This is a genomic window from Neorhizobium sp. SOG26 (assembly GCF_003491345.1).
GTDB lineage: Bacteria > Pseudomonadota > Alphaproteobacteria > Rhizobiales > Rhizobiaceae > Neorhizobium > Neorhizobium turbinariae.
Window position 1 is genome coordinate 55,846 of the sequence record NZ_CP025512.1, and the last position, 903,573, is coordinate 959,418.

At 61.9% G+C, this 903,573-nt stretch carries 877 protein-coding genes, 14 tRNA genes, 2 pseudogenes, 1 riboswitch and 1 other annotated feature (2 of these 895 cut by a window edge); of the genes and pseudogenes, 514 read left to right on the forward strand and 379 right to left on the reverse strand.

From position 1 onward, the window contains the following. Nucleotides 1-752 carry the 3' portion of a DMT family transporter gene (locus CYG48_RS00285; protein ID WP_118848558.1) on the forward strand. It extends 151 nt beyond the left edge of the window, so only the last 752 of its 903 coding nucleotides appear in the window; its start codon lies beyond the left edge, outside the window; the stop codon is at nt 750-752. A 50-nt stretch (nt 753-802) separates the two neighbouring features. Here the strand turns inward: CYG48_RS00285 and argB are convergent, their stop codons facing one another. Then, on the reverse strand, nt 803-1,690 hold the full coding sequence (gene argB, locus CYG48_RS00290) for an acetylglutamate kinase (protein ID WP_118848559.1): 888 nt from the start codon (nt 1,688-1,690) through the stop codon (nt 803-805). A gap of 124 nt (nt 1,691-1,814) precedes the next feature. On the opposite strand from argB, the gene CYG48_RS00295 reads away from it, so the two are divergent. From CYG48_RS00295 to CYG48_RS00305, 3 genes are all read left to right on the forward strand, one after another. Then, nucleotides 1,815-2,363, forward strand: coding sequence for a sigma-70 family RNA polymerase sigma factor (locus CYG48_RS00295; RefSeq protein WP_118848560.1), 549 nt, complete (start codon nt 1,815-1,817; stop codon nt 2,361-2,363). After that, nucleotides 2,360-3,106: an anti-sigma factor gene (locus tag CYG48_RS00300; RefSeq protein WP_118848561.1), complete on the forward strand. Its 747-nt coding sequence runs from the start codon at nt 2,360-2,362 to the stop codon at nt 3,104-3,106. Before CYG48_RS00295 ends, CYG48_RS00300 begins: the two co-directional genes overlap by 4 nt. 168 nt (nt 3,107-3,274) lie before the next feature. After that, nucleotides 3,275-3,832: a fasciclin domain-containing protein gene (locus tag CYG48_RS00305; protein WP_118848562.1), complete on the forward strand. Its 558-nt coding sequence runs from the start codon at nt 3,275-3,277 to the stop codon at nt 3,830-3,832. A 69-nt stretch (nt 3,833-3,901) separates the two neighbouring features. Here the strand turns inward: CYG48_RS00305 and yihA are convergent, their stop codons facing one another. The 4 genes from yihA to rpmH form a co-directional block, all read right to left on the reverse strand. After that, nucleotides 3,902-4,564 (reverse strand): ribosome biogenesis GTP-binding protein YihA/YsxC, encoded by a 663-nt coding sequence (yihA, locus tag CYG48_RS00310; protein WP_118848563.1) that lies wholly within the window; start codon nt 4,562-4,564, stop codon nt 3,902-3,904. A 125-nt stretch (nt 4,565-4,689) separates the two neighbouring features. Continuing rightward, the gene (yidC, locus tag CYG48_RS00315; RefSeq protein ID WP_118848564.1) at nt 4,690-6,495 is read right to left on the reverse strand and encodes a membrane protein insertase YidC; all 1,806 of its coding nucleotides are present in this window, start codon (nt 6,493-6,495) and stop codon (nt 4,690-4,692) included. Further along, a complete protein-coding gene (gene rnpA, locus CYG48_RS00320; RefSeq protein ID WP_118848565.1) occupies nt 6,495-6,887 on the reverse strand; it encodes a ribonuclease P protein component in 393 nt (130 codons plus the stop codon). Before rnpA ends, yidC begins: the two co-directional genes overlap by 1 nt. Before the next feature lie 27 nt (nt 6,888-6,914). Next, nucleotides 6,915-7,049, reverse strand: coding sequence for a 50S ribosomal protein L34 (rpmH, locus tag CYG48_RS00325; protein ID WP_078070738.1), 135 nt, complete (start codon nt 7,047-7,049; stop codon nt 6,915-6,917). Between the two features lie 479 nt (nt 7,050-7,528). On the opposite strand from rpmH, the gene CYG48_RS00330 reads away from it, so the two are divergent. The 10 genes from CYG48_RS00330 (at nt 7,529) to CYG48_RS00375 (ending at nt 19,226) form a co-directional block, all read left to right on the forward strand. Then, nucleotides 7,529-9,613 carry a HAMP domain-containing methyl-accepting chemotaxis protein gene (locus CYG48_RS00330; protein ID WP_118848566.1) on the forward strand — a complete coding sequence of 695 codons (2,085 nt, stop codon included), beginning with the start codon at nt 7,529-7,531 and terminating at the stop codon, nt 9,611-9,613. A gap of 161 nt (nt 9,614-9,774) precedes the next feature. Then, nucleotides 9,775-11,271 (forward strand): sensor histidine kinase, encoded by a 1,497-nt coding sequence (locus CYG48_RS00335; RefSeq protein ID WP_118848567.1) that lies wholly within the window; start codon nt 9,775-9,777, stop codon nt 11,269-11,271. A 137-nt stretch (nt 11,272-11,408) separates the two neighbouring features. Beyond that, nucleotides 11,409-11,485 (forward strand) — tRNA-Arg (locus CYG48_RS00340). A gap of 161 nt (nt 11,486-11,646) precedes the next feature. Continuing rightward, nucleotides 11,647-12,033, forward strand: coding sequence for a hypothetical protein (locus tag CYG48_RS00345; protein ID WP_150132671.1), 387 nt, complete (start codon nt 11,647-11,649; stop codon nt 12,031-12,033). Nucleotides 12,034-12,182: 149 nt separating this feature from the next. Next, nucleotides 12,183-12,707: a YcnI family copper-binding membrane protein gene (locus CYG48_RS00350; protein WP_118848569.1), complete on the forward strand. Its 525-nt coding sequence runs from the start codon at nt 12,183-12,185 to the stop codon at nt 12,705-12,707. A gap of 83 nt (nt 12,708-12,790) precedes the next feature. Then, nucleotides 12,791-14,344, forward strand: a complete 1,554-nt coding sequence (locus CYG48_RS00355) for a copper resistance CopC/CopD family protein (protein WP_245450362.1) — start codon at nt 12,791-12,793, stop codon at nt 14,342-14,344. A gap of 89 nt (nt 14,345-14,433) precedes the next feature. Continuing rightward, nucleotides 14,434-15,786 (forward strand): oxygen-independent coproporphyrinogen III oxidase, encoded by a 1,353-nt coding sequence (hemN, locus tag CYG48_RS00360; protein WP_118848570.1) that lies wholly within the window; start codon nt 14,434-14,436, stop codon nt 15,784-15,786. A 95-nt stretch (nt 15,787-15,881) separates the two neighbouring features. Then, on the forward strand, nt 15,882-17,426 hold the full coding sequence (locus CYG48_RS00365) for a glycosyltransferase family 39 protein (protein WP_118848571.1): 1,545 nt from the start codon (nt 15,882-15,884) through the stop codon (nt 17,424-17,426). 39 nt (nt 17,427-17,465) lie between these two features. Then, nucleotides 17,466-18,173, forward strand: coding sequence for an SDR family oxidoreductase (locus tag CYG48_RS00370; protein WP_118851400.1), 708 nt, complete (start codon nt 17,466-17,468; stop codon nt 18,171-18,173). A 15-nt stretch (nt 18,174-18,188) separates the two neighbouring features. After that, nucleotides 18,189-19,226, forward strand: coding sequence for a 4-hydroxyproline epimerase (locus CYG48_RS00375; protein WP_118848572.1), 1,038 nt, complete (start codon nt 18,189-18,191; stop codon nt 19,224-19,226). Here the strand turns inward: CYG48_RS00375 and CYG48_RS00380 are convergent, their stop codons facing one another. Further along, a complete protein-coding gene (locus CYG48_RS00380; protein ID WP_199925165.1) occupies nt 19,227-20,087 on the reverse strand; it encodes a tetratricopeptide repeat protein in 861 nt (286 codons plus the stop codon). A 303-nt stretch (nt 20,088-20,390) separates the two neighbouring features. Between CYG48_RS00380 and pyrC the strand changes: the two genes are divergently transcribed. From pyrC to CYG48_RS00400, 4 genes are all read left to right on the forward strand, one after another. Further along, nucleotides 20,391-21,428, forward strand: a complete 1,038-nt coding sequence (gene pyrC / locus CYG48_RS00385) for a dihydroorotase (protein WP_118848574.1) — start codon at nt 20,391-20,393, stop codon at nt 21,426-21,428. A 119-nt stretch (nt 21,429-21,547) separates the two neighbouring features. Continuing rightward, nucleotides 21,548-22,723 (forward strand): GGDEF domain-containing protein, encoded by a 1,176-nt coding sequence (locus CYG48_RS00390; protein WP_118848575.1) that lies wholly within the window; start codon nt 21,548-21,550, stop codon nt 22,721-22,723. Between the two features lie 84 nt (nt 22,724-22,807). Continuing rightward, nucleotides 22,808-23,503, forward strand: coding sequence for an orotate phosphoribosyltransferase (locus tag CYG48_RS00395; protein ID WP_118848576.1), 696 nt, complete (start codon nt 22,808-22,810; stop codon nt 23,501-23,503). Nucleotides 23,504-23,558: 55 nt separating this feature from the next. Further along, nucleotides 23,559-24,485, forward strand: coding sequence for a carbohydrate kinase family protein (locus CYG48_RS00400; protein ID WP_118848577.1), 927 nt, complete (start codon nt 23,559-23,561; stop codon nt 24,483-24,485). 61 nt (nt 24,486-24,546) lie between these two features. On the opposite strand, the gene pgi is transcribed toward CYG48_RS00400, so the two are convergent. The 3 genes from pgi to CYG48_RS00415 form a co-directional block, all read right to left on the reverse strand. After that, nucleotides 24,547-26,175 (reverse strand): glucose-6-phosphate isomerase, encoded by a 1,629-nt coding sequence (gene pgi, locus CYG48_RS00405; RefSeq protein WP_118848578.1) that lies wholly within the window; start codon nt 26,173-26,175, stop codon nt 24,547-24,549. Nucleotides 26,176-26,272: 97 nt separating this feature from the next. Continuing rightward, entirely contained in the window at nt 26,273-27,502 is a 1,230-nt protein-coding gene (locus CYG48_RS00410) for an alpha/beta hydrolase (RefSeq protein ID WP_118848579.1), read from the reverse strand. 148 nt (nt 27,503-27,650) lie between these two features. Beyond that, on the reverse strand, nt 27,651-29,348 hold the full coding sequence (locus CYG48_RS00415) for a long-chain fatty acid--CoA ligase (RefSeq protein WP_118848580.1): 1,698 nt from the start codon (nt 29,346-29,348) through the stop codon (nt 27,651-27,653). A gap of 242 nt (nt 29,349-29,590) precedes the next feature. Here CYG48_RS00415 and CYG48_RS00420 point away from each other — a divergent pair, with 242 nt between their 5' ends. Next, entirely contained in the window at nt 29,591-29,983 is a 393-nt protein-coding gene (locus tag CYG48_RS00420) for a PRC-barrel domain-containing protein (RefSeq protein ID WP_118848581.1), read from the forward strand. 87 nt (nt 29,984-30,070) lie between these two features. Continuing rightward, nucleotides 30,071-31,177, forward strand: a complete 1,107-nt coding sequence (locus CYG48_RS00425) for a hypothetical protein (protein WP_118848582.1) — start codon at nt 30,071-30,073, stop codon at nt 31,175-31,177. A gap of 6 nt (nt 31,178-31,183) precedes the next feature. Here the strand turns inward: CYG48_RS00425 and nadE (CYG48_RS00430) are convergent, their stop codons facing one another. The 4 genes from nadE (CYG48_RS00430) to CYG48_RS00445 form a co-directional block, all read right to left on the reverse strand. Beyond that, on the reverse strand, nt 31,184-32,164 hold the full coding sequence (gene nadE / locus CYG48_RS00430) for an NAD(+) synthase (protein ID WP_118851401.1): 981 nt from the start codon (nt 32,162-32,164) through the stop codon (nt 31,184-31,186). An 11-nt stretch (nt 32,165-32,175) separates the two neighbouring features. Then, entirely contained in the window at nt 32,176-33,717 is a 1,542-nt protein-coding gene (locus CYG48_RS00435; RefSeq protein ID WP_118848583.1) for a class I adenylate-forming enzyme family protein, read from the reverse strand. Nucleotide 33,718: 1 nt separating this feature from the next. After that, a complete protein-coding gene (locus CYG48_RS00440; RefSeq protein ID WP_118848584.1) occupies nt 33,719-33,973 on the reverse strand; it encodes an acyl carrier protein in 255 nt (84 codons plus the stop codon). A 127-nt stretch (nt 33,974-34,100) separates the two neighbouring features. Next, on the reverse strand, nt 34,101-35,051 hold the full coding sequence (locus CYG48_RS00445) for a D-2-hydroxyacid dehydrogenase (protein WP_118848585.1): 951 nt from the start codon (nt 35,049-35,051) through the stop codon (nt 34,101-34,103). A gap of 117 nt (nt 35,052-35,168) precedes the next feature. Between CYG48_RS00445 and CYG48_RS00450 the strand changes: the two genes are divergently transcribed. Next, nucleotides 35,169-36,281 (forward strand): NAD(P)/FAD-dependent oxidoreductase, encoded by a 1,113-nt coding sequence (locus CYG48_RS00450; RefSeq protein WP_199925167.1) that lies wholly within the window; start codon nt 35,169-35,171, stop codon nt 36,279-36,281. A gap of 16 nt (nt 36,282-36,297) precedes the next feature. Here the strand turns inward: CYG48_RS00450 and CYG48_RS00455 are convergent, their stop codons facing one another. After that, complete coding sequence (locus CYG48_RS00455) at nt 36,298-37,224, reverse strand: dihydrodipicolinate synthase family protein (RefSeq protein ID WP_118848586.1); 927 nt, start codon at nt 37,222-37,224, stop codon at nt 36,298-36,300. Continuing rightward, a complete protein-coding gene (locus CYG48_RS00460; RefSeq protein ID WP_118848587.1) occupies nt 37,221-37,928 on the reverse strand; it encodes a ribonuclease activity regulator RraA in 708 nt (235 codons plus the stop codon). The genes CYG48_RS00455 and CYG48_RS00460 overlap by 4 nt, the downstream gene beginning before the upstream one ends. A gap of 207 nt (nt 37,929-38,135) precedes the next feature. On the opposite strand from CYG48_RS00460, the gene CYG48_RS00465 reads away from it, so the two are divergent. From CYG48_RS00465 to CYG48_RS22320, 3 genes are all read left to right on the forward strand, one after another. After that, on the forward strand, nt 38,136-39,059 hold the full coding sequence (locus CYG48_RS00465; RefSeq protein ID WP_118848588.1) for a metal-dependent hydrolase: 924 nt from the start codon (nt 38,136-38,138) through the stop codon (nt 39,057-39,059). A gap of 13 nt (nt 39,060-39,072) precedes the next feature. Beyond that, on the forward strand, nt 39,073-39,888 hold the full coding sequence (locus CYG48_RS00470) for a class I SAM-dependent methyltransferase (RefSeq protein WP_118848589.1): 816 nt from the start codon (nt 39,073-39,075) through the stop codon (nt 39,886-39,888). Nucleotides 39,889-40,000: 112 nt separating this feature from the next. After that, nucleotides 40,001-40,177 carry a hypothetical protein gene (locus CYG48_RS22320; RefSeq protein WP_199925168.1) on the forward strand — a complete coding sequence of 59 codons (177 nt, stop codon included), beginning with the start codon at nt 40,001-40,003 and terminating at the stop codon, nt 40,175-40,177. A 70-nt stretch (nt 40,178-40,247) separates the two neighbouring features. Here the strand turns inward: CYG48_RS22320 and CYG48_RS00475 are convergent. Continuing rightward, nucleotides 40,248-40,323: transfer RNA gene (locus tag CYG48_RS00475), tRNA-Thr, on the reverse strand. A 115-nt stretch (nt 40,324-40,438) separates the two neighbouring features. Continuing rightward, a complete protein-coding gene (locus CYG48_RS00480) occupies nt 40,439-41,398 on the reverse strand; it encodes an NAD(P)H-dependent flavin oxidoreductase (RefSeq protein WP_199925260.1) in 960 nt (319 codons plus the stop codon). A gap of 241 nt (nt 41,399-41,639) precedes the next feature. Here CYG48_RS00480 and CYG48_RS00485 point away from each other — a divergent pair, with 241 nt between their 5' ends. Further along, nucleotides 41,640-42,854: a hypothetical protein gene (locus CYG48_RS00485; RefSeq protein WP_150132672.1), complete on the forward strand. Its 1,215-nt coding sequence runs from the start codon at nt 41,640-41,642 to the stop codon at nt 42,852-42,854. Between the two features lie 3 nt (nt 42,855-42,857). On the opposite strand, the gene ppk2 is transcribed toward CYG48_RS00485, so the two are convergent. Further along, entirely contained in the window at nt 42,858-43,739 is an 882-nt protein-coding gene (gene ppk2 / locus CYG48_RS00490; RefSeq protein ID WP_118848592.1) for a polyphosphate kinase 2, read from the reverse strand. Nucleotides 43,740-43,912: 173 nt separating this feature from the next. Here ppk2 and phoR point away from each other — a divergent pair, with 173 nt between their 5' ends. The 7 genes from phoR (at nt 43,913) to phoB (ending at nt 51,595) form a co-directional block, all read left to right on the forward strand. Continuing rightward, on the forward strand, nt 43,913-45,184 hold the full coding sequence (gene phoR / locus CYG48_RS00495; RefSeq protein WP_445304310.1) for a phosphate regulon sensor histidine kinase PhoR: 1,272 nt from the start codon (nt 43,913-43,915) through the stop codon (nt 45,182-45,184). Nucleotides 45,185-45,375: 191 nt separating this feature from the next. Further along, complete coding sequence (locus CYG48_RS00500; protein WP_118848593.1) at nt 45,376-46,410, forward strand: substrate-binding domain-containing protein; 1,035 nt, start codon at nt 45,376-45,378, stop codon at nt 46,408-46,410. A 90-nt stretch (nt 46,411-46,500) separates the two neighbouring features. Next, nucleotides 46,501-47,985, forward strand: coding sequence for a phosphate ABC transporter permease subunit PstC (gene pstC, locus CYG48_RS00505; RefSeq protein WP_118848594.1), 1,485 nt, complete (start codon nt 46,501-46,503; stop codon nt 47,983-47,985). Then, entirely contained in the window at nt 47,982-49,301 is a 1,320-nt protein-coding gene (gene pstA, locus CYG48_RS00510) for a phosphate ABC transporter permease PstA (protein ID WP_118848595.1), read from the forward strand. The genes pstC and pstA overlap by 4 nt, the downstream gene beginning before the upstream one ends. 11 nt (nt 49,302-49,312) lie before the next feature. Then, nucleotides 49,313-50,128, forward strand: coding sequence for a phosphate ABC transporter ATP-binding protein PstB (gene pstB, locus CYG48_RS00515; protein WP_118848596.1), 816 nt, complete (start codon nt 49,313-49,315; stop codon nt 50,126-50,128). A 43-nt stretch (nt 50,129-50,171) separates the two neighbouring features. Continuing rightward, entirely contained in the window at nt 50,172-50,885 is a 714-nt protein-coding gene (phoU, locus tag CYG48_RS00520) for a phosphate signaling complex protein PhoU (protein ID WP_118848597.1), read from the forward strand. A 26-nt stretch (nt 50,886-50,911) separates the two neighbouring features. Further along, nucleotides 50,912-51,595 carry a phosphate regulon transcriptional regulator PhoB gene (gene phoB / locus CYG48_RS00525; RefSeq protein ID WP_118848598.1) on the forward strand — a complete coding sequence of 228 codons (684 nt, stop codon included), beginning with the start codon at nt 50,912-50,914 and terminating at the stop codon, nt 51,593-51,595. Between the two features lie 6 nt (nt 51,596-51,601). Here phoB and CYG48_RS00530 read toward each other — a convergent pair whose 3' ends face one another. Continuing rightward, nucleotides 51,602-52,039: a PACE efflux transporter gene (locus CYG48_RS00530; protein WP_118848599.1), complete on the reverse strand. Its 438-nt coding sequence runs from the start codon at nt 52,037-52,039 to the stop codon at nt 51,602-51,604. A gap of 195 nt (nt 52,040-52,234) precedes the next feature. Beyond that, entirely contained in the window at nt 52,235-52,774 is a 540-nt protein-coding gene (locus tag CYG48_RS00535; RefSeq protein WP_118848600.1) for a GcrA family cell cycle regulator, read from the reverse strand. Between the two features lie 410 nt (nt 52,775-53,184). On the opposite strand from CYG48_RS00535, the gene CYG48_RS00545 reads away from it, so the two are divergent. The 3 genes from CYG48_RS00545 to CYG48_RS00555 all read left to right on the forward strand — a co-directional run bounded on the left by CYG48_RS00545 (nt 53,185) and on the right by CYG48_RS00555 (nt 56,514). Then, a complete protein-coding gene (locus tag CYG48_RS00545; protein ID WP_118848602.1) occupies nt 53,185-54,381 on the forward strand; it encodes an aspartate aminotransferase family protein in 1,197 nt (398 codons plus the stop codon). Nucleotides 54,382-54,429: 48 nt separating this feature from the next. Further along, nucleotides 54,430-55,347, forward strand: coding sequence for an ornithine carbamoyltransferase (gene argF / locus CYG48_RS00550; RefSeq protein ID WP_118848603.1), 918 nt, complete (start codon nt 54,430-54,432; stop codon nt 55,345-55,347). A gap of 177 nt (nt 55,348-55,524) precedes the next feature. Further along, complete coding sequence (locus tag CYG48_RS00555; RefSeq protein WP_118848604.1) at nt 55,525-56,514, forward strand: Hsp33 family molecular chaperone; 990 nt, start codon at nt 55,525-55,527, stop codon at nt 56,512-56,514. Nucleotides 56,515-56,566: 52 nt separating this feature from the next. On the opposite strand, the gene apaG is transcribed toward CYG48_RS00555, so the two are convergent. Together apaG and CYG48_RS00565 are read right to left on the reverse strand one after the other, a co-directional pair. Continuing rightward, a complete protein-coding gene (apaG, locus tag CYG48_RS00560; protein WP_118848605.1) occupies nt 56,567-56,959 on the reverse strand; it encodes a Co2+/Mg2+ efflux protein ApaG in 393 nt (130 codons plus the stop codon). Between the two features lie 159 nt (nt 56,960-57,118). Next, nucleotides 57,119-58,303, reverse strand: a complete 1,185-nt coding sequence (locus CYG48_RS00565; RefSeq protein WP_118848606.1) for an O-succinylhomoserine sulfhydrylase — start codon at nt 58,301-58,303, stop codon at nt 57,119-57,121. A gap of 45 nt (nt 58,304-58,348) precedes the next feature. Next, nucleotides 58,349-58,427, reverse strand: a riboswitch (SAM riboswitch). Between the two features lie 83 nt (nt 58,428-58,510). On the opposite strand from CYG48_RS00565, the gene CYG48_RS00570 reads away from it, so the two are divergent. The 3 genes from CYG48_RS00570 (at nt 58,511) to CYG48_RS00580 (ending at nt 60,038) form a co-directional block, all read left to right on the forward strand. Further along, the gene (locus tag CYG48_RS00570) at nt 58,511-59,605 is read left to right on the forward strand and encodes a 2'-deoxycytidine 5'-triphosphate deaminase (RefSeq protein ID WP_199925261.1); all 1,095 of its coding nucleotides are present in this window, start codon (nt 58,511-58,513) and stop codon (nt 59,603-59,605) included. 53 nt (nt 59,606-59,658) lie between these two features. Then, nucleotides 59,659-59,732 (forward strand) — tRNA-Gly (locus CYG48_RS00575). A gap of 117 nt (nt 59,733-59,849) precedes the next feature. Then, nucleotides 59,850-60,038, forward strand: coding sequence for a hypothetical protein (locus CYG48_RS00580; protein WP_118848607.1), 189 nt, complete (start codon nt 59,850-59,852; stop codon nt 60,036-60,038). A gap of 36 nt (nt 60,039-60,074) precedes the next feature. On the opposite strand, the gene CYG48_RS00585 is transcribed toward CYG48_RS00580, so the two are convergent. Further along, the gene (locus CYG48_RS00585; protein ID WP_118848608.1) at nt 60,075-61,997 is read right to left on the reverse strand and encodes a glycosyltransferase family 2 protein; all 1,923 of its coding nucleotides are present in this window, start codon (nt 61,995-61,997) and stop codon (nt 60,075-60,077) included. A 59-nt stretch (nt 61,998-62,056) separates the two neighbouring features. On the opposite strand from CYG48_RS00585, the gene CYG48_RS00590 reads away from it, so the two are divergent. Continuing rightward, a complete protein-coding gene (locus CYG48_RS00590) occupies nt 62,057-62,953 on the forward strand; it encodes a transporter substrate-binding domain-containing protein (RefSeq protein WP_118848609.1) in 897 nt (298 codons plus the stop codon). 31 nt (nt 62,954-62,984) lie between these two features. On the opposite strand, the gene CYG48_RS00595 is transcribed toward CYG48_RS00590, so the two are convergent. The 3 genes from CYG48_RS00595 to CYG48_RS00605 form a co-directional block, all read right to left on the reverse strand. Then, a complete protein-coding gene (locus tag CYG48_RS00595) occupies nt 62,985-63,650 on the reverse strand; it encodes a S24 family peptidase (RefSeq protein WP_118848610.1) in 666 nt (221 codons plus the stop codon). Nucleotides 63,651-63,819: 169 nt separating this feature from the next. Then, complete coding sequence (locus CYG48_RS00600; RefSeq protein ID WP_118848611.1) at nt 63,820-64,467, reverse strand: response regulator; 648 nt, start codon at nt 64,465-64,467, stop codon at nt 63,820-63,822. Nucleotides 64,468-64,572: 105 nt separating this feature from the next. Beyond that, entirely contained in the window at nt 64,573-65,004 is a 432-nt protein-coding gene (locus CYG48_RS00605) for a hypothetical protein (protein WP_118848612.1), read from the reverse strand. 84 nt (nt 65,005-65,088) lie between these two features. On the opposite strand from CYG48_RS00605, the gene CYG48_RS00610 reads away from it, so the two are divergent. Both CYG48_RS00610 and CYG48_RS00615 read left to right on the forward strand, forming a co-directional pair. Continuing rightward, the gene (locus CYG48_RS00610; RefSeq protein ID WP_118851406.1) at nt 65,089-65,439 is read left to right on the forward strand and encodes a DUF952 domain-containing protein; all 351 of its coding nucleotides are present in this window, start codon (nt 65,089-65,091) and stop codon (nt 65,437-65,439) included. After that, nucleotides 65,436-66,527 (forward strand): quinone-dependent dihydroorotate dehydrogenase, encoded by a 1,092-nt coding sequence (locus CYG48_RS00615; RefSeq protein ID WP_199925169.1) that lies wholly within the window; start codon nt 65,436-65,438, stop codon nt 66,525-66,527. Before CYG48_RS00610 ends, CYG48_RS00615 begins: the two co-directional genes overlap by 4 nt. Here the strand turns inward: CYG48_RS00615 and CYG48_RS00620 are convergent. Genes CYG48_RS00620 through CYG48_RS00630 form a run of 3 tightly spaced genes read right to left on the reverse strand, consistent with a single transcriptional unit; the run spans nt 66,503 to nt 68,609 of the window. Further along, on the reverse strand, nt 66,503-67,855 hold the full coding sequence (locus CYG48_RS00620; protein ID WP_118848613.1) for an MATE family efflux transporter: 1,353 nt from the start codon (nt 67,853-67,855) through the stop codon (nt 66,503-66,505). The two genes, CYG48_RS00615 and CYG48_RS00620, sit on opposite strands and share 25 nt — an antisense overlap. A gap of 3 nt (nt 67,856-67,858) precedes the next feature. Next, nucleotides 67,859-68,341 (reverse strand): CAP domain-containing protein, encoded by a 483-nt coding sequence (locus tag CYG48_RS00625; RefSeq protein ID WP_118848614.1) that lies wholly within the window; start codon nt 68,339-68,341, stop codon nt 67,859-67,861. 1 nt (nt 68,342) lies between these two features. Next, the gene (locus tag CYG48_RS00630) at nt 68,343-68,609 is read right to left on the reverse strand and encodes a DUF6460 domain-containing protein (protein WP_118848615.1); all 267 of its coding nucleotides are present in this window, start codon (nt 68,607-68,609) and stop codon (nt 68,343-68,345) included. A gap of 148 nt (nt 68,610-68,757) precedes the next feature. On the opposite strand from CYG48_RS00630, the gene CYG48_RS00635 reads away from it, so the two are divergent. The 5 genes from CYG48_RS00635 to pdeM all read left to right on the forward strand — a co-directional run bounded on the left by CYG48_RS00635 (nt 68,758) and on the right by pdeM (nt 74,442). Next, complete coding sequence (locus tag CYG48_RS00635) at nt 68,758-69,702, forward strand: methyltransferase domain-containing protein (RefSeq protein WP_118848616.1); 945 nt, start codon at nt 68,758-68,760, stop codon at nt 69,700-69,702. 120 nt (nt 69,703-69,822) lie between these two features. Beyond that, entirely contained in the window at nt 69,823-70,473 is a 651-nt protein-coding gene (locus tag CYG48_RS00640) for a YitT family protein (RefSeq protein WP_245450364.1), read from the forward strand. Then, complete coding sequence (locus CYG48_RS00645; protein ID WP_445304311.1) at nt 70,473-71,117, forward strand: YitT family protein; 645 nt, start codon at nt 70,473-70,475, stop codon at nt 71,115-71,117. Before CYG48_RS00640 ends, CYG48_RS00645 begins: the two co-directional genes overlap by 1 nt. Before the next feature lie 44 nt (nt 71,118-71,161). Then, nucleotides 71,162-73,678, forward strand: coding sequence for a ligase-associated DNA damage response DEXH box helicase (locus CYG48_RS00650; protein WP_445304344.1), 2,517 nt, complete (start codon nt 71,162-71,164; stop codon nt 73,676-73,678). 11 nt (nt 73,679-73,689) lie between these two features. Continuing rightward, nucleotides 73,690-74,442 (forward strand): ligase-associated DNA damage response endonuclease PdeM, encoded by a 753-nt coding sequence (gene pdeM / locus CYG48_RS00655; protein ID WP_445304312.1) that lies wholly within the window; start codon nt 73,690-73,692, stop codon nt 74,440-74,442. A gap of 21 nt (nt 74,443-74,463) precedes the next feature. On the opposite strand, the gene CYG48_RS00660 is transcribed toward pdeM, so the two are convergent. The 4 genes from CYG48_RS00660 to CYG48_RS00675 form a co-directional block, all read right to left on the reverse strand. Beyond that, entirely contained in the window at nt 74,464-74,901 is a 438-nt protein-coding gene (locus CYG48_RS00660) for a universal stress protein (RefSeq protein WP_118848621.1), read from the reverse strand. 96 nt (nt 74,902-74,997) lie between these two features. Continuing rightward, a complete protein-coding gene (locus CYG48_RS00665) occupies nt 74,998-75,795 on the reverse strand; it encodes a TIGR02186 family protein (RefSeq protein WP_118848622.1) in 798 nt (265 codons plus the stop codon). After that, entirely contained in the window at nt 75,795-76,721 is a 927-nt protein-coding gene (locus CYG48_RS00670; RefSeq protein WP_118848623.1) for a sulfite exporter TauE/SafE family protein, read from the reverse strand. The genes CYG48_RS00665 and CYG48_RS00670 overlap by 1 nt, the downstream gene beginning before the upstream one ends. Nucleotides 76,722-77,008: 287 nt before the next feature. Next, nucleotides 77,009-80,911, reverse strand: coding sequence for an SEL1-like repeat protein (locus CYG48_RS00675; RefSeq protein ID WP_118848624.1), 3,903 nt, complete (start codon nt 80,909-80,911; stop codon nt 77,009-77,011). A 430-nt stretch (nt 80,912-81,341) separates the two neighbouring features. Here CYG48_RS00675 and CYG48_RS00680 point away from each other — a divergent pair, with 430 nt between their 5' ends. Genes CYG48_RS00680 through CYG48_RS00690 form a run of 3 tightly spaced genes read left to right on the forward strand, consistent with a single transcriptional unit; the run spans nt 81,342 to nt 86,604 of the window. Next, the gene (locus tag CYG48_RS00680) at nt 81,342-83,135 is read left to right on the forward strand and encodes an acyl-CoA dehydrogenase C-terminal domain-containing protein (protein WP_118848625.1); all 1,794 of its coding nucleotides are present in this window, start codon (nt 81,342-81,344) and stop codon (nt 83,133-83,135) included. A 33-nt stretch (nt 83,136-83,168) separates the two neighbouring features. Then, nucleotides 83,169-84,377, forward strand: a complete 1,209-nt coding sequence (locus tag CYG48_RS00685) for an acetyl-CoA C-acetyltransferase (RefSeq protein WP_118848626.1) — start codon at nt 83,169-83,171, stop codon at nt 84,375-84,377. A 13-nt stretch (nt 84,378-84,390) separates the two neighbouring features. Then, nucleotides 84,391-86,604 carry an FAD-dependent oxidoreductase gene (locus CYG48_RS00690; protein ID WP_118848627.1) on the forward strand — a complete coding sequence of 738 codons (2,214 nt, stop codon included), beginning with the start codon at nt 84,391-84,393 and terminating at the stop codon, nt 86,602-86,604. Between the two features lie 24 nt (nt 86,605-86,628). Here the strand turns inward: CYG48_RS00690 and CYG48_RS00695 are convergent, their stop codons facing one another. Together CYG48_RS00695 and CYG48_RS00700 are read right to left on the reverse strand one after the other, a co-directional pair. Beyond that, nucleotides 86,629-87,552, reverse strand: coding sequence for a hypothetical protein (locus tag CYG48_RS00695; RefSeq protein ID WP_118848628.1), 924 nt, complete (start codon nt 87,550-87,552; stop codon nt 86,629-86,631). Nucleotides 87,553-87,843: 291 nt separating this feature from the next. Then, nucleotides 87,844-88,128, reverse strand: a complete 285-nt coding sequence (locus CYG48_RS00700; RefSeq protein WP_118851407.1) for a GIY-YIG nuclease family protein — start codon at nt 88,126-88,128, stop codon at nt 87,844-87,846. Nucleotides 88,129-88,519: 391 nt separating this feature from the next. On the opposite strand from CYG48_RS00700, the gene CYG48_RS00705 reads away from it, so the two are divergent. The 3 genes from CYG48_RS00705 (at nt 88,520) to CYG48_RS00720 (ending at nt 92,136) form a co-directional block, all read left to right on the forward strand. Next, the gene (locus CYG48_RS00705) at nt 88,520-89,140 is read left to right on the forward strand and encodes an SOS response-associated peptidase (protein WP_118848629.1); all 621 of its coding nucleotides are present in this window, start codon (nt 88,520-88,522) and stop codon (nt 89,138-89,140) included. Nucleotides 89,141-90,216: 1,076 nt separating this feature from the next. Next, a complete protein-coding gene (locus tag CYG48_RS00715; RefSeq protein WP_150132674.1) occupies nt 90,217-90,621 on the forward strand; it encodes a hypothetical protein in 405 nt (134 codons plus the stop codon). Nucleotides 90,622-90,735: 114 nt separating this feature from the next. Then, nucleotides 90,736-92,136 (forward strand): mannitol dehydrogenase family protein, encoded by a 1,401-nt coding sequence (locus tag CYG48_RS00720; protein WP_118851408.1) that lies wholly within the window; start codon nt 90,736-90,738, stop codon nt 92,134-92,136. On the opposite strand, the gene CYG48_RS00725 is transcribed toward CYG48_RS00720, so the two are convergent. Genes CYG48_RS00725 through CYG48_RS00735 form a run of 3 tightly spaced genes read right to left on the reverse strand, consistent with a single transcriptional unit; the run spans nt 92,133 to nt 95,212 of the window. Further along, nucleotides 92,133-93,410, reverse strand: a complete 1,278-nt coding sequence (locus CYG48_RS00725) for an L-fuconate dehydratase (protein WP_118848632.1) — start codon at nt 93,408-93,410, stop codon at nt 92,133-92,135. The two genes, CYG48_RS00720 and CYG48_RS00725, sit on opposite strands and share 4 nt — an antisense overlap. Before the next feature lie 17 nt (nt 93,411-93,427). After that, complete coding sequence (locus CYG48_RS00730) at nt 93,428-94,162, reverse strand: SDR family oxidoreductase (protein WP_118848633.1); 735 nt, start codon at nt 94,160-94,162, stop codon at nt 93,428-93,430. Between the two features lie 42 nt (nt 94,163-94,204). Continuing rightward, nucleotides 94,205-95,212, reverse strand: a complete 1,008-nt coding sequence (locus tag CYG48_RS00735; RefSeq protein ID WP_118848634.1) for a zinc-binding alcohol dehydrogenase family protein — start codon at nt 95,210-95,212, stop codon at nt 94,205-94,207. A 177-nt stretch (nt 95,213-95,389) separates the two neighbouring features. Here CYG48_RS00735 and CYG48_RS00740 point away from each other — a divergent pair, with 177 nt between their 5' ends. Together CYG48_RS00740 and CYG48_RS00745 are read left to right on the forward strand one after the other, a co-directional pair. Beyond that, a complete protein-coding gene (locus CYG48_RS00740) occupies nt 95,390-96,091 on the forward strand; it encodes a FadR/GntR family transcriptional regulator (protein WP_118848635.1) in 702 nt (233 codons plus the stop codon). 24 nt (nt 96,092-96,115) lie between these two features. After that, nucleotides 96,116-97,651 (forward strand): UxaA family hydrolase, encoded by a 1,536-nt coding sequence (locus tag CYG48_RS00745; protein WP_118848636.1) that lies wholly within the window; start codon nt 96,116-96,118, stop codon nt 97,649-97,651. A 56-nt stretch (nt 97,652-97,707) separates the two neighbouring features. Here CYG48_RS00745 and CYG48_RS00750 read toward each other — a convergent pair whose 3' ends face one another. Both CYG48_RS00750 and CYG48_RS00755 read right to left on the reverse strand, forming a co-directional pair. Next, nucleotides 97,708-98,946: an OpgC family protein gene (locus tag CYG48_RS00750; RefSeq protein ID WP_118848637.1), complete on the reverse strand. Its 1,239-nt coding sequence runs from the start codon at nt 98,944-98,946 to the stop codon at nt 97,708-97,710. A 229-nt stretch (nt 98,947-99,175) separates the two neighbouring features. Next, nucleotides 99,176-102,688, reverse strand: a complete 3,513-nt coding sequence (locus CYG48_RS00755) for a hybrid sensor histidine kinase/response regulator (protein WP_118848638.1) — start codon at nt 102,686-102,688, stop codon at nt 99,176-99,178. A gap of 217 nt (nt 102,689-102,905) precedes the next feature. On the opposite strand from CYG48_RS00755, the gene mscL reads away from it, so the two are divergent. The 3 genes from mscL to galE all read left to right on the forward strand — a co-directional run bounded on the left by mscL (nt 102,906) and on the right by galE (nt 105,813). Beyond that, nucleotides 102,906-103,337 (forward strand): large conductance mechanosensitive channel protein MscL, encoded by a 432-nt coding sequence (gene mscL / locus CYG48_RS00760; protein WP_118848639.1) that lies wholly within the window; start codon nt 102,906-102,908, stop codon nt 103,335-103,337. 116 nt (nt 103,338-103,453) lie between these two features. After that, nucleotides 103,454-104,623 (forward strand): pyridoxal phosphate-dependent aminotransferase, encoded by a 1,170-nt coding sequence (locus CYG48_RS00765; protein ID WP_118848640.1) that lies wholly within the window; start codon nt 103,454-103,456, stop codon nt 104,621-104,623. A gap of 155 nt (nt 104,624-104,778) precedes the next feature. Continuing rightward, complete coding sequence (gene galE, locus CYG48_RS00770) at nt 104,779-105,813, forward strand: UDP-glucose 4-epimerase GalE (RefSeq protein WP_118848641.1); 1,035 nt, start codon at nt 104,779-104,781, stop codon at nt 105,811-105,813. A gap of 60 nt (nt 105,814-105,873) precedes the next feature. On the opposite strand, the gene CYG48_RS00775 is transcribed toward galE, so the two are convergent. From CYG48_RS00775 to CYG48_RS00800, 6 genes are all read right to left on the reverse strand, one after another. After that, a complete protein-coding gene (locus tag CYG48_RS00775) occupies nt 105,874-106,272 on the reverse strand; it encodes a DUF1236 domain-containing protein (RefSeq protein WP_118848642.1) in 399 nt (132 codons plus the stop codon). A 65-nt stretch (nt 106,273-106,337) separates the two neighbouring features. Beyond that, nucleotides 106,338-106,523: a hypothetical protein gene (locus CYG48_RS00780; RefSeq protein WP_150132675.1), complete on the reverse strand. Its 186-nt coding sequence runs from the start codon at nt 106,521-106,523 to the stop codon at nt 106,338-106,340. Between the two features lie 23 nt (nt 106,524-106,546). After that, on the reverse strand, nt 106,547-107,329 hold the full coding sequence (locus CYG48_RS00785; RefSeq protein ID WP_118848644.1) for a DUF1236 domain-containing protein: 783 nt from the start codon (nt 107,327-107,329) through the stop codon (nt 106,547-106,549). Between the two features lie 361 nt (nt 107,330-107,690). Further along, nucleotides 107,691-108,359 (reverse strand): LuxR C-terminal-related transcriptional regulator, encoded by a 669-nt coding sequence (locus tag CYG48_RS00790; RefSeq protein ID WP_118848645.1) that lies wholly within the window; start codon nt 108,357-108,359, stop codon nt 107,691-107,693. Further along, a complete protein-coding gene (locus CYG48_RS00795; RefSeq protein ID WP_118848646.1) occupies nt 108,353-109,756 on the reverse strand; it encodes a sensor histidine kinase in 1,404 nt (467 codons plus the stop codon). The genes CYG48_RS00790 and CYG48_RS00795 overlap by 7 nt, the downstream gene beginning before the upstream one ends. A 118-nt stretch (nt 109,757-109,874) precedes the next feature. Next, nucleotides 109,875-110,264 (reverse strand): hypothetical protein, encoded by a 390-nt coding sequence (locus CYG48_RS00800; protein WP_150132676.1) that lies wholly within the window; start codon nt 110,262-110,264, stop codon nt 109,875-109,877. Between the two features lie 239 nt (nt 110,265-110,503). On the opposite strand from CYG48_RS00800, the gene CYG48_RS00805 reads away from it, so the two are divergent. Both CYG48_RS00805 and CYG48_RS00810 read left to right on the forward strand, forming a co-directional pair. Continuing rightward, nucleotides 110,504-111,259, forward strand: coding sequence for a DUF268 domain-containing protein (locus CYG48_RS00805; RefSeq protein ID WP_118848648.1), 756 nt, complete (start codon nt 110,504-110,506; stop codon nt 111,257-111,259). Further along, nucleotides 111,222-112,292, forward strand: coding sequence for a glycosyltransferase family 10 domain-containing protein (locus CYG48_RS00810; RefSeq protein ID WP_199925170.1), 1,071 nt, complete (start codon nt 111,222-111,224; stop codon nt 112,290-112,292). The genes CYG48_RS00805 and CYG48_RS00810 overlap by 38 nt, the downstream gene beginning before the upstream one ends. A gap of 276 nt (nt 112,293-112,568) precedes the next feature. Here the strand turns inward: CYG48_RS00810 and CYG48_RS22325 are convergent, their stop codons facing one another. Further along, nucleotides 112,569-112,742, reverse strand: a complete 174-nt coding sequence (locus CYG48_RS22325; RefSeq protein ID WP_199925171.1) for a hypothetical protein — start codon at nt 112,740-112,742, stop codon at nt 112,569-112,571. Between the two features lie 194 nt (nt 112,743-112,936). Here CYG48_RS22325 and CYG48_RS22330 point away from each other — a divergent pair, with 194 nt between their 5' ends. Genes CYG48_RS22330 through CYG48_RS00825 form a run of 3 tightly spaced genes read left to right on the forward strand, consistent with a single transcriptional unit; the run spans nt 112,937 to nt 114,867 of the window. Beyond that, on the forward strand, nt 112,937-113,173 hold the full coding sequence (locus CYG48_RS22330; protein WP_199925172.1) for an FkbM family methyltransferase: 237 nt from the start codon (nt 112,937-112,939) through the stop codon (nt 113,171-113,173). 39 nt (nt 113,174-113,212) lie between these two features. After that, nucleotides 113,213-113,974 carry a glycosyltransferase family 25 protein gene (locus CYG48_RS00820; RefSeq protein WP_199925173.1) on the forward strand — a complete coding sequence of 254 codons (762 nt, stop codon included), beginning with the start codon at nt 113,213-113,215 and terminating at the stop codon, nt 113,972-113,974. 29 nt (nt 113,975-114,003) lie between these two features. Continuing rightward, the gene (locus tag CYG48_RS00825; RefSeq protein ID WP_118848652.1) at nt 114,004-114,867 is read left to right on the forward strand and encodes an alpha-1,2-fucosyltransferase; all 864 of its coding nucleotides are present in this window, start codon (nt 114,004-114,006) and stop codon (nt 114,865-114,867) included. Between the two features lie 42 nt (nt 114,868-114,909). Here CYG48_RS00825 and CYG48_RS00830 read toward each other — a convergent pair whose 3' ends face one another. From CYG48_RS00830 to CYG48_RS00840, 4 genes are all read right to left on the reverse strand, one after another. Next, complete coding sequence (locus CYG48_RS00830) at nt 114,910-116,688, reverse strand: ABC transporter ATP-binding protein (protein ID WP_118851409.1); 1,779 nt, start codon at nt 116,686-116,688, stop codon at nt 114,910-114,912. A gap of 231 nt (nt 116,689-116,919) precedes the next feature. Next, on the reverse strand, nt 116,920-118,347 hold the full coding sequence (locus CYG48_RS22335; protein WP_199925174.1) for a mannose-1-phosphate guanylyltransferase/mannose-6-phosphate isomerase: 1,428 nt from the start codon (nt 118,345-118,347) through the stop codon (nt 116,920-116,922). Nucleotides 118,348-118,401: 54 nt separating this feature from the next. Then, entirely contained in the window at nt 118,402-119,826 is a 1,425-nt protein-coding gene (locus tag CYG48_RS22340; RefSeq protein WP_199925175.1) for a phosphomannomutase, read from the reverse strand. A 319-nt stretch (nt 119,827-120,145) separates the two neighbouring features. Continuing rightward, nucleotides 120,146-120,220: transfer RNA gene (locus tag CYG48_RS00840), tRNA-Thr, on the reverse strand. A gap of 149 nt (nt 120,221-120,369) precedes the next feature. Between CYG48_RS00840 and CYG48_RS00845 the strand changes: the two genes are divergently transcribed. The 12 genes from CYG48_RS00845 (at nt 120,370) to CYG48_RS00900 (ending at nt 128,770) form a co-directional block, all read left to right on the forward strand. Next, complete coding sequence (locus tag CYG48_RS00845; RefSeq protein WP_118848653.1) at nt 120,370-120,600, forward strand: hypothetical protein; 231 nt, start codon at nt 120,370-120,372, stop codon at nt 120,598-120,600. Nucleotides 120,601-120,695: 95 nt separating this feature from the next. Continuing rightward, complete coding sequence (gene murA, locus CYG48_RS00850) at nt 120,696-121,988, forward strand: UDP-N-acetylglucosamine 1-carboxyvinyltransferase (RefSeq protein ID WP_118848654.1); 1,293 nt, start codon at nt 120,696-120,698, stop codon at nt 121,986-121,988. A gap of 132 nt (nt 121,989-122,120) precedes the next feature. Beyond that, complete coding sequence (locus tag CYG48_RS00855; RefSeq protein WP_118848655.1) at nt 122,121-122,963, forward strand: oxidoreductase; 843 nt, start codon at nt 122,121-122,123, stop codon at nt 122,961-122,963. A 469-nt stretch (nt 122,964-123,432) separates the two neighbouring features. Continuing rightward, the gene (locus tag CYG48_RS00860; RefSeq protein ID WP_118848656.1) at nt 123,433-123,864 is read left to right on the forward strand and encodes a DUF2948 family protein; all 432 of its coding nucleotides are present in this window, start codon (nt 123,433-123,435) and stop codon (nt 123,862-123,864) included. A gap of 53 nt (nt 123,865-123,917) precedes the next feature. Further along, entirely contained in the window at nt 123,918-125,231 is a 1,314-nt protein-coding gene (gene hisD / locus CYG48_RS00865; RefSeq protein WP_118848657.1) for a histidinol dehydrogenase, read from the forward strand. A gap of 5 nt (nt 125,232-125,236) precedes the next feature. After that, nucleotides 125,237-125,710, forward strand: coding sequence for a UPF0262 family protein (locus CYG48_RS00870; protein WP_118848658.1), 474 nt, complete (start codon nt 125,237-125,239; stop codon nt 125,708-125,710). Between the two features lie 65 nt (nt 125,711-125,775). Beyond that, a complete protein-coding gene (locus tag CYG48_RS00875) occupies nt 125,776-126,198 on the forward strand; it encodes an arsenate-mycothiol transferase ArsC (protein WP_118851410.1) in 423 nt (140 codons plus the stop codon). Nucleotides 126,199-126,326: 128 nt separating this feature from the next. Further along, nucleotides 126,327-126,545: a translation initiation factor IF-1 gene (gene infA, locus CYG48_RS00880; protein ID WP_069060068.1), complete on the forward strand. Its 219-nt coding sequence runs from the start codon at nt 126,327-126,329 to the stop codon at nt 126,543-126,545. A 26-nt stretch (nt 126,546-126,571) separates the two neighbouring features. Next, on the forward strand, nt 126,572-127,192 hold the full coding sequence (locus CYG48_RS00885; RefSeq protein ID WP_118848659.1) for a Maf-like protein: 621 nt from the start codon (nt 126,572-126,574) through the stop codon (nt 127,190-127,192). 65 nt (nt 127,193-127,257) lie between these two features. Next, nucleotides 127,258-127,473, forward strand: a complete 216-nt coding sequence (gene yacG, locus CYG48_RS00890) for a DNA gyrase inhibitor YacG (RefSeq protein ID WP_118848660.1) — start codon at nt 127,258-127,260, stop codon at nt 127,471-127,473. Nucleotides 127,474-127,705: 232 nt separating this feature from the next. Then, nucleotides 127,706-127,781: transfer RNA gene (locus CYG48_RS00895), tRNA-Phe, on the forward strand. 317 nt (nt 127,782-128,098) lie between these two features. Further along, nucleotides 128,099-128,770 (forward strand): helix-turn-helix domain-containing protein, encoded by a 672-nt coding sequence (locus tag CYG48_RS00900; protein ID WP_118848661.1) that lies wholly within the window; start codon nt 128,099-128,101, stop codon nt 128,768-128,770. Nucleotides 128,771-128,794: 24 nt separating this feature from the next. On the opposite strand, the gene CYG48_RS00905 is transcribed toward CYG48_RS00900, so the two are convergent. Further along, a complete protein-coding gene (locus CYG48_RS00905) occupies nt 128,795-129,679 on the reverse strand; it encodes an MBL fold metallo-hydrolase (RefSeq protein ID WP_118848662.1) in 885 nt (294 codons plus the stop codon). Nucleotides 129,680-129,815: 136 nt separating this feature from the next. Between CYG48_RS00905 and CYG48_RS22345 the strand changes: the two genes are divergently transcribed. Then, nucleotides 129,816-129,959: a hypothetical protein gene (locus CYG48_RS22345; protein ID WP_199925176.1), complete on the forward strand. Its 144-nt coding sequence runs from the start codon at nt 129,816-129,818 to the stop codon at nt 129,957-129,959. Nucleotides 129,960-130,007: 48 nt separating this feature from the next. Here CYG48_RS22345 and CYG48_RS00910 read toward each other — a convergent pair whose 3' ends face one another. From CYG48_RS00910 to CYG48_RS00920, 3 genes are all read right to left on the reverse strand, one after another. Then, the gene (locus CYG48_RS00910) at nt 130,008-130,481 is read right to left on the reverse strand and encodes a helix-turn-helix domain-containing protein (protein ID WP_118848663.1); all 474 of its coding nucleotides are present in this window, start codon (nt 130,479-130,481) and stop codon (nt 130,008-130,010) included. Nucleotides 130,482-130,647: 166 nt separating this feature from the next. Next, nucleotides 130,648-131,622, reverse strand: a complete 975-nt coding sequence (locus CYG48_RS00915; RefSeq protein WP_118848664.1) for a TIGR03885 family FMN-dependent LLM class oxidoreductase — start codon at nt 131,620-131,622, stop codon at nt 130,648-130,650. Beyond that, entirely contained in the window at nt 131,619-132,518 is a 900-nt protein-coding gene (locus CYG48_RS00920) for an SMP-30/gluconolactonase/LRE family protein (protein ID WP_118848665.1), read from the reverse strand. The genes CYG48_RS00915 and CYG48_RS00920 overlap by 4 nt, the downstream gene beginning before the upstream one ends. Before the next feature lie 157 nt (nt 132,519-132,675). On the opposite strand from CYG48_RS00920, the gene CYG48_RS00925 reads away from it, so the two are divergent. Next, nucleotides 132,676-133,230, forward strand: a complete 555-nt coding sequence (locus CYG48_RS00925; protein ID WP_118848666.1) for a DUF4334 domain-containing protein — start codon at nt 132,676-132,678, stop codon at nt 133,228-133,230. A 14-nt stretch (nt 133,231-133,244) separates the two neighbouring features. Next, nucleotides 133,245-133,832 carry a DNA-3-methyladenine glycosylase gene (locus CYG48_RS00930; protein WP_118848667.1) on the forward strand — a complete coding sequence of 196 codons (588 nt, stop codon included), beginning with the start codon at nt 133,245-133,247 and terminating at the stop codon, nt 133,830-133,832. Nucleotides 133,833-133,838: 6 nt separating this feature from the next. Here CYG48_RS00930 and CYG48_RS00935 read toward each other — a convergent pair whose 3' ends face one another. The 3 genes from CYG48_RS00935 to bcsN are packed head-to-tail and all read right to left on the reverse strand — an operon-like array spanning nt 133,839 to nt 139,641. After that, complete coding sequence (locus CYG48_RS00935; RefSeq protein WP_118848668.1) at nt 133,839-136,325, reverse strand: cellulose biosynthesis cyclic di-GMP-binding regulatory protein BcsB; 2,487 nt, start codon at nt 136,323-136,325, stop codon at nt 133,839-133,841. A gap of 10 nt (nt 136,326-136,335) precedes the next feature. After that, on the reverse strand, nt 136,336-138,513 hold the full coding sequence (bcsA, locus tag CYG48_RS00940) for a UDP-forming cellulose synthase catalytic subunit (RefSeq protein ID WP_118848669.1): 2,178 nt from the start codon (nt 138,511-138,513) through the stop codon (nt 136,336-136,338). Between the two features lie 33 nt (nt 138,514-138,546). After that, nucleotides 138,547-139,641 (reverse strand): cellulose biosynthesis protein BcsN, encoded by a 1,095-nt coding sequence (gene bcsN, locus CYG48_RS00945; protein WP_199925177.1) that lies wholly within the window; start codon nt 139,639-139,641, stop codon nt 138,547-138,549. 249 nt (nt 139,642-139,890) lie between these two features. Here bcsN and CYG48_RS00950 point away from each other — a divergent pair, with 249 nt between their 5' ends. From CYG48_RS00950 to visR, 14 genes are all read left to right on the forward strand, one after another. Beyond that, nucleotides 139,891-142,299: a cellulose synthase gene (locus CYG48_RS00950; RefSeq protein WP_118848671.1), complete on the forward strand. Its 2,409-nt coding sequence runs from the start codon at nt 139,891-139,893 to the stop codon at nt 142,297-142,299. Between the two features lie 356 nt (nt 142,300-142,655). Then, nucleotides 142,656-144,266 (forward strand): globin-coupled sensor protein, encoded by a 1,611-nt coding sequence (locus CYG48_RS00955; protein ID WP_245450368.1) that lies wholly within the window; start codon nt 142,656-142,658, stop codon nt 144,264-144,266. Further along, on the forward strand, nt 144,266-144,559 hold the full coding sequence (locus tag CYG48_RS00960) for an STAS domain-containing protein (RefSeq protein WP_118848672.1): 294 nt from the start codon (nt 144,266-144,268) through the stop codon (nt 144,557-144,559). Before CYG48_RS00955 ends, CYG48_RS00960 begins: the two co-directional genes overlap by 1 nt. 2 nt (nt 144,560-144,561) lie before the next feature. Continuing rightward, on the forward strand, nt 144,562-144,927 hold the full coding sequence (gene cheY1 / locus CYG48_RS00965; RefSeq protein ID WP_038539665.1) for a chemotaxis response regulator CheY1: 366 nt from the start codon (nt 144,562-144,564) through the stop codon (nt 144,925-144,927). Nucleotides 144,928-144,943: 16 nt separating this feature from the next. Then, the gene (locus tag CYG48_RS00970; protein ID WP_118848673.1) at nt 144,944-147,190 is read left to right on the forward strand and encodes a chemotaxis protein CheA; all 2,247 of its coding nucleotides are present in this window, start codon (nt 144,944-144,946) and stop codon (nt 147,188-147,190) included. 15 nt (nt 147,191-147,205) lie between these two features. Beyond that, a complete protein-coding gene (locus CYG48_RS00975; protein ID WP_118848674.1) occupies nt 147,206-147,673 on the forward strand; it encodes a chemotaxis protein CheW in 468 nt (155 codons plus the stop codon). Beyond that, a complete protein-coding gene (cheR, locus tag CYG48_RS00980) occupies nt 147,670-148,578 on the forward strand; it encodes a protein-glutamate O-methyltransferase CheR (protein WP_118848675.1) in 909 nt (302 codons plus the stop codon). Before CYG48_RS00975 ends, cheR begins: the two co-directional genes overlap by 4 nt. Beyond that, on the forward strand, nt 148,575-149,612 hold the full coding sequence (cheB, locus tag CYG48_RS00985) for a protein-glutamate O-methylesterase CheB (RefSeq protein ID WP_118848676.1): 1,038 nt from the start codon (nt 148,575-148,577) through the stop codon (nt 149,610-149,612). Before cheR ends, cheB begins: the two co-directional genes overlap by 4 nt. Then, entirely contained in the window at nt 149,613-150,002 is a 390-nt protein-coding gene (locus tag CYG48_RS00990) for a response regulator (RefSeq protein WP_118848677.1), read from the forward strand. It begins immediately after the preceding gene. Continuing rightward, complete coding sequence (gene cheD, locus CYG48_RS00995; protein ID WP_118848678.1) at nt 149,999-150,556, forward strand: chemoreceptor glutamine deamidase CheD; 558 nt, start codon at nt 149,999-150,001, stop codon at nt 150,554-150,556. The genes CYG48_RS00990 and cheD overlap by 4 nt, the downstream gene beginning before the upstream one ends. Before the next feature lie 14 nt (nt 150,557-150,570). Further along, on the forward strand, nt 150,571-150,960 hold the full coding sequence (gene cheT / locus CYG48_RS01000; RefSeq protein ID WP_118848679.1) for a chemotaxis protein CheT: 390 nt from the start codon (nt 150,571-150,573) through the stop codon (nt 150,958-150,960). A gap of 149 nt (nt 150,961-151,109) precedes the next feature. Beyond that, nucleotides 151,110-152,783, forward strand: coding sequence for a flagellar basal-body MS-ring/collar protein FliF (fliF, locus tag CYG48_RS01005; protein ID WP_118848680.1), 1,674 nt, complete (start codon nt 151,110-151,112; stop codon nt 152,781-152,783). A 424-nt stretch (nt 152,784-153,207) separates the two neighbouring features. After that, nucleotides 153,208-153,900 carry a transcriptional regulator VisN gene (visN, locus tag CYG48_RS01010; RefSeq protein ID WP_245450370.1) on the forward strand — a complete coding sequence of 231 codons (693 nt, stop codon included), beginning with the start codon at nt 153,208-153,210 and terminating at the stop codon, nt 153,898-153,900. Nucleotides 153,901-153,915: 15 nt separating this feature from the next. Further along, nucleotides 153,916-154,662, forward strand: coding sequence for a transcriptional regulator VisR (gene visR / locus CYG48_RS01015; protein ID WP_118848682.1), 747 nt, complete (start codon nt 153,916-153,918; stop codon nt 154,660-154,662). A 28-nt stretch (nt 154,663-154,690) separates the two neighbouring features. Here visR and CYG48_RS01020 read toward each other — a convergent pair whose 3' ends face one another. From CYG48_RS01020 to motA, 6 genes are all read right to left on the reverse strand, one after another. After that, on the reverse strand, nt 154,691-155,122 hold the full coding sequence (locus CYG48_RS01020) for a hypothetical protein (RefSeq protein ID WP_118848683.1): 432 nt from the start codon (nt 155,120-155,122) through the stop codon (nt 154,691-154,693). Between the two features lie 5 nt (nt 155,123-155,127). Further along, the gene (gene flhB, locus CYG48_RS01025) at nt 155,128-156,207 is read right to left on the reverse strand and encodes a flagellar biosynthesis protein FlhB (protein WP_118848684.1); all 1,080 of its coding nucleotides are present in this window, start codon (nt 156,205-156,207) and stop codon (nt 155,128-155,130) included. A 227-nt stretch (nt 156,208-156,434) separates the two neighbouring features. Beyond that, nucleotides 156,435-157,472: a flagellar motor switch protein FliG gene (gene fliG, locus CYG48_RS01030; RefSeq protein ID WP_118848685.1), complete on the reverse strand. Its 1,038-nt coding sequence runs from the start codon at nt 157,470-157,472 to the stop codon at nt 156,435-156,437. A gap of 31 nt (nt 157,473-157,503) precedes the next feature. Further along, nucleotides 157,504-158,085, reverse strand: a complete 582-nt coding sequence (gene fliN, locus CYG48_RS01035; protein WP_118848686.1) for a flagellar motor switch protein FliN — start codon at nt 158,083-158,085, stop codon at nt 157,504-157,506. A gap of 72 nt (nt 158,086-158,157) precedes the next feature. Continuing rightward, complete coding sequence (locus CYG48_RS01040; RefSeq protein ID WP_118848687.1) at nt 158,158-159,114, reverse strand: FliM/FliN family flagellar motor switch protein; 957 nt, start codon at nt 159,112-159,114, stop codon at nt 158,158-158,160. Beyond that, nucleotides 159,111-159,980 carry a flagellar motor stator protein MotA gene (gene motA, locus CYG48_RS01045; protein ID WP_118848688.1) on the reverse strand — a complete coding sequence of 290 codons (870 nt, stop codon included), beginning with the start codon at nt 159,978-159,980 and terminating at the stop codon, nt 159,111-159,113. Before motA ends, CYG48_RS01040 begins: the two co-directional genes overlap by 4 nt. Nucleotides 159,981-160,185: 205 nt before the next feature. Here motA and CYG48_RS01050 point away from each other — a divergent pair, with 205 nt between their 5' ends. From CYG48_RS01050 to CYG48_RS01125, 16 genes are all read left to right on the forward strand, one after another. After that, on the forward strand, nt 160,186-160,962 hold the full coding sequence (locus CYG48_RS01050) for a DUF1217 domain-containing protein (RefSeq protein WP_118848689.1): 777 nt from the start codon (nt 160,186-160,188) through the stop codon (nt 160,960-160,962). A gap of 1 nt (nt 160,963) precedes the next feature. Continuing rightward, nucleotides 160,964-161,698 carry a flagellar basal-body rod protein FlgF gene (gene flgF / locus CYG48_RS01055; protein ID WP_118848690.1) on the forward strand — a complete coding sequence of 245 codons (735 nt, stop codon included), beginning with the start codon at nt 160,964-160,966 and terminating at the stop codon, nt 161,696-161,698. Nucleotides 161,699-161,719: 21 nt separating this feature from the next. Further along, on the forward strand, nt 161,720-163,117 hold the full coding sequence (fliI, locus tag CYG48_RS01060) for a flagellar protein export ATPase FliI (RefSeq protein ID WP_118848691.1): 1,398 nt from the start codon (nt 161,720-161,722) through the stop codon (nt 163,115-163,117). 4 nt (nt 163,118-163,121) lie between these two features. Continuing rightward, nucleotides 163,122-163,691: a flagellar protein gene (locus tag CYG48_RS01065; protein WP_118848692.1), complete on the forward strand. Its 570-nt coding sequence runs from the start codon at nt 163,122-163,124 to the stop codon at nt 163,689-163,691. A 52-nt stretch (nt 163,692-163,743) separates the two neighbouring features. Next, nucleotides 163,744-164,133, forward strand: a complete 390-nt coding sequence (flgB, locus tag CYG48_RS01070) for a flagellar basal body rod protein FlgB (RefSeq protein ID WP_118848693.1) — start codon at nt 163,744-163,746, stop codon at nt 164,131-164,133. Between the two features lie 7 nt (nt 164,134-164,140). After that, nucleotides 164,141-164,560, forward strand: a complete 420-nt coding sequence (gene flgC / locus CYG48_RS01075; RefSeq protein WP_118848694.1) for a flagellar basal body rod protein FlgC — start codon at nt 164,141-164,143, stop codon at nt 164,558-164,560. Further along, nucleotides 164,557-164,892, forward strand: coding sequence for a flagellar hook-basal body complex protein FliE (locus tag CYG48_RS01080; RefSeq protein WP_118848695.1), 336 nt, complete (start codon nt 164,557-164,559; stop codon nt 164,890-164,892). Before flgC ends, CYG48_RS01080 begins: the two co-directional genes overlap by 4 nt. A gap of 17 nt (nt 164,893-164,909) precedes the next feature. Continuing rightward, nucleotides 164,910-165,698 carry a flagellar basal-body rod protein FlgG gene (flgG, locus tag CYG48_RS01085; protein WP_118848696.1) on the forward strand — a complete coding sequence of 263 codons (789 nt, stop codon included), beginning with the start codon at nt 164,910-164,912 and terminating at the stop codon, nt 165,696-165,698. 19 nt (nt 165,699-165,717) lie between these two features. Further along, nucleotides 165,718-166,203, forward strand: a complete 486-nt coding sequence (flgA, locus tag CYG48_RS01090) for a flagellar basal body P-ring formation chaperone FlgA (RefSeq protein ID WP_118848697.1) — start codon at nt 165,718-165,720, stop codon at nt 166,201-166,203. After that, on the forward strand, nt 166,200-167,327 hold the full coding sequence (locus CYG48_RS01095) for a flagellar basal body P-ring protein FlgI (RefSeq protein ID WP_199925178.1): 1,128 nt from the start codon (nt 166,200-166,202) through the stop codon (nt 167,325-167,327). The genes flgA and CYG48_RS01095 overlap by 4 nt, the downstream gene beginning before the upstream one ends. Further along, on the forward strand, nt 167,324-167,884 hold the full coding sequence (locus CYG48_RS01100) for a MotE family protein (RefSeq protein ID WP_118848698.1): 561 nt from the start codon (nt 167,324-167,326) through the stop codon (nt 167,882-167,884). The genes CYG48_RS01095 and CYG48_RS01100 overlap by 4 nt, the downstream gene beginning before the upstream one ends. Next, a complete protein-coding gene (gene flgH / locus CYG48_RS01105; protein WP_118848699.1) occupies nt 167,881-168,600 on the forward strand; it encodes a flagellar basal body L-ring protein FlgH in 720 nt (239 codons plus the stop codon). Before CYG48_RS01100 ends, flgH begins: the two co-directional genes overlap by 4 nt. A 41-nt stretch (nt 168,601-168,641) precedes the next feature. Next, nucleotides 168,642-169,157: a flagellar basal body-associated FliL family protein gene (locus CYG48_RS01110; protein ID WP_118848700.1), complete on the forward strand. Its 516-nt coding sequence runs from the start codon at nt 168,642-168,644 to the stop codon at nt 169,155-169,157. A 140-nt stretch (nt 169,158-169,297) separates the two neighbouring features. After that, complete coding sequence (gene fliP / locus CYG48_RS01115) at nt 169,298-170,035, forward strand: flagellar type III secretion system pore protein FliP (RefSeq protein ID WP_118848701.1); 738 nt, start codon at nt 169,298-169,300, stop codon at nt 170,033-170,035. Nucleotides 170,036-170,135: 100 nt separating this feature from the next. Further along, nucleotides 170,136-171,701, forward strand: coding sequence for a glycosyltransferase (locus CYG48_RS01120; protein ID WP_118848702.1), 1,566 nt, complete (start codon nt 170,136-170,138; stop codon nt 171,699-171,701). Nucleotides 171,702-171,784: 83 nt separating this feature from the next. Then, nucleotides 171,785-172,552, forward strand: a complete 768-nt coding sequence (locus tag CYG48_RS01125; protein ID WP_150132677.1) for a class I SAM-dependent methyltransferase — start codon at nt 171,785-171,787, stop codon at nt 172,550-172,552. Nucleotides 172,553-172,632: 80 nt separating this feature from the next. Here CYG48_RS01125 and CYG48_RS01130 read toward each other — a convergent pair whose 3' ends face one another. Beyond that, the gene (locus tag CYG48_RS01130) at nt 172,633-173,583 is read right to left on the reverse strand and encodes a flagellin N-terminal helical domain-containing protein (RefSeq protein ID WP_118848704.1); all 951 of its coding nucleotides are present in this window, start codon (nt 173,581-173,583) and stop codon (nt 172,633-172,635) included. Nucleotides 173,584-173,872: 289 nt separating this feature from the next. On the opposite strand from CYG48_RS01130, the gene CYG48_RS01135 reads away from it, so the two are divergent. From CYG48_RS01135 to CYG48_RS01295, 33 genes are all read left to right on the forward strand, one after another. Further along, nucleotides 173,873-175,789, forward strand: coding sequence for an O-linked N-acetylglucosamine transferase, SPINDLY family protein (locus CYG48_RS01135; RefSeq protein WP_118848705.1), 1,917 nt, complete (start codon nt 173,873-173,875; stop codon nt 175,787-175,789). A 93-nt stretch (nt 175,790-175,882) separates the two neighbouring features. Continuing rightward, nucleotides 175,883-176,497, forward strand: coding sequence for an FkbM family methyltransferase (locus tag CYG48_RS01140; RefSeq protein WP_199925180.1), 615 nt, complete (start codon nt 175,883-175,885; stop codon nt 176,495-176,497). A gap of 103 nt (nt 176,498-176,600) precedes the next feature. Next, nucleotides 176,601-177,659: a glycosyltransferase family 61 protein gene (locus CYG48_RS01145; RefSeq protein WP_118848707.1), complete on the forward strand. Its 1,059-nt coding sequence runs from the start codon at nt 176,601-176,603 to the stop codon at nt 177,657-177,659. 31 nt (nt 177,660-177,690) lie between these two features. Beyond that, nucleotides 177,691-178,707 (forward strand): UDP-glucuronic acid decarboxylase family protein, encoded by a 1,017-nt coding sequence (locus CYG48_RS01150; protein WP_118851413.1) that lies wholly within the window; start codon nt 177,691-177,693, stop codon nt 178,705-178,707. 300 nt (nt 178,708-179,007) lie between these two features. Further along, entirely contained in the window at nt 179,008-179,961 is a 954-nt protein-coding gene (locus CYG48_RS01155; protein WP_118848708.1) for a flagellin N-terminal helical domain-containing protein, read from the forward strand. 254 nt (nt 179,962-180,215) lie between these two features. Beyond that, nucleotides 180,216-181,187, forward strand: a complete 972-nt coding sequence (locus tag CYG48_RS01160) for a flagellin N-terminal helical domain-containing protein (protein WP_118848709.1) — start codon at nt 180,216-180,218, stop codon at nt 181,185-181,187. Between the two features lie 253 nt (nt 181,188-181,440). After that, complete coding sequence (locus CYG48_RS01165) at nt 181,441-182,082, forward strand: hypothetical protein (RefSeq protein ID WP_118848710.1); 642 nt, start codon at nt 181,441-181,443, stop codon at nt 182,080-182,082. Continuing rightward, nucleotides 182,079-183,362, forward strand: a complete 1,284-nt coding sequence (locus CYG48_RS01170; RefSeq protein ID WP_118848711.1) for a MotB family protein — start codon at nt 182,079-182,081, stop codon at nt 183,360-183,362. Before CYG48_RS01165 ends, CYG48_RS01170 begins: the two co-directional genes overlap by 4 nt. A gap of 3 nt (nt 183,363-183,365) precedes the next feature. Continuing rightward, a complete protein-coding gene (gene motC / locus CYG48_RS01175) occupies nt 183,366-184,634 on the forward strand; it encodes a chemotaxis protein MotC (RefSeq protein ID WP_118848712.1) in 1,269 nt (422 codons plus the stop codon). Beyond that, a complete protein-coding gene (fliK, locus tag CYG48_RS01180; RefSeq protein ID WP_118848713.1) occupies nt 184,631-186,073 on the forward strand; it encodes a flagellar hook-length control protein FliK in 1,443 nt (480 codons plus the stop codon). The genes motC and fliK overlap by 4 nt, the downstream gene beginning before the upstream one ends. Before the next feature lie 133 nt (nt 186,074-186,206). Then, nucleotides 186,207-186,737: a lytic transglycosylase domain-containing protein gene (locus CYG48_RS01185; RefSeq protein ID WP_118848714.1), complete on the forward strand. Its 531-nt coding sequence runs from the start codon at nt 186,207-186,209 to the stop codon at nt 186,735-186,737. Nucleotides 186,738-187,019: 282 nt separating this feature from the next. Beyond that, nucleotides 187,020-187,691 carry a transcriptional activator Rem gene (rem, locus tag CYG48_RS01190; protein WP_118848715.1) on the forward strand — a complete coding sequence of 224 codons (672 nt, stop codon included), beginning with the start codon at nt 187,020-187,022 and terminating at the stop codon, nt 187,689-187,691. Nucleotides 187,692-187,799: 108 nt separating this feature from the next. Continuing rightward, a complete protein-coding gene (locus CYG48_RS01195; RefSeq protein ID WP_118848716.1) occupies nt 187,800-189,104 on the forward strand; it encodes a flagellar hook protein FlgE in 1,305 nt (434 codons plus the stop codon). Between the two features lie 43 nt (nt 189,105-189,147). Beyond that, complete coding sequence (gene flgK, locus CYG48_RS01200; protein ID WP_118848717.1) at nt 189,148-190,620, forward strand: flagellar hook-associated protein FlgK; 1,473 nt, start codon at nt 189,148-189,150, stop codon at nt 190,618-190,620. A gap of 2 nt (nt 190,621-190,622) precedes the next feature. After that, complete coding sequence (locus CYG48_RS01205) at nt 190,623-191,726, forward strand: flagellar hook-associated family protein (RefSeq protein ID WP_118848718.1); 1,104 nt, start codon at nt 190,623-190,625, stop codon at nt 191,724-191,726. A 36-nt stretch (nt 191,727-191,762) separates the two neighbouring features. Then, a complete protein-coding gene (flaF, locus tag CYG48_RS01210) occupies nt 191,763-192,110 on the forward strand; it encodes a flagellar biosynthesis regulator FlaF (protein ID WP_118848719.1) in 348 nt (115 codons plus the stop codon). Next, on the forward strand, nt 192,107-192,556 hold the full coding sequence (gene flbT, locus CYG48_RS01215; protein WP_118848720.1) for a flagellar biosynthesis repressor FlbT: 450 nt from the start codon (nt 192,107-192,109) through the stop codon (nt 192,554-192,556). Before flaF ends, flbT begins: the two co-directional genes overlap by 4 nt. Next, the gene (gene flgD / locus CYG48_RS01220; RefSeq protein WP_118848721.1) at nt 192,547-193,014 is read left to right on the forward strand and encodes a flagellar hook assembly protein FlgD; all 468 of its coding nucleotides are present in this window, start codon (nt 192,547-192,549) and stop codon (nt 193,012-193,014) included. Before flbT ends, flgD begins: the two co-directional genes overlap by 10 nt. A gap of 32 nt (nt 193,015-193,046) precedes the next feature. Beyond that, a complete protein-coding gene (fliQ, locus tag CYG48_RS01225; RefSeq protein ID WP_118848722.1) occupies nt 193,047-193,313 on the forward strand; it encodes a flagellar biosynthesis protein FliQ in 267 nt (88 codons plus the stop codon). Nucleotides 193,314-193,439: 126 nt separating this feature from the next. Continuing rightward, a complete protein-coding gene (flhA, locus tag CYG48_RS01230) occupies nt 193,440-195,527 on the forward strand; it encodes a flagellar biosynthesis protein FlhA (RefSeq protein WP_118848723.1) in 2,088 nt (695 codons plus the stop codon). A gap of 73 nt (nt 195,528-195,600) precedes the next feature. Beyond that, nucleotides 195,601-196,353, forward strand: a complete 753-nt coding sequence (gene fliR / locus CYG48_RS01235) for a flagellar biosynthetic protein FliR (protein ID WP_118848724.1) — start codon at nt 195,601-195,603, stop codon at nt 196,351-196,353. 10 nt (nt 196,354-196,363) lie between these two features. Next, nucleotides 196,364-196,774, forward strand: coding sequence for a hypothetical protein (locus tag CYG48_RS01240; RefSeq protein ID WP_118848725.1), 411 nt, complete (start codon nt 196,364-196,366; stop codon nt 196,772-196,774). A gap of 199 nt (nt 196,775-196,973) precedes the next feature. Further along, nucleotides 196,974-197,525, forward strand: coding sequence for a rod-binding protein (locus CYG48_RS01245; protein ID WP_118851414.1), 552 nt, complete (start codon nt 196,974-196,976; stop codon nt 197,523-197,525). A gap of 26 nt (nt 197,526-197,551) precedes the next feature. Then, nucleotides 197,552-197,917, forward strand: coding sequence for a hypothetical protein (locus tag CYG48_RS01250; protein ID WP_118851415.1), 366 nt, complete (start codon nt 197,552-197,554; stop codon nt 197,915-197,917). After that, nucleotides 197,917-198,459, forward strand: a complete 543-nt coding sequence (locus CYG48_RS01255) for a hypothetical protein (protein WP_118848726.1) — start codon at nt 197,917-197,919, stop codon at nt 198,457-198,459. Before CYG48_RS01250 ends, CYG48_RS01255 begins: the two co-directional genes overlap by 1 nt. A 149-nt stretch (nt 198,460-198,608) precedes the next feature. Beyond that, complete coding sequence (locus CYG48_RS01260; protein ID WP_118848727.1) at nt 198,609-200,363, forward strand: hypothetical protein; 1,755 nt, start codon at nt 198,609-198,611, stop codon at nt 200,361-200,363. A gap of 104 nt (nt 200,364-200,467) precedes the next feature. After that, nucleotides 200,468-201,367, forward strand: coding sequence for a bifunctional methylenetetrahydrofolate dehydrogenase/methenyltetrahydrofolate cyclohydrolase FolD (gene folD, locus CYG48_RS01265; protein ID WP_118848728.1), 900 nt, complete (start codon nt 200,468-200,470; stop codon nt 201,365-201,367). A gap of 133 nt (nt 201,368-201,500) precedes the next feature. Beyond that, nucleotides 201,501-202,862: an ABC transporter substrate-binding protein gene (locus CYG48_RS01270; RefSeq protein WP_118848729.1), complete on the forward strand. Its 1,362-nt coding sequence runs from the start codon at nt 201,501-201,503 to the stop codon at nt 202,860-202,862. Nucleotides 202,863-202,950: 88 nt separating this feature from the next. Continuing rightward, a complete protein-coding gene (locus CYG48_RS01275; protein WP_118848730.1) occupies nt 202,951-203,964 on the forward strand; it encodes a carbohydrate ABC transporter permease in 1,014 nt (337 codons plus the stop codon). Nucleotide 203,965: 1 nt separating this feature from the next. Continuing rightward, a complete protein-coding gene (locus CYG48_RS01280) occupies nt 203,966-205,126 on the forward strand; it encodes a carbohydrate ABC transporter permease (RefSeq protein WP_118848731.1) in 1,161 nt (386 codons plus the stop codon). Between the two features lie 39 nt (nt 205,127-205,165). After that, nucleotides 205,166-206,821 (forward strand): beta-galactosidase BglA, encoded by a 1,656-nt coding sequence (bglA, locus tag CYG48_RS01285; RefSeq protein WP_118848732.1) that lies wholly within the window; start codon nt 205,166-205,168, stop codon nt 206,819-206,821. Between the two features lie 21 nt (nt 206,822-206,842). Further along, nucleotides 206,843-207,931, forward strand: coding sequence for an ABC transporter ATP-binding protein (locus CYG48_RS01290; RefSeq protein WP_118848733.1), 1,089 nt, complete (start codon nt 206,843-206,845; stop codon nt 207,929-207,931). Nucleotides 207,932-208,107: 176 nt separating this feature from the next. Beyond that, nucleotides 208,108-208,464: a hypothetical protein gene (locus tag CYG48_RS01295; RefSeq protein ID WP_199925181.1), complete on the forward strand. Its 357-nt coding sequence runs from the start codon at nt 208,108-208,110 to the stop codon at nt 208,462-208,464. Nucleotides 208,465-208,528: 64 nt separating this feature from the next. Here the strand turns inward: CYG48_RS01295 and edd are convergent, their stop codons facing one another. The 5 genes from edd to CYG48_RS01320 form a co-directional block, all read right to left on the reverse strand. Beyond that, on the reverse strand, nt 208,529-210,346 hold the full coding sequence (gene edd / locus CYG48_RS01300; RefSeq protein ID WP_118848735.1) for a phosphogluconate dehydratase: 1,818 nt from the start codon (nt 210,344-210,346) through the stop codon (nt 208,529-208,531). A 94-nt stretch (nt 210,347-210,440) separates the two neighbouring features. Next, nucleotides 210,441-211,139 carry a 6-phosphogluconolactonase gene (pgl, locus tag CYG48_RS01305; RefSeq protein WP_118851416.1) on the reverse strand — a complete coding sequence of 233 codons (699 nt, stop codon included), beginning with the start codon at nt 211,137-211,139 and terminating at the stop codon, nt 210,441-210,443. Between the two features lie 9 nt (nt 211,140-211,148). Next, entirely contained in the window at nt 211,149-212,621 is a 1,473-nt protein-coding gene (gene zwf / locus CYG48_RS01310; protein ID WP_118848736.1) for a glucose-6-phosphate dehydrogenase, read from the reverse strand. A gap of 102 nt (nt 212,622-212,723) precedes the next feature. After that, entirely contained in the window at nt 212,724-214,025 is a 1,302-nt protein-coding gene (locus CYG48_RS01315) for an NAD(P)/FAD-dependent oxidoreductase (protein ID WP_118848737.1), read from the reverse strand. A 13-nt stretch (nt 214,026-214,038) separates the two neighbouring features. After that, nucleotides 214,039-215,493 (reverse strand): glutamine synthetase family protein, encoded by a 1,455-nt coding sequence (locus CYG48_RS01320; protein WP_118848738.1) that lies wholly within the window; start codon nt 215,491-215,493, stop codon nt 214,039-214,041. A gap of 127 nt (nt 215,494-215,620) precedes the next feature. On the opposite strand from CYG48_RS01320, the gene CYG48_RS01325 reads away from it, so the two are divergent. From CYG48_RS01325 to CYG48_RS01330, 3 genes are all read left to right on the forward strand, one after another. Beyond that, the gene (locus CYG48_RS01325) at nt 215,621-216,802 is read left to right on the forward strand and encodes a BaiN/RdsA family NAD(P)/FAD-dependent oxidoreductase (RefSeq protein WP_118848739.1); all 1,182 of its coding nucleotides are present in this window, start codon (nt 215,621-215,623) and stop codon (nt 216,800-216,802) included. A 139-nt stretch (nt 216,803-216,941) separates the two neighbouring features. After that, a complete protein-coding gene (locus CYG48_RS22350) occupies nt 216,942-217,079 on the forward strand; it encodes a hypothetical protein (RefSeq protein ID WP_199925182.1) in 138 nt (45 codons plus the stop codon). Between the two features lie 128 nt (nt 217,080-217,207). Continuing rightward, nucleotides 217,208-219,058, forward strand: a complete 1,851-nt coding sequence (locus tag CYG48_RS01330; protein ID WP_118848740.1) for a methyl-accepting chemotaxis protein — start codon at nt 217,208-217,210, stop codon at nt 219,056-219,058. A 42-nt stretch (nt 219,059-219,100) separates the two neighbouring features. Here CYG48_RS01330 and CYG48_RS22355 read toward each other — a convergent pair whose 3' ends face one another. Then, complete coding sequence (locus CYG48_RS22355) at nt 219,101-219,268, reverse strand: hypothetical protein (RefSeq protein ID WP_199925183.1); 168 nt, start codon at nt 219,266-219,268, stop codon at nt 219,101-219,103. Nucleotides 219,269-219,358: 90 nt separating this feature from the next. On the opposite strand from CYG48_RS22355, the gene CYG48_RS01335 reads away from it, so the two are divergent. Continuing rightward, the gene (locus CYG48_RS01335; RefSeq protein ID WP_118848741.1) at nt 219,359-220,222 is read left to right on the forward strand and encodes a LysR family transcriptional regulator; all 864 of its coding nucleotides are present in this window, start codon (nt 219,359-219,361) and stop codon (nt 220,220-220,222) included. Here CYG48_RS01335 and CYG48_RS01340 read toward each other — a convergent pair whose 3' ends face one another. Together CYG48_RS01340 and aceA are read right to left on the reverse strand one after the other, a co-directional pair. Further along, nucleotides 220,223-220,474, reverse strand: coding sequence for an SMc00767 family acetate metabolism repressor (locus tag CYG48_RS01340; RefSeq protein WP_118848742.1), 252 nt, complete (start codon nt 220,472-220,474; stop codon nt 220,223-220,225). A 59-nt stretch (nt 220,475-220,533) separates the two neighbouring features. Further along, on the reverse strand, nt 220,534-221,823 hold the full coding sequence (gene aceA, locus CYG48_RS01345; RefSeq protein WP_118848743.1) for an isocitrate lyase: 1,290 nt from the start codon (nt 221,821-221,823) through the stop codon (nt 220,534-220,536). 192 nt (nt 221,824-222,015) lie between these two features. Here aceA and CYG48_RS01350 point away from each other — a divergent pair, with 192 nt between their 5' ends. The 6 genes from CYG48_RS01350 to CYG48_RS01375 all read left to right on the forward strand — a co-directional run bounded on the left by CYG48_RS01350 (nt 222,016) and on the right by CYG48_RS01375 (nt 229,619). Further along, on the forward strand, nt 222,016-223,434 hold the full coding sequence (locus CYG48_RS01350; protein ID WP_118848744.1) for a helix-turn-helix domain-containing protein: 1,419 nt from the start codon (nt 222,016-222,018) through the stop codon (nt 223,432-223,434). A gap of 124 nt (nt 223,435-223,558) precedes the next feature. Then, nucleotides 223,559-224,656, forward strand: coding sequence for a polyamine ABC transporter substrate-binding protein (locus CYG48_RS01355; protein ID WP_118848745.1), 1,098 nt, complete (start codon nt 223,559-223,561; stop codon nt 224,654-224,656). Nucleotides 224,657-224,728: 72 nt separating this feature from the next. Beyond that, nucleotides 224,729-225,886, forward strand: a complete 1,158-nt coding sequence (locus CYG48_RS01360; protein ID WP_118848746.1) for an ABC transporter ATP-binding protein — start codon at nt 224,729-224,731, stop codon at nt 225,884-225,886. Between the two features lie 13 nt (nt 225,887-225,899). Continuing rightward, nucleotides 225,900-226,826 carry an ABC transporter permease subunit gene (locus CYG48_RS01365; protein WP_199925184.1) on the forward strand — a complete coding sequence of 309 codons (927 nt, stop codon included), beginning with the start codon at nt 225,900-225,902 and terminating at the stop codon, nt 226,824-226,826. 1 nt (nt 226,827) lies between these two features. Next, on the forward strand, nt 226,828-227,646 hold the full coding sequence (locus CYG48_RS01370; protein WP_118848748.1) for an ABC transporter permease: 819 nt from the start codon (nt 226,828-226,830) through the stop codon (nt 227,644-227,646). Nucleotides 227,647-227,666: 20 nt separating this feature from the next. Next, entirely contained in the window at nt 227,667-229,619 is a 1,953-nt protein-coding gene (locus CYG48_RS01375) for an acetoacetate--CoA ligase (RefSeq protein ID WP_118848749.1), read from the forward strand. 263 nt (nt 229,620-229,882) lie between these two features. Here the strand turns inward: CYG48_RS01375 and CYG48_RS01380 are convergent, their stop codons facing one another. Continuing rightward, entirely contained in the window at nt 229,883-233,596 is a 3,714-nt protein-coding gene (locus tag CYG48_RS01380; RefSeq protein WP_118851417.1) for an ATP-binding protein, read from the reverse strand. Nucleotides 233,597-233,821: 225 nt separating this feature from the next. Between CYG48_RS01380 and CYG48_RS01385 the strand changes: the two genes are divergently transcribed. From CYG48_RS01385 to CYG48_RS01395, 3 genes are all read left to right on the forward strand, one after another. Beyond that, nucleotides 233,822-234,268 carry a phasin gene (locus CYG48_RS01385; protein WP_118848750.1) on the forward strand — a complete coding sequence of 149 codons (447 nt, stop codon included), beginning with the start codon at nt 233,822-233,824 and terminating at the stop codon, nt 234,266-234,268. A 108-nt stretch (nt 234,269-234,376) separates the two neighbouring features. Then, nucleotides 234,377-234,453, forward strand: a tRNA-His gene (locus CYG48_RS01390). Nucleotides 234,454-234,683: 230 nt separating this feature from the next. Beyond that, entirely contained in the window at nt 234,684-234,929 is a 246-nt protein-coding gene (locus tag CYG48_RS01395; protein ID WP_118848751.1) for a helix-turn-helix domain-containing protein, read from the forward strand. 28 nt (nt 234,930-234,957) lie between these two features. Here the strand turns inward: CYG48_RS01395 and CYG48_RS01400 are convergent, their stop codons facing one another. Continuing rightward, entirely contained in the window at nt 234,958-235,866 is a 909-nt protein-coding gene (locus CYG48_RS01400) for a LysR family transcriptional regulator (RefSeq protein WP_118848752.1), read from the reverse strand. Nucleotides 235,867-235,982: 116 nt separating this feature from the next. Here CYG48_RS01400 and CYG48_RS01405 point away from each other — a divergent pair, with 116 nt between their 5' ends. Together CYG48_RS01405 and CYG48_RS22745 are read left to right on the forward strand one after the other, a co-directional pair. After that, a complete protein-coding gene (locus tag CYG48_RS01405; RefSeq protein ID WP_118848753.1) occupies nt 235,983-237,479 on the forward strand; it encodes a CoA-acylating methylmalonate-semialdehyde dehydrogenase in 1,497 nt (498 codons plus the stop codon). Between the two features lie 161 nt (nt 237,480-237,640). After that, a complete protein-coding gene (locus CYG48_RS22745; protein WP_256371644.1) occupies nt 237,641-237,766 on the forward strand; it encodes a hypothetical protein in 126 nt (41 codons plus the stop codon). Between the two features lie 9 nt (nt 237,767-237,775). Here the strand turns inward: CYG48_RS22745 and CYG48_RS01410 are convergent, their stop codons facing one another. After that, entirely contained in the window at nt 237,776-238,054 is a 279-nt protein-coding gene (locus CYG48_RS01410; RefSeq protein WP_118848754.1) for a hypothetical protein, read from the reverse strand. 174 nt (nt 238,055-238,228) lie between these two features. Between CYG48_RS01410 and rirA the strand changes: the two genes are divergently transcribed. Both rirA and CYG48_RS01420 read left to right on the forward strand, forming a co-directional pair. Further along, nucleotides 238,229-238,699: an iron-responsive transcriptional regulator RirA gene (gene rirA / locus CYG48_RS01415; protein WP_118848755.1), complete on the forward strand. Its 471-nt coding sequence runs from the start codon at nt 238,229-238,231 to the stop codon at nt 238,697-238,699. A 158-nt stretch (nt 238,700-238,857) separates the two neighbouring features. Then, nucleotides 238,858-239,889 carry an AbrB family transcriptional regulator gene (locus CYG48_RS01420; RefSeq protein WP_118851418.1) on the forward strand — a complete coding sequence of 344 codons (1,032 nt, stop codon included), beginning with the start codon at nt 238,858-238,860 and terminating at the stop codon, nt 239,887-239,889. A gap of 3 nt (nt 239,890-239,892) precedes the next feature. On the opposite strand, the gene CYG48_RS01425 is transcribed toward CYG48_RS01420, so the two are convergent. Next, nucleotides 239,893-241,125 (reverse strand): TadE/TadG family type IV pilus assembly protein, encoded by a 1,233-nt coding sequence (locus CYG48_RS01425; protein WP_118848756.1) that lies wholly within the window; start codon nt 241,123-241,125, stop codon nt 239,893-239,895. 169 nt (nt 241,126-241,294) lie between these two features. Between CYG48_RS01425 and CYG48_RS01430 the strand changes: the two genes are divergently transcribed. Together CYG48_RS01430 and CYG48_RS01435 are read left to right on the forward strand one after the other, a co-directional pair. After that, nucleotides 241,295-241,840, forward strand: coding sequence for a gluconokinase (locus CYG48_RS01430; RefSeq protein ID WP_118848757.1), 546 nt, complete (start codon nt 241,295-241,297; stop codon nt 241,838-241,840). Between the two features lie 142 nt (nt 241,841-241,982). Beyond that, on the forward strand, nt 241,983-242,639 hold the full coding sequence (locus CYG48_RS01435; RefSeq protein WP_118848758.1) for a TetR/AcrR family transcriptional regulator: 657 nt from the start codon (nt 241,983-241,985) through the stop codon (nt 242,637-242,639). A gap of 57 nt (nt 242,640-242,696) precedes the next feature. Here the strand turns inward: CYG48_RS01435 and CYG48_RS01440 are convergent, their stop codons facing one another. After that, a complete protein-coding gene (locus tag CYG48_RS01440; protein ID WP_118848759.1) occupies nt 242,697-243,944 on the reverse strand; it encodes an NAD(P)/FAD-dependent oxidoreductase in 1,248 nt (415 codons plus the stop codon). 164 nt (nt 243,945-244,108) lie between these two features. Continuing rightward, nucleotides 244,109-244,864 carry an SDR family NAD(P)-dependent oxidoreductase gene (locus CYG48_RS01445; protein ID WP_118848760.1) on the reverse strand — a complete coding sequence of 252 codons (756 nt, stop codon included), beginning with the start codon at nt 244,862-244,864 and terminating at the stop codon, nt 244,109-244,111. Nucleotides 244,865-245,050: 186 nt separating this feature from the next. Here CYG48_RS01445 and CYG48_RS01450 point away from each other — a divergent pair, with 186 nt between their 5' ends. After that, complete coding sequence (locus CYG48_RS01450) at nt 245,051-245,944, forward strand: AraC family transcriptional regulator (RefSeq protein ID WP_118848761.1); 894 nt, start codon at nt 245,051-245,053, stop codon at nt 245,942-245,944. Nucleotides 245,945-246,030: 86 nt separating this feature from the next. Next, on the forward strand, nt 246,031-246,201 hold the full coding sequence (locus CYG48_RS22360; RefSeq protein ID WP_199925185.1) for a hypothetical protein: 171 nt from the start codon (nt 246,031-246,033) through the stop codon (nt 246,199-246,201). Nucleotides 246,202-246,209: 8 nt separating this feature from the next. Here the strand turns inward: CYG48_RS22360 and CYG48_RS01455 are convergent, their stop codons facing one another. Beyond that, complete coding sequence (locus CYG48_RS01455) at nt 246,210-246,971, reverse strand: DeoR/GlpR family DNA-binding transcription regulator (protein WP_118848762.1); 762 nt, start codon at nt 246,969-246,971, stop codon at nt 246,210-246,212. A 228-nt stretch (nt 246,972-247,199) separates the two neighbouring features. On the opposite strand from CYG48_RS01455, the gene CYG48_RS01460 reads away from it, so the two are divergent. Next, nucleotides 247,200-250,364 carry a hybrid sensor histidine kinase/response regulator gene (locus CYG48_RS01460; protein ID WP_245450372.1) on the forward strand — a complete coding sequence of 1,055 codons (3,165 nt, stop codon included), beginning with the start codon at nt 247,200-247,202 and terminating at the stop codon, nt 250,362-250,364. Here CYG48_RS01460 and CYG48_RS01465 read toward each other — a convergent pair. Further along, nucleotides 250,361-251,296 carry an AraC family transcriptional regulator gene (locus tag CYG48_RS01465; RefSeq protein ID WP_118848763.1) on the reverse strand — a complete coding sequence of 312 codons (936 nt, stop codon included), beginning with the start codon at nt 251,294-251,296 and terminating at the stop codon, nt 250,361-250,363. The two genes, CYG48_RS01460 and CYG48_RS01465, sit on opposite strands and share 4 nt — an antisense overlap. A 138-nt stretch (nt 251,297-251,434) precedes the next feature. On the opposite strand from CYG48_RS01465, the gene CYG48_RS01470 reads away from it, so the two are divergent. The 5 genes from CYG48_RS01470 to CYG48_RS01490 all read left to right on the forward strand — a co-directional run bounded on the left by CYG48_RS01470 (nt 251,435) and on the right by CYG48_RS01490 (nt 256,542). Beyond that, complete coding sequence (locus CYG48_RS01470) at nt 251,435-252,685, forward strand: ABC transporter substrate-binding protein (RefSeq protein WP_118848764.1); 1,251 nt, start codon at nt 251,435-251,437, stop codon at nt 252,683-252,685. 68 nt (nt 252,686-252,753) lie between these two features. Further along, on the forward strand, nt 252,754-253,617 hold the full coding sequence (locus CYG48_RS01475; RefSeq protein WP_118848765.1) for a carbohydrate ABC transporter permease: 864 nt from the start codon (nt 252,754-252,756) through the stop codon (nt 253,615-253,617). Beyond that, the gene (locus CYG48_RS01480) at nt 253,614-254,432 is read left to right on the forward strand and encodes a carbohydrate ABC transporter permease (RefSeq protein WP_118848766.1); all 819 of its coding nucleotides are present in this window, start codon (nt 253,614-253,616) and stop codon (nt 254,430-254,432) included. The genes CYG48_RS01475 and CYG48_RS01480 overlap by 4 nt, the downstream gene beginning before the upstream one ends. A gap of 5 nt (nt 254,433-254,437) precedes the next feature. Next, nucleotides 254,438-255,484: an NAD(P)-dependent alcohol dehydrogenase gene (locus tag CYG48_RS01485; RefSeq protein WP_118848767.1), complete on the forward strand. Its 1,047-nt coding sequence runs from the start codon at nt 254,438-254,440 to the stop codon at nt 255,482-255,484. Next, nucleotides 255,484-256,542, forward strand: a complete 1,059-nt coding sequence (locus tag CYG48_RS01490) for an ABC transporter ATP-binding protein (protein WP_118848768.1) — start codon at nt 255,484-255,486, stop codon at nt 256,540-256,542. The genes CYG48_RS01485 and CYG48_RS01490 overlap by 1 nt, the downstream gene beginning before the upstream one ends. 60 nt (nt 256,543-256,602) lie before the next feature. Here CYG48_RS01490 and CYG48_RS01495 read toward each other — a convergent pair whose 3' ends face one another. After that, complete coding sequence (locus CYG48_RS01495; RefSeq protein WP_445304313.1) at nt 256,603-256,869, reverse strand: DUF2188 domain-containing protein; 267 nt, start codon at nt 256,867-256,869, stop codon at nt 256,603-256,605. Between the two features lie 225 nt (nt 256,870-257,094). On the opposite strand from CYG48_RS01495, the gene CYG48_RS01500 reads away from it, so the two are divergent. Further along, nucleotides 257,095-258,333: a flavin-dependent oxidoreductase gene (locus CYG48_RS01500; protein WP_118848770.1), complete on the forward strand. Its 1,239-nt coding sequence runs from the start codon at nt 257,095-257,097 to the stop codon at nt 258,331-258,333. Here CYG48_RS01500 and CYG48_RS01505 read toward each other — a convergent pair. Then, nucleotides 258,330-259,301, reverse strand: a complete 972-nt coding sequence (locus CYG48_RS01505) for a GlxA family transcriptional regulator (RefSeq protein ID WP_118848771.1) — start codon at nt 259,299-259,301, stop codon at nt 258,330-258,332. The genes CYG48_RS01500 and CYG48_RS01505 overlap by 4 nt on opposite strands. Nucleotides 259,302-259,404: 103 nt before the next feature. Here CYG48_RS01505 and CYG48_RS01510 point away from each other — a divergent pair, with 103 nt between their 5' ends. Together CYG48_RS01510 and CYG48_RS01515 are read left to right on the forward strand one after the other, a co-directional pair. Continuing rightward, the gene (locus CYG48_RS01510) at nt 259,405-260,547 is read left to right on the forward strand and encodes a DJ-1/PfpI family protein (protein ID WP_118848772.1); all 1,143 of its coding nucleotides are present in this window, start codon (nt 259,405-259,407) and stop codon (nt 260,545-260,547) included. Nucleotides 260,548-260,640: 93 nt separating this feature from the next. After that, on the forward strand, nt 260,641-261,084 hold the full coding sequence (locus tag CYG48_RS01515) for an SRPBCC family protein (protein WP_118851420.1): 444 nt from the start codon (nt 260,641-260,643) through the stop codon (nt 261,082-261,084). A gap of 149 nt (nt 261,085-261,233) precedes the next feature. On the opposite strand, the gene CYG48_RS01520 is transcribed toward CYG48_RS01515, so the two are convergent. Further along, nucleotides 261,234-261,307: transfer RNA gene (locus tag CYG48_RS01520), tRNA-Gln, on the reverse strand. Between the two features lie 215 nt (nt 261,308-261,522). Between CYG48_RS01520 and CYG48_RS01525 the strand changes: the two genes are divergently transcribed. Both CYG48_RS01525 and CYG48_RS01530 read left to right on the forward strand, forming a co-directional pair. Next, a complete protein-coding gene (locus tag CYG48_RS01525; RefSeq protein WP_118848773.1) occupies nt 261,523-263,127 on the forward strand; it encodes a Ppx/GppA phosphatase family protein in 1,605 nt (534 codons plus the stop codon). Further along, nucleotides 263,124-263,891, forward strand: coding sequence for an RlmE family RNA methyltransferase (locus CYG48_RS01530; RefSeq protein ID WP_118848774.1), 768 nt, complete (start codon nt 263,124-263,126; stop codon nt 263,889-263,891). The genes CYG48_RS01525 and CYG48_RS01530 overlap by 4 nt, the downstream gene beginning before the upstream one ends. On the opposite strand, the gene CYG48_RS01535 is transcribed toward CYG48_RS01530, so the two are convergent. Further along, complete coding sequence (locus CYG48_RS01535; RefSeq protein ID WP_118848775.1) at nt 263,870-265,276, reverse strand: MDR family MFS transporter; 1,407 nt, start codon at nt 265,274-265,276, stop codon at nt 263,870-263,872. The genes CYG48_RS01530 and CYG48_RS01535 overlap by 22 nt on opposite strands. 194 nt (nt 265,277-265,470) lie before the next feature. On the opposite strand from CYG48_RS01535, the gene CYG48_RS01540 reads away from it, so the two are divergent. The 3 genes from CYG48_RS01540 to CYG48_RS01550 all read left to right on the forward strand — a co-directional run bounded on the left by CYG48_RS01540 (nt 265,471) and on the right by CYG48_RS01550 (nt 269,153). Beyond that, nucleotides 265,471-266,460, forward strand: a complete 990-nt coding sequence (locus CYG48_RS01540; protein WP_445304345.1) for an MBL fold metallo-hydrolase — start codon at nt 265,471-265,473, stop codon at nt 266,458-266,460. Nucleotides 266,461-266,649: 189 nt separating this feature from the next. Next, the gene (gene guaB / locus CYG48_RS01545; RefSeq protein WP_118848776.1) at nt 266,650-268,149 is read left to right on the forward strand and encodes an IMP dehydrogenase; all 1,500 of its coding nucleotides are present in this window, start codon (nt 266,650-266,652) and stop codon (nt 268,147-268,149) included. A 119-nt stretch (nt 268,150-268,268) separates the two neighbouring features. Further along, nucleotides 268,269-269,153 carry a dienelactone hydrolase family protein gene (locus CYG48_RS01550; RefSeq protein ID WP_118848777.1) on the forward strand — a complete coding sequence of 295 codons (885 nt, stop codon included), beginning with the start codon at nt 268,269-268,271 and terminating at the stop codon, nt 269,151-269,153. Between the two features lie 47 nt (nt 269,154-269,200). Here the strand turns inward: CYG48_RS01550 and CYG48_RS01555 are convergent, their stop codons facing one another. Then, nucleotides 269,201-270,154 carry a LysR substrate-binding domain-containing protein gene (locus CYG48_RS01555; RefSeq protein WP_118848778.1) on the reverse strand — a complete coding sequence of 318 codons (954 nt, stop codon included), beginning with the start codon at nt 270,152-270,154 and terminating at the stop codon, nt 269,201-269,203. A 187-nt stretch (nt 270,155-270,341) separates the two neighbouring features. On the opposite strand from CYG48_RS01555, the gene CYG48_RS01560 reads away from it, so the two are divergent. Further along, complete coding sequence (locus tag CYG48_RS01560; protein ID WP_245450376.1) at nt 270,342-270,641, forward strand: DUF1127 domain-containing protein; 300 nt, start codon at nt 270,342-270,344, stop codon at nt 270,639-270,641. 95 nt (nt 270,642-270,736) lie between these two features. On the opposite strand, the gene CYG48_RS01565 is transcribed toward CYG48_RS01560, so the two are convergent. The 6 genes from CYG48_RS01565 to CYG48_RS01590 form a co-directional block, all read right to left on the reverse strand. Continuing rightward, nucleotides 270,737-271,591 (reverse strand): DUF937 domain-containing protein, encoded by an 855-nt coding sequence (locus CYG48_RS01565; RefSeq protein WP_118848779.1) that lies wholly within the window; start codon nt 271,589-271,591, stop codon nt 270,737-270,739. 80 nt (nt 271,592-271,671) lie between these two features. Next, a complete protein-coding gene (locus CYG48_RS01570; protein ID WP_118848780.1) occupies nt 271,672-273,045 on the reverse strand; it encodes a glutamate--cysteine ligase in 1,374 nt (457 codons plus the stop codon). Between the two features lie 149 nt (nt 273,046-273,194). After that, entirely contained in the window at nt 273,195-273,932 is a 738-nt protein-coding gene (locus tag CYG48_RS01575; protein WP_118848781.1) for a 16S rRNA (uracil(1498)-N(3))-methyltransferase, read from the reverse strand. A gap of 11 nt (nt 273,933-273,943) precedes the next feature. Then, the gene (locus CYG48_RS01580; protein WP_118851423.1) at nt 273,944-275,449 is read right to left on the reverse strand and encodes an inorganic phosphate transporter; all 1,506 of its coding nucleotides are present in this window, start codon (nt 275,447-275,449) and stop codon (nt 273,944-273,946) included. A gap of 119 nt (nt 275,450-275,568) precedes the next feature. Further along, nucleotides 275,569-276,075, reverse strand: a complete 507-nt coding sequence (locus CYG48_RS01585) for an NUDIX hydrolase (RefSeq protein WP_118848782.1) — start codon at nt 276,073-276,075, stop codon at nt 275,569-275,571. 248 nt (nt 276,076-276,323) lie between these two features. Beyond that, a complete protein-coding gene (locus CYG48_RS01590) occupies nt 276,324-277,043 on the reverse strand; it encodes an outer membrane protein (protein WP_118848783.1) in 720 nt (239 codons plus the stop codon). Here CYG48_RS01590 and CYG48_RS22750 point away from each other — a divergent pair. Then, the gene (locus CYG48_RS22750) at nt 277,042-277,170 is read left to right on the forward strand and encodes a hypothetical protein (protein WP_256371645.1); all 129 of its coding nucleotides are present in this window, start codon (nt 277,042-277,044) and stop codon (nt 277,168-277,170) included. The genes CYG48_RS01590 and CYG48_RS22750 overlap by 2 nt on opposite strands. Nucleotides 277,171-277,222: 52 nt before the next feature. On the opposite strand, the gene CYG48_RS01595 is transcribed toward CYG48_RS22750, so the two are convergent. After that, the gene (locus CYG48_RS01595) at nt 277,223-277,912 is read right to left on the reverse strand and encodes a L,D-transpeptidase (protein WP_118851424.1); all 690 of its coding nucleotides are present in this window, start codon (nt 277,910-277,912) and stop codon (nt 277,223-277,225) included. Between the two features lie 151 nt (nt 277,913-278,063). Next, complete coding sequence (locus tag CYG48_RS01600) at nt 278,064-278,831, reverse strand: L,D-transpeptidase (RefSeq protein WP_118848784.1); 768 nt, start codon at nt 278,829-278,831, stop codon at nt 278,064-278,066. Between the two features lie 225 nt (nt 278,832-279,056). Here CYG48_RS01600 and CYG48_RS01605 point away from each other — a divergent pair, with 225 nt between their 5' ends. Continuing rightward, nucleotides 279,057-279,686, forward strand: a complete 630-nt coding sequence (locus tag CYG48_RS01605; RefSeq protein WP_118848785.1) for a DNA-3-methyladenine glycosylase I — start codon at nt 279,057-279,059, stop codon at nt 279,684-279,686. Here CYG48_RS01605 and CYG48_RS01610 read toward each other — a convergent pair. From CYG48_RS01610 to CYG48_RS01620, 3 genes are all read right to left on the reverse strand, one after another. After that, nucleotides 279,673-280,377, reverse strand: a complete 705-nt coding sequence (locus tag CYG48_RS01610; protein WP_118851425.1) for an HAD family hydrolase — start codon at nt 280,375-280,377, stop codon at nt 279,673-279,675. The genes CYG48_RS01605 and CYG48_RS01610 overlap by 14 nt on opposite strands. A gap of 76 nt (nt 280,378-280,453) precedes the next feature. Beyond that, complete coding sequence (gene copM / locus CYG48_RS01615; protein ID WP_118848786.1) at nt 280,454-280,837, reverse strand: CopM family metallochaperone; 384 nt, start codon at nt 280,835-280,837, stop codon at nt 280,454-280,456. A 128-nt stretch (nt 280,838-280,965) separates the two neighbouring features. Continuing rightward, nucleotides 280,966-281,733, reverse strand: coding sequence for a hypothetical protein (locus CYG48_RS01620; RefSeq protein WP_118848787.1), 768 nt, complete (start codon nt 281,731-281,733; stop codon nt 280,966-280,968). A gap of 124 nt (nt 281,734-281,857) precedes the next feature. Between CYG48_RS01620 and hisS the strand changes: the two genes are divergently transcribed. Genes hisS through hisG form a run of 3 tightly spaced genes read left to right on the forward strand, consistent with a single transcriptional unit; the run spans nt 281,858 to nt 285,191 of the window. Further along, nucleotides 281,858-283,372: a histidine--tRNA ligase gene (hisS, locus tag CYG48_RS01625; protein WP_118848788.1), complete on the forward strand. Its 1,515-nt coding sequence runs from the start codon at nt 281,858-281,860 to the stop codon at nt 283,370-283,372. 2 nt (nt 283,373-283,374) lie between these two features. Further along, nucleotides 283,375-284,496, forward strand: a complete 1,122-nt coding sequence (locus CYG48_RS01630; RefSeq protein ID WP_118848789.1) for an ATP phosphoribosyltransferase regulatory subunit — start codon at nt 283,375-283,377, stop codon at nt 284,494-284,496. Continuing rightward, nucleotides 284,493-285,191 (forward strand): ATP phosphoribosyltransferase, encoded by a 699-nt coding sequence (hisG, locus tag CYG48_RS01635; protein WP_118848790.1) that lies wholly within the window; start codon nt 284,493-284,495, stop codon nt 285,189-285,191. Before CYG48_RS01630 ends, hisG begins: the two co-directional genes overlap by 4 nt. Nucleotides 285,192-285,276: 85 nt before the next feature. Here hisG and CYG48_RS01640 read toward each other — a convergent pair whose 3' ends face one another. Together CYG48_RS01640 and CYG48_RS01645 are read right to left on the reverse strand one after the other, a co-directional pair. Continuing rightward, nucleotides 285,277-285,732, reverse strand: coding sequence for a DoxX family protein (locus CYG48_RS01640; protein ID WP_118848791.1), 456 nt, complete (start codon nt 285,730-285,732; stop codon nt 285,277-285,279). A 125-nt stretch (nt 285,733-285,857) separates the two neighbouring features. After that, complete coding sequence (locus CYG48_RS01645) at nt 285,858-287,399, reverse strand: cation:proton antiporter (protein ID WP_118848792.1); 1,542 nt, start codon at nt 287,397-287,399, stop codon at nt 285,858-285,860. A gap of 154 nt (nt 287,400-287,553) precedes the next feature. Between CYG48_RS01645 and CYG48_RS01650 the strand changes: the two genes are divergently transcribed. After that, entirely contained in the window at nt 287,554-287,757 is a 204-nt protein-coding gene (locus CYG48_RS01650; protein ID WP_118848793.1) for a hypothetical protein, read from the forward strand. A gap of 302 nt (nt 287,758-288,059) precedes the next feature. Here CYG48_RS01650 and groL read toward each other — a convergent pair whose 3' ends face one another. Together groL and groES are read right to left on the reverse strand one after the other, a co-directional pair. Then, nucleotides 288,060-289,697, reverse strand: coding sequence for a chaperonin GroEL (gene groL / locus CYG48_RS01660; protein ID WP_118848795.1), 1,638 nt, complete (start codon nt 289,695-289,697; stop codon nt 288,060-288,062). 54 nt (nt 289,698-289,751) lie between these two features. After that, nucleotides 289,752-290,048 carry a co-chaperone GroES gene (groES, locus tag CYG48_RS01665; protein WP_118848796.1) on the reverse strand — a complete coding sequence of 99 codons (297 nt, stop codon included), beginning with the start codon at nt 290,046-290,048 and terminating at the stop codon, nt 289,752-289,754. Nucleotides 290,049-290,337: 289 nt separating this feature from the next. Between groES and CYG48_RS01670 the strand changes: the two genes are divergently transcribed. The 4 genes from CYG48_RS01670 to CYG48_RS01685 all read left to right on the forward strand — a co-directional run bounded on the left by CYG48_RS01670 (nt 290,338) and on the right by CYG48_RS01685 (nt 296,105). Further along, nucleotides 290,338-291,186 carry a TIGR01459 family HAD-type hydrolase gene (locus CYG48_RS01670; RefSeq protein WP_118848797.1) on the forward strand — a complete coding sequence of 283 codons (849 nt, stop codon included), beginning with the start codon at nt 290,338-290,340 and terminating at the stop codon, nt 291,184-291,186. A 31-nt stretch (nt 291,187-291,217) separates the two neighbouring features. Then, nucleotides 291,218-292,198 (forward strand): bifunctional riboflavin kinase/FAD synthetase, encoded by a 981-nt coding sequence (locus CYG48_RS01675; protein WP_118848798.1) that lies wholly within the window; start codon nt 291,218-291,220, stop codon nt 292,196-292,198. 242 nt (nt 292,199-292,440) lie between these two features. Beyond that, complete coding sequence (ileS, locus tag CYG48_RS01680) at nt 292,441-295,344, forward strand: isoleucine--tRNA ligase (RefSeq protein ID WP_118851426.1); 2,904 nt, start codon at nt 292,441-292,443, stop codon at nt 295,342-295,344. A gap of 131 nt (nt 295,345-295,475) precedes the next feature. Then, nucleotides 295,476-296,105: a hypothetical protein gene (locus tag CYG48_RS01685; RefSeq protein ID WP_118848799.1), complete on the forward strand. Its 630-nt coding sequence runs from the start codon at nt 295,476-295,478 to the stop codon at nt 296,103-296,105. A gap of 6 nt (nt 296,106-296,111) precedes the next feature. Here the strand turns inward: CYG48_RS01685 and CYG48_RS01690 are convergent, their stop codons facing one another. Continuing rightward, complete coding sequence (locus tag CYG48_RS01690) at nt 296,112-296,567, reverse strand: nucleoside deaminase (RefSeq protein ID WP_118848800.1); 456 nt, start codon at nt 296,565-296,567, stop codon at nt 296,112-296,114. A 148-nt stretch (nt 296,568-296,715) separates the two neighbouring features. On the opposite strand from CYG48_RS01690, the gene CYG48_RS01695 reads away from it, so the two are divergent. From CYG48_RS01695 to CYG48_RS01705, 3 genes are read left to right on the forward strand one after another with little or no spacing between them, the layout of a single operon-like run. After that, nucleotides 296,716-298,551 (forward strand): pseudouridine synthase, encoded by a 1,836-nt coding sequence (locus tag CYG48_RS01695; protein WP_118848801.1) that lies wholly within the window; start codon nt 296,716-296,718, stop codon nt 298,549-298,551. Between the two features lie 6 nt (nt 298,552-298,557). Continuing rightward, the gene (gene rsmD / locus CYG48_RS01700) at nt 298,558-299,115 is read left to right on the forward strand and encodes a 16S rRNA (guanine(966)-N(2))-methyltransferase RsmD (RefSeq protein WP_118848802.1); all 558 of its coding nucleotides are present in this window, start codon (nt 298,558-298,560) and stop codon (nt 299,113-299,115) included. A 7-nt stretch (nt 299,116-299,122) separates the two neighbouring features. Beyond that, on the forward strand, nt 299,123-300,004 hold the full coding sequence (locus CYG48_RS01705; RefSeq protein ID WP_118848803.1) for a patatin-like phospholipase family protein: 882 nt from the start codon (nt 299,123-299,125) through the stop codon (nt 300,002-300,004). On the opposite strand, the gene CYG48_RS01710 is transcribed toward CYG48_RS01705, so the two are convergent. Next, nucleotides 300,001-301,797, reverse strand: coding sequence for a monovalent cation:proton antiporter-2 (CPA2) family protein (locus CYG48_RS01710; protein WP_118848804.1), 1,797 nt, complete (start codon nt 301,795-301,797; stop codon nt 300,001-300,003). The two genes, CYG48_RS01705 and CYG48_RS01710, sit on opposite strands and share 4 nt — an antisense overlap. 109 nt (nt 301,798-301,906) lie before the next feature. Here CYG48_RS01710 and CYG48_RS01715 point away from each other — a divergent pair, with 109 nt between their 5' ends. From CYG48_RS01715 to lpxK, 6 genes are all read left to right on the forward strand, one after another. Beyond that, on the forward strand, nt 301,907-303,253 hold the full coding sequence (locus CYG48_RS01715) for a TldD/PmbA family protein (protein WP_118851427.1): 1,347 nt from the start codon (nt 301,907-301,909) through the stop codon (nt 303,251-303,253). Between the two features lie 4 nt (nt 303,254-303,257). Continuing rightward, nucleotides 303,258-304,052 carry a 3'(2'),5'-bisphosphate nucleotidase CysQ gene (locus CYG48_RS01720; RefSeq protein WP_118848805.1) on the forward strand — a complete coding sequence of 265 codons (795 nt, stop codon included), beginning with the start codon at nt 303,258-303,260 and terminating at the stop codon, nt 304,050-304,052. 81 nt (nt 304,053-304,133) lie between these two features. Next, on the forward strand, nt 304,134-304,376 hold the full coding sequence (locus tag CYG48_RS01725; protein WP_118848806.1) for a DUF4170 domain-containing protein: 243 nt from the start codon (nt 304,134-304,136) through the stop codon (nt 304,374-304,376). Between the two features lie 175 nt (nt 304,377-304,551). Then, a complete protein-coding gene (waaA, locus tag CYG48_RS01730) occupies nt 304,552-305,868 on the forward strand; it encodes a lipid IV(A) 3-deoxy-D-manno-octulosonic acid transferase (protein ID WP_118848807.1) in 1,317 nt (438 codons plus the stop codon). Nucleotides 305,869-305,870: 2 nt separating this feature from the next. Beyond that, the gene (locus CYG48_RS01735; RefSeq protein ID WP_118851428.1) at nt 305,871-306,611 is read left to right on the forward strand and encodes an HAD family hydrolase; all 741 of its coding nucleotides are present in this window, start codon (nt 305,871-305,873) and stop codon (nt 306,609-306,611) included. A 92-nt stretch (nt 306,612-306,703) separates the two neighbouring features. Then, nucleotides 306,704-307,750 carry a tetraacyldisaccharide 4'-kinase gene (gene lpxK, locus CYG48_RS01740; protein WP_118848808.1) on the forward strand — a complete coding sequence of 349 codons (1,047 nt, stop codon included), beginning with the start codon at nt 306,704-306,706 and terminating at the stop codon, nt 307,748-307,750. Here lpxK and CYG48_RS01745 read toward each other — a convergent pair. Both CYG48_RS01745 and mutL read right to left on the reverse strand, forming a co-directional pair. Then, nucleotides 307,747-307,980, reverse strand: coding sequence for a DUF2093 domain-containing protein (locus tag CYG48_RS01745; RefSeq protein WP_118848809.1), 234 nt, complete (start codon nt 307,978-307,980; stop codon nt 307,747-307,749). The two genes, lpxK and CYG48_RS01745, sit on opposite strands and share 4 nt — an antisense overlap. 65 nt (nt 307,981-308,045) lie before the next feature. Further along, a complete protein-coding gene (mutL, locus tag CYG48_RS01750; RefSeq protein ID WP_118848810.1) occupies nt 308,046-309,872 on the reverse strand; it encodes a DNA mismatch repair endonuclease MutL in 1,827 nt (608 codons plus the stop codon). 352 nt (nt 309,873-310,224) lie between these two features. On the opposite strand from mutL, the gene CYG48_RS01755 reads away from it, so the two are divergent. Beyond that, nucleotides 310,225-311,901: a response regulator gene (locus tag CYG48_RS01755; protein ID WP_118848811.1), complete on the forward strand. Its 1,677-nt coding sequence runs from the start codon at nt 310,225-310,227 to the stop codon at nt 311,899-311,901. A gap of 92 nt (nt 311,902-311,993) precedes the next feature. Then, on the forward strand, nt 311,994-313,358 hold the full coding sequence (locus CYG48_RS01760; RefSeq protein WP_118848812.1) for a putative bifunctional diguanylate cyclase/phosphodiesterase: 1,365 nt from the start codon (nt 311,994-311,996) through the stop codon (nt 313,356-313,358). A gap of 72 nt (nt 313,359-313,430) precedes the next feature. Here the strand turns inward: CYG48_RS01760 and CYG48_RS01765 are convergent, their stop codons facing one another. Together CYG48_RS01765 and CYG48_RS01770 are read right to left on the reverse strand one after the other, a co-directional pair. Continuing rightward, on the reverse strand, nt 313,431-314,096 hold the full coding sequence (locus CYG48_RS01765; RefSeq protein ID WP_118848813.1) for a PRC-barrel domain-containing protein: 666 nt from the start codon (nt 314,094-314,096) through the stop codon (nt 313,431-313,433). A gap of 162 nt (nt 314,097-314,258) precedes the next feature. Continuing rightward, complete coding sequence (locus tag CYG48_RS01770; protein ID WP_118848814.1) at nt 314,259-315,140, reverse strand: SMP-30/gluconolactonase/LRE family protein; 882 nt, start codon at nt 315,138-315,140, stop codon at nt 314,259-314,261. Nucleotides 315,141-315,332: 192 nt separating this feature from the next. Here CYG48_RS01770 and CYG48_RS01775 point away from each other — a divergent pair, with 192 nt between their 5' ends. The 10 genes from CYG48_RS01775 (at nt 315,333) to CYG48_RS01820 (ending at nt 324,960) form a co-directional block, all read left to right on the forward strand. Beyond that, a complete protein-coding gene (locus CYG48_RS01775) occupies nt 315,333-316,061 on the forward strand; it encodes a helix-turn-helix transcriptional regulator (RefSeq protein WP_118848815.1) in 729 nt (242 codons plus the stop codon). Between the two features lie 369 nt (nt 316,062-316,430). Next, entirely contained in the window at nt 316,431-317,603 is a 1,173-nt protein-coding gene (apbC, locus tag CYG48_RS01780) for an iron-sulfur cluster carrier protein ApbC (RefSeq protein ID WP_118848816.1), read from the forward strand. A 233-nt stretch (nt 317,604-317,836) separates the two neighbouring features. Then, entirely contained in the window at nt 317,837-318,808 is a 972-nt protein-coding gene (locus tag CYG48_RS01785) for a magnesium transporter CorA family protein (protein ID WP_118848817.1), read from the forward strand. 16 nt (nt 318,809-318,824) lie between these two features. Continuing rightward, nucleotides 318,825-320,723 (forward strand): potassium transporter Kup, encoded by a 1,899-nt coding sequence (locus CYG48_RS01790; protein ID WP_118848818.1) that lies wholly within the window; start codon nt 318,825-318,827, stop codon nt 320,721-320,723. Between the two features lie 130 nt (nt 320,724-320,853). Further along, a complete protein-coding gene (locus tag CYG48_RS01795) occupies nt 320,854-322,053 on the forward strand; it encodes a cell wall hydrolase (protein WP_118848819.1) in 1,200 nt (399 codons plus the stop codon). Nucleotides 322,054-322,306: 253 nt separating this feature from the next. After that, the gene (locus tag CYG48_RS01800) at nt 322,307-322,666 is read left to right on the forward strand and encodes an AtpZ/AtpI family protein (protein ID WP_118848820.1); all 360 of its coding nucleotides are present in this window, start codon (nt 322,307-322,309) and stop codon (nt 322,664-322,666) included. Nucleotides 322,667-322,727: 61 nt separating this feature from the next. Further along, on the forward strand, nt 322,728-323,480 hold the full coding sequence (locus CYG48_RS01805; RefSeq protein ID WP_118848821.1) for a F0F1 ATP synthase subunit A: 753 nt from the start codon (nt 322,728-322,730) through the stop codon (nt 323,478-323,480). A gap of 66 nt (nt 323,481-323,546) precedes the next feature. Then, nucleotides 323,547-323,774 carry a F0F1 ATP synthase subunit C gene (locus CYG48_RS01810; protein WP_037158317.1) on the forward strand — a complete coding sequence of 76 codons (228 nt, stop codon included), beginning with the start codon at nt 323,547-323,549 and terminating at the stop codon, nt 323,772-323,774. A gap of 83 nt (nt 323,775-323,857) precedes the next feature. Further along, on the forward strand, nt 323,858-324,469 hold the full coding sequence (locus tag CYG48_RS01815; protein WP_118848822.1) for a F0F1 ATP synthase subunit B: 612 nt from the start codon (nt 323,858-323,860) through the stop codon (nt 324,467-324,469). A 5-nt stretch (nt 324,470-324,474) separates the two neighbouring features. Beyond that, a complete protein-coding gene (locus CYG48_RS01820; RefSeq protein WP_118848823.1) occupies nt 324,475-324,960 on the forward strand; it encodes a F0F1 ATP synthase subunit B in 486 nt (161 codons plus the stop codon). Nucleotides 324,961-325,058: 98 nt separating this feature from the next. Here CYG48_RS01820 and CYG48_RS01825 read toward each other — a convergent pair whose 3' ends face one another. Further along, the gene (locus tag CYG48_RS01825) at nt 325,059-325,727 is read right to left on the reverse strand and encodes a ribonuclease HII (protein WP_118848824.1); all 669 of its coding nucleotides are present in this window, start codon (nt 325,725-325,727) and stop codon (nt 325,059-325,061) included. 165 nt (nt 325,728-325,892) lie between these two features. Then, nucleotides 325,893-327,050 carry a PA0069 family radical SAM protein gene (locus tag CYG48_RS01830; protein WP_118848825.1) on the reverse strand — a complete coding sequence of 386 codons (1,158 nt, stop codon included), beginning with the start codon at nt 327,048-327,050 and terminating at the stop codon, nt 325,893-325,895. Nucleotides 327,051-327,175: 125 nt separating this feature from the next. Here CYG48_RS01830 and CYG48_RS01835 point away from each other — a divergent pair, with 125 nt between their 5' ends. Beyond that, nucleotides 327,176-327,691, forward strand: a complete 516-nt coding sequence (locus CYG48_RS01835) for a glycosyl transferase (RefSeq protein ID WP_118848826.1) — start codon at nt 327,176-327,178, stop codon at nt 327,689-327,691. On the opposite strand, the gene moaB is transcribed toward CYG48_RS01835, so the two are convergent. The 4 genes from moaB to CYG48_RS01855 form a co-directional block, all read right to left on the reverse strand. Next, nucleotides 327,692-328,240: a molybdenum cofactor biosynthesis protein B gene (gene moaB, locus CYG48_RS01840; RefSeq protein ID WP_118848827.1), complete on the reverse strand. Its 549-nt coding sequence runs from the start codon at nt 328,238-328,240 to the stop codon at nt 327,692-327,694. 15 nt (nt 328,241-328,255) lie between these two features. After that, nucleotides 328,256-329,158 carry a 4-(cytidine 5'-diphospho)-2-C-methyl-D-erythritol kinase gene (locus CYG48_RS01845; RefSeq protein ID WP_118848828.1) on the reverse strand — a complete coding sequence of 301 codons (903 nt, stop codon included), beginning with the start codon at nt 329,156-329,158 and terminating at the stop codon, nt 328,256-328,258. Next, a complete protein-coding gene (locus CYG48_RS01850; protein ID WP_118851429.1) occupies nt 329,158-330,993 on the reverse strand; it encodes a tetratricopeptide repeat protein in 1,836 nt (611 codons plus the stop codon). The genes CYG48_RS01845 and CYG48_RS01850 overlap by 1 nt, the downstream gene beginning before the upstream one ends. Nucleotides 330,994-331,154: 161 nt before the next feature. Further along, complete coding sequence (locus tag CYG48_RS01855; protein WP_118848829.1) at nt 331,155-332,171, reverse strand: polyprenyl synthetase family protein; 1,017 nt, start codon at nt 332,169-332,171, stop codon at nt 331,155-331,157. 99 nt (nt 332,172-332,270) lie between these two features. On the opposite strand from CYG48_RS01855, the gene CYG48_RS01860 reads away from it, so the two are divergent. Together CYG48_RS01860 and CYG48_RS01865 are read left to right on the forward strand one after the other, a co-directional pair. Next, nucleotides 332,271-332,504 carry a putative signal transducing protein gene (locus CYG48_RS01860; RefSeq protein WP_118848830.1) on the forward strand — a complete coding sequence of 78 codons (234 nt, stop codon included), beginning with the start codon at nt 332,271-332,273 and terminating at the stop codon, nt 332,502-332,504. Further along, a complete protein-coding gene (locus CYG48_RS01865) occupies nt 332,501-333,304 on the forward strand; it encodes a tRNA1(Val) (adenine(37)-N6)-methyltransferase (RefSeq protein WP_118848831.1) in 804 nt (267 codons plus the stop codon). Before CYG48_RS01860 ends, CYG48_RS01865 begins: the two co-directional genes overlap by 4 nt. Here the strand turns inward: CYG48_RS01865 and CYG48_RS01870 are convergent. Beyond that, nucleotides 333,267-334,607: an Nramp family divalent metal transporter gene (locus CYG48_RS01870; protein WP_118848832.1), complete on the reverse strand. Its 1,341-nt coding sequence runs from the start codon at nt 334,605-334,607 to the stop codon at nt 333,267-333,269. The two genes, CYG48_RS01865 and CYG48_RS01870, sit on opposite strands and share 38 nt — an antisense overlap. 171 nt (nt 334,608-334,778) lie before the next feature. On the opposite strand from CYG48_RS01870, the gene CYG48_RS01875 reads away from it, so the two are divergent. The 7 genes from CYG48_RS01875 (at nt 334,779) to glyS (ending at nt 343,223) form a co-directional block, all read left to right on the forward strand. Beyond that, nucleotides 334,779-335,645 carry a S49 family peptidase gene (locus CYG48_RS01875; RefSeq protein ID WP_118848833.1) on the forward strand — a complete coding sequence of 289 codons (867 nt, stop codon included), beginning with the start codon at nt 334,779-334,781 and terminating at the stop codon, nt 335,643-335,645. A gap of 23 nt (nt 335,646-335,668) precedes the next feature. After that, nucleotides 335,669-335,860 carry a hypothetical protein gene (locus tag CYG48_RS01880; protein ID WP_118848834.1) on the forward strand — a complete coding sequence of 64 codons (192 nt, stop codon included), beginning with the start codon at nt 335,669-335,671 and terminating at the stop codon, nt 335,858-335,860. 76 nt (nt 335,861-335,936) lie between these two features. Further along, nucleotides 335,937-336,890, forward strand: a complete 954-nt coding sequence (locus tag CYG48_RS01885; protein WP_118848835.1) for a glycine--tRNA ligase subunit alpha — start codon at nt 335,937-335,939, stop codon at nt 336,888-336,890. Nucleotides 336,891-336,987: 97 nt separating this feature from the next. Continuing rightward, nucleotides 336,988-337,539, forward strand: coding sequence for a LemA family protein (locus tag CYG48_RS01890; protein ID WP_118848836.1), 552 nt, complete (start codon nt 336,988-336,990; stop codon nt 337,537-337,539). A 108-nt stretch (nt 337,540-337,647) separates the two neighbouring features. Next, nucleotides 337,648-338,907, forward strand: coding sequence for a 3-phosphoshikimate 1-carboxyvinyltransferase (aroA, locus tag CYG48_RS01895; protein ID WP_445304314.1), 1,260 nt, complete (start codon nt 337,648-337,650; stop codon nt 338,905-338,907). 34 nt (nt 338,908-338,941) lie between these two features. After that, the gene (locus tag CYG48_RS01900; protein WP_118848837.1) at nt 338,942-340,867 is read left to right on the forward strand and encodes a DUF2207 domain-containing protein; all 1,926 of its coding nucleotides are present in this window, start codon (nt 338,942-338,944) and stop codon (nt 340,865-340,867) included. Nucleotides 340,868-340,952: 85 nt separating this feature from the next. Next, entirely contained in the window at nt 340,953-343,223 is a 2,271-nt protein-coding gene (glyS, locus tag CYG48_RS01905; protein ID WP_118848838.1) for a glycine--tRNA ligase subunit beta, read from the forward strand. A 56-nt stretch (nt 343,224-343,279) separates the two neighbouring features. Here the strand turns inward: glyS and CYG48_RS01910 are convergent, their stop codons facing one another. The 3 genes from CYG48_RS01910 to purD form a co-directional block, all read right to left on the reverse strand. Continuing rightward, a complete protein-coding gene (locus CYG48_RS01910; RefSeq protein ID WP_118851431.1) occupies nt 343,280-345,118 on the reverse strand; it encodes a methyl-accepting chemotaxis protein in 1,839 nt (612 codons plus the stop codon). Nucleotides 345,119-345,315: 197 nt separating this feature from the next. Then, nucleotides 345,316-345,789: a plant virulence effector HPE1-like domain-containing protein gene (locus CYG48_RS01915; protein WP_118848839.1), complete on the reverse strand. Its 474-nt coding sequence runs from the start codon at nt 345,787-345,789 to the stop codon at nt 345,316-345,318. Nucleotides 345,790-345,881: 92 nt separating this feature from the next. Beyond that, nucleotides 345,882-347,153 carry a phosphoribosylamine--glycine ligase gene (gene purD, locus CYG48_RS01920; RefSeq protein ID WP_118848840.1) on the reverse strand — a complete coding sequence of 424 codons (1,272 nt, stop codon included), beginning with the start codon at nt 347,151-347,153 and terminating at the stop codon, nt 345,882-345,884. Nucleotides 347,154-347,298: 145 nt separating this feature from the next. On the opposite strand from purD, the gene CYG48_RS01925 reads away from it, so the two are divergent. The 3 genes from CYG48_RS01925 to ubiA all read left to right on the forward strand — a co-directional run bounded on the left by CYG48_RS01925 (nt 347,299) and on the right by ubiA (nt 352,032). Further along, entirely contained in the window at nt 347,299-349,593 is a 2,295-nt protein-coding gene (locus CYG48_RS01925) for a Tex family protein (RefSeq protein ID WP_118848841.1), read from the forward strand. A gap of 168 nt (nt 349,594-349,761) precedes the next feature. Beyond that, the gene (locus tag CYG48_RS01930) at nt 349,762-351,018 is read left to right on the forward strand and encodes an SAM-dependent methyltransferase (RefSeq protein ID WP_118848842.1); all 1,257 of its coding nucleotides are present in this window, start codon (nt 349,762-349,764) and stop codon (nt 351,016-351,018) included. Between the two features lie 66 nt (nt 351,019-351,084). Continuing rightward, on the forward strand, nt 351,085-352,032 hold the full coding sequence (gene ubiA / locus CYG48_RS01935) for a 4-hydroxybenzoate octaprenyltransferase (protein ID WP_118848843.1): 948 nt from the start codon (nt 351,085-351,087) through the stop codon (nt 352,030-352,032). 71 nt (nt 352,033-352,103) lie between these two features. On the opposite strand, the gene CYG48_RS01940 is transcribed toward ubiA, so the two are convergent. Beyond that, the gene (locus tag CYG48_RS01940; protein WP_118848844.1) at nt 352,104-352,670 is read right to left on the reverse strand and encodes a DUF6101 family protein; all 567 of its coding nucleotides are present in this window, start codon (nt 352,668-352,670) and stop codon (nt 352,104-352,106) included. A 300-nt stretch (nt 352,671-352,970) separates the two neighbouring features. On the opposite strand from CYG48_RS01940, the gene CYG48_RS01945 reads away from it, so the two are divergent. Further along, entirely contained in the window at nt 352,971-355,541 is a 2,571-nt protein-coding gene (locus CYG48_RS01945) for a DUF1217 domain-containing protein (RefSeq protein ID WP_118848845.1), read from the forward strand. A gap of 34 nt (nt 355,542-355,575) precedes the next feature. Here CYG48_RS01945 and CYG48_RS01950 read toward each other — a convergent pair whose 3' ends face one another. Genes CYG48_RS01950 through CYG48_RS01960 form a run of 3 tightly spaced genes read right to left on the reverse strand, consistent with a single transcriptional unit; the run spans nt 355,576 to nt 358,648 of the window. Further along, nucleotides 355,576-357,009, reverse strand: coding sequence for an FAD-binding oxidoreductase (locus tag CYG48_RS01950; protein WP_118848846.1), 1,434 nt, complete (start codon nt 357,007-357,009; stop codon nt 355,576-355,578). Between the two features lie 19 nt (nt 357,010-357,028). After that, entirely contained in the window at nt 357,029-358,009 is a 981-nt protein-coding gene (locus tag CYG48_RS01955) for an L-threonylcarbamoyladenylate synthase (protein WP_118848847.1), read from the reverse strand. Between the two features lie 33 nt (nt 358,010-358,042). Continuing rightward, nucleotides 358,043-358,648 carry a DUF6656 family protein gene (locus tag CYG48_RS01960; protein ID WP_245450378.1) on the reverse strand — a complete coding sequence of 202 codons (606 nt, stop codon included), beginning with the start codon at nt 358,646-358,648 and terminating at the stop codon, nt 358,043-358,045. A gap of 283 nt (nt 358,649-358,931) precedes the next feature. On the opposite strand from CYG48_RS01960, the gene CYG48_RS01965 reads away from it, so the two are divergent. The 4 genes from CYG48_RS01965 to CYG48_RS01980 all read left to right on the forward strand — a co-directional run bounded on the left by CYG48_RS01965 (nt 358,932) and on the right by CYG48_RS01980 (nt 363,389). Further along, nucleotides 358,932-360,182, forward strand: a complete 1,251-nt coding sequence (locus CYG48_RS01965) for an aromatic ring-hydroxylating oxygenase subunit alpha (RefSeq protein WP_118851432.1) — start codon at nt 358,932-358,934, stop codon at nt 360,180-360,182. 198 nt (nt 360,183-360,380) lie between these two features. After that, a complete protein-coding gene (locus CYG48_RS01970) occupies nt 360,381-362,162 on the forward strand; it encodes an acyl-CoA dehydrogenase (protein ID WP_118848849.1) in 1,782 nt (593 codons plus the stop codon). Nucleotides 362,163-362,224: 62 nt separating this feature from the next. Further along, entirely contained in the window at nt 362,225-362,932 is a 708-nt protein-coding gene (locus CYG48_RS01975) for a crotonase/enoyl-CoA hydratase family protein (protein ID WP_245450528.1), read from the forward strand. Nucleotides 362,933-363,017: 85 nt separating this feature from the next. Next, on the forward strand, nt 363,018-363,389 hold the full coding sequence (locus tag CYG48_RS01980) for a hypothetical protein (protein WP_118848851.1): 372 nt from the start codon (nt 363,018-363,020) through the stop codon (nt 363,387-363,389). On the opposite strand, the gene CYG48_RS01985 is transcribed toward CYG48_RS01980, so the two are convergent. Beyond that, a complete protein-coding gene (locus CYG48_RS01985) occupies nt 363,390-364,634 on the reverse strand; it encodes a class I SAM-dependent RNA methyltransferase (RefSeq protein WP_118848852.1) in 1,245 nt (414 codons plus the stop codon). Further along, nucleotides 364,631-365,386, reverse strand: coding sequence for a TlyA family RNA methyltransferase (locus tag CYG48_RS01990; protein WP_118848853.1), 756 nt, complete (start codon nt 365,384-365,386; stop codon nt 364,631-364,633). The genes CYG48_RS01985 and CYG48_RS01990 overlap by 4 nt, the downstream gene beginning before the upstream one ends. A gap of 184 nt (nt 365,387-365,570) precedes the next feature. Here CYG48_RS01990 and CYG48_RS01995 point away from each other — a divergent pair, with 184 nt between their 5' ends. Both CYG48_RS01995 and CYG48_RS02000 read left to right on the forward strand, forming a co-directional pair. Continuing rightward, a complete protein-coding gene (locus tag CYG48_RS01995) occupies nt 365,571-367,508 on the forward strand; it encodes a methyl-accepting chemotaxis protein (protein ID WP_118848854.1) in 1,938 nt (645 codons plus the stop codon). A gap of 110 nt (nt 367,509-367,618) precedes the next feature. Continuing rightward, nucleotides 367,619-368,611 (forward strand): DUF4424 domain-containing protein, encoded by a 993-nt coding sequence (locus CYG48_RS02000; protein WP_118848855.1) that lies wholly within the window; start codon nt 367,619-367,621, stop codon nt 368,609-368,611. A 15-nt stretch (nt 368,612-368,626) separates the two neighbouring features. On the opposite strand, the gene dxs is transcribed toward CYG48_RS02000, so the two are convergent. From dxs to CYG48_RS02045, 9 genes are all read right to left on the reverse strand, one after another. Next, the gene (gene dxs, locus CYG48_RS02005) at nt 368,627-370,546 is read right to left on the reverse strand and encodes a 1-deoxy-D-xylulose-5-phosphate synthase (RefSeq protein WP_118848856.1); all 1,920 of its coding nucleotides are present in this window, start codon (nt 370,544-370,546) and stop codon (nt 368,627-368,629) included. Between the two features lie 100 nt (nt 370,547-370,646). After that, complete coding sequence (locus tag CYG48_RS02010) at nt 370,647-371,570, reverse strand: pirin family protein (protein ID WP_118848857.1); 924 nt, start codon at nt 371,568-371,570, stop codon at nt 370,647-370,649. Between the two features lie 10 nt (nt 371,571-371,580). Continuing rightward, nucleotides 371,581-371,943: a HepT-like ribonuclease domain-containing protein gene (locus tag CYG48_RS02015; protein WP_118848858.1), complete on the reverse strand. Its 363-nt coding sequence runs from the start codon at nt 371,941-371,943 to the stop codon at nt 371,581-371,583. Further along, on the reverse strand, nt 371,933-372,259 hold the full coding sequence (locus tag CYG48_RS02020) for a nucleotidyltransferase family protein (protein WP_118848859.1): 327 nt from the start codon (nt 372,257-372,259) through the stop codon (nt 371,933-371,935). The genes CYG48_RS02015 and CYG48_RS02020 overlap by 11 nt, the downstream gene beginning before the upstream one ends. 41 nt (nt 372,260-372,300) lie before the next feature. Next, entirely contained in the window at nt 372,301-372,645 is a 345-nt protein-coding gene (locus tag CYG48_RS02025) for a DUF1850 domain-containing protein (RefSeq protein WP_118851433.1), read from the reverse strand. A 23-nt stretch (nt 372,646-372,668) separates the two neighbouring features. Then, on the reverse strand, nt 372,669-374,780 hold the full coding sequence (locus tag CYG48_RS02030) for a TRAP transporter permease (protein WP_118848860.1): 2,112 nt from the start codon (nt 374,778-374,780) through the stop codon (nt 372,669-372,671). A 141-nt stretch (nt 374,781-374,921) separates the two neighbouring features. Beyond that, a complete protein-coding gene (locus tag CYG48_RS02035; protein WP_118848861.1) occupies nt 374,922-375,857 on the reverse strand; it encodes a TAXI family TRAP transporter solute-binding subunit in 936 nt (311 codons plus the stop codon). A gap of 144 nt (nt 375,858-376,001) precedes the next feature. Next, on the reverse strand, nt 376,002-376,256 hold the full coding sequence (locus CYG48_RS02040) for an exodeoxyribonuclease VII small subunit (protein WP_118848862.1): 255 nt from the start codon (nt 376,254-376,256) through the stop codon (nt 376,002-376,004). Nucleotides 376,257-376,258: 2 nt separating this feature from the next. Beyond that, nucleotides 376,259-377,191, reverse strand: a complete 933-nt coding sequence (locus CYG48_RS02045) for a histone deacetylase family protein (protein ID WP_118848863.1) — start codon at nt 377,189-377,191, stop codon at nt 376,259-376,261. Between the two features lie 137 nt (nt 377,192-377,328). On the opposite strand from CYG48_RS02045, the gene CYG48_RS02050 reads away from it, so the two are divergent. Then, the gene (locus CYG48_RS02050) at nt 377,329-377,727 is read left to right on the forward strand and encodes an acyl-CoA thioesterase (protein ID WP_245450380.1); all 399 of its coding nucleotides are present in this window, start codon (nt 377,329-377,331) and stop codon (nt 377,725-377,727) included. Between the two features lie 6 nt (nt 377,728-377,733). On the opposite strand, the gene CYG48_RS02055 is transcribed toward CYG48_RS02050, so the two are convergent. The 3 genes from CYG48_RS02055 to CYG48_RS02065 are packed head-to-tail and all read right to left on the reverse strand — an operon-like array spanning nt 377,734 to nt 379,606. Next, nucleotides 377,734-378,297, reverse strand: coding sequence for a biotin transporter BioY (locus tag CYG48_RS02055; RefSeq protein WP_118848864.1), 564 nt, complete (start codon nt 378,295-378,297; stop codon nt 377,734-377,736). A 2-nt stretch (nt 378,298-378,299) separates the two neighbouring features. Next, complete coding sequence (locus CYG48_RS02060; protein ID WP_118851435.1) at nt 378,300-378,929, reverse strand: energy-coupling factor transporter transmembrane component T family protein; 630 nt, start codon at nt 378,927-378,929, stop codon at nt 378,300-378,302. Continuing rightward, nucleotides 378,926-379,606 (reverse strand): energy-coupling factor ABC transporter ATP-binding protein, encoded by a 681-nt coding sequence (locus CYG48_RS02065; RefSeq protein ID WP_118848865.1) that lies wholly within the window; start codon nt 379,604-379,606, stop codon nt 378,926-378,928. Before CYG48_RS02065 ends, CYG48_RS02060 begins: the two co-directional genes overlap by 4 nt. 108 nt (nt 379,607-379,714) lie before the next feature. Between CYG48_RS02065 and CYG48_RS02070 the strand changes: the two genes are divergently transcribed. Beyond that, nucleotides 379,715-380,908, forward strand: a complete 1,194-nt coding sequence (locus CYG48_RS02070; RefSeq protein ID WP_118848866.1) for a winged helix-turn-helix domain-containing protein — start codon at nt 379,715-379,717, stop codon at nt 380,906-380,908. On the opposite strand, the gene glgB is transcribed toward CYG48_RS02070, so the two are convergent. The 4 genes from glgB to CYG48_RS02090 all read right to left on the reverse strand — a co-directional run bounded on the left by glgB (nt 380,909) and on the right by CYG48_RS02090 (nt 390,311). Continuing rightward, nucleotides 380,909-383,116, reverse strand: coding sequence for a 1,4-alpha-glucan branching protein GlgB (gene glgB / locus CYG48_RS02075; RefSeq protein WP_118848867.1), 2,208 nt, complete (start codon nt 383,114-383,116; stop codon nt 380,909-380,911). After that, entirely contained in the window at nt 383,116-386,421 is a 3,306-nt protein-coding gene (treS, locus tag CYG48_RS02080) for a maltose alpha-D-glucosyltransferase (RefSeq protein ID WP_118848868.1), read from the reverse strand. Before treS ends, glgB begins: the two co-directional genes overlap by 1 nt. A 13-nt stretch (nt 386,422-386,434) precedes the next feature. After that, the gene (locus CYG48_RS02085) at nt 386,435-389,689 is read right to left on the reverse strand and encodes a maltotransferase domain-containing protein (RefSeq protein WP_118848869.1); all 3,255 of its coding nucleotides are present in this window, start codon (nt 389,687-389,689) and stop codon (nt 386,435-386,437) included. A 121-nt stretch (nt 389,690-389,810) separates the two neighbouring features. Then, on the reverse strand, nt 389,811-390,311 hold the full coding sequence (locus CYG48_RS02090) for a cupin (protein ID WP_118851436.1): 501 nt from the start codon (nt 390,309-390,311) through the stop codon (nt 389,811-389,813). Nucleotides 390,312-390,504: 193 nt separating this feature from the next. On the opposite strand from CYG48_RS02090, the gene CYG48_RS02095 reads away from it, so the two are divergent. Next, nucleotides 390,505-391,509 (forward strand): Gfo/Idh/MocA family protein, encoded by a 1,005-nt coding sequence (locus CYG48_RS02095; protein ID WP_118848870.1) that lies wholly within the window; start codon nt 390,505-390,507, stop codon nt 391,507-391,509. A 3-nt stretch (nt 391,510-391,512) separates the two neighbouring features. Here the strand turns inward: CYG48_RS02095 and ribB are convergent, their stop codons facing one another. The 3 genes from ribB to CYG48_RS02110 all read right to left on the reverse strand — a co-directional run bounded on the left by ribB (nt 391,513) and on the right by CYG48_RS02110 (nt 397,009). Further along, complete coding sequence (gene ribB / locus CYG48_RS02100; RefSeq protein WP_118848871.1) at nt 391,513-392,613, reverse strand: 3,4-dihydroxy-2-butanone-4-phosphate synthase; 1,101 nt, start codon at nt 392,611-392,613, stop codon at nt 391,513-391,515. Between the two features lie 9 nt (nt 392,614-392,622). Beyond that, nucleotides 392,623-393,720: a chorismate synthase gene (gene aroC, locus CYG48_RS02105; protein WP_118848872.1), complete on the reverse strand. Its 1,098-nt coding sequence runs from the start codon at nt 393,718-393,720 to the stop codon at nt 392,623-392,625. Between the two features lie 133 nt (nt 393,721-393,853). Further along, a complete protein-coding gene (locus tag CYG48_RS02110; RefSeq protein ID WP_245450382.1) occupies nt 393,854-397,009 on the reverse strand; it encodes a bifunctional diguanylate cyclase/phosphodiesterase in 3,156 nt (1,051 codons plus the stop codon). Between the two features lie 298 nt (nt 397,010-397,307). Between CYG48_RS02110 and CYG48_RS02115 the strand changes: the two genes are divergently transcribed. Next, nucleotides 397,308-397,568, forward strand: a complete 261-nt coding sequence (locus CYG48_RS02115; RefSeq protein WP_118851438.1) for a DUF1344 domain-containing protein — start codon at nt 397,308-397,310, stop codon at nt 397,566-397,568. A gap of 23 nt (nt 397,569-397,591) precedes the next feature. On the opposite strand, the gene CYG48_RS02120 is transcribed toward CYG48_RS02115, so the two are convergent. The 4 genes from CYG48_RS02120 to CYG48_RS02135 form a co-directional block, all read right to left on the reverse strand. After that, entirely contained in the window at nt 397,592-398,179 is a 588-nt protein-coding gene (locus CYG48_RS02120) for a histidine phosphatase family protein (RefSeq protein ID WP_118848873.1), read from the reverse strand. Nucleotides 398,180-398,201: 22 nt separating this feature from the next. Beyond that, nucleotides 398,202-399,020, reverse strand: a complete 819-nt coding sequence (fabI, locus tag CYG48_RS02125) for an enoyl-ACP reductase FabI (RefSeq protein ID WP_118848874.1) — start codon at nt 399,018-399,020, stop codon at nt 398,202-398,204. Between the two features lie 131 nt (nt 399,021-399,151). Next, nucleotides 399,152-400,243 carry a DnaJ C-terminal domain-containing protein gene (locus tag CYG48_RS02130; RefSeq protein WP_118848875.1) on the reverse strand — a complete coding sequence of 364 codons (1,092 nt, stop codon included), beginning with the start codon at nt 400,241-400,243 and terminating at the stop codon, nt 399,152-399,154. Nucleotides 400,244-400,436: 193 nt separating this feature from the next. Next, entirely contained in the window at nt 400,437-400,895 is a 459-nt protein-coding gene (locus CYG48_RS02135) for an RT0821/Lpp0805 family surface protein (protein WP_245450383.1), read from the reverse strand. A gap of 56 nt (nt 400,896-400,951) precedes the next feature. Here CYG48_RS02135 and pdxH point away from each other — a divergent pair, with 56 nt between their 5' ends. Beyond that, nucleotides 400,952-401,572, forward strand: coding sequence for a pyridoxamine 5'-phosphate oxidase (gene pdxH, locus CYG48_RS02140; protein ID WP_118848876.1), 621 nt, complete (start codon nt 400,952-400,954; stop codon nt 401,570-401,572). A gap of 2 nt (nt 401,573-401,574) precedes the next feature. On the opposite strand, the gene CYG48_RS02145 is transcribed toward pdxH, so the two are convergent. From CYG48_RS02145 to CYG48_RS02155, 3 genes are all read right to left on the reverse strand, one after another. Further along, entirely contained in the window at nt 401,575-402,627 is a 1,053-nt protein-coding gene (locus CYG48_RS02145) for a polysaccharide deacetylase family protein (RefSeq protein ID WP_118848877.1), read from the reverse strand. 153 nt (nt 402,628-402,780) lie between these two features. Beyond that, complete coding sequence (gene tldD / locus CYG48_RS02150) at nt 402,781-404,196, reverse strand: metalloprotease TldD (protein WP_118848878.1); 1,416 nt, start codon at nt 404,194-404,196, stop codon at nt 402,781-402,783. Between the two features lie 153 nt (nt 404,197-404,349). After that, nucleotides 404,350-404,961: an invasion associated locus B family protein gene (locus CYG48_RS02155; RefSeq protein ID WP_245450385.1), complete on the reverse strand. Its 612-nt coding sequence runs from the start codon at nt 404,959-404,961 to the stop codon at nt 404,350-404,352. 406 nt (nt 404,962-405,367) lie between these two features. Here CYG48_RS02155 and coxB point away from each other — a divergent pair, with 406 nt between their 5' ends. From coxB to CYG48_RS02215, 12 genes are all read left to right on the forward strand, one after another. Then, nucleotides 405,368-406,252, forward strand: coding sequence for a cytochrome c oxidase subunit II (gene coxB / locus CYG48_RS02160; RefSeq protein ID WP_118848879.1), 885 nt, complete (start codon nt 405,368-405,370; stop codon nt 406,250-406,252). An 18-nt stretch (nt 406,253-406,270) separates the two neighbouring features. Then, nucleotides 406,271-407,971, forward strand: a complete 1,701-nt coding sequence (gene ctaD, locus CYG48_RS02165; RefSeq protein WP_118848880.1) for a cytochrome c oxidase subunit I — start codon at nt 406,271-406,273, stop codon at nt 407,969-407,971. A gap of 64 nt (nt 407,972-408,035) precedes the next feature. Beyond that, nucleotides 408,036-408,989 (forward strand): heme o synthase, encoded by a 954-nt coding sequence (locus CYG48_RS02170; RefSeq protein WP_118848881.1) that lies wholly within the window; start codon nt 408,036-408,038, stop codon nt 408,987-408,989. Then, complete coding sequence (locus tag CYG48_RS02175) at nt 408,989-409,129, forward strand: hypothetical protein (RefSeq protein WP_199925305.1); 141 nt, start codon at nt 408,989-408,991, stop codon at nt 409,127-409,129. Before CYG48_RS02170 ends, CYG48_RS02175 begins: the two co-directional genes overlap by 1 nt. Continuing rightward, nucleotides 409,122-409,742 (forward strand): cytochrome c oxidase assembly protein, encoded by a 621-nt coding sequence (locus CYG48_RS02180; protein WP_199925187.1) that lies wholly within the window; start codon nt 409,122-409,124, stop codon nt 409,740-409,742. The genes CYG48_RS02175 and CYG48_RS02180 overlap by 8 nt, the downstream gene beginning before the upstream one ends. Nucleotides 409,743-409,793: 51 nt before the next feature. Further along, on the forward strand, nt 409,794-410,669 hold the full coding sequence (locus CYG48_RS02185; RefSeq protein WP_118848882.1) for a cytochrome c oxidase subunit 3: 876 nt from the start codon (nt 409,794-409,796) through the stop codon (nt 410,667-410,669). Between the two features lie 66 nt (nt 410,670-410,735). Beyond that, on the forward strand, nt 410,736-411,509 hold the full coding sequence (locus CYG48_RS02190) for an SURF1 family protein (RefSeq protein ID WP_118851443.1): 774 nt from the start codon (nt 410,736-410,738) through the stop codon (nt 411,507-411,509). 82 nt (nt 411,510-411,591) lie between these two features. After that, complete coding sequence (locus CYG48_RS02195) at nt 411,592-411,957, forward strand: DUF1304 domain-containing protein (protein WP_118848883.1); 366 nt, start codon at nt 411,592-411,594, stop codon at nt 411,955-411,957. A gap of 3 nt (nt 411,958-411,960) precedes the next feature. After that, nucleotides 411,961-412,986, forward strand: coding sequence for a 4-hydroxy-3-methylbut-2-enyl diphosphate reductase (gene ispH, locus CYG48_RS02200; RefSeq protein WP_118851444.1), 1,026 nt, complete (start codon nt 411,961-411,963; stop codon nt 412,984-412,986). Nucleotides 412,987-413,107: 121 nt separating this feature from the next. Next, nucleotides 413,108-414,073, forward strand: coding sequence for a homoserine kinase (locus CYG48_RS02205; protein WP_118848884.1), 966 nt, complete (start codon nt 413,108-413,110; stop codon nt 414,071-414,073). Beyond that, nucleotides 414,070-414,510 (forward strand): ribonuclease HI, encoded by a 441-nt coding sequence (gene rnhA / locus CYG48_RS02210; protein WP_118848885.1) that lies wholly within the window; start codon nt 414,070-414,072, stop codon nt 414,508-414,510. The genes CYG48_RS02205 and rnhA overlap by 4 nt, the downstream gene beginning before the upstream one ends. A 97-nt stretch (nt 414,511-414,607) precedes the next feature. Further along, a complete protein-coding gene (locus tag CYG48_RS02215; RefSeq protein ID WP_118848886.1) occupies nt 414,608-414,916 on the forward strand; it encodes a Dabb family protein in 309 nt (102 codons plus the stop codon). Between the two features lie 44 nt (nt 414,917-414,960). Here CYG48_RS02215 and CYG48_RS02220 read toward each other — a convergent pair whose 3' ends face one another. Beyond that, nucleotides 414,961-415,446, reverse strand: coding sequence for a peroxiredoxin (locus CYG48_RS02220; RefSeq protein WP_118848887.1), 486 nt, complete (start codon nt 415,444-415,446; stop codon nt 414,961-414,963). Nucleotides 415,447-415,530: 84 nt separating this feature from the next. Continuing rightward, the gene (locus CYG48_RS02225; RefSeq protein WP_245450387.1) at nt 415,531-416,346 is read right to left on the reverse strand and encodes a protein-disulfide reductase DsbD domain-containing protein; all 816 of its coding nucleotides are present in this window, start codon (nt 416,344-416,346) and stop codon (nt 415,531-415,533) included. Between the two features lie 190 nt (nt 416,347-416,536). On the opposite strand from CYG48_RS02225, the gene CYG48_RS02230 reads away from it, so the two are divergent. From CYG48_RS02230 to CYG48_RS02240, 3 genes are all read left to right on the forward strand, one after another. Continuing rightward, nucleotides 416,537-417,142, forward strand: a complete 606-nt coding sequence (locus CYG48_RS02230) for a YqgE/AlgH family protein (RefSeq protein ID WP_118848889.1) — start codon at nt 416,537-416,539, stop codon at nt 417,140-417,142. Between the two features lie 103 nt (nt 417,143-417,245). After that, the gene (locus tag CYG48_RS02235) at nt 417,246-417,437 is read left to right on the forward strand and encodes a CsbD family protein (RefSeq protein WP_118848890.1); all 192 of its coding nucleotides are present in this window, start codon (nt 417,246-417,248) and stop codon (nt 417,435-417,437) included. A gap of 88 nt (nt 417,438-417,525) precedes the next feature. After that, entirely contained in the window at nt 417,526-418,650 is a 1,125-nt protein-coding gene (locus CYG48_RS02240; protein WP_118851445.1) for a zinc-binding metallopeptidase family protein, read from the forward strand. Here the strand turns inward: CYG48_RS02240 and CYG48_RS02245 are convergent. From CYG48_RS02245 to thrC, 4 genes are read right to left on the reverse strand one after another with little or no spacing between them, the layout of a single operon-like run. Next, nucleotides 418,607-421,513, reverse strand: coding sequence for an EAL domain-containing protein (locus tag CYG48_RS02245; RefSeq protein ID WP_445304346.1), 2,907 nt, complete (start codon nt 421,511-421,513; stop codon nt 418,607-418,609). The genes CYG48_RS02240 and CYG48_RS02245 overlap by 44 nt on opposite strands. A 2-nt stretch (nt 421,514-421,515) precedes the next feature. Next, nucleotides 421,516-422,127, reverse strand: a complete 612-nt coding sequence (locus CYG48_RS02250) for a GNAT family N-acetyltransferase (RefSeq protein ID WP_118848892.1) — start codon at nt 422,125-422,127, stop codon at nt 421,516-421,518. 30 nt (nt 422,128-422,157) lie between these two features. Continuing rightward, nucleotides 422,158-423,456, reverse strand: coding sequence for a M16 family metallopeptidase (locus tag CYG48_RS02255; RefSeq protein WP_118848893.1), 1,299 nt, complete (start codon nt 423,454-423,456; stop codon nt 422,158-422,160). 34 nt (nt 423,457-423,490) lie between these two features. After that, entirely contained in the window at nt 423,491-424,882 is a 1,392-nt protein-coding gene (gene thrC / locus CYG48_RS02260) for a threonine synthase (RefSeq protein WP_199925188.1), read from the reverse strand. 146 nt (nt 424,883-425,028) lie between these two features. Between thrC and CYG48_RS02265 the strand changes: the two genes are divergently transcribed. Together CYG48_RS02265 and CYG48_RS02270 are read left to right on the forward strand one after the other, a co-directional pair. Continuing rightward, nucleotides 425,029-425,598: a PilZ domain-containing protein gene (locus CYG48_RS02265; RefSeq protein WP_118848895.1), complete on the forward strand. Its 570-nt coding sequence runs from the start codon at nt 425,029-425,031 to the stop codon at nt 425,596-425,598. Between the two features lie 123 nt (nt 425,599-425,721). After that, entirely contained in the window at nt 425,722-428,610 is a 2,889-nt protein-coding gene (locus CYG48_RS02270) for an autotransporter outer membrane beta-barrel domain-containing protein (RefSeq protein WP_118848896.1), read from the forward strand. 6 nt (nt 428,611-428,616) lie between these two features. On the opposite strand, the gene CYG48_RS02275 is transcribed toward CYG48_RS02270, so the two are convergent. Further along, complete coding sequence (locus tag CYG48_RS02275; RefSeq protein WP_118851446.1) at nt 428,617-429,306, reverse strand: HAD family hydrolase; 690 nt, start codon at nt 429,304-429,306, stop codon at nt 428,617-428,619. Between the two features lie 108 nt (nt 429,307-429,414). Beyond that, nucleotides 429,415-430,095, reverse strand: coding sequence for an ArsR/SmtB family transcription factor (locus CYG48_RS02280; RefSeq protein WP_118848897.1), 681 nt, complete (start codon nt 430,093-430,095; stop codon nt 429,415-429,417). Between the two features lie 71 nt (nt 430,096-430,166). Between CYG48_RS02280 and CYG48_RS02285 the strand changes: the two genes are divergently transcribed. Together CYG48_RS02285 and CYG48_RS02290 are read left to right on the forward strand one after the other, a co-directional pair. Next, nucleotides 430,167-430,496: an NIPSNAP family protein gene (locus CYG48_RS02285; RefSeq protein ID WP_118848898.1), complete on the forward strand. Its 330-nt coding sequence runs from the start codon at nt 430,167-430,169 to the stop codon at nt 430,494-430,496. After that, nucleotides 430,493-430,840, forward strand: coding sequence for an antibiotic biosynthesis monooxygenase family protein (locus CYG48_RS02290; protein WP_118848899.1), 348 nt, complete (start codon nt 430,493-430,495; stop codon nt 430,838-430,840). The genes CYG48_RS02285 and CYG48_RS02290 overlap by 4 nt, the downstream gene beginning before the upstream one ends. A 13-nt stretch (nt 430,841-430,853) precedes the next feature. On the opposite strand, the gene CYG48_RS02295 is transcribed toward CYG48_RS02290, so the two are convergent. Beyond that, the gene (locus CYG48_RS02295) at nt 430,854-431,150 is read right to left on the reverse strand and encodes a nucleotidyltransferase family protein (RefSeq protein ID WP_118848900.1); all 297 of its coding nucleotides are present in this window, start codon (nt 431,148-431,150) and stop codon (nt 430,854-430,856) included. A gap of 137 nt (nt 431,151-431,287) precedes the next feature. Here CYG48_RS02295 and CYG48_RS02300 point away from each other — a divergent pair, with 137 nt between their 5' ends. After that, nucleotides 431,288-432,418, forward strand: coding sequence for a site-specific DNA-methyltransferase (locus tag CYG48_RS02300; RefSeq protein WP_118848901.1), 1,131 nt, complete (start codon nt 431,288-431,290; stop codon nt 432,416-432,418). A gap of 121 nt (nt 432,419-432,539) precedes the next feature. On the opposite strand, the gene CYG48_RS02305 is transcribed toward CYG48_RS02300, so the two are convergent. Next, nucleotides 432,540-432,854, reverse strand: coding sequence for a hypothetical protein (locus CYG48_RS02305; RefSeq protein ID WP_118848902.1), 315 nt, complete (start codon nt 432,852-432,854; stop codon nt 432,540-432,542). 216 nt (nt 432,855-433,070) lie between these two features. Here CYG48_RS02305 and CYG48_RS02310 point away from each other — a divergent pair, with 216 nt between their 5' ends. Continuing rightward, on the forward strand, nt 433,071-433,841 hold the full coding sequence (locus CYG48_RS02310) for a S24 family peptidase (protein ID WP_199925189.1): 771 nt from the start codon (nt 433,071-433,073) through the stop codon (nt 433,839-433,841). A 12-nt stretch (nt 433,842-433,853) separates the two neighbouring features. Here the strand turns inward: CYG48_RS02310 and CYG48_RS02315 are convergent, their stop codons facing one another. After that, nucleotides 433,854-434,471 carry an HAD family hydrolase gene (locus CYG48_RS02315; RefSeq protein ID WP_118848904.1) on the reverse strand — a complete coding sequence of 206 codons (618 nt, stop codon included), beginning with the start codon at nt 434,469-434,471 and terminating at the stop codon, nt 433,854-433,856. Nucleotides 434,472-434,490: 19 nt separating this feature from the next. Beyond that, complete coding sequence (mutY, locus tag CYG48_RS02320; RefSeq protein WP_118848905.1) at nt 434,491-435,579, reverse strand: A/G-specific adenine glycosylase; 1,089 nt, start codon at nt 435,577-435,579, stop codon at nt 434,491-434,493. Between the two features lie 93 nt (nt 435,580-435,672). Here mutY and CYG48_RS02325 point away from each other — a divergent pair, with 93 nt between their 5' ends. From CYG48_RS02325 to ppdK, 4 genes are all read left to right on the forward strand, one after another. Continuing rightward, complete coding sequence (locus CYG48_RS02325; protein WP_118851447.1) at nt 435,673-436,188, forward strand: DUF721 domain-containing protein; 516 nt, start codon at nt 435,673-435,675, stop codon at nt 436,186-436,188. Between the two features lie 137 nt (nt 436,189-436,325). Further along, nucleotides 436,326-437,030: a DsbA family protein gene (locus tag CYG48_RS02330; protein WP_118848906.1), complete on the forward strand. Its 705-nt coding sequence runs from the start codon at nt 436,326-436,328 to the stop codon at nt 437,028-437,030. Between the two features lie 39 nt (nt 437,031-437,069). Then, nucleotides 437,070-440,531 (forward strand): chromosome segregation protein SMC, encoded by a 3,462-nt coding sequence (gene smc / locus CYG48_RS02335; RefSeq protein ID WP_118848907.1) that lies wholly within the window; start codon nt 437,070-437,072, stop codon nt 440,529-440,531. A 332-nt stretch (nt 440,532-440,863) separates the two neighbouring features. After that, nucleotides 440,864-443,581, forward strand: coding sequence for a pyruvate, phosphate dikinase (gene ppdK / locus CYG48_RS02340; protein WP_118848908.1), 2,718 nt, complete (start codon nt 440,864-440,866; stop codon nt 443,579-443,581). On the opposite strand, the gene CYG48_RS02345 is transcribed toward ppdK, so the two are convergent. Then, nucleotides 443,562-443,837, reverse strand: coding sequence for a hypothetical protein (locus CYG48_RS02345; RefSeq protein ID WP_118848909.1), 276 nt, complete (start codon nt 443,835-443,837; stop codon nt 443,562-443,564). The genes ppdK and CYG48_RS02345 overlap by 20 nt on opposite strands. Before the next feature lie 102 nt (nt 443,838-443,939). Here CYG48_RS02345 and CYG48_RS02350 point away from each other — a divergent pair, with 102 nt between their 5' ends. Continuing rightward, entirely contained in the window at nt 443,940-444,833 is an 894-nt protein-coding gene (locus tag CYG48_RS02350; protein WP_118848910.1) for a DUF1499 domain-containing protein, read from the forward strand. A gap of 5 nt (nt 444,834-444,838) precedes the next feature. Here CYG48_RS02350 and CYG48_RS02355 read toward each other — a convergent pair whose 3' ends face one another. Then, nucleotides 444,839-445,750: an MBL fold metallo-hydrolase gene (locus CYG48_RS02355; protein WP_118848911.1), complete on the reverse strand. Its 912-nt coding sequence runs from the start codon at nt 445,748-445,750 to the stop codon at nt 444,839-444,841. 205 nt (nt 445,751-445,955) lie between these two features. Here CYG48_RS02355 and CYG48_RS02360 point away from each other — a divergent pair. Together CYG48_RS02360 and CYG48_RS02365 are read left to right on the forward strand one after the other, a co-directional pair. After that, nucleotides 445,956-446,030 (forward strand) — tRNA-Gln (locus CYG48_RS02360). A gap of 460 nt (nt 446,031-446,490) precedes the next feature. After that, nucleotides 446,491-448,095: a class I SAM-dependent methyltransferase gene (locus CYG48_RS02365; RefSeq protein WP_118848912.1), complete on the forward strand. Its 1,605-nt coding sequence runs from the start codon at nt 446,491-446,493 to the stop codon at nt 448,093-448,095. Here CYG48_RS02365 and CYG48_RS02370 read toward each other — a convergent pair. From CYG48_RS02370 to CYG48_RS02435, 14 genes are all read right to left on the reverse strand, one after another. Further along, entirely contained in the window at nt 448,058-448,813 is a 756-nt protein-coding gene (locus CYG48_RS02370) for a glycosyltransferase family 2 protein (RefSeq protein WP_199925190.1), read from the reverse strand. The genes CYG48_RS02365 and CYG48_RS02370 overlap by 38 nt on opposite strands. Next, nucleotides 448,813-450,108, reverse strand: coding sequence for a hypothetical protein (locus tag CYG48_RS02375; protein WP_118848914.1), 1,296 nt, complete (start codon nt 450,106-450,108; stop codon nt 448,813-448,815). Before CYG48_RS02375 ends, CYG48_RS02370 begins: the two co-directional genes overlap by 1 nt. 78 nt (nt 450,109-450,186) lie before the next feature. Next, nucleotides 450,187-451,059, reverse strand: a complete 873-nt coding sequence (rfbA, locus tag CYG48_RS02380; RefSeq protein ID WP_118848915.1) for a glucose-1-phosphate thymidylyltransferase RfbA — start codon at nt 451,057-451,059, stop codon at nt 450,187-450,189. Beyond that, entirely contained in the window at nt 451,056-451,973 is a 918-nt protein-coding gene (gene rfbD, locus CYG48_RS02385; protein WP_118848916.1) for a dTDP-4-dehydrorhamnose reductase, read from the reverse strand. The genes rfbA and rfbD overlap by 4 nt, the downstream gene beginning before the upstream one ends. Further along, complete coding sequence (gene rfbB / locus CYG48_RS02390) at nt 451,970-453,040, reverse strand: dTDP-glucose 4,6-dehydratase (RefSeq protein ID WP_199925191.1); 1,071 nt, start codon at nt 453,038-453,040, stop codon at nt 451,970-451,972. The genes rfbD and rfbB overlap by 4 nt, the downstream gene beginning before the upstream one ends. A gap of 38 nt (nt 453,041-453,078) precedes the next feature. Next, nucleotides 453,079-453,636 (reverse strand): dTDP-4-dehydrorhamnose 3,5-epimerase, encoded by a 558-nt coding sequence (gene rfbC / locus CYG48_RS02395; protein WP_118848918.1) that lies wholly within the window; start codon nt 453,634-453,636, stop codon nt 453,079-453,081. A 127-nt stretch (nt 453,637-453,763) separates the two neighbouring features. After that, the gene (locus tag CYG48_RS02400) at nt 453,764-456,004 is read right to left on the reverse strand and encodes a glycosyltransferase family 2 protein (protein WP_245450389.1); all 2,241 of its coding nucleotides are present in this window, start codon (nt 456,002-456,004) and stop codon (nt 453,764-453,766) included. Between the two features lie 39 nt (nt 456,005-456,043). After that, on the reverse strand, nt 456,044-457,012 hold the full coding sequence (locus CYG48_RS02405; protein WP_118848919.1) for a hypothetical protein: 969 nt from the start codon (nt 457,010-457,012) through the stop codon (nt 456,044-456,046). Nucleotides 457,013-457,124: 112 nt separating this feature from the next. Beyond that, complete coding sequence (locus tag CYG48_RS02410; protein WP_118848920.1) at nt 457,125-458,393, reverse strand: capsule biosynthesis protein; 1,269 nt, start codon at nt 458,391-458,393, stop codon at nt 457,125-457,127. A gap of 14 nt (nt 458,394-458,407) precedes the next feature. Further along, nucleotides 458,408-459,061 (reverse strand): ABC transporter ATP-binding protein, encoded by a 654-nt coding sequence (locus CYG48_RS02415; protein ID WP_118848921.1) that lies wholly within the window; start codon nt 459,059-459,061, stop codon nt 458,408-458,410. A 9-nt stretch (nt 459,062-459,070) separates the two neighbouring features. Then, nucleotides 459,071-460,339: a capsule biosynthesis protein gene (locus CYG48_RS02420; protein WP_118848922.1), complete on the reverse strand. Its 1,269-nt coding sequence runs from the start codon at nt 460,337-460,339 to the stop codon at nt 459,071-459,073. Continuing rightward, on the reverse strand, nt 460,317-461,174 hold the full coding sequence (locus CYG48_RS02425) for a hypothetical protein (protein ID WP_199925192.1): 858 nt from the start codon (nt 461,172-461,174) through the stop codon (nt 460,317-460,319). Before CYG48_RS02425 ends, CYG48_RS02420 begins: the two co-directional genes overlap by 23 nt. Nucleotides 461,175-461,470: 296 nt before the next feature. Further along, complete coding sequence (locus CYG48_RS02430) at nt 461,471-462,322, reverse strand: class I SAM-dependent methyltransferase (protein ID WP_245450391.1); 852 nt, start codon at nt 462,320-462,322, stop codon at nt 461,471-461,473. 249 nt (nt 462,323-462,571) lie between these two features. Further along, nucleotides 462,572-462,648, reverse strand: a tRNA-Pro gene (locus tag CYG48_RS02435). 234 nt (nt 462,649-462,882) lie between these two features. On the opposite strand from CYG48_RS02435, the gene CYG48_RS02440 reads away from it, so the two are divergent. Continuing rightward, nucleotides 462,883-463,242, forward strand: coding sequence for a hypothetical protein (locus tag CYG48_RS02440; RefSeq protein ID WP_118848923.1), 360 nt, complete (start codon nt 462,883-462,885; stop codon nt 463,240-463,242). Between the two features lie 64 nt (nt 463,243-463,306). Here the strand turns inward: CYG48_RS02440 and cysN are convergent, their stop codons facing one another. From cysN to CYG48_RS02455, 3 genes are read right to left on the reverse strand one after another with little or no spacing between them, the layout of a single operon-like run. Then, nucleotides 463,307-464,797 carry a sulfate adenylyltransferase subunit CysN gene (gene cysN / locus CYG48_RS02445; RefSeq protein ID WP_118848924.1) on the reverse strand — a complete coding sequence of 497 codons (1,491 nt, stop codon included), beginning with the start codon at nt 464,795-464,797 and terminating at the stop codon, nt 463,307-463,309. A gap of 1 nt (nt 464,798) precedes the next feature. Next, complete coding sequence (gene cysD, locus CYG48_RS02450) at nt 464,799-465,752, reverse strand: sulfate adenylyltransferase subunit CysD (protein ID WP_118848925.1); 954 nt, start codon at nt 465,750-465,752, stop codon at nt 464,799-464,801. Between the two features lie 36 nt (nt 465,753-465,788). Beyond that, nucleotides 465,789-466,559, reverse strand: a complete 771-nt coding sequence (locus CYG48_RS02455) for a phosphoadenylyl-sulfate reductase (protein WP_118851450.1) — start codon at nt 466,557-466,559, stop codon at nt 465,789-465,791. 373 nt (nt 466,560-466,932) lie between these two features. On the opposite strand from CYG48_RS02455, the gene CYG48_RS02460 reads away from it, so the two are divergent. Beyond that, nucleotides 466,933-467,391 carry an RrF2 family transcriptional regulator gene (locus tag CYG48_RS02460; protein WP_118851451.1) on the forward strand — a complete coding sequence of 153 codons (459 nt, stop codon included), beginning with the start codon at nt 466,933-466,935 and terminating at the stop codon, nt 467,389-467,391. A gap of 17 nt (nt 467,392-467,408) precedes the next feature. On the opposite strand, the gene greA is transcribed toward CYG48_RS02460, so the two are convergent. Beyond that, nucleotides 467,409-467,891, reverse strand: coding sequence for a transcription elongation factor GreA (greA, locus tag CYG48_RS02465; protein WP_118848926.1), 483 nt, complete (start codon nt 467,889-467,891; stop codon nt 467,409-467,411). A 294-nt stretch (nt 467,892-468,185) separates the two neighbouring features. On the opposite strand from greA, the gene CYG48_RS02470 reads away from it, so the two are divergent. The 6 genes from CYG48_RS02470 to CYG48_RS02495 all read left to right on the forward strand — a co-directional run bounded on the left by CYG48_RS02470 (nt 468,186) and on the right by CYG48_RS02495 (nt 472,675). After that, complete coding sequence (locus CYG48_RS02470; RefSeq protein WP_118848927.1) at nt 468,186-469,223, forward strand: sulfate ABC transporter substrate-binding protein; 1,038 nt, start codon at nt 468,186-468,188, stop codon at nt 469,221-469,223. 13 nt (nt 469,224-469,236) lie between these two features. Beyond that, entirely contained in the window at nt 469,237-470,091 is an 855-nt protein-coding gene (gene cysT / locus CYG48_RS02475) for a sulfate ABC transporter permease subunit CysT (protein ID WP_118848928.1), read from the forward strand. Continuing rightward, entirely contained in the window at nt 470,084-470,962 is an 879-nt protein-coding gene (gene cysW, locus CYG48_RS02480; protein ID WP_118848929.1) for a sulfate ABC transporter permease subunit CysW, read from the forward strand. The genes cysT and cysW overlap by 8 nt, the downstream gene beginning before the upstream one ends. A 12-nt stretch (nt 470,963-470,974) precedes the next feature. Then, the gene (locus CYG48_RS02485) at nt 470,975-472,012 is read left to right on the forward strand and encodes a sulfate/molybdate ABC transporter ATP-binding protein (protein ID WP_118848930.1); all 1,038 of its coding nucleotides are present in this window, start codon (nt 470,975-470,977) and stop codon (nt 472,010-472,012) included. Between the two features lie 92 nt (nt 472,013-472,104). Further along, nucleotides 472,105-472,392 carry a YlcI/YnfO family protein gene (locus tag CYG48_RS02490; protein WP_118848931.1) on the forward strand — a complete coding sequence of 96 codons (288 nt, stop codon included), beginning with the start codon at nt 472,105-472,107 and terminating at the stop codon, nt 472,390-472,392. After that, nucleotides 472,376-472,675 carry a type II toxin-antitoxin system RelE/ParE family toxin gene (locus CYG48_RS02495; protein WP_118848932.1) on the forward strand — a complete coding sequence of 100 codons (300 nt, stop codon included), beginning with the start codon at nt 472,376-472,378 and terminating at the stop codon, nt 472,673-472,675. The genes CYG48_RS02490 and CYG48_RS02495 overlap by 17 nt, the downstream gene beginning before the upstream one ends. Here the strand turns inward: CYG48_RS02495 and betA are convergent, their stop codons facing one another. The 3 genes from betA to betC are packed head-to-tail and all read right to left on the reverse strand — an operon-like array spanning nt 472,676 to nt 477,331. Next, the gene (gene betA / locus CYG48_RS02500; RefSeq protein WP_118848933.1) at nt 472,676-474,328 is read right to left on the reverse strand and encodes a choline dehydrogenase; all 1,653 of its coding nucleotides are present in this window, start codon (nt 474,326-474,328) and stop codon (nt 472,676-472,678) included. It lies immediately after the preceding gene. 10 nt (nt 474,329-474,338) lie between these two features. Next, on the reverse strand, nt 474,339-475,802 hold the full coding sequence (betB, locus tag CYG48_RS02505; protein WP_118848934.1) for a betaine-aldehyde dehydrogenase: 1,464 nt from the start codon (nt 475,800-475,802) through the stop codon (nt 474,339-474,341). Between the two features lie 11 nt (nt 475,803-475,813). After that, nucleotides 475,814-477,331, reverse strand: coding sequence for a choline-sulfatase (gene betC, locus CYG48_RS02510; protein ID WP_118848935.1), 1,518 nt, complete (start codon nt 477,329-477,331; stop codon nt 475,814-475,816). Between the two features lie 148 nt (nt 477,332-477,479). Between betC and CYG48_RS02515 the strand changes: the two genes are divergently transcribed. From CYG48_RS02515 to CYG48_RS02530, 4 genes are all read left to right on the forward strand, one after another. Next, nucleotides 477,480-477,776, forward strand: a complete 297-nt coding sequence (locus CYG48_RS02515; protein WP_118848936.1) for a type II toxin-antitoxin system RelE/ParE family toxin — start codon at nt 477,480-477,482, stop codon at nt 477,774-477,776. Nucleotides 477,777-477,786: 10 nt separating this feature from the next. Then, a complete protein-coding gene (locus tag CYG48_RS02520; protein ID WP_118848937.1) occupies nt 477,787-478,095 on the forward strand; it encodes a HigA family addiction module antitoxin in 309 nt (102 codons plus the stop codon). 109 nt (nt 478,096-478,204) lie between these two features. Continuing rightward, nucleotides 478,205-479,206, forward strand: a complete 1,002-nt coding sequence (locus tag CYG48_RS02525; RefSeq protein WP_199925194.1) for an NAD(P)H-quinone oxidoreductase — start codon at nt 478,205-478,207, stop codon at nt 479,204-479,206. Nucleotides 479,207-479,732: 526 nt separating this feature from the next. After that, complete coding sequence (locus CYG48_RS02530) at nt 479,733-479,879, forward strand: DUF1127 domain-containing protein (protein WP_118848938.1); 147 nt, start codon at nt 479,733-479,735, stop codon at nt 479,877-479,879. Nucleotides 479,880-479,948: 69 nt separating this feature from the next. Here the strand turns inward: CYG48_RS02530 and CYG48_RS02535 are convergent, their stop codons facing one another. Then, a complete protein-coding gene (locus tag CYG48_RS02535) occupies nt 479,949-480,686 on the reverse strand; it encodes a DUF3750 domain-containing protein (RefSeq protein WP_118851453.1) in 738 nt (245 codons plus the stop codon). A gap of 90 nt (nt 480,687-480,776) precedes the next feature. Between CYG48_RS02535 and CYG48_RS02540 the strand changes: the two genes are divergently transcribed. Together CYG48_RS02540 and CYG48_RS02545 are read left to right on the forward strand one after the other, a co-directional pair. After that, nucleotides 480,777-481,784 carry an asparaginase gene (locus tag CYG48_RS02540; protein WP_118848939.1) on the forward strand — a complete coding sequence of 336 codons (1,008 nt, stop codon included), beginning with the start codon at nt 480,777-480,779 and terminating at the stop codon, nt 481,782-481,784. A 69-nt stretch (nt 481,785-481,853) separates the two neighbouring features. Continuing rightward, nucleotides 481,854-482,477, forward strand: a complete 624-nt coding sequence (locus tag CYG48_RS02545) for a glutathione S-transferase family protein (RefSeq protein ID WP_118848940.1) — start codon at nt 481,854-481,856, stop codon at nt 482,475-482,477. Between the two features lie 9 nt (nt 482,478-482,486). Here the strand turns inward: CYG48_RS02545 and CYG48_RS02550 are convergent, their stop codons facing one another. Further along, complete coding sequence (locus tag CYG48_RS02550) at nt 482,487-482,696, reverse strand: hypothetical protein (protein ID WP_118848941.1); 210 nt, start codon at nt 482,694-482,696, stop codon at nt 482,487-482,489. 100 nt (nt 482,697-482,796) lie between these two features. On the opposite strand from CYG48_RS02550, the gene CYG48_RS02555 reads away from it, so the two are divergent. Next, the gene (locus CYG48_RS02555; RefSeq protein WP_118848942.1) at nt 482,797-483,693 is read left to right on the forward strand and encodes a LysR substrate-binding domain-containing protein; all 897 of its coding nucleotides are present in this window, start codon (nt 482,797-482,799) and stop codon (nt 483,691-483,693) included. Nucleotides 483,694-483,703: 10 nt separating this feature from the next. On the opposite strand, the gene CYG48_RS02560 is transcribed toward CYG48_RS02555, so the two are convergent. Further along, nucleotides 483,704-484,351, reverse strand: a complete 648-nt coding sequence (locus CYG48_RS02560) for a glutathione S-transferase family protein (RefSeq protein ID WP_118848943.1) — start codon at nt 484,349-484,351, stop codon at nt 483,704-483,706. 125 nt (nt 484,352-484,476) lie between these two features. Here CYG48_RS02560 and CYG48_RS02565 point away from each other — a divergent pair, with 125 nt between their 5' ends. Both CYG48_RS02565 and CYG48_RS02570 read left to right on the forward strand, forming a co-directional pair. After that, nucleotides 484,477-484,758: a ribbon-helix-helix domain-containing protein gene (locus CYG48_RS02565; protein ID WP_245450394.1), complete on the forward strand. Its 282-nt coding sequence runs from the start codon at nt 484,477-484,479 to the stop codon at nt 484,756-484,758. Then, on the forward strand, nt 484,755-485,066 hold the full coding sequence (locus CYG48_RS02570) for a type II toxin-antitoxin system RelE/ParE family toxin (RefSeq protein WP_118848945.1): 312 nt from the start codon (nt 484,755-484,757) through the stop codon (nt 485,064-485,066). Before CYG48_RS02565 ends, CYG48_RS02570 begins: the two co-directional genes overlap by 4 nt. On the opposite strand, the gene CYG48_RS02575 is transcribed toward CYG48_RS02570, so the two are convergent. Then, on the reverse strand, nt 485,063-486,445 hold the full coding sequence (locus CYG48_RS02575; RefSeq protein WP_118848946.1) for a TIGR03808 family TAT-translocated repetitive protein: 1,383 nt from the start codon (nt 486,443-486,445) through the stop codon (nt 485,063-485,065). The genes CYG48_RS02570 and CYG48_RS02575 overlap by 4 nt on opposite strands. A 236-nt stretch (nt 486,446-486,681) precedes the next feature. Here CYG48_RS02575 and CYG48_RS02580 point away from each other — a divergent pair, with 236 nt between their 5' ends. Continuing rightward, nucleotides 486,682-488,211, forward strand: a complete 1,530-nt coding sequence (locus tag CYG48_RS02580; RefSeq protein WP_118848947.1) for a sensor domain-containing protein — start codon at nt 486,682-486,684, stop codon at nt 488,209-488,211. A gap of 6 nt (nt 488,212-488,217) precedes the next feature. Here the strand turns inward: CYG48_RS02580 and CYG48_RS02585 are convergent, their stop codons facing one another. Then, nucleotides 488,218-488,748 (reverse strand): MarR family winged helix-turn-helix transcriptional regulator, encoded by a 531-nt coding sequence (locus tag CYG48_RS02585; RefSeq protein WP_118848948.1) that lies wholly within the window; start codon nt 488,746-488,748, stop codon nt 488,218-488,220. Between the two features lie 119 nt (nt 488,749-488,867). On the opposite strand from CYG48_RS02585, the gene CYG48_RS02590 reads away from it, so the two are divergent. From CYG48_RS02590 to CYG48_RS02615, 6 genes are all read left to right on the forward strand, one after another. After that, entirely contained in the window at nt 488,868-490,379 is a 1,512-nt protein-coding gene (locus CYG48_RS02590; protein WP_118848949.1) for an MDR family MFS transporter, read from the forward strand. 42 nt (nt 490,380-490,421) lie between these two features. After that, complete coding sequence (locus CYG48_RS02595; RefSeq protein WP_118848950.1) at nt 490,422-491,432, forward strand: ligase-associated DNA damage response exonuclease; 1,011 nt, start codon at nt 490,422-490,424, stop codon at nt 491,430-491,432. Then, nucleotides 491,432-493,072, forward strand: a complete 1,641-nt coding sequence (locus tag CYG48_RS02600) for a cisplatin damage response ATP-dependent DNA ligase (protein WP_118848951.1) — start codon at nt 491,432-491,434, stop codon at nt 493,070-493,072. The genes CYG48_RS02595 and CYG48_RS02600 overlap by 1 nt, the downstream gene beginning before the upstream one ends. Before the next feature lie 63 nt (nt 493,073-493,135). Then, complete coding sequence (locus CYG48_RS02605; RefSeq protein ID WP_118848952.1) at nt 493,136-493,342, forward strand: hypothetical protein; 207 nt, start codon at nt 493,136-493,138, stop codon at nt 493,340-493,342. Between the two features lie 109 nt (nt 493,343-493,451). Then, nucleotides 493,452-494,276 (forward strand): L,D-transpeptidase, encoded by an 825-nt coding sequence (locus tag CYG48_RS02610; protein WP_118848953.1) that lies wholly within the window; start codon nt 493,452-493,454, stop codon nt 494,274-494,276. A 195-nt stretch (nt 494,277-494,471) separates the two neighbouring features. Further along, nucleotides 494,472-495,185, forward strand: a complete 714-nt coding sequence (locus CYG48_RS02615; protein ID WP_118848954.1) for a L,D-transpeptidase family protein — start codon at nt 494,472-494,474, stop codon at nt 495,183-495,185. Between the two features lie 54 nt (nt 495,186-495,239). On the opposite strand, the gene CYG48_RS02620 is transcribed toward CYG48_RS02615, so the two are convergent. After that, nucleotides 495,240-495,722: a MarR family winged helix-turn-helix transcriptional regulator gene (locus tag CYG48_RS02620; protein WP_118848955.1), complete on the reverse strand. Its 483-nt coding sequence runs from the start codon at nt 495,720-495,722 to the stop codon at nt 495,240-495,242. A 154-nt stretch (nt 495,723-495,876) separates the two neighbouring features. On the opposite strand from CYG48_RS02620, the gene CYG48_RS02625 reads away from it, so the two are divergent. Continuing rightward, complete coding sequence (locus CYG48_RS02625) at nt 495,877-496,299, forward strand: organic hydroperoxide resistance protein (RefSeq protein ID WP_118848956.1); 423 nt, start codon at nt 495,877-495,879, stop codon at nt 496,297-496,299. 63 nt (nt 496,300-496,362) lie between these two features. Here the strand turns inward: CYG48_RS02625 and CYG48_RS02630 are convergent, their stop codons facing one another. Further along, nucleotides 496,363-496,821 carry a MarR family winged helix-turn-helix transcriptional regulator gene (locus CYG48_RS02630; protein WP_118848957.1) on the reverse strand — a complete coding sequence of 153 codons (459 nt, stop codon included), beginning with the start codon at nt 496,819-496,821 and terminating at the stop codon, nt 496,363-496,365. Between the two features lie 51 nt (nt 496,822-496,872). Between CYG48_RS02630 and CYG48_RS02635 the strand changes: the two genes are divergently transcribed. From CYG48_RS02635 to CYG48_RS02650, 4 genes are all read left to right on the forward strand, one after another. Continuing rightward, nucleotides 496,873-497,619 (forward strand): DUF899 domain-containing protein, encoded by a 747-nt coding sequence (locus tag CYG48_RS02635; protein ID WP_118848958.1) that lies wholly within the window; start codon nt 496,873-496,875, stop codon nt 497,617-497,619. Nucleotides 497,620-497,665: 46 nt separating this feature from the next. After that, nucleotides 497,666-498,133, forward strand: coding sequence for a DUF1579 domain-containing protein (locus tag CYG48_RS02640; protein WP_445304347.1), 468 nt, complete (start codon nt 497,666-497,668; stop codon nt 498,131-498,133). Nucleotides 498,134-498,193: 60 nt separating this feature from the next. Next, nucleotides 498,194-499,003, forward strand: coding sequence for a VOC family protein (locus CYG48_RS02645; protein WP_118848960.1), 810 nt, complete (start codon nt 498,194-498,196; stop codon nt 499,001-499,003). A gap of 101 nt (nt 499,004-499,104) precedes the next feature. Continuing rightward, on the forward strand, nt 499,105-499,407 hold the full coding sequence (locus CYG48_RS02650) for an alkylphosphonate utilization protein (RefSeq protein ID WP_118848961.1): 303 nt from the start codon (nt 499,105-499,107) through the stop codon (nt 499,405-499,407). 41 nt (nt 499,408-499,448) lie between these two features. Here CYG48_RS02650 and CYG48_RS02655 read toward each other — a convergent pair whose 3' ends face one another. After that, entirely contained in the window at nt 499,449-501,014 is a 1,566-nt protein-coding gene (locus CYG48_RS02655) for a helicase HerA-like C-terminal domain-containing protein (protein WP_118848962.1), read from the reverse strand. 148 nt (nt 501,015-501,162) lie between these two features. Between CYG48_RS02655 and CYG48_RS02660 the strand changes: the two genes are divergently transcribed. After that, the gene (locus CYG48_RS02660) at nt 501,163-502,122 is read left to right on the forward strand and encodes a YihY/virulence factor BrkB family protein (RefSeq protein WP_118848963.1); all 960 of its coding nucleotides are present in this window, start codon (nt 501,163-501,165) and stop codon (nt 502,120-502,122) included. Between the two features lie 131 nt (nt 502,123-502,253). Then, nucleotides 502,254-502,643 carry a hypothetical protein gene (locus tag CYG48_RS02665; RefSeq protein WP_118848964.1) on the forward strand — a complete coding sequence of 130 codons (390 nt, stop codon included), beginning with the start codon at nt 502,254-502,256 and terminating at the stop codon, nt 502,641-502,643. Nucleotides 502,644-502,717: 74 nt separating this feature from the next. Here CYG48_RS02665 and CYG48_RS22365 read toward each other — a convergent pair whose 3' ends face one another. Continuing rightward, nucleotides 502,718-502,885, reverse strand: coding sequence for a Thivi_2564 family membrane protein (locus tag CYG48_RS22365; protein WP_199925195.1), 168 nt, complete (start codon nt 502,883-502,885; stop codon nt 502,718-502,720). Between the two features lie 318 nt (nt 502,886-503,203). Here CYG48_RS22365 and CYG48_RS02670 point away from each other — a divergent pair, with 318 nt between their 5' ends. Continuing rightward, complete coding sequence (locus tag CYG48_RS02670) at nt 503,204-504,220, forward strand: magnesium transporter CorA family protein (RefSeq protein ID WP_118848965.1); 1,017 nt, start codon at nt 503,204-503,206, stop codon at nt 504,218-504,220. A 21-nt stretch (nt 504,221-504,241) separates the two neighbouring features. On the opposite strand, the gene CYG48_RS02675 is transcribed toward CYG48_RS02670, so the two are convergent. The 5 genes from CYG48_RS02675 to CYG48_RS02695 form a co-directional block, all read right to left on the reverse strand. Then, entirely contained in the window at nt 504,242-504,496 is a 255-nt protein-coding gene (locus CYG48_RS02675; protein ID WP_118848966.1) for a BrnA antitoxin family protein, read from the reverse strand. Continuing rightward, on the reverse strand, nt 504,450-504,674 hold the full coding sequence (locus CYG48_RS02680; protein WP_340162633.1) for a BrnT family toxin: 225 nt from the start codon (nt 504,672-504,674) through the stop codon (nt 504,450-504,452). The genes CYG48_RS02675 and CYG48_RS02680 overlap by 47 nt, the downstream gene beginning before the upstream one ends. 166 nt (nt 504,675-504,840) lie before the next feature. Next, entirely contained in the window at nt 504,841-505,668 is an 828-nt protein-coding gene (locus CYG48_RS02685; protein WP_118848968.1) for an aldo/keto reductase, read from the reverse strand. 90 nt (nt 505,669-505,758) lie between these two features. Next, the gene (locus CYG48_RS02690) at nt 505,759-506,817 is read right to left on the reverse strand and encodes an aldo/keto reductase (protein WP_118851454.1); all 1,059 of its coding nucleotides are present in this window, start codon (nt 506,815-506,817) and stop codon (nt 505,759-505,761) included. Between the two features lie 23 nt (nt 506,818-506,840). After that, a complete protein-coding gene (locus CYG48_RS02695) occupies nt 506,841-508,028 on the reverse strand; it encodes an MFS transporter (RefSeq protein ID WP_118848969.1) in 1,188 nt (395 codons plus the stop codon). Nucleotides 508,029-508,142: 114 nt separating this feature from the next. Between CYG48_RS02695 and CYG48_RS02700 the strand changes: the two genes are divergently transcribed. The 3 genes from CYG48_RS02700 (at nt 508,143) to CYG48_RS02710 (ending at nt 510,544) form a co-directional block, all read left to right on the forward strand. Further along, nucleotides 508,143-509,036 (forward strand): LysR family transcriptional regulator, encoded by an 894-nt coding sequence (locus CYG48_RS02700; protein WP_118848970.1) that lies wholly within the window; start codon nt 508,143-508,145, stop codon nt 509,034-509,036. Between the two features lie 106 nt (nt 509,037-509,142). Next, a complete protein-coding gene (locus CYG48_RS02705) occupies nt 509,143-509,478 on the forward strand; it encodes a hypothetical protein (RefSeq protein WP_118848971.1) in 336 nt (111 codons plus the stop codon). Between the two features lie 181 nt (nt 509,479-509,659). Next, the gene (locus CYG48_RS02710; RefSeq protein ID WP_118848972.1) at nt 509,660-510,544 is read left to right on the forward strand and encodes a branched-chain amino acid aminotransferase; all 885 of its coding nucleotides are present in this window, start codon (nt 509,660-509,662) and stop codon (nt 510,542-510,544) included. 61 nt (nt 510,545-510,605) lie between these two features. On the opposite strand, the gene CYG48_RS02715 is transcribed toward CYG48_RS02710, so the two are convergent. The 3 genes from CYG48_RS02715 to CYG48_RS02725 are packed head-to-tail and all read right to left on the reverse strand — an operon-like array spanning nt 510,606 to nt 511,982. Then, nucleotides 510,606-510,923, reverse strand: a complete 318-nt coding sequence (locus tag CYG48_RS02715) for a type II toxin-antitoxin system RelE/ParE family toxin (RefSeq protein ID WP_118848973.1) — start codon at nt 510,921-510,923, stop codon at nt 510,606-510,608. Beyond that, a complete protein-coding gene (locus tag CYG48_RS02720) occupies nt 510,920-511,204 on the reverse strand; it encodes a ribbon-helix-helix domain-containing protein (RefSeq protein ID WP_118848974.1) in 285 nt (94 codons plus the stop codon). Before CYG48_RS02720 ends, CYG48_RS02715 begins: the two co-directional genes overlap by 4 nt. Nucleotides 511,205-511,250: 46 nt before the next feature. Then, nucleotides 511,251-511,982: a sulfite exporter TauE/SafE family protein gene (locus CYG48_RS02725; protein WP_118851455.1), complete on the reverse strand. Its 732-nt coding sequence runs from the start codon at nt 511,980-511,982 to the stop codon at nt 511,251-511,253. A 305-nt stretch (nt 511,983-512,287) separates the two neighbouring features. On the opposite strand from CYG48_RS02725, the gene CYG48_RS02730 reads away from it, so the two are divergent. The 4 genes from CYG48_RS02730 (at nt 512,288) to CYG48_RS02745 (ending at nt 514,598) form a co-directional block, all read left to right on the forward strand. After that, nucleotides 512,288-512,890, forward strand: coding sequence for a superoxide dismutase (locus CYG48_RS02730; protein ID WP_118848975.1), 603 nt, complete (start codon nt 512,288-512,290; stop codon nt 512,888-512,890). A 116-nt stretch (nt 512,891-513,006) separates the two neighbouring features. Further along, nucleotides 513,007-513,273: a type II toxin-antitoxin system Phd/YefM family antitoxin gene (locus CYG48_RS02735; RefSeq protein ID WP_118848976.1), complete on the forward strand. Its 267-nt coding sequence runs from the start codon at nt 513,007-513,009 to the stop codon at nt 513,271-513,273. Then, a complete protein-coding gene (locus CYG48_RS02740) occupies nt 513,270-513,716 on the forward strand; it encodes a type II toxin-antitoxin system VapC family toxin (RefSeq protein ID WP_118848977.1) in 447 nt (148 codons plus the stop codon). Before CYG48_RS02735 ends, CYG48_RS02740 begins: the two co-directional genes overlap by 4 nt. 39 nt (nt 513,717-513,755) lie before the next feature. Continuing rightward, nucleotides 513,756-514,598, forward strand: a complete 843-nt coding sequence (locus CYG48_RS02745; RefSeq protein WP_118848978.1) for a metallophosphoesterase — start codon at nt 513,756-513,758, stop codon at nt 514,596-514,598. 12 nt (nt 514,599-514,610) lie between these two features. On the opposite strand, the gene CYG48_RS02750 is transcribed toward CYG48_RS02745, so the two are convergent. Then, nucleotides 514,611-515,309 (reverse strand): helix-turn-helix transcriptional regulator, encoded by a 699-nt coding sequence (locus CYG48_RS02750; RefSeq protein WP_118848979.1) that lies wholly within the window; start codon nt 515,307-515,309, stop codon nt 514,611-514,613. 134 nt (nt 515,310-515,443) lie between these two features. Here CYG48_RS02750 and CYG48_RS02755 point away from each other — a divergent pair, with 134 nt between their 5' ends. From CYG48_RS02755 to CYG48_RS02775, 5 genes are all read left to right on the forward strand, one after another. Continuing rightward, the gene (locus tag CYG48_RS02755; protein ID WP_118851456.1) at nt 515,444-516,076 is read left to right on the forward strand and encodes a LysE family translocator; all 633 of its coding nucleotides are present in this window, start codon (nt 515,444-515,446) and stop codon (nt 516,074-516,076) included. Nucleotides 516,077-516,232: 156 nt separating this feature from the next. Next, nucleotides 516,233-516,670 (forward strand): c-type cytochrome, encoded by a 438-nt coding sequence (locus CYG48_RS02760; protein ID WP_118848980.1) that lies wholly within the window; start codon nt 516,233-516,235, stop codon nt 516,668-516,670. Nucleotides 516,671-516,742: 72 nt separating this feature from the next. Beyond that, complete coding sequence (locus CYG48_RS02765) at nt 516,743-517,660, forward strand: cytochrome c (protein WP_118848981.1); 918 nt, start codon at nt 516,743-516,745, stop codon at nt 517,658-517,660. Between the two features lie 39 nt (nt 517,661-517,699). Further along, on the forward strand, nt 517,700-517,954 hold the full coding sequence (locus tag CYG48_RS02770) for a type II toxin-antitoxin system HicA family toxin (protein ID WP_118848982.1): 255 nt from the start codon (nt 517,700-517,702) through the stop codon (nt 517,952-517,954). Continuing rightward, complete coding sequence (locus CYG48_RS02775) at nt 517,951-518,283, forward strand: type II toxin-antitoxin system HicB family antitoxin (RefSeq protein WP_118848983.1); 333 nt, start codon at nt 517,951-517,953, stop codon at nt 518,281-518,283. Before CYG48_RS02770 ends, CYG48_RS02775 begins: the two co-directional genes overlap by 4 nt. Nucleotides 518,284-518,294: 11 nt before the next feature. On the opposite strand, the gene CYG48_RS02780 is transcribed toward CYG48_RS02775, so the two are convergent. After that, nucleotides 518,295-518,804, reverse strand: coding sequence for a DJ-1/PfpI family protein (locus tag CYG48_RS02780; RefSeq protein ID WP_445304348.1), 510 nt, complete (start codon nt 518,802-518,804; stop codon nt 518,295-518,297). Nucleotides 518,805-518,886: 82 nt separating this feature from the next. Beyond that, the gene (locus CYG48_RS02785; protein WP_118851457.1) at nt 518,887-519,387 is read right to left on the reverse strand and encodes a GNAT family N-acetyltransferase; all 501 of its coding nucleotides are present in this window, start codon (nt 519,385-519,387) and stop codon (nt 518,887-518,889) included. Nucleotides 519,388-519,467: 80 nt separating this feature from the next. Between CYG48_RS02785 and CYG48_RS02790 the strand changes: the two genes are divergently transcribed. Continuing rightward, nucleotides 519,468-519,758, forward strand: a complete 291-nt coding sequence (locus CYG48_RS02790) for a hypothetical protein (RefSeq protein WP_118848985.1) — start codon at nt 519,468-519,470, stop codon at nt 519,756-519,758. 20 nt (nt 519,759-519,778) lie between these two features. On the opposite strand, the gene CYG48_RS02795 is transcribed toward CYG48_RS02790, so the two are convergent. From CYG48_RS02795 to CYG48_RS02815, 5 genes are all read right to left on the reverse strand, one after another. Beyond that, nucleotides 519,779-520,048 carry a hypothetical protein gene (locus CYG48_RS02795; RefSeq protein WP_118848986.1) on the reverse strand — a complete coding sequence of 90 codons (270 nt, stop codon included), beginning with the start codon at nt 520,046-520,048 and terminating at the stop codon, nt 519,779-519,781. Nucleotides 520,049-520,212: 164 nt separating this feature from the next. Continuing rightward, on the reverse strand, nt 520,213-522,321 hold the full coding sequence (locus CYG48_RS02800; RefSeq protein ID WP_118848987.1) for a S9 family peptidase: 2,109 nt from the start codon (nt 522,319-522,321) through the stop codon (nt 520,213-520,215). An 80-nt stretch (nt 522,322-522,401) separates the two neighbouring features. Continuing rightward, nucleotides 522,402-522,527, reverse strand: coding sequence for a hypothetical protein (locus CYG48_RS22755; protein ID WP_256371647.1), 126 nt, complete (start codon nt 522,525-522,527; stop codon nt 522,402-522,404). Nucleotides 522,528-522,836: 309 nt separating this feature from the next. Continuing rightward, a complete protein-coding gene (locus CYG48_RS02810) occupies nt 522,837-524,003 on the reverse strand; it encodes an AI-2E family transporter (RefSeq protein WP_118851458.1) in 1,167 nt (388 codons plus the stop codon). A gap of 114 nt (nt 524,004-524,117) precedes the next feature. Next, nucleotides 524,118-524,981, reverse strand: coding sequence for a VOC family protein (locus CYG48_RS02815; protein ID WP_118848989.1), 864 nt, complete (start codon nt 524,979-524,981; stop codon nt 524,118-524,120). Between the two features lie 311 nt (nt 524,982-525,292). Between CYG48_RS02815 and trhA the strand changes: the two genes are divergently transcribed. The 5 genes from trhA to CYG48_RS02840 all read left to right on the forward strand — a co-directional run bounded on the left by trhA (nt 525,293) and on the right by CYG48_RS02840 (nt 528,063). Then, nucleotides 525,293-525,958: a PAQR family membrane homeostasis protein TrhA gene (trhA, locus tag CYG48_RS02820; protein ID WP_118848990.1), complete on the forward strand. Its 666-nt coding sequence runs from the start codon at nt 525,293-525,295 to the stop codon at nt 525,956-525,958. Nucleotides 525,959-526,027: 69 nt separating this feature from the next. Next, the gene (locus tag CYG48_RS02825) at nt 526,028-526,531 is read left to right on the forward strand and encodes a GNAT family N-acetyltransferase (protein ID WP_118848991.1); all 504 of its coding nucleotides are present in this window, start codon (nt 526,028-526,030) and stop codon (nt 526,529-526,531) included. 50 nt (nt 526,532-526,581) lie between these two features. Continuing rightward, nucleotides 526,582-526,842 (forward strand): type II toxin-antitoxin system ParD family antitoxin, encoded by a 261-nt coding sequence (locus CYG48_RS02830; protein WP_118848992.1) that lies wholly within the window; start codon nt 526,582-526,584, stop codon nt 526,840-526,842. After that, the gene (locus CYG48_RS02835) at nt 526,839-527,150 is read left to right on the forward strand and encodes a type II toxin-antitoxin system RelE/ParE family toxin (protein ID WP_118848993.1); all 312 of its coding nucleotides are present in this window, start codon (nt 526,839-526,841) and stop codon (nt 527,148-527,150) included. Before CYG48_RS02830 ends, CYG48_RS02835 begins: the two co-directional genes overlap by 4 nt. Nucleotides 527,151-527,193: 43 nt before the next feature. Beyond that, nucleotides 527,194-528,063 carry an aldose 1-epimerase family protein gene (locus CYG48_RS02840; RefSeq protein WP_118848994.1) on the forward strand — a complete coding sequence of 290 codons (870 nt, stop codon included), beginning with the start codon at nt 527,194-527,196 and terminating at the stop codon, nt 528,061-528,063. Here CYG48_RS02840 and CYG48_RS02845 read toward each other — a convergent pair. Beyond that, a complete protein-coding gene (locus CYG48_RS02845) occupies nt 528,041-528,961 on the reverse strand; it encodes a LysR family transcriptional regulator ArgP (protein ID WP_118848995.1) in 921 nt (306 codons plus the stop codon). The genes CYG48_RS02840 and CYG48_RS02845 overlap by 23 nt on opposite strands. Before the next feature lie 90 nt (nt 528,962-529,051). Between CYG48_RS02845 and CYG48_RS02850 the strand changes: the two genes are divergently transcribed. Continuing rightward, the gene (locus CYG48_RS02850; protein ID WP_118851459.1) at nt 529,052-529,660 is read left to right on the forward strand and encodes a LysE/ArgO family amino acid transporter; all 609 of its coding nucleotides are present in this window, start codon (nt 529,052-529,054) and stop codon (nt 529,658-529,660) included. Between the two features lie 7 nt (nt 529,661-529,667). On the opposite strand, the gene CYG48_RS02855 is transcribed toward CYG48_RS02850, so the two are convergent. Next, nucleotides 529,668-530,339 (reverse strand): TetR/AcrR family transcriptional regulator, encoded by a 672-nt coding sequence (locus tag CYG48_RS02855; protein ID WP_445304349.1) that lies wholly within the window; start codon nt 530,337-530,339, stop codon nt 529,668-529,670. A gap of 135 nt (nt 530,340-530,474) precedes the next feature. On the opposite strand from CYG48_RS02855, the gene CYG48_RS02860 reads away from it, so the two are divergent. Then, nucleotides 530,475-531,215, forward strand: coding sequence for an SDR family NAD(P)-dependent oxidoreductase (locus tag CYG48_RS02860; RefSeq protein WP_118848997.1), 741 nt, complete (start codon nt 530,475-530,477; stop codon nt 531,213-531,215). Between the two features lie 70 nt (nt 531,216-531,285). Here the strand turns inward: CYG48_RS02860 and msrB are convergent, their stop codons facing one another. After that, entirely contained in the window at nt 531,286-531,696 is a 411-nt protein-coding gene (msrB, locus tag CYG48_RS02865; protein ID WP_118848998.1) for a peptide-methionine (R)-S-oxide reductase MsrB, read from the reverse strand. Between the two features lie 167 nt (nt 531,697-531,863). On the opposite strand from msrB, the gene CYG48_RS02870 reads away from it, so the two are divergent. The 10 genes from CYG48_RS02870 (at nt 531,864) to CYG48_RS02915 (ending at nt 540,251) form a co-directional block, all read left to right on the forward strand. Further along, nucleotides 531,864-534,206 carry a putative monovalent cation/H+ antiporter subunit A gene (locus CYG48_RS02870; RefSeq protein WP_118848999.1) on the forward strand — a complete coding sequence of 781 codons (2,343 nt, stop codon included), beginning with the start codon at nt 531,864-531,866 and terminating at the stop codon, nt 534,204-534,206. Nucleotides 534,207-534,222: 16 nt separating this feature from the next. Next, nucleotides 534,223-534,666, forward strand: a complete 444-nt coding sequence (locus CYG48_RS02875; protein WP_118849000.1) for a Na+/H+ antiporter subunit B — start codon at nt 534,223-534,225, stop codon at nt 534,664-534,666. Next, the gene (locus CYG48_RS02880; RefSeq protein ID WP_118849001.1) at nt 534,666-535,043 is read left to right on the forward strand and encodes a Na+/H+ antiporter subunit C; all 378 of its coding nucleotides are present in this window, start codon (nt 534,666-534,668) and stop codon (nt 535,041-535,043) included. The genes CYG48_RS02875 and CYG48_RS02880 overlap by 1 nt, the downstream gene beginning before the upstream one ends. A gap of 56 nt (nt 535,044-535,099) precedes the next feature. Then, nucleotides 535,100-536,665: a Na+/H+ antiporter subunit D gene (locus tag CYG48_RS02885; RefSeq protein WP_118849002.1), complete on the forward strand. Its 1,566-nt coding sequence runs from the start codon at nt 535,100-535,102 to the stop codon at nt 536,663-536,665. Beyond that, on the forward strand, nt 536,662-537,135 hold the full coding sequence (locus CYG48_RS02890) for a Na+/H+ antiporter subunit E (RefSeq protein WP_118849003.1): 474 nt from the start codon (nt 536,662-536,664) through the stop codon (nt 537,133-537,135). The genes CYG48_RS02885 and CYG48_RS02890 overlap by 4 nt, the downstream gene beginning before the upstream one ends. Next, on the forward strand, nt 537,132-537,560 hold the full coding sequence (locus tag CYG48_RS02895) for a cation:proton antiporter (protein WP_118849004.1): 429 nt from the start codon (nt 537,132-537,134) through the stop codon (nt 537,558-537,560). Before CYG48_RS02890 ends, CYG48_RS02895 begins: the two co-directional genes overlap by 4 nt. Beyond that, nucleotides 537,557-537,922, forward strand: coding sequence for a monovalent cation/H(+) antiporter subunit G (mnhG, locus tag CYG48_RS02900; protein ID WP_118849005.1), 366 nt, complete (start codon nt 537,557-537,559; stop codon nt 537,920-537,922). Before CYG48_RS02895 ends, mnhG begins: the two co-directional genes overlap by 4 nt. Nucleotides 537,923-538,313: 391 nt before the next feature. Then, nucleotides 538,314-538,745, forward strand: a complete 432-nt coding sequence (locus CYG48_RS02905) for a MucR family transcriptional regulator (RefSeq protein WP_118849006.1) — start codon at nt 538,314-538,316, stop codon at nt 538,743-538,745. Nucleotides 538,746-539,023: 278 nt separating this feature from the next. Then, nucleotides 539,024-539,434 (forward strand): helix-turn-helix domain-containing protein, encoded by a 411-nt coding sequence (locus CYG48_RS02910; RefSeq protein WP_445304315.1) that lies wholly within the window; start codon nt 539,024-539,026, stop codon nt 539,432-539,434. Continuing rightward, nucleotides 539,427-540,251 (forward strand): DUF6456 domain-containing protein, encoded by an 825-nt coding sequence (locus tag CYG48_RS02915; protein ID WP_245450396.1) that lies wholly within the window; start codon nt 539,427-539,429, stop codon nt 540,249-540,251. Before CYG48_RS02910 ends, CYG48_RS02915 begins: the two co-directional genes overlap by 8 nt. 12 nt (nt 540,252-540,263) lie before the next feature. On the opposite strand, the gene CYG48_RS02920 is transcribed toward CYG48_RS02915, so the two are convergent. Next, nucleotides 540,264-540,686 carry a SufE family protein gene (locus CYG48_RS02920; RefSeq protein WP_118849008.1) on the reverse strand — a complete coding sequence of 141 codons (423 nt, stop codon included), beginning with the start codon at nt 540,684-540,686 and terminating at the stop codon, nt 540,264-540,266. Nucleotides 540,687-540,867: 181 nt separating this feature from the next. Then, nucleotides 540,868-541,284: a DUF5330 domain-containing protein gene (locus CYG48_RS02925; protein WP_118849009.1), complete on the reverse strand. Its 417-nt coding sequence runs from the start codon at nt 541,282-541,284 to the stop codon at nt 540,868-540,870. 466 nt (nt 541,285-541,750) lie between these two features. On the opposite strand from CYG48_RS02925, the gene CYG48_RS02930 reads away from it, so the two are divergent. The 3 genes from CYG48_RS02930 to CYG48_RS02940 are packed head-to-tail and all read left to right on the forward strand — an operon-like array spanning nt 541,751 to nt 544,592. After that, nucleotides 541,751-543,286, forward strand: coding sequence for a sensor histidine kinase (locus CYG48_RS02930; protein ID WP_245450397.1), 1,536 nt, complete (start codon nt 541,751-541,753; stop codon nt 543,284-543,286). Then, nucleotides 543,258-544,187: a peptidoglycan-binding domain-containing protein gene (locus CYG48_RS02935; RefSeq protein ID WP_118849010.1), complete on the forward strand. Its 930-nt coding sequence runs from the start codon at nt 543,258-543,260 to the stop codon at nt 544,185-544,187. Before CYG48_RS02930 ends, CYG48_RS02935 begins: the two co-directional genes overlap by 29 nt. Nucleotides 544,188-544,247: 60 nt before the next feature. Continuing rightward, nucleotides 544,248-544,592 (forward strand): DUF1491 family protein, encoded by a 345-nt coding sequence (locus tag CYG48_RS02940; RefSeq protein ID WP_118849011.1) that lies wholly within the window; start codon nt 544,248-544,250, stop codon nt 544,590-544,592. 8 nt (nt 544,593-544,600) lie between these two features. Here CYG48_RS02940 and CYG48_RS02945 read toward each other — a convergent pair whose 3' ends face one another. Beyond that, nucleotides 544,601-545,641 carry a DUF2336 domain-containing protein gene (locus tag CYG48_RS02945; protein WP_199925197.1) on the reverse strand — a complete coding sequence of 347 codons (1,041 nt, stop codon included), beginning with the start codon at nt 545,639-545,641 and terminating at the stop codon, nt 544,601-544,603. 635 nt (nt 545,642-546,276) lie between these two features. Between CYG48_RS02945 and CYG48_RS02950 the strand changes: the two genes are divergently transcribed. Beyond that, the gene (locus CYG48_RS02950) at nt 546,277-546,456 is read left to right on the forward strand and encodes a hypothetical protein (protein ID WP_118849012.1); all 180 of its coding nucleotides are present in this window, start codon (nt 546,277-546,279) and stop codon (nt 546,454-546,456) included. Nucleotides 546,457-546,465: 9 nt separating this feature from the next. On the opposite strand, the gene CYG48_RS02955 is transcribed toward CYG48_RS02950, so the two are convergent. After that, nucleotides 546,466-547,044 (reverse strand): DUF1254 domain-containing protein, encoded by a 579-nt coding sequence (locus CYG48_RS02955; protein ID WP_118849013.1) that lies wholly within the window; start codon nt 547,042-547,044, stop codon nt 546,466-546,468. Further along, the gene (locus CYG48_RS02960) at nt 547,037-547,624 is read right to left on the reverse strand and encodes a DUF1214 domain-containing protein (RefSeq protein WP_118849014.1); all 588 of its coding nucleotides are present in this window, start codon (nt 547,622-547,624) and stop codon (nt 547,037-547,039) included. The genes CYG48_RS02955 and CYG48_RS02960 overlap by 8 nt, the downstream gene beginning before the upstream one ends. 127 nt (nt 547,625-547,751) lie before the next feature. Here CYG48_RS02960 and CYG48_RS02965 point away from each other — a divergent pair, with 127 nt between their 5' ends. Then, nucleotides 547,752-548,072 (forward strand): HigA family addiction module antitoxin, encoded by a 321-nt coding sequence (locus tag CYG48_RS02965; RefSeq protein WP_118849015.1) that lies wholly within the window; start codon nt 547,752-547,754, stop codon nt 548,070-548,072. A gap of 3 nt (nt 548,073-548,075) precedes the next feature. Here the strand turns inward: CYG48_RS02965 and CYG48_RS02970 are convergent, their stop codons facing one another. Then, complete coding sequence (locus CYG48_RS02970; protein WP_118849016.1) at nt 548,076-550,310, reverse strand: transglycosylase domain-containing protein; 2,235 nt, start codon at nt 550,308-550,310, stop codon at nt 548,076-548,078. A gap of 196 nt (nt 550,311-550,506) precedes the next feature. Between CYG48_RS02970 and CYG48_RS02975 the strand changes: the two genes are divergently transcribed. The 7 genes from CYG48_RS02975 (at nt 550,507) to CYG48_RS03005 (ending at nt 555,933) form a co-directional block, all read left to right on the forward strand. Next, the gene (locus tag CYG48_RS02975; protein WP_245450399.1) at nt 550,507-551,004 is read left to right on the forward strand and encodes a YcgN family cysteine cluster protein; all 498 of its coding nucleotides are present in this window, start codon (nt 550,507-550,509) and stop codon (nt 551,002-551,004) included. A 113-nt stretch (nt 551,005-551,117) separates the two neighbouring features. Further along, complete coding sequence (locus CYG48_RS02980; protein WP_118849017.1) at nt 551,118-552,221, forward strand: helix-turn-helix transcriptional regulator; 1,104 nt, start codon at nt 551,118-551,120, stop codon at nt 552,219-552,221. A gap of 40 nt (nt 552,222-552,261) precedes the next feature. Next, nucleotides 552,262-552,486 carry a type II toxin-antitoxin system RelB family antitoxin gene (gene relB, locus CYG48_RS02985; protein ID WP_118849018.1) on the forward strand — a complete coding sequence of 75 codons (225 nt, stop codon included), beginning with the start codon at nt 552,262-552,264 and terminating at the stop codon, nt 552,484-552,486. Beyond that, nucleotides 552,470-552,742 carry a type II toxin-antitoxin system RelE family toxin gene (locus CYG48_RS02990; protein ID WP_118849019.1) on the forward strand — a complete coding sequence of 91 codons (273 nt, stop codon included), beginning with the start codon at nt 552,470-552,472 and terminating at the stop codon, nt 552,740-552,742. The genes relB and CYG48_RS02990 overlap by 17 nt, the downstream gene beginning before the upstream one ends. Nucleotides 552,743-552,813: 71 nt before the next feature. Next, the gene (locus tag CYG48_RS02995) at nt 552,814-555,258 is read left to right on the forward strand and encodes a heavy metal translocating P-type ATPase (RefSeq protein ID WP_118849020.1); all 2,445 of its coding nucleotides are present in this window, start codon (nt 552,814-552,816) and stop codon (nt 555,256-555,258) included. Then, entirely contained in the window at nt 555,255-555,689 is a 435-nt protein-coding gene (gene cueR, locus CYG48_RS03000) for a Cu(I)-responsive transcriptional regulator (protein ID WP_118849021.1), read from the forward strand. Before CYG48_RS02995 ends, cueR begins: the two co-directional genes overlap by 4 nt. A 43-nt stretch (nt 555,690-555,732) precedes the next feature. Next, the gene (locus CYG48_RS03005) at nt 555,733-555,933 is read left to right on the forward strand and encodes a heavy-metal-associated domain-containing protein (protein WP_118849022.1); all 201 of its coding nucleotides are present in this window, start codon (nt 555,733-555,735) and stop codon (nt 555,931-555,933) included. A 235-nt stretch (nt 555,934-556,168) separates the two neighbouring features. Here CYG48_RS03005 and CYG48_RS03010 read toward each other — a convergent pair whose 3' ends face one another. Further along, nucleotides 556,169-556,801: an outer membrane protein gene (locus tag CYG48_RS03010; protein ID WP_118849023.1), complete on the reverse strand. Its 633-nt coding sequence runs from the start codon at nt 556,799-556,801 to the stop codon at nt 556,169-556,171. Nucleotides 556,802-557,091: 290 nt separating this feature from the next. Between CYG48_RS03010 and CYG48_RS03015 the strand changes: the two genes are divergently transcribed. After that, nucleotides 557,092-558,588, forward strand: coding sequence for a protein adenylyltransferase SelO (locus CYG48_RS03015; RefSeq protein ID WP_445304316.1), 1,497 nt, complete (start codon nt 557,092-557,094; stop codon nt 558,586-558,588). 21 nt (nt 558,589-558,609) lie between these two features. Here the strand turns inward: CYG48_RS03015 and CYG48_RS03020 are convergent, their stop codons facing one another. Next, nucleotides 558,610-559,770, reverse strand: a complete 1,161-nt coding sequence (locus CYG48_RS03020) for a catalase family protein (protein WP_245450401.1) — start codon at nt 559,768-559,770, stop codon at nt 558,610-558,612. Between the two features lie 392 nt (nt 559,771-560,162). Here CYG48_RS03020 and CYG48_RS03025 point away from each other — a divergent pair, with 392 nt between their 5' ends. Beyond that, nucleotides 560,163-560,729 carry a hypothetical protein gene (locus CYG48_RS03025; RefSeq protein ID WP_118849025.1) on the forward strand — a complete coding sequence of 189 codons (567 nt, stop codon included), beginning with the start codon at nt 560,163-560,165 and terminating at the stop codon, nt 560,727-560,729. Nucleotides 560,730-561,054: 325 nt separating this feature from the next. Continuing rightward, nucleotides 561,055-562,281, forward strand: a complete 1,227-nt coding sequence (locus CYG48_RS03030; protein WP_245450531.1) for a DNA-packaging protein — start codon at nt 561,055-561,057, stop codon at nt 562,279-562,281. 42 nt (nt 562,282-562,323) lie between these two features. Here CYG48_RS03030 and CYG48_RS22760 read toward each other — a convergent pair whose 3' ends face one another. After that, nucleotides 562,324-562,452 carry a hypothetical protein gene (locus tag CYG48_RS22760; protein ID WP_256371648.1) on the reverse strand — a complete coding sequence of 43 codons (129 nt, stop codon included), beginning with the start codon at nt 562,450-562,452 and terminating at the stop codon, nt 562,324-562,326. Nucleotides 562,453-562,607: 155 nt separating this feature from the next. On the opposite strand from CYG48_RS22760, the gene CYG48_RS03035 reads away from it, so the two are divergent. From CYG48_RS03035 to CYG48_RS03155, 25 genes and pseudogenes are all read left to right on the forward strand, one after another. Continuing rightward, nucleotides 562,608-563,216 (forward strand): hypothetical protein, encoded by a 609-nt coding sequence (locus CYG48_RS03035; protein ID WP_118849026.1) that lies wholly within the window; start codon nt 562,608-562,610, stop codon nt 563,214-563,216. A 12-nt stretch (nt 563,217-563,228) separates the two neighbouring features. After that, a complete protein-coding gene (locus tag CYG48_RS03040; protein WP_245450532.1) occupies nt 563,229-563,549 on the forward strand; it encodes a toxin-antitoxin system TumE family protein in 321 nt (106 codons plus the stop codon). Beyond that, complete coding sequence (locus tag CYG48_RS03045; RefSeq protein ID WP_118849027.1) at nt 563,546-563,908, forward strand: HVO_A0114 family putative DNA-binding protein; 363 nt, start codon at nt 563,546-563,548, stop codon at nt 563,906-563,908. Before CYG48_RS03040 ends, CYG48_RS03045 begins: the two co-directional genes overlap by 4 nt. Nucleotides 563,909-563,999: 91 nt before the next feature. Continuing rightward, nucleotides 564,000-565,142, forward strand: coding sequence for a phage portal protein (locus tag CYG48_RS03050; protein ID WP_118849028.1), 1,143 nt, complete (start codon nt 564,000-564,002; stop codon nt 565,140-565,142). A 56-nt stretch (nt 565,143-565,198) separates the two neighbouring features. After that, on the forward strand, nt 565,199-565,480 hold the full coding sequence (locus CYG48_RS03055) for a CopG family ribbon-helix-helix protein (protein ID WP_118851466.1): 282 nt from the start codon (nt 565,199-565,201) through the stop codon (nt 565,478-565,480). Beyond that, nucleotides 565,477-565,782, forward strand: coding sequence for a type II toxin-antitoxin system RelE/ParE family toxin (locus tag CYG48_RS03060; RefSeq protein ID WP_118849029.1), 306 nt, complete (start codon nt 565,477-565,479; stop codon nt 565,780-565,782). The genes CYG48_RS03055 and CYG48_RS03060 overlap by 4 nt, the downstream gene beginning before the upstream one ends. Before the next feature lie 193 nt (nt 565,783-565,975). Continuing rightward, nucleotides 565,976-566,322, forward strand: a pseudogene (locus CYG48_RS03065) (DUF6107 family protein). Between the two features lie 33 nt (nt 566,323-566,355). Next, nucleotides 566,356-566,961 carry an HK97 family phage prohead protease gene (locus CYG48_RS03070; RefSeq protein ID WP_118849030.1) on the forward strand — a complete coding sequence of 202 codons (606 nt, stop codon included), beginning with the start codon at nt 566,356-566,358 and terminating at the stop codon, nt 566,959-566,961. After that, nucleotides 566,958-568,250 carry a phage major capsid protein gene (locus CYG48_RS03075; protein ID WP_118849031.1) on the forward strand — a complete coding sequence of 431 codons (1,293 nt, stop codon included), beginning with the start codon at nt 566,958-566,960 and terminating at the stop codon, nt 568,248-568,250. The genes CYG48_RS03070 and CYG48_RS03075 overlap by 4 nt, the downstream gene beginning before the upstream one ends. 305 nt (nt 568,251-568,555) lie before the next feature. Further along, nucleotides 568,556-569,125, forward strand: a complete 570-nt coding sequence (locus CYG48_RS03080) for a head-tail connector protein (RefSeq protein ID WP_118849032.1) — start codon at nt 568,556-568,558, stop codon at nt 569,123-569,125. Further along, entirely contained in the window at nt 569,125-569,457 is a 333-nt protein-coding gene (locus CYG48_RS03085) for a phage head closure protein (RefSeq protein WP_445304317.1), read from the forward strand. The genes CYG48_RS03080 and CYG48_RS03085 overlap by 1 nt, the downstream gene beginning before the upstream one ends. Before the next feature lie 131 nt (nt 569,458-569,588). Beyond that, nucleotides 569,589-572,417: pseudogene (locus CYG48_RS03090) on the forward strand (baseplate multidomain protein megatron); the annotation flags it as partial. Nucleotides 572,418-572,432: 15 nt separating this feature from the next. Next, a complete protein-coding gene (locus CYG48_RS03095) occupies nt 572,433-572,645 on the forward strand; it encodes a hypothetical protein (RefSeq protein WP_118851468.1) in 213 nt (70 codons plus the stop codon). A 115-nt stretch (nt 572,646-572,760) separates the two neighbouring features. Then, nucleotides 572,761-573,027 (forward strand): hypothetical protein, encoded by a 267-nt coding sequence (locus CYG48_RS03100; RefSeq protein WP_118849034.1) that lies wholly within the window; start codon nt 572,761-572,763, stop codon nt 573,025-573,027. A gap of 50 nt (nt 573,028-573,077) precedes the next feature. Further along, the gene (locus tag CYG48_RS03105) at nt 573,078-573,749 is read left to right on the forward strand and encodes a response regulator transcription factor (protein WP_118849035.1); all 672 of its coding nucleotides are present in this window, start codon (nt 573,078-573,080) and stop codon (nt 573,747-573,749) included. Further along, entirely contained in the window at nt 573,739-575,175 is a 1,437-nt protein-coding gene (locus CYG48_RS03110; RefSeq protein WP_118849036.1) for a sensor histidine kinase, read from the forward strand. The genes CYG48_RS03105 and CYG48_RS03110 overlap by 11 nt, the downstream gene beginning before the upstream one ends. 239 nt (nt 575,176-575,414) lie before the next feature. Next, nucleotides 575,415-575,846 carry a hypothetical protein gene (locus CYG48_RS03115; protein WP_118849037.1) on the forward strand — a complete coding sequence of 144 codons (432 nt, stop codon included), beginning with the start codon at nt 575,415-575,417 and terminating at the stop codon, nt 575,844-575,846. A gap of 159 nt (nt 575,847-576,005) precedes the next feature. Further along, complete coding sequence (gene ccmI / locus CYG48_RS03120) at nt 576,006-577,157, forward strand: c-type cytochrome biogenesis protein CcmI (protein WP_118849038.1); 1,152 nt, start codon at nt 576,006-576,008, stop codon at nt 577,155-577,157. Beyond that, nucleotides 577,154-577,630, forward strand: coding sequence for a cytochrome c maturation protein CcmE (gene ccmE, locus CYG48_RS03125; protein WP_118849039.1), 477 nt, complete (start codon nt 577,154-577,156; stop codon nt 577,628-577,630). Before ccmI ends, ccmE begins: the two co-directional genes overlap by 4 nt. Beyond that, on the forward strand, nt 577,627-579,615 hold the full coding sequence (locus tag CYG48_RS03130; RefSeq protein WP_118849040.1) for a heme lyase CcmF/NrfE family subunit: 1,989 nt from the start codon (nt 577,627-577,629) through the stop codon (nt 579,613-579,615). The genes ccmE and CYG48_RS03130 overlap by 4 nt, the downstream gene beginning before the upstream one ends. Further along, on the forward strand, nt 579,615-580,073 hold the full coding sequence (locus CYG48_RS03135) for a cytochrome c-type biogenesis protein (RefSeq protein WP_118849041.1): 459 nt from the start codon (nt 579,615-579,617) through the stop codon (nt 580,071-580,073). Before CYG48_RS03130 ends, CYG48_RS03135 begins: the two co-directional genes overlap by 1 nt. 134 nt (nt 580,074-580,207) lie before the next feature. Next, a complete protein-coding gene (locus CYG48_RS03140) occupies nt 580,208-581,773 on the forward strand; it encodes a Do family serine endopeptidase (RefSeq protein ID WP_118849042.1) in 1,566 nt (521 codons plus the stop codon). 70 nt (nt 581,774-581,843) lie between these two features. Next, a complete protein-coding gene (locus CYG48_RS03145) occupies nt 581,844-582,593 on the forward strand; it encodes a response regulator transcription factor (RefSeq protein WP_118849043.1) in 750 nt (249 codons plus the stop codon). A gap of 27 nt (nt 582,594-582,620) precedes the next feature. After that, nucleotides 582,621-584,012, forward strand: coding sequence for an ATP-binding protein (locus tag CYG48_RS03150; RefSeq protein ID WP_199925268.1), 1,392 nt, complete (start codon nt 582,621-582,623; stop codon nt 584,010-584,012). Nucleotides 584,013-584,098: 86 nt separating this feature from the next. Next, a complete protein-coding gene (locus CYG48_RS03155) occupies nt 584,099-587,023 on the forward strand; it encodes a bifunctional [glutamine synthetase] adenylyltransferase/[glutamine synthetase]-adenylyl-L-tyrosine phosphorylase (RefSeq protein WP_118851470.1) in 2,925 nt (974 codons plus the stop codon). Here the strand turns inward: CYG48_RS03155 and CYG48_RS03160 are convergent. Both CYG48_RS03160 and pepN read right to left on the reverse strand, forming a co-directional pair. Further along, nucleotides 587,001-589,367 (reverse strand): PAS domain-containing sensor histidine kinase, encoded by a 2,367-nt coding sequence (locus CYG48_RS03160; protein ID WP_118851471.1) that lies wholly within the window; start codon nt 589,365-589,367, stop codon nt 587,001-587,003. The genes CYG48_RS03155 and CYG48_RS03160 overlap by 23 nt on opposite strands. 190 nt (nt 589,368-589,557) lie before the next feature. Further along, nucleotides 589,558-592,206 (reverse strand): aminopeptidase N, encoded by a 2,649-nt coding sequence (gene pepN / locus CYG48_RS03165; protein WP_118849044.1) that lies wholly within the window; start codon nt 592,204-592,206, stop codon nt 589,558-589,560. Nucleotides 592,207-592,512: 306 nt separating this feature from the next. Here pepN and CYG48_RS03170 point away from each other — a divergent pair, with 306 nt between their 5' ends. After that, entirely contained in the window at nt 592,513-593,451 is a 939-nt protein-coding gene (locus tag CYG48_RS03170) for a DMT family transporter (protein WP_118849045.1), read from the forward strand. A 9-nt stretch (nt 593,452-593,460) separates the two neighbouring features. Here CYG48_RS03170 and CYG48_RS22370 read toward each other — a convergent pair whose 3' ends face one another. The 5 genes from CYG48_RS22370 to CYG48_RS03190 all read right to left on the reverse strand — a co-directional run bounded on the left by CYG48_RS22370 (nt 593,461) and on the right by CYG48_RS03190 (nt 597,283). Continuing rightward, nucleotides 593,461-593,616, reverse strand: a complete 156-nt coding sequence (locus tag CYG48_RS22370; protein WP_199925198.1) for a hypothetical protein — start codon at nt 593,614-593,616, stop codon at nt 593,461-593,463. A gap of 24 nt (nt 593,617-593,640) precedes the next feature. Further along, on the reverse strand, nt 593,641-593,832 hold the full coding sequence (locus tag CYG48_RS03175; protein WP_118849046.1) for a hypothetical protein: 192 nt from the start codon (nt 593,830-593,832) through the stop codon (nt 593,641-593,643). A gap of 172 nt (nt 593,833-594,004) precedes the next feature. After that, entirely contained in the window at nt 594,005-594,916 is a 912-nt protein-coding gene (locus CYG48_RS03180; RefSeq protein WP_118849047.1) for a uracil-DNA glycosylase, read from the reverse strand. A gap of 48 nt (nt 594,917-594,964) precedes the next feature. Then, the gene (locus CYG48_RS03185) at nt 594,965-596,260 is read right to left on the reverse strand and encodes an Hsp70 family protein (protein ID WP_118849048.1); all 1,296 of its coding nucleotides are present in this window, start codon (nt 596,258-596,260) and stop codon (nt 594,965-594,967) included. Between the two features lie 132 nt (nt 596,261-596,392). Further along, nucleotides 596,393-597,283: a LysR family transcriptional regulator gene (locus CYG48_RS03190; protein WP_118849049.1), complete on the reverse strand. Its 891-nt coding sequence runs from the start codon at nt 597,281-597,283 to the stop codon at nt 596,393-596,395. Nucleotides 597,284-597,385: 102 nt separating this feature from the next. Here CYG48_RS03190 and blaOXA point away from each other — a divergent pair, with 102 nt between their 5' ends. Next, complete coding sequence (gene blaOXA / locus CYG48_RS03195; RefSeq protein ID WP_118849050.1) at nt 597,386-598,207, forward strand: class D beta-lactamase; 822 nt, start codon at nt 597,386-597,388, stop codon at nt 598,205-598,207. Between the two features lie 20 nt (nt 598,208-598,227). Here the strand turns inward: blaOXA and CYG48_RS03200 are convergent, their stop codons facing one another. Continuing rightward, entirely contained in the window at nt 598,228-598,422 is a 195-nt protein-coding gene (locus CYG48_RS03200) for a hypothetical protein (RefSeq protein ID WP_118849051.1), read from the reverse strand. Between the two features lie 60 nt (nt 598,423-598,482). Further along, nucleotides 598,483-599,271 carry an SDR family oxidoreductase gene (locus CYG48_RS03205; RefSeq protein ID WP_118849052.1) on the reverse strand — a complete coding sequence of 263 codons (789 nt, stop codon included), beginning with the start codon at nt 599,269-599,271 and terminating at the stop codon, nt 598,483-598,485. 268 nt (nt 599,272-599,539) lie between these two features. Between CYG48_RS03205 and CYG48_RS03210 the strand changes: the two genes are divergently transcribed. Beyond that, nucleotides 599,540-601,216 (forward strand): electron transfer flavoprotein-ubiquinone oxidoreductase, encoded by a 1,677-nt coding sequence (locus CYG48_RS03210; protein ID WP_118849053.1) that lies wholly within the window; start codon nt 599,540-599,542, stop codon nt 601,214-601,216. A gap of 4 nt (nt 601,217-601,220) precedes the next feature. Here the strand turns inward: CYG48_RS03210 and CYG48_RS03215 are convergent, their stop codons facing one another. Both CYG48_RS03215 and CYG48_RS03220 read right to left on the reverse strand, forming a co-directional pair. Then, nucleotides 601,221-601,586, reverse strand: a complete 366-nt coding sequence (locus CYG48_RS03215; protein ID WP_118849054.1) for a type II toxin-antitoxin system VapC family toxin — start codon at nt 601,584-601,586, stop codon at nt 601,221-601,223. Then, on the reverse strand, nt 601,583-601,804 hold the full coding sequence (locus CYG48_RS03220; protein ID WP_118849055.1) for a type II toxin-antitoxin system VapB family antitoxin: 222 nt from the start codon (nt 601,802-601,804) through the stop codon (nt 601,583-601,585). The genes CYG48_RS03215 and CYG48_RS03220 overlap by 4 nt, the downstream gene beginning before the upstream one ends. Before the next feature lie 167 nt (nt 601,805-601,971). Between CYG48_RS03220 and CYG48_RS03225 the strand changes: the two genes are divergently transcribed. Next, nucleotides 601,972-602,583 (forward strand): L,D-transpeptidase, encoded by a 612-nt coding sequence (locus CYG48_RS03225; RefSeq protein ID WP_118849056.1) that lies wholly within the window; start codon nt 601,972-601,974, stop codon nt 602,581-602,583. 58 nt (nt 602,584-602,641) lie between these two features. Here the strand turns inward: CYG48_RS03225 and CYG48_RS03230 are convergent, their stop codons facing one another. From CYG48_RS03230 to CYG48_RS03240, 3 genes are all read right to left on the reverse strand, one after another. Then, a complete protein-coding gene (locus CYG48_RS03230; protein WP_118849057.1) occupies nt 602,642-603,058 on the reverse strand; it encodes a DoxX family protein in 417 nt (138 codons plus the stop codon). A gap of 103 nt (nt 603,059-603,161) precedes the next feature. Further along, on the reverse strand, nt 603,162-604,178 hold the full coding sequence (locus CYG48_RS03235; protein ID WP_118849058.1) for a zinc-binding alcohol dehydrogenase family protein: 1,017 nt from the start codon (nt 604,176-604,178) through the stop codon (nt 603,162-603,164). A 120-nt stretch (nt 604,179-604,298) separates the two neighbouring features. Beyond that, complete coding sequence (locus CYG48_RS03240; RefSeq protein ID WP_118849059.1) at nt 604,299-605,540, reverse strand: MFS transporter; 1,242 nt, start codon at nt 605,538-605,540, stop codon at nt 604,299-604,301. Nucleotides 605,541-605,838: 298 nt separating this feature from the next. On the opposite strand from CYG48_RS03240, the gene CYG48_RS03245 reads away from it, so the two are divergent. Further along, on the forward strand, nt 605,839-606,777 hold the full coding sequence (locus tag CYG48_RS03245) for a diacylglycerol/lipid kinase family protein (RefSeq protein ID WP_118849060.1): 939 nt from the start codon (nt 605,839-605,841) through the stop codon (nt 606,775-606,777). Here CYG48_RS03245 and CYG48_RS03250 read toward each other — a convergent pair. Beyond that, nucleotides 606,774-608,105 carry a glutamine synthetase family protein gene (locus CYG48_RS03250; protein ID WP_118849061.1) on the reverse strand — a complete coding sequence of 444 codons (1,332 nt, stop codon included), beginning with the start codon at nt 608,103-608,105 and terminating at the stop codon, nt 606,774-606,776. The genes CYG48_RS03245 and CYG48_RS03250 overlap by 4 nt on opposite strands. An 85-nt stretch (nt 608,106-608,190) precedes the next feature. On the opposite strand from CYG48_RS03250, the gene CYG48_RS03255 reads away from it, so the two are divergent. Further along, complete coding sequence (locus CYG48_RS03255; RefSeq protein ID WP_118849062.1) at nt 608,191-609,558, forward strand: aspartate aminotransferase family protein; 1,368 nt, start codon at nt 608,191-608,193, stop codon at nt 609,556-609,558. 7 nt (nt 609,559-609,565) lie between these two features. On the opposite strand, the gene CYG48_RS03260 is transcribed toward CYG48_RS03255, so the two are convergent. Then, complete coding sequence (locus CYG48_RS03260; protein WP_118849063.1) at nt 609,566-611,092, reverse strand: glycosyltransferase family 39 protein; 1,527 nt, start codon at nt 611,090-611,092, stop codon at nt 609,566-609,568. Further along, nucleotides 611,067-612,065 carry a glycosyltransferase family 2 protein gene (locus tag CYG48_RS03265; protein ID WP_118849064.1) on the reverse strand — a complete coding sequence of 333 codons (999 nt, stop codon included), beginning with the start codon at nt 612,063-612,065 and terminating at the stop codon, nt 611,067-611,069. The genes CYG48_RS03260 and CYG48_RS03265 overlap by 26 nt, the downstream gene beginning before the upstream one ends. Nucleotides 612,066-612,183: 118 nt before the next feature. Here CYG48_RS03265 and CYG48_RS03270 point away from each other — a divergent pair, with 118 nt between their 5' ends. Continuing rightward, entirely contained in the window at nt 612,184-613,143 is a 960-nt protein-coding gene (locus tag CYG48_RS03270) for a lysylphosphatidylglycerol synthase transmembrane domain-containing protein (RefSeq protein WP_118849065.1), read from the forward strand. A gap of 58 nt (nt 613,144-613,201) precedes the next feature. Here CYG48_RS03270 and amn read toward each other — a convergent pair whose 3' ends face one another. The 9 genes from amn to CYG48_RS03310 form a co-directional block, all read right to left on the reverse strand. Next, entirely contained in the window at nt 613,202-614,704 is a 1,503-nt protein-coding gene (gene amn, locus CYG48_RS03275) for an AMP nucleosidase (RefSeq protein ID WP_118849066.1), read from the reverse strand. 64 nt (nt 614,705-614,768) lie between these two features. Then, entirely contained in the window at nt 614,769-614,942 is a 174-nt protein-coding gene (locus CYG48_RS22375; RefSeq protein ID WP_199925199.1) for a hypothetical protein, read from the reverse strand. 207 nt (nt 614,943-615,149) lie between these two features. After that, entirely contained in the window at nt 615,150-615,428 is a 279-nt protein-coding gene (locus CYG48_RS03280; protein ID WP_150132680.1) for a hypothetical protein, read from the reverse strand. A 438-nt stretch (nt 615,429-615,866) separates the two neighbouring features. Then, a complete protein-coding gene (locus tag CYG48_RS03285; protein WP_245450403.1) occupies nt 615,867-616,139 on the reverse strand; it encodes a hypothetical protein in 273 nt (90 codons plus the stop codon). A gap of 71 nt (nt 616,140-616,210) precedes the next feature. Next, nucleotides 616,211-616,465: a hypothetical protein gene (locus tag CYG48_RS03290; protein WP_118849069.1), complete on the reverse strand. Its 255-nt coding sequence runs from the start codon at nt 616,463-616,465 to the stop codon at nt 616,211-616,213. A gap of 84 nt (nt 616,466-616,549) precedes the next feature. After that, complete coding sequence (locus tag CYG48_RS03295; RefSeq protein ID WP_118849070.1) at nt 616,550-616,798, reverse strand: hypothetical protein; 249 nt, start codon at nt 616,796-616,798, stop codon at nt 616,550-616,552. 87 nt (nt 616,799-616,885) lie between these two features. Next, nucleotides 616,886-617,131 carry a hypothetical protein gene (locus tag CYG48_RS03300; protein ID WP_118849071.1) on the reverse strand — a complete coding sequence of 82 codons (246 nt, stop codon included), beginning with the start codon at nt 617,129-617,131 and terminating at the stop codon, nt 616,886-616,888. An 86-nt stretch (nt 617,132-617,217) separates the two neighbouring features. Next, the gene (locus CYG48_RS03305; protein WP_118849072.1) at nt 617,218-617,427 is read right to left on the reverse strand and encodes a hypothetical protein; all 210 of its coding nucleotides are present in this window, start codon (nt 617,425-617,427) and stop codon (nt 617,218-617,220) included. Nucleotides 617,428-617,944: 517 nt separating this feature from the next. Beyond that, nucleotides 617,945-618,280: a DUF2147 domain-containing protein gene (locus tag CYG48_RS03310; protein WP_118849073.1), complete on the reverse strand. Its 336-nt coding sequence runs from the start codon at nt 618,278-618,280 to the stop codon at nt 617,945-617,947. Nucleotides 618,281-618,756: 476 nt separating this feature from the next. On the opposite strand from CYG48_RS03310, the gene CYG48_RS03315 reads away from it, so the two are divergent. Next, nucleotides 618,757-619,023 (forward strand): sel1 repeat family protein, encoded by a 267-nt coding sequence (locus CYG48_RS03315; protein ID WP_118849074.1) that lies wholly within the window; start codon nt 618,757-618,759, stop codon nt 619,021-619,023. Nucleotides 619,024-619,161: 138 nt separating this feature from the next. On the opposite strand, the gene CYG48_RS03320 is transcribed toward CYG48_RS03315, so the two are convergent. After that, nucleotides 619,162-620,274 carry a pyridoxal phosphate-dependent aminotransferase gene (locus CYG48_RS03320; RefSeq protein ID WP_118849075.1) on the reverse strand — a complete coding sequence of 371 codons (1,113 nt, stop codon included), beginning with the start codon at nt 620,272-620,274 and terminating at the stop codon, nt 619,162-619,164. Between the two features lie 131 nt (nt 620,275-620,405). After that, nucleotides 620,406-620,759, reverse strand: a complete 354-nt coding sequence (locus CYG48_RS03325; protein ID WP_118849076.1) for a PilZ domain-containing protein — start codon at nt 620,757-620,759, stop codon at nt 620,406-620,408. Between the two features lie 244 nt (nt 620,760-621,003). Between CYG48_RS03325 and CYG48_RS03330 the strand changes: the two genes are divergently transcribed. From CYG48_RS03330 to CYG48_RS03350, 5 genes are all read left to right on the forward strand, one after another. Beyond that, nucleotides 621,004-622,221 carry an NAD(P)/FAD-dependent oxidoreductase gene (locus tag CYG48_RS03330; protein WP_118851472.1) on the forward strand — a complete coding sequence of 406 codons (1,218 nt, stop codon included), beginning with the start codon at nt 621,004-621,006 and terminating at the stop codon, nt 622,219-622,221. An 11-nt stretch (nt 622,222-622,232) separates the two neighbouring features. Continuing rightward, nucleotides 622,233-623,033 carry an aldolase/citrate lyase family protein gene (locus tag CYG48_RS03335; protein ID WP_118849077.1) on the forward strand — a complete coding sequence of 267 codons (801 nt, stop codon included), beginning with the start codon at nt 622,233-622,235 and terminating at the stop codon, nt 623,031-623,033. Between the two features lie 115 nt (nt 623,034-623,148). Then, a tRNA-Ser gene (locus CYG48_RS03340) sits at nt 623,149-623,239 on the forward strand. A 376-nt stretch (nt 623,240-623,615) separates the two neighbouring features. After that, nucleotides 623,616-624,686, forward strand: a complete 1,071-nt coding sequence (locus CYG48_RS03345; RefSeq protein ID WP_118849078.1) for a porin — start codon at nt 623,616-623,618, stop codon at nt 624,684-624,686. Between the two features lie 167 nt (nt 624,687-624,853). After that, nucleotides 624,854-625,867, forward strand: coding sequence for a porin (locus CYG48_RS03350; RefSeq protein ID WP_118849079.1), 1,014 nt, complete (start codon nt 624,854-624,856; stop codon nt 625,865-625,867). A gap of 96 nt (nt 625,868-625,963) precedes the next feature. Here CYG48_RS03350 and CYG48_RS03355 read toward each other — a convergent pair whose 3' ends face one another. Then, nucleotides 625,964-626,281, reverse strand: coding sequence for an oxidoreductase (locus CYG48_RS03355; protein ID WP_118849080.1), 318 nt, complete (start codon nt 626,279-626,281; stop codon nt 625,964-625,966). 182 nt (nt 626,282-626,463) lie between these two features. Then, nucleotides 626,464-628,440 carry a transglycosylase SLT domain-containing protein gene (locus tag CYG48_RS03360; protein ID WP_445304350.1) on the reverse strand — a complete coding sequence of 659 codons (1,977 nt, stop codon included), beginning with the start codon at nt 628,438-628,440 and terminating at the stop codon, nt 626,464-626,466. Nucleotides 628,441-628,875: 435 nt separating this feature from the next. Here CYG48_RS03360 and dapA point away from each other — a divergent pair, with 435 nt between their 5' ends. The 5 genes from dapA (at nt 628,876) to CYG48_RS03385 (ending at nt 632,152) form a co-directional block, all read left to right on the forward strand. Continuing rightward, nucleotides 628,876-629,760 (forward strand): 4-hydroxy-tetrahydrodipicolinate synthase, encoded by an 885-nt coding sequence (gene dapA, locus CYG48_RS03365; protein ID WP_118849082.1) that lies wholly within the window; start codon nt 628,876-628,878, stop codon nt 629,758-629,760. 101 nt (nt 629,761-629,861) lie between these two features. Next, entirely contained in the window at nt 629,862-630,338 is a 477-nt protein-coding gene (gene smpB, locus CYG48_RS03370) for an SsrA-binding protein SmpB (protein ID WP_118849083.1), read from the forward strand. Nucleotides 630,339-630,340: 2 nt separating this feature from the next. After that, nucleotides 630,341-630,754, forward strand: coding sequence for a DUF3830 family protein (locus CYG48_RS03375; RefSeq protein WP_118849084.1), 414 nt, complete (start codon nt 630,341-630,343; stop codon nt 630,752-630,754). A 52-nt stretch (nt 630,755-630,806) separates the two neighbouring features. Then, nucleotides 630,807-631,109: a WYL domain-containing protein gene (locus CYG48_RS03380; RefSeq protein ID WP_118849085.1), complete on the forward strand. Its 303-nt coding sequence runs from the start codon at nt 630,807-630,809 to the stop codon at nt 631,107-631,109. Nucleotides 631,110-631,171: 62 nt separating this feature from the next. Then, a complete protein-coding gene (locus CYG48_RS03385) occupies nt 631,172-632,152 on the forward strand; it encodes a lysylphosphatidylglycerol synthase transmembrane domain-containing protein (RefSeq protein ID WP_118849086.1) in 981 nt (326 codons plus the stop codon). Nucleotides 632,153-632,176: 24 nt separating this feature from the next. Here the strand turns inward: CYG48_RS03385 and CYG48_RS03390 are convergent, their stop codons facing one another. Next, complete coding sequence (locus CYG48_RS03390) at nt 632,177-632,752, reverse strand: LabA-like NYN domain-containing protein (protein ID WP_118849087.1); 576 nt, start codon at nt 632,750-632,752, stop codon at nt 632,177-632,179. A gap of 293 nt (nt 632,753-633,045) precedes the next feature. Here CYG48_RS03390 and rpoZ point away from each other — a divergent pair, with 293 nt between their 5' ends. Both rpoZ and CYG48_RS03400 read left to right on the forward strand, forming a co-directional pair. After that, nucleotides 633,046-633,459 (forward strand): DNA-directed RNA polymerase subunit omega, encoded by a 414-nt coding sequence (gene rpoZ, locus CYG48_RS03395; protein WP_118849088.1) that lies wholly within the window; start codon nt 633,046-633,048, stop codon nt 633,457-633,459. Between the two features lie 126 nt (nt 633,460-633,585). After that, nucleotides 633,586-635,814, forward strand: coding sequence for a RelA/SpoT family protein (locus tag CYG48_RS03400; RefSeq protein WP_118849089.1), 2,229 nt, complete (start codon nt 633,586-633,588; stop codon nt 635,812-635,814). A 15-nt stretch (nt 635,815-635,829) separates the two neighbouring features. Here the strand turns inward: CYG48_RS03400 and CYG48_RS03405 are convergent, their stop codons facing one another. Beyond that, nucleotides 635,830-637,272, reverse strand: a complete 1,443-nt coding sequence (locus CYG48_RS03405) for a phospholipase D-like domain-containing protein (protein ID WP_118849090.1) — start codon at nt 637,270-637,272, stop codon at nt 635,830-635,832. A 214-nt stretch (nt 637,273-637,486) separates the two neighbouring features. On the opposite strand from CYG48_RS03405, the gene CYG48_RS03410 reads away from it, so the two are divergent. The 6 genes from CYG48_RS03410 (at nt 637,487) to era (ending at nt 641,423) form a co-directional block, all read left to right on the forward strand. After that, on the forward strand, nt 637,487-638,089 hold the full coding sequence (locus CYG48_RS03410; protein ID WP_118851473.1) for a DedA family protein: 603 nt from the start codon (nt 637,487-637,489) through the stop codon (nt 638,087-638,089). A gap of 101 nt (nt 638,090-638,190) precedes the next feature. Next, complete coding sequence (locus CYG48_RS03415) at nt 638,191-638,346, forward strand: DUF3563 family protein (protein ID WP_118849091.1); 156 nt, start codon at nt 638,191-638,193, stop codon at nt 638,344-638,346. A gap of 158 nt (nt 638,347-638,504) precedes the next feature. Next, nucleotides 638,505-638,909, forward strand: a complete 405-nt coding sequence (acpS, locus tag CYG48_RS03420; RefSeq protein ID WP_118849092.1) for a holo-ACP synthase — start codon at nt 638,505-638,507, stop codon at nt 638,907-638,909. 102 nt (nt 638,910-639,011) lie between these two features. Beyond that, nucleotides 639,012-639,761, forward strand: coding sequence for a signal peptidase I (lepB, locus tag CYG48_RS03425; RefSeq protein ID WP_118849093.1), 750 nt, complete (start codon nt 639,012-639,014; stop codon nt 639,759-639,761). Continuing rightward, nucleotides 639,761-640,474: a ribonuclease III gene (rnc, locus tag CYG48_RS03430; protein WP_390920606.1), complete on the forward strand. Its 714-nt coding sequence runs from the start codon at nt 639,761-639,763 to the stop codon at nt 640,472-640,474. Before lepB ends, rnc begins: the two co-directional genes overlap by 1 nt. 10 nt (nt 640,475-640,484) lie before the next feature. Continuing rightward, nucleotides 640,485-641,423, forward strand: coding sequence for a GTPase Era (era, locus tag CYG48_RS03435; RefSeq protein ID WP_118851475.1), 939 nt, complete (start codon nt 640,485-640,487; stop codon nt 641,421-641,423). Between the two features lie 86 nt (nt 641,424-641,509). Here era and CYG48_RS03440 read toward each other — a convergent pair whose 3' ends face one another. Further along, complete coding sequence (locus CYG48_RS03440; RefSeq protein ID WP_118851476.1) at nt 641,510-641,905, reverse strand: hypothetical protein; 396 nt, start codon at nt 641,903-641,905, stop codon at nt 641,510-641,512. A gap of 182 nt (nt 641,906-642,087) precedes the next feature. Here CYG48_RS03440 and recO point away from each other — a divergent pair, with 182 nt between their 5' ends. Then, nucleotides 642,088-642,840 carry a DNA repair protein RecO gene (recO, locus tag CYG48_RS03445; RefSeq protein ID WP_118849094.1) on the forward strand — a complete coding sequence of 251 codons (753 nt, stop codon included), beginning with the start codon at nt 642,088-642,090 and terminating at the stop codon, nt 642,838-642,840. 3 nt (nt 642,841-642,843) lie between these two features. On the opposite strand, the gene CYG48_RS03450 is transcribed toward recO, so the two are convergent. From CYG48_RS03450 to CYG48_RS03470, 5 genes are all read right to left on the reverse strand, one after another. Continuing rightward, nucleotides 642,844-644,085, reverse strand: a complete 1,242-nt coding sequence (locus CYG48_RS03450) for an MFS transporter (RefSeq protein WP_118851477.1) — start codon at nt 644,083-644,085, stop codon at nt 642,844-642,846. Between the two features lie 105 nt (nt 644,086-644,190). Beyond that, nucleotides 644,191-645,090, reverse strand: coding sequence for a DMT family transporter (locus CYG48_RS03455; RefSeq protein WP_118849095.1), 900 nt, complete (start codon nt 645,088-645,090; stop codon nt 644,191-644,193). 177 nt (nt 645,091-645,267) lie between these two features. After that, nucleotides 645,268-646,116, reverse strand: a complete 849-nt coding sequence (locus CYG48_RS03460) for an MOSC domain-containing protein (RefSeq protein ID WP_118849096.1) — start codon at nt 646,114-646,116, stop codon at nt 645,268-645,270. A 9-nt stretch (nt 646,117-646,125) separates the two neighbouring features. Then, complete coding sequence (locus CYG48_RS03465; RefSeq protein WP_199925270.1) at nt 646,126-646,719, reverse strand: HD domain-containing protein; 594 nt, start codon at nt 646,717-646,719, stop codon at nt 646,126-646,128. A gap of 53 nt (nt 646,720-646,772) precedes the next feature. Beyond that, on the reverse strand, nt 646,773-649,481 hold the full coding sequence (locus CYG48_RS03470) for a DUF2339 domain-containing protein (RefSeq protein WP_118849097.1): 2,709 nt from the start codon (nt 649,479-649,481) through the stop codon (nt 646,773-646,775). A gap of 204 nt (nt 649,482-649,685) precedes the next feature. On the opposite strand from CYG48_RS03470, the gene kaiC reads away from it, so the two are divergent. From kaiC to CYG48_RS03505, 7 genes are all read left to right on the forward strand, one after another. Continuing rightward, nucleotides 649,686-651,365 (forward strand): circadian clock protein KaiC, encoded by a 1,680-nt coding sequence (gene kaiC / locus CYG48_RS03475; protein WP_118849098.1) that lies wholly within the window; start codon nt 649,686-649,688, stop codon nt 651,363-651,365. Between the two features lie 15 nt (nt 651,366-651,380). Then, nucleotides 651,381-651,686 (forward strand): circadian clock KaiB family protein, encoded by a 306-nt coding sequence (locus CYG48_RS03480; RefSeq protein WP_118849099.1) that lies wholly within the window; start codon nt 651,381-651,383, stop codon nt 651,684-651,686. Between the two features lie 18 nt (nt 651,687-651,704). Further along, the gene (locus CYG48_RS03485) at nt 651,705-653,189 is read left to right on the forward strand and encodes a sensor histidine kinase (RefSeq protein ID WP_118849100.1); all 1,485 of its coding nucleotides are present in this window, start codon (nt 651,705-651,707) and stop codon (nt 653,187-653,189) included. Nucleotides 653,190-653,399: 210 nt separating this feature from the next. Beyond that, the gene (locus tag CYG48_RS03490; RefSeq protein ID WP_118849101.1) at nt 653,400-654,440 is read left to right on the forward strand and encodes an ABC transporter substrate-binding protein; all 1,041 of its coding nucleotides are present in this window, start codon (nt 653,400-653,402) and stop codon (nt 654,438-654,440) included. Nucleotides 654,441-654,560: 120 nt separating this feature from the next. Next, nucleotides 654,561-655,349 carry an ABC transporter ATP-binding protein gene (locus tag CYG48_RS03495; RefSeq protein ID WP_199925201.1) on the forward strand — a complete coding sequence of 263 codons (789 nt, stop codon included), beginning with the start codon at nt 654,561-654,563 and terminating at the stop codon, nt 655,347-655,349. Beyond that, on the forward strand, nt 655,346-656,164 hold the full coding sequence (locus tag CYG48_RS03500; protein ID WP_118849102.1) for an ABC transporter permease: 819 nt from the start codon (nt 655,346-655,348) through the stop codon (nt 656,162-656,164). Before CYG48_RS03495 ends, CYG48_RS03500 begins: the two co-directional genes overlap by 4 nt. 160 nt (nt 656,165-656,324) lie before the next feature. Beyond that, nucleotides 656,325-658,259, forward strand: a complete 1,935-nt coding sequence (locus CYG48_RS03505) for a methyl-accepting chemotaxis protein (protein ID WP_118849103.1) — start codon at nt 656,325-656,327, stop codon at nt 658,257-658,259. Between the two features lie 18 nt (nt 658,260-658,277). Here CYG48_RS03505 and CYG48_RS03510 read toward each other — a convergent pair whose 3' ends face one another. Further along, a complete protein-coding gene (locus tag CYG48_RS03510; RefSeq protein ID WP_118849104.1) occupies nt 658,278-658,811 on the reverse strand; it encodes a dihydrofolate reductase family protein in 534 nt (177 codons plus the stop codon). 129 nt (nt 658,812-658,940) lie between these two features. Between CYG48_RS03510 and CYG48_RS03515 the strand changes: the two genes are divergently transcribed. Next, a complete protein-coding gene (locus tag CYG48_RS03515) occupies nt 658,941-659,330 on the forward strand; it encodes an MbcA/ParS/Xre antitoxin family protein (RefSeq protein ID WP_199925202.1) in 390 nt (129 codons plus the stop codon). Next, nucleotides 659,327-660,019 (forward strand): RES family NAD+ phosphorylase, encoded by a 693-nt coding sequence (locus CYG48_RS03520; RefSeq protein WP_118849106.1) that lies wholly within the window; start codon nt 659,327-659,329, stop codon nt 660,017-660,019. Before CYG48_RS03515 ends, CYG48_RS03520 begins: the two co-directional genes overlap by 4 nt. 78 nt (nt 660,020-660,097) lie before the next feature. On the opposite strand, the gene CYG48_RS03525 is transcribed toward CYG48_RS03520, so the two are convergent. From CYG48_RS03525 to CYG48_RS03570, 10 genes are all read right to left on the reverse strand, one after another. Then, a complete protein-coding gene (locus CYG48_RS03525; protein ID WP_118849107.1) occupies nt 660,098-660,991 on the reverse strand; it encodes a mechanosensitive ion channel family protein in 894 nt (297 codons plus the stop codon). A gap of 115 nt (nt 660,992-661,106) precedes the next feature. After that, nucleotides 661,107-661,637 carry a tyrosine phosphatase family protein gene (locus tag CYG48_RS03530; protein WP_118849108.1) on the reverse strand — a complete coding sequence of 177 codons (531 nt, stop codon included), beginning with the start codon at nt 661,635-661,637 and terminating at the stop codon, nt 661,107-661,109. Next, nucleotides 661,634-662,215, reverse strand: a complete 582-nt coding sequence (locus CYG48_RS03535) for a YfbR-like 5'-deoxynucleotidase (protein ID WP_245450536.1) — start codon at nt 662,213-662,215, stop codon at nt 661,634-661,636. Before CYG48_RS03535 ends, CYG48_RS03530 begins: the two co-directional genes overlap by 4 nt. A gap of 50 nt (nt 662,216-662,265) precedes the next feature. Further along, a complete protein-coding gene (gene ygfZ, locus CYG48_RS03540) occupies nt 662,266-663,108 on the reverse strand; it encodes a CAF17-like 4Fe-4S cluster assembly/insertion protein YgfZ (RefSeq protein WP_118849110.1) in 843 nt (280 codons plus the stop codon). A 99-nt stretch (nt 663,109-663,207) separates the two neighbouring features. Next, nucleotides 663,208-664,017: a hypothetical protein gene (locus tag CYG48_RS03545; RefSeq protein WP_118849111.1), complete on the reverse strand. Its 810-nt coding sequence runs from the start codon at nt 664,015-664,017 to the stop codon at nt 663,208-663,210. 14 nt (nt 664,018-664,031) lie between these two features. Continuing rightward, the gene (locus CYG48_RS03550) at nt 664,032-664,289 is read right to left on the reverse strand and encodes a hypothetical protein (protein WP_118849112.1); all 258 of its coding nucleotides are present in this window, start codon (nt 664,287-664,289) and stop codon (nt 664,032-664,034) included. A 100-nt stretch (nt 664,290-664,389) separates the two neighbouring features. Continuing rightward, complete coding sequence (locus tag CYG48_RS03555) at nt 664,390-664,830, reverse strand: TIGR02301 family protein (protein ID WP_118849113.1); 441 nt, start codon at nt 664,828-664,830, stop codon at nt 664,390-664,392. A 31-nt stretch (nt 664,831-664,861) separates the two neighbouring features. Next, nucleotides 664,862-665,287, reverse strand: coding sequence for an NUDIX hydrolase (locus CYG48_RS03560; RefSeq protein WP_245450405.1), 426 nt, complete (start codon nt 665,285-665,287; stop codon nt 664,862-664,864). Nucleotides 665,288-665,295: 8 nt separating this feature from the next. Beyond that, a complete protein-coding gene (locus CYG48_RS03565) occupies nt 665,296-665,619 on the reverse strand; it encodes a HigA family addiction module antitoxin (RefSeq protein WP_118849114.1) in 324 nt (107 codons plus the stop codon). Nucleotides 665,620-665,627: 8 nt separating this feature from the next. Further along, entirely contained in the window at nt 665,628-665,906 is a 279-nt protein-coding gene (locus CYG48_RS03570; protein WP_118851481.1) for a type II toxin-antitoxin system RelE/ParE family toxin, read from the reverse strand. A 122-nt stretch (nt 665,907-666,028) separates the two neighbouring features. Between CYG48_RS03570 and CYG48_RS03575 the strand changes: the two genes are divergently transcribed. Both CYG48_RS03575 and CYG48_RS03580 read left to right on the forward strand, forming a co-directional pair. Continuing rightward, complete coding sequence (locus tag CYG48_RS03575; RefSeq protein ID WP_118851482.1) at nt 666,029-666,355, forward strand: YnfA family protein; 327 nt, start codon at nt 666,029-666,031, stop codon at nt 666,353-666,355. A gap of 45 nt (nt 666,356-666,400) precedes the next feature. Beyond that, nucleotides 666,401-667,168 carry an SOS response-associated peptidase gene (locus tag CYG48_RS03580; protein WP_118849115.1) on the forward strand — a complete coding sequence of 256 codons (768 nt, stop codon included), beginning with the start codon at nt 666,401-666,403 and terminating at the stop codon, nt 667,166-667,168. 75 nt (nt 667,169-667,243) lie between these two features. Here the strand turns inward: CYG48_RS03580 and CYG48_RS22380 are convergent, their stop codons facing one another. From CYG48_RS22380 to CYG48_RS03620, 10 genes are all read right to left on the reverse strand, one after another. Continuing rightward, nucleotides 667,244-667,381: a hypothetical protein gene (locus CYG48_RS22380; protein WP_199925203.1), complete on the reverse strand. Its 138-nt coding sequence runs from the start codon at nt 667,379-667,381 to the stop codon at nt 667,244-667,246. Nucleotides 667,382-667,550: 169 nt separating this feature from the next. Continuing rightward, entirely contained in the window at nt 667,551-668,390 is an 840-nt protein-coding gene (locus tag CYG48_RS03585; protein WP_118849116.1) for a CDP-alcohol phosphatidyltransferase family protein, read from the reverse strand. Nucleotides 668,391-668,406: 16 nt separating this feature from the next. After that, on the reverse strand, nt 668,407-669,108 hold the full coding sequence (locus tag CYG48_RS03590; RefSeq protein ID WP_118849117.1) for a phosphatidylserine decarboxylase: 702 nt from the start codon (nt 669,106-669,108) through the stop codon (nt 668,407-668,409). A 126-nt stretch (nt 669,109-669,234) separates the two neighbouring features. After that, nucleotides 669,235-670,005: an amino acid ABC transporter ATP-binding protein gene (locus tag CYG48_RS03595; protein ID WP_118849118.1), complete on the reverse strand. Its 771-nt coding sequence runs from the start codon at nt 670,003-670,005 to the stop codon at nt 669,235-669,237. Then, nucleotides 670,002-670,682: an ABC transporter permease subunit gene (locus tag CYG48_RS03600; RefSeq protein WP_118849119.1), complete on the reverse strand. Its 681-nt coding sequence runs from the start codon at nt 670,680-670,682 to the stop codon at nt 670,002-670,004. Before CYG48_RS03600 ends, CYG48_RS03595 begins: the two co-directional genes overlap by 4 nt. Before the next feature lie 181 nt (nt 670,683-670,863). Continuing rightward, the gene (locus CYG48_RS03605; RefSeq protein WP_118849120.1) at nt 670,864-671,637 is read right to left on the reverse strand and encodes an amino acid ABC transporter substrate-binding protein; all 774 of its coding nucleotides are present in this window, start codon (nt 671,635-671,637) and stop codon (nt 670,864-670,866) included. Nucleotides 671,638-671,795: 158 nt separating this feature from the next. Next, a complete protein-coding gene (locus CYG48_RS03610; protein ID WP_118849121.1) occupies nt 671,796-672,818 on the reverse strand; it encodes an LLM class flavin-dependent oxidoreductase in 1,023 nt (340 codons plus the stop codon). Between the two features lie 98 nt (nt 672,819-672,916). Then, entirely contained in the window at nt 672,917-673,063 is a 147-nt protein-coding gene (locus CYG48_RS22385; protein WP_199925204.1) for a hypothetical protein, read from the reverse strand. A gap of 23 nt (nt 673,064-673,086) precedes the next feature. Then, nucleotides 673,087-674,976 carry an ABCB family ABC transporter ATP-binding protein/permease gene (locus CYG48_RS03615; RefSeq protein WP_118849122.1) on the reverse strand — a complete coding sequence of 630 codons (1,890 nt, stop codon included), beginning with the start codon at nt 674,974-674,976 and terminating at the stop codon, nt 673,087-673,089. Nucleotides 674,977-675,537: 561 nt separating this feature from the next. Next, on the reverse strand, nt 675,538-677,538 hold the full coding sequence (locus CYG48_RS03620) for a LysM peptidoglycan-binding domain-containing protein (RefSeq protein WP_118849123.1): 2,001 nt from the start codon (nt 677,536-677,538) through the stop codon (nt 675,538-675,540). Nucleotides 677,539-677,710: 172 nt separating this feature from the next. Between CYG48_RS03620 and CYG48_RS03625 the strand changes: the two genes are divergently transcribed. Further along, entirely contained in the window at nt 677,711-678,316 is a 606-nt protein-coding gene (locus CYG48_RS03625; RefSeq protein WP_199925205.1) for an LOG family protein, read from the forward strand. Nucleotides 678,317-678,357: 41 nt separating this feature from the next. Here CYG48_RS03625 and rarD read toward each other — a convergent pair whose 3' ends face one another. From rarD to alr, 12 genes are all read right to left on the reverse strand, one after another. Next, on the reverse strand, nt 678,358-679,278 hold the full coding sequence (gene rarD, locus CYG48_RS03630; RefSeq protein WP_118849125.1) for an EamA family transporter RarD: 921 nt from the start codon (nt 679,276-679,278) through the stop codon (nt 678,358-678,360). Between the two features lie 188 nt (nt 679,279-679,466). After that, nucleotides 679,467-681,083, reverse strand: coding sequence for a citramalate synthase (gene cimA / locus CYG48_RS03635; protein WP_118849126.1), 1,617 nt, complete (start codon nt 681,081-681,083; stop codon nt 679,467-679,469). Nucleotides 681,084-681,160: 77 nt separating this feature from the next. Further along, nucleotides 681,161-682,120, reverse strand: a complete 960-nt coding sequence (gene pip / locus CYG48_RS03640; RefSeq protein ID WP_118849127.1) for a prolyl aminopeptidase — start codon at nt 682,118-682,120, stop codon at nt 681,161-681,163. After that, nucleotides 682,117-682,593: a GFA family protein gene (locus CYG48_RS03645; RefSeq protein WP_118849128.1), complete on the reverse strand. Its 477-nt coding sequence runs from the start codon at nt 682,591-682,593 to the stop codon at nt 682,117-682,119. The genes pip and CYG48_RS03645 overlap by 4 nt, the downstream gene beginning before the upstream one ends. Next, nucleotides 682,590-683,102 (reverse strand): GFA family protein, encoded by a 513-nt coding sequence (locus tag CYG48_RS03650; protein ID WP_118851483.1) that lies wholly within the window; start codon nt 683,100-683,102, stop codon nt 682,590-682,592. The genes CYG48_RS03645 and CYG48_RS03650 overlap by 4 nt, the downstream gene beginning before the upstream one ends. Beyond that, nucleotides 683,102-683,497, reverse strand: a complete 396-nt coding sequence (locus CYG48_RS03655; RefSeq protein ID WP_118849129.1) for a VOC family protein — start codon at nt 683,495-683,497, stop codon at nt 683,102-683,104. The genes CYG48_RS03650 and CYG48_RS03655 overlap by 1 nt, the downstream gene beginning before the upstream one ends. A gap of 37 nt (nt 683,498-683,534) precedes the next feature. Continuing rightward, a complete protein-coding gene (cysS, locus tag CYG48_RS03660) occupies nt 683,535-684,920 on the reverse strand; it encodes a cysteine--tRNA ligase (protein ID WP_118849130.1) in 1,386 nt (461 codons plus the stop codon). A 230-nt stretch (nt 684,921-685,150) separates the two neighbouring features. Continuing rightward, nucleotides 685,151-685,891 (reverse strand): SDR family NAD(P)-dependent oxidoreductase, encoded by a 741-nt coding sequence (locus CYG48_RS03665; RefSeq protein ID WP_118849131.1) that lies wholly within the window; start codon nt 685,889-685,891, stop codon nt 685,151-685,153. A gap of 91 nt (nt 685,892-685,982) precedes the next feature. Then, complete coding sequence (gene purF, locus CYG48_RS03670) at nt 685,983-687,497, reverse strand: amidophosphoribosyltransferase (RefSeq protein ID WP_118849132.1); 1,515 nt, start codon at nt 687,495-687,497, stop codon at nt 685,983-685,985. 153 nt (nt 687,498-687,650) lie between these two features. After that, nucleotides 687,651-688,250 carry a CvpA family protein gene (locus CYG48_RS03675; RefSeq protein ID WP_118849133.1) on the reverse strand — a complete coding sequence of 200 codons (600 nt, stop codon included), beginning with the start codon at nt 688,248-688,250 and terminating at the stop codon, nt 687,651-687,653. A gap of 177 nt (nt 688,251-688,427) precedes the next feature. After that, nucleotides 688,428-689,834 (reverse strand): DNA repair protein RadA, encoded by a 1,407-nt coding sequence (gene radA / locus CYG48_RS03680; RefSeq protein ID WP_118849134.1) that lies wholly within the window; start codon nt 689,832-689,834, stop codon nt 688,428-688,430. Between the two features lie 96 nt (nt 689,835-689,930). Further along, nucleotides 689,931-691,112, reverse strand: a complete 1,182-nt coding sequence (alr, locus tag CYG48_RS03685) for an alanine racemase (RefSeq protein ID WP_118849135.1) — start codon at nt 691,110-691,112, stop codon at nt 689,931-689,933. A gap of 272 nt (nt 691,113-691,384) precedes the next feature. On the opposite strand from alr, the gene CYG48_RS03690 reads away from it, so the two are divergent. Further along, entirely contained in the window at nt 691,385-691,759 is a 375-nt protein-coding gene (locus CYG48_RS03690) for a tudor domain-containing protein (protein ID WP_118849136.1), read from the forward strand. Between the two features lie 59 nt (nt 691,760-691,818). Here the strand turns inward: CYG48_RS03690 and CYG48_RS03695 are convergent, their stop codons facing one another. From CYG48_RS03695 to rpsF, 5 genes are all read right to left on the reverse strand, one after another. Beyond that, on the reverse strand, nt 691,819-693,315 hold the full coding sequence (locus CYG48_RS03695) for a replicative DNA helicase (RefSeq protein WP_118849137.1): 1,497 nt from the start codon (nt 693,313-693,315) through the stop codon (nt 691,819-691,821). A gap of 251 nt (nt 693,316-693,566) precedes the next feature. Further along, nucleotides 693,567-694,145 (reverse strand): 50S ribosomal protein L9, encoded by a 579-nt coding sequence (gene rplI, locus CYG48_RS03700; RefSeq protein ID WP_118849138.1) that lies wholly within the window; start codon nt 694,143-694,145, stop codon nt 693,567-693,569. Nucleotides 694,146-694,162: 17 nt separating this feature from the next. Further along, on the reverse strand, nt 694,163-695,146 hold the full coding sequence (locus CYG48_RS03705) for a DUF2232 domain-containing protein (RefSeq protein WP_245450407.1): 984 nt from the start codon (nt 695,144-695,146) through the stop codon (nt 694,163-694,165). A 159-nt stretch (nt 695,147-695,305) separates the two neighbouring features. Then, nucleotides 695,306-695,554 carry a 30S ribosomal protein S18 gene (gene rpsR / locus CYG48_RS03710; protein ID WP_118849139.1) on the reverse strand — a complete coding sequence of 83 codons (249 nt, stop codon included), beginning with the start codon at nt 695,552-695,554 and terminating at the stop codon, nt 695,306-695,308. Between the two features lie 24 nt (nt 695,555-695,578). Then, on the reverse strand, nt 695,579-696,034 hold the full coding sequence (gene rpsF / locus CYG48_RS03715; protein ID WP_118849140.1) for a 30S ribosomal protein S6: 456 nt from the start codon (nt 696,032-696,034) through the stop codon (nt 695,579-695,581). Nucleotides 696,035-696,408: 374 nt separating this feature from the next. On the opposite strand from rpsF, the gene CYG48_RS03725 reads away from it, so the two are divergent. Next, nucleotides 696,409-698,007, forward strand: a complete 1,599-nt coding sequence (locus tag CYG48_RS03725) for a peroxidase family protein (RefSeq protein WP_118849141.1) — start codon at nt 696,409-696,411, stop codon at nt 698,005-698,007. Nucleotide 698,008: 1 nt separating this feature from the next. On the opposite strand, the gene CYG48_RS03730 is transcribed toward CYG48_RS03725, so the two are convergent. Further along, nucleotides 698,009-699,055, reverse strand: a complete 1,047-nt coding sequence (locus tag CYG48_RS03730) for an aldo/keto reductase (RefSeq protein WP_118849142.1) — start codon at nt 699,053-699,055, stop codon at nt 698,009-698,011. 208 nt (nt 699,056-699,263) lie between these two features. Between CYG48_RS03730 and CYG48_RS03735 the strand changes: the two genes are divergently transcribed. From CYG48_RS03735 to CYG48_RS03775, 9 genes are all read left to right on the forward strand, one after another. After that, nucleotides 699,264-700,550: an Nramp family divalent metal transporter gene (locus CYG48_RS03735; protein ID WP_118849143.1), complete on the forward strand. Its 1,287-nt coding sequence runs from the start codon at nt 699,264-699,266 to the stop codon at nt 700,548-700,550. A gap of 84 nt (nt 700,551-700,634) precedes the next feature. Further along, nucleotides 700,635-701,591 (forward strand): ACP S-malonyltransferase, encoded by a 957-nt coding sequence (gene fabD / locus CYG48_RS03740; RefSeq protein ID WP_118849144.1) that lies wholly within the window; start codon nt 700,635-700,637, stop codon nt 701,589-701,591. A gap of 16 nt (nt 701,592-701,607) precedes the next feature. Continuing rightward, complete coding sequence (gene fabG / locus CYG48_RS03745) at nt 701,608-702,345, forward strand: 3-oxoacyl-[acyl-carrier-protein] reductase (RefSeq protein ID WP_118849145.1); 738 nt, start codon at nt 701,608-701,610, stop codon at nt 702,343-702,345. A gap of 276 nt (nt 702,346-702,621) precedes the next feature. Next, nucleotides 702,622-702,858: an acyl carrier protein gene (locus CYG48_RS03750; protein ID WP_003502080.1), complete on the forward strand. Its 237-nt coding sequence runs from the start codon at nt 702,622-702,624 to the stop codon at nt 702,856-702,858. Between the two features lie 109 nt (nt 702,859-702,967). Continuing rightward, nucleotides 702,968-704,230, forward strand: a complete 1,263-nt coding sequence (gene fabF / locus CYG48_RS03755) for a beta-ketoacyl-ACP synthase II (RefSeq protein WP_118849146.1) — start codon at nt 702,968-702,970, stop codon at nt 704,228-704,230. Nucleotides 704,231-704,347: 117 nt separating this feature from the next. Then, nucleotides 704,348-705,565, forward strand: a complete 1,218-nt coding sequence (gene mltG, locus CYG48_RS03760; RefSeq protein WP_118849147.1) for an endolytic transglycosylase MltG — start codon at nt 704,348-704,350, stop codon at nt 705,563-705,565. A 51-nt stretch (nt 705,566-705,616) separates the two neighbouring features. Beyond that, a complete protein-coding gene (locus CYG48_RS03765; RefSeq protein ID WP_118849148.1) occupies nt 705,617-706,504 on the forward strand; it encodes a YicC/YloC family endoribonuclease in 888 nt (295 codons plus the stop codon). Nucleotides 706,505-706,507: 3 nt separating this feature from the next. Beyond that, nucleotides 706,508-707,176, forward strand: a complete 669-nt coding sequence (gene gmk / locus CYG48_RS03770) for a guanylate kinase (protein WP_118849149.1) — start codon at nt 706,508-706,510, stop codon at nt 707,174-707,176. A gap of 105 nt (nt 707,177-707,281) precedes the next feature. Next, nucleotides 707,282-707,482: a hypothetical protein gene (locus CYG48_RS03775; RefSeq protein ID WP_118849150.1), complete on the forward strand. Its 201-nt coding sequence runs from the start codon at nt 707,282-707,284 to the stop codon at nt 707,480-707,482. A 14-nt stretch (nt 707,483-707,496) separates the two neighbouring features. On the opposite strand, the gene rsmA is transcribed toward CYG48_RS03775, so the two are convergent. The 7 genes from rsmA to CYG48_RS03810 form a co-directional block, all read right to left on the reverse strand. After that, nucleotides 707,497-708,330, reverse strand: a complete 834-nt coding sequence (rsmA, locus tag CYG48_RS03780) for a 16S rRNA (adenine(1518)-N(6)/adenine(1519)-N(6))-dimethyltransferase RsmA (protein WP_118849151.1) — start codon at nt 708,328-708,330, stop codon at nt 707,497-707,499. A 6-nt stretch (nt 708,331-708,336) separates the two neighbouring features. Next, a complete protein-coding gene (gene pdxA / locus CYG48_RS03785) occupies nt 708,337-709,368 on the reverse strand; it encodes a 4-hydroxythreonine-4-phosphate dehydrogenase PdxA (protein ID WP_118849152.1) in 1,032 nt (343 codons plus the stop codon). Between the two features lie 23 nt (nt 709,369-709,391). Beyond that, nucleotides 709,392-710,336 (reverse strand): peptidylprolyl isomerase, encoded by a 945-nt coding sequence (locus CYG48_RS03790; protein ID WP_199925206.1) that lies wholly within the window; start codon nt 710,334-710,336, stop codon nt 709,392-709,394. A gap of 133 nt (nt 710,337-710,469) precedes the next feature. Beyond that, the gene (locus tag CYG48_RS03795) at nt 710,470-712,815 is read right to left on the reverse strand and encodes an LPS-assembly protein LptD (RefSeq protein ID WP_118849153.1); all 2,346 of its coding nucleotides are present in this window, start codon (nt 712,813-712,815) and stop codon (nt 710,470-710,472) included. Then, nucleotides 712,815-713,903 carry an LPS export ABC transporter permease LptG gene (lptG, locus tag CYG48_RS03800; protein ID WP_118849154.1) on the reverse strand — a complete coding sequence of 363 codons (1,089 nt, stop codon included), beginning with the start codon at nt 713,901-713,903 and terminating at the stop codon, nt 712,815-712,817. Before lptG ends, CYG48_RS03795 begins: the two co-directional genes overlap by 1 nt. Continuing rightward, nucleotides 713,900-715,069 carry an LptF/LptG family permease gene (locus CYG48_RS03805; protein WP_118849155.1) on the reverse strand — a complete coding sequence of 390 codons (1,170 nt, stop codon included), beginning with the start codon at nt 715,067-715,069 and terminating at the stop codon, nt 713,900-713,902. Before CYG48_RS03805 ends, lptG begins: the two co-directional genes overlap by 4 nt. Nucleotides 715,070-715,172: 103 nt before the next feature. Beyond that, nucleotides 715,173-715,964: a phosphatase PAP2 family protein gene (locus CYG48_RS03810; protein WP_118849156.1), complete on the reverse strand. Its 792-nt coding sequence runs from the start codon at nt 715,962-715,964 to the stop codon at nt 715,173-715,175. A 215-nt stretch (nt 715,965-716,179) separates the two neighbouring features. On the opposite strand from CYG48_RS03810, the gene CYG48_RS03815 reads away from it, so the two are divergent. Both CYG48_RS03815 and CYG48_RS03820 read left to right on the forward strand, forming a co-directional pair. Then, a complete protein-coding gene (locus CYG48_RS03815) occupies nt 716,180-717,673 on the forward strand; it encodes a leucyl aminopeptidase (protein ID WP_118849157.1) in 1,494 nt (497 codons plus the stop codon). Further along, on the forward strand, nt 717,670-718,119 hold the full coding sequence (locus CYG48_RS03820; protein WP_118849158.1) for a DNA polymerase III subunit chi: 450 nt from the start codon (nt 717,670-717,672) through the stop codon (nt 718,117-718,119). The genes CYG48_RS03815 and CYG48_RS03820 overlap by 4 nt, the downstream gene beginning before the upstream one ends. A gap of 18 nt (nt 718,120-718,137) precedes the next feature. Here the strand turns inward: CYG48_RS03820 and CYG48_RS03825 are convergent, their stop codons facing one another. From CYG48_RS03825 to CYG48_RS03845, 5 genes are all read right to left on the reverse strand, one after another. Further along, a complete protein-coding gene (locus CYG48_RS03825; RefSeq protein WP_118849159.1) occupies nt 718,138-720,180 on the reverse strand; it encodes a prolyl oligopeptidase family serine peptidase in 2,043 nt (680 codons plus the stop codon). Nucleotides 720,181-720,217: 37 nt separating this feature from the next. Next, complete coding sequence (locus CYG48_RS03830) at nt 720,218-720,610, reverse strand: type II toxin-antitoxin system VapC family toxin (RefSeq protein WP_118849160.1); 393 nt, start codon at nt 720,608-720,610, stop codon at nt 720,218-720,220. Beyond that, the gene (locus tag CYG48_RS03835; protein ID WP_118849161.1) at nt 720,610-720,864 is read right to left on the reverse strand and encodes a type II toxin-antitoxin system VapB family antitoxin; all 255 of its coding nucleotides are present in this window, start codon (nt 720,862-720,864) and stop codon (nt 720,610-720,612) included. Before CYG48_RS03835 ends, CYG48_RS03830 begins: the two co-directional genes overlap by 1 nt. A 68-nt stretch (nt 720,865-720,932) precedes the next feature. Further along, nucleotides 720,933-722,819, reverse strand: a complete 1,887-nt coding sequence (locus CYG48_RS03840) for an ABC-F family ATP-binding cassette domain-containing protein (RefSeq protein WP_118849162.1) — start codon at nt 722,817-722,819, stop codon at nt 720,933-720,935. Nucleotides 722,820-722,898: 79 nt separating this feature from the next. Continuing rightward, complete coding sequence (locus CYG48_RS03845; RefSeq protein ID WP_118849163.1) at nt 722,899-723,924, reverse strand: GGDEF domain-containing protein; 1,026 nt, start codon at nt 723,922-723,924, stop codon at nt 722,899-722,901. 208 nt (nt 723,925-724,132) lie between these two features. Between CYG48_RS03845 and CYG48_RS03850 the strand changes: the two genes are divergently transcribed. Further along, nucleotides 724,133-724,822 carry a glutathione S-transferase family protein gene (locus CYG48_RS03850; RefSeq protein ID WP_118849164.1) on the forward strand — a complete coding sequence of 230 codons (690 nt, stop codon included), beginning with the start codon at nt 724,133-724,135 and terminating at the stop codon, nt 724,820-724,822. A gap of 95 nt (nt 724,823-724,917) precedes the next feature. Further along, nucleotides 724,918-725,340, forward strand: a complete 423-nt coding sequence (gene ndk, locus CYG48_RS03855) for a nucleoside-diphosphate kinase (protein WP_118849165.1) — start codon at nt 724,918-724,920, stop codon at nt 725,338-725,340. Between the two features lie 61 nt (nt 725,341-725,401). Here the strand turns inward: ndk and CYG48_RS03860 are convergent, their stop codons facing one another. After that, nucleotides 725,402-725,908, reverse strand: coding sequence for a hypothetical protein (locus CYG48_RS03860; RefSeq protein ID WP_118849166.1), 507 nt, complete (start codon nt 725,906-725,908; stop codon nt 725,402-725,404). Beyond that, nucleotides 725,905-726,450, reverse strand: coding sequence for a CGNR zinc finger domain-containing protein (locus CYG48_RS03865; protein ID WP_118851486.1), 546 nt, complete (start codon nt 726,448-726,450; stop codon nt 725,905-725,907). Before CYG48_RS03865 ends, CYG48_RS03860 begins: the two co-directional genes overlap by 4 nt. Before the next feature lie 64 nt (nt 726,451-726,514). Here CYG48_RS03865 and CYG48_RS03870 point away from each other — a divergent pair, with 64 nt between their 5' ends. Further along, nucleotides 726,515-727,411 carry a branched-chain amino acid ABC transporter permease gene (locus tag CYG48_RS03870; protein ID WP_118849167.1) on the forward strand — a complete coding sequence of 299 codons (897 nt, stop codon included), beginning with the start codon at nt 726,515-726,517 and terminating at the stop codon, nt 727,409-727,411. On the opposite strand, the gene CYG48_RS03875 is transcribed toward CYG48_RS03870, so the two are convergent. The 4 genes from CYG48_RS03875 to uvrC form a co-directional block, all read right to left on the reverse strand. Continuing rightward, complete coding sequence (locus tag CYG48_RS03875) at nt 727,412-727,870, reverse strand: molybdenum cofactor biosynthesis protein MoaE (protein ID WP_118849168.1); 459 nt, start codon at nt 727,868-727,870, stop codon at nt 727,412-727,414. Between the two features lie 61 nt (nt 727,871-727,931). Next, on the reverse strand, nt 727,932-728,189 hold the full coding sequence (gene moaD, locus CYG48_RS03880) for a molybdopterin converting factor subunit 1 (RefSeq protein WP_118849169.1): 258 nt from the start codon (nt 728,187-728,189) through the stop codon (nt 727,932-727,934). Further along, nucleotides 728,186-728,773 carry a CDP-diacylglycerol--glycerol-3-phosphate 3-phosphatidyltransferase gene (gene pgsA / locus CYG48_RS03885; RefSeq protein ID WP_118849170.1) on the reverse strand — a complete coding sequence of 196 codons (588 nt, stop codon included), beginning with the start codon at nt 728,771-728,773 and terminating at the stop codon, nt 728,186-728,188. The genes moaD and pgsA overlap by 4 nt, the downstream gene beginning before the upstream one ends. A gap of 127 nt (nt 728,774-728,900) precedes the next feature. Further along, nucleotides 728,901-730,952 carry an excinuclease ABC subunit UvrC gene (gene uvrC, locus CYG48_RS03890; protein WP_118849171.1) on the reverse strand — a complete coding sequence of 684 codons (2,052 nt, stop codon included), beginning with the start codon at nt 730,950-730,952 and terminating at the stop codon, nt 728,901-728,903. Between the two features lie 657 nt (nt 730,953-731,609). Here uvrC and CYG48_RS03895 point away from each other — a divergent pair. Further along, the gene (locus CYG48_RS03895; RefSeq protein ID WP_118849172.1) at nt 731,610-732,248 is read left to right on the forward strand and encodes an outer membrane protein; all 639 of its coding nucleotides are present in this window, start codon (nt 731,610-731,612) and stop codon (nt 732,246-732,248) included. A 74-nt stretch (nt 732,249-732,322) separates the two neighbouring features. On the opposite strand, the gene CYG48_RS03900 is transcribed toward CYG48_RS03895, so the two are convergent. Continuing rightward, nucleotides 732,323-732,919: a glutathione S-transferase family protein gene (locus CYG48_RS03900; RefSeq protein WP_118849173.1), complete on the reverse strand. Its 597-nt coding sequence runs from the start codon at nt 732,917-732,919 to the stop codon at nt 732,323-732,325. A gap of 51 nt (nt 732,920-732,970) precedes the next feature. Further along, entirely contained in the window at nt 732,971-733,660 is a 690-nt protein-coding gene (locus tag CYG48_RS03905) for a ribonuclease T2 family protein (protein WP_118849174.1), read from the reverse strand. A 125-nt stretch (nt 733,661-733,785) separates the two neighbouring features. Here CYG48_RS03905 and CYG48_RS03910 point away from each other — a divergent pair, with 125 nt between their 5' ends. Continuing rightward, nucleotides 733,786-734,751, forward strand: coding sequence for a lysylphosphatidylglycerol synthase domain-containing protein (locus CYG48_RS03910; protein WP_118849175.1), 966 nt, complete (start codon nt 733,786-733,788; stop codon nt 734,749-734,751). 3 nt (nt 734,752-734,754) lie between these two features. Here the strand turns inward: CYG48_RS03910 and CYG48_RS03915 are convergent, their stop codons facing one another. Next, complete coding sequence (locus tag CYG48_RS03915; RefSeq protein ID WP_118849176.1) at nt 734,755-735,603, reverse strand: 23S rRNA (adenine(2030)-N(6))-methyltransferase RlmJ; 849 nt, start codon at nt 735,601-735,603, stop codon at nt 734,755-734,757. Nucleotides 735,604-735,683: 80 nt separating this feature from the next. Here CYG48_RS03915 and CYG48_RS03920 point away from each other — a divergent pair, with 80 nt between their 5' ends. Both CYG48_RS03920 and CYG48_RS03925 read left to right on the forward strand, forming a co-directional pair. Beyond that, nucleotides 735,684-737,837 (forward strand): molybdopterin-containing oxidoreductase family protein, encoded by a 2,154-nt coding sequence (locus tag CYG48_RS03920; RefSeq protein WP_118849177.1) that lies wholly within the window; start codon nt 735,684-735,686, stop codon nt 737,835-737,837. After that, nucleotides 737,834-738,424, forward strand: a complete 591-nt coding sequence (locus tag CYG48_RS03925; protein ID WP_118849178.1) for an NUDIX domain-containing protein — start codon at nt 737,834-737,836, stop codon at nt 738,422-738,424. Before CYG48_RS03920 ends, CYG48_RS03925 begins: the two co-directional genes overlap by 4 nt. On the opposite strand, the gene CYG48_RS03930 is transcribed toward CYG48_RS03925, so the two are convergent. The 4 genes from CYG48_RS03930 to purM are packed head-to-tail and all read right to left on the reverse strand — an operon-like array spanning nt 738,421 to nt 740,909. Then, nucleotides 738,421-738,825 (reverse strand): type II toxin-antitoxin system VapC family toxin, encoded by a 405-nt coding sequence (locus CYG48_RS03930; protein ID WP_199925207.1) that lies wholly within the window; start codon nt 738,823-738,825, stop codon nt 738,421-738,423. The two genes, CYG48_RS03925 and CYG48_RS03930, sit on opposite strands and share 4 nt — an antisense overlap. Next, a complete protein-coding gene (locus CYG48_RS03935; protein WP_118849180.1) occupies nt 738,825-739,112 on the reverse strand; it encodes a type II toxin-antitoxin system Phd/YefM family antitoxin in 288 nt (95 codons plus the stop codon). Before CYG48_RS03935 ends, CYG48_RS03930 begins: the two co-directional genes overlap by 1 nt. Before the next feature lie 46 nt (nt 739,113-739,158). Beyond that, nucleotides 739,159-739,839: a phosphoribosylglycinamide formyltransferase gene (purN, locus tag CYG48_RS03940; RefSeq protein ID WP_118849181.1), complete on the reverse strand. Its 681-nt coding sequence runs from the start codon at nt 739,837-739,839 to the stop codon at nt 739,159-739,161. Then, complete coding sequence (purM, locus tag CYG48_RS03945; protein WP_118849182.1) at nt 739,836-740,909, reverse strand: phosphoribosylformylglycinamidine cyclo-ligase; 1,074 nt, start codon at nt 740,907-740,909, stop codon at nt 739,836-739,838. Before purM ends, purN begins: the two co-directional genes overlap by 4 nt. Nucleotides 740,910-741,086: 177 nt before the next feature. On the opposite strand from purM, the gene CYG48_RS03950 reads away from it, so the two are divergent. The 5 genes from CYG48_RS03950 to CYG48_RS03970 all read left to right on the forward strand — a co-directional run bounded on the left by CYG48_RS03950 (nt 741,087) and on the right by CYG48_RS03970 (nt 747,179). Beyond that, the gene (locus tag CYG48_RS03950; protein WP_118849183.1) at nt 741,087-742,274 is read left to right on the forward strand and encodes an AI-2E family transporter; all 1,188 of its coding nucleotides are present in this window, start codon (nt 741,087-741,089) and stop codon (nt 742,272-742,274) included. Further along, nucleotides 742,271-742,978, forward strand: coding sequence for a DnaA regulatory inactivator HdaA (gene hdaA / locus CYG48_RS03955; protein ID WP_118849184.1), 708 nt, complete (start codon nt 742,271-742,273; stop codon nt 742,976-742,978). Before CYG48_RS03950 ends, hdaA begins: the two co-directional genes overlap by 4 nt. A gap of 58 nt (nt 742,979-743,036) precedes the next feature. Then, on the forward strand, nt 743,037-745,229 hold the full coding sequence (locus CYG48_RS03960; protein WP_118851487.1) for an RNA degradosome polyphosphate kinase: 2,193 nt from the start codon (nt 743,037-743,039) through the stop codon (nt 745,227-745,229). 16 nt (nt 745,230-745,245) lie between these two features. Then, nucleotides 745,246-746,766 carry an exopolyphosphatase gene (gene ppx, locus CYG48_RS03965; RefSeq protein WP_118849185.1) on the forward strand — a complete coding sequence of 507 codons (1,521 nt, stop codon included), beginning with the start codon at nt 745,246-745,248 and terminating at the stop codon, nt 746,764-746,766. A 68-nt stretch (nt 746,767-746,834) separates the two neighbouring features. After that, nucleotides 746,835-747,179 carry an HNH endonuclease gene (locus CYG48_RS03970; RefSeq protein ID WP_340162634.1) on the forward strand — a complete coding sequence of 115 codons (345 nt, stop codon included), beginning with the start codon at nt 746,835-746,837 and terminating at the stop codon, nt 747,177-747,179. On the opposite strand, the gene rnd is transcribed toward CYG48_RS03970, so the two are convergent. Beyond that, complete coding sequence (rnd, locus tag CYG48_RS03975; protein ID WP_118849186.1) at nt 747,176-748,336, reverse strand: ribonuclease D; 1,161 nt, start codon at nt 748,334-748,336, stop codon at nt 747,176-747,178. The two genes, CYG48_RS03970 and rnd, sit on opposite strands and share 4 nt — an antisense overlap. Nucleotides 748,337-748,398: 62 nt before the next feature. Beyond that, nucleotides 748,399-749,646, reverse strand: coding sequence for an MFS transporter (locus CYG48_RS03980; protein WP_118849187.1), 1,248 nt, complete (start codon nt 749,644-749,646; stop codon nt 748,399-748,401). 234 nt (nt 749,647-749,880) lie between these two features. Between CYG48_RS03980 and aspS the strand changes: the two genes are divergently transcribed. Next, nucleotides 749,881-751,671, forward strand: a complete 1,791-nt coding sequence (gene aspS, locus CYG48_RS03985) for an aspartate--tRNA ligase (RefSeq protein WP_118849188.1) — start codon at nt 749,881-749,883, stop codon at nt 751,669-751,671. Between the two features lie 55 nt (nt 751,672-751,726). Here aspS and CYG48_RS03990 read toward each other — a convergent pair whose 3' ends face one another. Both CYG48_RS03990 and CYG48_RS03995 read right to left on the reverse strand, forming a co-directional pair. Further along, the gene (locus CYG48_RS03990) at nt 751,727-752,734 is read right to left on the reverse strand and encodes a lysophospholipid acyltransferase family protein (protein ID WP_118849189.1); all 1,008 of its coding nucleotides are present in this window, start codon (nt 752,732-752,734) and stop codon (nt 751,727-751,729) included. 7 nt (nt 752,735-752,741) lie between these two features. After that, entirely contained in the window at nt 752,742-754,154 is a 1,413-nt protein-coding gene (locus tag CYG48_RS03995; RefSeq protein WP_118849190.1) for a cytochrome P450, read from the reverse strand. Between the two features lie 196 nt (nt 754,155-754,350). Here CYG48_RS03995 and CYG48_RS04000 point away from each other — a divergent pair, with 196 nt between their 5' ends. After that, nucleotides 754,351-754,674 carry a DUF1236 domain-containing protein gene (locus tag CYG48_RS04000; protein ID WP_118849191.1) on the forward strand — a complete coding sequence of 108 codons (324 nt, stop codon included), beginning with the start codon at nt 754,351-754,353 and terminating at the stop codon, nt 754,672-754,674. A gap of 106 nt (nt 754,675-754,780) precedes the next feature. Next, nucleotides 754,781-754,838 (forward strand) — a sequence feature (sul1 is cis-regulatory element that is thought to sense ions involved in sulfur or methionine metabolism; They are found in Alphaproteobacteria). Nucleotides 754,839-754,920: 82 nt separating this feature from the next. After that, nucleotides 754,921-756,408: a SulP family inorganic anion transporter gene (locus CYG48_RS04005; protein WP_118849192.1), complete on the forward strand. Its 1,488-nt coding sequence runs from the start codon at nt 754,921-754,923 to the stop codon at nt 756,406-756,408. Nucleotides 756,409-756,466: 58 nt separating this feature from the next. Here the strand turns inward: CYG48_RS04005 and CYG48_RS04010 are convergent, their stop codons facing one another. After that, a complete protein-coding gene (locus CYG48_RS04010) occupies nt 756,467-757,657 on the reverse strand; it encodes a DUF945 family protein (protein ID WP_118849193.1) in 1,191 nt (396 codons plus the stop codon). A 235-nt stretch (nt 757,658-757,892) separates the two neighbouring features. Here CYG48_RS04010 and parC point away from each other — a divergent pair, with 235 nt between their 5' ends. Then, nucleotides 757,893-760,175, forward strand: coding sequence for a DNA topoisomerase IV subunit A (parC, locus tag CYG48_RS04015; RefSeq protein ID WP_118849194.1), 2,283 nt, complete (start codon nt 757,893-757,895; stop codon nt 760,173-760,175). Here the strand turns inward: parC and CYG48_RS04020 are convergent, their stop codons facing one another. The 5 genes from CYG48_RS04020 to hemB all read right to left on the reverse strand — a co-directional run bounded on the left by CYG48_RS04020 (nt 760,176) and on the right by hemB (nt 763,271). Continuing rightward, on the reverse strand, nt 760,176-760,565 hold the full coding sequence (locus CYG48_RS04020) for a type II toxin-antitoxin system death-on-curing family toxin (RefSeq protein WP_118849195.1): 390 nt from the start codon (nt 760,563-760,565) through the stop codon (nt 760,176-760,178). After that, nucleotides 760,562-760,783 (reverse strand): AbrB/MazE/SpoVT family DNA-binding domain-containing protein, encoded by a 222-nt coding sequence (locus CYG48_RS04025; RefSeq protein WP_118849196.1) that lies wholly within the window; start codon nt 760,781-760,783, stop codon nt 760,562-760,564. Before CYG48_RS04025 ends, CYG48_RS04020 begins: the two co-directional genes overlap by 4 nt. Nucleotides 760,784-760,853: 70 nt before the next feature. Next, nucleotides 760,854-761,615: an arginyltransferase gene (locus tag CYG48_RS04030; RefSeq protein WP_118849197.1), complete on the reverse strand. Its 762-nt coding sequence runs from the start codon at nt 761,613-761,615 to the stop codon at nt 760,854-760,856. Nucleotides 761,616-761,738: 123 nt separating this feature from the next. Continuing rightward, a complete protein-coding gene (locus tag CYG48_RS04035) occupies nt 761,739-762,197 on the reverse strand; it encodes an RDD family protein (protein WP_118849198.1) in 459 nt (152 codons plus the stop codon). A 60-nt stretch (nt 762,198-762,257) separates the two neighbouring features. After that, nucleotides 762,258-763,271 carry a porphobilinogen synthase gene (gene hemB / locus CYG48_RS04040; RefSeq protein ID WP_118849199.1) on the reverse strand — a complete coding sequence of 338 codons (1,014 nt, stop codon included), beginning with the start codon at nt 763,269-763,271 and terminating at the stop codon, nt 762,258-762,260. Between the two features lie 141 nt (nt 763,272-763,412). Between hemB and CYG48_RS04045 the strand changes: the two genes are divergently transcribed. Further along, a complete protein-coding gene (locus CYG48_RS04045) occupies nt 763,413-763,850 on the forward strand; it encodes a DUF6163 family protein (protein WP_118849200.1) in 438 nt (145 codons plus the stop codon). 234 nt (nt 763,851-764,084) lie between these two features. Next, nucleotides 764,085-764,600, forward strand: a complete 516-nt coding sequence (gene ldtR / locus CYG48_RS04050; protein ID WP_118851489.1) for a transcriptional regulator LdtR — start codon at nt 764,085-764,087, stop codon at nt 764,598-764,600. A gap of 109 nt (nt 764,601-764,709) precedes the next feature. On the opposite strand, the gene CYG48_RS04055 is transcribed toward ldtR, so the two are convergent. After that, on the reverse strand, nt 764,710-764,910 hold the full coding sequence (locus CYG48_RS04055; protein ID WP_118849201.1) for a hypothetical protein: 201 nt from the start codon (nt 764,908-764,910) through the stop codon (nt 764,710-764,712). Between the two features lie 302 nt (nt 764,911-765,212). Here CYG48_RS04055 and CYG48_RS04060 point away from each other — a divergent pair, with 302 nt between their 5' ends. The 9 genes from CYG48_RS04060 to CYG48_RS04100 all read left to right on the forward strand — a co-directional run bounded on the left by CYG48_RS04060 (nt 765,213) and on the right by CYG48_RS04100 (nt 774,924). After that, on the forward strand, nt 765,213-766,541 hold the full coding sequence (locus CYG48_RS04060) for a L,D-transpeptidase family protein (RefSeq protein WP_118849202.1): 1,329 nt from the start codon (nt 765,213-765,215) through the stop codon (nt 766,539-766,541). 179 nt (nt 766,542-766,720) lie between these two features. Beyond that, the gene (gene glyA / locus CYG48_RS04065) at nt 766,721-768,010 is read left to right on the forward strand and encodes a serine hydroxymethyltransferase (protein ID WP_118849203.1); all 1,290 of its coding nucleotides are present in this window, start codon (nt 766,721-766,723) and stop codon (nt 768,008-768,010) included. Nucleotides 768,011-768,040: 30 nt separating this feature from the next. Further along, nucleotides 768,041-768,520, forward strand: a complete 480-nt coding sequence (gene nrdR, locus CYG48_RS04070) for a transcriptional regulator NrdR (RefSeq protein WP_118849204.1) — start codon at nt 768,041-768,043, stop codon at nt 768,518-768,520. A 4-nt stretch (nt 768,521-768,524) separates the two neighbouring features. Beyond that, nucleotides 768,525-769,613, forward strand: a complete 1,089-nt coding sequence (gene ribD / locus CYG48_RS04075; RefSeq protein ID WP_118849205.1) for a bifunctional diaminohydroxyphosphoribosylaminopyrimidine deaminase/5-amino-6-(5-phosphoribosylamino)uracil reductase RibD — start codon at nt 768,525-768,527, stop codon at nt 769,611-769,613. Beyond that, a complete protein-coding gene (locus tag CYG48_RS04080; RefSeq protein ID WP_118849206.1) occupies nt 769,613-770,227 on the forward strand; it encodes a riboflavin synthase in 615 nt (204 codons plus the stop codon). Before ribD ends, CYG48_RS04080 begins: the two co-directional genes overlap by 1 nt. 152 nt (nt 770,228-770,379) lie before the next feature. Continuing rightward, the gene (gene ribH / locus CYG48_RS04085; RefSeq protein ID WP_118849207.1) at nt 770,380-770,838 is read left to right on the forward strand and encodes a 6,7-dimethyl-8-ribityllumazine synthase; all 459 of its coding nucleotides are present in this window, start codon (nt 770,380-770,382) and stop codon (nt 770,836-770,838) included. A gap of 4 nt (nt 770,839-770,842) precedes the next feature. Continuing rightward, nucleotides 770,843-771,322, forward strand: coding sequence for a transcription antitermination factor NusB (nusB, locus tag CYG48_RS04090; RefSeq protein WP_118849208.1), 480 nt, complete (start codon nt 770,843-770,845; stop codon nt 771,320-771,322). A 15-nt stretch (nt 771,323-771,337) separates the two neighbouring features. Next, nucleotides 771,338-772,567, forward strand: coding sequence for an MFS transporter (locus CYG48_RS04095; protein WP_390920616.1), 1,230 nt, complete (start codon nt 771,338-771,340; stop codon nt 772,565-772,567). A gap of 215 nt (nt 772,568-772,782) precedes the next feature. Continuing rightward, a complete protein-coding gene (locus tag CYG48_RS04100) occupies nt 772,783-774,924 on the forward strand; it encodes a sodium-translocating pyrophosphatase (RefSeq protein WP_118849210.1) in 2,142 nt (713 codons plus the stop codon). 77 nt (nt 774,925-775,001) lie between these two features. Here CYG48_RS04100 and CYG48_RS04105 read toward each other — a convergent pair whose 3' ends face one another. Beyond that, complete coding sequence (locus CYG48_RS04105) at nt 775,002-775,496, reverse strand: outer membrane protein assembly factor BamE (RefSeq protein ID WP_118849211.1); 495 nt, start codon at nt 775,494-775,496, stop codon at nt 775,002-775,004. 260 nt (nt 775,497-775,756) lie between these two features. Between CYG48_RS04105 and CYG48_RS04110 the strand changes: the two genes are divergently transcribed. The 6 genes from CYG48_RS04110 to CYG48_RS04135 all read left to right on the forward strand — a co-directional run bounded on the left by CYG48_RS04110 (nt 775,757) and on the right by CYG48_RS04135 (nt 780,193). Then, the gene (locus CYG48_RS04110; RefSeq protein WP_118849212.1) at nt 775,757-776,317 is read left to right on the forward strand and encodes a ubiquinol-cytochrome C chaperone family protein; all 561 of its coding nucleotides are present in this window, start codon (nt 775,757-775,759) and stop codon (nt 776,315-776,317) included. Then, nucleotides 776,314-776,880 (forward strand): YceD family protein, encoded by a 567-nt coding sequence (locus CYG48_RS04115; protein WP_118849213.1) that lies wholly within the window; start codon nt 776,314-776,316, stop codon nt 776,878-776,880. Before CYG48_RS04110 ends, CYG48_RS04115 begins: the two co-directional genes overlap by 4 nt. Nucleotides 776,881-777,026: 146 nt before the next feature. Beyond that, on the forward strand, nt 777,027-778,073 hold the full coding sequence (plsX, locus tag CYG48_RS04120) for a phosphate acyltransferase PlsX (RefSeq protein ID WP_118851490.1): 1,047 nt from the start codon (nt 777,027-777,029) through the stop codon (nt 778,071-778,073). Between the two features lie 18 nt (nt 778,074-778,091). After that, nucleotides 778,092-779,063 carry a beta-ketoacyl-ACP synthase III gene (locus CYG48_RS04125; protein ID WP_118849214.1) on the forward strand — a complete coding sequence of 324 codons (972 nt, stop codon included), beginning with the start codon at nt 778,092-778,094 and terminating at the stop codon, nt 779,061-779,063. Nucleotides 779,064-779,181: 118 nt separating this feature from the next. Beyond that, entirely contained in the window at nt 779,182-779,520 is a 339-nt protein-coding gene (locus CYG48_RS04130) for an integration host factor subunit alpha (RefSeq protein ID WP_118849215.1), read from the forward strand. Nucleotides 779,521-779,656: 136 nt separating this feature from the next. Continuing rightward, on the forward strand, nt 779,657-780,193 hold the full coding sequence (locus tag CYG48_RS04135; protein ID WP_118849216.1) for a MerR family transcriptional regulator: 537 nt from the start codon (nt 779,657-779,659) through the stop codon (nt 780,191-780,193). Between the two features lie 36 nt (nt 780,194-780,229). Here the strand turns inward: CYG48_RS04135 and CYG48_RS04140 are convergent, their stop codons facing one another. Continuing rightward, a complete protein-coding gene (locus CYG48_RS04140; protein WP_245450409.1) occupies nt 780,230-781,018 on the reverse strand; it encodes a beta-1,6-N-acetylglucosaminyltransferase in 789 nt (262 codons plus the stop codon). Nucleotides 781,019-781,299: 281 nt separating this feature from the next. Between CYG48_RS04140 and CYG48_RS04145 the strand changes: the two genes are divergently transcribed. Further along, nucleotides 781,300-781,743 carry a BA14K family protein gene (locus CYG48_RS04145; protein ID WP_118849218.1) on the forward strand — a complete coding sequence of 148 codons (444 nt, stop codon included), beginning with the start codon at nt 781,300-781,302 and terminating at the stop codon, nt 781,741-781,743. Nucleotides 781,744-781,871: 128 nt separating this feature from the next. Then, nucleotides 781,872-782,708 (forward strand): ammonia-dependent NAD(+) synthetase, encoded by an 837-nt coding sequence (nadE, locus tag CYG48_RS04150; protein WP_118849219.1) that lies wholly within the window; start codon nt 781,872-781,874, stop codon nt 782,706-782,708. A 46-nt stretch (nt 782,709-782,754) separates the two neighbouring features. On the opposite strand, the gene CYG48_RS04155 is transcribed toward nadE (CYG48_RS04150), so the two are convergent. The 10 genes from CYG48_RS04155 to CYG48_RS04200 all read right to left on the reverse strand — a co-directional run bounded on the left by CYG48_RS04155 (nt 782,755) and on the right by CYG48_RS04200 (nt 793,526). After that, nucleotides 782,755-785,964, reverse strand: a complete 3,210-nt coding sequence (locus CYG48_RS04155; RefSeq protein WP_199925208.1) for a PAS domain S-box protein — start codon at nt 785,962-785,964, stop codon at nt 782,755-782,757. A 197-nt stretch (nt 785,965-786,161) separates the two neighbouring features. Beyond that, nucleotides 786,162-786,238 (reverse strand) — tRNA-Pro (locus CYG48_RS04160). A 130-nt stretch (nt 786,239-786,368) separates the two neighbouring features. Next, the gene (locus CYG48_RS04165; RefSeq protein ID WP_118849221.1) at nt 786,369-787,580 is read right to left on the reverse strand and encodes an O-antigen ligase family protein; all 1,212 of its coding nucleotides are present in this window, start codon (nt 787,578-787,580) and stop codon (nt 786,369-786,371) included. 150 nt (nt 787,581-787,730) lie between these two features. Further along, nucleotides 787,731-788,078: a hypothetical protein gene (locus tag CYG48_RS04170; protein ID WP_118849222.1), complete on the reverse strand. Its 348-nt coding sequence runs from the start codon at nt 788,076-788,078 to the stop codon at nt 787,731-787,733. Between the two features lie 167 nt (nt 788,079-788,245). Next, on the reverse strand, nt 788,246-788,434 hold the full coding sequence (locus CYG48_RS04175; RefSeq protein ID WP_118849223.1) for a hypothetical protein: 189 nt from the start codon (nt 788,432-788,434) through the stop codon (nt 788,246-788,248). 134 nt (nt 788,435-788,568) lie between these two features. Next, nucleotides 788,569-788,826, reverse strand: coding sequence for a helix-turn-helix domain-containing protein (locus tag CYG48_RS04180; RefSeq protein ID WP_150132682.1), 258 nt, complete (start codon nt 788,824-788,826; stop codon nt 788,569-788,571). A 66-nt stretch (nt 788,827-788,892) separates the two neighbouring features. Then, nucleotides 788,893-790,143, reverse strand: a complete 1,251-nt coding sequence (locus CYG48_RS04185; protein WP_118849225.1) for an O-antigen ligase family protein — start codon at nt 790,141-790,143, stop codon at nt 788,893-788,895. Then, the gene (locus CYG48_RS04190) at nt 790,140-791,690 is read right to left on the reverse strand and encodes an undecaprenyl-phosphate glucose phosphotransferase (RefSeq protein WP_118849226.1); all 1,551 of its coding nucleotides are present in this window, start codon (nt 791,688-791,690) and stop codon (nt 790,140-790,142) included. The genes CYG48_RS04185 and CYG48_RS04190 overlap by 4 nt, the downstream gene beginning before the upstream one ends. A gap of 82 nt (nt 791,691-791,772) precedes the next feature. Next, nucleotides 791,773-792,933 carry a glycosyltransferase family 4 protein gene (locus tag CYG48_RS04195; RefSeq protein ID WP_118849227.1) on the reverse strand — a complete coding sequence of 387 codons (1,161 nt, stop codon included), beginning with the start codon at nt 792,931-792,933 and terminating at the stop codon, nt 791,773-791,775. Between the two features lie 8 nt (nt 792,934-792,941). Then, nucleotides 792,942-793,526: a polysaccharide biosynthesis/export family protein gene (locus CYG48_RS04200; protein ID WP_118849228.1), complete on the reverse strand. Its 585-nt coding sequence runs from the start codon at nt 793,524-793,526 to the stop codon at nt 792,942-792,944. Between the two features lie 180 nt (nt 793,527-793,706). Here CYG48_RS04200 and CYG48_RS04205 point away from each other — a divergent pair, with 180 nt between their 5' ends. Beyond that, complete coding sequence (locus CYG48_RS04205) at nt 793,707-795,923, forward strand: GumC family protein (protein ID WP_118849229.1); 2,217 nt, start codon at nt 793,707-793,709, stop codon at nt 795,921-795,923. 4 nt (nt 795,924-795,927) lie between these two features. Here CYG48_RS04205 and CYG48_RS04210 read toward each other — a convergent pair whose 3' ends face one another. Together CYG48_RS04210 and CYG48_RS04215 are read right to left on the reverse strand one after the other, a co-directional pair. Further along, nucleotides 795,928-797,172 (reverse strand): GNAT family N-acetyltransferase, encoded by a 1,245-nt coding sequence (locus CYG48_RS04210; protein WP_118849230.1) that lies wholly within the window; start codon nt 797,170-797,172, stop codon nt 795,928-795,930. Nucleotides 797,173-797,292: 120 nt separating this feature from the next. Then, complete coding sequence (locus CYG48_RS04215; RefSeq protein WP_390920534.1) at nt 797,293-797,523, reverse strand: DUF2842 domain-containing protein; 231 nt, start codon at nt 797,521-797,523, stop codon at nt 797,293-797,295. Between the two features lie 142 nt (nt 797,524-797,665). On the opposite strand from CYG48_RS04215, the gene CYG48_RS04220 reads away from it, so the two are divergent. Together CYG48_RS04220 and CYG48_RS04225 are read left to right on the forward strand one after the other, a co-directional pair. Next, the gene (locus tag CYG48_RS04220) at nt 797,666-798,766 is read left to right on the forward strand and encodes a COX15/CtaA family protein (protein WP_118849232.1); all 1,101 of its coding nucleotides are present in this window, start codon (nt 797,666-797,668) and stop codon (nt 798,764-798,766) included. Nucleotides 798,767-798,937: 171 nt separating this feature from the next. Continuing rightward, nucleotides 798,938-799,363 carry a DoxX family protein gene (locus CYG48_RS04225; protein ID WP_118849233.1) on the forward strand — a complete coding sequence of 142 codons (426 nt, stop codon included), beginning with the start codon at nt 798,938-798,940 and terminating at the stop codon, nt 799,361-799,363. Between the two features lie 37 nt (nt 799,364-799,400). Here CYG48_RS04225 and argC read toward each other — a convergent pair whose 3' ends face one another. The 5 genes from argC to CYG48_RS04250 all read right to left on the reverse strand — a co-directional run bounded on the left by argC (nt 799,401) and on the right by CYG48_RS04250 (nt 803,061). Next, nucleotides 799,401-800,333 (reverse strand): N-acetyl-gamma-glutamyl-phosphate reductase, encoded by a 933-nt coding sequence (gene argC, locus CYG48_RS04230; RefSeq protein ID WP_118849234.1) that lies wholly within the window; start codon nt 800,331-800,333, stop codon nt 799,401-799,403. 73 nt (nt 800,334-800,406) lie between these two features. Next, a complete protein-coding gene (speB, locus tag CYG48_RS04235; protein WP_118849235.1) occupies nt 800,407-801,357 on the reverse strand; it encodes an agmatinase in 951 nt (316 codons plus the stop codon). Between the two features lie 115 nt (nt 801,358-801,472). Continuing rightward, nucleotides 801,473-801,940 (reverse strand): 30S ribosomal protein S9, encoded by a 468-nt coding sequence (gene rpsI, locus CYG48_RS04240; protein WP_118849236.1) that lies wholly within the window; start codon nt 801,938-801,940, stop codon nt 801,473-801,475. Nucleotides 801,941-801,942: 2 nt separating this feature from the next. Next, nucleotides 801,943-802,407: a 50S ribosomal protein L13 gene (rplM, locus tag CYG48_RS04245; protein WP_118849237.1), complete on the reverse strand. Its 465-nt coding sequence runs from the start codon at nt 802,405-802,407 to the stop codon at nt 801,943-801,945. Nucleotides 802,408-802,635: 228 nt separating this feature from the next. After that, entirely contained in the window at nt 802,636-803,061 is a 426-nt protein-coding gene (locus CYG48_RS04250; RefSeq protein ID WP_118849238.1) for a PaaI family thioesterase, read from the reverse strand. A 119-nt stretch (nt 803,062-803,180) separates the two neighbouring features. On the opposite strand from CYG48_RS04250, the gene CYG48_RS04255 reads away from it, so the two are divergent. From CYG48_RS04255 to CYG48_RS04265, 3 genes are all read left to right on the forward strand, one after another. Continuing rightward, a complete protein-coding gene (locus tag CYG48_RS04255; protein ID WP_118849239.1) occupies nt 803,181-803,609 on the forward strand; it encodes a CoA-binding protein in 429 nt (142 codons plus the stop codon). A 146-nt stretch (nt 803,610-803,755) separates the two neighbouring features. Beyond that, on the forward strand, nt 803,756-805,042 hold the full coding sequence (locus CYG48_RS04260; RefSeq protein WP_118849240.1) for an O-acetylhomoserine aminocarboxypropyltransferase: 1,287 nt from the start codon (nt 803,756-803,758) through the stop codon (nt 805,040-805,042). Next, complete coding sequence (locus CYG48_RS04265) at nt 805,039-805,386, forward strand: cupin domain-containing protein (RefSeq protein ID WP_118849241.1); 348 nt, start codon at nt 805,039-805,041, stop codon at nt 805,384-805,386. Before CYG48_RS04260 ends, CYG48_RS04265 begins: the two co-directional genes overlap by 4 nt. Here CYG48_RS04265 and CYG48_RS04270 read toward each other — a convergent pair. Further along, entirely contained in the window at nt 805,383-805,868 is a 486-nt protein-coding gene (locus CYG48_RS04270; RefSeq protein ID WP_118849242.1) for a MarR family winged helix-turn-helix transcriptional regulator, read from the reverse strand. The two genes, CYG48_RS04265 and CYG48_RS04270, sit on opposite strands and share 4 nt — an antisense overlap. Nucleotides 805,869-806,008: 140 nt before the next feature. On the opposite strand from CYG48_RS04270, the gene CYG48_RS04275 reads away from it, so the two are divergent. After that, nucleotides 806,009-806,821, forward strand: a complete 813-nt coding sequence (locus CYG48_RS04275) for an SDR family NAD(P)-dependent oxidoreductase (RefSeq protein WP_118849243.1) — start codon at nt 806,009-806,011, stop codon at nt 806,819-806,821. Between the two features lie 6 nt (nt 806,822-806,827). On the opposite strand, the gene CYG48_RS04280 is transcribed toward CYG48_RS04275, so the two are convergent. The 3 genes from CYG48_RS04280 to CYG48_RS04290 all read right to left on the reverse strand — a co-directional run bounded on the left by CYG48_RS04280 (nt 806,828) and on the right by CYG48_RS04290 (nt 811,190). Then, complete coding sequence (locus CYG48_RS04280; RefSeq protein WP_118849244.1) at nt 806,828-808,075, reverse strand: cytochrome P450; 1,248 nt, start codon at nt 808,073-808,075, stop codon at nt 806,828-806,830. 43 nt (nt 808,076-808,118) lie between these two features. Further along, nucleotides 808,119-809,876 carry a gamma-glutamyltransferase gene (ggt, locus tag CYG48_RS04285; protein ID WP_118849245.1) on the reverse strand — a complete coding sequence of 586 codons (1,758 nt, stop codon included), beginning with the start codon at nt 809,874-809,876 and terminating at the stop codon, nt 808,119-808,121. 63 nt (nt 809,877-809,939) lie between these two features. After that, nucleotides 809,940-811,190: a GGDEF domain-containing protein gene (locus CYG48_RS04290; RefSeq protein ID WP_199925210.1), complete on the reverse strand. Its 1,251-nt coding sequence runs from the start codon at nt 811,188-811,190 to the stop codon at nt 809,940-809,942. A 397-nt stretch (nt 811,191-811,587) separates the two neighbouring features. Here CYG48_RS04290 and clpP point away from each other — a divergent pair, with 397 nt between their 5' ends. The 4 genes from clpP (at nt 811,588) to hupB (ending at nt 817,092) form a co-directional block, all read left to right on the forward strand. Beyond that, on the forward strand, nt 811,588-812,220 hold the full coding sequence (gene clpP / locus CYG48_RS04295) for an ATP-dependent Clp endopeptidase proteolytic subunit ClpP (protein WP_118849247.1): 633 nt from the start codon (nt 811,588-811,590) through the stop codon (nt 812,218-812,220). A gap of 297 nt (nt 812,221-812,517) precedes the next feature. Next, on the forward strand, nt 812,518-813,795 hold the full coding sequence (gene clpX, locus CYG48_RS04300) for an ATP-dependent Clp protease ATP-binding subunit ClpX (protein ID WP_118849248.1): 1,278 nt from the start codon (nt 812,518-812,520) through the stop codon (nt 813,793-813,795). Between the two features lie 404 nt (nt 813,796-814,199). Further along, complete coding sequence (lon, locus tag CYG48_RS04305; RefSeq protein ID WP_118849249.1) at nt 814,200-816,620, forward strand: endopeptidase La; 2,421 nt, start codon at nt 814,200-814,202, stop codon at nt 816,618-816,620. Between the two features lie 196 nt (nt 816,621-816,816). Then, entirely contained in the window at nt 816,817-817,092 is a 276-nt protein-coding gene (gene hupB / locus CYG48_RS04310) for a DNA-binding protein HupB (RefSeq protein WP_118849250.1), read from the forward strand. An 83-nt stretch (nt 817,093-817,175) separates the two neighbouring features. Here the strand turns inward: hupB and CYG48_RS04315 are convergent, their stop codons facing one another. After that, nucleotides 817,176-818,162, reverse strand: coding sequence for an aldo/keto reductase (locus CYG48_RS04315; RefSeq protein ID WP_118849251.1), 987 nt, complete (start codon nt 818,160-818,162; stop codon nt 817,176-817,178). A gap of 122 nt (nt 818,163-818,284) precedes the next feature. On the opposite strand from CYG48_RS04315, the gene CYG48_RS04320 reads away from it, so the two are divergent. After that, on the forward strand, nt 818,285-819,517 hold the full coding sequence (locus CYG48_RS04320) for a metallophosphoesterase family protein (protein ID WP_118849252.1): 1,233 nt from the start codon (nt 818,285-818,287) through the stop codon (nt 819,515-819,517). Further along, entirely contained in the window at nt 819,517-822,969 is a 3,453-nt protein-coding gene (locus tag CYG48_RS04325) for an ATP-binding protein (protein ID WP_118849253.1), read from the forward strand. The genes CYG48_RS04320 and CYG48_RS04325 overlap by 1 nt, the downstream gene beginning before the upstream one ends. Before the next feature lie 15 nt (nt 822,970-822,984). Here the strand turns inward: CYG48_RS04325 and CYG48_RS04330 are convergent, their stop codons facing one another. Next, nucleotides 822,985-823,815, reverse strand: a complete 831-nt coding sequence (locus CYG48_RS04330; protein WP_150132683.1) for a DUF6030 family protein — start codon at nt 823,813-823,815, stop codon at nt 822,985-822,987. 332 nt (nt 823,816-824,147) lie between these two features. Between CYG48_RS04330 and CYG48_RS04335 the strand changes: the two genes are divergently transcribed. From CYG48_RS04335 to CYG48_RS04350, 4 genes are all read left to right on the forward strand, one after another. Then, nucleotides 824,148-825,329, forward strand: coding sequence for a polysaccharide biosynthesis/export family protein (locus CYG48_RS04335; protein WP_118849255.1), 1,182 nt, complete (start codon nt 824,148-824,150; stop codon nt 825,327-825,329). A 144-nt stretch (nt 825,330-825,473) separates the two neighbouring features. Further along, a complete protein-coding gene (locus CYG48_RS04340; protein WP_118849256.1) occupies nt 825,474-832,919 on the forward strand; it encodes a type I polyketide synthase in 7,446 nt (2,481 codons plus the stop codon). Then, nucleotides 832,919-834,346, forward strand: coding sequence for an aminotransferase class I/II-fold pyridoxal phosphate-dependent enzyme (locus tag CYG48_RS04345; protein ID WP_118849257.1), 1,428 nt, complete (start codon nt 832,919-832,921; stop codon nt 834,344-834,346). The genes CYG48_RS04340 and CYG48_RS04345 overlap by 1 nt, the downstream gene beginning before the upstream one ends. Nucleotides 834,347-834,373: 27 nt before the next feature. Next, on the forward strand, nt 834,374-835,156 hold the full coding sequence (locus CYG48_RS04350; RefSeq protein ID WP_150132684.1) for an SDR family oxidoreductase: 783 nt from the start codon (nt 834,374-834,376) through the stop codon (nt 835,154-835,156). 4 nt (nt 835,157-835,160) lie between these two features. Here CYG48_RS04350 and CYG48_RS04355 read toward each other — a convergent pair whose 3' ends face one another. Further along, nucleotides 835,161-835,946, reverse strand: coding sequence for a metallophosphoesterase family protein (locus CYG48_RS04355; protein ID WP_118849259.1), 786 nt, complete (start codon nt 835,944-835,946; stop codon nt 835,161-835,163). A gap of 250 nt (nt 835,947-836,196) precedes the next feature. On the opposite strand from CYG48_RS04355, the gene CYG48_RS04360 reads away from it, so the two are divergent. The 10 genes from CYG48_RS04360 to CYG48_RS04400 all read left to right on the forward strand — a co-directional run bounded on the left by CYG48_RS04360 (nt 836,197) and on the right by CYG48_RS04400 (nt 846,048). Next, on the forward strand, nt 836,197-838,482 hold the full coding sequence (locus CYG48_RS04360; RefSeq protein WP_118849260.1) for a nucleotide-binding protein: 2,286 nt from the start codon (nt 836,197-836,199) through the stop codon (nt 838,480-838,482). Between the two features lie 8 nt (nt 838,483-838,490). After that, nucleotides 838,491-839,612: a GDP-mannose 4,6-dehydratase gene (gmd, locus tag CYG48_RS04365; protein ID WP_118849261.1), complete on the forward strand. Its 1,122-nt coding sequence runs from the start codon at nt 838,491-838,493 to the stop codon at nt 839,610-839,612. 2 nt (nt 839,613-839,614) lie between these two features. Further along, nucleotides 839,615-840,577, forward strand: a complete 963-nt coding sequence (gene fcl, locus CYG48_RS04370; protein ID WP_118849262.1) for a GDP-L-fucose synthase — start codon at nt 839,615-839,617, stop codon at nt 840,575-840,577. After that, nucleotides 840,574-841,863: a WcaI family glycosyltransferase gene (locus CYG48_RS04375; RefSeq protein ID WP_118849263.1), complete on the forward strand. Its 1,290-nt coding sequence runs from the start codon at nt 840,574-840,576 to the stop codon at nt 841,861-841,863. Before fcl ends, CYG48_RS04375 begins: the two co-directional genes overlap by 4 nt. After that, complete coding sequence (locus tag CYG48_RS04380; protein ID WP_118849264.1) at nt 841,860-842,783, forward strand: hypothetical protein; 924 nt, start codon at nt 841,860-841,862, stop codon at nt 842,781-842,783. Before CYG48_RS04375 ends, CYG48_RS04380 begins: the two co-directional genes overlap by 4 nt. A 44-nt stretch (nt 842,784-842,827) precedes the next feature. Then, entirely contained in the window at nt 842,828-843,163 is a 336-nt protein-coding gene (locus CYG48_RS04385) for a hypothetical protein (protein ID WP_150132685.1), read from the forward strand. Next, the gene (locus CYG48_RS22390) at nt 843,164-843,766 is read left to right on the forward strand and encodes a hypothetical protein (RefSeq protein ID WP_199925211.1); all 603 of its coding nucleotides are present in this window, start codon (nt 843,164-843,166) and stop codon (nt 843,764-843,766) included. Further along, nucleotides 843,763-844,275: a glycosyltransferase gene (locus tag CYG48_RS04390; RefSeq protein WP_199925212.1), complete on the forward strand. Its 513-nt coding sequence runs from the start codon at nt 843,763-843,765 to the stop codon at nt 844,273-844,275. Before CYG48_RS22390 ends, CYG48_RS04390 begins: the two co-directional genes overlap by 4 nt. Next, entirely contained in the window at nt 844,272-845,429 is a 1,158-nt protein-coding gene (locus CYG48_RS04395) for a glycosyltransferase (protein WP_118849267.1), read from the forward strand. The genes CYG48_RS04390 and CYG48_RS04395 overlap by 4 nt, the downstream gene beginning before the upstream one ends. A gap of 175 nt (nt 845,430-845,604) precedes the next feature. After that, nucleotides 845,605-846,048 (forward strand): DapH/DapD/GlmU-related protein, encoded by a 444-nt coding sequence (locus CYG48_RS04400; RefSeq protein ID WP_245450411.1) that lies wholly within the window; start codon nt 845,605-845,607, stop codon nt 846,046-846,048. Nucleotides 846,049-846,108: 60 nt separating this feature from the next. Here the strand turns inward: CYG48_RS04400 and CYG48_RS04405 are convergent, their stop codons facing one another. The 3 genes from CYG48_RS04405 to CYG48_RS04415 form a co-directional block, all read right to left on the reverse strand. Further along, nucleotides 846,109-846,711: a GDSL-type esterase/lipase family protein gene (locus tag CYG48_RS04405; RefSeq protein ID WP_199925213.1), complete on the reverse strand. Its 603-nt coding sequence runs from the start codon at nt 846,709-846,711 to the stop codon at nt 846,109-846,111. Then, the gene (locus CYG48_RS22250) at nt 846,621-847,394 is read right to left on the reverse strand and encodes a hypothetical protein (RefSeq protein ID WP_150132686.1); all 774 of its coding nucleotides are present in this window, start codon (nt 847,392-847,394) and stop codon (nt 846,621-846,623) included. Before CYG48_RS22250 ends, CYG48_RS04405 begins: the two co-directional genes overlap by 91 nt. A gap of 266 nt (nt 847,395-847,660) precedes the next feature. Further along, a tRNA-Val gene (locus CYG48_RS04415) sits at nt 847,661-847,736 on the reverse strand. A gap of 264 nt (nt 847,737-848,000) precedes the next feature. On the opposite strand from CYG48_RS04415, the gene CYG48_RS04420 reads away from it, so the two are divergent. The 26 genes from CYG48_RS04420 (at nt 848,001) to dnaE (ending at nt 876,552) form a co-directional block, all read left to right on the forward strand. Then, nucleotides 848,001-848,077, forward strand: a tRNA-Asp gene (locus CYG48_RS04420). Nucleotides 848,078-848,145: 68 nt separating this feature from the next. After that, nucleotides 848,146-848,222: transfer RNA gene (locus CYG48_RS04425), tRNA-Asp, on the forward strand. Nucleotides 848,223-848,564: 342 nt separating this feature from the next. Beyond that, nucleotides 848,565-848,930: an NADH-quinone oxidoreductase subunit A gene (locus CYG48_RS04430; RefSeq protein ID WP_118851491.1), complete on the forward strand. Its 366-nt coding sequence runs from the start codon at nt 848,565-848,567 to the stop codon at nt 848,928-848,930. Then, nucleotides 848,921-849,505, forward strand: coding sequence for a NuoB/complex I 20 kDa subunit family protein (locus CYG48_RS04435; protein WP_199925214.1), 585 nt, complete (start codon nt 848,921-848,923; stop codon nt 849,503-849,505). The genes CYG48_RS04430 and CYG48_RS04435 overlap by 10 nt, the downstream gene beginning before the upstream one ends. An 18-nt stretch (nt 849,506-849,523) precedes the next feature. Then, nucleotides 849,524-850,126 (forward strand): NADH-quinone oxidoreductase subunit C, encoded by a 603-nt coding sequence (locus tag CYG48_RS04440; RefSeq protein WP_118849272.1) that lies wholly within the window; start codon nt 849,524-849,526, stop codon nt 850,124-850,126. A 72-nt stretch (nt 850,127-850,198) separates the two neighbouring features. Next, nucleotides 850,199-851,389 (forward strand): NADH-quinone oxidoreductase subunit D, encoded by a 1,191-nt coding sequence (locus CYG48_RS04445; RefSeq protein WP_118849273.1) that lies wholly within the window; start codon nt 850,199-850,201, stop codon nt 851,387-851,389. Beyond that, complete coding sequence (locus CYG48_RS04450; protein ID WP_118849274.1) at nt 851,389-851,655, forward strand: hypothetical protein; 267 nt, start codon at nt 851,389-851,391, stop codon at nt 851,653-851,655. The genes CYG48_RS04445 and CYG48_RS04450 overlap by 1 nt, the downstream gene beginning before the upstream one ends. A gap of 16 nt (nt 851,656-851,671) precedes the next feature. Further along, the gene (gene nuoE, locus CYG48_RS04455; protein WP_118849275.1) at nt 851,672-852,598 is read left to right on the forward strand and encodes an NADH-quinone oxidoreductase subunit NuoE; all 927 of its coding nucleotides are present in this window, start codon (nt 851,672-851,674) and stop codon (nt 852,596-852,598) included. A gap of 98 nt (nt 852,599-852,696) precedes the next feature. Next, entirely contained in the window at nt 852,697-854,001 is a 1,305-nt protein-coding gene (gene nuoF / locus CYG48_RS04460; RefSeq protein WP_118849276.1) for an NADH-quinone oxidoreductase subunit NuoF, read from the forward strand. Nucleotides 854,002-854,006: 5 nt separating this feature from the next. Beyond that, a complete protein-coding gene (locus tag CYG48_RS04465) occupies nt 854,007-854,630 on the forward strand; it encodes a 5' DNA nuclease (RefSeq protein WP_118849277.1) in 624 nt (207 codons plus the stop codon). Nucleotides 854,631-854,690: 60 nt separating this feature from the next. Next, nucleotides 854,691-856,772, forward strand: coding sequence for an NADH-quinone oxidoreductase subunit NuoG (gene nuoG / locus CYG48_RS04470; RefSeq protein WP_118849278.1), 2,082 nt, complete (start codon nt 854,691-854,693; stop codon nt 856,770-856,772). A gap of 7 nt (nt 856,773-856,779) precedes the next feature. Continuing rightward, nucleotides 856,780-857,826, forward strand: a complete 1,047-nt coding sequence (nuoH, locus tag CYG48_RS04475; RefSeq protein WP_118851492.1) for an NADH-quinone oxidoreductase subunit NuoH — start codon at nt 856,780-856,782, stop codon at nt 857,824-857,826. Between the two features lie 40 nt (nt 857,827-857,866). After that, a complete protein-coding gene (gene nuoI, locus CYG48_RS04480) occupies nt 857,867-858,361 on the forward strand; it encodes an NADH-quinone oxidoreductase subunit NuoI (protein ID WP_118849279.1) in 495 nt (164 codons plus the stop codon). Between the two features lie 145 nt (nt 858,362-858,506). After that, on the forward strand, nt 858,507-859,121 hold the full coding sequence (locus tag CYG48_RS04485) for an NADH-quinone oxidoreductase subunit J (RefSeq protein ID WP_118849280.1): 615 nt from the start codon (nt 858,507-858,509) through the stop codon (nt 859,119-859,121). Between the two features lie 21 nt (nt 859,122-859,142). Continuing rightward, nucleotides 859,143-859,451 carry an NADH-quinone oxidoreductase subunit NuoK gene (nuoK, locus tag CYG48_RS04490; protein ID WP_118849281.1) on the forward strand — a complete coding sequence of 103 codons (309 nt, stop codon included), beginning with the start codon at nt 859,143-859,145 and terminating at the stop codon, nt 859,449-859,451. A gap of 7 nt (nt 859,452-859,458) precedes the next feature. Beyond that, a complete protein-coding gene (nuoL, locus tag CYG48_RS04495; RefSeq protein WP_118849282.1) occupies nt 859,459-861,459 on the forward strand; it encodes an NADH-quinone oxidoreductase subunit L in 2,001 nt (666 codons plus the stop codon). Next, on the forward strand, nt 861,459-862,970 hold the full coding sequence (locus CYG48_RS04500; protein WP_118849283.1) for an NADH-quinone oxidoreductase subunit M: 1,512 nt from the start codon (nt 861,459-861,461) through the stop codon (nt 862,968-862,970). The genes nuoL and CYG48_RS04500 overlap by 1 nt, the downstream gene beginning before the upstream one ends. An 18-nt stretch (nt 862,971-862,988) precedes the next feature. Next, complete coding sequence (gene nuoN / locus CYG48_RS04505; protein WP_118849284.1) at nt 862,989-864,431, forward strand: NADH-quinone oxidoreductase subunit NuoN; 1,443 nt, start codon at nt 862,989-862,991, stop codon at nt 864,429-864,431. A gap of 2 nt (nt 864,432-864,433) precedes the next feature. Beyond that, on the forward strand, nt 864,434-865,204 hold the full coding sequence (locus CYG48_RS04510; RefSeq protein WP_118849285.1) for a biotin--[acetyl-CoA-carboxylase] ligase: 771 nt from the start codon (nt 864,434-864,436) through the stop codon (nt 865,202-865,204). Nucleotides 865,205-865,212: 8 nt separating this feature from the next. Beyond that, nucleotides 865,213-866,880, forward strand: a complete 1,668-nt coding sequence (locus CYG48_RS04515; protein ID WP_118849286.1) for a ribonuclease J — start codon at nt 865,213-865,215, stop codon at nt 866,878-866,880. Between the two features lie 219 nt (nt 866,881-867,099). Continuing rightward, nucleotides 867,100-867,504, forward strand: coding sequence for a methylmalonyl-CoA epimerase (gene mce, locus CYG48_RS04520; RefSeq protein ID WP_118849287.1), 405 nt, complete (start codon nt 867,100-867,102; stop codon nt 867,502-867,504). Between the two features lie 186 nt (nt 867,505-867,690). Continuing rightward, nucleotides 867,691-867,966 carry a DUF1467 family protein gene (locus CYG48_RS04525; protein ID WP_118849288.1) on the forward strand — a complete coding sequence of 92 codons (276 nt, stop codon included), beginning with the start codon at nt 867,691-867,693 and terminating at the stop codon, nt 867,964-867,966. Nucleotides 867,967-868,482: 516 nt separating this feature from the next. Next, nucleotides 868,483-869,808 carry a proline--tRNA ligase gene (proS, locus tag CYG48_RS04530; RefSeq protein ID WP_118851493.1) on the forward strand — a complete coding sequence of 442 codons (1,326 nt, stop codon included), beginning with the start codon at nt 868,483-868,485 and terminating at the stop codon, nt 869,806-869,808. A 66-nt stretch (nt 869,809-869,874) separates the two neighbouring features. Next, nucleotides 869,875-871,182, forward strand: a complete 1,308-nt coding sequence (locus CYG48_RS04535; RefSeq protein ID WP_118849289.1) for a lipoprotein-releasing ABC transporter permease subunit — start codon at nt 869,875-869,877, stop codon at nt 871,180-871,182. A gap of 14 nt (nt 871,183-871,196) precedes the next feature. Next, nucleotides 871,197-871,883: an ABC transporter ATP-binding protein gene (locus CYG48_RS04540; RefSeq protein ID WP_118849290.1), complete on the forward strand. Its 687-nt coding sequence runs from the start codon at nt 871,197-871,199 to the stop codon at nt 871,881-871,883. Nucleotides 871,884-873,051: 1,168 nt separating this feature from the next. Beyond that, nucleotides 873,052-876,552 (forward strand): DNA polymerase III subunit alpha, encoded by a 3,501-nt coding sequence (dnaE, locus tag CYG48_RS04550; protein WP_118849292.1) that lies wholly within the window; start codon nt 873,052-873,054, stop codon nt 876,550-876,552. A gap of 12 nt (nt 876,553-876,564) precedes the next feature. On the opposite strand, the gene CYG48_RS04555 is transcribed toward dnaE, so the two are convergent. The 4 genes from CYG48_RS04555 to CYG48_RS04570 form a co-directional block, all read right to left on the reverse strand. Beyond that, nucleotides 876,565-877,908 (reverse strand): L,D-transpeptidase family protein, encoded by a 1,344-nt coding sequence (locus CYG48_RS04555; RefSeq protein WP_118849293.1) that lies wholly within the window; start codon nt 877,906-877,908, stop codon nt 876,565-876,567. A 119-nt stretch (nt 877,909-878,027) separates the two neighbouring features. Then, the gene (locus CYG48_RS04560) at nt 878,028-879,311 is read right to left on the reverse strand and encodes a DNA polymerase IV (protein WP_118851494.1); all 1,284 of its coding nucleotides are present in this window, start codon (nt 879,309-879,311) and stop codon (nt 878,028-878,030) included. A gap of 94 nt (nt 879,312-879,405) precedes the next feature. Continuing rightward, nucleotides 879,406-880,050, reverse strand: coding sequence for a hypothetical protein (locus tag CYG48_RS04565; protein WP_118849294.1), 645 nt, complete (start codon nt 880,048-880,050; stop codon nt 879,406-879,408). Between the two features lies 1 nt (nt 880,051). Further along, nucleotides 880,052-880,360 carry a DUF3572 domain-containing protein gene (locus CYG48_RS04570; protein ID WP_118849295.1) on the reverse strand — a complete coding sequence of 103 codons (309 nt, stop codon included), beginning with the start codon at nt 880,358-880,360 and terminating at the stop codon, nt 880,052-880,054. Nucleotides 880,361-880,491: 131 nt separating this feature from the next. Here CYG48_RS04570 and CYG48_RS04575 point away from each other — a divergent pair, with 131 nt between their 5' ends. Together CYG48_RS04575 and CYG48_RS04580 are read left to right on the forward strand one after the other, a co-directional pair. Then, complete coding sequence (locus tag CYG48_RS04575; RefSeq protein WP_007765577.1) at nt 880,492-880,863, forward strand: response regulator; 372 nt, start codon at nt 880,492-880,494, stop codon at nt 880,861-880,863. Nucleotides 880,864-880,879: 16 nt separating this feature from the next. Further along, nucleotides 880,880-882,250, forward strand: a complete 1,371-nt coding sequence (locus tag CYG48_RS04580) for a PleD family two-component system response regulator (RefSeq protein WP_118849296.1) — start codon at nt 880,880-880,882, stop codon at nt 882,248-882,250. 780 nt (nt 882,251-883,030) lie between these two features. On the opposite strand, the gene rpmG is transcribed toward CYG48_RS04580, so the two are convergent. The 6 genes from rpmG to topA form a co-directional block, all read right to left on the reverse strand. Then, nucleotides 883,031-883,198, reverse strand: coding sequence for a 50S ribosomal protein L33 (gene rpmG, locus CYG48_RS04590; protein WP_118849298.1), 168 nt, complete (start codon nt 883,196-883,198; stop codon nt 883,031-883,033). Nucleotides 883,199-883,286: 88 nt separating this feature from the next. After that, nucleotides 883,287-884,471 (reverse strand): MFS transporter, encoded by a 1,185-nt coding sequence (locus tag CYG48_RS04595; protein ID WP_118849299.1) that lies wholly within the window; start codon nt 884,469-884,471, stop codon nt 883,287-883,289. A 10-nt stretch (nt 884,472-884,481) separates the two neighbouring features. Continuing rightward, nucleotides 884,482-885,138 carry an NUDIX hydrolase gene (locus tag CYG48_RS04600; RefSeq protein WP_245450537.1) on the reverse strand — a complete coding sequence of 219 codons (657 nt, stop codon included), beginning with the start codon at nt 885,136-885,138 and terminating at the stop codon, nt 884,482-884,484. Between the two features lie 32 nt (nt 885,139-885,170). After that, a complete protein-coding gene (locus CYG48_RS04605) occupies nt 885,171-885,641 on the reverse strand; it encodes a DUF983 domain-containing protein (RefSeq protein ID WP_118849301.1) in 471 nt (156 codons plus the stop codon). Between the two features lie 2 nt (nt 885,642-885,643). After that, the gene (rnr, locus tag CYG48_RS04610; protein ID WP_245450538.1) at nt 885,644-887,914 is read right to left on the reverse strand and encodes a ribonuclease R; all 2,271 of its coding nucleotides are present in this window, start codon (nt 887,912-887,914) and stop codon (nt 885,644-885,646) included. Between the two features lie 89 nt (nt 887,915-888,003). Next, nucleotides 888,004-890,658, reverse strand: coding sequence for a type I DNA topoisomerase (topA, locus tag CYG48_RS04615; RefSeq protein ID WP_118849303.1), 2,655 nt, complete (start codon nt 890,656-890,658; stop codon nt 888,004-888,006). Nucleotides 890,659-890,901: 243 nt separating this feature from the next. On the opposite strand from topA, the gene CYG48_RS04620 reads away from it, so the two are divergent. Then, nucleotides 890,902-891,108 carry a hypothetical protein gene (locus tag CYG48_RS04620; protein WP_118849304.1) on the forward strand — a complete coding sequence of 69 codons (207 nt, stop codon included), beginning with the start codon at nt 890,902-890,904 and terminating at the stop codon, nt 891,106-891,108. On the opposite strand, the gene dprA is transcribed toward CYG48_RS04620, so the two are convergent. The 4 genes from dprA to CYG48_RS04640 are packed head-to-tail and all read right to left on the reverse strand — an operon-like array spanning nt 891,088 to nt 895,098. Further along, nucleotides 891,088-892,233: a DNA-processing protein DprA gene (gene dprA, locus CYG48_RS04625; RefSeq protein WP_118849305.1), complete on the reverse strand. Its 1,146-nt coding sequence runs from the start codon at nt 892,231-892,233 to the stop codon at nt 891,088-891,090. The genes CYG48_RS04620 and dprA overlap by 21 nt on opposite strands. A gap of 15 nt (nt 892,234-892,248) precedes the next feature. Continuing rightward, nucleotides 892,249-892,866, reverse strand: a complete 618-nt coding sequence (gene plsY, locus CYG48_RS04630; protein WP_245450413.1) for a glycerol-3-phosphate 1-O-acyltransferase PlsY — start codon at nt 892,864-892,866, stop codon at nt 892,249-892,251. A gap of 10 nt (nt 892,867-892,876) precedes the next feature. Next, the gene (locus tag CYG48_RS04635) at nt 892,877-894,163 is read right to left on the reverse strand and encodes a dihydroorotase (RefSeq protein WP_118849307.1); all 1,287 of its coding nucleotides are present in this window, start codon (nt 894,161-894,163) and stop codon (nt 892,877-892,879) included. Further along, complete coding sequence (locus tag CYG48_RS04640; protein WP_118849308.1) at nt 894,160-895,098, reverse strand: aspartate carbamoyltransferase catalytic subunit; 939 nt, start codon at nt 895,096-895,098, stop codon at nt 894,160-894,162. Before CYG48_RS04640 ends, CYG48_RS04635 begins: the two co-directional genes overlap by 4 nt. 122 nt (nt 895,099-895,220) lie before the next feature. On the opposite strand from CYG48_RS04640, the gene CYG48_RS04645 reads away from it, so the two are divergent. After that, the gene (locus tag CYG48_RS04645; RefSeq protein WP_118849309.1) at nt 895,221-896,873 is read left to right on the forward strand and encodes an acyl-CoA dehydrogenase family protein; all 1,653 of its coding nucleotides are present in this window, start codon (nt 895,221-895,223) and stop codon (nt 896,871-896,873) included. Here CYG48_RS04645 and CYG48_RS04650 read toward each other — a convergent pair. Continuing rightward, on the reverse strand, nt 896,855-897,790 hold the full coding sequence (locus tag CYG48_RS04650; RefSeq protein WP_118849310.1) for an AEC family transporter: 936 nt from the start codon (nt 897,788-897,790) through the stop codon (nt 896,855-896,857). The two genes, CYG48_RS04645 and CYG48_RS04650, sit on opposite strands and share 19 nt — an antisense overlap. A 182-nt stretch (nt 897,791-897,972) precedes the next feature. Here CYG48_RS04650 and CYG48_RS04655 point away from each other — a divergent pair, with 182 nt between their 5' ends. From CYG48_RS04655 to CYG48_RS04660, 3 genes are all read left to right on the forward strand, one after another. Next, a complete protein-coding gene (locus tag CYG48_RS04655; protein ID WP_118849311.1) occupies nt 897,973-898,617 on the forward strand; it encodes a TetR/AcrR family transcriptional regulator in 645 nt (214 codons plus the stop codon). Between the two features lie 122 nt (nt 898,618-898,739). After that, a complete protein-coding gene (locus CYG48_RS22395; RefSeq protein ID WP_199925215.1) occupies nt 898,740-898,910 on the forward strand; it encodes a hypothetical protein in 171 nt (56 codons plus the stop codon). Then, nucleotides 898,907-899,227, forward strand: a complete 321-nt coding sequence (locus tag CYG48_RS04660; protein WP_118849312.1) for a DUF6105 family protein — start codon at nt 898,907-898,909, stop codon at nt 899,225-899,227. The genes CYG48_RS22395 and CYG48_RS04660 overlap by 4 nt, the downstream gene beginning before the upstream one ends. Here the strand turns inward: CYG48_RS04660 and ruvX are convergent. Continuing rightward, nucleotides 899,176-899,658, reverse strand: coding sequence for a Holliday junction resolvase RuvX (ruvX, locus tag CYG48_RS04665; RefSeq protein ID WP_118849313.1), 483 nt, complete (start codon nt 899,656-899,658; stop codon nt 899,176-899,178). The two genes, CYG48_RS04660 and ruvX, sit on opposite strands and share 52 nt — an antisense overlap. A gap of 114 nt (nt 899,659-899,772) precedes the next feature. Between ruvX and CYG48_RS04670 the strand changes: the two genes are divergently transcribed. The 5 genes from CYG48_RS04670 to CYG48_RS04690 form a co-directional block, all read left to right on the forward strand. Beyond that, nucleotides 899,773-900,477, forward strand: coding sequence for a metal-dependent hydrolase (locus CYG48_RS04670; protein ID WP_118849314.1), 705 nt, complete (start codon nt 899,773-899,775; stop codon nt 900,475-900,477). 110 nt (nt 900,478-900,587) lie between these two features. Further along, nucleotides 900,588-900,875, forward strand: coding sequence for an Asp-tRNA(Asn)/Glu-tRNA(Gln) amidotransferase subunit GatC (gene gatC, locus CYG48_RS04675; protein ID WP_118849315.1), 288 nt, complete (start codon nt 900,588-900,590; stop codon nt 900,873-900,875). 64 nt (nt 900,876-900,939) lie between these two features. Further along, nucleotides 900,940-902,421: an Asp-tRNA(Asn)/Glu-tRNA(Gln) amidotransferase subunit GatA gene (gene gatA / locus CYG48_RS04680; RefSeq protein ID WP_118851495.1), complete on the forward strand. Its 1,482-nt coding sequence runs from the start codon at nt 900,940-900,942 to the stop codon at nt 902,419-902,421. A gap of 22 nt (nt 902,422-902,443) precedes the next feature. Continuing rightward, nucleotides 902,444-902,932, forward strand: coding sequence for a Panacea domain-containing protein (locus CYG48_RS04685; RefSeq protein ID WP_199925216.1), 489 nt, complete (start codon nt 902,444-902,446; stop codon nt 902,930-902,932). A 13-nt stretch (nt 902,933-902,945) separates the two neighbouring features. Further along, nucleotides 902,946-903,573: the 5' portion of a hypothetical protein gene (locus tag CYG48_RS04690; RefSeq protein ID WP_118849317.1), read on the forward strand. It continues 68 nt past the right edge of the window; 628 of the gene's 696 nt are visible here — the first part of the coding sequence; the start codon lies at nt 902,946-902,948; the stop codon falls past the right edge of the window.

The following is a 903,573-nucleotide window of genomic DNA, read 5'->3' on the forward strand; positions in this document are numbered from 1 at the left end:
TGTGCCTGCACTTTGGGCTCGGCTTTTCGTTCCCGTCGCTGAACTGGGCCTTCGCCTTCTGGGCGGTTATCGGCGGGCTGGCGCAGATCTTTGCCACCATGCTGCTCGTGCATCTCTTCTCGTTGCGAAACTTCGCGGTCGGCACCGCTTATTCCAAGACCGAGCCGGTGCAGGCGGCGATCTTCGGCTTCGTTCTCCTCGGCGAAAAACTGACGCTCGGCGCGATCGGGGCCATCATCGTCGGTGTCATCGGCGTGATGATGATTTCCATGGCGCGCATGCCGCTCTCCTGGGGCAACATGTTCAGGGCGTTGGCGAGCCGCACCGCACTGATCGGCATCGGCTCTGGCGCGGTCTTCGGCATTTCCGCCGTGGCCTACCGGTCGGCGTCGCTGTCGCTGGACGGGCCGAACTCGATCATGCAGGCGGCGGTGACGCTTGCCTGCGTCACGACGTTCCAGACAGCGTTCATGCTGGTGTGGATGTTCTGGAAGGACAAGCGGGAGATCGTCGAGGTGCTTCGCAGCTGGCGCTCGTCCTCGCTCGTGGGCTTGGCGGGCGTTGTCGGTTCAGCCGGATGGTTCACGGCCATGACGCTTCAGCAGGTGGCCTATGTGCGCGCACTTGGCCAGATCGAGCTCGTCTTCACCTTCATGGCGTCATACTTCCTGTTTCATGAACGGGTGACGCGCATGGAAGTCGCCGGATGCCTGCTGATCGTCTGCGGCATCCTTGGTCTCTTGTTTTCGTGAATGCCGGCATCTCGGCCGGCACTCCAAATGGCGAAATAGGCTGACGCGGTTCAGGGAACGATCAGCGTGCCGGCGCCGTGCTCGGTAAAGATCTCGAGCAGCACCGAGTGCGCAGTCTTCCCGTTCAGGATGACGACGCCCTGCACGCCGGCCTTGATCGCATCGATGCAGGTCTCGACCTTCGGGATCATGCCGCCCGAGATCGTGCCGTCCTTGATCAGTGCCTGCGCCTGGGCAACCGTCAGTTCCTTGATCAGGTTCTTTTCCTTGTCGAGGACGCCCGGCACGTCGGTGAGGAAGAGGAGGCGGGTGGCGTTCAGCGCGCCGGCGATGGCGCCCGCAAAGGTATCGGCATTGATGTTGTAGGTCGCGCCGTCGCGGCCGGGCGCCACCGGTGCGATGACCGGGATCATTTCCGACTTGGCGAGCAGGTCGAGCAGGGTGCGGTCGACTTCCACCACCTCGCCAACGAAACCGAGGTCGAGCACGCGTTCGATATTGCTGTCCGGATCGACAACGGTCTTCTTGGCCTTTTCGGCGAAGACCATGTTGCCGTCCTTGCCGCAAAGCCCGATCGCCCATTCGCCGGTCTGGTTGATCAGCGCGACGATTTCCTTGTTGATTGAACCGGCGAGCACCATCTCGACGATCTCGACCGTCTTCTGGTCGGTGACGCGCAGGCCGCCTTCGAACTTCGATTCGATGCCCATCTTCGTCAGCATCGCGCCGATCTGCGGGCCGCCGCCATGAACGACTATCGGGTTGACGCCCGACTGCTTGAGGAGAGCGATATCGGCCGCAAAAGCCTTGCCAAGCGCGTTGTCGCCCATGGCATGGCCGCCATATTTCACGACGATCGTCTTGTTCTCGTAACGCTGCATGTAAGGCAGCGCCTGCGCCAGAAGCTTGGCCTGAAGTTCGCTATCGGAAGCCGTCATCGAATTCCCCTCATTTAAGTGGGGGCCTTTTAACGCATGTTCTTGACGGAGAAAATAATATCGCCAGAAGTTTTACGAACTAATGGAAGAGTGCGCGTGTCTTCAAACCGGCGCCGGACGGAGAATGAGCTTGGGGACCGACACAGACATCGCCGCGCTCATCGGCCGGGTTGCCCTGCGGGACCGCGCAGCGCTCTCGTCCCTTTATGCGGCCGCGTCTCCGAAACTTTTCGCCGTCTGCCTTCGTATCCTCAAAGACAGGAGCGATGCCGAAGACGCGCTGCAGGAGGTCTTCGTGAAGATCTGGCACCGCGCCGACCAGTTCGCCCTGTCGACCACAAGCCCGGCCGGATGGCTCGTCACGATTGCCCGCAACCATTCAATCGATGTCCTTCGGGCGCGAAAACCGGTGGCCGACAACATCGAGGACAACTTCGACCTTGCCGATACGGCGCGCGACCCGGAGGCCGAAACCGTGCTGAAGGGGGAGGGCAGGCGCATTGACAGGTGTATGGAAGAGTTGGATTCTGATCGGGCGGTGGCCGTGCGCAGCGCCTATGTGGAAGGCCTGAGCTACCAGGAACTGGCGGATCGCTTCAACGTGCCGCTGAACACGATGCGCACGTGGCTCCGGCGCAGCCTTTTGAAGCTGAGAGAGTGCCTCGATCGATGAGCAGACCCGAACAGAGCGAAGGAGACCGCTCCCGCGACGAGCTTCTCGCCGGCGAATATGTGCTGGGCGTGCTGTCGCAGGCGGATCGCGCGCGGGTCGAGGCGCGCCTCAGGCAGGACAAGACCTTCGCCCGCATCGTGGCGCGCTGGCAGGAAAACCTGGCTGACTTCAACGGCGACTACATGGACGAAACACCCCCGGATGCGGTGTTCTCCAGGATCGAGGCGCGGTTGTTCGGCCCGCAGCCTGGCCAGCAGAAATCCGTCGCGCAAGAACTTGCCGCGGCAGGAAGCTGGTGGAACTCACTGCTTCTCTGGCGGAGCCTTACCTTCGCGTCACTGGCGCTGCTCGTCACCTATGTCTCACTCCAGTCCGGCTGGATCGGCGCGCGTGAGCCCGCAACGCCTCTGGTGGCGCAGATGTCGAGCACGACCGGTAACATCAATTTGCTCGCACAATACGATGCCGGCAGCGGCCAGCTGAAGGTCACCCCGGTTGCCTCCAAGCCCAACGAACCGCGGTCGCTGGAACTCTGGCTGGTGCCGGATTCGACCAGCCTGCCAATTTCGCTCGGCGTTTTGCCTGAAGCAGGCGATGGTTCGGTGGAGATACCCGCAGCACTGCGCGCCAAGGTTCGCGAAGGCGTGACCTTCGCGGTGAGCCTCGAGCCGTTTGGAGGATCGCCCACCGGACAGGCGACAGGTCCCGTGATCGCCGCAGGTCAGGCAGCCGCGCAGAAATAATCCCTATGCATCTTCAATATCTTGGCCAGTGAGTGCCAAGATTTTCAAGGCTGCTGAAACTCTTTTTCCCTCCTCTCCGTCCCTTGTTCTGCTCCTGCATCGGCAGGGGCAGCCCTTGGGAGGCGCGCTGCTCGCGCCGGGGCTTCCCATTCTGGAAGAGGAAATCACATGTTGAAGTCTGCACTCCGTCTGCTCACCGTCGCAACCGTCATCTCGGCCGCCGCTGCCGGCGCCAATGCTGCCAACCCGCAGGTGGGTGGCGCTGCGATGGCTGAAGACAAGAATATCGTCGAGAACGCGGCCAACTCGAAGGATCACACGACGCTCGTTGCTGCCGTGAAGGCAGCAGGTCTCGTCGAGACACTCCAGGGCAAGGGCCCGTTCACCGTCTTCGCCCCCACCAATGAAGCCTTTGCCGCCCTCCCAGCCGGAACGGTCGAAACGCTGCTGAAGCCGGAAAGCAAGGCTCATCTGACGAAGGTGCTGACCTGCCACGTCCTTGCCGCCGACGCCATGTCGACGGCGATCGCCAAGATGATCAAGGACGACAATGGCACGCATGACGTCCAGACGGTCGGCGGCTGCGTGCTGAAGGCCAAGGAAAGCATGGGCAAGATCACCCTGACGGACGAGATGGGCGGCGTTTCCACCGTCACGATCGCTGACGTCAAGCAGTCCAACGGCGTGATCCACGTCGTCGACAAGGTTCTGCTGCCGAAGATGTAAGCCGTACTGTAGCTCTTACGGCTGAAGCGGAGCCGGTCGCCTCCCAAAAGGGCGGCCGGCTTCTTCTTGTCAGGGAGCAGAGTAGCCGATCGTCTTGCTGATCTCGGCGCGCAGCTCCTCGATGCCCTTACCCTTTTCGGACGAGGTCGACAGCACTTCAGGATAAGCAGCCGGGCGCTTGCGGATCTTCTCCAGCGTCTCGGCGAGGAGCTTCGGCACTGCCGGCTCCTTGATCTTGTCGGTCTTGGTCAAGACGATCTGGTAGGAGACGGCGGCCTTGTCGAGAAGATCGAGCACTTCCTCGTCGTTCTTCTTCAATCCGTGGCGGCTGTCGATGAGCACGTAGACGCGCTTCAGGGTGGCGCGACCGCGCAGGTAATCGAAGACGAGCTTCGTCCAGGCGTCGACGTTTTCCTTCGGAGCCTGCGCATAACCATAGCCGGGCATGTCCACGAGCGCCATCGGCGGCAGGTCGCCGTCCTGGCCGGAATAGCCATCCGGCACGAAGTAGTTCAGTTCCTGGGTGCGGCCCGGTGTGTTGGAGGTACGGGCCAGCCCCTTCTGCCCGACGAGCGCATTGATCAGCGACGACTTGCCGACATTCGAGCGCCCGGCAAACGCGACTTCGAGAGGGCCCTCGGGAGGCAGGAACTTCATCGAGGGAACGCCGCGGATAAAGATCCAGGGGCGGCCGAAGAGCGGCTTGCTGTCCATGTTCTTTTCTGCGGCCATGATGTTCGTCCTTTAGTCTTGGAAGGGCAGGGCTTCCGGGTTTTGCCATGCAAAGTCAAGTTCGCAAAGGTGCACAACGCCGGATGCTGAAACAGAAAGCCCCGCCGGAGCGGGGCTTCTTAGATTTACTTGGTCGCCGCGGGTTTTCGCCTGAAGAGACTCTTGAGGTTGTCGAAGAGCTCGATCTTGGCGCCGTGGCGCTTCATGATGAAACCTTGCTGTAGAACCGACAGCGTGTTGTTCCACGCCCAGTAGATCACCAGGCCAGCCGGGAAGGATGCCAGCATGAAGGTGAAGACCAGCGGCATCCAGGTGAAGATCATCGCTTGGGTCGGATCCGGCGGGGTGGGGTTCATACGCATCTGCACGAACATCGTGATGCCCATCACGATCGGCCAGACGCCGATCATTAGGAAGTGCGGCACGTCGTAGGGCAGCAGGCCGAAGAGATTGAACAGCGACGTCGGATCGGGAGCCGAAAGGTCCTGGATCCAGCCGAAGAACGGAGCATGGCGCATCTCGATCGTGACGTAGATGACCTTGTAGAGCGCGAAGAAGACCGGGATCTGCAGGAGCACCGGCCAGCAGCCGGCGATCGGGTTGATCTTCTCTTCCTTGTAGAGCTGCATCATCGCCTGCTGCATGGCCATGCGGTCGTCGCCATGCTTGGCCTTCAGCTCTTCCATCTTCGGCTGCACGCGCTTCATGTTGGCCATGGAGGCGTATTGCTTGCTGGCGAGCGGGAAGAAGAGCGCCTTGACCACGACGGTGGTCAGCAGGATCGCAACGCCGAAATTGCCCACGTGACGGAAGAAGAAGTCCATCAGCTGGAACATCGGCTTGGTGATGAAGTAGAACCAGCCCCAGTCGATCAGGCGGTTGAACTGCGGGATCGAAAGGTCGGTCTCGTATTTCGAGATCAGCGGCACTTCCTTGGCGCCGGCGAACACCAGGTTCTTGAGCTCGGTCGACTGGCCCGGCTGGATCGTCAGGTCGTCGCCCTTGTAGTCGGCCTGGTAGCTGGATTGGCCACCGGTGAAGTGCGAGAAGCGAGCCACATAAGGCACGTTTTGCGGCGGCACGATGCTGGCCGCCCAGTATTTGTCGGTGATGCCGAACCAGCCCGACGTCGCCTTTTCGTGCGTGTACTGCTCGTCTTCGATGTTGGAATAGGTGTGCTCGGACAGCTTGCCGTCCTGCCCCATGACGCCGATGAAGCCTTCATGGATAACCCAGACGGAAGGCGTCTGCGGCTTGTGGTTGCGGCTGACGCGGCCGTAAGGCGTCAGGGTCACCGGTGCGGCGGCCTGGTTGTCCACCTTGTCGGTGATCGTCAGCATGTAATGGTCATCGACCGAGATCGTACGGGTAAAGGTGACGCCCTTGTCGTTGGTGAACGACAGCGTGACCGGCGTCTGCTGGGTCAGCTTGTCGCCGCTGGCCAGCGTCCACTGCGTCGTCGCACCCGGCGTCGCGCCGATCGACTCGTTCTGGATGTAGCCGAGTTCGGTGAAGTAGCCGTCCGTCGTATCGGCCGGCGAGAAGAGCGTGATGATCGGGCTGCTGTCGTCGACCGTCTCATGGTATTCGCGCAGCTTCAGGTCATCGAGGCGAGCGCCCGTCAGGTTGATGGAGCCTACGAGAGCCGGCGTTTCGATCTGCACGCGCTGCGACTTGGCCAGTGCCTGGTCGCGCGTCACCACCGCTGCCTGGCCCGAAGCTGGTCCACCAGGGAGATTGCCGCCACCCGTGCTCTGGGCGCCGGGGCTTTCGGGCGAAGAGGTCTGCGAGGCATCGCCCTGCAGCGCCTGGCGAGCTTCCTCGGCGCGCTGCTGAGCTTCCATCCTCGGGTTCATGTAGAGGAATTGCCAGGCAAGAACGATGAGCACGGAGAGTGCGATCGCGATGAAGTAGTTGCGGTTTTTTTCCATCATGCTTTCCTGGAACGGGTCTCCTCGGACCGCTTGTGTCTCGGCTTGCCTTCGATACGCTCGATAAGCTGTGCCGTCATATCCGCAAAGGGAGCCGTCAGCACGTCCCGCCGCGCGACGATCACATAGTCGTGTCCGTTATTCATTGCAAATCCGGCAGATTGCCTCACCGCCTCTCTCAGGCGGCGGCGCATCCGGTTGCGTTCAACTGCGTTGCCGTGCTTCTTCGTCACGGTAAAGCCGACGCGAGGCGGCTCGTCCGGCTGCTGCCGGTCCAGAACTTCCAGCAGGAAAGTTCGTCCGCGGCGTATTTCGCCTTGCCGCACGGCCAAAAACTGCGGCCGGTTTTTCAACCGCCCGACAGTCGTCTTGGAGTCTTTTCTATTCGTCATGCCCGAAAATCCCGGGCAATTCGGCCTTTAGGCCGACAGACGCTTGCGGCCACGGGCGCGGCGAGCAGCCAGAACCTTGCGGCCACCATTGGTAGCCATGCGGGCGCGGAAGCCGTGACGACGCTTGCGAACAAGCTTGGACGGTTGGTAGGTACGCTTCATTTATTTAATACCGCGGTGTGCGGCCCTTCTTGAAGTTTGCCGTCATCACGACGGCAAGAGCGTTTCGGATTATCGTTCTGCCCACGCGACAGCAAACGCTGAACTCGCTGAGCGGAACGTGGCCGGCTTACTAGAGAGGTAAGCCTGAAAAGTCAACGGCCGAGCCGAAACCGAGCCTTCTTGAAGATGCCGGAACGTGCCCACTGACATTGTTTCAATTCTAACTAATCCATTAACGCGAGCACCGATGTATTCGGGAGCAAAAAATTGTCCTCACCTATCGAAAATTGACGAAAGTCAAGACGATCAATCTAACAACTGTACGTTGCGTGATAAACTTTGCTCGAAACGAACCTGTTTGAGGCTTTTACTCCACTCAAACTTTATTAACAGCTGACTGCTAGATCTCGCAGCCATGGAGGGTACGAGCGTTCGTACGGCGCAGATGCCCTTAAGCACGCTGTAATGGGGGTTCTCGCGTGAAGATCAGTTCGAAAATAAACTTGCTCGTCGGCTTGATGAGTCTTGTCGCTATCTTGATTGGTGGAATGGCGCTGTTCGCGGTGGGGGAGTACCAGAAGCGCGCGCAGCAATATGCCCATGTCGCCGAGCGTGTTTATAACGGCGAGCATCTGAACCGGCTGGTCACGGCCGTCGTCATGGATGCCCGCGGCATTTACGCCGCCGAGGATTCCGCTTCGGCCAAGCAGTTTGCCGATGGCGTTCTGAAGTCACTGGTGAGCAGCGATGAACTTTTCGCCGCATGGCAGCCGAAGGTGCCGGCGGAACAGCGTGAAATGTTCAACAAGCTTCTGGAGCGCTCCAAGGAGTTCAAGGCTTTCCGCAGCGAGACGGCCCGGCTGAGCCAGGAGGAAGGGCCCGAAGTCGCGAACGTGCAGGGCAACAACGAAGCCAACCGCGCGAACCGCAAGGCCTATCAGGCTGAGATCGACGCTGTCGTGAAGATGGACCAGGAAGAACTCAAGGTGCTGAGCGCCGAGATGGAATCCTTCCGCAGCATGATCTTCTACAGCGTTCTCGCCGTCGCCATCATTGGTGTCGCAGGTGGTGCCGCCGCCGGTCTCTACATGGGCCGCACCCAGCTAAGCCGTCCGATCCTCGAACTGACCGCGTCGATGAAGAAGATTGCCGACGGCGATTATGACGCCGCAATCCCGACCGGCCGCAAGGACGAGATCGGCGACATGGCCGCTGCCGTCGAGGTCTTCAAGAGGAACGGCCTGGAAGTGGCGCGCATGAATGCATCCGATGCCGCACTGCGGGCCAAGAGCGATGACCTGCAGTCCCGCATGGCCATCGTGGTTGCCGCCGCTGCCGAAGGTGACTTTACCCGCCGGATCGACAAGCAGTGGGGCGTCGAAAGCCTCGACAGTTTCGCACACGATGTCGATGAACTGGTGGCAAGCGTTGATGCCGGCGTCTCGGAAACACGCCGTGTGGTGCGCAGCCTCGCCAATGGCGACCTGACTGATACCATGCGGGGCAACTTCAAGGGTGCGTTCGAAGAACTGCAGAACAATGTCAACGCTGCGATGGCGACGCTGCGAACGACCATGTCGAACGTCCGCGTCGCGACCGGCTCGATGAATGGCAGCGCTTCGGAAGTCAGCAGCGCCACCAACGACCTGTCGCGCCGTACCGAACAGCAGGCGGCAGCGCTGGAAGAAACCTCGGCGGCTCTCGACCAGATCACCGCTGTCGTGAAGACCTCAACCGAGCGCGCCCAGGAAGCGACCATCATGGTGAGCGAGGCGAAGGAAAGCGCCGTCCAGTCGGGTGCCGTCGTTCGCAACGCGGTCGAGGCCATGGGTCGGATCGAACAGGCGTCGCGTGAGATCGCCCAGATCACCAACGTCATCGACGAGATCGCCTTCCAGACGAACCTGCTGGCGCTCAACGCTGGTGTTGAAGCAGCGCGCGCCGGTGATGCAGGCAAGGGCTTTGCGGTCGTTGCCCAGGAAGTGCGTGAGCTTGCCCAGCGTTCGGCAAGTGCGGCAAAGGACATCAAGTCGCTGATCAGCAAGTCTGGCGATGAAGTCGCCGTTGGCGTTGATCTGGTCCAGAAGACGGGCGAAGCCCTGTCGGAGATCGAGGCCCGCGTGCTGCGCATCAACGACCACATCCATTCGATCGCCGTTGCCTCCCGCGAGCAGGCCACCGGCCTTGCCGAAGTCAACACGGCCGTCAACCAGATGGACCAGGTGACCCAGCAGAACGCGGCCATGGTGGAAGAAACCTCAGCGGCCACGAGCAAGCTCTCGGCCGATGCCGACAGCCTCTTTGCGCTCGTATCGCAGTTCAACATCGGTCAGGAAGATGGCCAGGGGCAGGCAAGCCCACGGCCGCAGGCCACCCCCGCTAGCCTCTCCCAGCCGCCGGCACCCTTCAAGAAGCCGGTGACCGTCGCAACGGCCGATCATCGCGCCCGGGTTTCCCCCGTCAAGAAGATGACGGGTGCACTGGCACGCGCCTTCGGTGGCGGAGGAGCAGCAGCCCCCGCGGCAGCGGCATCGACCGCAGCGAGTGACTGGGAAGAATTCTGATCAAGATCTTCATCGCGATCTGAGGAAACGGAGGCACGGGTTGCCTCCGTTTCTTTTTGCGCTGCGGCAAAGACTGGTAAATTTGCCATAAATCCCTAGAATAGGCGTTGAAACCGTCGCTTATCGATGTGGCGACGCGCCTTCACGTTACGGAGACTACGATGAACGACGAGGCGAGGACCTCGGGCATCGCACGTACTGAACCGGATGCGCGTGCACCGGAGCAGATGCCGCGTCTCTTTCGCGGCCTTTCGGGCCGGCTGCTTTGGCTGACCGTCATCTTCGTCATGATGGCCGAAGTGCTGATCTTCGTCCCGAGTGTCGCCACCATGCGGATGAACTGGCTGCGCGACCGGCTCGATACGGCGGCGGCCGCCGGTATCGTCATCGATGGGCTGCAGACTTCCGAGCTTCCACGCGGCGTGCAGGATGACACGCTTCTCGCCACCGGCACGAAGGTGCTGGCGCTGCGCAAGGACGGCACGTCACGCCTGCTCGCGGCCACCGATACCCAGCCCGAGATCGACCAGGTCTTTGACCTTGCCGGTACGTCCTTCCTTGGCGCGATGCGTGATGCGCTCGATACGCTGGTGCTGGGCGGCGGCCGGACCATGCGTGTCTACGGCCCGATCGGCGAAAGCGACATGATTATCGAACTGGTCATGACCGAGGACGCGCTGCGCAAGGACATGCTGAAATACGCCAAGATGATGTTCCTGGTGTCGCTGCTGATCTCGCTGCTGACCGCCGTCATGATCTTCCTTGCCATCAACCGCATGATGATCATGCCAATCCGCCGGCTGACGCGGAGCATGCAGCTTTTCTCCGAGGAGCCTGAAGATCCTTCCCGGGTGTTTGGCGGCGACCGGTCGCGCGGTGAACTTGCCGTGGCAGGGCGACATCTGACCGAGATGCAGGTTCAACTGCAGCGGACGCTTAAGCAGCAGAAAAACCTCGTTGATCTCGGGCTCGCGGTCTCGAAGATCAATCACGACATGCGTAACATCCTGGCTTCCGCGCAGCTGATGTCCGACCGCCTCACGGATGTGGAGGATCCGATGGTGAGGAGCTTCGCGCCAAAGCTGTTGCGCACGATCGACCGCGCCGTCGGTTATACCAATGAAGTACTCGCTTATGGCCAGGCATCCGAAGCGGCGCCGCGGCGCCGCCGTGTGAAAATCTCGTCGCTCACCCAGGAAGTGCGCGAGATGCTGGGGATTGATCAGGATAGCGGCATCGAGTTCGTGGAACAGATCGCCGCCGATCTCGAGGTGGATTGCGATAGCGAGCAGATCTTCCGCGTGATTCACAACCTGTGCCGCAATGCCCACCAGGCGTTGGTCAACTTCGATCCTGAAGACGGTTCGGTCGTGCGTCGGATCACGGTCAGCGCTCACCGCGTCGGTAGTGTCGTCAGCATCACGATCGATGACACAGGCCCTGGAATGCCGCGCAAGGCTCGCGAAAACCTGTTCTCCGCGTTCCGTGGATCGGCGCGTTCGGGTGGTACCGGCCTCGGTCTGGTGATTGCGCGGGAACTGGTTCTTGCCCACGGCGGCACGATTGCGCTCGTCGAAAAACCCGGTCCCGGCACGCAGTTCCGCATCGAAATTCCCGACCGCCCGGTTTCCCTCGACGACTACCGCGTTCGCGCGTAATGCAAATGTGTTTGTGAAATCAATAGGTTGTAAAAGAAGTAGCCGTAAAATGATATTGGCGACATCAAAATCGCTTGCAATCCTCCGCGTCAGCCTTTAGAGGATCGCCACGCAAGCGGAACACACCACTTGCTCACGCACCCGTAGCTCAGCTGGATAGAGCACCAGACTACGAATCTGGGGGTCAGGAGTTCGAATCTCTTCGGGTGCGCCATTCTTATCTCCCTGAATGAACATTCTCCACGAGCCTGGCATTGCCGGGCTTGTTGTCGTTTTGGCCTGCGCGTGCGCGCGCCTGTGGCGCAACAACGCATGGACAGGCGTGACATAGCCATGCCATCAAGGATGCCGTTCTTGGTCGTGTCGCGAGGGATCGTGAAGAAGCGCAGCACCTCAGTTTCAAGCCTCGTATTCGCCTGCCTGGCGAGCTACGCGCTTGTGCTGCAAATGCTGCTCGCCTCGGCACTCGTCAGCCCAGCCGTGGCCGCGCGGACGCTTGATGATTTCGGCAATCCGCTCTGCATCTCGCATACCGTCGACGCTGGCACCTCCCAGGGCGACACCCAGCCGAAGCTCCCAGGCTGCTGCGCGGCCGCCTGTTATGCAACGGCGCAGTTCCTGGTGCCAAATCCTCCGGCTCATTTCGTCAGCAACAGGCTGAGAACTGATCTCTCGACCGTTGTCGCTGAGGCGGACGAACATTTCCCGAAGCGCCCGGAAGTCTTGCCGAGTGTTCCGCGCGCTCCGCCAGTGACTGCCTGAGCCGCTTCTGGTCTTCGGCCGAGCCGCTCCGGTCCCGCGACAAGCGGCAACGCGAAGATCATTGTTCATCCCATGCATCCAATTCACGCCGGCGCAGTTTGCTGCCAGCGTTTCGAGCAGGCCATGTCCGATCTGGCCAAGGAGAACCCATGTTCAAGACCATCATCGCCGCCACCGCGATTGCAGCATGCAGCAGCGCCGCCGCCTTTGCCCATGTCACCCTCGAAGGCAAGGAAGCCCCGGTCGGCTCCACCTACAAGGTCGTGTTGCGTGTGCCGCACGGCTGCGAAGGCAAGCCGACGCAGGTGGTGCGGGTCCAGATGCCGGAAGGCTTTTATGGCGTAAAACCGCAGCCGAAAGCCGGCTGGACGCTGGAGACCGTGAAGGGGCCTTACGAAAAGGCCTACGACAACCATGGTTCGAAGGTCAGCGAAGGCGTCAAGCAGGTCGTCTGGAGCGGTGGTAATCTGCCTGATGATCAATACGACGAGTTTGTTTTCCGCGGCACGATCGCGGCGGACCTGAACCCGGGCGAGATAATGTATTTCCCGGTGGTGCAGGAATGCCCGGATGGCGCCAAGGAGCGTTGGATCGAAATCCCCGCTGCCGGCCAGAAGGCATCCGATCTCGAGCTTCCGGCGCCGGGCCTGAAGCTCATTCCCGCGGCCAACTGATTGCGGCTGGGCGCATGATGTCAAGTGCCGTCCGCTGCCGAGCGTGGTCTCTAGTCTCCACGCTTTCCCGCGCATTGCTCGTCATGCTGCTGTGGCTTCCGCTCGCCGCGGCAGCCTTTGCGCATGCCTCGCTCAATTCGACCGAACCGCCGGATGGAGCAGTCGTGGCAGCGGCACCCGGCGTCATCCGGCTCATCTTCAACGAACCGGTGTCGCCGACGAGCCTGAAGCTGACCAGGCCCGACCGCAGCAGCGTTCCGCTTGAGGATGTTGTGGTCAAGGGCAATGCGCTGGAGATCACGCCGCCGGCAGACTTGCAAACCGGTACCCACCTCCTTTCCTGGCGCGTCGTGTCGGAAGACGGTCACCCGATCGGTGGATCTTTCGTCTTTTCGGTGGGACACGCAGGCGGGCCGCCTCCGGATACCGCCGCTGATTCCGGCTGGCCGGTCTGGGCCGGCCTGTGGACCGGCAAGGTCATGCTGTATCTCGGCATCTTTTTCGGCATCGGCGGTGTGTTCGCGATCTTCTGGTTTGTCGGCGGCGATACGGCGACGCGGAAGCCGAGCCTGATTGCGCTCGGCATTGGCTCAGCGGGAGCACTGATCTCGCTCGGCTTCCAGGGCCTCGATGCGGTGGGCGAGGGTATCCCGTTCCTGTTCTCCGGCTCGGCATGGCGGGCAGGGCTCGGCACCAGTCTCGGCCCGACGGTCATGTTCGTATGCGTCGGATTTGCATTGGCAGCGTTGGCGCTTTTGAGCGGCAAGGGCAGGGAGGCACGATGGATGGCGCTCTCTGCCGTCCTCACCGCCGCTTTCTCCTTGAGCCTCAGTGGCCATGCGAGTGCCGCACCGCCGCAGTGGATCATGCGCCCCGCGGTCTTCCTTCACGTCGCCGCCATCGCCATCTGGGCGGGCGCCCTCCTGCCGCTCATGCTGCAGCTACGGACCAAAAGCCCGGAAGCGGCCGACAGCCTGCAGCGCTTCTCCGTCTTCATCCCCTTTGCCGTGCTGGTGCTGATCGCCGCAGGCGGTGTGCTGGCTTATGTCCAGGTCGGCACGCCATCGGCTCTTGTCACGACCGCTTATGGCACTGTCTTCCTCATCAAGCTTGTGCTGCTTGTCGTACTCTTCGTCCTTGCCGCGGCCAATCGCTGGCGGTTGACGCAGCGCTCGCGGCGAGGAGAGCCGAAGGCCATTTCCATGCTCGTCCGGCTGGTGGCTGCCGAAACGCTGGTCATGGCGCTGATCTTCGGTGTCGCTGCTGCCTGGCGGTTCACGCCGCCGCCGCGCAGTCTGGTTGCCCAGGTTCAGCGTGATGTCGTCGTGCGTCTAGAGAGCCCCGAGGCGGCCGCCGACGTGACCGTTCGCCAGGGCGACGGCGGTGCGGTGTCCCTGTCCATCAAGATCACTGGCAAGGACGGGCAACCGCTCGATCCCGTCGAAGTCACGGCGGTGCTGGGCAATCCACAGGCCGGCGTTGAACCGATCCGACGCAAGGCGGAAAAGACCGAAACGGGCTGGACGGTGCCGGATCTCGTGCTGCCGCTGGCGGGTAGGTGGAGCCTGCGCCTCGATGTGCTGGTCACCGACTTCGACATTACCCGGCTGGAGGGCGAGATCGAAATCAGGCCGTAAGAAGAGATCAGGTCGATTGATCTTGCACAAACCGAAGTGTCGCCGCTGCGGCTAGAACCCCTGCCAACAGGATTTGCAGAGGAGCTGCCATGTCTGCGGCGATCATCGATAAATATGGCGACGCGCGGCTGCCGCGCTACACGAGCTACCCCACGGCGCCGAACTTCACGAAGAATTTCGATGGCTCGGTCTATCCGCAATGGCTGCAGGCCCTTCCGCAGGATGAGCCAACCTCGCTTTACGTTCACATCCCCTTCTGTCGTGCCATGTGCTGGTATTGCGGCTGCCACACGACGGTGACGCAGAAGGATCGGCCGATCATCGAATACATGGAAACGCTGCATCGGGAAGTGGAGCTCCTGGCGCTGGCGCGCAACGAGAGCTTCTCGATCGGCGAGATCCATTTTGGTGGCGGCACCCCGACCATCATGAAGCCTGACGAGTTCGTGGCACTGGTACATGCCTTCCGTGATCGTTTGGGTTTTGCGCCCACCGTCAACATCGCCATCGAGATCGACCCGCGCACGCTGCAGTCTGATATGGTGGCCGCGCTGGCCGAAGCCGGTGTCACGCGCGCCAGCCTGGGTGTCCAGAGCTTTGACCTGAAGGTGCAGCGCGCCATCAACCGCGTCCAGAGCGTCGAGCAGACCATGGCGGCGGTCTCGAGCCTGCGCGGCGTCGGCATCAATGCGATCAATTTCGACCTGATCTATGGCCTGCCGCATCAGACGGTGGAGTCCTGCATCGAGACCGTCGAGGCCGCGGTTGCCATGCGGCCGAATCGTCTGGCGGTCTTCGGTTATGCGCATGTACCGAGCTTCAAGAAGCACCAACGCCTGATCCAGGAAGAAGCGCTGCCGGATGCGCCGGAGCGTGCCTTGCAGGCTGCGGCGATGGCGCAGGCGCTTGTTGCGGCCGGCTATGTGCAGATCGGTCTCGACCATTTCGCGCTGCCGGATGATGATCTGGCTCTCGCGCAGGCCGAAGGCCGGCTGCATCGCAACTTCCAGGGTTACACGACCGATAACTGCGAAACCCTCATCGGCCTTGGCGCCTCGTCCATCGGCCGCCTGCCGCAGGGTTACGTTCAGAACGAAGTGCCGCATGGGCTTTACGCGAGCCGCGTCGCGAGTGGCGAGTTGCCTATAGCCAAGGGCTACCACCTCACACCGGAAGATCGGCTGCGGGCCGCCATCATCGAAAGGATCATGTGCGACTTTGCGGTTGATGTCGAAGCGCTCGCTTGCGCACATGGTTTTGAAGCAAACGATCTTCTCCGGCACAATGACCGGCTGGATGAACTGGAAAGTGACGGGCTGATCCAGCGCGATGGTGGCCGCATCACGATTTCGGAGGAGCATCGTTTTATCGTGCGCGCCGCCGCATCGGCGTTTGACGCGTATCTGAACCAGGCGGGACGCTCCTTCAGCAAGGCAGCTTGATCCGTCCGGTCTGGCTAAGAGCGTGCTTTTTCGGTTGATCGGCATCCTGTGGCGTGCCACCTGCTGCAGCACTTGGGATGTGTCGGGGATCGAAGATGCGCGATCGGAATGGAGCGGCAGGATCGCTCGAAAGCTCTGGCGGAGCCGGCAAGCTGGCCGGCCTTCTTTCGCAGGGCCTGTGGTCGCTCCTCGTCTTCATTGGGCTTTACTGCATCCTCAGCATGCTCGTGCGCCTCGCGTTGCCGAACGCGCTGACGCTGGATGAAGCCGAGCAATCGCTGTTCTCGCAATACTGGCTGCTGGGTTACGGGCCGCAGCCGCCGTTCTTCAACTGGGTGCAGAACGCTGTCGTGAGTGTTTTCGGCATCTCGCTGTTCGCGCTCGTCCTGCCAAAATTCGCGATGCTGTTCCTGGCCTACACCTTCTTCGGCCTGGCGGTGCGTGAGCTGGGTCATCGCCCCGGTTTCGTCGCGGTTGCGACGCTCAGCCTGCTGACGCTGCCGCAGGTTTCCTACATGCCGCAGCAGGACCTGACCCACACGGTCGCGGTTCTTATGGCAACTGCCCTGTTTCTCTATGGGCTGTTCCGCATTCTGATGCGGCCGGATTTGCTGGGTTACCTGATCCTGGGGTTTGCGGCCGGCATCGGCACCATCTCGAAATATAACTTTGTGCTTCTGCCAGCGGCGACCTTCATTGCCGTCCTGGCGGATCGGGAATGGCGCGAGCGGTTGCTCGACCCGCGTATCCTCCTGACGGCCCTCGCCGGGTTAATCGTGGTTCTGCCCCACGGGCTCTGGCTGCTTGGCAACCTTGATCTCGCCAGTGCCGGCACGATCGGCAAGATGGTCGAGGCGAACGCACCGCAAGGCATGACTCGCATCATCCGCGCGCTCGGGTCGCTCGCGCTCGCTTGCATCGCCTTTGGCGCACTGGCGGTCATCATCTTCGGCATCGCCTTCAAGGGGCAGTTCAAGCGCAGCCTCGTAACAGGCACGCAGGTGACGCGGCTGCTTGGCCGGATCATGCTGGTCTCGCTCTTGGGGGTCGTAGTCGTCATCCTGGTCGCCGGCACGACGAAGATCACCGAACGCTGGCTTGATCCTTATCTCCTGGTCTTCCCGCTTTACCTGTTGCTGAAGCTGGACCACGCCGGAGCGGATGTTGGAGGCAGCCTGAAGCGTTTGGTGCCCGTATTCCTCATCATCATGGCCATCACGCTTCTGCCGCTGGCAGGCAAGACGGTAACGGGCGAGCTGACCGGATCCTACACGCGCATCAACTATCCTTTCGCGGCGGCTGCGGACATCCTGAAGACAGAAGGTCAGCCGGCGCTCATCGTGGCGGCGGGCATGCATCTCGCTGGCAATATGCGCATGCAGTTTCCGGATGTGTCCGTGATCGATGCCGATCAAGTCATTGCCGGTTTCCCATCGCGCGAGGCGATGAAGGCGCCCGTGCTTGCGGTCTGGTACGATAACGGCTCAACTGGAAGCGAACCTCTGCCGATCAACCTCTCGCAGGTCGAGGCACTGGGGCTCGCTCCCGGGCGGGCAAAAACGCTGGCGCTTCCCTTTTCTTTTGGAGACGGTAAGACCGAACTGCGGCTAGGTTATGCTTGGCTGGGTGCTGCTCCTTAAGGCTGCGCCAAATCTGGGAAAATCAGGAGAGGAATGGCAATGGCGGAAACGGAAAAGGTCGCGCTGATCACCGGTGGTGGTCGTGGAATGGGTGAGGCGATCGCACGCGAACTTCATTCCCAGGGCTACAAGCTGGCGCTGATGTCGCCGTCGGAAAGCTGCGAAAAGCTTGCCGCGGAACTCGGCGGTGTCGCCTCGCGCGGCGTGGCGGAAAAGGCGGAAGACATCCAGGCGATCTTCGACTTGACGATGAAGACCTATGGCCGCATCGACGCCGTCGTTAATCATACCGGCCATCCGCCGAAAGGTGACCTGCTCGACATCACCGACGAGAACTGGGCGCTCGGCTCGGACATGATGATCCTGTCGCTGGTGCGCATGGCGCGGCTGGTGACGCCGGTGATGCAGAAACAAGGCAAGGGCGCCTTCGTCAACATCACCACCTTTGCCGCCTTCGAGCCCTCGCTGATCTTCCCGGTGTCCTGCACCTATCGTGCCGCGGCCGGCGCCTTTACCAAGCTCTACGCCGATCGTTACGCGGCCGACAACATCCGCATGAACTGCATCCTGCCGGGCTATATCGACAGCCTCAACCACAAGCCGGAAACAGCAGACAAGGTGCCGATGAAGCGCATCGGTCAGGTCGAGGAGATCGCCAAGACCGCTGCCTTCCTGCTGTCGGACGGTGCCGGCTACATCACCGGCCAGAACATCCGGGTCGATGGCGGCATCACCCGGCACGTGTAATCAGGACATACCCGCATGAGATGGAAGCGTACGATCCAGTTGCTGGACGTTCATTGTGAAGGCGAAATCGGCAAGGTCGCAATCGGCGGCGTGCCGAAGATCCCCGGCGAGACGGTCGCGGCACAGTTGCACTGGCTGAACACCGATCCGAAGGGGCAGGAACTGCGTCGCTTCCTGTGCCTGGAGCCGCGGGGAGCGCCGATCGGCTCGGTAAACCTGCTGCTGCCGGCCAAGCATCCGGATGCGGATGCTGCCTTCATCATCCTGCAGCCGGACCAGGCGCATGCAAGTTCGGGCTCGAACTCCATCTGCGTCACCACCGCGCTGCTGGAGGCTGGTATCGTCGAGATGCAGGAGCCGGAAACTGTCGTCACGCTTGAAACCGCGGCCGGATTGGTAAAGGCCACCGCAACGTGCCGCGACGGGCGCTGTGAAAAGGTCAGGCTCACCATGGTGCCGTCCTTCGTGCACCAGTTGGACGTGACGCTCCAGACGCCGCGCTGGGGCGAGATCAAGCTTGACCTGTGTTACGGCGGCATCTTCTACGGACTGGTGGATGTTGGCCAGATCGGCCTGACGATCGAGAAGGGCAATGCGGCAGCACTTGTCGAGGCCGGCATGGTGCTGAAGAGCCTCATCAACCAGCAGATGACGGTGGTTCACCCGGATATCCCCGCGATCTCCGGCGTGGCTTACGTGATGTTCCGTGATACGGAGGCGGATGGCACGGTGCGCACCTGCACCACCATGTGGCCGGGCCGCGCCGACCGTTCACCCTGCGGCACGGGTAACTCGGCCAATCTTGCGGCACTTCACGCACGGGGCAAGGTCAAAGTGGGCGACTTGTTTAAGTCGCGTTCCATCATCGGCTCGCAATTCGAGGTAGGGCTTTCGGCGGAAACCGAGGTCGCAGGAAAGCCGGCAATCGTTCCAACGATCACCGGCCGTGGATTCACCTTCGGTCTTCACCAGATTGCGCTCGATCCCTTCGATCCGCTCTCGGACGGCTTTGCGATGACCGATGTCTGGGGGCCATCCGCAGGGGAGATCTGATCAGATCTCCTTGGCGCTGGAGTTGAGGGTGTCGGTGGCATCGCCAGGCTTCAGCACCAGCGAGTTGACGCCTTCGGCCATGGCCGGGTTGGAGGGAGCCGGCACGACGCCGAGTTCCTGCATCTGCAGGAACTTGTAGGCCCCGAACAGGTCGCCATGCTCGGCGGCCTGGCGATACATCTCGGCCGCCTTCTGCGCATTCGGCTCGATGCCTTCGCCCGCCTCATACATCAGGCCAAGGTTGATCATCGCGTCCTTGTTGCCGCGCTGGGCAGCAAGGTCGTACCAGGCAATCGCCGTCTGGTCGTCGGCCGGAACAAGCTGACCTTCGTCATAGATCGCGCCGATATTGAAGGCGGCAGTATCGTCACCTTCGGCGGCGGCCTTTTCAAACCACTCGAGCGCCTTGTTGACGTCCTTTTCCGTGCCCAAGCCGTCGCGATAGGCGACGCCGAGGTTATAGGCAGCGAGCACGTTGCCGCCCTGTGCGGCTTCCGTGTAAAGCTGGAACTCGGCCTTCTCGTCACCGAGGCGGCCCATCAGCATGCCGAAGTTCACCTTGGCGGCTGGATAATTCGCCTGGACTGCGGCGTTATACGCGCTCATCGCCTGGTCGGCCTGCTGGGCGTTGTTCAGCGCGCGGCCAAGCTGGTAGGCGAAGCGCGGGTTGCCGGTGGTCTCGAAGGCCACGCGGCAGGCATCAACAGCGGCGCCGTCGATCTCGCCGATACCGACCGGCGAGAACTCGCTGTTGCGCTGCTGGTCGAACGGGCTTCCGGCAAGCCGATCGCAATCAGCCTGCATGGCTGACGCGAGCTGCAACTGGGCGCGCTCTTCCGCGCCGGGCGAAACCGTCAACACGCACAAGGCCACCGCCGTGCTTGTGAATAATGCGAAACCCTTGTTGACTTTAGATGCGCTGAAAGTCATTGTGCGCCCCGATTCATACATTCTTCAGATTGCTTAACGAACGCCCGAACCTCGAGTCGGTTCCGCGCACTTCAGCGTATTCGAATGTACGCGCCTCCTGATCCCTGCACATTTTTGTGACCGCCAGCCGTTGCCGCCGGGTGAATGACGCGCTTAGAGCATCGCTTTAGATTGTTTCGAGGCGCCGCTTGATGGTATGGCGAGGGCATCGATGACCTCTCGGAAGTGCTCCCCATGAAGACCCTCACCCTTCGCCGCCCCGATGACTGGCACCTGCACCTGCGTGATGGCGCCGTCCTCAAGTGCGTCATCGGCGATTCGAGCCGCCATTTCGCCCGCGCCATCATCATGCCGAACCTCGTGCCGCCGGTGGTGACGACTGAGGATGCCAAGGCCTATCGCGAGCGCATCATGGCCGCGCTTCCGGCCGGCGACCGCTTCCAGCCGCTGATGACGCTGTATCTCACGGAGCATACGCAGCCGGATGATGTGGAGGAGGGCAAGAAGAGCGGGCTCATCACTGCCGTAAAGCTCTACCCTGCGGGTGCGACGACCAACTCCCATGGTGGTGTTCGCAATCTTGATAATGCCATGCCGGTGCTGGAGCGCATGGCCAAGATCGGCCTGCCGCTTTGCGTCCATGGTGAGGTCACCAATCCGGAAGTGGATATCTTCGACCGCGAGGCCGTGTTCATCGAAACGGTGCTGGAGCCCCTGCGTCGCCGCCTGCCGGAGCTCAAGGTCACCATGGAGCATGTGACCACGGCGGACGGCATCAACTACATCAAGTCGGCAGAACGCAATCTCGCGGGCACGATCACCACGCACCACCTCATCATCAACCGCAACGCGATCCTCGTCGGCGGCATCCGCCCACATTATTACTGCCTGCCGGTCGCCAAGCGGGAAAACCACCGGCTCGCCCTGCGGGCCGCGGCAACCTCGGGCGACGCGCGGTTCTTCCTCGGCACCGATTCCGCACCGCATGTCGATCCGCTGAAGGAATGTGCCTGCGGCTGCGCCGGCATCTATACCTCGCTCAACACCATGAGCTGCCTCGCGCATGTCTTTGAGGAAGAGAATGCGCTCGACAAGCTCGAGTCCTTCGCCTCGCTGAACGGCCCAGCCTGGTATGGCCTGCCGGTCAATGAAGAAACGATCACGCTCGAAAAGCGTGACGAGCCGGCCGTCTATCCTGAAAAGCGGGACACCGAGGCAGGCGCAATCACGGTCTTCGACCCCATGTACCCGCTTCACTGGCACGTGGTTTAGCAATTGCGGCAACACGTCAAATTGGTTGCATTTTATTCTTGCTGGTAACCATTTGGGAAGGATCGAGAACTAGCGTGCAGCCGTATCATCCGCTGTCACGCTAGAAAGAACCTTCGAGCATGCTTGACTACAAGTCTCTCCTGCTGGCGCTCGGCGTATCCGCAGCATGCCTGGTGGTGACGCTTTTCGGCACCTGGTTCTCGAGGCGAACGGATTCGTTTCTGCTCACGCTGGTGGTGGCGCTGGCGCTGATTGTCACCGGCATCTTCGCCTATAGCTCCTATACGCTGCAGAGCGGGGAGATGTGGGTCTGCATGGCGTATATCTTCCTCGTCACCGGTTTCTCGACCACCTATGCCGCCTCTGTCCAGTTCCGGACCGGGCGCAAGCCCTGGATGCTGACAGCGGTTCTTTCCATCCTCTGCATCGCTGTCGGCCTGCCGCCGTTGCTGGCAGATCTCGATGGTGTTGGCCTGATCGTCATGAACGTCGCTGCCGCAGCCTTCCTGGTCGGCACGGGCTGGCAATATGTCGCCGCTCGCCGCGAAGCGCCCGGCCCGTTATGCGGCATGGCAATCCTTTACGCCCTGAGCGGCCTGAGCTTCGTCCTTTGCGCCTTGGTGCTGATCACGGAAAAGCAATGGACCCTTGGCCAAGCGCCGGACAATTGGGCTGAAAACCTCAACCTCGGCGTCTGCATCGCTGGCATGACGGGGATTGGCGCCTTGTCGCTTGCCCTGCACCAATGGCGCATGGCAGCCCATCACCGCCACGAGGCAATGACGGATGCCTTGACCGGGCTCATGAACCGTCGCGCCCTGTTCGAGGAAAACGGCCACCGGGTCCTGAAGCCATCGACCGCCGTTGTGGTCTTCGATGTCGACCGGTTCAAGTCGATCAACGACCGCTTCGGCCACGCAACCGGCGACCTGGTCCTGAAGCTGTTCGCCGAAGACTTGAGGTCCGGGATCACGCCGGGCCAGACGGTTGCACGCCTCGGCGGCGAAGAGTTCACGATGATCCTGGAGAATGTCCTGCCGGGCCGGGCGGAAAAGGTAGCGACCGACATCTGCCGCGCCTTCGCCGCCAGGACCATTCCGGTTGGCGATACGATCCTGAAATGCACCGTGAGCGCCGGCATCGCGGTCGGGTCAGCCGGTGGCGAGCCATTCGAGGCAGTGCTCAGCCGCGCCGACAATGCGCTCTTCGAGGCCAAGCGCGGCGGGCGTGATCGCGTGGTGGTTGCCGACTACCTGCGGCCGGTTACCGTCACCGAAACACGAACCAGCGCCTGATCCAGGCTTTATTTCTCTGCTCGTCTGGCGGCAATCCCAGCATCCTGCTATTGCGGCGCGTGGTTCTTTAGAAGGATAGCGCGGATGATACAGACCACATTTCCCGATCGTGACGTGATGGCAGAGCTGATGGCCAAGATGCTCTGGGAAATCGGCGCCGTCCATTTCAGTGCGGACAAGCCCTACAAGCTGGCCTCTGGCATGATGAGCCCCGTCTATATCGATTGCCGCAAGCTCATTTCTTACCCGCGTATCCGCTCCACGATCATGGATTTTGCAGCCGCCACCATCATGCGCGACGCTGGCTTCGAGAAGTTCGATTGCATCGCAGGTGGCGAGACGGCCGGTATCCCCTTCGCGGCCTTCCTGGCTGAGCGGCTCGGCCTGCCGATGATCTATGTCCGCAAGAAGCCGAAAGGCCATGGCCGCAGCGCGCAGATCGAAGGCTACATGCCAGAAGGTGCTCGCGTTCTCGTCATCGAGGACCTGACCACGGCTGGCGGCAGCATGTTCACCTTCATCGACGCCATCCGTGCCGCCGGCGGCGTGGTGGACCACGGCATTGCGCTCTTCTTCTATGACATTTTCCCGGAAGCCGGGCAGCGCTTCGCCAATGGCAAGGTCCAGCTTCACCGTATCGCCACCTGGCGCAACGTGCTGGCGGTCGCACGCAACGGCAAGCTGTTTGACGAAACGACGCTGCGCGAAGTGGAAGCCTTCCTCGATGCACCTCTCGCATGGTCCGGCCGCAATGGCGGCGTGAGTGAGCTTTCGCTCTAGGCAAGCGACAAAAGCTCAGTTAAGCGAGAAGCAGGAACAAGACCGGGAGGGAAGAATGATCCTGTGCTGCGGCGAAGCCTTGATCGACATGCTGCCGCGTGAGACCACGCTGGGAGAGAAGGGTTTTGCGCCTTATGCGGGCGGCGCGGTCTTCAATACCGCGATCGCGCTTGGCAGGCTCGGCCAGCCGACTGGCTTCTTTACCGGCCTCTCGGACGACATGATGGGCGACATCCTGCGCGAGACGTTGGCGCAGAGCAATGTCGACGCCAGCTTCTCGGCTGTCTCCTCGCGTCCGACGACCATCGCCTTCGTGAAACTCGTCAACGGGCAGGCAAGCTATGCCTTCTATGACGAGGGAACCGCTGGCCGGATGCTCAGCCTCGACGACCTGCCGGCGCTGGGGGATGATTGCGAGGCAATGCATTTCGGTGCGATCAGTCTCATCCCGGAACCATGCGGCAGCACCTACGAGGCGCTGATGGCGAGGGAGCAGACCAAGCGCGTCATCTCCTTCGACCCGAACATCCGCCCTGGCTTCATCAAGGACAAGCAAAAGCATCTCGACCGCGTGCGCCGCATGGCGGCGATGTCGGACATCATCAAGTTCTCCGACGAGGACCTGGAATGGTTCGGCATGAAAGGCGACCATGACACCCTTGCCAGCCACTGGCTGGACGCAGGCGCCAAGCTTGTTGTGCTGACGCGTGGGGCCGAGGGCGCTACGGGTTATACGCGGCGCTTCAAGACCTCCGTGCCGAGTGAGCGCGTGACGGTGGTGGATACGGTCGGCGCTGGCGATACCTTCGATGCCGGCATCCTCGCATCGTTCAAGATGCAGGACCTCCTCACGAAGGAAAAGATTGCGGCGCTGACGGAGGATCAGGTGAACAAGGCGCTGGCGCTTGGCGCAAAGGCCGCGGCCGTCACTGTATCACGCGCTGGCGCAAACCCACCCTTCGCGCACGAGATCGGGCTTTAAGCCGGTATTCTTTACGAGCACCCCGGCCTTATCCGGGGTGCCCGCTTCTGACAGATAGCTCTCAGGCCTTCGTCATCCCGGCCAGAGCCTTGACGAGCCCCTGGGTCGAGGAGTCGTGGCTCTCTGCGCTTTCCTTGCCTTCCACAACCGGAAGCAGGCCCGTCGCCAGTTCCTTGCCCAGTTCCACGCCCCACTGGTCGAAGGAGTTGATGCGGAAAAGCACGCCTTCAACAAACACCCGGTGCTCGTAAAGGGCGATCAGGCGACCGAGCGCAAACGGTGTCAGCTTGTCATAAACGAAGGTGATCGACGGACGGTTGCCGGTGAAGACGCGATGTGGCGCGATGAAATCGGCCTGCTTGTCGTCCATGCCCTTGGCAGTGAGCTGCGCCTTGGCTTCCTCGAAGGTGCGGCCCTTCATCAGGGCTTCCGATTGCGCCAGGCAGTTTGCGATCAGCAGGTCGTGCTGGTGGCGCAGATGCGGCTCGAAGCCGTTCGCGGCGATCATGAACTCGGCCGGGATGATGCTCGTGCCCTGGTGGATGAGCTGGTAGAAGGCGTGTTGGCCGTTGGTGCCGGGCTCGCCCCAGACAACCGGTCCGGAATTGCCTTCGACCGGCTTGCCGTCGATCGTCACGCCCTTGCCGTTTGATTCCATGTCGAGCTGCTGCAGATAAGCCGGGAAACGCAGCAGGCGCTGATCGTAAGGCAGGATCGCGCGGGTCGGATAACCGAGCACGTTGCGATGGTAGAAGCCGATCAGGCCGAGCAGCATCGGCAGGTTCTGGCGAACCGGCGCGCTGCGGAAATGGGTGTCCATGGCATGCGCGCCGTCAAGGAACTTGCCGAAGTTCTCCGGACCGATGGCGATCATCAGCGGCAGGCCGATCGCCGACCAGATCGAATAACGTCCGCCAACCCAGTCCCAGAAGCCGAATACCCGATCCTGTTCGATGCCAAAAGCCGCGACCTTGTCCAGCGCGGTCGAAACGGCCGCGAAGTGATGCTTGACCGCGTCATTGCCGAGCTTGTCGGCGATGAAGGCACGCGCCGAGGCAGCGTTGGTCATCGTCTCGATGGTGGTGAAGGTCTTAGACGCGATGATGAATAGCGTCGTCTCTGCGTCGAGCAGCTTCAGCGTATCGGCGATATGGGCGCCATCGACATTTGAAACGAAATGCGCGCGCGGACCGTCGTGGAAGGGCGCAAGCGCCAGCGTCGCCATGACCGGGCCAAGGTCGGAGCCGCCAATCCCGATGTTGACGACATCGGTGATCGACTTGCCCGTCGCACCCTTGAGCGCGCCGGAGCGGATGCCGTCCGCGAACCGACCCATGGCGGCAAGCACCGCATTGACGTCCGCCATGACGTCCTTGCCGTCGACCAGCACCGGCGTGTTGGAGCGGTTGCGCAGCGCCGTGTGCAGAACCGCGCGGCCTTCGGTGAAGTTGATGGGAGCGCCGGAGAACATTTCCTCGCGCTTGTCGGCAACGCCGCCCGTCTCCGCCAGCTGTTCCAGCAGCCGCAACACGTCATCGTTCACCGCGGTCTTGGAATAGTCCATCACCAGGTCATCGAAGCTGGCGCTGAACTTGTCGAAACGGCCGGGATCGGCTGCAAAGGCGGCCCGTATATCGGTCGCATTGGTCCGGGCAGCAGTTGTCTTCAGCTCTTCAATGATGGCCTGCATGGCATGTCCTCGCATTCGGAAGGTATGGCGGGAACCTATTCCCTTTCCCCTCCAAATCAAGCCATGTCATGGCCCATGCCGGACCATTATGTGGATCTTATTGACCCACAGCCGTAACGACTGTTCCGCCGAACGAGTTGCCGAAACGGTCCACCTGGTCGCGGTAGTTGCGACGCGTCGTCGGGTCGAAAACCGCAATCGGCGTGCTGACGGCGACACTTGCCGCGCTGCCGACGCTCTGCGCCGCGCCGAAGGCCACTGCACCCAGCCGCTCGCCAAAGCCGACATCGGAATCCGTCACCGTCTGGCCCGCAATCAGGCGGTTGCCGAGCAGCCGGACCACTTCCGGGCTTTCCGCGAACTTGCCGTGGTTGAGCTGGTCATTGCCCTTCAGTGCCGTGAGGTCGAGGACGACGATCCCGGCTTTCTCGAATTCGGTGCGATAGGGTTCTGCCATCGGATCAACCTGGCCGAGCCGGTCCACATTGCCGGAAATGCGACGCGACAGGCTGAGCGCCCGATCGTCGCGCGACACGAAAAGTGTAAAGCTCGGCCGCTTCGGGCCGATCTCCGCCAACTGGCGGCTGAAGACATCCACATCGAGGTCCGGCGAAGCGAGGATGACGTTCTGGATCTTCGGTGCCACGCGTCCGTCGCGGATCGCCATCTGCCGCAGCGCTTCGACCGTCAGCCACGAACCCATGGAATGAGCCATGATGGTGACTTCGCCGACGGCCGGCTCCCGCGCCAGCCTGCGCAGCAGCGCTTCCAGAGCGTCGCGGGAATAGTTGGTGCTTTCCTTGTCGTAGTTATAGGCAAACACGCTGCCGCGCGACGGCCAGGTAAACAGCACCGGTGCTGCATCCGCCTTCGAGTCATGAACGATCTGCGCAAAGCGGTAGACCGCATCCTCGTAGCGATTGTTGAAGCCGTGCACGAAGACAAGCACGCGCCGGCTCTTCGGCAGGGTGCGCTTCAGCCATGCCGTGGCACCGGCCGTCTCCAGCGGAGTCACGGAAACCGTCGCGAACTCCTTCTCCGGGTTTGGCGGCAGCTTCTTCGGCCATTGAACCTGTCCCACTTCGCGCTTGCTGTCAGGCGGAATGGAGACTGCGATTTCGGTGACCTGAGGTTCCTTGCCGCGCTCGCCGGAAAACAGGATGCCCGGCTCTTCGCTCGGACGCCGCGTGGTCGCAACCAGTACATCGACGCGAGAGGTGCCGGCGGCACGCTCGGTCGTTGGAATGAGCACGCCTTCCGGCCGCCCGGCGCAACCCGCAAGCAGCGCGACGACAAGCACCGCGCCGAACCAACGGGATAATCTCACGGGGTCGTTTTTCACGCTCACTCCACGGGTCAACCAACGAGATGGCCTAGGCCATGAAGCAGCCCAACGTCCACCGCGAAAGCGCCGGTGGACGCTGGTCTTGATATGCTTGGCCGCGATCTGTCGCAGCCTTGCAACGCTTTGAAGCCTAGCCGCGCAACTCCCGCCGCAGGATCTTGCCGACATTCGACTTCGGCAGTTCAGTTCGGAACTCGATATAGCGCGGCCGCTTGTAGTTGGTCAGGTTCGTCGCGCAGTGCGCCTTGACGTCGGCTTCAGTCAGGTTCGGGTCCTTCTTCACGATGAAGAGTTTCACCGCCTCTCCCGAATGCTGGTCCGGCACGCCAATCGCGGCGCATTCCAGCACGCCCGGATGCATGGCGACGACTTCCTCGACCTCGTTGGGGTACACGTTGAAGCCGGACACGAGGATCATGTCCTTCTTGCGGTCGACGATCTTGGTGTAACCCTGGCGGTCCATGTAGCCCATGTCGCCGGTGCGGAAATAGCCGTCAGCGGTCATCACCTTGGCTGTCTCGTCCGGCCGGTTCCAGTAACCGGCCATGACCTGCGGCCCGCGGATGCAGATCTCTCCGACATCCCCGAGTTCGACTTCCTTTCCGTCATCGTCACGAATGGAAACCTCCGTCGACGGGATCGGCAGGCCGATCATGCCGGTGAATTCCTTCGTATCGAGCCGGTTTGCGGTGGCGACCGGCGAGGTCTCCGACAGGCCGTACCCTTCGGTGATCTGGCAGCCGGTCATCTTCAACCAGCGTTCGGCAACCGGCCGCTGCACCGACATGCCGCCGCCAAACACCAGCAGCAGCGACGAGAAGTCGAGCTTCTGGAAGTCCGCATTGTTCATCAGCGCGTTGAACAGGGTGTTGAGGCCCGGGAAGACGTGGACCTTGTACTTCTGCAGTTCCTTGACAAAGGCCGGAATGTCGCGCGGGTTGGCGATCAGGATATTGTGGCTGCCCGTCGCGACGCCCATCAGCGAATTCACGGTCAGTGCGAAGATATGGTAGAGCGGCAGGGCGCAGAGAAACTGCAGTTGATCCGGCCGTGGCTTGCTGACAAAGGCCGTCTCCAGCCACATGGCCATCTGCTCCTTGTTGGCGAGCAGGTTTGCATGGGTCAGGATCGCGCCCTTGGAAACGCCGGTCGTGCCGCCGGTATATTGCAGGAACGCGACGTCGGACGAGGAAACCTCCACCGGCGTAACAGGCGAGCGTGCACCTTCGGCAACCAGCTGCTTGAAGCTCGTCGAGCCGGGCAGGGCCCATTGCGGCACCAGCTTCTTCACTTTGCGCACGACCAGGTTGACGATGTGCCCCTTGATGCCGAGCATGTCGCCCATGGTGGCGACGACCACATGCTTCACGTCCGTGCTCGGCAATGCCTGCTGCAAGGTATGGGCAAAGTTTTCAAGAACGAAGATCGCCTTGGCGCCGGCGTCCTTCAGCTGGTGGGCGAGCTCGCGCGGTGTGTAGAGCGGGTTGACGTTGACGACGACCATGCCGACCCGAAGGATGCCGTAGACGATGACGGGGTTCTGCAGCACGTTCGGCAGCATCACGGCGACGCGGTCACCCTTGGCAAGCCCCTTCGCCTGCAGCCAGGCGGCAACCTTGCGGCTTTCGACCTCCAGTTCCCTGAAGGTCAGTGACTTGCCCATGCTGGTAAAGGCGAGGCGGTCTGAATAACGTTGGCAGCTGTCTTCGAAAAGTTCACCCAGCGATTGATGCTTCAGCGGCGGTATCTCCGCCGGTACGGTGGGTGGGTAAGATGCAAGCCAAATCTTTGCAGGCTGCGCTTGCGTCTGTGCCGTCACTTCATTCATTGCCAACCCCTCCTTGTTCTTTTTCTCTTGTTTCGCGCTGTTCGCACGACCGCGGCAAAGCCTCCACTTTGCTGCAGGTATGAGACTATGCCACGTCCGTGAGGCCGATAGCCAGAGCCTCGATTTTCAACAGCTATATAACTTTGACGTAAACGTCAAACGGCTCCGCAAGCGGCGGAACCGGGTCATGCACAGCCGCGTTCTCCAGCGGTACAGATCGAACAGAAACAAGGAGGTGCGTCATGCTGCATCATGAACCGAAGGCCGGCCAGGACCCTTACGTGAAGGACACGCCGTCGCTGATCGCCAGCGACAAGGTTGAGGGCACGCGCGTCTACGGTGCTGATGGCGAGCACATCGGCTCGATCGCCCGCGTTCTTCTGGAAAAGCGCGGCGGCCGCGTCGCTTATGCCGTGCTGAGCTTCGGCGGCTTTCTCGGGATTGGTGATGATTATTACCCGCTGCCCTGGGAAAAGCTGCATTACGACGAACAGCTTGATGGCTACCGCATCGACCTGACCAAGGACCAGATCACCGCCGCTCCCCGCTACCGCGACCTCAACGACGATGCCTGGTTCGACGACAAGGGCCGCACGATCTACGACTACTACGGCGTGCCGCCGTACTGGATGTAAAACAAGACTTTGAAGAGAGGCCCGAACGGGCCTCTTTTCACGTGTTCGATTGTGCTGATACATGGTGGTATAGTTAAGGGAGCTACCATGGCGGCAGGCAGGGAAGCGGGCATAGTCCGTGACTTCGAGCGCAGGGACGTCGAAGCGGTCGCTCGACTGTTCCAGAAGACCTTTCGCGGCTCGAAAAAGATGCCGGCAACGCTTCCGGGTTACCTGGAAGAAGCGTTCTTCGATCATCCATGGGCGGATCCTGAGATCCGCTCGAAGGTCCACGAGGAGGCTGGCGGCAAGGTCACCGGCTTCATGGGCGTGCTTCCATCGCGGCTTGAGCTTTCGGGACGCGAGATCCGGGCGGCCTTTGCCGGCTCGCTGATGGTGGAGAACGGCAGGGAAAACCCGCTGGCGGGCGCGCGGCTCGTGCGCTCCTTTCTGGCGGGTCCGCAGGATCTTTCGCTGACGGAAACGGCAAACGTGACCGCCGTTGGCATGTGGCAGAAGGCCGGTCACCCGCTCGATCCCGGCTACAGCATGAACTGGATGAAGGTGTTGCGACCGTCTTCCACGGGTGTGCAACTCATGGAGCGGCGGGTCGCCGCGGCCAGGCTGCTCCGGCCGCTGGGGCGCATTGCTGACCGGGCGATCGGCCTCAGGCGCGGCCCATCTTTCAAGCGACCCGCAAGCGGCAAGGTGGTGTTCAAGGATGTGACGCCCGAGGTGTTTGGCCAGGCGCTCCTCGCGCTCAAGGATCTTTATCTCCTGCGCCCCGCTTGGAATCGCGACACGCTCGGCTGGTTTCTCCGGCATGCGGAGCAGAAGCGCAATCTGGGTTATCCAGAGTGGCGGGTGGGTTATGCTTCCGATGGTCGACCGGTTGCCGCTTACGCCTATTTCGCCGCAGTGGGTCAGGTCGGCTGGGTGCTCCAGGCCCTGGCCGCACCCAAGCAAGTTGACGACCTGCTCGATGACCTTCTGTCCCACGCCTACGATTACGGCTGCGCCGCCGTTCGTGGTGCCGCCCATCCGTGGCTGACGCCCGGCCTGATGTTGCGTCAGGCGGTCTTCCAGGCACGTTCCTTTTATGTCGCCGCCGCGCGCGACAAGACACGGCTCGAGCCGATCCGCGCCGGCGAGGCACTGATCAGCGGCATTGCCGGCGAAAGCTGGATGCGACTGATCGGCGATCGGTTCGACTGAAGTCCCTCAGAGCATGGTCGCCGGTTCGGCGTGAAGGTAACGCGCAACCTTGCGCTTGGCGGCGATATTGCGCCACACGGCGTCCGCCTGATCCGGCGTGATGTTCACCGCATCGGCAACCTCTTCGCGGGAAATCCCCTGGTCGAGGCCGAACAGGCAGAGGTCCATTTTGTCGTAAGGCAGCGAGAAGTAATATTCGTCCTGTCCCTGCGGCAGTGACCAGGTATCGGTCGTCGGCGGCCGGCGGCGGATCTCGGCCGGAACACCCAACGCTTCCGCCAGCTGGTAGACCTGGCTCTTGTAGAGATGCGCGATCGGCTTGAAATCGGCCGCGCCGTCACCGTTTTTCACGAAGAAGCCCTGGTCGTACTCCAACCGGTTCGGGGTGCCCGCCACGGCAAAATTCAGCCGGTCGGCGTGGTAATATTCGATCTGCTTGCGGGTTCGCTGCTTCATGTTCGCAGCCGCGATCATCCCGAGATAGACATCGAGCGGCATGCGGTGGCGGCTCTGTTCGCCCGCCGGGTTGGCTACCACCAGCCAAGATATGTTGTAGCCGCGCCCGGTGAGCGCATCTTCCAGAACCACCTTGCAGCCCCAGCCTTCGCCAAACTCCGGCACGACCTGCCGGATGAAGCCGTCGCGCCGCGCGTAACAACCTGCGGCAGCGAGCGCAGGACCGATATCCTCTAGCACCGTTTCGATCCCGATCGCCTGCGCGAGTGCCTGGCCAAGCCGAAGACTTTCCGGATCGGAATCGTGTTCCGGCATGAAGATGCCGGTCACCTTGTTCGGTCCGAGAGCGCGGGCGCAAAGGGCTGCCGTCACGCTGGAGTCGATACCCCCGGAAAGCCCAAGCACCGCGCCGCGCTTGCGAAGATCCTTCAATACTGTTTCCCGCAGCCAGCCGCAGATGCGCTCGATCTCCGCTTCTGCATCCAGTTTCAGGGCGTCGGCAGAGAAACGGCTTGCTGTCGGCGCACGCATCAGGCTCTGGCTCATGCCACGTTTCCTTGTTCGGTTGATCTTGTCTCGTCTGCGCTCAAGCGGATCTTGCCGGTTGGGGTGCGTGGCAGCGCGTCCCGGAACTCCACGCTTTTTGGCACCATGAAATCCTCGAGCACGCCCGCGCAGTGGCGGATGATGTCCCGCTCGCTGAGTGCGGCGCCCTCGCCAAGCACGACATAGGCTCGTATCGTCTGGCCGAAGATCGGATCATCGATCCCTCCGACGGCCGCCTCCTTGATACCCGGCAGCTCGTAGAGCGCCCGCTCCACCTCCTGCGGGCTGACCTTTTCGCCGCGCGTCTTGATGATGTCGTCGCTGCGGCTGATGAAATACAGGAAACCATCCTCGTCCATCGAGAACAGGTCGCCGGTGCGCAATCGTAGCCCTTGCGCCGTCGGCTGAAGCGCACGCATCGTCGCAAGCCCGTCGCCCCAGTAACCGCGCATCACATGCGGCCCCTCGATCACCAACTCGCCCACCACGCCGGGCGGCAACGGCAGGCCATCCTCATCCACCACGAAGGCTCGCGTGCCGGGAATGGCCTTTCCAACCGAGAGCGGCCGGCGCTCAAGTTCGTCCGGAGGCAGATAGGTCGCCCGCAGGCATTCAGTCTGCCCGTACATGATGAACAGATCGGTCTGCGGCAAAAGTTGCTGCAGCCGCTGGATGAAGGCGGGTGGCATGGCCGCGGCCGCGCTCGTCACGTAGCGAAGATGCGGGAACGATCCCGGCGGCAGGTCCGTCATGCCGTTGATCATCGCCGCCATCGCCGGGACAAGAGGGAAGCCGGTTGCCTTTACCTCCGCGAGGCGCTCCATCGTCTTGCGCGGAAAGGCGAAGCTCTTTTCCAGCACCAGCCTTCCGCCCACAGCGGCCATGGTGACCATCTGGGTGATGCCGTAGCCGTGAGAGAGGGGCAGCACGCTCAGCACGACATCATCGCCCGAGTTCTTGAGGTAACTGGCGATAGCGGTACAGGCCGCATCGATATTGGCGTGGCTCAGCATCACGCCCTTCGGCAGCCCGGTCGAGCCCGAGGTATGGATCAGCAGCGCCAGGTCGTCGCAGTCAGGCAAGAGCGGGAGCGTAGCATCGGGCGCTCCCGTGATCATGTCCTCAAAGCACTGTACGCCGCTGTCCTCGCCCTGTGCCACGACGAGGAGGGGTTTGGAAATGGCTTTTTCAACGGCGGCGCCGGCGGTGTTGCGATGGCGCGCCTGGGTGATGAGGACACGCGCGCCCGTGCTGTCGATGATGGTGGCGAGCTTGTCGGCCTTGGTCGACGGATGCAGCGGGCACGCGACCGCGCCGGCCTTCCAGATGCCGAAGAAGGAGACCACAGCCTCAGTGCTGTTCTCCAGCAACATCAGGACGCGATCGCCGTGCTGCACGCCCTGGGAGATCAGGGAATGGGCGAGGCGATCCGAGAATGCATCAAGCTCGGCATAGGTCAGGTGGTGGTCGCCGACGACAAGCGCTGTCTTGGCGGCGAAGCGTCTGACGCTGTCCCGAAGGCGAGCCTCGATGCGCATCTCAGGCAGCAGCGAGCTTGGTCGAAAGGAAACTCGTCATGTTGCTGATGCTGTCGAGGTTTTCCGGCACGATTTCCTCGTCAGCAACCGTGATGCCGTAGGTCTGTTCCAGAAAAGCGATCAGTTCGAGAACCCCGGTCGAGTCCATCACGCCGGTGTCAAGCAGCGATTGCTCGTCCGAGATCTCGGCATCTGCCCGAAACAGAAAGTTTTCGGCGATGAATTCACGGACTGTATCTTCGATTGCCTCCGTCATGGCGGCCTTCTCCCAGAAACATTGCCATTGATCTGGGACACATCTTGAGCGCGATACCTAAATGTTTCGCTAAAGCCGGTTGTAATCCTTCAGGCGGCTGTCAGCGCGGGCCACCTTATCCTTCGCCTCAGAGGACGTTGCTGGGCTCGCCCTTTTGGAAATTCTCGATATGGCTGATCACCTGTTCCCAGAGCGTCTGCATCGCCTCGTCGCTCGCCCACGCGACATGCGGCGTCACGATGACATTGGGCCGGTCGAGGATCTTCAGGAGCGGATTATCTGACGCCGGAGGTTCCTTTGTCAGCACGTCGAAGCCAGCGCCGGCAATCAACCCCTCATCGAGCGCCGTCACGAGATCGGCTTCGTTCACCAGCCCACCGCGCGCCGTGTTGATGACCAGCGGGTGCTTCTTCATCCTCCGGAATTCCTCAAGCCGGATCAGGTCGCGCGTCTGCGGCGTCAGCGGCATGTGGAAGGTGATGATGTCGGTAGTCTCCAGCACCTCGTCGAATGCGGTGTAACCCGGCCCAATCTCGCTTGCATCCTTGCGGGCCGCGTAGACGACCTTCATGCCCAGCGCTTCGCCGACCCGCCCGACGGACTGGCCAAGCGTGCCGCGCCCGAAGATCCCGAGCGTCGAGCCGGCGAGATCCTTGATCGGGTGGTTGAAGAAGCAGAACTGGTTGGCGCGCTGCCACTCGCCATCGATGACGTCCTGGCGGAAGCCGATGATCGAGCGCCGAAGCGCAAAGATCAGCGCAAACGTGTGTTCCGGCACGGTGTTCACCGCATAACCACGCACGTTCGAGACAACAATGCCGCGTGCCTTGGCGGCACTGAGGTCGATGACGTCGTAGCCCGTGGCGGCCACGGCGATCATCTTGAGGTTGGGCGCGTTGTCCATCGCCTGTTCGCGCACCGGCGCCTTGTTGGTGATGACCACGTCCGCCTCGGTAATGCGCTCGGCCACGTCTTCGGCGGCGGTCTTGCCGTATTCCACCCATTCATGCGCAAAAGCGGGGCGGGTGATCGTTACCGACGGGCCGATCGTATCGCGATCAAGGAAGACGATCTTCACTGGGCGAAATCCTGCATGTCGTGAATTCTCCTCCGAAGCGGGAAATGGGCGTAGCCGAAGCATCTTCGTCGTATATCATCCGGCTTGAACGTCGAAAGGCAAGACCGCGGAGCGTGAATGGCAGAGTTGCTGGAACTGGATTGCGTTGTCATCGGCGGCGGCGTGGTCGGATTGGCCATTGCCCGGGAATTGGCGCTCGCCGGCCGCGAGGTGGTGCTGCTCGAAGCGGAACCGATGATCGGCAGCGTGACCTCTTCGCGCAACAGCGAGGTGATCCATGCCGGGCTTTATTATCCGACCGGCAGCCTGAAGGCCGAACTTTGCGTCGCCGGCAAGCACAAGCTTTATGACTATTGCGCCGCCCGACACATCCCGCATCGGCGCTGCGGCAAGCTCGTCGTTGCCTCCAACGAGGCGGAGGTCGCCTATCTCGAAAAGCTCCTGCAGCAGGCGAATGCCAATGCTGTCGATGATTGCCATCTCATCAGCGGCAAAGAACTGGCCGGGATCGAACCCGCGATCCGGGGTTATGCCGCGCTGGTCTCGCCATCCACCGGCATTATCGACAGCCATGGACTCATGGAAGCCTTCAGCACCGACATCGAAGCCAGCGGTGGTCACATCATCCTGAATTCGCCGGTTACCACTGGCCGCTTATCCGATGGCGCCGTGCGGCTTTCGGTCGGTGGAGGTGATCCGGTCGAGATCGAGGCGCGGCTTGTCGTCAACGCCGCCGGCCTCGGCGCCTGGAGTGTGTCGGATGCGATCGACGGCCTCGACCCTTCGACAATCCCCGGACGTCATTATGCCAAGGGCTGTTATTTCTCGCTGGCAGGTCGCGCTCCGGCCAGCCGCTTGATCTACCCGGTCCCTGAGCCGGGCGGGCTTGGCGTGCATCTCACCATCGATCTTGCCGGGCAGCCGCGTTTTGGCCCGGACGTAGAGTGGGTCGACACCATCGACTACGATGTCGACCCGAGCCGCGCCGACAAGTTCTATGCGGCGATCCGCCGGTATTGGCCGGACCTGCCGGACGACGCGCTGCAGCCAGCCTATGCCGGCATGCGCCCGAAAATCGTTGGTCCAGACGGGGGAGGCGGGGGCGACTTCATCATCCAGGGTCCCGGAGAGACCGGTCACAGCGGTTACATCGCGCTTTACGGCATCGAAAGCCCGGGCCTTACCGCATCGCTCGCGATCGCGGAAAGGGTGGCGCGCCTCGCCCTCTAGGAGGCGCGCCGGTTTCTCAGAAGGCGGCGCGCTTGTCCTTTTTCGCGATGCGCGCGAGCAGATAATCCACTTCGGCCTTGGCCGTCGGCGTCAGCATCTGGGCCGGCTTGCGCTGTGCGTCCGTGGCGATCACGCCGCGACGCTTCAGCACGTGCTTGCGAACGGCAAGACCCACACCAAGCTGCTGCTCGTAGCGAATGAGTGGCAGGTGTGCGTCAAACAGGTCATGCGCCTCGTCGCGCTTTCCGTCGGCAAAAAGCTGCACCAGTTCGGTCAGCATGTCGGGGAAGCCGTAGCCGGTCATCGCCCCGTCGGCGCCGCGCTCCGGCTCGAAGTCCAAGAACATGCCGCCATTGCCGCAGAGGATCGAGAATTCCCGCAACTCGCCCGCCTTCTGCATGGCGCGCAGCTTCGAGATCTTCTCAAGTCCCGGCCAGTCCTCGTGCTTCAACATCAGGCAGGAGGGGTGGTTGGTAATGATCCTGGCAATCACGCCCGGCGACATTACCACCGTCAGCGTCAGCGGATAATCCTGCAGCACCCACGGCACGTCCTCGCCGACCGCGTCCACGGCGCCGGCGAAGTAGTTGACGATCTGGTCATCGGTCCGCAGCGCCGGGGGCGGCGCAATCATCACCCCGGCAGCACCCATCTCCATCGACTCGCGCGCCAGCGATCGCATGCCCGCAAAACCGGGCGCGGACACGCCGACGATCACCGGGATCTTTGCGCGAGAAACAACACGCTTGACGATGGCGCGGCTTTCTTCCGGCTCCATCTTTGGCGCCTCGCCCATGATGCCGAGAATGGTGATGCCCGTGCAGCCGCTGTCCTGGTAGAAATCCGTCAGTTTGTCCATCGAGTTGAAGTCGATCGAGCCGTCCTCGAAGAAGGGCGTGGTGGCGATGGCGTAAACGCCTTTTGATTGGGTTCCGAATGTCATTTCTGGCCGTCCTTCCAAGCCTGGTAACGCGCCTTGGTTTCGGCATTCATCGGATAGAGCCCGGGCAGCGGCACGCCGCGATCGACTTCCGTCATGATCCAGCCTTCCATGCGCTCCTGTTCCACGGCCTCCGCCAGAACCGCGTCGAGAAGCTTTGCGGGGATCAGCACCGCACCATCCTCGTCAACGACCACGATGTCTTCGGGATAAACCGCCACGCCGCCGCAGGCGATCGGCTCCTGCCAGCCGACGAAAGTGAGGCCCGCGACGGACGGCGGGGCAGCCACGCCATTGCACCACACGTTCATGCCGGTGCCGAGCACGCCTTCGGCATCACGCACCACGCCATCGGTGACGAGTGCGGCCACACCGCGCTTTACCATCCGCGCGCACAAGATGTCGCCGAAGATGCCGGCATCGAGCACGCCCATGGCGTCGACAACCGCAATGCAGCCTTCCGGCATGGCCTCGATCGCAGCACGGGTGGAAATCGGCGAAGCCCAGCTTTCAGGCGTCGCAAGATCTTCGCGCGCCGGCACGAAACGCAGCGTGAAGGCTTGACCGACAACCCGCCCCTGACTCGGCTTCATCGGCTTGGTACCGCGCATCCAGACGTTTCGGAGCCCCTTCTTCAAAAGGACTGTCGTCAGGGTGGCGGTGGAAACGCCTTTCAGTGTGTCGATGATTTTCGGATCAAGCGGCATGAATTCTCCTCGGGGTATCAATGAGCCGCCGAACGGCAGCGGCGGGATATTCCGTTGTGCCCGTAGCTTCGTCAAGGAACGCCGCGGCTGAAGTGGAGGATTTCCTTCCGGTTGCCCGCCGTGCCCGCTTTGGGTAAAGTTAAGGTTGAGAAGAACAGCCTTCGTCCGATCGGGCGTATCTTTGGCAGACACAGCAGGAATAGTGACATGGCGACGGTAGCGTCCAATGGAATCGGCAGCAGCGCGAGGTGGGATGGTGCGTCTCCCGGCAATGACGACGAGGATATCATCCCGCGCGACATTCGCTTCGGCATCCTCGAAAACCCCACGCGGCACTGGCTCGACAATGACTTCCACAAGACTGCACTGATCGACGGCCTGTCGATCTTCCTGCCGGAAGGCGAGCGTTATTTCATCCGCTCCCTGAAGCATTACGCGCCGAAGCTCGACGACAAGGAACTGGCTGCCGAAATCAACGGGTATGCCGTGCAGGAAGCCTTCCACACCCGCGAGCACGAGGACTACAACAAGGCGCTCGAAAAGCTCGGTTATGATGTCGAGACCATGGAAGCGCCGATCCGCAAGACCTTGCGAACGGATAACCTGCCAGTCTTCCGGCTGGCAGTCACCTGCGCCATCGAGCATCTGACGGCAACCTTGTCCACGGTGACGCTGCGCAACCCGCATCTCTTCGATAACGCCGCACCGGCTTACCGGCGGCTGTGGATGTGGCATGCGCTGGAAGAGTTGGAGCACAAGGCGGTGGCGCTCGATGTGCTCGCCATGGCGACCCGCAAATATTCGCCAATCAAGCGTTACATGCTGCGCACCATGGCTTTCAACGTGGTGGCCTTCGAGTTCCTGATGATCACGCTGCGCAACCTGAAGATCTTTGCCAAGAACGACGGCATCAAGACTGGCCCCAAGTTCTGGCTGCGGTTGCTTTATGTGCTGTTCATCTCGCCCGGCTATTGGCGAAAATGCGCACCGCTGGTGCTGAAATATTACCTGCCCGGCTTCAACCCGGCGAACAAGGACGATCACGAACTGGTCCGCAAGGGCCGCGACTGGCTCTACAAGGAGTTTCTGTCCCTCAAGGAACAGGCTGGCGCACCAACGCCGTCTGTCTGAGGGCGGGCAACGGATGGCCAGCCGCCTCTTTGCAAGCGTCCTCGACATCGCCACGCCGGGCAAGTTTCCGCGCGCCCAGAAATGGGTGTGGCGTCGCGTCTATAACCTCCTGTCGCTGTTCTGGAAGGACGCTGACTGGCGCTTCATGAACTACGGTTACTTGCCGGAAGGCGAGCCGTTCGCGTTGAAGCCCGAGGACGAGCCGGAGCGCGTCTTCATCGGGCTTTACCAGCAGGCCGTCGCCGGCCTGCCGGTTGATGGCGCCAGGGTGCTCGAGGTAGGTTCAGGGCGAGGCGGCGGTTCGCGTTATATCGCCCGCTACTACTCGCCATCCTCCGTCACCGGCATGGATTATTCGCCCGATACCGTGCGCCGCGCGCGCCGGCTGAACGACGATACGCCAGGGCTCTCCTTTGAAAACGGTGATGCCGAAGCCATGCCGTTTGGGGACGAGAGCTTTGATATCGTCGTAAATATCGAATCCTCGCATTGTTACGGCGACGTGCCGGCCTTTGCGCGCGAAGTGGCGCGGGTGCTGAAGCCCGGCGGCTGGTTCACCTTTGCCGACATGCGTCCGAAGAACCAGCTCGCGGCCCTCGACGAGCATCTCGCTGTTCCCGACCTCGAGCTCGTCGAGCGGCGGGACATCAGCGCCCGCGTCGTCGCGGCACTCGACGCCGCCGAAGGCCGCAAGAGCGAACGCATCAACAGGTCCTGGGGCATGAAGCGCTTCATGAGCGAGTTTTCGGGCTCGAAAGGCTCGATGCTCTACAAGGGCCTGAAAAACGGCAGTGTCGTCTACGTGGCGCGCCGCTATCGCAAGCTCTAGCACCGCCGGTTTCCTGCTGCTTCTGCTCCCTCACCATGATTGTTGGGGATAGCGGCGAACGCGCCTCGTGATCCGATTCATAAAATCTTAAGAAGTTTCGGACGGAGGCACGATGTCGAAACCCGAAGCATTCACCGAAAACACCATTGTCATCGAGCGCAAGCGCTGCGGTTGGGTCGTCAGCACCCGCCCGCCCGAAGGGGGCGTGATCCTTTCCATGAAGAAACACGCCAGCGAAGAACAGGCGCTGAGCTTCATCGGCCAGAACTACAACGTCGCAGGGCTTTAGGATTGGTGCCTGCGCAAGCAGGCATTGCTCGGCTCTTTGCGCTGACGAGTTTTGTTTTCTGGAAGGAAAATGGTGCCGCTTACGTGACTCGAACACGTGACCCCATCATTACGAATGATGTGCTCTACCAACTGAGCTAAAGCGGCCCACGCAGCATCTGGTAACAACCGGCTGCGATGTGATGCGGCTGATACAGCCAATGACTCTGATTTTCAAGCGGCCTTTTTGCCTCTCGGCATTTTTCCCGAAAGACCGGGGCCGTTATCCCAAGAGCCGAGAGCGCGCCGCCTGGTATTCCGCTTCCAGGCGGTCAACGAGCTCAGCGGTCGAAACGACCTCCTTTAAGGCGCCGACGCCCTGGCCCGCGCCCCAGATCTCCTTCCAGGCCTTCGGGCCAGTCACAGCCTGGTCGAAGTCCATCTTGGTCGGATCGGCAACCGGCAGGGCATCCGGATCCAGGCCCATGGCGGTGACGGAGCCCTTGAGGTAGTTGCCGTGCACGCCGGTGAAATAGTTCGAATACACGATGTCGGCGGCATTTGAATCGACGATCATCTGCTTGTAGCCGTCCACGGCGCGTGCCTCGCGCGTCGCGATGAAGGGCGTGCCGATATAGGCCATGTCCGCGCCCATCGCCTGGGCCGCAAGGATGCCGCCGCCGGTCGCGATAGCCCCTGCGAGCAGCAGTGGTCCGTCAAACCATTGGCGGATTTCCTGGATGAGGGCGAAGGGAGACAGGGTGCCGGCATGGCCGCCGGCGCCAGCCGCAACCGCGATCAATCCATCGGCGCCCTTCCGAATCGCCGAATTGGCGTGGCGGTTGTTGATCACATCATGAAGCACGATGCCGCCATAGGAGTGGATGGCCGCATTCACCTCCGGAACGGCACCCAATGAAGAGATGACGATCGGCACCTTGTATTTCACGCACATCATCAGGTCGTGCTCGAGGCGCTTGTTGGACGTGTGCACGATCTGGTTCACGGCGAAAGGCGCGGCCGGACGTCCCGGATTGGTGGCGTTGTGGCGGGCAAGCTCTTCGGTGATCATCGCCAGCCACTCGTCGAGCTGGCTTTCCGGACGGGCGTTCAGCGCCGGGAAAGCGCCAATGACGCCCGCCTTGCATTGCGCCAGCGTCAGTTCGGGATGGGAAATGATGAACAGCGGCGATGCCACCACCGGCAGGCGCAGTCCGTCTTTCAGGATTGCTGGCAACATGATCTCGACCTCCCCGAATTACGTTTACGCAAACGTCAATTGTTGAACTAGCAGATGCGCGTCTGCCGGAAAAGCGGCGTTGAAGACATTTTTGCGACGAGATTAGTGCCCATGAGGGGAAGGATCGACAGTCGCGGTCAAGGTTCCGGGGGATGGCAGGTCGGGCAGAGCTTGCAGTCGCACCCCGGAGAGGTTACCGAAACCTTAAATTCGGCATATGCGAAACGTGAAGAAGGACCGGCAGTTGAGCGGTTTGGAAACGGCCATCAGGAATGCACTGGATCGCTCGAACCGGGCAGATCGGGATATCAGGGCCCGCATCTACCAGTCGGCGCGGCAGGCGCTGGATGCCGGGCTGCAGAAGCAGGGCGTCTCGGACAGGTTGATGATCATGCAGCAGCGCGAGCTGCTGGAGCAGAAGATCCACGAGATCGAGATGGAAGAGGTGCGCCGCCTTTCCGAGGAGCACGAGGCGGAGGCGTTTGTCGCCAACCCCGCCAGTGTTACGCCGGTTTCGGTCGATCCTCCGGTTGGCGCGCGGTCTGAACCCCCTATGCAGGCGCCAGCGGTTGCACCCGACGACGGGTTGCGACGTGTCGCCAATGCCCCCGCGGTTTCAGCGCCTGAAACGAAGGCCGAGGATCAATCCGGTGGGTTTGCTGATTTCCGCGCGACGCCGGAAGAACGCATTGATGCACCGCTGCCGACCGAAGAGGTTGTCGCCAAAGGCAGGAAAAGCAGGAAGCCGGCGAGGAAAGGCCGCGGCGCGTCTGACACCATGCTGGATGTGCCGGCAGAACGGGCCGCCAAGCCACGCCGGCGTCGCAGCTTCCTGTCGCACCTGATGACCTGGGTCATCACGCTTGCGGTAGTCGGCGCGGCCTGCTTCTGGTTCTACCAGTCAGGCATGGTGCAATCGATCATCGATGAGGCGGTAAAGGCGGCCGACGAAGCGGGCAGCAACCGCGCTGGCCAAGGGTCGACAGCATTTGATCCGCGCCGTGGCTTTTCCGACGAATGGGTGGAGATCTTCAAGCCCTCCGCCAGTGCGCAGCTGAAGCCGGGCGGGCAGGCCCGCGTCGAAACGCTCGATGGCTCGGAAGGCCAGGCGGTGCGTCTCACATCGGCAGTGCCGGGCGAGGGCGGCGACGTGGCCTTCGAGGTGCCGGTCGAGGTGCTGCAGGAAATGGCCGGCAAGACCTCCACGGTTGCGCTCTCGCTGCAGTCCGGCGAGGACCGTTCGACGCAGCTCTCCGTGCGCTGCGAGTTCGGCAGCCTGGGGCGTTGCAGCCGCCACCGCTTCACGGCGACGCAGGAACGGCTCGATGCCCTGTTCAAGGTCACCTTCGAGCGGTCGCTGGCGCCCAACCAGCCCGGCCGGCTGATCGTCAACACCGGGATCGATGGCGCTGACCGCCCGGTGCTCATCTATTCGGTGCGGATCCTGCCGGGCCAGTAGGGCTTAACTCAGGAAGTTCGGGCCGAAGCCGAGGATCTTGTCATCGATCTCACCGATCGCGTCCTTGTCCTTGCCGTCGTAGTCAAGCGACAGCAGCATGTGCCGGATGAGGTTGATGCGGGCGCGCCGCTTGTCGTTGGCCCGCACGACCACCCACGGGGTCTCCTCGTTGTGGGTCCGGTCCAGCATCACGTTGCGCTTTTCGGTATACTCGTCCCACTTGCCGAGTGCGGCGATGTCCATCGGCGACAGCTTCCAGACCTTCAGCGGCTCGTGTCGGCGGTCATGGAATCGCTTCAGCTGCATTTCCCGACCGATATCGAGCCAGAACTTGAAGAAGATGAAACCTTCGTCGTGAAGCGTGTCCTCGAAGCGCGGCACGGCTTTGAGGAAGTCCTCGTATTGCTGCGGCGTGCAGAAACCCATGACGGGCTCGACGATCGCCCTGTTGTACCAGGAGCGGTCGAAGAGCACGATTTCGCCGGCGCTTGGGAAGTGCGTGATGTAGCGCTGGAAATACCATTGCCCGAGTTCCCGATCGGTCGGCTTGTCGAGCGCGACGATATGGGCGGAGCGTGGGTTGAGGAAGGCGCGGATGGACGAGATCATGCCGCCCTTGCCGGCCGCATCCCGGCCTTCGAACAGCGCGATGACCCGCTTGCCAGACGACTTCAGCCAGTACTGCACCTTAACAAGCTCGACCTGCAGCTTTTCCAGCTGCTTCCGGTATTTCTGCTTGTCCATCTTGTCGTCATAAGGAAAGCCGCCGGAGTTGAGCGCATGGTCCTTGATCCAGCCCGGCAGTTCGGGGTTGTCGATATCGAACTGCCTGGACTTGCCTCTGATATCGAGCGTCACGGCCCGGCTGGTCTCGGCTTCCTTCATGGTCTCTTGTCCTCGGTCAGGGCCTGACGCGGTTATCTATGGCGCCATCAGGTCTCGACCACCGCGCCCGACGACTTTTCACCATAACAACGGCACCCGATGCATATCTGTCATGAAGCGCGTATATCTGCGCAGGTTCGTGTCGAAGAGCAGCGGGTTATCAGGTGGTGTTGGTGGGGGAGAAGTGGCGTCAGCGGTTGCCGCAGATCAAGCGGCAGGTTCGTCGCGAACGGCTGTTGCTGCTGCTTCTGACGATCGTCGGCGTGATCGCCCTCATGTGCGGCGTCGCGTGGGTGCCCGTCGGGTTTGCCTGGGCGCTGCTTGTCATCGTGGTGCTTCTGCGCCAGCCGGATGAAGCCACCGCATCGGTTCCGGTTGTCGTGGAAGAGGACGTCCTCAACTACGATCCGCTGCCGCCCATCGCGGCCACGCTTGGCGCCTATGACACTCCGGGCTTCGTGCTTGCGAACGATGCGAGCGTCCTGTTCCAGAACCGGGCGGCCGAGGTCGCTTTCGGCTCGCTTCCGTTCGGCTCGCACCTCACGGCCCGCATCCGCTCGCCCGGCATTCTCGACATGGTACGTGACGCCATTGCAAGCGATGAACCTGACCAGCTGGAGCATTCCGAGCGCCTTCCGTCGGAGCGGGTGTTCATCGCACGCATCGCGCCCGTCCCGGTGGTCGAGCCGGAAGGCATGAGCATCAGTGCCGATCGCCGCAAGCTCTATCTCCTGTCGTTCCGCGACATCTCCGAACTGCGGCGCCTGGACCGCATGCGTTCGGATTTTGTTGCCAATGCCAGCCACGAACTGCGCACGCCGCTTGCCTCGCTGCGGGGCTTCATCGAAACACTGCAGGGGCCGGCAAAGGGCGATCCCGCGGCGCAGGAACGGTTTCTCTCCATCATGCTCGAACAGGCGACCCGCATGAGCCGGCTTGTTGACGACCTGATGTCGCTCTCCCGTCTCGAGCTGAAGTCGCATATCGCGCCCGACCAGAGGATCGACCTGAAGCCGGTACTGAGCCATGTGCGCGATGCGCTGCTGCCACTTTCCGATGATCTGGGTGTCGAGATCCGCATGCACCTGCCGCAGGAGCCGGTGGAGGTGCTGGGTGACCGGGACGAGCTTGTCCAGGTCTTCGAGAACCTCATCGAGAACGCCTGCAAATACGGGCAGGACGGAAAAGTGGTGGACGTGCACCTGAAGGGTTCCGGCGATGAACCGGCCGAGGTGACTGTTATCGATCGTGGCCCCGGCATCCCGCCCGAGCATGTGCCCCGGCTTACCGAGCGCTTCTACCGCGTCAGCGTGGCCGACAGCCGCTCCAAGAAGGGCACCGGCCTTGGGCTTGCGATCGTCAAGCACATCCTGACGCGCCACCGCGCACGGCTGATTGTCCGCTCGCAGGTCGGCGAGGGCAGCGAGTTCACCGTCCGCTTCTGACACAAACGGCCGTTGCCTCCATACCGCGTCCCTGAAAGCCAAGCGAAGTCAGCACGTTAGCGTGTCACAAATGTTTCACCGAACTGACATAAAAGGGTGGAGCTACGGGAGCTAAGAGATGCGGGCCGGACATCGGCAAAAGCCAGAGCTGGCGACCTCCGCATTCACACCAGCCCTTTCGGGAGACACCTATGACCATGCTGAAACTTTCTGCAGCAGCCCTCGTGGCCTCTGTTGCCTTTGCAGGCGCCGCCGCCGCACGCGACCAGGTCCAGATCGCTGGCTCCTCGACTGTTCTTCCCTATGCCAAGATCGTAGCTGAAACTTTTGCCGAGACCTTCCCGGACTTCAAGGCGCCGGTGGTTGAATCCGGCGGAACCGGCGGCGGTCTCAAGGCCTTCTGTGCCGGTGTTGGCGAAGGCACGATCGACATCGCCAATGCCTCGCGCCCGATCAACAAGAACGAGTTGGAAGCCTGCAAGGCCGCGGGTGTCACAGACATCCAGGAAATCCGCATCGGTTATGACGGCATCGTGTTTGCGGCCGCGTCCAGCAACGGCGACATGAAGATCGAGCCGAAGGACCTCTACAAGGCGCTTGCCGCTGAAGTTGTCGTGGACGGCAAGCTCGTCGCCAACCCCTACAAGAACTGGTCGGAGATCAACCCGACCCTGCCGCAGGGCCCGATCGCCGCCTACATCCCGGGCTCCAAGCACGGCACCCGGGAAGTCTTCGAAGAGAAGATCATGGCGGAAGGCTGCAAGGAAGCTGGCGCCCAGGAAGTCATCAAGGCTGCGATTACCGATGCCAAGCAGGCGGCCGCCAAATGCGTCGCAGTCCGCAAGGATGGAGCAGCGGTCGATATCGATGGCGACTATACTGAAACGCTGACCCGTATCGCCGCCAACAAGACCGGTCTCGGCGTCTTCGGGCTCGCCTTCTACGAAAACAACATGGACAAGCTGAAGGTCGCCACCGTCAAGGACGTCGTGCCATCGGTGGAAACGATCTCGTCCGGCGAATATCCGGTATCCCGGCCGCTCTTCTTCTACGTCAAGAAGGCGCATCTCGGCGTGATCCCGGGCCTCAAGGAATATGTCGAGTTCTTCGTGTCCGACGACATGATCGGCCCGGACAGCCCGCTTGCCGAATATGGCCTGGTTGCCGCGCCGGATGACCAGCGCGAACAGGTGCGCACCGACGTTTTGGCCGGCAAGACCATGTAATCGCCTGCGGCGCCGCCTCCAGGGGCGGCGCCGATTTTCATGTGGCGGAGTTGGCGGCAAGCAGTCGCTGGCGGGGCGCCGGGAGATAGAATGAGTACGTCGATCCTTTTGCCGATCCTGGCGGTCATCGGTGTTGCCGCATATGCCGCCGGCGTCTGGCGCGCTAATGCGATTGCCCGCGGCGCCTCCTCCAGGCTGCACTCCCGACCCGGCTATTACGGTTCCTTCGTGGCGCTCTGGGCGCTGCTTCCGGCACTTGCCCTTCTTGTCCTATGGCTGATTGCCAGCCCGCTTTATATCAACGCGGCCGTACGCTCCGAATTCCCGGAAGAGGTAACGACGCTGTCGCAGGCCGAACAGGGCCTGAACTTCGGCATGGTCAGCTCGCTTGCCCGCGGCATGTCGGTGTTGGCTGCAGAAGAGATCGATCGCATCGGCGGTGATCCTGCCGAGCTTCGTGCAGCGCTCGGCGCCAGGGGTGTTCCGCTGGCCGGCGAGCCAAAACCCTTCATGGTGCAGGCCGCAGGCGACCTTAACCAGATGACCGCAGCAAGCCGCACTATGATGACGGTCGCCGCGCTTGCCGTCTCGCTGGCGGGAGCCTTCTTCGGCTTGAGCCGGGTCGCGCCGCGTTTCCGGGCCCGTAACAAGGTGGAAAAGGCGGTTCTGGCAAGCCTGATCGTCGCCTCTTCGATCGCCATCCTGACGACGATCGGCATCGTCCTGTCGATGCTAACGGAAGCGACGCATTTCTTCACCCGCGTCCCCGCCTGGGAGTTCTTCTTCGGCACTGTCTGGGATCCGCGTTTTGCAGCAGCCGGCGCCACCGCTTCGGAAGGCCAGTTCGGCCTCATCCCGCTTCTCCTCGGCACGCTTTATATCGGCTTTGTTGCCATGCTTGTCGCGGTGCCCGTTGGCCTGTTCTCGGCCATCTACATGTCGGAATATGCCTCGCGGCAGGTGCGTTCGGTGGCAAAGCCGCTTCTCGAAGTGCTGGCCGGCATCCCGACCATCGTCTACGGCTTCTTTGCCCTGACGGCCGTCGGACCTTTCCTGCGTGACCTGTCCTCCCAGCTCAATGGGTTGGTCACCGGCAACTATGCCAACTTCATCCAGGCACAAAGCGTCCTGACGGCCGGCTTTGTCATGGGCATCATGCTCATCCCCTATGTCTCGTCCTTGTCGGATGACATCATCACCGCCGTGCCGCGCGCCCTGCGGGACGGCTCGCTTGGTCTTGGCGCCACTCGCTCCGAAACCATCAAGCGCGTCACGCTGCCCGCGGCCTTGCCCGGTATTGTCGGCGCGATCCTGATGACCGCCTCGCGCGCCATCGGCGAAACCATGATCGTGGTGCTGGCGGCAGGTGTCGCGGCGCGCATCCAATGGAACCCGTTCGAGCCGATGACCACCGTCACCGTCAAGATCGTCAGCCAGCTGACGGGCGACCTCGAATTCACGTCGCCGCAGACGCTGGTCGCCTTTGCGCTCGGCATCACGCTGTTTGCCATCACGTTGTGCCTCAACATCTACGCGCTCTACATCGTGCGCAAGTATCGGGAGCAATATGAATGACCGATGCCATCTCCTCCGCAGCCGGGCTCGCGAGGCCCAGGCCCGCGCGACGCGACATCGGCATCAAGCGCCGTTATGCCGCCGAACGCCGCTTCCGCGCCTATGGCATTGCCGCGCTCACCTTCGGCATCGTTTTCCTGTTCCTTCTGGTCTCCTCGGTCGTCTCCAAGGGCTACACGGCCTTCCAGCAGACGATGATCACCGTGCCGGTGGAGTTCACAGAAGCGATCATCGATCCGAAGAACGAGCGCGCAGAAAATCCGCAAAAGCTGATGACCGCGAATTATCCACTGCTGGCGCGCAATGCCGTCGCCAAGGTTCTGGGCGTGGCGGAAAATGACCGGACTGGCCTTCGCGACGTCAACAAGATGATCTCGGACGGCGTACGCTCGCAGCTGCGCGACATGGTGGTCGCCAACCCGGCGCTGATCGGCACCACGCAAACCGTCTCCCTGCTTGCCGCCGGCGATCTCGACTCCGCCTTCAAGGGCCAGATCAGCCTTGATGTGCCGGAGGCAAACCGCAAGGTGAACGACAAGCAGGTCGGCTGGATGAACCAGCTCGCTGAAAGCGGCGCGCTTGCCAAGCACTTCAACACCGGTATCTTCGTCAACGGCAATTCCAGCCGGCCGGAGGCTGCGGGTGTCGGTGTGGCGCTGATAGGCTCCTTCTACATGATGCTGATCGTGCTCGTCCTGTCGCTGCCGATCGGCGTTGCGGCCTCGATCTACCTCGAGGAGTTCGCCCCGAAGAACCGGCTGACCGACCTTATCGAGGTCAACATCAACAATCTCGCCGCCGTTCCGTCGATCGTCTACGGCCTGCTCGGGCTGGCCGTCTTCATCAACTTCGCGGGCCTGCCGCGGTCGGCGTCCCTGGTCGGCGGGCTGGTGCTGACGCTGATGACGCTGCCGACGATCATCATCGCGACGCGCGCGGCACTCAAGGCGGTGCCACCCTCGATCCGCGCTGCGGCCCTTGGACTTGGCGCCTCCAAGATGCAGACGATCTTCCATCACGTCCTGCCGCTGGCCATGCCCGGCATCCTCACCGGCACCATCATCGGCCTCGCTCACGCGCTTGGTGAAACCGCACCGCTGTTGCTGATCGGCATGGTGGCCTTCGTTGCCAACTACCCGACGACGCCGCTTGATCCGTCCACGGCGCTGCCGGTGCAGATCTACATGTGGGCCAATGAAGCGGAGCGCGCTTTTGTCGAGCGCACCTCGGGAGCGATTATCATCCTGCTCCTTTTCCTGATTGTGATGAATGTCGGCGCGATCCTGTTGCGGCGCCGCTTCGAACGGCGCTGGTAGGGAACACCAAAATGAACATGATGTCGGAAGCAGCAGTGGAAAAGGCGCTGGACGGGAAGATGAATGAAGTGTCCTACAAGATGGTCGGCCGGGAAGTCTCTGTCTATTACGGCGACAAGCGCGCCCTTTTCGACGTGAACCTGAACGTGCGGGAAAACACCGTCACGGCGCTGATCGGCCCTTCGGGCTGCGGCAAGTCGACCTTCCTGCGCACGCTGAACCGCATGAACGACACGATCGACAACTGCCGGGTGACGGGCAGGATCACCCTGGATGGCGATGACATCTACGACAAGGAAATCGACGTCGTGGAGCTGCGCGCCCGCGTCGGCATGGTGTTCCAGAAGCCAAACCCGTTCCCGAAGTCGATTTACGAAAACGTTGCCTATGGCCCGAAGATCCACGGCCTCGCCCGCAACAAGGCGGACATGGACCATATCGTTGAAGCCAGCCTTCAGCGTGCCGGTCTCTGGACAGAGGTGAAGGATCGCCTGCATGAATCCGGCACCGGGCTGTCCGGCGGCCAGCAGCAGCGCCTCTGTATTGCCCGCGCCATCGCCGTGTCACCGGAAGTCATCCTGATGGACGAACCGTGCTCGGCTCTCGACCCGATCGCGACCGCCAGGGTCGAGGAGCTGATCCACGAACTGCGGGCGAACTACACGATCGTCATCGTCACCCACTCCATGCAGCAGGCCGCACGTGTCTCTCAGCGCACCGCCATGTTCCACCTTGGCCAACTGGTCGAGGAAAACGACACCGACAAGATGTTCACCAATCCGGACGATCAGCGCACCCAGGATTACATCATGGGCCGGTTCGGCTAAGCGGCCGACGTACCGCCCGACGCAATTTCTTGAGGACCGATAAATGGCACCGACGCATATCCTGTCTGCCTATGACGAAGAGCTGAAATACCTGAGCCGCCGCATCTCCGAGATGGGCGGCCTTGCCGAAGAGATGTGCTCCGACGCCCTGCGCGCTCTCATCAACTCCGACACGGGGCTGGCGCAGAAGGTGATCTCGGACGACGTGATCCTCGACCAGGCGGAGCGGGAGATCCAGGACAAGGCGATCTTGACGATCGCCAAGAGGCAGCCGATGGCGGCCGACCTGCGCGAAATCGTCGGCACCTTGCGCATCGCGGCCGATCTGGAGCGCGTCGGAGATCTCGGCAAGAACATCGCCAAGCGCGTCATCGCCGTCCAAGGCTCCGGCGTGCCGCGCAAGCTTGCCCGCGGCCTTGAACATCTGTCGGACCTTGCGCTCGTGCAGCTCAAGGAGGTGCTGGATGTGTTCGCCAACCGCTCGGCGGAGAAGGCCGAGGCGATCCGCGTCCGCGACGAGGAAATCGACGCGATGTACACCTCGCTGTTTCGCGAGCTCCTGACTTACATGATGGAAGATCCGCGCAACATCACCCCCTGCACGCATCTCCTGTTCTGCGCCAAGAACATCGAGCGCATCGGCGACCACGCGACCAACATCGCCGAGACCATCTATTACATGAAGACCGGCTCGCAGCCGGAAGGCGATCGGCCGAAGGACGACTCGTCGAACAGGCTCGGCGCGATCACCAAGTAAGCCAACGCTGACGGAGCTGGCCTCACATGCTGCCACGGATTGCTGTCGTAGAGGATGAGGAGGCGCTGAGCGTGCTTCTCCGCTACAACCTTGAAGCTGAGGGTTACGATGTCGAAACGATCATGCGGGGCGATGAAGCCGAGATCCGGCTGCAGGAGCGCACCCCGGATCTCTTGATCCTCGACTGGATGCTGCCGGGCGTTTCCGGCATCGAGCTTTGCCGTCGCCTGCGCGCCCGACCCGAAACCGAGCGCCTGCCGATCATCATGCTGACGGCGCGTGGCGAGGAAAGCGAGCGGGTCCGGGGTCTTGCCACGGGGGCAGACGATTATGTGGTCAAGCCCTTCTCGACGCCGGAGCTGATGGCGCGCGTCAAGGCGATGCTGCGGCGGGCGCGCCCGGAAGTGCTGTCCAGCGTCCTTCGCTGCGGTGATATCGAGCTCGATCGCGAGACCCATCGCGTCCACCGCAAGAGCCGTGAGGTGCGGCTTGGGCCCACAGAATTCCGCCTCCTGGAGTTCCTGATGGCCTCTCCCGGCCGCGTGTTCTCACGTTCGCAGCTGCTGGATGGCGTCTGGGGCCACGACATCTATGTCGATGAGCGCACCGTCGACGTCCATGTCGGGCGCCTCCGCAAGGCGCTCAACTTCTCCAACATGCAGGATGTGATCCGCACCGTTCGGGGTGCGGGCTATTCGATGGAGGCCTGAGGCGCTTCAGCGCGCCTCGGCCTGCTCTTTCCATTCCGGCAGCGGGAAAATCCGGTCGTAAGCCCAGTTGAAGACGAAGGCATAGGCCACGTAGAACAGCGCAAAGGCGATATCCATCACCAGCGCTTCCCAGAGGCTGATGTCGAGATACCAGGCCACGAACGGCAGGAGCACGATCAGCAGGCCAAGCTCGAACAGGATCGAGTGCGCCACGCGGATCGCGGGTGATTTCTGCGTGCCGCCGGTCATCCGCCGCATCAGGTGGTCGAAGCCGAGATTGTAGAGGTAGTTCCAGCCGGTCGCGATGGTGGCGCCGCCGACGGCGATCACGCCAATGTCCTCGATCGGCTTGTGGAAGAACAGCGCACCGAGCGGCGTGACGATCAGAAGAGCGATGATTTCGAAGCTTAAGGCGTGACGGATACGGTCGCGTGTCGAGCGCATGGCAAACCCCTATACGGGTTGTTCCGGGTCGTCCCGAAGTTCAGGCCCATCAGGGGGAGGTCGTCCTCTCAAGGCTTGAGATAATCAATCCGGGGCGAGGGGACAAGAGCGCTGGCGCAAACCAGCTATGCCCGCGCGGCAGGCACAAAAAAGCGGGCCTGTGGCCCGCTCTTGAAATGTCGCTATGTTGCCCGATCAGGCGCGGGCAACGGCCCGGCGGCGGTCATGCACCGGCTGGTAGGCCAGTTTTGCATGGTAGCCGCAATAAGGAGAGGCTTCGCGGGCTTCGCAGCCGCAGAAGTGGAAGTCGTCCTTCAGCGGGTCGCCAACCGGCCACTTGCAGGTGCGCTCGGTCAGTTCCGTCAGGCCCAGGCGACGCGAGATCGGCACGACAACGTTGCTTGCCGGGCGGAATTCCATTTCCTCGTAGGCTTCGACTTCGATCTCTTCCTTGAGAACGGTCGCGCCAACCGGGCGGGTCACCGTCTTGGTGGCAACGCGCGAAGCGAAGTTCGGGGCGCGAGGCGCGGAGGTCGCGCGCTTGGGAGCCGCCGCACGATTGCTGGCTACCGAACCGCCACCTGCCTTGGCTCGGCCGGGCAGGCTGAGGCGGTGCACCTTGCCGATCACGGCATTTCGGCTTACGCCTCCAAGTTGTGCCGCGATCTGGCTGGCGCTGAGGCCTTCGGCCCAAAGCTTCTTGAGTTTTTCGACGCGCTCGTCTGTCCAGTTCATGCCCGTTCTCCGCCTTTGAACGTTGCTGGCATGCAGAATCCTTCCACCCTTGCTGCGGAAAACATTCCGCAGCAACCACTATATCTATGATGTAGGTGACTAGTTCCGCCGCATGCGTTCTAGTAATTGATGATTAACCTAGTGCCACGCTGACTCCGTGGCAAGAGTCGGTGGAATCAGCGCGAATCGATTTTGCGGTTTTCCCCAACTTGCTGTCCGGGCGAGTCATTTTTGCCACAGATCAACCCAGGCGATAAAATCCGCTGAAATGCCGCTGAAAGCCCGGGATTTGTTGACAAGCCCGGGTGAAGGATCAATAGTGCCACCGCCGCCCTGTGGGCGGCATTTTTAATTGTTGCGCCGGGCTTTTGGGACGCTCGGCGATGACTGGCTTTAGGAGTGATGTCGCCATGGCTGAATCGGCGCTTTTCGACACTTTTGCCCGGGCTCCGCTGCGCTTCGAGCGAGGCGAGGGTGTCTGGCTCGTGACGGAAGGTGGCGAGCGATATCTCGACTTCGGTTCCGGCATCGCGGTCAACTCGCTCGGTCACGCGCATCCGCACCTCGTCGAGGCGCTGAAGTCGCAAGCCGAAAAAGTCTGGCATACATCGAACCTGTTCGATGTGACCGGCCAGGACACGCTGTCGCGCCGGCTGGCTGACAACTCCTTTGCGGACAAGGTGTTCTTCACGAACTCCGGTGCGGAAGCGCTGGAATGCGCCATCAAGACCGCGCGCCGCTACCAGTACACCAAGGGCCACCCGGACCGCTTCCACATCATCACCTTCGAAGGCGCCTTCCACGGCCGCACCTTGGCGACGATCGCGGCCGGCGGCCAGGCAAAGTACCTGGAAGGCTTTGGCCCCAAGGTCCAAGGTTTCGACCAGGTCCCGTTCGGTGATGTCGAGGCTCTGAAGGCGGCGATCAACGAGAACACCGCAGCGATCCTCATCGAGCCGATTCAGGGCGAGGGCGGTATCCGTCCGGTGCCGAAGGAATTCCTCCAGACGCTGCGCAAGCTCTGCGACGACAACGGCCTGCTGCTGATCTTCGACGAAGTCCAGTGCGGCATGGGCCGTACCGGCAAGCTTTTCGCCCATGAACTGACCGGCGTGACCCCGGACATCATGGCGCTCGCCAAGGGTATCGGCGGCGGCTATCCGCTGGGCGCCTGCCTTGCCACGGCAGAAGCTGCCTCGGGCATGACGGCTGGCACGCATGGAACGACCTACGGGGGCAACCCGCTCGGCATGGCGGTCGGCAATGCCGTCCTCGATGTCATGCTGGAGGAGGGGTTCCTGGAGCGTGTCCGCGACGTCTCGCTCTTCTTCCGCCAGGGGCTCGCAAGCCTCAAGGATCGTTTCCCGAACATCATCGAGGATATTCGCGGCGAAGGCCTCCTGCTCGGCATCAAGGCCAAGGTGCCTGCCGGCGAACTCGTGGGCGCCATGCGCGACGAGCACATGCTGGCCGTACCGGCCGGAGATAACGTCGTGCGCCTGCTGCCGCCGTTGACGGTCACCGTTGATGAGGCTCGCGAGGGTCTGGCACGCATCGAGAAGGCAGCGGAAAAGCTCACCGCAGCCAACATGAAGAAATCGGCCTGAAGGGTGAGAGAGGGCGCCTGACGGTTCCCTCTTCATAGGAAGCAGAACATGGCATCTCCGAAGCATTTCCTTGATCTTTCCGCAGTCTCCCCCGCGGATCTGCGCGTCATTCTTGAAGACGCCAAGGTTCGAAAGCAGGCGACGAAGGCGGGCACGGCGGAAAAGCCGCTGGCCGGCAAGGTCCTGGCGATGATCTTCGAAAAGCCGTCGACCCGTACCCGCGTTTCCTTTGATGTCGGCATGCGCCAGCTCGGCGGCGAGACGCTGTTCCTGTCGGGCACGGAAATGCAGCTTGGCCGCGCCGAAACGATCGGCGACACGGCCAAGGTCCTGTCCCGTTACGTCGACGCGATCATGATCCGCACCACGGATCACGCCCGCATGCTGGAGCTTGCCGAACACGCAACGGTGCCGGTCATCAACGCGCTGACCGACGACACGCATCCCTGCCAGATCATGGCAGACATCATGACCTTCGAGGAGCATCGCGGGTCGATCGAAGGCAGGACGATCGCCTGGACCGGCGACGGCAACAACGTGCTCCATTCCTTTGTCGAAGGTGCGGCACGCTTCGGTTACCGGATGAACATGGCGGTGCCGATGGGCTCCGAGCCGCATGACAAGTTCCTGAACTGGGCACGCAACAACGGCGGCAACATCATGCTCTGCCATGATGCCGAGCGCGCCGTGGCGGGTGCCGATTGCGTCGTCACCGACACATGGGTGTCGATGAACCAGGAACACAAGGCGCGCGGCCACAACATCTTCCAGCCGTACCAGGTCAATGGCGAGCTGATGAAGCACGCCGACAAGGACGCGCTGTTCATGCACTGCCTGCCGGCACATCGCGGCGAGGAGGTGACCGACGAGGTGATCGACGGACCGCAGTCGGTGGTCTTCGACGAAGCGGAAAACCGGTTGCACGCCCAGAAGTCGATCCTCGCCTGGTGCCTGGGCGCTGTCTGAGCGTCCAACAACTTGAATTCGGCAAAAGCTGGTACCATCTACCGGCTTTCAGGTGCGCTTCCTGACAGAGCTCGAGGCGCTTCAACAAACATCGTCGACGCTTTTCATCCCCGCCCGGTGGTTCCGCTTGGGTGCGCGCATGTGTAAAAGGCCCCTGTCGGCGCGAAGGAGTAGGTCATGGCGGAAGCGACTGTAGAACTCAACGAACTCGACTTTGCCGGAGACGACCGCGTCGTTCCTTTCCAGGTGGAAGGTCTTGATGTGCGCGGTCGCGCCGTGCAGCTCGGGCCGTTGCTCAACGCCATCCTGGAGCGTCACGAATATCCGGCCCCGGTTGCCCGGCTACTTTCCGAAGCCATCGTGCTCACCGCGCTGCTCGGCACCTCGTTGAAGTTTGACGGCAAGTTCACGGTGCAGACCAAGAGCGACGGACCGGTGGACCTGCTGGTTGCCGATTTTTCGACGCCGCAGAGCCTTCGCGCCTATGCCCGCTACAATGAGGAGCGGCTTGCCGAAGCTGTAGAGGCCGGAAAGACGACGCCGCCTGACCTGTTGGGCGAAGGCATCCTCGCCTTCACCATCGACCAGGGCCGCGGCATGACGCCTTACCAGGGCATCGTGCCGCTCGACGGCTCGTCGCTGGAAGAAATCGCTGGTGTGTATTTCCGGCAGTCCGAGCAGATACCGACCAAGGTGCGCCTCGGCGTGGCCGAACTCTACGATCGTGACGACAACGGCAAGGCCCGCCACAACTGGCGCGCCGGTGGCCTTGTTGCGCAGTTCCTGCCGGAAGCGCCGGAGCGCATGCGCCACCCGGATCTGCATGGCGGCGATGGCGACGAGAGCGAAACGGATTGGACCGAGGACGATGCCTGGAACGAGGCCCGCACGCTGGTCGAGACCATCGACACGGACGAACTGACCGATCCGCAGGTGCCGATCGAACGGCTGCTGTTCCGCCTCTTCCATGAGCGCGGCGTGCGCGTCTACGAGCCGCAGCCGGTGCTTGATCGCTGCAGCTGTTCGCGTGAACGGATCAAGAGCGTGCTGGATGGCTTCAGCGCCGAGGAAATCGAGGCAAGCCAGGAGGACGGGCGCATCTCCGTCACCTGCGAATTCTGCTCGACCACCTATCGCTACGAGGCGACGGAATTTGCCGACGCCTGAGGCGTTGCGGGTTGAAGAAACTGAAGGCGGGGCGCAAGTCCCGCCTTTTTTGTCAGTTGAGGACGCGCATCAGCCCTGGGCTGTCCAGCGAGAACGCTGGAATGGTCACATGGAAGGCTTCGCCCTCGTCGGTCACCATCTCGTAATGGCCGAACATGACGCCGGACGGCGTATCAAGCGGGCAGCCTGAGGAATATTCGTAGCTGTCGCCGGGTTTGAGCTGCGGTTGCTCACCCACCACGCCCGGTCCATCGATCTCGTCGACGATGCCGTTCTGGTCGGTGATGTTCCAGTAGCGGTGCACGAGCTTGACGGTGAGCGGCGAGTGGTTCTCGATCACGATCCGGTAGCCCCAGACATACCGGCTGTCTTCCGGGCAGGATTGCTCCTCCAGGTAATAAGGCTCGACCGAAACCTCGATATCTCTTGTGCGGGCGCGATACATGTTGCACCTCAACGGAACTCAGCTACGCGATATTGTACGCAAGCGATAAAAGGTCAAGAAATCTCGCCGCCTGGGGGCTGGCAGCCCCCCGCATTCTTGATCTTAAGGGTAATCGATAGGGTGAATCTTTCACGGATCCACCCTATGAAGGCTGCAGCGTCAGGCGCCGACCTTGGCAAGCGCCTGGGCGAAATCTTCCAGGAGATCGTCGGTGTCCTCGATGCCGGCCGACAGGCGAACGGTGCCGGCCGAGATGCCGAGTTCCGCACGGGCTTCTTCGCTGAGGTTCTTGTGGGTCGTGGTCGCCGGATGGGTAATCAGACTGCGCGTATCACCAAGGTTGTTGGAGATCGTCACGACGTCGAGCGCGTTCTGCAGCTTGAAAGCTGCTTCCTTGCCGCCCTTCAGCTCGAAGCAGACGAGCGTCGAGCCACCCTTCATCTGCCTGGCGATGATGTCGGCCTGCGGATGGTCTGCACGTCCCGGATAGATAACCTTGGCGATCTGCTTCTGGTCAGCCAGGAAATCCGCGATCTTGGCCGCATTGGCCGCCTGCTGCTTGACGCGCAGCGGCAGCGTCTCGACGCCCTTGAGCAGCGTCCAGGCGTTGAACGGCGACATGGCAGGGCCGGTATGGCGGAAATAGTCGCTCAGGTTCTCGTCGATCCAGGCCTTGTCCGACAGCACGATGCCGCCGAGGCAACGGCCCTGGCCGTCGATATGCTTGGTCGCGGAATAAACGACGATATGGGCGCCGAGTTCGAGCGGCTTCTGGAAGAGCGGCGTTGCGAACACGTTGTCCACCACCACCTTTGCGCCGATCTGGTTGGCAAGCTTGGCAACGCCGGCAATATCGACCACTTCGAGCGTCGGGTTGGTCGGGCTTTCCAGGAAGAAAACCTTGGTCTTCGGCGTGATCGCCTTTTCCCAGTTTTCGAGCGATCGCCCGTCAACGAGCGTACATTCGATGCCGTATTTCGGCGCCAGCGTTTCCACCACCCAGCGGCACGAGCCGAACAGGGCGCGGGCGGCAACGATATGGTCGCCGGCCTTCAGCTGGCAAAGGATGGCGGCGCTGACGGCGGCCATGCCGGATGCCGTGGCGCGGGCGTCCTCGGCGCCTTCCAGCATGCACATGCGCTTTTCAAACATGTCATTGGTGGGGCTGCCGTAGCGGGCGTAGATGAAACCTTCCGTCTCGCCCTTGAAACGGGCTTCCGCCGCTTCGGAGGTCTCGTAGACGAAACCCTGCGTCATGTAGATCGCTTCGGACATTTCGCCGAACTGCGAGCGGAGTGTTCCCCCGTGAACGAGCTGGGTCGCCGGGCGCCATTTGTTTGTCATGCTGGTCCTCATTCCAAAACAAAAAAACCGGCCGCAAAAAGCAGACCGGTTTCGCACCCGGTCCTTTTAGCCACTTATTTAACGTGGCTGCAAGCCGACCGGCCAAATCACCACGGGATAAGATTGCCATAGCGCCGTGGGCCGCTTGCGTCAATGGCAAGCATTTGGTTTTGTCGGCCCCTGAAAATATGGGAGCCAAGGGTGAGCATGATGGCTCGGACAACGGGAATTCTGGCCGACCGCGCGGTTGCGGAACTGTTTGAAACGAAGCGGTTGATTGCCGAGAAGGAACTGGATCGCGATCAGATCCAGCCGGCAAGCCTCGACCTGCGCCTGGGCGCCAAGGCATTCCGCGTGCGTGCGAGCTTCATGCCGGGCCCGAACAGCCTCGTTTCGGACAAGCTCGACCGGTTGAGCCTGCATGTGATCGACCTGTCGGAAGGCGCGGTGCTTGAAACCGGCTGCGTCTACATCGTGCCGTTGATGGAGCGTCTCGACCTGCCGGCCAACATGTCGGCCTCTGCAAACCCCAAGAGCTCCACCGGCCGCCTCGACATCTTCACCCGCGTCATCACCGATTACGCGCAGGAGTTCGACAAGATCCCGGCCGGTTATTGCGGCCCTCTCTACCTCGAAATCTCGCCGCGCACCTTCCCGATCGTCGTGCGTCGCGGTTCGCGCCTGTCGCAGATCCGCTTCCGCATCGGCAACGCGCTCCTGAGCGAGCCGGATCTCCTGCAGCTCCACAATGACGAAACGCTTGTGGCGTCGGCAAAACCGAACATCTCCGGCGGCGGCATTGCGCTGTCGATCGACCTTGCTGGCGACAAGGCAGGCCTGATCGGCTACCGCGGCAAGCACCACACGGCCGTGGTCGACGTCGACAAGAAGGCCCAGCACGACATCTTCGATTTCTGGGAGCCACTCTACAGCCGCGGCCGCAACGAACTGATCCTCGATCCGGACGAATTCTATATCCTCGTCTCGCGCGAGGCCGTGCATGTGCCGCCGCTTTATGCTGCCGAGATGACACCCTTCGACCCGCTGGTGGGCGAATTCCGCGTCCATTACGCCGGCTTCTTTGATCCGGGCTTCGGCCACGAGGCCGCCGGGGGCAGGGGAAGCCGCGCCGTGCTTGAAGTGCGCAGCCACGAAGTGCCCTTCATCCTCGAAGACGGCCAGATCGTCGGCCGCCTGGTCTACGAGCATATGCTCGAACGGCCGGAAGGACTTTACGGCTCCGGTCTTGGGTCCAATTACCAGGCGCAGGGACTGAAACTCTCGAAGCACTTCCGCTCCTGAGCAGCATCCGGTGCTTGACAGCCGCCGGCTTCTGTTGGACATCTGACGCGTCGGCGGGTGTAGCTCAATGGTAGAGCAGCAGCTTCCCAAGCTGAATACGAGGGTTCGATTCCCTTCACCCGCTCCAGATTCTCCACCAAATATCATCATCAGGTCCACGCGCGGTGGTGCGCCGGCGGACCTGCCCTATCTCCTCCCATCAGAGACTGCCGCGAGGCAGAGGTGAAGTTGCAAGGGAGGACACATGACCCCGGAAGAGCGTATCCAGCGTCACGAAGAAACCATCGAGCGCCTGCGTGCTGACATCGAGTGGCTGCACCAGACCGGCTTCTGGACCGAGGCCGCCACGAACGAGGAACTGATCAGGGAGATCGAAGGCGTCGCGAGCCTCTACCTGTCGATCATCAAGGAACTGTCGCGTCCGCCGGGCTGACGGCCGGGTTATGGAGTTGGCGCCTAAACCGGCGCCTTAATCCGCCGGCTTTCTCGACGGAATGTGCGGCGTCTTGTTCCAGTAGAACGGCTTGAAACGCAATTCGTAGACCGCTCTCCAGGCGGCTCCCGAAATCATCAGCCAGTAGATCGGCAACCACCGCCAGCGGCGCCCGATCCTGGTTTTCTCAGTCGTGGTCATGGTGCTCATGCCGAGCGCCAGAAACAGGGTATAGCTGCCGAGGATATTGGTGAGGTCGATGCCGAAAAGCACCGCGGCATCGAGCGGAAGCTCGCTTGTCGGCGCCTGGAGCATGGCCGCGATCCCCATGCCGATGAACAGGAAGATCAGCGGATGCAGCAGCGAGGACATCAGCATGCCGCCAATCATCAACTGGAAGATCAAAAAGGCGCCCAGTCCCATCTCCCGCACCAGCCGTTGCGGTGCGCGCATCAACACCAGCCATGTCTGCAGCCAGCCCTTGAACCAGCGGCTGCGCTGGCCGATCCAGACCTTCGCCGTCACTGGCGCGTCTTCGAACGTATGGCGCATCAAGGTCTCGGACCGGTAGCCCAGACGGTAGAGCCGCATGCCGAGATCGGCATCTTCGGTGACGTTGAACGGATCCCAGCCACCCACCTCGCGCAGCACCTCGGTCCGGAAATGGTTGGAGGTGCCACCGAGCGGCAAGGGCAGCCGCAGGCTCGCCAGCATCGGCAGCAGTCGCCGGAATAGCGCGCAATACTCCATGGAGAAGTTCGCGCTGATCCAGCTGTCCCTGGCATTGCTGATGATCAGCGGCGCCTGCAGGCAGGCTATACGCTTCGGCACATTGCGGAAGTGACGATAGGCCTCGCGCAATTGCTGCGGATGCGGGCGATCTTCCGCATCATAGACGGCGAGAAACTCTCCGCGGGCGGCGGCAAGCGCGTAGGTCAGCGCCTTCGGTTTGGTGCGCGGACCGAAATCCGGCACCTCGACAATCTCGAAATGCGGCTCCAGCCGCAGTGCCCGCAGCGCGTCGATCGTCTCGCGGTCATCCGCCTCGCAAACGAGCTTGATGTCGAGAAGCGACCGCGGCCACTCGATCCGCCGCAGGCTCTCGATCAATTGTGCCGCCACCTCTGCCTCGTGGTAAAGCGCCACCATCACCGTGTATCGTGGCAGCGGCCCGCTCGGCTCCTGGCGGTAACGCTCGATCTGCGTATTAGAGCCGAGCCCGATGGGCGCGAAACGCAATAAAAGCGAGGCGAAGAAGGTGAGCGACAGCGTCACATGCAGGATGTAGAGCGTTTCGAACGGCGCCACCACCAGGGCTGAAAGCAGCACCGCAAGCGCCAGGCCCCCATAAAAGCCCTGGCGCCCGGTCATCACCGTTCGGGCGGAAAAATCCGGCGTGCGATCGAAAAGGTCGGTGACGGTATGGCGGACGCGGCGCTGCGCCCCCGCCCTCCACACGGCCTCGCGAATGGCAGATGGGGTGGTAACCACCAGGTTCTGCCGCAACTGCGGCATCACCTCGAGCGAGGCGGCGCGGTCTGCGAGCGTTGCAGCTTCCGGCACCATCGCCGTCTGCCGCGGCCGATACTGATAATGGATGCTGACCTGCAGCGGACGCTGGAACTGCGTGTCGAGATTGAGAATATCGAGCACGCTGTCGGGGTCGATCCGGTCGACAAAGGGCAGGCGAAGGAAGCGCGCCATCGCCCCGTAATAGGCTTTCTCGGTCACCAGCCCGCTGTGAAGCAGTTCGTCTTCGAGGCTCGTTCCGTGTTGTTCGGCTTTCAAGGAAAGCGAGGCGAGCAGCGGCTTGGAGAAACCGAGCGCCCGTAGCGCGAGGTAGGAGGGGTCGTCGGGTGCAGCCGCCTGTACCCCGTCGGGCTCGAGCGGTTCGGCAGGTGGCGCCGGCGTCAGATCTTGCGGCGACTGCGGCGCCGGTGGATATTCCCCTAAACGCATGACTCTGTTACACCGCCCGCAAGTGGATAATCCACCCTGTCCTGTTAAGGATCATAAACATGCCCGCTTGGAGCGCATCCCTCAAAAGTTTGGGGTTTCTTAACCTTTCGCCGCTCCGTCTCATCAAGGCGGGCCTGTTTTCCGGCCTACTACTGGCAAGTCACATCCCGGCATCCGCCGCGGAAGAAACCATGCTTCCGCTGATGTTTGACGCGCGCGAGCGCCTGTCGCGGCCGGATCTCTCGTCCGTGGTGCGTGTCCGTATCCTCACCAGCGCCGATTTCCCGCCCTTCAACTTTGCGGACCAGACCGGACGGCTTGCCGGCTTTAACGTTGATCTCGCCCGCGAGATCTGCACCGAGCTGAAGATCGAGGCCAAGTGCCAGATCCAGGCCATGCCCTTTGATGAGCTGGAAAAGGCGCTGGAAAGCGGCGCCGGCGAGGCGGTGATGGCCGGCATCGCGATCACGCCGGAGCGGCGCACGCGGTTCAACTTCACCCGCCCATATCTCGGCATCCCGGCGCGTTTTGCCCGGCACAAGGAGGTCAAGCTGGAAGGCCCCGCCGCGACCGCATTGGCCGAAAAGACTGTCGGCGTCGTCGGTGGCACGACCCATGAGGCGATGCTGAAGGCCTTCTTCCCGAAGCTCACCCCAAAACCGTTCGACAATGCCGATGCCATGCTTGAGGCGTTGAAGTCGCATCAGGTGGATGCGGTGTTTGCAGATGGCTTGCGGCTGCCCTTCTGGGTCGCCGGCGAAGCATCGGCCAACTGCTGCGCCCTGTTCGACGGGCCTTATCTGTCGGAGAAGTTCCTGGGGGAAGGGGTGGCGGTCATGCTCGCCAAGAGTGATCCGTTGCTTCCCGCCGCCTTCGATCAGGCCTTGAGCGTCCTGTCGCGCAACGGCCGGCTACAGGATATCTACCTGCGTTATTTCCCGCACGGTCTCTATTAGGCCGCAGCCCGAGGCATATATTCCTGTCTGCTTATTGGCTGGCCCAGATGATCCGCGCCATCCAGTCCACTTCGGCCAGATCAAAGCTGCGGTTCGGGTGCTCGGGGTTGAGCGACACCAGTTCCACCGTCTTCGCCGTCTGGCGGGCGAGCACCTTGGCCATCACCTCGCCCTCCTTCGTCTTCAGCACCACGCGGTCGCCGCGCCGCACCTGGGCGCCCGGCTCGACGATCAGCACGTCGCCGTCGCGGTAGAGCGGCATCATGGATTCGCCCTGGACTTCCAGCGCATAAACCCCGCTCTTGCGGGACGGGTCGACCGGAAACTCAACGACATCCCAGCCTTGGCCGGCGGGAAAACCACCGTCGTCGAAAAAACCGCCGGCACCCGCCTGGGCAAATCCGAGCAGGGGAATGGTCCCGCCCTGCGGCGGGAAGTTCCCCTCGGGCAGCACGTTGCGGCCGCCCGCCGAAGGCAGGTAGCTCATGAACTGGTCGACGGTCGCGCCCGTCGCCTCCAGGACCTTGGCAATCGATTCCGTCGAGGGCCAGCGCAGCCGCCCGTCAGGCCCCAAACGCTTGGATTTGTTGAAGGACGTCGGGTCGAGTCCCGCCCGTCGGGCAAGCCCGGAAGGCGTTAGTTGATGGCGTTCGGCAAGCGTATCGATCGCGTTCCAGATCGTATCGTGTGACAACATCTTGACCGTAACCCGTGATCGGCAGACGCCTGAACCCCCAGCCGTCGCGACACTTCCAAGCGAAACCTGCCCTGCATCTCATGCCGATGCCCAGAGCCTACCCCCTAAATGTAGCGGGGGCAGCGTGTTCCGTAAAGGGTCTTAGAGGAATAAAATCCTGTATCGAAAGTCAGGCCACGAGCGCCGTATTGATCTTGCTGAGCTTGATCACTGCCTGGGTGCGGCTGTCGACATTGAGCTTCAAGAGGATGGCCGAGACATGCGCCTTGATGGTGGCTTCCGAGACGCCAAGCTCGTAGGCGATCTGCTTATTGAGCAGCCCTTCGCCCAGCATGGCGAGCACGCGGCTCTGCTGGGGCGTGAGCGTCTTCAGCCTTTCTACCAGATCGGTCATGCCGGGGTCTTCTTCCACTGCGGAAAGGTCCGTCTTCGGCGCCCATATATCGCCTTCCAGCACGGCATGGATGCCGGAGCGGATGTCGTCGAGGCCCGAGGATTTGGAGATGAAGCCGGAAGCCCCGAGATCGAGCGCACGGCGCACAGTCGCGCCGTCGTCGGTCGCGGACACGATCACGATCGGCAGCGCGGAGAATTCGGCCCTGAGACTCATCAAGCCGGAAAAGCCGCTGACGCCGGGCATCGCAAGGTCCAGCAGCATGAGATCCGTATCGGTATTGCTTTGGGCGGCACGTCGGGCGGCTTCGAAATCGCCGGCCTCGATGATCACCAGCTCTTCCGCCATGCCTTGAAGAGCCTGGCTCAGCGCACCGCGAAACAGAGGGTGGTCGTCTGCAATGATGATTGTCAGTGTCTGCATGCCCACGCCCCCTCCCAAGAGCATAGTCGTGCTGCCTCTAGTAACGGAGGTTGTAAACCTCTCGTCCCGCAGACACAAGTAGCCCCGCAGACACAAGTAGAACAGTCACGTGCGGTCCGGCTGCGGTTTCTGGGCGTCCCGCTTGTCTTGAAACTCGCCGACAATGCCCATGAAGGTGCGCAGGAACCGTTCCATGATCGAAAGCGACCGGTCGACTTCTTCATCGGTGGGCAGCGCATTGGGCGGCGTGTGGCTCAGGCGCTCCTCGAGCGCCGTCACCCGTTTTTCAAGCCGCTCCAGTTCCTGTTCGTAGGCAGCCCGCTCATCCGGCTGCATCCGGCAGGCCAGTACGCCGTTCTCGTCGCGGCAAAGTGTCATGGCGCCCGTCTGCGTGTCGAGCCGCACCACGCCCTTTTCGGTCCGCTCCAGCTGGAAGCGATTGGTAGAAGGCGCCGAATCTGCTTTTGTCTCAGCCTGTTGCGCATGCGCACTGACCGACAGCAGAAGCGCGATCGGGATCGAGAGAGCCAGTTTCATCTTGCAGTCCTCCTCATGGTTCCGGTGGACAAGCGCCGGGCTTTGCGGCAAACGGTCCGACAACAAGAGATCTGCCGGAAGCTGATGATGACGGATATAGTGTACAAGATCGTGCCGGAAACGCTCTGGCGCCAGGCCAAGGAAACAGGCGTTTTCGAAGGCGCTGAGATCGACCGCAAGGATGGCTACATCCATCTGTCGACCGGAACGCAGGCCAAGGAAACGGCGCGGCTGCATTTTGCCGGCGTCACCGGGCTGATCCTGGTGGCGCTCAACGTCCATGCCTTGGGCGACGCCCTGAAGTTCGAGCCCTCGCGCGGCGGCGACCTCTTTCCGCATCTCTATGCGCCGCTGTCGCTGAAGGCGGTGCTCTGGGAAATGCCGCTGCTCGTCGGCGTGGATGGCGAGCATGCCTTTCCGGAGAAAATGCCGTGATCGGCCGCCTGGCCGGGATAGCCTCCCGTGGTCTCTTCACCTTTGATCCGGAAACGGCCCATGGCCTGTCGATCAAGGCGCTGAAAAGCGGCCTCATCCCGCCCTGCCGCCTGGCCGAGGATCCGCGGCTGGTGCAGACGGTGGCCGGCATCCGCTTCCCAAATCCGATTGGCCTTGCCGCCGGTTATGACAAGAATGCCGAGGTTCCGGATGCCATGTTGCGGCTCGGTTTCGGCTTCACGGAAGTCGGCACGCTGACGCCGAAGCCCCAGGCCGGCAACGACAAGCCCCGCATCTTCCGCCTCATCGAAGACCGCGGCGTCATCAACCGTCTCGGCTTCAACAACGAAGGCCATGAGGCGGCACTCCGGCGGCTTGCCGCGCGTGGCAAGGCGCCCGGCATCCTTGGCGTCAACATCGGCGCCAACAAGGACGCGTCAGATCGCATCGCCGATTATGTCGCCGGCATCGCCAGGTTTTATGCCCACGCCACCTATTTCACCGTCAACATCTCCTCGCCGAACACGCCGGGACTTCGCGATCTCCAGGCGCGGGAAAGCCTGAAGGCGCTGCTTGATGCCGTGCTTGCCGCACGGGCCGAGGAAGCCTTGCGGCATGGCCGCTCGGTCCCGGTTTTCCTCAAGATCGCCCCGGACCTCACCGAAGAGGGGCTCGATGACATTGCCGCCGAAGCGGGCTCGCATCCGCTCGACGGGCTGATCGTCTCCAACACGACGCTGGCGCGCGACGGGCTGAAGAACCAGGTGGAGTCGAAGGAAACGGGTGGCCTCTCCGGCGCGCCCCTGTTCAAGCGGTCCACCGCCGTGCTTGCCAAGATGCGCCAGCGCGTCGGTGTCGACCTGCCGCTCATCGGTGTCGGCGGCGTTGGAAGCGCTGAGGATGCGCTGGAAAAGATCCGCGCCGGCGCCGACCTCGTGCAGCTTTACTCCTGCATGGTCTATGAGGGGCCGGGCCTGGCGTCTGCCATCGTCAAGGGCCTGTCCGGCTTGCTGGACCGGGAGAAGGTCTCAAGCATCCGGCAGCTGCGCGACAGCCGCGTCGATCAGTGGGCGGCGACGAAACTCTGACGCGCCTTGCGCGGCACCATCGCGGCGAGGAAGAAGCCCCGCATCAGCAGGAACAGGTTGAGCGATAGCCACAGCCCGTGATTGCCGATCCATGGCACCAGCACCGCCAGGCTGGCGCAATAGCCGACAAACGACAGCAGCATCATGTTGCGCATCTCGCGTGACCAGGTGGCGCCGATGAAGACGCCATCCATCTGGAATGCGAGAGCCCCCGTCAGGCCCGTCAGCGCCGCCCATCCGAGATAGACGTAGGCTTCCTGCCGCACCGTATCGGATGTCGTCAGCAGGTGGATGATCGGCTGGCCGAAGACGAGGAAGAACACACCGACAGCCGCAGCCATCGCGAAGGACCAGAGGCCGGTGAGCTTCAGCGCCCGATCGAAGGATGGGCGGTATTGCGCACCCACGGCGCGACCCGCCAGTTGTTCGGCAGCCCCGGCCAGTCCGTCGAGGAAGAAGGCGGACAGCATGAAGATGTTCATCAGCACGGCATTGGCTGCCAGCGTCACGGCCCCGAAGCTTGATCCGACGCGGGTAAGCAGCGTGAAGGCGGCGTTCAGCACCAGCGAGCGGATGAGAATATCCGCATTCATCTGGAACAGCTGTTTCAGCTTGGCCGGATCAAACAGCTCTGCGCGGCTTGGTCGTTCGCCGGAGCGAAACTCACGGCTAACCAGGGCCAGGCCGATGACGACGGCCGTGACTTCGGCGATCGCCGTCGACCAGGCGACGCCGGCGACACCATAACCAAGCACGAGGCCGAGCAGGATGGCGAGCACGATGTTCGTGCCGTTGAGGATGATCTGCAGCACCAGCCCCATCACGCCTTGGCCGCGCCCCAGCACGAAACCGAGGATGGCGAAGTTGGCGAAAGTCGCGGGGCTCGTCAGCACCCGGATGCCGAAATACTGGCGTGTCACGGCCGCGACAGCGGGATCGCTTGTCATCAGGTCCGGCGCAAAGGCAAGGATCAGCGGCGCCAGCGCCAGCATCACGAGCCCAAGCGCCATTGCACTCAGCAGCGCTCGCCAGGACACCGCCTGTTGTTCGCGCCGGTCGCCGCGCCCGAAAGCCTGCGCCACGAGCCCGGTTGTCGAGGTGCGCAGGAAGCTCAAGCTTCCATAAATGAGGTCGAAGAGGATCGCGCCGATGGCAAGGCCCGCCAGCGCTTCCGGCTTGCCCAGATGCCCGACGACGGCCGTGTCTGTCAGGCCGAGCAGCGGTGTCGTGAGAAAACCGAGCGTCATCGGGATCGCGATGCCGAGCACCAGGCGGTGCGTCACGGGAAATGGCTTGATCGCGGTCGCTTCCGAGGATGCTTGCTGCATGGTTTAGCCGGACAGCACCATGGCCCAGTAGGGACGTCCGTCCTTTGCCTTGGCAACAGCAACGCCCAGGCCGCTGAAGCCGCCGAGCATGTTGTGCAGGTGCTTGGGCGAATCGATCCAGGCCTGGACGGCGGCTTCCACCGAGCTTTGGCCGGTGGCGATGTTTTCTGCCGCCGGCAGCGATACGTCGGAGCGCTTCATGCGGCTTGCGAAATCGTCGCCGAGCCCGATCAGGTGCTTCATCTGGTCGGCCTTTGCCATGCGGATCGCCTGCACCGCGGCAGCCTTGCGCGCTGGTCCATTGCTTGAAAGGGCAGGGAGACCCTTGGCCTGTCGCAGCTTGTTGACGATCGGCAGGGCGGCAGCCGTATGATCCTCGACGCCCGGCGTCGGTGTGAGCACCGAAGTGGTGGAACAGCCGGCGATCAGGCCGAGACCGGAGAGGAAAAGGAAGCGGCGGCGCGAGGCCGTGGTGTTCAAGGTCATCTTAGCGGCGGTAGCTCAGGAGGCGGATCACGAGGAAGATCGGAATGACGATGATCGCGCCCAGCACGAGATAGTCGCCAACGCGGCCAAGTGCCCGGAAGCCGTTGTACCAGAGGTCGAGGAACCAGTAGCGGATCGTGTCGATGATGTTGTCGGGCGTAAAGCCGAAGATGGCGAGAACGAAACCGACGATCAGGCACACGACGATCAGCTTGATGATCGTGCGCGCCGGCGTATCACCGAGAAACCTGTTCACCCCATCCGCCATTCAAAGTCTCCACTACTGATGCCAAGTACTGTGCCATAGCCGCCACGGATGCGCCGGGCAAGCAGCGATGGCTCTGCTCCGCCTCTCAGATAGAACTTGAGTTTTTTTGTGGCTTCGGCAATAGCAGGCAATTCCTCCGGAAAACCACATGGCCCCCACATCTTCTGCCTTTAATCAGTTCTCCTCGGGGGACGTCCTTGCCGACCGCCGCGTAGATTATGCCCGCATGCTGGCCGAGGCCGGCGATCATGCCGCCGCCGCCGAACTGATCGAGCAGGCGCTCGAGCTTTCGCCGCATTGGGCAGCCGGCTGGTTCCTGCTCGGGGAATACCGGGAAAAGGCTGGCCGTCCCGATGCCGCCGACGCATACCGTCAGACGCTTGAGCTCGAGCCCGAAGACGTGTTCGGCGCCACGCTGAAGCTCGCGCTGCTTGGCGAGGAGAGCGTGCCCGACCTGCCGCCGAGCGGTTATATCGAAAGCCTGTTCGACGATTATGCCGATCGTTTCGATACCGCGCTGGTCGAGAAGCTCAACTACTCAGTGCCGGAGAAGCTTGCAGCACTCGTCGCGCCCCATGCGCCGTTCGATTATGTCGTTGACCTTGGATGCGGTACTGGCCTTTTGGGGGAAGCCATCCGCAGCTCCGTGACGCGGCTCGAGGGCTTCGACATCTCCGCCAACATGCTGGTGCGGGCCGAACAGAAGGCCGTCTATGACCATCTCGGCCAGGCGGACCTGAGCCTGCCGCACCACGAGGCTGGCCTCTTTTCCGAAAATCTTGGCCTTCATCGCGCCGATCTCGTCTCGGCAGCCGACGTGTTGATGTATCTCGGTTCTCTTGAAACCGTGTTTCCTCTGGTCACGGCGCTTTTGCGCCCGAACGGGCTCTTCGCCTTTTCTGTCGAGGATGCCGGGTCAGACGGTGGTTTCGTGCTGCGCGAGAGCCTGCGTTATGCCCATTCGCAAGCCTATATCGAGATGTTGCTTGCCCAGCACGGCTTCACCTTGGCCGAGTTGCAGCGCACCGTGATCCGCACCGATGGCGGAAATCCGGTCCGCGGCATTCTGTTTCTGTCGCGCCTGGGCGCCTGAACGCAGCATTTATTGCGGATTTATGTCTTGCGCATGCAGGCGGTTGAACTGCCTTGCGGGGCGGAATATTGCAGTGCAATATTTTCAAGTCGTGACGAGATGATCCGGAAGGAATGGCCTTTGGCGCAGAGCGAGCAGGTGCAGAAGCGCAGTATTGGCTTCTATAGCGCAGACCCGTCGAAGCATACGCCTCTCGAAGATACACAAGGCATCTTCATCAGTGCCATGACGGTAGCGCTCGGCCTCTACTTCCTCAATCAGGTCGGGCTTCTAACCAGCGGCACGGCAGGGGTCGCCTTCCTGCTGCACTATGCCTTTGACCTTCCTTTCGGCCTGCTTTTCTTCCTCGTCAACCTGCCGTTCTACTACCTCTCCTTCAAGCGCCTCGGGCTCGGCTTCTCGCTGAAGACGTTTGTCGCCATCCTCGTCGTCTCGGTCATCACCGAACTCGAGCGGCGTTTCCTGGTCATCGAATATCTCGACCCGTTCTGGGCGGCCCTGCTTGGCGGCATCCTGATCGGCTACGGCCTGCTCGGCATGTACCGGCACCGCGCTTCGCTCGGCGGCATCGGCATCCTCGCCATCTACCTGCAGGACAGGTTCAAGATCCCCGCCGGCCTCGTCCAGCTCGGCTTTGATCTTTGCGTCATGGTCGCGGCCTTCTTTGTCGTCAGCCCAGTCACCGTGCTCTGGTCCCTGGTCAGCGCCGTCGTCCTCAACCTGCTGCTGACGATCAATCACCGGTCCGACCGATATATCGTGGTGCGTTGATGACATTCCAAAATCCCATGAAGACACCCGTCGGCTTCTGGTCCTCGAGCCCGGAAAGGCATTCGCTGCTGGAGGATATCCAGGGCGTCGCCGCCGGCAGCATGCTGGCGGCGCTTGGCGTCACGCTGCTTGCCACGGCGCAACTGATGGTCGGCGGCACCGCCGGCCTCGGCTTCCTGCTGCGCTATTCCACCGGCATCAGCTTTGGCGCCGCCTTCTTTATCCTCAACCTGCCGTTCTACTGGCTGGCCTGTCGCCGCCTTGGCCTTGCCTTCACGGTGAAGACCTTTGCCGCCGTTGCCCTGACGGCGATCCTCACCAGCATCCTGCCGCAGCTCATCACGGTCAGCTCCGTCGAGCCGATCACGGCGGCGGTGTTCGGCGGCCTGCTCATGGGCTGCGGCATGCTGGTGCTCTTTCGCCATCGCGCCTCGCTCGGCGGCTTCGGCATCCTGGCGCTCTACCTGCAGGACCGTTTCGGGTGGCGCGCCGGCTTCGTCCAGCTCGGGCTGGATTGCGTCGTGCTGATCCTCTCCTTCTTTGTCGCAAGCCCCGCCGTTATCGCCTGCTCGGTGCTCGCGGCCGTCACCTTGAACCTGACGCTTGCGATCAACCACCGCGCCGACCGCTACATCGTCCGGTAGCTCTTCTTATTCCACGCCGACGGCTTATCTTAACCGTCGTGGACCTGATCGAGACCCCATCCCCCGGCCGCGACGCCGCCACTCTGCCCCGGCCGTTCCTCAAATGGTTCGCCGAAAAGGGCTGGGCCCCGCGCGCCCACCAGCTGGAGCTTCTGGCGCGCGCGCAGGGCGGCGAGAACATGCTGCTCATTGCGCCCACCGGAGCCGGCAAGACGCTCGCCGGTTTCCTGCCCTCGCTCACCGATCTCGTCCACCGCGGCAAGGTCCCGCCCGGCTCGGCCTTCACCGGCATCCACACGCTCTACATCTCGCCGCTCAAGGCGCTGACGGTCGATATCGAGCGCAACCTGATGAAGCCCGTCACCGAGATGGGCCTGTCCGTCACGGTCGAGAACCGCACCGGCGACACGTCGCAGTCCAAACGCCAGCGCCAGAAGCTCAACCCGCCCGACATTCTCCTGACGACACCCGAACAGGTGGCGCTGCTGCTCGCCAACAAGGAAGCGGAGCGCTTCTTCAAGGACCTGAAATACGTCGTCCTGGATGAACTGCACTCGCTCGTCACCTCCAAGCGCGGCCATCTTCTGTCGCTCGGGCTCGCGCGCATCCGCCGCCATGCGCCCGGCATGCAGACGATCGGCCTCTCGGCCACCGTCGCCGATCCGATGGAACTGCAGCGCTGGCTGGTGCCGCAAGGGGAAAACCCGGCGCCACCCGCCGGCCTCGTCCATGTCACGGGTGGTGCGGCGCCCAACATCAGCATCCTCGGCACCGAAAGCCGTATTCCCTGGGGCGGGCATGTCTCGGCTTATGCGATTGCCGATGTCTACCGCGAGATCAGGAACCACGGCACGACGCTGATCTTCGTTAACACCCGCTTCCAGGCGGAATTCCTGTTCCAGGCGCTCTGGAACGCCAATGACGACAACCTCGCGATTGCGCTCCACCACGGCTCGCTTGATGCCGGGCAGCGGCGCAAGGTGGAAGCCGCGATGGCTGAAAACCGCCTGCGCGCCGTCGTCGCCACCTCGACGCTCGACATGGGCATCGACTGGGGCGACATCGACCTCGTCATCCATATCGGTGCACCAAAGGGCGCCTCGCGGCTTGCGCAGCGCATCGGCCGCGCCAACCACCGCATGGACGAGCCCTCGAAGGCGATCCTCGTTCCCGGCAACCGCTTCGAGGTCATGGAATGCCAGGCAGCGCTCGATGCGAATTACCTTGGCGCCCAGGATACGCCGCCCGTCGGCGAGGGCGCGCTCGATGTGCTCGCCCAGCATGTTCTCGGCATGGCCTGCGCCGAACCCTTCGATCCGCTCGAGCTCTACGACGAGATCATCAGCGCCTCGCCCTATGCCGGCCTTTCCTGGGAGATGTTCGAGCGCATCGTCGATTTTGTCGCGACCGGCGGATACGCGCTGCGCGCCTATGAGCGTTACGCCAAGATCCGCAAGACGCCGGAGGGCAAGTGGCGGGTGTCGAACCCGCATGTCGCGCAGCAATACCGGCTCAACATCGGCACCATCGTCGAGGCGACGGAGCTCAATGTGCGCCTCGTCAGGCGCAGCGCCACCGGCACGCTCGGGCGGGGCGGCATGTCGCTCGGCAAGGTGGAAGAGCAGTTCCTCGAACAGCTGCGCCCAGGTGATACCTTTCTGTTCGCCGGCAAGGTGCTGCGGTTCGAGACCATCCGCGAGAACGAATGTCTCGTATCCACCACCTATTCCACCGACCCCATGATCCCGGCCTATGCCGGTGCCAAGTTTCCGCTGACGACCTATCTTGCGGACCAGGTGCGCTCCATGCTGGCCGATCCCGATCGCTGGGACGTCCTGCCCGACCAGGTGCATGACTGGCTCGCCATCCAGCGAGAGCGGTCGATGATCCCCAAACGCGACGAGCTGCTGATCGAGACTTTTCCGCGCGGCAAGCGCTTCTTCATGATCGCCTACTGTTTCGAAGGCCGGCTCGCCCACCAGACGCTCGGCATGCTGCTGACGCGGCGGCTGGAGCGCGCCGGTGCCCGGCCGCTCGGCTTCGTCGCGACCGATTATTCTCTCGCCGTCTACAGCATGAACGACATGGGCGGCATGATCGCCAGTGGCCGCATGAACCTCTCGGACCTGTTTGACGAGGACATGCTGGGTGACGATCTCGAAGCGTGGCTTGCGGAAAGCTACCTCCTGAAGCGGACCTTCCGCAATTGCGCCATCATCTCCGGTTTGATCGAGCGCCGTCACCCGGGCAAGGAAAAGACGGGCCGGCAGGTCACGGTGTCGACGGATCTGATCTACGACGTGCTGCGCACCCACGAGCCGGATCACATCCTGCTGGAGGCGACGCGCAGGGATGCGGCAACGGGTCTTTTGGATATTGGCCGGCTAGGCGATATGCTGGCGCGAATCAAAGGGCACATTACCCACCGCGATCTTGACCGTGTTTCGCCGCTTGCCGTTCCCATCATGCTGGAGATCGGCAAGGAAACGGTGCCGGGTGAAGCAAATGATGCGGTGCTGGAAGAGGCTGCCGAAGAACTGATCGCGGAGGCAATGGGCTGATGCGATCTGCGATGTTAAGAGACGACGACTTGCTGACCCGCATCGGCCTTGCGGCCCGAACTTTATCCACGACAGCGGCCCCCTCGGGTGCCGAAGAGATCGTCGTCCACGGCGTATCGGCCGTTTGCGATCCGCTGGGCGGGCTCTACCTGCCGGAGCTCGGCATGCTCGTGGTCTCCGACCTGCACCTGGAAAAAGGGGCGGCCTTCGCCCGCCGTGGCATGATGCTGCCGCCTTACGATACCATTGCGACGCTCAACATCCTGTCGGCTGTTATCACCCGCTATGATCCGAAGGTCGTGGTGTCGCTCGGCGACAACTTCCATGATCGCAAGGGCTCGCAGCTGCTGCCGGACGATCTTCGCGCCCTGATCACCAGCATGGCCCGCGGCCGCGACTGGATCTGGATCAACGGCAACCATGACCCGGATGGAACGGTGGACCTTCCGGGCATCTCGACGGATGAACTGCTCTATGGCGGCCTGGTGTTCCGCCACGAACCGAGCCTGATTTCCGGCAAGGGTGAGGTCGCTGGCCATCTTCATCCCTCGGCCACCGTGCGTCGGCGCGAAAAGTCGGTGCGCCGGGCCTGTTTTGCCTCGGACGGCCAGCGGCTCCTGATGCCAGCCTTTGGTGTGTTCGCCGGCGGGCTGGACCTCAACCACAAGGCCATGCACGGCCTCTTCGACCGTGAGGCCCTGGTCGCGCATCTTCTGGGGCGCGACCGGATCTACTCGGTGCGTTATGGAAACCTGATCGGCTGAACCAGCCGATCAGCGTCAGAATCAACGATAGATCAGCACCGGCACCTTGGAGCCGGCGAGCACCTTCATGGTGACGCTGCCCAGCATGAAGGCCTTGAAGCCCGAGCGGCCGTGCGAGGCCATGGCAATCACGTCGCAATTGCGCTTCTCGGCCGTTTCGGTGATGCAGCGGGCCGGATCGAGACCAACCAGCTTCACCGTGTCGCAAGCAACCTGCCGCTGCTTTGCTGCCTCCTTGGCGTTGGCCAGGAATGCATCGGCCTCTTCGTGCGCCCGGCGTTCATATTCTGCATGGGCGATCTCCATGCCGGCCGGGTTGATGGTGAAGACCTGCAGCGGCTCGATCACGGCCAGCACGGTTGCCTCGGCGCCAATCTCGCGCGCGAAGTCCAGCGCCTGCTCGAGAGCTTGCGTCGAAAGCGGCGAGCCATCGGTTGGAATGAGAACTTTCTTGAACATGATCGAGCCTCCGTTTGATCGCGCGAAACGTCTGCCACAAGCGGCCCCACGACATTGATGTGCGTCAACCTCGATCGCCGGGTCAGCTCAAACGGATCAGTCCTTGCGGAAGATCAGGCTCGCACCCCATCCGGTAATGACGGCAATCAGCACGCAGATCAGGCCGTAAGCGAAGGGCCGCTGGTGCGCGGCATCGGTGATCGCCTGTTCGAGGCCGGTCTTGACGACCCGCAGAGGCATTTCCTTCTGGGCAATCAGCGCGCCGCTCTTGAAAAGATAGGCCCGCACCATGTGCATTCCATCGGGAATGTTCGCCGGCAGCCTCAGCGACGCGCGGAACAGGCTCGAAGACACGAAGCGCACACCGTTTGTGTCGCGCTGGTAGAGCCCGTTGCTGAGCTTCAGGCGTCGGTAGGCATCACGAAACTCGCCGATCAGACCGGAATTTGGAATGTAACCGACCGGGTTCAGCGGCAGGTGGTCGATCCCCACACCGATATTGTTGAGGCTCGGCGCCTCGTCGATGCTTTCGATCTGCCGGGTGCTGGCCAGGGAATAACTTTCCGGCACCTGCTCGAAGGTCATCGACTGGGTGTTCATCCAGATGCCGAGCACGCGCTCCTTGCGGCGCACCGTGGCATAGTCCTTCGGCCCTTCCAGCGTCACCACGACATCATACTGGCCGATCGCCAGGAACAGCTCGTCGGCATTGGTGAGCGCACCAAAGATCGTCAGGTCAGCGCCCTGGAAGTCGGAAGCGATGGCGATTTCGCTGGTGGACGCACCGATCTCCAGCCCTTCCTTCACCGTCGACGCTTCACCGAACGGCACCTGTGCGGCCGCGGGCGAGATGAGCGAGACGAAAACAACAAGGGATGAAAGCAGCCGGCGCATCAGTAGGACAGGCCTCCCACCGCAACGGAATAGATGTCATCCGGCGTCAGCACCAGGCCGACAGCCAGGCGGATACCAACCGCGAGCACGAGCAGCGCAAGCAGTGCACGCAGCTGCTCGCCGCGCAGCTTCTGTCCCACCCGCACGCCATATTGCGCGCCGATGACGCCGGCGACCATCAGGATCGTGGCGAGCACGATATCGACCGAATAGTTCGTCGCCGCCTGCACCATGGTCGTATAGGCGGTCACGAAGATGATCTGGAACAGCGAGGTCCCGACAACGACATTGGTCGGGATGCGCAGGAGATAGATCATCGCCGGCACCATGATGAAGCCGCCGCCGACGCCCATGATCGAGGTCAGCACGCCGATCGCAAAGCCGAGCGCCACCACCGGGATGGCGGACAGGTAGATCTTCGACTTCTTGAAGCGCATCTTGAGCGGCAGCCGGTGCACCCAGTTGTGCTGGCCGGGCCGCTTCAGCGGCGCGCTTTCGCTGTTCTTGGCCCGTCGCATCGCCCGCACGCTTTCCTGCAGCATCAGCGCGCCGATCGTGCTCAAGAGGACGACGTAGAGGAGCGAGATGAACAGGTCGAGCTGGCCGAGCCGGCGCAGCCAGGAGAAGACCCAGACGCCGACGGTGGCGCCCGCGAGACCCCCGACGAGCAGCACCGTCCCGAGCTTGATGTCCAGCGTGCCGCGCCTGAAGTGGGTTATCGCGCCCGAGATGGAGGACGCGACGACCTGGTTGGCCCCCGTCGCCACCGCCACCACCGGCGGGATGTTGTAGAAGATCAGAAGCGGCGTGATGAGAAAGCCGCCGCCAACGCCGAACATGCCCGACAGGAAGCCGACAGCCGCACCCATTCCGAGAATGATGAAGATGTTCACCGAAAGCTCAGCGATGGGCAGGTACACAGTCACGGCTGGATCCCGAGGCAAGCAGAACGACGTTTAACGAGCGCCCGACGGTTCGTCGCAGCCCTCGTTCTCGTGAAGACGAAATCACTTCCACATGCCGGATGAACGAGGCATGAAGAACCCCTTCGTCATGCGGCCAGCCTCGGCCATAGTCAATTCGGAAGGCCTAAGATTGTCGGCAGACCGCCTGCTTTCATGCAGGCGTGCCTAAGATAGCCTTGATCTTCAATCTCGGCCGGGTAAGTCGTCTTACCCGCACCCCCATTGCCCCTTTGCCCGTTGCCCCGCCGCTACTTGTTGCGGGCCAGCAGTTCCTTCACCAGCGCGTCGTTGATCTTGCCGGTCGGCTCCTGGCCGACGGACGTCTGGAAGGCCTTGATCGCGGCAATCGTCTTGGCCCCCATCTTGCCGTCCGGGCGCCCGGCATCAAAGCCGTTCTTGGTCAGGATGCCCTGGATGTTGCGGATCGCCTTTTCCATGTCGACGGAAGACGTGGTCACCGCCTTGCCGGTTGCCCATTCATCCGGAATATCGACCGAGTTTGCCTTCGGGTCGAGCGGCTGCTGCGACCATGCTTCGACCTTCGCCTTGGCGCTTTCGAGCTGCTCCTTGCGCATCGCATTGGCAACTTCGTCGCGCTTCTGGGCGGCGTCCTGGTCGCCATCCTTGGCGGCCACGGCAAACCACTTGTAGGACTGTTCCAGATCCTGCTTCACGCCATTGCCGCGCGCATAAAGGATCGCGAGGTTGAACTGGCTGTCGGCGACGCCGAAGTCGGCGGCCTTGGCGAACCACTTCACCGCCGCGACATAATCCGGCTGCCCCGTCGCACCGGAGGCGTAAAGGACCGCGAGATTGTGCATGGCGCTGGCATTGCCGGCCTCGGCGGCCTTCTCGTAATAGCTGATCGCCTTGTTGAGGTCGCGCGCGACGCCAGTGCCCTTTTCGAAGATGTTGGCGATCCGGTATTGGGCCGGCGCAAGGCCGCGGTCTGCGGCAAGCTTGTACCAGTTGGCTGCTTCCGACGGGTCGGCCTTTACGCCGCGGCCATCGGTATAGCGGGCACCGATCTCGAAGAGTGCGTTCGGGTCACCCGCCGCCGCCGCGTCAGCCAGCGACTTCGGTTCGAGCCCGGCCGGAACGGCAATCGGCGCGTCGACGGTCGTCGACGCCGCAATGAAATTATCCTGCTGCGTGGGCGCTGCATCCGGCGGCTCGATGGCAGACGGCTGGCCGTTCGTCAGGTTGGGATCGGCAAGCCGACTGGCGCTCTGCACCGGCTCCGGTTCCGGCGCTTGGGGCTCAGCCTCCGCTGCCGCAAAATCCATGTCATCGGCACCATCGGTCGCAGCCTGGTCCTCGCTCGCCGGCAGTTGGGCTTCAGGCTGCATCTCGGCAACCGCCGGCTCGGCCGGCGCTTCCACCTGCGCGGTCGGAAGGGCAGCGGACGGAGCCTCGGAGCCGCTCGTCAGCGTCCGGGCAAGCGGCATCGCCATCAGCGCCAGCAGGACCGCACCCACCGCCATCAGGATCGGCCTGCGAAACTGCGACATCTTTCCGGCAGCGGCCGGCTTGCCGGCGCTCTTCATCGCGCGGCGGTAATCCTTGGTGGCAGCGGTCGGCTGCGACGGATCGACCTCCTGCGCGGCGGCCTTGGCGGCGCGGCGGGCAGCGGCAATGTAATCGGCACGTGCGGCACCGGATGAGCGCTCGGCATCGAAATCGCCGGAAGCCTGGCTGGCGCGCACCCGCTCCAGGATCTTCTTCACGTCCGGCGCACCCGAACCCGGCTCGATCAGGTCGTTCTGCAGGTCAGCCGGCAGAACGTCCGTCGGATCAAGCGACGGCGTCGGATCGACGACGGCGCGCTTCCCCGTTGCCGCCTCAGCCTTGGAGCCGGGCATGAACCGGCGCGAAAGCTGCGTCAGCAGGCTCGGCTTTGCAGCCTGCGGGGCCGCGATGCGGCTCTCTGCCTCGGGCTGCTCCGCATAGGCGGCATGGTCCTCTGCCGGTTCGACAGCCTGCTCCCGGGGAGCGGCTGCCGGAGCCGATGCCCCGCCGGATGTCCGGTCCGATGTCTGATCCCAGGCCACATGCGCCAGTTCTTCCTGCATCACCGTTTCAGGAGAGGCTGGCGCCTGCACAAAAGCCGTGTTGGCAGAACCGCCGCGTGCCAGCTCGCGCCGCTCAGGCCCGGTATATCCGCCGTCGGAAACCGGCGGCGGCGCCGAAAAACGCTCTTCCATCCCATCGAGCCGGTTGGCGATCTGCACCAACGTGCCGTGCAAGGCTTCGAAAGTGTGGTGGGTGCGCTCTTCGGATGAGCGGGTCAGGTCTTCCAGATGCCGCAGGTCGTCGGCGAGCGCGGTGAGCGCCGCCATGTCGGCCGCCGCCATCGGTGCGCCGCCGGAGGCATTGCGCGAATAGGCCTCGACCACCGTTTCGGCGGCCTGGCGTGCGGCCTCGATGATATACTCATCATTGGTGGCCATGTAGTTTTCGATCGCCGACATGCGGTTGTCGAAATCGGCCGGAAGCCCGGCCGCCGGCTGCGGCTGGCTGATCAGCACCGAAAGATGGGCGATCTGGTCTTCAAGGCTGCGTAGCGCGCTCTCGTCATGGCGCGGCTGTGCCGTCGCCTCGTCGAGCCGCGATGCGATGTCGCTCAGCCGGTCCTCGATCCGGTCGAAGGCCTGCAGTTCAACCGGCTGCAGGCGCGGCGCAATCTCCATTTCCTCGATCCGGCGGGCAAGATAATCCAGCCGCTCGCCGAGCGCGTCATTGACCGAACCCTGCTCCAGCCCATCGATCTTGCGGGAAATGTCGGCAAGGTAGTCAACGAGTTCGCTGTCATGCGCCGGGCGCTGGTTCTGCTCCAGCATGCGCGAAAGCTGTTCCAGGCGTTCCTCGAGCCGCATGGCCGCCTGTTCGTCGGCAAGGTCCGAGATCCGCGCCGTCAGTGCTTCGAGCCGCGCCGAAAGCGCCTCGGTCGGGTCAGGCTGCTGGTAGGCCGTCTGGCCGATCATGTCGATCTGTTCGGCAAGCGCGCCAATGCGGCTTTCCACGCGTTGCAGGAAGGCCTGGTCCAGGCGGGCGGCTGATGCAGCATGGCTGCTAGCGGCAATCGCCCGGCTGATCTCGTCGAGCCGCTGGTCGAGCGCCGCAAACTGCTCGCCATAAGCGGCATCGTTCGGCTGCATGCGGGTGCCGAGCTGCTCCATGGCGCCGGCCACCGCGAGCAGCTTCTGCTCCAGCGCCCGGATCACCGGGCTGTCGCTCATCTCGCCAAGCTGGCTCTTGATGTCGTCGATCCGGTAGGCGAGCGCCACCAGTTCCTCGCGCAGCGCGGCCGAATCCTGCTCCTGCATCCGGTCTTCCAGGCCCTGCCAGCGGGTTTCCATCCGGCGAACCGAGTCTTCGCGCGCCAGACCGTCCATCACGGCGCGCAGCTCCTCGAACTCTTCCTTCAGCGCCGCCACTTCCGGCGTTGCCTGGTGCCCCAGCTGGTTGATGCTTTCGGCAAGCTGCGTCAGGTCGCTGCGCAGTTCTTCGTTGAAGCGCTGGTCTTCGGCGACAGAGCGGATCGAGCGGATTTCGGAGCGCAGCGCATTCATCTCCCGGGCAACGCCTTCGGAAATATCCTGCTTCAGCTCCTGGCGCAGGCTTACAAGCGCCTGGGCAATCTCCTGCATGGCAGGGTCGACGCGTGGTGCCTGCGGTGCCGGCGCCCGGGCCGGGATCGGCTGGCGCAAATCCTCGCCGCGCAGTTCCTCACGACGCGGCAGCGGCGCGGAAGGGCGCGCATCGGCATAACGCAGGTTTTCGCTGCGGGCAGGGGCGTAACGCTCCGGTGCACGCTGTGCTTCCGGCGGACGGATGGGCGCGCGCTGCGCCTCATGACGGGGTGCTGCCGCACGCCTTGGTTCGTCATGGAACTGGCTGTTGCGGTTGCGGTTGAGCATGCGCTGGCGCTCGCGGATTTCGGCCAGCGGATCGCTCGGGAAAGCGCCAGAACGTGCGGGGTTCGCCGCGCGCGGGGCAGCAGGCGGCGTCTGCATGGCGGCTCGCGGATCCCGCGCCGTGCCCGACATCAGCCCTTCGATCCTTGCCTCCAGGCCCTCGATGGTGCGGTTTAATGCCTCCAGGGAGGAGCGGTCGCCGGTACGGGAAGGGGCTGATCGTGATCCGTTCATGTGCTCGCTCGTTCGACCTTGTGCCTGCGCTCTGACAAGAGAGCCCGGCCGCATCGGCGAACTCTCGGGAATTTCTCAGTCGTTTTGAAATGCCTTACGCAAGACTGTCCGTTCGGCGGTCGCGGTCTCATCGCGTGAAAAGATGATTTGCGCCGCTTCAAGGGCCTACTATTTCGCCAGACGTGGTAAACAACCCGTTAACACCGGTTAAGATTTTAACCTTTTCGGAAGATCTTGCCCCTTGTGTTGCTGGATCTCGTGCACGCGGGGTGCCCGGCTCGAAGCCCTCGGCTCACATCGATCACCGGCCGCGCCGCATGGGCCAAAAAAGCCGACCAGCTCCGTTTGACGTTTACGCAAACGTCAATTATTTATGCCATACGAGACTTGGCTGAGGATCGGCCAAAGAGGATATGGAGGAAGCTCGACCATGCCAGTGTACAAGGCGCCCGTTAACGACACGCTTTTCATCTTGAACGATGTCCTGGGTCTTGAGCGTTACGGCAACCTGCCAGGTTTTGCGGATGCAACCCCGGACATGCTGGAAGCGATCGTCGGCGAGGCCGCCAAGGTTGCGGAAGATGCGCTGTTCCCGCTCAACCTGTCGGGCGACCAGGAAGGCTGCACGCGGCATGACGACGGAACGGTCTCCGTGCCCAAGGGCTTCAAGGAAGCCTATGACCAGTATTGCCAGGGCGGCTGGATCGGGCTTGCCGTTCCGGAAGAGTTCGGGGGCCAGGGCCTGCCTTACACGCTGCACGCTGCCGTCGGCGAATACATGTCGTCCGCCAACATGTCGCTGATGATGTATCCGGGCCTCACCCAGGGCGCGATCGCGGCGATCCTCGTCCACGGCACGGATGCCCAGAAGCAGACCTACCTGCCGAAGATGGTCGAAGGCACCTGGTCGGGCACCATGAACCTCACCGAGCCGCATTGCGGCACCGACCTTGGCCTTCTGCGCACCAAGGCCGCGCCGGCCGGCGACGGCACCTACAAGATCTCCGGCCAGAAGATCTTCATCTCTGCCGGCGAACACGGCATGACGGACAACATCATCCACCTCGTGCTCGCCCGCATCGAGGGTGCGCCGGAAGGCACCAAGGGCATCTCGCTCTTCATCGTGCCGAAGTTCCTCGTCAACGAGGATGGTTCGCTCGGATCCCGCAACGGCGTGTCCTGTGGCGCGATCGAAGAAAAGATGGGCATCCACGGCAACGCCACCTGCGTCATGAACTATGACGAGGCGACCGGTTACCTGATCGGTGCGGAGAACAAGGGTCTTTCGGCCATGTTCGTGATGATGAACGAGGCCCGTCTCGGCGTTGGCCTCCAGGGCCTGTCGATCGCCGAAGTGGCTTACCAGAACGCCGTCAACTACGCCCGCGAGCGCATCCAGGGCCGCTCGCTCTCCGGTCCGAAGGCGCCGGACAAGAAGGCTGACCCGATCATCGTCCATCCGGACATCCGCCGCTCGCTGATGACCATCAAGGCCTTCAACGAGGCAGGCCGCGCCTTCATGCTGTGGACGGCGCTGAAGTCCGATATCGCCCATCGCTCGGAAGATCCGGCAGAACGGCAGAACGCCGATGATCTGCTTGGCCTCGCCACTCCGATCCTCAAGGGCGTGCTGACCGACAAGGGCTTCGACCATGCCGTCATGGCCCAGCAGGTTTACGGTGGTCACGGCTATATCGAAGAATGGGGCATGAGCCAGTATGTCCGTGATGCCCGCATCGCGATGATCTACGAAGGTGCCAACGGCATCCAGGCGCTCGATCTCGTGGGCCGCAAGCTTGCCCTGAATGGCGGCCGCGCCGTCATGGCCATGTTCAAGGAAATCGGCGATTTCTGCGAGGAAAACCGCGCCGATGAAGCGATGAGCTTCTACACCAAGCACCTGAAGAAGGGTCTCAACGACCTGCAGGCGTCGACCATGTGGTTCATGCAGAACGCCATGGCCAAGCCCGACAACGCCGGTGCCGGCTCGACCGACTACATGCACCTCTTTGGCCTGGTGACGCTGGGCTACATGTGGGGCAAGATCGCCAAGGCCGCCCAGGATCGCCTGGCTGCCGGCGATCCGCGCGAGGAATACCTGAAGAACAAGCTCGTCACGGCACGGTTCTACATGGAAAAGATCATGCCGGAGACTGCCATGCGCAAGGCCCGTATCGAGGCCGGCGCCGATACACTGATGGAACTGGCCGCAGAAGCGTTTTGACGACTGGCGCCGCGCCACAAGGGAGATGACATTATGAGCGAAGTCTACATCTACGACCACGTGCGCACGCCGCGCGGTCGCGGCAAGAAGGATGGATCCCTGCACGAAGTGCCGGCGGTTCGCCTTGCCGCAAAGACGCTGGAAGCGATCCGCGACCGCAACGGCCTGGACACGTCCCAGGTCGACGACATCATCATGGGCTGCGTCGATCCGGTGATGGATTCCGGCGCCGTCATTCCGAAGGCGGCCGCCTTTGAGGCCGGTTATTCCTTTTCCGCCCCCGGCATGCAGATCTCGCGTTTCTGTGCCTCCGGTCTCGATGCGGTGAACTTCGGTGCCGCCAAGGTCATCGCCGGGTCTGACGAGATCGTCATCGCCGGCGGTGTTGAATCCATGTCGCGCGTCGGCATGGGCATGTCCGGCGGCGCCTGGTACATGGACCCCTCGGTCAACTTCCCGGCCTATTTCATGCCGCAGGGCGTGTCCGCCGACCTGATCGCCACCAAGTACGGCTTCACCCGCGACGACGTTGATGCCTATGCGGTGGAAAGCCAGAAGCGCGCCGGCAAGGCCTGGGAAGCCGGTTACTTCAACAAGTCCGTCATCCCGGTAAAGGACCAGAACGGCCTCACCATCCTCGATCGGGACGAGCACATGCGCCCGACGACCGACATGCAGGCGCTGGCGTCGCTCAACCCGTCCTTCCAGATGCCGGGCGAAATGGGCGGCTTCGAAGCCGTCGGCATCCAGGCGCATCCGGAAGTCGAGAAGATCAGTTATGTCCACCACGCCGGCAACTCGTCGGGCATCGTCGATGGCGCCGCGGCCGTGCTGCTCGGCTCCAGGAACGGTGGTGCGTCCATGGGCCTGAAGCCCCGCGCCCGCATCAAGGCCTTCGCCAATATCGGCTCGGACCCGGCGCTGATGCTGACCGGCCCGGTCGACGTCACCGAAAAGCTCCTGAAGCGCTCGGGCATGCAGCTTTCCGACATCGACCTCTTCGAACTCAACGAAGCCTTCGCCGCCGTCGTCCTGCGCTACATGCAGGCCTTCGACATCAGCCACGACAAGATCAACGTCAACGGCGGCGCGATCGCCATGGGCCATCCGCTCGGCGCCACCGGCGCGATGATCCTCGGCACGGTGCTCGACGAACTGGAACGCCGCGACCTCAACACAGCCCTTGTCACGCTCTGCATCGGCGCGGGCATGGGCACCGCCACCATCATCGAACGCGTCTGAGGGAGGATTGACGATGACCTACAAGAACTTCACCGTCGAAACCGACGCCGATGGCATTGCGCTCGTTACCTGGGACATGCCGGACAAGTCGATGAACGTCTTCACCGTCGAGGTGATGGAGGAGATCGAACAGATCCTCGCCGCCACCGTGGCAGATGCCGGCGTCAAGGGCGTCGTCTTCACCTCCGGCAAGTCCACCTTCTCCGGCGGCGCAGACCTCACCATGATCCGCGGCATGTTCACCATGCTGCATGAGGAACAGGCGCGCGATCCGCAGGCCGCCAAGCAGAAGCTGTTCGAGGCCGCCGGCCGCATGTCCTGGCTGTGGCGCAAGATCGAGACCAACGGCAAGCCCTGGGTCTCCGCCATCAACGGCACCTGCATGGGCGGCGCGTTCGAGCTGTCGCTTGCCTGCCACGGCCGCGTCGCCTCCAACGCAAAGTCCGTCAAGATCGCGCTACCCGAGGTCAAGGTCGGCATCTTCCCGGGCGCCGGCGGCACCCAGCGCGTATCCCGCCTCACCGATGCGCAGTCGGCGCTGCAGATGATGACCACCGGCCAGTCGCTCACCGCCAGCCGCGCCAAGGCCATGGGCCTCGTGCACCAGGTGGTCGAGCCCGACCAGTTGATCCCGGCCGCCAAACAGATGATCAAGGATGGCCTCAAACCCGTCGCCCCCTGGGATGAAAAGGGCTTCAAGGTGCCAGGTGGCGGCGTCTGGACGCCAGCGGCAGCCCAGCTCTTCCCGGCAGCGCCTGCCATCCTGCGGCGCGAAACCGCGGGCAATTACCCGGGCGCGCTTGCCATCCTCAAATGCGTCTATGAAGGCCTGCAGCTTCCCTTCGACACCGCGCTCAAGGTCGAGCAGCGTTACTTCACCCAAGTTCTCGGCACCACCGAAGCCTTCTCGATGATCCGCTCGCTGTTCATCTCCATGCAGGAACTCGGCAAAGGCGCCCGCCGCCCGGCCGGCGTCGAAAAGACGCAGATCAGAAAGGTCGGCGTCGTCGGCGCCGGCTTCATGGGCGCCTCGATCGCCTATGTCACGGCCGCTGCCGGCATTCCGGTGGTCCTCATCGACCGCGACCAGGAAGCCGCCGACAAGGGCAAGGCCCATTCCGAAAAGCTCGTCTCTGACCAGGTCGGCAAGGGCCGCATGACGAAGGAAGAGGGCGAAAAGCTCCTCTCGCTCGTCACCCCGACGCCGGATTATTCCACGCTCGCCGATGTCGATCTCGTGGTCGAGGCCGTGTTCGAGGATCGCGCCGTCAAGAAGGCCGTCATCGAACAGGTGGAAGCGGTCATTGCCCCCACCACCATCTTCGCCTCCAACACCTCGACCCTGCCGATCACCGGTCTTGCCGAAAATTCAAAGCGCCCGGACCAGTTCATCGGCGTGCATTTCTTCTCGCCGGTCGAAAAGATGATGCTTACCGAGGTCATCCTGGGTGAGAAGACCGGCGACAAGGCGCTCGCCATGGCGCTCGATTTCGTCGCAAAGATCAAGAAGACGCCGATCGTCGTCAACGATACGCGCGGCTTCTTCGTCAACCGCTGCGTCTTCCGTTACATCAACGAGGCCTATGACATGCTGGCCGAAGGCGTGCCGGCGGCGATGATCGAAAATGCCGCCAAGATGGCCGGCATGCCGGTCGGCCCGCTGTCGCTCAACGACGAGGTTGCCGTCGACCTGTCGCAGAAGATCATGCGTGCCTCGATCGCCGATCTCGGCGAAGCCTCCGTCAAGCCGGAGCACATGAAGCTCATCGACAAGATGGTTGACGAGCTGGATCGCCGTGGCCGCAAGAACGGCAAGGGCTTCTACGAATATCCGGCAAAGCCCGCCAAGAAGTTCCTGTGGCCGGGCCTCAAGGATCTTTATCCGCAGAAGCCGGCGTCTGAAGTCGACGTCAATGTCCTGAAGCAGCGCTTCCTGGTCACGATCGCGCTCGAAGCCGCCCGCACGGTGGAAGAAGGCATCGTCACGGACCCGCGCGAAGCCGATGTCGGCTCCATCCTCGGCTTCGGTTTTGCGCCATACACGGGCGGCACGCTGTCTTACATCGATGGCATGGGTGTTTCGAACTTCGTGGCGCTGGCGGAAAAGCTCGAGGCCCAATACGGCGATCACTTCGCGCCCACCCCGCTCTTGCGGGACATGGCCGCCAAGGGCGAGACTTTCTACACGCGGTTTGACCCGTACGGTAACGTGGGGAAGGCGGCTTAGGCCGCCTTTTTCTTCTCGTAACGGCTAGTCATCAGTCGAACTAGGCCTCATCAGCAAGTGAGACTCTAGAAGAAAGCCGAGCATTTCCGATATCAATATCGAGAAGCGCACAAGCGTTATATTGTTTGTCAACTCTGGATTCGTCAAAAGGGGCCTCCAGCGGCCATTGGCGTTCGTTGGTAATGGCCCCATCGCGAACCATAGCCAAAAAAGGTGTATTAGGATGGCTCTGAATGTCCCGGCAGAAGAAGCCGTCGGCGTGGGAAATATTGGGTAGCTATCATACTCAATTTCCTCAATACCGAAGGCTGCTGCGAACCCCGCAGTGATTGTCGGGTGAAGAAGCATTGATCCGGCTAGCTCGGCATCCTCACGAAGAAAATCAACCACTTGGCTGCCCGGCGCTTGGATGACGGACGAGACGAATTCCGATACACGTCTCTTAATCTTATTCTTGCTTACATGGCGGTGCCAAAACTCATTGGCTTCGTCAGGTTCAACAGCTGCTACGAATTGCGCTGTTAGTTGCTCATCATGGATGCAGCATATCAGCACATCCACGTGCTCCAGATAAGCTCGTGTGAGTGCTCTGGCCTGCAGATCAAATCCTGCTTCTATTAGTTCAATGATCGCCCATAAATCGTTGGCCAGCCGCGACAAGAACGAGATTGCCGCAAGCTTTTCGGCGGTTGGCTCGATCTCTTCTTCGGCTAAAGGAAGATCTTGCAGGAGGGCAACTGCTAACAAGGAGAGCCACGTGGCTGCAATATTTGTACATCGATGGAGAACGTAGAACTCGGGATCGCTATCCAGAATGTGCTGAAGCTTCTTCCGCCGGCGATCTTGATCTTGCGAATTAAGAGTTTCGGTGTCTTCGGAAGCCGATGAAAAGCTTCGATATCGCTTCTCAATAGTGGAGTCGAACAGATGCCTGATCTCGAGCTTCATGTGTATAATGTTCTCGGGTTTGGATCCTCGGGTCAAGCCCGAGGATGACGAAAGGGAAGGGATGCCATGGGTGCCTCAAGAAAGGCGGCGACATAGCTCGGCCGCGCATGGCCCGCGTCATCAGTTGAGGCCTTCGCTTTCTTGCTGCCGCGAAAATCGTATGCGCACTTCTGACGGTCCCGCTATTCCCTCACCAATTGCACCCTTGCTCCGCCCTCACTTTTGGCACCCTTCTCCATCCCTCTCCGTCGTCATCCTCGGGCTTGACCCGAGGATCCAGACACAAGCCTCTCACCACAGCTCGAAATACAAGTCCTGCCATTCCGGGTTCATTGTCTCGATCAGCGCGATCTTCCATTTGCGGTACCACTGCTTCATCGTCTTCTCGCGCTGGATGGCATCGCGAATGTCCCAGAACTCCTCGTACCAGACGAGCTGTGTCAGCCCGTACTTGGAGGTGAAGCCCGGCGTCAGACCCTCCCGGTGCTCATAGATGCGGCTTTCGAGATCGGACGTCACGCCGATATAGAGCGTGCCCTTTTTATGGTTGGTGACGATGTAGACATATCCCGTCATGCGTGCAGCATGGTTGGGCGGGTGCGTGTTCGTCAAGCGGCAGGCTTGGGTTTGGATCCTCGGATCAAGTCCGAGGATGACGAACGGGGAGGGAGTGCCAGGCTGCCACAAGAGAAGTTTGTGGGAGTGGCGCGCGATCAACGGCCATCTTGCCTGAGAGTCAGCAACGAGCGGATCCGTCGGCTTCCCTAGCGAAGTAGCTCGTTTACAACGGCAAGGCCATTCTTTGGGAACCCTGCACCGCACGTTCTGCGCATTCTCGTTCGGCCCTCACTCGTGGCACCACACTGCTCCCTCTCTTTCGTCATCCTCGGGCTTGACCCGAGGATCCAGACACAACCACCGCACACCCCCTCTCCCCACGCACCCCCTTCCGCCCTACATCCCGCCCATGTGCAACGACTACGAACAACACATCCGTTATGCGGAATATCTCCGCGCGGTGGAGGAGGCGGGGCTGAAAGCCGCCGCGCACCAGGGCGAGGCGGATCTGCCCCAGGCCGATGACATCCGCATCGGCGATCTCGGGCCGGTGATGCGGCTCGATGGCGATGCCGTCACGCTGTCGCCCATGACCTTCGGTTTTCCCCCACCGGCGGGCCAAGGAGGCAAGAAGAAGGCGGCGCCCGTCTTCAACTTCCGTTCGGAAGGCCGCGCCTTTGGCGAAAGCCGGCGTTGCCTCATCCCGGCTTCGGCCTTCTTCGAGTTTACCGGCACGAAATACCCGAAGGCCAAGCATCGCTTCACGCTGAATGCCGCACCGTTCCTGTGCATCGCCGGGCTCTGGCGCGATGCGGCGGGCAAGGGCGAGACCAACCAGCCGCCCGCCTTCACCATGCTCACCACCGCGCCGGGGCCCGATGTCGCGCCGATCCACAACCGGCAGGTCGTCGTGCTGAAGCCGGAAGACTGGCGCCACTGGCTTCATCTCAGCAAACCCGAAGCCGAACTGCTGCGCCCGCTGCCCGCCGGTTCGCTCGCCGTGGAGCAGGTGCGCCCGGGCCGGGGCTGAGCCACGCGGTCATGGCGAAGCGGTGCTCCCCGCTGGGCATGAGCCTTGGGATTTTTGCACCCCCTCTGCCCTGCCGGGCATCTCCCCCTCAAGGGGGGAGATCAGTCAGACGCATCGGTTTCCCGACCATCGACGGCTGCGACTGGCATCATAACAGCAAACCTATGACTCGAGCCCGGAGCCCTCCGACCGCATCCTCTTCCTGCTGCTGCTCCAGGTGCAGAGGGTGGATGGAGTTTGAAGCCGGGCCACGTGTGATCTTCCCCTTTGAGCCCTGAGACTGCCGTTCGCATCCTCTTCCTGCTGCTCCAGGTGCAGAGGGTGGATGGTGTTTGAAGCCGGTCCACGTGTGATCTCCCCCTTGAGGGGGAGATGCCCGGCAGGGCAGAGGGGGGTGTCATCGCAACCATCACCATCCTCTTCCTGCTGCTCCAGGTGCAGGGGGTGGATGGAGCTTGAAGCCGGGCCACGTGTGATCTCCCCCCTTGAGGGGGAGATGCCCGGCAGGGCAGAGGGGGGTGTGATCGCCACCAACCACCGTACGCAACCCGTGGACAATTGCGCGGGTCGCTTGAGCCTGTTCAAGCACTTAGCACGATTTTCATCCCCGTCTTTTCGGCACCCGCTATTCTGTGCCTGCTTCCGTCGCCGGAGTGTTTCGCGAGACGTTCGCGGGCAGGCGGAAGCCGGCGCTCATCCTTCAAACCGTAACGTGCGGGGAGAAGATGAGAGGTGAAAGCCATGGGAACGGATTTGTTTTGAAGTGCCGCGCCCTATCAAGCCTCCCCCTGGTCGCCAGGCCAGGTTCGGTCGAGCCGTGCAAGTGTTCCTGAGAAATCGGGGCACGCAGCGAGGCGAGGCGATCACCTGTAGGGACCGGAAGTCCCGAAAAAACGCCGAAGGCCACGCGAATGCGGAGCCACAAAACTAAACAATAGAGAGGTTTCGCATTCGCGTGGGCTCTCCGATCGTGCAGCGCCCCGGAAAGGGATGCTGCAGCAACAGAATTGACAACCCGCAACACGCTGGCCGCCGGTCCGCGTGACCGCCGAACCATGCCTTTGGGAGACGACATCATGGTCCAGAATGAAGAGGAATGGCGCCGCCTTGCCGCCGAGGAAGACAAGGAACCCTATCTCCCCGGATATACCTATGGCGAGTTCAAGGCACTGTCCGAGCGCCAGAAGTCGCGCGAATACCAGAAGCTTACCCAGCACGTCACCAGCTTCCTCGGCTTCTGGAAAACCTGCAACCTTTCCGCCTGCCGCCGCGCCAGGGCCTGCCGCGGTTTTCTCACCGAGGCCCAGTACAACAGCGATCCCCGTTACCACAGTTCCTACCCGCCCTGCGTCGGTCCGCGTGGTGCGCGCCAGCAGGAGGTGCTTGCAAGTTTCAACGCCGCCTTCGGTTATCCCCCGGATGAGGAGGACGAGCCGAAATATGCCGGCCGCGGCCCGGACGGCGGCCCGGAGTTCGGCTGAGGCGCCGGATAACGCCCAAAACCTGCCGTTGACCGGCGGGCTGGCGCACGGCTAGAACTCCTGGGTCTTGCACCGGGAGGATGCCGGGGGCTCTGCCCGGCATTGTTGAAGATCATGCCGCGTTTGTCCGCCAGTTCCATCCTGCCCGAGGGCATCACGCGGCCCGGTTTTGATCGGCAGGCGCTGAAACCCGGCATCCTGCATCTGGGGCTTGGCGCCTTCCACCGCGCCCACCAGGCGGTTTATACCGATGCGGCGCTCGGGGAAGACTTCGGCGCCTGGGGCATCGTCGGGGTCAGCTTGCGCTCGGTCGATGTGGTGCATGATCTTGCCGCGCAGGACGGGCTTTATTCGGTCATCACCCGCAGCGCCGCGGGCGATCGCCCGCAGGTCGTCGGCTCGATCGTCAAGGGCCTTTCGGGCGCTGAAAACCGCGAGGAAATCCTGGCGCTGATGGCCGATCCCGCCATCCGCATCGTGACGATGACGGTCACGGAAAAGGCTTACGGGCTTGACCCGGCCACCGGCGGGCTTGACCGCAACCATCCGGCGGTCGCTGCCGATCTCGCCGCGCCGCAAGCGCCCGTCGGCGTCGTCGGGTACATCGTTGAAGGGCTGGCGCGCCGCCGCGACGCGGGGCTTTCCCCCTTCACGGTGCTCTGCTGCGACAACCTGCCGACCAATGGCCGCATCGTCCGGCGGCTGGTGATCGAGATGGCAGGCGCGCGCGATCCGGCGCTTGCCAACTGGATTGCGGGCGAAGGCGCGTTTCCATCGAGCATGGTGGACCGCATCGTGCCCGCCGCGACCGAAGAGACCCGCGCCCGTGCCCGCAACCTGCTCGGCGTCGAAGACCGGCTGGCGCTCGATACCGAACCCTTCATGCAATGGGTTATCGAGGATCACTTCACCCTCGGCCGCCCGCGCTGGGAAGCCGGCGGCGCGCTGTTTGTCGATGATGTCGAGCCCTACGAGAAGATGAAGCTGCGGCTCCTCAACGGCTCGCATTCGATGATGGCCTATCTCGGCCAGATGAAGGGGCTCACCTACATCCGCGACGTTATCGCCGTGCCTGAATATCATGATGCCGTGCGCCGGCACATGGCCGCCGTGTTGGAAACGCTGGATCCCGTTCCGGGCGTTGATCTGGCCGCCTACCAGGACCAGTTGATCGCTCGCTTCTCCAATCCGGGCGTTGCGCATCTCACCCGCCAGGTCGCCATGGATGGCTCTCAGAAGCTGCCGCCACGCATCATGACCCCCGCCGTGGAAGAACTCTCTAGGGGTAAGGACGCGTCAGCCTTCGCTTACGTTGCGGCGGTGTGGCTTGCCTATCTCATGAGAGTGGACGACATAAACGACCCGCGCGCTGCGGAACTGAAGGCGGCCGCCGCCCGCTCGACACCGGATGATCCGTCCGCCCCGTTCTTCGAGCTTCCCGGCCTCTTCCCGCAGCCTCTTGTCAAAAACCGCGCCTGGCGCGACCTCGTCAACGCGGAAATCGCCCGCCTCTAGCCGCGGAAGGTGTAGTCGGCGATCGACTGCGGCTTCATCTCGATTGAAAAGCCCGGCCGCGTCGGCGGCATATAGGCGGCGTTGCGGATCACGCAGGGGTCGATGAAGTGCTCGTGCAGGTGGTCGACATATTCGATGACCCGGCCGTCCTTGGTGCCGGAAACGGCAAGGTAGTCGATCATCGACAGGTGCTGCACATATTCGCACAGGCCCACGCCGCCGGCATGCGGCCAGACCGGCAGGTTGTATTTCGCCGCCACCAGCAGTACCGCCAGCACCTCGTTCAATCCGCCCATCCGGCAGGAATCGATCTGCACGATGTCGATCGCGCCCTCGGCGATGAACTGCTTGAACATGATGCGGTTCTGGCACATCTCGCCAGTGGCCACCTTCACCGGCTGGATGTTCTGGCGGATCTTGCGATGGCCGGCAATGTCGTCCGGGCTTGTCGGCTCCTCAATGAAGAAGGGTTTGGCGAAGGCAAGCTTCTTCACCCAGTCGATCGCCTGGTCGACTTCCCAGACCTGGTTGGCATCGATCATCAGGTAGCGGTCCGGGCCGATCACCTCGCGGGCGATCGTCAGCCGGCGGATATCGTCTTCCAGGTCGCGGCCGACCTTCATCTTCACATGGTTGAAACCGGCATCGACCGCCTCCTGGCAAAGGCGACGCAGTTTGTCTTCGGGGTATCCCAGCCAGCCGGCGGAGGTCGTGTAGCAGGCATAACCCTCACGCTTCAGCGTCTCGATCCGCTCCGCCTTTCCGGCTTCCGCCCGGCGCAGGATCTGCAACGCGTCCTCGCGGGAAAGGACGTCCGTCAGGTAACGGTAATCGACGATGTCGGCGATCTTCTCCGGCGGCATCTCGGCCACGAGCTGCCAGACCGGCTTGCCCTGCTGCTTGGCGTAGAGATCCCAGAAGGCGTTGACCACGGCACCGGTGGCCAGATGCATGGCGCCCTTGTCGGGGCCGATCCAGCGCAACTGGCTGTCGCCTGTCAGGTGTCGCCAAAATTTTCCGGGCGCCTCGGCAAACGCCTCAAGCTCCTGCCCGACAACGAGGTGGCGCATCGCCTTGATCGCCATGCAGCAGATATCGTTGCCGCGGCCGATCGTGAAGGTAAGGCCATGACCGGCAAGGCCTTCCTCGTCGGTATCGAGAATGACATAGGCCGCGGAATAATCCGGGTCGGGGTTCATCGCATCCGAGCCGTCGAGGCTCTGCGAGGTCGGGAACCGGAGGTCGAAGACGCGAAGGTCGGTAATGCGGGTCATCGGTTTCCTCTGACGGTTCAGATGGTCCAGCCGCCATCGATGGCGTAGGCCTGGCCCGACGTGTAGGTCGCGCCGGCAAGATAAACGGCGAGTTCGGCGATTTCTTCCGGCGTGCCGAGCCGGCCCATCGGCTGGCGGGCAATGAAGGCGGCGCGGGCGGTCTCGTAATCGCCTTGCGCCTTCATCCGCTCCTGCAAGGACGGGCTTTCGACCGTGCCGGGGCAGATCGCGTTGCAGTGGATGCCCTGTGCCACGTAATCGGCGGCGACCGATTTCGTCAGTCCGAGCACGGCCGCCTTGGTGACGCCATAAGCGAAGCGGTTCGGCACGCCTTTGATGCTGGAGGCGACGGAGGACATGTTGATGATCGCGCCGTCCTGTTGGGCGAGCATGCCCGGCAGCACGGCACGGATCGTGCGGATCATCGAGCGCAGGTTGAGATCCATCGCGAAGTCGAGATCTTCGTCCTTCATCTCCAGGATCGACCCCGCATGCACGAAACCGGCGCAGTTGAAGAGGATGTCGACGGTGCCGATGCTGGCGACGCAGGCGTTCACCGCGCTTTCGTCCAGGACGTCGAGCTTTGCAGGGATCAGGTTTGCTTGCTTGGGCAGCGCGGCAAGCAGTGCCTCGTTGACGTCGGTGGCGTGAACGGTCGCGCCGGCCTCGGCGAATGCGAGTGCGGTCGCGCGGCCAATGCCTTGCCCGGCCGCCGTGACCAATGCCGTTTTTCCGTCCAGTCTGATCGTCATGGTTTTCCTCCTAAACCTGCACCGTATTCTTGCGACTTGCCGTCATACCTCGATCAGCGCCTTGACGACACCGGCAGCCGGTTCCGTCAGTTGGGCGAAGCGTTCGGGCACATCTGCAAGCGTCATTCTATGGGTGATGAGGCTCGCGGGGATCTTGCCGTCGCGCATCGCGGCCATCACACGCTCGAAATCGCTGCGTGTCGCATTGCGACTGCCGAGCAGGGTTGTCTCGCGTTTGTGAAACTCGGGATCGGAGAAGCGGATGTCGCTCGAAACAATCGAGACCAGCACATAGGTGCCGCCATGCGCGACAAAGGCAAAACCGCGCTCGATCGCCTTTGGGCTGCCGGTGGCGTCGAAAACCACGTCAAAGAAGTCGCCGCCAGTGATGGCGGATAGCTGTTCCTCGTCGTCCGCGCCGAGTTGCACCGTGGAGCCAAAGCCCAGTTGCTCGCGGGCAAAGCTGAGCCGGTCAGTGCGACCGTCCAGCAGCGTGACCTCGCCACCATCGAGACGGGCGAAGAGCGCCACGGCCAGCCCGATCGGTCCAGTGCCGGTGATCAGCACCTTCTGGCGCGGCTCGATGCGTGCGCGTGCTACCGCATGTGCGCCGATCGCCAGGAATTCGACCATAGCCGCCTGGTCAACGGAAAGCCCATCGGCCTTCACCACAAATTCTTCCGGGAGGCTCAGATATTCCGTCATGCCGCCGTCCCGGTGGACGCCGAGCACGCCGATATTGCGGCAGCAGTTGGTCTTGCCGCGGACGCAAGCATTGCAGTGACCGCAGGAGATATAGGGGATGATGCAGACGGTATCGCCGGGGGCGAGGCTGCTGCCAACGGGTGCTTCCTCGACAATCCCGGCCAATTCGTGGCCCATGACCCGCGGGTAGGAAAGATAGGGCTGGTTACCACCGAAGATATGCAGATCGGTTCCACAGACGCCGATGCGGCTAAGCCTGACCAGCACGTCACCATCGGCGCGCACCGGGCGCTCCCGTTCGATGGCCCGCAGCTTGCCCGGTTCGTCACAGATAATGGTCAGCATGGATCCTCCGGGGCTGGTGGCACGACAAAGACAGCGAGTTTTTCCTCCGCTTGCTTTAAGTGCTATTGCCGCAGCGGAAACTGGTCAAGCCAATTTCGCACGCGTGCTGGAGGTGCGGCTTTGCGGCGGCAATCTCGCGTGTTATGGTAAGGCCGCATCATCAATCTGCGGTATCTCATGAACAACATGATCAAGGGACCGGAGCCGCGTCGGCTCTATCAGCAGGTTGCGGACCAGATCCGCGGCCTGATCCAGGACGGGCAGCTTCTCCCGGGGGCGCGTCTTCCAGCCGAACGTGATCTGGCCCAGCAACTCGGCGTGTCCCGTCCCTCGCTACGCGAAGCGCTGATTGCCCTTGAAATCGAGGGCAGCGTCGAGATCCGCATGGGGTCCGGCATCTATGTGACCGCTGAGCAGGACCGTCGTCCGTGGCAACTGGGCTCGATGGGCGAAAGTCCGCTGGAACTGATGCAGGCCCGCGCGACCGTAGAGGGTGCGGTCGTTCTGCTGGCCGCGGCGCGGGTGACGCAGGAGTTCCTCGATTCACTGCGCCAGGTGCTGGAGCAGATGAAGGTGGAGATCGACGAAAACCGCAAGCCGATCGACCAGGATCGCCTGTTCCACCTTGCGATTGCCACACAATCCGGCAACTCGATACTGGCTCATATCGTCGGCGACCTGTTCGACGAGCGGCATAGCCCGATCTCGGCGCAGATCCGGGTGCGCTACGAAACGCCACAGACCTGGATTGCGGCGCTTGCCGAACACGAAGCAATCTACAGCGCCCTTGAAGCACGCAATCCGCTGCTCGCCCAGGCCAGGATGCATGCGCATCTGGAAGAATCGAAACAGAGATGGATGAACCAGGAGCCGCGGTAACACGCTCGGCTGGGAGGAATGACAATGGACATCACTGCAATCTCGCCCGTCATCGTGCTCAACCCGGTTGACGATGTCGCCGTGGCGCGCAAGTTGATCCAAGCCGGCAGCCCGACCGGCTACGGCGATGTTGTTGCGCGCGACCTGATCGGCCGCGGCCACAAGGTGGCGATCAAGCCGATCCCGGCCGGACATGAGGTGAAGAAATACGGCCAGGTGATCGGCCTTGCAACGCAGGACATCGCGGTCGGCAGCCATGTCCACCTGCACAACCTCGCCATGCTGCCGTCGGAGCATGAACACCAGTTCAGCGTCGATATCGAAGAAAAGGGAATGCTGCCAGAAGCGGAACGGCGCACCTTCCTCGGCTTCGATCGCGGTGTCGGTGGCGCGGGAACGCGCAACTTCATCGGCGTCATCTCGTCGGTCAACTGTTCGGCGACCGTATCACGCTACATTGCCGACTACTTCAACCGCATGGGCGGGCTGGACGGCTTCCCCAATGTGGATGGAGTCGTCGCGCTCACCCATGGCGGCGGCTGTGCACTCAACACCAAGTCGGAAGGTTACCGGCTGCTGATCCGCACCATCCAGGGGTATGCCAAGCATCCGAACTTCGGCGGCATTTTGATGATCGGCCTCGGCTGTGAAACCAACCAGATCGCCCCCATCCTGGAGCACTACCGGATGGAAGAGGGCGACCGGCTGCGCACCATGAACATCCAGCAGCACGGCGGCACGAAGAAAACCATCGATGCGGCGATCGCCATCATCAAGGAAATGCTGTCTGGTGTGAACGCTGCGGTGCGCACGCCGCAGCCGCTGTCGAAGCTGAAGCTTGCGCTCGAATGCGGCGGCTCCGACGGTTATTCCGGCATCTCCGCCAATCCGGCGCTGGGTTATGCGTCCGATCTCATGGTGCGCAATGGCGGCACGACGGTGCTTTCGGAAACGCCCGAGATCTATGGCGCAGAACACCTGCTGACGCGCCGCGCGGTGACGCCTGATGTGGCACAGAAGCTCCTGCAGCGGATCGACTGGTGGCGTGACTATACCGCCCGCAACGGCGATGAGCTCAACAACAACCCGTCCTACGGCAACAAGCTGGGTGGCCTAACGACCATCCTGGAGAAATCGCTCGGCGCCGTCGCCAAGGGCGGCTCCATGCCGCTGAAGGCGGTGTATGAGTTTGCGGAAACGGTGACGGAACCGGGGTTCGTGTTCATGGATACGCCTGGCTACGATCCGGTCGCCGTGACGGGCCAGGTGGCGGGCGGCTGCAATGTCATCTGTTTCACCACCGGCCGCGGCTCCGTTTCGGGCTTCAAGCCGGCGCCCTGCATCAAGATCGCCACCAACTCCGAAATGTATGAGCACATGAAGGAGGACATGGACCTCAACTGCGGCGGCATCGTCACCGGCGACGAAACGATCGAGGAGGCGGGCACGCGAATCTTCGAGGATGTGATTGCGGTGGCATCCGGCAAGAAGACGCTGAGCGAGATCTACGACTACGGCGACAACGAATTCGTGCCGTGGCAGGTCGGGGCCGTGACCTAAAAAAAAGGCAGCGACTGAGGTCGCTGCCTTTTTTCTTTCTGCTGTCTCTGGCTCGCTTAGCGAATGACCATCTGCTGCGGAGCATTCGGCTTCTTCGGCGCCTGAACCTTGACGGAAGCGGGTTCAGCCGCGGTGCCAAACAGCTTTTCACGTTCGCGCCAAAGGGCGGGGATCGACAGGAGGGCGATCGCAACAAGCGCGATGGCGGTCTTGGTCAGTTCGTCCAGCTCCGGCGTACGGCCGTCGAAGTAATAAACGAAGTAGACGATCGCGACGTGCCACACGTAGACGTAAAGCGAGTGGCGGCCGAGAAGCTGCAGGTAACGGATCGAGAAGACCCAGGTCAGCGCACCGGCAACACGGCGAACCCATTCAGCCTTGTGCTTCGGGCCGGCAATCAGCAGCCAGGTGACCAGCAGCGACATCGCGGCGAAGTTCAGGAGATAGACCGGGCCGAAATCGGCGCGGATTTCCATCGAGGCGAACTTGCCGATCATGTGCGCCGGCATCATCTCGTGTGCCGTGATGATGCGCAGCGGCAGGAAGAACAGCACCAGCACCAGGCATGCCTTCGGGATGAAGGTATTTTCCGGCGAAAGGATCTTCTTCCACTCGATCTTGCCGGCGGAGGTGAGCGCGCCAAGCACGAGTGCCGAATAGAAGACGATCTGCCAGCCGAACAGGTTGAAGGATGCGCGGATACCCTGGTCGTCGGCGCCCTTGATCATTTCGTTGATCGGGGTGGTGACCACCTGCTGCAGGCCCAGCTGGGCTGCCATCCACAACATCAGCGAACCAGCGATGACATAGTGCCACTTGCCGTCCAGCACGAGCTTCACGAGCATCGGCGCAAACAGCATGTAGACGATGTACTGCGGCAGGATGTCCATGAAGGTGGGCTGGAAGAAGAAGGTGGCGATCGCCGCCAGACGCAGCGGGTCGTCGAAATTGGTGTAGCCCAGCCAGTTGAACCAGGTCGTGTAGGCGCCCGGCAGGATCATCTGCGCGACGAGGACGGCGAGGATGATGCCCATCGCATAACGATAAAGCTCGAAGGCGCGGGTATAGATCGCGGTGCGGCCGGCCTCATAACCGTTGCGCAGCATCTTCTTGGCGTAGACCATGCCGATCAGGAGACCCGACAGGAACACGAAGCCCTGTGCGTCCTCGACGAAAGCCAGTTGGTTGTGGTTGATCTTCACCAGGAAATAGCCGCCGGCAAAGATGAGGTGGTTGAGCACCATGAAAACGAGGAAATACCCTCGCATCCCATCAATAATATCAAAGCGTTTCATCGGTCGCGGTCTCCGTCTCTGCCGGTCCCGATAGCGGCTGCCGCTCGGTCCGTAAGGCCTCTGCGGGCCAGGAAGTCACGCGCCTAAACGTCTCGAAAAGCCGGCTGGTTCCGCCAAGGATCCTCGGGGAAAGGCTCTTCATAGGCGGTTCAGGCTTCAACAACCATAAACTGTCCGTGATGACTGCCCCATGAACAAGTAAATCCTGGGGACAAAAAAGTGGGGGGAATTACTCCGCCGCGACCTGCTTGAGGCCTGCAACCTGGGTGATATAGGCGCGCATGGCGGCGGGCTTCACCGGCTTGTGCTGGACGGTGATGTCATGCCGTTCCGCCTCGCTGCGCACATCGGGCGTGCGGTCAGCGGTTATGAGGAGCGCGGTAATGTCGCTCGCGTAGCGCTCGCGCAGCATCAGGATCGCGTCGATGCCGTTGCCGTCGTCGAGATGGTAGTCGGCGATGATGATGTCCGGCGGCGGCTCATGGCTGTCCATCAGTTGCTTGAGAGCCTCGATCGAATCCGCCTTGCCGACGGTGCAGCCCCAGCCGCTGATCAACAGCGCCATGCCATCGAGGATTTGCGGTTCGTTGTCGATGCACAGTACCCGTAAGCCATTGAGCGGCTGTGAGCGCTTGCGCCGTTGCGGCTCGGCAGCGGAGGCAGGCTTGGCCGCCGCGGTATCCATCGGCACCTCGACCCGGAACACCGTGCCGCGGCCGGGGGTGGAGGCAAGCTCGACCGGGTGGCTCAGCGCCCGCGAGATGCGGTCGACGATCGACAAGCCGAGGCCAAGCCCCGTCGCGGTGCGGGCACCCTCGTCGAGCCGGGCGAATTCCTTGAACACGGTGCTGAACTTCGATGGCGGGATGCCGATGCCGGAATCCAGCACCTCGATCACCACATGCTCGCCGCGCCGCCGCGCGCCCACCAGAACCTTGCCGTCGATCGTATACTTGATGGCGTTTGACACGAGGTTCTGGATCAGGCGACGCAGGAAGTTGGGGTCAGAGCGAACCCGCAACGAGGTCGGCATGACCCGGAACGCGAGGTTCTTTTCCTGCGCTACCGGCGCAAAATCGGTCTCGATGCGGCGGAGCAGGTCGTCGAGTGGGACGGAGGTGATGCGCGGTTTCATGGCGCCGGTATCGAGGCGCGAGATGTCAAGCACGGCGCCGAGGATAGCTTCCACCGACTCAAGTGCAGAGTCGATGTTGCGGACGAGCGAGCCATTGCCGTCTGCCGTGCCGAGCCGTTCAACCAGAGCCGAGGAGTAAAGCCGGGCGGCATTCAGCGGCTGCAGGATGTCATGGCCGGCGGCTGCAAAGAAACGTGTCTTGCCCAGGTTTGCCTCGTCGGCGGATGCCCGTGCTTCGGCAAGCTCGCGATTGACGCGGGTGAGTTCGGCGGTGCGTTCGCTGACACGCTGCTCGAGGGTTTCGTTGGCTTGTTTGAGGGCGCGGTCGGCGGCCACGCGTTCGGTAATGTCGGTGAAGGTCGCAACGATGCCCTTGTCCGGCATGGCGTTGGAGCGCACTTCGATGATCCTTTCGCCGCCATTGAGGACGAGCGAGAAGGGCGCATCGAGCATGTGGAAGTGACGGATGAGATCCGCCTGGTCGCTTTCCGCCACGTCGCCACGCTGCGCCAGCAACGCCACAATGTCGGCAAGCGGATAACCGACCTGGCCGATCTGCTCCGGCAGGTCGAGCAGTGTGCGGAAGCGCCGGTTCCAGATCGTCAGCCGCTCGGAACTATCGAAGACGGCGATGCCCTGGTCCATCTGCGACAGCGCCGTCTGCAGCATGTCCTGGTTATATTGGAGCGCTTCACTCGCCTGGTCGAGCAGCCAGGCGGTGTCGGCGTTCGTGTCTTCCGCCTTCTGCAGGATCAGCGAAAGAACGAGCCGCGCAGACGAGGAGCCGATGGCGCTGCCGAGCAGCTGCTCGGAAAAATGGATCATCGCCATGTCGGCGGGCTGTTCGTCGCTGAAGGTGCGGCCGGCCGTCTGTTCGTAGTTGGAGAAGGAGCGCCGCATGCGCTCCTCGCCAAGGTAACGCGCGATGGCGGTCTTGAGGTCGCCGACGCTGACACGGGTTTTCCAGCCGCGCGTTGCAAACTGCGAACGCAGGTGCCGCTTGACGAAGATGCCCGCCTGGATGCGTTCGATCGGGCGCGGGTTGCGCGATAGAGAGCCGAGAACGAAGGCGAGCGTATTGAGCGCCAGGCTGAAGATCGTCACGTTGACGAGCGGATCGGTTTCCGGTCCGTTGAAGACTTCGGTGCCGGGGATGAGGAAGTTCAAGACCGCCGTGGCCAAGTGGGAATTGTCAGGCCCGCCAAGGCTTGGCACCAGAAGTAGGTAGGCCCAGGCGAGGAAGCCGAGGGTGAGGCCGAGGATCGCGCCGCGGGCGTTCGCCCGGTGCCAGATCAACCCGCCGAACAGTGCCGGCGCCATCTGCGCAATCGCCGCGAAGGCGAGAAGGCCGATCGAGGCAAGGCCCGACTGGCTGTCCGCCATCCGGTAATAACCGTATCCCAGCAAGAGCACGAAGAAGATCGCCAACCGCCGGATGTTGAGGAGCGTGCGGGTAAAGTCGTCGCTTTGGCCGGAGCGTGAGGCCATCAACCGCTGGCGCAGGAAGATCGGGATGACGATGTCGTTGGAAATCATGATCGACAGCGCGACCGACTCAACGATGACCATGGCCGTCGCCGCCGAAAACCCGCCGATGAAGGCGATCAGCGATACGAGTTTCAACTCGTTCGCCAGCGGCAGGGTCAGGACATAGAGGTCAGCGTCGCCGATGCCGCCGAAGGCAATCAGCCCCGCCACCGCGATGGGAAGGACGAAGATATTGATGGCAATCAGGTAGATCGGCAGCAGCCAGCCCGCCGCCCGCCGCTCCCGGGGGGTGCGATTTTCCACGACGGTGACGTGGAACTGCCGCGGCAGCAGCAGGATCGCACAACCCGATAGCAGGGTCAGGATCAGCCAGCGGCTGAGCGGCGTCTCATAGTTCATCGCCGATGTGGCGAGCAGGCTATCGGATGCCTTCTGCCAGAGATCGGCAGGCCCCTCGAACACGAGGAAGGTGAGGGTGAGCCCGACGGTAACGAAGGCCACGAGCTTGACCACCGATTCCATCGCAACCGCAAGGATCAGGCCGTCCTGGTGTTCGGTCGCATCCGTATGGCGCGTGCCGAAGACGACGGCAAAGCAGGCCATCAGCAGCGTCACGATGAGGGCGAGGTCAATGAAATAAAGGTTGCCGCTGCCGATGCCGTAATCGGTCGGATCCACCATCACTGCGACGGAACTGGAGACTGCCTTCAGCTGAAGGGCGATATAGGGTATCGCGCCGACCAGCGCGATACCGGCCACGATCATCGCGACGGTGGAGTTCTTGCCGTACCGCGCGGCGATGAAATCCGCCACCGAGGTGAGCTTTTCCGCCTTGGCGAGTTCAACGATCCGCCGGACGAGCGGCATGCCGAGCGTGAAGACGAGGATCGGGCCGATATAGATGCCGGTGAACTCCAACCCCTTGAGGGACGCCAGGCCGACGCCGCCAAAATAGGTCCAGGAGGTGCAGTAGATCGCAAGGCTCAGGGCATAAACGAGGGGGCGTCCCTGTTTCGGCACGCCGAACCGACGGCTATGCCGGTCCCCGAAGCTGGCCACGGCGAAGAGCAGCAGGATATAGGCAAACGCCGAAACGAAAATGATCCAGCCCGGAACCATCCATCCTCACCACGATCGTGCGGAATGTCCTGCACGCTTCCACGGCGTTTTGCCGCTGCCTGAGTGCGAACATTACGGGAAAAGCATGTGCTTGGAAATCGGAGCCGTCTCGTCCAAAAGTCCAATGGGAAGGCGCGACGCGAATATCGTCTTTTCAGCGGCGCGGGACGCGTTATTTTAACATCTTTAAAGTGATCGCAAAACGGGGGCTCCCAGAATGTCAGTTGTCAGCGAATTCAGATCATTCATCGCCAAGGGGAATGTCATTGATCTCGCAGTCGGTATCATCATCGGCGGCGCGTTCACCGGCATTGTCAATTCGCTGGTGAATGACATCGTCATGCCGGTCGTGGGCGCCGTCACCGGGGGCGGCTTCGACTTCTCGAACTACTTCCTGCCGCTTTCGAGCGCCGTCACCGCGCCGGCCCTGGAAGAAGCCCGCAAGCAGGGTGCCGTGTTTGCCTACGGCAGCTTCATCACCGTCTTCATCAACTTCCTGATCCTGGCATGGATCATCTTCCTGATGGTCAAGGCCGTGAACAAGCTGCGGGCCATGGAAGCCAAGCAGCCGGCCGACGAAGCGCCTGCACCGCCGCCGGCGGACGTGCAACTGCTGACCGAAATCCGCGACCTGCTCAAGGCGAAGTGATTTTTTGATCACGCCCTGAGGATTCATCATCGGAATCGATGATGTGCTCAATGATAGTCATGGGATTTCCAACTGCGCTTGCGCTAGAAAAAGCGAAACTCGCTTAAGGGAATCTCATGTCGATCATCAGCAGTCTCAGCCCCCGTGCCGTCGCGGCGCCGGAAAGCGGCATTGTCGAAGTCATCAACTACGCGCGCGGTCGCGAAGGCCTGATCCCGCTATGGGCGGGTGAAGGCGACCTGCCAAGCCCTGACTTCATCAATCGCGCCACAACCGAGTCGCTGGCGGCCGGCGAGACCTTCTACACCTGGCAGCGCGGCATTCCCGAACTGCGCCAGGCGCTGTCGGATTATTATGCCCGCCACTTCTCGGTGTCGCTGCCGGTCGAGCATTTCTATGTGACGGGCTCGGGCATGCACGCCATCATGCTGGCCGTGCAGGCCGTTGCATCGCCCGGTGACGAGATCATCTACCTGTCGCCGACCTGGCCGAACATCATTTCGGCCATCGACATTTCCGGTGCCCATTCGGTCGGCCTGCCGCTCGATTTCGTCGGTGGCCGCTGGGCGCTCGATCTCGCCAAGCTTGAAGCCGCGATCACACCGAAGACCAAGGGCCTCTTCATCAACACGCCGGCGAACCCGACCGGCTGGACCGCAAGCCTCGAGGACCTCAAGGCGATCCTCGCGCTTGCCCGCAAGCATGGCATCTGGATCATCGCCGACGAAATCTACGCCCGCTACTATTACGCCGGTGCGGCGCGCGCGCCATCCTTCCTCGACGTGATGGAAGAGGGCGACCGGATCATCTTTGCCAACTCCTTCTCCAAGAACTGGTCGATGACCGGCTGGCGTGTCGGCTGGCTCGTTGCTCCGCCGGAAATGGGCCAGGTGATCGAAAACCTCGTGCAGTACTCCAACTCGGGTGTTGCGCACTTCCTGCAGCGCGGCGCGGTGGCGGCGCTGAACGATGGGGATGCATTCGTGCAGAGCAATATCGACCGGGCAACCCAGGCCCGCGATATCCTCTGTGATGCGCTGATTGCCACCAATCGCGTCCAGACCCTGAAGCCGGACGGCGCGATCTACGCCTTCCTGAAGGTCGACGGCATTACCGACAGCCGAAAGGCCGCGCTCGACATGGTCGACAAGATCGGCGTGGCGCTGGCGCCAGGATCGGCCTTCGGCAAGGGTGGCGAGCTGTTCCTGAGAGCCTGCTTCCTGCGCAATCCGGCGCATGTCGAGGAGGCGGCACGACGCCTCGCCGACTACATCAAAGGGCTCTGATCCCGGTCTGGGACGCTTTCGATAAAAGTCGAATAATTCGGTAGAGAGCCTGTTTTCTCTACCTCGACATAAACCCGGCGGAACCGCCGCCGGGTAAGCATTGCTGAAGAACGGCCGTGATTTTCTCCTGCAAAACATAAGCAGGGAAGAAAAACATGGCAGTCCTGGTTACCGGCGGTGCAGGTTACATCGGCAGCCACATGGTATGGGCGCTTCTGGATGCGGGCGAGGAGGTGGTCGTGGTCGACCGCTTGTCCACCGGCTTCCGCTGGGCCGTGCCGAGTGCGGCAAAGTTCTACTTCGGCGATGTCGGCGACCAGGCGATCCTGCGGCAGATTTTTGCCGAGAACAATATCGACGCCATCCTGCATTTTGCAGGCTCGATCGTGGTGCCGCAGTCGGTCGCCCATCCGCTCGATTATTACGAAAACAACACCAGCAAGACCCGGATCCTCGCGGCCGCTGCCGTCGATCACGGCATCAAGCATTTCGTGTTCTCCTCCACGGCTGCTGTCTACGGCGACCAGAAGGATGACGTGCCGGTGCTGGAGAGCGTCACGCCGCAGCCGAAGAACCCATACGGCCAGTCGAAACTGATGTCGGAGATGATGCTGCGCGATGCCGCGGCAGCGCACGACTTCCGCTTCGTGGCGCTGCGTTATTTCAACGTTGCAGGCGCCGATCCGCTCGGCCGCGCGGGATTGTCGACGGAAGGTGCGACCCACCTGATCAAGATCGCCTGCGAGGCTGCGCTAGACAAGCGGCACGGCGTTGATGTCTACGGAACCGACTACGCGACGCCGGACGGAACCGGTATCCGCGACTATATCCACGTGACGGACCTTGTTGAGGCGCATCTGAAGGCCTTGAGCTACCTGCGCCGTGGCGGCGAGCCACTGATTGCCAATTGCGGTTATGGCCGCGGTTATTCGGTTCTCGAAGTGCTCGATGCGGTGATGCGCGTCAGCGGCAACCGGTTCGAGATCAACTACGGGCCGCGCCGCCCGGGGGACGCCGCAAGCGTCATCGCCAACTCGACGCTTGCCCGCCGGCTCCTGGAATGGAAGCCGCGCCACGATGATCTCGATCTGATCGTCGAAACGGCGCTGAACTGGGAACGGGGGCTCATCAACCGCAGGGTCAACGACCTGCGCTCGCTGCATGGGCGGCTGGCCGCGGTGCGCTTCTGACCACAAGAAAAAAGGGAGAGCCGCGGGCTCTCCTTCGCATTTTCAGGTTCTATCCTAATATTAGTGGATGACCTTGACCACGGTGCGTGTCTGCGGATCCACGATCACGCGCTGCTCGCCAACCACGGCGTAGGCATATTTCGGGCTGTCCGGAACCGGCGTCACCACGACGGCTTCCGGCAGCGGCTTGCCGACAACGATCTCTTCCTTGACGACGACGTCCGAGCTCGGTGCAGGCGCCGTTTCAACATAGCTGACGACGCGTTCCGGCGGCGGATCGATTGCGGTACCGGCTGCGGCGCCAACGATGCCACCCACGGCCGCGCCAACCGGGCCGCCGACGATGGCGCCGGTCACCGCACCGCCTGCTGCACCATTGACCGTGCTTTGCTGCGCCGAAGCCGCGGGGGCAAGAACGCCAAGCACTGCGGCGGAAAGAATGATGATCTTGGTCTTCATGTCGTGTCTCCTTTGACTGTTTCAGGTGGCGCGCATATCGGCGCCATCTCTTCAGTGTCGAGGCATCAGTCGGTTTTGGGTGCAGGCGCCTCGACCTTCGGCAGGCTCACATCGATGCTGCTGTTGCGGCCGCCGAGGTATCCTCCTTCGTAAAGCAGGAACCCACCTGCGATGATGAGGATCAGGATGACCACGGCGATGGACCAGCCGCCGCTGTTAATCTCGCGGCTCGCTGGCTCTTCGTCGGGCATGATCTTCACCAATCCACTGCCCTTTAAGCCGTTACGATGTAGACGACTTCGTAGGTGCCGGGCTCGACGATGACGATCCGGCCGTCGGCAAGCACGAAGTATTCGTAACCGCGATAGGCAGGAACGATCTCGATGATGCGCGGCGGAAGCGGATGCAGTTCAACCGTCTTCGGCACGGCCACGCCGACGCTGACATCCACGTCGATATCGACAGGCTCGACCTTGCTCTCAACGATGATATTGCGAACTTCGGTGCGCTGTTCAGTCGTGATGTTGATGCTGCCGGTGGTTTCGTTCGACGGGCGCTCCGCGGCAGCCTGGTCGTTGTCGGACTTGTCTTCATCCGCCTTCTGAGCACTGTCAGTCGCCTTGCGGTCAGTCTTGGTGGAGTCGGTTGCCGTCTCGTTTTCCTTGGTGGTGGAATCCGAAGACTTCTGCTCAGCCGTGTCGCTCTGCTTCGTCGCGTCGGCACCGGCGCTCTGGCTGTCAGTCTTCATGGTCGGATCAGCCGAACCGGTCGAACCCTGTGCCTGGTCCTGCGCCTTCGGTGCGTCGGACTGCGGTGCGGCGCCCATGTCCTGCGACGGCTGTGCCTGCGTAGCGTCGCCGGTCGAATTCATGCTGCCGGATGCACCGGCACCGGCCGAACCCTGGCCGGGGATGATTGGAGCGGCAGATTGGCCGGAGCCTTGACCGGACGCCTGACCGGAGGTTTGTGCAAAGGCGGGCGCAACGATTGCCGTGGCTGAAAGTGTCGAGCCAGCAAGAAGCGCTACCGCGAGTGTGTGTTTCGGTGAGAGTTTCATTGTCTTCCTCGTCTTGTTCTATTTGCTTGCGAGGCTCGTTCTTGAGCTGCAATACGCCGACCAAACGTCGCCTTTCGCGACCCTGTTCCTGCAAACGGGCTTCAGTCGGTCGCACACGGGACCTTGGGCCCAAAGGGCCTGGGCCTTTGGTCCGATGGGGTGGAAAAGCAGTCTTGAAAAGGGTTCGGCTGGGAACATCAGGCCGATGAAGCGCTTGCTCCTGCAGCACAACAGGAGGGTATCGTCATGGACGAGAACAGCGTTTTTCAAGCGAGGTGGATATTGCTCCCGATGGCGGGCTTGTTTGTCTGCATGACCGCCATCGGCGTCTGGGCGGGCTAAGGTGATCGGGCCTGTGGCCTTAGAGATGATCGCGCTGAGCCGAGCGGTCGCGGGCATCGCGCAGCGCGAGTGCCGCTTCCGTGCGGTTGGTGACCTTCAGCTTTGACAGGATGCGGGTCATGTGGTGCTTGACGGTCTTCTCGTGGAGATCGAGCTCGCGCGCCACCCGCTTGTTGCTCAAGCCCGATGCCACGAGCTGCAGGACCTCATGCTCGCGCTCGGTGAGCTCGGCAAGCGGGTCTTCCTTCTCTTCCGGATCCGGCAGGTTGGAAAGTCCGGCAATCAGCCGGGCAGACAGGGCAGGGGACACGTAACTTTCGCCTGCTGCAACGGTGCGAACCACATCTGCCAGCCCACGCGAGCCGACGCCCTTCAGCACGTAACCCTTGGCGCCAAGCCGAAGCGCCTTGGAAATGTCCTCGCTTGTTTCCGATACGGTGAGCATGACGATCTTCAGTTCGGGGCACTGGTCGAGCGCCTCGCGAATGGCTTCCAACCCATTGCCGGGCATGGAAATGTCCATCAGCATGACATCGGGACAGAGGTCGCGGACAATCCGCACCGCGTCGTCGCGCGACCCACCTTCGCCTACCATCTCGAATTCGGGAATGTCGCTCAGACTGCGCATGACGCCTTCTCGAAAAAGAGGGTGGTCGTCCACAACCGCGATCTTGATCCGATTCATGATGCCTGCTCCATGTCCTGCACGTTCAAGGACATCTGCACCGTGGTGCCGGTGCTTGATGTTGTTATGTTAAATGTTCCACCGAGGCTTTCGATCCGTTCCCGAAGGCCCGCGAGGCCGAGACCGCCCGGCCGGATGGTGTCCGGATCAAATCCCGAGCCCGCGTCAGACACTTCGATCACCACATTGCCGCTGCGCATCGTCTGCCGCACGGCCTGGCCAACACCGCCGCCATGGCGAAAGCTGTTGTTCAGCGCCTCCTGCACGAACCGGTAGATGCAGATCTTAGCCGAGGGCGAGATGGCAAGCGGCGCTTCAGCCATGGTCAGCGTCACTTCGGTGCCGGTCCGCTGACGGTGGGCGTTCACCGCGCGCCGCAGCACGTCCGGCAGTTCGGCGGTTTCGATCTGCGGAAGAACCAGCCCGCTGCAGATGCTGCGGATCTCGTCCATCGCCTCGTCCAGCCGCGCCTTGATGCTGGTGATCTCTTCCTCGCGCCTGGAGGCAGGGGTCTGGGGGTCCGTCAGGGTCTCGCTGTCGACGCGAAGCGCCGCATAGGCGACGAGCTGGGCCGGCCCGTCATGGAGATCGGCGCCGAGGCGGCGCAGGTAACTTTCGTTGAGCGCCGTTGCCCGTTGCGAGGCGCGCTGGGCGCGGGCATGCAGCGCCTTGTTCTGGGCCAGCAGTTCCGAAAGCTCCGTCACCCGCTGCTTCAGTGCCGCCCGCTGGTTGTCGATCATGCGGCTGCCGCGAAAGACGATGGCAGACAGAAGAAGAAAGAAGGCGAGCGTGACGCCCGCAACGGCAAGCCAGCTGCGCAGCTGCGCCTGGTAAAGACTCTGCTGGAAACCATCGGCCACCTCATAGAACTCGGTGACGGCGACCACTTCACCCGACCACGGCTGGAGGATCGGGTTGTAGATTTCGAGAAGCGGCCGCTGCAGTGCCCGCTCGGTTTCGCTTTCCTGGTCTTCGATCGGCCCGAAATGCGCAACCATCTGGCCGGAAAAGGCCTGCTGCAGATCCTCGCTCGGGCCGAAGCGCTTGCCGACCATGTCCTTGTCGGTCGAATAGAGCACCGTGCCATCCGCCCGCCAGAGCCGGAAGGAGATGATCTTGCCGCCAAGCGCACCCTGGTTGAAGGTTTCGTCGAGTGCGCGGGTGGTAGCATCGTCGAGCGTGTTGCTGGTTTTCATGTCCGGAAGCAGCGGCGCGATGATGCTGTCGACGTAAAGCGCGGTGGAGGCGGCGGAATTTCGCGTGACCGCCGCTTCGATCAGGCTGGTGACAAAAGCGCCGACCAGCAGCATGGCGGCAAGCGACACCAGCCCGCCGGCCAGGAGGAACTGGCGTGCAAGCGACTGATTGTTCCAGCGATCGAGCACTGCGCTGAGCTTCAATGGGCACCGGCATGTAACGTCAAGCTCGCAGATCGAGCCGATGCCACGTAACGCCTGACAGGGTCAGAGGTTGCAGGAGTGTCTGTGCTGAGGTCGCTATGCCGCCCAGCCATTCGCCTCAGCGCGGAACCGAGCGGGCGCAATCCGGCGCGGTCGATATACGCACGCCGTCCGGCCGACCGCGGTTGCCGCCGCGCTTCCCGTAGCCGTCGATGTCGTAATAGGAGCGGTAGACCCGGCGGATCTGCGGATCATCCAGCCACCGGGACGCCGCGGCGAGCGCCTGTCGCGGGGTGCAACCCGCGCGACCATACCGTCTTTCGCTGTGGCGTTCGCGGCGGAACTCGCGGTAATCCGGTGCCTGGGCGTATTCGTCGCCGTTGTAGCGCTCGATGTACCCGCCGCCTCTGATGTCGAACTGTGCCTGCGCTGCTGTCGGTGCGTATACCAAACCCAAGACGGCGGAAACACATATGCCTGCAAACATTCCCAACGAACTGCGTATCATCGCGCATCCTCCTCCAGATTTGCCAGTAGCTGCATTCTGATCCATCGAAGATGAACCGGGGCAGAACAAAGTCAAATGTCCAAACCGACGACGTGTATAATGGAGAACTCTCGCAAATCTGGGGATCCAGGTCGCAGATCGCATCGTGTATCGCTATCGCATGCGGTGTCGGCATTGCTTTGCTCACCCAGATTACGCGATGGTAAACCTGTGGAGTCTGAGGACATGAGGGCAGGGGAATGGGTCTCTTGAAGAAGTTTGCCAAGGCGGTCGGATGGGACCTCGCGGTAATCAAGAACTACCATCACCTGCCAGCCTTCCGGCGCCAACGCGCGGAATGGCTTCGGCAAGGCGGCAAGATCACCCGCAAGTTCATGATCCTGGGGGACTACGAAGACAGCGCAGGAACGGCCAAGGGCCATTATTTCCATCAGGACCTGCTTGTCGCGGGGTTTGTTCACGCCAGCAATCCGGAACGGCATGTCGACGTCGGCTCACGCATCGACGGGTTTGTCGCCCACGTCGCGTCCTTCCGTCCGATCGAAGTCTTCGACGTGCGCCCACTGCCCCCGACTGCTCACAAGAACATCGTTTTTCGCCAGGCCGACCTGATGGGAGAATGCGGGGCCGAGATCACTGACTCCCTGTCCTGCCTCCACACGATCGAGCATTTCGGGCTCGGGCGTTATGGCGACCCGATCGATGTCGACGGCCACCTGAAGGGGATCGCCAATCTCGTGGCGATGGTGAAGAAGGGCGGAACGCTCTACATCAGCTTCCCGATCGGCCGGAACGACGAGGTTCATTTCAACGCGCACCGGGTCTTTCATCCGACCAGCATCCTCAGCTACGACGTGGTTCGCAATAGCCTGGCGCTTCAGCGGTTCGACTACGTCGACGATGCCGGTGACTTGCATCTGGATGTCGACTTGGCAACGAACGTCCCAAGTGTCCGGTATGGCTGCGGAATCTACACCTTCCGCAAGCAGGGCTAACTTCAACGGTGATTGGAAATCAAACTTGATAAGAGCAGCTTTCGTTTCGTCGTCCCCGGGATGGGACTGGCGGCGCCAGTTCCCCGACCGGGTGCCTGAATGGGACGGCGTGCGTTTTTCATTCGAGCCCAAAGAGCCAGCCTATGATGTGCTCTTCGTTTATGACGCCGTACCTCACGATATGAAGCTGCCAACGGCCGGCTTCCGGGTGTTCATCGCTTCGGAGCCAGCAGCCATCAAGCAATACCTGCCGCGCTTCCTGGCTCAGTTCGATCTCGTCCTGACAACAGACGCGCAGACGGTGCATCCTAACATGCGGGTTACGCAGCCCGGGGTGGTCTGGCACGCCGGTGCCTGGGACGCGTCAGGCGCATTGAAATCAGTCGGCACGAACTGGAACGATTTCGCGCAACTGCGCCCGGCGAAAACCAAGCAGATTTCGATCGTGTCTTCGAACAAGGCCTATACGCAGGGACACCGCGACCGGCTGCAGTTTGTCGAGCGTGCAAAGGCGTACTTCGGTGATGAACTGCATGTCTTCGGGCGCGGCATCAATACCTTCGCCGACAAGCTCGAAGTGCTGGAGGACTATCGTTACCACATCGCGCTTGAGAACTCGGTGTTTGACCACTATTGGACCGAGAAGCTAGCAGACCCGTTTCTGACGCTGACCTATCCGCTCTACCACGGCAGCCAGAATGTCCATGACTACTTCCCGAAAGAGTCGCTGACGCGGATCGCTATCAGCGATGCCGATGGCGCGATTCGGATCATCAAGCGCATTCTTGAGTCTGATACCGCGGAACGCTCGCTGCCTTACCTGGAAGAGGCCCGCCGTCGCGTGCTGAACGAACACAACCTGTTCTCGATCCTTGCCGGTGTCGCCAAGGATGTTGCTGGGCAAAGGGGCACAGTACAGGTTCAAGGCAAGCAGCCAAAGCTCAAGCCGGAAAGGGCCTTCAGGCCGAAGGGCGCAAAGCTTCGCAACTCTATCGCCAAGCGATTTGTGAAGGTGGCGAGGTTATTCCAATAGTCATGCAGGCGGTGCAGGATCTAGGCACCGGTCAGCCGCTAAATTGACCCTCCTGCTGCAGCTCATGACTCGGACAGCACACGCGATGCGGAGAACAACATGAAGTTGACGCTAGACGCTATCCTGACGCAATACTTGGCTCGCCGCCGTCTGAAGCTGATCGATGACGATCTTCACCAGAAAGTCTTCGGCACGCGTTACCCGAAGCAGGTGGCATCGTTCCTGCGGGAATTGTCGCACGAGGAGGTCGGAGAGGCACTTCGGCTGATCCCGAAGTCACGGTCTCAGATCCTGCAGGACGATTTCGTGCTGCTGCAGAGCCAGCTCAAGACCGGTGGTTATTTCGTCGAATTTGGTGCCACGAACGGCGTCGACCTCAGCAACACCTTCCTGCTGGAGAAAGAGTTCGGCTGGAGCGGCACCCTGGCCGAGCCGTCCAGGCAGTGGCATGCTGAGCTACGGAAAAATCGCGGATGCCACGTCGAAACCGACTGCGTGTGGCGCGCTACGGGCGAGACGCTGCAGTTTCGGCAGGCCGACGAACGGGAACTCTCGACGATCGCTGCCTTTTCTGGCGGAGATGCTCATTCGCAGGCAAGGCAACTGAGCATCGAATATCCGGTCACACGATTTCCCTCAACGACATGCTGCGCAAGTACGGTGCGCCGCGGCAGATCGATTACCTGTCGATCGATACTGAAGGTAGCGAGTTTGACATCCTGCAGGCCTTCGATTTCGGCGAATACGAGTTCGGCATCATCACCTGCGAGCACAATTACACGCCACAGCGTGAAAAGATCCACGATCTTCTGGTGGCAAATGGTTATGTCCGGGTATGGGAAAAGGTATCGCGCTTCGACGACTGGTATATACGCACCTGACACGCCAATACGATGAACTCTATGACCCCTGACCCAACCATGGCTGAACAACGCTCCCTCGAGATCGTCGTGGTCAACCTCGCTCGCTCCACCGAGCGTCGCGTCAAGATGATCGAGACCCTTCAGCCGTTCAGCCTGCCTTATACTTTCTTCGACGCGGTAGAGGGGCGTGACGGTCACCCGCTGTTCGATCGGTTTGATCCAACGCTCGCAGAAACCAGGCGCGGATTCATCCTGAATGCCGGCGAACTGGGCTGCTTTGCGAGCCACTATCTGCTGTGGGAAAGATGCGTTCGCGAGAAGCGACCGCTGCTCATCTTTGAAGATGATGTTTCGGTCAGCAACACATTTCCGCAGGCTTATCAACTGGTGGCGGAAAAAATCGAGCGTTACGGGCTGCTACGGCTCTCTGGCCACAAGAAGCGCAGCTTCCATGTCTGCGAGACAACGCAAGAGGGGATGGACATCATCCGCTTCAAGATCGGTCCGCACGGCACCTCCTGTTATGCCGTGGCGCCTTGGGCGGCGGCGAAGCTCATCGCCAAGGCAGATGTATGGTTCGAGCCGGTTGATGTGCATCTGGACCGGTTCTGGACCCATGGGGTCGGGAGCTTTGGGCTGCGACCGATGCCGGTGACGCATGTGGCGGAAACGGAAGAGCAATCCGAGATCTGGCAGGGCAAGAAGCGCGACCGGAAGTCGCGGCGGTTCCGTAAGCTGAGGGCGCTTTACCGCGCCCGCGACGACATTGGGCGCTTCATCTTCAACCTGCCCTACATCGGACGTTGGGTCGAAGGCTGAGCCGGCAATCGAAGCATGGGGATGGATCCTTGATTGTAACACGCATCATCGGCGGCCTGGGCAACCAGATGTTTCAGTACGCGGCAGGCCGGGCGCTCGCCATCGCCAACCAAGCTCCGCTGAAGCTCGACCTATCGGAGATGGAGAAATACAAGCTCCGCAGTTTTGCTCTCGACCAGTTCAAGATCCAGGCGCAGCCGGCCAAGCCCGCCGAACTGCCCGCGCGGCGGCCGAAAACGCTTATCGATCGTGTTTCGGGAATCTGGAGCCGGCGACCGCACTACGAGCACGTGGTTGAAACAAGAATGACGTTTGACCCGACGGTGCTGCAGCGTCGCGGCGAGATTTACCTGTCCGGCTACTGGCAGAGCGAAAAATATTTCAGCGCAGTGGCGGCAGAGATCCGCTCCGACTTCAACCTAAAGGGTGCGATGAGCGAGATGCGCGAGGGAACGCGAACGCAGATCGTCTCGGAAGCATCGCCGGTGTCTGTTCACGTGCGTCGGGGCGATTATGTCACGAATCCCGCGGCCAATGCTGTGCACGGCACCTGCCCACCGGAATGGTACGACGAGGCCATGCGCCGCATGCAGCAGCGCCACGCGAACGTGACCTTCTTCATCTTTTCCGACGATCAGCAGTGGGCGCGAGAAAACCTGCATTCCGCGAGCCCGATGCACTTTGTTGAACCGCAAGGCGACGGCCGCGACGGCGAGGACATGCATCTGATGGCTGCCTGCCACGACCATATCATCGCCAACAGTTCCTTCAGCTGGTGGGGCGCATGGCTCAACCCGCGCAAGGACAAACACGTGATCGCGCCGCGGCAGTGGTTCAGGGCGCAGGATAAGGATGATCGCGACATCATCCCGGCTTCCTGGGAGCGCCTCTAGCCGCTCACGGTTCTGCTCGAACGGCCTGCCGACAAATCCACGTCAGCTTGTCGGCGACTGGAGGTTGTTCAGGCGGGCGTAAAGGCCGTCCTTGCGCTGGGCGAGCTCCTCATGCGTGCCTTCCTCGACCGCACGGCCTTCGTGCATGACAATGATCTTGTCAGCATTCACCACCGTCGAGAGGCGGTGCGCGATGACAACGACGGTGCGCCCCTGCATCGCCGTATCGAGCGCACGCTGCACCGCGGCTTCCGATTCATTGTCGAGCGCCGAGGTGGCTTCATCAAGCAGCAGGATCGGGGCGTTGCGCACCAGCGCGCGGGCAATCGACAAGCGCTGCCGCTGGCCGCCGGAAAGCGTCATGCCGTTTTCGCCGACGGGGGTTTCGTAGCCCAAAGGCTGTGCCATGATGAAATCATGCGCATGCGCAAGCCGCGCCGCTTCCTCGACCTCGGCATCGGTCGCCTCAGGGCGCCCGTAGCGGATGTTGTCGCGGATCGTGCCTTCGAAAAGATACGGCTGCTGCGTGACATAAGCGAGCGCGTGGCGCAGCGAGGCCTTGGTGACCGTGGCGATGTCCTGGCCATCGATCAGGATCTGGCCTTCGGCCGGGTCATAAAAGCGCGGGATCAACGAGATGATTGTCGATTTGCCGGCACCCGACGGACCGACGAGCGCCGTTGTCTGCCCGCCTTGGGCAACAAGATCGATGCCGCGCAGGATCGGCGTACCTTCGCCATAACCGAAGACAACGCCCTTCAGCTCGATCGTCGCATTGGTCACCACGAGATCCGGCGCATTCGGCTTTTCGCGCTGCAGCGGCTGCATGTCGAGGAGATCGTAGAGCATGCGTGCGTTGACGACGGCACGGTCGATCTGCACCTGCATGCGGGCAAGCCGCCGTGCAGGGTCGTAGGCCATCAGCAGCGCGGTGATGAAGGCGAAGAAGGCGCCCGGCGGCACGTCGTCATAGATGGAACGGAACGCGGCATAACCGATAACGCTGGCGATCGCCGCGCCGGCGAAGGTTTCGGTGAGCGGCGCAGTCCGCTCCGACAGGCGCGCGATGCGGTTGCTCTGGCGTTCGGACGACTCGATGATACGCCGAACCTTGTCCTCGAGCTGCTGTTCCATCGTGAAGGCCTTGACGACGGTAATGCCCTGGATGGTTTCCTGCATGGCGCCGAAGACCTTGCTGCTGACCTCGACCGCTTCGCGGGTGACGCTGCGCACCCGCTGCGACACATAACGCAGCGCGAAAATCAGCGGCGGCGCGACCGCAAAGACGATTAACGAAAGAACCCAATCCTTCGCCACCATCACGGCGATCAGCGAGATCAGGGTCAGAAGGTCGCGCGCCGTGGACGTGACGATGAGGTTGAGGACATCGCGCACGCCGCCGATATTCTGTCCAAGCTGTGCGGCAAGATGGGCGGACCGGGCCTCGGCAAAGAAGCCCACCGACAGCGTCATCAGGTGTCGGAACACGCGTTGCTGGTAACGCGAAACGATGTTGTTGCCGATCTTCGACAGCGTGACCGCCTGACCATAAGTGGCAAGCCCGCGGATCGTAAACGCCGCGAAGATTGCAAAGCAGATCATCAGCACCATGTCGGCGCGCTTGTTGGCGAACGCCTCGTTGACGACCGACTCCATGATCCAGGCAGTGAACGCCGTCGACATGGCAGTCGCGACCAGGCAGAAGATCGCAAAGGCGTAACCACGGATGTGGTCGCGGCCGTTTTCGGCGATCACCCGCTTGAGGACGCTGGTGATCGTCCCGGTATCAACGTGCTGCTTCTTGGTTTTCTTCGAATTCAACAGGGTGTCCAGTGAGAGGAGCAGACCAACTTCGTGCAAGTACAGGCCGTATAAACGCCCCAGCCCGGTTTTTCCAGCGGCGGTACGTGAATAGGGGGAGGGTGTTGCCGTTGGGTTGTGGGTGCCGGGTAGTTGGTCCCGCTCGAGAATCGACGTAGCCCTTCGGTCGGGTTGATGGCGATCAGACACCAACGATGACGCGGCTGCACGCCCGAGCTACAGGACTGGCTCTCAACCCCTCCCGAACTCATCGACGATTCGGATGATGTCGTCTTCGCCAAGGTATGAGCCGGTCTGGACCTCGATCATCTCGAGCATGATCTTTCCAGGGTTAGCAAGCCGGTGGACTTCACCTTGCGGAATGTAGACGCTTTCGTTCTCGCGCACGGTCTGCACCTTGTCGCCGATGGTGACCTCTGCCGTGCCCTTGACGCAGATCCAGTGCTCGGATCGGTGGTGATGCTTCTGGAGCGACAGCTTCTTGCCGGGTGTCACAAAGAGACGCTTCACCTGGAAGCGGTCGCCATTAAGTACCGACGTATAGCCGCCCCAAGGGCGGTAGGAAGTCCGGTGCGTCTCCGTCAGTGACGCTGTGGCGTTGGCCGAGGCAAGGTGCTTGACGAGCTTGCCGACATTCTGGCTGTCGTCGAGGCGCCCAACATAAACGGCATCTTCACTGGCGATGACGGCGACACCTTCGAGGCCTTGCACGGCGAGATGTCCATGCCGCGACATGACCAGCGAGTTTCTGGTGTTGATGAGGGTAGCATTCCCAGTTGCAACATTGCCGGCATCATCGCGCTTTCCGAGCTTCCAAACGGCATCCCAACTGCCGAGATCGGACCAGGCGAAGGAAGCGGGGACGACGGCCGCGTTAGAGGTCTTCTCCATGACGGCGTAGTCAATGGAGATATTGGGGCTTGCGTTGAACGCTTCCGCATCCAGCCGGATGAAGTCGAGATCGCCAGCTGCCTTGGCAACAGCTGCGCGAGCTGCCTGCTCCACCTCCGGCGCCAGGTTTTTCATTTCGGTCAGAAGTTGTTTGACCGGGAACATGAAGATGCCGGAGTTCCAGGCGAAGCCGCCGGATGCGAGCATCGTCTGAGCATCGGCAAGTGCTGGCTTTTCGACAAAACGTTTAACGGCGTGCGCACCGGTTCCCAGCGTGTCGCCGATCTCGATGTAACCATATCCCGTGGCTGGCTCGGTTGGGGTAATGCCAAAGGTGACGAGTTTGCCAGAGCGGGCAGTGTCGCGTGCCGAATCAATGGCCGCGAAATAGACAGGATCAGCGGTGATCTCATGGTCCGACGCCAGCACCTGCATTACGGCATCATCACCAAAACGCTCGGCGACAAAGACGGCGGCAGCGGCAACAGCAGGTGCCGTGTTGCGGGCGACAGGCTCAAGCAGGATGCCGGAGAGGGTGATGCCAAGTTCACGAGCCTGTTCTGCCACCAGGAAGCGGAAGTCTTCATTGGTGATGACGATCGGCGCCTCATAAAGCGCTTTGTCGGACACGCGGGAAAGGGTAGACTGGAAAAGCGTCGTGTCACCAACGAACTGGATGAACTGCTTGGGCGCCGCGGCGCGGGAGAGGGGCCAAAGCCTGGTGCCCTTGCCGCCGGCCATGATCACGGGGACGATCTTGTTGCTCACGTTCACTCTCTCCAGTCCGTCCATTTGTCTTCGATGGATATTGGTGCTGCAGTTCTAGCGCTGTTCATGATCGACCCAGGCTCGGATCAGGGTGAGGCCCTGTCCGAGCAGCGCCTCGGCATCTTGTGCCGTTGCCGCTTCCACATAACAACGCATCTCCGGGGCGTTACCGGAGGGACGCAGAAGGATGATCCGTCCATCCGCCAGTGTTACCCGGAGCCCGTCGATGTCGCTCTTGGAGGCGATGACCCCAAGCGGTGCCAGGAAGGCGGCGAGATGGTTGTCCGAGGCACGCAGATGCGCCATCAGCGCCGCGCTGGTCTCGACGGGGAAGTTCTCCAGCCGGTCAGTTGCCGCATGCGGAAGACTGGAGGAGGCCACGACCTGAGACAGCGGCTTCTTCTCCGATGCCGCGAGCGACAACGTTGCCAGGATCGGCAGAAAGCTGTCGCGCGTCGGCAAAGGCGCAAGCGTGCCGCCTGCGACGCCGAATTCAGATGCCGTCAGCGCACCACCATTGGCCTCGAAACCCGCCACACCAGTCTTGCCTTCGGCGAGAGCTTCGCTCATGCCGGCGATTACAAAGGGAGAGCCAACTTTGGTGCGGATGACGGTAAAGCTACCGGCCTTCTCGATGCCGGAGTTTGACGTCACTGGCGTTACCACCACTTGTGCTCCAAGAAACTGTGCGGTGATCAGGCCAAGCAGGTCTCCCCTCAGCGGCGCACCTGTTTCGTCCGCCACCAGCGGCCGATCGCCATCGCCATCGGCCGACACAATAGCATCCAGCCGATGCTCCTGGGCCCAGCCCTGAAGCAGAGCAATGATTTCTTCTGAGACTGCCTCCGTATCTACGGGGATGAATTCATCTGACCAGCCAAGCGCAACAGCGTCGGCGCCATAGCCTCGGAGCACCTCAACCAGCAGGTCTCGTGCTACGGTCGAATGCTGATACACCCCAACCTTCAAACCAGCGAGGGCGCCGGGCGACAACAGGCTGCGATTGCGGTCCAGGAACAAAGAACGTGCTTCAGCCGCATGATCCGGTGCTTCGCCGGGAGTGGCGTCCACATCAGCCTTGTCCAGCTTTGCGGCAATCGCCGTGATGCCCGCTTCATCCTGCTTGTCTATCTCACCGTCCGGACGGTAGAACTTGATGCCGTTACGATCTGCCGGAATGTGCGAGCCCGTCACCATCAGTGATGCCGCACCGAGCTTCAGGCCATACAGTGCCAACGCTGGCGTGGGGACGGGCCCGCAATCCACAGGTGAAAGTCCGGCGCGTGCCAGCGCCCCAATACATGTAGATGCAATGTCAGGGCTCGACGGACGGAAGTCCCGGCCAACCAGGATTCGGTCGCCCGTTTTGGCCGCACCTGTCTCGATGAGGTGCCGTGCGAACGCCTGTGCATAAAGCGCCGAAGCACGGCCTTGAAGGTCAACAACAAGGCCCCGTAGCCCGCTCGTCCCAAATTTCATGCGCCTCTGCCTTCATGCACAGTAATCTACGGGAGATCATAAGCAACAAAGAGGTTAACGGATGTCTCATAGCCGAGACAACCGGTAACTTAGTGCCGTTTCGACGAGAACTTTATGGAAGAGGAAGTCCGATCGGAAGGCAGGACGTTGTCAAAGGTCTACGGTCAATGTTAGAGCCCACTTCCGCCTATCAACTCGTTCTTCAATGTTCTGAAGATGATATAGAGGTCCAACCAAATCGAAAATTGGAGACATAATAGAGACTGCAGGCAGCAGCAACGCGTCTGAAGCGATCTAAGGTGTGGGGATGAAGGAAAACTGGTGCTGCTAGAGAGATTTGAACTCTCGGCCTCTCCCTTACCAAGGGAGTGCTCTACCCCTGAGCTATAGCAGCATTAGGCGCGGCGGGCGTTGATCCGTCGGCGAGGGGCTATTGCCACAGGTTCGCGGGCAGCGCAAGCTGCAAATTCCAACTTCTTTTCTCGGCTCGCCGCAAAAGCAGCTGCCGCTTTTGTTTCGCATGCTTTTTCGCTAAGGAGGGCCATGGCGAACGAAGACGATTTTCAAGGGTCAGAACAGGCGGAAAATGCCGCAGCGCGGGGCAAACGCGCGCGAAACGCTGCGGCTGTGCGCGAGGCGGAACGCAAGGCGAAGGCCGCAGCCAAGCTTCGTGAAAATCTGATGCGGCGAAAAACGCAGGCACGCGCCCGGCGTGCTGGTGCTGCCGATGAGGCGCAAGGTCTTCCTGCCGCAAAAACGGACGAATCATCCTGATCTGTCTTTTGCGGACAGGTCACCTAATTAGCGGCAAACGGCGGCGGGAACAGAAGCGGCGCCTTTTTGTGCTTTCAGAAGAAAAGTGAGAACGTATGGATCGCATCAGAATTTCCGGCGGCAACCAGCTGAACGGCGTCATCCCGATTTCCGGCGCAAAAAACGCCGCCCTGCCGCTGATGATTGCGTCCCTTCTGACGAGCGACACGCTGACGCTGGAAAACGTGCCGCATCTGGCAGACGTCGAGCAACTGATGCGCATCCTCGGCAACCATGGGGTCGATATTGCCGTCAACGGACGTCGCGAGCGCCAGGAAGAGGGTTATTCACGCACCATCAACTTCACCTGCCGCACCATCGTCGATACCACCGCGCCATACGAGCTCGTTTCGAAGATGCGCGCAAGCTTCTGGGTCATCGGCCCGCTTCTCGCCCGCGAGGGACGTGCACGGGTGTCGTTGCCGGGTGGCTGTGCGATCGGTACGCGCCCGGTCGACCTGTTTCTCGATGGCCTGCAGGCGCTCGGCGCCAACCTTGAGGTCGATGGTGGTTATGTGACCGCCACCGCGCCGCAGGGCGGGCTCGTCGGTGCGCGTTATGTGTTCCCGAAGGTGTCCGTTGGTGCGACGCATGTCATGCTGATGGCGGCGACGCTCGCCAAGGGCACGACGGTGATCGAAAACGCCGCGCGCGAGCCCGAGATCGTTGATCTTGCAAAATGCCTCACCGCCATGGGCGCCCGGATCTCCGGCGCCGGCACCAGCACGATCACGGTCGAAGGCGTGACGTCGCTTTCGGGCGCCCGCCACCGCGTCCTGCCGGACCGCATCGAAACCGGCACCTATGCCATGGCGGTGGCCATGGCCGGCGGCGATGTGGTGCTGGAAGGTACGGAAGCTGCGCTCCTCGACAACGCGCTCGAGACGCTGCGCATGGCCGGCGCCGAAATCACCGAAACGTCAACCGGCCTGCGCGTCGTGCGCAATGGCAACGGCATCCAGCCGGTCGATGTCACGACCGAACCGTTCCCGGGCTTCCCGACGGACCTGCAGGCGCAGTTCATGGCGCTGATGACGCGCTCGTCGGGCGTTTCCAATATCACCGAAACCATCTTCGAAAACCGCTTCATGCACGTGCAGGAACTGGCGCGTCTTGGCGCCCGGATCTCGCTTTCCGGCCAGACCGCGCGCGTTGAAGGCGTACCGCGGCTGCGCGGCGCACCGGTCATGGCGACCGACCTGCGTGCCTCGGTATCGCTGGTCATTGCTGGTCTCGCGGCCGAAGGCGAAACCATGGTGAACCGCGTCTACCACCTGGACCGCGGTTTTGAGCGCCTGGAAGAAAAGCTCAATCGCTGCGGAGCCGTGGTCGAGCGCGTCAGCGACTGACCCACAGACACTCCTCGCGATGTGATGAGGGACGATAGGGTTCACGCCTTGTCGTCCCTTTTTTCTTGCCTATCTCCAGTCAAGGGTCTCATCCTCTTCGACACAATCTCAAACATCTCCTGGAGCTGCCCCATGGCTGATCTCTCTTCCCCTGTCTGGTTCATCACCGGCTGTTCGACCGGCTTTGGACGTGAACTGGCAAAGGCAACGCTTGATCGCGGCTGGCCGACCATCGTGACGGCGCGTGACAAGGGCCGCGTTGCCGACCTCGCAGAAGGGCGCGATCATGCTCTGGCGCTTGATCTCAATGTTACGGATGCCGGCCAGATCGCCGCGGCCGTGAAGGCGGCAGAGGAACAGTTCGGGCGGGTCGATGTGCTGGTGAACAATGCCGGTTACGGCTACCAGGCTTCCATCGAGGAGGGTGAGGAAGCCGAAATCCGCGCCATGTTCGATGCCAATGTCTTCGGCCTGTTTGCCATGACGCGCGCCGTACTGCCGGGCATGCGCAGCCGTCGCCGTGGGCACATCCTCAACATCACCTCCATGGCGGGCTTCATGGGCCTGCCAAGCTCCGGATATTACGCTGCCACGAAGCATGCGGTGGAAGGTTTCTCCGATGCGCTGGCACTGGAAGGTGCGCCGCTTGGGATCAAGGTCACCTGCGTGGCACCGGGCCCCTTCCGCACAGACTGGGCGGGCCGGTCGCTCAAGCAGACGCCAAACCGCGTCGAGGATTATGCGCAGACCGCCGGTGCACGCATGGCGACCACGGCAGGCTACAGCGGCAAACAGCCGGGTGATCCGGCACGGGCAGCCGAGGCGATGATTGCGGCAACCGAGGCGGCCGAGGCACCGCGCCACCTCGTGCTGGGTGCGATCGCCTATGACAATGTCACCAAGAAGCTTGGCGAACGGCTGTCGCAGATCAAGGCATGGGAAGAAACCAGCCGCTCTGCCGATTTTCCCGACTAAGCACGACATCCGAGGGCGTGGATAAAAAACCGGCTGAGGAAATGATTTTCTAGCCGGTTCAATGCTTTAGCATTTTGGAGACACTAAAACGTCCACCGGGTTGAAGCTTCCGGCATACTGATCACGTCATCGGATGGGAACCGGGTTCGCGAACCGGCCTCCTCCTCGGGTTCTGAGAAGCCGGTTCCGACGATGGTCGTGAAGGGTGTTCGGAGGGCTCGGAAATCCTCCCTTCACCTGGAACGGTCGGGGCAGGCAAAAATGCTTGACCACATACCCGGAATGCCATGCCTGCCTCGTCCCAGCTTCACCCCCGCCGGATACTCCCCTCCGGCGGGGGCAGAGCCGCGTGGGCAGTGGCCCTATGGCACAGCCGGTTCCTGTCACAGTTGCCTCGGGCACTTCGGCATCCTATCTCAGGGCCTGACCCTCCGCGCCAGCTGCGCACCATGAATGGACCACGAACGCGATGACCGAGCTTAAACTGCTTGCCCTTGATACCGATGACCTGGGCATTGTTTCCGCCCATATGCAGGATGCCGTCTTCAAGATGGGCGATGTGCGCTGGTCAGCCCCTGAGCGTACCTTGTCGCTCGCCGCCAACCGGTTCGTCTGGGAAGAAGCCGGCAAGCGCCGCAAGTCTTATGAACGTCGCCGCGCCGCGCTCGTCTTCAAGCGGGTGGAAGCCGTCCGCTCCACCGGCATCAACCGCAATCGCAAGGAGGAGGTCCTGTCGCTGCTGGCCATCACCTTCAGCCAGAAGGGGGAGGGGCCCGAGGGAACGGTGGAACTGGTGCTCTCCGGCAACGCCACCATTGCGCTAGATGTCGAATGCATTGAAGTTGCTCTTGCAGATGTCGGCGGGGCGTGGGAAACGGCATCAAAGCCCCGCCACCCATAGGCGATCATGCCCCGGCGGATGGTATCGTAGTCTGACTGGGAAGGAATATCCGCTTGGCAATCTGGCTGGAGCAGGCATCGCAGGATTTCGAGGCAAGGTTCAGCGCCTTCCTTTCGACAAAGCGTGAGGTTTCGGAAGATGTGAACGCCGTGGTGCGCGCCATCATCGATGATGTGCGAGCCCGGGGTGACGCAGCCCTGATCGATTATTCGAAGCGGTTCGATGGCATCGACCTGGCCGAGGTCGGCATCCAGGTCACTGACGCCGAGATCGATGCAGCTGTCGCCGCGACCGACCCGAAGGTCTTCGACGCGCTGAAGCTTGCTGCCGAACGCATCGAGCGGCACCACGCCCGGCAGATGCCGAAGGACGACATCTACGAAGACGCGATCGGCGTTGGGCTTGGTTCCCGCTGGACCGCCATTGAAGCGGTCGGCCTCTATGTCCCGGGCGGCACCGCAAGTTATCCAAGCTCCGTTCTGATGAACGCGATGCCGGCCAGGGTTGCCGGCGTGCCGCGCCTCGTCATGGTCGTGCCCGCAGGCGGCGGCGCAATCAATCCCGCGGTGCTGGCTGCGGCGCGCATTGCCGGCATCACCGAGATCTACCGCATCGGTGGCGCGCAGGCCGTAGCAGCTCTTGCCTATGGAACCGAGACCATCGCCCCGGTCGCCAAGATCGTCGGCCCGGGCAATGCTTACGTGGCGGCAGCCAAGCGGCATGTTTTCGGCACCGTCGGCATCGACATGATTGCCGGACCATCGGAAGTGCTGGTCATCGCCGACAAGGACAACAATCCGGATTGGCTGGCGGCTGACCTGCTGGCGCAGGCGGAACATGATGCCGGCGCCCAGTCGATCCTCGTCACGGATGATGCCGAACTCGGTCGCGCGGTGGAGGCTGCCGTCGAGCGGCAGCTGAAGACCCTGTCGCGCTCTGAAACGGCAGCCGCCAGCTGGCGGGATTTCGGCGCCATCATCCTCGTGCCGGACCTCCAGGCCTCGCTGCCACTTGCCAACCGCATTGCCGCCGAACACCTGGAGCTTGCAGTCGCCGATCCCGATGCGCTGCTTGCCGGCATCCGCAATGCTGGTGCGATCTTCATCGGTCGCCATACGCCGGAAGTGATCGGCGATTATGTCGGCGGCTCCAACCACGTGCTGCCGACGGCGCGCTCGGCACGCTTCTCCTCCGGTCTCTCGACGCTCGATTTCGTCAAGCGCACCTCGATCCTGCGGCTTGGGCCTGAGCAATTGCGCCAGCTCGCGCCTGCCGCGATCACCCTTGCCAATTCGGAAGGGCTTGATGCGCATGCCCGCTCGGTTGCAATCCGCCTGAACCTCAGCCCCACCGGCGACGGGGACTGATCGCCATGGCGGGAGGAGACTACCGGCTGTGCGACGTTGTGCTCGACGACTCCATCGGTCGCTCGACGCCCGATGTGGAGCATGAGCGGGCGGTCGCGATCTTCGATCTCGTCGAGGAGAACTCCTTCCAGCCCGCTGGCCATCCCGGCGGTCCTTATCGGCTGAAGCTTTCGCTGGTCGACTCCAAGCTGATGCTCGGCATCACCACCGAAGACGGCCAGGATGTCGCGACTCACATCCTTTCGCTCACGCCCTTCCGGCGGATCATCAAGGACTACTTCATGATCTGCGAAAGCTATTATGAAGCGATCCGCTCCTCGACGCCGAGCCGCATCGAGGCAATCGACATGGGCCGGCGCGGTATCCACAACGAAGGCTCACAGACCCTGATGGACCGGCTGAACGGCAAGATCACGGTGGACTTCGATACGGCCCGCCGGCTCTTCACGCTCGTCTGCGTGCTCTACTGGCGCGGGTAACCATGGGCGAGGAGGAAAAGCCGGCAGCCAAACCGTCGATCGGCATCCCCCATTCGATCCTCTTCATGTGCGGCTGGAACTCGATCCGCTCGCCGATGGCGGAAGCCATTGCAAAACGGCTGCTGAAGCCCGATATCTACATCCAGTCGGCCGGCGTGCGCTCCGGCGAACGGGATCCTTTCGTGGATGCGGTGCTGGATGAGGTTGGCCTGTCGATCGGCCGCCATCAACCGCGAACGCTGGATGACCTGGAAGACGACTTCTTCGACCTGATCGTAACCCTCACTCCCGAGGCGCATCACGCAGCGCTCGAGCTGACCCGAACGAGCCCGGTCGATGTGGTCTACTGGCCGACGATGGACCCCACCGCGACCACCGGAACGCGCGAGCAGGTGCTCGATGCTTATCGTGAGGTTCGCGAGCATCTCTGGAAGCTGATCGACAAGCGCATGAAGCCTATTCGCCGCCACTCGGCGGAGGGCGCTTGAAAGACATGAGAATCGTTTTAATTGCACGGTTCACAAAGGAGGCATCTTTGTGTAGTTTCCGCGCACATTTTCCGGGCCGGCTGGACCAAGCTGCTGCCCGTCCCAACCCACAGAAAGAAAACCACTAGATGGCTAAAGAAGAAGTCCTTGAATTTCCAGGCACTGTCACCGAACTCCTGCCGAACGCAACCTTTCGCGTAAAGCTGGAAAACGAGCACGAGATCATCGCTCATACGGCTGGCCGCATGCGCAAGAACCGCATCCGCGTTCTCGCTGGCGACAAGGTCCTGGTCGAAATGACGCCCTACGACCTGACCAAGGGCCGCATCACCTACCGCTTCAAGTAATCTCGCACAGGCGGCAGCACCTTTCCATGGCGCTTGAACAAAAGCTGATATTGGCCTCCGGTTCGCCGCGCCGCCTCGATCTTCTCAATCAGGCAGGCATTACGCCGGCGCGCTTGATGCCGATGGACATTGACGAAACGCCGAAGCGTTCCGAACACCCGCGTTCGCTGGCACGCCGGCTTTCGACGGAAAAGGCGGAAGCAGCCTATGCCCTGGTGAAGGGCGATCCAGCCTGGCGCCACAGCTATATCCTGTCGGCCGATACCGTGGTTGCCGTCGGCCGCCGCATCCTGGAGAAGACGGAATATACCGAAGAGGCGTCTGCTGCGCTGAACCTGCTCTCCGGCCGCGGCCACTGGGTATATACCGGCGTCTGCCTCGTTACCCCGGGCGGCCAGTTCCGCCAGAAGATCGTCGAGACCAAGGTGCGCTTCAAGCGGCTTTCGGTGCGCGAGATCGACAACTACATTGCGTCCGGCGAATGGCGTGGCAAGGCTGGCGCCTATGCCATCCAGGGCATTGCCGGGGCCTTCGTGCAGAAACTCGTCGGATCCTATTCCAACGTCGTCGGGCTGCCGCTTTACGAGGTCACCTCGTTGCTGGCGGGCGAAGGCTTCGACGTCGCCGCGGCTTGGCCGCAGGGCTGAGCGCCCTTACATAAGCAAAACTGAAGAACCGGCCACTTTCCTCTCATCAAGGAGTGCTTGGGCACATGACATCTGAACCCATCAAGGCCGGCGGCAAGGTCGAGCCGCTTCGCAAGACCCGACCATGCCCGGAATGCGGCAAGCCATCCGCGCGTGAACACTATCCCTTCTGCTCCGACCGTTGCCGCACGCTGGACCTGTCGCGCTGGCTGAAAGGCTCGTATGCCATTCCCGTGGCCGATGACGAAGCCAAGGCTGACGGCACGGACGACCGCGAATAGAGTTACCGGAGCTGGCCGCGCCGCCAGCCAGCCTCATTCGGGCGTTTGACCGTCTTCCACAGCCTCAAGGCCGTCTTGGGCCTCTGTTTTTACTCGATAATTTTGGAATCGTCTTTTCCCTGCAAAAAAGTCCACGCAACCGCTGGACATGGCCGAACAAGATGTTATAACCCCGCTCGCTTCCGGGGGAGACACCCCCGCCGGTTTTAACCGGAGGCCGCAAGGCCCAGATGCCCGGATAGCTCAGTTGGTAGAGCAGCGGATTGAAAATCCGCGTGTCGGTGGTTCAAATCCGCCTCCGGGCACCATTTTTTCAAAGAGATGCAGCAAGTGGCGAATTCGATCTGTCCGTCGATGCCTCGGTGTTGCAACCTTTCCGCGCGATTTCGCTTGCTTTCTCGTTCCTTCCGTAGAGCCTCGGCACGTCCACGTGACGAGCGAACCGAGAAATGATCTGTTTGAAGGCTTTGAGGTTGCCACCGGTACTGGAATATTAGCCTAGCTCAAGCCCCCATCTCGCACATCCTCTAACTCAATCGTAGATAAATATTAGGCACCGCTCAGCAACTTTTCGGAAACTATGTCACCCTACGACTGGCAGCACCCGTCATGCGCTGCTTAGTCAATGAGTTCATATAATTCCATTACCCGCGACCTGATCGACCTCTGGCTTCAGTCGGATAGAGCCACCACGCCGGAGAGCCTGTATAACGGGATCCTCGGGCGACTGAGCATCAAGATGGCGCTGTCGGTGGTCACCACCGCCGCCGACAGTCCGTATGACTGGCGGTTTCGCCGGGTGAGGGACTTTGGCTTCAAGAGCCACCTGCTCAACCGGCTGAAGGAACAGTTTCCGGATGCGCCACTGCGCGATCACGACCGCAGCTTCATCGAAACCTCCATCATCCCGGCCTATTCGAGGGTGCTGGAGGTAGGGCGGCCGACCCTTGAGCTCGTCCGGACCAAGGTCATGGGCGTCAGCATCGGCTACGAACGCCTCGTCCTGCCACAAAAGTCTGACGACAAACCCGCCTGGTGCATCAGTCTGGTCGAGGGGCGCTTTTTTGTGTCGCCGATCCAGGACGCCAAGACAGACATCACCGACGACAACATCATCCAGCTTCTCATCGAAGGGCAGACCACCAAGGAGATCGGTGACCTGCTGCAGCTTTCGCCACGCACGATCGAGCACCGCATAGACCGGCTCAAGACGCGGTTCGAAGCCCGCAACCTCGTGCATCTGGTGGCAAAGCTCGTCGCCAACCAGGTTGGTCGCAAGGACAGGGAGACCGCCTGAACCGCTTTGGGCAGGCGGTGATCCTTACCGGTAGGCGTCGTTGTTGCTCTTGCCGGGTTTGGCGGGATCGATGGCATAACGCCGACCTTCGGGTACGGCGATCGACAGGAAATTTTCCGACAGCTCCTTCAGCCGTGCGCGCATGGTCTCGCCCTTTACCGGGCGGCCGTGGCCGGTGATGATCACCTCCGGCTCGAGTGAAGCCAGCAGCGCCACCGATCGTTCCGCCTCGTCCCAATCCGGCGTCAGGTACCGCGGCGGCCCATGCATTTCCGGTTTCTGGGTGAGCACTTCATACACCGATTCCTGGCCGGTGGTGACGATGGCATCGCCGGCAATCAGTGTGCGGTCGCTTTCGCGCCAGAGCGAGATGTGCCCGGGCGCGTGCCCCGGCGTATGAAGCCATTTCCAACCCGGCATTTCGGGCACGCCCTGGTCGGCAGGCAGCGCCTTCAGCCTGTTGCCGACATCGAAGGGCGAACGCGGGAAAAGCGGGGAAAGCAGCGCCATGGCGCCGCCGCCGACCATCGGGTCGGCCGGCGGGTATGACGCCTGGCCGTTGAGGTACGGAAACTCCACCGGATGCGCGTAGACCGGCACGTCCCAGTGCTGCGCCAGTGCCTCGAGCGACCCTGCGTGGTCGAAGTGGCCATGCGTCATGATGATGGCCGATGGCCGCGAGGCGCGCCCGAAGCGGCTTTCGGCGGCTTCGATGATTGCGCTCTTTGAGGTCGGCAGGCCCGCATCGATCAGCACCCAGTCGCTGCCGCGGGCCGGATCGCCGTAAAAGATCACGTTGACGATCGACAGGCGCTTGTAGGCAAGGTCGGGTGCGAACACCATCGTGCCGGAGCCGGCCTCTGTCACCGGAGCAAGATCGCTGTCGTCGAGCGAAAGCTGAACCGTCATGAAATTCTCCTTTGTCGCATGTGCGGCAAACCTGCTCGTCACGGCAAAGTTCCTGAGACTTTGGCTGAGCTCGGCAGGAACCAAGCTAGCCCGCCGGGGTTGGGACCGCATCTGACGACGCACCAAGGAGGCGATGATGGCAGATCCGAAGGACAAGGACCCGGCGGAAGGTTCGCGCGAAACGATCGACAAGGAACTGGCCCGCCAGGGCAACGGCAACCACAAGCCGGATGGCGGCGACAAGGCAGGCCAGAAGAGCCCGGCACAACCACGCTCATGAGCTAGAACGGAGTGACGGAGGCCGATCGGCCTTGTCACGTTCCTTCTGTCAGCGCTTGAGCCCGCGCCGGGCTTCCACCGTCTGGATCGCGCTGATCGCCGTTGATTGGTCGCGGCCAAAGGCCCTGCCGACATCGGCATAGGAAAGCCCGAACTTTTCGCGGATCTCCCACATGATCAGCCGGCGCGCCTCCACAACCGGTTTGAGCGCATTCTTGCCGATGACCTCACGGTAGGGAATGTGGAGTTCGGCACAGCGCTGCTTCAGGTACAGCACCTCCGGCCTCACCAGCCGGTTGGCCAGATGCAGCTGGTAGGCGCGCACATGCGCATCAAAGGCAATCTGCGCCGTCTTCCAGAGCGGTGGGCGGTCCATCACCTCGATCTGTGGCTTGGAAAGGCGCGCCTTGCAGGCGGCACGGGCGAATTTCTGCTGCCGCAGCCGATGCGCCTGGCGCAGCTGGGCCTGGTAGGGTGTCAAAACGGGAGCTTGAAGCGTCATATCGTAAACAGCAACCATCATCCTCGCGAGTTTCCTCGCGGAACACGTTCAAAGTCGTGAAAACAAAGACACGGAGAACCGATGCACGAGGAGGTGCCAAGGGTTTCGCTGTGCGTGTGGACGATCCAGCCGCAGGGGCAAAGGCCCCGTGATCGCATCCTCTAGATGTGGATTCGGAGCCCTCATTTCAAGCTTCGCGAAGCGCGGGAAGCACCTCGCGGGCCATGAACTGGATGAAGCCTTCCTGGTCGCGCGAGACGTTATGGATGTAGAGCTCGCCAAAACCGCAGGGGCGGTATTCCTCGATTACCGCCAGCAGCTCGTCTCCCTTGGTAATCAGCGGCATGACATCCTCCATCTGCTCCGGCGGCACGTCCTCCGTCGCCTTGTCGAAATCCTCCGGCCGGCGCAGATCCGCCAGCTTGTCGGGGGTGGCGGCGGCATTGCGCCATTGCTGCCAGGCAATCTGCCGGGCCTCGTCGCGGGTGGCCGCCCAGGAGAGCTGCAGCTGCAGCGCCATCGGCTTGCCCGCGCCGCCATTGTTGCGGAAGGCCGCCACCATCTCCATCAACTCATCTTTGGGTCTGCGGATGGTGATCAATCCGTCAGCCCAGGTGCCGAGCCAGGCCGCCGTCTTCGCGGTCAGCGCGGCACCAAAGAGGGCCGGCGGCTGCGGCGGCAGCGACCACAGCTTGGCCTCATCCACGTCGAACCACGGATGATGCGCCGTTACCGTTTCACCGCGCAGCAGGTCACGGATGATGCCGGCCGCCGTCTTCAGGCGCTCGTTGCGTTCTTCCTTCTCCGGCCAGCCTTCACCAACGACCATCTCGTTCAAAGCTTCGCCGCTGCCAAGCGCGATCCACGGCACGCGCCCGGGAAACATCTCGGAGAGTGTTGCGATGAGGTGGGCGAGCACGGTGGGGTGATAACGCCAGCCACCGGGAATGGCGAGGCTGCCGAATGGGATCTCGGATGTCTGCGCCAAGGCAGCGCCGAGCCAGGCCCAGTTGTTGCCGGAGTTTGCCTGCCGCACGCTCCAAGGTGCGATATGGTCGGAGGTCATGACCGCACCGAAGCCGCCGTCTTCGGCCGCCTTGGCGTAACGAAGGAGCTCGCTCGGCGTAAACTGCTCGTGGGATGCGTGGTAACCGATGATCATCTTGTGTCCTGCGGTGAAGGGAGGTGCTGTTTCGATGGTGGGGGAGACGGGTGGCCGGGAACCGTGCGTTGGGTGAAGAAGACATGGCCGGAAAGCGGAGCAGCCTTCAGCGCCGCATCATCCATGCCTTCGAAGGCCGTGGTGATGTAAAGCGTGCGCAGATCCTCGCCACCAAAGGCGCAGCTCGTCACATTCGGAGCCGGGACCGCGATCTCATCGATCCTTGCGCCGCGCGGCGAGAACACCTGGACACAGGAGCCGCCGAAGATCACGGCATAGACATTGCCGTCGGCATCGCTGGTGAGCCCGTCCGGGTTCGCCTCGCCCAGGTTGACGAAGACGCGCTTGTGATCGGCCACGCCGGTTTGAACGTCGTAGTCATATTGCCAGATGATGCCGCGGCTGGTGTCGGCATGGTACATGACCGCACCGTCAGGGCTCCATGCCTTGCCGTTGGCGTTCTTGTAGCCGCCCTCGATTTCCGACAGGCCGTGCTTGCCAAGACGATAAAGTGCGGCGGTCTCCGAAGGCTCGTTCGACGTGTTGATCGTGCCGGCCCAGAGCCGCCCGTCCGGATCACATTTGCCGTCGTTCAGCCGGTGGCCTTCCGGCAGGTTGAGCGTGGCAAGCGGCGTCTCCTGCCCGGTAGCCCAATCAAGCAGCGCGATGGCATCGGCCAGGCCGGCGAGCAGCGTGGCCTCGTCAATCGGAAACACGAAGCTCACGGGCAGGCGTGTGCTGATGCTCTGGAGGTCGCGACCCAGAGCATTGCAGGAATGGATCTGCTGGCCATTGATGTCGACCCAGAACAGGCGCGAGGTGATCGCGTCCCAGAACATGCCTTCGCCGAGCCGGCAGCGGGGCAGGTCGAGATTGAGAGGTTGAGCTTGGGCCATTCCGTTCCTCGTGCGCGCCCCGGTCGTCGCCGGCGCGTCCGGAGAAACCCTTTGCGTCGTGCGTGGTTCCACCGGCAGTTCGCTCCAGGTGGCACCTTAGCGGAACTTCCCGAACCGGGTGCGGGTTACACGACACCACCCAACAGAAAGGTATTGCATGACAAGGCAGACCCCGGCGAAGGCGCTGGAGCGGTTCGAGGCGCTGTCGCCGGTGGACCCGGCGCAAATGGTCGGCCTATGGCGCGGCACGGGGCTGCCGACAGGGCATCCGCTGGATGGCGTGCTGGAAAATCTCGGCTGGTTCGGCAAGCGGTTCACCGCGGATGGCCGTGCCGATGCGCTGCTTTTCACTGCCGGCGAGCGGCGCCTTGTGCCTGTCGATCCCAAATATGTGCCGCTTCGCCTGGCGATGCGCCTGTCCGGTTTCGGGCGCACCGGCGCTGCACGCAACCTGTTCAGTCACCTGAAGCTCAGGTTCCGGGCAGAAGAAACGGTCGCTTCGGTGAAGACGCTGGCCTTCCGCGGCATGCTGAGCGCCGCGATGGTCTATGACAAGCAGCCGATCATCGATCATTTCCGGCTGATCGACGACAACCGGCTGATGGGCGTCATGACGATCGAATGGGACGAGCGGCTCTACTTCTTCGAACTGGCACGCGTGGAAGACGCAGGTGCCGCAACACCGCAACCCGTGACAAATCCTGAGCCGTGAGCCATCTACAGGCTATGAACCCTGCCTTTTTCGACAGACGCGCGGTGGACGTGGCGCGTGACCTCATCGGTGCCGGCCTGGATATGGCGGGCGCCGGCGGCGTCATCGTGGAAACGGAAGCCTACGAACCGGATGATCCTGCCTCGCACAGCTTTCGTGGCCCGAGCGCCCGCAACGCCGTGATGTTCGGCCCGGCCGGCCATGCTTATGTCTATCGCTCCTACGGCATCCACTGGTGCCTGAACTTCGTCTGCAAGCCCGGCAGCGCGGTGCTGATCCGCGCTCTTCACCCGATCCGGGGACTGGAGGAAATGGAGCGGCGAAGGGGCCTGGCGGACCCGGTTCTCCTCTGTTCGGGGCCGGGGCGGCTGTGCCAGGCGCTCGGCATCACCATCGAACACAATGGTTTGCCGCTGTTCGAGCCACCGTTCGCGCTTTCGCCACCTGAGGCCGAACCGATCGTCGTCACCGGCCGCCGCATCGGCATCAGCAAGGTGGTCGACCTGCCATGGCGGTTCGGTCTTTCCGGCTCCGTCCACATCAGCCGCAAGTTCACCGGCAAGGGTGGGCTGGCGCCGCAAGATGCCGCGCCCGGGTCCTGATTGGCTTTAGTCCTCGTACCTGCGCCCGAGCAGGGTGAGAAGGCCGTAGGTCGCAAGGCCAAGCAGGATGCCGCCGGCGCCGAGCAGCAGCGCATAGGACATGATGTTGTCCGACAGCCAGTTTGCGGCGATCAGCCGGATGTTCTCAAACGACATCGGCTGCGTCGGCATGAAGCGGAAGCGGCTGACGGCAACCGTCTCCGGCTCCTTGTCCGGCCCGGCATAAGCGATGATCCGCCCGGCGAGCTTGTCCCATTCCTGCCGGCTCGACAGCGCCTGCATGCCTTCCGCAAGCGACGTCGAATCCGGCGCGATCAGCGCGGTCCAGGTGCCGACATCGGTCGGGTCGCTTTCCTGCGCGATGATCATCTTGGCGTCCTTCGACGGCTTGTAAGCCTCGTCCGCTTCCGGTGCGAAGCGCAGCATCGAAAGGCTGAGGTCGAAGTTCTCCTTGACCCAGTCGCTCAGCGCCTCAAACTGGCGGCGGAAGAAATTGCCGCCGGTCAGCTGCTGCCAGTCCTGCAGCGTCACGGATGATCCGGAAGAGGTCGTGGTGGGCGTGCCGGCCGGGCTCCAGCTGCTGCGGCTTTCCTGGTCGATGTTCAGCTGGGTCAGGATGTTTGTCGGCATTTCGGATACCGCGCCGACGAAGATCGCGCCACTGCCGGCAATGCGGGCGGCCGAAATGGTTACGTCCACCGGGATGACGTGGTGCGAGGCAACCGCCATCTTGCCGAGGAAAGTGGCTGCGGCTGAGAGCGAGTTTTCTTCGATACGTCCGAGGAAAAGCGAAACCGGGTTCGGGCTCGTCCGGTAAGGGAAGCCCGTACCGGCCGTTGCGGCGAGGTTCGGAACCTGGGCGATGCGGGCAAAATCCGGCATCCGGAATTGCGATGTGCCGAAGAGCGCAAAGCGCGGCTTGTTGTCGGCCGTGGAGCCCGGCGCGCAAACCTGGTCCTGCTCGGTGCGCAGCGATGCCTCGATGGTGATCGTGTTCACGCCCGGCTTGAAATGGCGCAGGGTGAGCTTGATCGGCAGGTGCCGAAGCACCGCACCGCCCGACGACGTGACCGGCACGGTGGAGGCGAGATTGCCGTTGACGATGACGTCGATATGGCTGCCCGGCTCGACGGCGCCGGAATAGGCGGCGTCGAGCAGGATGCGCGCCTCGCCGTAGGCCGTGGCATAGAAGTCCGCCGGCACGCCGATCGTGAAGCTGGTGCGGAACAGGCGTCCGCCGAACTCCTGGCTCTCGATTCCAAGCTGTGAGAAATCGAGCTGCGCCTTGGAGAACAGGAACGGCGTCTCGACGCCACGCCAGGATTGGGTCGCGAGCGTATCGCGCCGTTGCGTGGTGCTGCCGTTGGTGGAGGCGACGAAGCTGTCGACCAAACCTTCCAGTGCCGGCCAGGTTGGGCCGGAGAGGATCAAGGCAGAGGATCCGTCGGAGCCCGGGTAATCGAGGAAGCTTGCGACAGCCGCGTTGGCGGCGGCAGACGTCAGTGCGGGAAGCAGGCCCTGCAACTCGTCATGCGTGCCGACAAAGATCGGCAATTCGCCCGGCTGCGGCAGGGCGCTTGGGGCTTTCTCGAAGATGAAGGACTGGTTGGGCATGTTGCCCATCAGCGCCAGGCCTTGGGCCAGTCGCATCAGCACGTCTGTCGAGCCCAGCTGATCAAGCGCCGGGACAATCAGCCGGAAGCGCGTGTTGCCGGCGGGGTCGACGCCGAGCGCCCGGATGTCATCCAGCCGCGAGAACCGACGCATGTCCGGTGCCTCGAAGGAAAGATAGGTGCGGGTCGGGTCGATGTCGGTCCAGAGCTCGAAGGTCGATTCGATGGTGCAATCGGTGCGGTGCCGCTGGTCAGCGCGCAATTGAATGATGTTGGCGCCGGCCTTCAGCGTTCCGGCGGGCACGGTCACGACCTGGTCGCCCACCTGGTCGGTGAAGGCGATTGGGTTGTCGAGGATCGGCACGTCATTGATGGTGACGTTGAGCCGTGAGATCTCCGGCGCGACAACGATGGCGTTCTGGTAGCCAAGATGCAGCTTGGCGGGCGAGGCTGCTTGTTCCGGCGTGAGATAGACCGACCACGACCGCCGGGCGCTCTCGCCGGAGAGACGCAGGCTTTTCTCCGGCACGAGATAACGCCGGCCGGCTGCCGTCTTCGCTGCCTCGGCTTCCTCAGGCTTCTGCTGGTCTGCCTGCCGCGGAGCGTCCTGTTGTGCGGGTGTCGCCGGCGACACTGGCTGCGGCGCAGGCTGCGTCAACTGCGGTAATATTGGTGCGGGAGCTGGAGCGGCCGGCGGAGGAGCGGGGTTTGCCGGAGTTGCAGGTTGCGCCGGCTGCGCCGGTTGCGCGGTAACGGGTGGCTGGACCGCAGGCGAGGCGTCGGAGCCGCCTTCCGGGTTCATGTTGAACGGCGCAGGCGCCTGCGCGGTCGCGATGCCGGCGGAAAGAACGAAGACGAGGGCGGCGAGAATGTTTTTCATGGCCACCTCCCTATCGCCGCGACGCTGCAGCGCTGTCACGCGAGGTGTTGCGCACGAGATAGGAAAGTCCGCGCCCGGTCTGGTAGATCGCCAGGCCCAAGAACCAGATCGTGCCGCCGATGATGCCCGGGTTGTGGCGCCGGGAAATCTGGAATTGCGTCCACTGCGCGGAATTCGCAAAAATCAGGTCAGCGATCAGCCGGTGGTCCGTCGCCTTCTGCGGCTTGTAGCGACAGCCGATCGTCGTGACGTCGCCGACGGTGTCGAAGTTGCGGATCTCCACCGGCAGGTCGCTCACGGGCAGGTCGCTGTAAGGCTGGAAGCGCAGCGTCCCGAGCTTCTCGACGGAGATGCCCTGGAAGCCTTCGGTATAGACCTGGACCGCAGTGCCGTTGGCCGACACGTCCTCGATGGTCGCGGTAAACCAGCGACCGTCGATGCCGAACTCGCAGCGACGGCTGACCTTCACGCGCCGCGACGACTGGCGCTCACCGCGTTCGGAAACGACGCCAAGTGCGCAGCCGGCGAGGATGATATTGAGCAGGTTCCAGCCGCCGACGACCAGCGTCACGTCTGCCTTGTAGGGTTCGGAATAGACGCGGTAGACGCTGATCGCAAAGGCGACCAGCAGCACGAAGAAGATCACGAAGAAGGGTCGGCTGATTTCCGACAAGCGGCTGACCGAGACGGATTCGTCCTTGGCCGTCACCTTGAAGGTGGGCTTGCGCGGGTTGAGCATCACCGACACGACGGCGGGAAGCAGGTGAACCGTCTGGACGTATTCATAGAGCTCGGAGATCCACGGCCAGCGGAACGACCCATAGAGGTAGTTCTGCATCATCAGGTTCACGACCATGTAGGCCAGCGAATAGACGAGGAACTCTCCACCCGAGGAGGTGAAGATCTGCAGGTCGAAGAACAGGTAGAAGAGCGGCGCGAACAGGAAGATCGTGCGCGGGAAGGGGAAGAGCCAGAACAACGTCGATGACATGTAGCAAAGACGCTGCGGGAAAGAGAGGCCGCGCTTCAACGGCGGGAAGCGGAAGCGCAGGATCTGCATCATGCCTTGCGCCCAGCGGCTGCGCTGGCCGATGAAGCTTGCGAAGGTGGCAGGCTGCAGACCGGCGATCAGCGGCCGGTCGAGGTAGATGCTGTGCCAGCCGCGGCTGTGCAGATCAAGCGCGGTTTCGCAGTCTTCGGTGATGCTGACGCCCGAGAAGCCGTTCGACACGTCAAGCGCCTTGCGGTTCAACACCGCTGCCGAGCCGCAGAAGAAGGCGGCGTCCCATTTGTCGAGACCGCGCTGGATGATGCCGTAGAACATCTCGTTCTCGCTTGGCATCTTTTCGAAAGTGCGCAGGTTCCGCTCGACCGGGTCCGGGTTCAGGAAGAAGTGCGGTGTCTGGACGAGGAAAAGCTTCGGGTCGTCTGCGAAGAAGCCGACCGTTTCCAGAAGGAAGTCGCGCGCCGGTGCGTGGTCTGCATCGAAGACGGCGACGAGATCGCCGGTCGAATGCTTCAGGCCATTGTTGAGGTTGCCGGCCTTGGCGTGCTCGTTCTTGTCGCGGGTGAGGTAATTGACGCCGAGGTCCTTGCACAGCAGCTTCAGCGAATTGTGCCGCTGTTCGGCGGCGCGGGCATCGAGCACGTTGGCAGACTTGCGCTTCTGCAGCGTGCCGCCGTCATCAAGCAGCCAGACGGTGAGCTTTTCCGGCGGGTAATCGAGATTGCGGGCGGCTGCGAGCGTGTTGGCGAGCAGGCCTTCGTCTTCATTATAGGTCGGAACGAATACGTCGACCGTCGGCAGATCGTGATCCTGGCGTTTGGTATAGGGCGGTCGCGGCGGCAGCGGCATAGCCACCACGAAGAGGCTCAAGGCCAGCATCAGCACGCTGTACATCTCGGCGAGGTAGACGAGCAGGCCGGGAATGAAGTTCTCGAGCTGGTTCACCGGCGGCAGGGTGCTGGTGGTGCGCCAATAGACATAACGCAGGATCATCGCTGAACCGAAGGCAAGCGCCACGAGGCGCCACTTTCCTTCCGCCTTCAGCACGCGGATGATCGCCATGACACCGACAACGAGCAGGCTTGCGATCAACTGCGTCCGCGTGTTGATGGGAAGCGTTACGAGGGTGATGATCAGTACACTCGCAAGCGCCCAGACAACCGCGGAAAGAAAGACTCGCATGCTTTACTCGTTTTTATTGCTGCCTGGTCCTCGCTAGCATCCGCTGGCAGCAGTGTTCATTGATCCTGTGCATCTAGGTGAAGGAACCGTTACGCGTTGGCTCCTTTCAAAGCCCGATGGTGAAGGAATGACCGGTTTTGAAACGGGTGCGTTGGTGATGCCCGATTGTGTCGCTGTTGTGGTGGAAGCCGCCACATTTGAGGCCTGGATACCTGGACGTGGCACCGTGACCCCTGAATTCGCTACAGGAGTGACCGCCGGCGTTGTTGGAACGGGCGCTGGTGCGGCTGCCTGTCGGCGCGGTCCGGCGGAAACCTGGGTCGCGACCTGCTGGACAGGAGGTGCCGAAATCGCGCCCGTATAAACCACGCGCCGCTCCGGCAGCACCGGAACGATCGGTTCGCCGGTGGAAGGCCGTGGGTAGATCGGCGCACCGACGCCTCCGAGATCGGACGAAACCGGTTTCGGTTCGCCGTAAGGGTTCCAAGTGTTGGAATCCACCGACCCGGTGATGGTGTAGTTATACATCACCGCCAGCAGGCGCTCTTCGCTCGCATCCGTCTGGCAGAGCCTCAGCCTGACCTGGATCGAGCCGTTGTTGGCAAGCGGCGAAACGGTGCCGCCCGGCGAGCGGATCTGCTGCCAGGCATAAAGGCAGAGGTCACGTCCTGCGCCATGCCCAAAGGCGTAACCGAACGGCCCGTAATTGTTCTGCACGAAGAAGGCGGACCGCTGCATGCGGATGCCGGGCAGCGCCTGGCGCATTTCCGATGCGATGCCGGACTGCGTCACGGGTCGCGACGTCAGGTTGTTGTCGCCGTAAAGGAAGGGGTTGGCGGTGCCGAAGAACTCCACCTTGAAGGAATTTTGCCCGGGCGTTGCAGCCGAGGTGGCGAGATAGATGTCCTGCGCCACGGCATTGTTGTAGCGCCGCTCGATAACGCTGACGATGGCCGGGCCGCTTGGCGGCGGCAAAAGCCGCGCTTCTTCGTTCGGCACGGTCTTGGCAAATGTGCCAAGCTGGGTTGGATTGCCGGCGCATCCAGCCGCAACGACCGGCAGCAAAAGCGCCAGCAGCGTCCTCGCCCTGGTGCGGCCTTGTCCGCGAGGGTTGATGATTCGAATCAAATGATCGTCCGCCATATGTGAGCTTCGTCGTTTGAGCCGTGGCTAATAAGCCAGGCTTTCCACCGTCCATAAGCGGGGCACCGACGCAAACACAAAGCGATGATCCCGGTCGAATAAGACTTTCCTAATTCTGAAATTCTAAATGTTCGTTAACCATATCGTATCAATGTCCCGCGAAGTTTGGTCGTCGTGCCATACCTCTCTCTGAAGGGTTGGCGGTGGCGCGGAAAGGACGATGCGGAAGATAGAATGCGGTTCTCGCTCATCTTACTCACTGCCTTGGGCATTGCCGCCATGGGGCTCTACGCGCTGAAAAGCAGCGAGACCGTGGATCTTGGCCTCATCACAAGCTCGATTTCTCCGGGCGGACCAAGTGATTCGGCCGTCGAAGAGCCGACCGCCGCAGAAGCGACCACGATCGAGGATGGAAGTGCCCCTGAACTGACCGCGGCAGAACATGAGCCAAAGACGCCGGTCGAAAAGACCGAGCGGATGGTGTCGCAGCTCATTTATCCCAACCGGCAGCCGCAGCTGTCGGCCGCCGCCAAGCCCGACCCGGCCGCACTTGTGGTCGCGCAGTCTGCGCCATCGCTGCAAAAGCCGCCCTTCGATGCCGACGAGCCCGCCACCGTTGCCCAGGTCAATCCGCAGACCGTAATCACTGTCCCGTCGACGACACGCGGGAATGAGGAGCCGGTGGTGGATGAAAGCGCACTGCGCTACTTCGCGGCGCGTGGCGACACCGCCCGCCTGCAGGCGGAAATCTCGAGGCTTCGTACCCTTTACCCGAACTGGACACCGCCGGCCGATCCGCTGGCCGTGCGGGTCAATGCCGACCGCCAGCTCGAGGAGATGTGGGCGCTTTACGCGCAATCGCGTTATGCCGACGTGCGCAAGGCGATCGCCGACCGGCAGGCGACGGAGCAGGGGTGGCAGCCGCCGGCCGATCTCCTTGACCGCTTGAAGCTTGCCGAAGCACGCGCCAGCCTCGTCGCCGCATCCGATGCCAAGAACCATGAAGCCGTGCTGCGCACCGCGGCAGAAAACCCGAGCCTGCTCACCTGCAGCGAAGTGGATGTCTTGTGGCGGGTGGCGGAAAGCTTTGCCCAGACCGACAAGAAGGGCCGCGCCCGCGACGCCTACGCCTATGTCCTCGACAATTGCGACAATGCTTCGGAGCGTTTCGCGACGCTCCAGAAGGCGGCCGAGCTTTTGCCGATCGACATGCTGGACGACCTCCTCTCAAAGGAGCGCACACCGACGGGTGGCCAGCCGGAATTCGAGCCGCTGCGTGACGATATCGCCCGCCGCCTGGTCGGCCAGGGCAATAGCGACGAAAAGCTGGTCGTGCCGGAAAAGTACCTGACGCGGCTTGAGCGCGTGGCCGAAGCCAATGGCCTCGCCTCCGATGCGCTGCTGCTCGGCTGGTATTACTACAGGCGCGAAAACCTCGGCGCTGCCGAGCGCTGGTTCCGGCGTGCCTTCGCCAAGGAAGAAACCGCGTCTGCCGCCGAAGGGCTGGCGCTCACGCTTATTGCGCAGAAATCGCCGGTCGAGGCCGAGAGCGTGCTTTACCGCTGGCGCGATTCCTCGCCGGGCTCGAAGCAGGCCTATCTTGCCGCTGTTGCGAACCTGCTCGCGCTCGATCCGCCGCCTGTCCTGCAGCAGGAGGTCCTGCAGCGGATGGCGCCGGTGGTGATTGCCGAGCGTGGCGTCAATGCTGCCCAGCAGTTCGGCTGGTATGCGCGCGCCATGCAGCAGTTGGAGACTGCCGCTGAATGGTTCTCGGCAGCCTTGTCCTGGCGGGCAGATGACGAGCCATCGGCTTACGGGCTGGCGCTTACCCGCAACGATCTCGGCGACGAGGCGGCTGTAGCGCAGATCCAGCGCAACTGGGCTGGACGGTCCGAGCGGATCGCCCGGCTTGGCGAACCGGAAGAAGAAACGGAGGCCCGTCGCCGCGCCGCCCGCGCGAACCCGGCCGATCGCCAGAACCAGACGCCAGCGGCGAATGCCGAAGCCACGCCGACCCCCGCCCAGCAGGTGCGCCGGACGCAGCCTGTTTCGCGTTCCGAGACGGTGGTCGTAGAGACAAAGCCGGTGCAGACAACGCGCCGCGTAAACCGGGTGCAGGTCCAGACGACAACCCGCCGCGGCCAATGCTCTACCACGCTCGACGCACGGCAACTGTCACCGGATGCCGCACTTGCAAGAGGCTGGTGCCTGATGGACCTGAACCGGCCGATGGAGGCCGTGCAGGCCTTTGACGCGGCCTATGCCAGCACTTCCGCCGACACCCGCTCGGATGCCGCCTATGGCAAGAGCCTCGCCTACCTGCGCGTTGGGCTGACCGACAAGGCAGCGGTTGCCGCCGCCGATGTCGGGCAGACGAACCGCCGCGCCGTGGAACTCCAGACGGCGATCCTTGCCGACCGCGCCCTCAACGCCTTCAAGCGGGCCCGCTACCGCGAAACGCTGATTGCGCTCGACCAGCGCGCACAGATTGCGCCGGAGCAAGCCGACCTGATGGCGTTGCGGGGTTATGCGCATCTCAATCTGGGCCGTCTTGCGGATGCCAAGCGCATCTTCCAGGCGCTTGCGGACATCGGCAACAAGGACGGATTGCGCGGTCTTGCGGACATCGGTGCTCAATATTGAGCGCGATTTTCCGCCCGTATTCGAAGATGCTGAATTAAATCAACTGCAAGAAGCCAAAGGCGGTTTCTCATACCGTCTATTAACCTTCACGCAAGGAATTAACCATACAAATTGGGGATCACGGCGAGGTGGGCGGACTGCGTTCTCCCACAAGGCATGACGCCGCCCAGCCGTACCGGTGACAATCCGGTATCCAATCATGAAATCCAGGAACCTTCTGGCGACCGATGTTGCCTGTGCCTGACGGACGGTGGTCCGCCCTGGCCGGTGCTGCGTGCTCGCCTCGGACACTGGATGTCATGAGCAGCATGAAGCCAGACCTTCACGGCTTGGTTGGTTAATTGGGGACATGATCAGTGCAGGAAACGCCCTCGGATCAGGCGCGACGGAGCCAGGCAGGCAGCCTGGGCGAGAGGCTGGCTTTTGCCGGGCTCGACGCGGAACTGCGCGACCTCCTTCGGCGTGTGCGCCCGCAGATCGACGGCCATTCCAAGACCGGCCTGCGTGACCTCTTCCACCGTTTCCAGACATTCCCGGAAGCCGCACGCCTGTTCGAGAGCGAACAGCAGATCGAGCGTCTCCACGACCTGCTCGCCTCGCACTGGAGCGTTCTGACTGACGCGCGCTTCGATGCGCTTTATGCCGAGCGCGTCAAGGTTCTGTCCGACGCCGAGATCCGCATGGGCATGGACCCGCGCTGGCACATTGCCGGCCACGGCATCATGCTCGAGCATCTGATCGCCGGCATCGTCGTCGACATGGCACCGAAGTCGATCCTGCCGGGCGCACGCAAGCGCGAGCAGGAACTTCTAGACCTGATCAGCGCCGTCATCCGGCTGGTGATGGTCGATGTCGAGATCGCCGTTTCGCTGCGCTTCAATGATCTTCGCCACAAGCACCAGCGCGCGCTTGCCGAGCAGCGCCAGGCTGACCACGCGCAGACAGTGGATGCCTTCTCCGATATCATCGCAGCTCTTGCCGAGCGCGACCTGACGGCAGAACTTTCCGGCGACGTGCCGCCGGCGCATCGCGAACTGGCCGATCTCCTGAACAAGGCGGTCGCCACCATCCGATCTTCCGTGCAAACGACGGCTGAGCATAGCGGCAAGGCTGACGCGCTCACCCAAACAATCGCGGACAGCGCGCGCACCGTCGCCGAAGCGTCCGCCGAACAGTCGGGCCGCCTGCAGGATGCCGTTCGGGCGCTCGCCGATCTTGGCCATCGCGTCAAGGGAAGTGCTGCGGAAACCGCCGCAGCCGAAAAGGCCGCTGCCGATACGCGTAAGGCTGCCGAGCAGAGCGGTGACGTCGTTGGGCGCGCCATCAGCGCCATGGCCGATATCGAGACCTCCGCCGAAAAGATCGGCGAGATCATCGGCGTCATCGACGAGATCGCCTTCCAAACCAACCTGCTGGCATTGAACGCCGGCATCGAGGCAGCGCGCGCTGGCGACAGCGGACGTGGTTTCGCCGTCGTGGCGCAGGAAGTCCGGGCCCTCGCGCAGCGTTCGGCCGAAGCCGCCCGCGAGATCAAGACGCTGGTCAGCACCACCAAGGGCCAGGTCGATGCAGGCGTCGACATGGTCCACAAGACGCAGGATGCGATTGGCGGCATCGTCCGGCAGGTGTCGGAGATCAATGACGCCATTGCCGGCATCTCGCGCGACAGCCACGACCATGCGAGCGGGCTGGACAACCTGACCGCCCAGATTGGTGCCGTCAGCGAACAGGTGGCTTCCAATGCGGCAGTCGCCAGCCGGGCAGGCGAGGGCGCCGACGACCTCCATACCGTGATCCTGGAGCTTGGCCGCACCGTGCGCGAGTTCCGCATCGAGCGGCAGAACCATTTTGCGGAACCACGACGCACTGTCGCGTCCAAGCCGGCGCTTGTTGCGCTGGCGCCGGTTCCCGTCGAGCGGCCCGAAGAGGCCGACTATTTCTTATCGAAAAGACAAGGATTTAACTGATGGCAGCAAGCAAGACAGGCTCAGGAACTCTCCAGCTGTCGGCCGTCCTGGACCTCAACGAGGCATCCGTCCTGCACGGCAAGCTCACCTCCATGCGAGGCAGCGACATCGTCATCGACGCATCTGCCGTCGAGCGGGTCGGTGCGCAATGCGCCCAGGTGCTGGTGGCCGGCAAGCGGGCCTGGGACGAAGACCAGAAGTCCTTCCTCGTCGAGAAGGCGTCAGATGCATTTGAGAAGACGATGCAGTTGATTGGCATCGATACAAACAATTTGGTTGCTAAGGAGCTCTAGCAATGAAGAAAAAAGTACTGACCGTGGATGATTCACGGACGATCCGGAACATGCTTCTGGTGACCCTCAACAATGCAGGTTTCGAAACCATTCAGGCCGAAGACGGCATTGAAGGTCTCGAAGTACTTGAGGGATGCAACCCCGACGTCATCGTCACCGATATCAACATGCCGCGGCTCGATGGCTTCGGCTTCATCGAGGGCGTGCGCCGCAACGAAAAGTACCGTGCGGTGCCGATCCTCGTGCTGACGACCGAAAGCGACGCGGAAAAGAAGAACCGTGCCCGCCAGGCCGGCGCCACGGGCTGGATCGTCAAGCCTTTCGACCCTGCCAAACTCATTGATGCGATCGAGCGTGTAACCGCCTGAGCCAGGAATTCTTCCGATGGATATGAACGAAATCAAAGAGATCTTCTTTCAGGAATGCGAAGAGCAGCTCGCTGAACTGGAGTCGGGTCTTCTCAAGCTGAACGACGGGGACCGCGACCCCGAGACGGTCAATGCCGTGTTTCGCGCCGTTCATTCCATCAAGGGAGGTGCTGGCGCGTTTGGTCTCGATGACCTCGTCGCCTTCGCGCACGTTTTTGAAACGACGCTCGATTGCGTTCGCTCCAACAAGCTGGAGCCGAACCACGATGTCCTGAAGGTCATGCTGAAGTCGGCAGACGTGCTGGCTGACCTCGTCAGCGCCTCGCGTGACGGCGGCAGCGTCGATGAATCGCGTACCCGCGGGCTGGTGAAGGAACTGGAAGCGCTTGCAAAGGGCGAGCTTCCGGCAGGCGGTCACGAAGCGCCGAAGGCTGCTCCAGCCGCTCCGGCTCCGAAGGCGGAAGCGCCGGCGCCGACCGACGACAGCGGTTTTCAGCCGATCCCGTTCACCTTCGAAGGTTTCGGTGACGACGAAGAGCCGGCGATTGAAGGCGCGACCTACGAGATCACCTTCAAGCCGCGCCGCGAACTCTATGCCAAGGGCAACGAAGCGGCTCTGCTCTTGCGCGATCTCTCCCGCCTTGGCGAGATGAGCATCAACTGCGACATGGAGGCGCTGCCTGCCCTCGACAAGATGGATCCGGAAGCCTCCTATTTTGCCTGGAAGATCTCGCTCAAGACCACCAAGAGCGAAGACGACATCCGCGCCGTCTTCGAGTTTGCGGAATGGGATTGCGAACTTGAGGTGAAGGTTGCCGAGGAGAATACCTCGGACGAGGAACTGCCGATGACGCCGGTTCCGTTCGACCTCTCCATTCTCGACGATTCTGCGGCACCGGCGGAAGAAGAAAAGGCTGCCGCTCCGGCTGAAGACCCGGCTGCCAACGCGGTCGCTGCTGCCGAAACGGCGACCGGCGTTGCCAAGGCCGTCGCGCGCGCTGCCGAGAGGAAGGAAGCCGCAGCACCGGCCACGCCTGCCGCAGCAGCCGCTGCCGCTCCGCAGACGATCCGCGTTGATCTCGATCGCGTCGACCGCCTCATCAACCTCGTCGGCGAGCTCGTCATCAACCAGGCGATGCTGTCGCAGAGCGTTATCGAGAACGACAACACCGGCACCTCGTCGATCAACATGGGCCTCGAAGAGCTGCAGCAGCTCACCCGCGAGATCCAGGACTCGGTGATGGCGATCCGCGCCCAGCCGGTGAAGCCCGTCTTCCAGCGCATGTCGCGTATCGTTCGCGAAGTGGCCGACATGGTGGGCAAGCAGATCCGTCTCGTCACCGAAGGTGAAAACACCGAAGTCGACAAGACGGTCATCGACAAGCTCGCCGAGCCGCTGACCCACATGATCCGCAATGCCGTCGACCACGGCATCGAATCGCCAGAAAAGCGTGAAGCCGCCGGCAAGAACCCGGAAGGCACGATCAAGCTCAGCGCCAAGCATCGCTCCGGCCGCATCCTGATCGAGCTCCAGGACGACGGCGCCGGCATCAACCGCGAACGCGTCCGCCAGAAGGCGATCGACAACGACCTCATCGCGGCCGATGCGAACCTGTCGGACGATGAAATCGACAACCTGATCTTCATGCCGGGCTTCTCAACGGCCGACAAGATCTCCGACATTTCCGGCCGCGGCGTCGGCATGGACGTGGTCAAGCGTTCGATCCAGGCGCTCGGCGGTCGTATCTCGATCTCGTCGCGCCCAGGCTTCGGCTCCACCTTTACCATGAGCCTGCCGCTGACGCTCGCCGTCCTGGACGGCATGGTGGTGACGGTTGCAGGCCAGACGCTGGTGGTTCCGTTGACCGCGATCGTCGAAACGTTGCAGCCGGAAACCTCCGCCATCCATTCGTTTGGCGCAACACAGCGGCTCATCTCGATCCGCAACTCCTTCTGCCCGCTGGTGGATGTCGGTCGTGTCCTCAACTACCGCGCAACCCAGGCGAACCCTGTCGAAGGTGTCGCGCTCCTGGTAGAATCGGAAGGCGGCGGCCAGCGCGCCCTCATGGTCGATGCGATCCAGGGCCAGCGCCAGGTGGTCATCAAGTCGCTGGAGGCAAACTACACCAACGTTCCGGGCATTGCCGCCGCGACCATCCTTGGTGACGGACGCGTTGCGCTCATCCTCGACGTCGATGCCGTTGTGGCAGCATCGCGCGGCCAGTCCCTCAAGCCTGAAATGTCGTTCGCAGCTACAGGTTAAAACAGGTTAGCCAGTATGTCGTATGCCGTAAAAAACCTTGTCCAGGAAGGCCGCGAGCTCATCGCCTTCCGCATCGGTGATCAGGAATTCTGCGTCAACATCATGTCTGTCCGTGAAATCCGCGGATGGACGCCTGCAACGCCCATGCCGCATGCGCCCGCATACATGATGGGCGTCATCAACCTGCGTGGCGCGGTGCTGCCGATCATCGATCTTTCCGCCCGTCTGGGCATGAAGGAAGCCGAGCCGACTGCGCGCCACGTCATCATCGTTGCTCAAGTAAAAACTAAAATAGTTGGTCTGCTCGTTGAGGCTGTTTCCGATATCCTTACGATTACCGACGACAATATCCAGCCAGTCCCGGAAGTCTCTTCCGAGCTGGAGAAGCAATACGCCAGGGGCATTCTGGCCATCGACAAGCGGATGATCTGCATGATCGATCTGGATGCCCTTTTCGCGGAAAAGGAAAGCGAAGCCGCATGATAGCCCTGGGCGCGATCGAGACCCGGCCGTCGCCGGATGAGGTCTTGGCGAGCGGCGAATACCCGCTCACCCGCCGTGACCTCACCGAAATTGCGGCGATGATCTATTCCGATGCCGGGATCTACCTCAACGATTCCAAGGCGTCGCTGGTCTATTCGCGTCTGTCGAAGCATATCCGTGCGCTAGGCTTGCGCGGCTTCAAGGACTATGTCGCCCTGGTAAGTTCGCCCGAAGGGGCGGCGGCGCGTCGCGAGATGCTGTCGCATCTAACGACCAACTTCACCCGCTTCTTCCGCGAGAACCATCATTTCGAGCACCTGCGCGATGAAGTCCTGCCGGGGCTGATCGCCCGCGCCAAGGCTGGCGGACGCGTGCGCATCTGGTCGGCCGCCTGTTCGGACGGGCAGGAACCCTATTCGATCGCGCTTACCGTGCTGTCGTTGCTGCCGAACGCTGCCGACTACGACTTCAAGATCCTGGCGACCGACATCGACCCGAAGATCCTGGCTGCGGCCCGCGCCGGCATCTACGACGAGAACGCCACCGAGACGATGACGCCGGCCATGCGCAAGCAGTGGTTTCGCGAGGTCGACGTCGGCGGACGGCGCAAGCTGCAGATCGACGAACGCGTCAAGCGGCTCATCACATTCAACGAGCTGAACCTCATGGGCCAGTGGCCCTTCAAGGGCAATTTCGACGTCATCTTCTGCCGCAACGTCGTCATCTATTTCGATGAGCCGACGCAGGTGAAGATCTGGTCGCGCTTTGCCTCGCTGCTGCCGGAAGGCGGGCATCTCTATATCGGCCACTCCGAACGCGTGTCGGGCGAGCCGAAACATCTCTTCGACAATATCGGCATCACGACTTACCGCTTTTGCGGCAAGAATGCAGGGAGGAAAGCATGACTGCACCTGCGCGCGTTCTCGTCGTGGATGATTCCCCCACCATGCGGGGGCTGATCACGGCGGTTCTCAACTCGGATCCGGAAGTGCGTGTCATCGGCCAGGCCGGCGACGCCATGGAAGCACGCGCGGCAATCAAGCAGTTGAACCCGGACGTCGTGACGCTCGACATCGAGATGCCCAACATGAACGGGCTGGAATTCCTTGAAAAGATCATGCGCCTGCGCCCCATGCCGGTCATCATGGTGTCCACCATGACCCACCACGGCGCCAATGCGAGCCTCGCGGCGCTTGAAATCGGCGCCTTCGACTGCGTTGGCAAGCCGGGCCCGGGCGAGCCCCGCCCGTTTGGCGATCTGGCTGAGAAGGTGAAGGCCGCGGCACGGTCGCTGCATCGGCGTACTCTGGCGCCTGCCGTGTCGGTTTCTCCTGCCACGGAATATCGCGTTGGCCGCAAGGTCGTCGCCATAGGCTCTTCCACGGGCGGCGTCGAGGCGCTGATTGCGGTGCTGCAGAAGTTCCCGCAGAACTGCCCGCCGACGGTAATCACCCAGCACATGCCGTCGACGTTTACTAAAAGTTTTGCCGAACGCCTTAATCGTATCTGCGCCCCGGTGGTGCAGGAAGCGACGGACGGCGCAAGGCTGGAGATCGGCAAGATCTATCTGGCGCCGGGTGGCGAACGGCACCTCCAGGTGGTCAACCCATCGGCACCGTGCTGCCGACTGGTCGAAAAGGATCCGGTGAACGGCCACAGGCCGTCGGTGGATGTGCTCTTCGATTCGGTTGCGGAACTGGCTGGCCGCAATGCCGTCGGGGTCATCCTGACGGGCATGGGCCGGGACGGGGCATCAGGGTTGCTCAAGATGCGCAGCGCGGGCGCGCGCACCATTGGGCAGAACGAAAAGACATGCGTGGTCTACGGCATGCCGAGGGTCGCTCATGAAATTGGCGCCGTCGAGCAGCAGCTGCCGCTCAACGCCATAGGAGAAGAAGTTTTGAGATTAACTGCCGCCCGAAAAGAAGGTACCGAATAAATGTCTCTCGCTGAAAAAATCAAAGTTCTGATCGTCGATGATCAGGTGACCAGCCGCCTGCTGCTCAGCGACGCTCTGACACAGCTCGGCTTCAAGCAGATCACTGCCGCTGGCGATGGCGAGCAGGGCATGAAGATCATGACGGAGCAGCCGCATCACCTGGTGATCTCCGACTTCAACATGCCGAAGATGGATGGCATCAACTTCCTGCAGGCTGTTCGGTCGAACCCGAACACCAAGAAGGCGGCCTTCATCATCCTGACCGCACAGGGAGACCGCGCCCTGGTGCAGAAGGCGGCCCAGCTCGGCGCCAACAACGTGCTCGCAAAGCCCTTCACCATCGAAAAGATGAAGGCTGCGATTGAAGCCGTGTTCGGAGCGCTGAAATGAATGAGGCCGCTGCAGCCAAGCGGGTGCATATCATTCAAGGAGAGTTCAAGGTCGTCAACGATCCCAACGTCGTTCTGTCGACCATCCTTGGCTCCTGCGTGGCTGCATGTCTTCGCGATCCGGTTGCTGGCGTCGGCGGCATGAATCATTTCCTGCTGCCGGGCTCGGCCAGTTCCACGTCATCGGGCGGCGATGCGACGCGTTACGGCGTGCATCTCATGGAACTGCTGATCAACGGCCTCCTGAAACAGGGCGCCCGTCGCGATCGACTGGAAGCAAAGATCTTCGGCGGCGCAAAGACGATCGCCAGCTTTTCAAATGTCGGCGAGCAGAATGCGGCTTTTGCCATGCAGTTCCTCAAGGATGAGGGGATCCCGATCGTCGGTTCCTCCACCGGCGGGGACCATGGTCGCAAGCTGGAATACTGGCCGGTCAGCGGTCGTGCACGGCAATATCCGCTCACGGGCGCCGAGACGCAGCGCACGGTGGCCCTGGAACAGCGTCCGATCCGGATGCCGCCCAAGCCCGCCGAAAGCTCGATCGAATTCTTCTAATCACGGAAACGGTAATGAACGACATCGTAATGCCGCCAATCGCCTCTCTCGAGGAGCCGCTCCCCGAGATCCTGATGCGGCTGGTGTCGGAGCTTCATGACGTCGCTTATCTCATCGAGCGCATTGAGCCCCAACTCCTGGAAATCGGCGGCGACGCGCTTCTTGGTTCGACGGACGCCATCAAGGTGCTCCAGGGCATCGACCTTGCGGTCCAGAAGACCCGCGGCATCGCCGAATTCATCGACACCATTACCGGTGCGATCCCGGATAACTGGGTGGTGGATGTGTCGACGGCGCTCAGCCTCGTGAAGCTTGCAGACATGCAAAAGGCACTCGCAAGCGGGCACCGCCACGGCCATTCCCAGCCGCTCGGCAAGGCCGCCGGCGACTTCGACTTCTTCTGATTTTCTGGATGGCGCGCCCGCCGCGCCTGACGTCAACATCCACATTCGTCACCCCCGCATTTCTATCGAAACGCTCGCACAAGCTTCGTTTCCTAGAGGTGCCGGTGGGCGTAGGGCTCTGATACCTCGATTGACGATGTGGGAACAGAATGAATCTGTTGGCTCAATTTTCACAAGTAACTAAAAATCTGGCCGGTCTAGGCCAGACGAAACTTATTGCATTGGGCGCCGTCGGCGTCGTTTCGATAGCAATCGTTTTGGCAGCGGCGATTTTCGTCAACAAGCCGGCATACGAGACGCTTTACGTCAATCTCGAGTCATCCGATCTCAACCAGGTCAGCGTTGCGCTGGCGGAAGCCAACATGGCCTTCGAAGTTGGCTCGGACGGCTCTAGCATCCAGGTCCCGGTCGGCACCACCGGCAAGGCGCGACTGCTTCTTGCAGAACGCGGCCTGCCGAACAGCGCCAATGCCGGTTACGAACTCTTCGACAACGTCGGATCGCTCGGCCTCACCTCCTTCATGCAGGAAGTCACCCGCGTCCGCGCCCTTGAGGGTGAAATCGGCCGATCGATCTCGCAGATCCAGGGCGTCTCCGCTGCCCGCGTCCACATCGTCATGCCCGACGTCGGCAACTTCCGCCGCGGCGAGCAGAAGCCCACCGCCTCCGTCATGATCCGCGCCAACGCGCAGGCCGGACGCAAGGCCGCTTCGTCCATTCGACACCTCGTCGCCTCGGCCGTTCCAGGCCTTGAGGTCGATGACGTTACCATTCTCGATTCCACCGGCCAGCTTCTCGCAGCAGGCGATGAATACGGCGGCAGCCAGGCGAGCCGCTCGCTCTCCATCGTCCAGTCGGTCCAGCAGGAAATCGAAAGCAATATCGACAAGGCGCTCGCACCGTTCCTCGGCATGGATAACTTCCGGTCGAGCGTCACGGCTGCCTTGAACACCGACAGCCAGCAGATCCAGGAAACGGTCTTCGATCCGAACTCCCGTGTCGAGCGTTCGGTGCGCACGTTGAAGGAAGCGCAGAAGTCGCAGCAGACCAACAACGACAACGCCACCACTGTCGAGCAGAACGTGCCGCAGGCTGCTCCGACGCCGGGTGGCGCCACGGGTCCGCAGCAGTCTGATCAGTCCGACAAGAAGGAAGAGCAGACCAACTACGAGATCAACCAGAAGACCGTCGCGACGACCCGCAACAGCTACCAGATCGAAAAGGTCTCCGTCGCCGTTGTCGTCAACAAGGGACGTCTTGCCCAGATGGTCGGCGAACCGGCTGACCAGGCGAAGATCGATGCCTATCTTGCAGAGATGCAGAAGATCGTCACCTCGGCTGCAGGCATCAATTCCGAGCGCGGCGACGTCGTTACCCTGACCGCCATGGACTTCGTCGAAAGCCAGCTCCTGGAAGACGCGTCAAGCGGCCCTGGCCTGATGGAAGTCCTCAACCGGAATATCGGCGGCATCATCAACTCGCTTGCCTTCGTTGTGGTCGCCTTCCTGGTCGTCTGGCTCGGTGTACGTCCCCTGGTCCGCAGCGTCAGCGGCACCGCAGCCAACAGCGATGCGCTGGCCGATGGCGGCGGACTGGAACTGCCGGACTTCTCGCCTGCAACCGGTGCGCCTGCTCTCATGGATGGCTTCGGTTCCGACTTTGGCTTCGACAGCGCGGGCGACATGCTTGGAGGCGCCGACGACGATGGCTTCAACCGCCGCGTCAAGGAAGGTCCGGAGAAGCGCCTGGCGCGCATGGTGGAGATCTCCGAAGAGCGCGCGGCCAAGATCCTCCGCAAATGGGCACTCGAAAAAGCGGCCTGACAAGACTTCACAGAAATATGATCAGACAGGGCCGGCAGCTGCCGGCCCTACTTTTTTGTTGCGCTGCCACATACTTGGCTTATTTCAGTGATTCGCGATTCGGCTGCTGATTGGCAACACTGGGCATTTAGTCCGTAAGCCCAATGGTATTTGCGGTAGCCTTTTCTAAAATGACTATGATTCGCATGGTAAATCCGAGGGTCCGCGAGAGTAGGGTCTGTCGAACGATCATCAGCGGTAACACGAAACGGTTGTATCAATTGTAGCCGCTTTATGTTCGCAATTGGATCGTTCGGCATTTGGGATAGTTGTGCGTCGATCGAAACGGCTGTGAGCGTGCACTCAGATACCGCACGAGACAGCAAGGAGCGGAAGACGGATGGAGTTGTCGGGGGTAGACAAAGCGGCAGTCGGGCGGATTCGGATGGAAGCGCCCGGTTCCCGGGTTCTCTCGAGAGAGCATTTGGTTCGGCGTTTGGCGGCAGTCGCAGGTTCAAACAACGTGCAGGCGGTCATGCGCCTACTGGCTGACTATGTAGGCGCCTCTCATTTTCTCCTGGCGCGCTACGACCTGATCCAGGAACAGGGCCTCGACTTCATCGTCACCTCCAACTGGCCCTTCGATCTTGTCCGCCGCCTGGGCTCCGAGCTCGCCAGCGGTTACGCCCGCTCCACCGAACTTGAAAAGTGTCTATCGCTGCTGACCCCAAGCTTCTCGCTGCTGCCGGACGACGTGACGCTTCCTGACGACATCAGCCGCCAATACTGTTCGCTGACCTTCTGCGTGGGCCGCGCGCGCTTCTCGCTGATGCTGCTGTTCCTCGAGGGCATCATCCTCTCCCAGGAGCGCCTGAAGGAAGTGGGGCTGCTTGCCGCCTATGGCACAAGCTTCGGCGACGAGACCGACAACCGCACCGAACGCGACTTCGAACTGACCGAGCGTGAACTGGAATGTCTCTTCTGGATCGCCGAAGGCAAGACCAGCGACGAGATCGCGGTCATCCTCGGCATCTCGCGCAACACCATCAACAACTACATCACGAGCGTGATGCGCAAGACTGCAACCAAGACACGCTCGGAAGCGATTGCCTACGCAGTCCGGAACAATCTGGTATAGGGGCTTAGACTTTTAATGAGTTATTCGCGGAGCGGTACGGCAGAGGGACCTGGGAGTATCCAGTATCTGCGTCTCCAGCGCGCTTCGAGCCGGTCAGACATTTTTCCCAAGCTGATCGCGATGCAGAAGAGCCTCAAGGCGCGCAACTTTGCCGTCTTTCGGATCGCCGGGGCAGGGCTGCCCAACAAGCGCAAGCTGGTCTGCGAACTGGACAACTGGGCGACAGGAACGCTGGAATCCGGGCAGCAGCTGATCAACGCCTTTGGCGAAGTCATGCTCGACCACATTGAGCTCTCGCTTCTTCCCCTGATCTGGAACGGCTCCGAGAACACCGCCTTTGCGGAAGCCGGCGAGTTTTCGCCGCTCACGCGCCGCCTCGGCGCCGATGCCGTGCCGTTCTCCGGCGTTGCCTTCCCGGTGCGCCTCGGCGCGCTCGGCAACGGCTATGTGACGTTCCTGGCAACCACGCTGGATCTGACCAGCGATGTCATCATCGACCAGCATGTGCGCAGCTGCCAGGTGATGATGGACCTGCTGGCGCTAGACGAGCGACGCAGCGTGCCGGCCGAGACGCTCAGCGAGCGCGAGATCGCCTGCCTGCAGCTTGCGGGGGACGGCCGCATCAGCGAAGAAATCGCCGAAAAGCTCGGGCTGTCGGTCCACACCGTCAATGCCTATCTCGGATCGGCAACGATCAAACTGGACTCGGTGAACCGCATCCAGGCGATCGCCAAGGCGATCCGGCTCGGTTACATCCACTGATGATTGAGGGGTGGGGCGACGACAGTTGTTACTGCGTTGCGCTCATCTTGACGAACTTGGCGTCCTGCAGCGTCTGCGCCAGGAAAGCCGTGTTCTCATCCGGATCGTCGGAGGGCTCATGGAAGGCGATGTGGTCGATCTCGACGCCAGCAATCTGGTCGGCAAGCGTCAGGCGAGCGTAAACAGAAACGCCACGTGGCTTGATCTCCAGATCGAGCACGACCTCCGGCTTGCCGCCCCATTCCAGCTTGTATTCGCCGCCGGCGCCGAAGCTTACCGTGCCGGGATGGAAATACAGTTCGGCTGCCGACGAAACGAGATCGGCAAGGCTGCTGTAGCATTCCAGACGTAAGAGCGAGATAAGATCGCCTGCGTCGAGCAGGCGCAATTCTGTTGCCACCGGGCTGAGGGCCTTGGCGACGATTTCTTCACGTTCCGCGGAAAAGGCGCTTTTCATCATGACGCTCAGCGTGTCCGTTTCTGGCGCGATCGGGCTGCGTAGACCCGATGCACGAGTTCTGCCACCGCCTTGTAGAAGGCAGGTGGGATGACACTATCCACCGAGACTTGCGCAAACATGGAGCGGGCGAGTGGCGGATCTTCAAAAACGGGTATTCCGTTGCTTTCTGCAATCTCGCGGATCTTGAGCGCGATGAGGTCCTGGCCCTTGGCAACAACCACCGGAGCGTCGTTTTCCTCGCGCACATAACGCAGCGCCACCGCATAGTGCGTCGGGTTTGCGATGACGAGCGTGGCGCGCGGCACGTTGTTGATCATGCGGCGGCGGGCGCGATCCCGGGCAACCGACTTCTGGCGCGACTTGACGACCGGGTCACCCTGGGACTGCTTGTATTCGTCCTTGACCTCCTGCTTGGTCATCTTCAGCTGCTGGTACCAGTGGTACCGCGTCCACATGACGTCGGCCACGGCCAGCAGGCCGGCGGCCAGAATCACTACGACCACCATCTTGCGAACGATGCCGTCGAGCTTGACGAAGATGACCTGCGGATCGGACAGCATGGCCTCGATCGCCGCGAAATATTCGCTGCGAAGGGCGAAATACATGATCAGCGAGACGACGAGGATCTTGAAGATCGACTTGCAGAACTCGATGAAGCCGGGAAGGCTGTAGATGCGCTTGAAGCCCTTCATGGGCGACAGGCGCGATGCCTGCGGCCGCACGCGTTCGAGCACCATGGACGGCATGTTCTGCGCGAAGGCGGACCCGAGACCGAAGATGATGAATATCGCCATCGGCGGCAGCAGGAAGGCGGAAATCGCCCAGCCGAGGTGGACGCTCAAGGAAACCACGTCGGTTGCGTTTTCAAGCCGCCACTGGTCCGGCTGCTCGAACAGATCCTTCAGCGTCTCGGCCATTTTCGCCATGCCGGACGGCATGAAGAAGACGAGGAAGACATAGAAGGCGAGGATCGAGGCAAAAAGCGTCGCCTCTCGCGATACCGGAACGTTACCCTTCTCCGCCGCGTCGGCCAGCTTTTTGGCGGTAGGGTTTTCTGTTTTACTGTCTTTATCGTCGTCAGCCACGTGCGGGCACCAATCGACCTTCGTGTTGGAGGACGTGGCACAACGAATCGGCCGCCGTTACACCCCCATGATAGCGAAACCGCCCGTAGCCGCGAATCGAGTCAACAAAAAGACTGTGGGTTTCGCGCCTTCGGGGGCCAGAAGCTGCAAATCCAAGCGTCGGCCGAAACGAAAACGGAGCGGGACAAAGCCCGCTCCGTTCTCTTCCTCGTGCATTAACTTTTTGATCAGGCCGCTTCGGCCGGCTTCTCTTCCTTGAGGATGATCTGGCCGGAGGTTGCAAGCCGGATGGCTTCCTGGGCAACCGCGCGGCGAGCCATGGCCACTTCGCGCGGGTTGAGGCTTGCCGGCTGGACGGCAAGGTCGCTTTCGATCATGCGGCGCTGGCGAGGGCTGATCGCCGAGAGCACACATTCCTTGATCTCTTCGCTCGCGCCACGCAGCGACATGGTAAGCACGTCGGCCGCCACGTCGTTGAGCAGCAGAACGCGGCTGCGCTGCGGCATGTAGAGGAGATCTTCGAACAGGAAGATCTTCGGGCGAACCTTGTTGACGGCTTCCTTGCTGATCGTCTCGAGCGAGGTGAGCAAGGTATCGACCTGGCTCTTTTCCAGCTCGTTCATCAGTTCGGCAACCTTCGCGGAGCCGTTCGATGCGCGTTCCGCGTCGACCGCTGCCACCAGTTCCATCACGCGCTTCTCGATGATCTCGGCGGCCTTCGGGCTCACTTCCTTCATGTTGACGGCGCGGTTCATGATGTCGGCGCGGCGGTTGTCGGGAAGCTGAAGGAGAACCTTGGCGCCAAAGCTCGACGGCATCTGCGAGAGGATATAGGCGACCGTCTGGGGATGTTCGCGCGACAGGAACTGGCCAACGAAGACCGGGTCGGCTTCGCCGAGGCGATCCCAGATGCTGGCTTCGTAGCTCTCGAACCCGGTACGGCGACCAAGCAGCCCGTCGACCTCTTCCGGCGTCAGGCCGGCTTCGAGAATGTCCTCGATGGCCGCGGCATTGTCCATGAGACCCGTTCCTTCGGTGAACAGGTCCTCGAATTCATTCACGAGCTCGAGCAGCTCGTCCGGCGGGATTGATCTGAGCCCCTGAGCGCAGGCGATGATGTTTTGCAGTTCGCTCTGGGTAAAATACTTGAGAAGCTTGCCAGCGACCCCCTTGCCCATGGCAAGGAGCACAGCCGCCGCTTTTTCGGCCTGCGACAGCGGCTTCGTTGAAAGCGCGCCGCCACCGAAATCCTCAAAGTCCATCATGGTCTTCCTTCTCCTGTCCCATACACCGGGATCAGGTTCTTCTCGTGCTCAGCACTTCCGTCAGTCTCACGCCAAAACGCGTGTCGTCATTTTCCAATACGGTGATCTCGCCCTTGCCGATGCGGCGGCCGTTCACCATGATCTCGACAGGTTCACCGATCTTCTTGTCGAGGGAAATCGTTGCGCCTTCTTCCAGGCTCATCAGGCCGGAAACCTGCATGCGGCTGGTGCCCAGGACGATCTCGACATCGATCGGGATATCCATGATCAGGTCGAGATTGGCGTTCAGCGCGCTGCCCGGGGGCTGGTAGGAAGGTGCGGCGGCCGGCGCGCTGTTGAAGCTGCTGCCTGCGCCAAAATCGCTGCCGCCGAGGCTTGGCGAAGCGTCGAAGTTTTCGGCCGGAGCCTCGAAGCCGCCACCGAAGGAGCCCGCGTCGGCGGAGAAGTCGCCGGCCGGAGCTGCGTTGAAATCGGCATCGAAGGCCGGGGCATCGCCGGTGGCGTCAGCTTTCAACACGCCGCGCAGATCGTCGATTGCCTGATCCAGCTCGTTCTCATTGCCGAGCGGCATCAGCGAGTCGTCTTCGGTGAGAGGTGTCTTCTTCGTAGCCATGCGGTCATTATTCCTGTTGAAACTTGCGTCAGCCTGCCCTCGACGCCGATCCGAGAGCAGCCGGAAGCTGCCTTAGCCGATCAGGTGCTGCAGGATTTCGTCATCCGTGCTGATGTTGTCCTTGACGCGAACCATGTACTGCTCGCCGGCGCGGCCGAACTCGCAGGAATACATGTCACGGCCGTTGGCGCTGACCTGCACCTTGACGTCGCCCCGGTCCTGGAAGGCGATGACGTCGCCCGCGGCGAGCCGCGAAATGGTTCCAAGCGTCAGGTTCTGGAGCCGGATGCGGGCTTCCAGCGTGACTTGCGAGCGCTTTACCTGGTCCTGCACGCGATCCGTCCATTCCTGTTGGGTCTTTGCCGGCTGGTTCTTCGCCTTTGGCGCTTCAACCTTCGTCTTGAGGAAGGCGCGCTGCGGGATCACCAGGGCGAAATTGGATTTGATCGAGCCGAAGCCGAGCGTCATGCGGATCGCAACGCCGAATTCCGGCCGTGCCAGATCATCGGCCTTAGGACGATCTTCGGCATTGTAGGGACGCTCCAGGCTTGCCTCGAAACCGCCCGGCGCATTGACGCCGGAGCGAAGCACGCTGGCGATCCGGTCGAACACCATGACAGCAAGGTCGAGCTCGATGTCGGACAGCGGGCGATCTTCCGGCTGGGAGATGTTGCCAGGTGCGGCGCCGAGCATCAGTTCCATCAGGGCAATGATGAAGCTGCTACCGCAGGCAAGCACGAAGTTGGGCGACCAGTTGCGCAGGGCGCCGTCCGTCAGCACGAAGTTGTCGCCGAGATCGGCCACCAGGTCTTCCATCAGGCCGGAGGTGCAGCCGGCATAGGAGCATTCGATGCGGATGCCGGTCTCGCTGTGGAAGACGTCCGGCAGGAATTCGGAATAGAGCTGGGCGAAGTCGCCGCTGATCCGCTCGACCGTACGCTTGTCACCCAGGCCACCCGTGAGCTTTGCGAGAAGCGCGAGGTCCATTCCGGGTGCGCCGGTTTGAATTGCCTGATTCATCATGATCATGCTGCCTTTTCACCACCAGGATTCATCATTTCCTGCTCGACCGAGTCGATCGAGGGTCGTTCCTTGTTGGAAATCGTCTTGCGTCCGTATTCGAGCGCGACCTGCGGGACAGAGCCGTTCATGTAGGCGAGCAGGGTCTGCTTGACGATGATGAACAGGCGGTGCTGCTTGGTGCGAACGATCTTGATCTGCGAGGTCAGCGGGTTGCAGACCGAATAGGACAGGATGATGCCGAGCATGGTGCCGACGAGCGCGGCGCCGATGAGAGCGCCGAGAACCTCAGGCGACTCATTGATCTTGCCCATGGCCTTGATGACGCCGAGAACGGCCGCGACGATACCGATGGCCGGGAAGCTGTCGCCCATCGCAGTGATCGCGTGGTACGGCTTCATCTTGTCGGCAAACATCGTGTCGAGCTCTTCGTCCATCAGCGCCTCGATCTCGTGGGAGCGGGCGTTGCCGATGATGATGAGGCGCACATAGTCGCAGATGAACGCGGTGAGTTCCTTGTTCTTCAGAACGGTCGGTGCCGTCTGGAAGATCGAGGATTCATCCGGGTTGTCGATATGCGCTTCGATCTCGTTGCGGGACTTGGTGCGAAGGTCGCGCATCAGCGAATACAGGACGCCGAGAACGTCCAGGTAATGGCGTTCCTTCGGCACCGCATACTTGAAGGCTTCGCCCAGTGCCTTGCCGGAATCCTTCACCACCTTCATCGGGTTGGCCATGATGAAGCCGCCGAGACCCGCACCGCCGATGATCACCAGCTCGTAGGGCTGGAACAGGACGTCCAGATGACCGCCCATCGCCATGAAGCCGCCGAGAATACAGCCAACGGTGATGACAAATCCAATAACAATATTCATCGCGTACCTGTGCCCGATCGTGTTCGTTGTTTCGGGGAATACGGGCTCTGGCTTGCGTGAGGCTGATTGTCGGACCTCGTTGGCGGCATCGGCAAAGGGCCAGCCTCGCACAAGTCTTCACAGATAGCTTCCGCGACGATTGGGGACCGGACTGCCGGTTGCCGGGCGCTGTCCGCCGCTTCCGCGGACCTTGGGTGAGCTAGAAGTGATCACGACCTATACAAGTTACACGATGATCAGCCGCGACCTTCCGAAGTCGCTGGCGCGGGTCGCCGAGAAACCGGATGTAGCGCGCGAGACCGAGTACTATCTGTCGAAGATCGGCTCGATCAAGACCATCGACGACTTCATGGCCGACACGCGCCTTTATAACTATGCGCTGAAGGCACACGGTCTTGAAGACATGGCTTATGCCAAGGCCTTCATCCGCAAGGTGCTGACGGAAGGCGTCGATGACGATGCCGACTTCGCCAACAAGCTTTCCGATCCGCGTTACAAGTCGCTGGTCGAGTCGCTGAACTTTGCTGCTTTCGGCGCGGCCGCGACGAGCTTCGACAAGGCCCAGAAGGCGGTCGTCGAGAAGTTCCAGCGCCAGACGCTCGAAGAAGAAGCCGGCGCCGAAAACATGGGCGTGCGCCTGGCGCTTTATTTCGAGCGCACCGCTCCCACCATCAAGTCCGGCATGGAAATCCTCGCCGACGATGCGCTTGCCGAAGTCGTGCGTACCGCACTTGGCATGCCGAGCGAGATCGCCGGCGCCGACATCGACCGCCAGGCAAAATACATCGAGGAAGTCGTCAACATCCCCGATTTCCAGGATCCGAAGAAGGTCGCCAAGTTCCTCGAGCGCTTTGCAGCGATGTGGGAAATGAACAATCCATCGGACAACTACGATCCGCTGGCCGCCTTCAACGCTCCGTCGAACGGCATTTCGACGGACCTTCTCATTTCCATCAACAAACTGAAACTCGGAGGCAAATGATATGCAATCCGGACTTTATGTCGGCGTGTCATCCCAGATTGCGCTCGAGCGTCGCCTGAACACCATCGCCGACAACATGGCGAACATGAACACCGTTGGCTTCCGTGCCACGGAAGTGAAGTTCGACGAGGTGCTGAGCAAGACGCGCAACGACCTCAACGCGAAGGTCGCCTTCGTCACCCAGGGCAACGACTATCTTTCGACCCGCACCGGCCAGCTGCAGCAGACGGGCAACCCGCTCGACTTCGCGATCAAGGGCGAGGCGTTCTTCGCGATCGACACGCCGGTTGGCCAGGTTCTCACTCGCGACGGCCGCTTCACGATCGACGAGAACGGCCAGCTGCGCTCTATTCGCGGTTATGCCGTGATGGATGCCGGCGGTGCGCCGATCCAGCTCAACCGCGACGCCGGCCCGCCGACCATCGGCGCTGACGGCATCATCCTGCAGAACGGCCAGCCGGTCGCGACGCTTGGCCTCTTCACGGCCGACATCACCAAGGGCTTCATCCGCTACGAGAACGAAGGGGTCATCCCCGTCGATAACCCGCAGCCGGTTGTGGAAGGCATCGAGAACTCGATCGCCCAGGGTTATGTCGAGCAGTCGAACGTCAATGGCATCAGCGAGATGACGCAGCTCATCCAGGTCAATCGCGCCTTCGAGAGCATCTCGGCTCTGATGCGCGACAGCGAGTCCGCGCTCAACGAGGCCATCCGGACCCTCGGCGGTTCCAACTAAGCGTAAGGACGTGAGCCCACCATGATGGAAGCGGCTATCCTCAATGCGGTCAACGGCGGAAAGCTGGCACAGCTCGCGACACTTGCGAAGCACTATGCCGATCCCGCCGTCTCGGTGGCCTATGGCGGCCATGTCCGGGCGATCGCAGCCGGTCATTATACCGTGGCCGGTCTTTCGAAGCATGTACGGCTTGGCGAATTCGTGGCGCATCGCAGCGCCTCGGGCATTCACCTAGGGGAAGTCGTGCGCGTCGAGCAGGACGTGGTCTATGTCTGCCCAATCGAACCGGGCGAACCGATCGGCATCGGCGACACCGTGATCCGCAAGGGTGCGTTCCGGGTCGCCCCGGATGAAAGCTGGTGTGGCCGCGTCATCAATTCGCTCGGCGAGCCGATCGACGGCAAGGGAGCGATTGGTCGTGGGCTTCATCCGCGCCCGATTGCGGCGACTGCGCCGCCGTCCATGACCCGCAGCCGCGTCGAGACCGGGTTCAAGACCGGCGTGCGTGCCATCGATATCTTCTCGCCGCTCTGCCTCGGTCAGCGTCTTGGCATTTTCGCAGGTTCGGGCGTCGGCAAGTCGACGCTCCTGTCAATGCTGGCGCGCGCCGAAGCCTTCGACAAGGTGGTGATCGCGCTTGTCGGCGAACGTGGCCGCGAAGTACGCGAATTCATTGAGGATACGCTTGGCGAAGACATGGCGAAGTCGATCGCCGTGGTCGCCACCAGCGATGAAAGCCCGATGCTGCGCAAGATGGCGCCGCTGGTGGCGATCTCGATCGCAGAACACTTCCGCGACCAGGGCCAGAACGTCCTGTTCATCGCCGACAGCGTGACCCGTTTTGCCCACGCCATCCGCGAAGTGGCCGTCGCATCGGGCGAACCGCCGATCGCGCGCGGTTATCCGGCCTCGGTCTTCACGGAACTGCCGCGGCTCCTGGAGCGGGCAGGGCCGGGCGTCGAGGGTGCCGGGACGATCACCGCGATCATCTCGATCCTCGTCGACGGTGACAACCACAACGACCCGATCGCCGACTCCGTTCGCGGCATCCTGGACGGGCACCTGGTGCTCGATCGTTCGCTGGCGGAAGAAGGGCGTTATCCGCCGATCAACCCGCTCGCCTCGATTTCGCGTCTCGCCCGCAAGGCCTGGACCGACGACCAGGAAAAGCTGGTGTCGCGGCTGAAGGCGCTCGTCCACCGCTACGAGGAAACGCGCGACCTGCGCCTCATCGGCGGTTACCGCCCGGGCAGCGATCCGGATCTCGACATGGCGATCAAGCAGGTCCCGATCATCTACGAGGTCCTGAAGCAGACGCCGGGCGAGCGCCCTTCAGCAGATGCCTATGGAGATCTAGCCAATGCCCTCCGCGCTGCGGCGGGGCAGGGTGGCATGCAGCCGGGTGCAGCGAGAAGATAGGAACATGAGCGTGGAACAGTCCGAAGACAAGATTGCAGCTCAAAAGCCCGAAGCAAGCTCCTCGCGCCTCAGCGACACGCTGCTTGCCGCAACCGGCGTGGCGCTGGCCGCAGCTGCGGCATTTTTTCCCTGGTACGTCTTCCTCAACGAAGACAAGTTCGGTATCCGCCCGGAAGCCATGGACCGCACCCGCGACCTGCCGCCCGGCAATGGCCGCCCGGTGGTCAGCGTTTCGCCGCTTGCCATGACCGACAGCACCAAGGACGATCGTCTGACCGCGCCCGATCCGATGGACGAGCTCACCACGGCAACGACCTCGGCGCTCGGCAAGGCACGCGACAACGGTGCCTTCCGCGAGGAACAGCCGTTCCCCGGCAAGAGCGAATTCCGCCTCCTGCACGTCGCGAACGGCCGTGCGCTCATCGAAGACGGCTCCGGCATGTATATGGTTCAGGTCGGCTCGATCCTGCCTGACAACAGCAAGCTCGCAACGCTCGAGCAACGCGATGGCCGCTGGGTGATCATTACTTCGACGGGCCAGCTTTACACCGACAACGGCGCTGCAAGCCCGTAAGTCCGACGCAAGGTTACGAGGCTACTCTCCAGTCAAATGATGGAGAAAGCATATGTCCTCGATTGAACTCTTTGCTCTGGCCGGTCGTCAAGCTCAGTGGCTATCGGTTCGTCAGGAGGTCGTGGCGGGCAACATCGCCAATGCCAACACCCCGAAATTCAAGGCCAAGGATGTAACGCCTTTCGACGCGGTTCTGGACAAGACCCAGAACATGGCGATGGCGCGCACGCATCCGGGCCATATCGCCACAAACTCGATGAGCGACGAAATCGACATCAAGGAGTCGAAGCTCAACCAGGAAATCGGCGTACAGGAATCGGGCAACACCGTCTCGCTCACCGCGGAGATGACCAAGACGGGCGAAATCAAGCGTCAATACGAATTAGGTGCAGGTCTCGTGAAGTCGTTTCACAGCATGATGCTGCTGACAGTCAGAAGGTAAGAAGCAAATGGATCCGCTTTCAGCCGCTTCCAAGATTGCAGGCTCCGGCCTGGAAGCGCAGGCCACCCGCCTGCGTATCGTCTCGGAAAACATCGCCAACGCCCGCTCCACGGGCGACACGCCAGGCGCCGACCCCTACCGTCGCAAGACGATCACCTTCGGGTCCGAGCTCGACCGGGCAAGCGGTGTTGATCTCGTCGAGGTCAAGAAGCTCGGCGAAGACAAGTCGAAGTTCATCGAGGAATACGACCCGGCTCATCCGGCGGCCGATGAACGCGGCATGGTCAAGGTGCCGAACGTCAACATGCTCATCGAGATGGCCGACATGCGGGAAGCCAACCGCTCCTACGAAGCCAATCTCCAAACCATCAAGCAGACCCGCGAACTTGTGGCTGCAACGATTGACCTGCTGAAGGCCGCACAATGATTAACCAGATCCAAAGCATCGCTTCGCTCACCGGCTCCAACGGTGTCGATCAGATCGGCAAGACGGCAAGCTCCCTCATGGGCACGCCGGGTGCGACCCCCGGCCAGGCTCCTGGCATGGATTTCGCCACTGTTCTCGGCAACATGGCGACCGACACGATGACGAGCCTGAAGGGCGCCGAAGCCATGTCCTTCAAGGCCATCCAGGGCAAGGCCAACACGCGCGAAGTCGTGGACGCCGTTCTTGAGGCCCAGCAGTCGCTGCAGACGGCAACCGCGCTCCGCGACAAGATCGTCTCCGCTTATCTCGATATCACGAAGATGCAAATTTAGAGTTTGAGGACGAAGACATGAGAGCGCTTTCCGTCGCAGCCACGGGCATGGAAGCCCAGCAGACCAATCTCGAGGTCATCGCGAACAACATCGCCAACATCAACACGACCGGGTTCAAGCGCGCTCGCGCCGAGTTTTCCGATCTGCTCTACCAGACCGAACGTGCCGGCGGCGTGCCGAACCGTGCCAACCAGGCGATCGTGCCGGAAGGTGCCAACATCGGTCTCGGCGTGCAGACCTCGGCGGTCCGCAACATCCACACCCAGGGTGAGCTGACGCACACGGAAAACGACCTCGATGTCGCGATCGTGGGCCGTGGCTGGTACCAGATCCAGACCCCGGACGGGCAGACGCTCTACAGCCGCGCCGGCACCTTCAACAAGAATGCCGAAGGCCAGATGGTAACGATCGACGGTTACGCCGTTGTTCCGAACATCACCTTCCCGGCTGATGTCAGCGAAACCAAGATCACCCGCACCGGCCAGGTCATGGTCCGTATCGGCAACGATCCGGACTTCACGGAAATCGGCCAGCTGACGATCGCCAACTTCGTCAACGAAGCCGGTTTGAAGCCGCTCGGCGACAACCTGTTCCAGCAGACGGCCGCCTCTGGCGAGCCGATCGTGGCGGCTCCGGAAGATCCGGGCTTCGGTTACCTGAAGCAGGGATACCTGGAAGGCTCCAACGTGGATGCGGTGCGCGAGATCACGGACCTGATCTCTGCCCAGCGCGCCTACGAGATGAACTCCAAGGTCATCACCACCGCAGATGAGATGGCTTCGATCGTCAGCAAGAACCTGAAGTAAGACCAGGAGACAGGCAGACATGATGTTTCGCCGGATGAACATGATTGGTGCGGGCGCGGCACGACTGCTGATGGCAGCGCTGGTCGCCGCCGCGTCCTTCGCACCGGCCGCCGCGCAGGTGCGCACCGCGGTTGTTCCGACCCAGACCATCTATCCCGGCGAGGAAATCATGCCGGGCATGGTGCAGGAGGTCGAGGTGACCAATCCCCACCTCACCGGCGATTACACCACCAAGACGCGCCAGGTCGTCGGCATGGTGGCCAAGCGCACGCTCTTGCCGGGGCGCACCGTCCCGGTCTCTGCCCTGCGCGAAGCCTTCGCCGTCACCCGCGGCAAGGCGGTCCGGCTGATGTTCACCGTCGGCAGCATGACGATCTCGGCGCAGGGCGCGCCGCTGGAGAACGCGGCGGTGGGTGATCTCATCCGCGTCCGCAACATCGATTCCGGAGTGACGGTCAGCGGCACCGTCATGGCGGATGGCTCAGTACAAGTGGTGGCAAAATGAAGAAGAACTGCTTCATGGCAGCAATCGCGCTGGTGGGCGCCTTGCTTGCGACTGCCCCGGCCGTCGGCCAGACAAATTCCGTATCAGCACGCATCAAGGACATCGCCTCGCTGCAGGCTGGTCGTGAGAACCAGCTGATCGGCTACGGCCTGGTCGTGGGTCTGCAGGGCTCGGGCGACAGCCTGCGGTCCTCGCCGTTCACCGACCAATCCATGCGGGCGATGCTGCAAAACCTCGGCATCTCCACCCAGGGCAGCCAGTCGAACGCCAAGAACGTCGCGGCCGTCATGGTCACGGCAAACCTGCCGCCGTTCGCAAGCCCCGGTAGCCGCATCGACGTGACGGTGAGCTCGCTCGGCGACGCCACCTCGCTGCGCGGCGGCACGCTTGTGATGACGTCGCTCTCGGGCGCCGACGGCCAGATCTACGCCGTTGCCCAGGGCGCGCTCGTCGTGTCAGGCTTCTCGGCGCAGGGCCAGGCGGCAACGCTTACCGAAGGCGTCACCACCTCGGCGCGCGTTCCGAACGGCGCAATCATCGAGCGCGAGCTGCCGTCGAAGTTCAAGGACTCGGTCAACCTCGTCCTGCAACTGCGCAACCCCGACTTTTCGACGGCGGTTCGCGTATCGGACACCGTCAACAGTTTTGCGAAGCGCCGCTACGGCGGACCGATTGCCGAAGCGCGTGACAGCCAGGAAGTGGTGGTCCAGAAGCCACGCAGTGCGGATCTGGCGCGCCTGATGGCCGAACTCGAAAATCTCGTCGTCGAAGCCGATACCCCGGCCAAGGTCGTCATCAACGAGCGCACCGGTACGATCGTTATCGGTGCGGACGTGAAGATTTCCCGCGTCGCCGTCAGCTACGGCACGCTCACCGTCCAGGTTACCGAAACGCCGCAGATCATCCAGCCGGAGCCCTTCTCGCGCGGCGAAACTGCGGTTCAGCCGCAGACCGACATCATGGCGATGAAGGACGGCGGCCAGGTAGCCATCCTCAACGGACCGGACCTGCGCACCCTCGTTGCCGGCCTCAACGGCATCGGCGTCAAGCCCGATGGCATCATCGCCATCCTCCAGGGCATCAAGTCTGCCGGCGCCCTTCAAGCGGAGCTCGTCCTGCAATGACCGAGACCTTGTTCACTATTTCCATCACCAAGCGGATGGCGCGCCGCGTGCTTGCTGCCGCAGCTGTCCTGACCGTTGTCAGCCAGGTTGGCGCTCAGCAGCCGGCGACTGTCTCGGAAACCTCGACCGCGGACGAAATCCAGAAGTTCTGCACCAACATCGCCGACGCCGCGCGCGACCAGCGTTACCTGTTGCAGAAGCAGGAGCTCGACCAGCTGCAGGCCGATGTCGACCAGCGCATCAAGACGCTTGAAGAGCGCACCGCCGAATACCAGGACTGGCTGAAGCGCCGGAATGACTTCCTGGCACGCGCAGAGGCAGGGCTCGTCGATATCTACAAGACCATGAAGCCGGATGCCGCAGCACCCGCGCTTGCCGAAATGAAGCTCGATGTCGCAGCCGCGATCATCATGCAGCTTCCGGCACGCCAGTCGGCCCTGTTCCTGAGCGAGATGGACCCGCAGAAGGCGGGCATGATCTCCACCATCATCTCTAGCGCTTCCGATCCCACTACGTCGAAAGCACGTACTCCTGATTCCGCGAAAGTACCCTCATGACGAAGCGCATTTCCGCCGTTACGGCTGTTCTTTTTCTGGCAGGCTGCCAGAGCCAGACGATCAAGGAGATCGGTAACGCCCCGTCGATGAGCCCGATCGGCAGCGGCCTGCAATATGCGCAGACGACGCAGATGTCTTCCTATCCGAAGCAGCCGCGCCAGCTGGCGAGCGGCTATTCGCTGTGGAGCGACAGCCAGGCGGCGCTCTTCAAGGACAGCCGTGCATTGAACGTCGGCGATATTCTCACCGTCGACATCAAGATCAATGACAAGGCCTCGTTCGATAACGAAACCGAGCGCAACCGCAAGAATTCGACCAGCCTCACCTGGGGCCTGAACCTGTCGAACCTGTTTGGCTGGACGCCGGAAGCCGGAACCACGGGCGACCTCGGCCACGATTCGAGTAGCGAATCGGAAGGCAAGGGCAAGACCAAGCGTTCCGAAACCCTGAAGCTCCTCGTGGCGGCCGTCGTCACCGGCATTCTCGAGAACGGCAACCTGCTGATCAGCGGTTCGCAGGAAGTTCGCGTCAACCACGAGATCCGCATCCTGAACGTCGCCGGTATCGTGCGGCCGCAGGACGTCGACTCGCAGAACATGATCTCCTACGACAAGATCGCCGAAGCGCGTATCTCCTACGGCGGACGCGGTCGCCTGACCGAGGTCCAGCAGCCTCCGGTCGGCCAGCAGGTCGTGGATCTCTTCGCGCCCTTCTGATGAAGCGCGAAGACCTCTTGCTAGTGAAGGCTTGATTGAGCATGGCGGACGAAGCACAGACAGCCGAAGGCGGCGCCAAGAAAAAGGCCGGCATCATGTTGATCGCAGGCGTCGGCATCCTGACGCTTGTCGGCGCCGGTGGTGGCTGGATCGTCGGCGGCATGATTGCGCCGAAGGAGCCCGCGGCAACCGCCGAGCATGAAGAGGCCGCGGCCGGTGCGCATGGCGAAGCCGGCAAGAAGGATGAAGGCCTCCCGCACATCTCGACGCCCGCTAGCGGCGTCGTGATGCTGGAGCCGATCACCACCAACTTGGCCTATCCCTCCGAAAACTGGGTTCGCCTGGAAGTGGCGCTTGCCTTCAAGGGCCAGCCGGAAATGCCGCTGGCGGAAAGCATCCACCAGGACATCCTGGCTTACATGCGCACGGTCTCCCTGCAGCAGATCGAGGGGCCGCGCGGCTTCCAGTATCTGCGCGACGACATCCAGGAGCGTGTCGACCTGCGCTCGCAGGGCAAAGTCGCCAAGGTGATGCTGCGGACCTTCGTGATCGAATAGGCCGCAACGCCTGCCGCTGGGGCGGCAAGGGCACACCCGAAAGCTTCCTGTTCAAGAATGGCACACGGACAAGATCCTGGTGTTGACCTTCGTTCGCGCCGGGGCGTATCGAGGGCGATGTCCACCATGGTCCTGATTTGATGATTCGGCTGATCTTTGCCCTTGTCGCCTTTGCGTTCCTGCCAGATCTGGCGGCGGCGCAGCAGTCGCCGGCCGATCTTCTGAACCTGCCGGTCGATGGATCTGCAGCGGCCTGGATCATCCGGACCTTCGGTCTTCTGACCGTCCTTTCGGTGGCGCCCGGCATCCTGATCATGGTCACGAGCTTTCCGCGCTTCGTAATCGCCTTCTCCATCCTGCGCTCCGGCATGGGCCTGGCCTCGGCGCCTTCCAACCTGATCCTCATCTCGATGGCGCTGTTCATGACCTTCTATGTCATGTCGCCAACCTTAGACCGGGCCTGGAACGAAGGCGTGCAACCGCTGCTGCAGAACCAGATCACGGAAGCGGAAGCCGTGCAGCGGATCGCCGAGCCGTTCCGCGGTTTCATGTCGGCCAACACCCGCGACCGCGATCTCCAGCTCTTTGTGGAGATTGCCCGCGAGCGCAACCAGTCGGTCGGCACGCCGGAAGCGATCGATTACCGGGTGCTGATCCCGGCCTTCATGCTGTCGGAAATCCGCCGCGGTTTCGAAATCGGCTTCCTGATCATCCTGCCGTTCCTGGTGATCGACATGATCGTCGCCGCCATCACCATGGCCATGGGTATGATGATGCTGCCGCCGACCTCGATCTCGCTGCCGTTCAAGATCCTGTTCTTCGTGCTGATCGACGGCTGGAACCTGCTCGTCGGAAGCCTGATCCGCTCGTTCGGGTAGCGTATATTTCTTTCAGGTAATGTTCATCAGGGACTGGGGCGCAAGCTTTATGCAGGGTTGAGCCGCTAACAGAGCGACTGAACCTGAGAGAAAGCGCTCCATGAACAGTTCCGTGACAAAAACACTGTTGCCCGAGGTCCTCAACCTGGTCGGAGCCTCGACGTTTCTGCCTGACGCATTCAACATTGGACGCGTGCCATCGCAGGAAGCAGATGTTACCTTCGACATCAGCAACTTCAAGCCAGGCGGAATGCTTTCGGTCGACAGCCGACGGTTTGGCTTCGTAGAGCTGACGGGCGGGAGCTTCCGCCGCATCGTGGCGCGCAATGTCTTGCAGCAGCTGAGCGACTTCGATGCGGCGATCGAAGCATGCCTCTACCTGCTTCAGGATGGGGGCACGCTGGAAGTGACGGTGCCATACGACCTCTCGCTTGAAGCCTGGGGTGACCCGTCCAATCGGCGCGCCTTCAATGAGCTGACCTTCCAGATGCTCTGTGCGCGGATGGCGGAGGACATGGACGCGGAGAGCCGTTTCGAACTCGCGGCCTTGAACTTCATCCCGAGCGCCTTTGGCGTTGAACTTAGCAAGACTGGCATGGCGGCCGAACAGGTCGCGCGTCATCCGCGCGCCATCGCGGGTCTGTCGGCAGTGCTCCAGAAGGTCTCCACGTCCGAAGAACTGGATTCGGAGCCGGAGCAGGCTGCTGCAGCGCCGGTCCGACCGAACCCCGTAGCGGCGCCAGTCGCTGCTCATCCCGCACAGCCAATACGTGACCTGCGCCCATTTGCAGGCGGCTGGGAGAACCACAAAGACAAGCATTGCATCTGGGTTGTCTCGCCCCCGGGCTACGTCCATTCGCAGGCCTTCGCGGAAGTCGCCTTCACGCTGCAATGTGCCTTCGAGGAAATGGGCGGGTCCGCTCCCGTTGTGACCTCGATGGAGGAGTTCAACGGACGCATCCCGATCGTATTCGGCGCTACCTTGTTGCCGGCCGAGGTCGCACGGCTGCTTCCGGCGGAATCGGTCATCGTGAACCTGGAACAGGTGCTGCCCGGCAGCGAGTGGATGAACAACCTGTATATCAGCATCATGCAGGAATTCCCGACCGTCGACTATTCCGAGCGCAACCGCAAGGAGATCGCCCGGCGTGGCCTCGATCATGTGCGGACGCTCGAGATCGGCTACAGCGATCGCCTGACGCGGATCGAGCATGCACCGGTGAAGGACATCGACGTCCTGTTCTACGGCTCGATGACCCAGCGACGCGGTGAGCTTCTTGACGCGATGCGTGCTCAGGGCCTCAACGTGGTCCACCTGTTCGGGATCTATGGCGAGGAGCGCGATGCGGCGATCGGTCGGTCCAAGGTCGTCCTTAATGTCCAGCATTGCGAAAACGGCGTGTTCGAAATCGTGCGGGTGTCATACCTGCTCGCCAACCGCATCTGCGTCCTGACGGAAGGGCGTCCCGGCGATCCGGAGATCGCGCCTTATCGGGGCGGGCTTGAAGTCGCGGCCTACGACGAACTCGTGAGCCGCTGTGTTGAACTCGTGGCCGATGAAGAGCGCCGGCAGAAGCTTGCGGAAGAAGGCTTCCGTCTCATGTCGAGCCGGCGTCAGTCGATGTTCCTGCGATCGCTGATCGACTCCGTGGCCTACGCGAACTGAGTGCGGACTGATTTCCAACAGCTATGCGCAAGCTGTCTATGCAAGAAAATGCTAATTGACTTGATCTGAATAGGATAACCATCATGAACGCAATAGTCTCCCTGGAGGCAGGAGCTCTACCGCAACAGCATCCCGGCACTCACTACAATGAGGTGATCGCAAGGCTATCCGCGCTTCGCAACGTCAAGCGCTATCTCGAAGTCGGCGTTCAGCGTGGGATTACGTTCAGCGGCGTGAAGGCCGAGATTGCCTTTGGCGTCGATCCGGAATTCATCGTCAACGCGAACGTGGCGGCCAACAAGAAGCAGACGCGCCTGTTCCAGATGACCAGTGATGAGTTCTTCCGGGACGTTGACGTCGTAGCAGAATTTGGCGGTCATCCGGACATGTGCTTCCTGGACGGGATGCACCTCTTCGAATACCTGCTGCGCGACTTCTACAACACCGAACGGATCAGCAGCCGCAACACGCTGATCTGCCTCCATGACTGCCTGCCGCTGAACCACATCATGGCACACCGGAGCATGGACTTCGCGAACCAGAACAGCGCTCATACGGCCTATCCCGGCTGGTGGACCGGTGACGTCTGGAAGATCGTGCCGATCCTGCAGAAATATCGTCCGGACCTTCGCGTGATGTTGGTCGATGCGCCGCCGACCGGTCTTGTCTTCGTGACCAACCTCGACCCGCAGAACACGGTGCTGCGCGACAACTACCTGGATATAGTGCGCGATTACTTCACGCAGCCGAACGACCAGGAAGCCATCGTCAGTCACTACCGTAGCAACAACGTCTTCCAGACGGACGCGGTTTTGGCCGACATGAACCACAGCCTGTTCTTCAACACGTAAGGCTGCTTCGGTCGATTAGATCGTCACACAAACGAAAATAGCGCCCGCGAGGGCGCTATTTTTTGCTTTGGCGCTAGGGATTAGCGGAAGAGCGTCAGGATGTTCTGCGCTTCGCTGTTGGCGATCGACAGGGCCTGTACACCGAGCTGCTGCTGCGTCTGCAGAGCCTTGAGACGGGTCGACTCTTCGTTCATGTCGGCGTCAACCAGCTTGCCAACACCCGTCTGGATCGAGTCAGACAGATCTTCAACAAAGGCCTTCTGCAGTTCGATGCGCTTGTTGACGGCACCAATGTCGGCAGCGGCGTTGGTCATTTCCTTCAGCGCAGACTCGGTCGCAGCCAGGGAGATGGAAAGCAGGTCGGCACCCATCGTGCTGATGTCGAGGCTGATGACGCTGCTTGTCGCCGTAACGGACGCGGTTGCACCGGCCGAATTGGTATAGGTGACCGCATGGTGCTTGGTCAGGATGCCTGCATTCGTTAGGTTGGTGGTACCGGTCTGGGCGATCAGCGACGAGCTGCCGGTGTTGTATTCCAGCGTCGTCAGGCTGATGGCGCCGTTGTTGTCGCGGTTGAACGAACCAACGATGGCCTGGGTGCCGACAGTGTTGTTGCCGGTCTGGTGGTAGACCCAGTTCTGGCCCGAGAAGGCAGCAGACTTGGCGATCGAGATCAGCTGGTCCTGCAGCTGGTCGATTTCCTTCTGGACCTTGGACTTGTCAACGCCCGGCTGGGAAGCCGCAGTGATCTTCTGCTTGATCTCGTCAACAACGGAAATGGAATTTTCGATTGCAGTATAGGCGACGTCGGTGATGGCAGCGCCGAGGCCGAGAGCGTCCTTGACGGTGCTCAGTGCCTTGTTGTCCGAACGCATGGTGGTTGCGATCGACCAGTAAGCGGCGTTGTCGGATGCGTTTTCGACCTTGTAACCGGAGGAGATCCTGCTTTGCGTCCGTTCCATGTCCTGACCAATGGTCCGGAGCGTGGAAAGGGCGGCCATGGCCGAATTATTAGTAAGAATACTTGTCATGCGCAGTCCCTTCTTGAAAACGAATTACTGGTGGGACATGCCGGATTTACATACCGGCAGTGACTATAGGCATCATGCCTTGCTGGTAAATTTCTAACCGCGCCTCGTCATCTATGGTTAATATGAACCATAATTGTTGATAAATATTTAAGCATAAATTTTAAGTTGCGTTGACTGAAGCAACGTCTATCGCAGCAGCCAAAGCGAATAGAAGACCAGCCTGCCACAAGTTTTAGCCGGTAAAGCACTGCCTGACTGCATGTCGTCATGCCGAAACCGGAGTCCGATAGTGTCCCAGAACCCTCTCTTCAGCGCAGCCAAGAAAAGCTTCAGGCGGGGTGAATACACCGAAACGCTGACTGTCCTGAACAAGCTCTTGGACATGCAGGCCGATGCCGCGACCTATGGCCTTCTGGCCAAGACGCTGGCATGCCTGGATATGAAGCGGGAAGCAGCGCACGCCTACCAGCTCGCGGCGGAAGCCGGCGGCAAGGAAGAGTTCGCCTATCGCGAAGAGGCGATGAAGCTCTGGTACGAGCTGAACGAGTTTGACAATGCGCTTGCCGTCGGGCGTCCGCTTGCCGAAAAGGCTCAGCGGGACGCAAACCTTGCCTTCTACATCGCCTCCTGCTTCCTGCACAAAAAGGACAAGGACATCGTCCGCGTCTACATCAAGGTGCTGGCGGAAAGCGACAACTCCAAGCACAACAGCCTGGCGGTCCTGCTTCTGACCAACATGCCGGAAGACGCGCGAGACCGGCAGATCATGCGCCTCCTGCTGAAGCGTTATCCGCAGAGCACCTTCCTCATCCAGTCCTACCTCGTGACCTGCCGCGAAGTGAACGACTACGACGGCATGGCGAAATATCAGCCTGTACTTGATCGTCTTCTCGAGATGGGCGATCTCAAGTTCCTCAAGCACGAGTCGCCATTCTATAACCTGCACTGGTTGCCGGACGAGGCGATCAACAAGATTGTCGCGCATGACCCGGCAGCGGTACCGGAGAGCCACACACGTGAGCGTCGCCAGATGCCCCACACGTGGGGCAAGCGCATTCGTGTCGGTTATGTGTCGAGCGACTTCTGGTCAGCACATGCGACCATGAAGCTGGTTCGCGGCGTGCTGGAGCATCACGACCGCGAGAAGTTCGACATCACCTTGTTCTGCTACACCGACAAGGTCTACGTCGAGCCGGACGAGATCCGCGAGAAATGGGGCAAGATCGTCAACATCCGGGACATGTCGATCGAAGAGGCGGCGCAGACCATTCGCGACCACGAAATCGACATCCTCGTCGACCTGAAGGGCCAGACCAGGTTCAGCCGCTCGACGATCCTCAACCACAAGGCAGCCCCGATCCACGTCGCATGGCTCGGCTTCCCCGGAACGACCGTCAACATCGATCTCGACTACGTGATCGGTGACCACTACGTGCTGCCGGATGAGTCAAAGCCGCATTATTGGGAAAAGTTCGTCCGTCTGCCGGAATGCTACCAGCCGAACGACCCGATATACCGCCCGAAGATGATCCCGCTGACCCGCAAGGATGCGAACCTGCCGGAAGACATGTTCGTCTTCGCCTCGTTGAATGCGAGCCGCAAGATCTCGACCGAGAACATCGAGCTGTGGATCCGGATCCTCAATGCGACGCCTGACAGCATGATCTGGGTCCTGTGCACAAGCAACGAAGCACACGACAATATCATCAAGAAGATCACGAGCGCTGGCATCAACCGGAAGCGCATCAAGTTCACGCCGCTCGTCAGCTACGAAGAGCATGTCTCCCGTATGGGACTGGCGGACCTCGGCCTCGATACCTTCCCGGTCAACGGCCATACGACCACCTCCGAGCAGCTTTGGGCAAATCTCCCGGTGCTGACGAAGAAAGGCAACCACTTCGCGTCGCGCGTCAGCGAAAGCCTGCTGAATGCTATCGGCTTGCCGGAACTGGTTGCCGAGTCCGAAGAAGCCTACTTCCAGAGAGCGGTCGAGCTTTACGAGAACCGCGAGTTGATCAAGAGCTACAAGGAGCGCCTGGTCGAGAACAAGCGCATCAAGCCGCTGTTCGACCATGACCGCTTCCGTCAGCATCTCGAGAAAGCCTACGAGATGATGGTCGATCGTGCGCGCCAGAACCTGGAGCCTGACCACCTCGACGTCCCGGTCCTGCCGCCTCGGACTGAACCATTTTTTGTGTCTGAGTAGTCAGGAATTTTCAGCAGTCATCAGGGCTGCTCAACACAATGGCGCTTGCGCGGATTCATGGATCGGGTCTGCGCTCGCCGAAAGAGAACAAGAATGGCAAAGACTTTCGTGCAGATTGGGGCGGGGGCAGGTGACCGTGACCCCCGCGCCAACTTCCGTGACGGCTTCAGCGAGTTCGTAAAAGGCTTGCCGCAGACCGACGTCGCAAATGTTGTTCTGGTTGAGCCGAACCCGGTGAACATCACGAAGCTGCAGGAGTGCTGGGTCGATTATCCCCAGGCTGCCATCTTCCAGATGGGCGTGGTGCCGGACAATCTCTCCGACACGTCTCTGACCTTTTATTGGGCTCCCGAAGACGGTCCGCATTTCCAGGTGTTTTCATGCAGCTTGGAGCATGTGAAGAAACACTACCCGCAGAGTGACCTGAAGAGCTTGTCGGTGAAGGTCATGACGCTCAGCGAGTTCCTGAAGACCACACTTGGCAATCGCCCGGTCGAATATCTCGCGCTCGACATCGAAGGTCTTGATGCGGAGATCATTCTCAACACCGACTGGACCCAGCTTAACGTCAAGAACATCTCCTTCGAAATCCTCCATCTGCATGACCGCAAGCCGGCCGTCCTGCAGCACCTGGTCGATTGCGGATACCGCGAAGCGGGCTTGGGCTTCGACACTCACGGCTGGGACCTTCTCTACTCCCGCGTCTGAGGATGCGGTAGCTGTTCGGGCATGGGCTCTGCGGGGACAATCCCGCACAAGTTTCGTGCGATAACTAAATTACACGTTCACAACGCGCTGAAACGAATCATAGATGCAATCAATCTGCATTGATAAGGTCGCGGTCCCTGCATGGAACCCTGCCGTACATGTCTCTGACGATGTCGGGGAAGATGAGTCCCTCCGGAACTTTCTGAAGACCGCACCGCTAGCGTATGAGACGCCTGAGATCGTTTTCTCCGACCTGGGCACGACGGTCGTAACGGGCAGCGCCTTCACCGTGAAATCGGAAAAAATGGGGGTCGTCCAGGACTCCTTTTATCTGATCCCACAGCTGTCGTGGGAACAGACGCTGCGGGTTGATGCCACGGTGTCGCGCTATGACGGCGATATGCCGGCGCTCGTCATCGGCAACATGGCGTCGGATAATTATTACCATTGGAACTTCCAGTGCCTGGCGAGCCTCCTGCTGTTCCGGCAGTTCGCCCCCTGGAAAGAGTTCGTGACGGTGATGCCCGCGTTGAACAGTTGGCAGTCACAAACGCTGTCGACGATCGACTTCGAAGGTGAGCGTTTCGAACTCGACAAAACGGACATCTTCTTCTGCGGCAAAGGCTTTCGGAGCAATCTGACTGGTGGCGAGTTCGCATTCGCGCCGCATGTCCTCGTGACGTCGCAGTTCGAAGAGATCGCGCAAGCGGTGGACGTGCCAAGCGAGCGCGGGCGAAAGATCTATGCATCCCGCCTGGATGCGGGTTCGACGCGCCGCATCCTCAACGAGGACGCCGTGTGCGAGCTCATGGCCTCGTATGGCTTCGAGATCATCACTCCGGGCAAGCTGACGGTCGAAGAGCAGATCACCACTTTCCGGGATGCCGACGTTATCGTAGGCGCCCACGGTGCCGGCATGACCAACCTGCTGTTCTCGCAGGCGTCCAAGGGGCCGCGTGTAGTAGAATTGTTCCAGTCGCACTACGTCAATGCGTGTTACGCCCGCATCTGCCAGGCCAAGGGCTTGGACTATACGGCGGTCGTCAGCCCCGGTGGGCTCCTTCTCGATGAGAATGAGCCGCGGCCGACCAGTGTCTCCGTCAATGATTTGGTATGCCTCGCCGATCTTGGCGTGATCGAGTCGGTGATCGCCAAGCTCTAGGGAAATCAACACCACTTGTGGGAAACGAATGATGTCTGAACGGATCTTGGTCACAGGTGGTGCCGGCTTCATTGGATCGCATCTTTGCGAGGTCCTGCTGGACGCAGGCCACGAAGTCCTGTGCGTTGACAACTACTTTACCGGACGACGCGAGAACATCTTCCACCTGATGGACAACAAGCGCTTCGAGATGATGCGCCATGATGTGTCTCAGCCGCTGCATGTCGAGGCGGATCGCATCTACAATCTTGCCTGTCCGGCATCCCCTGTTCATTACCAGTTCGACCCGGTGCAGACCGTGAAGACGAGCGTCATGGGTGCCATCAATGTCCTGGGGCTTGCACATCGGCTGCGGGTCCCGGTTCTCCAGGCATCGACCTCGGAAGTGTACGGTGACCCGCACATCCATCCGCAGATCGAGTCTTATTGGGGCAATGTGAACCCGATCGGACCGCGCTCCTGCTACGACGAAGGCAAGCGTTGCGCTGAAACCCTGTTCTTCGACTACCACCGCCAGCACAAGGTTGATATCAAGGTCATCCGTATCTTCAACACATATGGTCCGCGGATGCACCGCAACGATGGACGGGTTGTCTCGAACTTCATCGTCCAGGCGCTCGAAGGCAAGGACATCACCATCTACGGGAACGGTCAGCAGACCCGCTCCTTCTGTTTCGTCGACGATCTCGTTGACGGAATGGTCCGGATGATGGCGACCGAACATGGCTTCACCGGACCGGTAAACCTCGGCAATCCGGTCGAGCAAACCATCGCGTCGCTCGCCGAGACAATCATCCGTCTCGTCGGATCGAAGTCGAAGATCGTGTACCGACCGATTCCGACGGACGACCCGATGAAGCGCAAGCCCGATATCGAGTTGGCGCAAACCAAGCTGCAATGGACGCCAGCCGTCAAGATCGAGCACGGATTGCTGCGCACCATCGACTACTTTGAGAAGCTGTTGTCCGGCGTATCTGCCGACATTCACGTGCCCGTGCTGCGCGACCTGCACGCCAGCATGATGACACCGGTCGCACGCGCATCCTGATCCGCGTCCCGGCGGCGCTGAGGCGAGAGCCGCCATAGCCGCTCGAAAAGCTGTTGTTCCCCTAAGGAGCCGTCTCCACATTGAGGCGGTGATGGCGCTCCCGCGCGGTTAAATCGAAGAATTCACACATTCTCGATTGCCGTAAGTCTTCTTTAACCATGATCGCATTATCTGAGCGCACTCAAGTAGTGTGTCTCACCGTCGATGGAGATCGACAAGGCAGCATGATGCGGAACACTTCTTGCCGGGCCTAAACCGGAATGTCCCCATTTATTACCCAAACTGTAGGGGCCATCTATCATGACCAGCATTCTGACGAACAACGCAGCTATGGCTGCACTTTCCACCCTCCGCACCATCAGCAGCGGCATGGAAACCACGCAGAAGCGGGTGTCTTCCGGCTTTCGTATTGAAAATGCCTCCGACAACGCTGCCTATTGGTCGATCGCAACCACCATGCGTTCGGACAACAAGGCACTGAACACCGTCAAGGACGCTCTCGGCCTTGGCGCTGCAACGACCGACGTTGCTTACACCGCTCTCGAAAACGCCATCTCGGTTGTTGACGAAATCAAGTCGAAGATCACCGCTGCTTCTGAGCCGGGCGTCGACAAGAGCAAGGTTCAGAAGGAAATCGACCAGCTGCAGGACCAGCTGATGTCGATTGCCAAGTCTGCTTCCTTCTCAGGCCAGAACTGGGTCTACCACCAGACCGGCACCAACACTGCGAGCACGCAGGCCATCGTTGGTTCGTTCAACCGTGACAACTCCGGCAACATCAGCCTCACGACGCTGGAATACAACACCGGCAGCTCGTCGCTGATCGCCCAGACCGGCACCACCCACTTGACGACGGCTGGTATCCTGACGAAGTACCACACCGTTTCCTACACCAACTCGCTCGGTGCGACGGTTGCTGCTGTTCAGGCCACGAGCAGCGTGATCAGCTTCGACATCACCAGCATGGGCGCGGACCTTCTGTCGCTGACGCTGGCTGCGACTGAGTCTGCCCTGAAGGACATGACCAACGCCGCTGCTGACGTCGGTGCCCTTAACAAGCGCATCGAACTGCAGAAGAACTTCGTCGAAGACCTGACCGACTCCATCGAGGCCGGCGTTGGCAAGCTGGTTGACGCCGACATGAACGAAGAGTCGACCCGCCTCAAGGCTCTGCAGACGCAGCAGCAGCTTGGTATCCAGGCACTCTCGATCGCCAACAGCTCTTCGGAAACCTTGCTCACGCTGTTCCGTTAATCGGCATCAAAACACTCCGCTCAAGCATAAAGGCCGCCTCGTGCGGCCTTTATCATTTCTGCGCCGAAAGCTTCGCACAGGCTCTATGGTTTTAAGTGCCCCATGGATTGGTTGGGGCAGCTTACGTTCAGCGACCCTCAGCCATGTATGACGCCCACCGGTAAGCCTGCTCCGAGCAGGTCCGGAAGCATGATGCTGTGGAGCGTAACCGGCGAAGCTCCGGTATGTCCCGTCATCCTTCAGGGGCAGTGTTTATGGCCAGTATTATTACCAATGTAGGCGCGCTTTCCGCGCTCCAGACGCTTCGGCAGACGAACAAGGACATGGAAACGACGCAGAGCCGGATCTCGTCCGGTTACCGTGTCGAAACGGCAGCCGATAACGCTGCATACTGGTCGATTGCGACCACCATGCGCTCTGACCGTAAGGCCCTTTCCACCGTCGAGGATGCTCTCGGGCTTGGCGCCGCCAAGGTTGACACGGCTTACACCGGTCTCGAAGCTGCGATCGCCGTCGTTGACGAAATCAAGTCCAAAATCACCGCCGCTTCCGAACCGGGCGTCGACAAGACGAAGATCGACAAGGAACTGTCCCAGCTGAAGAGCCAGCTCGCGTCGATCGCCGAGTCTGCATCCTTCTCCGGTGAAAACTGGCTTTACAACACCGCCACCACGGGTGCCGGGACCAAGGACATCGTGGCGTCCTTCAACCGTGCGCCTGATGGCGGCATCTCCCTGACGACGCTCAAATTTGATGCGTCTGCGTCGGTGTTGATCGACAAGTCCAATGCAAGCCGAGGCTTGTTGACGCGCGGCTGGCCGGTCAGCCAGCCGAATGGCGCAGGAACGACGGCCACCGTCAGCTACTACCTCGTCAACGCAAACTCCAACGTGGCGGCAACCGGCGGGCTCGAAATCAAGCTGACGACGACGACCTCGGCGGATTCGCTCGCGGGCATGTTGCTCGCGGTGGAAACCATGCTGCAGCGGCTGACCGATTCAGCCTCGACGCTCGGCGCCATCACCAAGCGCATCGACATGCAGGAAAGCTTCGTCGCCTCCCTGACGGACGTGATCGACAAGGGCATCGGCCGTCTCGTTGATGCGGACATGAACGAGGAGTCGACACGGCTCAAGGCACTGCAGACACAGCAGCAGCTTGGCATCCAGGCGCTGCAGATCGCCAACACCAACGCCGAGAACATCCTCCAGCTGTTCCGGCAGTAAGGCGATCAAGAGCGCGCGGCAATTGTTTCGCGCGCTCGTTCATGAACGTGGGGTGGAGAAGCCCTCGATTCATCCTCGCACAAGTTTCCTTGCGTACCGTTCCCATAGAGTCCGGCGGAGCTGCGTCTTTGTCGGGCCATGGAAAAGGCAACCTATCGGATGATGCAATGATGGCAGCGGCGCAAATTCGCTCCTTCGGCAAGCTCATGATGAGCAGGCGGGGATCGGCTATGGCAGGGCAGGGGATTGTGCGATGAGTGCAATGCTTGCCCGTTACCTGCGCGACTTCAGCGAGCCGGAAGCACCGCCACCGGACATGATGGGTGCGGCCTTCGATCACGGCACTGACGATGATCTTCATTTCGAGGTCCCAGCGCCCCCGCCGGTTGATCTTGAGGCGGAACGGGCAGAGGCCCATCAGCAAGGTTACCAGGAAGCTTCCGAGACACTGCGGCGAGAGTTCGAAGAGGAGCGCCAGGCGCTCGTGGCCGCACATGCGGCAGAACTGGCCGCCTTGCGTGAGCAATACGAAAACCAGGCGGCGGCTACGATTGCCTCCCACTTCGAAGAGATTGCGGCCGTGACGGCGCAGGCCGTCAGCGACCAGACGGCAGCGATCTTGGCGCCGTTGGTTGATGAGGCTCTGGCCGCCCAGGCCGTCGGTGAAATGGCAGCGCTCATTCGTGCCGCCATCCTGGACGGTGATGTCGGCGTGCTGACGGTGCGCGGCCCGGTGCATCTTTTTGAGAAACTGCAGGAGGCGCTCGGGGCGGAGAACACTGCTCTGCGCCACATCGAGGCACCGGATCTCGACATCTCCGTCGACATTGGTGAAACGGCGCTTGTGACACGGATTTCGGCCTGGTCGGCTTCCCTTAAGAAGGTAATGAAATGAGCGAGGGCGAAAACCACCACCACGGCAAGAACGAAGTCATCGTCGTCAAGAAACATGGCGGCGGGCATGACGACGGCCACCATGGTGGCGCGTGGAAGATCGCCTATGCCGACTTCATGACCGCCATGATGGCCTTCTTCCTCGTGATGTGGCTGGTCAACGCCGCCAATGAGGAAACCAAAGCCTCGATGGCGAGCTATTTCAATCCGATCAAGCTTTCCGACGAGACGCCGGCCGAAAAGGGCCTGAAGAAGCCCGTCGATGCAGCGGACGGTCAGGAGCAGAGCGAGAAGTCCAAGGTTAAGGGTGAGGGCGAGGTCCAGGGGACCGCGGCCGCAACCGGCGACGACATGACCTCGACCTCCGGCGATGAGCCGAACTATTCGGAAGCGGATTACTTCGAGAACCCTTATTCGGTTCTGGCCGAGATCGCGCAGGAGATCGGCCAGCAGGCAAATGTCAGCTCGAAGGGCGAGGCGGGTGCTGCCGATTCCGGTCCGGCAACCGGTGCCGATGGCGGCGAGGCCTATCGTGATCCCTTTGATCCGGATTTCTGGACGAAGCAGATGCAGGTGACGTCGTCCGAAGGGCCGGAGCAGCCTGCAAAGTCGATGCCGAGCGACAATCCGATGGCGGATCTGGCAAGCCCCGCGACGATGCCGCAATCGACCGAAACCAAAAACCAGCTGCAGTCGAACGATGCGCAGGTCGCGATGGCCGTGCCGAGCCCGCGTCCCGATGCTGCCCAGACCGACAAGGCGTCCGGCGCTCCGGATCAGAAGCCCGATGACGCTTTGAACGCCGATCCCCAGGCAAAGAAGGCTGCCGAGGAACTGCGTCAGCAGATCCAGGCGCAGATCTCGGGTGTTGCCGGAAAGCTGGCGGAAGGTCTTGTCGTGACGCCGGCCGAAGGCGGTCTGCTCGTGACGATTTCCGATCAGGCCGATGATGCGATGTTCAATATCGGTTCGGCCGTCCCGCGCCGCGAAATGGTGCTGGCGATGGAGAAGATCGGCAAGATCCTCACCGATCGCAAGGGCAGCGTCGTACTGCGCGGGCACACTGACGGGCGCCAGTTCAAGGGCACCGAAAACGACAACTGGCGGCTTTCCATGGCCCGCGCACACAGTGCCTATTACATGCTGGTTCGCGGCGGGCTGAAGGAAGAGCGCATCAAGCAGGTCTCCGGTTTCGCGGACCGTCGCCTTCAGGTCACCAATGATCCGCTTGCTGCCGGCAACCGCCGCATCGAGATCCTTCTCCAGGCCGATGAGGGATAGTTCATGGCTTTGGCGCGGTTAAGATCGGCCCTTCTTGTCGGGCTCGTGCTGGGGGGCATTCCGGTCCATTCGGCTTCTGCAGAGGAGCGAAATGATCTGGCTCCTTACGCGATGCTGCGCTCCCTGCAGTTCGTGCAGGACTCGGTCGTCAACGGCGACCACTCGGCCGGCGAGATGCAGCGTTTCATGCTCGGCACGATCGACCAGCGGCTACGCACGGCAGATCCGTCCGTGTTCGAAGATCCGCGCAATGTCGATGCGGCGCTCATCTATGCGATGAGCGGCGGCAATCCGGCAACGCTGGAATATCTCGCCTCGCGCGACCTGTCGGGCCAGTTCGACAACCGTGTTGCCGATGCGCTTCGGAAATATCTCGGCGGCAAGGGTACCCTGGCGTCGAACACGCTGAATGAGCTGGCGACGGAATATCGGGACCAGAAGATCGGGCCATACCTGGCGCTCGTCAGCGGCAATGTGCTCGTCCAGAAAGACCCGAAGGCGGCACTGTCGGCCTATGACTGGGCGCGTCTGACGGCACCGGGCACGATCATCGAGGAAGCGGCCCTGCGCCGCTCGGTCGCGATCACTGTCGATGGCAACATGGTGCCGCAGGCGCTGTCCTATTCGCGCAAATACGCACGACGCTTCCTCCATTCGCCCTATGCCTCGCAGTTTGCCGATTTTTTCGTACAACTGGTCGTGGCCCATTTCGGCGAGATCACCGAGGACGATATCGACGGAGCCCTGGAGGCGATGGATATCGACCGCCGCCGGGAGATCTTCCTGCGCATTGCCCGTTCTGCGGCGATTGCCGGCAAGACGGAACTGGCGCGCATGATCTCGGCCAAGGCGGAAGCGCTGGGTGGGCGGCCGACGCCGGAAGCCCTGGCGCGCCTCTACGGTGGGCTGGCAGGCGTTCCCACGAAGGATATCACCTCCGCCGTGCAAGCCATGGACACCGTTGCGGAAGAAACGCTGACGCCGCGCGACAGAGCCTTGAGGCAGGCGGCGAAAGCCATTGCCGAACAAGTTGTTAGTCGTCCAAGCGTGGACAGTTTCGCACAAGACGATCCAGTCAAAGTGCCCCAAGGAACAGACACACAGACAAATGCTTCACTGACACGGGATCAAGCACAAGCGCCTGCCGCGCCGGAACAGTCCGACGAGGCGGCTGCGGCGATTGATCCCGCCTTCCGAACCTATGTCGACACCGGTCGCAAGAGGTTGGATGCCGTTGACGCGTTGTTGAAGGATGAGGGGCTGTCTCAATGATTACCGACATTCTTGGTGGCAAGGCGCCCGGCGTGGACGCGGCCACGACGGCAAAGCAGGCTGGCTCCAGCCAAAAGGGTGCCGGCGCGCAATCCAACGGCTTTTCCGATGCGTTGTCCGGCTTCGACGGCGAGGGCGGCAAGGGCAGTGCGGGGGGCGCGGCCGAGGACTTGGAGATGGACGTCGCCGCAGAAGATGCGGTTGAGGTCCAGGTCGACGCCAAGCCGGTCAAGGCGAGGCCGATCATCGACATCCGGCCTGAATTTGCGAAGCGCGCAAGCGGCGAGATCGCGAATGCACGTGGCGACGCGCCGAAGGACGTCAAGCTGACGCCGGCAGAGCGCAAGCTGCGTGACGCTCTTTTGAGTGCCAAGGATGCGGTGAAGAAGTCCGAGGAGCTTGAGCGCTTGAAGTCCGCGAAAGGCGACTTGCAAGCCGATGCTGCGATGTCGTCCGAGCCAGATACGACCATCCTGAAGGCAGACGATGCAAAGGTGGCCGACATGCTGTCGCTGCTGGGCGAAGGCGCGGGACCCGCTGCCGAAATCAGCAGCCTGATTCAGAGACCGGCGGCGAACGCGTCGTCGAAGCGTGCTCGCGACAGCGAGGGCAAGGCTCAATCGGCCGAGATCGTCTCCCAGGCGGGCTCGAAGAACGCCGTCGCTGGCACGCGCACGTCTCCGGATCCGCTTGCCATGCCGGCGGGCACTGAAGCCCCCGATGCGGCAGGCCGGACATTCCGCTTGACGAATGCGCGCAACGACCAGCGCGTCGACATGAGCATCGGCGGCAATGCCGCGGAGCGCTCGGTCGAGTTCAAGGCGTCTTCAAACACAGGTGCCGAGACGGTGACCGTGATCGATTCAAGACGGTTCCTAGGTTTGGCGCCAAATTCCAACAGCGCCAACCTGACGGCACTGATCTCAGGGGACTCGGAGTGGTCGGCAGCGATGCAGCCAAGCTCCAGCCTGTCCAATGCGGCGGCGCAGAGCGGTACCGGCACGGTCGTCAATATGCTGAAGCTGCAGATGAACCCGCATGACCTCGGTCAGGTGACGGCGACGCTGCGCCTGCATGGCGAGGAACTGAATGTCCATCTCGTGGTGGAAACACGTGCGGCCTACAGGCAGCTCAGCGAAGACAGCGGCGGCATCGTCGACGCGCTGAGAGCGCAAGGCTTTGCAGTCGACCAGGTGACCATCAGCATTTCGCCAACGGCGGATGCGGACAAGAGCGGCGGCCGACAGGACCAGGCGGGCCAGCAGAGCCAGCAGAGCGCCGCTGACGGGGGGAAGCAGGGCTTCTCCGCCGGCAGGGGACAGGAACAGCCAGAAGCACGCCAGAGAACGGTGCAGGGCGCGAGGGGCATCGATGCGGTATCAGACGACTCTCAAACTGCGGGTTCTGGTAACGGTCGGCCTGATCAGCTCTACCTTTGACGCTCAGGCGGGCTCGCTCTTCAGCCCCGGCGGCTGGGGCGGCAACGTCAAGGCGCCCCCTGTTGTCTCCCAGCCAGCCCCCAGAGCACGGCCTGCGCCGCGATCACAGGTGCAACCAACCAAAGTGGCTCCCATGGGGCGTGCGCCTGCCAACGCAGCTGTGTCGGCGCATGGCGGTGTCTGTGAGCGTGAGATCCAGGCTGCAGCCGCAAAGTATGGCGTTCCTGAAGGGGTACTATACTCGGTCGGCCTGACGGAGAGCGGGCGCAAGGGTAACCTCAGTCCGCTTGCCATGAATGTCGAAGGCAAGGCGTTCTTCCCGCCCTCGCAGCAGGAGGCGATGAACACCTTCTACGCGGCGCGGCAGAGCGGCAAGAAGCTGATTGACATCGGCTGCATGCAGATCAACCATCATTTTCATGGCGAACACTTTTCCTCGCCTGCCGAGATGTTTGATCCTCGGCGCAACGTCGAGTATGCGGCGAAGTTTCTCCGCAACCTTCATGACAGGCATGAAACTTGGACTATGGCGGTAGCAAGGTACCACGCGGGGCCAAACAACAACCCCGCTCAGAAGCGATATGTATGCCGCGTGATCAGCAATCTGGTCGCCACCGGCTACGGCCAGTGGACGCCGAACGCGTCCAGATTTTGCAACGGCTAAGCAACCACCGATTGTTTCGTCCGGTGTCCAGAGTTGCTGGATTGCATTGTGGCACTCATGTGGCAAGATTTTGCCACGCAAGCCCGTATTTACGATGTGTTAATTTTTCCACCGGATTTTTGTGTGCCAAATCGAGGCACACACTAGATCTAGTGCAAATCGCGGCACCAGTCTTAATCAACTATTAATTTGTTTGGTTAACTTCACACAGCTTGTGCCAGATTCCGTCGATTCGTACCCATAGCTCCATTGAAACACCACAACTGATTCGGAGGCGGACGAATGATCGTAGTGGTTGATGAGCGCGAGCTCGTTAAAGACGGATACACATCCCTTTTTGGACGCGAAGGGATACCTTCCACGGGTTTCGACCCGCGGGAGTTCGGCGAATGGGTAAACACGGCAGCTGACTCGGATATCGCCGCAGTCGAAGCCTTCCTCATCGGCCAGGGCGATCGTTCGCTCGAGCTGCCGAGGGCCATTCGCGACCGGTCCCAGGCACCGGTGATCGCAGTCAGCGACCATCCATCCCTGGAAGCCACCCTGGCCTTTTTCGACAGCGGCGTTGACGACGTTGTCAGGAAGCCTGTTCATCCCCGCGAGATCCTGGCGCGTGCCGCTGCGATCCGTCGCCGGCTGAAGGCTATCTCGAACTACACCGACATCGGCGCGATCCGGGTTTTCTCCGACGGCCGTGATCCGGAAATCGACGGCGAAGTCTTCCCCCTGCCGCGCCGCGAGCGCCGCATCCTGGAATACCTAGTCGCGAACCGCGGACGTCGCGTGTCGAAGACCCAGATCTTCAATGCCATCTACGGCATCTTCGACGAAGAAGTCGAAGAGAACGTCGTCGAAAGCCACATCAGCAAGCTGCGCAAGAAGCTGCGCAAGAAGCTCGGCTTTGACCCGGTCGATTCCAAGCGTTTCCTTGGCTACTGCATCGACTGGAACTGATTTTCAGCAGGGCCTTGCATTCCGCAATTTCGGCGGAAACCGATAAGCAGACAGCTTCACGCAAGGCCCGCACGATACTCTCCAAATCACACAATAAGGAGATTTCCGATGAGTATTTTCGGCACGATGAAGACGTCGGTCTCGGGTATGAATGCTCAGGCAAACCGTCTCGGAACTGTCGGCGACAACATCGCCAACTCGAGCACTGTCGGCTACAAGCGTTCGTCGACGGCTTTTTCGACGCTGGTTCTGCCTTCCACGCAGGGCTCGTATTCATCGGGTGGCGTATCGACCAACGTTCGCTACAGCATCTCCGAGCAGGGCGGCATCCAGTACACGACGTCGAATACCGACCTCGCCATCCAGGGCGAAGGTTTCTTCATCGTCAGTGACCTGAACGGCACGCCATATCTGACCCGTGCAGGCGCCTTCCAGAAGGACGCCAACGGCTACCTCACGAACACGGCCGGCTTCCAGCTGATGGGTTACCCCTACGGCTCCAACCCGCCGGCAGCCGTCGTCAACGGCTTCAATGGTCTGGAAGCGATCAACATCAACGACTTCGGCCTGGTCTCCTCGCCGTCGACGCAGGGCAGCTTCCCGGCAAACCTCGACAAGCGGGCGCCGCTCGTGGGCGCAGCGGCCACCCCTCCGACAGCGACGCCGGGTGATAACTCGGCCAGCAGCATCGTTGGCAACAAGAGCTCGCTCACGGCCTACGACCATGCCGGCAGCAAGATCCTTTACGATTTCTACTACACGCGTACCGGCCCGAACGAGTGGGAAGTTGCAGTGTTCCGGCAGGATCAGTCCACCAACGGTGGCTTCCCCTACGCCGTGACTGCGGATGCCCCCGATCTCGTTGAGAACAAGGTAACGCTGAGATTCGACCCCGACACCAACAAGCTGGTCGCAGGGTCGGACGACAAAATTGTCATCACAGACCCGAATGATGGTTCTTCGAACGGCCTCAATATTGAGATCGATCTTTCTAATATGACCCAGTTCGCCAGCGAGTTCACGCCAGGCAAGGGCATCATCAACGGCAATGCTCCGAGCCCGATCACCGACGTTGAAATCGGCGGCGATGGCGTGGTGACGGCTGTCTACCAGGACGGCGGACGCCGGCCGATCTACCAGATCGCCATCGCGACCGTTCCGGCTGTCGACAAGCTGAAGCCCCAGAACGGCAACACCTACCTGCCGACGAATGACTCCGGCGTCGTGACCATCGGCTTCCCGCAGTCGGGTTCCTTCGGCCAGATCTACTCCGGTGCTCTGGAAAGCTCGAACGTCGATATTGCGAGCGAGCTGACGGACATGATCGAGGCGCAGCGCGTCTACACCGCGAACTCCAAGGTCTTCCAGACCGGCTCCGATTTGATGGACGTTCTTATCAATCTGAAGAGATAGTTCGAACTGATCGCGAGAATTAATCTCAAGAGGCTCATAAAAAATGTCGCTCGCATCCGCATTATCCACGGCGCAGTCGATCTTCAACAATTCAGGCACCCAGGCCAGCGTTGTTTCGAAGAATATCGCGAATGCCCAGAACCCGGACTACGTCCGCCGTTCGGCACTCGTCGTAACCGGCGGCAACGGCGCGATGATCGGAGAAATCGCACGAGCGGGGAACTCCCCGCTCATGCGCCAGACGATCGAAAGCACGTCGATCGCCGTAGGCCAGCGCACACTTCTGAATGGCGTCTCCGAGATCAAGAGCCTGATGGGGGGCAACAATAACGAGTTCTCCCCAGCCGTCCTGATCGCCAATTTCCGCACCAACCTGGATGCGTTCTCGGCCAAGGCCAATGATAGCGGCATCGGCATCGCGGTTATTTCCGGCGCTCGCGACCTTGCAACCGCGCTCAACACGGCCTCCGACAAGCTGCAGCTGATCCGCAAGGATGCGGACGACCAGATCAAGCAGAACGTCAATGACCTGAACTCGCTTCTGGCCAAGTTCGAAGTCGCCAACAATCGCGTCAAGAATGCCAGTGCGACGGGCGCTGATGCCAACGACGCGCTCGATGAGCGTGATGCGCTGGTCAAGAAGATTTCCGAGATCGTTGGCGTCACCTCTTACACGCGCGGCGACAACAACGACATGGTGCTCTACACCACCGACGGCGTAACGTTGTTCGAAGCGGTGCCACGCAAGGTGACCTTCGAAGCCACTATCGGCTACGACGCGTCGACGGTCGGCAATGGCGTTTATATCGATGGCGTCCTGCTCAAGGCCGGTGACGGCGCAAGCACGACGGCCAAGGGCTCGCTGCAGGCCCATCTCCAGCTTCGCGACAAGATCGCGCCGACCTTCCAGAACCAGCTCGACGAAATCGCCCGCGGCCTGATCACGGCCTTTGCCGAAACCGGCCCGACCGGCACACTGACGCCAAAGACCGGCCTGTTCACCTTCCGCGATACATCGGGCGTCCAGCAGAGCGATGTCCCGCCAGTCGGCACCATTGTTCCGGGTCTCGCATCCCGCATCCTGGTCAATCCGGTCGTCGTGCCGCCGGGAGGTTCCCCCGACAAGCTGCGTGATGGCGGTATCAATGGCGGGCCGTATGTCGTCAACACCGGCGGCAGCAGCTACGGCGCGCTTCTCGACAAGTATAACGAAAACCTCTCCAACCCGATGGCCTTCGACAGCCGCACCGAGATTAGCGATGCGCCTAATCTCATTTCGCTGACGGCGGACTCGATGGGTTGGCTCGAACAGATTCGCAGCACGGCAACGTCTTCGGACGAAACGAAGACCGCGCTCCTGACGCGCACGCTGGAAGTGTTTTCCAGCACCACAGGTGTCAGCCTTGATGAAGAACTCTCGCTGCTCCTCGACATCGAGCAGTCCTACAAGGCTGGAACCAAGCTTCTGTCGACCATCGACGAGATGATGGAAGCACTCTTGGCAATGGCGAGCTGATCATGAAGACTTCTTTCGTATCCACGCTGTCCATCCAGACGACGATGCGTAATTCGATCGCTGGCGTTCAGCGTGAAATGGTGAAGGCCAACCAGGAAGCCGTCACCATGAAGCACGCGGACCTGGGCGTAGCGCTTGGCGCAAACACCTCCCGCGCGCTTGATCTTTCTCGTGAAATCACCCGCATCAACAGCCTGGTCAGCTCCGCGGCGCTGGCGACCCAGCGTCTCGAGACCACCGAGCTTGCGCTGGCGAACATGAACGAATCGGCGCTGACCATCCAGAGCGCGATCCTGACGCTCGGTAACTCCGGCGACGAGGGAAGCTTGGCAACGGCGCGCAAGGCCATGACCAACGCGCTTGAATCCTTCACGACGTTCGCGAACACGGCGGTCCAGGGCGAGTATATCTTCGCCGGCATCAATTCCGACGTGAAGCCGATGAACGATTACTTTGCCGCAGGTTCACCGGCCAAGGCGGCTATCGATGCGGAATTCAATCATTTCTTGAGTTCGAACAGCATCGCTTCTGCTTCGGCCATGACCAAGGACCAGATGGAGAGCTTCCTCACTGGCCTCGAGAAGAAGTTCACGGGTGAGGTGCCTCTGTCGTCTCCGCCGCACGCAGCAGCGATCGCCGGCCAGGATCTCTGGAAGGCTGTGTTCTCTGATGCCAGCGACGAGAACATGAAGGTCCGTATCAGCCCGAGCGAAGTGGTGGAAAGTTCCACCAACGCCAACAGCCAGGGGATGCGCAACTTCGCCTTCGCCTCGATCATCTCGATGGAGTTCCTGAAGGGCGAAATGAGCCAGGGCGCGCGCGAAGCGGTCGCGACCCGCACCACCACCGTCATTGCTCGCGCCATGAACGGCGTCGACAGCATCAACCAGCAGCGCACCACGATTGGTATCTCGACCGAACGCGTTGCCAAGGCTGGCGAAAGCTTGCAGGCGCAAGAAGATATTCTGACCAAGGGTCTGGTGGCCATGGAAGGTGTCGATCCGGAGGAGGCGGCGACCCGCCTCAATACGATGAAGACGCTTCTCGAAACCGCCTACGCGGTCACGGCCAAGATACAACAGTTAAGTCTAGCAAACTTCCTTTGATGATCAGGGGAAGCTCGTGAAGATGAAGGATACATGATGTACCAGTTTTCTTATGCCGAAATCATGGAAGATGGCGTTGCCAACGCCAAGGATCGTGAACGGCAGGCCCTCGATCGCTCCATCGAGCTTTTGGCGGCAGCTCGTGATGAGGGAAGCTACTCCCGCACCACGATTGAAGCACTGTTTTATACCCGGCGCGTCTGGATCCGTTTCATCGAGGATCTGAAGCAGCCTGATAACGAACTTGCCACTGAACTTCGCGCAGACCTGATCTCGATTGCCATCTGGATCCTCAAGGAATGCGAAAAGATCCGGAAGCGTGAATCCACCAACTTCCAGGGCATCATCGACGTGACAACCATCATTAGGGATGGACTTAAATGAAAAGTACGCTTCGCATCTCTCTGAAGTCCGGCGAGCGGATCTTCATCAACGGCGCCGTGTTGCGCGTTGATCGCAAGGTCGCGCTGGAATTCCTCAACGACGTCACGTTCCTTCTGGAAAACCATGTTCTTCAGCCGGAAGATGCCACGACGCCGCTGCGTCAGCTCTACTTCATCGCCCAGATGATGCTGATCAACCCGGAAGGCAAGGACCAGTCGAGCGCACTGTTCCGCAAGTCGGTGGCCATGCTGCTCACCTGCTTCCAGGACGACGAGGTGCTGGCTGAACTGAAGCGTATCGATGGCATGGTCGCCTCGGGTCGCGCCTTCGACGCACTGAAGGCCATCCGCGCTCTCTACCCGATCGAGGACCGGATCCTGAACAACCAGGAAATCGCACCGGCAACGGTCGAGCTCATCCGCAAGGAGATCGCACCGTGGCGGTAGACGGCATCAACGCCAACAACCCCTACGCTGCCGCCAATGGCGCAGCGGCCAAGACGGACTCGTCGGCGGCAAGCCTGAACTACAACAGCTTCCTGAAACTCCTCATCGCGCAGATGAAGTATCAGGATCCGACCGATCCCATGGACGCGAGCGAGCAGGTTGCGCAGCTCGCCACCTTCTCTCAGGTCGAGCAGTCCGTGAAGATGAACTCGAACCTGCAGTCGCTGATCCAGGCGAACGCCTTCTCGCAGGCCGCTGACATGGTGGGCAAGACCATCACCAGCGCCGACGACAAGATCACCGGCGTGGTGAAGCAGGTCGAAGTTTATTCCGATGGTCTGGTGGCTGTCACCGAGAAGGGTGATAAGGTACTCATCCAGCCTGGCATCGTGATTTCGAATCAGCCTGGACCGAGCACCGGCGGCAACGACCCGGGCAGTGACGAAACTTCGGCATGACGCCGAGCATCTAGAATGTTGGAGCCGGCGCAATGAATGAAGCCGATGCCCTTGATATCATGCAGGCCGCCATCTGGACTGTCCTCGTGGCGTCCGGTCCGGCGGTCCTGGTGGCCATGGTGGTTGGTGTCACCATCGCCTTCCTCCAGGCACTGACACAAATCCAGGAAATGACGCTGACCTTCGTTCCGAAGATCGTTGCGATCATGGTCACGATCGGCATCACGGCGCCGTTCATCGGCGGGCAGATCAACCTCTTCGCCAACCTTGTCTTTTCTCGCGTCCAGTCAGGCTTCTGAGCGGTTCAGCCACACAGGCTGAAAAGCGCATGCTTGCCCACCTTCGCGCAAGCTTCATCCTTTAGAGCCGGTGGTGAAATTGGCAGGAAACTCCCTGCCACCTTCTCATGAAGAGACGGAAGCACCATGGCGCAACCACCTGCATTATCCATCCCGAAGGTGACACCGAACGGCAGAGACATCGGCTTTGCTGCCGGTATCGTCGCCATTCTCTGTATCCTGTTCCTGCCGATCCCGGCGTTCCTCATCGACGTCGGCCTTGCCTTCTCGATCGCCTTTTCGGTGCTGATCCTGATGGTGGCATTGTGGATCCAGCGGCCACTGGACTTCTCCTCTTTCCCGACCATCCTGCTGATCGCGACAATGGTGCGCTTGTCGCTCAACATCGCGACGACTCGTGTGATCCTGTCGCATGGCCACGAAGGCCACGACGCCGCCGGCGGCGTGATCGCCGGCTTCTCCGGTCTCGTCATGTCGGGCGATTTCGTGATCGGTGTGATCGTCTTCATGATCCTGATCACCGTCAACTTCATCGTCATCACCAAGGGTGCCACCCGTATCGCCGAAGTCGGCGCCCGCTTCACCCTCGATGCCATCCCCGGTAAGCAGATGTCGATCGACGCCGACCTTTCGGCCGGCATCATCGATGAGAAGGAGGCGCAGCGTCGTCGCTCCGAGCTCGAGGAAGAAAGCTCCTTCTTCGGGGCCATGGACGGTGCATCCAAGTTCGTCCGTGGCGATGCAATCGCCGGCCTGATCATCACCGCGATCAACGTCTTCGGCGGCATCATTATCGGTTACTTCCGCCACGGCCTGCCGATTGGCGAGGCGGCCGACGTTTTTGTCAAGCTGTCGGTTGGCGACGGTATTGTTTCGCAGATCCCGGCCCTGATCGTTTCGCTGGCAGCCGGCCTTCTCGTGACCCGCGGCGGCACTTCCGGTTCGACCGACAAGGCGGTTATCGACCAGCTCGGCGGTTACCCGCGCGCCCTTTCGATGGCCGGTGGCCTGATGGGCCTGCTTGCAGTTATTCCGGGTCTGCCCTTTCTGCCGTTCGTGACGTTGGGCGGCCTGTTGGGCTTTGGCGCCTGGCTTGTTCCGCGTCGTATTGAAGCTGAAAACAAGCTGCGTCGCGAAGACGAGGAAAAAAAGGTCGTCCAGACCAAGGAAGCAGAAAAGGATTCAGTCAAGTCTGCCCTCAAGACCGCCGAGATCGAACTGGCGCTTGGCAAGCAGGTCTCGACCCGACTGCTTGGACAGCACCAGGAACTGGCCTTCCGCGTAGGCAAGATGCGCAAGAAGTTCGCGACGCAATACGGTTTCGTGGTGCCCGAGATCAAGGTCTCGGACGACATCGCAATCGCCGAGAAGTCCTACCAGATCCGCATCCACGGCACGACGATCGCCTCGAACACGCTGCGCGTCGGCGACGTTCTGGTCGTCACCGGTTCGGGCCGCAAGCCGAGCATCCCGGGCGACGAGATCCGGGAACCCGCATTCGGCATGCCGGCGGTCTCGATCCTCGAAACCTTCGCCGAAGATTTGAAGCGCGAAGGCTTCCATCCGATCGACAACGTTTCAGTCGTGCTGACGCATATGTCGGAAGTCATCCGCAACAACCTGCCGCAGCTTCTGTCTTACAAGGACGTCAAGATCCTGATCGATCGTCTCGATCCGGAATACAAGAAGCTCGCCGACGAGATCTGCTCTTCGCATATGTCGTATTCCGGCCTGCAGGCGGTGCTGAAGCTGCTGCTTGCCGAACGCGTCTCGATCCGCAACCTGCACCTCATCCTCGAAGCGGTGGCCGAGCTTGCACCACATGTCCGCAAGACCGAGCAGATCGTCGAGCACGTTCGCGTTCGCATGTCGCAGCAACTCTGCGGCGACCTGGCCGACAACGGCGTCCTGCGCGTGCTGCGCCTCGGCAACAAGTGGGACATGCTGTTCCACCAGGCGCTGAAGCGCGACAACAAGGGCGAAGTGATCGAGTTCGACATCGATCCGCGCACGCTCGAAGAGTTCAGCGAGCAGGCGACCAAGGTGATCCGCGAGTTCATGGACCGGGGCCTGCCCTTCGTGCTCGTCACCTCGCCGGAAACGCGCTCTTACGTCCGCATGATCATCGAGCGACTGTTCGCCACGTTGCCCGTGCTCTCGCATGTCGAACTCGCGAAGGGTCTCGACATCAAGATCCTCGGCTCAATCTCGTAAGGGGATACGCCGGAGCGGTGATTGGTATTCCGTTCCGGCGTGTTCTACATTGTCCGCGAAGGACGATTCTCTCATGATCACGGATCCGCAAGGGACCATACTTGCCCTGTTTCTCTGCTTCTGCCGGATTGGCGGATGCGTGATGACCCTTCCGGGTTTCGGAAGCTCCCGGATTCCGCAGCAGATCAAGCTGTTGACCGCGATCGCACTCTCGATGGCGGTCCTGCCTGTTCTTTGGGACATGATCTACCCAAAGGCGTCCGCACCCGGCGCTACCTTCATCGGCCTGATCTTCACTGAAGCGCTGGTTGGCATGGTCTACGGCCTGATCGCCAGGCTTTATACGCTCGGGTTGCAGTATGCGGGCACGATCACTGCAATGTCGATCGGTTTCACCGCTCCGGGTGGTGCGGACGTTATCGAAGACACGCAGGAAAACGCACTCACCAACATCCTGACCTTGAGCGGCCTGCTGCTGCTGTTCATGATGGATTTCCATCACCTGGTGTTCCGCGCGCTGGTCGATTCCTACAACGCGACGCCCGTCGGCGCGATTGTCGATCCGCAGAAGATGCTGATCACCCTGACCGACACCCTGCGCGCATCAACGATGATCATGTTGCGGCTTGCGAGCCCGTTCCTGATTCTTGGCCTGATGTTCAACGTCGGCATCGGCCTCATCAACAAGCTCGCGCCACAGATCCCGATCTTCTTCATTTCGGCGCCCTTCCTCATCATGGGCGGGCTGTTCATGATGTATCTTTCGATCGCAGCGCTCATCCGCCAATATGCCGGCGGGTTCGCGCCGATCTTCACGTCCTTCTGAGAGCAGGAACATGGCCTCTCCCGTCAAGCGATCAGAAAAGCTCAAGCGCCTCGTGGCGGTCCAGCGGCACCTGGAAAAGATGGCCGAACACGAGCTTGCCGCGACCACGCGCCATCGCGCCGAGGTCAACCAGTCCATGGAAGAGGTCATCGAGGCAATCGGCTCGGTGAACCCGATTCATCGCCAGTTCGCCTACCAATATTCCGAGCGATTCAGCCGCCTGACAGTCAAGGAAAAGCAGCTCGCGGGCGTCCAGCAGATCCAGGAAATGAAGGTGATGCGCGAGCGCACCAAGGGTGACCGCCTGCAGGACAACATGAAGGAAGCGCGCGAACATGAAGACCGCGAGGCTGCCGATAACGCGATCTATGAACTGATTGACATGACGATGAGCCTCCAGGCCATCGAACCCAAGGACTAATTGCGGCAACCTATGCGATAATTAGCGCTGCCCTTTACACTGATCAGCCTCCTGCAAGCTTCAATTGTCATAGTTGAGATCTAGTACTGATCACGCGCCGCTCTTCGACGTGGCGCTGGTGGATCAGATGCTGATTCAACTCTTGCTGCGCGCCGGCACATCCCAGGGGATGCGCCAGGTGCTGATGAAAGGACGTGACGTGGCGATTTCACCTCCAAGCGATCTGGTTCTGGACGTTGTCCGTGCCGCCGATCCCAATGCCGTGCAGGAAGCACAGGCAAAGCTGAAGGCGAACAAGGCTGCATTTGCGGCTTCCAGTCTCGCTGAAACCGGCAAGGGATTCGGCGCGGCGATGAACATCATCGACCAGTCGGCGACGCGCGCCGGGCTTGGAAATGCCGAAGCGCCGAAGAAGCTGGCGGAAATGCCGGATGAATACCGCAAGTTCGAGGCCACGATCTTGCAGAACTTCATCAACACCATGCTGCCGAAGGAAACCGAAGAAGTCTACGGCAAGGGCTCTGCCGGTGAATTTTGGAAGAGCATGATGGCCGAAAAGATTGCCGAGGAGATGTCGCAACGCGGCGGCGTCGGCATTGCGGAACAGATGTATGCGCAGGCCCTGAACCGGGCGGCGAACAAGAGCGAACTGAACGCGACCACAAATGAGACAGACCGCAGCCGCGCCATGAGCATGGTGACCGATTTCGAACGTCAGGTTCTGGGCGTCGGCAAAAAGGATGAGGCCTGATAATGATTCAGACTGGGACAGAGAACATGGAAGTCGTATCGAACGATTATCGAATCAAGACCGTCCTCGGACGCCTGGAAATGATAATCGATAATGAAAATGAACGGATTGGCCGCGACCCGGAATTCGACCTGAAGGTCTCGAATGCCCACAAGAGCCGCTGCCTCTACGAACTCACCATGTTGTTCCGCGGCACCGATCCGAAGGATCTGGCTGTAGGTTATATCGACCAGATGCATGGCCTGAAGGAAAAGCTCGCGGTTAACGCACGCCGAGTCGAGGCTCACCTTCATGCCGTTCGCACCGTCGCTGACCTCTTGAAGAATGCAGCACGTGACGCCGACGGTGACGGCACCTACACGCAAGAACAGTTCACTTACGGCGAAGTCTGATGATCAAGATCCTTTTGACAGGTCTCTGGGTCTGCGTTGTCACGCTCGGCGCGGTTTATGGCGCAGTGCAGATGAACAAGCCGGCGCCCCCGGTGGACGAAGAGGCCAAGAAAAAGGAAATGCAGGAACTGGTGCGCGGTGAGTCCATCACCGTGCCGGTGCTGTCCGATGGCGTGATCACGGGCTACTTCCTGAGCCGGATCTCGTTCATGATGGACAAGGAGAAGATCAAGGGCGTCAAGCTGCCGATGACGGAGCTGACGACCGACGAGCTTTTCACGCACCTGATCGGCAACAAGATGGTCGATCTGAGCAAGCCGGGCAGCTTCGAGCTCGACAAGTTCCGCTCGAACATCAAGGACAGCATCAACAAGAGGCTCGGCGACGGCTTGGTCGCCGAGGTACTGGTCGAACAGCTGGACTACCTCTCCAAGGAAGACATTCGCAACAATTCATCGCGGGGCAACAAGAACGCCAATCCTGGCCAGAAGATCGTCGAGGGCGTGAAGATCGAGGAACCGGCAAAAACCGCCGGCCACTGATCGTCATTCTGGAAACTACGAGAGCCGGTCCTTGTGGCCGGCTTTTCTCGTTTTATGGGGGGCTGCGCATGGTCTTCCGCCGTCGCATTAACGATTTCTTTGCCATGAAAATTTAGGCTGTGTTCATATGCTGCCCGCCGGTAGCAGGAATGAGCGTGGTCGCCGTTATGCAGCATTGGCTAGAACCGGATCAGGGCCGTGACGAAGAGGCCCATGAGCACAAGGCAGCATTGCGTCCGTCGCGATCGCTGCGGCGTGTGCCGCTGAAAATCGGGCTCTGGGCAGCGGTCGGTCTTGCCTCGGGCGCCGGGCTGTTTGCCATGACGCCGGGGGAATACAGCGCCGAAACACTCTTGAAGGTGGAGGGCGCGGGCGAAATCACCGTTGCCAACGCCTCTTCCATGCTGCGCTCGAAGGCAAACCTCGACAATCTCGTTCGCGCGCTCAACCTCAATGGCGAGACGGCGCGGCCAAGCGCTGTTCGGATCGTCTCCGATATCGTCACCGGTCGCGAAAACACTGTGGCCAAAGCCGAAAGCGCTCTGCGCGAGACGCTGGGGAAGGCGATCGACTTCCGTTATGACGAAGCGGCAAGCCATGCACGAATTTCAGCCACCGCGGCCGATCCCGCCGAAGCAGCCCGCATTGCCAATCTGGTGGGCCAGACCTTCCGCAACGAGTTGATCCGGGCGCAGTCCGAGGCGTCGCAGCCGATCGTTGAGAAGCTGCGGCAGACGCTGGAGCGTGCGGAAGCTGCACTGTCAGGTTATGTCGAGAAGGTCGGCCAGCAGAAGGTCGGAGAGTTGCGGCGCCGCGGACGCGAAAGCAGCCAGCGTGGAGCCGAGATTGCTGCGGCCGAAGCACGCGCGGCTGAGCTGAAGGCGAAGATTGCCCAGGCTTCGGCGCTGAAGCTCGCTGACGTGCTGGCCAAACCGCTTCCCGATGCGCTGGAATACACCGGACTTGATTATCAGCGGCAGCATTACGTCGAGGCAAGGCTGCTGGTCGACCAGCTTTCGGGCAGTCTTGGCCCTCGCCATCCAAAGCTTCTCGCGGCTCAGACCGCACTGGATGAAGTCCGCAGCGGCATCCAGGATGCGCTGAAGCGGCTGGTCTCCTCTCTTCGGCAGCAGGAGGCGGAAAACAACAAGCTTCTCGCCGACCTCAAGGCGAAGCAGAAGACAGACCCGCAGGACAAGACTGCAGCCGATGCGGCCGCCCGTCTCCAGGTCCTGGAAACGGCGGTGCGTGAGGCGCGCGAAAACTATCTTGAGGCGCAGCAGCGCGCCGAAACGCAGCCGACAGGTCCGCTCGCTGAGACGGAAGTGATCATTCCTGCCACGGCAGCGGCGGCGACGCGGCTCGGCTGGACACTGGAGCAGATGGCCGGAGGCGGTGCGCTTGCGGGCGTTGGTCTCGGCGCGTTCTTCAGCATGTTCGGCAGACGGAAGCATGAGGACGAGGTCGAGGCGGAGACTTCGCACGCCGTTGAACAGGAGCACGAGGCTCTAGCGTATCCGGAGCCAGACGAAGCCGCCGACTACGCCGTGGAACCTGCGTTCTACGACGACTACGTCCAAGAGCCGCAAGACGATTTCGACGACGACGAGGATTACCAGCATTCTGCCGCGTATCGCGCTTATCCGGCCGCGGCCAACGATGTGCTTCTGGGCGACCAGATCCGTGACCTGTTGATGGCAAACCGTCGCCCTGCGACCGAAGCGCTCCCGCCGCTAGTCGCTGCCGTCAGTTCAGGCCTGCACACGGCACCGACCTATGCTCCGCGCATGTCAGACGAAGAGCGTCAGAAGGCGGAAGAGCTTCGCAGGCTGCGCCAGCACATGGCGGATCTGCGCGAGCGTGTCGAACTGCATTCCGCTAGCCGTATGGCTGGCCGCAGGTAATCCGCGTCCCGAATCTGCTTGCTTTTGGTGCCTGCGGGTCGCATAGCCGTAGGCGCTAGCTCAGCATGTTCGTGTATACATGGACAGTCAGTTTGGAGGAAAGCGTGGCTTTGGTTATCGATGGAAAACAGGCGGCAGCCTCTGTTGTTGCAGCCGTGACGGAAGCGGCAGGCAAGCTCGAAGCCGAGGCCGGCATCAAGCCGGGCCTGGCGGTCGTCATTGTCGGAAACGATCCGGCAAGCCACGCCTATGTCAATTCCAAGAGCAAGATGGCCAAGCAGTGCGGCTTCAACTCGATCCAGCACAGCCTGCCGGAAGAAACCACCCAGGAAGAGCTCGAGAAGCTTGTGGCCGAACTAAACGCCGATCCGGCGATCCACGGAATCCTCGTGCAGTTGCCGCTGCCGAAGCATCTGAATGCCGAGCCGGTCATTCTTTCGATCTCGCCGGAAAAGGATGTCGACGGGCTGCACGTCGTCAACGCCGGCAAGATCGCCACCGGTGACCTGTCCACGGGCCTCATCTCCTGCACGCCAGCCGGCGCCATGCTGCTCGTCAAGCAAATCCATGGCGACGACCTGTCTGGCCTCAATGCGGTGGTGATCGGGCGCTCCAACCTGTTCGGCAAGCCGATGGGGCTTCTGCTGCTCGCCGCCAATGCCACCGTCACCATGGCGCATTCGCGCACCAAGGACCTCGCTGCCGTCTGCCGCAACGCCGATATCCTGGTGGCTGCGGTTGGCCGTGCGCAGATGGTCAAGCGTGACTGGGTCAAGCCTGGCGCCACCGTCATCGATGTTGGCATCAATCGCGTCGATGCGCCGGAGAAGGATGAGGGCAAGACCCGCCTCGTGGGCGATGTGGCTTACGCCGAGGCCGCAGAAGTCGCTGGCGCAATCACGCCCGTTCCCGGCGGCGTGGGCCCGATGACGATTGCCATGCTGATGGCCAACACGGTGATCGCCGCCCATCGCGCGGCGGGAAAGACCCCGCCGAAGTTCTGACATCCGACTGCGGGAAACTGCGAATTGTTCCCGTGTGTCGGTGCAACCCTTGACTCCTTCAAGAGCGCGTTAAATTTCCTCCCATGCTTGAACATCCGGCAGCGTACAACGCCGGATAATGGGAGGACGTTTGATGAGAACTTCGTTTTGGATCGGAACGGCTGTCGCGGCGCTGATTGCGGGAGGCGCGGTAGCACAGGAACTGAAATTCGCACCGGGCGAAGATTCGCGCTTCACATGGAAGAGCTATGACGACTTCAAGGCAGCACACGCCGACCTGAAGGGCCAGAGCCTGACGCTTTTCGGACCCTGGCGCGGCGAAGATGAAGTGCTCTTCAACAGCGTGCTCGCTTACTTTAACGCCGCCACCGGCGTGAACGGCCGCTACTCCTCTTCGGAAAATTACGAGCAGCAGATCGTCATCGATACGCAAGCCGGCTCGCCGCCGAATATCGCCATCATACCGCAGCCGGGCCTTCTGGCGGACCTCGCGACCAAGGGGTTCCTGACGCCGCTTGGCCAGGAAAACGCCGATTGGGTGAAGACCAATTACGGCTCCGGCGAAGACTGGATCCGCTATGGCACCTACAAGGGCAAGGACGGCAACGAGGCCTTCTTCGGCTTCCCCTACAAGGCCGACCTGAAGTCCATGGTCTGGTACGTGCCGGAGAATTTCGAGGAAGCCGGTTACGAGGTTCCCAAGACCATGGAAGACCTCATCAAGCTCAGCGACCAGATCGTCGAAGACGGTGGCGTTCCGTGGTGTATCGGGCTTGGCTCCGGCGGCGCGACCGGCTGGCCGGCAACCGACTGGGTGGAAGACATGATGCTGCGCACCCAGCCGGCGGAAACCTACGACAAGTGGGTATCGAACGAGATCAAGTTCGACGATCCGGCCGTGGTCGGTGCGATCGAGGAATTCGGCAAGTTTGCCAAGAACGACAAATATGTGAGCGGTGGCGTTGCGGCTGTCGCCTCGACCGACTTCCGCGACAGCCCGAAGGGCCTCTTCGGCATCCCGCCGAAGTGCTACCTGCATCACCAGGCATCCTTTATTCCGTCCTTCTTCCCGCCGGATACCGAACTCGGCGTCGATGCCGATTTCTTCTACATGCCGACCTATGCCTCCAAGCCGGACCTCGGCACGCCCGTTCTCGGGGCAGGCACGATGTTCGCCATCACCAAGGATTCGCCGGCCGCCAAGGCATTCATCGAATTCCTGAAGACGCCGATTGCGCATGAAGTCTGGATGGCGCAGGCCTCGTTCCTGACCCCCTACAAGGAAGTCAATCCGGAAGCCTACGCCAACGACATCCTGAAGAAGCAGGGCGAGATCCTGACGACGGCGACCACCTTCCGCTTCGATGCCTCCGACCTGATGCCGGGCAAGATCGGTGCCGGCGCCTTCTGGACCGGGATGATCGACTATGTCGGCGGCAAGGACGCGCAGACGGTCGGCGCCGATATCCAGAAGGCCTGGGACGGGCTGAAATAATCCCGCGGGAACGCGTGTGACGACTGACCGAGCCGGAAACTTCCGGCTCGGATAACAAGACCCGCACAACTGGTCGGAGGGGCTGGGCATGGCATGGCAGATTGTTTCGTCCGTCGGCGTGGTGATCGCCGGCGTGTTTGTCTGTGCACTTTATTACTGGCTGTCCGACAAGGTTCTGCAGGTCATCTTCCCGGTGCCGGTCGATAACGTCCGCAAGGCATCGGTCAACCTCAACCGGCGTGCGGTGGTGCGGCCGTGGCTCTTCCTCGGGCCCGCGCTCGTGCTACTCGCCGTCTACCTCGTCTACCCGGTCGTGGCGACCTTCATCCTGTCGTTCTACGATCGCTCCGGCACCAACTTCGTTGGTCTCGCCAACTACCGCTGGGCGATCCAGGACGCGCAATTCCGCCAGTCGATCTTCAACAACATCCTCTGGCTTGCCGTCGTGCCTGCTGCCTGCACCTTCTTCGGACTGGTGATCGCGGTGCTCACGGATCGCATCTGGTGGGGCAATATCGCCAAAAGCCTGATCTTCATGCCGATGGCGATTTCGTTTGTCGGCGCCTCCGTCATCTGGAAGTTCATCTACGAATATCGCGGCGGCAGCGAAACGCAGATCGGCCTCCTCAACGCGGTCGTTCAGTTCTTCGGCGGTGATCCGCAGGTGTGGATCGCGCTGCCGTTCTGGAACAACTTCTTCCTGATGGCGATCCTGGTCTGGATCCAGACCGGCTTTGCCATGGTGATCCTTTCGGCCGCCCTGCGCGGCATTCCGGAAGAAACCATTGAGGCGGCGGTCATCGACGGAGCCAATGGCTGGCAGATCTTCTGGAAGATCATGGTACCGCAGATCTGGGGCACGATCGCCGTGGTCTGGACCACCATCACCATTCTCGTGCTCAAGGTCTTCGACATCGTGCTGACCATGACCAATGGCCAGTGGAACACGATGGTGCTCGCCAACCTGATGTTCGACTGGATGTTCCGCGGCGGCGGCGACAGCGGCCGAAGCGCGGTGATCGCGCTTGTCTTAATGGCGGCCGTTACGCCGATCATGATCTGGAACATCCGTCAGGCGAACAAGGAAACGGGGGGCCACTGACATGAACGCGACCGCAAGCCTTCGCCGCATCGGCCTCCCCCGTCTTTTCCTTCATCTCTCGGTGCTGCTGATCTGCCTCCTCTGGCTCATCCCGACGGCGGGCATTCTCGTCACCTCCTTTCGGGAAGCTGGCCAGATCACCGCGTCCGGTTGGTGGACGGCGCTGACCGGTGCAGCCGAGACGAGCGCAGCGCGCCTCGCTGACCCTTCGACGGCAAAGCAGGAGGGCTCGAACTACGTCATCTCCGGCTCGGTGTTCGAGGAGGGGAAATCCGGCACCGTGCGGGCTTTCGGCACCCGTGTTGCGGCACCGACCGAGTACGATGCCGGTGAAGCCGCCGACATCGGTGACGGCGAAACCCTGGTGATCAACGCGGACGGCACCTACATCTATACGAAGAACGCGCCCTTCGGTGACGGCCGCGGCAAGCGCGTCTACCTGTCCATCGCCCAGCCGCCCACGTTCACGCTCGACAACTACCGCACCGTGCTGACCTCGCAGGGGATCGGCCAGTCCTTCGTCAACTCGCTGACGGTGGCTGTACCGGCCACGATCATTCCAATCCTCATCGCCGCCTTTGCAGCCTATGCGCTGTCATGGATGGAGTTTCCGGGGAGGGCGCTGATCATCGCGCTTGTGGTGGGGCTGATCGTCGTGCCGCTGCAGATGGCACTCATTCCGCTGCTGAGCATGTATAACGAGATCGGCAACCTGTTTGGCCTGCCGTCTCGAAGTTATGCGGGGATCTGGCTGGCGCACTCCGCCTTTGGCATGCCGCTCGCGATCTACCTGCTGCGCAACTACATTGCCGGCTTGCCGCGCGAGATCATCGAGTCGGCGCGGGTCGATGGGGCAAGCGATTTCGAGATCTTCGTGAAGATCATCCTGCCCTTGTCTTTCCCGGCGCTTGCCTCCTTCTCGATCTTCCAGTTCCTGTGGACCTGGAACGACCTTCTCGTCGCCATGGTCTTCCTTGGTACCGGCAAGGATCAGCTGGTTCTGACGGGCGCACTGAATGCTCTGCTGGGTTCGATGGGCGGCAAGTGGGAAATTCTCACCGCATCCGCATTCATCACCATCATTGTCCCGATTATCGTCTTTTTTGCACTGCAGCGATATCTCGTACGCGGCTTGCTTGCCGGCTCGGTCAAGGGCGGTTAACCGGCTACGACAAACAATCGAACGACAACAGGATAGTGAATGAGCATTCCCGCAGAGGCCCCTGCAGCGCCGGATAAGGACTGGTGGCGTGGGGCCGTTATTTACCAGATCTACCCTCGGTCCTACCAGGACTCGAACGGCGACGGTATCGGTGACTTGAAGGGCATCACCGCGCGCCTGCCGCATATTGCAGCGCTCGGTGCCGACGCGATCTGGATCTCGCCGTTCTTCCCGTCGCCGATGAAGGATTTCGGCTACGACGTGTCGAACTATACGGATGTGGATCCGATGTTCGGTTCGCTGTCGGATTTCGACGGCATGATCGCAGAGGCGCACCGGCTTGGCATCAAGGTGATGATCGACCTCGTGATGTCGCACAGTTCCGACCAGCACCCCTGGTTCATTGAGAGCCGGTCGAGCCGCTTCAATCCCAAGGCGGATTGGTACGTCTGGGCCGACGCGAAGCCGGATGGCACGCCGCCCAACAACTGGTTGTCGATCTTCGGTGGTTCGGCCTGGCATTGGGACCCGACCCGCATGCAATATTACATGCACAACTTCCTGATCTCGCAGCCGGACCTCAACCTTCACAACCCGGAAGTTCAGGATGCGCTGCTGGACATGACGCGGTTCTGGCTGGAGCGCGGCGTCGATGGCTTCCGTCTCGACACCATCAACTTCTATTTCCATGACAAGCTGTTGCGCGACAACCCGTCGCTTGATCCGTCGCGTCGCAATGCCTCGACCGCACCGGCGGTCAACCCGTACAATTTCCAGGAACACCTCTACGACAAGAACCGGCCGGAGAACCTGGAGTTCCTGAAGCGCTTCCGCGCCGTGCTCGAGGAGTTCCCGGCGATTGCCGCCGTGGGCGAGGTGGGCGACAGCCAGCGCGGTCTCGAGATTGTCGGGGAATACACCTCCGGCGGCGACAAGATGCAGATGTGCTACGCCTTTGAATTTCTGGCGCCCGACCCGCTGACACCGACGCGTGTCGCCGAGGTGCAGAACGCCTTTTCTGCCGCAGCACCCGAAGGCTGGGCCTGCTGGGCCTTCTCCAACCATGATGTGGTGCGCCATGTCAGCCGCTGGGGCCAGGACGTGCTCGACCGCGACAGCTACGCCAAGATGGTTTCGGCCATCCTGATGACGCAGCGCGGCTCGGTCTGCATTTACCAGGGCGAAGAGCTTGGTCTCACGGAAGCCGATATCGCTTACGCTGACCTGCAGGACCCTTATGGCATCCAGTTCTGGCCGGAGTTCAAGGGGCGCGATGGTTGCCGCACCCCGATGGTGTGGGACAGTCAGGCACTGCAGGCAGGTTTCTCCACTGCAGAGAAGACTTGGCTGCCGATCCCCGTCGAGCATCAGTTGCGCGCAGTCGGCGCTCAATATGGCGACCCGGCATCCGTGCTTGAGCACTACCGCCGCTTCCTCGCTTTCCGCAAGCAGCATCCGGCCCTGTCGAAGGGGGATATCCTGTTCCTGCCGGAAGACGGATCGGTCCTTGGCTACAAGCGGCAGTATGGCAACGAGGTCCTGCTGTGCATGTTCAACATGAGCCCCGAAGGCGTGAGCACGCAGCTACCTGTTGGTGAATGGGAAGTGCTGACCGGCCACGGCTTCGAAGCGCGGCTGGAAGACAGGCATTTGGAACTGCCGGCTTGGGGGGCGTTCTTCGCCCGTCACGCGTAACGAGGATCAGGGAGGGAAGTCATGGCTGGTGTTGTTCTGAAGGATATCCGCAAGTCCTATGGCCAGGTGAAGGTGCTGCACGGCATCGATCTGGACATCGAGCAGGGCGAGTTCGTGGTGTTTGTTGGGCCTTCCGGCTGCGGCAAGTCCACGCTCCTGCGCATGATTTCAGGGCTTGAGAGCATCACCGGCGGCGAGATGTACATCGATGGGCAACTCGTTAATGACGTTCCTCCCTCGCGTCGCGGCATCGCCATGGTCTTCCAGTCCTATGCGCTTTATCCGCACTACACGGTCTACGACAACATGGCCTTCGGGATGCGGATCGCGAAGGAGAGCAAGGCCGAGATCGACCGGCGCGTTCGCGCGGCGGCCGACATCCTGCAACTGACCCCCTACCTCGATCGCCTGCCGAAGGCGCTTTCCGGCGGCCAGCGGCAGCGCGTCGCGATCGGTCGAGCGATTTGCCGCAACCCAAAGGTCTTCCTGTTCGACGAGCCCCTGTCGAACCTCGATGCCGCGCTGCGTGTCGCGACCCGCATCGAGATCGCCAAGCTCAAGGAGCAGATGGCCGATACGACGATGATCTATGTTACCCACGACCAGGTGGAGGCGATGACGCTCGCCGACCGGATCGTCGTGCTGTCCGCTGGCCGTATCGAGCAGGTCGGCCCGCCGCTGGAATTATACGAGCGCCCGAAGAACCTCTTCGTCGCCCGCTTCATCGGCTCCCCAGCCATGAATATCATCCCGGTCACCATCTCCTCGGCCGGTCCGGAGACTTCGGTCGCCTTGGCGGGTGGGAAGGCCTTGACCATCCCGATCGAGACGCCGGCGTCCGCGAACGGGAAGAACGCAAGCTTCGGCATTCGCCCGGAAGACCTGACGGTCGCGTCCGGCGAGGATTATCTGTTCGAGGGACGCGTTTCGATCGTCGAGGCGCTTGGCGAAGTGACGCTGCTCTACATCGATGGGCTGGCGGGCGAGGAGCCGATCATCGCCAAGATCCCCGGCATCCTCAACGTCAAGAAGGGCGACACGATGCGGTTTGCGGCAGATCGCACCAAGCTGCACCTCTTCGATGCAGATGGGCGCAGCTACCGGCAGTAACGTTTAAGCCTTGGTTCACCAGAATCCGGTGCAGATGTTGGAAACCTGTAAGCGGCGCGGCTGCCAAACCCTCTGTTAAACTTCCAGCACTAGCCTGCGGCCATAAAGCCAAGGAGAGTGTCGTGGTAGCGGCTCCAGCGAACAAAGATCATTTTTTGAATAAGGAAGAGTCTTTCATGTACGACCGCGAAACGCGGTTCAAAATGGAAGACACGATGAATGCAGGCCGTATCGAATATACGGAAAAGGGCGTTCTCAACATGGCCCAGCGCCGGTGCGATGTTATCCGCATCTCGCGCAGCCAGGCAGTGCTCGGCCTGCTGACCAATTACGACCTGCCGTCGCAGTTCTATCTCGATATTCCGGACGCGCGGATCAGCAAGATTGGCTGCCTCCTGACGCGCGCCAACCAGAACAACACCATCGAGGTTCGGTTCCTGCGGGTGCTGACCGAGAAGGAGTTGAACCGGATCTTTGTGTTCTCGACACATCCCCGGCACAAGGACTTCAAGCTCGACGTCCGCTCCTGGTAAGGATCGAGCACTTGGACATGAAAAAGGCGGCCTTGGGCCGCCTTTTTCATTTAAGGGTCCTTGTTCAGGCAAAGACGCTGGCGCCCTGGTCGGCATGGCCGACATTGCGGCGGAAGGCGGCGAACAGCTCGCGGCCCATGCCGAACTCGTTTTCCGACAGATCGGCAACAGCCGGAGCGCGGGCCGCCAACTCGGCTTCGTCCACAAGCACTTCGAGCGTGCCGTTGACGGCGTCGAGACGGATCATGTCATCGTCCTTGATCTTGGCGATCGGTCCGCCGTCGGAGGCTTCCGGCGTGAGATGAATGGCGGCCGGCACCTTGCCGGAGGCGCCGGACATGCGCCCGTCGGTGACGAGTGCGACCTTGAAGCCGCGGTCCTGGAGGACGCCGAGCGGCGGCGTCAGGCGGTGCAGTTCCGGCATGCCATTCGCCTTGGGGCCCTGGAAGCGCACGACCGCCACGAAGTCGCGGTTGAGGTCTCCACGCTTGAAGGCCTCCTGCAGTTCCTGCTGATCATGGAAAACGATCGCCGGCGCTTCGACCACATGCCGCTCAGGCTTAACCGCCGAAATCTTGATGACGCCGCGGCCAATATTGCCGGTCAGCATCTTGAGCCCGCCATTGGACTGGAACGGGGTTTCGACCGTCGTCAGCACCTTTGGATCGCCGCTCTCTTCCGGAACAGGCTCACGAACGATCTGCCCGTCGGCGGCAAGCTTTGCCTCGACCGTATAGGCTTCAAGCCCCTGGCCGAAGACGGTGCGGACGTCGTCATGCAGGTAGCCCTGCTTCAGGAGCTGCTTGATGAGGAAGCCCATGCCGCCTGCCGCGTGGAAGTGGTTCACGTCTGCCAAGCCGTTGGGGTAAACGCGCGCCAGAAGCGGTACGACGTCCGAAAGTTCGGAAATGTCCTGCCAGGTGAGAAGGATGCCAGCGGCGCGCGCCATCGCAACGAGATGCAGCGTATGGTTCGTGGAGCCGCCCGTTGCGTGCAAGCCGACCACGCCGTTGACGATCGAGCGCTCATCGATCATCTCGCCGGCCGGGGTAAATTCGTTGCCGAGCGCGGTAATCGCCAGCGCCCGCTTTGCGGCTTCGCGGGTGAGCGCTTCGCGCAGCTTGGTGCCCGGGTTGACGAAGGAGGCGCCGGGCAGGTGGAAACCCATGATCTCCATCAGCATCTGGTTGGAGTTGGCCGTGCCGTAGAAGGTGCAGGTGCCGGGGCCGTGGTAAGATTTGGACTCCGCTTCGAGCAATTCCGCCCGTCCAACCTTGCCTTCCGCGTAAAGCTGGCGGATGCGCGACTTCTCGTCGTTTGGAAGGCCGGATGTCATGGGCCCCGCTGGGATGAAGACGGCCGGCAGGTGGCCGAAGGACAGTGCGGCAATCACAAGGCCCGGAACGATCTTGTCGCAGATGCCGAGATAAACGGCCGCGTCGAACATGTTGTGCGACAGGCCGATACCGGCCGCCATGGCGATCGCGTCACGAGAAAACAGTGACAGCTCCATGCCCGGCTGACCCTGGGTCACGCCATCGCACATGGCCGGTACGCCACCGGCCACCTGCGCAATTCCGCCTGCGTCGCGCGCCGCTTCCCGGATGATCGACGGAAAGGTCTCGTAGGGCTGGTGGGCCGAGAGCATATCGTTATAGGCGGTGATGATGCCGAGGTTCGGGACCACGTCACCTGCCAGCGCTGCCTTCTCCGAGGGGGAACAGACGGCAAAACCATGCGCCAGGTTTCCGCAGGACAAGGTCGCCCGATGCGGTCCCTTGGATGCCGCGCGGCGCAGCCGATCGAGATAGGCTTCGCGATGAGGTTTGGAGCGTTCGACGATACGGGCGGTGATCGCCTCGATGCGCGAATGAGCGGCCATGGCATGTCCTCTTGTCATCAATCCCGCTCTGGGAGTGGCAGGGACGAGGGTCGGTGCCGAACGGGATTGCTGTTGTTTTACAAATCAGGGGCGGTCAGGGCGCCCAATAAATGTCCACCGGCGTCGCGGCTCTGTTCAGCACGGCGCGGATCGGCATCTCGTTTTCATCGGAGCCGGCCTTCGCCTGGTCCAGGACGTCCTTCTTGCCCTGGCCCTCGATGTGAAGCGCCAGGAAGCGCGCATCCGAGAGGCTCGCAAAGGAGAAGGTAAGCCGTTCCTCGCCAGCTCCGTCGGCGCGCATCGTCAGCACGCCACGCGGGCCAGACAGGTCGATCGCCTGCGCCAGGTTGTTTCCATGCGGGAAGAACGAGGCCGTGTGCCCGTCATTGCCCATGCCGAGAATGACCACGTCGAACGGGTTGTCGATCCCGGCAGTTTCTTCCGTCGCCTTGGCGGCCGCGTCCTGGATCGACGCCACGTCGTAGAACAGCGGAAGGAATTTGGCATTTGCCGCCTTGTCCTTCAGCAGATGCGTCTGGACGAGGCGATGATTGGAACGGTCGCTGTCGGCAGGGACGAAACGTTCGTCCACCAGGGTGACGGTGACCTTGCTCCAGTCGATGTCGCGTGTCGAAAGCGCCTCGAAGAATTTCTTTGGCGTCGACCCGCCGGAGACCGCGATCGAAGCTGTGCCTCGATCACGAAGGGCGGCTGCAAGGCGTGCCGCAACCTCATCCGCCAATGCGGAGGCGAGAGATGCGGCATCGGAAAATTCGTGCATCCGGTCCGTCATGGCGACCACTCAGGATTCGTGCCAGGTGCGGCCATCGCGCTCGATGAGAGCAATGGCCTGGCTCGGGCCCCAGGTGCCCGCAGTATATCCCTGGACCTGCTGTCCGGTCGCTTCCCAACCCTTGAGGATCGGGTCGACCCAGCGCCATGCGGCTTCCACTTCATCGCGACGCATGAACAGCGTCTGGTTGGAGCGGATCGTGTCGGTGAGCAGGCGCTCGTAGGCATCCGGATTACGGACGTTGAAGGCCTGGGCGAAGCTCATGTCGAGCGACACTTCGCGCAGGCGCATGCCTCCCGGGCCCGGATCCTTGATCATCAGCGACTGCTTGACGCCTTCATCCGGCTGAAGGCGGATGATCAGCTGGTTGGCGGAAATGCGACCGGCCGAGCTGTAGAAGATGTTGTGCGGGATCGGCTTGAAGGTGATGACGATCTCGGAAACACGGTTGGCGAGACGCTTGCCGGTGCGGATGTAGAAGGGAACGCCGGCCCAGCGCCAGTTGCCGATCTCGGCCTTGATGGCGACAAATGTCTCGGTGTTGGATACGCCACCTTCGAGCTCTTCCAGGTAGCCCTTGACCGCGCCGCCCGCCGAAGCCCCAGCGCGGTACTGGCCGCGGACCGTCAACTGCTCGACGTTCGCTTCGGTGATCGGCTTCAGGGCCCGCAGGACCTTGAGCTTCTCATCGCGAACCGATTCCGAATACATGGAGGAGGGCACTTCCATGGCGACAAGGCAGAGAAGCTGCAGGATATGATTCTGCACCATGTCGCGCAGGGCGCCCGCCGTGTCGTAGTAGCCGGCGCGGCCTTCCAGGCCGACGGCTTCCGCCACGGTAATCTGCACGTGGTCGATGTGCTGGGCGTTCCAGAGCGGCTCGTAAAGCGCGTTGGCAAACCGGAGCGCCATCAGGTTCTGGACGGTTTCCTTGCCGAGATAGTGGTCGATGCGGAAGATCTGTTCTTCGCTGAACACCTTGCCGATCGTGTCGTTGAGCTGCAACGCGGACGCAAGATCACGGCCGATCGGCTTTTCGACGACGATGCGGGTCTTGTCGGTAATGAGCTGGTGGTCGCGGATCTTTTCCGAGATCGCGCCGAAGATGCCCGGAGCAACGGCAAGATAGAAGACGCGGATGCGATCTTCACCCTCTTGAAGCAGTGCCGTCAGTTCCGGCCAGCCACCGTCAGCCTTGGCATCGACCGAAACATAATAAAGCCGCTGGCAAAACTTTGCGACCTCCGCTTCGTCATATTCGGCCGGCTTCAGGTGTTCCTTCAGCGCGTCCTCGGCAAACTTGCGGTACTCATCATGCGACAGTGAACTGCGCGAAGCTCCGATGATGCGGGTCGGCTCAATGAACTGGCCTTCGATTTGCCGATGGTAAAGGGCGGGAAGGAGCTTGCGTTCTGCAAGGTCGCCTGTGCCGCCGAACACGACGCAATCAAAAGGTTCGACTGGGATGATCTGGCTGCTCATCGCTATTCTTTCTTCCTGCATTGTTGGGGCTTATGTAATCTAATCGATTTAAAATCGCTAGCCCCGAATTGCCGTCAAGGCGCCACTAATATTGTTGGCTTGTCAGAGCCTGTCGCGCAAGGCGAACCAGGTGAGAGCAAGGAACAGAAGGGGCGTGCGCATATGTGTCCCGCCGGGGAATGCGCGGATGTTGAGCGCAGCGAGGTGGTCAAGATCGGTAGCCTTGCCGAGAACCGTGTCTGCGTAGAGCTTGCCGCAGTAATTTGACAGCATTACGCCGTGGCCGGAATAGCCACCAATCGAGGTGACCCCCGGCATGACCTCGCGCACAAAGGGTTGGCGCGGCAGGGTAATCCCAACGTTGCCGCCCCAGGCGTGGGTGACCGGCACGTCCTTCAGAGCAGGATAGGTTTCGACGATCTGCTTGCGGATTGCCTGGGCGGTGTCCTGCGGGTTCTTCGACGAATAAACCTCGCGCCCGCCGAACAGCAGCCGGTTGTCCTTGTCCTTGCGGAAATAGCGAACAACAAATCGTGAGTCGGCGACCGCTTCGCCGCCTGGGATGACGTTCGGATAGTCATCGAGCGGCGCCGTGGCAGCGATGAACGAACCAATCGGCATGATATGCGCGGCCGTGACAGGTTCCAGATTGCCGATATAGGCGTTGGTGGCGATCAGTACCCGATCCGCGCTCAGCGTACCCTTGGCGGTCTTGACCAGGATCTTGCCACCGGGGCCATTGCGCGTTTTTTCGATCGCCGTCGCGCAGGTGTTCTCATAGATCTGGGCGCCGGCGCTGCTTGCCACGCGAGCGAGGCCAACAAGAAGCTTCAAGGGATGGACATGGCCGGTGCCGGTGTCGCGTACACCGCAGTGGTAACTGTTGCTGCCGAGCCGTTCCGCCGTTTCCTTGCCGTCCATGAAGGAGATATGCGGGTAATTGTATCGCTCAGCAGCGATCTGCGCGTTCGCCTGGTATTCCCGCTCGTGGCCGCGCTTGTGCGATACGTTCAACTGGCCGGGCCTGTAGTCCATCTCGATCCCGTGCGCGGACGCGAAATCGAGGAGATGCCGTTTTGCATCCTCGGCCATGTCGAACAGGATCTTCGAGCGTTCGTATCCGACCTGCTTTTCGAGGTCTTCCGGCCACCACCGTTGCCCGGTATTCAACTGCCCGCCGTTGCGCCCCGATGCGCCATCACCCAGCCGCGCCGCTTCCAGCAGTGCTACCGAAACGCCGGCGCGGGCGAGATTGAACGCCGCCTGCAGCCCCGTATAGCCGCCGCCGATGATGGCGACGTCCACCGATCTGGAGCCGTCGAGGGTGGGATAGGTCGGCCGCTCGCCGACGCTTTCCTGATACCACGAAATGCCCGGGGCGATTGGGCTCTGCCATTTGTCCAAAATCCAAGCCTCCTCAGACGTTGAGGAGCAGGAACTCGCGTTCCCAGGGGCTGATCACCTGCATGAAGGTTTCGAACTCGCCACGTTTGACGCCGGCATAAAGGCCGATGAACTCTGAGCTCAGCACGTCCGCCAACGCCGGATCGGATTCGAGGAGCGAAACGGCCTCGAGCAGGCCGCGTGGCAGTTCGATATCACCTTCGTTGGCCGTGTCTTCCGTCGGCGGCGTCGGGTCGATGCCATTCATCATGCCGAGCAGGCCGCAACCGAGCGATGCTGCCAGCGCAAGGTAAGGGTTGGCGTCCGACGAGGGCAGGCGGTTCTCCACGCGCCGCGCGGCGGCATCCGACACCGGTACGCGGAAGGCGGTTGTCCGGTTGTCGTAGCCCCAGGCGGTGTTCACCGGCGCAGACATGTCCGGTGTCAGCCGACGATAGGAATTTACGTAGGGCGCCATCATCACCAGTGCCTTCGGGATGTAGGTCTGCATGCCACCGATGAACTGGAAGAACTCCTTGGATGCCGAGCCGTCAGGATTGGAGAAGATGTTGCGGCCGGTCTCAATGTCGACCACCGACTGGTGGATGTGCATGGCCGAGCCTGCCTGTCCCTGCATGGGCTTGGCCATGAATGTCGCGTAGATCCCGTGCTTCAAGGCCGCTTCACGGATGGTGCGCTTGAACATGAAGACCTGGTCGGCAAGCTCGATCGGGTCGCCATGGCGCAGGTTGATCTCGAGCTGCGCTGGTCCTTCTTCATGGATCAGCGTGTCGATCTCCAAGCCCTGCTTTTCGGAGAAGTGGTAGATGTCGTCGATCAACTCGTCGAACTCGTTGATGCCGGCGATCGAATAGCCCTGGCCGCCAAGGATCGAACGGCCGGAGCGGCCTTTCGGCGGGTGCAGCGGATAATCGGGATCGTCATTCTTGGCGACAAGGTAGAACTCGATTTCCGGCGCCACCACCGGCTTCCAGCCCCGTTCGCTGTAGAGCCGCACGACATTCTTCAACACGTTGCGCGGCGTATAGGGCACCGACTTGCCGTCCGTGTTGACGATGTCGCAGATGACCTGCGCCGTCGGGTCGGTTTCCCACGGCACGACCGACAGGGTCGAAAGGTCAGGCAACAGCTTCAGGTCGCTGTCGCGTGGCTCGTAGCGGAAGGTGCTCGTTTCTTCGGGATAGTCGCCGGAGATCGTATGGCGATAGAGCGCCGAAGGAAGCGCCAGCGAGGTATTCGACGTGAACTTCGACGACGGCATCATCTTGCCGCGCGGCACGCCGGCGAGGTCGGGGGTGATGCACTCGATATCCTCGATGCCACGCACCCGCAGCCAGGCTGCGGCCTCCTTCCAGTCCGCGACGCCTCGAAGCGAGTTCAGCGTCGACTGGGCAACGGCTGCGGCGGCAACAGGGCCGGCTGCCGGGGCGGCGGCTGCAGGGGCGGGATCGGCTTTCTTACGCGGCATGACACACCGGGGTGAGGTTGATCGATGGTTCCCATCATAACCAAGGAACACGGCTTGGCGAGGGGAGGTGCATTGACTTTGTGCGGCTGATCGAAAACAGCAAGGGCTTGTAACCGAGGAGCGGCAATTGGCGCGGACATTTGATGTGGTGGTTTTGGGCGCAGGTGCCGCCGGCATGATGTGCGCCGTGCGCGCCGGCCAGCGCGGCCGTTCGGTGCTGGTGCTCGACCACGCGAAGGCGCCGGGAGAGAAGATTCGCATCTCGGGTGGCGGCCGCTGCAACTTCACGAACATCCACACGACAGCCAAGAACTATATCTCGGCCAACCCGCATTTCGCCAAGTCGGCGCTCGCCCGCTACACGCCGCGTGATTTCCTGGACCTCGTCGAGCGCCACAACATCGCCTGGCACGAAAAGACGCTTGGCCAGCTGTTCTGCGACAACAGCGCCAAGGACATCATCACCATGCTGCTCGCCGAGATGAAGGCCGCCGGTGTTCAGCTCGAACTGCAAACGCAGGTCACGGCGGTCGAAAAAACACCGGGCGGCTTTCGTGTCGGCACGTCGAACGGATCGGTGGAGGCGGCCTCTGTCGTGGTCGCAACAGGTGGAAAATCCATCCCCAAGATGGGCGCGACCGGTTTCGCTTATGATCTGGCGCGGCAGTTCGGCCTGAAGATCATCGAAACGCGCCCGGCGCTCGTGCCCCTGACGCTCGATCCGAACCTCCTGGAGAAACTGTCGCCGCTTTCCGGCATCGGAGTGCCGGCGGAGGTGCGCCACGGGAAGACCGCTTTCCGCGAAGCGTTGCTCTTCACCCATCGAGGCCTGAGTGGTCCCTCGATCCTGCAGATCTCGTCATATTGGCGCGAAGGGGACGAGATCACCATCGCCATCGAGCCGGACACCAAGATCGCTGAACTGCTCAAGACGGCGCGCAAGGCAAACGGGCGGCAGGCGGCGCAAACGGTTCTCGGCGAAGCACTTCCCAAGCGGCTGGCGCAGTTCTTTGTCGAAAACGGTAGCGTCAACCGGCATCTGGCCGATCTTCCCGACAAGACCGTGGATGCCTTGGCAGCTTCCATCCAGAACTGGAAGATCCGGCCCGCCGGTTCGGAAGGTTATCGCACCGCGGAAGTGACGCTCGGCGGCGTGGACACAAACGAGCTTGATTCCAAGACGATGCAGGCGAAGGCGGTGCCCGGCCTCTACTTCATCGGCGAGTGCGTCGACGTCACCGGCTGGCTCGGCGGCTACAATTTCCAATGGGCCTGGGCTTCAGGCCATGTTTGTGGGGAAGCGTTGTAGTACCGGTTGATTCAGGTGTTGTTAATATGCCTGCCGGATGCTGCCTTATTGCCAGCAAAATCCTGTGGTTAACGGCTGGCATGCGTTGCCTGCCGCAACAGCAGCAGGAGCGGAAACTCAAGCCTGGGGTTCAACATCCATGCAAAAGAACAGCCGTGCCCGTGCAATCGCCATCGCCAAGGCCGTGGACGATGAAAAGTTCAAGCGGCTCCGGTTCCTGGCACTGGCCATCGGCGCGACGGCCGCTCTGCTTTCGCTCCCTGTCTTCCTGTTCTAGTTCCTTCCGGAGAGTTGCCCTTCGAGCCACGGGACAACTTTTCGCTGCTGAAATTGACTTTCGTCTAATTCAGTAAAACTTTACATGTCATGGCCACACTGAAGGGACCACTCTGCAAAGGTCCCTTCATGTCAAAGCTCGTTCCGTCTTCTGTTGTTTCTCGCATTGTCTGCCTCTGTCTGTTCATGACCTTCGTGGCAGTCTCTGCGGTGGGCGGCTTGAACTACCTCTACCTTCGCAATGACATCATGCATACTGCGCGCGAGGACGCTCGCTCTGCGGTGCGTACGATGAGTCTTCTTTATGAACTTGGCCTCAAGGGCTCAAAGACCGAGGTCAAGGACGGCGTGGCCGTTCGTGTCATCCAAGGCGAGACGGCACTCGAAGGACATGACCTGGTGGATCGCACCGCAAGCGCCATCAACGGCGTCGCGACGATCTTCGAGAAGAAGGGCGCAGATTACGTCCGTATCTCCACGAACGTGAAGACGGAAAAGGGCGAGCGGGCCGTTGGTACCAAGCTTGCCGCCGATCACCCGGCGCAGTCGCTCCTGGCCCGCGGTGAGGCCTATTTCGGACCCGCCTTCCTGTTCGGCAAGGACTTCATGACCGGCTACTTCCCGATTACCGACGCGCAGAACGCGGTGACCGGTGTGCTCTTCATCGGCATTCCGATGGAGGTTTATTATGCCAACATCTCCAACACGGCCTTCATCGTCATCCTCAGCTCCGCAATCGGCATGGTCGTTGTCGGGCTGGCAGGCTTCTACGCGATGCGCCGCCTGTTGAAGCCGCTCGGCATCCTCACCGGCACGGTTCGCACGTTGGCCGAAGGCAATGACAGCGTCGCCATCCCTTATGTCGGCAAGTCAAACGAGTTCGGGAATATCGCGCGCGCCCTGGAAATCTTCCGCGACGCGGGCCGCGAAAAGAAGCGCATCGAAGGCCGCAGCGCCGAAGAGCGCGCCGAAGCAGAGGCAGAGCGTCGGCGCAACGACGAGGAAAAGCAGCGCGTTGACCGGCAGATCGATGTCGCCGTCAACGAACTTGCCGCCGCGCTTGCCCGGCTTGCCCAGGGTGACCTCTGCAAGACCATCGAGACGCCGTTCTCCGGTCGCCTCGAGCAGCTTCGCAGCGATTTCAACAACTCGATCGTCCGGTTGCGGGATACGATGTCCCAGATCCGCAGCAGCACGCTGGCGATCCAGCGGAACAGCTCCGAACTCAGCCAGTCCTCGAACGAACTGGCGCGCCGCACCGAAACCCAGGCCGCCTCGCTGGAAGAGGCCGCTGCTGCCGTGGACGAAATCACCGTCACCGTCCGCTCATCTGCCGAGCGTGCCCGCGAAGCCAACCGCGCCGTGACGGAGACGAAGGCGAGCGCCGACAATTCCGGCACCGTCGTCAACAATGCCGTGGCCGCGATGGGCCGCATCGAGGACGCATCGGGCAAGATCGAGTCGATCATCGAGGTCATCGACGACATCGCCTTCCAGACAAACCTGCTGGCGCTTAATGCCGGCATCGAAGCCGCTCGCGCCGGTGAGGCCGGCAAGGGCTTTGCCGTGGTTGCACAGGAAGTTCGCGAACTGGCGCAGCGTTCCGCCGGCGCGGCCAAGGAGATCAAGGACCTGATCCACCAGTCGACCCGCGAAGTCAGCTCCGGCGCCGGCCTGGTGCAGGAAGCGGGTGAAGTTCTCGCGGCAATCAGCGTGCAGATCACCAATATCAGCAAGCATGTCGACACGATCGCCACCGCCAGCCAGGATCAGTCTGCGGCGCTGCAGGACATCAACACCTCCGTCAACCGGATGGACCAGATGACCCAGCAGAACGGCGCCATGGTCGAGGAAACCAGCGAAGCAAGTCGCGCCCTGGCATCGGAGGCGAATGCGCTGCTGGAACTGGTGCAGCAGTTCAAGACGGAGGCCGGATATTCTCAGAACCAGCGCGGGGCAGCAATCTCGCGCGCTGCATGAGACAGGCGCCTTGAACGCTGAGGGCTTGAGAGGGGGCGGGATCTACCGCCCCTTCTGCGTTTTCTGCATGCGCTTGAGCAGCGCCCTCAGCCAGCGCGGCAGCGGGTTCGCGTGCCGGGCATAGAAGTCGTGTTCGCAGTGCGGTCGAGACGGCTGGGGTGCCTGCCGCGCATGTTGGGAAAGCAGGATGGCGACGACATTGTCATACATCGGAGATCCTCCGTTCGATGAAGTCGTCTTCTTCAATAAACACGAAAATCTGCTTCCTGTAGCAAAGAATTCCGGCTATGTTTTTCACCTGTGAAAAACATCAGCTGGGATGCCTACGAGCTTTTCCTGCAGGTCGCGCGGCTGGGAGGACTGTCGGGCGCGGCAGTTGCAACGGGCCTGAGCCCGGCGACGATCGGCCGGCGCATGCTGGAGCTGGAAGAAACGATCGGCCGCCCGCTGTTTCTGCGAAGCCGCACCGGCTACCGGCTGACCCCGGATGGATCGGCGCTGATGTCCCAGATCCTGGAGATGGAAGGCGCGGCGCGCCGCATCGAAAGCTGGAAGCAGGACGGCGCCCGGTCGCCCCTGGTCAGGGTCGCCTGCGGCACCTGGCTCGCCTGGATGTTCAGCCGCAACGCCTCCGCCATCTGTTCGGAACGCGACAACTTGCGGCTCGACTTCTACATTGCCGAACGGCGTGCGAGCCTCGCGCATCGTGAAAGCGATATTGGCATTCGCGCTTTTGAGCCCGAGGAGCCCAATCTTGCGGCGACCAAGCTCGGCGAAGTTGCCTATGCCGCCTATCGTGCCCGCAACCTCCAGCCTTCCGCCGCGGAACGCTGGCTTGCCGTCGCCGAAGAGGATGCGATTTCGGCCTACCTGCGCTGGCCGCATCAGGAGCGGGCGGATCAGATCGTGGTGACGGTCAACCGGGCGCGATCGTTGCGGGATCTTGCGCTTGGCGGAGCGGGCACTGCGGTTTTGCCCTGTTTCGTGGGCGATCAGGACATGCGGCTGGAGCGGGTTGGCGGCGAGATCGAAAGTCTGCGCCACCGGCAGTGGATCGTCATGAACAACGACGATCGCCACCGGCGGGAAATCCGCACGGTGGTCGATCGCATGGTGAGGTTTGTCAGGGACCGCGCCGAGCTTTTCGCCGGGCGCAGGCCGTAGCTACTGGATGCGGTTCGTGACCACGACCGGAATCATCAGGTCGCCCCAATGGCCGTCGCCTCCATGGTGACGCGCAGAGCGGACAAGCTCCACCGAGACCCCTGCCTCGACCGCCTTCATGATCGCGTGGTTGAGCCGATGGAGGTCGTTGGCGAGCATGCGGATGGCAGCCTGCTGCTCCTCCGTCATCGTGCTTGCCTGCTCCTCGGCGCGTTCCTTGACCTGGGTGCGGATCGGCGTGTTGATGTTCATGACATTTCTCCTCTCATTATTCGGGGTTCTTGAGTGCTGCTTGTCCTAAAGGCGCCTGGTTATTCAGCCGCCGGGCGGAACTGGTCGTGTTCGGTCGATTCATGCATCGCGGTGGTCGAGGACGCGCCGCCGGTGATGGCCAGCGAGACCGCATCGAAGTAACCGGTGCCGACCTCGCGCTGGTGCTTGGTGGCGGTGTAACCGTTGACCTCTGCCGCAAACTCGGCCTGTTGCAGCTCCGAATAAGCTGCCATCTGCCGGTCCTTGTAGCCGCGGGCCAGTTCGAACATGCCGTAGTTCAGCTGGTGGAAGCCGGCGAGCGTAATGAACTGGAACTTGTAGCCCATCGCACCGAGCTCACGCTGGAACTTGGCGATCGTCGCGTCATCCAGGTTCTTCTTCCAGTTGAAGGACGGCGAGCAGTTGTAAGCGAGCATCTTGTTCGGGTGGACCTTGCGGACACCTTCGGCAAAGCGCCGCGCCTGCTCGAGATCCGGCTTCGAGGTCTCGCACCAGATGAGGTCGCAATAAGGTGCGTAGGCAACGGCACGCGCGATGCAGGGCTCGAGCCCGTTGCGGACACGGTAGAAGCCTTCGACGGTGCGGCCGGCATCGTAGTCAACGAACGGCCGGTCGCGCTCATCGATATCGGATGTCAGCAGTTTGGCGGCTTCTGCGTCGGTTCGGGCGATGACGAGCGTCGGGACGCCCATGACGTCGGCGGCGAGACGTGCGGCCGTAAGGTTGCGGATATGCGCAGCCGTCGGGATCAGCACCTTGCCGCCCAGATGACCGCACTTCTTTTCGGACGCCAGCTGGTCTTCGAAGTGAACGCCCGCAGCGCCAGCCTCGATGAAGGCCTTCATGATCTCGAACGCATTGAGCGGCCCGCCGAAGCCAGCTTCTGCATCGGCAACGATCGGTGCGAACCACGTCTCGACCGACAGGCCCTTGCCTTCAGCGGTCTCGATCTGGTCGGCGCGCTGGAGCGTGCGGTTGATGCGGCGTGCCAATTCAGGTGCAGCATTGGCCGGATAGAGTGATTGGTCCGGATACATGGCAGACGCCGTGTTGGCGTCGGCCGCAACCTGCCAGCCGGAAAGGTAGATCGCCTTCAAGCCGGCGCGAACCTGCTGCATGGCCTGGTTGCCGGTCATCGCGCCGAGCGCGTTGACGAAGTCTTCGCGGTGCAGCAACTCCCATAACCGGTTTGCGCCCATTTCTGCCAGCGAATAGCGGATTTGGGCAGAGCCGCGCAGGCGCTTGACGTCTTCAACCGAATAGGGGCGTTCGATGCAGTCGTAGCGGCCCTGGGGAGCGCCTTCAATCAGGTTGTAAAAGTCGGTCATGTCTGGTCCTCCTGTAAAACTCGTCTGCGTGTTTCGCTGTGACGGAATTTACAACAAGAACGCCGAAGTGCCAGAAATGATTGCATTTCGTGGCTGTGAAACGGGTTAGGATGTCTTGCCTTTGACAGTGGAGATTGTAAAATTGTCACGATAGTCAAAGAAGAAGCTGGACGAGTTGTAAAGAGAGCGGCGATGGCGGAGCGGAAGATCTTTGCAGGTCAGCGGGTACGACGGGTGAGGCTGGGGCTTGGCCTGACGCAGACCGCGATGGCCGAGGGACTGGGTATCTCGCCCTCCTATCTCAACCTGATCGAGCGCAACCAGCGGCCGCTCACGGTCCAACTGCTTCTGAAGCTGGCGTCCGTCTACAAGATCGACCTTGACGCTCTGCAGGATGAGGGCGGCGGGCTTGCAGGGCGCTTGCGGGAGGTGTTCACCGATCCGCTGCTTGCTGGCGAAATTCCCGGTGACCAGGAGATCATCGATGTGGCGGAGGCGGCGCCCAATGCCGGGCTTGGCCTCATCAAGCTCTACCGCGCCTATCGGGAGCAGGCCGCGCGGCTCTCCGACCTGTCCGACCTGCTTGCGCGCGAAGGGCATGAGCCGTCGATTGCCGGCACCCGCCTGCCGATCGACGAGGTGCGGGAGGCGCTGGAGCGGCGGCCGAACTTCTTCGGCAGGATCGAGGATGCAGCGGAAGCCTTCTCAACCCAGCTTGCGCCCGGCGACGATCTGGCCGGTGCGTTGAAAGCCTGGGCCAAGAGCCAGCACGGCATCGTGGTGCGCACACTGCCGGTGCACGCCATGCCGAACCTGCGGCGCCGTTACGATCGTCACTCGATGCGGTTGTTCATCTCCGAGCGACTGTCGCCCTTCGACCGGACACGCGAACTGGCGATGGAGGTGGCGCTGCTGGCCTTCAAGACCGAGATTGCCGCTGAACTGGATGAACTTTCCCTGTCGAGCAATGAAGCGAGGCGCATCGCTCGGTTCGAACTTGGCCGCTATGCGGCACATGCGCTGCTCATGCCTTATGGTGCCTTCCTGAGCGCGGCCCAGCGGCTGCGATATGACATCGATCTGCTGCGGGCGCGGTTTGATGTGTCGTTTGAGCAGGCCGCGACGCGCCTTACGTCGCTGGCGCGCTCCGGTGCGGCCGGTGTCCCGTTCTTCCTGATGGAGGTCGATCACGCCGGCAACGTCATCCGTCGCGCGGGCGCGCAAGGCTTCCCGCAGGCGAAGTTCGGTGGCGGCTGCGTCAAGCTTAGCATTCACTCAACCTTTGCCCAGCCGGGACAGGTGCTGGTCGATCGCGTCGAGATGCCGGATGGCACGACCTTCCTCACGGTGGCGCGCTCGCTGGAAGGACCACAGGCTGGATTCGGCGAGCGTATCCGCCGCACGGCTATCCTGCTCGGCTGCGAATATGATGGTGCTGAGGCCACGGTTTATGGCGATGCCGTTGTTGGCGCTTCGGGCACGGTTCTGGCCGGCACGGCCTGCCGCCTTTGCGAGCGCCAGGGCTGCCTTGCGCGGGCGGAGCCGCCGGTCACGCGACCGCTTGGTCTTGACGAGATGGTGACCGGTCTCAGCGCCTTTGATTTCCAGTAGTGTACACGCGCCAAATTCTGCTTGTGGGCGGCGTCAAAGCTTTCTAGTCTTTGGGAAAAGACGAAGATTGCGGATGCGGGCCGGGTAAGGGGCGCATCGCCAAATAACTGGAACAGGAGAGATCATGAAAAGCCATTTGCTCAGCCTAGCGGCTGCCGTTGCCGCGACAACCATTGCCGCAACGGCTGCCTTTGCGCAGGAACGGGTGGTTCATGTGTATAACTGGTCCGACTATATCGATGAGTCGGTGCTTGCCGACTTCACCAAGGAAACCGGCATCAAGGTCGTCTACGACGTTTTTGACAACAACGACATCGTAGAAACCAAGCTGCTTGCCGGCGGCTCCGGTTATGATGTCGTCGTGCCGACCGGTCCTTTCCTTGCCCGCCAGATCCAGGCCGGCGTCTTCCAGAAGCTCGACAAGTCGAAGCTCCCGAACCTTTCAAACATGTGGCCGCTCGTCACAGAGCGCCTGGCCAAGTACGACCCCGGCAACGAATATGCCGTCAACTACATGTGGGGCACGACCGGCATCGGCTACAATGTCGCCAAGGTGAAGGCCGCGCTCGGCGACGTGCCGGTCGATAGCTGGGACATCATCTTCAAGCCGGAAAACGCGGAAAAGCTGAAGTCCTGCGGCATCAACATCCTTGATGCCTCAGACGAAACCTTCGCAATCGCCATGAACTACATCGGCAAGGACCCGGACAGCAAGGAAACCGCTGACCTGGAAGCCGGTGGCGAGGTCTATCAGAAGATCCGTCCTTTCGTTCGCACCTTCAACGCCTCGGCTTATATCGATGAACTGGCGAACGGCGACAGCTGCATCTCGATCGGCTGGTCGGGTGACGTCCTGCAGGCCAAGACCCGTGCCGAAGAAGCCAACAACGGCGTCGAGGTCGAGTTCGTGATCCCGAAGGAGGGCACCTATATGTGGTTCGACAACCTGGCGATCCCCGCGGACGCCAAGAATGTTGCCGAAGCGCATGAATTCATCAACTACATGATGAAGCCGGAAGTCATCGCCAAGTCTTCGAACTACGTGCAGTACGCGAACGGCAACCTCGCGTCGCAGCAGTTCCTCGACAAGGAAGTGCTGGAGAACCCGGCCGTCTACCCGCCGGAAGATGTCGTGAAGAAGCTTTTCACGATCTCGCCCTATGGACCGCGCGAACAGCGTGTTCTCAACCGCGTCTGGACGCAGATCAAGACCGGTAGCTGATGCTGGGGACACGGGCAGGTGACACCACCTGCCCGGACCTGTTCTGAGATATAGGGGTAGACGGGGTAGGGCATGGCGAAGTCGCTTGGACCGGTAAAGCGCAAATTCTCACCCTGGACGGATCCCACAGCCGAACCTTTCATACGGTTCGAGAATGTCACAAAGCGTTTTGGTGACTTTACCGCCGTCAACAACCTGACCCTCGACATCTATGAGCGAGAGTTCTTCTCGCTGCTCGGCCCCTCCGGCTGCGGAAAAACAACGCTGATGCGCATGCTGGCCGGCTTCGAGGAGCCGACCGAAGGCCGCATCCTCCTCCAGGGCAAGGACATCTCTGGCGTGCCGCCTTACCGCCGGCCGACCAACATGATGTTCCAGTCCTACGCGCTTTTCCCGCACATGACGGTGGAAAAGAACATCGCGTTTGGCCTGCAGCAGGACAATCTCCCGAAGGCCGACATCGCCAAGCGCGTCCAGGAAATGCTGAAGCTTGTGAAGCTCGAGCAGTTTGCGAAGCGCAAGCCCGCACAGCTTTCCGGTGGTCAGCGGCAGCGCGTGGCGCTTGCCCGCTCGCTTGCAAAACGGCCGAAGGTGCTGCTGCTCGACGAGCCGCTCGGCGCGCTCGACAAGAAGCTGCGCGAGGAAACCCAGTTCGAGTTGATGGACATCCAGCACACGCTGGGTCTCACCTTCCTGATCGTGACGCACGACCAGGAAGAGGCGATGACGGTGTCGGACCGCATCGCAGTGATGGACAAGGGCGAGATCATGCAGGTAGCGACGCCTGCAGAAATCTACGAGGCGCCGAACAGCCGTTACGTGGCGGACTTCATTGGCGACATCAACATCCTTGAAGGCACGGTGCGGCATCGGGAAGACGCGGCAGGTCTGCCGGGCGTGCTGCGCATCGACAGCGACGGTCTGCAGGTTGCGGTCGACACGGGCTCGCAAGCCGTTGCCGACGATAAGGTCGCCTTCGCCATCCGCCCCGAAAAGGTGCGTATCTCGCTCGACAAGCCGGCGGAAACGGCGGTCAACGCGCTTTACGGCGAGGTATGGGATATTGGTTATCTCGGCGACTTTTCCGTCTTCCTGGTGCGGATGGAAGACGGGCGCATTGTGCGCGCCGCGCAGGCCAACGTGTCGCGACTGGTGGACCGGCCGATCACCTTCGGCGACATGGTCTGGCTCACCTGGTCGCGTGACGCCGGCATCGTGCTGACGCGGTAGACGGAGAAACACGATGGCGAGCGCTTCTGCGACATCGGCCCACCCATCGGCACATCGCTCACACATGGCGCGCTGGCTGGTCGTGGCCGTGCCCTATCTGTGGCTGCTGCTGTTTTTCGTGGCTCCCTTCCTGATCATCTTCAAGATCTCGTTGTCGGATACGGCCATCGCCATGCCGCCCTACACGCCGGTCTTCAAAGGCTTTGATGCCTTCGGCGACTTTGCGTCGAAGCTCGATCTGGAGAACTACCTCTTCCTGACCAGCGACCCGCTTTACATCAAGGCCTATCTGTCGTCGCTGCGGATCGCGCTGATCTCGACCTTCCTGCTGCTCCTGATCGGTTATCCGATGGCGCTTGCCATGGCACGCGCGCCAAACTCGCTGCGCCCGACGCTGGTGATGCTGGTGATCCTGCCGTTCTGGACCTCGTTCCTGATCCGTGTTTACGCGTGGATCGGCATCCTGAAGCCCGATGGTCTCTTGACCCTGCTGCTGCAGGCAATCGGATTTATGGGTCCGGATGACCAGGTGCAGATTTTCCGCACTGACATCGCCGTCTTCATAGGCATGGTGTACTCTTATCTTCCGTTCATGGTCCTGCCGCTTTACGCAGCACTCGAAAAGATGGATGCGACACTGCTGGAGGCAGCAAGCGATCTTGGCTGCCCGCCGTGGAAGGCGTTCTGGAAGATCACCTTCCCGCTGTCGCTGCCGGGCGTCATCGCCGGATCAATGATCTGCTTCATCCCGATCACAGGAGAATTCGTCATTCCCGACCTCCTGGGTGGTGCCGATACGCTGATGATCGGCAAGACCTTGTGGACCGAGTTTTTCGGCAATCGTGACTGGCCGCTTGCATCCGCCGTCGCGGTGATCCTGCTGATCCTGCTCGTGGTGCCGATCGCGATCTTCCAGAACCAGCAGAAGAGGGTCGTCTAGGATGAAGTCTTCCCGCTTCGACGCGACCGTGCTGACGCTTGGATTCGCCTTCCTTTACATCCCGATCGTCATCCTGGTGATCTATTCCTTCAACGCCTCCAAGCTGGTCACGGTCTGGGGCGGCTTCTCGCTCAACTGGTATCGCACCATGTGGTCGAACCAGGGCCTGATGGACGCCGCCTGGGTGACGTTGCGGGTCGGCGTGCTGAGTGCGACCATCGGCACCGTACTCGGAACACTGGCCGCACTCTCGCTCACGCGCTACCAGCGGTTCTACGGGCGCACGCTGTTTTCCGGGATGATCTATGCGCCGCTGGTGATGCCGGAAGTCATTACCGGCCTCTCGATGCTGCTGCTGTTCGTGGCGCTCAATGTCGACCGTGGCTTCTGGACGGTCACCATCGCCCATACCACCTTCACCATGTGTTACGTGGCGATTGTCGTGCAGTCGCGGTTGATGACGTTCGACCGCAGCTTGGAGGAGGCGGCGCTTGATCTCGGTTGTCCGCCGGTGAAGACCTTCTTCAAGATCACCCTGCCGCTGATCTTCCCGGCTGTGCTGGCCGGATGGATGCTCGCCTTCACGCTGTCGCTGGACGACCTGGTGATTGCAAGCTTCAACACCGGGCCGGGTGCGACCACGCTGCCGATCAAGATCTACAGCCAGGTGCGGCTTGGGGTGACACCGGAAATCAACGCCATCTGCACGATCCTGATCGGGCTGGTGACGATCGGCGTGATCCTTGCCTCGCTGACAACCAAGCGAACGGAAATGCGCCGGATCCGCGACGAACACGACGCAGCACGCGCCGAGCCATAAGTTTTCTGGGAGGAAATGGAATGAGCAAGGAAGGGCCGCTTTGGAGCCCGTCACCGGAAGCGCAGCAGAAGGCGCCGCTCTTTCAGTTCATGCGCTGGGCATCTGATCGGTACGGGCGCGACTTTCCTGACTACGATAGCTTTTACGCCTGGTCGATCAACGAGCGTGCCGAATTCTGGTCAGCGGTGTGGGACCACTGCGGCGTCAGGGGCGAGAAGGGCGACCGGGCGCTGGACTACGGCGACGACATGCTGGCGGCCCGCTTCTTTCCCGACGCCAGCCTGAACTTCGCCGAGAACCTGCTGACTGGAACCGGTGCCGGCGACGCGCTGATCTTCCGTGGGGAAGACAAGGTCAGCTACCGATGGTCGTGGGACAAGCTGCGCGCCGAGGTGTCGCGGCTGCAGCAGGCGTTCAGGGCGCTTGGCATCGGAAAGGGTGATCGCGTTGCCGCGATGATGCCGAACATGCCCGAGACCGTGGCCTGCATGCTCGCTGCCGCCTCGATCGGCGCCATCTGGTCTTCCTGCTCGCCCGATTTCGGCGAACAGGGCGTGCTGGACCGCTTCGGGCAGATCGACCCGAAGCTCTTCATCACCTGCGACGGCTATTGGTACAATGGCAAGCTTCAGGACATTTCGACCAAGGTGAGGGCGGTTTCGCAAGTGCTGAAGGCGCCGGTGCTGGTCGTGCCTTATGCCGGCGATGCCGCGTCGCTCGCCGCCGCGCTTCCGGACGGCCGCACCTGGGAGCAGTTCACGGCGCCTTATCAGGCCGGCGAGATCATCTATGAGGCGCTGCCCTTCGCGCACCCGCTCTACATCCTGTTTTCATCCGGAACCACGGGCGTGCCAAAATGCATCGTGCATTCGGCTGGCGGAACGCTGCTGCAGCACCTCAAGGAGCACCGGCTCCATTGCAGCATCGTGCCCGACGAGAAGCTCTTCTACTTCACCACCTGTGGCTGGATGATGTGGAACTGGCTGGTCTCGGGCCTCGCCGTCGGCGCTACGCTCTGCCTCTACGATGGCTCGCCGTTCGCACCAGATGGCAATGTGCTGTTCGATTATGCGCAGGATGAGAAGTTCGCCGTGTTCGGGACTTCCGCCAAATATATCGATGCGGTGCGCAAGGGCGGCATCGTACCCGCCAAAACGCATGATCTTTCGGATCTGCGGCTTTTGACCTCTACCGGTTCGCCGCTCTCGCCAGAGGGCTTCTCCTTTGTCTACGAAGGCATCAAGCCGGATGTACATCTGGCCTCGATCTCGGGCGGAACCGACATCGTGTCCTGCTTCGTGCTGGGAAACCCGCTGAAGCCGGTCTGGCGCGGCGAGATTCAGGGGCCGGGGCTTGGGCTCGCGGTCGACGTCTGGAATGATGACGGAAAGCCGGTGCGGGGCGAAAAGGGCGAACTGGTTTGCACCAAAGCATTCCCTTCCATGCCGGTGATGTTCTGGAACGACCCCGACGGCAAGAAATACCGGTCAGCCTATTTCGAGCGCTTCGACAATGTATGGTGCCATGGCGACTTTGCCGAATGGACCGAGCATGATGGCATCGTCATCCACGGCCGCTCTGACGCGACGCTCAACCCGGGCGGCGTGCGGATCGGCACCGCCGAGATCTACAATCAGGTCGAGCAGATGGAAGAGGTGGCGGAAGCGATCTGCATTGGCCAGGATTGGGAAGACGATGTGCGTGTCGTGCTGTTTGTCCGCCTCGCCAACGGCCATGTGCTGGATGATGCGCTGACGCAGGCGATCAAGACGCGCATCCGCGTTGGTGCATCGCCGCGCCACGTTCCGGCGAAGGTGATCCAGGTGGCGGATATTCCTCGCACCAAGTCAGGCAAGATCGTCGAGCTTGCCGTACGCGACGTCGTGCATGGCCGGCCGGTGAAGAACAAGGAAGCGCTCGCCAACCCCGAAGCGCTGGACCTTTACGCCGGGCTGGAGGCTTTGAAGACCTGATCGTCCTGTTCTGGCGCAGGATACGGCTTGGCCGTTCCCAATCGGTGCAGCGGTAACGCTTCATTAAGGTTTGGCGGCCAAAAGTGGAGCAACATGGGACCATCCGGTGTATGGAAGATCGCGTAAGCCGCGAGCTTCCATGGACATGATGTCTCCCCTCCGACCTCGTTGGACAGCATAAACTTTAAAAGGCAGCTCTCGCTGCCTTTCTTTTGGAATGCCCTACACGCTAGGATTGATCTCGCTGAAGATTACGTCGCCGTTCAGGTGGCAAGCACGCGCGGCGAGGGGAAGGTAATTTCCACCAGCGTGCCCTCGTTCGGTGCCGAACTGATCGAAAAGGCGGCGCGGTTTGCGTCAACCATCGCCTTTGTCAGCGGCAGGCCAAGGCCGGTGCCGTCACCCCGGTTGCGGGCCGCACCGATCTGGCGGAACGGCTTCATCGCGAGCTCGAGTTCAGAACGCGTCATGCCGATGCCGGTATCGCGGACCCGAAGGACCACGCTGCCATTCGCCTCATAAGCCGTGGAGACGACGATCTGCCCGCCGGACGGCGTAAAGCGGATGGCGTTGGCGAGGATGTTGAGCACGATCTGCTTTACCGACCGAAGGTCTGCAACCACCTGCGGCACCGTGTGCGACAGCGCGGTGCGGATGATGACCCGCTGGCTGTTGGCCTGCGGCTGAACGATCGAGACTGCCTCGGACACCGTTTCGTTCAAGCCCACGGCGACGAAATCGAGATCCAGTTCACCGGCCTCAATCTTGGAGATGTCCAGGAGATCGTTGACGATGTCGAGCACGTGGCGACCGGACCGCCCGATGTCATGCGCATATTCGATGTAACGCGGGTGGCCGACAGGACCGAAGCGCTCGGTTGCCATCATGTCGGCGAAACCGATGATCGCATTGAGCGGCGTACGGATCTCGTGGCTCACATGCGCGAGGAACTCGCTCTTGTGGGCATTCGCTGTCTCTGCCGCCCGCTTGGCGCTCCGCAACTCGTCCTCGGTGCGCTTCCATTGGGTGATGTCGCGGATCACCGCGCAGTAGCCGTTGGAGGAGGTCAGCTTGCCGATCGTCATGAACAGCGGCAGGAAGCCGCCATTGGCTTCGCGGCCGATCACCTCCCGCCCGTCGTTCAAGACGCTGGCGACGCCGTGGCCCGATAGGCCACTCAGGTAATCGACAATCGCCCGCTGGCTTTCATGGGCAAAGAGCGTGACGAAGGGTTTGCCGGTGATCTCGTCATTGTCGTAGTTGAAGAGCGCGCTGGCCGCCCGGTTGATGGAGCGGATATCGCCCTCCGCGCCGATGATGACGACGCCGTCAGTCGCAGTTTCCAGGATCGCCCGGAGTTCCTCCACTTCGACCTGCAGGCGCTGCATCTGGTCGGCCGAGCGGTCTGGCCGGAGCGGGATCACCTCGGCAGCGCCGTCGCCGCCATCGGTTGGCGCGCCCTCGGTTGCAACCGGCATCAGCGCCAGCATCAGTGCCGTCGTGTCATCCCAGCGAACGGACTGCAGCCGCGCAGTGACCGGAACCAGCTCGTCATCGGCGCGGACGACAACCATGCCGCCAGCCTGCGCCGTCTTGCCTTCCAGATCCTGCCGCTGCAGCAGCGCATCCAGCCCGCCGATCTCGATCAGGTCGTCCAGCGAGGCATATCCCGTCAGACGCAGGAATTCCGGGTTGCCGTGGATTAGCACGTCGCCGCTATGCACGAGCAGCGCCACCGGCATCTGGTCGATGATCTCCGCCGACAGGCCGATCCGCTCGCGCATCGGGATCATCTGCCGCAGCAATTCCTGGTCGGACAGTTCTTCGCTCGCCTCGATCTCCGGCGTAATGTCGGCGCTCGCCTCCTCGACCGTTTCGTCTTCGGTCGGGTTCACCGCTTCCGGCTCGGAGGCCTCTTCGGTTCCCGCGCTCGGCTGCTGCTCCTCGGTGGGAGCTGTCGCTTCGATCTCTTCTTCCGGCTCCACCGGTGCTTCCCGTGCCGTGTCCTCTACCGGGTCTTCGGTGGGTTCGGCAGGGGTGTCAGTCGGCGCGATATTTTCATCCAGTGTCGGATCAGGCGTGAGTGCGTCCGTCCGCGTTTCATCCGCGACGGAAACCGGCTCTTCCGGCGCTTGGGGCTCGTCCGGTTCCCGATGCACGACGCTGTCGAGCTGCCGTGCGATTTCGCGGAAGGCCGCCTGCTCGACCGGGCTCAGGCCATCACCACGGTTCGTGCGGTGCTCTTCGAGCTTGATGATCTTGTCAGACGTGCGCCGGCCGGGATTTTCGATGATGCGCAACGCCGGACGCTCGCCCTGCGGCCAGTCCAGCAGCGACGGGATCTGCCGACCGGACTGGTGCGGGCTCGCCGGCTCCTCATGAACCTCGTCGATAGCCTCTTCGGTCGGCTCCGCAGCCTGGCTTTCGGTCTCGGTGTCCGTTACGTCCGGCGCCGGGGCAGTCTCATCGACTTCGGTTTCGGCAGCCGCGTCTTCTACCGGTGCCTCGACAGTTTCATCCGAAGCGTGCGACTCGAGCAGTTCGTCTGTGGCGTCTTCCGGTTCGAAGGAGAAAGGCGGATGTTCGGGCGCTTCCGAGGACGCAGGTTCCGCTTCCTCAATCCCCTCGGGCTCGAGGGAAGGGGAGAGCGTCAGGCCGATGGCATTCGGGTCTTCGGCGACATCGGCAAGCCGCACGATGCCGAAACCGCGAAAGCCGTCAAATTCCCGGGTGCGGGTATAGGTGGGCAGGGCTGCGAGATCGACCGGCACGACGAGCGCCGTTCCTTCGACCGGCCACCAGATCGTCTTGCCCGACCAGGTATCGCGCTTGCTCAGGAGTTCCGCCACCTTGACGTCGGGGTCAAGATGGAAAAGCGAGGCGAGATCGGTAAAGGCCATGCCGTTGATGTCAGCCGCATGCGGACCGACCGCTTCGGCGAACTCGCTCGATACCTCGCTGAAGCGCCCCTCGGCGTCGATCTTCCAGACAAAACGCGTGGCGCGCGCGCCAGGCTGGAAAACAAAGCCTGCCGGCTTCGCCGCGACCGGTTCTTCGCCAGCTTCAACGGCCTCGGCTTGAGGTTCCGGGGCTCGCGCCGTTACCGGAGGCTCCTCGCTCGGCGCCTCAACGGCAACAGCCGGCTCCGGATCGCTTTCGACCGGCACGGCGACATCAAGCGAGATTTCTTCTTCGGGCTCGTCGGCCTCTTCGATCTCGGAGACTGCACTGATGGCGTCGGCATAGGTTTCCGGCGTCGGTGCGGCGGGCGCTTCATCCGGCTGCTCATAGGAAGCTTCCACCGTGGAGCGTCCCTCGACGGCTTCCACGGTAAAGAGCAGATGCAGCGCCGGATCATCAGAGAGCTTGCCAAGCGCCGCCGGCAGGTAACCCTTGATCGTCGGGATCGGGCGCTTCACGAGCCGGCTCGGTTCGCTTCCCGCCATGGTCGCCAGCATCCGGGTCGTTTGCGCGCTGATCTGCAGCGCGTCGAAATCCGGCGAGGACGCGAGAACTGTGCCATCGGCGTCGATTACCGCCATGTGGGTGTCGGGGTCGTCGAACCCCTTGATCATCTCTGCCGCCACGGCATTCCGCGGGCGGGCGAGCTTATCCACCGGCGCGCCGAACAGCAGCGCCGGCTTGCCATGGATCTCCACCAGTTCGCAGGACGCCTGAACCGGCACGCGCTGGAACCCGGATGCGATACGGATGGTGAAGCTGCGGCTGTCGCCCGGTTGGCCAAGCTGACGGGCTGCCGCCTCCAACTGCCGGAAAGCCACATCTGCGCGCTTCGGGCCCTGCTCGAGCAGGTCGTAAATCGCGGAAAAACCGAAGAGTTCGGCGCCGCGGCCGTTCGCCCACAAGGCAGTCGTGAGATCGGCCGAAAACAGAACAAGGGCATCGCCGGCGGCGAAGCGGTCACGGATACGCTCGTGAACGGCAATGTCTATGAACGGGTACTGTACGACGGACATGGCCAGACCTTGATGTTCAGAGCCGACGGGCGGCGGCATTTAACCCTTTGTTAATAGCTGTGCCTCGGCTTCTGGTCGAGGGTAGGGCATGCGAAACCGGCGACAAGGTTAACGCGCCGGATTTGTGCAGTGCACAACGATATTGCAATGCACAATAACGTGGTCTATATATAAGGCATGTGATCTTGGCCGCTGCCAAACAATACAACAACAAGGACCAAAACGATGGCATATAGAACTGACGATGTCTTTTCCTTCTCTGCCTTCGACCCGTCGAAGTTTACTGAAGGTTTTCGCGAGTTCGCCGAAAAGGGTGCAGCTCAGTCGCGCGACGCCTATGCTAAGATGAAAACTGCTGCCGAGGAAGCCGCAAAGACGGTTGAATCCACAGTACAGACGGCACAGGCTGGTTCTGTTGAACTTGGATTGAAGGCGATCGACGCGCTTCGCACCAATGCCGACCAGTCGCTCAGCCACATGGAAGCCCTGCTTGGTGTCCGTTCGGTTTCCGAACTGATCGAGCTGCAGACCTCGTTCTTCCGTCGCCAGGCTGAAACCACGGTCGAGCAGGCCAAGGCCATGCAGGACATTACCCGCAAGATTGCGGAAGACGTTGCCAAGCCTGGCAAGGAAGCTGCCGAAAAGGCAATGGCCTCTTTCAAGGTCTCCTAACAGGTCGGGGGCTGGAGAAATCCAGCCACGTCGATTTCGGTGAAAGGGGCTTGCAAAAACAAGCCGATCGCCGTATGTGACCCCCCGAAGGCGCGACGAGCGCTTTGTGCGGTTGTAGCTCAGTTGGTTAGAGCGCAGGTTTGTGGCACCTGAGGTCGGTGGTTCAACTCCACCCAACCGTACCACTCTCTTATTTTCCCGCCGATCTAGAGAGTTCTCGGCCAACCTACCGGCATGTATTTGCCTCGCCCAGAAGCGGACACAATGTCGTGGGTCGCAGCATCCGCCCTTGTTCGGGGCGCATACCTGCCTACATTTGCGCCTGCGAGCGCCTCATTAATAAGCTCGCACGACGGGCTATCGCCCACCTTCACCTGCCGTTTTGCGGCAGTCGCTTTAAGAAGGACATGGATCTATGACCATTTCAGTCAACAAGCTTTCCTCCAAGGGAGGAACGCAGATTTCGCCGAAGCATATTGCTAACGCCGTTAATGAAGCCCGCCGTGCCGTGGGTTACAGCATTGATGAACTGGCCGTCACCACGGGTCTGGTTGGTGACGAGATCATCCGGATCGAAAACGGTTCGGATGCCGATCCGCGCAAGCTGAAGCGCATCGCTGCAGCCCTTCGCGTTCCGGTTTCCCAGTTCCTGCCGAACTGAATTCTGGCCCGGCCGCTTCGGCGGCCGGTCACGCCGTCTCGTGGTCCGAAGGTTCGGACACGAAAATCTCTGCCTCCCGCCGAACCAGTTCGTTGAGAAAATCAACGACAGTCCTCAGCCTCACCAGGTTCCTTGTCGTCTCGTGATAGGTTGTCCAGTAGGATCGCCGGATGACGATCTGCGGCAGGATACGGACGAGTTCCGGATGCTGGCGCGCCACATAATCATGCAGAATGCCAATCCCCGCGCCGGAACGGACAGCCTCCGTCTGGCCGATCGCGCTTGAAATCTCGAAGCGCGGATCCCAATCCCGCATCACTTCGCCGGTAAAATTGAGGGAAGGGGAGAAAATCAGGTCGTCCACGTAACCGATCCGGCTGTGGTCCTTCAGCGCTTCGACAGTTTCCGGCCGCCCGGCGGCGTCGAGGTAGGATCGTGACGCGTAGAGCCCCAACGTGTAGTCGGTGAGCTTGGACGACACCAGCCGCCCTTCCTCCGGCCGCTCGATGGTAATTGCGATGTCCGCCTCCCGCTGCGACAGCGAGAACGACCGCGGCACCGGCACCAGTTGCAGCTTCAGTTCGGGATGTCGATGTGTCAGCGCCCCAAGCCGCGAGGCCAGAAACGACACGCCGAACCCGTCCGGTGCTCCGATGCGGATCGTGCCGGAGATCGCCGCATCCACACGGCCCGTGCTGGCCTGGGCGGCAAGCATCTCGGTTTCCATGCGCTCTGCGGCACGAAAAAACACTTCCCCCTCAGCCGTCAGTTCGCAGCCGTTGGTGCGGCGCACCAGTAGCTGCACGCGTAGGTCCTCCTCAAGCGCGGTGACGCGTCTGCCAAGTGTTGCATGGTTGATGCCAAGCCGTCGTGACGCCGCCAGGATCTGCCCCGCACGCGCAACGGCGAGGAACATACGCACATCATCCCAGTTCACGCCCCACTCCTGATGTCGAATTCTGCACAACGGATGCTTAAACTACAGCGTTGCCTTGTGCAAACCGCAGAGTATCCTCTGCAGCCACAAAAGCCATTATCAGGAGGAGCATCACCATGCGCGAGATCGGGCATTTCATCGGCGGCAAGCGGGTTGCCGGCACCAGCGGCCGCACCGCAGACGTTTTCAACCCTGCAACGGGCGAAGTTCAAGCGAAGGTCGCGCTGGCGAGCGTCTCGGAAATCCGCGCAGCGGTCGAGAATGCCAAGGAAGCCCAGCCGAAATGGGCTGCGACCAATCCGCAGCGCCGCGCCCGCGTGTTCATGAAGTTCGTAGACCTCCTCAACCAGAACATGGACGAACTGGCGACGCTGCTTTCGAGCGAGCATGGCAAGACGGTAGAAGACTCCAAGGGCGACATCATCCGCGGCCTAGAAGTCTGCGAATTCGTGATCGGTATTCCGCACCTTTCCAAGGGTGAATTCACTGAAGGCGCCGGCCCGCAGATCGACATGTATTCGATCCGCCAGCCGGTCGGTATTGGCGCAGGCATCACGCCTTTCAACTTCCCGGGCATGATCCCGATGTGGATGTTCGCGCCGGCAATCGCCTGCGGCAACGCCTTCATCCTGAAGCCGTCCGAGCGTGATCCGTCCCTGCCGATCCGGCTCGCAGAACTGATGATGGAAGCCGGGCTTCCGGCTGGCATTCTCAATGTCGTCAATGGCGACAAGGCAGCCGTTGATGCGATCCTGACGGATCCGGATATCGGCGCGGTTTCCTTCGTCGGCTCCACGCCGATCGCGCGCTACGTCTATGGCACGGCCGCGATGAACGGCAAGCGTGCCCAGTGCTTCGGCGGCGCTAAGAACCACATGATCATCATGCCCGATGCCGACATGGACCAGGCCGTCAACGCGCTGATGGGCGCGGGTTATGGTTCGGCCGGCGAGCGCTGCATGGCGGTGTCGGTCGCGGTTCCGGTTGGCGAAGAAACCGCCAACCGCCTGGTGGAGAAACTGACGCCGAAGATCGAGTCGCTGCGGATCGGCCCGTACACGGACGAAAAGGCCGACATGGGTCCGGTCGTCACCAAGGAAGCACATGCCCGCATCAACAGCCTGATTAACCGTGGCGTCGAGGAAGGCGCCAAGCTCGTGGTCGATGGCCGCGGCTTCAAGCTGCAGGGTTATGAGAACGGGTATTTCGTAGGTGGCACGCTGTTCGACCACGTCACGCCGGACATGGACATCTACAAGACCGAGATCTTCGGCCCTGTCCTCTCCGTCGTTCGCGCCCAGAACTACGAAGAAGCCCTGTCCCTGCCGATGAAGCATGAATACGGCAATGGCGTTGCGATCTTTACCCGTGACGGCGATGCCGCCCGCGACTTCGCAAGCCGCGTCAACATCGGCATGATCGGTATCAACGTGCCGATCCCGGTTCCGCTGGCCTATCACTCCTTCGGTGGCTGGAAGGCCTCGTCCTTCGGCGACCTCAACCAGCACGGTACCGACTCCATCAAGTTCTGGACGAAGACCAAGACGATCACCGCGCGCTGGCCGTCCGGCATCAAGGACGGTGCGGAATTCGTCATGCCGACGATGAAGTAACGGCAACAGTTCTCGGAAAGGCCTCTTCGGAGGCCTTTTCTTTTTTAGGGTGAGCTTATCCACACAATCCTCAGGCAAGCTCGGTATGATTATACCTTTCCATTGACCTAGCCGCAGACTGATCTAACTTGGCTGCGGAGTAGGCGTTGGGGGAGAGTATTGTGGTATACGAGTGGGACGAGAGGCGCGCACGCCGCGCTCATTTCACCAAGCTTGCGATGATACTGAGCTTTGCGCTGGCCGCGGTCATCATTCCGGCACTGGTTGCCATCACCATGGTCAACTGAGACCGAAGATTAGTCAGGCGATCCGCCGCCGATCCGGAATATCGATCTGAAAGCGCGGGATATCGACAGATGGGCAGGAGCTTCCTGGCCAATGGCGGCGTAACCCGCCTCGGTGAGCGAGAACAGCCGCCCGTGCCGTGTGTCGCGCCGCACGATGTATTGCATTGTCAGCGCATGGTTGAGGGCAGGGGTCATCTCCTTGTTCCAGTCCAGTTCCTCGGCCGGCACGCGTGAGGCGCCAGCCTTATAAAGTACGGTCAGGACCTCGTGCAGATCGGGCGATAACATCGCCTATCTTCGCACAACATGCGAGTTCGCGCCATCGCGCCGGGAACCCCCGCCATTGCTCACGACTCGTGCGTTGTCGCAGGCGCCAAACTTGATGCAGATTTTCTTATTTTGGAATTGTTCAAAACTAGCTGACCCTCTATATAGAACCTCTACAAGGTTCGGGAGAACAGAATGCGCCTGACGAAGCAGACCAATTACGCCGTGCGGATGTTGATGTATTGCGCGGCCAATGACGGGCATCTCAGCCGCATTCCGGAAATTGCCAAGGCTTACGGCGTATCCGAACTCTTCCTGTTCAAGATTCTCCAGCCACTCACCAAGGCAGGTCTCGTTGAGACCGTGCGCGGCCGCAATGGCGGCGTCAAGCTTGGCCGTGCTGCCGAACGCATCACGCTGTTCGACGTGGTGAAGGTGACGGAGGACAGCTTCGCCATGGCGGAATGCTTCGAAGACGGCGCAGTGGAATGTCCGCTGGTTGATAGCTGCGGCCTGAACGCGGCGTTGCGCAAGGCGCTCGGCGCCTTCTTCGACGTGCTCGCGGAATACACGATCGACGATCTCGTCAAGGCCCGGCCGCAGATCAACTTCCTGCTGGGCCTCGATGACCTGCGCGCGCCGAAGATCGCAGCACCCGCCGCCTGAGGCGCGCTACAATCCCTTTCCACAGGCACTGCTTCGGCGGTGCCTTTTTTGTTCCCGCTTGGTGTGAAGGTTGACCCGAATCTTCTTTTCAATAGAAGAAGCGGCATCCTGCCGGGTTTCTCCGGTCGTTTTTCCCAATGCCCTTCGGACCTGCGCCCATGTCTCCTTCGGAACTGCGAGCTTTCGCGCTGACTGCTGCGATCGGCTTTGCAGGCGCCTTGCTGGCCATCCTGATTTCGTTCCCGGCGCCCTATCTCATCGGCCCCGCCATCGCCGTGACGCTCGCCTCCCTTGCCGGGCTCAGGCTCGCGGTGCCGCAGAACGTGCGCAACGTCTGCTTCGTGATCGTCGGCGTGTCCATGGGAACGACGGTGACGCCGGAAGTCATCGTCGCGGCGCGCACCTGGCCGATGAGCTTCGTGATGGTGCTGGTGACGATGACGGTGCTGCTGTTCACCAGTTCGACGCTGCTGCAGCGCCTCTTTGGCTATGACCGCGTCACCTCGCTCCTGGCGTCCTCGCCGGGACATCTGAGCTATGTACTAAGCCTTGCGGCAGAAACGCGATGCGACGTGCGGACCGTCAGCATCGCGCAAAGCGTGCGGGTGCTGGCGCTGACGATCATTACCCCGATCATCGTTACGGTTCTGGATCTCGTCGACAGCGGCACGATCCTGGCGGTGCCGGTGATGAGCCTGCCGGTCTTGATCGGGTCGCTTGTCGCGGCCGTTGCGCTCGGCGCGTTATTCCTGCGCCTGCGGCTTCCCGCAGCACTTCTCCTCGGCGGTGTTTTCGTGTCGATCGCAACCCATGTCACCGGCTTTGCCAGCGGCGCGGTGCCGAACTGGCTGCTGATCCCGACCTATGTCATCCTTGGCGCCTTGATCGGCACCCGCTTCAGCGGGGTCTCACTTGCCGAGGTAAAGAAGGCTGCGATTGCCGGTGCAGTCGCCACGGTCGCCGTGACCTTCATTGCTGTCGCAACGGCCTTTGGCGTGTCGCACATGCTCGATATTCCGCTCGATGCAGCGCTGATCGCCTTTGCACCGGGCGGACTGGAGACCATGTCCGCCATGGCGGTGATGCTTGATGCCAATCCCACCTATGTCGGGGCGCACCATGTGCTGCGCCTGCTGTTCCTCTCGGCATTGATGCCGCTGGCGCTCGCAAGGGCGGTGCGCCAGCGTTGATCGTCAGTTGACCAGTCGGACAGCCTTGATCTCGGATGTCCCGCCGATACCCTCATAAGGTTCGATCTGCCACTGCGACGAGTTCATGATGATCGTGTTGACCACCAACGAGATCTTGCTCTCCTGGTTGGTCTTCGAGTTGTAGACCACATCGCGGTTCGGCAGGTAAATCACGCCGCTCAGGTTCTCGCCCAGGGAGCCGTTGAAGATATACTGCTGCTTGCGCGCATTGTTGGCCGGGTCGCTCGTCTTCTCGAACATCAGGATGCCCTTGTAGACACCCTTCGTCGGCGCGCTGGCGGTAAAGCTGAGCCCGCCATTGGCGCGGATTTCGCTGTCGGTATCCGGGAAATAGAAGGTGACGCCTTCGGCAATCACCGTCGTGCCGGTATTGAGGATCATCCGCCCCTTGATGATGTGGAGCCCGGGCTTGAAGGTGATGACCGGCGTGCCGTGGAAGGTCGTGCCGCAATGGACGCCGGGCGCAAGTTCCACGACGGGCTCGTTTCTCACGCCGCTGCTCGTGCAGGTCGCGGACACGGCGGGTTCGGGGATCTTGCCGGCGTATGGGTCAGGCGAGATGTTGCAGCCTGTCTTCAGGTTGCTCAGCGTGCCGCCGTTCTTGAGGTAGTTTGTGCCAGCGACGCAGAAGTCGGCGGTGGCAATCGTCGCGCCGCTGTTCATGGTGAAGGCGGGGTTTTGCGTTGAGGCGACCTCGACGGCGCATTTCTTGGATTTGACGTTGGCGCCCGTGTTGATGAGGACCGCCGTAGGCTGGTTGCCGAGCACGCGGATGCAGGTGTCGGAGAACTGCTCCGCCTTGACCGCAATGGCCGTCGACCGCACCTTGATGTCCATGCTCTTGATGCCGACGACCGACAGGAACCTGGTGTCCACCTTGCTGGCCAGGATGCCCGTCAGGCTGCCGTCTGGATTGGCCGTCACGATCAATGCGCTCTGCAGGTCGGTATCGCTGCTGACGGCGTTCGCCAGGAAGCGTTCTGCTTCATCACGCTGGCTTGCTGGGTCAGGCTTGGACACGGCGCTCAAGATCGCGGCATCAAGCGTGTCCTGGAGCCGGGTCCGTTCCAGTGAGGCGTCGACATAATCGATCGCGCCGCCGGCAGCAGCAACGAGTGGCACGAGGAGCAGCGCGGTCGTCAGGGCGAAATTGCCTCCGCGATCGCCAGCCAGGTGGCGGAGTTGATGCGATATCTTGCGGCGGAACCGATGCATATTTATACGCCCCGTCAGTAGTTATGAAAAATCGGATTGGTTAAGCTCGCTCCGATTTAACCCGCACCTTCTTAAACCTTCGGGTAAGAAAATTGGAAAATCTGAGGTTAACTCAGGTTTCGAATCTGAAGCCCGGCCGCAGTCGGTGTCCTTCTGGGAGTACCAATAGATGTTGAAGCCTGAAGCTCGGTCTCCGCTTGCGGTTGTGGTCATGGGTGTGAGCGGGTCTGGCAAGACCTCCGTCGCCGAACGCCTGGCGCAACGGCTCGGCTGCCAGTTCATCGAAGGCGACCGCCTGCATCCGGCCATGAATGTCGAGAAGATGGCCCGCGGCATCCCGCTGACGGATGACGATCGCTGGCCCTGGCTCGATCTCGTCGGAGCCGAGCTTGCTGCCGCCACACAGCGCGGCGAAAGCGTGGTGGTGACCTGCTCGGCCCTGAAGAAGATCTACCGCGACCGGCTCCGTCAGGAGAGCCAGGGGCCACTTCATTTCGTCTTCCTGACCGGCGATCCGGAACTCCTGGAACAGCGCATGGGCGCCCGCAAGGGCCACTTCATGCCAACCTCCCTGCTGCAGAGCCAACTCGCGACGCTGGAAGACCCTCGCGGGGAAGCCGGTGTTGTTGCTGTAGACATCGACGCCGATCTCGAAACCATCGTCGATGACGCGATGCAGAAGCTCGAAGCCCTGCCCACCACTCCTGGCGAATAAAAAATCTCATCCCCGAGTGATCCGGGAGGCGTCCTCCATCGTATGAACCGAAATTTTTGCGCTCTGAGTGGCTTGCCCGGAGGAGGGAACCGGCTCGAGGCGCGAAATTGTCGGCAGGTGTTTGTGAGGAGACGGTGTACGCATGCCAGATTCGACGGGTGGCCAGGGGAGCAATTCGCTTCGCCGGGTGCCGAAACAGGAGCGAAGTCGCGACCGGATCGACGAGATCCTGAAGGTTTCGATGGAACTGATCGGGCGCAAGGGTATCGACGCGGTGACGATGAAGGAGATCGCCGCGCTATCGGGCGGGCCGATCGCTTCCGTCTACCAGTACTTCCCGAACAAGTCGGCGATCATCGGCACGCTTTATGAGCGTTACGCCGATGAAGTCCGCTCTTTTGTCTTCGACCACATCAAGGGGATTGAAAGCGCGTCCGATGCCGTGGATGCGACCACCGGCCTGTTCGACCTCTACTACAACCAGATGCGCGAAAGGCCTTCGACGCAGGACCTTTTGAACGCAATCCAGGCCGATAAGCGCCTGTCCGACCGCGATATCAACGAGACACGCGTCCAGGCGGAAATGTTCTATGACGCCACCTTCCAGTTCGTGGATGAGGCGCGGCGGCAGGATTATCGCGAAACGCTGCTGGTGATGTTCCACATGGCGGGGTCGACGCTTCGGCTCGCGCTGATGGTGCCGCAGGCCGAAGCCGAGCAACTGGTGAAGCAGTTTAAATCAATCACGCGTGCCCAGGCGACTTACTACCTGAAGGGTAGTTTCCCCACCGAGCTTTAACGATCATCCTCAGCCGAGCTTCGTCGTGTCGAGGCTCGGCTAAGGTCTATCTCTTCGTTATGCGCCGAAACGCTCCGGCCGGTAGGACGAGATGTCGACCAGCGTCTTCTCGCCGACGATGGCTTCCGCAATCACCTGGCCGGTGACCGGTCCAAGCGTCAGCCCGTGATGCGCGTGCCCGAAGGCGAACCAGAGACCGTCATGGCGCGGCGCCTTGCCGATCACCGGCATCATGTCCGGCGTGCAGGGGCGGGCGCCCATCCAGGGCTCCTTGTCGAGACGCTCGGCGAGCGGGAAGATGGAGCGGGCCACGGCTTCCGCGCGCTCAAGCTGCACGGGGGTCTTCGGCGCGTCACGGCGGGCGAACTCCGCGCCGGTTGTCAGGCGGATGCCCTGGTTCATCGGCGCAAGGAAGTAGCCACGCTCGGCATCCATGGTCCAGCCGTTGAGCTTCGCGTTGCCCTTCGTGCCATAGTGCATGTGATAGCCGCGTTTGACGCCCACGAGGAAGTTGTAGCCGAGCGGCTTGGTGACCGTGTCCGACCACGGTCCAAGCGCCACGACGACGTCTTTGGCCTCGACTGTTCCGTTGCCGGCAACCACGCGCCAGCCCGTGGCCGTCTTGGAAAGGCTCTTGGCATCACCCTTCAATACGCGGCCGCCGAGCTTTTCGAAGAGGGCGACATAGGCCCGCGTCAACGCCAGCGGATCCTTGACCGACCACGGATCTTCCCAGCGAAGCCCGCCCACGAGATCCGTCGAAAGATGTGGTTCCTGTTGGGCAAGTTCCGCCGGCGTCAGGCGCTTGAAGGCAACGCCATATTCGCTGGCAAGGCGTTCGGCTTCCTTGAATTCGCTGTCGCGCTTGCCGTTGGTGCGGAAGACTTCCGTCCAGCCGTTCTTGACGATGAGGTCCTGCGCGCCGGCTTCCTCGATCAGCTCGTTGTGGGTTGAGATCGAATGTTCGATGAGCGGTGCATAAGCCCGTGCGATCAGCTGGTGGCGGGAAAGGTTCGAGTGCCACCAATACTTGGCCAGGAAGGAAGAAACGGACGGAATCGCCCGCCAGTGGAAATGCGCATCAATGCGGTTGTTGAGCGCGTAGCGCAGGATAAGCCCGAACTGCTGCGGGAACCCGTAAGGGACGACGCCTTCGCGCTGGATCAGGCCGGCATTGCCATACGACGTTTCGAGCCCCGGGTCCTTCCTGTCCACCAGAACAACTGACTTGCCGCGCCGCGCTAGTTGTAGTGCCGTTGAAACTCCAACGATTCCGGCTCCCAACACGATTGCATCCGCTGCCATGATCCTCTTTCCATTCCAACTCGTTAGCTGGAGGTGACCATGCCGCCGCCAATGCGGCGGCGCAAACGAAAAATGCAGTCTCGCCGGATTATCAGCAGGTCATTGAGGCGGCTGTGCAACGGATGCGAGGCCACGGTGAGGATCCCGCGGCCTCGCATCCGAGATCAGATGACCTGGCCGCCCGAGACTTCGATGCGCTGTGCGGTGATCCAGCGGTTTTCGGGGCCAAGCAGGCCTGCAACGACCGGCCCGATATCATCAGGAACACCGACACGCCCCAGCGCAGTCATTGCTGCGAACTGCTTGTTGAGGTCCGGCATGTCTCGCACTGCTCCACCCAGGAAGTCGGTTTCAATGGCGCCGGGTGCGACCACGTTGGCGGTGATCCCACGTGATGCAAGTTCCTTGGCCATATAGACGGTGAGGACCTCGATCGCTCCCTTGGCGGCGGAATAGGCCGAAAAGCCGGCAGCCGAAATCCGCGTGAGGCCGGAGGAGAAGTTGATGATGCGGCCGCCATCCTTCAGCAGCGGCAGCAACGCCTGCGTCAGGAAGAACACGCCCTTCACATGCGTATCGAACAGGGCGTCGAACTGCGCTTCCGTTGTTTCCGCAAAGCTTGCCATGTCGCCATGCCCGGCATTGTTGACCAGGTGGTCGAATGACTCCCGCTGCCAGGTGGCGGCCAGCGCCTCGCTGATCTTGGTGGCGAAGTCCTTGAAGGACGAGATGTCTGTAACATCAAGCTGAATGGCGATGGCCTTGCGACCGAGTGCTTCGATCTCGGCCACAACGTCTTTTGCCTGATCTTCGCCGCTGCGATAGGTGATGATGACGTCACCACCGCGACGAGCGATGCTGATGGCGGTGTTGCGGCCAAGCCCGCGGCTGCCACCCGTGACGATCGATACTGTGCTCATGTGGGCTCTCCTTCGAGGTTTGGAGGGAGGTATCGGCCTCCCGTCTGGAATGGCCGTTTATCCTCCATCTCGTTGGGCACCGGTTGCTTGAAGCGCTTGCCGTTTTGCCTGATCCTCCAAGGTGACTTGCCGGGTAGCCGGTTCGGCAGTTTAATCACTCTCTCTGTTGCACCGACAGGAGCCGCCATGAGCAACACCTTGCTGGACTGCGTCCGCCGCTTTGCTGATGCCAATGCCGATGCGTTCGGCGTTGCCCGTACGCCCATACCCGGCCTGTTTGCCATGCGCGCCACGGCTCCGAGCGAGTTGCAATACGCCATCTCCAAGCCGCTTGTGGCGCTCGTCCTGCAAGGAGCGAAGCGGGTAACGATGGGGAGCGAGACCTTCGACTTCGGCGCAGGGGAGTCGCTGCTGATTGCCGCGGATGTCCCTAATGTGAGCCAGATCACCCGCGCCACCGCGGGCGAGCCATTTTACTCCCTGGTGCTCGACATCGATCCGTTGGTGACGCAGTCGCTGGTGATGGAGATCGGCGTGGCGCAAACTGGAACGGGCGCGCCGATCCGCATCGATCCCACCGAAGCGGAGGTTGCCGACGCGGCGCTGCGCCTGATGCGGCTGCTCGACCGGCCGGCGTCAATCCCGGTGTTGCAGGACCAACTGATCCGGGAGATGCATTATTGGCTGCTGACTGGCCGCCATGGCGCCGGCATTCGAAACCTTGGCTTTGCCGATAGCCATGCGAACCGGATCGCGCGGGCGGTGGCGGTGATCCGTGCCGAATATGCCAAGACGCTTCCCGTCGAGCGTCTGGCTGTCGTGGCGGGCATGAGCCCGTCATCCTTCCACCAGCATTTCAGGGCGGTGACGTCTCTTTCGCCGCTGCAGTTCCAGAAGCAGCTTCGCCTCATCGAAGCGCGGCGGATGATGATCTCCGAAGGTGCGGCCATCAGCAATGCCGCCTATGCGGTCGGCTATGAGAGCATTCCTCAGTTCACCCGCGAATATGGGCGCTTGTTCGGGACCACGCCGGCGAGGGATATTCGCGAAAGCAGCGGCAAGGCGCAGGTCGCCGCCTGATCGATCACCCTGTCGTGCCGGAACTTCGCGTGCCGTCGAAGGTTGGCGAACCAAATCGACCTGGAGATGCAGACCGGGAGGCGCAGATGGAACGAGACGACCAGCCAAAACATCAGGACAAGACCAACGAGGCACCGGCGCCGCGCGGCAAGCCGAAGTTTGGCGCCTTGAGCATGTTCGGCCTCGCTTGTGTCGGCGCGGCCTTCGTAGGGCTGTTCATTTTCTTTGTCGTTTATGGCGCCGTGGCAAGCAAATAAGTCGCGCTTCAGGTTCGGGTGCTGCTGATCTGGACGCCGATTGCGCGCAGGGGCGCGAGCAGGTCTTCCGGGCACTTTCGGCTGACGAGAAGCGTATCCACCTTATCGAAGCCGACGACACTATAGGCGGAGACGGCGCCTAGCTTTTCCCGTGATGCCAGCACGACCGTCTCGGCGGCCTGCCGGCAAATGGCGCGCTTCACTGCCGCTTCTTCCCGGTTACCCGTCGTCAGCCCGTGTTCGGCATGAATGCCAGTGACGCCCATGAAATAGATGTCCGAGCGGATATGCGAGAGGTTCTCGATTGCAACCGCGCCGACCGCAACGTTGGAATGTCTGTAGATGCGCCCGCCGATCACTTCCACCTCCACCTCCGGGTGGTCGAGAAGCGCGGTGGCGACATCAGGGCTATGGGTCACCACGGTCACGCGCAGGTCCTTCGGCAGTGCGCGGGCGAGCTTGACGGTCGTGGTGCCGCCATCAAGGAAGATGATCTGCCCTGCCTGCACCATGCCGGCGGCAAGCTTTGCGATCTCCGTCTTCTCGTCCGCTGATACGCTCCGGCGCGCCTGCAGGTCTCCCAGGGCTTTGGACGAGGGAAGGGCGCCGCCATGGACCCGCTGCAACAGGCCTTCGCTTGCAAGCTCTCGGAGGTCACGCCGTATGGTATCCTCGGAAACGCCGAGTGCCGTGCTGAACTCCTTGGCGATGATCCGGCCATTCTTGCTCAACGCATCGAGAAGCAACGCCTTGCGTTCGGTGGTGAGCATGGATCTTCCTTCTGTCGGTCTGCTGTAGATTGCACGAAGAGCGCGATGATCCAAGATCGTGCAACAGGCTTACCGGCAAGAAAAAACGAGATGTTCCTGGTAGTTTAACCAAGATCGGTTTCTTTCTCTAAAAGAAGTTCACCATGCGACGGTAATGCAGCTTCCGTGCCTCGACATGGTCGGTTCATCGCCCTATCTAACGCGCGCTCTCTAGAACGCAGGGGTCACATGGACACGCTTTCGGCGCGGCACTTCCACGACATCTTTATAGGCGACAGCGAGATGGCACGTCTCATGCGCGAGCATGACTGGGCCTCCACCTCGCTCGGTCCGGCGGAGAACTGGCCGAACGCCTTGAAGGTCGCGCTGCGGCTGCTGCTCACCTCGCGCTTCGAGATGTGGCTGGGCTGGGGCCCGGACATCAACTTCTTCTATAACGACGCCTATATCCCGACCCTCGGCACCAAGCATCCCAAGTCGCTCGGCGTGCCGACCAAGGAACTCTGGGCGGAAATATGGGACGACATCCAGGGAAGACTTGCCACCGTTTATGAAGAGGGACAGGCGACCTGGGACCGGGCGCTGCTCCTGGTGCTTGAGCGTCACGGTTATCCGGAAGAAACCTATCATACATTCTCCTACAGCCCGCTGATCGGCGACAGTGGCGAAGTCGAAGGCGTATTCTGCGCGGTGTCCGAGGAAACCGAACGCGTTCTCAACGAGCGCCGGATGGATACGTTGCGGCAGCTTGCCTTCAGCCTGAGCGCGGCAAAATCCCGCCCGGCCGTATTCGAGGCTGCATGCATTGCTCTAGGCGAAAACCTGAAGGACCTGCCGTTCAGCCTGCTTTATGAATTCGATGAAGACGGATCCGCAAGGCGTCGGTGCGCAAACCAGATGGGGGATTGCCATCCCCTGAGTCCTGCGGTGATCGACGGCACGTCCGGCCTATGGGATCTCTGCTCCGCCTGGAATAATCACGCGACGCTGGTAGTTGACATTCCAGAAGGCTCGTCGCCGCCGATGGGCGCCTGGGACAAGCCGCCGAAGCGCGCCGCCATCGTGCCGCTGCTCGGGCAAGGCGGCGGCCGGCCGGAAGGGGTGCTGATCTGCGGCCTCAATCCGTATCTACAGGAAACGGACCACTATATCGACTTCCTCAAGCTCGCGGCTGGCCAGATTGCTTCGGCGCTTGCAAGCGTCATCGCGTTTGAGGCGGAGCAGCGCCGCTCTGTGGTGCTGGCCGAGGCCGCCCGCCTGAAGGAAGAGGTTGCCGCAAAGCTGGAGCAGCTCAATCGCCAGCTTGCCGATGAAGTCCAGGTGCGCAAGGCGGAAGCCGAGCGGATGCGCGACCTGTTCCAGCAGGCGCCGAGCTTCATGGCGATTCTGGCCGGTCCAGACCATGTCTTCGAGCTCACGAACGACGCTTATCTGCAACTAGTGGGGCATCGCGACCTGCTGGGCCTGCCGGTGCGCCAGGCGCTGCCGGATATCGAGGGTCAGGGGTTCTATGAACTGCTGGATGACGTTTTCTGGTCCGGCAAGCCCTATATCGGCAAGGCGGTTCCGGTGACGCTCAAGCGTTCCGCGGACACCAAGGCCGAGGAGCGCTTCGTCAACCTCATCTATCAGCCGATCTTCGATTCCAGCGGCACCGTGACCGGCATCTTTGTTGATGGCTTCGATGTCACGCACCAGAAGCGGGCCGAGGAACAGCTTCAGCAGATGAACCAGAGCCTCGAGCAGCGTGTTCGCGAGCGGACCGAGGAGCTTCACAGCGCGCTTGATCGCTTGCAGGAGGAAGTGGCCGAACGCGAGCAGGCCGAGCAGGCGCTGCGCCAGGCCCAAAAGATGGAGGCGCTCGGCAAGCTGACGGGCGGTGTGGCGCACGACTTCAACAACCTGCTGCAGGTCGTCAGCGGAAATCTTCAGCTCCTATCGAAGGACCTGCGTGGCAACGCCGCTGCCGAGCGACGGGTGCAGAATGCACTGGCGGGCGTTTCGCGCGGCTCCAAGCTTGCCGCACAACTGCTTGCCTTCGGTCGGCGCCAGCCGCTGGAGCCGAAGGTGGTCGACGTGCGCAAGCTCATCCAGAACATGGATGACATGCTCCGGCGCGCGCTCGGCGAAGAAATAGAGCTTGAGACCGTCATGGCTGGCGGTCTGTGGAACTGCCAGATCGACCCCGGCCAGCTCGAAAATGCCATCCTCAACCTTGCGATCAACGCACGCGACGCGATGGACGGTCAGGGCCGCCTTACCATCGAGACCGGCAATTCCATGCTGGACGACGCCTATGCGCTGGCCCATGAGGACGTGAAGCCCGGCCAATACGTCATGGTAGCGGTGACTGATACTGGCAGCGGTATTGATCCGGCGATCCTGGAGCGGGTCATCGAGCCGTTCTTCAGCACCAAGGGCGAAGGCAAGGGCAGCGGTCTTGGCCTCTCCATGGTCTACGGCTTCGTCAAGCAGTCCGGCGGACACCTGAAGATCTACAGCGAAGTTGGGCACGGTACGACGATACGGATCTACCTGCCGCGCGTTCACCAGGTGGAAGACGCTCTGGAAGACGTGCGCAACATGCCCGTTACGGGCGGCACGGAAACCATTCTCGTCGTGGAAGACGACGACGAGGTGCGTGAAACCTCAGTCGCGCTGCTCACTGATCTTGGCTATCGGGTGCTCAAGGCCAATGATGCGCAGGCAGCCTATGCCATCATCTCCAGCGGCATCGCGATCGACCTGCTGTTCACCGACGTGGTGATGCCGGGGCCGATGCGCAGCCCCGAACTGGCGCGCCGCGCAAAGGAGATGTTGCCGGGAATCGCCGTGCTGTTCACCTCTGGCTACACGGAGAATTCCATCGTCCATGGCGGCAGGCTGGATCCCGGCGTCGACCTGCTGTCGAAGCCCTACAGCCGCGAAGCGCTCGCCCGCAAGGTGCGCCAGGTGCTTGGCAACCAGGCACAGCACAAGGTTGCTGAAACGCAGGAGCCGGCTGCGGTCGCCGATCTGCTGACCCCAGCCTATACGGCGGAATGCCTGCGCGTGCTGGTGGTGGAAGACGACGAACTGATCCGCGCAAGTACGGTCGACATGCTGGTGGCGAGCGGCCACACCGTGTTCGAGGCGGCGGATGCGCCCTGCGCCATCGACATCCTGCGCAACCAGACGGTCGATGTTCTCCTGACCGATGTCGGGCTTCCGGGAATTTCAGGTGTCCAGCTTGCGCGCGACGCCAAGGAGACGATTCCTGCGATCGGAATCGTGTTCGCGAGCGGCGACGATGTCGGGCGCCACGAGTCCGGCATCAAGGATGCTGTGCAACTGACGAAGCCGTATCTGCTGGAAGACCTGCTCCACGCGCTGAACGGCTTTCGCCGGCGTTAGGCCACCTTGGCCGGCGATGCGATCATCGAGCTTGCCCGGATACGGGCGGCTTTCCTGTATTCACGCGGCGTAAAGCCCGTTTCCAGCCGGAAGTAGCGGTTGAAGTTCGAGAGATTGTTGAACCCCGCTTCAAAGCAGATGTCGGTGATCGGCACGTCGGTTTCGGCGAGCAGCGTTCGCGCCCGCCAAACGCGCACCGAGCGGCTATAGGCCGAAAAGTTCATGCCGGTCAGGCGCCGGAAGGCGCGGGAGAAGGCCGAGGGTTCGAGCCCCACGAGCCCGGCCACCTCGTTCATGGAGGCTCCCGGATTGGACTGCATGATCTGGATGGCGCGGTCGATCCGCCGATGCCGCCGGTCCGACATGTCGTTATAGGTCGCGGTGAAATGTTCGCTGGCGAGCAGCCGCTTTTGCGGCGCTGCCTCTATCCGCTCCAGGATCTCGATGAAAAGGCCAAGTCGCGGGCCACCATGGTTTTCATGCAGCTCGATCACCTTCGAGCCGATCTCGGTCGCTTCGGGGCCAAGGATCTCAATGCCGCGGTCGGCAATCGGCTTCAGGCGGTGAAGGACTTCGAATTCCGGACAGACCGACCGCACGCCGATCAGCGCATCGGCATCGAACTGCAGCACCAGGTCGCGGCCCGGCAGGTGAGGGGCGCCGGGCGTGATCCAGTTATGCGGCATGTTGGTGCCGGTCAGCATCAGGTGCCCCGGTTTGAAGGGTCCCACATAGTCCCCGACATAAGCGAAGCCCTGGGCGGCTGGGATGTAATGGATTTCCCATTCCGGATGGTAGTTCCAGATGCAGATCGGGTTCGGATAGTCGTCGCGGCGGATGAGGTAGGACATGCCGCGCGGCAGGACGATCTGCTCACGCGTGGCGGTGAAGGTGTCCGAAGCAGAGCGCGGGAAATCTGGTGCAACGGACACCGGAACTCTCCATAAAGACCAAGCTAAAGTCAAAATAGTATCATTTCGCAGCGAATTGCAAACTAGTTCCTCCGTGCGCTCTTGGCACAATCGCGGTTGTCGACGGCCATTGGGAACTGCCGTCCATGGGAGGAAATCATGAGATTGAACACGCTCCGCGCCGGGTGCGCGGTTATCGCCTTGCTCACCGCATCCAGTGCATTTGCCGCCGCCCAGTGCAGTGACGATCTTCGCATCCTGGCACAGCCGCGAGACGGCCTGACACTGCTCGAGAAGTATGTCGACGAGTTCGAGGAACTCTCGGGCGCCGGCTTCGAGATCAGCTACCTCAACGAAAACGATCGTCGCGCCAAGTCGCAGGCAGATGCCTCGACGGTCGGAAGCTTCAATGTCTATTACGTGGACGAAGCCAACCTTGCGCTTTTTGCATCCTCCGGCTGGATCGTCCCGTTGGAAGGTTATTACCCGAAGGAATACGACTACAACGACTTCGATGCCGGCATGCGCGCTGCCGCCACCTATGACGGCAAACAGTGGTTTGCGCCGATCCAGGGCGGCGGCGACCTGATGGTCTACCGCACTGATCTTCTGGAAAAGGCCGGCATCCAGCCGCCGAAGACCTGGGAGGAATACGTCGCGGCGGTCAAGAAGCTGCATGATCCGGACAACGGCGTCTACGGCACGGCTCTGCGTGGCCAGCGTGGTTCCGGCGCGAACGTCTGGCGCTGGATGCCGCTGTTCAAAGCCAATGGTGGCGAGTGGTTCAAGGACGGCAAGCCTGCGTTCAACTCGGAAGCGGCGGTGAAGGCAACGGAAGCCTATCTCGACCTCTTCAAGTATTCCGCACCGGGCACCCAGACGGGTTCCTGGGATGAGTCCACAGGCGCTTTCCGGGCCGGAAAGGTTGCGATCATCATCGAATCCGCTCCGCTTGGCGGCATGTCGGTCGACAAGGCGCAGAGCCAGGTGGCTGACAAGGTTGCCTTCTCCGTTCCGCCGTCGCCGCTGCCGGGTGGTGGTTACGCCCACGGCTTCGCCATCGCCTCCAAGGCAAATGCGACCGAGGAAGAAAAGGCCTGCGCAGGCCTCTTCGTTGCCTGGGCAACCTCCAAGGAGCAGGAAGCACGGCGTCTGGAAGCCGGCCAGCCGGGCGAACTGACCCGCACCAGCACCTACCAGAGCCCGGAATACGCCAAGACCTTCGGCCAGAACCTGTCGGACGCCATGGCGGCAACCGGCGAAAAGACGACCGTCACCTTCTGGCAGGATGCACGCTGGCAGGAACTCGGCAACCAGTGGGGTATCATGCTCGAAGAGCTGATCACCGGCAGCCGCAAGGACATCAAGGCGACGCTCGACGAACTCGAGGCCTTCGCCGCCAAGCTCTGACGCCTCCCAAGGCACCGCCGGGGCGCGCCGGGAAACGGCGCGCCCATCCCCAATCGTGAGGATCTGCCATGCGTCGCGGCCGCTCGCTGCCTTATGTGTTTCTCGGGCCCACCCTGGGCATCCTGGTCGTGCTGGCTTTGGTGCCGACGATCTATGCGATCAACATTTCGCTGCAGAACCGCACCCTGTCGCAGCCGACTGCTGACTATGTCTGGTTCGCCAACTATGTCGCGCTTTTCTCCGATGCCCGCTTCCTCAACGCGCTCTGGGTGTCGTTCAAGTGGGAAATCATCAGCGTCACCGCGACCATGGTCACCGGGCTGGCGCTCGGCATCGCCATGTTCGAGGCGGCAAGCCCGCGGGTGCGCAACATCCTCTGCGTTCTTTTCATCATCCCGGTCCTGCTGCCGCGCGTTTGCGCCGCCTTTGTCTGGAAGTTCTCCTTCCATCCGCTTTATGGCGCGCTGACCTGGCCGGTGCGCGAGATCACCGGCAGCACGCCGGATATCCTTTCTACGCCGCTCGGTGCACTGCTTGCGGTCGCCTTCGTGGATGTCTGGCAGTGGGGTCTCTTCTTCGCCGTCATCATCCTGAAGCTGCTGGAGTCCCTGCCGCCGCAGCCGCTGGAGGCCGCCCGCATCGACCGCGCCTCGCGTTTTGGCGTGCATCGTTTCGTCACGCTGCCGATGCTGAAGGCGCCGTTGATCAGCCTGCTGCTGGTCAAGGCGATCGAGAGCCTGCGTTCATTCGACCTCGTTTACGTTATGACGCGCGGCGGTCCCGGCATCTCCACCGAAACGCTCGACATGTACGCCTATTCGCAGGGCTTCATCGAATCCGGGAAGATCTCCTATGCCTCGTCCATGGCGGTCATCATGATGGTTCTGACGATCGTCACCTTCACCTTCACCTGGAAGAGGCTGAACCGATGAAGATCTCGACCCTTCTGCTCAGGCTCCTCCTGATTCTTGCCGCCGCGCTTGTCGTGCTGCCGCTGTTGTGGACGCTGCTCAACGCGTTCAAGACCAATGCCGACCTGCTGGTCAGCACGCCAAAGCTCGTCTTCCAGCCGGTTTGGGACAACATGAGTTATGTCCTGAACCGCCGCTCCGTGGCGCGCGCGCTGACGAACTCGCTGATCATCTGCTCCACCGCGGTGCTGATCGGCGCCGTGATCGGTGTACCGGCGGCTTATGTCATTGCCCGCTTCAAGAACCGGCTGACGGCAGAAGCCCAGTTTTTCGTCCTGTCGCTGCGCTTCCTGCCGCCGGTCGCGATCGCCATCCCGATGCTGGTGATCTGGCTCGGGCTCGACCTCTACGACACTCGGCTATCGCTGATCGTCACCTACCTGATCGTGACGGCGTCGATTACCATCTGGCTCTCGGTGCCGTCCTTCGAGCGCGTCAGCCTGCATGTGGAGGAGGCCGCGCGCGTCGATGGCCTCGGACCCTATGCGACCTTCTTCCGGATCGCCCTGCCGATCGCCCGCTTCCAGATCTTCGGCGCGATCGCCTTCTCCTTCGTGCTGGTCTGGAACGAGTTCCTGCTCGCCATGATGCTGACGACGTCGAAAGCGAAGACGCTGCCCATCATTGCCTCGGAAATGTCGCAGCTCGGCATGAACGTCCCCTGGGGCATCCTCAACGCCGCCGTTGTCCTCCTGTCCCTGCCGCCACTGATCCTGCTCGGCGTCATGGCCGGGGGCTTGAATGCCGCATTCTCAAAGAAAACTGATCAAGGTTGATACTCATGAAAGCACTTGTCCTCGAACGTGTTGGCGAACTCTCCCTGCGTGATATCGACCTTCCTCAGGAGATGGGCCCGGACGACGTCCGCATCCGCCTGCACACGGTCGGCGTCTGTGGCAGCGACGTGCACTATTACACCCATGGCCGGATCGGCGACTTTGTCGTCAACGAGCCGATGGTGCTGGGTCACGAAGCGGCCGGCACGGTTATCGAGGTCGGCGCCAACGTGACGCAACTTCAGCCGGGCGACCGGGTCTGCATGGAGCCGGGTATTCCGGATCCCAAGTCCCGCGCCTCCCGCCTCGGCCTCTACAACGTCGATCCGGCCGTGACCTTCTGGGCAACGCCGCCGGTGCACGGCGTGCTCGTGCCCGAAACGGTTCATCCGGCAAGCTTCACCTACAAGCTGCCCGACAACGTTTCCTTCGCCGAAGGCGCGATGGTCGAGCCGTTTGCGGTTGGCATGCAGGCGGCAACCCGGGCGAAGATCACCCCCGGCGACACGGCGGTGGTCACGGGTTGCGGCACGATCGGCATCATGGTGGCGCTTGCAGCCCTTGCTGGCGGCTGCTCGCGGGTGCTGATCTCCGACCTGTCGGAAACCAAGCTGAAGCTCGCCGAGACCTATGACGGCATCACCGGCGTCAACCTGCGCGAACAGAACCTGGTCGAGGCAGTCAACACGGCAACCGATGGCTGGGGCGCGGACATTGTTTTCGAATGCTCAGGTGCCGCCGCCGCCGTGCGCGACCTCTTTAAGGTCGTGCGTCCGGGCGGCACGGTCGTTCTCGTCGGCCTGCCGCCGGAGCCGGTGCCGATGGACATCGCCGCAGCATGCTCGCGCGAATGCCGCATCGAGACCGTCTTCCGTTATGCCAATGTCTTCGACCGGGCGCTCGCCCTGATCGCGGCCGGTAAGGTGGACCTGAAGCCGCTGGTTTCCGGCACCTTCTCGTTCGACCAGTCGATTGCAGCTTTCGAGCGGGCCGCCGAAGCACGCCCTGAAGACGTGAAGCTGCAGATCATCGTCGATGGGGAGAGGAACTGATGGCGACAGTCGAATGCCGTGACATCCGCAAGGTCTATGGCGCCCTCGAAGTCATGCGGGACTTCAACCTGAAGGTCGACGACCACGAGTTCGTGGTGTTCCTCGGTCCCTCAGGTTGCGGCAAGTCCACCATGCTGCGGATGATTGCCGGCCTGGAGGAAATCACCGGCGGCGAACTCCTGATCGGCGGCCAGCGCATGAACGACCGCGATCCGGGCGACCGCGGCATCGCCATGGTCTTCCAGAACTATGCGCTTTATCCGCATATGAGCGTGCGCGAGAACATCACCTTTGGGCTGGAGCGGTCCGGAGTGCCGAAGGCCGAGATAGAAGGTCGGCTGGCGCCGGTGGTCGAGAGCCTCGGGCTTGGTGTCTACCTCTCACGCAAGCCGACCGAGCTTTCCGGCGGCCAGCAGCAACGCGTGGCGATTGCCCGCGCCATGATCAAGACACCGGAAGTCTTCCTGTTCGACGAGCCGCTCTCCAACCTTGATGCCAAGCTACGGGGCAGTTTGCGGGTGGAAATCGCCCGCCTGCATCGCAGCCTGAAGACCACCAGTATCTACGTGACCCACGACCAGCTCGAGGCGATGACGCTGGCCGACCGGATCGTGTTGATGAAGGACGGCCGGATCGAGCAGATGGGAACGCCAGAGGAAATCTACCAGACGCCGGCGACCCTGTTTGCTGCGGGATTTATCGGCACGCCGAACATGAACTTCATTCCGATGGAAGTGTCGGACGGCGTGCTCGGCGCAGATGAGATCCGCATCCCGGCATGTCTCGCCCTCGACACGGGGCCGGTAACTGTGGGGATCCGCCCCGGCGCTTTCCGGGTGACGGGGGAGCCGGGCGCCTTCCGGGGCCGCGTCGAGCGAAACGAGTTCCACGGCGAGACGCGCCTGGTGACGGTTCGCAACGGCAGCCACGAGATCAATGTCGCCTTGCCGGCATCCACGGTCGTCAGGGAAGGTGAGGTGATCGCGCTCGATGTCGCGGTCGAAGACCTGCATCTCTTTGAGCCGCAATCCGGCAAACGCATCCAGCACGTCCAATAGACGAGGGCGCCAGCATGCAGCTCGCGCCCTCATTGAACTAAATGCTTCCACCCTGGCCGCTTAGGGCAGACGGGTTTCTTCTGCCTGAGGAGAATCCACCACTTCGGTCTCCGGACGCTCGCCGCCGTCGACATGTTCGTTGCGCCAGTTGCCTGTCGCATCCTGGTAGGAGATGTCGGCCGGGTCGCCGCCAACCTGCTGGCGTTTCGCGGCAAGTTCGGCCGCCTTGTGTGCCGCTTCCTCGCTCGGGAAGGTCTCCGAGAACACGTCACCCAGCTTGTATGCCCAGCCGCCATCGTGCTCGACGATCTTGTAACGTGCCATCATGTTCTCGTCTCCTGGTCAGTTTTGCCGGTAATGCCGGGCGGCAACCGGTGCCGCTCCAGGCGTCGGGTCATTAACAGACCTGCGATGGGTTGGTTCCCTTGCCGAACTCACCGCGGCCCGAGCGCGGTGCCGCCGTTTGGCAGAAATCTGCTGCCTTCTGTCGTATGCGGGTCCGGTCACGCGTCCTAGGCTCAGTTGAACATCAACAGAGCGAGGAGCAGGACCATGAAGGCATTGATTGCCGGTGGGGGCATCGCCGGTCTGACGACCGCCTTGTTCCTTCATCGAGCGGGAATAGAGGTCGAGGTTTTCGAGCGCGCTGAAGAAATTCGTGAGCTTGGCGTCGGCATCAACATGCTGCCGCATGCGGTGAAGGAACTCGCCGATCTCGGACTGGAGGCGGAACTGGATGCCGCAGGCATCCGCACCCGCGAGCTTTTATACACCAACCGCTTCGGTCAAGTGGTCTGGCAGGAACTGCGTGGGCTCGATGGCGGACACGCCCACCCGCAGATCAGCATCCACCGTGGGCGCCTGCTCGGGGTTCTTCACCAGGCAGTTATCCAGAGGCTGGGGCAGGATGCGATCCATACCGGCTGCCGCGTCGACGGCTTCGAACAGTCAGCAATGGGTGTCAGCCTCGGCTTTGTCACACCAACCGGCGAGCGGGGATCGGCCTCCGGTGACCTGCTGGTGGGCGCCGACGGCATTCACTCGACACTCCGCGCCCGGCTTTATCCCGAGGAAGGTCCGCCGATCTGGAACGGCGTCATGCTCTGGCGTGGCTGTACCCCATGGCCGAGATGGCGCGACGGTCGCACCATGGCGATCGCCGGCGGCAACTTTTCCAAATTCGTCTTTTACCCGATCGCCCGGGACGATGGAGATGCAAGACCTCTAACGAACTGGGCTGTGATGGCCCGAACCGGTGAAAACGGTGCGTCGCCACCCCGCAAGGAGGACTGGAGCCGCCGCGGCGTGCTGGCCGAAGCACTCAGCTTCGTCCGCGACCGATTCCGACTCGACTTTGCCGATCCCGCCGCCGTCATCGAGGCGACGACAGACTTCTATGAATACCCGAACTGCGATCGCGATCCGCTGCCGCACTGGTCGTTCGGACGCGTGACCCTGCTTGGGGATGCCGCGCATCCCATGTATCCCGTCGGCTCAAACGGGGCGAGCCAGGCGATCCTCGATGCACGTAACCTTGCCGACCAACTGACCGCCCACGGAAACGCCATCGAGGCGGCATTGCTGGCCTATGATGCCGAACGTCGGCCGGCGACGGAAAAGATCATCCTCGCCAATCGCGAAGGCGGGCCGGAACGGGTGATCGATGTGGTTGAATCGCGAGCACCCGAAGGTTTCACCAGCATCGACGAGGTCGCAAGCCACGAAGAACGGGAAGCAATCGTGCGCGGTTATGCCAAGCTCGCAGGCTTTGCCCGGGTGGGTCAAAGCTAGAGTTGCGCATGCATGTCGCGGAACAGCCGCGGCGCGATGCCGAAGCGACGCTCGAAGGCCTCCGCCAGCCGCGCCGGCGGAAACAGGCCGACTTGCGCCGCCACCGACTTCAGCGACAGGCCACGCGACAGAAGCATGCGGGCCGCATCCAGCCGGGCGATCTCCACGAATCGCGCCGGCGTTTCGCCGGTTGCCGCGGCAAACTTTCGGTGAAAGGTGCGTTCGGTCATGCCGACGCGGGCAGCAAGCAGGGGCACCTCGAGCGGCTGGTCGAGATTGGACTGGATCCAGCCGATGAGCTCGCCAAACGGGCTGTCACCTTTCACCTGCGCCTGCAGCAGCGGACTGAATTGCGACTGGTAACCTGGACGCCGGGCATAAAGCACCAGTCGCTTGGCAACCTCGCTCGCCACCGTCGCATCGAGATCCTGCGCCACCATGGCGAGCGCCATGTCGATGCCGGTGGTGACGCCGGCCGAGGTCCAGATACGGCCGTCGACGACATAAAGTGCATCCGGATTGACCCTCACTTGGGGAAAAGTCCTGGTCAGCGGCTCGCTTGAATCCCAATGGGTCGCCACCTCGTGCCCGTCGAGGAGGCCGAGCGAGGCAAGCACGAAACCGCCGGTGCAGACCGAACCAAACCGCGCGGCAGACGCGACCAGAGATGGCACCGCCACGCGCAAAGCGGCATCGGAAACTGCTGCCAGCAGCGGTTCGCGCTCGGCGCCAACGACCAGAACGGTTGCCGGATGCTTGGCTGAAAGCGTGGCGATGGCCATGGTCTCCACCACAATGCCGCTGCTGCTCGTCACCGGTCCACCAGCCGCCGAGACCACCGTGATCTCGTAGAATGGCGGCTGGCTGCGCAGCGAAAGCGCCCGGTTGGCACCGTTGAAGACGGAGGTCGGGCCAGCCAGATCGAGCAGTTCGAAGCCGGAATAAACGACAAAGACGATATCCTGCATTGGCAGAAATTACTCCTTCTTTGTCGTTTCTGCCAGCGGCGCTCGGCAGTAGTCTTGATGTCAATGAACGGCCGATGCCGTTTCTCAACAGGAGGAAGTAGTGATGACGATGCGCTATCTGTTTTGGGGCATCATCTTGCTCATGCTTCTCTGCTTTGCGGGCTTCGGCGGCTGGCTGTTGTCGCTTCCGACCGGTGCGCCCGCCACCGAGGCGCCGCAGGTGCCGGAGGCCGAACGGCAGGCGATGCTGGAGGCGCTGCGTCCCCCGGACGGTCGGCGGCCGGTGGTTGCCGTCATCGGTATCAACGACGCGACCGAAACGACGGACTATCTGGTGCCGACGGGCATCCTGCGCCGTGCCGATGTCGCCGATGTCCTTCTGGTCTCGACCGATCCAGGCCCGGTGCGGCTTTATCCGGCGCTGCAGGTGGAGGCGGACCAGACAATGGCAACCTTCGATGCCGAACATCCGGACGGCGCAGACTATGTCATCGTTCCGGCGATGAGCCGCGACGACGATCCGCAGGTGCTCGGATGGCTGCGCGCGCAAGCGGAGAAGGGTGCTCGGATCATTGCCGTTTGCGCCGGCGCAAAGGTGCTTGGAGCAACCGGCTTGCTCGACAACAGACGCGCCACGACGCACTGGTATTACCTGCGCGACCTTCTGCAACGCAGCCCCGGCATCGACTACGTGCCGGATCGGCGGATGGTCTCGGACGGTGCAGTGACGACCACCACCGGCATCTCCGCCTCCATGCCGATGATGCTGACGCTCATCGAAGCGATCGCTGGACGGCAAAAGGCTGAAGAGGTTGCAGCCGGGCTCGGGGTGCCAAGCTGGGACGCACGCCACCTGAGCGCCGCGTTCGGTATTACCCGCCGCTTCGCCACGACGGTGCTCGCCAACCGGCTGGCGTTCTGGGATAGTGAGGAGTTCGTGCTGCAGATCAAGGACGGGGTGGATGAAGTATCGCTGGCGCTTGCGGCCGATGCCTGGTCGCGCAGCTACCGGTCGAGTGTCGAGATACAGTCAGCATCCGGCGAGGCGGTGGTCAGCGCCAATGGCATCCGCATCCTGCCCGATCCGGACAGGGCGCATGTGGGGCAGGACCTCCTGTCCGTAGAAGGACCGCCGGCTAGAGTGCTGGACCAGACGCTGGAGGACATCGCCAGCCGTTATGGACTGCCCACAGCCCATGTCGTCGCCATGCAACTGGAATGTCCGTGGGCAAAAGGTGCTCCGTGAGCGCCGCTTGAAAAAATGCCGCCGCCTGTCGGATTTCCATGGCGCGGCGCGTCCTTGGGATATCCTGCAAGATCAACCGAAAAGGAACTCGTCATGCCAAGCACAGTCAATCTTCACCGTGTCTTCGCCACCAGCCCAAACAAGGTTTTTCGCGCCTTCGTGGAGCCGGACGCACTGGCGAGCTGGTTGCCGCCCTACGGTTTCCTGTGCACGGTGCACCAGATCGATGCCCGCACGGGTGGTACGCATCGGATGTCCTTCCGCAACTTCACGACGGGGCAAAGCCACAGCTTCGGCGGCACCTATCGCGAGGTCGTGCCGAACGAACGGCTGGTTTACACCGACAGCTTCGATGACCCTAACCTGCCCGGCGAAATGCTGGTGACGGTGACGTTCAAGAAGGTCTCGGTTGGCACCGAAGTCACCATCGAGCAAAGCGGCATCCCGGATTTGATCCCGCGCGAAGGCTGCTACCTTGGCTGGCAGGATTCGCTCGACAAACTCGGACGGCTCGTCCAGCCGGAGATCAACCAGTAGCGGGAATGCGGAGCGCGGCCAAAGGCATACGAGCCGCGTTCTTCGCTATTGGGTCGGCGGAGCGCCAACGCTCAGCCACTACTTCGCCAATGCAAGAACCGCATCCGGCAGGACTGGAAAATCGAGGAATCAGGGCTTTTTGGGAGAATTGGCTGGGGAACCTGGATTCGAACCAAGATTAACGGAGTCAGAGTCCGTCGTTCTACCGTTGAACTATTCCCCAACGAGCGGGCTGCAAAGCAATCCCGCGAACGGTGTGCGCGGCTTATAACCAAACAGTTCGCACTTGCAAATACCCTCTGACAAAAAAATCTTCGATCTTCCGTCGATTTGCGTCTGAGCAAAAACCGATTGGCGAACTCGGCCTCTGCTGTTATCCTGTCGCCAACGAAACGATCAGACGCCAGCGGCAGCCCTTTTGAGGGATTGCGCGGCGAGATGGACATAGAAGTGATGGACCCCGATAGCGGCGGAAAGCCGCCGGAAGGCGGGGTGTCGGCGGCATCGCGTCATGAGGCGAAATCCTCAAGACGTGGCAAGGCGAAGCGTCGTGGCAAGCGCCGCGACGCGGCGGCAAACTTGCGTTTGGGCAAGGCTGTCGAGCCTGCCTCTGCTCCGCGCCCCCAAAATACCAAGCCAGATGCGCCGGTGCGCAAGCGCAAACGCAGGCGTTCGAAATCCTCGGCCGCCGGTGCACCGCAAGCTGTTGCGGCTGCGGCGGCAGGCCAGCCGGCGGATGCCGCAGTGTCATCCCCGCAGGCTGCAGGAACCGGGTCGGCGCCGGCCGGCAAGTCTCCTCGCCATCGACGCAAGAAAAATCGCGGCGGTCGCGGCTTGCAGGGCAGGCCGCTTGCGCCTGCCAAGGCCGTACCGAGCGTCGCAAAGTCGCCGAATGGCGCGGGTGCCGTATCGGTCATGCCTGCGCGGGAGCAACGGCCACGTGATCCGGATGCCTCAGGCCCAGGCGCGCGACCAGAGCGGCCGCAGTTCGTCGATGATCTTTATGCAGCGCTTGATCTCGGCACCAACAATTGCCGCCTCCTGATTGCCCAGCCGACGCGGCCGGGGCAGTTTCGGGTGGTCGATGCCTTTTCACGCATCGTTCGTTTGGGCGAAGGTCTCGGCACCAGCCGCAGGCTCTCGCAGGATGCGATGGACCGTGCGGTGGAAGCCTTGCGAATCTGCGCGGCAAAGCTTGCCAACCGGCCGATCCGCCGCAAGCGCCTGATTGCCACCGAAGCCTGCCGTTCGGCCGAAAACGGCGAGGAATTCTTGGCGCGGGTCACGGCTGAGACGGGGCTTGAGCTCGAAATCATCAACCGCGAAACCGAAGCGCGGCTGGCCGTCTCCGGATGCTCGTCGCTTGTCGGGCGCGAGGCGCGGTCGGTGGTTCTCTTTGATATCGGCGGGGGGTCATCGGAAATCGCGGTGATCCGCATCGATGACAACCGCTCGAGCCGGCTTGCGAACCACATCACCCACTGGACCTCCTTGCCCGTTGGCGTCGTGACGCTGTCTGAGCGTCATGGCGGCCGTGACGTCACGCCGGATGTGTTTGCGGCCATGGTCGCCGAAGTGGAAGGCATGCTGGCCGCTTTCGATTGCCCGCCGGTCAGGCCCGAACATCGCCACGGCGCGGAAGATTTCCACCTGATCGGCACGTCGGGTACGGTGACGACACTTGCAGGCGTGCATCTCGACCTGCCGCGATACGACCGGCGCAAGGTGGATGGCCTGTGGCTTTCGGACGAGGAAGTGACGGCCATGCAGGCAAAGCTCCTGTCCTGGGATTTTGCTGGACGTGCGTCGAACCCCTGCATCGGGCCGGACCGCGCCGACCTGGTTCTTGCCGGCTGCGCAATCCTCGAGGCAATCCGCCGCCGCTGGCCAAGCCCGCGGATGCGGGTTGCCGACCGCGGCCTGCGTGAAGGTCTGTTGACGGATATGATGGCCGATGACGGCGTTTGGCGCCGGGTGCGGTCGCGCCACCATGGCGGTCACCGCCATTCGGATTGGTCGGATGAAGCGGGAGCAAGGCGATGACGAAACCGCCGGTGGGCAGCAACCGTCTGGGCCGCAAGCTCGGCCAGAAGGTCAAGAAGGGCAAGCTGAAGGCGTCGTCGCGGCGTTGGCTTGAGCGGCATATCAACGATCCCTACGTGCAGCGGGCAAAGCTCGAGGGGTACCGGGCGCGGGCGGCCTTCAAGCTGCTCGAGATCGACGAGAAGCACCACATCCTGAAAGGCGCCAGGCGCATCATCGACCTTGGCGCAGCACCTGGCAGCTGGTCGCAGATCGCCGCCAAGGTAACGAATTCCACGGACGAGGATATTCGCGTTGCAGCGATCGACTTCCTGGAAATGGCGCCGCTGCCGGGCGTGAAGATCCTGCAGCTCGACTTCCTGGATCCGAAAGCACCCGAGCTTCTGATGGAAGCGATTGGCGGCACGCCGGATCTGGTGATTTCGGACATGGCGGCGCCCACGACCGGGCACCAGAAGACGGACCATCTGCGCACCATGCATCTGTGCGAAGTCGCCGCCTATTTCGCGGTGGACGTGCTGGGCGAGGGCGGGCATTTCCTTGCCAAGACCTTCCAGGGTGGCACGGAGCGCGACCTGCTCAACATGCTGAAGCAGAACTTCAAGCAGGTCATCCACGTCAAGCCGCATTCCTCTCGCGCGGAATCGGTCGAGATGTTCCTGCTCGCCAAGCACTTCAAGGGTCGCAAGGTGCAGTCAGCCGATGCCGAACCGGTGGAGGCGGCAGCCGATCACGCCGAGGATCACTCGCCCGCTTCGGACTGAACCACCTTGGGCCGGCGATGACCGGATACCGCTGCGCCGGTCATCGGGTCGAGCCTCAGAAGCGGCACGACCGCGAAGAGCGACAGCCCTGCCACCAGGAAGAATGCCAGGTGGAAATCGGCCAGTTGCAGGTGTGAGCCCGTGACCACCGACGAGGCTTCCAGGATGAAGGCCGCGAAGGCCACGCCGAGCGCGAGGCTGATCTGCTGCACGACGGAGGCGATGGACGTTGCCTGGCTCGCCTGGGCGTCGCTTATCTCGGAATAACTCAAAGCATTGGAGCCGGTGAAGAAGAATGACCGGCAGACGCCCGACATCAGCAGGAAGGCGATGATCAGCGCATGCGGCGTTTGCGGCGTGAAGAAGCCGTTCGCGGCCGTCGTCGCCGCTCCCAGCGTACCAGCCACGATCAGCGTCATCTTGAAGCCGGACATCGCAAAGACGCGCCGCGCCACGAACTTCACCATCAGCGCGCCGACAGCGCCTGCAAAGGTAATCAGTCCCGACTGGAAGGGGTTCAGCCCGAAGGCAAGTTGCAGCATCAGCGGCAGGAGGAAGGGGATGGCGCCTGTCGAGATCCGGAACAGCGTGCCGCCGATCGTCGCGGTCCGAAAAGCATCATCCTGGAAGATCCGAAGGTTCAGGATCGGTGCCGGGTGGTTGCGGGCATAAAGCACATAGACAATGCCGGCACCAAGGCCCGCGGCGGCGGCGATCATGCCGACAGCCGGGGGCAGGGCGGGCAGGCCGATGACCGAAAGCCCGAAGACGAGACCGGCTGCCGTTACGGAGGTGAGCAGGAAGCCGCGCCAGTCCACGCCCGGTGGATTGGTGCCTGGAACTTCGGGAAGGTAGATGGTGGCAAGCCAGATGCCGATGATGCCGACCGGCACGTTGATCAGGAAGATCCAGTGCCAGGTGAAATAGGTGGTGATAAAGCCGCCGATAGGCGGCCCGGTAAGAGGTCCGACCAGCGCCGGGATCGTCAACAGCGCCATCGCAGACACGAGCTCGCTGCGCGGGGTGGTGCGCAACAGGACGAGGCGCCCGACAGGTGTCATCATCGCGCCGCCCATGCCCTGCAGGAAGCGGGACAGGACGAACTGGCTGAGGGTGGCCGAAAAGGCGCAGCAGATCGAGCCGATCACGAACACGAAGATGGCAAGCCGGAAGATCTTCTTGGCGCCGTAGCGATCGGCCATCCAGCCGCTGACGGGAATGAACATGGCGAGCGCCACCATGTAGGAGGTGAGCGCGAGTTTCAGCGTGATCGGCCCGACCTCTAGATCTTCTGCAATCGTCGGAAGCGCAGTCGATATGACTGTGGAATCCATCTGCTCCATGAACAGGGCGACGGCAAGGATCAGGGGAACAATACGATTCATCGAGAACCACGCTTATGCGTCAGAGTGGCAACGTGCTTAAACCCACCGGTGGCGGATGCCAACGACTGCTTGAAGCGATAAGGCATTTTCCGTCACGTCTGCGTGATGCCGGTTTCCCTCTCGGGCAAGGTGAATATCTTGCCTTGCACCGGAGCCCGAAGCGGAATTCGGCGACAACAAGAACGTGGGAGATTATCGTGGCACTATTCGGGATTGGCCGACGCGCGCTGCTGGGTAGCGCAGGCCTTGGAATTATCGCCGCACCGACCATTCTTGGGCGGGCGCAGGCCCAGGAGAACCAGAATTTGGCAATAAATCGCGTGACCCCGCCTGACATCCACAAGTTCAAGGTGGGCAGCTTCCAGGTGCTCGTCGTCAAGGATGGAGCCCGTGCCTCCGGCAACCCGGGCGAAACCTTCGGTACCAACCAATCGCCGGAAGAGGTTGGCAAGCTCCTGACCGATAATTTCCTGCCGGCCGACCAGTTCGTGAACAGCTTCTCCCCGACGCTGATCGATACCGGGAGTGATGTCATCCTGTTCGATACCGGATTCGGCAAGGCCGGGCGCGAGCAGGGCATGGGACGCCTGATCGAAGGTCTGGCGGCCGCGGGCTACATGCCGGATGACATCAGCATTGTTGTCCTGACCCACCTGCATGGCGACCATATCGGCGGCATCATGGAAGATGGCAAGCCGGCCTTCTCGAAGGCGCGGTATGTTACCGGCGAGACCGAGTACAATTTCTGGACCGATGCGGCACGCGCCGGCACACCGGCGGAAGGAAATCAGAAGGCGGTGCTCGCCAACGTCAAGCCGGTCGCCGACAAGATGACCTTCCTGAAGGACGGTGGCGAAGTCGTATCCGGTATCACCGCAATGGCAGCACCCGGTCACACGCCTGGGCACATGATCTTCAACGTCGAGTCGGCCGGCAAGCGCCTCATTCTGACCGCCGATACGGCAAACCACTTTGTTCTGTCCCTGCAGCGGCCGGATTGGGAAGTTCGCTTCGACATGGACAAGGCGAAGGCTGCCGAGAGTCGCAAGAAGGTCTTCGACATGATCGCCACCGACAAGGTCGCCTTCCTGGGCTACCACATGCCGTTCCCGGCGGTGGGTTATGCCGAAAAGCAGGAAACCGGCTACCGTTTCGTGCCAAAGAGCTACCAGTTCGACATCTGAGGCCGCGGTTCGGCCAACAGCCTGTGACTCTTGCAAACCCGGAGGTCCGCTTCCGGGTTTTTGCTATTCCCTTCCCGTCATGAACGTGTTACCAGCCCTCGCCAACTTCCAAGCAATAGTTGCCGGAGCGTCGGGACGTAGATTCGTTCCTGAGCGTATCCCGCATTTTCTAAATGAAGGAATTTGGCCATGGCTCGCATCATAGAAACGGCAACCGGCGCAGACGCGCTCACCTTTGACGACGTGTTGCTGCAGCCCGCCCACTCCGAGGTCATGCCGGGCCAGACCAATATCTCCACCACCATTGCCCAGGATATCGAGCTCAACCTTCCGATCCTGTCCGCTGCCATGGACACGGTCACCGAAAGCCGGCTCGCGATCGCCATGGCCCAGGCCGGTGGCATCGGTGTTATCCACCGCAACTTGAGCCCAGTTGTCCAGGCTGAAGAGGTTCGCCAGGTCAAGAAGTTCGAGAGCGGAATGGTCGTCAATCCGGTGACGATCGGCCCTGACGCGACGCTCGCCGAAGCGCTTTCGCTGATGAAGACCCACGGCATTTCCGGCATTCCCGTTGTCGAAAACGGTGGTGGTCATGTGCCGGGCCGGCTCGTCGGCATTCTCACCAACCGCGACGTGCGTTTTGCATCCGATCCGAGCCAGCGCATCTATGAACTGATGACGCGCGAGAACCTCGTCACGGTCAAGGAAAGCGTCGACCAATCGGAAGCCAAGCGCCTGCTGCACAAGCACCGCATCGAAAAGCTGCTGGTGATCGATGGCGAAGGCCGCTGCGTTGGCCTCATCACCGTCAAGGATATCGAAAAGTCGCAGCTCAATCCGAATGCATCGAAGGATGCCCAGGGTCGCCTGCGTGCCGCTGCTGCCATCAGCGTCGGCGACGATGGTTTTGAGCGCGCCGAACGCCTCATCGAAGCCGGAGTCGACCTTCTCGTCGTGGACACGGCGCACGGCCATTCGCAGCGCGTCCTTGATGCCGTCAGCCGCGTCAAGAAGTTGTCCAACTCGGTGCGCATCATGGCAGGCAACGTCGCCACGGCCGACGGAACCAAGGCCCTGATCGATGCCGGTGCGGACGCCGTGAAGGTTGGTATCGGCCCGGGCTCGATCTGCACGACCCGCATCGTCGCCGGTGTCGGCGTGCCGCAGCTTGCGGCCATCATGTCGGCCGTTGAAGCCGCCCGCGCGCAAAACATCCCGGTCATTGCCGACGGCGGCATCAAGTTCTCCGGCGACCTTGCCAAGGCGATCGCGGCCGGTGCATCGGCTGTCATGGTCGGCTCGCTGCTCGCCGGCACGGACGAAAGCCCCGGCGAAGTTTACCTGCACCAGGGCCGTTCGTTCAAATCCTATCGTGGGATGGGCTCGGTTGGCGCCATGGCGCGCGGTTCTGCCGATCGTTACTTCCAAGCGGAAGTTCGCGACACGCTGAAGCTCGTGCCGGAAGGCATCGAGGGCCAGGTTCCGTACAAGGGTCCGGTATCGGGGGTTCTGCACCAGCTCGGCGGCGGCCTGCGCGCTGCGATGGGGTACGTCGGTGGCGCGACGATCAAGGAGTTCCAGGAGCGGGCGACCTTCGTGCGCATCTCGGGTGCCGGCCTGCGTGAAAGCCACGCGCATGACGTGACCATCACCCGCGAAAGCCCGAACTACCCGGGCGCCGGCCTCTAATCAGTCGAAAGTGGCGAGGGATAGAGGCTCTCACGTAGAATTGTCCTCTGTCCCTTCTATACCCGCCTCGATTGCGCTGTACCTTTCTTGCCGCTGAGCTTGGCAAGGGAGGAGCGCAGATGAACAGCGACAATCCGAAGATTACGCAGGCGATGATCAACGCCTACGACGAATACACGCATCTTCATCTCGACCGGCGCCGCTTCATGGAAAAGCTGACGCAGCTTGCCGGATCCGGTGCGGCGGCCGCTGCAATCGCCCCGCTGCTGGCGGCGAACGGTGCCAAGGCCGATATGGTGCCGGCGACCGACGACCGGCTGACGGCAGAAGACGTGACCTACCCGGGCGCCAATGGCACGACGATGAAGGGTTATCTCGTCCGGCCGAAGAACGCGTCGGGTCCGCTCGGCGGCGTGCTTGTCATCCATGAGAACCGCGGCCTCAACAGCCACATCCGGGATGTTGCCCGACGCATGGCGCTTGAAGGTTTCAATGCGCTTGCCGTGGATTTCCTGTCGTCCAACGGTGGGACGCCGCCGGACGAGGAACAGGCGCGGCAGATGTTTTCCTCGCTTAATCCATCCGAAGTCGCGGCCAATGGTGAAGCAAGCCGGGTTTATTTCGCCGGCATCGAGGGTGCCAACGGCAAGGTCGGCGCCATCGGCTTCTGCTGGGGTGGTGGAACGGTCGGAAACCTCGCGGTGAAGTCGCCGGACCTTGATGCCGGGGTGATCTATTATGGCAGTCAGCCAAAGACGGAGGACGTGCCGGCGATCAAGGCGCCGCTGATGGCGCATTACGGCGGGCTCGACGAGCGCATCAATGCCGGCATCCCGGCCTTCAAGGAAGCGCTCGAAAAGAACGGCAAGGAGTTCGAGATCTTCGTTTACGAGGGTGCCAACCACGCCTTCAACAACGACACCTCGTCCGCACGCTATGACAAGGCTTCCGCCGACCTCGCCTGGAGCCGCAGCATCGCCTTCTTCAAGAAGCACCTGAGCTGAGGATGACGTAAGGCGAAGCCGGTAACTCCGGGTTTGCTATGGCAACATTACCAGCCCGGCATCACCGAGTTCGAGCGGCCTCGCACGATACGCGGGAAGGCCTTCACTTCGCCACTGTCGAGATCGTCGGGAATAACCGCCGGCGAGATGTTGTCGAGGCAGGCCGTGATGTGGTCGGTAATCGCATTCATCAGCGACGGCGAAAGGCCCGGTCGTTTCATCAGGCCGATCTGCACCGGGGGCAGGGGCGGGAAGCCATCGGCCGAGCTCAGCACCTTCATGCCGGTGCGCAAGGCTGACTCCGGAAGAACCGAAACCGCCATGCCCGCCAGCACGGCTGCGGCAACGACGGTCGACGACCAGCTCGTGAACAGCACCTGGTACTCGCGCCCATCCGCATCCAGTGCCGAGCAGGCGAGCTGCCGCCAAAGGCAATCCCGTCGTCCCAGAGCAAGTGGAACCGGCGCGTCGTCCTTCAGCGGATGGTTGGCCGAAGCTACCCAGCAGAGCGGCTCGGTGCGCACGACGTCGGAGATGCGCTGGCGCGGATTGTGCGTTACGAGCGCGATGTCGAGCTCGCCCTTCGCCATCTTTTCCGCAAGGCTGACCGACGGTTCGCAGACGATGTAAAGCTCCACATTCGGATGCGTCTTTGCAAACCGCCCAATGATTTCCGGCATGTAGCGATCGGCATAATCATCGGGTGTGCCAATGCGCAACGTCCCTTCGAGACGGTTGTCGTCGAAGGCCGCGATCGCTTCGTTGTTCAGCCGGATGATGCGCCGCGCATAATTCAACAGCTTCTCGCCCTCGGCCGTCAGCCGGTTGCCACGCCCATCCTTGGCGAACAACTGCTTGCCGATCCGCTCTTCAAGTCGCCGCATCTGCATCGAGACCGCGGACTGCGTCTTGAATACCCGGTCTGCCGCCTTGGTGAAGCTGCCGGAGTCAACAATGGCAATGAAGGTATGCAACTGATCGATATCAAGCGGTGCGGACATGGTCGTCATCCATCAGAGTGGTTGATGCTTACGATTAAAAACATTCGTTGGACTGATCAATAGGATTTCCGCATAACAGCATCATAATCATCTTCAACGGGTGCCTCCCAAGGGCGCCTCGCCGGCAGTCTTTCCGTGCGCAGCAACGGGAAGGGCTGCCTTCTCGTGCCTGTGAAAGGATAGAGCCATGAGCACGACCCAATGCGGAACTGACCTCGACCTCCTCCATGAGCGCCGTAAGCCTGCCGGTTTCGTCGCGGGCATCATGGTGCGAACGACATCCGTATGGCGTGCCCTCCGCAATCGCATGGCCGCCAACAGCCTCTATGATCTCGATGACTATCAGTTGAACGACATCGGGATCACGCGGCGCGATGTGATCGCAGCGCTCGAGCATTCCAGCGTGCTGGATGACCCGACGCGGTTGCTGGCTGGCGCCGCCCGCCAGCACTCCCGCACGCGGTTTGCCCGTACGCCAGGCCGCTGACCTCCCAAGTTTCCCCGCAGGGTGATAGCCAATAGCCCTGCCTCTTGCCCGGCCGGTTAATCCGCGCCGGGCTTTTTTATATGTGCCGGTCGTTGTTATTGGCCGGTCTTGGCGCCGTCAGCCGGCGAGGGTTTCCCGCCGCCAAAATAGGTGTCGAAGATCTGCTCCATATTCTTCTGGTAGGTCTTCTGCACGTCCAGCCCGCTGTCGAACATGCTGTTGAGCACGTCGCGATAGACATCGGCCTGGCCTGCGGAGTTCGTGGTGCCGGTCGAAGGCCCGGTGAACGCTCCGCCCATCATGTCCCGGAATGCCTTTGCGAAAGGATTGTCGGCAAACGGATTGGCTGACGTCGTCTCCGCGGGCTTGTCCATGCCCCACATCGAGCGCATCTGCTGGAGGAACGGGTTGTCGAAGCCGGTGGCGCTGGCTTGTGTGGACTTCGGCTGCAGTCCCATGTTCTCGAGCCATTGTCGCTGCATCTGGCCAAGCGGAGAGGCGGAAAACGCGTCGCGGCCACCCGTCATCTGCCCGGTCATTTGTTTGAACAACCCGCCCATCAGCGCGTCTGCCATGGCGGGCATGATCTTCTTGTAGATCTCCTGCCCGATGCCGGTGAACTGCTCGGCCTGCTGGGCAATGGCGCGCGAAACGTCCTTCGAACCGAACAGGCGTGCCAGGACCTCGTTTCCATCGGCCAGGCCCTGCGGCGTAAACGCCCGGCTCATGTCCTCGAAATATTTGGCGTAAGCGCCTGAAAACAGGCTGCTCATCAGCTGCGTCAGGTCATAGGGCTCGCTGCTGGTGCGCTTGAAGCCGGCGGAGAAGGCAGGCATCAGCGCCGCCATCGCCTGCGCCGCCTGTTCCTGCGCCAGGTTGAACTGCCTGGCGAGTGCCTCGATGCTCGCGCCGTTCTGAGCCCTCAGCATCATGTCGAACAGTGGCAGCATGGAGCGATCCTTTCCGGCCGGGTTCACCCATCCTATCGCCGGAAAGCCGCCACCGCAAACCGCCCTAGGCGGTTTTGACGCTAATACTGGTATTCCTCGAAAACCGGCTCAACAGAGCCGTTCCAGCGGCCGTTGAAGAGGGCCAGCATGTCCTGTGCCATGGTCGTCTTCTTGGCGAGAACCTCTTCGAGCGGCTGCAGGAAGATGCTTTCGTCCTGGCCTTCGCCATTCAGGCGGGCACGGGACTTGAGCCCAGCCTTGGAGATCGCCAGCACCTCACGGGATGCCTCAAGCACGGACCGGCCGCGGATCTGCGCGTCGAGACCCTTGGCGGGAACCGCGTCGCGCATCGCCACGACATCCTCGAAGGTCCATTCGGCGGTAAGTTTTTCCGCATCGGCAAGCGCCGTGTCATCGTAAAGCAACCCGACCCAGAAGGCGGGGAGCGCACAGATTCGGCGCCACGGGCCGCCATCGGCGCCGCGCATCTCCAGGAAGCGCTTCAGGCGCACATCCGGGAAGAGCGTCGAGAGATGGTTGATCCAGTCGCCCATCGTCGGCTCCCAGTCCGTGATCTCTCCCTTCAGCGCGCCGTTCATGAACTGGCGGAAGGTGATGTTCGTGCAGTCACGGTATTTGCCGTCGCGGACGATGAAATACATCGGCACGTCGAGCGCCCATTCGACATAGTCGTTGAAGCCGAAATCCGCCTTGAAGACGAAGGGCAGCACGCCGGCGCGCTGGTTGTCGGTATCGCGCCAGATATCGCCGCGCCAGGAGAGGAGGCCGTTCGGCTTGCCCTCGGTGAAGGGCGAGGAGGCAAACAGCGCCGTTGCGAGGTACTGCAGCTTCATCGAGACGCGCATCTTGCGCGCCATGTCTTCTTCCGAGGAGAAGTCGAGATTCACCTGGATGGTGCAGGTGCGGTACATCATGTCGAGGCCCTGCTTGCCGACCTTCGGCATGTAGTTCGTCATGATGCCGTAGCGGGACTTCGGCATCCGCGGCGTCTCGTTGAACGACCATTTCGGGCTGCCGCCGAGGCCAAGGAAGCCGATGCCCATCGGCTCGGCGATTTCCTTCAGGATCGCCAGGTGCTGGTTGGATTCCTTGCAGGTCTCGTGAATGTTTTCGAGCGGCGCGCCCGACAGTTCGAACTGTCCGCCCGGCTCGATCGAGATCGCGCCCTGGCCGGATTGCTCGCCAAGGCCGATGATGTTGTCGCCGTCCATGATCGGCTCCCAGCCGAGCTTGGCCTGCATGCCCTTGAGCAGCGCGGAGATGCTGGCGTCACCGGAATAAGGGACCGGGCTGTTGTCGGCGCGGAAGAAGGCGAACTTCTCGTGTTCGGTGCCGATGCGGAATTTGTCCTTTGGTCGCGCGCCCACTTCCAGATAGCTCGAAAGCTCGGACACCGAAGAAAGCGGTGTCTGGTCTGTCGTGTCTCGCGCCATGAAAAATACCTTGTTCGAACAGTCTGATCGGACGCCACAATCCGTACGGGAGCCGGCTGATTGGACCGAATTGATGTGCGGCGCAAGTGAATTTCTTTCAACGCATCTTCAGAAAATCAACGCCGCTGTGTCAATTCCGCCGCCACGCTTCAACGCCAGTCGCCGATGGCTGCCTGGATGACGGCGAGAGCCGCAACGGCGGCCGTATCCGCCCGCAAAATTCGGGGACCTAGAGGGATCGCCGTGACGAAGGGCAGGGCGCGAAGCAGCTGGCGTTCTTCTTCCGAAAACCCGCCTTCCGGACCAACGAGAAGCGCGAGCTGCGTTTCCTCGATGCGCGAGAGGATCGGGAGCGGGTTTTGGCTCTCGTCGCCCTCGTCACAGAAGATGATGCGGCGCTCAGTCGGCCAACTATCGAGAAGGTCGCTAAGCCTCTTCGGTGCAACGACCTCGGGCACCGAAAGGATGCCGCATTGCTCGGCGGCTTCCACGACATTCGCCTGGAGCCGGTCCAGATTTGTGATCTTGCCCTGCACATGCTGGGTCATGACCGGCTGCAGCAGACCTGCACCCATCTCCACCGCCTTCTGGACAAGGTAATCGAGCCTGCCGACCTTCAGCGGGGCAAACAGGTAATGCAGATCCGGCGTCGGTGGCTGCGGCTGCGTCTGCTCCACGGCGTGGAGCTGGATCTTCTTGCGGCTTGGGAAGGTGATCTTCGCCCGCCACTCGCCATCGCGTCCGTTGAAGACGAGAACCTCGGAGCCTTCATCCATGCGCAGCACATTGGCGAGGTAGTTGAACTGCTCGGGCGTTACCTCGTACCGGGCGTCCGCCCCAAGCGGTGCGTCGACGAAAAGCCTCTGCATTCGAAAATTGGCACGCATGAAAACCCTCGCTACAAGAACAGCGCGAACATAACCGTCGCGATGAGCGCCGCAAGCGCTGCCGATGCGGGAAGCGTGATCATCCAGGCTGCAATGATGGACAGGAAATGCGAGCGGCGCACAAGGCGGCGATGTCTCATCTCCTCATCCGTGCGTGGCTTGGGCTCGCTTACGTCCGGCTCCTTGCCGGCCCGGACCCGCATGTATTCGTAACGGCGCCTGGAGTGGCGGGTGTACCATTCGCGGAAGAAGCCGACGCCGAACACGGCGCCGACCGCAATGTGGGTCGAGGACACAGGAAGGCCGACCCAGGATGCCACGATCACTGTCAGCGCTGTCGACAGCGATACGCAGTAAGCGCGCATCGGGTTGAGCTTGGTGATCTCTGCGCCAACGAGCTTGACGAGCTTTGGCCCATAGAGGATGAGGCCGAGCGAGATGCCGACCCCGCCGATGACGAGTTCCCAATAGGGCACGTGGACCTCGTCAGCCACTCCGCTCTGGGCCGCCGAGACGATTGCGGCGAGCGGGCCTACGGCGTTCGAGACATCATTTGCACCATGGGCGAATGACAGGAGTGCCGCTGAGCAAACGAGCGGGATGCGGAAGAGCTTGCGCAGTGACTGGTTGCGGTTCTCCAAGCCTTCCGCCTGCCGGGCGATCACCGGAATCAGCAGGCGCCAGGCAACGAGCCCGACAACGAGGGTGATCAGCGTTGCGACCGAGACCGGGACATGCACCAGTTGCCCGAGCCCGATCAGCGAGAGGAAGCCGGCAAAGGCGCCCACCATGATGCCGATCAGCGCCGGCACCCAACGCCTGGCCGCACTGATCTTGTCATGCTGGTAGATGATCGTTTCCTTGATGACGAACAGGAACAGCGCGGCAATGACAGCGCCGAGGGTCGGCGAGAAGACCCAGCTTGCGGTGATCCCGGCGACGGTGCCCCAACTGACGGCGGAGAAACCTGCGGCAGCAATGCCGGCACCCATCACGCCGCCGACAATCGTATGGGTGGTGGAGATCGGTGTCCCGAACCACGTCGCGACGTTGATCAGCGCCGCCGCGGAAAGAAGGGCTGCCATCATCGCCCAGATCATTACCTCGGGACTGCTGATCGCTTCCGGCGGGAGGATGCCTGTGGCGATGGTGGTCGCCACGCCGCGCCCTGCAATCACCGCGCCCGCGACCTCGAAGACGGCGGCAAGGCCTAAGCCGAATGCCATGGTCATGGCGCGCGCGCCGACCGCTGCACCAATATTGTTGGTGACGTCGTTGGCGCCGATATTCATGGCCATGTAGGCGGCAAGACCCGAGGCGGCGATGACGAGGACGGCTCCCGGCTCGCCCGTCACATAAGCTCCGGCGAAGATCGCAACGAGAATGATGAACAGCAGCGCGGCACCCGGCGCTGCAAGCCCGCGGGACGTCTGACGCGCGGCCTCCTCAACGGAGGTGAACTTTTCCAGATCTTTGTCGAGGGTCGGCTTCGCCAATCGTGGCCGTCGGCTCATGATCCCGCCTTGGATGTGAAAAGGGTCGCCCGCCGCTGGAAGCACGCGGACATCGGTTCATCGATAAGATCGAAGCTTTTGGCCTAAAGGCAAGAGCCGGCTATGGCAACACAGGTTGCCACCTAGCCAACAACCTTGGTCTGCGCGCCCGCAAGCAGCGGTTCCATCTTCTCGGCAAACTGCAGGAAGAGGATCTTCAGCTCAGGTTCGTGGACACGCGTCGCAGCCTCTTCACACGAGACCCATTCGATCTTGCGCGATCCCTTCTCCGGAAAGCTCTTCAGGCATTCATCGACTTCCAGTGCATGAACCTGCACCACGACCGGAATTTTCAGGCCGTTGTCGAGCGTCTTGCGATAGTGGTAGTGGCCAAGCGGTTCCTTCTCCACCTTGCCCTTCACGCCGACCTCTTCATAGGCCTCGCGCTCGGCAACCTGGTGCGCCTTCTTGTCGGTCATCGGCCAGCCCTTGGGGATGACCCAGCGTCCGGTATCGCGGCTGGTTGCCACCAATACTTCAAGCAGGCCCTGCTTTTTCTTCATGCGGTAGCACAACGCAGCATACTGCTGTCGCGGCGGCCGCTGCAGCATCAAGTGTAGATTGCGTTTTACCTTGCTCATGAAGCCCAATTCTAACCTGCCTCCGATGGTTGCCAGCTTGTAATATAGTGATTGCGCCAGGCTTAACGAGCTTGGCCGCCGGGAAGATCCGGAATCGTCACTTATTTGGTCGCTGAATGGAGATAGTTGGCGCAGCTCGTTGCCGCGTCAACGGGTAAATTGCACAGCTGTTCATTCGGTGGGCGGCGCCGGGAAACGGCAGGCAACAAAAAAGCCGGCGCTGAGGCCGGCTTTTTGATACAATGTTCGGTGACGCCTTAGAACTTGTAGGAGACGCCGAAGTTGATCGCGTGCGTCAGGATGTTGGTCTCGAGCTTCGAGCCGCTGTCGATGTCCACGTCGATCCAGGAATAGTTGCCCTTGTATTCGGTGAAGACCGACCAGTTTTCGTTGACTTCGTAACGAACGCCAGCCTGCGCCTGGAGCGTCGCGCCGCCGAACTGGTAGTTGAAGGTGCGGCCGGTCGGGCGCGTCACCTCAACATGCGGAACGTTGATGCCGACACCAGCGCCGACGTAAGGCTTGAACGGGCCTTCGAGGTCGAACTTGTAGAGCGCGTTGACGGTGAGCAGGTTCAGGCCGTCGGTGAACTCGAACGTCGTCCAGCCGGGGGATTTCGTGAAGGTTGCGTCGTCGGCATAAACCTTGGCGTGGGTATAGTCGAGCGAGATACCCCAGTTGGCCAGAGCACCGCCCTCGAACCAGTAGGTACCGCGTATACCCCAGTAGGGAGGCATCTGGAAGGACTTCGTGTCCCAGCCGGCGGTGAAGTCGGTAGCGCCTGTTCCCGATACGCTGACATCCGAATGCGGCGCGAACTGGAAGCCGCCGTAACCGGAGATTTCAAAGCCGCCACGGCTGCTGACTTCTTCAACCGGAGCAGCGATCGGCGCTTCAACGGCAGCGATGTCGGCAGCCTGGGCTGCACCCGCAGCAAGCGCTGCAGAAAGGATGGAAAGCGAAAGGAGTTTGCGCATGAATCAGCCCGCGGAATGGGATTGGCAATCGTTATGCCATATTGTAGCTGCCGGCGCTTCGCCGGTCTGTGCTTTTTCTGCACCAGTTACCGACGAAGCTAAAGCAGTTATGGTTAATCAATTCTGAAGTATAGGCAGAAGGCGGCCAACGCCGCTCCCTGACTTGCCAGGCGCGCCGCTCAGCCGCCGAAGATGGTGCGGAAGATGTCGACGCCGCGATCCTGGAAGCTCACGTCACCCTGCTTGTTGCCGGGGCCGATGACGATGACCTTGGCGCCGATATAGGCGCGGGCATAGAGATGCTCGACATCTTTGTTCATCATGCGGATGCAGCCCGACGACATGTTGAGGCCAATCGTCCAGGGCTGATTGGTGCCGTGGATGCGGAAGATCGTGTCGCGGCCGCCCTTGTAGAGATACAAGGCTCGTGCACCGAGCGGGTTGTCGATGCCGCCCGGCATGACGACAGGCAGGATACGGCCGGCACGCGCCTCGCGGGCACGCATTTCTGCCGGCGGACGCCAGTCCGGCCATTCAGCCTTGCGACCGACCTTGACGACGCCGGACCAGCCGAAGCCTTCGCGGCCAACGCCTATGCCGTAGCGGGTGGCGCGATCGCGGCCTTCGACGTAGTACAGGAACTTGTTGTTGGTATCGACGATGATCGTGCCCGGCTTTTCGTTCGTCGTGAACCGGACGCTGCGCCGCTTGTACTTTTCAGGCACTTCCCGCTGCTTTGCGACCTGGGTCACGGCGCTTGTCGGTCGCTCCACATGCGGTGAGGCGGGGCTGAAAGCGCCGGCGCTCGTTGCGGTCAGGAAAATCGCCCCAGCCAGGCCTGCTGCGGCTGCCAAGATGCTGTTCTTCATTCCACCCATCCCCGTTTCTCCAGAAGCACAAGAAGCTAGCGGCTGAAGAACGCAAAGCAAGCGTTAAGCGGGGTGGGAGGGACAGGTGACGCAAAACAAGACAGCTGCACTGTGGCGCAGCTGCCTCACTTTTTGGCCGAAATAGGCGGTGTTACATCACGATGACACGTGTTCCGACATTCACCCGCTCGTAGAGATCAACGACATCTTCGTTGCGCATGCGGATGCAGCCGGAGGAAACGGCGCTGCCGATTGTCCAGGGCGCGTTGGTGCCATGGATGCGGTAAAGCGTCGAACCGAGGTAAAGCGCGCGTGCACCCAGCGGGTTTTCCGGTCCGCCTTCCATGCGCGCCGGCAGGTAGTGACCCTTTGCCGCTTCGCGCGTGATCATCTCCTTCGGCGGCACCCAGCTCGGCCATTCGGCCTTGCGGGTGATCTTGTGCGCGCCCGCCCATTCAAAGCCCGGCTTGCCGACGCCGACGCCGTAACGGCGGGCCTGGCCGCCTTCTATGACGAGGTAAAGGAAGCGGTTGTTGGTATCGATCACGATCGTGCCCGGCTTTTCCTTCGTGGCATAGGAAACCACCTGCGGCAGGAACTGGGGCTCGAGCTGGCTGCGGATCGGCCGGTTGGCGCGCATCGCGACCGGTTGCACGGGGCGGCGGTCAAGGACACCGCGCCGCGCCGGCTGTGCCTGCCGCTGCTGGTAGACCGGGCGCGGCCGGTAGACGACCCGCGGCTGGGCGGCTTGGCGCGGATAGGCGACGCGGGCGTTCGGGCCGGCAAGCTGCATCACCCACGGGGCGGCAAGATCGGGGCTTACCACCACGGGGGGGCGCTCGCGATAACGCTCCTGTGCAAAGATGGGACCGGAAAGGGAGGCAGCAAAGGCAATCGCCAGAAGCAGGGTCTTCTTCATGCTCGGATCCACTCGTTACAAATCACCGACCGGGCTCAGTTGGAGGCCCCGTGTTGACGAACATGGTGATCGTCAGGTGAAAGCGAATGGTAAACGGGTGGCGCTTACGCCTTGCGCTAACGCATAAAGTGTCTGGCAGGGTTACCGTGTAGTTGTCTGATATGGTTGACGACAGCTGAAGCGGGTGGATAGGCCGTTAACCCGGACGATTTGCGAGGGGAGTGAATGACGAAACCAGGGATCATCATCGGCGAAGACGGCAAGGGGCGCTGCGCCTGGCACGGGGGGCTCGAGGACTACCGCCGCTACCACGACCAAGAATGGGGCCGCCCAGTCACCGATGATTTCCGCCTGTTCGAGAAGATCTGCCTTGAAGGCTTTCAATCGGGCCTCTCCTGGCTCACCATCCTCAGGAAGAGGGAGAACTTCCGGGCTGCCTTTGCCGGTTTCGACTTCGACAAGGTCGCCCACTTCGGTGAGGGTGACGTTGAACGTCTTGTGGCGGACGCCGGCATCATTCGCCACCGCGGAAAGATCGTGTCCACCATCAACAATGCGAAGCGCGCCGTCGAGATGCGTGAGGAATTTGGCTCGCTCGCGAAATTCTTCTGGAGCTTCGAGCCGGCCGCGTCCGAGCGTCCGCTGGTGATGGATCTGGAAACGCTGCGGGCCAATCCGACCACGGCAGTTTCCGTGCGCCTTTCCAAGGACTTGAAGAAGCGTGGCTGGACCTTTGTCGGGCCGACCACCATCTATGCCTTCATGCAGGCGATGGGGCTGGTGAATGACCATCTTGACGGCTGTTATTGCCAAGCCGAGGTGGAGAACCTGCGGCTTCGGTTCAAACGCCCTTAATCTCGAGCAGGATCTGGTGCAGGTCCGACAGTGTCTCGATCTGGCGGAAACGTGGTGCGTCGCTTGGTGGCTCCACATGCTCGACAACCCAGGTGAGGGCATGCGGCACGAAGACGCCCCAGGAACCCGCCGCGATTGCCGGCACGATGTCGGATTTCAGTGAATTGCCGACCATCATCGCGCGCTCGGGCCCGTCGGCGAGCTTGGAAAAGATGCGCCGATAGGTCGTGGCGCTCTTGTCACTGACGATCTCGACCGCATCGAAATAGTCGCCAAGCCCAGATTGGGCGAGCTTGCGCTCCTGGTCGAACAGGTCGCCCTTGGTGATCAGCACCAGCAGGTATTCGCCGTTCAGCGCTTCCAGCGTTTCTTCGACATGCGGCAGCGTCTCCACCGGATGCTGAAGAAGCTCACGGCCGATGCTCAGGATCTCGCCGATCGCCTTGGTCGGCAGCTTGCCTCCGGTGATCTCGATCGCCGTCTCGATCATCGACAGGGTGAACCCCTTGATGCCGAAACCATAGTAGGCGAGGTTGCGCTTCTCGGCTTCCAGCAGGCGGGCGGAAATGTCCGAGCCCTCCGCATAATCGGCGAGCAGCGCCTGGAAATGTTCTTCCGTCCAGCGATAATATTGCTCGTTCTGCCAGAGCGTATCGTCGGCATCGAAGCCGATGGCGGTGATAGGTCTCATGAAATCCACCTCATGGCGTTCATATGGCAGACCCGGGACGCCGGGCAAGGTTGACCTCGCCGGCGCGTCATCCTGGTTACTTGCCCTGGGCCTTCAACCAGGCCTGCATCTTGGCGATCTCGGCTTCCTGCGCCTTGATGACCTCTTCCGCCAGCTTGCGCAGTTCCGGGTCCTTGCCGTGTTCAAGCTCGACCCGCGCCATGTCGATTGCCCCCTGGTGATGCGGGATCATGCCGCGCACGAAATCCACATCGGCATCGCCAGAATAGGTAATGGCCATGTCCTTATGCATCTTTTCGTTCGCCGCCTTGAAGTCCTGCGTGGACTTGGGCTCACCCGTGCCTTGAGCCGGCATTCCAGCCGCACCGTGATTATGCCCCTGCATTGTCTGCTGTCCGTAGGCGCATGGCGAGGCTGCGGAAACGATGACCGCAGCCATGACAAAAGTCTTGAGAGACATGGTATCTTGTCCTCTGTTTCGATGAAATGGGATTGGACGGAGCAGGTACCAGTCAGTCTCGGGGAGGCGGTATCGGCAATGTCGCGACGCGTGGCATGAACCGGATAGTATGGCGCCACCGCAGGAAATCAACCGGAGGGGAAGCGGGTGGCAATGACCTGATGGACCGCTTGGGAATTCCGGCTGAGTTCTCCGAAGGGCGCAACGGTCCAGCTCCAGTCGCGCAATGCCGGGGGAGTGGCGACACCGTGCATCAGATCCGCCTCCTCGGTGACGCGGCCTTGCTTGTCGGTCACGGTGTAGGATGTATCGGTGATGAGAACCACCTTGCAGGGAAGCAACTGCAATCCGTCAAGATGCGCCTGGATCATTGATCGCAGGATCTTCGGCTGCTCCGGCCGCCCGTCGCGCGCCAGTTGCCGCACGGCGCCAACGCCTATCTGCGAAAGAACATTGGCGGACACGACGAGATCGAGAAACGGCACCTGCCTCAGGAAGGCGAGCGGCTCCAGTGGTTTACCTGTCGAGATGCCATCGAGCCCGGAAATATCGCGCCAGATCAGCCGGGTATTGGAAAGCCGCCTTGCCGAAAGCCATGCACGAACCGTGGCAAGATGAACCAGATCGACAAGCACGACCGTGTCGAAGCTGCGGGCGAGAAACTCGATCGGCACGTCGCGCAGCAGGCCGGAGCCGAGGACTACGGCCGTGCGCCGCTGCTTCATGCCCTCGACAGTCTCGCGGATGACGGTCTTGCAGTTGGCCTCGTGCGGCGCCCATTGAGCCGAGCATCGCCGGGCGCGCGACCAGAGACTGACCGACGAGCGGACAAAGGGTCGGAACGCTTTCGGCGTGATCGGACAGGTCGCGGCATATTGAGCGGCTTCGAGGATCATGAGGGTGCGTTATCATCATCAGCGAACCTTCACCAGCCGCCGCCCTTGCCGCTTCCGTCGTCATCCTCTAAGAAACCGCTCACAAATCCGGCCTCTTCAGGCCGCTGGCAATGGATTTTCGATCATGAGCGACAAACAGAAAAAGCCCCAGAAACTGAAGGCGCGCCTGCCGCGTGGCTTCGTCGATCGTTCCGCTGCCGATATCCATGCGACCAACGAGATGACGGCAAAGATCCGTGAGGTCTATGAACGTTACGGTTTCGATCCGGTCGAAACGCCGCTTTTCGAATATACCGATGCGCTCGGCAAGTTCCTGCCGGACAGCGATCGCCCGAACGAAGGGGTGTTCTCGCTGCAGGATGAGGACGACCAGTGGATGTCGCTCCGTTACGACCTGACGGCGCCGCTTGCCCGCCACGTCGCGGAAAACTTCAACGAGATCCAGCTACCGTTCCGCACCTATCGCGCCGGTTATGTGTTCCGCAACGAGAAGCCGGGCCCAGGCCGCTTCCGCCAGTTCATGCAGTTCGATGCCGATACCGTCGGCGCGCCCGGCGTGCAGGCCGATGCCGAAATGTGCATGATGATGGCCGACACCATGGAAGCGCTCGGCATCAAGCGCGGCGACTACGCGATCCGCGTCAACAATCGCAAGGTCCTGGATGGCGTGATGGAAGCGATCGGCCTCGGCGGCGACGACAAGGCCGCCCAGCGGCTGAACGTCCTGCGCGCGATCGACAAGCTCGACAAGTTCGGCACCGAAGGCGTGAAGCTGCTGCTTGGTCCGGGCCGCAAGGACGAGTCCGGCGACTTCACCAAGGGCGCGGGCCTCGGCGACGAGCAGATCGAAAAGGTTCTCTTCTTCGTCGGTATCAAGGATTATGCCAAGAGTGCCGCCCAGCTTGCCGCACTCGTGGCAGGGACTGCCAAGGGTGCCGAGGGCGTGGACGAACTGAACGCGATCCGCGCCATGGCGATGGGTGCAGGCTACGAGGCGGACCGCATCAAGATCGACCCGTCGGTCGTGCGTGGCCTTGAATATTATACCGGCCCGGTCTTCGAAGCCGAACTCCTGTTCGACGTCACCAATGAGAAGGGCGAAAAGGTTGTCTTCGGGTCCGTCGGTGGTGGCGGGCGTTACGACGGCCTCGTGTCGCGTTTCATGGGCCAACCGGTGCCGGCGACCGGCTTCTCGATCGGCGTCTCGCGCCTCATGACGGCGCTGAAGAACCTCGGCAAGCTCGGGCAGGACGAGGTCATCGCACCGGTCCTCGTCACCGTCATGGACGGCGATGTCGAAAGCATGGGCCGCTACCAGCGCTTCACCCAGGAGCTTCGCGCCGCCGGCATCCGCGCCGAGATGTACCAGGGCAACTGGAAGAAGTTCGGCAACCAGCTGAAATATGCCGACCGTCGTGGTTGCCCGATCGCCATCATCCAGGGTGGTGATGAGCGCGCGCAAGGCGTGGTGCAGATCAAGGACCTGATCGAGGGCAAGCGCCTGTCCGGCGAGATCGAGGACAACGCCTCCTGGCGCGAGGCCCGTGTGGCGCAGGAAACCGTTGCCGAGGCCGAACTTGTTGCCAAGGTGAAGGAAATCCTCGAAGCGCAGGCCGAGGATCGCAGGCGGGCGCGCTAGCCATGCCGATGATCGACATGCCCGAATTTGCCGGCGACCTGCTCGCCGAGTTCGCCGAGCGGGATGCGGAGCGTGTCAACACGCCGGTGATCCAGCCCGCAGAGCCGTTCCTGGACATGGCGGGCGAGGATCTGCGCCGGCGCATTTTCCTCACCGAAAGCGAAACCGGCGAAAGCCTCTGCTTGCGGCCGGAGTTCACCATCCCCGTCTGCCTGAGACACATCGCCAGCGCCACCGGCACGCCGCGTCGCTACGCCTATCTCGGCGAAGTTTTTCGGCAGCGACGTGATGGCTCGAACGAGTTTTACCAGGCCGGCATCGAAGACCTTGGCGACAAGGCAACGGCTGCCGCGGATGCGCGCGCCATCGGTGATGCGCTGGGGATCCTGAAGCGGGTTCTTCCCAAGGTGGATCTCAGGCTGACGCTCGGCGACCAGGCTGTGTTCGAGGCGGTCGTGAAGGCCTTGGGGCTGCCGCACGGATGGCAACGCCGCCTGATCCATGCCTTTGGTGACATGGCGCATCTGGAAGCCCTGCTGGAGCGGTTGGCGCGGCCGCAGCCGGTTGCCGGTCTCGATCCGGATATCTCGGCGATGATGGCAGCGGGGGATGAAGCGGGCCTTGTCGAGCGCCTCGACCGGACCATGCAGGAAACTGGCTACTCCACCAATGCCAGCCGCTCGCCGGCCGAGATCGCCAAGCGGCTGAAGGAAAAGCTTGAGCTTTCGCAGACCCGCCTTGATGGCACGGCGTTGCTCCTGCTGCGCGAATTCCTGACGCTGCAGCTACCGCTGTCCGATGCGCCGGCGGCGCTCGCAGGTTTTGCGGATGCCGCGGGCCTTAAGCTCGGCGATGCCGTCAGCCTCTTCAGTGCGCGTCTTCAGTCGCTCGCGGATGCCGGTGCGGACATCTCGGCCATGACCTATCGCGCCGCCTTCGGTCGTCCGCTCGATTACTATACCGGCCTTGTCTTCGAGGTGACGGCAGCGGGTTCGACTGCAGTGCTCGCCGGTGGTGGCCGCTTTGACCGGTTGATGACGTTGCTTGGCGCCAGGGAGCATATCCCGGCGGTTGGCTTCTCCCTTTGGATCGACCGGATCGAGGCGGCGAGGGCAAGACAATGAATGCCATAACAATTGCTCTTCCCTCCAAGGGACGCATCAAAGAGGAAACGGCAGCCGTCTTCGAACGGGCCGGCCTCTCCATCTCGGCGGTCGGCAATGACCGGTCCTATCGCGGCCGTATCGCCGGCATCGAAGGCGTTGAGATCGCCTACCTCTCCGCATCTGAAATCGCCCGCGAGCTTGCGGCCGGCGCCGTCGATTTCGGCGTCACCGGCGAGGACCTGGTGCGCGAAGGAATGCCGGGCGTCGACGCCAAGGTCGAGTTCTGTGCGCGCCTCGGCTTTGGCCATGCCGATGTCGTGGTGGCGGTTCCGGAAATCTGGCTCGATGTCGAGACCATGGCGGATCTTGGCGACGTCGCCGCCGACTTCCGCGCCCGCCATGGGCGGCGCCTGCAGATCGCCACGAAATACTGGCGGCTGACGCAGCAGTTCTTCTCCGCCAAGCACGGCATCCAGCTTTACCGGATCGTGGAAAGTCTTGGGGCGACCGAAGGTGCGCCGGCGGCCGGCCAGGCGGATATCATCGTCGATATCACCTCGACGGGCTCGACGCTGCGCGCCAACCATCTCAAGGTCCTGAGTGATGGCGTGATCCTCAAGTCTGAAGCCTGTCTCGTTCGCGCCCGCAAGCCCGGCCATGACGAGGATGGGCGGATCTCGCAGATCATCGAGGCTGTTCGCGCCTCCCTCTGAAGCCTTCGGCCTGTTGCAAAAGCCAACAAAAAACCCGCCGGATATCGGATCCGGCGGGCGAGGCTTGGGCAGGGAAGTCGTTAGGCTAGGCAGCGAATGCGACAGAACCGCGGCGACGTGCATCGATCGAATAAGCACCAGCTCCAGCAGCGGCGAGCGCCAGGAAGCCACCGCCGAGTGATACGTTCTTCCAGAAGATCAGGCCGTTGAACACGGTCAGCAGGCCATTTGCTTCAGGCGAGAAGCTTGGGATGTTGATCGCGCCGTTGTGGAAGACGAAGGCGGTGAACCAGCAGAACACGGCAAGCAGCAGGGCGGCAATCCTGGTCTGGAAGCCGGTGAGAATGGCAAGACCGGCAACAAGTTCGAAGACGCCAGCGAGATAAGCGAGAAGCGTGGCGGCAGGCAGGCCGGCACCCGCAATCATCCCAGCCGTGCCCGACGGATCAACGAGCTTCTGGAAGCCGGACATCACGAACATGATGGACAGCACGATGCGGGCTGCAAGAAGCAGGGTGTTGGTAGAAGAAGAATTGGACATTGGAGGTCTCCAGGTGATCTCAAAGGGCGTTGCATTTCCTGGACGCCAATGTGCCGCTTTTTATTTGTCTCCGGAAGATGAACAAGCGTTGACGAATTGTTCGACAATATCGAACGTGCGAGTCGTCAGATCTCCTCGATCCGTCGCGCGTTCTCCGGCAGGACGGAAAGCTCACGCCAGTCGATCTCCTCGAGCAACAGGTTGTACTCATCGACATTCACGTGGTGCGCGGCGCGAAGTTCCTCCAGCCGCCGGCGCTGCGCGGCAATGGCTGACAGTGCCAGCCGCCGGTAGTTCGTCAGCGATGTCGGCTCACCGCTCTTGGAAAGCGCCTGCTGCTCGAGGCGGAACTTCGTCCGCAGCAACTCGGCCTCCTCTTCCTGCGACTCTTCCAGTTCCTCCAGCCCGGCCGCGTTGATCTGCTGGCGGACTTCCGCCAGTTCGCGTGGACCATCGGCACGGCGATCGAGGCCCAGCCAGCGGATGATCGGGCTGAGCGTCAGGCCTTGCACAACCAGCGTCGCCAGCACCACGGCGAAGGCAGTCAGCACAACGAGGTCACGTTGCGGGAAATCGTCCGGAAGCGCAAAGGCGGTGGCAAGCGTGAGCAAACCGCGCATGCCACACCAGCCGGCCAGAATGCCCTGGTTCAGGCTCGCGGGCTCCGGCTGGCCGTTGCGGACGGCGTAGAAGGCATGGATGCGGTTGAAGCCGACGCAGACGATGAAGCGGACGACGATGCAGGTGACGACGACAGCCAGCGCAAAGGCGGCGGACTGGGCAATATGGTCCGGCTCCATCTCAGCCACGATGTTTCGGGCCTGCATGCCCATCAACAGGAACGCCATGACGTTGAGCACGAACACCACGGCCGTCCACACCGCATAGGACTGCACCCGCATCCGGACACTGCTGACGGAGTTGCTGCTCCGCGCGATGGTCATGGCGAAGGTGACGATGGTGAGAACCGCAGAGAGGCCGAGGCGCGAGGCGACGATCCACAAAAGGAAGGTCTGCACGAACTGGAGCAGGTTGCCGCCAAGCGTGCCGCTGACGAGGCTGGTGATGTAGCGCATGCCATAGGCCGCAACGAAGCCGAGGAGGATTCCGCCCGGCACCGCGAGCGCGACATGCAGCCCAACCTCGCTGTTCATGTGGCCGGCTTCCTGGATGGCAAGCGCTGCATCGAAGATCAGCAGCGCGGCGGCATCGTTGAACAGGCTTTCGCCCCGAAGAACGGTGTCGGTGTTGCGCGGGATTGCCATGGACGAAAGCACGGCCGTTGCCGCGGCAGCATCCGGTGGCGCCACGATCGCGCCAAGCACCAGCGCTGCGGCAATCGGCAACCCGGCAAATGCCCAACCGATCCAGGCAACCGCCGCGGCGGTGAAGACGACGCCGCCGATCGCGAACACGAACAGCGGCAGCCAGAAGCGCCGGGCAGTTCCAATCGGAAAGTCAAAAGCCGCATCAAGCAGCGCCGGTGCGATAAAAAGTGCGAGCGCCGTGGCTGGATGAAGAGTAATATGCGGAATGCCGGGTATGAGAGCCACGGCCGCCCCTGCCAGAGCCAGCATGGAAGGGTAGGGGACCGCAAGGCGGCGCGATACCTGAAGCAGCACCACCGCGATCAGGAGCAGGACAAGAAGGCTTTCGAAAAAACTCATGGGACGGATGACCCCTGGCTTTGGCGAAGAGATGAAGCGAAGCTATCAGGTATCCTCTTTGGTCCCCGCAGCAAGGTTTTACTGCCCGTTAACCATGCATGGCTACAAAATCGGCAGCGCGGAATGAAAGCGCGCCAACCTTAGTGGGATCAACATGTACGTTGTATCAGTGCTCGACAATGGCGACCAGCGGACCTTCGTGTCCGAGAATCTCAAAGTCGTGGATCGCATTGTGTATGCGACCATCTGCGGGTCGTCCAAACAGTTCCTGCTGGCCGATGTCGTGGACATCGTTCCGGTGGAAGCCGCACGGGGCAGAGTGCCGTCCGCGCGGAACATGACATCGCAAGTGCAGTAATCGAACTCCATCACCAGCTTTGGCTGTGCTGATCACATTCATGGGTGCAGCCATCGAGGGCCCGTCGACAACTGTCGGCGGGCTTTGGCTTTCTGGCACCTCTGGCAAATGGTCGTGTCTACCAAAGCAAAAAGGGCGGTCCGAAGACCGCCCTTTCTGAACTGAACCGGATGGGTCAGACATAAGACCTTGTGGCCATACATCATGTCCATGCCGCCCACTTCAGCGCGCTTGACGCGCTGAAGCACCTTAAGTGCATGGGCGACCTTCACGGACAGCTGCAATCAGACCTTATGGCCTGATCACATCATGTCCATGCCGCCCATGCCGCCCATGCCGCCTGGCATTGCCGGAGCGTCCTTCTTCGGCAGCTCGGCGATCATGGCTTCCGTGGTGATCAGCAGCGAAGCAACCGAAGCTGCGTTCTGCAGAGCCGTACGGACAACCTTGACCGGGTCGACGATACCCATGGCGATCATGTCGCCGTATTCGCCGGTCTGAGCGTTGTAGCCGAAGTTGTCTTCGTTCTTTTCCAGAACCTTGCCGACAACGATCGAAGCTTCGTCACCAGCGTTGTCTGCGATCTGGCGAACCAGAGCCTGCAGGGCGCGGCGAACGATGTTGATGCCGGCTTCCTGGTCGTCGTTGACGCCCTTGACGGCAATCTTGGTGGAGGAGCGCAGAAGAGCGATACCACCGCCCGGAACGATACCTTCCTGAACAGCAGCGCGCGTCGCGTTGAGAGCGTCGTCGATGCGGTCCTTCTTTTCCTTCACTTCAACTTCGGTCGAGCCGCCAACGCGGATGACGGCAACGCCGCCAGCGAGCTTGGCAAGACGCTCCTGCAGCTTTTCGCGGTCGTAGTCCGAGGTGGTTTCTTCGATCTGGGCCTTGATCTGGTTGACGCGGCCTTCGATGTCCGACTTCTGGCCGGCACCGTCGACAATCGTCGTGTTTTCCTTGGAGATCGATACCTTCTTGGCGCGGCCGAGCATGTCGAGGGTTACATTCTCGAGCTTGATGCCAAGGTCTTCGGAGATGACAGTGCCGCCCGTGAGGATAGCGATGTCTTCCAGCATGGCCTTGCGGCGGTCGCCGAAGCCAGGAGCCTTGACGGCAGCGATCTTCAGGCCACCGCGCAGCTTGTTGACGACGAGCGTTGCAAGAGCTTCGCCTTCGACGTCTTCAGCGATGATCAGGAGCGGCTTGCCGGTCTGAACAACAGCTTCGAGAACCGGCAGCATGGCCTGCAGGTTGGAGAGCTTCTTCTCGTGAAGGAGAATGAAGGCGTCTTCCAGGTCCGCGACCATCTTTTCCGGGTTGGTCACGAAGTAGGGCGACAGGTAGCCGCGGTCGAACTGCATGCCTTCGACGACTTCGAGTTCGGTTTCAGCGGTCTTGGCTTCTTCGACGGTGATGACACCTTCGTTGCCAACCTTCTGCATGGCTTCAGCGATGTCGAGACCGACCTGCTTGTCACCGTTTGCGGAGATCGTGCCGACCTGTGCAACTTCTTCAGAGGTGTTGATCTTCTTGGCCTTGGCCTGGAGATCCTTCACGACTTCCGAAACAGCGAGGTCGATACCGCGCTTCAGGTCCATCGGGTTCATGCCGGCTGCAACAGCCTTCTGGCCTTCGCGAACGATCGCCTGGGCAAGAACGGTTGCAGTGGTGGTGCCGTCACCGGCGATGTCGTTGGTCTTCGAAGCAACTTCGCGGACCATCTGGGCGCCCATGTTCTCGAACTTGTCTTCCAGTTCGATTTCCTTGGCGACGGAAACGCCGTCCTTGGTGATGCGCGGTGCGCCGAAGGACTTGTCGATAACAACGTTACGACCCTTCGGGCCGAGCGTTACTTTCACTGCGTCAGCGAGAACATCGACGCCACGCAGCATTTTTTCGCGCGCGATGCGGCCGAATTTAACTTCCTTGGCTGCCATTTTGGTAACTCCTGAAAAGAGGTGTCAGCGATTTCGATTAGGTGCCAGCGGCAATCAGCCGATAACGCCCATGATGTCGGATTCCTTCATGATCAGAAGGTCTTCGCCGTTGAGCTTGATTTCCGTGCCGGACCACTTGCCGAACAGGACGCGGTCGCCGACCTTGACGTCGAGAGCGGTGATGGAACCCTTGTCGTCGCGGGCGCCCGGGCCAACGGCGACGATTTCGCCTTCAGCCGGCTTTTCCTTGGCAGTATCCGGAATGATGATGCCGCCCTTGGTCTTTTCTTCAGACTCGACGCGCTTTACGACAACGCGGTCGTGCAGGGGGCGGAAAGATGTGCTTGCCATTGTCTTATCCCTCGATCAAATGACATTGACGGATCAGACAGATCCGTAAACTTGATTAGCACTCATCAGTGGCGAGTGCTAACGATCGCCGAGATAAGGGTGTGCCGATCGCTAGTCAAGGACGGCAGCCAAAAATTCGTTGCGGTGACCGGAACCTTTCCGAAGATGCTTAACGCGCGATCGTGGTGACACCGCGGCAGGTAAAATCATCAGCTTCCGCGCAATTCTCCTTGCCATGGCGGGCGGGCTTTGCGACATCACCGCCATCATTATCGACGGGTAGGCAGGTATGGCAAAGCGCATCCAGAACTTGAGCGACGTGATCGGGGGCTATGACGTGGTCCTTTCCGACGTCTGGGGCGTGGTCCACAACGGCGTCGAGGCCTTCCAGCAATCATGCAAGGCGCTTGCCCAGGCGCGGGAGGCCGGCGCGACCGTCGTCCTCATCACCAATTCGCCGCGACCGGCGCCGGGCGTGATCGACCAGATGCGCCACCTCGGCGTGCCGGACGAAACCTATGACCGCATCGTAACCTCTGGAGACGTGACGCAGCACCTCATCGCTAAAGGTCCGAAGAAGGTGTTCCTGATCGGACCCGAGCGCGACCTCAACCTGTTCGACGGACTCGGCGTCGAGGTCGTCTCCGCAGAAGATGCTGAATGCATTGTCTGCACCGGCTTCTTCGACGACGAAACTGAAAAGCCGGAAGATTACACGGAGATGCTGCAGGCATTTTCGAAGCGGGAGGTGCCGCTGATCTGCGCCAACCCCGACCTCGTGGTCGAACGCGGCCACCGGATCATTCCTTGCGCCGGTGCCGTCGCGGCCTATTACGAGACGATGGGCGGCAATGTCCGCGTCGCCGGCAAGCCGCATCGGCCGATCTATGAGGCGGCACTTGCCGCAGCACGCGAAGAGCGTGGCGATTTCCCCCTGGAGCGGGTGCTAGCTGTTGGCGATGGAATGCCGACGGATGTGCGCGGCGCGCTCGCCTATGGTCTTGACCTTCTTTACATCAGCGCCGGCATCCATGTCGCCGAATACACGGAAAACGGCCAGACGAATGAGGCGCGCCTCATGGCCTGGTTGCGCCAGGAAAACGCCGCACCGAAATACTGGATGCCGCGGCTCGCCTGACCGGGTGCCCCGAACTGGATTTGAGCGTCGCATGACCGTTTTCCATCGCAATGAGAAAAAGGAACCGCTGCCCGCAGAGCTGAAGGGCGGCGTGATTGCCATCGGCAATTTCGATGGCGTTCACCGCGGTCACCGGAGCGTTCTTGAACGGGCGCTGTCCCTGGCGGAGGAACGTGGCGTACCGGCGCTGGTGCTCACCTTCGAGCCGCATCCGCGCACTGTCTTCAACCCGGAAGCGCCCGTTTTCCGCATCACGCCGGCGCCGCTCAAGGCGCGCCTGCTGGAGGCGATGGGCTTCCAGTCCGTTATCGACTACCCCTTCACCCGTGAGTTCGCGACGCGCTCGGCCGAGGAGTTCATCCAGAGCGTGCTCGTCGACTGGCTCGGCGCAAGTGCCGTCGTCACCGGCTTCGACTTCCACTTCGGCAAGAACCGCGAGGGCGGTCCCGCCTTTCTGATGGCGTCTGGCGCCAAGCATGGCTTCACCGTCTCGCTGATGGATGCCTTCCGCGACGAAAACGCCGAAGTCATTTCGTCAAGCCGCATCCGGCAATGCCTGGCCGATGGTGACGTGGTCGAGGCCGCAGGGCTGCTCGGCTACCGCTACACCGTCGAGGCGGAGGTGATCGGCGGCGAGAAGCTCGGGCGCCAGCTGGGATACCCCACCGCCAACATGCAGCTTCCGCCAGAAGCGGCTCTGAAGCCCGGCATCTATGCTGTGCGCTTCCGCCGTGCCGATGGCAGCCTGCATGATGCGGTGGCAAGCTACGGTCGCCGTCCGACGGTGACGGAAAATGGCGCGCCGCTGCTTGAAACCTTCCTGTTCGATTTCTCGGGAAGCCTTTACGGCGAGGTGTGCTCTGTCTCCTTCTTCGGCCATTTGCGCGACGAGCTGAAGTTCGATGGTCTCGACCCGCTGGTCGCCCAGATGAAGCGCGACGAGGAGGAGGCGAGGGCGCTGCTTTCCCGCGTCCAGCCGTTCAGCGAACTGGATGCGAAGATCGCGTTCTGATCCCGCGAAATCTTCTTCCTTTCCAAGCCAAAACGCCGTAAGAACCGCCACCATGAAAATTTTCAGGCTGGCCCTGGTCATCGAAGCGATGATCATACGAATTATCGGCCCGGCCTTCCGCGCGGCTTGAAAGTCGGCCGGAGGGTCCGGGTTTTCGGCGCTTGTGCAGCGCCTCCGCCACCGAATTCTTTTGCGACATGCGCCGGCCCGAATTGCCGAGACGCCAGAGACGATTGCTCACGATGACCGATACCGTTGATAAGCTGGACTACTCCAAGACGCTCTACCTGCCCGAGACCAATTTCCCGATGCGCGCCGGACTGCCGCAGAAGGAGCCGGAACTGGTGGCACGCTGGCAGCAGATGGACCTCTACAAGCAGCTGCGCGCCTCGGCCGCCGGGCGCCAGAAGTTCGTCCTCCACGACGGCCCTCCCTACGCCAACGGCAACATCCATATCGGCCACGCGCTGAACAAGATCCTCAAGGACGTCATCACCCGCTCGTTCCAGATGCGCGGTTACGACTCCAATTACGTCCCGGGCTGGGACTGCCATGGCCTGCCGATCGAGTGGAAAATCGAGGAAGAGAACTACCGCGCCAAGGGCAAGGCAAAGCCTGACCTGACGCAGCCGGACGCGATGATCGAATTCCGCAAGGAATGCCGCGCCTATGCCGAAAAGTGGATCAAGATCCAGGGCGACGAGTTCAAGCGTCTCGGCATCGTTGGTGACTTCGACAATCCGTACCTGACGATGAACTTCCATGCGGAAAGCCGCATTGCGGGCGAACTGCTGAAGATCGCCATGAGCGGCCAGCTTTATCGCGGGTCGAAGCCGATCATGTGGTCGGTGGTCGAACGCACTGCGCTTGCCGAAGCGGAAGTCGAATACCACGACTACGAGAGCGACACGATCTGGGTTAAGTTCCCGGTCATCGTCGGAAGCGACCTGCTGGATGCGCACATCGTCATCTGGACCACGACGCCATGGACGATCCCCGGCAATCGAGCGATCGCGTTTTCGCCGAAGATCGAATACGGCCTCTACGAGGTGACGGCCGCCGAGAACGATTTCGGCCCACAGCCGGGCGAAAAGCTGGTCTTCGCCGATGCCCTGGCGCAGGAATCCGCGGCCAAGGCCAAGCTCACTTTCAACCGTCTGCGTAGCGTTTCCGCAGAAGAGCTTTCGGGCGTCACCTGCGCCCATCCGCTGCGTGACCTCGGCTACACCTTCGACGTTCCGATGCTCTCGGGCGACCACGTCACCGACGATGCCGGTACCGGCTTCGTGCACACCGCTCCATCGCACGGCCGCGAGGACTTCGAGGCCTGGATGGCCTGCGTGAAGGAACTGGAAGCGCGTGGCATCGAGACGAAGATCCCGTTCCCGGTCGATGACAGTGGCACCTACACTTCCGACGCTCCCGGCTTCGAGGGCGCTCGCGTCATGGACGACAACGGCAAGAAGGGTGATGCCAACGAGCGCGTCATCAAGGCGCTGATCGACAAGAACGCGCTGTTTGCCCGCGGCCGCCTGAAGCACCAGTACCCGCATTCCTGGCGTTCCAAGAAGCCGATCATCTTCCGCAACACGCCGCAGTGGTTCGTCTACATGGACAAGGACCTGAAGGACGGCACGACGCTACGCACCCGCGCCCTGAAGGCGATCGACGACACGCGTTTCGTGCCGGCTGCCGGCCAGAACCGCCTGCGCGCCATGATCGAGCAGCGCCCGGACTGGGTGCTGTCGCGCCAGCGCGCCTGGGGCGTGCCGATCTGCGTCTTCGTTGACGAACAGGGCGAAGTCCTCAAGGATCCGGATGTCAACCAGCGCATCCTCGATGCCTTTGATGCCGAAGGGGCCGATGCCTGGTTCGCCGAAGGCGCCAAGGAACGCTTCCTCGGCAGCGAGCATGATGCCTCGAAGTGGACGCAGGTCATGGACATCCTCGATGTCTGGTTCGACTCAGGCTCCACCCACACCTTCACGCTGGAAGATCGCCCTGACCTGAAGTGGCCGGCTGACGTCTACCTCGAAGGCTCCGACCAGCACCGTGGCTGGTTCCATTCCTCGCTTCTGGAATCGTCTGCCACCCGCGGGCGCGCACCCTATGACGCCGTCATCACCCATGGCTTCACCATGGATGAAAAGGGCCAGAAGATGTCGAAGTCGCTCGGCAACGTCGTGGCGCCGCAGGACGTGATGAAGGATGCCGGTGCCGACATCCTGCGCCTGTGGGTCATGACCACCGACTATTGGGAAGACCAGCGCCTCGGCAAGACGATCATCCAGACCAATGTCGATGCCTATCGCAAGCTGCGCAACACCATCCGCTGGATGCTCGGCACGCTGGCCCATGACGAGGGCGAGGAGATCGCCTACGAGCAGATGCCCGAGCTTGAAAAGCTCATGCTGCATCGCCTCTGCGAGCTCGATCAGCTGGTGCGCGAAGGTTATGACGCCTTCGAATTCAAGAAGATCACCCGCGCGCTGATCGACTTCGCCAACATCGAGCTTTCGGCCTTCTACTTCGACATCCGCAAGGACGCGCTTTATTGCGACGCGCCGTCTTCGCTGCGCCGTCGTTCGGCTCTGGCGGTTATCCGCAAGATCTTCGACTGCATGGTGCTGTGGCTGGCACCGATGCTGCCATTTACGACGGAAGAAGCCTGGCTGTCGCGCAAGCCGGATGCGCAGTCCGTGCATCTGGAACAGTTCCCGGAAATCCCGGCTGACTGGCGCAATGACGGGCTCGCCGGCAAGTGGGCGAAGATCCGCAAGGTCCGTTCGGTTGTGACCGGCGCTCTCGAAATCGAGCGCAAGGACAAGCGCATCGGTTCGTCGCTGGAAGCCGCACCGGTGGTTTATGTCACCGATGCCGAGCTCATGGCTGCGCTCGAAGGCCAGGATTTCGAGGAAACCTGCATCACCTCAGGCGTCTCGCTGGTTGCCGGCGAAGGTCCGGAGGCCGCTTTCCGCCTGGCGGAAGTGCCCGGTGTCGCCGTTGAGCCGAAGCTCGCAGAAGGCACCAAGTGTGCCCGGTCCTGGCGCGTGACCAAGGACGTTGGGTCTGATCCCGAGTATCCTGATGTCTCCGCCCGTGATGCTGCAGCCCTTCGCGAGCTTGCTTCGCTCGGTCGCCTCTAGGGGCTGACTTGCCGGATGATTGCGCTTCTCGCGATCATCCGGTAAAAGTGCCTGAAATTGGCCGGATTTTACGGCCACGAGGGGAATAAGTTGTGTGTTAGGCGCGGGACGGCGCCGCTGGAAGGGTTTTGATGAAAGCGACATCTGCGTTTCGTGTCGGCCTCGGCCTGGCCGGCATAATCGCCTCGACGGCGGTGCTTTCCGGCTGCGTTGGTGGACCCACCTACGGCACCGACAAGACGGCGATGGAGCAGTTGAGCGACGACCTTGGCAGCTCGATCGCGCTTGGAAGCAGCCGCGAAGAAGAGCGCGCGTCGGTCAAGTACAATCCGCGCCCGAGCCTCGTAGTCGCCAAGGACCAGGCCAGTGCCCTGCCGGCGCCGCAGCAGTCGCTTGCCAATCGGGAAAACAACCCGAACTGGGTCGAGTCTCCCGAAGAAACGCGCAAGCGCCTGAGGGAAGAAGCTGACCGCAACAAGAACGACCCCACCTATCGTTCGCCGCTGCTCGCCGGCAAGGGGCAGGCCGGCCAGATGACCGAGTCCGAGAAGTGGGAAGCCTTCCGTCGGGCCAAGGCCAGTGCGGAAAACGTCGAGGTCACCGGCCGCCGCCGCTCGCTCTCGGATCCGCCGACCGAACTGCGCGCCGCCGATGCCGCAGCCCTCAACGATCTCGGCGAACCCGAGACCCAGAAGGAACGGCGCCGCAAGAAGGAAGCCGCATCCGCCAAGCAGACCAGCGAGTGGTGGAAGTTCTTCTAAGGCGGTCTAGTCTTCGCGCTTCGCCTGGAAGAACTCTGTGAGCAGTCGGGCTGCCTCGCGCTCCCCGATCCCGGAATAGACATCCGGTGCATGATGGCAGGTGGGCTGGCTGAAAAAGCGTACGCCATTATCCACCCCGCCGCCCTTTGGATCTTCGGCGCCGTAATAAAGGCGGCGGATACGACCAAACGAAATTGCGGCGGCGCACATGGTGCAGGGCTCAAGCGTCACGTAAAGATCGGCCCCTGTGAGCCGCTCCTGGCCGAGTGCCGCAGCTGCCTTTCGGATAACAGATATCTCCGCATGCGCCGTTACGTCATGGTCGGCGCGGGTGGTGTTTCCGGAACGGGCGACGATCTTGTTGTCGACCACCAGGACGGCACCGATCGGAACCTCGCCGCGTTTGCCCGCAGCTTCTGCTTCGGCAAGGGCGGCATCCATGAACCTTTCGGCATTCGGCATTTCGGCGATTTCCTCTTAACCCGGAACGCATGAACTGATAGGAAGCATGCAACTTGAAGCCCGTCCGCGGGCCTCGCTTTGTTTCAATCAACACGAACAAGAATGTCCGGATTGCTCCGTTAGACATCACGCTTCAGGCAAACAACAAATGGTTTCTAAAGACAAGCCGAAGCGCGGCGAAGGCAGGACCTTCGTACGCGAGACCAAACCCCGGGCTGAAAAGTCGGAAGGCAAGGCAGGCGGCAAGGGCGGTTTTTCCGCAAAGGCAGGATATGGCAAAAGGGCAGGAGGCCCCAAGGCTGGTGCCGACAAGGCGGCAAAGCCTGCCCGCAAGCTGCCGCCGGCACCGGCGACAGTGGAGAGCGAGAACAAGCCCGAACGCATCTCGAAGATCCTGGCCCGCGCAGGCGTCGCCTCGCGCCGTGACATCGAGCGCATGATTATGGAGGGTCGCGTCACCCTCAATGGCAAGGTTCTGGAAACGCCAGTCGTCAACGTCACCTTCGCAGACAATATCGAAGTGGACGGCCAGCCGATCCGTGGTCCGGAGCGCACGCGTCTGTGGCTCTACCACAAGCCGGCAGGCCTGGTGACCACCAATTCCGATCCGGAAGGTCGCCCCACCGTGTTCGAGAACCTGCCGGAAGGCCTGCCGCGGGTGCTCTCCGTTGGCCGCCTCGATATCAATACGGAAGGCCTGCTGCTTCTCACCAATGATGGCGGCCTGTCGCGCGTTCTCGAACTGCCGACAACCGGCTGGCTGCGCCGCTACCGCGTGCGCGCCCATGGCGAGGTTGACCAGGCAGCGCTGGACAAGCTGAAGGAAGGCATCGCCGTCGACGGCGTGCTTTATGGCGCGATCGACGCAACGCTGGATCGTGCCCAGGGCCATAATGTGTGGATCACCATGGGCCTGCGCGAAGGCAAGAACCGCGAGATCAAGAACGTGCTCGGCGCGCTTGGTCTTGAGGTGAACCGCCTCATCCGCATTTCCTACGGCCCGTTCCAGCTTGGCGATCTGCCCGAGGGCCAGGTCGTGGAAGTGCGCGGCCGCATGCTGCGTGACCAACTCGGCCCGCGCCTCATCGAGGAAGCCAAGGCCAATTTCGACGCGCCGGTTTATAACGAAACGCCGGCAGGCGATGTCGAGAAGCCCGCAAAGGCGGAACGGTCGGATTGGGCAGCACCGGGTGAACGCCAGCGGTCGGATAAGCCGCGGGGCGATCGTCCGGCGTTTCGGAAAGATGGTGATCGTCGCGAGGCAGCCCTCGGCCGTCTCGATACAAAGCGCGACGACCGCAAGTTCGGCGACAAGAACCGCCAGGGTGGACGTGGGGGCAAGCCCTTCGCACCACGAGAAGCGGAAGCCGAAGAGCGGCCGAAGAAGCGCCCGCCGATGGGCACGAGCCGCACGGCCAATGTCTGGATGGCGCCGGGTGCTCGCCCGACGGCTGATGGTCGCGAAGGCCGGACTTCGGCACGAGCCGAGGCCGAGCAGCTCTTCAAGAAGCAGGTTCCGGAAAACGATCGCCGCGTGGTGGTGAACCGCGCCGACGACGACAGCGACTGGATCCGCGCGGAATCGCCGCCGTCGCGTCCGGGCGAGGATGAGCGCGGCGGGTTCGGCCGCAAGCGCTCGTTTGGAGACCGCGAGGATCGCGGTTTCGACAAGCCGCGCGGCGAACGCAGCTTTGGCGACAAGCCGCGGTTTGACCGCAAGCCGCGCGAAGATGGCGACCGTCACGCAAGGGCTCGCAGCGATCGTCCGGCAGGGGATCGTCCCTTCGGTGACAAACCCCGCGGTGGAAAGCCTGGGGGCAAACCCGGTGGAAAGCCGTTCGGCGGGAAACCAGGCGGCGCCAAGGCCGGTTTCGGCGGCAAGCCTTCCGGTGGACGTGGCAAGCCGGGCGGCGGCAAGCCATCCGGTGGTCGTCCGGCAGGTGGCGGCAGGCCCGCAGGCAAGCCGCGCAGCCCGAGGGGGTAACGTCTCGTGCGGATCGTCGGTGGAGAATTCCGTGGCCGCGCACTGGCCACGCCCAAGAGCAGCGACATTCGGCCGACCATCGACCGGACACGCGAGAGCTTGTTCAACATCATCGGTCACGTTTACCCGGAAGCCCTTGACGGCACCCGGGTGATCGACCTTTTTGCCGGAACCGGCGCGGTGGGGCTGGAAGCCGTGTCGCGCGGCTGCAAGACCGCGCTGTTCGTCGAGAACGGCGTGGAAGGCCGCGGGCTTCTCTGGGAAAATATCGACAACCTCGGCCTGCACGGCCGCGCCCGCATCCTGCGGCGTGACGCGACCAAGCTCGGCACGGCCAATAGTGTCGAGCCGTTCCAGTTTCTGTTTGCCGACCCACCGTATGGCCAGGCTCTCGGTGAAGCAGCGCTGCTCGCGGCCCATGCCGGCGGCTGGCTTGCGCCCGGCGCGCTTGCCATTCTTGAGGAGCGGGCCGATGTGAACCCGGAGGTCGATCCGGTGTTCAAGCTGCTCGAAAGCCGCACCTTCGGCGAAACCCGTATGGATTTCTTCCGCTACCAACCATGAGGGTGGGATGAGTATCAAGCTTGCCCTGCCGGACCTGGAGGCGGTGAAAAACCGCGATCTCACCTTTGCGGTGGCTCTGGGCGGCGGCGGTGCGCGAGGGATTTCCCACATCCACATCATCGAGGCGCTGGACGAACTCGGCATCAGGCCGGTCGCGATATCCGGCTCCTCGATCGGCGCCATCATGGGTGCGGGCTGGGCGGCCGGCATGAGTGGGCGCGAAATCCGCGATTATGTTCTGGAACTCGTCAGCGATCGAGGCAGGCTCCTCAACCGGCTCTGGAGCCTCGGTCCGGCCAGCATGCGCGACACGCGCGGCGGCTTTCGTTTCGGGCAGTTCAACCTGGAGCGGATCCTCCACGCCCTTCTGCCGCCGCAGGTGCCGGATGATTTTGCCGACCTCAAGATCCCACTGAAGGTCTCGGTCTGCGACTATTACGGGCAGGCGGAAGTCGTGCTGGAGCGGGGTGACCTGAAGCAGGCGGTTGCGGCCTCGGCAGCCCTTCCTGGTATCTTCATGCCGATCCTGATCAACGGCCGGATCATGATCGACGGCGGCATCGTCAATCCGGTTCCCTATGAGCAATTGCTGAATCGGTCAGATCTCGTGATCGCTGTCGATGTGGTTGGCTCGCCGGAAGGCGACGGTACCCACGCGCCGTCACGGATCGACAGCCTGTTCGGCGCAAGCCAGATCACCATGCAGGCTAACATTTCACTGAAGCTGAAGCTCAACCCGCCGCATATTTTCCTGCGCCCTTCCGTCAATCCCTTCAGGGTCATGGATTTTCTGCGCGCCGGGGAGATCCTGGAGGTGTCGGCGCCCGCAAAGGACGATCTGAAGCGGGCCATCGATGCACTGCATGTCGCTGCGGCGGCTTCGGACTAGGCGGTCCCTTCCAGCGGTTCACTTCCTTCCTCATCCACCACGGGCACACGCTTCGGCTTGATCAGCGGCTCCGGCCGGACCGGGCTGTTGTAGAGCATCTCGCGACCGGCTCCCAAGCCTTGGGCCGCCTGGATGCGCAGACGTTCCTCATCACGGCGGCGAATGTCATCGCCAATATCTGCCGCTTCCGCCTCGCTCATGCCAAGCCCTTCCAGCACGCGACGACCAAACAACAGGCCGGATTCCAGCGTCTCGCGCAGTTCGTATTCAACCCGGTCCCGCAGCGAAAGCGAATGGAGCCGGTCGTAGGAGCGGACGAAGAGGCGCGCATGTGGGAAGTCGGCGCTGATGAGATCAACAATCCGATCGGTCACTTCCCGCTTCTGTGTCGCAACGACGACAATCTTTGCGCGCTCGATGCCCGAAGCGATCAGAACGTCGCGGCGCGTGCCATCGCCGAAATAGATCCGGAAACCGAAGCTCGCCGCCTGGCGGATACGGTCGGGAGAGTCGTCGATGACGGTCACCTCGCGTCCGCCGGCAAGCAGGATCTGCGCGGCGATCTGTCCGAAACGGGAAAAGCCGATCATCAGAACGTCCGCCCCGGCGCCGGCATAGTCTTCCGCGAGTTGCTCGCGCGCGACCTTAGGCATCAGCCGCTTCGACAGCCGCGCGCCGAAGGGAGTGAGTGCCATGGACAGCGTCACGCAGCTGATCAGCAGGGAGGATGTCTCGGAGGAGAAAAGTCCTGCCGAAGCGGCTGCGGTGAACAGCACGAAGCCGAACTCGCCACCTTGCGGCAGCAGGAAGGCGATCTGAACGGCATCGGCATGTGATGAGCCCCAGAGCCGGCATACCCCGTAGATCACCAGCGCCTTGACCGCCATGAAGATCGGCACGGCAAGCGCGATGAACAGCAGGTTGTCGAGGATCACCGACACGTCCACCGAAAGCCCGACGGCCATAAAGAACAGCGCCAGCAGCAGCCCGCGGAACGGTTCGATATCCGCCTCTAGCTCGTGCCGATAGGAGGATTCGGCAAGCATGACGCCGGAGAGGAAGGCGCCCATCGCCATGGAGAGGCCAACGGCCTGCATCGCGGCGGCCGAACCCAGCACCACAAGCAGGGCCGCCGCAATCATCACCTCGCGCGCGCCGGTGCTGGCGATGATCTGGAACATCGGCGTCAGAAGGTAACGCCCGGCAAGAACCATTGCGGTGATTGCGCCAATCGCTACGGCAAAATCCGTGAGCGGCGTTGCTGCCTCCTCCGCCGTGCCGGGGGAAAAAATGGTGACGAGTGCGAGCAGCGGCACGATGGCGAGATCCTGGAAAAGCAGGATCGAGAAGGATCGCTGCCCATAACGGCTGCTCATCTCACCGGCATCGGTGAGGATCTGCATCGCAAACGCCGTTGATGAAAGCGCAAGGCCAAAGCCGATAACGAGGCTTCCCCGCCAATCAGTGACGGCTGCAGCGTAGGCCAGGCCGCTCATCAGGATGCCCGAAAGCACGACCTGCGCTGGGCCCAGTCCGAAGACATCGCCCCGCATCTGCCACAGGCGTGATGGCTTCAGTTCAAGTCCGATGACGAAGAGGAGGAAGACGATCCCGTATTCGGAAAAATGCAGCACTTCCTCTGTGTCGATAATCCGCTGCAAGACCGGACCGATGACGATGCCCGCCGCAAGGTAACCGAGGACAGTGCCGAGCCCTAACTTTCGAAACAGTGGGGCGGCAACAACCGCGCCAGCCAGAAGGAGCAGCACTTCATAAAACAGGGACCCGGGCATGCAGCATTACTTTCTCGTCATAGACCGACGATCCTCAAGATTTGGTGCGCCGCCCTTGATGGTTCTGATAGTGAACAATAAATGGGACGGCAACGAAAGGCTTGCAATCATGACATCCGAAATCGACTCCGCTGCGCTGCTCTCCCGTGCCAGTGAACTGGTAGATCTGGCCAAGGCGGCGGGGGCCGATCAGGCGGATGCCGTCGTGGTCCGTTCCCGGTCGCGCTCTGTCAGCGTGCGGCTTGGCAAGGTCGAAGGCACCGAAGCATCCGAAAGCGACGATTTTGCGCTGCGCGTCTTCGTCGGGCGGCGCGTCGCAAGCGTTTCGGCCAACCCCGGTTTCGACATGAGGACGCTTGCCGAGCGGGCGGTCGCCATGGCCAAGGTCTCGCCGGAAGACCCCTATGCTTGCCTGGCGGACGAAAAGGATCTCGCCCGCTCATATCCCGACCTGGACCTGTTTGATCCGACCGATGTGCCGACGGAAGATCTTCGTTCTGCTGCGCTCGAAATGGAGCAGGCGGCACTTGAAGTCCGGGGCATCTCGAACTCCTCTGGCGCCGGAGCATCTGCCGGTCTCGGCGGGCTCGTGCTTGTCACCTCGCATGGTTTCTCGGGAAGTTATGTCGCAAGCCGCTTCGGCCGTTCCGTCAGTGTCATCGCCGGCGAAGGCACCAGGATGGAGCGCGACTATGATTTCGACAGCCGCCTTTTCGCAGCAGACCTCGACGATCCGAAGGTGATCGGGCGTCGCGCCGGTGAGCGTGCAGCCAAGCGTGTCAATCCGCGCCAGGTCGATACCGGCAGCAACGTCACCGTGGTTTTCGATCCGCGCATTGCCCGCGGCTTCGTCGGCCATATCGCAGGGGCCATCAACGGCGCATCCGTTGCCCGCAAGACCAGCTTCCTCCGCGACAAGATGGGCCAGCAGGTCCTCAAATCCGGTCTCCACATCACCGACGACCCGCTCATCGTGCGCGGATCCTCCTCGCGGCCCTTCGATGGAGAAGGCGTGAAGGGCGAGCGCCTCGTGATGATCGAGGATGGCGTCCTGAAGCACTGGTTCCTGTCGACCTCGACGGCGCGTGAACTCGGCCTCTCCACCAACGGTCGCGGCGTGCGCGGCGGCACCTCGGTTTCACCGGCCTCCACCAATCTCGCGCTTGAGCCTGGCGATATCTCGCCGGAAGACCTGATCAAGTCGGTTGGAACCGGGTTCTACGTCACCGAGTTGATCGGCCAGGGCGTCAACATGATCACCGGCGAATACAGCCGCGGCGCCACCGGCTTCTGGATCGAGAATGGCGAACTGACATATCCGGTCTCAGAGGTCACGATCGCCTCCAACCTCAAAGACATGTTCATGCGGATGACCCCTGCCAACGACATCGACCGGAAGTTCGGCATTGCCTCCCCGACCATCGCCATAGAGGGCATGACCCTGGCGGGACGCTGATCCCATGGACAGGGTGAACGAGCAGTGGCGCCAGGATCTCGACCTTATCGTTGACGCGGCACGCGAGGCGGGTGAAATCGCCCATGGGTTCTTTGGCGCCTCGCCGGAGGTCTGGTGGAAGAATGAAGGCAAGTCGCCCGTCAGTGCCGCGGATTTCGCAGCCAATGACCGCCTGCAGAGCCTGCTCCTGAAGGCCCGGCCGAACTACGGCTGGCTCTCGGAGGAGACCGACGACGATACCGCCCGGCTCACCATGGACACGCTATTCGTCGTCGACCCGATCGATGGCACGCGCGCCTTTCTCAACGGCGAAAAGACGTGGTGCGTATCGGTCGCCGTCGTCCACCGCGGCAGCCCGGTCGCCGGAGTGCTTGTTGCCCCGGCGCTGAAGGAGGAGTTTTCCGCGGTCGCTGGCGGTCCGGCCTTCAAGAATGGTGCTCCTGTTTCCGTCACGAGCGGGCGCAATGGCTCGGAACTGGTGATCGCCGCCGACGAGGCGTTGGTGAAGAGCTTTGATCCGACCTTCCGCAGCGATGTCCGCCGTGTCAGGCACGTACCATCACTTGCCTATCGTCTGGCGATGATCGCCGATGGCCGTATCGACGGCACGGTCGTCAAGCGCGACTCCCATGACTGGGACCTCGCGGCAGCCGACCTCATTCTCGACCGCGCGGGCGGCTGTCTCACCGACCTTGCCAGCAACAGGCTCACCTATAACCGCGAGAGCGTCAGCCACGAGATGCTGGTCGCCGGCGCACCGCATGCCGTTGGCAGCCTTCTGCCGCAACTGCACCCTTAAAACATCGGGTTGACGTTTCCGGGTGAATGCCGCAGATGATGGCCTCACGCGGGAGGAGCCTGAACGAACGGATAATAAGAAATGACGGAAACAAGCGATAAGAAGCAGCTTTTGCACCTGGTCTTCGGCGGCGAGTTGAAGAGCCTCGGGAGCACCGAGTTCAAGGACCTTTCGAAGGTCGATATCGTCGGCATCTATCCGGACTATGCGAGTGCTCTGGTCGCCTGGCGCACCAAGGCGCAGCAGACGGTGGACAATGCCGAGATGCGGTACTTCATCGTTCACATGCACCGCTTGCTTGACCCGGATGCCAAGTCGGCCTGAGCCAGGCCTCTGGTGCAATCGGCAGCCCGTCCAGCAATCCGAGAAGTGATCCGGCAGAACCCGTTTTTGACGCATTTGTAACAGACAGAATCTCCATTACGGATGTTCATCGGAGGATAGGCAGATCCATGGCGGCCATGTTGCACCAAGGGGTTAGGCACCAAGGGGTTAGGCATTGAGCAGCTTTCCTGCACGCACGGCCCTTTTTGCCTACCGGGCAGCCGGCGTCGCACTTTATCCCCTGGTCGGTCCTTACCTGACCTACCGGGCGATGAAGGGGAAAGAGGAACGCTCCCGGCGCCTGGAGCGGTTCGGCTTTGCAAGCCTTGCGCGCCCCCGTGGTCCGCTTGTCTGGGTTCATGCCGCAAGCGTCGGCGAGACGCTTGCCATCCTGCCGTTGATCCGCGAACTGCGGCGCCGTGAAATCCACGTGCTCCTGACCACCGGAACCGTGACTTCGGCGGCGCTGGTCCGCTCGCGGCTCGGCGATGAGGTCATCCATCAGTATGTGCCGCTCGACCTGAAATTTCCGATCAAGCGCTTCATCGCCTATTGGAAACCGGATGCCTGCATCACGGCAGAGTCGGAGATCTGGCCCACCACCATCCTCGAGCTGACGCGTCGGCACATCCCACAGATCCGTGTGAATGCACGTATCTCCGACCGCTCCTTTGACCGTTGGCGCAATCGTGCCAGCCTTGCCGAGGCCCTGTTCGGCAAGATGTCGCTCGTTGTCGCGCAGTCGGACCTCGATGCCGAGCGCTTTCGCGAACTCGGCGCCTGGCCGGTTATCGTTTCTGGTAACCTGAAAAGTGACACAGACCCGCCGCCTTGTGACGAGCAGGTGCTAGAAACCTATCGCAAGCAGGTCGGCAACCGTCCCACCTGGGCTGCTATTTCCACCTTTGAAGGCGAAGAGAAAACCGCAGCCGCCGTGCATGGTGCGCTGAAGCCGAAGATGGGACAACTGACCATCCTCGTGCCGCGTCATCCGGACCGGGCCGATGCGATCGAAGCCATGCTGAAGGAAGCCGGCCTCAACGTCGCAAGGCGCTCTCGCAATGACGAACTGACGTCTGAAACGGATATTTTCCTCGGGGATTCCATCGGTGAGATGGGGCTTTATCTCCGCCTGACGGAGATCGCCTTTGTCGGTCGGTCGCTTTCGGGCGAAGGTGGGCAGAACCCGCTGGAGCCTGCCTTGCTTGGCTGCGCCATCCTGTCCGGCCCCCATGTGCAGAATTTTCGCGATGCCTACCAGCACCTCGTGCGCAAGGGCGCGGCGCGCATCGTCAAGGATGCGGACATGCTGGAACGCGCTGTGCACTACCTGCTGGCAAACGACATGGCACGGATGAAGATGGTGGATGCGGGGCACGACGCCATGGAAGAAATGCGTGGGGCGCTGTCGAAGACGGTGAAGGCGCTGGAGCCATACATCAATCCGCTCACGGTCAGTGCGCGTCTGCAGCCAAAGAGCGCGGCGATCTGATGATGGAAGCCAAGGCAAGCCAGGACGTGCTGGAGAACATTGGGGGCATTCTGTTCGACAAGGACGGCACTCTGCTGCTTTATGATGAAAGCTGGGGCCCGGTAAACCGCGAGGCTGCGCGTATTGCCGCCGCCGGTGATGCCGAACTTGAGCCGCAGCTTCTGTTTGCGGCGGGGATGGATCCTGTATCCGGCCACACCCGCGCAGACAGCCTCTTTGCCGCCGGTAATGCGGCAGAGATTGCCGAAGGCCTCGTTGCTGCCGGCTCTCCCCTGGCCGTCGATGAACTGACGCGGCTGCTGGATGAGCTATTCGTGCGCGCCACAGAGTTCTCGGTTGCCGTCACGGATCTCGCCGCGCTGTTTGCGAGCCTCAAGGCGCGAGGCTTCAAGATCGGCATCGCCTCGAGCGACAACGAGCAATCGATCCGCCAGACCGCCACCCGCTTTGGCATCATCGACATGGTGGACTTCATTGCCGGTTATGACAGCGGCCATGGCGTCAAGCCGGAGCCGGGCATGATCCTCGGCTTCTGCCAGGCGACGGGCCTTGCGCCCTCCCAAGTCGCCATGGTCGGCGACAACAATCACGACATGCATATGGGAGCAGCGGCTGGAGCAGGCCTCAAGGTCGCGGTGCTGACCGGCACGGGCTCGCGCGAAACGCTTTCGGCGGCCTCCGACATCTGCCTTGATGACATCACCGGGCTTCTGTCGCTTTTCCCCCAGAAGCTGGCCGTCTGACCTCAAGCGACCGCGCCGGGTCTTGCCTTTTTGGCGAAACTACCATCTTTTCCTCGTTCAATACGGGTCGGGTCTGCCGGAGACGGAAGTATATGGTATCGGAAGCGCCGCCATTTTGGTGGACGAAAGCGGATTGGCGTGCCTGGGGTCTTTCCCCGTTCTCCTTCATCTATGGGCGAATTGCGGGCCGCCGCATGCTCAAGGCGCGCCGCGCCATCGTTCCTGTTCCCGTCATCTGCATCGGCAATTTCACCGTCGGTGGCGCCGGCAAGACGCCCACAGCGATTGCTATCGCGCGGGCTGCCAAGAACAAGGGGCTGAGGCCCGGATTCCTGAGCCGTGGTTACGGCGGCACGCTGGATGTCACCACTGTCGTTGATGGGGAACATCACCGCGCCGAGGCCGTGGGCGATGAAGCGCTTCTATTGTGCCGGGAAGCGCTCACTGTCATATCGCGTGGGCGCGTCGATGGCGCTCGACGGCTGGTGGAAGAGGGCGTTGACCTCATCATCATGGACGACGGCTTTCAGAGCGCCCGCCTTGAGCTCGACTTTGCGCTGGTGGTGATTGACACGGTCCGTGGCATCGGCAACGGCCACCTCGTGCCTGGCGGCCCTGTGCGGGCGCCGATTGCCGAACAGATGCGGCAACTGTCAGCCATCCTGAAGGTGGGGGAGGGCACAGCAGCAGATGCGCTGGTGCGCCAGGCCGCACGCGCCGGAAAGCAGATCCACGTTGCGTCGCTCGCGCCGAGGCCGAACCCGGAAATCGCCGGCAAGAACCTGTTTGCCTTCGCCGGTATCGCTGATCCGGAAAAATTCTATCGCAGCCTGCAGCAGGCGGGTGGGTTGGTCACGGCCAAGCGCGCCTTTCCCGATCATCATTATTTCACCGATGACGAGGTGGCGGAACTCCTGGCGGATGCGGCGAAGGACGGCCTGACGCTCGTTACGACCGCCAAGGATGCCGTTCGGCTCGCCGGTCACCACGGCCCCAAACGGGAACTGGCAAGCGTTGCGCAGGTGCTGGAAGTCGACATGACCTTCGATGACCCCAATGCACCGGGCAAGATCATCGAAACGGCGATGGCGAATTTCAGAAACCGCCGCCTAAAGGAAGCAATTAGCCCGAAAGCTTAAGCCTGTCTTTGCGTGGGAAGGACACCGGCACGTTTGTCGGCCTCGAGCGCGGTCGCGCAGTCAACATAAGGCTCCTGCCGCGCCACGCTCCAGTAGCGCAGTTCATCTATCGGGATCTGGGTGCCGGTGATGGCGCAGACGACGTAGGACCCGGCGGTCAGGATCTGGTAGTCGCCGTCCAGATACCGGATTTTCGCCTCGCGGAAGCCGCTGCCTTCAAACCGGTTCATCTGTCTTCTCCTACGGAAAAACATGGCGCTCCTCTAACGCGATACGCTCGCAAAGGCCAGCACTTTCAGCTTCGCCCAAACAGCCGCTCGATGTCGGAAAGCTTCAGTTCGATATAGGTGGGGCGGCCGTGGTTGCAGGTGCCGGAGCCGGGCGTCGCCTCCATTTCCCGCAGCAGCGCGTTCATTTCCTCAGGCTTCAGACGCCGTCCGGAACGGACTGAGCCGTGACAGGCCATGGTGGCGGCAACATATTCCAGCTTCCCGCGCAACCCGCCGGCAGTGTTCCATTCGGCGACCTCGTCGGCAAGGTCGCGCACCAGCGATGCAGCATCCACCTCGCCAAGCATCGCAGGCGTTTCGCGCACCGCGACGGCGCCCGGGCCAAAACGCTCCAAAGCGAGCCCCAACCGATCCAGCTCTGCCGCGTGGGCGATCAGCCTGTCGCAGTCTTCTTCCGGCAGGTCGATGATCTCCGGGATCAGCAAAACCTGGCTCGGCAGGCGGCGACCGTCGAGCGCTTTGCGCATCGCCTCGAACACCAGCCGTTCGTGTGCGGCATGCTGATCGACGATCACCAGCCCGTCCTCCGTCTGCGCCACGATATAGTTCTCGTGAACCTGCGCCCTTGCCGCGCCCAGCCGGTGCCGCTGGGTCTCGGTGTCCTGCGTCGCCTGCACCGGATGGGTGTTCGGCATGTCCGCCCGGGCGGCGGGCATGGTCAGGGTATCGAAAACCGCCTGGCCGCGTTCGGCAAACCCCGCGGTGGCGAATGGCTCAAGCGGGCGCGACGGCGAGGATGCCGCAGTCCATGGCGTGGTCCGCGCCGCCTGATAGGTTGCGCCACCAGGATTGAAGCCTGGCCGGAACGCCTGCATCAGCCCGGCGCCGCCGGTGGTTGCCGCCCGGTCACCCTCGCGATGCAGCGCCTGGCGGATGGCGCCGACGATCAGACCACGCACGAGACCGGGATCGCGGAAGCGTACGTCCGCCTTGGCGGGATGCACGTTGACGTCAACCAGCGCTGGATCGAGCGTGATCGAAAGAACGGCAACCGGATAACGGCCGGCCGGCACGCTTTCAGCATAAGCCCCGCGGATCGCCGACAGGATGAGCTTGTCCTGCACCGGTCGACCATTGACGAAGGCATATTGATGGGCCGAGTTGCCGCGGTGGAAGGTCGGCAGGCCAACGAAGCCGGCAAGCTCGACATCCTCACGGGCGGCATCGATCTCGATCGCGTTGTCGCGAAACTCGGCCCCCAAGACCTGCGCCATGCGGGCCAGATGGTCGTCGCCAGTCGCCGGAAATTCCAGCGTCGTGCGATCGGAGCCGGACAATACGAAGCGGATTTTCGGAAAGGCGATCGCCATCCGCTTGACGATCTCGGTGATCGCACCCGCCTCGGCGCGCTCGGTCTTCAGGAACTTCAGCCGTGCCGGTGTCGCAAAGAAGATGTCGCGGACCTCGACCACCGTGCCGGCATTGGCGGGCGCCGGGCGGACCCCGGTGGTTTTGCCGCCGGTGACCGAGACCTGCGATCCTTCGCTATCGCCGTACCGGCGGCTGGTAATCGTCAGTTTGGCGACCGAACCGATCGAGGGCAGTGCCTCGCCGCGAAAGCCGAGGGTACGGATATCGTCGAGCGTATCGGAAATCTTGGAGGTGCAATGCCGCCGGACCGCGAGATCAAGGTCCGCCGCGCTCATACCGGATCCGTTGTCTGTGATCCGCATCAGACTCTTGCCGCCGCCGGCGGTTGCAATCTCGATACGCGTCGCGCCGGCGTCGATGGCGTTCTCGATCAATTCCTTGGCGGCGCTGGCAGGTCTTTCGATGACCTCGCCGGCGGCGATCTGATTGATGAGGGTTTCGGGCAGCTGTTGAACGGGCATGCGCCATTTTCGCGGATTCGGACCGACAAGGGAAGCCCGTGCCGGTACGGGTCAACAATCGCACGAGAGCGGCATCTTGCTGTCGTCGATTAACAGCCCCTTAAGCTAAAACCGATAACCAGTTGCATCTGATTGGATGAACCCGGGGAAGCGCCAGCTTCCCGCACGCAGCAGGGATGGCGGCCAGCTGGGCACCGCCATACGAGACCCGGTTGCGCGCTGAAGACTTGCAGCCAGCATGTGCCTACCCCCTCCCACAGTGACTCGCAGCGAGGATCAACATCCCAGGTGTGATTGCCGGACTGGTGGCCGCGTTGGACCATCAGCCTGAAATGGATACGGAGTTCATCCTATGAATGATTTGCCGTCGGCGGACGCGAACATTCAGACTACGATGTTGGAAGTCATCTCCGAGTGCATCACCGGAGGTGTCCTCGTTTATGACAAGAACGACCTGATCCTCTTCGGCAGTCAGCAGCTTCTTTCCCTGCTTCCGATTACGCCAGCGGCAATCGCGCGCGGCACCCGGCTTCGTGACTTCATGGGCGCCGTCTACGATGGCGGCGGGCGCTTCTTGTGTGACGGACCGAACCAGCGCCGCGTGCTGGGCCGCGAGGACTGGATCGCCGAACAGATCGCCTCGTTTTGGAAAGAGCGGGTAGACACGGTCGAGCGCCGCGGCACCGACCGCTGGCTGAGTTTTTCCAAGCGCCGGCTGGCCTCCGGCTTCGGCATGTGCCTCGTCAAGGACATCTCCGAACACAAAAAGCGCGAAGAGCAGTGGCGTTTTGACATGGAACGCGTCCAGGTGACCGAAGAGGTGCTGGACAACCTGCCGTTCCCGGTGAGCGTCAGGGACAGCAAGCTCGCCTATGTCGCCGTCAACAAGATGGCTGCCCGTTTTCATGACCTGCCGGTGGAAGCCTTTCTTGGCCGCACCGGCGCGGACGTGCATCCCCCGGAGGTGGAGAAGCGGCTCGACCCGATCAATCGCGAAGTGCTGGAAACCGGCGAACCGAAGCAACTGCCGGAACTGGTGACGCGCCCCAATGGCTCGCAGATGGCGATCATCGCCCACAAGTACAGGATCGGTAAGCCCGGCCGCTATTATCTAGTGACGGCAATGGAGGACATCACCGATCTGGTGGACGCGAGCGAAGACGGCAATACCGTCACCTCCCGTGTGCGCCTGCAGGCACTGACGCTCACCAATCTCATGCGGCGGCACAACCATGCCGCAGGCACATCCACAGATGTGGAGCCCCTGCCGAGCCTCGTGGACAAGCGCATCCTTGTCGTCTCCGCCGACCTGCGCCGGTCGACCGAAGCACTGGACGTCGTCGCGGCGATGGGCGCCGAGAGCGTTTCGGTTCGCAGCCTCGCCGAGCTCCAGCTCTTCCTGAAATTCGCCGAGGAAGCGGGTCTCGCCATCGATCTCCTGGTGATCGACGCCGCAATGGACAGCCTGTGCTTCGAATTCGCCCGCCAGTCCGGCATCAAGGCGATCGAGATCGAGGCCTTCGAACTGAAGCAGGACTTCGCTTACCGGCTCGCCCGCTGCCTGTCCGATCCCAGCATTGAAGCGGAAAAAGTGGTGCAGGATGACTGGCAGATCACGGTCGTCGGCAGCGACAAGCCGCAGCTTGATATCCTCGTGGCGGAGGACAACGAGGTCAACCAGATCGTCTTTTCGCAGATCCTTGAAGGGCTGGGCTACAGCCATGTGATCGCCGCCGATGGCGAAGAGGCGGTGCGGGTGTGGACGGAGCGTTCGCCGCGCCTCATCCTGATGGACGTCACGCTGCCGAAGCTGAACGGATATGAGGCGAGCCTGAAAATCCGGTCGCTTGAGACGCCGGACAACAGTATTCCGATCATCGGCGTGCTGCCGCTCGCCTTCGATCGGGATCGCGACCAGTGCATCGCATCCGGCATGAACGACGTGATCCTAAAGCCGATCAGCCCCGAGGCTCTCGAGAACCTCTTCAAGACCCATCTCGATGTGTCGCCCCGGCAGAAACAGGCCTGACCGCGAAGGCTAATCCTTCCGCGCAAACGCATCTTTTTCTTAATCTTTTTCTCGCATCTTTCACTTGGATTTTGGGAGAGCGACGAATTTTGATGAAGCCGGCGGGGAACATAATACCGCAAGTCAGCCATAATGAACTGCAGGCCATGGCCTACAGCGATCCGCTGACAGGGCTTGGAAATCGGTACAGATTGCGCGACAAGGTGAGGCTGCTTGCCGCCGAACGCGCCCAGGATCCGGCCCCCTTCACCATCTGCATCGCCAACCTTGATGGCTTCAAGCCGATCAACGACCTTTTCGGTGCCGAGGCGGGCGACGAAATCCTTTGCCAGGTGGCGCATCGCCTGAAGGCCTGCATCCCTGACGGCGCGACGGTGACGCGGCACGACGGTGACGAATTTGCCTTCGTGCTGCCGCTGATTTTCGAACGCCAGGGTGCCGAACGCATCGGCCAGATGATCCGCGATGTCCTGTCGGCGCCTTATGACCTCGGCGACCGCAATGTGCGCCTCTCGGCCTCCTTCGGGTTCGCCGTTTATCCCTTCGCCGGCGAAGAGTTCGAGGAGCTGCTGAAGAGTGCCGAAACGGCGCTATATCGATCGAAGCGCCGCGGCCGCGGGCAGATCACTGTTTATTCTCGCGAGATTGCCCAGGAAATGAAGCGAGCGACGCAGCTCGAACAGGCGCTGCGCAACGCCGTTATCGCCGATGCGGTGGACGTGCATTTCCAGCCGATCGTGCGCATTCACGATGGCGCCGTGGTTGGCTTCGAGGCCTTGGCGCGCTGGATGGATCCGGATATCGGTTCCGTGTCACCGGCAGTCTTCGTGCCGCTTGCGGAAGAGCGCGGCTTCATCGATGCCCTGTCGGAAACCCTGCTGCGCAAGGCCGCCGAAGCGGCCCTGTCCTGGCCGCGCGAGCTTTTCCTGTCCTTCAACCTGTCCTCCGCCCAGTTGATGGACCCCGGCACGACCGACACCATCCTCTCGACCCTGGCGCGCGTTGGGCTGGACCCACGACGGCTCGAGCTGGAAATCACCGAAACGGCGGTGATGACATCGGCCGACACCGCAAGCCGCATCATCGCGGACCTGCGCAATCACGGCGTAAGGATCTCGCTGGATGACTTCGGCACCGGGCAGTCGAGCCTCGGCCGGCTTCGCGACTTCACCTTCGACAAGGTGAAGATCGACCGTGCCTTCATCTCGCAGATCACCACGGATCGCGCCTCTGAGCATATCGTCAAGGCGATCATCGCCATGTGCGATGGCTTGAACCTTGCCGTGGTTGCCGAAGGCATCGAGCAGAAGGCCGATGCCGACAAGCTGAAGCAGCTTGGTTGCGGCATGGGGCAGGGTTATTATTACGGCAGGCCCGTGGATGGCACGGCGACCCTGCGTTACCTGCACGATCACTTCCGCGAGTTCATGTCGATCGAGCGCAGCGGAAACCGCTAGCCGCCAAAGAAAAAGGCGGCGCCATTGGCACCGCCTTCCTTGCAGGATGACAAGCTGTCACCCGTTGCAGGCTTACTTGCTCGGAGCCGGGGCAGCCGGAGTGGTTGCTGCGCCGCCAGCGCCAGCATCCGTACCAGCACCGGTGCCGGCAGCAGGCATCGTCGAGGACGTGGTGGTCCGGTCAGCTTCAGCCTGCTTGTCGTCAAGCGTCTTGAATTCCGGAGCAGCCTGAAGCGATTCAGCCGTTTCCGTGGTCGTCAGGCGAACTTCGTTGTTGTTTTCAGCGTCGCGGGTCATGGTGATCTTGTCCATCGGGACTGCGACGTCCTTCTGGCCGATGCCGAGGAAGCCGCCAACGCCGATCACTGCAGCGACGATGCCGCCGTCTTCTTCCATGATCAGGTCGGTGACATTGCCGATGCTCTTGTCGTCAGAGGTGTAAACGGACTTGCCGATGTAGTCGTTGGCGCTGATCTGGTTCTCAGCCTGCTCGGTGATATAGCCGCCAGAAGCTGCTGCCGTGTCCGTTTCGGTTTCCGTGGAAGTGGTTGCTGCGCTGTCAGCAGGCTTTGCTGCATCAGCCGGGGCAGCCGGAGCGGCAGGCGTTGCCGGAGCCGGGGTCATGGGTGCTGCCGGCGAAGCCGGTGCTGCGGGCTCGGTCTGGGCAGACGCCGGTGCAATGGCGGTGGACGCCATGAGAACTGCTGCTGCGGCCATGGTGCTGAGGGTCTTCTTCATAACAATCCTACCTTCCTGTTCTTGTTAAACTTTCTGAACACGCGGACTTGGCAGGTGCCGCCGCGCTGGTTCGAAGGGAGAATGTTGACGGAGACTTTTGGTTCCGATGAAATGAAAGGCGAGTGCTGATTAGATTTTATGCACTCGCCTGTGAGCTATGCATCAAAGCAGGTAAGTGGGTTCTGCAGGGCACTCGATTGGCACGGCAATTTCAAAGACGTTACCGGCCTGTGGGTCTGCGGCCCGTTCGGCGGCATCGAGCCCTTCCCACGACGAGGTAATCGCCAGCCGCCCGCTTCCGATGAAGACAGGGCAGGTCGTGCGCTTGGCGGGCAGCAGGTGGCGCGACAGGTGTTGGCCATCGGCAGAATAATGATCGACCGCGCCTTCGCCCCAGCGCGCATTCCAGATCGAGCCGTCGCTGGCGCAGATCGAGCCGTCGATCCCGCCGGGTCTGCCGCTGTCATCCAGCAGCAATTGCGGCTCGGCAACGGGCAGGCCGGTGGCGGGGTCAAGTGCGACCCTCATCAGCCTGTTGACCTTGGTGTCGACGAAATAGCCAGTTGAGCCATCGGGAGAAAAACAGATCGAGTTCGGAATGCTGATCTGGCCATAGAGCTTCACCACTTCGCCCTTGCGCACGCAATAGATGGCGCCGGCGCCGATCTCACCCGTCTTGCTCATCGTGCCGATCCACAGGCTGCCGGTCGGATGCACCCGTCCGTCATTGGAGCGGTTGCCCGGCTTGTTCGGCTCGAGCTCGCAGTACAGCGTCAGTTCGCCAGTCGCACGGTTGCGTAGGAACAGGCCCTTGTCGCTCGCCAGAAGCTGCCGCTCAGCATCGACCGCGGCCAGCACGCTGCCCATGACAGCAAGATCGTGCTGCGTTTCCTTGTTTGTCGGCAGGTGAAGTTCATGCAGTTTCTTGCCCAGGATGTCGAACCACCAGAGCGTTTGCGTGGCGGCCTCGAAGCTTGGGCCTTCACCAAGTTCGCAAGGAGAGGCGGACAGGATTGCTCCTTCAAAATTGTAGGTTGTTACCATGCGAAATCTCCAATTGCGGTCTCGGGTGCGGAATCTGTATAATTAGCAAGCAAGTCCGCAAATGTCCTGTAGTGGGGCCGGTGATGACGCCGGTCTTGAGACTGACGCGAACGCATAGGCAAAAACAGATTACCTTTCACCATTGAAGGCCACGCCGTTTCGGCGCCCATAGTTAAAATCGAAGCAGATCCAATGATTCACGCTGGCGACGACGCTAGAAAGCACATTTACGATAGTGTCGAAGAGATCGGCCAGTTGAAGACGCAGTTCGAGGTGCTCCGCTTCATGAGGGGTATCGCCGAGCTTTACGACTGTCGCACCTTCCTGGTGCTGAACCTGCCACCAGCCACCTCGCTCAACCTGTCGAGCAACACGATCATCACGAACTGGCCGGTCGACATGCTCGCGACCTTCGACCGCGAAGGCTTGATGCAAACCGGCGCGCTGCTTCGGCGCCTGCGCAAATCCACGATTCCCTTCACCTTCGATCTCGAACAGTTGGTGGCCGAGCGTGACAGTCCGCTCTCCCGCAACGTCTTCGAATCGTTCGGCGTGGTACGCGGAGGGTATTTCCCCGTGCATGACGTGATGGGCACCCGCGGCGCCGTTTCCTTCGCAGGCAGTGGCCCGCTGTTCGATGGCCAGCAGATGATGGAGCTGATGTATATCTCCATCCATGTCTTCCAGCGGCTGGCGGAACTTCGAAATCTTGATTCGCGGCAAACGGAAGTGCTGACCGACCGGGAAACGGATTGCCTCAACTGGACGGCCGCCGGCAAGACGAGCGCCGAAATCGCCGGCATCCTCAATCTATCTGAGCATACCGTGAACCACTACCTCAACCGGGCAGCCCGCAAGCTCGATACGGTGAACCGTACCCAGGCCGTTGCCAAGGCTCTTCGTATAGGCCTCATCAAGTAACAGTTTGATGTGCTGCACCTGCGTAAAAACGCGGCAGGGGCGTGTGCCAAAAGCAGCAATAACTGCTTCAAAAATAACATCATGCTGCGCTGCAATCTTCGGCACGTAAAAGAGAGCATCGGAATGCTTGTGCATGCGAGCCATCTTCCAGCTTGGCATATTTTGTGCTTACCTACACGTCAGGTCCAGAGGGGACTGAAAGGCGCACAAAGAGGCGCGATCAAGAAGGAAGCCGTCCGTTCCGTGCGCCTGCTGGCTGCCGACGGGCGGCTTTATCCTTCTTGCCCTCGGCAAACCCGAACTCCTATATAGCCGGCTGGAACCGCTTGAGCTTTTCGAGCGGCAGGGCGCATGCTCGGGAGTGGTGAAATGTCGGGTGTAACGAAGGAACAGGTTCTCTCGGTTCTGGGCAAGGTCCGGGGGCCCGATCTGGAAGGCGACATCGTCTCGCTGGGCATGGTGTCGGACATCTTCATCTCCGACAACAAGGTTTACTTCTCCATTACCGTACCGGCGGCGCGGGCTAACGACCTGGAGCCATTGCGATCTGCGGCCGAACGCAGCGTCAAGGCAATCCCTGGCGTCACGGGCGCATTGGTAACATTGACCGCCGACCGCAAGGCCGGTGAGGCCGCGCCTGCCACGCGACCACAGCAACGGCCGGCCGCGCAGGGACATAGCCACGGTCATGCCCATGGCCACAGCCAAGCGGCTCCGGGAGCACCTGCGCAGCGGGAAAAAGCTGGTGTTCCAGGCGTCGGCGCGATCATCGCAGTTGCCTCGGGCAAGGGGGGCGTCGGCAAGTCGACGACCGCCGTCAACCTGGCGCTCGGGCTGCAGGCAAATGGCCTTCGCGTCGGTATCCTGGACGCCGACATCTACGGTCCGTCCGTTCCGCGGCTCCTGAAGATTTCCGGCCGCCCGCAGCAGATCGAAAACCGCATCATCAAGCCGATGGAGAACTACGGGCTGAAGGCCATGTCGATGGGCTTCCTGGTGGATGAGGAAACCGCGATGATCTGGCGCGGGCCGATGGTGCAGTCGGCCCTCATGCAGATGTTGCGCGAGGTTGCCTGGGGAGAGCTTGATGTTCTCGTCGTCGACATGCCGCCGGGCACCGGCGACGCCCAGTTGACCATGGCCCAGCAGGTGCCGCTGGCCGGTGCTGTGATCGTCTCGACGCCGCAGGATCTCGCGCTCATCGATGCGCGCAAAGGCATCGCCATGTTCCGCAAGGTCGAGGTGCCGTTGCTCGGCATCATCGAGAACATGAGCTACTTCCTCGCTCCCGATACCGGCAAACGTTACGACATCTTCGGTCATGGTGGTGCGCGCGGCGAGGCGGACCGGATCGGCGTGCCATTCCTTGGCGAAGTGCCGCTGACAATCGATATCCGCGAGCGCTCCGACGCAGGCACGCCGGTCGTTGCTTCGGATCCCGAGGGCGCGTCTGCCCAGATCTACCGCGACATTGCCGCAAAGGTCTGGTCGCAACTGCAGGAGCGCACGCCGCGCAAGGCGCCGGCGATCGTCTTCGAATAGAGGGGGCCGCGTTCTGCGGCCTCTGCTGAAAGAAAGTATACGCCCGCCTGCTATCGTGCTGGTCCGCTGCACCCGAGATATGCCTGTGAAAGGCCACGCGATGCCCCACTTGATTATGACAAAGCCTGTAATTATAGCCGCGTGCCGCAGGCCAGCGGGCTTTCGTCCAGGTGGACGGAACGCAAGCCTGCCTTCCCCGTTCAAGGCCGACGGGTTTCGGCCGGAGACAATGCTTGATCAACGCCTATAGCGCCGACGGCACAACGACTGAACTTGTGCCGACTGAAGTGCCGCAGCCGCTTCGGGACGACATCGTCTGGCTCGATCTCGTGGAGCCAACACCACAGGAAGACGCTTTTGTTGAAGGTCTTCTGGGCATCCCGATCCCAACCCGGGATGAATTGAAGGACATCGAGCCTTCCAGCCGTCTTTATATACAGAGTAACTCGGTGTTCATGACTGCGTCGTTGGTCTACCGCGCCGATAGCGAAGACCCGCACCTGACGGATGTCGCCTTTATCCTCTCCGGGAACCGGCTGGTGACGGTGCGCTACGCCGAACCGAAGAGCTTCCAACTGTTCATCGCAGCACTCGGGCGGGTGCCGGAGGGAAAACGGGACGGGACGACGCTGCTTGCCCGCCTGCTCGAAACCATCGCGGACCGCACGGCGGAGATCCTCGAGCACACTGTCGACCATATCGACAAGTTGTCGACCGACATCTTCCGCGACCGGGGCAAGCGCCGCCCGCCTCATTATCTTGAAAGCAAGCTTGCCAAGATCGCCGAAGCCCACCGGTTGGTGGCCAAGGTGCGCGACAGCCTCGGTTCGCTGTCCCGTCTCCTGACCTTCCTGATGAATGTGCCGCACATGCAGGCGGACAAGGGCGACAGCAGCTTGTGCGCCACCGTTGCCCATGACGTCGAAACGCTGTCGGAACATGCGTCCTTCGTTGCGGGCAATATCTCGTTCCTGCTCGACGCCTCGCTCGGCCTCATCAATGTCGAGCAGAACGCCATCATCAAGATTTTCTCGATCGCCTCGGTGGTCTTCTTGCCGCCGACGCTTGTCGCATCCATCTATGGCATGAACTTCCATTTCATGCCGGAGTTGAACTGGCATCTCGGATATCCGCTCGCGCTTGTTGCGATGCTGATGTCCGCAATCATTCCCTTCATCATCTTCCGTTGGAAAGGCTGGCTCTAGCAGGCCAGGCACCCTTATGGGTCATCCCGCAGAAATTCATGCCGCCCCTGCCAAGGCGCAGGGGCTCTTCGCGCTCGCCTTGGGGTCCGTCGGTGTCGTTTATGGCGACATAGGCACGAGCCCCCTTTATGCATTCCGCGAGGCCCTGAAGCCGATCGCCCATGATGGCGTCACCCGGCTCGAGATCGTCGGCCTGATCTCGCTGATGATCTGGACGCTGACCATCATCGTGACCTTCAAATACGTGCTCTTCCTGCTGCGCGCCGACAATGACGGGGAGGGCGGCACGCTCTCGCTTCTGGCGCTGCTGACGAAGTCGGCCGCCGGCCACCGTGCGCTGCTGATGCTGCTCGGGCTTGTCGGGGCCGCGCTGTTTCTTGGCGATGCCATGATCACGCCGGCGCTGTCGGTGCTGTCGGCCGTCGAGGGCGTCAAGCTCGTCGCGCCGGGCTTGACGGACGCGATCCTGCCGATCTCGGTCGTCATCCTGATTGTGCTGTTTGCAATCCAGTCCAAGGGGACTGGACTCGTCTCGCGCTTCTTCGGCCCAATCACTGCGGTCTGGTTCATCGTCATGGGAGCGGGCGGCATCATCCATATCTCGGATGACTACGGCATCCTGTCCGCCTTCAATCCTTGGCATGCACTCGAATTCATGCTGCACGAAAGCTTCGTGGGCATTGTGGTGCTGGGTGCGGTCTTCCTGACGGTGACGGGTGCCGAGGCGCTTTACGCCGATCTCGGCCATTTCGGCCGCCGGCCGATCCAGTGGGCGTGGTTCGTGCTGGTGTTTCCGGCGTTGACGCTGAACTATCTCGGGCAGGGGGCTCTGGTGCTGAAGCACCCGGATGCCATGTCCGACCCCTTTTATCTGATGTTCCCAAACTGGGCGTTGCTTCCGGTCGTCATCCTGGCGACGGCAGCGACCATCATCGCCAGCCAGGCCGTCATCACCGGTGCCTTCTCGCTTGTGCGCCAGGGCATCCACCTCGGTTACCTGCCGCGGATGCAGATCCTGTTCACCTCCGAGACCAACACGGGGCAGATCTTCCTGCCATCGGTCAACACGCTGTTGCTTATCGGCGTGATCGCACTGGTGCTGGGCTTCGGAAGCTCCGAGTCACTTGCCACCGCCTATGGTATCTCGGTCACCGGTGCGATGGTGGTGACGACCCTGATGGCGTTCGAGTTCGTGCGCCTGAGGTGGAAATGGCCGCAGACCCTGGCGATCGCCGTTCTTTCGCCACTGCTGGCGCTGGAACTGATCTTCCTTTGCGCCAATCTTCTGAAAGTCCATGACGGCGGCTGGGTGCCGGTGATGATCGCCATCATCTTCACCATCGTCATGTGGACCTGGAAGCGGGGCACCGCGATCCTGTTCGAAAAGACCCGCCGTATCGACGTGCCGCTCGAAACCTTTATCCCGATGGTGGAGAAGAAGAGCGACCATGCGCCCGTATCAGTGCCGGGCGTCGCGATCTTCCTGACCAGCGATCCGGAGACCGCGCCGGCAGCACTGCTGCACAACATCAAGCACAACCATGTCCTGCATGAGAAGAACGTCATCCTGACGATCGTGACGGTGAACAAGCCGCGCGTCGCGCTGGAAGATCGCTACAGGATCGAGAAGCTGTCCGATCGCTTCACGCGCGTGGAACTGCGCTTCGGCTTCATGCAGTCGCACAATGTCTCACAGGCGCTCGCTTACCTGAGGAAGACCGGCTTCAAGTTCGACATCATGTCGACGTCCTTCTACCTTGGCCGCCGCAAGCTGGTGCCGGATGCCGCCTCCGGCATGCCGATGTGGCAGGATCGGCTGTTCATCGCCATGGCCAATACCGCAACCGATCCGTCCGACTACTTCCGCCTGCCGGCCAACCGCGTCGTCGAGCTCGGCTCGCATGTGATCATCTGAGGAGCGCCCACTAACATTGATGTGAAGATGCTAAAAATGCGGATGTTCCAAGCCCTTATCTGGCAGGCGTTAACCGCTCATCAAGGTTAATGAGTGATTTTCATGAGGTCTTTAGTGCCTTGTGGAGTTGATGGTTTTGCGTGCGAAGAGCGTACTGCGTCGCAGGTCCCCCGTTCGGTCGATCAGCCTCGGCCGGATCAAGGGTTGGACCTCCCCGGCCGTCTTCGGCCTTGCTTCCTGGCTTGTTTTTCCGTCTGCGCCTGCGCATGGCGACCTGAGCGACCTCCTGAGCGGGTTCGGTGCCGCCGACCAGTGGCGGATGGTGCTGACCGATTCACCGGCGGGATCCATCCATCAGGCATCGCTTGCATTCCCCGGCGTGCGAACTGCCGTGTCCGGCAATGCCGGCCTTCAACTGCCGAACGGCCAGAAGATCGCGCTTGTCGACGAGAAGGACGGTCCTACCGAAGCGACGCCCGACGAGGATCGCGTGACGCGCGGCGCCAAGAAGGGCCGCATCGTTGCCGTCGAACCCGTGCTGCCGCCGCGGGCCTTTTCGGCCGGGTCGATTCTGGAGCGGCACAGCTCGCTCGTTGCGCCCGTGGATGAAGCAACCGAGTTGACGGCCTTCGCCAAGGTCGACGTGGAAGACACGGAAGTGGAACTGGCTGCCTTCTATTTCCGCAAGGACGAGACGTCGAAGCCGGAAGACGACATGCTGCCGATGGTGGCAAGCCTCGTTAATAATGACACAGCCGATGTGCTGGCGACCGCCTATGCCCCGCCGGCGCCAGATTTCTCCAAGCAGTCCCCGTTTGACGCGATCCTCGCCGACAAGCAGAAGCCCGGCCGCTTCATTCCACCGATCAGCCCGGATGACCACGCCTGGGCCGCGACGCCGCTGCCGCCCGAGTCGTTTACCGCCAAGCAGCAGCAGTGCCTGGCGTCCGGTATTTACTTCGAGGCGAGGGGGGAATCGGTGCGCGGCCAGGCAGCCGTGGCGCAGGTCATTCTCAATCGTGTCCGCAACCCGTCTTATCCGGGCACCATCTGCGATGTGGTTTACCAGAACGAAGACTGGCGCAACCGCTGCCAGTTCTCCTTTGCCTGCGACAACATCAAGGACCGCATCCGCTCGCAGGAACACTGGAAGGTGGCGAAGGAAGTGGCGATGGCGGTGACGGCGGGCAAGATCTGGCTGCCCGAGGTGGGATCGGCGACGCACTACCACGCCACCTATGTGCGCCCCAACTGGGCGCGCACGATGAAGAAGGTCGGGCGCATCGGCCTGCATGTCTTCTACCGCACCTATGGCGGTGGCTGGAGTTGAGGCGCCGGCCTTGGCGATAAGCGTGCGATTCCCGCGACAGTTTTACCCAGCCGCGGTTGTAGGCCAAATAAGCTATTGATTCGTCTGAATTAATTAACCGCTTGTGGAGAGGCTTGAACGCCTTGACTATGAGAACGGGCAAAACTATGTTGCGCGCGACTTGAAAACGGGCCTGAAGGCGCAAAATCCCACGCTGGCTGCACTTTTAGGGCAGTCCGCCGGTTGACGAAGAGACCGGCAGGGGAGGAAGCGCATGACGGACGACCGAAACGAAAGTCTGGAAGAGCGCCGGAGGCGCCTTTCTGCAGCTCTTGCGGAAAGGAAGGCCGAAGATGCTGCCGAGGCGAAGCGGGACGCGCAATCTGAAGAAAGCCGGAAGGGCATGGCCCTTGGCTTCAAGATTTCCTCCGAATTCATCTCTGCAGTGGCTGTTGGCGCCGTTCTAGGCTTTCTGCTCGACCGTTTTGCCGGCACGTCGCCATGGGGGATGATCGTCTTTCTTCTTCTTGGCTTTGGTGCTGGCGTTCTGAATGTGCTTCGCGCTGTGGGAAAAGTGGCTCCGTCCCCTTTCGCTCAGCAGGAAGCTAAGGATAAGAAGCGCGACGGCTCTTGAAGCCCTGCGTACGCGAATAAGAAGCGAGCCGCGGCGAGCGGCGAAGGATAAGAGGTAGACGGTGGCAAACGATCCGATCCATCAGTTCCAGATCAGCAAGATCGTTCCGATCGAGATCGGCGGCATCGACTTTTCCTTTACGAACGCATCGCTCTTCATGGTTGCCACGGTCGCTTGCGCTGCCGGCTTCCTGTATTTCGCGACTTCGCAGCGTGGCCTGATCCCCGGTCGTGCCCAGTCCGTCGCGGAAATGTCCTATGAATTCATCGCCGGCATGTTGCGCGAAGGCGCTGGCAGCCAGGGCATGAAGTTCTTCCCGCTTGTGTTCTCCCTCTTCATGTTCGTGCTGACGGCAAACCTGCTCGGCATGTTCCCGTACTTCTACACGGTGACGAGCCAGATCATCGTGACCTTTGCCCTGGCGCTCCTCGTCATCGGCACCGTCGTTGTCTACGGCTTCTACAAGCATGGCCTGCATTTCCTGCAGCTCTTCGTTCCGAGCGGCGTTCCCGGCGCGCTCCTGCCGCTGGTTGTTGCCATCGAAGTCATCTCGTTCCTTTCCCGCCCTGTGTCGCTCTCGGTTCGTCTTTTCGCGAACATGCTGGCCGGCCACATCACGCTCAAGGTCTTCGCAGGCTTCGTAACCTCGCTTGGTGCCCTCGGTGCGCTTGGCGTAGGTGGCGCGATCCTGCCTCTCATCATGACCGTCGCTCTGACCGGTCTCGAATTCCTCGTCGCCTTCCTCCAGGCCTATGTCTTTGCGGTGCTGACTTGCATGTACCTCAACGACGCGGTCCATCCTGGCGGGCACTAAGGATAACGACATTGGCGTCCTAGGCGTCAGTCTACAGCCGCAACAACCATTTCGAAGGAGTTTCTCATGGAAGCGGAAGCAGCAAAGTTCATCGGTGCAGGTCTGGCTTGCTTTGGCATGGCCGGTACGGCCCTCGGCCTCGGCAACATCTTCGGCAACTACCTGTCGGGCGCCCTGCGCAACCCGTCTGCCGCTGACAGCCAGTTCGGCCGCCTGGTATTCGGCTTCGCCGTTACGGAAGCTCTGGGCATCTTCTCGCTGCTCATCGCTCTCCTGCTGCTCTACGCAGTATAAGACCTGACCAGGGATTGGGATCGCGGCCGCTTCAAAACAGCGCGCCGTGATCTTTCGCATTTAGACTACACCTGGAGGTGATGATGTTCGTGACCTCGGCATATGCGCAAACCGCGCCGGCCGCTACTGACCAGAATGCAGCGCCCGCTGGCGAAGTGCATACCGAAACCGGCGTTGCCCACGAGGCAGAGCACGGTGGCGGCGTTTTCCCGCCTTTCGACTCGACGCACTTCGCGTCGCAGTTGCTTTGGCTCGTCATCACCTTTGGCCTCTTCTATCTTCTGATGAAGAAGGTCATCGTTCCCCGCGTCGGTGGCATTCTCGAACACCGCCACGACCGGATCGCACAGGATCTCGATGAGGCTGCTCGCCTCAAGGCAGAGGCTGATGCCGCTGTCGAGACCTATGAGCGTGAACTGGCTGCTGCCCGTGCGAAGGGCAACGCGATTGCTGAAAGCGCTCGCGAAGAAGCCAAGACCAAGGCTGCTGCCGACCGCGCCGCGATCGAAGCTGAACTCAGCGAAAAGCTCTCGGCTGCCGAAACGCGCATCGCCGAGATCAAGGCTCAGGCATTTGCCGAAGTTGGCCAGATCGCAGAAGAAACCGCGTCCGCCATCGTCGATCAGTTGATCGGTGCGAAGGCGACGGGCGACGACATCAAGGCTGCCGTTGCAGCCGCGAAGACGGGAGCCTGATCATCATGGCATTCGATGCAACATTTTTCGCACTCGTTGGCCTCATTCTCTTCCTGGCGCTCGTTATCTACCTGAAGGTTCCGGGCATGATGGCCAAGTCGCTCGACGAGCGCGCGGCCAACATCCGCCAGGAACTCGACGAAGCACGTCGCCTGCGTGAAGAAGCCCAGGGCCTGCTTGCTGAATACCAGCGCAAGCGCAAGGAAGCAGAAGCCGAGGCCGCACAGATCGTGGCTGCTGCAGAACGCGAAGCCGCTGCGCTGACGGAAGAAGCACGCGTGAAGACGGAAGAATTCGTCGCTCGCCGCAACGCGCTTTCCGAGCAGAAGATCCGCCAGGCGGAAGCCGACGCCATCGGTGCCGTTCGCGCCGCAGCCGTTGACCTCGCCGTCGCTGCTGCGGAAAAGGTGATCGCAGCAAAGGCCGACAGCGCCACGCAGGACGCGCTGTTCAAGGATGCCGTCGGAAGCGTTCAGACCCGTCTGAACTGATCTCGAGCAACCAGACAAAATTCAAAGGCCGGGTTTTGCCCGGCCTTTTTTGTTGCGCTGTTGAATGGTGACGCGTCGGGGCGCCCTTCGGCTGGCGCCTAGCTTTCCGGTAGAACATCCTTGCGCAGCGGCCGGAAGCTCATGCGGTGCAGCACGCAGGGCCCGTGCTTCTCGATGCCGGCGCGGTGCTGCGGCGTGCCGTAACCGGCATGGCTCGCAAAGCCGTACCCGGGAAACACGATATGCGCCCGGGTCATCATGCGATCTCGGGTCACCTTGGCGATGATGGAGGCGGCAGCAATCGACAGCGACCGGGCGTCACCCTGGATGACGGCCTTGCCGGCGCAGCAGAGGCCCTGCGGAACGTCACGACCATCCGCAAGGACATAAGACGGCGTCACTGCCAGGCCCGCTACTGCGCGTCGCATGGCGTCAAGGCTCGCACGCAGGATGTTGCGCTCGTCGATATGGCGCGGGCCAGACGCCGCGATCGAGACTTCTGCCGTGGCCATGATGGCTTCGAACAGTGTCTCGCGCTGGTTGGCCGTCAGTTGTTTGGAATCGTTGAGGCCGTCCGGGATGTTGTTCGGGTCGAGAATGACCGCGGCGGCCACCACCGGACCGGCAAGCGGGCCGCGCCCGGCCTCGTCCGTGCCCGCTACCGGCCAATGGCCTGCATTGCGCGCCTGAAGCTCCAGGCTGAAATCAGGAACGAGCGGAATGTCTTCGAAAAGTGAAAGAGAATCGGGTGACGTGCGAGGCAACATGGCGGCAACCTCGCACGTCGACCCGACCTCCTGCAACCCCCGGCGGGGCGAGTGCGGCATCGCTCTCCACCGAGGGGCGGCGGTGGAACCGGGGTGTTTCCGACGCGGAACAGGACGAGCGCGTCGAAACCGAGAATTAGGAGTGCGGCCGTGACAGCTTGTCTGTCAGAGCAGCGACAACTGGATGCCTCCACCGTCTGGCCGCACGAAGATATCGTCACGCAACGGCAGACCGCGCCGCGTCATCCCCAGCCGCTTGGTTGCCATCTCAAACCGGCGGCCAATCTGCCAGGCATAGGGACCAGCGCCCTTCATCCGCTTGCCGAACTCCGCATCGTAATCCTTGCCGCCGCGCATCGAACGGACGAGTGACATCACGTGGCGGTAGCGGTTGGGGTAGTTCTGCAGCAGCCAGTCGCGGAAGAGGGGGCTGACCTCCAGCGGAAGGCGCAACAGCACGTAGCTTGCCTCGGTGGCGCCCGCAGCATGTCCCGCCTCCAGAATGCGCTCGATCTCGTGATCATTGAGCGCTGGGATGACCGGAGCCAGCAGCACGCCCGTCGGAATGCCCGCGTCGGTCAGCGCCTTGATCGCGTCGAGCCGCTTGGGCGGCGTGGAAGCGCGAGGCTCCATCGTGCGGGCCAGTTTCCGGTCGAGTGTCGTCACCGAAATCCCAACCTTCACGAGTCCTTTCGACGCCATGTCCGACAGGATGTCGATGTCACGGGTGATCAGTGCAGACTTTGTCACGATGGCAACGGGATGGTTTGCCTTCTGCAGCACTTCGAGAATCTGCCGCATGACGCGCCATTCGCGCTCGATTGGCTGGTAAGGATCGGTGTTCGTGCCGATCGCGATCGCCCGCACCTTGTAATCCGGCTTGCTGAGTTCGCGTTCCAGAAGTTTTGGCACGTCCGGCTTGGCGAACAGCTTTGCCTCGAAATCAAGTCCCGGAGACAGGCCCATATAGCTGTGGGTCGGGCGGGCAAAGCAATAGATGCAGCCGTGCTCGCAGCCGCGATAGGGATTGATGGAACGGTCGAAGGAAACGTCGGGCGACTCGTTGCGGGTAATGGCCGTGCGTGGCTTTTCGACCTGCACATCCGTCTTGAACGGCTCGAGTTCCTCAAGCGTCTGCCAGCCATCGTCAAAGGCTTCGCGCCGCTCGCCCTCGAAACGACCGGTCGGGTTCAAGCCCGCGCCACGACCACGCCGGCGGTCGACGTCAACTCTCAGGCCTGTGGCCTGGACCATCGCATCGGCAATATCAGCCGTATGGGCAGGCGCGAAAGCGGCCTGCCGCAGTTGGGACAGCTCGTTCATGGGACACTCCTGGAGGCACGCCTCCAAACCTGATGCTGGATTCGTAGCGCCGAAAGGAGAACAATGCAAGAACAAACTTCTGGAACAAACTGGCGTTCGGTTGTGCGATGCAGTAGAGCAATAGGATGCTCACGGTCCTCATGGAATGCCGAAATCAGGAATCGGAACTGGCCCAGACGCTGTCGGTGCTTGTCTCCGGCGCCGTCGAGGGCCTCGTCAGCGACGTGATCGTTCTGGATCACGGCTCCACCGATGGTTCTTCGCGCGTGGCAGATGCCGCGGGCTGCCGCTTCCACACTGGGTGGGATCTCCCATCGGTGCTGAAAGAGGCTCGCGGCGAATGGTTGCTGCTCCTCGAGCCGGGCGCGCGCCTGCAAGCCGGCTGGATCGAAGAAGTGCTGGAATATCTGGCGCTCAACCGTCGACCGGCGCGCTTTTCGCCAGCGCGGAACTATCGCCGGCCATTGCTGCAGCGGATCACCCGCAAGGCGACGCCGCTTGAACAGGGGCTGCTCTTGTCCAAATCCATGGCGACCGCAAAGGCCGAGGCGGGCAGGGGGCTGGAAGCGTTGGCGAAGGACGTCAAGCCGCTCAAGCTCAAGAGCGAGTTGATCCCTGCCTGGGTCGCTGCCGCGCGCTGATTACTTGCCGCTGCGGCGCAAGTGTTCGTCCAGCCGCGGCATGATCTCGATGAAGTTGCATGGCATGTGCCGGTAATCGAGCTGCGCCTTCAGGATGCCATCCCACGCGTCCTTGCAGGCGCCCGGCGAGCCGGGGAGCACGAAGATGAAGGTGGCATTGGCCACGCCACCGGTGGCACGCGACTGGATGGTCGAGGTGCCAATCTTGTCATAGGAAATGCGGTGGAAGACTTCCGAAAAACCGTCCATCCGCTTCTCGAACAGTGGTTCAAGCGCTTCCGGCGTCACGTCGCGGCCGGTAAAGCCCGTGCCGCCGGTGGTGATCACCACGTCGATCTCCGGATCCAGCGTCCAATCGCGCACCTGGGATGCGATCTTTTCCTTGTCGTCCGGAACGATCGCCCGCGCCTTCACCTCATGCCCGGCCTCGGTGATTCGCGCGACGAGCGTATCGCCGGAGCGGTCGTCGGCGAGGGTGCGGGTGTCCGACACCGTCAGCACGGCAATTCCGACGGGGATGAAGGGGCGGTTTTCATCAATCCGGCTCATGATCGCTCCTTTGGTTTACGCGCCGACCGTCTGCACGGCCTGAAAATACCAGCCAAGCCGCTTGGCCGCGAGGTTTTTGGCGGCGTGTTCTGCAGCCTCGGCATCGCGGAATATTCCGAAACAGGTCGCGCCCGAACCCGACATCCGCGTCAGCAACGCGCCCTCGGCCTTTATCTCGGCCGAGAGCTGCTCAACCTCTGAAACAAGCAAACGCGCCGGCGGCTCAAGATCATTGCGCAGCCGGCGGAGAAGATCCATCCAGTCGCCATCGAGTGGGCCGATCGGATCATTGTTCTTGTTCGGCAGGCGTCGGAAGATTTCGGGCGTTGAAACACCAACCAGCGGATTTCCCAGCACCATCGCAAGGGACGGAAGCGTTGGAAGAGGCATCATCTCCTCGCCGATCCCGCTGGCCAGCAGCGGCTCGCCCTTGAGGCACATGGGCACGTCCGCCCCGAGTGAAAGTGCCAGCGTCGCAAGCTCGGCCTCCTCAAGCTCAACATTCCAGAGGCGAAGCAGCCCGCGGATCGCCGCGGCTGCGTCGGCAGACCCACCGCCGATGCCCGCCGCGACCGGCAGGTCCTTTTCCAGATGCAGCGCCACGGGCGACGCCTCATGCCCCATGTCTTGCAAAGCCTGCCGCAGACGGTCCCGGGCCCTCAGCACAAGGTTTTGCGCGGCATCCACGGATTGGAGCAGATGCCCGAAGCGACCGGAAACACGAAAGCTGTCGGCTTCAGCGGGTTCAAGATGAAGGCGATCGCCTTTGTCCGCGAAGGTCACGATCGTCTCAAGCAGGTGATAACCGTCAGCCCTTTGCCCCACGACATGCAGGGCCAGGTTGATCTTCGCAGGCGCCAGTTCAAAAAAGCCCGCCTTCTGGGCGGGCCTTTCCTGGTTCAAGTTATTGAAGAGCATCAGGACTTCTTGTCCGGAGCAGCGGGCGCCGGTGCAACGGGAGGCGCAGGCTCGGTCTGGCTGCGATCGGCAGTCGTCGCGTTCGGATCAAGCGGCGCCAGGCCCTTCTCGATCTTTTCCTTGACCTGCTCGCGGTTGATGTCTTCGCCTTCCGAGATCAGTGCCCGGTTCCACTGGTAGACCGCTTCGAGCTTGCGGCCGACCCGCCAATAGGCGTCGCCCAGGTGGTCGTTGATGGTCGCGTCGCTCGCCCGCAGTTGCACGGCGCGTTCGAGCTCCGTCACGGCCTCCTCAAACTTGCCCATGCGATAATAGGCCCAGCCGAGCGAATCGACGATGTAACCATCATCCGGCCGCGCATCGACGGCCCGCTTGATCATGTCCAGGCCCTCTTCGAGGTTCTTGCTCATGTCGACAAGCGAATAGCCGAGATAGTTCAGTACCTGCGGCTGTTCCGGATTAAGCTCCAATGCGCGACGGAAGTTCGGCTCTGCCTTGTCCCACTGCTTCAGGCGCTCATAGGCAATGCCGCGCTGGAAGAACACGGTCCAGTCCGACGGGCGCGGCACGGGACCGATCTTCTCGACCGCCTTGTCGTAATTCTCCGCCATGGCCTTGAAGTCCTTGGCCTCGGACAAGACGCTGCCATAAGCGATGTAGCTGCGCAGGTCCGACGGATCGAACGCGATCAGCGCCTTCAGGTGCTCCTTGGCTTCTTCCACCTTGCCGGTGGTGGAAAGGGCCAGGCCAAGCTGCAGTTCGGAAACCCGGCGCATCGGCGAATCAGCCGGCACGCGGGAATAAAGCTCGATGGCGCGCTCCGGCTTTTCAAGCTTTTCGGCGAGGCCGCCGAGCAGGATCAGCGTATCCGGGCTGTTCGGGTCCAGCGCATGGGAAACCTGCAGGTAGAGCGATACCATGTCCTCGGCGCCCTGGCGGTTCAGCGCGCCGCCGATGGAAAACAGCACGCCGGCCGCACCTTCGGCCGCGGTCGTCACCTGCTGGGCGGGCTTCTCGCCCTTTTCAATGCTTTGGCGAAGCGCCTTCAGCGGTGCATAGTTCGCAACCGCCGTGTCACCGACGGAAATCGCGTCGAGCGCCTTCTGCTTGTTGCCGGCAGCCGCTTCCAGCCGCGCCAGCGCCATCACGGCGCGGATGAACGTATCCGGCGCGGTGGCAATGGCTTCCTTGTTGGTCACGGCATCGTTCAGGTGCCGCCGGGCAGCGGCCGTGTCGCCGGCAACCAGGGCCATGGCACCCAGATGATAGTCGGTAAAGACCTTGTACCATGCCGGACCCTTGAGGCCGGAGACGGTCGACATCGCCTGCTTGGCCTTGCCGGCGCCGACATCGGCCCAGGCGCCGAGCAACTGGTGGGTCAACCGATCGAGATCGTTCGGGCCCTTGTAGGCGAGGATCTTCTTGGCGGTCTCGAACTTCTTGTGGCGCAGCGCATCCAGGCCGCGGACGATCTTGGTGATCCGCTCTACCGAGCCGTCACCCTTCAGGTTCTCGGCTTCCTTCAGGCCGTCCTCGAAATCGCCATTGAGTAACAGCGAGATCATCAGCCGTTCGCGGATTTCAAGATTGGCGGCATCGAAGCTCAGCGCCTTGCGGTAAAGCGCAATGGCAGTTGGGTAATCATGGTCGACATCGGCAGTACGGGCAGCGAGGAACGCGCCGGAAAAGGAGTTGATGTCGCCGGGACCGAACTCGGTCACTTCCTCTTTGTCCGGTTTTGCCTCCGGCGTCGCAGCACTGGCGAGGCCTCCGAATGTCAGAACGGCCGCGAGTGCTGCACTTGAGAGCAGAAGGAGGCTGGAATTCCGCCGCATCGAATTGCCTTTCATGTAGAGCCGTGTGCCGCCGACGAACCGGGGCTTGGTAGCTCATTGATTCATGAACAGAATGGCTTTTTTGAAGCACGTCCGCAAGGAAATCTCCGGCACCGCAGGGCCCGCGATGCCGTCACATTCCGTTGAGGCCGAAGGCTCTCTCAGTTCACACGCTGGATCGAGAAGTCGATGACTTCCAGCAGGGCGGACTTCAGCGGCGAGGTCGGCAGCGGCGCGAGTGCATCGCGGGCGATCGTGCCGTAATGCAGGGCGCGGCCGATCGTGTCGTTGAGCGCGCCATACTTGGTGATGAGGCCGAGCGCCTTTTCGAGATTTTCCTCGCTGCTCTCACCCTGTTCGATTGACTGGCGCCAGAAGGCGCGCTCGTCTTCGGTGCCCCGGCGATAAGCCAGGATGACCGGAAGCGTGATCTTGCCTTCGCGGAAGTCGTCGCCGACATTCTTGCCGAGATCGGCAGCCTTGCCACCGTAATCGAGCGCGTCGTCGACCAGCTGGAAGGCATAACCAAGGTTCAGGCCGTAGGACTTCATCGCCGCGCGCGCACCCTTGTCGGCATTGGCGATGATCGGGCCTACTTCGGCCGCAGCGGCAAACAGCGCGGCCGTCTTGGCGCGAATGACCGAAAGATAATCGTCTTCGGTCGTTTCCATGTTCTTGGCGACCGAAAGCTGCAGCACTTCGCCTTCGGCAATCACGGCCGCGGCGGATGCGAGCACGTCGAGCGCTTCGAGCGAGCCGACTTCGACCATCATCTTGAAGGCCTGGCCGAGCAGGAAGTCGCCGACAAGTACGCTCGCCTGGTTGCCCCAGATCGTCCGCGCGGTCGACTTGCCGCGACGAAGGTCGCTTTCATCCACGACGTCGTCGTGCAGCAGGGTGGCGGTGTGCATGAACTCGACGCTGGTCGCGAGCTTCACATGCGCTTCGCCGCGATAGCCGAACAGCGTGGCAGAGGCGAGCGTCAGCATCGGCCGCAGCCGCTTGCCGCCTGACGAGATCAGGTGGTTCGCCACTTCCGGTATCATCTGGACGTCGGAACCTGCCTTGGAGAGAATGAGCTGGTTCACGCGCTCCATGTCGCCCTTGGTGAGGTCCACCAGGGGTTTGACGGAAGCGTGTTTGTTTTTGCCTTCTTCAAGCGGTATGACGACGCCCAACGGTCAGGACTCCTATCGAATTTTTCCAAGGACAATAGAAAGCCGCGTATAGGGCGGCAAGGGCAAATCGCGCCCTGCGACGTTTAAGGAGCATCCCGCATGCAGGAAATCATCCGCACGAACGATATCGTGGTCTTGTCGCTGGCCGAGAGCCTGATGAAGGACGCTGGTATCCACAGCATGGTGGCGGATCAGTCCATGAGCGTGCTCGAAGGGTCGCTCGGCTTGCTGCCCCGCCGTTTCCTGGTGGAGGAAGACCGGGCCGACGAGGCGAGGCGCATCCTGAAGGATGCCGGGCTCGAGGCGGAACTGAGGCCGCAGCGCAAGTCATGAGCAAAACCTTCACCGTGGATGCCTTTCATCGGGGCGCCTTCCATGTGATGCAGCCGAAGGGGGGAGGACACCGCTCCGGTGTCGATGCCATGCTGCTGGCTGCGCTGGTGGCGGACGACAAGCCGATCCATGTGGCTGATCTTGGCGCAGGCGCCGGTGCGGCAGGCCTTGCGGTCGGATCGCGGCTGCCAAGCGCGCGGATCGACCTGATCGAACGGTCGCCGCTGATGGCAGACTACGCGCGTCGTTCGCTGGAGCTACCCGAAAACGCATTGCTGAAGGACCGCGTTCACGTGATTGAAGCGGACGTGACACTGACGGGCAAACCGCGTATCGCCGCCGGCCTGCTGGATGAGATCTACGACCACGTCATCATGAACCCGCCGTTCAACGACGCCTCCGACCGCAAGACGCCGGATGCCCTGAAAGCGGATGCACATGCGATGACGGAGAACCTGTTCGAGACCTGGATCCGCACCGCGGGTGCAATCATGAAGCCTGGCGGCCAATTGTCCCTGATTGCCCGGCCGCAATCGGTGGCCGAGATCATCCAGGCCTGCGGCAAGCGATTCGGCGGGCTGGAGATAACCCTGCTTCATCCGCGGCCAGATGAGAGTGCCACGCGGCTGTTGCTTACCGCCATCAAGGGGTCCCGGGCGCGGCTGACCTTCCGGGCGCCGCTCGTGGTCCATGGGCCGGACGGTCATGCCTTTGCGCCATTCGTGGATGACCTGAACAACGGTCGCGCCGCTTATTCCCGGCTCAGCCCAAGACGAAGTCCATCACAAGCTTCACGTTAAGGCCGGCGATAGCCACTGCAATGGCCCAGGCGATGGCGGATAACCAGCGTGGCGCAACAAGCTCGCCCATCTTCGCCTTGCTGGCGGTAAACATCACCAGCGGGAAGACGGCAAACGACAACTGAAGGCTGAGCACGACCTGCGTCAGGATCAACAGTTCAGCCGTGCCTGCGTCGCCATACCAGATTGCGACGAAGCCTGCCGGAATGATGGCGATGGCCCGGGTGATCAGCCGGCGCAGCCATGGCTGCAGCTTCATTTTCAGGAAGCCTTCCATGACGATCTGACCGGCAAGCGTTGCCGTTACCGTCGAGTTCAGGCCGCAACAGAGAAGCGCGATGCCGAAGAGGGTGGGGGCGATCGCCATGCCGAGCAGCGGTGCAAGCAGCGAATGTGCCTCCCCGAGGTCGGCCACCTCCGTCTGCCCCGTGCCGTTGAAAGCCGCTGCGGCCAGGATGAGGATCGAGGCGTTGATCAGCAGCGCGAAGGTCAGGGCCACGGTCGAGTCGACCGTCGCAAAAGTCAGGGCTTCCCGTTTCTCCGGCAGCGTCTGCCCGTATTTGCGGGTCTGCACGATGCCGGAATGCAGGTAGAGGTTATGCGGCATCACAGTTGCACCAAGGATTCCGAGCGCGAGGTAGAGCATCTCCGGATCGGTGACGATCTCGGTGGAGGGTAGGAACCCGCGGATCACGCCGCCCCAATCCGGGTCGGCAAGGAAGATCTGGATGCCGAAGCAGAGCGCTATCACGCCAAGCAGCGTGATGATGAAGGCTTCCACCCAGCGGAAGCCGAGCCTTTGCAGGTAGAGAATGATGAAGACGTCGAGCGCGGTGATCAGCACGCCAAGCTCGAGAGGAATGCCGAAGATCAGCTTGAGCCCGATGGCCGTTCCGATGACCTCGGCAATATCCGTGGCGATGATGGCAATTTCCGCCAGCGCCCAGAGCGGCACCGCAATCCATTTCGGGAACGCGTCGCGACAAGCCTGCGCCAGGTCGCGGCCGGAAGCGATCGCAAGCCGCGCACAGAGCGACTGCAACACAATCGCCATCAGGTTGGATAGGAGCGCGACAGCAAGCAGCGCATAACCGAACTTCGAGCCGCCGGCGAGCGAGGTCGCCCAGTTGCCGGGATCCATGTAGCCGACCGCCACCAGGTATCCGGGACCGGCAAACGCGGCGATGCGGCGCAGTTTGGAGCTATGGCGGGCGACATCGACCGTGCCGTGGACATCAGACAAGGACGCTTCGCCTCGGCTAAGGCGCCATCCTCCGTCTGTTCCCGAACCTCGCATGTCCATTCCACGGCCTCGCATGATCTTTGGTGACATCAATATGTTCTTTTCAAATGATAATGCTAGTCATTCGCAACAAGATTTCGATCCGATATTCTGCTGGCGTCGGGCAAAGCCATTGCGTTTGAGGAATCCGCACATACATGCTGAGGCGGCTCGCACGGAAAAAGGAAGAAAATGGCCGCGTTCTTGAAGAGGTTGATGCCCAAAAAGTTCCGCAAGAAGGGGATGGTAGTCCCCGTAGTCCGGTTGCACGGCGCAATCATGACGGGCGGAAGCCAGTTCAAGCCGACGTTGAGCCTCGCGAATGTGGCGCCGATGCTGGAAAAGGCCTTCTCCAACAAGGAGACGCCGGTTGTCGCGCTTTCGATCAATTCTCCGGGCGGCTCACCCGTACAGTCGCGCCTCATCTTCCAGCGCATCCGCGCGCTTGCCGAAGAGAAGAACAAGAAAGTCCTCGTCTTTGTCGAGGATGTGGCGGCCTCGGGCGGCTACATGATCGCGCTCGCCGGCGACGAGATCTTCGCCGACCCTACCTCGATCGTCGGCTCGATCGGCGTCGTCTCGGGTGGTTTCGGTTTCCCCGAACTCCTGCGCAAGATGGGCGTAGAGCGGCGCGTCTACACCGCTGGCGAAAACAAGGTCATCCTCGATCCCTTCCAGCCTGAGAAGGAAGGCGACGTCGAATACCTGAAGTCGCTGCAGCTCGAGATCCACAAGGTCTTCATCGACATGGTCAAGATGCGGCGCGGTGAACGCCTGGCCGACGACACGACGATCTTCTCCGGCCTGTTCTGGAGCGGCCAGCGCGGCCTCGACCTCGGGCTGATCGATGGGCTTGGCGAAATGCGCGATGTCATCAAGCGCCGTTACGGCAAGGACGCCAAGCTGGAACTGATCGGTAGCGCCCGCACGATCTTCGGGCGCCGGGTCCCGGGCGTCGTCCTCGGTGACGCAGACGCAGCGCAATTGGCTGCGGGTGCTGCTTCCGGGCTTGCCGCAAGCCTCGAAGAAAAGGCATTGTGGAGCCGATACGGGCTCTAAGGCGGCAGGGGATTTCAAGGGGAATGGCACAACTCATTTTCATGATCATCCTCATCGGCGGAGGGTGGCTGCTCTACAAGAAGTTCATCAGGGATGCCGAGCGGCTGGCATCCCGTTCCCGCCGCGAGGAAACCGAACGTCGCACCGGTGCCATGGGCACGCTGGAAAAGGATCCGGTCACCGGCGAGTACCGGGTGAAGAAGGAAGAGGATTAAGCCGGACAGGCTTTAAACCTTGACCGGTGGCATGGAGCGTGGCACTCGTCCGCATCCTTCAACTGAAGATATTGCCATGACCGTAGTACCCGATCACATGTCGCCGACCCGTTCCTTCCAGGGTCTGATCCTCGCTCTCCATAACTATTGGGCGGACAAGGGATGCGCGGTGCTGCAGCCCTACGACATGGAAGTCGGTGCCGGTACATTCCATCCGGCAACCACGCTGCGCGCGCTGGGCCCCAAGCCGTGGAAGGCTGCCTACGTGCAGCCGTCGCGTCGCCCGTCGGACGGCCGTTATGGCGAAAACCCGAACCGCCTGCAGCACTATTACCAGTACCAGGTCATCCTGAAGCCGAACCCGCCGAACCTGCAGGAACTCTACCTCGGTTCGCTCGCGGCAATCGGGCTTGATCCGCTCCTGCATGACGTCCGTTTCGTCGAGGACGACTGGGAAAGCCCGACGCTCGGCGCCTGGGGCCTTGGCTGGGAGTGCTGGTGCGACGGTATGGAAGTGTCGCAGTTCACTTATTTCCAGCAGGTCTGCGGCATCGAGTGTTCGCCGGTTGCCGGCGAACTGACGTACGGCCTTGAACGCCTTGCCATGTATGTCCAGGGCGTCGACAACGTCTACGACCTGAACTTCAACGGCCGCGAAGGCGAAGAGAAGATCTCCTACGGCGATGTCTTCCTGCAGGCCGAGCAGGAATATTCACGGCACAATTTCGAATATGCCGATACTGCCATGCTGCATCGTCATTTCGAGGATGCCGAGAAGGAGTGCCAGGCGCTGCTCGCTGCCGGCGCACCCGGCTCCAGCGCCAATCAGATGCTGCACAAATGCGTCTTCCCGGCCTATGACCAATGCATCAAGGCAAGCCACGTCTTCAACCTGCTGGATGCCCGCGGCGTTATCTCGGTCACGGAACGCCAGAGCTATATCCTGCGCGTGCGCACGCTCGCCAAGGCTTGCGGCGAGGCCTTCCTGCTCACCGATGCAGGTGGGGCGAGCTTCGGCCAGGCCGCCTGAGGAGGCGTGGCTTTACCAACTTCGCGTTGTTTGACCGCCTTGCGAAAGTGTGGCTAGTTTCCGCGCGGAATGGGGCGCATATCTGGGGGAATCGCGCATGTATATCTTGATCGGCATTCTTGTCGCCGTCGCGCTGTATGTCGTTATGATCTATAACGGCCTGGTCAAGGCTCGCCAGATGGCGGAGGAAGCCTGGTCCGGCATTGACGTGCAGCTGAAGCGCCGCGCCGACCTGATCCCGAACCTGATCGAGACGGTGAAGGGCTACGCCTCCCACGAAAAGAGCACGTTTGAAGAGGTCGTCCGGCTGCGCAACCAGGCGCAGGCCGTACCGGCGGGCGATGTTGCAGGTCGTGCCCAGGCTGAAGGCCTGCTCGGCCAGGCGCTCGGCAAGCTTTTTGCGCTGGCGGAAGCTTATCCCGACCTCAAGGCAAACCAGAATTTCGCGGAGCTTCAGGCCTCGCTCGAAAACCTGGAAAACGAGATCCAGATGTCGCGCCGTTATTACAATGGCGCCGCGCGCGACCTGAACGTCAGGGTCGAGAGCTTCCCCAACAACCTCATCGCCGGCCAGTTCGGGTTCTCGAAGAAGGAATATTTCGAGATCACCAACGAAGCCGACCGCGCCGTTCCGAGCGTCAAGTTCTAGGTCACGCATTGGCCTTCGCCTCGCCACCGTCTAAGAGCGGCGAGGAAGGGAACTAGGTGCCTCCGGCCGGGCTGGAGCGCGCCGCCAGTGGCAGAAGAAGCAATCATCATGGGCAGAGCCAAACTCACCGTCGTACCACCGGGCAAGCCGTTGATCGGCCGCGCCATTCCGCCGGGCTCGAAGTCCATCACCAATCGCGCGCTGCTTCTGGCGGGGCTTGCGAAGGGGACGAGCCGGCTGACGGGCGCGCTAAAAAGCGATGACACGCGCTACATGGCGGACGCCCTTCGCGCCATGGGCGTCGTGGTGGATGAACCGGATGCCACGAGTTTTGTGGTGACGAGCACCGGGCAGCTCAAGCCGCCGGCCGCGCCGCTTTTCCTTGGCAATGCCGGAACCGCGACCCGCTTCCTCACCGCCGCACTGGCGCTTGGCAACGGCCGTTATGTCGTTGATGGCGATGAGCATATGCGCAAGCGCCCGATCAAGCCGCTAGTCGACGCGCTCCAGTCGCTCGGTGTCAAGGCCGAGGCGCCGACGGGCTGCCCTCCGGTGACGATAGACGCGACAGGTGCCTTCGCAAGCGACAGGGTCGTCATCGATGGCGGGCTTTCCAGCCAATATGTTTCGGCGCTACAGATGGCGGCCGCCTGCAGTTCGGCGCCCTTCACCATCGAACTTGCCGGTGCCGATATCGGCGCACGCGGTTACATCGACCTGACGCTCGCGGCCATGCGCGCGTTTGGGGCTGAAGCGGAGCAGACGTCGCCATCGTCCTGGCGCATCCAGCCGACGGGCTATCGTGCCGCAGATTTCATCGTCGAGCCGGATGCCTCGGCCGCAACCTATCTTTGGGCAGCGGAAGTGCTCACCGGCGGCAAGATCGACCTCGGCGTCGCCAACGAGGAATTTACCCAGCCGGACGCGAAGGCATACGACATCATCCGCCAGTTCCCGCATATGCCGGCGGAGATCGACGGCTCGCAGATGCAAGATGCCGTGCCGACCCTTGCCGTCCTTGCGGCCTTCAACGAGCAGCCCGTGCGCTTCGTTGGCATCGCCAACCTCCGCGTCAAGGAATGCGATCGCATCCGGGCGCTTTCGCTCGGGCTGAACGCCATCCGCGATGGACTGGCGCGGGAGGAGGGCGATGACCTCATCGTGTTCTCGGACCCTGCTCTTGCCGGACAGGTGCTGCCGGCCGCGATCGATACCTTTGCCGATCACCGGATCGCCATGAGCTTTGCCCTGGCAGGCCTCAAGATCGGCGGCATCACGATCCTGGATCCGGATTGCGTGGCAAAGACCTTCCCGAGCTATTGGGACGTCCTGTCCTCGCTCGGCGTGTCTTACACGGATATCCAATAAACGCAGCGGCAGAAGCCGTACTGGAAGGTTGGCAATGCGGTGGTTTTCGGTCGTCTGGTTGGCGTTCAGTCTCGCGCTCGTAGCGGTACCGGCGCGTGCCGAAGAATTCATCCGCGCCTACCATTCCGACATCGAGATTGCCGAGAACGGCGACCTGACGGTGACCGAGACCATCACGGTCAACGCGGAGGGCAACCGGATCCGGCGCGGGATCTTCCGTGATTTCCCGCTCACCATGCTGGATGCCGAGGGGCGCAAGCTGAAGGTCGGCTTCGAGATGGAATCCGTCACCCGCAATGGCGAGGACGAGCCGTTCCACACCGAAACGATCTCCGGCGGCATCCGGATCTATGCGGGCTCCGAGGACACGGTGTTGAGCCGTGGGGAGCACACCTATGTCTTCACCTACAGGACCGACCGGCAGATCCGCTTCTTTGACGATCACGACGAACTCTATTGGAACGCCACGGGGAATTTCTGGCAGTTCCGCATTGCGAAAGCCTCGGCGCGGGTAACATTGCCGAGCGGTCGCGTTACGGATGTCGAGGCTTATACAGGTGCCCAGGGATCAAGCGCCCGCAACGCCACCGCGCGCACAAGCGGCAACCAGGCTGTCTTCGCCACGACGCGCCCGCTGGGTGCCGAAGAAGGTCTGACCATTGTTGCGGGCTTTCCCAAGGGGATCGTTGCCGAACCCAGTGAAAGCCAGGAAAGCGAATGGTGGTGGCGCGACAATGCCGGCAGCATTCTGAGTATTGGCGGACTGGTCGCCGTATTTCTCTATTACCTCTTTGTCTGGAGACGCGTCGGGCGCGATCCTCCACGCGGCGTCGTCGTGCCGCGCTGGGATGCGCCAGACGGCCTGTCTCCTGCGCTGGTGAACTATGTCGACAACAAGGGTTTTTCCGAAAGCGGTTGGACGGCCTTTTCCGCCAGTGCGCTCGATCTTGCGGTCAAGGGCTTTGTCACCCTGTCCGATCTCAAGAACAGCATCGTCATCACCCGCACCAACAAGGCGTCCACGAAGGGGCTGCCGGTCGGCCAGGCCGCCCTTCTTTCCGCGCTGGACGAAAACGGGCAAAGCCTGACCATCAACAAGGAAAACGGGCCTGCGGTTGAATCCGTCGGCAAGAAGTTCCGCCAGGCGATCGAACGCGAGCATCGCGGCAAATATTACCTCGGCAACCAGGGTTATATCGCAGGCGGCGTGGCGCTCACGCTGCTTGCCATCTTCGCGCTCGTCGTCTTCGGCGACCTCGATGAAGAACTGATCGTGCTTCTGGTCGTTCCGGCGATATTCGCGGTCATGTTCGGCACGATCGCCGTGTCCTTTGGGAAAAATCTGAAGCGCAAGCGCAGCCTCGCGGCGAAGATCTTCACGGTCGTCATCTTCGGCTTCTTTGGTTTTGTCGGGCTTTCGATTGCCTCCTCGATCCTTGTCGCAATATCCGATCTTGCAGGTCCCGATCACTGGCCGATCCTGGTTGCAGTTGGCGGCATTGTGCTGATCAACGTCATCTTCTTTTTCCTGATGGGTGCGCCGACGCCGCTGGGTCGCAAGTTGATGGATGGCATCGAAGGCTTGCGCATCTATCTGACACTCGCCGAAAAGGACCGCATGAACATGGCCGGCGCACCGACCATGTCGCCGCAGCATTACGAGACACTGCTGCCTTATGCGGTGGCGCTGGGTGTTGAAAAACCGTGGAGCGATACCTTCGAGACCTGGCTCGCATCCGCTGTCGCGGGCGCCGCGGCGGCCTCCTACCAGCCCGGCTGGTACAGTGGCTCCTCTCATGGCAGCCTCGGCGATCGGATTGGCGGCTTCTCGTCTTCCATGGCGTCCACAATCGCCTCGACCATCCCCGCGCCGGAATCGAGCTCCTCGTCGTCCTCTTCCGGTTTCTCCGGCGGCTTCTCGGGAGGAGGGGGCGGCGGCGGCGGCGGTGGCGGCTGGTAGCCACTTTTGCCAATCCATTGATGACTTTTGGTGACAGGCTTGCTAAGTCCGCCGCGACGTCACTCTGAGCGCAAAGACCTACATCATGCCCGACTTGCTTCTTGAACTTCGCTCCGAAGAAATCCCCGCGCGCATGCAGCGCAAGGCGGCGGGAGATCTGAAAAAGCTTGTGACCGATGCGCTCGTGGATGCGGGGCTGACCTATGAAGGGGCGCGGGAGTACTGGACACCGCGCCGCCTAACGCTTGATATCCGAGGGCTCACCGCCCGTTCGGCCGACCAGCGCGAAGAAATCAAGGGCCCGTCGACAAAGGCGCCGGAGCAGGCGGTGCAGGGCTTCCTGCGCAAGGCAGGCCTTTCATCTGTTTCCGAGGCGCAGGTCGTCAGCGACCCGAAGAAGGGTGACTTCTATGTCGCCGTCATCTCGCGTCCCGGCCGCGCCGCCGAAGAGATCATCGCCGATGTCATGCCCGGCATCATCCGCACCTTCCCCTGGCCGAAGTCGATGCGCTGGGGCGCGGCTTCCATGCCGAAGGGCGCGCGTTTTGCGGGCGTCGAGGGCAAGGGCTCGGAAAGCATGCGCTGGGTGCGCCCGTTGCAGTCGATTGTCTGCGTCTTCGGACCGGAGCACGACGAAACGCAGGTCATCCCCTTCGAAATTGATGGCCTGACTGCCGGCAACGTGACCTACGGCCACCGTTTCCATGCGCCGGAGCCGATCACCGTGCGCCGCTTCGATGACTATGTGGCGAGCCTCGAGAAGGCGAAGGTCATGCTCGATGCCGAGCGCCGCAAGGACGTGATCCTTCATGATGCGCGCGATCTCGCCTTCGCAAACGGTCTGGAGCTTGTCGAGGACGAAGGCCTTCTGGAAGAGGTGTCCGGCCTCGTCGAATGGCCGCATGTGCTGATGGGCGAGTTCGAGCGGGAATATCTGGAAATCCCCTCCGAGATCATCCGCCTCACCATCAAGACGAACCAGAAGTGCTTCGTCACCCGGCCGCAGTCTGGCGAGGGCCTTTCCAACCACTTCATCCTGGTGTCGAACATCGAGGCGAAGGATGGCGGCAAGGAAATCATGCACGGTAACGGCAAGGTCGTGCGCGCGCGCCTGTCGGACGCCAAGCATTTCTGGACCCGCGACCAGGGTGATCTTCCGGACCTCGAGACGCTGCGCGCCTCGGCCGAAAAGTTCGACCTTGATCTCGCCAAGCCGCTCGACCAGCGCATGGCGAAGCTCGACGCGCTGAACGTTACCTTCCATGCAAAGCTCGGAAGCCAGGGCCAGCGTGTTGCCCGCATCCGCAAGCTTGCCGGCTACCTTGCACCGATCGCCGGTGCCGATCCGGCGCTTGTTGACCGCGCTGCCGTGCTTGCCAAAGCGGACCTGCGCACCGAGGCTGTCGGCGAGTTCCCGGAATTGCAGGGCCTGATGGGTCGTCGTTATGCGCTGCTGCAGGGCGAGGATGCGTCCGTCGCCGCTGCCATAGAGGATCATTGGAAGCCGAACGGCCCCTCCGATCGCCTGCCGGAAAACAAGGTTGGCCTAACGGTGGCGCTCGCCGACAAGCTCGACACGCTCGTCGGCTTCTGGGCGATCGACGAGAAGCCGACTGGTTCGAAGGACCCGTTTGCGCTGCGCCGTGCAGCGTTAGGTATCGTGCGTATCCTGCTGGAGCGTAAGCTTCGCCTGAACCTCCTCGAAGTCTTCGAAAAGGCCTTGCCTGGCCGCAGTGGTGCCCCAACCGTCGAAGCATCGGAAGGCGGCAGCGCCGTCGAAGACAACAGCTATATCAATGAGACCTTCCCGGTTGTTGGCGGGCATGCGGATGTCGTGGCCGACCTCCTGTCCTTCTTCCACGATCGCCTCAAGGTTTATCTGCGCGACATGGGCGCCCGTCACGACCTGATCGATGCCGTGCTGACCCCGGAAGCCGACGATCTCTTGATGGTTGCTCGCCGCGTGGAAGCGCTGACGGCCTTCATCACCTCTGAAGACGGTAAGAACCTGCTTGCCGGCACCAAGCGTGCCGTGCAGCTTCTCGCCGCAGAGGAGAAAAAGGGCACCGTGGTTGCCGATGGCGTGGCGGACGAGCTTCTGAAGCTCGACGCAGAAAAGGCGCTTTGGGCGGCCGTCCAGACGGCGTCCAGGGAAGCCTCCGGAGCGATCGCCAAGGAAGATTTCCGCTCAGCCATGGAAGCCCTCTCCAAGCTTCGCGCACCGGTCGACCGCTTCTTCGAGGATGTCCTGGTTGTCGACGAGGACGTGGTCGTGCGGGCCAATCGCCTGGCGCTCTTGAAGGCCATCCGCGAAGCAACCGCCACGGTTGCCGACTTCTCGAAGATCTCCGGGTAAAAGAAAACCGCCGGGCTTATCACCCGGCGGCTCTCAACGATCATCCTGTTCCCTGCTTAGCTCGCCTTGCGCATCTGGTAGGCCATCTGGTGCAGGCTGCTCGAGGCGCTTTCGACCTGGCCGATGCGGAAGCCGCGGATCAGGTTCAGCAACTCGTCCGTGTCGGTTGCCAGCGCCTCGGCGGAAGCCGTGGTCTCTTCGGCCATCGCAGCATTGTGCTGGGTGGCGGCGTCGAGCTGGTTAAGCGAAGACGAGATCGACCGCAGGGTCGTATCCTGCTCGGAAGCGGAGTGGGCGATCTTGCCGACGATCTCGCTGGCCACCTTCACCTGGTCGGAAATCCGCTTCAGCGCTTCCCCGGCTTCACCCACCAGGCGAACCCCGTTCTGCACCTGGCCCGACGAGCGTGAGATCTGGTCCTTGATCTCCTTGGCCGCCGCGGCCGAACGCTGTGCCAGTTCGCGCACTTCCTGCGCAACGACTGCAAAACCCTTGCCGGAGTCACCTGCACGCGCGGCTTCCACGCCGGCGTTGAGCGCGAGGAGGTTGGTCTGGAAGGCGATGTCGTCGATCACGCCGATGATCTTGGAGATCTCGCCGGACGACTGCTCGATACCGCCCATCGCCTCGATGGCCTGTGCGACGATGAGATCCGAACGGCTGGCCTCAGAGCTGACAGATGTCACACGCTGCGAAGCCTCATGGGCGCCTTCGGCCGTCTGGCGCACGGTGACCGCCAGTTCGTCGAGCGCCGCGGAGGTTTCCTCGAGATTTGCCGCCTGGCGCTCGGTGCGCTGCGACAGCTCGTTGGAGGCGCGGCGGATCTCTTCCTTGGAGCCGCCGATGTCGATGCCCTTGGCATTGACCTTGGCCATGGCTGCTTCCAGCCGCGCCAGCGCGTCGTTGAAGTTGTGGCGCAAGGTCTCGTAGCGCGGGCCAAGATCGCTGCAGCGAACGGTGAGGTCGCCGGTCGCGAGCGCTTCGAGCGCTTCGCCAATGGTGGCGACGACGCGCGCCTGCGCTGCTGCGTCCTTCTGCTGCAGGTCGGCGTTCTGCTGGCGCTCGCGATCGAGCTCCCGCTTCTGGCTTTCCTCGCGTTCGGCCATGGCGTGCCGCTCGCGCACCTTCTCCTGCAGCGCCTTCGTGGCCTTTGCCATCATGCCCACTTCGTTGCGCATTTCAGTATGCGGGATCGCCGTGTCTACGTCTTCATCGGCCACCGCTTCCAGCGCCTTGTGAACGGCGGCAAGCGGCTTGGTGATGTTGCGGATCAGGAGTAGCGCAAACAGGATGCCGATCAGCGTGATGGCAGCGCCGGACGACACTGCCCGCCAGATCGCGGCGCGTGCCTGCGCCTGCAGGTCATCAAGGTAGACGCCGGTTCCGACAGCCACCTGCCACGGCTCAAAGGCTTTCGAATAGCCGCCCTTCAAGAATGTGGCATCAGCCGGCTGGCCGGGCTTCGTCCAGTAGAAGTCGGCGCGTCCCTTGCCGTTGCGGGCCTGCTCAACGACATCGCGGACAAGGTATTTGCCGGTCTTGTCCTGGACGTCCTTGAAGCTCTTGCCGCTGTCGTCCTTGATCCCGTGGAAGACCTGGACGTGGTTGTAGTCATATCCATAGAGGTAGCCGTCCGGCTCAAAACGCACGCTCGAAAGCGCCGCATAGGCCTGGGCCTTGGCTTCCTTCTCGGTCAGTTCGCCCGATAGCTGCTTCTTGTGGAAGCCTTCAAGGATGGAGAACGCGGATTCGACCTGCGTGCGCAGCATGCCGTAGCGCTCGTCGAACATCGTGTTGATGGAGGAGCGGATCTGGAAGAACGACGCGACCGCAAACGCGAGCACCAGCGCGATCGTCAGAAATATCAGCTGGTGTGATATCTTCAAATTCTTCATGTTGGGAACTTTCAAGGACAGGAACTTCGGCGCACGCCGAAGACGAAGAGGCGAGAGCGCTTCCTGCGCGACAAGGTGCTGCATTGCACTGCAGCAACAATGAAAGCTCAACTTGAACAAAGATTTAATGATATGCTGAAATAGGCCTCAGCCGCAGCGCTGGCCCATGCGACTTTCGACTGTGTTTGCTGGTGTTGTTAGTTTACCCGCAGTTCTACGTCGCCCATGAGTATAGCCTGGGGAGCAGCCGCGGATTCGACGGCGCTGGTCGTGGCGTCTTCGTCGATACCGTCTTTCGTAGGCACAGCGGTCGCAGACTGTGCTTCGGCTGGGACAGGCTGGTCAGGACCGGTTTCGGCAACCGCACTGTCCTGCATCCAGCCTGGGACCTTGCTGACATAGACCACCGGCGAGCCGCCGAACCAGGCCTCCGTTCGCACAAGCCTCTTTTCGCCGTGCATCTCGATTACTTCAATCTTCTGGGTGCCGGCCGCAAGTTCGGGCACCACGTAGCTGCCAGAGTCTGCCTTCGCAGGCTCGGCGACGCAATGCGTGCAGGCCTTGACGACGATGCTCGTCGCAGACGACGGCGCGCCGCCGACACTGGTGATCGACGAAGCGAGCGCTGTGCCGCCGGATAAAACCACTGCCATAGCCAGGACGATACGCATGACGAAATCCCCGTTAAGCCCTTTGCGGAGCTAAGCAGGGTTTCCTTTCGATCCCGTCAGGAAAAACAGTAAATTTTGAATGAACTGCGTCGTTAGCGGCCTTCGCGCGCAATCGCACGCCAGCCGATATCGCGGCGGCAGAAGCCGTTGTCCCACTTCACCTGGTCGAGGAGCGCATAGGCTCGTGCCTGCGCCTCGCCGACGGTCTTGCCCGTCGCAGTGACGTTCAACACGCGCCCACCGGTTGTCACCAGTTGGTCGCCCTTCAAGGCCGTGCCGGCATGGAAGATCTTGGCGCCATCGCCACCTGCAGGCAGATGCGCAATCGGTGTGTTCTTGTCATAGGAACCGGGATAACCCTTCGATGCCATGACGACCGTCAGCGCCACGTCATCGTGCCATTCGGCCTGCACCTGGTCGAGCGTTCCGGTCGCGGCCGCGTAGAGCAGGTCAAGCAGGTCGCTTTTCAGCCGCATCATCAGCACCTGGCATTCCGGATCGCCGAAGCGGACATTGTATTCGATGAGTTCCGGGCCCTTGGCGGTGATCATCAGCCCGGCAAAGAAGACGCCGGTGAACGGATAACCGCTTTCCGCCATGCCGCGGATCGTAGGCTCGATGATCTCGGTCATCGTGCGCGCCACCATTTCGTCGGTCATCACCGGGGCAGGGGAATAAGCGCCCATACCGCCGGTATTCGGGCCGGTGTCACCGTCTCCAACACGTTTGTGGTCCTGCGCGGTCGCAAGCGCCAGCGCCGTCTTGCCGTCCGACAGGCAGAAGAAGCTCGCCTCTTCGCCGTCGAGATAGGCTTCGACCACGACTTCTGCGCCGGCGCTGCCGAAGGCACCGTCAAAGCAGTCATCGATGGCGGCAAGCGCTTCTTCGATAGTCATGGCAACGGTGACGCCCTTGCCGGCCGCAAGGCCATCCGCCTTGACGACGATCGGTGCGCCTTGTTCCTCGACATACGTTTTGGCGGAAGCGGCGTCGGTGAAGCGGCGATAGGCGCCGGTCGGGATGTCGTAGCGGGCGCAGAGATCCTTGGTGAAGCCCTTCGAGCCTTCAAGCTGTGCGGCTGCGGCGGAAGGGCCGAAGACAAGGACGCCGGCGGAGCGAAGCACATCGGCCAAGCCTGCCACCAGCGGCGCCTCTGGTCCAACCACGACGAGATCGATCCCGGTCTCGCGGCAAAACGTCAGCACCGCGTCATGGTTCTCGACGTCGAGCGCAACGAGTTCTGCATGGTCGGCGATGCCGGGATTGCCCGGCGCGGCATAAAGCTTGCTGAGCTTTGGCGACTGGGCCAGCTTCCATGCCAGCGCGTGTTCTCGTCCACCCGAACCAATCAAGAGAAGCTTCATGTTGCACCCTTTCGCTGCCGTCCTCGGCGGTTAAGGGGAGGGGAGGCAAAGGTCAAGTTGCCAGCCTGTGGAATCGCACCCTTGAAGCGTTGCCTTGCCGCAAAGTTTGACTATGGTCGCGCCTCCAAAATGAACGAGGATACGCATGGCCGCCGATAACCGATTTCTCGCCACCGCGATCGCTGCCGAAATCAATGCCCGTCCCGAACAGGCGGCTGCTGCAATCGGGCTGATCGACGAAGGTGCCACCGTACCCTTCATCGCCCGTTATCGTAAGGAAGTCACCGGTGGCCTTGACGATACGCAGCTGCGCACCCTGTCCGAGCGGCTGGTTTACCTGCGCGAACTGGAAGCGCGTCGTGCCTCGATCATCGATTCCATCAACAGCCAGGGCAAGCTGACCGATGAGCTGGCCGCCAAGATCGGCAAGGCGACCACCAAGGCGGAACTCGAAGACCTTTACCTTCCCTACAAGCCCAAGCGCCGGACGCGTGCGGAAATCGCTCGCGAGCGTGGGCTGGGGCCGCTGGCCGAAGCGCTCTGGGCAGATCGCACGGCGGATCCGGCCCTGCTTGCGGCGCCCTATGTCACGGGTGACGTTGCCGACGTTAAGGCGGCGCTTGAAGGCGCGCGTGACATCGTTGCCGAAACCATTTCCGAAAATGCCGATCTGCTTGGCAAGCTGCGCCAGCACATGCGCAATGGCGCGATGCTGCGCGCCAAGGTGGTCGATGGCAAGCAGGAGCAGGGCGCCAAGTTCGCCGATTACTTCGATCACTCGGAGCGCTGGGCAACGGCGCCGGGGCACCGCGCGCTGGCGATGCTGCGTGGCTGGAATGAGGAAGTTCTCACCCTGACGATCGAGGTGGATGCCGACGATCCATCGCCGGTGAAGCCCGCCCAGCGGATCATCGCCGCTGCCTTCGACATCCGCGATCGGGGTGCGGCAGATCGCTGGCTGATGGACGTCGCCGGCTGGACCTGGCGTGTGAAGCTCTCGGTCTCCCTGTCGCTCGATTTGATGCGCGAACTCCGCGAACGGGCCGAAGAGGAAGCGATCCACGTTTTCGCGCGAAACCTTAAGGACCTGCTGCTTGCCGCACCCGCCGGCTCGCGCCCGACCATAGGGCTTGATCCCGGCATCCGTACCGGCGTCAAGGTCGCCGTGGTGGATGCAACGGGCAAGCTCCTCGAAACCACCACCGTTTATCCGTTCCCGCCTAAGAACGATGTGCGCGGCACCCAGGCAGAACTTGCTGCGCTCATCCGCAAGCACAATGTCGAGCTGATCGCGATCGGCAACGGCACCGGCAGCCGTGAGACGGAGAAGCTGGTGGCGGACATGCTGGCGGCGCTGCCGGGCCAGAAGCCCACCAAGGTGATCGTCTCTGAAGCGGGCGCCTCGGTGTATTCGGCTTCCGAGACGGCTGCGGCAGAGTTTCCGCAGCTCGATGTATCTTTGCGTGGTGCCGTCTCCATCGCGCGCCGCCTGCAGGATCCGCTGGCGGAGCTCGTCAAGATCGAGCCGAAATCAATCGGCGTGGGTCAATACCAGCATGACGTGGACCAGGGAAAATTGTCCCGCTCGCTCGATGCCGTGGTCGAAGATGCGGTGAATGCCGTCGGCGTCGACGTCAACATGGCCTCTGCGCCGCTTCTGGCACGCGTCTCCGGTCTCAGCCGCTCGATCGCCGAAGCGATCGTTGCCCATCGCGACCAGAACGGCGCCTTCTCCAGCCGCCGCGATCTGCTCAAGGTTGCCCGCCTCGGCAACCGCACCTTCGAACAGGCCGCTGGCTTCTTGCGCATCCCGAACGGCAAGGAGCCGCTCGATGCCTCCGCTGTGCACCCCGAGGCTTACGATGTTGCCAAGAAGATCGTCGCTGCCTGCGGTCGCGACCTTCGCTCGCTGATGGGCGACAGCGCGACCTTGAAGGCGCTTGATCCGCGGAGGTTCATTGACGAACGCTTCGGCCTTCCGACAGTCAAGGACATCATCGCTGAGCTCGAAAAGCCGGGACGCGACCCGCGTCCAAGCTTCAAGACCGCTACCTTTGCGGAAGGCGTCAACGAGATCCAGGATCTGAAGCCCGGAATGATGCTGGAAGGCACCGTCACCAATGTCGCCGCCTTCGGCGCCTTCGTTGATATCGGCGTGCACCAGGACGGTCTCGTCCATGTCTCGCAGCTTGCCGACCGGTTCATCAAGGACGCGCATGAAGTGGTGAAGGCAGGCGATGTCGTGAAGGTTCGCGTTGTCGAGGTCGACGTGAAGCGCAAGCGAATCGGCCTGACGATGCGCAAGGATGGCAGCGAGGCGCCACCGCCGCGGATGGGCGATCGTGGCGCTCCGGCGAACAAGAAATTCATGAAGACGGAAAAACCGGCCTCGCAGGGCGCTTTCGGTGCCGCACTCGCGGAAGCTTTAAAGCGGCGCTGATTCCGCCACACGTTTCACGATTATCTACCAGAAGATGCAGGTTGTCGGCCAAGGGTTTGACGACCTGCTTTTTTATGTCATTTTCGGGGCGGGGACGTGCTTGCATGTCTTCAGGAACACGCTAGGTTAAATTGATAAGGCAACCTTAGTACTTTCGGAGGTGAGTCTATGGCCTCGTCCCTTCACACCCTTCTCAGCAAGATCATCAAGACCGGCAGCCTGACCGTCCGCGGCTCGGGTGGAGAGCAACACTACGGGGATGGTGGAGGCAGGCGGGTCGCCATCAGGTTCACGGACGAGGCGGCGGAACGGGCGCTGGTCCGAGATCCGCAACTCCAGCTTGGCGAGCTTTACATGGACGGGCGCCTCGTGGTCGAGGAAGGCGATGTCTACGAGTTCCTCGCGCTGATCAAGGACAACACGCTGGAAGAAGGCCTGACGCTGAGCATGGTGCTCAACGGCATCAGGCGCATGATCGTCTCCCAGTTTCGCAATCGGGTGCCGATCAACCACAACCGGCGCAATGTTGCCCATCACTATGATCTCGACGAAAAGCTGTTTTCGCTCTTCCTCGACGAGGACTGGCAATATTCCTGCGCTTATTTCAACCCGCCAGGCATCTCGCTCGACGAAGCGCAGATAGCCAAGAAGCGGCACATCGTGGCGAAGCTCCTGGCCGAACCGGGCCAGAAGGCACTGGAAATCGGCTCCGGCTGGGGCGGCATGGCGATGTATCTGTCGGAATCCTCCGGCGTCGACGTCACCGGCATAACGCTGTCGACCGAGCAGTTGAAGATCTCGCGCGAACGGGCAGCCAAGCGTGGCCTTGCCCATAGCGTTCGTTTCGAGCTGCAGGACTATTATTACCTGCCAAAGACGACGAAGTATGACCGCATCGTTTCGGTCGGCATGTTCGAGCATGTCGGGCGACTGAACTACCGCAAGTTCTTCAACAAGGTGAACGACGTGCTCGCCGATGACGGCGTCATGGTGCTGCATTCGATCGGCCAGCCATACCCGGCGATCTACAACAATCCCTGGATCGAGAAATACATCTTCCCCGGCGGCTATATCCCGTCGATCGCGGAAGTCATGCCGGCGATCGAGAAGGCCGGGCTGCTCGTCTCCGACATCGAGATCCTGCCGATGCACTACGCCTACACGCTGCGCCATTGGCGTGAGCGCTTCATGGCGAACAAGGAAAAGGCCGCGGCAATCTACGACGAGCGGTTCGTGCGCATGTGGGAGTTCTATCTCGCCGGCTCCGAGATGGCGTTCACCCACGAGGCGTTCTTCATCTTCCAGATGCAGATCGTCAAGAAGCGCACAGCGGTGCCGGACAACCGCAACTATATCTACGAGCGCGAGGCGGAACTGAAGGCGTTCGAGCAGCAGCGCATCCCGCTCGACAGGATCGCCGTGTGAGGAGGCAGCGTCGGGCAGCCCGCGCGGCTGCTTGACCCTGCCTTAAACCGGGCGGTAGAACCGGTTATGTCCGACATTCATCTTTCCGGTCGCGTTGCCGACGCGCCTTCCAACAACTGGGTCTACAGGGTGCTGCCGCGCAACCTGTGGCCTTACGCGCAACTCGCCCGCTGGGACCGTCCGATCGGCTGGCAATTGCTGATGTGGCCGTGCTTCTGGTCCGCAGCACTCGCCGCCAATGCGGCCAAGGATCTGGGGGCGTTTTCGCCCGGTCAGTTCATCGGGCACCTGGTGCTGTTTTTCATAGGCGCCGTCGCGATGCGTGGCGCGGGCTGCACCTATAATGACCTCGTTGACCACAAGATCGACATGGAAGTGGCGCGCACGCGGTCGCGGCCGCTGCCGTCAGGTCGCGCCACGCGCTTCCAGGCGAAGGTGTTCATTGCGCTGCAGGCGCTCGTCGGCTTGCTGGTGTTGCTGCAGTTCAATGGCTTTGCGATCGCGCTCGGCATCGTCTCCTTGGCGATCGTTGCCATTTATCCCTTTGCCAAACGCTTCACCGACTGGCCGCAGTTCTTCCTTGGGCTAGCTTTTTCCTGGGGTGCGTTGATGGGATGGGCGGGCGTCTTCGGCAGCCTGTCCTGGGCGGCCATCTGGCTCTACCTTGCGGCCATCGCCTGGACGATCGGCTACGACACGATCTATGCGCACCAGGACAAGGAAGATGATGAACTCATCGGCGTTCGCTCCACGGCACGCCTCTTCGCCGAAGATACGAAGGCCTGGCTGATCGGGCTTTACGGGCTGACGCTGCTGTTCCTCCTCTTCGCCTTCGCGGCCGCCGGTATCGGCTTCCTCGGCTATCTCGGCTTGTTCATCGCCGCTGGCATGTTTGCCTGGCAGGTGGCAGTGCTCGATATCGACAACGGCGACCAGTGCGTCGAACTGTTCCGGTCGAACAGCCGGGTCGGCGCCATCATCTTTGCAGGGCTTGCCGTTTCGCTGCTCTTCTAGAAACGAAAAAGCCCGACCGCTGCCGGTCGGGCTTTTCATTGCATTACACGCTGGACAAAGGGACAGAAAGCCTAGCGCCGTGCAATGATTTCCTTGCCTTCGATCCGCATCGTCACGCCGAGATTGCCGGTCGTGCGACGGACAAGGAAGCGCGGCCGCCGTGCCGCGAAGTAGGAATGGCGGCGACGCGGAGCGGTGCGGGTGGAGCGCACGTCTCCGAAATGGTTTTCCAGCGGCCGGGCAACGCCGTCGGCCTCCACCATCAGCATCGGAATGCGGAAGGCATCCGACCAGCTGCGCCAGTCGGCTGCGATATCGCAAAGGTCGTGCGCCACCAAAAGCGGGATGCAGAGACCCGGATCGTCGTGGTGCAGTTCAAGCGTCACGGTGACTTCGCCGTCTCCGTGATCAATGGCTCTCGCAGCAACGCCCTTGAAGGCGCGAGCGGGAAGGGCGAACGACAGCGGCAGGCCGCTGGTCGGAAGGATCTTGCGCAGCACAGCGCCGCGCTCGTCGATGGTAATAGTGACATCTCCTGATGTCTCGCGCAGCGCATACGTGATTTGCTGCGGGAAACGAGACGGATCGAGCCTCAATGTCGACCCTGCCCATACGGGCTTCAGAACGGTATTGCTCATCCAATGCTACCCTTGTTTTACCTGAGAGCCGTTGCCGGTATCTCGTGCGGGACTTTTGTCCTCTGATGGCTGGAGCATAGGAGCCGCCCTTCCAAAACTGCTTAAAAATCGCGGTTAAGGAAAGTTTGCCTCGGTCGATGGTTATCAAAACCGATCGGAGTTGGGTTTCTCCAAAGTAAATCAGGTGCAGAAAATGCAGTCTAATCATCGACTTGAGGCGGTGCCGCCGGCTTGAAAGCCCCGGGCAAGGCTGGTCGGCAATGCTTGCCACAGCATCATTCCGACTCGCAGGGCCTCGTCATGGTATCGACCTATCTCACCTTCGATCTCGTCAATCGCGATATCCAGAAGAGCCTCGGCCGCATCTCCGGCCAGACGATGGTGGCCAACGATACCAAGTATTACCAGGAGAATATCGGCAAGGTGAAAAACCTGGACGAGTTCCTGGGCGATTACCGGCTTTATTCCTACGCCATGAAGGCGCACGGCCTGGAAGAGATGATCTACGCCAAGGCCTTCATGAAGAAGGTGTTCGAAAGCGACCTCAGCGACGAGAACTCGTTTGCCAACCGCCTGACGGACGAGCGTTACAAGAACATCGCCGCGGCGTTCAATTTTGGGGCAGCCGGGGGGACTGCTGCCGCCCAGTCGAACGGCCAGATGGATGAATTGTTCGAGACCTACGACGAAACTGTCGCAGCATTGAACGATACGACGGCCGAGGACACCCGCTATTTCAAGGTCATGCTCGGCACGCTGGGCAATATCAACAGCGTCGACGAGCTTCTCGCCAACGACCGCCTGCGTGATTACCTGTTCCGCGCCTACGATTATGACGCGAAATATTACAACCGCGATGCCATCCGCGGCGCCATGGTGAGCGATCCGAACGATCCGTCGAGCTTCTTCAACCAGGCATATGGCAACGAGCTTGCGGGTTACCGCGCGGCGCGCACGGAGGATGGCGAGCTTGCCGAGCGCGCCACGATCATCATCGCGCTTCCCGCCCTGCAGGACACCATCCAGACAGGACAGACGACGCGCACCGACCTGATGGCGCAGATTGCCGCCAAGCAGAACGAGATCGACAATGCCACCGGCGACACCTCGGCGCTGCAGCAGGAACTGGACGCGCTGCAGGCGAGCCTTGCCGCGACCGAAGCCGGGCTCCTCAGCGACCAGGCCGAACTCGACCGCTATAACACGCGCCTGACGGAGCTCAACTCGCGCCTTGTGCCGGTCGACCAGACGGAAGCGCGCCGCGAAGCGCTGCAGGAGATCATCAATGCATCGGTCGACAAGATCCCGTTCTTCCAGTTCATGGAAGTGCTGGCGAATGACTTCAACTTCAACCCGGATGGTTCGGTGCCGCCCGGCGGCTTCATCACGGACGACAAGATCGATGAACTGGTTGGCGGCTATTTCAGCTCCCAGACACGCACCACCCGTGCCGAGGCAATGTATAATCAGGAGTATTTCGAGAAGAAGCTCCCGACCATCACCAAGGCTTCCGACATCACGGACGACCCGCGGCTGCTGCAGTATGTGAAGGTCGCCTACGGTCTCGACGAAAGCTATATCGTCCCGTCAACGATCGAGCGTATCCTGGCGAACGACGGCGGCATCGTAGAGCAATATGAAGAAACGCGTCCGCAATACCGCGCGCTCTACAACGCCTTCAACTTCCAGGCGGACGGTACCGTCGCTGCCGGCAACGCCCAGACCGAAGCACAGACCTCGGCGACCCGCGACGGCTATATGAGCCGCTGGGACGACAAGCAGGAAGCTGCGACAGAGAAGAGCATCCAGTTCTACAAGCTCGACATGGCCGCGCTCAAGTCGGTCAACGATCTATTCGGCTCGGGCCGGACCAGCCTCAACTTTGCGCTGGAGGCCGTCGGCATCGAGCTGTCGACCTACTCCGACCTGAAGCTTCGGAACGCGCTGAAGAGCGATCTTTCCGACCCCAAGAGCTACATCTACACGCTGAAGGATCCGCGCCTCGTCAAGCTTGCGAAGCTGTTCAACTTCGCCCCGGACGGTTTGATAACCACGCCCGTCATGGCGCAGTCCAACGCGACCATCACCAACATCGCCAAGGACTACATCCTGCGCAAGACGCGCTATCTCGAAAAGGATGAGCTCGAAGCAGCCAAGACCAAGGCGCAGGCGGAAGCGAAGTATTACACCGACACCATTCAGCGCATCGAGAACAAGTCGGAGCTCCTGGCGGACCGCAAGCTGCTCGACATCCTGCTGTTTTCGAAGGGCATCGATCCGGAAACCGTCACTGACGATTTCCTGAAGAAGGCCTTCGATTCAGACCTTTCGGATACGAAGAGCTTCGTCAACATCCAGGCTGACAAGCGTTTTGCGCAGCTCGTCGGCACGTTCAACTTCCTGCCGGATGGCGAAATCGATCGCCGGGCCGCTGGTAACGTGCAGAACGGCGGCGAGGTCATCACCACGCAAAGCATGTATGTGCGGCAGTTGCTGGAGACTGAGCAAGGCGAGGAAAACCCGGGCGTGCGCCTGGCGCTTTATTTCGAGCGCATGGCCGACAGCATCACTGACCCTTACGTCATCCTCGGCGACGAGGCGCTGCTGGAGTTCTTCCGCGTCACCTTCAGCATGCCCGCCGAAATGGGCAGCATGGATGTCGACAAGCAGGCGCAACTCGTCAAGAGCAAGCTCAACCTGGAAGACCTGAGCGATCCGGTGAAGCTCAAGAAGCTCGTCCAGCGCTTCACCATGATGTACGACATCGAGAACCAGGTGATCAGTTCCGGTGCCGTCGACATCCTGGGCGGCACGAGCGGCAGCATCAGCGCCGACACGCTCTGGGCACTTTCGCAGCTGAAGATGCGCTAGCCCTCTAGCGCATCATCCGGGCCCGAGGGTCCCGCTACGGGACGCTGACGACCTTGCCGGGGTTCATGATGCCGGCCGGGTCGAAGGCCATCTTGATGCGCCGCATCAGGTCCATCTCGATCGGTGAGCGGATATGCGCGAGCTCGTCCCGCTTCAACTGTCCGATCCCATGTTCGGCCGAGATCGAGCCACCGGCAGCCAGCACGATCGGGTGGACGATGTCATTGATCATCCGCCACTTGGCGAGGAAATCCGCCTTGTCGGCGCCGACCGGTTGGGAGATGTTGTAGTGGATGTTGCCGTCGCCCAGGTGGCCGAAGGCGCAGATGCGTGCACCCGGAACCGCTTCGAGCACGGCCTTGTCCGCTTCCGCCATGAAAGCCGGGATCTTCGAAACCGGCACCGAAACGTCATGCTTGATAGAGCCGCCTTCCGGCTTCTGGGCATCCGACAGGCTTTCGCGCATGTGCCAGAGCGCCTTTTGCTGCGCGACCGAGGAAGCAATCACAGCATCGCGGATCAGCCCGCTGTCTAAGCCCGCCTCCAGCAGCGTCTGGATCATGCGCTCCGCTGTTTCGGCGGAGTCCGATGTCGAGATGTCGATCAGCACATACCACGGATGCGGATCGGACAGCGGGTCGCGCACACCTTCGGTATGGCGAACCGAGAACTCTATGCCGATGCGCGGCATCAGCTCAAAGCCGGTGAGAGAAGTGCCGCACAAGGTGGAAGCGGTCTCCAGCAGCTGCAACGCATCCTCCGGCGAATTGACGCCTGCCATCGCGACCTGGTGGCCGCGCGGCTGCGGGAACAGCTTCAGAACCGCGCCGGTGATGACGCCGAGCGTACCTTCCGCGCCGATGAACAGATCGCGCAGGTCATAACCGGTATTGTCCTTCTTCAGCCGGCGCAGGCCGTCCCAGATTTCACCAGTCGGCAGCACGACCTCCAGCCCCAGGCAGAGCTGGCGCATGTTGCCATAGGCAAGCACGGCGGTGCCGCCGGCATTGGTGGAAAGGTTGCCGCCAATCCGGCAGGAGCCTTCCGATCCGAGCGACAGCGGAAACAGGCGGTCGACGGCTTCTGCGGCCTTCTGGACATCCGCCAGGATCGCGCCGCCATCCGCAACCAGAACATTCGCAACCGGATCGACATCACGAATGCGGTTCATCCGCTCCAGCGAAAGGATCAGGTCGGTGCCTTCGGCGCGCGGCGTCTGGCCGCCGACAAGCCCCGTATTGCCGGTCTGCGGTACGATCGGCGTGCCGGTTTCGCTGGCGAGTTTGAGGATTGCGGAAACTTCCTGGGTCGAACCGGGCTTCAGGAGCATTGGGGAGGCGCCCCGGTACAGCCCACGCCCTTCCACCAGATGCGGCGCGAGGTCATTCGGGTCGCGCAGCACATGATTGGCGCCGACAATGGCGGCGAAACGATCGAGAAGCTCCGGTCGCGGTCCTGGAATGTCCATAGGCTCCTCCTTCTGTCGGCTAGGTATCGCGCGGCGCGGCCGCACGCGAAAGGCGGTCGTTGATGGCTTCGCCAAGGCCATGATTGGGTATTGGTGCCACGGCGATGACCCGCGCTCCGGTCGCATCGGCGCGCTTCAGCATGTCGAAAAGATTGGCCGCCGCCTCGGCGAGGTCACCGGAAGGGCTGAGATTGAACATCGCCGCGGCCTCGTTCGAGTTGCGAACGGCCTCGGGACCGAACTGGATCAACGTTTCCCCGGCCTTGGCCTCGGTCGCCTGCAGGCGGACCTGTGCGCCCGGAGCATAATGGGAGGCAAGCATGCCCGGCGCCTCGATGATCGCCGCAGCACCCTTCGGTCGCTCGATCGCGGTCCCTGTAATCTTCTCGATCTCCTCGGCCGCGATGCCGCCCGGCCGCAGCAATCGGATCGTGTCTCCTTCCACCCGCACGATGGTCGATTCCACGCCGACCGGCGCGGTGCCGCCATCAATCACCAGCTTCAGCTTTTCCCCAAGGTCATCCGCTACATGCCGGGCACGCGTCGGGCTGATCTTGCCGGACGTATTGGCGCTTGGCGCCGCAAGCGGCTTTCCGAAGGCCCGAATGAGATCGGAAGCGAAACCCTTCGGCACCCGGATGCCGACCGTATCGAGGCCCGCTGTCGCCAGCGCATGGATGCCGCTCTCCGGCTTCAGCGGCAGGATGAGCGTCAGCGGCCCCGGCCAGAAGGTCTCCGCCAGCTTTCGCGATATCGGATCAAAGACGGCGTAGTGCTCGGCCATGGCGAGATCCGCCATGTGGCAGATGAGCGGGTTGAAGCGTGGCCGGCCCTTGGTCTCGTAGATGCGTGTGATCGCGCTCGGATTGGTCGCGTCGGCCGCAAGCCCGTAGACTGTTTCGGTCGGCACTGCCACGGGTAGGCCTTCGCCCAGCACCTGGCAGGCTGCCTCGATGCCGTGGTCGCGGTCTGTTCTGATGTCGATGATGTCTGCCGTCATGTCCGCCTGTGAATAACGCGGACCGGGCCAGCTTCAAAGCTTTTTGATCTTTTCCCGAAGCTCTTCGCTGGAGGTCCCCAACATCAGCACGTTCTTGACGGCTTCCTTGGGGTCGCTGGTCTGGAACAGCACACCGTTCTTGCGGATCGAGCGGTTGATCTGCAGCTTGCCTGGCTCGCCGGTGAGCGCCACGGCAAAATACATGCGGCCGTTCGCCGGGCTGATCCGCTCGAAGAAGGTGTCTTCGCCAATCTGGCCGGAAAAGTTGGCGATGTAGAAGGACCAGCTCACCGGCAGGCGGGCGAGCAGCGTGCGTGCCGCCGTCACATGGCAGTAACCAAGGTGCGGCCGCTCATCCAGCGTGCGGTGGAAGATGATCTTGGGAAACTGGATCGAGCGATGGAAGCCGTTGATCCGCTCGTGGCTCTTTTCGGCGGCAGCCTGCAGCACCTGGCCGGTGCGCTCGGCGACCTCCTCATGCGTCAGGTAGCGCCGCTCTTCCGGCGACCACGTGCTGCGCGCCCGGTAGATCCGGCCGGTGCGCAGGAACTCGGAATGTTTGGCAGGTTTGGGCGCCGGCTGGTTTGCAGCCGAAGGCGCAGGAGCATCGAAATACCTGATCTTTGCGCTGGGCTGCACGGCGACATAGCTCCTGTTCATGCTGCGATCAAAACCGTAGCGACCTTCTTGCCACCCCTTCCTTTTGCGGGGCTGGAGACACACCCTTCAACGACAAAAACACGCCGTCGTCATTGCAGTGTCCGATGTCGCATTGTCGCCTATGCGACAGATCCGTCGGGTGGTTATATCCGCGCCGGGTGGGGAACAGGATTTATCGGTCGCGGTGATTTTCGGCGAGGCAGGCCAGGCGGAACGCCGCGGTCGTCCCGGACCCTTTGCCGCGCATTTTGGGAACCGGAAGATGGAATTTCGCAGTCAGGTGATGCGGCAGCTCAAGAACCGCCGCGAAGGCTTCAGCCTCGAGCAATCGTTCTATACCGACCCGGCCTATTTCAAGCTCGATATGGAAATGCTCTGGTACCGTGACTGGCTGTTCGTCGGCCATGATTGCGAACTCCCGAAGAACGGCAGCTATTTCACCCTGCAGATCGGCGATTATCCGGTGGTCGTGGTGCGCGGACGCGATGGGCAGATCCGCGCGCTGCACAACACCTGTCGGCACCGCGGAAGCCGCGTCTGCACCAAGGAGCATGGCTCGGCGGTTCGGCTTGTCTGCCCCTACCATCAGTGGACCTATGAACTCGACGGCTCGCTGCTCGTCGGCCGCCAGATGGGTAGCGACTTCGACAAGTCGCAATACGGCATGAAGCGGGTCCATTGCGAAAGCGTCGGCGGCTATATCTTCATCTGCCTTGCAAATGAAGCGCCGGATTTCGCGCCGGTACGGGCGCAGATCGAACCCTATCTCGCGCCGCATCGCCTGACCGAAGCGAAAGTCGCCCACCAGTCGACCATCATTGAAAAGGGCAACTGGAAGCTCGTCTGGGAAAACAATCGCGAGTGTTACCATTGCGCCGCGAACCATCCGGAGCTTTGCCGGACTTATCCGGAAGCGCCAACGGCAACCGGTGTCCAGGGCGCGGCGGATGACCCAGTAATTGCCGATCACTGGAAACGTTGCGAGGCGGCGGGCCTGCCCAGCACCTTCCAGATGCATGAAAGCGGGCAGTTCCGCGTCGCCCGCATGCCGCTTGTCGAGGAGGCGGAAAGCTACACCATGTCCGGCAAGCCGGCCGTTTCGCGCCCGCTGTCGGATGATGTGACGCTCCCGCATATCGGTACGATGCTGCTCTTCCATTACCCGACCACCTGGAACCATGTGCTGGGCGACCATGCGATCTCCTTCCGCGTGCTGCCGCTTGGGCCGGAGGAAACCGCCGTCACCACGAAATGGCTGGTCCACAAGGATGCCGTCGAGGGCGTTGACTATAACCTCGAGGAACTGACGCATGTCTGGAACATGACCAACGACCAGGACCGCCAGATTGTCGAGGAAAACGCCTTCGGCATCCGTTCTCCGGCCTATGAGCCGGGCCCGTACTCGGATCTCCACGAAGGCGGCGTCATGCAATTTGTCGAATGGTATTCGAACTTCATGGTCAACCGCCTGATGGGCGAGGGCGAGCAGGGGCAACTTTCGATCGTCGCCTGATCCGCGAGACGTCCAACAACCATCTGCAAACGGCCAGGCCTTCGCTTGGCCGTTTTCTTGTTGTGGATGCCGCATCACCAGTCGGCCTGGCGCTCCTCACGCACGAGATTGACAACTGTATTTACGTTTACGTAAAAAGCAGGTGGAGAAGCCGGTCCCGCGGATCGGCTGCGGCGCGTCAGGCGAGGAGATTTCGATATGTACAAGGCACCGGTTCAGGATATCGCATTCACGCTCAACCATGTGGCGGGACTGGCGGAAGCCGTGGAAAGCGGGCGCCTGGGGGATCTCGGTAGCGATCTCGTTGATGCGATCCTGGAGGAAGCAGGTAGCTTCGCCGGTAACGAGATGGCGCCGCTTGGCGAAATTGGCGATCGGCAGGGCGCGCGCCTCACCGACGGCGAGGTGAAGACGCCAGACGGCTGGGCCGAACTTTACCGCCACTGGCGCGAGGGTGGCTGGAACGGCCTCACGGCACCGGAAGCCTTCGGCGGCCAGAACCTGCCGCATATGCTCAACGTCGCCGCGCTTGAGATGTGGAACTCCGCCTCCATGGCCTTCGCGCTCGCCCCGACGCTGACGATGGGTGCGATCGAGGCGCTGGTTGCGCACGGCAGCGACGCGCTGAAGGACAAGTATCTGGCCAAGATGGTATCCGGCGAATGGACCGGCACCATGAACCTCACAGAGCCACATGCCGGCTCCGACCTCGGCGTCCTGAAGACGCGCGCAGAACGCAACGGTGACGGCACCTACCGCATCTTCGGCCAGAAGATCTTCATCACCTGGGGTGAGCACGACGCGGCGGACAACATCATCCACCTGGTGCTGGCACGGCTTCCCGATGCCCCGGCCGGCACCCGCGGCATTTCCCTTTTCCTGGTGCCGAAGTTCTTGGTCAATGACGACGGCTCGCTCGGCGAGCGCAACGACGTCTATTGCCATTCGATCGAGCACAAGCTTGGCATCCACGGCTCGCCGACCTGCACCATGATCTATGGCGACGGAAAGTTCGGCGCCGAGAAGGGCGCGATCGGCTGGCTCATTGGCGAGGAAAACAAGGGACTCGCCTGCATGTTCACGATGATGAACAATGCGCGCCTGGCTGTCGGCATGCAGGGTGTCGCGATTGCCGAGGCGGCAACGCAGAAAGCCATCGCCTATGCCAACGAGCGCACGCAGGGCAAGGCGCCGGGCTGGTCCGGCTCCGGCATGAGCCCGATCATCGAGCATCCGGATATTGCCCGAACGCTCGTCACCATGAAGGCGTTGACGCAAGGCGCGCGCGCGATCTGCTATGCCTGCGCTCATGCGATCGACATGTCGCACCACACCGAAGGCACCGACGCGCGCTTCTGGAGTGAACGCGCTGCCTTGCTGACGCCGATCGCCAAGGCCTTCGCCACCGATGTCGGCGTCGACGTGGCGTCGCTCGGCATCCAGGTGCATGGCGGCATGGGCTTCATTGAGGAAACGGGCGCGGCGCGTTACCTGCGTGATGCCCGCATTGCACCGATCTACGAAGGCACCAACGGCATCCAAGCGATCGACCTTGTCGTGCGCAAGCTGCCGCTCTCCTCCGGCGAGCAGGTGCGCGGCTTCATCGGGGAGTTGCGCGACATTGCTGAGCGCGTTGCGGCTTCCAACAACGCCGCCTTTGGAGAAACCGGCGACCGGCTGAAGGCCGCCCTTGCGGCGCTGGAAACGGCAACGACCTGGCTGCTCGAGGCGCAAGCCGAGGGCCGGGTGGCGGAAGCGCTCGCAGGCGCCACGCCTTACCAGCGTCTTTTCGGCCTCGTGCTCAACGGTTGTTACCTTGCCAAGGGTGCGCTTGCCCCGGTGGAAGACGGCAACGCCGACAAGCGCGTCGCGCTTTGCCGCTTCATGGCGGAGAACCTTCTCGCCGAAACCTCGGCACTCAAGGATCGCGTTGTCTCCGGGGCGCCGAGCCTTGAAGCTGCCCGCGCTGTTCTCGCCTGAAGGAGCCTCCCGTGAGCGATACGCACATCCTGGTCGACCGTCCCGAGGCGCATCCGGGCGTCATGGTGATCCGCTTCAACCGCCCGGAAAAGAAGAACGCCATCACCTCGGCCATGTATGACCGGATGACGGCGGCACTCGACGAGGCCAACTCCACACCGGAAATTCGGGCCGTGGCCTTCCTCGGCACGGAGGGTTGTTTCTCGGCCGGAAACGACATGGCCGATTTCCTGAGTTATGCCATGTCGAGCTCTACCGAGCCGCCGGAAGCCGCGAAATTCATCAAGGCGCTGGCAAAGGCAGAAAAGCCGCTCGTCTCCGGTGTCGATGGCCTGGCGATCGGTATTGGCACGACGATCCACCTGCATTGCGACATGACGGTTGCTTCGAGCCGCAGCCTGTTCAAGACACCGTTCGTGGATCTCGCCCTCGTGCCTGAAGCGGCCTCCAGCCTGCTTGTGCCGAAGATCATGGGTCACCAGCGCGCCTTTGCCCTGCTTGTCGCCGGGGAGGCATTCTCCGCACAGGCCGCGCTCGAAGCAGGCTTGATCTGGAAGATCGTCGAGCCTTCCGACGTCGAGCCACACACGCTTGCGCTGGCAGCGAGCCTTGCGGCAAAGCCACCCCAGGCGCTGAAGATCGCGCGCGACCTGGTCAAGGGTCCGCGGGACGAAATCCTGGCGCGCATGGATGAAGAACTGGTGCACTTTTCGGCTCAATTGCGGAGTGCAGAGGCCCGCGCCGCCTTCGAAGCATTCCTTCGTCGTTAAGCATCACCAAAGCTAAGACGGCGGGCATCTTCCTCTAGGCGCGGAAAACGCTAGATCTTCTTCTTCCAACCTTGGGAGAAGAGAAATGCCCAACCGTTTATTGTCTGGTCTGGTTCTGGCGCTCGTGAGCATCACTCCGGCAGCCGCCGAGCGCCTCGCGCCCATGACCGTATGGAATGCGCAGGTTGAGCTGGCGCAGGCGCCGTCGGTGACGATCGGCCCGAACGGGATCACCATCGGCCGCGAGCGCGACAGGGATCGGGTCAGGGAACGTGACCGCATCAGGGATCGCGATCGCGAGCGTTTTCGCCGCGACCGCTATGTCTGCGTCGTCGAGCCGCCGCGCAGCTCCGACCGCCGGCGTTCCTATGTTTGTGATGCCCGTCCGGGTCGCGTGGGCGAGCGGTGCCGCTGCTCCGGCGTGGTGGGCAGCGGACGCCTGAACCTCGACCGCTAGTTACCTCACAAGAAGGGCGACTGCCTCGACATGCGGCGACCACAGGAACTGGTCGATCGGGGTGACCTCCTTGATCTGGTATCCGCCATCGACCAGGATCTTCAGGTCGCGCGCCAGCGTCACCGGGTTGCAGCTGACGGCTGCGACCGTCTTCACGCTGGAGCGGGCAAGTTCGCGCATCTGGGCTTCCGCCCCGGCACGCGGCGGATCGAACACCACGGCATCGAAGTTCTTGAGCTCAGACACTATCATCGGGCGGCGGAAGAGGTCGCGCTTTTCCACCGTGACAGGCTTCAGGCCCTGTGTGTTGCGGGCAGCCGTATCAAGTGCCCGGATCGCCTTGTCATCGCCTTCGACAGCGTGAACCTTCGCGCGGCGCGCCAGCCGAAGCGAGAACGTACCTGAGCCCGCGAAGAGGTCGATGACCCGCTTTGACTTGCCCACATGCGCAAGAACCAATTCGGCCATCGCCTCTTCGGCTGGTTTCGTTGCCTGCACGAAGCCAGCAGGCGGCGGGGTGACTGTCACGCCGCCGAAGTCAACCTTCGGTTTCTGCGGTTCGATCAGGATCTCGCCATTGACCGAAAGGCGGGCAATACCGCGCAGGCTCAGCACCGTTTCGGTGACGCTGCGGCGATGCTTCTCCCCAAGTGGCTTCAGGCCGTCGACGGCGAGATCAAGACCGACCAGCGTTTCCAGCACCGCAATGCGGATGATTTCGCTGCCGGTCACCAGCGACTTTGCGATGGCACGGATGGCATCAAGCTGGCCTACGATCCCCGGCGAGGAGATCGGACATTCAACCACGTTGAAAATATGGTTGGTTTCGGCGCGGTTGTATCCGAGCAGGAATTCCTTTTCCGTCTGGCGCGCCGACAGCACCACCCGCCGCCGTTCACCGGGACGGCAGATGACAAGGTCGCGCACCGGAGGCTCCATCCCCCTCGACCGCATGGCGTGAACCACCAGGTCCCGCTTGAAGCTGTGGTAGGGCGAATCCGCCAGATGCTGCAGCACACATCCGCCGCAGGCGTCGCTGTCCGGACCGAAGTGGCGGCACGGTGGCTTCACCCGGTCGGGCGAGGGCACGGCGATCGACATGATCGTGCCATGGTCGCCGTTCCTCGCAATCGCAACGCTCTCGCCGGGAAGTGCGTAAGGTACATAAATCGGGCCATTGCTGCCCTCGGCAATGCCATGGCCCTGGGAGCCCAGCCGGTCGATGGTAACGGTCAGCGTGCTCATGCCTGCTCCTGCGGTTTTCTGCCAGCGAGCAGGAATTCCTGGTTCCCGTCTCCGCCGGTGATCGGGGAGGGGATCAGGCCAAGGCTTTCCCAGCCCATGTCTTCGGCAAGCCAGCGCTCCAGTTCCGCGGCAACTGCGGGGGCAGTTTCGGGCTCCTTCAGAAGCCCCGCCTTGCTGATTGCATCGCGACCTGCCTCGAACTGCGGCTTGACGAGCAGCACGCAGACCGCGCCCGGTTCGGCAAGCTCAAGCGCCGGTGCCAGCGCCAGCTTCAGGGAAATGAAGGAAACGTCCGAGACGATGAAGGTGATCTCGCGCTCATCATAGTCCTCAGGTGTGAGGTAGCGCGCATTGACGCCCTCGAGGTTTGTCACCCTCGGGTGGTCGAGGAGGCGGGGATGCATCTGCCCGTGACCGACGTCGATCGCCGTCACATGCTCTGCGCCGCGCATCAGCAGCACTTCGGTAAAGCCGCCCGTCGAGGCGCCGATATCGAGGCATGCGTGGCCGGCAGGGTCGAGCTTGAAATGGTCAAGCGCCGCAACAAGCTTCAATGCCGCGCGGGAGACAAAATCCTGCGCCGGGTCATCGATGCTGATTTCGGCGTTGCTGGGAAAGGTGAGGCTCGGCTTGGTGACGACGCGGCCGTTCACGGTCACGGTGCCGCGCGAGATGGCGTCTCTGGCGCGGGCACGGCTTGCAACAAGATCGAGGGTGACCAGAAGCTGGTCGAGGCGTTGGTTTTCTGACATGCGCAGTCAATGACGTGGCTTTGCGTCATCTGCAAGTCATTGCTTCGGGTTGCGATGTCTTCCTGTGTCATTAGGCGTCAGGCGCAAGAAGCTGTAGTGCCCGCGCAACCCAATTTTAATGATGTTGGCGTTCCTTCCGCGGTGGAGACAAGCGCGATGCTGTTTCACCTGTGAGCGGAAAAACATGTCACTGAAGAACCTTTCTCTGAATTCCAAGCTGATCATTACCTTTGCGGCTTTGATGGGTGTCTGCCTCCTGGCGTCTGCCGGTGTTTACTGGCAGGCACTGAAGTCCAGCCGTGCCTCCGCTGACCAGGCCGCGTCCCAGGCGATTCTGGTGCAGGTAGACAATGCGCTCGAGGCGATGCTCGAACAGGCCGTCAACCAGCGCGGCTTCCTGCTGTTCAAGAGCGACAGCACCTACAAGGACGTTTTTGCCAACCGCGACAAGATGATCGCCGCGATTGACGCAGCCAAGAAGGTTGCAACAGGTCGTCCGGAAATCCTGACGTCCCTGGATGCCATGCGCTCTGCCGCAGATGTGTTCCACACCCAGCTGACCGTGCCGCAGCTTGAAGCGCGCAAGACGACCGAGATGACGATCGACGAGGTCATCGAGATCGGCCGCAACCAGGCCAAGGGCCAGCTCGATGGCTTCCGCGAAGCGGCTGCCAAGATCAAGAAGCAGGCGCTCGATCTTTCCGCTGGCCTGAACGAGGCCCAGGTCGAAGCCCATGACGACCTTCTCATGACGCTGATCATCGGCGGCGCCGCTGCCGGTGTCATCGCCGTTGTCCTCGTCTGGGCCCTGTCGCGCGCCATCGTCTCGCCGATCATCGGCATGACCAATGCGATGACGCAGCTTGCCGGCGGCAACAACGATATCGAGGTACCGGCGACCCATCGCGGTGACGAAGTCGGCCAGATGGCCAAGGCCGTTGTTGTCTTCAAGAACGCTGCCATTGAAAAGCAGGCGCTCGCCCGCGATGCCGACGCGCTGCGCGAAACCACCGAACGCGAACGGCTCGCCAATGATGCCGAGAAGGCTCGCGAAGCAGCCGATGTCGAGTTCGCAATCGACTCGCTTGCCACGGCTCTTGCAAAGCTTGCCGATGGTGATGTTGCCTACCGTCTCGACCAGCCGTTCGTCGGCCGCCTCGACCGCCTTCGCACCGACTTCAACCAGTCGCTCTCGCGCCTCCAGGCCGCACTCCAGGCCGTCGGTGCCAATGCTGCTGCCATCAACGCCGGCGCTGCTGAAATCCGCTCCGCTGCCGATGACCTCGGCCGCCGCACGGAGCAGCAGGCTGCCGCCGTCGAGGAAACCGCTGCGGCTCTCGAGGAAGTCACCACCACCGTCAAGGAATCGGCCCGTCGGGCCGAGGATGTGGGACGCCGCGTCGAGCGCGCTCGGCATGGCGCCGAGAAGTCGGGCGAGGTCGTCCGCCGCGCGGTCTCGGCAATGGAGCAGATTTCCAAGTCATCCGGCGAGATCATCAATATCATTTCGGTGATTGATGACATCGCCTTCCAGACCAACCTTCTGGCGCTGAACGCCGGTGTTGAAGCTGCTCGTGCAGGGGATGCAGGTAAGGGCTTTGCGGTTGTCGCACAGGAAGTGCGCGAACTTGCCCAGCGCTCCGCCAATGCGGCGAAGGAGATCAAGTCGCTGATCACCACCTCCAGCCACCAGGTGGATGCCGGCGTGGCGCTGGTTGGCGAAACCGGCAATGCGCTGGAAGCCATCGTCGGCGAGGTGCAGCAGATCAACGAGCACCTCGATGCCATCGTGGTCTCGACCCGCGAGCAGTCGACGGGCCTGCAGGAGATCAACGCTTCGGTCAACAACATGGACCAGAACACCCAGCAGAACGCTGCCATGGTGGAAGAGCAGAACGCGGCAAGCCACAAGCTTGCCCAGGAAGCCCAGGCGCTCGACGCCCTGCTGCGCCAGTTCAACTTCGGCGGCGCACCTGCGCAGCAGTCGCGCCCGGTGGCAGCCACTGCGGAAGCGCGTCCGGTCGCGTCCCCCGCGCAGATGCTGCGTTCCACCGTTGCCCGCGCCTTTTCCGGGAAGACTGCAACGGCAGCGGCCGTGAAGGAAGAATGGACGGAATTCTGATCCACCTATGAATGACTTTGCAAAAAGGCAGGCGGAACACCATCCGCCTGCCTTTTCTGTTCTGGTGTCCCGGCTTAATGTCACGATGCGCGTGACATGAGGGGGTGGGGATGCGTTGGACTTTTCTCGTCGGTGGCCTGCTGCTGGCGGCTTCAAACAGCCTGGCAAATGACACGACAGCCGAACTGACGACCGGCGGGCTCATCTATGTCCAGACCAACGATGTCGTGATGGAAGAAGAAGACCTCTACCTTTCGCGAGAGGAGGTGCTGGTCGACTACGTGTTCCGCAACACGAGCGACAAGGAGGTGGAAAGCATCATCGCCTTCCCGATGCCCGATGTCGTTGGTGGCGCCCAGAACGATGTCGCCGTGGGTGACATGGAAAGCGACAACTTCCTTGGCTTCTCGGTGGTTCAGGACAGCCGTCAGATCAAGCCGGAACTGCAACAGCGTGTGCTGGCACTCGGCATCGACCGCACCGACGAGTTCGAGAAGCACAAGATTCCGGTGCTGCCCTATAGCGGCAAGACTGCGGAGGCGCTGAAGGCGCTGCCGGCGGATGTGAAGGCGGACTGGATCAGCAAGGGACTGATCTATGTCGACAGCTACGATGCCGGCCAAGGTTGGCAGGAGGAGATCCGCTCGGCCTGGACGCTGCGCTCGGCCTACTGGTGGAAGACCAGCTTTCCGCCGAACAAGCCGGTGCGGGTGAGTCACCGTTACAAGCCGAGCGTTGGCGGCACGGTGGCCATGACCTTCATCGAAGGGGGCAAGCCCGTATCGAATTACAAGGCTTATGCCGAACGCTACTGCATCGACAGCGCGTTCATGAAGACAGCGGCAAGGCTCGAAGCGGCGGCCGCCAAGTCAGGACCGCATTATACCGAACAGTGGATTTCCTATATCCTCACCACCGGCGCCAATTGGAGCGGCCCGATCGGCAAGTTCAAGCTGACTGTCGACAAGGGGCGCGAGAAGGATTTCGTCAGCTTCTGCGGCACCGGTGTCAAGAAGGTCGGGCCTACGACCTTTGAGATGTCAGCCACGGATTTTTACCCGCAGAAGGACCTGCACGTCCTCTTCCTGAATGCTGTGGAGTAGTTCCGGAGGCGAAGCTCAGCCGGCGAAGCCGACGCCGACGCGGCTTTGCCCGAGTGCCTTGAAGACCACCGATACGATGCCGGCGCGGTCGAGGCCCGCCTTGGCATACATCGTCTCCGGGCTTGCCTGCTCCATCCATACATCCGGCAGTACCATCGACCGCACCTTGAGCCCGTTGTCGAGGAGGCCTTCGCTGGCCAGGAAATGCAGGACGTGGCTGCCGAAGCCGCCCACAGCACCTTCCTCGATGGTGATCAGCACCTCGTGGTGGCGCGCCAGCTGGCGGATGAGGTCGTGGTCAAGGGGCTTCGCAAAGCGAGCATCGGCAACGGTGGTGGAAAGACCGGCGGCATCGAGATCCTCGGCGGCCAGCAGACAGTCCTTCAGCCGCGTCCCGAATGAGAGGAGGGCGATCTTGGAGCCCTGCTTCACCACGCGCCCCTTGCCGATCTCAAGGATCTGGCCACGCTCCGGCATCTCCACGCCAACGCCTTCGCCGCGCGGGTAACGGAAGGAGATCGGACCAGCGTCATAAGCTGCGGCGGTCCGCACCATGTGCTTGAGTTCTGCCTCGTCCGCTGCCGCCATCACCACCATGCCCGGCAGGGTGGCAAGGAAGGTGGTGTCGAACGAGCCGGCATGCGTCGGGCCGTCTGCGCCAACAAAGCCGGCACGGTCGATCGGGAAGCGCACGGGAAGCCCCTGGATCGCGACGTCATGGACAACTTGGTCGTAACCGCGCTGCAGGAAGGTGGAATAGATCGCGCAGAACGGCTTGTAGCCTTCCGCAGCAAGGCCGGCGGCGAAGGTGACCGCATGCTGCTCGGCAATCCCCACATCGTAGGTGCGCGACGGAAACACTTCCGCCAGCTTGTCGATGCCGGTGCCGTTCGGCATGGCCGCGGTAATGCCGACGATCTTGTCGTCGAGGCGCGCTTCCTGGACAAGCGTGTCGCCAAAGACGCTGGTATAGGAGGGAGCATTCGGCTTCGATTTCGCCTGCGCGCCGGTAATGACATCGAACTTGTTGACGCCGTGGTACTTGTCGGCAGCTGCTTCGGCGGGTGCGTAACCCTTGCCCTTCTGCGTCACGACATGGATCAGCACCGGACCACGGCCGTTGTCGCGCACATTGCGCAGCACCGGCAACAGGTGCTCGAAGGAATGCCCGTCGATCGGGCCGATATGGTAGAAGCCCATCTCCTCGAACATCGTGCCGCCGGTAACGTAACCGCGTGCATGTTCCACCGCACGGGTGATGGCCCGGTCGATCGACTTGCCGAGATAACCGGTAAGCTTCTTGCCCACTTCGCGCATGCCCATATAGGTGCGGCCAGAGGCAAGGCGCGCCAAATAAGCGCTCATGGCACCCGTCGGCGGTGCAATCGACATGTCGTTGTCGTTGAGGATGACGATCAGCCGCGCATCGAGCGCGCCGGCATTGTTCAGCGCTTCATAGGCCATGCCGGCTGACATCGCACCGTCACCGATGACAGCAATCACGTTGCGCTTCGAGCCGGAAAGGTCTGCAGCCACCGCCATGCCGAGCCCGGCCGAGATGGAGGTCGAGGAATGGGCGGCACCGAACGGATCGTATTCGCTTTCGGCCCGACGGGTGAAGCCGGAAAGGCCGCTCTCCTGGCGCAGTGTGCGGATCCGGTCCCGGCGACCAGTGAGGATCTTGTGCGGGTAGCACTGGTGGCCGACATCGAAGATAAGGCGGTCGTCCGGCGTGTTGAATACCTTGTGGATGGCGATCGTCAGTTCGACGACGCCGAGACCTGCACCGAGATGCCCGCCGGTCTTCGATACGGCATCGATCATCTCGTCGCGCACCTCCCGCGCCAGTTGCGGCAGGTCACGGTCATCCAGTTTGCGAAGATCTCCAGGCAGGTTGACCTTGTCGAGTAGTGGCGTTGCGGGCAATGATGTCACGAAGTTTGCCTTTTCTCGTCATGGTCAGAAGCTTGCGTCCTCAGAAGATGAGAAGAAAGCAGGCTTTTTCAAGTTTTGTGATGGGCTGTTCTAACCGATTTTATCCGACCGGCAAGGGTACGAACTCTTCTTCATCCCCCGGCACAATGTCGAAGCGCCCGGTGCGCCACTCCTCCTTGGCCTTCTCGATCCGTTCCTTGGACGAGGAGACAAAGTTCCACCAGATGTAGCGCTTGGAGTTGAGCGCGGCACCGCCGAACAACATGATGTGGCAGCCCGGCTCTCCCGCCTCGAGCGTGATGTTTTCGCCGGGGCGGAACACGAGCAGTTGGTCTGCCGCGAACCGATCTCCCGCAACCACCAGTTCTCCCGCCAGGATGTAGATCGCTCGTTCCTCATGCGCGGCCGAGAATGGAAAACGACGGCCGGGCTCCAGCCGCAGGTCCACGTAAAGCGTATCGGAGAATGTCGGGACAGGTGAGGTCAGTCCTTCGAAAGAACCAATCACCACCCGCCCGGTTGCGCCGCCTGCGTCGATCGTGGGCATCGCCTCGCGGCTGGTATGGGCGAACCGCGGGTCGATCTCCTCCTGGTTGTCAGGAAGGGCCAGCCAGGTCTGCAGTCCCGAGACCGACATCGGGTGGCCGCGCAGGTTTTCGGGCGTGCGCTCCGAATGCACGATGCCGCGCCCGGCCGTCATCAGGTTGATGTCGCCCGGCTTGATGACGAGCTCGGTACCGAGACTGTCGCGATGCTTGATTTCGCCGTCGAACAGATAGGTGACGGTGGAGAGCCCGATGTGCGGATGCGGCTTCACGTCGAGCGCTTCGTCCGCCCTGAGCAGCGCAGGGCCCATGCGGTCGAAGAAGATGAACGGCCCAACAAGTCGTCGGTGCCGCGTCGGCAGCGCACGCCGCACCGCAAAGCCACCGATGTCGCTGCTGCGCGGGATGATGAGGTTCTCGATCGCGTCACAGGCAAAGGCATCGCCTGCAACAGGATCGGTTCCGGGAAAGAAGGACATGAATTACTCGCTAAGGCGCTTCCTGATCTTCAGGATATTGCGCCAGGAAAGCCTTCAGTTCAACGAGCAGGGGCGGGAGGTCGGTGGTGATGATCTTCCACACTATCGCATCGAGCACATCCGGGTAATCGTGCCGGAGCAGGTTGCCCAGGTCACGGATCCCCCGCCAGTTGTGGTCCGCGAAGTGCTCCTCGGCGAATGATCCGCGTTTCACGGCGGCCTCCGAAATGCGAGAGAGGCAACGTTCGGAAGCATCCTTTGTCAGTTGGTGCCGCGGATAATCTTCAAAGGTCATGCCGGCGGTGTAACCCGTCACAGCTTCTCCGTTGGCGACGATGTCGCGGAGGCGCAGCAGCGGCCGTTTAGTAGGCATCGGCCCGGTCGCGTTCGATGTTTCGGTGAAGCCGCTCGCCGCGTGCGGAACGCGGCGTGACTGGCCCAGGCACGATATCGACGGATTGGGCGCCCGTGATCCCGTCAACCAGAGCCTTGAGATCCGACATGGCGCCGATGAAGCCCAAGCCCGAGCGCGTCACCGGCTCGCTGAAGGTCACAAGAAGATCCAGGTCTGATCCTTCAGTGGCTTCGCCGCGTGCCACTGAGCCGAAGATCGACACATGCTCCGCGCCCGCGGCACGCAGTTCGTCCTGGTGCTCCCTGAGCTTTGCAATGACCAGATCCTTATCCATGCAGGGAATATAGTGAACCCGCATGTTTTGGTCGAGGGCAGCTAGTCGCACGGCTTCAGCAGGACTTCGTCTCCCGCCGTCGCACCAAGTTCAGTGCAGCCACCCGTGTGGCAAAGCCGCCAGGCGCTCGGTGTCGCACCGGAGGCCGCAAGCGAGATCTGCCCCTGCGGCGGCAGTTTGGGATGCCAGACATACCAGCCGTCGCGCATCACCGCATCCGGCCCGGGTTCCATACCGGCGCCCGACCCCTTCACGGCGGCTTCGGTCAGTTCAAGGCCAACGGGTTGCACGGACCAGGTCTCGCGCCACTCCGTCTTCTGGACAGAATGGGTCCAGGACAAGGTGAAGAGTGAGACGGCAAGGGTCGTCGCCTTGCCGCCGGCCATGATGCAGAGAGCTGGCACCGGCTCTACGGCGTCACCGTCGCCGCGCCCGGCTTGCGGCTGCGCCACCAGTGTTGTGCGACGAGGATGATGCCGAGCGCCCAGCCGACTTCGTCGGTCCAGGGCAGGGCCACCACAAGGCTGGCACCGGCAACCAGCGCAATCAGGCGCTCCCATGCCGCCGCCCGGGTAAACAGGAAGCCGACGACCGCCACACCCCAGAGACCGATGCCGAAGCAGGCCTTGGCGAAGAGGTAGATGACTTCGACCGGGTAACCCCATGCGGCCGAGATGGCACCGGGATCCTGCAGCATCAGCGCCGGCGTGTAGACCGCCATGAACGGCACGACGAAACCGGCGCTCGCAAGCTTGGTCGCTTCGACGCCAATCTTCATACCGGACGTCTTCGCCATCGGTGCTGCCGCGAATGCTGCAAGCGCCACCGGCGGCGTCAGGTCGGCCATGATGCCGAAATAGAAGACGAACATGTGGCTGACGATGAGCGGCACGCCAAGCTCGAGCAGTGCCGGGCCAGCGAGTGAAGAGGTGATGATGTAGTTCGGGATCGTCGGAATGCCCATTCCGAGGATCAGGCAGGTGATCATCGTCAGCACCAGCGACAGGAAGAGGTTGTGCTCACCGACCCGGATGATGGCGCCGACGAAGGTTGAGGCAATCCCGGTAAGGCTGAGCGTGCCGATGACAATGCCGACGATGGCGCAGGCAATCCCGACGGGCAGCGCGTTCTTCGCGCCTTCCGCCATGGCGTCACGGCAGATGATGAGCGTTTCGCGGCCACCCTTGACGAAGACGCAGCCGGCAATCAGGCCAAGAATGACGATGACGAGGAAGTTGACGCCAAACTTCATGAAGGATGCGGCGGCAAGGCCGAGCGCAATCCAGAACACGATGCGGAAGATGAATGGGCCGATGCTGGCGGCAAGCGGCATGCCGAGGATCAGCACGATCACCAGCGCAAGGCCCATGGTGCCGGCGAAGATCGGCGTATATCCGGCAAACAGGAGGTAGACGAGGGCTGCGAGCGGCAGGATCAGCGGCCAGTGTTCCTTCACCGCCGTCCACGGATTGGGAAGTTCTGCCTTGCTCATGCCCTTCAGCCCGGCCTTTCCGGCTTCCAGGAAGACCATCCAGAAGCAGGCACCGAAGTAGAGAACGGCCGGGATGATCGCGGCCTTGACGATCGAGGCATAGGAGACGTTCAGCGTCTCGGCCATGATGAAGGCCACCGCACCCATGACCGGCGGCATGATCTGGCCGCCCATGGACGATGTCGCCTCGACGCCACCCGCAAAGGCAGAGCGGAAACCGAAGCGTTTCATCAGCGGGATGGTAAACTGGCCGGACGCCACGACGTTCGCCACGCCGGAGCCGGAAATCGTGCCCATCAGCGCCGAGGAGAGCACGCAGACCTGGGCCGGGCCGCCGCGCCATGTGCCGACGAGCCCCAGCGCGAAATCGTTGAACAGGGCCAGCATGCCCGCCCGCTCAAGGAAGGCGGCGAAGACAACGAAGATGAAGATATAGGCGGCCGAGACATAGATCGGCGTGCCGTAGATGCCTTCCGTGCCGAAGGCGAAGGTCTCGATGATCTGCTCGAAGCCGTACCCGCGGTGGATGAATGGTCCCGGCGCATATTCGCCGAACAAGCAGTAGGCGAGAAAGATGCCGGCGATGATCGTCAGCGGCAGGCCCATCAGCCGGCGCGCCGCTTCAAACACCAGCACGATCAGCAGGGTCCCGACGATCAGGTCTTCGGTGGTAAGGAAGCTGCTGCGCTGGATGAGGTCAGCGTAGAAGATCCAGTTATACAGGCCTGTGGAAAAGCCGGCGATGCCAAGTACCCAGAACCAGATCTTGCCGAGAGGGGTCTTGGCCACGAGGTTGGCAATCAGTACGAAGCCGAGAAGCAGCAGGAAGCCGACATGCATGGCACGCACGATCTGGCTTGCAAGCGTGCCATAGGCGGCTGTCCAGATCTGGAAAAGCGTGAAGGCACAGGCGATCCAGAACGCGATCCTGCCGCTAATTCCGTCTCCGAAGCCGGCTGGCAGGCCTTCGATGGCCTCTTCTGCCGAATGCGGTGCATTGGAGTCATGAAGCATGGGCGTAACGGTCATGGGCTCTTCGCAATGTTCAGGCCCCGCTTCTGCCGTCTGACCCGAAAGGGCGTCACGGCTGCTCCGTGGGGATAGTTACCTCAGATTGAAGCGCGCCCCGTCAGGAGACGAGACGCGCCCGTTTGGCAGTTTGAAAGCGTCCTACTTCAGCAGGCCGACTTCCTTGTAGTAGCGCTCGGCACCCGGATGCAGCGGCACCGGCATGCCTTCGATGGCCTTTTTCACGTCGATTGCCTTGGCGGCGGCATGGGCCGCGGCAAGCTGCGGCAGGTTGTCGAACAGAAGCTTGGTCATCTGGTAGGCGGTCTCGTCGGAGACACCCGAATGCGTGATGAGGAAGTTGCCGACGGCTGCCGTCTCCACATCCTCGGTCTGGCCTTCATAGGTGCCGGCCGGGATCTTCACGGACACGTAGGGAGCGCCGATCTTCTCGACCTCAGCGGCCGGGATGGCAACGACGTTGATCTTCAGCGAGGTTGCAAGGTCGCGGATCGAAGCGACGCCAAGGCCGGCCGACTGCAGGGTTGCGTCCAGCTGGCGGTTCTTGATGAGTTCAACGGATTCCGCAAACGGCAGGTATTCGGTCTTGCCGAGGTCCTTGTAGGACATGCCGGCGGCTTCGAAGATCGCGCGGGCGTTGAGCTCGGTGCCGGAGGCCGGTGCGCCCACCGAAAGGCTCTTGCCCTTCAGGTCCGCCAGCGTCTTCACGCCGGATTCAGCGCTCGCAACCACCTGGATGTAGTTCGGATAGATCGCCGCGATGCCGCGCAGCTTGTCGAGCTTGGCCGGGAAGCCGGCTTCCTTGTTGCCCTTCCACGCTTCCTGGACCGAGTCACCCAGCGAGAAACCGATTTCGCCGCGACCCGCCTGCAGCAGGTTGAGGTTTTCAACCGAGGCCTTGGTCGCCTGCACCTGGGTGCGCGAATCCTTGATGTTCTTGCCGTAGATCTCACTCAGCGCCACGCCGAGCGGATAATAGACGCCAGATGTTCCGCCGGTCAGGACGTTGATGAACTCGGCGGCCTTGACGCTGGTGGCCGAAACCGCTGCCGAGACGGCAAGCGTTGCGGCGAACATAAGGTTGATTTTACTGGACTTCACGATCAGCTCCTCCCAAGCCACTATCAGATGGCGCTATCATGGGGAGGGGCTTCTTTCAGGTCAACCGGTTTGTCATCCGCAGCCGGAAAGCCGTTTTGCGACTTTAGTTGAAGATCGTGATCAGCCGGCGTCGAGCGGCTCGGTGCCCTGCGGCTTGCCGGCGCGATCGAGCCGGATCTTCTCGATGCGGTTTTCGGCGGCGTTGAGCAGTTTCTCGCAATGCTTCTTCAAGGCCTCGCCGCGCTCGTAGATGGCGATGGACTCATCGAGCGCCACGTCGCCGCGTTCCAGCCGTGCGACGATGCTTTCGAGCTCGGCGACGGCCTTCTCGAAGGAGTAGCCGCTGACATCGATGGTGTCGGTGTTCTCGGTCATGACTATCCCCTCATCAGTCTTGAAATGTGCATGCCGGCCGACTCGGCCAGACCTTCCAGATCATAACCGCCCTCGAGCAGGCTGACGAGCCGATTGCCGGCGTATTTGCCGGCGATCTCCATCAGCCGCCCGGTTGCCCAGTCGAAGTCGTTGCCGACGAGGTTGATCTGCGCCAGCGGGTCGCGATGATGGGCGTCGAAGCCTGCCGAAATGATCAGGAAGTCCGGCCGGAAGTTGTCGAGGGCCGGCAGCACGCGGCTCTTGAACGCTTCGTGGAAATGCTCGCTTCCGGTGTCGGGAGACAGCGGCGCGTTGACGATGTTGTTCTTCGTGCCGGTCTCGTCCTTCGCCCCCGTGCCCGGGTAAAGCGGCATCTGGTGCGTCGAGCAGAAGAGAACGGAAGGATCGTTCCAGAAGATGTCCTGGGTGCCGTTGCCGTGATGCACGTCCCAGTCGACAATCGCGACCCGCTCCACGCCGTATTTCTGCTGCGCGTAACGGGCGGCAATCGCGGCATTGTTGAACAGGCAAAAGCCCATGAACTTGTTCTTTTCCGCATGGTGTCCTGGCGGACGGGCGGCAACAAAGGCGTTGTCCACCTTGCCCGTCAGCACGTCATCGACGGCTGCCATGGCGCCACCCACACCCGTCAACGCGGCCTGCAGGCTTTTTGGGCTGACATAGGTGTCGGACTCGATCTGCCGCACCGTGTCTTCCTCGGGGATCGAGCGCATGACCGAGCGAAGATAATCTTCCGGATGAGCAAGAAGGACGCTGTCCTCGTTCGCCTGCGGCGCTTCCTTGCGGTCAAGATCCGCAAAGTTCGGATGCTCCAGCGCGATGTTCAGCGACCGCAGCCGGTCCGCCCGTTCGGGATGTCCTTCCGGCGTGCGATGCTCGAGGAAAATCTTGTGCTCGTAAAGGCGCGTGGTCATGAGCGGTCCCGTCGGGTGGGAAATGCGGAGCCGACGACATGGCGCAATTCATGCGTTTTTTCAAGGCGCGCCTCTTGCTCTCCCCGGCTTAAGCTTGGAAGAATGAATGTCCAGAAGAGCATGAGCCAGAGGGTGCATTGGCCAAAGACACGAAAAAACCGTTCGAGTTCCGGGTTCCGTTCCGCGATGTGGACATGAACGGCGAGATGTTTCGGGCCGCATATGTTTCCCGGGCCGAGGAAGCGGTGGCGGAGTTCTGGCGTCGGCGCGATGCGCAGCCGAGCGACCCGTTCTTCACCATCGGCAAGGTCACCTGCAACTTCCATTCACCGCTGAAGCTGGGCGATGTCGTCCACACAACCGTCGGCGTCAGCAAGATCGGCGGCAAGTCGGCGGGCTTCCTTGTCCGCATGATGCGCGGTTCTGAGGCCGTGGCGGAAGCCGAAATCCTGTGGTGCGCCTGCGATGCGGAAAGCCGCGAGCCGGTGGCACTTCCCGAGGAACTGCGCGACTGGCTCTACCAGTATCTGGATTAGCTTGGCTCAGGCGCGCTGCGGCAGCAGCGGGTAACCGACCATGACGGCGCGACCGGCAAGCGCCGCGATTGCCGCCTTCAGGATGTCGCCGGGAATGAAAGCCAGGTCGCCCAGAAACGCGGTGCTGAGGCCGGTGCCGGTGCCATAGGCGAGCCACAGGATGCCGAGGCCGTGGAGGATCACGACGCCGCCGATCATCGCGGCCATGAAGAAGCCGGTGACCTGTACGAGTGCGCTTTGCGAACGGCCGACGAAGCGCTCCGAGCAATAGCCGATCGCAACGGCGGCAAAGAACCAGCCCACAAGGTAGCCAGCGGTCGGCAGGACAAAGGTGGCAAGGCCGCCGCGGCCGCCCGAAAGAACCGGCAACCCGATTGCGACGAGGACGAGCACCAGCAGAACGGCAAGCCCGCCGCGCTTTGCGCCGAGGATGACGCCGGCCAGCATGACGCCGAGCGACTGCGCGGTAATCGGCACCGGGATGAAGCCCAGCATGATCGGCGGCACGAGGCCGAGCGCGACGATGATGGCTGCGAAAAGCGCTGCCAGAACGAGATCCCGTGTAGCCATGTTCAGCTCCCTTCGCCGAGTTTGCGGTTGTTCTGCCCGCGGATGCCGCGAGCGTCAATGGCGGCGGCGATCTCGTCGGCATGGCGCAGCGTCTGGATGATCAGCGGCACTGCGAGCGTTAGCGGTCGCTGTTTCAACCCACGCGCGCGGTGCGCATCGCGGATCGCTTCGTAGCGAGCCAGCACTTCCGGCACGAAACGCACCACGAGGCCGATCGCAAGGCCAAGATCCGCCGCCTTAACCAGCCCGATGCGCTCGAGTGGACGTGCGCCCGCGGTGATCGTGTCGATGAACTCGGCAGTGCTCGTGGTTGCCGTTATGGTTGCAGCGAGGACCGCAAGTGCCACCAGCCTCAGGAAAACAGCGAGCGCATCCGCCGGGCCGTTCAGAAGCAGCGTGAAGACTGTGAGGATGGAGATGGAAAGCAGAATCACCCGCAACTGCTGCCATGTCCGCACCACGCCGAAGCGCATCGACGCATGAATTGCGCCGGCAAGGAAAACAGCAGCTGCCAGCACCACTGGGGACCTGGTTGCGAAAAGCAGCAGGCTGAAGACGGCAAGGCCGCCAAGCTTGAGGCCCGGCGAAAGCCGGTGCAGCCAAGTATTGCCTTGAACGTAAAGCGTCTTCATGCGGCGCAAAGCGTCCGGTAGCGGTCGATGACGACCGGCGGCTCGCCATCCGCCAGCAGCCGGCCGTCATGGAACAGCAGGACACGGTCGAAGCCGGCGATCAAATCCAGATCGTGGCTGATGACGAGGACGTTTTCTTCCAGCGAATGCACGGTCTTTTCCACCAGGGCCCGATTGCGCAGGTCGAGCTGGTTGGTCGGCTCGTCCATGATGAGGATCTCAGGTCGCGTCACCAGTACAGAGGCGAGCGCCGCGAGCTGCAGTTCGCCACCCGAAAGCTCATGAACACGCCGGTCCGCCAGATGCTCGATCCCGAAACGAGCGAGAACGGCGTTCACTTCCGCCTGCTTTTCCTCCCGCGAGAGTTTCCGGCTGGTGAGCCCAAGCGCGATGTCTTCCTTGAGGATCGGCAGGACGATCTGGTTCTGCGGGTTCTGGAAGATGAAGCCCGCCGCCGAGCGCACCTGCTCCCCATCGCTTGCCGTATCGAAGCCGTTTAAGGTGACGCGTCCGGCTGCGGGCGTGACAAGCCCGTTGATCATGCGGGCAAACGTTGTCTTGCCGGAGCCATTAAGGCCGATGATGCCGATCCGCCGCTCCGTGAGCGTAAGGGTCAGCGGATGAAGAACCGTGCGTCCCTCGAACCGTGCTTCTGCCTGTTCAAAACGAATGTCCAAGGGCACCCCTCGCGTTCGCGGCCTCTATAGACCGTAACGACGAGGAGGGAAATGCAGAACTGAACGTGAACATTGCAACCTCGGCCGCGGCATTCTAGTCTTTCCTTCATGGCGATTCTCATTGCGAATGACCAGGCACGAAGGATCTTTCTGGAGCGACAGCAGCTGTCGGCGTCACCGACGCGGGCGCTAAACAAGCAGGGCCTGCTGCAGCTCATAGATGACCTCGGCTTTGTGCAGGTCGACAGCATCGCGACGGTGGAGCGCGCCCACCACATGATCCTGTTTTCGCGTAACCAGACCTATCGGCGCGAGCACCTGACGGCGCTGCTCGAGAAGGATCGCGAGCTTTTCGAGCATTGGACGCATGATGCCTCGATCATCCCGGCGCGCTTCTTCCGCTATTGGAAACACAGGTTTCGCCGCCGTGAGCCGATCATCGCCGAGCGCTGGCGCAAATGGCACGGCGAAGGCTTCGATTCCGCCTTCGAGAATACGTTCCGCTACATTGCCGACAACGGCGCGATCATGTCACGTGAACTCAAGGCCGAGGATCACAAGTCCGGCGGCTGGTGGAACTGGCACCCGAACAAGACAGCGCTCGAATATTACTGGCACACCGGCAAGCTTGCGATTGCCGGCCGCGAGAACTTCCAGAAGATCTACGACCTGACGGAGCGGGTGATCCAGCCGCAGCACCACGAGCCGCAGGTGAGCCACGAGGAGTTCATCGACTGGGCCTGCCGCAGTGCCCTGCGTCGCCTCGGCTTTGCCACCTCGGGAGAGCTCGCCGCCTTCTGGGATCTCATCACGCCGGACGAGGCGAAGGACTGGGTGAAGGCGCATCGCGACGAACTGGCGGAGGTGCTGATCGAAACGGCCGACGGCAGTCGTCCTCGCGCCTCGTTCGCGCTCGCCGGTTTTCCGGAGGCCCTAGGCGACGTGCCGGAGCCGCCGGCGCGGGTGCGTGTCCTCAGCCCCTTCGACCCGCTGTTGCGTAATCGCGACCGCGCCGAGCGCCTGTTCAACTTCTCCTATCGCATCGAGGTGTTCGTGCCGGAGCCGAAGCGGCAATACGGATACTACGTCTTTCCGCTCATGGAAGGCGCGCGGATGATCGGCCGCATCGACATGAAGGCCGACCGCAAGGTGGGTAGCCTCGATGTGCGCAAGCTGTGGCTGGAAAAGGGCGTGCGCCCCTCCGCCGGGCGCCTGGAGAAGCTCGACGCAGAACTCTTGCGCGTGGGGCGCTTCGCCGGCGTCGACAAGGTCACCTATATGAGTGGTTGGCGAGACACCTGATCAGGCTCGCCAGCGCAGGAAGACGGTAGCGAGCGGCGGCAGGTTCAGCGAGATCGACTGACCGCGGCCATGGCACGGGATGTCTTGCGTCCATGCTTCCGTCTGACCGAAATTCGACCCGCCATAGATCCCGGCATCAGTGTTGAGGACAACCTCCCAGCGGCCCTGTTCGGGGACGCCAAGGCGATAGTCGTGGCGCGGCATCGGCGTCATGTTCGACATGATCAGCATGCGCGTCGAGCCATCCTGCGAGGAGCGCAGCATGCCGTAGACCGAGCTTTCGGCATCGTCGGAAACCGCCCATTCGAAGCCTTCCGGATGGAGATCGCTGAACTGCAGCGCCGGCTCCTGCGCATAAAGCGCATTGAGGTCGCTGATCAGCCGCTGCGTGCCTGCATGGTCCGGCCGGTCAAGCAGGTCCCAGACAACGGAGCCGTCGTGATTCCATTCGGTGTCCTGCGCCACTTCGCCGCCCATGAACAGCAGCTTCTTGCCGGGATGCCCCCACATGAAGCCGTAATAGGCGCGCAGGTTCGCCATCTTCTGCCAGTGGTCACCCGGCATCTTGCCGAGCAGCGACCCTTTGCCGTGGACCACTTCGTCGTGGGAGAGCGGCAGGATGAAGCGTTCCGAATAGGCGTAGATCATGCCGAAGGTCATGCCGCCATGGTGGTATTTGCGGTAGATCGGATCGTCGGACATGTAATGCAGCGTGTCGTGCATCCAGCCCATGTTCCACTTGAAATCAAAGCCGAGCCCGCCGTTCTCGACCTTGTCGGTCACGCCCGGCCAGGCGGTCGACTCTTCGGCCGCGGTGAAGGCATGCGGGCAGCGTTCGTGAATGATGCTGTTGAGGTGCTTGAAGAACTCAACCGATTCCAGGTTCTCCCGGCCGCCGTATTTATTCGGGATCCATTCACCAGCATTGCGGCTGTAGTCGCGGTAGAGCATCGACGCGACCGCATCGACACGCAGCGCATCGACATGGAAATGCTCGAGCCAGTAGAGCGCCGAGGCGATCAGGAAGCCCTTCACCTCGTTGCGGCCGAGATTGTAGATGAGCGTGTTCCAGTCCTTGTGGAAACCCTCGCGCGGATCTTCATGCTCGTAAAGCGCCGTGCCGTCGAAGCGCGCCAGTCCCCACATGTCGGTTGGGAAGTGCGCCGGAACCCAGTCGAGGATGACGCCGATGCCCGCCTCGTGGCAGCGGTCAACGAAATAGGCGAAATCTTCCGGCGTCCCGTGCCGGCCGGTCGGGGCAAAGAGACCAAGCGGCTGGTAGCCCCACGACCCGCCGAACGGATGCTCCATGATCGGCAGCATCTCGATATGGGTAAAGCCCAGGTTTTTGACATAGGGGATCATGCGCTGGCTGAGCTCGACCCAGTCGAGCGAACGGTTGCCTTCTTCGGAAACCCGCAGCCACGAACCGAGATGCGCTTCATAGATAGACATCGCGCCTTCGCGCTCGCGGTCTGCACGCTGGCGTGCCATCCACTCATCGTCGCTCCAGCGGAAGGGCTTGGACGATGCAACGATCGAGGCGGTCGACGGTGCTGCCTCACTTGCACGTGCCACCGGGTCTGCCTTCTGCGGCAGCGGATGGCCGTTGCTGTCCAGCAGTTCGAACTTGTAGCGCTCCCCATGCGTCAGGCGCGGGATGAACAGTTCCCAGATGCCGGCCTGCTGGCGCAGCCGCATCGGGTGGCGCCGCCCGTCCCAGGAGTTGAAGTCGCCCACCACCGAAACGCGACGCGCATTTGGCGCCCAGACAGCAAATCGTACGCCGGCGACGCCGTCGATCTCCATCGGCATTGCGCCCAGCGTGCGGCCAAGGTCATAGTGGGTGCCTTGCCCGATCAGGTGCAGGTCGAGATCTCCGAGCAGCGGCCCGAAGGAATAAGGGTCTTCGGTTTCCTGCACGGCGTCCGGCCACTGGATCCGGAAAAGGTAGGGCGCCGGGCTGCCGATCAGCCCGGCAAACAAGCCACCGTCATGGATCGACTCCAGTTCCGCCAGGATCTTGCCGGTATGGGCTTCGATGACCGACACGCCCTGCGCACCAGGCAAAAGCGCCCGCACCACGGTGATCTCACCATATTGGTGACGTCCGAGAATCGAGAAGGGCTCGCCATGGCGGCCTTCGACCAGGGCCTGCAGCGCCTCCTCGACGGTGCCGATCATCAGGTCCGTGCGCTCGTATCTCATCAACGTTTCTCCAGCAGTCTTGATGCGATGGCCGAGAAGCCAGCAAGGGGAAGGGGCAGCCAGTGCGGCCGGCTGCGTACTTCGTAGGCGATCTCGTAAGCCGCCTTTTCAAGGAGGAAGAGATCGAGCAGCTTGTCACGGACATGGTCTGTCCGCGTCAGCTCGTCCGATGCCTCGATCGCCTTGAAATAGGCCTGCAGGAACGCGGCTTCGGCCCGCTTGATGAATCGGTCGACCAGTTCCTTGTGGCGCGAGTGGTCCACCTCGCTGACGACTTCGCGCTCGAGGTCCGCCGACGCTGCAAGATAGCTCAGCGAGCGCAGCAGGCCGGCGACGTCGCGCAGCGGGTTGCTCTTGGCGCGCCGCTCATCGAGGTTCTTCGTCGGCTCGCCTTCGAAGTCGATGATATAGGCGTCGCTTTCAGCAACCAGGATCTGGCCAAGGTGGAAGTCGCCGTGGTTGCGCGTCATCAGGGTGCCGTTGGCAGCCTCCGCCAGTTGCGAGGCAATCGCCAGCAGTTCGTCGCGACGCTCGAGCAGCATCCGGGCTTCGTCCTGCAATGATCCTTCGAGCCCCTCCACCGTGCGCTCCAGGAGCGACAGGCTCTGGATGATCTGGTTGGTCACGCTTTCGCGCCAGTGGGCGGCATCGTCGCGAGTGGCAACGACGGGCTGGAAGTCCGGATCATCCGTGGGCTGGGCGAGGGCCACATGCAACTCACCGAGCCGGGTGCCGATGGTGGCGGCAAAATCGACGAGCGGCTTGAAGTGCTCGTCGGCAGCCTCACCCTCAAGGGCGGTAACCACCACTTCGTCGATCGAGCGGCGCAGGTTGGACAGCATCCAGTTCCAAGCATCGCCCTGGTTGCGGATCGCTGCCTGCACGATGATCAGCGTATAGCGGTTGCCATCCGGGTCGATGCGGGCGACTTCGCCCAGCAACTGCGCCGTGTTCTGGTAGCCGACATTGGTGAGGTAGCGGGTCATCTCCACTTCCGGGTGGATGCCGGGGAAGATGTGCCGGATCAGCTTCACCATCGCCATGTTGCCGAGGATCAGCGAGCTGTTCGACTGTTCGGCCGACAGCCAGGTAACCTGCATGTCCTCCTGGATGCTCAGGCAGTCGAGCTTGTCGGTGCCGAGGAATTCGAGCGTGCCGGCGCGTCCGGAAATGACGGCGCGATCGCACAAGCCCCGCAGCACGCCGCGGGCAAGCCCTTCGGTCGCAAAACCATCGGTGAGGAACCCGACGCGGCGCCCACGGCGGATGCGGGCCATGGCCAGCTGCTGCGCAAGGGCGCTCGGCTGCGTATCGTCCCAGGCGACCGCGAGCGGCAGGAGGTAGGTGTCCTTGCGGCCGCTGAGATCGACCTCGAGCTCGCAAAGCAGCACGTTGTTCGCAAACGCCACCGGGGTTGCGGCAGCCAGACGCGCGCTGTTCAGCACCTCGCTCTTCGAGCCAAACCAGCGCCGCTTGGCAAGATAGGGCGGTAGCACGTCGTTCGAGAACGAGTTTGCCAGCCGTGGCTCGTTGACGAGGTCCTGCAGGTCGCGGCGCACCACCATGGTCACCATGTCCTGCATCTGTTCGGGCGGCTCGGTGCGCCAGACCGGACCATCGGATTCTTCCGCCAGCTGGAACCAGAAGAAGCCATAGGGCGGCAGCGTCAGCAGATAGGTGAGCTGGCCGATCGGCGGGAAGGGCGACATGCCGGTAAGCTCGATCGGTACTCGACCCGCGAACTGCGCCAGATCAAGCTCGACTGCCTGCGGCAGGCGCGAAAGGTTTGCAACGCAGAGGATCGTCTCGCCTTCGTATTCGCGCAGATATGCGAGGATCTTGCGGTTGCCGGGGGTCAGGAACCGCTGCGTGCCACGCCCGAAGGCCGGATGCTTGTTGCGAAGTGCCAGCATGCGGCGCGTCCAGTTCAAGAGCGAATGCGCGTCCGCGCCCTGCGCTTCGACATTGACCGCCTCGTAGCCGTAGAGCGGGTCCATTACCGGCGGCAGTACCAGGCGGGCGGGGTCAGCCTTGGAGAAACCGCCGTTGCGGTCCGGTGACCATTGCATCGGCGTGCGCACGCCGTCGCGGTCGCCGAGATAGATGTTGTCGCCCATGCCGATCTCGTCACCGTAATAGATGACGGGGGTGCCGGGCATCGAAAGCAGCAGCGCATTCATCAGTTCGACACGGCGGCGGTCTCGCTCCATCAGCGGCGCCAGCCGGCGGCGGATGCCAAGATTGATGCGTGCGCGGCGATCGGCGGCGTAGGTGTTCCAGAGGTAATCGCGCTCCTCGTCGGTCACCATTTCGAGCGTCAGCTCGTCATGGTTGCGCAGAAAGATCGCCCACTGGCAGTTATCCGGGATTTCCGGCGTCTGCCGCATGATGTCGGTAATCGGGAAACGGTCTTCCTTGGCGATCGCCATGTACATGCGCGGCATCAGCGGGAAGTGGAACGCCATGTTGCATTCGTCGCCGTCGCCAAAATACTCGCTGGTGTCTTCCGGCCACTGGTTGGCCTCGGCAAGGAGCATCTTGCCCGGGTGGCTGCTGTCGAGCGCGGCCCGAATCTTCTTCAGGATCTCGTGGGTCTCTGGCAGGTTCTCGTTGATCGTGCCTTCGCGCTCGATGAGGTAGGGGATGGCGTCCAGCCGGAAGCCGTCGATCCCGGTTTCCAGCCAGAAGCGCATGACGGCGAGCAGTTCTTCAAGAACCATCGGGTTGTCGAAATTGAGGTCCGGCTGGTGCGAATAGAAGCGGTGCCAGTAGTAGGCGCAGGCAACCGGATCCCAAGTCCAGTTGGACTTCTCCGTATCAAGGAAGATGATGCGGGTTTCGGGAAACTTCTGGTCGGTGTCCGACCAGACATAGAAGTCCCGCTCCGGCGAACCGGGAGGTGCGTTTCGCGCCCGCTGGAACCACGGATGCTGGTCCGAAGTGTGGTTGATGACAAGCTCGATGACCACCCTGAGCCCGCGTTCGTGGGCCGCTGCAACGAAAGCCTTGAACTCGTCCACCGTGCCGTAGTCCGGGCTGACATTGGTATAGTCCGCAATGTCGTACCCGTCGTCTCGGCGCGGGCTTGGGAAGAACGGCAACAGCCAGATCGTATTCGCGCCCAGCGAGGCGATGTGATCCAGCTTCTCGTGCAGGCCCTGGAAGTCGCCGATCCCGTCGCCATTCGCGTCGTAGAAGGACTTGACGTGCAACTGGTAGATGATGGCGTCCTTGAACCACAGCGGATCGTCGTTCAACGGCTGGGTCTGCCCCTCGGCTTGGCCACGGCTGCTCGTCATGTCCATCTATCTTCCTCTCTTATCGCACGCGCCAGATCAAGAATGGCAGGCCACCATGCGGGTCGAGCCGGATCCGCTGCACCTTGCCGGTCAGCGTGAAGCGGTTGCCGCCCACAACGTCTTCCAGATCAAGCGATCCGTGGTCGGGGAGGTTCCATGACCAGAGCGGAATTTCGACATCCGCCTCGTGGGCATTGTACGGGTCGAGGTTCACGGCGATCAGAAGCGCGTTTTCCCGGCCTGCGCTGGTCTTCTCGAAGAACATGATATTGTCGTTCCAGGCCGTCAGGAGCTGCAGGCCCAGATGCGAGTGGAGCGCCGGGTTCTCGCGGCGGATCCGGTTCAGCATCGCGATCTCGCCCTTGATGTTTCCGGGGCGGTCATAGTCCCAGGCGCGGATCTCGTATTTCTCGGAGTCGGCATATTCCTTGCGCTTGGCATCCGGCCTGCCTTCGCAAAGCTCGAACCCGTTATAGACACCCCAGAGCCCGGACAGCGTCGCAGCCAGTGCGGCACGGATCAGGTAGGCGGGGCGCGGCGCGTTCTGCAGGAAGTCCGGATTGATGTCGTGCGTGTTGACGAAGAAGTGCGGCCGGAAGAACTCCTTCGGTTCTTCAGTGGTGATCTCGCGCATGTACTGCTCGAGCTCCCACTTCGCATTGCGCCAGGTGAAGTAGGTGTAGGACTGCGAGAAGCCGACCTTTGCCAGCCGGTACATGACCTTCGGCTTGGTGAAGGCTTCCGACAGGAACACCACTTCCGGATGGCGCGAACGGATGTCAGCGATCAGCCACTCCCAGAACGGGAAGGGCTTGGTGTGCGGGTTGTCGACGCGGAACAGCTTGACGCCGTTGTCGACCCACTTCTGGACGACATCGCGCAGCTCGATCCACAGCGATGGCACGGCGTCGCGGGCGTAGAAGTCGACGTTGACGATATCCTCGTACTTTTTGGGCGGGTTTTCCGCATAACGGATCGTGCCGTCCGGGCGCCAGTCGAACCAGCCGGGATGTTCTTTCAGCCAGGGGTGGTCAGGCGAGGCCTGGATCGCCAGATCAAGCGCAATTTCGAGGCCTTCGCGGCTCGCAGCCTCCACCAGGCGCCGGAAATCTTCGAATGTACCAAGCTCCGGGTGGATCGCATCGTGCCCGCCATCCTCCGAGCCTATGGCGTATGGGCTGCCGGGATCGTTCGGCCCCGCCGTCAGCGCGTTGTTCTTGCCCTTGCGGTTGGTCTTGCCGATCGGGTGGATCGGGGGGAAATAAAGGACGTCGAAGCCCATCTCGCGGATGGCCGGCAGGCGACGGATCACGTCATCGAAGGTGCCGTGACGGTTCGCGTCGCCGCTCTGGGAGCGCGGGAAGACCTGGTACCAGCTGGCAAAGGAAGCGGCAATGCGCTCGGCATCGACGGAAATGACAGCCGAGCGTGCCTTGTGCGGACGGCGGTCGGCTTCCGCCATCAGTTCAGCAGTCGCGGGCGCAAGCAGCGTTTCGATGCGCTGCTGGTCCTGCTGCCCGGTCAGCTTGTCGAACAGCACCTTGAGTTGGGTCTTCAGCGTGCCTTCCGCATGGTCGAGCGCGTCGAGAACCAGGTTGATGCCCTCCTGGATCTCCAGGCGGAGGTCGAGCCGCGCCTCGTGCTTCTTGCCGAACTCATAGCGGAAGATCTGGAACGGGTTCTTCCAGGCCTCGACGACGAACTCGTGACGCCCCAGCCGCTTCAGCGGAAACTCTGCCTGCCACCGATCATTGAGGATCAGCTGCATCGGCACTTCCTGCCAGCCCGTCTCGTCGGCGGCGCGCCAGCGCAGCGCTGCCGCAAGCGGGTCATGGCCATCGGCGAAGATATCCGCTTCAACCTTGACGATGTCACCCACCACCCGCTTGACCATGAACCGGCCGTCATCGACGGCGGGGGTGACCTTCTCGATTGCGAGGCGCGGAGTAGCGGCTGCTTCCGAAGCCGAGGGAACGGCAACCGCATTGACGATCGGCGCCGACGCACGACCTTCGAAGATGCAAAGTTCGCCGGGCTTCAGCGTCAATTCGCTGGTGAAGATGTCGTTCTCGTCGTCCATCCCTGTCAAAGGCAGGAAGGGAGCGGCCGCTTCGCGCAGCACATTGTAAGGCGCACGGGTCGCCCGGCGCAGGTCGCGGTTGAGCACCACCACGCGGACTTTCTGCGAGGTGCGGATATCCTCCTGGTCCGTCTGCAGCAGCGCGACTGCCGGCGACTGGCTCGGCGAAATCACCCGCAGCGGCTGGCGAGCAAAGCCGGCGGCGGTCTTGTTGGTCGACGCATTGATGGCGCGGATGTCGCTCGACAGGTCGAACGAGCCGCGATCGCGCAAGCCGCGCAGGCCAAGCCCGTCGCCATGCAGCGGATCGAGCGGCACGGCGGCGCCAAATTCAAAGCCCATCGGGATCATCAGCCCGCTGGCAAAGGTGGAGGCCAGCCGCAGCGCCCGCACCGCCTTGCGTTCCAGCACCTCGCAGCTGTCGGTGCCGTGCGCCAGGCGCTTTGCGAAGGGCGCTTCCGGGAAGGTGATCTGGTATCCGAGTTCGCGCTGGATCTGGTACTCGTCCATGATCCAGCGTTCTTCGAGGTTCCACCAGGCAAATGACGAGAAGCTGCCGTCGAAGCCGGCGCCCTGCAGCGCCTTGCGATCCTCGAAAGCGGTGCCCGGCGTCCAGGCGATGAAGGTGGTTTCGGGTGCGGCGCTGCGCGTCGAGGCAATCAGCGCGTACCAGGCTTCGGGCGCAATTCGGCCGATGCCCATGCAGCGGAAGCCGGAAATGCCGAGCCTCGTCAGCCACTTGAGGCGGCCGTGCCAATCCTCGATGTGGCGCGACTCCTGCATGAAGTCGATCCTGCGGCTTTCGTTCTCCTGCGGCGGTTTGCGTGGATCGGCGACCACCGGCCGCGGATGCGCGTCATCGGTCGCGACCTGGTCCACCACGAGGTCGAACATCAGCTTGACGTTGGCGGCACGGGCAGCCTCCACCAGTGAACGGATACCGTCCTCGATATTGTCGCCAAGGCCGAGCTCGGGGTCGAGCCGATCAAAATCGCGCGTGACGAAGACGCTGGCATTGCGGCCACGCTGGTAAAGCGGCGCGCTCAACACGGTGTCAAAGCCCAGATCGCGGACATGCGCGAAGAGTTCCCGCCAGGCTTCCATGCCTCTCAGCATCAGCGGATGAACGTAGTAGATCTGGGGAGGCACCTGCGACAGCGAGATCCGAGAAGCGAATTGGGGGCGCGTGTTCATCGGTTTGGCCTTGCCTTGGATTTTCGGGCAGAGTTCGGGCGACTAACTGTCAGGCGGTGCGTGTGGTTCCGATGAAAAGCTTCGGGCACGACCGGCAGGATCAGCAGCCAACTCCGGCGATTTACTTGCGCGACCAGAAGCGGGACAAAGACCCGCCTGTGCCGTCCAGCGGATCGGTCGCCGGGATTGGCAGCGTTGCGATCTTCTGCAACTGGTCCTGGCTTGCCGGGCCGGTCTGGATATCCGCCTCTTGCCTGGGCGGATAAGCGCCGACGACAAGGAAGTCGCGACTGGCATCAATGCGCATATGCCCGGTGCCTGCGGGAAGCACGAGGCAATCACCGGCGACGACGCTCAGTTCTGCGCCGCCCGGTCCGCCGATCAGCAGCCGGGCCCGGCCGCCGGCAATGCCGAGCGCCTCGTGGGCGCCGGTGTGGTAGTGCTGGTAGTCGAAGACGCCATCCCGCCAGATGCCCTGCCAGCCATTTTCCCGGAACCGCTGCTCGAACTTCGGCGCCATCTCGCCTTCAGGTGCAATGGCGCAACGGTAAACGAGGGCGGGGAGATGGGGATGGTTCGGCACCCAGTCGCTCGGCGGGAAGGTGATTGGCTCGACCGTCATCCCACTGGCCGGAACCGTGGCGTTCGAGGGTACTGCACCGACATCCGAGGGTGCAATCTTGATGCTGCGATCCATGTCTTTCTCCGCCCTGTGTTCTTGCCCCACCAAAACTCGCTGTTGGTGCGGATGTTCCTCTGGCGGCGGCGCGCCTGTGGTGTAGTTTGCGTGCCAAGCGGGATGCGGGAGGAAATGAATGGAAAAGCTTCGGGTGGCGATGATCGGCCTTGGCATGGCGGCAGGGCACCATGCGCGGGCCCTGCTTGATCTTGCCGATCAGGTGGAATGTGTCGCCGCCTTCAGCCAGACCGAAGCCAGACGGAACGCCTTTGCAGCGCAATATCCGACGATCCCGACCAGCGGTGATCTCGACGCGCTCTTGTCGGACACGAGAATCGACGCGGTGCTGATCCTGACGCCGCCAAACAGTCATCTCGAGCTCGTTGAACGTGCTGCGTCCGGCCGCAAGCATATCCTCCTGGAAAAGCCGCTCGACATCTCGCTCGAGCGCTCCGAGCACATTGTTCGGGTGACGGAGGAGGCTGGCGTCCTGCTTGGCGTGGTGCTGCAGAACCGGTTCCGGGCCGCCGCACTGCAACTGCATACGATCGTCCGCTCGGGCCGGCTCGGCGATCTGGTCGAAGCGTCTGTCGCGATCCGCAACTGGCGGCCGCAGAGTTATTATGATGTCGAGGGGAGGGGGACGCGGGCGCGCGATGGCGGCGGCGTCCTGCTCACCCAAGGCATCCACGTGATCGATCTGCTGTTGAACCTGGCCGGCACGCCGGTCGAGGTAGCGTCTTATGTACGCACCACGGCAATGCACCGGATGGAGACTGAGGATCTGGTGACGGCGACCTTCGCCTTCGAGAACGGCGGGATCGGCACGCTCAATGCCACGACCTGTGCTTATCCCGGCCTGCCGGACCGCATCGAACTGATCGGCACGCGCGGAACAGCCGTCTTCAATGGCGACACGCTGGAGGCAGCTTTCATGGACGGCACCCGTGAAAGCGTCGGCGGCGAAAAATCAGGGAGCGGGGCGGGCGCCGATCCCACGGCCTTCGGCCACGAGATGCACCGCGCCCTGCTTCAGGATTTCGTGGATGCGATCCGGAAGGGCACGCCGCTGCGCGTCACCGGCGAGGATGCGCTGAAGGCGCACCGGTTCATCGATGCGATCCTCACCGCCAGTCGCTGACGATCAGCAGAACACCGTCTCGGCGATCTTGATGCCGAAACCTTCAAGGCCGACATAGTGCCGCTCGCTGCGGGTGAGCAGCTTGATCGACGAAACGCCAAGGTCCTTGAGGATCTGCGCACCCAGGCCGATTTCCAGCCATTCGCTTTCGCGCGCCTGCGCCTCGGCATGCGCTTCAAAGCCCTTGCGGATCTTGCGGCCGTTGTCGGTCTGGCCGACGCCGACTGAACCTTCGCGAAGGTAGATCACGATGCCGCGGCCCTCTTCGGCAATCTTGGCCATGTACCGGTCGATCGAGCGGTCGGCGCCAAACACGTCACGCGCGACGTTTTCGAGATGCAGCCGCACAGGAATGTCCACGCCGTCGCGGATGTCGCCGAAGATAAGCGCGACATGCTGCATCGGGTCCCAGGGCAGCGAATATGCATGTGCCTTCGCCTTGCCATGCGGCGTCTCGACGTCGAAGCTTGCATGCAGTTCGATCAGCGTTTCCTTGCGCTGGCGGTAGGCAATGAGGTCCGCAACAGAAACCTGCTTCAGCCCGTGCTTCTGGGCGAAATCGGCCACCTGCTGCCCGCGGGTCACAGTGCCGTCGTCGTTGACGAGTTCGCAGATGACGCCGATCGGCGGAAGATTGGCGAGCTTGCAGAGGTCAACTGCCGCTTCGGTATGGCCGGAGCGCATCAGCACGCCGCCTTCGCGGGCGATCAGCGGGAAGATGTGGCCGGGACGCACGAAATCCGCCGGGCCGACATTCGGGTTGGCGAGGTTGCGCACCGTCAGCGTGCGGTCTTCGGCGGAAATGCCGGTGGTCGTGCCGTGCTTGAAGTCAACCGTCACCGTAAAGGCGGTGGTGTGGGCGCTGTCGTTTTCCGCCACCATGGCATTGAGGTTCAGGCGCTTGGCCTCTTCGCGCGGCATGGGCGCGCAGACGATGCCGGACGTATGGCGAACGATGAAGGCCATCTTGTCGGGTGTGCAATGTACGGCGGCGACGATGAGGTCGCCTTCGTTCTCGCGGTCATCGTCATCGGTGACAACGACAATTTCGCCGGCTTCGAATGCGCGGATCGCGTCAACGACGCGTTTTTGATCATATGCCATGGGGAAATCCTAGATGCTTTGACCGGTCTGACCGCGGTGTCGAAGGAAATGGTCGGCGATGGCGCAGGCGACCATGGCCTCGCCAATCGGAACGGCGCGAATGCCGACGCACGGGTCATGGCGACCCTTGGTGCGAACCTCGACATTGTTGCCGTCGGCGTCAATGGACTGACGCTCGGTGAGGATCGAGGAGGTCGGCTTGATCGCGAAGCGCGCAATAACGGGCTGGCCGGTGGAGATGCCACCAAGGATGCCGCCGGCATGGTTGGACAGGAAGATCGGCTTGCCGTCATTGCCCATCCGCATTTCGTCGGCGTTTTCTTCGCCGGAGAGTTCAGCCGCACCAAAGCCGTTGCCGATCTCGACACCCTTCACGGCGTTGATCGACATCAGCAGGCTGGCGATGTCCTGGTCGAGCTTGCCGTAGATCGGCGCGCCGAGACCTGCAGGAACGCCTTCCGCGATGACCTCGACAACCGCGCCGACGGAGGAGCCGGACTTGCGGATGCCATCGAGATATTCTTCCCAGACCGGGACGATTTCCGGGTCAGGCGCAAAGAACGGGTTCTGGTCGACCTGCGCCCAGTCCCAGTTGTTGCGGTTGATCTTGTGCTTGCCGATCTGGATCAGCGCGCCGCGCACGGTGACGCCCGGAACGACCTTGCGGGCAATGGCGCCTGCCGCGACGCGCGCTGCCGTTTCACGCGCGGACGACCGTCCGCCACCGCGATAGTCGCGGATGCCGTATTTCAGGTCGTAGGTATAGTCGGCGTGGCCCGGACGATAACGTCTTGCGATCTCGCCGTAATCCTTGGAGCGCTGGTCGGTGTTCTCGATCAGCATCGAGATCGGCGTGCCGGTCGAGATCATCGTCGTGCCGTCTTCATCCAGCATCACGCCGGACAGTACCTTCACGAAATCCTCTTCCCGGCGCTGGGTCACGAAGCGGGACTGGCCCGGCTTGCGTTTGTCCATCCACGCCTGGATCTCTGCCTGGGTGAACCGGAGGCCCGGAGGGCAACCGTCGACGACGCAACCGAGCGAGGGCCCGTGGCTTTCGCCCCAGGTGGTGACGCGGAAAAGATGACCGAAAGTATTATGCGACATTCACGGCGTCCGGGTCTGGCGGAGCTGTGGCCAAGCTGCCAGCTCCTGTCGCGGGTTTTCTTATGGAAAAGGCTGTCGGGGAACAAGCCTTTTCCATCCGGATTTTGACCTCAGGAAGTGAACACTGCGTCGCTCAGGCCGCGGCTCTGCGCCAGCCGCTGTCCGCCGCTTGCGTGAAATCCGCGAAGGAGAGGGGACGGGCAAAGGCATAGCCTTGCAAGAGGTCGCAGCCCATCTCGCGCAGCATGTCGGCATGCTTCATCGTTTCCACCCCTTCCGCAATCGTCTCGACGCCAAGCGAGCCGGCGATATCGATGATCGAGCGGACGAGCGAGCGTTCCTGCGGCGATGTCAGGATTGGCATCACGAGCTGGCGGTCGATCTTCAGCCGCTTCGGTTTCAGTTTCAGCAGGCTGACGATCGAGGTATGGCCGGTGCCGAAGTCATCGATCTCGATGTCGATGCCGAGTTCCTTGATGCGGTCGAGGTTGCTGGTTGCCGCGTCTTCGCTTTCGTCGAGGAAGATCGATTCCACGAGTTCGAAGGAGATCTCGCCCGGCACGATCTGCAGGCTGCGCAGCGTGTCGATGAGCCTCTCGTCGTGAAGCCGCTTGGACGACACGTTGACCGATACCTTTGGTAGCCGGATGCCGAGCGCCGCCCAGCGCATCTTGTCCTGCAACACCCGCTCTAGAACGATCTGGTCCAGCGCGGCCGAAACATTCAGGTCCTCCGCGATCTTCAGGAAGCGGTCCGGCGCCAGGATTCCGTGATGCGGATGGTTCCAGCGGATCAGCGCCTCCACACCCGTCAGTTCATGCGTGCGCGCATCGAACTGTGGCTGGTAGAAGGTGGTGAACTCGTGGTTGTCGATGCCAGCGAGCACTTCGTCTGCTGTCCGCTTGTGGCTGACGATCTCCGCCTGCAGGTTGTGGGTAAAGAACTCGTAGCGGTTCCGGCCGAGGCTTTTGGCGCGGTAAAGCGCCATGTCGGCGTTCACCAGGGTGCGGCGTGCATCGATATTGAGGCCGCTCGCATGCGCAATGCCGATCGAGATGCCGCAGCGGCAGGAGAATCCATCGAAGTCGAGCGGCTGGTGGAATTCGGCGATGATGCGCTGTGCAAGCTCAGCCATCTGGTCGGTGCTGGAATTGCCGAGCATGACGATGACGAACTCGTCGCCGCCGATGCGCGCCACGATGTCGCCGGTGCGCACATTGCGGGCAAGGATGCGCGAAGCATGCACCAGCATGGCGTCGCCTGCCGCATGGCCCAGCGTATCGTTGATCTGCTTGAAGCGATCGAGGTCGAGATGCAGGATCGAGAAGGTCTGGCGTTCCTTCTGGCTGGCGCGCGACAGCCGGTCGAGTTCGAGGTCGAGCTTGCGGCGGTTCGCCAGCAGCGTCAGCGGGTCATGCAGCGAATTGTGCTCGATCCGGCTCTTGGCAGCCTCCAGTTCCGCATTCTTGGCGTCCGCCTCATCCTTTGCTGCCTTCAGCTTCTGGGCGAGCACGGCATCCTGGGTCACGTCAAAGGCAATGCCGACGACCTTCTGTGAGCCGTCGCGCGTCGTGTGCAGCTTGCCGATCGAGCGGATGTAGCGTTCTGAGCCGTCCGGTTGCGGGATCCGCACCACGAGCGAATGTTCGGTGAAATCCTCGATGAAGTGATGGGAGCTCTTGCGGGCAAGCTCCTGGTCCTCCGGATGCACGAGCGCCAGCCACTGTTCGGCACTGATTTTGCCGTCGGTGAAGGGGACGCCGTGCAACTGGCACATCCGCTCGTCCCACATCTCGACATGGGTAACGGGGTTTGATTCCCAGATGCCGCAATTGGAGGAAGCGAGCGCCAGGTCGAGCTTGGTCGACAGCTCTTCCAGTTCCTGCTCCCGGTTCGACAGCTCGTCGAGTGCCAGTTCCAACTCGGCGTTCTTGATCTCGGCGTTTTCCTTGGAACTCCTCAGTGTCTGCGTCATCACCACGTCGGCGGTCACATCCCAGACAATGCCGGTTGTGCGCCGGGTGCCGTCGGCATTGCGATAGCTCGCGCCCGCAGAGCGCAGATGCCGGAACGTGCCGTCCGGCTGCTGGATGCGGTAGACTTCGGTGCAGGGTGCAGAGCTGCGGGTGCAGTTGTGGAAATGCATCTCGACCGCGGCCTGGTCCTCGGGACAGACCGACGAGATCCAGTCGCTCAGGGGATGCGAGGCCTCGCCGGATGATTTCCCGAGCAGGCTTGCCGCGCGCTTGTCCCAGAACAGCTGATCCTCGCCGGTAATTTCCCAGATGCCGATATTCGAGGCTTCCATCGCAAGCGAAAAGCGCTGGGAGAGTTCCAGCAGGTTGGCCTTCCGCAGCTTCAGCGCGGCGATGTTCTTGTTGCGCTCCGTGACAAGCGAAGTGGTGATGAGAACCGGAACGATGATTGCAAGGCCTGCCATCGAGACAAGGAGACGGAACGTCCAGCGGTCCGGCGGCATCACGTCCCAGCCAGCGCGCGGCGCGGCAAACAGGGTCCAGTTGACGCCGCGGAAGCCAAGCGGCCACAGCATTGGATCCTGCGCTTCGATCGTATCCTCGCCGTAAAACGCAAAGAAGCCCGGCTTTGCGGCATCGCGCAACGTAACATTGAGCCAGCTGCGATCGATCAGAGCGCGGTTTTCCTTTTCCTGAAGCTGGAAGGCAACGCCCGAGGGTTCAAGCAGCGCAAGCTTGTCGATCAGGATGGCAATGGCCCCTTTGGGCTTGGCAGTCGCGTCGTCCTCGTGAACCGGAACAACAAGCGTGACATAGTCCTCCTGGGTGCCGGTCAGAACCGACATCGCGGATGTGCCGCGCACGGATGCGAGGTCTTTCGCCAGCTGGCCAAGGTTGATCTTGTCGGCCGCGCCCAGCGCAGCATGATGCATGCCGTCGCGGGTCACGGTGCCGGCAAGCTGGAAGTCCGGCGCGATGGCGATGCCATGGAAGTGTGGGTAATCCGCAAGTGTTCGTTTCGCAGCCGTCTTGAAGGCTTCCGTCGACTCAGCATCAAAATGGAAGGTGTGAACAAGGTGCTCTGCGGCGGCCATGTCGCTGTCGAGGCGTGACGCAATCCGCCGTATCAGCAGTCCAACCACCCGTTCCGTCGTGACACGAACCTCGCTCCGGTAGTTTTCCGTATGGTTGCGGTCAATGACGACGCCGATGGAGACGACGACCAGGGTGATCAGAGCGGCGATGACAGTGGGGGCATTGGCGCGGCGGAGGAGGCGTAAAGATGTCAGAGCGGACGGCAGTCGGGTATTCAAATGCGCGGACCTTCTCGTAAACACTTCTGGCTGTGAGACGAGACCCTAGGAACCGCAAGTTAATTTCCTCTTTTGGGAACATCCATGAAATACCCCATAAATTATTGGGCGAAAAATAGAGCCTAAGGTTTCCAAGGCGTTAAAGGAAGCTGGAGCAGCCTCAAGAGCTGGAAACCAAGGGTTAACCATACCGTCCATAGCGGCACGTTAATGCCTCTCCTGCGGGCGAATTTCGCCACAATCCACCGGCTATCTGTGTCTCGAAACGAAGCAACAGATTCCCTTGCAGGTGCCGGAAATGCGTATCCTCATCGCCGCCTTGTTGGCCACGGCCAGCGTGTTCTCGCCCCTGAACAGTTGGGCGCAGAGCGTTGACGTTGAGGCCACGATCAAGGCGGTCGACGTGGATTCCCTCAGCCTGACGCTGGATGACGGCAAGGTCTACAAGCTGCCGGAAGAGTTTAACTTCGAAGGGTTGAATGCTGGCGTGAAGGTTCTCGTGTTCTACACGGTCGTTGATGGCAGCCGGGTGGTGGACGATCTCGAGATCGTTCGCTGATCTGCCGGTCCCGCGTTAAGGAGCTAAAGCCACTCAAACGTCCCCGCCTGCTTGTCGAGGCGCAGGATCCGGTCCTGCGGCGTCGGTGCAACCGCGGCTTCATCTTCCGACATCTGGCCGACGAGGCGGTAAAGCGCGCGGATGACCCCTCCGTGGCAGACGCAGACGGTCGGCTGGTTGACCGATTCCAGCCATGCGCCGATGCGCCAGCACAGGATCTCGTAGCTTTCGGCAGCTTCGCCCGGCGGGATGAAGCTCCATTTGTCTTCGATGCGGGCGGCAAGCCTGTCCGGCGCAATCGCCTCGATCTCAGGGAGGGTATGGCCTTCCCAGTCGCCGAAGGAGACTTCGACCAGTCGGCGATCGGTCTCGTAGGCGAGGGGATCAAGCCCCATCGCCTGCCGCAGCAGTTCCATCGTGGCGCGGGTGCGCGAAAGCGGGCTGGCGACAAAGGAATAGCCGGCTGCATCGCCGACCAGGTCACGCAGCCGCTCGCCGTTGCGCGCCGCCTGGGAGCGGCCGAGCGCGTTGAGCGGAATGTCCTTCTGGCCTTGCAAGCGGCCTTCGGCATTCCAGTCCGTCTGACCGTGGCGGATCACATAGATGAGCACGGTCGAACGTCCTTCGGGCGTCTTATTCCTTGACGACGGAAATATCCGGAGCGTCGACCGCCTTCATGCCAACGACATGGTAGCCGCTGTCGGCATGGTGCGTTTCGCCGGTGACGGAGCGCGACAGGTCGGACAGCATGTAGAGGCCGACATCGCCCACTTCCTCGATCGTCACCGTGCGGCGCAGCGGAGCGTTGTATTCGTTCCACTTGAGGATGTAGCGGAAGTCACCGATGCCGGAAGCCGCGAGCGTCTTGATCGGGCCGGCGGAGATGGCGTTGACGCGGATGTTCTTCGGGCCAAGGTCGACAGCCAGATACTTCACACTCGCTTCGAGTGCGGCCTTGGCAACGCCCATGACGTTGTAGTTCGGCATGACCTTCTCGGCACCATAATAGGTGAGCGTCAGCATCGAGCCGCCATCGGTCATCAGCTTTTCGGCGCGACGGGCAACCGACGTGAAGGAATAAACCGAGATCTGCATGGTCTTGGCGAAGTTGTCGGCCGTGGTGTCGACATAACGGCCGGTCAGCTCGTCCTTGTCGGAGAAGCCGATCGCGTGGACCAGGAAGTCGATCTTGCCCCAATGCTTCTCCAGGTTGCTGAAAACCTCGTCGATCGTGGCCTCATCGGCAACGTCGCAATGGCCTGCCATGAAGGCGCCAAGTTCAGCTGCGAGAGGTTCAACACGCTTTTTCAGCGCTTCGCCCTGATAGGTGAACGCGACTTCACCGCCGTGGCTGTGGATTGCCTTTGCAATGCCCCAGGCGATGGAGCGGTTGTTGGCCACGCCCATGATGAGACCGCGTTTGCCTGCCATGAGGCCTGAAGCCTGAACCATACCTAGTCCCCTCAAACTTTCGTCGAGCGCTGCCTATGGCATAGGCAGCACGAGGGTTCAAGCTGGCGCAGATCATCTCGTGTTAAAGGCTGCAATCAAGGGTGCATAAGCGCTAAAAGGTTGCCTATTCCCTAGACATAAAGCCCGTGGCGCATGTGCCGCATGAGATCAGTCACCTTCTCGTTGGGCTTTTCCCACAACAGGACGCGCAACTCCACGACCAGGTCACCACGACCGCCGGCATCGTCATGAAGGCCAAGACCCTCGAGCTTGATGGTCTGGTCGGAGCCCGACCAGGGCGCGACGGTGATGGTGCGAGGGCCTTCCGGCGTGTCCACAGTGGTTTCGGTGCCAAGCACGGCATCTTCGAGCGAGATCGGCAGCGAGGTGTGGAGGTTGAAGCCCTCGATACGGAACTGCGGGTCGCGCGCCGCCTTGATCGTGACGACGAGATCACCCGGTTTCATGCCGTTGACCCTCAGGCCCTGGCCCTTCAGCCGCAGGACGTGGCCATCGCTCATGCCCTTCTCCAGGGGAAAGCGCACCTCGCGCTCGTCCGCCAGCTTGTGGGTCACCCAGTTCTGCTTCAGCAGGTCCTCTAGCTTGACGGTCGCCTCGGTGAACATGTCGGGCGCCTTTTCCGTCGGAGACGACGGATTGCGGAAGCGACGGATGAGCGATGCGATCAGTTCGACGCCGAGAAGCGGCAGGGGAGGCTTTTCCGCAGGCGCGTCGCTCTTGGCCTGCTCGGTCTCACCGCTGGCGCTCCGGGCCTGTGCCTTGGCCTGTTCGCTGGTGCCGGCGCCGAAGATACGGTCGATGACATCTTCGGGCGTTTCAGCGCCAGGCATGGCTTGGCCAGCGCCCTGCGAACGCGACCGTCCTTGCGCCTGCGCGCGCTGGGCTTCCGCCTGCGCAAGCTCTTCCATCACCTTTTCTGCATTGGCCTTGGCAGCCCGGGCACGCTCGGCAGCCGCGCGGGCGGCATTGCGCTGCTCCATGATCGTCTGGTGCATTTCGGCAGCGGTGTCGTATCGCTTGCGGCGCTCCGGATCCTTCAGGACCTCGTATGCCTGGCCTATTTCGGCAAAGCGCGTGGTCGCGAGCGGATCATCCTGATTGGCATCGGGATGCACGCTTTTCGCCTTGGTACGCCAGGCCGCTTTGATCTCGTCGGCATCGGCATTGCGCTTGACGCCAAGAACAGAATAGGGATCACGCATTGTCGGACCACCCAGTTTACCTAAAGCAGCCGGCCGAATGCTCATGGCCTTGTGCTCGTGACGATACTGACGTCCCCCGCCGTTTCATCATGCCGCGGCACAAGGGTTGCCTGTGTGGAACAAGGCTAGGTCGCGACTCGTGAATCAGTGGTTACAGCTAAGCAATCGCGATGGAATAGGGTAAACGAAGCGTCTACTGGCGGTCGAAGGCGGTCAGCATCCAGTCGCCGCTGCCCGTCATGCAGGCCTTGCCGGAAAACATGGCGATGCCTTCGTAGGAATGGCGTGTCGTCATGAAGTCGCGGCAGACATTGCCTTCGCTGCGTGCCTCGCGGATGTTGGAAACGACGCCGGCACTGCCTGTCGCGGCATTCGCCCACGGCACGGATGCCGTGCCAACCTTGGTGAGGTCCGCAGAGGTGACTGCGTTGCGCACCGTCGCCTCGTCGGAAACCGCGTTCGGCTCCTGCTGCTTGCGGCCGGACACTGTTCCCGTGGAAATCGAGCGATCGACCTTGGCCGAGTCACCGAAGAGATCGAGGCTGCTCGTGCAGCCAGTAAGCACACCAACCAGAACGGAAACGACGGTCACACGTGCGATGACGTCAAGCGGCCTCTTTGTCGGGCTCTTTGGTTTTGCTATCACTTCCACCAGGCGTCCTGTTCGAACTGGGTATCGGGGCACTCTTATGGAGTATTTTAGCTAATATGTCTGAAAGCAGGTTAACAACCGGTGACTTCACCGAGGAGAATGAGCCCTTCGCCTTGTTCGGTTCATGGCTGAAGGAAGCAGAATCCACGGAACTGAACGATCCGAATGCGGTGGCCGTCGCAACCGTCGACGAACATGGCATGCCCAACGTCCGCATGGTCCTGCTGAAGGGTTATGATGAGAACGGCTTCGTGTTCTACACCAACTTCGAGAGCCAGAAGGGCCGGGAAATCCTCGGCCAGAAGAAGGCCGCCATGTGCTTCCATTGGAAGTCGCTGCGCCGGCAGGTGCGGCTGCGCGGGCATGTGGAGGTCGTGAGTGACGCGGAAGCTGACGCCTATTACCAGTCGCGTGCTCGCGGCAGCCGGATCGGCGCCTGGGCATCGAAACAGTCTCGCCCGCTGGAGGGCCGTTTCGCGCTGGAAAAGGCGGTCGCCGAATACACGGCCCGCTACGCCATCGGCGACATTCCGCGCCCGCCTTACTGGTCGGGCTTCCGCATCAAGCCGGTGTCGATCGAGTTCTGGCACGACCGGCAGTTCCGCCTGCACGACCGCATCGAGTTCCGCCGCGCCGAGCCCGACGGGCCCTGGGAAAAGGTGCGGATGTATCCGTAAGCCTAGCGCATCAGCTTGAACGGGATACCGGACGCCAGCGCCGACACATAACGGCGATGCTGGAAGTGCCCGTTCAGCGAGATCCGCGGCAGCCCGGTCAGGCGGTTCGTCCAGTTTTCGTCGATCGTTCCGGGCTGCGTGGTCACAGCGACCTCGAGGCCGAGGTCCCGCGCGATATCGATGTCCCGCTGGCTGACGGCTGCCCGAAAGCCGTAAGGGTAGGCGAGGGTCTTCGGACGCTTGCCCGTCAGCGCCTCGAGCCAATCCGCTGACTGCCCCATCTCGTGCCGGGCTTCGTCGGCGGACAGGCGCGCGACATTCCGATGACTGAGCGTGTGAGCACCGGCAGAGGCGAGGGGATGCGCGGCGAGCCGCCGCAGTTCGTCGCAATCCATCACGAGATCTTCCGTGATCTTCAACGGATTGACACCATGCTCGCGCGCAAGCGCGTCGATCCGCTGAACGGCGACATCCTCGGGCTGGCTGGCGACGAAACCTGCAAAACGGTCGAAGGCCTGCAGCTTCAGCGCTTCAGTGGAAACGTCGAGATCTTCCTCGCCATGGCCGAAATCGAACTGCAGCCTGTCTGTCTGATCAAGCAGAACACCCAGCGTCTCCCACCAGAGCGAATGCGTGCGCTCGCAAAATCCACGGGTGAAGAAGATGGTGAAGGGGACACCGTGGCGCTCGAAGACCGGCAGCGCGTGCTCCACATTGTTGCGATAGCCGTCGTCCAGCGTGAACACCGCGAACGGACGCGTTTGGGGTGAACGCAGCCGCGACGGCACCTCATCCAAGGGAATGAAGTCGTAACCCTCCGCGCGAAGCTGGGTGATCGCTTGGTGGAGAAATTCGGGCGTGACTTCCAGGTGCCGGTTGGCCGCAAAGCCCAGTCCCGTTGCCGGTCGGACATGGTGCAGCGTGAAGATTGCGCCGCGGCCTCGGGCGCTGCCCAGCACGCCCGCCCGTGAAACGAGCGCTGCCGCTTCAAGTGCGCCGGCAATCGCCCACCGCTTGCCTCGGCGCTTCAACAGCGCCTTCAACCGCGTATTCATGGATATCGACCCGCCCCAACGTGTTCCGTCGGCCAAGCCTACGTCCCGACCCTTAAACCTTGCTGAAGAAGCGAGGAGGGGCTTGGGAAGGTATCGAGACAAAGCAAGGAAGGGTGAATCTTTTGGGAGCCACCCTTTCAAGATGCCGTCGCGTCAAGCCTTGGTGCCGCCTACCGTCACCTGGTCCATCCGTAGATGCGGCTGGCCGACGCCAACAGGAACCCATTGACCGCCCTTGCCGCAATTGCCGATGCCGGTGTCGAGCTTCATGTCGTTGCCGACCATGGAGACCCGCTTCATCGCTTCCGGTCCATTGCCGATCAGCATGGCGCCCTTGATGGCCGGGCCGATCTTGCCGTTCTCGATCATGTACGCCTCGGTGCAGCCGAACACGAACTTGCCCGAAGTGATGTCCACCTGGCCGCCGCCGAAAGAAACGGCATAGATGCCCTTCTTGACGGAGGCGATGATTTCCTCGGGGCTCTTGTCGCCGCCCAGCATGTAGGTGTTGGTCATGCGCGGCATCGGCGTATAGGCGTAACCCTGGCGCCGGCCATTGCCGGTCGGCTTGACGCCCATCAGCCGGGCGTTCTGCCGGTCCTGCATGTAGCCGACAAGCTTGCCGTTCTCGATCAGCACGTTGTAGCCGGACGGCGTGCCTTCATCATCGATGGTGAGTGAGCCGCGGCGATTGTCGATCGTGCCGTCGTCAACGACCGTAACACCTGGAGCAGCGACCATTTCGCCCATCAGCCCGGCGAAGGCGGATGTCTTCTTGCGGTTGAAGTCGCCCTCGAGGCCGTGGCCGACCGCCTCGTGCAGCATCACGCCCGGCCAGCCCGAGCCGAGGACAACGTCCATCGTGCCGGCGGGTGCATCGATCGCCGTCAGGTTGACGAGCGCCTGGCGAAGCGCCTCATCCGCACCCGTCTGCCAGTTGCCGCCTGTCACGAAATCGCCGAAGCCGACGCGGCCGCCGGTGCCGAACGAGCCGCTTTCCTGGCGGTCGCCATCACCGACCACGACGGAGACGTTGATGCGTGTCATCGGCCGGATGTCCTGCACCCGATGTCCATCGGCGCGCAGGATGTCCACGACCTGCCAACTGGCGGAAATCGTTGCCGTGACCTGGCGCACCTTGTCGTCCTTGTTGCGCAGATAGGCGTCGATGTCGGTCAGGAGTCTGACCTTTTCTTCGAAGCTCGGGGAGCCGATCGGGTTTTCATCGCCGTAATATTTCTTGTTGGTGCGCTGGGGCGCTGCTGCATAAGAGCCGGAATAGCCGGCGGTCACGGCACGAACCGCATCCGACGCGCGCGACAGCGCTGCGGCGGAAAGTTCGCCGGAATGGGCATAGCCCACGGCTTCGCCCGCCACGGCACGCAGCCCGAAACCCTGGTCCGTGTTGAAGGAACCGCCCTTCAGGCGCCCGTTATCAAAGGTCAGCGACTCCGCCTGTGCATGCTCGACATACAATTCCCCGTCATCCGCCCCGGTCAGTGCATCGGACAGGATCGACCGCAGCTTCGTCTCGTCGCTGTCGAATAGGGAAAGAAGGTCGGTGTTCATGGAAAAGGCTCCTTGGATTGCTTTCACGCGGGGAGCGGCATGGAAAGCTGTTGGAGCCGATGTAGGTCCGGGCAGGCGAGTAAGCAAGCGCCGGGGAGATCGGATCCCGGAGCATCACCGATTCCGGGACCTCGACATTATATATAAGCCCCGTTAGGGGAGGGCGTCGTAGCCCGGTGCAAACCCCGTCAGTTCGATCGGAATGCCGACCCGATCCTGATCTGCCGACTCGCGCAGTGCAAAGACCGCGCTCTTGCCGGCGCGCAGGATGCGCATCAGCTCGTCATCGATCTCGACCTCGACATAGCAGCCTTCGGAGAAGCAGCGGGTGAAATAGGCGCGGCCGATATTGTTGTTGTCGACGTAAAGCTCCATGCCGTCCTTCAGCAGCACACCGAGCGGCGCCAGGATGCGCAGGATCTTCGCCTTGCGGTCGGCGGTCTTCAGGACCACGACCGACAGGCCCACTTCCGGCCTGTCTTCGGCAATCACGTTCTGCATCAGCGCGCACTGCTCGGCGGAAGCGCCGGCCGGCCTGTCGCAGATGATCGACCAGGCGCCATGGTTTTCGCGCACGTTGCCAGGCTGCTGTGCCTGCTGGCCGGGCTTGGGCGGTTGCGGCGTCGGCGGAACCGGCTGCTGGCTCGCACCCTGATCTGCGGGCGCCGCAGGTGTCGGGGCCGGCTGCTGCGCAAGCGATGGGATAGATGTAGCTGCCGCGAGCATAACAGCCAGACCGGCGCGGAGCAGGGAGGGACGACCCATGGAAACCTCTGGTAGACGAATCAGTGCGGCTATTCTTGTCGCTCGGCCGGCAAAATGAAAAGACCCGCCCTATTTTCAGCCGAGTGCGGCGAAAGTTGGGACTGAAGATGATGCTGGCCCGTGGACGGTGTTAGCAAAGCGAATTGTGAACGACTTCGCACGGCGCAGGTTTACGCACACTTTATTATCAACAGGTGATTTAGATGCCGGAATCGCCGCTGTAAGCCTGCCAGCCAGCGCCCACCGTGCCGGATGAAATCCACGGGCGTGGGAAGGCGCAAAATGCCGCACAGGCTTTTCCCGGCAGATATTGCGGCGGCAGGCAAACTGTGATTGAAGCACACCATATGGCTTGGATTCTGCGTTCGGTTTGATCCAGATCAGACGCATGGGGAGAATTGTTGTGATGACTAGAGCTTATGCAGCGATGACGGGGCTCATCTGTCTGCTCTTCGCATCCGCAGGTTATGCGGATCAGCCACATCCGTGGCAAATCGATCTTCAGGCGCCTGCTTCGCCGATCATGCACCAGGTGCGCTGGTTCGAGCATTATACGCTCTGGTTCATCGTGCCCGTGACGCTGCTCGTTCTCGTCCTGCTGGTCATCGTGGTGATGAAGTTCCGCGCCAGCGCCAATCCGGTGCCGTCGCGCACCAGCCACAACACGATGATCGAGATCATCTGGACCATTGGTCCGGTCCTGATCCTCTTCTTCCTGGCTATTCCTTCGTTCAACCTTCTCAATGCCCAGCTCGAAATTCCCGAGTCTGACCTGACGGTGAAGGCAACCGCCACCCAGTGGCAGTGGAACTACGAATATGAAGGTGCTTCGGCCCCGATCGCATTCGACAGCTTCATGCTGAAGGAAACCGACCGCGACTCGACCGGCAAGACCGACATGGCCCGTTACCCGCGCCTGCTCGCCGTCGATAACGAAATGGTCGTGCCGGTTGGCAAGACGGTTCGTCTTCTCGTGACCGCTGCTCCGTCCGACGTCATTCACGCCTTCGCTCTGCCGGCCTTCGGCCTGAAGATCGACGCTGTTCCGGGCCGTTTGAACGAAACCTGGTTCATCGCCGAAAAGGAAGGCATGTACTACGGTCAGTGCTCCGAGCTTTGCGGCAAGGACCATGCCTTCATGCCGATCGCGATCCACGTCGTGTCGCAGGAAAAGTATGATGCCTGGCTTGCTCAGGCTGCAACCGATCTCCCGGGCGCGTTCAAGGGTCTCGTCGCTCAGGCCGATAAGCCTGTAGACGGCCTTGCCGTCGCTGCGAACGTTTCCAAGTAATATAGAGGAGTGAGGACAATGGCTGGACATTCCGCTCACGACGATCACGCTCATGCTCGCACCTCTCATGATGCGCATGCCCATGACGACCACAATCATTCCCATACGCCCGGCTTTGCAGCGCGTTGGTTCTTCTCGACCAACCACAAGGACATCGGCACCCTCTACCTGATCTTCGCGATCATTGCCGGTATCGTTGGTGGCCTGCTCTCCGTTGCCATGCGCATGGAACTGCAGGAGCCTGGCATCCAGATCTTCCACGGTCTGGCGTCCATGGTTTACGGCTTCGAAGGTGATGCTGCCATCGACGGCGGCAAGCACATGTACAACGTCTTCACCACCGGCCACGCGCTGATCATGATCTTCTTCATGGTCATGCCCGCGATGATCGGCGGCTTTGCCAACTGGATGGTGCCGATCATGATCGGGGCGCCGGACATGGCGTTCCCGCGTCTGAACAACATCTCCTTCTGGCTCATCGTGCCGGCATTCGTGCTGCTGCTGCTTTCCATGTTCGTGGAAGGTCCGGCAGGTGCGTTCGGCGTCGGTGGCGGCTGGACGATGTATCCGCCGCTGGCAACCATGGGGCATCCGGGACCGGCCGTTGACCTGGCGATCTTCTCGCTGCACGTCGCTGGTGCGTCCTCGATCCTCGGTGCGATCAACTTCATCACCACGATCCTGAACATGCGCGCTCCGGGCATGACGCTGCACAAGATGCCGCTCTTCGCCTGGGCCGTTCTGATCACTGCCTTCCTGCTGCTGCTGTCGCTGCCGGTTCTGGCTGGCGCCATCACCATGCTGCTGACCGACCGTAACTTCGGCACGACCTTCTTCGCGCCGGAAGGCGGCGGTGACCCGATCCTCTACCAGCACCTGTTCTGGTTCTTCGGTCACCCGGAAGTGTACATCCTGATCCTGCCCGGCTTCGGCATCATCAGCCACATCGTGTCGACCTTCTCGCGCAAGCCGATCTTCGGTTACCTCGGCATGGCCTACGCCATGGTCGCCATCGGTGCCGTCGGCTTCGTCGTGTGGGCGCACCACATGTACACGGTCGGCCTGTCGCTCGACGCACAGCGTTACTTCGTCTTCGCGACGATGGTCATCGCCATCCCCACCGGCATCAAGATCTTCTCCTGGATCGCGACGATGTGGGGCGGCTCGCTGCGTTTCACCACGCCGATGATCTGGGCAATCGGGTTCATCTTCCTGTTCACCGTCGGTGGCGTTACGGGCGTCCAGCTTGCCAACGCCGGTCTCGACCGTGCACTGCATGACACCTACTACGTCGTGGCTCACTTCCACTACGTTCTGTCGCTCGGTGCCGTCTTCGCGATCTTCGCGGCCTGGTACTACTGGTTCCCGAAAATGTTCGGCTACATGTACAGTTCGGCCATCGGCAACCTGCACTTCTGGGTCATGTTCATCGGCGTGAACCTCGTGTTCTTCCCGCAGCACTTCCTCGGTCTTGCAGGCATGCCGCGCCGTTACATCGACTATCCGGATGCATATGTCGGCTGGAACTATGTCTCCTCGATCGGCTCCTACATCTCCTTCGTCGGCGTCCTGATCTTCCTTTACGGTGTTTGGGAAGCCTTCTCGAAGAAGCGTGTTGCCGGCGACAACCCGTGGGGTGAAGGTGCGACCACGCTGGAATGGCAGCTGTCTTCGCCGCCGCCATACCACCAGTGGGAGCAGTTGCCCCGCATCCGCTAAGCGGACAAAGATCAAGGGCATCGCGGTTGCCGCGATGCCCTGAAATTGCAGACAGGACGGTTCAATGACAGTTATCGACAATCACGACGTACTTGGCTCCGAGGAAGGCTTGCGCCTTTCGGAAGCGAATGCGCGCGATTTCTTCGAGCTGCTGAAGCCGCGCGTGATGTCGCTCGTCGTCTTCACCGCCTTCGCCGGCCTGATTCTGGCGCCCGGTGAAATTAACCCGATCCTCGGTGCCATTTCCATTCTCTGCATCGCGGTGGGCGCTGGCGCCTCCGGTGCACTCAACATGTGGTACGATGCCGACATCGACGCGGTGATGAGCCGTACCGCAAAACGTCCCATTCCGGACGGACGGGTTCAGCCGCGGGAGGCGCTTGCCTTCGGCCTGACCCTGTCGGTCTTTTCGGTCGCCATCCTTGGCCTTGCGGTCAACTGGTTCGCAGCCGGCCTTCTGGCATTCACCATTTTCTTCTATGCCGTCATCTACACGATGTGGCTGAAGCGCTCCACGCCGCAGAACATCGTCATCGGCGGCGCATCCGGTGCATTCCCGCCGATGATCGGCTGGGCCTGCGTGACGGGCGGCGTGTCGATCGACAGCATCATCCTGTTCCTGATCATCTTCCTCTGGACGCCGGCGCATTTCTGGGCGCTCGCGCTCTTCAAGATGCGCGACTATGGCTCCGTCGGCGTGCCGATGATGCCAAACGTTGCAGGCGAAGCTTCGACCAAGAACCAGATCGTCCTCTACACCATCCTGACGATTGCCGTGGCTGTTGCGCCGACTGCGACCGGCCTTGCAGGCATCGGCTACGGCATCTTTGCCGCCGTGCTTGGCGCGATCTTCCTCTACTGTTCGGTTGCCGTAAGGCGCATGCCGGACGGTGACGAGAAGATGGTTCCGGCCAAGAAGATGTTCGCCTATTCGATCGTATATCTCTTTGCGATCTTCTCGGCGCTTCTCGCGGATCACTGGATCGGCGGCGTTTCCAAGCTCCTGGGAGCCGCGTGATGATCGAGAAAATCGAACTCAACGAAGCGCAGAAGAAGTCGCGCCGCAACCGCAACATCGCCCTTGGGCTCGTTCTGGCGGCGCTGGTCGTGCTCTTCTACATCATGACCCTGGTGAAGATCGGTGGTCTGGATGTCTAAGCCGGAAACCACCAACCAGATGGCGCCGGGTAGCCAGAAGCGTGTCAGCAATGGCGCGATCTTCGCAGGCTGCGCCGTGTTCGTCGGCTGCATGGTGGGTGCGGCCTATGCTTCAGTTCCGCTCTATCGCCTGTTCTGCCAGGTCACCGGTTACGGCGGCACGACGCAGCGCGTCGAGCAATATTCGGAAACGATCCTCCAGAAGCCGATCCAGGTGACGTTTGACGCAAACGTGTCCTCGGGGTTGAACTGGGAGTTCAAGCCGGCCAAGACCGTCAACCCGAAGATCGGCGAGACGGTCCAGGTCGAATATACGGCGACCAACAGGTCGTCGACTGCCTCCACCGGCACGGCCGTGTTCAACGTGACGCCGATGGAAGCGGGTGCCTACTTCAACAAGGTGCAGTGCTTCTGCTTTACGGAGCAGACCTTGGAGCCGGGTCAATCGATCACCATGCCCGTGGTGTTCTTTGTTGATCCGGAAATCGCCAAGGCACCTGAAACGAAGAACATAAAAACGATTACCCTGTCCTACACCTTTTATCCGAGCGAGAAGGCCCAGCCGGTCGCCGCTCTGCCAAAGGGTGAGACGGTCGGGGAAGGGAAACTTTAAGAGGGTCGCCGGGTTTTCCGGCGTAGCAAGGCAATATCCGGGGATTCTGACATGGCCGACGCGCATCAGAAAAATCACGACTACCACATCATCGATCCGAGCCCGTGGCCTATCCTGGCTTCGCTCGGCGCATTCGTCCTGACTTTCGGCGGCGTTGGCTACATGCGCTACCTGAATGGTGGTGCGTTCAACATGTTCGGGATCAACTGGGCGACCCCCTGGGTCTTCTTCATTGGTCTCGCCATCGTCATCTACACGATGATCGGCTGGTGGTCGGACACCATCAAGGAAGGCAATTCCGGCGCCCATACGCGCGTCGTATCGCTGCACCTGCGCTACGGCATGATCATGTTCATCGCTTCGGAAGTGATGTTCTTTGCCGCCTGGTTCTGGGCCTTCTTCGATGCAAGCCTTTACGCCAACGAAGCGATCCAGGCCTCGCGCACCGAATTCCTCGGCGGCCAGTGGCCCCCGAAGGGCGTTGAAGTGCTCGATCCATGGCACCTGCCGCTCTACAACACGGTTATCCTGCTGCTTTCGGGCACCTGCGTAACCTGGGCACACCATGCGCTGCTGCACAATGACCGCAAGGGCCTCGTCAACGGCCTGGCGCTCACCGTGGCACTCGGCATCCTGTTCTCGTTTGTCCAGGCCTATGAATACGCCCACGCTCCGTTCGAATTCTCGAACTCGATCTATGGCGCGACCTTCTTCATGGCGACCGGCTTCCACGGCTTCCACGTCCTGATCGGCACGATCTTCCTCCTCGTCTGCCTCATCCGGGCCATGGCCGGTGGCTTCACGCCGACCCGCCACTTCGGCTTCGAAGCCGCCGCCTGGTACTGGCACTTTGTTGACGTGGTCTGGCTGTTCCTGTTCTTCGCCATCTACATCTGGGGTGGCTGGGGCGCACCGGTCGCTCACTAAGAGCCACGCATTTCATGAGGAGGGGCGGCGAAAGCCGCCCTTCTGCGTTTCAAGCGGGATATGACCATGGCCACGACGCCGCAGCACGAAGAAACAAGCACCGGCCGGCCGCGTAGAACGTTGCGTACCGTCGCAACGGTTGTCGGCATCCTCGTAACGCTGGCGGTGTTGCTGTCGCTCGGCACCTGGCAGGTGGAGCGCCTTCACTGGAAGGAGGCGCTACTGGCCGATATTGCCGAACGTCGCGCCGCAGACCCGGTCCCGTTGGCCGAGGTCGAGACAATCGAGCGTGACGGCGGCGACATCGAATACCGACGCGTCTCGGTGACGGGAACCTTTGACCACGGCAAGGAGCGGCACTTCTTCGCGACCTTCCAGGGCCAGACCGGCTTCTATGTTTACACCCCGATGACTTTGGCGGACGGCCGGGTCCTCTTCGTCAACCGCGGCTTCGTGCCCTACGAGATGAAGGACCGCTCGACGCGCGAGGCGGGCGAAGTGTCAGGCGTGCAGACCGTCACCGGTTTTGCCCGCACGCGGCTGGACGAGAAGCCGTCGGCCATCGTGCCGGATAATGACCTGGGGAAGAACATCTTCTACTGGAAGGATCTGTCGGCCATGGTCTCGACGACGGGGCTGGAGGCATCGCAGGTGCTGCCGTTCTTCGTTGATGTTGATGCCTCGGTGGAAAACGCTGGCGGCTGGCCACGTGGCGGCGTCACGCAGTTCGACCTGCCGAACAGCCACCTGCAATATGCCGTCACCTGGTATGGCCTGGCGGCAGCCTTGGTGGCGGTGGTCATCGGCATGTGGTTTCGGGGCCGGCGAAGCCAGGGCTGACATCGCCAAGGGTAACAGCGTAAGGGTGATGGTGCCGCGTTGAGGAGCAGGTTATGCTCGCCACTTCGATAGGGGGTGAGGCATGGCGATCCTGGCAGCTTTCTTCGTGACGTTGACAGCGCTGCTCCACCTCGGTTTCCTCGTGCTCGAGATGTTTTTCTGGACAAAGCCGTTTGGCCGCAAGACCTTCCGCATGTCGGCCGAGCAGGCGGCTGCGACAAAGGTGCTGGCTGCCAACCAGGGTCTCTACAATGGCTTCCTTGCAGCCGGCCTCGTCTGGTCGCTGCTGCATCCCGATCCCGCCATTGCCTGCCAGTTGAAACTCTTCTTCCTTGTGTGCGTGATTGTAGCCGCTATATATGGCGCATGGTCGGTCAAGCCGCGCATCCTGCTTGTTCAGGGCGGTCCCGCCATGATCGCTCTTGTCCTGACCCTTCTGGCGTTCTGATTGATGGCATTTCCCGTTTCTGACAAAAGCCCGCTGACGATCCGTCTCTGTGGACCGCGTGGCTTCTGCGCCGGCGTCGACCGCGCGATCCAGATCGTCGTGCTGGCGCTGAAGGCCTATGGCGCGCCGGTTTATGTGCGCCACGAGATCGTCCACAACCGCTACGTAGTGGAAGGGCTGGAAGCCAAGGGCGCGATCTTCATCGAGGAACTTAACGAGGTCCCGGAAGAACATCGCCAGCAGCCGGTGGTCTTCTCCGCCCACGGCGTGCCGAAGTCTGTACCGGAAGATGCGCAGGCGCGTAACCTGTTTTACCTCGACGCCACGTGCCCTCTGGTCTCCAAGGTCCACAAGCAGGCCATGCGCCACCAGCGGCTCGGCCGCCACGTGGTGCTCATAGGCCATGCCGGCCATCCGGAAGTGATCGGCACCATGGGGCAGCTGCCGCCAGGCTCCGTATCGCTCGTCGATACCATCGCCGATGCGGAAGCCTATATGCCGCCTGACCCTGACAATCTCGGTTACGTGACCCAGACGACGCTTTCGGTGGATGATACGGCTGGCGTGATCGCCAAGCTTCAGGAGCGCTTCCCGAACCTGATGGCACCGGCGGCCGATTCCATTTGTTACGCTACCACCAACCGCCAGGTGGCGGTCAAGGAAGCAGCACCGGGCTGTGACCTCTTCCTCGTGGTCGGTGCACCGAATTCCTCAAACTCGAAGCGTCTCGTGGAAGTCGCGCTGCGGGCCGGCGCTAAGCGCTCGCTTTTGGTGCAGCGCGCGGCCGAACTGAACTGGGACGAGATCGGCCCGATCCGTACGCTCGGTATCTCCGCCGGAGCGTCTGCGCCGGAAGTCATCGTCGATGAGATCATCGCGGCCTTCAAGGAACGCTTCGATGCGCAGATCGAGCTTGCGATCACCGCCGAGGAAACCGAAAACTTCCTCGTCAACCGCGAGCTTCGCGACGTTCCTCTGACGCACGAAGACATGGAATGGGTCAACGGCCGCAAGAGCGTCCCGGCCTGACCTGACGGATCCTGTGAATCCCGCCTCCGATCTGCGGTCTTCGACCCTAGCGGAGGCGATGACGAGCGGTTAGGAAGAGGCGGGGTGCCGCGTCTGCGGCTGACACATCGCGGGATAGATCTTGGCCGTTTACACTGACATTACCGAAGACGACCTGAAGCGTTTTCTGACCGAATACGACGTCGGCGAGTTGACCTCCTACAAGGGCATCGCCGAAGGGGTCGAGAACTCGAACTTCCTGCTCCACACCACGCGGGATCCGCTGATCCTGACGCTTTATGAAAAGCGCGTCGAGAAGGCAGACCTGCCGTTCTTCCTTGGCCTGATGCAGCATCTTTCCGGCAAAGGGCTGTCCTGCCCGCTGCCTCTGCCGCGCCGCGACGGGCAGTTGCTCGGCGAACTTTCAGGCCGCCCGGCCGCACTAATATCGTTCCTGGAAGGCATGTGGCTGCGCAAGCCCGAAGCACGGCATTGCCGCGAAGTCGGTCGGGCGCTCGCCGAAATGCATCTGGCGGGCGAAGGCTTCGAAATCGTGCGTCCCAACGCGCTGTCGCTCGAGGGTTGGAAAACGCTATGGGCCAAGTCTGCCGATCGCGCCGACGAGGTGGAAACGGGGCTGCAGGACGAGGTGACCGCGGAACTCGAATACCTCGAGGCTCATTGGCCGAAGGATCTTCCGGCCGGCGTGATCCATGCCGATCTTTTCCAGGACAACGTCTTTTTCCTCGGCGACGACCTGTCGGGCCTGATCGACTTCTATTTCGCCTGCAATGACCTGCTGGCTTACGATGTGGCGATTTGCCTCAATGCCTGGTGCTTCGAGAAGGATGGCTCCTATAACGTGACCAAGGGAAGCGCGATGCTGGACGGCTACGCGAGCGTCCGGCCGCTTTCCCCGGATGAAGTCGCAGCACTTCCGGTTCTCGCCAGGGGATCGGCGCTGCGGTTTTTCCTGACCCGCCTTTACGACTGGCTGACAACGCCGGCCGGCGCGCTTGTCGTGAAGAAGGACCCGCTCGAATATCTGCGCAAGCTGCGGTTCCACCGCCAGGTACGCTCCGCCACTGAATATGGATTGTCTGCATGAAACAGGTCGAAATCTTCACCGATGGCGCCTGCTCGGGCAATCCCGGTCCCGGTGGCTGGGGAGCGATCCTGCGCTACGGTGAGACCGAGAAGGAACTGTTCGGCGGCGAGGCGGAAACCACCAATAACCGCATGGAACTGATGGCCGCCATCCAGGCGCTCAATGCGCTGAAGACGCCCTGCGAAGTCGAGCTTTACACCGACAGTTCCTACGTCAAGGACGGCATTACCAAGTGGATCTTCGGCTGGAAGAAGAAGGGCTGGAAGACGGCTGACAACAAGCCGGTGAAGAATGTCGAGCTCTGGCAGCAGTTGGAAGAAGCGCGCAACCGCCACAAGGTGACGCTCCATTGGGTGAAGGGTCATGCCGGCCATCCGGAAAACGAACGTGCCGATGAACTGGCGCGGCTCGGCATGGCGCCGTTCAAGAAGAAGTAGCCTGATCGCCATCTGGCAGCTTGCGTGACGGCGGCTTGCACTTCGCAGCTGTGGCGCTAGTTTCTGCGTGTCGATCGAGAGAGGGTTGGGAGGTCACATGATCCTGCATTGCGTCTTCGCACGGTTCAAGTCGTCGCTGCAGGCTGCCGACAAGCAGTCGCTCTATGACGCGATCGTCGCCCTCAAGGAGGTCACGCCCGGCATCCTCGACATCAAATACGGTCCGAACATCTCCCGCGAAGGCCTGGACGGCGGTTTCCGCGATGGCTTCATCGTCACCTTCGACAGCCCAGAGTCGCGTGACGCCTATCTCGTCCACCCTGATCACCTTGCGGTTGGCGAACGGATCGTTGCCTCCGCCGATGGTGGCGTTTCCGGTCTTCTGGTGTTCGACCTGGAGATATGAAAGAGCGCCCGCAGGCGCTCTCAAATTTCAACACTGCAGAGATGTCAGAGCGCTTCAAGCATTGCCGCGGCGCCGGAGACCGTTGCCTGGCCCGGGCTTTCCTCCACGTTGAGCGACTTCACCACGCCGTTCTCGACCAGCATGGAATAACGCTTGGAGCGCACGCCGAGCCCGCCGCCGGAAAGGTCGGCATCCAGGCCAAGAGCCTTGGTGAAGGCGCCGTCCCAGTCGGCGAGGAAGTGGATCTTGCCCATGCCGCCGGTATGCTGCGCCCAGGCACCCATCACGTGCCAGTCGTTTACGGCAACAACGGCAATGTCATCGATCCCCTTGGCAAGGAACGCATCGCGGTTTTCCAGGAAGCCCGGCAGGTGGTTCAGCGTGCAGGTCGGCGTGAACGCGCCCGGCACGGCAAAGAGAATGACCTTCTTGCCGTCGAAGAGCTGCGACGTGGTGATCTCGACCGGGCCGTCGGCGGTCTTTTCTTTGAAGGTGGCGGCAGGCAGTTTGTCGCCGACTGCAATCGTCATCGGGCTCTCCTCGGTTGTGCGGACGCGGTATCGGTCCGGCAGGTGAGGGGACTATAATGCGCGTCCCATGCAAGGCAAGCTGGCTTAGCGGAAGCTGAGCGAGGTTTCCATGGCGCGCTTGCCGGCAATCACCAGCACGCCCCATTGCTTGCCCTTGATGTCGTAGTTCTTGGGCAGCTTTCCGACCGGCATGTCGAGCGAATAGCTGTCGCCGTGCTGCGTGGCGTTCTGTCCGTCAAACAGCACGTGCCCTTCCGGCCCCGTTACGATCACCTGCGGCGGCGTGGTCGAACCCGGCGGCAGCTTGAGCTTCAGCGACAGCACGTCCTTGTTGTCGCTGATGGAATGGTCGGCGACCGCGAACTCGTCGGACGGCGCTTCAGGGATCTTGGACGCGGCGGCGTTGAGGATCATCGCTTCCTGCACCGGCGTCCCACCCACGGTCTCAAGCTTCAGCGTGAAATCCGCCTGGAACGGAATGCAGATATTGCGGCAGAGGCCGACGAATGCGGATGCCGTCAGGTCCAGCGGCTGGCCGGGTTGGCGCACCTTGAGCTCGAACGGCAGCGATACCGGATGGTCGTAGCCAAGATCGCGAAGCTCGCCATTGTCGATCCGCTTCGGCACCGGGTAGGAGACACGCGTCAGTGTCGCACCATCCGCCTCGGGCAGCATGATCTGCGGCGGAATGCCCGCATCACCCGGCTCACGCCAATAGGTGATCCAGCCGGGCCGCGGCTCGATCTGCAACGCACCGCGCACCGTCCCGTCGGGCTCAGGCGGCATGGCGACAATGCGCATCCGCCCGCCTTCATTGGTGGCCCAGGGTGAAATTTCCGCATGGCAAACGCCGGCCATGCCAAGAGAACCGGCGACGAGGGCGGCGGGCGCCAGTTTCATGAGGTTTTTCAACCGGGAGTGCGTCATTGCGTTGCATGTAACGCAAGAGGCAGGCCGAGGCGAGTCACGACGCATCCATCGCAATCATATTCCGTTGATTGGATATGTCGGGTGCCCCATGTTCATTATCGTTTTTTGATATAAGCTCGAGGAATAAAGAGTAGAGGCAGCGAGCGTGGCCGGAGGCAGTATGGTTTTGTCGACCCTCAAGCACGATAGGGAGCGCGGCTTCCTGGACGGCCAGTTCCTCATTGCCATGCCCGGCATGCAGGACGGCAATTTTGCGCGCGCAGTGGTCTATATCTGCGCCCATTCCGATGCCGGCGCGATGGGCTTCATCATCAATCGCGCCCAGGAAATATCCTTTACGGACGTCCTCCTGCACCTGAAGCTCATGGAGGAGGCAGACACGATCATGCTGCCTCAGCCAACCCGCGACATTCCGATCCTTGCCGGTGGTCCGGTGGAAACCGGTCGTGGCTTCGTGCTTCATTCGGATGACTTCACCAGCGAGTCCTCCGTGCCGGTGAGCGAGGATATTTCATTAACGGCAACGCTGGATGTCATCCGCGCTATCTGCGACGGGCGTGGCCCGGCACGCGCGACCATGCTGCTCGGTTATGCCGGATGGGGCCCCGGACAGCTGGAGATGGAAATTGCCGCCAATGGCTGGCTCAACTGCCCGTCGACGGATGAGCTGATTTTCGACACTGCTCTCGAGGAGAAATACGAGCGGGCGCTGGCTCTCCTGGGCGTCAGCCCGGAGATGCTCTCCAGTGAAGCTGGCCACGCCTGACGCGGCCTAACGCTTATTTCGACAAGAGCGGAACGAAGACTCCGGACCCGCGTTCTCTTCTGGCAAGGCGCGAGAAAGCGCCGCAAAAATGAGGAGTTACGTTATGGGAAGCACCAGCGACAAGATGTCCGGCAAGGCCAATGAACTGGCTGGCAAGGTCAAGCAGGCTGCAGGCGACATGACCGACGACCACAGCCTGAAGGCAAAGGGTGCCGGCCAGGAAGCCAAGGGTCACGCACAGCAGGCCAAGGGCAATCTGAAGCAGGCCGCCAAGGATGTTGTAGACCGCGCCTGACGGTCACAACTGCATATTCTTTCAAAAACCTGTTCCGGTTCGGCTGGAGCAGGTTTTCTGTATGGGCAAGCCAGAATGGATCTCACCGATGCGCCTCTACGACTGTGATCATTGCGGCCAACCGATTTTTTTCGACAACCGCTCCTGCGTGAACTGCGGTCATCGGCTTGCCTTCGTTCCCGAACAGCTTGCCATGCATGCGCTGGAACAGGAGGACGGGGCGGAGGGCACCTGGCATCTCATCGCCAAGCCGGAGCACAAGGTGCGGCTTTGCGCCAACGCGGCCATGGACGTCTGCAACTGGACGGTTCTTGCCGATGATCCGAATCCGTTCTGCCCGGCCTGCCGCCACAATCGCCTCGTGCCCGATGCATCGACGGAGGAGGGGCTCAATCAGTGGCGGCGCATCAGTCAGGCGCAGCGGCATCTGTTTTATTCCCTGATGCGCTGGAACCTGCCGCGCACCAACCGGGAAGAAGATCCGGAAGGCGGCCTGGTGTTCGATTTCCTCGTCGACGAGGTCAAGGAGGATGGCTCGGTCGTGCCCGCGATGACAGGCCACGAAGACGGCCTCATTGCCATTCGTGCGGCCGAAGCCGATGACCTCACGCGCGAGCAGGTTCGGGTTTCGATGAACGAGCCGTACCGCACGATGCTAGGGCACTTCCGGCACGAGACCGGACATTACATCTGGGACAAGCTGGTGCGCGACGGCGGCAAGATCGAAGAATTCCGCGCCGTCTTTGGCGACGAGCGGGCTGATTACGGTGAGGCGCTACGGCGCAACTACGAAGAAGGCCCGCCGCCGGATTGGCAGCAGTTCCATATCAGCACCTATGCCAGCACCCACCCCTGGGAGGATTTCGCCGAAAGCTTCGCGCACTATCTCCACATCGTGGATACGCTGGAGACGGCGCGCGCCTACGGCATGTCGATCGAGCCGCGCCGGCATGAGGAGCTTGCCGCCGAGGTCGCCTTCAACCCGTATAATGCAAAGAGCGCCGAGCAGCTTGTTTCGGCCTGGATCCCGTTCAGCGTGGCGATCAACAGCCTGCACCGGTCCATGGGTGTCCCGGACCTTTATCCCTTCATCCTGACGCCGGCGGTGGTGGAGAAGCTTGAGTTCATCCACCAACTAATCCATTCGGCGCGTCAGGCGCCGGGAGCGGTCACGCCCGCTTCGTCAGCGGAAAGCGCTCCTTCAGGAGCTTGATCACTGCATCGGCCGGGGCGGGCGGGCCGAACAGGAAGCTCTGGCCGAAATGGCAACCCATCTTGGCGAGATCTGCCGCATCGTCGTCGGTTTCGATGCCCTCCGCCACCACGGTCATGTCGAGCGCGCGGGCCATGGCGATGACCGAGCGCAGCAGGATCGTGCGCTTTTCCGCACCGCCGCCGACCAGTTCCTTGTCGAGCTTGATCGTGTCGAACGGGAACTGGGTGAGGCAGGCGAGCGATGAGTAGCCGGTGCCGAAATCGTCGAGCGCGAGGCTCAGGCCCGTTTCCTTCAGCTTTCCGAGAACAAGCCGCGCCTGTTCCGGGTTTTCCATCATCAGCGATTCAGTGAGTTCCAGCTTCAACTGGTGCGGGTCGATCTGCGTCTTCTGCAGCAGCGTGCGCACGTCATTGTAGAGATCGGCGTTGAGAAGCTGGGCGCTCGAGAGATTGACGGATACGAAGACAGGAAGATCACCCGTCTGCCGCTGCCAGTTCATCAGGTCGGTTGCGGCCCGGTCCATGGCAAACAGCCCGAGCGGTCCAATGAGATCAGAAGTCTCCGCGATCGGGATGAATTCCGATGGCGGGATTGGCCCGCGCTTCGGGTGGTCCCAGCGCATCAGTGCTTCGAAGCCGGCGATCTCACCGTCCTTCAGCCGGATGATCGGCTGGTAGGCGAGCGACAGTTCCTTGCGCTCGATGGCGCGGCGAAGATCGGTCTCGATCTGCAGCTTGTCGGTTCCGGCGGAGCGGAAGGCGGGGCGGAACGGTTCGACTCTATTGCCGCCGCTGCGCTTGGCCCGATACATGGCAAGCTCCGCATCGGCCAGCATGCCGACGGCGCTTTCCTGCTGGTCCACCCAGGAGGCAAGGCCGATCGAGGCGGTGAGGATGATCTCGCGGTTGGCGAAATTGATCGGCACCATGATCGCCTTGGAGACGGCGTCGGCGAACTCCGCAACCTTGGCTGGATCGCGTTCCGAAACCAGGATCAGGCCGAACTGGTCGCCGGCGAGCCGCGCAAGCGTATCCTGCGGCTTCAGCAGCCGGCGCAGGCGCCGCGTCAGCGCGATGAGGATATTGTCGCCGGCAGCAATGCCGAGGCTGTCGTTTACCTGCTTGTAGCGGTCGATATCGACCGACATCACTGTTGGGCGCACCGTCTCGCCACCCGGTGCGAGCGCCAGCACGGCCTGCAGACGGTCAAGGAAAAGCTGGCGGTTCGGCAGGCCGGTGAGGTTGTCGTGCAGCGCATCCTGCAGTAGCCGCTCGACGGAATTCTTCTGTTCGGTCACGTCGACGATGGTGCCGACGCAGCGAATGATTTCGCCGTTCGAGCCAAGCACCGGACGCGCACGAATCTGCAGCCAGTGGAAATGACCATCTTCGGCACGCACCCGGAATTCGTGGTGCAGGCGGCCGCGGCGATGCTCAAGCAGCACGTCGAGCGTCGCCCGGAAACGGTCCCGGTCGTCCGGATGCAGCCGCGGCACCCAATTGCGCACCGCGCCGTCCATGGAGCCTGGCGCAAGGCCGAGCCGTAGCGAGATATCCGGTGTGGTGACGACGCGGTCGCGTGCCACGTCCCAATCCCAGACCGTGTCGCCGCTGCCGGTCAGCGCCAGCGATTGCCGCTCGAGGTCCGAGAAAAGCCCCTGCTGGTAGGCGCCGCCGGCAAAGGCGTGCTGCATGACCGTGAAGCCGATCAGGAGCACGATCAGCACGAGGCCCCCGCCAAGCGCCGGCTGGATGATGTCGTTGTCGAGCTTGCCCATCACGGTCAGCCAGCCGCCGAACAGCCACACCAGGATCAGTGCCCAGGTCGGCACGAGCAGGATCGCCCGATCGTAGCGGTTGAAGCCGAGATAGATGATGAGCAGGATGCCCGCCGTACCGGTCAGCGCAAAGGAGATGCGCGCGATGCCGGAGGCGACGGACGGATCATAAACCGCGACACCGCCAAGCAGCACCAGGCCGACGATCCAGGCGAGCGTCGCGTAACCAAGGTGCACGTGCCAGCGGTTGAGGTTCAGGTAGGTGAAGAGGAAAATCACCAATGAGGACGCGAGGGCCACTTCCGCGCCCGCCCGCCATATGCGCTGGTCGCTCGAGGTAATGGTGATGAGCTTGTCGAGGAAACCGAAATCGACGCAGATATAGGCAAGCACCGCCCAGGCGAGCGCCGCCGCGGCCGGCAGCATCGAGGTGCCCTTGACCACGAAAAGGATGGTCAGGAACACTGCAAGCAGGCCGGCGATGCCGAGCACGATGCCGCGATAAAGCGTAAAGGCGTTGACCGTGTCCTTATAGGCGTCCGGCTGCCAGAGATAGATCTGCGGCAGTGACGGCGACGTGAGTTCCGCAACAAAGGTAATAGTCGCGCCGGGATTGAGCGTGATGCTGAAGACGTCGGCATCCGGGCTGGGCTCGCGATCCAGCGCGAAACCTTCCGACGGCGTGATCGAGATGATGCGCTGCGACCCGAGGTCCGGCCAGAACATCTTGGAGTTCACCAGCCGGAAATGCGGCGCGACGATCACCCGTTCCAGCTGTTCTTCGGAAACGTTGGAGAGCGCAAAAACAGCCCAGTCGCCCTGGTGACCAGGGGAGCTTGCGCGCACTTCGATACGCCGGCGAATGCCGTCCGAACCCGCAGCTGTCGAGACCTGAAAGGCCTCGCCCTGGTTGGTGTAGATGTCGGTGGTGCGGGTAAGATCGAGCGCCGTGTCGTCCCGCGAGATTTTGACCGGCTCTGCGGCCGATGTGCTCGAAGGTGCGAGCAACGCAATCAACGGCAAAAGAAGGACGACGATCGCTGGAAACAGGCGAACCAGCGATGCGAGGCGGGATCTGCGCATGGTCATGGCTTTTGGAGCTTCCTCGGATCACCGTCTTCGGACAAGCGGGAGAACATCACGTGATCGCGCCATTCGCCATTGATTTTGAGGTATTTGCGCAAAAGACCTTCCCGTTCGAAGCCGGCCTTCTCGAGAAGCCGGATGCTTTTCCAGTTTTCCGGAATACAGGCTGCCTCGATCCGGTGCAACTGAAGTCCGGTATAGATGTAGGGGATAGCCACCTGCAATGCGGCCAACATATGGCCCTGACCGGCATATCGCTCGCCCATCCAGTATCCGATCATGCAACTCTGCGCAGCACCGCGGCGGATGTAGCCGATCGTCAGTCCGCCAACGAGGATCTCGTCCTCTCGCCGGAAGACAAGAAGCGGTACGGCAAGGCCGGAGGAATATTCCTGGCCGCTGCGCACGACACGGGCGCGAAAGGCGCTTTCGGTCAGCTCGTCACTGCGCCAGATCGGCTCCCACGGCTGCAGGAAGTTGCGGCTTTCGGAGCGCAGCCGCTGCCATTGCTTGTAGTCGCCATAACGGGGGAGGCGGAGCAGATGGTTTTCGCCAAGAAGCTCGGGCGTTTCCGGCTGTCGCGAAAGAAACCGAAACACCGACTTCGACATTCTGCTGCGCTCCGGGCAGGTGTTGCCGGATTAACCGGCAGCCTTCTTGGTCTCGATGCCCGGCGAAGACAGCGCTGCGGTAATCTCCGCCAATGGCGCCAGTTGTTCGATCGGACCGACCGCTGACAATGTCGGAACTGTATCGAAAAACAGCCGTCCGGCAAGGTCCGTCAGGCGCTCGGTGGTGAGGCCCGCGAGCCGCTCCATCATCTCGTCATTGGGGATCGGGCGGCCATAGAGCATCATCTGCCGGGCGATCTGTCCGGCGCGCGCAGCCGGGCTTTCCTGTCCCATCAGAAGCTGGGCGCGGATCTGGGCGCGGGCCCGGTCGATTTCCTGCTGGTGCACCGTTTCCGAGCACTTGCGCAGTTCATCGAGGATCACCGGCACGAGTTTCGGTAGGTCATCGGCGCCGGTCGCGGCATGGATGCCGAAGATGCCCGTATCGGAGAAACCCCAGTGGAAAGCATAAACCGAGTAGCAGAGGCCACGGTTTTCGCGCACTTCCTGGAAGAGGCGCGAGGACATGCCGCCGCCCAGGATGTTCGCCAGAAGCTGCGAACAGTAGAAGTCGCGCATGTGGTAGGCCTTGCCCTCAAAGCCGATCAGTACCTGCGCATCCATGAGGTCGCGAACCTCGCGAACCTCGCCGCCGACATAACGGGCGACGTCAAGGACCGGCTGGGCGCTCGGCTTGGTCGGCAGCTTTGCGAACCGCGTTTCCACCTGCTTCACGAAAGCATCGTGATCAACGGCGCCGGCGGCCACCACGAACATGCGGTCGGTGGTGTAGTTGCGGGACAGGTAGTTGCGGATCTGGTTCGGCGTGAAGCTCTTGACGGTTTCCGGCGTTCCCAGGATCGGGCGCCCGAGCGTCTGGTCGCGGTAGGCGACCTCGGAGAAGCGGTCGAAGATCACGTCGTCCGGCGTGTCGTTTGCCGCGCCGATTTCCTGCAGGATCACGTGTTTTTCGCGCCGCAACTCCTCCTCGTCGAATTCCGACTCGGTAAGGATGTCGGCCAGGATGTCGACGGCCAGCGGCACATGGTCTTTCAGGACGCGGGCATAATAGGAGGTGGTTTCGGTCGAGGTCGCGGCATTGAGTTCGCCGCCGACGTTTTCGATCTCTTCGGCGATGTCGCGGGCGCTTCGGCGGCTGGTGCCCTTGAAGGCCATATGTTCCAGAAGATGGGCGATCCCGTGCTCATCTTCCGTCTCGTTGCGCGATCCCGACTTGATCCAGACACCCAGCGCGACGCTCTCCAGATGCGGCATGTTTTCGGTGACGACAGTCAGGCCGGAGGCGAGCCGAGTGATTTCTACAGTCATATCTTTTCTTTCCGGCGCCGCCGATACTTAGCACTCAAGCGCGGGCATGCTGGTCGATGAAGGACTCGACGGCCTTAAGCTCAGGCTCCAAGATATCGAAGCGCTCCTCCCTTTGCATAAGATCAGCAAGCCATGATGGAAGGGGTGGATCAATTCCGCAAGCGGATTTTACCGCGGCCGGGAATTTGGCCGGATGTGCGGTTGCAAGGGTCACCATCGGGCTCAGCGGCCGGGCGTTCTTCTGCGCCACGAAGACACCGGTGGCAGTATGGGGGTCGAGAAGGTAGCCGGTGGCGTCGAGTGTTTCGCGAATGGTCGCGGCAACCTGGCGTTCGGTGGCGCGGCCGGCGCGGAACTCGCGCTTGATCGCCTTCAGCGTGTCCGGCTTGATCTCGAAGGCGCCAGACTGTTTCAGGCTTGCCATGGACGAGCGCACGGCGGCGGCATCGCGGCCGTAGGATTCAAACAGCAGGCGTTCGAAGTTGGACGAGATCTGGATGTCCATCGAGGGCGAAGTCGTCGCCTTGACGCCCTTCATCTCGTAGCGACCGGTCTTCAGCGTGCGCGCCAGGATGTCGTTGTCATTGGTGGCAATCACCAGCCGGTCGATCGGCAGGCCCATCTTCTTTGCCACATAGCCAGCGAAGATGTCGCCGAAATTGCCGGTCGGCACCGTGAAGGAGACCTTGCGGTCCGGTGCGCCGAGCGCCACGGCCGAGGTGAAGTAATAGACCACCTGCGCCATGATGCGCGCCCAGTTGATCGAGTTGACGCCCGACAGGCTGACGCGCTCGCGGAAGGCGACGTCGTTGAACATCTCCTTCACGAGGTTCTGGCAGTCGTCGAAATTACCCTCGACGGCGAGGGCATGGACGTTGCCGGCCTTCGAGGTCGTCATCTGCCGCTGCTGGACAGGGGAAACCTTGCCATGCGGGAAAAGGATGAAGATGTCGGTGCGCTCGCGGCCCGCGAAGGCATCGATCGCCGCGCCGCCGGTATCGCCCGAAGTGGCCCCGACGATGGTTGCCCGTTCGCCGCGCTCGGCCAGCACGTAGTCCATCAGCCGCGCAAGCAACTGCATGGCAACGTCCTTGAACGCCAGCGTCGTGCCATGGAAGAGCTCAAGCACGAAGTCGTTCGGCCCGACCTGCACGAGCGGCGCCACGGCCGGGTGCCGGAAGGTGGCATAGGCTTCGCCGATCATGTCCTTGAGCTTGTCGTCGGGGATCTCGCCGTCCACAAAGTGCTTCAGGACTTCGAAGGCGACTTCCTGGTACGACTTGCCGCGGAAGCCGCGGATCTCCTTCTTCGAGAGGGTCGGCCATTCACGAGGCACATAAAGACCGCCGTCCCGGGCAAGGCCGGCCAGAAGCGCATCACGAAATCCGAGGGCTGGAGCTTCGCCCCGGGTAGAAATGTAGTCCACGACCTTCAATCCCCAATCGATTTTTATTCGCGCCGCTGATATAGACCATCGAAATGGGTGGTGAAAGACCGGATTATGACGCTCCGGTTCGCCAAGAACCATGACCGTATCGAGGTCATCACTGGGATGGAAGAGGGTTGAGTAGCGTGTCTGGCAAGTTTTCGCGTGGTCTTCTGGCGGTTTCCCTGGTAGCGGCTCTTGCAGGCTGCAACTCTTCTTCCCCAACCGAAGGCCTGGCACCCACGGCCCAGGCATCCGCCCAGCCGGCCGCAACCCCGGTTGTCCAGGCCTATTGCCCGCAGGTCGTCATGCTTGAGCAGACGGCGATCTACCAGGCTTATGCCCGCGGCGGCGAAAAGACCCCGGAAAAGCTTCTCTACCAGGCCTCGCTCGCCGATGCGACGCGCCAATGCACGGCAAACGAAACCACCATGACGATCAACGTGGTCGCACAGGGCCGTCTCGTGCAGGGCCCGGCCGGGTCGCCCGGTCCCGTGACGCTGCCGGTCCTGGTCGAAGTGCTGGACGGTGACACCGTCGTTTCCTCCCAGAAGGTCGCCTTCCCGGTGGATATTCCAGCCGGTGCCACGCAGTTCATCTTCAACAAGCCGGACGTGCAGATTCCGAACAGTCAGGGTGGCGCTTCGCGCTTCACTCGCGTTCGCCTTGGCTTCGACACCGGCACCACGACCAAGCGCCCGAACCGTCGCGGCTGATGGTTTGCTCGACGCCGCATTACGCCCGGCGTTAAAGCCTGATTAACCATAAATTCCTACCCTGACGAATGTATCGCGGAGGGCTCGAGCCCTCGGCGTCTTCTGACGTTAGGGAATGAAGCAATGGCTGAGGCGAAGGATTCGGGCGCAAGACCACGGCTGCGCCTTTATTCGGCGCTCCTGTCGCTCGCTGTCCTTCCTCCCTTGACAGCCGTGGCGCAGTCCACTTGGACCGGCGCCGGCGGCAGCGATTTTTCCGATGGCGCCAACTGGGATACTGCCCCGGCGGCGCCCGGCGCCGGTGATGCCGCGGTCATTCCGTCCGGTACGCCCATCGCCGGCAGCAGCGCCGAAGTGCGCACTCTTGATGTCTCCGGCGGTACGCTGAAGGTCGATGCAGATCTCACCGTATCGGATGGCACCCAGATCTCCGGCACGGGCCGCGTCGAGGTTTCGACCGGTGGCGAATTGAACTCCAATGTCGGATTGACCGGCGGTTATCTTGGCGTCTCCGGCACGCTGGCCGGCGATGTGGACGCTTCCGGCGGCACCTTCATCAACGATGGCACTGTCGACGGCCAGGCCGGGATCAACGGCGGCACCCTCACCAACAACGGGACGCTCCGGGATCTCGGCATCACATCGGGCGGCATCGTCACCAACAATGCGACGGCCACCGTGACGGGTGCGACCGGTGTCGAGAACGGATCGCTGACCAACAACGGTGCGCTGAATGCGGTCGATGTTGGCTCCGCCGGCATCTTCACCAACAACAGCGGCGCAACGGCCGGCGCCGTGACGAATGCAGGGACGGCATCCAACGCCGGCAACGTCTCCTCACTCAACAATACCAACGGTTCATTCACCAACGGCTCGGGCGGCACCATCACCGGCAACACGACCGTCGCTGGTGGCACGGTCACCAACAACTTCGTGGTGACGGATGTCGACGTCGCGGAAGCCGCCGCCTTCATCAATAACGCGGGTGCAACTGCCGGAGCGGTCACCAATGCCGGGACAAGCTCGAACGGCGGCACGATCGCCTCGCTCGATAATACCGGCGGATCGTTCACCAACAACAACGGCGGTACCATCACGGGCATGACCACGGTCACGGGGGGCACGGTCACCAACAACTTCGTAGTGACGGATGTCGACGTTGCGGAGGCCGCTGAATTCGTCAACAATCTCGGTGCGACGGCCAGTGTCGTCACCAATGCCGGCACCGCCTCGAATGCCGGAACGGTCGCGGCACTGACGAACACCGGTGGCACCTTCAGCAACAATGCGGGCGGCACCATCACCGGAACCACCACCGTCACCGGCGGCACGGTGACGAACAATTCGGCAATGGCGGACGTGGACGTCGCGGCAGGCGGCACCTTCGTCAACAATTCCGCCGGTAGCGCCGGTGCCGTGAGCAATGCCGGAACGGGCTCGAACGACGGCACAATGACCTCGCTCACCAATGCCGGCGGCAGTTTTGCCAATACTGGCACGATTGCGGGCGCAGCCACCGTAACAGGCGGCACGGTGGTGAACGACGGCACAGTATCTGGCACGGTCGCGATCTATACTGGCGGCATCCTGGCGGGCACGGGGTCCATCGGTGGGCTGACCGTCGGGGCAGGGGGCGTCGTTTCGCCGGGACCGGGTTTCGCGACGATCAGCGTTACCGGTGACGTCACCTTCGAGGCTGACTCCACTTACCGCGCCGATATCGATCCTACGGGTCTCTCCGATCGCATTGACGCAACCGGTGCTGTGACCATCAACGGCGGCACGCTCCAAATCTTCGCCGCAAGCGGCAGCTACGCGCCGACCACGATCTACACTCTGCTGACCGGCAGCAGCGTTTCCGGCGAATTCGACACGGTGACGACTGATCTCGCCTTCCTGTCTCCCACTGTGACCTATGGGGCAGGCGACGTCTCGCTGGAAATCGAGCGTAATACTGTCGCCTTTGCCGATGTCGCCGATACCGCCAATGGTCGCGCCACCGCCGCTGCAGTCGAGGCGCTGGACCCAACTGATCCGCTGTTCAGCTCGATCCTGCCGCTCGACGCCGGCACCGCCCGTTCTGCCTTCAGCCAGCTCAGCGGCGAGACCCATGCATCACTGAAGAGCGCGCTGTTCCAGGATAGCCGCTTCCTGCGCGACACGATCATCGACCGCGCTACCGGTGCTGCACCAACAGTCGAACTTGGCGGTGGCAGCCTGTGGTTAGCGACTTTCGGCGCTTCCTCGCGTTTCGGGAGCGACGGCAATGCGTCCGGCTTTACCGGCCGGACCGGTGGCTTGGTGGCAGGTGCGGATGGCGAAGTTGTTGATAGCCTTCGACTTGGCGGTCTCTTGGGCTACAGCCAAACTTGGGCAGGGCGCGAGGCAGATGTCGAGAGCTACCATGCCGGCCTCTATGCCGTTGCCGACTGGCAGCCGCTGACCTTCACCGGTGGCGCGCTTTATGCCTGGAATCAGGTCTCGACGGACCGCTCCATCGATTTCGGTAACTTCTCGGATCGCCTGAAGGCCAATTACGACAGCCGCACGGCGCAGGTGTTTGGCGATCTCGCCTGGACCGTACCGGCTGGCGATGTCGTGCTGCAGCCCTTTGCCAATCTCGCTTATATCCACCTCGATACCGACCGCTTTACCGAAAGCGGTGGCGCAGCGGCCTTGACCGGACGGGGCGGCAGCGAGGGGATTGGCCTTGCGACGCTTGGCCTGCGCTGGTCGGCTGATATTCCGGGTGAACTTCCGGCGACCTTCTCCGGCATGTTCGGATGGCGCCGTGGCGTCGGTGACCTAGCGCCATCAACGGCGCTAGCCTTCGCAGGCGCAAGCCCGTTCATGATCGAAGGTGTGACCTTGGCGCGCGACAGCGCCGTCGTTGAGGCGGGCGTCACCGCGCAACTGTCGAGAACCGCGCGATTGAAGTTCACCTATAGCGGCGAGTTCGCCGGCGATCTCGCCGCGCATGCGCTCAAGGCCAATCTCAGTGTGGATTTCTGACCGCGGTCAGAGCGCGCCTTCCCATTCCACCAGCGCGGAAACCACCGCCGGCAGGTCGCTCATGCGCGAAATCACGGTTTCGGCGCCGGCATCGGTCAACCGATCGGCATGGCTGGGATAGGTATGTGACGCGCCGGTAAAGCCGACGACGCGCATGCCGGCCGCCCTTGCACCATGGATGCCGTGCACCGAATCCTCGACCACCAGGCACTTGTCCGGTGACACGCCGAACTGCTTTGCACCATGCAGGAAGATGTCGGGCTTCGGTTTCACGCGATCGGCGCCAAGATCCTTGGCGGAAAACACATGCGGCGCGAAATATGGCTTCAAGCCGACCTTTTCCAGCATCATGTCGAGGCGGTGCGAGCTTGAGTTCGAGCAGATGCAGCGCGGGGTGGTGAGCCGCGACAGCGCGAACTTGACGCCGTCAATGATCTTCACGTCTCGCGCCAGCCTTGCGTCGAGCAGCTTTTCCGACTTGTCCAGCAGCGAGGCCGACAGCGGGATGTTCGCTTCCTTTTCCACCTGCAGCAGGATGTTCTTCCAGGTCATGCCGGCAAAGCGCTCGCCCATTTCCTCGACGCTGATCGGATAACCCGCCTCCGTCAGCAGCCGGGATTCGACCTGGGCCGCAATGATTTCGGAATCGACGAGCACGCCGTCACAGTCGAAGATGATGAGGTCGAAACCGCTCATGGAAGATGCCTTGTCCTGGAAATTGGTCACGGGCCTCTTATACCGCCGGCCGCCAAAGCTCAATCGACAGTCCTGCATGGCTGCTGTCAGCGGGGCGAGGAGCCGGTTCTAGAGGGGAAACAGCGAAAGGAACCGACGCTCGCCTTCGGGCGTGAACAGCACTGCGCGGCTTTCACTGCTGCGCCGCGCCCAGCCGTTGTCGAGGAAGTGCTGGAACAGCGCCTTGCCAAGCGTGCCGGCGAGATGCGACCGCCTTTCGCTCCAATCGAGGCACGATTTACAGAGTGGCCTGCGACTTGGCGCAAGCTTTTCCAGGTCTATGCCGAGTTCGCTGATGGCCTGCCGTCCGCTCTCCGTCACCGCCAGGTTCTCGCCATCCGTTTCGATCACCTCGCGGGCGATGAAGCTGTCGAGGATCCGTACGCCGTAGTCTCCGGCAAGGTGGTCGTAGCAGACGCGCGCCTTGCGCAGAGCCGGATCCTTGGGGCCCGGCCGTTGGCGCAGATGCCCTCGGCTGGCAGCAAAACCCATGATGCTTTCGAGCAGGCTACCTGCCGCCGCATCCGCCAGGGCAAAATACCTGTGCCGGCCCTGCTTGCGTTGGGTGATCAGCCCGCCGTCCTGCAACTTTGAGAGGTGCGAGCTTGCGGTCTGCAGCGAGACGCTGGCCGCTTGCGCCAGCTCCGTTGCGGTCAGCGCCTGGCCACCCATCAATGCGGTGAGCATGTTGGCGCGGGCGGGGTCGCCAATCAATGTGCCGATGCGGGCAATGTCCGGACCTTCCTTCATACTTCGATCCTAACCGAAGCATCCACGTTCCGCAATGTGCGAGAACGAGGCGGCACGAAGGAGTGAAGACCATGATTACCTGTTTCATCCGCTACGAAATCGACCCGTTCAAGCGCCAGGCTTTTGCAGACTATTCCCGCAACTGGGGGCAGTGCATCCCGCGATGCGGTGCCGATCTCATCGGTTATTTCGGGCCACATGAGGGTTCTGCCACCACGGCTTACGGCGTCTACAACATCGAAAGCCTCGCCGCCTACGAGGCTTATCGGCAGCGTCTGTCGGCCGACCCCTTGGGCAAGGAAAACTACGTTTTCGCCCAGCGCGAACGCTTCATCCTCAAGGAGGACCGGATCTTTCTCAAGAACCTTTCCACCCCACACCTCGAAGGGACCAAGCCATGATCGCGGTCATCTTCGAAGTCTTGCCTTACCTCGGCGAGCGGCATCGCTACCTTGATCTTGCGGGCGACTTGCGCGCCGAGCTCGAGACGATCGACGGCTTTATCTCCATTGAACGCTTCGAGAGCCTGACGACGCGCGGCAAGCTGCTGTCCTTGAGTTTCTGGCGTGACGAGGAAGCCGTGAGCGCCTGGCGCAATGTCGAGGCGCATCGGGCGGCGCAGAAGGCGGGCCGGGGCGGCATCTTTGCCGACTATCGCCTGCGCATCGGCCACATCGTGCGGGACTATGGCATGATTGAACGGGCAGAGGCGCCGGCCGACAGTCGGGACGTGCATGCGGTTTAACGGTTGGTGCCCATTAGAACACCCGGACTGCGGAGTTTTCGATTTTTTCCTTCAGGCGCGGATGGAGGCTGCTGCGCGTTGTCGCATCGACATCCGTCGACAGTTCGTCCTCCAGAAACAGTTTGATGCCGACGAGGTCGACCAGAGAGAACTTCCTGGACGGGTCATAGTCGATAAACAGGTCGAGGTCGCTGTCTGGGCCTGCCTCGTCGCGCGCGACCGAGCCGAAAAGGTAAAGCGACGTCGCGCCGAGCGCCCGCACGGCCTCCGCACGCTGTTTGAGCTTGTCGAGCGCTTCTTCCTTCCTCATGGCCCTGAATGTAGCGCGCTTGGGGCCGTCATGCCAGCGGGCACATTTTTCGCGAAATCGGACACGGCTTCAGGCTTTGGTAACCAAAGTAGGTAACCATAACAGCCAGTAAACGAGTATAGCGTAGCGAGTAACCAATGGCGGCAGTTCTTCCTCTGGCTGATCTGAAAAAGCAGGTTCGCCCGGCGACATGGATCAACACCATTATCAAGGGCGACTGTGTTGCCGCCCTTGAAGCCCTTCCGGACCACTCCGTGGATGCGATCTTCGCGGACCCGCCATACAACCTCCAGCTCGGCGGAAGCCTGCACCGGCCGGACCAGTCACTGGTCGATGCCGTGGACGATGAGTGGGACCAGTTCGCTTCCTTTGATGCCTATGATGCCTTCACCCGCGCCTGGCTGCTCGCCTGCCGCCGCGTGTTGAAGCCGAATGGCACGATCTGGGTGATCGGCTCCTACCACAATATCTTCCGCGTCGGCGCGATCATGCAGGACCTGAACTTCTGGCTCCTCAACGACATCGTCTGGCGCAAGACCAACCCGATGCCGAACTTCAAGGGCCGTCGGTTCCAGAATGCCCATGAGACGATGATATGGGCGAGCCGCGACGCGAAGTCGAAGGGTTACACCTTCAACTACGACGCCCTGAAGGCCGCCAATGACGACGTCCAGATGCGCTCCGACTGGCTGTTCCCGATCTGCTCGGGTGGCGAGCGCTTGAAGGGCAACGACGGCAAGAAGATCCACCCGACCCAGAAGCCCGAGGCGCTGCTGGCGCGCGTCATCATGTCCTGCACCAAGCCGGGCGACGTGGTTCTCGATCCCTTCTTCGGCTCCGGCACCACCGGTGCTGTTGCCAAGCGCCTTGGCCGCAACTTCGTCGGCATTGAGCGCGAACAGGATTACATCGATGCGGCTTCCGCCCGCATTGCTGCGGTCGAGCCGCTCGGCAAGGCCGAACTGGTCGTAATGACCGGCAAGAAGGCCGAGCCGCGGGTTGCCTTCAACGTTCTAGTGGAAAGCGGGCTCGTAAAGCCCGGCCAGGTCCTGACGGATGCCAAGCGTCGCTACAGCGCCATCGTGCGCGCCGACGGCACGCTTGCCGCAAACGGGGAGGCGGGATCGATCCATCGCCTCGGCGCCAAGGTGCAAGGTTTTGATGCCTGCAACGGCTGGACGTTCTGGCATTTCGACGACGGCAAGAGCCTGCGGCCGATCGACGATCTTCGCGCAGTGATCCGAAACGACATGGCAAAGATGGACTGATCCACCGGTTCTGCCAGGTCACGAATTCCTTGTCCGGTTTTGTACCTCTAGTCCCGGACGAGGAAATTGACGCCCGGGGGGTTGACCCGGGCGTCATTTTCCTTCCAGACTTGCATCGTCATCAGAAAAAGCGTGTCCGGCGAAGCCTCACGCGATCCGACAGCAGCGCACAACTGCTCGTCAAGTAGATGCCGCTGACCGCTTCCACCAGCGACATCGGACCGTCCGCCTCGAAACTCTCCTCGGTTTCATCAGCGTTTTCTGTCTGGGCATAGCGGATGACCACCTTCACCGAGCGTCCGGTACGAGAGAGGCTGACGACCTTCCCCAGGTCCTGTTCGATGGCAAACGAAAACACCCGCACGAAATCCGTCTCATCGATGCTCGTTTCACCGGACAGCGGGTTTTCGGGGTGCAGGAAAGTGCGTTCATCCATCGAGATTGCAGGCCGTAGCACGCCGCAATCGCGGCAAGGCGATTTCTGTTGACTCTTTATCGAGCTATCTGCGATCCGTCGTCTATTTCCGGTTGTGGCTCGTCCTGATGCTGCGGCTGCGCGAGTGCGCTCGATGTATGTAACTGGTGATTGCAATGGCAGAAATAGTCCAAAAACATTCACTTGTAAATGGCCTGCTGCTTGGATGCGTGTGCCATGAAGCTTGAGGAGGGCGTCGCCGAAGCGATCACCAAGAGGCTCGAAAAGTTCAGCCCGAAATGGCGGGAGCTTTCGGAGCAGCGCCGCGATATCGCGGCAAAGATGGTGATCCTCTGCGAAATGGCCGGTGGGCGGGACAAGGCCGCCGCCGCACTTGATGTATCCGACAATACCATCGACAACTATCGCCATGGCAGCCGCGAGCCGAAGCACAGGGTACTGGCGACGCTGCTGGGGCATGTCGACCTGCCGCTGTCGGCGCTGACGAGCCGGTGGATCTTCGAAGGCCAGGATCTGCGATTCCTCGACCCCGACGGCACGATCTCCGACGAGCCTACGCCAGCCGCACGATATGACGACCCGCCGGTCGCTTATGTGCCGGGTTATGATGAGGTGGCGCGTCCGCAAGGATTTGCCGAGCCCGACGAGCTCACCACCTCGGCGCTGTTTCCGTGGTACCGGAGCCTGCTCAACCTGGAGCCGAAGCAGGTGCTGCCGGTGATCGCCCCGGATGCTGCGATGGAGCCCGCCATACCAAAGGGCTCGCCGGTCTTCGTGGATATCGGCGATCGTCAGCTCACCGATGGCGCAGTTTATGTCGTCGATCTGGAGGAAAACCGCTGCATCCGGCGCGTACGCCGGATGGGCAACGGCAGCGTTCAACTGTTGGCGGAAAAAGGCGAGGCCTATCCGCCGAAGCGGATCAAGAAGGCGGACGTGCCCCGCCTTCAGGTTGTCGGCCGGGTGCGGTTCCCGGACGTTGGTTAGGCGGGATCCGCTTTATGGCAACTCGATGCCGTATTCCGCCAGATCCTTGCGCAGCGTCGGTGCATCGATGAAATGCACCGCCTGCCAGCCGGCAGCGCGCGCGCCTTCGACATTCGGATAGCTGTCATCGATGAACAGTGTCGCCTGCGGCGTCAGGTTGAAGTCACGGGCATGTTTCTCGTAGATCGCCACATCCGGCTTGATCAGGAAGATTTCGCCGGAAACGGTCACGCCGCGCGGCTTGTTGAGGAACGGAAACATCTTGCGCGCTTCGACAAAGGTGTCTGCGGCAAAGTTGGTGAGCATCGTCACGTCGCGTCCCTGCGCGATCAGCGCTTCCATGATGGCGACGCTGTCTTCATAGGCATGCGAGACCATCTCGTGCCAATGCTTGCGAAAGGCGCGGATATGCTCTTCCCGGTCCGGATGACGCTCGATCAGCAGCGCTTCGGCTTCCGCCCAGCTGCGGCCGCGGTCCTGCTCCAGGTTCCAGTCATGGGTGCAGACATTCTCGAAGAACCACTTGCGCTCCTCCTCATCGGGAATGATGCGGCTATAGGGCAGGTTCGGATCGTAGTGGATCAGCACCCTGCCGATGTCGAAGACGATGTGGTCGATCTGTTGGGGCATGTCGGTCCTTGAGGCTCAATCAGGGTTTGGCTGGCGCAAATGCCAGTGGAACAGCCTGGCTGATCGCCTTTTTCATCACCGTCGGCAAGGCCTGTGCGTCGAGGTTGGTTACCGGCTCCCACCATCCGTCGGTACTTTCTACCCTCGATGTCCTTGCGCGGAAGACGCTGAGCCGCAGTTCGAAGTGGGTGAATACATGGACTACCGTGCCGCAAGGCTCCCAAGCGGCGGCGAATGGCGCGTGTTCGGTCGCGGTGCCGCCGTCAAGCCGTGATGTCCAGGCCGTGGTCGGCACCTCGGTCATGCCGCCGAGCAAGCCGCTGTCGACGCGCCGGCGCAGCAGGATCTCGCCATCCGAGGTGACGGCCACGAAGGCCGCGCCTTGGCGCACCGGTTTTTCCTTTTTTGCCGCCTTCACGGGGAACCGTTCCGGATCATGTTCGGCAAAGGCAAGGCAGACATCACGGAAGGGGCAGAGCGCGCAGGTCGGCCGCTTCGGCGTGCAGATCGTGGCACCGAGATCCATCATCGCCTGGGCAAAATCACCCGGCCGATCCGGCGGCGTCAGTTCCACCACCTTGGCCTTCATCACCGGCTTGGAACCGGGCAACGGCGCGTCGATGGCGTAAAGGCGGGAGACGACGCGCTCGATATTCCCGTCCATCACCGCCGCCTGGCGGTTGAAGGCAATCGCCGCCACGGCCGCTGCCGTGTAATCGCCGATCCCCGGAAGCGCCCGCAGCCCCGCTTCGGTGTCCGGAAATTTGCCGCCCTGCTCGGCCGCGACGGCTTCGGCGCATTTCTTCAGGTTGCGGGCGCGCGCATAATAACCAAGGCCAGCCCAGGCGGCCATGACATCTTCGACCGGTGCTGCGGCGAGATCGTTGACGGAGGGCCAGAGCGACAGGAACTTGTTGAAGTAGGGTTTGACCGCCTGCACCGTCGTTTGCTGCAGCATCACTTCCGACAGCCAGATATGGTACGGGTCAGCCGTCTTGCCGGCCCTGGCAGCGGATGGGCTGACACGCCACGGCAATTCCCGGTGGTGGCGGTCGTACCAGGCCAGGATCAGCTCGGCATGTGGTTTGGGAGAATTCTGCAGCATCATTTGCCGTTATAGGAGATCACCTATATCTGGAAGTGGAATGCGCCGGCATCAAGAACCGGCGCGGCCGCAGGCTCTGAGAATTTGGTGACGATCATGAACCACCCGAAAAAGCGGGAGATGCAGATCTCCGAAGTGGCGAACGGCATCGTTGATCCGGTGCTGGCGCGCCGCGCCGGCATTTCCACCTCGCTGCTCGGATCCTGGGACGAGATCGCCGGCGAAGACTTTGCCGATTGCACGCGGCCCGAAAAGATTACATGGCCCAGAGGTGGATTGGGCCGTGACGAAGGCATGAGCAGCAGCGGCGGAGGTTACCAGCCGGGCGTGCTGACGATTGCCTGCGAGGGCGCGCGCGCTCTCTTTTTAAGCCATGCGCAGGGCGAGCTGATCGCCCGCATCAACGGGTTCTTCGGCTTCCCGGCAGTGCGGCAGATCCGCATCGTCCAAAAACCGGTGTCGCAGACCTTCAAGCATCCGCGCAAGCCGCCGCCGCTGAAGGGCGAGGCAGCACGGCGTCTGGAGGATATGATGGATGGCATCGAAAGCGACGCACTGCGCAAGGCCGTGGAGCGGCTGGGCACCGCGGTTCTCCAGAAGAAGCGGCGCTGATCCTTGGCCGGCAGTCCGACTACCTCGGATTTGTCACAATTCTTTGAAGGAAGTTGGCTTCCGGCAGCTTGTTCGCGCTCGGGCGCCGCGATACGGGATTGTCAGGTAATTTTATATCTCTTGCACACGGGTGTTCCATGCAGATGAACGATATGACGACGACCAGGCGCGCACTTCTCGGTGGAGTGGCTGCAATGACGCTGTGCCTCGCGCTGCCGCTGAGCGCCAGCCAGGCTTTCGCGCAGGAACTGCCGGAAGCCCAGGGTGATGTCGACATGGCAGCGGCGCTGAAGCCGGGTTCGTTGCCGGATATGACGCTCGGTGAAGAAAACGCGCCGATCCAGGTCATCGAATACATGTCGATGACGTGCCCGCATTGCGCGAACTTCCACAACAAGACGTTCGAAGCGATCAAGACCAAGTATATCGACACCGGCAAGGTGCGCTTCACCGTGCGCGAGTTCCCGTTCGATCCGGTTGCGACCGCAGCCTTCATGCTGGCCCGCTGCAACCCGCAGGACACCCAGCAGATGGCGGCACCGCAGCAGTACTTCGCCATGATCTCGATGCTGTTCAAGCAGCAGCGCGCATGGGCCGCCCCGGCTGACGGCAATGTCCGCAACGCCCTGCTTCAGGCGGTCAAGCTTGCAGGTTACTCACAGCAGAGTTTCGAAGCCTGCTTGACGAACCAGAAGCTTCTCGATGATGTGAACGCGGTAACAAAACGCGGGGCTGATGAATTCGGCGTCAATTCCACGCCGACCTTCCTGATCAACGGGAAGAAGTACACTGGAGATATTTCGGTTGAGTCCATGTCGAAGCTTTTCGACAGCCTGGCATAAGGACGTTTCTCCCCGAACGGGTGAGGCGAGGGGCGCGGCATGAAATTCAACAAGCTGCGCCTCGTCGGTTTCAAATCCTTTGTCGAGCCGACCGAGTTCATCATCGAGCGGGGGCTGACCGGCGTCGTTGGCCCCAATGGCTGCGGCAAATCCAATCTTGTGGAAGCGCTCCGCTGGGTCATGGGCGAGAACTCCTACAAGAACATGCGTGCGTCCGGCATGGACGACGTTATCTTTTCGGGCTCGGGAAACCGTCCGGCCCGCAACACGGCCGAAGTCGGCCTTCACCTCGACAATTCAGATCGCACGGCGCCGGCCGCTTTCAATGATGCCGACGAGATCCAGGTTACGCGCCGCATCGAGCGCGAGAACGGTTCCGTCTACCGCATCAACGGCAAGGAAGCGCGCGCCAAGGATGTCCAGCTTCTGTTCGCAGACGCCTCCACCGGCGCCCGCTCGCCCTCCATGGTGGGGCAGGGACGCATCGGCGAGCTCATCCAGGCAAAGCCGCAGGCACGTCGACAGCTTCTGGAAGAAGCGGCCGGTATTTCCGGCCTGCATTCGCGCCGCCACGAAGCCGAACTGAGGCTGAGGGCCGCCGAAGGCAATCTCGAACGCCTCGACGACGTGCTCGCCCAACTGGAAAGCCAGATCGAGAGCCTGAAGCGCCAGGCGCGGCAGGCGAACCGCTTCAAGATGCTGTCGGCGGATATCCGCGCGCGTGAGGCGCTGCTTTTGCATATCCGCTGGGTGCAGGCCAAGGAGGCCGAGGGCGAGGCCGAAAGCGCGCTGAACCAGGCAACCATGGTCGTCGCCGAAAAGGCGCAGGCGCAGATGGAAGCCGCCAAGAACCAGGCTGTGGCTGGCCTGAAGCTGCCGGAACTGCGCGAAGAAGAAGCCAAGGCAGGCGCCACCCTGCAGCGCCTGCAGATCGCCCGCGGGCAGCTGGAGGAAGAAGCCAACCGCCTCCTGAAACGGCGCGATGAACTCTCCCGCCGCCTTGTCCAGCTCGGGGAGGATATTCGCCGCGAAGAGCAGCTCGCCGCTGAGAACACGACGTTCCTTGAGCGGCTGGACCAGGAAGAGGCGGAGCTTCAGGAGATCGTCGCCGACGCAGGTGCCGAAGCCGAAGAGCTGAAGGCTGCCTTCGATGCCGCGACCGAAAGCCTTGCCGCCAGCGAGAAGCTGTTCGCGGATCTCACCGCTGAACGCGCCGAAGCCGCTGCCGGGCGCAACCAGCTGGAGCGGCTGATCCGTGACCTCGGTGATCGCCGCGGCCGTCTGGAGCGGCAATTGGCGGACGCCGATGCCGAACTTGCCGCAATCGACGATAAGCTTGCCGGGCTCGATGATCCGCAGGAAAAGCGCGAAGCGGCAGAGGCGGCCGAGCTTGCCGTCGAGGATGCAGCCATCGCCGTCGAGGATGCCGAAGCTGCACTTGCCTCGGCTCGGTCGCAGGAGCATGAGGCGCGCGCCCCTGTCGAAGCGGCGCGTTCAGCGTTGAATGCGCTGGAAACGGAAGCGCGCACCATCGGCCGCATGCTGGCCGCCGGCGCGACGCCGGGCGAATTTACCGCGGTCGCGGAGATGATCCGCGTCGATCGCGGGTTCGAGGCAGCACTTGGTGCCGCTCTCGGAGACGATCTCGAAAGCCCGGTCGACAGCAGCGCCCCAACCTACTGGTCACTGAATGGCTCGCCCGCCGATGACCCCGCCCTGCCGGAAGGGGTGGAGCCGCTCGACGCGCATGTCACCGCTCCGCCGGAGCTTCTGCGCGCGTTCGGGCAGATCGGCATCATCGCGGATGTGGACGCGCCCAAGCTCATGCCGCTGCTCAAGCCCGGGCAGCGGCTGGTGACCCGCGAAGGGGCCGTGTATCGCTGGGACGGACACGTCACAGGCTCGGAGGCGCCGGGTGCCGCCGCACTTCGCCTTTCGCAAAAGAATCGCTTGTCGGAACTTGAAGCGGAGATCGACGAGGCACGCATCGTCCTTTCCGAAAGCGAAGCGGAAATGACGGCGGCCGCGGCCCGCACCGCAGCCCACGAGCGCCAGCTTGGGGAAGCCCGCGACCGCGCCCGGCTTGCCGCCCGCCAGCTTGCCGATGCCCGCGAGGCGCTGACGGCCGCGGAACGAGCTTCCGCCGACTTGATGCGCCGCCGCGATGTCGTCGCCGAAGCCGTGCATCAGTTGAACGCGCAGATTGAGGATCTTGGCGTGCAGGAGGAGAATGCCCGCGTCGAGCTTGAAGACGCGCCAGATCTTTCTGACCTCGACAACCGACTTCGCGAACAGCAGATGGTGGTCGCGACCGATCGCGGTTACCTTGCCGAAGCCCGGGCCCGCTTCGAAGGCCTCAGCCGCGAAACCGAGGCACGTCGGCGGCGGTTGTCGGCGATCGCCCAGGAGCGGGCGTCCTGGACCGCGCGTGCGGCAAGTGCCGCAAGCCATATCGAAAGCCTGCGCGAGCGCGAGGAAGAAGCGCGCGACGAGATCATCGAGCTTGAAGCCGCACCGGAAGAGTTCGACGAAAAGCGCCGGACGCTGGTCAACGAATTGCAGAAGGCCGAAGAGGTGCGCCGCGAGGCCGCCGATCGGCTGGTGGAAGCGGAAAAGCGCCAGCGAGAGGTGGATCGTGTCGCCGCGACGGCCTTGTCGGAACTGGCCGAAGCCCGTGAAAAGCGCGGCCGCGCTGAAGAACGCCTCGTGTCTGCGGCCGAAAAACGCCATGAGACGGAAGAGCGCATCCGCGAAGCGCTGGGTGTTCCGCCGCATGAGGTTCTGCGCGTCGCGGGACAGAAGCCCGATGCGGCCATGCCGGATGTCCGCGACATCGAGCGTGAGCTAGACCGGTTGCGCATGGAGCGCGAGCGGCTGGGCGCGGTCAACCTTCGCGCCGAAGAAGAGCAGAAGGAGCTTTCCGACAAGCTCGAGATCCTGTTGCGCGAGCGCGCCGACGTGATCGATGCGATCCGCAAGCTGCGCGGTGCGATCCAGAGCCTGAACCGCGAAGGCCGCGAACGGCTGATTGCCGCTTTTGACGTCGTGAACACGCAGTTCCAGCGCCTCTTCACCCACCTGTTTAACGGTGGCACGGCCGAGCTTCAGCTGATCGAATCGGACGACCCGCTCGAAGCAGGTCTCGAAATCCTCGCGCGCCCGCCAGGCAAGAAACCGCAGACCATGACGCTGCTTTCCGGCGGTGAGCAGGCGCTGACGGCGATGGCGCTCATTTTCGCGGTCTTCCTCACCAATCCGGCACCCATCTGCGTGCTGGACGAGGTGGACGCCCCGCTCGATGACCACAATGTCGAACGCTATTGCAACCTGATGGACGAGATGGCTGCTTCCACGGAAACGCGGTTCATCATCATCACCCACAACCCGATCACCATGGCCCGCATGAACCGCCTGTTCGGCGTAACGATGGCGGAGCAGGGCGTGTCGCAACTGGTCTCGGTTGATCTTCAGACGGCAGAACTGATGCGTGAGGCGAGCTAGAACGAACCATCTCGGTAGTTACATACGTCGAATCACCCATTTGGGGGATGCAAAAAACACGCTAAAGGTGTTTTGTTATGAACATTCGATGACGAGTCGAGAGCGGGCCCTCCAGCCGCTCCAGAAATTCCTACCCCCCGTTCGGGTTTCCTGTCCCGAACGGAAAGCTTTGCGGGGCCGCCTGTGATCCGGCCCCGCAAAGCTTTATTTTCCGCCACGCTCCCACGCATCCATTATTGTTGCGGCGCAACATAATCCTGCCGCCATCCGTTCCCAAACCGCCTCAAACGCGCTAACAAGTTGAAACTGACTGCGTTTGGGTGGAGAGCAGCATGTCGAAATGGGTCTATCGCTTCGGTGGAGGCGAGGCGGAAGGCAGGGCGACAGACAGCGTCCGCCTTGGCGGCAAGGGTTCCAACCTCGCAGAGATGGCGGCGCTTGGCCTGCCGGTGCCTCCGGGGCTGACCATCGTCACCGATGCGTGCACCCACTATTTCGAGAATGGGCGCCAGCTGCCCGACGGCCTGCAATCGCAGGTGCTTGACGGCATTGCCGCCATGGAAGAACTGACCGGCCGTGTCTTTGGCGGGAAATCCAAGCCGCTGCTGCTTTCCGTTCGCTCCGGTGGACGCGCTTCCATGCCGGGCATGATGGATACCGTCCTCAACCTGGGCCTCAATGACGATACGGTGCAGGCGCTCGGTCATGACGCCGGCGACGCCCGTTTTGCCTGGGATAGCTACCGCCGCTTCATCCAGATGTATGGCGACGTGGTCATGGGTCTCGACCATGAGGTCTTCGAGGAAATCCTGGAAGACGAGAAGGCAAGGCTCGGCCATGAATACGACACCGATCTGTCCGCCGTGGAATGGCAGCATGTCGTGACGCTCTACAAGCAGGTGATCGAGGAGGAACTGGAAGAGGTTTTTCCGCAGGACCCGCATGTCCAATTGTGGGGCGCGATCTCTGCCGTCTTCTCGAGCTGGATGAACCCGCGCGCCAAGACCTACCGCACGCTCCACCGCATTCCGGAAGAATGGGGGACGGCGGTCAATGTCCAGGCCATGGTATTTGGCAATCTCGGCTCCACCTCGGCCACCGGCGTTGCCTTCACCCGTAACCCGTCCACCGGTGAAAAGGCGCTTTACGGCGAGTTCCTGGTCAATGCCCAGGGCGAGGATGTCGTTGCCGGCATCCGCACCCCGCAGTCCATCACGGAGGAGGGGCGGCTTGCCTCCGGCTCCGAGAAGCCGTCGATGGAAAAGCTTATGCCGGAGGCATTCGCAGAGTTCAAGACGATCTGCGAACGGCTGGAAAAGCACTACTGCGACATGCAGGACATGGAGTTCACCATCGAGCGCGGCAAGCTGTGGATGCTGCAGACGCGCTGCGGCAAGCGCACGACGCGCGCTGCGCTGAAGATCGCGGTCGACATGGTGGAGGAGGGGCTGATTACGGAAGAGGAGGCGGTGAGCCGCATCGAGCCGCCGTCGCTCGACCAGCTTCTGCACCCGACCATTGATCCCCAGGTTGAACGCCAGGTTCTGGGCTCCGGCCTCCCCGCATCGCCGGGCGCGGCAACCGGCGAGATCGTCTTCACCTCGGAAGAGGCAGTGGCGGCCGAAGCGGAAGGCCGCAAGGTCATTCTGGTGCGCATTGAAACGAGCCCGGAAGACATCCATGGCATGCATGCCGCGGAAGCAATCCTCACCACCCGCGGCGGCATGACCAGCCACGCGGCTGTGGTGGCGCGGGGCATGGGCATCCCCTGCGTAGTTGGTGCGGGCTCGATGCGCGTTGATGCCCGCAACGAGGTCCTGATCGGCTCCGGCGGCGTGTCGCTGCGCCGCGGTGAAATCATTACCGTTGATGGATCCTCCGGCCACGTGCTGAAGGGCGCCGTGCCGATGATGCAGCCGGAGCTTTCGGGCGATTTCGGCAAGCTGATGCAGTGGGCTGACCGCAACCGCCGAATGACGGTGCGCACCAACGCCGACACGCCTCAGGATGCCCGCGCCGCGCGCTCTTTCGGGGCAGAAGGCATCGGCCTTTGCCGCACTGAACACATGTTCTTCGAAGGCGAGCGCATCCATGTCATGCGCGAGATGATCCTGGCCGAGGACGAGCAGGGCAGGCGCGAGGCGCTGGCAAAGCTCCTGCCCATGCAGCGCTCCGACTTCACGGAGCTCTTCTCCATCATGCACGGCCTTCCGGTGACGATCCGCCTTCTTGATCCGCCGCTGCATGAATTCCTGCCAAAAACCGAAACCGAAATCGCCGACGTGGCAAAAGCCATGGGCATGCCGCCGGCATTCCTCGCCCGCCGCATCGATGCGATCCACGAATTCAACCCGATGCTCGGGCATCGCGGGTGCCGGCTGGCGATCTCTTATCCGGAGATCGCCGAGATGCAGGCCCGCGCCATCTTCGAGGCAGCAGTCGCCGCCGCGAAGGAAACCGGCGAGCCGGTCGAGCTTGAAATTCTGGTGCCGCTCGTCAGCCTGCGCACCGAGCTCGATTACGTGAAGGGCGTAATTGACCAGGTTGCAGCGGATGTGGCCGCCGAAACTGGAACCTCCATCAACTATCTCGCCGGCACGATGATCGAACTGCCGCGGGCCGCCATTCGTGCCCATGTCATTGCCGAAACTGCGGATTTCTTCTCGTTCGGCACCAACGACCTCACCCAGACCACCTTTGGCATGTCACGCGATGATGCCGCCGCCTTCATTCCCACGTACCAGCGCAAGGGGATTATCGAGCATGATCCCTTCATCTCGCTCGATTTCGATGGCGTCGGAGAACTGATCCAGATCGCCGCGGAACGCGGCCGGCGCACCCGCAACGACCTGAAGCTCGGCATCTGCGGCGAGCATGGCGGCGATCCCGCCTCGATATGGTTCTGCGAGGAGGCCGGGCTTGACTACGTGTCCTGCTCGCCGTTCCGCGTGCCGATCGCCCGGCTGGCGGCAGCACAGGCGGCAATCGCCAAGCGCCGGTCACCCGAGGCTCCTGAACGACGATCCTGGCCTAGCGGCGCTCAACGATGACGCGGCGCTCGACCACCAGGGGCGGCCACATCATGGAATCCAGGCGGGCATGCACAGCGCGCGCCTCCGCCCGTCGGTCAAGCTCGAGTTCCAGCAGGCAGCGCGCCATGGCCTCCGATCCGCGACGGAAACCGTATCCGGCGCAGGTGTTCTCGTCTGCGGCACGTCGTTCCTGCGCAGACATGGTCTGGCAGGCCGAGAGCAGGGCCGCCATCAAGGCGACCGAGGCGATGGGCAGGAGGCGGTGGAAGGTCATGATCTTCCCTTTCTGCTGATCTGGGCAATCCGTGATTCCATTCCCGATCAAGCTGTTCTACAAAAGGAGCACGAGTTTGCCACGGAGCATTGCCGTCATCCGATGACCGTCCGTTTTGTCCGGCCTGTTTCCCAATCGGCTTATGTCGCCCGTCGGCTGGGCTACTCCGCGCTGATCCTCTTCCTGCTGGCAACGGTGGCACATCGTTTCGGCCCGCTCACGACGCCCGATTTCATCGTGCTGGTTCTGCTCGCCGCCGGCATCGGGGCGGTTTCCGTACCGCTTGCCATCATCGGCCTGGCACGGCTCTGGCAGGTGGGCGCCGAGGGCGGCGTGGCAGCCACAAAGGGCCTTCTTGCGGCCTGTATTCCGCTCGCTCTCGTGGCGACCGGTACCTTCTATTACCATACCTTGCCGCGCATCTACGACGTTTCCACCGACCTTGCCGATCCGCCGCCATGGATTGCCGAACCGCAGGCGAACCAGCAATGGCTGCCGCGGCCGCTTGGCGTGACCCCGGTGGAACGGCGCCTCCAGTTTGCTGCCTATCCTGGCCTCACCGGCCGGCGTTATGAAGGCGCGATCGACCGCGTCTACCAAGGCGTTACCCGCGCTGCGACGTCGGCGCAGATCGGCATCACCCACAAGGAAGGCGTCGAGCTCGTCGAACCGGATATTTCCGAACGTCCAGCGCGTGAGGATGAACAGGCGCCGGTGCCGGATGTTGCGCCCATTCCGCTGCCGCGGCCGGAGCTTTCGCTCGCTCCTGTCTTCGGCACGTCAGGCGATGTGCTCCTGCAGGGGGAAGCGCGCACGCTGGTGCTGGGACTGCGCTTCGACGTCGTCATTCGCCTGCGCGAAGACGATGACACGACCTCGGTCGATATGCGCGTCGCCTCACGTTACGGGCCACATGACCTTGGCCTGTCGGAATCGATTGCCGAAGATTTCCTCGACCGGCTGGATGCCGAACTGCTCGGCATCGCCGGCGGCTGAACCCCTCAGGCGATCCAGTATTCGCCGGTGAGCGAGGGCGCGCCGTTCGTGGCGACAATGCCCTTGCCAACCAGATCCTCCAGATGCGCCAGCACGGAGAGCGCGGCTGCGCCATGCAGCCGCGGATCCGTCGTGGCATAGATCACCTTGACCATGTCCGGGATCTTCCGGTCGCCTGCCTTGACCCGCTCCAGCACCGCGCGTTCGCGCATCCGCCGATGCGTCCTCAAGCCGCGCATGAAGGAGGCGGGCTCGCGCACCGGTCCGCCATGGCCCGGGAAGAAGATCCGGTCATCACGCAACAGCAGTTTGTCAAGTGAGGCCATGAAGTCGGCCATGGAGCCATCGGGCGGCGCGACGATCGTGGTCGCCCAGGCCATGACATGATCGGCGGAGAAAAGCACGCCAGTGCCTTCCAGCGCAAAGGCGCTGTGATTGGCGGTATGGCCCGGCGTATGCACCGCCGTCAGCGCCCAGCCGTCACCTTCCACGGTTTCGCCGTCGGCGAGCGCGAGGTCAGGCGTGAATTCGGAATCCGAACTCTCCGCAAACGGGTTTGTCTCACCCTCGTGAAGCGGCCGCGAAGCCCGGTGAGGACCTTCTGCCACCGTGATTGCTCCGGTTGCGTCCTGCAAACGCCTGGCAAGCGGCGAATGGTCCCTATGGGTGTGGCTGACGAAGATATGGCTGACCGTCCGCCCTTCGAGTACCCGCATCAGCGCCTGGAAATGCGCTTCATCTTCAGGCCCCGGATCAATCACCGCAACGGTCGACTTGCCGACGATATAGCTATTGGTGCCATGGAAGGTGAACGGGGAGGGGTTGTTGACGGTGAGCCGCTCCACCCCCTGCGCGACCGGCACGGGCACGCCATGTGAGGGAGAAAACTGCAGGTCAAAATCAATGTCGTCTGCCATGGGCTCTTTCGTCTTCAGGTGCAGTGCCTCTTAGCACTGCTGATGCGGCCATGCCTACCCGAAGCTGCCCGAGTGATGGAGCGCTGGCGAGGTAATGGGAAAAGTGCCGGGCGATGAACTTAACCGTTGAGAGGATGAAAAAGCTTTGCTAGAGCAGGCCACACTTGCGAGGGCGGACCGTTGCTACGGGCGCCCAAATGCATATTGGGGCGTCGCCAAGCGGTAAGGCACCGGTTTTTGGTACCGGCATTCCCAGGTTCGAATCCTGGCGCCCCAGCCATTTTATTCATTGCTGCAGGTGATGAGTTATGGAACTGGGCCAAATGCGGCGCTTTGTCTGAGCCGGGAGCGCACTGATCTCCTTACTCGCGGACTGCAGTTCTAGGGGCCTCGAACGCGCCGATACGTCGTATCGACTTTTATCTTATTTGTACCTGCGGCGCCACCTAAAGCGCCGGGGTGGCGCATGAAGGCGGCCATCGGCACTAGCTTTTCCGTTACCATCAGCTCCACTGACAGAGAGTTCGCCAGCAACTAGGCTGGGTTGATCGGCGGGTTAAACACTTGAAATGATCACTTGCTGCGTACGTGCTTAGATCCAGTGGATTCAGTTTTAGATGTCGAGAGAACAGAGATCCAGTGGTCGTCTCGGAGCGTATCATCAACATGCACTTGATTTCCGGATGTCACGGTGCTCAAGAGAAGATGACTTCATTGTATCAGGTAACGGGACTGGTGGCATGACGGGTGATACTGCAGTTGATGATTTTATTCGGGATGAAGCAGCTGCGGCGCGCGCCTTCCCCTTTGGGCGCTTGGCCTACATGCACCCAAACTATCTCGCCCCATCTGCCTGGACGGAGCATGTTCCATTCGCCTTCTGGTTGATTGAAGCTGTTAAGCCAAAGATGTTCGTGGAGCTGGGGACCCATTTTGGAGTGTCCTATTTTGCATTCTGCCAAGCCATCGAGAAACTCGACTTGGGTGCACAAGCGGTTGCGATAGATTCTTGGAAGGGGGACGAACATGCTGGAGAATACGGCCCCGAAGTCTTCGACTCAGTTCAGAGACACAACTCCCAATGCTATTCCCATTTCTCGACATTACTAAAAAGCAGCTTTGAAGAATCTCTCGCATATTTCGTGGATGGCAGTATAGATTTGTTGCACATTGATGGCATGCACACTTACGAGTCGGTTCGAAGCGATTTCGAGAGTTGGTTGCCGAAGATGTCCCAACGCGGCGTTGTCATCTTTCACGATACATGCGTGAGAGAGCGCAGCTTTGGTGTCTTCCGGCTTTTTGATGAGCTGAAGCAAGTATATCCATCATTTGAGTTTCACCATGGGCATGGCTTAGGAGTAGTGGGCGTCGGTCCGGAGCAAACATGGCAAATGGGCAGATTGTTTGAGGCAGGGGAAAAGAATCATGAGCGGCGAGAGCTTCTTGCATTTTTTTCTGCCTTAGGCCGTGGTGTCCGCAGCATGTACAGAGCAGATGTGCACGAAACCGCCAAGCGTCAACTGGCGAGGGAGGGAGACAAACATCGCCTTGCAGCGGAGGCCGCAGAGCAGAAAGTCGTGATCATTGGCGACGATCTGCAAAAGGCGCGGACAGAATTGGATCAAACGAAAGCGAATTGGGATCGAGCATCAGCTAAGGTAGAGCAACTTAGTGGCGATGTCGCGGACCTCCGGGAGGTTGTTCGAGATCTGCGCGAGAAGTTGGACCAAGCTACGCTTGCGTTAACGCAACAGAGCACCGACGCAGAGCGCGCGGTTGCCGAACTTGCGACTGCAACCAAATTACTTGCTGAGGAAAAAGAACTGGCCGCACGCAATGAGGCCGCGTTGACCGAGCGTTTCCAAGAGATTGCGTCCCTGACACAACTTCTGCAAGAAGAGGAAAAACGAGCTGCCCAGTTTCGCGAGCAGGTTAGGCTGCGCGATAGTAAAATTAAGGACTTGACTGGCCAGTTAGAGGCGGCTGGTGGCCCGAGGGATATGTTTGGGCGCCAAGCAGGTGAAGCACTTCCAGGTTGTGGAACGGTCGCTGGCCTTGAACTGGGTCGCGCCATCAAGCATGTCGTCCGACTGTCTTGGTTTTGGCGCTTCATCCCATCGCGCTTGCGCATAAAGCGACAGATCACGTTACTAAAGGAGACGGGACTGTTTGACAGCAACTGGTATCTGGAAACCTACAAGGATGTCGCGAGAGCAGGTATTGATCCCGCGATGCATTATATTCTTCATGGAGCAAATGAAGGACGGGAGCCAAATCCGGTACTTCAACGGTCACGGGGCGGCCTCACTCCAGCTGTGTCCAAGGATGTCGAAGTGACATGAGGTTGTGTAGCTTCTGATAGTTGCGTGCGGATTCAGTCTGGAGCATTGACTCAGGATGCTGGCGATACTTTCCAAGTAATTCTGGAACGTATGCAACGTCGGCTTTGACTTCAACGAGTTTACACCAGAAGTCGTAGTCTTCCCACCCGCCGGGGATATGAGAGTAGCCTCCGACCTGATGCCACGTTTTCTTGCGGATGAGGGCCATCGCGTCAATATATGGGCCCTCGGATAGAAAGCGTTCGCTCCAGTAATCAGCAAAACCTATCGTATTTGTGCTTCCAAAAATAACTAGTTGACTGAATGCCGCTGCTGCGTTGCTAGATAGGATCGCTCTTCTAAGCTTCCTCAGGCACGAGGGAAGAATGGTGTTGTCCGCGTCCATCACGAAAACTAATTCACAACTGGCTGCGGCGAATGCCGTATTCCTAGCTTCGGCCAATCCTTTGTTATCGATGTGTTGCAGCAGAATCCCACTAGGAAATCTAGCCATGTTGCGCTTCATCCACGTGTCCGCCACTTCCAGCGAATTGTCGCGATTAGAGACATCGTCGACTACAATGAGTTGAATTTGTTCGAAGTCCTGAGCTGCGACTGACTCAAGACACTCTTCGATAAACCGAGCGTAGTTGTATAAGCTTATGACTACGCTCACCCCTTCGTTGGGATCGATCGCACCCCACTGACTTACAATTTTCGGCTTAGCCTCGTCCAGCATCAAGCCTCCGCGCACTGGGTTAGAAGCCTGCATATCTCGTTAGCTCCCTGCAAAATCTGCTCCTTGCAAGTTGCCGCCGATGAGGCTGCAGCTGCGACAGTGGAGGCTTTATGGCGGCCGTCAGGATCATTTAATACCCAGTCTAGAAGTGCCATAAGCCGGTGGGGCTCCTCCGTTAGGTAATGTACCCCTGCCTGACAGTATCTGTTGGGGAAGCACGGTTCCGAGAGTACTAGGCACCCATTGGCCATGCCTTGGTAGACCAGCCTGTGCCACTCAAAATATGGAAATTCATCTCTGTGTATGTTCAACAGTACTTTTGAGTTCTGCGCGACGTATCGGGCGACCTCGACGAGATCCGGTACACCGGTGCTGCGAAGTATGGGTTCGCTTGCCTGCCGTTTTCTAAGGTATAGGAAGCCGTCGATCTCTGCCAGCTTTGAAGCGTGCCGCGCAAAGAATTGATCCCGGTACGGGCTAGTAGTACCAAAAAAGCATACGTCAACAGGTCTTTCGCTCCAAGACAGATTGTTAGCAGCATTACTTGTCCACCATCTTTGACCAGAGAGTAGCGGATGCTGAGCTATAGAAGCGTTTGTTGGTTCACCTTTGCTCACGGCTGCGGGACAGATGCATGCCGCCGGCATCACAGCGCGAAAGGCGACTGAGATGGGGTCAGACAGGTCTATCACGCACTTCGACATCAGTACGATAGGAAGTGCTTTCCAAAACCACTGCGTCTGCACCTGCTCTGTACAGAACATGCAAGCAGAGGCTAGGACATCGTCTCGGACCCACGCTGGGCCGCGACCCAAAAAAAAGAACTCGTGAGGCGCGACGTAGATCGAATTCTTTGGCCGCGAATCGATGTCCGAATGTTCTGTACCCCGTATTACCGAATGGCCCGCGAGCTCTAGCTGAGTAGCAACAGCCTCGGCGATCTCGTTCATGAAAGCGTTGCCGAGGCTGCTTACGAAGATACCGACCGTCAACACGTCTTTATGCCGGATGGACGGCATTTCTTGTTCGATGAACTTCCCCTGCAGCTTACCAAGCGTTCGGGCGATCGACGTCTGGCTGACAACTTGTCTTTGCTCTGCCGCTCCGTGTTTGACGAAATGTACCTCCGGGGGTATTCCAAACGTGTCGGGATTTTGTTTCAAGTAGTCGGAAGCAGAGAAAAACGGAAACCTTGAAAGCCTATCAATCGCAATTTCAGATCGAGCTAGCTTTGCGGCTCTCCGACCTGGCTTGAGCTGCTGAGTCTTCTTCTTGATGGCATTGATCCAGGTCATTCTATTCCTATGACACCGCGCTGGTACTTCGATGCGTATTGAACCCCGATGGCGGACGAAATTCGGCGCTATCGAAGATCACTCCGATGCCTTCGCTATGCCGAGAAGGTAATGGCCATAGCTGCTCTTGCCGTATTTGTTAGCCAATTTCGTCATCTGCTCCAGGTCTATGTACCCCTGTCGGAATGCTATTTCCTCTGGGCACGAAATCTTGAAGCCCTGCCGCCGTTCGAGCGTGGCAACGAAGTCGGAGGCTTCGAGCAGACTGTCAGGTGTTCCTGTATCGAGCCAGGCATAACCTCGGCCCATCTGTTCAACGTGAAGCTTTCCACGTTCAAGGTAGACACGGTTGACATCTGTGATCTCAAGCTCGCCCCTGGCGGAGGGCTTGAGGTTAGCTGCTATGTCGACAACCTCGTTGTCGTAGAAGTAGAGCCCGGTTACAGCCCAATTGGATTTCGGCTTCACCGGCTTTTCTTCGATCGACAGAGCTTTCATTGAGGAGTCGAACTCGACCACGCCATACCGCTCCGGATCGGTGACGTGGTATGCAAAAACCGTTGCTCCCTCAGACCTTGCCATTGCGCTTACGAAGAGGTCGTTTATCCCGTGACCGTAGAAGATGTTGTCGCCGAGGATCAGGCACGAAGGGCTGTTTCCGACGAAGTCCGCGCCGATGATGTAGGCTTGGGCGAGACCGTCCGGGGAAGGCTGCACGGCATAAGACAGTGAGATCCCCCAGGCGGACCCGTCGCCAAGTAGAGCCTGGAAACCAGGAAGGTCTCTTGGGGTAGATATGATCAGGATCTCACGAATACCAGCAAGCATCAGCGTCGACAGCGGATAATAGATCATCGGCTTGTCGTAGACAGGAAGGAGTTGCTTGGAGGTAACAAGCGTCATCGGGTGCAGACGCGTTCCGCTGCCGCCGGCGAGGATAATGCCCTTCATTGTTGTCCATCCGTATGGTTGTGGTTGAGGAGCCGACCGATGACCTGAGCCGTCGAGTCCCGCCAATCCGGGAGCCTGACACCGTGGCGTGCGTTGAGGAGGGTGCAGTCGAGCCGTGAGTTGGCAGGTCGTTTCGCCGGTGTGGGATATTGCGCAGACGGTATGCCGGTGACGGCCGCGTGCGGACCACCGTGAGCTTTCGACAGTGCAAAGATTTCGAATGCGAAGTCTGCCCAGTTACACTCGCCGGTCCCGGTCATGTGGAAGATCCCGCGCAGATCAGGTGCGTTCGAGCTCAGAAGATTTTGCGCCACCTGAAGCACCGCATCGGCGATATCAAGCGCCGAGGTCGGATTGCCGATCTGGTCGTTCACAACGTTCAGGCTGTCGCGGCTTTCCGCCAGCTTCAACATGGTCTTCAGGAAGTTCTTTCCGAACGGACTGTAGACCCAGGCGGTGCGCAGGATCACATGGTTTGGATTGGCCGCTGTCACCGCGCGCTCGCCTGCGAGCTTGGAGCGCCCATAGGCGCCAATCGGCGCGACGGGATCGGTCTCGACATACGGCGCCAGCTTGCTCCCGTCGAACACATAGTCGGTCGAAAGGTGGATCATGGGAACACCGAGCGCTGCCGCCGTTTCTGCGATCTTGCCTGCCGCAACACCGTTGACGACCGTCGCCGCTTCCTCATCCGTTTCGGCCTGGTCAACCGCCGTATAGGCTGCAGCCGAGACAATGACATCCGGTTCTGCGGCACGCAAAACGGCGTCTATCGCATCGGGCCGTGACAGATCGAGTTCGGGCCGGCCGAGCGTGATGATCTCGAACAGACCATTTTGCCCTCGCTCCAGCAGCGACTGAACGACCTGGCCCTGCCGACCGGTCACCACCATACGCTTCCTGGTCGAAGTCATGCGGCGCCCGTCTTCTTATCTAAGTTGAGCAGACCGAGCCTATCGCCGCTATAGCCTTGCCGCAGCGGCTGCCACCACCACTCGTTCTCCAGATACCAGCGAACCGTCTTCTCAATGCCGGTGTCGAAGTTTTCCTGCGCCTTCCAGCCAAGCTCCGTTTCGAGCTTTGTTGCGTCGATCGCATAACGCGCATCATGGCCCGGGCGGTCGGCGACATAGGTGATGAGCGAGGCGTGCGAAACGGGCTTGGGCGCCAGGGCATCCATCAGTTCGCAGATGCGGGTGACGACATCGATGTTGCGCCGCTCGTTGCGTCCGCCGACATTGTAGGTCTCGCCGACACGCCCGCGCTCGGCAATGAGATCAAGCGCACGCGCGTGATCTTCCACATAAAGCCAGTCACGAATATTGGCGCCATTGCCATAGACCGGAAGCGGTTTGCCTTCCATGGCGTTGAGGATCGTCAGCGGGATGAGCTTTTCTGGAAAATGATAGGGTCCGTAGTTGTTCGAGCAGTTCGACACAACAACTGGCAGACCGTAGGTGCGCTCCCATGCCTTGGCGAGATGGTCAGAAGCTGCCTTCGACGCGGAATAGGGAGAGCTTGGATCGTAAGGCGTCGTCTCCTCGAACAGCCCGTCGGCGCCCAGCGAGCCGTACACTTCGTCTGTCGACACATGAAGGAAGCGGAAGGCGGCCTTGTTCTCCGCATCAAGCTCCATCCAATAATGCCGGGCACATTCCAACATGTTGAAGGTGCCCATGACATTCGTTTCGACGAAATCACGCGCACCGGTGATCGAACGGTCGACATGGCTTTCGGCCGCCAGATGCATGATGCGGTCCGGGCGGAAGCTTGAAAGCGCCTCCGAAATTGCCGCACGATCGCAGATATCGGCCTTCAGGAAGCGATAGCCCGGCCGGTTGCCGATCGCGTTCAGCGAGGTTTGCGTTCCCGCATAGGTGAGCTTGTCGACATTGAGGACTTCATAGCCCTTGTCGAGCACAAGATGACGCACAACGGCGGAGCCGATGAAACCCGCACCGCCCGTGACCAGAACACGCATATTCATCCTTCCAATATCAAGCCAGCATTCAAAGTGGTTTAGTAACGGAAGACCTCACCGAGGTCAGCAAGCTTCGGCTGATTCTTGTCCTTATCAGACAATACCGTCTTCTCGGCCGCGACCGGCCAATCGATCCCGAGTGCCGGGTCATTCCAAAGCAGTCCTCGATCATGTTCGGCGCTATAGTAGTCGGTTACCTTGTAGCTGATCTCGGTATTCGGAAGGAGCGTGCAGAAGCCGTGGGCAAACCCCGGCGGCACCCAAAGCTGTCGGCCATTCTCCGCCGAAAGCTCCTCAGCCACGAACTTGCCATAGGTGGGAGATCCGGTACGGATATCGACTGCGACATCCAGCAATGCGCCCGCGGTGCAGGACACGAGCTTGCCTTGCGCCTTCGGCTCCAACTGGAAATGCAGGCCACGGACTGTGCCGACCGCCGCAGACATGGAGCGGTTATCCTGGACAAACTGGACATCCGCAACATTCCGCACGAACAGGTCCCGCCGGAATGTCTCCGAAAAATACCCGCGCGCATCGCCGAAGCGCCTAGGCTCGATAAGAGTCACATCCGGAACATTACAGCGTTCAAATTTCATACCGAGTACCTTGACAATTAACGCGTGTCTTAAACAAGCCGAGTAGAAGTTGGCAATCGAAAATGCAGGTCAGCCCATGCCAAGCCAGTTGTTCCGTTTTTTAGCGGCTGCGCTTCGAAACGCACGACTAGCCCGGATGAGCAGAATCGAGACGTCTGTTTAATTCCGTTGGGCGACCGTAGAAGCCTGTTCTGGCAGCAGCGAGCTTCTTCGGCACCACAATCTTCGGCGTTGAACGGTCCCTGCTGTAATAGGGACTTGTTGCCGAATCCAAGAAATTGGCTGTTTGATGCTTTTCACGAAGGTGTGTCTTCTCGAGCTCAAACCGCTGCTTTTTTTCTTTGCCGGTTTCTGCGCCGCGCGATAGCGATTCATGATGGCGAAGACGCGCAAATGGCGTCCAGATAATGCGGAAGCCGGCTTTGTGTGCACGCAGGCAGTAGTCGACGTCGTTATAAGCCACTGCAAAACGCTCCTCGTCCCAGGGCCCAACTGTCTTGAGGCAGTCGCCCGAAATCAACATAACCGCACCGGTGACACAGGTAAGACTGTTTCGGACATGCAGACGGTTCAGGGGGCCCGGGAGGTTGCCTGGGCGGTTCAGATACCAATGACCCGCAAGACCACCGAATCCGACAATAACACCGGCATGCTGCAGCGTCCCGTCGTCAAAAAGCAGCTTCGCCCCAACTATGCCTGCGCCTTCGAACTTCAGGCAGGATACCATCTCGCGTAGCCAGTCGCGGTCAAGGACCTCCACATCGTTGTTGAGTAGCAGCACATGGTCCCCAGTCTTCAGCCTCAGGCCGCGATTGATGGACCGGGAGAAGTTGAAAGTTTCGTTAACGATATCATAACGGAAGTTCGGATGTGTCTCCGCAATTGACTCATAGAGGGTTAGCACTTCCGCCTCTGACGATCCGTTGTCGACAACGATGACTTCAAGATTCGGGTAATCAGTACCGTTGAGGACGTCCTCCAACACTCGCGAGATCAATGGCAAGCTGCCCTTGCTTGGAATGATCACCGAGATTTTTGGCCAAGCCTCTTCCTCTACGATGAATTCTGGGCGGTGAAGGGTAGGCGTCAGCGCGGGGCGCACGACCGTTTCCATGCCCTGAACCGCAAAATGCTCCTGGATGGCTCTGCGCGCGCGCGTCGTCGCTTGATCCATGAATGTTCGGGAGAAGGTTGTGCCCGTTCGACGCCACCAATAGGCCGGGAAGGGGAGGTGAACCACACGCTTCTCTTCCTGGTTTCTAAGGTAGCGTAGCAACAGGTCGTAATCTTGCGAGCCATCGAACCCGGTGCGAAGGCCACCGATCGAACTCAGTCGATCCCGGCGATAGATCGAGAAATGGTTGATATAATTGACCCCTGTAAGCAGGACGGGGTCGTAGGCTGGCTTGAGCATTGTGCCAGTGGGCCGGAGTTGGTCATCGACCACCAACTCGTCGGTATAAAGAAAGCTGGTGTCCGGATGGACATTCAGCGCGCGACGGATCATCTTCAGCGCGTGCGGCGCGATTACATCGTCGTGGTCGAGCAGAGCGACCCACTCGCCTAGTGCCTGCTCCAGCCCCGCATTGGTTGCGACAGCGATCCCTCCATTGGTAGCGTTCCGGACTATCTTGACATTTCCTGAGGTGGCTTTAGCTGCCAGCCAGCGGAGCGTCTCATCCGAACTGGAGCAGTCGTCGCTGAGGATAAGTTCTACCCCCTCCTGATCCTGCTGTTCAAAGGACGAAACCAGATCGTCAAGATATCGGGGAGGAGCGTTGAAGACGGGTACGACGATGCTGAGCCACGGGGTTGTCGCAACATGTGGAATAGGCGCGATCTCTTTGGCTAGCTGGTAAGATGCTTCGGCATAGCGCTGCGTGAGCGACGCCTTCTTCCAGCGCAAACGGGGCAGGGCGGCAATGAAGCGCGGCAACCGTCCTAACTCGACTTGATGGATTTTAGCTTCATTCCGGGTGCGGGCAAGGTAACTGTCAGCCTCACTACGTGAACGGAATGCTGTTGCCTCCACAATAAAGCTTGCTGGTTTGCTGGAGGGATCCAACCGAAACTTAGAAGCAGTGCCGAAGCTGCCCACATCAGCAATAATAACAAAATCCTGTCCCTCAGGGATGAAGATTGCGTCTTCTTCTCGGAAGCCTTTGCCACGGTTGATGTAGATCTTGGGATCTAGGTTTCGGCGGTCCGCCGACGTCAGCCGCAGGATGACAAAGCGCGGACGCAGAATATCATAAGAAACCACGACTGCTGGATCGTCGCCTGTCACCTCCCAGATAGTCTGGCCCTGCTCGGTCTTGCCTGCAATCTCAGCGTCATCATTAACTGTAATTTTAAGCGGCACGCTCACGCCCTTCGTCGAATTCGAGGCTCCTGATAACAAAACCGATCAGAAAGGGAAATTTACATCAGCAAGTTGGATCATCTTTTCGAGAGATTTGAAGGAGGCTTGTTTTGCCCTTCGCAGTTCAACCTCATTTGCCGCTAGCCGGAGAATTTCGCTCACCCATGCATCGGGATCATTGGGAAGATGAGATTCGTAGGGAACCGCGCATCGATTGAAGACGTCGCATCTTGAGTAAAGACCAGCAGCACCTAGACGTGCGACGTCGACCCGTTTGGTATCGGCCCGGACTTTGTTCGTTTTGGTATTGAGAAGCGGGTTAAGGGCAATGTCCGCACCACTGTTATGCCCCCACGTCGCATACTCAAGCCACCTCATGGTTTTACGAACGGTGTAGCGCCCGATCGGAAGTCCTGCATTGTGCCAACCGTTTGCGATGCTTCCGTCCGCCAAAACCTCGAAGTGTAGGGCCGGATCGGCGTTCAGCACCCTGCGGATGATTGGTTGAAGGAATGCGTGTTCTTGTCGATGGATTCCGGTGGCGTGGTAGACGATGCGCAGCGTCGGAAAACGGCCAGACGGAATTAGATCTTTTGGTCGCAATGCAGGCGGAAGCGGGTGCAGCACTTGAACCTCGGCGCGCTGTCCACCAAGGACCTCGGCGAGTGCTCCAGTTGAAGTCCACACATGGCTCAAAAGCGCGTTCAACTGAACAAGCGGTAGAACCCCAAGACGAAGCAAATTTGCCTTGTAGCGCAAGCTTCCGTCAGGACCGACCACAACCGAACGTAGGTCGTCATCGATCAGGAGCGCAACGCCTGCCAATCGTGCCCGGACCTCTTTCAGCCATCTGATCTGTGTAGGCTTGGCATATCGAACGAGGATGACGAACAATCCCTCGGGAGAAAGGTCGTCAAGTCGATCATCTAGGCTACGCACTATTGCCGGGACCGTCAGATGCCGCAACCGCTGCTCGATATAGTAGCTGAAGGTCGGGTTCTCGCCTTTGATCAAGACGAGAATTGCTCGAACGTCTTTACGGGCGAGCCGCCGCCCTCGCGGCTCAGGTCTGGGAAGCCGATCATAAAGTATTCGGTTGATGCCACAACGGAAGTCCAGCACAGGATTAATTTAGCCGGGTTCGCAGTACGGATAACAGCCCTAATGTCGCGCCCCATACGAACAGGCTACCTATGAAAATCAGACTGATCCAGAGGATGCGCCGCGGGAACTCAGCCTCTTCCGGCAGTGTGGGTGCAAGGAATGGATCAAGATAGATAAGTTGCTGCTTGCTGAGGAACTGAACCTGTTCAAGTGTCTTTACCGAAGCAGCAAATTGCTTTTCTGCAAGGGTCTGCTCCAGCTCGATCTGCGACATGTCAAGTGAAACGTCAGCAAGACTAGGCTGAGTTCGTGCCTGCTTTGCCGTTCTCCCAGCCAGTTGAGCTTTAAGATCATCAACCTGAGCCTGTTTGCTCTTGATCTCCCGTTCCAGCACTTTCATCTGAGGCGCATCTCGAGAGACAATTGTTGACTGTGAGGCGTAACGTTGCTGGAGATCCAAAACCTCCTTCTGGATTGAACTGATCAGCGTCGTGATTAACAGCGAGTTCCCTTGTACATTGAGAACGCCAGTATTGTTGCGGGCCGCCTGAAGCTTTTCACGAGCTGCTTGTAATTGGGCCGCACTCTTTTCGAGATTTGCGCGTGATGTCGAAATCACGTCTTGCCAGATGCGGTCGTTGACCTCGTTCACCACTTGCTCTGAAGCTGCGACAACGTGCTTGAGCACGTCTTGAGCGTCCTGAGCTGAGAATGCCCGAACCTTGACTGTCACAATTCCGCTGGAGGGACTGATCGCTGTCGAAACCATGTCCTCCCAATATTCAAGCAGGCGTTCGGAGCTGACGTTGTTTGGCAAGCGAGCTACGAAATCCACATCCTCACTCGAGTAGATCTTTCGGATGTCGATTGTCTGCGCAAGGTCCGATAGAATTTCTGCGCTACCTATGTAATTGGTCACAATTTGCGTGTCTTGAACCACCTTGCTTGATGGGAGACCGGTGACCTTCGCTAACTGGTCCTTACCGATCGCTGGACTCGAACTGCGAACGGTGAAACGAGCCTCCGATTCATATTGGTCGGAGGCGATGAAACCAAAGTAGCCAACAGACGCCAAATTGGGGATGATCAAATCCACCAACGTGACAAGAATGACGGCAGCCGTGAAGACCTTGTCAATCATTCGCGGTCGTAACCCGACCGCTTTGAAGAGATTGCTTCGGTTCGAGGTTGCAAGGCGCAGCTTTCGGGCGGTCACGGAGAGGCGTTTGGACACCTCCCTACTATGATCCAAGGCGCCTTGGCGTGAATATGCAGCTGGGTTGTCGCTCATGATTTCCGTGCCGCCTACCGATTCAACTGATAATAGGCTTGGATTGCTGGCTCTACGTTGTCAAAGGTGATCATCCTACCATCGACCAGAACCATGGCGCGGTCACAATAGGATTTAATAGTATCCATACCATGGGAAATCATGATGATATCCGAGTTTTTACGTCGTTTCTCAAACGCAGCACGGCACCGCTCCTGGAATCGCGCATCGCCAACCGCGGTAATCTCATCAACAAGATAACAATCAAACTCGATCGCCATCGAGAGACCGAAAGCTAAGCGAGCGCCCATGCCTGAGGAATAAGTCCGAACAGGGGCGTAGATGTAGTCTCCGAGTTCCGCAAAATCCTCGACAAAGCGGCTCACTCGGTGCGGATCTTCGCCATAAGCGCGTGCTACAAACTTCAGGTTGTCCCGTCCCGACATGTTAGGATGAAAGCCCCCGGCGAAGCCCAATGGCCACGATACGCGAACGTCCTTCTTGATCCGGCCGGAGTTCGGTAGAATTGTACCAGCGATCATGCGCATGGTCGTCGATTTGCCGGCGCCATTCACTCCCAAGATACCGTAGGAATAACCCGATTCGAACTCGATACTAGCCCTTTCAAGAATCGTTTTCCGATGTTGTTGCGTCTTGAAGTATTTTGTAACGTTCTGGAACTTGATCATTTCACGTTGTTACGCCTTATGATCTTCGACGGAAGCCCAGAGGAGCATCAGTGTTGCCCAAAACACCAGTAGGCCCAATGCGATAATGAAGGGCGTGGAAAAACGCTTCGGATATAGAGATTCCTCTGGCATCGATGGTGGCACGAAGACGGTAAGATAGAGAGCCTTGCGAAGCGACGCGGCCAAAGCTGCATCATAGTTGCTTCGCGCCGCTTCATAGAGCTTTTCAGCAACCAAGCGATCCGTCTCGAGCTTGGAAAAGGTGAGCAGCGTGGTTGCGACGCTGGCGTTCTCCGGCCCCGTCAGCTCGGATCGGAGCTTTTCGACTTGCGAATCAAGGCTGAGTTTCGTCCGTGCCAATTGCTCGTATGCTGGTGACTTCTCGGCAGACGACTGCTTGAGGACAAACAGGCGAGTCTCGAGCTCAAGCTTCTGTGCAAGGAGACCCGCAAGCAGTTTCCCGGTTTCCATCGCTTGCATCTCAGGACTAAGAAGACCGGACCCGACTTGGAACCGATTTAGGGCGGCCAGGGCGTCAGCGTAACCTTCCCCAGTCCGTTCGACTTCTCGGCGGATGCTGGCGACCATATCCTGTTGGGCACGCTGATTCAGCTCGTTGATAAGTTGCTCACTTTCAGCCACGATAGCTGCCGCGAGCTTCTTAGAGTTCTCCGGGTCGAACGTGCGCACTCGCAAAGTGATGATGCCGGAGGGCCCATCGATATATGCATTGACCTGCTTCTTCCAATATTTCAGGAAGCTCTCAACAGGCTCGTCCCGGTCAAACCTTGAGAGGAAATCAACGTTGCGGCCTGCAAACATGGACCGGTAATCGATGGTTTTGCCGATTCGATTGAGCAACTCAGCCGACTGGATAAAGCTCGTGACGATGTGCGCATCTTGCGTGGCAGCATCCAGGCTGATGACGCTGCTGTCGGAGCCTTCCATCTGTGACTGATCAGCCAAGGACCGTACGGCGAATCTTGCCTCGGCGGTATATTGATCTGTCGCGACGAAGATGAAGTAATAAAGCGAAGCCAAGAACGGCAGCAAGACGACTGTGATAAACGAAATCAGCTTGATCGGCGGTTGCCCGCCTGTTTTGGTCGCAACCTCGTCTTCCTTACTTGGCGATTGCGCAAGATCGACAATCTCTCCGCCAGCCTGCCGCGCTAATGGAAACGCTCGGCGTTTTCCGATAGGCGAGAACACACGGGCAGTCCATCCGCCCTGCACGACCTTGTCTTCGGCAGGACTAGCGGTTCGACGGATCTGCATTTCGTTCTAAATCCTTGGACGTATCTTCACGATCGGCTGAGATTAACGCCTGGCGAACATAGTAGTCAAAAATAAGGTCCTCTTCCAAAAGAACCTCGGCGGATGGGATCGACTTCAGTGCTCCCGCGATCGCTTCGATCAGCATCTGCCGCGGAGGAATCACGAGATCGTCAGCCTCTATATCCAGAAATTCCCCGACAGCATCTTGGAATGACGGCAGGTTGGTGTGGTGTCCAACGATGGCGAACCGCGACAGGAGGTCGATCGCGGCCGCAACCTCACTGCGATTGACCCGTTGATCGGGTGAACTGCAAGTGAATTGGCGAGTGACTGGAGAGGCCAACACGTTCGCAACCTTTAACGGCGCCTTCTTGAGAAGTGTCCGCAAGGAACGCGCGTCTTCCAAATTTGCGTCGGCAAAATATTCGATCGCTGGTGCGAGGATCAGTTTGTCGCGTTCTCCTAGAAAGCCGGTTGGGGTGGAAGCCATGCGCTTAAAAAGGAATAGACGCATGGCCATTTCATAATACGGGTCCGACAAGAGCACGATCCCCTCGAACCCTTTGCCGAGAAACTCCTCGTAATTGCGCATCAGCAAACGGCCACTGAGATAAACAGAACTCACAGCATTCAAGTGGAAAGTCTGAAGCGCGGTCTCGTGACCAAATCGCTCCAGTGAAAAAAGCTCATACTGAAATACCGATCCACAGTTTCGGTCGAACTTGATGAGAGGCAATATCTGCGTTTCGAGTCGAAACACCTTCTTTTTGACCATTGGGTTAGGGCGGCGGCGATAGATTAATAATCCCGATTTCGCGTCATGGATCGTTAGCATCGCTCGCGTTCCTATTCCGGGAATATTGTCTTGATCCAAACGGAAGCCGACAAAACCGTTTTGATGCCTTCCCGACGCTACAACAGCGGGCCTAGCTTGATCACATGGGAACGTGCCGACTATACCTCCCTCGTCAGATACCCGGATGTAAGGCTGCTCCGAGAAACCATCAGGAATAACGTAACCCTCGAGAACGTCCCCTCGATCATATTCTATATTAAATAGCACTTGATCAGCCTCAGGTGTCGCCTAAGCACTCCACTTTTACAGTTTCTCTAGCACTTGGCGTAAGATCGTCATTCGCTACGAGCGCGAGCAAAAATAGAGAAGCAAGGGCCACCGGAATGGGCGGGTTCATCATCATGGATAATTACATGCTCAAAACCGAGCCATTGGAGCAGCCCGACAATGTCCTCCTTATGCATCCAATAATGCCGATCCCTAATACCTCCGCAGAATGACCTGCTCTCATTCGCATGTTGATAACTGCGTTCATAGTACCGCACGTTGTAGCCATTAACTGACCGAGTCTCGATCTTCCCGGTAAACGGGGTGCGACGAATGTCAGAATCCGGCATGGCAACATCATCGAAGTAATGGGTCCAGATATAGAGAGAACGTGTTTGTTCCGATACGCGTCGCAGGAACCCTCCTGGATCTGCAAGATGGTATAATACCCCTGAAGCGACCGTAAGATCGTAAGGATCTCTAGGTGTCTCAAGCCATCTTTGAGCATCTCCGAGATAAAACGTAGCGCGATCTAGATCTAAGATCTGCTTTGTCACAAGGCATCTGAGGTAACAGATGCGATTTGCTTCTATCGCATCTATGAGCTTCGGACGCCACTTGTTCAGCATGAACGTATGCATCCCTTCCAGGGGGCCAACTTCCAATATCTTCTTATCTTCGATTTCACCGTATTGGCTGATGGCCCACTCAATCCTTGGGTCCGCGTAAAGATGGTGTGGACCAGCCTTCAGATCTAAGCTTGCCGGGAAGGCGGAGTTCCAGCCTGCCAACGCTTCAATGGCGTTTTGATGATGAGGCGTGCTGGTCACATATTGGTCAAAACTTGACTCAAATTCCGAGGAAGGCGCTCTTCTGCGGAGAAAATTTCGGATTCTGGATATCATCGGTTGCTCAGCCATTGCGTTCGTCACGCGGGCTTTGATGCGCCGATCGCAAACGCTAAGCAAGCCTCCAGCGGTGAAATAAGTTTGCTAGAGAAGTCCATATATAAGAAGATGGCAATGCATCCTCATAAAGTAAGGCAAATGCACGGGGCAGTGAAAAGCAATAGGTAATCTTCTGCAGCCCCGGCAGAGATGCGCGAGGACCAGGCGCTCCACCGCTCGATCTGATGCGGTGTATGCGTAGTTATCGGGAAGGCTATTAGCTGGTCGGAGTGGAGTGATTCGAACACTCGACCCCCACGTCCCGAACGTGGTGCGCTACCAGACTGCGCTACACTCCGTGACCAGCGGCGCCTCTATAGACCAGCATTTTTGTTTCGACAAGCGCCTCTTTGAAAAAATCGAAAGAAGATTTTGCGGCGGGCTCCAGAGCCCTTCAGCCGTTGCAAAAAAGCGGCGCATGGAGCTTTTTGAGAGGCGAGGGGCACGGCGTGCTCGCAGAAGGCGCGGCAAATCTGATAGTGACTTCGCTCCGAAGGCCAAGCCTGTTCTTTCACATCAAGGGATCTCTTACCATGAGCCGCCGCGCTGCCGCATCCGCCATCATTCTGGCAATCGCTCTTTCCTCCTGCACAACCGCAAAAGGCGTGGCGAGCAACCCGATCGAGACGCGCTGGGTCGGCCGTTCGGCCGGCGAGTTCTTTGCAAAATACAGCCCACCGCTGAGCGATTATGACGACGGCTCCAACACCGTCTACAACTGGCGTGGTGGCTACAAGCGCATCAAGCAGCAGAACGGTCGCAGCTCAAGCGTCAGCTGCTCGGCCAAGATCACCGTATCCAGCAGCTACGTGATCCGCGACATCACCATCGTGTCGGATCGCCCCGGCGCCAATGGCCCGAGCTATTGCACCGAGCTCCTGACGGCGTCCTGATAAAAACAAAGCCGCCCGGATTGTTCATGTCCCGGCGGCTTTTGATTTCGTTCTGGCGAGCGCGTCAGATGTCGCTTGCAGCGTCGCAGAAGATGTCAGCCGCCTGGCTGGCGGTCATGCGCTTCACCTCAGTCTCGTCGCGGCGACGCCTGAAGATCTCGCTCGCCATGATCTGTTCGGCAAGATCGGCCGGCAAGGACATGATTACCCGCTCACCCTCCCGCTGGATCTGGATGCCGCCGAGATCTTCGCGCCTGACGGTGATCATGCCACCTGCCACCGTATTCAGCGTATCGGGGTCGATGATGATGAAGGCGCCGGTCAGCCGGTTCTGGTCATAAGGGTCGAAGACAGCCTGTTCCTCGAACGACAGGTGCACCTTGCCGATCGCGTTCATGGCAAGCTTCGTGGCATGCGGCTGCCACTTGCCGGTCGAAAGCTCCAGCTGTGACACTGGCTCGATCGTCACGCGCTGGCGGCGCGAGCCGCTTTTCAGCCAATAGCGCTTGCCGGGCTCGATGCCGCTTGGCTGCAGTGAGACGATCTGCGCGTCGAAGCGGTCGCCGGTCATCGGCTGCGCGTCGATGGATACGATCATGTCGCCGCGTGCCACATCCACCTGCCGGTCGAGCACGAGGGTGACGGCATCACCCGCCACCGCCGCATTGCGCACCAGGTCGAAGGTGACGATCTGCTTGACGTTGGCGACAGTGCCGGACGGCAGGACGGCCACGGAATCGCCCGGCTTGATCGAACCGCCGGCGACCGTTCCCTGGTAACCGCGAAAATTTTCGCCCGGCCGCGCCACGCGCTGCACCGGCAGGCGAAAACCGCCCGCCTGGGCTGAGCGCACCGTGGCGAGTTCGAGCGCCTCGATCAGCGTCGGGCCCTCATACCACGGCATGGCGCTGCTCGAGGGGTAAACGACATTCTCACCCTTGAGGGCAGACATCGGGATTGCGGTGATCTGGCGCACGCCGAGCGACAGCGCGAACTCGCGAAACTCCTGCGAAATCCGGTCGAAGATCGCCCGGTCGTAATCCACGAGATCGAACTTGTTCACCGCCAGCACGAATTGGCGAATGCCCATCAGTGACGCGATCGTCGCATGGCGACGCGTCTGCTCCAGCAACCCGGCGCGGGCGTCCGCCAGGAGCACGGCGAGATCGGCAGTCGAGGCGCCGGTCGCCATGTTGCGGGTATATTGCTCATGGCCGGGCGTGTCGGCCACGATGAAGGAGCGACGGTCGGTCGAGAAGTAGCGGTAAGCGACATCGATGGTGATGCCCTGTTCCCGCTCGGCCTGCAGCCCGTCGAGCAGAAGGGCGAAGTCCGGCAGGCCGAGATCGTTCTGCTTGCCGCTGTCGCGCGAAAGCGTCGCCGCCTGGTCCTCCTTCACCGCCTTGGTGTCCCACAGCAGGCGGCCGATCAGCGTCGACTTCCCGTCATCCACCGATCCGCAGGTGATGAGTCGCAGCGGCCGGCTGTCGCGCGCCTTGACAGGCTCCACGAAGGGAAGGATGGTGGCGGAGGTCGAAGGTGCGGGAGCGGTCATCTCAGAAATATCCTTCGCGCTTCTTCTTTTCCATCGAGCCGGACTGATCCCTGTCGATGGCGCGGCCCTGTCGTTCCGAAACGGTGGCGATCTCGAGCTCGGCGATCACCTCTTCGAGCGTGGTGGCGGTGGAGGGAATAGCGCCCGTCAGCGGAAAACACCCAAGCGTGCGGAAGCGGATCATGCTGCGCTTCACCTCTTCGCCCGGCTGGAGCTCAAGCCGCGGATCCTCGGCGAGGATCATCATGCCGTCGCGCTCCACATAAGGGCGTTCGGCGGCGAAATAGAGCGGCACAAGCGGAATGTCTTCGGCCTGGATGTAACGCCAGATATCCACCTCGGTCCAGTTCGACAGCGGGAAGGCGCGCACGCTTTCGCCCTGGCGGATCATGCCGTTGTAGATGTTCCAGAGTTCCGGGCGCTGGTTGCGGGGATCCCATTTGTGGTCCGGCGTGCGGAAGGAATAGATGCGCTCCTTGGCGCGCGAAGCTTCTTCGTCGCGCCGTGCGCCGCCAAAGGCTGCGTCATACCCGCCGGCATCGAGTGCCTGGCGCAGGGCCTCGGTCTTCATGATGTCGGTGTAGAAGGCCGAACCGCGGGTGAACGGCGTAATGTTCTCGGCCTTTCCCCGCGGGTTGGTGTGCACGACCAGGTCGAGGTCGTATTTCGCGGCGATCTCATCGCGAAACTCGATCATCTCACGGAACTTCCAGGTCGTGTCGACATGCAGGAGCGGGAAGGGGACCCGGCCGGGGTAAAACGCCTTGCGCGCCAGGTGCAGCAGCACGGAAGAGTCCTTGCCGATCGAATACAGCATGACCGGCTTGTCGAATTCCGCCGCAACTTCGCGGAAGATGTGGATGGCTTCGTTTTCGAGGGCCTTGAGGTGGGGGTCGAGCGGCGGGCGGGAAACGGGTGGGTTCTTGATGTCCGTTTCCTGAACTGACAGGGGCATTACGGTCTCCGGGTATTCTGAAACAAACACAAAAGTCTAGCGGGCGATCTGGCTCGCTTGTGGGGTGGCCTGGGGAACAGGCTGAGCAGCGTTTTCCGGCACATGCAGGCCGCATTCGCGCTTTTCGTCGTTTTCCCACCACCATCGGCCGGCGCGTTCAGGTTCGCCGGGCTTGATGGCACGGGTGCAGGGTTCGCAGCCGATCGAGGGGTAACCCCGGCCATGGAGGGGATTGACGGGAATGGCTTCCGCCGCAACATGGGCGCGGATCGTCTCGATCTCCCAGTCGGCAAGCGGGTTCACCTTGATGAGGTTCTTGTCCGCGTCATACTCTGCAAACGGTATCAAGGCGCGGTTGCCGGACTGGCCACGGCGCAGGCCCGTCACCCAGATCTCCGCGCCGGCCAGTGCCCGCGCCAGCGGCTTCAGCTTGCGCACGAAGCAGCAGGCGTGCCGTGCCTGGACGCTTTCGTAGAAACCGTTCAGACCATACTGGGCGGCATAGGCCTCGACGTCCTGCGGCTCCGGCCGGAAACGGCGGATCTCGATGCCGTAGCGTTCTTCAGTCTGCACGATGAGGTCGACTGTCTCCTGAAACAGCCGGCCGGTCTCGAGCGTGGAAACGTCGATCGGCAGTTGGTGCGTGCCGATTGCCGCGGTGATCACCTGGTCCTCGATGCCAAGCGAGGTGGTGAACACCGCGCGTCCGGTGCGCGCGACTAGCGCCAGGCGGCCGGCGAGGTCCAGCCGCGGCAGTTCCACGTCAAGCATTGCTGCCAGCGTGGCAGGATCTTGTTGGATGGGCATGTGGAGTGTCATCGGAAGGCTTTCATCGTCTTTTCCTAAAGTATCCACGTGCTTTTGCGAAAAGACAGGAAAGCCGGTTTGTTTGGCGTCGGATGTGGAGCAAATCTCACTCCAAAGATGCGTTCACACAGAAAACTTGCCGCCTTCATGATTTGTGACTGCATTTGCGGCAGGAAACCGCCGCATTGGTTTGTATTTCTTGGGAATTTGAGCTATGCCCGAAGAACGTCCAGCAAGTCCCGCTCTGCGGGGTCAGGTTGGGCCGGCGGCGGGTTTGGAAAATCCGTGCCGCAGCTTGAAAACCAAGCCGATGATCGGCGTTGCAGGGTGCTCAAACATCTTGCGGCGGCGTATTCTTTTTGATGGTTGCGTGATGATATCCCAAAAGGCAAAATATGCCTTGCGAGCCTTGACGGCTTTGGCGCAGGCTGATCCGGACGAGCCGATGCTGATCTCGGAGATTGCCGTCCAGCAAAGCATTCCGAAGAAGTTCCTGGAGCAGATCCTTCTGGACCTGAAGCGCTCCGGCATGGTCGTCAGCCGCCGCGGCAAGCAGGGTGGTTATCTCCTCCTGAAGCCGGCCGATACCATCACCTTCGGCGAAGTTCTGCGCCTCGTGGACGGGCCGATCGCACCGCTTCCCTGCCTTTCGCAAACGGCCTATCGGCGCTGCGAAGACTGCGATGGCGAACACCTGTGCGAAATCCGCCACGTCTTTGCCCGCGTCGCCGACGCGACCCGCAACGTGCTCTTCAACACCACGATCGCCGACGCCGTGGAAGGCGCAGGCGGGCTCGAGCCAGCACCGGTGCGCGAACTGCTGACGGCGTGAGCCTGGCCTAGAGCCATTTACCCAATCGCCGTCACCTCTAGCTCCTGCTCACCCACGGTCACCAGTTCCCCGATGGCCTTGCCGATCAGTGCTCGCGCGACCGGCGAGACATAGGAGATCGTACCCTGTTTCGGGTCAGCCTCGTCTTCACCCACAATGCGATAGGACTGGACGCGGCCGTCCTCGCGGCTGAAGGTCACCGTGCTTCCGAAGGCGACGACGTCGGTTGAACCGGGATGCGGCATCACCTGCGCAGTGCGCAACCGTTCGGTGAGATAGCGCAGGTCGCGTGTCGGCCCGGCCAGTTGCCGGCGTCGCTCGTTGACGTCTTCGATCGCTGATGCCGCCTCGTAAGCCGCACGTGCTTCCGCGAGTTGCGCCTCGAGCGCCTTCAGCCCGGTCTCCGTCACGAGGTTCGGGTGAGGGGAGATGGGACGGTCCGGCAGCAAGGTTTCTGCTGCGGTTTCCGCGCTCTCTTCCTTCATGAATGCGACGCTCAAGCCAAACTCCTGTTCATCTCGTTTATGCTGATGTACCCTCATATGGTGTCGTCGGGAAGCGAAGGGAACGGCCCGGGAGCTAGTGGGAGGTATCTGGAGGGCCCAGTTCCGGTGGATTGGGTTTCTGTCCGCACCCGTTTCGGGAGTGCTCCTGTTCTTCCCCCTCGACCGGCTCCAACGTGTTCTTTGCTGCCTGAACCCGCCCGCGGGAAACAGTTTTGCCTTCTTTTGGGCGTCCGTTGACTAAGACGACTGCCTCGATAGAGTTTCAGGAGAACCTCAGGAGGGAACTGCATGTTGAATTTCGCCAAGCGCTTTAGCGCCGCAGCACTCGGTCTCACGCTCTCGCTTTCCATGCCGCTCGGCGCCGTGACTCCGGTGTTTGCCGCCGATCAACTGCTTAACGTGTCCTATGATCCGACACGCGAACTCTACAAGGATGTGAATGCCGCCTTCACCAAGTACTGGAAGGCACAAGGGGGAGACGATGTCGTCATCCGCCAGTCGCACAGCGGCTCCGGCGCCCAGGCCCGCTCCGTCATCGATGGCCTCGAAGCCGATGTCGTGACGCTGGCGCTGGAATCCGACATCAACGCGATCGAGAAGGCGGGCAAGATCAAACCGGGCTGGCGCACCCGCCTGCCGAACAATTCCTCGCCCTATACGTCGACAATCGTTTTCCTTGTCCGCAAGGGCAATCCGAAGGGCATCCAAAACTGGGGCGACCTCGTGAAGGACGACGTGCAGATCGTCACGCCGAACCCGAAGACCTCCGGTGGCGCCCGCTGGAACTATCTTGCCGCCTGGGCCTGGGCCAATGAGGAGTTCAAGGGCGACCAGGAGAAGATCAAGGCTTACATCGCCGATCTCTACAAACGGGCACCGGTGCTTGATACGGGTGCGCGCGGCTCGACCGTCACCTTCGCCCAGCGCCAGATCGGCGACGTGCTGCTGGCCTGGGAAAACGAGGCCTATCTTGCCGGCGAAGAGTTCGGCAAGGACGCCTTCGATATTGTCGTGCCGCCAATCTCCATCCTCGCCGAACCGCCGGTTGCCGTGGTGGACTCAACCGTCGATGCCAAGGGCACGCGCAAGCTCGCCGAGGCCTACCTGCAGTTCCTTTATACCGATGAAGGGCAGAACCTCGCCGCCAAGCACTATTACCGGCCATCGAAGCGCGACGTCGTGAAGCCGGAGCTCTTGAAAGCCCTGCCGGACATCAAGCTGGTGACGATCGATGATCCGATCTTCGGCGGCTGGCGCAAGGCACAGCCGGAGCATTTCGGCGATGGCGGCATCTTCGACCAGATCTACAAGCCAGCTGGAAAGTGAACCGGGCCTGCCGATGACCAACATAGCTACCGCGCCTGCGCGGTGGCGAATGAAACAGCCGAGCATCATCCCCGGGTTTGGGTTGACGCTCGGCTTTTCGCTCGCCTACCTGTCGCTGATCATCCTCATCCCGATCGCCGGACTGTTCTGGCGCAGCGCCGCCCTCGGCTGGGGCGGCTTCTTGTCCATCCTGATGGATGAACGGACGCTGCGTGCGCTTTATGTCTCCTTTGGCACGGCCTTCGTGGCGGCCGCGGTCAATGTCGTGTTCGGCGTGGTCGTGGCCTGGGTGCTGACGCGCTACAATTTCCCCGGGCGGCGGCTGATCGACGCCATGGTGGACCTGCCGTTTGCGCTGCCGACAGCGGTTGCCGGCATTGCGCTTACCGCCATCTATGCGCCGCAAGGCTGGGTCGGTTCGCTGTTCATGCCGTTCCGCATTGCCTTCACGCCGCTTGGCATCGTCATCGCGCTGATCTTCATCGGGCTCCCCTTCGTGGTGCGCACGGTGCAGCCGGTGATGGAAGAGATCGACCACGAAGTGGAGGAGGCGGCGGCCACCCTCGGCGCCAACCGCTTCCAGACGATCACCCAGATCCTGCTTCCGGCACTGACGCCGGCGCTTCTGACCGGCTTTGCGCTCGCCTTTGCCCGTGGGGTCGGGGAATACGGTTCGGTCATCTTCATCGCCGGCAACATTCCTTATGTCTCCGAGATCGCGCCGCTCCTCATCGTCATCAAGCTCGAGGAGTTCAACTATGCAGGCGCGACGGCGATCGCGACCATCATGTTGCTGATCTCCTTTGCCATGCTCTTCGTGATCAACCTCATCCAGGCCTGGAGCCGCAGGAGATACGGCAATGCCTGACCAGAGCCGTTCGATCGCGCCCCGCGCCCCCCGTTTCCGCAATCCCGCCGACGAAGGCCTGGGCGCCAAACTGCTCCTGACCTTCCTGGCGCTCGCCTTCCTCTTGTTCTTCCTGCTGATGCCGCTGCTGACTGTGTTCGTGGAAGCGTTCCGCGGCGGTTGGGACACCTATGTTGAAGCGCTGGTGGAGCCCGATGCGGCGGCCGCCATCCGCCTGACTCTCCTGGTTGCGGCGATCGCCGTGCCCTTGAACCTCGCCTTCGGCCTTGCCGCCTCCTGGGCAATTGCCAAGTTCGATTTCCGGGGCAAGGCCTTCCTCATTACCTTGATCGACCTGCCGTTCTCCATCTCGCCGGTCATCTCGGGCCTCGTTTATGTACTGCTTTTCGGCAGCGGCAGCCTGCTCGGACCATGGCTGAAAAGCTTCGGGATCGAGGTGCTGTTTGCGGTTCCGGGCATCGTACTCGCCACCGTCTTCGTGACCTTTCCCTTCGTGGCGCGCGAGCTGATCCCGCTCATGGAAGACCAGGGCACGGGAGACGAGGAGGCGGCACTCTCGCTGGGCGCCTCCGGCTGGCAGACCTTCTGGTATGTGACGCTGCCCAACATCAAGTGGGGCCTGCTTTACGGCGTGCTTCTCTGCAACGCGCGCGCCATGGGCGAATTCGGTGCGGTGTCGGTAGTGTCCGGCCGGATCCGCGGCATCACCACCACCATGCCGCTGCATGTCGAGATCCTGTATAATGAGTACAACATGGTCGCAGCCTTTGCCGTCGCCTCGCTGCTTGCGGGTCTTGCGCTCGTGACGCTTGCTCTCAAGACAATCCTGGAACTTCGCTTCGGTGCCGGCAATTCCGGCGGCAGACACTAAGGGCAATATTGAATGGAAGTGACCATCCAAAACATCCGCAAGGAGTTCGAGCGCTTTCCGGCTCTCAACGACGTGTCGCTGAAGATCGCGTCCGGGGAACTCATTGCGCTGCTGGGACCCTCCGGCTCAGGCAAGACCACGCTGCTGCGTCTGATTGCGGGCCTGGATTTCCCGACTGCCGGCAGCATCTTCTTTGGTGACCAGGATGCCTCGCATCATTCCGTGCAGGAGCGCAATGTCGGCTTTGTATTCCAGCATTATGCGCTGTTCCGGCATATGACGGTGGCGCAGAACATCGGCTTCGGGCTTAAGGTACGCCCTGCCGCAAACCGGCCGCCCAAGGCCGAGATCCGCCGTAGGGTATCGGAACTCCTGGAAATGGTGCAGCTTGGCGGGCTGGAGAAGCGCTACCCGAACCAGCTTTCTGGCGGCCAGCGCCAGCGTGTGGCGCTTGCCCGCGCCATGGCAATCGAGCCGCGCATCCTGCTGCTCGACGAGCCGTTTGGCGCGCTCGATGCCAAGGTCCGCAAGGAGCTGCGCCGCTGGCTGCGAGAATTCCACAATCGCACCGGCCACACCACCGTCTTCGTCACCCATGACCAGGAGGAAGCGCTGGAGCTTGCCGATCGCGTCGTGGTGATGAGCCAGGGCACGATCGAGCAGGTCGGATCGGCCGATGATGTTTATGACCGGCCGGGTTCGCCCTTCGTCTTTTCCTTCATCGGCGAGTCCTCCCAGCTTCCGGTGGAGGTGAGGGATGGCACGGTGCTGTTCCAGGGCCAGCCGATCGGCAGTGCGGAAGGCGCGGCGGGCGCCGGACAGCTGTTCTTCCGCCCGCAGGATGTGGAACTGGTGGAAGCGCAGCACGCGCTGTTCGGCAAGATCACCGCGCTTCGAAGACTGGCCGGCACGCGCATCGCCGAAATCGACATCGCCAATGACGGGCATGCACCCTACCACGTGGAGGTCGAAGTGCCGCTGCATGCACCGGTGGAACTCGGCAGCACGCTGCGCTTCCGCCCCACACGCTGGAAGATTTTTCGCGATTGATGCCGCCGTAAGAAGTGGCCGATGAGGACATCTTGCCAATCAGGCCAATCACGCGCATCATGCATCGCAATTGCAACGCATGAGGTGATGCCATGAAGACCGCAACCATACCGTCGCTTCGCGTCGATCCGGAATTGCGCGCCGCCGCCGAAAGCGTGCTGAAGGAAGGCGAGACGCTGTCAGCCTTTGTCGAAAGTTCGCTGCGTCAGCAAGTGCATGTCCGGCAGTCACAAGCCGAGTTCATCGCGAGGGGGTTGGCATCACGTGAGGAGGCTAGGCGCACCGGAGAGTACTACAGTGCTGACCTCGTCCTCGGGGAACTGAAGGCCATGCTCGCTGCTAAACTAGCTGAAGAGGATGGCGATGAGCCGCGCGATTAGACTAACCAAGCGCGCGCGAGAAGATATCCACCGACTATACGGCTTTCTGTTGCGACAGGACAGATCTGCGGCGCAACGGGCGTACCTCTCGCTCGAGAAAGGAATCGCCGCCATATCCGAGTTTCCGTTCAGCTACCGCAAGGTTGACGCCGAGAACGCCTTCCTGCGGGAAATGCTGATCCCGTTTGGAAACTCAGGTTACGTGGTGCTCTTCGAGATCGAGGAGAACCAGAACATCACTATTCTCGCCGTCCGCCATCAGCGCGAAGACGATTATCATTGATCAGCGATCGCTCACCGCGGCGCGTGGGTTGACCCATGGCTCCTGGTTGGAGCGGGGCAGGGGCTGGCGCCCGAGGATGTGGTCCGCGGCCTTTTCCCCGGTCATGATCGATGGGCCGTTGAGGTTGCCATAGGTCACATGCGGAAAGATCGAGCTGTCCGCCACACGCAGGCCCTCAACCCCGATCACCCGGCATTCCGGATCGACAACCGCGAGCGGATCGTCGGCGCGGCCCATTCGGCAGGTGCCGCAAGGGTGGTAGGCGCTTTCCAGGTGCTCGCGCAGGAAGGCATCGATCTGATCGTCCGTCTGGACCTGCTCGCCCGGCTGGATCTCCGGCCCGCGATAGTCATCAAATGCCTTCTGGCTGAAGATCTCGCGGGTCAGGCGCACGCAGTGCCGGAACTTGATCCAGTCTTCCTCGTGGCTCATGTAGTTGAACCGGATCACGGGTTCGACCGCCGGATCAGGGGAGCGCAGCGTCACCGTTCCGCGCGACTTCGACAGGTTGTAGCCCACATGCACCTGGAAGCCGTGGCTTTTCGCCGCCGCACGGCCGTCATAGGAGATCGCCACCGGCAGGAAGTGATACTGGATGTCCGGCTGTTTCAGACCCGGCTGCGAGCGCAGGAAGGCGCAGGCTTCGAACTGGTTGGATGCGCCCAATCCGCTCTTTGTCATCAGCCACTGGGCGCCGGCGACGCCCTGCCAGAACCAGGGCAGCCAGGAATAAAGCGAGACAGGTTTGGTGGAGACCTGCTGGAAATAGAATTCCATATGGTCCTGCAGGTTGGCGCCAACGCCCGGCCGGTCCGCCTTCACCTCGATTCCCATCTCCTTGAGATGCGCGGCTGGCCCGATGCCCGACAGCATCAGCAGTTTCGGCGAGTTGAACGAGGAGGCAGCAACGATCACCTCGCGATTGGCCGTCACCGTCTCGGTCACACCGCGACGGGAGATCTCGACGCCCGTGGCGCGGCCGTTTTCGATAACGATCTTCCGGGCATAACCGTGCACCAGTTGCACGTTCGGCCGCTTCAAGGCGGGCCGCAGATAGGCGTTTGCCGCAGACCAGCGACGGCCCTGGTGGATCGTCTGCTCCATCAGGCCGAAGCCTTCCTGCTTTGATCCGTTGTAATCCTCGGTCGTCTCGAAACCGGCTTGCGCGCCGGCCTGGATGAAGGCGTGGAACAGCGGGTTCTTCACCGGCCCGCGCTGCACATGCAGCGGCCCGTCGGTGCCGCGCCAGCCGTCCTCGCCGCCGTGGCTGTGTTCCATCCGTTTGAAGTATGGCAGCACATCGGCATAGGCCCAGCCGGACGCGCCAAGCTCCTCCCAGCGATTGTAGTCCTCAGCATGGCCACGCACGTAAACGAGGCCGTTGATGGAGGAGGAGCCACCCAGCACCTTGCCGCGCGGCGCAGTGATGCGGCGGTTGTTGAGGTTCGGCTCTGGCTCCGAAAGGTAGCCCCAGTTGTAGCGCTTCATGCTCATCGGCCAGGCAAGCGCCGCCGGCATCTGGATGAACGGCCCGAAATCCGAGCCGCCCGCCTCGATGACGATCACCGAATGTTTGCCGTCTTCCGACAGGCGATAGGCCATGGCAGAGCCGGCCGAGCCGGAACCGACGATAACGAAATCCGCACTTCTCATTCCGTACCCCTCAATACGGTGCCTCGACCTTGCCCATGCCGACATAGACCGTCTTCAGTTCGGAATAGTGCTCAAGCGCCGCCAGTGAATTCTCCCGCCCGAAGCCCGATTGCTTGGAACCACCGAAGGGGATTTCGACCGGGCAGAGGTTGTAGGTGTTGATCCAGAGCGTGCCGGCCTGCAATTGGTCGACCACCCGGTGCCCGCGAGAAAGGTCTGCGGTGAACACTCCTGCCGAAAGGCCGAACTCGGTCGCATTGGCGCGGGCGACCACCTCGTCCTCGTCATCGAAATCAAGCACGCACATCACCGGCCCGAAAATCTCCTCGCGGGCGATGGCCATCTCGTCGGTCACATCGGCGAACACGGTCGGCTGGATGTAATACCCTTCGCCCGTCACATGGTTCGGCAACCCGCCGCCGGTAATCAGCCGTGCGCCCTCGGCCTTGCCCTTGTCGATGTAGGACAGGACCTTCTGGCGCTGGTCGAACGACACCATGGGCCCGAGTTGCGTTGCCTCGTTCAACGGATCACCGATGATGATCTTCTCCGTGCGCTCCTTCAGCCGCGACAGGAAGGTGTCCTTGACCCTCTTCTGCACGAAGACACGTGTCCCGTTGGAGCAGACCTGGCCGGTTGAATAGAAGTTGCCAAGCATCGCCCCGCCGATCGCGCTGTTGATATCGGCATCGTCGAAGATGATCAGCGGCGACTTGCCGCCGAGCTCCATCGTCACGTGCTTCAGGTTTCCAGCGGCAGCCGCGGCAACCTTGCGGCCGGTCGGCACCGAACCGGTGAGCGAGACCTTGGCGACATCGGGATGGTTGACGAGAAGCGGCCCGGTGGCGCGGTCGCCCTGGATCACGTTGAAGAGACCCTTCGGGAGGCCCGCCTCAAGGAGAATCTCGGCGATCTTCAGCGCCCCGAGTGGCGTGTTTTCGGATGGCTTGAACACCATGGCATTGCCGGCTGCGAGCGCTGGTGCGGCTTTCCAGCAGGCGATCTGCTGCGGATAGTTCCAGGCGCCGATGCCGACGCAGACGCCAAGTGGCACGCGCTTGGTATAGGCAAAGTCGCCGCCGAGTGGGATATAGCTGCCGTTCATGCCGGCTGCGATCACACCGCCGAAGAACTCAAAGCTGTCGGCGCCGGAGGTCGGATCAGCGACGATCGTTTCCTGGATCGGCTTGCCCGTGTCGAGTGTCTCGAGTTCGGAAAGCTCGCGGTTGCGCTCGCGCATGATGTCGGCGGCGCGCTTGAGGATGCGACCGCGCGCGGTGGGGCTCATCGCCGCCCATTCCGGCTGGGCGCGTTTGGCAGCCGCAATCGCCTGTTCCACGATCGCCGGCGTTGCCGCATGCAGGCGCGCAATCACCTCGCCGGTCGCCGGATAAAGGCTCTCGATCGCCGTACCCTCGGTGTCCTCGACATATTCCCCGTCGATGAAGTGGCTGGCCTTTGGCTGGGCTCTCATTCTGATCTTCCTCATTCGCCTCTGGGATAACGCTTGGAATCCTCGAGGATGTCGAGGTTCATGTGGTTGCGCATGTAACGTTCGGATGCCTTTTGTAGCGGCTGGTGGTCCCACGGGTAATAGGCGCCGTTGCGCAGCGCCTCGTAAACCACCCAGCGTCGTGCCTGGCTTTCACGCACCGCGGCATCGAAGGCGGCCATGTTCCACTTGGCTTTCCGCTTCGCCCGGAAACCTTCAAGCACGTCGGCAAAGGCGGGATCTGTCGCCAGGTTGTTCAACTCCAGCGGATCGCGCTCCAGGTCAAACAGCTGTTCCGGATCAAGTTCGCAGTGGATGTATTTCCACTTGCCCTCGCGAATACCGACAAGCGGCGCATAGGATGCTTCCGCCGCATATTCCATCAGCACCGGCTCGGTGCGTTCAATCCCGTTCATCATCCCCTTGAGGCTCATCCCGTCCGTCCAGGGAGCGATCTCGCCAATGTCGATGCCGGCAAGCTCACAAAGCGTCGGTGTCACGTCAAGATTGGACGTGGGCGTCTCATGGAGACCGGCGGGAACGCCGGGCCCGGCAACCACCAGCGGAACGCGCGCCGAGCCTTCAAAGAAGTTCATCTTGAACCACAATCCGCGCTCGCCCAGCATGTCGCCGTGGTCGGAGCAGAACAGGATATAGGTGTTGTCCAGCATCCGTGTGCGGGTCAGCGTGTCGATGAGCTCGCCGATCTTGTCATCGAGGTAGGAGATATTGGCGAAATAGGCCTGCCGCGAACGGCGGATGTTCTCATCCGTGATGTTGAAGCTCGCGTAATCGCAGGACGCCAGGATGCGCTCGGAATGCGGGTCCTGCTTGTCCAGCATGCCGACCTGCGGCATCAGGTGTTCGCAGTCGTTGTAGAGGTCCCAGTATTTGCGCCGCGCCACATAAGGGTCGTGCGGATGTGTGAAGGACACGGTGAGGCACCACGGCCGGCGTGCCTGGTCGTCGTTTTCCCGCGACAGCTGGTAGAGCTTCTGGTTGGCGAGGAAGGCGACCTCGTCGTCATATTCCATCTGGTTGGTGATCTCGGCAACACCGGCACCCGTTACCGAACCCATGTTGTGGTACCACCAGTCAATCCGCTCACCGGGCTTGCGATAATCCGGCGTCCAGCCGAAATCGGCCGGGTAGATGTCGGTCGTCAGCCGCTCCTCGAAACCGTGCAACTGGTCCGGCCCGACGAAATGCATCTTGCCCGACAGCGCCGTATAGTACCCGGCACGGCGCAGGTGGTGCGCATAGGTCGGAATGGAGGAGACGTATTCCGCGGCATTGTCATAAACGCTCGTGCGGCTCGGCAGTTGCCCGGCCATGAAGGAGGCGCGGGCAGGGGCGCATAGCGGAGAGGAGGTGTAGTTGTTGCGAAACCGCGCCGAACGGGCGGCCAGCGCCTTCAGGTGCGGCACATGCAGCCAGTCCGCCGGACCATCCGGGAAAAGCGTCCCGTTCAGCTGGTCGACCATGATGATGAGGATGTTCGGGCGCGACATGGGATTCGGTTCTTTCTGGGATATTGTTCCCACTCGTATTTTCCCCGGCGCCTGCAATCAAGGAATGAATGCGAACGGTGCTGTTCCAAAAGCGCAGGCTCTTGCCGATTGTACCGTAAGGCGGTACATTGGGACATGAGGAGAGCGGATGATCACAGGCTTCCGGGACACATGGCTCCACGACTTCTTTGTTCTCGACAAGCGGAACAAGAGGATCCCGGCCGACATCGAAAACAGGTTGTTTCGCAAGATCCAGATGATCGACGATGCGGTCAGCGACCAGGACCTGCGGGTGCCGCCCAGCAACCACTTCGAGAAGCTTCGCGGGTCGTTGGATGGCTTCTGTTCGATCCGCGTGAACAGGCAATGGCGGTTGGTCTTCCGATGGGATGGAGCAAGAGGCGAGGCCTCGGAACTCTATCTCGATGACCATAGCTATAGATGAGGACGATACAGTGTTGATGACGAAGCGAAAGCCCGCCTCTGTCGGAGAAATCCTGGTGAGCGAATTCATGGAGCCGATGGGGCTGACGCAGACGGCGCTGGCCGAGGCCATGGGCGTTCCGCGCAAACATGTAAACGAGCTGTGCAACGACCGTCGCGCGGTCACTGCACCGACAGCGCTTATCCTTGCGCGGGTTTTCGGAAACAGCCCGGACTTCTGGCTCAATATCCAGCGCCGGACGGAGCTTTGGGCGGCGATGAATGATCCAAAGGAAGTGCAGCGGATCGACCGTGCGCGACCCATCCACAAGGCTGCCTGATCACAGCCTCCCAACCCACGGCCCGCGCAAAATAACGCAGCGGCGCAACGTCGCCTTTTTTCTCGAGCCCCGCCGTCCTAGATCTGGGCGGACATGAAGGGAGAATTCCATGCCGCTGCCACAGGAAATGCGTTACGTCGACCTGCCATCCTTCGGCGCACCCGAGGTGATGACGCTCGCCAGGGGGCCGTTGCCGACGCCAAAGCCCGGCGAGATCCTGGTGAGGGTGGAGGCGGCGGGCGTCAACCGGCCGGATGTGGCGCAGCGGCAGGGCAATTATCCGCCGCCGAAGGATGCAAGCCCGGTGCTTGGCCTTGAAATCGCCGGCGAAGTGGTGGCGCTCGGCGAGGGTGTTTCCGATTTCAAGGTCGGCGACAAGGTCTGCGCCCTCGCAAACGGCGGCGGTTATGCCGAATATTGCGTGGTGCCGACCGGCCAGGCGCTGCCCTGGCCGAAGGGTTATGATGCCGTGAAAGCGGCGGCGGTCCCGGAAACCTTCTTCACCGTCTGGGCAAACCTTTTCCAGATGGCAGGCCTCACCGAAGGCGAAAGCGTACTGATCCACGGCGGCTCGAGCGGCATCGGCACCACCGCGATCCAGCTCGCCAAGGCCTTTGGCGCGACAGTTTACACAACGGCGGGCTCGGCGGAGAAATGCGCCGCTTGCGAAAAGCTCGGCGCCACGAAAGCGATCAACTACAAGACAGGGGATTTCGTCGAGGTCGTGAAGGCTGAGACCGGCGGCAAGGGCGTCGATGTCGTGCTCGACATGATCGGCGCGGGCTATTTCGAGAAGAACCTCTCCGTGCTCGCCAAGGATGGCTGCCTGTCGATCATCGCCTTCCTGGGGGGTGCAAAGGCCGAGACGGTGAACCTCACGCCGATCATGGTGAAGCGGCTGACGGTGACGGGATCCACGATGCGTCCGCGCACGGCCGAGGAAAAGCGGGCCATCCGCGATGAACTCGTCGCCCAGGTCTGGCCGCTCCTGGAGGAGGGCAAGGTGGCGCCGGTCATCCACTCGGTCATGAAGATCGATGATGTCGTGGAGGCCCACCGCCTGATGGAAACGAGCAGCCATATCGGCAAGATCGTCATGACGGTGGCCTGAGGGGTCTTGAGGGTTTGGGAAGGAGATTCGGGAAGCCTGCGCATGCTAACCCCAGCCCGGCCAGTCGCAACTCAAATAGTTTCGAAGGTGGTAATATAACGTGCCTTGCATACACGCGGGCCCACACCTATCTTGGGATCATGTTCAACGTAACGAAAGGAAGGTGATCCAATGTCTAGTGAGATTTCGGTCTGCGCAGCGGGCAATGGAAAGGTGTTGGTCTTGACGGGGCAGCCCTCGGCCTGAACCTCATCTTCCTTCGGACCGTTGAGAAACGGCCCGGGTTCGTAAACCGGACCAAACTCATGGAAGGGTCGCCTCGGCGGCCCTTTTCCGTTTCTGCATCCATCTTGCTCAGGCCTCGCGACACTGATCCAGTTCAACCGAACCTATGCATGCTGAGCATGGGTGCGCTGATGAGCGAGCGCTACGGGAAAACCGTCTCCTGGAGTATAAGAAAGCCATCGAAGCAACGGGGCGCCAGGAATAGGCAGCCGGCTTCGAAAGCCCAGGAAAGGTGACAAAGATGAACGTGGCACGCAAGCTCAGCAATTGGCGCAAGTACCGTCAGACTGTTGCGGAACTCGGTCGTCTGACGCCGCGCGAACTGCAGGATGTCGGCATCGATCCGACGAACATCCGCGGTTTTGCCCGGACTGTTAACGGCCTCTGATCAATAAACAGGCATACGTCTTGTCAAACGCCCGCCTTGACGCGGGCGTTTTGCATTTCTGCGGTAGGTTCAAACGCCGATCCGTCCCAGTGCCGGGATCTTGATGCCCGGACGCGCCAAGTCCAGCCCGGCCACCAGTCCGAGCAAATGCACCTCAAAGCCGCTGCGCTGGCCAAGCGATACACCGAGCAGACCGCGGAGCGTGATGTGGAGGTCGCGCCAGTCGTCGTCGACATGGACGAATTGGCCGTTCGGCAGGTAATCGCGCCCCACCGCATGCGGCGGCAGCACGGCGCCGATCTCCGGCACGGTTCGCAGCACGAAGGCTACGAAGGTGTTGGAGTTCGGCCCTGGCCAGATCGTGTATCCACCGGGCTCGGCATAAGGGTAGGCGGCAATCGCTCCCTCGATCTTCGGGATCAGCAGTTCGGCCTTCGAACTCGTGACGGCGGCAACCAGTTGCGGCGGGTTTGAATACCAGTAGGCATCCGGTTCGCGGTGGTTGCGGCGGATCGGCGAGCCCCAGCCCACTTTGTCATAGCGGGTGTAGGTTGCCGCTCCCTTTTCCTTGGTGACGATCCAGGCATGGCTTGCCACCGCTCCCTTCAATCCTCCCGTCATCGCCGAAAAGATGTAGACGGCGGCGTCCTCGCTTTCGCTCGCCTTGGGCAGCAGACCGGCGGATGTCCAGCGGGCGTCGCTCCAGCGGCTCGGATGGTCCTGCACAGCCCAAAGACCCGCCGAAGCGAAGGTCGGCAGGAGGTAGACGATGAAGATGACGATCAGCAGCCGTTTTACGAATTTCATAAGCATTCCCGTGCAAGTCATGGACAAACCGGCTATTACCGGCGCCACCCCTTCATCTCATCATAGAATCCAGCGAAATCAGGACTGACCATGCAAAATCCCGTTACCGTGGAAGTGACCAGAGGCAAGCTCGTCGAAAGCCGTCATCGCGGCATGGGCATCGTCGTGGATGGTGATGGCAAGGTGGTCTTTTCGTTCGGCGATGCGGAAGCGGGCGTCTTCCCGCGTTCGGCCTGCAAGGCCATGCAGGCGCTGCCGCTCGTTGAAAGCGGTGCTGCGGACGCCTATGGTTTCGGCAATGCCGAACTCGCCTTCTCCTGCGCCTCCCATTCCGGCGAGGACCGGCATGTGGCGATGGCCGCTTCCATGCTGGCCAAGGCCGGCAAGGATGTCTCCGCGCTGGAATGCGGCGCGCATTGGTCCAGCGACCAGGCGACCGTGATCCACCAGGCCCGCACGATCGACAAGCCGAGCGCGCTCCACAACAACTGCTCGGGCAAACATTCCGGTTTTGTCTGCACCTGCGTCCACAGCGGCACCGATGTCGCCGGTTATGTGGGCTACGATCACCCGCTGCAGCGCGAGATCCGCGACGTCATGCAGAGCCTGACCGGCGCGATGCTCGGCGAAGACAACTGCGGCATTGATGGCTGCTCCATCCCGACCTATGCCGTGCCGCTGAAGGGCCTGGCGCATGGCTTTGCCAAGATGCTGACGGGGCAGGGGCTTTCCCAGACGCGCGCGGCGGCTTCGCGACGCCTGATGGAGGCCTGCATGGCCGAGCCCTTTTATGTCGCCGGCACCAACCGCGCCTGCACCAAGCTGATGGAACTTGCACCCGGCAAGATCTTCGCCAAGACCGGTGCCGAAGGCGTCTTCGTGGCCGCCCTGCCGGACCACGGTCTTGCCATGGCCGTCAAATGCGAAGACGGCACCACGCGTGCTGCCGAAGCGATGATCTTTGCGCTGATTGCCCGCTACTTCGAAAAGGGCAGTGAAACGCAGGAAAAGCTGATGTCGATGGCGAACCGCCAGATGCATAACTGGAACGGCTACCATGTCGGCGATGTGCGGGTGACAGACGCGCTCTTCGCATGATCCTCTGAACGAGGCTGCCTAGAGCCCAGGCGCGTGGTATGACAGGGGGGCAAGAGAAGGAGGATCTCGATGAACACCTTGTACTTTTCCCCTGGAAGCTGCGCGCTCGCGAGCCACATCGCACTTGCAGAGTCCGGTTTGCCCTATGAGATCCGCAAGGTGGATTTCGGCGCGAACGAACAGCGTTCGGAAGCCTACCTGAAGATCAATCCGAAGGGCCGCGTCCCGGCGCTTGTCACCGAACATGGCGTCGTCACCGAGACGGTCGCCATTCTCGCCTACATCGCCCAGCTGGCACCCGCTGCGAAGCTTGCACCGCTCGATGATCCCTTCCAATTCGCCAGGATGCAGGCCTTCAACGCCTATATGTCGTCGACCGTTCACGTCGCGCATGCGCACGGGCGCCGCGGTTACCGCTGGGCGGACCAGGATTCTTCCATCCAGGACATGAAGAACAAGCTGCCGCAGTCCATGCGCGACTGCTTCCGGTTGATCGAGGACGGCATGCTGGAAGCCCCCTATGTGCTTGGCGAACAATATTCCGTCGCCGATGCCTACCTCTTCGTCGTTTCAGGCTGGCTGAAGAGCGATGGCGTGGATATCGCTGAATTCCCGCGCGTCCAGGCCCACTATCAAAAGATGCGCGAACGGCCTGCGGTGCAGAAAGCGATCGCCGACGAAAAGGCGGCCTGAGGAGAGCCTTCAGGCGCAGCGCGACAGGTGCTGCATCGGGTGCGGAGCCTCTTGCTCCGCTTCCAGTTCCGGCCGGCGCGGCCATGGAAGGTCGGCCAGCTGCCGCATGTCCATGGAGCGGACCTCCGGGTGGTCGCCGGGATCGGGCATGACTGCGCTCACCGCGTGCGGTGCATTGAACAAACTGCTGATGTTGAAGAAAAACTTGAAGACGTTCATGACGTCACCTCGCAAATACCGTTTATTTGCAGGCTGATGATGCGCGCCGGCACGCGCTGAAGCAATCGACTTTCTCAGTCGCCTGTTATAGATTTTCTATATGAACAACCTGAACACGATCCACCTGAACGGCCTTCGGGCGATCGAGGCCGTGGCCCGTCTCGGTTCTCTCCAGGCCGCTGCCGCCGAGCTTGGCGTGTCGGTTGGCGCGGTCAGCCAGCAGGTGATCAAGGCGGAGATGCAGCTTGGTCATCCGGTCTTCCAGCGCCTTCCGAAGGGCATGGTCCCGGCGGATGCGGCGCGGCCGATGCTGGCGCGGCTGGCTGATGGTTTCCGGCAGTTGTCGGAAGCAGTGGCGCTGGGCAAGCAGCGCGATGAAAAGCTGCTGACGATCTCGGTCGCCCCGGTGTTCGCGGCGCGTTTCCTCGTCCATAGGCTCGACCGTTTTTCGGCGCGTCACCCGGAAATCCGCCTGCGGATCGAGGCCACGACAGCGATGGCGGACTTTGTGGCGGATGGCGTTGATCTCGGCATCCGCGTCGGGTCCGGCAAGTGGCCGGGCGTCGAGGCGGAGCTTCTCCTGCAGCAGTTCATCTTCCCGGTTTGCAGCCCAGCACTCGCGAACCGCCTGCAGCGCCCTGAAGACATCCTGGATCTGCCCGTCATCATTGATGGCAGCGGGATGTTCAGCTGGGATGTCTGGCTGCGGGCCGCCGGTGTCGAGCCGCGGCCGCTCGATGTACGGCACGTCTTCAACGAGGCGTCGCTCTGCCTGGACGCCACGATCGCAGGCGAGGGGGTGATGCTCGCCTGGCAAACGCTTGCCGCCTATCCGCTGAAGGAATGCAAGCTGGTGGAGCCCTTCGATATACGCGCCGCAACCGGTTTCGGTCACTATGTCGTAACGCCGTTGGGCATGCGCCAGCCGCCGAAGGTCAAGGCGTTCCACCAGTGGCTCAGGCAAGAGCTGGCGGAGCTTCAACCATCCGGCGGCTGACGAACTCGGATCAGGCCGGTTCTGCGTTCCGCTTCGCCCACATGTCCTGGTAGGCGGGGCGGCTCGTGCACCGCTCGTACCAGGCGTTGAGCGCCGGGCGGTTGGCGAACAGCGCTGCATGCCCGCGGGCATAACGCACGATTTCCGCGACATTGATGTCGGCTGCCGTAAACCGGTCGCCGACGAGGTAATCCGTCTTGGCGAAGTGTTCTTCCAGCCGGTCGAAAGGCCGTTCCAGGTTGCGCGCTGCATCCGCGACCTGCGCCTTGCCTTCCGCCGTGTCGGCCTTGGCGGACTGGATGTCGAGCGCCGAGGACTCGATGCTGGTGGCGGCAAATAAGGACCACTGGATCATCAGCGCCTCCTCGTTGACGTCCTTCGGTCCCAGACCGCCACCATACTTGCGGGCGAGGTAGAGCGAGATCGCCAGCGATTCATGCAGCACGAAGCCATCGTCATCGATCGACGGGATCGAGCCCATCGGGTTGACCTTGAGGAACTCCGGCGAGCGTGTGTTGACCGGCGCACCGGGCGCGTTGGGGTCGGGCAGGCGATAGGCCTGGATCACCGGCACATGCTCGAACGGCAGACCGATTTCTCCGGCAAGCCAAAGCGGTCTCGTCGCGCGCGACCGGTAAACGCCATAGATTCTCAGCATCAGTGTCTCCTCAGGTTCGCACGCAAGCTAATGGGGAAGAAGGCAGGACGGAAGATCAATGGCCGTTGGACGATCATGAAAGTTTTCGATAGGATAAACAGGCCTCGCAATGTTTGGAGACTATGGTGGCAGCCACGACATCGCTGAAGATAACCTTGCCGCTCGAGATGGCCGAACTGGTCAGGGCCAAGGTAGCGTCTGGCCGCTACGCCTCCGAGAGCGACGTCATTGCCGACAGCCTCCGCGCCCTTGCTGAAGACGATGCAGCCTTTGATCGTTGGCTGGTGGAAGACGTGGGGCCGACGGTTGACGCAATAGACGCCGGACGGGAGAAAACATACTCTCTTGAAGAAACGCGCGAACGCCTGCAATCCCGCATTTCCGGCATGGTCGCAGGCAAGGGATGAAATACGAGGTTCGTTTCTCGCAAAGGGCGGAAGACGACGTCGCAGAAATTCTCAGCTATATCGTTGAACGCGCAGGAGAGCAGGTGGCCCGGCGGTACGTCGACACGCTCGTCGACTACTGCATGTCCTTTGAAAACTTTCCTCACCGAGGCAGCCGCTCCGATGTCAGGCCGGGCTTGAGGCTCGTCGGGTTCCGGCGACGCGCGACGATCGCCTTCATCGTCCGAAACAACCGCGTTGTGATCGTCCGGATCTTCCATCGCGGGCGAAAGGTTGACCTAAAGGATCTGCCGTCACAGGCGGACTAACCCGCCCGGTTGTTCTCGATCGCCAGATGCGCAAAGCTCTCGACCGGGCTCGCGATGAGGTCGCGCGTTGCCGGCGCCTTCCAGCGATAACCGATGATGGCGCCGCGTTCGACCGACTGGAACAGGTTGTTGGCGATCAGCGCGTTGCCGGCACCCTCGACGACGGTGACCGCACAGCCGGTGCCGGCTTGGCGCACGACATTGCCGGTGACCGACACGTTCCTGAGGTATGGCCCGGAACCCACTGCCAAACCCCAGAGCGGCGCGTCTTCCACCGCATTGCCGCTGACCACAGTATCGGCCTCGACGCTGATGCCGACGCCGAAGATCGCTTCGTCCAGCACATATGGCCCGACGAGCCTCAGGTTGCGGACGATGTTGTTCACCACGGTGGCGAGCCGCCCGCCTTCGTTGAAGTTGACGACCGAGATGCCGTTCGCCGCGCCGTCGATGATGTTTCCGGAGATGATCGCGCCTTCGAAGGCGAACTCTGCATAGATCGCCGTCTCGCCTGAACGGAGGCACTGGTTGTTGACGATCTGCGCGTTGGAGGCGCTGTTTGCCCGGACCGCCGAAAAGGCGGAGTCGCTGATGTGGTTTCCCGACACGATCACGTTGTCGGCGCGAAAGAGGTTGATCGCATTGCCATATTGCCCGGTTCCGCCAAGGCTGGCGCCGGTGCGGGTGATCCGGTTGCCGGAAACGATCGTGCCGTCGCTGCCCTTGGCCGAGCGGTGGATCAGGATGCCGCCATTGCCGCAATCCTCCAGCACATTGCCGGTAACGGAAAGTCCGGAACTGTCGACGGCGAGGATGCCATAGTCGCCGGCACCCGAGATGCGGCTGCGTTCGATGCGCCCGCCGCAGCGCTCCAGGTTGAGCGCGTTTCTGCGCCCGCCATGGATCTCGCAGTTGTCGAGGGTGAGGCTGCCGACGCCGCGAAGGTGCAGAAGCGCTGGGCTCTCTTCGCCGGCTGTTCCGTCAATGACGAGGTTGGAAAGCTCGACCCGGCCTGCGCCATCGGCCCGCAACACGGGGCCGCCGCCTGCCTGTACCAGCCGCGAGGCACCCGCAACGCCGGTGATCCGCGCGCCATCCGGCAGTTGTAGGTCTGAAACAGGGTAATTTCCCGGCGGCAGCAAGACCGGCAGGTCCTGCCGCGCCGCCTGCGAAATGAGTTCTGCAAGCTTGCGCCCTTGGCGCGCGCCGCCGCCGGGTGTCACGCCGTGCTGGCTCGCATCGATCGCCCCGCGCAACTCGCCGCCAATCACTGGAGTGGCTTTTGCCGCGGAGGCGCGCCGGACGAACGGCGGAGCGCCCGCGGCCACGGTGGCTCCGGCCAACACCTGCAAAACCGAGCGTCTCGAGATCGTCCTCATCTTGCGCGTGCGTCCTCCATGGGTTCCCTGGGCGTCCACGGGCATTCTCGGCGCGAAAGCTTTTTAATCTCCAAATGCCACCCCGGAAGCGTTCAGAAAGGGCCCGAACGCCCGGATCTCCGGGACCAAGTGCGGCAATTTCTCGAACTTCTTAAAAAAGGAGAAGGAATTTTACTCCATCATGCGGACCTGAAAGCGGAAACACCGTGGCTTCCGGGACGAGAAGAGTGGATGGGATGGTCAAGCCCGTATCGCATGACAAGTCACTGACATTCGCAGTAGATCCTCTGGATAGCTCCTGGGCGCGCCTCGTCGATACCGCCACGGACAACAGCATGGATCCGCAGGCTGCCGCGGATGCTCTTCATATCCGCACACGTGTTCTTCTCGATCAGCTTCCGGATTTCATCTACGTCAAGGACAGGCGCAGCCGCTTCGTCTTCGCCAACAAGGCAGCCAGCCGGCTGGTGAGCTTCGCCAGCGGCAACGTGATTGGCCTGACGGATTTCGACCTGCTCGAGCTTGGCTGCGCCAAGGAAACCTTCCTTGCCGAACAGGACCTGATGTCGAGTGGGACGGCCTACGAGAACCGTGAAGAGCGTATCACGCTCGCGGACGAGCGCACGCTGTGGCTGACCACCTCCAAGACGCCGCTGCGCAATGATGCGGGCGAGATTATTGGTCTTGTCGGTATTTCGCGGGATATCACCGAACGCAAGCGCCAGGACGCCCGCCGCCATGGCCATGCGAGACTGCTCGAGATGATCGCGCGCGGCCAGCCGCTGCAGACGGTGCTTGATGCGCTCGTCTCGACCGTCGAGGACGAACTCGATGAGATCACCGCCTCCTTCCTGCTGCTCGACGAGCAGAACCAGAGGCTGCGCCATGGCGCAACGACCCGCCTGCCACCGGCCTACGTCAAGGCGATCGACGGGCTTGAGGTCGGACCGAAGGTCGGTTCCTGCGGCACCGCTGCCTGGCGGCGCGCGCCTGTTTTCGTCCGTGATGTGCTGGAAGATCCGCTCTGGTCGGATTTTCGCGAACTCGCGGTGTTGTTCGGTTTCCGCTCCTGCTGGTCCACTCCGATCATGAGCCCGGATGGGCGCGTCCTCGGCACCTTCGGCCTTTATTCGAATACGCCGCGCGAGCCGACCGCGCTTGAGCTGGAACTGACCGCCATGGCGACCGACCTTGCCGGCATCGCCATCGAGCGGGCGCGTGCCGAAGAGCGCATCCAGCATATGGCTCATCACGACCCGCTGACGGGCCTTCCCAACCGCGCCCTGTTCTGGACCCAGTTCGCCCGCGCCCTGCATGAAGGCCGCCGCGAAGGCCGCAAGATCACGGTTGCCTATATCGACGTCGACAATTTCAAGCAGATCAACGATGGGCTCGGCCATGCCGCCGGCGACGAGGTGCTGAAGGCGCTTGCCCACCGCATGTCGAGTTGCATCCGCGCCAGTGATCTGCTCGCGCGCCTGGGCGGCGATGAATTCGCCATCGTCTTCAGCAACATCACCCATGACGAGGCCGGCGTCATCCGTCGCCTGCAGGAACTGCGGCTTGCGGTGGCTCGGCCGATCGAGGTCGAGGGCGACAGCATCCAGGCAACCTGCAGCATGGGCGTTGCCTTCTTCCCACAGGATGGTGATACGCCGGAAACGCTTCTCGCCCGCGCAGACCGCGCGATGTACGAGGCAAAACATGAAGGCAAGGACAGGCTTCGCGTGTCCGAGCCCGGCGCGCCGCCCATCGTTCCGGCCTGATCCTGGTCAGTCCTTGGGCTCTGCCCGCTGTTCCTGCGCCTTTTCCGCCTGCAGGTAGATCGACTCGAAATCGCAGATGAACTTCTCGAAAAGCGTCGAGAAGGCTTCGAGCTCGTCTTCGTCCCAGTCTTCCAGCACGCCGGTGAGCAGCGTGCGCTTCACCGCCCGGATTTCCGCCAGCAGCGTATCGCCAAACTCGGTGCGCACCACCAGCGACCGCCGGCCATCCTCCTGAGAGGCTTCCCGCCTGAGGATGCCGCGGCCAACGAGGTCGGCCACGAGACGGCTGCCGCGCGACGGGTCGATGCGCAGCACCTCCGCAATTGCACCGACGGTGATTTCGCCCTCGATACGGCGCATGGCGTCGAGCACGTCGAGATGCGAGATGTCGAGCCCCGGCGCGATATTGGCAAGCGCGGTGCGGCCGATGATCCGCCGCCCGATGAGCAGTCGCATGCGCGCCAAGAGGTCGCCGATACGCGCGGTGCGGTCCGGATGGCTCTCTTTCCTGGCTCTGAGGGCAGATGACATGGTCATGCCGGCAACGCTACAGCATGCGGCACCAGATTTCCATCATCTTGTGCGGTAATCATGCGAGTGCGATTGACATTTATGTGCGGCGCGCACATAAATTGCGCTCACAACGGATTACTCCCATGGATATGACCCAATCGGCGCCGGCGCCGCTCGTCACCGACCCGCGTCAGCGCTTGGTGGTGTTCCTGTTCCTGCTCACCTCGCTCTTCATGGCCACGCTCGACAACCAGATCGTGTCGACGGCACTGCCCACGATTGTCGGCGAGTTCGGCGAGCTTGAGCGCTTCGGCTGGATCGGCTCCGCTTACCTCCTCGCCATGAGCGCGGTGATGCCGATCTACGGCAAGCTGGGCGACCTGTTCGGCCGCAAATACATCATCCTCGTCGCGATCACGCTGTTTGCCTTCGGCTCCGTGCTTTGCGGTTTTGCATGGTCGATGAACTCGCTGATCGCTGCCCGCGTCATCCAGGGTTTTGGCGGCGGCGGCATCATGGTGTCGATCTTCTCCATCAATGCCGACCTGTTCGAGCCGCGCGAGCGGGCGAAGTATCAGAGCTATACGAGCCTGGTCATCATGGCGTCGAGCAGCCTTGGGCCCATCCTCGGCGGCACGATGAGCGATCTTTTCGGCTGGCGGTCGATCTTCCTCATCAACGTGCCGATCGGCATCATCGCTGTCACGGGGCTCATCCTGATGCTTCCCTACCGGCGTCCGACCCGCAAGCCGAAGATCGATTACCTCGGCGCGCTGTTCCTTGCCGGCACGACCTGCTCGGTTGTGCTCTGGGCCGATAGCGGCCAGATCTTCGGCTCGCTGATCGGGCGCGAGGCGCTGATGATCATCGCGCTCGGCGCCGTCAGCGCCTGCATCTGGCTTTTCGTGGAATCGCGCGCGCCTGAACCGATCGTGCCGCTGACGCTTTTCCGAGACTCCACCTTCACGCTGTTCCTCATCGTTTCGCTGATGACCGGCGGCGTGGCGATCGGCATGGTGAACTACATCGCGCTCTACCTGCAGATGACGAGCGGGCTGACACCCATCGCAGCCGGACTGTTCTTCATGTGCAGCACCGTCGGGATCGTGATTGGTTCGATGTCGGCTGGCCGGCTGATTTCCCGCACCGGCCGCTACAAGCCGTTCTCCGTGCTTGGCCTCACCATCAATGTCATCTCGCTGGCGCTGATGTCGCAGTTGCATGCCGGTTCGCCGCTCCTCCTCGTCGGCATCCTCATGGCCTTCCAGGGATTGGCGATCGGTTTCGGCCAGCAGGCGCCGATCATCGGCGTGCAGAACAGCGCCCCGCGTGGCGATGTCGGTGCTGCGACGGGTGCCGTGACGCTGACCCGCATGGGCGGAGCGGCGATCGCCATCTCGATCTATGGCGCGATCATCGGGTCGAATGTCGCGCATGTTGATCTCGGCTTGCCCGGCGGCATCAACCTGTCGGAGTTGACGCCAAAGGTGCTGAGTGAACTGCCCGACGAGACGCGCCAACTGATCGGCCAGGTCTATCAAGGTGCCTTCGAGACGCTCTTCCTCACGGCTGCAACGATTGCCAGCCTGGGACTCATCGCGGCGCTGTTCCTCAAGAATGTCCGGCTGCCTGTCGCCACCGACCGGCGCGCCTGATGCATCTTTGAAACTCCCGCTCATGCCCTATCTGTGAAGGGCATGAAACCTGAGGCCCTGCTTCATCCAACCCCCGCCGGGCTGTTCTGCCCCATCGGCCGCTTTCATGTTGATCCTGTCCGTCCGGTGGAACGGGCGCTGATCACCCATGGCCATTCCGACCATGCGCGCTCTGGCCACGGCCATGTGCTCGCCACCCGCCAGACGCTCGACATCATGCGCATCCGCTACGGCGAAGATTTCTGCAGCTCGGAGCAGGCGGCAGCGTTCGGGGAAGAGATAGACGTCAACGGCGTGCGCGTCAGTTTCCACCCGGCGGGCCATGTGCTGGGTTCGGCGCAGATCGCGATCGAGCGCGACGGCCTGCGCATCGTCGTTTCGGGCGATTACAAGCGCGGCGTCGATCCCACCTGCGCGCCCTTCGTGCCGGTTGCCTGCGATATCTTCATCACCGAAGCGACTTTCGGCCTGCCGGTCTTCCACCATCCGGATCCGAAGGAGGAGGTGGGAAAACTCTTTACCTCGATCGAGCAGTTTCCGGAGCGTAGCCACCTGGTGGGCGCCTATGCGCTCGGCAAGGCGCAGCGTGTCATCCGGCTGATCCGCGATTGCGGGTACGACAAGCCGATCTTCATCCACGGCGCGCTTGCGAAACTCTGCGACTACTACGTGAGCCAGGGCATCGACCTTGGCGAAATCCGCCCGGCCACCGTCGAAAAGAGCAATCCCGAAGCCTTCAAGGGTGCGGTCATCGTCGGCCCGCCCTCCGCCTTCCAGGAGCGCTGGGCGCGCCGCTTCAACGAACCGATGATCTGTTTTGCCTCCGGCTGGATGATGGTGCGCCAGCGCGCCAAGCAGGGCGGTGTGGAACTGCCGCTGGTGATTTCCGATCACTGCGATTGGCCCGAGCTGCTCGACACAATCAACGAGATCAAGCCCGCCGAGGTGTGGGTGACCCACGGCCGCGAGGAAGCGCTTGTACGCTGGTGCGAGCTGCAGGGCATCCCGGCGCGGCCACTGCATCTGGTCGGTTACGAAGACGAGGGGGATTGATGAAAGCCTTCGCGACACTTCTCGACCGCCTCGTGCTCACGCCGTCCCGGAACGGCAAGCTGAAGCTGCTCGCCGATTATTTCCGCGATACACCCGATCCCGATCGTGGTTATGGCCTTGCAGCCCTTGCGGGCGCACTGGATCTCAAGAGCGTCAAGCCCGCCATGCTGCGCGAACTCGTGCTCGAACGCCTTGATCCGGTGCTCTTCCAGTATTCCTACGATTACGTCGGTGACCTTGCCGAAACGATCGCGCTTGTCTGGGATGGTGGCCGCAAGGAGCGGGTGGATGACAGCCACCAGCCGCGGCTGAGCGAGGTGGTGACGCGCATGAACTCGCTCGGGCGCCTCGAAGTCCGCGGCGCAGTGCGCGACCTCCTAGATCAGCTTGACCCGTCGAGCCGCTTTGCTTTCCTCAAACTCGCCACCGGGTCGCTGCGCATCGGCGTTTCCGCCCGGCTTGCCAAGCAGGCGCTGTCGGACATGAGCGGCCTGGGCGACAACAAGCGCGACGTCACCGAGATCGAGACCCTGTGGCACGGCCTTGCACCGCCATACGAGGCGCTGTTCGCCTGGCTCGAGGGCAAGGGCGAAAAGCCGGTGCTTGCCACGCCAGCGATCTTCCATTCCGTCATGCTCGCCAATCCGGTGGAGGAGGGGGATCTCGCCAAGCTCGATCCGAAGGACTACGCCGCCGAATGGAAGTGGGACGGCATCCGGGTGCAGATGTCGAGCTTTGGCGGCACCCGCAAACTCTATTCCCGCTCCGGCGACGACATCACCAATGCCTTTCCGGACGTCGTCGAGGCGATCAACTTCGAAGGCGTCATCGACGGCGAATTGCTGGTCGGCGGCACAACGCGCTCCAACAGCCCGACGCGCACATTCTCTGACCTGCAGCAGCGGTTGAACCGCAAGACGGTCAACAACAAGATGCTGGATGAATATCCGGCCTTCGTGCGCAGCTACGACCTCCTGTTCGAGCGGGACGAGGATGTCCGAGCGGAAGGTTTCTTGGAGCGGCGGAAGCGCCTCGCCGAGCTGATCGAGCGTGCCCCGCACGACCGTTTCGACCTGTCGCAGCTCGTGCCCTTCTCCACCTGGGAGGAACTGGACCAACTGCGCCTCGCGCCACCGGATCCGGTGATCGAAGGGGTAATGATCAAGCGCAAGGACAGTGTCTACCAGGCCGGACGCCTCAAGGGGCCGTGGTTCAAGTGGAAGCGCGATCCCTATAATATCGACGCGGTGATGCTCTATGCCCAGCGCGGCCACGGCAAGCGTTCCAGCTATTATTCCGATTTCACCTTTGGTGTCTGGGCCGATACGCCGAACGGGCAGGAACTCGTTCCGGTCGGCAAGGCCTATTTCGGCTTCACCGATGCCGAACTCGAAGTGCTGGACAAGTTCGTGCGCGACAATACGGTGGAACGCTTCGGCCCGGTGCGGGCGGTGCGCGCCGAACCCGATTTCGGTTTCGTGCTTGAAGTCGCCTTCGAGGGCATCAACCGTTCCACCCGCCACAAGTCCGGTGTCGCCATGCGTTTTCCCCGCATTGCGAGGCTGCGCACCGACAAGCTCCCGCGCGATGCAGACCGGCTCGCCGCCCTGACGGCGATGGTCGAAGCACGCGAGTCTTGACCTCGTGCTGCACTGCCACATCTCACATCGCAGTACGGTATGGGTGCAGGTAAGGGTTTGGAAATGACCAGCTCCGATTTCATGACCAAAGGCATTATCGCACTGCTCGGCTGCTTCGCCGCCGCCTACATCGGCCAGGAGATCCTCGGCGCCTCGATGCTGGGCTATCTCATCGGCACCGCAATCCTCGCCGGCACCGCCGGCCCGTTCCTGTTTGCGGTGCTGAGGTGGTGCAAGGAAAAGCACGCGCTGCGCACGAAAAAGCTCTAGCGGTCACACCGCAAAACCTCTGCCCCGGTTGGCTGGCGACTGACGTCAGCCTCGCGCCAGCCGCACCTGCCACTATCCGCGCCGATATCATCTGCCGGAAGTGGGTTCCATGCCAAGCTCTTCTCGTTCGTTCCGCCGCATCCTGTCGCTTTCGGTGCTCGGCCTTGCAAGTGCCACGCTCGCCGGCTGCCAGGTGCCTTTCGTGACCGACACCAGCCGCATGAACGCCGATGTCTTTGCGCGCGAAACGGCGCCGGTCTTCTACAATCCGGCATATGCCGAACCGGTGCAGCCACAGGCGCTGCCGGTGAAGGAGCCGATCCCGCAACGGCGCGAGCTTTATCAGACCCAGTTCCACCAGACTTACGGCCTGCCGGTCTCGAACCCCGTGCACCGCGCCATGTATGGCGTGATCCGCGATGGTGGCTTCACGTTGCCGGCCATTCCTTATTCGCGTGTCGACCCGCGCTTCCTTCGCCAGGAGGTCGCTTACCGCACCAACGAGCCGGTCGGCACGATCGTCGTCGATACCAAGGCCCATTACCTCTATTTCGTCCAGCCCGGCGGCAAGGCGTTGCGGTATGGCGTTGGCCTCGGTAAGGCCGGTTTTGCCTGGCAGGGCCGCGGTGTCATCCAGCGCAAGGGGAAGTGGCCGCGCTGGACCCCGCCGCAGGACATGGTCGCCCGCCAGCCGGAACTGCGCCAGTTCGCTGCCGCCGAAAGTGGTGCGCTTCCCGGCCTCAACAATCCGCTCGGCGCCCGTGCGCTCTACATTTACCGCGACGGCCAGGACACGCTCTACCGCGTCCACGGCACGCCGGATTGGCAGTCTGTCGGCAAGGCAACCTCGTCCGGTTGCGTGCGCATGTTCAACCAGGACATCATCGACCTCTTCGACCGGGTGCCGTCCGGGACGCCGATCGTCGTCATGTAAGAGCCGGGCAGGGATAGCGGCGCCCTGCCAGCTTATCCCCATCGTGTGAACGCGCGTGTCCCTGACGTGAATGGTTGGTTAACAACCGGCGCCCTATCTTGAACTCACGGCGGCCCGTGGAACCTTTTGCCTCGCTCGCCGTTGACGTGCGATTTTGCTGTCTCTGCGTTTTCATACCGAACGGTTCTGCCTCACATGGTTCTGCATTCACCCTTTTCCCGCCGGAGCTTCCTTTCGCTGCTCGGTGTCGGTGCAACCGCGACGCTTGCGTCCTGTGCCTCGTCGGCGCCCGCGCCGCGCCGCATCGTGTCGACCGTCGCCTTCCAGCCTGACCCGTTGCCGGGCCCTGGTCCGGATTCGGAACTCGACCGGATGTACGGTACCGTTGTTGATGGTGGCTTCGTCATCCCGGCCATTCCCTACCAGCAGATCAATCCGCGCTACTACCGGCAGCGCGTGGTCGATCCGACAGGCGAGCGTCCCGGCACGGTCGTCGTCGATACGCCCTCGCGCTTCCTTTACCTTGTGGAGCCGGGCGGCACCGCCATGCGCTACGGCGTGGGTATCGGCCGCGAAGGCTTCTCCTGGTCCGGTGATGGCGTCATCCAGTGGCGTCAGAAATGGCCGAAGTGGACGCCGCCGAACGAGATGATTGCGCGCCAGCCGGAGCTTGCCCGTTATTCGGCCGACAATGGCGGCATGCCGCCGGGCCTGAAGAACCCGCTCGGCGCCCGTGCGCTCTATATCTTCCAGAATGGCCAGGACACGCTCTACCGCCTGCATGGATCGCCGGAATGGCAGTCGATCGGCAAGGCCGTGTCGTCGGGCTGTGTGCGCCTGATGAACCAGGACATCATCGACCTCTATGAGCGCGTGCCGAGCAAGGCGCGTATCGTGGTCTGGCAATAAACCTAAATTAAGCGGCCCCGGCCAGTCTGGCTGGGGCTTCTTCCATTTGGCTCTCTACCGTTCTTCGCTGTTCAGCCGCTGTTTCAGGCCGATCAGCCCGTCGCGCAATGCCGCGGCTTCCTCCATGCTGCAGCCGAGCGCTTGACCGATTGCCGCGTAAACCGTCAGCGCCTGGCGCTCCAGGTCCTGTCCCTTCTGCGTCAGCGTGATCGTCACCTGGCGCTCGTCGCGCGGGTCGCGGTTGCGCGTCACGAGCCCGGATTGCTCGAGCCGCTTGAGGAGCGGCGACAGCGTCCCGGAATCAAGCCCCAGCCGCTCGCCGATGGCCTTCACCGTCTGCCCGTCGTCTTCCCACAGCGCCAGCATGACAAGGTATTGCGGGTAGGTGAGGCCAAGCGGCTCCAGCAGCGGCTTGTAGGTACGGTTGAAGGCATGCGCCGCCCCGTAGATCGCAAAGCACAGCTGCGCATCGAGCTGGATCGGCGCCGGCCTCGCAGCCTTCGCCTTTTTCTGCGCTCCCGGGCCTGACTTCACCATTTCGTGCTCTAGCTTTGACATGGCGTGCATTTTACAGACTTGACCACGGAATGCAATGTGCGTAACTTGATTGTGCGCAATTCAATTGCGGTCGAGTTAAATGCTGGCCGCCAGGTTCAACAAGCCACTACGGTTCAACCAAAGGAGTTCAACCATGCCTATCCTTTACACGACCAAAGCATCTGCAACGGGTGGCCGCGCCGGCCACGGCGTTTCCGAAGATGGCGTTCTTGATGTGACGCTGACCGTTCCGAAGGAACTCGGCGGCGATGGCGCCCGCGGCACCAATCCCGAACAACTCTTCGCGACCGGTTATTCGGCCTGCTTCCTCGGCGCACTGAAGAACGTCGCCGGCAAGGAAAAGGTGAAGATCCCCGATGACGCCAAGGTCACCGCGACCGTCGGCATCGGCCCGCGCGAAGACGGTGGCGGCTTCGGCATCGAAGTATCGCTTTCGGTCAGCGCACCAGGCATCGAACGGGCGCAGCTCGAAGATCTCGTCGCCAAGGCACACATCGTCTGCCCTTACAGCCACGCCATGCGCACCTCCACCGAGGTCCAGGTGACCGTCGAATAATCTCGACACTTCTGCCAAACAACAAGGCCGGCTCCCTTAAGGGACCGGCTTTTCTTTTGGGCGTTACCGGATCGCGCCGAGCAGTGACCTCAGTTGGTCCGGCCCGTCGTCCCCCAAGCCCGCATCCACCTCCGCATGAACCCGTTTCCAGATCGGCACCGCGGCCGACAGCAACGCCATTCCCTCATCCGTCAGTTTCAGCAGGCGGCCGCGCCGATCCTGCGGATCTACCGTCGAAGCTACCAGCCCCCGGCGCTCCAACACCTTGAGTGCCGCTGTCAGCGTGGTGCGGTCCATGGCAAGCAGCTGCACCACCGAACTCATCGTCGCCGGCTGCGGGCGATTGAGCGACATCATCAGTGAAAATTGCCCGTTGTTCAGCCCGATCGGCTTCAGCGCATTGTCGAAACGGCGGGCAAGCGCGCGGGCAGCTCGCTGCACATGAAGGCACAGGCACGTGTCACGAACATGGATGGTGGTGGCAAAGGAGACTGATTCGATTTCGGCGGCGTTTGACAGCATGGGAATATTATGTTGATATCAACGTAAATGTCAAGGAATGGGAGGCTTGCCATGGATATCGCATCATCAGGATCTCACCCTGTCACCAGCCGCGAGGAGTGGCTGGAACAGCGCCGCACGCTGCTGGCACTGGAAAAGGAAGAAACCCGCCTGCGCGACAAGGTGCGCGCCGCGCGCCAGGCGCTGCCCTGGGTTAAGGTGGACAAGGAATACGTCTTCGACACGCCGACAGGCAGGCGCCCGCTCGCTGATCTCTTCGATGGCCGCAGTCAGTTGATGATCTACCATTTCATGTTCGGCCCTGACTGGGATGCAGGCTGCCCCGGCTGCTCCTTCATGTCCGATCACATGGATGGCGCCCTGCCGCATCTCAACAACCACGATGTCACCTATGTCGCCGTGTCCCGCGCGCCGCTCGACAAGATCGAGGCCTACAAGAAGCGCATGGGCTGGCGTTTCCCGTGGGTGTCGTCCTACGGCTCCGACTTCAACTTCGACTTTCACGTCTCTTTCACGCCGGAGGAACTGGCAGGGGAGACGATCCGCTACAATTTCACGGACATCCCGCGCGAGATGGGCCACGACGAACTGCCCGGCCTCTCGGCCTTCTACAAGAATGCCGCTGGCGAGGTCTTCCACACCTATTCAAGCTACGCCCGCGGCGGAGAGGAGCTCTGCGCCACGCTGATGATCCTCGACCGCGCCCCGCTCGGCCGCAACGAGACCTCGACGCTGAGCTTCGTCAAGCGGCATGATGAATATGAGGAGAAGCCGCAGGGTTCATCCTGCTGCCATTGAGCGGGGTGGGGTGGAAAAACACAGAGGAGGAGAATTCATGAGCACCATGGAAATGGCAAAGCCCCAGGCGCAGCACGACTTTCTTCAGAAGATGGTCGGCACCTGGGAGGTAAATGCCGCCGACATGGGTAATGGCGAGGTCTGGACCGAGACCTGCCGCTCGCTGAACGGCATCTGGTTCGTGGCGGAAGGCAATGGAAACATGCCGGGCGGGGAACGCGCCACCACCGTGCTGACGCTGGGCTACGACCCGGCCAAGGGCCGCTATGTCGGCACCTGGTTCGGCACGATGATGCACCATCTATGGGTCTATGACGGTGAGCTTTCTGAGGATGGCAACACGCTGAGCCTCTACACCACCGGCCCCGATTTTGCCCAGCAGGGCAAGCTTTGCGATTACCGCGAGCAGATCACCTTTACCGATCGCGACCACCGCACCTTTACCTCCAGCGCCAAGCAGCCGGATGGCTCCTGGAAGCAGTTCATGCAGGCCAACTACACCCGCAAGCAGTGATGTCAGTCCATTGAGCCGGGCCGCGCCACGTCGCGCAGCTGCCCGCAAGAGGAGAAGAGCATGTTGCAGACAGCTTCCCAGTCGCGCTCGACCACGCATGGCAAGTTCATCTGGTGCGAGTTGATGACACCCGACACGACGGCATCCGGTGCGTTTTATTCCTCCGTCGTCGGCTGGAAGGTGAAGGAAATCGGCATGCCCGACCTGCCGGCCTATTTCCTGTTCGAGATGGGGGAGGGCGACAATTGCCCCGGCATCGGCGGCATGATGAATTTTCCGCCCGAGCTAGAGGGCAAGCTTCCGCCCAACTGGACCGGTTATGTCGCGGTCGATGATGTCGACGAAACCTGCAAGGAAGTGACAAGCCTCGGCGGCCATGTGCAGCGTGCGCCGGAGGATATTCCCGGCATCGGCCGCTTCGCCGTGATTGCCGATCCGCATGGTGCGGTGCTTTGCATCATGAAGCCGGTGCCGATGGAAACCCCGCCGACCGAACTCGGGCCGCAGGATCCCGGCAATGTCGGCTGGCACGAGCTTTACGCCGGCAACGGCGAGGAAGCGCTCGATTTCTACAACAAGATCTTCGGCTGGACGCTCGACCACGCCATGGATATGGGCCCGATGGGCAAGTACAACATCTTCGCCTACAACGGCCAGGCGATCGGCGGCATGATGACCAGGCCGCAGGACATGCCGCCCTGCTGGGTCTATTACTTCAACGTCCCGTTGATCGACACGGCGATCGAGCGCGTCAAGGCGGGCGGTGGCCAGATCCTCAACGGTCCCATGGAAGTGCCGGGCGGCGCCTGGATCATCCAGGCAACCGATCCGCAGGGCGCCTTCTTCTGCCTCGTTGGGGCAAGGGGGTAGCGGTGGGGGTGAGCGCCAGCCTTCTCGATCGTTGCCGCAGCGTCTTCGCCTGCTATAAGCCGCGTCGAACCCATATGCGACTTGGAGCGAGAGGAAGACCGATGTCTGCCGACAACGATGATTATGTTTATGACGAAGTGACGGGCGAGTGGCGTCCGGCCTCCGAGATGGCGGCCGAGGCAGCCAAGACGAACGAAGTGCGCGACGCTTCCGGTAACGTGCTGAAGGACGGCGATTCCGTCACGCTCATCAAGGACCTGAAGGTCAAGGGCGCCGGCCAGACCCTGAAGCAGGGCACCGTCATCAAGTCGATCCGCCTGACGGATAACCCCGAGGAGATCGATTGCCGCCACGATACGATCAAGGGGCTCGTGCTGCGCACGGAATTCGTGCGCAAGCGGTAATGGGAAAGCGCCGCCCGCGCACCGGCACGGGCGGCTTTTTCTTATCGCTTCAAGCTGCCGAGAATACCGCGCACGATCGCGCGTCCAACCTGCGTTGCCACGGTGCGCGTCACGCTTTTCATCGCAGCTTCTATAATAGTCTCGCGCTGGTAACCGGCCTTGCGGGGCTGGCGACGGTCCTTCGCATCGTCGTCGCGGCCGAAGCCCGGCAGCGTCCATCCAGTCGTGTCGCCGGATCCTGCCGGCGGAGACGGATCAAGCTCGTCCTGCGCCTTGCGCGCGGCAGCTGCGTCCGCGGCCTCCTTGGCGCGCGCCGCCAGAATCTCGAATGCGCTTTCCCGATCGAGATCCTCGTCATAGAGGCCGAGCACCGGGCTCTTGTCCATCACCGCCTGGCGCTCCTGCTCGTTGAGAGGTCCGATGCGCCCGGATGGCGGACGGATCAGCGTGCGCTCCACCATTGACGGCACGCCCTTGTCGCCAAGGGTGGAAACCAGCGCTTCGCCTGTACCGAGTTGAGTAATGGCGGTTGCGCAATCGAAAGCCGGGTTGGGGCGGAAGGTTTCTGCCGCCGTCCGCACCGCCTTCTGTTCGCGCGGCGTATAGGCACGCAGCGCATGCTGCACCCGGTTGCCGAGCTGCGCCAGCACCGTTTCCGGCACGTCGAGCGGGTTCTGCGTTACGAAATAAACGCCGACGCCCTTGGAGCGGATCAGTCGCACCACCTGCTCGACGCGCTCGATCAGCACCTTCGGCGCGTCGTTGAACAGCAGATGCGCCTCGTCGAAGAAGAAGACGAGCTTCGGCTTTTCCGGATCGCCCACTTCCGGCAGTTCCTCGAAGAGTTCCGAGAGAAGCCACAGCAGGAAAGTCGCGTAGAGCCGCGGATTCATCATCAGCTTGTCAGCGGCAAGGATCGAGATCTGCCCGTAACCGTTGTTCGGGTTGGTGCGCATGATGTCTGAGATCTTCAGCGCCGGCTCACCGAAGAACTGCTTCGCACCCTGCGTCTCGAGCACCAGCAGGCTGCGCTGGATCGAGGCGACGGAGGCCTTGGAGATCAGCCCGAATTCCTTGGAAAGCTCGCTCGCATTCTCGGCCATGTAGTTCAGGAGCGAGCTGAAATCCTTGAGGTCGAGCAGCGGCAGGTTTGCGCGATCGGCCAGCTTGAAGGCAATGTTGATGACGCCTTCCTGCGGCTCGGACGCATCCATCAGGCGCGACAGGAGGAGCGGGCCCATCTCGGCGATGGTCGTGCGCACGCGGTGACCCTTCTCGCCGAAGATATCCCAGAAGATCACCGGGAACTGCTCGAAGTCATAGTCCTCGAAGCCGATCTGTTCGGCGCGCTTGAGCAGGAAGTCCTTCGATTCCCCCTTCGCCGCGATGCCGGAAAGGTCGCCCTTGATGTCGGCCGCAAACACCGGCACGCCAGCCTTGGAGAAGCCTTCCGCCAGCACCTGGAGCGTCACCGTCTTGCCGGTACCGGTCGCACCCGTCACCAGGCCGTGGCGGTTGCCGAACTTGAGGTCCAGGTGCTCGGCCTTGTTCAGCGTGTCGTCTGGATTGCGACTGCCGCCGATGAAGAGCTTACCGGTATCATTCATGCAACTATGCGCTCCCTCGCCGCGTTAACTCGCATCCTTATAGGATGAGCAAAAGCGCCGGGCAACGGCAGGGTTGCCGACAGGTCGCAGGAGAGAAGGACCGGAAAACGTGGCGCTGGGGCAGGCTTTATCACCGAACCAAAAAACCATGGACGTGAGCAGGGGGCGCCAGGCGGCCAAGCCGTCGGATATTCCCGCACGCGGATTGATGGACGTCTTCTGGCGTGTCTATGCCGGGATCACCGAAGACCGGATCATGCTGATCGCAGCCGGCGTCACCTATTACCTGCTGCTTGCGCTGTTTCCCGCCGCAAGTGCGCTGGTGTCCATTTATGGCTTCGTATCCGATCCGGCGGCAATCGCCGACCGCATCGCTTTCCTGAGTGCCGTCATGCCGGCCGACGCACTCAACATCTTCCTCGACCAGGTGCGCGCACTGACATCCGAGCAGAACACGACGCTCTCGATCGCCCTCGTCGGCGGCTTGGCGCTTGCCATCTGGAGCGCCAACAACGGCATGAAGGCGCTGTTCGAAGCGATGAATGTCGCTTACGCCGAAACCGAAAAGCGCAACATCATCCGGCTGAACCTCATCTCGCTGCTGTTCACGCTCGGCGCGCTGCTGCTCGCCATCGTGGTGATCTTCGCCATGGGCGTCGTGCCCGCGATCCTCAAATATCTGTGGCTCGACCAGTGGACGGAAAACATCATCCGCTTCGTGCGCTGGCCGGTGATGATGCTGTTTGTCGGCGGCGGCATCATGATGATCTACCGCTTCGGCCCAAGCCGCGAACCGGCAAGGATGCGCTGGCTTACCTGGGGTGCCGCCTTCGCCACCGTCGCCTGGCTCGCAGCCTCCATGGCCGTCACCTGGTATCTCTCCAACATCGCCGACTACAACGCCACCTACGGTACGCTCGGCGCGCTGATCGGCTTCATGGTCTGGACCTGGATCTCGGTGATCATCGTCATCGTCGGCGCCGAGATCAACGCCGAACTCGAGCACCAGACGGCCCGCGACACAACGACCGGCCCGCCGCAGCCGCTCGGTGACCGCGGCGCGTATATGGCGGATACGGTCGGTGAGGACTCGGAGAGCAAGGCTTGAAGCCTTGCTCTCCGCTTCAACACCGTTGAAAACCCTTTGCGGCGTAGCGCCGCATCGCACGAAAACCCTTGCGCTGCCATTCGCCTTCGGTATTACGTTAACGTGAACGTCAAAACGTGAGGAGAGAACTGATGAACGAGCTGGTATCGCGGGTTGCGGACAATGTCGGCATCGCCCCGGATGTCGCCGAAAAGGCGATCGGCATGATGCTTGGCTTCCTGCAGCGCGAGGCAGACGACGCGGCCGTGGCCAAGATGATCGAAGCGATCCCTGGCGCGCCGGAACTGGTTGCCAAGTACAACGGCGCAGGTTCGGGCGGTGGCGGCCTGCTGGGCGGCCTGATGGCAAGCCTCGGCGGCGGCGTCATGGCGCTCGGCCAGCAGTTGATGAGCCAGGGCCTTGGCATGGGCGAGATCACCGGCCTCGCGAAGCAGACCATGGCAGTTGCTCGCGAGCACGCCGGCGACGAGGTTGTCGACAAGGTTGTCTCGTCGGTTCCGGGCCTCAGCCAGTTCGTCTGATCGTCGCACCGGATCCAGAAGAAACCAGAAGCCGCTGGCGGAAACGCCGGCGGCTTCTTTTTTGGAAGGCGGGTCTAGAACACCGCCAGGTATTTCAGCAGCGAAATGATGCCGATGATGATGACGATGACGCGTGCGATCTGGCGCATGCGCGCATCGATCGGCAGCATGTTGATGAGATAAAGCACCAGAACGATCACCAGGAAGGTGATCAGGATGCTGATGATGAGTGATAGACCCATGAGCCCCAATCCTTATCCGGCACATGATTGTACCGTCAGAGGGTAACTATGGGCGGATCAGTGAAAGAAAAGGGTCGTTGCAGATTAGGGTAAACGGCCTTGCTGACGCTTCAGATCGGCGTTGACTTTTCCCGCGTTGCGACCCATGTCTCCCCCTGAAATGGTGGCCCGGCCGGGTCCCGTTCTTTCCAAGGAAACAGAGAGATGAACCCCGACAGTCGAAGTTCGACGTCATCATACCCATTCGCTCGCCTGGGGCTCTGATCCTGTTCAAAAGGAGATGCGCTCCGGAGGCCAATGGCCCGAGAAGGAGCCGTCATGCTGCGTGTCCATGCCTATCACCTTGACCGTCTGGTTCCGGTTGTCGTCAGTTTGAGCGAGCCACCCGATGCGGCGGTGCCGGCGGAGCAGGAGTCGCCCATCATCTGGTACGACCTCATTACCCCCACGCCGGAGGAAGAGCGCCTTGTCGGCGAACGCCTGGGCATCACGGTGCCAACCATCGACGAGATGGAGGACATCGAGCTTTCCGCCCGGCTTTACCAGGAGGACGGGGCGGAATTCATGACGATGACGGTTCTGACGCGCCCGGATGCCGGCACGCCACGCAAGGTGCCGGTCACCTTCATCGTCAAGGGCCAGGTGCTTGTCACCGTTCGTCACGCCGAACCGCGTCCATTCGATGCCTACCTCGCACGCGCCCGCAAGCCGAACGGCACCGGCCTGCATTCCGGTTATGGCGAACTCATCATGACCGGCCTCATCGAGGCTGTCATTGATCGCATGGCCGACACGCTGGAACGGCTCGGGACCGAGATCGACGGCATCTCCCAGGAAGTGTTTTCCGCCGAGCGGACGAAGGCCAACAAGAAAACCCGCGACCTGCAGGAACTCATCCGCGAGGTCGGCACCAAGGGCGAGTTCATCACCGTGGTGCGCGAAAGCCTTGTCAGCGTCAGCCGCGTCGTCGCCTATTATTCAGCGCTCGACGGCGTCGACCGCAAGCTGTCCAAGGAACTGCGGCAGCGCCTGAAGCTCCTGCAGCGGGACGCCACCTCGCTCGGCGACCACTCCGCCTTCCTGTCGGGCAAGATCAACTTCCTGCTCGACGCGACGCTCGGGCTGATCAACCTGGAGCAGAACCAGATCATCAAGATCTTTTCCGTGGCGTCGGTCGTCTTCCTGCCGCCGACGCTGGTGGCGTCCATCTACGGCATGAACTTCGCCTACCAGCCGGAACTCCAGTGGCATTACGGCTACCACGCCGCGCTCTGCCTGATGATCGTCTCGATGATCATGCCGTATCTCTACTTCAAGCGGCGGGGGTGGCTGTAGGCCGGGTATCGGTCGTCCGGCCTATCGCCGCGCGAGCCAATCTCTAAGTGCATCGTTGATCCGGGACTGCCAGCCCGGACCATCAGCCCGAAACCGCTCCAGGATATCGGCATCCAGCCTGATCGTTGTCGAGATCTTGGGTGCCTCGCTCTTTGGCCGGCCGCGTAGAACCGGGGCGGCGGCGAGCTTTTCCGCCCACGGACTTTCGGAGAGATCCGGTGCGTCGTCTTCAATGTCCAGCAAGTCGGGGGCCATAGGCTCTTTGCTCTCTGTCATTGGCTTTCCTCATACTGATCATGCGTAGATCCTGGCCGCGCGGGGTCCAGACTAGAACAACCATCCGCTGTTCCAGCATCCCGACCGTTAGATAACGGACTTCGCCGTAGTCGATCCGGTCGTCTTCGATGGTGAGATGCGGACCGTCGAAAACCTTGTCTGCATCGGCAAAATCCAATCCCCTTTGCTCGAGAGTCAATCTTCGTTTCTCGGGGTCGAAAATTACAGGCATTTATTGTTACTACATAAAAGATGGCGTTTCCATAATGGTCCGAAAAGGGGACGCCTCAGAAAAAATGCGCCGGAGGTCGTCCGGCGCATGCTTTCACCCAACAGACGAAAGATCAATTATCCCACTGCGGGGCCAGTTGGCCCGGGTTGACGATGCGGCCATCGGGCTTCGCGAGCGCATGCACCGCCTGCATTTCCTCGGCCGAAAGCTCGAAGTCGAAGACGTCGTAGTTTTCCGGCAGGCGCGAAATGGTCGCAGTTTTCGAAAGCGCAATCACCTCCGGCTGCTGGATCGCCCAGCGCAGCACCACCTGTGCAGCCGTCTTGCCATGCTTGGCGCCGATATCCTTCAGCACCTCGTCCTTTGGCACCTTGCCGTCCGCCATCAGGTAATAGGCGGTGAGCGAGCTGCCATGTCGGCGCACGGCCTCGAGCACCTTCGTCTGGTCGAGATAGGGGTGGTACTCAACCTGGTTCGTGGCGATCGGTGCATCAGAAAGCTTCACCGCTTCGTCGAGCAGCGCGACGGAGAAGTTCGAAACGCCGATATGCTTCACCTTGCCGACCTTCACCAGCTCGTTGAGCGCGCCCATGCGGTCGGCAAGCGGCATCTCGCTCTGCGGCCAGTGCAACAGCAGCAGGTCGACATAATCGGTCTTCAGCTTCTGCAGGCTTTCATCCACCGAGGCGATGAAGGCGTCGTGGCCGACGCGGTCGACCCACACCTTGGTGGTGAGGAAGATCTCCTCGCGCGCGATGCCGGAAGTCGCCAGCACCTCGCCGACAGCCGCCTCGTTCTTGTAGATCTGCGCGGTGTCGACATGGCGGAAGCCGAGCTTCAGGGCTTCCGGCAGCACGCGCGCCACGTCGTCGTCGGGCATGCGGAAGGTGCCGAAACCGAGAGCTGGAATATTGGCGCCATTGGCGTTGACATTGAACATTTGAAACTCCTGTGGGTCCCGGGCCTGCATTGTTGATCTTGATGCCCGGGGTAGTGGGGCCGCTATTAGATGGACCAATTGCGTGGCGGATCAACCACCACGTTTTCGGGGGCAGCCGGCAATCGGCGGGTTGAGGCGGGCGAAGCCTTCCTGCCGGCGATAAGGGAAATGCGGATAGGGTGCGGTCACCGCGCTCGCCTGGTCGAGCCGTGCTATCTGTTCGGCGTTTAACGACCACCCGACACTGCCGAGATTCTGGCGAAGCTGCTCTTCATTGCGGGCGCCGATGATGACGGAGGATACGGTCGGTCGGCCGACGAGCCAGTTGATCGCCACCTGCGGCACGGTCTTTTCCGTCTCGGCCGCCACCTCTTCCAGCACGTCCACGACGCGATAAAGCAGTTCGGTATCGACCGGTGGACCGAAATCCGCCGTCTCATGCAGCCGGCTGCCGGCGGGGATTGGCTTGCTCCGGCTGATCTTGCCGGTGAGGCGTCCCCAGCCGAGCGGGCTCCAGACGAGCGCGCCAAGCCCCTGGTCTTGGCCGAGCGGCATCAGGTCCCATTCATAGTCGCGACCGACCAGCGAGTAATACACCTGGTTGACGACATAGCGGGTCCAGCCATGCCGGTCCGCCGCGGCGAGCGATTTCATGATCTGCCAGCCGGAGAAGTTGGACACACCGATGTAGCGCAGCTTGCCGTCCTGCACGAGGCGATCAAGCGTCGCGACCACCTCCTCGACCGGCGTGGAGGCATCGAAGGCATGCAGCTGGAAGATGTCGATATGGTCGGTGCCGAGGCGCTTCAGCGCCGCCTCGACGGAGGCGATCAGCCGGGCGCGGGACGAGCCCCAGTCGTTGGCGCCGTCGCCCATCGGCAGGCTGGCCTTGGTGGAGATCAGCACATCGGCCCGCCGGTCCTTGATCGCCTGGCCAAGCACTTCCTCCGAAGCACCGGCGGAATAAACGTCGGCTGTGTCGAACAGGTTGACGCCGGCCTCAAGGCAGATGTCGACGAGGCGGCGCGCCTCTTCCACGTCGGTTGTGCCCCAGTGGCTGAACAGCGGGCCGGAGCCGCCGAACGTGCCGGCTCCAAAGCTCAAGACCGGCACCTTCAGGCCGGATGCACCAAGATTGCGGTATTCCATGGTCGTTACCTTTCTCTGGATCGTCATTCTGCCGGGCAGGCGAGGGCGGCTTCACGCGGCTCCTTGCGATCAAGCCGGATGGCAACCGTGGCGACCGCAAGCGCTGCGAGCGGCACCAGCCCGGCCACCAGCGTCACCGCACCAAGGCCCGGGCCGTGGTCGATCACCGCGCCACCCAGCCATGCACCAATCGCATTGCCGAGGTTGAAGGCCGCGATGTTGAAGGAGGAGGCCAGCCCCTGGCCGGCACCTTCGGCCTTCTGGAGGACCCAGATCTGCAGGGGCGATACCGTGGCAAAAGCAGCAGCGCCAAAGAGGCCGATGGCAATCACCGCAAGCACCGGCTGGTGGTTGGCCGCCGTCATGGCAAGCAGCACGGCTGAGAGCGCGAGGAGGCTTCCGATCATCGTCGGCAAGAGGTGACGGTCGGCTAGCCAGCCGCCGAGAAGATTGCCCACCACCAGTCCGCCGCCGAACACGAGCAGGATCGGCGAAACTGCAGCTTCCGAGAACCCGGTGATCTGTGTGAGGATCGGCGCAACATAGGTGAAGCCCGCAAACACGCCGACCCAGGAGAGCACGGTGGTCAGCAGCCCGAGCAGCACGGCACGTCGGCGTAGGACGGCCAGAACGCTCTGGCCTCCTTCGTCGCCTGTCTCCGCCGGGCTGTCCCTGGGCACGAGAAGCGCGATCACGATGAAGGCGAGGATGCCGATCAGCGTTACGGCGAAGAAGGTCGAGCGCCAACCATAGGCCTGTCCGAGCCACGTGCCGAAGGGCACGCCAAGGATGTTGGCGACGGTGAGCCCGGTAAACATGATGGCGATCGCCGACGCCTTCTTGTTGGCCGGCACGAGGCTTGTCGCAACCACCGAACCGACGCCGAAGAAGGAGGCATGCGCGAACGCGGTCAGGACCCGCGCGGCCATCAGCGTCCAGTAATCCGGCGCCAGCGCACAGGCGAGATTGCCGATGGTGAACACCACCATCAGCGCCATCAGCAGGGTCTTGCGCGACCAGCGGCCGGAAATGGCGCCGAGGATGGGCGCGCCAATCACGACGCCCAGCGCATATCCCGAGATGAGCAGGCCCGCGGCGGAGATGGACACGCCAAGATCGGCGCTGATATCGAGCAGCAGGCCCATGATGACAAATTCCGTGACGCCGATTCCGAAGGCGCCCGCAGTCAGGGCATAAAGGGCAAGAGGCATGGGTATTTCCTTGGGAGGAGGAGATTGTGTTGGACGCAATATCCGCCCGGCTCACTTGCCTGTGTAGCGACACAGGCGGATAATCATCTGTGAAACAAATTCATAGGTGGGACGATGGATAACCGCGCCGGGGAGATGGAAGTGTTCGTGCTGGCGGCCGAACTGCGCAGCTTTTCCGCTGCCGGGCGCAAGCTCAAGCTTTCCCCATCCGCCGTCAGCAAGCTCGTGACGCGGCTCGAAAACCGGCTGGGCACCCGGCTCGTCGTGCGTTCCACCCGCCTCCTGCAACTGACACCGGAGGGCGAGACCTATCTGGCGCGGGCGCAACGGATCCTGGCCGAGATCGCCGATACCGAAGAGGTGGTTTCCGGCGGTGGCCGGATGCGGCCGCGTGGACCTCTGGTGGTCAATGCCTCCGTCGGTTTCGGGGAGCGTCACATCCTGCCGCTCGCTGGCGAGTTCCTGCGGCTTTATCCGGAGGTGCAGCTCGACGTCACGCTGACCGACGACACGGTCGACCTGATCCGCGAGCGTATCGACATCGCCATCCGTCACGGGCCACTGCGGGACTCATCGCTGATGGCAAGGCGGCTGGGTGAAAGCCGCCAGGTCGTCATCGCTTCGCCGGAATATCTCGCGCGGCACGGCACGCCGCAGGTGCCGGAAGAGCTTGGCAGGCACAACTGCATCAACTTCAACTTCCGTCGCTCGGTCGAAGGTTGGCTGTTCCGCGATCCGGCTACGGGCCAGCGCGTGATTCTGCCGGTCTCTGGCAGTCTCAAGGCCAGCAGCGGCTCGATCATCCGCCGCTTTTGCCTCAACGGGCTCGGCATCGGCCGGGTCGGCCGCTTTCATGTGGAGCCGGATATCAAGAGCGGTCGGCTTGTGCCGGTGCTGGAAGACTTCAACGCCGAGGATACCGAGCAAATTCATGCCGTTTACGCCGGGCATGAACATCTGGCGGTGCGGGTTCGCGCCTTTATCGACTTCCTTCAGGAGCGGCTTTGACCGACGCCGGCAGCGACCCGAAGGTCGCCTCAGTGACATCATTGCCACAAAACCGCCTTGCTTAAGTCTATTTCCGGACCCACATCCGCGAGCAGGAGATTTCAGCATGAACCAGCAACTGAACGAAATCATTGCCCGTATCCGGACCGAGGTCAGCGCCGATTCCGCAAGTCGTCCTCATCTGACGGTTGCGACCGAAGAACTTCGTCTCATCCTCCAGAGCCTGGAAATGCTTCATTCGGAGAAGGAAGAGCTGCGTCGCAAGGCGGAGCAGCAGGCGGAAGTCGTTGAAGCCGTCGAAGTCTTCATTGCGGCCTATCGCGACAAGTACAAGAACTATGGAAGCGGCGGCATCCGCCCGAGTGCAGTCTTCCGCCGTGAGGTCAGCATGATCTGGGCGGCGATGAACGGTCGCCAGCTCGCCACCGAGATGAGCTTCTAGACGCCGATTTTGAGCGGGTGCATCAGAGCCTTTACGTACTGCCCTCCTCGGGCGGGCGATGGCTTATGATCAAATTTTGTGATGACTCATTTCATATTGTCGCTTGACCTGCCGCTCCGGCCAAGCCTTCACTCACCGCGAATTTTCAAGACGACAATTTTGCAGACCCAAGGAGACTAGCATGTCCGTCGACACCACCCCGCGCTCGACCACCTGGACCTATGTGGAGGGGGAATGGCTGGAAGGAAACCCGAAACTGATCGGACCGACCTCCCATGCCATGTGGCTCGGGACCACCGTGTTCGATGGCGCCCGCTGGTTTGACGGCATCTCGCCCGACCTCGACCTGCACTGCCAGCGCGTCAACCGCTCGGCCACCAACATGGGCATGAAGCCCACCATGGACGCCAAGGAGATCGAGGCGCTGGCGCTGGAAGGCGTGCGCAAGTTCGATGGCAAGACCGCGATCTACATCAAGCCGATGTACTGGGCCGAACATGGCATGCCCTATAGCGTGGTAACGGCCGATCCGGAATCGACCCGCTTTGCGCTCTGCCTCTCCGAAGCGCCGATGCACACTGCAAAGCCGTCGTCGCTCACGGTTTCGCCTTACCGCCGCCCGAACCCGGAAGTCGCCATGACTGGCGCCAAGACGGGCAGCCTTTATCCCAACAGCGGCCGCATGATCATGGAAGCCCGCAATCGCGGCTTCGACAACGCGCTCGCCCGCGACATGAACGGCAATGTCGCCGAAACCGCGTCCTCGAACATCTTCATGGTCAAGGACGGCGTGGTGATGACGCCGATCGCCAACGGCACCTTCCTTGCCGGCATCACGCGCTCGCGCGTCATCGGCCTGCTGCGCCAGGCAGGGCTCGACGTGCGTGAAACCACGCTGACGGTCCAGGACTTCATGGATGCCGACGAGATCTTCACCTCCGGCAACTATTCCAAGATCGTGCCGGTGAACCGCTTCGAAGACCGCCAGCTCCAGGAAGGCCCGGTCGCCCGCAAGGCGCTTGAGGTCTACATGGACTGGGCTCGCTCCAAGACCAGCGATCTTTGACGCCGTCGATCAAGTGACGTGAGGCTGGGCGGGAAGCCAATTGGTTTCCCGCTTCGCCGCATCAGAAATCGTCCTCCTCCATGTCCTCCGCACCGCCAAGGCTTTTGCCACGGTGGAGGATGCGCATGATGGTGACGGTTTCTTGATCGACTTGGAATACGATGCTGGCTTTGCGCCTGAATCCGACGATCCGGATACCCTTGCCCAATTCGTCATGGGCCATGCCCCGCTGGGGAAAGGTCTCGAACAAGGCGCAGTAGTCGACGATCTGGTTGATGTATCGCCGTGCGACGGCCAGTCCGGCTCTAGCGGCAATATACTCGTAAAGTTCGATCAAGTCGGCATCGGCTGCCGGATCGAAGAGAACGTTATGCTTCATTCGGAGAAGCGGGCTTGTTTCTCACGCACATCCATATGCGCACTGATGCGTCGCCGAACCTCGTCAATTGGGATTGCCTTGGAGGGGTCATGGGTTTCGATGACTGGCACGACTTCGGACCGTAGCCATGTCTCGATCTCGGCATCGCGGTCGGAAAGATAACGCAAGCCTTCCGCCACGACCTCGCTTTCGTCGGCAAATTCGCCGGACGCGACCTTCTTTTTCACGAGTTCGGCCATGTCTTCTGGAAGCGAAATGGTGATGGACCGGTTCGGACGCATTGTGTGCTCCTATTTCAGGCAAGCGTAGCACATTCGCTCGTTGGTCTCAAACAAACCGCACGGCGGCCGTGCCGATGATGATAAGCGACACGGCGATCATCAGCGGCTTCACGGGCAGCCTTTTCACCACCAGCGCCCCGATCGGCGCCGCCAGTACACCGCCCAGGATAAGGCCGAGCGCCGAGGACAGTTCCGACCAGCCAAGCGTAATGATGAAGGTCGCCGAGATCACGGTGGTCACCGCGAACTCGGTGAGGTTGGTGGAGCCGATCACCTTCTTGGCGTCATGCCCGCGCCCAAGCAGCGAACTGGTGACGATCGGCCCCCATCCGCCGCCACCCATGGCATCCAGCACACCGCCGCCACCACCCACGAACGGCACGATCCAGTCATGCACGTCGCGCGGAAATTTCGGCTGGAAGGCCTTGTAGAGAATGTAGAGGCCGACGGCGATGAGGTAGGCCGAAACATAGGGCGCAATCGCCTCGCCATCGATGTTGGACAGCGCATAGGCGCCGATCGCCCCACCCACCATGCCGGCCGGCGCCAGCCGGATGACGAGCCGCCAGTCGACATTGCGCTGGTAGAGGTGAGACAGGCCGGAAGCCGCGGTGGTGAAACACTCGGTCACATGTGTCATGGCGCTTGCTGCCGCCGGGGCCACCCCGACGCTCAGGAGCGCCGTCGTGGTCAGTACGCCAAAGGCCATGCCGAGCGCCCCGTCGACGATCTGAGCCAGGAAACCGATAAGCACGAAGATCAGGAAATCGGACGTCAGAAAGTCGAAGGACATGCGGCATCCTCTGAGGGTTCGGCGTCCGCCTTCAATTCGCCGCATGCGAGAAAAGTTCCTGCCGCATCGGCGGTCTTGGCCGGGCATGTCGTCTTCCGCCGTTCCAAAACTGCCTCCGCCCGGCTCTCGGCAGATAACCGGTTCGTCCTTTCGCCTTGGTGGGTTAGGGGGAAAAGTCTTGGTGAAAAGCCCCCCATTTTTGGCAAGTTCACCGTTGCCTCTTGTGGCCCGCGCACCTATGTTCCCGCTCAACCCTTCCACACACGTGGTTGCTGAAGAGGAGTAAACCCATGGCTTTCGAACTTCCCGAACTTCCCTACGATTACGAAGCCCTTTCGCCCTACATGTCGAAAGAGACCCTGGAGTTCCACCACGACAAGCACCACAAGGCTTATGTCGACACGGGCAACAAGCTCGCAGCCGAAGCCGGCATGGCGGACCTCTCGGTCGAAGAAGTGGTGAAGAAGTCCTACGGCACCCACCAGACGCTGTTTAACAACGCGGCCCAGCACTACAACCACATCCACTTCTGGAAGTGGATGAAGAAGGGTGGCGGCGGCACCTCGCTGCCGGGCAAGCTGCAGGCTGCGATCGACAGCGATCTCGGCGGCTACGACAAGTTCAAGGCTGACCTGATTGCCGCCGGCACGACCCAGTTCGGCTCCGGCTGGGCCTGGCTTTCGGTGAAGGACGGCAAGCTTGCCATCTCGAAGACCCCGAACGGCGAAAACCCGCTGGTTCATGGCGCAGAGCCGATCCTCGGCGTCGATGTCTGGGAACACTCCTACTATATCGACTACCGCAACGCGCGTCCGAAGTACCTCGAAGCCTTCGTCGACAACCTGATCAACTGGGACTACGTGCTCGAGCGCTACGAAGCCGCCACGAAGTAGCCAGTCTTCATTGGTTTGATGAAACACCCGGTGCTGCAGAGCCCCGGGTGTTTTTGTTTGTTGCCACCGGGTATTTCGCTCACTAGATTAGCGACGGTGAGCCAATGGCGAGTGAGATGTCTGAGGTCAGCTTCAAAGACGTGAGGGCAGGCTTTTCCGATTTTGTGGATCGTGCTGCTGCCGGCGAGTTCGTGACCATCACGAGGCATGGTAAACCCGCGGCCGTGATCGTCAGCGTCGAGGCTGCTGAGGCGGCGCGTAAAACGACTCTGCAAAAGCGCCCGAGCCTTGTCCGCTTTTTGCGTGACTCGGCTGCCGACCTGGATCTCGATGATGATGTCTTCGCCCGGGATCCGGCGCCGGCGCGCAAGGCTGACTTGTGACCGGTCTCCTTCTGGACACCAACGTCATCTCCATGTTTGCCCCGACCAAGGTGGTCCAAAACAAAGCTTTCGCGGACTGGCTTGAAGAACGCGAAACGCATGAAGGCGTCTTCTTGTCTGCTGTGACCATCCACGAGATCGTCAAAGGTGCGGAGCTATTGAGGGCAAGGGGGGCGACGGCAAAAGCCAAGTTGGTTGACGCTTTCCTTCAAGAACTTATGACACACTACGAGGACCGGATCCTCGCATTGGATGCCGAGGCGGGGGTTGAGGCCGGTCGCTTGGAGGCGAAGGCAGTGGCAGCCGGATCGGCGCCCGGTGCCGCTGACGCGATGATTGCCGGGATCGCGAGCCGGCATGCTTTGACGATCGTGACATTGAACTTGAAGCACTTTCAAGCTTTCGACGTGCCCTTAATGTCGCCTGAAGAAATACTGCCCTGATGTTACGTTGCTGTAACGCTCCTGCCGTATTCACCGCTCATGACGTCTGAAAACCCCATCCTTCGCTTCGGCGTCCTTGCCGACCCGCAATATGCCGATGCCGAGCCGTGGCTGCTGCTTGATCGCTATTATCGCAACAGCCTGAAGAAGCTTCAGGACGCGATTGCGGTCCTGAATGCCGAGGATCTCGCCTTCGTCGTCACGCTCGGTGACCTGATCGATCGCGATTGGCGAAGCTTTGGCCCGGTGCTGGAGGTGTACAGGAAGTTGCGCCACGAAAGCATCCTGCTGCCCGGCAACCACGACTTTTCCGTCGCGCCGGAGTGGCTGGGAGAGGTACACGCGCGGCTTAAAATGCCGCATCCCTGGCATCATTTTACCCGCGGCGGCATCCGCTTCGTGGTCATCGATGGAAACGAGGTGAGCCTGTTCTCCTCGCCGAAAGGAGATCCTCGTCACGCCGAGGCCCGGCGCCTGCTCGAGGAGATGGCGGCCGAAGGCAAGCCGAACGCCAAGGAGTGGAACGGCGGCATCGGCGCCGAGCAATTTGCGTGGCTGACGCAGGTGCTTTCCGAGGCCAAGAGGGCCGGCGAGAAGGTCATCGTTTTCGGGCATTACCCGCTTTATCCAGAAAACGAGCACAATCTCTGGGGCGCCGAACGGCTCGCCGAACTTTTCGCGCGCTCAGGCAATGTCCTGGCATACCTCAACGGCCACAACCATGCGGGCAATCTCGGCCGCCACGGCTCCACCTGGTATGTGAACTTCAAGGGCATGGTGGATACGGAGCACGAAAACACCTTTGCGGTAGCCGAGGTGTTTCAGGACCGGATCGAGATCATCGGTTATGGCCGCGAAGACAGCCGAACCTTGCCGCTCTAGTCGCAGAGCACATCAGGAGGCCGCGGCGGGGCTTGTGTTCCAGCCGTCGATCCACAGCGCCCGCAGCCGCTCCCCGTCGCCGCGGAAGAAGTCGTCAACCAGCTCGCAATGCTCCACCCGGTCCGCGCGGAAGTTGCGGATCGCCAGGCGCAACTCGCACCAGGCAACGATATTGGCGGTCTGCGAATAATAAACGAGCGCGATCGGCCGGATGATCCGCTCGGTGGCGCGGGCATATTCGTCGCGATAATCGAGCGCCATCTTCTGCTCGTTGCGGATCGCCCGCCGCACGGTCGCAAGATCAACAGCCTCCGGCGCAGGCACGCCGCTGCCCCAGGCATGCAGGGCATTGTCGGTAAAAAGCTCAGCCAGCGGCGGCGGAAGTGCGGCGGCAATCTTGCGGTTCACCTGCTTGGCCGCCTGTTTCAGCCCCATGTCCCCCGTCCGGTCAAGCAGCGCCAGCGCCAGCACGATCGCCTCGGTTTCCTCAATCGACAACATCAGCGGCGGCAGCGTGAAGCCGGGCCGCAGGATGTAACCGATGCCGCGTCCGCCTTCGATCGGCACGCGCATCGCCTGGAGCGCTGCGATATCGCGATAGATGGAGCGCGGCGTTACCTCCAGCTGTGCGGCAATCTCCGCAGCCGTCACCGGTTTGCGTGCCAGCCGCACGATCTGGATGATTTCGAACAGGCGCGAAGCCTTGCGCATCGTTTTTTCTCCGCCCGACGCAAACGCAACTGACATCAGGCTGTCAGTTGGCCCCCCGTATAAGAAGCCACATCCACCATGAAAACAAGGCTTCCCGCAGCGAAGCCCGGATGATGCGAGGCTGGCATACTGACATGACCTATACCGAAAACCTCTGGCTGTTCTTTACCCTGCTCTTCGGCATCATCGTCGTGCCGGGCATGGACATGATCTTCGTGCTCGCCAATTCGCTGACACGCGGCAGGGCGGCGGGGCTTGCCGCCACGGCGGGCATCATGGCGGGCGGCTTGGTACACTCGCTTTACGGCGCGCTGGGTGTCGGGCTGCTCGCGCATCTCATGCCGGTGCTGTTTCGGCCGCTCCTGATCGTCGGCGCGCTCTACATGGCCTGGATCGGTTTCAGCTTGCTGCGCAGCTCCATCACCGTCGATCATGTTGGCCCCGCCCAAACCCGCAGCCACCGCGATGCCTTCCGGCGCGGCATGGTGACCTGCCTCATCAACCCCAAGGCCTACCTTTTCATGCTGGCTGTCTATCCGCAGTTCCTGCGGCCGGAGTTCGGGCCGCTGGCACGCCAAGCAACGGTGATGGCGGGCATGACAGCGGCAACCCAGCTTCTTGTTTATGGTGGCCTGGCGGTCGCCGCCGGGCGGGCGAGGGAACTGCTGGTTGGCAACAGCACCGCCACCATCTGGGTCGGGCGGACCGCCGGCCTCCTGCTGATCCTCGTTTCGTTCATAACCCTCTGGGAAGGCGTGGCGGGATAAAGCCTGGTCGTCTCCTCTGAGCGAACACTGTGTTCACACCTGGAATCGAAATCCGCCGTGGGCCTGACAGAAACGTGACTTCTGTCGGCCTCATAAGCTTGTCATCATGTTGGGGCAGTATGTCGCAGTTCGCGATCTGAATGAGGAGCATTTTTCATGAAGTTTAAGGGTCTTGCCGTGGCCGCCACGGCTCTTTGTCTGGGCTTTACCGGCGTTGTCGCGCAGGAGACACCCGTTGCAAAGCGCGAACAGATGATGAAGCAGATCGGCGGCTCGCTGGGTGCCCTGAGTGGCATCGCCAAGGGCGAGAAACCCTATGACGCAGAGGTCGTGAAAACCTCGCTGACGACGATCAGCACCAATATCAAGGCCTTCCCCGACCAGTTTCCCGAAGGCTCTCAGGAAAATTCAGCGGCCGCCCCGGCAATCTGGGAAAACAACGAAGACTTCCGTGCAAAGGCGGCCAAGCTCGGCAGTGACGCCGATGCGCTTCTCGCCGCCATGCCAGCCGACCAGGCGGGCGTGCAGAAGGCCATGCAGACGCTTGGCGCAAGCTGCGGCGCCTGCCACCAGACCTACCGCCTGAAGAAGTAAGACCTCTCCTCGTAACAACGGTCGCCGGTTCGCGCGGCCGTTGTTGCTGCAGGAGACGGACGGAGAATGAGCATGGCCTCCATCTGGGCTAAGATCCTCGGTGCCTGCGTCGTCGTCGCGGCGGCCGGTGCCGCAACCGCGTGGGCTCTGACCAAGCCTGATCCGCATCCTGCCTCCCATTGGGATGGTCTGGGCGAACCCGACCTGGCCAAGGGCGAGCAGTTGTTCTGGGCTGGCGGTTGCGCCAGCTGCCATGCGGCCGATGGCGCCCAGGGCGATGCGGTGAAGGTATTGAGCGGCGGCCGTGCGCTGGCGAGCCCCTTTGGCACCTTCACCATTCCCAATATCTCGCCCGATCCCAAGGCCGGTATCGGGGAGTGGACGCTGGCCGAGTTCGGTGATGCCATGACGCGCGGCGTCGGCCGCAAAGGCGAACATCTTTACCCGTCCTTTCCCTATGGCTCCTACGCCCGCCTCTCGCCGAGCGATATCAACGACCTCTTCGGATACCTGAAGACCCTGCCGGCAAGCGACAACGTCGCGGCGGGCCATGACCTGCAGTTTCCCTACAATATCCGGCTCGGCGTCGGGGTCTGGAAATACCTTTACCTGAATGACCAGCCGCGAGTGACGCTGGCGTCAGCCGACGACAAGGTGAAGCGTGGCCAGTTCCTGGTCGAGGGGCCGGGCCATTGCGGCGAATGCCACACGCCTCGAGACAGCATGGGCGGTTTCCTGTCGGGTAAGTGGCTTGCCGGTGGTGCCAATCCGGAAGGCGAGGGGCGCATCCCCAACATCACTCCGGGTTCGAAGAGCATCGGTTCCTGGAGCGAGGACGACATCGTCAATTATCTGGAAACCGGCTTCACGCCTGAGTTCGATACGGTCGGCGGCTCCATGGTGGAGGTTCAACAGAACATCGCCCACCTGCCGAAAACCGACCTCGAAGCCATCGCCGCCTATCTCAAGGCCGTGCCAGCTGTCGAGTGAGCCGCTTGCACAAAATGCTAGCTGGCACTACATTGGCTCATGAACAGCAGGCACCGCAAGACGCTTGAGGCGGTCTTCCGAGACCCAGTCTCGAGAACGCTGGAGTGGGCGGCGATTGAAAGCCTGTTGCTCTCCCTCGGCTGCGACATCATCGAAGGAAGCGGCTCGCGCGTCCGCTTTCATAAAGATGGCAAGGTCGAAACGTTTCATCGTCCACATCCCGCAAAGGAAGCCAAACAGTACCAGGTGCGGGCAGCGCGCGCGTACCTGATCCGATTGGGAATCATGCCATGACCAATGTAATGACCTACAAAGGTTATTCCGCTCGCATCGAGTATGACGATGAGGACGGAATCTTCTTCGGGCGCCTAGCAGGCATTAGCGATGGTGTCGGTTTTCATGCGGACAATGTCGAGGAACTGCGGACCGCTTTCAGGGAATCCGTCGATGACTACATCGAAACCTGCGCCAAGATCGGCAAGTCACCTGAAAAACCTTATTCCGGCAAGGTGATGTTCCGTATCGATCCTGAAGTTCATGCGCGGGCAGCGCGGGCCGCGGAACTTGCGGGCAAGAGCCTCAACGAATGGGCAGGGGAAGTGCTGGCCAAGGCCGCCGGTTAAAGCCGCCAGCGTCACCGGTGCTCGGCGGAAAATGGTGCCAGTTCCTCTTCCGCCGTGGCGTTCCAGAGCCCTAATCCCTTCAGCACTTCCACGGTGAAGGTATGGGGTGCCGTGCCGGTTGCGGTCACCACGCCGCCATCGGACACTGCCTTCGGTCCAGCAACGTATAAGCTTGAGCCGGAATAGCCGGGGTAATGCTGGTGTGATTCGAGCCGGTTGCCGGTGTGGCGAACCTCGTTGAGCAGGCCCGCGCCGGCCAGCGCGCTCGCGGCAGCACAGATGCCGGCAGCCATCCTGTTCTCGGCGCGGAAGGCGCGGACCAGTTCATCCAGTCCTGGCGGCACCACGTTCTTTTCCCAGGCAAGCCCGCCGGGCACGACAATCGCATCGAACGCCTCTGGTTCTATCTCCGCGAAAGACAGATCCGGCGTCACATGCAGGCCACCCATGGAGGAGACCGGTCTGCCATCGGCTGTTGCGGTCTTGACCGTCACATCGAGATAGCTGCGCGCCACCGCCATCAGAAGCGCGCATTCCCAGTCCGCAAATTCTGGCGTCAGAGCCACCGCGATCGCCGTCATGTCATCCTCCCAGGGTGCGGGGTCAGGCAATCGCCTGCATATAGCGCATGCCGGTCACCGGGCGCGGCTTGAAATCCATCTGTTCGTAGAAGCGGTGTGCGGCAAAGTTGCCGGTGGCGGCGCTCACGGAAAGGTAGCCGCATCCGGCATTGCGGGCAATTTCACGGGCGCGCGAAACGAGATGCTGGCCGATCCCGTGGCCACGGTGGCCGTCACGCACGAAGAGATGGTGCAGGTCCATGCCGCGGCTGCCTTCCTGGGCGCGATAGAGCGGTACGAGGATCGCGTAACCGATCAATCCGGGGCCCGTATCGGCCACGATCGCCTTGATCCACGGCACGGGCCCGAAAAGGTCGCGCTCGAGCTTTTCCGGCGTCATCGTCACCTGGTCGTTGTGATGGGCAGCAAGCGCTGCGATCATCTCGTTCAACTCCGGCAGGTCACGGGGCTTGGCGGCGCGGATCGTCACCACGGCGGGGCGCGGAAGTGTTTCTTCGGTATCTTCGATCGTCTGGGGGCACATGGCCGGCATTCCTTTTTTCGGTTTGATCGCCGTCAGGTGCCGGTTGAAACAACAAAGCCGCCTGACGGCGGCTTGTTGACATGGTGAACTGTCGGGCCGCCTTTTACAGGAAGGCCCAAAAATACGAGCAGGCGGTGGTGGTGCGCGTGTTCATCATGGGCAGATCAATGCTCCCAGATGCAGATGTTGTCAAGCGCGTTGGTAAAGAGGGCCGTCATTGGGGCGAGGCGATGGTTCGCTGGTGGCGACACGGAAAAGGGCAGGGCAACAGGGCCTGCCGCCAGCGCAAGAAACCAGAGCTTATCCCCTTGCGAGGGGAGGGCGCGTTGTATATCGCTGCCGCGGTCAGCGGCGCGCGTGAACGCCGCTGATGCGGCGAGGATCAGACGCCTCAAGCGTCGGCAAATTCCTGGTAGCGGTTTTCGACCCAGTCCTGCGAAAGCGCGGGTGCCTGCACCTCGGGGGTATTGGCATCGGCGGCTTCCATGACCCAGAGCGCCTTGGCGAGCGAGGTCGAGAACAGGGTGCTGCTGCCGGTAATCGCGTTGGGCGACCGGCTGACCTTCTGGGTCTCGCTTTGCTGGGCTTCCTCGGTCTTGCGCTCGGGAGCCTGGGTTCGGTTCGGATACTGGTAGCCGCTGTGGCCGCTATCAATCTTCATGGCTAAACGCCCGCTTGTTCAATAATTTAACGAAGCGTTAACCCTCGAAGCTTGCGTCAAGCTTGCGCGAATGACGTTGTTTTGCGGTGGGCCTCTTGACAGTTTTGGGACGTTAGACATCCGGCGGGCGAGTTGCTGCTTCGCCCGCCCGCATGTCGCGAGTTCTACATCTTTCCGGCCACCTTGATGGCAAAGGCGTATTCGAAGGCGATCTCCTCAAGCCGTTGAAAACGCCCGGATTTTCCGCCATGCCCGGCTGCCATGTTGGTCTTGAGCAGGATCGGTGCATCACCGGTGGTATATTCGCGCAGCTTGGCTACCCACTTGGTCGGCTCCCAATAGGTCACGCGCGGGTCGGTAAGACCGGAAATTGCCAGGATCGGCGGGTAGGGCTTGGCGTTCACATTATCGTATGGGGAGTAGGCGGCGATCCACTGGTACTCCTCCAGGCTGTCGATCGGGTTGCCCCATTCAGGCCATTCCGGCGGGGTCAGCGGCAGCGTGTCGTCGAGCATCGTGTTCAGCACGTCGACAAACGGCACGGCGGCGATGATGCCGGCAAACTTTTCCGGCGCCATGTTGGCGACCGCACCCATCAGCATGCCGCCGGCCGAACCGCCTTCTGCAATGATGTTGTCGTAGGAGGTGAAGCCCTCCTTCACCAGATGGTCCGCTGCGGCAATGAAGTCGCGGAAGGTGTTCTGCTTGTGCTCCATCTTGCCGGTTTCGTACCAGGCAAAACCCTTGTCCTTGCCGCCGCGGATATGCGCGACCGCGTAAACAAAGCCACGATCGGCGAGCGAAAGATTGTTGGTGGAGAATGCGGCCGGGATGGTGATGCCATAGGCGCCGTAGCCGTAAAGCAGGCAGGGGGCGGAGCCGTCGAGCGGCGTGTCCTTGCGGTAAAGCAGCGAAACCGGCACCAGTTCGCCGTCATGCGCCGGCGCCATTACGCGCCGCGTCACGTAGTCATCCGGGTTATGGCCGGACGGGACCTCCTGCGTCTTCAGGAGCGTGCGCTCGCGCGTCACCATGTTGTAGTCGAAGAGCTGCGTCGGCGTCGTCATCGAGGAGTAGGAGAAGCGAATGACGTCCGTGTCATATTCCGCCGCACCGGATAGCCCGAGCGAGTAGGCTTCTTCGGCAAAGGCGATCGCGTGTTCTTCGCTGGTCTGGCGGTCGCGGATGATGATCTGCGGCAGGCCATCCTTGCGCTGCAGCCAGATGAGGTGGCGTGCGAAGGCCATGTGGGAAATGATCAGGCGGCCAGGCTCATGCGGCACGACCTCGACCCAGTTCTCCTTGCCGGGCGCGGACACCGGCGCCTCGACGATCTTGAAGTCCTTGGCGTCGCCGTCATTGGTGAGGATGTAGAAGACATCGCCACCTTCCGTCATCGAATACTCGATGCCCTCGACGCGCTCGGCCACCAGCATCGGTTCTGCGGTGAGATCCTTGGTCGAAAGCAGGCGGTATTCGGATGTCTCGTGGTCGTGGATGTCGATATAGATGAAATCGTCCAGCAGCGAGCCGCCGACGCCCATGAAGAAGCCCGGATCCTTCTCCTCATAAACCAGCCGGTCTTCAGACTGCGGCTGGCCGACGATATGGTGGAAGACCTTCGAGGGCCGGTGGTTCTCGTCCTGCAGCGTATAGAAGAAGCTCTTGCCGTCGGGGGCCCAGACGCCACCGCCGCCGGTATTTTCCAGCACGTCGTCCAGGTCCTGGCCGGTTGTCAGGTCGCGGATGCGCAGCGTGTAATATTCCGAACCCTTGTCGTCATAGCCCCAGATGCCGCGCGAATGGTCTGTCGTGTGGTCGATGCCGGAAAGCCGAAAATAATCCTTGCCGACCGCTTCCTTGTCGCCGTCGAGCAGCACCTGCTTGTCGCCGCCATCACGCGGGGTACGGAAGTAATGCGGCTGCTCGCCGCCGGTCACGAACAGCGAGCCATAGGCATAGGGCCCGTCCTTCATCGGCACCGAACTGTCGTCTTCCTTGATGCGACCGCGCATCTCGGCAAATAGCACCTTCTGCAGCTCGGCGGTGTCGCCCATGGCTGCTTCCATATAGGCGTTTTCCGCCTCCAGATGGGCGCGGATCTGCGGGTCGAGGAGCGTCGGGTCCTTGAACATCGCCTGCCAGTTGTCGGCGCGGAACCAGGCGTAGTCGTCGGTGCGGGTAATGCCGTGGCGGGTGTCGGTGACGGGCTTCTTGGGCGCAACAGGGGCGGCGGGAAGATTGGCGAAAGGCGAACGGCGGGAGGTGGCCAAGGAAGCACTCCGGGAAGATGTGAAAGGAGTGCCACAGATAGGCAGCCCGTCGCCCGGAGGCAAGCGCGAGGTGGCGGCAGTTACTTCTTGCGCGGCTTCTGGTTAGGCAGCACGCCGTCTCGCCAGCTCTCGAAAAAGACAACAGCAACGGCCAGTGAGACACCGAATACGGGAAGCAGAAGAAGAATGATCTGGTCTGAAGTCATCGCGTGAGGCCTCTCAGGATCCATCCACCCCCTAGATGTAGGACGACGCCCAGGAAAAAGCAAACGAGCATAGGGAGCACAAACTTCGAGAAACCAGCTTCGACCGCAGATCCGTCATACACAAGTCTTGCTACAGGCGTGAATACTCCAACAAGCAGGACGCCGATGCCGATGTTGTTCAGGAACGTCGCTCGAAGCTTGATTTGTTCTTTCTGCGCATCTGAAAGCGTTCCGTCAGCCATTGATCCACCACCCACGCGATGCTGGATCCTATCTATGGTTGTGGCATGCGGTCAATAACGACAGCGCTCACCCCGGGAGGTTCGGCACCGTCTTGCGGTCGGGGAAGAGCTCCGACAGCACCGTCATGGCAATCAGCGACATCGGAAGCGCCAGCATGGCGCCGACCGCGCCCCACATCCAGGTCCAGAACAGGATGGCGAGGAACACCATGAACGGGTTGATCTCCCACTGGCGGCCCATCACCGCCGGGAACACCAGGTTTTCCATCACCAGGTGGACGGTGAAGAACACGATGGCCGGCAGGAGGCCGATCAGCAAGGTGTCGTGGGTGAGGATGCCCGCGACCGTGACTGACAGCGTCATGACAGTAATGCCAAGGAACGGGATGAAGCTCGACAGGAAGGCGAACACGCCCCACATCACCGGCATGGCAAGGCCGCCGAAATAGGCGATCAGCGTCATGCTGATGCCGAGCGCGAAATAAAGCACCGATGCGGTGGCGAAATAATAGCCGAGCACCTTGTCGATGGCGTTCAGCACGCGAATGGCGATCAGCCGCTGGCGACGGGTGGGGAAGGCCATGATGAGGGTGCGGCGCAAGCGCAGCCGACCGTAAAGGAAGAGCAGCAGCGCGGCGAAGAAGATCATGCCCTGTATCACGGCGGGCGTCAGCTGCGCGGTGACGACGCCCAGAATATTGCCCGAGTTCTCGATGAGCTTGTCCATCGAAAGCGGGCCGTTGGTCAGCGTCGCAGGCGAAATCTTCAACCAGCGCTGGCTTTCCAGGAACGGCATGATGCGGGCAATGGTCTGCTCGACGAGATTGGGTCCTTCGCTGATCAGCGTGGAGACCGGCTGGGCGAGCGAGTTCGCAATCAGGAAGACCGCTGCAAAGACGAGTGACGAGAGAATGAGCGCGATACCAGCGCGCGGCACGCCGTAGCTGCCGAGCTTGTCGGCGGCGAGGCCGAGGATCAGGCCGACGACGATTGCAAGCGTAATCGGGATGAGGATCATCGACATGTAATGCACGAGCGCAAACAGCATCATGCCGAAGATGCCGATGATCGCCCAGGCCATCGCCACGTCGAGCGCTTCGCGGCCGAGGATATAGGGTTCGTCGAGGTCTAGATCGTCGCCGGGAAGCGCCGGTTCCTTGCGGGCTCCGGCAGCCACGTCAGCTAACTGTTTCTTTGGCGACTTGAAGCCACCTCTTGCACTGACTATGGCCATGATGATCCCCAATCTGCCGCCTATGGCACGAGAACGCAAAAGCAGCCCTCCGGTTCCGGAGCGCTGCTTCAGCAGAAGCATCAGAGACTAAGGAAAACCGCGCCTTTGCCGCTGTCAAGCGGCGAGTGTCAACCCGATACCCCAAGGGTCGAGCAGCTTGTGTCCTTCGGCGGTTTTGGTGGTGGCAATTCCCTGCTGGTCGAGCGCCAGGAGTGCCTTGTCCAGCGTTGCCTTGTCGTTGAACTGGATCGCGTAGTCGGAAAGCCCGGTCATCTTGCCTTCGCGGCTGCGGGCGCCGCGGCTGTTCCAGATGTTGGCTGCGATGTGGTGATGGTAACCGCCGGTCGCAAAAAAGCTCGCCCCCGGATACCGCGCCATCACCTTGAGACCCAGGACGTCGCGATAGAAGGCGTCGGCTTGCGGAATGTCGCCCACCTGAAGATGGATATGGCCAACCGACGTGCCGTCGGCCATGCCCGACCAGGTTTCCTTTGGGGCGCTGTCGTAAAGCTCCTGCAGGTTCAGCCGCTCGGTGGCCATGGCGACCGTGCCGTCTTCGGCATAATCCCATTCCTGCGGCGTGCGGTCGCGATAGATCTCGATGCCATTGCCCTCCGGATCGGAAAGGTAGAGCGCTTCACTCACCAGATGGTCGGAGGCGCCATCGAGCCGGATGCCGCTTTCGGCTGCATTGCGCAGCCAGTGGGCCAGCGCCGTGCGGTCCGGCACCAGGAAAGCCGTGTGGAAGAGGCCGGCGGAATTGCGCGGCGCCGGCGTTGCGTCATTGGAGGTCGTCAGCGTCAGCAGCGGCACGCCACCAACACCCAGCACTTCGCCGCTTGCCGTGCGTTCGATCACCTGAAGGCCGATGATCTTCTGGTAGAAGTTCGACACGAGGGAAAGGTCGCGCACCACGAGATGGGCGTTGCGCACATAGGCAGGGCGGGTCAGGGCGAAGGGCTGCAGGGTCTCAGACATGGTCGTTCCTCGAAAGCGGCTGCTTGCCGCGCACGACACTGATATGGCTGAAGAGGACTGTTCACGGAAGTATCGAGATCGGTGAAAGATCGTCAACAGGATGAAGACAATCATGCCGCCTGAACAAGTCACTTGCCACCGTTCGCATGCACCGTCAAAGAAGCTCAGCGACGTGTTCGGCTGCTTCGTTTTAAGAGGCCAATGGAACGAACACGAGTGCAACTGAATTTGAAACCGCCTCCCATTGCATCGGCCCGGGAATGATTTCATGTTGATCTCATTCTGTACCGAAAGGAGACTGAAGGACTGGCATGAGCGACCTTTTTGATTTCGGCCGCAAATACGACTTCCACGAGATCGTTGCAGATGGTGTGGTGCATGGAATCGGCATAATTTTCGCCCTGGTCGGGGCAACCGCGCTGATCTTCTATGCCACCGTCTGGTCGAGCCACAGCGGCATGGTTGCCGCCTGGATCTATGGCCTTGGCCTCGTGCTCTGCCTGTCGATTTCCTTCACCTACAACATCTGGCCGCATTCGCGCACGAAGTGGATCCTGCGCCGCTTCGACCATTCGGCGATCTTCGTCCTCATCGCCGCGACCTACACACCATTTCTGGAGCGCGGCGCGGAGGATCCTTGGATCTTCGGCATGCTGATCGCGATCTGGGCGACTGCATTTCTCGGCATCACCATCAAGTGCCTTTTCCCGGGCCGTTTCGACAAGCTCGCCATCCTGCTTTACCTCGCCATGGGCTGGAGCGGCGTCATGGTCATCGGCCCCGTGTCGGAATATCTGCCGACCGTTACCAGCTGGCTCATCGTCATCGGCGGCCTCATCTATTCGCTCGGCGTCATTTTCCATGTCTGGGAAAGGCTGCGGTTCCAGAATGCCATCTGGCACGCATTCGTGGTGGCAGCGGCTGCCGTGCACTACAGCGCGGTGATGACCTGCTTCAGCCTGTCGGGTGGGATCTGAGCCGCAGCGCTGGACAAGTGCGACCCGGACGCCCATAGGAAGCCGACCCATATACGAGCTGGACGTCCCATGACCGATATCATCGTTCGCGATGCCACCGAGGCAGATCTGCCCGCCATCCTGGAAATCTACAATGACGCGGTCGCCAACACGACTGCGATCTGGAACGAGGTGCTGGTTGATCTTGCCAACCGGCAGGACTGGTTTGCAGCCCGCAAGGCCCGCGGTTTCCCCGTTCTCGTTGCCGAACTTGATGGCGTCGTTGTCGGCTACGCCTCCTATGGCGACTGGCGCAATTTCGATGGTTTCCGGCATACGGTCGAACATTCGATCTACGTGCATCGCGAGGCGCGTGGCGGCGGCATCGGCCGGCTGCTGATGCGCGAACTGATCGCGCGCGCCGCCTCGAACGGCATCCACGTGATGATCGCAGCGATCGAATCGGAAAACGCCGCCTCGATCCGCCTGCATGAACGCATGGGCTTCCGCATCGCCGGCAACTTTTCCGAGGTCGGCACCAAGTTCGGCCGCTGGCTGGACCTCACCTGCATGGAACTGCGCGTCGCTGGCTGAGCGTTGATCCGCAGGCGGGCGAGCGCTATCTTGGATGCATGGAGAAAACCATGGCAAGCAGCACGAACCTCGGTCAGCCTCTGGAAGATTACGTCGACGGCCTGGTGAAGGCTGGCCGCTTCGAAAGCCGGGATGATGTCCTGCGCGAAGGCATTCGCCTGCTGCAGATCAAGGAGCGGCGCCAAGCGGAACTCGATGCGGTGCTCGATCGCGGGCTGGCCGATATCGAGGCGGGTCGGTTCAAGCCGCTCGAAGAGGTCGCTGAACGGTTGAAGGCAAAGTACACAGCGATGAAAGACTCTGGCCAGTGATTGTCGTCATCGCCGATGAGGCCGGGAAGGATCTCGGCGACATTGGTGATTACATCAGCCAATCTGATCCCGGCCGCGCCGCAACCTTTATCGATGAAATTGTCGGCCGTTGTTTTGCGCCTTCAAGCATGCCTTACCGTTACGCGGTCCTGCCTCGCTACAAGCGCCAAGGCATCCGCCATTTTCCTCACGGCCGTTATGTCGTCTACTATCGTATTGATGCAGAGCGGATAGAGATCGTCCGCATCTTGCACAGCGCTCGCGATCACTCCGCGATCCTGGCTTTTGATGACGAGGACGGTATTTAGCCTCTCGATCTCTTCTCCTGACGAATCTTTCGAGAGTTGCCGCATGACCAGCCTTACCCGCATCGCGAACCGCCACCTGACGATCGAGCTTTCCTCGCTCGGTGCCGAAATGCAGAGCGTCACCAGTGCCGATGGTCGCGCCTGGTTGTGGAATGGCGACCCCAGGTTCTGGACCGGCCGCGCGCCGATCCTGTTCCCGATGGTCGGCAAGGCGCCCGACAACCGCGTCGAGATCGAGGGCAGGACCTACGAGATGGCGCAGCACGGCTTTGCGCGCCGCAGCGAATTTACGCTGACCGCCTCGAGCGACACCACCTGTCGTTACGAGCTTTCGGCTACCGAGGCGACGCGCGCCGCTTATCCCTTCGAGTTCCTGCTGGCGGTTGAATATGCGCTCGATGACGCGCGGTTGACGGTTTCGGCAGAAGTCGAGAACCGCGACACCCGGCCGATGCCGTTCGGCTTCGGGTACCACCCGGCCTTCCTCTGGCCGCTGCCCGGCGGCGAAGGTGAGGCACATCTGGTGACGCTGGACAATGGCGCCGAACCACCGTTGACGCAGCTCGAAGACGGGCTGGTGAAGGATGAAACGAGCCCGTCGCCATTCCGGCAGGGCACGCTCGTGCTGGAGCACGAGCTTTTCCAAAACGACGCGTTGATCTTTGCCCAAGGCGCGGGCACGGGGCTCACCTATGTTGCCGAAAACGGCCCGCGTCTGCACTTCACCTTCGAGAACCTGCCGAACATCGCGCTCTGGCAGAAGGTCGGCGCGCCCTTCCTCTGCGTCGAGCCATGGCATGGCACCGCCGCCCGGCATGGTGGTTCGCGGGATCTGGCGAAGCGCCCTTATTCAGTCATCCTGCAGCCGGGCGAAAAATCCCGCTTCGCCTTCACGGTTGAATTTTCGGGCTAGACTGAACCAGTTCGCGCCTCGCGGTTTCGGTGATCTGCCGGGTGAGGGGGCTGAGCCGGTCCGCCGTCAGCCGGTTGATCTGCCAGAACAGCGGAATATCGAGCGGCGTCTTCGGGATCAATTCCACCAGCCGCCCGGCCTTGATGTGCTCGCGCACCAGCATGGCCGGGTTCATGCCCCAGCCCATGCCCATCAGGCTTGCGTCCACGAAGGCCTGCGTCGACGGCAGCCAGTGGCTCGGATGGCGCATGGCTTGCCCGAACTGCTGCTTGATCCACTCCGCCTGCAATTGGTCCTTCTGGTTGAAGGTGAGCGACGGCGCGCTCGCCAGCGCTTCCGGCGTCACCCCCTCCGGGAAAAAGCGCTGCACGAACTCAGGGCTCGCCGTTGCGTGGTAACGCAGCGCGCCGAGTGCCGTCACCCGGCAGCCCTGGACGGCTTTGCCGAGGCTCGTCACCGCGGCCGTGACGCGCCCCTGCCGCAGCCATTCGGCCGTATGGTCCTGGTCGTCCACCGCCACATGCAGCATGAAGCCCGATGCCTTGGCATAGTCGGCAATCGCCGGCAGGAACCAGGTGCCGAGGCTGTCGGCATTGGCGGCGATGTGCAGCGCCACCGGCCCCTTGTCCTCGTTCTCGTCGGCGAGTGCGGGCAGATGCGTCAGAAGCTCCGCCTCCAGCATACCGACATGCTCCATGTGCCGACAAAGCCACTCACCCTTTTCGGTCGCACGGCAAGGGGTGCCGCGCACCACCAGCACCACGCCCATCCGTTCCTCGAGCTGCTTGACGCGCTGGGAGATCGCCGATGGCGTAACGTTCAGCCGTGCGGCAGCCTTCTCGAAACTCCCGGTTTCGATCACGGCGGCAACGGCTCGGAGAGCAGGGTAGTCGAGCATTAGCCAAGCTTAATTGCATGCAGCAGGTTTAACTACCCTAAAACGATGGAAGGACGTATCAGCACCGTCATTGGTGATGGTGGCGGGGCTATGGATCTTTCGACCTATCTTGCAGGCTTGAGCATGGGGCTCAGCCTGATCGTGGCGATCGGCGCGCAGAACGCCTTCGTGTTGCGGCAGGGGCTGCGGCGCGAACACGTGTTTGCCGTCTGCCTCGCCTGCGCTCTCTCCGATGCCCTGCTCATCACGCTCGGCGTCAGCAGTTTCCGGCAGGTCACGGAGTTCCTGCCATGGCTCGATCCGGTGTTGCGTTATGGCGGCGCGACCTTCCTGCTCTGGTATGGCATCCGCAGCCTGCTGTCTGCCTACAAATCTTCGGAAGCGCTGGTGTTGGGCGAAGGGGCAGGGGCGAGCTTTCGCACCACGCTCCTTACTTGCCTGGCCTTCACCTGGCTCAACCCGCATGTCTATCTCGATACGGTGGTGCTGCTCGGCACGGTGTCGACGCAGTTTGCCGGCAGCCGCACCTCGTTTGCGGCGGGCGCAGTCACAGGTTCCTTCCTGTTCTTCTTTTCGCTGGGATATGGCGCGCAATGGCTGCGGCCGCTGTTTGTCAGGCCCGCTGCCTGGCGGGTGCTGGAAACGCTGATCGGCCTGATGATGCTGGCGCTCGCCACCGGCCTTGTGGTGGAGCGCTAGGCCACCGTTATTCCGCTGCCGCCTCGGCCGCGGCAATCCGGCTGTCCCAGCCAAGCAGCGCGACATCCGCGACCGCTTCCAGGTCCGCCTGACCAGCACCGTCGCGGGCCTGGATCGACATGCCGAACTGCACCGTCTGCACGAAACGTGCCAGCGCCTCGATATCCGTCGCGGCGGGGATCTCGCCATCCGCCACCGCTTTTTCAAGACGCGCGCGGATGCGGTCGAACGTGACAGTGCGGGCGGCGCGCACCAGTTCGCCAAGCTCGCGATGCCCCTCGCTGCCGACAGACGACAGGGTCACCATGCAGCCGGTCGGGATGTCGGCGGCGCCGCCGGTCAGGACTGCCGCAGAATCGGCAAGGAAAAAAGCAACCGCCTCGCGCGCCGTTCGTGCCGCAAAGAACCGCTGCCAGACCATTGCCTCGTAGCTTTGCTGGTAACAGCCGAGTGCTTCGGCATAAAGAGCCTCCTTGGAGCCGAAGGCGGCGTAGAGGCTGGGTGATCCGATACCCATGGCCTCGGTCAGGTCCGCCATCGAGGTCGCTTCGAAGCCCTTTTCCCAGAACACGCGGGTTGCCCGCTGCAGCGCCGCGTCGCGGTCGAACGCGCGCGGGCGTCCGCGCGGCCGGGATGGCGCGGGATGATCGGCTTCAGGCTTGTCCTTCGATTTCTGCATCATTCATTACATAAGTCGCTCAACGGCTTACGACAACCACAAGGTGTTTCTGTGGCGATCGGCACATAAATACCTTGAACGGGCGCGCCGCCGTCCCCAGTTAATCTGTGTCGATCATTACAGAAAGGTTGTTCAATGACCGAATTGTTGGGAAAACGCGCGCTTGTTACCGGTGGATCGCGCGGCATAGGCGCAGCCATCGCCCTGGCGCTGGCAGAAAAGGGTGCCGACGTGGCGATCACCTATGAACGTGCAGCCGATCGGGCAGCCGAGGTGGTGCGCGCCATCGAAGCGCAGGGGCGCAAGGGCCTCGCCATACAGGCCGACAGCGCGGATCCGGCTGCGGTCAAACGCGCCGTCGATGAAGCTGCCGGCACACTGGGCGGGCTCGACATCCTCGTCAATAATGCCGCGATTGCGCTGTATGATACGATCGAGAAGTTCAGTGTTGAGGAAATTGATGCGCTGCTGAAGGTGAACATTCGCGGGCCGATCCTCGCCTCGCAAGCCGCCATTCCGTATCTGAAAGCTGGCGGACGGGTCGTCAACATCGGCTCGGCCGGCGCCGACCGCATCGTCGGCGACACCGGCACGGTCTACTACATGACCAAGTCGGCTCTGCAATCCTTCACCCGCGGCATGGCGCGCGAGCTCGGGCCGCGTGACATCACCGTCAACCTGGTGCAGCCGGGGTCGACGGACACCGACATGAACCCGGCGAACGGCGAGTTTTCCGATTTCCAGCGCTCCCTGAGCCCGCTTGGGCGGTATGGCGAGCCAAAGGATGTCGCCGCAGCCGTCGCGTTTCTGGCCACGCCCGCCGCACGGCATATCACCGGAACGGTGCTGACGGTGGATGGCGGCCAGCTGACGTAAAACCCGCCAAAAATGCGCATGAAAAAAGGGAGGGGCCGGTGGCTCCTCCCTTCGTGTGTCATGGGCGTGATTACTTCAGCGGCTCGAACGTCATCGCATGGCCGTTGATGCAGTAGCGCAGGCCGGTCGGCGGCGGGCCGTCCGGAAATACGTGGCCAAGATGGCCGCCGCAATTGGCGCAGCGCACCTCGGTGCGGATCATCCCGTGGGTGGTGTCGCGATGTTCGGTCACCGCATCGGGCTTGGCGGGCTCGAAATAGCTCGGCCAGCCGCAGCCGGAGTCAAACTTGGTGTCGGAGATGAAAAGTTCCTCGCCGCAGCCGGCGCAGCGGTAAAGGCCCTTTTCCTTGCTGTTCCAGAACGGGCCGGTAAAGGCGCGCTCGGTGCCGGCCTGGCGCAGGATGCGATATTGCTCCGGCGAAAGCTCCTCACGCCACTCGGCATCAGACTTCTGGACTTTTGGGGTGACGACGTCGGACATGGTCGATCCTTTCCTTTTCCTCCTAGATAGGTGTGCGAAAGCCTAAGGAAAAGGCGAGTTCCTGTGCGTTTTGACCGGTTTTGCTTGAGGCAAGTGATTCTTTCCCATAGAAAACCATTTCCTTCCGCCACCCAGGCGCCCAACGACAAAAAAACATGGGAGAGGACATGGCCGCCAATGCGCCGGCAGTGACTTTCATTGCGCTTTTCCTGCCGTTTCTGGCTGCGCTGCTTGCGCCGGTTCTCGTCCGGACGCTAGGTGCGAAGGCCGCCTGGCTCCTGGCGCTCGCGCCCGCCATGGCCTTCCTGCAGTTTGCGCGTTTCCTGCCGGAAGTGGCGGCCGGTGAAGTCGTGACCGGCGGTTATGTCTGGGTGCCGAGCTTCAATCTCTCCTTTTCCTGGTTCCTCGACGGCCTGTCGCTCACCTTCGCGCTGCTGATCACCGGCATCGGTGCGTTGATCGTTGTTTACGCCGGCGGGTACCTCAAGGGCCATCCGCTGCAGGGGCGCTTCCTCGGTTTCATCCTCGCCTTCATGGGCGCAATGCTGGGCCTGGTGATCTCCGACAGCTTCCTCATGCTGTTCGTGTTCTGGGAACTCACCTCGATCACCTCCTTCCTGATGATCGGATTCGATCATGAGCGCGAGGCCGCGCGCCGTGCCGCGCTGCAGGCACTTGTGGTTACCGGCGCAGGCGGCCTGTCGCTGCTCGCCGGCCTGATTTTCCTCTGGAATGTCACCGGTGTCACCCAGCTTTCGCTGCTCGTGCATGTGGGCGATGGCCTGCGCCAGAGCCCGTTCTATTTCGCGACCCTGCTTCTGGTGCTCGGCGGCGCCTTCACCAAGTCGGCGCAGTTCCCGTTCCATTTCTGGCTGCCGAACGCCATGGAAGCGCCGACGCCGGTCTCGGCCTATCTCCATTCGGCCACCATGGTGAAGGCAGGCGTTTATCTCCTCATGCGCCTCAATCCGGTGATGGGCGATACGCCGGCCTGGGAAATCCTGCTGCCCTTCTTTGGCGGCATCACGCTGATCAGCGGCACGATCCTTGGTTTGCGCCAGACGGACCTGAAGCTGATGCTCGCCTATACGACCATGGCCTCGCTCGGCCTGCTCGTCATGCTCACCGGCTTCGGCTCGACCTATGCGGTGGAAGCGGCGGTTCTGTATCTCGTGGCGCACAGCCTGTTCAAGGGCGCGCTCTTCATGGCGGTCGGCGCCATCGATCACGAGGCCGGCACGCGCGACGTGACGAAGCTTGGTGGGCTTCGCTCCGCCATGCCGATCACCTTTGCCGCCGCATTGCTCGCCGCCCTTTCCATGGGTGGCGTGCCGCTGTTCTTCGGCTTCCTCGCCAAGGAAGAGATCTATGCAGCGCTCGCCGCCGGCAATCCGCGGGCGGTCTTCTTCACCGCCATCGCTGTCGTCGGCAACGCGCTGATGTTCGCGCTCGCCTTCGCGGTGGGCCTCAAGCCCTTCCTCGGTCGCCACGTCGAAACACCGCGCCATGCCCATGAAGGTCCGGTCTCGTTGTGGCTCGGGCCGGTCGTGCTGGCGGGGCTCGGCCTGCTTGCCGGCATCTTCTCGGGCGTCGCGCATTTCTACATCTCCTCGCCGATGGCAAGCGCCGTCGTCGACGAGAAGGTCGTGATCGACATCTCCACCGTGCCGCATATCGGCATGCCGCTGCTGCTGTCGCTCGTCACCATCCTGCTCGGCCTGGCGATCTTCTGGCGGATGGACAAGGCCCGTGCCTGGGTCGTGCAGTTCGTCGATGCGCTCGGCATCGGTCCCGACCGCGGCTTTGATTATTTCGTGCGCGGGCTGGTGCGGATGTCGGCGGCGATTACCCGGTTCGTGCAGCCGGGCCGCTTGGAGCTTTATCTCACCGCCACCTTCATCCTGCTGGCGCTTGCCCTGCTGTTGCCGCTGATCCTCGCCGGCGAATGGCCGACGCTGCCGCCCTTGCCGGATCTGCTGCTGGTCCAGGAAGCGGCCTTCCTCATCATCGCGGCAATCGGCATCATCGCCGTGCTGCGTGCCAAGAACCGGCTGACGGCGATTGTTTCGCTCGGTGTCCAGGGTTTTGCGGTCGCGGTCATCTTCTTGCTTTTTGGCGCACCGGACCTTTCCTTCACCCAGTTCATGGTGGAAACGCTGTCCGTCGTCATCCTTGCGCTGGTCATGACCCGGCTGCAACTCTGGAGCCGAGACCACCGTCCGCTGCCGCAGAAACTGCTCGATTCGACGATCGCAATCGCCTGCGGCCTCGGCTTCACCCTGCTTCTCCTGAAGTCGTTGCAGACCCCGTTCGATACCGTGCTGTCCGACTTCTTCAACACCTATTCGAAGACCATCGCGCATGGCGCCAATGTCGTGAACGTCATCATTGTTGACTTCCGCGGCGTGGATACCCTGGGCGAGATTTCGGTGGTGATGATCACCGGACTTGCGGTGCTGGCGCTGATCCGCGTTCGCTCCAGGCGGGGCGCGAAGGAGGGCAAGCTATGAGAAGGGGAGGCCGCCCATGAACAGCCTGATCCTGCGCACCGTCGCACCGGTGCTCACCGCCCTGATGCTGCTCTTCTCGATCTTCGTGCTGCTGCGCGGGCATAACGAGCCCGGCGGCGGCTTCATCGGCGGACTGATCGCCGCATCGGCCTTGGGTGTCTATGGCATCGCCTTCGGCGTCACCGCCGTGCGCCGCGCCATCCGCTTCCATCCGATGGCGATTGCCGGCGCCGGCCTGATGCTCGCTGCCTTGTCGGGCCTCATCTCGATCTTCTTCCGCGTGCCCTTCATGACCGGGCTCTGGGTTTATCCGCAGATCCTCGGCGTCGAAGTGCCGCTTGCCACCGTCATGTCCTTCGACATCGGCGTCTATCTTGTCGTTGTCGGCGCCATCGCCTCGATCGCGCTTGCGCTCGAACAGGAGCCGGGCCCGACAATCGGACCGGAGGAGAAACACTGATGGAAACGCTGTTCGCCATCCTGATCGGCATGTTCTTTGCCGGCGCGGTTTACCTGATGCTGTCGAAATACACGGTGCGCATCCTGCTTGGCGTCGCGCTGCTCGGCAATGCGGTGAACCTTCTGCTGTTCACCTCCGGCCGCCTGACGCGCGAAGTGCCGCCGATCATTGCGGCCGGCGAGGACGTGCTGACATCGAGCGCGGCGAACCCGCTGCCGCAGGCGCTGATCCTCACTGCGATCGTCATCTCCTTTTCCTTCTTTGCCTTCCTCCTGGTGCTTACCTATCGCGCCTTCCAGGAACTGGGGACGGACGATACCGACGAGATGCGGCTTGCCGAACCGCGCAACGAACCGCTTCCGCCGATGGGGTACTGACACATGACTGAGCTTTCCCTGCGTCGCGAAGGACGGATAAGCGGAGGTGCGGCCTGATGGCATCTCCTGCCACCATCGATCTTTCCTCCGCGCTCGTGCTGACCCCGACGCCGACTGCCGACTGGCTGGTGGTGCTGCCGGTTGTGCTGATGATCACTGTCGGCGCCGCGCTGATGATGATCCGCAAGTCGGTGCGCTTGCACGGCTTCGTCGCGATCGGCGGGCTGACGCTTCTGGTGGTGCTGGACGCCGCACTCTTGTGGAAGGTTTCAACCGAAGGCCCGGTGACCATGGTCATGGGGCGCTGGCTGCCGCCCTTTGGCATTGCCTTCACCGCCGATCTCTTCGGCGCTGCCATGGCGCTTGCCGCGGCTGTGGTGGCGCTGGCGGTCGGCATCTATGCGCTGGTCGATATCGAGGGGAGCGGGCGTCGCTACGGCTTCTTCCCATTCCTGATGCTGCTGATGGCGGGTGTTTCCGGCGCCTTCCTCACCGGCGATATCTTCAACCTTTACGTCTGGTTCGAGGTTCTGCTGATCTCGTCCTTCGGCCTGCTGATCCTCGGCTCGGAGCCGGAGCAGATCGACGGGGCGCTGAAATACGCCATCCTAAACCTCGTCGCGACGACGCTGTTCCTCATCTCGGTCGGTTACCTCTACGCGATCTTCGGCACGCTCAACATGGCCGATATCGCCCGCAAGGCGGGGGAACTGCGCGACACCGCGCCGCTCGTCACGCTGACGACGCTGTTCATCCTCGCCTTCGGCATGAAGGCGGCGGCCTTCCCGGTCAATTTCTGGCTGCCGGCTTCCTACCACACGCCACGCATCGTCGTGTCGGCGCTGTTCGGCGGCCTGCTCACCAAGGTCGGCATCTACGCGCTGATCCGCGTCACCGTGATGCTGTTCCCGGTCGAGCGCGAGACGCTGAGCCTCATCCTTGCCGTCTCGGCGGTGCTGACGATGATGCTCGGTGCCATCGGTGCCCTGGCGCAGACCGACATCCGCCGGCTGATCGGTTACCTGGTGATCGCCGGCATCGGCAACATTCTCGCCGGTGTTTCGATCGGCACGCCGGCCGCCATCAGCGGCGCCATGCTCTATGCCCTGCATTCCATGGTCACGATGACGGCGCTTTATGTCGTTGCCGGCCGCGCCGCCCATCTTGCCGGCTCCTGGTCGCTTGCTTCGCTTGGCGGGCTTTACCGGCAGGCGCCGTGGTTCTCGGCCGCCTCGCTGCTGCTCTTCCTCGCCGCCGCCGGCCTGCCGCCGCTTTCCGGCCTCTGGCCCAAGGTGGCGCTTCTGAAGGCCTCGCTCGATATCGGCGCCTGGTGGCTGGCCGCGGGCATCCTGCTCTCCGCCTTCCTGATCACGCTGTCCCTCGCGCGCGTCTTCCTGCTCGCCTATTGGCGCCCGCAGGCTGAAACGCCGCCCGCGCCGAAGGCCGCGCATGGCTGGCGCTCCGTTCTGCCGATCGGCGCCCTGACGGCGCTGGTCCTCTGGTTCGGCCTGTTGCCGGAGCCGCTTCTGGCGCTGAGCCAGGCCGCCGCCGACGGCCTTGCCGATCCGAGCGCCTATATCCTGTCGGTCTTTCCTGATGCCGTGCGAGGTGCCACGCCGTGATCACCTTCATCCTCACCCTTGTCTTCGGCCTCATCTGGGTCGTGGTCACCGGCAGCGCCACCGGCCATAACCTGCTGTTCGGCCTGGCGCTCGCCACGCTGGCGCTCTGGGTCGTCCGGCGGGAAATGAACGCCCACGGCTACTGGCCGCGTGTCGGAAAGTTCATCTCGCTCGTCGTGCTGTTCTTCCGTGAACTTGCCATGTCCGCCTGGAAGGTTGCAGTGCTTGTCACCCGCCGCCGCATGGACCTGAAGCCTGGCATTTTCGCCTTTCCGCTGACGGTGGACCGCGATTTCGAGATCACGCTGCTCGCCAACCTCATCACGCTGACGCCCGGCACCCTGTCGGTCGATGTCTCGGAGGACCGCAAGACGCTCTTCGTGCATGCGATCGATTGCTCGGACATTGAAGGCGCCAAGCGCGACATCGCCGAAGGCTTCGAGCGCAAGATCATGGAGGCGTTCCGATGACCGCCGCCGCCTTCATCCTCGGCCTTGCCACCTGGCTCGGCTTCGTCATCCTCGGGCTTGCCTTCCTGCTCACGATCTGGCGGGTCATCCAGGGCCCGACGCTTGCAGACCGCGTCGTGGCGCTCGACATGCTGACCGGCATCGTCATCGGCTTCATTGCCCTGATCGCGATCCGCACCGGCTTCAACCTTTATATCGACATCGCCATCTCGCTTGGCCTTGTCGGCTTCCTGGCAACCGTTGCCTTCGCACGCTTCATCCTTTCGCGCGGCAGCGTGCCACGCTCGGCCGAAGGCGGGGTGGCTGAAACGGCCGAATCCCAAGCGGCCACCAGCGGCAAGAAGAAGCAGGCGCCAGCCCGCAAGGCAGCCGCAACAGGCAAGGTCGGTGCAGGCAAGGCAGCCACAGGAAAGGGACGCAAATGATCGAGCTCCTCGTTTCCATCGTCACCGCCTGCCTCATCCTGGCGGGCGCGGGCTTCGCGCTGGTCGCGGCGATCGGCCTCAACCGCTTCCCGGAAGTCTTCACCCGCATGCATGCCGCCTCCAAGGCGGGTACGGTCGGTTCCGGCCTGCTGCTCTTGGCCGTCGGCCTCCACGCAGGAGACCTCTCGACCTTTGCGCGAGCCATTGCCGGGTTTCTCTTCTTTGTATTGACGGCACCGGTATCTGCGCACCTCCTAGCAATGGCGGCCTACAAGGTAGGATATCGGCTCGGGGATGATTCGATCTGTGACGAAATGAAGCGCTACAAATCGGGAATACAGTCCTCGTTGCGTCAGAAATAAGCTCTCAACTGTTCTGCCTATAGATTTTATTCATCAGTAAAGCTCAAACGCCGGTCTCAGCGTAGCGTGATCGACCATCGTAGGACATTTTGCTGCTTGATATTCGTCGAAGTAATGTTACTTCAGTACGCAGTAGAGTTCGTGGCGTTCCCGCACATCGCATTTCGCATCACTGCAAGTCGACTGGCATCCAAGGCTTGTGCGACATGAAGTGATTCCGAAAATGCGGCGGAACTCCATCTGGTGATAATCTCTCCGCCCGTAATGAAGCTTAGGGGTAGGCTTCTTTCGGACACGATGCGGGTGAAGAGTTTCCTCCGGAGAATTCTGCAAGTGGACGCGTGTCGCGGAGGTCGCGGGCGCGCCATGAGTTGAACAGGAGACACATACAATGACAGAAATCGCACTGGGTAAGGGCACCGATCTGCTGGTCGAATTGACGGCGGATATTGTGGCCGCCTATGTGAGCAACCACGTCGTTCCCGTGGCGGATCTCTCTAACCTGATCTCGGACGTGCATGGGGCGCTCAGCAACACCTCGTCCCCGGCGCCAGTGGTCACGAGCACCGAAAAGCCGAAGCCGCCGGTTCCGATCAAGAAGTCGATCGAAGACGACTACCTGATCTGCCTGGAAGACGGCCAGAAGTTCAAGTCGCTCAAGCGCCACCTGATGACGCACTACAACATGACACCGGAAGAATATCGCGAGAAGTGGGGCCTGCCTGCTGACTATCCGATGGTCGCTCCCGCCTATGCGGAAGCCCGCTCGCGTCTCGCAAAGGAAATGGGCCTCGGCCAGCGCCGCAAGCGCGCCAAGGCTTGAAAAGAAGCACGCCGGTTCGTCCCGTCTGACTTCCGGGCTCGCCCGGAAGCAAGGACGTGTGGACACCACGGTGGATGAGCCGGGCCTTCGAGCCCGGTTTTTCTTTGCCCGCTTTCCGATAGCACAGGTGGATGGGGAGAGGAAAAAAATCCCATTAGTTTTCCACGGCTTGCCGTTTATCAACGGCTTAGCATCGAAGTATCCCAAGATTCGGCTTAGTTTATCCCCGCTCTTGCTCTAGGGTATATGAATTAATTCCTATTTGATGAGGAGTTGTCATGCCCTTCCAGATTTCCCCGGATCCGTATTTTCCTCCACCCGCGCGGGTTCTGGCCATGCCGGGCCCGCGCCTGCCGGCAAGCCTCCCGATCCGCATTGCCTGCCGCCTCGTGCGTCAGATGGTGGCCGAGCTGATCTGCCTGCTGGGCGATCGGGTGAGCCTGCGCCGCGACCGTCGCCGCTTTACGTGCCAGGTGCGCCAGATCGCCATGTATGTCTGCCATGTCGCGCTCGGCATCTCCATGAGCGATATCGGCGAAGCGCTCGGCCGTGACCGCAGCACGGTGAGCCATGCCTGCCATGTGGTGGAAGACCGGCGCGACGACCTCGCCTTTGACGACTTCATCTCCACCGTCGAACGCCTTGTGACAGCGGTCTTCAGCATCCCGGAGGTGGCAAGCCATGACTAAGCGCATGACCCGGAAATTGCAGCCCACCAACGCCCGGCGGCAATTGCTGCGGCTCGTCCGACAACTGGCCCGCGGCGCCTGCACCATCGAGCCGGCGGAAGGCGGCTTGTTGCGGCTGCTGCGCGATGGCGAGGAGCGGATCCACGAACAGGCGTTGGTCAACGAGGCCGTGTCGCTCGGCCTTGCCGTGAGGAGCGGCAATACGATCACAGCCAGCAGCGCGGCTTCAGCCTTCGTCCGTCGTGCTCTGGCGGAAGGGGAGGAGGCCTTCGCCGGCCAGCATCGCGAGGTCCAGGTTTCCACGGCCGATGTCGAGGGCCAACGCCAGCCGGTGCGCCGCAACCTGCAGGAATCGCCGCTCGGGGCCGTTGCCCGCATGAAGGATCGCGATGGCAGGGCCTTCGTGCCGGTCGAGGCGGTGGATGCGGGCGAGCGGCTGTTGTCGGATTTCACCCGCGGGCAGATGCAGCCGCGCGTCACGGCCTCCTGGGAGCCACGGCTTGCTTCGCGCTCCAGGGGAGGCGCTGGCGGCCAGGCGGAGATCGCCGACAGTGCGCTGGCCGCCCGAAGCCGTTTTACCCGCGCGGTGGAAGCGATGGGACCGGAGCTTGCCGGTGTCGCGATCGATGTCTGCTGCTTTTCCAAGGGGCTGGAAACGGTGGAGCGAGAGCGGCAATGGCCGGCGCGCTCCGCCAAGCTGATGTTGCGCACCGCACTTCTGGCGCTGGCGCGCCATTATGCGCCACCGGTCGGCCAGGGGCGCCGGCGCAGCCACCATTGGGGCACGGACGACTTTCGCCCGACGATCGAGAGTTGAGGGAGAGGGTCGTTAAGCCGCGGCGCGCAGGCTTGCTTCGCCGCGGATGCGCTTCACCATCGAACGCAGGCCATTGGCGCGCTGCGACGACAGGTGTTCCACCAGGCCGATCCGGTCGAAGATCTCGATCGCATCGGTACCGGCAATCTCTGAGGCATGTTTGCCGGAATAAACGGCAAGCACGATCGCCACCAGCCCGCGCACGATATGCGCGTCGGAATCACCTTCGAACGTCATCACCGGGTCGCTGCTCTGGTCTTCAACATGGCTCACCAGCCACACCTGGCTCGCGCAGCCCTGCACCTTGTATTCCGCCGTCTTCTTCTCCTCGGGAAGGTCCGGGAGCGCCTTCCCAAGTTCGATCACATAGCGGTAGCGATCTTCCCATTCGTCGAGGAATGCAAAATCGTCGATGATCTGCTCGATGCTGGCCATAGGAACTCCGGGTGTTGCTGCTCCATATAGGTGCTCACCGGCAGGATCAAAGCAAAAAAATCGCCGTGAAGACCTTCGTCCTCACGGCGCCAGCAGATGCTGATAGGCGGGCAGGCAGTGTCCCGCGCCGGACAAAGGGATCCCAGGTATCCGGCGCAAGCTTGAAGAATTTCGGGATGGATCAGTGGGCGGGGCGCTTCTGCGGCACTGGCACCGTGCCGGTCGAGATCGCATCAGGCTCCGCGGTGGCGGCTTCCTGGCCGGGGAATGGCGTCGGCTCCGGATCGCTCATCAGCGGCGTGCTGGCGGCCTTCTTGCCGCTACCGAACTGCTGGTCGAGCAACTGAAAGGCAACCAGCGCGCCTTCCTTGGCTCGCACGCCGAGTGCGGAGAAGGTTTCGCTGCCCTTTTCGCAGACCTCGGGCTTCTCGCTGCAGAGCGCGCTGACATAGTGGTAGGCTTCGGTCGCAGCCGACAGGGCACCGGCGACTTCGAGCGGCGAGGCGCCGCGATCATCGCTTACCGGGTTGCTGCTGAAATAGGACAGCACCACCAGCACGGCTGCAAACCAGAACGTTCCCTTGATCAGAAACCACATGTTCTACCCACCTGTCTTTCCCGCGATCATCTTGCGGGGCGTGCGCCGGTCTCTCCCGGTCTTGGAGCGAGGTGTAACGTCTCAGAAGCAAATTTGGCTTTGAAGCCGCTGCTCGAATTTTCCGCAAATTTATCTCGAATTTGAATGATCCCGGTCTGGCACAGGCAGGATTGTGGCCTCGCCCCGACGTTCTGCCGCAGCTGTTAAGCATAAATGCGGCGGCAGGGCCGTGGACACCGGGCTTTGCACGGGAGTCGGTTGCCACAAAAGTTAACGCAAAAGGAAAAATGCAAGCAAATCCGTCGCTTACCTGCCGTTAACCACAAGCCGAGAAGCTTCGCCGAGAATGTCCCAAAGGGGGATTTGGCGGCTTTTGAGCCTTTGCGACTCGCTCTCTTTTATCCATTCCTTAAGCGGCGGAGACCTATTGTCTGCGCCAAGAAACGAGTTTGTTCCAGGGTATTGCGTGCGCGTATTGGGTAACATTGCCGGTCGGGTGGTTCAGCTGGTCGACGCGGCCGCTGTCCGCTGGCTTGCCAGCATTGGCGACGGCGAAACGGTGCGCCTCGGCGATGTCGCGCTGGTTCGCCGCCTGGCCTTTGGCGTGGCCGGGGCGCTTGTGGTGGTGCCGGCCATGCTGACGCTGGTCATGAAGCCGGCGCTTGCGCTTCCAGTTGGTGTCGCTCTCGTCTTTTCGTTGTTCCTTCTGTCCGTCGCGACCCTGTTTGCGCTCCTGAAGCGCGAACCCGCGCAAGCGCTCGCACCCCAGATCGACGAGCGGATCTTTGCCGCATGCCCGGGTCTGGCGCTGATGCTCGATCCGCATGGCGACGTGCTGAAGACCGGCGGCCGTGATGCACATGCCTTCCCGGTGAAGCTTGCCGATTCGACCGGCGAGCCGCTCGCCGAACTCGCCCACGTTTCGGACCGCATAGCGCTGGTCCAGGCCTTTGACGCGTTGCGCCAGGGTGCCGACAGCGCCTGCGCCGATATCCGCATCGAACGTCCGCTGTCGGTCTCCGGCCGCCAGTTCATGCTGATTCGCCTCGACATGACGGCGATCCGCGACGATGCCGGTGATCTGTCTTCCGTATTTGCCCAGGCGCGCGACCTTTCCGAGGACGAGGAGCTTCGCGCCGAAGCTGCCGCCCACATGGCCGAAGCCCATTCGGCCAATGAAGCGAAGTCGCGATTCCTTGCGGCCGTCAGCCACGAGCTGCGCACGCCGCTCAACGCCATCCTCGGTTTCTCCGATGTGCTCGCCGGTGAATACTTCGGCAAGCTCGCCAATGATCGCCAGCGCGAATATGTCGGACTGATCCGCCAGTCGGGCGCGCATCTGCTCTCGGTCGTCAACACCATGCTCGACATGTCGAAGATCGAGGCCGGCCGTTACGAACTGCTGGCAGAACCCTTCGTCATCGGCGAGGCGATGGAAGCCTGCCGCGCCATGCTGGATCTGTCCGCCCGCGAAAAGGGCATCACGCTCACGAGCCGCACCGCACGGGGCCTCGGCGAAGTCGTGGCCGATCGCCGGGCCGTTCAGCAGATCCTGATAAACCTTGCGAATAACGCCATCAAATTCACCGGCGCCGGTGGCGTCGTCTCGATTGACGCCATATTGTCCGGTGACAACCTCGTCATCTCGGTCAGCGATACCGGCATCGGCATCGCACCGGAAAAGCTGCTGCTGATCGGCCAGCCCTTCATGCAGGTCGAAAACGCGCTCACCCGCGCTTACGAGGGCACGGGGCTTGGCCTCTCGCTGGTCAAGGGCCTGGTGGCGCTGCATGGCGGCAGCCTTGATATCGAAAGCCGGCCGGGCGAGGGGACGGTTGTCACCGTGACGCTTCCCGCAGACGGGTCGGGCGTTGCAAACGACGGGGATCAGCCCCGTGAAGAAAGAGTGGAATTCCCGCCGCGGCTGAAAGCGCCAAGGCAGACCGCCATGATGGGCGAACAGGATAATTGCAATGGCCGCGCGCAAGCGAAAATCGCCTGACCGGAAAAAGAACGCCAAACGCGAACCCGGTCTTCTGGCAAGCCTTGCCGCCGGTGCGGGACGGGCTGCTGCGCGCCATCCAAAGCCATTGTTCGGTATTGCCGCCTTCGGCGTCGTCTTCAGTTTCGTTGCAGCCAACGCCTTGTGGTACCAGCCGGGCGGCCATCCATCGCCCTTCCTCGCCACGCGTGACGCGCAGGATCCGAACCGCTTCGCCGGTTACCGGCCGATGCGCCAGATTCCTCCCGACGACGTGACGACCTTCAAGATCGAGCGCACCACGTCGGCAGAGACACCGAACGAAACGACGACTGTTATCCGGCCGCAGGTTCCGGAACCGGCAGAACTGCAGGTCGAGGATCTGATCCCTGCCGAAGTACCGGCGCAGCGTCCGCAACTGGCGCAGCCGATGCCCGAGCATGCCGTGCCGCTGCCGGCACCGATGCCGAAGCCGGCGCCAGCCCCGGCCCCAGCTCACGTCGAGACGGCAAAGTCGGTCACGAAGCCGCAGCCGCCCAAACCCGCACAGGAAAAGCCGCGCGGCGAAGACCCGATTGCCGCGGCCATTCGCTCCGCCGAACGCAAGCCCTTCACCGTGCCGCCAGCCGATATCCCCAACGCCACCGGCTCCAACCCAGCGCGCAACGTCGTGCCGGTGTCGCAGAAGCCGGCACAGCGGCTTCCCGTCGCGCCCCGCAATGAGGCGCAGGCGACGTCATTGGTGTTGCAGATCCAGCGCGGCCTTTCCAACATCGCCTATGCCGATGTGCAGGTGGATGGCGTCGCCGGCAGCCAGACGAAGGCCGCCATCCGGCGTTTCCAGAAGCACTACCGCCTGCCGGAAACCGGCGAACCGGACGAACTGGTGCTGAAGAAGCTGAAATCGATCGGCGCCCTCTAGCCACGACCCGTTGGACGCATTCCGTTTGCGCCCGACGCCGCGTGACCCTATGAGGGGCGCATGCGCCTCAAGACCGATATGTTCGTCTCCACCCTTCTCCGCCGCGTCTTCGGGCTCGGCGGGTTTGCTGCCGTGGAACACAAGGGGGCCGAGTCCGCCGGCGCCATCTTCATCCGCCAACGGTTCCGCGATGGACTGGAAACGCTTTACGCGCCCGCGCCGCAAAGCTTCTTTGGCGAGGACGAGGGCAGCCGCAAGTTCGAGGTGAGGGCTGAGCGCGTCGAAGCGCACGAGATCGCTGATCTCCTGGCGCGTGAACTGAAGTTCGATCCGGATCTATGGCTGGTGGAACTGGAGATCGACGACGTTGCCGACCTCTTCGAGGTCGTCGAGCCGGACGGCTGAGATTGCCGTCAGGCGCTGCGGCGAATGCTGTAGCGGCCGGGCTGCCGAACGCTCGCGGTCGTGCGCAGGGGTGCTGCGGTTTCCTCGATGTCCTGCTGGGCTGGGCCCGCCTCGGCCGGCGGTGCAGCCACGGGCTCCGAATAGGTATAGCTGTCGGCGCGCCGCCAGGCTTCCACCCGCTGCCCGCACTGGTCTTCGTCCAGCCGGTTCCAGAGCCGTTCGGCGCGGCTCATCCCAGCCTCGGTCCCGGACAGGTGGTCATAGATCCGCTGCAGGATGAAAAGCGCATCCTCGGTGTCCATGCCAAGACCCTTGAGCGTCGTCGCCAGCTGCTGGCCGGAAATGTCGAGCATGATCCGCTCCGACAGCCAGCGACTCGCCGAAAGCGCATCCGCCAGCACCGAGGCGAAAAGCCCGTTTTCCCGGTTGCGCGCAAAGCGCACCAGGAGCGCCTGCTGCACGGCCGAAAGGCTGCGCAGCCCGAGCCGGTCGCTCGCCGGGCGGGTGATGTGGCCGGCCAGCATCCGCAGCCGCTTGCGCATGTCCTCTTCGCGCGCCACCCGCTCGGCCTCGCTCGAGGCGTTCTCCGCCGGCTGGGGTGAGGCGGGGGCGGGGTCTGCATCCGGCTTGATGCCGCGGTCGTGCCGCAGGCCAACCAGCGCGTCGATGACCCGTGGCGACAGCGCCTCGCGCCGCACGATCGCGCGTGCATGCGCCTCGCCTTGCGTGCGGGCAATCGCAATCAGGGTGTCGTCGCTGAGGCAGCTCGACGAGATCAGGAAGGGGGCCGCAATGGCGATCGGCTGGCTGGCAATGAAGAAGGCAACGGCAGGTGGCACGTTCGGGCATTGAGACAGCGCGGCGACTGCCTCGCGACGTGCTTCCTCGGATGAGGCGGTAAAGAGCGGCGTGAAGAGCTCGGCGAACTGTCGGAGTTCCGACCGCGAGGGATGCGGCAGGCTCTCGAAACTCGTCACCGTGGCCATCAGCACCACATCCTTTTTACGCACGGCCTGAGGCCTCTCCAGCTCTCGAAACTCATTGTTCACAGGGCTTACCCGCATCCTACGCAATACAAATCGGATGGTGCGACGACACTGATGGAGGGCGCACACATGCCCGCCGCGTCATCGTACCTTTCCTGGGAAACTCCCGGCGGCGTCGCACCATCAGGCGAGCGTGGATGTCGTCGCAAAACGGAACGCGCTGGTTTAACCGGATGCTAACCGTTCGACGGTTAACGCTCGGTGAAAATGCATCGTATTGATACGTCTGTCGGTGCTGCCGTCCACAGGCTGGGACGGGAACAGCATTGTGACCGCAAGGCCCGTGAACCAAAGGCCCGTGAACCAAAGGCCAGGGCCTGCGTTTTACGCTTCGGATCCCAGACATGCGTGGTTGGCAACTGCTACATTAGCGTTAATCGGCTGTTAACCATGCTCTGGCTGAATCTGCGGTAACTGGTTCTGCTTCGGCCGAGCTTGCTCGAGGGGCCGGATGGTCCTGCTCCTTGATCCTGTCGGTGGAAATGAGCCGGCGAAACTGGAAATGTCCCTGCGCCTCGGAGGAGGCGCACAGACGAGAAAGGCGCTGATGCCGGCAAACCGGAAGCGCCAGCCCATCGGTTTGGGCAGGGTGAGATCGATCCGTCTTCATCCGTCTCGAATTCCTAGCGGAGGCGAGCATGGCAGAGATCGTAATTTTGAACAAATGGCGCAGCGAACACGCCGCGCGCAAGCCGGAGATCCGGATTGGCGAGGACAAGGCGTCCGCGCAGGTCCTGCTGTTTACCGGCGTGCGCTACGAACGTTATGGCGACTGGCTGAACAGCCGGCCGGAAAACCAGGCGGTCGGGGCGGAGTAGTTCCTGCGATCAGAAACGGCTTCTGGAGCGCCACTCGAAGGGCGCGCAGCTTGCCTCGCTCAGGAACTGCGACGCGAGCTCTTCGTAGCTTGGCTGGGGCGCGAGGCTCCGCAACACGACATAACCCTGTGCTGCCGTGGTTTCGACCATGATCGATTGTGACACAGGCTCCGGAAGCGAACGGCGCAGCGCCGTCAGTTGCACCGGCGTCGCAATCACCACGTTCAGCGCGCCGCCGGCAGAAGTCCGGTCGTTGATGCTGAAGATCTCGTTCGAGGAAGCATCGAACACGGCAAGCGACCAGAACGGTAGCCCGTTGTTGGCCGCCGCAAGCCGCACCGGCCCTTCAGAAATGTCATAGGCGCAGACCGCAACCGGCAGGTAAGGGTCGTCCATGCCAAGCCCCGTGCGGTCAGCAACGGATCCAAGCTGGTAGAAGCGGTGCATCTCGCCCTTGGCGAGCACGCGGGTATAGGCGTCCTTTTCGCTGAACTCCGGCAGCAGCAGCACGATGATGAGGTGCAGGAGCGCGGCACCGATGAGGCCGACGACGACCGCGAGGATCAGCTGAAGCGCGAACCTAGACATTGCCGCACCCGATCTTCTCGATGCGCGGCATCGAGAGGTCGATGAGGCCGGAACTGCCGGCGGTCGGGGTGTCGAGCAGCGTCAGCGTCAGCCGGAAGGGACCACGGGCCGGAACCGCGAGCCAATTGCCGGGCGTCGCAGTCGGCGAAATGACGATATCGAAGGCACCCTCTGCGTCACGCAAAACGGTGCGTGAGTTGAGCGCCGAAGGAAGATCGGCGTTCGATGTGGGCCGCCGTCCGTCCGGCAGCGTCGTGAACAGCGTCCAGAGGCGGGCAGGGGGCGTATGGCCCGACATGCGGTAGGAACAGTCGCCGCTCAGCCGCGCGCCTGTTTCATCCGTTGCTGCGGTGAATGTAAGCCCTTCGGCGCTGGCGTAAAGCAGCTTGCCGGCGTTTGCTCGGTGTGCCTTGGCATAAGGATCGGCACTGGCGGTCTGGGCCTGCGGAAAGGCTTCCCATGGGCCGAGCTTGATCGCGCCGAAGCCGACGGTCGCATCGAGCGCCACCAGTGTGGACCAGATTCCGCCGCCGAAGGCGATCGTCAGCGCGATGGCGATAAGAAGAGGAACACGAAACACTGGCAGCTTTGGCTTTCGGATCAGACGCGTCAGAGGGTTAGCACTGATTTCGCCGAGGGGAAATGGGTGACGGACAAACTCGCGGTGATTGCCGTACACTGTACCCTAATCTGTGGAGGCCCCGCCGATGTCGAAATCGTCGACTACCATGCCTGACAACGATCAGTTGCCGAACCCGCATCCGGGCGAAATCCTGCTCGAGGAATTCCTGGAGCCGCTCGCTCTCAGCCAAAATGCCCTGGCCCGCGCCATCGACGTGCCGCCGCGCCGCATCAACGAGATCGTCATGGGTAAGCGCGCAATCACGGCCGATACGGATCTGCGGCTGGCGCGGTATTTCGGCATGTCCGAAGGCTTCTTCCTTGGCCTGCAGGCAGATTACGACCTCATGCAGCGGCGCCGGGAGCTCGGCGAACAGCTGGAGCGGATCGCGCCCCGCGCCGCATGACGGCTACCGCCGTACATCCAGGCTGATCGGCTTGAAGATCGCTTCCGGCTTGCCCGGTGCGACAGCCGGCGAAACCACCGGCGCCTCTGCTTCCGCGACGCGGGCAGGGGCCGCGGGAATAGCCGATGCTGATTTCAGGCTCTCGGCGATCTGCTTCAAGACGCGGGTGGAATCGGCCGAAAGCGTGCGCGGGCGGGTAAAGGCCTGCGGTACGGCCTTGCCGTCTTCGCCCTTCTTGGCGACTTCGGTTCCCTTCCGGTTGCCGGTCGGCAGCGGGTTTTCGATGCCCGGGATCGGTTTCAGCTCGATGCCCTGGTGGGCATAGTCCATCACCGTCTTGAAGGTCATGGCCGGCAGCGAGCCGCCTGTCATGTTGTTCATCGAGGTGAAGTCGTCGTTGCCGAACCAGACGCCGGCCGTGTAATTGCCGGTAAAGCCGATGAACCACGCATCGCGATAGCTCTGCGAGGTGCCGGTCTTGCCGCCGGTGACGATGCCGCCATCAAGCGCCGCACGCCGTGCCGTGCCCTGGTAGGGGATCGTCGACAGGATGCGGTTCATCGAAACCATGGCCTGTTCGGACAGGACGCGCTTCGCCGGGGGTTCGTCCCGGTTGAAGTCGTAGAACACCTCGCCATTGTAACCCAGCACCTGCTCGATGCCGTGGCGGCGCGACTGCATGCCGCCGGCCGGCATCACGGCATATGCCGTCGTCTGGTCCAGCACGGTGACTTCCGAGGTGCCGAGCGGGATCGTCTTGTCCTTGCGCAGCGGCGTTTCGACGCCAAACGCCTTGGCGGTCTGGACGATCACGTCGGTGCCGAGCTTTTCCTTGGCGAGCCGCACGGGAACGGTGTTCAGCGACTGCTGCATCGCCGACATCAGCGTCACCTTGCCCTTGTAGGAGCGGCCGTAGTTCTGTGGCGACCAGCCGTTCCAGGTGATCGGCGCATCGGAAATCGTCGTCTCGGGTTTCATCCCGGCTTCCATGGCCGCCGCATAGGTATAGAGCTTGAAGGAGGAGCCCGGCTGCCGCAGCGCCTTGGTCGCGCGGTTGAACTGGCTTTCGCCGTAGTCGCGCCCGCCGACCATGGCGCGCACCGCACCGCCGCTTTCGATCACCACCATGGCGCCCTGCTTGACGCGGTAGCTTTCGCCGTATTCGCGCAGGCTCGATTCCATCGCGGCTTCCGCCACCTGCTGCAGGGCGGTGTCGATCGTGGTGCGCACGATCACCGAGCGCTCCTTGAGCTTGCCCCGCGCATGCAGCCGCTGCACCTCGTCAAAGGCCCAGTCGAGGAAGAAGTCCGGCGCCTTGACGTCGGCGCGGTCGATGACGGAGGCCGGGTTGCGGCGTGCGCCGATCACCTGACCTTCGGTCATCATGCCGCTCTGCACGAGGTTGGAGAGCACTTCATTGGCGCGCGAACGGGCAGCCGGCAGGTTCACATGCGGCGCATATTTCGCCGGTGCCTTGAAAAGGCCGGCAAGCATGGCCGATTCCGCCAGCGTCACCTCGGTGATGTTCTTGCCGAAATAGAACTGGGCTGCCGCCGCCGCGCCAAAGGTGCCGGCGCCCATATAGGCGCGGTCGAGGTAATGCGAGAGGATTTCCTTCTTGGAAAGGTTGGCTTCCAGCCACAGCGCCAGGAAGGCTTCCTTGATCTTGCGCTCGATCGACCGTTCGTTGGTCAGGAACAGGTTCTTGGCAAGCTGCTGGGTGAGCGTCGAGCCGCCCTGGACGACGCCGCCCGCCTTGGCATTCTCCGTCATGGCGCGCGCCAGGCCGAAGAAGTCGATGCCGAAATGGTCGAAGAAGCGGCGGTCTTCGGTGGCCAGCACCGCCTTGATCAGGTGGTCCGGCAACTGGTCGACCGGAACGGAATCCTCATGGATGATGCCACGGTGGCCGATCGGATTGCCGTAGCGGTCCAGGAAGGTCACGGCAAAGTCGCCGCGGTTGCGCCAGTCTTCCTTGGTTTCCTCGAATGCCGGCTGGGCGAGCGCCAGGAGCAGCACGAAACCGGCGGTGCCGAGCGTCATGGCCTCGCCGGCAATCTCGAAGCCGAGCTTCTTCCAGCCGCGCACGCGAAAACGCCGGAAGAAGATGGTGATCTCTTCCCAGATCTCGCCAAGCTTGAAGCCGAGGTTCCAGACGGTGGAGTCGATCCACGAGTCGATGCGCAGCAGGATATGCCGCTTGCGTTTCGGCGCGGGTGGCATGTCCTTGGAAGGCATGTCGTCGGATGGTTTTGGCTCGTCCTGCACCTTGTCGTCCCCGCCCAAAAATCCCCACCCTTTGATGAGATACGCTTGACGCCATCCCGTGCAGGGATCAAAGGCAATAGCGTCTCACCGTTATTCAGCATTAGCTGACAAAAGGTTTATGCGCGATAGCGAAATCGCAACAGAGTAAAAGGACGAGGCCGAGGATTTGTTCCATTCTGCCGCAAATATCATAGCCGAGCCGGCGGCCGACGAGCCGTTTTGGAAAACCAAGCGGCTGGACGAGTTCAACCAGGCGGAATGGGAAAGCCTCTGCGACGGCTGCGGCCTGTGCTGCCTCAACAAGCTGGAAGACTGGGACACGGGCGAGGTGGTCTTCACCTCGGTCGCCTGTCGGCTCTTGGACGGCACGAGCTGTCGCTGCAAGGACTACGAAAACCGCCAGGCCACCGTGCCGGACTGCATCCAGCTGACGCCGGAAACGGTGAACGACATCAGCTGGCTGCCGCCGACCTGCGGTTACCGCCTCATCCGCGATGGCGAGGATCTATACTGGTGGCACCCGCTCGTCTCCGGCGACCCGCAGACGGTGCACGAGGCGGGCATCTCGGCCCAGGGCCGCACAGTGAGTGAAACGGACGTCGCGGTGGAAGATTTCGAAGACTATCTCGTGGACTGGCCGCTGCATGTGGGCGAACAACGCTAGAATCTGACAAATCTGCGTCAAAAGCCGGGGTTTACCCAGTAGATTTGCGGGTATACGCCCGGCTATAACGAGCCTAAGAGGCGTGCTCTCCCCCTTAGGTCCTGGCGCGACGCATGAAGTCAGACGAAAACTTTGCTGATAGTCTCTACGAAGCGGCTCTTGTTCCAGAACTCTGGACGCAGACCTGCGAAAAGCTTGCGGCGGAAGCCCAGGCCGACTGCGCCTCCATCTTCACGGTCGATACCTATGGCAACCACCGCTTCGTAACGACGCCGAATGTCGCCGAAGCCTATGCCAAGTTTGCCGCGAGCCCGCACGCCCAGAACAATACACGCGCCTTGCGGGCGCTTGAGCGCAGTCCCTTTGTTTTCGCCCGCGACATCGACGTCTTGACCGAGAAGGAATTTCGCGAGGACCAGCTCGCGCCGCTCTTCCTTCATCCGAATGGCATCGAATGGGAGGCCGGCTGCGTTTTCCAGGAGCCGAGCGGTCACATGATCGCGATCATCCTGATGCATGCCAAGGGGCGCGGCCACTTCACCGACGAACAGCTCGCCAAGCTGAACCTCTTGAAGCCCGACCTCGCACGCGCCGCCTACATGGCCTCGCAGCTCGGTTTCCGCGAAGCCCGCTCGATGGCCGACGCGCTGTCGATGGTGGGCGTCCCGGCGGCGGTCATCGGCGATACCGGTCGCTCGATTGCAATGAACAACGAGATGGAAGCGCTTTCACCGCGCATCCGCACCGGCGCGGGCGACAAGATCGTGCTGGAGGCGCCGGGTGCCAGCGCGCTGCTGGATGATGCGATCCGCCGCTACAAGGCGCAGGCCGTGCCGACGGTGCAATCCCTGCCGATCGCCTCGCGTGACGGGGAGCCGGCGCTGATCCTGCATCTCCTTCCGGTTCGCCGCGCGGCGCGCGACATCTTCTCCCGCTCGATGGCGATCCTGGCCGTGACGACCGTGGGCGAAGTCGGTCCCCCCGACATGCGCGTGCTCTGCGGCCTGTTCGACCTGACGCCGGCGGAAGCCCGCGTGGCGCGTGGCATCGCGCTGGCGCAGACGCCGGAAACGGTGGCCGCCAATCTCGGCATCTCGATCCAGACGGCGCGGTCGCACCTGAAGCGGATCATGCAGAAGACCGGCACGACACGCCAGGCAGAACTTGTATTGCTGCTCTCCGGCCTGTCGGCCCCGGGGGATGGTGGCAGTCAGTGATCGGCGATGCTATATGTAAGGCGCTGGATGGAGACGTGGAATGCTCGCCCTTCGATTGCCGCCCGACATAGAAGCCCGCCTTGATGAGCTTGCCCGGCTGACCGGCCGCAGCAAGAGCTACTATGCGCGGGAAGCGATCCTCACCCATCTTGATGATCTGGAAGACATTTACCTTGCCCAGGAGCGGCTCGAAAGCCTGCGCCGTGGTGAGAGCGACAGCGTGCCATTGTCCCAGGTCATGAAACAGTATGGCCTGGACGATTGAGCTGCAGCGTGATGCACAGCGCGATCTGGCTAAACTCGGCCATGACAATGCCCGACGGATCCTGAAGTTTCTTCATGGGCGGGTCGCGGGACTTGAGGACCCGCGATCGATTGGCGAGGCGCTGAAAGGTCCGAGCCTGGAGGACTTCTGGAAATACCGGGTAGGCGACTACAGGATCATCGCGCATATTCGCGATGATGTCGTGCAGGTTCTCGTCGTGCGTATCGGGCACCGCCGCGAAGTCTATCGGCGATAAAAACACAGCAAGCCTCTTGACCTTCCCATGATGGGAAGCCCCACATAAGGCAGGAAAGCGAGATTCCTGCCATGAACCAGACTGTCAAGCCGATCCATAAAGCAGAGCCCTTCACCATCCCCGTCGAAGGCATGACCTGCGCATCCTGCGTACGCCGGGTGGAAAATGCCGCTGCCAAGGTGGCAGGCGTCGACAAGAGCGCCGTCAACTTCGCGACCAAGAAGCTGTCGATCGAATCCGCCGAGGGCTTTTCGCCGGAGGAGCTGGAAAAGGCGATCCGCAAGGTGGGCTATGAGATCCCCGCTGGCGCCATGCAGCATGCGATGCGCGAGGCGGGCCTGGCGACGCCTGGGCCGGAGGAGGTGCATCGGCACCACGGCCATGGGCATGGTGCGGAGCACGGGCACGAGCACGGGCGTGGAGACGCAAGTGCTCACGCGGATCATGCAATACATGCCAGCCATGCGAGCCACGGGAGCCATGCCGGCGGGCATGACCACATGCAGATGCATCGCGGCGAGGAAGGCAAGCTGAAGCGCGACCTGGCGATTGCGCTGGTGCTGACGCTGCCGCTTTTCGTGCTGGAAATGACCGGCCATGCGTATCAGCCGTTCCACCACTGGCTGATGGGCGTGATCGACACGCAGAACCTCTATTACTTCTATTTCCTGCTGGCGACGGCGGTGATCTTCGGGCCCGGCCTGCGCTTCCTGAAGCACGGCATCCCAGCCCTTCTGCGCGGCGCGCCGGAGATGAATTCGCTGGTCGCGATCGGCGTGCTGGCGGCCTATGGCTATTCGCTGGTGACGACGTTTGCGCCCGGCCTGCTGCCGGAAAGCGGCCGCTTCGTTTATTACGAGGCCGCGACCGTGATCGTCACGCTGATCCTGTTCGGGCGGCTTCTCGAAGCCCGGGCAACGGGCAAGACGGGCGAGGCGATCGAGAAGCTGGCTGGCCTGCAGGCCAAGACCGCACGCGTCGATCGCGACGGGAAAGTGCTGGATATCCCGGCCGGCGAGGTGGTGGCTGGTGACGTGGTCGTCATTCGTCCGGGCGAGCGGGTGCCGGTGGATGGCACGGTGCTCGATGGCGCCTCGAATGTCGATGAATCGATGATTTCCGGCGAACCGCTGCCGGTCGAAAAGACCGCGGGCAGCACGGTCATCGGCGGCACGATCAACAGGACCGGCTCCTTCCGGTTTCGGGCGGACAAGGTCGGCCGCGATACGATGCTGGCGAACATCATCCGCATGGTGGAGCAGGCGCAGGGCTCGAAGCTGCCGATCCAGACGCTTGTCGACCAGGTGACGGCCTGGTTCGTGCCGGCGGTGATCCTGCTGTCCGTGCTGACTTTTGCCTTCTGGTACCTTGTCGGGCCGGAACCGGCGCTGACGCATGCGCTGGTGAATGCGGTGGCGGTGCTCATCATTGCCTGCCCCTGTGCCATGGGACTAGCGGTGCCGACGTCGATCGTCGTTGGCGGCGGGCGTGCGGCCGAACTCGGCGTGCTGTTCCGCAAGGGCGAGGCGCTGCAGGAGCTGAAGAACATTTCGACCGTCGTTGTCGACAAGACCGGAACCGTGACCAAGGGCCGGCCGGAATTGACCGATCTGCAGGCGGCAGATGGTTTCGGTGAGGACGAGGTGCTGGCGCTTGTTGCAAGTGTCGAGGCGCAGTCGGAACATCCGATTGCCGAAGCGATCGTCAAGAGCGCCGAGGCGCGCGGGCTCACCCTGCCGCAGGCCAAGAGCTTCCAGTCCGTGACCGGCTACGGCATCGAGGCGGAGGTCGAGGGGCGGCGGGTCTTGGTCGGGGCCGACCGCTTCATGGAAAAGCTCGGGCTGTCCGTTGGCCAGTTCGCCGATGTTGCCGCAGGCCTTGGAGATCAAGGCAAGACGCCCATCTATGCTGCGGTGGATGGCCGCCTGGCCGGTGTGCTGGCCGTGGCTGATCCGGTCAAAGCGTCGAGCCGCGAGGCGATCAAGGCGCTTGAGGACATGGGCGTTGACGTGGTGATGGTGACCGGCGACAACCGCCGTACCGCCGAGGCCGTCGCGCGCCAGGTCGGCATCGGCAAAGTCGTGGCGGAGGTCCTGCCGGAAGGCAAGGTGAAGGCGATCCACGAGTTGCGCCAAGCTGGCCGCCGGCTCGCCTTTGTCGGCGACGGCATCAATGATGCGCCGGCGCTGGCCGAGGCGGACATCGGCATCGCGATCGGCACAGGCACGGATATCGCCATTGAAAGCGCCGACGTTGTTCTGGTCGGGGGCGAGTTGACGGGCGTTGTCTCGGCGATCGGCATGAGCCGGGCGGTGATGAAGAACATCAAGCAGAACCTGTTCTGGGCCTTCGGCTACAACGTGGCGCTGGTGCCGGTGGCGGCAGGTGTCCTGTACCCCGCCTTCGGCTGGCTGCTGTCGCCGATGATCGGGGCGGGCGCCATGGCGCTTTCGAGCGTCTTTGTGCTCGGCAACGCACTGCGGCTGAAGACGGCAGGGATTGGAGAAACGCGATGAATATCGGTGAAGCATCTGCCGCATCCGGCGTATCGGCCAAGATGATCCGCTATTACGAGGAGATCGGCCTGATCCGGCCGGTGGGCCGGACCGGCAACAACTACCGCGTTTATGGCGAGGAGGAGGTGCATGTGCTGCGCTTCATCAAGCGGGCGCGCTCGCTGGGCTTTTCGCTGGAGGAGACCGAAACGCTGCTGAAGCTTTGGCAGGACAAGAGCCGCACCAGCGCCTCGGTGAAGGAAGTCGCGACCGCGCATATCAGCGATCTGGAGCGGCGCATCGCCGAGATGCAGGGCATGGTGAAGACGCTGAAACACCTTGCGCATTGCTGCGGCGGCGACGACCGGCCGAGCTGCCCGATCCTCGACGACCTAGCCGGCGAGGGTGCCGGTGCGCGCCAAAGCTCAACGAAAACCAGGCAGATCGCCTGAGGCGGCTGCCGACGAACACGCACATCAACCAAGGAGAAAAACCATGCCAGCCATTTTCAACGTGCCGGACATGACCTGCGGCCATTGCGAAAAGACCGTTCGCGGGGCGCTTGAAGAAGCGCTGCCGGGTGCACCGGTGACGGTGGATCTCGGCGCCCACCGGGTGACGGTGGAAGGTGACGCGGGCAAGGCAGAAGACGCCATCCGCGAAGCCGGTTATTCGCCAGAAAGGGTCGCAGCCTAAAGTCCGTTTGGAGCGCCCGGAGCAAAGCTTTAGGCAGTCTGGAGAACCGCCTGAGCACCAGGCTTCGGCCAAACGGATAAAACAGAACCGCCCGAGCACGAAGCTTCGGCCAAAGGGACAAAAAAGAACCGCCCGAGCACGAAGCTTCGGCCAAAGGGACAAAAAGAACCGCCCGGAGCGAAGCTTCGGGCGGTCTTGCAAACACGGCGGAGGAGGTTGCCGTGCCGCTGGAGATTTAGAACTTCACGGCAATGCCGACGTTCACGACGTGCTGGTCGAAATCGACATCGGTTCCGGCGATGTCGCCGCTGCCGAAGTCGTTGTAGCGATATTCGACACGACCGAAGACGTTGTCGGTGAAGGCGTAGTCGAGACCGCCGCCGATGGTCCAGCCATGCAGCGTATCGTCATCATCCACGCCACCGCCATCGACGTTGACATTGGTTGCCGTCCAGCCACCGGCTGCGAACAGCAATGCGCGGTCGAAGGCATAACCGACGCGGCCACGGACCGAGCCCGAGAAGCCGGATTCGGCATCGACGCCGGCATAGGTGTTCTCGTTCCAGTCGTAGTTTACGTCACCTTCGATACCGGCGACGAAGCCGTTCGAGAACTGCCAGTTGTAGCCAACGAAGGCGCCGAACCGGCCGCCGTCGAAGTCATCCGAACCGCCCGGCAGAAGCGTCGAGTCGGCGTTGCCCCAGGCGTAACCGCCGTGCAGACCGATGTAAGGGCCCGACCAGGTGAATGCGGAAACGGTCTCGATCGCCTCGGGCGCGGCCGGGATGGTTTCAACCGCGTCGGCGGCGTAAACAGCGGAAGAAGCGGTCATGGCGGCCGCGGATGCAAGAATGAGAATAGCCTTCATGGGTATCCCTCCGGGTTGATCATGAAGGCATAGATAGTGCGCCGCGGTTCTTCGGCTATGACTAAAATACAACACCCTGAAAAATCTGCGCTTGCCGTATAACAGATTGATTCTTAAAGGCAAAAATAATCCGGGAAGATCTTGAAATCGCGGTGCGGGCGGACAGCGGGTTGCTCTGGCAATGTTCCCGAGGCTCCTTCAAGGAGTAAGCGGACCGGGTCGAGCGGGCTTTTCCGTGGCGGCAGCTTCCGCAGAGGGCGCAACGAAAAGGCGCCTGCCTTGTTCGGTTTTTGAGCTTCCCCATATTGGGGCCGAAGGAGAATTCCGTGTTTCGTTTCGACAATTCCTATACCCGACTGCCCGAGCATTTTTTCGCTTCCGTTTATCCGGAGCCGGTGGAAGGGCCGACGCTTCTGAAGTTCAATACGGCGCTAGCCGACGAGCTTGGCATCGAGGCTGATGAAAGTGACCCGGTGCGGCTGGCGGCGATCCTGGCGGGTAACGTCGTGCCGGCCGGTGCCTCGCCGATCGCCATGGCTTATGCAGGGCACCAGTTCGGCAATTTCGTGCCGCAGCTGGGGGATGGCCGGGCGATCCTGTTGGGCGAGGTGGTGGACAAGGCCGGACGGCGGCGCGACATCCAGCTGAAAGGCGCCGGGCCGACGCCGTTTTCGCGCCGGGGTGACGGAAGGGCCGCACTGGGGCCGGTTCTGCGGGAATATATCGTTTCTGAAGCGATGCACGCGCTCGGCGTGCCGGCGACGCGGGCGCTTGCCGCCGTGGCGACGGGCGAGCAGGTGTATCGTGAAAATGTCGAGCAGGGCGCGGTTTTCGTGCGCGTGGCCGCAAGCCATGTGCGGGTCGGGACCTTCCAGTTCTTTGCCGCCCGCGGTGACACCGACGGCGTGCGAACGCTCGCCGACTATGTGATCGAGCGGCATTATCCCGAGCTGAAAGACAGCGACGACCGTTACCTGGCGCTGTTGCGGGCGGTGGCCTTCGCGCAGGCTGATCTCATCGCCAAGTGGATGGGCATCGGTTTCATCCACGGGGTGATGAACACCGACAACATGACGGTGTCCGGCGAGACGATCGATTTTGGTCCATGCGCCTTCCTCGACGAATATGACGCGATGAAGGTGTTCTCCTCGATCGACCAGATGGGGCGTTACGCCTATCGCAACCAGCCGGGAATCGGCCAGTGGAACATCGCGCGGCTGGCCGAATGCCTGTTGCCGCTGTTGGACGAAAATGAGGAAAAGGCCGTGGAAGGCGCGAACGCCGTGCTGAAGGCGTTCGGCGAGCGTTTCCAGGCGGCCTGGCTTGGTGTGTTCCGGCGCAAGATCGGGCTTGGCCGCGAAGCAGAAGGCGACGGCGAGCTCGTTCAGGCGCTGCTGGGTGCGATGCACGAGGGCGAGGCGGACTTCACGCTCGCCTTCCGGCGGCTGGCCGATGCGGCCGAGGGCCACGACGATGGCTTTCTGTCAACATTCAAGGATCCTGCCAAGGCCATCGACTGGCTCGGCCGCTGGCGCGAACGGCTCGGTGCCGAGGATCTGGGCGGCGCTGCGCGGGCGGCGGCGATGCGGAGCGTCAACCCGGCGATCATTCCGCGCAACCACCGGATCCAGGAGGCGATTGCGGCCGCCAACTACGGCGACCTGAGCTTCTTCGAGCGGCTGCTGCAGGCGCTGGAAAAGCCCTTCGAGGAGCGTCCGGAATTCGCCGACTACATGCTGCCGCCGAAGGCCGAGGAGCGCGTGACGCAGACATTCTGCGGTACGTGAGGAGGCCTTCGCCTCCGCCGCTCAGATCGGGAAGCGCGGGGGCGGTTCGGCCGTCTTGTCGAGCATTCCGGGCTTTGGTTCACCGTGGCCGAAGGGGCATTGCAACGGTTCGGTGACCGGTGTGCGGTTGCGCTGCGAGCGGAAGGCGGCGGAACGCTCATAGGATTGTTTTCTCAACCGCATGATCTGGCCGAGCGGCTGATGGGCCGATAGCCCGTTCCAGGGGCTGAAATGCATGCCGTCATCCACCTGGCGGGCACGCTCTTGCGACCACGCCTGCTGCGGTTCCACCGTGATGCGGGCAACGGTGACGAAGGGGCTTTTTTCTTCCGGCCAGGGATCGACGCCTTCCACCGGCATGGAATCAAGATCGGCGCAAAGCTGCACCTGCAGGTCCCAGACCGCCGTTTCGTCTTCGAAAAATTCTTCCACCGCATGGCGGATGACATCGCCGTCTTTCGAGGTGTTGAGCTTGGCGCCGGCCAATGCCTTGAGGTTTTGCGAGGCGGGCACGACGGCGATCTTGGCGATGTAGTCGCCATAGCGCAGCGGCAGCTGCGTAAAGAAGCTTTCGCCGAGGATATGGGTCGGCGGATTGCCGCCAAGCGATTTCAGAGCGGCACTTTCGAGCCCCACTTTTTCCAAGGTCGCTTCCACGCCGCGGAAGACTTTTGACAGCACTTCCTTGGTGCCTTCGAGGCGGTCGGTGGTGGCTGCAAGTCCTTTCAGGTTCAGGAGAAACGCCCTGGCGCTCGGCGAATTGAACTCCCTGGCATTGACCATCACGAAGTCCTGGCTGCGCGATTCCTCCGAGCCGGGCAGGCGATCGCCTTCCACCTCGAGGATCTTCAGCGCCATGCCACGTGGCGTCGACACCGTGTCATGCAGAAAATCACCCGGCGTCGTGGAGAGGCGGATAATGGCTTCATAGGTGCCGGGCCTGGCAAACAGGCCCTGCGCAAGTTCCGGCGGCAGGTCGTCCAGCACCTCGACCCGCGCCTCGAGCAACCCGTGGCTCTTGGCATGCACCGAGCGGATGGCATGGGCGGAATTCGAATAGGTTTCCTGCGAGATCGACAGCATGGTGTCGGCGATCGACTTGGCCAGCGTCGGCTCGTCCGGCTGGATATCCTCGACATCCGGACGGTACCGAACGGGCGTGACGGAGAGGCGATTGATCATCGGGCGGCTCGCTTTCGAGGGCAGGTGAGGCGGCGTGGCGCCGCCGGGCAAACGGGATGATGTCGCCTCAACGGAAGGGTCGAAGGAAATGTTCCGGCAGAACAAGGTGTTGGACGGGACCGTGACAAATTATGCGATGGATAGGAAAATAATCCTTGACGGCGTGACGGTGCTTTGGTAGGTTTTGGTCATCGTCGAGGAATTGCGGCGGCAGAGTGGCTCCGGCTTCGTGGAGCATAGCCGTCGTTCTCGATCCTCCAGTAACTGGGCCCGGCCTTTGCACCGGGCCTTCTTTTTACCAGCATGATCGGCAGCGTGGACGGTTGGGGCGACGTGGAAACACGGGCGCGCCTTGCCATGCCCGGTTGATGCGCAGGCACGGAGCCCCTGCCATGGATGAATTCGACCGCTTTGACCCAAGCCTGTTCGGCACCTGGACGGAACGCGTAAGCTACGACGGCAAGGCGCCGGCGGAGGATCCGGCGCTGGCGGGCGAAGTGCGTCGCGTCTTGCTCGAGGTGAAATCGGCGGACGTGCCGTTCGATCCGGCAGACGAGCTGCGACGGCTCCTGAACGAGATGACGGTGGAGATGCGCGAGCAGTTTTCCACCTTTCGCCGCATGCGTGCCGCCGCCGAGATTGCGCTCGAAAGCGGTGACGAGGCGGCCCAGAAACTGGCGCGCGCCGATGTGAAGGCTGCCACCGATGCCATGTCGCTAATCGTCCGTACGCTGGAAAAGGTGGACGGGCTGCAGCGCCAGCTGGCGCATGACCGCGAGATGGAAGCGGAGCGGGTGGCCGACGAGGGTGGTTATGAAGAAGCGGTGCGTGAAGTCGAGCAACTTATCGAAGACCGCGCACAGTCCCTCTACCGCAGCCGATGTATCGCCGCTGGCATTGATCCGGGCGAGCCCGGCGGTCGCACAGGGGGTCCGCCGCAACAGCCCGACACCGGTTGAGGCGAGATGTATCGAGGTGCTGGAGCAGCACGAGGAAGAGATGTCGGCGATCGGACAGATTCGCAAGGTTGGCTACCAAGCCGTGCAAGCCGGTGCGTTCGCGTCGGCTCCGCTAGGCGAGGGTTCGGACGTACCGGCGACCGATGTGGTCGCCGATCCGGACGCAACTGGAGATGCGGCAGGCAAGGGCGTGTATCCCGCCCCCTCATCCGGCCCTGCGGGCCACCTTCTCCCCGTCGGGGAGAAGAGGGAAAGCGCCCGATCGCCGGTGCTTTGCCAAGCGGTCACCAAGCGGCCCGGCGGGTGGAAAGGCCACGCACCGCGTCTGAGGCGGAAATGGTCTCTGGCAGGACGGCCTGAACAGCAACCGCCGCCGGGGGATTGGCGGACATGGCTGATCATGGGCGGGCGGGGCTCCGGCAAGACCCGGGCCGGGGCCGAATGGGTTCATCGTATCGCATCAGCAGGTGCCCGGTCGGACCTGCGCATCGCGCTGGTGGCGGAAACGCTGGGTGATGCCCGCGAGGTGATGATCGACGGTGTTTCCGGCATCTGCCGGATTGCACGCAAGGATCGTCCGCAGTTCGAGGTGTCGCGACGGCGGCTCGTCTGGCCGAACGGCGCGGTGGCGCAGATCTTTTCCTCGGAGGATCCGGAGGCGTTGCGCGGGCCGCAGTTCCATTATGCCTGGTGTGACGAGCTGGCGAAGTGGAAACATCCGGAAGACACGTTCGATATGCTGCAGTTCGGTTTGCGGCTGGGCCACGACCCGCGGCAGCTGGTGACAACGACGCCGCGGCCGGTGCCGATCCTGAAACGGCTGATCGCCGATCCCGGCACGCGGCTGGTGCGGATCTCGACGCAGGACAATGCCGGCAACCTGGCGCCGGGCTACATTTCGGCGCTGGAGGCGCGTTACGGCGGCTCGCGGCTTGGACGCCAGGAACTCGGCGGCGAGCTGATCGAGGATCGCGAGGACGCGCTCTGGAAGCGCGCCGATCTCGACGCCTGCCGGATCGGCTTCCATGGCGGACGGATGATCGGCGCGATCCGGCGGATCGTGGTGGCGGTGGATCCGCCGTCCGGTTCAGGCGCCGGCTCCTGCTGCGGCATTGTCGTGGCGGGGCTCGAAACCAGCGGTCGCGCCGTGGTGCTGGCTGATTGTTCGGTCGAGGGATTGAGCCCGGCCGGCTGGGCGCTTGCAGTGGCGAAGGCCTATGGGCGCTTCCAGGCCGACCGGATCGTTGCCGAGGTGAAGCAGGGCGGCGAGATGGTGGAGGCGATGCTGAAAAGCGTTGATGCCGGCCTGCCGGTGCGCATGGTGCGCGCCACGCGCGGCAAATTCCTGCGCGCCGAGCCGATTGCAGCGCTCTATGAGCAGGGGCGGGTGGCGCATGCCGGGCGGTTTTCGGAGCTGGAGGATCAGATGTGCGACTTCGGGCCCGACGGGTTGTCTTCTGGTCGCTCTCCGGATCGGCTGGACGCCCTGGTCTGGGCGTTGACGGCGCTGATGCTGGAGAACACTGCGGAGCCGCGCGTCCGAGGGATCTAACGGCGGCTCCGGAATGGCAGCCGGATCAAGCCGGCTGCTGGATCAACGCCGGGTCGCGGGCTGCTGCGGAGCGCTCTCGCGGATCTGCTTCCACTCGGATTCGAGGCGCTCAACGATGTGCTGCGGGATCGGGTTCGAAGGGGCGGCCGGAAGTGGCTGCTGCATCATCATGATCTCCTTGTCTTCAGAAAGCCGACCAAAACGTTGCGGCCCGTCTTTGGTTCCACATCATTAGCGAAATGTAAATCAGCCGCTAAGGCTCTAAAACGATTGAAAAATTCTAAACCGATTGAAACTTTGGGATAGGGTGAAGGGGTAAGCTTAACATGGGTCTTGACCGCAACCGCTTCTTCCGGATGATCCGCCTCAGGCCTTGGAAGGGCAGGCTCAGCACCGGCCAGGTGGCAGGATTGAACGCGATCCTCGACGGCTGGAAAGGCCGCGCGCCGGACCTGCCGGCGACTGCCTTGGCCTATGTGCTGGCCACCGCCTACCATGAAACAGCCGCAACGATGCAGCCGGTGCGTGAAACGCTGGCAAAAAGTGACGCGGCGGCAATCGAGCGGCTGGAAAGGGCGTTTCGCGCCGGGCGCCTGGGCTCGGTGAAGACGCCTTATTGGCGGCGGGATCGCGATGGCAAGGCATGGTTCGGCCGCGGCCTCGTGCAGCTGACGCACCGGCGCAACTACGTAACGATGTCGAAGCTTGTTGGCATTGACCTGGTGGCTGATCCGGGGCGGCTTCTCGAACTGCCGGTCTCGGTGGAGGTGCTGATCGAGGGCATGCGGCATGGCACCTTTACCGGCCGCACGCTCGGCGACTATTTCACGGCGCGAAAAAGCGACTGGATCCGCGCGCGACGCATCATCAACGGCACCGACCGGGCGGAACTGGTAGCCGGCCATGGCCGGGCATTTGCCGATGCTCTTGGTTGATGCTCTTGGTTGATGCTGATCCCGCCATATGCTATTTTATACATCATGGCTCCGGCGCTGTTGATCCTAGACCGAAAACTGTTGCTGAATGACGGCAGGATCATCCAGATGAAGGTCTGGCGGCTGCCGGAGGCAAGTCCGGAGCGGCCTCACGGTTTGAAGTATTCGCTGTTCTTCGGCAGGCCCGGCCAGCGGATCGTTGGCTACGACAATGAGGCAGGCAAAGGGGATCACAGGCACTACGGCCAACGTGAGGAATCCTACAGCTTCTCAAGCCTTCAGCAACTGATTGCCGATTTCGAGGAAGATGTGCGCAGGGAGATGACGAAATGAGCGAAGTCCGACTGCATGTGACCGACATGGATAACTTCTTTTCCGACGCGGCAACGGCTGCCGCCGCGATCGATGGCGGCGAGGAGGGCGGTGGAGCCTCGGCAATCGGCTTTGAAAGCATGGATCTGCTGCTCAAGGTTCTGACGCCAAACCGGTGGCGGCTGCTTCGCGCATTAAAGGGCGACGGCGCCTCGTCGATCCGCAAGCTGTCGGCGACGCTCGGACGCGACTATCGCGGCGTTCATGCCGACGTCACGGCGCTTCTTGCAGCGGGTCTGATCGAAAAGGAATCTGGCGGTCTGGTCCACGTGCCGTGGGACAAGATCACCGTTGAAATGGCTTTCAGCGAAGCCGCTTAAACCTCAGGACATTCACATGAAACCTTTCTTCCAACCGGCCTGGTTTTCCAGGCGCGGGCGAAAAGCCGTGGCTGCAAAGGCGCCCGGCGCCATGTCGGCAGCCATGCCTGCAGAGGCGAAGATGGCGGGGACCTTGAGTTCCGGCTTTGCCATTGTCTCGGGCGAGGCGGCGGCGCAGTGGTCCGGCCGGTCCTATGCGGCGCTTGCGCGCGGTGGCTTCATGAAAAACCCGGTGGCGCATCGCGCCATGCGCATGGTGGCGGAGGCTGCAGCCTCCATTCCCTGGCTCGCTTATGACGGAGCCGAGGAGGTGCCCGACCATCCGACGCTTGGGCTTCTGGCGCGGCCGAACGGGCGGCAAAGCGGGCCGGACTTCTTCGAGATGCTCTATGGTCACCTGTTGCTTTCCGGCAATGCCTATGTCGAGCCTCTGGCGATCGGCGGCGAACTGCGCGAACTGCATCTGTTGCGGCCGGACCGGGTGACGGTGGTGGAAGGGCGTGACGGCTGGGTGAGCGGCTATGATTATCGCGCCGGTGGCGTAAGCCGGCGTCTTGCTGCCGAGGCGGGCGAGGATGGGCGGCCGGCGGTGCTGCACCTGAAGCTTTTTCATCCACTCGACGACCATAGCGGGTTTTCGCCGCTCGGTGCTGCAGGCGCGGCACTTGACCTGCACAATGCGGCCGCTGGCTGGAACAAGGCGTTGCTCGACAATTCCGCACGGCCTTCCGGGGCGCTGGTCTACCAGCCGAAGGAGGGTGGCAATCTTTCGGCCGACCAATACGAGCGGCTGAAGGAGGAGTTGGAGGAAGGGTACTCCGGAGCCGTCAATGCCGGGCGTCCGCTGCTCCTGGAAGGCGGGCTCGACTGGAAGGCGATGTCGCTTTCGCCCAAGGACATGGATTTCGTGGAAGCCAAGAACGGGGCGGCGCGTGACATTGCGCTCGCACTCGGCGTGCCGCCGATGCTGATCGGCATTCCGGGCGACAACACCTATGCGAACTATCAGGAGGCGAACCGCGCCTTTTACCGGCTGACGGTGCTGCCGATGATCGCCCGCACCGCCGCGAGTTTTTCGGCCTGGCTTTCGGATGCCTACGGCGAGACGGTGCGGCTGGAGCCGGACCTGGACCAGGTGGCGGGGCTGGCGCTGGAGCGCGAGGCGCTATGGGCGAGGGTGGGGGCGGCAGACTTCCTGACCGACGAGGAAAAGCGGGAAGCTGTTGGCTATTGATGAAAGGGCGGCTGAGGCATAGGTTTGTAATACGGCGTATTACAATGGAGGCTCCGATGAGCGACAAACCCGTGCTGTCCGACCCGATCACGTTACGCATCCCGCAGGATATTCTTCAAGACATCCAGAAAATCGCCGAGACGGCGGACCGAAGCCGCTCATGGGTGATCGTGCGGGCGCTGAAATATTACCTGATGGCGGAGGGAGCAGAACTGCTGGAGATTGCGACCGCCCGCCAGGAGATCAAGGAGGGGAAGGTCGTCGACATGGATGACCTTCTGGACGAACTGGACGCCCTGACGGACACGGATGATCGTGCGCGGACAGACGCTGCATGAAGAAGGTCCGCGTGTCGACCATGGCCGCGGACTATATTCGGTCTGAGCGGGGCTACCTGACCAAGTTTAGCATCGCGGCCGCGCGGGAACTGAGCCGCAAGCTGCGCAACGCCCAGATGCTGCTGCGGCGGCATCCCGAGGCGGGAAAGGTCAAGCCCGGCTCTGGTGGCGTGCGGGTCCTGATCGTGCCGCCTTATGTGATCGAGTACGAGGTTCACCCGGACGAGATCATGATCCTCGTCATCCGCCATGGACGGCAAGAAGAGCGCCATGAGGAAGATGAGGATTGGTTCGAAGACTAAGGCTTGAAAGCAACGTCGGCCCGATCTGCTTCGACTTCTGAAGCTGTTGAACCGGTTTCTGAACAACCGGAACCACTGCACGAGCAAATGCGCGCAACCGATTCAAGTGAATCGGTAATTTGATACCGTCGCGACGGGGCTGCGACCGCCAGTTGCCGATCTATCCGCAAATCCTAATCAAGAGAGATTAACAATGGCTGACCTCGGCAATGACCCGGGCACCCTTTCGGGTGCCGTCGGTGGCGTGTGGGCGGCGAAGGCGATCGGGGCCGCGGCAGGCGCCGGCGTGTCGCTGATCTACCTCCTGCCGCAAAGCCGCCGCGAGGCGGCGAGCCGGTTCCTGACCGGCATGAGCTGTGGCTGATCTTCGGCGGGCCGACGGGCATCTGGCTCGTCGATTGGCTGGGGATTTCGGGCCAGGTGTCGCGGCTTGAGACCACGTTGACAGGGGCGGCGGCGGCGAGCCTGAGCGCCTGGTGGGTGCTCGGGGCGCTCGCCCGGCTTGCTGACCGTTACGGTGACCGCGCCAGCCGCGGCTGAACAACTTCCAAGGATATTGCAGGGAGAATGCCAATGCACGCTTACCGCGGGCCTCGCCCGCATGCGCGTCCGATTTTGCGCCCCAACGCGCGAAAGTTCGCCAACCTGGAACTCGCCGGCATCACCGGCGACGGGACCTTCAGCGGTTATGCCAGCGTCTTTGGCGAGGTGGATCTGGGCAAGGACCGGATCGAGCGCGGGGCTTTCCTCAATTCGCTGGTGGAGCGGGGTGCGCCGGGCGTGCGCATGCTTTTCCAGCACGACCCCAACGAACCGATCGGCGCCTGGAAGACGATCCGCGAGGATGAGCGCGGGCTTTATGTCGAAGGCGTGCTGTCGCCAGGCGTTGCGCGCTCGCGCGAAGTGCTGGCGCTGATGAAGTCCGGAGCACTCGATGGCCTGTCGATCGGCTTCCGGACGGTGCGTGCCCGCACCGACGCCAAGACGGGCGTGCGCCGCATCCTGGAGGCAGACCTCTGGGAGATCTCGGTGGTGACCTTCCCGATGCTGCCTTCGGCGCGTGTCTCCAACGTCAAGCATGCGCGCTTTTTCCGCGACCGGGAAACCGAGCTTGTCCGCCAGATGCGGCGGGCAGCGAAGATGATGATGAGCTCAACCTTCAAAGGAACGACGATATGACGATTGTGCCCAGTGCAGAGCCCAATGCAGAGCCAAGTGCAGCCCCGGAAGTGAAGGCGGTGCCGGAAACGGTGACCGCCGCCTTCGACGAATTCATGGAGGCGTTCGAAGCCTTCAAGGATGTCAATGACCGCAGGCTCGGCGAGATCGAGCAGAAGCTGACCGCCGACGTGGTGACGCGGGACAAGATGGACCGCATCAACCGCGCCATGGATGACCAGAAGAAGGTGCTCGACCAGCTGCTTTTGAAGAAGGCGCGGCCGCAGCTTGGCTCCGGCGGCGGACATGGCCGGGGGCCTGAGCTTTCGCCGGAGGCGGCCGAACACAAGGCGGCGTTTGACGCCTATGTACGGCGTGGCGAGGAGGCGGGCCTGCGCGAGCTGGAGGCCAAGGCTTTCTCTTCGACGACGGGCGCTGATGGCGGCTATCTGGTGCCGCCGGAGACCGACTCGGAGATCGGCCGGCGTATTGCGGTCGTTTCGCCAATGCGCGCGCTTTCCACGGTGCGCACCGTGTCTTCGGCGGTGCTGAAGAAACCGTTTGCGACCTCCGGCCTTTCCACCGGCTGGGTGGCGGAAACCGCGGCCCGTCCACAGACGAACACGCCGCAGCTCGCCGAGCTTTCCTTCCCGACCATGGAGCTTTACGCCATGCCGGCGGCGACGCAGGCGCTGCTGGACGACTCGGCGGTCGACATCGAGGCTTGGATGGCGGGCGAGGTGGACCTTGTGTTTGCCGAACAGGAAGGCGACGCCTTCATTCGCGGCGATGGCGTCAACAAGCCGAAGGGTTTTCTGTCCTACACGACCGTGGCCGACGCCTCCTGGACCTGGGGCAATATTGGCTATGTCGCGACCGGCAGTGCCGGCGCCTGGAAGACCTCCGGTCCTTCCGACACGCTGGTTGACCTCGTTTATGCGCTGAAGGCCGGGCATCGCCAGAACGGCACCTTCATGATGAACCGCAAGACGCAGGGCGACATCCGCAAGTTCAAGGACGCGGACGGCAACTACCTGTGGCGACCGCCGGCAAGTGCGGGCCAGCCGGCTTCGCTGATGGGTTACCCGATCGCGGAAGCCGAAGAGATGCCGGATGTCGCGGCAAACTCGCTCTCGGTGGCATTCGGTGACTTCCGCTCCGGTTACCTCGTGGTCGACCGCGCCGGGGTGCGCATCCTGCGCGATCCGTATTCGGCCAAGCCCTATGTGCTGTTCTATACGACCAAGCGCGTCGGCGGCGGTGTGCAGAACTTCGAGGCGATCAAGCTGGTGAAGTTTGCCGCGAGCTGAGGGCCCCCCCTAGCGCGACCCCCTCACCAAGCAAATCTACGACTTAGCCAAGGCCAAGATCGTGATCGCCGTCGCGAGGGACGCGCTCCGGCCTTCGATCGTTGAAATCGACTTTATCGATTTCTGGCTTCAAGCCACCACTCCCAAGCCTCTCCCACCAAGGGAGGGGTTGGCCGCCGAGGTCGCCGCACCGCTCCTCTCCCCATGTGGGAGAGGACGCAATTTCGGCATCTTAGCTTCGGCTAAGTGTCAGAAATTGCCGGTGAGGCGATCTTACCCGCTCCTTATTCCCCCAGGATTTTTCCATGACCTATGCACAAACCAATCCGCCGGTGGCGGAGCCGCTGACGCTTGCCGAGGTGAAGGCGCATCTGCGCCTTGACGGGGCGGACGAGGATGCGCTGCTGGCATCGCTGATCCGCACGGCGCGCGAGCACCTGGAGCGGGAAACCGGGCTTTGCCTGATCGCACAGGGCTGGCGGCTTTATCTCGATGGCTGGCCCAAGGACGGGGTGATTCCGATCCTGAAGTCTCCGGTGCAAGCGATTCAATCCGTTACGGTTTATGATGCCGACGGCGCTCCGGTTGAAGTTTCACTGGAAGATCATCTGCTTGACGGGCAGGCGCGGCCAGCCCGCCTTTGGCTGCGGCATCCGCCGGCGCCGGGCCAGGCGCTGAACGGCATCGAGATCGATTTTTCCGCCGGCTTCGGCGAGGCGGCGACGGATGTGCCCGATACGCTGAAACGGGCGATGACGATCCATGTGGCACATATGTTTGCGTTCCGTGGCGTGCTCTCGGCGGACCAGCAGCCGGCAGGTGTACCAGACGGCTACGAGCGGCTGATCGCACCGTTCCGGATGCGGAGGCTCTGATGGTGGTCTTCTTTGATCCAGGCCAGCTGACCGCGAGGCTGAGCCTGGAGACGGCGACCGCCACGCCGGACGGACAGGGCGGGGCGACCACCACCTGGACCGAGGCGGCCTCGCTTTGGGCGCGGATCGAGCCGGTGTCGTTCCAGTTGCGGCAGGACGCGGGTGCCGAAACGGGCACGATCACGCACCGGGTTTGGATGCGGTTTCGCCAGGACATCCAGGCCGGGCAACGGTTGCGCAAGGGCGAGCGGGTGTTCGTGGTGAAGCTGGTGCGCGATCCGGACGAGACTGAGCGCTATCTCGTTTGCCAGTGCGAGGAGAAGGCCCGATGACGGCGATGAACGCGCTTCTGGCGGCAATTCACCAGACGCTTTCGAGCGATCCGGCGGTCGCGGCGCTCGTCGGTGCGGAAGGCATACGCGACCGGTTGCTGCCGCGCCCGCAACTGCCCTGCATCCTCTTCGGCACGACGAGCGATGCGAGCGTGATGCAGGCGATCGCCGACCTCAAGGCGCGCGGGCTGAAGATCTACCTTTACCCCTTCATGATGATGGACATTCCGCCGGGCAACGGGCTGCCGGATCCCTATGGTGGCGAGGAGCAGGCGGCTTATCCGTGGCGCGGACGTATTACCTGCTTCCCCGTGTCGGACGACGGGACGGCGGCCGTCGCGGACCAAATCGCTGCGTTCACGGATGGAGCAGAAGGGTATCGCCGCATGGTGCTGCATTATTCAGCGCTCGCGACAGCGGCTGGCGGGGTCGACGGCTTCATTATCGGTTCCGAACTGCGGGGCCTGACGCAATTGCGCGACGAGGAGAATGTCTTTCCCTTCGTGCAGGCGCTGGTGGATCTGGCGGCAGAGGTGCGGGCGGTGATGGGACCGGAGCCGAAGCTGACCTATGGTGCCGACTGGAGCGAATATTTCGGCTACCATCCGCAGCATGGTTCGGGTGACGTGTTCTTTCATCTCGACCCGCTCTGGGCTTCGCCGGACATCGATGCCGTCGGGATCGACAACTACGTGCCGCTGGCGGACTGGCGCGACGAGGATCTGGGCGCGGTCAATCCCGATGGGTTTCGCGTGCCGGATGATGTCGCGGCGATGCAGGGCCAGATCAGCGCCGGCGAGGGTTTCGACTGGTATTACGCGAGCGAGGAAGCGAGGCTGAGCCGCACGCGCTCGCCGATTACCGACGGGCTGGCGAACAAGCCCTGGGTGTTTCGCTACAAGGACCTGCATGGCTGGTGGTCGAACCGGCACTATGATCGGTCCGGTGGTGCCGAACATGTGGCGCCGACGGGTTGGCTGCCCGGCATGAAGCCGATCTGGTTTACCGAGCTAGGTTGCCCAGCGATCGACAAGGGTGCAAACCAGCCGAACGTCTTCGTCGATCCGAAGTCTGCCGAAAGCGCGGTGCCTTACTTTTCGGGCGGCGGCCGCAACGACAGCATGCAGCGGCGCTTCCTCGAGGCGCACCACCTGTGGTGGCAGGGGGAAGATGCGCCGGCGGGCATGGTGGACCCGGGCCACGTTTTTGTCTGGACCTGGGATGCGCGGCCGCAGCCGGCCTTTCCGAACAATGTCGATCTGTGGGCGGACGGCGACAACTGGCAAACCGGTCACTGGCTCTCCGGGCGCCTCGGGTCAACGACGCTTGGCGATACGATTGCGGCGATCCTTCGCGAACATGGTTTTGATGATTTCGACGTGTCGCAGGTGAGTGGCGACCTGAACGGTTATGTCCAGGGCGAGGTGACCTCGGCGCGTGCGCTGCTCGAACCGCTGCTGGAGGTGTTTCAGGTGGACGTGGCCGAGGAGGCGGGGCGGCTGACTTTCCGCTCGCGGCTGAAGGCAAGCCTGGCGCCGAAGCTGGTTTCGGTGGTGGCGGATAACGAGGACGAGCCGCTCTGGTCGGAAAGCCGGGGGCATGACAGCGACTTTGCGGCAGAAGCGGTGCTGACCGCTTATAATCCGGTACTGGATTATGAGCAGTCGAGCAGCCGCTCCCGTCGCGCTGCCGGCCCGAGCCGCCGCACGCTCTCCTACGACCTGCCGGCGGTGCTGCCGGAGGACCTGTCGCTGGAAGCAGCCGAGACGCTGTTGCGCGCGCAACGCCTGGGACGGCGGACGATCAGTTTCGCCATGTCGCCGGCGGAGATTACGCTGGAGCCCGGGGATGCGGTGCGGCTTGACCTGCCAGAGGCGGCCAATCCGGACGGGGTCTTCATCGTCGAGCGGGTCGAGGAAGCAAGTGCGCGACGCGTCGAGGCGCGCCATCATGCGCCGCTTGCTCCGGTCAATCGCGGGCGACCGGTGCTTCGCCGCAATGGCGGCGGCAATGGCCCCGAGGGCTTTGCGCCGGTGCTGCATTTCCTCGACCTGCCGCGCCTCTATTCAGGCGAGGCGGCGAGCTTTGCCCGCATCGCAGGCTTCTGCCGGCCGTGGAGGCGCATGGCGGTGTCGTCATCGATCACGACGGAAGGATATCGCACCCGCACCACGATCGAGCGGCCGGCGCGCGTGGGTGTCCTGACGTCGGCGCTGACGGGTGGCGTGACGGGCATGTTCGATGAGGTCAACGCGATCGAGCTGGATCTTTATTTCGGAGGCCTGTCTTCGGCGGCAGAGCTCGCGGTGCTGAATGGCGAGAACCGCCTGGCGGTGAAGGCGGAAAACGGCGTCTGGGAGATCATCGGGTTCGTCGATGCCGAGGAAGTCGCGCCGAACCGCTGGCGGCTGACGCGGCTGTTGCGTGCTCTTGCCGGGACCGAGGACGCGATGGGCGCCGGGGCCGCGGTTGGCGCTCCCGTCGTGGTGCTGGACGAGGCGGTCGTTCCGCTGGGGTTGTTGCCGGAGGAACGTGGCCGCAGCCTCAACTGGATCGTCGAAAGCCTGGGTCCGGCAGGCGGCCGATCTGGTCCGCATGTCTTTGCCGGTGGGCTGCGTGCCGAGACGCCACTGGCGCCGGTGCATCTTCGTGCGCAACGACTGGGGAGCGGTGACATCGAGATCACATGGAAGCGGCGCAGCCGGCTGGAGGGCGATAGCTGGGACGGCTCGGACATCCCGCTCGATGAACCGGACGAGCGGTACCGCGTGGAACTGCTGGAGGGGACGGCAGTGAAGCGGACGGCGGAGGTGGCGGAGCCCCTATTTGTGTACCCGGCATCGGACGAACTGGCGGACTTCGGCGAGCCGCAGGCGAGCCTTTCGCTGAGGGTGAGGCAGCTGGGTCGGGCTGTGCCTCTCGGCATTCCAGCTGAAACCATTGTCATCGTCGAGGATTAACAAGGGAGCATGAGCATGGATGATACAAAACATTGGTACCGGTCAAAGACCGTCTGGGGCGCATTGATCGCCGTCGCAGCATCCTTGCTGCAGGTCGCCGGACTTCAACTCGGTCCGGATGTGCAGGCCGATCTCGTTGAACTTATCGTGACTTCAGCTGGCGTTGTCGGAGGACTTCTGGCGATCTATGGCCGGATTGTAGCCGATAGTGGAATCAGGGGAAAATAAGCTGAGTTACTTGGCCCTACCAAGCATTCATTTGCCATTCAGCAGCCGTTGGATACATAATCCATCACATGCTTTGCATCTGAATCCTGTCGTACGTTGAGTGGAAAAGGTAGCTATGGCGCGACTGCCGATTATCGCAATACTGGCCGCCGGCATAGCCGCTTCGGTTGGTGTGCAGCCGGACCGTGCCCACGCACTCGACTACCTCGTTTTTGTCGCGGGTGACTGTGGATCGGCAGCGACCCGCGTGGTGCGCGAGACCGGCGGGCAGTTGCTGTCTGCCCAACCCTCGGCTGATGGCCAGACTTGCGTCGTCACGGTCCTGGTGCAGGGCGATGGCAAGCAGCGACCGCGCAAGGTTACTGTCAGGGTTCCCATGTAAGGTGGGCAACGCAGGTTCTAGGCCGGCATAGTGAATTTGAGGGGCGGTGCATGCGCATTCTGGTTGTCGAAGACGACGTCAATCTCAACAGGCAGCTTTCCGACGCCCTGAAGGAACAGGGCTACGTCGTTGATCAGGCGTTTGACGGCGAGGAAGGGCATTACCTCGGCGACACCGAGCCTTATGACGCCGTGATCCTCGACATCGGCCTTCCGGTGATTGACGGCATTACGGTCGTCGAGAAATGGCGTGCGGAAGGCAAGGGCATGCCGGTGCTGATGCTGACGGCGCGCGACCGCTGGAGCGACAAGGTGGCGGGTATCGATGCCGGCGCCGACGACTATGTCGCCAAGCCCTTCCATGTCGAAGAAGTGCTGGCCCGGGTTCGGGCGCTGATCCGCCGGGCGGCCGGTCATTCCTCCTCCGAGATCGTGTGCGGGCCGGTGAAGCTCGACACCAAGGCCTCCAAGGCGACGGTGGATGGGGTGCAACTGAAACTTACCTCGCACGAATTCCGTCTGCTCTCCTACCTGATGCACCACATGGGCCAGGTGGTTTCACGCACCGAACTGGTGGAGCACATGTATGACCAGGACTTCGACCGCGACTCCAATACGATCGAGGTCTTCGTGGGCCGGCTTCGCAAGAAGCTGGGCGTCGACCTCATCGAAACGGTTCGCGGCCTCGGTTACCGGATGCAAGCTCCCACCAATGCGCAATAGGCTTCCGCGCCTGAAGCTCGGGCCGAGCTCGCTCACCGCCCGGGTGCTGCTGCTGGCCACGTTGTGGTCGGCGCTGGCGCTGGTGGTGATCTCGATCGTCATCTCGCAGCTTTACCGCCAGTCTGCCGAACGCGCTTTCACCGACCTGCTGCGGGCGCAACTCTACAACGTCATCAACTCGATCACGATCGGCGACGACAACCAGCTTTCCGGCAGCCCGCAGTTGGGCGACCTCAGGTTCTCGCAGCCGGAGACCGGATGGTACTGGATCATCGAGCCGCTCGGGACATTCGCTGCGCGGCCACTTTCGTCGTCATCGCTGGGGACCTCCAATATCAGCGTGCCGTCGATCCTCGCGGTGCCCTTCAACAATCGCTACGAGCGCTTCTACAACGCGACCGACGCTTACGGTAACAACGTGCTGGTGGCCGAGACCGAGGTGGTGCTGGACGGCGAGGGACGCGCGGCGCGTTTCCGGGTGTCCGGCAACCTCTCGGTTGTCGAGGAGGACATCCAGACCTTCTCACGTAGCCTCTACATAGCCCTGGCCGTGTTCGGCCTGGGCAGCCTGATCGTGAACGGCTTGGCGATACTTTACGGGCTGCAGCCGCTGGACGGCGCACGACGTGCGCTGGATCGGGTGCGGCGTGGCGAGGTGGAGCGGGTGGAGGGACAATTCCCCCGCGAAATCATGCCCTTGGCGAACGACATCAATGCACTGATCGAAAGCAATCGGCGGATCATCGAGCGGGCCCGAATGCAGGTCGGTAATCTCGCGCATTCGCTGAAGACACCGATTGCGGTGCTGCTGAACGAGTCCCGCGCGGTGGAAAAGGTCCAGTCGGACCTCGTGCGCTCGCAGGCGGAAGGCATGCAGTCGCAGGTGCAGTCTTATCTGAACCGGGCGCGCATTGCCGCCCAGCGGGATTCCCTGTTGGCGCGCACGGAAGTGGAGCCGGTGCTGGAACGGCTGGTGCGCGTGATGAGACGGCTGAACCCAGACAAGGAGTTCCACCTTTATGTGGCGCCGCAGGGCATCGGCCTTGCGATGGAGCAGCAGGACGTGGAGGAAACCATCGGCAACCTGCTCGAGAATGCCGCGAAATTCTGCAAGACGGCTGTCTGGGTGACGGCGGTGCCGGGATCCGCGCCAGCGGGGGCGGAAGGCGACAGCGCACGCCGGCCCTGGATCGAGATGGCCGTCGAGGACGATGGACCGGGCCTGGAGCCCGATGAAATCCGCGAGGCACTGAAGCGGGGACGGCGGCTTGATGAAAGCAAGCCGGGTGCGGGCCTTGGCCTTTCCATCGTGCGCGAGATCGCCACCGAATACCAGGGCGCGCTGGAGCTTTCGCGCGGCGAACGGGGCGGCCTGAGGGCAAGGCTCACCCTGCCGGCGGTGACCAAGGATGTTGCGCATTCGTAAGGTGGCGGCGCGAACTGTGGCGGGGCGGCAACAACGGCGCATTCGTGCCTGCCGGATGTGGACGCAAGCGAAGCCTGCTATATCTTTGAACCTGAGGCCGCGCGGGACGCGCGGAGCGACGACAGGGGCTGATGATCGCCAGATTCTCGTGTTTTGCCAAAGATGCCTTAATGATGCCATTGCGGGACAGGAGCAGTCTCATCAACGATTCCGGAATGATGGCTGGGGCGACATCTAAGATGCAGAGATTGAACTACGGGCATATCGGAGTGCTGCTGATGGCGGCATCGGTTCTGGCTGGCTGCACCACCGCATCCACGGGTGGCAGCGGGCCGCGAGGGCTCCTGTCTCCACGCCCGTCACCTTCGGCATCCTATATCTCTGCTTTGCAGGGCGGCATCATCGGCCGTACCGGCGCGACATTATCGGAAAGCGATCGTTCCAGGGCGCTGGAGGCCGAATACCGGGCGCTGGAAGACGCAGCCCCCGGCCGCGCCACCCCCTGGAAAGGGCGCAACGCCGATGGCGAAGTCGTTGCCAACGCGCCTTACCAAGTCGGGACGCAGAACTGCCGGCAGTACCGGCATACGGTGACCGTCGGTGGCAAGGAAGTGGTGGCGCGCGGCGCAGCCTGCCGCAATACGGATGGGACATGGTCGCCACTCATCTAGCGCGACCAATTGACTTACGTCATGGCTTTGCCGGATTTGAAGCCTCATAAGCATCGCGAAAATGGAAGTCCCGCGATTGGTTGCGGCGAAACGCCTCAAATTCGCGTCAACCGCAGCGCCGCAGTTGGAAAGCGCCGGCCGTTGCAGTAATGGGCCATTATGCTTTTATGGATCGTCCTCGCAGCTCTGACGGCAGCCGTTGCGGCAGTCCTCATCCTATCGCTTGCCCGCGGTGCAAGATCGGCGGGCGCCGACCGCGCTGGTGAGATCGCTGTTTACCGCGACCAGTTGAAGGAACTTGAGCGCGATCGCGCGCAGGGGCTGATCGAAGCGGAGCAGGCGGAATATGCCCGCGCCGAGATCGGTCGGCGACTGCTGGCCGCCGCCGATGCCGGAAACGAGGCTTCGCAAGGTGCGGGACCGCGCAAGATTGGTTACCCGGCCATGGTCGTGACGGTGGTACCGCCGGCAATCGGGCTCTGTCTTTACCTGCTGCTTGGCAACCCGGGGATGCCGGACCAGCCGCTTGAAGCGCGACTTGCCAATCCAGGCAACAACATCGCGCTGCTGGTGGCCAAGGCCGAGCGGCACCTGGCGCAGAACCCGAATGATGGTGCCGGCTGGGACCTGCTGGCGCCGATCTATTTCCGCTCAATGCGGCTCGGCGATGCAGAAATGGCTTACCGCAATGCGATCCGCATCCTTGGCACCAATCCGGCGCGGCTTGCTGGGCTTGGCGAAACGCTGGTCGCGGCAAACGATGGCATCGTGACGGAGGATGCGCGGCTCGCCTTCGAAGACGCGGCGAAGCTCGATCCGGCCAATCCACGCCCGCGCTTTTATGTCGGGCTGAGCCATGAGCAGGCGGGCCGGCGGACGGAAGCGCTCGCGGCTTTCGAAGCGATTGCCAAGGAATCACCCGCCGACGCGCCGTGGATGGAACTGGTGAACCAGCACATCACCAAAAATGGCGGGACGGCCGTGGCGGGCAAGAACGCGCCGCAAACGGCTTCGCCGGAGAAGGCGCTTGGCGACCCCAGCCAGGAGGATGTCGCGGCAGCTGCGAACCTGAACCAGGGTGACCGGCAGGCGATGATCCGCGGCATGGTTGATGGGCTTGCGGCGCGGCTGAAGGAAGATCCCGACAATCTGGAAGGCTGGCTGCGGCTGGTGCGATCCTATTCTGTGCTCGGCGAGCGGGACAAGGCGCAGGAAGCGCTGAAAAGCGGCCTGAAGCAGTTTCCCTCTTCAGGTGAACTGGTGGCGCTGGCCAACGAGATCGGGCTTGCCGTGGAAGGAACGATGCAATGACGCGCAAACAGAAACGGCTTGCGGTGATTGCCGGCGGCATGAGCTTTATTCTTATGGCGGTGCTGCTGGTGATGTTCGCCTTCAGCCAGTCGGTCGCTTACTTCTTCATGCCGGCCGATCTTGCGACTGCCGATATCAAGCCGGGTACGCGCATTCGTCTTGGCGGCCTGGTGGCTGAAGGCTCGGTGAAGCGCGGGCAGGGCTCCACGGTAAGTTTTACCGTGACGGACGGGACCGGCAGCGTGCCGGTAACCTACAGCGGTCTTCTGCCGGACCTGTTTCGCGAAGGCCAGGGCGTGGTGACGGAAGGCAGCTTCGAGCCCACCTCCCGCAATTTCGTGGCCGACAGCGTGCTCGCCAAGCATGACGAGAACTATATGCCGAAGGAGGTCGCCGACCGGCTGAAGGCCGACGGGACCTGGAAGGACGCCGACGAAAATGCTCAGGGCACCGGCAAGGGGATGACGAATTGATCATCGAACTCGGCCATTATGCACTGGTTCTGGCGCTCGCCACCGCGCTGATCGTCTCGACGCTGCCGGTGATTGGCGCAAGACGCGGTGACATGGCAATGATGGGGCTAGCCTCGACCGGTTCGCTGACGCTGTTTGCGCTGGTGGCGCTGTCCTTCGCCTCGCTCACCTGGGCCTATGTCGTTTCCGACTTCTCGGTGCAGAACGTGTGGGAGAATTCCCATTCGCTGATGCCGCTGATCTACAAATATTCGGGCGTGTGGGGCAACCACGAAGGATCGATGCTGCTGTGGCTGCTGATCCTGGTTTTCTTCAGTGCGCTTGTGGCCGTCTTTGGCCGCAACCTGCCGGAAACGCTGCGGGCCAATGTGCTGGCGGTGCAGGCGTGGATTTCGGTCGCCTTTTTGCTGTTCATCCTGCTGTCGTCCAATCCGTTTTTGCGGCTTCAACCGGCGCCCGCGGAAGGCCAGGACCTCAACCCGGTCCTGCAGGACCTGGGGCTCGCGGTGCATCCGCCGCTGCTTTACCTCGGTTATGTCGGCTTTTCGGTCTGTTTCTCGTTTGCCGTTGCAGCGCTGATTGAAGGGCGCATCGATGCAGCCTGGGCGCGCTGGGTGCGGCCGTGGACGCTGGCCGCCTGGACCTTCCTGACGGCGGGGATCGCGATGGGCTCCTACTGGGCCTATTACGAGCTCGGCTGGGGCGGCTGGTGGTTCTGGGACCCGGTCGAGAACGCCTCCTTCATGCCTTGGCTTGCCGGCACCGCACTTCTGCATTCCGCGCTGGTGATGGAAAAGCGCGAGGCGCTGAAGATCTGGACTGTGCTGCTGGCGATCATGACATTCTCGCTCTCGCTGCTCGGGACCTTCCTCGTGCGTTCTGGCGTGCTGACCTCGGTTCATTCCTTCGCGACGGACCCGGCGCGCGGCATCTTCATCCTCTGCATCCTGGCGATCTTCATTGGCGGCGCGTTTGCGTTGTTTGCATGGCGGGCGCCGATGCTGAAGGCAGGCGGTCTGTTTGCTCCGATCTCGCGCGAGGGATCGCTGGTGCTCAACAACCTGATCCTGACGGTGGCGACCGCAACCGTGCTGATCGGCACGCTTTATCCGCTGATCCTCGAGACACTGACGGGCGAAAAGATCTCGGTCGGTGCGCCCTTCTTCAACATGACCTTCGGGCTGTTGATGCTGCCGCTTCTGGTGGCCGTGCCGTTCGGGCCGATGCTGGCGTGGAAGCGTGGCGATTTGCTTGGCGCGCTGCAGCGGCTCTATGTGTTTGCCGGGCTCTCGCTATTTGCCGGTCTCGCCTTCTTCTACATCCACAATGGCGGGCCAGTGATGGCGATCTTCGGGCTGGCGCTCGGTTTCTGGGGCATGTTCGGCGCCATTGCCGACCTTTGGTACCGCGGCAACTTTTCCAAGGTGGGCGTGAGCGTCGGTTTCAAGAGGCTTGCCGGGCTACCGCGCTCCGTTTTCGGGACGGCGATTGCGCATTTCGGGCTTGGCGTGACCGTGCTCGGTATTTTCGCCGCGACCACCTTCGGCACCGAAACCGTGGTGGAGATGAAGCAGGGCCAGACGGCAAATGCCGGCGGATACGTGCTGACCTATGACGGCATGCGTGACGCAGTCGGCCCGAACTACACCGAGCAGCGCGGGCACTTTACCGTGCGCAAGGGTGGGGCAACGGTGGGCGACACATGGTCGTCGAAGCGGCTTTATACCGCCCGCCGCATGCCGACCACGGAAGCGGGCATTCTGACGTTTGGCCTCAGCCAGCTTTACGTGTCCTTGGGTGACGCGATGGAAGGCGGCGGCATGGTGGTGCGCATCTGGTGGAAGCCGTTCATCCTGTGCATCTGGGGTGGGGCGTTGATCATGATGCTTGGCGGATTCGTCTCGCTGTCTGACCGTCGCTTGCGGGTGGGCGCGCCGAACCGCAAGGCGCGGGCGGTGAAGCCAGTGCTGGAGGCGGCCGAGTGATGTGGCGTGGCATGCTCCTGGCATTGATGCTGTCGATCTTCGCGCCGCTTTCGGCGATGGCCGTCAATCCTGACGAGGTGCTGGCCGACCCTGTTCTGGAGCAGCGGGCACGGAACCTCTCGGCGCAACTGCGCTGCATGGTCTGCCAGAACCAGTCGATCGATGATTCCAATGCGGAACTCGCCCGTGACCTGCGTGTCCTCGTTCGCGAGCGACTGAGCAATGGCGACAGCGACGAACAGGTGATCGACTACGTGGTGTCGCGTTATGGCGAGTTTGTGCTGCTTAACCCGCGGATGAGCGCCAAGACGATCATTTTGTGGGCGACGCCGGTGCTGCTCCTGTTGGGCGGCGCTGTTGCGATGTCCGTCTACGTTCGCTCACGGCCGCGCCAGCGCGCGGTTGCCGCATTGACGCCGGAAGAGCAGGCGCGCCTCGACGAGCTTCTCGAAAAGTAGCGTCCTCGAACATTACAAAGATTTCATCCTGCCGCCACGTGCAGTTAACCTGACCGCTCCTATATCTCTCGTCATCCACCGCCCGCCGGACCTCCGGCCACACAGATGACAGAAGATAAGAAGGTTAGGTAAAGATGCGCAAACTAGGACGTCCCTCTCTGAAGACCGTCTTGAAGACCACCACTGTCGCTGGTCTCGGAGCGGTCATGCTTTCCACCGGCATTCCAGCCGAAATCATCAGCTCCTATGCGGCTCCAGTGAGCGTCACGGCGCCGCAGGCACCAAGCTTTGCCGATGTCGTAGCGGCCGTTTCGCCGGCCGTTGTTTCTGTTCGCGTCCAGTCCGACGCGCAGCCCGTTTCCAACGATGGCAGCAATTTCTCCTTCAACTTTGGCGGCCGCGGCTTCGACCAACTTCCCGACGACCATCCGCTGAAGCGCTTCTTCCGTGAATTCGGTGGCCAGGATGGCCAGGACGGCAACCAGAACCGTGCCGAACGCGGTGGCCCGCGCAACCGCGACGGCAACCGTCCGCACCGCCTGCGTCCGGCTGCCCAGGGCTCCGGCTTCTTCATCTCCGAAGACGGTTACGTGGTCACCAACAACCACGTCGTTTCCGATGGCGCGGCTTATACCGTCGTGCTGAACGATGGCACGGAACTGGAAGCCAAGCTGATCGGCAAGGACAGCCGCACCGATCTCGCGGTGCTGAAGGTCGATGCCACCAGCCGCAAGTTCACCTATGTCACCTTCGCTGACGACAGCAAGACGCGTGTCGGCGACTGGGTGGTAGCCGTCGGGAACCCGTTCGGCCTTGGCGGCACCGTGACTGCCGGCATCGTTTCGGCGCGCGGCCGTGATATCGGCTCCGGTCCGTATGACGACTACATCCAGGTCGATGCTGCGGTGAACCGTGGTAACTCGGGTGGCCCGACCTTCAACCTTTCCGGTGAAGTGGTCGGCATCAACACGGCGATCTTCTCGCCGTCCGGCGGCAACGTCGGCATCGCATTCGCGATCCCTGCCTCCACCGCCAAGGATGTCGTGGCCGACCTGATGAAGGACGGCAAGGTCGAGCGCGGTTGGCTCGGCGTGCAGATCCAGCCGGTGAACCAGGATATCGCCGAATCGCTCGGTCTCAAGGAAGCCAATGGCGCGCTTGTCGTGGCACCGCAGGAAGGCTCGCCCGGCCAGAAGGCCGGCATCCGCGAAGGCGACGTGATCACCGCCGTCAACGGCCAGCAGATCAAGGACGCCCGCGAACTGTCGCGCAAGATCGCGGCACTTGGGCCGAACACCAAGGTCGACATCGCCCTGTGGCGCGATGGCAAGTCGCAGAATGTGTCCGTGACGCTTGGCAACCTGCAGAGCGACGAAGCATCCGCACCGACGCCTGAGCAGCCTGAATCGCCGGCACCGTCGAGCGAGAAGGCACTTGCGAGCCTTGGCATCACAGTCGCACCGGCCGGTGATGGCTCGGGTCTTTCGGTGACCGACGTGGATCCGGATTCCGAAGCTGCTGCCCGCGGCCTGAAGACCGGCGAAAAGATCGTCTCGGTCAACAACCGCAAGGTCGAAAGCGCCAACGACATCGGCCGCGTGATCGAGGAAGCCCGCAAGGACGGCCGCACCCGCGCCCTGTTCCAGGTGGAAGGCAACGGCTCGAGCCGCTTCATGGCGCTGCCGATCGACGAAGGCTGATCCATCCTGCCGAGCAAACGAGGGGCGCCGCCGGCAACGGTCGGCGCCCTTGCTGTTGAAAGGGAGCAAAATGCGCTGGGACACGAGTAACGCTGCCGAATCCAGTGGCACGAAAACCGGCGGTGACGCTATTGTGCCGCACATGAAGATTCTGGTGATCGAAGACGATCTCGAAGCAGCCGCCTACATGACCAAGGCCTTTCGCGAGGCGGGCATTGTCGTTGACCATGCAAGCGACGGCGAAAGCGGCCTCTTCATGGGATCGGAAAATTCCTATGACGTGATGGTTATCGACCGCATGCTGCCGCGCCGCGACGGGCTGTCGGTGATCAGCGAGTTGCGCAAGCGTGGCGTCAACACACCGGTGCTGATCCTGTCGGCGCTTGGGCAGGTCGACGACCGCGTAACCGGCCTGCGTGCCGGCGGCGACGATTATCTCCCCAAGCCCTATGCCTTCTCGGAACTGCTGGCGCGCGTGGAAGTGCTCGGACGCCGCAAGGGCGCACCGGAACAGGACATGGTCTACCGTGTGGGCGACCTCGAGCTCGACCGGCTTTCCCACGAGGTGCGTCGTGCCGGCAAGGAAGTGCTGCTGCAGCCGCGTGAATTCCGGCTTCTCGAATATCTCATGAAGAATGCCGGGCAGGTCGTGACCCGCACGATGTTGCTTGAAAACGTCTGGGACTACCATTTCGACCCGCAGACCAACGTGATCGACGTGCATGTTTCGCGGCTTCGCTCGAAGATCGAGAAGGATTTCGACAAGCCGCTGCTCAAGACCATTCGCGGCGCCGGCTACATGATCAAGGACGAGGGGTAAGATCCCTTGTTGAACCGTGCCCGCCTGATGTTCCGTTCGACCGCCGTGCGGCTGTCGGCGCTCTACATCCTGCTGTTTGCCCTGTGTGCGGCCTTTCTGGTCTTCTACGTGACCGCGATGTCCGAGCGCCTGCTTGCGCAGCAGACGCGCCAGACGCTGCAGGAGGAAGTGGGCGACGTGCAGCGCGCCTATGAGCGCGGCGGGATCAACCTGCTGGTGCGGATGATGGAGCGGCGTGCCCGCCAGCCGGGCGCCAACCTTTACGTCGTGGCGGGGCCGAACGGCGAGATGCTGGCCGGCAACGTGGCCTCGGTGCAGCCGGGCGTGCTCGACGAGCAGGGCTGGACGGAGCCGCCGTTCCGCTATGAACCTTTCGCCGAAGCGGAGAAGCCCGGCCAGGACGTGGCGATCGGTTATGTGATGCGACTCGACAACGGCCTGAGGATCATGGTCGGGCGCGACCTCGGCGATCCTGGTCGCTTCCGGCTGATCGTCCGGCGGGCGCTGATGGTGGCACTGACGATCATGGGTGTCGGCGCGCTGGTGATCTGGTTCGGCATCGGCCGCAACGCCCTGAAACGCATCGATCGCATGTCGGCGGCAAGCCAGAAGATCATGGCGGGGGACCTTTCGCAGCGGTTGCCGGTCGGCCGGTCCGGCGACGAATTCGACCGCCTTTCCGATTCCCTCAATGCCATGCTCGGCCGCATCGAGAAGCTTAACGAAGGGCTTCGGCAGGTGTCCGACAACATCGCCCACGACCTGAAGACGCCGCTGACGCGGCTGCGCAACAAGGCGGCCGACGCGCTTTCGGAAGATCGCGAGGATGTGCGTCGCGCGGCGCTCGAAGGCATCATCGGCGAGTCGGACCAGTTGATCCGCACCTTCAATGCGCTGCTGATGATTTCGCGCGTCGAAGCCGGATCGATTGCCGCGGAGATGTCGGAAGTGGATCTGTCCGCCGTTTCGGCTGACAGCGCCGAGCTTTACGAACCGGTGGCGGAGGAGGCGGGGCTTCAACTTTCAACCGAAGTGCAGCCCGGCGTGACGGTGAACGGCAACCGCGAGCTGATCGGCCAGGCGATCTTCAATCTCCTCGACAATGCCATCAAGTATTCCGGTGACGGAGACGACAACCGCGGCATCAAGCTGCGGCTCGTCAGGCGGGATGATGAGATCCGCCTATCCGTCTGCGACAACGGGCCTGGCATTCCCGCCGACAAGCGCGAGGATGTGCTGAAGCGGTTCGTGCGGCTCGATGAAAGCCGCTCGAAGCCGGGCACAGGGCTTGGGTTGTCGCTGGTGGAAGCGGTGATGGAGCTGCATGGCGGCTCGCTGGAGCTTTCCGATACGTTTGGGGACCGCCCGGATGCACCGGGGCTCACCGTCACCATGGTCTTTCCGGCGCCAAGGCTCTAAGTGATGATCGGGATGATCGACGGGAGGCGCCGGTGGAGGAAAAAGCAGCGACGGTGAAAGTGTCCGAGCCGGTCAAGCGGCTCGACATGGTGTCGCCGGACATCATACGGCAGCTGACGCAGGCGGAAGCGAAAGCGGCACTGTCCGTTCTCAAGGATGCAGCCAAGCTCGAGCCGGCGGTGGCCGAACTGCTGGCCGACGATGGTCCGCTCAAGTCTTTCCTTGTTTCGGCCCTTAGCCTTTCCCCGTTCCTTTCGGAAACCGCTGCCCGATCTCCGGCACTTCTGACCACTGCCATTCATGAGCCTCTGGAGCCAAGGCTTCGGCAAATCGTTAGCCGAGCCCGCGACTGCTGGCGCCCCAATGATGGTCAAATCCCTTCCGAAAACGAAGTGATGACGGCGCTGCGGGTGGCCAAGCGCGAGCTGAGCTTCCTCGTCGCGCTCGCGGATCTTGGGCGTATCTTTACCGCCCGCGACACGACCTTCTGGCTGAGCGCGCTTGCCGATGCCGCGACCGCCGCCGCCATCGACCACCTGCTGCTGGCAGGCCACGAGAGCGGCAAGCTGAGGCTGCCTGACCCCTCGAACCCGAGCGAGCGCTCCGGGCTGATCGTGCTTGGCATGGGCAAGCTCGGCGGGCGCGAACTCAACTACTCCTCCGACATCGACATCGTCGTGTTCTTCGATCCGGAAGCTGGCACGCTGCCCGATCCCATGGATGGATCGGAAACTTACGGGCGGATGATGCGGCGGCTGATCCGCATCCTGCAGGAGCGTACCGCCGACGGTTATGTCTTCCGCACGGATCTGAGGCTGCGGCCCGACCCGGGCTCGACGCCGCTGGCGGTCTCGCTCGATGCGGCGCTCGTTTATTACGAGGCCCGCGGGCAGAACTGGGAGAGGGCGGCCTATATCAAGGCGCGGCCGGTTGCCGGCGACATTGCGGCCGGCGAGAACTTCATGCGGCTGCTGACGCCCTTCGTGTTCCGCAAGTATCTCGACTACGCGGCGATTGCCGACATCCATTCCATCAAGCGGCAGATCCATGCTCACAAGGGGCACGGTGCGATTGCCGTGAAGGGGCATGACGTGAAGCTTGGCCGCGGGGGTATCCGCGAGATCGAGTTCTTTGCGCAGACCCAGCAGTTGATCGCCGGTGGGCGCATGCCGCCCATCCGCGTGCGGGAAACCGAGGCGGCGCTTCGGGCGCTCGCGGAAGCCAGGTGGATCTCGCACGAGATCGCCGACGAGATGACGGAGTGCTACTGGTTCCTGCGTGACATCGAGCATCGGATCCAGATGGTGCGCGACGAGCAGAGCCATCACCTGCCGGACACAGAGGCCGAGTTGAAGCGGATCGCCTTCATGCTCGGCTTTCGGGACACCAAGAGCTTTTCGGCAAGGCTCGAGGAGGTGCTGCGGACGGTCGAGAAGCGCTATTCGCGGCTTTTCGAGCAGGAAGCCAAGCTTTCCGGTACCAACGGCAATCTCGTTTTCACCGGCCAGCAGGACGACCCCGAAACGCTGGAAACGCTATCGAGTCTCGGTTTTGAACGGCCGGCCGACATCTCGCGGGTGATCCGCACCTGGCACAATGGCCGGTATCGTGCAACGCAATCGGTCGAGGCCCGGGAGCGGCTGACGGAACTGATGCCGGCGCTCTTGAAGGCCTTTGGTGAAAGCAAGCGGGCAGACGAGGCGCTGCTGCGTTTCGACAGCTTCCTCAAGGGTTTGCCGGCGGGAATCCAACTGTTTTCACTGGTTGCGAACAACCCGCCACTGCTGGCGCTGATCGTCACCATCATGTCCTCGGCACCGAGGCTTGCCGACATTGTCGCGAGCAAGCCGCATGTCTTCGACGGCATGCTGGACCCCGGCCTGATTGTCGAACTTCCGACCCGCGAGCATCTCTCCCATCGGCTGACGACCTTCCTCACCGGCGCTAGGGCCTATGAGGAACTGCTGGACCGGCTGCGGATCTTTGCCGCCGAACAGCGCTTTCTGATCGGCATCAGGCTGCTGACCGCGACAATCACCGGGGAGCAGGCGGCGCGGGCCTTTACCCACCTTGCCGATCTCCTGATCGAAGCGGCGCTCGATGCCGTGATGCGCGAGATCGAGGCTGGCCATGGGCCGTATCCGGGCGGTCGCGTCGCGGTGATGGGCATGGGCAAGCTTGGCAGCTTCGAACTGACGGCAGGATCCGACGTCGATCTCATCCTGCTCTACGACTACGACGGTTCGGCTGCCGAGAGTTCAGGGCCGAAGCCGCTCGATGCAGTGCGTTATTTCACCCGTATCACCCAACGGTTGATTGCCGCGCTTTCCGCGCCGATGGCGGAAGGGGTCATCTTCGAAGTGGATCTTCGGCTGCGGCCATCCGGAAACAAGGGGCCGGTCGCAACCCGCATCACCTCGTTCCAGAAATACCAGCATGAGGACGCCTGGACCTGGGAGCACATGGCGCTGACCCGGGCGCGGCTTGTCTGCGGTGACGAAAGCCTCGTCACCGAGGCAAAGGACATCATCTGCGACGTGCTCGCGACCGCCGACGATCCTGACAAGATCACCAGGGATGTCGCGGAGATGCGGGCGCTGATCGAGAAGGAAAAGCCACCGCGCGATGTCTGGGACATGAAGCTGATCCGCGGCGGGCTGATCGATATCGAGTTCATTGCCCAATATCTGCGCCTGATCGCGCCGGCGAAGGGGGAGGTGGTCAATACCTATGGCCTCTCGACGGCTGACGCGCTGAAGATTCTGGGCGCCCGCTTCCTGCAACCGGACCAGCTTGAGACCTGCCTTGCTGCGCTACGGCTCTACACCGAGCTTTCGCAGATCATCCGCCTTTGCGTCGACGGACCTTTCGATGCCAAGGATGCGCCGGCCGGTCTTGTGGAGTTGTTGTGCCGTGCTGGCGACTGCCCCGACCTCAAGACGCTGGAAGGCGAGATGAAGCGGCTCTCCTCGGCAGTGCGAGACACCTTCAAGGCCGTTGTGCGGAAATAGGGCTCAGGCCGTATTGCGGGTGCTCAGCAGGCTCGCGGTCCGGGATCATCAGCGACACGACAGTGCCGACGCCGGTTCGCGAGCGGATGCGCATCGAGCCGCCATGCAGCGCCACCAGCGAGCGGGAGATGGCGAGACCAAGCCCCGACCCGCCCTTGCTCTTGGCATATTGGCTCTGCACTTGCTCGAACGGCTGGCCGATCTTGGCAAGTGATTCCTTCGGGATGCCGATGCCCGTATCGGCGATCGTCAGCATCAGGCCGTTCTGTACGCGGCGGGCACGAAGCTCGATATTGCCGCCCGCATCGGTAAATTTCACGGCATTAGACAGCAGGTTGAGCATGATCTGCTTGAGCGCACGGCGGTCGCCGATGACGTCCAGGCGGTCGCAGAGACGACGGTTGATGGAGACGGACTTCTCTTCGGCAGCGATCGACGTCAGGCGCAGGCTCTCCTCGATCAGCGGCTTCAGGTCGACCGGCTCGGACACGATGCGCATGTGGCCCGCCTCGATCTTCGACATGTCGAGGATGTCGTTGATGACGTTGAGCAGGTGCTTGCCGCTGTCGTGGATATCCTTGGAGTATTCTACATATTTCGGTGATCCGAGAGGCCCGAACATGCCGTTCATCAGGATCTCGGAGAAGCCGAGAATGGCGTTGAGCGGCGTGCGAAGTTCGTGGCTCATGTTGGCCAGGAATTCGGACTTTGCCTTGTTGGCAGCCTCGGCGCGCTCCTTCTCCGCCTGGTAGTTCGCGTTGGCGACCGAAAGCTCGGACTTCTGCCGCTCCAGCTTTTTCTGCGAGGCGGAAAGGTCGCCGATCGTTGCCATCAGGCGGCGTTCGGATTCGCGCAGGCGTTCCTGGTGACGCTTGAGGAGGGTGATGTCGGTGCCGACCGACACCATGCCGCCATCGCGGGTGCGGCGTTCGTTGATCTGCAGCCAGCGTTCGTCCGCAAGCTGGACTTCGGTGGTGCGGGACATGCCGCTGCCGTCGGGATCGGCCACGCGCCGCTCGATGACAGGGCGGGCGGCGGCTGCATTGACGGCCGCACGTTCAGTGCCGGGCACGAGGACGCTGTCGGGAAGGCCGTATGCCTGCTGGAAGTGCGTGTTGCACATCACCAGACGGTCGTTCTTGTCCCAGAGCACGAAGGCTTCCGAGGTGCATTCGATGGCGTCGGCAAGGCGCTGGTCGGCCTCGGCGTAACGCTGCGCCAAGCGATGGTGCTCGGTGACGTCCATTGCGATGCCGATGACATGGGTCCGGCCGTTCGCCGTCTTCACCACCTGGGCACGGGCGCGCATCCACACGTAATGGCCAGCGGCGTGGCGCATACGGAACACCTGGTCGACCTGCTTGGAATTGCCGCGGCTGATCGCACGCGCCAGCGCATAGATGTTGCTGTCGGTCGGATGCATCATGCGGGCGGCATCGGTGAAGGAGATGACGTTGCCGCCCGGCGGCAGGCCGAGCATCTCGTACATCGAGCCCGACCAGAACAGGCGGCGGTTCTCGACGTCGAAGTCCCACAAGCCGCAGCGGCCACGCGACAGGGCCGTTTCCATGCGCAGGTTGGACTGCACGAACGTGTCGTCGGCTTCGCGGGCGCGACGGACCTGCATGTAATAGGCGTAGAGGATCACCAGCAGGATCGCCGAGATGCCGGCGAAGACGGTGACGTTAAGCGACACCTCCTGGCGCCAGAAAAGGTCGATATACTGCAGCGAATGGGCAGCGACGATAAGCGCGCCCTCGGTACCGATCGCCTGGATGGCGGCGTAATGCGAGACGTCGCCGATATAGGTTTCGATCACCGCATTGTCGGTGCCGACGCGCCGAACAGCGGCGGTCTCCGGCAACAGCGAAGTCAGACGACGATCGAGATAGGACGCGATGTTGCCCCAGCCGCCGACCACGCGGCCTTCCGGATTGACGAGAAGGACAAAGGCGCCCGGCATGGTGGGCTCCGGCGGCAGCACAGCACGCAACTGCGCTTCGGCCGGCGCGCGGGCACCCGTCGTCACGAGGGAGGCATTGGCCGCAAACGTGGCGCGGGCGGCAGAGGCAAGCAGCTCGGTGGAGTGGCGGGCTGCATCCTGCATGCGGCTGTATTCGCCCATGATGCCGACGACGCGCGAAGCGGCAACCACAATCAGGAAGGCGACGATGAGGAGGGGGATCGAACGCTTGAGGATCAGTTCGACCTTCGGCATCTGGCGTGCCATCGGTCTCCAGGTCAGCCGTCCTTCGTCAGGAACGGCTCGACCCAAGCCGTCCAGGCTCGGAAATTTGAAACGCAACCGACCTTCGGCAGCGGGGACCCGCTGCGCGTCCGACATCGTCTTCATGTAGACCCTCGTGATGATCCGACGCGCCGCTCGCCCGAATCTGACTCAATGAATCATTAGTGATTCTGCGTGTCCAGAGGGTCCGTTAGCTTTTTGTTAAGATCTGCTACCTGTTGCCAAACGGACTCAAAACCAGGAGCAAAAAAGAAGGGCCACGGAGAGATCCGCAGCCCTTGTCGTTCTAGCCCTTGAGCATCCGCTCGACGATGTCCCTGACATCGGTCGAAAGATTGGCGGCCCGCTCTATCGTGGTGAGCGCTGCCCGGGCATGATCGGCCCGCTGCGGTTCAAGTGAACGCCAGGACCGCATCGAGGTGAGGATGCGGGCTGCAAGCTGCGGGTTCTTGGCGTCGATCGCCAGGATCTGCTCGGCGAGGAAACTATAACCTTCCCCGTCGGCGCGGTTGAAGCCGGTCGGGTTGGAGAAGGCATAGGTGCCGATCAGCGACCGTACCCTGTTCGGGTTGGTCGAGATGAAGCGCGGGTTCTCCATCAGCGATTTGACGCGCGACAGCGCGTCCGCGCCCGGGATGGTCGCCTGGATCGAGAACCACTTGTCGATGACGAGCGGATTGCCGTCAAAGCGGGTCAGGAAGCTCGCAAGGGCCGAGGTTGCCTCGGACGAAGACGGGAAACGATGGGCGAGCAGGGTAAGTGCCTGCGCCAGATCCGTCATGTTGTCGGAGGACGCGAAAGCCTCGGCTGCACGAGCCGGCGAGTTTTCCGAATAGGTGAGGTAGGACAGCGCGATGTTGCGCAGTGCGCGCTTGCCAGCGCTTTCCGCATCCGGCGCATAGGCGCCCTCGGGCTTCATCGTCTCGAACAGGTGGACGAAGGTCTTTTCACCAGCCTCCGCAATGGCCGAGATGACCGCGGTGCGGCCCGCATGGATTGCATCCGGATCGTTGTTGCTGCCGAGTTCGCGGGCAATATCAGCCTCGCTCGGCAGCGTCAGCGCCTGTGCCCGGAAGGCCGGCTCCAGCGTTTCATCGGCAGCCGCCTCCAGAAGCGCGGCGATAAGCGCCGGATCGCAGGTCACGTCCTTGCCGTCGCGGGCATCCCGCGCCGCCTGCATCAGGTTCGGCATGGCAAGATCGGTCAGTGCCTGCCAGCGGGCGAAGAGGTCGGTGTCGTGACGGGCGATATGCGCAAGATCGGCCGGCGTCTGGTCGAAATGCAGGTTGATCGGCGCCGAGAAGGAACGGTTGAGTGACAGTACCGGGCGCGACGAGATGCCGGAGAAGGTGAAGGTCTGGCGTCGTTCGGTGAGGTGCAGCACGTCCTCGGTGACTTCGCCGCCAGTGACGCCTTCCGGCGTTGCCAGCGAGCCGTTATCGAGGATCAGCGCGAACGACAACGGGATGTGCATCGGATCCTTGGTCGACTGGCCGGGCGTTGCCGGCACCATCTGCTCAAGCGACAGCGTGAAGGTGCCGCTGGACTGATCGTAGCTGCTCGAGGCGGTGACCAGCGGGGTGCCGGCCTGGTGGTACCAGAGCGAGAACTGCGTGAGATCGCGCCCGCTCGCATCCTCGAAGCACTTCACGAAATCCTCGACGGTGGCGGCATCGCCATCGTGGCGCTCGAAATAAAGGTCCATGCCCTTCTTGAACGTGTCGCGGCCCAGCAGGGTGGCGATCATGCGGGTGACTTCGGAGCCTTTTTCGTAGACCGTCGTCGTGTAGAAGTTGTTGATTTCACGATACTTCGTCGGGCGCACCGGGTGCGCGAGCGGACCGGCATCCTCGGGGAACTGCTCCGACTTCAGGTGGCGGACTTCGGCGATGCGCTTGACCGGCCGCGAACGCATGTCGGCCGAGAATTCGTGGTCGCGGTAGACGGTCAGGCCTTCCTTCAGGCACAGCTGGAACCAGTCGCGGCAGGTGATGCGGTTGCCGGTCCAGTTGTGGAAATATTCGTGGGCGATGATCGCCTCGATATTTGCATAATCCTGGTCGGTCGCAGTCTCGGGGTCGGCGAGAACGTATTTGTCGTTGAAGACGTTGAGGCCCTTGTTCTCCATCGCGCCCATGTTGAAGTCGGAGACGGCGACGATCTGGAAGATGTTGAGGTCGTATTCGCGGCCGAACCGCTCCTCGTCCCATTTCATCGAGCGCTTCAGCGCATCCATGGCATAAGCCGCGCGCGGCTCCTTGCCGTGCTCGACATAGATCTTCAGCGCGACTTCATTGCCGGACATGGTGGTGAAGGTGTCTTCAACGACGCCGAGATCACCGGCAACCAGTGCAAAGAGATAGGATGGCTTCGGGTGCGGGTCGAACCAGGCGGCAAAGGCGCGCCCTTCGTCATAACCGGCGCCGCCAAGGAAGTTGCCGTTCGACAGCATGACAGGGTTGGCAGCCTTGTCGCCGATGATGGTGACGGTGTAGGGCGCCAGCACGTCCGGACGGTCCGGGAAATAGGTGATGCGCCGGAAGCCTTCAGCCTCGCATTGCGTGCAGTAGATGCCGTTGGTGCGGTAAAGACCCATCAACTGGGTGTTGGCTTCCGGGTTGATATAGGTGGTGATGGTGATCTCGAAAGGCGACTCCCCCGGCAGGTCGCGCACCGTCAGTTGTTCGGATGTCACGTCATACTGGCTGGCCGGGACCTCGTTCTGATCCAGCAGAAGACCAGACAGCGTCAGTTCATCACCATCGAGCACCAGCGGGGCCGTGGGATCGACGCCCTCGCGGCGGTGGAAGATCAGCCGCGCCTCAACTTTGGTATTCGTCGGATCAAGCTCGAACGTCAGGTCGACTCGTTCCAGGACAAAGTCGGTGGGGCGATAATCTGCCAGATGAACAATCTGGCCCGTATCTGTGCGCATAGTACTTCCTGGAACCGGCTCTTCATGTGAGTCACGCGACAAGCATCCGACCGAAATGGGCCAGACTGTACCCGTCGCGGCGGGCATAATTGCACGCAATGCTAAACGATTGTTGAACCCTCTACATCACGCAGAGGTTCGATATTACCGTACTCGGCTCAAAGGGTTTCCGTTTCGTCACCCAATTTGATCAACTCATCAGCAGATTTCATACTCCTCGCGTCCATCATCCTCTATCGTGCGGACAAATCAAGCATTTCCCACCTTTTGCCTGTCTGAAGCGCGGCGAATTCCGAAGAGTAGTACATGGCCGCGGATGCCTCAAACCCCCTCAAGGGGATCATGATGAAGGTAAGCTCAGTCGTGGTCTTTGTGGCGATGCAGGCATGCATCAAGTCCGCCGGGCCCGATATTCCGGCCGGGCAGATCACCTTCTTCCGCTCCGCTTTCGCGGTGGTGCCGATCATCCTCTACCTTGGATACCTTGGCCAATTGCGGGGCGTGATGAAGACCAGCAGCCCGTTTGGCCACCTGCGGCGCGGCATGCTCGGCATCATGTCGATGGGCTTCGGCTTCTATGGGCTGGTCAACCTGCCGCTGCCGGACGCAATCGCGATCGGTTATTCCATGCCGCTGCTTGCGGTCGTGTTCGCGGCGATCTTCCTGAAAGAGCCGGTGCGGCTTTATCGCTGGACGGCGGTCATGGTGGGAATGATTGGCGTCGTCATCATCTCCTGGCCGAAGCTGACGCTGTTCCAGGACGGCGGCGTGCCCTCGCAGCAGGCGCTCGGCGCGGCGGCGGTATTGACGTCATCTTTCCTGGCGGGCTTTGCGATGATCCAGACGCGGCTTCTGGTGCGCACGGAAAAGACGGCGACGATCGTGATGTATTTCTCGCTCAGCGGCGCGGTGTTCTCGCTGCTGAGCCTGCCCTTCGGCTGGAATAACCTCAGCGCGTCGGAGATGGCGTTCCTGATTGCGGCGGGGTTTTGCGGCGGCGTCGGGCAGATCCTGCTGACGGAGGCCTACCGGAATGCGGACGTTTCGACGGTCGCGCCGTTTGAGTACACGTCGATCGTGCTGGGGATTGTGATCGCCTACATCCTGTTTTCGGATGTGCCGACAGCCGAGACCTTGATCGGCACGACGATTACCGTCTCGGCCGGCATCTTCATCATATACCGCGAGCACCAGCTTGGGCTGGAGCGGAAGGCGGCGCGCAAGGCGTCACCGCCGGGCGGCTGAAGCCAGTCCTTAGAGCGGGATGGCAGCGGTCGCCGGATTGCTCTTTTTGGCAGAAGCAGCGCGCGCCGTGTCGGCATGGCTGTATTCCCGCGATGCGTTCACGGCCGTGCCGATGTGGTGCAGGCTGTCACGGAAGCTGCGCAACGAGCGGAGAAACGTGGTCATGGCAAAATCCTCGTGGTTTGCGGATCAACGTTCGCGGAAGTCTGCGAAAACGGCTGCAGGACGCGACACACCGGTCGGGCGCGCCATGGCACGCGAGGTCATCTGCTCGTTCGTTGCCGAGCCGAAGCGGTGGTAGCCCTGCGTGGCACGCGGTGCGAGCCCTGCAATGCGAAGGGTTTCGAAGCCAGAATGGATCGGGCGGAAGCGGGTCGTCATTGCCTTGGTTCCTTTAAACCAGAATTCCTCCCAAGACATGTCTCTATATTGCGCCGCAACATTGATTCCGCAATGCGACAGAACGCCGTACTGTCATGCGCAATGTGCATGGCTCCATTCATAATCCGGTAATGTTGTTCAAAGAATCGGCAGAAATAGCCGAATGCGCCATCTAGTGGCTGGTGAGGCGGCTCTTGAAGGTGAGCAGGTCCTGCCATGCAAGTGCCTTGTTGGCAGGGGCCGCGATCAGTTCCTGCGGATGCAGGGTGGCAATCGCCGCCGTATTCCAGCCGCCGATGGTAACATCACGCCATTCGCCGCGCAGCGAATGGATCGTGCCGTTGACGCCGAAGAAGAAACGGGCCGGGAAGGTGCCGAGAAGCAGCAGCGTCTTCGGCTCGGCGAGCGCTATCTGGCGCTCCAGGAACGGCCGGCAGATTTCCATCTCGGCGGGCGAGGGCATGCGGTTGCCGGGCGGCCGCCACGGGATCATGTTGGTCAGCACCACGGCTTCACGGGCGAGGCCGATCGCACCCAGCATCCGGTCGAGAAGCTGTCCCTGCCGGCCGGAAAAGGGGATGCCGTCGCGATCGTCATCGGCATTCGGCATCGGGCCGATGACCATGATGCCCGAGGCCGGATCACCGCTGGCAAACACCGTGGAGCGCGCGCCGTTCTTCAGGTTGCAGCCGCTGAAGGCCTCAAGTGCCGTCTTCAGCTCCGGCAAAGAGCGTGCGCTTTCGGCGGCAAAGCGGGCGGCCGCGACAGCTTCGCCATCGGGAACGGAAACGGGTGCGGAGGATGACGGTGCGGCAGGCGAGGGGGCGGAAGCCCGCGCAGCCGAACCTGCACCCGCGCGGCTTGGGGCGGCAGCGCCCCCTGTGTTGGTCGCGGTTTCATTCTGCGCCAGGGTGCCACGAGCCGATGCCGGTATGCGGGCTTCTGCCTTGGCGGCCCTTTGCGCGGCGAATTGCGCGAAGCGATCCACCGGATCATCTTCGGCCAGCCACTCCACACCCGCATCTGCATAAAAATGCAGAAGCGCGGCGAGCTCTGGCGCGTCGAGATCCTTGGCGGTGTCCATGATCCTATCCTAGCGGAGCGGACGAGGCGGCGAAAGGCAAAGCCGCTCTCACGCGGCCCATTGTCCCACGTTATCGCTCTCGCCGATCAGCGCCAGCCCGTGTGCGATGGAGAGCAATTCGCCGCCGCTTTCGATCTTGGACGCGTCGAAGCGGCGGGTGAAGATCCGCCGGACGGCCGGGACGAAGGACGTGCCGCCGGTGAGGAAGATCTTGTCGACGGCTGCGGGCGGCGTGTTTGTCTGCTCCAGCACCTCGTCGAGCGCCCCTTCGATCTTGGCAAGATCATCCGCGATCCAGGTCTCGAAGTCGCTGCGCTTCACCATCTTGTTGCCAGCCTTGCCGAGCGGCGCGAACTTAAACTCCGCTTCCTCGGCGCCCGACAGCGCCATCTTGGTGGCCGAGATCGCCTGGTAGAGCGGGTAGCCTTCGTCGTGCTCCACAAGATCGATGAACAGTTCCAGTTTGTCGGGATCCAGCGCCGAACGCACCAGCGATTTCATGTCGGTGAACTCGCGGGTGGTCTTGAAGATCGACAACTGGTTCCAGCGGCTGAAATTGGCGTAGTAGCCGGCCGGCACTTCCAGCACCTTGTCGAAGCTCTTGAAGTAGGTGCCCTTGCCGATCTCCGGCGCCACGAGATGGTCGATCATCCGCGCGTCGAAATGGTCGCCGGCAATGCCGACGCCCGAGTGTCCGATCGGTTTGGCGGTAAGCTTGCCGGCCTGGCGCTCGAAACGGATCAGCGAATAGTCGGTGGTGCCGCCGCCGAAGTCGGCCACCAGCACGGTTGCGTCGGTTTTCAGCGTCTGGGCAAAGTAATAGGCGGCCGCCACGGGCTCATAAACGTAGTGGATCTCGGGGAAGCCGAGACGCGTCAGGGCCTCGTTGTAGCGCTCCGTGGCGAGTGCGGGATCCGGATTGGCACCGGCAAAATGCACCGGCCGCCCGGCGATGAGGCGCGAGACCTCTGAGGGCCAGTTGCCATCCGCATAGGTCTTCAACCGCTTCAGGAAGATTTCCATCAGGTCTTCGAATTGCTGGCGGCGTGCGAACACGAGCGTGCCCTGGAAGAGCGGGCTGGCGGCAAAGGTCTTGATCGACTGCAGGAAGCGGCAATCACCCGGATTGTCGATGAACTGGCGGATCGCAGCCTGGCCAGCCTCCACCTTCAGCGCCTGGGCGCCCATCACCGCGTCCTTCATGAAGGAAAGCGCGGTGCGCATCGAATCGCTGGTGCCGGCATTGCTCGTGAACTGCATCGAATGGGTGGTCGAACCGTCGCCGTCCGCGAGTGCCAGAACAGTGTTGGTCGTGCCGAAATCAAGCCCGAGCGCCCGTGCCATGGCCGTGCTCCTTAAAGTCATCAATGATGTTGAAACGGGCAAAGGCCCGAACGCAAAAAGGCGCCGAACAGCGCCTTGATCAGTGTGGGCGCGTGATCGCACAAGCCGGCTGTTGATGCAAGCCGAAAGGCTTTAGATGTTGCTTATGTGCTCAGGCTCCGCTGCCTGTTCCAGGAGCCATGTGCGGAAGGCTTCCATGGCCGCGTTGACAGGCCGTGATTTCAGCCGCACCAGCCAATAACTGCCTTTCGAGATATAGATGTCGAAGGGTTGCACCAGCGCGCCTGACGCGGTGTGGCGCGAAAACATCAGAGGCGGCGCGAGCGCCACGCCTGCCCCCTGGATCGCCGCCTCCACCATCAGCACCGAACTGTCGAACACCATGCCGCGAAGGGGCGCTGGCTCAACGCCCGCAGCCTCGAACCAGCTTGGCCATTCGTCGGCCCGATAGGAGCGAAGCAGCGGCTGCTTCGCCACATCTTCCGGCGCCTGGATTTCCCTTGCAATCGAAGGCGTGCAGAGCGCCGTCAGTGGCGCCTCGAACAGTGCTTCTGCCTCCATGTCATGCCAGGCCCCGTTGCCGAACTTTATCGTGTAATCAAGCCCTTCGGCGGCAATATCAACCCGGTTGTTGTTGGTGGAAAGCCTTAGATCCACGAACGGATGTTTGGTATGGAAATCGGACAGGCGCGGCAACAGCCAGCCGACCGCAAGGGTCCCCACCGCACCGAGTTTCAACACCTCGCGTACATGCCCGCCCTCGAAGCGCTCCAGCATGTCGGCCATGCGGTCGAAGCTTTCCTGCAGCCCCGGCAGCAGCGCCAGGCCTTCCTCGGTGATCATCAAGCCGCGAGGCAGGCGGCGAAACAGCGTAACGCCCAGCCGCTGCTCGAGCAGTTTCACCTGGTGGCTGACGGCGGCTTGCGTGACGCAAAGCTCGATCGCAGCGCGGGTGAAGGACAGGTGGCGCGCGGCGGCTTCGAATGCGCGCAACGCGTTGAGCGGCAGATGGGGTCGAACCATGGATGCCTTAGATTTATTTGTGCCTCCCCGCAGATATCATCGTTTGATTGGGGCTCGCAAGCCGACCTAGAAATGCCGCATCACCTCAAACGGAGCATGATGATGGCGTCCAGAAATCCCCTCATTCTCGCAGCACTCGTTGGCGCGACGGCGTCTCTTCTTCATTTCGCCGCCGCGCAGGCCGCCGAGCCGTTGCGGTGTACGGTCATCATCGATGAGAAGAGCGGGGAGCCGCTGCATCGCCAGGGGGATTGCGCGGAGGCGATATATCCGCAGTCTACCTTCAAGCTGCCGATCGCGATGATGGGATATGACGCCGGCATCCTCACCGATGCCCACAATCCGCGCTGGTCCTACCAAGCCAAGTGGCAACGCCCGCAGCGGGAGCAGAAGGACACCGACCCGACAATCTGGGAGCGCGATTCCATCGTCTGGTATTCGCAGGAGATCACCCGCCGGCTCGGCAAGGAGGCATTTGCCGCCTACATTCGCGGCTTCAACTACGGCAATCGCGACGTTTCCGGTGGCCCGGGCGGCACCGATGGCCTGACACAGTCATGGCTGATGTCGTCGCTGAAGATCTCGGCGGATGGACAGGTGGATTTCCTGAGGCGGTTCCTCACAGGCGGCCTGCCGATCAGTGCGGAGGCTGTCGAGAAGACGAAAGCCATCACGCCGAGGTTCGACGCTGCGGATGGCTGGACCGTCTACGGCAAGACGGGCTCGGGCAGCATGCGCAACAAGGCCGGCAAAGGTGACGCGAGCCGTCCGATCGGCTGGTTTGTCGGCTGGGCGGAAAGACAGGGGCGGCGCGTCGTGTTCGCGCGCCTCTTCGTGGATACGAAGCGCCACACCAAGCAACCGATCAGCTTCACCGTGCGCGACAGCCTGATCGAAGACCTGCCGCGCCTGATGGCGCGGTAAGGGAGAGGCTCGCGTCGTTTTTACCCCCGAAGGCGGCGCGAGCCCCACATTGTTACCAAGCCGATGGCGGCGGACACCAGGCCCCAGATGATCCAGGGCGTCTGATTGATCATGAAGCTGGAGCGAGGATACGGGAAATAACCCGTGCCCTGGCCGATCCACAGCAGGCCGATGGCAACCATCACGATGCCGACGATCCGCAATACAGTCCGCATGGTTGCCATCCTCCTGCCTTCTCGTGTGAAGGCGTTACATCCTCATCGGCCGCACCGCGGTCAGATCGACCGCGACGCTCCGCCGTCGACGCGCAGCATGGTACCCGTCACATAGCTCGCCGGCACGGAGCACAGGAAGGCGCCCGCGGCGGCAAACTCCTCGACCTTGCCGAGACGGCCGGCCGGGATCGTCTTCAGCGATGCGGCGCGGACCTCCTCAAGGCTCTTGCCCTGGCGCTTGGCATTGGCGCCATCGAGTTCATCGATGCGGTCGGTATGGATGCGGCCCGGCAACAGCATGTTGCAGGTGATGCCGAAGCTCGCCACCTCCGCCGCCATGGTCTTGTTCCAGCCAACGAGCGCCCCGCGCAGCGTGTTCGACAGCGCGAGGTTCGGGATCGGTTCGAAGACGCCCGACGACGCAACCGTCAGGATGCGGCCGAAGCCCTGTTCCTTCATCTGCGGCAGGAAGGCGTTGGTCAGCGTGATGACGCGCAGCACCATGGACTGGAAGAAGGTGTCGAGCTTTTCGGCCGTCATCTCTTCCGCGGTGCCCGGGGTCGGGCCGCCCGTGTTGTTGACGAGGATGTCGATGTCGCCGAGCTTTTCCTTCACGCCATCCACCATGGACTGGACGAAATTGTCTTCCGCGAGGTCGCCCCACAGCCAGTCGGCCTTGCCCTTTCCGGCTGCGTTGATGGCCGCGCAGTTTTCCGCCAGCCGATCGCCCGAGCGGCCGACGAGGAGAACATGAGCGCCTTCTGCCGCAAGCGCCTTGGCAATGCCAAGCCCAAGCCCGCGTGAGGAAGCAAGAACAAGCGCACGCTTGCCGGTGAGGCCGAAATCCATGGTGTGATCCTCCTGATTTTGTCTTGAAGTTGCGGAAGTTATAGCAGCCGTTCGGCAGTGGGGAAGGCCGATCTTGCAATCTTCCGTTCGACTGTTAGATGACGTATACGTAAACGTAATATGCGAAAGCGGAAACGCGGGTTGCGCGAATGGCAAGGGTGGAGACGTTTTCCTGCCTCGACAACAGCGGTCGGTTTTGCAAAGACAGGATGCCCTGCGTGGCAGGCGAAAAGAACATGCCGGTAGGGGCCGGCGAGCGGAGTTTGATATGAGCGACCAGGACCTTCCCGCCCACGAATTGCCCGAACGCGAAGCGATGGAATTTGATGTTGTGATTGTGGGGGCGGGGCCTGCTGGTCTTTCTGCCGCAATCCGGCTGAAACAGATCAATCCGGATCTGACCGTCGTGGTTCTGGAAAAGGGATCGGAAGTCGGCGCCCATATCCTGTCCGGCGCGGTCGTGGATCCGTCGGGCATCGACGCGCTGTTGCCGGATTGGCGCAGCGAAGACGGCCACCCCTTCAAGACGCCGGTGACGGACGACCAGTTCCTTTTCCTCGGGCCGGCCGGTTCGGTCCGCCTTCCGAACGTCCTGATGCCGCCGCTGATGAACAACCACGGCAACTATATCGTCTCGCTCGGCAATGTCTGTCGCTGGCTCGCCGAAAAGGCGGAAGGCTTGGGCGTCGAGATCTATCCGGGTTTTGCCGCAACCGAAGTGCTCTACAACGAAGCGGGCGCGGTGATCGGTGTCGCCACCGGCGACATGGGCGTCGAGCGCAACGGCGAACCCGGCCCGAACTTTACCCGCGGCATGGAACTGCACGGCAAGTATGTGCTGATCGGCGAGGGCGTGCGCGGTTCGCTCGCCAAGCAGCTGATCCTGCGTTATGACCTGCAGAGCGGCCGCGAGCCGCAGAAATACGGCATCGGCCTCAAGGAACTCTGGGAAGTAAAGCCGGAAAACCACAAGCCGGGCCTGGTGCAGCACTCGTTTGGCTGGCCGCTCAACATGTCCACCGGCGGCGGTTCGTTCCTCTACCACCTCGAGGACAATCTGGTTGCCGTCGGCTTCGTGGTTCACCTCAACTACAAGAACCCTTACCTCTACCCGTTCGAGGAATTCCAGCGCTTCAAGACGCATCCGGCGATCCGCTCCACCTTCGAGGGCGGCAAGCGCCTGACCTATGGCGCACGCGCCATCACCGAAGGCGGCTACCAGTCGGTGCCGAAGCTGACCTTCCCGGGTGGCGCGCTGATCGGCTGCTCGGCCGGCCTCGTCAACGTCCCGCGCATCAAGGGCAGCCACAACGCGGTTCATTCCGGCATGCTGGCGGCAGAACACGTCGCCGCAGCGATTGCAGCTGGCCGCGCCAACGACGAAGTGGTCGAGATCGAGAACGAGTGGCGTTCGACCGCTATCGGCAAGGACCTGAAGCGGGTGCGCAACGTCAAGCCGCTCTGGTCGAAGCTCGGCACGGGTCTCGGCATCGCGCTCGGCGGCATCGACATGTGGACGAACCAGTTGCTCGGCTTCTCCTTCTTCGGCACGATGAAGCACGGCAAGACGGACGCGGCCTCGCTCGAGCCGGCGGCCAAGCACAAGAAGATCGATTATCCGAAGCCGGATGGGGTGCTCACCTTCGACCGCCTCTCGTCGGTCTTCCTGTCCAATACCAACCACGAGGAAGACCAGCCGGTCCATCTCCAGGTGAAGGACATGGACCTGCAGAAGCGCTCGGAACTGGAAGTTTTTGCCGGCCCCTCGACGCGCTACTGTCCGGCCGGCGTTTACGAATGGGTGGAGAAGGACGGCGAGCAGGTCTACGTCATCAACGCGCAGAACTGCGTCCACTGCAAGACCTGCGACATCAAGGACCCGAACCAGAACATCAACTGGGTACCGCCGCAGGGCGGTGAGGGACCGGTCTATCCGAATATGTGATCGGCTAGCCGTCGTAAGCCAGATCAAGCGCCGTCGCGACCTTCGCGAGGCGCTTGTCGCGGGTGAAGATGCGTGTCCCGGCAGCCATCGCTGCTGAGGCCAGCAGGTGGGCGTCGACGTAGCCAATCCCGCTCCCCGAAAGCGCGTGCCGCTTAATGATGGTCAGTACGTCGTCAGTTTGTGCGACTGCGGCCGGACGCATCTGGAGGAGCGCGTCGATGATCTCGTCGTGACGCTTCATGTTGCCGAGCGCCAGTTCTCCGATGACGAAGGGGCGGACCAGCGCTTGATCTCGCTTGAGAAGAAGCTCCACCTCCACCTCCGGCTGACGAATGTGATTGATCCAGACGGAGGTGTCGATGATGATCAATCGTGATTTTCCTGCCACGTGCCGTCAGATTTCCAGCGTCGTCTAGGCGCTGCAGTGGCATTGGGATCGCTTCCGCCAAGCTCGATCAGCTTCTGGGCCGCGTTACGCTGAACAACGGCCATCAACGCCGCCTTCACGACTGCGTCTGTTTCCTGCAGGCCTGTCGCTTCTCTTGCCTTCGAGAGCAATTCGTCGTCGATGGTGATCGTCATATGCATGCCGGTTCTCCTCACGCAACAATAACACTCGAAGTGCTGGAAGCAACGCTACGTGAACTCGTCCGCTGACGCGTTCGTGATCGCCGGAGCAGGCCGGCACTTATCATTTCATTAACCATAATCTCAGTATTTCTGCGTCATCACTTTGACGCACCAAGGACACATTCATGTCGATTTCCCGTCGCGGCTTTCTTGCAGGCCTGCCGCTCCTTATGGCCGGCTGCGCCTCCACCGTTTCCGACCAGGCCAACTATGCGACGGTCAGCAATGAAGAGTTCCCGCTGAAGGCGGTACCGATCGAGAAGATCAAGCCGGAACTTCGCCGCCAGGAAGTGGCCTATGTCACGCCGCACGCACCCGGAACAGTGGTGGTCGATACGCCGGCGCGCCGCGCTTATTTTGTGCTCGGCAATGGCCGTGCGATCCGCTACGGCGTCGGCGTTGGTCGTGCCGGCCTGGCGCTGGCGGGCAATGCCTATGTCGGTCGCAAGGCCGAATGGCCGTCCTGGACGCCAACCCCCAACATGCAGCGCCGCGAAGAGCGCTACCGCAAGCTCGCCGGCGGCATGCCGGGCGGTCCGAACAACCCGCTCGGCGCCCGCGCGATGTATCTCTATCGCAACGGCAACGACACCATGTTCCGCCTGCACGGCACCAACCAGCCGGAATCGATCGGGCTTGCCATGTCGAGCGGCTGCATCCGCTTCATGAACCACGACATCATCGACCTCTACAACCGCGTCCAGGTCGGCGCCAAGGTCGTCGTGCTCCAGGCTTGATATTCAGGTTCGATGGGTGAGGGCCCGCCGCTTGCGGCGGGCTTTCGCTTGTCTGGCTCTAGCGCGATTTCCAAGCGACCACCATCATGCCGCCGATGACGGTGATGTGCTCCATCGCCACGTGGAATTCCATGGTGCGCATCGGCTCCTCCATCGACCAGAAATGATGGACGAGGGGGATGGTAAGCGCGGTGAAGACGGCAAGCGCACCGGCGCCCAGCCAGGTCCAGCGGTTCAGGATCACCAGCAGCGATCCGCCGATCTGCACGATGATCGTCGCGATGTTGAAGGCAACCGCCGGCTCCAGGCCGAACTGCGCCATCTCGGCCACGCCGCCCTGGAAGTCGATGAGCTTCGAGAGGCCGCTTCCCCAGAAAGCGAAAGTCAGCACGATGCGGGCGAGATATCCGAACCAGGTCGTGCCCGTGACCGCGTCCAGCGGATTGCCAAAACTCGATGTCGATGAAGTTGCCATGATGTCCCCTCCGGTGTTTGTCCCGGCGAGATCATAGCTCAAGTCATGGCGCGCGTTAAGGTGTGGCGTGGCGCGTTTGCACCTATCGGGAGCAACCGTCCGGCTAAAAACCGGAAAGCACGATCTTGCCCTTGGTGCGGTTGCTCTCGATCATCGCATGCGCCTTCTTCAGGTTCTCGGCGTTGATCTTGCCAAGCGTTTCCGACAGCGTCGACCGAAGCTTTTTGGCATCAATAAGCTCGGCCACATGGTTCAGCAGCTTGTGCTGTTCGATCATGTCTGCCGTCTGCCACACCGGCCGGGCAAACATCATCTCCCAGTGGATCGACAGCGCCTTGCTCTTGAAGGGCCGCAGGTCCATCGGCTCCTTGGGATCGTCGATCAACGACAGCCGGCCCTGCGGCGCGATCAGTTCGAGGATATCCGGCAGGTGCGTTTCGGTGTGGGTGGTGGAGAACACGAAAGCCGGTGCGCCGATCGCCATCTCGGCCAATTGTTTTGCCATCGGCTTCGAGTGGTCGAGCACGTGGTGGGCGCCGAAACTGCGGATCCACTCCATCGTCTCCGGCCGCGAGCCGGTGCCGATCACCGTCACGTCGGAAAGTTCGCGCAGAAGCTGGATGGCAATCGAGCCGACGCCGCCGGCGCCGCCAATCACCAGTACGGCGTTCCACGCACCCGCGACCTTGTCCTGCACCTTCATGCGGTGGAACAGCGCCTCATAGGCGGTGATCGCCGTCAACGGCAGGGCAGCGGCTTCCTCGAACGACAGTGTCTTCGGCTTGAAGCCGACGATCCGCTCGTCCACCAGGTGCAATTCGGCATTCGTGCCCGGACGGTTGATGGCACCGGCGTAATAAACTTCGTCGCCCGGCTTGAAGAGCTTCACCTCCGGCCCGACGGCTTTCACCACGCCGGCTGCGTCATAACCCAGGATACGGTGCTGGCCGGGCTCTACGGCGGCCGTGCGGCGCACCTTCGTATCCACCGGATTGACTGACACGGCGCGGATTTCCACGAGCAGATCGCGACCCTTGGCTTCCGGCTCCGGAAGGTCGAGATCGAGCAGTGACGTTTCGGAAGTGATCGGCTGAGGCTGGTTGAACCCGACGGCGCGCATGGCATCTCCCTTTCCATAGGTGCTGGGAGACAAGATGGAACTTGTGGTCTGAGCGCGCAAGGACGGCGAAGGCACCTGATGGGCGCCTTGCCGATTTTGTGATCTTGCTGATTTGGGCTGTCAGGCCCGGCCGCGTCTGGTATCGAGCGTATGGGACACGAAGAACACGCCAAGCCCGAGCAGCGACAGGAAGGCCCCGACATAACCGGTGGCGGCGAATCCCCAGCCCCAGGTGATGACGAGGCCACCGAGCCAGGCGCCCAGCGCATTGGCGATGTTGAAGGCGGAGTGGTTGGAGGCGGCAGCGAGCGTCTGCGCGTCGGCGGCAACATCCATGAGCCGCGTCTGCAGCGCGGGGCCGGCCGCAAAACCGCAGCCGATCAGGAAGACGCAAAGGCACAGGACCGCCGGATATTCCGCAAAGAGCCCGAAGGCGCCCATGACGAAGACGTTGAAGGCCATCACGCCGCCGATCGTGCCCATCAGCGACAGATCGGCGAGGCGAGAGCCGACGATATTGCCGACATTCATGCCAATGCCGAAGAGCGCCAGCACGATCGCCACGGTGGTCACTGGCATGCCAGCGGTCACGGTTGTCGTGGAGGCGATATAGCTGAAGACCGAGAACATGCCGCCGAAGCCGACCGCGGCGATGCCGAGCGTCAGCCAGACCTGGCTGCGACCGAAGGCGCCGAGTTCGCGTTTGACGCTTGCGCCTTCCATCACCTTGTCGCGGGGCAGGAAATACCAGAGCAGCGCCACAGTCAGCGCGCCGATGCCGCCGACAAGGAAGAAGGCCGCACGCCAGCTTAGCAACTGGCCCATGAAGGTGGCGATCGGCGTGCCGAGCAGTGTTGCCACGGTCAGGCCCAGCATGACGCGGCCGACGGCGCGGGCCCGCTTGGTGGGCGGGACCATGGAGGCAGCGACAAGCGCCGCGACACCGAAATAGGCGCCGTGCGGCAGGCCGGTGATGAAGCGCAGCACCGTGAAGCTCCAGAAGTCGGGGGCGACGGCGCTGAGGATATTGCCGAGCGCGAACACCGCCATCAGCCCGAGGAGCAGGGTGCGGCGTGGCAGCCGCGCCGAAAGCACGGCGATCACCGGGGCGCCGACCACGACGCCGAGCGCATAGGCGCTGATGACATAACCCGCCATCGGGATGCTGACCTGGTAGGTCGCGGCAACATCCGGGAGCAGGCCCATGATGGCGAATTCACCCGTTCCGATGCCGAAACCGCCAACGGCGAGCGCAATCTCGATGAGGAGCACCGCCATGGGGGTGAGGGAGGCAGCGGAGAGGTGGGGTGTTGGTCGGGAGGTATCCTGGACGGACTCGATGGGAGAAGCCGATTGGGTCATGATGCTGAATATGTCTTTGGCAAAAAAATACGGGCTGGAATGTGGGAGACATCCAACCCGTTCTGGAGGTAGGTGTGGTCAAATCGCTGACCATGCAGAGAGATTACCATGTCATTGTGCATTGCGGTAGATGGCGCCAACGTGGCCTTGCGCAAGAATGCGTGAAACCGCAAGACCAACTGCTAGGCCCGCCGTTCGTTTCTTCAAAACTCCACCGTTGATAAACGAGAAGCAGCAACCATTTCACTGTTCGTCCGTTCTTCCGCGGCCCGTTCGGCGCTGCCGCAAGTGAGATGCAATGAACCTTTTTGCCGTCTTCAACCGCGATGGCGGTACCTTCAAGACCACAGACATGAGCGCTTATTGCGCTCAGGCCACCGAAACCTTCAAGAAGGCCGGCCATGAGATCGAATGCCATGTCGTCTCGGGCGACAAGGTGGTCGAGACGATGGAGCGCGCCGCTTCGACAAATGGCGTCGACGGACTGATCGCTGGCGGCGGCGATGGGACGATTTCCGCCGCGGCCGGCATTGCCTGGAAAAGCGGGATTGCGCTTGGCGTCGTTCCTGCCGGCACGATGAACCTCTTTGCCCGCTCGCTCAAACTGCCGCTTGATATCTGGGAGGTGCTCGATGCTCTTGCCAACGGAGTGCCCCAGAACATCGATATCGCCAGCGCCAACGGCAAAAGCTTCGTGCACCAGTTCTCCGCCGGCATGCACGCCCGCATGGTGCGCTATCGCAACTCCATGACCTTCGGCTCGCGGCTCGGCAAGATGCGCGCCAGCACCCGTGCTGCGATCGGCGTGATCTTCAACCCGCCGGAATTCGAGGTCGAATACAATGTCGAAGGCGAGGTCGGGCGGCGTCGCGTCTCGGCGATCTCCGTCTCCAACAACGAGTTCGGCCCGGACCCGCTGATGTATGCCGACCGGCTGGATCGCGGCGAACTGGGCTTCTATACGGCGGATCCGCTGCGGCCTGCCACTGCCGCAAAGCTCGTCTTCGATATCTTGCGCGGGCGCTTGAAGGAGAACCCATCGGTCACCGCAATGACCGCACCCGAGCTTGAACTGCATTTCCCGCGATCGCGGCATGACGTGAAATGTGTCATCGATGGCGAATTGCTGCCGATGTCCCGCGACGTGCTGCTGAAGATCCACGCCGGCGAGCTCAAGGTGCTCGTCAACCAACCGCAGTCGCCCGCCGATGGGGAAGGGCAGGGCAGCGGGATCTAGATCCGCGGCAGGTAGGTGCGGTAGTCGAAGTCGCTGACTGTCCGCAGATAGGCAATCGCTTCCTTGCACTTCGTGTCGCCGTAAAGCTTCTGGTAGCGCTCGCCGAACACGTCGCGGATGAAGGGCGAGGCGCGGAAATCCTCCACCGCCGTCAGGAAGTCGTGCGTCAGGCGGCCCGTGCCAGCCGCAGGCTCCTTGCCGGGCTCTGTCGGTGCACCTGGATCAAGCGTCTCGTCGAGCCCCTTCAGCATGCCGCCGAGAATCGCGGTGAGCAGCAGGTAGGGATTGGCATCTGCACCAGCGACGCGATGTTCGATCCGCGCGGCCGCTCCATCCTTGTCGGGAATGCGTACAGCCGTACCGCGATGGCCGAAACCCCAGTCGATATCGACGGGCGCAAAGGACCCCGGCTGGAAGCGACGATAGGAATTGGCAAAGGGCGCGAAGATCAGCTGCGCGTCCCGCATGGTCTGCAGCATCCCCGCCGTCACCGAGTTCAGCAGGGTCGGCTCGCCGCCCTTGGCATCGAGAATGTTGTTACCGTCGCGGTCGATGATGCTGGCATGCACATGCAGCCCCGATCCCGCGTGCTCGGCATAAGGCTTGGCCATGCAGGTCGATTTCAGCCCGTGCTTTCGCGCCGCCTGTTCGGCAATCCGCTTCAGGTAGATGCAGTCGTCCGCCGCGGCCAGCGCGTCGGCGCGGTGCAGAAGGTTCACCTCGAACTGGCCGGGGCCGAATTCCGCCGTCGTCGCATCTGCCGGCAGGTTCTGCGCCTTTGCCCAGGTCCGCACCGTTTGCAGATAATCATCGAGCGCATCGACGGCGCGCATGTCGTAGAGCTGGAAACCATCCGGCGCGTCGCGGTACATCAGCACTTCCGGCGGCCGCGGCTTGCCCGTCTGGCGCCAGTCGTCCTGCACCACGTAGAATTCCAGTTCCGTCGCCACCACCGGCGTCAGCCCGCGCTCGGCGAAACGGTGGAGGAGTGCAGCCAGGATGCCGCGCGGGTCCATGAAGCTCGGCTCACCGGTGAGCTCATGCATGGTGGAAAGCACCTGCATTGATCCTTCCGACGCCCAGGGCATCGGCGTCAGACTGCGCCTGTCGGCCACGCAGGTGCCGTCCGGGTCGCCGATCGTCAGCGATAGGCCGGTGATGTCGTCGTTGTCGTCGCCCCAGATGTCGAGGGACTGCGTCGAGGTCGGCAGCCGCACCGAACCCTCCCAGACCTTCTTTTCCGCCGTCATCGGGATTCGCTTGCCGCGAAGGTCCCCGTTCATGCCGACAAGCAGGATTTCGATATGGGGATCGGCGGCATCAGGCATGCGAAACGGTCTCACAGGGTTGCAGAGGTTCGTTCGTAGCCGATAAGGATGGGAGGCACAATCTGAGGGGCTGAGTGACACACATATGAACGACCTGAAGAACACATCCAACCTCGCGGCCATCGATGCGGCCCACCATCTTCATCCGTTCTCGGACATGAAGGAACTGAACGCGAAGGGCACGCGCATCATCGAGCGGGCGGAAGGCGTGTTCATCTACGACTCGACCGGGAAGCGTTACCTGGATGCCTTTGCGGGCCTCTGGTGCGTCAATGTCGGTTACGGGCGCAAGTCTATCGCAGAGGCCGCAGCCCGGCAGATGCAGGAACTGCCCTATTACAACGCCTTTTTTGGCACCACGACGCCGCCCGCCACGTTGCTCGCCCAGAAGATTGCCTCCCATACCGGCGAGAAGCTGAAGCGCATCTTCTTTACCAATTCCGGCTCCGAGGCGACCGACACATGGTTCCGGATGGCGCGGGTCTACTGGAAGGCGCTTGGAAAGCCGCAGAAGACGCAGGTCATTGCCCGCCGGAACGGCTACCACGGTTCCACCGTTGCCGGTGCCTCCCTCGGCGGCATGAAGCTGATGCACGAGCAGGGCAACCTGCCGATCGAGGGCATCCACCATATCGGCCAGCCCTACTGGTATGCGGAAGGTGGTGATCTTTCTCCCGCCGATTTCGGCCTGAAGGTCGCGCGCGAACTGGAAGCGAAGATCGATGAACTGGGCGAAGACCAAGTCGCGGCCTTCGTGGCCGAACCGATCCAGGGAGCAGGCGGTGTCATCATCCCGCCGGAAACCTACTGGCCGGAGATCGCCCGCATCTGCAAGGCACGCAATATCCTGCTCGTCGTTGACGAGGTGATCTGCGGGTTCGGACGGCTCGGCGAGTGGTTCGGCCACCAGTATTACGGGATCGAGCCGGATCTTGCGCCGATCGCCAAGGGCCTGTCATCCGGCTACCTGCCGATCGGCGGCGTGCTGGTGTCCGATCGCGTTGCCGACGTAATGGTCGAGGAACTGGGGGATTTCCACCACGGCTTTACCTATTCCGGCCATCCGGTCTGCGCCGCGGCTGCGCTGGAGAACATCCGGATCCTGGAGGAAGAACGGCTGGTCGAGCGTGCGCGCGACCATATCGGTCCGTATTTCGCGGCAGCCTGGAAGTCGCTGGAAGACCATGAGGTGGTCGGCGAGGCACAAAGCGTTGGCCTGATGGGCGGGCTGCAGCTTGCGGCCGACAAGTCGACCCGTCGCCGCTTTGCCAAACCCGACGAGGTCAGCATGCTGGTGCGCAATCATTGCCTCCAGAACGGCCTCATCATGCGCGCCACCCGTGACCGCATGCTCGCCTCGCCGCCGCTGACGATCAACCGCCCGGAGGTGGACGAGGTGATCGACACGCTGCGCAAGGCGCTCGATCACCTGCGTGACGCCAGGATGGCTTAAGGTCGGCTTAGCGTCCGCTCGCGGCGGCCGGGACCCAGGCGTAACCGAAACCGACCCGGTCATCGCGCCACGAGTAATGATAGGGTACGGCAAGGGTGGAGGCCACCAGCACCTCCGGCTTGATGCCGTATTGCCGCAGGAAGTCGCCGAGATAAGCCGGCATCTGCGTCGCATCGCCATCGAGCGGCCAGACGACGAGGCCGCCGCCGCGGATTTCATCCTCCGTGACGGTCTGGTCCTGCGTGAAGCCGGTGAAGATCACCTTCGCGTCGGAGATCTCGGTGCGTGCGCTGCCTGCAAGGTATGGATCGGTGGCGATCACATAGGCGGGTTTGTCTCCGCCGTGGCGTTCGATCACCTCTTGGATGAAAGGCGTGGAAGGCCAGTTTTCCTTGCCATATCTGCCGAACATGGGGCCGATGACGACGCCAATTGCCAGATAGATGATCCCACCCAGCGCCAACACCGAGACGGGCAAGACGAATCGTTCAACGCTTGCTGTCGTGTCGGCCCCGGCGGCTTCGATCTTGAGGCAGAGGTACAGCGGAACAAGCAGCAGGAAAGGCGAGAGCCACTTTTCACTGATGTTGCTCGCCCCAAAGCCCAGCACAACCAACGCCACCAGGACAAGGCAGATCAGGATGGTGCGCGCGATGATCCGTGTCCATGGGCTGGTCGCCCGCCAGGCCTTGGGCAAGGCGGTTCGGAACGCAATGAGGAAGAAGCCAAGCACCGGCAACCCGCCACCCGCAAGGGCCCCGAGCATGGCAAGGAGGCCGGCGATCCGGTCATTGACGGCATCACCCGAGGCATCTTCCCGCATGGCCGCGATCGTACCTGATGTCGCTTCGTTGAGGTTGCCAAGCACCCAGAACAGGTGCGGCAGGCAGATGAGGGCGGCGACCGCAACGGCCGCACCCAGCCGCCAGTCCAGCACACGGTTGCGCAGGTCGCGCTCGGCGAGGACAGCCAGCACTGCCGCCAACGGCACGAGCACGAAGTTATATTTGCTGATCAGCCCCATGCCGACCGCAACGCCGGCAAACAGATAGGTCCCGAGGTTGGGACGCTGGATGGCGAGCAGGAAGGCATAGGTGAAGACGGCAACGGAAAACAGCGTCGCCACGGCATGCGTGAGGTCCCGTTGGGCCACCACGCTGACGACCGGCATCGCCACGACGCCGAGCATGGCGATCGCAACGAGCCGCATGTCTTTCAGCACAAGCCGCGCTGCGAGTCCGTAGAAGACACAGGTGAGGAAAAGCAGCAGGTTCTTGACGAGCGACAGCGCCAGGACCGAGGGGCCGATCAGCTGGATGACGCCGTATTGCAGCCAGTTGTAGAAGGGCGGCTGGCGCCCGTATCCCATCAGCAGGAACTGCGACTGGATGAGTTGTTCGGCCTCGTCGCTTTCAAGCGCATCGGAACGCAGCACTCTCAGGACGATCGCCAGCAGGTAATAACCGGCGATCAGCCAAAGGACGATGGTGGGACGGCGGGCAAGCGCCTCACGTATGCTGAGGATCGCCCTCATAGACTTCCCTGATAATGTAACTCACCGCGGTGTCTTCACGGTAATAGGTGCGGGCGATCATCTCGGCCAGGATGCCGGTGGTGATCATCTGCACTGCCGAGAGGAACAGCATCACCCCGATCATGAAAAGGGGGCGTGTGCCGATGTCGTTGCCCATCAGGAACTTGTCGATGAACAGGTAGAACAGGATGATGCTCGACAGCGCGCCGAGCCCAAGGCCAAGCGACCCGAAGAAATGTCCCGGCCGCGCCTTGAAGCGCATGAAGAACATCACCGACAACAGGTCGAGAATGACCCGGAAGGTGCGGGAAATGCCGTACTTCGACACGCCATGCTGGCGCGCATGGTGGGTCACCGGCATCTCGCCGATGCGCGAGCTCGGTACCACGCCCGCCACCCAGGCCGGGATGAAGCGGTGCATTTCGCCCATCAGCTTCACCTGCTTGATGACCGAGCCGCGGTAGATCTTCAGCGAGCATCCATAGTCATGCAGCCGCACGCCGGTGATGCGGCCGATCAGCCGGTTGGCGATGAAGGATGGGATCTTGCGCAGGAGCAAGCCGTCCTGGCGGTTCTTGCGCCAGCCGACGAGGAGATCGAGTTCCCGCCGCTCCAGTTCCGCCACCATGGTGGGGATGTCCTTCGGGTCGTTCTGCAGGTCGCCGTCGAGCGTGGCGATCAGCCGGCCCTGTGCCTGGTTGATCCCGGCCTGCATGGCGGCCGTCTGTCCGAAATTGCGCTGCAGCGCGATGATCTTCAGGTCGAGACCCGGCCGGTTCAGCGCTTCGCGCGCATTGGCAATCGTTGCGTCCGTGCTCCCGTCATCGACGAGAAGAAGCTCCCAGATTGCCGGATAGCTCGCCATGGCTGCCGTGATACGGTCAATCAGCGGCCCGACGCTTTCCTCTTCATTGAAGAGCGGCACGACGAGGGAGAGTTCGATCGGTTCTGCCGTGTCGAGGCGGCTTGCCATCAACTCTGCTGTTGTACCCACTTTGTGTTTCTCCTAAACCACGGGCTCCGAGCGAACACGCTCACGCGGCGCTAACCCGATGTTTCAGATCCTGGTTCGTATGGGGCACCCCTAGTATATGAAGAACTCCCCGGTTGCCAGCCGCCCATCCTGGATAATTCGTAACGCCATGACGCTGCTAACGGTTGCGATCATCCTGGCTTATGCGGGCTTCATCCAGTGGGTCTGGGGATGGCAGACGGTGGCCTCGCTCTGGTCGGGCGCCGGCTGGGGCGCGGGGCTCGTCGCGCTCGGCGCACTTCTCGTCACCTACGTTCTGCGCACCTGGCGTATCTACGATTATTTCCCGACCGAGACTGCAGGCCACTTCGGCAGCCTGTTGCGGCTGGTGCAGGTCCACAACCTGCTCAACATCATGCTGCCGTTCCGGACCGGGGAGGCAAGCTTTCCGTTGCTGATGAGGCGTGAATTCGCCCTGCCGCTTGCCCGCACCACCTCGGCGCTTCTCGTGATGCGCCTGTTCGACCTGCACGCGCTGCTCGCTGCCGCCGGCGTTGGTCTGGTTCTCCAGCACGGCGCGCCCTGGGTCTGGGCATTGTGGGGCTTGTTTCTCCTCGCACCCGTCGTCGCCTTTGCGCTTCGCAACCGCGTTTTCGATATTGCGGCTCGCATCGTTCCCGCCAAGGGACGCAAGCTGGTGGAAGAGGTGAGGAACGGCCTGCCGGCCAGTGGCGCAGCCTTCGCGCGCGCCTGGGGCGCGACGCTCGTCAACTGGTTCACCAAGATTGCGGTGCTCGCCTGGGTACTCGGTCTGCTCGGTGGCACGACGGTTGCCGCAAGCTTTGGCGGCGCGCTCGGCGGTGAACTGTCCTCCGTCCTGCCCGTCCATGCGCCCGCTGGCGTCGGGACCTATCCGGCCGGCATTACCGCCGGCGCCATTGCCTTCGGCGCCGGGGCGACCGGCTCACCGCTCGAAGCTCTCGGCCAGGCGGCGGTCAACACCCACCTGCTGGTGATCGTTTCCTCGCTGGTGGGAACCGCGCTGTCATTGTTTGCGGCAAGGCGCAAGGGGAACTGATCAGGCAAAGGTCTGGAGGGGGAGCGCCAGGTCATTCTCCCCCTAATGAGCTATCTTGTCACTGGAACGCCGTTTCGTAGAAGCTCCGAAGCTTGCGGGAATGCAGGGCTTCCGGCGGCATGGCGGCAAGCTTCTGCACGGCGCGGATGCCGATCTGCAGATGCTGGCTGACCTGGCTGCGGTAGAAGGCCGTCGCCATGCCGGGCAGCTTCAACTCGCCATGCAGCGGACGGTCGGAAACGCAGAGCAGCGTGCCGTAAGGCACGCGGAAGCGAAAGCCGTTGGCGGCGATCGTCGCTGATTCCATGTCGAGCGCAATGGCGCGCGACTGGGACAGCCGCTTGACCGGTCCACGCTGGTCGCGCAGTTCCCAGTTGCGATTGTCAATCGTTGCGACGGTGCCGGTACGCATGATGCGCTTCAGCTCAAAGCCTTGGTAGCCGGTGACTTCCTCTACGGCGCTTTCGAGCGCCTGCTGCACTTCCGCCAGCGCCGGAATCGGCACCCAGACCGGCAGGTCGTCGTCGAGCACATGGTCTTCGCGCACATAGGCATGCGCCAGAACGTAGTCGCCGAGCCGCTGGCTATTGCGAAGCCCGGCGCAGTGGCCGACCATCAGCCAGGCATGCGGGCGCAGCACTGCAATGTGGTCGGTAATCGTCTTGGCGTTGGAGGGACCGACGCCGATGTTGACGAGCGTGATGCCGGCATGGCCCTTTTTCTTCAGGTGATAGGCAGGCATCTGCGGCATGCGCACCACCGCATCCGTTTCCGGCTTCTCCTTGCCAGCGAGCGTGACGATGTTGCCCGGTTCGACAAAGGCCGTGTAGCCGTCGCCGCCCTCGGCCATCATCTTGCGCGCCCAGGCCGCGAACTCGTCAATATAGAACTGGTAGTTCGTAAAGAGCACGAAGTTCTGGAAGTGCTCGGCGCCCGTCGCCGTATAGTGGCTGAGGCGGGCGAGCGAGTAGTCGATGCGCTGCGCCGTGAAGGGCGCAAGCGGCGATGGCACGCCCGAGGTTTCCTCATATTCGCCATTGGCGATCAGGTCGTCGGTGTTGTTGAGGTCCGGCGTATCGAAGAGGTCGCGCATCGGAATGTCCGACAGCGCACTCGTCGCCGACGCCTCGACATGCGCACCTTCGCCGAAGGCAAAGTGCAGCGGGATCGGCGTCGAGGATTCCGACACCGTCACCGGGACGCCGTGATTGCGCATCAAGAGCCCAAGCTGTTCCTTGAGGTAGTGCCGGAAGAGCTTCGGGCGGGTGATCGTCGTGGTGTAGACCCCCGGCGAAGTGACATGCCCGTAGGAGAGGCGCGAGTCGGCATGGCCGAACGACGTCGTCTCGATGCTGACCTGCGGATAGAAGGCGCGGTAGCGGCCCGTTACCGGGGCGCCGTCTGCCAGCTTGCCGAAGGAATCGATGAGAAACGTCGTATTGCGTTCGTAAAGCTCGGTCAGCGCGTCCACGGCTTCGACCGGATTGTCGAAGATACGCGGCTCAGGCGCGCTCGGGCTGATGAAGGGAAGGGGAGAGACGGAAGAGATTCGTGTTGTCATGAGCCATTATAGTGAGAACATTGCGACAAGCAAATTGCAGTAGATCTCACCATAATGGAGCAACTCAAAGAGTCGCAATGCATCCCTGCTGAAGCGGAGATGTCTGGCAATTCATCGACCATTCGGAGCGCAGGCGCGATACCTTGCCATTCTTCTGCGCCACAAGCGCGGTGAAGGAAAAGGCGAAGATCGCCATGATCAGCGTGAAGATGGTGAAGCGGCGTACCAGAATGCCCATTGTTCTCTCCCAAGCCCGATGCTGGAAGATTGACAGGCCGCGCCTGAATAGGTGCTGATCTTGAAATTCATCCGCCGTTCAAAATGATGAACGACAAAACCCGCCGAAAGGATCGGCGGGTTTTGTGGGATCAAGCCGGCTGACCGGCCGTAGTCCATGATCTGAACCAGTTGCGACCTGGTTCAGCCGGTGTCTTGAAGGAACTGCTTAGCCGAACGGGCGAAGAGCGCCGTCGTAATAGTCACCGGAGTCCTGCGAACCATCGAGGTCGGCATTGCCAGAACCCGTGTTGTTGTAGATCGAGTCGTAGCGCATGATGCTGCCGGTCGACATACGGTCAACGTCCTGGCCGCGCGACTGTTCTACGCTCGGCGGGGACATCGGGAGGGCGTCAGGGCTGGAATATACAGCGTCCTGTGCCGAAGCGACGCCAGCAATGCCGGTAACCATGAGGGCAGCGATAGTAGCGGGGATATAGCGTTTCATTTCTATGTCCTTTCTTTGTTATCGGAGCCAGGCGTTCGAACCGCCCGGTTCGTCTACAAAATCCCTTCCGGCAAAGATCGTTCCATAGAAATTGCCCGCCTTCGCTGCGTCGCATCATATCGGCGGTGGGGAAGGACGGATAAGGGGAGCTACTTCAGGCTGCAAATGCGGCTTGGCAGCGGAAAAATCACAAAAGCCTGCGGGTTTATGTGATTGATTCGCGAAACGGCTTCACGTAATCTTGAGTAAGTGGCTGGTTTCAGAGTCCAGTCACAACACTTGGAGAAGACGATTGCGACCCGTCTTTTCCGTACGGTGTCTTGAATGAACTGCGAATGCCAGCCGCGCGAGCGGCTGGCATTTCTTTTGGGAGGATCGGTTGGCCGATCCGTCTCGCTGTTGCAGTTTTAGCTGCCCGCAAGGACCGGCCTTGGCCGATTAGTTCGGACGGTGTGCGCCGTCGTAGTAGTCACCGCTGTTCAGGCCGGATTCGCGGTTGTCGCGGCTGCCGCCGTTGTTGAACGGAAGTCGGCCGTTGTCGCGGGCAGTAATGCTGCCGGTGCTGTTGCGGTCAATCGAGCTGCCGTAGGCGTCACGCGTGGTGCCTTCATAGTAGTTGCCTTCTGCGAGGGCGACAGAGGTGAAGGAAGCCGAAGCGATAAGAGCGGCAGCGATAGCGGAAATGGTCTTGGTCATAATAATGTCTTCCATGGATGGGCCCTCGGCGCAGGAGCTGCGCCTGGAGGGTTTTGGGTCATGCGATATTGATTGAGTCCGGTTGATTAGTTCGGACGGAATGCACCGTCGTAGTAGTCGCCGGAGTTCAGCGTGCTTTCAGTCTGGGCGTTGTCCGACTGGGCGGCGCGGGAAACAGAACCGGTGTAGCCATAGCGGCTGCTGTGGACGCTCTGTGTAGCGTTGGTCTGTTCGTTGCGTTCAACGCCGCGGTAGTAGTCGCCTTCGTCAGCCAGTGCGACGGAAGCGAAGGAGGCCGAGGCCAGGAAAGCGGCTGCGATAGCGGAAGTGATCTTGGTCATTGTCTTAACCTTTCAGAGTTTGCCGTTGCCTTGAGTTTGCGACCTGGCAAGCGGCGGGTTTTCGTTGTCTCGAATGAACTGCGGTTAGTTCGGGCGGTTTGCGCCGTCGTAGTAGTCACCGGAGTTGATGACGGTGTGTTCCTGCGACTGCACTGCTGCAGAACCGGCATAGCCGTAGCTTACCGAGCTGCGGGCGACAGGATGCTTCTGCGTTGCCTGCTCGCTGAACGATGCAGACGGGCCTTCGTAATAGTTGCCTTCGGCCAGTGCGGCCGTGGCGAAGGAGGCGGAAGCAACCAGCGTTGCTGCGATAGCGGATGTAATCTTGGTCATTGTCGGAATCCTTCAGAGTTCGCCGCTGCCCTTAAGCTTGCGACCTGGGCAAGCGGCGTTTGTTTCAGTGTCTGGAATGAACTGCGTTTAGTTCGGACGGTGTGCGCCGTCGTAGTAGTCGCCGGAATTGACAGCGGCGACGCGATCTTCAGACTGGGCAACAGAACCGGCATAGCCGTAGCGGACAGTGCTGTGCGAGACAGACTGCTGCTGAGCCTGCTGGTTTGCGACCGGAGCCGCTCCTTCATAATAGTTGCCTTCGGCGAGTGCGGCCGTAGCGAAGGAAGCGGAAGCGATCAGGCTTGCTGCAATAGCGGAAGTGATCTTGGTCATTGTCGTGGTCCTTTCAGAGTTCCAGCGGCTTAAAGTTTGCGACCAAGCACGCCGGGGTTCGTTACGATGTCTTGAATGAACTGCTTTCAGTTTGGGCGCTTTGCGCCTTCATAGTAGTCGCCACGGTCGAAATGAACCGAAGCATGGCGGTCACCGTTCTCGATGCTACCCGTCGTAATATGATCAACGGATGCGCGTTCGTTGGCACCTGTATAATAATCACCCTCATCTGCCAGAGCGGGGCCTGCGACTGAGGCCAACAAAGCCGCAGCGAGTAAAGAATTGATCGTCTTCATTGTCTTGCGTCCCTGTGATTCCTCTAGCCGTCTGATTTTCGAACCGAGGAATTTCGTTTGCGAGGTTGATATCGGACCGATCGGTTCGATCCGGAAGGCCAGGTTTTGACAACTGCTGTCAACGAGACGTTGACGATGGGTTTTTCGCTGGCGGGATATGGTCTGCGAACGGGGGCGCTGGCGGCTCGGTCCCGGTAACTGATCGGTCGATCGCGACGCGTCGGGGCACCAGAAAATTGATTAAAGTCAATTCCTTATCGGCGACGGCGTGGTGTGACCCTGATCAGGAGCTTCCTCCGGCCGCTCGGTTTCTGCGCCTCAAAGCGGGGCCGCCGCGAAATCGATTTCACATAAGTGTGACGCCAGATTTTTTTGTGCCCGTGCCTCTTGAAGACGCGGATCTGAGAGAATTCGGTACCTGGATACGCGGGAAAATGACGTTTCTGGAGAATGAGAGGCGGCGCAAACGGCCCCGCCTCAGATTCTTTTTCTCGAAATGTTAAAACGGGTGCCGCGGCTAGAGGCGGCTCCAAGTCTGGGTCTTGCAGAAGATCTTCATCACGCAGCCCTTCATCTTCAGCGAGTTGCCGCTGACAGATCCGGATCCGGAATATGTCTTGTCTTCCGCCGGGTCCGTGATCGAGCCGCTATATTCGGCCCCCTTGCCGGACATGCGGCCGATCTGCTTGCCAGCATATTTCCCGGTCTTGAGCGTAACGCAGTAGGCGCTGCCGCATTTGCCGATCGCCGCCGTCTCGCCGCTGGCTGTTTTCCAGTTGCCTTCGATGGGCTCTGCAGCCTGCGCGGTCGTCGCAACGATTGCGAACGCAGCTGCCAGCATGAGCTTCTTCATTCTGGGTCTCCTCCAAACCGACAGATGCCTCCACGCATCTGTTCGCGCCGCAACTCAGTCGGCAGGCGGAGAAATTACCTTACGCACACGTAAAGGTAAATAGCGCCCCAGCGACCTTGGCCAGCATCTCCTGGGGCGCTCATTGCCGTTCGTATCCGGTTCGGGACCGTCTTTTATGGTTTAGGGTTGGTTTAATTCCAAATCTGAACTTCGCGTAAAAATCGAGGCAAATCGCCTGCGTCGCAAGGAAAGCGATGTTTAACAAAAACCCAATTTTACCAAGCATTTGCACTTTGTTTGTCTCAAGTTAATCATGCTTTTTAGGCGACTTTTGAAAGGTTGGCGGCATAGTCGGGGCATCAAACGAGCGGGAAAAACCGCCGGCCGGACGAACCGGAGAAGCCGCATAAGACGGCGGTTCGGACGGAACCAAAACAGGGCAGTCGACAACAAGCTTTCAACAGGGATCTAAACCGATGGCACGCTTTGAAATGAATGCTTCCGAGATGGCCTCCATGGGTGGCGATAATCGGGCTGATACCTTCTGCGAGATGGGATTGATGTATGCGACCGGCCGCGGCTGCGACATTGATCTGGTCTCGGCACACAAGTGGCTGAACATCGCGGCGATCAAGGGCTCGGACCGCGCTGCCGAGTTGCGCGCCGACCTTGCACAGACGATGACCAAGATGCAGCTTGCCGAAGCCCTGCGGGCCGCCCGCGAGTGGATGACCATCCACTAAGGCATCAGGCTTTCATTTCAGGCCAGCCGGTGAAGAGTTGGCCACAACAAGTCCATGAGGGGACGGAGCGGGAACACCAGCCACCGCTCGTTATTCAAACCGCGACCGGCAGACACAAGGCCGGCGCGGTTTTCTGCTTCAGGCCAGCGTCTTCAAAACCTGCGGCAAGGCTTCCTCGAGAAGCTTCATGTCCGATTCCGGCCCGGTGCTGATGCGGATGCAACGGTTGAGCGGTGCCACGCCCGGCATGCGGATGAAGACGCCGTGCTCCATCAGGCCATCCACGATCGACCGGGCATAGGCGCCGTCGCGGCCACAGTCGATCGCCACGAAGTTCGTGGCCGAGGGCAGGGGCTTCAAGCCATTGGCCGCCGCAATCGCCGCGATCCTGTCGCGCGATGCGCGGATATTCTCGATCACCTCGCCTAGATAAGCCTGGTCCTTCAGCGCCGCGATGGCGGCTGCCACGCCGATACGGTTCATGCCGAAATGGTTGCGGATCTTGTCGAAGGCGCCCGCCGTCCCTGGCGTCGAGATCGCGTAACCGACGCGCGATCCCGCCATGCCATAGGCCTTGGAGAAGGTGCGGGTGCGGATGACGTTCGGCCGGTCGATGAGCGCAGAAATGGCGGGCGTTGCGCCAGCAGGCCCGGTTTCGCAATAAGCCTCGTCGAGGATCATCAGGCAGGTCTCGGGCAGCGCCTTGGCGAAAGCGACGATGCTGTCGGCATCCCACCAGCTTCCCATCGGGTTGTCCGGATTGGCGAAGTAAACCAGCGGTGCATCTTCCCGCCGCACCGCGTCCATGAGGGCGTCGAGGTTTTCCCGGTCATCAACATAGGGCACGGTCACCAGGCGACCGCCGTGGCCTGCGACATGGAAGTTGAAGGTGGGATAGGCGCCAAGCGAGGTGACGACGGGCATGCCGGGATTGATGACGAGGCGCACGATCATGCCGAGCAGGCTGTCGATGCCTTCGCCGATCGCGATATTGTCTGCGCCGCAGCCAAGATGCTCGGCGAGCGCCTGGCGCAGGTCGTGATTTTCCGGATCGGCATATTTCCAGGTGTCGCGTGCCGCAACGGCCATCGCCTCGATGGCGGACGGGGCCGGGCCGAAGCCGTTTTCGTTCGCGCCGATGCGCGCCTTTACCGCCAGTCCCCGACCACGTTCTATCGCCTCCGGTCCCACGAAAGGCACGGTTGCCGGCAGGGCATTGATGAGAGGGGTAAAGCGCGAGAATGCAGGCATGTTCTGTGTCCGGATGAAAAGTCGGCACAGAATAAGTGCGAATCGCGGCCGTGCAAGCCACTGCAGGGGGCATGCAGCGTCATGCCCGAAAAAGTTTTACCCGCGATCCGCCAGTTCAGCCTGGATTCGTTTCAATGGCTGGTCTCGAAGCTTAGCCGGATGACATGATGAAGGAATTCCGGATCGATCAGCATGTTGAAGCCGACGGTGACCTTTTCTTCTTCGCGGCGGATGACGGTGCATCCGATATCGTCATGGATTCCCATGATCTCGAGGAAGAAGTTGCCTGGCACCGGCAGGTTCGGGCTCACCTCGAGTTCAGCGCCTGCCAGCGAGATGGTGCGCACGAGGCAGCGGTAACTTGTGCTGGTGCTGAGGTGACGGCCGACGAAGATGATCTTGCCGGGACGATCCACCGGGTATTTCTCGAAAACCTCGTCCGTCTGTTCTCTGCGACCTGTGTCGACTTCGATGTTCAAGGGCATGTTAACCCTCCTTCTCGCTCCCTATAGAAGGGACGCTACAGCAACTCCCTTCAGATTGCGTGAAACGAACAGATAAAATGCCCGCGAAGCTTCACCCCTTATAGATAAAGCCGAAGCAGTCTCGTTCTGGCACGGTCGCGTGCCAGGCATGTCGCCGTGTTGACCCCTGGATGTCGCAGCGTTACCCCTTGTGCGCATTGATTGATGCTACTTCACGACTGGCATCAAGAAGAGGGACATGCGCGTGACAGGCAGGTTGGTGATCGTAGGGGCGGGCCAGGCAGGTTTTGCGCTTGCTGCAAAGCTGAGGGCGCTGAAGGATATGCGTCCGATCACGATGATCGGCGCCGAGGATGTGATTCCCTACCAGCGGCCGCCGCTCTCCAAGAAATACCTGGTTGGCGAATCGAGCTTCGATCGCCTGACGTTCCGGCCTGAGACATGGTACGCGGAAAACCAGGTCGAGCTTCGGCTGGCGTCTTATGTCGAGGAAATCGACCGGCAGAACAGAAGCGTGCGCATGCAGGATGGCACGGTCGCCGAATACGACACGCTGGCGCTTGCCATGGGCGCAACGCCCCGTACGCTGCCGGCGACCATTGGTGGCGACCTGCAAGGCGTCTTTACCGTGCGGGCCAAGCGGGATGCGGACCTGCTGGTCGACGAAATGAAGCCGGGCCGGCGCCTTCTCATCATCGGTGGCGGTTACATCGGCCTGGAGGCCGCCGCGGTGGCCCGTCACCTCGGGCTCGACGTGACGCTGATCGAGATGGCCGACCGCATTCTCCAGCGCGTCGCGTCGAGCGAAACAGCCGACGCCATGCGTGCCGTCCACCAGCAGCACGGCGTCACCATCCGAGAAAAGACGGGCCTGCAGCGTCTTGTCGGCGAAGACGGCAAGGTCACGGCGGCAGAACTTTCCGACGGCACGACGATCCCGGTCGACCTCGTCATCGTCGGTATCGGCGTCGCGTCAAACGACCGGCTGGCCCAGGATTGTGGGCTCGACGTCGGTAATGGAATCATTGTCGATGAATTCGCCCGCACCTCCGATCCCGCCATTTTTGCCATGGGCGATTGCGCCAGCCTACTGTGGAAGGGCAAACGCGTTCGTCTCGAATCGGTGCAGAACGCCGTAGATCAGGCGGAGGCCGCAGCAGCCGTCATGGCGGGCGGTTCGGCTCCTTACGAACCGAAGCCCTGGTTCTGGTCGGATCAGTATGACGTAAAGCTGCAGATCGCCGGCTTCAACTATGGCTACGACGAGACGCTGGTTCGCCCAGGCGCGCGCGAAGGCAGCCTTTCCGTCTGGTATTTCGCGCAAGGCCGGTTCATCGCTGTTGACGCGATCAACGATGCCAAGGCCTATGTCAGCGGCAAGAAGATGCTTGAGTCGGGTATCGAGCCCGACAAAGCTGTTCTCGCCGACCCGTCTCAGGATCTGAAACAACTTCTCGCTTGAAGGATCACGCAATGCCGGCTCCCAGGAATCACTTCAAGGCAGCTCTCAAGGCCGGCCAGCCGCAGATCGGGCTTTGGCTGAACATGGGCGAAGCCCTGATGGCGGAGATTGCCGGACACGCGGGCTTCGACTGGCTGGTGATTGATGGCGAGCATGGCCCGAACGACGTTCGCAGCATCCTTGCCCAACTCCAGGCGCTGACTGCTTCGCCGTCCGAAGTCGTTGTCCGCCCGCCGATCGGCGAAACCTGGGTGATCAAGCAGATGCTCGATATCGGTGCGCGCACGCTGCTCGTGCCGATGGTCGATTCGGCGGAGCAGGCGAAGGAGCTGGTTCGCGCCGTCCGTTATCCCCCGCATGGGGTCCGCGGCGTAGGCGCAGCGGTGGCGCGCGCTTCGAACTTCAACAACATTGCCGATTATGCGCACACCGCGGCGGACGAGATCTGCCTTCTGGTGCAGGTCGAAACCACGGCCGCGATTCGTGATCTTGAGAACATCGTGGCTGTGGATGGCGTTGACGGCGTCTTTATCGGCCCGGCCGATCTTTCTGCGGACATGGGCTATCTCGGAAACGCTGATGCACCGGAAGTGCAGGAAGTGATCGAGAAGGCGCTCGGCACCATCGTCCGCTCCGGCAAGGCGGCCGGCATCCTGACCTTCAGCGAATCGCTGAACCGCCGTTACCTCGATCTCGGCGCGACTTTTGTTGCGGTTGGCGCCGATGTTACCGAGTTTGCCGGTGCACTGGCGAATCTTGCGGGCCGCTACGGACGCGGAAAAGATGGCAAGGCCGCTGGCGTCAGCTATTAAAAGCCGCTCCGGCAGGGCTCCAGGACCTGCCGGGCACGGTCTCCGTCACAAAGTTCTGTCGGAGACTCACAAAGGCCTTGCATCAATTGGGGCGCTAACATAGTTAGACCGCACCGGAGAGGTGGCCGAGTGGTCGAAGGCGCTCCCCTGCTAAGGGAGTATACGTCAAAAGCGTATCGAGGGTTCGAATCCCTTCCTCTCCGCCATCCATTTCATTCTCCCTTCCCAAGCCTCCTGACGTTCTCCCGAGTCGCGCAAACGCTGCGTCGATTCTCCGACATCCCGCCCCGCAAAAGACTTTAAGTGACTGCTGCAGCAGCCGTTTCTTAATAATGTCTAAAGTTTTACCCGGGTTGCCCCTCCGCTTTGTGTCCTTTCGGCAACATGGCGACGTGAAGCAGGCAGGCGAGGGCGCGGGACGCGACATTCACGATTGCAAGCCATCCATCGTCTTGTATCTTCATCCTCAGAAGCGAGGCGGTGGATCGCCCTTCTTCTGGCACTCGACGGGGATGGGGCAGGGAAGCTGTCCTTCAGCAAAAAGAACCCAGACCCATACGAAACTTTGACTGGAGGTCAAAAATGAACATCAAGAGCCTTCTTCTCGGCTCCGCTGCTGCCCTCGCAGCAGTATCCGGCGCTCAGGCTGCCGACGCAATCGTCGCTGCAGAACCGGAGCCCATGGAATACGTTCGCGTTTGCGACGCTTTCGGCACCGGCTACTTCTACATCCCGGGCACCGAAACCTGCCTCAAGATCGGCGGCTTGGTTCGCGTTGAAATCCAGGCTGGCCAGCGTGGTCCGATCGGCTCTTACGGCGGTTCGGCTGGTTCGGGCGTTTACCCGGTTGCTGGCGAAGACGACTACTGGGATTTCACCGGTCGCGCACAGCTCGACGTAACGGCTAAGAGCGACACCGAGCTCGGCACCCTGACGTCTGTTGCTTCGCTCCGTTGGGACTACGGCAACGACTCGACCTGGGACGCTGTTGGCACGACCGCTTACATCAACGAAGCCTACATCGAACTCGGCGGTTTCAAGATCGGTCGTTACTTCAACTGGTGGGATAAGGGCCTGAACGGCGAAAGCGACACGATCGCTTCTTCTCTGTCGACCCGTATGAACTCGGTAGCTTATGTCTACACCGGCGACACCTTCTCGGCTGGTATCCAGCTCGACGAACTGTCCCGCGCTGACAACAACGACCTCGGTCTCGAAGCTCTGATCTCCACCAAGCTTGGTGGCTTCGCATTCGACCTCCTCGGCTCGTACGACTTCGGCGCTGAAGAAGGTGCAATCCGCGCCCTCGCTTCCGCTGCTGTTGGCCCGGGCACGCTGCAGGCCGCTGTTGTATGGTCGTCCGGCTTCGGCTACGTTCAGCAGGCTTACTATGACCGCGGCGAATGGGCTGTTGCTGCCTCCTACGCGATCAAGGCCACCGACAAGCTGACCCTGACCCCAGGTGTTACCTACATCTGGAACACGGAAGTCGACGCTGACGGCGACTGGACTGGTGACGACGCATGGCGCGCTGGTCTGACCTTGGACTACGCGATCACGCAGGGCCTGAACCTGAAGACGCACGTTCACTACAACGAAGTTCCGGGCGACGAGTACATCGACGGCTTCATCCGTCTCGACCGTACGTTCTAATCTGACTGCTGGCTCTCCCGGTTCTGCCGGGAGGGCCTTCTTATAACAAGGGTCATAATGACCCGTATTCGGGGGCGGAAGACTACAGGGTGGGGGCTGCAAGTGCGGCCTTTATTTGTTTGTTTTCCTGTTTTCCTTTGAGATTTCCAACGACTGGAGTCACGTTAATGAACATCAAGAGCCTTCTTCTCGGCTCCGCTGCTGCGCTTGCAGCAGTTTCGGGCGCTCAGGCTGCTGACGCGATCATCGCTGCAGAACCGGAACCCATGGAATACGTTCGCGTTTGCGACGCTTTCGGCACCGGCTACTTCTACATTCCCGGTACCGAAACCTGCCTGAAGGTCGGCGGTTATGTCCGTTTCGAAGTCGGCTTCGGTGAAGACGCCTATGTTGGCACGACCGGCACCAGCGACTGGGACTCCTATGCTCGTGCACAGCTCGACTTCACGGCTAAGAGCGACACCGAACTCGGCACGCTGACCTCCGTCGCTTCCGTCCGCTTCGACTACGGTGATGACACCGTTTGGTCCAGCAACGCCAACGACGCCTACATCAACGAAGCCTATATCGAACTCGGTGGCTTCAAGATCGGTCGTTACTGGAACTGGTGGGATGCCAACGATCTGCCGGGCGAACTCGATGACCTCGGTTCGAACCGTCTGAACTCGATCGCTTACGTCTACACCGGCGACACCTTCACGGCTGGCATCCAGGTTGACGAACTGTCCCGCGCAAGCGGTCAGGAAGTTGGCGTTGAAGCCGTTGTTCAGGCCGCTCTCGGCGCAGCCAAGCTCGAAGTTCTGGGTTCCTGGGATTTCGGTGCTGAAGAAGGTGCCGTTCGTGGTATCGCTTCCGTTGCAGCTGGCCCGGGCACGTTCTACCTCGCTGGTGTCTACTCCAGCGGCGAAAACGTCTACTACAGCTCTGGCGAAGCAACCGTTGCTGTTGCCTACGCATTCAAGGCCACCGACAAGCTCGAAATCATCCCGGAAGCTCAGTACATCTGGAACACCCAGGTTGATGCCGACGGCGAGTTCTACGGTGACGACGCTTGGGGCGCTGGCGTAACGGTCAACTACCAGATCGTTGACAACTTTGCTGCCAAGGTTGCCGTGGACTATGTCGACAACGGTACCGACGACAGCGTTCGTGGCATCGTTCGCCTGCAGCGCGACTTCTAATCGAAGTTCGACCTCCATCTAAAGAAGGCCCGCTGGTTTCCCGGCGGGCCTTTTTCATGTCCGGGGACCTCAAAGGTCCAACCGTTATAGTGCTTGTCAGCAGGAGTTAGCCTGCGTGGAAGCAGCAGCGTTTGGCGAAGATGCCGTTGCCGGCGAGCCGGCGCAGCCGCTGTTGGAGCTGGAGCCAGCATTGGCACCATTCGATTCCGCGGCTCCGGAGTTCGTAGCACCGGTTGCGGACTGATCCGTACCAGTATTGCCGCCAGTTGGACCGCCAGTGCCCGAGCTGCCGCTTGCAGCACCGGTATTGGAGCCGGAGTCCGACCCGGAGTCCGAGCTGCCGCCGCCGGACTGTGCCATGGCCGAGGTCGCGAGGCCGAGCGAAAGTGCCGCAACTGTAAGAAGTTTGATCATCTGCCGTTCCTTCTTTGTGAGTGTTCTGCAACCCACAAACAACGAATTGCGGAAAATGTTCAGGCAGGCTGATTATTTTTTGTTCAGCGGCAGCGAGACGTCTTCACCACTTGCGAAGGTGCGACCGCGAAGGAATAACGGGAGTCAGGCGAGGAGAAGCGGCGCTTTGCGGATAAGGGCAGCTACTTCCGCCCGAACCGGAGATCCGCTTCGATGTCAGCATTCTGGCCGAGCCGGGTCTTGTAGACCTGGTAGTTTTCCATCACCCGCTGCACATAGTTGCGCGTCTCGGGGAAGGGGATGCGTTCGATCCAGTCAATCACCTCATCGATCCCCTTGCCGCGCGGATCGCCGTAACGGGCGATCCACTCGGACACACGTCTCGGCCCCGCATTATAGGCAATAAAGGTGAGGATATAGGATCCGTCGAACGCGTCGATCTGTTCGCCAAGGTAGTGGGCGCCGAGCGTCGCATTGTATCCCGGATCCGTCGTCAGCTTGGCTGGCGCGTAACCGAGACCATGGCGTTTCGCGACACCCTGTGCGGTTGCGGGCAGGATCTGCAGCAGCCCGCGCGCATTGGCAGGAGAAACAGCGGCCGGGTTGAATGCGCTTTCCTGCCGCGCGATCGCGTAAGCCAGCGCCATGCCCGAACCCTCGATATTCGCGCCCGTCGGGATCACGCCGACAGGGTAGGCGAGGGCGGCGACGTCGATGCCGCGACCGAAAGCGGTCTTGCCGATCTGCAGCGACAGGGCGTGATTTTCCTGGCTCTCTGCGCGAGATGCGAGCATGGCGAGTTCACCAGGGCTCATAAGCTCATCCGCCAAGGCACGGTAAAGAGCGCCGGCAAGTTTGGTATGCCCCGCATATTCCAGCCGAGCGATTGCACGCACCGGCTCGCGGTTTTCGAAGCTGTCGCGGTCCTCCTTCGTGGGCGTCGGGTAGGAGACGTCGAGCGTCTTGAGGTTCAGCCGGGCGCTCGCAAGCTGCCCATAGAAGGTGCCGGAATAACGCGCCGCCTGCGTGAAGAAGTCCTTGGCATCACCCGGCCCGCCAGCCTCGGCTGCCCGACCGAGCCAATAAAGAGCACGTGAGGCCGACAAGGGCCGGTTCGACGTCTCGAGGATCTTGCGGAAGTGCTTCTCAGCCTTCTCTGGCTCGCCGAGATTGCGCAGCGCGTACCAGCCGGCATGGAATTCAGCATCGACGATATCCGTCGGCGAAGAGGAGACGTAGTCAGCCACGATCTTGTAGGCGCGGCGATAGTCGCCCTGGTCGGCGAGGCCACGGGCCACGATGCGCCGCTCGTTCCACCATTCGGTGGTATTGATCAGCTTTGCCTCGTCGCGCGGCGCCTTTTCCAAGAGGGCAGCGGCTTCTTCGTACTTGTCCTGGCGGCGCAGAAGCTCGACCCGGGCGAACAGCGCCGCCGGGTCCGCCTTGGCGCTTGCCTCGAGTCCGTCGAGCAGGGTCTGGGCGTTCTTCGCGTTGTTGATGACGGCAAGCCAAGCCTTGTAGATCGGCTCGGCCTGAGCAAGCTCCGCGAAGCGCTTTGCCTGTGATGCGCGCCCCTTGTGCATCAGGAAGTCCATCCGCCCGCGGTGGTCCGCGGCTGTCAGGAGCGAGCCGAACTCCTTGATGATCCGGTCTTCGGTGCGCTTCTCGAAGCTTTCCGAAAGCCACAAACGACGGATTGTCCTGGCCGCATTCTCAGCCTGCCCGGTGGTCTGGTAGGCGCGTGCAAGCAGGATCGCACCATCAGTGGTCACCGGTTCCTGGCTCTGGAAGGCCGCGATCACCTCCGCGGCCGGCGGGCTTTCCCAGTAAAGTGCGTGTTCAATCGCCGTGCGCAGGTTCTTCAGCGCCGGCCAGCCTTTCAGCTCACGCTGCGCCTTCTCGATCTCGTCGGAAGTCACACCAAAGGCGCCCGAGCTCGCAATTGCCCAGGTGAGGATTTGTCGGTCGAGCGAACCTTCCGCAAGCCCGTTGCGCGTGGCAATAGCCGAACGCACATCGCCTGAGGAGATGGCGTCGAGCGCGGCTTTCAGCTCGGGTGCGACGGGAAGCCGGCCGGTGCGCAAGGAGCCATCCGGTTCCGTCGGTGGAATCGAGCCGGTCGCATTCGGGTGGTCGGGCACCGGCATGGCCGCAGACATTGGCGCTGCGACGGCGTCCTCGATGCTCTTGGCCGGGTTGTCCGGCCGCGCGAAGGGAAGCGGTGTTGCCACGCTGTCCGGCAGGGACGTCGCGTGGCCATGCATGGTCGCCGACCCAAGAGCGAACGCCAGGGAGGCCGCAGTCAGAAGTGGCCTGTACATCCGGTATCTCGCGATAGAAATATCGTCCCCCTACTTAGCCGCCCGCTAGGTTAACCAAAGGTTACCACATTCTGAAAACAAGCAGAATCTTAAGCAGATTCCGTGATAAATCGCCTGTGGCCGCGCTTGTCGCGGCAAGGCCGTCGCTTTATGGTGCGCGACCTCAGGCACTTCCAAACAGAGCGGGCATGTCGCACCTTTTCTCTGTTCGCGGAGAGCCTCATAATCATAGATTGCGGCAGCAGAATGAACACTGCCGACGGGAGTTAAGGAATGTTCAAGGGATCGATGCCCGCTCTGGTCACGCCGTTCAACGATAGCGGCGCGGTCGATGAGGATGCCTTTGCAGCACATGTCGAGTGGCAGATCAGCGAAGGCAGCAGCGGCCTGGTGCCGGTCGGCACCACCGGCGAGTCGCCGACGCTGAGCCATGCCGAGCACAAGCGGGTCGTCGAACTCTGCATCGAGGTTGCCAGGAAGCGCGTCCCGGTCATCGCCGGCGCCGGCTCCAACAACACCCGCGAAGCAATCGAACTCGCTCAACATGCTGAAAAGGCCGGCGCCGATGGCCTGCTGGTCGTCACACCTTATTACAACAAGCCGACGCAGAAGGGCCTGGTCGCCCATTTCGGCGCGATTGCTGAAGCGACCAGCCTGCCGATCATCATCTACAACATCCCGCCGCGCTCGGTAATCGACATGAGCCCGGAAACCATGGGCGCGCTCGTCAAGGCGCACAAGAACATCGTCGGCGTCAAGGATGCCACGGGCAAGATCGAGCGCGTTTCCGAACAGCGCATCACCTGCGGCAAGGACTTCATCCAGCTGTCAGGCGAAGATGCGACCGCCCTCGGCTTCAACGCCCATGGCGGCGTCGGCTGCATTTCGGTCACCGCCAATGTCGCGCCGCGCCTTTGCGCCGAATTCCAGGCGGCCACGCTCGCCGGTGATTTCGCCAAGGCGCTCGAGTATCAGGACCGCCTGATGCCGCTCCACAAGGCGATCTTCATGGAGCCCGGCCTTTGCGGCGCGAAATACGGCCTGCACAGGACGCGCGGCATGAACCGTACCGTGCGCTCGCCGCTCATCTCTACGCTGGAGCCCGCTACGGAAGCCGCGATCGACGCCGCGTTGCGTCACGCTGGCCTGCTGAACTGACGCAAAAGCTTCACTTTTCCCCATCCACGCATTAGATAAGGCACCCCGTCCATGGCCCATGGGCGGGGCTGTTGTTTAAGGGCGGATTGGATTTTGAAGTCATGGCACCCAAAGGCAGCCAGCGCACGGTGAACAAAGTTGTCGCGGAAAACCGCAAGGCCCGCTTCAACTACGAGATCATCGATACCTACGAGGCCGGACTGGTTCTGACCGGGACCGAGGTGAAGTCGCTGCGCGAAGGCAAGGCGAACATCGCTGAATCCTACGCCTCCGACGAGGGCGATGAGATCTGGCTGATCAACTCGCACCTGCCGGAATACCTGCAGGCTAACCGCTTCAACCACGAGCCGCGCCGTCGCCGCAAGCTGCTCTTGTCCAAGCGCGAGATCAACCGCCTGCGCGCCGCGATCAACCGCGAAGGCATGACGCTCGTGCCGTTGAAGATCTATTTCAACGAAAAGGGCCGTGCCAAGCTGGAGCTTGCGCTTGCCAAGGGCAAGAAGCTGCACGACAAGCGCGAGACGGAAAAGGAACGCGACTGGAACCGCCAGAAATCGCGACTGCTGAAGGCGAACTGATCTTGGAAAATCTGCGCATCACCGTTGGCCCCTTCGCCTTCACCGCCCGCTTCGAATTGCAGAATGCGCCAGAGACCTGCCGCATCTTCCAGAGCTTCCTGCCGTTCCGCAATCAGGTCATCCATTCGCGCTGGAGCGGCGAGGCGGTCTGGGTCCCGCTCGGCGATTTCCAGTTCGGCGCAGGGTTCGAAAACCATACCTGCCATCCGTCGCGCGGTGATATCCTGCTTTATCCCGGCGGCCACAGCGAAACCGAGCTCCTGTTCGCTTATGGCAGCTCGTCCTTTGCCAGCAAGATGGGCGCGCTCGCCGGGAACCACTTCCTGACCATCACCGAAGGGCGTGAGCAGCTTGAGGAAATGGGCAAGATGGTGCTCTGGAAGGGCGCCCAGCCAATCAGCTTCGAAGCGCCCTGATCGTTCCTGAACCTTCTCCGGCATTCGCACGTTGGAATGCCGGAGGTGAAGCATGGCCTATCCGGACGTCATTGCAGATGCGATCGAGCACCAAAGGGTGCTGGAGCTTCGCTACAGGGATGTCGAGCGAAAGGTCCGGCCGCATATCCTTGGCATCGTCGGAAACGCGCAGCTCGCCTTGAGCGCCTGGCAGGTTTCGGGGACAGGGCAGGGGTGGCGGCTCTTCCACCTCGACGACATTCGCAAGCTCAGCGGAACGAAGCAGCGCTTCCACGGCACCGCACCCGGCTACAATCCGGATGATCCTGCCTTCTCGCGCATCCTGAACCGCATCGACAAACCGCCGCGCGACTGACCCAGGAACAAATACCGCCTCCCGCCGTTGATGCTCACCCTTGTTTCCTCGGGCGGTGGGCAATGTCTCGAAAGCAAATCTTTACCTATGTCACGCTGGTCATCGGCCTCGGTGCCGCCGGCTACCTGCTTTATCATACCTTCCGGGAGTACTCGGTTTCCGACATCGTCGAATCCGTCGCCGCCATTCCCGTCGCAAACCTCTTGATGGCGCTGCTGTTTGCCTTTGGCTCCTATGTCTGCCTGTCAGGCTTTGACTGGGCCGGCGTCCGTTACGTCAAGAACGACCTGGCCTACCCGAAGATCGGATTGGCATCCTTCATCGCCCTGTCGATCGGCCAGAGCGTCGGTCTTTCCGGCTTGAGCAGCGGCGCGTTGCGTTATCGCTATTACGCGCACTGGGGCATGAACACCGAAGATGTGGCCAAGATCGTGCTGCTTTCGGGCGTCACGGTGGGCATCGGCATGGCCGTCCTGTCGGGCATCGTCATGGTCATCAATCCATCGGATGCGGCATCCGTTCTGCGGCTCAGCGAAACCGCCGTCATCGGCATCGGCGTCGCCTGCCTCCTGGCCACCGTTGGCTACCTGGCGCTTGCAGCCTTCGTCCGCGCGCCGTTGAAGATCCGCGGCTGGACCTTCGAAATGCCGACGCTGAAGATCGCCATTGCCCAGGTAGTCATCGGCACGATCAACTTCGCCCTCGTTTCGGCCTGCCTGCGGGAGGTTATGGCTGCGAGTGCCGACGTGAGCTACCTGAAGGCTGCCACCGCATTCGTTCTGGCGAATCTGGCCATCATCATCACTCACGCACCAGGCGGATTGGGTGTCATGGAGGCCACGGTTCGGCATGTGATGGGCGATCAGGCCTCAATCGGTTCGCTCGTCGCCTTCCGGGTGATCTACTTCTTCATCCCGTTCTTCATCGGCCTGCCGCTGGCGCTGATCGTCGAGGCCGTTTTCCGGGCACGTAAAAGCCGGTCCGGCCACGGCAGCAGCATCGACAGCCATGCCATGGCCAAGCAGCCGGCAGCGGTCGGCTAACGGCGAGAAGCGGAGCCCGGAAGCTCACGCGTCGGTGGTTTCGGAGCTTTCTGCCGGTTTGGATGGACGCTCGGCCGGATCACGGCCGACTTCGGCCTTCAGCGACACGAGATCGATGAAATGGTCGGCCTGGCGTCGCAGGTCGTCGGCGATCATCGGCGGCTGGGTGGCCATGGTCGAGACGACGGACACCTTGCGACCCTTGCGCTGCAGCGCTTCCACAAGCGTGGTGAAGTCGCCGTCGCCGGAAAACAGCACCAGATGGTCCGCGGTCTCGGACTGTTCCATGGCATCGATGGCAAGCTCGATATCCATGTTGCCCTTGATCTTGCGGCGCCCCATGGAGTCGGTGAACTCCTTGGCGGGCTTGGTGATCACCTTGTAGCCGTTGTAATCGAGCCAGTCGATCAGCGGACGGATGGAGGAGTATTCCTGGTCTTCGATGAGAGCCGTGTAATAATATGCCCGAAGCAGATAGCCGCGCTTCTGGAAGGCCTTCAGCAATTTCCGGTAGTCAATGTCGAAGCCGAGGCTTTTCGAAGCGGCGTAGAGGTTTGCGCCATCAATAAAGAGAGCAATCTTCTCTCTTGGGTCGAACATGTGGTCTCCATCCCATTTATTCGTTCTGCTATGCAGAGGAGGTGGGGCGAAACCTGGGGTACGTTGCGCTTCAACCTCGAGTTTTCATCTACATTACGAACTGATTATATAAACGTCATGTATGGCAGCATTCAACTTAATCCAAGCAGCCGTGGGTTGAAACTCGTGTCCTCCACACAAAGACCCGCCGCCGGACTTGGCAAACGTCAGTTTTCAGGAAAAACTTGAATTTGCCGCGCAATGGCTGTATCGGGCAGATCAATTCCGAAAATCAATGACCCAAAGGACAGGCAATGGCCCGTGTCACAGTAGAAGATTGCATCGACAAAGTCGACAACCGGTTCGAACTCGTCCTGCTTGCGAGCCATCGCGCTCGCCAGATCTCCCAGGGTGCAGCCATCACCATCGACCGCGACAATGACAAGAACCCGGTCGTCGCGCTGCGCGAGATCGCCGATGAGACGCTGTCGCCGGACGACCTGAAGGAAGACCTGATCCATTCGCTGCAGAAGCATGTGGAAGTGGACGAGCCCGAGCCCGATCCGGCTTCGCTCATCGCCTCCAATGCCGGTGCGGTGACCAGCGCCGACCGTGGCGACGAGGAAGACGACCTTCCGGAAACCATCAACTTCGACCAGATGTCGGAAGAAGAGCTCCTGGCCGGCATTGAAGGTCTCGTGCCGCCGGAAAAGAGCGACGACTACTAAGCGTTAGCAAAGTTTCGTTCATCCTCTCGCCCTAATCTGGCTGGATGTTTTATGATGGTCGCGTCGGTCAAAGGATCGGCGCGCCATTTTCTTTTCGTACGACCCGTACCGAGGACGTTTTTCAGGATGATGCGGCAATACGAGCTCGTCGAGCGGGTGCAGAGGTATAAGCCCGACGCCAACGAAGCTCTGCTCAACAAGGCTTATGTCTATGCCATGCAGAAGCATGGCCAACAGAAGCGCGCCAGCGGCGACCCCTATATCTCCCATCCGCTGGAAGTAGCCGCCATCCTCACCGAAATGCATCTCGATGAGTCGACGATCGCGGTCGCCCTGCTGCATGACACGATCGAGGACACGACGGCCACCCGCGCCGAGATCGACGAACTGTTCGGCGAAGACATCGGGCGTCTCGTCGAAGGGCTGACGAAGCTCAAGCGGCTCGACCTTGTGTCAAAAAAGGCCAAGCAGGCGGAAAACCTGCGCAAGCTGCTGCTCGCCATCTCCGACGACGTGCGCGTGCTTCTCGTCAAGCTTGCCGACCGCCTGCACAACATGCGCACGCTCGACCATATGAAGCCGGAGCAGAAGGCGCGCATTTCCGAAGAAACCATGGATATCTATGCGCCGCTTGCCGGCCGCATGGGCATGCAGGACATGCGCGACGAACTGGAGGACCTGTCCTTCCGCTACATCAATCCGGAAGCTTATGAGACGGTCACCCAGCGGCTTGCCAATCTTTCGGCCCGCAATGAGGGACTGATCAAGAAGATCGAGGATGAGCTGCGCGAATTGCTGGTCGCGAACGGTCTGCAGGACGCCGCGGTCAAGGGCCGCCAGAAGAAGCCGTATTCCATTTTCCGCAAGATGCAGTCAAAGTCGCTGTCGTTCGAGCAGCTCTCGGACCTCTACGGCTTCCGCATCATCGTTGGCGATATTCCGTCCTGCTATCGGGCCCTCGGAATCGTCCACACCCGCTGGCGCGTCGTGCCGGGCCGCTTCAAGGACTACATCTCCAACCCGAAGCAGAACGACTACCGCTCGATCCACACCACGATCGTCGGTCCTTCCCGCCAGCGTATCGAGCTGCAGATCCGAACCCAGCTGATGCAGGAAATCGCCGAATACGGCATCGCAGCCCATGCGCTTTACAAGGATGGTCGCGGAGCGGTGAAGGGTGGCGAACTCCTGCCGCGTGAATCGAGCGCCTATTCCTGGCTGCGGCACACGATTGAGGCACTCGCCGAAGGCGACAACCCGGAAGAATTCCTCGAGCACACCAAGCTCGAGCTCTTCCAGGACCAGGTCTTCTGCTTCACCCCGAAGGGCAAGCTGATCGCACTGCCGCGCGGCGCGACCCCGATCGACTTCGCCTATGCGGTCCACACCAATATCGGCGACACCACGGTTGGCGCCAAGATCAACGGCCGCATCATGCCGCTTGTCACCCGCCTCAACAACGGCGACGAGGTGGAGATCATTCGCTCCGGCGTGCAGGTACCGCCGGCGGCCTGGGAAGAAATCGTCGTCACCGGCAAGGCGCGTTCTGCCATCCGCCGTGCCACCCGCATGGCGATCCGCAAGCAGTATGCCGGCCTTGGCCACCGCATCCTGGAGCGCACCTTCGAGCGCGCCGGCAAGGTGTTCTCCAAGGAAACGCTGAAGCCCGCCCTGCATCGGCTCGCCCACAAGGACGTGGAAGACGCGATCGCAGCGGTCGGTCGTGGCGAACTGTCCTCGCTCGATGTGCTGCGCGCTGTCTTCCCGGATTACAAGGACGAGCGCGTCACGGTGAAGCCGTCGACAGACGATGGCTGGTTCAACATGCAGCATGCCTCCGGCATGGTCTTCAAGCTGCCGAACCAGCGCCGCATCACGCCGGAAGAGGCGGAAGCGGGTCCCGACCCGCTGCCGATCCGCGGCCTCAGCGGCAATATTCGCGTGCAATTTGCGCCAAGCGGCGCCGTGCCCGGAGACCGCATCGTCGGCATCATGGACGAAGGCAAGGGCATCACCATCTACCCGATCCAGGCGCCGGCGCTGCAGCATTTCGATGACCAGCCGGAGCGGTGGATCGACGTGCGCTGGGATCTTGACGAGGCGAACAAGTCGCGCTTCCCGGTCAAGATCGAGGTCAACACCATCAACGAGCCCGGGACGCTTGCCACCGTCGCCCAGACGATCGGCCAGCTCGACATCAACATCCGCTCGCTCGCCATGGGCAGCAACCGCGCCGCCGACTTCTCGGAACTGACGATGGAAGTCGAGGTCTGGGACCTGCGGCAGCTGAACCAGCTCCTGAGCCACCTGAAGGAGCTCGATTGCGTCGCTAACCTGCGGCGGGTCTACGACTAGCCGCAGAATGGCACACTACGCGTGGCGGTAACGCTTGCCGCGCATGTAACCCGTCATGCGGTTCCTGACGCCGGAGGGCCGCTCGGGGTCGGCGAGGTCGGACTCGGCCAGCAGTTCCTCGTCTGCCGTCAGTTCGCGGATAGGCACAGCAACCAGCCCGCGACGGTCTTGCCGGTTGAGGCTGTCGATCGCGCGGATCAGTGAGCCGTGTTTTTCCATCTCGGCGGCAATGTCGGCCGGCTTGCAGCCCAGGTGCTCCGCCAGGAGATCGTTTCGCTCGGCCATGATCTGTGCTGCCGTTGCATCATCGGGTTTCGCCTCGATGATGACGTCGCATTCGGTGTCATAGCCCATCGACCGGTTGTTGAGGTTGGCGGATCCGAGCTTCAGCACGCGGTCGTCCATGATCATGATCTTGGCGTGGACATAGATGGGCTTTCGAGCGTCGTTCACCGGATAAAGCAGCCGGAACCGATCATGGAAGTCGGCCTCGTGCGCAAGCTTCATCAGCCGGATGCGGGCCGTATCCATGGCCTTGGCTTCGAGCCAGCCATCGGCACCCTCGGGATTGATGATCACCACTTCCGGACCGTCCGGTTCGCGCAACCGTTCGGCAATCGCCTCGGCAATCGTGCGGGAGGCGAAATACTGGCTTTCGATATAGAGCCACTTTTTGGCGCTGCGGATCATCGCCAGCTTCATCGCCTCGATCTCGCAGACCTGCCGCTGGTCTTCATATTCCGGCAATGTCCGGGCAATGCCGATCTCGATGTCGCGGAATTCCACCTCGAGCTCGCGTGGCCAAGGGTCGGATGTAGCCTCCACCGGCTCAAGCTTCTCATGCGTCGCATGCTCCCACCGCACCCGCGCAAGCTCGCCCAGCATGGCGGCCGCAGGTCCGGAAACGCAGGTCGTCGCGTCGTGCCACGGCCCTTGCGCAAACCCCATGGGCGAGCGGCGCCGCTTGTCGTGCGCCAGGTGGTCGCGCGTGTCCCAGCGTCCGATGGTCATGTCGATGCCGCCGCAAAAGGCCACACGGTCGTCGATCACCAGCAGCTTCATGTGATGTGCCGACATTGGCGGATGCGCGCCATCAAGCTTCAGGCGCACCTGCTTGGAGAACATCCAGCTGAGGATATAGAAGGGCGTCTCGCCTCGGGTGATCGAGTTGATCAGGCCGATGTCCCATTTGAGGATACGGATGTCGAGTTCGCTGAGCTGGTCCGCCAGCCAGTTGAGGAATTTGCCGAGCTTTTCCGGCGCTTCGTCCTCGTCTTCGCCCGGCACCAGATCGATGCGCGTGTCGAAATCCCAGCCGATCATGAAGATCGACTTCTGCGCCCGCATCATCGCGTCTCGCGCATAGCGGAAGAAGTCGGCTGCATCGATGATGACGCTTGCCCGATCCGCCTGCCGCACCCGCCAGCACGTCTCGCCTTCCACAAGTAGCGTCGTCATGTGTCCGTCCAACTGAAGCTATGAGCATGGACATATAGGGGAGGGCGCGCGGCGGTCGAGATGGCTGGAACACCGATCATGCATCCTTCTTTCGGTGAGCGAGTTATGCGCTCATCTTTCGCGAAGGATGACGACATGACCAGCATACATGCCGCATGCGCCGCCCGCCGACCGGGCCATCTCCGTCGGCGGCTGGGCTGGAGGACCTGAGCCGATGGAAGGGTTTGTTCATTCCATGATGCAGCAGTTCGGCGTCTTCGGCATCGCGCTCCTGATGTTCCTCGAAAACATCTTCCCGCCGATCCCCTCTGAACTCATCATGCCGCTTGCCGGATACCTTTCCACGCAGGGCGACATGAGCATCTTTGCGGTCGTTGCTGCCGGCTCGGTCGGATCGCTGCTCGGCATCATCCCCTGGTATTTCCTGGGCCGCATGCTCGGAGAGAAGCGGCTCAAATCCTTCGCCGCCCGCCACGGGCGGTGGGTTACCATGTCGCCGGAGGATATCGAGACGGCGGGCGAACGCTTCCGTCGTCACGGCCGCCTGTCGGTGCTTGTCGGTCGCCTCATCCCGACGGTGCGCACGCTGATTTCCGTGCCGGCCGGTATCGCCCGGATGCCGTTCTGGCAGTTCCTGCTGTATTCGGCAGTCGGCAGCGTCATCTGGACGGCAGCGCTCGCCTTCGCGGGCTACGGGCTCGGCCAGGCCTACGAGGTGGTGAAGGACTATGTAGACCCGGTCTCGACCGGCATCTTCGTCATCATCGTTGTCGCTTATGCCTACCGGGTGATCACTTTCAAGCCGCATACCAGCTGATGCCATGCTCTGGATGCAGGGCTGACAGGCATTGCCAGCGTTGGTAACGCGGGCCGTCCGATCGTATATTGCTGCAGCGCAAAAGAAGAGAAAGAAGAAAGATGTTTGACACTGTTCGCAAGTTTGCCCGTGCCTTCCGCGCCCCCTCGTTCCAGGATCGCGAAATGGCCTATCTCAACGAAGCCCGCGACCGCGTGGACCTCGAGTACCGCATGCGCGAGATCGACCGCGGCCTGTTCCGCAAGACCGGTTTCTGATCCGGCTTATAACTGGCGTACCCGGACGGTTTCGTTCGGGTCCGATGCCTCCCGGCCGCTCATTTGCTGTGAGCCGTGCTGCAAACGCCGCATGAAGCGCTTGACGTCCAGCCCTTCAGCACACACCTGATGCTGATTGGCAAGACGCAGGAGAATGCATGATCATCGGCATGGGAAGCGACCTGATCGATATCCGTCGCGTGGAAAAATCGATCGAGCGCTTCGGCGAACGCTTCACCCACCGCTGTTTCACCGAAATCGAACGCAACAAGTCCGATCGCCGGCAGAACCGCGCCGCCTCCTATGCCAAGCGTTTTGCCGCCAAGGAGGCGTGCTCCAAGGCGCTTGGCACCGGTATCGCCCAAGGCGTCTTCTGGAAGGACATGGGCGTCGTCAACCTGCCCAGCGGCAAGCCGACCATGGTCTTGACCAATGGCGCGGGTGAAAAGCTGGCCTCCATGATGCCGGCCGGTCACGAAGCCTTCATCCACGTCACCATCACCGACGAATACCCGTACGCACAGGCCTTCGTTGTCATTGAAGCAAGGCCAAGCGCTGGTTGACGCACCATGCGTCCGGGGCCCAAGCGGTGGATGAGCCATTGCCGCGGCTTTGCGAAGGGTTTAGAAAGCGGCACGCCGCTGACGATAGAAAGAAAACGGAACGTGTCTGACAGAGCCGAGACGAAGTCGCAGAACAGCCTTTGGGAAAACATCAAGGTCATTATTCAGGCTTTGTTGCTGGCAATGGTGATCCGCACCGTCCTCTTCCAGCCCTTCACCATCCCCTCCGGCTCGATGATGCCGACGCTGCTGGTCGGCGACTACATCTTCGTCAACAAGTTCGCCTACGGGTACTCCAAGTACTCCATGCCGTTCTCGCCGAACCTGTTCTCGGGCCGCATCCTGCAGTTCAGCGAACCGAAGCGCGGTGACGTCATCGTCTTCCGCCTGCCGAGCCACCCCGACATCGACTACATCAAGCGCCTGATCGGCCTGCCGGGCGACAAGGTGCAGATGATCAACGGTGTGCTGCACGTCAACGGCCAGGCCGTGCCGAAGGTCGTCGATGGCACCTTCACCTCCGATTACGCCCTTGATCCGGGCACCAACGTACCGGTCTACCGCGAAACGCTCGACAACGGCGTCACCTACGACACGCTCGATCATTCGCCCGTCTCGCGCGGTGACAACACCCAGGAATTCGTCGTGCCGGAAGGCCATTACTTCTTCATGGGCGACAACCGCGACAACTCGCTCGACAGCCGCTTTGACGTCGGCATGGTGCCGGCTGAAAACCTCGTCGGTCGCGCCAGCGTCATCTTCTTCTCGCTTGGCAACGACACCTCGTTCCGCGAGATCTGGAAGTGGCCGACCAACATGCGTTGGGACCGGATCTTCAAAGGCGTCCACTGATGAAAACGAAGCCGCTGTCGGCAGAGGAACGCGGTCAGCTTGAATCGGTGATCGGCCATAGCTTTGCCGACAAGCAATGGCTCGACCGCGCCCTGACCCATGCAAGTACCGGTGCTGCCAAGACCGGCAATTACGAACGGCTGGAGTTCCTGGGCGACCGTGTACTCGGCCTCTGCGTGGCCGAGCTGTTGTTCCGAACGTTCCGCGCTGCTGCCGAAGGGGAACTTTCGGTGCGCCTCAACCAGTTGGTCAGCGCAGAAAGCTGCGCCGAGATTGCTGACGAACTCGAACTGCACCGCTTCATACGCACCGGCGCGGATGTGAAGAAGCTCACCGGCAAGCGGATGATGAACGTCCGCGCCGATGTTGTGGAAAGCCTGATCGCAGCGCTCTATCTTGATGGTGGGCTGGAAGCGGCCCGCGCCTTCATCCTGAAGCATTGGGGCGAGCGTGCAACCCGGGCCGATGGTGCAAGGCGCGATGCCAAGACCGAGCTCCAGGAATGGGCGCATGCAAGGTTCGGCCTGACGCCCGCCTATCGCGTGGACGACCGTTCGGGACCAGACCACGATCCGCGCTTCACTGTCACGGTGGAGGTGACGGGCGTGGAGCCGGAAACCGGCGTCGATCGCTCCAAGCGTGCCGCCGAACAGGTCGCCGCAACAAAGATGCTAGAACGTGAAGGTGTGTGGCAGAAGCCCGCCGAAGAATGAAATGGAACACATGAGCGACGAAGAACACATCGCGGGCGAAGAAGCAGAAGCCGGCGCGACCCATTCCGGTTTTGTGGCGCTGATCGGCCCCACCAATGCCGGCAAGTCGACGCTGATGAACCGCCTCGTCGGCGCCAAGGTGTCGATCGTCAGCCACAAGGTGCAGACGACGCGCGCCATCGTGCGCGGCATCGCCATCCACAACAACGCGCAGATCGTCTTCATGGACACGCCCGGCATCTTCAAGCCGCGTCGCCGGCTGGATCGCGCCATGGTCACCTCTGCCTGGGGCGGCGCCAAGGATGCCGACTTCATCATGCTGCTTATCGACAGCGAGCGCGGCCTTCGCGGGGATGCGGAAGCGATCCTGCAGGGCCTGAAGGAAGTGCCGCAGCCGAAGATCCTCGTCCTCAACAAGATCGACCAGGTGAAGCGGGAAGACCTGCTGGCGCTGTCGGCAGCCGCAAACGAGTCCGTCGCTTTCGAACGCACCTTCATGATCTCGGCCACCAATGGCTCCGGCTGTGACGACCTGATGGACTATCTCGCCGAAACGCTGCCGGAAGGCCCGTGGTATTACCCGGAAGACCAGATCTCCGATCTCCCGATGCGCCAGCTTGCCGCGGAAATCACCCGCGAGAAGCTTTTCCTGCGTCTTCACCAGGAACTTCCCTACGCCAGCCACGTCGAGACGGAAAAGTGGGAAGAGCGCAAGGATGGGTCTGTTCGCATCGAGCAGGTGATCTACGTCGAGCGTGAAAGCCAGAAGAAGATCGCGCTCGGCAAGAACGGCGAGGCGATCAAGGCAATCTCCACCGCGTCGCGCAAGGAACTCGCCGAGATCCTCGAGCAGCCGGTGCACCTCTTCCTGTTCGTCAAGGTTCGCGAGAACTGGGGCGATGACCCGGAGCGGTTCCGCGAGATGGGACTGGATTTCCCCAAGGGGTAAGCCAGTGCCGCGAGGCAGTAGCGATCGAGCCAGTTGATCGATCACAGGAGCAGGGGGCGGCAGGCGCCCCCCAAACGCGCCTTACATCACTTCTTCTGCCGGTCCATCAGCGCCTTGACTTCCTGGTAGCGGCGACGGTTTTCCTGTTCGGCTTCGTTCGGGCCGTAGCAGGTTTTCGAGATGCAGAAGCGCAACAGGTTGAACGGCGGCTGGGCCTTGTCGAACTCGCATTCCACCTCGTTGTTGAAGTCGGTCGGCTTGGCGTCCTCGCGGGTGGAATAAGTCAGCCTTGCACCCGGCGGGTCCAGTTCGGGAAACGACTGCACGACGCCGGTCTTGATCGTCGGGATCAGCAGGAAATTCTTCGCCACCATGACGCAGGCCTGTTCAAGCTGCGCGGATTGTGCGGCCGCCGGCGGCGCCGCCAGGATGACGGCGGGCAGGGCTGCGGCTAAGGCGGCAATGGTGACGGCGGTTCTCATGAAGTCTCCCCAGATCTGGTAATCGTCCGATGCGCAGGGAAATTGCGGCAGAAGCGAATTTGTTCCAGCCCAGCGACAGATATTTGGAACATTACCGATCACGCCCATTGGCAGAAACCGATTCAGCCTGAACGACTTATCGGCTAGAACTGAATCATCTTGGAAGGATGTTGAAGCGGCGCATGCAGTGGCAGGATGAGGCAATCATCATCGGCGTCAAACGCCATGGCGAGACGAGCGTCATCGCCGAGGTAATGACGCGCACCCGCGGCCGCCATCTCGGGCTCGTTCGCGGTGGGCGTTCGCGCGCCATGCAGCCGGTCCTGCAGGCAGGCAACCGTGTCGAAGCCGTCTGGCGCGCCCGGCTCGACGAGCACCTGGGAGAGTTCAAGCTGGAACCGGTCCGCTTGCGTGCCGCCAAGATGATGGAGACCGCGACCGCCGTTTATGGTGTGCAGGCCATGGGCGCTCTGCTGCGGCTCCTGCCGGAGCGGGACCCGCACCCGCATCTGTTCGAGGCGCTGGATGTCATTCTCGAAGCCCTGGATGATCCGGCCGATGCCGGCGAGCTTTTCGTGCGCTTCGAGCTTGCGGTCCTGAACGACCTCGGCTTCGGCCTCGACCTGACGGAATGCGCGGCAACCGGACGGCGCGACAGCCTCGTTTACGTCTCGCCGAAAAGCGGCCGCGCCGTCTCGAAGGATGCCGGGGCGCCTTATGCCGACCGGATGCTCGCCCTGCCGGATTTCCTCACCGAAGGAGCGGCACGCGCCGCCGATCGCGATGGCATGGCCGCCGCATTCCGCCTTACCGGGCATTTCCTGCACCGGCACGTCTATGAACCGCGGGGCCTGACGGAAAACGCCGCCCGGGACGGTTTTGTCCAGGCGGCGTTGAAAGCCTTGTCGCAGAAGCCGGATCGGCAGGCGGGCTAAGAATTACTCCGCCGGCTGGAGTTTCGCCGGTGCCCGATCGATGGGCTTTTCCTTGATCGGCCAGTGCACGATCGCGGCAAACAGCCCAAGCGCCACGCCAAGCCACCAGACCGGATCATAGGAGCCGAACCGGTCGTAGAGCGCGCCACCCATCCACACGCCGAGGAAAGAGCCCACCTGGTGCGACAGGAACACCAGTCCGCCAAGGAGGCCAAGGTGGCGGGTGCCGAACATGATGGCGACAAGCCCGTTCGTTGGCGGCACGGTGGAAAGCCACAGCAGGCCCATGACGATCGCGAAGACCACGACGGAGAAGGGCGTCTGCGGCAACAGCAGGAAGGCCGTCACGGCAATCGAGCGGCCGATATAGATGTAGGCGAGGAAATAAGGCTTCGAGTAGCGCTGCCCGATTACGCCGGCACCGAGCGAGCCGATGATGTTGAAGAAGCCGATCAATGCCATGGCGATCACCGCATAACGCGCGTCGATGCCGATATCGCCGAGATAGGCCGGGAAATGAGCTGTGATGAAGGCGACCTGGAAGCCGCAGACGAAGAAGCCGGAGGTCAGCAGCAGGTAGCTCTGGTGGCTGAAGGCCTCGCGCAGCGCCTGGCCCATCGTCTGCTGCACCTCGCTCTTCGACTGGGTGCCGGATTGTGAGTTGCCGCGTAGTGGATAGGCAAGCAGCGGCACGAGCAGCATCATGAAGCCCATCACGACAAGGCTGTCGGACCAGCCATAGGCGCTGATCAGTGCCTGGCTGAGCGGTGCAAACAGGAACATGCCGGCAGAGCCCGCGGCTGTGCCGATGCCGAAGGCAAGCGAGCGCTGCTCCGGCGTCACGTTGCGGGCAAAGGCGGAAAGAATGGTGCCGAAGGAACCGGCGCCAACGGCAAGGCCGACCATGACGCCGCCCGACAGATGCAGGATCGGCACGGAATGCGCCGTCGACATCAGCAGAAGTCCTGCGGCATACAGGACGCCCGAGAAGGTGAGCACGCGGCCAGTGCCGTATTTGTCGGCAAGCGCGCCGAAGAACGGCTGGCCGAGACCCCAGGCGAGGTTCTGGATGGCCATGGCGAGACCGAAGGTCGAGCGGTCCCAGCCGGTATCCTGCAGCATGGGAAGCTGGAAGAAGCCCATGGCCGAACGCGGCCCGAAGGTCAGCATGGCGATCAAGGCGCCGGACATGATGATCAGCCAGGGCATTGAACTGCGGCTTGCCGGGGATTTGGATATGGGCATGGGAACCTCCTGATGCGCCCGGATCATACTCCGCCGGCAGCTATCGGGAAAACGACTTTTCCGCAAGCTATCCATCACCGCTTTTGATGGAGCGTGTACAACCGATCACGGCGTGCCGGGTGGATCCACCTTGCCATGCGGCTTGCGGCCAAGCCTTGCCTCGCGCCAGATCGTGAAGATGCCGGCCGCGATCACAACCGCGCAACCGGCCACCATGTTGAGCGTCATGACCTCGCCAAACAGCATCACTCCGATGATGCAGACGAGCACGGTCTGCACGTAGAACATTGGCTGCACGGCAACCGCATCGAGCACGGCATAAGCGCGGATGAGGAGCCAGTGGCCGGACATGCCGGTCATGCACAGCACCAGCATCCAGAACCAGTCGCCGAAGGTGATATGCGACCAGTAGAAGGGGCCGACCAGCGTCATCGCCGCAGCACCCGCCACACCGGTGTAGAAGAAGGCGGTGTCGGCACTGTCGCTACGGCTCGCAAGCCGGGTCAGCACCGAATACAGCGCAAACATCACCGTGCCGACGATCGGGATGATGATCTTGGCATCGAAGCTCGCCTGCAGCGGGTTGATGATCATCAGGATGCCGATGAAGCCGATGCCGATCGCTGTCCAGCGCCGCCAGCCGACCTTTTCGCCGAGGATCGGCACCGACAGGCAGGCGACGACAAGCGGTGCGGCGGCAAAGATCGTATGCGTCTGCGCAAGGCCGACGCGCGAAAAGGCAAAGATCGAAATGACGATCTGGGTGGCGAGCAGCACGCCGCGTGAAATCTGCAGCCACAGCCGGTTTGCACCCGCGGTCTTGCGAATGCCCGCTGACGATTGGCCGGCAAGAAACACCGCAAAGCCCGCAAAGGCCCAGTAGCGGATCATGGTGATGAAGATCGGCGGATAAGCGGTGCCGAGGTGCTTCGAGATCCCGTCCTGAACTGCGAAAATGGTCACCGCCGTCAGCGCGAAGAGAAGTCCGGTGGACCGAGGTGTCATGAGGCAGTCATCTTTCGGGCGCGACCACGGCCATATGGCCGTTGGTCGTGGTGCGGAGGGACTGGAGGGGCGGTGGATCGCCCGTCCGTTTTGGCTGCAGTGACGTGTTTGCCGCAATCACTGATTCGGAATAGCAGCCATGCGTTTGGCGCTAACATTCTGGCACGAGGCTTTGTTTCAAGCCCGCTGCTTGATCGGCCACGCCTCGTGGCGGCCGAGAACCGTTACTTCGTCGCCGACCTTGATCAGTCCGGTGGAGCGGGGCACGGCGTTCCAGCCGAACAGGACGCCAGGCACGCGCCGGTCTGCCGACATCCGCACGCGTCCCATTGCCGGCATCGGGCTCGGTACATCGCGCGATCCGGTCACCTGGTCCTGCGTCGTCATGATGCAGCGGGAGCAGGGTTTTACGAACTCCAGGCGGACGCCGGAAATCTCGATCGCCTCCCACTGGTCGTCATCGAAGGGATCGGGATGGTCGATCACGATATTCGGGCGGAAACGCTCCATGCCGACCGAACCTTCGCCATGTTTTTCCATGTCGGCATTAAGACCAGCCAGCGAGCCGGTCGTGGTGACGAGTACCTGGTAGCCGTCGGCAAAGGTCACCGGCGTGTCCGGTCCCGCCCATTCCGCGCTCGCCGTCCGCTTGGCCTGCTCATCGAAGAACACAAGCTGCACCTCGCGCCCGAGCCAGGACGAAAGGGTGGCGTTGGTCTGAGCATCCGCCACCGCCGCATTGACGATGGTCTTCCAAACCTCGACATCGGCGCGCTTGTCGGGCGTCGGGCCTGCGACGCGGAACTCGCCCTTGCCGCTCATGGCAAAACGGAAGCCATCGTCTTCCGGATAGACCTCAAGCTGCGCCAGCACCGGCATGTCGCGCTGGTTGACGAACATGCCGTTCGGCTCGGCCAGCATCATCCGCCGGTCGCCCGGAATGCCTTCCGGCGCAATCTGCGCCTGGGTGAGGGAGATCCCGCGTCCGCTCTTCAGGGGGTAAAAGTTCAATTGCGCGACGCGCATGCCGGTCTCCTAGATTTCGTCCATGAACATGTCGCGGATCGCCATCAGCCGCTGGTGCCGCTCAGCCGCGAGTGTGCGCCCAGTGGCGGTCTGGAACCCGTCCGCCAGCTTGAAAAGCTTCACCTCGAAATGGTCGATGGCATAGGACTTGTCGTCCAGCGGTCGCTGCTTTGCAAGCGGATCGATCGGGTCGTAGAGGCTGGACGCCATCCGGCCGGCAATGTAGAAGCAACGCGCCGCACCCACCATGCCGATCGCATCGAGCCGGTCGGCATCCTGCAGGATCTTCGCTTCCAGCGTTTCCGGCGCGATATTGGCGGAAAAGCTGTGGGTGAGGATGGCATGCGCCACCGCCTCCACATCCGCCGTGCTCCAGCCGAGGTCGGTCAGGATCTGCGACGCCTTCTCCGCCGCAAGCCTGGACGCCTGCGACCTGAGCGGCGAGTTCTTTTCCACCGACACGCAGTCATGCAGCAGCACCGCCGCCGCTAGGATCATCGCGTCCCCGCCTTCCTCCGTCTGGATGCGCATGGCGTTCTTGAAGACGCGCAGGATATGGGCAATGTCGTGCGAGCCGTCGTCACCCTCGGCGGCAAACGGCATCAGGCGCGCCGCAAGCTCCTCATGCGGTGCAAAGGCAGAACTGATGGAAGCTGTCACGCCGTCTTTTCCCCGTTGTCGGCCGGATGGTCGGTCTTCTTCACCAGGATCCGCTGGTAGAACAGCCCTATGCCGATCAGGACTGCACCAAGCCCGATGAAGGATAGCGCCCGCAGGATGCCTTCGAGGTTTGACATGTCGATCAGGAAGACCTTCGCCACAGCTGTCAGCACCAGCGCCGCAGATGCCAGCCGCAGGCTCTTTGCATCAAGCCGTGAGCCGAGCACGAGCAGCAGCACGCCGATCAGCAGCCAGACCACCGAATAGGTATAGGTCTCGCCGGCGAGGAAGCCCTTCCAGTCGGCAATGTTCTCGCCCTGCCAGAAGCGGCGCACCGAAAGCGTCGCCCACAGGAAGCCGAGGATCGCCCCGGCTACCGCCAGCATCGCCACGTAAGGCTGCGGGCGGCGGTTGCGCGCCTGGTAGGCGACGATCCCATAGGCCAGCGCCGGCAGGAGATAGCCCAGGAACAGCAGGTTGAAGAACGGCCAAGGGCCGGTGTTTTCGCCGCTGAAGAAGGGGTTCAGCGCAAAGACATGCAGCGACAGCACGTTGAGCGTCGCCACCACGCCGGCCAGCATCGAGCCCCAGCGGAAGACCGGGCTCGGCGACTTGAAGTCGAGCATCATCAGCACGCCGGAGAAGCCGACGGTGACCAGCGTATAGATCGACTGTTCGCCAAGCGTTGGCGTGCGGCTGTCGAGCACGCCGCCATTCATCGCGTGGCGCACCAGCACCGCGACCGTGATCAGCGCAGCAAGCGAGGCAAGGGCCTGCATCACGTTGCGGATGCGCACATCCGGCAAGTCCTTCAGCATCCAGGCGGTAACGATCGCAAGCAGCGTCGGGATGCCGTAGCCCGGCAGCAGTGCGTTGAAGAACGGCGTGGTGCCAAGGCTGCTCGGGCCGATCAGCGTCGGCTCCCAGGCAATGCGGCCGAAAACGATCAGGATCGCGGCCGCCATCATCCAGGGCAGGGCGGGCCAGGTCTTCACGCGCATCGTCAGCACATAGGCAAAGCCGAGCAGTGCCACCCCAATCGTAGTGGTGATGCCGTTCGTCAGCGTGTGCAGCGCCAGCGCGAAGCCGGCAAAGGAGCCGGCGACGAGCAGGTTGGCCGGCCAGTCCATGGCGTCAGGCGCATCGTCGGTCCGGCGCGACAGCCATTCGGTGCCGGCGAGCAGCACCAGCCCGAGCGCCAGTCCATAGAGGCCATGCGTCCAGTCGCGGCCGAGATTGCCGAAGTTGAGGAAGCTGATCGTCGCCAGCGTCACCGGCACGGCCGGCATCAGGAAAGCCCATAGCATCGAGAACTCGCGCTCGCGACGGAAGCCTCGCAGGAATGCAAAACCGAGCAAGGTAAAGACACCGCCCAGCAGCAGGCTGACAGCGATCTCCGGCGTGAAGGTCTTGATCGGTGTTTCCTGGCCGGCGATCGGCGTCGGCGCATAGAAGTCGAGCCAGGTGAGGGCGGTGCCGGCAACGGCCAGCACTGCCCCGGCGGCCGCAATGATCGCTGCCCATGGCGCATAGACGCGGCTCGCGCCCACTGCGGCCAGCGCGGCGATGACCGCGCCTGAGGCAAAAAGCATGTCCGCCGTCGGCGCAGCCGGCACGGCCAGCATGGCGAGCGCCGGCAACACCGTCATCAGCGAGAGCGAAAGGATGACATTGAGCGGCGGGCGCCGCAGCAGGCCCCACCAGCCGGGCCGACCGTCGTCTGCCAGTGCATACGCGTTGCCGGGCCAGAAGAAGCCGGTCCCGGCAATGGTGACGATCATTGCGAGCGCCGGCGGCAGCGGGTCGAACGGTTCCACACCGATGACATAAAGCGTCACCCACAGCCCCATGCCGATATTGGCGAGCATCGGCACCACGGTCCATTCCCGGATGCGCGAGGCGGCGCCGACGGCAAGCCAGGTCAGCGCCAGGAAACCGAAGAGGGCATTGGCATTGGGCTCGTCGGTGGACACCAGCGCGGGCGTCAGCAGCGAGGCCAGCAGGCCGAGACCCGCCAGCGCCTGCCCATGCAGCAGCGAAAGCCCGATCGTGCCGAAGGAGATCAGCCCGAGGAGCAGGAAGGCGGTGGCCGGCCCGATGAAGTCGTAGATCGCATGCGCCGCAAAAGTCGCGCCAAGCAGCGTCACGGCGCCGGCAGCGGTGAGCGCGCCTGGCACCATGGCATTGTTGAAGCGCTGCGACATCTGCGGCATGGCCCGCCGGCGCAGGATCTCGCCACCGGCGATCAGCACCAGTCCGAAGAGGCAGGCAAGCGTCAGGCGGGCGGCGGGGCCGAGCAGGCCGGCCTCGATCGAGTAGCGCACGAGGAAGATGCCGCCGAAGGCGAGCGCCACGCCACCAACCCACACCGGCCAGCGGGCGCCGAGGTAGCTCTCAAGGCTCTCCTTGCGGCGGCCCGCATCGGCTTCTGCAGGTGTCGGCTCCTCGACCGTTTCGACGATCGCCGGCATTTCGGCCATGGCGTCCGGCGCGGCCGTGGCAGCCTCCGGTTCTGCGGCGGCATCGGTGCCGATCACCGCTTCCAGAAGCGCTTGATCGGAAGCCTCTGCAGGCGCCACCTGGCGGCGTGAAAGCTCCACCTTGACCGCCTGTACCTCCTTCTCCAGCTCGGAAACGCGGGCCGACGTGCGGCGATGCATGCCGACCATCGTGAGCACCAGAACAAGGAGGAGGATTTCAATCATCGGCACGCTCACCTGACAGTTTTGTTCCAAGGGTTATACAGTCGGCTTGGGAAAGAAGGGAAGCGCCAACCATTGCGTGCAAATTCATCAGCAGCCGGTGGAAAGTGTTGTTATTTTCCGTCACTTCTCTATTTCATGGGCAAGCGCTTGGACTTCAATGAATATCCGGTCCAGGTTGGTGGGACTGGACGGGGGCGGACATAGATGACGGAATCCAAGGGGATCACCAAGTCACCCACGGGAATCGATGGTTTCGACGAGCTGACGCTCGGTGGCTTGCCCACTGGCAGGCCGGCGCTCGTCTGCGGCTCGGCCGGTTGCGGCAAGACGCTGTTTGCCTCGACCTTTCTTCTGAACGGCGCGCGCCAGTTCGATGAGCCGGGCGTTTTCGTCACCTTCGAAGAGCGCCCTGTCGATATCATCAACAATGTCGCGTCCCTCGGCTTCGAGATGGACAAGCTCATCGACGAGGGCAAGATCTGGATCGAGCATATCGCGGTCGATCCTTCCGAAGTCGCGGAGATTGGCGATTACGATCTCGAGGCGCTGTTCCTGCGGCTGGAACTTGCCATCGAGCAGGTCGGCGCCAAGCGCATCGTTCTCGATACGATCGAAAGCCTCTTTTCGGCCTTCACCAATCCGGCCATCCTGCGTGCCGAGATCCGGCGCCTGTTCGACTGGCTGAAGGACCGTGGCATGACCACCGTCATCACCGCAGAACGTGGTGATGGCACGCTGACGCGCCAGGGGCTGGAAGAATACGTCTCTGATTGCGTCCTGCTGCTCGACCACCGTGTCCACAACCAGGTCTCGACCCGCCGCCTGCGGATCGTCAAGTATCGTGGCACGGCGCACGGCACCAACGAATATCCGTTCCTCATCGACGAAGATGGCTTCTCCGTCCTGCCAGTCAGCGCGCTCGGCCTCAACCACAAGGTCTATGACGAGCCGATCTCGAGCGGCATCGCGGATCTCGATGCGATGCTGAGCGGCGGCGGTTTCCATCGCGGCAGCAGCATCCTGCTGAGTGGCGTCGCGGGATCCGGCAAAAGCTCCGTCTCGGCCTGTTTTGCAAGTGCCGCCTGCGCGCGTGGCGAAAAGGCGCTCTACTTCTCGTTCGAGGAGTCGGCGGCACAGTCGGTCCGCAACATGCGCTCGATCGGCGTCGACCTGCAGCCATACATGGACAAGGACATGCTGCGTCACATTGCTGCCCGTCCGACCTTCTACAGTCTGGAAATGCACCTGGCCGTCATGTTGCGGGAGGTTCAGCGTTTCGGGCCGTCGCTGGTGGTCCTCGATCCGATTTCCGCCTTTATCGGCAATGCCGACCAGCTGGAAGTTCAGGCCATGCTGTTGCGGATGGTGGATTTCCTCAAGTCGAACGGCATTACCGGCGTTTTCTCGCACCTCATGCATTCTCAGGACGGCGCGACTGAAACCGATGTGGGCATGTCTTCGTTGATGGATGCATGGATCTTGCTCCTGAACCGCGAGGCAAACGGCGAGTTCAACCGCGAGCTATATCTGCTGAAGGCGCGCGGCATGTCGCACTCCAACCAGGTGCGCGAGTTCGTGATGAGCGACACGGGCATTACGCTGATCCCGCCTTACCTCGGCGAGGGGCGTGCGCTCACTGGCTCGGCCCGGCGTGCAGAGGAAGCAAAGCTTCGCCGCGCGGAGTTTGCGCGGCGCGCGGAAGTGGAACGGCTGTCGGAATCGGTCGGAAAACGCAGAAGGCAGGCGCAGGCGCAGATCGAAGCCTTGCAGGCCGAGATGCAGGCCGACGAGGCGGAACTCAACCGCTTGCGGTTGGGAGAAGAGAATTACCGGGCGCAACTGGAAGCCGACCGCGCTCTCATGGAACAAAGCCGTCGTGTTTGACGGAAGGATTTGACAATGCAGGACGCTACAGAATTCGCCAGCCCGAACGAGCCCTTGAAGCTTGTTCTTTACGTCGCCGGCCAGACGCCGAAGTCGCTTGCCGCGATCGCCAACCTGCAGCGCATCTGCGACGAAAACGAACCGGGCAAATATGCCGTTGAGGTGATCGACCTGAAGAAGGCGCCACAGCTTGCCCGCGAGCATAACATCGTGGCTATTCCGACACTGGTACGCCAGCTCCCGACTCCGATCCGCAAGATTATCGGTGACCTGTCCGACCGCGAAAAGGTTCTGGTGCACCTGAAAGTGGGCGAAGAATAAGGATCTGGAGTGATAGGCATGGCGATTGCGGTATCGGCCTACGATAACCTGAGTATGGACGAGCTTCGCCGCCGTCTGGAAGAAGCGGAGGACACGCTGAGGGCGATCCGCGAGGGTGAGGTCGACGCGCTGGTGGTGCGCAACCCGCGCCGCGAAGACGAGGTCTTCACGCTCGAAGGGGGCACCTCCTACCACAGCTTCATGGAGGCCATGGACCTCGGCGCCGCAGCCTTTGATGACAGCAATCGCCTGCTCTATGCCAACAAGGCGCTGCGCGAGTTGCTGCACCTGCCGGACGATACGATCGACGCCAGCCATATTGCCGCCGTGCTTGACGAGGAAACGCTTGTAACGGTTCGCGGGCTCATCGAGGCCGCGAAACAAACGAAGCAGACGGCCGAGATTGCGGTTGTCGTGGATTCGCGGGAGATGCAACTGCTGGTTTCGGCCGCTCCCCTGCAGCTCGGCGTCACCCGCGGCCTTGCCGTTACCTTCACCGATATCACCGCAAAGGTGCGCGCCGCTTCCGCCGAGGCTTCCGAGCGCGCGGCCCATTCCATCATCGCCTCGGCCAACGAGGCGGTGGTGGTCTGCGACACCAACGGCGTCATCACCCATGCCAATGCAGCGGTGTCCGCGATCTACAACGGCAACCCGGTTGGCGAAGTCTTCTCCGATATCATCCCGCTGAAGCTGACCGATTCCACCGGCCTTTTGCAGACGGAAGACATCGTGTCGCTTGCCGTTTCCGGCACCTCCGTCCAGGGCATCGAAGCCGTCGCCTCGCAGGCGCCACGCGTCAAGGACGTGCTTTTGTCGGCAGCACCGCTTCGGGTCGGCAGCGACAAGGTGAGCGGCTGCGTCATCACCATGGTCGACCTGTCGCAGCGCAAGGCAGCTGAAAAGCAGCAGCTTCTCTTGATGGGCGAGCTCGACCACCGTGTGAAGAACACGCTGGCGCTGGTGATGTCGATCTGCAAGCGCACCGCCTCGACGGAAGAAACCGTGCAGGGCTTCCAGGCCGCCTTTACCGGCCGCATCCAGGCGCTTGCCGCCACCCACAACCTGCTGGCCGACCGCAGCTGGTCGTCGATCTCGATTGCAGAGATCGTCAGCGCCGAGCTTGATCCCTTTGTGTCGAGTGCACAGGCCCGCCTGAAGGTGGAGGGCATCGAGGCCAAGGTGCTGCCGCGTGCGGCCATTGCACTTGGCCTTGTCATCCACGAACTGGCGACCAATGCCGTCAAATATGGCGCGCTTTCCAATGAGACCGGCCGCGTGCAGGTGAAGGTCACCCGCAACGAAGGCGAAGCCTGGCTCGGCATCGAATGGGTCGAGAGTGGCGGCCCGGTCGTGCACCCGCCGAGCAAGCGCGGCTTTGGCCAGACGGTCATCACTCGCAGCCTGCAATATACTTCAAACGGTGGGGCGGATCTCGAATATCCGCCCGAAGGCCTCCGCTGTCGGATTCGCATCCCGGAAGAGGATCTCGTGGCAGCCTGACTGCCGACGCTGTGGAAAAGACCTCTACTGAACATCCGTGAAGCCTCGCGTGACCAAACGCGAGGCTTTTTGCTGTCATAGAATGCAGGTAATGCACAGTAAGTAATCACACAACAGACATGATCACTTTGTGTGCATTTTCGACTTGCGCACGGGCAATAGACACGGTTGAAATACCCCCGATAACAAAACCTTCAGGGGGCGATTTTCATGATCTCGCGCAGAATGCTTTCCAAGCTGTCCGCCGTCGCCGTTCTGGCGCTCGGTGCCGGCTTTTCTCTTCCCGCCGCGCCGGCGCTGGCTGAAACCGCCGTCAAGCTGACGCTGGACTGGAAGTTCGAAGGTCCGGCCGCCGGCTTCCTGCTGGCGCAGGACAAGGGTTACTTCAAGGCCGAGGGTCTGGATGTCACGATCGACACCGGCAACGGCTCGGTCGAGGCGATCCCGCGTGTCGCAACCGGCGCCTACCAGTTCGGCTTCGGCGACATCAACTCGCTGATCAAGTTCCTCGACGAGGACCCGAGCCAGAAGATCAAGATGATCATGATGGTTTACGAGCGCCCGACCTTTGCGGTTGTCGGCCGCAAGTCGCTCGGCGTCACCACCGATCCGAAGTCGCTCGAAGGCAAGAAGCTCGGCGCACCGCCGCCGGATGGCGCATTTGCCCAGTGGAAGGCCTTCAAGCAGGTCGCCAATATCGACGACTCCAAGATCACGCTGGAATCGATCGGTTTCCCCGTGCGCGAGCCGATGCTGGCGCAGGGCCAGGTTGATGCCGTGTTCGGCTTTGCCTTCTCGGTCATCCTCAACCTGAAGGCCCAGGGCGTGAAGGACGAGGACATCGCCACCATCCTGATGGCGGAAAATGGCCTCAACCTCTACGGCAACGGCGTCACCGTCAACGCCGACTTCGCTGAAAAGAACCCGGACGCCGTCAAGGGTTTCATGCGTGCGCTTGCCAAGGGCTTCGCCGATGCCGTCGCCAATCCGGAAGAAGGCGTGGCAGCCGTCCTGAAGCGCAACGAAACGCTGAGCAAGGACATCGAACTGGAGCGCTTGAACATGGCGAACGCCATGAACATCAAGACGCCTTACGTCGTCGAGAACGGCTTCGGTGGCATCGATGCCGAGCGCCTCGCGGCCTCGATCGAGACGCTGAAGCTTTCGATGGGCCTCAAGGGCAATGTGAAGCCGGAGCAGATCTTCGACGCCAGCTACCTGCCGGCCAAGGAAGAACGCATGCTGCCGTAAGGCTCCGCTTGCCCCTCAGCTCAACCTCTCCCCGCAGGCGGGGAGAGGGGTCTGACGGGAGAAGGGACCCGGACGCGGATGAGGGGCGATCACAGGCGATCGACAGGAAAGAACAACTGCATGCACCACCTCGTTTCCATTGAAGATGTCGACATGCGTTATGGCGGTGCGGCGGGAACGCTCGCCGTCTCGGGCCTCAACATGAAGGTGGGCAAGGGCGAGTTCGCGGCTGTTGTCGGTCCGTCGGGCTGCGGCAAGTCCACCCTCATGAAGCTGGTTACCGGCCTGCATCTGCCGCAGCGCGGTGCGGTGCTCGTGGCGGGCAAGCTGGTCACCGAACCGGTTTCGATCGTCGGCATGGCCTTCCAGAACCCGACCATGCTGCCCTGGCGCACGACGCTCGACAACATTCTCCTGCCGCTCGAGATCGTCGAGAAACATCGCCACCGGCTACGGGCACATAAGAAGGAATATGTCGAGAAAGCCGAGCACCTGCTCGAGATCGTCGGCCTGAAAGGTTTCGGCTCGAAGTTTCCCTGGCAGCTTTCCGGCGGCATGCAGCAGCGCGCCAATCTCTGCCGGGCGTTGATCCACGAGCCGGAACTTCTGATGCTCGATGAGCCTTTCGGTGCGCTTGATGCCTTTACCCGCGAGGAACTCTGGTGCGTGATCCGCGACCTGCACGCCGCCCAGGGCGTGACCATCGTACTGGTGACGCATGACCTGCGCGAGGCGACCTTCCTTGCCGACCGGATCTTCGTGATGAGCGCGCGCCCGGGCCGCGTCCTCAAGGAACATGTCGTGCCCTTCGAGCGGCCGCGCGACCTCGAAGTGATGTACGAAAAGGGGTTCAACGACATGGTGCATGAACTGCATGGCGAAATCGCCAAGGCGAGGGTGGCGGCATGAGCGCGATTGCAGAAGAAAACAAGCCCGCGGCACCCGTCGCGTCCATGTCGTCCGGCATCGCGCTGGTGAAGCTGGCGCCCTGGCTCTACACAATCGGGCTGTTCGCAGTCTGGGAACTGCTGGTCATCTTCCTCGACATGCCGCCGACCATCCTGCCGGCGCCGTCGCGCGTCTTCGCGGCGATCGTGCAATACTGGTCGCCGATCTGGAAGAACTCGCTGCAGACGCTTTACACCACCACTGTCGGCTTCGCGATTGCGGTGGTGGCTGGGCTGGGGCTTGGTCTCTTCATCGGCTGGTCGAAGACCATCTATGCCGGGCTTTACCCGCTGATGATCGGTTTTAACGCCATCCCCAAGGTCGCGCTGGTGCCGATCCTCGTCATCTGGTTCGGCATCGGTGCAGTGCCGGCCATCCTTACCGCCTTCCTGATTTCCTTCTTCCCGATCGTCGTCAATGTCGCGACCGGCCTGGCCACCATCGAACCGGAAACCGAGGATGTGTTGCGGGCGCTCGGAGCACGGAAGATGGACATCATGCTGAAGGTCGGCATCCCGCGTTCGATGCCGTATTTCTTCGGATCATTGAAGGTGGCAATCACGCTTGCCTTCGTCGGCTCCGTCGTCTCCGAAACCGTCGCCTCGAACTACGGTCTCGGCAACATGATGAGCTCGGCCCAGAGCATGTTCAACGTGCCGCTGGTGTTCGCGGGTCTCCTGATGCTCGCGATCGAAGGCATCGCCATGTATGCACTGATGGCCTGGGTCGAGATGCGCATGACCGGCTGGGCGCACCGCTCGTCCATGTCGCACTGAAGCATATGTTGTCGCATTTACATCCGGCGAACTTGTCGTCGGATGAAAAACGTCCGCCGAAGCTTCAGCAGGGCATGTGCAGTTAGAATTGTCCGTACTTCCTTAAGAGTTTTCCAGCAAATCTGGCACCTTCAACGGGTCCTTTTGGCTGGAGTATTAGGTGAAACGTCCTTCAGTAAGACTATCCTTAATTAGTGCCTTTGCATGCCTTTCTCTTTCCGGTGCGGCTCTTTCAGGCACCGGCATCTACGAAATGTTTGAGCTCGACTCCAAGACCGACACGATTGCGACGGATCTGCTTCCGCGTCTGGCGCAGTCGAAGGACATCGATGCCGCGGTTGCGAGCCTTCGTTTGGCTTATGTCCAGCACATCATCTCTCCGGACAATGCCCTGGCGCTGGAGGCGGAAGCCAAGATCGCCGCTGAGCGCAGCCGCATCGAAAAGGCGGTCGCAGATTCCGAGCGCGTGCTTGGCCCGGGAGATACCCGCCAGGCAGAGCTGCTGAAGGTGATCGGCGAAAACTTCACCAACCTCGTCAAGGCAGGCGACGAAGTCGTCACCCTGTCGCGCAATGGCAGCGAACGTCAGGCAAAGCTCGCCTTCAACCGCGATGTCGAACCCTTTGGCAACCAGATCGCTGAAGCGGCGTTGGCGCTTGTCGCGCTGAATGACGCGAGTGTCGCCAGGTTTGCACAGGAAAGCGAAGAACTGAAGCAGAGCGGCCTGACGATCTTCTACGGTCTCAGCATCTTCACCGCACTCGTCGGCGTGCTTGCCATGGTCTTCGCGGTGCGCGGCATCGCCAACCCGATCCTGCGCATCGATGGCGCCATGCGCCGCCTTGCGCAAGGCGATACCCAGTCCGAAATCCCGTTCACCGGCCGGACCGATGAGGTCGGCTCGATGGCCGGTGCCGTTGAAGTGTTCCGCCAGGCAGCGATTGCCAACAAGCGCCTGGAAGAGGAAGCGGAGGCGGCCCGCCGGCAGGCCGAAGCCGACCGTATCACCGCGCAGCAGCGTGCCGAAGCCGATGCCGCCGAACGCCTGCGGGCGGCAACCTCCGGCCTTGCGGTCGGGCTGCGTCGCCTTGCCGAAGGTGATCTTGCCTTCCAGCTCGAGGAAGCCTTTGCGCCGGATTTCGAAGGCTTGCGCCACGACTTCAACCAGTCCGTCCGCCAGCTCGCGGATACGCTGACGACGATCTCGCACAGCATCCACGGCATGGACAACGGCACCCGCGAGATCTCCACGGGTATCGCTGCGCTTTCGAAGCGCACCGAACAGCAGGCAGCGGCGCTGGAAGAAACCGCAGCGGCGCTCGATGAAATCACCGCCAACGTGACAAGCTCGGCCAAGCGCACGGAAGAAGCCCGCACCATCGCCGTGATGGCAAATGAAAGCGCCGCAAGCTCCACCGAGGTCGTGCATCATGCGGAAGACGCGATGCGCCGCATCGAGGATTCCTCGCAGCAGATCTCCAGCATCATCGGCGTGATCGACGAGATCGCCTTCCAGACGAACCTGCTGGCGCTGAATGCCGGTGTCGAGGCGGCCCGCGCCGGTGATGCAGGCAAGGGCTTTGCCGTTGTCGCACAGGAAGTGCGCGAACTGGCCCAGCGGTCTGCCAAGGCTGCGAAGGAAATCAAGGAGTTGATCCAGAACTCTGCCGGCGAGGTTGAAAACGGCGTCACCCTGGTGCGCAAGACCGGTATCGCGCTCGGCACGATCGGCGGCTTCATCTCCGAGATCAACAAGCACATGGACGCGATCAGCCTTTCGGCACGCGAACAGTCGACCGGCTTGGCGGAAGTCAATTCCGCCGTCAATGCCATGGACCAGACCACCCAGCAGAACGCCGCAATGGTGGAAGAATCGACCGCGGCTGCGGCAACGCTGGCGGCCGAGGCCGAGAAGCTTCGTGACCTCGTGGCGCGGTTCCAGCTCGATGGCATGGCAAGCGGTGCGGTGAGCGCGCTGCGCCACACGGCGTCTGCCATGGCAGCACCGGAAACCTCGCGCACCCGTCGCGCGCAGGCAGCACCGCGTTTTGAAGGCAATGCAGCGGTTGCTGCGCACGACTGGCAGGACTTCTAGGCCAGTCCGTTTGAACTGTCAGGCGGGGGTGTAGGTCAACCGCACCACGTCCCCGCCGACCCTCAGGCTGTCCACGAGGCGCAGCCTCGGCCTCGGGCCGGCAAACAACGGCTGGCCACTGCCCAGCACCTCCGGGTGGATGTAGATCCGATATTCATCCACCAGCCCAAGCTCGCCCAGCGCATTCGCCAGTTCCGGCCCGGCCACCTCCATCTCCCCGTCACGATCCGCCTTCACCTTGCGCACCGCCCCCTCGAGGTCATCTGAAACGAGCGTCGCATTCGGACCCACGGTCTCGAGTGTACGTGACACGACCCATTTTGGCTGGGCGCGCCACGCCTGTGCATATTCCCGCCGTGGTCCATTCCACTCGGCATGCTCGCCGTCCCAGTAGCGCATCGTCTCATACATGCGCCGGCCGTAGATCAGGCCGGAAAGGCCGCTGACATCATCGATAAAGTGCCGGAACAGCGCGGCATCTGGCGGTCCCATTCTCATGTGATCGATGTAACCGTCGAGCGACTGGTTCAGTGCAAAGACCAGCTTTGCCATGGTGCACCCACTCCTCCCGTTGAGCGGCAGGATCGTAGCCCAGCATCCCATCCGCAGCAATGAGAACCAAAAGACCTTTACATGCGGTCCATCTGGACTATGTTCTGCTTAAACCCGAAAGGAGAGCACGTGGAAGTAGCTGCCAAACGACATGATGCCGAGGGCATGACGGCGGTTGCCCTGAAGGCCTTCGGCAACGTGGCGAGCGAATGGCACCTTGCTCTGCATGAGGCGGCGGCACTCGCCGATATGTCCGAGAGCACCTGGAAGCGGGCACGCAAGCCCGGTTACACCGGCGGCCTCGGCAAGGACCAGATGCTCCGGCTCAGCGCCATCATCGGCATCTACAAGGCGCTGAAGCTCTATTTCAGTGAGCCGATCGCAGTGCAATGGATGACGCTTCCGAACAGCGGGCCACTGTTTAACGGCGCCCGCCCGGTTGATACACTCATCGAGGAGGGGCTTCCGCAGTTCCTGCGCGTCCGCAACTACCTCGATGCGCTGCGGGGCGGACAGTGATCGTCACCACACTGCGCGAGCGGGGGCTCGTGCGGCTCATCCCGGCGACCTACCATAAGCCTCCCAGCCTGCGCGGCCTTGTCGACAGCGATGCCGAGCTGGACATCCTGACCGAGATCGAAGGGATGACCAGCGCCCGGCTGACGGCGGAACGCGGCCTCAACCTGCATCTCGACCGTCGCGAACTTGCCTGGAAGCGGCGCAAGCATGACCTGCAGGTCTATGGCAACAGCCACATCAACGCGGCCTTCACATACACGCGCGCCGGCGGCAACCGCTTCAACGACGAAAGCCGTGGCGCCTGGTATTGCAGCTGGGAGACGATGACGTCCGTCGCCGAAGTTGCCTTCCACCGCACCCGCGAGCTTCGGTATATCGGCATCTTCCATGACACCGCCCGCTACGTTGAACTTCTGGCAGATTTCATCGGCGAGTTCGCCGACATCACCGACGAGCAGGGACATCCCTCGCTGAACGCGGATCCGGCTGTCGGCTACCCGCAAGGTCAGGCTCTGGCCGAACGGCTTCGGCGGGAAGAGTTTCCGGGCCTCATCTACCCGTCGGTGCGGCACGAGGGTGGCCGGTGCCTCGTGGCCTTTGATCCGACGGCGATCCGCAACGTGCGGCCGGGGGCCTCCTGGGATTTCGTCTGGGCGGGTTCGGAAGATTTTACCGTGCAGGGCGTCTGAGCCGCCCGCGTCACAAGCTCAAGTTTGCGCATCGGGTCCGACCTCCTCGTTCAGGCCGGACCCGATGCATCCTTTCCTTCAGGTCCGCACGCTGCCCGGTTCGTCCGCGCCCAGGGGCGCCGGAGGTCCGCTCTCACCGGGAGCATCGTGGGAAGATACCTGAGGGTCTGGAATTCCTTCGGGCTGCTTGCCGAAGGCAAGTTTCGCCGCCTTCGTCAGCTCACGGCTGGAAATCCACCAGTCGCTGCTGCTTGTCCAGTAACGAAGCGTAATCGTGGCGCCACCAGCGTCAAAATCCGCCACATAAACCACCGGCGGCGGGTCCCGCAGCACGCGCTTGTCGCGCCCGGCAAGCGCCATCAGCTTGGCTTGCGCGCGGGCAAGATCGTCGGTCGCCTCAATCCGCACGCTGATCTCGTTGCGGCGCGTCGGGCGCCGGCTGTAATTGGTGATCGGCACGTTCCACAGCGTCGAGTTCGGCGCCAGCCGGTAGACGCCGTCGGAGGTTTTCAACTCGGTGGCAAACAGCCCGACATCCACCACGATGCCCTGGATGTTGCCTGTCTCGATCGACTCCCCAACACGAAACGGACGAAGCACGAGAAGCATGATGCCGGCCGCGATATTCTGCAGCGTTCCCTGCAAGGCAAGGCCCACGGCCAGGCCGATCGCGCCGAGTGCCGCGAGAATCGAGGCCGTCTGCACGCCGAACTGGCCGAGCACCATGACGATGACCAGCACCATGATGGCGTAGCGGATGATGTTGGCGAAGAACTGCGAGAGCGTCGCATCGATGCCGTGGATACGCGACAGGCCATTATGCGCCCAGCGGCTGACGAAACGTGAGATCAGCCAGCCCAAGATCAGCAGGATGATCGCACCGATGACGGAGAAAGAGTATTGGACCGCCAATGCGCTCAGCTGCGCAAGTGCTGCGCGCGTCGCAACGACGAAACCTGACGCTTGCTCCATTCGGCCGGCCTTTGGACTGTTCCTGAAGGTCTCGTAATTGGCGCAACCCCACCGGAGGTCAAGGCAATCGGGCGATGTTTTTTGGTTTTCTGTAAGTTGCTGGAATCGCTAGGGATTACGAATCAACTATCGCCCGCAGCGGCAACACGAAAGAGGCGCGTCCATCCGTCTCCGCACCACGTCCGATTGCCTTTACGGCAGCGATCAGCCGGCCGTTGCGGCCGAGAATCTTGTCGCCGAGTTCAATGAGCCGCGGGTTTGGCGTCGCATGCGGCGCCGCCTTGCGCAGGCGTTTGGCAAGTGCCGCATCATCCTCTTCGGGATGAATGGCAAGCACCGAGATGAGTGCAGCGGCCGGTGAGCGCGACACACCCATCCAGCAATGCACGACCATTGGCGTCTGCCCGTCCCAGCCGCGCACGAATTCGATCAGCCGCTCCACATGCGCCGCACTTGGCGCCACCAGATCTCCGGTGCCGGCAAAGGCGATATCGTTCATCGCGAGTTTCAGGTGCCGCTCGGGGCTGATGAGGCCCGGCCGGTGGAAATCCTGTTTTTCGGCGATCAGGCTCACGAGGTGCGTGGCGCCGTGACGGACGGCAGTCTCGGCAATACTGGCAAGCGGGCAGACGATGATCTTGCTCATGCGGGTGTGCCTGCACCGCGCATCGACTCGATCTCGTGGAAACGCGCCAGCATCTTTTCCTGCGCTTCGAGCGCCGGCATGGGCTCGATCGGCAGCATGTCGGCAGAGATACCGCGTGGCTGGCCAAAATATTTCCGTGCTTCGGCAATCGAGAAACCTGCGAGTTCCGTCGCCTCGAAATAGGCGGCGACCGTATCCGCCTTCTTGATCAGCGCCTTCAACTCGCGCGACGGGTGTGGCGGCAGGCCGAACCGCAGGTGGATCGCCGCCTCCAGCCGCTGCTCCACCGCCTTATACCCGCCACCAACGACGGACTTGAACGGCGAGATCATGTCGCCGATTACATATTCCGGTGCGTCATGCAGCAGCGTCATCTGCAAGGCGTCGGGCCCGAAGGCGGGGTTCGTCCGCTTGAAGATCTCCTCCACCACCAGGCAATGCTGCGCAACCGAGAAGGCATGGTCGCCGCGTGTCTGGCCGTTCCAGCGCGCCACGCGCGCCAGCCCATGGGCGATGTCGGAAATCTCCACGTCGAGCGGCGAGGGGTCGAGCAGGTCGAGCCGCCGACCAGACAGCATCCGCTGCCAGGCGCGCGCCGCGACCACTTTTGCTGTGCCCGCCACTGGGGTCACTGTTCGGCCTCTTGCGCATCCGTGGGGAAGGAAAGCTCCGTCCATTCCGGCAGGGAGAGCGTCACAGGCACATCCCCGGCGGTGATCGGCGTGCCTGCCGTGATCGCGTCACCGACCCGATCAATGCGCACGATGGCAAGTGCCTTGTTGCCCGCCACCGAGCCAAGCGTGCCGACAGGCTTGCCGCCGGCAATGATCTCTGTACCGGAGGCGGGAAGGGCGCCTTGGCCGGAGACGAGCGCCACGCGACGGCGGGCGGTGCCACGGTGCTGCATGCGCGACACGACCTCCTGGCCGACATAACATCCCTTGCGGAAGGACAGGCCGTCCGTCTTGTCGAGAAGCACGTCGTGGGGAAAGGCGTCCTGCAGCGCGTAATCGGGGCCCGCGGAGGGAATGCCGCTCTCGACCCTGAGCGTGAGGTACGCGTGTTCCGGCCCGTCCGCGTGTTTTCCGGATTTGCGTGACAACTCCATGCCGGCTTTTGCGAAGGCTGCGTCCTTCACCTCTGCATTACCTGCATCGTCGCCCCAGAACAGGCTGACACCCTGTTCGTCCGCGGTGGTGATCGTGACAGCGGCGCGCAGCTTGTACATGGTCAGACGCCGCACCAGCGCTTCGACCTGCTCGTTATCCGTCTCGACCAGGAAGCCGTCGCCGTCGCGCCAGATGAGGAAGTCAAAGAGGATCTTGCCTTGCGGTGTCAGCAATGCGCCCGGCCGCGCCTGGTTTGGCGGCATCGATTCAACGTCAGTGGTGATCAGGCCCTGCAGGAAATCCTGCGCCTCCGGTCCGGAGACGCGCACGAAGCTTCGGGACGGAAGATAGGCGGAAGGCATGGGAAGAAAATCCGGTTTCTCGATAGCCGAGAGTTAAGACGTCCGGGTGGTCGGGACAAGATGCTTGGCGGGGAGAGGCGACGGAAGCTGACAGCGGGGTCAGTCGCCGCCGGAGAAGAACTTCCACTTGCCGTCCGGCGCAATGCCGAGCCGGAAGAAATTGTAGTTGCCGTTCTCTTCCATGCCGGCGAGGTCACCGGCGGTGACGATGCGAAGCAGGTCGACGCGTTCCGGCGGCGTCAGCGTCTTCAGCGGCTTGCCGGCAAAATACGGCCAGACATATGCCTCGTCCGGTGTGCCGGCGTCGAAACGTGCGGTACCCGTCGACAGGATGTCGAGCATGATGGCCAGCAGTTCCTGGCCTTCCGCATCGCCCGAGAAGTTCTTGAGCGCGTCGATAGGGTCTTCGAACTCGTTGTTCATGACATTGGTCTGCGAGTCGCCGGAGCCGAACAGCGGCCGCAGTCGCTCGATATCGCCGGAGGCGGCGGCTTCGACGATCTGCTCGCGCATCGCCTTCACGGGCGCGGGAAGGGTCGACAGGTCATGGATGATCTCGACGGGGGCGTCATCGGCCTTGGCGGCCGGTTGCTGCGCCGGCTGGGCAGGTGCCTGCGCGTCGCCCGTGCCAGTCTCAGGGGATGGGGCTGCTTCCGTGCCCGATTCAGCTTGCGAGCCGGAGCGATCGATCGCCGGTCCCGGTGATGGCAGCGTGGTGCCCTCGAAGGCCTCGAGGACGAATTCTTCGGCTGGCTCCTGGTGTTCTGCCGATTGATCTTCGAAAGCGGGCGCGATTTGCGAAAGCGCAAAGGCATTGCCTGCCGCAAGCGAAAGCATGCAGGCCATCGCCGTTGCGGCTATCGTCTTCGCCAATGTCGTGGACTGTTTCGTTTCCGCTGCGCCGTGCATGGAAACCTCGCTTGTTATTGCAGCTTCCGCTCCGGAGAGAATTCGCCGGCCAGCATCCGGTCTCTCAGGGAATCCAACAGGGCTTCGGCACCAGTTTCACCATGGATACGAATCGTCTCGCGCATGGCGAGAACGAGCGCGGCATCGGCAATGATTTCCGGCTCGATGCCATCGGCGCGACCGTCTGCCCAGGCTTCGCTCTGATACTCCAATGCAACCTGCATCTTCTCATGCACAATCATGTCGTCGATGTCGTTGCGGCCTGTTTGCATTCTATCGTCCTCGGCGTCGTTTGATTACTAGCCCGTTAAAAACTTTAGCAGCCTTTTATCAAAACGACACGGGCTGCTGCCAAAAGAGGTAAATAATCCTCTAATTTCCAAAGCGCCCGGCAATTTCTGTGGCAAGTGTTGCGCCTTCGTTACGGTAGCGATCTTCGGCCGTGCGCGCCGCGTCCGTGCATGAGGTATGGACGGATGCAAAGGTGCGGTAACCGCGGTTGAAGGCGGCGGTCAGCCGCTCGCGCCGCTTCGGTTCGTTGGCGGTATCAGAATCAAGAAGCTGCTGCATCGACTGGCGCCAATCGGGGGCTGCGGGTGCGCCACACAACCGGCGCAGATAGGTGATCGAGCCGAGCACTTCGGAAAGCCGGATCAGTTGCGCGTCGTAGGGCGCGGGCTTTTCTTCGGCCGGCGCAGCCGGCGGCGGTGGCGGGGGTGTTGCCGTCTTCTGCTTGGAAGACTGCGCGCCTGCAGGCGTCGCCGCTGACAGGGTCAGCAGCGCAATGCAGGTGATGTGGGCAATCTTCTTCATGCAGATGTCCAGGCGGTTGATTCTCTTGTGTTTAGCGGGGTTTGGCGCCTGCCGCCAGTCTCTCGGCGCATTCAAGCACACTGGGTGGAACCGGAAGCGAGCGGATCTCGTCCACGGTGTACCAGCCGGCCTCTGCGGCATCGTCGGCGGCGATCGCCTCCATGTTAATATCCGCCTCTACCCGGAACACCGACAGGAAGAAGTGCTGCCCGCCAGCCTTCTCGCTCTTCAGGTCATAGGTCGCAAACAGGGTGGGGCTGTGCGCCTGGATCCCGGTTTCCTCGAAGAGCTCCCGCAACGCCGTTTCCGCCGCCGTTTCGCCGGGCTCCGCGCGCCCTCCCGGAAAGGCAAACAGATCCGCCGATGGCGGGTTGATGCGCCGGACCAGCAGGAACCGCCCATCCCGTTCCAGGATGGCGGACGACGCAGCTTGTGGCGCGGGCATGGGTGGGGCCATTACTGACCTCAAGCCGCGCTGAGCGTGGGGATGCCGCTCACATCGACCTCGCGCTCCGCATGCCACGCATCGTATGCTGCCTGCATCCGCAACCAGACGGACGCACCGTCGCCGAACATCTTGCCGAGCCGTGCCGCGACATTCGGGGAAACGGGTTTGCGCTCGCGAAGGATGTCGTAGAGTTGCTGGCGGGAAATGCCGAGAAGCTCCGCGATCTCCATCTTGGTCTTGCCCGTGGCGGCAATGATTTCTTCCAGCAGCGCGCCGGGATGCGACGGGCATCGTTGGATCGGTCGTCTCACCTCAAACTCTTCCAACCAAACCTCCTTCATTCAGCCTGCTAATGGTATTGCTCGAAATCGACGCGCGTCGTATCCGTTCCGTCGAACTCGAACGTGATGCACCACGGCCCATTCACGTGAACGGTGTAGCGTTGCGGGTCGAAGCCGTGCAGTGCGTGGAAATCGAAACCCGGCAGATTCATATCCTCCGGCCTTTCAGCGACATCGAGACGGTCGAGCCGCGTCAGGATGCGCTTGTGCATCTTGACATCGATCTTGCCGGATTTGCCGGTTTCAAACAGGGCGGCAAGCGCCTTGCTTCGGAAGGATCTGATCATGTTGGATGTAAGCATTCAGCTTACATCACGTCAACCTGCTTTCGATGCGGAGCGGCGGAATTTCGATCGCGGAGATGAATCGCATTGCATCCGCTGAGCGGTTTCTGCTCAAGTACCGCCACATGAAAACCTACGCGCTCTACGCCATTGCCGCACTTGCCGAAATCGCCGGCTGTTACGCCTTCTGGGCGTGGTTCAGGCTTGGCCGCTCCGTCTGGTGGCTTGCGCCGGGAATGCTGTCGCTGGTGGTCTTCGCCTGGATGCTGGCATTGGTGCCGAGCGATGCTGCGGGGCGGACCTTCGCCGCTTATGGCGCGATTTATATCTTCGCCTCGGTTCTGTGGCTCTGGGCGGTCGAGGCGCGGGTGCCGGATCGCTGGGATATCCTGGGCGCAGCAGTGTGCCTCGTCGGCGGCGCGATTATCCTGTTCGGGCCGCGGACCGCCTGACCCTCCTTGCTTGACCCTCATCGGGCGCGATGCCATCTCTGGGCCATGTGTGGACGTTATGCGCTGACGGCTGATTCCGACGAAGTCTACGAGTTCATGAACGCGCTGGGCGAGGGTGCTTTCCCGGCGCGCTACAACATCGCGCCGACCCAGCCGATCCTGATCGTCGTCTCGTCCGAGCGTCGACAGCCGGGCAGTAACCTGCCGGAGCGCCAAGCGGCGCTTGCCCGTTGGGGCTTCCTGCCGGGCTGGGTGAAGGATCCCAAGGATTTTCCGCTGCTGTTCAACGCGCGGGCGGAAACGGCCATCGGCAAGGCCTCGTTCCGGGCGGCCATGCGGCATCGCCGCGTGCTGGTGCCGGCGAGCGGCTTTTACGAATGGCGCCGCCCGCCGAAGGAAAGCGATGCCAAGCCGCAGGCCTACTGGGTCCGGCCAAAGCGTGGCGGCATCATTGCCTTTGCCGGGCTGATGGAAACCTGGTCGTCGGCCGATGGCTCGGAAGTGGATACAGCCGCCATCATGACCACCAAGGCCAACAAGACGATGCGGCAGATCCATGAGCGCATGCCGGTGGTCATCCAGCCGGAGGATTTCGAGCGCTGGCTGGAGTGCAAGACGCAGGAGCCGCGCGAGGTGGCGCATCTGATGCAGCCTGTGGAGGAAGATTTCTTCGAGGCGGTGCCGGTGTCGGACCTCGTCAACAAGGTCTCCAACATGGGGCCGGAGTTGCAGAAGCCGGTACCGGTGGCAGAGCCGGTGGAGCCCTTTGCCGCAAAGGCGAAAGCGGATTCGCGCCAGATGTCACTGTTCTGAAAGCCGCGTGCCGCGGCTGGGCAGATTGAACCGCTGATGAGCGGCTGGTTGCGAACTGGCGCCTGGGGTAAAAACTCAGCCGGCGGGGTTGAGCTTGGGCGTGCGCTTCAGCATCAGCGCTGCCGCAACGACGGCCTTCAGTCCGAGCGGACGGTAAGGCGTGGTGAGTTCAGTCTTCGTTTCGGCCGTCTTGCTGGTCTTCTCGCTGCTCATCGATCTCTCCTCTCGCACGCGATTCATGGTCTGCTCCGCGCTTTCCGCAGCAAAACCGGCGGAATCGTGACGGGCAGGCGCTGTTTGGCACCTGCCCGTTCTAGGAGCTTCATCTTGTCGCAGACTGTTGCGGGAAAGATGCAGGATATGGGGCCGGGAGCCTCCGCCTTCACACGTTGGTGTGCTCGTCCTCGATGGTGATCGTGCCGTAGCGGCGATGCCAGGCGCGGGCGCTGAACGGAAGGATGCAGAGATAGGCAACCACCGTCACCGACAGCACCTCCCAGGTGTAGCTCATCAACAGGGCGACATAGAGCACGGCGACAAGCAGGGCCGGCAGCATCAGGTCGCGGCGCAGGCTGCCGGACTTGCCGGACCAGACTGGCAGGCGCGAGATCAGCAGGTAGCCGATCAGCAGCGTGTAGAGCACGCTGCCATAAACGAAGATGCCCGACGGCTCGACGCCGAGGAAGCCGAGATAAACCGGCAGCATGACGAGAAGTGCACCCATGGGCGCCGGCACGCCTACGAAGAATTCCGACTGCCACGGTGCCTTGACGTCGCGCTCCGCCATCACATTGAAGCGGGCGAGCCGCAAGCCCGCTGCGATCGCGTACAGCAGGCAGGCGATCCAGCCAAGCGAGTGGGCGCCATCGAGCAGGAACGCGTAAGAGACGAGAGCCGGCGCAACACCGAAGTTGATGATGTCGGCCAGCGAATCCATCTGCACGCCGAAGTTCGACGTGGCTTTCAGGAGCCGCGCCACCCGGCCATCGATGCCGTCCAGAAATGCTGCGAGCAGCACCATGGAGACCGCCAGCTCGAAGCGCCCTTCGAAGGCCAGCCGGATGCCTGTCAGGCCGGCACAAATGGCCAAGACGGTGATCAGGTTCGGCACCATCAGGCGCAGCGGGATCTCGCGGAAGCGCGGCCCGCGGGCAATGTCATTCGACTTTTGCGCGCTGTGATGTGGCTGCGGCTCGGGCGAGGGCGAGGCTGGCGTCTCCATGACTGTCGGTCTCTCCTTAGGTGCGTCGGCTGATCACCGGCCCCTTGGCCGAATTGAATTCTGCAAGAACGGTTTCGCCGCCGATCGCCTTTTGGCCAACCGTCACGCGCGGCTGCCCGCCTGCCGGCACGAAGACATCCAGGCGCGAGCCAAAGCGGATCAGGCCGAAACGTTCGCCGGCGCTCAAGGGTTCGGTCGGTTTTACCCAGCAGACGATGCGGCGTGCGACGAGGCCGGCGATCTGCACGACGCCCACCTTGCCGTGGATGCTTTCGATCACGAGGCCGTTGCGCTCATTGTCTTCGGAGGCCTTGTCTAGTTCGGCATTCACGAACTGGCCGGCGCGATACTCGATATGCGTCACCTGTCCGCGCACCGGCGATCGGTTGATGTGGCAGTCGAAGACGTTCATAAAAACCGAGATGCGCAGCATCGGCTCGGTACCGAGCATCAGTTCGGCCGGCGGAACCACCATCGCGACATGGCTGACACGGCCGTCGGCGGGGCTCAGGATCAGGTCGTCATCCTGCGGCACGGCGCGCTCGGGGTCGCGGAAGAAATAGGCGCACCACAGGGTCAACACAATGCCGATCCAGAACAGCGGCTCGGCGATATAGCCCAGGATCAACGAGACGATGAAGAAGGCGGCCACAAAGACATAACCTTCCTTGTGGATCGGCACGAGCGTATTGCGGATGGTGTCGAAGAGGTTGTTCAACGTTTTCTCCCGTAAGGTCAGGGTGACCTGACTACAAGGAAAGTGTTTTTGCGGCAATGAGGTTCCAGCGAAGCGGGTAGCGCCGAATGACGCAGGTTGAACGACCTCTGTGGCTTCCCTCAGCCTCTACGATGCCGGAAGCTCCAGCCCCTGCGCCGCATTGATGGAGGACACGAACTGCCGGGTCCGCTCATGCGCCGGGCGCGTGAAGATCGCTTCCGCGCTACCGGTCTCGACGATCTGACCGGCCTCGAGGAACACCACGTGGTTGGCGATCCGCGATGCCAGGCGAAGGTCGTGGGTCGCCATCACCATGGTCGTGCCTTCGCTCGCCAACTTGCCGAGAACCTCGACCACTTCCGCCGACAGTTCCGGGTCAAGTGCCGAGGTAGGCTCGTCGCAAAGCAGCACGCGGGGCGAGGGCGCCAGCGCCCGGGCAATTGCCACGCGCTGCTGCTGTCCGCCCGACAGTGTCGCGGGCCAGGCATCGGCCTTGTGGGCCATGCCGACCTTGGTGAGCAGTTCCATCGCCCGCTCGCGCGCCTTCTCACGCGGCCACCTCAGCACCGTCAGCAGGCTTTCCATGACGTTCTCGATGGCGCTGCGATGCGGGAAAAGCTGGAAGTTCTGGAACACCATGCCGGTTTGGCGGCGGATCGCCTGTATATCCTGCCATGCCGGCTTCTTCCCGGCAGAGAAGTCGAACCTAGCCTCGCCGATCTGCACCGTGCCCGCGCTTGGGATCTCAAGCAGGTTGATGCAGCGAAGCAGCGTGCTCTTGCCGCCGCCGGACGGGCCGACCAGCGCCGTCACGCTGCCTTCGGGGAACCTCAGGCTGATATCCTTCAGGATCACCGCATCGCCGAAGCGTTTTTCGATATGCGAAAGCTCGATCATCGGTTGGCCTCCATCATGCCGCCGTATCGGGCAAACCGCTTTTCAAGCTTGCTTTGCAGCGCCGACAGCACCGAGCTCAGCACGAGGTAGATCAACGCCGCCTCAATATACAGGATCAGCGGTTCATAGGTGGTCGCGACGATCCGCTGGGCGGCCTGGAAGAGTTCCGGCACGGTGATGGCGGCCGCAAGCGAGGTGTCCTTCACCAGCGAAATGAAGGTGTTGGAAAGCGGCGGCACGGCGACGCGCGCCGCCTGCGGCAGGATGGTGCGGCTCATCGCCTGGCGCCAGTTCATGCCGATCGAATAGGCCGCTTCCCACTGCCCCTTGGGAACGGACGAAATGACGGCACGGATGATCTCGGAACTATAGGCGCCGATGTTGAGCGTGAAGCCGATCAGCGCCGCCGGAAAGGCATCGAGCAGGATGCCGATGCTGGGCAGGCCGTAGAAGATCACGAAGAGCTGCACGAGGAGCGGTGTGCCGCGGATGACCCAGACATAGAAGCGGGCGATCAGCGCGAAGGGCAGGGGCGCGAAAAGCCGCGTCACGGCGGTGATCAGTCCGAGGATCAGCCCGAAGAAAAACGACAGCAGCGTCAGCGGGACGGTGAACTTGATCCCCGCCCAGAGAAGCGTCGGCAGCGAGTCCGACATGAGTTGAAGCCAATGCGGCACGGCGCTTTTCTCGTCTTTCGGCTGTGGATTTTACCCTCGCCCTAACCCTCTTTCCGTGACCGGGGAGAGGGGACTGGGCGCTTGAAACTTGCGTCCTTCGCCCCGGGAGCGGGGAGAAGGTGCCGGCAGGCGGATGAGGGGCGCCAGGTCATGCCGCCCCTCGGATCAGTCAAATGCAACCTTACTTCGAGACATCCTGCCCAAAGTATTTCTGCGAGATCTTGTCGTAGGTGCCGTCGGCGCGGATTTCGGCAAGAGCCTTGTTGATCGCTTCCACGAGCTCCGGGTCACCCTTGCGCACGATGATGCCGGAATGTTCGGCATCGGCCTGTTCGGCAGCGATCTTCACCGGCGCATCCGGCTTCTGCTTCTTGAAGTCGTAGAAGGACAGGCTGTCGTTGATCGTGGCGTCGGCGCGGCGCGTCAGCACCAGCTGGATCGACTGGTCGAAGCCGTCGGTAGCAACAAGTTCGGCGCCAGACTGTTCAGCAAGCTTGCCGTAGTTGCTGGTGAGCGACTGGGCGGCCTTCTTGCCCTTCAGGTCCTCGAAGCTCTTGATCTCCTCGTCGTTGGCGCGGACGATCAGCACGGCTTTCGAAGCGATGTAAGGGTCGGAGAAGTCATACTTCTGCTTGCGGGCTTCGGTGATGCCGACCTGGTTGATGACGGCGTCGTAGCGCTTGGAATCGATGCCGGCGATCAGGCCGTCCCACTTGCCTTCGATGAACTCGGCCTTGACGCCGAGCTTTTCGGCAACCGCTTCGCCGATCTCCACGTCGAAGCCGACGAGCTTGCCGCTCTGGTCATGGAAGGTGAAGGGCGCATAGGTGCCTTCGGTGCCGATCTTGAAGACGCCGGCCTGCTGGATGGCCGTCAGGTTCTCGCCGGCAAGGGAGGGAAGGGTGGCCGCAACCTGGATCAAGGCCGCGATGGCGATGGTTTTCAGACGGATCATTGTCTTGTCCTTTCAGCAATCTGTGCTGGCGCTTGTTTCGCAGAAAATAGGCGCGGACGATTGGAAGGAAACCGCAAAGAAAACGAGCAGGCGCAAATATTTTGCTCAAAAGGAACAGCCGGCGGGCAAGGGCACCCGCCGGCTGTCTTGAAGGTTGCTTAACGCCAGCCGAGGCCGGGCGCGACGTGCTTCAGGATGCTTTCAATGACATGGGTGTTGTAGTCCACGCCGAGCTGGTTCGGCACGGTCAGAAGCAGGGTATCGGCTTCGGCGATGCCTTCATCGGCCTTCAACTGCTCGATCAGCTTGTCCGGTTCTGCCGCGTAAGAGCGTCCGAAGATCGCCTCCGTCTGCGCGTCGATGAAGCCGATGGAATCGCGGCTTTCGCCGCTCCCGCCGAAATAGGCGCGGTCCATGTCGTTGGTCAGTGCAAAGATGCTGCGGCTCACAGACACCCGCGGCGTGCGCTGGTGGCCGGCTTCTTTCCACGCCTCGCGGAAGATGCGGATTTGCTTGGCCTGCTGCACATGGAAGGGCTCGCCCGTTTCATTGTCCTTGAGCGTCGAGCTTTGCAGGTTCATGCCGAGCTTGGCGGCCCAGACCGCGGTGGCGTTCGAGCCGGAACCCCACCAGATGCGGTCGCGCAGGCCTTCCGAATGCGGCTCGAGGCGCAGCATGCCGGGCGGGTTCGGAAACATCGGCCGCGGATTGGGCTTGGCAAAACCCTGGCCGCGCAGCACGTCGAAGAAAACTTCCGCATGCCGCCGGCCCATGTCCGCATCCGTTTCGCCTTCCGCCGGTGCGTAGCCGAAATAACGGAAGCCATCGATCACCTGTTCGGGCGAGCCGCGGCTGATGCCAAGCTGCAGCCGCCCGCCGGAAATGAGGTCCGCCGCACCGGCGTCTTCGGCCATGTAAAGCGGGTTCTCATAGCGCATGTCGATGACGGCGGTGCCGATCTCGATCTTTTTCGTCCGCGCGCCGACGGCGGCAAGTAGCGGGAAGGGCGAGGCGAGCTGGCGGGCAAAATGGTGGACGCGGAAATAAGCGCCATCCGCGCCGAGCTCTTCAGCCGCGACCGCAAGGTCGATCGATTGAAGCAGCACGTCGGAGGCCGAACGCGCACCTGACTGCGGCGATGGGTTCCAGTGCCCGAAGGAAAGAAAGCCAATCTTTTTCATGGTGTTAACTTTCGAACTTCTTGTATCTAAGGTTGCACCTTAAGTGGCACGCCCCGCACTGGTTTCACAGTTGCCGGAGTGTGAACGCTGCGTCGCCGTCAGCGCGCCGCCTGCGGATCGACCCAGCCCATCCATGTCGTAAACGCTAGCAGCGGCGAGCCCCAGAAGAGCAGGATCAGCAGGTAGGCCGCGGCGACGCCGAGCAGGACGAGTGTCCGCAGTTGCCGGTTCTTTCGCAATTGCATTTTCTTTTCCTTCTCGGGCTGCATCATTCGGCAGCCGGCTTGCCGCGGGTGACGATACCGAGATCGTCGCTTTCGCGCACCTTGCGCAATTGTTCTTCCGCCTGCGTTGCCTCGCGCTGGCGGTTCCACATCGAGGCGTAGAGCCCGTTCTGGTCAAGCAGCGAGGCATGCGTGCCGCGTTCGGCAATATGCCCGTCGCGCAGCACGATGATCTCATCGGCATTGATGACGGTGGACAGCCGGTGGGCAATCACCAGCGTCGTGCGGTTTTTCGAGACCTGGTCTAGCGCCGACTGGATCTCGTGTTCCGTCGTCGTGTCGAGCGCCGACGTCGCCTCGTCGAGAATGAGGATCGGCGGCGCCTTCAGCACCGTGCGGGCAATCGCAACACGCTGCTTTTCACCGCCCGAGAGCTTCAGGCCGCGCTCGCCGACCTTCGTCTGGAAACCGTCCGGCAGGGTTTGGATGAAATGGCCGATCTGGGCGATTTCGGCTGCCGCAAACAATTCCTCGTCGGTCGCGGATGGTCGCCCGTAACGGATGTTGTAGGCAACCGTGTCGTTGAACAGCACCGTATCCTGCGGCACCATGCCGATCACCGCGCGCAGGCTCTTCTGCGTCACGTCGCGCACGTCCTGCCCGTCGATGGTGATCGAGCCCTGCTGGATGTCGTAGAAGCGGTAGAGAAGGCGCGAGATGGTGGACTTGCCGGCACCCGAGGGGCCGACGATTGCCACCGTCTTGCCGGCCGGCACTTCAAACGAGATGCCCCGCAGGATCGGCCGCGCCGGATCATAAGCGAAATGGACATCCTTGAAGGCAATGGCGCCCTGGCCAATCGCCAGTTCCCTGGCGCCCGGCTTGTCGACCACTTCCGGATCGACCTCCAGGAGGTCGAACATCTGCTCGATGTCGGTGAGGCCCTGGCGGATTTCGCGATAAACAAAGCCGATGAAGTTGAGGGGCACGGATAGCTGCATCAACAGCGCGTTGATGAACACGAAGTCGCCGATCGTCTGTTCGCCGCGCTGCACGGCAAGCGCCGACATCACCATCATCACCGTCGTGCCTAGCCCGAAGATGACGCCCTGGCCGAAGTTCAGCCAGCCGAGCGAGGTCCACACGCTGGTCGCGGCCTTCTCATAACGCGCCATGGAGGCATCGAAGCGCTTCGCCTCCATCTCCTCGTTGCCGAAATACTTGACCGTCTCGAAGTTGAGGAGCGAGTCGATCGCCTTGGTATTGGCGTCGGTATCGCTGTCGTTCATCGAACGGCGAATGGAGATGCGCCAGTCGCTCGCCTTGATGGTGAACCAGATATAGAGCCAGACGGTGACGGCGGTGATGAGCACGTACCAGAAGCCGTAGGCCACCCAGAAGATGATGGCGGTGAGCAAGAACTCGAGGATCGTCGGCACGCTGTTGAGGATCGTGAAGCGCACGATCGTTTCGATGCCCTTGGTGCCGCGTTCGATGATGCGCGACAGGCCGCCGGTCTTGCGCTCCAGGTGGAAGCGCAAGGACAGTTGATGCATGTGCACGAAGGTGCGGTGGGCGAGCTGGCGCACCGCATATTGTCCGACGGACGCAAAGAGCGCATCGCGCAACTGGTTGAGGCCAAGCTGCAGCACCCGCGTGAAATTATAGGCGATGACCAGCACCACGGCGCCGAGCAGGAAGGCCGGCAGCAGGCCCGCCATGTCGAGCTTGCCATTCAGCGCATCGGTCGCCCACTTGAAGAAATAGGGAACCGCAAGCAGCACGAACTTGGCCAGCACCAGGAAGAAGGTCGCCCACAACACGCGCGCCTTGAGGTCGCCACGCCCATGCGGCCACATATAGGGCCACAGGTTGACCAGCGTTCCGAGCGGATTGCTCGCGTCCGCCGAAACGGTCTTCTTTTTTGATGCCATGATTGTCTCCGGGCGGATGCGGTGCCAACGCCACCCGGCACATAAGGCCTTGCCGCGTCGGTTGCAATGAGGACGGGAACATCGGGCGGGCATCCGGGAGCGTCAGGTGCGGGAGATGGCCTCTCCGCAAGCAGCCGTTTTGGCCGCGCCGGACTTTGCTCCGGCGCGGTTTTGCGTTTGTGGCCTCTGTTCCGGAGTGTCTGAGCACCGGAAATTCGGCCTTGGGAATGGGGCAGGCGGGTATTCGGGTATCGGGGGTATCAGGTTTTGCCTGCCCCGGCTGCTTTTGGCGGTTTTCAGAGGATTTCCGAGCCCTCATCGACCGCTTCAAACAACCATCACCGGAACCGAGCCTTTCGACCCGAACGGTCTGCCGGTTCGCGAACCCGGTTTCCCATCCGATGACGAGAGCAATTATGCGCGCTCACCGAGGGGCGTGGAAAATCGGGGCAGGTGAGGAGGCTAAGTCATTGAAGAGGCGTGGATGAAAAATAAATCGCGGTATTATTGTCCACGATTTTGGTGGCGCGAGAGGGCCGCGCCACCGGCTGCCCCAAGAGTTTAACCCCGGCGCTGCTGCATGCGGCGGCGGTGGATCTCCTCCGCGTCAGGACGGTATTCCTCCGGCACGCCAAAGATCTGGCCCGGCTGGATGATGTCCGGGTTGCGGATCTGCTCCTCGTTGGCGAGGTAGATCGTCGTGTAACGAACGCCCTGGCCATAAACGCGGCGCGAAATCTGCCACAAGGTATCACCACGGCGAATAATGACGGACGCGCGTTGGCTCTGCGTCAGCGGTGCCTGCTGGATGGTGGTCGGCGTGGTCGCATTGCCGGCATCAGCGGTGGTGCTCGACGCGGTGCCGGCGTTTGACGCGGCGCCGTTGTTCGGAGCGGTGTTGCTGTTGCCGGTGTTGCTCTGGGCAACGGCAGGCGCCCCCGGTTCGGAGCGCTGCAGGTTCTGCGCCAGTGCCGGGCCGACCGTACGTGCCACAAGCTCGCTGATCTCCTTGAGGCTTGCGCCCACGGCGCCGACGTCGCGTGGCAGGGCTTCAAGCGCCTCGAGCGCTGCGGCGGCATTCTGGGCCGTCGCCTGCGCCAGGACGCGGGTCGAGGCGGCGGCATCGGCGGGCAGGCGGTATTCGCTGAGCGAGCGCAGCGCGATCACGGTGCTGGAGCGTGCTGCCGTCATTTCCTCGACGTCAGGCGTGCGGCCACCGTCGTAAAGGCCCTGCAGCAAGTTGAAGGCGCGCACGGTATCGGTGCGGAGCTTTTCATAGGCGCCGGCGTCGACCGTCGCGAGCGGATCCGTGCCCGGTTCTGCGGAGGCGACTGCGGCAACCTGTTCGCCGGCCGGACGGTTGAAGGGCACTTCGACGCGCAGGGCGACGGCGCCACCGGCACCCAGTGTTTCGACCGTGATCGTATGGTCGCCAACCGCGAGATCGCCGGTTCCTTCGATCACGAAGCTGCCGTTCGAGCCGGCGTGTGCGGTGCCGATGGCGCGACCGTTGGCAAGTCCACGCAGCGAAGCGCCGGGCTTGGCCTGGCCGGCGATGAAGATCTTCGAGCCTTCGATTTCAACCGCGGTGACGCGAAGCGCGGCGGCCGCACCTTCAGCCGCGGGCGTCGCCGGAGCAGCCGGGGCAACCGGGGCTGCGGGCGCTGAACCGGGGATGGAGGGTGCAGAATTGGCAAGGCCTTCCGAGCCTGCCGGCGGGGCCGGCAGCGCAGCGACGACATCGTTTGCGGAGGAGGAAGCGGGCACGGCCGGGGCTTCGGCTGTGGCCGGCTGTGCCGGTGTACCAGCCGCTTCGGGCGCGGCGGTCGCCTGCGATGCGTCGGAAGCCTGCGACGCTGTGCCATTGGCCGGAGCCGGAGAAGCGGAGGCGGTGTCCTGTGCAGCCGGCGTGCCGGTATCGGCCGTCGGGGCGGCGATGATGCGGCTCGCCTTGCCGGGCGTCGTCACCATCGCCAGCAGCTTGTCGGCGCTGCCCTTGACGGGCACGGAGACGGTGGCGGTTTCTTCCGAAAGAAGCGCCTTGCCATCCTTGCCGATCGCCTTCAGCACCAGCTGGTGGTCGCCGGGCGGCAGCGGGTTGTCGAGCACGGCGGCAAAATCACCGGCAGGACCGACATCGACCTTGGCGACGACGGCCGCACCATTGGTGACTTCAAGCTTGGAGTTCGGTTCGGCGCGGCCGGCGATCACGGTGGAGCCGTCCGGCTCGACACGCAGGATATCGAAGGACGGCGAAACCACGCGCCCTTCCTTGGCCGTCGTCTGGTCGCTCTGGGCCGGGGCAGGCTGTTCGGTTGCGGGCGATGCCGGCTGGGCAGCCGGGGCGGCGGGTGTCGCGGCAGCCTGCTCGGAAGGCTTGCTGGCGTCGGGGGGTGAGTTCCGGTCCGTGACCGCGTTCTTCACAGCATCACCGGCCGCATTGATTGCGTCGGCGGCAGGCTTGGCATCCTGATTGATCCGAGGCATGACAACAAACACCATCAGCAATGACGCGATGGCAAGTACAATCAGGGCAAGCCAACCAGCACGGTTTCTCATCATCAAAAATGCCTCTCCCGGCGGTTCCGACCGCCACCTCTCCGGATTAGCGGTTTCCGCCCCGTTTCACAAGCTTTTCAGCCTTTAACGCCTTGCTCTTGCGGGCATTTACCGGCATTTCTGCGGTTCGGATGCACGCCTTGCATCCCGTCTGGAATGCACACGGAGAAAACTGGTGCCTATTCAATCCATCTGCGTTTACTGCGGCTCGCAGCCGGGACGCGATCCCGCCTATATCTCAGCCGGTCGTGCACTCGGAAAATCCATTGCGGCCCATGGGCTTCGGCTGGTTTATGGCGGCGGCACCAAGGGCATCATGGGGGCGGTCGCGGCCGGCGTGCTGGCGAATGGCGGGCAGGTGACCGGCATCATTCCGGAATTCCTGGTCGACATGGAAGCGACCCGGCACTCGCTTGGACAGCTCAACGAACTGATCGTGACGCAGGACATGCACGAGCGCAAGCACAAGATGTTCGAGCGTTCTGACGCTTTCGTGACGCTGCCGGGCGGCATCGGCACGCTGGAAGAAATCGTCGAGATCATGACCTGGGGCCAGCTTGGCCGCCACCAAAAGCCGATGGTGTTTGCCAATGTCGGCGGCTTCTGGGATCCGATGCTGGATCTTGTCCGCCACATGCGCGACCAGGGCTTCATCCACCGGGCGCATCTGGTGCAGCCGATGGTGATCCCCGAAATCGACGACATCGTGCCTGCGATCCTGGAAAGGAGCGAGGAGCAACGTCCGTCCGCCGGCGAGGATGCGGTAATCTCGCGTCTCTAGTCTCTCTTGAACACGGCGCTGCGGGCTTGTCGCCCGCAGCGTCACGCCGTCTTGGCGCCGCGTGCCTGGCTGAGCATCGCCGAAGTGTAGAGCGCCAAAGCCAGCCAGATGAGCACGAAGGCTGTCAGCTTGATCTGGCTGAGCGGCTCGTGGAACACCAGCACTGCGATCAGGAAGATCATCGTCGGCGCGATATATTGCATGATGCCGATCGTCGAAAGGCGCAGAAGCTTTGCCGCATTGGCGTAGATCATCAGCGGCGTGGCGGTCACGACGCCGGCCATCATGAGCAGCAGTGTTTCCGTCCCGGTGCCGTTCAGGATGTGGCCTTCGCCGGTCGATTCAAGCCACAGCACATAGGGTAGCGCCGGAATGCTGATCAGCAGCACTTCCAGGAAGAAGCCCTGGTTTGGACCGATCGGCAGCGTCTTGCGCAGCAGGGCGTAGAAACCCCAGGTGACGCAAAGGCCAATCGAAATCCAGGGCAGGCCGCCTGCATCGAGCGTCAGGATTGCAACCGCAATCACGACAAGCCCGATCGCCGCAAGCTGCCGCGGCGACAGCTTTTCCTTGAGCAGTACGGCGGCGAGGAAGATGCTGAACAGCGGGTTGAGGAAGTAGCCGAGGGCGGCATCCAGCGCCCGATCGGTCGCCACGGCCCAGACATAGATGCCCCAGTTCACCATGATGATGAAGGCCGTAAGGCAGGCCATGCCGAGCATGCGCGGGGTCTGAATGGCGCGCTTCAGGTCACCGAAACGGCGCAGGATGAGAAGCACGACGCCCGCCACCGGAACCGACCAGATTGCCCGGTGCGCGAGCACCTCGAGCGCCGGAATGTGCGCGATCGACTTGAGGTAGAGCGGCAGGAATCCCCACAGGCCATAGGCCATCATGCCGAGCACGAAGCCGCGTGGCGTGTCCTCGTTCTTTGCGACGGGGGTGTCGGGCTGGGCAGACATGTCGGGTGTTTCCGTGACTGTGTTCTCGGTGCGCTAACCCGTAGCGGATGCATCCGGGGTGAACCAATTCATTTCGGTGAAGGATCCATGACTGTCGCGAGCACGCCGATCCGGCATCGCGACGGCGGATTGAACCCGCGCCGAAGGCTGGCGCGGGCATGCTTGGAAGCAGGCCGGCAGCGGAAGTCCTATTCGGCGGCGATCTTGCCGGCGAGTTCGCGGTTCTTCATCAGCTTGTAGATGACCGAGTCCATCAGCGCCTGGAAGGAGGCATCGATGATGTTTTCCGAGACGCCCACCGTCCACCAGCGCACGCCGCTGGAATCCGTCGATTCGATCAGGACGCGGGTGATGGCCTCGGTACCGCCATTGAGGATGCGCACCTTGAAGTCGGCGAGCATCAGGTCGTCGATCTCGTGCTGGTACTTGCCGAAATCCTTGCGCAGCGCCTTGTCGAGTGCGTTCACCGGACCATCGCCTTCGGCCACCGACATATGCGTCTCGCCATCAACGACGATCTTTACCACCGCTTCGGACACGATCTTGATGCGGCCGAGGCTGTCGAAGCGGCGCTCGATCATCACGCGGAAGCCTTCGATCGAGAAGAATTCCGGGATGGTACCGAGCGTTCGGCGGGCAAGGAGCTCGAAGCTCGCGTCCGCGCCCTCATAGGCATAACCGGAAGCCTCGCGTTCCTTGACGATCGAGATCAGCGTATCGAGCTTCGGATCGTCCTTGGCGACATCGATGCCGCGGCGCTTCAGCGCGTTGATGAAGTTCGACTTGCCACCCTGGTCCGACACCATCACCTTGCGGAAGTTGCCGACGCTTTCCGGCGCCACATGTTCGTAGGTCTTCGGGTCCTTCAGCAGCGCCGAGGCGTGGATGCCTGCCTTGGTGGCGAAGGCCGACGCGCCGACATAAGGCGCCTGGTGGTTCGGAGAGCGGTTCAGAAGCTCGTCGAAGGCATGGCTGAGGCTGGAAAGCCGCGACAGCCGCTCCGGATCGATCGCCGTCTCGAAGCGCGAGGCATAAACGTCCTTCAGGCAAAGCGTGCCGATCAGCGTTACCAGATTGGCATTGCCGCAGCGCTCGCCGATGCCGTTGAGCGTGCCCTGGATCTGCCGGCAGCCCGCTTCAATGGCCGCCAGCGAGTTGGCAACGGCTTGTCCCGTGTCGTCATGGGCGTGGATGCCGAGCGCAGTGCCGGGGATGCCTGCGGCGATGACGGCCGCAACGATCTCGCGCACTTCATGCGGCTGGGTGCCGCCATTGGTGTCGCACAGCACAATCCAGCGGGCGCCGGCGTCATAGGCGGCCCTGGCGCAGGCCAGCGCGTAATCCGGATTGGCCTTGTAGCCATCGAAGAAATGCTCGCAATCAACCATCGCTTCCCTGGAAGCGCCGCGGGCGGCCTGGACGCTGTCGCGGATCGACTCCAGATTCTCTTCGTTCGAACAGCCGAGCGCGACGCGGACATGATAGTCCCAGCTCTTGGCAACGAAACAGACTGCATCGCTCTGCGCCTGCAGCAGAGTGGAAAGGCCCGGATCGTTGGAGGCGGAAATGCCGGCACGCTTGGTCATGCCGAAGGCGACGAAGGAAGCGCGCTCGGTGCGCTTCCTGGAGAAGAAGGCGGTGTCTGTCGGGTTGGCGCCCGGATAACCGCCCTCGACATAGTCGAAGCCGAATTCGTCCAGGAGGTTAGAGATGGCGATCTTGTCTTCGACCGAAAAATCGACGCCCGGCGTCTGCTGGCCGTCGCGCAGGGTCGTGTCGAAGAGGTAGATGCGTTCGCGTGTCATGCGTGCTCCTCCTGGAGCGAGTTTATGCTTTTTTTAACCGGAGCGGAGGCCGGCAGAGGGGCCTCACGAGGCTCCGTTCAACCTTTCCCCGCGAACCGGTCCGTCGCGCGGATCAGCGCATCGGTGATGCCCGGCTCCGACAGCGCGTGGCCTGCACCCTCGATGATGTGGAACTCGGCGTCGGTCCAGACCTTGGAAAGCTGCCAGGCGTAGCGAAGCGGGCACGGCATGTCGTAGCGGCCATGGACGATGACGCCCGGGATGCCCTTGAGCTTCATCGCATCGCGCAGCAACTGACCGTCTTCGAGCCAGCCGGCGTTCATGAAGTAATGGTTCTCGATGCGCGAGAAGGCGAGCGCGAAATGGTCGTCATCGTGGCTGGAGGCGAGCGCCGGGCTCGGCATGAGCGTGATGGTCGAGCCTTCCCAGACGCTCCAGGCCTTGGCGCAGCGGATCTGCTCTGCCTTGTCCGGCCCCGTCAGACGGCGGTGGTAGGCGGCCATCATCTCGTGGCGTTCGTTTTCCGGGATCGGCGCGACAAATGCTTCCCACTTGTCGGGAAACATCTCGGACACGCCGAACTGGTAGTACCAGTCGAGTTCCGGCCGCGTCACCGTGTAGACGCCACGCACCAGGAGTTCGGTTACCCGTTCGGGATGGGTTTCGGCATAAGCGAGTGCCAGCGTCGAGCCCCAGGAGCCGCCGAAGACCTGCCATTTCTCGACGCCGATCATCTCGCGCAGGCGCTCGATATCGGCCACCAGATGCCAAGTGGTATTGGCCTCGAGGCTCGCATGCGGCGTGGAGCGGCCGCAGCCCCGCTGGTCAAACAGCAGCACGTCGTAGAGCGCCGGATCGAACATCCGCCGCTGCGACGGATTGCAGCCGCCGCCCGGACCGCCATGTAGAAAGACGGCAGGCTTTGCGCCCTTCGTGCCGACCCGTTCCCAATAGATCACGTGCCCATCGCCGACATCGAGATGCCCGCTCTCGTAAGGCTCGATTTCGGGATAAGGCGTACGAAGAACTTCGGTCACAGGTGGAGCCCCTTTTCAGGCCAGTTTTCGGTATCGTGGTCGGGATGCTGGAACGAGATGATCCGCTCCTGCTGGGAAACATCTTCCTCCGCGTCGCGGATCGGCGCTTCGAATATCTCCGTCACCCACGGGATATGCGAGGCAAAGTTCACCTGGATCTTCGGGGCGAGATCGTCACGGTTGTCGAAGGCGCCGATCGCGAGCTCCAGCCCGCCGGGATAACGATAGGTGAGGGGCGTGCCACACTTCTCGCAGAAGCCGCGCGAGATATTGACCGAGGACTGGAAATAGCGCGGTGCGCCGCGGGTCCATTCGACGCCATCGTTCGGCGCAGCGACCAGCGGGCCGAAAAAGCCGCCAAAGGCTTTCTGGCACATGCGGCAATGGCAGATCGAGGCGCGCCCAAGCTCGCCATGAATGCGGAAACGCACGGCGCCGCACTGGCAGCCGCCTGTTCGCAAGGCAGTCGTCATGCTTTACCCTCCTTGTTATCCGGTTCCGGCTCGCCCCGCTGGGGTGGCCACACCTTCGTGTCATGGTCTGGATGCTGGTAGGAGATGATGTCGCTGAGGAAGGGGGCGGCGGCGATGTCGTCCATCGTATGGCGCCCCGGCAGTTCATGGAGCCGGTCGATGAAGGGCAGCTTGCCCTCGATGCCGAACTGGACGACGGGCCGCAGTTGCGACGGATCGTCAAATGCCCCGGCGGCAACCGCCACGCCATCGTCGGCTTCATAGGTCATCGGTGTTCCGCACGAGCCGCAAAAGCCGCGCCGAACGTGGTTGGAAGAGTGGAAGTGCTTCAGCTCGCCGCGGGTCCAGACGAGTTCGGCCTCGCGCGTGTCGACAAGGGCCGCGAAGTAGTTGCCGAAGGCCTTCTGGCACATGCGACAATGGCAGATCGAGGCGATTCCGACCTCGCCGCTCACCTTGAAGCGGATCGCGCCGCATTGGCAGCCCCCGGTAAACACCGCGTCACTCATCATTCCTGTCCTTCCGGCGCATGGCAGACGGCTTCGATATTGTTTCCGTCGGGGTCAAACACGAAGGCGCCATAATAGTTCGGATGGTAGTGCGGGCGAAGCCCGGGACGACCGTTATCGGTTCCGCCGGCAGCAATTGCGGCTGCGTAGAAGGCATCGACCTCGGCGCGATTGCCGGCTGTGAAAGCGACATGCTGGCGGTGGCCGGCGGGAACGGCGCCCTCGTGCAGCCAGTAGACGGGGCGGTCGCGGCCATACCCGCCGACCTTTGCGCCGTTCGTGTATTCGGCCGGCACCATGTAGAGGAGCGACGCGCCGAGCGGCGCAAAGGCCGCGTCGTAGAAAGCCTTGGCGCGATCGAAATCCGAAACCGTGATGCCTAAGTGATCGATCATCCTTCTTCCTCCCCATCCCCGGAGCGCGATCCGGAGGTTAGCGTTTCATCTCCCAGGTTGTCACGCGCTCTCCCGTGGCCGGGTCCTTGCCATCCTTCAACTGGATACCCTTTTCGCCGAGTTCGTTGCGGATCTTGTCGGCCTCGGCGAAATTCTTCGCTTTCAGCATCTCAAGCCGCATGGCGACGAGCGCATCGACGGCCGAGGCAACTGCCTCGTCGACCTCCGCCTTCTTTGGCAGGACACCGAGAAGCGCGGCACTGGCCGCAAACATCGGCATCATCGAGCTGTCGCCATTGGCTTCCTGCGCCAGCGCATGCAACCGCTGCACCGCGGCAACCGTGTTGAGGTCGTCGGCGAGCGCTTCCATCACGATCGGGCAGGGTTCGGCTGTGCCGGGTTCGGCCGCCGGCCACTTGCCAAGCAGCCGCTCGGCCTCTTCCAGTCGCTTGACCGAAAAGTCGATCGGCTCGCGGTAGTGCGTCATCAGCATCGCAAGCCGCAGCACTTCGCCCGGCCAGCTCCGCCCGCCGAAGGTCTTCGTCGCCAGGAGTTCGTTGATGGTGATGAAATTGCCGTCTGACTTCGACATCTTGCGGCCTTCGACCTGCACGAAGCCGTTGTGCATCCACAGATTGGCCATGACTTGCGTGCCGTGGGCGCAGCGGGACTGGGCAATCTCGTTTTCGTGGTGCGGGAAGATCAGGTCGAGCCCGCCACCGTGGATGTCGAAGACCTCGCCGAGGTAACGCTGGCTCATGGCCGAGCATTCGATATGCCAGCCGGGGCGGCCGCGGCCCCAGGGGCTCTCCCAGCCCGGCTCGTTTTCGGAGGAAAGCTTCCAGAGCACGAAGTCGCCGGGGTTCTTCTTGTGGGCATCGACGGCAATGCGCGCACCCGCCTGCTGCTCGTCGAGCGGCCGCTTGGAAAGCTGGCCGTAATCCTGCATCGATTTCGTATCGAACAGCACTTCGCCTTGCGCCACATAGGCGTGGTTGCGGGCGATCAGCTTTTCGATGATCTCGATCATCTGCGGGATGTTGTCGGTGGCGCGGGGCTCGACATTCGGCGGCAGGCAGCCGAGCGCGGCAATATCCTGGTGGTACTGCGTCTCGGTCTTCTCGGTGACCTGGCGGATCGCCTCGTTGAGCGGCAGGCCGGGATGGTCACGCAGCGCCCGGGCGTTGATCTTGTCGTCGACGTCGGTGATGTTGCGCGCATAGGTGACGTGGTCGGCGCCATAGACTGAGCGCAGCAGTCGGTAGAGCACGTCGAAGACGATCGCCGGTCGCGCATTGCCGATGTGGGCATAGTCATAGACCGTCGGGCCGCAGACATACATGCGCACGTTATCGGGATCGATCGGCTCGAATACCGTCTTCTGGCGCGTCAGCGTGTTGTAGAACTTGAGCGGAACGCTCATCCGAAATTCTCCCAAAGTCTCGCATGCCATACGTCCGGCTTGGCCGGGTCGTTTGTCTTCAAGGCTTTTCGAGAGACGAAAACGGCCGGGCCAGCGGATGCGCTAGCGAATAATGATCCCGCAGATGGAAATCGCCGTCTTCATGGCCGAAGTTTATGGCGCGCGCCGCAGCTTTGGTCAAGTGCGGCAAGGGTCGGAACGAAGGCGCACAAAGGCGGCGAGGGAAAGATTTACTCCGGCGTGCGGAAGTCCATGAAACGGTTTTCGCGCACGGAAAACAGGCGGCCGCTTTCGGTCATCTCCGGCGATGCGAGGAACAGCATCTTTTCCGCGACTTCGGACGGGTGCGGCAGCGTGTCCGGATCTTCGCCCGGCACGGCCTGGGCACGCATGGCGGTGCGGGTGGCGCCTGGGTTGACGAGGTTCACCTTGAGCGGTGTATGTTCGGTCTCTGATGCCCAGATGCGGCCCATGGTTTCTACGGCCGCCTTCGACATCGCATAGGCACCCCAGAAGGCGCGTGGGTTGTTGGCGACGCCCGACGACAAGAGCAGGGCGCGGCCCGCGTCCGACTTTGTCAGCAGCGGCTCGACGGAGCGGATGAGGCGCCACATTGCCGTGACGTTGGTGAGCATCACCTTGTCGAAGACCTTGGCTTCGATATGGGCGAGCGGCGAGATGACGCCGAGGATGCCGGCATTGGCAACGAGGATGTCGAGCTTGCCCCAGCGTTCGAAGATCGAGGCGCCGAGCCGGTCGATCGCCGGCAGGTCGGTCAGGTCGAAGGGCACGAGCGTCGCAGAACCTCCGGCAGCCTTTATGGCGTCATCGAGCTCCTCCAGGCCGCCGACGGTGCGGGCGGTGGCGATCACATGTGCGCCAGCCTTGGCGAGAGCCAGTGCCGTAAAATAACCGATGCCGCGCGAGGCGCCCGTCACCAGTGCGATCCTGCCGTTCAGATTCATGTCCATCAGCTCAAAACCCCATCTCGCACCCAAGAAAGAAGGCTGCGTTTGCGCAGCCTTCTAAAGGGTTTGCCCCAGATTGCAAACGGGGAGGCGATCAGCCGTTGCTGGCGAGCACCGATACCTTGCGGCCCATGGTCTCGCCGTCCTTGTCGAGGAGGCGGGTCGGGTACTCACCGGTGAAGTAGTGGTCGGTGAACTGCGGGCGGATCGCATTGCGCTCTTCGCCGCCGACGGCGCGGTAGAGGCCATTGATCGACAGGAACTCGAGCGAGTCTGCGCCAATGTAACGGCACATCGCTTCGAGGCTGTCGTACTGGTTGGCGATCAGCTTGTCGCGGTCCGGCGTGTCGATGCCGTAGAAGTCCGGATAGTAGATCATCGGGCTTGCTACCCGAAAATGCACTTCCTTGGCGCCGGCATCACGGATCATCTGGACGATCTTGAGCGAGGTCGTGCCGCGCACGATCGAATCATCGACCAGCACAACGCGCTTGCCCTCGATCATCGCACGATTGGCAGAGTGCTTCAGCTTGACGCCGAAGGCGCGGATCTGCTGCGTCGGCTCGATGAAGGTGCGGCCCACATAGTGGTTGCGGATGATGCCGTATTCGAACGGGATGCCGCTTTCCTGCGCAAAGCCGAGAGCTGCGGGGGTGCCACCATCCGGCACCGGCACCACGACATCGGCGTCGACGGGGCTTTCCTTGGCGAGGTTGATGCCCATGTTCTTGCGCGCGACATAGACGCTGCGACCGCCGACGATCGAGTCGGGGCGGGCGAAATAGACATACTCGAAGAGGCAGAGGCGTTCCGGCTGGCCATTGCCGGCCTTGCGGGCATCGATCGACACCGAACCGTCGGGCTGAATCTCGCAGATGATGACTTCGCCGTTTTCGACATCACGGATGAACTTGGCGCCGATGATGTCGAGAGCGCAGGTTTCGGACGCAAAGATCGGCTTGCCGTCGAGTTCGCCCATCACCAGCGGCCGGATGCCGGTGGGATCGCGCGCTGCGATCAGCTTGGTGCGGGTCATGGCCAGCATGGAATAGCCGCCTTCCATCTGCCGGATCGCGTCGATGAAGCGGTCGGCCGTGGAGGTGTAGCGGGAGCGGGCGATGAGGTGCAGGACAACTTCCGTATCGGAGGTCGACTGACAGATGGCGCCGCCGGCAATCAACTGGCGCCGCAGCGTCAGGCCGTTGGTGAAGTTGCCGTTATGTGCAATCGCGATGCCGCCGACTTCAAGTTCGGCAAACAGCGGCTGAACGTTGCGCAGCGCAACTTCGCCGGTGGTGGAATAACGGACATGGCCGATGGCGATGGAGCCCGGAAGCTTCGCAAGCGTTGCGGGATCCGTGTAATGGTCCCCGACGAGGCCCATGCGGCGTTCCGAATGGAAGCGCAACCCGTCGAAGGAAACGATGCCGGCGGCTTCCTGGCCGCGATGCTGGAGCGCGTGAAGGCCAAGCGCCGTGAGCGTCGATGCGTCCGGATGCCCTAGGATGCCGAAGACGCCGCATTCTTCGCGCAGCGTATCAAGATCCCACTCATTCAGACTGTTTGAGACGCCATTGTCTTCCAATGCCGCTGAAACCGGTTCAATCATCTCGGCCCTGATCCTTCTGGACAACGTGTCCGCTTCGGAAAATGGAAAGGCCGGCCGGGGAGGGATTTCCCGGAAGCCAGCCTGAATTTTCACCTGAGTGCGATTGATAGCACAGATGGTGACGTTTTGCGCTGCATCAAGCGCAAGATAGAGTCAATTATTTGTCGGCCGGTTGGTCTGCGGCGCGTCTTCAGCCGGTGGTTGATCCTGGCCAGCGGCACCTTCGGCAGGTGCTGCATCGCGGCCGAGGATGCGTGCGCGGATCTGCGGCTCGATGTCTTCCGGCAGCACGGCTTCAAGGCGCGCGACCAGCGTGTCGAGGAAGGGCTTGGACTTCGCCTGCGTGACCCATTCCGGCTGCGAACGGGCGTCCACCAGCCAATTCCAGAAGGCAACCGCGACGACGAGAAGCAGCAGGCCGCGGGCAGCTCCAAACAGGAAGCCCAGCGTGCGGTCCAGCGCGCCGATGCGGCTGTCGATGATGAAGTCCGCAATGCGCGAGGTGATGAAGGAGATGATGATCAGCGCCAGCAGGAAGATGATGCCGGCGGAAGCGGCAAGCGCGATGCGATCATCGGAGGTGTAGTTCTTGGCGTAGGGAAGCAGCAGCGGGTAGAGATAGTAGGCTGCGGCAACCGAGCCGACCCAGCTTGCGATCGACAGCACTTCACGAGAAAAACCGCGTACCATGGCGAGCACGGCGGAAAACAACGTTACGCCGATAACGATGCCGTCGAATAAAGTAATGGGCATAAACGAACTACTCCACACCAGAGCGCCGAGCGTCCGAACGGACGCATGGTGAGCACTCGAGATTCCTGAATCTGCGCATGCCGCCTGGCTCGAACCCGGTGTCGGATCAAAGCAAAGCAGGATACGCGACCGCCTCTACGGCAGCCGTCATACATCAGCCGCCGAATTTACGGAAGATCAATCATCTTCGCGGTCGGTTTGTCCCAAATTCTTACGCGAGCCGGCGATGCGCGACACGAGATCAGGCAGGTCCTCGATGGCGATCCACTGTCCGTTGCCGCCCTTGGGGATCTCGCTCGAGGTGGCCGGCAGCATGGCGCCCGCAAAGCCGAGCTTCTCGGCTTCCTTCAGTCGTTGCGCGGTCTGCGACACCGGGCGGACGGCGCCGGACAGGCTGATTTCGCCGAAATAGACGCGGTCGGCCGGGAGCGCGAGGCCGGCAAGCGAGGAGACGAGCGCCGAGGCGACAGCCAGATCGGCGGCCGGCTCGGAGATGCGATAACCCCCTGCAACATTGAGATAGACGTCGTGCTGGCCGAGCCGCACGCCGCAATGGGCTTCAAGCACGGCCAGGATCATCGAGAGGCGTGAGGAATCCCATCCGACCACGGCGCGTCGCGGCGTGCCGAGTGAGGTGGGCGCCACGAGCGCCTGCACCTCCACGAGAACCGGGCGCGTGCCTTCCATGCCGGCAAAAACCGCGGCGCCGGGGGACTTCGCATTGCGCTCGCCAAGGAAGAGTTCAGAGGGGTTGGAAACTTCACGAAGGCCCTTGTCGGACATTTCGAAGACGCCGATCTCGTCGGTCGGTCCGAAACGGTTCTTGACTGTGCGCAGGATGCGGTAGTGGTGGCCGCGGTCGCCTTCGAAATAAAGCACTGCATCGACCATGTGCTCGACGACGCGCGGGCCAGCAATCTGGCCTTCCTTCGTGACATGGCCAACAAGCACCATGGCGGCACCCGTCTGCTTGGCAAAGCGGATCATCGCCTGCACGCCGGTGCGCACCTGCGTCACGGTGCCGGGCGCCGAATCGGCGGTATCGCTCCACAGCGTCTGGATCGAGTCGATGATGACAAGGTCCGGCCGCTTACCGTCGGAAATGGTGGCGAGGATGTCCTCGACATTAGTTTCGGCGGCGAGCAGCACGTCGGAATCGGCAGCACCCAGCCGCTGGGCACGAAGCCGCACCTGCGCCACGGCCTCTTCACCCGAGACATAGATGATCCGGTGGCCGCGACGCGCAAGAGCCGCCGCCGCTTGCATCAGCAGCGTCGATTTGCCGATGCCCGGGTCACCGCCGACGAGAACGGCGGAACCGCGCACGAAACCGCCGCCGGTTGCCCGGTCAAGTTCGGAGATGCCGGTATGGATGCGCGGTGCTTCTTCCGTTTCGCCGGAGAGGGTGGTCAGCGCCACGGCGCGGCCCTTCTTCGGCACCTTGCCCGGACCGGCTCCAATGCCACCCATCGGGTCTTCTTCGACGATCGTGTTCCACTCGCCGCAGCCATCGCATTTGCCGGCCCAGCGGCTATGCACCGTGCCGCAGTTCTGGCACACGAATTGGGTCTTGGGTTTCGCCATGTAGAATTACCGCCGCCGTACAGAAGGTTCGCGCTCGTGCGAACAAATGGAGAACGCGCTTGTATCGCGAAACCGACTGAAGGGCAAGACGGCGGCCTAGTCGTCCGGGTAGATGTAGCGGCGCTCGTAACGCAGTCCGAGGCTGGTCAGGAGTTCGTAGCCGATCGTACCGCCGGCGCGCGCGACGTCATCGAGCGGGATGTTGTGCCCGAACAGCTCGATATAGTCACCCGCAGCGATGGCGTTCTGCGGAACGTCGGTGACGTCGAAGATCGTCAGGTCCATAGTGATGCGGCCAACGACCGGCACCTTGTGCCCGGCGATGAAGCCGAACGCGCCTTCGCCTTGCGTCTGGCGCAGCGGCACGCCCGAACCGGAAAGGGCGCGCATGTAGCCGTCCGCATAACCGGCGGAAACGATGGCAAGCCGGCTGTCGCGGGTGAGGCGATGCGTCCCGCCATAGCTGACGGTCTCGCCTTGTTTCGCGTCACGGATCTGGATGATGCGGGCTTCGGCGGTCGCGACCGGCTTCATCGGGTTCGGGACGCCGTTGACTGCTTCGCCGCCATAAACGGCAATGCCGGGGCGGGTCAGGTCGAAATGGTAGTCGGGCCCGAGGAAGATGCCGGCCGATGCCGACAAACTGCACTCGATGCCCTCGAAGGCTTCTGCGACGCGCCGGAAGGCCTGCAACTGCTGCTCGTTGGCGGGCGAACTGGGGGTGTCGCCGCTCTGCAGATGCGAGAGCACCAGAACCGGCGAGAAGCTTGCCGGGCGCGAAACGTCGTCGGCAAAGGCGATCGCTTCCTCAAGTCCAAGTCCCAGGCGGTTGAAGCCGGTATCGATCTGCAGCGCGCAAGGATGATCCCCATGCTCGGCCGTCACCGACATCCAGAAGGCAAGCTGTTCTTCCGAAGCCAGAACCGGCACGAGGCCGTGCTCGTAGAACAGCGCTTCCTGGCCCGGCCATACGCCGGAGAGCACATAGATGCGGGCATCCGGCGCATAGGTGCGCAGCGTCACGCCTTCCTGGACGACGGCGACGAAGAAGTCGCGCGCGCCGGCCTCATAAAGCGCCGTGCCACAATCCTCGAGCCCCAGGCCATAGGCATCTGCCTTCACTACGGCTGCCGTACGTGCGCTGCCTGAACGGCGCGCCATCTCGCGCCAGTTGTCGGCAAGCGCGCCAAGATCGATTGTCAGGCGGGCAGGGGCAGTGTCGAATTCGTCGATCAGTTCATCCAGGTCGATTGAATCGGGATTGGCAGTGTCAGGCATCGGAAACTCGCAAGCTTTAAGAGGTCTGCATCCTTAGTGATTTCGCCGAGTGTAGGAAGACCTGAGGTGCATTTTGAAGGCGGGTGCACAGGCTTTTGGGGCGAGGCAGCACAGGAAGTGCAGATGCGCCAAGCCACTGCATGCCGGGAGATAATTCTTGGATAGTAAAAGTATTAATGCGTGGTTCATGTGTGTAGCATAAGCATTGCCAAGTCCGATCTTTGGATGGACTCGGTCTGTCATTCCGACAGCGAAACCACTGGGGGAAATCAGTGAAGACGTTTCTGGTATTGGGCCTGGCTGCAGGCCTTTGCGCACTTGGCGTGTCTACTGCAGCAGCGCAGACGAAGGGAGACTGGGTGCTCGGTAACTACAAGGGCGCCGGATATTGGTTTCCCGGCGTGATCGAAAGCATCGGCGGCGGCAAGATTACGGTCCGTTACGACGACGGCGATCGCGAAACCGTCGGCATCAATGCAGTTCGTCCCTATGACTGGATGATCGGCATGAAGGTCGAGTGCAACTACAAGGGCGCCGGCGACTGGTATGCCGGCAAGATCACGTCGCTCGCGGGCGAAAAGATCAGCATCGCCTATGACGACGGCGACAAGGAAACGACCCGCACAGGCCGCTGCCGCTCGAACTGAGGCCACTTCAAGCTCGATGCGAAGAAGGTCCGCCGTGTGATATGGCGGGCCTTCTTGATTCAGTGTTCTTCGTATTGGGTAAAGCTCGGGTCGGCGAGATCCGCAAAGCGGGTGAACTCGGACTGGAAGGCGAGCTTGACGGTGCCGGTCGGTCCGTGGCGCTGCTTGGCGATGATGACGTCCGCCGTGCCCTTCACCTTGTCCATATGCGCTTCCCACTCCGGATATTTCGGATCGGAAATGTCGCGCGGCTCCATGTTCTTCACATAATATTCTTCGCGGAACACGAAGAGCACCACGTCGGCGTCCTGCTCGATCGAACCCGATTCACGAAGGTCGGAGAGCTGCGGGCGCTTGTCGTCACGGCTTTCGACCTGGCGCGACAGCTGCGACAGCGCGATGATCGGCACGTTCAACTCCTTGCCGAGTGCCTTCAGGCCGGTGGTGATCTGGGTGATTTCCTGCACGCGGTTTTCACCGCCCTTGCCGGAGCCAGTCATGAGCTGGATATAGTCCACCACCAAAACGTCGAGGCCGCGTTGGCGCTTCAGGCGGCGGGCGCGTGCGGAAAGCTGGGCGATCGAGATACCACCGGTCTGGTCGATGAAGAGCGGCACCTTCTGCATCATCTGGGAGCAGGCGACGAGCTTCTCGAAATCGGCCTCGGTGATGTCACCGCGACGGATCTTGGAGGAGGAAACCTCGGTTTGCTCGGAGATGATACGCGTCGCCAACTGTTCGGCCGACATTTCGAGCGAATAGAAGCCGACCACGCCGCCGTTCTTGGCTTTCGGCGTGCCGTCCGGCAGGTATTCCGGCTCGTAGGCCGCCGCGATATTGTAGGCAATGTTGGTGGCAAGCGAGGTCTTACCCATGCCCGGACGACCGGCAAGCACGATCAAGTCGGAGCGCTGCAGGCCGCCCATCTTGGCATCGAGCGAGGCGATGCCGGTGGAGATGCCGGACAGATGCCCGTCACGCTCGAAGGCAGCCCCCGCCATGTCGATGGCAAGTGCCACCGCATCGTTGAACGACTGAAAGCCGCCGTCATAACGGCCGGTTTCGGCAAGCTCGAACAGGCGACGCTCGGTGTCCTCGATCTGCGTCTGCGGCGGCATGTCGAGCGGCGCATCATATGCTATGTTGACGACGTCCTCGCCGATCTGGATCAACGCGCGGCGCAGCGCAAGATCATAGATCGCCCGGCCATAGTCTTCCGCGTTGATGATCGATACGGCTTCGGCGGCAAGACGCGCGAGATATTGCGCAAGCGTCAGGTCGCCCACCTTTTCCGGCGTGGTGATGAAGGTCTTGACCGTAACCGGATGGGCGGTCTTGCCCATGCGGATAATGTCGCCCGCGACCTCGAAGATCTTGCGGTGCAGGGGCTCGTAGAAATGGGTCGGCTTCAGGAAGTCGGAGACGCGGTAATAGGCGTCGTTATTGACTAGGATCGCGCCAAGAAGCGCCTGTTCGGCCTCGATATTGTTGGGGGCTTCACGGTAATGCGGCTCGGCCGGCTGGATGTTGGCAAGCTTCCGCATAGGGTCATTCATGGTCGTCTATCCGTCCTTCGGTCAAGCGTCCGGTTTAGGGGTTCAGCGTGCCGGATGATACCGCAAAAGCGATCTCCACAGCTATCCACAGAGCCTGGGCACCGGCGCCAGAAAAAGCTCAATGAAACCGGAAATCCGGTTGACGCCATTGCGGCGCGACTCGCTGTTCCGCTTTTATTCTAGCGCAAAAGAGACGAAAAAGCGCCCGGACCTTTCGGGCCGGACGCTTCTCTATGCCATGGTGAAATGGCTTATTCTTCGTCTTCGAATTCGCGGTCAGCGTCCGGATCGAAGAAGTCTTCCGGACGAAGAGCGTCTTCGTCAACGCCGTAGATGGCGTCAACCGAGGTGAGGCTTTCGCCCTTGGCCTGGCGTTCTGCTTCTTCCGGCGAACGGGCAACGTTGAGTTCAACGGTGATTTCAACTTCCGAATGCAGGTGCAGGGTAACCTTGTGCAGGCCGATTTCCTTGATCGGGTGGTTCAGGTCAACCTGGTTGCGGCCGATGTTGAAGCCTTCGGCAGCCAGAGCTTCGACGATGTCGCGGGCAGCAACAGAGCCGTAGAGCTGGCCGGTTTCGCCGGCAGCGCGAACCATGACGAAGGTCTTGCCGTCGAGGCCTTCAGCAACCTTCTCGGCTTCGCCCTTACGCTCGAGGTTACGAGCTTCGAGCGTTGCACGCTCGTTTTCGAAGCGCTTCTTGTTGGCTTCGTTGGCGCGCAGCGCCTTGCCCTGCGGGAGCAGGAAGTTACGAGCAAAGCCGTCGCGAACCTTTACGGTTTCGCCCATCTGGCCGAGCTTCGGCACGCGTTCAAGCAAAATGACTTCCATGACGAGGTTCCTTTCGATCAGTCAATCTTGGTTTCATCGGGATTGGGTGAGGGTTTCAGCGGCGTCAGCGCAATGGTCCGCCGGGTGTCCGCCAGGCCGAGCACGAGAATGATCATCGCCGGCAGAACAAGGGTCGCCGCCAGGTAGCAGAGAACGAGCACCGGCAGGCGCCAGTCCTTGCCCTGGCTGCGGAAATGCAAGGACGCGAACCCGGCAAGCAGGAAGCCCGCGCCGAAGGTGCCGCAGATGGTGGCGCCGATCATGGCCGGAACGCCGTCGATGAACATCAGTACGATGCCGCCGAGGAAAACGAAGATGGCATGGCGGTTCATGCGCAGCGCAGACGGCATGTCCTCGCGCGGGCGAACGGCGCGGCCGGAGCGGGAAACCATGCGGACTGCGAGGTAGAAGACTGCAAACAGCAGCATCACCCACATGGCGCCCTGGGTCATCGGCACCAGCGTGACGAAGGCCGTCTTCAGCTGCGCCATGGCGGCGGCGTCAATCGTGGCGTCCGGCTGCTGGGCGCGCATCGCCTCAGCGATGCGGCTGAAGGTCTCGTCGATCAGTTCCGGGCCATAACCGATCATGACGCCGAGGATGACGAGCGAAGCGGTGATGACCGCGCACAGATGCAGCAGGATGTCCGAGATCGGATACCAGGCCATCAGGTCATCAGGACCGCCGAGCTCCGACGCAGGGCGGGCGAGGTTTGCCAGATGCGAAAGCCAGCCGGCGGGCGCGAGCGTCGAGATCGCCATGACGGCGGCGAAATAAGGGGAGGCAAGCACGGCGCCCAGGATGGCGGCGGCGACCACGGCGATGGCCGCAGCACGATTGCCCCAGCCGAGGCCGGCGATCAGGACAGGAAGCGCGGAGGCTGCGTAGAGAATGACGGCAAGAAAAGACTGCATCTGCGCATAGGCACCGAGCGTCAGCACGGTGGCAGCAATGCCGGCGAGAATGCCGGTGGGCAGAACTGTCTGGGTCTTGGTCTTCACGGGTCTCGCTGTCCTGCTTGTTCAAGCAGTTAGAGGATGGTTGCTGAATCAAGGTCTCAGCGACTTCATCCCCAACATGGGGTTTGACGGTTGCCGATCCGCGCCCAACGCGGAAGGGAGTTGGAGCAACTGACTTTGGATCAGTTGCTCCAGTATCACTTACGAAAGAACGTAAGGCAGCAGGCCGAGGAAGCGGGCGCGCTTGATCGCCTGGGCGAGTTCGCGCTGCTTCTTCTGGGAAACGGCCGTGATGCGGGACGGAACGATCTTGCCGCGCTCAGAAATGTAGCGCTGCAGGAGACGAACGTCCTTGTAGTCAATCCGCGGTGCGTTTGCGCCCGAGAAGGGGCAGGTCTTGCGACGGCGGTGGAAGGGGCGGCGTGCCGGAGACGAGGATACGTCAGCCATTGTGTTTTCTCCTTGAGGCTCTGGTTACGCGCGGTCTTCGCGAGGAGCGCGGTCCGGACGCGGCGCGCGCTGGAATTCGCCTTCACGACGCGGACGGTCGCCGAATTCGCGGCGCGGGCCACGGTCGTCGCCATCGCGGCGCGGACGGTCGTCGCGGTCGCGCTTCTGCATCATTGCCGACGGGCCTTCTTCGTGCTTCTCGACGGCGAGCGTCATGTAGCGAAGAACGTCTTCGTTGATGCGCATCTGGCGTTCCATCTCATGCACGGCAGCCGCCGGTGCATCGATGTCCATCAGGGCGTAGTGAGCCTTACGGTTCTTCTTGATGCGGTAGGTGAGGGACTTGAGGCCCCAGTTTTCGATGCGCCCGACCTTGCCGCCGTTAGCTTCGATGACGCCCTTGTACTGTTCGACGAGGGCATCAACCTGCTGAGCGGACATATCCTGCCGGGCAAGGAATACGTGTTCGTAAAGAGCCATGTAAGCTTTGCCTTTTCTTGCGGTTGTCTAACCCGGACCTCGGCGGCTAAGCCTCAACGACTGCTCCTGAACGGGAACCCCAAGGGCCCCAGGCAAGAAAAGTGTTGTATCGAGACGGTCGAGAGCGGAGACACGGGAGGCTTGGACCCTGTGGCCCATGCGGCTTCTTGTTGAAGGAAGCCTGCCCTCCGTTCAGCCACCAGCCAGAGAGACCGGGTGTTTCGAACAGCGCGCCTTATACGGGTTTTTCCGCAGAAGGCAAGGCCTGACGGACGAATGCGCGAGAGCGTGTGCCGCAATGCTACCTAATGTTGCAAACAAGCTGAAAGCAGCCTATGGTTAAGGTGAAATAAAATACACCATAGGAGGGGAAAATGCAGCATGGTGAGAAAATACTGGACGTAGTCGCCCCCAGATCGCGCTTCTACCAGGGCGGGTTTGGGCGGCTCTTCCCGGAACTTGAGCCCTGGGTCCCGGACATTCCTCAACCGGCAACTGGCGGGATCGGTACGGCGCAGGCACTGCAAAATCATTTCATGAATTTTGTCGCGCAGAACATGGTCGATGCTACCGGGGCTGGCGGCAGGGATATCAGCCTTCCGTCAGGCTACGTGTACTTCGGGCAGTTCGTGGACCACGACATCACCCACGATGTGACGCCGCTGAGCGAATCCGAGGTAGATCCAAACCGATTACACAACTTCCGTACGCCGCGGCTTGATCTCGACAGCCTCTATGGCGCCGGAACGAAGGATCAGCCTTTTCTCTACGAGGCGGGAACAGGAAAGTTCAGGATCGACCAAATCCAGGGCACGAACTTCCGCGATCTGCCGCGGCATCGTGGAACGGCATTGATCGGCGACCCTCGTAACGATGAGAATATCATCGTAGCGCAATTACATCTTGCCTTCCTGCTGGCCCACAACGCCTTGGTTGACGAGGCACGGAAACAAGGCGCCAAGAACCCGTTCGAAACCGCGCGCAAAACGCTGCGCTGGCTGTATCAGTGGGTGGTCTGGAATGACTATGTGCGCAGGATCTGCCGCGACGATGTCCACAAGGCGGCGTTACGGCTGGAATCTGGGTCCAGCTTGATCAAGGTCTGGCAGGTTGGCTACGGCGACGTCTTCGATTGGAAGGTCAACCCCTTCATGCCGGTCGAGTTCTCCGTTGCCGCGTACCGTTCCGGTCACACGCTGGTGCGCGGTGGGTACCAGACGAACATTGGAAATGGCGTCGGACCAAACAACGGATTTCCGACATTCGCCGTGGCGAACCCGAACACAAAGGGCGACCTTCGGGGTGGAAATCCGCTGACGAGTAACCGCGTCATTCAATGGGACTGGTTCCTTCAGATGGATTCATCTTTTGGTCCTGACTTTCCGCAAGTCGCACGCGCCTTCGATCCGCTTCTGGTCGAAGCGCTGCGACACATGCCCGAGGATCCGGTTAATCCGAGCAGTCCCACTGCTATTCTCAATGTCCTTGCTGCACGAAATCTGGTTCGCGGTGTGCGCATGCAGCTTCCGGCTGCGAGCGCGGTAGCGACGAAGCTCGGAATCGAACACCTACCAATTCAACAGCAGGAGGATGAAGCCCTTTGGTTCTACATCTTGCGAGAAGCGCAGTCGACCGAAGCTGTGGGTAGCAATGGCGAGCGACTCGGGTTGCTCGGTTCGATCCTTGTTGCCGCCACGTTTGCCGGGCTGTTGAAGGGGGACCCCTTGTCGTTCTTCAACATGGAGCCCGGTTGGACGCCGGATCGTGATCCGCTCCTTCAAGCCTTGGACCAAAACCTGCAAATCAACCGGGATGCGGGGCAGGCTGGGAATGTGAGCTGGGGCCTTCCGGCCATCGTTCGGCTCTCGGGGCTCCCGGTTGATGGGTCTTCATTCCCCCAGCCTGCCGGTGGTGCCGCTGCCGCTCCCACGCCGGCGACGCCTGCGCCGCCTACGCCGCCGGCAGCTGGCTAGATCAAAGCACCATCGGATATCGCCGATAAACCTCGGCGATGTCCTTCATCACCTCGTCGGAGAGGACAAGGTCGGCGCTGCCGATGTCGGTTCTCAACTGCTCCATCGAGGTGGCGCCGATGATGACCGAGGTCATGAAGGGCCGCGTCAGGCAGAAGGCGAGTGCCATCTGGGCGAGATCCAGGCTATGCTTGGCCGCAACCTCGATATACGCCTTCACCGCCGGCTCCTGGTACGGTGTCAGGCGGCCGCCGAGGTCTGTGTTGATGGTGGCGCGGGTCCCTTGGGGCCGGGCGCCATCCTGGTACTTGCCGGTCAGGATGCCGGCGGCGAGCGGTGAATAGGCAAGCAGGCCGACGTCTTCGTGATGCGACATTTCGGCGAGGTCGAGGTCGAACTGGCGGTAAAGCAGGTTGTACTCGTTCTGGATCGAGGCGATCCGCGGCAGGCCCTTGTCTTCCGACAGGCGCAGGTATTTCAGCGTGCCCCAGGTGCTTTCGTTGGAAAGGCCGACGGCGCGGACCTTGCCGGCCTTCACCACCTCGTCAAGCGTCTCGAGGATTTCGGCGATATCGGCGGCTGCCTTCTGGCGATCCTGCTTGAACGGGTCATAGGTCCAGGAGCTGCGGAAATGATAGGTGCCGCGGTTCGGCCAGTGCACCTGGTAGAGGTCGAGATAGTCGGTCTGGAGACGCTTCAGGCTCGCATCCACCGCTTCGCGGATGCTTGAGGCGGAAATCTCCGTGCCGCCGCGAATATAGGCGCGACCGCTGCCGGCGACCTTCGAGGCAAGGATCAGGTCCTTGCGCTTGGCAGCGTTCTTGGCGATCCAGGTGCCGATATATTCCTCGGTCCGGCCATAGGTCTCCGCACCGGCTGGCGTCGTCGGGTAAAGCTCTGCCGTGTCAAAGAAGTTCACGCCGTTCTCGAAGGCGTAGTCCATCTGCTCATGGGCTTCCGCTTCCGTGTTCTGCGTGCCCCAAGTCATGGTGCCGAGGCAGATCTCCGAAACGGACATGTCCGTGCGGCCGAGTGTCTTGTATTTCATGGAAAATGGTCCCGTCCTTAAAATCCGCCGCACGTTTTAATGGGGAATGCCGCGCATGCAAGGGCCGGTGGCGGCGATTCAGACCTCAACGTCCCTGAACGGTTTCCCACAGATCCGTGATCGCGGCGGGAACTTTCCGTGTTGGTTGCATCTTGAAGGCGATGGGTCCAAAGAGCGGCCGAAAGTTGGTAATTTAGAGGTTCCTTTTATGACTGATGCAACGCAAGTTGGTGAGGGCAATGTGCCGGATGCCGGGGTGCCGCCCACAAGCGGGCGCTGGAAGCTGATAGGTCCGGGCATTGTTGCGGCCGCCACCGGCGTAGGTGCTGGTGATCTTGTCGCAACCCTGATCGCCGGTTCGCGCTTCGGTTACGCGCTGCTCTGGGCCGCCGTGATTGGCTGTATCGTCAAGATCGCGCTTGCGGAGGGCTCGGCCCGTTATCACCTCGCGACCGGCTCGACCATGCTTGAAGGCTGGAAGTCGCTCGGCCGCTGGACGAGCTGGTATTTCGGCATCTACATCATCATCTGGGGCTTCGTGTATGGCGCGACCGCCATGAGCGCGACGGCGCTGCCTCTGGCCGCCCTGTTTCCCGCGGTGCCGCTGTGGATCTGGGCGATCCTCTCCGGCGTGCTTTGTGCCACCTTCGTCGCGTTGAATCGCTACGAGATGTTCGAGAACGCGATGAAGGTGTGCATCGGCATCATGTTCGTCGTCGTGGTCGGCGTGGCGCTCATCGTCGTGCCGAATGTCGGCCAGGCGCTGACGGGCCTCATCCCGACCATTCCGGAAGGCTCGGTGGTTTACACGCTCGGCCTGATCGGCGGCGTCGGCGGAACGATCACCATGGCCTCCTACGGCTACTGGGTGAATGCCAAGGGCTGGCGCACACCCGAATGGATGGGCGTCATGCGGCTCGACAACCGCGTGTCCTACATCATCACCGGCATCTTCGTGATCGCCATGCTGATCATCGGCGCGGAAATGCTCTACACCGCACAGATCGCACTCTCCTCGGGTGATCGCGGCCTGCTCGACCTCGACAAGGTGCTGCGTGAACGATTTGGACCGGTTGTCTCCATCGTTTTCCTGATCGGCTTCTTTGCGACCGCCGTCTCCTCCATCCTCGGCGTCTGGCACGGCGTCTCCCTGTTGTTTGCGGACTTCATCCGCGTCCACATCAAGGGCGGGACGGGCTCGCGGGTGGGGCTGGAGAAGAGCGCGGCCTTCAAGTTCTACCTGTTCTGGCTCACCATCCCGCCGATGACGCTGCTGTGGTTCGGGCGGCCGTTCACGCTCGTCATCATCTATGGTGCGCTCGGCGCCTTCTTCATGCCGTTCCTCGCCATCACGCTGATCTGGCTCCTGAACTCGGCGCGGGTGCCGAAGGAATGGCGCAGCAGCTGGCTGTCAAACGGGCTGCTCGGCCTTTCCGCGGCGCTCTTCATCGTGCTCTGCATCAACGAACTGGTCGGCCTCGTCTCCGGCTCGTGATCGGCCCGGCGGACGGTTGCGCCCTTGACTCCGCGCTTTCAAATGTGAATGGAGGGCAAAATCATCAGGGAAGGAACCGTCCGCATGGGTGCTCCATCAAACATCGCATTCACATTCCCCGGACAGGGCAGCCAGGCCGTCGGCATGGGCAAGGACCTCGCCGAGGCTTTTCCTGAAGCGCGTGCCGTTTTCGAGGAAGTCGACGAGGCGCTGGGCCAGAAGCTTTCCGATATCATGTGGAATGGTCCGGAAGAAACACTGACCCTGACCGCAAACGCACAGCCGGCTCTGATGGCAGTGTCGATGGCGGCGATCCGGGTGCTGGAGGCGCGTGGTCTCAACCTCGCCGACAAGGTGGCCTATGTCGCGGGCCACTCGCTCGGCGAATATTCCGCGCTCTGTGCAGCAGGCACCTTCTCGCTTGCCGATACGGCGCGCCTGCTGCGCATTCGCGGCGATGCCATGCAATCGGCGGTGCCGGTGGGGCAGGGCGCCATGGCGGCAATCATCGGCCTGGATCATGGCGATGTCGATGCTGTCTGCACAGAAGCACGCGCTGACGGCGTTTGCCAGATCGCCAACGACAACGGTGGCGGCCAGATCGTCATTTCCGGTTCGAAGGCTGCGGTCGAAAAGGCTGCAGCACTCGCCACGGAAAAGGGCGCCAAGCGTGCCATCATGCTGCCGGTGTCCGCGCCTTTCCACAGCGACCTGATGGCGCCGGCGGCTGACGCCATGCGTCACGCGCTGGGCAAGGTCGACAAGAAGAACCCGGTCGTGCCGGTGGTCGCCAATGTGCGCGCCGCTCCGGTCTACGATGCCGACGAGATCGTCCAGTTGCTCGTGACGCAGGTGACCAGCCAGGTGCGCTGGCGCGAAACGGTGGAGTGGTTCGGCCAGAACGGCATCACCACCCTTTACGAGATCGGTTCCGGCAAAGTGCTGACAGGCCTTGCCCGCCGCATCGACAAGAATATTTCCGGCATTGCCGTCAACACGCCGGCCGATATCGATGCGGCGCTTGCCGCCATCCTCGGCTGAAGAAAGGAAAGATCCTATGTTTGATTTGACCGGCCGCAAGGCATTGGTGACGGGTGCAACCGGTGGCCTCGGCGAAGAGATCGCCCGCATGCTGCATGCCCAGGGCGCAACCGTCGGCCTGCACGGCACGCGCGTTGAAAAGCTCGAGGCGCTGGCAGCCGAACTTGGCGACCGCGTCAAGATCTTCCCGGCAAACCTGTCGGACCGCGATGAGGTAAAGGCGCTCGGGGAGAAGGCTGAGGTCGAACTTGAAGGCGTCGATATCCTGGTCAACAATGCGGGCATCACCAAGGACGGCCTGTTCGTCCGGATGAGCGATGCTGATTGGGATTCGGTCCTCGAAGTGAACCTCACGGCTGTCTTCCGCCTGACGCGCGAACTGACCCACCCGATGATGCGCCGCCGGCATGGCCGCATCATCAACATCACGTCCGTGGTCGGTGTCACCGGCAATCCGGGCCAGGCAAACTACTGCGCCTCCAAGGCCGGCATGATCGGCTTTTCGAAGTCGCTCGCCCAGGAAATCGCCACCCGCAACGTGACGGTCAACTGCGTCGCCCCGGGCTTCATCGAAAGCGCCATGACCGGCAAGCTGAACGACAAGCAGAAGGAAGCGATCCTCGGCGCGATCCCGATGAAGCGGATGGGCGCTGGCTCCGATATTGCTGCCGCCGTGCTTTATCTTGCCTCCAACGAAGCCGGCTACGTCACCGGCCAGACGGTTCACGTCAACGGCGGCATGGCAATGATTTGAGCCATTGAGCCGCAACGACAAATCCCTGTTGGCAGCGGCGAAGTGGAACAAATTCTGGCTTTGCGGAACAGTTAATCCATGTTAAGCGGGCCAAGACTGTGAAATAGTCACCCTGATAATCAGGCCGTCATATTGCGTGATTGCGATGCGATGGGAACCTGAAAAGGGGGCAACGGGTTTGCCGGGATCGCGGCTGGATTTAGCTGCGGTTGCTGGTTTTAACAGGATGCGGATGTCATCCAGGCATTCGATAAGACAAAGGTCGAGGAAACCGACATGAGCGATATCGCTGAACGCGTTAAGAAAATTGTTATTGATCATCTCGGCGTCGATGCCGACAAGGTAGTTGAAGGCGCAAGCTTCATCGACGATCTTGGCGCGGACTCGCTCGACACCGTCGAACTGGTCATGGCTTTCGAAGAAGAATTCGGCGTTGAAATTCCTGACGATGCCGCCGATTCCATTCTGACCGTCGGCGACGCAGTGAAGTTCATCGAGAAGGCCCAGGCCTGATCGACTGACATATTTGGGATGAGCCGCAAGGTCGATCCCGACGACGGCCCGCTTGCTCGGGCCGTTTCCGCAAATAAGAACACTAAGCATATAGGGTAGGGCGCTGGCGATGAGACGTGTCGTTATCACCGGTACCGGCATGGTATCTCCACTCGGTTGCGGAACGGAAGTCAGCTGGCAACGCTTGCTGGCCGGCGAAAATGCCGCTCGTCTCGTGACGGAATTCGAGGTAGATGACCTGCCCGCGAAGATTGCCTGCCGCCTGCCTTTCGGCGACGGCACCAACGGCACCTTCAATCCAGATGACTGGATGGAGCCGAAGGAACAGCGCAAGGTCGATCCCTTCATCATCTACGGCATGGCTGCCGCGGACATGGCGCTGAAGGATGCCGACTGGCATCCGCAGACCGACGAAGACCAGATCGCCACCGGCGTGCTGATCGGCTCCGGCATTGGCGGTCTCGACGGCATCGTCGAGGCAGGCTACACCCTGCGCGACAAGGGACCGCGGCGCATTTCGCCGTTCTTTATTCCCGGTCGCCTGATCAATCTCGTTTCCGGCCAGGTCTCGATCCGCCACAAGCTGCGCGGTCCCAACCATGCCGTTGTCACGGCCTGTTCCACCGGCGCGCATGCAATCGGTGACGCAGCGCGTCTCATCATGCTCGGCGACGCCGATGTCATGGTGGCCGGTGGCGCAGAATCGCCGATCTGCCGCATCTCGCTCGCGGGCTTTGCCGCCTGCAAGGCGCTGTCCACGCAGCACAACGACGACCCGCAGAAGGCATCGCGTCCATACGATCGTGACCGTGACGGCTTCGTCATGGGCGAGGGCGCCGGCATCGTGGTTCTCGAGGAGCTGGAACATGCCAAGGCGCGTGGCGCCAAGATTTATGCCGAAGTCGTGGGCTATGGCCTGTCGGGCGATGCCTACCACATCACGGCTCCTTCCGAGGACGGCGACGGCGCGTATCGCTGCATGTCGGCCGCCCTGAAGCGTGCGGGCTTGAACGCCTCCGACATCGACTACATCAATGCCCATGGCACCTCGACCATGGCCGACACGATCGAACTCGGCGCTGTCGAGCGCCTGGTCGGCAATGCCGCCTCAAAGATTTCGATGTCGTCCACCAAGTCGGCGATCGGCCACCTTCTCGGTGCCGCCGGTGCCGTGGAGGCCATCTTCTCCACGCTCGCGATCCGCGACAACGTCGCTCCGCCGACGCTCAACCTCGACAATCCCGATGTCGAGACCGCGATTGATCTCGTTCCGCACAAGGCGCGCAAGCGTGACATCAACGTGGCGCTGTCGAACTCCTTCGGGTTCGGCGGTACGAATGCCTCGCTGGTTCTGCGCCGCTACGACGCCTGATGCCACTGGACCTGGGAGTTCTCCCGGGTCCTGATCATTGGCGAACCTGTTTTTGCCGCATTACGTGGCCAAACAACGAGTCATGTCTTTGTATAAGTTCTGACCCCGGGGGCGCGGTTGAGTGATTCCAGTCATGTGAACGATCTGCCTCCTGCCAACGGCAGGGGCCGGATCATTCCGAAGTCGCCGAACGAGGCGTTGAAGCCGGAGCGGGTGCCGGATCCACCACGTCGGTCGAAGAAGGCGCGCAGCCAGCTCGTCATCTTCCTGAACTTCGTTATGACCATGGTGGTGGCGATCTGCCTGATTGGTGCTGCCGTCTTCTATTATGCGCTGTCCACCTATCAGCAGCCGGGGCCACTTGCCGCCAACACGAATTTCGTGGTGCGCGAAGGCGCAGGCCTTGAGGAAATCGCCAACAGCCTGGCGCGCAACGAGATCATCGACAGCGATCCGCGCATCTTCCAGTATGTGACGGCGGTGCAGCTTGGTTACTTTTCCGGCGACCGCAGCAACCGTCGCAGCCTGAAGTCGGGCGAATACGAGATCAAGGCGCATGCCTCGATGCAGGACATCGCCAACCTGCTCGAGTCCGGCAAGTCGATCCTGCACTCGATTTCCATGCCGGAAGGCCTGACGGTGCGGCAGATGATGCTGCGGCTCGCGGAAGATCCGACGCTTGAAGGCGACATTCCGGCCGAACTGCCGGCTGAAGGCACGCTTCGCCCGGACACCTACAAGTTCTCCCGCGGCAGCAAGCGCGCGGACATCATCCAGCAGATGCGCGTCGCACAGCAGAAGCTCGTCGACCAGATCTGGGAGCGCCGCGATCCTGACCTGCCGATCAAGACCAAGGAAGAGTTCGTCATCCTGGCGTCGATCGTGGAGAAGGAAACGGGCAAGGAAGACGAGCGCGCCCATGTGGCTTCCGTCTTCATCAATCGCCTGCAGCGCGGCATGCGCCTGCAGTCCGACCCGACGATCATCTACGGCCTCTTCGGCGGTGAGGGGAAGCCGGCCGACCGGCCGATCTACAAGTCCGACCTCGCCAAGCCGACGCCCTACAACACCTACCAGATCAAGGGCCTGCCGCCGACGCCGATCGCCAATCCGGGCCGTGCAGCGCTCGAGGCCGTCGCCAATCCGTGGCGGACCAAGGATCTCTACTTTGTGGCCGATGGCACGGGTGGGCACGTCTTTGCTGCGACGCTTGAAGAACACAATGCCAATGTTCGCCGCTGGCGCAGGCTGGAAGCCGAACGGGCTGCCAATCCGGAAGTGGTGGACGGCCAGCCGGATGGCGACGAGGCAGAAAAGCCGCCGAAGAGCAACTGAGCCTTCGGCGACAATGCCGGCTGCTGATCCTGCCATATTCTGGAGATGACGATGACCTTGCAGTCCATGACCGGGTTTGCGCGCAGCGAAGGGACCGTGGGCCGCAACCGCTACGTCTGGGAACTCCGCTCGGTAAACGGCAAGGGGCTCGACATGCGCCTGCGCCTGCCACCGGGGCTGGAAAGCCTGGAACCCGACGTGCGCCGCTTGATCACCGAGAAATTCTCGCGCGGCAATATCCAGGCTTCGCTCAACCTCTCCGTCACCGAAACCAAGGTCGAGGCGGTGCTGAACCGCGACGCGCTGGCGGCTGTACTGGCGCTGCGCGAGGAGCTTGGTCCGCTGGTGGATCCGTCGCCCCTGAAGCTCGACAGCCTGATGGCGATCCGCGGCCTCGTCGATATCCGTGAGCCCGAGGAGAGCGAAGAAGCGATTGCCGCGCGCGATGCTGCCATTCTGGCGGGGCTTGGCGAAGCGCTGGAGCATCTGCGCCGCATGCGCGAAAGCGAGGGAGCTGCGCTGGGCACAGTGCTCAAGGCTCATGTCGCCCGCATTGCCGAACTGACGGCGGTGGTGGAGGGCGACCCGTCTCGCTCGACCGAAGAAATTGCCAGGCGGCTGTCCCAGCAGGTCGCGGCATTGCTGCAGGACGCGCCGCCGCTTGATCGGGACCGGCTGCATGCCGAAGCCGCATTGCTTGCCACCAAGGCTGACCTGCGCGAAGAGATTGATCGCCTCAAGGCGCATGTGGTGGCGGCGGGTGAACTGATCGACAAGGGTGGCCCGGTCGGCCGCCGGCTGGATTTCCTTGCACAGGAATTTAACCGGGAATCGAATACCATCTGTTCCAAATCCAATGCCGCTGCGGTAACGGCTGCCGGCATCGAACTGAAAGTAGTGATCGACCAGTTCCGTGAACAGGTCCAGAATCTGGAGTAGCGCATGAGCCCCGTCTCGTCTTCGAAGATGCCTGCGACGATTGCGCGCCGGGGCCTCATGCTTGTGCTTTCGTCGCCCTCGGGAGCGGGCAAGTCGACCATCGCCCGCAACCTCTTGGAGACCGATCCGAGCCTGGAAATCTCCGTCAGCGTCACGACCCGCCAGCGTCGGCCGAGCGAGATTGCCGGAAAGCACTACCACTTCATTACCACGGCCCAGTTCGAGCGCATGCGCGCCGCAGACGAACTGCTGGAATGGGCGGAGGTGCACGGCAATTTTTATGGCACGCCGCGCGAACCGGTGGAGCAGGCGATGTCGCAGGGTCGCGACATGCTGTTCGACATCGACTGGCAGGGCGCCCGGCAGTTGCAGGAAAAGATGAAGGCGGATGTCGTCTCGATCTTCGTGCTGCCGCCGACGATGACGGAACTGCAGTCACGGCTGCATCGCCGCGCCGAGGACTCCGAAGAAGTGATCCGCACCCGGCTCCTGAATTCTCGAGCCGAGATCGAGCATTGGCGCGAATACGACTACGCGATCGTCAACGACGATCTCGACGAGGCATTTCGCAACGTGCATTGCATCGTCAAGGCGGAGCGGGTGCGCAGAGATCGTCGGCATGGCCTGTTCGACTTCGTCAACAGCCTGCTGACCGAAGAGCCGAACCTCTAAGCATCACTGCCTGAACGGCAGGAAGCGATCACGGGCGTGGCAGGAACTTTGCCGTGCCGCCAGGTGTTGAGACTGAAGGCTCAACTCCCGGAGGAAGGTCGCTTCATGGATACCGGCACATCCGACCACAAACCACTCGAAGCCAAGGCCATCGAGGCCGCCTATGAAGAACTGGAACGGCAGGCGGCCGAAAACCCGTCCGTGCTGCGCGTGCGCAAGGACGGCGACCGTGCCGTGATTGACGGATCTGTGGACCTAGATGCCCTGGTCATGGTGATCGTCGGCTCCGTCGCCGGCGGGCCGTAAGGGAAGACTGCGGGTTACAAGCAGTTTGCCAGCCGCACGAATTCCTCGACAGACAGCGTCTCTGCACGCCGCTGCGGGTCGATGCCTGCCTTCGTCAGCAGAGCCTCGCCACCAACAGGCTTCAGGCTCTGCCGCAACATCTTGCGGCGCTGGCCGAAGGCGGCATGCGTCACCCGCTCCAGCCTGGCCACATCACAGGGCAGGGGATTGGCGCGTGGCGTCAGGTGCACGACGGTCGATGTCACCTTCGGCGGCGGCGTGAACGCCTGCGGTGGCACGTCGAAGACCATCCGGGCATCGGTGCGCCATCCGGCAAGCACGCCGAGCCGGCCATAATGATCGTCTTCCTCGTCGGCGACGATACGCAGGCCCACTTCCTTCTGGAACATCAGCGTCAGGCTTTCCCAGAATGGCGGCCACTGACCGTTTTCCGGCAGGAGCCAGTTCAGCAGCAACTGCGTGCCGACATTATAGGGCAGGTTGGCGATGATCTTCACCTGACCTTCCGGCACCAGTTCCGCGAAGTTTGTCTTGAGCGCGTCGCCTTCGATCACCTCAAGCCGCCCCGGATAATGGTCGCCGATTTCCGCGAGTGCGGGCAGGCAGCGGCTGTCGCGCTCGATGGCGATCAGCTTCTTGGCGCCGAGCGACAGGATGGCGCGGGTAAGGCCACCCGGACCGGGACCGACTTCGATCACCGTCGCATCTTCCAGCGGGCCGGCGCTGCGGGCAATCTTCTGGGTGAGGTTGAGGTCGAGAAGGAAGTTCTGGCCAAGCGCCTTCTTCGCATCCAGTCCATGCCGCTGGATCACGTCGCGCAGCGGTGGCAAACCGTCAAGTGTGGCCATTCGGGATCAAGTCCTGCTTTGCGTCTTGCGCGCCAGGTCGCCGGCAAGCTTCAGCGCCTCGATGAGGCTTGTTTCGCGCGCAGCACCCTGGCCGGCGATGCCAAACGCCGTGCCGTGGTCGGGAGAGGTGCGGATGAAAGGCAGGCCCAGCGTGACGTTGACGGAGGTATCGAAGCCGAGTGCCTTGGCCGGGATCAACGCCTGGTCATGGTACATGCAGATCGCAACGTCATAGCGGGTGCGGGCTTCATCATGGAACATGGTGTCGGCCGGAAGCGGCCCGAAGGCATGGATGCCTTCCGCCCGCAGCTTGACGATAGCCGGATGTATGATGTCGCGGTCCTCGTGGCCGATAGCGCCATCTTCGCCCGCATGCGGGTTGAGCCCGGCAACTGCCAGGCGCGGCTGGTCAATGCCGAAGCGCTGCTTCAGATCCCGATGGGTGATCCGGCAGGTTTCCTCGATCAGATCCTGTGTGAGAGCCGTCGGCACCTGGTGCAGCGGGATATGGATGGTGACAGGAATGGCGCGCAGCTTCGGACCGGCGAGCATCATCACCGGAAGCGTCTTGTTGCCGGACGCTTTTTCGGCAAGGTCGGCCAGGAATTCCGTATGCCCGGGGAAACCAAAGCCCGCCTGGTACAGCACCGACTTCGCAATCGGGTTGGTGACGACGGCGGATGTCTTCCCCTCGAGTGTCAGGGAGACGGCGGTCTCGATGGCCGCGATCGTACCCTTGGCGGTTGCCACATGCGGCTCGCCGGGCGCAACCTCGGCACCAGCCGGGATGGGAAATACCGGGAGGGCGGTATCGAAGTGGGAGAGGGCGCTTGCCGGATCGCTTTCCCGCAGCGGCACGTCGATGCCAAGCAGCTTTGCGCGCGCCTGAAGAACGGCCGGATCGCCAAGGAACAGGAATGGCGGGACGTCCTGCTGACGTCGTGCAGACCACGCCGCAAGCGTGATGTCGGGACCGATGCCGGCCGGATCGCCCTGCGTCAGCGCGAGCGGGCGGTCTAGGATAGGATCAACCGGCATGGGTACTCCGAGGAAGGCGCGGTTCAGCGATACTCGATGATGGCCTTCTTGCGCAGTTCGTCGAGATACTTCTTTTCGTTCGGGTTCCCGCCGCCCTTCTGCTCCTTGCCGAGATCTTCGGCGCGGAACACGACTTCGGCAGCGAAGTCATCCGAGACCTGGCGCTGGTTGCAGATCGCCAGGAACTCGACACCGCGTTCGGTCACGCGGGTGGCGGTGGTGCCGTTCTCGGGCGTCTTCTCGATGAGCGGCTTCCATTCCGCCGGCAGTTCAGGGGCGAGCACGCGGCCAAGGCTGCGAACCGAGACGTCGAGATAGTTTGCGGCAAAGTCCTTCGACTGCTCGCAGCCGGGGAACTTGGTGCGGGCGGTGTTGGCTTCCTTCTGGCGCTTGCCCATGATGGCATTGCGCTTGGAGGCCGGTACGACGAAGATCACCTGCTGCAGGAAGTATTCGGTGGTAACCGGCTTTTCCTTGTTTTCCTGCATGCGCTTCACGAGCTCTTCGCTGGACATGCGACCGCGCGAGCTGCCGTAGCGGGCATTGACCAGGCGCGGCCAGCTCATCTGTACGGCGATGTAGTTCTTGAAGTGCTCCACGCCGACGCCCGCACGCTCCAGGATCTGGCTCATCTGCTGCGGCTTCATCTTGTTGCTGGCGGCAAAGCGCTCGAACGCACGGTCGACGTCCTCGGTGCTGACCGACATCCGCATGCGCGCAACTTCCTGGCGCTTCAGGATCTCATCGACCATGGCTTCGCGAGCGCTCTTGGTATCGGCCTTCTGGCGCTGCAGGCGCAGGAAGGCTACGCGCTTAGCGACATCCGTGCTGGTGATCGCTGTCTTATTGACGACGGCCGAGATTTCTGCAGCCTGAGCCTGTTGCGCTACCGGCTGCACGACGACCGAAGCAGCAAGTACAGCAGCGGCAAGCGCCAGCCTGCGCGTTGCGGTCAATGCAAACATCATACAATCCCTTTTCCCGCCCCAGCCGCTCTCACAAGGCGGCTGGCCTCACTCATACTATACTTGCGCCCGATTGCACAATTCTTGCGGCGAAACGATGACGCCGCTCTTTGCCCTCGTGCCCGGGATGCCACTGCTATTGGTACTGGTAATCCTGGCTGTAGTCATCGACATCGCTGCCGATGTTGATGTCGCCTAGGGTGCGGAAGCTCAGGCGCGCACTGACAGACCAGTCATTGGCGACCGTGCTCTGCGGCTTGTCCGTGTAGGCGATCGTGAAGATCGTGCACTCGTCGGCATAGCTGACGCCGATGCCGCGCCGGATGACTTCCTTGTCGGCCAGGTCCCAGGTCGCCGTTCCCGCAATCGCCCAGTTCTCGTTGATCCGGAACTTCATCGAATGCTTGAGAACGTCTGCCGCCTCGTCGGAGCCGTATTTCTCCTGCGGATCGACCTGCGTATAGACGAGCGCCCCTGTCATGCGCGGCGTCGTGTAGGTGAAGGACGCATCGGTGCGCTTCACCGCCAGGCTCTTTTCGTCAAAGCGCGTGTCCACGGCGGCCGTGAAGCCCTGCGGAAGATCGACCGCGGCCATGGCGACGTAGTCCGAGCGACGGGTTTCGAGACCGGAGTTGGCGCCCGCATGCACGAGGTCTTCCGTCGCAAATGAGTTGCGGCCGGCGATCTGGTAGGACTGGCCGAAGATGCCGCGCACGCCGACGCCATTGGCAAAGGTGCCGGTGTAACGAATGCCGACATTGGCGCGGGTGCCACCTTCGACGCGGTCGAAGCCGGAGAATTTGTCGCGCTCGAAGAGGCTTGTCGCATCGAACACAAAGCTCTGCGCGTCTTCGTTCGGAAGCCCGCCAGCCATCTGTTCGTCGTTGCGCGCGAAGATCTGCGCGATCGGCTCGATGACGTGGCTGCTGTCGCCATAGGTCATCAGGATCGGGTAACGGGCTTCAAGGCCGGCAGTCATCATGTAGCGGCCATCGCCGCCCTTCGGCTCGAGGTCGCCGAGATAGACGCCGCCGGGCACGTTCGAGCCGGTGTGGCGAATGCCATCGGCGCGTGCTGCAAACAGCGGCGTCAGCAACAGGCCGTCGAGATTGAACATCCGCTTCCATTCCGCCTCGGCGGTGAAGCGGCTGTAGCTGCCTTCAAGGCCAGGATAACGGAAGGTCGAACCTTCGGAGTACCAGTCATCCTCGCGGCGCGAGAGATTGGTGAAGTTGGTGGTGAGCGAAAGCTCGCCGCCCAAAATCGGCTCAGGCGCAAACCAGGTGTAGTCGAGCGACGGATAAACGATCGCCTGCTGCTGCTCAAGGATGTTGCGAACCGCGTCGTCCTGGACATTGAAATAATAGGCGTGCAGGTCGAAGAAGTTCCGCTCACCAAGGCCCGTCAGGTAGACGTCGTTGGTGAAGGTGTCGGAGTCGACACCCTCCAGGTTGTAGGTTCGCGAAAAGTTGTTGTCGCTCTGGACCATCACGTCCCAGCCGAACGTCCAGCGCGGATTGATGTCAAACTCGCCCTTAGAGGCCACCATGAAGCGCCCTTCAGCCTCGCGGTCGCTGGTGTTGGCGTCGAACGCGTCCGGGTTCATCTGGTCGATCGCGGCAAAGCGGAAGGTATGCCGGCCGCTTTCGAACCGATTGCGGATCTCGCCCTGCAACAACAGGCCCTGGTTGGAATAGTAGGTCGGGCTGATCGTCGCATCCATGCTCGGCGAGAAGACATGGTAGTAGGGGACGGTTACGCCGAAGCCGAGGTTGTCGCTGGCGGCAAACTGCGGGAACAGCAGGCCTGACTTGCGCTCGACCGTTTCGTCCGGAACCTCGATGGCAAACGGCAGCGTGCCGAGCGAATGGCCGAACAGCTCGAACTGGGCCCGCTCCAGGCGGATCGTGTGCGTCTGGCCGTTGCGGATGACGCGCTCGGCCTTCACCTGCCACAAGGGTGCCTTGCCCGGACGCTGGGCGCAGGGCAGGCAGGCGGTGTAGACGCTGTTGTTGAGCACCATCAGGTCGCCGGGCTGGCGCTCGGCGCTTTCTGCAGCAAGACGGGTGTTGTCGACGGTCTCGACCCGCAGCGCGTTGATGAAGCCTTCGCCAAAATCGTCGGTGATGTCGAGTTCATCCGCATAAACGCGGTTGCCGCTCGGCTCGATCAGCTCGATATTGCCGGTCGCCATGACGCGGCCGGTCTTCTGGTCGTACTGAACGCGCTGCGCCACCATGCGGTAGCGGTTGTAATAAAGCTGCACCGCGCCGGAAGCGGTGACCTGCTCGGCATCCTGGTTATAAACAAGCTGGTTGGCGCGCAGCAAAAGCTTCGCGTTGTCATCCGGGTCGGCAACCAGGCCGGCCCCAAGCGTCTGCGCATGCACCGTCGGTGCCGATACGCCGAATACGCATACAGACACACCTGTCAGCAGGGCGGCGGCAAGCCGACTCAAATTTCCGCGGTTACTGACCGCCACTAGCCATCCTCCTGATGAAGCAGAATAGTCGCCCCCAGTGCCGTCGCGACGACGACTGGAATCCAGACCGCCACGAAGGGTGGAATCGCCCCGCTGCTCCCGAATGCCTTCACAAGCACAGTGACGACATAAAGCACGAAGCCTGCAACTATTCCACCCAGAATCACTGAACGGGACTGGGCGAACCGGCTGAATTTTAGTGACACTGTTGCAGCAATGAGCGTCATGGCCACGAGCAGGACGGGGAGCGAGAGAAGCGAGTGATATTGCGTCTCCAGCGCCTTGGTTGAGATGCCGAATGATTTGCTGACCTCGATCTTCCGGGAAAGATCAAAGAACGCAACGGTTTCCGGCTGCGCGAGGCTTTCCTGGATATATTCCTGTTTCAGGTTGGTGCGAACCTGTGCCGTGTCGCGACGAACAGGAATCTCGCCCGGGCGATTCTCCAGAACCTCGTTAAGAAGCCAGTAACCATCTTCCAACTTAGCCGTCTTGGCATCCTGCCGCAGGATCACCCGGCCGTCCGCATCGAACTGGAAAACGACCACGTCAATGAGGTAGGTCCCGTCGTTCTGGTAGCTCTTGGCGCCGATGATCGTGTCCTGGTCGCCGCTGATCTGGCGGATCCAGGGAAGAAATTTCGAGGCGCGCGTACGGTTGCTCGCTTCGCGCCAGCTGGCTTCCATGGAAGCCGATTCGCGTTGGCCCCAGGCGGAAAGTGGATTGACCACGAAGACAGTCGCCAGGCCGATGAGGAAGGCGCCAGCGACGAAGGGGGAGACGAACTGCCATACCGAAATCCCGGCGGCGCGAGTGACGACCAGTTCGTAACGACGGTTGAGCGCAATCAGCACGGTGATGCCGATGAAGAGGCTGAGCGTCGGGATCGTCTGCTGCAGGATGAGCGGCACGCGCATCGCCGTCATCGCCAGGCCACCCCAGACGGTGTAGCCGACATAACCCGACATGCGGCGGCTCGTTTCGCTGAAGTCGGCGAGGAAGATGATGGCGCTGACGCCGAGCATGAACCAGAGCGCGGTAACGATATAGCGGCGGAAGAAATAGCGGCCGAGCGTCGAGAAGATCATGCCGCACCTCCACCCGAGCGCGCCTGGAAGCGGCTCTGGATGTTACGACTGATCCTGTTGATGCTCGTGCGGATAAGGCGCGGCGTCGAGAACTGGCGGTTCGTCGCGAGCATGTAGATGGCGATCGCCATGCTGGCGACCGGCACGACGTAAGGCGCAAAGGCGTAAGCCGGATGACGTTCGACAAGGTTGGTTGCCGAGAAGCCTAGCCAGCGGATCAGGAAGGCGAGGAACAGCGCATAGACCATCGGATGCACCTGGCGCTGGCGGTGCGAGCGCGTGTTACCGGCGATCACCAGCGAGACGAGCGCGAAGGTGATCGGGAACAGCCAGTCCGACAGGCGCCGGTGAAGTTCTGCCCGGTAAGGCGCCGGCGTTTCCTTGTAATACGGGTCGTTTGGATCCGGATTAAGCAGGAAGGCGAGGCTGCGGTCGGTCGAATATTGCGGAAGGCCGCCCTGCGACTTCGCCATCGCCGAAAGGTCAAAGGCGTAGGAAACGAACTTGATGATGGAGATGCGGCCGTCTGCCGCCTTCCGGTGCACTTCGCCATCGCGCATTGTGAGCGAGGTACCGCTTTCGTCGATCGAGCCTTCGCGGGCGTAGTAGATCAGGTCGAAGTTCGGGTCGCGATAGTCGACCACGAACAGGCCGCGCAGGACGCGACCGGAATGGCGCTCCGAGATCTGGACGTAAAGCCCGTCCTCGATGCTGCGGAAGGTCTTTTCCTCGATCACCGATGACAGCAGGTCGGCATAGGCTTCGGCCACCATCTGGCGGGCGGCAACCCGCGACGGCGGTTCGATGAAGTTGGTGACCGTGAACGAGAAGAGGCTGAGCAGGATGCCGAGAAGGAGAACCGGTCGGTAGATGATGCTTCGCGCCGAACCCGCCGCATCGATGACCGGCAGCTCCGAATCGTTGTTCATCGCCGTCAGCGTCTGGGTGATGCCAATCACCAGCGCGAAGGGGAGAACGACGGGAATGATGGTTGGCAGGATGAAGGTGGCGAGGGTCGCGAACGACCCCATCGACTGCCCCGTATCCGTGACCAGGTTGAGGCGCCCAAGCACCTGGATCGTCCAGATGATGGTGAGCACTGGGATCAGCGTCACCAGGAACATCTGGAAAATCCGGCGCAATATGTAGACTTCGAGAAGCTTCATGCGGCCTGGACGTCTAGTGTTGCGTCATCAGCGGACAAGATTCCCACCGCTGACAGTCGCGCCTATCTAAGCGATCAAAGTCAGGTTTGCGACAGGGCCCGCGTCATAAAGTTGTTTCCGGATTCTGTTTTATCGCGCGCTGTGACATTTGGAAACATATCGCGACCCCGGCGAAGACCACCGGGGACGACAGCCAGCCCAGCACGACGTCCGAAAAGAAGTGGCCGCCGAAGAAGGTTCGCAGCATCGGCGAGACGAATGACAGGATGATGAGCGGTATACCGACGACCAGCCGCAGCCGCTTTGGCATCAGCACGATCAGGCAGGCTATCCAGCCGGCGCCGGCCGCTTCACCCGAGACAAACGAGCAGTTTCCATCGCAGGCGCCGGAGAAATCGCCGGCTGGGGTGAAGAACTCGCGACCACCGAAGATATCGGTCTCATAGGGGCGGGGGCGGTTGGAGATCTGCTTCAGGAACAGGTTGACCAGCAGGTAAGGGCCAACGACCAGGGAAACGAGCGCGGTCGAGTAATCGCGCGTCTTGCGCCAGTCGTAGCCTGGCCCCTTGTGCTTGAGGTTGGCGATCAGCTGGTAGACGAAATAGACCGCCACCACGACCGGCAGGTAGAACAGGATCTGGCGGATTGCGACCAGCAGCTTCAACCGGGCATGAGGGAAGTGTCCGCAGATGCGTCCGGCTTCCGCTGTCGCGCCACATGCCTCCGGCTCAAAGAACAGGTGCGAGACCGCTATGTCGATTTCCGGCACGAAATAGAACAGCGCCAGCAGCGCAAACCACAAGACAAGCAGCACCACGAACCATGTGGTGGGATTGGCGAAACCACGGGGCGGTGGTGAGAACCTGTCGGCGGTTTCGGTCGTAAGCAACGTCATGCAGTCATCTAGTCCGTTCAATGTGGCGCCGGGCGGGCGTGTGCGCTCATTAGCCTATCGGGGACCGGAGCGGTATCGCTTTTGGGTCACGCTTCCTCTCCACGTGTTACGAAAGCTTCCGTCGCCTGGCGGACGGAAGTGTCACATCTCGCCCTTGAACTTGCGGCTGAAACCGCGATGATCGCCGCTTCCTCACGCAGCCCATTGGAGTCGCAATGTCCACGAAATTCGAGATCGCCTTCGCTTCTGCCGCCAAGCTTGACGGTGGCCTCGCCATCCAGCTGAAGCTTAAGGGTGACGGGCCGGCCGCCGGTGCCGCCGAAGTCGATCCTGCGGGCGTCGTTGCCCGCGCTTCGGAAATTGCCAAGTTTACCGGCAAGTCCATGGGCGTTCTCGACATCATCGCGCCGCAGGGTTCGGCCGCCGACCGGCTGGTCGCGCTGGGGCTGGGCAAGGCGGATTCGCTGACGGCTTACGACTGGATCAAGGCAGGCGGCGCCGCTGCCGGTGCCGTGAAGACCATGACGAAAGTGACGGTGTTCCTCGACGCGCCGGGTGTGACGGTCGGCGGCGCGGAGGCGGCTGGCTTTGCACTGGGAATGCTGCTGCGCGCCTACAGCTTCGATTCCTACAAGACGAAAAAGAAGGACGACGAGGACAAGACACCGCAGACCGTGTCCGTCACCATTGTTACGGCCGCTCATGAGGCCGCCACCAAAGCGTTTTCCGGTGCCGAAGCGGTGGCTGGCGGCGTGACGCTGGCGCGCGAACTCGTCAACCTGCCGCCGAACGTGCTCGGGCCGGTGGAATTTGCCGACAAGGCAAAGGAACTCGAAAAGCTGGGCGTCGAGGTGGAGGTCCTGACCGAGGCCGAGATGAAGGAACTCGGCATGGGCGCGCTTCTGGGCGTGGCACAGGGTTCGGTCCGGCCGCCGCGGCTTGCGATCATGCAGTGGAAGGGCGGCAAGGCTGGCGAAGCGCCGCTCGCCTTCATCGGCAAGGGCGTGACCTTCGACACCGGCGGCATCTCCATCAAGCCGGGCGCCAGCATGGAAGACATGAAGGGCGACATGGGTGGCGCCGCCGCCGTGACCGGCCTGATGCACACGCTGGCGGCCCGCAAGGCAAAGGTCAATGTTGTTGGCATCATCGGGCTTGTCGAGAACATGCCGGATGGCAATGCGCAGCGCCCGGGCGATATCGTCACCTCCATGTCCGGCCAGACGATCGAGATCATCAACACCGATGCAGAAGGCCGCCTCGTGCTCTGCGACGCGCTCTGGTACTGCAACGACCGCTTCAAGCCGCGCTTCATGGTCAATCTTGCGACGCTGACGGGCGCAATCATGGTGGCGCTTGGCAACGTGCATGCCGGGCTGTTTTCCAACAACGATGCGCTGTCGGTCGAACTGACAGGCGCGGGCGAGGCGACCGGCGAAAAGCTGTGGCGCATGCCGCTCGGCAAGGACTACGACAAGATGATCGATTCCAAGTTCGCAGACATGAAAAACACCGGCGGCCGTTATGCGGGCTCGATCACCGCGGCGCAGTTCCTCAAGCGCTTCGTCGGCGAAACGCCATGGGCGCATCTCGACGTTGCCGGGACGGCGATGAACTCGCCCTCCAACGAGATCAACCAGTCCTGGGGCTCCGGCTTCGGCGTGCGGCTGCTGGACGAGTTGGTGCGCGCCCACTATGAGAGCGAATGACTGAAATCCTCTTCTACCACCTGACCGAATCCAAGCTGGAAGACGCACTGCCGGCGCTCCTGGAAAAGAGCGTCGAGCGCGGCTGGAAGGTCGTGGTGCAAACGAGCACGGAGGCGCGCCGGGATTTTCTCGACGCGCATCTCTGGACGTTTCGGGAAGACAGCTTCCTGCCGCACGGTACCGACGAGGCACCAATGTCGGAAGCGCAGCCGGTGCTGCTGACCGCGACAGGCGACAATCCGAACGCGGCGAGCGTCCGTTTCCTGGTCGACGGTGCGGAGCCGCCGCCGCTGGATGGCTACGAGCGGATCGTCTTCATGTTCGACGGTTACGATACAGCCCAGTTGGAGGGAGCCCGGGCCCAGTGGAAGCGGCTGAAGGCCGAAGGGCACACCCTGACCTACTGGCAGCAGACGGAAGAAGGTCGCTGGGTGAAGAAGGCCTGACAGGCCTTCTTCTGGTGTTCAGGGCTGCATGATCGTCTGGCGCAGGAAGCTGTAGCCCATCGCCGCCCGTGCAGCCTGCTCGCCGGAATCACCCGCACCGCCGTGGCCGCCCGATCCATATTCGTGGAACAGCGGCTGGTGGCCCTGGTCGATCAACCGCTTGGCGAACCGGCGGGCATGTGACGGGTGCACCCGGTCGTCGTTGGACGAGCTCTCCACATAGACCGGCGGATAGCTGGTCTCGCTCGCTGGCTTCACCTGGTGAAGCGGCGAATAACCCAGCACGTATTCGAGATCGGCAGGATCGTCCGGATTGCCATATTCATCCATCCAGGCGCGGCCGGCCGGAAAGACGTGAAAGCGCGACATGTCAATCACCGGAACGCGGGTCCAGACGGCACCGAAATCCTGCGGATAACGCGTCAGCATCACGGCGGTCAGCAGGCCGCCATTGCTGCCGCCCGTGCAGGCGATGCGCGACGGCGTGGCATAACCGCGTCTCACCAGATCGCGCGCCACGGCAACAAAATCCTCGAATGCCTTGTGGCGTTGATGGCCCTTTGCCGAATAATGCCAGTCCGGCCCAAGCTCACCGCCGCCGCGGATATAAGCCTGCACATAGGCGCCGCCCTTTTCGAGCCAGAGGCCGTTATTGCCCGAATAATAAGGCGCAAGCGGTGAGGCGAAGCCGCCGTAACCATACATGAGCACCGGAAGCTCGCCCTTCGTCCAGGTCTTCGGCAGGACGATGTGGTACGGCACCTTGGTGCCATCCTCCGACGTCGCCTCCAGGAGTTCCGACGTCATTCCCTCGGGATCAAAATAGGCAGGCGCGGTCCCTGTGTGGACGAGTTCCGGTTGCCGGTCGTGGTCCCGCAGGTCCAGGCGGTAGGTGCTGTAGGGCAGGAGGAAGCCCTGACCGATCACCGTCAGGATCTCCTCGCCAAGCGTAAGATCGGCGTCGAGCAGGCGGAAGCTCACCGTTTGCAGTTCCGGCGGCAGCGGCAGTTGTTGCGGTTCTGCGCCGGGCTTCGTCAGGTCAAGCAGGAAGACCTGCGGCACCATGCGGTCGCTGACGATGAAGATCGCCCAGGTTTTCAGAAGCGAAAACTGTGCGATCGACTGCCCATCCTTCGGGGCAAACAGGATGCGCGGTTCACCCAGCTGTTCGGCGGCAAAGGGGGTGATCGGTTGGAGGACAAGGCTGCCCACCGGGAACCGTTCCGCCGTCTTTGCCCGCCACAGTATATGGCTGTGGTTGATGTAGTAGTCGATTTCGACCGGCAGATCGAGGCGGCGGATCTTGCCCTCGGCGTCGCGCAGGTGGGCGCTGGCCTTGCCGATCTCGTGACCGATCGAGAAGACCTCGATCGGCCGCTCGTTCTCCTTGCCGCCCCAGAACAAGGGACTGATGGAAAAGGCCGAGCGGTAGACATCGTCCTTGCCCGCGGCGAAATAGATCTCGGCGTCCTGGGGTTTCTGCCCGCGCTTGAGGCGGCGGCCCACGCGTGGCCAGCCGGAGCGGGTGGCAGACTCCTCGTCGATCGAGCCGAAATAGGCGATCTCGTCACGGCTAAGCCAGCTTGCATGCGAGCGTGCCACCGGCGTGTCAAAGCCGCCTTCGACAAATGCTTTTCTTTCGGTGTCGAACTCCACCAGCCGCAGCAGGTCGGACCCGCCATCGGAAAGGACCAGCAGCACGCGCGTCGGCTCGAAGGGGCAGGTAATGGCACCTGAATAAATCCAGCGCTTGCCCTCAGCCTGGCAGTAGGCGTCAAGATCCAGCACCGTTTCCCAAGGGGCATCCGACCGCGGCTCAAGGTCGGCAGGCAGGCGTCGCCAGATGCCGAGCGGGTTATCCTTGGTGCGGTGATAGTCGAACAGCCAAGGACCACGGCGCGAAGGGACGATCAGCCGGTCCTCCCGCTCGATCATCGACTTGATGCGGTCCCGGTCCTGTTCGAACTCCGGCGTCTTCAGTTTCTGGTCGGATGCTTCGTTGAGTTGCGCCACGAATGACAGGGTGTTCAGGTCGGCGTCGTTTTCCAGAAACAGGTCCATGGCAGAGGTCTTTCGAATGCGGGGGACGGGGTGTCGCTCAGGCAAGATCGGTAAGGGCGAAGTCGTTGCCGACGTAAAGCAGCGGCTGGCCGGCTGCCTTGGCGCCGGCATAAACAAAGCAGTCGCCGAAGTTGAGCTTGGCCGGGTGGCGGCCCTTGCCGTAGCGGGAGAAGGCATCGATGGCGGCAAGTGCCGTCTCGCGTGTCGCCGGAAGAACCTCTACCCGAAGCTCCGCCAGGAAATCCTCAAGCAGGTCGACGGCTTCCCTGACGTCAATCTTGCGTCGGCTTGCGAGAACGCAGGCCGCTTCAAACATCACAGCCGGCGCCGTACTGAAGCTTTGGCGGGACGTCTCGATAGCGGTGGCGATGCGGTCATAGTCAGGGCCGCCGACGAAGTATTCGACGATCGCGGAGGTATCAAGGAACATCAAATCTCCCACATTTCATCGAGGAACTTCTTCTCGTCGAAATCAGGATTGGGCGTACCCATGGACTTGTAGCGGTCCTGCAAAGCTTTCAGCCGCTCGGCAAGCGGCTTTTCGGGTTCTTCTGCAGGCTTGGCAGTTTCGACGACCTTTTCCAGCGCCTGGCGGATGGCATCCGTCTTGGTGGGGGCGTTCAGGATCTGGCGGGCCTGCTCGGCGAGTTGGTTCACCCGCTCGTCACGGACATACAGGGGCATGGCGGCACCTTGTGAATATACATCGAAGGTAGTGTATATTCACAAGCGCTACAAGCTTGGCCGGTAACTCAGCCGGCCATCGCCTCTTCGTATTCGGCGGACAGCATCAACCATTCTTCTTCGGCGGCCGAGAGCTTGGCGGCCGCTTCGCCACGCTCCTTGGCCTTGGTTGCGGCCTTGGCCGGTGCCTTTTCATACAGCAGAGGGTCTGCAAGCTCTTTATCAAGAAGCTGAATCTGCTTCTCCAGCTTTGCCGTTAGCGCCTCGATTTCGTTGATCTTTTTCTTGAGCGGCGCAAGCGAGGCGCGCTTTTCAGCATTCGCCTTGCGCTGTTCGGCCTTGTTGGCCGGCTCGTCCGAAGACGTCGCCGGCTTCTCATCCTTCTTGCGGCCTGCAGCGACGATCAGGTCGCGATATTCCTCAAGGTCGCCTTCGAACGGCTTCACCGTGCCCTCGTTGACGAGCCACAGCCGGTCGACGGTCGCCTCGATCAGGTGGCGGTCGTGGGAGATGAGGATGACGGCACCGTCGTAGTCGTTCAACGCCTCGATCAAGGCGCGACGGCTGTCGATGTCGAGGTGGTTGGTGGGCTCGTCGAGGATCAGCAGGTTCGGCGCGTGGAAGGCGGCAAGCCCCATCAGCAGGCGTGCCTTCTCGCCGCCGGAAAGATCTTTGGCGGCGGTCGCCATCTTTTCGGTCGCCAGCCCCATCTGCGCGACACGGGCACGCACCTTGGCTTCCGGCGCATCCGGCATCAGCCGGCGGACGTGATCGACCGGCGAGGCATCGGGAATAAGATCGTCAAGCTGGTGCTGAGCGAAAAAGCCGATCGACAGCGACGGCGCGAGCCGCATCTCGCCGCCGTCGAGCTGCAGCCGACCGGAGATCAGCTTGGCGAAGGTGGACTTGCCGTTGCCGTTCGAGCCAAGCAGCGCGATCCGGTCGTCGTTGTCGATGCGGAGCGTGATGTTCTTGAGGATCGGCTGGCCGGGCGTATAGCCCACCGCGCCCTTGTTGATGACGACGATCGGCGAGGCGGGCTGCTTCTCGGGAGCGGGGAAGGTGATCGGCTGGACGTGATCCTCCACCACGGCGGCCACCGTGCCCATGCGCTCCAGCGCCTTGATGCGGCTCTGCGCCTGGCGGGCCTTCGACGCCTTGTAGCGGAACCGGTCGATGTAACTCTGGATGTGCTTCCGGGCGGCGTCGCTCTTGGCCTTCGCCTTCATCTGCAGTTCGTCAGCCTCGGCCTTTTGCCGTTCAAAACTGTCGTAGCCGCCGCGGTAGAAGGTGAGCTTCTTCTGGTCGAGATGGACGATCGAATTGACCGCGTTGTTGAGCATGTCGCGGTCGTGGCTGATGACGATGACGGTGTGCGGATAACGGCGCACATAGTCCTCAAGCCACATCGTGCCTTCAAGATCGAGATAGTTGGTCGGCTCGTCGAGGAGCAGCAGGTCGGGCTCGGCAAACAACACGGCCGCCAGCGCCACGCGCATGCGCCAGCCGCCGGAAAAGGACGAGGCGGGGCGCAATTGCGCTTCAGCATTGAAGCCAAGGCCGGCAAGGATGCTCGCCGCGCGCGCTTCCGCCGAATGGGCGTCGATATCGACAAGTCGCATCTGGATCTCAGCGATGCGGTTGGGATCCGTCGCCGTTTCGGCTTCCTTCAAGAGCGCCGTGCGCTCCTTGTCGGCCGCCATCACGATCGAAATCAGCGAATCCTCGGTGCCCGGGGCTTCCTGCGCCACCTGGCCGATGCGCGCGTTGCGCGGGATCGTTACCGAGCCGCTTTCGGCCGCAAGATCACCGGTGATGACGCGGAAGAGGGTGGACTTGCCGGCACCGTTGCGGCCGACAAGGCCTGCCTTCGTTCCAGCCGGCAACGTCACGCTGGCATGGTCGAGAAGCAGGCGGCCTGCGATACGGGCGGAAAGGTCGGTGATCGTGATCATGCGCGGGGTTTTGGCGCAATCCCGCGGTGAAGGCAAGACGGCGGGCGATCATGCCGAGCGCCCGCCGTCGTGTCTCGTCTCAGGCGCGCTTCAGGTCGCTGTGGACCACGACCGGCAGGCGCGGATTGTTGCGGGAGACCTCGAGAGCCGCGGTCGCCTGCAGCCGCAGTTCCGGCGGCGAATAGGCATCCGACGTCAGCGATGCGCCAATGGCAAGCGTCAGCGCCGGCGCCCCTTCTGTGACGGCGAAGACCAGATTGTCGGCGATGGATGCCGCAAGGCGTTCTGCGATCGGCTGCACGCTGTCACGGGTAACGTCACTGAACAGGAAGGCAAACTCGCCTTTGCCGATGCGCGCGAGGAAGTCGTTCTTCTTGACGGACTTGCGGAAGATGGCGGCTGCCTTCTTCACCAGCCGGTTGGTGGCAGGCTCGCCATAGGTCTGGGCGATATAGGGCAGGTCGCGGAGCGAAACGATGAAGAGTGCAACATCGCGCCGGTCCCCCTCTGCGCCATAAAGCGCTTCCAGTCGCTCGGTCAGTGCTGCATGGTTGGGCAGCGAAGTGAGTCGATCGCGCAGCGTCACGGTGCGGGCGGAGAGCGCCTCACGCTCGGCTTCCGCAAGGCGGTCTGCGGCCGCACGCAGGGTCGCTTCGAGCTCGGTTTCGGCAACCACGGCATCCGACAGCGAGACACTCAGGTATTCGATCTCGGCCAGGATCTCGGCCGGACCGGCGGTGCTGTCGTTGCGCAGGCTGCGCGCCACCGTTTCCAGCACCCGCGCGAAGCCCTGCTTCTGGGCAACGCCGTTTGCCATCTTGTCACGAAGTTCGTCGAGCAGCTTGATCTCCTGCTCGCGGCCCTTTGGCGGGGTGAGCGCCACGAAACCGGCGAGCTGGTGGCGGATGCCGATTTCATCGAGTGTGGCCTGCGACGGCTCTTGCGGCAGCGACAGGACTTCCTTCGAGAGTGCAGGGTCCGCCCCTGCCAGGGCATCGTGGAACAGCTCGTAGTTGCGCGGCAACCCATCGACGCCGAGCTTGGCCATGTATTGAACGACCGCCTGCAGGTTCCGGTCCTTTGTTCTTGCAGCGTCACCCGCCATCTTTCGCCCCCTGGAGCTGTTTTCTTGTGCGTAAAGACGTGCCGGAGGGCCTTTAACATATGCTGAAAACGCCGCCCGCACCTGTTGCTAGGGTTAAGGGAAAATGACGAGGCACTCGCGCACAGATGGTGCTCATCAACATTCTTCACTGGTGCATTGGGCCCACCTTCGACATGATGGAGGACCAGGAGATGGCAGGAGGAAACGAATGACGAGAATTCTCTATTCCCTTTGTGGCGCCGACGAGAGCCGGCCATTTTCACCGCACTGCTGGAAGGTGGTTCTGGCGCTGCATCACAAGGGGCTGGATTTCGTGGAGCGGCCTTCGCCCTTCACCAAGATTTCCGAGATCGAGGGCGGTTTTTCCCGCACCGTGCCGATCCTGCGGGACGGCAACGAACTGATCCGCGACAGCTTTACGATCGCGCTTTATCTCGAGGACACATACCCGGATCGGCCGACGCTGTTTGGCGGGGAGGGTGGCAGGGCGCTATCGCGCTTCGTTGAACGCTTCACCCAGACGGTCGTCCATCCGGCGATCAGCCAGTTCGCGCTTCCCGACATCCACGACATGCTGGGCGAAACCGACCAGGTGTATTTCCGCGCCAGCCGCGAGAAGATGATGGGCAAGTCGCTGGAGGAAATCCGCGCAGACAGGGACGCCGCGGTGGGAAGTTTTGCGGCAAAGCTCGACCCGGTGCGCCATACCTTCCGGTACCAGCCTTACCTTGGCGGCGAAGGGCCACTGTTTGCCGACTACATCCTGTTTGGCGCGCTGCAGTGGATGCGCATCACCACCGGCGCGCAGGTGTTGACCCATGACGACCCGGTGCAGGCCTGGTTCGAGCGTTGCCTTGACCTCTATAACGGCGTCGGGCGCAGTGTCGCGCCGGCGTGAAATTGCCGGAACCCCCTTGTTTCCGGTGATGCGGGCGGGTAAAGACCGCCCACTTTCTCCGAATTATCGGGCCAAGAGGAACGAAGGGTAGAACAATGGCGATTGAACGCACGTTTTCGATGATCAAGCCGGATGCCACCAAGCGCAACCTGACCGGCGCCATCACCAAGGTATTTGAAGACAACGGCCTGCGCGTGATCGCATCCAAGCGCGTCTGGATGAGCAAGCGCGAAGCTGAAGGCTTCTACGCCGTTCACAAGGACCGTCCGTTCTTCGGCGAACTCGTTGAAGGCATGACCTCTGGCCCGACCGTTGTTCAGGTTCTCGAAGGCGAAAACGCCATCCTGAAGAACCGCGAAATCATGGGCGCGACCAACCCGGCAAACGCCGAGGAAGGCACGATCCGCAAGACCTTCGCACTGTCGATCGGCGAAAACTCGGTTCACGGTTCGGATGCTCCGGAAACCGCAGCTCAGGAAATCGCCTACTGGTTCTCGGAAACCGAAATCGTCGGCTGATCGTCACGCTCTAAATAATCGAAGAAAGCCGGGGCCAGCCCCGGCTTTTCTGTTTTGTACCTCAGGGACAATTCGCTGCCTTGGCGTAATCAACGCTGCCATCTGCGCGATAGACGTCCGGATTGGGCGTGTAGCCGGGGCCGACTACCAGCGGCTTCGATGGCATCATCTCCGCCTGGTCCATGTTCGAGGTGATCGTCGTCTCTATCGCCTGCAGCAGGCTGTCGTTAATGCCGACGATGCGGATGGAGACAGCGTAAGGCCGATCCTTGCGCACGCATTTGAGGTCCGGGCTCTCCAGCACGACCTTTTCCATGGCCGGAAACAGCTTCTGCCGGACCACGAGCGGATCCCCACCTTGCGGGTTCTCGAACGAGGCCTCGGCATAGGCCCCCTCCGGAAAGGGTGCCGTTTTGCGGAGCGTCACGACATAGTTTGCGGCCGCGACACGGTAGTTGAAGATGAACACCCGGCCGGAGAGTTCGGCGATCGGCGCATCTGCCTCCCGCTGGCAGCCGGCAAGGAGCAGCAGCGCAAACACGAACGCAAGGACGCGGCGCATCATCATGCGGTTTTCTCCTTCGAGCGATGGTAGTGGCGGCTCGCCTTGACCCGGTTGCCGCAGACAGCCATGTCGCACCACTGGCGGCTGCGGTTCTTGCTGCGGTCGATGAACAGCCAGCCGCAATTGCCGCAGATCTTCAGCCGTTCGACCTGATCGGCCGAAAGAAGCCGCAGCGCCGAATGCGCGGTGGCGGCATCAAGCGTGGTGGCGGTGGACTGTCGCAGGTTGTGCGCGATCGCCTCCAGCAGGTCGGCGAGCAGGTGGTTCGCCTCCACCCCTTGGACACGGGCGCGGAAGTAGCAGTCGATGGCCTCACGCAAGGCGAGGAAACGCGATTGCCGTTCCTTCGGCACGGAAAGGATATCACCGAAAAGCGCGCGTTCGGCGCAGAAGCTCTGTGCCGCATCGGCAAAGCTTTCGATCTGTGCGGGATCGGCAAATCGATCCGTCCTGCGCTCCGGCTGGTGGCGCAGGATCACGCTGTTCGCAACATCCAGCGCCAGCGCGCCGCCGGCGAAACGGTGGGGGGTCCATGAAAAACTCATGCGGTAATATAACTGGTAAAATTCATTTTGCCAGTTATAGATGATCGAGCTTGGAGGAGGTGCCATGGCCTATCTGCTGCAGCAACTGGCGAACGCGGTTCCGCTTGCGGCGCTCTATGCAGCCTTGGCCTTTGGCTACTCCCTTGCGTTTGCAGTGACGAAGCGCGCCGACATCACCTATGGCGCGATCTTCGCTTTTTCGGGCCACCTCTATCTGTTGAGTGCGCATTTTGGCTGGGATCGCCTGTGGCTGACGCTGCCGGTGGCGCTCGGTTTCGGCGCGGTCACGGCGCTGGCTGGCGGCGCGGCAGCGGGGCTGACGGTGGGCCAGGTGGTCATGCGGCCGCTGGCGCGCATTTCGCCCAATGCGGTAATTGTCGCGTCTCTCGGCGTGTTGATGGTGTTGATGGAGGGCGCGCGGCTGGCCTCCGATACACGCGAACTCTGGTTGCCGCCCTTCCTCAACAAGCCGGTGATCCTATGGCAGGTCGACGGATTCCCGGTGACGTTGACGTGCATCCAGCTGGTCAACACCGCAGCGATGCTGGCGTTGGTCGGCATAGGCCATGGGATAATCCGGCACAGCCGCTGGGGCAGGATATGGGGTGCCGTCGCCGATGATGCCCGAGCCGCAGAACTCTGCGGCACGTCCTCTGCCCGCGTTTTTGTCGGCGCCTATGCCGCCGCCGCGCTCTACGCCTCGCTTTGCGGGATCCTCGCCACCTCGCATTATGGCACGATGGATTTTGGTGCCGGGTTGCTGTTCGGGCTGAAGGTCGTGCTGATCGCAGCCGCCGGCGGGCACGACAGCCCACTCAGGGCGGCAGCCGGCGCCGCGGTCGTCGGCTTGGCGGAAACGCTCTGGAGCGGTTACGGCCCGATCTTCTGGCGTGAACTGATTGTGGTCTCCGTGCTCGTCCTGGTGCTGGTAATCAGCCGCCGGGAACGAGAGGTGCCGTGATTACCGCCACTTCTCTCGTGCCGCGTCGTCGGCATCCTTAGCCGGGACCCATTCGCCGGCCGTGCCATCGGCAGCGTGTTCCTTTTTCCAGAAGGGGGCGGCGGTTTTGAGGAAGTCCATCACGAAGTTGGCGCCGTCGAAGGCTGCCTGCCGATGCGGTGCGGCTGCGATCACCAGCACGATGTTCTCGCCAGGCAGGATCTTGCCGTAGCGGTGGATGGCGGTAAGCCCCAGCAGCGAAAACCGTGTCATCGCCAGGTCGGCAATCCGTCGCATCTCGGCTTCGGCCATGCCGGGATAATGTTCAAGCTCCAGCGCAAAAAGTTGGCCTTGCTCGTCACGGCATAGTCCGGTGAAGGTGACGACGGCGCCGATATCCTTGCGACCGGCGGTCAATGCGTCGATCTCGACCTGCAGGTCGAAGTTCTCGGACTGGACGCGGATGGTGGGCGCCGTCATGTGCGACCTCCTGGTCTTGCGGCCGTCGCCGGCGAGCACGGGAGGCGCTCCACCATCGGGATCAGCCGCCGGTCATCGGCGGGAAGATGCCGATCTCACGGGCGCCGGCGATCGGCTCGTCGTGCTCGACATGCTCCTGGTTGATCGCGACGCGGATCACGTTGGTGTATTGAAACGCGTTTTCGTATTCTTCGCCAAGCCCCTTCAGGTGCTCAAGCAGGTCACGCACGGTGACGACGCTGTCCGGCAGGTCGATCTCTTCCTCGCCCTTGCCGATGCGTTCGCGAACCCAGGCAAAATAAACCAGATTGACCTTCATTCTTCATCCACCAGGTGTTTGACCCCCGCACGGAAGTAGTCGTAGCCGGTGTAGAAGGTGAGGATTGCAGCGATCCACAGCAGCGCGATACCCATTTCGGTCGTGTAGGGCACGATCTTGTCGCCGGCGGGCCCCGCCAGCAGGAAGGCGATCGCGACCATCTGGATGGTTGTCTTCCACTTGGCGATCCTGGTCACCGGCACGGATACCTTGAGTGCGGCGAGATATTCGCGAAGGCCAGAGACGAGAATTTCGCGGCATAGGATGGTGATGGCGGCCCAGAGCGACCAGCCGGCAATCGTCTGGTCGGCGGCGAGGAGCAGGAGGACGGCCGCGACCAGCAGCTTGTCGGCGATCGGATCAAGCATGCGGCCGATATTGGAGGTCTGGTTCCAGATCCGGGCGAGGTAGCCGTCGAGATAGTCGGTGATCGATGCGACCGCGAACAGCACGAGGGCGGTCCAGCGGGCGACGTCGGAGCTTTCAAGCTGCCCCTCGATGAAGAAGCAGCCGACGATGACCGGCACGGCCAGGATGCGCGCATAGGTGAGAAGGTTCGGGATGTTGTATGCGCGGGAAGCCATAGCGGACCTGTACTTATGTTTGCCTCTAGTTGAGACTTTGAGCGACGAGCGTCAACCGCTCAACAGCCATTTACCAGAGATATGTATCGCTGCCGAGACGGGCCGCAACTGGACGCACTAACGCAGCTCAGCCCGCCCGGTTTTCGTGGAAGTGGTTGTAGATCTGCTTGGCCACGGCCTCTGAAATGCCCTCGACCGCCATCAGATCACTGACGCCCGCGCGCGACACGGCCTTGGCCGTTCCGAAATGCTGCAGGAGCTTGCGCTTGCGGCCGGGGCCGATGCCGGAGATCTCGTCGAGCGGATTGCGGACCATCTCCTTCTTGCGCCGCGCACGGTGGGAACCGATCGCAAAGCGGTGCGCCTCGTCACGCATGCGCTGGATGAAATAAAGCACCGGATCGCGCGGCGGCAGGGAGAAGTCGCTGCGTCCATCGGCGAAGAAGCGCTCGCGTCCCGCGTCGCGGTCGACACCTTTGGCGACACCGATGGCGGTCACGACATCCCGGATACCGAGTTCATCGAGGATGGCGCGCACGGCGGTCATCTGGCCCTGGCCGCCATCGATCAGGATGAGGTCCGGCCAGGCGGGGAAGCCTGAGTCGTTGATGTCATCCGATGTCGATGCGCTCGCGGCAGATTTGCTGCGGTCCGGGATGCCTTCTTCCTTGATGAGGCGGGAAAAGCGCCGGGTCATGACCTCGCGCATCATGCCGAAGTCGTCGCCCGGGGTGATGTCCGTCGATTTGATGTTGAACTTGCGGTACTGGTTCTTCACGAAACCTTCCGGCCCCGCGACCACCATGCCGCCCACCGCATTGGTGCCCATGATGTGGGAGTTGTCGTAGATCTCGATGCGGCGCGGTACGTAAGGCAGCGAGAAGGTCTCCGCGAGGCCCTGCAGCAGCCGCGCCTGCGAGGCTGTTTCGGCGAGCTTGCGTCCATGAGCTTCGCGCGCATTGGCGAGCACATGGCCCACGAGATCCTTCTTTTCCCCGCGCTGCGGGACCGAGATTGAAACTTTGTGGCCAGCCTTCTCACAAAAGGCCATCGCGAGCAGGTCCTGTTCCTCGACGGTCTCGGAAAGCAGGATCTGCTTCGGCACCGGCTTGTCGTCGTAAAACTGTGCCAGGAAGGCATTGAGGATCTCGGCGCCCGACATCTGCGGGTCTGCCTTCGGGAAATAGGCCCGGTTGCCCCAATTCTGGCCGGTGCGGAAAAAGAACACCTGGATGCAGGAGAGGCCACCCTCGTGGTGGATGGCGAAGACATCCGCCTCCTCGACGCCGGCCGGGTTGATGCCCTGGTGGCTCTGGACATGCGAAAGCGCCGAAAGCCGGTCGCGATAGATCGCTGCCCGCTCGAAATCCAGGTCTTCGGATGCTTCCGCCATCTGCGCCGCAATCGCCGCCTTCACGTTCTGGCTGCGGCCGGAGAGGAAGTCCTTTGCCTCGCGCACGAGTGCTGCATAATCCTCGTCGCTGATCTCGTGGGTGCAGGGACCGGAGCATCGCTTGATTTGGTAAAGAAGGCAGGGGCGGGTGCGGCTTTCAAAAACGCTGTCGGTGCAGGTGCGCAGCAGGAAGGCGCGCTGCAGTGAATTGATCGTGCGCCCCACGGCCGCGGCCGATGCGAACGGCCCGAAATAGTCGCCCTTGCGGGCGCGCGCGCCGCGATGCTTAAAGATCGCAGGGGCGCGATGATCGCCGGTGATGGTGATATAGGGAAATGACTTGTCGTCGCGCAGAAGCACGTTGAAGCGCGGGCGCAGCCTTTTGATGAGGTTGGCTTCGAGCAGCAGCGCCTCGGTTTCCGTTCGAGTCGTGACGAATTCCATATGCGTGGTTTCGCGCACCATCCGCGACAGGCGGTTGGAGTGGACGCGTCCCTGCGCATAGTTGCTGACGCGCTTCTTGAGGCTGCGCGCCTTGCCGACATACATGACGTCGCCGGCTTCGTTGAACATGCGGTAGACGCCTGGCGCATTCGGCAGGTGCTTGACGAACTCGGCAATGAGCTCGGCGCCCTTCAGCCCGCTCTCGTTGCGAAGACCTTCGTTCCAGTCTATCGACGCGATGGGACCTGCGCTCTCGCTTGGCTCGGGCAGCGCCAGATCGTCTTCGTCGTCTTCGGTCTCGTCATAGAGAACGCCGCCATCAGGCAGCTTCGCTCCGTTCATTCCTCAGTCTCCGCCAGCGCCGATGATCGGCAACTGGTTCTTTCGGGCGGACAGATGATGCCGCCATGCTTCGCAATGTCATTTAAGCCGGTGAATCACCGCCCGTTTCAGCTTTCGGGATGTCCGCTAGAAATAGTGACTCGGGCCCTAGATTGAAAGCCACGCTTGGCGGCGGAGGAAGGCAAGAGGATGCTGACCCTCAGGAACCGCGCCACAACAAGGCAGAAAACGGGCAGGCGAGGGTGGCGGAGCCATTTGCCAGCCATGGAGACTGTCGATCCTGCTGTTTTGCACCCGTGATTTCTTCGCATTACCATCGCAATAAACCCGCGAAACTTGGCTTCCAAGTGAATCGTGCCTGGCCCATCGGATGCAGTGGCGGCGCGAGTCAATATATTGACGTGGTTCGACTTGAGTATTAACTTAGAATATACAGTTGTGAAGATTGTAATACTTATGATAACGTATAGTTAGGGTTAAGGAAATACCTGTTGCGATACAGCAACATCCAATTTTCGCCATTCGTGCGCCACAATCAATTCACAATTCGGCTCTTTCAATTCCTCAATTGGCCGCCACATTCGTCTCCAGCGGGCAGGGAACATTTGTCGCGGCCTTCGCGGCGGCTCCCGGCACAGCAGTAAAGGAGAAAATTGTATGCGTATTCTCATCGCAACTCTGATGGCATCGGCAGCCAGCTTCGGCGCATTTTCAGCGGCCAATGCAGCAGATGCCGTTGACGAAATCCCACAGGCTCCCGTTGCCATTGAAGAAGCAGCCCCGGTAGCAACCTGGGAAGGCTTCTACCTCGGTGGTTACGGCCAGTACAACTGGGGCCGTTTTGGCGGCGCTGGCGACCGTGACGGTCAGTTCGGCGGCGGTGCATTCACCGGTTACAACTGGCAGTCTGGCCAGATCGTGTACGGTGTCGAAGCTGACCTCGGCTACAGCGGCAACGAAAACAACACGATCGAAGGTTTCCGTGGCGAAGCCGGCTGGAACGGCTCTATCCGTGGTCGCGTCGGTTACGACCTGAACCCGTTCATGATCTACGGTACGGCTGGTCTGGCCCTCCAGGACAACGAACTCAGCGACGGCACGACCTCTGACAGCAAGACTGGTGTCGGCTACACGGTTGGTGCAGGTGCTGAAGCCTTCGTCACGAACAACATCACGGCTCGTGTCGAATATCGTTACACCGACTACGGCACGGATCGTTACGACCTGTCCGGCGGCTCGGTTTCGAAGGGCTTCGACGACCACAGCGTTCGCCTCGGTATCGGCGTCAAGTTCTAAGCAGCAATGCTGGACTGAAACAAAAGGCCCGGATGCAAATCCGGGCCTTTTGTTTGTTCGGTTGAGCTTGACGCTCAGGCCGATGATTTCATCGACGCATAGTCGACGAAGCGCTTGGAGAAGACATAGGTCCAGGCGGCGAGCTTCGGACGACCACCCGCCCATTGCCCATCAAAGCGAAGGTCGAGGTAACCGATCAGCGAGGCGAGCGCGAAATGGCCGCCATGCAGCTTCTTGCCGGTCTTCGGCAGGTTGTTCTCCAGGTAGTCGAGGCCGCGCACGACCTTGCCCCACTGCTTGTCGATCCACGGCTGGTGCACCTTCGACTCGTCGCGTGAGCGACGCTCGTAGACGATGGCGAGCAGGCAATCGAGGATACCGTCGCAAAGCGCCTCAAGCACCTCGGCTTCCGTGCGCTTGGCGTCCTTCTTCGGGTAAAGCTTGCCGCCCGACATCCGGTCGAAGAAATGCATGATCGCGACGCTGTCATAGATCGGCGGTTCACCATCTCGGATCAGCACAGGGATCTTGCCGAGCGGGTTGTTATCGGTGAGCTCTGGCGGCGCGGCGTTGGTGTCTGTCTTCACCTCGGTGATCTCGATGCCAAGATAACGGGCGGCCATGCGAGCTTTCGCCGAATAGGGGGAGGCGGGGGAATAAAGCAGTTTCATGGGTTCCTCGGGTGTTCCTCTGGTTTTCCTCTGGGGGCTTCTCTTGTTGTCTCAGCGTGCCGGCGGCATGGTCACGCTGCTGATCCGGCAGCCGCTGCGATCGACTTCCGCGCAGTCGCGAAAGCGCAGGTCCTTGGTCAGGCAGATGCGCACCTCCTCGAGTCGCCGGCCTTCGCAGCTTGTCGCGATGCCACGGCGACTCATGCCGGGATTGGCGGCAACGAACTTCTCCTCGATCGCGTCCGTTGAAAGGGTGAGTGCGGCGCGGCCCGAGGCGAGATCATCCGGGATGCGGATGCGGTTGAAGGCTTCGCGGGTTTTGGCGAGATACTCCCGCTGGCTAAGGCCGGTGCAACTGCCGTGCTTGCGCCACTGGTGCCCAATCAGCCCCATGGACGGCATGATGTCCATGAAAGGGCGGCCGACATTGTTTGGAACCCGCGCCGGTTCGCCGCTGGAGCAGAAATCCGGATAACCTTTTTCGTATTGCGGCCAAAGCCCATGGACGACGAAGCGAAAGTTCTTGTCGGTGCCGCATTGGTCGCGGTTGCCGCTGCCCTGGGTGGCGCAGAAGGTCGGCGACCATGACAGCGACAGGACATAGAAGTCGAATTCGCCGGCGCGTTCGCCGCGCCGTTCCTGTGTCCGCTGCTGGGAAAACGCCGCGGTCGAGTTCAGTGTCACCAGCACGGTGAGGGCGGCGGCAAGAAGGGAAACGGTCGCTCTAGGGGTAAAGGCCATGGTCAATTCTCGAAGATTTGGAACGCGTTATCATCTTTGAAGGTTGAACAACCGTGTACCGGATGACTACACTAGCGCGTTCCGTTCAGGCAGGGCGGGAAAGATGCGGAGATTGGCAAGGCTGGATGGCATTAAAGAAGTACCTGTGGCCGGCGATAGGCGCCCTGACGATAGCGGTTTCGGCTTGGCTTCTCTACAAGGAATTGCGTGGTCTGTCGCTTGACGACCTGAGCCAAAGCCTTGAGGCCATCACTCCGGGGAACTGGGTTCTGGCAGGACTTTCGACGCTTGTCGCTTATGCCGCGCTTGCAGGATACGACCGCATAGCGCTGATGCACCTGGGCAAGAAGGTCGACTGGTGGTTCATCAGCATCTGTTCCTTCACCACCTATGCCCTGTCCCACAATGTCGGTGCGTCCGTCGTTTCGGGTGCGGTGGTCCGCTACCGCGCCTATTCCTCCAAAGGCCTGACACCGGCCGAGATCGGCGTGCTGATCGCGGTCTGCTCCTTCACCTTCCTACTCGGAACCCTGCTGCTTGCAGCACTGGTGCTCATCATCGAGCCCGAACTGGTCGAAAGATTCGCCGACGTGGTGCCGATGGAAGCGACGGCCGGCACCGGTTTCTTCCTGCTGTTCCTGATTGCGCTCTATGTCGGGGCAAGCTTCCTGAAGCTTCGGCCGCTCAAGCTCGGCAAGATCAACATCTTCTACCCGTCGCCGCGGGTGGTCCTTCCGCAACTCATCATCGCACCGATCGAGCTGATCGGCGCGGCGGGCATCATTTATTTCGCGCTGCCGGAGGCTGGCAACCCGGGCTTCCTGATGATCCTCGGCATCTTCCTGGTGTCATTTTCGGCGGCCTTGATCTCGCACGCGCCGGGCGGTCTCGGAATCCTCGAACTTGTCTTCCTGATGGGTCTGCCGGACATGAACCAGGCCGACGTGATCGCCGCCCTGCTCGTCTTCCGCCTGTTCTACCTGCTGATCCCGTTCGTGATGGCGCTCGTGGTGATCGTGGTTTTCGAGCGCTCGCGGTTCCGCTCGGAGACGCTTGCCGAGCCGGAGCAGCAAAAGCTGGAAAACTCCTGACCGCTACTCGCCGTGCAGCCAGAAGGCGCGCTGCGAGGCGAACCGATCCTGTGCCAGCACCGACTTCAGGACCGGCAGCATGGTGTGCAATTCGTCCTTCAAAGTGAAGGGCGGATTGACGATCACCAGACCGGAACCGGTAAGGCCTGTCGTTTCGCGGTCGCTACGGACAGTGAGTTCGGTGCACAGCATCTTGGGGATGTCCAGCGCTTGCAGTTCCTCATGGAAGGCCTTGATCGGTGCGCCCTTCTTGATCGGATACCAGAGGCAATAGGTGCCGCCGGCAAAACGGCGATAAGCATTGGCCAAGCCGCTGACGAGGCGGCCATACTCGCCTTCTTCCTCGAAGGGCGGATCGACCAGGATGACCCCGCGCTTTTCCTTGGGCGGAAGGTGCGCGCCGAGTGCCAGCCAGCCGTCGAGCTGCGTCGCGCGAACCTGGAAATCGCCCTCGAACAGGTTGTGCAGGCGATGGTAGTCCTCGGGATGCAGTTCCATGGCCGACAGCCGGTCCTGCGGGCGAAACAGCATGCGGGCGAGCTTTGGCGAACCAGGATAGAGCTTGATCGCGCCCGTCGGGTTGAGCTCGCGGATGGCAGAAAGATAGGGCTCCAGCAGTTCGGCGACCGGTGCGGGTAGCTCAGCCTCAAGGAGCCGTCCGATGCCGTCGCGCCACTCGCCGGTCTTCTGAGCCTCCTCCGACGACAGGTCATAGAGCCCGATGCCGGCATGCGTGTCGAGCACGCGGAAGGCCTTTTCCTTGTTCTGCGCGTAGCGGATGATGCGCGCCAGCACCGCATGCTTCAGGACATCGGCGAAATTGCCTGCATGGTAGATGTGCCGGTAGTTCATGATCTTGCCGTCCGTTGAATTTTTTTGGCGCGGTGCGAAAGACGCTTTTTGCGCGCATTGCCTTGCCATATAGAAAAGCCATGAACGTTGCGACCCCCATCATTGCAGAAGTCACGCAAGCCAAGCGCAAGATTGGCCATAATTCCGTTGGCCATACGGTCTGCCCGCATGACTGTCCCTCCGCCTGCGCGCTTGATGTCGACCTGACCGCGGACGGCCGGATCGGCCGGGTTCGCGGCTCTGCGGACAACAGCTATACGGCCGGCGTCATCTGCGCCAAGGTCGCCCGCTATAGCGAGCGGATCTATCATCCGGACCGGCTGATGGTGCCGAAGCGCCGCATCGGCCGCAAGGGCGAGGGCGCCTGGCAGGAAATCTCCTGGGAAGCGGCGCTGGACGAGGTCGCCGATGCCTTCATGAAGGCGGAAGCACGGCACGGTTCGGAAGCCGTGTGGCCATACTTCTACGCCGGAACCATGGGCCAGGTGCAGCGTGACTCGATCGAGCGGCTGCGGCATGCCAAGAAATATTCCGGCTTCTTCGGCACGATCTGCACCAACATGGCCTGGACCGGCTATGTGATGGGAACCGGTGCGCTGCGGGGGCCAGATCCGCGCGAGATGGCAAAGTCCGATTGCGTGGTGATCTGGGGCACGAACGCGGTCTCGACGCAGGTCAACGTGATGACCCACGCGATACGGGCGCGCAAGGAGCGCGGCGCCAAGATCGTCGTCATCGACATCTACGACAACCCAACGATGAAGCAGGCGGACATCGCGCTCACGGTGCGTCCCGGTACCGATGCGGCGCTCGCCTGCGCCGTGATGCACATCGCCTTCCGCGACGGTTACGCCGACCGCAGCTACATGGACCTGTTTGCAGACGATCCCGCGGGCCTTGAAGCGCATCTGAAGACAAAGACGCCGGAATGGGCGTCCGCCATCACCGGCCTGTCGGTCGAGGAGATCGAGAATTTTGCGCGGCTTGTCGGTACGACGAAGCGCACCTTCTTCCGGCTTGGATACGGTTTTGCTCGCCAGCGCAACGGCACCGTTGCCATGCATGCCGCGCTCTCGATCGCCACTGTGTTGGGCTCCTGGCAATACGAAGGCGGCGGCGCCTTCCACAACAACGGCCAGATCTTCCGGCTCGACAAGTCCGAACTGATGGGTACCGCCTACAAGGACCCGGACATCCGCATGCTCGACCAGTCGCAGATTGGCCGGGTGCTGACGGGCGACGCCGAGGCGCTTCGGCATCGCGGGCCGGTGACGGCGCTGCTGATCCAGAACACCAATCCGATGAACGTGGCGCCCGAACAGCGTCTCGTCCGCCAGGGCTTCATGCGCGACGACCTGTTCGTGGCCGTCCACGAGCAGTTCATGACCGACACGGCGCAGGTTGCCGATATCGTGCTGCCGGCCACGATGTTCTTGGAGCACGACGACCTTTACCGAGCCGGCGGCCAGCAGCACATCCTGCTTGGGCCGAAGGTGACAGAGCCGCCGCCAACGGTGCGCACCAATCTCTTCGTCATCGAGGAACTGGCAAAGCGCCTTGGCGTCGATCATTTTCCGGGCTTCGGGCTCGACGAGCGCCAGCATATCGACAAGATCCTGCAGGCGAGCGGCTGGGGCAGCTATGACGAGTTGAAGCGCGACCGCTGGATCGACGCGCAGCCGGATTTCGAGACGGCCCATTACATCAAGGGCTTCGGTTATCCGGATGGGAAATTCCGCTTCAGCCCGGACTGGCAGAACGGGCCGTCCCCGGACAAGCCGCCGGTCGATGTCGGCCCGCAGGGGCCGTACGCGCAGCTGCCGCGGTTCCCCGACCAGGTGGATGTCATCGAAGTGGCCGACGCCGAGCATCCGTTCCGGCTGGCCACATCGCCGGCGCGAAGCTTCCTCAACTCCTCCTTCAGCGAGACGAAAAGCTCTTATGAAAGGGAAGGACGGCCGGAAGTGATGATCGAGCCGACCGACGCGGCACGTCTCGGGATCATTGACGGCGATATCGTGCGGCTTGGCAACCAGCGGGGCGAGGTGAGGCTTCATGCGCGGCTCGTGCCGGGCGCACGCCCGGGCGTGCTGATCGCCGAGGGGCTGTGGCCGAACAGCAAGCACCTCGACGGCGAGGGGATCAATGTGCTCACCGGAGCCGATGCCGTGGCGCCTTATGGCGGGGCGGCATTCCATGACAACAAGGTCTGGCTTCGCAAGGATGCAGCATGACGGATGCCAATGATCGGGTGAAGATCGTCGGCGAGACGACGCTGTCCGACGGCTGGACACGCCTTTCAGACTTCGAGATCGACTACACGGACCAGCGCGGCGAAACGCAACGGCTGAAGCGCGAGATCTACCATCGAGGCGAAGCGGCAGCGATCCTGCTGCATGACCCTGAACGCGACAAGGTCGTCCTCGTCAAGCAGTTCAGGCTGCCGGCGCATCTGCTCGGCGACCCGTCCTGGATGATCGAGGTTCCGGCGGGACTGCTGGACAGCGACCGGCCCGAGGAAGCGATCCGCCGAGAGGCGCTGGAAGAGACGGGATACAAGCTGCGCGACGTGCGCTTCCTGTTCCGGGTCTATATGTCGCCCGGCGCGATCACCGAGAGAGTGCATTTCTTCTACGGGCTGATCAGCCAGTCCGACAAAACGGAAGAGGGCGGCGGGCTCGCTGAAGAGCATGAGGACATCGAAGTGCTCCAGGTCACGGTCTCGGATGCCATGGCGATGATAGAGCGAGGCGAGATTTGCGATGCCAAGACGATCATGCTGCTGCAGTGGCTGCAGTTGAACCGCGGAAGTCTCGGTTAGGCGAGCAGCGGGCAGCCAGCTTGCAATGCGGCGGCGGCCAACCGCTGGTCGAGCGTCGCGAGCGCAAGCTTCCGCTCCAGCGCGAGTGTCAGGTAGGCGGCGTCGTAAGCAGACAAGCTGTATCTTGAGCCGAGATCAAGAACCGCAGCATCATCATTGACTGGTATGGTCAGAATGTCGGAGCGGCGAAGCTTTGCGAGAGCCTCCTTGGCCTGCTCAACGCTGATACGTTTTCGTCGGCAGGAGACTGCAAGAACGTTTCGAACCTCATACCAGAGAAGATCCGGCGCGATGGCGCCAAACTGTTGCAGCCTGTTGAGTGAGACTTCACTGAGGGCTTGCTCCTCGTCAGGAAGGACCCAACTGCAAACAACGGAAGCATCCACTACAAAGAGCGCCACTAACGGCGGCCTTCGCTTTTCCACTCCAGTATTTCGTCAGTCTTGACCTTTGGCATGGTCCTTCGAAAATCGCGTATGTCCTCGATGAGGGCGCGGCGGCGCTCCTGTTCTTGCTTGGGAAGTTCGCCTGCATCGCCCAAGTGTTGTTCGGGCGCCGATGCCAATGTGGTCAGCCGCGCGACCGGGGTATCACCTTTAGCCAAGATGACATCTTCGCCAGCCTCGACCTTCGCGAGAAGTTCAACGAGATTGGCGTCAACGACATTGACCGTGATCGTCATGACCATGCTCCATCCTAGGATGAGGCCATTTTCAAGGTGGCGGGGAACTGCGTCAAGCAGAAATCAAGACACCGCTCTGCAAGCTGGTATTACGCAAGTGGTCAAGCACCACGCGTCCACCCTCCATACGGACTTTCCCGTCCGCCAGGAGCTTGAGCGTAAGCGGGTAAAGCTTGTGTTCGACCGTCAGCACGCGGGCGGCGAGCGTATCGGCTGTGTCGCCGGGCATCACCGGCACCGCAGCCTGGGCGACGATTGGACCTTCATCCATGCCTTCGGTAACGAAATGCACCGTGCAGCCGGCAATCTTCATGCCGGAATCGAGCGCCCGCTGGTGGGTGTGCAGCCCAGGGAAGAGCGGCAGCAGCGAGGGATGGATGTTGAGAATGCGGCCCTCATAACGGCTGATGAAGTCGCCTGAGATCAGGCGCATGTAGCCGGCAAGACAGATGATGTCCGGGCGGATCTCGTCGAGCGCTGACAGGATGGCGCCTTCGTGCTCCGCCTTGGTCGAAAAGTTCTTCCGCTCGAAGACGCGCGTCGGAATCCCGCGCGCTTCCGCCTTGGCCAGGCCGCCCGCAGAAGGCTTGTCAGAGATGACGGCAACGATCTCGGCAGGGAAATCTGGTTGGTCGCAGGCATCCGCCAGTGACAGCATGTTGGAGCCGCCGCCGGAAATGAACACGACGACGCGTCTGCGCCCGCCAGCCGTCCGCCCCGCAGGCTCGCTCATAGGCCGAGGGTGCCCTTGTAGACGACGCCGGCGCCACCTTCGGCGCGATCGATCATGCGGCCGAGCGGCACGACGACCTCACCTTCACGGGTGAGCACATCGGTAACGGCCTGCGCATTCTCGGCGGCCACGACGATGATCATGCCGATACCGCAATTGAAGGTGCGCAGCATTTCCTTGGGCTCGACGCCGCCTGTCTTGGCAAGCCATGAGAAGACCGGCGGCACGGGGATGCTATCGAGATCAACTTCGGCCGAAAGGTTCTTCGGCAGCACGCGCGGAATGTTTTCCGGAAAGCCGCCACCGGTGATGTGGGCGAGTGCCTTCAGCGCACCCGTCTCGCGGATCGCCTTCAGGAGCGGCTTCACGTAGATGCGCGTCGGGGTGAGCAGCGCTTCGCCGAGCGACTTGCCCTCCATGAAGGGGGCCGGCGCATCCCAGGCAAGTCCCGAGATCGAAACGATCTTGCGAGCGAGCGAGAAGCCGTTCGAATGAACACCCGACGAGGTGAGGCCGAGGATGACGTCGCCGCTGGCAATATCGCCGACCGGCAGCAACTGGCCGCGTTCGGCCGCACCGACGGCAAAGCCGGCGAGGTCGTAGTCGCCATCCGAATACATGCCTGGCATTTCGGCGGTCTCGCCGCCGATCAGCGCGCAACCTGCCTCGCGGCAGCCGGCGGCAATGCCCTGCACGATCGCCGCGCCCTGTTCGGGATCAAGCTTGCCGGTCGCGAAATAGTCGAGGAAGAACAGCGGTTCGGCGCCCTGAACAACGAGGTCGTTGACGCACATGGCCACGAGGTCGATGCCGACAGTGTCGTGGAAGTCTGCGTCGATCGCGATCTTGAGCTTGGTGCCAACCCCATCATTGGCCGCAACCAGGATCGGATCGGTGAAGCCAGCGGCCTTCAAGTCGAAGAGCCCGCCGAACCCGCCGATTTCTCCATCGGCACCGGAGCGTCGGGTGGAGCGGACAGCCGGCTTGATCTTCTCGACCATCAGGTTGCCCGCGTCGATATCGACGCCGGCATCGCTATAGGTCAGACTGTTCTTGCCCGCCTCGCTCATCATCCATCTCCAATGATTGCCATAGCGGCTCGCAATTGCATGGCACGCACGGATATGCAAGCGGCGCGGCAGGTTTTGAAGGCTTTTCACAGTTTGTGCGGCGCATCAGCCTTGTGCTTGACCTTGAAGGGGGCGCCGATCATATCCCTTAGCCCAAGATACACCCAAGGAGCGATCATGCCCTACCATATCAGCGGCGCCAGTCTGAAGCGCTACGTCCTGTTCTGGGTCGGCATGCTGGTCTTGACCATTGTCTTCCTCTGGCTGTTCCGGTCCATCCTCCTGCCGTTCGCGGCCGGCATGGCGCTCGCCTACTTCCTCGACCCGATCGCCGACTGGTTCGAACGCCGGGGCCTCAGCCGGTTGATGGCAACCGTGCTGATCCTCGTCAGCTTCGTCCTGATCTTCGCGCTGTCGCTCATGCTGGTGATCCCGATCATCATCAGCCAGTTCACGCAGTTTGCCGCAGCCCTTCCGGGCTACATCACGCAGTTGCAGCAGATCATTTCCAATCCTGAAAATTCCTTCCTGCCGCCCTGGATCAGCAGCCAGATCGAGACGGTGAAGCAGAATTTCTCCGACGTGCTGAGCCAGGGCGCCGGCTTCATCGGCTCGCTGCTCGGGCAGATCTGGAACTCCGGCAAGGCGATCGTTGACGTCGTGTCGCTGCTGATCGTTACCCCGGTCGTTGCCTTCTACATCCTTCTCGACTGGGACCGCATGATCGCCAAGGTCGACAGCTGGATCCCGCGTGACCAAGTGAACACGGTCCGCGAACTGGCTCGCGAGATGGATTCCTCGGTTGCCGGATTCATTCGTGGCCAGGGCTCGCTCTGCCTGATCCTCGGGATTTATTATGCGGTCGGGCTGTCGCTCGTCGGGCTGAACTTCGGCCTGCTGATCGGCTTCGTATCCGGCATGATCAGCTTCATCCCCTATATAGGCTCGCTGATCGGCCTCATCCTGTCCATCGGCGTGGCGCTGGTGCAGTTCTGGCCGGATTATCCCTGGATCATTGCGGTCGCCTGCGTGTTCTTCTCAGGACAGTTCATTGAAGGCAACATCCTGCAGCCGAAGCTCGTTGGTGAAAGCGTTGGCCTGCATCCTGTCTGGCTGATGTTTGCGCTGTTTGCCTTCGGTGCGATGTTCGGCTTCGTCGGCCTGCTGATCGCCGTGCCGGCTGCAGCTTCCGTCGGCGTGCTTGTACGCTTCGGAATGTCGCGGTATCTCGACAGCGACATCTATTATGGCCGCGCTGCAGCGCTTCCCTGGGAGGCGGACGGAACGTCACCACAGGCGCTGGAGCACGACGGCCAACCGGCGCAGACCGATGCTGCGCCCACCACCGTGGCGGAAGAAAGATGAGCGCGACAAACGGACATGACCGGCGCAAGAGCGAGCAACTGCCGCTGCAGTTTGCGCATGACGCCGCAAAGACAAGGGATGACCTGCTGGTTTCCGAGCGGCTTGCCGCAGCGGTAGCGATCGTCGACGAATGGCCGGTTTGGCCGTCGCCGGTGGTGGTGCTCGCCGGCCCGGTGGGGTCCGGAAAGTCCCACCTTGCGCACATCTGGAAGGACAAGGCAGGCGCCGCCGACATCCATCCGGTCGAGGGTTCGGATGCGGCGATGGTGGCAGCACAGGTGCCTGTTCTGTTCGAGGATGCCGAGCGACGCGGATTTGACGAGGCGGAGCTCTTCCACGTGATCAACAGCGTGCGCCAGCACAACCAGACACTTCTCATCACCTCCAGGCTCTGGCCCATGTCCTGGGGCGTGGAACTGCCTGACCTCAAGTCCCGGCTGAAAGCGGCCACCGTGGTGGAGATCGGTGAGCCTGACGAGGAACTTCTGTCGCAGGTGATCGTGAAGCTCTTCGCCGACCGCCAGCTTTATATTGATGACAAGCTGGTGGCCTATATCGTGAACCGGATGGAGCGCTCGCTCGGTGCCGCTCAGACCATCGTCGATCGGCTCGATCACCTGGCGCTCGCCCGCGGAACGAGGATCACGAGGCCGCTGGTTGCGGAGGTTCTGTCCGGCTTTGGAAATGCGGAAGCCGCCGATTGACTGTGACAATGGGCTCGTCGAAGTGTACCCTTCGCGGAGCGCAGGAGGGATGGACGAGATGGATTCGATGGTAACGGAGACGCAGCAATCCGCAGGCGAAGGGGAGCCCCCCGCGCTTGATCTGATGAACAGCCCCGACCGGTTCATCAACCGCGAATTCTCCTGGCTGCAGTTCAACCGTCGCGTCCTCGAAGAAACGCTGAACACCGCCCATCCCCTTCTGGAACGGGTCCGCTTCCTGTCAATTTCCGCTGCCAACCTTGACGAATTCTTCATGGTGCGGGTGGCGGGCCTTGAGGGACAGGTGCGACAGGGCATCAGCGTGCGCAGCCCGGACGGAAAGACTCCGGCCGAACAGCTCGACAATATCCTGCAGGAGATCGACAACCTGCAGATGGAGCAGCAGGCGTCGCTTGCCGTGCTGCAGCAATATCTCGCCAAGGAAGACATCCTGATCGTGCGGCCTGCCGCGCTTTCGGCAGAAGATCGCGCCTGGCTCGCCACCGATTTTGATGAAGACCTGTTTCCGGTGCTGACGCCGCTGTCGATCGATCCGGCGCATCCGTTCCCCTTCATTCCGAACCTGGGTTTCTCCATGGGCCTGCAGCTTCACAGCAAGCACGGCAAGGAACCGATGACAGGCCTGTTGCGCCTGCCGACGACGCTCGACCGCTTCATCCGCCTGCCGGACGAGGGTACGACGATCCGCTACATTACGCTGGAAGATGTGGTTGGAATGTTCACCGATCGCCTGTTCCCGGGCTATGAGGTGAGGGGGGCCGGTACGTTCCGCATCATCCGCGACAGCGATATCGAAGTCGAGGAAGAGGCCGAAGACCTTGTGCGCTTCTTCGAAACGGCGCTGAAGCGCCGCCGCCGCGGCAAGGTCATCCGCATCGAGACAGATTCCGAAATGCCGGCCTCGCTGCGCCAGTTCGTGGTGCAGGAACTCGGTGTCCCGGATAACCGCATCGCCGTCCTGCCGGGCCTGCTCGCGCTCAACACCATGTCGGAGATCGCCAAGGCGCCGCGCGACGACCTGCGCTTCGAGAGCTACAACGCCCGTTTCCCCGAACGCGTACGTGAACATGCCGGCGACTGCCTGGCTGCAATCCGTGAAAAGGACATGGTGGTCCATCATCCGTACGAGAGCTTCGACGTAGTGGTGCAGTTCCTGATCCAGGCGGCCCGCGACCCGGATGTGCTCGCCATCAAGCAGACGCTGTACCGCACCTCCAACGACAGCCCGATCGTTCGTGCGCTGATCGACGCTGCCGAGGCCGGCAAGTCGGTGACCGCACTGGTGGAGTTGAAGGCGCGATTTGACGAGGAAGCGAATATCCGCTGGGCCCGCGACCTGGAGCGCGCTGGCGTGCAGGTTGTCTTCGGCTTCATTGAGTTGAAGACGCATGCGAAGATGTCGATGGTCGTGCGCCGCGAGGATGGCCGGCTGCGCACCTACTGCCATCTCGGTACCGGCAACTACCATCCGGTGACGGCGAAGATCTACACCGACCTGTCCTTCTTCACCTGCAACCCGAAGATCGCCCACGACATGGCGAATGTCTTCAACTTCATCACCGGTTATGGCGAGCCGGAAGAAAGCATGAAGCTTGCCGTTTCGCCCTATACGCTGCGGCCACGCATCCTGCGCCATATCGAGGAAGAGATCTGCCACGCGCAGAACGGCAAGCCGGCAGCGATCTGGATGAAGATGAACTCGCTGGTGGATCCGGAGATCATCGATGCGCTCTACCGGGCCAGTAATGCAGGCGTCGAGGTCGAACTCGTCGTGCGTGGCATCTGCTGCCTTAGGCCGCAGGTTCCGGGGCTTTCGGAAAACATCCGCGTCAAGTCGATCGTCGGCCGCTTCCTTGAGCACAGCCGCATCTTCTGCTTCGGCAACGGGTATGGCCTGCCGTCCGACAAGGCGCTCGTCTACATCGGCTCCGCCGACATGATGCCGCGCAATCTCGACCGCCGCGTCGAGACGCTGGTGCCGCTGCTCAACCCGACCGTCCACGAGCAGGTCCTGTCGCAGATCATGCTCGGCAATCTGATTGACAATCAGCAGAGCTACGAGATATTGCCCGACGGCACGTCGCGGCGCATGGAAGTGCGCAAGGGAGAGGAACCTTTCAACGCGCAGCACTATTTCATGACCAATCCGAGCCTGTCAGGGCGCGGCGAAGCCCTGAAGTCGAGTGCCCCGAAACTCATTGCCGGCCGGATGTCCGGACGCAAGATTTAGCCACAGAAAAGCACATATGGTACGATCTGAAGCCCAGGGGCGCCTTCCGGGGATTGTTCCTGTCTCCGTCATCGATATCGGCTCCAACTCCGTTCGCGTCGTGATCTACGAGGGCTTGTCGCGCTCGCCGACGATCCTGTTCAACGAGAAGGTGCTTTGCGGGCTGGGCAAGGGGCTTGGCTCCAACGGGCGCATGGATGACGAGGGCGTGGAGCGGGCGCTTGCGGCGCTGCGTCGCTTCAAGGCGCTGTCGAACCAGGCGCGCGCGACGGAAGTCTATGTGTTGGCGACCGCGGCCGCCCGCGAGGCCTCCAACGGCCCTGAATTCATCCGCCAGGCCGAAGAGATCCTCGAACAGGAGATCCAGGTCCTGTCGGGCGAGGAAGAGGCGCGCTATTCGGCGCTCGGCGTCATCAGCGGCTTTCATGAGGTCGACGGTATTGCCGGTGACCTTGGCGGCGGATCGCTCGAGCTCATCGACATCAAGGGCCAGGACTTTGGCCGCGGCGTCACCCTGCCGCTTGGTGGTTTGCGGTTGTCGGAGTCCTCCGGCCAATCGCTTTCCAAGGCGCGCAACTTTGCCCGCAAGCAGGTCAAGAAGGCGCATTTCCTGGAGCAGGGGAACGGCCGGACCTTCTACGCAGTCGGTGGCACCTGGCGTAACATCGCCAAGCTGCACATGGAGATGATCCAGTATCCGCTGCACATGATGCAGGGATATGAACTTTCGCTTGAGGAAATGCAGAACCTTCTCGAGCAGGTCATCGCCGCCAAGGACGGCAAGGAAGGGCCATGGCAGGTCGTGTCCAAGAGCCGTCGTGCGCTTCTTCCCTTCGGCGCGATTGCCATGCAGGAAGTCCTGAGTGTCATGAAGCCGTCGAAGATCAGCTTCTCGGCCCAGGGCGTTCGCGAGGGTTACCTTTATTCGCTGCTGTCGGAAGAGGAGCAGCAAAGCGATCCGCTGCTGGTAGCGGCAGACCAATTGGCGATCCTGCGTGCCCGTTCCCCCGAGCATGCCCGCGAGCTTGCGGACTGGACCGGCCGCATGGTCGAAGCCTTCGGTGTCGACGAGACCGAGGAAGAAGGCCGGTACCGGCGCGCCGCCTGCCTGCTTGCCGATATCAGCTGGCGAGCGCATCCGGATTACCGGGGCCTGCAGGCGCTCAACATCATTGCCAATTCCTCCTTCGTCGGCATCACCCATGCCGGACGCGCCTATCTGGCGCTCGCGAACTATTATCGCTTTGAAGGGCTGCATGACGATGGCGCCACCGGTCCGCTGGCCGCGATTGCGACGCCGCGCCTGCTCGACCTCGCCAAGCTCCTGGGCGGGCTGCTGCGCGTCGTCTACCTGTTCTCGGCTTCCATGCCGGGCATCGTGCATCACCTGAAGTTCGCGCCGGCCTCGTCGCCCGACCTTGATCTGGAATTTGTTGTCCCGCACGAATACCATGATTTCGCTGGTGAACGCCTCAACGGGCGCCTGCAGCAGCTTGCCAAGCTGACGGGCAAGAAGCTTGCCTTCAGGTTCGAGTAGGCTCGTCAGAAGGCTGCAAATCCGGCCGCGTCACCCCATCTGAGGACCGCAGGGTTTTTGAGAACGGGATGAGCATGGCAAGGAAGCACAAGCAGGACGTCGTGTCCTGGTATCAGCAGCCGGAACCGGACATCTGCCCGCTCTGCCACCGGCTGATCCCTGCAGACCAGCGCGACGAACACCATCTCATTCCCAAGAGCCGCGGCGGTCGGCAAACGCAGGCGCTCCACAGGATCTGCCACAGGCAGATCCATGCGCTCTTCGATGAAGCGGAGCTTGAGAAGTCGTATTCGACTGTCGAAGCCCTGCTTGAACATCCGCAGATGGAGAAGTTCGTCAAATGGGTGCGCAAGAAGCCGCCCGGCTTCTACGACGGCACCCGGCGAAGCAATCGACGCAAGGAGAAAGGTTAGTCGCCGGCGGTTTCGAGATCGACGGCTTCCACCTTCTTGTTGACGAAGCGCAGTGCAACACCGCCATTGATGAGCTTCAGCGCCGTATTGCCGAACAGGTCACGACGCCAGCCGTTCAAGGCTGCGACCTCGGCATTCTCGCCTTCGGCTGCGATCTTCTCGAGATCATCGGTATTGGCGATAATCTTGGCAGCCACCCCTTCGCGGTCGGAAATCAGCTTCAGCAGGACTTTCAGCAGTTCGACTGCGGCTGCCGTTCCTTCCGGCACATGCACGTGCTTGGGCGCATGCGGCATTTCCGATTTCGGAAGGGCGAGCGCGGCATTGACCGCTTCGATGATCGCAGCGCCCGAGGCAGAGCGTTCCCAACCCTTCGGGATCGTGCGCAGGCGTGACATGGCTTCAGTGTCCTTGGGCTGCTGCTGGGCGATCTCGTAAATCGCATCGTCTTTCAGCACGCGCGAGCGTGGTACGTTGCGGTTGCGCGCTTCCCGTTCACGCCATGCGGCCACGAACTTCACCACCGCAAGTTCGGTCGGCTTGCGCAGCCGGGACTTTAGCCGCAGCCAGGCGTCGTCAGGGTGGAGGTCGTAGGTGTTGGGAGATTCCAGCACCGCCATTTCTTCGGTCAGCCAAAGTGCGCGGCCTTCGCGCTCCAGTTCGGCCTTGAGGTAAAGATAAACGTCGCGAAGATGGGTGACGTCAGCCAGCGCATATTCCAGCTGCTTTTCAGACAGCGGGCGGCGGCTCCAGTCGGTAAAGCGGGACGACTTGTCGATATGGACGTTCTTCGTGCGGCTGACGAGCTGGTCATAGGAGACGGAGTCGCCGAAGCCGCAGACCATTGCGGCAACCTGGGTGTCGAAGATCGGGTGCGGCACGAGATTGCCGAGATGATAGATGATCTCGATATCCTGCCGCGCCGCATGGAAGACCTTGGTGACGGAAGGATTGCCCATCAGCTCGAAGAAAGGCTTGAGATCCAGCCCTTTTGCCAGCGGATCGATCAGCACTTCCAGATCAGGACTTGCCATCTGGATCAGGCAGAGCTGCGGCCAGAAGGTCGTTTCTCTCAGGAACTCAGTATCGATGGTGATGAAGTCGGATTTTGCAAGCTTAGTGCAGGCTTCTTCGAGAGCGGCGGTCGTTTCAATCATGGGTTCTTCACGCTTGTTTGATCAACCTTCCTTTCCCTTCCGGCCGCATATGTCAATACGAGTCAGGGCCTATCCTGGCGTTCATCCTTGTCAGCCGGAGCCGCCAGGCGGTTGAAATAGGCCGAGGTTCGCAGCAGCGAGCGGAACCGCCAGGTGCGCTTGGCCGGTGGCACCGGGGGCCGCGCCTTCATCCGCCGGAGCGTGAAGACCAGGAAGGCGAGGAAGATAAAGGACGTATAGGCGAAGAAGGCGCGGGGGCCGTAATATTCAAGAAGAATAGAGGCGAGCAGCGGCCCGACCGTTGCACCGAGCGACCAGTAGAACAGCAGCCCCGCTGAAACCAACGCATGCTCGCCGGGCTTGGCGTAGTCGTTGGCATGCGCCGAACACAATGAATAAAGCGGCATCGAGAATGCGCCGAACAGGAAGACGCTGATGATGTTGGCCGTCTCGTTGGAACCTGCGCCAAACGACATGTAGGCGCCGGTGATGATGGAGCCGACCGTGGTCCACAGGATGACGCGGCGCCGGTCGAGCTTGTCGGAATAGATCCCGAGCGGATATTGCAGCACGACGCCGCCGATGATGCCGGCGCTCATGAAGGTGGCGATCGAGGTGATGCTCATGCCGATCGCCTCGGCATAGATCGGCCCGATATTGCGGAAAGCGGCCATGGAAAGCCCGACCGATATGACGCCGATCACCGAAAGCGGCGAGATGCGCCACACGGCCTTGAGGTCGAAGGCCAGCGTCTCCGGCGGCGCCGGGCTAGACTTGTCGGCGACCGAGATCGGCACGAGGGAGAGCGTCAGCGCCATTGCGATGATGTTGAAGATGATCGGCCCGGGTATGCCGACCGCCGGAATGATGTATTGCGCAACGGTGACCGAACTCAAGTCGACAAGGCGATAGACGGAAAGGGTGCGGGCGCGGTTGGCATTGGTGACCTTGGCATTGATCCAGCTTTCGACCGCGGCGAACAGGCTCGCCACGGCGATGCCGGTGACGAAGCGCATTGCAAACCAGAACACCGGGTCGATAATCATCGACATGGCGATGGCAGCCACTGCCGATATTGCAGCCATCGCTGCAAAGGTGCGGATATGGCCGATCTGCCTCAGGAGCCGGGTCACGTAGACGCAGCCAATTGCGAACCCGACGCTGTAGCCGGCGCCGATCATGCCGATGATCGATGGCGAGAAACCTTCCGCGGAGCCGCGCAGCGCCACATAGGTTCCCTGCAGGCCATTGCCGCCAATAAGGATGCCGGCTGTCACGAGGAGGGGGATCAGGGGGCGGATATGCGACATGTAGGTCCTGCCGGAGGGCGTGAGGCTTGTCGATGCGACTCATTCGCCGACGCGCGGCTTGTCGCGAGTCCTAGCGGAAGAGCAGGCTCGATGTCCCGACGATTTGCGGGCAAAATCGGTTCAGCCTTGACAAAGCATGTCCATCATGCGCTTTTCCCGCCGATTTTCCTTTAAGCCGGCCGGCCTTGCTTCGCATGCCGATGGCCGCAAGAGCACCAGTCCAGGAACTTGAAAATGCACCGTTACCGCAGCCACACCTGTGCCGCCCTTCGGAAGACCGATGTTGGCTCCACCGTCCGCCTTTCAGGCTGGGTGCACCGCGTGCGAGACCATGGCGGCGTCCTCTTCATCGACCTGCGCGACCACTACGGCATGACCCAGGTCGTTGCCGACCCGGACAGCCCGGCCTTCAAGGTTGCCGAAACGGTTCGCGGCGAGTGGGTGATCCGCATCGACGGCGTGGTCAAGGCCCGCTCCGAGGACACCGTGAACAAGGGCATGGCGACCGGCGAGATCGAACTCTACGCCCACGAGATCGAAGTGCTGGCCGCGGCCAAGGAACTGCCGCTGCCGGTCTTCGGCGAGCCGGACTATCCGGAAGACGTCCGCCTCAAGTACCGCTTCCTCGACCTGCGTCGTGACACGCTGCACAAGAACATCGTCAAGCGCACCCAGATCATCGCCGCCATGCGCCGCGAGATGAACAATGTCGGCTTTACCGAATATTCGACGCCGATCCTGACGGCGTCTTCGCCGGAAGGTGCGCGCGACTTCCTGGTGCCGAGCCGCATCCATGAGGGTATGTTCTTTGCGCTGCCGCAGGCGCCGCAGCAGTACAAGCAACTGCTGATGGTGGCGGGCTTCGACCGCTACTTCCAGATCGCGCCGTGCTTCCGTGACGAAGACCCGCGCGCGGACCGCCTGCCGGGCGAGTTCTACCAGCTCGACCTCGAAATGAGCTTTGTCACCCAGGAAGACGTCTGGACGACGATGGAGCCGGTGATCCGCGGCATCTTCGAAGAGTTTGCCGACGGCAAGCCGGTGACCAAGGAATTCCCGCGCATCCCGTATGACGTCGCGATCCGCAAATATGGCTCCGACAAGCCGGACCTGCGCAACCCGATCGAGATGCAGGCCGTCACCGAGCATTTCGCCGGCTCCGGCTTCAAGGTCTTCGCGAACATGATCGCCTCGAACCCGAAGGTTGAGGTCTGGGCCATCCCCGCCAAGACCGGTGGCTCGCGCGCCTTCTGTGACCGCATGAACGCCTGGGCCCAGAGCCAGGGCCAGCCGGGCCTCGGCTACATCTTCTGGAAGGAAGAAGACGGCAAGGTTGGCGGCTCCGGCCCGCTCGCCAAGAACATCGGCGAAGAACGTACCGAAGCGCTGCGCGTCCAGCTTGGCCTGGAAGCGGGTGACGCCTGCTTCTTCGTCGCCGGCGATCCGGACAAGTTCTACAAGTTCGCAGGCGAGGCGCGTAACCGCGCGGCCGATGAACTGAACCTTTCCGATAAGGACCAGTTCGCGCTGTGCTGGATCGTCGACTTCCCGTTCTTCGAATACAACGAAGAAGAAAAGAAGATCGACTTCGCGCACAACCCGTTCTCGATGCCGCAGGGCGGGCTGGAGGCACTGGAGAACCAGGAGCCGCTGTCCATCAAGGCTTATCAGTACGACATGGTCTGCAACGGTTTCGAGATTGCCTCGGGCTCGATCCGTAACCAGCTGCCGGAAACCATGGTCAAGGCCTTCGAGATGGTGGGCTTGAGCCAGCAGGACGTCGAAGAGCGCTTCGGCGGTCTCTACCGCGCCTTCCAGTATGGCGCTCCGCCGCATGGTGGCATGGCCGCCGGTGTCGACCGTATCGTCATGCTGCTGACGGGTGCCAAGAACCTGCGCGAAATCACGCTCTTCCCGATGAACCAGCAGGCGCAGGACCTGCTGATGGGCGCGCCTTCGCCGGCAACCCCGCAGCAACTGCGGGAACTGGCCATCCGCGTCGTGCCTTCGCCAAAGAAGAGCTGAGTGCGGAACATCTACGGATAAGAAAAGCCCGGCTTCAGGCCGGGCTTTTTGTTTGTCAGCGGGTGTCTGGCAGCCCGTTGTCGAGAAAATACCACTGGTCCAGGTGTTTCAGGATGACGGGCTCGATCACGTCGTTGAGGAGCTGGATGTCGTCCGAAATACGCGCGCCTGGCTTGTCTTCCGGCGGCAGCTCAATGGGCGGCAGGAAGAAGGCATCGAACCGGAACCCGTCGCCGCGGACATTGTACCAGGGTGCAATCCGCGCGCCGGTCATGCGGGCCAGCCTGACAGCGACGGCAAGATTCCCTTCCAGATGCGGCTTGCGGCCGAACAGCGGGCCGCGGATCTTGCCGGAAACACCTTCGTCGCAGAACATCGAGATGACACCACCTTCCTTCAGCATCTTGACCGAAGGCCGGATGCCTTGCGCGCCGGGCGGCAGGAAGTTGAGCCCTCCCTTTTGGCGCACGCGTGCCGAGATCCAGGCCTTGGCGCGGCCCTTCGGCGGGGTGTAGTTGGCGTAAGGCCGGATCCCTTCGTCATGCAGGATGGTCGGGCCGATCTCCCAGTTGCCGAGATGCATGCCGACGATGATCGTAGGACCTGACCGCACGGTCTCCACCAGACGGTCGAAGTCGTGCAGCGTGATCCGGTCCATGTTCTTCAGCAGGCGATTGATCACCGAAAACTCGGTCATGATCCGCCCCTGCGCCTGCCAGTTCCTGCGCAGGATTGCATCGCGCTCGGCCTCGCTTGCCTCCGGCAACAGCCGCTTGAGCGTCTCGCGTCCGCGACGGACGGCGACCTTGTGGAAACGGGGGATTGCAAAGGTGCCGATGCGTGCGCCGAAGTTGGAGCAGGCGTCCATCGTCATCAGCTTCAGGCCGAAATGAACCGTCAGGTCGATCGCGTTGACGAGGGTTCCGGTCAGCCAGTAGCGGCGGAACTGCCGGCGCTCGTCGCTTGTGCCGAAGAGGTGGCTGAGTGGCGGCGCCTCGGGTGCCGCAAACCGCCAAGCCTTGCGTTTTCGGAGTGCTGTTTCCGGCATGCGGTGCTCGGTCATGAACGCCTCATCGCGGATGCAGCGTGACGGGCAGGCCGCCGCGCGGGCGAAGCGTCAGCCGGCAGGCCGCCTCGACCTGGTGGTTCGCCGGAACACGAAGCTTGAACCGCTGCGCCAGCACCGCAAGGCAGAGGATGGCTTCGGTGAGCCCGAACTGCAAACCGGGGCAGATGCGTGGGCCGCTGGCAAATGGAATATAGCTGTATGGCGTCGGGCGCTTTTCGAGGAATCGTTCCGGCTTGAACAGGTGCGGATCGGGGAAGAGCGAGGCTGTGCGATGCAGCAGCCAGGGCACGATCATGATAAGCGAGGCGGGTTTGACATCGAGATCACCGATGCGGTCGGCTTCCTTGGCCTGCCGCGCCAGGATCGGCACCGGCGGGTAAAGCCGCAAGGTCTCCTCGATGACCGCCGTGCACCATTTCAGCTTGGGCACGTCGGCGACATCCGGCACATTGCCGCCGCAGACTTCCTCGATCTCCGCGTGGATCGCGTCCTCCACCCACGGGGCCTTGGACAGGAGATACCACGCCCAGGTGAGCGTCGCCGCCGTGGTTTCGTGCCCGGCCATGAAGATCGTGGCGGCCTCGTTGCGCAGTGCGACGACATCGAGCTTGAGCTCGGGGTTGCGCTGCTGGCGGCGGATCAGGAGCTCCACCATGGAATGGTCGTCGCCGCGGCCGGCCAGATGGTCCTCGATCACCCGGTCGATGATTGTATGGATGCGCTTCACCGACCGCTTCAGGGAAGGGGTGCGCAGCTGCGGCAGGCCTTCGTCGAAGCCGAGGAAATAGCCGATATTGATGGAATCGATCAGCGCCTGGTAGCTCGTGAAGCCATCCGTCACCATGCCGGCGCTTTCTTCACCGAGGTCGTTGCCAAAGACGCTGCGCGAGATGATTTCGGCGGTGAGGCCAGCCATCTCGTAAAGCGCGTTCACCTGCGCGCCTTCCCCGAGTTTCGTCCACCGCTCGACGAGCTCGAGCGAGGTGTTCTTCATGATGTCGCCGAAGGCGGGCACCCGATGCTTGTGGACGATATCCGACACCAGCGGCCGGCGCTGCTTCCAGGTCTCACCATCGGAGATGAACAACCCGTCGCCTAGCAGGTACTCCAGCGAACGCCGCATCTGGGGTGACTTGCGCTCGAAATTCTCGTGGCGCGTGGCGACCACGTACTTGATCGCCTCGGGGGAATTCACCACCACCACCTGGCGGCCCATCAGCGAGATCTGCGAGATGCGGGCCGAATAATCGTTGTGGCGCCAGATGGACAGGAAGTCGCGCCGCGCCGTCAACAGCCGCTGCAACTGGTTGCCGGGCTTGCCGGAATAATAGGAGGGGCGCGCTGGCTCCAGCCGCTTTTTTGCGGGCTCTACGGCTTCGATTGTATGCGTTTCCGCGGCGAGCCAAGAGAGCATGAAAGCGAGACCTTCTTAATTACAGCGGCAGTAAAGATGGCGGGGGCAACCGCGGTCCCGTTTTCGCCGCATGGCTCCGCGGCGTCAAGGCATCATGGTCCGGGGAGGGTAGATTGCCCGGGCATCAGTCTTGGGAGAGCGGAACCAAGTTCCGACGCTTGTGTTGTTATGACAGCAAAAGCACAGGAGAACCAAGATGCGTAAGACTTTGCTCGCCGCTTCCGCGGTCATGATGGCCCTTTCGGGCGCTGCCTATGCCCAGACGACGGTCATCACCACCCAGGATCCGGCCGTCACCAACTCGACCGTCGTGGTGCCGGGCGAAGTCCGCACCTATGTCATGGAGCAGAGCGTGCCATCCGTTGCCTATGAAGGCACGATCGCTGTTGGCACGGCGCTGCCGGATACGGTGGAAGTTCACACCATCCAGGAACAGCCGGATTACGCCTACACGGTCGTCAACGACCGCCGCGTGATCGTCAATCCGCAGACCCGCACGGTTGTCCAGGTGCTCGAATAGCATCAACCGATCTGCCTATATCAAGAAGCCCTGGCCGCCCTGCTGCCGGGGCTTTTTGCTTGTGATGTTGCATTGGGCGGACCGCGCCGATATGTACGCGCCATCACAAGGACTCGGGTGAAACTCCCGGGTGGCTCTTCCGGCCGCCGATCCGCCGGACAACGCAAAGCATCAGCCGCTTCATCAAAGTTGCAGCAACACCTGGATGGCTCCCGGCGATGCGCTTCCTTTTGCGATTTCTAGCTCATGAACAAACTGTCCACCTACCGCCGTGAATGGTTCTCCAACATTCGCGGCGATATCCTGTCCGGCATCGTCGTGGCGCTGGCGCTGATCCCCGAAGCGGTCGGCTTTTCGGTGATCGCCGGCGTCGACCCAAAGCTGGGGTTGTTCGCGTCCGTTGCAATCGCCTGCGTCACTGCCATTACCGGCGGTCGTCCCGCGATGATTTCGGCGGCAACGGCAGCCACCGCGGTGCTCATGGCGCCACTGGTGCGCGACCATGGCATCGAATACCTGTTTGCGGCAACGATCCTGATGGGCGTGCTGCAGATCATCGCCGGCTTCCTGAAGCTCGGTCGGCTGATGCGTTTCGTGTCGCGCTCGGTAATGACCGGTTTCGTCAACTCGCTTGCTATCCTGATCTTCATGGCGCAGCTGCCGCAGCTCATCAACGTGCCGGAGGTGACCTACCTCCTAATCGGTGTCGCATTGCTGGTGATCTACCTGTTCCCGCGGGTGACCAAGGTCGTCCCGTCTCCGCTGGTTGCCATCGTCGTGGTGACGGTGATTGCCGTCGCCTTCAACCTGCAGGTCCCAGCGGTCTCGGACCTTGGCGAGATGCCGACCTCGCTGCCAGTCTTCGCCTGGCCGGGGGTGCCGCTGACATGGGAAACGCTTCAAATTATCTTCCCGTATTCGCTGGCGCTCGCCGCCGTCGGACTCCTGGAATCGTTGCTGACGGCCCAGATCATCGATGACATGACCGACACGACCAGCAACAAGAGCCAGGAATGCGTCGGGCAGGGCACCGGCAACATCGTCTCGGGCCTGTTCGGCGGCATGGGCGGATGCGCGATGATCGGCCAGTCCGTGATCAACGTCACCTCCGGCGGGCGCGGGCGTCTTTCGACCTTCACGGCCGGCGCGTTCCTGCTGATCCTGCTGCTCGTGCTCGACGACGTGCTGCGCATCGTACCGGTCGCGGCGCTGGTGGCGATCATGATCATGGTGTCGATCGGCACCTTCTCATGGAAGTCCCTCATCGAACTGCGCACCAACCCCAGGACCTCCTCGGTCGTGATGCTCGCAACCGTCTTCACCGTCCTCGCAACGCACGACCTGTCGAAGGGCGTGCTGGTGGGCGTGCTCCTGTCTGGCATCTTCTTTGCCGGCAAGGTTGCGAAGCTCTTCCAGGTTCGTTCCGAGCTGGGAGAGGACCGCGCGAGCCGCATCTACCATGTCGACGGCCAGATCTTCTTTGCTTCGACCGAAAGCCTGCTCAAGGCCTTCGATTTCGACGAGCCGGTGAAGCAGGTCATGATCGACGTGAGTGGCGCGCATCTTTGGGATATTTCGGCGGTCGGCGCGCTCGACAACATCGTGCTGAAGTTCCGCCGCCGTGGCGTTGCCGTCACCGTCCGCGGCGTCAACGAGGCGAGTGCCGGCATGATCGACCGCTACGCCTTGCACGACAAGGAACATGCATCGCTGACGGCCTCCGCCGGCCATTAGTGACAAAAAAAAGCCGCGGCGGTTCCGTCGCGGCTTTCTTCCATGTCTGCGAGAATGATCAGTCGTTGGCGGTGACCGTTACGCCGAGCACCTTCGGCAGCGTGTTTGGCGCGCCCATGGCAGCACCGACAATCATCGGGAACGGCACCGCATTTTCCGGCTCGGCGCTGATCGTGAAGCTGCCCGGCTTGTCGAGATAGGTGTTGACCGCTTCCGTCACCATGTTCTGCAGCTCCGGCACGTTGAACTGTGCCAGCATGAACGGTGTCATGCCCTTCAGCATCTGCGTCAGTTGTGTGGCGTCGGTGTTCTGCTTCTTGGCAGCGTAGTCGATCCCGCGCTTGGTGATGCCGGCGTCCTCGAACCGGATTTCGGCGCTGTTGAAGGTGAGGCGCTGCATCAGCCCGAGCATGGCAAGCCCTGCCGCCTGCTGTGCCTGTTCGTTCGACGGGTTCTCTGCCATCGCCTGCGTCGTCTCGTTGAGCGACTTGATGAAGTCGAGCGTGTAACCGGTCAGCGAGAACGACATCGAGAGCCGTCCGACATTCTTGAAGTCGAGCGCATATTCCGTGAGGTCGAGCGTACCGTCGCCGACGCTCCAGCTGCCTTCGATCGTCATTGATCCGTCCAGCGACGTCAGGCCGAGCTGCTGGATCGTGTCCTTCGCCTGCGGTTCATCCACAAGGCCGAGATCCGCCTTGACGCCTGCCACCTTCACATCGAAATCGACGGAAGAGTTGTCGTCGGCGAGTTCGGTGGTGACGGTTGTCCGGTCGACGGAGAATGCCTGCTTGCCTTCAACCGTGCCGACGATCCTGCCGACGGTTGCCTCGTCATAAAGCAGCACCGAGCTCAGGTCGTTTCCGTTTGGGTCGGCCGGAATGGAGAGATTGGTGATCGAGATGTCCGACGCGGTGATGGAGGACTTGTCCTGCGTCACGTTGACGTTGTCGAAGAGGACCTTGCCGACCGTGTAGCCGCCGCCGTCTTCTTCCACGCCCTCGAACTTCACCGTGCCGAGCGGAATATTCTGTTTCCCGTCATCGGTGACAATCTTGGCATCGGCTGCGATGACATCCGAGCCGCTGACATTGATCGAGCCCGCGGTGAAACCGGAGCTGCCCTTGATGGCGAGCGCGCCATTGAGCTTTGCCACGAGATCGTTGCCGTCAAGGGCGAGGGCAGGGCCGGCAAGCGCGGTGAGCGCCGCACCGGCAAGCAGTAACTTGGCCTTGGTCAGGTAAAGCATCGGGTCGTCTCCTGCGGGTGCGCCCGCTCAAGGTTGAAATGGGTCGTCGAATTTATAGGCCGGGCCACAAAAACGTCCATGGGATAAGCGGACCTGCTGCGCGCATCCAGGCGTCGCAAAAACAGACGAAGCGAGATTTCGTAAACGATTTCTTGCAAGCCCGAAAGCCGCCTCATCCACAGCGTGCTGCACGGGTTTTCTTGCCGAGAATCGGGGTTTCGTCTAGTCAAGGGCCATGGGAAAAAATCTGACACCACCTTCGGGCGATGGCGGCGACAACATTCTGCCGGTCGATCTGAAAGCTGCGCTTGAAGAGCGCTATCTTGCCTACGCCCTTTCCACCATCATGCACCGGGCGCTTCCGGATGTTCGCGACGGGCTGAAGCCGGTTCATCGCCGTATCGTCTACGCTATGAGCGAGATGGGGCTACGGCCGAACTCGGCGTTCCGCAAATGCGCGAAGATCGTCGGTGAAGTGATGGGTAACTACCATCCGCACGGCGACCAGTCGATCTACGACGCGCTGGCGCGCCTGGCGCAGGACTTCTCGCAGCGTTACCCGCTCGTCAACGGTCAGGGCAATTTCGGCAATATCGATGGCGATAGCCCTGCCGCCATGCGTTATACCGAATCCAAGATGACGGCGGTTTCTGAACTGCTGCTCGAGGGCATCGACCAGGATGCGGTGGATTTTCGCGATACCTATGACGAGTCGAATTCGGAGCCGACGGTCCTGCCGGGCGCGTTTCCGAACCTGCTCGCCAACGGCACCTCCGGCATTGCCGTTGGCATGGCGACTTCGATCCCGCCGCACAACGTGCATGAGCTGTGCGACGCGGCGCTGCGGCTGATCAAGAACCCGCAGGCGACGGTCGAGGACCTGATGGCGGATCCTGCCGATCCGGCCAAGGGCGGCATCGAGGGGCCGGACCTGCCGACCGGCGGCATCATCATCGACAGCCGCGAGGCGATCATCGAAGCCTACAAGACAGGCCGTGGCGGCTTCCGCGTGCGGGCGCGCTGGGAGATCGAGGACCTTGGACGCGGCGGCTACCAGATCGTCATCACCGAAATTCCGTTCCAGGTGCAGAAGTCGCGCCTGATCGAGAAGATCGCCGAGTTGCTGATCGCGCGCAAGCTGCCGCTTCTCGAAGACATCCGCGATGAGTCGGCGGAAGACGTGCGCATCGTTCTTGTGCCGAAGAGCCGCACGGTCGATGCGACCCTGCTGATGGAATCGCTCTTCAAGCTGTCCGAGCTTGAGACGCGCCTGCCGCTCAACATGAACGTGCTGTCGATGGGCCGCGTGCCCAAGGTTATGGCTCTGAACGAGGTGCTGTCGGAATGGCTCGGCCACCGCCGTGATGTGCTGGGCCGCCGCTCGCGCTTCCGGCTTGCCGCGATCGAGCGACGCCTCGAAATCCTTGGCGGCCTGCTCGTGGCCTACCTCAACATCGACGAGGTGATCCGGATCATCCGCGAGGAAGACGAGCCCAAGCCGGTGATGATGGCGCGCTGGTCGCTCACCGACATCCAGGCCGAAGCGATCCTCAACATGCGTCTGCGCGCCTTGCGCAAGCTCGAAGAGTTCGAAATCCGTACCGAGCACGACAACCTGACGAAGGAAAAGGCGGAGATCGAAGCCCTGCTGGCGTCGGAAGCCAAGCAGTGGAAGGTCATCGAGCACGAGATCCAGGACGTCCGCAAGAACTTCGCCAAGGGCAAGGGCAAGCCCTATGCCCGCCTGACGACCTTTGCCGATGCACCGGAAGCCGACATCGACGCGATCAACCAGGCGATGATCGAGAAGGAACCGATCACCGTTGTCGTTTCGCAGAAGGGCTGGATCCGCGCGCTGAAGGGGCACATCTCCGACACGACAAGCCTGAGCTTCAAGGAAGGCGACAGCCTCAAGATCGCCTTCCCGGCGCAAACCACCGACAAGCTGCTGCTGGTGACGACGGGCGGCAAGGCCTACACCCTCGGGGCCGATAAGCTGCCGGGCGGGCGCGGTCATGGCGAGCCGATCCGCATCATGGTCGACATGGAAAACGACCAGGATATCCTCACCGCCTTCGTGCATGACCCGTCGCGCAAGCTGATCATTGCTTCGGTGGCGGGCAACGGCTTCATTGTCGCCGAAAGTGAAATGGTCGCGAACACCCGCAAGGGCAAGCAGATCATGAACGTCTCGATGCCGGACGAGACGAAGCTGCTCGTGCCCGTGTCTGGCGATCATGTCGCGGTGGTCGGCGAGAACCGCAAGATGCTGGTCTTCCCGCTGGCGCAGCTTCCCGAGATGACGCGCGGCAAGGGCGTACGCCTGCAGCGCTACAAGGACGGCGGCGTCTCCGACATCAAGTGCTTCGAGATGGCGAGCGGCTTGTCGTGGGAAGACAGTGCCGGCCGCGCCTTCACGCGCAACAAGGATGAGCTTCTGGAGTGGATCGGCGACCGCGCCACCGCCGGCCGGCTCGTGCCGAAGGGCTTTCCGCGCAGCGGAAAGTTTGCCGGGTGATTAGTTGAGGGGGACGGTGTGATCACGGAGAAAACGCGTCGCGCCGTCCTCGTCGATCTCGCCCGCCGAGACGGCAAGCACGAACTCGATGATTTGAGCCTGTGTCGCTTCAATGATGTAGCCGTTGATGAACAGGAAGGTGAAGGCGGCGAGATACGCAGTGCGTTTGTTGCCGTCATGGAACGGATGGTTGCGCGCAAAGCCGTAAAGGTCGGCAGAGGCTAGCGGAAAAAGGTCGTCTTCGCCGTAGGCGTTCTTGTGCAGCGGACGCGCGAGGGAGGCCTCCAACGCATTCGCGTCCTTGAGGCCCGGCAACCCGCCATGTTCCTCGATTTGCTCTTGATGAATAGCCTCGATGGCTCGCCGCGTAAGCCATTTGAGAGCTGTCACTTGGCAAGCTCGCGCAGCGCAACCCGGTATTTTTCCATGCCAATACGAGCTGCCTTCAACTGCTCTGCAAGGTCATCTTGCTCCGGCACTAGTGCAATATTGCCATCTTCAACGCGGATCTCGACGGTATCACCGGCCTTGAGTCCCATGCGATCAAGAACTTCCTTTGGGATGATGATACCTTCGGAATTGCCAATCTTGCGGATGGTGGTGTTCATGACGGAACCTCATGTTGCAACAGTGTTATAACATTAGGTTGATGCGCTGGCATGTCAATGGCAGCCGAGTTTAACCCTCGTACTCCTCAACGAAGCGTTCCCAGCCGCGCGGGGTCAGGTGCTCCTGCGGCTGGAAGCGCGTCTTGTAACCCATCTTCGGCGAGCCTTTGACCCAGTAGCCAAGGTAGACATGCGGCAGGCCGAGTGTCTGGGTGCGCTGTATGTGGTCGAGGATCATGTAGGTACCAAGCGACCGCTTCTCGGCCTCCGGATTGAAGAACGAATAGACCATCGAAAGGCCGTCGCTCATCACGTCGGTGAGCGCCACGGCCAGGAGTTCACCCTTGGCCTCGGTGCTGATGCCGGCGCCGGGTTCGCGCTTGCGGTACTCGATGAGGCGCGTGTTCACATGGGTGTCTTCGACCATGATCGCGTAGTCGAGCGCCGACATGTCCGACATGCCACCGCGCTGGTGGCGACTGTCCAGGTAACGGCGAAACAGCGAGAACTGCTCGGTCGAGGGTTGTGGCGGAAAGACGTTGGAGACCAGGTCGCGATTGGTCGCCATAACGCGCTTCATCGAGCGGGCCGGCTGGAACTCGTTGGCGAGGATGCGCACTGAAATGCAGGCGCGGCAGGCTTCGCAGGCCGGGCGATAGGCAATGTTCTGGGAGCGCCTGAAACCGCCTTGGGTCAGGAGATCATTCATCTCGGCCGCGCGTGGCCCGACGAGATGGGTAAAAACCTTCCGCTCCATCTCGCCTTGAAGATAGGGACACACTGCCGGGGCCGTCAGATAAAACTGCGGTGAGGGCGTTGCCTGGGTGTTCATTGCGGCGCGGAAATCCGGTCGTTACATGTGAATGTCATAGCATGGCGTATAAACAAAAAACGTCAACCGTGTGCCGCCGTCTGACGGAACACGGTTGGATGAGACGTGGCAGTGGTTTCGCGCTCAGCTTGTGCGAACGACAACGGTGCCGAGCAGCAGGTCGTGCACGAGGCGCGAACGCTCGATGAAGAGGCCGGCCAGAAGCACGAGCGGGGTCAGCACCGAGTTGATGATCCAGAAAATCACCGTATGTGCGATTGCCGTCAGGAAGTCGATGCGCCGTCCGTCAATCCGGGCCATGGCAATGCCGGCCATGCGCATGCCGGGCGAAGCCTGGTTCGGTCCGCCGAGGGTGAGGCCGAAGTAGAGCAGGGCCACCACCACGAACAGCACCGGGTAAAGCATGAAGCCGAGGCCCAGCGTGATGATTCCCAGGAAGAACACCACCACCGCTGCCGGAATGCAGAGCAGCAGGATGAACAGGTAGTCGACAAGGAACGCCAACATCCGGCGCGACAGGACACCGCTATAGGCGCGCCAGTCGTCTGGTGCGGCAAAGGCTGGGTTGCGGTCGATGCTCATCCTCGGTGTTCTCCTGTTCGTCACCTCAGAATATGGTGTCGGGGATGTTCCACCACAAGATCAGCCGTTCCTGGCGAGCTTGCGGGCCACGTCCATCGCGAAATAGGTAAGGATTCCGTCGCAGCCGGCGCGCTTGAAGCAGAGAAGCGTCTCCATCATGATCCGGTCGCCGTCGATCCAGCCGTTCATCGCGGCGGCCTTGATCTGGCTGTATTCGCCGGAGACCTGATAGGCATAGGTCGGCAGGCCGAAAGCCTCCTTGATGCGCCAACAGATGTCGAGATAGGCAAGACCGGGCTTCACCATCAGCATGTCGGCACCTTCCTCGACGTCGAGGGCCGCGTCGCGCAGCGCTTCGGTGCCGTTGGCTGGCGAGATGTAATAGCTGTTCTTGTCGCCCTTCAGCAGGCCGCTCGTATTGATTGCCTCGCGATAGGGGCCATAGAAGCCCGACGAGAACTTCGTGGCATAAGACATGATGCCGACGTCCTGGTGCCCGGCGGCATCAAGTCCGCGGCGAATGGCGCCGATGCGTCCATCCATCATTTCCGACGGTGCAATGATGTCGGAACCTGCGTCGGCCTGCATGACTGCCGCCCGGACGACCTGGTCAACCGTCTCGTCGTTCAGGATGACGCCATCGCGCAGGATGCCGTCATGGCCGTGGCTGGTGAACGGATCGAGTGCGACATCCGTGATGATGCCGATGTTCGGGACGGCCTTCTTGATCGCGGTTGTCGCCTGGTTGATCAGGTTGTCGGCGACAAGGCTGTTCGAGCCGGTCTCGTCACGCAGCTCCATTTCGATGTCGGGAAAGGTAGCGATCGCCGGAATGCCGAGGTCGGCCGCTTCCTTAACGGCTTCCACCGCCTTGTCGACGCTCATGCGGCTGACGCCCGGCATGGCAGCGATCGGATCGACGATGCCGGTGCCGGGAACAAGGAAGATCGGCCAGATCAGGTCGTCCACCGTCAGGCGGTTTTCCTGCACCATGCGGCGCGTCCAGTCCGCCTTGCGGTTGCGTCGCATGCGGCGATGGCCGGTTACCTCGTCGACCAGATGCGTCTTGTCCATGGCTGCGCTCCATTCCTTGAAATAGTGCGGCGGGTCTTATCATGGTGCAGGCTGTTTATGAATGGACGTCTTGCCGCATCATCCCGGGATGACAAACCTAGGGCGCTGGCGCATGCCGGAACTGGGCACTATGTTGCCTGCATGGAGCCTGATTCACCCGCAGTACCCAAGCGTACCCTGACTGAGATACTCTATGTCATCTTCCTGCGGATGGTGGCGATCGCCTGTTTCTGGTTCGGCCTGCAATATTGGGCGATGCTGGTGGGTTATTCGCTGAACGGGATGGCCCGCTTTGATCTCCTGGTGCTGCCATGGAAAGTGGCAGCTTCTGCGCTGGCGGTTCTGTTTCCCGTCGCCTCGCTCGGGTTGTGGCTCACGGTCTCCTGGGGGCCCGTTCTCTGGACCATCGCCGCCGTCTCGCAGATCCTGATGTATTCCGTCTGGCCTGAGATCTTCGGCCCCAACCATGTCGTGCCGCTTCTGCATGGCTTGGTGGCCGCCCTTTACATCGTGTTTCGCCTCTCGCTGTGGCTCGAAGCCCGCCGAAAGGCGGAGCGGGTAAGGATTGATTTACCCTGACCCTAAAGCTTTGACGGCCGTTTTTGGCCACAATTTTTGCTTCAAGTCATTGATATTGCTGATGGTGTAATTTGCCGCCGCCTGGGGTCCGTCGGGCCGGGGCAGGGGTGCCTTGTGCGTTAACCTGTTGTTAAGCGTGTGTTTTAAGTCGAATTTTATGCGTATTGCTTAGGGTCTGTCTCAAGGCGGGAAGAAAACAAACACCGCCAAACAAAACAGAGTGAGGCAGTCATGATGAACACGAAACTGAAGCCGCAGGCGGCACCCGCAGTAGCAGATACCCAGGAAGCAACCGTTCGTGCACTCTACCTCGAGTCACTGCATCTGGTCGAGCGCCTGCACCGTCGTCTTCTCGATGTGATCAAGGACGAGTTCGACCGTCAGGGCCGCGACGACGTCAACGCAGTCCAGGCTCTCCTTCTCTTCAACATCGGCAATTCTGAACTGACTGCCGGCGAACTCCGCTCGCGTGGGTATTATCTCGGCTCGAACGTTTCCTACAACGTCAAGAAGCTGGTCGACCTTGGCTTCATCAACCACCAGCGTTCGCGCATCGACCGTCGCTCGGTTCGCATCAGCCTGACCCCTGCCGGCCAGGAAGTCGCAGAAACCGTTGCCAAGCTCTACGAGCGCCACATCGGCTCGATCGAAAAGGTCGGCGGCATCGGCGAAAGCGAATTCACCCAGATGAACAAGCTCCTGCAGCGCCTCGACCGCTTCTGGAACGACTCGATCATGTACCGCCTTTAATCCACTAAAGGCTTGCGGACACTCAGAGCACCTCCAGTCATGAAGTGACGCGCACGGGCGCAACGAGGCATAGCGATGTGCCTCGTTACGCCCGTTTCAGCGTTGCGCTTTAGTTGTCCTGAGGCTTCAAGAGATCCGGGTCGACGGCAACCGCCTGCCAGCCCGATGGGCGCAGGCCACGAACCTTGTCCGGCCATTCGCACACCCCGTTCTCGTCAACGTATCCGACCCATTGCGCACTGGCCAACTGGTCGAACCGCAGGAAGGCAAGCCTGCCTGGTACCAGTTCAGAAGTCGATTGCCAGTGCATGCAGTTCCCCGTTTTAGTTGATTGCGCAACGAGGTATCAAACGCTGCTTGCATGAGGCTGGTGGCGAAGGCGCCAACGGACATCGGTCATAACGGCATAACACGGCTTCGTGACGCGGATGCACCTGACACGAATTGGCCATATTGCTATGGGACCGGCGAGAACGAATTCCGGCCATTGCCGCTCTTCACAAGATCGCGAAGACGGCGAAAACGATGGCCGGTGGGGCATTCCCTAGCGCGTTATTAACCATATCCCTGTAGGCGTCATCTTCAGATGCTTGGGACCAGACGGATATTGTGATGTCGAAGAAGACCGGACCTGACTTTATTTCCCGTCGCGCCTTGCTGCGTTCGGCGGTTTCTGCAGGGGCTGCGGCCCTTGCTGCACCTGCGCTAGCCCAGAATGCCATGGATGACGTGATCAGCGCGCCGCGTCGCGGCACCTGGGATGACCAGTTCGATGCCAGGACCGCATCGCGCACCGCGGTTTACGTCACGTCCAACAACCCGGTTCTTGGTCCGCAGGGTCCTGCCAATATCCAGCAGGCCATCATGGACTACCAGCAGATCGTCGCCAATGGCGGATGGCCGGAAGTCAATTCGGGCCAGCGGCTGCGACTTGGCGTGGTTGATCCTTCTGTCCAGCAGCTTCGCCAGCGCCTGATGATTTCCGGCGACCTGCCGCGCGAAGTTGGCATGTCGTCCGCCTTCGACTCTTATGTCGATGGCGCGGTGAAGCGCTTCCAGGCGCGCCACGGCCTGCCGGCAGATGGCGTGATGGGCGAGTACACGATCAAGGCGATGAACATCGCCGCCAACGTGCGTCTTCGCCAGCTCGAAACGAACCTCGTTCGCTTGCAGTCTATGTCCGGTGACCTCGGTCCCCGTTACGTGATGGTCAACATCCCGGCCGCCTATATCGAGGCCGTCGAGAACTCGCGCGTCGCGCTGCGCACTGCCGCTGTCGTTGGTCGTATCGACCGCCCGACCCACACGATCAACTCGAAGATCTACGAAGTCATCCTGAACCCGTACTGGACCGCGCCACGTTCGATCGTCGAAAAGGACATCGTGCCGCTGATGCGCAAGGATCCCACCTATCTGGCGCGCAACAACATCCGTCTCATCGACGGGCGCGGCAACGAGGTTTCGCCGGAATCGATTGACTGGCACGCGCCGAAGGCCCCGAACCTGATGTTCCGCCAGGACCCGGGTAAGATCAACGCGATGTCCTCGACGAAGATCAACTTCCACAATCCGAACAACGAATACATGCACGACACGCCCCAGCAGGGCCTGTTCAACAAGCTGATGCGTTTTGAGTCCTCGGGCTGCATGCGCGTCCAGAACGTGCGCGACCTGACGACCTGGCTGCTGCGCGATACGCCCGGCTGGTCGCGCCAGGAGATCGAACGTGTCATTGCCGCGCGCCAGAACACGCCGATCAAGCTTGCCCAGGAAGTGCCGGTCTACATCGTCTACATCACGGCCTGGTCCGCCAAGGACCGTGTCGTGCAGTTCCGCGACGACATCTACCAGATGGATGGCAACCAGGAACTGGCGCTGCAGACCACCACCGGCATCGAGCGTCCCGCCGGTTCGCCGGACGAAGACCTGCTGCCGCAATAAGTTCCGGATCGACTATATCGAGGGCCGCGCATCACCGGATGCGCGGCCTTCGCATTTCTCACTTACCCCGCGTCTTCAAGCCTTCAAATGTCGCTGCGTGTATTGCCCTGCAAGTGGCGGAACGCTAAGACGCGACATCGCATGCACACCCCATGCTACGCCCTTGAGGAGCCCTGCACATGTCGAACACCAACGCCTTCTTTTCCCGCCCGCTTGCCGAGTCCGATCCGGACATTTTCGGCGCGATCGAGAAGGAACTGGGTCGCCAGCGTCATGAGATCGAACTGATCGCTTCTGAAAACATCGTGTCCCGCGCGGTGCTGGAAGCGCAGGGATCGATCATGACCAACAAGTACGCGGAAGGTTACCCGGGCAAGCGGTATTACGGCGGCTGCCAGTTCGTTGACATCGCCGAGGAACTGGCGATTGAGCGCGCCAAGAAGCTGTTCGGCGTCAATTTCGTCAACGTGCAACCCAACTCGGGTTCGCAGATGAACCAGGCGGTCTTCCTGGCGCTCCTGCAGCCGGGCGACACCTTCATGGGCCTCGACCTCAATTCCGGGGGGCACCTGACCCACGGTTCGCCGGTCAACATGTCCGGCAAGTGGTTCAACGTCGTGTCCTACGGCGTACGTGAAGGCGACAACCTGCTCGACATGGATGAAGTCGCCCGCAAGGCCGAAGAACACAAGCCGAAGCTCATCATCGCCGGTGGCACCGCCTATTCCCGCATCTGGGACTGGAAGCGTTTCCGCGAGATCGCCGATTCCGTTGGCGCCTATCTGATGGTCGACATGGCGCATATTGCCGGCCTTGTTGCCGGTGGCCAGCATCCGTCGCCAATCCCGCATTGCCACGTTGCCACCACCACGACGCACAAGTCGCTGCGTGGCCCGCGCGGCGGCGTGATCATGACCAACGACGAGGATATCGCCAAGAAGGTGAACTCGGCCGTGTTCCCCGGCCTCCAGGGTGGCCCGCTGATGCACATCATCGCCGCCAAGGCTGTCGCCTTCGGCGAGGCGCTGCAGCCTGAGTTCAAGGACTACGCGGCCCAGATCGTCAAGAACGCCAAGGCACTCTCGGAAACGCTGAAGGCCGGCGGCCTCGACATCGTATCGGGCGGCACGGACAACCACCTGATGCTGGTCGACCTGCGCAAGAAGAACGCGACCGGAAAGCGCGCGGAAGCCGCCCTTGGTCGCGGCTACATCACTTGCAATAAGAACGGCATTCCGTTCGATCCTGAAAAGCCGTTCGTCACCTCCGGTATCCGCCTCGGCACGCCGGCTGGCACCACGCGCGGCTTCAAGGAGACCGAATTCACCGAAATCGGCAACCTGATCATCGAGGTTCTCGACGGCTTGAAGGTTGCCAATTCGGACGAGGGCAATGCCGCCGTGGAGGCGGGCGTACGCGACAAGGTCGTCGCGATCACCGACCGCTTCCCGATGTACCCCTACATGTAAGTTCGGCTGGACGAGGTTCGAGGAGAGGCGATGCGCTGCCCGTATTGCGGTTCTGAAGATACGCAGGTGAAGGACTCGCGTCCGGCGGAGGATTACACCTCCATCCGGCGCCGTCGCATCTGCCCGGATTGCGGCGGCCGCTTCACCACCTTCGAGCGCGTCCAACTGCGCGAACTGATGGTCACCAAGAAGACCGGCCGGAAGGTGCCTTTCGACCGGAACAAGCTGGTGCGGTCCTTCCAGATCGCGTTGCGCAAGCGGCCGGTCGACAACGACCGGATCGAACGCGCGGTGTCCGGCATCGTGCGCCGGCTCGAAAGCTCCGGCGAGAACGAGATCTCATCGGAAGAGATCGGCCTGCAGGTGCTCGAAGCGCTGAAGAGCCTCGATGACGTGGCTTTCGTCCGTTACGCCTCCGTTTACCGGGACTTCTCGCATGCGGAAGATTTCGAGAAGGTGATCCAGGAGATCAACGCCAAGATCGCACGTGATCCCGGCATCGAGGGCTGAGACCATGGCGGGCGGCGGCAATGACGGGGCCTTCATGGCTCGCGCGCTCGAATTGTCGCGCCAGCATCTGGGCCTGACCGGCACCAACCCCTCCGTCGGCTGCGTTGTCGTCAAGAACGGAGAGATCGTCGGCGAAGCCGTCACTGCGGTGGGCGGCCGTCCGCATGCCGAGACGCAGGCGCTCGAGATCGCGGGTGCCCGGGCGGAAGGTGCCGACGTCTATGTGACGCTCGAACCCTGTTCCCACTACGGCCATACGCCGCCTTGCGCCAACGCCCTTGTCGCTGCGAAGGTCGCGCGCGTTGTTGTCTGCCTCACCGATCCCGATCCGCGCGTGGCTGGTCGCGGCCTGTCGATCCTGCGTAATGCAGGGATAGCGGTCGAGCAGGGGTTGATGCAGCAAGAGGGGCGGCGCACGCTTGCGGGCTACCTCACGCGCCAGACAAAGAACCGCCCGCATGTGACTCTGAAGCTCGCGGTTTCCGCTGACGGGATGCTCGGTCGCCGCGGCGAAGAAGTGACGATTACCGGTCCCGAGGTTAAGCAAGCGGTCTTTCGGCTGCGGGCAGAATCCGACGGCATCCTCGTCGGCATCGGTACGGTTCTTTCCGATGATCCCGAACTGACAGTACGTATTCCGGGCCTGGAGGATCGCTCGCCGATCCGCATCGTCATGGATCGCAAGCTGCAGATCCCCGTGACGTCAAAACTTGTCCAGACGGCGCGGCAAGTGCCAGTGATTGTGTTGGTTGGCGAACAGGCTGCATCCGACGAGACACTGGCCGAGAAGCGCGAGCAGTTGCGCGAGGCGGGCGTCGAGATCGTCCACTGCCGAGACCTTGCCTCCCTGCTGCGGACGCTGGCGGAGCGCGGCCTGTCGTCGCTGATGGTGGAGGGCGGCGCGGTCGTCGCCAGGGCTTTTCTGGATGCCGGCCTGGTCGACCGCATCATCCTGTCCGAAGGCGTCGTGACCGTCGGCGTGGGCGGTCTTGAATCGCCTGTGACGGCATCCGATATGCCGCGAGAATTCACGCTGATCCGGTCGATTGAACTCGGCCGCGACCGCCTTCTCGAATATGAAAGATCATCTTGATGTTTACCGGGATCGTAACCGACGTAGGAACAGTTGCGGCAAAGACGCCGATGGATGAAGGCGTGCGTCTGCGGATCGCGACGAGCTATGACCCGAAGACCATCGATCTTGGTGCTTCGATCTCCCATGCCGGCGTCTGCCTGACGGTCACCAAGCTTCCGGAAGAAGGCAGCAACGAACGCTGGTTCGAGGTCGAGGCCTGGGAAGAGGCGCTTCGCCTCACCACCATCGCAAGTTGGGCCCAAGGCACTCGAGTGAACCTCGAGCGGGCGCTGAAGATCGGCGACGAACTCGGCGGCCATATCGTTTCCGGCCACGTTGACGACAAGGCGGAGATCCTGTCGATCGAGCCGGAGGGCGAGGCGGTTCGCGTGCGTCTGCGCGCACCGGAGCATCTGGCGCGTTTCGTGGCCCCGAAGGGTTCGGTTGCCCTCGACGGCACGTCGCTCACGGTCAACGCCGTCAATGGCACGGATTTTGACGTGCTGCTGATCCGCCACACGCTGGGCGTCACGACATGGGGTGACCGCAAGCCTGGTGATTTCGTCAACTTCGAGGTGGATACCATGGCGCGGTATGCCGCCCGCCTGGCGGAGTTTCCGGCCAAGGCTTGAGCAGGTCGTCACTCACGACCTATTCTGCCCGTGCATTTCAGGGATCCGCTAAATTTGCTTGCCAATCGCGTGCGAGCGTGTTTTGACCGCGGCCTGCCAAATCCCGTAAAATCCGGTCCAGCTTGAAGCGGCCGATTGGAAAAAGGTGACACATGCCCCGCGGAGCCGCACCCCATATCCTCATCGTCGAGGCACGTTTTTACGACGACATGGCCGACGCGCTGCTCGACGGCGCAACGCATGCCCTCAAGGAAGCGGGCGCGACCTATGATGTCGTGACCGTTCCCGGTGCGCTCGAAGTTCCGCCGGCGATCGCCATGGCGCTTGATGCGGCCGAAGAGGGTGGCACCGAATACGATGGTTTCGTAGCACTCGGCATGGTGATCCGCGGCGAGACCTACCATTTCGATATCGTTTCCAACGAATCCTCGCGCGCACTGATGGATCTTGCCGTGTCCGAATCGCTTGCGATCGGGAACGGCATCCTGACCGTGGAAAACGACGAGCAGGCTTGGGCACGCGTCCGCCGCTCGGACAAGGACAAAGGCGGCTTTGCCGCACGCGCAACGCTGACGATGATTGCGCTGCGTGACAAGCTGAACGGTGGTTGATCCAATGACTAAAGAAGGCGAGCACACGGTAAAGCCGGCCAATCAGCGAGGTGCTGCAAGGCTCGCGGCCGTGCAGGCGCTTTACCAGATGGATGTCGGTGGTACCGGCGTGCTGGAAGTCGTCGCCGAATACGAGGCGCATCGCCTTGGCCAGGAACTGGACGGCGATACCTACCTGAAGGCGGATCCGTCCTGGTTCCGCTCGATCGTGTCTGGCGTTGTACGTGACCAGCTGAAGATCGACCCGATCATCCGCTCCTCGCTCCAGGAAGACTGGCCGCTGTCGCGCCTCGATTCGACCCTTCGGGCAATCCTGCGCGCCGGCACCTTCGAGATCCTTGAGCGCAAGGATGTGCCGATTGCCGTCATCGTCACGGAATATGTCGAGATTGCCCGTGCCTTCTTCGAAGAAGACGAGCCGCGCATCGTCAATGCCGTGCTGGACCGTATCGCAAAAGAAGTGCGCGGCGACGCGAAGAAATAAACCGAGGTCATGAGCATGGACGCTGGGCAGCAGGCTCTTCAAACGCAGATGCGAAGCGCCCGACGCAGCGTCATGCTACTCGCTGCCGTCCAGGCGGTGCTTGGCTCGGCCGCACCGATCGCCATCTCAAGCGGATCGCTTGCAGGTTACCAACTCCTTGCCGATGACAAGACGCTGGCCACCGCGCCGATCACCGGCTTCAACGTCGGCACCGCCTGTGGCGCCGTTCTCATCGCCATTCTTTCACGGTCGCTTGGACGGCGCAGCGCCTTCATGCTGGGCTGCCTGATTGGTGCCATGGGTGGCGCGCTCGCAACCATCGCGCTCTTTCGCGGCGACTTCTGGATGTTTGCGGTCGCACTTCTTTTGATCGGCACCTGCGCCGGCTTCACGCAGAAAATCCGTTTTGCTGCAGCCGATGCCTCGCCGAGCCACTACAAGCCGCGGGCAATCTCCTGGATCCTCGGCGCCGGCATTGTCTCGGCCGTGCTTGGCCCACAGGTGGTTATCTTCGCCAAGGACCTGCTGGCACCCGTCACCTTCGCCGGCACGTTCCTCGCCATCATTCCGCTGTGCCTTCTGCCGCTCATCCTTCTCGCCTTCCTGCGCCTGCCGAACACCGGAAGTGCCAGTACCGGTGGCACCTCGCTGCCGGCCCGCCCGCTCAAGGAGATCGTGCTCACGCAACGCTTCATGACGGGCATGATCTGCGGCATTGGCACCTATGCGCTGATGACCTTCGTGATGACCGGTGCGCCGCTCGCCATGGTGATCGGTTGCGGTTTCCCGACCGAGATGGCCGCGCTTGGCATCCAGTGGCACGTGCTTGCCATGTTCGGCCCGAGCTTCTTCACCGGCGCGCTGATCACCCGTTTCGGCGCCGAGCGCATCGTCGCCGCCGGCCTCTTCATCATGATGGCCTGCGCGGTGGTCGCGCATATGGGCGTCGAACTCTGGAACTTCTGGGGTGCGCTGGTTCTCCTCGGCATCGGCTGGAACTTCGGCTTCATTGGCTCGACCTCCATCGTCGCCTCGAGCTACCGCCCGCACGAAGCCGACAAGGTGCAGGGCTTCCATGACATCATCCTGTTCGGCACGGTCGCCCTGTCCTCGTTCTCCTCGGGCAAGGTGTTCGTCACCTGGGGCTGGTCCTTCATCAATCTGGTGATCTGGCCGGTCACGATCGTCTGCCTGGCGCTCCTTCTTGCCCTCGCTCTCAAGAAGCGTTCCCCCGCAAGCACGTAAGCGTTCGTCTCTAGGGCTTGACGCAACCTCATCTCCACCGCAATCTCGCGCTGCGTGAAGGGCCATGTGGCGCCTTGGGAGGGGATTCGGCCTTCACGCGGGAATGCGCATCGTGAAGTGTTGCGGCAATCCTTTTCCTCCGTCGAGTGGGGAGCGTCGCAACGGCATGCCGGAGGGCATGGGCCGTCTGGCGCTTGAGGGAGAGGAAAAAGCGAATGACCGTAATATTGGGTGTGGTCGTATGCGGACTGCTATCGATCATCTATGCCGCTTGGGCGACGCGTTCCGTTTTGGCTGCCGACCAAGGCAATGCACGCATGCAGGAAATTGCCGGCTATGTTCGTGAAGGGGCACAGGCCTACCTGACGCGCCAGTACATGACGATTGCCATCGTCGGCGTGGTGGTCGCGATCCTGGCCTGGCTGCTGTTGTCCGGCACGGCCGCGATCGGTTTCATCATCGGTGCCGTCCTGTCCGGCGCCGCCGGCTTTATCGGGATGCACGTCTCGGTTCGGGCCAATGTGCGCACCGCGCAGGCAGCCTCGCAGAGTCTCGCCGCTGGTCTCGACATCGCATTCAAGTCCGGTGCCATCACCGGCATGCTGGTGGCCGGCCTCGCGCTTCTGGGCGTCTCGATCTACTACTGGATACTGACCTCGGGCCTCGGCCATCCCAGCGGCTCGCGTGAAGTCATTGATGCGCTTGTCGCTCTCGGCTTCGGCGCCTCGCTCATCTCGATCTTCGCCCGTCTCGGCGGCGGTATCTTCACCAAGGGTGCAGACGTGGGCGGCGACCTCGTCGGCAAGGTCGAAGCCGGTATTCCGGAAGACGACCCGCGCAACCCGGCCACAATCGCCGACAACGTGGGCGACAATGTCGGTGACTGCGCCGGCATGGCCGCCGACCTGTTCGAGACCTACGCAGTTTCGGTGGTCGCGACCATGGTTCTGGCCGCCATCTTCTTCGCCGGCACACCGACGCTTGAGACTGCGATGATCTATCCGCTCGCCATCTGCGGCGCCTGCATCGTCACCTCGATCATCGGCACCTTCTTCGTCAAGCTGGGCTCCAATGGCTCGATCATGGGAGCGCTCTACAAGGGCCTGATCGTCACCGGCCTGTTGTCGGTCGTCGGCCTTGCCGGCGCAACGGCACTGACAACCGGATGGGGTTCGATCGGCACGGTTGCGGGGATGGACATCACCGGCACCAACCTCTTCATCTGCGGCCTGCTGGGCCTGCTGGTGACGGCGCTGATCGTGGTGATCACCGAATACTACACCGGCACTGGCAAGCGCCCGGTCGTCTCGATCGCCCAGGCCTCTGTCACGGGCCATGGCACCAACGTCATCCAGGGCCTTGCGGTTTCGCTGGAATCGACGGCGTTGCCGGCAATCGTCATCGTTGGCGGCATCATTGCCACCTACCAGCTCGGCGGCCTTTTTGGCACCGGGATCGCGGTTACGGCCATGCTGGGTCTTGCCGGGATGATCGTTGCGCTCGATGCCTTCGGCCCGGTGACCGACAACGCAGGCGGTATCGCCGAAATGTCGAACCTTCCGCCGGAGGTCCGCAAGTCGACCGACGCACTGGATGCGGTGGGTAACACGACCAAGGCCGTTACCAAGGGTTACGCGATCGGCTCGGCCGGCCTCGGCGCCCTTGTCCTGTTTGCCGCCTATTCCAACGACCTGCAGTATTTTGCGGCGAACGCCCAGCAATATCCGTATTTCGAGGGTGTCGGGGAAATCTCCTTCAGCCTTGCCAATCCTTATGTCGTCGCCGGCCTGATCTTCGGCGGCCTTATCCCGTACCTCTTCGGCGGCATTGCCATGACCGCCGTTGGCCGTGCGGCAGGCTCTATCGTGGAAGAAGTGCGCAAGCAGTTCCGCGAAAAGCCGGGCATCATGGAGGGCAGGGAACGTCCGGACTACGGCCGCGCCGTCGATATCCTGACCAAGGCCGCGATCCGCGAAATGATCGTGCCGTCGCTGCTGCCGGTTCTGGCGCCGATTGTTGTCTACTTCGGCGTGCTCATCATCTCCGGCGGAGACAAGGCCTCTGCCTTCGCGGCGCTTGGTGCCTCGTTGCTCGGCGTCATCGTCAACGGCCTGTTCGTGGCGATCTCGATGACCTCGGGCGGCGGCGCCTGGGACAACGCCAAGAAGAGCTTCGAGGACGGCTTCATCGACAAGGACGGACAGAAGCATTTGAAGGGCTCGGACGCGCACAAGGCATCCGTGACCGGAGACACCGTCGGCGACCCGTACAAGGATACGGCGGGCCCTGCCGTCAACCCGGCGATCAAGATCACCAATATCGTCGCCCTGCTGCTGCTTGCCATCCTGGCCGGCTGATCATCGGGAATAACGAAAAGGCCCGCGAGGAACGATCCTCGCGGGCCTTCTGATTCTGATAAGCGGGCGAGCTTGGCTTAGTTGCCGCCGAAGCCACCAAGGATGCTGCGCGCGGCTGCCGCGCCGCTGCTTGCTGCACCCGTGCCGCCCGACAGCAACTGCTGCAGGAAGGTGAGGTCGCGGCCGCCGGTCGGGGTTGTGCGAGAAATCGTGTCGAAGACCTTGCCGTCCTGCAGCGTGTAGTTTGCGCGGCGGGCGACAACGCCATCCTTGTCGAAGTAGATGGCGAGAACCGTCTGTTCGACGAGGCGCGGCTTCATGGCGGCAAATGCACGCTGGCGCTTCTGCGAGATGTAATAGAAGACCTCAGAATCGAAGGTGGCCGTCGTGGACGGAGTGCCCATGGTCAGCAGCACCTGCTCGCGGCTCGATCCTTCCGGGATCAGCTTCAACGACTGCTCGTCAACGACGTAGCCGTTATAGAGGGTGTCACCGATCTGCATTGACGTGCAGCCGGTCAGTCCGGCGGTTGCGATTGCCGTGGCCAGGGCCGCTTTGCTCAAGAATGTCATTTCGTATCCGAAAACCCGCTTGCTCAACGGTATCCCCCAAACTCAACTGGCCCCTGCTGAACCTTACCATTGTGGCTATTCAGGGACGTGAGACCGTCCGCAGCCGCTCTTCACGGTCGCGAAAATCCTCGACCCCGTTCGCTGGTCTGGCGGAACGGCATTGCTTTTCGTGCCTGCTTCGGTAAACCAGCTTTCGTTTCCATGCAACATCGGCCAGGCGCTTGGCCGGACATTCGTGGAGACATACAGCAGGAATCGAGATGATATTCGGCCTTTTCAAGAAGAAGAACCGCAACCAGGCGATCATCAACCGGCAATATGCGACCCTGACCGAGACGGCGCGCATCCCGTTCTTCTACAGCGACCTGCATGTGCTGGACACGGTCATGGGCCGGTTCGAGATGCTGTCGATCGTGATGATCCTGTTCTTCCGCAGGACGGCAAAATCGCCGGTCAGCGGCCAGGAACTGGCCCAGGAAATCGTCGACGCCTTCTTCCAGGACATTGATCACTCGATCCGCGAACTGGGTATCGGCGACCAGGGCGTGCCGAAACGTATGAAGAAGCTCGCCGGCATGTTCTATGGCCGGCTGGAAACCTATGCGGCGGCGCTTGAGAACAAGAACGAGGCGGAACTTGCGGGAGCGCTGAGGCGCAATATCTATCCGAATGCGGATGATGCGCCCGAGATGCGGGCACTCGCCGGCTGGATGATCCGTGCGGAAGCGGCCCTTGCCGCGATTTCCGAAGACGAGATCTCCACCGGACAGGCGGTTCTCCTCGATCCGGCGGCGCCCGCACCAGAAAGGTATGTGTCGTGAAGAATGAACATGTGCGGAAGGAAAAGCCTCCGTTTTCATACCCTGTGAAAGTCGGCCACGTTTCGGCCAATCCGATTACCGTGCGGCTGGAAGCCGATGAGCGCGAGCGCCAGGGGCTGGCGAAGCTGTGGCAGGTGGAAGCGGTCGATTCGCTCAAAGCCGAGCTGCAGGTCGTGCGCTGGAAGAAGGACGGCGTCCGCCTGAAGGGCCGCGTCGAAGCTTCGATCGTCCAGGCCTGCGTGGTAACGATGGATCCGGTCGAATCGAGAATTGAGGAAGACCTCGAGCAGATCTTCGTGCCGGAAGGTTCGAAGCTCGCCCGCATCGTCAGCAACGAAGCGGCCGAGATGGTGCTTGATCCCGAAGGCCCCGACCTGCCGGAGACCTTTGCAGGCGACACGATTGATGCCGGCGAAGTGGTCGCCGAATTCGCCGCACTTGCAATCGATCCGTATCCGCGCAAGCCGGGTGTCGAGTTCGCCGATCACCTGGAGAGCGATCCGAACGACGAAGCGGAGCGGCCGAACCCGTTCGCGGTGCTGAAAGACTGGAAAAAAGACTAAGCACGGTTGTCAGCAGGAGCGAAAACTATATTTTGGCCACGATTTCGCCGGCAGAGCCACGCAAGAGCTAGGCCGTTTGTGACGCAAGAAACTAGCGCATGGCCTTCCGGAACATGCGTTCGGCGAAGATTAAGGATCAGGGACGCGTGATCAGAATTTCTCTCGACGCCATGGGTGGCGACTTCGGTCCTGAAGTCGTGATTCCGGGTGCCGCCAAGGCCTTGGAACGCCATCCAGACGTAACCTTCCTCATCTACGGGCTGAAGGCCCAGTGCGAACCGCTGCTCGCCAAATATCCGAAACTTCGCGAAAAATCCGTCTTCCATGATTGCGAACTTGCCGTGGCCATGGATGAAAAGCCGAGCGCTGCCCTGCGGCGCGGTCGGTATGTCTCCACGATGTGGCGTTCGATCGAGGCGGTGAAGCTCGGTGAAGCAGACGTGGCCGTGTCGGCCGGCAATACCGGTGCGCTGATGGCGATGGCGAAGTTCTGTCTTCGGACCATGGCCAATATCGAACGCCCTGCAATCGCCGGGATCTGGCCGACCTTGAAGGGCGAAAGCATCGTCCTCGACATCGGTGCCACGATCGGCGCCGATGCTCAGCAGCTTCTGGATTTCGCGCTGATGGGCGGCGCCATGGCGCGCGCGCTTTTTGAAGTCGAGCGTCCGACCGTCGGCCTCCTCAATGTCGGTGTTGAAGAAGTGAAAGGTCAGGAAGAGGTCAAGGAAGCCGGGCGCCTGATCCGTGACGCCAACATGCCCACCATTGCCTACCACGGCTTTGTCGAGGGCGATGACATCGGCAAGGGCACGGTCGATGTCGTGGTAACGGAAGGCTTCACCGGCAATATCGCGCTGAAGGCCGCCGAAGGCACCGCCCGGCAGATCGCGACATTGCTGCGCGAGGCCATGTCGCGTACGCTGTTTGCCAAGCTTGGTTATCTTCTCGCCAAGAGCGCCTTCGATCGGCTGCGGGAGAAGATGGATCCGAACAAGGTCAACGGCGGCGTTTTCCTTGGCCTGAATGGCATCGTCATCAAGAGCCATGGCGGCACCAATGCCGATGGCTTCGCCGCTGCGATCGATGTCGGCTACGATATGGCGCGCAACGACCTCAATGCAAAGATCCAGCAGGATCTGACACTTTACCATGCCCGTCGTCAGCCCCTGGCTGGCCCGGAAACGGCATGACGACAGGATAAAATGAATATGATCCGTTCAGTGGTTCGCGGTTATGGAGCAGCGCTCCCGAAGCGGGTGATGACGAACAAGGAACTGGAGACGCTTGTCGACACCTCCGACGAGTGGATTGTCCAGCGCACCGGCATCCGCCAGCGTTACATCGCCGGCGACGACGAGACGACGGCATCGCTTGGCGAACAGGCGGCCCGCGCAGCGCTCGACAATGCCGGCCTGACGCCGGACGACATCGACCTCGTGCTGCTGGCGACCTCGACACCCGACAACACATTTCCGGCCACGGCGGTGAATATCCAGAACCGGCTCGGCATGACGCATGGCTACGCCTTCGATATGCAGGCCGTCTGCTCCGGCTTCGTTTATGCGATGGCGACTGCCGACCTGCACATCCGCGGCGGCATGGCCAAGCGCGTGCTCGTCATCGGTGCGGAAACCTTCTCGCGCATTCTCGACTGGACGGACCGCACGACCTGCGTGCTCTTCGGCGACGGCGCAGGCGCGCTGATCCTCGAAGCTGCCGAAGGCGAGGGGACCGTAGCGGACCGCGGCATCCTGACCTCGCACCTGCGCTCCGACGGTTCGCACAAGGAGAAGCTCTACGTCGACGGCGGCCCGTCCACGACCGGCACTGTCGGCCACCTGCGCATGGAGGGCCGCGAAGTCTTCAAGCACGCAGTCGGCATGATCACCGACGTGATCGAGGCCGCATTCGAGGCGACCGGAACGACGGCAGAGGATCTCGACTGGCTCGTGCCGCACCAGGCCAACCGCCGCATCATCGATGGATCTGCAAAGAAGCTCGGCATCCCGCCCGAAAAGGTGGTGGTGACGGTCGACCTTCACGGCAACACGTCGGCGGCATCCATACCGCTCGCCTTGTCCGTTGCACTCGCCGACGGGCGAATCAAGAAGGGCGATCTGGTGATGCTGGAAGCGATGGGCGGTGGGTTCACATGGGGTGCCGTTCTCATCCGCTGGTAAATTCGTACCTTCCTCAAAAGAGAAATAATCGAGACGACACAGGTGCTTGACCCCTGCGTCCAAGCAAAATACTGTCTAGCGGCTTCGACAAGATCAATCTCAGAATTGGGCGGGGATCATGGCCGGTAAGACAGTGACACGAGCAGACTTGGCGGAATCGGTTTTCCGTAAGGTCGGGCTTTCTCGGACGGAGTCGGCCGAGCTTGTCGAGACGGTTATTGATGAAATCTGCAACGCCATCGTGCGTGGCGAAGTGGTCAAGCTCTCGTCGTTCGCGACCTTCCAGGTGCGCGCCAAGAACGAGCGTATCGGGCGCAACCCCAAGACCGGCGAGGAGGTCCCGATCTCCCCGCGCAAGGTCATGACCTTCAAGGCATCCAACGTTCTGAAGAGCCGGATCCTCAAGGCTCACACGTCCCGCAAGGCAAAGCAGAAGCCGGTCAGCCCGGTCGCCTGAGCAGGTGCTTCGCGCCATCATCCGGTGAAAAGACTGCAAACATCCGACGTAACTCGTTGAGATTGCCTCGATTCGCGTTTATCAAACGAACAGTGGCTTCTGCCGTTGAGGCCGTTTCGTGTTGGGAGAGTGACGCGTGGACAAGAGCCCGGATGCTTTTCGCACAATCAGCGAGGTCGCAGATGACCTTGACCTTCCGCAGCACGTGCTTCGTTTTTGGGAAACCAGGTTTCCGCAGATCAAGCCCATGAAGCGTGGCGGCGGGCGCCGCTACTACCGCCCGGAAGACGTGGACCTGCTGAAGGGCATCCGCCACCTGCTTTACGACCACGGCTACACGATCAAGGGCGTCCAGAAGCTCCTCAAGGCCAACGGCAACAAGTTCGTGGCCGCCATCGCCTCCGGCGACATGGCGACGATGGAAGCCATCATGGCAGCCAACAACGAGAAACATGTCGAGCCCAAGGCGCCGGCGCCGGACGAGGACCAGATCGTCGGGCGCCCGAAGGTGAAGCCAAGCGGCCGCTTCTTCGGCTTTGGCTCCTCGCAGGACGATGACGTGCCGGAAGTGTCAATCGGGAAATCGAGTGTCGGTAAGGAAGACAGGGCGCTGCTCCAGGAAGCGCTGTTCGACCTGCTGGAATGCAAGCGGTTGCTGGACCAGGTGCGCTGACGGATATAGCGCCGGTTCGAGAGAACAAACGGTAACCTACAACAGCGACCGATCCGGATTCAGGGGCGCGAAATGCGCCACAGCCTCGAAGCTAACCTGCGGATCGAACTTGCGGGCAAAGAAGGCGCCGCTGCTCTCGATCGCCGGGATATCCGCACCGACAAGCCACTTCGGATGCTTGCCCGAGAACTGGATGTAACGGTGATTGTACGGCACGATCCTCTCCTCGATGCCCGGCACGTCATTGAGGATGTTCTGCCAGAAGACTTCGTCGGGGATTGAGCAGTAACGCATGATCCGGGGAAGCCCATGCCTGTCGACGCGATCCAATGCTGCCTCGACAAATGATCGATGCAGGAAGTGCCACTGCGAGCCATAGTAAAGCGGCAGCTTGCCGAACCACTTCAACGGGATCGGCAGCCGCCAGGACTTGCCGAGGAGCTCGAGATAGGCGAACCGGTTGCGCTTGCGCAGGCGTGTGTGGAGGCGAGGTGGCAGCGTTGCAATTTCGCGTCGGTCGATGAAGCTGCGCTTGTCCGCTGACACAAGTACTTCTTCGAGGTCCGCAAGCGGACGCACCGGAAAGTCGGTGCCGCTGAGGAAAACAAAATAGTCCCAGCCCGGATCAGTCATCGCCATTCGCGCCGTGCGAAGTTCAATCGTGATCTGCGACAAGCCACCCCAGGCGACCTTGTGGCGGGTCAGGAAGGTGATATTGGGATACTGCCGCAGCAGTTCGGGCAAATCGGAGAGCGTAGCATCTTTCGATTTGCGATCGATGTGGATGATGTAGCGGTGCCTTGGGGAGTATATTGCGCTTAGCATTGTTAGCAGCATCTGCGGCCGATCATGAGCCGCGATGAAAAAGCAAATACTGATGCTCACTAGTGTCTTTCACGCCAATGTGACTGTTGCAGATTTTGCAATCGCACAGGCGGTGATCGATGTATACTGCGAAATATCCTCTGTGCACACTGAACTCTGGTAGCGAACAGCCGCTCCGGTTGAGGGCCGGCTGGAACAAGTAGAAGACAAATACATTCACCTCAGGTTCAGCCGGAGAAGACGATTATCGCGTCCTAACCAAGGCTCGTGGAGGTGAACTCATGAAAAAGAAACTCGCCGTCGTCGCATTGTCCTTGATGACCGCGCTCAGCAGCATAGTACCAGCGCAGGCATTCCCGTCTGTCAGCCCTCTCAAGGTGGAAGCACCGAAGGATGTTGAACAGGTCCAGTACCGTCACCGTCGTGGTGGATGGCATGGCGGACGTGGCCACTATCGTCCCCGCCACTATGGGCACCGCCATTATCGGCGCGGGCCCGGTGCCGGCGCCATCATTGGTGGCCTTGCAGCCGGCGCCATCATCGGCGGCGCTCTTGCGGCACCCCGTTATGCCGAACCGCGTTATGTTGCGCCACGTCGTTACATCAGCGGTGGCAGTGCACATGTGAACTGGTGCTACTCGCGCTACCGTTCGTATCGCGCCTACGACAACACGTTCCAGCCGTACAACGGCCCGCGCCAGCAGTGCTACTCGCCTTACTCCTGAGACAGGCGTCAAGGAATGCAACGGAAGCCCGTTCTGCCTCGTGCAGAACGGGCTTTTTCTGTTGGCGGGCAGGTGTTTAGAAGGAACTTCACCGCCTGCTCGTACGTCTAGATGAACCGGACAGAATCATGAAGGAGGCCTTCTTGTTGGAGGAACAGCAGAAGATCATCGAGGCGCTCGGCGTCACCTCGCAGTTCGATGCAGGGGAAGAAGCAGAGCGGCGCACAAGCTTTCTTGCCAACTATCTGAAGGCATCATCCGCCAAGGGCTTCGTGCTCGGCATCAGCGGCGGCGTGGACTCGCTGACTGCAGGGCTGCTGGCGCAAAGAGCGGTGGAGCAACTGCGGTCCGGTGGGTTTGAGGCAACCTTTGTCGCCGTCAGGCTGCCCTATGGCGAGCAGGCGGATGAGGCCGATGCCCAGGCTTGCCTGGATGTCATGAAGCCGGACCGGACCGTGCGGATCAACATCCAGCCGGCGGCGGATGCGATGATGGCCGAGGTCCGGCGGGAAGCCGATGATCTCGTCGCCGGACCGCGCCTGCATTTCCACCTTGGCAACGTCAAGGCGCGGCAGCGGATGATCGCTCAATATGCCCTGGCCGGCGGCATGCGTGGCATTGTCATCGGCACCGACCATGCCGCTGAAGCGCTGATGGGCTTCTACACGAAGTTCGGCGATGGTGCCGCGGACATCCTTCCATTGTCGGGCCTGAACAAGCGGCGGGTCCGGGCGGTGGCCAAGCATCTTGGTGCTCCTGACAACCTCGTTTTCAAGGTGCCGACCGCCGATCTGGAATCGGACGCGCCGTTGAAGCCGGATGAAGAAGTCTATGGCGTGACCTATGACGAGATCGACGACTTCCTGGAGGGCAAGGTGATCCGCAAGGAGTCGCTGGATCGCATCCTGTCGACTTACCGTGCCAGCGGACACAAGCGCGCGCTTCCCGTTGCGCTGACGGACTGAGATCGCTTGAGCCGATCGGGATTGCGCCCATCGGGCAATCCCGGCGTCACTTGACGGAAGCCGCGCCCTGCAACTGGTTCAACATGTTGGCGAGCTCGTCCTTGCGGAAGGGCTTGGTGAGGCGCGCCAGGCCCGGCTCGATGCCCTGGTCGCCGGAATAGCCTGACACGATCAGGCACGGCGTGCCCGGCAGCCGCGCCTTGACGATCTCGACCAAATCCGTGCCGGTCATGCCCGGCATCAGGTGGTCCGTCACCAGCACGTCGAACCGCTGGCCACCGTCCAGGATCGCGATCGCTTGCTCGGCAGAGGCTGCCTCGATGACGTTGTAGCCAAGATCCGCCAACATGTCCGCCGTTGTGAGCCGCACCAGTTCCTCGTCGTCGACAAGGAGTGCGGTGGTTTGCGAGGGAACCGATGCGACGGCCTCTGGCGCCTCGGTTGCGGGGGAGGCGGCTTCAAGGCTCTGCGGCAGCCATAGCTCGACATTGGTGCCAAAGCCCGGGCGGCTGGAGATCTTCAGCGCACCGCCGAGCTGCTGGGCAAGACCATGCACCATTGAAAGCCCAAGCCCGGTGCCCTTGCCGATGCCCTTGGTGGAGAAGAACGGCTCGATCGCCCGGGCAAGCGTCGCCTGATCCATGCCGGAACCGGTATCTGCCACGGAAAGGCGGATATAGTTGCCCGGCTGCAGATCGGGCCGTGGCCCGTCGCGCACCACCTCCTGGCTTGCCGAAATGCGCAACGTCCCGCCTTCCGGCATCGCGTCACGCGCGTTGACCGCCAGGTTGAGCAGTGCCATTTCCAGCTGGTTCGGATCAGCCTTGGCGGGCGGCAGGTCTTCGGAAACGTCGATCGCGACCTTGATCTGCGGCCCGGTGGTGCTCGCCACCAGTTGTCCCATGTCCTGAATGAGCTTCGCCATGTCCACCGGCACCGCCTGCAGCGGCTGGCGGCGTGCAAAGGCAAGCAGCCGCTGCACCAGCGTCTTGGCACGCTCGGCAGACTGCATGGCACCCGAGATCAGCCGTTGTTCACGCTCGCCACCAACGCCACGACGCTGAAGCATGTCGAGACTGCCGACAATCGGCGTCAGGAGGTTGTTGAAGTCGTGCGCGACGCCGCCGGTTAGCTGGCCCATCGCCTCCATCTTCTGGCTTTGCCGCAGCGCTTCTTCTGCCTTGCGCAGGCGCTCCTGCTCCTCCATCCGCTCCGTCACGTCGTAGACGAACTGGTAGGCTGCAATGAGTTCGCCCGAGTCGTCGCGCAGCGCACTGAACTTCATTTCGTAGAAGCGGGTGTCGCGGTCCGGATCACCAAATTCGCCAACCTCGGAAAACTCCTCACCGGACAGCGCTCGTGCCCAGATCCTGCGGACCGTCGCCTGGTTCTGTGGATGATCGGCCAGAAGCTCGAGCATGTTCATGCCGACCTGCGGCCGCTTGCCATAGATGCGCTCGAACTCGTCGGCCGCCGCCCTGTTGATCGCGAGCCACTCGTAGTCGGCGGACAGGACCTGCACGAAGGCATTCGTTCCCTCGACGATGTCTGCCAGTAGCTTGCGCTCCTGCAGCGCGGCTTCGATCCGCCGCTCCAGCGTCTGGTTCAGGTCATGAAGTTTTGCTTCGGCGACCTTTCGGTCGTGGATATCGACGGATGCGCCATACCAGCGCACGATCGCGCCCGACTGCGGATCCCGGTAAGGCTCGCCGCGCACGAGAAACCAGCGATAGTCTCCGGAGGCCGAGCGAATGCGGTGCTCGACGAGGAACGTCGTGCCGTTGACGCGCGCGGCATCAAACGCCGCGAGGGTCGCCTCGCCATCGTCCGGGTGAACATGGCGGTCGGAAACGGCACTGGCGGTTGTCTCCGTCGGTTCCGAGCCGGTGTAGACATACCAGTGGCGATTGAAGAACTCGGCCCTTCCTTCAGCATCTGTAATCCAGATGATCTGTGGCACGGCATCAGCCATGATCCGGAACTGCGTCTCGCTCTCCCGCAGCGCCGTTTCCGCTTCCTTGCGATCATGGATGTCGATGGAGGTGCCGACCCAGCCCGTTACGCTGCCGCTGCTGTCACGGAGCGGTTCCGCCCGCACGACATACCAGCGATAAACGCCGTCGGCGCGGCGATAGCGCACCTCGATTTCGTAGGTCTTGCCCTGCTCACGCGCCTCGGTCCAACGGGCCGCGGTTTCCTCGACGTCATCCGGATGCAGCGTGGTGATCCAGCCGTTGGGCAGGGCTTCTTCGCGCGTCTGCCGGGTATATTCGTACCAGCGGTTGTTGAGGTAATGCGTCTCGCCGTCCGGCGTCGCAAACCACACGAAGGCCGGCAGGGCGTTGGTCAAGGTCCGCAGCGTCGCCTCGCTGCGCCTTTGCCGATCCTCCACCTCGCGCCGGGCATCAATGTCGATGACCGAGCCGACATACCCGAGAAATTCGCCATTGTCGTCGAACCGGGGTGCGGCGGCATCGAGCGCCCAGCGATAGGTGCCGTCATGGCGGCGCAGGCGATATTCGGCGCGAAACGGGGAACGCGTCGCATTGGCTTCGCGGAAGATGCGCTCCGCCTCGATCTTGTCCTCGGGATGGGTGGCTTCCAGCCAGCCGAACCCTTGCGCATCCTCCTGCGTCTGGCCGGTGAAGTCGTGCCAGGCGCGGTTGATATAGGTGCAGTGACCACTCGGATCGGTGACCCACATCATCACCGGCGCGTGGTCCGCCATGTTGCGGAAGCGGGCTTCGCTTTCGATCACCGCATGCTCTGCCAGCACGCGGGCGGTGGTTTCCGTGCAGGCGCAGAACATGCCGGCCACATGGCCGCTCTCGTCCCTGACGGGAGAATAGGAAAAGGTGAACCAGGTCTGCTCCTCGAATCCCCTGCGCAGCATGAGGAGCGGCAGGTCCTGCCGGTAGATCGCGTTGCCGGACATCGCCGCCTGGATCAACGGCAGGATGTCCGTCCAGATCTCGGACCAGACCTCCTGGAACGGCTGGCCGATCGCCTGCGGATGCTTGGACCCAAGGATATCGGCATAAGCGTCGTTGTAGAGGAAGCCGAGTTGCGGCCCCCAGGCCACGAACATCGGAAATTTCGACGAGAGCATCAGGCTGACGACCAGGCTGAGCGACTGCGGCCAGCCCTCTGGATCCCCAAGCGGCGACGTGGACCAGTCGAGATCGCGCATGCGCTGGGCGACCTCACCGTCACCGGCGAGGAAGCTGAGAGGCGAGGCAGGCGTGGCTAGATCCATCGTCTTTTCCGTCAGTGCGTGCTTCGCGAAGTTGGTCTTGATTAAATGGACACCGCGCGCCATCAGGGAAGCCCACAACCGGCGCCTTCGTCAAGAAATCTCTAAAAATCGGATGTATTGGCAAAAACGAAAAAGCCAGCAGGCAACGGGGCCGGCTGGCTTTAACCTCAGCTTACGCAAATAAGCTCAAATAGAAATGGTCGGAATGGCGGGATTCGAACCCACGACCCCTTGACCCCCAGTCAAGTGCGCTACCTGGCTGCGCTACATTCCGTCACCGCTCGTTTGCCCGACACATGGCCAAGCTTGGGGAGCACGGTTTCCCTAGTCGTTCCCTTGTTTTGATGCAAGCGAAAAACGAGCGCCGATGTCTCGGCCCGCGGTTCTCATGCGCCGGCGGTGGCTCAAGCGCCCGCCGCTAGATCGTCCAAAGCGGCAGGAATATCCTCGGTTGCCGGTGCAGACGGTGCTCCGATGACGGAGGAGACGATGACCAGCGTCACGATTCCGACGCTCATGTTGTCGCAGAGATAACCTTCGAACATGCTGCCGAGGATGAGGCCGAAGAACAGTCCCGCCACCAACTGGCCGGCAGATGATGTTTGGGCGCTTCTGCTTGCCCGGTAGAGGCTGGCGAAACCTGCGAGGATCATGGCCGACATGATGAGGAAGTAGGGCAGGCCGTAAGCCGCCCAGCCGCGCATCAGCGAGTTCTCTGACGCGCCTTCGAAAACACCGAGCCCAAGCACCGGACGTTTGGCAATGCGACGGACTAGATCCTGCCAGGCCGCCGACCGGGTGTCGGTGAAGCCGCCGCGGGAATAGACCCCCAGCCAGTTGTCCTGAGCAAGGTCCGAAACAAGAACAAGGCCGACCGCGGCCAAGAGCAGCGCGCCGGACGCCAGGCGCGCCTTGAAGCCGATGACGCGCCAGGCGCAGAGGTAAAAGCCACCTGCGAGGACAACGAGAGCAGTGCGCGAGCCGGTCTGCACCAGCAGGAACACCGCGGCTGCCAGAGCCGCAATGGCCACCGGCTTCAGTATGGGCCGGGCTATTAGCGCCAGATGCAAGAGAATGATGCCGCAGACCGCCATCTGCACGCCGAGAAAGTTCGGATGAACCGTCGTGCCGAAGAAGCGTGTGTTCTGGCCAAGGTAACCGTAGCCACCCAGATAGAACATCAGGTTGAGGCAAACGAGGATCAAGGAAAACAGGCTGAAAGCGGCCGCGACCGTGTCCGCCACAATATCATCGCTGACGTTGGCGCGCCGGAAGGCGATGAAAATCGTCAGGAAGGCAAACAGCAGGAACGCCTGCAGGCTCTTCAAAGCCAGATCCGCATCCTCGAACGAACTGCGGAAGGCCGCATAGAAGGGCAGGGCGCAGATCAGCAGCGAAACGGGATGGAGGCGAAGCCGCAGCTCTGCGCCGAGCAGGGACCACGCAGCGGCAAGCGCGGCGATCGCCAAGACGATCGGAAACATCATGGTGCGCAGTGCGACGAGCCACGGATGCGAGATGGCTTCCACCACCAGTTCGCCGGTCAGTGTCGTATCAGCCTCGACCTTAAAGGCGGCCAGCAGCAGGCAGCCGAGAAGCACCGCGAGAAGCGGCATGTCCACATCCCTGCGCTGCCCCGGAAAAACCATCGGCACCCCCACCAGGCGACGATAACATCAATGTTTGCGAACGTCGATTTCCCGACGACGCAAACAAAAAGCCCCGCGGGGGCGGGGGGCGGGGCTTTCGAGTTCAGGCGGCGGTAATCAGATTTCCGGGCAACCACGACGGTTGGCGAAGGTGATGCGGTCGGGACCATTCGAGGTCCAGCCGCGGACCGTGATGCTGCGATCGGTAACGCGGACGACTTCGGGACGGCGGAAACCTTCGTCGCGGGCGGCGGCACGTGCTTCACCGGGCGAGCAGCCCCTGTCGCGGCGGCCATATTCACGATTGCGGTCGCGGTCGCGATCCCTGTCACGAATGACCGGGCGGATGCCATCCGGGCCAAGGCGGAGCTCGACATCCTGGGCGGATGCCGGCGTCGAAACTGCAGCAATGGCGCCGAGCGAAAGTACGCTGGACAGCACCACAGTAGAAAGCATCTTGTTCATTGTTATCCTCCTTCTGCACAGTGGCTGCGGCCAATGCTGCGCGAACTTGTTCACGCACGCCAAACTGGATCGCCACGGCAATTGTTCCGGATAAAGATGAAGCTGCAGAAGAAGCAATAATGTATCAGAGATCTGGCGGACCACTACTTGGATGACGCCAGATGAGATTAGCGGAAGCGCGGTGCCCGCGTGGCGTTCATCAGCAGTTCCTGCTGGGAGGCAAAGGGTCCGAGCAGCTTGAGAAGCCGTGCTTCTTCCTCGCGGTGGAGGCGATAGCGTTTTGCGAACTCCGCAACGCTCCAAACCTTCTTCAAACCCTGATTGTTGAGCTCTTCAAGCTTGAGATGCGTCGTCATGCCCAGCCCCTTCTTCTGATTATTCGAACACCAACGATTTGAAGAAGAAGTTGTTCCTGGAAAAAATGCGCGCAAGGCGATTTTTCGAAGACGACAGGCCAGCCGTCGAGTCACTTGATTGATTGGAGCCGAGGTCAGCCGTCGTTGGCAGCGCTGAGGTTCTGCGGGCGAATGCCCTCGTTCGCCAAGTGTTGGCGCAACCGCACGCCCGGGCCGACATTCGCGTCGTCCTCGCCAGCTGCAAGGAACACGACATCCTTCGATTCGAAGATCACCCTGAGGCGCTCGGCAACGTCGGTCGGCGGAGTGGCCTGTGCTGCCTCGGCGTCCTCGATGACGTCACGCGGCAGGCCGGAGGCCTCGGCGAGGTCGTCGACGGTCATTCCTGTCATGGCGCGAGCCGCACGGATTTGGGAAGCAGTCAGCATGGAACTGATCTGGTGCGCTTGGCGGCCAAGTCAAGACGCAAGCGCGTTCGCCTCCGGTCCACCGCGGCGCTGCAGCCGGTGTTCAAGCGCGGCACAGCCCCAGACGATGCCGAGCAGCAGGTAGTAATGCCGCCAGTGATCGGTATCGATGACGTTGCCGATGATGGCGTGCCCGAGGATCATCACCCAGGCGATCATCAGGTATGGCTGCCACGGGCGTTCGCGCAGCATGTAGCGGAAGCCGAAGCCGATCGTGGTCCACAGCATGATCTGGTAGGTGATCGCGCCGAGCCAGCCATAGGTGGTGAGCGTCTTCAGCCAGATGTTGTGTTCGTCTTCGCCAAAGATCTTGCCGAAGGCCATCGGGCCGAGCCCCAGCGGACGCTCCATCGCCATCAGGAAGCCGATCTTGTGGCGCTCGAAGCGGCCAAGTCGGGCGCCGTCATATTCCTGCACCAGCTTGGCGCGGTTGGAGAAGAGTTCGGAGACCTGGGGAAATTGCAGCGCGACAATGAGCGCCAGCGCCAGCACCAGGACCGCGCCGCCGGCGATCGCCAGGATCTTGAACCGGAACGCCGTCGTGCGCTGCTTGAGCAGCATGACGACCACGAGCGCCACGCCGCTGAAGACCAGCAGGCCCCAGGCCGCGCGCGAGAAGGACAGGAAGATGCCAAGCGTCAGCACAAGCAAGCCCAGGATGAGAAGCGGCGTCTTGATGAGCGGCCCGGTCAGCATCCGGTAGAGGAGATAAAGCAGCGGTGCCACAAGGTATGGCCCGAAGACGTTCGGATCCTCGAAGGCACCCATCGCCCGGTTGTAGCGGGTGAAGACATGGGCACCGGGAAAGGCGTTGAAATAACCCGCGATGCCAAGCAGCGAGGTGATGATGGCGGCTGCAACCCATGCCTTGAACAATAGGTTGAGCCGGCGGTGGTCGGCCTCGATGACGGCGCAGTAGAAGACCGCGCTCAGCGCCAGGAAGATCGACACGGCGAAATAGAGGGGCGCGCCGCTGATGTCCTTCATCACGAACATCGTCAGGAGACCCGCGAGGTTGAAGACCATCAGCAGAACCAGCAGGGCGGCCGTGGTGCGCGAAATCTTCAGGCCCAGGATGAACCAGATGGCGATCTGGATCGCCATCACCAGTTCATAGGGCGCCGGTTCGGAGATGACGAAGCCGGACAGGAAGACGCCGAACGCAATCAGTGCCGTGCCGGCAATCCGCAGGGCTGCCAGCCGCGCATCGAAATGATCAGGACTGTGGACGACGGCGCTCAATAGGCATTGTCCGTGTTGAGGAGCCGGATCGGCGTCAGGAAGAAGATCTTCAGGTCAAACAGCAGCGACCAGTTCTCGATATAATCGAGGTCGTAGGCCGTGCGGGCGCGGATCTTCTCATCGCTGTCGAGCTCGCCGCGCAACCCGTTGATCTGCGCCCAGCCGGTGACGCCGGGCTTTACCCGGTGGCGGGCGAAATAACTCTCGACCACGTCGACATATTTGCGCTCACCAGTCTGCGCGCTCACCGCATGCGGGCGCGGGCCGACCAGCGACAGTTCGCCGCGAAGCACGTTGAAGAGCTGGGGTAGCTCATCGATCGAGGATTTGCGCAGGAAACGGCCGACCGGCGTCACGCGCGGGTCACCCTTGGTGACGGCCTTCACCGCCGTCTGGTCGCTCATCTCCGTGTACATCGAGCGGAACTTCAGCACTTCGATGATCTCGTTGTTGAAGCCATGCCGCTTCTGGCGAAAGATGATCGGGCCCTTCGACGTCATCTTCACGGCAATGGCGGCGGCGAGCATGATCGGCCACAGGACCGCGATGGCGCCCAGCGAAAAGACAATGTCGAACAGGCGTTTGGCAACCGAGTCCCAGTCGCGGATCGGCTTGTCGAAAATGTCGAACATCGGCACGGCGCCGACATGCGAATAGGAGCGTGGGCGAAAGCGCAGGCGGTTCGCATGTGCGGCGAGCCGTATGTCGACAGGCAGGACCCAGAGCTTTCGCAGCAATTGCAGGATGCGCTGTTCGGCCGTTGCCGGCAGCGCGATGATCAGCATGTCGATGCGGGCGAGGCGTGCGAACTCCACCAACTCGCCGAAGGTGCCGAGCTTCGGGTAGCCGGCGACGACAGTGGGGGAGCGCTCGCTGCCGCGGTCATCAAAGATGCCGCAGATGCGGATGTCATTGTCCGGCTGTGCTTCAAGCTGGCGAACCAGTTGCTTGGCGGGCTCGCCTCCACCGACAATCACGGCGCGCCGCTCCATCACGCCGTTGCGGGCCCAGTTGCGGATCGCATAGGCGATGAACTGCCGCTCGAGCAGCAGGAAGACGGCACCTGACGCAAACCATGCTGCATAACCACCAAAGGTCAGCGGGGTATCGAGGAAATGCACCGCGACGGCAGTCGGGACAAAAGACAGGATCCACGCCGTCTGGACGCGCTTCGTTGTGCTCCCCGCCGCGCGCAGCGAAGGGATCTGGTAGGTGTCGACGAGCTGCAGCAGCAGAACCGTCAGCGCAGCACCCGGCCCGATCAATGCGACGCGGTTCAAGAGCGCTGCCCAACCGGTTGGCGCAACCAGCATCGATACCAGAAGGCCGATGAAGAGGAGCGAGATGAACTCCGCCAATCGAAACTGCCCGATGAGCATGGCAGGCGAGGTTGTCTGGTCGCGGAACTGTTCGGCAATCTGCCGCGCAAAGGGGTTGAGCTCCGTCACACCCGTCGCCTCGTGCCGCTCTTGGCTCGCGCGCAGTTCGGAGACCTTCTTGCGCAGGTCTTCCATGTTGAGCTGTTCGGACGTGTTTGGCTGGCTCATCTGCCCTGTCCCCCTCGGCTGCCGAGATGATCAAGCCCCGGAGCAATAGACAGGCACTAGCAAAAAGAGGTGAAAGAAGCCTTTAGCGAGGCGCGCCCGTTGCCGCTGAGGCAAGTACATTTTGGTACAGGTCAAGCATTTCACTGGCCATCACAGAGGCCGAGAATGCTTTTTTCAAAGTTTCCGGGTTTGGCATCACGGTATCTTTCCAGTCCGGCGTCGCCATCGATGCTGTCATGATCCGCGCGAGATCTTCCGCATCGCCAGGTATGGCAAGTGCGGCGCTTTGTTCTCCCAGCACCTCGGGAATGCCCCCGACACGGGACGCAATGACCGGTTTGCCGGCCGCAAGCGCTTCCAGCACGATGTATGGCATGGCTTCGGCGCGGGACGGGACGACGATGGTTTTCGCGAACGCAAAGGCTTCCCTTGCCGGCATGGCCGGCCGCATCTCGATCCGGTTGGAGAGGCCGCGGGCCTGGATAGTCGCCTGATAGCGGTCGCGGTCGGGCCCGTCGCCGACCATCAGGGCGGAGAGCCGGCGCCCGGACAGAGCTTCGGTGCGGGTGAAGGCGTCGATGAAGACATCCGGTCCCTTCAGGTCTCGCATCATGCCAATATAAAGGAAGTCGCGCGCGTTTTCGATCGTCCCGACCGGCGTGAATTCAGCATCCTTGATGCCGTTGTAGATGACCCGCGAGAGCGTGCGGGGCGCGCCGATCTTGGCTTCATAGGTGCGTCGCTCGTAGTCGCAGACGAAAACGACTGCGTCGCCGAGGCGCTCCTGGAACTTCTCCATCCGGAACACGACCTGGCCGGACAGGCTGCCACGTTCGAAGTGGAGGGTGCCGCCATGCGGCGAATAGAGGCGGGCTACGCAATACCTGTTCACCCGCAGGGCTGAGCCGATCATCCGGGCCAATGCGCCACCCTTGGCGCCATGACCGTGCAAGATGTTCGGCTGCAAGCTCTTGATGTGTTTGTAGCTCCTGTAGATGGCCACCGCGTCGGTCGGCGTGACCGCCCGGCGCATGGGAATTCGGGACAGGCCGAGCGAAAGCATCGGCCGGATGCTGTCGAACAGGCGCTCTTCATGCGCGCCACCCGTCAGGCTATCGCAAAGGATGCCGACGTCGTGGCCTGCTGCTCGGTGCTCCTCCACGAGATCGCGCACATGCCGGAAGATGCCGCCCACCGGCGATCGAAAGCAGTGCAGAATCCGCAATGGAGCTTGTTGGGTCATGGCTCTGTTCAGAAGAGCCGTTCGCGAACGTAGATCGTGTCACCTGCGAGAACCGGGGCGGAGATGTTGGCCCGCCCGGTGATAACCTCACCGTTGATCTTGCGTGTTACGTCGACATCGCGCTGGTTGCCACGCGAGGTGAAGCCGCCTGCAATCGCGATTGCGTTCTGTGCCGTCATGCCAGGAACATAGGAATACTGGCCCGGGCGGCCGACTTCACCCATGACGAAGACGGGGCGATAGCGGTCGACCTCGATCGTCACGTCCGGGTCGCGCAGATATCCCTGCTTCAGGCGTGCGGCAATCGCGGCTTCCATGGCGGGCAGGGTCTGGCCACGCGCCGCCACCTGGCCGATCAGCGGAAACGCGATGTAGCCGGCTTGGTCCACCGTATAGCTGTTGGTAAGGCTGGGCTGCTCGAAGACGCTGATGCGCAGGCGGTCGCCGCTGTCCAGGCGGTAAGGCTGGATTGCAGCCTGGTCGAAGCCCTTGGGCGCCGGCGCATAGCCTGTGCAGCCGCTCAGGATCATCACGGCCGTGCCAAGCACGAGCGCGGATCTGGCAATCACACGTTTGATAGGGGCGAACGACATTGCGTTCCAGGCTCCAGCGGGGTTCATCTGGCTGCTGTTATCAATCTGTTAGGGTTAACGCCCGGTAAAGGCGCCCGCTGATTTTGCCGTTTGGTGGGTTCGAAAAGGGCCGCTGCACCATTAACCCGCAGGTTACCATGATCCTTTACCATCGCGCCCAACCGAGAGTTGGAGCGTGTTATGTCGGGCGTAAACGGTGGCAATCAGGACGTGGATATCGATCTCAGCCGCATCATTGCCGCTGTGTGGGATCGCAAGGTCAGGATCCTCGGTGTCACGGTTGTCGCTGCCGCGGTGGCCCTGGTTGGCGCCAGCCTGGTAAAACCGAGCTACATGGGCGAAACGCGGGTGCTGATCGAATCCCGTTCGCCGAACCTGTCCGGAGCCGAAGCCGCCGCCCAGGCCAATGATCCGCTTCTCGACTCGCTCAACGTCACCAGCCAGGCGCAACTCCTCCAGTCGAGTGACCTGATCAAGCGGGTGGTGCGTGACCTCGGTCTGGCAAAGCTGGAAGAATTCGACCCCGCCGGCAAGGCGCTGATCCCGAACCCGCTGGTGATGATCGGGCTGAAACAGGACCCGATGAAGCTCAATGCGGAAGATCGGGTGATCGAGGAATTCCGCGAGAAGCTGCATGTCTATGCGGTGGAGAACTCACGCGTCATCGCGATTGAATTCTCCTCGCATGATCCGAAGCTCGCATCGGACATCCCGAACCAGATGGCGGAAGTCTACCTGGAGTTCCAGAGCGGCGCCAAGCAGGACACCCATTCCGAAACCGCCAAGTGGCTGGAGCCCGAAATCGCCAACCTGACGGAGCGGGTGAGGGAGGCCGAGAAGAAGGTCGCCGACTACCGCTCCGCCAACGGCCTGTTTCAGACGACCGAAACCAGCAGCCTGTCGACCCAGCAGTTGAACAACATTTCCGCAGAGTTGACACGGGTGAGGGCGGAACGCGCCAATGCCGAAGCGCGCGCCGAAAACGTGCGTGCGGCGCTGAAGGCCGGCCGCTCGGTCGATACGCTGAGCGATGTGGTGGGCTCGCAGGTGATCCAGCGTCTGAAGGAGGCCGAGGCCAATCTTCAGGCGCAGATCTCCGACAGCGCGACCTCGCTGCTCGAAGGGCATCCGCGCCTCAAGGGGCTGCGCGCCCAGCTTGCCGGTATTCGCCAGCAGATCGACAGCGAAACGCGCAAGATCCTCACCAGCCTCGACAACGAAGCGGAGCTTTCGCGGATCCGCGAGCGGCAACTGATGAGCCAGTTGAACGGGCTCAAGGCGGATTCCGCCCGGGCCGGCGAAGAAGAGGTCGGCTTGCGCGCCCTGGAGCGGGAAGCAGCAGCCCAGCGCCAGCTTCTCGAAACGTACCTTGCCCGCTACCGCCAGGCGACCTCGCGGCTGGAAAGCAATTCCACGCCCGCCGATGCGCGTGTCGTTTCGCGCGCCGTCGAACCGTCCGAACCCTATTTCCCGAAGATCATCCCGATCGTTGTGGTTGTATCGCTGGTAACCTTCATTCTAGGCTGCCTGCTTGTCGTGATCACCGAGCTTTTCTCCGGCCGTGCGCTGCGCCCGTTGAACCCGCGTCGGGACGAGGTGGCGCCGGCAGACGCCGCGCCCGTTGTTGCCGCTCCGGTGCCCGTCGCAGTCTCGCAGCCAGAACGAGTGCGACCGGAGCCGGTGGTGGCCGCAGCGCCAGCCGTTGCTCCCGCTGCACCGGCGGTCGCTACGGCAGAGGCCGTCGCGCAGCCCGAGTCCACTGCGCCGGCATCGGTCATGGTAGACGAGACCGCATCCGAGGATCCAAGCTTTACCATTGACGCCGTCGCGCACTACCTGCAGCGTTACGCCGTACCTGTGGCGATTGCCGTATCACCGAGCGGTGACGCCGGTTCGACCGCAACCGTCGTGCTGGCGCGCGAGATCGCCCAGCAGGGCCGTTCGGTCGTGCTGATCGACATGACGGGCTCGGCCTGCCCGACGCGGCTGATGGCCGAAAGCCGCAAGCTACCGGGCATCACCGATCTTCTCTGCGGCGAAACCGCCTTTGGTGACGCCATCCATCCAGACCGGCTTTCCAGCGCCCACATCATCCCGCAGGGTGTGTCCGATCCTGCGCGCGCCATGCGCGGCGCCGACCGGCTGACGATGATCATCGACGCGTTGGCCGACGCCTACGACCTCGTGGTCATCGAGTGTGGTCCGGCAGAAGCGGACGGTCTTTCACGTCTCACGCGCAAGGAAGGCGCCGAGATCGTACTGTCGGTTCCGGGCTTCAAGGATGAGGACGTTGCAGCCCTCGTCCTCGGTTTTGAGGAGGCGGGCTACCCGAACCTGCTCGTCATGTCCGAAGCGACCGACCGCCACCATCCCCGCAGCGGTCGCAGGGCCGCGTAAGGGATCACTCGTCGGAGGCGGTGGCCTCGGGCGCCGCGGAATGTCGGCGCGAACGCCAGCGCTGCGCCATCGCGTAAAGCCGCGGGTTGCGCTTGACGATCGCCTTGGCCTTCGTGACGCCTACGAGCACTGGGCGCAACAGCGACCCCTTCCAGGTGAGCGGCAGCAGGATGTCGTGGTGGACCGTCTCCTGGCGGCACCAATTCCGCTTGTAGGGCTGGTCGCCCATGCCGAAGTCGAAGGTGCTCGCACCCGTATGGCAGCAATGTTCGATCACCAGCCAGAACAGAAGTTCGCCCGGGCTTGCGTCAGCGCCAACCGTATCGTCGATCGAACTGAACTGGCAAATGACATAGTCGCCCTTGCGCGACACGCCGGCGATTGCCGCGACATGCCCATCGTGTTCACCCTTCAGCCGCAGCGCATGCAGGATCAGCGGGGCATCGGCGGACGGATCGCCCGCATCCACCACCGAGTGGAAGAAGCGGCGTATCTCGGACGGCTGGAAAACGTCGGGCAAACCCGCGAGCCTCAACCTCTCGCTCTTCTGCTGGAAGAACAGGTCGAGCAGTTCGTGTTTCTGTCTGTGTTCGCTTGCAATCACGTGGTCGAAGCCGCCGATTGCTTCAAGCCGGCGCGTCGATGAGCGGAATTTCTTCCGTCGCGTCTTGGCGTTGAGCTGGCCGATCGTCGCTTCGAAATTGGCGAAAAGCGGAAGCTGGAACGAATGGTTCTGGTTCTCGATGGTCGCAAGCCCGGCCAGCGGATGCCGGATGCCGCGCCAGTTGAGCGGCACGCTGTCCAGCACGATCAGATCGGCGCGATCCTGAAGCGCGCGTTTCAGCTGGTAGGCAAAGTTGTGAACCTCTTCCGCGTCGGGCTCTGCAAGATCGGCATCAAAGAGGCCTGTATTGACGTTGTTGAACCTCTCGCCGGGGAAACGGGCGATTCGGCAGCCGTTCTCGGCAACGATTTCGAGCGGCAGGATGAGCGCGGTCTTGCCCGCGACATGGGCGCGGATTATGGCCGCCTCGCTTCTGCGCGCCTCAATCCAGCTCGTGCACCAGTCAAAGCCCTGGTGCAGCGAGTTGCGCCCAAGCGCTTCCAGCCGCCGCCAGTCGGCCTCGATGGCCCGGGGATCGGACACGACCTCCAACGTCAGTTGCGCAAACCGCACCTCTGGCGAAACCTCGGCTGCCGCGGCCGAAACTGATCTATCGTGCTCGAAGACAAGACGGGCTGTCTGCATCGCTCTTCCCGGTTCCAATGCGTGTGGGGTCACACGATTGGCAAACGGAGCCGAACAAACGGTTTATGCACCGCGCGAAAAGGGGATTAGTGCCGGGACTGGTTAACTGCGGCTTAGCAGCTACTTCTTGAGCTTTGGGCCCGCCATCCACTTGATGATCAGCATCGCCGGCAGGATCCACAGGAGGCCGCTGATCAGGAAGTAGAGGAAATGGATCCACCATGGCGAGGTGGCCAGCATCAGGGTTGCGACCGTGGTGGCAACCAGCGCATAGATGATGACGAGGAAAATGATCAGAATGGTGCCGATGAAGCTCCTCAGACGCGGTACCAAACGGCTTCTCCTGCTCATGCGAATCCGGGCCGCGACCCCATGCCGCAAACCACGAGGGCTTGTTTTGCACGGGTCGATGGCGCAAATCAACGCACAATCCTAACGAACCGCAGGAGCGTCACGTCCAGTGCCGCCCATGAACATTGGCGGAGCCCGAGACATGTCCGCAACGGATGCTGTGATTATCGATGTCCTGAAACAGACGAAACGCCAGGAGCGTGATCGGAAGGCGGTGCGCATCTGGCTGGGCGTGGTGATCTTCACCCTGTTCTGCCTTGTACTCGTTGGCGGTGCGACGCGGTTGACCGACTCCGGCCTCTCGATCACCGAGTGGAAGCCGATCCACGGCGTCATTCCGCCGCTCAATGCGGCTGAATGGGAAGAGGAGTTCCAGCTCTACCAGCGCATTCCGCAATACCAGGAAGTCAACAAGGACATGACTGTCGACGAGTTCAAGTCGATCTTCTGGTGGGAATGGGCGCATCGTTTCCTGGCGCGGTCGATCGGACTGATCTTTGCGCTGCCGCTTACCTTCTTCTGGTTCACCGGCCGCATCGAGCGGCGCATACGTTGGCCCCTTGTCGGCCTGCTGGCGCTTGGCGGTTTTCAGGGTTTCGTTGGCTGGTGGATGGTGTCGTCAGGCCTGAGCAAGCTGGTCAGCGTGTCGCAATACAGGCTCGCAGTTCATCTCACGATCGCCTGCCTTATCTTTGCAGCGTCGGTCTGGATCATGCGCGGCCTTGCACCGCATTCCAAGGATCCGGCGCCGACGTCGAATTCGCATTGGGCCGCAGCCGGCATTGCCTTCCTGGTGTTGTTCCAGATCTATCTCGGCGCGCTTGTGGCCGGTCTTGATGCCGGCCTCAGCTACACGACATGGCCACTGATGGACGGCGCGATCATCCCGGGCGACCTGTTCATCCAGCAGCCGTGGTGGATCAACCTGTTCGAAAACCCGAAGACGGTGCAGTTCGTCCACCGCTGTGGTGCCTATCTCCTCTGGGCCGCAACCCTCCTCCACATGATCGTGTCGCTCGCCAAGGCGCCGGGCACCACGCATGCACGTCGTTCCGTCGTGCTGTTCCTTCTCGTCTGCGTGCAGGCGATCATCGGCATCTCGACGCTGGTCATGCAGGTGCCGCTTCACATGGCGCTCACCCACCAGGGCATGGCGCTGGTCGTGCTTGGTTTTGCCGTGGCGCATTGGCGTGGTTTCATCGGCGAATATCCGCTGCAGACGGCGATCGTCGAGCGCAGCTGACATCCTCCGCAACGGCTGACATCAACGGGGCAGGCGGATCCTTTACCGCCTGCCTTTTTTGTTGCTGCGACGCTCTCACAATTTCTCACACCCCCATGTCGGCAAACGGTTCTGCCGCCCGTCCTTGGGGTATCGCCGCACGGGCGCGGCCGAACAAGAGGAGAGAGGACAATGGCAGGCACAGTGGCAATCCTGGTGGCGAGGCTGATCTTCGGCGGCCTGTTCGTCATGGCGACGACATTCAAGTTCATCGATATGCCGATGACGGCAAACTACATCGCCGGCGCCGGTTTCCCGTTTCCGCTGTTTCTCGCCTGGTGCGCGGCGATCTTCGAAATCGGCCTGGCGGTCGCCTTCCTCACCGGCGCCTTCTTCTCAGAAGCGGCACTGCTCGCAGGTGTCTATGTGATCTTCCTTGCCCTCGCATTCCACGGTCCCAGCCACTGGGAGGGGAACGAGGCGGAGTTCGGCTTCTTCGTGGACCACTTCACTTTCCTGGCCGGCTTGCTGTTCGCGGCGGTGCATGGGCCTGGAAACAAGCTGGTGCTGAACCTTGGCCTGCGGCAGGTTCTCGCAACGAGAGGGCAGGCCGCCTAGGCTGGCCGAGGGCGTTTAGCGACAGTGCTTTCGGTCATCAGGCCGAAAGCATCAGGTCCATGTTCTGCACGGCCGCACCCGACGCACCCTTGCCGAGGTTGTCGAGCAGGGCCACGAGGTTCACATGCGCGCCGCCCGGCGTGCCAAACACGAAGAGTTTCATCGTGTCCTGGTTCACCAGTTCCTCGGCATCCACGCGCGGCAGCTTGCTGCTTTCCTCAAGCGGCACCACCGTGACGATGTCCTGGCCGGCATAATGCTCGACCAGCGCCTTGTGGATTCCTTCGATGGTCGTGCCTTCCTTGAGGTCTTCAAGGAAAAGCGGAACCTGCACGATCATGCCCTGTGCAAAGCGCCCGACGGATGGCGAGAAGAGCGGCGCCCGGTCGAGGAGACCATGAACCTTCATCTCCGGCACATGCTTGTGCTTGAGCGGCAGGCCGTAAAGGAAGTTGTTGGCGCTGATCGCGTCCTCCCGGCCCTGGTCTTCCATCTGGCCGATCAACTGCTTGCCGCCGCCGGTGTAACCGGAGACCGCATTGACGCTGACCGGGTAACCATCTGGCAGGATGCCGGCGGCACGCAACGGGCGGATGAGCGCGATCGCGCCCGTCGGGTAGCAACCCGGATTGGCGACGTGGCGGGCCGACTTGATCTTCTCGGCCTGCGCCTTGTCGAGCTCGGCAAAGCCATAGGCCCAGTTCGGGTCGACGCGGAAGGCGGTCGAGGTGTCGATCACCCGCACCTTGTTGTTTCCGGCAAGCATCGACACGGCTTCGCGCGATGCATCGTCCGGCAGGCAGAGGATTGCGATGTCGGCGCTGTTCAGCAGGTCCTCGCGCATCGCCGCATTGCGACGCTCGGCTTCCGGGATCGACAGCAGTTCAACATCTCGGCGGCCGGCCATGCGGGTGCGGATCTGCAGGCCCGTGGTGCCGTGTTCGCCATCGATGAAGATCTTTGCTGCCATAACCTTGTTCCTGTCGTTTCAACAACTTGGATTGGAATTCTGAATCAAACTGGGAGAAAGTTGAATCACGTCTTCAGCCTTTTGCCAGTCGCTCTGCGCGCAGCCCGAGCATATACATTGCAACGGTTGCCCCGGCAATGGCGGTGATATCGGCGTGGTCATAGGCTGGCGCGACCTCGACGACATCGGCGCCGCGGATGTCGAGGGCGCCAAGCTTGCTGAGAACCGAGAGGATCTTGGCGCTCGATGGTCCCCCTGCGACGGGTGTCCCGGTACCGGGCGCATAGGCCGGATCGAGGCAGTCGATGTCGAAGGTGAGGTAGGCGGGGCGTCCTGCGGTGCGCTCCAGGATCGCCGCCGCGATCTCGGATGCGGTCATCTCCTCCACCTCGTGACCATAGATCAGTCGCAGGCCGCAGTCCTCCGGCGCATGGGTGCGGATGCCGACCTGGATGGAGTGCGCGGGATCGATAATGCCGGAGCGGGCGGCTCGAGCGACGAAGGAGCCGTGGTCGATACGGCCTTCATGATCGAGCCACGTATCCTGGTGTGCATCGAACTGGACAAGCGCCAGCGGCCCGTGCTTTTCCGCATGCGCCTCCAGCAGGGGCCAGGTCACATAATGATCGCCGCCGAGCGTCAGCAGAAAGGCGCCGCTGTCGATGATCGTTGTCGCCTGCCGTTCGATTGCCGCAGGGGTTTCTGCATGGTTGCCGTAGTCGAGCAGGCAGTCGCCATAGTCGATGACCGACATCTGCGCGAACAGATCCCGGTTGAACGGATACTGCGGATCGTTGTCGAAGATGGCCGAGGCACGGCGGATCGCCTGCGGCCCGAAGCGGGCGCCGGGGCGGTTGGAGGTCGCGGCATCGAAGGGAATGCCCCAGACTGCGGCATCGACGCCGGTCAGGTCCTTGGTGAAGCGGCGGCGCATGAAGGAAAGCGCGCCTGCAAAGGTCGGGTCGGTTGCGGCGGAGCGCAGGCTCGTCGCCGTAAAGGCATGGTCGATGGTCTTGGCAGCCATGGTGGCGTCTTCCAACGGCGGTTGCGGATGTCGTTGTTGATAAAGGCAAGCGCACAAACAGAAAAGGCGGAGCCGAAGCCCCGCCTTTTGAAAATCCCGAAAGAACTCGAAGCGATTAACGCTTGGAGAACTGGAAGGAGCGGCGGGCCTTGGCCTTACCGTACTTCTTACGCTCGACGACGCGGCTGTCGCGGGTCAGGAAACCACCCTTCTTGAGGACCGGACGCAGGCCCGGCTCGAAGTAGGTGAGGGCCTTGGAGAGGCCGTGGCGAACTGCACCAGCCTGGCCGGAAAGACCACCGCCGGCAACCGTTGCAACGATGTCGAACTGACCCGTGCGGGCAGCTGCGACGATCGGCTGCTGCAGGATCATCTGCAGAACCGGGCGGGCAAAGTAAGCCGAGAAGTCACGACCGTTGATCGTGATCTTGCCGGTGCCAGCCTTGATCCAGACGCGGGCAATGGCGTTCTTGCGCTTGCCGGTTGCGTAGGAACGGCCAAGCGTGTCGACCTTGCGGATATGAACCGGAGCAGCGGCTTCAGCAGCCGGCGCGAGGTCCTTCAAAGAGGAGAGATCGGCCATGATCAGGCGCTCCTTACGTTCTTCTTGTTCAGCGATGCCACGTCGAGAACGACCGGCTGCTGAGCTTCATGGGGATGGTTCGAGCCAGCGTAGACACGCAGGTTCTTCATCTGGCGACGACCGAGCGGGCCGCGGGGGATCATGCGCTCGACAGCCTTTTCAACGACGCGCTCCGGGAAGCGACCTTCGATGATCTGGCGCGCAGTGCGCTCCTTGATGCCGCCCGGATAGCCGGTGTGCCAGTAATACTTCTTGTCGGAATACTTCTTGCCGGTGAAGGCGACCTTTTCCGCATTGATGACGATGACGTTGTCGCCGTCGTCAACGTGAGGGGTGTACGTAGCCTTGTGCTTGCCGCGCAGGCGGTTGGCAACGATGGTGGCGAGGCGACCGACAACGAGGCCTTCGGCGTCGATGATCACCCACTTCTTCTCCACCTCTGCGGGCTTCTGAACGAAGGTTGACATGGTTTTCTCTTTCTTTGGACCCGTGGCTTCCGAACCGGTCGCCGGGGCGTTTCTTGTTGCTTGTTTTGCCGATCAAGCGGCAAAAAGAAAACGGCCCCGGAAGGGGTCGCATTCATGGGTGGCTTATACGCATGTAGGCTGTCGCGGTCAAGGTGAGGGATCTGGAGCGGAAATTTTTAATATCAATGAAAACAAGTGGTTAGCTGTGTGGTACTATATTGCCACACGTTAACGCGGTGGAATCGAGTAGGTCGCGGTCGCCTGGGCGACGGGTTCGGCGCCTTCCTGGGTGAGAAGGGCATCCACCACCGCAAGCCGCTTGCCGAGCTTCAGCAGACGGCATTCACAGAAGATCGGCGCGAGCGTGGGCCTGCGCAGGAAGTTGATGTTGAGGTTCGTCGTGACTGCGAGCGCAACTGGACCGATGTGTGCAAGAATGATCGCATAGGCTGCGACATCGGCAAGCATCACCATCGAGGGTCCGGATACGGTATTGCCTGGCCGTAGATGCCGGTCGCTGGGATCAAGCCGCATCACCAGCCGACCATCGGACACCTCAGTCACCGCCAGCACGCGGCCATCGACATGGATCTGCGGAAACTCTCGGTCGAGGAACTCGTGCAACTGTTCAATCGATAAAATGGGTGCGGGCATGAAATGACTGTTCCGGCAAATGACTGGAAGCGGAGACTACACACGACATGCGCAGAATGGAAAGCCGCACCGTCTCAACCTACATAAGTGCGAGCCATCGTAGAGAACTGGAGCCCGAGATGAACCACGATCATTATGACAATGCCTACATTGCCGACATCCTGAAGTCGGTGAAGACGATCGCGCTTCTCGGCGCCTCGCCAAACCCGGACCGCCCGAGCAACGGCGTCATGGGCTTCCTCCTTTCCAAGGGCTACCAGGTCTTTCCGGTCAACCCCGGGCAGGCGGGCAAGCAGATCCTCGGCCAGACGGTGTATGCCAAGCTCGCGGACGTGCCGCAGCCGGTTGACATGGTTGATGTGTTCCGGGCTGCCGAATATCTCGATGGCGTGGTCGACGAGGCCATCGCGCTTGAAAAGAAGCCGAAGGTGATCTGGGGCCAGCTCAGCGTTCGCGATGATGCCGCCGCGGCAAAGGCGGAAGCGGCGGGGATCAAGATGGTCATGGACCGCTGCCCGGCCATCGAATATCCGCGGCTGATTGGCTGATCGCCAAGCGGGGCGTCACACAACGCTCCAGAAATATCATGCATTTCCAAACGGATGAGGTTCCGCGGAAGAATATGCCTTGATCGCGATCGCTCCGCTTGCTCTGTTGCGCGTCATCATGACATGGCGCTTCAAGGGAGAGAGATATGGCGACCAACAATCCGGGCTTTTCAACACTGGCCGTACATGCCGGCGCGGCGCCAGATCCGACGACGGGCGCGCGGGCGACCCCGATCTACCAGACCACGTCCTTCGTATTTAACGATGCGGACCACGCCGCGGCGCTCTTTGGCCTGCAGCAGTTCGGCAACATCTACACCCGCATCATGAACCCGACGCAGGCCGCGCTCGAGGAGCGTGTCGCCGCATTGGAGGGCGGAACGGCGGCCCTTGCGGTCGCCTCCGGGCATGCGGCACAGATGCTCGCCTTCCACACGCTGATGCAGCCGGGCGACAATTTCGTCGCGGCGCGCAAGCTTTATGGCGGCTCGATCAACCAGTTCGGGCACGCCTTCAAGAACTTTGGCTGGGAGGTGCGTTGGGCCGACCCCGCTGATCCGGCGACCTTCGACGCGCAATTCGACGACCGCACCAAGGCGATCTTCATCGAAAGCCTCGCCAATCCCGGCGGCACCTTCGTGGATATCGCAGCAATTGCCGAGGTCGCTCGCCGTCGCGGCGTGCCGCTGATCGTCGACAACACCATGGCAAGCCCTTACCTCGTGCGTCCGCTGGAGCATGGCGCCGACATCGTCATCCATTCGCTGACAAAGTTCCTCGGCGGCCACGGCAATTCGATGGGCGGCATCCTGGTGGATGGCGGCACCTTCGACTGGTCGGCGTCGGGCAACTACCCGATGCTGTCTGAGCCGCGCCCGGAATATGCCGGGGTGGAACTGCACAAGACCTTCGGCAACATTGCCTTTGCGATCGGCGCTCGGGTGCTGGGGCTTCGCGATCTTGGCCCGGCGATCTCGCCCTTCAACGCCTTCATGATCCTGACCGGCATCGAAACGCTGCCGCTTCGCATGCAGAAACATTGCGACAATGCACTGGCCGTCGCAAAATGGCTGAAGACCCATCCGAAGGTTGCCTGGGTCAATTATGCCGGCCTGGAAGATGACGCGAACCACGGCCTGCAGCAGCGCTATTCGCCGAAGGGCGCCGGCGCCGTCTTCACCTTTGGCGTCAAGGGTGGCTACGAGGCGGGCAAAACCTTTGTCGAAAGCCTGCAGCTCTTCTCGCACCTCGCCAACATTGGCGACACCCGCTCGCTCGTGATCCACCCGGCATCGACCACCCACCGCCAGTTGACGGAAGAGCAGCAGATTGCTGCAGGCGCCGGACCGGATGTCGTGCGCCTGTCGATCGGCATCGAGGATTCGGGCGACATCATCGCTGACCTTGATCAGGCGCTGGCGGCCATCCAGTGACGGCAAGCTGGATCACCTTCGATCTCACCGCTGTCGAACCTGAAGAGGGGGCTCCGGCCCCCGACCGGCTTCTGTCCGGCGACCCCAGGTTTCGCACCTGGAATGTCGAAGAGGCCGAGGGTGGGCTGTACGCCGGGGTGTGGGAATCGACACCCGGCAAGTGGCGGATCGTCTACGAGGAGTGGGAGTATTTCCGCATCATCTCCGGTTATTCCATCGTCACCGACGACAAGGGCGAGATTATCCACCTGCGAGCAGGGGATAGCCTGATCCTCAGGCCTGGCTTCAGCGGAACCTGGGAAGTCGTTGAAACGACTCGCAAGGATTACGTCATCCGGCTTTAGGATGGGTCGCTGCCAGTGGTGGCGAAGGCCTTGGCAAATTCGGGCGATGAGATGAGGGCAAGCGTCCGCCGCAATTCGGCGGACCTGTCTTCGCCAAAGACCTCATCGAACCGACGCTGCGCCTCTTTCCAGCGCGTCGCCACCTCCTTCTGCTTTGCTCGCCCGACGGGCGTGAGGCGCACCCGCTTCACCCGCCGGTCCTGCTCGTCGGGCACGAGCTCCACCAGGCCATCCCGCAACAGCGGCTTCAGCGTATGTCCCAGCGCCGAAAGATCCATCACCATCGCATTGGCCAGCGTCTTCAGGCTTGGCGCGCCCAAGAGCCTTATCTGTGACAGCAAGGAGAACTGCGTGCCCTTGAGCCCGCTGTCGCCCATCGCGTCATCGTAAAGCTGGCCGAGCTGCCGCGCCGCGCGACGGATCGCGCTGTTGCTGCAGTACAGCCAGACCCCATCCTCATCATTGTCGATTGTATCTGCCATCTGTCCACCGTGTTCTGGCGCCCAGTCTATAGCTGCACGAGCGCGGGTCGCAAAATCTTGCCGCGAGCCCTTGCAGCCTCAGAGGCGCCTCCTCATCTAGATAGTGGCATATGCCAGTAAATCAAATCAGGAGATGAAAGATGACTAGCGGATCAAGACATGGAACGGCACTTGTAACAGGGGCATCCTCGGGTATCGGCGCAACCTATGCCGAGAAACTGGCGGCACGTGGTTATGACCTGATCCTGGTCGCGCGTGATGCCGCTCGCCTGATGGCGCTGGGCGAAAAACTGGAGCAGCAGCATGGCATCACCGCAGACGTACTGCGCGCAGATCTTGCTGATCGCCTCGATCTCGACATTGTCGACCGCCGCCTGCGGGACGACCGGACGATCAGCCTCCTCGTCAACAATGCCGGCATCGGTCCCAACGGCCCGCTGCTGAAGGCCGATACCGCTTATCTTGACCGCATGGTTGATCTCAATGTCACCGCCGCCAACCGGCTGGCGCTTGCCGCAGCCCGCGCCTTTAGCACGCGCGGCAGGGGAACGATCATCAATATTGCCTCGGCCGTCGCGTTGGCGCCCGAGCGGTTCAGCGGCACCTATGCAGCGAGCAAGGCCTTCGTGCTGGCGCTCACGGAGTCGCTCGCGGCCGAGCTCAAGGATTCTGGCGTCCATGTGCAGGCGATTCTACCCGGTTATACCCGGACCGAAATCTTCGACCGCGTCGGCGGCTCGATGGACAACCTGCCGCAGGACTCGGTGATGGAGGTGGACGACCTGGTCGACGCGGCACTCGCCGGCCTCGACCGCAACGAACTCGTCACCATACCCTCTCTGGAGGACGCAGCCCTGTTTGACAGCTTCCGCCAGTCTCGGGCGGCGCTCGGCCCGCACCTGTCGCGCAACAAGCCGGCCTTGCGCTACAGCGCAAGCCCCGTCGCAGCTTAAACCGCGTTACCAGGCAAGATCGAGCCGTTCCAGCCCGTGGAAATGGTAGACATCCTTGACCACGGGCGGATGCGCGATGCGCACCCACGGCAGGCGCTTGAACAGGATCGGCAGCACCGTATTCAGCTCCAGCCGGGCAAGCGGTGCGCCGATGCAGAAATGGATGCCGGCGCCGAAGGAAAGATTCGGCGCCTCCTGGCGCTCGGGGCGGAAAGCCAGCGGATCGGAGAACTTCTTCGGGTCGAGGTTCGCCGCCGCCAGGATCAGGCTCACCTTGTCCCCACGCTTGAAGGCGAGGCCGTCGACCTCGACGTCTTCGAGCGCCCAGCGCTGGAAGATGTGCACAGGCGCACAGATGCGCAGCGTTTCTTCGACCGTGCGTTCCGTGACCGCTTCGTCAGCAAACAGTTTGGCGGGATCGAGCCCGCTGTCGAGGATGATGCGGACCGAGTTGCCGATCTGGTGCACGGTCGCTTCATGCCCGGCATTCAGCAGCACGATGGTGGTCGACACCAGTTCGTCATCGGTCAGGTACTGCCCCTTGTGCTCCGTATGGATCATGTGGGTCAGCAGGTCCTCTCGCGGCTGGTGGCGGCGCTCCGCGATCAGGCTTTTGACGTAGTCGGCGAATTCCTTGGCCGAACGGTCGGCGGCGAACTCGTCTTCCTTCGTCCGCTTGAACATGTACATGCCGACATAGTCGTGGGACCATCTGAGCAACTGCGGACCCATCTCGTCCGGGATGCCGATCATCCGCGCGATCATGGTGACGGGGATGATGTCGGCGAAGGAGGAGAGGAGTTCGGTCCGGCCGTCCTTCTCGAACCCGTCGATCAGGCTCTCCGCCAGCGCCGCGATCTCAGGTCTCAGCCTTTCGATATGGCGGGACACGAAAGCGCGGTTGACGAGCGTGCGCAGTCGCGTGTGTTCCGGCGGCTCCAGTTCCAGCAGCGAATAGCGTTCGGCCAGATCGAAGTTCTGGAGATGCGGCTCCGGCTCGGTGAGGCCGATCTCTTCGCGGCTGGCGATATGCAGGATCTGGCGCCCGAACCTGCGGTCGCGCAGCAGGGCGTTGACATGGTCATAACCGGTGAAGAACCATTGCTTCTGCTCCTCCCAATAGAAGGTCGGGCAGTGCTGGTGCAGCAGCGCATAGACGCGGTTCGGGTCGCTGTAGAAGCCGGGATTGCGACCGTCGAGCGAAACGCGTCGCGAGACGGGGTCGATGCGGAGAAAGTCGGGTAGGGTATCCATGGCCGATGCCTAGCCGAAACTTTCCCGCAGCGAAAGCCTCCGTTCAGTCGCCGAGCGCCACACCTTCGCGACGCGGGTCGGCGCTGCCGGCGAGACCGTTGTCAGTGATCTCGATGGCGTGCAGGCCGCTGTTCATCTCGCCCGCCTTCACCTCGTATCCCAACGCCTTCAACGGTTCGGCAAGTTTCTCGGCCTCCGTGCCAGCCTCGATGTCATAGGTGCCGAAGCGGTTGATCAGGTGCGGCTGCGCGACGATCTCTTCCACCGGCATGCCCCAGTCGACATAGGCGATCAGCGCCTGGGCAACGTATCCGATGATCTGGCTGCCGCCCGGTGAGCCGACGGCGAGAAGCGGCTTGCCGTCCTTCATGACGATCGTCGGCGCCATGGACGAACGCGGGCGTTTTCCGGGTTCCACGCGGTTGGCGATCGGCAGCTGGCCGTCATGGGTCTTGAAGGAAAAGTCGGTGAGCTCGTTGTTGAGCAGGAAGCCATTGGTCATCAGCCGTGACCCGAAGCCGCTTTCGATGGTCGTGGTCATCGAGACGACATTGCCTTCACGGTCAATGATCACGAAGTGGCTGGTGGAGGGAAGCTCGAGCGCCGCGTCCCGCCCGAACAGAAGCGCATGGTCCCATTCCGGCTCGCCCGCCTTCACCTGGTCAGGCGCCAGCGCCTTGTCGCCATCGAGCAGGCCGGCTCGCGTGCCGAGATAATCCTTCTTGAGTAGGCCTTTGATGGGCGTCGGCTGGAAGTCCGTGTCAGCGACGTAGCGCTCGCGATCGGCAAACGCCAGTCGCTGCGCATCACCCAGCAGCCGCCAACTGTCGACATTCTGCGGGCCGAGCGCCTTGAGGTCGAAGTTCTCCACCACGCCGAGGATCTGTGACACAGCGATCGCGCCAGAGGAGGGCGGCCCCATGCCGCAGACGTCGAGCGCCCGGTAGGGGAAGCATATCGGCTCGCGCTCCTTGATGCGATAGTTGCGCAGGTCAGCAAGGGACAGTACGCCCGGATTGGAAGGAGCCTCGCGCACCGTCTTGACGATGTCTTCTGCGATCTTGCCGGTGTAGAAGGCGTCCGCGCCACCCTCGGCAATCGCCTTCAATGTCTCGGCATAGGCCGGGTTCTTCAGCGTGTCGCCTTCTTTCAGCGGCGCGCCGCTTTCATCGAAGAAGTAGCTCTTGGCGGCCTCGTAGGTCTTCAGCCGGTCACCTTCGGCCGCCACGAGCGCGGCAAGCCGCGGCGTCACCTTGAAGCCATCGGTGGCGAGCGCCCGCCCGCGCTCGAAAAGGCTTGCCCATTCCGCCTTGCCGTAGCGTTTGTGCACCTCTTCGAGCAGTCGCACGGTGCCCGGCGTGCCGACCGAACGGCCGCCGACCACGGCATCCATGAACTTCAGCGGCTGCCCCTGATCGTCGAGGAAGAGCTTTGGCGTTGCCTCCATCGGCGCCGTTTCGCGCCCGTCGAACGTGGTGAGCTTCTTCGACGCAGCATCGTAGTAGACGAGGAAGGACCCGCCGCCGAGGCCGGAGCTTTGTGGCTCCACGAGGCCGAGCACGGTCTGCACCGCAACCATCGCGTCGATCGCATTGCCGCCGGCGGCTAGCACATCGCGGCCGGCTTCGGCAGCAAGCGGATGCGCGGCCGCGACCATGAAGGTCTTAGCTTCCGCCCGCGTCGCCGGCTTGAAGCCCGTCGCGCGTTCTGGCGCAATCGTATCGGATGCCTGTTGGGCAGAGGCCGTCCCGGCCGCCATGATCACCGACAGGATGATACCGAATGTCTTTCTGGCTCGCATGACACGTCTCCCGATTGAACCCTCAATGGGATGTGTGTCGCAGGGCGGCTACGGCAAGACCGATCAGGGCTGGCCGATCGCTGCGATCCGCCTCAGCGCCACCACCTGCTGGCTCACGCGCAGGTCGCTTGGTTCCTCTGCTTCGCCGCGACGGTCGGCCGAGGGCACGATGGAGATGTCGGCGCCATCGGCAATCGCGGACCGGTCACGGCCGCAATTCTTGGCGGTGTAGAGCGCGCGGTCGGCGGCACTCAGCAGAAGATCGAGGTTGGCGGTTTCGGCCACTGCCAGCGCGATCCCGGCGCTCACCGTACCCTTCAACTCGTGCTCGCCGATCAAGACCGTCTGGCGTTTGATCGTCAGGCGCACGGCTTCCGCAATGCTTGCGGCCTCCACCATGTCTTTCACCCGCAGGATCGAGGCGAACTCCTCGCCACCCATGCGGCCGAAGGATCCGCGCCCGCGCAACGAGGTCTGTCCGATCTCTGCGAAGGCGACCAGCACCGCATCGCCCGCCTGGTGTCCAAATTTGTCGTTAATCTGCTTGAAGAAGTCGAGGTCGAACTGCAGGAATGCGATGATCGGCTTGGAAGGATCAACATGTGCCTGCAGCGCATGGAATTCATCGATCAGCCCGCGCCGGTTCAGTACGCCGGTCAGGGCATCGGTCTTTGCCAGGATCTTGAGCTTCTGTTCGGTGCGCTCCGCCAGAAGTTTCCCGGCGAACATGACGCTGGCCATGAAGCAGATCGCGGTCGGAACGAACAGCCAGCCGGCGATATGAGCCGTCTGGAAAGAGGTGTATTGGGCAAGAAGCGTGGAGCCGGCCACCAGGAACGAGCAGACAGCCTGCGCCCCAATGAGTGCAGCCAATAGCCGGCGGGTGGAGCGCGAGGTTCCTGCGTGCTTGAGAAGGAGGCCCGAAATGATCATGTACCCGGTTGCGGAAGCCATATTGGCGAGGACCACCCGATAGGCGAAAGTTTCGCGCACCGGCGTCAGGAACATGCCGGCGATCCAGATCAGCGCCGGGACTGCCACATAACCTTCAACTCGCCTGCCGTCGAACTGCAACAATCCCGCGATCCAGCCGCCGACGCCCGCCAGGATGATGGCATTCGCCAGTTCGATCGACATGAAATCGGGAATGTGCCCGCGCGCTGCAACAAGAGCGACACCCAGCCCATGAAGGGCAAAGCCGCAACTCCAGGTCAGACAATAGTTCTTGCGCTCGGCAAACCAACGCGACCAAAGCAGGACGGCCAGCGTGATTGCTTCCGCAGCCCAGATCATCAGGCCTGTCAGGATATCCACTCGAAACTCCAATACTCGCTCACGAGTGGCCTCACCATGACACGCAGGCTTTAAGAGGACGTTGCCGCCGCCCCGGGTTATTACGGAGGAATTCGTCCGCATCCGGCCTCCATGGCGGTAATGTGATGCCAAATGGGACAGGCGTTCATCACCGGTTTACGAAGCAGCCGCAAAAAGCTGTGCTCCCCTCTCGACGACGGGCCAGCGCGACTGACGCACGGCCGAAGAAGGCGCTAGACACCGCGTCGAGAGCATCCTGGGTGGTTAAGGATATCAGGTGCTCCGTCTTGAAGTACCGGGCCTTGACACTCTATGTAGGGATTGACCCATTCTAATTGATTCCGGAGCGCTCATGCCTTCGGCCCCGGGATCAGAGCTCGCTTGACAAAGGACGGACATGAGAAACCCAGTTGATACCGCTATGGCCTTGGTGCCGATGGTCGTTGAACAGACCAATCGCGGTGAACGCTCCTACGACATCTATTCCCGCCTTCTGAAAGAGCGCATCATCTTTCTGACGGGTCCGGTCGAGGACCACATGGCGTCGCTTGTCTGCGCCCAGCTCCTCTTCCTCGAAGCTGAAAATCCCAAGAAGGAAATTGCCCTCTACATCAACTCCCCGGGCGGCGTTGTGACGGCGGGCATGGCGATCTACGACACCATGCAGTTCATCAAGCCGGCGGTTTCGACGCTGTGCATCGGCCAGGCCGCTTCGATGGGCTCGCTGCTGCTCGCAGCTGGCGAGAAGGGCATGCGTTTTGCCACCCCGAACTCGCGCATCATGGTCCACCAGCCGTCTGGCGGCTTCCAGGGCCAGGCATCCGATATCGAACGCCATGCTCGTGACATATTGAAGATGAAGAGGCGTTTGAACGAGGTCTATGTAAAGCACACGGGTCGTACATTAGAGGAAGTTGAAAAAACCCTCGACCGTGACCACTTTATGACGGCGGACGAAGCGCAGGACTGGGGCGTCATCGACAAGATCCTGACATCGCGTCAAGAACTTGAAGGCGGCTCCGCAGACTGACTGGTGGTGCAGAGCCGGCACATCTCACCCGGATTTGACCGGGGTGGGGTTTCAACCGGCTCGGAAAGCGCTATTAGTACGTATTAATGCTGTGTTGAACTATTTCGACGTAGCATTCGTTCTTAAGGGGTTCGTTGCCGCCGGTTCGCGTAGGATTTGGGATCGGTAGAGTACCTTTAGGGCAAGGCAGGCGCGCAAGGCCCGTCAATCCTCCTGACCGGGGATGCGCGTCGGCAAACGGTAAAGTGGACCGTGCCCGTTTTTGATGAGCGCGCGGAGTGCTGGAAGGAAAGTGATATGAGCAAAGTCAGCGGCAGCAACGGCGGCGACTCGAAAAATACCCTGTACTGCTCTTTCTGCGGAAAGAGCCAACATGAAGTCCGGAAGCTGATCGCCGGCCCGACCGTGTTCATCTGCGATGAATGCGTTGAGTTGTGCATGGACATCATCCGCGAAGAAAACAAGACCTCCATGGTCAAGTCGCGCGATGGCGTCCCGACCCCGCAGGACATCATCAAGGTTCTCGACGAATACGTCATTGGCCAGAAGCAGGCCAAGCGCATCCTTTCGGTCGCCGTCCACAACCACTACAAGCGCCTCGCGCACGCCTCCAAGGGCGGCGATGTCGAGCTTGCCAAGTCGAACATCATGCTCGTTGGCCCGACCGGCTGCGGCAAGACCTATCTTGCCCAGACGCTCGCCCGCATCATCGACGTGCCGTTCACCATGGCTGACGCGACGACGCTGACCGAAGCCGGTTATGTCGGTGAAGACGTTGAAAACATCATCCTGAAGCTTCTTCAGGCTGCCGACTACAACGTCGAGCGCGCCCAGCGCGGCATCGTCTACATCGACGAAGTCGACAAGATCTCCCGCAAGTCGGACAACCCGTCGATCACGCGCGACGTATCGGGCGAGGGCGTCCAGCAGGCTCTGCTGAAGATCATGGAAGGCACGGTTGCATCGGTTCCACCGCAGGGTGGCCGCAAGCATCCGCAGCAGGAATTCCTGCAGGTTGACACGACCAACATCCTGTTCATCTGCGGCGGCGCGTTCGCCGGCCTGGACAAGATCATCTCGGCCCGTGGCGAAAAGACCTCGATCGGTTTTGGCGCGATGGTTCGCGCCCAGGACGAACGCCGCGTCGGCGAAGTTCTGCGCGAGCTGGAACCGGAAGATCTGGTCAAGTTCGGCCTCATCCCGGAATTCATCGGTCGTCTGCCGGTCCTGGCGACGCTCGAGGATCTCGACGAAGATGCGCTGATCCAGATCCTGTCGGAACCGAAGAACGCCCTGGTCAAGCAGTACCAGCGCCTGTTCGAGATGGAAGACGTCGAGCTGACCTTCCATGAGGACGCGTTGCGCGAAATCGCCCGCAAGGCGATCGTCCGCAAGACAGGTGCCCGCGGCCTGCGTTCGATCATGGAGAAGATCCTGCTCGACACCATGTTCGAGCTGCCGACGCTGGAAGGCGTTCGCGAGGTCGTCATCTCCGACGACGTGGTCAACGGCAATGCCCGTCCGCTCTACATCTACGCTGACCGGCAGGACGAAAAGGCCAACGTTTCGGCCTGATCCGATCCGCAGCGAAAGACCATGAAGAGGCCCGATTCGGGCCTCTTTTTCGTCTGGCGGGAATGGTTTGATAGGGCAGACAAATCCACGACTTTTACCTCGTGAAGAATTGCATCTTATTGAGCTTGCATTAGAAGCTGACCCGGATGATCATCGATATCCCGGCTGCTTCGCTCAGGGCTTTCATGAGGAGCCTCAGGTGCTGGTGATCGCGTACCGTGTTCTCTGCTGTTTCGCGTAATCAAGGCGTGTAGGCCTTGTCAAAGCACTGTCACATTGCTGCCATGCGGCGGCGTGCAAGGCTTGAAATCAATTTTCGAAAACTCCACTTTGGGCGGGAGTGAAGTGCCCAGGCGTTTGCTTGGGGACGTTTCCCGGAAACGGGACGATGGAAAGGAAATAACATGACGAATTCAACGTCTGCGGCACCTGGCGGCGAAACGTATCCGGTCCTGCCGCTGCGCGACATCGTGGTCTTCCCCCACATGATCGTGCCTTTGTTCGTCGGACGCGAGAAGTCGATCCGTGCGCTTGAAGAAGTCATGGGTTCCGACAAGCAGATCATGCTCGTAACCCAGATCAACGCGGGCGATGACGACCCTGAACCCTCCGCGATCTACAAGGTCGGCACGGTCGCGAACGTGCTGCAACTCCTGAAGCTGCCCGACGGCACTGTGAAGGTGCTCGTTGAAGGCCGCTCGCGCGCCAAGATCGACAGCTATACCGGTCGGGAGGAGTTCTACGAAGCCAAGGCAACGACTCTTTCGGAACCGGAAGAGGACGCCGTCGAGGTGGAAGCCCTGTCGCGTTCGGTGGTCTCGGAGTTCGAGAACTACGTCAAGCTGAACAAGAAGATCTCGCCGGAAGTGGTTGGCGCCGCAAGCCAGATCGAGGATTACTCGAAGCTCGCTGATACGGTCGCCTCGCACCTGTCGATCAAGATCACCGAAAAGCAGGAAATGCTGGAAACGGTTTCCGTCAAGCTGCGCCTTGAAAAGGCGCTTGGCTTCATGGAAGGGGAAATCTCCGTCCTGCAGGTGGAAAAGCGCATTCGCTCGCGCGTCAAGCGCCAGATGGAGAAGACCCAGCGCGAGTACTACCTCAATGAGCAGATGAAGGCGATCCAGAAGGAGCTCGGCGACGGCGAGGAAGGCCGCGACGAGATGGCCGAACTGGAAGAGCGCATCTCCAAGACGAAGCTCTCCAAGGAAGCCCGCGAAAAGGCTGACGCGGAGCTCAAGAAGCTGCGGCAGATGAGCCCGATGTCGGCGGAAGCGACGGTTGTCCGCAACTATCTCGACTGGCTGCTCGGCATTCCGTGGGGCAAGAAGTCGAAGATCAAGACGGACCTCAACAACGCCGAGAAGATCCTCGAGCTCGACCACTTCGGCCTCGACAAGGTCAAGGAACGCATCATCGAGTATCTCGCGGTGCAGGCTCGTGCCACGAAGATCAAGGGCCCGATCCTGTGCCTGGTTGGCCCTCCCGGCGTCGGCAAGACCTCGCTGGCCCAGTCGATCGCCAAGGCGACCGGCCGCGAATACGTTCGCATGGCACTCGGTGGCGTTCGTGACGAAGCCGAGATCCGTGGTCACCGCCGCACCTATATCGGCTCGATGCCCGGCAAGGTCATCCAGTCGATGAAGAAGGCGAAGAAGTCGAACCCGCTCTTCCTGCTCGATGAGATCGACAAGATGGGCATGGACTTCCGCGGCGATCCGTCTTCGGCACTTCTCGAAGTGCTGGATCCGGCACAGAACTCGACCTTCATGGACCACTACCTGGAAGTCGAATACGACCTGTCGGACGTGATGTTCATCACCACGGCGAACACGCTGAACATTCCGGCGCCGCTGATGGACCGCATGGAAGTGATCCGCATCGCCGGTTACACGGAAGACGAAAAGCGCGAGATCGCCAAGCGGCACCTGCTGCCGAAGGCCATCAAGGAACATGCATTGCAGCCAAACGAGTTCTCGGTCAGCGATGACGCCCTCATGGCCATCATCCAGCAGTACACTCGCGAGGCCGGCGTCCGTAACTTCGAACGCGAACTGATGAAGCTCGCCCGCAAGGCGGTCACCGAGATCATCAAGGGCAAGACGAAGTCGGTTGCCGTCACCGCCGAGAACATCAACGACTATCTGGGCGTCCCGCGCTTCCGCCACGGCGAAGCCGAACGTGAAGACCAGGTTGGTGTTGTCACGGGTCTTGCCTGGACGGAAGTCGGTGGCGAACTGCTGACGATCGAAGGGGTGATGATGCCGGGCAAGGGCCGCATGACGGTCACCGGTAACCTGAAGGAAGTGATGAAGGAATCGATTTCCGCTGCGGCCTCTTATGTCCGCTCGCGCGCCGTCGATTTCGGCATCGAGCCTCCGAAGTTCGACAAGTCGGACATCCACGTTCACGTGCCGGAAGGTGCAACGCCTAAGGACGGTCCGTCCGCCGGTGTCGCCATGGCAACGGCGATCGTCTCGGTCATGACGGGCATCCCGGTTTCGAAGGATGTCGCGATGACGGGCGAAATCACCCTGCGTGGTCGCGTCCTGCCGATCGGTGGCCTGAAGGAAAAGCTGCTGGCGGCTCTGCGTGGAGGCATCAAGAAGGTTCTGATCCCGGAAGAGAATGCCAAGGACCTGGCTGACATTCCGGACAACGTGAAGAACAACATGGAGATCATCCCGGTCTCGCGCATGGGCGAAGTCATCCGTCACGCCCTGACCCGCGAGCCGGAGCCGATCGAATGGGACGGCACGGTGGAGACACCGGTGATCGCCACCGTCGAAGGCGTGGACGATCTCGGCGCCACCGTGGCCCATTGAGCAGAGGGCTTTGCCCTCCGCTCTCCCGAACCTGTTAAAAAGCCGGCAAAAGCCGGCTTTTTTTGTGAAATCTGCACCCAGACCCCTTGTTTTTCAGGCAATAGCGGAGCTTTTGGGTTGCCAAGGCCGGACGGAAACCTAATGTCGGCCCTGAACTGATTTCGAGTCGTTCCAAAACCTAGAAAGGGGTGGAAACATGAACAAGAACGAGCTGGTATCTGCCGTTGCCGAAAAGGCTGGTCTTTCCAAAGCTGATGCCGCATCTGCCGTCGATGCCGTTTTTGAAACCGTACAGAGCGAACTGAAGAAGGGCGGCGATATCCGTCTTGCTGGTTTCGGCAGCTTCTCTGTTTCCCGCCGCGAAGCTTCCAAGGGCCGTAACCCGTCGACCGGCGCCGAAGTTGACATTCCTGCGCGTAACGTTCCCAAGTTCTCGGCCGGCAAGGGCCTGAAGGACGCTGTTAACAGCTAATCATCACGTTTTGATATTTAGCACTCTTGGAAGGCCCGGTTTCGACCGGGCCTTCTGCGTTCCGGGAGAGGGGCGCTGGCGGCCTACCAGCGCTGGTGCACATGCGGCGCGACCAGCCGCGCGTAGATGTCCTTCGAAGCCGCCATGACATCGGCCGAGATTGCCGCAAGCTCAGCCGCCGCGGCATTGCCCTTGGCCTGCTCGGCATTGCGTGCACCGGGAATGACGACGGTGACGGCTTCGTTCATGAGAATCCACTTCAGCGCGAAGGCCGCCATGCTGGCGCCGGCCGGAACCAGCTTGCGCACTTCCTCGACCGCCTGGAGGCCCACTTCGAACGGCACGCCCGCAAAGGTCTCGCCGACATCGAAGGCATCGCCATTGCGGTTGAAATTGCGGTGGTCGTCGCTGGCGAAGGCGGTATCGCGGGAGATCTTGCCCGACAGTAGGCCGCTTGCGAGCGGCACGCGAACGACGACCGCAATGTTTTTGCGCTTGGCTTCGGTGAAGAATAGATCAGCCGGACGCTGGCGGAAGATGTTGTAGATGATCTGGATGCTGGTGACGTCCGGATATTCGATTGCCTTCAGGGCTTCCTCAACCTTCTCGACGCTGACGCCGTAGTTCTTGATCTTGCCGGCCTGGCGAAGTTCGTCGAGCGCGCCGAAGACGTCCGGACGATACAGCACCTCCGTCGGCGGGCAGTGCAACTGGACGAGGTCGAGGCTGTCGACCTCGAGGTTCTTCAGGCTCCGGTCAATGAAGCTTTCCAGATTAGCCTTGGTGTAGCCATCCGCGACATGCGGATCGAGACGCCGTCCTGCCTTGGTTGCAACCATCGGGCGGGCGCCACCGCGTGCCTTCAGCACATTGGCGATGATCTTCTCGGAGCGGCCATCGCCATAAACATCGGCGGTATCAATGAAGGTGACGCCGGCATCAAGCGCGGCCTCGAGGGCGGCGCGACCATCGGCTTCACTGACGTCGCCCCACGAACCACCGATCTGCCAGGCGCCAAAGCCAATCTCGCTGACGTTGAATGATGTCCGTCCGAAGGTGTGGTTTCTCATGAATGTTCTCCAAATGGGCGTAGCCTGAGGCTATCCACAGGCTGCGGATGCATGATCTTTCTTCGTGCCCGGCATTTGCCTAAAACACCTGTCTCTATGGGGCAATCCAATCAAGCGAGTCGATGACCTCTTTCCGTTTCATTCATGCCGCTGATCTGCATCTCGGTAGCCCTTTCCAGGGGCTGGCCTTGAAGGATGCCGCCATCGCCGAACTCTTCATCGAGGCCAGCCGCAAGGCCTTCTCTACGCTCGTCGACCAGGCAATCGAGCGGTCGGTCGATTTCTTCATCGTCGCCGGCGACGCCTATGACGGCGACTGGAAAGACAACAAGATCGGCCTTTTCTTCAACCGGGAGGTGGCAAGGCTGGAGCGCGCCGGCATTCCGGTTTTCCTGCTGAAGGGCAACCACGACGCCGAGAGCGTCATCACCAAGACGATCACGCTGCCAAAGAATGTCAGCGAGTTTCCCGTCAACAAGCCGGGCAGCTTCAAGCTGGAACACCTGAAGGTCGCGCTGCACGGGCAGGGCTTTGCCGAGCGGTCGGCAAACGAGAACCTGGCCCTCGCCTATCCGAAGCCGGAAACCGGCTGGTTCAACATCGGCGTCCTGCATACGTCGCTCACCGGCCGAGAGCCCCATGCGCCATATGCGCCATGCTCGATCGAGGACCTTCGCTCGCGCGGTTACGACTACTGGGCGCTTGGCCATGTGCATGATTTCGAAGTCGTCCACGATGACCCGCTGGTCGTCTTTCCGGGCAACCTGCAGGGCCGTTCGATCCGTGAACAGGGGTCCAAGGGTGCGGTGCTGGTCACCGTCGAGGATGGACGTATCACGCATGAGCGCGTCATCACCGATGGCGCACGCTTCGGCCAACTGAAGGTGGAGGTTGAGCCGGATGATGCACCGCCCGCCATCCTGCAGCGGCTCGAGACGGCACTTGATGACGTGACGGATACGATGGAAGAGCGTCCGCTCGCCTTGCGGATCACGCTTGAGGGCAGGAACCGCTTCCGCAGCGAGATCATGTCACGACGCGGTGACTTTCGTGACGAGGTGCAGGCCGCGTGCCACCGGGCGCATGCCGATATCTGGCTGGAAAAGCTCGAACTGCGCCTTGAACCGGTAACCGAGGCAGGATCGGCTGCGACGGCCGCCCTGGGTATCGAAGGACTGATACCGGCCGATGGCTTTCCGCAGGAGGTACTGGCAGAAGCGCAGGCTCGGATCAGCGAGATCGTCTCCCGCCTGCCGGGCGGCATTGGTGCTGCTGACCTGCCACTGGGAGACGATGTGGATGCACTGCTCGCCGAAGCGCGTGATCTTCTTTATGCGCGGGCGGCGAGGGGCTGATGCGGTTTAATCATCTTGATCTGCTCCGTTACGGCGCGCTGACCGACCGCAAGCTGGTCTTCCGTCCCGGTGCCAAGCTGCATGTGATCTACGGTCCAAACGAGGCCGGCAAGTCGTCCGCGCTCTCGGCCATCTCCGACCTCTTGTTCGGTTTCCCGACAACGGCAGGCATGAGCTTCCTGCATGACCCGACATCGCTGAGGGTCGGTGCGGAGATCGCCACTCGCGACGGCGCCACGCTGGCCTTCCGCCGCCGGCGCGGTCGCAAGAACACCCTTCTTGCCGAAAGTGACGCGGAGGAACCGCTGCCGGAAGATGCGCTGGCGCCGTTCCTCGGCACGCTGTCGCGCGAAGTCTTCCAACGCGCCTTCGGCCTTGATTCGACCTCCCTGCGTGCCGGTGGCGAAACCATGCTGAAAAGCGGCGGCGAGATCGGCAGCCTGCTGTTCTCGGCCGCCTCGGGCCTCACCGGCCTGACCGACCTGCGCAAGTCGCTGGAAGCCGAGGCGGACGGCATCTACGGGCCGCGTCGGTCAAAGGATCGGTTGTTCTACCAAGTGCTTGACGCCCACGACGAAGCGCGCAAGGCCGAGCGCGACATCGAGCTCAAGTCCGGCGACTGGAAGAGGCTGCTCGCCGAGCAGGCGGAGATCGAGACCCAGCTCGCCGCGGTCCTTGGTGAACGGCAGGAAACCAAGCGCAGGCTCGACCAGTTGCGCAAGCTGTTGCGGCTTGAACCGGTGCTGCGCGAGATTGACAAGGAACGGGCCCAGCTTGGCGATTATGAGGCGCTGTCGGAACTGCCGGCAGGGTTCGCGAGCAGGCTTGAAGAGGCCCTGGCGAAGGCACGGCAGAATGTCGAAGCGCGGCGTCTGGCTGAGGCCGAGCTCTCGCGTCTCAGAGATGAACTGGGCGCGCTGCATGTCGACGAGGCGTTGATTGCCGCCGCCCCCAAGATAGTTGCCGCGCATGCAGACAAGGGAGCTTACATCAAGGCGCGCGAGGATATCGCGCGGGTGCGCGGCGAGGTGGATGATTTCGATAACAAGCTTCTGCAGTCGGCACGGCGGCTGGGTTTTGCGTCACCCGAAGACCTGAAACGAGCCCAGCCGACCGATCCGGACCTGACGCGGCTGCGCAAGCTGGTGGAAGAGGGGACCGACCTCGATCGCAACCTGAAGCAGTTGCGCCAGCAGACCGAGGATGCGCAGAACGCTCTGTCGCGGCTGCAGGGCGAGGGGGGCGACAGCCGGCTCATCGACCCGAAGCCGTGGATCGAGCAGCTTGCCGCGTTGCGCCCCGAGATCGCCGAGCTGACCAACCTTGAGGCGCTTCAGGTGCGCGCCACGCGTGTCGAAAACGATCTTGCCATGGCCGTTGGTCGCCTTGATCCGCCTGTGAAGGATATGGAGAGGCTCCTTTCGGCGCCTCTGCCTGATATCGCGACGCTCACCACGCACCAGCGGATGATTGAGGCGGCCAGGAGCGAGCAGCTGCGCGCGGCGCAAAAGCTCGCCAGCACTCGCGACGAAGCCAAGGCGGTTGCCAATCAGCTTGCCGGTCTTGAGGCGTCGGGTGATCTCGTCTCCCGCGACGACATCGTTGAGGCACGCAAGAAGCGCGACGGGCTTCTCGAAGCTTTCGCGGCAAAGCCCGGCTCATCAGCACTGGAGGAGGTGACTGCTGCGGTCAACGAGGCGGATCGCCTGTGCGATGCCGCGCTTGCCGATGCAGAGCGGGTGTCGCGCCATGCGCAGCTCACTCTGCGGCATCGCGAACTGGAGGGCGACATCGGAGCCTGCGAGGCCACGCTGAAAGAGGCAGAGATCGCGGCCTCTGACGCGCTCACCGAGTTCCAGGACCTCTTCCACGCCGCACCGGTTGCGCCGGCCGCTCCCGACCGGATGATCGAGTGGCGCAGGAGCGTCGACGGCGTCGCGGCGCTGTCTGCCGCGCTTGCTGATGCACGCGACGCTCTGGAGGCCGTCAGGCTGAAGCAGGAGGCGCTGACGCCTGTGCTGGTCGGCATGGCCGATGCCATTGGTCTTGCCTCTGCCGCCTTGCCGGCGGCCGCGCTCGCACGCGCACTCGAGCGCCGACTGTCGGAGCTCTCCGAACGATGGACCGAAAGTCGCTCCATCCAGGGTAAACGTCATGCGGCGGAGGAGGCTCTGGCGCGGCTGGAGGAGCAGGAAACAAGCCTCCGCAAGCAGGTGGAGCGCTGGCGGCTCGACTTCTCGCAGGCTGCCGTGCTCGCAGGCCTTGCAGATGGCGCGACGGTCGAGATGGCGCTTGCTGCGCTTGACGTGTGGCGCAGTGTTCCAGACCAGCTTTCCGAACGGGAAAACCGCGATCGTCGCGTGCGTGGCATGAGCCGGGACATGGAGACGTTCGAGCAGGAGGTGAGGTCGCTCTGCGCCTCGGTTGCCGCGGATTTGGCCTCGCTGCCCGCCGATGTTGCGATCGGCATGCTGAACGAACGTGCCGCTGCCGCCAACACAGATGCGAATAAACGCCAGGGGCTGGGTGCAGCCTTGGCCAAGGCGGAAGTCCAATTGGAGCGGCATGGCACCGAGCAACAGGCGATCAGCGAGGAGATGGAGGAGCTGGCGCGGATTGTATCGGCACCGGTCGAGGAGCTGGCACGTGTTCTGGAAGACCTGCAGCAGAAGGCGCGGCTCGAAGACAGCCTCCGCCAATGCCGCGCTCGTTTTGCCGAACATGCGGACGGCACCAGCGAGGACGAGGCGCGTTCTGCGCTTGCCGAGTTCGATCGGGTTGCTGCAGCGCTGGAGATCGAGGATCTGGAGGCCAAGGACAGCCAACAGGTCGACCGCATTGCGGCTTTGCGTGCGGCCGAAGCCGACATCCAGCGCCGTCGTCGCGAGCTCGAAACCGGTATCGGCGCCGAACGCGCCGTTTTCCAGAAGCTTGCCGCAGAGGAAGAAGCGAGGGATTTGGCGCGTCGCTGGGTGGTGCTGAAGCTCGCGTCCAGCCTCTTGGCAAGTTCCATGGAGGCCTATCGCGAACGCCAGGCCGATCCCGTGATGCAGCGCGCCGGCCAGCTCTTCTGCGACCTGACCGGTGGGCGCTTTGCCCGTCTCGTCCAGCTTTATGACGAGCGCGACGAGTTGCAACTGGCCGTGGAGCGCAAGACGGGAGAGCAGGTGCCGCTCGCAGGTCTGAGCGAAGGGACGGGCGATCAGCTTTACCTGGCGCTGCGTTTGGCCTTCCTCGAAGACTACTGCTCCCGAAACGAGCCAGCGCCGCTCATCCTCGATGACATCTTCCAGACCTTCGACGATGAACGCACCGCCGCCGGCATCCGGACGCTTGCTGCGGCGGGTAACTGCTTCCAGACCATCCTCTTCACCCACCAGAAGAGCTTGGTGGAAACGGCACGGCGCGAAGTGGGGGCTGACCTCGACCTGATCAACCTGGAGCGTGTCTAATAACCTGGAGCGAGTCTAGCGCAGCTTGACCGGATGCTTCAACGGCAGGCAGCCGACCGAGAGCGGGTAGAGCACTTCGCTTGCCCTCTCCGTTGCCGGTGCCGAGCCACATTCGGCCGTCGGCGGACGCTGCAGCAGAAGCAGGTTGTAGCGGTTCGGGTCCATCATCTCCGGCGCAAACTTCATCCGGTAATTCTCGAGCAGCGACGAGAACTCGCGATGCGTGGAGAGCATGTCCACAACATATTCACGCGTCTCGGGCGTCAGCGGCAGGCCGAATTCGCCAAGCGCGGATGTCGTCTCCTGCAGCATCTGCGGCTCCACCTCGGGATCAGTCAGGTTGAGCTTGATACGGAAGCTGCGAATCTGGTCCGGCATCAAGCCACGAGCCTGGATGAAGAAGGAGGCTGGCGGATCGGCCGGGCCGAACTCCTTGAACAGGATGCACTCCCAGCTCTGGTCGCGTGTCGTGAACTCCGGCTCCACGTCGGTCGCCGCGCCCAGCCGCTGGCACCGCTCTTCTGCGGGCAGGGGATCGACGCGTTCAAACACGGCCTGGCGCTCCAACTCCACCTTCAGGAGCCAGGGCGGATAGCGCTCTGCGGGCTCAAGCGCCTTCTGCTTGTCGATCCGCACATCTGCCGGCGGGGTGGAGAAGACGCTGTACTGGTCAAGCCCAAGCGCCTTCGTCAGCCGGCGGTAGTTGCGGGCATCGTTAACGGACAGCACCACGGTCGCCAGCCCCACGAGCACCAGAATGATGAAGAGGACAGCAATGCGAATGGTTGAACCCTGCCTGCGACGCAAGTCGGCGGGGGTCAATACTGCCTTGTCCTCTTCCGGCATGGTGTCCATTTCACGATGGGCGGGATATCTGGGGCGACGCCTTAACACAGGAGTTCACCGGCTGGAACTGGTCGGCGAAGATGCTCGTGATCCGGCAGGGATTAACCATAAGACTTAGACGGTATTTAACTCAACTTGTTCATTGTCGTGGCCATCGGCTACCGTTCCTGGGACTATGGCTTTAAAACCGCACAAGTTTTTTATTTGGGAGGTGCCGGCGCAATCCGGCTTGTTGTTGAACACCTCTTATGCTTTGCAGGTGCGGTCGGATTCCCCTCGGGCTGTTCCTCCTCCGGAATAGATGCGATCCGAGACGATTGGAGAATGGAATTTTGATGCGAGTGACTGCAGTTTTGGTGTGCGCCGCCCTGGCAGGTTGCCAGGCAGTGCCGGGCGAGGGCCCTCTGGCCTCTGCGATCAATACCGACGGCGGGAAATCGGGCGCTGAAATTGGCCGCCAGAATGCTGCAGTCTTCGAGATCGTCGATGTGGACAACACGTCGGCTCAACTGGTGTCCCAATATTTTGGTTCGGCCCTCAAGCGCCGATTCGGTTTCGGCAGCGGTGGTGCCGGGCGAGCAGTCATCGGCGTTGGTGATGTTCTCAAAATCACCATCTTCGAGGCCGGTTCCGATGGCCTGTTCTCGACGCAGGATTCGAAGCAGACAAGCCTCGACGTCGTGATTCAGCCTGATGGTCAGGCAGCCATTCCTTATGTTGGCCTCGTCCGCTTCTCCGGCAAGACGCTGGAGGAAGCCCGCCAGACGATCCTTGCTGCGCTTCGCAACAAGGCGGTCGAGCCGGACGTCATCGTCAACAGCGTCAACACGTCGTCGCGTATGGTGACAGTATCCGGCGCCGTCGGGCGTTCTGCCCAGGTTCCGCTCAACCTGACCGGCGAGCACATCACCGACGTGATTGCAAAGGCGGGTGGTCCTGTCGCGCAGCCCTACGAGTCATATGTGACTCTAGTGCGCAATGGCCGCAGCGGCACGACGCTCCTGAAATCTGTCATCGAAAACCCGTCGGAGAACATCTACGTCCAGCCGGGCGACCAGATCTTCGTGACGCGTGATCCGCGTACCTTCACGCTGCTCGGCGCCGTCAAGCAGAATGCGCGCATCGAATTCGGCGCCAATGACCTCAACCTGCTTGAGGCCGTGGCATTGGGTGGCGGTGGCGACGACGCAGCCGTTAATGCGAAGGGCTACTTCCTCTTCCGTTATGAGGAACCTGAGATCATTGCGGCTTTAATCGGCAACGCCCGGTTTAACCAGATGCTGGCTAAGGGCATGAAGTCAGACAAGTTCGGGCGTTACCCGCTCGTCTACCGCTTCGACATGAGCCGGCCCGACAGCCTGCTCGTCGGCCAGACCTTCCCGATCAAGAGCCGTGACGTGATTTATGCGGCTCGTCACAACGCGGTCGACTTTGCCAAGTTCCTGGCGCTCGTGTCACGACCGGTCTCCGTCGTTGCACAAGGTATTACTGTCGCCAACGGTATCGGTAATTGACCTGACCATCATTCTCGTTCAGGTACACTCTCACTACCGATGCATCTGAGCTGTCACCCGTTTTGGGGTGACAAGCGCAGATAAGTATGTGTTAAAGTTACGTGACGGCTTTGGCCGTTTACGTCTGATAAACACCGAGTGACCATGACGATTGAAATCATCGGCCGTGCTTGCGTAGCGCCAGGTGCCAATTCTGTAAGCGAACTGCGGGACATCTTGAGCGAGGGGCGGTGCACCGTCACGAACATTCCATCGGACCGATGGGAAAAGGCTCGCTTCTGGCATCCCAATCAAGGCATCCCCGGCAAGACCTACACTTTCGCGGCGGGCGTCCTCGATAATATCTATGCCTTCGATCCTGCGGTCTTCGGGCTTTCGCAGCGTGAAGCAATGCAGATGGATCCGCAGCAGCGGGTGCTCCTGAACCTCGTCTGGCAAGCCCTCGAAGACGCAAACCTTCCGGCCAGTACCTTGGCCAAGGAGCATGTCGGTGTTTACGTCGGGGCATCCAGCCTCGAGAGCGGCAATCTCGCGTCCGAAGATCCGGCCTCCGGTAGCCCGTATTTCATGACGGGCAATACGCTTTCCATCGTTTCCAACCGAATCTCGCACATCTTCGGCCTCAAGGGGCCGAGCATGACGATCGATACCGCGTGCTCCTCGTCGCTCGTGGCGCTGGATCAGGCCGTTCTGGCGCTGGAAAACGGTGACATCGACACGGCGATCGTCGGTGGCGTCAACCTCCTGGTGCACCCGCTGTCCTTCGTGGGCTTCGCGCAGGCACGCATGCTGTCGCCGGAAGGTCTATGCCGGGCCTATGATACGAACGGGCATGGTTATGTTCGCGCCGAAGGTGGCGTTGTTTTTGTTCTGCGTCGCACCGATCGCGCCCAGCGGGAAGGGGACCGCAGCCGCAGTCGCCTGCACGCCGTGGCCGTCAACTCCTCGGGTCGCACAAACGGCATCAGCCTTCCGTCGCGTGAAGCCCAGGCTGACCTCCTGCGCTCGATCTACGAAGGCCGCAATATCGACGTGAACCGGCTTGCCTTCATCGAAGGGCACGGCACCGGCACGCGCGTCGGTGATCCGGCTGAAGTCTGGGCGATCGGCGAGGTGATCGGCAAGAAGCGTCGCGCGCCGGTGCCAATCGGCTCGATCAAGACCAATATCGGTCATACCGAGCCGGTCTCCGGCCTGTTCGGCCTCTTGAAGGCGATGATCGCGCTGGAGAACAATTTCCTCCCGGCATCGCTCCATATCGAGAAGGTCAACGAGGACATCGATTTCGATGGCCTCAATGTTCGCGTCAATACCTCGACGATCAAGCTCCTGCCCGCCAAGGAGCCGCGGCTTGCGGGCGTCAACTCGTTCGGTTTCGGCGGCACGAACGCCCACGTCGTCATCAGCGATCCGGATCCTGTCAAGGCGGTGGATGCGCCGGCGAAGGTTGAGCCGGGCCTGTTCGTGGTCAGCGCACATACCGCATCGGCTCTGTCCAAGCTGCTCGAGCAGTACGAAGAACGGCTCTCGGACGCCGATGCGAAGCAGGCGGCACTCATGGTGTCGGCCGCTCCGGCCAACCGCGAAGCGCTGCGGCACCGGTTCGCTGTCGCGGCCAAGGATGCCGATGGCGTCCGCAAGGCCATTGAAGCCCATCTCGCGGGTGAGGCCTCGGCGGGCGAAATCGGCGAAGCACCGCTTGCTGCGGCCAAGATTGCCTTCGTCTTTTCCGGCAACGGTGCGCAATGGGCCGGCATGGGCGTGGACGCGTATCGGGAAAACGCGCAGTTCCGCCAGTGCTTCCAGTCCTTCAGCGCACTCTTCGAATATCATCTGGGCGAAAAGCTCACGGACATCATTGTTGCGCCGGATCTCGCTACCCGGCTGGCGGATACCAAGATCGCCCAGCCATTGCTGTTCGCGGTCCAGGCAGCCCTCACCGATTGCATGCATGCGAGCGGCATCCGGCCGGAAGCCGTGTTCGGTCATTCGGTTGGCGAACTGGCAGCAGCCTATGCTGCCAAGGCACTGACGGCGGCCGAAGCGGTTGCCATTGTCTCGAAGCGCTCGCGTTACCAGGACGTTTTTGCCGGCAAGGGCAAGATGGCGGCCGTGGTCCTCAACGAGGAAGCGGCGCTGAACTTCGCCCGTGCGCGTGGCCTCGATGGCATCTGCGTTGCCGCGATCAATGCCCCGAATTCCGTGACCCTTTCCGGTCCGGGCGACCAGATCCAGGCGTTCCGCGATGCAGCACGCAAGGCGCAGATCGTCGCGCATGTGCTCGACATCAACTACCCGTTCCATCACCCGATCATCGACGACGCGCGGGATGCGTTCCTGGCAGACCTGCCCGCCATCCAGGCTGAAAAGACCAACTGCGCCTTCATCTCCACCGTCAGCGGGGAATTGCAGGATGGTCGCGGGCTGGACGCCGAATACTGGTGGCGCAACGTCCGCGAGCCTGTGCTGTTCAAGCAGGCATGCCAGACCGCCCTTGCCATGGGCTGCAACCTCTTCATCGAAGTGTCGCCACGCTCGATCCTGTCGAGCTATGTCGGCGAAACGGCGAAGTCCGTTTCTGCCTCCGCCGTCGTGGTTGGAACGCTGCAGCGCGAGACCGGCGTTCCGGGTCGCGATCCGGTCGCTCAGGCCTTTGCCCGTGCCGTCGCCCATGGCGCACCCGTTCAGTCCGTCCGCGGTAACGCGAAGCGCAACGCACATGTGGACCTGCCGGCGCTGCCGTTCGAACAAACCGAACTGAAGATGCCGTCGACCACCGACGAGGTGGATATCTTCGGCCGCAACAGCAAGCTGCCTTACCTGCTGCTCGGCTGGCGCACGGACCCCAACAGCGCGCACTGGAAGAACCACATCGACGCGCACCTGTTTCCGGACCTTGCGGAGCATGTGGTCGATTCACGCGCCATCATGCCTGGCGCCGGGTTTATCGAAATCGCGGTTTCGGCGGCACAGCGTTATTACGGAACTCCGGAAGTCGAGATCTCGAACCTCGAGATCGTCCGGCCTCTCGAACTGCGGCCCGACCGGATGGTCGAACTCTCGACCCTGCTGTCGCCTGAAACCGGTTACATCGAGATCCGCTCGCGTGAACGCCTGAGCAGCGATGACTGGACGGTCCACGCCGTGGCCCGTAGCCGTCATGCCGCCGGCGCCGTGGTTGGCAGCGCCATCGTCGCGCCGCAGGGCGAAAGGGGAACGCTTCTTTCTGCCGACGAAGCCTATGAAACGGCTGAACGTTTCGGCCTGCAATACGGCCCTCGCTTCCGCCTCCTCAACAAGGCGGTCGCCTATGGCCAGACCATCGTCGAGGTGGATCTGAAGCCGGCAGCGGCTCCCGCACACCCTTACGTCCAGTACAACCTCAACCCGTTCTCGACCGACGCGGTGTTCCACGGTCTTGTCGCGCTGTTCGGCCAGTTGTCGGGCGGCGATGTCGGATCGCCCTATATCCCGGTCCGGTTCGGTGCGATCCATGTGACCGGCGGCGGCCAGATCGCCCGTGCCATGATCGAGATCGAGCGGTTCAGCGCCTATTCCATCAAGGCGCGGTTCCAACTGTTCGATACCGAAGGCAACCGCATTGCGAGCCTGGACGACTGCCGTTTCCGCCGCACGTCGTTGCGTCGCCATCACACGCTGGCATCAGTCGCCTTTCACTACGAGAGCGTACCCGCTTCCGTCGGTGCTGCTCGCGAATTCGGCAAGGTCGATGCGGCGGCAATCTTCCGCAACGGCAAGGGCAAGGCATCTGACAACGCGACGCTGTTGCTTGATGCCGCGATCTACCGCGCCTGCCACGAGATCGCGCTGAAGCTTGCAGACCACCGCGGCGTGGTGTCCACCCGCCGCCTGCCGCTGGAACGGGAGTTCCGCGCCTTCCTGACGAACTGCCTGTTCATCCTGGAAGATGCCGGCATCGCAACCGCCGACGAGGGCGAATGGGTCCTGCCGCAGGAGTTCACCCTGCCGCCGGTCAGCGAACTGCTCCAGGAGATCTACCGCGAAGATTCCGGACGCATTGCCGAAGCCGTGCTCGTCAACAATGCCTACCGCGATGCGCTTGAACAACTGGCCGCTGGACCGCTCAGCACTGCCGGCGACAAGCCGGCGCGCACGGCAAATGCCAGCGAAGCGACGATCGACCACGTGCTTGTCCATTCGCCGCTGGCGGAGCGAGCCTTCACGGCCGTTGTCGAGGGCGTCGAGAAGCTGTTGGCCAGCCGCAAGGGTGGCGTCCGCTACATCCTCGAAACGGGCGTCATGTCGCTCGCGTTGAGCCGTCGGCTGGCGCAAGCCGCAGCGGCACATGGTGCAACACTCATCATTGCTGAGCCGCGCGAAAACGTCCGCCGCACCTTCGAGCTTGCTTTCGAACAGGACGTGCATGTCCTGCTGCCGGAATGCGACAAGCTCTACAGCCAGCCGGTTGCCGATATCGTCGTGGCGGCAGGTCCCCAGAGCCAGCAACTGCTGTCGTCCCATGAGGAGATCCGCGCCGCTATACGCAACGCGGCCGCCAATGGTGGTGCTGTTGTTTTCGCAGATCGTGCGCCCTCTGCATTCAACGATTTTGTCTTCGGCCAGTCCGAAGGGTGGTTCGAAAACAGCAACTCGCCGGACTTCCCCGTTGGCCGGCTGGGTTCCGACCGGCAACTCGCCGATGTCATCGCATCGCTTGGCTTTGCCAAGCCGCACGCGCGCGAACAAGGTTATCCGGAAGGCGCGCTGGTGCTTGCCGCAGCGGCATCGGAGGCCCGTCCGACGAAGGCCGCCGCGGCCTTGGCCGATGGTAGCCGCGTTCTGATCCTCTCGGAGCTTGCAGACGTCTCCGTCGCCTTCGACGGCTGTGATGTCAGTGTCATTGATGCCGATGCAACGCAGGAACAGTTCGACGAGGCTCTGTCTCAGTTCCACGGCCAGCCTTTGCGTATCGTCTATCTGGCGGACCGCGTCGCATCGCAGGATGCGTCGGTTCTGGCTCAGGCGCGCTTGCGCCGGTTGGGTGCCTTGGCCGAAACGGTGTCGCGCGGAACAGAAACCGGTTCGAAGCCACGGCTTCTTGTTGTGGCACCGGGCGGATCGCCGCTGGCAGGTGAAGACACCGATGGTGCGAATGCTGGCCTCTGGGCATTCGCGCGTGTTGTCCAGAACGAATACGAAGCCCTTGATGTGCATTTGCTGGATGCCGAATCCGGCGACGCGGGAACATGGGATGCTGTCCAGGAACTGCTGGCAGTTTCGACGTCGAACCGCGAATGGCAGATGACGGCGGGCAACCTGCGCGAACTTCGTGCAGCCACCGGGCCGTTCCCGTCCACCGAGGCGACGACGTCGAGCTTCGAAGCCGCGACCATCCGCCAGTTGTCGAGCGGCCGTGTCGAAAGCATCTCATGGGAAGCCTGTGATCTTCCGTCGCCCGACAAGGATGAGGTGATTATCGCGGTTGAAGCGACCGGCCTGAACTTCCGCGATGTCATGTGGGCCATGGGCCTGCTGCCCGAAGAAGCGCTTGAAGACGGTTTCGCCGGCGCCACCATCGGCATGGAACTTGCGGGCCGCGTGCTCGAGGTTGGTTCGGATGTCGACGATCTCCAGCCGGGCGACCGGGTGATGGGTATCGCCCCGGCTGCATTCTCGACGCATGTGCGCGTCCGCCGTGATGGCGTGACGAAGTTCCCGGACCGCCTGTCATCGGCTGCGGCCGCAACGGTGCCGGTTGCCTTCCTCACCGCCTATTATGCGATGGTTCATCTCGGCCATATCGAAAAGGGCGAGACGATCCTGATTCACGGCGCAGCCGGTGGCGTGGGGCTTGCTGCCCTGCAGATCGCCAAGCTGCGTGGTGCAACAGTCATCGCAACGGCCGGCACGACAGAGAAACGCCGCTTCCTGGAAGCGCTGGGTGCGGACCACATCTTCGACTCACGTTCGCTGGACTTCGTTTCCCGCGTTCGCGAAGTGACGAACGGCGAGGGCGTCGATCTCGTCCTCAACTCGCTGTTCTCGGAAGCCATGGAACGCAGCATCGAACTGGTGAAGCCGTTCGGTCGCTTCCTTGAGCTTGGCAAGCGCGACTACTATTCCGACCGCAAGATCGGCCTGCGCCCGTTCCGCCGCAACATCAGCTATTTCGGGATCGATGCCGACCAGTTGCTGGTGAACGTCGCCGGTGTAACGCGCAAGATCTTCGGCGAAATCGGCCGGCTCTTCAGCGAGGGCAAGCTCACGCCGCTTCCGTACCGCGCCTTCAGCCATGATGAGATCGGCAGCGCCTTCCGTCTCATGCAGAATGCCGGCCATATCGGCAAGATCGTCGTGCGTCCGCCGGTTGCCCGCAAGGACAAGGTCCTGGTTCCGGCAAATGAGGCGCTTCGCTTCTCCTCGGATGGCACCTTCCTGGTTGCCGGTGGTATCGGTGGCTTCGGCCTGGCTGCGGCCGAGTGGCTGGTGACCCGCGGCGTCAAGCGCATCGCGCTCTGTTCGCGGCGTGGCATGGCTGACGAGGAAACCCTGGCGGCGATCTCGGTCTGGCACCGCAAGGGCGTGCATGCGACAGTGCATGCCTGCGACATCACCGACGAGTCGGCGGTTTCGGTCCTGCTGGAACTGCTGCGCACGGAAGGCCCGGTCAAGGGCATCATCCACGCCGCCATGGTGCTGGATGACGCGTTGATCTCGAACCTCACGCCGGAGCGCAACAAGCCCGTCGTGGACGTGAAGGTGAAGGGCGCGGAGATCCTGCACCGGCTCACGGCCAAGGATGACCTGGAGTTGTTCCTGCTCTTCTCGTCTGCCACCACCATGCTCGGCAACCCGGGGCAGGCGAACTACGTCATGGCTAACGGCTACCTTGAAGGTCTGGCCCGCACCCGGCGTGCCGCTGGTCTTCCGGCGCTGGCTGTCGGCTTCGGCGCCATTGCCGATACCGGTTTCCTGGCGCGCAACGCCGAGGTGAACGAGATCCTGTCGAAGCGCATCGGCAAGACCGCGATGAAGGCGCGCGAAGCGCTGGAACAGGTCGAACGCTACATGCTGGCCGATACGGGCAATGTCGACGCGGCCGCCTTGATGATCGCCGAGATCGACTGGGGCGCGGTCCAGATGCTGCCAATCGCCAAGACGGCCTTCTTCGAAACCATCGTTCGTTCGGCGGGTAACAATGCGACGTCCTCGGATGGCGACACGATCGACCTCGAAGAGTTGATCCGCGGCAAGTCTGCCGAAGAAGCGCAGCAGATCCTGCACAAGCTGGTTGCGGGCGAAATCGCTACCATCCTTCGCGTCACCGAGGATACCATCACGCCGGAAAAGGTGCTGAAGGAGATCGGCCTCGACAGCTTGATGGCGATGGAACTTGGCATGGGCTTCCAGCAGAAGACCGGTTTCGACATTCCGTTGAGCGGTGTCGGCGACGACACGACCGTGGGTGATGTCGTTGCACGTCTGCGCGAGCGCGTGTCCCGACAGAATGCGGATGGCGATGAGGCACCTCAGGGCCAGAACGCCGTCGTCGACCGGCTGGTCAAGAGCCACTCGACGTCGCAACAGCAGAAAGCAGCGGCACAGTGATGAGTGAAAATGGGGACAACGAGGCCGCAGGGCTCGGCCCTGACGGCAAGCGTGGCCTGCTGGACAAGCTGCGCCAGACAAGCGAGGCTTCGGGGCGCAATCGCGCCGCAAGGTTGAGCCGCCTGCCGCAGGCACCGGCACGGCAGGTCCAGTCCTTCGAGGAACTGCCGGAATACCAGCGGGTAAACGTACAGCGCGCGGCGGGCGAAATGATCGGCGTGGCGAACCCCTTCTACCGCTCGCATGACAGGGCGGCAGGGGCGACTACCGTCGTCGCCGGCCACGAACTCATCAACTTCGCCTCTTATGACTACCTTGCAACCAACACGGATCCGCGCACGCTGGAAGCGGCCAAGGCCACCGTTGACAGGTTTGGCATTTCCGCCTCCGCCAGCCGCCTGGTTGCTGGCGAGCGTCCGGTGCATACCGAACTCGAGATGGAGCTTGCCTCCGTCTACGGCGTTGATGCGGCCGTCACCTTCGTCAGCGGTTACCTCACCAACGTCGCTTCCATCAGTTGTCTGATGGGGCCGCAGGATCTCGTGATCCACGACGAGTTCATCCACAACAGCGCGCTGGCCGGCATCAAGCAATCCGGCGCGACACGCCGGCTTTTCCGCCACAACGACGTCGAGAACCTTGAATCGGTGCTGCGGACACTCTCGACCGAGTTCCGGCGCATCATGGTCATCGTTGAAGGCGTTTACTCGATGGATGGCGACATCGCCAACCTGCCGGCGCTGCTCGAACTGCGCAACCGCTACGGCTTCTGGCTGATGGTGGATGAGGCGCATGCGCTTGGTGTCCTCGGCGCGACCGGGCGCGGGACCTTCGAGCACTACGGCATCGACCCGAAAGAAGTCGATATCTGGATGGGCACGCTCTCCAAGACCACGTCGAGCTGCGGCGGCTACATCGCGGGCTCGCAGGCCTTGATCGACATCCTTAAGGCGGAAGCGGGCGGCTTCGTTTATAGCGTTGGCCTGGCTCCGGTTCTGGCCGCAGCGGCTCGCTGCTCGCTGCAGATCTTGCGTTCCGAGCCGGAGCGCACCGATAAGCTGCACCGCAACGGCGCGCTCTTCCTCGAATGCGCCCGCGCGGCGGGACTGGATACGGGCTTGAGCCTCGGCTTCTCAGTCGTGCCGGTCATCGTTGGAGACTCTCTTCGCGCCGTACAGCTTTCCAATGAACTGCTGGAGCAGGGCATCAACGTATTGCCGATCATCCACCCGGCCGTGCCGGAGGGCATGGCGCGGCTGCGGTTCTTCATCACTTGCGATCATACCGAGGAACAGATCCGTCGTTCGGTCGCAGTCACTGCCGAAAGGCTGAAGGACCTGCAGGAGCGCAATTTCGGACTGGCTTCGCTCGACATGGACAAGGTGATGCAGCTTGCTCCACTTCTCCAGGCCGCGGGCAAATCCTGACCAACAGCGCTGACCGGCAGGTGGATCATGCATGTCATCGTCACCGGAGGTTCAAGCGGCATAGGGCTTGAAGTATCGCGGCTTTACGCAAGTCGCGGTGCGCGCGTGACCTTGATTGCGCGGGACAGGCTAAAGCTTCAGGTGGCGCGTGATGGTCTATTGGTGACTGCCAAAAGCGCTCCCGACGACATCCAGATGGCCTTGGCGGATGTCGGCGATGAAGCGGCAATCCGCGACGCTGTGCAGCACGCCGAGAGCCGGCTTGGCCCTTGCGACGTCCTCATTGCCTGCGCCGGGATCGTCGAACCGGCGGTCTTCGAAGACCTCTCCAGCGACCGCTTCAACGAGCAGATACGCATCAACCTGCTTGGCACTGTCAACGCCGTGCGTTCGGTCTACACCGGTATGACGCATCGCGGGCAGGGGCGCATCATGATCGTCTCCTCTGGCGCGGGCCTCATAGGCATTCACGGTTATTCCGCCTACTGCGCTTCGAAAGCTGCACTCACCGGATTTGCCGAAGCACTGGCGCAAGAGGGGCAAGCCCACGGCATCACCGTCGGCATCTGCTTTCCGCCCGATACACAAACGCCGCAGCTTGAACGCGAGCTTCCGAAGCGGCCGATCGAGGCGCAACGGCTGATGGGCAAGGCTGGTGCATGGACTGCCGACGCGGTCGCGCGAAAAATCGTCCGCGCCATCGAACGCCGCAGCGGCAAGCTCTATTTCGGTTTTTCGCTTGCCGCGCTTGGTCTCTTCGGCGGCGTCATCAAGCCCGTCTTGTTCTGGTGGTACAGGCGGCGCGCCTGATCCGTCAGATGATGCTGAGTTGCTCGCCCTGGAGTTTGAGCACTGTCAGCTTGCCCGAATAATAAGCCCCCGTGTCGATACCGATCCGACCGGGACCCCTGTAGGGTTCCGGCTGCGGCGTATGGCCATGGATCACCAGGAACGGCATCTTCGGACCCTCCGCCAGGAACGGATCGCGGATCCACATCAGGTCCTTGTCATCCTGTTGATCGAGCGGTACACCAGGCTTGATCCCCGCGTGTACGAAGACAAAACGCCCGATCCGCAACGAGGTTGGCAGTTGCGCCAGGAATTCCTTGTGGGCCGGTGGCACCGCATCAGCAAGAGAGTAAGACAGTCGCTCCAGCCGGGTCTTCTTGTTGTTTCCAAGGAAGGTGAGGTCAATACCATAGGAGGTGAGCGTCCGATCACCGCCGATGCCGAGCCAGTCCCAATAGGCCTCCGGCTGATCGAGGAACCGCGCGAACAGGTCGTCATGGTTGCCGCAGATCGGCACGCGCCGCAGCTTGAGTTCGCTCGGTCGGATCAGGTGGTCGAGCACCTGGCCTGAGTTCGGTCCCCGGTCGACATAATCCCCGAGAAGCACGACCGGGCCGGGCTGACCGGTCTTCTGGATGTCCCGCGCAATACGTTCTTCCGCCGCGATCAACTGGTCGAGGCTGCCGTGCACGTCGCCAATGGCATAGATCGGATAAAGTGGCTCGTCCGGCCCGAGATCGATCCGTCGGCGCGTCGTCTTTGTCACCGGCGCCGAACCTCGGCGCAGCAGCCAATCAGTAAACCTGCCCATAAGTTCTTTCAGTCTCACCTGTCGCAGCGTTGGGAATGGCCGCAAACCAAAGGAATAGCAAGCGCCCGATTGGGAGCACAGCTTTCAAGGCAGCAAATTTCGCCAGCAATAACGCTTTGGCGCAACGTCCAATGCCCATTCTTCTACTTGCAGGGGTTGTCTGGTTGTAAAGGATTGCAAGCAACCTAAAAGTGCGCCATGATTAATACACAGTTAATTTGGGCTCAGTCTTTGCACAGCGGACCGAGTGATGAACCAGAGGCATGTATTGCGTTCGCTTCAGGTCAATGCCCACTCGGAGCCGCAGGCTCCGCCGTTTCACCTTGCCAACCTGATTTCTGTCGCTCGCCGTCAGTGGCCGGTCTTCGGCCTCTGTCTTATTTTCTTCTTGGCGCTCGGCAGCTTTTATTGCTTCACCGCGGTGCCGCGATTTACCGCCAGGACCAGCGTGCTCATCGACGGCGTCAACAGCCAGGTCGTCGAGCAGTTGTCCTCGGTTGCAGGTGTTCTGGATGATGAAGCGTCTTTCCTTGGACAGGTCGAGCTTCTGAAATCAGAAGCGATCGCCTTCGCGGTCATCGATGGCTTGAAGCTCCAGGACAATTCGGAGTTCATGCGTGGCGCGCCGAACCCGTTCCTGCGCGTGCCCCGGAGCCTTCTCACCTTCTTTCGTCCTGCGCGGCCACCCTCTGGTCCGGATGCGATGCGGCGGCAGGCGCTGGAGGTGATAAGCCGCGATATGGAAATTGCCCGCATCGGGCGCTCCTATGTGATCGAGATCTCGTTCACGGCGAATTCTGCCGAGCTTGCCGCTTCCGTCGCCACGGCCGTTGCCGACTATTATCTGGCTGACAAGCTCGAGTCCAAGACCAGCGCGACACGCCGCGCCGGTGACTGGCTGCAGCTACGCATCGAGGACCTGCGCCATCAGTCGCTGCAGGCCGATGCGGCCGTGCAGCGGTTCCGGGCAGCCAATGGGCTGCTGGTGGCGAACGACACGCTGCTGTCCGACCAGAAGCTCGTCGATATCAGCCTGTCGCTCAACGCTGCCCGCACGGAAACGGAAAAGGCCCAGGCACGCGTCGAAGCGATCCAGGCGGTGGTGGAGAGCGGGGCGGAGGAGGGCGTTGTGGGCGACGCCTTGGAGAGCCCGGTCATCAACACGCTGCGCCAGAAATTTCTCGAGGCATCGAGGCGCCATTCCGAGATCGTCCGACGCTCCGGTGAAGCTCACGCGCAAGCTGAGCGGCTGAAGGAGGAAATGGCCGAATACAAGCGGTTGATGTTCGATGAGCTGAAGCGCATCGCACAAAGCTATCAGAATGATCTGGCGGTCGCGACGTCCCGCGAACGGCAGATCGGTGAGGGCCTGGTAAAGGCGACAGCCGTCAGCCTGACCGCCAGCGAAACGCAGGTGCAGTTGCGCGAACTGGAATTGACCGCTGCCACATATCGCAACCTTTATCAGACATTTCTGCAGCGTTATCACGAGGCGGTCCAGCAGCAGTCGTTCCCGGTCACCGAAGCACGTGTGATCGCCCGCGCCATGCCGCCAGTGACGCCGAGCGAGCCAAGGATCCCGCTCGTGCTCGCGGTCTCCGTCGTGCTCGGATGTGCGGCCGGTGCCGGTGCCGCTGCTTTTCGCGAAGCCTCCGATCGTGGTTTCCGCGCCGGCGAGCAGGTGAGGCAGGTCCTTGGCCTAAGGTTCCTCGGTTATCTCTCCCACGTCGCGCCGCTTGTCGACAGTTTGCCCAAGCCACCGTCCGGGAAGCACGAGATCCGTAGCAAGGATCCGATTGCCGATTTCGCAACGGAGTTCCCGCTGTCACCCTTCGCCGAGACGCTGCGCAACGTCCGGTTGGCTGCCGAACTCGAGATCCCGAAGCGCGGCAAGGTGATTGGCATCATCTCGGTGGTCGCGGGTGAGGGGAAATCCACGGTCGCGATCAACCTTGCAAAACTGCTCGCGCAAGGCGCCAGCACGATCCTGATCGATGCGGACCTGCGCAATCCCGGCGCTACAAGGACGATTGCCCAGCACGCGCAAGAAGGTTTGCTTGAGGTCCTGCTGTCGGGCGACCCGCCCTCTTCGCGGGCCTTGAAGGATCCCGAGAGCGGTGCGCTCTTTCTGCCGACGGTGATGAAGCGTCGCATCCCGCGCTCGTCCGAGCTTCTCGCCTCGGGTCACATGGCTCGCCTGTTGGCTCAGGCTGCCGAGGCACACGACTATGTCCTTCTGGATCTGCCGCCCGTCGCCCCGATCATCGATGCGAGAGCGGTCATGCCGCATCTCGATGCCTTCGTGCTCGTGGTGGAATGGGGAAAGACGCCGCCCAAGCTTGTCGCCGAGATACTCGCTGCGGAACCGCAACTGAAGGAGCTGTGCCTCGGCATCATCCTCAACAAAGTGGACAGCCGCAAGATGAAGCTCTATCGCGAATATGGATCGTCCCAATACTACGCGTCCCCGCACAACGCATATCATCACGAGGATCCGGATATGACGGTCGTGGACCTGCGTCAGGCACAAGAATGAGTAACACCATGAAAAAAAGAGCACTGATTACCGGGGTAACCGGCCAGGACGGCTCGTATCTTGCGGAGTTTCTGCTGGCCAAGGGCTATGAGGTGCATGGCATCAAGCGCCGTGCCTCGTTGTTTAACACGGCGCGTGTGGATCATATCTACGAAGATCCGCATATGAAGGACGCGCAGTTCAAGCTGCATTATGGCGACCTCTCGGACACTTCCAATCTGACCCGGCTCATCCGCGATATCGAGCCCGATGAAGTTTATAACCTCGGCGCTCAGTCGCACGTGGCGGTGAGCTTCGAGGCTCCGGAATATACCGCCGATGTGGATGCGATCGGCACGCTGCGTCTCCTCGAGGCGATCCGGTTCCTGGGGCTTGAGAAGAAGACCCGTTTCTACCAGGCGTCGACGTCCGAGCTTTATGGCCTGGTGCAGGAAACACCGCAGCGGGAAACGACGCCGTTCTATCCGCGTTCGCCCTACGCGGTTGCCAAGCTTTACGCCTACTGGATCACGGTGAACTACCGCGAAGCCTATGGCATGTATGCCTGCAACGGGATCCTCTTCAACCACGAGTCACCGCGCCGCGGCGAGACCTTCGTCACCCGCAAGATCACCCGTGGCCTTTCTAACATCGCCATGGGGCTCGAATCCTGCCTTTTCATGGGCAATATCGACAGCCTGCGCGACTGGGGTCATGCTAAGGATTATGTCCGCATGCAGTGGATGATGCTGCAGCAGGACGAGCCGGAAGACTTCGTCATCGCCACCGGCCTGCAATATTCGGTGCGTGAATTCATCCAGTGGACGGCGAGCGAACTTGGGCTGACGTTGGAGTTTTCAGGCGAGGGCGTCGACGAGATTGCAACCGTTGCGGCGATTGACGGCCACAAGGCGCCGGCGCTGAGGGTAGGCGACGTGGTGATGCGGATCGACCCGCGCTATTTCCGCCCGGCGGAAGTCGACACGCTGCTCGGTTCTTCCGCCAAGGCCAAGCAGAAGCTCGGCTGGGAGCCGGAGATCACCGCCCGCGAGATGTGCGCCGAGATGGTCGCCGAAGACCACAAGGCCGCGCGCCGCCATGCGCTCCTGAAAGAACACGGGCTCAACCTGCCCGTCAGCCTGGAGGGTTGAGCATGGCTTATGACCTCAAGGGCAAAAGAGTTTATGTCGCCGGCCATCGCGGCATGGTGGGTTCGGCCATTGTTAGGCGCTTGGCATCCGAAGGCTGTGAGATCCTCACTGCCACCCGCTCGGAACTGGACCTGACCCGCCAGGCCGATGTCGAGGCCTGGATGGAGAAGAACCGTCCGGACGCCGTCTTCCTCGCAGCGGCCAAGGTCGGCGGCATCCTTGCCAACGATACCTATCCGGCCGACTTCCTTTATGACAACCTCATCCTGGAAGCCAACATCATCCATGCTGCCCACAGGGTCGGTGTGGAGAAGCTGCTGTTCCTTGGCTCGTCCTGCATCTATCCGAAGTTTGCCGAGCAGCCGATCCGCGAAGAGTCGCTTCTGACGGGTGAGCTTGAGCCGACCAATGAGTGGTATGCGATCGCCAAGATCGCCGGCATCAAGCTCTGCCAGGCCTACCGACGCCAGCACGGCCGTGACTTCATCTCCGCCATGCCGACCAACCTTTATGGCCCGGGCGACAACTTCGACCTGAAGTCCAGCCATGTCATGCCGGCGCTGATCCGCAAGGCGCATGAGGCAAAGGTCGGTGGTGCTACCTCCATAACCGTCTGGGGCACCGGCACGCCGCGGCGTGAATTCTTGCATGTCGATGACTGTGCCGATGCCTGCCTACATCTGATTAAGACTTATTCCGACGACACCCACGTCAATGTCGGCTCCGGCAAAGACATCACCATCCTCGATCTCACGAAGCTAGTCTGCAAGGTCGTCGGATACGAGGGTGAGATCGTCCATGACCTCTCCAAACCAGACGGCACGCCGCGCAAGCTGATGAGCGCCGACAAGCTGCGCGCAATGGGGTGGTCACCGAAGATCGGATTGGAAGAGGGTGTGGCAGATGCTTACGCCGCCTTCCTCAAGGGCGAATATCTTGAGCGTAGCCAGGGAGATGCTGCATGACACTGACGACCGCTGACAGTCTTGATGGCAATGCAGCGGTCGCTACAAACGGCGGGGCGACGGCAGCAGCCACGGCACCTGCCAGGAGCATTGTCGTCTACGGCATGAACTACACGCCGGAACTTGTCGGCGTTGGTAAGTACACGGGGGAGATTGCGCGGCATCTCTCCGACGACGGTTGGAATGTCACCGTCGTCACGACACCGCCGCATTATCCGGCCTGGCAGGTCTCCAAGGGCTATCGCAATAGCTACTCCCGGGCAGAAGACAATGGCATTAGCGTCTTCCGCACACCGCTCATCCTCAGGGACCGGATGCAGGGCATCTGGCGGCTTCTCGCGCCGCTTTCCTTCGCAGTCACCTCGGCGCCTATCGTGGTCTGGCAGATCCTCCGCCGGCGGCCGCAGATCGTGTTCTGCATCGAGCCGACGCTACTCGCCGCTCCCGTGGCGATCGTCGCTGCCAGGCTGGTCGGCGCCAAGGTCATCCTGCATGTCCAGGATCTCGAAGTGGATGCAGCCTTCGCTGTTGGGCACCTGAGGGAGCGGCACTGGGTGAGGCGCCTCGCCGAGACATTCGAGAAGATGACGATGGCAGGCGTCGATCGGCTCGTCATCATTTCCGAACACATGAGGACGAGACTGCTCGCGCGGGGCGTGGCACCCGCCAAGCTTTCGCTCGTCCGCAACTGGGTTGATCTTGAAGAGATTTATCCGCTCGAACGGACGAGCACCTACAGGAGCCAGTTGGGCTTCGATACCGGTGACTTCGTTGTTCTCTATGCCGGGACGCTCGGCGCAAAGCAGGGACTGCATGGTCTCATTGACGCCGCCGCACGGCTTCGTGATGACGCTCACATCCACTTTGTCCTCGTGGGCGAGGGGCCGTTGCGGAAGGAGCTCGAGGCCCGAGCGGGAGAGCTGCCGAATGTTCGATTCATGCCGTTTCAACCTCGGTCGCGGCTGAACGAACTCATGAACATGCCGGATCTCCATATCTTGCCGCAGGAGAAAGTCGTGGCGGACATGGGCCTGCCTTCGAAGCTGAATGCGATGGTGGCGAGCGGCAGACCGATCTTGGTCACAGCGGACGCGGGAACCGAGCTCGCCGACCTCCTGACGGGTTCCGCTTACATCGTACCTCCTGATGATCCGGCGCAACTTGCCGAGGCGATTATTGCCGCCTCCAGGAAACAGGCAGACTTTTCCGGATCGCAGGCAGGTTTGGCGCAGTCACTCTCGAAGACGACCGCCATGAAGGCACTCGCGGAGGTCCTCCGCGCATGAGCCTAACCGGCGAAATCTCCCGTGCCTCTGCTGCCAATGCCCTCGGCCTTGTTCTTGTTGCCATGGGCCAGATCGTCAGCATACCGGTGATGGTCGGGGCATGGGGTGCGACCGGCTACGGCACCTGGCTGATGTTGACGACCATCCCTGCCTATCTCGCTCTCACCGACCTGGGCTTCCTGGCCGCCAGTACCAGCGAGATGACAGCACGGGCAGCGCGCGGCGAGAAGGATGGCGTCCGCCGGTTGTTCAACGCGCTAGCCACCCTCGTAGCTACCGTTGCGGTTGCGATCAACCTCATTGGAGGTCTGGCGCTTTGGGCGGTCACAGGTGCAACTTGGCTGGCAGGCAATGTTGGCGCCTTGCACCTGCTGCTCCTCTACTGCGGCCTTGCCTTGATTTCCCGCGTCAGTCTCGCAGCGCTGCGCGCCAATGGAGCGTATGCCGCCGGCACCCTGACCTATGACATTCTGACCTTTGCCGAACTGATGGTGACGCTGCTGGTGGTTTGTGCGGGCGGGGACTATGGGGACGTTTGCCTGGTGATGATCGCCGGTCGGTTGGTCAACATCTTGGTGGTCCATGCCCTGTTGAAGCACCGCGTGCCGTGGCTGGCATTGAGCCTCAGCGCGGTTTCCTTGGCGGAACTTCGCCGGCTCGTGAAGCCGGCGCTTAGTGGCATGGCAATTTCCGCCAGCCTGTCGATCATGCTGCAAACATCCGTGCTGATCATCGGCGCGGTGCTTTCGCCGGCCGCCGCTGCTGTCTTCGCCACGGTGCGCACGGTGAGCCGCATTCCGATCCAATGTATCGGCGTCGTCAGCCGCGCGACCATGCCGTCGCTTGCCTCCGCGACTGCCCTTGGTTCGCGTGAGCGGCGCCAACACCTGGTTCACCTCAACGGCTTTTGGTTGCGTTGATCCTGTTACCCTCTGCCGTCGTTCTCGCCCTCTTCGGTAGTGACATGATCACCTGGTGGACCGCCGGCAACATCGAGCCAGGCGAGGGTTTCATGGTTGTGATAGCCCTGGGAATGGTGGCCCATGGCGGCTGGAGCGTTGCCGCCAACCTGCTGATGGCGACAAACTCGCACAGCGGTTTTGCGGTCGTTCTTCTCGCGCTCACACCATTGAATGCTCTGCTGATCTACCTGGGTGCGGCGGCGGCAGGCCTGTCAGGTGCCGGTGTAGCGCTCGCCGTGGCGGAGGCGGCGTGCTTGAGCGCCGCCCTCTACGCCTTTCACGCCACGCCACAAAAGAGGATGCCGTTTTCAACCATCGTTCCAGCGCCGGGGCGATAGATGCAGAACACGCACCGGCCCGTCATCGCTTTCGTCTGGGACAATTTTGGGCCGATGCATGTGGATCGATGCGAAGCCGTGGCGGGGACGGGCGCAAAAATGATCGGCGTCGAACTCTTTGGCACCAGCCCGACCTACGGCTGGGATGCGCCAGCCGCATCATTCAGGAAAATGACATTATACCCGGAGAAGCCCGCGCGCCGCTCCACCTGGGTGACGGCGTGGAGGATCTGGAGGACCTGTCAGCGAGAACACGTTACCCACGTCTTTCTCAGCCACTATGAGATGCCCGCAATTTTTCTCGCGGTGGTCCTCATGCGGCTTAATGGCATGAAGGTCTATACGATGGCCTGCTCCAAGTTCGACGACAGTCGACGCCATATCGGCCGTGAGCTTGGAAAGCGCCTGTTCATGCTGCCGTACATTGTTCGATCGCCGCCGGGACGCGCTCGCAGGATTATCTCCGGTGGCTCGGTATCGAACGTGTCGAACCGGACTACAACACCCTCTCGCTGGCAAGAGTGCGGAAGCAGGCTGGCCGCGATCCCGCACCGTCGGGCACGCCTTTTGCCGATCGGCATTTCACCGTCATCGCCAGGTTGATCGAGAAGAAGAACCTTTTCGTCACGGTGGAGGCTTACGCGGCATACCGCCGGATGACCGCGCACCCGAGAAAGCTTCGCATCTGCGGGTCGGGTCCGCTGGAGGCGGATCTCCGGGCGAAGGTCAATTCTCTGGGTCTGCAAACAGAGGTCATCTTCGAAGGCTTTCTCCAGTCGCCCGACATCGCCAAGCGGCTCGGCTCCACGGTCGCCGTGCTCCTGCTCAGCACCGAGGAACAGTTCGGCAATGTCGTCATCGAAGCGCAGGCGATGGGCGTGCCGGTCATCGTGTCGGATCGATGTGGCGCGCGCGATGAACTGGTGCGCAGCGGCTACAACGGCTTTGTTGTCGAGCCGGACAATCCTGAGGGTACGGCTTTTTTCATGAAGCTCTTGGCGGAAGACGAAGCCCTCTGGTCGACCTTCGCTGAACGCAGCTTGGCGGACAGCGCGCGCGGAGACAGCGCAGCTTTCGCCGCGGCTGTAACCTCTTTGGTGGGGGCGGCATGAACGTGCTGAACATCATCGCGACGGTTGACCCGAGAAGCGGCGGCCCGATCGAGGGCCTGAGGCTCAGCGCAGAGAAGATGGGTGACTGGGGTCACCGCAGCGAAATCGTCAGCCTCGACGATCCGTCGGCGAGGTTCCTGGGAGAGGTCGGCCTGCCTGTCCACGCCTGCGGTGGCCACGGCCGCAGGGGATTTCCGTTTCAACTCACCGATCGGATCCGCCGAGACGCCCGTCGCTTCGACGTGGCAGTGATCCACGGCCTCTGGAACTGGGCATCGTTGGGCGGGTGGCTGGCGCTGCGGCAGGCGGGCCTGCCATATGTGCAGATCGTCCACGGCATGATGGATCCGTGGTTCGGCCATGCCTATCCAGCCAAGCACCTGGCAAAACAGGTGGTGTGGACGCTGGCGCAGGGGCGGGCGCTTCGGGATGCCCGCGCCGTCCTCTTTACCACCGAGGAGGAGCGGCGTCTGGCCAGTGGCGCCTTCCGCGGTTATCGCTACTGCGAAGAGGTCGTGCGGTACGGCATCGCCGAACCGCCTCCGCCGTCGCATGCCCAGCGCGCCGCATTCCAAGCCGCCGTGCCTCGTTTGAAGAGCCGGCCTTACCTGCTTTTCCTGTCCCGCATTCACGAGAAGAAGGGCTGCGACCTCCTGACCGAGGCTTTCGCGCGAATCGCCGGCCATGCGCCGGACCTTCAGCTTGTTCTTGCGGGACCGGACCAGTCCGGTCTCGGGCCGCGCCTGCAGGCGCAGGCGGATCGTCTGGGCGTCGGCTCCCGCCTGCATTGGACTGGCATGTTGCAAGGTGATGCGAAGTGGGGCGCGTTCCGCGGCGCGGATGCTTTCATCCTGCCATCCCACCAGGAGAATTTCGGCATCGCGGTTGCCGAGGCACTGGCCTGCGCCGTGCCGGTGCTGATCACTGACAAGGTGAACATCTGGCCGCAGGTAAAGGCAAGTGGCGGCGGGCTGGTCGAGGTTGACACCGTCGACGGTGTCTCGCGCCTGCTTGACCGTTGGCTTCAGCTTCAAGGGGACCAGAAGCAGGGGATGCGGGTGGCTGCGCGGCGTTGTTACGAGGAGCATTTCCAGATCGATGCTGCGGCCCAGAGCCTCCTGAACGTACTCCATCGAGCAGTGGGAAGGGGCTGATCCAGTGCAGGCATCTTGCTCTACCAAAACACTGTTTGACGGAGGGCCGACATACCCTCTGCGACATCGATTGCTGCGGTTGTGCTGGAACATCGTGTGGCTTCTCGCCTGTGCCTGGACACCGAGGCAGTTTGGCGGCTGGCGCCGTCTGGTTCTCAGAGCATTCGGTGCACGGATGGAAAAGGGCGCGAATGTTCATGGAAGCGCCAGGATCTGGCTCCCGTCCAACCTGGTGATGATGGAGCGGTCCATCATCGGCGGCCGTGCGGAGATCTACAACACCGCAACGGTGACGCTGATGCGTCAGGCACTTGTCTCTCAAGGCGCCCATCTCTGCGCTGGCACGCATGATTATTCACATCCCGATTTCCCGCTGGTCACGAAGCCGATCACGATCGGCCGCAATGCCTGGATCTGTTCCAAGGCGATCGTCGGTCCCGGCGTCACGGTGGGAGACAACAGCGTGCTAGGCGCCGGTGCCGTCGCATTCGGTGATCTGCTCGAGAATGGTATTTACGCCGGCAACCCGGCAGTGCGGATCAAGGACCGCTGGCCGAACGCGGGCCTGGGACATGGCGGAGGCCGCCGGCGCGCCGAGGCGCAAAGCGCCGATGGTTGAGTTCGCTTGAAGCAAGGAGACAGCCTGCAGCTTCGCACCCGGTCGCTGCAGGCTGATTCTCTAGAGTCCGCCGGCGAGTTCGCGCACCGCAAGCGCGCGGTAGCCCGCCTGCGTGAGGTGGATTGCGCCGCCGGCGTCGTACCATCCTGAAGCGATTGCCTCGGCCGCGGTCATCATCGCGGCCAAATCCACGACCGATGTCCGCGCCCGGGTCGCGGCCCATGCCTTGGCCGCATCGCGGTAGGACACAAGCTCGGCGTCATCGGGGTCGCTCAGCCGGTGCGTCGGCGTGATCAGCCAATGCAGTTCAGAAAGCGCCCAGCCGTTCATCGAAAAGATCGATTCGATGCGAAGCACGATTGCCGCGAGATTGTCCACATAAGCCTGCGCATTATCCGGATCAGAAGAGGGCGCCGGGCCAAGTGACGGCATGGCCGTTTCATTGCGATCGTTCGCGCCGGAATTGATGCGGATGACGATCACCGGATCCTGGCCGACCGCCGTGTGGAAGGACCGCAGCAGGGCAAAATAGTTGGTGAGCGACGCATCGCTCTGGGCGATGAGCCAGACGGCTATGTCATAGAGCGACTGGCCGCCAACGCCATAGAGCGTGTGATGGCTCCAGCCGGCGGTACGATCCGGTCGTTCGATTCGCTGCCACAACAGCAGAAAGTTCGGCTCCATCGTATCGGTGCCGGATGCAGGCCGCGACCACTGGGCGCGAACTGGGAAGTTGCGCAGCGGATCTGCCGGAAGATCGAGTGTCGTGCGGGTCGAACCGAAAGCCCCGGTCTGCGCTGAAACACTTGCTCCCTTGATAAGCCCACTGAACGGGCTGTTGTCGCGCCGCCAGGATGGCTTGAAGCTTCCGCCGCCCGAACAAAGGTGCCGAATCCATAATGGGCGCGCAGCATCCCGCTCACACCGATCGGATGGCTCGCATCGAGCACCAGCCCGTTGCCCGCTGTGCTCACATTCACGCCGGTATAATATTGGTACGGGCCCATGTTGCCCGTGCTCGGCAGTGTGTAGGGGGTAAGTTCGGCGGGAATGCCGGTCGTCGCTTCAAAGACCCCGCTCGGAAACAACCCATCGGCCTCAAGGTAGCCGTCGTTGTCGCTGCCGACGATGCCGAGATGAGTCGCGTATTGTGGAAACCGCTGCGCCATGGCGTAGGCGATTCCGTCGTCCCAGCCGGAACCGCCCGAACGGATATTGCTGTCACCGAGGCTGACGATATCGACGCGTCGGGTCGCGGCCAGTGCCAGTGCGGCAAAGGCCCCGTTGGCAGAGGGGCCCGTTCGGCGGCAGGGCAGGCCCGTTGTTGAAAGACTGAGATCCAGCATGAGCGCTCCTTTGGCTGTGCGGGCAGGCATGCCCGGATGGAGCCAAGTGTAAGGAGCCGTGGATGGGCGTGGATAAAAAGGGGAGGCCCGTGCCCCTCAGGCCGCGTGAATCACCGGGCCAGGTGGCGTTAGCTCGCTGATTCTGTTGAGGAGGGTGCAATCAGGCGACGCGCGAATTACCGAGACAGCAAAAAAATACGTCCACGCGCAAATCACACGATGCTACGTTGGGACGGACTGAAAATCATCAAGAAGGGGAGGAAAAATGGTGGGCGATGAGAGACTCGAACTCCCGACATCTTCGGTGTAAACGAAGCGCTCTACCAACTGAGCTAATCGCCCGTCCGCTGTGCTGAGGCTTGGTGAAGCCCGCCGCGTCGGTGGCCGTGATCTATTCGGATCGCAGAAAAACCGCAAGAGCCTAGATGATGTTTTTTTGAAATTTTTGCACATGCCCCACCGGATTGTGCCTGTGCATGGGGAAAGCGCATCGGCCTCATTCTTTTGTCGGGAAACCTGCTTGACACCTGCAGCCGAACCTCTTAGAGACCCGCTCACCCGACCGGTCGAGGCCGACGGGCGAGGGGCTTGCCTCTCGAGAAGGATGCGGGTGTAGCTCAGTCGGTTAGAGTGCCGGCCTGTCACGCCGGAGGTCGCGGGTTCGAGCCCCGTCACTCGCGCCATTCTCTTCCTCGAAACTCTCCCTTCCGGGCTTCCGAGCCTGGGCGGGCCGCCCCTCGGGGCATTATGCGCGGGTGTAGCTCAGTCGGTTAGAGTGCCGGCCTGTCACGCCGGAGGTCGCGGGTTCGAGCCCCGTCACTCGCGCCATTCTTTTCACGGATCCGGTATCTTCCTCTTCGAGTGGCTTCACGATCCCGTGCGGTCGCTTTCTGCTGTTTGCCTCCCGGTTGTTGCCTCGGTCTCTTCTTTATAGGGTCCGGTTCCTGCTGCGCCCTCTTGCGGTGTGTCTTTCGCCGTGAAGTCTGTGGACGTCTTCTTATGCCCTCCCGCTTGTGCTGAAATGGCACAAGATCTGTTGTTCAAAGTGCTTGCGCGGTGGCGTCGCCTGCGCTAGTCACGGCGTAATTATTGCAATGCACGTTTGCTTGCCCGCGCATTGCGTCTCCAAAGTGTCGCCCGACGCTTCTTGGCAGGCTGGGATTGAATGCCATGAGTGAACTTCTCACTTCCTACGTCCCGATCGCGATCTTCATCGGAATCTCCTTGGTGATCGGAATCGCGCTTCTGGTGGCGCCCTTTGCAGTTGCCTACAAGGCTCCCGATCCGGAGAAGCTGTCGGCCTACGAATGCGGATTCAATGCGTTCGATGATGCGCGCATCAAGTTCGACATCCGGTTCTACCTGGTTTCGATCCTCTTTATCATCTTCGACCTCGAAGTGGCCTTCCTGTTCCCGTGGGCGGTCTCGTTTGGGGAGCTTGGCTGGTTCGGCTTCTGGTCCATGATGGTCTTCCTGGGCGTGTTGACGGTCGGCTTCATCTATGAATGGAAGAAAGGAGCGCTGGAATGGGAGTAGTCGATAGCGGCAGCACCCTCGTTGCGCCACAGCCCAAGGGGATTATCGATCCCAATACCGGCAAGCCCATCGGCAGCGATGATGCTTACTTCGGTGAAATCAACAACGAGCTGGCCGATCGCGGCTTCCTCGTCACCACGGCCGACTCGCTGATCACCTGGGCCCGTACCGGGTCCCTGATGTGGATGCAGTTCGGCCTTGCTTGCTGCGCCGTCGAAGGCCTCATGCAGGTTTCCGGCCCGCGTTACGACATGGAGCGCTTCGGTGTTGCGCCGCGCGCCTCGCCGCGCCAGTCCGACGTGATGATCGTTGCCGGCACGCTGACCAACAAGATGGCGCCTGCGCTCCGCAAGGTCTATGACCAGATGCCGGAGCCGCGCTACGTCATCTCGATGGGCTCCTGCGCCAACGGCGGTGGTTATTACCACTATTCCTACTCGGTGGTGCGCGGCTGCGACCGTATCCTCCCGGTAGACATCTATGTTCCGGGCTGTCCTCCCACGGCAGAAGCGCTGCTTTACGGCGTGCTCCTGCTGCAGAAGAAGATCCGGCGCACCGGCACGATCGAACGCTAAGGCTCGAGGACCGTACACATGACTGAAGCCCTGGCCGAGCTTTCGACCTATGTGCGCGAAGCACGCTCTTCTCTCGTGGAAGATGCCGTGATCGCCAATGGCGAGCTCACGCTGATTACGACGACCGAAAGCATCCTGCCGCTGCTCACCTTCCTTCGCGATGATGTGCAGTGCGAATTCGTGAGCTTCATCGATATCTGCGGCGTCGATTACCCGGCGCGCGAAAAGCGGTTCGATGTCGTCTACCACCTGCTGTCGCCACGCCAGAACCTGCGCGTGCGCGTCAAGCTCATGGTGGGCGAGGACGAACTCGTGCCGTCCGCAACCTCCATTTACATGGGCGCGGAATGGTTCGAGCGCGAAACCTGGGACATGTACGGCATTCCGTTTGCCGGGCACGGCGATATGCGCCGAATCCTGACCGACTACGGTTTCGAAGGGCATCCGCTCCGCAAGGACTTCCCCACGACCGGTTATTTTGAAGTTCGTTACGACGATAGCGCCAAGCGGGTGATCTACGAGCCCGTCGAACTGCGCCAGGAGTTCCGGAGCTTCGATTTCTTGTCGCCCTGGGAAGGCACGGACTATGTCCTGCCCGGTGACGAAAAGGCGAAGTCGTAAGAGCTGGCGCCTGCGCCGGCATCAATATTTCCCGCCTCTTACGGTGTTTCCGTCGGGCATGGAGCAAGCGGTATGACTGAACACAACGTTCGCAACTTTACGATCAACTTCGGCCCGGAGCATCCTTCCGCGCACGGCGTTCTGCGACTTGTTCTGGAACTGGATGGTGAGATCGTCGAACGCGTCGATCCGCATATCGGGCTCCTGCATCGCGGCACAGAAAAGCTGATGGAGTCGAAGACCTATCTGCAGGCGCTTCCTTACCTGGACCGGCTCGATTACGTCGCGCCGATGAACCAGGAGCATGCCTACTGTCTGGCGATCGAAAAGCTGCTCAAGCTCGAGGTTCCGATCCGCGGCCAGCTGATTCGTGTCCTTTATTCGGAAATCGGCCGCCTTCTCAGCCACATCATGAACGTCACCACCCAGGCCATGGACATCGGCGCCATGACGCCGCCGGTCTGGGGCTTTGAAGAGCGCGAGAAGCTGATGAGCTTCTACGAGCGCGCTTCGGGTGCGCGCATGCACGCTGCCTATTTCCGTCCGGGTGGCGTCCACCAGGATCTCCCGCCGGAGCTGGTCGAGGACATCGGCAACTGGTGCGATCCGTTCCTGAAGGTGCTGGACGACATCGAGGCGCTGCTGACCGACAACCGCATCTTCAAGCAGCGTAACGTCGATATCGGCGTGATCTCGCTTGCCGATGCATGGAGCTGGGGCTTCTCCGGCGTGCTCGTGCGCGGCTCCGGCGCTGCCTGGGACCTGCGTCGTGCGCAGCCCTACGAATGCTACAGCGAAATGGATTTCGACATTCCGGTCGGCAAGAACGGCGACTGCTATGACCGCTACCTGATCCGCATGCTGGAAATGCGCGAGTCGGTGAAGATCATGAAGCAGTGCGTCAACCGGCTGCTTGGCAGCGAGCGCACCGGACCGGTCTCCTCGGTGGACGGCAAGGTCGTACCGCCGAAGCGTGGCGAGATGAAGCGTTCGATGGAAGCGCTGATCCACCACTTCAAGCTCTACACGGAAGGCTTCCACGTGCCGGCCGGCGAAGTTTATGCGGCCGTCGAGGCGCCGAAGGGCGAATTCGGCGTCTACCTCGTCGCTGATGGCACCAACAAGCCGTACCGTGTCAAGCTGCGCGCTCCGGGCTTCGCCCACCTTCAGGCGATGGACTACATGTGCAAGAAGCACCAGCTCGCCGACGTGACGGCGGTTCTGGGCTCGCTCGACATCGTGTTCGGTGAGGTGGATCGCTGATGATCCGCACCATCGCCCTGATCTCCGCTCTGCTCGTGGGCTCGACCGCTGCGCTTGCGCAGGACGGCGAACTTGCGCCGCCGGTCGGCAGCTCAACGGCAAGTGCGGGCTCCAAGTCCATGGGTGATCTCGTTTCGCAGGGTTACGAGATCAAGGCCTCGGTTCAGAGCGGAACCAAGGTCATTGTGTTCATGCAGAAAGACAAGTCTGCCTACGCTTGCGAATTCGTGACCGTCACGAGATCGCGGTGTGGATCCGTAAACTGATAAGGCGTGGAAAAGAATGTCCGTTCGTCGATTAGCCGAAGACCAGGTGCAGCCGGCAGCATTCGCGTTCAATGACGAGAATGCCGTCTGGGCCGAGGCAACGATCAGGAAATACCCGGCAGGGCGGCAGCAGTCTGCCGTGATCCCGCTGTTGATGCGGGCGCAGGAGCAGGACGGTTGGGTCACCAAGGCTTGCATCGAATATGTTGCAAACCGCCTGGAGATGCCGTTCATCCGCGTTCTCGAAGTCGCGACATTCTACACGCAGTTCCAGCTGAAGCCGGTCGGCAAGCGCGCCCATATCCAGGTCTGCGGCACGACGCCTTGCATGCTGCGCGGTGCAGAAGACCTGATGAAGGTCTGTCAGCGCAAGATCCACCACGATCCGCTCGAGCTCAACGCCGACGGGACCCTCTCCTGGGAAGAAGTGGAATGTCAGGGCGCATGCGTAAATGCGCCGATGGTCATCATCTTCAAGGATGCCTATGAAGATCTGACGCCGGAGCGTCTTGAAGAAATCATCGACGCCTTCGAAGCTGGCCGCGGCGACGAGATCAAGCCCGGCCCGCAGATCGACCGCTATTTCTCCGCACCGGAAGGTGGCCCGCAGACGCTTCTGGAAGACGTAAAGCCGGTTCGCACGAACCTTGAGCCGCAGCCGACGGCGGATGAGGGAGCAACCATGCCGCCCGCCGAAGCCGGCCGTCCGAAGGACACCGCAACGGAAGTCAATCCGGCCGTCAAGACGCCGGTTACCGACAAGGAAGGTGCCAAGGCTCAGGCGAAGGCCGCCGAACAGCAGCCGTTGTCCGCTACCGCCAAGAGCGAGCCTGATCCGAAGAGCGCCGGCAGCGCCGCCGAGGGAGCACCGCCGGAGCCCGGCGCCGTTTCCGGCGACCTAAAGCCGAAGCGCTCGCGCAAGAAGACGGAGAAAGACACGTGATGGTTGCTCCGAATATTGCCGCAACGCTCGCAGGCGCCGCCAATCCGGTTTATATGGACGGGCGCCTCGACCTAATCGCAGAATCGGCGGAATAAGCCATGCTTAAAGACCAGGATCGCATCTTCACCAATATCTACGGCCTCAAGGACAAGTCCTTGAAGGGCGCGATGAGCCGTGGCCACTGGGATGGCACCAAGCAGATTCTCGAAAAGGGCCGGGACTGGATCATCAACGAGATGAAGGCGTCCGGCCTTCGCGGTCGCGGCGGCGCAGGCTTCCCGACCGGTCTCAAGTGGTCCTTCATGCCGAAGGAATCGGACGGCCGTCCGCACTACCTCGTCGTCAACGCCGACGAATCCGAACCCGGTACCTGCAAGGACCGCGATATCATGCGCCACGATCCGCATACGCTGATCGAAGGCTGCGTGATCGCCGGTTTCGCCATGGGTGCCCACACCGCCTACATTTATGTGCGCGGCGAATACATGCGCGAGCGCGAAGCGCTGCAGGCCGCCATCGATGAATGTTATGACGCAGGTCTGCTTGGCCCGAACAACAAGAACGGCTGGGACTTCGACATCTACGTCCACCATGGCGCCGGCGCTTACATCTGCGGTGAAGAAACCGCGCTGCTCGAAAGCCTGGAAGGCAAGAAGGGCCAGCCGCGCCTGAAGCCGCCGTTCCCGGCCAACATGGGCCTTTATGGCTGCCCGACCACGGTCAACAACGTCGAATCGATCGCTGTTGCCCCGACCATCCTGCGCCGCGGCGCCGGCTGGTTCTCGTCGATCGGCCGCCCGAACAATGTCGGCACCAAGCTGTTCATGATCTCCGGCCACGTCAACAAGCCGTGCACGGTCGAAGAAGCCATGGGCATCCCGTTCCGCGAGCTGATCGACAAGCATGCCGGCGGCATCCGCGGCGGCTGGGATAACCTGCTCGCCGTCATCCCGGGCGGCGCTTCCTGTCCGGTCATCCGCGGCGAGGACATGGGCGACGCGATCATGGACTTCGACGGCATGCGCGACAAGAAGTCGTCCTTCGGTACGGCCGCCGTCATCGTCATGGACAAGTCGACCGACATCATCAAGGCGATCGCCCGCCTGTCGCAGTTCTTCAAGCATGAAAGCTGCGGCCAGTGCACGCCGTGCCGCGAAGGCACCGGCTGGATGTGGCGCGTCATGGAGCGCATGGTGAAGGGCAATGCCCAGAAGCGCGAAATCGACATGCTGTTCCAGGTCACCAAGCAGATCGAAGGCCACACCATCTGCGCGCTCGGCGACGCGGCTGCATGGCCGGTCCAGGGCCTGATCCGGAACTTCCGTGACGAGATCGAAGCACGCATCGACCAGTACACCCACAACGCCACGGCGCAGGGCGCCGTCATGGAAGCTGCGGAGTAAGCACCGTGATCACCAGCGGCAACGAACGGAATCGGGAGGCGAAGGATCGTTCGGCGCCTGATTCCGCGCGTCTGCCGTTTGCCGATGCGGCGCATTTTTCCGAAGCGCTGGCGAACAACCCGTTCCTGGCACAGCCCGCTGCTGCCATGGCCGCGGCCACCGCGATCGGCTTCGGTTTTGCGAGCCAGATGGCGAACGCCTTCTTCGGCGTGATGCAGACGGCGCTTGAGGCGACCAACCGGCAGGCGCCGGTAACGCCCGAGGTTCGCCCGTCGCCGCGTAGGGAACCTGTCGCGCCGACCACGCCCGAGGTGACCGGAACGGTCGTGAAGGCAAAGGCGCCGGTCCGGAAGAAGGCTGAACAGCCTGCGGCTGTTGCGGTAAAGCCGAAGAGCGAAGCGGCGCAGAAGGCCAGGACTGACAGACGCGGCGCGGGAAGCGACCTCAAGCGCATATCCGGCATCGGTCCGAAGCTTGAAACGGTGCTGAAGGGCAAGGGCGTCGTAAACATCGCCCATATCGCGGCATGGACGGATGAAGATGTTGCCCGGTTCGAGCAGGAACTGGGACTTGAAGGGCGGATTGGCCGGGACGATTGGGTCGGCCAGGCAAAGGCTCTGGTGAAGTAAGAGATTATCTCCCTTGGCTGATCCAGCCCAAGGGGAGGAACTAAGGACGTAAGTGAGACGATGGTTAAGCTGAAGGTAGACGGCAAAGAGATCGAGGTTCCGGACCATTTCACGCTGCTCCAGGCATGCGAGGAAGCCGGCGCCGAGGTTCCGCGCTTTTGTTTTCACGAGCGTCTGTCGGTGGCAGGCAACTGCCGCATGTGCCTCATTGAAGTGAAGGGTGGCCCGCCGAAGCCGGCAGCCTCCTGCGCCATGGGCGTGCGCGATATCCGCGGCGGCCCGAACGGCGAACTTCCGGAAGTCTTCACCAACACGCCGATGGTCAAGAAGGCCCGGGAAGGCGTGATGGAATTCCTGCTCATCAACCACCCGCTGGATTGCCCGATCTGCGACCAGGGTGGCGAATGCGACCTGCAGGACCAGGCGATGGCCTTCGGCATCGATTCCTCGCGCTATACCGAAAACAAGCGCGCCGTCGAAGACAAGTACATCGGCCCGCTCGTCAAGACCGTGATGAACCGCTGCATCCACTGCACGCGTTGCGTCCGTTTCACGACGGAAGTGGGCGGTATTTCCGAGCTTGGCCTCATCGGCCGCGGCGAAGATGCCGAAATCACCACCTATCTCGAACACGCGATGACGTCGGAACTGCAGGGCAACGTCATCGACCTTTGCCCGGTCGGTGCTCTGACCTCGCGTCCCTTCGCCTTCACCGCCCGCCCGTGGGAACTCGGCAAGACCGAATCGATCGACGTCATGGATGCGCTCGGCTCGGCCATCCGCGTCGATACCCGTGGCCGCGAAGTGATGCGCATCATGCCGCGCGTCAACGAGCAGGTGAACGAGGAGTGGATCTCCGACAAGACCCGCTTCATCTGGGATGGCCTGAAGACCCAGCGCCTCGACCGTCCTTACGTCCGCAAGGACGGCCGCCTGCAGGCTGCCACCTGGCGTGAAGCCTTTGGCGCCATCCAGGCAGCGGTCGCTGGCACGACCCCCGACAAGATCGGCGCGATCGCCGGTGATCTTGCCGCTGTTGAAGAAATGTACGCGCTCAGGGAGCTCATCCGTTCGCTTGGATCGGAAAACCTCGACTGTCGCCAGGACGGGACGGCGCTTGATCCGTCGCTCGGTCGTGCAAGCTACATCTTCAACCCGACCATCGAAGGTATCGAGCAGGCCGGCGCGCTGCTGCTGATTGGCGCCAACCCGCGCCTCGAAGCAGCCGTCCTCAACGCCCGTATCCGCAAACGCTGGCGCCGTGGCAACTTCCCGATCGGCGTGATCGGCGAAGCAAGCGAACTGCGTTATGCCTATGAATATCTCGGCGCAGGTCCGGACACGCTGTCCGAGCTTTCCTCCGGAGCCAACAGCTTCGTCGACAAGCTGCGCGGCGCACAGAACCCGATGATCATCGTAGGGCAGGGGGCTCTGGCCCGTCCGGATGGCGCAGCGATCCTTGCTGCCGCTGCCCAGCTCGCCGGTTCTGTTGGCGCATTGACGGAAGAGTGGAATGGCTTCGGCGTGCTCCACACCGCCGCTGCACGTGTAGGCGGCCTCGATCTCGGCTTCGTGCCGGGTGCGAACGGCGCGGATGCCGCCACCCAGCTCGCCACCATGGACGTCCTCTTCCTGCTCGGCGCCGATGAACTCGACTTCACCCGCAAGGGCGCGAAGTTCACCGTCTATATCGGCAGCCACGGCGATGCCGGCGCACACCATGCAGACGTGATCCTGCCGGGCGCTGCCTATACCGAAAAGTCCGGGACCTGGGTCAACACCGAAGGCCGCGTCCAGATGGGCAACCGCGCTGGTTTTGCGCCGGGCGAGGCACGTGAAGACTGGGCCATCCTTCGCGCCCTGTCGGACGTTCTCGGCAAGAAGCTGCCATTTGATTCGCTGCAGGCTCTGCGTGCGGCGCTCTACGCAGCGCACCCGCATTTCGCCGATATTGACGAGATTGCCGCTGGCTCCGTGAATGAAATTGCCGCACTCGGCCAAAAAGCCGGTGAGATGACGAAGTCCGGGTTTGCGTCGCCGATCAAAGACTTCTATTTGACGAACCCAATCGCGCGCGCTTCTGCCGTCATGGCGGAATGCTCCGCGTTGGCCCGCAACAATTTCCAGGCTGCGGCGGAGTAATTTGAACATGGACTCATTCTTCTCGAGCTACGTCTGGCCGGCGTTGATCATGATTGGGCAGTCGCTGCTGCTGCTGGTCTGCTTGCTCGTCTTTATCGCCTTCATCCTGCTCGCCGACCGTAAGGTCTGGGCAAACGTGCAGCTGCGCCGCGGTCCAAACGTCGTTGGTCCCTTCGGCCTGTTCCAGTCGTTCGCCGACCTTTTGAAGTTCATCCTGAAGGAGCCCGTCATTCCGGCTGGCGCCGACAAGATCGTCTTCCTCCTGGCGCCGCTCGTTTCCGTGACGCTGGCTCTCGCCACTTGGGCGGTCATCCCGCTCAACGACGGCTGGGCGGTTGCTAACATCAATGTCGGCATCCTCTACGTCTTCGCGATTTCGTCGCTGGAAGTTTACGGCATCATCATGGGTGGCTGGGCTTCCAACTCCAAGTACCCGTTCCTCGGCGCTCTGCGTTCGGCGGCACAGATGGTGTCCTACGAAGTCTCGATCGGCTTCGTCATTGTCACCGTCCTGCTTTGCGTCGGCTCGCTGAACCTCACTGACATCGTCTACGCCCAGAAGACGGGCCTCGGCACGATGCTGGGTCTGCCGAACACCTTCCTCGACTGGCACTGGCTGCCGCTCTTCCCGATGTTCGTGATCTTCTTCATCTCGGGCCTAGCAGAAACCAACCGTCCGCCGTTCGACCTTCCGGAAGCGGAATCGGAACTGGTTGCCGGTTACATGGTCGAGTATTCGTCCGCTCCGTACATGATGCTGATGCTCGGCGAATATGCCGCCATCATGCTCATCTGCTCGCTGACGACGATCCTCTTCCTCGGAGGCTGGCTGCCGCCGTTCGACTTCTGGCTGATCAACTGGGTCCCGGGCATCATCTGGTTCCTGCTGAAGGTCATCATGGTGTTCTTCGGTATCGCCATGGCGAAGGCGATCGTGCCGCGCTACCGCTACGACCAGCTCATGCGCCTCGGCTGGAAGGTCTTCCTTCCGCTGTCGCTGATCATGCTGATCATTGTTGCATTTGTTTTGAAGCTGACGGGATGGGCCGGCTGATGGTGCCATCCTTCACGCTCGGCTTTATCGGAGAATAACGATGGCTAGTTTGGCCCAAGCCGCCAATTCGCTTTTCCTGAAGGAGTTCGTCAGCGCTTTCGCTCTGGCGTTCAAGTACCTGTTCTTCCGGCAGAAAGCGACGATCAACTACCCGTTCGAGAAGATGCATTACTCGCCGCGTTTCCGCGGTGAGCATGCGCTGCGCCGTTACCCCAACGGGGAAGAACGCTGCATCGCCTGCAAGCTGTGCGAAGCGATCTGTCCGGCCCAGGCCATCACCATCGAAGCCGGCCCGCGCCGCAACGATGGCACGCGCCGCACGGTCCGTTACGACATCGACATGGTGAAGTGCATTTATTGCGGCTTCTGCCAGGAGGCATGCCCGGTCGACGCGATCGTCGAAGGCCCGAACTTCGAGTTCTCGACGGAAACCCGCGAAGAGCTTTACTTCGACAAGGCACGGCTTTTGGAAAACGGCGATCGTTGGGAGCGCGAGATTGCACGCAACCTCGCGCTGGACGCGCCCTACCGCTGAGGCGGGACGCTTCTTCCGGTGAGGCTGCTTCGCAGTGCTTCACCGGCATGATCTGGATGAAATGCCCGGTGAGCATCGGTCCACCGGGTTTCGAAGGGTAGGGCTCTTGTGCCTTTGCCCGGCTGATGACGGAAAAGGCACCACGATGGGTCTGCAGGCTATCTTCTTTTATCTCTTTGCGTTCGTCGCGGTGGCGTCGGCGTTCATGGTCATCTCGGCCAAGAACCCGGTCCACTCGGTGCTGTTCCTTATTCTGGTGTTCTTCAACTCCGCCGGTCTTTTTCTGCTGACGGGGGCTGAGTTCCTGGCGATGATCCTGCTGGTGGTCTACATCGGCGCCGTCGCGGTTCTCTTCCTCTTCGTCGTGATGATGCTGGAAATCGACTTCGCCGAGTTCCGCTCCGGCGTGCTGCAATATGCACCGATCGGCATCCTGGTCGGCCTCATCGTGGCGGCCGAACTGATCGTCGTCATCGGCGGCAGCGTCATCACGCCGGAAGCGACCAAGGCGATCACCATGCCGATCCCGAACCCGGCGGTGCGCTCCAACACGGCAGCCCTCGGCGACGTGCTCTACACGAACTACGTCTACTTCTTCGAAATCGCTGGTCTCGTCCTTCTGGTCGCAATGATCGGAGCCATCGTGCTGACCCTGCGTCACCGCCAGGACGTCAAGCGCCAGAATATTGCCTCTCAGGTCGCGCGCACGCCCAAGACCGCTGTCGAAGTGGTCAAGGTCAAGCCGGGCCAGGGCATCTGAGGCGGATAAAGGAACAGGAAAATGGAAATCGGTCTTTCCCATTATCTCACGGTCGGCGCCATCTTCTTTACGCTTGGCGTGTTCGGCATCTTCCTTAACCGCAGGAACGTCATCATCATCCTGATGTCGATCGAGCTCATTCTGCTCTCGGTCAACCTCAACATGGTGGCCTTCTCCTCCTACCTGAACGACATCGTCGGCCAGGTATTCGCATTGTTCATTCTGACCGTCGCCGCTGCGGAAGCCGCCATCGGTCTTGCAATTCTTGTCGTCTTCTACCGTAACCGCGGCTCGATCGCGGTCGAAGACGTCAATATGATGAAGGGCTGATCGGGTCATGATCTACAAGGCAATTGTCTTCCTTCCCCTGATCGGCTTCCTGATCGCCGGCCTCTTCGGTCGCTCAATCGGTGCCAAGGCATCCGAATACGTCACCAGCGGCCTGATGATCGTCGCCGCTGTCCTGTCCTGGATCGTCTTCTTCAACGTGGCACTCGCTCATGGCGATGCCGGCGAGGTGATCAAGGTTCCGGTGATGCGCTGGATCCAGTCCGGCGGCATCGATGTCGAATGGGCCTTCCGCGTCGACACCCTGACGGCGATCATGTTCGTCGTGGTCAACACCGTGTCGACCCTCGTGCATGTCTATTCCATCGGCTACATGCACCACGACCCGCATCGTCCGCGCTTCTTCGCCTACCTGTCGCTCTTCACCTTCGCGATGTTGATGCTCATCACGTCGGACAACCTGGCGCAGATGTTCTTCGGCTGGGAAGGCGTGGGTCTGGCCTCGTACCTTCTGATCGGTTTCTGGTTCAAGCGGCCGTCCGCTTCGGCTGCCGCCATGAAGGCCTTCATCGTCAACCGCGTCGGTGACTTCGGCTTCATCCTTGGCATCGCCGGCATCTTCGTGCTGTTCGGTTCGATCAGCTTCGAGACAATCTTCGCCGCTGCTGCGACCTACCTGCCGGCAGAAGGTGCTCCGGAAGCCTCGCAGGCGATCGCCAACATCTTCGGCATGACCGTCACCAAGAGCGGCGCGCTGACGGTTGTCTGCCTGCTGCTCTTCATGGGCGCCATGGGTAAGTCGGCACAGTTCCTGCTGCACACCTGGCTGCCGGACGCCATGGAAGGCCCGACCCCTGTGTCGGCTCTCATCCACGCCGCCACCATGGTGACCGCCGGCGTCTTCCTCGTCGCCCGCATGTCGCCGCTCTTTGAACTGTCGCCGGATGCGCTCCTGTTCGTCACCATCATCGGTGCGATCACCGCCTTCTTCGCGGCAACCGTCGGCCTCGTGCAGAACGACATCAAGCGCGTCATCGCTTACTCGACCTGCTCGCAGCTGGGCTACATGTTCGTAGCGCTGGGCGTCGGTGCCTACGGTGCGGCGATCTTCCACCTCTTCACGCACGCCTTCTTCAAGGCCCTGCTGTTCCTTTGCGCCGGCTCGGTCATCCATGCCGTCGATGGTGAGCAGGACATGCGCTACATGGGCGGCCTGCGCCCCCACATCAAGACGACCTTCGTGATGATGCTGATCGGCACGCTCGCCATTACCGGCGTCGGCATTCCGTTCACGTCGCTCGGCTTTGCCGGCTTCTTCTCGAAGGACTTCATCATCGAAGCAACCTACGCGTCGCATTCGCCGGCTGCCGGCTTTGCCTTCACGCTTCTGGTCGTCGCAGCGATGTTCACGAGCTTCTACTCGTGGCGCCTGATGTTCCTCACCTTCTTCGGCAAGCCGCGCGCCTCGGCCGACGTCATGCACCACGTGCATGAATCGCCGCAGGTGATGCTGATCCCGCTCTACATCCTGGGTATTGGCGCGATTGCCGCAGGTTTGATCTTCAAGGAACTGTTCTACGGCCACGAATACGACGTGTTCTGGAAGGGGGCGCTGTTCACGGCCGAAAGCAATGAACTGCTGCACGAGTTCCACCACGTGCCGGCATGGGTCGCCTTGAGCCCCTTCATCGCCATGCTGATCGGCCTCGTGACCGCCTGGTACTTCTACATCAAGTCTCCGTCGACGCCGCGCCGCCTGGCTGAATCGCAGCGGATCCTCTACGAGTTCCTGCTCAACAAGTGGTACTTCGACGAGATCTACGACTTCCTTTTCGTCCGCCCTGCAAAGGCCCTGGGTCGGTTCCTCTGGAAGAAGGGTGACGTTGCCGTCATCGACAATTACGGCCCCAACGGCGTTGCCGCCCGCGTGGCTGACGTGACCAACCGGGTCGTCAAGCTGCAATCCGGTTACCTTTACCACTACGCATTCGCAATGATGATCGGCATCGCCGCACTCGTTACCTGGATGATGCTCGGGAGCTCTCTCTAATGACCGACTGGCCCATTCTCTCGACGGTCACCTTCCTGCCGCTGGTTGGCGTTCTTCTCCTGCTTCTGACGCGGGAAGACGGTCCCTACGGCCGCCGCAACATCCTGAACGTGTCGCTGTTCACCACGGTGTTCACCTTCATCGTCTCGCTCTTCATCTGGATCGGCTTCGACAATTCGAACCCGGGCTTCCAGATGGTCGAGAAGAAGGAATGGCTCGGTACCGGCATCGCCTATCATCTGGGTGTTGACGGCATCTCGATGCTCTTCGTCATCCTGACGACCTTCCTCATGCCTTTCTGCGTGCTTGCAAGCTGGGAGTCGGTGGAGAAGCGCCTGAAGGAATACATGATCGCCTTCCTGCTTCTGGAAGTGGTCATGATCGGCGTCTTCGTGTCGCTCGACATCGTTCTCTTCTACGTCTTCTTCGAAGCAACGCTGATCCCGATGTTCGTCATCATCGGCGTGTGGGGCGGCAAGGATCGCGTCTACGCGTCCTACAAGTTCTTCCTTTATACGCTGACCGGCTCGGTGCTGATGATGCTTGCCATCATGGCGATGTACTGGCAGGCCGGCACGACCGACATCACGGCGCTGCTGAAGTACGGCTTCCCGGCCGGCATGCAGACCTGGCTCTGGCTCGCCTGCTTTGCGGCCTTCTCGGTCAAGATGCCGATGTGGCCCGTCCACACCTGGCTTCCGGACGCACACGTCCAGGCACCGACGGCAGGCTCCGTCATCCTGGCCGGCGTGATGCTGAAGCTCGGCGGTTACGGTCTCATCCGCTTCTCGCTGTCGATGTTCCCGCTCGCGTCCGACTACTTCGCGCCGCTGGTCTTCGCACTGTCGGTCATCGCCATCATCTACACCTCGCTGGTGGCCATGATGCAGGACGACATCAAGAAGCTCATCGCCTATTCCTCCGTTGCCCACATGGGCTACGTGACGATGGGTATCTTCGCCGCCAACGTCCAGGGCCTGCAGGGCGCCATCTTCCAGATGCTGTCGCACGGCATCGTCTCGGGCGCGCTCTTCCTTTGCGTCGGCGTCGTCTACGACCGCCTGCACACCCGCGAAATCGCGGCCTATGGCGGCCTCGTCAACAACATGCCGAAATACGCCGTCGCCTTCATGGTCTTCACCATGGCGAACGTCGGCCTGCCGGGCACCTCCGGCTTCATCGGCGAGTTCCTGACGATCATCGGCGTGTTCCGCGTTAACACCTGGGTGGCTCTCTTTGCGGCGACCGGCGTCATCCTTTCGGCGTCCTATGCGCTGTGGCTCTACCGTCGGGTGATCTTCGGCGCACTTGAGAAGGAAAGCCTCAAGGGCCTGCTCGATCTTTCCACCCGTGAAAAGATCGTGCTGTATCCGCTGATCGCGCTGACCATCTTCTACGGCTTCTATCCGGCACCGATCTTCGACGCGACGGCGGCCTCGGTAGACCTCGTTGTCAACAACTACTCTGCGGCTCTCCAGGCTGCGCAGAACCTTGCGCTCAACGCGCGCTGAGACGGGATTAGACTGGTTATGAACGCTGAAATACTATCGCTCAGCCTGCAGCTCTCCATGCCGGAGCTTATTCTGGCCGTGGGTGGGCTCGTTCTCCTGATGATCGGCGTCTTCTCGGGCGACAAGTCGTCGACGACGGTCACCGGTCTCGCGGTTGCGCTTCTGGCGGTTGCCGCGCTCTGGCTCATCTTCATGTCGGGCGAGGGCGAGGCCTATGGCGGCGCCTTCATCCTGGATCCGTTCAGCCGCTTCATGAAGGTGCTTGCACTGATCGGCTCGATCACCGCGATGGTCATGTCCGTCGGCCACGCCAAGTCGGACCAGCTCAACCGCTTCGAATTCCCGGTCCTGCTGGTGCTTTCGACGCTCGGCATGATGCTTCTGATCTCGGCAAACGACCTGATCTCGGTCTATCTCGGCCTCGAACTGATGTCGCTGGCGCTCTACGTCATCGCCGCCTTCAACCGCGATAGCCTGCGCTCCACGGAAGCCGGCCTCAAGTACTTCGTCCTTGGCGCCCTGTCGTCCGGCATGATGCTCTACGGCATGTCGCTGGTCTACGGCTTCACCGGCAACACCGGCTTCGACGAGATCGCCAGCGTGCTGAACGCGGAAACGCGCAACCTCGGCCTCGTCTTCGGCATGGTCTTCGTGCTCGCCGGCGCCTGCTTCAAGATCTCGGCCGTGCCGTTCCACATGTGGACGCCGGACGTCTACGAAGGTGCACCGACTCCGGTCACGGCCTTCTTCGCCGCAGGTCCGAAGGTTGCCGCCATGGCGATCCTCGTGCGCCTCGTGTCGGATGCCTTCATGCCGATCCTCGCCGACTGGCGCCAGATCATCGTCTTCGTGTCGATCGCGTCCATGCTGCTCGGCTCGTTCGCAGCAATCGGCCAGCGCAACATCAAGCGCCTGATGGCCTATTCGTCGATTGGCCACATGGGCTACGCGCTTGTTGGTCTGGCTGCAGGTTCCGAGACGGGCGTTTCTGGCGTCGTGCTCTACATGACCATCTACATGATCATGACGCTCGGCACCTTTGCCTGCATCATGGCGATGCGCCGCAAGGAAGGCGAGAATGCCGAGAACGTCGATGATCTCGCTGGCCTGTCCTCGACCAAGCCCTTCATGGCGATCGTGCTGACGGCACTGATGTTCTCCATGGCCGGCATCCCGCCGCTTGCAGGCTTCTTCGCCAAGTACTTCGTCTTCGTGGCCGCCATCGAAGCCAAGCTTTATGCACTGGCCGTCGTCGGCGTCCTGTCCTCGGTTGTTGGCGCTTACTACTACCTGCGCATCGTCAAGGTGATGTGGTTCGACGAAGCCAAGGGCGAGTTCGCCCGCATCTCCGGCGAGCTGCGCCTGGTCTTTGGCCTGTCGGGCCTCTTCGTCACGGCCTATGTGCTGTTCGGCGGCCCGATCGGTAACGCTGCAAACGCTGCTGCGAAGTCCTTCTTCTGAGGATGACGGCAAGCCGGAGCCGCTTTTCGCTCGATGCGTTTCGCCACGAGGCGCTGGGCGAGGTCGGTTCAACCAATAGCGAATGTCTCGCCCGCGCTCGCGCGGGCGATCCCGGTTTGTTGTGGCTGACAGCAAGCCGCCAGCTGGCCGGCCGCGGCCGCCGTGGGCGTGCCTGGACATCCGAACCCGGCAATCTCTACGCCTCCCTGCTTCTCATCAATCCTGCCTCGCCGGAACACATGGCCTCCTTGCCGCTCGCGGTTGCCGTGGCCGTGCATGCGGCGATTGCCAAGGTGCTGCCTCCGGATGGCGCCCCGCTGGAGGTGAAGTGGCCGAACGACATCCTCATCGGTCGCCGCAAGACCTGCGGTATCCTGCTTGAAGCCGAGACCTTGCCGGATGGCCGGCGCGCCCTGGTGATCGGCATCGGCATCAACATCCGTCACATGCCGGAAGGTTCACCTTATCCGGTCACACGGCTTGCCGATCACGGTGCTGCCGTCTCGCCGGAAGAGCTTTTTGCCCATCTTTACAAGGAGATGGCGCAGGTTCTGGAATCATGGACTGAGGTCGGCGGACTGGCACACATCATCCGCCGCTGGCGCGAGGTTGCCTGCGGCGTGGGCGAAAAAATCACAGTGAACCTGCCGGACCGCTCGCTTGTTGGTACATTCGCAGGTATCGATGAACGTGGATTCCTGATGCTTGCCACTGAAGACGGCGCGGCCTTGCCGATCGCCGCCGGTGATGTCTTTTTTCAAAGAATGGAATAGAAGAAGAAATGGCAAACCAAGAAGAACTGGTATTTCTGCCGCTCGGCGGCGTGGGCGAAATCGGTATGAACCTCGCCCTCTACGGCTATGGAACGCCGGAGAAGCGCCAGTGGATCATGGTGGACTGTGGCGTTACCTTCCCGGGTCCTGATCTGCCGGGCGTTGATCTCGTCCTGCCGGACATCCGTTATCTCGCGACCCAGCGCAACAACCTCAAGGCCATGATCATCACGCATGCGCATGAGGATCACTATGGCGCGATGAACGACATCTGGCCGGGCCTCAACGTGCCGGTTTATGCCTCGCCCTTCACCGCCGGCATGCTGGAAGCCAAGCGTGACTACGAAGGCTCGCGCGCCGATATTCCGGTCAACATCTTCAAGGCGGGCGACAAGATCAACATCGGCCCCTTCGAGGTCGAGGCGGTTGGTGTGAACCACTCGATCCCTGAGCCGATGTCGCTCGTCATCCGCACGCCGCTCGGCAATGTCGTCCACACCGGTGACTGGAAGATCGACCATGCGCCGTCGCTCGGCCCGCTGACGGACGAGGCCCGCTTCCGCGCGCTCGGCGACGAGGGCGTGCTGGCGCTGATGTGCGACAGCACCAATGCCATGCGCGAAGGCGTCTCGCCATCGGAAGAAGAAGTTTCCGAAGGTCTGCGCAAGATCATCGAGGCGGCCGAGGGCAGGGTGGCGATCACCACCTTCTCGTCGAATGTCGGCCGCATCCGCTCCATCGCCCAGGCGGCGGAAGCTGCGGGCCGCGAAGTGCTGCTGCTCGGATCGTCGCTGAAGCGCGTCGTCAACGTGGCTCGCGACATCGGCATCATGGAAGGCCTGAAGCCTTTCATCGCCGAAGACGAGTTCGGTTACATCCCGCGCGACAAGGTGGTGGTGATCCTCACCGGCAGCCAGGGCGAGCCGCGTGCAGCCCTTGCCAAGATTGCTCGCGATGAGATGCGCAACGTCGCCTTCTCCAAGGGGGACACGGTCGTCTTTTCATCCCGCACGATCCCCGGCAATGAAAAGGCCATCCTCGACATCAAGAACGGCCTCATCGAGCAGGGCATCAAGGTCGTGACAGACGCCGATGGCCTCGTGCATGTGTCCGGCCATCCGCGCCGCAATGAATTGCTGCAGATGTATGAGTGGACCCGCCCGCAGATCCTCGTGCCCGTCCATGGCGAAGCCGCCCACCTGATGGCGCAGGCCGAGCTTGGTGCGTCTGCCGGCATCAAGACCATCCCGCGCGTGCGCAACGGCAATATCCTGCGTCTGGCGCCGGGTCCGGCTGAGATCATCGATGACGCCCCGCATGGGCGGATCTTCAAGGACGGCAAGCTGATCGGCGACTTCGAGGAAATGGGCATCGGCGACCGCCGGAAGCTCTCCTTTGTCGGCCACGTCTCGGTCAACGTGCTGCTCGACAACCGCTACGACTTCCTGACGGATCCCGACGTCGTGGCCTTCGGCCTGCCGGAGTTCGACGACGAGGGCGAGGATATGGAAGACACGCTTTATGACGCCGTCCTCGGCGCCATCGAAAGCATCCCGCGCGCCCGCCGCAAGGACCTCGACATGCTGCGCGAGTCGGTTCGCCGCGCGGTGCGTGGCGCTGCCAACGAGGCCTGGGGCAAGAAGCCGGTCGTGACGGTGTTCGTCACGAAGGTATGAGGTTGGATTTTGCCCCCTCACTTGCGATTTCTGAGACTTAGCCTTTGGCTAAGATCTCGAAATCGCTTTCTCTCCCACAAGGGGAGAGACCGGGGCGGCAGGCTCGGCACCTGTCCTCTCCCCCTGTGGGAGAGGTTACAAAATCATGATCTTAGCGTCAGCTAAGTCATAGATTTTGTTGGTGAGGGGATCGTCGTGAAGACTTAGGGAGGAAAACAAATGCTTGGACGCGTGAACCACATCGCCATCGCCGTGCCGGACCTGGTATCCGCCACGACGACTTATCGTGACACGCTGGGGGCGCGCGTCTCGCAGGCGCAGCGGCTTCCCGAACATGGCGTGACGGTGGTGTTCGTCGAACTGGCAAACACCAAGGTTGAGCTGCTGGAGCCGCTGGGCGAAGACTCGCCGATCGCCGCCTTCCTTGCCAAGAACCCGTCGGGCGGCATGCACCACATCTGTTACGAAGTCGACGACATCCTCGCCGCCCGCGATCGGCTGAAGGCGTCAGGCGCCCGCGTGCTGGGCGACGGCGAACCGAAAACCGGCGCCCATGGAAAGCCGGTCCTGTTCCTCCACCCGAAGGATTTCAACGGCACGCTGGTGGAACTGGAACAGGTCTGATCGCTGTTCCGTCAGCCACTTAGCTCCATCTCCGGAATCAATCTGTCAGCTGCGGAAGCCGTTACGGGCACCCGGTCTCGCTGTTTCCGCGCATGCATGCGGCATCCGGTCCACCGGGGTGCACTGGAGCTTGCCGGCCATAACCCCTATAAGGCGCCTTGCTTTACCTGAACCCCGAGTAACACCATGCCGCTGCTCACGATCGCCGCCATCTATTTCATCCTCTGGTGGACCGTGCTTTTTATCGTGCTTCCGCTCGGCTATCGCAGCCAGGGCGATGAAGGTGAGGTGACCAACGGGACGATCGAAAGTGCGCCGGCAAAGTTTCGGGGCGGACGGGTCTTGCTGTTGACGACGCTGATCTCGGCGGCACTCTACGCGAGCTACCACTTGGCCTCGACCTACCTGGGTATCGGGATCACCGATCTTCCCAATATCGTGCCAAGTTACCGGCCGAACTGATCTACTTCGGGCAGAGCTTGCGGCGCGAGAACACACGCTCATCCAGCCGTGGCTTGCTGATCGCGGGGAGGTGCTGCGAGAAGGCAAAAAAAAACAAGGCATGAAAGCCTTGTTTTTAGTATCGCGTGATCTTTTACCGTTGCCGGGGCTGCGAATAAACGCGCCTAAGACCTGATCCTCCCAAGACTTGACCGCGAAAGTGGCAAGAAATTGAACTCCTTGCCTGTTTTGTGAGCTGAACCTAGCCCAAAGTATATGCCTTGTCACCAGCTATTTTTGTAAATTAGACACAGTCCGCAAAAATTTTCATGTTGACAGCTTCGTGTCAGCTTCGTCACCAAATCTCCGTCATCCTGTCTTTGGCAGGTGGTTGGGCAGCGGCATCAGGCTCGTGCAAATCCTTGCGAGCCGGGTTCCCATGGCACCTCAGAAGGGCTATGTAGCCTGCCCATATTGTTCAAGAAAATGGCCGATTCCCGGTTCGGTGGAGTTGGCCCGGCAACCTCGGATATGTCGATGCGTCTTTCCCGCTATTTCATGCCCATCCTGAAGGAAAATCCTAAGGAGGCCGAGATCGTTTCGCACCGGCTGATGCTGCGTGCGGGCATGATCCGCCAGCAGAGCCAGGGGATCTATTCCTGGCTGCCGCTCGGCAAGCGCGTTCTCGACAAGGTCAACAACATCATCCGCGAGGAACAGAACCGTTCCGGCGCCATCGAGCTCCTCATGCCGACGCTGCAGTCGGCCGAGCTCTGGCAGGAAAGTGGCCGTTACGATGCCTACGGCAAGGAAATGCTGCGCATCAAGGACCGCCAGGACCGGCCGATGCTCTACGGCCCCACCAACGAGGAAATGATCACGGACATCTTCCGGTCCTACGTCAAGTCCTACAAGAACCTGCCGCTCAACCTCTACCACATCCAGCTGAAGTTCCGCGACGAGATCCGTCCGCGTTTCGGCACCATGCGCTCGCGCGAATTCCTCATGAAGGATGCCTATTCCTTCGACTTGACGAAGGAAGGCGCCGAGCACTCCTACCGCAAGATGTTTACCGCCTATCTGCGCACCTTCGCGCGGCTTGGCCTGCGCGCCATCCCGATGCGTGCCGATACCGGCCCGATCGGCGGCAACCTGTCGCACGAATTCATCATCCTCGCCGACACGGGCGAGTCGGAAGTCTTCTCGCACAAGGATTTCGTCAACTTCGACATTCCCGGCACCGACACCAATTTCGATGATGTCGCCGCGCTGCAGGCAATCTTCGACAAGTGGACCTCGGTTTATGCCGCAACGTCGGAAATGCATGACGAGGAAGCCTTCAACGCCATCCCCGAGAGCGATCGCCTTTCGGCCCGCGGCATCGAAGTCGGCCACATCTTCTATTTCGGCACGAAGTATTCCGAGCCGATGGGTGCCAAGGTGCAGGGTCCGGACGGCAAGGAACACCTTGTCCACATGGGTTCCTATGGCATCGGCCCGACACGCCTTGTTCCCGCCATCATCGAAGCATCGCATGACGAGAACGGAATCATCTGGCCGGCCTCCGTCGCTCCCTTTGACGTGATGGTCATCAACATGAAGCCTGGTGACGAAGCCTGCGACCGGATCTGCGAAACGCTCTACGGCGGCTTCGCGACCATCGGCAAGGACGTGCTCTACGACGACACGGACGAGCGGGCCGGCACCAAGTTCGCCACCGCCGACCTCATCGGCGTGCCGTACCAGGTGATCGTCGGACCTCGCTCCGCCGCCAACGGCGAAGTGGAAGTCAAGGATCGCAAGACGGGCGAGCGTGAAACGCTCACCGTTGAAGCGGCAATGAACAAGCTCGCCGGTCGCTGATCCGGCGGGTTCGGATCACAAGATGGGCGCGGGTTATTGCGCGCCCTACGCGCTGAAGGAGACGGAATGGCGGGCGTCGCGGCAGAGACTGGAAGTGGCGAGGCGGCACGCGCTGCATCTGCGGGACCATTTTCGGCATTCGAGCGCATGGTGGCTTGGCGTTACCTGCGCTCCCGGCGCAAGGAAGCCTTTATCTCCGTCATTGCCGGCTTTTCCTTTATCGGCATCATGCTGGGCGTGGCCACCCTCATCATCGTCATGGCGGTGATGAATGGCTTTCGCACCGAGCTCATCTCGCGCATCCTCGGCATCAACGGCCACATGATCGTCCAGCCGATTGACGGCCCGCTGACGAACTATGCCGAGCTTACCCAGAAATTTGCAGCCGTCCCGGGCGTGCGCATGGCCCTGCCGCTCGTGGAAGGGCAGACGCTTGCATCGGGTCGCGGTGGCGCAGGCTCCGGCGCGCTGGTTCGCGGCGTGCGTCCCGAAGACATCGAAAAACTCACCGAGGTCTCGACCAACATCAAGTCGGGCGACATGGTCGGTTTTGCCTCGGGTGAGGGCGTGCTGGTCGGCTCGCGCCTTGCCGCCCAACTCGGGCTGAATGCCGGTGACCAGATCACGCTGATTTCGCCGGAAGGCGACGTGACGCCGATGGGGGTCACCCCGCGCGTCAAGTCCTATCCCGTGTCCGGCATCTTCGAAATCGGCATGTCGGAATATGATGCGACCATCATCTACATGCCGCTCGAGGAGTCGCAGATCTATTTCAACGCCGACGGGCTCGTGCAGTCGATCGAGCTCTTCATCGACAATCCCGACAATGTCGACGGGTTGCGGCCACTCGTCGAAGCGGCGGCAGGGCGGCAGATCTTCATCACCGACTGGCGCCAGCGCAACCAGACCTTCTTCTCCGCCCTCCAGGTGGAGCGCAACGTGATGTTCATGATCCTGACGCTGATCGTGCTTGTCGCGGCGCTCAACATCATCTCGGGCCTCATCATGCTGGTGAAGGACAAGGGCAGCGATATCGCCATCCTGCGCACCATGGGGGCGGGGTCGGGCGCCATCATGCGCATCTTCTTCATGACGGGTGCTGCGATCGGCATCGTTGGCACCTTCGCCGGCGTCCTGCTCGGCGTTGTCGTCTGCCTCAACATCGAGTCGATCCGCCAGTTCTTCTCCTGGGTCTCCGGCACGGTTCTGTTTGATCCCGAACTTTATTTCCTGAGCCAGCTGCCCGCTGAGATGAGCCTGAGCGAGACCGTATCGGTTGTCCTCATGGCGCTGACGCTCTCCTTCATCGCGACCATCCTGCCGGCATGGCGAGCCTCCAGGCTCGATCCCGTCCAGGCCCTCCGATACGAATAGGAACAGAACGCCCGATGCCACCTCGCAAAACCGTCCTGAAGCTTTCTGGCGTCGAACGTCACTATGGCCAGGGCGAAACGACGCTGACGATTCTCAAGGGCGCTGATTTCGAGCTTCGCAGCGGTGAGATCGTGGCGCTTGTTGCGCCGTCCGGCACCGGCAAGTCGACGCTGCTGCATCTTGCTGGCCTGCTCGAGCACCCGGATGACGGCGAAGTTTATATCGGTGGCGAGTCCTGCAACGGCCTGGCCGATAACGAACGCACCGCCATCCGCCGCTCCGAAATCGGCTTCGTCTACCAGTTCCACCACCTGCTGCCGGAATTCTCTGCGGTCGAGAACATCATGATGCCGCAGCTCATCGCCGGGCTTTCGAAGGCGGAGGCCAAGGAGCGGGCAGGGCAGCTTCTCGATTACATGCGCATCGGGCACCGCGCCGATCACCGCCCCTCCGAACTGTCGGGCGGCGAGCAGCAGCGTGTCGCGATTGCCCGCGCCGTCGCCAATGCCCCGCGTGTGCTGCTGGCCGATGAGCCGACCGGCAACCTCGACCCGGAAACGGCATCCTATGTCTTCGATGCCCTGGAAGCCTTGGTGCGCCAGTCTGGCCTTGCCGCGCTGATCGCCACCCATAACCACGAACTTGCCGGCCGCATGGACCGCCGCGTCACGATTGAAGGCGGCAAGGTGGTCGAACTCTAGGCCGCTTGGCGCCTTTTCCGCTTCATTCCGGGCCGCGGTCGCTGAGCTGGCCTTTGCCTTATTAACTTGCGCTCTTCCTGCCAAGATGAGCCTGCCCCTCATCCGCCTACCGGCACCTTCTCCCCGCAGGCGGGGAGAAGGGATATGCCGCACCGTCTCGATCTGATTCGACCTGGGCGTGGGGTAAGTCCCCTCTCCCCGCGGGCGGGGAGAGGGTTAGGGTGAGCGGCAGCAAAACTGCTGAAACGGATGAATTCGAGATAAGACACGATTCCACACCCCGTGGAAAATCTCTTACCCCACCTCCAGCAACATCAACCACTTGAGCGAAAAACCACGCTCGATTGTCCACGCCCTCGAAACCCGCTCCTACAATGGCCCCGTTCCGCATCGGATACGCTGGCAGGCGTGCCAGCCATGCGGGGCCGGCGCCGGAGTTGAAGGGACGACGTGAACCTTCACCTTCGGGGTTCGCGGAAACTGGTTCCCCTCCGGCGAGACGGGGGGAGACGGCAGGCAACGGACCGGCCTGTCATCTCCTGAGGCCCGAAAGAGCGCGTCGGACGTGCCTGTGCGGCACACATGGTGGCCGATCTGGATGGTTTCGCCGGACCTTTACGTCCGTCGATCCAGGATCGGAGCCGGCGGCAAAAGCCGTCCGGATCAGGCCACCGCAGAGGAACCCAAGTCGCGAGCAAAAACCGCCGAACGGGGCGCTGAGAGGTGTCACTTATACATTAAACTACGAGGCAGCTTTCAGCGCCCCGTCCGATCCTCCAGCCAGTCGGAGGATGACAAAACGAAATGCCGCGGATCGCCAAGGGAGGAGTCTGTCTGCGCAACGACCATTAACCTCTCGTTCACCAGCAGAGCGAGGATATCGAGGATATATGTTACCGTTCTGTTCTTCTGTTGACTCGTGAACCTAAAGAGAACAAAATAGAAACATAAAGAGCCAAGGGAGACGATAATGACTGACCTGATCCGTGACATCGCCGCTTTCGCCTCGATTGCAACCTTCGTTGCCAGCCTCTCGATGATCATGATGGCGATGTAATCATTGCCTCGCTCGCCGGCACCGAAAGCCGTTGATGAGCGATAACGAAACTAGACTCTGCCTGCTCCAAGTCCGACAATGGTGCGATTCATGAAGCAGGCAGCGACTTAGATGGCAGAGACGGCGGCAACCATATCGGAACCGGCAGGATTGGGCGCTTCCCCGCACTTCGTTCACCTGCGTGTTCATTCCGCCTATTCGCTTCTTGAAGGCGCGCTGCCGCTCAAGAAGATCCTGTCAAAGGCCGTCGCGGACAATCAGCCCGCGATCGCCGTTACCGACACAAACAATCTCTTTGTCGCGCTGGAATTTGCCCAGAAGGCGATCGGCGAGGGGCTGCAGCCGATCATCGGCTGCCAGATGTCGATCGACATGCAGGACCAGACCGACGAGCGCCGGTCGAGCCACCAGCAACTCGCCAAGCTTCCGGCGATCGTCCTGTTGGCCGCAACAGCGGCCGGTTACGAGCGTCTGGTCGACCTGGTGAGCCGCGCTTATCTTGGCGGCGAGGGAAGCCATCAGTCGGTGCATATCTGCCACTCCTGGCTGGAAGAGGGTGGCGCTGAAGGCTTGATCGCGCTGACGGGTGCTGCGAGCGGCCCGGTCGACATGGCGATGAAGGAAGGCGATGCCACGCTTGCCACCGCGCGGCTCCTCAAGCTGAGGCAGATCTTTGGTGACCGGCTTTATGTCGAGCTGCAGCGTCACGGGTCCTATGACCGTCGCCACGAGCACAAGATGGTGACGCTTGCCTATGACCACGACCTGCCGCTGGTCGCCACCAACGAAGCCTTCTTCCCGTCCAAGGCCGATTACGAGGCCCATGACGCGCTGATGGCGGTCGCCCATAACGCGATCGTCTCCGATGACAGCCGTTTCCGCCTGACGCCGGACCACTACCTGAAGAGCCGCGAGGAAATGGCAAAGCTGTTTGCCGATCTTCCCGAGGCGCTCGACAACACGGTGGAGATTGCCCGCCGCTGCTCCTTCGTGCTGAAGACGCGCAGCCCCATCCTGCCGCGCTTTACCGGCGCCACTGATGATGCGGCGGAGGCCGAGCGCGCCGAGGCGCAAGAGCTTCACCGCCAGGCAGTCGAGGGCCTCGAGAAGCGGATCGCCGAACTTGGCATCAGCCCCGGCTTCACGCATCAGGACTACCGCGAGCGGCTCGACTTCGAACTGTCGATCATCGAACGCATGAAGTTCCCGGGCTACTTCCTGATCGTTTCGGACTTCATCAAATGGGCCAAGAGCCAGAACATTCCTGTCGGCCCGGGCCGCGGTTCGGGTGCCGGCTCGCTCGTCGCTTATGCGCTGACGATCACCGACGTTGATCCGCTTCGCTTCTCGCTGCTGTTTGAACGCTTCCTCAATCCGGAACGCGTTTCGATGCCCGACTTCGATATCGACTTCTGCCAGGATCGCCGCGAAGAGGTGATCCGCTACGTGCAGCAGAAATACGGCCGCGAACAGGTGGCGCAGATCATTACATTCGGTTCGCTGCAGGCGCGCGCCGCCCTGCGTGACATCGGTCGCGTGCTCGAAATGCCCTATGGCCAGGTCGACCGGATCTGCAAGCTCGTGCCGAACAACCCCGCGAACCCGACGCCGCTGTCGAAGGCGATCGAGGACGAGCCGAAGTTCCAGGAGGAGATCGAGAAGGAGCCCGTCGTCGGCCGCCTGCTCGACATCGCCCAGAAGATCGAAGGTCTTTACCGCCACGCGTCGACCCACGCGGCCGGCATCGTCATCGGTGACCGTCCGTTGTCGAAGCTCGTGCCGATGTACCGCGATCCGCGTTCGGACATGCCGGTCACCCAGTTCAACATGAAGTGGGTCGAGCAGGCCGGCCTGGTGAAGTTCGACTTCCTCGGCCTGAAGACGCTCACGGTATTGAAGACGGCAGTCGATTTCTGCCGCAAGCGCGGCATCGAGGTGGATCTCGCCAAGATCCCGCTCGACGACAAGAAGACCTACGAGATGTTGTCGCGCGGCGAAACCGTCGGCGTGTTCCAGGTGGAAAGTGCCGGCATGCGCAAGGCGCTCATCGGCATGCGCCCGGACTGCATCGAGGACATCATCGCGCTCGTGGCGCTCTATCGTCCGGGCCCGATGGAAAACATTCCGGTCTACAACGCCCGCAAGCACGGCGAGGAGGAGATCGAGTCGATCCATCCGATGATCGACCACCTGCTCAAGGAAACCCAGGGCGTTATCGTCTACCAGGAACAGGTCATGCAGATCGCCCAGGTGCTGTCGGGCTATTCGCTCGGCGAAGCCGACCTGCTGCGCCGCGCCATGGGTAAGAAGATCAAGGAGGAAATGGACAAGCAGCGTGCCCGCTTCGTGGAGGGCGCGGTGAAGAACGGCGTGTCCAAGCCGCAGTCCGACCTGATCTTCGATCTGCTGGCGAAGTTCGCCAACTACGGCTTCAACAAATCGCACGCCGCGGCCTACGCCATCGTCTCCTACCAGACGGCCTACATGAAGGCGCATTACCCGGTCGAGTTCCTGGCCGCGTCGATGACCTACGATATGGCCAACAGCGAAAAGCTGAACGACTTTCGCCAGGACGCCGGCCGCCTCGGCATCGCCGTCATTCCGCCGTCGGTGCAGACGTCGTACCGGCATTTCGAGACCGGCGAAAACAAGATCTATTACGCGCTCGCCGCCTTGAAGGGCGTGGGCGATTCTGCGGTGGAACACATTACCGAGGTCCGCGGCGACCATCCGTTCGAAAGCCTGGAGGATTTCTGCCTGCGGGTCGATCCGAAACAGGTGAACCGGCGTGTGCTGGAAAGCCTGATTTCGGCTGGCGCCTTTGATTGCTTTGGCATCGACCGCGCGGAACTGATCGGGGGCCTCGATCGCATCATTGGGTATGCACTGAGCGCCCATCAGGAGAAGGCGAGCGGCCAGATGGGCTTCTTCGGCGCATCCTCCAGTACCGGCCCGGAAAAGCTCATCCTGCCGCCGTTCAACCCCTGGACGCCGTCGGAAAAGCTGATGCGCGAATACCAGGTGCTGGGCTTCTACCTCTCAGCCCACCCGCTCGATTCCTACGCCAACATCCTTGCCAAGATGCGGGTGCAAACCTTCGCGGAATTCTCCGTTTCGGTGAAGGCGGGTGCGACGGTCGGCAAGCTTGCCGGCACCGTTACCAGCCGGCAGGAGCGCAAGACGCGCACCGGCAACAAGATGGGCATCGTCGCCTTTTCCGATTCGTCGGGCCAATACGAGGCGGTTCTGTTCTCCGAGGCGCTGGCGCAATACCGTGACCTTCTGGAACCGGGCAAGTCGCTGCTCATCACCGTGCAGGCGGAAGAGCGCCCGGAAGGCATCGGCCTGCGCATCCAGACGGCGCAGTCGCTCGAAGAAAAGTCGGTGCAGATGCAAAAGGCGCTGCGGGTTTACCTCCGGGATTCGAGCCCGCTGCGCGCCGTCGCCCGTCATCTCAATGCAAGGGGCGATGGGCTGGTCTCTTTCGTTGTCATCAAGGACGACGGCCAGCGCGAGATCGAGGTCGAGCTGACCGAGAAATACCGGATCTCGCCGGAAATCGCCGCGGCGCTCAAGGCAGCGCCGGGCGTGCTCGATGTGGAACTGCTCTGAGGCCAATCGGCCTCAGTAGAGGCCGATCATGCCGCGCCGGACTTCCTGGCGGGACTGGCGGACGGGCTTGACCTTGCGGACACTGGGCTCCTTGGTCGCCACAGCATTGACGGCGCGGGCCAAGGGCTTGGTGAGGGTGACGAAGTCCGTGCCCTTGCCGGTTTCGGGGCCAATGCCTTCGTCATTGATGGTCACCGAGGTGCCGTCCGTCATCATGCTCTCGATCTGCTCGCGGACCTCGGCGGGGATTTCGATCCGCTCCCAGATTTGCGCCGCGGTGCTCTGGTCCTCGACGGTGATGCCGAGCCGCTTCTTGGTCGCATCCGAAAGCGCGTGCGGCAGGCTGACCGCAGTCCATTCGGCGCTCTCGGCGCCGCGATCGACCTTGTCGACAGCGAAGAAATGCGTGCCAAGCGCGATTTCGGGATTCTTGATGCCGACAGGTGCCTCGAACATCGGCTGGAAGTTGCGACGGACCATGATCTGGCCCGCCGGGGGCTTTTCCTTGCCGGCCGCTTCATAAAGCGCGTCGATGAACTGTGCGCTGAGCAGTCCGCCGCCAGCGGGCACACCCTTCCAGCGCTTGAACCCGTCGATCGCGCTGCGCGTCAGCGGCCCGAGGTATCCGTCCGAACCGCCGGTATCGAAACCCATCTCCTGCAGCAGGTGCTGGATGTCGATGAGCATTTCCCGGTCCCCGCGGCGGGTGATCAGGATACGCAAGGGCGGGCCATCCGTCTCGGCTTCCAGTTCGGGTTTGTCAGCCGGATGCGACAACGCCGGGTTCTCCGGGCGCATGTTCATGGCAACTTCGGCCTTCTTCGACACATCGATCGCCTGGGCGCGAAGTTCCACATCCGTCAGCAGCGGACCCTTGGGCAGGGGCTTGCGCGGCATGAAGAGATTGGCGCTCTCGATCCGTTCGGGAGCGACAGGCGCGTCGGAAACGATCACATGCGCCCCGCGCTCGGTCATGTCGAAGAGCGACTTGGCGAAGGCGCCGGGCATGCGGATGCAGCCGTGGGATGCCGGATAGTTCGGCACCACACCCTCATGCAGCGCAATCCCGGACCAGGTCAGCCGCTGCATCCAGGGCATGGGCGCATTCGAATAGATGTTCGATTCGTGATACTTGCGCTTCTCCAGGATCGAGAAGATGCCGCTCGGAGTCGTATGGCCGGCCTTGCCGGTCGAAACGCGGGTCTTGGTGACGACCTGGTCGCCGTCATAGACCACCATGGATTGCTTGTCCTTCGACACCACGATCTGCAGCGTGCGGCCACCTGCGGCGAAGGCCCCGTGCGACAGCATGGTCGCAGATAATAAACCCAGTCCAAAAACCAGCGAACGCAACATGAAGGACCTCATACGCAATACAAGGGCCGCATATTAGCGAATGAGGTTTAAGGAAGGTTTTCAGGATGGGGAAAAGCCGAGCATTTTGTCCGGAACGAGGTCACATTTCCTTGATCCCGTCAGCGCTTGCCGAAGGTATAGCCGGTCTCCACCGCCGTCTTCCCGAACTTGTCGCGGAGCCTGTCCATCGCCGCTTCGGCCGCCGCACGTCGGCTCGCCTGGAGATCCACGAGGTCGGCCGGGTCGGCTCGGGCAGGGTCGCAAAGGTCGGTAACGCCGATGCCGAGGAGACGGAACCTGGTGCCGTCGGTTTCCCGCTCCATCAGCGACAGGCCCGTGCGGAAGATGCGGTCGGCAAGCTGTGTCGGGTCTTCCAGACGCTTGTTGCGGGTGCGGCTCTTGAAGTCCGACGTCTTCATCTTGAGCACCACAGTCTGCCCGGCGATGCCGTGCTTCTTGAGCCGCGTCGAGACCTTCTCGGACAGGCGACGAAGGATCGGCACAAGGTCATCATAGCGGGAGATGTCGTCAAAGAAGGTGGTCTCGGCCGAGACGCTCTTGGCCGGATCATTCGGATGCACCACGCGGTCATCGATGCCGCGCGACAGGCGGTAGAGGCGCTGGCCCATGGAGCCATAGCGGCGCATCAGGTCCGTTTCCTGCATTGTCTGCAGCTGTCCGATGGTGCGGATGCCGTCTGCGGCGAGCGTGGCGTTGAAGGCCTTGCCGACACCCCAGATCGTCGTCACCGGGCGGTTGGTCAGGAAGTCGACGGCTTCTGCCTGTCCGATGACGGAGAAGCCGCGCGGCTTCTCCAGATCCGACGCCACCTTGGCGAGGAACTTGCAGTAGGAGAGGCCGACCGAAATGGTGATCCCAAGCTCGTCCTGGACGCGTTTTGCAAGCCGGGCCAGCACCCGCGCCGGAGGGTCGTGATGCAGGCGTTGGGTGCCGGCGAGCTCAAGGAAGGCTTCGTCGATCGACAGCGGTTGCACCAGCGGCGTCAGGTCCAGCATCATCTGGCGCACCTGCCGGCCGACAGCGGCGTATTTCTCCATGTTCGGGCGGATCACCACTGCGTCCGGGCAAAGCTCGAGCGCCTTGAACATTGGCATGGCGGAGCGAACGCCATTGATGCGGGCGATGTAACAAGCGGTTGAGACCACACCGCGTTTGCCGCCGCCGATGATCACCGGCTTGTCGGCAAGCTCCGGATTATCGCGTTTTTCGATCGTCGCGTAGAAGGCATCACAATCGATATGCGCCAGCGTCAGCCGGTAGAGCTCGTTGTGATAGACGAGGCGAGGGCTGCCGCAGGCGCGGCACCGGCGCGCCTGAACCTTCTGCTCCACAAGGCAGTCTCGGCAAAAGCCAGCAGGCTCATCGGGCGCGGACGTCGGCATGGCAAGGAACAAAGGTTGAACTGCCTGACGTTAGTCCCGGCCCTGACGCGACTCAAGGGGCATGCTGTGTCGTGCACACTTATCGCGGGTGCGATCAGCCGGATGTGATGTGGGCGCGGATGAGCTCGGCCGCATGCGGCCAGTCGGTCGCGCGCACGACACCTTCGCCGGGCTTCGGCGCCAGCTGATGCAGCGGCGAGTCGGGCATCATCTGCAAGAGCAGGCAGCCGTCGACGTGGTCGCGCACGGATTGGAGATTGTGGGCCATGTCATCGATGAAGACAGAGGGCAGGGGACGCCCGGCGTGCAGCCGGTGCATGATCGGGCCTTTCGGTGCCTCGCTCGCCACCAGCGGGAAAGCCATGCTCAGCCGGTCGAGCAGCCGGCGGCGCTGGTCGCGATAGAGCGGCGGCATGGCGGTGAGAAACACGACGTCTGCATCAGTCGCGAGATCTTCAAGTGTCTCGACCACCAGGTCGAGTGGGACCTGCCAGTTCTCCTGGGCGTCGAAGAACCGCCGCACAAGTTCCTTCACCTCGCTCGCCTCCGCCTCCACCTGGTTGGCGATCGAGACGACGTTGCCGGTGAGCTTGAAGGACCGCGGGATGAGCTCGTAACCCTCGTCGCGGAGAAAGTGCTGAAAGGGGGCTGCGAAATGCAGCACCACGTCGTCGACGTCGCAGACGATGAGCGGCCGGTCGCGAAGCTCGACATGCGAGAGGTCCAGGATCTCGTCCATGTCAGAAATCACCCGACCCAAGGCCGGGGCCGGAATAATGGTGCCAAGCCGCGGAGACGGTCTCCGGCTTCGTGCCTGTTGCCTCGCAGAAGGCCAATAGCGTGGGCTCATGGCCCATCAGGAAGTCGATCATGCCGGCGAGGAAGCCGGGGTCATTCACCGTATTGCGCAACTGCTGCGGCTGTACGCCGGAGAGCGCCAGGAAGCGGCCAAGCATATCCGGCTCGTTCGCCAGCCAGCCCAGAATGGCCGCTGCCGTTTCTTCAGGGTCTGCCTGCTGCGCCCTGCCTTTTCCGATTTCGTGCCGCATTGTTCCAGCATTACCTCTTTTTCAACCAAATGGCTCTACCGTGACTTGAATGGAGCCCTGTGGAATCGGCCGCCCGGGAGCTTATATGCTGAAGGAACGCTTGCAAGGCGGGATTGAAGGAACGGATCGCCATGCCCAAACGGGTGATGATCGTCGAGGACAACGAGCTGAACATGAAGCTCTTCCGAGACCTGATCGAAGCGTCTGGATACGACACCATCCAGACCCGTAACGGGATGGAAGCGCTCGACCTGGCGCGCAAGCATCGGCCTGATCTCATCCTCATGGATATCCAGCTGCCGGAAGTATCCGGTCTTGAAGTCACGAAGTGGCTGAAGGAAGACGACGAGCTTCACGTCATCCCGGTCATCGCTGTCACGGCCTTCGCGATGAAGGGCGATGAGGAACGCATCCGCCAGGGTGGCTGCGAAGCCTACGTTTCAAAGCCGATCTCCGTTCCGAAGTTCATCGAGACCATCAAGACCTATCTGGGCGACGCATGACATCGGAGCGAACCGAATGACCGCCCGTATCCTGGTCGTCGACGACATACCAGCCAACGTAAAACTGCTCGAGGCCCGGCTTTTGGCCGAATATTTCGACGTGCTGACGGCCGACGACGGCTACAAGGCGCTGGAGATCTGCGACAACACCCATGTGGACCTGGTCCTGCTCGACATCATGATGCCGGGCATCGATGGTTTCGAGGTTTGCGAGCGGCTGAAGGCCAATCCGAAAACGGCGCATATTCCGGTCGTCATGGTGACGGCGCTTGACCAGCCGTCGGATCGCGTGCGCGGCCTGAAAGCCGGTGCCGATGACTTTCTGACCAAGCCGGTAAATGACCTGCAGCTCGTGTCGCGTGTCAAGAGCCTGGTGCGGCTGAAGACGCTGAGCGACGAACTGCGCATCCGTGCCGACACGGCGAGCAACATCGCGCTCGAGGACATGCTGAAGGGGACCGATGGTCGCGACGAGGCGGCGCAGGTGCTGCTGGTCGATGGCCGCGCGAGCTCGCAGGAGCGGATCATCAAGGCGCTGAAACCAGTCGCCGGTGTCATCGCCATGTCCGATCCGCAGGCGGCACTGTTCGAGGCGGCAGAGAACCCGGTCGACCTGGTGATCGTCAACGCCAATTTCGACGATTACGACCCGCTGCGGCTTTGCTCGCAGCTTCGCTCGCTGGAGCGGACCCGCTTCCTGCCGCTATTGCTGGTGACGGAACTCGGCGCCGACGAGATGATCGTTCGGGCGCTCGACCTCGGCGTCAACGACTACATCGTTCGACCGATCGACCCCAACGAACTGGTGGCGCGCGTCATCACCCAGATCAAGCGCAAGCGCTACAACGACCGCCTGCGGATGAGCGTGCGGCAGACGATCGAATTCGCCGTTACCGACGGGCTGACCGGCCTGCACAATCGCCGCTATCTCGACAATCACCTGAAGGTGCTCTTCAACCGCGCTGCGACCCGGGGCCGGCCGCTATCGGTGTGCATTACCGACATCGACCGCTTCAAGTCGGTCAATGACACCTATGGCCACGACTGTGGTGATGAGGTGCTGAAGGAGTTTGCAGCCCGCATTCGCTCGACGGTGCGTGGGGCCGATCTCGCCTGCCGTTATGGCGGCGAGGAGTTCGTCGTCGTCATGCCGGATACGGACGCTCCGGCGGCCGCGGCGATCGCTGAGCGGCTGCGCCGAATGATCGAGGATCAGCCTTTCATTTTGAAGAGCGCCGGCGTTTCGCTGAACGTCACTGCATCCTTGGGCATCGCATCCAACAGTTTTGGTGCGGAGACACCGGAGCAGTTGCTGAAGCAGGCCGACAAGGCGCTTTATGAGGCGAAGAACGGTGGCCGCAACCGCGTCGTTGCCGCTGCCGCTTGAGAGAATCATTCAATTCTAAAATACGCAGATTGGTCCGGAAAAACGCTGCGCCGCGCGCGAAACGTGCTATAAATCCTGCGCTGGTAGAAGTTTACCACTGATTTTTGATCCTCCGTGATCAGTTCTGGCGGGTGTTTATTCGTCAGATGATCATGGGAATGCCTCTGGTCAAACAGCGTCCGTTGTGCATTGCACTGCAGGCGGGGCATGTATTTTGCCGTTCCCCAAGCGATATCCCTAAGACTATTTTCCTTCTGTCCTATGCCGAACGTGGCAACGAGCCCGGACTAGATTCAGGCGGCGGACATGAAGTCTTGCCTCGGGATCCGAGGTGGGCAAATATAACCACCGCCCGCGACAAGAAGTTCTTGAGTAAACTCATTTCCGCCGACGAGTCGATTGGCGCCTGCGCCGGAATCGCTGCGGCATTTTAACCAAGAGCAGAAGCAGGCATGGTATCGCATTAAGATTCTGTTGATTTTCTTTTTGTTTTGGGCGAATTTCACCTCAAGACAAGCCCCGCAAGGGGCGGAGATACCCCATGATGTTCAGGTCCGCCGCATCTCCTGGGTCGTGGGGTCGGTCGACTGGCAAGCATATCCAACGGTTCCTCGTGCCGTCTTTGCAGGCTGGTCGACCCCCATTCGAAAACGCCGCTTCCGTCAGGAGCGGCGTTTTCCGTTTGGGGACCAGTTGGACGGGGAGGCGGCTTCGATACAGCCAAAAGAAAAGGCGCCTGATCTTGCGATCGGCGCCTCGATCTTGTCCAAAGATCAAGTCTTACTTGATCTTGGTTTCCTTGAACTCGACGTGCTTCTTGGCAACCGGGTCGTACTTGGTCTTGGTCATCTTGTCGGTGAACGTACGGCTGTTCTTCTTCGTCACGTAGAAGAAACCGGTGTCAGCCGTCGACAGCAGCTTGATCTTGATGGTCGTAGCTTTCGCCATGGTATTCTGCCTCTGAGAAAAATGAAGCCGTGGACGCGTGAGGCCCACGGCGAAATCTGGCGCGAAATTACAAATCGCGCCCGAAAAGTCAACCTCGATTTGACCGGAAAAGCACGCGGCCAACGGAAACAACCACATAGAAGCCGAAGAATCCGGCCAGAGCCCAGGCAAATCCGTCATTGCCGCCGACATCCATGGCCGCGCCGACCGCCTGCGGACCGGCAACGGTGCCGACCGCATAACAGAAGATGAAGGCGGCATTGGCCGCGGCGAGATCCGGACCGCTGAGTCGGGCGCCAAGATGGGCCAGGCCGACGGTATAAAGGCCGGAGACGCAGCCGCCCCAGAAGAACAGGATGACCGCCATCAAGAGCCAATGCTCGATCAGGTAGGGCAGGGCGAGCGAGCCCAGCACGCCAAGCACCGCCATGCCGGCGAGCAGCGGGCGCCGGTCCTTCAGCTTGTCCGAGTAAAGCCCGAGCGGGATCTGGAAGGCCATGTTGCCGATGCCCATGACGGTGAGCAGCACCGCTGCCTGCGATTCGCTCAGCTGTTCGCGCAGGGCGTAGATCGGGAAAAGCGACAAACCACCGGCCGAAACGGCGCCGAAGGCGAAGACTGCAGCGGTCGCGGTCGGCACCAGGAATATGTAGTGGAAGAAGTTGCGGTCCGGTTTGCTCTCGAGGACGGGGCTCTCGTTGCGGGCAATGAAGATCGGGATCAGGGCCAGCATGATGATGCCGGCACCCACCGTGAAGGGTAGGATGCCATCACTTCCCAGCAGCGAGAACAGCAGCGGCCCCAGCGCAAAACCCACGGCCAGCACTGTCGCATAGATCCCGAGCACCAGGCCGCGGCGTCGCGGCGGCGCAGCCTCGTTGATCCAGAATTCCGACAGGATGAAGAGGGTCGTGGTTGCGCCATGGAAGGTGAAGCGCAGCGGGAACCACATCCAGAAGGCTTCGGCGAAATAGAAGCCGATGGCGCTGAGCGCCGAGATCATTACCGCCACCATCATGGTGCGCGCGACGCCGAAGCGATGGGCAAACTTGGTGGTGATGGGTGCTGCCAGCATCGACGCGATGCCGGCCATGGCGGCGTTGAGCCCGATCAGGGTCGACGGAATGCCGCGCTTTTCCAAGATGATCGAGAGCAGGGGCAGCCCGAGCCCGATGGCGATACCGACCGCACTGATGGCGGACGTGGCGGCAACCAGCGACGGCCAGTGGATCTTCTCGACAAAGCCGTTCGAGTCCGTCGTCGGCTGGGGCATTCCCTGTTCCTTACAGTCGGCTGCGGATGAAACGTCCGCGTCGCATGAAGTAGAAGTTGACCGGGCTGCCGAATGGCAGGGAGGGCTCGTCGGCTATGAGATCCCTCACATCCTCCAGCACCCGCGTCGTAATCGCCGGGAGTTTCAGACTGGAAAGCTCACGGATGTCAAGCCAGCGCAGGTCCTGCAACTCATCTGAGTCGGCAAGATGACGCAGGTCAAAGCCGCATTCATCGAGAAAGGCGAGAAAGAAACGGGTGTCGAAACGGCGGACATTGCCGGGCGGAGTGATGGCACGCGCGACGTAACGAAGCCTGGAAAGATCGGTGCCGGTCCCCTCGGGGAAGGAAAGTCCGGTTTCCTCGCGAAGTTCGCGCAGGGCGGCGAGTGCCAGTGCCCGCGCGCGGGCAGTCCCTAAGCGTGCGGAAGCGCCGGTGAGCAACCGGTCGAACACCCTTGCGTCGAGATCCTTGGAAAATGGCAGGGAATGGTCGCGTGCATCGCGGCGGCCGCCGGGAAAGACATAAACATTCGGCATGAAGACATGCGCGCTGCCACGACGGCCGACCAGCACCCGGTAGGCGCCATTCGATCGATCAACCAGCAGAAGCGAGGCTGCGTCCCGCGGCCGGACACCCGGAACGCGGGCATGCTTGATTTCGTCCATGGCAGACGGAACGTGTTCCTCGCCGTCGGACGTCATCCACGCGTTCCGTCCCGACGCGGCGGCAGTTCGAACACGTCATCCTCGTCGCCATGGCCGCCGAAGCCGTGCATGCGGTTCGCCCACTGCAGGCCGATCACCGCGCCTTTGATCGGCTGGATCGAGACGAGTGCCGCGAGCACGGACAGCGGGCTCCAGATCGCCAGATGCACCCATGGGGAGAGCGTAAAGAGGAGGTCGGAGGCCATGTAGCCGGCCATCAGCACGTGGCCGACAACAAAGATCACCAGATAGGCCGGCAGGTCGTCGGCGCGATGGTGATGCATGTCTTCGCCACATTCGGCGCAGGAATCAACGGGTTTCAGGAAGGCGCGGAAAAGCCGGCCCTGGCCGCAGTTCGGGCAACGGCCGAGCATGCCACGCTTCATCGAGCGCAGCAGCGGGCGAGGGTTCTCGGCGTAGGCGCCAAATCGCACCGTGCTCGTGTCGGTTTGTGGCACTGACATTCTTACCTCCTGCGGCCGCGGGGCGGACGGGTGCCGGGTTTAGCGCGCCCGGATGAACGGTCACGCCGACCTGACTTGTGGAACGACCGGACTGCCGTCGGCATCTTTTTGCCTTCGCTCAGCATCTCGAATTGCAGCGCGCCGGCAAGCGGTATCGCCTGCTTCAGCCGCACTTCGACGCTGTCGCCGATCTGGTATCCCAGCCCGCTCTTTTCGCCAGAGAGCGCCTGGTGCGCCTCGTCATAGATGAAGTAGTCGTTTCCAAGCGTCGAGATCGGGATGAACCCATCGGCCCCATAGGTTGGCAGGGAAACGAACAGCCCGGCCTTGGTGACGCCGGAGACGCGGCCTTCGAAGTCTTCGCCGATGCGCTCTGCCAGATGATGCGCCACCAGCCGGTTGACGGTATCGCGCTCGGCGGCCATGGCGCGCCGCTCGAAGGTCGAGATCTCGGCGGCGATGTCATCGAGCTGCGCTTCTTCATCCGGCGTGATGCCACCTTCACCGAGGCCCAGCGACCCGACCAGCGCACGATGCACGATGAGGTCCGCATAACGCCGGATCGGCGAGGTGAAATGCGCGTATTTCATCAGGTTGAGGCCGAAATGGCCGATGTTGTCGGGGCTGTAGATCGCCTGGCTCTGGGAGCGCAGCACCATCTCATTGACCATGACCTGGTGAGGCGTGCCCTCGGCCTTCGACAGGATACCGTTGAACGAGTTGGAACGCATCTGGCCGCCCTTGGCCATGGAGATACCGAGGGTTGCCAGAAACTCCCGCAGCGTTTCCTGCTTGGCGAGCGACGGCGCGTCGTGGACGCGATAGACCAGAACCTGCCGTTTCTTTTCGAGCGTTTCGGCAGCACAGACATTGGCCTGGATCATCATCTCTTCGATGAGCTTGTGGGCATCCAAACGTTCCGGAACGAAGACGCGGTCAACGGTGCCGTCTGGCTTCAGCAGGATCTTGCGCTCCGGCATGTCGAGCTCGAGGGGCTGGCGACGGTCACGGCCACGCTTGAGGATGCCATAGGCGTGCCACAGCGGCTTCAGGATCGTGTCGAGCAGCGGTCCGGCCTTGTCGTCCGGCTTTCCATCAATTGCCGCCTGGGCCTGCTGGTAGGAGAGCTTGGCGGCGCTCTTCATCATGATGCGATGGAAGGTATGGCTCGCCTTGCGGCCCTCTTTCGAGAAGACCATGCGCACGGCAAGTGCGGGGCGGTCCTCGCCTTCACGCAGGGAGCAGAGGTCGTTGGAGATGCGCTCCGGCAGCATCGGCACGACGCGGTCCGGGAAATACACGGAATTACCGCGCTTCAGCGCCTCGCGGTCCAGCGGCGAGCCGGTGCGGACATACCAGGAGACATCGGCGATCGCGACCGTGACGATGACGCCATCCAGATTGTCAGGCGACGGATCGAGTTCGGCATAAACGGCGTCGTCGTGGTCCTTGGCGTCCGCCGGATCGATGGTGATCAGCGGAAGGTCGCGCCAGTCCTCGCGTTTCGACATGGTGGCCGGCTTGGCGGCATCGGCTTCGTCCAGCACCTGCTTGGGGAACATGTGCGGAATGCCGTGGGCATAGATCGCGATCATCGAGATCGCCTTTTCGGAACCCACTGAACCGACGACGGACAGGACGCGTGCCCGCGGCAAGCCGAAACGGCTGGAACGAACGACTTCCGACTCAACGAGATCGCCGTCCTTGGCCTCGCCAAGATCAGTTGAATCGATCACCATCTCCTCGCCGCGCCGATCGATCGGCAGCAGGCGGATCTCGCCATCGGCGAGCTTGTGCACGACGCCGAGCGCGGCGCCGCGGCGCTTGTCGATGACCTTGATGACGCGGGCCGTATAGGCAGGGCCGGACCTATCCTTGTTGGGGAAGATCTTGGCAAGCACGCGGTCGTTGAGGCCGGCGGCCGGTGTCTTGCCCTTGCCACGGTTTTCCGATGACTGCCGGATCAACACCGCCGGTGCAGCACCGTTCTCATCAGCCCATTCGCTCGGCCGGCCGATCAGCTCGCCGTCCTTGTCGCGGGTGGTGATGTCGAGCACCGTGACAGGGGGCAGGGCGCCCGGGCGCGTCAGCGACTTGCGGTTCTTGGTGAGGAGACCTTCCTCCTCGAGCGTGCGAAGCAGGTCCTTCAGTTCGACACGCGTGTCACCCTTCAACCCGAAAGCCTTGGCGATCTCGCGTTTCGAAGCCTTGTCAGGGTTCTCCGAGATGAACTCCAGCAAGACTTCGCGCGGCGGCACGGCCCCATGGATAATCGCGGGCTTATCGCCCGATGCCGCGCCGGCTCCTCGTTCAGCACGCTCGGCGCGCTTCTGTTGACGTCTCGACCTGTCTTGCGGTTCTCTCACGTGTCCGTCTTCTTCGCCTTCGTAGCGGTCTTCTTGGCTGGCGCCTTTTTAGCGGGAGCCTTTGTCTTCTTCGTGTCTGCCGCAGCCTTGGTCGCCGTCTTCTTGGCCTTTGCCTTGGCAGGCGCGGCCTTGCCGCCCTTTTCAACAATAAGTGCCATGGCTTGTTCCATGGTCACCGATTGCGGATCCATGCCCTTCGGCAGGGTGGCGTTGATCTTGCCCCAGTTCACATAAGGACCATAACGGCCGTCGCGAACGGTGAGTGCGCCGCCATCCGGATGGTCTCCCAGTTCCTTGAGCGCCGCTGGCGTGCCGCGGGTGCGGCCGCCCGGGCCCTTGCTCTGCTTTTCAGCAAGCACGGTCACCGCCCGGTTCAGGCCGATCGAGAACACGTCCTCGACGCTTTCGAGGTTGGCATAGGTGCCATCGTGGAGCAGGAACGGGCCATAACGGCCGATGCCGGCCGAGATCATCTTGCCCGATTCCGGGTGCTTGCCGACGTCGCGCGGCAGGCTGATGAGCGCGAGCGCCTTTTCGTGGTCGATGTCTTCCGGCTTCCAGCCCTTTGGCAGCGAGGAGCGCTTGGCTTCCTTGCCTTCCCCGCGCTGAACATACGGCCCGAAACGACCCGAACGCAGCGTGATTTCTTCACCGGTATGCGGATCGGCACCAAGCGCCTTCGGCTCGTTCAGTCCGGCGGCTTCCGCATCCGCACCGCCCTCGGAGGAAAGCTGGCGGGTGTAGTTGCATTCCGGATAGTTCGAGCAGCCGACGAAGGCACCATACTTGCCGAGCTTCAGCGACAGGTTGCCGGTGCCGCAGACCTGGCAGATGCGCGGGTCGCTGCCGTCTTCGCGCTTGGGGAAGACAAGCGGGGCGAGCGCCTCATTCAGGGCGTCGAGCACGTTGGTAACGCGCAGTTCCTTGGTGTCTTCGATCTGGCCGAAGAAGTCCTGCCAGAACTCCCGGAGGACCTGCTTCCAGTCGAGTTCGCCAGCCGAGATCTTGTCGAGCTTTTCTTCAAGATCGGCCGTGAAATCGTATTCGACATACTTCGTGAAGAAGCTTTCGAGGAAGGCGGTGACGAGGCGGCCCTTGGCCTGTGGCACGAGCTTGCGCTTCTCCGCCGTGACATATTCACGGTCGGACAGCGTCTTCAGCGTTGCCGCATAGGTGGAAGGGCGGCCGATGCCGAGCTCTTCCATCTTCTTGATCAGCGATGCTTCCGAATAACGCGGCGGCGGCTCGGTGAAATGCTGGCCTGCATCCACCTTGCGCTTGTCGAGCTTTTCGCGCGCATTGATCGGCGGCAGGCGACCGTCCTCGTCGTCATCCTCGCCCTTTTCGCCTTCTTCGCGCTGGTCCATGTAGGCGCCAAGGAAGCCGTCGAAACGGACGACGGAGCCGACGGCGCGCAGGCCAGCCTTCTGGCCGTTGTTGTCGGCAAGGATCTCAACCATCGTGCGCTCAATCTCGGCGGACGCCATCTGGCTGGCGATGCCGCGCTTCCAGATCAGGTCGTAAAGACGCTGCTGGTCGTGATCGAGATACTGGCGCACCTTGTCGGGCGAGCGGTTGAAGTCGGTCGGGCGGATCGCTTCGTGCGCTTCCTGGGCGTTCTTTGCCTTGGTCGAATAGAAACGAGCCTTTTCCGGCAGGTAGCGCTGGCCGAACTGGTCGACGATCGCGTGGCGCGCACCTTCGATCGCTTCGGGCGCCATCTGCACCCCATCGGTACGCATATAGGTGATGAGGCCGACCGTCTCGCCGCCGATGTCGACGCCTTCATAAAGCTTCTGCGCCACCTGCATGGTGCGCGAGGCGTTGAAGCCAAGGTTGGACGATGCCGCCTGCTGCAGCGTGGAGGTGGTGAATGGCGGTCCCGGATTGCGCTTTACCGGCTTTGCCTCGACCGTATCCACGGTATAGACGGCGCCATCGAGCAGCGCCTTCAGGCGGTTTGCGTCTTCGCCATTCTTGATGCCGCGGTTCTGCAGGCGCTTGCCGTCGGCAGACACGAGTTTCGCTTCGAACTCGTCGCCGCGCGGGGTGCGCAGCAATGCGGACAGGTTCCAGTATTCTTCCGAAACGAACCGCTCGATCTCGTTTTCGCGATCGCAGACGAGCCTCAGGGCAACCGACTGAACGCGGCCAGCCGACCGGGCGCCGGGCAGCTTGCGCCAGAGAACCGGCGAGAGATTGAAACCGACGAGATAATCTAGGGCGCGGCGCGCAAGATAGGCGTCGACCAGCGGCACGTCGATATCGCGCGGATTGGCCATGGCATCGAGCACGGCCTTCTTGGTGATGGCGTTGAAGACAACGCGCTTCACCGGCTTGTCACCAAGGACGCGTTTCTTCTTCAGGAGGTCGAGAACGTGCCAGGAAATGGCTTCCCCTTCGCGATCCGGGTCGGTTGCGAGGAAGAGGCCATCGGAACCTTTCACGGCGTCCGCGATATCCTTCATGCGCTTTTGCGAGGAGGCATCGACCTCCCAGGACATTTCGAAATCCTGGTCGGGAAGCACGGAGCCATCCTTGGCGGGCAGGTCACGCACGTGACCGAAAGATGCGAGAACCTTGTAGCCCGAGCCAAGATACTTGTTGATGGTCTTGGCTTTGGCCGGAGATTCTACGACGACAACATTCATTTTTGCTTCTCTGGAAATAGACGCGTGCCCGGAGGCGGAGCTTCCAGGCGAAATCTTCGATCCCGACATGGAGGGCCTTTTGCCTGCGGTCAAGAGGCACAACCGATTTTAGGGGGCTGAAGCGGCCGCAACCGGAGGGGGATCTGCAATTACTTGCAATTCTAAATAAACAACGTAGAGTTCGACTTGCGGACGGGTGAAAAATATTGGACGTAGCTTTCAATCCTCTCTCTAGGGTGACACATGATCCTTCGCAGCGAGATGACTGGCCGGCTTGAAGTCGAGCCAAGGGAGAATATTGCGTATATCAGGCAGATGCTGGGGGAGTTGCGGCAGGTGGCACTCGGGGAGGGGGCGGACATGCTCTGCTACCTGATCGAGATGGCCTATGTCGAAGCGGGAGACGTGCAGGCGGGCCGCCGTCCGCGATCAGTCTTCCATCGCGATTGACACCAGGCCATTGGCGTGGCGGTGAAGCCGCCCGGCGAGATCGAGTTCCAGCAGCGCGAGATAAACAGACGATGGCGCCAAGCCTGTGTGGCGGATGATGTCGTCGATCTCGACGGGGGTGGGGCCGAGCGCCGAGGTGATCTTCATGCGGTCATCGTCATTGGGTGGCAGCATTGCGCTGGCGTTCTTGTCGGGTTCCTCGACAACGGGTGGCGCCGGCACATCAATCTCAGAGAGTGGCGCCAGCGCATCGATGACGTCGCGTGAGCCGGTGGTGACGATGGCGCCCTGTTTCAGGAGGCCATTGGTCCCATGGCAGCGCGGATCGAGTGGCGAACCCGGCACGGCAAAGACGAGCCGTCCGGCTTCTGCGGCAAGTCGCGCGGTGATCAGCGAACCGGAGCGCTCTGCGGCCTCAACAACAACGACGCCGAGCGAGATGCCGGCGATCAGGCGGTTGCGGCGTGGAAAGTCCCGCGCACGTGGCTCCCAGCCGAAGGGCATCTCGCTGACGGCGAGGCCAACGCCATCGGTAATCTCGTCCAGAAGGGCGATGTTTTCCGGCGGATAGGGCTGGTCGAGACCGCCGGCAAGGACGGCGATCGTCCCGGTGTCGAGGCTGGCGCGGTGGGCGGCGGTATCGATGCCGCGGGCGAGACCCGACGTCACCGTGTATCCGGCGCGTCCACATTCGCGCGCGACCGTGGCGGCGAACTTCGCACCGGCGATCGAGGCGTTGCGTGAGCCGACAAGCCCCACCGACGGCTGCGTGGCGGCATGCAGGTTTCCCTTGACGGCGAGGAGCGGTGGCGCGCCATCAAGTTGGCGCAGCGCGGGCGGGTAGTAGGGTTCGCCGATGCCGATGAAGCGGGCACCATGCTGGTGGGCGGCTTCGAGTTCCCGTTCGGCCTCGGAGGCTGTGGCAATGCGGATAGAGCGTGTGGCGCCGCCACGTGCCGACAGTTCCGGCAGCATGGCCAGCGCATTTTCGGCGGAGCCGCAGTGATTGATCAGGTCGCGGAAGGTGTGTGGCCCGACGTTGTCGGAGCGGATCAGGCGAAGCCATGAAATCCTCTGGCGGTCCGTCAGCGCAATTCCCGTCTGCCTTGCGCTGCCGTCTGCCATGGATGGGCTCCCGTCCTATCCCTTTTGGCCGATCTTGCTCTCGGTACCGGCCATCAACCGCTTGATATTGGCTTCATGCTTCCACCAGGAGATCACTGTCATGAGGGCCATGACAAGCGCGACCTTCGGCTGGTCCATGAACCACAGTACAACCGGGATGAGCAGAGTTGCAACCAGGGCGGAAAGCGAGGAATATTTGCTGATCTTTGCCACGAGGAGCCAGATGACGGCGAAGACCAGCACCATCAGAGGCGCGACGCCAAGCAGCGTGCCGATATAGGTCGCGACGCCCTTGCCGCCCTTGAAGCCGAGCCAGACGGGGAAGAGGTGGCCAAGGAAGGCGGCAAAGCCTGCAAGCAGGCCTGCTTCCTCGCCAAAGAGGTACCAGCCGATCAGCGCCGCAGCGGTCGCTTTGAGCGCATCGAGCAGAAGCGTCGCAGCCGCAAGCTTCTTGTTGCCGGTGCGCAGCACGTTGGTGGCCCCGATGTTTCCCGAACCGATCGAACGAATGTCGCCGAGCCCGGCGGAGCGGGTCAGGATGAGGCCGAACGGGATCGACCCCAGCAGGTAACCCAGGATGAGGGCGCCCGCCGCGACGGGAAAGGTGATCTGCCAGTTCAGAAGCTCGTTCAAGCAGGTCTCCTCAAAGAGAATAGACGCATTTGCCGGCGACATAGGTCGCAACGGCCCGACCGGAAAAACGAGCCTTCTCGAATGGCGTGTTCTTCGAGCGCGACAGAAGCATATCCTCCGACACGATCCAAGGCTCTTCGAGATCAATCAGGGTGATGTCTGCCTTGGCGCCCGGCTTCAGCGTGCCGGCATCGAGCCCGAAGATCTGCGCGGGACGGGTCGACATGGCGTCGATCAGCCGCATCAGCGGCACGCGGCCGTCATGATGAAGGCGCAGGGCCGCGGCGAGCATGGTCTCGAGCCCGATCGCCCCGTCGGCTGCGTCGGCAAACGGCAGGCGCTTGGTGTCAACGTCCTGCGGATCATGCGACGAGACGATGATGTCGATCGTGCCGTCCGCCACGGCATCCGCCATGGCAGTCCGATCCTCCTCACGGCGCAGCGGCGGCGCGAGCTTGAAGAAGGTCCGGTATTCGCCGATGTCGTTCTCGTTGAGCGACAGGTGGTTGATGGACACGCCGCAGGTAACGTTGGCGCCGCGCGAGCGGGCAGTTTTCATCGCTTCGGCCGACTCGGCGACCGAGATCTTCGTCGCATGGTACTTGGCGCGGGTGAGGGCTGCGATGCGCAGGTCGCGCTCGAGCGGAATGATTTCCGCTTCCTTCGGCACGCCTGACAGGCCAAGCCAGCTTGCAAACAGGCCTTCGTTCATCACGCCGTTGCCGAGGTACTTTTCGCGCAGCTCGAGCGATATCACCGAGTCGAACTCACGCGCATAGGTCATGGCACGGCGCAGAAGAAGGCTGTCCGACAGGCCGTGGCGGCCGTTGGTGAAGGCAACCGCACCGGCATGCTTCAGCAGCCCAAGCTCAGTCATCTCCGTTCCGGCAAGGCCCTTGGTCAGGGCAGCCGCGGGATAGATGTTGATTGCCGCCTTGTCGCGGGCCGTCTTCTGCACGAACTCGATGAGGGCGATGTCGTCGAGCACAGGATCGGTGTCGGGCATCATGATCATCGAGGTGATGCCACCAGCCGCTGCCGCACGCGCCGCGGACTCGATCGTCTCGGTGTGTTCTGCGCCGGGTTCACCGACATGCACCTGCGCATCGACAAGGCCGGGCGTGGCAACGAGCCCGCTGCAGTCCTTGACGGTGGCGCCTTCCGGCGCGCCCTGGTTCAGCGCGTCACGCCCGGCGGCAAGCACGCGGCCATCATCGCCGATGATGATCGTGCCGGTCTCGTCCAGATTGCGGGACGGATCGATGATGCGAAGGTTCTTGAGGACGGTGGCAGTCATGCGCGCTCTCCGTCATTGGAGGTCAGCAGGGTTTCCATGACGGCCATGCGGACCGCGACCCCCATCTCGACCTGTTGTTCGATGACGCTCTGCGGACCGTCGGCGACTTCCGAGGCAATCTCGACACCGCGGTTCATGGGGCCGGGGTGCATCACAAGCGCATCCTCCTTTGCCGCCTTCAGCTTTTCGGCGTCGAGGCCGTAGAAGCGGAAGTATTCCCGCACCGAAGGCACGAAGGCGCCAGCCATGCGCTCGCGCTGAAGACGCAGCATCATCACGACGTCCGCGTCCTTCAGGCCTTCTTCCATGGAGTGGAAGACTTCGACACCCATGTCGCGGATGCCAGAGGGAAGCAGCGTCGAGGGTGCGACGACGCGAACGCGCGCGCCCATGGCGTTCAGCAGCAGAATGTTGGATCGCGCCACGCGCGAATGCAGAACGTCGCCGCAGATCGCCACGATGATGCGCGAAAGCTTGCCTTTGGCGCGGCGAATGGTGAGCGCGTCAAGCAGCGCCTGCGTCGGATGCTCATGCTGGCCATCGCCGGCATTCACCACCGAACAGGCAACCTTCTGGGCCAGAAGCGCCGCAGCACCTGCGGACGAGTGTCGCAGCACCAGCACGTCGGGACGCATGGCATTAAGCGTCATTGCGGTGTCGATCAGCGTTTCGCCCTTCTTCACCGAGGAGTTGCCGACCGACATGTTCATGACGTCGGCGCCGAGGCGCTTGCCCGCGAGCTCGAACGAGGATTGCGTTCGCGTCGAGGCTTCAAAGAAGAGATTGATCTGGGTGAGGCCGCGCAGGGTGGACGTCTTCTTTTCCCGCTGGCGGGAAATCTTCACGGCCTCGTCGGCCTTGTCGAGAAGAAGAGTGATGTCCTGTTCGGTGAGACCCTTGATGCCGAGGAGGTGGCGGTGGGGGAAGAAGACCATAAGTCGTGTCTCCGCTTGCGTTCGGCGGTCTATAAGGTGTGACGAAAAGGGCGGCAAGCGAATGCACGGGAAATTTGCGACATCCCACTGCAATTTGCAGAGAAACCGGCTAGAAGCGGTGCATGAACCAGATGTCGCGCGCCGAAGAAAAATTCGCAGAACTGAACCAGCCAGAACCGTGGTCCGGCATCAATGCCTATCGATCGGATCCGCTCGTCGTTGACCTGACGAGCACGCTTAACCGCACGATCCGCGAAGAATATGACCAGCTTGGCAGATATGTCACCTCGCCGGAAGCGCAGGAACTGGCGCGGATGGCAAACGAGAGCCCGCCGAAGCTGAAGACCCATGGGCCGCGCGGCGAACGGCTCGATACGGTGGAGTTTCACCCGGCATGGCATGCGCTGATGCGCCGGTCGATGCAGGCGGGTCTTCATTCGTCCGTATGGGAAAGCATTCCGGAAGCCAAGGGGCACGAGCACAAGGCACGGGCGACGCGTTTCTACCTGACGTCGCAGCTTGAATGCGGGCATCTTTGCCCGCTGACGATGACCAGCGCCTCGATCGCGGCCCTGATGGCTTCGCCGCGGGTCCAGAAGGAATGGGCGCCAAAGATCCTGTCGCGCAAATACGATTCGACGAACCGCCCGGCGCTGCAGAAGAACTCCGTCACGCTCGGGATGGGCATGACCGAAAAACAGGGCGGCACGGATGTGCGCGCCAACCGCTCGACCGCCGAACGCGTCGGCGAGGGTATCTACCGGCTTTCCGGCCACAAGTGGTTCATGTCGGCGCCGATGAGCGACGGTTTCGTCATGCTCGCCAAGACGGCCGAGGGGATCGGCTGCTTCCTGGTGCCGCGCCTGCTCGAGGACGGGACGGCGAACGGCCTGCAGTTCCAGCGCCTGAAGGACAAGCTCGGCAACCGCTCCAATGCCTCGTCCGAGGTCGAGTTCAGCGACGCCTTCGGCTTCCTGCTCGGCGAACCGGGTGCTGGCATACGCACCATCCTCGACATGGTGACGCTGACGCGGCTCGATTGTGCCCTGGCGTCTGCCGGCATCATGCGTGCCTCGCTGGCAGAGGCCGTGCACCACACGCGTGGCCGCAGCGTCTTCGGCAACAAGCTCATCGACCAGCCACTGATGACGCGGGTCCTGGCCGACATGGCGCTTGATGTCGCTGCCGCAACGGCACTTGCCTTCCGCCTTGCCGATGCTTTCGATCGTGCCGCAAGCAGCCAGACGGACGCAGCCTTTGCGCGCGTCATGACGCCGGTCATCAAATACTGGAACTGCAAGATCGCCCCGTCGCTGATCTATGAAGCGATGGAGTGCCTCGGCGGCAACGGTTACGTCGAGGAGCGACCGATCGCCCGCCACTACCGCGAAGCCCCGGTCAACGCGATCTGGGAAGGCTCCGGCAATGTGATGGCGCTCGACGTGCTGCGCGTCCTGTCGCGCGGCAGGGACCTGTTCGAGACGGTGCTTGCCGGCTTCGAGCGTGATCTCGGTCCTTCGGGCAAGAAGACGGTCGAGGTGCTGCGCGCCGCAATGGCACTCTGCGAATCGGATGAAGGTGCAGCACGGCTTCTGGTCGAGCAACTGGCGCTTGCCGCAGGCGCCGCCGAACTGATGCGGCTTGGTGCGGGCAAGATCGCCGATGCTTTCCTCGAAACGCGGCTGGCCGGCGGCTGGCGCTCGACCTACGGCATGCTCGATTCCCGCTTCGACGCCCGTTACATCGTGGATCTGCTTTATCCGCCGGCGACCTGAGCGGTCACTGCCATCACCACCGGGATCGTCAGGAATGACGCCACGACCTGCAGCGTTGCCGTAGCAGCGTAGAGGTCGGCGTCACCGTTCAGCTGCTTTGCCAGCAGGTAGCCATTCATGGCGGTGGGGACCGAAGCGCTGAGCGCCAGGAGCACGAGCCCGTCGCCGGAAATCCCGTAGAGCGAGCCGACCGCGACTGCCACGATCGGGAAAACGATGAGTTTGAGGCCAACGCCGACAAGCGCGGCGGCCCGCGGCTTCAGCGCATCTGCAACGCGCAAGCCGGCACCGACGGTGATGAGACCGAGGCTGAGCGACGCCTGCGACAGGAGTTCCACCGTCTTCATCAGCGGCGCAAAGATCGGGATGCCGCTGACGTTCACGAGGATGCCGGCGAGCGTTGCGATGATCAGCGGGTTCGTGACGACGCGGTACAGGATCGCGAAATAGTTGCGGTCGCGGCCTGAAAACCAGAGCAGCACCGTGACATTGATCAGGTTGAGCGGAATGATGATCGCCGCCATCACGAGGCCGACCGTCAGCAGCCCTTCCGCGCCATGGGTATTGGCTGCGATTGCAAGTGCGATGAACGCATTCCAGCGGGTCGCTGTCTGGAACACCGAGGTGAAGGCTGGTCCGCTGGTGCCGGCATTGCGAAACAATGGCCAGGCAAGCAGCAGGCCGCCCGACATGACAAGCACCGCGCCGATCGCGGCGATGCTGACGCTCAGGTTTCCGAGATTGGCAAAATCGGCCTTCGCCATTGTCATGAACAAGAGGGCAGGGAAGAGCACCCAGTAGCTCAACTGCTCAAGTCCATCCCAGACGCTGCGGTTGATCGCCGGCGTGCGCTTGAGCCCCATGCCGAGAAGCACGAGCAGGAAGATCGGGAGGATGCTTTGGAAGACGATGAGCATATGGGAAGAAATGTTGGAGGCAGGTGCACTGTCGTTAGTCTTACCCGGCGGCAAGCGCAATGCTGCGGCGGTAAATCAGCGGATGCAGGCCAGCAATTCTGTGCATCGCCTTTCCCACCTGCTTGCGGCGCCCCCGGCACCCCACTATCGCGGTTAACAATCGAGACTCGGACAGGTTAACCATGCTGCAGATTCCGGAACTTACTGCTCACCAAGCCAGTGCACCCAAGGTCAGGAACCGCGCTGGAACCGAGCGCGCGATTTTTCTGGCGGCGCGGGATCTTCTGGCCGAGCAGGGTTTCCAGGGCTTCGGCATCAATGCGGTGGCCCGGCGCGCCGGTTGCGACAAGCAACTCATCTATCGCTACTACGGAGGCCTTGACGGTCTGATCGAAGCCATCGGCAACGATCTCGGTACCTGGGTGAAGGACAAGATCCCGGAAGACACCGGCGGCATGTTCCTGCTCACCTATGGCGACCTCATGGAAAAGCTCTCCACCTATTTCATGGAGGCGCTGCGCGACGATCCGCTGGTCTGCAAGATCGTTGCGTGGGAGGTGTCGCAGGACACGCCGCAGGTTCGCCGCCTGGCGGAAGCCCGTACCAAGGCGCTCGGCAAGTGGCTGGACCGGATGAAGGGCTCGCTGACGCCGCCGAAGGGCGTCGATGCCGCCACGACCAATGCCATGCTGTTTGCCGCGATCCAGCACCTGGTCATCTCCGCTGCCGTCAGCGGGCAGTTCGCAGGCGTGCCCTTGAAGACCGAGAAGGACTGGGAAAAGGTGGCCGCAGCGCTGCGCCGCCTGGTGCGTGCCATCTACGGGTGACCGCTTTTCCACAGTCTGGCCCGCCGCGTTAACCATGTTGACCGGTTTGCATTGCCCCGAACCTCCCGCGCCTTAAGTTGATTAACGAATTGTTAACCACGACAGTCGCCGGACCGAGGTGAATGGGAACTGCTCTCAAAGATCATGCATTGCTGGTGGTCATGACGACGCTCTTTGCGATGCTGGCGCTGGATATTTCCGTTCCCGCCGTGGTCTTGAGCCTGATGGCATTGTCGAGATGGCTCATCCTTCCGGAGATGTATCCGGTCGAGTCGAGGAGAAGAACCGCATGAAGTGGTTTGTGATTTTGTGGGCAGGCCCCGTGCTGTTGCTGTCCAGCTGGTACGGGCTTTCCTATTACGACATGAGCTTCGGCTTCTTCATGTTGACGCGCCACACCCACGACCTCGTCTTCACCATCTACGGCAACATCCTCGGCATTCCGCCGGAGACGATCCCGCCGCTGGTGGCCCGCGCGATTGCCTTCGACAGCCTGATCGTTTTCGCCATCATCGCATTCCGCAAGCGCAAGGCAATTGCCGCTTGGTGGCGCCGTCGTCAGGCGTCACGCTCTCTCGCCAGTGAAGAAAGCCTGTCGAGCGCGCCCTGAAGAATGAAGCTCGCGGCGGCCGAATCAATCCGGTCCGCCCGCTTGGCGCGCGATACGTCCATCTCCAGCAGTGCACGTTCCGCGGCCACGGTCGACAAACGCTCGTCCCAGAACACGAAGGGGAGGTCGGTCTTTTCGGACATCGACCGCACGAACGCACGGGTCGCCTGGACGCGTGGGCCCGATGAGCCGTCCATGTTGACCGGCAGCCCGATGATGAAGGCCGCCACCTTTTCTTTCTCCGCAAAGGCGAGCAGGGTCGCCGCATCCTGCGTGAACTTGACGCGCTTGATCACCGGTCGCGGGGAGGCAAAACGACGACCGAGATCCGACATGGCAAGCCCGATCGTCTTGGTGCCAAGGTCCAGGCCCGCAACGGCTTCATCTGGACGCAGCGCCGCCGCAAGTTCCTCGATCGTCATTACCGTCATATGTGGTCGTCCTGCATTGGGATAAACGCATCTCGCGCTGCCTGGGACTTCCCTTTAGCGGCATCGCGGCTATCTGTCAGGGGCACTTAGTCTTTATACTAGAGGAGTATTTCCATGAAGATCACCTGGCTTGGGCACTCCGCCTTCCGGATCGAGACGGCGAAGGCGAAAATTCTGATCGACCCGTTCTTCACGGGAAACCCCGCTTTCTCCGGTCAGGACGCCAAGACCGCGGCTGAAGGCATTACTCATATCCTTTTGACGCATGGCCACGGCGACCATGTCGGCGATACTGTCCAGCTTGCCCGCGAGAGCGGTGCCACGGTTCTTGCCAATGCCGATCTGGCAGCCTGGCTCGGCAGCAAGGGTGTCGCCAAGCTCGAAATGGGCAATACCGGCGGCACGATCAGTTTCGACAGCTTCACCGCGACCTTCACCAACGCGCTGCATTCCTCGGCCCAGATCACCGAGGACGGGGTGTCGCATGCGCTCGGTAATGCTAACGGCCTGATGCTGCATTTCGAGGACGAGCCGTCGATCCTCCACATGGGCGACACGGACATCTTCTCCGATATGGCGCTGATCAACGAACTGCACCAGCCAGACATCGGCATCGTGCCGATCGGCGACCGCTTCACCATGGGCGGCGCCGTTGCAGCGCTCGCTTGCCAGCGCTTCTTCGACTTCAAGCACGCCATCCCGTGCCACTATGGCTCCTTCCCGATCATCGACCAGACCCCGGAGAAGTTCGTCAAGGGTATGGAAGGTTCGCGCACGCGGGTCGAGACGCCGGCCGTCGGGGGCAGCCTCAGCTACTGATCAAGTCACCACTCAAGTGGCGCGCCGCGGTGATTTGCGGTGCGCTGCCTGTTGCGGGAACCGGATGGCGCCATTATAGCGGTAGAAAATTTCTCGCCTGGAGTTGCACCATGTCCGTCGATCTCGCCATCGTAAAGCGCGTCGCGCGCCTTGCCCGCATTGCGGTTACCGAGGAAGATGCCAATCGCATGGTCGGCGAACTGAACGGCATTCTCGGGTTCGTCGAACAATTGAACGAGGTCGATGTGACCGGCGTCGAGCCGATGACATCGGTCACTCCGATGCAGATGCGCAAGCGTACTGATGATGTCACCGATGGAGACAAGGCCGCCGACGTGGTGGCCAATGCCCCGGTGACCGACAACAATTTCTTCCTTGTGCCGAAGGTCGTCGAGTGAGCGCTTCCGTTCAGGAAGCCGCCGCCAAGCCTCCCGCCTGTTTCAAGAACCATTGAAGATGACCATGACCGAACTCACAAGCCTCACCATTGCCGAAGCCCGCGAGAAGCTGAAAGCCAAGGAAATCACCTCGGTCGAGCTCACCGAGAGCTACCTGAAGGCCATCGACGCGGCGAACGAGGCGCTCAACGCCTATGTGACCGTGACGCCGGAAAAGGCGCTGGAAATGGCCAAGGCTTCCGATGCGCGCCGCGCATCGGGGACGGTCGGCGCGCTTGAAGGCATTCCGCTCGGCATCAAGGACCTGTTCGGCACCAAGGACGCCCACACCCAGGCCTGCTCGCATATTCTCGATGGCTTCAAGCCGAAATATGAATCGACCGTCACCCAGAACCTCTGGGACGATGGCGCGGTCATGCTCGGCAAGCTCAACATGGACGAGTTCGCCATGGGCTCCTCCAACGAGACGTCCTATTACGGACCGGTCATCAACCCCTGGAAGGCTGAAGGCTCCAACCAGCAGCTCGTGCCGGGCGGTTCCTCCGGTGGTTCGGCTGCAGCCGTTGCCGCGCACCTTTGCGCCGGCGCGACTGCGACCGACACGGGCGGCTCGATCCGCCAGCCGGCCGCCTTCACCGGCACGGTCGGCATCAAGCCGACCTATGGCCGCTGCTCGCGCTGGGGCGTCGTTGCCTTCGCTTCATCGCTCGACCAGGCTGGCCCGATCGCCCGTGATGTGCGTGACGCCGCCATCATGCTGAAGTCCATGGCCTCCGTGGACGCCAAGGACACGACCTCGGTTGACCTGCCGGTGCCGGATTACGAGGCCTCGCTTGGCCAGTCGGTAAAGGGCATGAAGATCGGCATTCCCCGCGAATACCGCCTGGACGGCATGCCGGAAGAGATCGAAGCGCTCTGGCAGAAGGGGATTGCCTGGCTGAAGGAAGCCGGTGCCGAGATCGTCGACATCAGCTTGCCGCACACCAAATACGCGCTGCCGGCTTATTACATCGTGGCCCCGGCTGAAGCTTCGTCGAACCTCGCTCGTTATGACGGCGTGCGCTACGGCCTGCGTGTCGACGGCAAGGACATCGTCGACATGTACGAGAAGACGCGTGCTGCCGGCTTCGGCCAGGAAGTGAAGCGCCGCATCATGATCGGCACCTATGTTCTGTCGGCCGGTTATTATGACGCTTATTACCTGCAGGCGCAGAAGGTCCGCACGCTGATCAAGCGCGATTTCGAAACCGTTTTCGACGCTGGTATCGATGCGATCCTGACGCCGGCAACCCCGTCGTCCGCCTTCGGTATCGCCGACGAGAACCTTTCCGCCGATCCGGTCGCGATGTACCTGAACGACATCTTCACCGTGACGGTCAACATGGCAGGCCTGCCGGGCATTGCCGTTCCCGCCGGCCTCGACAAGAAGGGCCTGCCGCTTGGGCTTCAGTTGATCGGCAAGCCGTTCGAGGAAGAGACGCTGTTCCGCACGGCGCATGTCATCGAACAGGCCGCCGGAAAGTTCACGCCCACCAAGTGGTGGTAAAATGCCTGAGGACGCGCGATCGGTGGCCAATTTCTTTCTGGAGCTGGCTTGGACGCGCGACGGACAACTCACACATCTGCCGCTTCAAAAAATACTATTCTTCGCGCATGCGTGGCACCTTGGAAAGTATAACGAACCCCTGCTGGGGCAAAAGTTCGAGGCGTGGAAGTACGGGCCTGTGGTGAGGGTTGTATACGATCAACTTAAGGGAGTGGGGAAGGCGCCGATTTCTCGAAAACTGGAAAAGTTGGACGTCTCCACCGGCGTAATGAGAGAGGCTGTAGCTAACCTTACCAAAGACAAAAAGCGGTTCCTTACGGATATATTTGCCTATTACTACGGTTTTCATCCATCCGATCTTGTGGAGTTGACGCACGAGAGGGGTGGTCCTTGGCAAAAAGTTTGGGAAAAAGCTGAAAGAGATGTTGTTCCGGGTATGCTTATACCGGACGAATCAATTAGGTTATGGGTTCTTCGTCTGGGAGGAAGCGAGGAAAAGGCACCTAATTAATTAGGAGGAGAACTTGCGCCTTTCTCTGTCTCTCCCGGACATTGTTCGTATTTCCACACTTAGCGAAGACGCTGCGATCAATCATATTGTCGCTGAACTCGATGGTTCAGGCGGTGTTTTCAACTACATCGATGCCACTAAGCGAATTAAGTCCGCCTACAAGGGCTTGCATCGAATCGATAGCCTTATTGCCGTTCCTCCGTCCAGAATGGAAGAGGTAGGTCGGTGTCACAACATTGAGGTTGTAAAGCTAGCGGCGCCATTGGCCTTCGGGCGAACTACCAACGTATTCGATTTGAGTGGCAGGTTCTTCGCCTATGGTGAGGCTCGTCAAGCCTCCTATCGCGCGCCCTTCCTTTACACAGAGAGCGGGACGGTTAAGCTTTACTACTTGCAGCCTCGGAAAAGGGGCGGTCTCTCATTCGATCAGGCTTCTCTCTACATCTCTATCGTCAAAAAATTCCTCTTGGACAGCGAGTTCTACGGCGAGAAAGTTGATGTTGAGGTTGTGGATGTCGCTCAGCGGATTGAGGGACGTGGTCGAGTTCTGCGAATTTTCGATCTGTCGTCGGTGGAGATCTGGAGCGACGACAAAATCGCGCAACATCTGAAAGTGGTACGGTTAGCGCTTGATGATATTG

Excerpts from the sequence above, each read along its gene's own strand:
- CYG48_RS03185 (WP_118849048.1), bottom strand. The coding sequence starts at position 596,260 with ATGGCACGGGCGCTCGGGCTTGATTTCGGCACGACCAACACTGTTCTG.
- CYG48_RS01155 (WP_118848708.1), top strand. The coding sequence starts at position 179,008 with ATGACCAGCATTCTGACGAACAACGCAGCTATGGCTGCACTTTCCACC.
- CYG48_RS02240 (WP_118851445.1), top strand. The coding sequence starts at position 417,526 with ATGCGCCTCTACGACTGTGATCATTGCGGCCAACCGATTTTTTTCGAC.
- bglA (WP_118848732.1), top strand. The coding sequence starts at position 205,166 with ATGAGCATTCCCGCAGAGGCCCCTGCAGCGCCGGATAAGGACTGGTGG.
- CYG48_RS01100 (WP_118848698.1), top strand. The coding sequence starts at position 167,324 with ATGACCGAGACCTTGTTCACTATTTCCATCACCAAGCGGATGGCGCGC.
- CYG48_RS03225 (WP_118849056.1), top strand. The coding sequence starts at position 601,972 with ATGTCGATTTCCCGTCGCGGCTTTCTTGCAGGCCTGCCGCTCCTTATG.
- CYG48_RS00305 (WP_118848562.1), top strand. The coding sequence starts at position 3,275 with ATGTTGAAGTCTGCACTCCGTCTGCTCACCGTCGCAACCGTCATCTCG.
- CYG48_RS02415 (WP_118848921.1), bottom strand. The coding sequence starts at position 459,061 with ATGATCAAGTTCCAGAACGTTACAAAATACTTCAAGACGCAACAACAT.
- CYG48_RS03070 (WP_118849030.1), top strand. The coding sequence starts at position 566,356 with ATGCACGCTTACCGCGGGCCTCGCCCGCATGCGCGTCCGATTTTGCGC.
- CYG48_RS04435 (WP_199925214.1), top strand. The coding sequence starts at position 848,921 with ATGGGAGTAGTCGATAGCGGCAGCACCCTCGTTGCGCCACAGCCCAAG.
- CYG48_RS04355 (WP_118849259.1), bottom strand. The coding sequence starts at position 835,946 with ATGGGCAGGTTTACTGATTGGCTGCTGCGCCGAGGTTCGGCGCCGGTG.
- CYG48_RS04080 (WP_118849206.1), top strand. The coding sequence starts at position 769,613 with ATGTTTACCGGGATCGTAACCGACGTAGGAACAGTTGCGGCAAAGACG.
- CYG48_RS03895 (WP_118849172.1), top strand. The coding sequence starts at position 731,610 with ATGCGTATTCTCATCGCAACTCTGATGGCATCGGCAGCCAGCTTCGGC.
- CYG48_RS04380 (WP_118849264.1), top strand. The coding sequence starts at position 841,860 with ATGAGCCTAACCGGCGAAATCTCCCGTGCCTCTGCTGCCAATGCCCTC.
- CYG48_RS00635 (WP_118848616.1), top strand. The coding sequence starts at position 68,758 with ATGGCCCCCACATCTTCTGCCTTTAATCAGTTCTCCTCGGGGGACGTC.
- CYG48_RS00390 (WP_118848575.1), top strand. The coding sequence starts at position 21,548 with ATGCTTGACTACAAGTCTCTCCTGCTGGCGCTCGGCGTATCCGCAGCA.
- CYG48_RS01705 (WP_118848803.1), top strand. The coding sequence starts at position 299,123 with ATGAGTATCAAGCTTGCCCTGCCGGACCTGGAGGCGGTGAAAAACCGC.
- edd (WP_118848735.1), bottom strand. The coding sequence starts at position 210,346 with ATGGCCGCTCATTCGCGCATCGAGGCGATCACCGCCCGTATCGTCGAA.
- CYG48_RS02575 (WP_118848946.1), bottom strand. The coding sequence starts at position 486,445 with ATGAGGACGATCTCGAGACGCTCGGTTTTGCAGGTGTTGGCCGGAGCC.
- CYG48_RS04560 (WP_118851494.1), bottom strand. The coding sequence starts at position 879,311 with ATGCCGACGTCCGCGCCCGATGAGCCTGCTGGCTTTTGCCGAGACTGC.
- CYG48_RS02780 (WP_445304348.1), bottom strand. The coding sequence starts at position 518,804 with ATGGCGGTGGCGCGCAGCTATCTCGATGTGACGGTCAAGACCGCAACA.
- CYG48_RS02845 (WP_118848995.1), bottom strand. The coding sequence starts at position 528,961 with ATGCTCGACTACCCTGCTCTCCGAGCCGTTGCCGCCGTGATCGAAACC.
- CYG48_RS03400 (WP_118849089.1), top strand. The coding sequence starts at position 633,586 with ATGATGCGGCAATACGAGCTCGTCGAGCGGGTGCAGAGGTATAAGCCC.
- ppk2 (WP_118848592.1), bottom strand. The coding sequence starts at position 43,739 with ATGAAGGAAGCCGAGACCAGCCGGGCCGTGACGCTCGATATCAGAGGC.
- CYG48_RS00440 (WP_118848584.1), bottom strand. The coding sequence starts at position 33,973 with ATGACGGAGGCAATCGAAGATACAGTCCGTGAATTCATCGCCGAAAAC.
- CYG48_RS00875 (WP_118851410.1), top strand. The coding sequence starts at position 125,776 with ATGTGCGGCTGGAACTCGATCCGCTCGCCGATGGCGGAAGCCATTGCA.
- cimA (WP_118849126.1), bottom strand. The coding sequence starts at position 681,083 with ATGACACGCGAACGCATCTACCTCTTCGACACGACCCTGCGCGACGGC.
- CYG48_RS01725 (WP_118848806.1), top strand. The coding sequence starts at position 304,134 with ATGACGGAAACAAGCGATAAGAAGCAGCTTTTGCACCTGGTCTTCGGC.
- CYG48_RS00800 (WP_150132676.1), bottom strand. The coding sequence starts at position 110,264 with ATGATACGCAGTTCGTTGGGAATGTTTGCAGGCATATGTGTTTCCGCC.
- CYG48_RS02250 (WP_118848892.1), bottom strand. The coding sequence starts at position 422,127 with ATGTCGAAGTCGGTGTTTCGGTTTCTTTCGCGACAGCCGGAAACGCCC.
- CYG48_RS03990 (WP_118849189.1), bottom strand. The coding sequence starts at position 752,734 with ATGACCGAGCACCGCATGCCGGAAACAGCACTCCGAAAACGCAAGGCT.
- cheB (WP_118848676.1), top strand. The coding sequence starts at position 148,575 with ATGACTGCACCTGCGCGCGTTCTCGTCGTGGATGATTCCCCCACCATG.
- gmk (WP_118849149.1), top strand. The coding sequence starts at position 706,508 with ATGAGCCCCGTCTCGTCTTCGAAGATGCCTGCGACGATTGCGCGCCGG.
- CYG48_RS03820 (WP_118849158.1), top strand. The coding sequence starts at position 717,670 with ATGACTGAAATCCTCTTCTACCACCTGACCGAATCCAAGCTGGAAGAC.
- CYG48_RS01340 (WP_118848742.1), bottom strand. The coding sequence starts at position 220,474 with ATGAACATCAACACGCCGATCCGCACCCAGGTCAAGGAACGCGCCGAG.
- rfbB (WP_199925191.1), bottom strand. The coding sequence starts at position 453,040 with ATGCGTGTTCTGGTCACGGGCGGTGCGGGTTTCATCGGCTCCGCCGTT.
- CYG48_RS01490 (WP_118848768.1), top strand. The coding sequence starts at position 255,484 with ATGGCGACAGTCGAATGCCGTGACATCCGCAAGGTCTATGGCGCCCTC.
- CYG48_RS02635 (WP_118848958.1), top strand. The coding sequence starts at position 496,873 with ATGGATATCGCATCATCAGGATCTCACCCTGTCACCAGCCGCGAGGAG.
- CYG48_RS01870 (WP_118848832.1), bottom strand. The coding sequence starts at position 334,607 with ATGGACATGCGAGGTTCGGGAACAGACGGAGGATGGCGCCTTAGCCGA.
- mutL (WP_118848810.1), bottom strand. The coding sequence starts at position 309,872 with ATGCCCGTTCAACAGCTGCCCGAAACCCTCATCAATCAGATCGCCGCC.
- CYG48_RS00990 (WP_118848677.1), top strand. The coding sequence starts at position 149,613 with ATGTCTCTCGCTGAAAAAATCAAAGTTCTGATCGTCGATGATCAGGTG.
- CYG48_RS01370 (WP_118848748.1), top strand. The coding sequence starts at position 226,828 with ATGAAGTCTTCCCGCTTCGACGCGACCGTGCTGACGCTTGGATTCGCC.
- ggt (WP_118849245.1), bottom strand. The coding sequence starts at position 809,876 with ATGCGAGCCAGAAAGACATTCGGTATCATCCTGTCGGTGATCATGGCG.
- CYG48_RS02735 (WP_118848976.1), top strand. The coding sequence starts at position 513,007 with ATGTCTGAGGTCAGCTTCAAAGACGTGAGGGCAGGCTTTTCCGATTTT.
- CYG48_RS02710 (WP_118848972.1), top strand. The coding sequence starts at position 509,660 with ATGTCCGTCGACACCACCCCGCGCTCGACCACCTGGACCTATGTGGAG.
- CYG48_RS02345 (WP_118848909.1), bottom strand. The coding sequence starts at position 443,837 with ATGACCTTCCACCGCCTCCTGCCCATCGCCTCGGTCGCCTTGATGGCG.
- pdeM (WP_445304312.1), top strand. The coding sequence starts at position 73,690 with ATGTTAAGAGACGACGACTTGCTGACCCGCATCGGCCTTGCGGCCCGA.
- CYG48_RS01685 (WP_118848799.1), top strand. The coding sequence starts at position 295,476 with ATGAAAGCGACATCTGCGTTTCGTGTCGGCCTCGGCCTGGCCGGCATA.
- ribH (WP_118849207.1), top strand. The coding sequence starts at position 770,380 with ATGCCCCGCGGAGCCGCACCCCATATCCTCATCGTCGAGGCACGTTTT.
- CYG48_RS01815 (WP_118848822.1), top strand. The coding sequence starts at position 323,858 with ATGTTCGTGACCTCGGCATATGCGCAAACCGCGCCGGCCGCTACTGAC.
- CYG48_RS02420 (WP_118848922.1), bottom strand. The coding sequence starts at position 460,339 with ATGCAGATCCGTCGAACCGCTAGTCCTGCCGAAGACAAGGTCGTGCAG.
- CYG48_RS03480 (WP_118849099.1), top strand. The coding sequence starts at position 651,381 with ATGCAGGACGCTACAGAATTCGCCAGCCCGAACGAGCCCTTGAAGCTT.
- mce (WP_118849287.1), top strand. The coding sequence starts at position 867,100 with ATGCTTGGACGCGTGAACCACATCGCCATCGCCGTGCCGGACCTGGTA.
- CYG48_RS03935 (WP_118849180.1), bottom strand. The coding sequence starts at position 739,112 with ATGGTCATGACGATCACGGTCAATGTCGTTGACGCCAATCTCGTTGAA.
- CYG48_RS03270 (WP_118849065.1), top strand. The coding sequence starts at position 612,184 with ATGAAGAACTCCCCGGTTGCCAGCCGCCCATCCTGGATAATTCGTAAC.
- CYG48_RS03010 (WP_118849023.1), bottom strand. The coding sequence starts at position 556,801 with ATGAAGGCTATTCTCATTCTTGCATCCGCGGCCGCCATGACCGCTTCT.
- proS (WP_118851493.1), top strand. The coding sequence starts at position 868,483 with ATGCGTCTTTCCCGCTATTTCATGCCCATCCTGAAGGAAAATCCTAAG.
- CYG48_RS02155 (WP_245450385.1), bottom strand. The coding sequence starts at position 404,961 with ATGGGTCGTCCCTCCCTGCTCCGCGCCGGTCTGGCTGTTATGCTCGCG.
- CYG48_RS04130 (WP_118849215.1), top strand. The coding sequence starts at position 779,182 with ATGGCCGGTAAGACAGTGACACGAGCAGACTTGGCGGAATCGGTTTTC.
- CYG48_RS01170 (WP_118848711.1), top strand. The coding sequence starts at position 182,079 with ATGAGCGAGGGCGAAAACCACCACCACGGCAAGAACGAAGTCATCGTC.
- flhA (WP_118848723.1), top strand. The coding sequence starts at position 193,440 with ATGGCGCAACCACCTGCATTATCCATCCCGAAGGTGACACCGAACGGC.
- CYG48_RS00705 (WP_118848629.1), top strand. The coding sequence starts at position 88,520 with ATGTGCAACGACTACGAACAACACATCCGTTATGCGGAATATCTCCGC.
- rpoZ (WP_118849088.1), top strand. The coding sequence starts at position 633,046 with ATGGCCCGTGTCACAGTAGAAGATTGCATCGACAAAGTCGACAACCGG.
- CYG48_RS02020 (WP_118848859.1), bottom strand. The coding sequence starts at position 372,259 with ATGGATAAGGATCTGGTCATTGCAAAGCTCAGGGAGCACCAGGACGAA.
- fliG (WP_118848685.1), bottom strand. The coding sequence starts at position 157,472 with ATGATGGACTTTGAGGATTTCGGTGGCGGCGCGCTTTCAACGAAGCCG.
- CYG48_RS22340 (WP_199925175.1), bottom strand. The coding sequence starts at position 119,826 with ATGAAATTTGGGACGAGCGGGCTACGGGGCCTTGTTGTTGACCTTCAA.
- CYG48_RS02765 (WP_118848981.1), top strand. The coding sequence starts at position 516,743 with ATGGCCTCCATCTGGGCTAAGATCCTCGGTGCCTGCGTCGTCGTCGCG.
- CYG48_RS03655 (WP_118849129.1), bottom strand. The coding sequence starts at position 683,497 with ATGATCGATCACTTAGGCATCACGGTTTCGGATTTCGATCGCGCCAAG.
- CYG48_RS00420 (WP_118848581.1), top strand. The coding sequence starts at position 29,591 with ATGCTGCATCATGAACCGAAGGCCGGCCAGGACCCTTACGTGAAGGAC.
- CYG48_RS02540 (WP_118848939.1), top strand. The coding sequence starts at position 480,777 with ATGCAAAATCCCGTTACCGTGGAAGTGACCAGAGGCAAGCTCGTCGAA.
- CYG48_RS03260 (WP_118849063.1), bottom strand. The coding sequence starts at position 611,092 with ATGAGGGCGATCCTCAGCATACGTGAGGCGCTTGCCCGCCGTCCCACC.
- CYG48_RS00970 (WP_118848673.1), top strand. The coding sequence starts at position 144,944 with ATGGATATGAACGAAATCAAAGAGATCTTCTTTCAGGAATGCGAAGAG.
- rplM (WP_118849237.1), bottom strand. The coding sequence starts at position 802,407 with ATGTCAACCTTCGTTCAGAAGCCCGCAGAGGTGGAGAAGAAGTGGGTG.
- dnaE (WP_118849292.1), top strand. The coding sequence starts at position 873,052 with ATGGCAGAGACGGCGGCAACCATATCGGAACCGGCAGGATTGGGCGCT.
- CYG48_RS04035 (WP_118849198.1), bottom strand. The coding sequence starts at position 762,197 with ATGAGCATCGACCGCAACCCAGCCTTTGCCGCACCAGACGACTGGCGC.
- CYG48_RS01985 (WP_118848852.1), bottom strand. The coding sequence starts at position 364,634 with ATGAGCACGCTGACCGTTACCATCGACCGGCTGGGCTCCCAGGGCCAT.
- CYG48_RS03450 (WP_118851477.1), bottom strand. The coding sequence starts at position 644,085 with ATGCCCATATCCAAATCCCCGGCAAGCCGCAGTTCAATGCCCTGGCTG.
- CYG48_RS02370 (WP_199925190.1), bottom strand. The coding sequence starts at position 448,813 with ATGCTGGACGAGGCTAAGCCGAAAATTGTAAGTCAGTGGGGTGCGATC.
- CYG48_RS01250 (WP_118851415.1), top strand. The coding sequence starts at position 197,552 with ATGGAAGTCGTATCGAACGATTATCGAATCAAGACCGTCCTCGGACGC.
- rnhA (WP_118848885.1), top strand. The coding sequence starts at position 414,070 with ATGAAACAGGTCGAAATCTTCACCGATGGCGCCTGCTCGGGCAATCCC.
- CYG48_RS02530 (WP_118848938.1), top strand. The coding sequence starts at position 479,733 with ATGAACGTGGCACGCAAGCTCAGCAATTGGCGCAAGTACCGTCAGACT.
- CYG48_RS03055 (WP_118851466.1), top strand. The coding sequence starts at position 565,199 with ATGAGCGACAAACCCGTGCTGTCCGACCCGATCACGTTACGCATCCCG.
- CYG48_RS01630 (WP_118848789.1), top strand. The coding sequence starts at position 283,375 with ATGCCGATGATCGACATGCCCGAATTTGCCGGCGACCTGCTCGCCGAG.
- ldtR (WP_118851489.1), top strand. The coding sequence starts at position 764,085 with ATGAACACGAAACTGAAGCCGCAGGCGGCACCCGCAGTAGCAGATACC.
- pepN (WP_118849044.1), bottom strand. The coding sequence starts at position 592,206 with ATGCGCACAGATACGGGCCAGATTGTTCATCTGGCAGATTATCGCCCC.
- CYG48_RS03465 (WP_199925270.1), bottom strand. The coding sequence starts at position 646,719 with ATGCCGTTTGCCGCCGAGGGTGACGACGGCTCGCACGACATTGCCCAT.
- CYG48_RS00530 (WP_118848599.1), bottom strand. The coding sequence starts at position 52,039 with ATGCGCTCGACACGCGACCGTATCCGTCACGCCTTAAGCTTCGAAATC.
- CYG48_RS02190 (WP_118851443.1), top strand. The coding sequence starts at position 410,736 with ATGGCCACGACGCCGCAGCACGAAGAAACAAGCACCGGCCGGCCGCGT.
- CYG48_RS03960 (WP_118851487.1), top strand. The coding sequence starts at position 743,037 with ATGGATTCGATGGTAACGGAGACGCAGCAATCCGCAGGCGAAGGGGAG.
- zwf (WP_118848736.1), bottom strand. The coding sequence starts at position 212,621 with ATGAGCAGCCAGATCATCCCAGTCGAACCTTTTGATTGCGTCGTGTTC.
- CYG48_RS01395 (WP_118848751.1), top strand. The coding sequence starts at position 234,684 with ATGACCATTTCAGTCAACAAGCTTTCCTCCAAGGGAGGAACGCAGATT.
- moaB (WP_118848827.1), bottom strand. The coding sequence starts at position 328,240 with ATGAGCCGGATTGATGAAAACCGCCCCTTCATCCCCGTCGGAATTGCC.
- CYG48_RS01330 (WP_118848740.1), top strand. The coding sequence starts at position 217,208 with ATGTCAAAGCTCGTTCCGTCTTCTGTTGTTTCTCGCATTGTCTGCCTC.
- CYG48_RS02040 (WP_118848862.1), bottom strand. The coding sequence starts at position 376,256 with ATGACCGAGAACACCGACACCATCGATGTCAGCGGCTACTCCTTCGAG.
- CYG48_RS02275 (WP_118851446.1), bottom strand. The coding sequence starts at position 429,306 with ATGAGCGGTTTCGACCTCATCATCTTCGACTGTGACGGCGTGCTCGTC.
- CYG48_RS02830 (WP_118848992.1), top strand. The coding sequence starts at position 526,582 with ATGGCAAGCAGCACGAACCTCGGTCAGCCTCTGGAAGATTACGTCGAC.
- CYG48_RS02660 (WP_118848963.1), top strand. The coding sequence starts at position 501,163 with ATGGACGTGAGCAGGGGGCGCCAGGCGGCCAAGCCGTCGGATATTCCC.
- CYG48_RS03645 (WP_118849128.1), bottom strand. The coding sequence starts at position 682,593 with ATGACGACTGCCTTGCGAACAGGCGGCTGCCAGTGCGGCGCCGTGCGT.
- CYG48_RS04275 (WP_118849243.1), top strand. The coding sequence starts at position 806,009 with ATGACTAGCGGATCAAGACATGGAACGGCACTTGTAACAGGGGCATCC.
- dprA (WP_118849305.1), bottom strand. The coding sequence starts at position 892,233 with ATGGCAGACGGCAGCGCAAGGCAGACGGGAATTGCGCTGACGGACCGC.
- CYG48_RS03560 (WP_245450405.1), bottom strand. The coding sequence starts at position 665,287 with ATGGCCCCACCCATGCCCGCGCCACAAGCTGCGTCGTCCGCCATCCTG.
- CYG48_RS02440 (WP_118848923.1), top strand. The coding sequence starts at position 462,883 with ATGAGCCGCCGCGCTGCCGCATCCGCCATCATTCTGGCAATCGCTCTT.
- CYG48_RS04540 (WP_118849290.1), top strand. The coding sequence starts at position 871,197 with ATGCCACCTCGCAAAACCGTCCTGAAGCTTTCTGGCGTCGAACGTCAC.
- CYG48_RS00700 (WP_118851407.1), bottom strand. The coding sequence starts at position 88,128 with ATGACGGGATATGTCTACATCGTCACCAACCATAAAAAGGGCACGCTC.
- CYG48_RS02410 (WP_118848920.1), bottom strand. The coding sequence starts at position 458,393 with ATGAGCGACAACCCAGCTGCATATTCACGCCAAGGCGCCTTGGATCAT.
- CYG48_RS00585 (WP_118848608.1), bottom strand. The coding sequence starts at position 61,997 with ATGCGTTTAGGGGAATATCCACCGGCGCCGCAGTCGCCGCAAGATCTG.
- fliK (WP_118848713.1), top strand. The coding sequence starts at position 184,631 with ATGATTACCGACATTCTTGGTGGCAAGGCGCCCGGCGTGGACGCGGCC.
- CYG48_RS02560 (WP_118848943.1), bottom strand. The coding sequence starts at position 484,351 with ATGCTGAGAATCTATGGCGTTTACCGGTCGCGCGCGACGAGACCGCTT.
- CYG48_RS01095 (WP_199925178.1), top strand. The coding sequence starts at position 166,200 with ATGAAGAAGAACTGCTTCATGGCAGCAATCGCGCTGGTGGGCGCCTTG.
- CYG48_RS04205 (WP_118849229.1), top strand. The coding sequence starts at position 793,707 with ATGTCGGGCGTAAACGGTGGCAATCAGGACGTGGATATCGATCTCAGC.
- pyrC (WP_118848574.1), top strand. The coding sequence starts at position 20,391 with ATGAAGACCCTCACCCTTCGCCGCCCCGATGACTGGCACCTGCACCTG.
- guaB (WP_118848776.1), top strand. The coding sequence starts at position 266,650 with ATGGCTCGCATCATAGAAACGGCAACCGGCGCAGACGCGCTCACCTTT.
- CYG48_RS03205 (WP_118849052.1), bottom strand. The coding sequence starts at position 599,271 with ATGGATTTCGGCCTCACCGGCAAGCGTGCGCTTGTTCTTGCTTCCTCA.
- ruvX (WP_118849313.1), bottom strand. The coding sequence starts at position 899,658 with ATGACGGTAATGACGATCGAGGAACTTGCGGCGGCGCTGCGTCCAGAT.
- CYG48_RS01270 (WP_118848729.1), top strand. The coding sequence starts at position 201,501 with ATGAGAACTTCGTTTTGGATCGGAACGGCTGTCGCGGCGCTGATTGCG.
- CYG48_RS00975 (WP_118848674.1), top strand. The coding sequence starts at position 147,206 with ATGTCGTATGCCGTAAAAAACCTTGTCCAGGAAGGCCGCGAGCTCATC.
- CYG48_RS01810 (WP_037158317.1), top strand. The coding sequence starts at position 323,547 with ATGGAAGCGGAAGCAGCAAAGTTCATCGGTGCAGGTCTGGCTTGCTTT.
- CYG48_RS03155 (WP_118851470.1), top strand. The coding sequence starts at position 584,099 with ATGGTGTCGCCGGACATCATACGGCAGCTGACGCAGGCGGAAGCGAAA.
- CYG48_RS00745 (WP_118848636.1), top strand. The coding sequence starts at position 96,116 with ATGGACATCACTGCAATCTCGCCCGTCATCGTGCTCAACCCGGTTGAC.
- CYG48_RS03360 (WP_445304350.1), bottom strand. The coding sequence starts at position 628,440 with ATGTCTGCGGCCATGCCGGTGCCCGACCACCCGAATGCGACCGGCTCG.
- lptG (WP_118849154.1), bottom strand. The coding sequence starts at position 713,903 with ATGATCTTCTCGACGCTCGGCCGCTATTTCTTCCGCCGCTATATCGTT.
- CYG48_RS01020 (WP_118848683.1), bottom strand. The coding sequence starts at position 155,122 with ATGATGAAAAGCGCCTTTTCCGCGGAACGTGAAGAAATCGTCGCCAAG.
- cheD (WP_118848678.1), top strand. The coding sequence starts at position 149,999 with ATGAATGAGGCCGCTGCAGCCAAGCGGGTGCATATCATTCAAGGAGAG.
- mnhG (WP_118849005.1), top strand. The coding sequence starts at position 537,557 with ATGATCGAGCTCCTCGTTTCCATCGTCACCGCCTGCCTCATCCTGGCG.
- CYG48_RS01620 (WP_118848787.1), bottom strand. The coding sequence starts at position 281,733 with ATGATCCTCGAAGCCGCTCAATATGCCGCGACCTGTCCGATCACGCCG.
- CYG48_RS03410 (WP_118851473.1), top strand. The coding sequence starts at position 637,487 with ATGGAAGGGTTTGTTCATTCCATGATGCAGCAGTTCGGCGTCTTCGGC.
- CYG48_RS01130 (WP_118848704.1), bottom strand. The coding sequence starts at position 173,583 with ATGACAAGTATTCTTACTAATAATTCGGCCATGGCCGCCCTTTCCACG.
- CYG48_RS02650 (WP_118848961.1), top strand. The coding sequence starts at position 499,105 with ATGTCTGCCGACAACGATGATTATGTTTATGACGAAGTGACGGGCGAG.
- CYG48_RS01850 (WP_118851429.1), bottom strand. The coding sequence starts at position 330,993 with ATGCGGCGGAATTCCAGCCTCCTTCTGCTCTCAAGTGCAGCACTCGCG.
- flgC (WP_118848694.1), top strand. The coding sequence starts at position 164,141 with ATGGATCCGCTTTCAGCCGCTTCCAAGATTGCAGGCTCCGGCCTGGAA.
- CYG48_RS22325 (WP_199925171.1), bottom strand. The coding sequence starts at position 112,742 with ATGCCACTGCCTGGACGGCTCGGCCAGGGTGCCGCTCCAGCCGAACTC.
- CYG48_RS03315 (WP_118849074.1), top strand. The coding sequence starts at position 618,757 with ATGGCACGCTTTGAAATGAATGCTTCCGAGATGGCCTCCATGGGTGGC.
- CYG48_RS22755 (WP_256371647.1), bottom strand. The coding sequence starts at position 522,527 with ATGACTTCAGACCAGATCATTCTTCTTCTGCTTCCCGTATTCGGTGTC.
- CYG48_RS00355 (WP_245450362.1), top strand. The coding sequence starts at position 12,791 with ATGCTGCTGTGGCTTCCGCTCGCCGCGGCAGCCTTTGCGCATGCCTCG.
- CYG48_RS03620 (WP_118849123.1), bottom strand. The coding sequence starts at position 677,538 with ATGATGAGAAACCGTGCTGGTTGGCTTGCCCTGATTGTACTTGCCATC.
- CYG48_RS04515 (WP_118849286.1), top strand. The coding sequence starts at position 865,213 with ATGGCAAACCAAGAAGAACTGGTATTTCTGCCGCTCGGCGGCGTGGGC.
- CYG48_RS02455 (WP_118851450.1), bottom strand. The coding sequence starts at position 466,559 with ATGCCCATCCAACAAGATCCTGCCACGCTGGCAGCAATGCTTGACGTG.
- CYG48_RS02490 (WP_118848931.1), top strand. The coding sequence starts at position 472,105 with ATGAAGACCGCAACCATACCGTCGCTTCGCGTCGATCCGGAATTGCGC.
- CYG48_RS00925 (WP_118848666.1), top strand. The coding sequence starts at position 132,676 with ATGACAAGGCAGACCCCGGCGAAGGCGCTGGAGCGGTTCGAGGCGCTG.
- smpB (WP_118849083.1), top strand. The coding sequence starts at position 629,862 with ATGGCACCCAAAGGCAGCCAGCGCACGGTGAACAAAGTTGTCGCGGAA.
- CYG48_RS03320 (WP_118849075.1), bottom strand. The coding sequence starts at position 620,274 with ATGCCTGCATTCTCGCGCTTTACCCCTCTCATCAATGCCCTGCCGGCA.
- CYG48_RS03305 (WP_118849072.1), bottom strand. The coding sequence starts at position 617,427 with ATGAAGACGATCAATTCTTTACTCGCTGCGGCTTTGTTGGCCTCAGTC.
- CYG48_RS01260 (WP_118848727.1), top strand. The coding sequence starts at position 198,609 with ATGAGCGTGGTCGCCGTTATGCAGCATTGGCTAGAACCGGATCAGGGC.
- CYG48_RS01875 (WP_118848833.1), top strand. The coding sequence starts at position 334,779 with ATGGCCGCGTTCTTGAAGAGGTTGATGCCCAAAAAGTTCCGCAAGAAG.
- CYG48_RS04640 (WP_118849308.1), bottom strand. The coding sequence starts at position 895,098 with ATGGTCTTCTTCCCCCACCGCCACCTCCTCGGCATCAAGGGTCTCACC.
- CYG48_RS00775 (WP_118848642.1), bottom strand. The coding sequence starts at position 106,272 with ATGAAGACCAAGATCATCATTCTTTCCGCCGCAGTGCTTGGCGTTCTT.
- nuoE (WP_118849275.1), top strand. The coding sequence starts at position 851,672 with ATGTCCGTTCGTCGATTAGCCGAAGACCAGGTGCAGCCGGCAGCATTC.
- CYG48_RS03210 (WP_118849053.1), top strand. The coding sequence starts at position 599,540 with ATGAGCGACCAGGACCTTCCCGCCCACGAATTGCCCGAACGCGAAGCG.
- CYG48_RS02905 (WP_118849006.1), top strand. The coding sequence starts at position 538,314 with ATGACAGAAATCGCACTGGGTAAGGGCACCGATCTGCTGGTCGAATTG.
- CYG48_RS01825 (WP_118848824.1), bottom strand. The coding sequence starts at position 325,727 with ATGTTGCCTCGCACGTCACCCGATTCTCTTTCACTTTTCGAAGACATT.
- CYG48_RS01555 (WP_118848778.1), bottom strand. The coding sequence starts at position 270,154 with ATGTCCGCACCGCTTGATATCGATCAGTTGCATACCTTCATTGCCATT.
- CYG48_RS02610 (WP_118848953.1), top strand. The coding sequence starts at position 493,452 with ATGCCAAGCTCTTCTCGTTCGTTCCGCCGCATCCTGTCGCTTTCGGTG.
- CYG48_RS00860 (WP_118848656.1), top strand. The coding sequence starts at position 123,433 with ATGACCGAGCTTAAACTGCTTGCCCTTGATACCGATGACCTGGGCATT.
- CYG48_RS01770 (WP_118848814.1), bottom strand. The coding sequence starts at position 315,140 with ATGGTAACAACCTACAATTTTGAAGGAGCAATCCTGTCCGCCTCTCCT.
- CYG48_RS02570 (WP_118848945.1), top strand. The coding sequence starts at position 484,755 with ATGAAATACGAGGTTCGTTTCTCGCAAAGGGCGGAAGACGACGTCGCA.
- CYG48_RS04445 (WP_118849273.1), top strand. The coding sequence starts at position 850,199 with ATGACTGAACACAACGTTCGCAACTTTACGATCAACTTCGGCCCGGAG.
- argC (WP_118849234.1), bottom strand. The coding sequence starts at position 800,333 with ATGGCAGCAAAGATCTTCATCGATGGCGAACACGGCACCACGGGCCTG.
- CYG48_RS01240 (WP_118848725.1), top strand. The coding sequence starts at position 196,364 with ATGGCCTCTCCCGTCAAGCGATCAGAAAAGCTCAAGCGCCTCGTGGCG.
- flbT (WP_118848720.1), top strand. The coding sequence starts at position 192,107 with ATGAAAAGTACGCTTCGCATCTCTCTGAAGTCCGGCGAGCGGATCTTC.
- CYG48_RS01355 (WP_118848745.1), top strand. The coding sequence starts at position 223,559 with ATGAAAAGCCATTTGCTCAGCCTAGCGGCTGCCGTTGCCGCGACAACC.
- CYG48_RS03550 (WP_118849112.1), bottom strand. The coding sequence starts at position 664,289 with ATGCAAACAGGCCGCAACGACATCGACGACATGATTGTGCATGAGAAG.
- CYG48_RS03250 (WP_118849061.1), bottom strand. The coding sequence starts at position 608,105 with ATGCCTGATGCCGCCGATCCCCATATCGAAATCCTGCTTGTCGGCATG.
- CYG48_RS03045 (WP_118849027.1), top strand. The coding sequence starts at position 563,546 with ATGAGCGAAGTCCGACTGCATGTGACCGACATGGATAACTTCTTTTCC.
- CYG48_RS02315 (WP_118848904.1), bottom strand. The coding sequence starts at position 434,471 with ATGCCCCAACAGATCGACCACATCGTCTTCGACATCGGCAGGGTGCTG.
- CYG48_RS02430 (WP_245450391.1), bottom strand. The coding sequence starts at position 462,322 with ATGGCTGAGCAACCGATGATATCCAGAATCCGAAATTTTCTCCGCAGA.
- CYG48_RS04385 (WP_150132685.1), top strand. The coding sequence starts at position 842,828 with ATGATCACCTGGTGGACCGCCGGCAACATCGAGCCAGGCGAGGGTTTC.
- CYG48_RS02015 (WP_118848858.1), bottom strand. The coding sequence starts at position 371,943 with ATGCCTACTAAACGGCCGCTGCTGCGCCTCCGCGACATCGTCGCCAAC.
- CYG48_RS01160 (WP_118848709.1), top strand. The coding sequence starts at position 180,216 with ATGGCCAGTATTATTACCAATGTAGGCGCGCTTTCCGCGCTCCAGACG.
- CYG48_RS01150 (WP_118851413.1), top strand. The coding sequence starts at position 177,691 with ATGTCTGAACGGATCTTGGTCACAGGTGGTGCCGGCTTCATTGGATCG.
- CYG48_RS00950 (WP_118848671.1), top strand. The coding sequence starts at position 139,891 with ATGCGGTTCTCGCTCATCTTACTCACTGCCTTGGGCATTGCCGCCATG.
- CYG48_RS02600 (WP_118848951.1), top strand. The coding sequence starts at position 491,432 with ATGAAAGCCTTCGCGACACTTCTCGACCGCCTCGTGCTCACGCCGTCC.
- lpxK (WP_118848808.1), top strand. The coding sequence starts at position 306,704 with ATGGTATCGGAAGCGCCGCCATTTTGGTGGACGAAAGCGGATTGGCGT.
- CYG48_RS02330 (WP_118848906.1), top strand. The coding sequence starts at position 436,326 with ATGCAGATGAACGATATGACGACGACCAGGCGCGCACTTCTCGGTGGA.
- CYG48_RS04360 (WP_118849260.1), top strand. The coding sequence starts at position 836,197 with ATGAACCAGAGGCATGTATTGCGTTCGCTTCAGGTCAATGCCCACTCG.
- CYG48_RS00715 (WP_150132674.1), top strand. The coding sequence starts at position 90,217 with ATGGTCCAGAATGAAGAGGAATGGCGCCGCCTTGCCGCCGAGGAAGAC.
- CYG48_RS03555 (WP_118849113.1), bottom strand. The coding sequence starts at position 664,830 with ATGAAGAAGATTGCCCACATCACCTGCATTGCGCTGCTGACCCTGTCA.
- CYG48_RS01565 (WP_118848779.1), bottom strand. The coding sequence starts at position 271,591 with ATGCTGCCACTGTTCGACATGATGCTGAGGGCTCAGAACGGCGCGAGC.
- pgi (WP_118848578.1), bottom strand. The coding sequence starts at position 26,175 with ATGCAGGCCATCATTGAAGAGCTGAAGACAACTGCTGCCCGGACCAAT.
- CYG48_RS01405 (WP_118848753.1), top strand. The coding sequence starts at position 235,983 with ATGCGCGAGATCGGGCATTTCATCGGCGGCAAGCGGGTTGCCGGCACC.
- groL (WP_118848795.1), bottom strand. The coding sequence starts at position 289,697 with ATGGCAGCCAAGGAAGTTAAATTCGGCCGCATCGCGCGCGAAAAAATG.
- CYG48_RS01450 (WP_118848761.1), top strand. The coding sequence starts at position 245,051 with ATGAGCAACACCTTGCTGGACTGCGTCCGCCGCTTTGCTGATGCCAAT.
- CYG48_RS01715 (WP_118851427.1), top strand. The coding sequence starts at position 301,907 with ATGACATCCGAAATCGACTCCGCTGCGCTGCTCTCCCGTGCCAGTGAA.
- CYG48_RS01550 (WP_118848777.1), top strand. The coding sequence starts at position 268,269 with ATGAACAGCGACAATCCGAAGATTACGCAGGCGATGATCAACGCCTAC.
- CYG48_RS00465 (WP_118848588.1), top strand. The coding sequence starts at position 38,136 with ATGGCGACGGTAGCGTCCAATGGAATCGGCAGCAGCGCGAGGTGGGAT.
- CYG48_RS04010 (WP_118849193.1), bottom strand. The coding sequence starts at position 757,657 with ATGCTTTACCTGACCAAGGCCAAGTTACTGCTTGCCGGTGCGGCGCTC.
- nadE (WP_118849219.1), top strand. The coding sequence starts at position 781,872 with ATGAAGGAGGCCTTCTTGTTGGAGGAACAGCAGAAGATCATCGAGGCG.
- CYG48_RS22355 (WP_199925183.1), bottom strand. The coding sequence starts at position 219,268 with ATGTATGACAATGTCGTCGCCATCCTGCTTTCCCAACATGCGCGGCAG.
- CYG48_RS01595 (WP_118851424.1), bottom strand. The coding sequence starts at position 277,912 with ATGAAGAACAGCATCTTGGCAGCCGCAGCAGGCCTGGCTGGGGCGATT.
- CYG48_RS01600 (WP_118848784.1), bottom strand. The coding sequence starts at position 278,831 with ATGAAGAAGACCCTGCTTCTGGCGATTGCCTTTGCTGCCTCCCTTTCC.
- CYG48_RS02215 (WP_118848886.1), top strand. The coding sequence starts at position 414,608 with ATGATCCTGCATTGCGTCTTCGCACGGTTCAAGTCGTCGCTGCAGGCT.
- CYG48_RS02655 (WP_118848962.1), bottom strand. The coding sequence starts at position 501,014 with ATGAATGATACCGGTAAGCTCTTCATCGGCGGCAGTCGCAATCCAGAC.
- CYG48_RS04575 (WP_007765577.1), top strand. The coding sequence starts at position 880,492 with ATGCCCAAACGGGTGATGATCGTCGAGGACAACGAGCTGAACATGAAG.
- CYG48_RS00720 (WP_118851408.1), top strand. The coding sequence starts at position 90,736 with ATGCCGCGTTTGTCCGCCAGTTCCATCCTGCCCGAGGGCATCACGCGG.
- fliI (WP_118848691.1), top strand. The coding sequence starts at position 161,720 with ATGATGGAAGCGGCTATCCTCAATGCGGTCAACGGCGGAAAGCTGGCA.
- purN (WP_118849181.1), bottom strand. The coding sequence starts at position 739,839 with ATGAGCGAGCCTGCGGGGCGGACGGCTGGCGGGCGCAGACGCGTCGTC.
- CYG48_RS04215 (WP_390920534.1), bottom strand. The coding sequence starts at position 797,523 with ATGAGCAGGAGAAGCCGTTTGGTACCGCGTCTGAGGAGCTTCATCGGC.
- CYG48_RS04200 (WP_118849228.1), bottom strand. The coding sequence starts at position 793,526 with ATGTCGTTCGCCCCTATCAAACGTGTGATTGCCAGATCCGCGCTCGTG.
- CYG48_RS00785 (WP_118848644.1), bottom strand. The coding sequence starts at position 107,329 with ATGAAACTCTCACCGAAACACACACTCGCGGTAGCGCTTCTTGCTGGC.
- CYG48_RS04280 (WP_118849244.1), bottom strand. The coding sequence starts at position 808,075 with ATGGATACCCTACCCGACTTTCTCCGCATCGACCCCGTCTCGCGACGC.
- CYG48_RS03860 (WP_118849166.1), bottom strand. The coding sequence starts at position 725,908 with ATGATGATGCGCCGCGTCCTTGCGTTCGTGTTTGCGCTGCTGCTCCTT.
- CYG48_RS03135 (WP_118849041.1), top strand. The coding sequence starts at position 579,615 with ATGTGGCGTGGCATGCTCCTGGCATTGATGCTGTCGATCTTCGCGCCG.
- CYG48_RS00295 (WP_118848560.1), top strand. The coding sequence starts at position 1,815 with ATGAGCTTGGGGACCGACACAGACATCGCCGCGCTCATCGGCCGGGTT.
- CYG48_RS03265 (WP_118849064.1), bottom strand. The coding sequence starts at position 612,065 with ATGGCAAGCCGCCTCGACACGGCAGAACCGATCGAACTCTCCCTCGTC.
- CYG48_RS01910 (WP_118851431.1), bottom strand. The coding sequence starts at position 345,118 with ATGAAGAATTTGAAGATATCACACCAGCTGATATTTCTGACGATCGCG.
- CYG48_RS03650 (WP_118851483.1), bottom strand. The coding sequence starts at position 683,102 with ATGAGTGACGCGGTGTTTACCGGGGGCTGCCAATGCGGCGCGATCCGC.
- rarD (WP_118849125.1), bottom strand. The coding sequence starts at position 679,278 with ATGTCTGCCCAGCCCGACACCCCCGTCGCAAAGAACGAGGACACGCCA.
- CYG48_RS04320 (WP_118849252.1), top strand. The coding sequence starts at position 818,285 with ATGACCTCTTTCCGTTTCATTCATGCCGCTGATCTGCATCTCGGTAGC.
- flgA (WP_118848697.1), top strand. The coding sequence starts at position 165,718 with ATGATGTTTCGCCGGATGAACATGATTGGTGCGGGCGCGGCACGACTG.
- CYG48_RS02850 (WP_118851459.1), top strand. The coding sequence starts at position 529,052 with ATGGATCTTTCGACCTATCTTGCAGGCTTGAGCATGGGGCTCAGCCTG.
- CYG48_RS02920 (WP_118849008.1), bottom strand. The coding sequence starts at position 540,686 with ATGGCCAGCATCGAGCAGATCATCGACGATTTTGCATTCCTCGACGAA.
- CYG48_RS03180 (WP_118849047.1), bottom strand. The coding sequence starts at position 594,916 with ATGGACACCGCCAAGGATCTCGACGCGCCAGAGCTCGCCGCGCTTCTG.
- CYG48_RS03530 (WP_118849108.1), bottom strand. The coding sequence starts at position 661,637 with ATGAGCAAGATCATCGTCTGCCCGCTTGCCAGTATTGCCGAGACTGCC.
- CYG48_RS03840 (WP_118849162.1), bottom strand. The coding sequence starts at position 722,819 with ATGATCACGATCACCGACCTTTCCGCCCGTATCGCAGGCCGCCTGCTT.
- CYG48_RS01435 (WP_118848758.1), top strand. The coding sequence starts at position 241,983 with ATGCCAGATTCGACGGGTGGCCAGGGGAGCAATTCGCTTCGCCGGGTG.
- CYG48_RS03835 (WP_118849161.1), bottom strand. The coding sequence starts at position 720,864 with ATGCCCCTGTATGTCCGTGACGAGCGGGTGAACCAACTCGCCGAGCAG.
- fliQ (WP_118848722.1), top strand. The coding sequence starts at position 193,047 with ATGAATGAAGCCGATGCCCTTGATATCATGCAGGCCGCCATCTGGACT.
- rfbC (WP_118848918.1), bottom strand. The coding sequence starts at position 453,636 with ATGAAATTTGAACGCTGTAATGTTCCGGATGTGACTCTTATCGAGCCT.
- CYG48_RS04030 (WP_118849197.1), bottom strand. The coding sequence starts at position 761,615 with ATGAACACCCAGGCAACGCCCTCACCGCAGTTTTATCTGACGGCCCCG.
- CYG48_RS22350 (WP_199925182.1), top strand. The coding sequence starts at position 216,942 with ATGCAAAAGAACAGCCGTGCCCGTGCAATCGCCATCGCCAAGGCCGTG.
- galE (WP_118848641.1), top strand. The coding sequence starts at position 104,779 with ATGGCAGTCCTGGTTACCGGCGGTGCAGGTTACATCGGCAGCCACATG.
- CYG48_RS00645 (WP_445304311.1), top strand. The coding sequence starts at position 70,473 with ATGACATTCCAAAATCCCATGAAGACACCCGTCGGCTTCTGGTCCTCG.
- CYG48_RS02280 (WP_118848897.1), bottom strand. The coding sequence starts at position 430,095 with ATGAAGGAAGGTCCGGACATTGCCCGCATCGGCACATTGATTGGCGAC.
- CYG48_RS03150 (WP_199925268.1), top strand. The coding sequence starts at position 582,621 with ATGTTCCGTTCGACCGCCGTGCGGCTGTCGGCGCTCTACATCCTGCTG.
- CYG48_RS01980 (WP_118848851.1), top strand. The coding sequence starts at position 363,018 with ATGCCCAACCGTTTATTGTCTGGTCTGGTTCTGGCGCTCGTGAGCATC.
- CYG48_RS03100 (WP_118849034.1), top strand. The coding sequence starts at position 572,761 with ATGGCGCGACTGCCGATTATCGCAATACTGGCCGCCGGCATAGCCGCT.
- CYG48_RS02855 (WP_445304349.1), bottom strand. The coding sequence starts at position 530,339 with ATGCAGAAATCGAAGGACAAGCCTGAAGCCGATCATCCCGCGCCATCC.
- CYG48_RS01410 (WP_118848754.1), bottom strand. The coding sequence starts at position 238,054 with ATGTTATCGCCCGATCTGCACGAGGTCCTGACCGTACTTTATAAGGCT.
- CYG48_RS01110 (WP_118848700.1), top strand. The coding sequence starts at position 168,642 with ATGGCGGACGAAGCACAGACAGCCGAAGGCGGCGCCAAGAAAAAGGCC.
- CYG48_RS04400 (WP_245450411.1), top strand. The coding sequence starts at position 845,605 with ATGGAAAAGGGCGCGAATGTTCATGGAAGCGCCAGGATCTGGCTCCCG.
- CYG48_RS01445 (WP_118848760.1), bottom strand. The coding sequence starts at position 244,864 with ATGAGCACAGTATCGATCGTCACGGGTGGCAGCCGCGGGCTTGGCCGC.
- CYG48_RS03615 (WP_118849122.1), bottom strand. The coding sequence starts at position 674,976 with ATGGCATCAAAAAAGAAGACCGTTTCGGCGGACGCGAGCAATCCGCTC.
- CYG48_RS01280 (WP_118848731.1), top strand. The coding sequence starts at position 203,966 with ATGAACGCGACCGCAAGCCTTCGCCGCATCGGCCTCCCCCGTCTTTTC.
- CYG48_RS03035 (WP_118849026.1), top strand. The coding sequence starts at position 562,608 with ATGGGTCTTGACCGCAACCGCTTCTTCCGGATGATCCGCCTCAGGCCT.
- CYG48_RS03535 (WP_245450536.1), bottom strand. The coding sequence starts at position 662,215 with ATGCTGTCTGGTCGGCGGCTCGACCTGCTCGACCCCTCGCCGCTCGAC.
- CYG48_RS01900 (WP_118848837.1), top strand. The coding sequence starts at position 338,942 with ATGCGGTGGTTTTCGGTCGTCTGGTTGGCGTTCAGTCTCGCGCTCGTA.
- CYG48_RS01510 (WP_118848772.1), top strand. The coding sequence starts at position 259,405 with ATGACGATGCGCTATCTGTTTTGGGGCATCATCTTGCTCATGCTTCTC.
- CYG48_RS03335 (WP_118849077.1), top strand. The coding sequence starts at position 622,233 with ATGCCGGCTCCCAGGAATCACTTCAAGGCAGCTCTCAAGGCCGGCCAG.
- CYG48_RS02070 (WP_118848866.1), top strand. The coding sequence starts at position 379,715 with ATGGCGATTCTCATTGCGAATGACCAGGCACGAAGGATCTTTCTGGAG.
- CYG48_RS04270 (WP_118849242.1), bottom strand. The coding sequence starts at position 805,868 with ATGGCAGATACAATCGACAATGATGAGGATGGGGTCTGGCTGTACTGC.
- CYG48_RS03805 (WP_118849155.1), bottom strand. The coding sequence starts at position 715,069 with ATGAAGCTTCTCGAAGTCTACATATTGCGCCGGATTTTCCAGATGTTC.
- CYG48_RS01570 (WP_118848780.1), bottom strand. The coding sequence starts at position 273,045 with ATGGCGCGAGACACGACAGACCAGACACCGCTTTCTTCGGTGTCCGAG.
- CYG48_RS03525 (WP_118849107.1), bottom strand. The coding sequence starts at position 660,991 with ATGGAGCAAGCGTCAGGTTTCGTCGTTGCGACGCGCGCAGCACTTGCG.
- cysD (WP_118848925.1), bottom strand. The coding sequence starts at position 465,752 with ATGCCCCTGTCAGTTCAGGAAACGGACATCAAGAACCCACCCGTTTCC.
- CYG48_RS04375 (WP_118849263.1), top strand. The coding sequence starts at position 840,574 with ATGACACTGACGACCGCTGACAGTCTTGATGGCAATGCAGCGGTCGCT.
- CYG48_RS02760 (WP_118848980.1), top strand. The coding sequence starts at position 516,233 with ATGAAGTTTAAGGGTCTTGCCGTGGCCGCCACGGCTCTTTGTCTGGGC.
- murA (WP_118848654.1), top strand. The coding sequence starts at position 120,696 with ATGGATCGCATCAGAATTTCCGGCGGCAACCAGCTGAACGGCGTCATC.
- CYG48_RS04350 (WP_150132684.1), top strand. The coding sequence starts at position 834,374 with ATGCATGTCATCGTCACCGGAGGTTCAAGCGGCATAGGGCTTGAAGTA.
- CYG48_RS02790 (WP_118848985.1), top strand. The coding sequence starts at position 519,468 with ATGGTGAACTGTCGGGCCGCCTTTTACAGGAAGGCCCAAAAATACGAG.
- CYG48_RS01120 (WP_118848702.1), top strand. The coding sequence starts at position 170,136 with ATGAACAGTTCCGTGACAAAAACACTGTTGCCCGAGGTCCTCAACCTG.
- nrdR (WP_118849204.1), top strand. The coding sequence starts at position 768,041 with ATGCGCTGCCCGTATTGCGGTTCTGAAGATACGCAGGTGAAGGACTCG.
- CYG48_RS04430 (WP_118851491.1), top strand. The coding sequence starts at position 848,565 with ATGAGTGAACTTCTCACTTCCTACGTCCCGATCGCGATCTTCATCGGA.
- CYG48_RS01995 (WP_118848854.1), top strand. The coding sequence starts at position 365,571 with ATGTCACTGAAGAACCTTTCTCTGAATTCCAAGCTGATCATTACCTTT.
- CYG48_RS03610 (WP_118849121.1), bottom strand. The coding sequence starts at position 672,818 with ATGAAAAAGATTGGCTTTCTTTCCTTCGGGCACTGGAACCCATCGCCG.
- kaiC (WP_118849098.1), top strand. The coding sequence starts at position 649,686 with ATGACGGAATCCAAGGGGATCACCAAGTCACCCACGGGAATCGATGGT.
- trhA (WP_118848990.1), top strand. The coding sequence starts at position 525,293 with ATGAGCGACCTTTTTGATTTCGGCCGCAAATACGACTTCCACGAGATC.
- ispH (WP_118851444.1), top strand. The coding sequence starts at position 411,961 with ATGGCATTTCCCGTTTCTGACAAAAGCCCGCTGACGATCCGTCTCTGT.
- ileS (WP_118851426.1), top strand. The coding sequence starts at position 292,441 with ATGACCGATACCGTTGATAAGCTGGACTACTCCAAGACGCTCTACCTG.
- CYG48_RS04330 (WP_150132683.1), bottom strand. The coding sequence starts at position 823,815 with ATGCCGGAAGAGGACAAGGCAGTATTGACCCCCGCCGACTTGCGTCGC.
- rnd (WP_118849186.1), bottom strand. The coding sequence starts at position 748,336 with ATGATTGAAACGACCGCCGCTCTCGAAGAAGCCTGCACTAAGCTTGCA.
- CYG48_RS02860 (WP_118848997.1), top strand. The coding sequence starts at position 530,475 with ATGACCGAATTGTTGGGAAAACGCGCGCTTGTTACCGGTGGATCGCGC.
- CYG48_RS02795 (WP_118848986.1), bottom strand. The coding sequence starts at position 520,048 with ATGAAGATTGATAGCGGCCACAGCGGCTACCAGTATCCGAACCGAACC.
- CYG48_RS04095 (WP_390920616.1), top strand. The coding sequence starts at position 771,338 with ATGGACGCTGGGCAGCAGGCTCTTCAAACGCAGATGCGAAGCGCCCGA.
- CYG48_RS01710 (WP_118848804.1), bottom strand. The coding sequence starts at position 301,797 with ATGCCCGGGTCCCTGTTTTATGAAGTGCTGCTCCTTCTGGCTGGCGCG.
- CYG48_RS03440 (WP_118851476.1), bottom strand. The coding sequence starts at position 641,905 with ATGAGAACCGCCGTCACCATTGCCGCCTTAGCCGCAGCCCTGCCCGCC.
- CYG48_RS02235 (WP_118848890.1), top strand. The coding sequence starts at position 417,246 with ATGGGAAGCACCAGCGACAAGATGTCCGGCAAGGCCAATGAACTGGCT.
- CYG48_RS01505 (WP_118848771.1), bottom strand. The coding sequence starts at position 259,301 with ATGCAGGATATCGTCTTTGTCGTTTATTCCGGCTTCGAACTGCTCGAT.
- CYG48_RS00870 (WP_118848658.1), top strand. The coding sequence starts at position 125,237 with ATGGCGGGAGGAGACTACCGGCTGTGCGACGTTGTGCTCGACGACTCC.
- CYG48_RS00400 (WP_118848577.1), top strand. The coding sequence starts at position 23,559 with ATGATCCTGTGCTGCGGCGAAGCCTTGATCGACATGCTGCCGCGTGAG.
- CYG48_RS04450 (WP_118849274.1), top strand. The coding sequence starts at position 851,389 with ATGATCCGCACCATCGCCCTGATCTCCGCTCTGCTCGTGGGCTCGACC.
- CYG48_RS02245 (WP_445304346.1), bottom strand. The coding sequence starts at position 421,513 with ATGCGCAGATCCCGCCTCGCATCGCTGGTTCGCCTGTTTCCAGCGATC.
- yacG (WP_118848660.1), top strand. The coding sequence starts at position 127,258 with ATGACATCTGAACCCATCAAGGCCGGCGGCAAGGTCGAGCCGCTTCGC.
- CYG48_RS02270 (WP_118848896.1), top strand. The coding sequence starts at position 425,722 with ATGGCTGAGGCGAAGGATTCGGGCGCAAGACCACGGCTGCGCCTTTAT.
- argF (WP_118848603.1), top strand. The coding sequence starts at position 54,430 with ATGGCATCTCCGAAGCATTTCCTTGATCTTTCCGCAGTCTCCCCCGCG.
- CYG48_RS01950 (WP_118848846.1), bottom strand. The coding sequence starts at position 357,009 with ATGGACATTCCAGGACCGCGACCGGAGCTTCTCGATCGTTTCGCCGCC.
- CYG48_RS00350 (WP_118848569.1), top strand. The coding sequence starts at position 12,183 with ATGTTCAAGACCATCATCGCCGCCACCGCGATTGCAGCATGCAGCAGC.
- CYG48_RS03080 (WP_118849032.1), top strand. The coding sequence starts at position 568,556 with ATGACCTATGCACAAACCAATCCGCCGGTGGCGGAGCCGCTGACGCTT.
- CYG48_RS22750 (WP_256371645.1), top strand. The coding sequence starts at position 277,042 with ATGAATCAGCCCGCGGAATGGGATTGGCAATCGTTATGCCATATTGTA.
- CYG48_RS00535 (WP_118848600.1), bottom strand. The coding sequence starts at position 52,774 with ATGAACTGGACAGACGAGCGCGTCGAAAAACTCAAGAAGCTTTGGGCC.
- CYG48_RS03725 (WP_118849141.1), top strand. The coding sequence starts at position 696,409 with ATGCAGCATGGTGAGAAAATACTGGACGTAGTCGCCCCCAGATCGCGC.
- CYG48_RS01360 (WP_118848746.1), top strand. The coding sequence starts at position 224,729 with ATGGCGAAGTCGCTTGGACCGGTAAAGCGCAAATTCTCACCCTGGACG.
- aceA (WP_118848743.1), bottom strand. The coding sequence starts at position 221,823 with ATGACCGACTTTTACAACCTGATTGAAGGCGCTCCCCAGGGCCGCTAC.
- flgF (WP_118848690.1), top strand. The coding sequence starts at position 160,964 with ATGCAATCCGGACTTTATGTCGGCGTGTCATCCCAGATTGCGCTCGAG.
- CYG48_RS03235 (WP_118849058.1), bottom strand. The coding sequence starts at position 604,178 with ATGCGCGCCGTCGGGTTCAACCAGCCTCAGCCGATCACTTCCGAAACG.
- CYG48_RS03575 (WP_118851482.1), top strand. The coding sequence starts at position 666,029 with ATGAAAACCTACGCGCTCTACGCCATTGCCGCACTTGCCGAAATCGCC.
- CYG48_RS03845 (WP_118849163.1), bottom strand. The coding sequence starts at position 723,924 with ATGGCGGGTGACGCTGCAAGAACAAAGGACCGGAACCTGCAGGCGGTC.
- CYG48_RS02595 (WP_118848950.1), top strand. The coding sequence starts at position 490,422 with ATGAAACCTGAGGCCCTGCTTCATCCAACCCCCGCCGGGCTGTTCTGC.
- rpsI (WP_118849236.1), bottom strand. The coding sequence starts at position 801,940 with ATGGCCGATCTCTCCTCTTTGAAGGACCTCGCGCCGGCTGCTGAAGCC.
- CYG48_RS04195 (WP_118849227.1), bottom strand. The coding sequence starts at position 792,933 with ATGACCCAACAAGCTCCATTGCGGATTCTGCACTGCTTTCGATCGCCG.
- CYG48_RS02545 (WP_118848940.1), top strand. The coding sequence starts at position 481,854 with ATGAACACCTTGTACTTTTCCCCTGGAAGCTGCGCGCTCGCGAGCCAC.
- apaG (WP_118848605.1), bottom strand. The coding sequence starts at position 56,959 with ATGTATCGCGCCCGCACAAGAGATATCGAGGTTTCGGTCGAGCCTTAT.
- CYG48_RS03585 (WP_118849116.1), bottom strand. The coding sequence starts at position 668,390 with ATGGAGACGCCAGCCTCGCCCTCGCCCGAGCCGCAGCCACATCACAGC.
- CYG48_RS00690 (WP_118848627.1), top strand. The coding sequence starts at position 84,391 with ATGACCTACAAGAACTTCACCGTCGAAACCGACGCCGATGGCATTGCG.
- CYG48_RS01530 (WP_118848774.1), top strand. The coding sequence starts at position 263,124 with ATGACGAAACCGCCGGTGGGCAGCAACCGTCTGGGCCGCAAGCTCGGC.
- CYG48_RS00820 (WP_199925173.1), top strand. The coding sequence starts at position 113,213 with ATGGCTGAACAACGCTCCCTCGAGATCGTCGTGGTCAACCTCGCTCGC.
- CYG48_RS02425 (WP_199925192.1), bottom strand. The coding sequence starts at position 461,174 with ATGCTAACGATCCATGACGCGAAATCGGGATTATTAATCTATCGCCGC.
- dapA (WP_118849082.1), top strand. The coding sequence starts at position 628,876 with ATGTTCAAGGGATCGATGCCCGCTCTGGTCACGCCGTTCAACGATAGC.
- CYG48_RS00755 (WP_118848638.1), bottom strand. The coding sequence starts at position 102,688 with ATGGTTCCGGGCTGGATCATTTTCGTTTCGGCGTTTGCCTATATCCTG.
- CYG48_RS00625 (WP_118848614.1), bottom strand. The coding sequence starts at position 68,341 with ATGACCTTGAACACCACGGCCTCGCGCCGCCGCTTCCTTTTCCTCTCC.
- CYG48_RS02775 (WP_118848983.1), top strand. The coding sequence starts at position 517,951 with ATGACCAATGTAATGACCTACAAAGGTTATTCCGCTCGCATCGAGTAT.
- CYG48_RS03295 (WP_118849070.1), bottom strand. The coding sequence starts at position 616,798 with ATGACCAAGATTACATCCGCTATCGCAGCAACGCTGGTTGCTTCCGCC.
- CYG48_RS02980 (WP_118849017.1), top strand. The coding sequence starts at position 551,118 with ATGAAGTCAGACGAAAACTTTGCTGATAGTCTCTACGAAGCGGCTCTT.
- flgH (WP_118848699.1), top strand. The coding sequence starts at position 167,881 with ATGACGAAGCGCATTTCCGCCGTTACGGCTGTTCTTTTTCTGGCAGGC.
- CYG48_RS01485 (WP_118848767.1), top strand. The coding sequence starts at position 254,438 with ATGAAAGCACTTGTCCTCGAACGTGTTGGCGAACTCTCCCTGCGTGAT.
- nusB (WP_118849208.1), top strand. The coding sequence starts at position 770,843 with ATGACTAAAGAAGGCGAGCACACGGTAAAGCCGGCCAATCAGCGAGGT.
- CYG48_RS02325 (WP_118851447.1), top strand. The coding sequence starts at position 435,673 with ATGAACCACCCGAAAAAGCGGGAGATGCAGATCTCCGAAGTGGCGAAC.
- ccmE (WP_118849039.1), top strand. The coding sequence starts at position 577,154 with ATGACGCGCAAACAGAAACGGCTTGCGGTGATTGCCGGCGGCATGAGC.
- hisG (WP_118848790.1), top strand. The coding sequence starts at position 284,493 with ATGAATGCCATAACAATTGCTCTTCCCTCCAAGGGACGCATCAAAGAG.
- pgsA (WP_118849170.1), bottom strand. The coding sequence starts at position 728,773 with ATGGCTTCCCGCGCATACAACATCCCGAACCTTCTCACCTATGCGCGC.
- CYG48_RS03140 (WP_118849042.1), top strand. The coding sequence starts at position 580,208 with ATGCGCAAACTAGGACGTCCCTCTCTGAAGACCGTCTTGAAGACCACC.
- uvrC (WP_118849171.1), bottom strand. The coding sequence starts at position 730,952 with ATGAACGGAGCGAAGCTGCCTGATGGCGGCGTTCTCTATGACGAGACC.
- CYG48_RS02085 (WP_118848869.1), bottom strand. The coding sequence starts at position 389,689 with ATGAACACGCGCCCCCAATTCGCTTCTCGGATCTCGCTGTCGCAGGTG.
- CYG48_RS01460 (WP_245450372.1), top strand. The coding sequence starts at position 247,200 with ATGGACACGCTTTCGGCGCGGCACTTCCACGACATCTTTATAGGCGAC.
- CYG48_RS02915 (WP_245450396.1), top strand. The coding sequence starts at position 539,427 with ATGACTAAGCGCATGACCCGGAAATTGCAGCCCACCAACGCCCGGCGG.
- CYG48_RS04485 (WP_118849280.1), top strand. The coding sequence starts at position 858,507 with ATGGGTCTGCAGGCTATCTTCTTTTATCTCTTTGCGTTCGTCGCGGTG.
- CYG48_RS00915 (WP_118848664.1), bottom strand. The coding sequence starts at position 131,622 with ATGATCATCGGTTACCACGCATCCCACGAGCAGTTTACGCCGAGCGAG.
- CYG48_RS04250 (WP_118849238.1), bottom strand. The coding sequence starts at position 803,061 with ATGCCCGCACCCATTTTATCGATTGAACAGTTGCACGAGTTCCTCGAC.
- apbC (WP_118848816.1), top strand. The coding sequence starts at position 316,431 with ATGTCGGGTGTAACGAAGGAACAGGTTCTCTCGGTTCTGGGCAAGGTC.
- CYG48_RS04650 (WP_118849310.1), bottom strand. The coding sequence starts at position 897,790 with ATGCTCATCGTCTTCCAAAGCATCCTCCCGATCTTCCTGCTCGTGCTT.
- CYG48_RS03500 (WP_118849102.1), top strand. The coding sequence starts at position 655,346 with ATGAGCGCGATTGCAGAAGAAAACAAGCCCGCGGCACCCGTCGCGTCC.
- cysN (WP_118848924.1), bottom strand. The coding sequence starts at position 464,797 with ATGACCGCTCCCGCACCTTCGACCTCCGCCACCATCCTTCCCTTCGTG.
- CYG48_RS03345 (WP_118849078.1), top strand. The coding sequence starts at position 623,616 with ATGAACATCAAGAGCCTTCTTCTCGGCTCCGCTGCTGCCCTCGCAGCA.
- rplI (WP_118849138.1), bottom strand. The coding sequence starts at position 694,145 with ATGGAAGTCATTTTGCTTGAACGCGTGCCGAAGCTCGGCCAGATGGGC.
- pstC (WP_118848594.1), top strand. The coding sequence starts at position 46,501 with ATGAGTACGTCGATCCTTTTGCCGATCCTGGCGGTCATCGGTGTTGCC.
- ndk (WP_118849165.1), top strand. The coding sequence starts at position 724,918 with ATGGCGATTGAACGCACGTTTTCGATGATCAAGCCGGATGCCACCAAG.
- CYG48_RS02550 (WP_118848941.1), bottom strand. The coding sequence starts at position 482,696 with ATGAACGTCTTCAAGTTTTTCTTCAACATCAGCAGTTTGTTCAATGCA.
- CYG48_RS01525 (WP_118848773.1), top strand. The coding sequence starts at position 261,523 with ATGGACATAGAAGTGATGGACCCCGATAGCGGCGGAAAGCCGCCGGAA.
- nuoF (WP_118849276.1), top strand. The coding sequence starts at position 852,697 with ATGCTTAAAGACCAGGATCGCATCTTCACCAATATCTACGGCCTCAAG.
- CYG48_RS02885 (WP_118849002.1), top strand. The coding sequence starts at position 535,100 with ATGGCATCTCCTGCCACCATCGATCTTTCCTCCGCGCTCGTGCTGACC.
- CYG48_RS02880 (WP_118849001.1), top strand. The coding sequence starts at position 534,666 with ATGGAAACGCTGTTCGCCATCCTGATCGGCATGTTCTTTGCCGGCGCG.
- CYG48_RS01925 (WP_118848841.1), top strand. The coding sequence starts at position 347,299 with ATGGCCGCCGATAACCGATTTCTCGCCACCGCGATCGCTGCCGAAATC.
- fliN (WP_118848686.1), bottom strand. The coding sequence starts at position 158,085 with ATGGCTACGAAGAAGACACCTCTCACCGAAGACGACTCGCTGATGCCG.
- clpP (WP_118849247.1), top strand. The coding sequence starts at position 811,588 with ATGAGAAACCCAGTTGATACCGCTATGGCCTTGGTGCCGATGGTCGTT.
- CYG48_RS03040 (WP_245450532.1), top strand. The coding sequence starts at position 563,229 with ATGCTGATCCCGCCATATGCTATTTTATACATCATGGCTCCGGCGCTG.
- purM (WP_118849182.1), bottom strand. The coding sequence starts at position 740,909 with ATGAGCGAGGCGGGCAAGAACAGTCTGACCTATAGCGATGCCGGCGTC.
- CYG48_RS03325 (WP_118849076.1), bottom strand. The coding sequence starts at position 620,759 with ATGCCCTTGAACATCGAAGTCGACACAGGTCGCAGAGAACAGACGGAC.
- CYG48_RS02115 (WP_118851438.1), top strand. The coding sequence starts at position 397,308 with ATGCGTATCCTCATCGCCGCCTTGTTGGCCACGGCCAGCGTGTTCTCG.
- CYG48_RS01125 (WP_150132677.1), top strand. The coding sequence starts at position 171,785 with ATGAACGCAATAGTCTCCCTGGAGGCAGGAGCTCTACCGCAACAGCAT.
- CYG48_RS00855 (WP_118848655.1), top strand. The coding sequence starts at position 122,121 with ATGGCTGATCTCTCTTCCCCTGTCTGGTTCATCACCGGCTGTTCGACC.
- CYG48_RS00735 (WP_118848634.1), bottom strand. The coding sequence starts at position 95,212 with ATGCTGACCATTATCTGTGACGAACCGGGCAAGCTGCGGGCCATCGAA.
- CYG48_RS01650 (WP_118848793.1), top strand. The coding sequence starts at position 287,554 with ATGTACGTTGTATCAGTGCTCGACAATGGCGACCAGCGGACCTTCGTG.
- CYG48_RS02910 (WP_445304315.1), top strand. The coding sequence starts at position 539,024 with ATGCCCTTCCAGATTTCCCCGGATCCGTATTTTCCTCCACCCGCGCGG.
- cheT (WP_118848679.1), top strand. The coding sequence starts at position 150,571 with ATGAACGACATCGTAATGCCGCCAATCGCCTCTCTCGAGGAGCCGCTC.
- cueR (WP_118849021.1), top strand. The coding sequence starts at position 555,255 with ATGAATATCGGTGAAGCATCTGCCGCATCCGGCGTATCGGCCAAGATG.
- CYG48_RS00845 (WP_118848653.1), top strand. The coding sequence starts at position 120,370 with ATGGCGAACGAAGACGATTTTCAAGGGTCAGAACAGGCGGAAAATGCC.
- CYG48_RS02990 (WP_118849019.1), top strand. The coding sequence starts at position 552,470 with ATGGCCTGGACGATTGAGCTGCAGCGTGATGCACAGCGCGATCTGGCT.
- glyA (WP_118849203.1), top strand. The coding sequence starts at position 766,721 with ATGTCGAACACCAACGCCTTCTTTTCCCGCCCGCTTGCCGAGTCCGAT.
- CYG48_RS03825 (WP_118849159.1), bottom strand. The coding sequence starts at position 720,180 with ATGGACCTGTTTCTGGAAAACGACGCCGACCTGAACACCCTGTCATTC.
- aroC (WP_118848872.1), bottom strand. The coding sequence starts at position 393,720 with ATGTCGCATAATACTTTCGGTCATCTTTTCCGCGTCACCACCTGGGGC.
- CYG48_RS02745 (WP_118848978.1), top strand. The coding sequence starts at position 513,756 with ATGACGTCTGAAAACCCCATCCTTCGCTTCGGCGTCCTTGCCGACCCG.
- ubiA (WP_118848843.1), top strand. The coding sequence starts at position 351,085 with ATGTCCGACATTCATCTTTCCGGTCGCGTTGCCGACGCGCCTTCCAAC.
- treS (WP_118848868.1), bottom strand. The coding sequence starts at position 386,421 with ATGGACATGACGAGCAGCCGTGGCCAAGCCGAGGGGCAGACCCAGCCG.
- CYG48_RS00765 (WP_118848640.1), top strand. The coding sequence starts at position 103,454 with ATGTCGATCATCAGCAGTCTCAGCCCCCGTGCCGTCGCGGCGCCGGAA.
- recO (WP_118849094.1), top strand. The coding sequence starts at position 642,088 with ATGCAGTGGCAGGATGAGGCAATCATCATCGGCGTCAAACGCCATGGC.
- CYG48_RS02970 (WP_118849016.1), bottom strand. The coding sequence starts at position 550,310 with ATGCCTTCCAAGGACATGCCACCCGCGCCGAAACGCAAGCGGCATATC.
- CYG48_RS02675 (WP_118848966.1), bottom strand. The coding sequence starts at position 504,496 with ATGACAGAGAGCAAAGAGCCTATGGCCCCCGACTTGCTGGACATTGAA.
- CYG48_RS01535 (WP_118848775.1), bottom strand. The coding sequence starts at position 265,276 with ATGAATCGTATTGTTCCCCTGATCCTTGCCGTCGCCCTGTTCATGGAG.
- fcl (WP_118849262.1), top strand. The coding sequence starts at position 839,615 with ATGGCTTATGACCTCAAGGGCAAAAGAGTTTATGTCGCCGGCCATCGC.
- CYG48_RS02875 (WP_118849000.1), top strand. The coding sequence starts at position 534,223 with ATGAACAGCCTGATCCTGCGCACCGTCGCACCGGTGCTCACCGCCCTG.
- CYG48_RS01830 (WP_118848825.1), bottom strand. The coding sequence starts at position 327,050 with ATGAACGAGCTGTCCCAACTGCGGCAGGCCGCTTTCGCGCCTGCCCAT.
- CYG48_RS00660 (WP_118848621.1), bottom strand. The coding sequence starts at position 74,901 with ATGTTCAAGAAAGTTCTCATTCCAACCGATGGCTCGCCGCTTTCGACG.
- fabF (WP_118849146.1), top strand. The coding sequence starts at position 702,968 with ATGAGACGTGTCGTTATCACCGGTACCGGCATGGTATCTCCACTCGGT.
- CYG48_RS04555 (WP_118849293.1), bottom strand. The coding sequence starts at position 877,908 with ATGTTGCGTTCGCTGGTTTTTGGACTGGGTTTATTATCTGCGACCATG.
- cysS (WP_118849130.1), bottom strand. The coding sequence starts at position 684,920 with ATGAGCGTTCCGCTCAAGTTCTACAACACGCTGACGCGCCAGAAGACG.
- CYG48_RS04325 (WP_118849253.1), top strand. The coding sequence starts at position 819,517 with ATGCGGTTTAATCATCTTGATCTGCTCCGTTACGGCGCGCTGACCGAC.
- coxB (WP_118848879.1), top strand. The coding sequence starts at position 405,368 with ATGACTAGAGCTTATGCAGCGATGACGGGGCTCATCTGTCTGCTCTTC.
- CYG48_RS02195 (WP_118848883.1), top strand. The coding sequence starts at position 411,592 with ATGGCGATCCTGGCAGCTTTCTTCGTGACGTTGACAGCGCTGCTCCAC.
- CYG48_RS03355 (WP_118849080.1), bottom strand. The coding sequence starts at position 626,281 with ATGATCAAACTTCTTACAGTTGCGGCACTTTCGCTCGGCCTCGCGACC.
- CYG48_RS01040 (WP_118848687.1), bottom strand. The coding sequence starts at position 159,114 with ATGATCATGATGAATCAGGCAATTCAAACCGGCGCACCCGGAATGGAC.
- CYG48_RS03415 (WP_118849091.1), top strand. The coding sequence starts at position 638,191 with ATGTTTGACACTGTTCGCAAGTTTGCCCGTGCCTTCCGCGCCCCCTCG.
- CYG48_RS02525 (WP_199925194.1), top strand. The coding sequence starts at position 478,205 with ATGCCGCTGCCACAGGAAATGCGTTACGTCGACCTGCCATCCTTCGGC.
- CYG48_RS04140 (WP_245450409.1), bottom strand. The coding sequence starts at position 781,018 with ATGCTAAGCGCAATATACTCCCCAAGGCACCGCTACATCATCCACATC.
- CYG48_RS00935 (WP_118848668.1), bottom strand. The coding sequence starts at position 136,325 with ATGAAAAACATTCTCGCCGCCCTCGTCTTCGTTCTTTCCGCCGGCATC.
- CYG48_RS03925 (WP_118849178.1), top strand. The coding sequence starts at position 737,834 with ATGACGGATGCCAATGATCGGGTGAAGATCGTCGGCGAGACGACGCTG.
- tldD (WP_118848878.1), bottom strand. The coding sequence starts at position 404,196 with ATGAACACCGACCTTCTTTCCCTATTCGACAGCGACGAGACGAAGCTG.
- CYG48_RS02750 (WP_118848979.1), bottom strand. The coding sequence starts at position 515,309 with ATGCGCAAGGCTTCGCGCCTGTTCGAAATCATCCAGATCGTGCGGCTG.
- CYG48_RS04605 (WP_118849301.1), bottom strand. The coding sequence starts at position 885,641 with ATGTCAGTGCCACAAACCGACACGAGCACGGTGCGATTTGGCGCCTAC.
- topA (WP_118849303.1), bottom strand. The coding sequence starts at position 890,658 with ATGAATGTTGTCGTCGTAGAATCTCCGGCCAAAGCCAAGACCATCAAC.
- CYG48_RS03380 (WP_118849085.1), top strand. The coding sequence starts at position 630,807 with ATGGCCTATCCGGACGTCATTGCAGATGCGATCGAGCACCAAAGGGTG.
- CYG48_RS02220 (WP_118848887.1), bottom strand. The coding sequence starts at position 415,446 with ATGACGATTGCAGTCGGCGACAAACTGCCTGCCGCCACCTTCAAAGAA.
- CYG48_RS02045 (WP_118848863.1), bottom strand. The coding sequence starts at position 377,191 with ATGACCACGCGCCTTTACGAGCACAAGATTTTCCTCGAGCATCGCACG.
- CYG48_RS04315 (WP_118849251.1), bottom strand. The coding sequence starts at position 818,162 with ATGAGAAACCACACCTTCGGACGGACATCATTCAACGTCAGCGAGATT.
- CYG48_RS03460 (WP_118849096.1), bottom strand. The coding sequence starts at position 646,116 with ATGCGCGTCGCGCAATTGAACTTTTACCCCCTGAAGAGCGGACGCGGG.
- motA (WP_118848688.1), bottom strand. The coding sequence starts at position 159,980 with ATGAATATTGTTATTGGATTTGTCATCACCGTTGGCTGTATTCTCGGC.
- era (WP_118851475.1), top strand. The coding sequence starts at position 640,485 with ATGAGCGACGAAGAACACATCGCGGGCGAAGAAGCAGAAGCCGGCGCG.
- CYG48_RS01640 (WP_118848791.1), bottom strand. The coding sequence starts at position 285,732 with ATGTCCAATTCTTCTTCTACCAACACCCTGCTTCTTGCAGCCCGCATC.
- CYG48_RS02515 (WP_118848936.1), top strand. The coding sequence starts at position 477,480 with ATGATCACAGGCTTCCGGGACACATGGCTCCACGACTTCTTTGTTCTC.
- CYG48_RS00675 (WP_118848624.1), bottom strand. The coding sequence starts at position 80,911 with ATGAACGGATCACGATCAGCCCCTTCCCGTACCGGCGACCGCTCCTCC.
- CYG48_RS01970 (WP_118848849.1), top strand. The coding sequence starts at position 360,381 with ATGTACAAGGCACCGGTTCAGGATATCGCATTCACGCTCAACCATGTG.
- CYG48_RS03970 (WP_340162634.1), top strand. The coding sequence starts at position 746,835 with ATGAGCATGGCAAGGAAGCACAAGCAGGACGTCGTGTCCTGGTATCAG.
- CYG48_RS00565 (WP_118848606.1), bottom strand. The coding sequence starts at position 58,303 with ATGACAAACAAATGGCGCCCGGCGACCCAGCTCGTTCACGGGGGAACA.
- fliR (WP_118848724.1), top strand. The coding sequence starts at position 195,601 with ATGATCACGGATCCGCAAGGGACCATACTTGCCCTGTTTCTCTGCTTC.
- CYG48_RS01880 (WP_118848834.1), top strand. The coding sequence starts at position 335,669 with ATGGCACAACTCATTTTCATGATCATCCTCATCGGCGGAGGGTGGCTG.
- CYG48_RS02180 (WP_199925187.1), top strand. The coding sequence starts at position 409,122 with ATGTCTAAGCCGGAAACCACCAACCAGATGGCGCCGGGTAGCCAGAAG.
- hdaA (WP_118849184.1), top strand. The coding sequence starts at position 742,271 with ATGAGCGCGACAAACGGACATGACCGGCGCAAGAGCGAGCAACTGCCG.
- gmd (WP_118849261.1), top strand. The coding sequence starts at position 838,491 with ATGAAAAAAAGAGCACTGATTACCGGGGTAACCGGCCAGGACGGCTCG.
- acpS (WP_118849092.1), top strand. The coding sequence starts at position 638,505 with ATGATCATCGGCATGGGAAGCGACCTGATCGATATCCGTCGCGTGGAA.
- CYG48_RS22345 (WP_199925176.1), top strand. The coding sequence starts at position 129,816 with ATGGCAGATCCGAAGGACAAGGACCCGGCGGAAGGTTCGCGCGAAACG.
- CYG48_RS03605 (WP_118849120.1), bottom strand. The coding sequence starts at position 671,637 with ATGATCCGTCTGAAAACCATCGCCATCGCGGCCTTGATCCAGGTTGCG.
- ygfZ (WP_118849110.1), bottom strand. The coding sequence starts at position 663,108 with ATGCCTTCCGCCTATCTTCCGTCCCGAAGCTTCGTGCGCGTCTCCGGA.
- CYG48_RS01820 (WP_118848823.1), top strand. The coding sequence starts at position 324,475 with ATGGCATTCGATGCAACATTTTTCGCACTCGTTGGCCTCATTCTCTTC.
- CYG48_RS03695 (WP_118849137.1), bottom strand. The coding sequence starts at position 693,315 with ATGAATGACCCTATGCGGAAGCTTGCCAACATCCAGCCGGCCGAGCCG.
- CYG48_RS02230 (WP_118848889.1), top strand. The coding sequence starts at position 416,537 with ATGGTTTTGTCGACCCTCAAGCACGATAGGGAGCGCGGCTTCCTGGAC.
- CYG48_RS02995 (WP_118849020.1), top strand. The coding sequence starts at position 552,814 with ATGAACCAGACTGTCAAGCCGATCCATAAAGCAGAGCCCTTCACCATC.
- CYG48_RS01695 (WP_118848801.1), top strand. The coding sequence starts at position 296,716 with ATGGTTTCTAAAGACAAGCCGAAGCGCGGCGAAGGCAGGACCTTCGTA.
- CYG48_RS01065 (WP_118848692.1), top strand. The coding sequence starts at position 163,122 with ATGAGCGTGGAACAGTCCGAAGACAAGATTGCAGCTCAAAAGCCCGAA.
- CYG48_RS04670 (WP_118849314.1), top strand. The coding sequence starts at position 899,773 with ATGAAGATCACCTGGCTTGGGCACTCCGCCTTCCGGATCGAGACGGCG.
- CYG48_RS00900 (WP_118848661.1), top strand. The coding sequence starts at position 128,099 with ATGAGTTCATATAATTCCATTACCCGCGACCTGATCGACCTCTGGCTT.
- CYG48_RS03075 (WP_118849031.1), top strand. The coding sequence starts at position 566,958 with ATGACGATTGTGCCCAGTGCAGAGCCCAATGCAGAGCCAAGTGCAGCC.
- CYG48_RS04345 (WP_118849257.1), top strand. The coding sequence starts at position 832,919 with ATGAGTGAAAATGGGGACAACGAGGCCGCAGGGCTCGGCCCTGACGGC.
- CYG48_RS02055 (WP_118848864.1), bottom strand. The coding sequence starts at position 378,297 with ATGGCTACACGGGATCTCGTTCTGGCAGCGCTTTTCGCAGCCATCATC.
- CYG48_RS22760 (WP_256371648.1), bottom strand. The coding sequence starts at position 562,452 with ATGATGATGCAGCAGCCACTTCCGGCCGCCCCTTCGAACCCGATCCCG.
- CYG48_RS00605 (WP_118848612.1), bottom strand. The coding sequence starts at position 65,004 with ATGAAACTGGCTCTCTCGATCCCGATCGCGCTTCTGCTGTCGGTCAGT.
- betC (WP_118848935.1), bottom strand. The coding sequence starts at position 477,331 with ATGTCGCGCCCGAACATCCTCATCATCATGGTCGACCAGCTGAACGGG.
- visR (WP_118848682.1), top strand. The coding sequence starts at position 153,916 with ATGAGTTATTCGCGGAGCGGTACGGCAGAGGGACCTGGGAGTATCCAG.
- CYG48_RS02615 (WP_118848954.1), top strand. The coding sequence starts at position 494,472 with ATGGTTCTGCATTCACCCTTTTCCCGCCGGAGCTTCCTTTCGCTGCTC.
- CYG48_RS00455 (WP_118848586.1), bottom strand. The coding sequence starts at position 37,224 with ATGACATTCGGAACCCAATCAAAAGGCGTTTACGCCATCGCCACCACG.
- CYG48_RS03455 (WP_118849095.1), bottom strand. The coding sequence starts at position 645,090 with ATGACACCTCGGTCCACCGGACTTCTCTTCGCGCTGACGGCGGTGACC.
- smc (WP_118848907.1), top strand. The coding sequence starts at position 437,070 with ATGAAATTCAACAAGCTGCGCCTCGTCGGTTTCAAATCCTTTGTCGAG.
- CYG48_RS00600 (WP_118848611.1), bottom strand. The coding sequence starts at position 64,467 with ATGCAGACACTGACAATCATCATTGCAGACGACCACCCTCTGTTTCGC.
- CYG48_RS03580 (WP_118849115.1), top strand. The coding sequence starts at position 666,401 with ATGTGTGGACGTTATGCGCTGACGGCTGATTCCGACGAAGTCTACGAG.
- CYG48_RS01145 (WP_118848707.1), top strand. The coding sequence starts at position 176,601 with ATGCAATCAATCTGCATTGATAAGGTCGCGGTCCCTGCATGGAACCCT.
- CYG48_RS02025 (WP_118851433.1), bottom strand. The coding sequence starts at position 372,645 with ATGGCCGGCGGCAAGGCGACGACCCTTGCCGTCTCACTCTTCACCTTG.
- CYG48_RS04255 (WP_118849239.1), top strand. The coding sequence starts at position 803,181 with ATGAACCACGATCATTATGACAATGCCTACATTGCCGACATCCTGAAG.
- glgB (WP_118848867.1), bottom strand. The coding sequence starts at position 383,116 with ATGAGATACGAGCGCACGGACCTGATGATCGGCACCGTCGAGGAGGCG.
- pdxA (WP_118849152.1), bottom strand. The coding sequence starts at position 709,368 with ATGCCGGTTGATCCTATCCTAGACCGCCCGCTCGCGCTGACGCAGGGC.
- CYG48_RS22320 (WP_199925168.1), top strand. The coding sequence starts at position 40,001 with ATGTCGAAACCCGAAGCATTCACCGAAAACACCATTGTCATCGAGCGC.
- CYG48_RS03905 (WP_118849174.1), bottom strand. The coding sequence starts at position 733,660 with ATGGCCTTTACCCCTAGAGCGACCGTTTCCCTTCTTGCCGCCGCCCTC.
- CYG48_RS03220 (WP_118849055.1), bottom strand. The coding sequence starts at position 601,804 with ATGCATATGACGATCACCATCGACGACGAATTGCTCTCGAAGGCAAGA.
- CYG48_RS02255 (WP_118848893.1), bottom strand. The coding sequence starts at position 423,456 with ATGACTGTAGAAATCACTCGGCTCGCCTCCGGCCTGACTGTCGTCACC.
- CYG48_RS00460 (WP_118848587.1), bottom strand. The coding sequence starts at position 37,928 with ATGCCGCTTGATCCGAAAATCATCGACACACTGAAAGGCGTTTCCACC.
- clpX (WP_118849248.1), top strand. The coding sequence starts at position 812,518 with ATGAGCAAAGTCAGCGGCAGCAACGGCGGCGACTCGAAAAATACCCTG.
- CYG48_RS03020 (WP_245450401.1), bottom strand. The coding sequence starts at position 559,770 with ATGATCAATCGCCTCTCCGTCACGCCCGTTCGGTACCGTCCGGATGTC.
- ppx (WP_118849185.1), top strand. The coding sequence starts at position 745,246 with ATGGTACGATCTGAAGCCCAGGGGCGCCTTCCGGGGATTGTTCCTGTC.
- yihA (WP_118848563.1), bottom strand. The coding sequence starts at position 4,564 with ATGGCCGCAGAAAAGAACATGGACAGCAAGCCGCTCTTCGGCCGCCCC.
- CYG48_RS01990 (WP_118848853.1), bottom strand. The coding sequence starts at position 365,386 with ATGTCAGAAAACCAACGCCTCGACCAGCTTCTGGTCACCCTCGATCTT.
- betA (WP_118848933.1), bottom strand. The coding sequence starts at position 474,328 with ATGAGAAGTGCGGATTTCGTTATCGTCGGTTCCGGCTCGGCCGGCTCT.
- CYG48_RS00450 (WP_199925167.1), top strand. The coding sequence starts at position 35,169 with ATGGCAGAGTTGCTGGAACTGGATTGCGTTGTCATCGGCGGCGGCGTG.
- CYG48_RS02685 (WP_118848968.1), bottom strand. The coding sequence starts at position 505,668 with ATGTTCAATGTCAACGCCAATGGCGCCAATATTCCAGCTCTCGGTTTC.
- CYG48_RS01760 (WP_118848812.1), top strand. The coding sequence starts at position 311,994 with ATGAAGCCGGCGGGGAACATAATACCGCAAGTCAGCCATAATGAACTG.
- CYG48_RS03910 (WP_118849175.1), top strand. The coding sequence starts at position 733,786 with ATGGCATTAAAGAAGTACCTGTGGCCGGCGATAGGCGCCCTGACGATA.
- CYG48_RS03025 (WP_118849025.1), top strand. The coding sequence starts at position 560,163 with ATGGATGAATTCGACCGCTTTGACCCAAGCCTGTTCGGCACCTGGACG.
- CYG48_RS03200 (WP_118849051.1), bottom strand. The coding sequence starts at position 598,422 with ATGCGGACTGTATTGCGGATCGTCGGCATCGTGATGGTTGCCATCGGC.
- CYG48_RS01590 (WP_118848783.1), bottom strand. The coding sequence starts at position 277,043 with ATGCGCAAACTCCTTTCGCTTTCCATCCTTTCTGCAGCGCTTGCTGCG.
- CYG48_RS03050 (WP_118849028.1), top strand. The coding sequence starts at position 564,000 with ATGTCGGCAGCCATGCCTGCAGAGGCGAAGATGGCGGGGACCTTGAGT.
- CYG48_RS01930 (WP_118848842.1), top strand. The coding sequence starts at position 349,762 with ATGGCCTCGTCCCTTCACACCCTTCTCAGCAAGATCATCAAGACCGGC.
- CYG48_RS01885 (WP_118848835.1), top strand. The coding sequence starts at position 335,937 with ATGACCGTAGTACCCGATCACATGTCGCCGACCCGTTCCTTCCAGGGT.
- CYG48_RS00500 (WP_118848593.1), top strand. The coding sequence starts at position 45,376 with ATGACCATGCTGAAACTTTCTGCAGCAGCCCTCGTGGCCTCTGTTGCC.
- CYG48_RS02840 (WP_118848994.1), top strand. The coding sequence starts at position 527,194 with ATGACCAGCCTTACCCGCATCGCGAACCGCCACCTGACGATCGAGCTT.
- CYG48_RS02695 (WP_118848969.1), bottom strand. The coding sequence starts at position 508,028 with ATGCCTCTTGCCCTTTATGCCCTGACTGCGGGCGCCTTCGGAATCGGC.
- CYG48_RS04395 (WP_118849267.1), top strand. The coding sequence starts at position 844,272 with ATGAACGTGCTGAACATCATCGCGACGGTTGACCCGAGAAGCGGCGGC.
- rnc (WP_390920606.1), top strand. The coding sequence starts at position 639,761 with ATGAAAACGAAGCCGCTGTCGGCAGAGGAACGCGGTCAGCTTGAATCG.
- CYG48_RS02365 (WP_118848912.1), top strand. The coding sequence starts at position 446,491 with ATGACGGGTGATACTGCAGTTGATGATTTTATTCGGGATGAAGCAGCT.
- infA (WP_069060068.1), top strand. The coding sequence starts at position 126,327 with ATGGCTAAAGAAGAAGTCCTTGAATTTCCAGGCACTGTCACCGAACTC.
- CYG48_RS02460 (WP_118851451.1), top strand. The coding sequence starts at position 466,933 with ATGATATCCCAAAAGGCAAAATATGCCTTGCGAGCCTTGACGGCTTTG.
- CYG48_RS03570 (WP_118851481.1), bottom strand. The coding sequence starts at position 665,906 with ATGATCAGATCCTTCCGAAGCAAGGCGCTTGCCGCCCTGTTTGAAACC.
- CYG48_RS01755 (WP_118848811.1), top strand. The coding sequence starts at position 310,225 with ATGAATGATTTGCCGTCGGCGGACGCGAACATTCAGACTACGATGTTG.
- CYG48_RS01365 (WP_199925184.1), top strand. The coding sequence starts at position 225,900 with ATGGCGAGCGCTTCTGCGACATCGGCCCACCCATCGGCACATCGCTCA.
- CYG48_RS01575 (WP_118848781.1), bottom strand. The coding sequence starts at position 273,932 with ATGCGTGCCAATTTTCGAATGCAGAGGCTTTTCGTCGACGCACCGCTT.
- ccmI (WP_118849038.1), top strand. The coding sequence starts at position 576,006 with ATGCTTTTATGGATCGTCCTCGCAGCTCTGACGGCAGCCGTTGCGGCA.
- CYG48_RS00780 (WP_150132675.1), bottom strand. The coding sequence starts at position 106,523 with ATGCCCGACGAAGAGCCAGCGAGCCGCGAGATTAACAGCGGCGGCTGG.
- CYG48_RS22380 (WP_199925203.1), bottom strand. The coding sequence starts at position 667,381 with ATGAGCAGCGAGAAGACCAGCAAGACGGCCGAAACGAAGACTGAACTC.
- rem (WP_118848715.1), top strand. The coding sequence starts at position 187,020 with ATGATCGTAGTGGTTGATGAGCGCGAGCTCGTTAAAGACGGATACACA.
- CYG48_RS01185 (WP_118848714.1), top strand. The coding sequence starts at position 186,207 with ATGGGGCGTGCGCCTGCCAACGCAGCTGTGTCGGCGCATGGCGGTGTC.
- mscL (WP_118848639.1), top strand. The coding sequence starts at position 102,906 with ATGTCAGTTGTCAGCGAATTCAGATCATTCATCGCCAAGGGGAATGTC.
- CYG48_RS01865 (WP_118848831.1), top strand. The coding sequence starts at position 332,501 with ATGAGCAAAACCTTCACCGTGGATGCCTTTCATCGGGGCGCCTTCCAT.
- CYG48_RS02700 (WP_118848970.1), top strand. The coding sequence starts at position 508,143 with ATGGATAACCGCGCCGGGGAGATGGAAGTGTTCGTGCTGGCGGCCGAA.
- purD (WP_118848840.1), bottom strand. The coding sequence starts at position 347,153 with ATGAAGCTTCTCTTGATTGGTTCGGGTGGACGAGAACACGCGCTGGCA.
- pdxH (WP_118848876.1), top strand. The coding sequence starts at position 400,952 with ATGTCTGAAAGCAGGTTAACAACCGGTGACTTCACCGAGGAGAATGAG.
- CYG48_RS03595 (WP_118849118.1), bottom strand. The coding sequence starts at position 670,005 with ATGATCGAGCTTTCGCATATCGAAAAACGCTTCGGCGATGCGGTGATC.
- CYG48_RS02495 (WP_118848932.1), top strand. The coding sequence starts at position 472,376 with ATGAGCCGCGCGATTAGACTAACCAAGCGCGCGCGAGAAGATATCCAC.
- CYG48_RS00365 (WP_118848571.1), top strand. The coding sequence starts at position 15,882 with ATGCGCGATCGGAATGGAGCGGCAGGATCGCTCGAAAGCTCTGGCGGA.
- phoB (WP_118848598.1), top strand. The coding sequence starts at position 50,912 with ATGCTGCCACGGATTGCTGTCGTAGAGGATGAGGAGGCGCTGAGCGTG.
- fliF (WP_118848680.1), top strand. The coding sequence starts at position 151,110 with ATGAATCTGTTGGCTCAATTTTCACAAGTAACTAAAAATCTGGCCGGT.
- CYG48_RS03060 (WP_118849029.1), top strand. The coding sequence starts at position 565,477 with ATGAAGAAGGTCCGCGTGTCGACCATGGCCGCGGACTATATTCGGTCT.
- CYG48_RS04525 (WP_118849288.1), top strand. The coding sequence starts at position 867,691 with ATGCCGCTGCTCACGATCGCCGCCATCTATTTCATCCTCTGGTGGACC.
- CYG48_RS04565 (WP_118849294.1), bottom strand. The coding sequence starts at position 880,050 with ATGGACGAGATCCTGGACCTCTCGCATGTCGAGCTTCGCGACCGGCCG.
- CYG48_RS00730 (WP_118848633.1), bottom strand. The coding sequence starts at position 94,162 with ATGACGATCAGACTGGACGGAAAAACGGCATTGGTCACGGCGGCCGGG.
- CYG48_RS02285 (WP_118848898.1), top strand. The coding sequence starts at position 430,167 with ATGATTACCTGTTTCATCCGCTACGAAATCGACCCGTTCAAGCGCCAG.
- rpmH (WP_078070738.1), bottom strand. The coding sequence starts at position 7,049 with ATGAAGCGTACCTACCAACCGTCCAAGCTTGTTCGCAAGCGTCGTCAC.
- cheY1 (WP_038539665.1), top strand. The coding sequence starts at position 144,562 with ATGAAGAAAAAAGTACTGACCGTGGATGATTCACGGACGATCCGGAAC.
- cysW (WP_118848929.1), top strand. The coding sequence starts at position 470,084 with ATGCCTGACCAGAGCCGTTCGATCGCGCCCCGCGCCCCCCGTTTCCGC.
- CYG48_RS02690 (WP_118851454.1), bottom strand. The coding sequence starts at position 506,817 with ATGGAATACCGCAATCTTGGTGCATCCGGCCTGAAGGTGCCGGTCTTG.
- CYG48_RS04510 (WP_118849285.1), top strand. The coding sequence starts at position 864,434 with ATGACGGCAAGCCGGAGCCGCTTTTCGCTCGATGCGTTTCGCCACGAG.
- CYG48_RS01975 (WP_245450528.1), top strand. The coding sequence starts at position 362,225 with ATGGTGATCCGCTTCAACCGCCCGGAAAAGAAGAACGCCATCACCTCG.
- CYG48_RS00470 (WP_118848589.1), top strand. The coding sequence starts at position 39,073 with ATGGCCAGCCGCCTCTTTGCAAGCGTCCTCGACATCGCCACGCCGGGC.
- CYG48_RS03110 (WP_118849036.1), top strand. The coding sequence starts at position 573,739 with ATGCGCAATAGGCTTCCGCGCCTGAAGCTCGGGCCGAGCTCGCTCACC.
- CYG48_RS03005 (WP_118849022.1), top strand. The coding sequence starts at position 555,733 with ATGCCAGCCATTTTCAACGTGCCGGACATGACCTGCGGCCATTGCGAA.
- CYG48_RS02010 (WP_118848857.1), bottom strand. The coding sequence starts at position 371,570 with ATGTCCTTCTTTCCCGGAACCGATCCTGTTGCAGGCGATGCCTTTGCC.
- CYG48_RS01440 (WP_118848759.1), bottom strand. The coding sequence starts at position 243,944 with ATGGCAGCGGATGCAATCGTGTTGGGAGCCGGAATCGTTGGAGTTTCA.
- CYG48_RS01425 (WP_118848756.1), bottom strand. The coding sequence starts at position 241,125 with ATGCATCGGTTCCGCCGCAAGATATCGCATCAACTCCGCCACCTGGCT.
- CYG48_RS02035 (WP_118848861.1), bottom strand. The coding sequence starts at position 375,857 with ATGTTCGCCGCAACGCTTGCCGTCTCGGCAGCGGTTTCGGCCACCAGC.
- CYG48_RS00740 (WP_118848635.1), top strand. The coding sequence starts at position 95,390 with ATGAACAACATGATCAAGGGACCGGAGCCGCGTCGGCTCTATCAGCAG.
- CYG48_RS02640 (WP_445304347.1), top strand. The coding sequence starts at position 497,666 with ATGGAAATGGCAAAGCCCCAGGCGCAGCACGACTTTCTTCAGAAGATG.
- CYG48_RS02350 (WP_118848910.1), top strand. The coding sequence starts at position 443,940 with ATGACCGTCCGTTTTGTCCGGCCTGTTTCCCAATCGGCTTATGTCGCC.
- CYG48_RS00595 (WP_118848610.1), bottom strand. The coding sequence starts at position 63,650 with ATGTTGTCACACGATACGATCTGGAACGCGATCGATACGCTTGCCGAA.
- CYG48_RS02300 (WP_118848901.1), top strand. The coding sequence starts at position 431,288 with ATGGCGGCAGTTCTTCCTCTGGCTGATCTGAAAAAGCAGGTTCGCCCG.
- blaOXA (WP_118849050.1), top strand. The coding sequence starts at position 597,386 with ATGGCGTCCAGAAATCCCCTCATTCTCGCAGCACTCGTTGGCGCGACG.
- CYG48_RS03865 (WP_118851486.1), bottom strand. The coding sequence starts at position 726,450 with ATGAGTTTTTCATGGACCCCCCACCGTTTCGCCGGCGGCGCGCTGGCG.
- CYG48_RS02535 (WP_118851453.1), bottom strand. The coding sequence starts at position 480,686 with ATGAAATTCGTAAAACGGCTGCTGATCGTCATCTTCATCGTCTACCTC.
- pstB (WP_118848596.1), top strand. The coding sequence starts at position 49,313 with ATGAACATGATGTCGGAAGCAGCAGTGGAAAAGGCGCTGGACGGGAAG.
- CYG48_RS04060 (WP_118849202.1), top strand. The coding sequence starts at position 765,213 with ATGTCGAAGAAGACCGGACCTGACTTTATTTCCCGTCGCGCCTTGCTG.
- hemB (WP_118849199.1), bottom strand. The coding sequence starts at position 763,271 with ATGGACAAGACGCATCTGGTCGACGAGGTAACCGGCCATCGCCGCATG.
- CYG48_RS02295 (WP_118848900.1), bottom strand. The coding sequence starts at position 431,150 with ATGAGGAAGGAAGAAGCGCTCGACAAGCTCAAACAGCGTGCGGAGGCC.
- CYG48_RS03350 (WP_118849079.1), top strand. The coding sequence starts at position 624,854 with ATGAACATCAAGAGCCTTCTTCTCGGCTCCGCTGCTGCGCTTGCAGCA.
- CYG48_RS02925 (WP_118849009.1), bottom strand. The coding sequence starts at position 541,284 with ATGTGGTTTCTGATCAAGGGAACGTTCTGGTTTGCAGCCGTGCTGGTG.
- rirA (WP_118848755.1), top strand. The coding sequence starts at position 238,229 with ATGCGCCTGACGAAGCAGACCAATTACGCCGTGCGGATGTTGATGTAT.
- fabD (WP_118849144.1), top strand. The coding sequence starts at position 700,635 with ATGGGTGCTCCATCAAACATCGCATTCACATTCCCCGGACAGGGCAGC.
- CYG48_RS02620 (WP_118848955.1), bottom strand. The coding sequence starts at position 495,722 with ATGGTGAAGTCAGGCCCGGGAGCGCAGAAAAAGGCGAAGGCTGCGAGG.
- CYG48_RS01295 (WP_199925181.1), top strand. The coding sequence starts at position 208,108 with ATGTACGACCGCGAAACGCGGTTCAAAATGGAAGACACGATGAATGCA.
- CYG48_RS00335 (WP_118848567.1), top strand. The coding sequence starts at position 9,775 with ATGAACGACGAGGCGAGGACCTCGGGCATCGCACGTACTGAACCGGAT.
- CYG48_RS02060 (WP_118851435.1), bottom strand. The coding sequence starts at position 378,929 with ATGAAGACGCTTTACGTTCAAGGCAATACTTGGCTGCACCGGCTTTCG.
- alr (WP_118849135.1), bottom strand. The coding sequence starts at position 691,112 with ATGCCTGACACTGCCAATCCCGATTCAATCGACCTGGATGAACTGATC.
- CYG48_RS03105 (WP_118849035.1), top strand. The coding sequence starts at position 573,078 with ATGCGCATTCTGGTTGTCGAAGACGACGTCAATCTCAACAGGCAGCTT.
- CYG48_RS00395 (WP_118848576.1), top strand. The coding sequence starts at position 22,808 with ATGATACAGACCACATTTCCCGATCGTGACGTGATGGCAGAGCTGATG.
- copM (WP_118848786.1), bottom strand. The coding sequence starts at position 280,837 with ATGTCTCTCAAGACTTTTGTCATGGCTGCGGTCATCGTTTCCGCAGCC.
- CYG48_RS02585 (WP_118848948.1), bottom strand. The coding sequence starts at position 488,748 with ATGACCATGTCATCTGCCCTCAGAGCCAGGAAAGAGAGCCATCCGGAC.
- CYG48_RS01275 (WP_118848730.1), top strand. The coding sequence starts at position 202,951 with ATGGCATGGCAGATTGTTTCGTCCGTCGGCGTGGTGATCGCCGGCGTG.
- pgl (WP_118851416.1), bottom strand. The coding sequence starts at position 211,139 with ATGACGGACCGGATGCACGAATTTTCCGATGCCGCATCTCTCGCCTCC.
- CYG48_RS04175 (WP_118849223.1), bottom strand. The coding sequence starts at position 788,434 with ATGACGACGCATCTCAAGCTTGAAGAGCTCAACAATCAGGGTTTGAAG.
- CYG48_RS04225 (WP_118849233.1), top strand. The coding sequence starts at position 798,938 with ATGGCAGGCACAGTGGCAATCCTGGTGGCGAGGCTGATCTTCGGCGGC.
- CYG48_RS03485 (WP_118849100.1), top strand. The coding sequence starts at position 651,705 with ATGGCGATTGCGGTATCGGCCTACGATAACCTGAGTATGGACGAGCTT.
- CYG48_RS02715 (WP_118848973.1), bottom strand. The coding sequence starts at position 510,923 with ATGAAGCATAACGTTCTCTTCGATCCGGCAGCCGATGCCGACTTGATC.
- radA (WP_118849134.1), bottom strand. The coding sequence starts at position 689,834 with ATGGCGAAACCCAAGACCCAATTCGTGTGCCAGAACTGCGGCACGGTG.
- CYG48_RS01940 (WP_118848844.1), bottom strand. The coding sequence starts at position 352,670 with ATGAGCAATACCGTTCTGAAGCCCGTATGGGCAGGGTCGACATTGAGG.
- CYG48_RS04655 (WP_118849311.1), top strand. The coding sequence starts at position 897,973 with ATGCTGCAGATTCCGGAACTTACTGCTCACCAAGCCAGTGCACCCAAG.
- CYG48_RS04180 (WP_150132682.1), bottom strand. The coding sequence starts at position 788,826 with ATGACAGGAATGACCGTCGACGACCTCGCCGAGGCCTCCGGCCTGCCG.
- CYG48_RS01670 (WP_118848797.1), top strand. The coding sequence starts at position 290,338 with ATGGCAAAGCGCATCCAGAACTTGAGCGACGTGATCGGGGGCTATGAC.
- CYG48_RS00300 (WP_118848561.1), top strand. The coding sequence starts at position 2,360 with ATGAGCAGACCCGAACAGAGCGAAGGAGACCGCTCCCGCGACGAGCTT.
- CYG48_RS00910 (WP_118848663.1), bottom strand. The coding sequence starts at position 130,481 with ATGATGGTTGCTGTTTACGATATGACGCTTCAAGCTCCCGTTTTGACA.
- CYG48_RS04600 (WP_245450537.1), bottom strand. The coding sequence starts at position 885,138 with ATGGACGAAATCAAGCATGCCCGCGTTCCGGGTGTCCGGCCGCGGGAC.
- CYG48_RS03390 (WP_118849087.1), bottom strand. The coding sequence starts at position 632,752 with ATGTTCGACCCAAGAGAGAAGATTGCTCTCTTTATTGATGGCGCAAAC.
- CYG48_RS04055 (WP_118849201.1), bottom strand. The coding sequence starts at position 764,910 with ATGCACTGGCAATCGACTTCTGAACTGGTACCAGGCAGGCTTGCCTTC.
- CYG48_RS03405 (WP_118849090.1), bottom strand. The coding sequence starts at position 637,272 with ATGACGACGCTACTTGTGGAAGGCGAGACGTGCTGGCGGGTGCGGCAG.
- CYG48_RS02090 (WP_118851436.1), bottom strand. The coding sequence starts at position 390,311 with ATGACGGTCGAGCCAATCACCTTCCCGCCGAGCGACTGGGTGCCGAAC.
- CYG48_RS02130 (WP_118848875.1), bottom strand. The coding sequence starts at position 400,243 with ATGCGTGATCCCTATTCTGTTCTTGGCGTCAAGCGCAATGCCGATGCC.
- CYG48_RS02305 (WP_118848902.1), bottom strand. The coding sequence starts at position 432,854 with ATGGATGAACGCACTTTCCTGCACCCCGAAAACCCGCTGTCCGGTGAA.
- aroA (WP_445304314.1), top strand. The coding sequence starts at position 337,648 with ATGGGCAGAGCCAAACTCACCGTCGTACCACCGGGCAAGCCGTTGATC.
- CYG48_RS03490 (WP_118849101.1), top strand. The coding sequence starts at position 653,400 with ATGATCTCGCGCAGAATGCTTTCCAAGCTGTCCGCCGTCGCCGTTCTG.
- CYG48_RS03790 (WP_199925206.1), bottom strand. The coding sequence starts at position 710,336 with ATGATGTTTGCATTGACCGCAACGCGCAGGCTGGCGCTTGCCGCTGCT.
- CYG48_RS02175 (WP_199925305.1), top strand. The coding sequence starts at position 408,989 with ATGATCGAGAAAATCGAACTCAACGAAGCGCAGAAGAAGTCGCGCCGC.
- CYG48_RS02670 (WP_118848965.1), top strand. The coding sequence starts at position 503,204 with ATGCTGCGTGTCCATGCCTATCACCTTGACCGTCTGGTTCCGGTTGTC.
- CYG48_RS00555 (WP_118848604.1), top strand. The coding sequence starts at position 55,525 with ATGGCGGAAGCGACTGTAGAACTCAACGAACTCGACTTTGCCGGAGAC.
- CYG48_RS03920 (WP_118849177.1), top strand. The coding sequence starts at position 735,684 with ATGAACGTTGCGACCCCCATCATTGCAGAAGTCACGCAAGCCAAGCGC.
- CYG48_RS03915 (WP_118849176.1), bottom strand. The coding sequence starts at position 735,603 with ATGAACTACCGGCACATCTACCATGCAGGCAATTTCGCCGATGTCCTG.
- CYG48_RS02815 (WP_118848989.1), bottom strand. The coding sequence starts at position 524,981 with ATGTCTGAGACCCTGCAGCCCTTCGCCCTGACCCGCCCTGCCTATGTG.
- CYG48_RS02145 (WP_118848877.1), bottom strand. The coding sequence starts at position 402,627 with ATGAATACGCGGTTGAAGGCGCTGTTGAAGCGCCGAGGCAAGCGGTGG.
- CYG48_RS03875 (WP_118849168.1), bottom strand. The coding sequence starts at position 727,870 with ATGACGGCGCCCACCATCCGCGTCCAGTCCGAGAACTTCGACCTGCAG.
- cheR (WP_118848675.1), top strand. The coding sequence starts at position 147,670 with ATGATAGCCCTGGGCGCGATCGAGACCCGGCCGTCGCCGGATGAGGTC.
- CYG48_RS03300 (WP_118849071.1), bottom strand. The coding sequence starts at position 617,131 with ATGACCAAGATCACTTCCGCTATTGCAGCAAGCCTGATCGCTTCCGCT.
- CYG48_RS03950 (WP_118849183.1), top strand. The coding sequence starts at position 741,087 with ATGCCCTACCATATCAGCGGCGCCAGTCTGAAGCGCTACGTCCTGTTC.
- CYG48_RS02940 (WP_118849011.1), top strand. The coding sequence starts at position 544,248 with ATGCGCCTCAAGACCGATATGTTCGTCTCCACCCTTCTCCGCCGCGTC.
- CYG48_RS03750 (WP_003502080.1), top strand. The coding sequence starts at position 702,622 with ATGAGCGATATCGCTGAACGCGTTAAGAAAATTGTTATTGATCATCTC.
- CYG48_RS02355 (WP_118848911.1), bottom strand. The coding sequence starts at position 445,750 with ATGGCAGACGACATTGATTTTGACCTGCAGTTTTCTCCCTCACATGGC.
- relB (WP_118849018.1), top strand. The coding sequence starts at position 552,262 with ATGCTCGCCCTTCGATTGCCGCCCGACATAGAAGCCCGCCTTGATGAG.
- CYG48_RS04145 (WP_118849218.1), top strand. The coding sequence starts at position 781,300 with ATGAAAAAGAAACTCGCCGTCGTCGCATTGTCCTTGATGACCGCGCTC.
- bcsA (WP_118848669.1), bottom strand. The coding sequence starts at position 138,513 with ATGCGAGTCTTTCTTTCCGCGGTTGTCTGGGCGCTTGCGAGTGTACTG.
- CYG48_RS04105 (WP_118849211.1), bottom strand. The coding sequence starts at position 775,496 with ATGACATTCTTGAGCAAAGCGGCCCTGGCCACGGCAATCGCAACCGCC.
- CYG48_RS03665 (WP_118849131.1), bottom strand. The coding sequence starts at position 685,891 with ATGGACATGAATCTGAACGGCAGGATCGCACTGGTGACGGGCGCCTCG.
- CYG48_RS03170 (WP_118849045.1), top strand. The coding sequence starts at position 592,513 with ATGGCCGCGGATGCCTCAAACCCCCTCAAGGGGATCATGATGAAGGTA.
- CYG48_RS01645 (WP_118848792.1), bottom strand. The coding sequence starts at position 287,399 with ATGAGTTTTTTCGAAAGCCTTCTTGTCCTGCTCCTGATCGCGGTGGTG.
- flgB (WP_118848693.1), top strand. The coding sequence starts at position 163,744 with ATGTCCTCGATTGAACTCTTTGCTCTGGCCGGTCGTCAAGCTCAGTGG.
- CYG48_RS00810 (WP_199925170.1), top strand. The coding sequence starts at position 111,222 with ATGGCTGCGGAATCTACACCTTCCGCAAGCAGGGCTAACTTCAACGGT.
- mutY (WP_118848905.1), bottom strand. The coding sequence starts at position 435,579 with ATGATGCTGCAGAATTCTCCCAAACCACATGCCGAGCTGATCCTGGCC.
- CYG48_RS01205 (WP_118848718.1), top strand. The coding sequence starts at position 190,623 with ATGAAGACTTCTTTCGTATCCACGCTGTCCATCCAGACGACGATGCGT.
- CYG48_RS01845 (WP_118848828.1), bottom strand. The coding sequence starts at position 329,158 with ATGCTCTTCAATAACTTGAACCAGGAAAGGCCCGCCCAGAAGGCGGGC.
- CYG48_RS04660 (WP_118849312.1), top strand. The coding sequence starts at position 898,907 with ATGAAGTGGTTTGTGATTTTGTGGGCAGGCCCCGTGCTGTTGCTGTCC.
- CYG48_RS01955 (WP_118848847.1), bottom strand. The coding sequence starts at position 358,009 with ATGACGGCAGACATCATCGACATCAGAACAGACCGCGACCACGGCATC.
- CYG48_RS04155 (WP_199925208.1), bottom strand. The coding sequence starts at position 785,964 with ATGGATCTAGCCACGCCTGCCTCGCCTCTCAGCTTCCTCGCCGGTGAC.
- CYG48_RS01560 (WP_245450376.1), top strand. The coding sequence starts at position 270,342 with ATGAGCACGACCCAATGCGGAACTGACCTCGACCTCCTCCATGAGCGC.
- CYG48_RS04100 (WP_118849210.1), top strand. The coding sequence starts at position 772,783 with ATGACCGTAATATTGGGTGTGGTCGTATGCGGACTGCTATCGATCATC.
- CYG48_RS03810 (WP_118849156.1), bottom strand. The coding sequence starts at position 715,964 with ATGACGTTGCTTACGACCGAAACCGCCGACAGGTTCTCACCACCGCCC.
- CYG48_RS00960 (WP_118848672.1), top strand. The coding sequence starts at position 144,266 with ATGGCAGCAAGCAAGACAGGCTCAGGAACTCTCCAGCTGTCGGCCGTC.
- CYG48_RS03470 (WP_118849097.1), bottom strand. The coding sequence starts at position 649,481 with ATGATTGAAATCCTCCTCCTTGTTCTGGTGCTCACGATGGTCGGCATG.
- CYG48_RS02030 (WP_118848860.1), bottom strand. The coding sequence starts at position 374,780 with ATGACCGTTACGCCCATGCTTCATGACTCCAATGCACCGCATTCGGCA.
- rnpA (WP_118848565.1), bottom strand. The coding sequence starts at position 6,887 with ATGACGAATAGAAAAGACTCCAAGACGACTGTCGGGCGGTTGAAAAAC.
- CYG48_RS02665 (WP_118848964.1), top strand. The coding sequence starts at position 502,254 with ATGAACGAGCTGGTATCGCGGGTTGCGGACAATGTCGGCATCGCCCCG.
- CYG48_RS04005 (WP_118849192.1), top strand. The coding sequence starts at position 754,921 with ATGAACAAACTGTCCACCTACCGCCGTGAATGGTTCTCCAACATTCGC.
- CYG48_RS00620 (WP_118848613.1), bottom strand. The coding sequence starts at position 67,855 with ATGCAGCAAGCATCCTCGGAAGCGACCGCGATCAAGCCATTTCCCGTG.
- CYG48_RS22330 (WP_199925172.1), top strand. The coding sequence starts at position 112,937 with ATGCTGCGCAAGTACGGTGCGCCGCGGCAGATCGATTACCTGTCGATC.
- CYG48_RS02485 (WP_118848930.1), top strand. The coding sequence starts at position 470,975 with ATGGAAGTGACCATCCAAAACATCCGCAAGGAGTTCGAGCGCTTTCCG.
- CYG48_RS02645 (WP_118848960.1), top strand. The coding sequence starts at position 498,194 with ATGTTGCAGACAGCTTCCCAGTCGCGCTCGACCACGCATGGCAAGTTC.
- CYG48_RS02770 (WP_118848982.1), top strand. The coding sequence starts at position 517,700 with ATGAACAGCAGGCACCGCAAGACGCTTGAGGCGGTCTTCCGAGACCCA.
- CYG48_RS02965 (WP_118849015.1), top strand. The coding sequence starts at position 547,752 with ATGTCGAAATCGTCGACTACCATGCCTGACAACGATCAGTTGCCGAAC.
- rpsF (WP_118849140.1), bottom strand. The coding sequence starts at position 696,034 with ATGGCTCTTTACGAACACGTATTCCTTGCCCGGCAGGATATGTCCGCT.
- CYG48_RS04500 (WP_118849283.1), top strand. The coding sequence starts at position 861,459 with ATGACCGACTGGCCCATTCTCTCGACGGTCACCTTCCTGCCGCTGGTT.
- CYG48_RS22360 (WP_199925185.1), top strand. The coding sequence starts at position 246,031 with ATGGAACGAGACGACCAGCCAAAACATCAGGACAAGACCAACGAGGCA.
- CYG48_RS04210 (WP_118849230.1), bottom strand. The coding sequence starts at position 797,172 with ATGCAGACAGCCCGTCTTGTCTTCGAGCACGATAGATCAGTTTCGGCC.
- CYG48_RS22390 (WP_199925211.1), top strand. The coding sequence starts at position 843,164 with ATGCAGAACACGCACCGGCCCGTCATCGCTTTCGTCTGGGACAATTTT.
- rfbD (WP_118848916.1), bottom strand. The coding sequence starts at position 451,973 with ATGACTTCGACCAGGAAGCGTATGGTGGTGACCGGTCGGCAGGGCCAG.
- nuoL (WP_118849282.1), top strand. The coding sequence starts at position 859,459 with ATGATCTACAAGGCAATTGTCTTCCTTCCCCTGATCGGCTTCCTGATC.
- CYG48_RS00570 (WP_199925261.1), top strand. The coding sequence starts at position 58,511 with ATGATGGCTCGGACAACGGGAATTCTGGCCGACCGCGCGGTTGCGGAA.
- aspS (WP_118849188.1), top strand. The coding sequence starts at position 749,881 with ATGCACCGTTACCGCAGCCACACCTGTGCCGCCCTTCGGAAGACCGAT.
- CYG48_RS04025 (WP_118849196.1), bottom strand. The coding sequence starts at position 760,783 with ATGAACACCACCATCCGCAAGATTGGCAATTCCGAAGGTATCATCATC.
- CYG48_RS01475 (WP_118848765.1), top strand. The coding sequence starts at position 252,754 with ATGCGTCGCGGCCGCTCGCTGCCTTATGTGTTTCTCGGGCCCACCCTG.
- CYG48_RS03190 (WP_118849049.1), bottom strand. The coding sequence starts at position 597,283 with ATGGTTCGACCCCATCTGCCGCTCAACGCGTTGCGCGCATTCGAAGCC.
- CYG48_RS22395 (WP_199925215.1), top strand. The coding sequence starts at position 898,740 with ATGGGAACTGCTCTCAAAGATCATGCATTGCTGGTGGTCATGACGACG.
- CYG48_RS03245 (WP_118849060.1), top strand. The coding sequence starts at position 605,839 with ATGAACCTTTTTGCCGTCTTCAACCGCGATGGCGGTACCTTCAAGACC.
- CYG48_RS04645 (WP_118849309.1), top strand. The coding sequence starts at position 895,221 with ATGAACCAGATGTCGCGCGCCGAAGAAAAATTCGCAGAACTGAACCAG.
- CYG48_RS00665 (WP_118848622.1), bottom strand. The coding sequence starts at position 75,795 with ATGCGCCGGCTGCTTTCATCCCTTGTTGTTTTCGTCTCGCTCATCTCG.
- CYG48_RS00375 (WP_118848572.1), top strand. The coding sequence starts at position 18,189 with ATGAGATGGAAGCGTACGATCCAGTTGCTGGACGTTCATTGTGAAGGC.
- nuoH (WP_118851492.1), top strand. The coding sequence starts at position 856,780 with ATGGACTCATTCTTCTCGAGCTACGTCTGGCCGGCGTTGATCATGATT.
- moaD (WP_118849169.1), bottom strand. The coding sequence starts at position 728,189 with ATGAAGGTCAATCTGGTTTATTTTGCCTGGGTTCGCGAACGCATCGGC.
- pstA (WP_118848595.1), top strand. The coding sequence starts at position 47,982 with ATGACCGATGCCATCTCCTCCGCAGCCGGGCTCGCGAGGCCCAGGCCC.
- ribD (WP_118849205.1), top strand. The coding sequence starts at position 768,525 with ATGGCGGGCGGCGGCAATGACGGGGCCTTCATGGCTCGCGCGCTCGAA.
- CYG48_RS03900 (WP_118849173.1), bottom strand. The coding sequence starts at position 732,919 with ATGAAACTGCTTTATTCCCCCGCCTCCCCCTATTCGGCGAAAGCTCGC.
- CYG48_RS22250 (WP_150132686.1), bottom strand. The coding sequence starts at position 847,394 with ATGCTGGATCTCAGTCTTTCAACAACGGGCCTGCCCTGCCGCCGAACG.
- msrB (WP_118848998.1), bottom strand. The coding sequence starts at position 531,696 with ATGTCCGACGTCGTCACCCCAAAAGTCCAGAAGTCTGATGCCGAGTGG.
- CYG48_RS02000 (WP_118848855.1), top strand. The coding sequence starts at position 367,619 with ATGCGTTGGACTTTTCTCGTCGGTGGCCTGCTGCTGGCGGCTTCAAAC.
- CYG48_RS02095 (WP_118848870.1), top strand. The coding sequence starts at position 390,505 with ATGGAAAAGCTTCGGGTGGCGATGATCGGCCTTGGCATGGCGGCAGGG.
- CYG48_RS03995 (WP_118849190.1), bottom strand. The coding sequence starts at position 754,154 with ATGCTCTCTTGGCTCGCCGCGGAAACGCATACAATCGAAGCCGTAGAG.
- CYG48_RS04440 (WP_118849272.1), top strand. The coding sequence starts at position 849,524 with ATGACTGAAGCCCTGGCCGAGCTTTCGACCTATGTGCGCGAAGCACGC.
- CYG48_RS03830 (WP_118849160.1), bottom strand. The coding sequence starts at position 720,610 with ATGTTCCTTGATACCTCCGCGATCGTCGAATACTTCGTCGGCGGCCCT.
- CYG48_RS02590 (WP_118848949.1), top strand. The coding sequence starts at position 488,868 with ATGGATATGACCCAATCGGCGCCGGCGCCGCTCGTCACCGACCCGCGT.
- amn (WP_118849066.1), bottom strand. The coding sequence starts at position 614,704 with ATGACAACACGAATCTCTTCCGTCTCTCCCCTTCCCTTCATCAGCCCG.
- CYG48_RS00905 (WP_118848662.1), bottom strand. The coding sequence starts at position 129,679 with ATGACGGTTCAGCTTTCGCTCGACGACAGCGATCTTGCTCCGGTGACA.
- CYG48_RS01515 (WP_118851420.1), top strand. The coding sequence starts at position 260,641 with ATGCCAAGCACAGTCAATCTTCACCGTGTCTTCGCCACCAGCCCAAAC.
- CYG48_RS01430 (WP_118848757.1), top strand. The coding sequence starts at position 241,295 with ATGTTGAAGCCTGAAGCTCGGTCTCCGCTTGCGGTTGTGGTCATGGGT.
- hupB (WP_118849250.1), top strand. The coding sequence starts at position 816,817 with ATGAACAAGAACGAGCTGGTATCTGCCGTTGCCGAAAAGGCTGGTCTT.
- CYG48_RS01470 (WP_118848764.1), top strand. The coding sequence starts at position 251,435 with ATGAGATTGAACACGCTCCGCGCCGGGTGCGCGGTTATCGCCTTGCTC.
- speB (WP_118849235.1), bottom strand. The coding sequence starts at position 801,357 with ATGGCTGCCAAGACCATCGACCATGCCTTTACGGCGACGAGCCTGCGC.
- CYG48_RS01380 (WP_118851417.1), bottom strand. The coding sequence starts at position 233,596 with ATGTCCGTCGTACAGTACCCGTTCATAGACATTGCCGTTCACGAGCGT.
- CYG48_RS03870 (WP_118849167.1), top strand. The coding sequence starts at position 726,515 with ATGGCCTATCTGCTGCAGCAACTGGCGAACGCGGTTCCGCTTGCGGCG.
- CYG48_RS04260 (WP_118849240.1), top strand. The coding sequence starts at position 803,756 with ATGGCGACCAACAATCCGGGCTTTTCAACACTGGCCGTACATGCCGGC.
- CYG48_RS04165 (WP_118849221.1), bottom strand. The coding sequence starts at position 787,580 with ATGCCGCTTCTCGCGGTGCTTCTCGGCTGCCTGCTGCTGGCCGCCTTT.
- CYG48_RS00415 (WP_118848580.1), bottom strand. The coding sequence starts at position 29,348 with ATGAATGAAGTGACGGCACAGACGCAAGCGCAGCCTGCAAAGATTTGG.
- CYG48_RS04635 (WP_118849307.1), bottom strand. The coding sequence starts at position 894,163 with ATGACTGCCACCGTCCTCAAGAACCTTCGCATCATCGATCCGTCCCGC.
- CYG48_RS04580 (WP_118849296.1), top strand. The coding sequence starts at position 880,880 with ATGACCGCCCGTATCCTGGTCGTCGACGACATACCAGCCAACGTAAAA.
- CYG48_RS02170 (WP_118848881.1), top strand. The coding sequence starts at position 408,036 with ATGACAGTTATCGACAATCACGACGTACTTGGCTCCGAGGAAGGCTTG.
- CYG48_RS01860 (WP_118848830.1), top strand. The coding sequence starts at position 332,271 with ATGCAGGAAATCATCCGCACGAACGATATCGTGGTCTTGTCGCTGGCC.
- rsmA (WP_118849151.1), bottom strand. The coding sequence starts at position 708,330 with ATGGCCACACTTGACGGTTTGCCACCGCTGCGCGACGTGATCCAGCGG.
- CYG48_RS01080 (WP_118848695.1), top strand. The coding sequence starts at position 164,557 with ATGATTAACCAGATCCAAAGCATCGCTTCGCTCACCGGCTCCAACGGT.
- yidC (WP_118848564.1), bottom strand. The coding sequence starts at position 6,495 with ATGGAAAAAAACCGCAACTACTTCATCGCGATCGCACTCTCCGTGCTC.
- parC (WP_118849194.1), top strand. The coding sequence starts at position 757,893 with ATGGGAAAAAATCTGACACCACCTTCGGGCGATGGCGGCGACAACATT.
- CYG48_RS02705 (WP_118848971.1), top strand. The coding sequence starts at position 509,143 with ATGAACCAGCAACTGAACGAAATCATTGCCCGTATCCGGACCGAGGTC.
- CYG48_RS04220 (WP_118849232.1), top strand. The coding sequence starts at position 797,666 with ATGTCCGCAACGGATGCTGTGATTATCGATGTCCTGAAACAGACGAAA.
- rpsR (WP_118849139.1), bottom strand. The coding sequence starts at position 695,554 with ATGGCTGACGTATCCTCGTCTCCGGCACGCCGCCCCTTCCACCGCCGT.
- CYG48_RS01605 (WP_118848785.1), top strand. The coding sequence starts at position 279,057 with ATGACGAAACCAGGGATCATCATCGGCGAAGACGGCAAGGGGCGCTGC.
- CYG48_RS03230 (WP_118849057.1), bottom strand. The coding sequence starts at position 603,058 with ATGGCAACTTCATCGACATCGAGTTTTGGCAATCCGCTGGACGCGGTC.
- CYG48_RS01765 (WP_118848813.1), bottom strand. The coding sequence starts at position 314,096 with ATGAAGAAGACCCTCAGCACCATGGCCGCAGCAGCAGTTCTCATGGCG.
- CYG48_RS01290 (WP_118848733.1), top strand. The coding sequence starts at position 206,843 with ATGGCTGGTGTTGTTCTGAAGGATATCCGCAAGTCCTATGGCCAGGTG.
- CYG48_RS00725 (WP_118848632.1), bottom strand. The coding sequence starts at position 93,410 with ATGACCCGCATTACCGACCTTCGCGTCTTCGACCTCCGGTTCCCGACC.
- CYG48_RS02185 (WP_118848882.1), top strand. The coding sequence starts at position 409,794 with ATGGCCGACGCGCATCAGAAAAATCACGACTACCACATCATCGATCCG.
- ppdK (WP_118848908.1), top strand. The coding sequence starts at position 440,864 with ATGTCGAAATGGGTCTATCGCTTCGGTGGAGGCGAGGCGGAAGGCAGG.
- CYG48_RS01455 (WP_118848762.1), bottom strand. The coding sequence starts at position 246,971 with ATGCTCACCACCGAACGCAAGGCGTTGCTTCTCGATGCGTTGAGCAAG.
- purF (WP_118849132.1), bottom strand. The coding sequence starts at position 687,497 with ATGATTGAACCGGTTTCAGCGGCATTGGAAGACAATGGCGTCTCAAAC.
- CYG48_RS01610 (WP_118851425.1), bottom strand. The coding sequence starts at position 280,377 with ATGAGACCTATCACCGCCATCGGCTTCGATGCCGACGATACGCTCTGG.
- CYG48_RS01720 (WP_118848805.1), top strand. The coding sequence starts at position 303,258 with ATGGACAGGGTGAACGAGCAGTGGCGCCAGGATCTCGACCTTATCGTT.
- CYG48_RS22365 (WP_199925195.1), bottom strand. The coding sequence starts at position 502,885 with ATGGGTCTATCACTCATCATCAGCATCCTGATCACCTTCCTGGTGATC.
- nuoG (WP_118849278.1), top strand. The coding sequence starts at position 854,691 with ATGGTTAAGCTGAAGGTAGACGGCAAAGAGATCGAGGTTCCGGACCAT.
- CYG48_RS01385 (WP_118848750.1), top strand. The coding sequence starts at position 233,822 with ATGGCATATAGAACTGACGATGTCTTTTCCTTCTCTGCCTTCGACCCG.
- CYG48_RS03240 (WP_118849059.1), bottom strand. The coding sequence starts at position 605,540 with ATGACCCAATCGGCTTCTCCCATCGAGTCCGTCCAGGATACCTCCCGA.
- fliP (WP_118848701.1), top strand. The coding sequence starts at position 169,298 with ATGATTCGGCTGATCTTTGCCCTTGTCGCCTTTGCGTTCCTGCCAGAT.
- CYG48_RS02290 (WP_118848899.1), top strand. The coding sequence starts at position 430,493 with ATGATCGCGGTCATCTTCGAAGTCTTGCCTTACCTCGGCGAGCGGCAT.
- CYG48_RS04190 (WP_118849226.1), bottom strand. The coding sequence starts at position 791,690 with ATGAGCCAGCCAAACACGTCCGAACAGCTCAACATGGAAGACCTGCGC.
- CYG48_RS01320 (WP_118848738.1), bottom strand. The coding sequence starts at position 215,493 with ATGCCGCGTAAGAAAGCCGATCCCGCCCCTGCAGCCGCCGCCCCGGCA.
- CYG48_RS01890 (WP_118848836.1), top strand. The coding sequence starts at position 336,988 with ATGTATATCTTGATCGGCATTCTTGTCGCCGTCGCGCTGTATGTCGTT.
- hisS (WP_118848788.1), top strand. The coding sequence starts at position 281,858 with ATGAGCGACAAACAGAAAAAGCCCCAGAAACTGAAGGCGCGCCTGCCG.
- CYG48_RS03145 (WP_118849043.1), top strand. The coding sequence starts at position 581,844 with ATGCGCTGGGACACGAGTAACGCTGCCGAATCCAGTGGCACGAAAACC.
- rfbA (WP_118848915.1), bottom strand. The coding sequence starts at position 451,059 with ATGAAGGGCATTATCCTCGCCGGCGGCAGCGGAACGCGTCTGCACCCG.
- nuoK (WP_118849281.1), top strand. The coding sequence starts at position 859,143 with ATGGAAATCGGTCTTTCCCATTATCTCACGGTCGGCGCCATCTTCTTT.
- CYG48_RS02720 (WP_118848974.1), bottom strand. The coding sequence starts at position 511,204 with ATGCGTCCGAACCGGTCCATCACCATTTCGCTTCCAGAAGACATGGCC.
- CYG48_RS00885 (WP_118848659.1), top strand. The coding sequence starts at position 126,572 with ATGGCGCTTGAACAAAAGCTGATATTGGCCTCCGGTTCGCCGCGCCGC.
- CYG48_RS01735 (WP_118851428.1), top strand. The coding sequence starts at position 305,871 with ATGGAAGCCAAGGCAAGCCAGGACGTGCTGGAGAACATTGGGGGCATT.
- CYG48_RS01790 (WP_118848818.1), top strand. The coding sequence starts at position 318,825 with ATGGGTCATCCCGCAGAAATTCATGCCGCCCCTGCCAAGGCGCAGGGG.
- nuoN (WP_118849284.1), top strand. The coding sequence starts at position 862,989 with ATGAACGCTGAAATACTATCGCTCAGCCTGCAGCTCTCCATGCCGGAG.
- CYG48_RS04620 (WP_118849304.1), top strand. The coding sequence starts at position 890,902 with ATGATCCTTCGCAGCGAGATGACTGGCCGGCTTGAAGTCGAGCCAAGG.
- groES (WP_118848796.1), bottom strand. The coding sequence starts at position 290,048 with ATGGCAAGCACATCTTTCCGCCCCCTGCACGACCGCGTTGTCGTAAAG.
- CYG48_RS22375 (WP_199925199.1), bottom strand. The coding sequence starts at position 614,942 with ATGGGCATTCTGGTACGCCGCTTCACCATCTTCACGCTGATCATGGCG.
- CYG48_RS01915 (WP_118848839.1), bottom strand. The coding sequence starts at position 345,789 with ATGCGTATCGTCCTGGCTATGGCAGTGGTTTTATCCGGCGGCACAGCG.
- CYG48_RS01375 (WP_118848749.1), top strand. The coding sequence starts at position 227,667 with ATGAGCAAGGAAGGGCCGCTTTGGAGCCCGTCACCGGAAGCGCAGCAG.
- CYG48_RS03730 (WP_118849142.1), bottom strand. The coding sequence starts at position 699,055 with ATGAAATACAAGACACTCGGCCGCACGGACATGTCCGTTTCGGAGATC.
- CYG48_RS02730 (WP_118848975.1), top strand. The coding sequence starts at position 512,288 with ATGGCTTTCGAACTTCCCGAACTTCCCTACGATTACGAAGCCCTTTCG.
- CYG48_RS03115 (WP_118849037.1), top strand. The coding sequence starts at position 575,415 with ATGCAGAGATTGAACTACGGGCATATCGGAGTGCTGCTGATGGCGGCA.
- CYG48_RS03255 (WP_118849062.1), top strand. The coding sequence starts at position 608,191 with ATGAACGACCTGAAGAACACATCCAACCTCGCGGCCATCGATGCGGCC.
- CYG48_RS01140 (WP_199925180.1), top strand. The coding sequence starts at position 175,883 with ATGGCAAAGACTTTCGTGCAGATTGGGGCGGGGGCAGGTGACCGTGAC.
- ctaD (WP_118848880.1), top strand. The coding sequence starts at position 406,271 with ATGGCTGGACATTCCGCTCACGACGATCACGCTCATGCTCGCACCTCT.
- CYG48_RS01255 (WP_118848726.1), top strand. The coding sequence starts at position 197,917 with ATGATCAAGATCCTTTTGACAGGTCTCTGGGTCTGCGTTGTCACGCTC.
- CYG48_RS03565 (WP_118849114.1), bottom strand. The coding sequence starts at position 665,619 with ATGAAGGAGGTTTGGTTGGAAGAGTTTGAGGTGAGACGACCGATCCAA.
- CYG48_RS03285 (WP_245450403.1), bottom strand. The coding sequence starts at position 616,139 with ATGGAAGACATTATTATGACCAAGACCATTTCCGCTATCGCTGCCGCT.
- argB (WP_118848559.1), bottom strand. The coding sequence starts at position 1,690 with ATGACGGCTTCCGATAGCGAACTTCAGGCCAAGCTTCTGGCGCAGGCG.
- CYG48_RS03735 (WP_118849143.1), top strand. The coding sequence starts at position 699,264 with ATGACTGATGCAACGCAAGTTGGTGAGGGCAATGTGCCGGATGCCGGG.
- CYG48_RS04570 (WP_118849295.1), bottom strand. The coding sequence starts at position 880,360 with ATGCGGCACGAAATCGGAAAAGGCAGGGCGCAGCAGGCAGACCCTGAA.
- CYG48_RS00545 (WP_118848602.1), top strand. The coding sequence starts at position 53,185 with ATGGCTGAATCGGCGCTTTTCGACACTTTTGCCCGGGCTCCGCTGCGC.
- CYG48_RS01675 (WP_118848798.1), top strand. The coding sequence starts at position 291,218 with ATGACCGTTTTCCATCGCAATGAGAAAAAGGAACCGCTGCCCGCAGAG.
- CYG48_RS01690 (WP_118848800.1), bottom strand. The coding sequence starts at position 296,567 with ATGCCGAATGCCGAAAGGTTCATGGATGCCGCCCTTGCCGAAGCAGAA.
- betB (WP_118848934.1), bottom strand. The coding sequence starts at position 475,802 with ATGAGAGCCCAGCCAAAGGCCAGCCACTTCATCGACGGGGAATATGTC.
- CYG48_RS03310 (WP_118849073.1), bottom strand. The coding sequence starts at position 618,280 with ATGAAGAAGCTCATGCTGGCAGCTGCGTTCGCAATCGTTGCGACGACC.
- CYG48_RS02625 (WP_118848956.1), top strand. The coding sequence starts at position 495,877 with ATGCCTATCCTTTACACGACCAAAGCATCTGCAACGGGTGGCCGCGCC.
- CYG48_RS01800 (WP_118848820.1), top strand. The coding sequence starts at position 322,307 with ATGACGGACGACCGAAACGAAAGTCTGGAAGAGCGCCGGAGGCGCCTT.
- CYG48_RS01500 (WP_118848770.1), top strand. The coding sequence starts at position 257,095 with ATGAAGGCATTGATTGCCGGTGGGGGCATCGCCGGTCTGACGACCGCC.
- CYG48_RS02580 (WP_118848947.1), top strand. The coding sequence starts at position 486,682 with ATGGTCAAGCCCGTATCGCATGACAAGTCACTGACATTCGCAGTAGAT.
- CYG48_RS03160 (WP_118851471.1), bottom strand. The coding sequence starts at position 589,367 with ATGTCGGACGCGCAGCGGGTCCCCGCTGCCGAAGGTCGGTTGCGTTTC.
- CYG48_RS02470 (WP_118848927.1), top strand. The coding sequence starts at position 468,186 with ATGTTGAATTTCGCCAAGCGCTTTAGCGCCGCAGCACTCGGTCTCACG.
- CYG48_RS03385 (WP_118849086.1), top strand. The coding sequence starts at position 631,172 with ATGTCTCGAAAGCAAATCTTTACCTATGTCACGCTGGTCATCGGCCTC.
- CYG48_RS02895 (WP_118849004.1), top strand. The coding sequence starts at position 537,132 with ATGACCGCCGCCGCCTTCATCCTCGGCCTTGCCACCTGGCTCGGCTTC.
- CYG48_RS00930 (WP_118848667.1), top strand. The coding sequence starts at position 133,245 with ATGAACCCTGCCTTTTTCGACAGACGCGCGGTGGACGTGGCGCGTGAC.
- CYG48_RS03175 (WP_118849046.1), bottom strand. The coding sequence starts at position 593,832 with ATGACGACCCGCTTCCGCCCGATCCATTCTGGCTTCGAAACCCTTCGC.
- CYG48_RS00630 (WP_118848615.1), bottom strand. The coding sequence starts at position 68,609 with ATGGCGGATGGGGTGAACAGGTTTCTCGGTGATACGCCGGCGCGCACG.
- CYG48_RS01480 (WP_118848766.1), top strand. The coding sequence starts at position 253,614 with ATGAAGATCTCGACCCTTCTGCTCAGGCTCCTCCTGATTCTTGCCGCC.
- CYG48_RS02955 (WP_118849013.1), bottom strand. The coding sequence starts at position 547,044 with ATGTCTAGGTTCGCGCTTCAGCTGATCCTCGCGGTCGTCGTCGGCCTC.
- visN (WP_245450370.1), top strand. The coding sequence starts at position 153,208 with ATGGAAGCGCCCGGTTCCCGGGTTCTCTCGAGAGAGCATTTGGTTCGG.
- fabI (WP_118848874.1), bottom strand. The coding sequence starts at position 399,020 with ATGGTTCAGGCTTCAGGCCTCATGGCAGGCAAACGCGGTCTCATCATG.
- CYG48_RS03850 (WP_118849164.1), top strand. The coding sequence starts at position 724,133 with ATGACGAGAATTCTCTATTCCCTTTGTGGCGCCGACGAGAGCCGGCCA.
- CYG48_RS03765 (WP_118849148.1), top strand. The coding sequence starts at position 705,617 with ATGACCTTGCAGTCCATGACCGGGTTTGCGCGCAGCGAAGGGACCGTG.
- CYG48_RS03775 (WP_118849150.1), top strand. The coding sequence starts at position 707,282 with ATGGATACCGGCACATCCGACCACAAACCACTCGAAGCCAAGGCCATC.
- CYG48_RS03095 (WP_118851468.1), top strand. The coding sequence starts at position 572,433 with ATGGATGATACAAAACATTGGTACCGGTCAAAGACCGTCTGGGGCGCA.
- rpmG (WP_118849298.1), bottom strand. The coding sequence starts at position 883,198 with ATGGCGAAAGCTACGACCATCAAGATCAAGCTGCTGTCGACGGCTGAC.
- CYG48_RS02935 (WP_118849010.1), top strand. The coding sequence starts at position 543,258 with ATGGCCGCGCGCAAGCGAAAATCGCCTGACCGGAAAAAGAACGCCAAA.
- CYG48_RS04000 (WP_118849191.1), top strand. The coding sequence starts at position 754,351 with ATGCGTAAGACTTTGCTCGCCGCTTCCGCGGTCATGATGGCCCTTTCG.
- CYG48_RS01165 (WP_118848710.1), top strand. The coding sequence starts at position 181,441 with ATGAGTGCAATGCTTGCCCGTTACCTGCGCGACTTCAGCGAGCCGGAA.
- gatA (WP_118851495.1), top strand. The coding sequence starts at position 900,940 with ATGACCGAACTCACAAGCCTCACCATTGCCGAAGCCCGCGAGAAGCTG.
- fabG (WP_118849145.1), top strand. The coding sequence starts at position 701,608 with ATGTTTGATTTGACCGGCCGCAAGGCATTGGTGACGGGTGCAACCGGT.
- CYG48_RS03280 (WP_150132680.1), bottom strand. The coding sequence starts at position 615,428 with ATGAAACGCTATATCCCCGCTACTATCGCTGCCCTCATGGTTACCGGC.
- CYG48_RS02310 (WP_199925189.1), top strand. The coding sequence starts at position 433,071 with ATGAAGCTTGAGGAGGGCGTCGCCGAAGCGATCACCAAGAGGCTCGAA.
- CYG48_RS03290 (WP_118849069.1), bottom strand. The coding sequence starts at position 616,465 with ATGACCAAGATCACTTCCGCTATCGCAGCCGCTTTCCTGGCCTCGGCC.
- ribB (WP_118848871.1), bottom strand. The coding sequence starts at position 392,613 with ATGGCATATGATCAAAAACGCGTCGTTGACGCGATCCGCGCATTCGAA.
- CYG48_RS04595 (WP_118849299.1), bottom strand. The coding sequence starts at position 884,471 with ATGCCCCAGCCGACGACGGACTCGAACGGCTTTGTCGAGAAGATCCAC.
- CYG48_RS03980 (WP_118849187.1), bottom strand. The coding sequence starts at position 749,646 with ATGTCGCATATCCGCCCCCTGATCCCCCTCCTCGTGACAGCCGGCATC.
- CYG48_RS03675 (WP_118849133.1), bottom strand. The coding sequence starts at position 688,250 with ATGCCCATTACTTTATTCGACGGCATCGTTATCGGCGTAACGTTGTTT.
- CYG48_RS22385 (WP_199925204.1), bottom strand. The coding sequence starts at position 673,063 with ATGCAATTGCGAAAGAACCGGCAACTGCGGACACTCGTCCTGCTCGGC.
- CYG48_RS01350 (WP_118848744.1), top strand. The coding sequence starts at position 222,016 with ATGGCGGAGCGGAAGATCTTTGCAGGTCAGCGGGTACGACGGGTGAGG.
- CYG48_RS01775 (WP_118848815.1), top strand. The coding sequence starts at position 315,333 with ATGATTCACGCTGGCGACGACGCTAGAAAGCACATTTACGATAGTGTC.
- CYG48_RS01420 (WP_118851418.1), top strand. The coding sequence starts at position 238,858 with ATGTCTCCTTCGGAACTGCGAGCTTTCGCGCTGACTGCTGCGATCGGC.
- nuoI (WP_118849279.1), top strand. The coding sequence starts at position 857,867 with ATGGCTAGTTTGGCCCAAGCCGCCAATTCGCTTTTCCTGAAGGAGTTC.
- CYG48_RS00370 (WP_118851400.1), top strand. The coding sequence starts at position 17,466 with ATGGCGGAAACGGAAAAGGTCGCGCTGATCACCGGTGGTGGTCGTGGA.
- CYG48_RS00610 (WP_118851406.1), top strand. The coding sequence starts at position 65,089 with ATGATGACGGATATAGTGTACAAGATCGTGCCGGAAACGCTCTGGCGC.
- CYG48_RS04045 (WP_118849200.1), top strand. The coding sequence starts at position 763,413 with ATGGAGCCTGATTCACCCGCAGTACCCAAGCGTACCCTGACTGAGATA.
- CYG48_RS00680 (WP_118848625.1), top strand. The coding sequence starts at position 81,342 with ATGCCAGTGTACAAGGCGCCCGTTAACGACACGCTTTTCATCTTGAAC.
- CYG48_RS00695 (WP_118848628.1), bottom strand. The coding sequence starts at position 87,552 with ATGAAGCTCGAGATCAGGCATCTGTTCGACTCCACTATTGAGAAGCGA.
- lon (WP_118849249.1), top strand. The coding sequence starts at position 814,200 with ATGACGAATTCAACGTCTGCGGCACCTGGCGGCGAAACGTATCCGGTC.
- CYG48_RS04340 (WP_118849256.1), top strand. The coding sequence starts at position 825,474 with ATGACGATTGAAATCATCGGCCGTGCTTGCGTAGCGCCAGGTGCCAAT.
- nadE (WP_118851401.1), bottom strand. The coding sequence starts at position 32,164 with ATGCGTGCGCCGACAGCAAGCCGTTTCTCTGCCGACGCCCTGAAACTG.
- CYG48_RS03495 (WP_199925201.1), top strand. The coding sequence starts at position 654,561 with ATGCACCACCTCGTTTCCATTGAAGATGTCGACATGCGTTATGGCGGT.
- CYG48_RS00920 (WP_118848665.1), bottom strand. The coding sequence starts at position 132,518 with ATGGCCCAAGCTCAACCTCTCAATCTCGACCTGCCCCGCTGCCGGCTC.
- CYG48_RS03545 (WP_118849111.1), bottom strand. The coding sequence starts at position 664,017 with ATGCACGGCGCAGCGGAAACGAAACAGTCCACGACATTGGCGAAGACG.
- CYG48_RS00435 (WP_118848583.1), bottom strand. The coding sequence starts at position 33,717 with ATGCGCATCGAGGCTCGCCTTCGGGACAGCGTCAGACGCTTCGCCGCC.
- CYG48_RS00805 (WP_118848648.1), top strand. The coding sequence starts at position 110,504 with ATGGGTCTCTTGAAGAAGTTTGCCAAGGCGGTCGGATGGGACCTCGCG.
- CYG48_RS02810 (WP_118851458.1), bottom strand. The coding sequence starts at position 524,003 with ATGGCCATAGTCAGTGCAAGAGGTGGCTTCAAGTCGCCAAAGAAACAG.
- CYG48_RS04170 (WP_118849222.1), bottom strand. The coding sequence starts at position 788,078 with ATGAACAAGATGCTTTCTACTGTGGTGCTGTCCAGCGTACTTTCGCTC.
- CYG48_RS02225 (WP_245450387.1), bottom strand. The coding sequence starts at position 416,346 with ATGAAACTGGCGCCCGCCGCCCTCGTCGCCGGTTCTCTTGGCATGGCC.
- CYG48_RS03085 (WP_445304317.1), top strand. The coding sequence starts at position 569,125 with ATGGTGGTCTTCTTTGATCCAGGCCAGCTGACCGCGAGGCTGAGCCTG.
- CYG48_RS00685 (WP_118848626.1), top strand. The coding sequence starts at position 83,169 with ATGAGCGAAGTCTACATCTACGACCACGTGCGCACGCCGCGCGGTCGC.
- CYG48_RS04125 (WP_118849214.1), top strand. The coding sequence starts at position 778,092 with ATGATCCGTTCAGTGGTTCGCGGTTATGGAGCAGCGCTCCCGAAGCGG.
- CYG48_RS00425 (WP_118848582.1), top strand. The coding sequence starts at position 30,071 with ATGGCGGCAGGCAGGGAAGCGGGCATAGTCCGTGACTTCGAGCGCAGG.
- CYG48_RS04535 (WP_118849289.1), top strand. The coding sequence starts at position 869,875 with ATGGCGGGCGTCGCGGCAGAGACTGGAAGTGGCGAGGCGGCACGCGCT.
- CYG48_RS01945 (WP_118848845.1), top strand. The coding sequence starts at position 352,971 with ATGGTATCGACCTATCTCACCTTCGATCTCGTCAATCGCGATATCCAG.
- flgG (WP_118848696.1), top strand. The coding sequence starts at position 164,910 with ATGAGAGCGCTTTCCGTCGCAGCCACGGGCATGGAAGCCCAGCAGACC.
- CYG48_RS02555 (WP_118848942.1), top strand. The coding sequence starts at position 482,797 with ATGAACAACCTGAACACGATCCACCTGAACGGCCTTCGGGCGATCGAG.
- CYG48_RS01965 (WP_118851432.1), top strand. The coding sequence starts at position 358,932 with ATGGAATTTCGCAGTCAGGTGATGCGGCAGCTCAAGAACCGCCGCGAA.
- CYG48_RS02825 (WP_118848991.1), top strand. The coding sequence starts at position 526,028 with ATGACCGATATCATCGTTCGCGATGCCACCGAGGCAGATCTGCCCGCC.
- CYG48_RS02870 (WP_118848999.1), top strand. The coding sequence starts at position 531,864 with ATGGCCGCCAATGCGCCGGCAGTGACTTTCATTGCGCTTTTCCTGCCG.
- hemN (WP_118848570.1), top strand. The coding sequence starts at position 14,434 with ATGTCTGCGGCGATCATCGATAAATATGGCGACGCGCGGCTGCCGCGC.
- CYG48_RS02755 (WP_118851456.1), top strand. The coding sequence starts at position 515,444 with ATGACCTATACCGAAAACCTCTGGCTGTTCTTTACCCTGCTCTTCGGC.
- CYG48_RS04110 (WP_118849212.1), top strand. The coding sequence starts at position 775,757 with ATGATATTCGGCCTTTTCAAGAAGAAGAACCGCAACCAGGCGATCATC.
- flgK (WP_118848717.1), top strand. The coding sequence starts at position 189,148 with ATGTCGCTCGCATCCGCATTATCCACGGCGCAGTCGATCTTCAACAAT.
- gatC (WP_118849315.1), top strand. The coding sequence starts at position 900,588 with ATGTCCGTCGATCTCGCCATCGTAAAGCGCGTCGCGCGCCTTGCCCGC.
- CYG48_RS01795 (WP_118848819.1), top strand. The coding sequence starts at position 320,854 with ATGGTTTTGCGTGCGAAGAGCGTACTGCGTCGCAGGTCCCCCGTTCGG.
- CYG48_RS01495 (WP_445304313.1), bottom strand. The coding sequence starts at position 256,869 with ATGATGGCACGTTACAAGATCGTCGAGCACGATGGCGGCTGGGCATAC.
- CYG48_RS01195 (WP_118848716.1), top strand. The coding sequence starts at position 187,800 with ATGAGTATTTTCGGCACGATGAAGACGTCGGTCTCGGGTATGAATGCT.
- motC (WP_118848712.1), top strand. The coding sequence starts at position 183,366 with ATGGCTTTGGCGCGGTTAAGATCGGCCCTTCTTGTCGGGCTCGTGCTG.
- CYG48_RS03510 (WP_118849104.1), bottom strand. The coding sequence starts at position 658,811 with ATGGCAAAGCTGGTCTTTGCACTGAACCAGTCGCTCGACGGTTACATC.
- CYG48_RS02950 (WP_118849012.1), top strand. The coding sequence starts at position 546,277 with ATGGCAGAGATCGTAATTTTGAACAAATGGCGCAGCGAACACGCCGCG.
- CYG48_RS02785 (WP_118851457.1), bottom strand. The coding sequence starts at position 519,387 with ATGTGCCCCCAGACGATCGAAGATACCGAAGAAACACTTCCGCGCCCC.
- cysT (WP_118848928.1), top strand. The coding sequence starts at position 469,237 with ATGACCAACATAGCTACCGCGCCTGCGCGGTGGCGAATGAAACAGCCG.
- CYG48_RS02605 (WP_118848952.1), top strand. The coding sequence starts at position 493,136 with ATGACCAGCTCCGATTTCATGACCAAAGGCATTATCGCACTGCTCGGC.
- flaF (WP_118848719.1), top strand. The coding sequence starts at position 191,763 with ATGTACCAGTTTTCTTATGCCGAAATCATGGAAGATGGCGTTGCCAAC.
- CYG48_RS22370 (WP_199925198.1), bottom strand. The coding sequence starts at position 593,616 with ATGACCACGTTTCTCCGCTCGTTGCGCAGCTTCCGTGACAGCCTGCAC.
- CYG48_RS02630 (WP_118848957.1), bottom strand. The coding sequence starts at position 496,821 with ATGCTGTCAAACGCCGCCGAAATCGAATCAGTCTCCTTTGCCACCACC.
- CYG48_RS00750 (WP_118848637.1), bottom strand. The coding sequence starts at position 98,946 with ATGAAACGCTTTGATATTATTGATGGGATGCGAGGGTATTTCCTCGTT.
- CYG48_RS01745 (WP_118848809.1), bottom strand. The coding sequence starts at position 307,980 with ATGAACCGGTTTGAAGGCAGCGGCTTCCGCGAGGCGAAAATCCGGTAT.
- CYG48_RS03815 (WP_118849157.1), top strand. The coding sequence starts at position 716,180 with ATGTCCACGAAATTCGAGATCGCCTTCGCTTCTGCCGCCAAGCTTGAC.
- glyS (WP_118848838.1), top strand. The coding sequence starts at position 340,953 with ATGCCCGACTTGCTTCTTGAACTTCGCTCCGAAGAAATCCCCGCGCGC.
- CYG48_RS01835 (WP_118848826.1), top strand. The coding sequence starts at position 327,176 with ATGCTCACGGTCCTCATGGAATGCCGAAATCAGGAATCGGAACTGGCC.
- CYG48_RS00590 (WP_118848609.1), top strand. The coding sequence starts at position 62,057 with ATGCCCGCTTGGAGCGCATCCCTCAAAAGTTTGGGGTTTCTTAACCTT.
- CYG48_RS00580 (WP_118848607.1), top strand. The coding sequence starts at position 59,850 with ATGACCCCGGAAGAGCGTATCCAGCGTCACGAAGAAACCATCGAGCGC.
- phoU (WP_118848597.1), top strand. The coding sequence starts at position 50,172 with ATGGCACCGACGCATATCCTGTCTGCCTATGACGAAGAGCTGAAATAC.
- CYG48_RS02375 (WP_118848914.1), bottom strand. The coding sequence starts at position 450,108 with ATGACCTGGATCAATGCCATCAAGAAGAAGACTCAGCAGCTCAAGCCA.